Here is a 922,746-nt window from a genome sequence, read left to right on the forward strand (position 1 = left end):
CGCGCATTGAATCCGATGAATCCGGTGGCCCGCGGTATGGCTGAGAACCCCGACCACTTCTTCCAGCACCGCGAGTCGTGTAACAACTACTACACGGAAGTTCCCGCCATCGTGGAAGCATACATGAACGAGATTTCCAAGATTACCGGCCGCAAATACGGTCTGTTCGACTACTACGGTGCAGAAGACGCCGAGCGTGTCATCATCGCCATGGGCTCTGTGACGGAAGCCGCACGCGAAGCCATCGACCACCTCACCGCCAATGGAGAAAAGGTAGGTTTGGTTGCCGTCCATCTGTATCGTCCGTTCTCGGCCAAGCACTTCCTTGCGGCAGTGCCCAAGACTGCCAAGAAGATTGCCGTACTGGACCGTACCAAGGAGCCGGGCGCCAACGGCGAACCCTTATACCTCGACGTCAAAGACTGCTTCTATGGCACGAAGGATGCTCCGGTCATCGTAGGCGGCCGCTATGGTCTGGGCTCTAAGGACACTACTCCTGCACAAATCATTGCCGTGTACAAGAACTTGGCGATGCCCATGCCGAAGAATCATTTCACCATCGGCATTGTAGACGACGTGACGTTCACTTCCCTACCCCAGGAAGAAGAAATCGCACTGGGCGGCGCAGGCATGTTCGAGGCCAAGTTCTACGGTTTGGGTGCCGACGGTACGGTGGGCGCCAACAAGAACTCCGTGAAGATTATCGGCGACAATACGGACAAGCACTGTCAGGCTTACTTCTCATACGACTCCAAGAAGTCTGGCGGTTTCACTTGCTCGCACCTGCGCTTCGGCGACACTCCGATTCGTTCTACCTATTTAGTAAATACGCCCAACTTCGTGGCTTGCCACGTTCAGGCCTACCTGCACATGTATGACGTGACACGCGGCTTGCGCAAGAACGGTTCGTTCCTGCTGAACACCATCTGGGAGGGCGAAGAGCTGGCAAAGAACCTTTCCAATAGGGTGAAGAAATACTTCGCCCAGAACAATATCACCGTTTACTACATCAATGCCACGCAGATTGCACAGGAAATCGGGTTGGGCAACCGCACCAACACCATTCTTCAGTCGGCTTTCTTCCGCATCACAGGCGTCATTCCGGTGGAGTTGGCCGTAGAGCAAATGAAGAAGTTCATCGTGAAGTCATACGGTAAGAAGGGCGAAGATGTGGTGAACAAGAACTATGCAGCCGTCGACCGCGGTGGCGAGTACAAGCAGCTGACCGTCGACCCGGCCTGGGCCAACCTGCCGGATGATGTCAAAGCGGAGAACAACGACCCGGTCTTCATCAACGAAGTGGTTCGCCCCATCAACGCGCAAGACGGCGACTTGCTGCCGGTATCTGCATTCAAAGGCATCGAAGACGGTACTTGGCATCAAGGAACCGCCAAATACGAAAAGCGCGGTGTGGCAGCATTCGTCCCCGAATGGAATGCGGAGAACTGCATCCAGTGTAACAAATGTGCCTACGTCTGTCCTCATGCCTCCATCCGTCCGTTCGTGCTTGACGAAGAGGAACAGAAAGGCGCAAACTTCACTCAACTGAAAGCCGTAGGAAAGACCTTCGAGAACATGACGTTCCGCATCCAAGTGGATGTGCTGGACTGTCTGGGATGCGGCAACTGCGCCGACGTTTGTCCGGGCAACCCGAAGAAGGGCGGCAAGGCACTGACGATGAAGCACCTCGAAAGTCAACTGTCCGAAGCCGACAACTGGACCTACTGCGCAGAAAACGTGAAGAGCAAGCAACACCTGGTGGACATCAAGGCCAATGTGAAGAACTCGCAGTTCGCCACTCCGTTGTTCGAGTTCTCCGGGGCATGTGCCGGCTGCGGTGAGACTCCGTACGTCAAGCTGATTACCCAGTTGTTCGGCGACCGCGAGATGGTGGCCAACGCCACGGGATGTTCTTCCATCTACTCCGGTTCCGTGCCTTCTACTCCTTATACAAAGAACGAAAAAGGTCATGGTCCGGCATGGGCCAACTCTTTGTTCGAAGACTTCTGCGAGTTCGGTCTGGGCATGGAACTTGCCAACGAGAAGATGCGTGCACGTATCGTGAAGCTGTTCAATCAAGCCATCGAAAACGAGCACACGCCTGCCGACGCCAAAGAACTGATGCAGACATGGATCGACAACATGTTCGATGCCGACAAGACCAAGGAACTGGCTCCGCAACTCGAACAAGTAATCAATGACGGCATCGCTATCGCTGATTGCTCCGTATGCAAGGAACTGAAAGGTTTGACGCAATACCTCGTTAAACGCAGCCAGTGGATTATCGGCGGTGACGGCGCTTCGTACGACATCGGCTACGGCGGTCTCGACCACGTCATCGCCTCCGGAAAGGACGTTAACATCCTCGTTCTCGATACGGAGGTTTACTCCAATACGGGCGGCCAATCTTCCAAAGCCACTCCGGTGGGTGCCATCGCCAAGTTCGCCGCTTCCGGCAAGCGCGTGCGCAAGAAAGACCTCGGCTTGATGGCCACTACTTACGGATACGTATATGTTGCCCAGATTGCCATGGGTGCCGACCAGGCCCAGACATTGAAGGCCATCCGCGAGGCAGAGGCATATCCCGGCCCGTCGCTCATCATCGCCTACGCTCCGTGTATCAACCACGGTCTGAAGGCCGGTATGGGTAAGAGCCAGGCCGAAGAAGAAAAGGCCGTGAAGTGCGGTTACTGGCACCTGTGGCGCTACAACCCGTCACTGGAAGCCGAGGGTAAGAACCCCTTCACGCTGGACAGCAAAGAGCCTGATTGGAGCGGTTTCCAAGACTTCCTGAAGAACGAGGTTCGCTACTCATCGGTAATGAAACAATATCCTGCGGAAGCCGCAGAACTGTTCCAAGCTGCCGAAGACAATGCCAAATGGCGCTACAACAGCTACAAGCGCTTGTCCAAAAGCAATTGGGGCGCTGAAGTGACCGAATAAATAGGATTGTTGAACTAAAGAATAGAGGCTGCTCCCGATTGAAATGAATGGGATGCAGCCTCTATTTGCCATAACAAAGGCTCCTATATCCAGGAATTATCACCATATGCGGGTCATTGGCATGACACTTGGAAGTAAAGAAGTGCCCGAAATCATGAAAAAACCGGTAGACAGCATAAAAAAACTAAAAAACAGTTAGCGGGAGCAAGAAAGCAACACCAAGTTTTACACCATTAGAGCAACAATCCGTACCTTTGCTTTCGGCTTAACCAATAGACGAATGGAGAGAAAGAGAAAAAACAAGGTTTTTGTTGCATGGCTGTTATTGCTGACACTCATGCCTTTCTTTGCAGTCAAAGCCCTCCACTTCCATCATTCGGAAGCAGAGATCTCTGCTTGTCATTCCGGAGAGACACATTCGCACACCTCGGATGACTGTGCCATTTGTCATTTCATGCTCTCCCCCTTTACGCAAGCCGAATCGTTTCAGATTCATATATATCTATCCTTTTTTAATTATCAACCCATTTATGCAACCGATAAGGATTGTCCGACCATTCCATATCCTTATCATCTGCGTGCTCCGCCCACTGCCCCTATATCATACCTATGGGCAGTCTGAAGCAGCTGTCGGTGATGCAATTCTCTACCGATTCGGCTTCTTTAATGTGTGGGCCGACGCTTCCTCAAGTGTTGATTTAAGACGACTCCAAACTTGCCCGTAAGCCATTCTTTCCCAAAAGGGAAATGGCATCAATATCCTCTTACAAACTTACTAAGAATGATTGATTTTTATGCGTATCAGATATATTCTGGGTGCGCTGGGAAGTTTTATTGTTTCATCGGTCCATCCGCAGACTGTCGATTCCGTCAGAAACATATCTCTGTCCGAGGTTGTGGTGACGGAAACATACAGCCGGGCACGGAATAAAAGGACTGCACTTACCATTGATGTGCTTAGGAAAGATTTTCTGAATAAGCACTTCACCGGTAATCTGGCGCAAACAATCGGACATATTCCCGGTGTCCATTCAATGGATATCGGTATGGGGGTCTCCAAGCCTATGATCAGAGGACTGGGATTCAACCGCATCGCCGTATCCGAAAATGGGATAAAACAAGAAGGCCAGCAATGGGGTGCCGACCACGGACTGGAGATTGATGCCTTCAATGTAGAAGAAGTGCAGATACGAAAAGGACCGGCATCGCTTCTGTATGGAAGTGACGCAATGGGAGGTACCATCGAAATTCTTCCGGCAGGCATTCCGGCTGAAAATCGACTTATGGGAGAAATTGCACTTATAGGCAAATCCGTGAACGGAACGTTGGGCGGATCGCTGATGTTGGGTCTGAAGAAAGACGCTTGGTTCGTGAAGGTTCGTTTTTCTGAGAAACACTTCGGCGATTATCGTGTGCCCACCGATACGGTTGTTTACTTGACTCATCTGATGCCTGTATATGACCGTAAGCTCAAGAATACGGCAGGCCTCGAACGCAATGCAAATATCTTTACCTCCTACAGGAGGAAGAGATATCGATCGGATTACTCCGTGAGCAATGCCTACCAAAAGATGGGATTCTACCCCGGAGCGCATGGCATTCCGGATGTCGCACGTCTGCAAGACGACGGTAACAGCAGGAACATCGAGTTGCCCTACAGTTGGGTGAACCACTTCAAGGCAAGCACACATCAGCAGTATGTCCTGAACGGGATGATACTTTCCGGCGACTTGGGATACCAGCTCAACCATCGTGAAGAATGGAGCTCTTTCCATACGCACTATGGGGCACAGCCGATACCGGAAAAAGATCCGGACAAGGAGTTGGCGTTCCGCCTGCATACGTTGAGCGGTTCGTTGAAACTGCGCGTTGTCCGTTCTTCTTCGTGGGAACATACGCTGGGGTGGGACGTGCAAAGACAAAAGAATACCATCGGCGGCTATTCGTTCCTGTTGCCCGCATACCGGCGGTTCACCATCGGGGGGTTCTGGCTTTCCACGTGGCGTCCCGACAACCGGCTCTCCATCAGCGGAGGAATACGCTACGATTACGGAAATACAGATATCACTCCGTATCAAGACCCGTATCTGGAGGAATATCTCCAAGAACAAGGTTATCCGACCGACAAGATAGATGGATATAAATGGCGCAGCTATCCGGTAAAGCGCAATTTCGGAGATTATTCTTGCTCGATAGGCATCGTGTGGAGTCCCTCTGACATGCATCTGCTGAAAATGAATATCGGTCGCAGTTTCCGGTTGCCGGGAGCCAACGAACTGGCTTCCAACGGCGTGCATCACGGCACCTTTCGCCATGAGCAGGGTGATGCCTCACTCTCCTCCGAGCATGGGTGGCAGCTGGACGCCTCTTATGAGTTAACTTATAAGAATATACATATCAGCTTGTCTCCTTTTGCCGCCCGGTTCAACAACTTTATCTATTTGCAGCCTACAGGCGAATGGTCTGCCTTGCCGCATGCGGGACAGATTTATCGCTACACCGGTGCAAGAGCTGTTCTGATGGGCGGTGAAGCCATTGTCAGCATTGACCTCCTACCCAAGTTGAACTACCGGTGCGCCGGCGAGTATGTATACACCAACAACCGTGACGACCATACGGCATTAAGCTTCTCTCCACCTGCTTCCGTACGCAATGTACTGACGTGGCGCAAGAAAAACTATGAGCTGTATGTAGAATGCCGCAACATCTTTGCGCAGAACTGCATTGCGCGAAATGAAGATTCCACCTCCGGAGCCAATCTGTTGCAGTTGGGCGGAAGCTTTCGCCTGCCGATAGGGGGTACAGCGATAGAATGTTCTTTTAGCGCCCAAAATATCTTGAATACGAAATACTACAATCATCTCAGTTTTTATAGGAAGGTTGAAATTCCGGAACCGGGACGTAACTTCCAATTATTTATTAAAGTACCATTTAAACGAATTTTAAAATGAAAACAAAATTATTTATTTCCGCAATCTGCTTTTTTACCGGTGTATGTTTTTCTGCTTGTGACAAGGACGACAAAGGCGACGTAACTCCGCCGGTCATCAAACTGGCCGAGCCCGAAGAGGGAGATGAGCTGTTGATAGGCGGCGAACACGGCGTACACCTTGAGATGGATTTGTATGACGATGTTGCACTGGAATCTTACAAGATAGAGATACACAACAACTTCGACCATCACGGACATGACGGAAAGACCAAGGCTGCCGGCGAGACTGTGCCTTTCTCTTTCAACAAAGTGTACGATGACGCCAAAGGCCTGAAAAATCACCATGTGCACAACCATGACATCGTAATCCCCGCCAATGCAACGCCGGGCGATTATCATCTGATGATATACTGCACGGATGCCGCAAAAAACGAAAGCCGCACTTGGCGCAACATCAAGCTCAGCACTACAGCCAAACCTCATGAGCATGAGCACGAGCATCAATAACGAGTGAAGAGATGTCATTTCTTGCACGATGACAAAATATCAGACGCGGATTATGCGGATTAACATGGATTCAATCAACAACATCCATGAAAATTCCGCACAATCCGCGCCTCAAAACAAATCATAAAGGCTTTCACAGCCTTATATATTTCTTTCCTCCGTCTTATTCTTTCAGAGACTTACTGTTCCTTCATATCCGGCCCGGTAGAGAAAGCCCCGTTATAAGCAGTCTCTTTGTAAGGATATACCCAAGTCCAGCCATTGGCGTCCGAAGGTTGAAGAGTTCCGGCAAAATTACTCTTGAAACTTCCCCCTTGTTCTGACGTTTTACGCACCCTCGGCAATTTCCAACGCTTATAATCAAACCAATCGAACCCCTCTCCCCACAATTCTATGCGACGATAAAGTCTGACTTCCGCCAGCAGTTCATCCCCGCTTTTGGTGCAGACATATTCGGGGTTGCGCCCACTGTCTTTAATCAACTCTTTCAGTAAGTCGCGCACTTTTCCCTCTTCGTTCAGATGACAATAAGCTTCAGCTTCTATCAGATACATTTCCGAAGCCCGAAAATGATTGACATCGCCACAACCATAGTAATCTTCGGCACACTGAAACTTAAATTGCATATAAGGGAAGATATAAGAGGTGGAATACAACTTGGCCCCATAATCTTTCTTGGCGCGATTGTATAACGAACCTTTGGTGACACGCAAGGAATAGTCTTTTATACCATCTCCCTTGACCGGAGCAAGAAACATGCTACGACGAATGTCTGTTTCCGGAATTTGTTCATACAACTCTTTGCTGATGGCACAAGGATGGGTGCGACAAATACTGGTATTGGCATTGCTGCCTTGATAAGCAAAAAAGCCATAATAGTGAAGCGATTGAATCTTAGAACCATCGCTACACCATATCCACTCCTTATTAGGAGCGTTGAAACCACTATTCTTATACTGGTCAACGCTCATCAACGGATAGTTCTTCCGCGCCAACGAAGCATATTGTGATGCCGTCTTCCAATCCTCGCGCACCAAAGCCGCACGAGCATACACACAATAGGCAACATCAAGATTAAGCGTATAAACGTCACTCCTATCCTGTTTACTCGAAGTATATAAAGCTATGGCATCATCCAAATCCTTATAAATGCAGGAATAGACCTCGGTCAACGTGGAAGGGGCAAGGTCACCCGTGCTTTCGTCCAAGCGGAGCGGCAGACCGCGAGTGGCACCATTGTTACTGTCTTGCCAACGGCTGCAATAGAGCTGCGACAACATGGTATAAGCATACGCACGCACCGTAAGCGCCTGTGCTTTAATAAACTGTTTATCGGCAACTTTACCTGTAGCTGCATCGATATTCAAAACAACAGAATTTGCATTTCCTATCAATTTATAATAGTAATACCAAGGAAAGTAGTCATGATGGATGGTGTTATTCAATACGTGCCCTGAATTGATAGACTTTTGCCAACCGGTCAGATTACATTTCTGAAAGTCATTCCCCGGGTAGTTTCCATAGAGAGTCTTAATGGCCCCTTCACCATTAAACCCTTGCGTGCTGATATACTGCCGATACATCATGCGTCCTATTCCATTGATGGCCAACCTTGCATTCTCAACAGATTCAAAAATAGTCACTTTCCCGGCAGAACTCTCGGGTACAACATCCAGGTAGTCACTTGCACACGAACCGCATAACAATGCCATGCCCATGATATATATATAATTTGTAAGCTTCATAGTTCTTTATGTTTTACAGTAAAAACTCTTTTTTCTTTTTCTTCAGTCTCTGCGTCACAACTTAATGTTCAGCCCCACAGTGAATACACGCGGCGTTACCAAATAGTTGCCTTGCGAACCGCTGAAAGTTTGTTGCGGATTCATGCCTTGGCGTGCCGTAAGAGTGAAAAGATTTTCACAAGTAACGCTGACACCCACATCCTGCAAATCAATCTTCTTCACCCAAGCTTTCGGCAACCGGTACGACAGATTTATATTCTTCAGAACCAAATAGTCGGAAGAAGTAAGAAAACGTGAAGATATGCGGTTATTATCCGTACTGAGGTCATAGTTTATTTGCGGAATACCATCCCTGTCAATACGGTCGGTTGCCGTTTCCGTCATTCCTTCGGGCACACCGTTCCACGACCTCATTACATCCACATGATAGCTTGTCGGAGTTCCCAAAGAACTCATCAACGATTGATAGACCCCGTCCATCATCTTGCCGCCCAATTGATAAGTAAACAGCATGGAGAAAGTCAGTGACTTGTAGCCCACACTGCCTTGAAAACTTCCATAGACCACGGGAAGCGCCGACCCGTGAAACTCTTTGCCGGCATAAGTAATATTGTTGACGTAAGGTTTGCCATTAATGACAGTGGAATATTGTGTGATGTCCGTTGCACCCTCCCGCTTGTTGCCCAATACGGTTCCGTCGGGCATGGTCAGGAAGTAGTTTTCTAAATTCGGCTTATACAGAGAGTTTCCGGTCAGTCTGTCTACCCCCTCGAATGTATAAGTATAAAACTCATAACGGCTTTTTCCCTCGACGATTTTATAACTCCCCGTCTCTATGCCGCCCTTATTCTGTTCAGGCAGTTTTATCACTTTGTTTTTGATAAATGTGGCATTGGTTCCTATATTGACAGTCCAATTCTTATTGCGATATACGTCCACATCGGTCGAAAATTCCCATCCCCTGTTAGAGATGGTTCCCAGATTCTGAGTTATGACACTCTCTGCCGCATCCGAACTTGTGGCACCGGCCGAGAGCGGCTGATAAACATCGAAAATCAAATCTTTGTTCCGTTTGTCAAAATATTCCAAAGCCAGATTCCAACGGTCGAATAATCTTCCTTCCAAAGCAAACCCGAAAGCCTCGCCTGTTTCCCATTTCAAATTGGTAGCTTCCAATTGCGAAAGATAATAGGCGCCTTGCCCATGATACACCGCACTTGAATAAAGGCTCATGAAAGCATAATAGCCCGAACCGGAATCATTTCCCACCTGCCCGTAGTTGGCTCGTAGCTTGAGATTGTTTACCCACGCCAACGGTTTCATGAACTCTTCGCGGCTAATCAACCAGTTAGCGCCCACACTACCGAAATTTCCCCAACGGCTGTTTTTATGAAAGCGTGAAGAGCCATCGCGCCTGAAAGAGGCTTCCAGGTTATATTTGTCTTGCCAATTGTAGCGTACTCGTCCCAAATAGCTTTCTGTCCGATAGTTGTTTTCATAACTTGTCAGACTTGTCGGTTCCGCAAAGTTAGAAAGATTGTCCATGCCGGGAAAGGTCTCTTTAATCTTATATCCATACAAATAATCATAGTTGTTGGAATAATTTTCATGTCCCAACAGCACATCCACCGTGTGCCCGTTGAAATCGTGCAGCCAACGCAACTGTTGCTGGAAAGTATAGTTCTTGTATCTATAAGATATACGCTTGCCGCGCCCCACACCCTTTCCGTCTCCGATGACGGCACTGTTATATGTTTTATTATCCGAATTTCTTAAACTCATGTTTCCTTTCAATGAAAACGTGAAATCTTTCAAGAACTTCAAATCCACATTTGCAGTGGCATTGATCGTGTTACGTATCGTCTTGTTCCGGTTCAGTTCATTCTCCCAAATCACATGCCTATCCACATTCTGATTACGTGTAGGAAATTGTATCTCATTGCCATCTTCACCCAAAACGCTATAATGTCCGGGGTCATACAGCTTATTTCCATTCTCATCGGTCATATAAGCCCCGTCGGTTCGGTGCAAATGCACCGGATAGATGGGAGCAATGTTTCTACAGTAATTGAATACATTGGTAAAGTTTTTCACATCATCGCTATCCGTGCCGCTCGTGTTGGAAAAGTTCTGATGCGTGACATTCAAGTTCAGTCCGGCATTAAACCATTTTTTAGGAGAAATGTTTACTGAAAGACGGGCCGAAAGGCGATCGAAGTCCGAATTCTTCACATACCCCTCTTCGTCCAAATAACCTAAAGAAAAATAGTAATTGCCTTTCTCGTTAGAGGCGCTTCCACTGAAAATATATTCTTGCCTGTGCCCATTGCGAATAGCCTGATCGTACCAGTCGAGATCGCCCGCATAGCCCGGCAATATCTCCGCACCGGCAATCAGTTTCCCCTTGTCATCGAACAGTCCGTTGTCCGGTTTATTAAAAATATTCAGATAAAGGTAGTCGGGTATCAATTTCTCAGTGGCATATCGAGAGGCTTCTTCGGCACTCATACCGACAGAGGACATCTGACTGTTTTTCACATTTTGCCAAAAAGCCTCCATGAATTGCTGGACATTGGTACGCTTATATTCCTTTATGCCCCGCGTATAAGTTCCCTGATTGATTTTAAGGTCGAAGCTCAATTTACCACCTGTTCCTTTCTTGGTAGTAATCAGGATGACACCATTGGAGGCACGGTTGCCGTAGAGTGCTGCCGAGGCGGCGTCTTTCAGTACCGAGATATTCTCTATGTCGGACGGATTAAGATCCGATACGCTCCCACCATAAGGAGCTCCATCCACCACATAAAGCGGAGAACTGCTTCCATTTACAGTTCCGATACCCCGAATGCGAATGCTGGGGTCTGTGCCCGGCGCTCCCATCGTACTGTTCACTTGTATGCCGGAGGTATTCCCTTCCAAGGCCGATGTTACCGAAGAAACAGGTCGTGCCTCAATCATCTTTTCACTCACAGTAGAAATAGCTCCGGTGAGCGACGATTTTTTAGCACTGCCATAAGCCACTGTCACAAGCACCTCATCCAACTGTGTGGCATCGTTTTGCAATATAATCTTTAAGAAAGGTTTCACCCCTACTTCCTGCGTTTTCATACCGATATAAGATATAACCAGAACCTTGGCGGAAGCGGGTATTTTATCAATCACAAACTCCCCATCCATATTCGTAACAGCCCCCATCGATGTTCCTTTTACTAATACGGATGCTCCGATTACAGGTTCGCCGTCTTCCTCGGAAATAACAATTCCGGAAATTTTGGATGTCTGGGCCATTGCCAATCCCATACTTAGGAAAAAACAAGCCAATAACATTAGCGCCTTTTTCTTCATGCTTTTCTTCGTTTTAGAATTTATAATAACACATACATTTAGTTCAAATAGGTATATTAATTGCAAAAATATACTCTCTCATTCAAATAAACAATAAAATCAAGAACAAAAGTATAACAAAAGTATAATAAAAGCAAAAGCACATTTAAGCGCAAACGTAGTCTCTCTCATCTCGTCCTATCCCTTCCTCTTCAGGAAATCGGTGGGGCTTTCGCCAAACTCCTCCTTATAACATTTTGTAAAATAAGACGGCGATGAGAATCCCACCTCATAGCCTATTTCGGCCACTGTCATGTCAGACGAAGCGAGCAAAGACGCAGCTTTCCGCAGCCTCATCCGGCGTAAAAACTCGTTGGGCGAATAATTGGTGAGCGATTTCAACTTACGATAAAGCTGCACGCGGCTCATGCCCATCTCACGCCCCAAGTCCTCCACATTGAGCTCCGCGTCTTGCATCCGTTCCTCCACTAATGCTTTGAAGCGGGAAACAAAGTCCTTATCCATGTCGCTGACGGCTTCACGTTCAACAGAGCGGTTATCTCCGAAAATCTGCTTTAACTGACGCCGGTTGGCTATCAAGTTATGGATACGCGACAACAGCAACCGAGAGTTGAAAGGCTTGGAGATATAAGCGTCGGCGCCACCGTCATATCCCTGGATGCGCTGCTCGTCCAACGAACAGGCCGTGAGCAGAATCACCGGAATGTGGCATGTCTGCATCTCGCTCTTCAAACGACGGCAACACTCCACCCCATCCATGCCGGGCATCATTACATCCGAAACGATAACGTCGGGCACATACTTCATGGCCAGACGGATTCCTTCGGCTCCATCCGCCGCCTCCAGCACCCGATATTCCTTGGACAATAATGACCTGATATAACCGCGAATATCCACATTGTCATCGATGATAAGCACAATGGGCATATCAGCCTCGATGGACTCGTCTGCCACCGCCACTTCCGCATTTATCAAGACAGACGCAACTTCCTCGGCAGGCAAGGCCATCGCAGCAGGATGATGATCGGGAATGGCTTGCCGGGGAAATGTGACAGTAAACGTGGTGCCTTTTTCGTCACTATGCGCAGCGATGCTTCCGCCATGCATCCCCACAAAAGCATGCACCAGCGCAAGCCCGATGCCGGTACCCGCCTGATGTCCGCCCACCTGATAAAAGCGCTCGAAGATGGTTTCCACCTCGGACGACGAGATGTAGCTCCCCGAATTGAATACGGATAAACTGTAATGCTGCTCCGTTGCCGACAGCCGTATGCCGATTTTCCCATTCTCCGGCGTATACTTCACCGCATTGGAGAAGAGGTTGAAATAGATGCGCTCCATCTTCTCCGCATCCGCCATCATCCGGAAATCCACATCGGGAGACGCCTCGAAGCTGAAAGCGATATGTTTCTTCAACAACGCCATGCGGAAAGAGTCGTTCCATCCGCGAAAGGCAGCCACTAAATCAAAAGGTTCGAGATGAAGCTCCATACGTCCGTTTTCCACCTTACGGAAATCAAGTATCTGGTTCACCAGCCGAAGCAGGATATGCACGTTCTTCTTCATCAGCTCCAGAAGACGGCGAGACGGTTCGCTGATGGAACCATCGGCCATAAGCTGCTCTATGGGGTCGGCAATCAGAGTCAGCGGAGTGCGGAAATCGTGCGAAACGTTGGTGAAGAAAACAAGCTTGGCATGCGTAGCCTCTTCCAGCTCGCGAGAGAGCTGTTCCAATTGCGACTTCTGCATTTCCAATTGTTCTTTCTGTTGTATCAGCCGGGTTCTCTGCTCCTCCAGTTTCTTTTTCTGCATGGACAGTTCACGGTTCATCCGGTTCTTGGCACGCAAAGCAAGATAAACGGCAACCAACAAGCCTACCAATAACAGAAGAGCCGTCAGACTACCGTATAGAACGACCCTCTGCGTGTCATATAGATTAAGAAAACGACCTATCTCACCGTTCAGCACCTCTATCTTTCCGTCCAGCGTGCCGATGTGTGCCGTCTGCATTTTCATGACAGCCGCGTTGGAGACATCGACAACGGACGTTCCCAATATCGTCTCACGGGGAAATTTCCTCCCTTGCAATATATCCATGGCAATCTGTACAACCCGGTCGCCCCCTGTCGGATAGATGAAAGAAGCCGTCAGCCGGCCTGCCAGAATATCTTCCAGGCCATAGTGCTCGCCGGGCAAGGCATCGATGCCTATGAAACGCATCTCCTCTGCGCGATGCCGGCGGAGGGCGGCTTCATAAGCCCCGGAGGCCATACGGTCGTTTTGGGCAAAAACGGCATCGACGTGAAGAAAACGATCGAGCAGGGTCTCCATCTTCTCACCTGCTTGTCCATGCAACCAAGCGCCGTCCACACTTTCCAGCAACCGGATGCCGGGATAAGCAGCGATGCCGTCCAGAAACCCTTCGTGCCGTTCGATGGCCGGGGTGGAGCCCGACAGTCCCGTGATTTCCACCACCGTGCCCTCACCATGCAGCAGATTGCCGATGTAAGCTCCCACCTCCTTGCCGATTGCATAGTTGTCGGCCCCGACGTATGCCGTATATTTGTCGGAGGAAATCTTGCGGTCTACCAATATGACGGGAATCCCGCAATTGTAGGCTTCCTCCACGACCGGCGTAATGGAACGGGCTTCATTGGGAGCAACAATCAGCAAATCCACCTTCCCATTAATGAAATGGCGGATATCCGCTTCCTGCCAAGTATTATTGTCTTTCGAAGTACGTATCTCCACCTCCACGTTGTCATAGAAACGGGCTTCGCGAAGAATCTCATTGTTCATCTGCCTTCGCCACTCATCGTCGCTGCATTGCGAAACACCGATGCGGAAACGCGCTTCGCGGCGCGAACAGGAAACCGCCACTCCTCCAAGGAGGAATAAAAGGAATAAAGTCCAAAGGGCATGCTTTTTCATCTTTTTTCGATTTAAGATTGCAAATGAACAAAGATAAGCAAAAAAACGATATTAAAAGCCTGTTTTAGAAACTGTTTTGATTTTATAGAAAGTGCTGATAAAACTTAAAAAGAAAATCAAAACAGTTTCTAAATTCCCCTCAAAAGACTTTTATTCCCGTTGCAGGGATTCTTCTTCCTGCAGGCACTGTCCGTCTTACCCCAGTCTGTCCTTATAAATATGAGGCAATTCCGGCATGGCACCGCTCTGCGTACATACATACGCCGAAACCTCCACTGCCAGCTTATGCGCCTCGGGCACGGGCTTCCCACTCAGGATGGCAGCGGTAAAGGCTGCCGTAAACGAGTCGCCGGCACCCACGGTATCGGCAACCGTCACTTTCGGCGTTTCCTGAAAAGACACGACTCCGGGAGTAAACACATAGCTTCCGTTCGTTCCGCACGTCAGAATTAACATCTTCAGATTGTATTTGGCCAGCAGAATCCAGCATTTGTCTTGCAGATCGATGCCCGGATAGCCGAAGATACGGCTGATGGTCACCAACTCCTCATCGTTTATCTTAAGCACATTGCAACGGCGCATGGACTCGCAAAGTATCTCTTTCGTATAGAATCCCTGACGCAAGTTGATATCGAATATCTTCAGGTGTCCGTCCATATCGGGCATGGCATCCAGAAAACGGTTGATGCTGGTGCGGCTCACCACGCTGCGTTGCGCCAAAGAGCCGAAGCATACCGCACGGGTGCTCAATGCCAAACGCTTCAACTCCTCAGTGAAAGGAATATTATCCCAAGCCACGCCCTCTTTTATTTCATAACAAGGCACGCCCACGGCATCGAGCGTCACCTGAACCGTGCCCGTAGGATAAGGCACCCGCTCTATCTGGGTACGCAGCCCTTTTTGAGCAAAAACTTTCAAAATCTCATCTCCGTCTGCATCGGCGCCTACGGCACTGACCACGCGGCTGTCGAAACCGAACTGCGATACATGATAAGCAAAATTGGCCGGAGCACCGCCTATCTTCTTTCCTTCGGGAAGGCAGTCCCACAAAGCCTCTCCCATTCCTACGATAATTTCATTCATGGTAATTATTCTTTAATAAATTAGACTTTCTGCAATCCTTTTCAAGAGAGTGGCGGAATCAATCCTAAATCGATGGTAGCTAAGTAGTATACTTAGGGGGTCTAAGTCGTATACTTAGGGTACCTCAGTCGTATACTTAGATACCCCCCTCTCAGAACATATCCTGACGCTGCATCGAACAATGTCAGCGTTTCATCTTCAGCATGTAGAAAAATAAATACAATACACCGATTGTCATTACAGCTACCGCCCCACTTTGTCCCACGGCATCGCTTGCCAATCCCATGGCTATGGGAAAGACCGTGCCGCCGAAGAGCCCCATAATCATCAGCCCGGATACCTCGTTCTTCTTCTGCGGCATGGCAAGCAATGCCTGCGAGAAAATAATCGGGAAGATATTCGAGTTGCCAAAGCCGATGAGGGCAATGCACACGTAAATCATTGTTTTTTCATGGAAGACGAACAGCCCAGCCATAGCTGCCAACATGCACAACACACTGACTGCAAAGAATGGTTTAGAAGCCACCTTCTGCAAGACGACAGCTCCCAAAAGACATCCCGCCGTACGGAAAATGAAATAAAGGCTGGTGGCAAAGCCGGCATCAGATAAGGTCATCCCCAAACGCTCCATCAGAATCTTGGGAGCCGTTGTATTGGTGCCCACATCAATGCCCACATGGCACATGATGCCCAGAAAGCAGAGCAGGATGAACGGCTTGCCCAGCAAGGCGAGGCATTCGCCGAAAGTAGACGGACGTCCTTCTTCCTTTTCTTCCTGAATGGAAGTACCGCCCAGCCCAAAGATGGCAATCACCGCAACTATCATATAGATGGGAAACAGTATCCTCCACCCCATACCCAGCGACGGTATGGTTTGCGTAGCTCCCCACATAGCAATGTAAGGAGCAAGAAACGAAGCGATAGCCTTGACAAACTGCCCGAAAGTCAGCGAACTTGCCAATCTTTCGCCACTGACGATATTGGAAAGCAACGGATTGAGCGATGTCTGCATTAGCGCATTGCCGATGCCCAGCAATGAAAACGAAAGCAGCATCAGCACATACCCGTCTCCGAAAACCGGAAGAAGCAGCGAAGCAAAAGTCACGAACAGGCTCAACAATACCGTCTTTTTCCGTCCGATACGGTTCATCAGCATCCCCGTGGGTACGGAGAAAATGAGAAACCAGAAGAAAACCAGAGAGGGAAATATGTTGGCCTGCGCATCGGTCAGCCCCAAATCGGCCTTTACGAAGTTGGAAGCAATGCCCACCAAGTCTACAAAGCCCATGGCAAAGAAGCAAAGCATGATGGGCAACAGCTTTGCCAATGAATGATTCTTGTTATTCATAGCTATTTTAGTAAAATGTTATTTATTCATATTCAGTGGATAAACGGTCAGTTTGTTCACCCGGCACTGTCCCCCGTCGGTAGAAACGCTGATTTTTGTGTAAGGGTGCTTCGGAAACACCAGATTTGTCATGGCAAACCTGCCGCTCGCCTCAAAAGCCTCGACGCTGCAACGGTCTATAAAGAAGCGTAACCGCTGTTGCTCTCCATCGGCAACGGGAGCAACGGTCACAGCCGGAAAGTCTTTGCTGAAATCCGTCAACCCACTCTTGGCACGATCCATGCTGAAGGTTTTATTCACAGCGTCGTACGTCATGACAACCTGTTCATCCTCCTCGTTGGCAAGCACGATGTTCACCTTACCGGCCGAATGTGCATTAATATCCAATTCAATCTCGCATATACCGCTGTTATCGACAGGCAGTTTGCGAACCGCCGCTTTTTTCCCCACGGAGAATGCAGCATACTTCAATGCCTTTTCCCCCCGCAAAGCCTCGATTTCTTTCGCCGGAACGGTAGCCAAGCAAAGTTCGCCGTCTTCGGCCCGATAAAGCTCCAGATCGCGCGGCAGAGAGTTGGCGCTGCGGTATTGCTTGGTAGGCACATTGTTGGCATATTGCCAGTTACTCATCCAAGCAATGATGGTATGGCGGTTTTCGGAAACATTGCTCCACGACACTGCGGCATAATGATCTTTTCCATAGTCCATCCACTTCGTCACTTCGGGCTTCGTGTCGCACGTGAAAGTTTTTCCGTCGAAATCACCCACAAAATATTGTGCCGCACTACCGCCGAAAGGTCCTCCGGGATTGATGTTACAGATAAGCACCCATTTCTTCTCATCCGTGCCCCGAACGGGAAGTTGCATCAAGTCGGGACATTCCCAAACCCCGTCCTGCGCACCATATCCTTTCCCGAAAGCGCTCTCCTTGGTCCACTCCTTCAGATTATCGGAAGTATAAATCCACATCTCTTTCTCGAGAGCAGCGGCAAGGATAAGAACCCACTTACGGCTTTCAGCATGCCAGAACATGTTCGGGTCGCGACATTCTTTGTCGGAAGTAATGATAGGATTGCCCTCATAAAATTGGAAGGTTTTTCCGTTGTCCCGGCTATAAGCCAGACTTTGAATTTGGCTCGCACCCGCCGAAGTATAGATGGCTATGACCGCATCTTTCCCAAAGCCTACGGTATTTTCCTTATCCACCACACTGCTTCCACTGAACACTATCCCCAGCCCATTCGGTTCTATGGCCACCGGATGATGCTCCCAATGTATCAAGTCCTTACTGGAAGAATGTCCCCAATTCATATTCCCCCACATGGAGCCGTAAGGGTTATACTGATAATAAAGATGATATTCCCCATCCTTGTAGAACATTCCGTTAGGATCGTTCATCCAACCGTAAAGTGGCGTGTGGTGATAAAGAGGGCGAAATTCTTCACGATTGGCAGTATCAAAAATATCAGCCAGCTTGATGTCGTCCCAACAGACATCCTCCATAGCGTCCCGTACATTGGAGCGACTATTCCCAGAATGAATATCAAAAGAGACGGTTTTCCCCTTGTATTGTTCCAAATCAAAAGGAACCAGATAGTCCGCACGATTCATTGCCAGCCTGACGGTGAACGTCCGCTCTGCTTTATTATTCACAAGCACATGAACGGTTGCTTCGGGAGCCGCCTCTTCAACGGGTAGCAAAAGGTATTTCTTAGGAGAGACAACTTGTATCAGACTATGGTTAGCACCCAGATAATGGACTTTCAGTCCTTCTCGATTTTGCGCCGCACAAAATCCAAAGCTTATCCACAGCAGGAGAAGCAATGCGGTCAGATTTCTTTTTACGTTCATATAGATATTGGTTTTATGTTTTCTCATGGTTTCATGTTTTTCATCTGTCGCAAAGATACGACATTGAGTAATTACGAACTATCTTTTCAAATATTATCAGTTGAACGGAGCATAACCCGGATTCTGCACATATTTGCCTCCTGAAAAACCATACTGATTGTTCGGCACAGGATAATATTCGTCTTTTCCTCCAGAGAAATGCGCATGGGCATAATAAATACGTTTATCTGCTTCCATTGCGATATATTTATTCATGACGGTTTCCGCTATTCCCCAACGAACCAAGTCAAAAAAGCGTTCTCCCTCCAGGGCTTTTTCAAGACGCACCTCACGACGCAGAGCCTGACGGGCATACTCCTGATTCCAGCCATCGGAAGGATAAGGATTCACAAGATAATTGGCCGCATTTTTGCTGCGGTCGTTGAAGTCCTTCACATATACACTGTTACGGGCACGATTACGAATCTGATTAATCAACCCACGTGCAACTTCAAGACCGTCGCCTTCATTGAGTTCAATAAGCGCCTCGGCCTTCCAGAGAAGAATATCCGCATAACGTATGATTTGCCAGTTCAATTGCGAAGCACCCCAAGGCCAACCGTTAAACATATCGCTGCTCTCGGGAGAAACCCAGAAACGCTTAATGCAATTGTAGCAATAGGTCTCTTTGTCGCGCACCCATCCTTCGCACGGCTTTTCAGAATATGTTTTCCACGTGATATTGGGACGTCCTACCACAAAATCAAGACGCGGGTCGACATTGGGTGTAGTATTCTCCAGCGTATAAACACCATTATTCAACACAGCCCGGCTATAATCGGCTTTCGATTGATAATTAAAATCAGGCAAACCCGCCTCATCCGTCTGATAAGCGTTAATCAGGTCTTGGCTGGGCAAGAAGAAACCGTCGCCGCCATAAGGGCTGCCCCCGCCCGGAGAATTCAACAAATTACTCCAATTGATGCGGCCGGCGCTCTCAGTCCCATCATTCATGGAATACTGAATGGCAAAAACAGACTCCTTACCATTTTCATTCGCAACAAGATCCAACCCTTGAAAATCTTCAAGCAGACCGTAACGGTTGCCGGCTGTGACCCGATCGCAAAGCGATACCACCTCTTTCAATAAATCTCTATTGATGGAAGTTACGGCATGCGAAGCCTCATCCTGTTGATAGGCTCGATACAGTTTTATCTTGGCCGCATACGCCAAAGCGACATATTTATGAATACATCCCGCCTCGGGCTGTGTCTCGGGGAGCTGCTCCGCAGCATCGAGCATCTCTTCGGCCAACTTACCCAAAATCTCGTCACGGGTAAACTCATTGTTCGGAATATCGGGATAACGGGTAATCTCGACGTTCTCATCAAAATAAGGAATCTTATTGAAAAGACGGCTCAACTCAAAATAATAATGGGCACGAAGCACTTTCATCTCGGCGATGCGGGACGCGCGGCCCTTCACTTGTTCATCCGTCGCACTGTTCAATACACGCAAAGCAGAGTTACAACGTTGCACACTGCAATACAGATGATACCATTTACTATCCAAGAATCCATTGGTTGCATCCATATCGAATGTTTCCATGCGATGCACCTCATTAAGGTCGCCTACACCGCCGCCCCCCTTATATGCGTTATCCGAACGCACTTCACCATAAGTCCAGTTGGAAGTAGGATGACACCACACGCTCCAGCTTTGTCCCTCCGGACCGCCCAAAGCGGCATACGCAGCATTCACCAGCAAATCGGCTCCTCTCGTGGAAGTCATAATCGTTTCATTCAAGCTGCCTTGAGGCTTCAAGTCCAAGAAGCTGTCTTCATTGCAGCTTACATTCATCAGCGTTACAGCGCCAAGTATATATACATATTTCAATTTCATAATCATACGTTTTAAAGTTTAGAAACCAAAGGATAAACCCAAAGAGAATGTACGAGGCAAAGGATAAGGATAGCCCAATCCTTCCGGGTCGGCACCCGTATAACCGGTGATGGTAAACAAGTTCTGCCCTTGAACATAAACACGTGCATGCCGCAGTTTCATCTTATCAAGAATCGCTTTTGGGAATGTGTATCCCAGTGTAAGACTTTTCAGTCTGATATACGAGCCATTCTCGATATAAAACTGAGAAACCTCGTGCTCGTTATTACTGTTAAGAGTGGTAAGAGCAGGCGTATCGCTATTGTAGATGCCGCTTTTCTCAAAATGTTCGTAGGCATGCATGGCGTCGAGCAGGCGGGTAGAGTGATTGCCCGTCCAGCATTGGAACAAGTCCGTATAATATTTGGAGTTATTATAAGCATCACGAATCATCCCGTTGAAAAACATGCCGAGGTCGAAGCCTTTCCACGACGCTCCAAGATTCAAACCGGCAATAATCTTCGGATTATCAGAGCCCAACCACACCCGGTCGTTCGTATCAATCTTATTGTCTTTATTCGCATCCACATACTTGATACGTCCTATGCCGGGAGCACCGAACTGCACATCATATTTGCTTTTATACTCATCCACCTCCTGCTGCGTACGGAATACGCCATCGGTCTTGAAACCCATCCACGAACCAAAAGGCTGGCCCACCAACGTTTTGTCGATACCATTGCCTCCACCATAAGTGTAATAAATCTCTTCTGTCAAATCCGTGACTTCATTCTTGTAATACGAAAAATTAAATGCCGCGTTATACTGGAAATCTTTAACCTTATCATTCCACGTCAAAGCCATCTCAAAACCCTTGTTACTCATCGTACCGCCGTTATACCAGCAATAACCGCCTTCGCCGATGACGGCGATATAAGGTTTCTCGACAAGCATGTCACTCGTCTTCTTATCAAAATAATCGAGAGAAGCGCCTAAACGCCCGTTCAGGAAAGCGGCATCCACACCGATATTGAACTGCCGTGTACTCTCCCATTTCAAATCGGGATTCGTAGACCGTACTTTATATCCCCCGGGAGCAAGCGTCGTGCCATCACCGGTCATGTTATAACTTGCATCTTTCAAGCTGATCAGGTATTTGGTATAAGGAGCTTCGTTGTCGATGATATCATTGCCGTTGATACCCCACGAAGCGCGCAGTTTCAAATCCGCCAACCAATTGGCGGTCGATGCCATAAATTCCTCGCCCGAAATACGCCAACCGGCCGATACCGAAGGGAAATAGTCTGCATTATTGCCTTTTGCCAGACGCGAAGAAGCGTCACGACGCAGCGTAACAGAAGCCAGATAACGTCCCTCATAGTCATAGTTTGCCTTACCGAAGTAGGAAACCATGCCATAATTGGAGGCACCGGCGCCCACATTCTTGCCGGCAGTGACACCGCTAAGATAGAGATAATCTTCATTCTCCACAGCCAACCCCGTACCATAGCCGAACATGGATTCCGAATGATTCTTTTTGGCTTCCGCACCAAGAAGTACAGTAAGATTGTTTTTGCCGAAGGTCTTGTTATAAGTAGCGGTATTTGTCCACACCCAGTCCAATTTTTTATGAGACGATTGAGTCAGTTTGTTGACGGCATCACGTGCCCATACAGGCTCAAAGTTCTTGTTGGTTTCATCATAAAAGTTCATACCGAAATTCGTTCGCAGCACCAAATCCTTAATCGGCTCTATTTCAAGGAAAGCATTACCGAAGATACGCCAATATCCATGCTTATTCCGTTTCTCGTTCTCAAGAAGCCGAGCCATATTGGGAGCATCGCCCAAAACATCATTAATGGCATCGTTATAGTTGCCGTCTTCATCATAAACGGTTTTAGCAGGATGCTGCTTGATGGCATTTTCGTCTATACCACCCGGACTTAACGTTTGTGTCCAACGGTTGATGGCCACGTTCTCGCCGATACGCAGACGATTGTCAAGATAATGATAGTTGGAGCTTATACGGGTATTGATGCGTTGGAAATCGGTATTCCTTACCAAACCTTCATGGTCGAGGTAGTTCAACGCTAATGAGAAAGAACCATTATCAGAACCTTTAGAGAGAGTAGCGCTGTAGTTTTGCATTAAAGCAGTATGATAAACCACATCACGCCAGTTGGTATCAACCGCATGCACTTTAACTCCATTCAACCCGATGTAGTCTTGAAGTTGCGGCGTGGCACCATTACCGTATATCTCACTGCTTGGTGTGGCGCCATTATTGGCATACTTATAGGCCGCCCAATAAACCTGCCCCCATTCGTCGGCATTCAACATATCAAACCCGCTCTGATAGGTCTGCAAAGTCAGCGACATATCAAAATCCACACGGGTTTCACCTTGTTTGGCACGTTTGGTCGTAATGATGATGACACCGTTGGCCGCCTGCGCACCGTATATGGAGGCAGAAGCCGCATCTTTCAGAACCTGAATGGATTCCACATCATTGGAAGAGAGAATGGATGAGATGTTCTCACGGGTCATCACACCATCAATCACGTACAAAGGGGAGTTGGCATCACCACGGAAAGACGACTTTCCGCGAACCAAAGTAGAGGTATTACCTCCTCCCGGAGTACCGTCTGTGGTGATGTTCATACCGGCCACACGCCCCTGCAAACTCGACAGCACGTTTCCGGTAGGTATATCCGCTACGTCTTTCATCTTTACTACGGCCACCGAGCCCGTCAGGCTGGCCTTTTTCTCGGCCATATAGCCGGTCACCACGACTTCATCAATCAATTGAGAGTCTTCTACCAACTCGACACGCAAGGTGGGTTGAGCCTTCACCGTGATTGTTTTATATCCGATATAAGATACCGACAGCATGGCACCCGAGGCCACAGTCAAGGTGAAATTTCCATCAATATCCGTAATTGTTCCATTGTTATTGGAACCTACTTCAATGACAGAAGCGCCTATAACGGTTTCTCCCGTCGATTTCTCGACCACAGTACCTTTTACTTGAATTTGTTGGGCAAAAGATCCAATGCCCGCAAAGAGCAGCACAATGATTGTGCAAATCCTGAGACTGATGCATTTTAACATACTTATTAGTTTAAAGTTTATAATGTATTCCCTTCAACTCAATTCATCAATCGAGTTTTATGTCTGCAAAAATAGAGCTAAGCCTTTCTCGGACATATAACAAATGTAACGAATGATAGCACTTTTGATACTTCCTACTCCGTAAGGCGTTGTGAAGGCATTTTGGGAAATAAAAAAGCCTTTGTGATACTGTTCTTTATATCCGGATACAGCTTAAGGAAACAGTTCCAAGTTTGATAGGAAACCGCCCTTGCTGCCTGAAGTGACCGGATATATGGAATGGCTGTGGGCTGTGTACACGGGATAAGGCGGATGTATTAGAGAAAGCGATGCGGTATATATCCTTAAATTAGCAGACAAAGTCTTTTCGTATATTCTTTAGATTTTTATCGTGCGCATACGTATATCTGCACGATAAAAATCCAAAGACGTTCAAATTAGGACACGACGCCCCTTTCCCCATTGGGGATTGGAATTCAAAAGCCACGAAAAAAATGGATCTATCCAAAAGAAAGTTTGTCATACGGCATGCCGGTATACAAATTCAGCCACCAGCTTCTTGCCGTCCTTGTCCATTTGGCGCATACGGCGGTAAAGTGGAAGACAAACTTCTTGATTCTTGACGTAGGCGATAAGCTGGTGAATACGGATGACACAGCTCTTATGAAATACGAGAAGAAATTCATGCAGAAGGCTGTCAGTATCATGTACACGGTGTTCTCTTTCAAGAAGGAGCATGGCAGATGCTTCCATCCGAAGTCATTGTTGAGACGGTCGAAGTCGCGCTCTCTCGCCCCACGCTTGTTGTACGTTTCGATAACGTTCTTCTCTTCACTGTCCCAGTCATTGGTTATGATGCAGCGGTAGGTGTACCTGTCACCGAAAAGATCAGGTGTACTGTCCTTTTCCTTTGTCCGTTGCACTACAATGCGGTAATGGGAATCCTCCATGAACTGTGTTGACATAACCGAGGCCACTTCCGTTTCCTGCGAGCCTATCTCAACACGCTTCCATTCACGTATATCTTGTATACGGCTGTACATTGACGCACTGTGTATGGCCCGTATGTAGAATATGCGGCAGTTGCCGTCAACAGTCCTTATGATATCCTCCGAATAGGAGCCGCAATCGGCACGGAAGATGCCTATGTGCAAGCCGTATGAATGAAGCAGCTTGAAAGCCCTTGACAGTGTGTCAGCCTGATGGAACTTGACGGGTGTGTTGCCGTCACGGTTTTCGATGTACGCAATGATGCCATCTATTGAGACGACACCAGGGAAATAGCCGTAAGCTTGCTTGTACGAATACTTCGCATCGGCTTTTTCCGTCTTGACGAAAACATGGTCGAAATCCACGTTGACAGTCTGGCCGTATTTGAACAGTCCCATCTTCATGTTGAGTTTCATCAGAAGGTCATTGAGTCTTGGGTTGGTATTGAATCTGAACACATTGCCTGACGAAGACTTGTATTCCATGTCTTCATGGGAGAGTTCCTTTATGGCACGCCCGATTGTGTGGCTCGTCGGTATCCGGATTTCAGGTGATTCCCGCAGGTGGCACTCGCTTCTGTTGACATCTTCCACGCAGTCACCGCCACAATGAAACACGTCAGACATGGCTGACATTATCTCGTCCCACTGGTAGCCGTTGTAGGTAGAACTGCGAACACCAAGAGTGCCGTTGATGACTTTGTCAAGTGAAAGCGCATAAAAAGCCTTGCTTGCGCAATAAATTCCTCCAAAAGGAGTGATTTTCTCAGATTTTATGTTTACCTTTGCCACATGTCAGATATTCTTTATTTGAGTTTTAAGCAACACTAAGGTAAGTGAATTTCCTGACATATGCAAGCATTGGGTAATTTATTGTTATCCAAAGACTTGCTTTCTTGTAAAATTATAAGTCTGCTAATTTAAGGTAATATATGACGAAAATGAAGAGATTCGCATTGGCAACCCTGTGTTTTGCTGCTATGAGCTTTGCAGGATGTACCGACAAGAGTGACAATCCCGTTGTCGATGATGATGTTGACATCGTGGTTATGCCGCTACCTGAAACCGACCAGATGGACCAGACTACAGCTCAACGAGTGACCATCTTGGGGTCTGGCTTCAGTCAGGTGGCAGAGGCTTTCATCCGCAGAGTAGAGCATCCGATGACAAGCATCACAGACGAGACGGATGCCATCTTGATAAAGGGAAGTGACATCAACGTACTTGCTAACGATGATAGTGTGGCACCCGACATAATGGAGGCCATTCGACAAGGGAAGAAACTCATCATCGACCAACCCACCGTCAGACAGATGCGCACGGCAGCATGGCTTGTGTTCTTCCAGACATATCCGGCAGAGAGCAACGATGAGTATGTTCATATAGACACGGGAGGGGAGGAACACGAGGACCATGTGTGCTACGACATGATTGCAATTGACGCAGACGGCAACATTTACACGTTGAATGACATCTTCGACGAAGATGATGGCGAGCCAGAACAGGAACTGACACCCTACCTGAACGGACTCCATGCCGACCCTTTGGCAGCTTGGCTCAACGAACAGGCAGAGGGCAATAATGCCATGTCGGCAAGAGCCGCTACCCGTGGCGCATCGGGCGATCTGGCATCGAAAATGACGGCACAGAACGTCACACGTTCCTACACACTGAAGCCATCGAATGGGTATGAGTCAAGGCTAACGAACCGCTCCTGTGTGTTCACCATCTCGACAAACATCTGGGCGGCCTACAAATACGATGAGGATGCCGACTACTATCTCATAGAGCAGACCGTGCTGGGCAACAGCAGTAACTTCTGGATAGGCAGTTGGAAAGGCGGGAATTGGAACTATCAGGGATTCTTCCTGTCGAGGGAAATTGTGAGCAACACCCTGCGCAAAGACAGCCATGGCACACTGCTGAAGAACAGTGAAGGGGCGGTTCTGATAGACTACTCGCCAACCAGCACGACAGGACAGCACTCCACGACCGTTGAGGAGAGCTGGAATCTGTCTGGCTCTGTGGGAGTGTCTGGCTCTGGTGTCGAGGGTGTGCTGTCTGGTGGCGTGGGTGGCAGCATCAGCAACACCTATACCACGGAGGACATGACCATCACGGCACTCTCGATGAACGACGACAACTGCCTGAACAACGCCGCCTGGCAGTACGACATCAATACCAACAACTACGATTTCAGCGGCTGGAGTGGTTATTCGTTCCGTACACCTCCCATACTTGGAACCAACGCCTTCAAGTCGGCACAATGCTGGCTGTGGAAGGTGGAACACCCCAAGAACTATGGAGACATCATCCTGCATGTGTTTCTGGGCTTCGACCACTCGTTCAACAGCTATCGCAACAAGACTTTCAGCAGCTACAGCGAGAATGGGAATTTCTTCAACGGCTGGTATAAGCAGGACATCATTATTCGTCCACCATATCGTGAGACTATCAGCAAATGAAGGGGTATATGAAGAAGTACAAGGATTGGATAGGAGGCTTCCTCAGCAACCTTCTCGCCACCGTGCTGGGCATCGTGCTGACATTCGGCACGACTTGGTGGATTGAGCGGAGCCGACAGGTAGATGCTGCGGAGGAGACGGTGGAGCGTTGCCTTGCCAATATGGAGCGGCGTGGTGAAAGCTTGGAGGGTCTTGTGAAGATGATGATAAGCCAAGACTCCATTTTGCAAGTTGTCACCTCGCGCTGGCCTGATGTCTCTGACGACACGCTCAGCTTGTTCAAGGACGTGTTCGGCTCAACCAATTTCACGCTCCATGACCACTCCGCCGAAAGCGTGTTCAAGGGCAGTTATGAGAATGCGCACATATTGGGCCGTTTCGCCGAAAACCTCGGATTCGGCTTCGAGTATCTTGATTGGATGGAGCAGAGATGCCAGCACGTTGAGGACTTGCGGCAGGAAACATTACGCCAAATCCTGACTGACCCACGTTTTAGCAGCACCCAGACCGACAGGGAGAAGGTCCGGCTGATGCTCGATATGCCCGAAGTGCGCTACTTTATCTTGCAGCATGGCGGCTGGGCCAACTCGTTGGAAAAGAGCTTGCCAGTATATCAAGAAAAACTTCTCCCGTTCCTGCACAAGTTGTGGAATGGCGAGGTTGAAGATACAGAAATAGATTTCAGCATATAACAATTTAAACAACACTTCGATTATGAAAAAGAATCTCATGACGCTTGCAGCCGTCCTCCTTGCTGCAATGATTACAACCACTGTGTTCACGGCCTGCGGCAGTGATGATGACGATGACACACAATACATCGTCAGTTACACCGCCGACGGTAATCTTACATCATCCTCAACGTCGCTCAACATGGATGCCTTGCTGATTATTCCAGGATTCAACTCGGCCATTTCGTCGGCACTCGGAGGAAGCACGTATGTCATCTCATCGAACACTACGGAGAAAGACGCTGCCGTGAAGAGTGCCTGCGATGCCTATTACTCGACAGCCAAGGCAAGCTACAATGCCACTGGCCAGGTGACCATCACCAAGACCATCCTGAAAACGGGAGACAGCAGTTACAACCAGACCTCTACACTGGCCACCTACACATTTGAATAGAGATTGCGGTCATGAAGCAAATAGCATTACTATTCCTCCTCTCGGTTGCAGCCATAGTCTCTGCAAAGCCGGGCGACAACGCTGCAACAGGAAAGGGCGACACCATACAGTTACCCACCTACAAGGGTGCCTATCCGTATGATGTCATCACATTCAAACCCTTTCTGATGACCGTTGGCCCAAACTACGTGACGGGTGCTCCGTCGTGGGATGGCAAGGGACTGCACGTTGGCGTACAGTCTGGCGGCTACGAGCTGACTTCCGATGTCGTGGAGCGTGACTTTGTGGCTCCAGAGTCGTCCTCGTTGGTCTTTCAGGCCATCGACATGTATGGCGACACCGCCATGAGCGTGACAACGAAAGCCGTGCAGGAATATTTCACCGACCTGCAGGACTTCGGGCTGGCGTGGGGACAAAACAAAGATGCCTTAATCCTTGGCAGCACCATAATGCGCGGGGGCAGCTATCAGATAAATCTCTCCGTCGTCCCCGACATCTTTATTTTGACAGACACCATGGACGTGAAGGACGAGGCGGGCATTCGCATTGCCCCATTCGAAAGCAAGCTGGGCATGGACGTGGACTTTCTTGCACATATCACAACGGGCTATCCCTACAACCCCGACACGCTGACGGGCAATGAGACACTCCGATGGGTGGTGTCGCGGATGAACAGCGATTCCACTTACACCACAATCCTTGAGGGCAACAAAAAACTGCGCCTCAAAGATACGGCAAAGCCGCTCTTGGCAGGACTCGACTCGATGGCCTTTAGGCTGGAGAAGCCCAGAGTGGGACGCTATAAGATAGACTTCACGTCCGACTTCCCCGCAGCCAACATCACTACGGCCTTTGACGTGCAGGACACACTCAGAGCCACCTTCAAGCTCGACCGTGACACCTACGTTTACGATAAGGACAGCACGGCACTGCTCCATGTGGCGATGGACTACAAGTACCCCCACATTGCCGCAACAAAGGATTATCCTGTGCCTACCATCCGCATCTTTGCCGAACTGAACGACTCCAAGGACTCGCTCATCATCAGCAGTGACACGCTTGCCGTAAAAGACCTGAATTACACTGGCGACTGGAGGGTCAGATATAAGCCTGTTGCCAAAGGGAATAGCACTGATACACAATATCTACGGTTAATCGTTGATTTTAACGGTGGCGTGCAATGCACCGATTCGCTTCCCATGCGATTCTCAAGCACAACAGAGATAAGTGCTGTAAAGACAAAGAGCGAAGAAACTTCCGCTTGTTCATATAATTTGAGCGGCCAGAAAGTATCGACAAACTACAAAGGCATCGTGATTCGGCGTGGGAGGAAGTACCTGAACAGATAGCATTTATAGAAAGAAACAACAACCGCAGGGCAATAAGATTCCTGCGGTTGTTGCGTTATAGCCTTGGCCTGCGTCGCTTCTTACGCTGCATCCGTCGGCGAAACTCTTCTTCTGTAGGGTCGAGGCGGGATTGGTCGTGTCGAACAATCCTAAAGAGGGCACTACAATAGATGCCTCAGAACGGCAAGCAGATTCTGACACTGTCTCTTGTCTGGACTGCTCGTTGTGGCTAATCGTATTCTGATAAACCTGTTTCTTCCGTTCTTTTTCTGCATTCGTATTGAGTTTGGACAGCACAAATTGGAACGTCGGTCCGCGTCTGATTTGTGATGCTTTGAAATTCCTGCCGTCCTTGGTGAAGCGCATCCCTTGAGCGTCATTCAAGTCGCGACTGCCGCTTTTGCGCATGACAAGTTCCAGCTTGACACCATCTTGGGCAAGTCGCTGATTGAACTCTTTCAGCGATGTACAAGTCATTAGAGCCTTGCCGACAACGTGATATATCTCATATTTCGTCCTCTCCGCTCCCCTTAACCGCCTAGTTTTAGTCTTTGCCTTGCCTGTTCCGTAGGTCAGTCCGCACTTGTCTTTAAGCCGTTTCGTTACCTTTTCGTTTCGCCTAAAATCGTTTTGGTCGGTGATAGTTTTGCCGTGATAGTCAATGCGGTTATAGACCAGATGGCAGTGGGGATTGTCGTTGTCGTGATGTCGGACAAGGAGAAACTGAGTGTCCTTGATACCCATCATCTCCATGTATTCAAGGGCAATCTTGGTCATCATCTAATCGGTCAGTTTGTCCTTGTCCTCTGGTTTGAAGCTAAGAGCGATGTGGCCTACTGGCTTTGAAATCCTTGTGTTCATCTGTCGCTGAAACTCGAAGCTCTCCGTGATGCTGTCCACTGAGCCGATCAACACACCATCGGAGGCGAGGATGGTTGCGCCCTCCTTGCCTGTCACATACTGCACACATCCACGAAAGGATGCCGCCTTCATTATCTTGCCTATCATCTTCTCTCTCCTTGGTGGTTTTGTCTATACTTCCTGATGATGTCGCTCATGTTGTTCAGAACGGCATCCAGTTTTATCGATACCTTAAATTAGCAGACAAAGTCTTTTCGTATATTCTTTAGATTTTTATCGTGCGCATACGTATATCTGCACGATAAAAATCCAAAGACGTTCAAATTAGGACACGACGCCCCTTTCCCCATTGGGGATTGAGATTCAAAAGCCTCGAAAAAAAATGGGTCTATCCAAAAGAAAGTTTGTCATACGGCATGCCGGTATACAAATTCAGCCACCAGCTTCTTGCCGTCCTTGTCCATTTGGCGCATACGGTGGTAAAGTGGAAGACAAACTTCTTGACTCTTGACGTAGGCGATAAGCTGGTGAATACGGATGACACTGCTCTTATGAAATACGAGAAGAAATTCATGCAGAAGGCTGTCAGTATCATGTACACGGTGTTCTCTTTCTAGAAGGAGCATGGCAGATGCTTCCATCCGAAGTCATTGTTGAGACGGTCGAAGTCGCACTCTCTCGTCCCACTGGTAGCCGTTGTAGGTAGAACTGCGGACACCAAGAGTGCCGTTGATGACTTTGTCAAGTGAAAGCGCATAAAAAGCCTTGCTTGCGTAATATATTCCTCCGAAAGGAGTGATTTTCTCAGATTTTATGTTTGCCTTTGCCATATGTCAGATATTCTTTATTTGAGTTTTTGCAGCACTAAGGTAGTGAATTTCCTGACACATGCAAGCATTGGATAATTTATTGTTATCCAATGACTTGCTTTCTTGTAAAATTATAAGTCTGCTAATTTAAGGTATATAGAAAAACGGTGCGATGCACGGAGAAAAGTTGTTCGGTACACGTATATTCCTTTGTTCGCACCGCGCGAATATAAAAACGCAGTGCGCGAACAGACAAACGCACCGTGCGAACAAGTGTTCGCAAGGCGGAAACAAAGATTCCTAATAGTGCGATTCAAACTCAAACTCCTCCGCGCACCGGTATCCTTCTTCATAAAGGTCTGTCAACTTTCTGATATTGCGTTCTATGCGGTTTACTTCTATCGGATTACGCGGACGTATCACAGTGATTTCTCCGGCTTCCTCCATCTGCTCCACCAAGTCCAGTTGCTCGTTGTAGACCACACTGCGGCGGTTGATGGCTTCGCGAAGCTGCGGATACCTCTTATATATAAATGGAGGAACTTTCGTCCCTTTAACCTCTTTACGATAACCACGATTGCGCGTCAGCACCACCACATTGTTGGTGAAGCCATCATGCCGGGCACGCATCACCGGAATGCTGTCGACAATACCACCATCGAGCATCGGGATGTTGTCCACATAGGTTATGGGGCAGACAAAAGGCAGGCTGCTCGAAGCCCTTACAATATCTATGAGACGTTCTTTACACTGCTTTTCCTCGAAATAGTTGGCCTCGCCCGTCGTGCAATTGGTGGTCACCATGACAAAACGCTCCGGACAACGGAAATAGGCCTCATAATCATAAGGCAGTATATGCTCGGGAAACTCCTGAAACAGCAGATCGAAATCCATGATATTGCGTTTCTTCAACAGATGCCTCAACCCTATGTACTTGTACTTCTCCAGCAAATCGATGTTGCTGTATTTGGCACGTCCGCGCTGACCGGACATATAAGAAAGCCCGTTGCAGGCTCCTGCACTGACACCGATGGCATAGGGAAAGCGAATGCCACGGTCCATAAAACTGTCGAGGACACCACAAGTGAAGACACCGCGCATGCCTCCGCCTTCTAATACAAGTCCGCTTTGCGAGGTGAGAGATATAGCGTGCCGATTCATATTATAAAAAACAGATTAATTGTTATTTAAATGTCATTTTGCGCCTCAAAGATAAACTTTGTTCATAATATTCTAATTATATTTGTGCCATCAAACTAATTATTCATATATTAATTAATCAAAATGAAAAAACCTATACTGATTGCCGCTTTGGGATTGCTGAGCCTGAACATGACAGCTCAGGATGCCCCGGAAACAGACAAGCCGGAAGAAGGCTTCGTGTTTACAACCGTCAAAGAGTTGCCCATCACTTCTATCAAGAATCAGAACCGTGCCGGTACGTGCTGGAGCTATTCCGGTATAGCTTTCCTTGAATCGGAACTGCTGCGTATGGGAAAAGGAGAATACGACTTCTCCGAAATGTATATCGTGCACAAGACTTATCTGGATCGTGCAGATGCTGCCGTGCGTACTCATGGAGATGTTTCCTTCTCACAAGGCGGTTCTTTCTATGACGTGATATATGGCATGAAGACATTCGGACTGGTGCCCGAAGAGACCATGCGTCCGGGCGTAATGTACGGCGATACGCTGAGCAACCACACAGAACTTTCGGCAGTTTCAGACGCCGTGGTAGCTGCCATTGCCAAAGGAAAACTGCGTAAGTTGCAGACCGATGCCGGCCGCCAACCTTTGTGGAAAAAGGCTATCTCCGCCATCCACAACATCTATTTGGGCGAGTGTCCTGAGACATTCACTTATCAAGGGAAAACATACACCCCGCAGTCTTTCTACCAATCTACCGGTCTGAATCCTGACGACTACATCTCACTGACTTCCTACACCCATCATCCGTTCTATGAATCGTTTGTTCTTGAAATTCAGGACAATTGGCGCTGGGCACGCTCGTACAACCTGCCCATCGACGAGTTGATGCAGGTATTCGACAATGCCATTGCCAATGGTTATCCCATCGCGTGGGGAGCCGATGTCAGCGAAGACGGATTTACCCGCGATGGCGTCGCTGTGATGCCCGATGCAGACAAAGTACAGGAACTCAGTGGTTCGGACATGGCTCACTGGCTGAAGATGAAACCCGCAGAGAAGAAGCTGAACAGCAAGCCCCAGCCTCAGAAATGGTGCACGCAGGAAGAACGCCAGGAGGCCTACGATAATTGGGAAACCACCGATGACCACGGCATGCTGATATACGGTACCGCCAAAGATCAGGAAGGCAATGAATACTACATGGTAAAGAATTCGTGGGGAAAGGCCGGAAAATACGAGGGTATATGGTATGCTTCCAAAGCCTTTGCACGCTACAAGACCATGAACATCATCGTCAACAAGCAAGCGCTTCCCAAAGAAATTGCCAAGAAACTTGGTGTGAAGTAAGAGTTCGGTTCACGTCACTCCCGTTCACATATCAGCGAGTCTAAATCAATGACTCGCTTTTTTTGTTTTTGCTCATAAGTTACGGCATTGTGCATTTTTTACGATATTTTCTTGTCAGAATCAACTCTTTGAGTAATTTTGCACACTAAAATAATGCGTTAACCGGACAATTTCAGTAGCAGGAATTCTCCTCTCACTACTCCTATTCCCCGGGAACTGACAGAGAAACACTAATACTAATAACTAATAGCATGAGTTTGAAAATTGTAGTACTGGCTAAACAAGTGCCCGACACACGCAACGTCGGGAAGGATGCCATGAAAGCCGACGGCACCATCAACCGCGCGGCATTGCCTGCCATCTTCAACCCCGAAGACCTGAACGCCCTTGAACAGGCCCTCAGACTGAAAGATGAACACCCGGGCTCCACCGTCACCATCCTGACCATGGGGCCGGGACGTGCGGCCGAAATCATTCGCGAGGGGCTCTACCGGGGGGCGGACAACGGCTACCTGCTGACCGACCGCGCCTTTGCCGGAGCGGATACCCTCGCCACCTCGTACGCCCTGGCCACCGCCATCAAGAAGATAGGCGAATGCGACGTCATCATCGGCGGACGCCAAGCCATCGACGGCGATACGGCGCAAGTAGGCCCCCAAGTGGCGGAGAAGTTGGGACTGACGCAGGTGACCTACGCCGAAGAGATTTCGAAGGTGGACAAAGCCGCCGGAAGAATCACCGTGAAGCGTCACATCGACGGCGGTGTGGAGACCGTAGAGGCTCCGCTGCCCATCGTCATCACCGTGAACGGCAGCGCAGCGCCCTGCCGACCGCGCAACGCCAAGTTGGTGCAGAAGTACAAACGTGCCCTCGGCGCACAGGAGAAGGCCGCCCTCGCCAAAGACGGCGCGGAACCGGCTTACGCCCACCTTTATGAGCAATATCCTTATCTGAATATCACGGAATGGAGCGTGGCCGACGTCGACGGCGACCTTGCCCAATGCGGCTTGAGCGGCTCGCCCACCAAAGTGAAAACCATCCAGAACATCTCTTTCCAAGCCAAAGAAAGCAAGACGCTGACGGGCAGCGACAAGGATGTGGAAGATTTGATTGTTGAACTGTTAGCCAACCATACGATAGGATAAAGACCATGAATAATGTATTTGTATATTTAGAGATAGAGGGCACCACGGTGGCCGACGTCAGCCTCGAACTCCTGACCAAAGGCCGTAAGTTAGCCAACCGGTTGGGCTGCCAACTGGAAGCCATTGCGGCGGGAAGCCATCTGGCAGGCATCGAACGGCAGGTATTGCCCTACGGCGTGGATAAACTCCACGTCTTCGACGCGCCGGGGCTGTTTCCTTACACTTCCCTCCCCCACTCCTCCGTACTCATCAACCTCTTCAAGGAAGAGAAACCGCAAATCTGCCTGATGGGAGCCACCGTCATCGGCCGCGACCTCGGCCCGCGCGTTTCCTCGGCCTTGACCAGCGGACTGACGGCCGACTGCACCTCATTGGAAATCGGTGACCACGAGGACAAGAAAGAAGGGAAGGTTTACAAAGACCTGTTGTACCAAATCCGTCCGGCATTCGGCGGCAACATCGTCGCCACGATTGTCAACCCCGAGCACCGTCCGCAGATGGCCACCGTGCGCGAGGGCGTGATGAAGAAAGAAATCCTCGACGCTGCCTACAAAGGCGAAGTCATCAAGCACGATGTAGCCAAGTACGTGCACGAAACGGACTATGTGGTGAAGGTGATAGACCGCCATGTGGAGAAAGCCAAACACAACCTGAAAGGCGCTCCCATCGTGATTGCGGGCGGCTACGGCATGGGCAGCCGCGAGAACTTCGACCTGCTGTTCGAGCTGGCCAAGGAACTGCATGCGGAAGTAGGCGCCAGTCGAGCCGCCGTCGATGCAGGCTATGCCGACCATGACCGCCAAATCGGACAGACGGGCGTAACGGTTCGCCCCAAGCTGTACATCGCCTGCGGCATCAGCGGACAAATACAGCACATCGCCGGCATGCAGGACAGCGGCATCATCATCTCCGTGAACAACGACGAGAACGCTCCCATCAACGCCATTGCCGACTACGTCATCAACGGCACGGTGGAAGAGGTGATACCGAAGATGATTAAGTATTATAAACAGAACAGCAAGTAACCCCATCCCTATCCGCACGCTCAACGAATGATGATACGTATTCTCGTGTTAATTACAATGTCGCTGCTTTGCTGTACGGCAAAGGCCCAGCAAGGCGCCATCTACCTTGACTCGAAGATGCGGCAAGTGAATAAGCGCTCCAAAGCTGCGGAGTATGCTGTCATCCAACAGGAGGAAAACGGCATAAAGCTCGTGAGCTTCTATTCGCTCGACGGAAAACTCTTGCGCAACAGCAACTACCGGCAATTCGGAAAGAAGTCGGAAAAGAATGTGCTACACGGTGCCACTTCTTATAAGTTCTCAAACTCCGACCAAGACAGTCTGCTTGTCTTCTATACGGACAACAAACGGAACGGAGGAGCATTCTTCTATTACCCTACCGGTAAAATCATGGCGAATTGCCAATACAAGGACGGGAAACTGAACGGCTTGTCAAAGCAATACTATGAGGATGGAAAGAGGATTACTACCGCCGTGGCAACGAAAGAACCGATAGCTTGCGGCTTTTGTGTGACGGAAAGAACTACAAGGATTACAAAATTTTAATAGTATGGCAAACTTTTATACCGAAATACCGGAACTCAAGTATCACTTGAACAATCCGATGATGGAACGTATCTGCGAACTGAAAGAACGCGGATACGAAGACAAAAACAAGTACGACTATGCTCCGCAGGACTATGCGGACGTGATGGACTCGTATGACAAAGTACTTGAAATCACAGGAGAAATCACAGGAGAAATCATTGCGCCCAATGCTGAAGGCGTGGACGAAGAAGGCCCTCGCTGCGCCAACGGCCGTGTGGAATACGCCCACGGCACCAAGCAGAACCTCGACGCCATGGTGAAGGCCGGACTGAACGGCATGACCATGCCCCGACGCTTCGGCGGCTTGAACTTCCCGATTACTCCTTACACCATGTGTGCCGAAATCGTAGCCGCCGCCGATGCGGGATTCGGGAACATCTGGTCACTGCAAGACTGTATAGAGACGCTCTATGAGTTCGGCAACGAAGACCAGCACAGCCGTTTCATCCCCCGCATCTGTGCCGGAGAAACCATGTCGATGGACTTGACCGAGCCGGATGCCGGCTCAGACCTGCAAAGCGTCATGCTGAAAGCCACCTACGACGAAGCCGAAAACTGCTGGCGACTGAACGGCGTGAAGCGCTTCATCACGAACGGAGATGCTGACTTGCATCTGGTACTGGCTCGCTCGGAAGAAGGCACGAAAGACGGCCGCGGCCTGTCCATGTTCATCTACGACAAGAAAGAAGGCGGCGTAGACGTGCGCCGCATCGAGAATAAGCTGGGCATCCACGGCTCGCCCACCTGCGAGTTGGTTTATAAGAATGCCAAGGCAGAACTTTGCGGCGAGCGCAAGCTCGGCTTGATAAAATACGTCATGGCTCTGATGAACGGTGCCCGTCTGGGTATCGCCGCTCAGTCGGTAGGTCTGTCGCAGGCTGCCTATAACGAAGGACTGGCGTACGCCAAAGACCGCAAACAGTTCGGCAAAGCCATCATCGAGTTCCCCGCCGTATATGACATGCTGGCCATCATGAAGGCCAAACTGGATGCCGGGCGCGCGTTGCTGTATCAGACTTCGCGCTACGTGGATATCTACAAGGCATTGGACGACATCGCCCGCGAACGCAAGCTCACTCCCGAAGAACGTCAGGAACAGAAGAAATATGCCAAACTGGCCGACGCCTTTACTCCGCTGGCCAAAGGCATGAACTCCGAGTATGCCAACCAGAACGCGTACGACTGCATTCAGATTCACGGCGGTTCGGGTTTTATGCTGGAATATGCCTGCCAGCGCATCTATCGCGACGCGCGTATCACCTCCATCTACGAGGGTACCACGCAGTTACAGACCGTGGCTGCCATCCGCTATGTGACGAACGGTTCGTACATCGCCACCCTGCGCGACTATGAGACCATCCCCTGCAGCGCGGAAATGCAACCGCTGATGGATCGCATCCAGGAAATGGCAAACAAGCTGGATGCCTGCACCAATGCCGTGAAAGAAACCGCCAACCAAGAGTTGCTGGACTTCACCGCCCGCCGTCTGTACGAGATGGCAGCCGTATGCATCATGTCGCACCTGATTGTCCAAGACGCCACAACAGCGCCGGAGCTGTTCGGCAAGTCCGCCTTGGTTTATGTGAACTATGCCGAAGCCGAAGTAGAGAAACACTTCAACTTCATCCGTAAGTTCAAGGCCGAAGAGTTGGAAAGCTACCGCAAGTAGTCTTGCCGGACAGAGAATAAAGTATGAAGGCACGGAGATTCATGGGGCATTGCCAATCCATGAATTCCGTGCCTTCAGTTTCTGTTGCAGGATGTGCTGCTTCTTAACTTATAACCATGTCAAATGATTCCGATAAGGATACAGATAATAAACAATAAGCAAAAGCGTGCAGCTCAATGAGTTGCACGCTTTTGCGTTTATGGGGTTCATGGTTGCTATGTGTTTTCTATGGGCTTTTTTATCTCTTATTTGCGACATGTTTGCGACACGTCTTATTTGGCGATAAGGTACAACTTAGATTGATATAAACCATTTAAAATGAGAAGAATATGCCAAAAGGAAATTACACCATTCAAAGAAGTTGCGAGGAGTGTGGTAAAATCTTTACTCCTCCCACATTAGTGTCGAAGTATTGTTGCCCTGCTTGTTCCAAGAGAGCGTATAAGAAAAGACAAGTCGCAAAAGAGAAAGAGGCGATACGCCAAGCACTGATTAGACGAATACCATCCAGCAAAGGGTATCTAACCGTAAAAGAAGCTATGATGATTTATGGCATTAGTAAAGATGTACTTTATCGTATGATACGGCAAGGATTGATACCGTCATACAATTTTGGCCAGCGTCTGATACACCTTAGTCGGCAGTATATGGATGAACACTTCAAAACAAAGGCAGGGAGTAGAAAGAGAAAAAAGGAAGCATTGTCCTTTGAACCCAAAGACTGTTATACTATCGGAGAGATTGCCAAGAAATTCCATATCAATGACAGCAGTGTCTTTAAGCACACCAGAAGGCATAGAGATTTTTATAAACACCAAATAATCAACAGGTTAAATTGCTTACCAATGAAAGTAGGTAACGATAAGGAAACCAGCGAGCTTCTATACTCTACCTTAATTTGCCATTTCAAAGAACCACTTTGTCTGTTGCAAAGATAAAGGTATATCGTGAGAAAAAAGAATTTTCTCTCTTGAAATTTTCGTAAAGTCGTCTGTTGGGCAGCTTTTTGTTTTCTGTGTATTCTATTCTTATGATGAAATGTAATCTCCGAAGGCTGCGTTTTTCACCTTACTCCTTACCCTGCACATCCACCACTTATGCCCGTGTATTATGTCAGAATCAGTTGTTCGTTCTCAGCGGCAAAGGCAGTTCCGGGCTTTTACGGACAAAAAAGATCAAGGCGGCAAGCCGTTTAGACGACAATCTCCACACTTCCATTTCATTGCAGGTAGTATTCTCGCCATAAAACCTTGTTTGTCCCAATCCCTACCTTTTTACGCCACTGAAATGAAAACGACCGACCCGACAAAAAACATATAAAAATGCAAGATATGCAAGATGTAAAAAAGAAGAAACTATAATAAACCAACCAAGATGGTGTCAAATATGCGTTGTGGTGCAAAAACATTGACACACCTCCATTGATTTAATCCAAAGATTCTGGTTCTTCTTTATCTATACTCTCTTCTGAAGTAGCATCAAAAGCCAAAAAAACTTCCAAAAATGCAGTTTCATGGAAGAAATAGTTTGGATCATCAATTAGCTTGTCTTCCATAAAATGAAATCCCCAATTGGCGTATTCCTCCATTGTCTGCATCAACAGATCAACTGCTTTGCGTGAGGTTATTTCGCCTTTTTCTAAAGCGATGAAATCAATGTCGGTGCGAGTGACAAGGGCAGTAAAAATGTACTCACGGAGTTTCGGATAGGCTTTTCGCCCTTTGACAGAGTCCAAATTGCCCCAATACTGAATGGGCTGTCCGAAAGTCTTGCGTTTTTGCGTGTCCCCTGTAAGCGGTCGTTTTTGGTTGAAATAAAGCCCCATAAAAAATGCGACAATGAATATTTCATAACCACCACCAAAGACTTTGCCTCTGTCTTCACGTAAAGAAGTTGCACCACGCCCATAGTCACAAAAGTTTTTGATGATACTGTCTTCGTATCTTTTTTCCCATAGTGGATTGCGGTTTGCCCACAAATCATATAGTTTTTCTGCTATCATAATTCGTTATCTTACTTGTTTAACAACTGTTTGAATGGTTGACAAATCCTTATCATTGAACGGCTCTACTTTTTCAATCTGATAAACGGAACAAGAAAGTTTGTTGATTGTGTCAAAATCTAACGACTTTCGACCTGTTGTCTTATCGATATTAAGCAAATCTTTCGTAACGATAACGCATTGCTTATCAATGGTATCTATCACATTGTAGAATGTATCTTCCTTGAAACCGCCGAACGAAGATGTCGGAGCATCAAATATCAATGGATAGTCTTGTTCGCGTTTCAAAGTCGTAATTTGAGAAATAGCAAACAGAACCGACATATACATAGTTGTCTTCAGTGCACCGTTCGGATTTTCGATTCGTGTGCCATTGTCACTATAAAGTTCGATACGTGCAGAATTGTTAATGGTTTTTCTGATGCGGATTATTCCATAGAAATCATTTTTGTTCAACGTCTGCAAATACTTATTCGATTCGGTTTCAAGCATTTGTAGGAAGTTGTTGACATTTTGCTCTTTTGCGTTAGCGAATGCTTTGGTTATCTTCTCAAATGCAGTATGCACACGCTGATATACCTGCGTCATTGAACTTGTTGGTTCAAGTTGTGATAGTTTTTCTTGTATCTCAGCCCTCGCACTCTCCTTGTTTTTCAGAGTGGTTTCCAACTCTGAAAAACGGCTTTCGGCACGGCTTTTAGCATCAAAGAAGCCTCTCAAATCAGAGATGCTCTTATCTAACAGTTCAGAGCTTAACCCTGATTGCATCAGCAAATCATTTTGTTCTGTTTCCATCTCTTGCAACTGTTTATCCACTTCTGCCAACTCGGCTTTTCTTTTGGTGACAAATTCCAACCGGTCTGAAATGGTTATCGCAATGTTTGAAATTTCTTGCTCTGTATCGCCACTTAATTTGATTTGGCGAGAATGCAACTCATTAATGAATGAGTTGGGAAACAATGGCTTTTCAACATTTTCTTTCGTGTCTGAATTTTTATTGACTTCCGACGCTATATGGTCAAGATATTCATTAAGTTTATGGCACATAAACTCGTAAGCATCTGAGCCTTTAGGGGCAGAACGACCACAGACTTTGCAAATTTCATCGTCAATCATTTCTTTCATTGTTGCCTCATCGGGCAAATTCCATGGCAAAGGGACGGCATCATTGGCGAGTTTCTGAATCTTTGATATTGCCTCACGTGCTCCTGCCTCTTTCGCTCGACGTTCCGTTTCCTGCTTGTCAAGTATTCGTTTTTCCTTGCTCAATGCAGAAACTTTCGCAGAAAACTCTTTTATGATTGCAGGGAAAGAACGTAGAATCCAATATTCATCCAGCAGATTGGTGCTGTACTCGCACGATGAATACGCCACCAACTTTGCCCGCTTATCCTTCAGTCCTTTGATACGCTCTTTTATGGCTTGATAGCGTTCCGATGTTTCTTGGTTCTTTTCCAGCAATTCCAATTTTGAGGAGAATTCATTGATGGATAGTTCCTTTTGACGTAGTTCTGTCTTGATACTTTGAATGTCATTTGTGACATCATTCAATTGCGTATTGAGTTCTTTTGCTTGCTTCGACACTTTCTTATCGTTTTGCAACTCACGATTTGCAGCATTGGCCGATTTTTGCTCGAAATTTGAAGTTAATTCAACTAATTTATCAAACTCTTTAATGCCAGAAAAAGTGTCAACCAGAGTTTTCAACGCAGTGTCATTGTCAAAAACATTGAGTTCGTTTTCGCCCTTGAACAAACAATATTTACGGATGACAGGTTCGAAACAAGTATTTAGCAGTCTATCGCCAGCACAGGAATGTCGTTCTGTACCATCAATGAAATATCCGACAAACTTGTAATCCTTTGTGCGAATATTGTCTTCAGATATTCTTTCAAAAGTGAAACACTTTTCTATCTCCTTCTCTCCATCGTGTTCAAAGGTTATGTTTACTGAAACTTCATCGCTTTCTCCAATTTCCAATTCTGATTTACGCTTTTCAGAAATATGAGAATCTTTTCGGTTCTCACCTGTTGTGTCGAATAACCATTCTAATGCTTCAAACAAAGTTGTTTTGCCGTCACCATTGTCTCCAATTATCAAAGTCAGACCTTTTGATAGCGAAAGCTTGTTATTTCCATAATAACTGCGAAAGTTGTTAATTCTTATATCCTTGATAATCATATATTTGCTCTTAGATAGTTACTAACCTCATTGTATATTTCCTTTTCGGTAGCTTTTTCCTCGTTTCGATTGATGATTTGGGCAATAGCTTGAATTACTGCAAGATCAGAATCCAATGCATCTGATATTGACATAAAATCATCGGGATTATAGCCATAGAATTTGACAAGCTGCTCATCTGCAATCACAGCTTGTAAAATCTTATCGCCGTTAGTTTGATATGTACTCATATTGCACTAATTAAATATGGATAAATTATAATGATTCAACACATCTTGCAGCTCGTTATCAGTGTCATTCAGATTTTCAGACAACAAGGCAAAATCACGGACTCGCCTCAACTCGCTTTGCACAAGATTTTTTTCCAAAGCATAACATTCTTCATCGAACACATTATCTGGTATTACGATGAGGTCGTGAATGATTGCAAAGCGTTTGTCTTTGTGCATTCGCAAGACACGTCCACGGCGTTGAATGAATTGGCGTGGATTTCCTGTGCTTGCACAGAAAATAGCCAATTCGCTTCGTGGCACATCAACCCCTTCGTCTAAACACTTCATTGAGGTAAGTACATCTATGCTACCATTGGCAAAGCCTTTAAGCATAGCATCGCGGTCGGTTGATTCAGAGGTGAACTGACGAACAATGATATGAGAATCCATATCGCGGACAATGCGGGTGAAATCGTCAATTAAATGTTCCGTGTCGGGGTCAGATGCAATTGTGTCGGACTGGTCGAAAATATCAGCCTCGAAATTATCGGGCTTGTTACCCTCTGGGACATAGACCAATGTGTATTTCAAACTACTTCTTTCTTCCATTCGCTGTTGAACAATCTGTTTAAAAACAGACAACTTATTTGCAGCTTTATGAATGATGCGTTTGCGTTTCAGCAAAAGCATTTTCAAACGTTCCTGGCTTTCCTCATCATGGAAACCCATTATCTTGACTATTTTCTTTGATAGTCCAACATATTCTTCCATCTCGTTTTCAGTCAAACGAACAATGTGCGGATAGTAATAGTAACGGCACAAAGCTCCATTCTGAATAGCTTCTGCCATTGAATACTCGAATGTATAACTGTCGGCACAGCCAAAGAAGTCCATCAGTTTGCGGTTACCCGTATTGTCAAACTGCCTTTCGGGTGTGGCAGAAAGTCCAATGCGACGCAAATATCTTATGTCTGACAAACGTTGAGCCATCAATCCTCCGCCCATATTGTGTGCTTCATCTGCGATAAGCAAAAGTTTGTTTTTGGGGAATTGGTTCAATTCCATAAAAACATTGGATCGAACAAATGAAGCGTAAGTTGATATGATAATGTAAGATATATCATTGTGGGCGTTTGTCATTTCGAGCAAACGAAGATTGGCCACTGCCGATTTCCAATTGTTATACTTCGAGCAGACTTTTATAATAGTACTGAAATTAAACTTCTTACATTCAATTTCCCACTGTTCGACAAGTGTGATTGTCGGGACAAGGATAATGGCTTTGTAGTAGTCTAACTTGTTGTAGATTTCAAGCAGACAATTCAATGAAGTGATGGTTTTTCCTGTGCCTGTAGCCATGGCAAACAAACCTTTCTGTTTGTTGCTCTTCCAATTCTCGAATGCTTGTTTCTGATATTCACGCGGTCCAGATTCGTAGGGGAAACGAGGTCTTCCGAAGTCAATTGGCTCAATGGTTTCGCCTTGCTTCTTTATCCTCTCAATCTCGATTTCAACCTTGCTTTTGGCTTTACTCAATGCTTTTATTATTGATTTTGACAATGATTTATCAGCAATATCCTGCTGAATAAACTTGTACTCATCTTCCAGCAAATCTTTCAGTTCCTTGTTCTTGAACGATTCGGCAATATGGGTTTTTACCTTGTCTGTTGGTACAAAAATAACATTCTCGTCTTGACCATCAAATACAAGTTCAAATTCACAATTGATTCTTTTTATTGTTGCGGATGCTGGGTTGCTATCCCAATCGCAGAAAGCCGTAAGGCTTTCGATGTTGTCAATCAATGCCGACCGTGAAAAGTTGCAAGAGCCATCGAACCCGACCTTATTCACACCATCGCTAAAAATGCCTGTTTTGGTGTGAGAAATACCAATACTGTCTTTTGGGGCGACAATTCTAAAGTCAAGTCGATTGTTACGGATAAGCCATGCAAGACAATTGAAGAAGTGAGTATCCCGCTTTGACAATGTATTTTTCAGTTTTTCGATGTCAGTTACGTCAAAAAAAGGGATAGGCGAATCAAGTTTACCGCTAGCGATGGCATTTTTATCTTGTTCGGTCAGAATATCGTTTACAATTAGATTCATACGTCCACCATTATATAGAAACGATGCAAAACCATCAGCCAAAACATTAATTGCAGAAGAGGAAAAGAATCCCAACATCAAATCAAATCTCGTGGCATTACACAAACAATCAGAGAAGAAACCTATCGGTTCCCACTCCGTTCGCGATTTGAAATGGCGGTGTGCCGGAAATGTCACATCTTTTAACATAGTTACAATCTTATTGTAGCTATTCTTCGTTCTGCCTCAGGCAGTTCTATATTGAATATTGTTGCGTACTTACTTATCATATTAGTCTTTTCTCTTTCGGTTAAAATGCTATCATCCATCATTTTTATCAATAGGGAATTAACCAATGATTGGTTTCTCATAATCATCTTTCTAGTTATTGGATTCCATAATATCATATCCCACATGTCAGAATGAACATTACGATTCAAATTTACATAACCAGAGATTATCTCATCGAATGACTTATTTGTTGCTAACAATATTCTAGCAACAGCCTCAACAAATGGCAATAAACCGATTGGACGGAAAAACAGATTTCCTCCATTTTCTGTAGAACGTAGTTCTGCAGCTGGATTATCTGAATTATTATTTATGTATGCCTCTATCTCTTCAAAAGTAGAATTCATACAATCCCAGAAACCGACCAAATACCGATTAAATTCAGCAATAATATCATCAGATGGTCTATATTTTAACTGATCTTTTATTTGAGATTTTACATAACGATGCCGTTCTTTTTGACATTTGAATACCCAGTAAAGCACAAGATGACATTCATATAATGTCATCAATGAAGTAAATGCTTTTTTATCTGACTGAGGAATTGATTTATTATTACTCGCCTTTATCCTTTCTCCCATAAACAAGGGGTATGTTTCCAATAAATCTCGTGTAACAATAGCAACCGTATCATCCTCATCAAGAGCAATAATGTCTCCTAAACGAACAGGTTTAACATACCTGTTAAGCGTTGAAAAGATTCTCCTAGATTTTTTCATTCCTTCTGTTGTATTTTGATGACCTATAAGCATCACACTAATGGTCTCATTTTCCAACTCTCTATTTTCCAACAATGCAGCTCTGATTCCTTCTACTCTATGCTGACCATCAACTGGAAAAATCTTTTCACGACCAGAGAACTCCAATAATCCGATATTTGGGTACTGATTATTTTCTACCTCAAATCGAATTTCTGTCCACAAAGGATCTCCATCATAAACGGCAAGAACAAGGCTGTCAAAAAAGCGGTCTTCACGGTTTAATATATACTCTTTTATCCTTATGTAATTATTGGAGAGAGAGCGTTGTATCTGCTCTTTTAATGAATTAGCTGTATGTAATTCATCATCAACCTTTTTTACCATCCTGCTAATTTGCCCGAAGGACATAGTGGCACAATAGTAAACAGTATTTCCAATTCTTCCTTTTATTGCAGGTATTTTTGTTGGTTCCATGATTAAAATGCCTTTTCAGTTGGTTGAACATCTAATTTATCTGGTATTTCCGAATTAAATGGAGGTCTTATTGCACGAATAAGGGCAACCTCATCTTTATCTATTTGTTCATTATTTGTTTCTGGATAATAACGATAAAACAGATAATCTTTCCAGTACTTTTTCATTCTGACAATATCTGTCCTTGATTCATCAGAATCATATTCTTTTGCCCGTTTACGAATATGTTGTCTTCCTTCTGAATAATGACACCTACCGATGTAAACAACATATTTTTCAATAAATGGAAGATTAATCCCTTTAAGATAAAACATATATATACCACCTGTATTCGTTGGTAGATTCTCAATACTTTCAGAAATGACCCCTCCTTCATAATATTTTATTTCTTCTGACCACTTAGCTTCATCTGAGATTGGATTTAAATCATCAATTTTATTATCTATCCAATGAGAGGGATTATGATAGTAGATTATATCATATAACTTATCCTCGTCATACAAATTTAAAAATGCCCCTTTTCTCATATAAAACAATTTGCACATAAAACATCATTATCATCATCTGCGAATATATCTACCAACAAAGAATTGCTGTTCATCTTTGCTCTTTGTTCTTGTCGTTTGATAGCATCTAACTTAATTTGACGTATGCGTTCAGGCTTAATTAAGTCTTCCAAACTCTCGCCTTGAATCCATGTGTAACCATCCTTCTCGTATTCCATTGCCTTTTTGAATAGGTCGGGGTGTTGCTCATAGAGCCAAATCCATTCGATTTTCTGCTGGTAGAAACAGAAATAGCAGCCTGATCGGCTTCGGCAGTATGTTCCAATTTTTCCATCAACTTCAAAAGGTATCTCTTCATAATACGCGGGAACTCCAACTCCACTTTCGCGCAACAAACGGAATATATCTTCCTTTACAAGAACCTCATCATTATCTATTAATGGAAATGAATCCAATTTTCCCACAGGATACTCTGTAGTCTTTAGATACTCAAAAACTACGCGGTTGAATAATTTTACATCAATATCAAGCAAAGCATTAAGCGTTTTAGAATAGTAGAACTGTTTATTCAGAGGTCTTTTCAAGATCTCCATAATTTCTTCCAATTGGAATTCAGAACAAAATCGATTATAGATATCAATTATTTGTTCCCGCTGATCATTATGCAGAGCCTTATTGATAATATCAATACTCCAAATATTTCTCCTGAATGGAAATACAGCTTGGATATTGGGTTTTGAGGAAATATAGCCATCACGATTTTCATCACCACGTATACCGACATAGGATACAGCATAGTCATCTCCAACAAATCTTTCAAATTCAGCCAATTTCATTTTTTGCGTGCACCATCGAGCCTGTGGAGATGGAAGAAATCCACCACAGGCTTTTAGAAAGTGGTCAAAAGGAGTTGCCTCTGGACTGCCTTCTGCTGCACGTAATCGCTTAATACTCCCTAAATAGGCTTCGAGTTTATCTATTAGTAACTCCGTCTCTTTCAACTCACAACCTGTGTCAGAATTGTAATACTCTATCTTCATATGAGGGTATTTATGCTTTAGATAGATGGAAAGAGCTGCACTATCTTTCCCTCCCGATATGCCGAGTATATGTCTCACCTTTATCATTTCATTTTCTTCTTCAATAGGTTCATCAATGCATAAATGTTGAGATTGACATCCTCCGACAATAACTTCTCAATTCTAGCTTCTAATTCTTTAGAACGTTTTTTTTCTTCGACACTTACTTGAAAAGACATCGCTTCTGAAACAACAGAGTGTTTTTCACACTCTCGGAAGAGATATATGATATTGTCAACGAGTTGTTCCTCTTGATCATCTCTCAAACGTTCAAGTGGTTGATCCAGCGCAGCATAAGCAATACTTTGATACCATTCTTGTCGATTGTCGAATTCTGCCATAACGTGATTATAGAAATCACGTTGCTTGTCTGAAAGGAGATGTTCTTTTATGTGTGAAAGACGTTGCCGAATCTCTGTAATGTAATCTATATATTCATACTCTTGAAGTTCAAGCCGTTCAATTATCTGTTCCTCTATTCTGTCTATCAACGAAGTATAACACGAGCGAAGTTCTCTCACTGCTTTTTGTATAAGGTGGCAATAGTTTGCAACAAAATCCGTGTTGTTTAATGAATTCTTGTCGTATCCTAATGCTTCAGGTAAATCCTCAAAGAATGTCTTCTCAGGATCTTTCGCCTTGGCAAGTACGTCTCGAAAACGCAGAGTTGTTATATGATCAAACTTGCAAGTGTGCTTAGCATAATCATTCAACTGATGATAAAATACAAAGAATGGCTTGATAGTTTCAATAAACTTATTGCTATTTATCTTTTTACTCTCCGGCGCATGGATAAACTTGCGATACTGATTGTAGAATTCAATCTTTACCCCATCCTCAGCATACGCCTTGATAGTAAAATCAGAGGGATGTTTTTTTAATAAATCAAAAAACTCCATATTGATTTCAGGGATATACACGCCATTGCTCCCAAAAAGAGAATAGTCAAGCCTTTTTATAAATAAATAGGTCGGGATCCAAAAATCCAACACTCCCATTTTTATCTTATAGGGCTGCTCTGAGAGTATTTTTATCAGCTCTGATATTTTACGTGGTTTTTCCTGAGTGCTACGAAGAAAATTCTCACATGCATTCCAAAGTGACATCATACCATCCACTTGTGGAGCGTCCGCAAACTCTCCGTATTGATGTAACCCCGTCGTTTGGAGTAGTGTGTAATAGATTGTCTTCTCTGGCGGATATTTATCTTTTTCCCAACTGAGGTCCTCTTTATCCGCATATAAAATGAGAGCTTGCAGATATTTTACACGTGCAGCAGATATACTAGCACTCAGTTTTTGACGATTAATAAGTTCATTGTTTATTACAGGAGTGAGGAAATATACATCATTACAAACATCAGAAAGCAAAGCATTAAAATCTCGTTGGCTACTAATCTTTTTCTCCATACCTTTATAAAACCACGTTACCTCGTCATGATATGAAAATAGACTGTTTTTTATCTTTTTGTTCAGCAAATTCTGTTCATACATTCTAAGGTTGCGAATTTCACTCAAGGCAACATTATCAGTTTTGTCTATCAAGATTTTTTCTACGATATAGTCATAGATTTGTATTTTGTGCAGATGTTCAATGATTGCTTCCGTATGGTTGAAGACTGCAAAGACGATCGCATGCTTACAATCTTTACTGAAACTACTTACTTCATCATACGTATTTTCACGGGTTGAGAAAATTAATTCAATAAAACCATCAACCTCGTTCGCAGGAGGCTGACCGAATGGCTCATCATAAAGCCTATACTCAAAATAGCGAGGTGTCCCGCTGTGATAATAATATGCTTTGACTGGAGCTACACGATTCTTGAATTCCTTTCGAAGTAAATCAATAGGATGTATTGGAACAGGAATAACAGCAGAAGCCTTTATAATCTCATCTTCAATGTTTATATCTGTCCCTTCAAATAGAATGTATCGTGCTTTATATTCTGCGTATCGTATGATGCGGAGATTAATGAGTTGTTCTAACACAACCTCTGCCATATCTATAGCCATCGCATATTTCATATATTCAATAAGTTGCTTCCTTGGCATAGAAAAACCTGAACTGCCAAAAATATTAAGTAGTCCGATAGCCTTTACTGTTTTTAAGGCAGCTGTCATTGACAGATCGTTTTCCCAATTAGCAGTTTCGACACGCTCAATGGCAATAATAATAGCCCTCCATCCCATTGAATCTGCATTTACATCGGTTAAATACGAATGAAAGTTTGCCACAAGATAATCATAAACAACACTTAAATTGTATGTACAGGTAGGTGTAGGAGTGAAATTACTTAAAGAATCAGAACTTTTGGAATTAAGGAATGAAAATAAGGAGCGTTCATTTTGACCATATTTCTGAATAGCCTTAGTGAGTATAATCGCAGAGAATGTATCTAAAGGAAAAAGCTTTTGCATTGTTCCTTCCTTGAGAGTAGGTGCAATAAATTTACATTGCAAAGCAATTTCATAGATAGAATGGGTTTGTATACTAAGTATATCGGTATTATTACGCAATACCTCTGCCGCCATATACAACAGTTGCTCCACTGGCTCCGCAAAAACCACCTCTTGGAAACGCCCTTTTACTTTTGCCCATTCGTTTTTTTGAACAATATTCAGCTTTGAAGCGTATGCACTAAAATTCTGATGAAGAGTTGTAAGCAGAAGTATATTTCGTCCTGGAACATTGACGAACTCTGCCAACTGTTGTATAAAGTATAGTTCTTTCTCAACCTCATTTTTGGCAGCATGTTCAAGAATCTTGCCAAACTCATCTATAACTATTACGAGCATCTTATTATGCTTCTTCAGTCGGTGATAATAGTTACGCAACATCTCTATAGCTGTATCCCCATTAGTCTTCTTGCTCAATTTCTTAATGAGCAAATAATCTAGTGGATGATACTCTCCCACTATATTTAGAACATCAAAGCCACTAACTGGTGCTAGTACTCTTGAATTTTTTATCAATACATTGTATGTATCCGTTCCTATCAAATCATGCTCCAACCTGAGTAGGAAACACGATTTTCCAGTACCGTATGTACCAATAATGGTAAAAGAGTGTATGCCAGTCTGATATTGGCGGACAATTTCTCCCACCACTTTTTCTACATTAGGTGTAACAATATACCTATCGCTACCTGTGACTCCTGATTCTATGTTGGCTGACAGACTAAAATTCTTCATTTCTATAGTAGTGTTTAAGAACTTCACTTGGTTTCAATTTATGAAGAAATTGAACTTGACGTAATCCTGCTGTGTCGGAATAACGAAATACATCTGGAAATAGTTCTTGTATATCGATGAGCATATTTATGAGTTCCATATCAGTTAGGCAGAATATGCTACCTATGGTTTGCAGCATATCATAGTCTACGCTATCATTATCTCCTTTCTCTCTCACGATTGCGTAGAGCAGAATCTCAAGCGGAATTTGACGCTTCCCCTCTACATTAAAAGAATATTGCTTTTCGTCTCCTGATAAACGAATCAAGTCTAGATCTGTCATAAGGACAGAATAATCTTCCATAGATAAAGTTTTGTGTGAGAGAACATAATTCTGTAGAAGCACTCCAACGTCTTTTTTTACCGTATTCTCATTGAAACTCTTCAATTTCCCTTTTTCCGTCATCGTACGCTTCACAAATGCAACAACGTGTTCACGATCAAAGGTGAGACGTTCGTGTTGGAAGTTTGTAAAAAACAATCTATAAAGTGTAGCTTCTCCTGTGCTTATAAGTGTATAATGTAAAAGCCAAAGTGTCCCAAGATCTTCAATGAATGGGTCTGTGCCATTATTAGAGTCAAATATAAGATGAGCAATGTCTGTTAGTCCGTCATCATCAAGCATTCCAAATGCTCTCATCCAATAACGTATAGAGGCGACCATATTCTTACCAACTCCGAGTTTGACAATAGAATAAAGTTCGTTCCAGTCATTATTCTCTAGTGCAAAATCATACCCCTTCTTAAGCCACAAAGCTTTGCAAGGAAACGATTCATGTCCGGAAAATGTATATTTATTTATAAGCATAATGAATTCTATATTTATAATTCTAGGGAGTTTTCGTTAAGCAGGAAATCATAAACACTAATTGTGGTTATTCCCTGTTCATCTCTTGTAACAGGACATTCTTCACCTATTACGATTATCTTTTTGAATGAATCATCCACTTTTAATAAAGATGCTCGCTCTTGTTTCACTTTTTCATCTGTTCCCATTCTGTATGCGGATTGAATGTAGTACCTTCGGCTTCCAAGATTGCAGACAAAATCAACCTCCAAAGTGGAACGTTGTCTTTTTCCATCTTCTTTGACATTTACAATAGGAACTGCTCCAACGTCTACATTAAATCCACGAACACGCATTTCATTATAGATAAGGTTTTCCATCAAATGGCTCTTTTCATATTGTCTGAAATTGATACGAGCATTGCGTAGCCCTAAATCCATGAAATAATATTTGAAAGGAGAGTTTATATAGCGTTTGCCCTTTATATCATATCGAGTTGCCTTTTCAACAAGAAAAGAATCACATAAATAGTCGATGTAATCCTTTATTGTGTCATAGGATATAGATGATTTTTTCTCACTGCGAAATGAATTTGCAAGTTTATTGGGATTTGTCAATGCACCGATACCAGACGCCATAATGTTGATAAGTTCTTCTAAATCATCATTTTTTCTTATATCATACCTATCCTTAATGTCCTTGATATAAGTTTCCTCAAACAGAGATTTCAAAAACTTAACTTTTTGTTCCTCTGTAGTACATGACAGAATTTGTGGCAATCCTCCATATAGCAGATATTCATTTAACCCGGCTTGAATAGAGCCCTTATAGGCAGACATATATTCATGGAAACATAATGGAAAGATTTTTACTTCATATCCGCGTCCTCGAAACTCTGTTATAATATCCTTCGAAAGAAATTTTGCATTACTGCCTGTAACATATACGTCAACATTCTGTATCTTGAGAAATCCATTGAGAACATCCTCGAAATGATCAAGCATCTGAACTTCATCTAGTAGCACATAATACTTCTCTTTATCTATGATACTATTTTCAATATATGAATACAGATTGTCCGGATTTCTTAAATCTCTATTCCTGAAATCTTCAAGATCCACTTTTATGATATGATCTGATTTAATTCCATTCTGTTCAAGATATGATACAAATATCTCAAACAGGAGATACGATTTTCCACATCTACGCATTCCTGTTATTATCTTAATCATACCATTGCCTTGTAATGAAACCAACTCGGTCAAGTACTTATCACGCTTTACCATTTCTGTAATCGGAGTTTGTGTGTAAACATCTCGTAGTTTTCGATCGCAAAGGTAATATTTTCCTATCATTTCACCAAGGCTTTCTCGAAAAATATGTGTAAAGGCACAGAGTTTTAGAATAAGAGAGTAGCGTAAATCATTCTACAAAATCCTCATATTTCCGATATTTCCTGCCTTATACTTATTTTCAAGAAGCCCGTGTTATGCCTTTAATTTTGCAGGAGCACAATCATTTACCCATTAAAAACAAGGATTTATGAAAGACAATACAACTATATATTAGTATTGGGAGAGGAGTGCACAGAGAGGTGAAGAATAAGGCAAGAAAGCACGCCTTGTGGGCATAAAAATGTCGCAAGAGGCGTATTTTGTAAAATCAGGGTACACATAAAACAGGGTCAACTCTACATTTCGTCGGTTGACCAATCCTCTGAGGACTTTGCCTTTGTATCGGCAGAAAGAGACAAATTCACGGTAGAAATTTCTGTCGCCCGGCTCTATCTTCCTCTATCTTCCGCAGCAATAGGCTTTTGGGATGCTTGCCGTATCCCAGCAACCTGCCCGCTCCGACATTGTAGGACAAGACGGCAAGCAAAAGAACTGTTCCATTTAAAACATCTGAATATAGGGATTTACAACAGCTTCTTGAACTTCATCTCCGCTAATCTGTTGATTTCATCCTTGTAGGTATCAAGATGATGGAGGATGATGTTCTCCACATAGATGCCAATGGTCATATCTCTGTTTCTCATCGACATGACTATATCCGCCATTGTGTCCTGTAACTCTTTGGCAATATAGATGGTCTTGCGATTTTTCAAAGTGTTGCGACAAATGAAAAGCGACTCATAATCGCTCTTATCGGACTTTCTCCTTTCTCTTCTTGGAACTCTTGAAAAATCCTTTGATATTGGTTCGTTGGAAAAGCCACTCTACTTTGACCCTTTTGGCCAAACAGGATTGCCCACCTTGGCCATAATATGATTGCCCCTTTTGGCCAAAATAACATTAACCACTTAGTACAAGTGTCGTTAGAGTTTTTTTTGTGTAGATTTGAGAACCCGAGTCCTGGTGTAAGGGGTAATAATAAAATCTATGCAAATGAATAAAAGAATCAAGAACATTTTAAGATGTTATGCGGCAGGGATGGGTATCAAGGAAACGGCATCCACGTTCCATACTTCCCGTAACACTGTCCGCAAGTATGTCCGTCTGTTCCTTTCAAGTGGGAAAAGCATCGATCATCTTCTCTCCCTTTCCGAGGAGCAGTTGCATGAGATGTTTGGCGGTACGGAATCCCGACGTCGGGAGCCTTCTTCCAAAAGGATTGAATTAGAGGCTTTGCTTCCCGGATATGTATCCCGCCTGACACGCAAAGGGATGAGTGTCAGAAAACTGTTTAAGGAGTATCATGCTGAATATCCTGACGGTCTTCAGCTGTCTTCCTTCAAGCGGGCAGTCCGCCAGTACAAGTTCCACATCAAGGTCGTCGGCCATGTCGAGCACTATGCCGCCGACCAGATGTATGTTGATTTTGCCGGTGACAGGCTTGAAGTTGTCGATGAGATGACAGGCGAGACGAAGAAGGCCGAGGTCTTTGTCGCTGTCCTGCCGTTCAGTCATTATACCTACTGTGAGGCCGTATGGTCACAACGCAAGGAAGACCTGATAAGGGGATGTGAGAACGCCATGCAATATTTTGAGGGTGTCCCGGCGGCCATCGTTCCCGACAATCTGAAAGCAGCTGTCACACGGAGCGACCGTAACGAGCCGGTCATCAATGATGATTTCGCCGCCTTTGCCGAGCATTACGGTTGTGCAGTCTATCCTGCCCGTGTACGCCACCCCAAGGACAAGGCCCTGGTTGAGAATACCGTGAAACTTCTCTACCGTTCCGTTTACCTTGACATAGAGGGGATGACATTCTCCAGCCTGGACGGTCTCAATACCGCCATCCGTATTTCCCTGCTTGATTTCAACGAAAAGGTGATGGCCGGTCGGGAGGCGTCACGTAAGGAGATGTTCCTGCGTGGAGAGAAAGACTATCTCCGTCCGCTTCCTAAGAAACGCTACGTGATGAAAGAGAGAAAACTCATGACCGTGGGCAAGAACTCCTACGTCTCGTTGTTCAGGCACCATTACAGTGTCCCGAAGGAATATGCAGGAAGGCGTGTGACGATTCTCTATGATGCCGATACGGTGGAAATATACTGTAGCATGAACCTTGTCGCCATCCACGACCGCTGTGACATACCCTACACCTATTCATGGAAAAAGGAGCACAACCTGCCGGGGCACTATGGTCCTTATGACAAGGATCTTGAGGAACTCTTCCGACGTGCCTCGGAAATAGACAATATCGTATTGAATTATCTCCGGGAAGTGGAGCGTGTCATGCAATATCCTCCAAAAGCGTTCAGATCCTGTCGGGGCATACTGACGCTGGAGAAAAAATACGGCCGTGACCGTTTGGTCGCTGCCTGCGCCTGCGCAGAACAGAAGCTACAATACGGGTATCAGGCCTTACGCGAGGTGCTTGAACTGGGAGAAGACGCGGATTTCCTTCCTGATGAGGACGGGAGGATACAGCCTGACATGACATCCCCGACACCACTGACCCACAAGAATATACGTGGACGTGACTATTACAGAAAAGACAAACAGGAACAATAAAGCTAAAATTATGGAAATAAATAATAAGACAGCTCCCGTAACGGGACAACAAGACCAGAACACCATATCACTGGATTTGATGAGCCGCATGAAATTACACGGTATGGCGGAGGCTTTCAGGGAAAGCCTTGCCGGCACCACTCCACAGTCCATGACCGCGGACACCTTCCTTTCCATGCTCCTTGCACGCGAATGGGATTACCGTGCCCAGGCTGCCATAGTGCGGCTTACTAAGAATGCGGCGTTCCGATACAAGGCTTATCTCGAACAGATTGACTATGCCACAAACCGGGGCCTTGAGCGCAATCAGATGGAACGCCTCGCCACCCTTGACTTTGTACATAAGGGGCAGAACCTCTTCATTACCGGCTCTTCAGGTACAGGGAAAAGCTATCTGGCATGTGCCCTTGGCCACGAGGCATGCAAAAGGGGATTCCGTACTTTCTATGCCAATGCACCCAAACTGCTTGGTGCACTGAAGGTTGCCAAAGTCAAAGGTACACTTGAAACTGAGCTCAAGAAGATTGAGCGTTGCCAGTTACTCATCCTTGACGACCTGTTTCTTGTACCTCTTGATGCCAAGGAACGTCCCATCCTGCTCGAAATTATTGAGGACAGGCATGAAAGGAAATCCACTATCATAACCTCGCAGTACCCATCGTCCAACTGGTATGACATGGTTGGTGATCCGACAATAGCCGACGCCATCCTTGACCGAATCATTCATACGGCCCATACCATTGAGTTGTACGGTGAAAGTATGCGCAAGTTAAGGTCTAAGAAAAACTAGAGAATCAAAAGGATAAAATAAAATTGACCCCTATCACCAGGACTTTAAAGGGGCAATCATATTATGGCCAAGGTGGGCAATCCTGTTTGGCCAAAAGGGTCAAAGTAGAGTGGCTTTTCCACCTAATACCAAAGTGACCGTGAAGCTCAGAAGGTCGAATTACAAAGAAGAGTGGTATCTGATTATAGAGTCGTACCCGGTTTACAAGCGAGGATCTAAATGGGCAAGCCGTGTGGTGGAATCTATTAACCGAACTATATCCACACCTGTTTGGGACAAGTCGTCCATTGCACGTATCTTGCCAGATGGAACATTCAACTATAAGCCTAAGCGTGATTTGAATGGAATTATCCAATGCCGTTCAACGATAGACCAAGAGGCTTGTATCTATGCCGATAATGTGCGTAAGTTGCGGCAACATGAATATGATAGTGCCATCCTATACACTGATAAGGAAAACGAAATCGCTGCACAGAATGAGCGGAGCGAACAGGATTTTATCAAGTATTTCAATAACCCGTTGGCGGAATTAAATCAGTGCGTACTTAATCCTACCTATGGGTTTGTTGTTAATGTAATTGATGTATTGTAATGCAGTCAGGGCACTGACTTTGCCCACTATTCGGGCAAAAAGGCCGCATGTTTCTTTTGCGTAGTTCCTGATGACGAGGAACTGGTCTGTAAGTTGTGAGAACAGAGTTTCAATCCTCTTTCTTGCCTTTGCAAAAGGAATGAAGGCCGGCTTCCAGTTCTTTTGGTTGAGCCTGTAGGGACACTCAAGCCTGATGTTGGCCGTCTCGAAGAGGTCAAGCTGGATTTCCGCTCCGATATATCCCTTGTCACCGAATATGCTACAATCGTGGTAAAGCGGCTTGATGTCATTCAGATAGTTGATGTCGTGAACACTCGCCTTGGACAGGTCGTATGAATGTATGACACCGCTTAAGCCACAGAGTGCGTGAAGTTTATATCCGAAGAAGTAACTGCCTTGGGATGCACAATAACCGAAGTCAGGGGCTTTGTGGAAATCACCAATACGTCCCATCTTACATCTCTTACCACGAGCCACACGGCACACTTCTATTGGCTTTGAGTCTATGCAGAAGTAATCCTCGCCACCATCTATATGATTGGCCATGCGGCTGCGTATCTGCTCACAAAGACCACTAACCAACTTGCGGCGGTCGTTGAACTGACGGCGGGAGATAAGGTTGGGGATGGAAGAACGGCACTCCTTCAACTTCGCTTCAAACAGCCAGTTCTCGCTGTCTATCTCCTCAGCCTCGGCAGCCATGCTCAATGCGATGACTTCCAAATCGGAGAAACGAGGCACAGGGCCTGGACGACGAACATTTCCAGCTTCAGTAACTAAATCTTCGGAGAATTCCTTGCATATCTCCAGAATTTTGACGAACTTTGTATACAAGTTGCACATAACGAGATTATATAACTTAAATATTGAATACTCTAAGTTACTAAAAATCTGCGATATATGCAACTTTTTCTTATACATTTTGCCAACTATTTAATTCCGCCAACGGGTTTCAATAGTATTATAAGCACACGTCATCCCAACAGTTCTGATTCAATAATAGTCAATTGGAGGCGTGTAGGCGAATTATTGAAAATGTATTCGCAAGGGCAGCCAATTCCATTCAAGGCAATTTCCGTTAAACTGCTTGAAGACATTAAGATGTTCCTTCTCCGTGCCCCAATGGGAGGGAATAAGAAAGGTACTATCTCACAAAACACGGCATCGACTTATTTCTCTATACTCAAAGCTGGATTGAAACAGGCATTCATTGATGAATATCTGACCGTTGATATAAGTGCGAAAGTAAAGGGAATAACAAACATTGAGAAACCTCGTGTTGCGCTTACCATGAATGAAGTGCAAATATTGGTTGATACTCCTTGCAAGGATGATGTTTTGAAACGTGCGTTCTTGTTCTCTATTCTCACAGGATTGCGGCATAGTGATATTCAAACTTTGAAATGGCAGCAGATTCAACAGACAAGCAAAGGTACATGGCAAGCGGTTGTGGTTCAGCAAAAAACAAAACGACCCGATTATAAGCCAGTCATTCAACAAGCCCTTCAACTATGTGGTGAACGTCCAAGTGATGATGAAGCACTTGTCTTCGAAGGATTGACCGATGCCTCTTGGATTTCCCGCCCCCTGAAAGTTTGGATAGAAGCATCCGGCATCAAGAAACATATTACCTTCCATTGTGGTCGTCATAGCTATGCCTCGCTGTTGCTAGAAAATGGCGTTGACATATACACAATCAAGTCTTTGATGAGACATACAAACGTCAAAACTACGCAGATTTATACACAAGCAGATAATTGCTGTGTGAATTTTTGGTATTCTCAGTCATATACTCACTGATAGGAATAACGGCAAATAGCATGATGATGGCTATTGCATAAAGCACTCTGTATCGTATTTTATAATTTATCTGTGGTAGGGAGGCAAACAAAAAGGCAATAATCAAAACGGCAATTATTGCACTGAGTGGAATGAAAGATGTTCCCATAGTTTTTTTGTTTATGGTTTAACAATTATGCGCCAATAGCCACCATGGTCAGCTCCTTCACGAGACAAAATACCCATAGAACGAAGCTTTGAAATATGTTTTTCTACGGCTCGGGAGCTTATTCCTATTTTATAGGCCATTGTTTCTGCAGACATTGATGGATCGGAAATGACGAAATCAATAATCTTTTGTGCGGTTTTCCCAATGCTTTTAGGTTTGTTTTTCGAATCTCCGAACTTTTTCTCCGAACCTTTTTGCATTATCTCCGAACCTTTTTCCGAACTTTCTTGCGTATCACCGAAAGTTTTCTCCGAACTTTTGCTGTTTACACCGAACATTTCGACCGAACTTTCTTCGTTTACAAGGTGCTTTTCGCGGGTACTATTTACCCTGTTGGCTACTTCTTCAACAGGTATTCTTCCGTTTTCGTTCCAGTTTAAATTATAGAACGTGGTGTAAAAAGAGGTCGCTTCCGTTTGATATTGCGGTTCTTTTCCTTGCAAGAAGTTGGGTAACTTCTCTGTAAGTTCTCGCATTTTGCGTAAGCCGGAGCCACGTTTCTCCATATAGTCCAACTGTGTGAACACATCCGCAATGACAGGGTTACGGCGCATGGAAGGCACTTTGTATATGTCACGGTCTTGAATCTGTGTACCGTCAAGCATAGCACCAGGTGATACCAGTTCTACATGGTCATCGTAAATATCAATATGCACTTCACCGCCCATTACAGTATAATCTCTATGGATAAGGTGGTTTACCAGTCCTTCAAAGATGGCACGGTCGGAATAGTCGGGGAGATTCAAACGATAGTTCGGCATCTTTACCCATCCGCTCATGGTATAGTTCTTGATGAAGTCCATGCCATATTTCAATAGCAATACGAGGTTATCCCGATGCTCTACGGAACTGATAGCATCATCTTTATAAAGTCCCGTCCAACGTGTACAGAAAATACGCGATTGAAATACCGTGCAATTATCCACAAACAGCAATCCGGCATTGGTCAGTTTTCCGTCAGAAGTGATAAGCCCGAATGATTCCAAATACTTATCGTTCCATTCCTGATGAGTTTGCTCGCGGAAGGTATTAGCAAGGATGATGAAAGAGTGCTTGCTGGCATCCACTTGTGTAGGAAGAGAATCCCATGTCATGTGCGTACCCTTTAATACTAACGAAAGAAGTTGTTGTGAATTACATTCTACACTTTCATTGCCAACCCGTACATACGCAGTACGTGTCCCATCCTGATAATAGTAATAAGGTGTAAGCGTTCCTACCTTTACTTTCACTTCAAGCAGGGTATGCCCTTCGTGTTCTATCGGAATAAGTTGAACTTCCGGCACAGGGTCAAGTCGTGCCTTTATCATTTCACTGATAAAATCAGCATCGGCTTGTGGATTCTCCAACCCTACAATTACGCCGTCATCATTCACTCCATAAAACAAACTGCCACCGTCCGTATTGGCAAATGCCGACACGGATTTAAGCCACGACTTTACTTTCTTACGCTCCAACATTTCCTTGAAATCGTAAGCCGAGCATTCCGCTATCAATGTATTGTTATGAATCTGCATAGTTTCCTTATTGTTGTTTGGGTATAACACCCCAATATCATACACAAAGGTAAGGATAAAACCGAAGAATCTGTTAAAATTGCCACAGACTTTTGATTATTATGCGTTTATATCACGATTTTTATTAAATAAATCCGTACTTTTGCAGTCAAGAGCTGTTGTTGCTTATGAATGCTTATTTTCAGATTTGCGTTATATTTGCAACACGTGTATGCAAGTCGCTGATAGATATATCGTGTTGATTTTGAGGAAGAAAAAAAGACAATAAGGGTTTGTACTTCTTTCATTCCTTTATGCGCAGCTTGCTTCTCAGCCAATGTATCTCCTTCTGCATCTCCTCCATCCGTTTCAGCAAATGATGGATGGCATCTATTCCCTCCATATTGATGGATAAATCGTAGTACATACGACTGTAACGTTCCACATCGGGCAGGTCGTCAAAGAGCAAACAGCGTTCCCCTTCCTCGATTTGAACATCTATCAAACCGGTCTCTTGCAGCATGTCGATGAATGAAGGTTCTATGTGGCATTTGCTGCAATATTCGCTTATTATAATCAATTCGTTCTGCATGGCGCTACATCTTTTTAGTTCATACTTTGGAGTTTGCGGAACATCTCTTTCTGCTGTTCCGACAGGTTCGTGGGCAACTTCACGGTATACGTCACGATGAGGTCGCCAAACTGTCCCTCTTTCTTATATACGGGAAAACCTTTCCCTTTGAGGCGAACCTTGGTTCCATTTTGAGTCTCCGGTTTCACCTTCAGCTTCACCTTGCCTTCCAGTGTATCCACTAATTGTTCTCCACCTAAAAGAGCCGTATAAAGGTCGATGGTGACCTCCTCGTACAAATCATCGCCCAAACGCTTGAACACAGGGTCGTCCAGTATCACGAACGTGATGTACAAATCGCCCGCCGGCCCGCCGTTGACACCCGGAGCGCCATAGCCCCGCAACTTGATTTCCTGACCATTGGTCACACCCGCGGGAATCGTGATGCGTACCTGCTTGTCGTTCACCGTCAATACCTGTTTATGAGTTTGCGCCGCATCCCTCAAAGAGAGTTGCAACTCCGCCTTATAGTCCTGCCCGCGGAAGCCGGCATTCGTTCTTCCGCTTCCGCCCCGATGCCCGAACATCTGCTCGAAAAAGTCGGAGAAACCTCCGGCACGGCTGCCCGAGAACTCCTGTCCGTCCGAAGAGTACCAGTACGTGCCGCCTCCATCAGTGCCAAACCCTTCTCCGCCAAAGCCACCGAAGCCTCCCGCACCGGCTTGTTGCTGGGCCCGTTTCTGCGCCTCAAACTCGTCGGCATGCTTCCAGTGCTCGCCATATTCGTCGTATTTCTTTCTTTTCTCAGGGTCACTCAGCACCTCGTTCGCCTCATTGATGGCCTGAAACTTATCCTTAGCCGTAGGGTCGTTGGGATTTAAGTCCGGATGATACTTACGGGCCAGTTTGCGGAATGCTTTCTTGATGTCATCTTGAGATGCTTTCTTATCCACCCCGAGTACCTCATAATAATCAATATATGCCATAGTCTATTCGTTTAAATTCCTGAATCAGAAAACGGAGGCTAAAGTAAGGATTTCAATTCTGTAATCCAAGAAATCCGCTTGATTTTATATATCGGCAAAGCAAAGCAAAGTAAGGCAAAAGGCGATTTATTCTCCTTACTCCTATTCTATGTTCCATATAATTTTCTATCTTTGCTTTCATATAGGTACATGTGCGTCGTCTCGCACGACAGATGCCGAGAATAAAGGATAAGTAAGAAATATACAGAACTTGATTATGAAAAAAATAGCAAAGAATCTGACAGAACTAATCGGGCATACCCCCTTGATGGAATTGTCTGAATACAGCCGCAAATACGGACTGAAAAACAACATAGTGGCCAAATTGGAGTCTTTCAATCCTGCGGGAAGCGTGAAAGCCCGTGTGGCTTTTGCCATGATTGAAGATGCCGAAGCGCGCGGCACCCTGAAACCCGGTGCCACCATCATCGAGCCCACCAGCGGCAATACCGGTGTGGGACTGGCCATGGTGTCGACCATCAAAGGCTATCGCCTGATTTTGACAATGCCCGAGACGATGAGCCTGGAACGCCGCAACCTGCTGAAGGCCTTGGGAGCGGAAATCGTGTTGACTGAAGGACCGGCAGGCATGGCAGGCTCTGTTGCCAAGGCTAAAGAACTGCGGGACGCAATACCGGAAGCGGTTATTTTGCAACAGTTCGAAAATCCATCCAATGCAAAAGCCCATGAACGGACCACGGGCGAAGAGATATGGGCGGATACGGAAGGCCGGGTCGATGTCTTTGTGGCAGGTGTAGGCACGGGCGGCACAGTCTGCGGAGTGGCACGCGCCTTGAAAAAGCACAACCCCGATGTCTATATCGTTGCCGTGGAACCGGCATCCTCTCCGGTATTGGAAGGAGGAAAAGCCGCACCGCATCGCATTCAGGGCATCGGCGCCAACTTTATCCCTTCCAATTATGACGCTTCCGTGGTAGATGAAGTAGTTCCGGTTCCTGACGACGAAGCCATCCGTGCAGGTCGCGAGCTGGCCGCCACTGAAGGTCTGCTGGCCGGCATCTCATCCGGTGCGGCGGTATATGCGGCACGGCTGTTGGCGGCACGTCCCGAATTTGCAGGCAAAACGATTGTCACCCTGTTGCCCGATACGGGCGAACGGTATCTGTCAACGGAACTGTTTGCTTTCGACACCTATCCCTTGGAATAAAAATAAGACAACAATGAAGAAGCTTTTTCTTTCTCTTCTACTATACGCAGGCATAAGCGTGTGCCCCGCCTTTTCCCAGACTTACGAGGAACTGAGTGAACGTGCGGTCACCGCTATGGAGCAAGATAGCCTGACGCAAGCCGAAAGATACATCCGGCAAGCCTTGAAGTTAGAGCCAGCCAATCCACACAACGCCCTGCTGTTCTCCAATCTTGGAATCATACAGCGACGCCGGCAACAGTACGAACAAGCGTTGGAATCCTATACGCTTGCACTGAACATTGCACCGCGTGCCGTACCCGTCTTGTTGAACCGCGCAGCGCTTTATCTCGAAATGGGGAAGGAAGATTTGGCCCGGATAGACTATTCGTTAGTGCTGGATATGAACAAAGATAATCAAGAAGCCTTGCTGATGCGCGCTTATGCATACATGCAGCAACGTAATTATAAATTTGCACGGGCCGACTACGAACACTTGCTGAAGATTGCTCCCCAAAGCTATAACGGCCGCCTTGGAATGGCCATGTTGGAGCAGAAAGAAAAGAAATACGAAGCGGCCCTTTCCATTCTGAACAGCATGCTTGCGCAGAAAGACGCCCCATCGGCCATCCTGACGGATTCACAGGCAGCCGTACTCTACACGGCACGTGCAGGCGTCGAAAAGGATATGGAACATGCCGACTTGGCAATGGTCGATTTGGAGGAGGCCATCCGCCTGAATCCATCGCAACCGGAAGCCTACCTGATGCGCGGGCAGCTTTATCTCTCGCAAAAGAAAAAGGAGTTGGCAAAGCGCGACCTCGAGAAAGCCGCATCACTGGGAATACCGCAAGCGGACATCAGGGAACTGTTGCGGTAATACCAATACAGACCAAGATAAAAATCGGACAAGAGGTCAGTATTTTAAGATATACTTATCTCCCACTTCATTTGTCATTTACTGAACTTTCGCATGTGAGAAGTCACATGTGAAAGTTCAGTAAATAATTAAAGAGAACCTTTTTACAAAAAATAAACAGCTGTTCAGTAATCATGGAAAATATATTTCTCAATATTGGAGTTACACTGATTCTGTTATTATTTGCTCTTTATCTCCACAGATTGTTCCGGTTCATCTTACCCGTTGAAAACCTTGCCGATAATCGCAAATACATAAAACTCGCCAGATATTTATTCTTGGTGGCAGCCATCGTATATTCATTGCAAAATATAGGAGGAATACCTCTATCAAGTACAAGTGCCCGAGTGATAACACATCTGGTCCTATCGGGAATTGTACTTATCATAAGTTTGTGTTTTGTAATAATCACGAAAGGGAACAGGTGGCAATATGCAGCTATCGGCGGCTTCGTGCTATCGGTAATCGGGGCAGGTTATTGTTTCAATGAGAAATTAGCTTCCTCCATGTCTTTTGAGATAACCCTGAGCGAAACGCAAATTGAACTTAGAGGCGGTTATACTCTGGATATCCCGTTTGCCACTGCCTCCGGGATAATGCTGGAGGATAAATTCCCTGACGTTGCATATCGAAGTAACGGTATATCTGTAAAGGACAAGAATATAGGATATTATGTGCTCAACAACGGGAAAAAGTGTTTTTTGTTTCTGAATAATAAATCATCTCCTTTCATACATATAGAGAGGATAAAAGACATACCGGTATTCATAAATTGCAGTACACCGGAAGAGACAGTGAGGCTATATCGACAAATCTTATTAATCGGCAAATATAAGTAAGTCATCTTCAACAGTATTTCCGTATCAGTTCGACGAATTCCTTCCCGTATTTTTTCTTCTTGTATTCGCCGATGCCGCTGATATTCCCAAACTCTTCTACGGTTGTGGGACGGGAAGTGCTGAGCAGGTGAAGCACCTTGTCGGACAGAACGATGTAGGCAGGAAGCGCTTCTTGGTCGGCCAAGCGCTTGCGGAGCAACCGGAGCGCCTCGAACAATTCCCCGCTTTCCACATTGGGCAGACCCAACGGCAACTCTTTGGCAGGAACGGTGGATTTTCGCTTACGCCCTCGGACAGGTTGTGTTTCTTCGCCTCGCCGGATAACAGCAAGTTGCGCAGATGCCCTGCCATATAAAACATCCGTTCCGCTTGGGGTAATTTTCAGGTGATTGTTTTCATTGTAAGCTACTTCAAAATAACCTAATTGAAGCATCTGCAACAAGTAGTCGTGCCAATCGCGGGCAGGCACTTCACGCCCGGCTCCGAAAGTTTTCAGCCGGTGATAACCCCTTTCCGCCACCTCGGCACTCATGGTTCCTCTGAGTATATCCACCAGAATGCCGGTTCCTATCTGCTGGTCGGCACGCACAATGGCACTAAGCGCCTTTTGCACAATGACGGTACCGTCAAAACGTTCGGGAGGATTTCTGCAAACATCACAATTTCCGCAATCGTGAGCCGTACTTTCTCCGAAATAGTTTAACAATATGCGACGCCGGCAGATGTCTGCTTCGGCATATTGCTGCATGCGCTGCAGTCGCTCCAAATTGATGCTCTGCTGCCCGCTGTCTGTTGCAAATTTTGTAAGCAGAATAAGGTCGGCCAGCGAATAAAACAGAAGCGTGTCGCCGGGCAGTCCGTCTCGTCCGGCACGCCCTATTTCCTGATAAAAGCTTTCGATGCTTTTGGGCAGATTATAATGAATCACCCAACGTACGTTGCTTTTATCTATCCCCATTCCGAAAGCAATGGTAGCACACACCACCTGCACCCGGTCATTGATAAAGTCGTCTTGTGCCTTGTCTCTTTGCACAGCAGGCAAACCCGCATGATAAACCACGGTTTTTATTCCTTGTTTCTGAAGCATCTGCGCTACCGACTCGGTCTTACTGCGACTCATGCAATAAATAATGCCGCTTTCTTGCGGATGGCGGGCAATGAAGTCAAGGATAGCCTTACTTTTTTCCTTTTGCTGATAACCCCGTTTTACGGCAAGGCTCAGATTAGGACGGTCGAAAGAGGAGATAAAAATTTCAGGTTCGTTGAGGTGCAACTGCTTGATGATGTCCTCGCGGGTTATCTTGTCGGCCGTAGCCGTCAGCGCAATGATAGGAACCTGCGGAAACAATTCGTGCAGCACCCCCATCTGCGTATATTCAGGACGGAAATCATGCCCCCACTGCGAGATGCAATGAGCTTCGTCGATGGCAAACAAAGAAATGTGCATGTCTCTCAACAAATAGTTCACTTCCGCCAGCAGTCTTTCAGGAGAGATATAGAGTAATTTCAGTTTCCCTTCCAGGCACGCACGCCTTAAAGCGGCATTTTCAGTCTCATCGTTGTTGCTGTTCAGCGCACCGGCGGCAACACCGTTGGCACAAAGCGCTTCCACCTGATCTTTCATCAGAGAGATAAGAGGAGAAACCACTACCGCCGTACCTTCGCTCAACAGAGCAGGAAGTTGGTAACAGATGGACTTGCCACCTCCCGTAGGCATCAGCACCAAGGCGTCTTTACGAAGCAGTACATTGCGGATTATCTCCTCCTGCAAAGGGCGGAAACTATCGTAACCGAAATATGTCTTAAGTGTTTTCAGCATGATTGGGCATCTAAAATTCTGCCGACAAAGGTACACTAATTATTTTATTGTATAAACCAGAAATAGTAACTATTCAAGCTTTTACACCACATATCTGTCAATAGAAATTAAAGTTTCTCATAATCTTTGTTCTTACATCAAAATTCCATACTTAAAAAGTTGCATATCTAAAAAAAAAATATGACTTTTGTGAAATTTAATAGGCTAATCCTTTGGATTTTCCGATTTTAACAACAACCCTAACCAGTTTAATTCAATGAGTGATTTAGAAAACAAAGCTCAGGAGGAAGGAGTAAAGAAACGTCCTTACAACCTGCGCGAAAAAAAAGAGAAAGATGCTGTCTATCGTTCTTTAATCAGACCGGAATTGGCAGACGAGTTGTATGACAAGATATTGAACATCCTCGTTGTACACAAGAAGTACAGAGATGCCGCGTTCTCCGCGAAAGATTTGGCAAAAGAATTAGAGACCAATACCCGCTATTTATCAGCAGTGGTTAATTCGCGTTTTGGCATGAATTATTCTTGCCTACTGAATGAATATAGAATAAAAGAAGCGCAACATTTGTTGACAGACAAAAGGTATGTTGACAAGAATGTTGAAGAAATCAGTACGATGGTGGGATTCGCAAACCGCCAATCTTTTTATGCCGCTTTTTATAAGAATGTAGGTGAAACTCCTAACGGCTATCGTAAAAAGCACATGGATGGCAAGAGGAAATAATTCTACATGGCTGAGTGAATAAAAAGGAAATATTTCGGAACTGTAGATTCGGGATACTTCCTTTTTTTGAAGATATTGTTCTGTTTTTTTATAATTTTCCTCACACATTCACACATGAAGGAACCAATCATCACCCTGGTTACCGCCCTCTCTTTGCTGACTGCTTGTGGCGGAACTCCAAAAACAACTGCCGAGGCAGAAAATTTTGACTATACAGTGGAACAATTTGCAGACTTACAGATTTTACGCTATCGCGTACCGGGATTCGAGGGTCTGTCCCTCAATCAAAAGAAATTAGTTTATTACCTGACAGAGGCCGCCTTGCAGGGAAGGGATATACTTTTCGACCAGAACGGAAAATACAACCTGCGCATACGCAGAATGTTAGAGGCCGTATATACCGGCTATAAAGGAGATAAGAACACATCCGACTTCAAAGCGATGGAACAGTATCTCAAACGAGTATGGTTCTCCAATGGAATCCATCATCACTATGGCTGCGAGAAGTTTGTGCCGGGCTTTACCTCCGACTTCTTCAAACAAGCCCTACTAAGCGTGGATGCTTCCACATTGCCACTTGCGGAAGGACAGAGCGTAGAACAACTGTGCGAAGAAGTTTTTCCTGTTATTTTCGATCCTCATATCATGCAGAAACGAGTAAATCAAGCAGCAGATGAAGATTTAGTGCTAACCTCCGCCTGTAACTATTATGAAGGGGTAACACAGCAAGAAGCCGAAGATTTCTATAACGCATTGAAAAATCCCAAAGATGAAACTCCGGTCTCCTATGGTTTAAACAGCCGTCTGGTGAAGATTGACGGCAAGGTGCAAGAAAAAGTATGGAAAATAGGCGGGTTATATGGGCAAGCACTTGAAAAGATAGTATATTGGCTGAAGAAAGCGGAAGAAGTGACCGAAACACCCGAGCAAAAGAGTGTGATAAGCAAACTGACGGCATTCTATGAAACAGGTGATTTAAAGACATTTGACGAGTATTCCATCCTGTGGGTGAAAGATTTGAACTCGCGCATCGACTTTGTGAATGGTTTCACAGAGAGTTACGGCGACCCGCTTGGCATGAAAGCAAGCTGGGAATCGCTGGTCAACTTTAAGGACCTTGACGCCACCCGCCGTACCGAGTTGATCAGTAACAATGCACAATGGTTCGAAGATCACTCTCCGGTAGAAAAACAGTTCAAAAAAGAGACAGTGAAAGGTGTATCGGCCAAAGTCATCACAGCGGCTATTTTGGCGGGAGACTTATATCCGGCAACAGCAATCGGCATCAACCTGCCTAATGCAAACTGGATACGCAGCCGCCACGGTTCCAAATCAGTCACCATTGGCAATATCACCGATGCTTACAACAAGGCTGCGCACGGCAATGGTTTCAATGAAGAATTTGTATATGGCAAGACCGAACTGCAATTGATTGATAAATATGCCGACCTGACAGGCGAACTTCATACCGACTTGCACGAATGCTTGGGGCATGGTTCGGGCAAACTGCTGCCGGGCGTAGACCCAGATGCGCTGAAAGCTTACGGCTCTACCATCGAGGAAGCCCGAGCCGACTTGTTTGGTCTTTATTACGTAGCCGACTCTAAATTGATGGAATTAGGATTGACGCCCAATGCCGAAGCCTATAAAGCCGAGTATTATACCTACCTGATGAATGGGTTGATGACTCAGCTTGTCCGGATTGAACCGGGCAACAATGTAGAAGAAGCCCACATGCGCAACCGCCAGCTTATTGCCCGTTGGGTCTATGAGAAAGGTGCTGCCGACAAGGTGGTGGAGATGGTAAAAAAAGACGGAAAGACCTACATCATAATAAACGACTATGAAAAACTTCGCACCTTGTTCGGCCAATTACTGGCCGAAGTGCAACGCATCAAATCTACCGGAGATTTTGCCGCCGCCCGCAATTTAGTGGAAACGTATGCCGTGAAAGTAGATCCTGTATTACACGCCGAAGTGCTGGATCGCTATAAGAAATTGAATCTTGCTCCATATAAAGGCTTTGTCAATCCCAAATATGAGACCGTGACAGATGCTAACGGTAATATCACCGATGTGACAGTGACTTATGATGAAGGTTATGCTGAACAGATGCTACGCTATAGCAGAGATTATTCCACATTGCCATCCGTCAATAACTAAAAACTGTTTTTGATTTTCTTTTGGAGTTCCGCTCCGGCCGGCCTCCTCAAAGGAGGCCAAGCTTTAAGAAAGATACTTGACAGCTACACGACTTATGGAAACCAAAGAACAACTCAAAGAAATAAAGACGCTGCTCCGCCTCTCAATGAACGGCGCAGTGTCTCAAAGCATGCGCGAGAAAGGACTGGTGTATAAGCTGAACTTCGGCGTAGAGCTACCCCGCATAAAGGGCATTGCCGCAAAATTCGAAAAGAGCCATGCCTTGGCACAAGCCTTATGGAAAGAAGAGATTCGAGAATGTAAAATCCTCGCCGGACTTCTGCAACCGATTGATAGTTTTCTGCCGGAAATAGCCGATATTTGGGTAGAAGATATCCGCAATATCGAAATAGCAGAACTCACCTGCATGAATTTATTCCAGCATCTGCCCTATGCCCCTGCCAAATCTTTCCATTGGATTGCCGATGACAGAGAATACATACAGATTTGCGGTTTTCTGACCATAGCCCGCTTGTTGAATAAGAAAGGCGACATGAACGAACGGGTTGAGAATGAGTTTCTCGACCAAGCAATCACTGCATTCCTATCAGGCACTTACCACACTCGCAACGCTGCAATGACAGCCATCCGTTGTTACATGCAGCATGGCGAAGAGAACACTTTCCGGGTTTGCCGCCAAGTGGAAAAGATGGAGGATTCCGCACATGAATCGGAACAGCTGCTATACAGATGGGTAAAAGAGTATATAGAAACGTCTTTCTGAAAGAATACGGCATCTTTTCCTTTCATCCTGTATTTTTTATCTTTTTCTCTCTTGCTTTCCGCAAAAAAGGATTAACTTTGTTCGCTATAAAAACTGTGCGGTCAAATGGAAAATCAGAACGTGAAGGATACAGTTAAGGAGATATTCACTGAATACTTGAATGCGAACGGGCATCGAAAGACTCCCGAACGTTATGCAATACTTGACACCATTTACTCCATCGACAGCCATTTCGATATTGACACGCTCTACTCACTAATGGCTAATCAAGGTAATTTCCGCGTCAGTAGAGCAACGCTTTACAATACCATTATCTTACTGATAAATGCCCATTTGGTCATCAAGCACCAATTCGGCAATTCTTCCCAATACGAAAAATGTTACAACCGTGACACCCATCATCATCAGATTTGCACACAGTGCAGCAAAGTGACAGAATTTCAAAATGAAGAATTGCAGCATGCCATCGAGAATACCAAATTGAGCCATTTCAACCTTACGCACTATTCTTTATATCTGTATGGATTGTGCAGCAAGTGTGATCGCGCCAATAAACGGAAGAAAAAGAATAATCATCATAAGAAAGAAAAATGAAAGTAGACGTACTATTAGGATTACAATGGGGCGACGAAGGAAAAGGCAAAGTCGTTGATGTGTTAACTCCGAGATACGATGCCGTAGCTCGTTTTCAGGGTGGGCCGAACGCAGGGCACACACTCGAATTTGAAGGACAGAAGTATGTACTCCGTTCCATCCCGTCGGGTATATTTCAAGGCGACAAAGTAAACATCATCGGTAATGGGGTGGTGCTGGATCCGGCTCTCTTCAAAGCAGAAGCAGAAGCGTTGGAGACATCCGGTCATAACTTGAAAGAACGCTTGCACATTTCCAAAAAAGCACACCTCATCCTGCCTACCCACCGTATATTAGACGCAGCATACGAAGCAGCCAAGGGTGACTCGAAAGTAGGAACCACCGGCAAGGGTATCGGCCCGACCTATACGGATAAAGTGAGCCGTAATGGTATACGAGTAGGTGATATCCTGCACGATTTTAAAAAGAAGTATGCCGATGCCAAAGCACGACATGAACAGATTCTGAAGAGCTTAAACTACGAATACGACCTTACGGAATTGGAGCAATCGTGGCTTGAAGGCATAGAATATCTCAAACAATTCCGGCTGGTGGATAGCGAGCATGAGATGAATCATCTGCTGACTTCGGGCAAGTCGATATTATGCGAAGGAGCACAAGGAACGATGTTGGACATTGATTTTGGCTCTTACCCGTTTGTTACGTCTTCCAATACGGTTTGTGCCGGAGCTTGTACCGGTCTTGGCATAGCTCCCAATAAAATTGGCGAGGTATACGGCATTTTCAAGGCTTATTGCACACGTGTCGGTTCCGGGCCGTTCCCTACAGAATTATTTGATAAGACAGGTGACCAGATCTGCACACTGGGGCATGAATTCGGTTCGGTAACAGGGCGTAAACGCCGTTGCGGCTGGATTGATTTGGTGGCATTGAGATACGCCATTATGATAGACGGTGTGACCCAATTGATCATGATGAAAAGTGATGTACTCGATTCGTTTGAAACCATCAAAGCATGTGTGGCTTATAAAATGAACGGTGAGGAAATAGACTATTTCCCATTTGACATTCAAGGAGAGGTGGAACCTATTTATGTTGAATTACCCGGTTGGCAAACCGATATGACCAAGATGCAAAGCGAAGATGAATTTCCGGAAGAGTTCAACGCATACCTGGCCTTCTTGGAAGAGCAATTGGAAGTTCCTATCAAATTCGTATCAGTAGGGCCCGACCGCGAACAGACCATCGAGCGTTACACAGAAGAATAACATCAAGAAATCAAAACCGAAGACACAAGATTACACGATTTTTACGGCTTCAGCTGAGAAACTGTAAATTTCCGGATAATCTTGTGTCTTTTTCTTATTTAACGTGAGTTCGATGAATTTATTCAAGATAAAGAAGGTTGATAATCAGTTGCTTTATTGATATTTAGGATTCACTACAATTGTTAGAGTTCACATTATTTATTGCCATGAAAACTCATTTTTTATCGTTTTTATTATTGATTCTGTTTCCGGCTTCCATAAAACCGCAAACTTATCAACCCACGAAGGAGAACTTAGAGTCTCGCCAAGAATTCCGCGACAGCAAATTCGGCATTTTTCTTCATTGGGGGCTTTATGCTATGCTGGCTACCGGCGAATGGACCATGACCAACAAGAATTTGAATTATAAAGAATATGCCAAATTGGCGGGTGGCTTTTACCCTTCTAAGTTTGACGCAACTCAATGGGTATCCGCCATCAAGGCTTCCGGGGCAAAGTATATCTGTTTTACGACTCGTCATCACGAAGGCTTCTCTATGTTCCACACCCGCTACTCCGATTACAATATTGTAGACGGCACTCCCTTCAAACGCGATATCCTGAAAGAACTGGCAGACGAGTGCCACAAGCAAGGCATTCGCCTTCATCTGTATTACTCGCACATCGATTGGTTTCGTGAAGATGCCCCGTGGGGACGTACCGGACGCGGTACCGGACGCCCCAACGCGGCAGGAAACTGGAATAGTTACTACAACTTCATGAATAACCAGTTGACCGAACTGCTGACCGGCTACGGTAAGATTGGTGCCATTTGGTTCGATGGCTGGTGGGATCAAGACCGGAATCCTGATTTTGATTGGCAACTGCCGGAACAGTATGCAATGATACACCGCCTGCAGCCGGCTTGCCTCATTGGCAACAATCATCATCAGACGCCTTTTACCGGAGAAGACATCCAGATATTTGAACGAGATCTGCCGGGTGAGAATCGTGCCGGATTATCGGGGCAAGACATAAGTTCCCTTCCTTTGGAGACGTGCGAAACCATGAATGGCATGTGGGGATATAAGATTACAGATCAAGACTATAAGTCGGTAAGAACATTGATCCATTATCTGGTAAAAGCGGCAGGCAAAGACGCCAACTTGCTGATGAATATAGGGCCTCAACCCGACGGAGAACTTCCGGCTATAGCATTGGAACGTTTGGCAGAAGTAGGAAAATGGATGAAACAGTATGGAGAAACCATTTATGGCACCCGCGGAGGTTGTATCGCTCCACGACCTTGGGGCGTAACTACGCAGAAAGGAGATAAATTGTTTGTGCACATCCTTGACTTACAAGACAAAGTCCTATTCTTGCCATTAGAAGGGAAAAAAGTTAAGAAAGCCGTCCGCTTTGCCGATAAAGCTCCCCTGAAATTTCAAAAATGCGAAAAAGGTGTGATGCTATACTTATCTGACATCCCAACAGATATTGATACGATTGTAGAATTACAGCTCGGCAAGGGGGCGTTGAGGTAGCTGACTGCCTTATTCTTCTTTTTTGGCAAACAATTTGCTATACAGTTATCGACAATAGATTTTATTCACAAATAAAGAAAGAAAATTATGGGAACAGGAATGATAGGAATGCAATGGATTATTTTTATCGGTATTGCCGTTATCAGTTGGTTGGTGCAGATGAATTTGCAGAACAAGTTCAAAAAATACTCCAAAATAGCCATAGGGAATGGTATGACAGGAGCAGATGTAGCTTTAAAAATGCTGCAAGATAATGGGATTTATGACGTCACCGTGACACACACGCCGGGACACTTGACCGACCACTATAACCCTGCCGACAAAACTGTGAATTTGAGTGAAGGCGTCTATAACAGCAACAGCATAATGGCTGCCGCCATTGCTGCTCACGAATGCGGGCATGCCGTGCAGCATGCACGAGCCTATGCCCCGCTCACCATGCGTAGCAAATTGGTTCCGGTAGTCTCCTTTGCCTCACAATGGATGACATGGGTGCTTTTGGCCGGCATCTTGATGTTGAACTCCTTCCCGCAACTGTTATTGGCCGGTATAATCCTGTTTGCTACCACTACCCTATTCAGCTTCATTACTTTACCGGTGGAAATTGATGCCAGCAAACGCGCATTAGTGTGGCTTAGCAAATCAGGTATTACAAATTCTTACAACCATGCACAAGCCGAAGATGCGCTCCATTCGGCCGCTTACACCTATGTAGTGGCTGCTCTTGGTTCTTTGGCCACATTAATTTATTATATCATGATATTCTTGGGCCGCAGAGATTAAAGGACAGCTTGTTATAAAGATAACGTTTCTTGCAAATCTGCCTCAATGGATACGCACAGACACAAGCATTAAGAGTAAGCCTTTGCGAAATCGGATAAAGAGATACCCGCACTACGGATAAAGAGTGCGAGTATCTTTTTTTCTTATTCAATAAAAAACGTAACTTTGCCGCATCCTATTTTAAAAGAAACCAATACGATTATGGCAACAAAACCAAGTATTCCGAAAGGGACCCGCGACTTTTCGCCTGTAGAGATGGCGAAACGAAACTATATATTCAGTACCATCCGCGAAGTATATCACCTGTATGGATTCCAGCAGATAGAAACACCTTCGATGGAGATGCTTTCTACCTTGATGGGGAAATATGGTGAAGAAGGCGATAAATTGTTGTTCAAGATACAAAATTCCGGCGACTATTTCTCCGGCTTGACAGACGAGGAATTATTAAGCCGAAATGCAGCCAAACTGGCCTCCAAATTTTGTGAGAAAGGTTTACGCTATGACCTTACGGTGCCTTTTGCCCGCTATGTGGTAATGCACCGTGATGAAATCACCTTCCCTTTCAAACGTTATCAGATACAACCCGTTTGGCGTGCCGACCGTCCGCAAAAGGGACGTTATCGTGAGTTCTATCAGTGTGACGCCGATGTAGTGGGCAGTGACTCCTTGCTGAACGAAGTGGAATTAATGCAGATTATCGATACTGTATTTACCCGCTTCGGCGTTAGAGTTTGCATCAAAATCAATAACCGCAAAATTTTGAGCGGCATTGCCGAAATCATTGGCGAGGCAGATAAGATTGTCGATATAACCGTAGCCATAGACAAATTGGACAAAATAGGACTTGATAATGTCAATGCCGAACTTAAAGAGAAAGGTATCGGCGATGAGGCCATTGGTAAGTTGCAACCCATCATCCTGCTGAGCGGTAGCAACGAAGAGAAGCTCGCTACTCTGAAGGAAGTTCTTGCAGATAGTGAGACCGGCCTGAAAGGGGTGGAAGAAAGCGAATTTATTCTCTCTACACTTAAAGCCATCGGCTTGAAGAACGAGATTGATCTTGACCTGACTCTTGCCCGTGGCTTGAACTATTACACCGGTGCCATATTTGAAGTCAAGGCCTTGGATGTACAGATTGGCAGCATTACCGGTGGCGGCCGCTATGACAACCTGACCGGAGTGTTTGGGATGTCGGGAGTTTCAGGAGTGGGTATCTCCTTTGGCGCCGATCGCATCTTCGATGTATTGAATCAACTTAACCTTTATCCCAAGGAAGCAGTGAATTCCACTCAACTCTTGTTCATCAACTTCGGAGAGCAAGAAGCAGCTTTTTCTTTGGAAGTATTGCTCCAAGTACGTGCGGCAGGCATCCGTGCCGAAATTTTCCCCGACGCCGGTAAGATGAAGAAGCAAATGAGCTATGCCAACTCAAAAGCCATACCTTTTGTCGCGTTGGTAGGAGAAAATGAAATGAACGAAGGAAAGGTTACATTGAAAAACATGGAAACCGGTGAACAAAGACTTGTTTCTCCGAAAGAATTAATTAGCGAATTGAGTTAATAAAAACTGAAAAAACTTTTAAAAGGAGCAATATTTGCTCCTTTTTTTATATATTTATGGCACAAAAGAAGTTACAACATATAATGTCATGAGAATGTAGGTAGTATGTAGTTTGCAACTTCTAATTTTGCAGGATAATAAAAACAAAGGAGGTTCTTATGGTTTCTGTCGGACTTAAACAAGAAAAGCACAATGCGCTGGTCAGTTTTCTGATGATTGTCATTGCGATATTGTTCCTACTCTATATAGGGAGTTCATTAGTGCATTCCACAAAAACATTTTGGGAAAACTACTCAATCGAAGAAATGCTGGAATAAAAAGCAGGCCGGCATACCTCTGTTTTTTGTTACCTTTGCCAACAAAAGCAAAGCTTATGATACTTTATTTTACCGGAACCGGGAATTCTCGTTGGGTGGCAGAGCGTCTTGCGGAAGAAACAAAAGAAAAAGCCATCAACATCGCCCACTTAACAGAGCAGAAAAGGGAGATAACGGAAAAGTTGATGAAAGGGGAATCTTTCGGCATTATCTTTCCAATACATTCATGGTATGCTCCTCGTATATTGATTGAGTTCCTGCAACAAATCCATTTACCCCATCAGACCTACCGATATGCCGTATGTACCTGCGGCGATGATGCAGGTAAAGGCTTGCAACGTCTTTCCGGACATTTCCGTTTAGACGCAGCTTGGTCTGTAGCTATGCCCAATACATACATCCCAATGTTCGAGCTGGATGACGATACCCTCTGTTTTAAGAAAATAGAAGAAGCGCGTATCCGCATATCTTCCATAGCCAAAGATATCCTTGCACAGAAACATGTATGGGAGGTACATGAAGGAAAAGCTGCATGGCTGAAAACCTACATCGTCAATCCGCTGTTCAACCGTTTCGTGATTCACTCCAAAGGGTTTCGGTCGGATGAGGGTTGCACGTCTTGCAGCGCATGTGTCAATTCGTGTCCGATGAACAATATCCGCTTACAAGAAAAACACCCTGTCTGGGGCAAAGGGTGCATCCATTGCATGGCCTGCATACATATTTGCCCTCATGAGGTTATACAATATAAAAACTCAACCCGACAGAAGGGACGTTACCATTTAAAGAAATATCTGACAAGACCATAGACTGAAAATCACTCCCGCTTCTTGCACAAGCACAAAGGTCGTAGCGTCATTTTGTCAGTCATTATCTGCCAAATAAGCACCATCATCCTTTTGGCACAGTTTTCGTAAATTCCTTGGTGCTTGTCTAAAGCAAGACATTTAATGTAATAATGTATAACATAAAACAAAAAGCTATGAACATTAAACCACTGGCAGACAGAGTACTGATACTCCCTGCACCCGCAGAAGAGAAAACAATTGGCGGAATCATCATTCCCGATACGGCAAAAGAGAAACCTTTGAAAGGTGAAGTAATTGCAGTAGGCAACGGAACAAAAGACGAAGAAATGGTATTGAAGGTCGGCGACACAGTGCTGTATGGCAAATATGCCGGAACGGAACTGGATGTTGAGGGAACCAAGTACCTTATCATGCGTCAAAGCGATGTGCTTGCGGTTTTGGGATAAATTACAAATTATGAATCTAACATTAAAATATAGATAGAATTATGGCAAAAGAAATATTATTCAATATCGATGCCCGCGACCAATTGAAGAAAGGGATTGATACATTGGCAAATGCAGTTAAGGTAACTCTCGGCCCGAAAGGACGTAACGTAATCATAGAAAAGAAGTTCGGCGCTCCTTACATCACGAAAGATGGTGTTACTGTAGCTAAGGAAGTGGAACTGGCTGATGCTTATCAGAATACAGGCGCACAGCTTGTAAAGGAAGTTGCTTCTAAGACCGGTGACGATGCAGGTGACGGCACCACGACCGCTACCGTATTGGCTCAGGCCATTGTAGCCGAAGGCTTGAAAAACGTGACCGCCGGTGCAAGCCCCATGGACATCAAACGCGGTATCGACAAGGCTGTTGCCAAAGTGGTAGAATCCATCAAAAACCAATCAGAAAAGGTAGGTGATAACTATGATAAGATAGAACAAGTAGGTACTGTTTCTGCCAACAACGACCCCATTATCGGTAAGCTGATTGCGGATGCCATGCGTAAAGTTTCCAAAGACGGCGTCATCACCATCGAAGAAGCAAAGGGTACGGATACAACCATCGGTGTAGTAGAAGGTATGCAGTTTGACCGCGGTTACCTTTCTCCCTACTTCGTAACTAATACGGAGAAGATGGAGTGTGAAATGGAAAAACCCTACATTCTGATTTATGACAAAAAGATTTCCAACCTGAAAGACTTCCTGCCCATCCTGGAACCGGCAGTACAGACCGGCCGTCCTCTGCTGGTTATTGCAGAAGACGTGGATAGCGAAGCTTTGACTACTTTGGTTGTGAACCGTCTGCGTTCTCAGTTGAAGATTTGTGCAGTGAAGGCTCCAGGCTTCGGTGACCGTCGCAAAGAAATGCTTGAAGACATTGCTATATTGACCGGCGGTGTTGTCATCAGTGAAGAAAAAGGTCTGAAATTGGAACAGGCAACAATTGAGATGTTGGGTACGGCCGATAAAGTAACCGTATCTAAAGATAACACTACAATCGTAAACGGTGCCGGTAGCAAAGAAAACATCAAGGAACGCTGCGAACAAATCAAGGCTCAGATTGCCGCTACAAAATCAGACTACGACAAAGAAAAACTGCAAGAACGTCTGGCCAAATTGTCAGGTGGCGTAGCTGTCCTCTATGTAGGTGCCGCTTCCGAAGTTGAGATGAAGGAAAAGAAAGATCGCGTAGATGATGCGCTTCGCGCTACTCGCGCCGCCATCGAAGAAGGCATCGTTGCCGGTGGAGGTGTAGCCTATATTCGCGCACTCGAAGCTTTGGAAGGATTCAAGGGTGACAATGCAGACGAAACCACAGGCGTTGATATCATCAAGCGCGCCATCGAAGAGCCGTTGCGCCAGATTGTAGCCAATGCAGGAAAAGAAGGTGCCGTTGTTGTGCAAAAAGTGCGTGAAGGCAAGGGTGACTTCGGCTACAACGCCCGCACCGATGTCTACGAGAACTTACATGCCGCCGGTGTGGTAGACCCTGCAAAAGTTACCCGTGTGGCTCTTGAAAATGCAGCTTCCATAGCCGGAATGTTCCTCACCACCGAATGTGTCATTGTAGAAAAGAAAGAAGATAAACCCGAAATGCCGATGGGTGCTCCCGGAATGGGAGGCATGGGCGGAATGATGTAATCATCTCTCTTTATTTTGAACGAAACATAGGAAACCGCAATGTCTTTAGCGACATTGCGGTTTTCATTTATCATAAAAATCGCAAAAAAACGTTCTTTTTTACTCTTTATGCGCCCTATTTTCAAGAAAAATTGTTATCTTTAAAAACAGAAACCTAATCAATAACTTATTAAATCGATGTTGCTATGAACAAAAGGGAAATTGGGCTTAATGCAGGAAGAATTTGGTATTTGCTTAGCGATAATGCCAAATGGAGGTATGAGACCTTGAAAGAGAGATCCGAATTGGGTGATAGAGAACTTGGAGCCGCCTTAGGATGGTTGGCTCGCGAGGATAAGATTGAAATTCACCTTGAAGGAGATGATCTCTATGTTTCATTGGGAATAAATGTTTATATCGGATAAGAACCGATTGAATGGACCAATCAAGAAGCACAGATTTTGTGACAGGGGAAGGAATCTGTTTAGTTGCAAAATCAGTGCCTTCTTATTTTCTACTTTTACAGAATATTCTTTCCGTTTTGCCGTCTCCTAAAAAGGCATTACCTTTGCCGCAAATCTCAACCACATGTCCTACAAAAGGAAAATCATCAACGACCCGGTCTTCGGGTTCATCAACATACCCAAGGGACTGCTCTATGACCTCATCCGGCATCCCCTTCTACAGCGTTTAAACCGCATCAGACAAGTAGGTTTGTCGTCTGTGGTATACCCCGGCGCACAACACACACGCTTTCAGCACTCATTGGGAGCGTATTATCTGATGAGCGAAGCCATCCAACAGCTCACTGCCAAAGGCAACTTCATTTTCGATAGTGAGGCCGAAGCCGTAGAAGCAGCAATTCTGATGCACGACATCGGGCATGGACCTTTCTCTCATGTGCTGGAGGACACCATTGTGCGTGGTGTGTCACACGAAGACATATCGCTGATGCTGATGGAACGCATCAACAAAGAGATGAACGGACAGCTGACGCTTGCCATCCAAATCTTCAAAGACGAATATCCCAAACGCTTCTTGCATCAACTGGTGAGCGGGCAGCTTGACATGGACCGCCTCGACTACCTCCGCCGCGACAGTTTCTATACCGGAGTGACGGAAGGGAATATAGGTTCCGCACGTATCATCAAGATGCTTGATGTAAAGGACGACCACCTCGTGATCGAGTCCAAAGGCATTTACTCCATCGAGAATTTCCTCACCGCACGCCGTCTGATGTATTGGCAAGTCTATTTGCACAAAACATCCGTGGCCTACGAGAGAATGCTTATCAGCACCCTGTTGCGCGCCAAAGAGCTTGCCGGCCGGAGAGAAGAGTTATTTGCCTCGCCCGCATTGCGATTCTTTCTCTACAATGACATCAACCGAGAGATATTCTACAGCAACCCGGAATGCCTGGAGCATTTCATCCGACTGGACGACAACGACATCTGGACAGCTCTCAAAGTCTGGAGCGACCATCCGGACAAGGTGCTATCTACTTTGAGCACCGGCATGATTAACCGCAACATCTTCAAGGTAGAGATTTCTACCGAGCCTTTCAGCGAGGAGCGGAAAAAAGAACTGACTTTGCAAATCAGCGAACAATTGGACATCTCCCTCGCCGAAGCAAGCTATTTCATTTCTACCCCCAGCATTGAGAAGAATATGTATGACGAGGCAGACGACAGTATTGACATACTCTATAATGACGGCAGCATCAAAAACATTGCCGAAGCATCGGATATGCTCAATATCTCCCTCCTGTCCAAGAAAGTAAAAAAACACTACCTATGCTATCAACGTTTGCATAGACAAGTATAAAATATTCATCACAGGGCAAGGATATATTAAAAAAAAATCCGTTATTTGTGCTTTGAAACCATCTAACAAGAATAGTAAAATGGAGTTTTCGGCTAAACAAATCGCTACATTTATCCAAGGAGAAATTATCGGGAACGAGAATGTCACCGTTCATACCTTTGCGAAAATCGAAGAGGGAATACCGGGGGCCATTTCATTCTTATCCAATCCCAAATATACCTCCTACATATATGAAACCCAATCAAGCATTGTTCTGGTAAACAAGGATTTCACCCCGGAACAAGAAGTAAAAGCAACGCTGATTAAAGTAGACAACGCCTATGAAAGCCTTGCCAAGCTACTCAACCTTTACGAGCAAAGCAAACCGAAACAGACAGGAATCAGTCCTTTGGCTTTTGTTGCCGAGAGTGCAAAGATAGGAAAGGATGTTTATGTGGCTCCTTTCGCCTGCATCGGCGAACATGCAGAAGTGGGCGACAATACTGCCATTCATCCGCACGTCACCATCGGCAGCGGCGCAAAGGTAGGCAGCAATTGCATCATTTATGCCAATGCAACCATATATCACGACTGCCGCGTAGGCAATCATTGCATCCTGCATGCCGGTTGTGTGATCGGTGCAGACGGATTCGGTTTTGCCCCGACTCCCGAAGGATATGAGAAGATTCCCCAAATCGGCATCACCATTCTGGAAGACAATGTGGAAGTAGGTGCAAACACATGTATAGACAGGGCCACCATGGGCGCCACCATTGTACATAGCGGTGTAAAGCTGGACAATTTAATCCAGATAGCACACAACGATGAAATAGGCTCACACACGGTAATGGCCGCACAGGTAGGCGTTGCCGGATCCTCAAAAGTGGGAGAATGGTGTATGATAGGTGGTCAAGTAGGCATTGCAGGTCATATCCACATAGGAAACCAAGTAAACCTTGGCGCACAATCAGGTGTTCCCGGCAACATCAAGGACGGCAGCCAACTGATTGGTACACCTCCGATGGAGCTGAAGCCTTATTTCAAATCAGCAGCCATTTTCCGCAAGCTGCCGGACATGTATGCGGAACTGAATACGCTCCGCAAGGAATTGAACGAACTTAAACAACAAATAAACAAGTAACCAATGTTAAAACAAAAGACTCTAAAAGAAAGCTTTTCGCTCAGCGGAAAAGGTCTTCATACGGGACTTGACCTAACCGTTACTTTCAATCCGGCTCCAGATAACCACGGATATAAGATTCAACGCATCGACATCGAAGGACAGCCCATCATAGATGCCGTTGCCGACAATGTGACCGAAACCACCCGTGGCACCGTACTTTCCAAGAACGGAATCAAAATCAGTACGATAGAGCACGGTATGGCAGCCCTTTATGCATTGGGTATAGATAACTGTTTGATACAAGTAAACGGACCGGAATTTCCCATTTTGGACGGAAGTGCCCAAGATTACGTCAACGAGATAGAACGGGTAGGCATCATCGAACAGAATGCCGTCAAAGATTTCTATATCATCAAGTCCAAGATTGAATTCCGAGATGAAACGACCGGTTCATCCATCATAGTATTGCCGGATGAGAATTTCAGTCTGAACGTATTGGTATCATACGATTCGACCATTATCCCCAACCAGTTCGCCACTCTGGAGGACATGGTCAGGTTCAAGGACGAAATAGCAGCCAGCCGGACATTCGTTTTCGTGCGCGAAATCGAGCCGCTGTTGCAAGCCGGCCTCATCAAAGGCGGTGATTTGGACAATGCCATTGTGATTTACGAGCGTGAAATGTCGCAGGAGAACTACGACAAGCTGGCAGACATTATGGGCGTACCTCACATGGATGCCAAACAATTGGGCTACATCAACCACAAACCGTTGGTATGGCCTAACGAATGTGCCCGCCATAAACTGCTCGACGTAATCGGCGACTTAGCCTTGATAGGCAAACCCATCAAGGGACGTATCATCGCTACCCGGCCGGGCCACACCATCAACAATAAGTTTGCCCGTCAAATGCGTAAGGAAATCCGCCTGCACGACATTCAAGCCCCTGCCTACGACTGCAACCGCGAACCAATCATGGACGTAAACCGCATTCGCGAACTTCTGCCCCATCGCTATCCGATGCAATTGGTGGACAAAGTAATCGAAATAGGGGCCAATTACATCGTGGGTATCAAGAATGTAACCTCCAACGAGCCTTTCTTCCAAGGGCACTTCCCGCAAGAGCCCGTGATGCCCGGTGTATTGCAGATAGAGGCCATGGCGCAAACAGGCGGCCTGCTGGTATTGAACTCCGTAGACGATCCGGATAGCTATTCTACCTACTTCATGAAAATAGACGGTGTAAAGTTCCGTCAGAAAGTAGTGCCGGGCGATACACTGATTTTCCGCGTAGAGCTGATGGCTCCCATACGACGTGGAGTTTCAACCATGAAAGGTTATATATTCGTAGGCGAGAAAGTGGTCTGCGAAGCTGAATTCATGGCACAAATAGTCAAGAACAAGTAAAGAAATCTGCAATTAAAGAAGATATGATAAGTCCTTTAGCTTATATTCATCCCGAAGCGAAAATCGGTGAAAACGTAGAGATTGCTCCTTTTGTTTTCATAGACAAGAATGTGGAAATCGGCGATAATAATAAAATTATGGCGAATGCCAGCATTCTGTACGGTGCGCGCATCGGCAACGGGAACACCATTTTTCCGGGCGCCGTTATCAGTGCCATCCCCCAAGACCTGAAGTTCAGAGGAGAAGAAAGTACTGCCGAAATCGGCGACAACAACCTTATACGTGAAAATGTAACCATCAATCGCGGCACGGCCGCTAAAGGCAAGACGGTTATAGGCAACAACAACCTGCTGATGGAAAGTGTACACGTAGCCCACGATGCTATCGTCGGCAATAATTGCATCATCGGAAATGCCACTAAAATGGCCGGTGAAATTGTCATCGATGACAACTCCATCATCAGCGCAAGCGTACTGATGCACCAGTTTTGCCGCGTAGGCGGGTATGGGATGGTGCAAGGAGGCTGTCGCTTCAGTAAAGATATTCCGCCCTACATCATCGCCGGACGAGAGCCTATCTGCTATGCCGGAATCAATGTCGTAGGGCTGCGCCGTCGCGGTTTCTCCAACGAAACGATAGAGAACATCCACAATGCCTATCGCATCATCTATCAAAGCGGACTGAACAACACCAACGCTCTGAAAAAGATTGAAAGTGAAATGGAGATGACACCTGAAATAAGCTATATTGTGAATTTCATACGCGAATCGAACCGCGGCATTATCCCCGCCGGCAAATAAGAAAGATTCGGAGTTCGTTTTAATATTATTCGTATAAAGCATTAATCAAAATGATCTACAGATTTACAATCATCTCGGACGAGGTGGACGATTTTGTCAGAGAAATACAGATAGACCCGGAAACCACTTTCTACGACTTTCACAAGGCTATCTTACAATCGACAGGCTATGCCGATGATCAAATGACTTCTTTCTTCATCTGCGACGATGACTGGGAAAAAGAAAAAGAAGTCACGCTGGAAGAAATGTATGACAATCCGGAAATAGACAGCTGGGTGATGAAAGATACCCCGCTCAACGAACTGATTGAGGACGAAAAGCAAAAGCTGTTGTATGTATTCGACTACATGACGGAACGCTGTTTCTTCATTGAACTTTCCGAAATCATCACCGGTAAAGACATGAAAGGGGCCAAATGTACCAAGAAATCGGGCGAAGCTCCCAAGCAGACCGTTGACTTTGAAGAGATGGCCGCAAACGCAGGTTCACTCGATTTGGGCGAAAACTTCTACGGAGACCAGGATTTTGACATGGAAGACTTCGATAAAGACGGATTCAGCGGTTTTGATGACAGTGCTTCGGATACTTCGTACGAAGAAGAGAGATATTAAGAACCAACTCTCTACTTTTTCGAGACATCACCATATCGGGCACGAGCTACGCGGACAAACACGGCTTTCATAAACTAAATTCGTGAAAGGGGCGTAGTCCGTGCTTTTATCATTTCCCCCCTCGCAACATGCACACCCTCATCGTACTTATCGGCCCCACCGGAGTGGGAAAAACGGAACTAAGCCTTCGGCTGGCAGAACAACTGAACACTTGCATTATCTCGGCCGACTCAAGACAACTGTATGCCGACTTAAAGATAGGTACAGCCGCCCCTACCCCGGAACAGCTCCAACGGGTGGAGCATCATTTCATAGGCACTTTGAAGCTGACCGACTATTACAGCGCCGCTCAATATGAGACAGAAACTCTGAAGATCCTCGAAACCTTATTTACCAAGCATGACACCGTAGTGCTGACCGGCGGTTCGATGATGTATGTCGATGCCATCTGCAAGGGCATTGACGATATCCCCACCGTAGATGCCGAGACTCGCCGGCTACTGCTGCACAAATACGAAACTGAAGGATTAGAACGACTATGTGCGGAACTTAAGCTACTGGATCCGGAATATTATAAAATCGTAGATCTGAAGAATCCCAAACGTATAGTCCATGCCTTGGAAATCTGCTACATGACCGGAAAAACCTACACCTCCTTCCGCACACAAAAGACCAAAGAACGGCCTTTCGACATCGTCAAGATAGGTCTGACACGCAACCGTGAGGAACTTTACGACCGCATCAACCACCGTGTAGACCAAATGATAGCGGACGGACTGGTAGAAGAAGCCCGGAAAGTTTACCCTTACCGAGCACTCAATGCGCTGAATACGGTAGGTTATAAGGAAATATTCAAGTATATTGACGACGAATGGACATTACCGTTTGCCATTGAGAAAATAAAGCAGAATTCCCGCATCTATTCCCGCAAACAGATGACCTGGTTCAAACGGGATGAAGAAATCCGCTGGTTTCATCCGGCACAAGAAGCAGAAATTATCGAGTATCTCAAGTCCTCCATAAAAACCTCTGATGTCTTATACTGATATAGATAGACACATTTACTAACTTGTAGCCCTGCCTTGCTGAACAGTTGGATTAAAAAGTATGATAATTTTTCAGAAAACCTATCTTTTCCCTCTGAACAAGAATCAACAGAAATGTCCAATTGCAGTAAGGAAGACTACAAAGATGAAAATGCACAATTAAGTCATTTCTTCTGAAGTCCTACTGATAGAGCAAACACGGAATTCGACCTCAAAACTTCTGAAACAAAAGCTACATCAATAGGAACGTGCGAAAATCACACGGCAGGCCGAAGGTTTACCTGTCACCATGCACTTGCCCGGTTCCTTATCATCAGAGACAAAGGAGTCGAACGGCACGCAGCGAATAGTGGCTTTTGTTTCCTCTTTGATTTTCTCTTCCGTTTCGGTAGTACCATCCCAATGAGCCAATACAAAGCCGCCTTCTTCAATCTTCTGTTTGAATTCTTCGTAGCTGTCCGCACTGCTGATGCGGCTATTGCGATAATCAAGTGCTTTCTTGTAGATGTTTGCCTGAATCTCTTCGAGCAAGTTCTTTACGTATTCTTCGATGCCCTCGCAGGAACGTGTCTCTTTCTCCAGTGTGTCGCGGCGCATAATTTCCATCGTGTTGTTCTCTAAATCACGGCCCCCCATCACTAAACGTACGGGCACGCCCTTCACTTCATAGTCGGCAAACTTGAATCCCGGACGTTTGTTGTCGGCATTATCATACTTCACGGAAATGCCCATCGACTTCAGTTTGGATACAATACCAGCAACCTTTCCATCAATTTTCTCCAGCATCTCCGTATTCTTATAAATAGGTACAATGACTACCTGTATAGGAGCCAAATGCGGAGGCAACACCAATCCGTTATCATCGGAATGAGTCATGATAAGAGCACCCATCAGACGGGTAGAAACGCCCCATGATGTGGCCCACACATATTCCATTTTATTCTCTTTGTTTACGAACTGTACATCGAACGCTTTGGCAAAGTTCTGTCCGAGAAAGTGAGACGTGCCGCTTTGCAAGGCTTTACCGTCCTGCATCATCGCCTCGATGGTATAAGTATCCAGCGCACCTGCAAAACGTTCGTTGGCCGATTTCACTCCTTTCACCACAGGCACTGCCATGTACTTTTCAGCAAACTCGGCATATACGTTCAGCATTTTTATCGCTTCGGCCTCCGCTTCTTCGCGGGTGGCATGCGCGGTATGTCCTTCCTGCCACAAGAACTCGGCAGTGCGGAGAAAGAGCCTCGTACGCATTTCCCAACGGAACACGTTGGCCCATTGATTGCATAGGATAGGCAGATCCCGATACGAATTGATCCAATTCTTATACGTGTTCCAAATAATAGTCTCGGAAGTGGGACGGATAATGAGTTCTTCTTCCAGCTTTGCAGCAGGATCCACCACCACGCCACCGCCATTCGGGTCGTTCTTCAAGCGATAGTGCGTCACTACGGCGCATTCCTTGGCAAAACCCTCCACATGCTCCGCCTCGCGGCTTAAGAAGGATTTCGGAATAAGCAAGGGGAAATAGGCGTTGACATGTCCCGTTTCCTTGAACATATCGTCCAGTTGACGCTGCATCTTCTCCCAAATTGCATATCCGTAAGGCTTAATCACCATACAGCCGCGCACAGCCGATTGTTCTGCCAAATCGGCCTTTACCACCAACTCATTGTACCATTGAGAATAATTCTCACTACGTTTGGTCAGGTCTTTCAATTCTACTGCCATTCTATTTCGTTTTTTAAGTTTTCGTTGATTTATCCAAACAATCGGCAAAAATACATATTTTAAACGTAGTCATCAAATTTACAATAAAGTTTATGTACCTCTTATCATCGAGTGAGGAGCGGATTAACCAAATCAGAGAAGCTCTGCACGCATTGGGTAAAGAACCGGTTGCCGTCTGAAGTCTGCCGTCCAATCTCTTACCTCTTACGGCGTCTAATCCCCATTTATCAGCCTCGCCGCCGCATCCACCAGCCGGTACCTGCGGCACACCTCGAGTACAATCTCCTGCGGGATGTCCGTCACCATGGGGTGCGTTTCCCCGTCTTCGCAGGTCACGTGCCGGAACGGCAGTTGCGGATAGAGGGCGTGCAGCACCAGAGCGGAGCAGTCGTACGCCGTGAATGCGCCATCCGTCATGTCAATATCTATAAGGCTGTTCTCGCGTGCCTCCGCCGCCTTCATTCGTTTCATAGTCTGATAAGTTTTCATAAGCATTAGAGATTAGTGGTGGGATTAGAGGTGAGATTAAAGGTAAGATTAGAGGTAATATTAGCCAATAGAGAATAAACCTTATACCTTAGATGTCGGACGCAAGGGAAAAGGAAAGGATAAAAATTAAAATCCGCGTCATCCGCGTCTGAAGAATCACCCCCTCCGAGAAACCCCGCCGCCCTCCCCCGGCCCCTGCGGCCCGCCCCCCTCCCTATGGGGGAGGGGTTGGGGGAGAGGCTTCGGGGGTTGGGGGAGAGGCTTCAGGGCTTCATCCCAGCGGGTTTTCCCCTTGACCGCCTGTGCCGCCGGTAGTACCGCCGCCCGTGCCGCTTCCGCCGCTACCTCCCGGTGCAGGTGTGGGCAGTCCTTTGGCTTTGCGGTAGTCCGCCATCGAGGCATAGTTTACGCCGGCCTCCAGCACACCTCCGTCCTCGAAGCTGAGTTCTCGGATAATCCTGCCGCGAAGTTCCCGGGCAGGTGTGAACGTTACGCGGGGCGATTTAATCATCGTGCCCACGTTGAAATCTTCTATCTTCTCCACGCCTGCACTTTTAAAGGTGATGCGGAATGTACCCAGGCCGGGCACATTCACCGTGTGTCCCTGCTGCAACTGTTGGGGGATGAACTCCGCCAGCAGCTCCATGGCTGCCTCCAGCTCGATGGGTGCCGTGGTGGTATGTACCGTTGCGGCACGGGTCAAAGCTTTGGGAGACAATGGTTTTGCACTGTTTGGCACGGCATACCACTTAGCCGGGTCATTCTTCTTCATCGGGTGCTTCTTCTGCACCAATTTGTAACTGATACTCATACTGATAAAGTTTTAATTAATAATTAAATGATAATAACTCACAGTCGGCGTGTGAACGCCTTTTCTTTTAATTCCCTTGAATGTCCCCGCAGGAGGGGTACTTACCTCACTGTGGAGACGCCGTTTACCTCACTGCGGTGACGCTTCTTGTCTCACTGCGGTGACGTTGCTTGTCTCACTGCAGTGACATCACCCATTTCACTGCAGTGACGTTGCTTGTCTCACTGCGGTGTCATCTCCTATCTCACCGCAGTGACATCGCTACCCCTCACACATATAGCTGACATCAGACATTAAGACCGTACATATCAGAACATTAGCATTCATGCATTAGATTCAAGACAAAATAAAATCCGCGTCATCCGCGCAATCCGCGCCTAAAAATCATCCGCGCCTGCCCTCCTCTTGCCTCAGCGGCCGCAAGTCTCGTTCCGCATCCATAAAGTCACGACTTGTATATCCCATTGTATTTACGTATAAAGTGAAACGTGATACTCTCGGCTTTTTCGACTGGCTTCGCCGGTATCGGGTTCCTACGGCTTTCAGCCGCAGGAGAATAAAGCCAATGAAACAAATGAAGCCGACACGGTCGCTTCGCTCCCTTTTATTCTTGGGTTGCCCGCACCGAGTAGCCGCGGCTCCGTTCGGCCTTGTACTGCGTGTACACGCTGTTCGGGTAGAAGATCATGATCCATCCGTAGTACGTGTTGTACGGCCCCGCCGTCCAGTAGTGGGCGATGCTCCCTACGCTGGTGGACACTGCGTTATAGTTCCACCGATGGCCCGACGCAGGGAAAAAGACGGAAGTAGTCTTGCTTGGATCACAATAAAAGTTCCAACCTTCGTTCCATGTGCCATTTGTTCCTGTTATAGTAAATCCCGTGAATACATTACTCGGAGGAAGTTTATACCCCACAGGCGAAGGGTCGTAGATGGTCTTTACTACGAGATTGTCGTTGGCTGAGGTAGTGTTATTGTTCGCATCCCATAGGTTATAATATAGGCCGTCCATGGAAGAGTTGATACTGAACGTGCCGGGTTCCGTGATACCGCGAGTGATACAAGCGCTGCCGGTAGAAAAGTTTTGGAAGGCAGGAAGCTCGTTGGTGTGGGTTGTTCCCGATACATCATACCATGTCTTGTTGATGCTTTTCGAGTTTCCGTCCGGATCTTCAAATGCCCCCACGAACGGGTCTTTCCGTCCCCACTGGTAATAAGTTTGATTCCAAGTCTCTGTAATGGTATGCGCCTTTTGCTTTACAGTGAATGTCTTTGGGTCAGCCGATGTGTACCCTGCTGTGGGCTTCTGCTTGAAGCGTACCTGCACGGTGCGCTCGGCATATGCCACCTCTTTTCCGTCGCACCAGCCGAGGTTGAGGGTCATAATCTTGTATTTCTTGTTCTGGTGGTTGGTGATCTCCTTGTCGGGTGTGGTTGTCCCTGTTGCGCCCGGCTTGTAGTCCGTCACCCAGATGTGCCAGCTCCACAGCACGGTGTTCGAGGCGTCGCGCACCGCTGCCACGGCATTGCCTTGGCAGATGGTGGCCTGCCCCACGGTAAACTCGAGGAAATGGCCGTCGGAAGATAGCGCCACGTCGGTCACCAAGTTCAGCGCATCCTGCCAAATGAGCGTGCAGCTTGCCGGTGTACAATTGGTATTGTTGTAGATGTACGGGTCGATAATACCTACTCCCCGGTGGTTGATAAACGGTTTAAGCACATTGCCCCCGCTTGCAGTGGAGGTGTAGGCAGATTCATTCCATCCCGGATTTGGGCCTCCGGGCACTTTGACATAATCCACCGCATTGCCATACACCAAGGGTAGCTTATACCGCCCCGGCGCATTCACAATGTAGCAGTTTGCCGTGCGCATGGGTGCGTTGTTTCCCTGATAGTCGTGCGTGGACAGATCGTATATATTAGTATTCGTCCCGTCGTTCACCGGAGTAGCGTTCTTCAATGCTACAGTGTGTGGATTGTCAGGTGTGCTGTTCACCTGCGCCGCCACCGTGGCGGTATACGATGCCGCCGAAGTGCCTCCCGCTTCGTTTTCGGTGAATGCCGTCAGCCACTCCGGTTTGTTTTTGTTCCAGACTATCCCGTCCTCGGAGAACTCCACCTCCCAGGAGATGGGCACGACCTTGTCCACCCCTCCGCCCGATACCGTGGCGCAGCTCTTTACCGTGTAGCTATTGCTTCCTCCCCGGTAGTCGTATTCCGCCGGAGGCGTCACCTCCAGCGTAGGGGTAATCACCATGCTTGTCACCGACACCTGATAGGTCACCGTCTTTCCCATTTCCCATTGGCTGCCTGCTATGGAGGCTTTCATCGTGCGCACGGCATTTGTCAGCCTGTCCGTGTACTTCACCTCCAGTTCCGCCCCCGCGGGCAGCTGTTGCGGAATCATCATGAACGTGGCCGCCGCAGGCGTTATCTCCGTGCCGGGTGTCTGGCTTTCGGGTATAGTGGCCGCAGGCGTCAGCGCCTGCGTAAAGTCCTTCCTGTCGGCATGGCCTTCCCATGCGCTCTCGCCTATGCGGTACGTGCCCTTGCCGTACACGCCCTTCAGCGTGACGTTCGTAATCGTCCCCGCAGGCAGGTCATTGCCCGTGACAAAGCGCACGGCCGTCAGCGCATGCTTAAAGGTAAGCAGGGCGGGCGTGCCTCCGCCGCCCGGCATCTCGTCGGTGGCGGCCGTCAGCAGGTCGGTCTGGCCGGCCACGTCGGCAGGAACGGTGTAGGTCAGCACGGGTGCGCCGCCCGCGCTCTTGGCCGAGAGTGCCAGGCTCGATGCCGGCAGTGCGCTCTTGTAGGGAGCGTACGCAAAGAAGCGTATCTTCGAGCCCGCCCCCGGCCAGCGGCTGTCCGTCGTCCATCCGCCGGCTTTCTTCACCTCCGTGTCATACATGTAGTCGGGTGTCCGCGTGTCGTTCCACGCTTCCGCGGCGGGATATACGAAAGCGGACACGCCCATGGAGGCGTGCATGGTGGAAGCGTCTACCGGGGCGGCTTTCGTGGCGGGACGGCTTTCTGTAACGGAGACGCCGCCCGTTGTCACGTCCCCCGCAAGAGCGTTTTCCCCGTCCGTGACCATGCCCTCCCTCACCGTGGCGTGCAGGTAGAGCGGCGTTCCTCCCCCGGTCAGGGAGTCCTGCAGGGCAAACACCCGTGTTGCCGGCGGTGTTTCCCCTGCAGGCATCCCCAATGCCTCTACCTTGAATCCGATACTGCGCCCCGGATACGCGCCCCCCTCTTCGTGAGAGTCGTCGCAGGAGCAAACTCCGGCAGTCAGCAGGGCCAGTGCCCCGCCTGCCAATACTGACAATGTCACTCTTTGCATATAGATGTTGTTAGTGATTAGTGATGAATAGATGAATGATAAGTGGCTGGTAAACAGCGGCAAGTGCCCGGCGTGGAGTAAGTGTTGACCGCTGACAACAGCCAGGCACCTGCCGCTAATCACTGATTACATCCCTATCTCGGTGCTTCCCGCCGTCCAGTCTTCCACGGTCACGGTGAAGGTGATGGGGTTGCCCAGTACAGGGTCTCCGCCCGTTCCCGGATTCGGGTCGATGGTCGGGTCGCTGGGATTCACGGGGTCGGTGGGAATCGGATCGATTTTACCCGCGCCGCCGCCCGGGGAACAGAAGTTCAGCGCGTAGATATACTTCTTCCCGGCTTCCCAGGCAGAGTCTATCTTCACGGCGGAGTAGCCGTACTTTCCTGAAGCGGGCGGATAAATCTGCGTACCGTTCTTCGTGACCTGGCAGAGCACGGCCAGATAGGCTCCGTTCGGAGAGGCGGCACCGCTCCACGGCGTTAATGTCTGCGGAAGCAGCATGAAGTTCTCCGTTCCCGTGATGTTCTGCTCCGATGCCGTCAGGGTGACGGGGGCGGACAGGCGGGCCGAGAAGCTGGCGGGGGCGTTCGGCGCGTCCCATCCCGCCAGCGGGCCGGAAGCGGTCGTGGGCGAGGTGGGGAAGGTGAAGTTGGCCGCCGATTTCACCTGGCATACCTTCACTCCCTGCACCTTGATGGTGACGGTGGGGTCGGAGCACTTGGCCTTCACCTCTATCTGCGAGAGGATGTGCTTGAAGTTGAGTGCCACGCCCGATGCGGAGGTGGTGCGGCTGCCGGTGTTGTGGGCCACCACGATGTCCTTCTGATCAGAGACCTTCTGCGGTGTCACGTAGCTGAATATCTTCTGCGTGCCGCTGTTGATGTACACCGATGCGCCGGCAGGCAGGTTGGCCGGAGCGTAGGCGAAGAACTTCACCTCGTCGTTTCCGGGCCACGTCTGAGGATCGGTCATTTCCCATTTGCCGCCCGTCTGTCTCACCTCGGCGTTCTCGAAGAGGTTCGTTCCTCCCGAACTCTTGAATGCCGTCACCTTGAAGGGCGACAGGTTGGTCAGCGTGGTGACCGCCCCGCGGGTGGAAGCACCCAGCGTGGGATGGAAGTTGATGGATTCGCTGCGGTTCACAGCGTTCGTTTCGTCCTGCGAGCAGGAGCTGAGGCCGATGAGGCCTGCTGCCAGAAGGCAGCCCACAAGTTTCTTTTTCATACTTGTTTTTGTTAGGATTAATAAAATTAGATTAAGAAAAAACACTGCCAGTTGCCTGTCAGTTATATCATATATTCCACATATTCACTTTCACGTCATCATCCGCTTGTAAAACAGGGAATCCGCATCATCTCCGTCTGAAGAATCATCATCCGCGTTAAAAACACAATCCGTGTCATCCGCGGCATCCGCGCCCGAAAGGCTACAGGTCTATCGGCCGCGTCTCCGTGCTCCAGTCGTCCACTCCCGTCTGGAATCCTCCTCCTTCCTCCCCCGCGGGCGCGGGGATCGTCAGTCCGTCCAGCCGTATATGCACGTGCCGCCTGTCGGTCGCGCGGTTCACCTGTCCGCTCACGTCGAACGAAATGCGCCTGCAGCTGCCGTCGCGCAGGGTGACGCTGAGCGTCAGCCGGTGCGACGTGTCCTCCGCCTCGCTCACCCCGAAGCACAGCACCCGGCCCGTGAGCCGTGCCGTGCCCTCCTCGATGCCCGCTTCGAAGCGGAGGGACGAGCGTGAGGGGGAACGGTGCCCGGTTCCCGGGAACAGCGAGGCGGACATGCCGGAGAGCGAGAAGGCTGCGGAAGAGACACCCGCAAGGTTGCGCACGTTCACTATCTCTACGGTGTAGATGTAGCTCTGCTCCTCCGGACAGAGCACGAGCGGACTCTCCGGGGCCGGCAGCTCCGAGGGGACGGTGACGGTGAAGTCCGTGCCGCCCGTTCCCCAGAGCATGCCGGGAGAGGAGACCGCCGGCTCCTGTCCGTCCCCATCCTGCACGGGGAGAGGAGGCGCGCAGGCCTCGAAGCTCTCCGGGGTGTCCGTGCCGCGCAGGAGCGCGGACTCGTTGTCGTTGTTCAGGCAGAGCACGCGGTACGTGCCCGGCAGAAGTTCGGTCGGACCTCCCTCACGGGGAAAGTCCCTGCGTAAGGGGCTGCCGGAGGAGGGGAAGAAATAGACGCTCATGCCCGTGGCCGATGCCCCGGGAGCATTGCGCCAGTCAAAAATCACCCGCACCCGTACCGAAGAATCGGGGGCGAAGGCGAAGGGTTTATGGTCACAGGAGGCGAGCAGCGAGGCGACGCCCGCCGCAAGCAGGATGAGCACGAACGCCCCCAACAGGAAGGCGATGCCGTGCAGACATTTTTTTCTCATGGATGTTCTCATGCTTCTCGTGGATGTTATTTCTGTCGTTCTCATGAATTTCTTATTTTCCGATTTGTGACCTGCGTTTCCCGTTGTAATTGTCATGTCCCAGCAGCCACACCAGCGACACCTCCGCCTTCGTGGGGCCGAACCACCGCCGCTGCTTCGTGGCCTGCCACAGGTAGCCGCCGCCCTGTGGGATGTACTCGTAGTACTCGCCGCCCAGATAGCCGATGCCGATGCTGAAGTCGAGGTTCAGCCTGCGGCCGATGGGGGCGGAGTAGCCGTAGGACAGGCCGCCCCCGTAGCTCCACCGGTCGCCGAGGTACCCCCTGCCGCCCCACTCGAGGTCGTAGGTAAGCAGCTGCCCGTACACCCCTATGTGGTGCCCCGTCAGCGGCTTGCGGCCGTAGCTCAGCCAGCGGCGCACCTCGAGGTCGCCGCCGTATATGCGGTGGTAGCGGTGGCGGCGGTCGCTCTTCAGCCAGGTGTACATCCAGTTGCCGGCCACCGACCAGCCGCGGCCCAGGTAGAACTCCAGCCCGAGGTTGGGCAGCACCACGGCGTCGTAGAGCAGGTTGGTCTTCAGCGCCATGTAGAAAGGTCTGCATTCGCGGGAGGGAGGAGCCGTCTCCTCCTTTTCGGGCGGGAGGATGTAGACGGTGTCCTTGGCGGCTTCCCGCACCTCCTCCGACTCGTACCACACGTGCAGGGTGGAGGCGCGCAGCTCGGGGAAGAAGCGGCTCTCCATGTAGCGCCAGGCGTAGCCGCTGCCCGTCATGACCAGCCGGCGCTTGCGCCCGTCGGCCACCTTGCCCTCGCGGGTAATCCACTCGGGGGTGTAGCGCAGGATGTCGAGCACCTCGTGGCGGTAGGGCATGTACTCGTCCGCCTGCACGAGCTTTTCCAGCCCCTGCCAGTCCACGCCCTTGGGCACGGTGGAGAGCCACCCGAACTCATGGGGGAAGTAGCCGGAGACCAGCTGCCGGATGGCCTCGGCCCTCCGCTCGGAGAGGCGCCGGTTCAACGCCGTGCTTCCCTCGGGGGAGGCTCCTGCGGTGACCCGCAGGCCCCGTATGCGCCGCGATGGGTCTTGCAGCAGGGTTCTGAAACGCTCGGTGAAGGCGCGTATGCGTGCGCCGTTATCACGGAAATAAGGGTCGAGGCGCGATTCGCCCTGACGGAAATAGACGCGCACGGAGTCCGTGCCCCGGCGCGTGTCGGATTCCTGTCCCCGGGCATGCCCGAGAAAAAGCAGGAGAAAGAGGAGAATAAAGGTTCGTTTCATCACGAAAGATTAAAGGTTTATATCTTCTTTTTCATCTTGAACAGATAACCGTATCGGCTGTCTGTTCTTCCGTCCGGCCGTTCGTTCGGGAACTTGTCATATCCTTATTGGAGGGGCTTCGGGCAGGTGTTCCGGGACGCATACCTCTTGGTAAGAGGAGGGGGAAGGACGGCGTATCGTCGATAGCGGGAGGAAAACGCCCCGCGGCCCACCTCTTGGTAAGAGGTGTGAGGGATGGGAAAAGGCATAAGGGAATTTCCATTGGGGAAAGGGGAGAGGAAGGCGGGATATTCGTTAGGTTCAACCTGTTGCAATGGGAGGGCAGGATATGAGGTTGTAAATATCACGGTACAGCCGTTTGCATAGGACGGGGATGTGGTTTTTCTTAAAAATATTTGTATATATTAAATAAAAGCCTTTTATTTGCAGGCGGTTACGGGAGGCATTACACCTCTTACCAAGAGGTGTGCGGAGGGCCTTTCCTCAAGACGTGAAGACCTCTTTCAGCAACTTGTTGTTGGCCTGTGCCAGCTGTTCGTTGTTTATTTCCCTGATATACGTGAGTGTCGTTTTGGTGTCGGTATGCCCCAGTGCCTTGGAGATGACGGGCAGGTCGATATTCTTCTCGTAGGCGATGCTCGCCCACGAGTGGCGGGCGACGTAGGAGGTGAGGTTCTCCTTGATGCCCGCCCGCCGTGCCAGCTCCTTGAGCGAGCGGTTGTAGCGGTTTAGGGCCGAGGAATAGGACACCTCGACAAGATTGCCGCCTGCCGGCCCGCCTTTATCGCCGTCTTTTCCCTTATCCGTTTCACTGCCCATCCGGTCTTTCGCACCGTCTTTCACCTTATACAATATAGGGAAGAGATAGTCCGTCCCCTCTGTCTTATACTTGTCCAGTATATCGAGCATGCACGGTTCCAGCCTCACCCTGACCTGCTGTCCCGTCTTGCGCCGGCGGTAGGTCAGCACCCCGTCCTTTATCTGCGAACGCTTCAGGTGAGCCAGGTCAACAAAGGGCATGCCCATGGCGTAGAAAGAGAAGAGGAAGAGGTCGGAAGCCCCTGAACCCCACTCCCTTTCCCCCCTCCCTATGGGGGAGGGGCCGGGGGAGAGGCTGTAGGGGCTGTAGGGACTTCGGGGGCTTTTCAGCTTCCTTATCTCTTTCTCCCCTATGCTTCTCTTCACCGTCCGCTCGTTGCCCGTGAACACGCCCTTGAAGGGTTCTTTGTCCTTCACGAGGCGTTTCGTGGCGGCTTTGTTGTAGATGGCACGCAGGGAGCGCATGTAGCAGGAGGAAGTGTTGGGGCACACACCACGGTCGCGCAGCCACCGCTCGTAACTTCGCACACTGTCGGCGTCGAGCGCCGATACGGGCACGTCCGTGCCGCCGCTGAAGCGGATGAAAGAGCGAACGGCCGTGCGGTAGTTCTCTTGGGTGGAGGGGCTTACACCTTCGGCGGCCGCGTGGACGAAACCGGAAAGCCGGGGAGCGACACGCTCTCTCCGCCGTTTCTGCAACTTACATGCTTTCCGTACTTTCTGCTCTTTCTGCTCTTTCCGTTCTTTCCGTACTTTCGCCTCTTCCTCGGGTTTCTCTTCCTCCGGCTTCTCTTCCTTTTTGTCTTTCTCCTTCTCTTCTTTTTTCTTGTCTCTTTTACCGGCGAAGACTGCTCTTGGGAGGCGGCAGAGGTAGTCCGCACTCTTGAAATAAGATAGAATCTTAAGCATCTGTATCATGATTTATAGGGTTAATGAAATCGCGGACAAAGATACAGATTGTGAGGAACGGAGAGAGGGACGCTTCTTTTACTGCCGGGAAGCAGGATTCCATCTCTTCTCAGCCTTTTCTATCGATATATTTCAGCAGCTCTTTGTAAAAGACGTGATGGCTCAGCGTCGTGGCGTCGCCCAGTATCACCAACTTCATTCTGGCACGGGTGATGGCCACGTTCATTCTTCTCAAGTCGTTCAGAAAGCCTATCTGTCCTTCTTCGTTGGCACGAACCAAGCTGATGAAGATGACATCGCGCTCTTGTCCCTGAAAGCCATCTACCGTATGTACGGTGAACAGACTGCGGTAAGGCTTTAAAGAGGCATCCGCCTTTATCTTGTTGCGGAGGTATTGCACTTGTGCTTTGTAGGGGGAGATGATGCCGAAGTCAATCCTTTCTTCCAGAATACGGTTCCCGCCGATCCGGTCGATATAGGTTTTCAGCTGCGACAGAAGCAAATCGGCTTCTGCCTTGTTGATGCGTCCGAACGTCTCTCCCACAAACTCCTCCTTGAAATCCATCCCGGACGTATCAATCCAACCGATAGGGATGTCCCAGTCCAGAATGCCGCGATAGCGGACATCGGGAGCTGCCTCTAATTCATTGTTATAGAACCATTGGGAAGAAAACTTCATGATGTCTTCGTGCATGCGATACTGCACCTTCAATAAAGAGACGGCCGACGGCTTATTGGCCACCACTCTCTCCATCAACGTTCGCTCCAAGCCTCGGCGGGCGGCCTCGTAGCATTTGATGGTAGGCGGCAATTGGCAATGGTCGCCGGCCAGTATCACGCGGTCGGCCTTGCGGATGGCTATCCAGCAGGCGGCTTCGAGTGCTTGGGCGGCTTCGTCGATGAACAGCGTTGCGAAGCGGCGTCCGTTGAGCAGGCGATGATTGCTGCTCACCAAAGTAGATGCAATGACATGAGCGCCATCGAAGAGTTCGGCATTGATTTGTATTTCCAGTGCCGTGGCACGGTCGCGCAGGCGGCTCATACGGTTGCGCACGCCTTCGCGCTCTTCGTAACTGCCCCGGCGGGCACGTCCGCCCAATTCGCGAAGATTCTTCCGGATGCTCCATAATTCGGGATAGAGAGGGTGATTCTCAAAACGTCGTTCGTAGGTGAAAGAGAGCATTTTATCATTCACGCGGGTAGGGTTTCCGATGCGCAGCACGTTGACGCCCCTGTCCACTAATTTCTCCGATATCCAGTCGACGGCCGTGTTGCTTTGGGCGCACACTAATACCTGAGGTTCACGGTGCAACGTTTCATAGATGGCTTCTACAAGTGTAGTCGTTTTTCCGGTGCCCGGAGGACCGTGTACGATGACTGTGTCGCGGGCACACAGCACCTTGTTCACTGCCGTTTCCTGAGTAGCGTTCAGCCACGGGAAGCGCACCGGATAAAGCTCACGGAATCCGGCTTTCGCACTGCCCAGCAGGATATCCCGCAGCTCGGCCAGGCGGTTACCTTTGGCACGAAGTGTGTCTTCCAGTGCCTCGAACATGGTGCGGTAGGATGTTTCGTCGAAATAGAGCTGCACACCGAGGTTATCGGCGGCTTGCACCTCCATGACGGCGACCGGCCCGGGCATGATTGCCACCATGCGCGTTTCGTCGGCATAGCTCACGGTGGCGGTGAAATTCATGTAAGTGATTTTCTCATCGGCCGACCGGCGGAAAAAACAAACGGGGCGACCGAACTCAAAACTATGTTCCATGTCGGTATCCTCGCTACGTGTAATCTCTATAACCAACTGATTCAGCGAGTTGTAGTAACTCCTTCCCGGAGTGGCGGGGTACCAGCAAAGTCCCCGTTTGACTTTCCGGGCCACGCCCATGTTCTCTGTCTGCCGTTTGAATTCCTCCTTTTCGTATTCATATTCCATGCGCAGCAAGCTCTGTTGCCGTTGAAGGTGTATGATAGGACTGTTCGTTTCTTGTTCTTTCATGCCTGCAAAGGAAGTTCTTTCTTCGTCATGTGTCTTTAAGTCGGTAAGCCGCGTGTCTGTGGCGTTTAAGCATTGTCCGGCTCTTTGTCAGATGGACAGTTCCCTCAGCACGTTGACAAGATCTTTTTTTATCGGCTTGTCATTTTTAATGGCTTTGGTGAAAGGGACGTATACTACCTCGTCGTGGTCAATGCCAATCATGACATTGCGTTGTCCTTCCATGATGGCGTCGATGGCGGCCGCTCCCAGACGGCTGGCAAGGATGCGGTCGTGTGCCGTAGGGCTTCCGCCGCGTTGCAGGTGTCCGAGGATGGTGACACGCACGTCATATTGTGGGTATTCGTTCTTTACGCGTTCCGCATAGTGCATGGCGCCGCCTGTCAGCTCGCTTTCGGCCACCAATACGATGCTGCTGTTCTTTGATTTCCTGAATCCGTTCTTGATGAACTCTTCCAATTGGTCCACTTCCGTACTGAATTCGGGGATGATGGCAGCTTCCGCTCCCGAAGCGATGGCGCCGTTCAAGGCAAGGAAGCCGGCGTCGCGTCCCATCACTTCCACAAAGAACAGGCGCTCGTGGGAAGTGGCTGTGTCGCGGATTTTATCAACAGCATCCAGAATCGTGTTCAGTGCCGTGTCATATCCGATGGTGGTATCCGTACCATACAAATCATTGTCGATGGTTCCCGGCAATCCGATGCAAGGCACGTCGAACTCTTGTGCGAAGATGCGGGCGCCGGTCAGGGAGCCGTCTCCGCCAATCACCACCAGCGCGTCTATTCCTTCTCTCTTCATGTTGTCGTATGCTGTTTGCCGACCTTCGGGAGTGGTGAACTCTTTACAGCGTGCCGTCTTCAGGATAGTACCGCCCAGCTGGATGATGTTGCTGACATTCTGGCTTTTGAATTCTTTTATTTCACCTGTCACCAGGCCTTTGTAACCTCTATATATGCCTTTTACCGAAAGTCCGTTGTAGATAGCGGAACGTGTCACGGCGCGGATAGCCGCGTTCATTCCCGGAGCATCACCTCCGGATGTCAAGATTCCAATACACTTAACCATTCCCATAACAATCTTCTTGTTTAGTATTTATTTAGTATTAATAATTGCTGCGCATTTGTGTGCATGCCTGTCTTTTTGATGGGGCAAAGATAATAAAAAGCTGAGGCTGTGACTGATAATTTACATTAATTTGCAGTCTCTGCCGGATGACCGGTGAGCTTTAGTGCCGGTTTGATTTTCCTCGAGAAGAATTCTCAAAGGAATGCCGGACAGAAACTAAACGAGCTCCTGGAATTTCGATTTTATGGCTTCGGAGATTTCCTCCATCAGCCACTTCGGAGTGGAGGTGGCCCCACAGATGCCTACGGAGTGCACTCCCGAGAGCAGTGATTGCTCTATCTCTCCGGCATTAGCTATCAGATGCGAATTAGGATTGACTTTCCTACATTCGCTGAACAGCATCTTGCCGTTGGAACTCTTCTTGTCACTGACAAAAAAAATCAAATCGTGCGAAGCGGCAAAGCGCCGGATGTTGGGTATTCGGTTGGCCACTTGCCGGCAGATGGTGTCGTATGACTCAAATGTGACTTCAGGTGAGATGTGGCCCTCGATATACTTCACAATATCCCGAAATCCGTCCAACGACTTTGTCGTTTGGGAATAAAGACGGATATCTTTGTTGAAGTCCAGTTTTTTTACTTCTGCCGGCTTCTCGATGACGATTGCTTCTCCCGCAGTTTGCCCTACCAGTCCCAAAACTTCGGCGTGTCCGTTTTTCCCATAAATCACAATCTGCTTGTCTTTATTCTCGTCCTGAATATGTTCTTGTTTTATCCTTTTTTGCAGACGGAGTACTACCGGGCAAGTGGCGTCGATGATCTCGATATTGTTTTTCCGGGCAATTTCATACGTCTCGGGTGGCTCTCCGTGGGCACGCAGCAAAACTTTGGCATTACGCAGGTCGTTGAATTCGTCATGATTGATCGTTACCAACCCCATGGCTTTCAGACGCTCCACCTCACGGCTGTTGTGCACGATGTCTCCCAAGCAATACAGGATTCCTCCTTTTGCCAATTCTTCTTCGGCTTTATTTATTGCGGTGACAACTCCGAAACAAAAGCCTGACCCTTCGTCTATCTCTACTTTTGCCATAACTGTTTTTCCTATGTGTTACATTATACTTATGTCGGAACCTTGTCTGCTCCGCATATCCTCCGCATTACCTCCGCATATCCTCCGTATAACCTCCGTATCATCTCCGTATCAACTCCGTATCATCTCCGTATAACCTCCGTATAACCTCCGCATATATAGGTACGGAAGAGATACGGAACAGACAAGGGGTTGGTAGGGAGTTGATACGGTGCAGGTATGATATTTTACTTTATCAGTCTGCTACAACTTGTTTGAAGTGTTGGGTCAGCCATTCTTTCTGTTCGGGGATGCTCATATGGCTGTTGTCCAGTAATAAAGCATCTTCGGCCTTGCGGAGGGGGCTTACCTCACGGTTTTGGTCGATATGATCCCTTTGTTTTACATTTTCCAGAATCTCATCGAAGCGGGCTTCTTCTCCTTTGGCTTTCAGCTCATCGTAGCGACGTTGCGCACGGATTTCGGGAGTAGCCGTCACGAAGATTTTCAGTTCGGCATCCGGAAATACGGTGGTGCCGATGTCCCGTCCATCCATGACAATGCCTTTGGCTTTTCCCATTTCCTGCTGTTGCGCCACCATGGCTTTGCGTACAAAGTCCAGTGTGGCAATGAGACTGACGCGTGATGAGACCTCCATCGTACGTATCTTATTCTCCACGTTTACGCCATTCAGATAAGTGTCCGGCCGGCCGGTCTCCGGATTCAATCGGAAAGAAATATGGATGTCGGCGATTTGCTTTTTCAGCTTTTCCGTGTCTATGCGGTCGTCTTGAAAAATGCCATGCTCTATGCCATATAGCGTAACTGCGCGATACATGGCGCCGCTGTCTATATAGATATAGCCAATTTCGCGGGCAAGGTCTTTGGCCATGGTGCTTTTTCCACAAGACGAAAAGCCGTCTATCGCTATTGTTATCTTTTTCATCGTTTTTTGTCTGTTAAGTTATATAGGATGATACCTGCAAAAAGAAAATCTCAACGGAGCATTAAAAATCCTGCCAAAGATACGGTATTTTTAAAATATCCGGCTACATTTGCGGCATAAAAGCATGTGCAGGCTTTTGAAGGATTAAAAAAATGAAAAAGCAAAGTTCTTTGTGTGAAAAAAGACAACGAGGCATGTGCTTTTATAGGAAAAGTACTATATTTGCCCCAAATGAGAAACACTAATTATATAATAATAGATTATGGAAATTAAGAAATCACCTAAGGCAGACTTGGAGAACAAAAAGTCTACTTGGCTGTTGGTCGGTTATGTAATTGTGCTCGCTTTCATGTTTGTAGCGTTTGAATGGACCAAACGCGACATCAAGATTGACACGAGCCAGGCTATCTCCGACTTAGTATTTGAAGAGGAAATCATTCCTATTACGGAGCAACCGGAACAGGTCACTCCCCCGCCCCCCGAAACTCCTTCCATTGCGGAAACGCTGACTATTGTGGAGAACGAAGCCGATGTTCAAGAAACGGCTATTGTTTCTTCCGAAGAGTTGAATCAGGCTGTGACAATCAAATATGTTCCCGTCACTGTGGAAGAAGAAGAACCTGAAGAACAGACTATTTTTGAGGTGGTAGAGAATATGCCCGAATTTCCGCAAGGTGGCATGGCAGGCTTGATGCAATATCTGAGCAAGAACATTAAATACCCTACCATTGCACAGGAGAACGGAACTCAAGGCCGCGTCACCGTACAGTTTGTGGTTAACAAAGACGGTGGTATCGTTGACGCTAAAGTGCTGAGAGGTGTTGACCCGTATCTGGACAAAGAAGCTGTCCGCGTGATTATGGGTATGCCGAAGTGGAAACCGGGAATGCAACGCGGTAAACCGGTACGTGTGAAATATACGGTACCTGTAACCTTTAGATTGCAGTAATGAAATATTTGAAAAAGAAAAGAGGCTGCCGGTTGCAGCCTCTTTTCTTTACCTCTGTTCCTTAATTTTGTTGAAGAGAAAAGTATGTTTACGGCTTCTGCGCTTTTAGAAAGAATCAATGCCCATATCTCGGCATTGCGGTTCGCCCGTACCCCTCAAGGGTTGTATGCTCCTATCGCTTACGTTTTGTCTATGGGAGGGAAAAGGCTGCGTCCGGTGCTGATGTTGATGGCCTACAATCTGTATCGCGAAGACATAACCCGTATATTGGCTCCGGCCGCGGGTATCGAGGTATATCATAATTATACGCTTTTGCACGACGACTTGATGGACAGAGCCGAGCGTCGTCGCGGAAAGGAGACGGTGCATAGGGTATGGGGCGACAATGCGGCTATCCTTTCGGGGGATACAATGCTTGTGCTGGCTTATCAATTCATGGCTCAATGCCCGGGTGAAAGTCTGAAGGAAGTGATGGAACTTTTCAGCCGAACCGCATTGGAAATCTGTGAAGGGCAACAATTGGACATGGAGTTTGAACACCGTAAGGACGTCACGGAGGAGGAGTATCTGGAGATGATACGCCTGAAGACATCGGTACTGCTGGCTGCAAGTTTAAAGATGGGCGCTCTTTTAGGTGGCGCCTCTGTCGAAGATGCAGAATGTCTTTATGATTTCGGCATGAATCTGGGTGTCGCTTTTCAATTGAAAGATGATTTTCTGGATGTTTATGGTGATGCCGCTGTTTTCGGGAAAAATATCGGAGGTGATATCTTGTGCAACAAGAAGACCTATATGCTGATAAAAGCGTTTGAACATGCCGATGATGGGCAGCTTTGCCAACTGAATGCGTGGGTGGATGCCGTTTCATTCGCCCCCGCGGAGAAAATAGAGGCTGTCACCGGTTTGTATAACAAGATTGGCGTCAGGAAGCTCTGTGAACAAAAAATGGAGGAATACTGTGGACGTGCCATGAAGAGCCTTGCTGCCGTGAAAGTGGAGGATGAAAAGAAAAAGGAACTCGAACTGCTGATGACTGAACTGATGCATAGGGAAGTATAGCGATAAACCGGGATAAGCATGCCATATAGAAGATTGCCGAATACAGATCAAGCGAGGATACGGGCGCTGAAAGCAGTGGTCGTCAAGGGAGAGGTGTGCAACGTCTATGATTTGGCTGTATCTTTGAAAAGCCTCGCCGAGGCTCGCAATTTCCTTACCAAGTTCGAGGCGGCGCAAGCCTATTACATGGAGTGCTTTGAACGTCAGGCGCACGCCGGGCGTAAGCATCTGGCGAATGTGAAGACCGCCCGTCTGTATCTTTCCCATTTCATTCAGGTTTTGCATCTGGCTGTCATACGTTCGGAGGTGCGTACGGCACATTTGGCATACTATGGCTTGGAGGACAGTAAAAATAATGTGCCGGATTTGTCTACAGAGTCGGCGTTGGTGGAATGGGGACGTAAAATAGTGGATGGGGAGACCCGGCGTCTATCTCAAGGCGGCATACCTATTTACAATCCTACAATAGCCAAAGTCAAAGTGCATTATGACATTTTCGCGGATAGCTATGAAAAACAACGGAATTATCAATCTTTGACGGCGCGAAGCCTGGAAACTTTAGCTTCGATGCGCGCAGAGGCGGACGAACTGATTTTGGATATTTGGAACCAGGTTGAGGCAAAGTTTGGAGAGGTGTCTCCCAATGAAGCGCGACTGGATTTGTGCCGCGATTACGGACTTGTGTATTATTACCGTTCCGGAGAGAAACGTTAAAAACGAACCGAAGAATGAAACTGGTAGATTCGCACTCCCACCTCTTTTTGGAAGAATTCAAGGATGACTTGCCGCAGGTGATAGCCCGTGCCCGTGCTGCGGGGGTTACGCATGTTTTTATGCCCAATATTGACAGCACGACCATCGAGCCTATGCTTCGTGTGTGCAAAGCCTACAAGGGATACTGTTATCCGATGATAGGTTTGCATCCTACTTCTGTGAATGCGGATTATGCTCAGGAATTAGAGGTGGTGGCCCGGGAGCTGGAATCATCGGACGAGTATGTGGCGATTGGAGAAATCGGCATGGATTTATATTGGGACAAGACCTTCCTGAAAGAACAGGAAGTGGCACTGAATAAGCAGATTGAATGGGCTTTGCAATATGATTTGCCGGTAGTGATTCATTGTCGTGAGGCATTTGACCTTATATATAATGTGTTGAAGCCTTATAGGAGTACTGCCCTCAAAGGCATTTTTCATAGCTTCACGGGCACATTGGAGGAGGCTTGCCGGATAATGGAGTTTCCCGGCTTTATGATTGGCATCAACGGGGTGGTCACTTTTAAAAAATCTACTTTGCCCGAAGTATTGAAAGGAATTCCGCCGGAACGCATTGTACTGGAGACGGATGCTCCCTATCTGACCCCGATGCCCAATCGAGGCAAGAGGAATGAAAGCGCTTACCTGAGAGATACGTTGATGAAGGTGGCCCAGGTGTACGATTGCTCTCCGGAAAAGCTGGCACAGCTTACTTCCGATGCCGCATTTAAGATATTCGGAATGCTCGAATCACCGCATGAAGATTTTAAAGTTTATTAATTTTGATATTTTATTCAATATAAAACGAAGAGAATAGGGTGGAACAACAAAAAAAAGGATACATTTGTAGCTGAAATCACTTGCGGTTCGCAATTTTTTTGTAATTTGCACCCGTTTTCCAAAAAGACGTTACGAGGAGAGATGCTCGAGTGGTTGAAGAGGCACGCCTGGAAAGCGTGTATACCCCTAAAGGGTATCCGGGGTTCGAATCCCCGTCTCTCCGCGATTGGAAACGGATATAAGTTGAAAAACAATAAATGTATAACAAATAAACAAATTAATTAATCTTAAAAATTAGACACACAATGAAAAAGTTATTTGCAATTGTTGCTGTGATGGGAGTCTTAACATTTGGCTCAACTCAACTTGCTCAGGCTCAAGATGCTCCTGCTGCTGAACAAACGGAACAAGCTGAAGCTGCTGTAGCATCCGCTGCTGACGAAGCTGCTGCTCCTGCCGGCGTTGAAGCTGAAGAAGGAGGTATTCACAAAGAACTTAAAACAAAGTTTATTGAAGGTACTGCTTCTTTCATGAGTTTGGTTGCCATCGCATTAGTTATCGGTCTTGCTTTCTGCATTGAACGTATCATTTACTTGAGCTTGGCTGAAATCAACACTAAGAAATTTATGGCTGCTGTTGAGGCCGCTTTGGAAAAAGGTGACGTTGAAGCCGCTAAAGACATTGCACGCAACACAAGAGGTCCCATTGCCTCTATCTACTATCAAGGCCTGATGAGAATCGATCAAGGCATTGACGTGGTGGAGAAATCTGTAGTATCTTACGGTGGCGTACAAGCCGGTTATCTGGAAAAAGGTTGCTCTTGGATCACATTGTTCATTGCCATGGCTCCGTCTTTGGGATTCTTGGGTACTGTAATCGGTATGGTTCAGGCATTTGATAAAATCCAACAAGTAGGTGATATCTCTCCGACGGTTGTGGCAGGTGGTATGAAGGTTGCCTTGATCACTACTATCTTCGGTTTGATCGTTGCTTTGATTCTGCAGGTGTTCTATAACTACATCCTGTCTAAGATTGAAGCTCTGACAAGTGAAATGGAAGATTCTTCCATCTCTCTGTTGGATATGGTTATCAAATATGACTTGAAATACAAAAAATAATAAAGATGGCTAAGTTATCATATAAAGTATCATATTACGTACTCTACGCCATGTTTGCCGCCATTTTGGCGGTATTGGGCTTGTTCTACTTCGGTGGAGACGCTCAGGGCGATGCAGTATTGATGAATGTTGACGCAGAAATGTGGCAACCGGCTCAGACAGACAGCTTGATCTTCTTGATGTACGGTTTGCTCTTTTTGGCTGTGATTGCTACGGTGGTTGCTTTCTTGTTCCAATTCGGTTCGGCCTTGAAAGATAACCCGGGAAAAGCATTGAAGTCTTTGATTGGTGTAATAATATTAGCTGCTGTGGTAGTTGTGGCTTGGGCTATGGGTAGTGATCAACCGCTCAATATTCCGGGTTATGATGGTGCAGATAATGTTCCTTTCTGGTTGAAGATTACTGATATGTTCCTTTACTCTATCTACATATTGTTTGGTGCAACAGTGCTTGCTATCATCTGTAGTAGTATTAAGAAGAAATTATCATAACTGATTGGGGGAATCCCGATTTAAAGAGTAATTACAATGGCAAAAGGAAAAAGAAAAGTACCTGATATTAACTCCAGTTCTACAGCGGATATTGCATTCCTGTTGCTCATCTTCTTCTTGATTACAACTTCTATGGATACTGACCGCGGTTTGGCAAGACGTTTGCCTCCTCCGCCGGAGAAAGATCAGAAAATAGATGATGTGAAGAAGAAAGAACGTAACGTATTGCAAGTCTTCCTGAATATGAACGACCAGTTGATGTGTGGTAATGAATATATCGGAGTAGACCAATTGCGTGCAAAAGCGAAAGAATTTATCGCCAATCCGTATAATGATGAAGCAAAACCGGAAAAGATAGCAAAGAATGTTCCTTTCTTCGGTACTGTTCAAGTGACGGATGGACATGTGATTTCTTTGCGTTGTGACCGTGGCTCTTCATATAAGGCATATTTGGCCGTGCAGAATGAGTTGGTGGCAGCTTATAATGAGTTGCGTGACGAATTGGCTCAGGAAAAATGGCAGAAGAGATATGCGGATTTGGATGCGGAGCAGCAAGACGCAATTCGTGAAATTTATTCTCAGAAAATCTCTGAGGCAGAACCTAAAAAGTACGGAGAAAAGAAGTAATGGGAAAATTTAATAAGACTGGTAAACGTGAGATGCCGGCGTTGAACACTTCTTCTCTGCCTGACCTTATCTTCACCTTGTTGTTCTTCTTCATGATTGTAACAACCATGCGTGAGGTAACATTAAAGGTTGAGTTTAAGGTTCCGCAAGCCACAGAATTGGAGAAACTTGAAAAGAAATCTTTGGTTACGTTTATCTATGTAGGAAAACCTACTGCCGAGTTTCGTAAGAAATTAGGTAATGAGAGCCGTATTCAATTGAACGACAGCTATGCGGAAGTTGCTGAAATTCAGGATTACATTATTGGTGAACGTGCCAGTATGAAAGAAGAAGATCAGCCGCAGATGACCGTGTCATTGAAAGTGGACCAAGATACCAAGATGGGTATCGTGACCGATATCAAAGAGGCTCTTCGTAAAGCTTATGCGTTAAAGATTAACTATTCTGCGCAACCGCGTCAGTAAGTAGTCGATTAGGATTATAGAATAAAAGTCGCTTGGGGAGATACCAAGCGACTTTTGTTCTATATGAGCACTGTGAATTTCATCGGGGTGTCCTGAAAAAGTCATTGTGAGGGAGGCTTCTTTTCGGGCCGCTTTCTTTGAAATGTGGCCGGTTCTTTCTTCTGCTGTGGACTGACGGTTCGTAGCGTGTGGCTATGGACTGATGTTGTAGACATTGCGGTGGATGTCCTCCTTTACGATATCGAAGAACTCGTTGCATTGCATATCTCCATATACCATGAGCCGCATGGGGAGATAGCCGTCTCCTGCCCTGTAGGGCGGTTGCTGATAAGGCTTCTCCCATAAGGCAAAGCCGTTGCGTTGGTAAAAACGGATGCGGCGTTGCGCCATTTCTCCCTCCGGCATTTCTGCTTCCAGCACGATGGGACGTTCTAACTGTCGGCATAAGTGCTTCAACACATTTTTGCCATGTCCTTCGTTGCGGTGTTCAGGCGAGATGGCAAAATGTTCCACATAATAGAACTGTCCGAAATCCCAATATGTAATGAAGCCTATCGGTTCGCTATCTTGAAAGATTATGTTGCTGTGAAACGCAGGCTGAGTGTCTGTGTTCTTGCGCTGTTCCTCAGGTTCCCTATACTCCTCCGGAGGAAAGGAAGCAATCATAAGTCTTTCCGCGTAGTGATACAAATTCGCATCGGCTGTTGTAATGCGCTGAAGTCTTATCATTGTTGGGTTTTGATTGCTTTCTTATTCCGTATAGAATTTGATGATACGCCGGATGTTTCGCTGGCAAACCGGACAGAACTCAGGATATTCGTTGGTGCGCATGCGGCAGTTGTCCGCCGGTCGATAAATTCCTTTGGAGGAGTATCCACCTCCTTCATATACGCCTACGGGGAATTTTTTACTGTCGGCGACGGGAGTAGGAATAGGTGTTCCTTTCGCCAGCATGTCTTGCCATTTGGACGCAAAGTCGGTCTGTGTGGTGATATTCTGTTCCCATGGCTCTATGTCCAGCGGATAGGTGTCTGTCATCACGTCGTTGTCGTAGAAATATTCATCAGCGAGTCCGCCGAAGCTGTGACCGAACTCGTGTACTACAACAGGGCGGAACAAGGGATGATGGGATGTTGTCAATGTATAAGAGTTGTAGATGCCGCCCCCGCCATATTCGTTCGTATTGGCCAGAATGATGATATGCTCGTAAGGGATTCCCGCCAGAGCGTCGTGTATGGATTTGACGCGCGAGGTTGTCAGGTATCTGTCAGAGTAGAATGTACTGAAATGTGAACCGAATGCCGTTCTTTTCCACTCTCCGAGGCGGGGTACACTCACTCCGCTGTCTTCCGACGGGCTGTCCACTGCCACAACATTGAAATGCTTTTTCATGGATTGAAAAGGTTCGTGAGAGAACAGGGCCTCGAGGGCTATGGTCGCATCCTGATGGAATAGCGTCATTTCATCGGGCGTATATCCTTCTGCAAGAATGGCAATGTCTATACATTCGTCAGGCTTGCCGTTTTGGAGCAAATAGGAATGCGGCGTGACGTGAGCTGTTCCCTTCTGATGTATCAGGACATCGTCAGGATTGACCAGGTGCTTCAAGCGGGTACGGATATTCTTGCGCGGGTCGAGGATTTTTATTTCTATCTCGGCCGGGCGCAGAGGGTAAGGAAGGAGAAATGTGTTTTCAAAGCCTTTACTTACGCTTTGCGCTTCGTCTGTCTCCAGCCATTCCTGGAAGAGTGAAGAAAACGAGGTTCTATAAATGATGTTGCCGCCGGCCACATCACGCATCACGATTTGTCCGTTTCCTTGTAACGGAAGTTCGGCCAAATGATGCTTTCTTCCCGCCCATCCGGGCAAGGAGGATAATTCATCCAGACAGATTTCTTGTTTTGCCGCATTTCCTGTAAAAAGATAGTCGACACGCAGAGATTTGTCAGCAAAGTAATCGGCAAAATTTTGGGCACGCATGGTCGCTACAGCAACCAGACATACTAAAAACACAATGTATTTTTTCATGACTATCAGTAATTGGTTCTGCCACAAAGATATATTTTTTTAAGTTTATCTGCAATCATTTATTCGAGAGAGGTGACTTTTTTGCACCTGTTTGGTGCTTTGTTGCCGAAAAAAAACGTTTTTTTGCAAGATAAAGTTATAAATCACATCTTTAATGGCAAAAAAATAATTAACTTTGCGTCTCTGCCTTTATACATACAAGGCTTTTAAATTATTAATCATTATAGAACTTAATATGGGACATCATCAATTGGATACTTTGGATGAGCAGATATTGAAGCTTATTGCCGACAATGCGCGTATTCCTTTTCTTGAAGTGGCCAGAGCTTGCAATGTGTCGGGAGCAGCCATTCATCAGCGCATTCAGAAACTTACTAACATGGGGATATTGAAAGGCTCTGAATATGTCATCGACCCTGAAAAAATAGGTTATGAGACTTGCGCTTATATCGGGCTCTTCTTGCAGGATCCCGCTTCTTTTGATGCGGTGGCGAATGCTTTGGAGACTATTCCCGAAGTTGTGGAATGCCATTTCACGACGGGTAAGTATGATATGTTTATAAAGCTTTATGCCCGCAACAACCATCATTTGCTAAGCATTATACATGAGAAATTACAGCCCTTGGGATTGGCGCGTACTGAAACCTTGATTTCATTCCACGAAGCCATCAAGCGCCAGATGCCGATAGAGATAGAAGAAGGAAAAGATTGAGAAACCGCTTGGGGTTCTATCGGCGGCTATAATCGACAAAAGCATAAGGGTAGGGATGCTTCTCATCGGCAGGGTGAGATTCCCTACTTTTTTCTTGCCATACCTTCATGTCTATTGCCGGGAAGTAGGCGTCAACCAGAGGGGCTGCCGCATCCACTTCGGTCAGGCAGAGCATATCGGCCAAGGGAAGTGCTTGATGATATACGCTTGAACCGCCGATGATGTAAACCTGTTCGTCGGGGCGGCAGCTATTCAGTGCATCTTCCAATGAAAAGAACACTTCCGCTCCGGCATAAGTTGCATCCCGGCGTGAAGTGAGAACCACGTTACGACGATTGGGCAAAGCGCCTTTCGGCAGAGACTCGAATGTCTTTCTGCCCATGATGATGGTGTTGCCGGTAGTGAGGGCCTTGAAACGTTTCAAATCATTGGGAAGCCAGAACAGAAGCTTGTTCCGGTAACCGATGCCCATGCGGCGGTCGATAGCTGCGATGATACTTATCATAATACTGTTGAATCTGTTATATGGCTACTTTTCCTGCAATATGCGGGTGGGGGTTGTAATTGACCAGTTCGAAGTCTTCGAACCGGAAGTCGAAGATGCTTTTTACATCCGGATTGATGTTCATTTGCGGCAAGTCACGCGGTTCGCGTGTCAGTTGGAGTTTTACTTGTTCCAGATGGTTGAGATAGATATGGGCGTCTCCCAATGTATGGATGAAATCACCGGCTTTCAATCCGGTGACTTGTGCCATCATCTGTAAGAGCAAGGCGTAAGAAGCAATGTTGAAAGGCACGCCTAAAAAGATATCCGCACTGCGTTGGTATAGTTGCAGGCTTAACTTCCCGTCGGCAACGTAGAATTGAAAGAATGCGTGACATGGGGGCAGGTTCATATTGTCCAAATCGCCTACATTCCATGCGCTGACGATGATTCGGCGCGAGTCGGGATTGTGCTTGATGGTGTTTACAGCCTCACTGATCTGGTCGATGAAGCCCCCCTTATAATTGGGCCACGACCGCCATTGATAGCCGTAAATATGTCCCAGGTCACCGTTCTCGTCTGCCCACTCGTTCCAGATGCGTACACCGTTGTCTTGTAGATATTTCACGTTGGTATCTCCTTGCAGAAACCACAGTAGTTCGTGTATGATGGATTTCAGATGTAGCTTTTTGGTGGTCAGGCATGGAAATCCTTCCTCCAGATTGAAGCGCATTTGATGTCCGAATATGCTGATGGTACCGGTGCCGGTGCGGTCGTCTTTTTCCACACCTTCGGCCAGTACACGATTGAGCAGGTCTAAATATTGTTTCATTGAGAGATTGCCTTTGGATTTATGATTGCAAAGTTAGTGTTTTTAAAGAATCTACCAATCAATAGGTTTAGTTTGTTTGTTGTATATCTCTTCAAGTTCTAAACTAAACCACTTTTACCCTAACAAAGACAAGCTTTGGCTGCATAGTTCATGATTTTTTCTTTTCGCCAGCCCCAATACTACTTTTTAATCGTTTTTGCTCTATTTCAATGCGGATTAAAATAGAGCAAAATTCATTGTTGTTGATAGGTAAGAAAGAATAGAAACTTTATTATTACCTTTCCTCTAAAGAAAAAAATGATTTCTTTATTATGCCGGTGTAAAAAGCTCATGCTTTTTATGTACTTTTGTATCTGAAATATTATTCTAAATAAGGATTTTAAGGTTAAATCATATGATACTTGAATTTACAGTAGAGAATTACAGGTCGTTCTATGGAAAGAAGACTTTGGTATTAGAAGCTGATAAGGCACTGAAAGAATGCTCGGATACTAATCTATTTTCCTGTAACAAGCATATTTTGCTCCGTACACTTGCGTTATATGGACCAAATTCTAGTGGAAAGTCGAATCTTGTTAGTGCGATGCTCACGATGGCAAGGTGCATATTGTTGTCTGTGAAGTTAAATGACAATGAAGAATTGGAGTATGATCCGTTTCTTCTTTTAAAAGACAATGAGCGACCTACTATGTTTGAGGTGATATTCCTCAAAGGTGAATATTGCTACAGATATGGATTCCGGTATAACTTTGAACGTATAGTTGATGAGTGGCTGTTGCGTAAAAGCACACCTCGTTCTAAAGAACAGATGATGTTCGTCAGAAATGAGGAAGGAATTTGCGTAGAGGAGAATAATTTTCCGGAAGGAGTAGGGTATGAAGAAAAGACCAATGATAATCGATTGTTTTTGTCATTGTGCCAACAATTGGGCGGAGAAATATCTCGACAGGTTATCTCTTGGTTTCAGTCGGATTTTAACGTGATCTCCGGGTTGAACAATCAGCAGTATAGATCATATTCAAAGCTTTTCTTCCATAAAAAAGAACAATCCAGTGCAGAAGCACTTAAATTCTTTCAGAAACTGAGACTTGGATTTAATAGCATTCTTACTCATGAAGAAGATCCAAATGTGGCAATGGATTTACCGACTGAGTTGAGAGCTATTTTCCAAAAAGAAATGCAAGGAAAGAAAAGCATTGAATTGGATTCCGTACATAACATCTACTCGGATAGAGGGAAGGTCGTGGGCTCAGTTAATTTTTCGTTTGAGGAGAGGGAGTCGTCCGGTACAAACAAATTGTTTGACCTTTCCGGTCCTATCTTTGAAACCTTGTATACTGGTGCCGTACTTGTTATTGACGAATTAGATGCAAAGATGCACCCTTTGATTTCTCAGTATATTATTGAGTTATTCAATAATCCTGAAACAAATCCTAAGAACGCTCAACTGATTTTTACTACTCACGACACACACTTGCTGTCACAGAAAATTCTTCGTCGCGACCAGATTTGGTTTACAGAGAAGGACTCGAAGGAGCAGACGGACTTGTATAGTCTGATGGACATAGTTCTTCCTGATGGTACAAAGCCTCGCAACGATGCCAACTACGAGAGAAACTATATTGCCGGACGATATGGTGCTATTCCTTATATCCTTAACGATTAATTTTAAGGCTATGACAGCAAAGAAAATAAAGATTGATAATGTTTCCTTGAAATTCAAGAGACAGTCACAGAGACGTAAGCAAAAGTTTATACGTTGTTCTATATTAATTGTATGTGAAGGGACTAAGACTGAACCCAACTATTTTGAGGCATTTGCTGAAAAACAGCAAGGAGTGATTGTTTACGATATCGAAGTCAAAGGGCTTGGTCGTGGGACAAAGGGTGTTGTAGAGAAAGCAATTGAACTGAAAAATAAGAACAATTACGATCGGGTATGGGCTGTGTTTGATAAAGACGAATTTCCTGCTAAAGATTTCAATGAGGCAATTTTAATGGGGCAAAATAATGGCATTGAGATAGCTTGGAGCAATGAAGCATTCGAGTTGTGGTATTTATATCATTTCCAAAATGTGACAACAGGTGTTTCAAGAAAGCATTATGAAGAGAAGATTTCTGCGGCTGTGAATGCTTCCCCAAAATACCAGTCAAAGAAGAAATATCTATACACAAAGAAAGATCCTAGCAACTACGACATCATGACTACCTATGGTTCTATGGATTCGGCGATGCAGTTCGCAGAAGCCAAGCATCTTGAATACACAGATGCTCGTTACGCAAATCAGAATCCATGCACGACGGTTTATCGACTTGTGAGACAATTGTTAGGTAAGGATGAGGTCTTGAATGTAGAGATCATGTCATCGGTTGAAAATAGTAAGGAATCGTCGCCAAAACAGTATTATGATAGATAAATTACCAAGATAAGCGAATAGCCTATGCTCATTGCCAAAGCTTATACCATTTTCATAATGTCAAAATGAAAAGCATAAGAATCATACGTGTAATAATAAAAATAACCCGTTGGCGGAATTAATTTAGTGCATACTTAATTCTGCCTATAGGCTTATTGTTGATGAAATTTACATATTGTAAAATGGTTAGCGCACTAATTTTGCTGATAATTCCGGCAAACAAGCCAAAAGACATAGTTACACTTGTACAAGTGTAAACGGCTTATTATCAGCGAAATCACAGAAAAGGTGTCAGCAGGTTGCCTATCCACCCCACGAACTTTTTCCATGTTGAGCGTTTCTTCCAATATTCCGGAGTCATCAGCGTGCTGTTCTGTTTGTCTCGTTCAAACATCCGGTTCAGTTGGTCGGTAGTTGCCGCATCGAAGATGAAAGCATTCGTTTCATAATCATAGCGCAGGCTGCGGCTGTTGAGGTTGGCAGTGCCTACGGTACAGAACTTTCCATCCACCATCATGATTTTGGAGTGATGGAAACCGCCGTTAAAGAGATAAATTCCGGCTCCTTTCTTCATTAGTTTATGCGCTATGTGGAATGAAGCTTCGGGAGTAAAGTAAATGTCGGATACGGCGGGTATCATGATTTCCACCTCTGTGCCTCTTTTCAAGGCATTTTTTATTGCTTGGCGAATGGATTTGGTAGGCACGAAGTAGGGGTTTACGATTCGGATGCTTTTCTGTGCCGCTTGAATGGAAGCGGTATAGGCATGGCTGATGGAGCGCGGGGTTTCTAATGGAGTGCGATCAACGATGGTTATTTCGCTTGCTATGCTGTCAGGAAGTTGAGGAGGAGGGGGAAAGTAGGCAGGCCCTCCGATATGCTGTCCGGTTTCACGGTTCCACATCGTCAGGAAGATGCTTTGCAGATAATGCACGGCCTCTCCTTCGAGGCGTAGGTGCATGTCGTGCCATTCACCGATTTTGGGTAAGCCGTCGATGTAATAGTCGGCGATATTCATGCCGCCGGTATAACCTATTTTCCCGTCAATCACAGCTATTTTTCGATGATCCCGGTGTGCGGCATGGTTTATCCAAGGAAAAGTGATGGGGTCGAATTTCACTATTTCAATGCCTCGTGCTCTGATGGACCGGAGGTCGCGCTTTTTCAGAGGGCGGTTGTTGGACCAATTGCCGAAAGCATCGAACATGGCACGCACCTCCACACCCTCATCTGCTTTTCGGGCTAACAGTTCGAACAACGCATTGGCTATGGAGTCGTTTCGGAAGTTGAAGTATTCCAGATGAATATGATGCCGGGCATGACGAATGCTTTCAAAGAGATCGGTAAACTTTTCACGGCCGCTCGTCAGAAGTTTTACTTCATTGTTTCGTGTAGCAGGATATCCTATCTCTTTCAGATATTCCATGACAATGGAGTCGCTCGCTGTTTGCGCCTGAATATTACAGGCAGAGAGAATAAATAATATAGTAAGTAGAAGATGCTTCAAAACCGGATTTCCTTATTTCATTTTAAGAGTGGGCAAAGGTACACAAAAACCTTGAATTCCATACCTGCAGGGTAGGGAAATCGGCTTTCTTTGTCTGTGCAATGGAGCAAGAAAGCTTGTGATGTAGGAACATGAGGCGGTTTTATGCCAACGAGGAAATCTTGTGGTAGGCGAAATAAAGCAGTACCATTGCGGCTATAGCCAAAGATTCATAATCGAGTTCTGCAGCTCCGCATTGCACTACTGCCTGGAAAGCCTCGCGTAGGGTGTTGAGTGTTGCCTGTAGTCCGTCAAGAGTGATGAGCAACACAAGGGCAAGCGTGATACAGAAGATGTTCCAAACCAGTGACAAGCGTTGGCTGCGGTTGGGCAATTGGCGCAGCACACGGCGGCTGAATCCGTTGTCGGCTATTTCTTTCCGGTGTTCGGCGAAGAAGGAAGTCAGGAGTTTATCATTGTCATTTTCCATCATAACCATTTTGTTTTAGATAGGAAGCCATTTTTTCTTTTGCCCGCGAGAGGTGGCTTTTTACCGTTCCCGCGGGGCATCCGGTGATACCCGCAATCTTCTCGATGCTTTGGTCTTCCATGTAAAAGAGCGTGATGCAGGTGCGTTCCATTTCTTTCAGTGAAGCCAATGCGCGATAGATGTCCATTTCTTGTCCGATGTCTTTCTGTAGCGTGCTGCACTGGGCATCCACTTGGTATGTCTCCAAATCATCCGTTTCTTTCCGGCTGCGAATATAGTCATAAAAAACATTATAAGCAATACGATAGAGCCAGGTGGAGAAGCCGGACAGATTTTTGAATGAAGCGATGTTCGTATAAGCCTTGATGAAAGTGTCTTGCGCCAAATCGTCACTCAATTCTCGGTCGCCGCAGGTCTGGTGTAAGAAGAACCGTCGTACGGGCGATTGGTATTTCTTCACCAGCCGGTCGAAAGCTTTGGTGTTGTGAAATGCCACGACCTGTGCGACTAACGAGATGTCATCGAGTTGGTTCATTTCTCCTCATTCTTCTTTTCGCGGTTGCTGCTTTCGATGCCTCTGGTCTTAACGTCGCTGTTCTTGTCTTTTTCATCTCTATCTGTGCGGATGAAAGGGTGTTCTCCTTTGCTTTGCTGTGTGTAATAGATGACCAATTGTCCGAAACCGATAAACATGATCAGTAGCCCGATGCAACCGATGGCAAAGCGGCCGGTGATGGCCCAGAGGAAGATGAACAGACCGATGCCGGTGAATATACTGCTGATGCCTTTGGTATGGTTGTCGGTATCCGATGTCTCTTTGAAGAAGTTTCCCGGAAGTTGTTGTCCGTTGGCCAAAGCTTGTTCGGCAAGGCGGTATTTGGCTTTCCGGTTTTTGTAACGAAAGAAGAAGATGGTGAATATGATGAGCAGGGGCAATCCGAATACGAAAACGATGGCTGTTATGGCGATCAATGTTTCAGAAGCATGGCCGCTAAGGTCGAATTCATCCCAGCTCCAATTGTTATGACGTTGGCGGCTCTCATTCCGGTAGTCATCGGAGTAGGAGTTGTTTTCACCGCTTTGGCTGCTTTCATAGGTCATGATGCTGAGTGTGTCTGTTTGGGTTTCCCCATTGACCATGGTGTCTCTCAGTTCGATGACTCTTTTCGTGTTCCCTTCACTGTCATTCTCTCTTACGATTCTGTTTTTCCCTTGTGCCAAGCTGAAAAAAGTCATGGCAAGCATTAAACCTAAAATGATACGTTTCATAAATCTATGTTTTTTATTTGTTGCTTTGTCCGTTAGACGAATTGTCTCCTCTATAAAGTTGCAAACAACAGGTACTTTTTTGCAAAAATAATTCGCTGACGCGAAAAAGACAATAAAGCAGCCCTTGTTTTAGGTGGCTGATGTTCATGTAATTGGTGATTTTACATCAGAAAAAAGAGGTGAACGGCTATCCGTATAACGTCTCGACGCAATGACAAGAAATAGGTATTTTCGACCACTATCTGCGGAAACAGAACCATTTGTTTGTGTTTTTTTGTAAATACCGCTACCTTTGCATTTCAATTTTATAGGAAACATTGAAGAAGTACAGAAATATAATGAGATGGTTCCTGCCTCTGTTGTTCATTGTTTATTGGGGAGGAATTACGCTGTTTACCCACTCGCATGTGGTGAATGGTGTGATTATTGTGCATTCCCATCCGTTCCGGGGAGAACATGAACATACCGAGATGCAGCTGGAAACCATTTTTTATTTGGCTTCTTTTGTCTCTCCTTCTCTCACTTTATGTTATACAGCCGCCTCTGTCTTCTTCGTTTTGTTGTGCGTACTTCCTGTTCTTGCAACAGAACGCATCAAATGTCGCAGGTCTCGCGGCGGCATCAGCCTGCGTGCTCCTCCTTGTCTCTTTTGAAACCAAAAGTCCTGAGTGCGGTGTGGCAGAAGTAAAGAACGTTTTTCCTGCTATGTCGAAATTCGTGGGCTCGTTTTTATTCGTACTTGAGAAGTAGAATATGAACACTTTTTATGAAACTATTTAATTCAGAAAACAATGAAAAAATATATATGTTTTGTGATGGGGGCACTATGTCTGTTACTCTCATCCACCGTTTATGCCGAAGATTTGAAAAGTACCGATGCCAATATCGTCGGTCACGTGATTGAAAAAAACTCAGGTGAGCATTTGCCTTACATATCCGTTTCCTTGAAAGGGACTACCATTGGAACCATGACCGATGCCACCGGACATTATTTCCTGAAGAACCTGCCCGAAGGAGAATTTACGCTGCTGGTCAGTGCGGTGGGGTATAAGTCGCAGGAACATAAGGTTGTACTGAAACGCGGTAAAACCTTGGAGGAAAACTTTGAATTGGAAGAGGATATGATTGCGTTGGACGGTGTGGTTGTTTCCGCCAACCGTAACGAGACTGCCCGTCGTCTGGCACCGACGTTGGTCAAGGTGGTCACTCCGAAATTGTTTGAACTGACTAACTCACACACGCTGTCGCAAGGTCTGGTGTTTCAGCCCGGCGTACGTGTAGAGACCGACTGTCAGAATTGCGGCTATTCGCAAGTGCGCATCAACGGACTGAATGGAAAATACACCCAGATACTGATAGATTCACGCCCCATCTTCTCGGCTTTGGCAGGCGTTTACGGGCTGGAACAGATTCCCGCCAATATGATAGAGCGTGTGGAAGTGGTGCGCGGAGGAGGTTCCGCTTTGTTCGGCTCCTCGGCCATTGCGGGAACGGTGAATATCATTACGAAAGAACCTGTCCGCAATTCCGGCACGTTCTCTCACACCATTTCCAATTTCAACGGCTCCGGTTCGTTTGACAACAATACGGCGTTGAACTTTTCTCTGGTCTCCTCGGACAATAAAATGGGAGCTTACGTATATGGGCAGAACAGACATCGTTCGGCATGGGACTCTAACAGCGACGGCTTCTCCGAACTGCCCAAACTGAAAAACCAGACCATCGGCATGAATGCTTATTATAGAACAAGCACTTACTCCAAGTTGAGTCTGGAATACCACCACATGGAAGAATTCCGTCGCGGAGGAAGCGGCTTTGACTTGCCTCCCCATATCGCTGAGGATGCCGACTTGAACGGCACGGGCGAGGAGGGACTTGTGGAGCAACTGAAACACTCCATCGATGCCGGCGGACTGAAGTTTACCGCCTTTTCCAAAGACCAAAAGCATACGTTCAGCGCATACGCCTCTGCCCAGCATATTGCGCGCGACAGCTATTATAGCGCCTACGGCATGACGACCGACTTTACCGGAGTGTTGGGTGCCCAATACATCTATCGTTTCGACAAATGCTTGTTTATGCCTTCCGACCTGACGGGTGGCGTGGAGTTTAATCACGACAACCTGCACGACAAGGCAACGGACAGGCAGAAATACCGCAATGCCGCTTTGAAGGAAGACCCCAATGCGACGGGCGACCGACTGAAGCAACTGATAGCCAAATATACACCTGCTCCGTTGAATCAGATTGTCAACATTGCAAGCGCCTACGTGCAGAACGAATGGAAAAATGAGCAGTGGAGCTTTTTGATTGGCGGTCGCATAGACAAGAACAGCATCATGGACAAAGCTATCTTCAGTCCTCGTGCCAATATCCGCTACAATCCCAGTCAGGATGTGAATATCCGTTTAAGTTATGCCGAAGGTTTCCGTGCGCCGCAGGCTTTCGATGAAGATTTGCACATCAGCAACGTGGGCGGAGAATTGGTATCCATCGTACGCGCCAAAGGGCTGAAGGAAGAACGCTCGCGCAGTGTCAACGCTTCGGTGGACTGGTATCATTATTTCGGAGACTTTCAGGCAAACCTATTGGTGGAAGGGTTCTATACCAGACTTATCGACCCGTTTTTCCTGACACCTCCGGTAGATGACCCGAAGGGCAGCAACTATCTGATACGAACCCGTATTAACGGTCCCGGTGCAAAAGTGTACGGAGGCACACTGGAGGGCAAGATTGCTTATCGTGACAAGGTGCAGATGCAGGCAGGGCTGACCTTGCAGCGCAGCCTTTACGATTCGCCCGTGGAATGGAGTGAAGATAAAGAACATCTGTCAGAGGCTGCACGCCGCAGCGACAAAATGCTCCGTACTCCCGATGTATATGGATACTTTACTGCCACGTATACCCCCGCAAAGGCTTTCTCAATAGCTCTGAACGGAAACTATACCGGACGGATGTATGTGCCTCATTTGCTGTCGGAGGTAAACGAAACGGCAGATGTATTGGTGAAGAGTCCGAGTTTCTTTGAGTTGGGAGCTAAACTGGCATACGATATCGACTTTTCCGGTATCTGTTTACAGCTTAATGCGGGCATGCAGAATATCTTCAATTCCTATCAAAAGGATTTTGATAAAGGGGCAAGCCGCGATTCCGGTTACATTTATGGTCCGGGCACTCCACGCACTTACTTTGCAGGATTGAAACTGAGCTTTTAACCACTCTTAGAAAAGCTGCTTAATTGTTAAATAAGGTTAATAATTGGAGAAAAAAGAAGAATTTTCATGTTGTATAACATAAATCTTATACCTTTGCACTGTGTTTTTCATGGTATTAGATTTAAGGTTAATGAAGGTTGGCTGTCTGGGATAGATAGCCTTCTTTTTTTATTATTTTCCCACTTCTTCCTTTCCAAGAAAATCCCTACATTTGCGGTGTATATAACCAAGAAAACTATTTTGATTTCATTTTGGTCTCTTAGAAAAACACATAATTAAAGAAAAAATATGAACTATAAAGAACGCTTAATTATCATGAACTTCCTGCAGTTTGCTGTGTGGGGAGCTTATCTTACATCTATGGGCAGCTATCTGGTGAATGTAGGGCTGGCCGGCCATATCGGTATGTTCTACGCCATGCAAGGCATCGTTTCACTCTTCATGCCTGCCATTCTGGGCATCATTGCCGACCGTTGGATACCGGCACAGAAATTGCTTAGCCTCAGCCATTTCATTGCCGCCCTATTTGGGACTTACGGGTTATTATGGCATGAGCGCAGGCACAGATGCGGATTTCGGCATTCTCTTCACTTTCTATTCTATAAGCGTGGCTTTCTATATGCCCACTCTTGCACTCTCCAATTCAGTGGCCTATACTGCGTTGGACAAAGCCGGCTTGGACACCATCAAGACTTTCCCTCCTATCCGCATTTTCGGCACTATCGGATTCATCTGTTCCATGTGGATGGTAGATTTGCTGGGGCTTCAAAACAATTACGGGCAATTCTTAGCCTGCGCCCTCATCGGAATGGTATATAGTATTTATGCTCTGACTCTGCCCGCTTGCCCCATCAGCAAAGGCGAACAAACAAAATCTCTGGTGGAAGCTTTGGGTTTACGTGCGTTTACGTTGTTCAAGCAGAAAAAAATGGCCCTTTTCTTCATTTTCTCCATGCTTTTAGGCGTATCACTTCAAATAACCAATGGCTTTGCCAATCCATATATCAGCAGTTTTGGAAACATCCCCGAGTATGCCGACACTTTCGGTGTGCAGCATGCCAACATACTGATTTCCCTGTCACAAATCTCCGAGACACTCTGTATTCTGTTGATTCCTTTCTTCCTGAAACGTTTCGGCATCAAGCAGGTAATGCTCATTGCCATGCTGGCATGGGTACTTCGATTTGCCCTATTCGGTAGCGGGAATCCCGGTGGTGGTGTATGGATGTTCGTGCTCTCTATGATAGTCTATGGAGTGGCGTTCGACTTCTTTAATATTTCCGGCTCCTTGTTTGTGGACAGAGAAACCGACAAGAATATTCGTTCCAGTGCACAAGGATTGTTCGTCATCATGACAAACGGCTTTGGCGCTACCATAGGTACGCTGGGAGCACAGGCTGTTGTCAATTATTTCGTTGATTTCAACAACGCGGCGCCACAGATAGCACAGTGGCAATCTGCCTGGTACACTTTTGCCCTTTACGCATTGGTGGTAGCTGTGATTTTCTCACTTGTCTTTAAATACAAACACCGACCTGAGAGCAAATAAAGAATAAGGATTTATAGCCCTATGAATAAGAAAAAGATAGAACTGCAAGTGCAGAACATTTCCAACAGTCAGGAACAGGCAGGTGCTTATGCCATGGTTTTGGGTGAAGTGGGAGGCGACAGACAGCTCCCGGTCATTATCGGTGCTTCCGAAGCCCAAGCCATGCTTATCGAACTAAAAAAGATACTCCCTCCTCGTCCGATGACCCACAACCTGTTCGCCTCCGTGCTCGAGACGTTAGGCGTAAAATTGTTGCGTATCCTTATCTATAAAGCAGAAAACGGCATTTTTTGTTCTTACCTTTACCTGAAGGCTGAAGAAACGATTCTCCGCGTTGATGCCCGTACCAGCGATGCCGTGACTTTGGCTTTACGCATGAATGCCCCTATCTTTATCTACGAAGACATTCTGGAAGCAGAGAGTCTGAAAACCGGAGGGCAAGCAGCCGATCCTACAGCAAGCAGTCATCCTGACAAAGAAAAGTTTTTACAGGAAGATTCGCTTGAGATGCTGAAAGAAGCACTGCAAAAAGCCATCGAAGATGAGAATTATGAGCGCGCAGCCTTTTTGAGAGACCAAATCAGAAACTTGGAGAAAGAATAAAATAAAAAGCCATGCATGTCTTCTATACACCTGACATACGAACTTGCGCGGAACTTCCTGAGGAAGAAGCCACACATGCCATACGCGTATTGCGCCTGCAAGCCGGAGACAAGGTGACTTTGACGGACGGAAAAGGGAATTTCTATTGTGCCGAAATCACTATCGCTACTCACAAACGTTGTCTTGTCCATATTCTGGAAACTCTCCCTCAACCTCCTTTATGGGAGGGGCATCTCCACATAGCCATGGCCCCCACCAAGAATATGGATCGCACGGAATGGTTTGCCGAGAAAGCCACCGAGATAGGATTTGACGAACTGACATTCCTTAATTGCCGCTTTTCCGAACGGAAGATCATCAAAACAGAGCGTATTTCCAAAATACTCATCTCTGCCATCAAGCAATCACTCAAAGCACGCCTGCCCCGCCTGAACGAAATGACCGACTTCAAGAAATTCGTGGCGCAGCCTTTTGAGGGGCAAAAGTTCATAGCCCATTGCTACGAAGGCGAGAAACCGTTGCTGAAAGAGGTGCTGACTCCCGGCCTCGATGTTGTAATCCTTATCGGTCCCGAAGGAGATTTCAGTGAAGAAGAAGTGCAGATAGCCGAAGCATATGGTTTCCGTCCTGTCAGTCTGGGGAAATCACGCCTGCGCACAGAGACGGCAGCCCTTGTGGCATGCCACCTGCTAAACTTACAAAACCAACGATAGTACGTATGAAAAAGAATTTATTATTCCGGTTGTTACCCCTTTTGACACTGGTGTTCATACTCTGCGCATGCAGTAAAACCGAAAAAACGGAATATACCCACGCCATCCCTGCCAATGCGACCGAAGTGGCTGCCATCGACATGAAAGCCATTGTAGAGAAAGCGGGATTAAACACTCCCGCCAATCGGGAAATGTGGCAGAAACTCTTCAGTCTGCTGCTTGATGGTAGTAATCCTGCACTTTTCAAACAGTTGGAGGCCATAGCAGAACATCCAGAGGAAATGGGAATAGACTGGAATGCACCAATATTCGCATTCAAAGCAGTTTCACTGCACAGCATGGTTGCCACCATCAAAGTGGACGACCTGAAGAAATTGGAGGTTCTGATTAAGACACTTGCCGAGAAGAATTTCTGTAACGCTCCTGTCAAGGCGGACGGATATTACACGACCAACATTGGAGAAGCAGGCATACAACTGGCTTTTAATGACGGCACATTGCTAGTTGTCTATGGTGGAAGCGCTGCACGGCTAAAGAAATTATCGGCAGCCGTCACTGCTTTGATGAAGCAGCCCGCCGATAAAAGTATACATGCCAATCCTTTCTTCGCACCTATGATGAAACAAAAAGGAGACATACGCCTGCTTGCTACTCCCGACACCCTGCCTTTTGACATACGCGGTGTGCTGAACTGGCCGCAAGGCACGCAACTCTACGGTTATCTGCTGTTTGAGAACGGAAGAATATATGCTTGCCTGCAACGTGCCGGTTTCAACGGAGAAACCCGTGAAAGCAATCAACCCTTTCATCCCCGGAACACGAGAGAACTGCAATTGGCGATGGCACAAATGATGCAGGGTGTACCTTTCAACATAGAACTGACTAAAGAGGAACTGCTGACCGTGACCAATCTGCGAGCCCTCATGGTATTCGCAGCCGATGAGCCTGAAGTTCAGACCCTCTATCAACTTATCAACAAAATTGATGTATTGAATGCACGGGGCGACAGCAACCGTACCACCTTCACCGTTGTTTTGCAGGACAAAAAAAACAACTCCTTAAAGCAGCTCGCTGATTTTGGCAAACAATTCATAGGGTTGTGATTGTAATGACCAACGAATAAGATAGAAACATGAACAGTATCCGCTTACAGAAAACACTCCCCACTGTATTTGCCGACCGCAACGCCATCACTTCGGATATATGGCACCGAGACATTACGTTCGACAAAGGGAAACGATATTTGATAGAAGCAGCCTCCGGCACCGGTAAATCATCGCTATGCAGCTACCTATACGGATATCGTCACGACTATCAAGGCATCATCAATTTTGACGGGCAGAATATACGCTCTCTTTCTGTTGACGGGTGGGTGGATATCCGCAAACAATCGCTCAGCATCCTCTTTCAGGAACTGCGCCTTTTTCCGGAGCTCTCTGCACTTGAGAACGTACAATTAAAGAACCGACTCACCGATTATAAAAAGAAGAAGGATATCCTTGCCCTCTTCGAACAACTCGGAATTGCCGACAAAGGAAACGAAAAAGTAGGAAAACTCTCTTTCGGCCAGCAACAAAGAGTAGCTTTCGTCCGTTGCCTCTGCCAACCTTTCGACTTCATCTTTCTGGACGAACCGGTCAGCCATTTGGACGATGAGAACGGAGCCGTCATGAGCCGCATCCTTTCGGACGAAGCAGAAAGGCAAGGAGCGGGCATTCTGATAACTTCTATCGGGAAACACTTAAGGATGGAATATGACCACGTATTCAAATTATGATATCTTCCACCTTCCATTTTCAATTTAAAAGGGTATGAATAAACTTGTTTGGAAACTTCTCCGCCGACATATCAGCATAGGCCAATTGGCCGGTTTTTTCCTTGCCAATCTTTTCGGGATGATGATTGTGCTGCTGAGCGTACAGTTTTACTCCGACGTACTCTCCGTCTTTACTTCCGGAGACAGTTTCATGAAGAGAGACTATATTATAGCTACAAAGAAAATCAGTACGTTAGGCGGTATCACCGGGAAAAGCAATACGTTCAGCAAGGAGGACATCGAGGACATACGAGAACAATCTTTCACACGTAGTGTGGGGGCCTTCACGCCTTCCCTCTTCAAGGTCTCTGCCGGAGTGGGCATGCAAGAAGCAGGCATACACCTATCCACGGAAATGTTTTTCGAGTCTGTGCCCGACGAATATGTAGATGTCAGTTTGAAGAAATGGCTTTTTGATGAGGAGAGTCATATTATCCCTATTATAATCCCTCGCAACTATCTGAATCTATACAATTTCGGTTTTGCCCAAAGCCGTAGTCTGCCGAAGCTATCCGAGGGGTTGATAAGCATGATACAAATGGACATCGTGCTGCGGGGCAACGAACGGACGGAGCAGTACAAAGGAAATATCGTAGGCTTCTCCAACCGGCTGAATACTATTCTTGTGCCACAGTCGTTCATGGATTGGGCCAACAACAGCTTCGCTCCCGGCAAAGAAGGCAAACCATCACGCCTCATTGTGGAGGTGAAGAATCCCACGGACACGGCCATTAACGAATACTTCTCGGCAAACGGCTATGAAACCGAAGGTGACAGCCTCGATGCCGGAAAAACGACTTATTTTCTGCGCCTTATCACGGGCATTGTCATGGCAGTCGGTCTGTTTATCAGCATATTGTCATTCTATATCCTGATGTTGAGCATCTTCTTACTGCTGCAAAAGAATACGGCGAAACTGGAAAATCTTTTACTGATAGGATACAGCCCCACTCAAGTGGCACTTCCTTACCATATTCTGACGATAGGGCTGAATGTCGCCGTCTTGTTACTTTCCATAGGTGGCGTCATGCAGGTGCGCACCTGTTATATTGAAACGATTCAGTCTTTCTTTCCACAGTTAGAAGAAAGTTCGTTATTTCCTTGTTTCTTGACAGGCTCTCTCCTATTCCTTATCGTATCGTTGCTGAATATATTCGCCATACGAAGAAAGATCATCGGTATCCGGAAAGGAGAGAAATAGAAGAGCGGTTATGTCTCAATACTCTTTTTCAAGCTATCGTCTTGCTCGGAATATCTCCCCAGATAGTTATTTTGGAATAAAAGATTGAAAAAGGACATAACCTGTTCGTCTTTAGAATGACTTTGACGGCACTTTTGTCCTCCCAATAGCTGTCTTCAGTAGTTCTCTTTTGTACTTTGGACTGACAACGTTTCCCATAAATTTGCAAGGCCGCTAAGGAGCCGGGTTACCGTTTCTTTATCTTTAACCGGAATTTTTAGCACTGTCTCGCCTGTTTCGGGATTCTCTTCGACTATTTCATTCACAAAATCCCGTGTAGTCTCCGGCGACTGTAATATGTGAGCCAGTCCGCTGAAAAATGATAATCCTTGTTCGGCAAGCTTGCGCGAATCGACAGTATTATGTTTTTCATGCTCTTTCCCTTGGCTATCCAAGCCGCTGTGACCTACTTGCTGCTCAGCTGTGTCGGAGAACCTTTCCGTTTGCAAGATATCTTCTTCATCTGTAGTGTGAACAATAGGTTCGCTGTTTTCCTCTTCCTGCCGTTTCGGCTCTTCATCGCTTTTGTCAATGGTAGATTCATCTGCGAAAGACCCACGCTCAGAATCGTCCATGGCGGTGCTGAGCTGTTCCATCATATCCTTGAACTTGCTGTTTCCGGCAAAGATTGTATCCTCGCCTCCGTCCAGTACGCCTTCGAACATTGATGCCTTAAACCGCAGCTTACCAAGCATATCCTCCTCGAAGGTATGGGCAGATACTAAGTTTACCACCTGTATGTTCTTCTTTTGCCCAATGCGGTAGATGCGGGCCACGCGTTGTTCTAACACAGCAGGATTCCAAGGTAAGTCGATATTGATGAGGACGGAAGCTGCTTGAAGGTTCAATCCCGTACTTCCGGCATCCGTAGAAAGGAACACACGGATTTCGGGGATGTCGGTGAAGTTGTTGACCAAATCCTTACGCTTGATGGAAGGCACACCGCCATGAAGATATTCGTAACGGATTCCTTTCGCGTCCATCTCTTTGGCCATCAGTCGTGTCATACGCTCCCATTGGCTGAATATAACCACTTTTTCATCACCGCTCTCAACAATGTTGCTTACAATGTTCATCACCTCGTCCACTTTCGTATCGAAACGTGTCTTTTGGTCAAGGATGTAGGTACTGTCGCAGACCATCCTCATCTGTTGGAGATTTTGAATCAGCCGGTTGCGGTCTGTCTCGGAAAGGAAATGCATCTTCTCCCATTTCTTCAAAAGGCACGACACACGCCATTTTGCCTCATCATGTACCTCCATCTGCTCTTTTGTCATCGGGACCATCAAGTTCTTGTCCTGGCGTGTGGGCATCTGGAGCTTCACGTCACTTTTCTTCCTGCGGATGAGGCACGGCTTCAACCGCCCGCTTATCTCGTTCAAATTCCGATACCCCAGCGTAGCGCCTTTATTATCCGTGATGATGTAACGGTTGCGGAATAGATAGTAAGGTCCTAAGCAGAATTGATCCACCAGTTCGATAATGGAATAAAGTTCCTCAAGCTTGTTTTCCAAAGGTGTACCGGAAAGAATTACCGCATAGTGCGATTTAATCTTCCGTGCGGCCTTGGCTATCTGCGTATCCCAATTCTTCAGCCGCTGCACCTCATCAATAATCAGCATATCGGCCTCCATGTCTCCTAACACCTTGATATCGTTGCAAACTGCGTAATAAGAAACAATTTTGTAGGCCTCAGGCGCGCCATATTGCTCACGCCGTTTCAAGTGATCTCCTTCGATTACCCGTACGGTCTGTCCTGTGAACCGTTCAATCTCTCTTTTCCATTGATATTTCAAGGAGGTAGGACACATGATAAGGGTACTGTTTACATAACCTTTTTTACGCAATAATTCCGATGTACCGATGGCTTGAATGGTTTTACCTAATCCCATTTCGTCAGCAATAATGCAACGTCCGGCTTCAGCAGCGAACAGAATGCCTTTTTCCTGATAAGGATAGAGCCGGGTGCGGAGGAGGTCTTCAAAATCTTCTTTAACCAATGTACCCACCCATTTTTCACGTTGTTCATGTTCGCGCTTTTCCAATACATAGTTAAGAGCATCCTGATAGCAACGGAAAGTGTTGTCAATCTCGCGGGCTCGTTGCAGGAATACGTTAAAATGTTTATAAGAAGACGGTTTCAGACTGTCATCCTTATTGAAATAATCTTTTGCAAGCATACGGAATTCTTCCGCATGGTCGCTGCCGATACGGATGCGTACCTGCCGGCCCTTACTATAATCAATGTAAACCGAAGTATAAGGAGGTATCTCGGAATGGACGCGTCTTCCTTTCCTTATCCACAACTTGACGGCCTCCAGATGCTTGCAAGTTCCCAATTGTGACGTTTTGAAATCCATGCAAGAACAATAGTTCCAAGGGCTCTTGGCACCACGGTATACGACTTTGTATTCTCTGCCGAGATGCCTGTTCCTTACTATGTATTCTCCGGGAGACTTTTTCTCGTCGGCACAGCATACAGTCATATTCAAATCTTTGGCCGCTTGTTTGCGTAATAGCACCTGCCATGTCTTTAAGTCCACTCCTTCCGGTTTATACTGCCAAGGAATTTTCTTTACTTGTTTCTTGCTTTTCGACCTTTTATTTTTCGACTTATGCGTCGTACCGTCGTTCATTTTGGAAGTCCTCATTTGTGTTTAATCAATATAGCTGGCATTTTCTTGATGGCAATAATCTTGCCATCGACCTCACAAAAATAAACAATAAAAATGAAAGACCGTCTGTTTACTCTGTTTTTAGTCAAATTAACAATTATCGAGAGGCCCGGCAACTACTCAGCCATTCGGCAATATGGTCTCTATCATTCTATACAGATAAGAGGTCACGGCTCTTTCATTTACAATTAAAGTAACGCCATACCTCCCCTTACCCGGTTCATCGCGAACCGGATAATTTGTTATAGTTGTATATCAAAAAGTTATCCTTATATCCAAATCTAATAATTTTCAATTTTGAGATAAAAAATACAAGAATCTGGTAAAGCTCATAGAAATGTGCCTCATAAGTCCAGCCATACCTTTTCTTTTGTCTTTTGTCAGACTGCTTTTTGCGTAGTCCTCTCCATATTGAGAACAGAGAATATACTATTCTCTGCATGGTATCAAGATTACGTGCAGCCTTTACAGACTTTCGTTTTACCTTGTCTTGCAGAAGATTAAGGTCCAGCCCCCAATGCATGCTTTCTATTGCCCGGTGTTTGCGCACTATGGAACCCAATGCCGGAGTGTTTGTTGGCAGACCGCTCACGTACAGCCGTTTCTCGGAGGTATGTGCCCCTGAGGGCTTTTTGACAGTGTCGGATTCATATTCTATAATCGTCATATTGCCACCCCATTTCTCCTTATCTGCAATAATATCCAGTCCGTCACAGATGCGATATGTCCTGGTTTCAATCCTGCCATGACCGAGTTCGGGACCCTCGGTATACGAATAAAGCGGTGCATGCTCTTTTATCCTGTCCCCCACTCCATAACACAGCGAACGCTGGTTGGCCTTGAGTTCTATCAGAAAATCGCCGCCTTCCTCCCTGATTTTGTCAATGATGTCCTTTTGCATGGACATGGTATCGGCAGTAACAATCTTTCCGCAGATGTCGATTTTGTTGACAAGAAGCAGCGGGACGGCCTTTATCTCATTGCTTTTTCCTCACACACATCCGTGGCCAGGGTTATCCCGGCTTCTGCGGAATAGGCGGACACGATGTCGGGATTACGGCCGTTATCATAAAAGGTAACCTTCATCGCTTTGCCGTCAACACAGATTATTTCCATTTCCGATTTTCGTATTTCTTTTCTGAAGCTCTCTGAAAAGGCCGACTGGCAATGTGCCATCTCCTCGTCATCAATGCTTTTGAATACACGGCATAACGTAGGTTCGGAGGGTAATCCTCTTTTCAATAAGCCCATTGCCTGCAGGCGCTGCAAATTATGTCGGCCGAAAGACAGGATTTCCTGTCTTGTTACGCACTTGCTCAAGCGAGCCATTATTACAAGCATCAACAAGTCTGAAAGACGATGCTTGAAATTACCCTTACCGGTTCTGTGATATTCCGGTACTGAATTTACGAATTTTCTCAACTGTGCCATGATGGTTCTATCAAGGCAAACAAAGTGTTTCTCTTTTATTTATTAACGATAAAAAGTTGTATATCAGATGTTAATTCGTATTTTTGTATAGCAAAAATAAAGGCGGAACGCAATTTTGACCTCTGTCATTTGCATTCCGCCATAAAAAATTTAATATGCACGATAAAAAGAAACACCGAAGCGGTAGTAGTAAGCGAAAATAAAGTCATCAATAATCTTCATTTTTATCTACTTTTGTATGGCTCAATCGTAAAAAAAAAGTATATTTGTAATTGATTAAAACTAAAAATGTATGAAAAGATTGATTTTTCGTATCCTTTCCCGGGGGATAATGGCGGTTGCGCTTTTGTTGGCTTCCTGCCATTCTTCTTACCAAGTGACCCGGGTGGAGGGTGGTAGAATCTCCGTAGATTCTACGTGGGATGCTGTGCCGGATGCCGAAGCAATGGCTTTACTGGCTCCTTATAAAAAACAGATAGATAGTGTGATGTGCCGTGTGATTGGAACAGCCGAAGTGTCAATGGACAGATTCAGGCCTGAAAGTCCTTTGTCTAATTTGATTGCAGATGTGTTGCGAGAGGATGCTATGGAGGTGCAGGGCATGCCTGTTGATATGGGGATGATAAACATAGGCGGTATCCGTAGCTCTTTGACCGAGGGAGCTATTACTATTGAAAATATTTTTGAAGTGTTGCCTTTTGAAAATTCGCTTTGCATACTGAGCATGAAAGGGAATGCTATGAAACTCCTGTTTGAGAATATAGCAGCGAGGGGTGGAGAAGGTGTGAGCGGTGTAAAGCTGGAAATAAGCAAAGACGGTAAGGTGCTGCGTGCGCTCATAGGCGGAAAACCAATAGAGGACGACCGGACATATACGGTTGCCACTGTGGACTATCTGGCCGATGGGAACGATGGCATGATTGCATTCATGCAGGCCGATAAGAGAGTATGTCCTAAAGGAGCCACAGTGCGTGGAATATTCACAAAATATGTGGAAAAGAATTCGGCAGTCGGTAAAAAGATTACCTCGCACATAGAGGGAAGAGTGATAGTAAAAAAATAAAGATAAAAAAACAGAAGTTCGATGAAACGTATATATTCTTTGGCAGTTCTGCTGCTTTTTACCTTTTCGCTTTCGGCACAACAGGGAAAATCCGGCGCTTTGGAAAAGCAATTGTTTATTCTGCATACCAGTGACACGCACAGTCGCATAGATCCCATCAGTCCGGAAGCTGCCGACGAGTATGCCGGAATGGGAGGGGTGGTGCGTCGTGCCGAGATTGTGAAGCAGTATCGCGGCAAGCATCCCGAGATGTTGTTGCTGGATTGCGGAGACATATCGCAAGGTACGCCTTATTATAATCTCTTTCAAGGCGAACTGGAAGTAAAGATGATGAATCTTATGGGCTATGACGCCATGGCGATAGGAAACCATGAGTTTGATTTCGGTTTGGACAATATGGCACGTTTGTTCCGTTTGGCTCGATTCCCGATAGTTTGTTCCAATTATGAAATGACAGGTACGGTGCTTGAAGGATTGGTGAAACCTTATATCACATTGGAACGTGAAGGTTTGAAGATTGGTATCTTCAGCCTGGCTCCGAAGTTGGAAGGATTGGTGCAAGCAGATAAAAGGGAAGGGGTGACTTATAAAGACCCGATAACGGTGGCACAGAAAATGAGCGACCTTCTCAGAGGAAAGGAAGGATGCGATGTCGTGATTTGTTTGTCACATCTGGGCTTACATAGGTTGGCATCAAGCGATATTGACGATGAACAGTTGGTGGCCAAGACGTATGGCATCGATATTATCTTGGGCGGACATACTCACTCTTTTATGGAAAAACCGATGGTATATCTGAATGCCAATGGGCAGAATGTTCCTATACTTCATTCCGGCAGAAGTGGTGTCTATGTAGGAGAAATGGTACTTACCCTGACAAAAAAATAACTTGCAGATTGTCTCGAAATAAAAAAAACATGAAATCAATCAAACAGCTATTATGGATTTTAAGTTTTATTGTAGGAGCATCTTCTCTTCATGCTCAGACAAAAGCTCCGGTTTTGTCTTTGAATGTAGAAAGCCAGTGTCGTCAATGGGTTGATTCGGTCTTCACCGGTTTGAGTTTACAAGAGAAAGTGGGGCAACTCATTGTTGCTACTATGCCGGCCGAAGTGGATAAAACGGCTAAAAAGCAGATACGTGAATGGGTGCGGAAATATAAGGTGGGCAGTTTGCTCTTCTCCGCAGGGACACCGGAAGAGCAGACCATTCTGGCCAATATAGCCCGGAAAGAATCCAAGATTCCTGTCATGATGGCTATCGATGGAGAATGGGGGGCATCCATACGCTTGAAAGATAGTCCGGAGTATCCCGGTACCGTAGCCTTGGGATGTATTGAAGACAGGAAGTTGGTGGAAGGATACGAACGTGAGGTTGCTCGCCAGTTTCGTCAATTGGGGATACATACTAATCTTGCGTTCACCGGGCATGCTGATGTGGACTTATTGAAGCCGGTGACACATGTGAGTCTTCTCAGTAAGAGCCCTTATGAAGTGACCGAAACGTTGCTGGCAGGAAACGATGTGGTGAGGGTGAAAGCTAACGTGAAAGATGCGGTGCACGAATTGACAGCGGCTTTAGAGGATGGCCGTTTGAGTCAAAAAGAACTCGAAAACAAGTGCCGCAAAGTATTGACATATAAATATATGCTGGGCTTGCGAAAACAACAACCGCAGCTTCAAGTCAGCGGCATGAGTTATCGTGTCAATACGAAAGCGGCCCGAGACTTGGCCGGGAAGCTTCGCTGTGCCTCGGTTACTGTATTGAGCAATTATTTTGATGTTCTTCCGTTAGATCCGGTAGAAGGGAATATGGCTATACTCAGTGTAGGAGAGCAGGAATGGGAGAAACCTTTTGTGGAACGCATGAAAGTTCACGCCGGTATTGACCATTTTTATTTATCGGGGAACGCCGATGAGGCTGCCAGACAAGCGATTGCTGAGCGGTTGAAAGCATATCGTCGTGTGATTGTCTGCGTTGTGGGATCGGTCTATATCAGTGAGCGTGACATGGCTTTCCTTGAGGGGTTGCACTTGCGGGCTCCTTTAGTCTATACTTGCTTCACTTCCCATCGCATGTTACAACTTTTTACTCCAGCGCTTACTAAATCGAGTGCAGTGGTTTGGGCACCCACAGCAGATGCCGATTTGCAGCGATATGTGGCAGATGTACTTTTTGCGAAAGCAGTGGCCAATGGTAAGATATCGGTAAACGTCGGCCATTTTTTCCCGGCAGGCACAGGTTGTGTGATTGAACCGGGTATGGAATCGGGAAAGAACATTCCGGAAGACTATGGCATGAAGTCGTATGTGCTGCAACGAATAGACAGCATCGTGCAGAAGGGGTTAGAGGCGGGAGCCTATCCCGGCTGTTGCGTATTGGTATGGAAAGATGGAAAACCTATATATGATCAGCAGTTTGGCACTCATTCTGATAAAGATGCTATAGCTGTTCGCCCTTCAGTTCTTTTCGATTTAGCTTCATTGACCAAAACAACGGCTACGCTTCTTGCCGTTATGAAGTTGTATGATGAAAGGAAAATAAGGTTAGACGATAAAATATCCACTTACCTACCTTTCTTGCGTGCCGGTGACAAACAGCATATCACCATTCGTGAGTTGTTGTTGCATGAGTCGGGATTGAGTCCTTATGTTCGTTTCTACGAAGAACTTATTGAACCGAACTCCGTGCATGGCCCATATTTGCAGAGTTGGTTAGATAAGTGGCATACTACCCGCGTAAGTGAGAACAGCTATTATAGTTCTGACTTCAAGTTCAAGAAAAATATGATATCCGCCAAGCGGACTTCGGAACATAGCCTGCACATGGCAGAAAATATGTGGCTGAACAAGAGTTTTAAAAATACGATACTTCAGCGGATAGTCCGGTCGGAGTTGGATAGAAAACGCTATGTTCATAGCGATTTGGGCTTCGTGCTTTTGCAACAGCTGGTGGAAACGTGTACGGGGATGTCCATGGATGCCTATCTTGCCAAAGAGTTTTATGCCCCGATGGGGTTGCAGCGTACTCTGTTTTTGCCTTTGACAAAGTTTGCAAAGACCGAAATCATGCCTACGGCAACCAATGATTTTCTGCGTCGTCAAGACCTATGCGGATATGTGCACGATGAAATAGCTGCTTGTATGGGTGGCGTATCCGGCAGTGCAGGGTTGTTCTCCACGGCTGAGGAAGTGGCAAAAATCTACCAGATGCTGCTTGACGGAGGCGAATTCAACGGCAAGCGCTTCTTGAGTGAGGCTACCTGTCGTTTGTTTACGACAGAAAAGTCGGTCATCAGTCGCCGTGGACTTGGATTTGACAAACCCGACCTTTCAACCTTAAAGAACAGCCCCTGTTCTGCTTCTGCTCCGGCATCCGTGTACGGACATACCGGCTTCACCGGTACCGCAGTTTGGGTCGATCCCGACAACAAGATGATATATGTATTTCTCAGCAACCGTCTTTGTCCCAATGTATGGAATACGAAACTGGGCGATATGTATATAACGAAGAGTATACAAGACCTGATTTATGAGAGTCTGAAGGAATAATGAAGAGAACCTTTTTGTTCGCACTGCTTGTCTTGCTTTGTTCTGCCCATTTTGTATCGGACGGCAAGCGTTTTCTTATACCGCCTGTTCCGGAGTTTCCGGTGGAGACTATACTGATGCGGCCTTATCTGGATGATGCCAAATGTAGTGCGTGGGTCGATTCTGTCATGAAAAAGTTGAGTCTGAAAGAACGTATCGGCCAGCTTTTTATTTATACCATTGCACCTCAGCGAGACAAACGTAACAGGGAACTATTGCGCAAAGTGGTGGAAAGATATAAGGTGGGCGGACTGCTTTTTTCAGGTGGAATGATGCAAAGTCAGGCTATGATGACTAACGAGGCTCAAGAGATGGCCCATGTGCCGTTGCTGATCACCGCTGATGCGGAGTGGGGACTTTCCATGCGTTTGCGAGGAACGCCGGTGTTTCCTAAAAACATGGTATTAGGTTGTATCGAAGGTGACAGTTTGGTGTACGAGTACGGCCGTGAGATGGCGCGACAATGCAAAGAACTGGGTATTCAGGTGAATTTCGCTCCCGTGGCAGATGTGAATATCAATCCTCAGAATCCGGTTATCAACACTCGCTCTTTTGGTGAAGACCCGGTCAGGGTGTCGAAAAAAGTGCTAGCCTATTCCAAAGGGTTGGAAGAAGGAGGAATACTTTCTGTGTGCAAACATTTTCCCGGACATGGAGATACAGATGTGGACTCCCACAAAGCCCTACCTACTTTATCTTTTACCCGCGAGCGGTTGGACAGTGTGGAGTTATATCCCTTCAAACAAGCGATATTGAATGGATTGAGCGGCATTATGGTAGGACATCTTGAGGTCCCGGCATTCGAGACTGAAAGCGGGTTACCTTCTTCTCTTTCTCGCAATGTGGTCTATGACTTGCTTACCCGCGAGCTGAAGTTCAAAGGGCTTATCTTCACGGATGCACTTGCCATGAAAGGGGTGTCAGGCCATGCGTCCGTTTGCCTGCAAGCCTTGAAAGCGGGCAATGACTTGTTGTTGGTGCCCCGCCGCATCAAAGAAGAACTGGAAAGTGTGGTAGAGGCTGTAAAGTGTGGAGAGTTGACAGAGGAAGACATCAATGAGAAATGCCAGAAAGTTTTGATGTATAAATATGCGTTGGGGTTGAACCGAAAGCCGTATATCCGCTTGTCAGGTCTGGAGAACCGCATAAATACGCCGGGCACACGTGCTTTGATAAAATACCTGAATCTGGCGGCAGTTACGGTGTTGGGCAATCGGACGGGCGTATTGCCTTTGGATCCTGTTGTCAAAGACATGGCGGTGCTTAACGTAGGGGATGCCAAGGTGATAGAACCTTTTCTGAAAGAACTGTCCCGTTATACTCACCCTGTGGTACATCAGTTGGGAGAAAACTTGCCGGAAACAGAATGTGAGTATCTGCGTGGCAGTCTGGCCAGTTATAAGCGTATTCTGGTTTGCGTTACAGAGCATCGGTTGGCGGCTTATCAAGCTTTTTTTGCCAAGTTTGCGCCTGAAGTGCCGGTGGTTTATCTCTTCTTTATCCCCGGAAAGCAACTTTTGCAGATTCATCGGGGCGTTTCGGCGGCAGAAGCTGTGGTGTTGGCTCACTCTGCCGACGAGGAAGTGCAGCGGCACGTGGCAGAAGTGCTCTATGGCGATGCAGGAGCAGATGGGCGTCTTTCGGCGTCTATAGGTGGCTTGTTTGCTGCCGGTATGGGTGAGAGGTCAGGCCCTCACTCCATGCCCCATTTTGTGCCCGAAGAATATGGTATGGATTCTCGTCTGCTGGCACAAATAGACGAAATAGCCGAAGAAGGTATTCGGGAGGGAGCTTATCCCGGTTGTCAGGTAGTGATACTGAAAGACGGCAGAGAAATGTACAACAAATCCTTTGGTACGCATACCAGAGGCGGAAGTGCGACAGAGAGCCCATTACCGGTACGGAAAACAGATGCGTATGACATCGCTTCGTTGAGTAAGACCACTGCTACTTTGCTGGCTGTGATGAAACTTTATGATAAAGGATATATTAGTCTGACAGATCGTGTATCCGATCATCTGCCTTTCTTGCGCGATACCGACAAGGAAAACATCACGGTGCGTGATTTACTGTTGCATGAATCCGGTTTACCTTCCACTTTGCTGTTCTATCAGGATGCCATTGAACCGAAGAGCTATTCCGGAAGTTTGTTCCGAGGAAAGCAGGATGCCCGGCATCCGTTGCGCATTGGCAGTCAAACATGGGCCAATCCGAAGTTTCGTTTTCGGTCGGGCCTCATCTCAAAGATGCAAACGGCAGAGCATACCATGCAGGTGGCGGACAGCTTATGGTTAAACAACTCTTTCAAAAAGGAATATTTGCATAAGATAGCTGATACACCTCTGAAGCAGAAAACCTACCGTTACAGTTGTGTGGGCTTCATTCTGTTGCAGCAGCTGGTTGAGGCGCGTACGCAGATGACGTTGGATAAGTTCCTTGTCAAAGAGTTCTATGCTCCCATGGGCTTGAAGCGGACGGGCTATTTGCCTTTGCGTTTCATGAAGAAAGAGGAAATCGTGCCTTCTTCCATCGACCCATTCTTGCGGAAAACAACGTTGCAAGGCTTTGTGCATGATGAATCAGCAGCTTTTCTGGGAGGAGTGTCGGGCAATGCCGGTTTGTTCTCTAATGCCGAAGAAGTGGCGAAGATTCATCAAATGCTGCTGAATGGAGGCGAGCTGAATGGAAAACGCTATTTAAGTAAAGCCACTTGCAAGGTTTTCACCACGGCCGTTTCGAAAATCAGTCGTCGAGGTTTAGGCTTTGATAAGCCGGATACTCGCAATCCGCAGAAAAGTCCTTGTGCGGAATCTGCACCAGCCTCCGTCTATGGGCATACGGGCTTCACCGGTACTTGCGCTTGGGCAGATCCGGAGAATAACCTGGTGTATGTGTTCCTCAGCAACCGCATCTATCCGAATGTATGGAACAACAAACTGATGCAGTTGGATATTCGCACGCGGATACAAGAGGTGATGTACCGGTCGCTATTGCCCTCCGCTTCTGAAGAAGAAAACAAACAATGGCTTTGAACTTCACGAGAATAAATCACAAAACTCGAATAGCTTCCATTCGTCTCTACTTTTGTCTGCACCATTGCCGGTTGGCTTGTGTGACCTGAATGCGGTATAATCAGGGTTTACTAATTTAATTCAAGTTATTGTAAATTAGTAAATTAACTTGTTTAATATTCTCTTGATTCGCAAAAAAAGACCTTTGAGTGTTAAATTCTACAAGAAACGATATGAAATACTACTCTCAATATCGTATTCACGACTTGTTTGAGCTCCATGAGTCTCTCTCCGGATTGAATTGGCGCCAGCATCGTGAGCGGTTACACTTATGTGGATCATCTCAGTTGGGATGCCTATAAATCTGAATTCGGGATAAGCCACACGTCTAGGCTTTCCCCAGGTAGGTTTCAGTGATGGGCATGCCTCATCTGTCATTCAAGCAAGTTGAATGACGACTAATATGCAATCATTAAGTTCGGAAGCAACTTACTGGATGATGGTGAGCTGTCCGTCAACCTTCTCTATACAGTAGTCAATGTTGATGAAGGGCTTGTTGATAATCAAAAAAGATAATAGAAACATTTGCCCATATCAAATAAAAAAAGTACTTTTGTGCCCGATTATTCCGCATCGGGTTCGACCAAGTGCTTTCTAAGTGATTAGAGACCACCCGACGGAGCTAACTTATACATTATATATAAGAAATGTACGCAATTGTAGAAATCAACGGCCAGCAATTCAAAGCAGAAGCCGGCAAGAAGCTGTTCGTACACCACATTCAGAATGCAGAAAACGGTGCGACAGTAGAATTTGACAAAGTCCTTTTGGTAGACAAAGACGGCTCCATCACCGTAGGCGCCCCCACTGTAGAAGGCGCAAAAGTGGTTTGCCAGATTGTATCAGACATGGTAAAAGGCGATAAAGTGATCGTTTTCCACAAGAAAAGAAGAAAAGGCCATCGCAAACTGAACGGTCATCGCCAGCAATTCACAGAGTTAACAATCAAAGAAGTAGTAGCTTAATCAATTAAAAAAGTAAGAAGAAATGGCACATAAGAAAGGTGTCGGCAGTTCTAAGAACGGCCGCGAATCACACAGCAAAAGATTAGGCGTTAAGATATTTGGTGGCGAAGTTTGCAAAGCAGGCAACATCATCGTTCGTCAAAGAGGTACTGAATTCCATCCGGGTAACAACATCGGTATGGGTAGCGACCACACCCTTTACGCTTTAGTTGACGGTACTGTAAAATTCAAAGTAGGCAAAGAAGACAGACGCTACGTATCTGTTGTCCCTACCGAAAACGCGGAAGCATAAACTTCCGAAAGAAAGATAAAAGAAAGGGATGCCATCCGTGAAGATGAGCATCCCTTTCTTTTTATACAAAAGACAACATTCTTTCTGTTTTTTCCTTATCTTTGTGCTCGAAAACATTGAAAAGATAAACTATTCTCAAACAGGCTTCTTAGAGAATAAAAAAATTGATATAAAACATGCTTACCATCAAACAAATTACAGACAATACCGACGCAGTGATCAACGGGCTGGAGAAGAAACACTTCAGAAATGCCAAAGAAACTATCAGCCAAGCAGTTACATTCAACGACAAAAGGAAAAGCATACAAGCCGTACTTGATAAAAATCTCTCGGAAGTCAACTCTCTCTCCAAATCCATCGGCATGTTGATGAAAGAGGGGAAAGAAGAAGAGGCCGAAGCTGCCAAAGAGCGTGTAGCCACCCTGAAAGAATGCAACAAAGGCCTGCAAGCAGACATGGACAAGGCCGCAGAAGATTTACAGACATTGCTCTACACGATACCGAACGTGCCTTACGAAGAAGTGCCCGAGGGCGCGGGAGCGGAAGACAACGTGGTTGTGAAAATAGGAGGCATGGAAAACGAACTGCCTAAAGATGCCCTGCCCCATTGGGAATTGGCAAAGAAATATGACATCATAGACTTCGACCTCGGAGTAAAAATCACCGGCGCCGGTTTTCCCGTATATAAAGGCAAAGGCGCTCGCCTGCAACGCGCACTCATCAATTTCTTTCTGGATGAAGCCCGCGCATCCGGCTATACGGAAATCATGCCCCCCACAGTGGTCAATGCCGCTTCCGGCTATGGCACCGGGCAGCTTCCCGACAAGGAAGGACAAATGTATCATTGCGAAACGGATGATCTTTACCTGATTCCAACCGCCGAAGTTCCCGTGACCAATATCTATCGCGATGTCATTTTGGACGAGAAGCAATTGCCTGTCAAAAACTGCGCCTACACCGAATGTTTCCGCCGTGAAGCAGGTTCTTACGGAAAGGGCGTACGCGGACTGAACCGCCTGCATGAGTTCTCCAAAGTAGAGCTGGTGCGCATTGACAAGCCGGAACACAGTAAGCAATCTCACCAAGAGATGTTGGAACACGTGGAAAGCCTGCTCAAGAAGCTGGAACTTCCCTATCGCATCCTCCGCCTTTGCGGCGGCGACATGAGCTTCACCGCAGCCATCTGCTACGACTTCGAGGTTTATAGCGAGGCGCAGAAACGCTGGTTGGAAGTGAGTTCCGTTTCCAATTTCGACACTTATCAGGCCAACCGCCTGAAATGCCGTTACCGTACAGCCGAAAAGAGAACCGAGCTTTGCCATACGCTGAATGGCTCGGCATTGGCATTGCCCCGTATCGTCGCCGCCTTGCTGGAAAACAATCAAACTCCGGAAGGCATCCGCATGCCTAAAGCATTGATACCCTATTGTGGATTCGAGATGATAGACTAATTGAAGAACCATCAACGTATCTCTTACATGACACAAAAAGACGCTTTAAGTCACTACGTAGGAAAGGTATTTGACCAATCTCACTGGCTGGAATCGACCAAGTCGACGTTCATCGTCGTTGACGACAGCTTAAACATACTCTATCACAACAGCAAAGAAGCATGTAAAGCAGACGGGAAGTTGCAACAGCCGGGAGATTTCCTGCATTGCACCAACGCCACCCACAGCCCAGGCGGTTGTGGGAGCTCAGAATATTGTGCAGAATGCAAACTCCGCAATTCTGTGAAAGAAGCCTTGGACAGCAGCCGAGTTGTCCATGAGGAAGTGGTCTTGTCGGTAGACTATAACCAGAAAATGATATTGCAAGAAACCGCCACGCCGTTTGAGTTTGAGGGTAATAAATATGCGGCTATCTTTGTAATCAACGTGTCCGAGCGCAAACAGGAACAAATGCTGGAGCGCGTGTTCTTTCACGACATGATGAATCTGGTAGGCGCATTAGGCAACTTCGTAAATATTCTGAAAGAAACTCCCGAACAAGAAATACTCAATGAAGTAAAACGGCTGACCGACCAGCTGATGGACGAACTGACCACGCAAAAAGAACTGATTTATGCCGAGAACGGCATACTCGCCCTGCAGCCCGGCGACATCACGGTAGAAGAGTTCATGTCTTATGCCTCCCATTCACTCTGCCCGATGGTAGAAGCCCGAAAATGCGAATTGGCCATCCAAAACAACTGCGAAAGCGGCATGACACTCTATACCGATATGAAACTGTTGCACCGCATCATTCTGAACATGGTGAAGAATGCCGCAGAAGCTTCCGAAGAAGGCGGCATTATCACTCTTACCGCCGCACCAGAGGAAAACTCCGTGCTTTTTTCTGTCAACAATCCCGGCGTTATACCCGAAAACTTCCGCGGTTCTATTTTTCACTTCGGGCTCTCCAGCAAAGGAGAAGGCCGCGGCATAGGCACGTACAGCATGAAGCTCTTTGGCGAGAATTACCTGAAAGGAAAAGTATGGTTCACCACCAACGAGGCCGAAGGCACCACTTTCTTTTTCCGGATACCGCTGAAAGCGGAAGTTTAATCCACATCGTTTTTCGGAAGCAGATGCATACCGAAGCACAAAACAGGCCATCATGCTTTTCCACTTCCCGCACAGGATTTCAGGAGCAAACAGGGTTTGTTCTGACAAATAAACCATATATTTGCAAAAACACCAATCTGACAGGTGGTAATACGTAATTATACCAACAAAAACAGTTAGATAATGAATAAAATCATTAGCAAAGAACAATTCTCCGAGAAAGTGTTCAAATTTGAAGTGGAAGCGCCGCTCATCGCCAAGTCACGCCGTGCCGGGCATTTCGTCATTATCCGTGTAGACGAGAAAGGCGAACGCATGCCGCTCACCATTGCGGGTGCCGACGTAAAGAAAGGTACAATCACATTGATAGTACAGAACGTAGGGCTTTCTTCCGCCAAGATGTGCCGGATGAACGAAGGCGACTACCTCCTTGACGTAGTAGGCCCATTGGGACAAGCTACACACATCGAGAACTTCGGCACCGTGGTCTGTGCCGGAGGCGGTGTAGGCGTCGCCCCTATGCTCCCCATCATACAAGCGCTGAAAGAAGCCGGCAATCGGGTAATCTCTGTACTGGCCGGCCGAAGCAAAGAACTGATCATTCTGGAGGAAGAAGTCAGAAAATCGTCCGATGAAATCATCATTATGACCGATGACGGTTCCTATGGCAACAAGGGGCTTGTCACCGAAGGCATTGAAAGCGTTATCAAACGCGAGAAGGTGGATAAATGCTTTGCCATCGGGCCTGCCATCATGATGAAATTTTGCTGCTTGCTGACCAAGAAATACAAAATACCCACCGACGTATCTTTGAATACAATTATGGTAGACGGTACCGGCATGTGCGGCGCTTGTCGCATCACTGTAAACGGGAAGACGCGTTTTGTTTGCGTAGATGGGCCGGAATTCGACGGTCATCAGGTGGATTTCGACGAGATGTTCAAGCGCATGGGCTCATTTAAAGATGTAGAACGCGAAGAAATGAACCACCTGCAAGACAGCGCCTGCCAAGCGCTTCCCTCAGACTGCCTCCACACCTCTTCTACTTCTCCGTCAGAAACAGCCGACAGCAGCGTGGCACAGCCCTCCATGGAAGAACTCTTGGACCGTAAAGCCCCTTGGCGCGAAGTTCTTCGCAAAAGATTGAAACCGAAAGAACGTACCGCCATTCCCCGCTGCCCGATGAATGAGCTCGACCCTGTGTATCGTGCCACCACCCGCACGGAAGAGGTGAACACCGGATATACCAAAGAACAAGCGATCACGGAAGCCAAACGCTGTTTGGACTGCGCCAACCCTACCTGTATGCAAGGTTGCCCGGTCAGCATAAACATACCTTCCTTCATCAAAAACGTGGAACGTGGAGAGTTTCTACAAGCTGCCCGTATACTGAAACACACCTCTGCCCTGCCAGCAGTCTGCGGTCGTGTATGCCCACAGGAAAAGCAATGTGAGAGCCAGTGTATCCATCTGAAGATGAACGAACCCGCCGTAGCCATCGGTAATCTGGAGCGCTTCGTAGCCGACTACGAACGCGAAAGCGGAAATATAGCCTTGCCGGAATTGGCTCCCCCAAATGGAACGAAGATAGCTGTAGTGGGTTCAGGACCTGCCGGTCTGAGCTTTGCGGGCGATATGGTGAAATACGGCTACGATGTCACCGTGTTCGAAGCATTGCATGAAGTGGGCGGTGTACTGAAATACGGAATTCCGGAATTCCGCCTGCCTAACGAAATCGTAGATGTGGAAATCAACAATCTGGAAAAGATGGGGGTTCGCTTTGTAAAAGACTGCATCGTAGGTAAGACCATCAACGTAGAGGATTTGCAAAAAGAAGGATATAAAGGCCTCTTCATTGCCAGCGGCGCCGGACTGCCCAACTTCATGAATATACCCGGAGAAAACAGCGTGAACGTCATGTCAAGCAATGAATATCTGACACGCGTCAACTTGATGAACGCTTCCGACCCGACAACCGACACTCCGCTAAATCCGGCCAAAAGTGTCATCGTAGTAGGCGGTGGGAATACGGCCATGGACTCTTGTCGCACGGCCAAACGCCTGGGGGCTGAAAAAGTACGCATCGTCTATCGACGCAGCGAAGCCGAAATGCCCGCCCGTCTGGAAGAAGTGAAGCACGCTAAGGAAGAAGGAATTGAGTTTCTCACTTTACACAACCCCATGGAGTATATTGCAGACGAAAAAGGTGCCGTGAAACAAGTCATTTTACAGAAAATGGAATTGGGCGAGCCTGATGCCAGCGGACGCCGCAGTCCGATTGCCATTCCGGGGGAAACCGTCACGTTGGATATCGACCTGGCTGTAGTCGCTGTCGGTGTATCCCCTAACCCCATTGTTCCAAAATCCGTCAAAGGATTGGAATTGGGACGCAAAAACACAATTGCCGTGAATGACAACATGCAAACGTCCATTCCCGCAATTTTCGCCGGAGGCGACATTGTACGTGGCGGAGCCACCGTAATCCTCGCCATGGGCGACGGACGACGAGCCGCGGCCGCCATGCACGAGAATTTGAAGAAGTGATTCGTTCAAACCAAGGTGCTCTTTTAGAAGTAAAAGCATCTTTCGATTCATGCGGATGCCATCTTCCTATAGGGAAAATCGAGAAAAGCCCCGCTTGCGCAATGAACGCAAGTGGGGCTTCCTCTATTCATCAAAGAGATTACTTCATCACTTTGTTCGTAGCAGGATCGGGAAAAACGACTGTCGGCTTAAACGACTTGGCTTCTTCAAAATCCATCAAAGCATACGACATGATTATAACAATGTCATCGGGCTGAACCTTACGGGCAGCAGCGCCATTCAGACAAATCTTACCTGAGCCGCGCTCTCCCTTAATGATATAAGTTTCAAACCGTTCACCGTTATTATTGTCGGCAATGCATACCTTTTCACCGGCAATCATGTTGGCGGCATCCATCAAGTCCTCGTCAATCGTGATACTGCCCATATAATTCAGGTTAGCCTCGGTGACACGGGCACAATGGATTTTCGACTTCAACACTTCAATCATCATAAGATTGATTTTTTATAATTTATTATTCTTTGTACTTGATATTATCAATCAAGCGTACTTCACCGCAAAATACAGTAATACAACCCACCGCATAAGAGGTATCTTCCCAATCGGTTATCTTCTGCAATGTATTCCCGTCTACCAATTCAAAATATTCCAAACGCAATCCGGGAGCCACTGTAATGGCATCTTCGACAAATTTCCGCGTCTCAGGCACCGTATGTGATGCCGCAAAGGTACGACTTTCAAATAAAGTCTGCGAAATTTTCAAGGCATTTTTACGTTCTTCGGCAGATAAGCGAGCATTCCGACTACTCAAGGCAAGTCCATCGGCTTCACGAACAATCGGGCAACCGACAATCTCCAAAGGATACTTCATCCGACGCACCATTTCACGAATAATCGTTAACTGCTGGAAGTCTTTTTCACCAAAGTACGCCCTATCCGGTTTCACGGCATCGAAAAGCTTGCTCACAATCTGGCATACCCCATTGAAATGTCCCGGACGAAAAGCTCCTTCCATCACGGTATCCAAAGGCGCATAACTGAATCGACGCGTATCAGGCTCCGGATACATCTCCTCCACAGAAGGAGCAAAAACAAATGCCGCACCGCAATCTTCCAACAGACGGCAATCGGCCTTCGGCGTACGAGGATATTTTATCAAATCATTCTTGTCGTTGAACTGAGTAGGATTTACAAAAACGCTTACCACAGCAACATCATTTTCGGCCACACAACGCTTCACCAATGAGGCATGACCGGCATGCAAGGCACCCATCGTAGGCACTAAACCCACCTTTTTGCCATGAACCCGTAAATCCGAAAGAGCAGCCTGCAAGTTCTTGATAGTATGTACTATTTCCATCTTTATTGGTTATATAACAACTTTTTGTTCACAAAAGCGCTGCAAAATAAACTATTATTTACCACATAAAGAAGAGATATTATAAATTAATGCAACCGCCACCCCATTTCCATACTTTTCACACCGTTCTCCTTTCGCTGAAAAACAAGCAGTTAACAATTCATAAGGAATTATAGAACGGTGCAATTTGCTTTATTGCCCGTTTTTTTTTATATCTTTGCAAAATAATTGAGAACATTGTTATTATGATAAAGGCAAATAAGGTTTTATTTATAACACAAGAAATTACCCCTTATGTTTCAGAATCGGAAATGTCTCTCGTAGGCAGAAACCTACCTCAGGCTATTCAGGAAAAAGGCAGAGAAATCAGGACGTTTATGCCTAAATGGGGAAATATCAACGAACGCAGAAACCAATTGCATGAAGTGATACGCCTCTCCGGCATGAACCTTATCATTGACGATACCGACCATCCGCTCATCATCAAAGTCGCCTCCATTCAATCTGCCCGCATGCAGGTTTATTTCATAGATAACGATGATTATTTTCAAAACCGCCTGCAAGTGACCAATGAAAATGGTGAAGAGTATGAAGACAACGATGCCCGTACCATCTTCTATGCCCGCGGCGTATTGGAAACGGTGAAGAAGCTGCGTTGGTGTCCAGACATCATCCACTGCCATGGCTGGATGACTGCTTTAGCCCCTCTATACATCAAGAAGGCCTACAAAGACGAACCTTCTTTCAGAGATGCCAAGGTAGTCTTTTCTCTCTACGGCGATGAATTCAAACAGCCGTTCCATCCTGATTTTTCCAACAAATTAACCCTGAAAGGCATCACTAAGAAAGATGTTGCCGGACTGAAAGACTCTGTTGATTATACCGCACTTTGTAAATTGGCTACAGACTTTTCCGATGGCATTATCCAACAAAGCAAGCATGTCAATGAAGAGGTTATGAACTATGCACGCGAATCCGGAAAAATGATATTAGATTATCAATCGCCCGAGAATTTTGCCGATGCCTGCAATGACTTCTACGACAAAATATGGGCGGCAGAATAAATATAAAATAAGTTTATACGATGAGAGCTATGAAAGTAAAGCATATAGGACTGTTGCTTTTAGCATGCCTGACTATCTTTGGCTGTGATGATACCACCGGAACATTAGGAGTAGGAATGTTACCGGATTCTGACGGCATGTCAGCACATACCACGACTTTTGACGTAACCACACGTTCTTTTATTGTAGATTCGGTGTTTGCCAAAACAAGCACCGGCTATGTAGGTAGGTTCTCTGATCCCGATTTCGGGTACTACGAGACAAGTTTCCTCACTGAATTGAACTGTACGGAGAACTTCTCCCTGCCCAAAGTTTATAAAATAACAGAGCAGGACAGTGATGGAAATCCGACCAAAGCAACGGGTACAATGGCAGGAGATTCCGTCGTATCCGTTCAATTGTCCGTCTTTTATACCCAATGGTTTGGCGATTCTCTGAACGCTTGCAGAATGAGTATATATGAGCTCAACAAAAAACTTGACAAAAATCGTTACACGAATATTAATCCGGAAGCGTACTATAATAAATACGACTCCAAGTCACTGCTCGGACGCAAAGCCTATTCGGCTCACGACAGCTCTGTTCCCGATTCAGTCAGAAAAGCAAAAGACAGCAATGGAAGTCCGCTCTTCTACCCGAATGTTACATTCCCATTGGACAAAAAAACATTTGGCGAAGAAAGAATCTTGAAAGTATATAGAAAACATCCCGAATACTTTAAAGATGCCACTACCTTTATCGACAAGGTTTTCAAAGGGGTATATATAAAGAGTGACTATGGAGATGGCACTATCTTGTATGTAGATCATGTAGCTCTGCGCATGCAGTTCCGCTTCCATCATGTGAATGAAAAAACAGGTGTGGCTTTGAAGAAAAAAGACGGGACAGATTCTTTATTCTACAGCACACGGACAGTGTTCGCCTCTACCAAAGAAGTGATTCAAGCCAATCAATTCCTTAATTCCGATCAGATAAAAGAGAAAGCGGCCGAAACAACACATACATACATCAAATCTCCTGCCGGCATCTTCACCGAAGCAACCATGCCATACGATGAAATATACAACAAGCTCTCCAAGGACACTCTTAATGCCGTGAAGCTGACTTTTATGAACTATAACATAAACAGCAACTATAAATACAGCATGAGTGCTCCCACAGATGTGCTACTGATACGTAAACAAGACCTTAAAAGCTTCTTCGAAGAAAATAAGATAAGAGATAATGTTACATCATTCACCGTAAGCCACAACGCTTTTGCTACCAATCAATACGTATTCAGCAACATCGCACGTTTAGTAACCACCTGTATTAATGAGAAGCAGTCTGCCAAGAAAGCCGCCAAAGAAAAAGCCGGTAACTCTTGGAATGAAGTCGAGTGGGAATATGGCTGGAATCACAACGAGGGCACCAAAGACTGGAATAAAGTGTTATTGATTCCTATTTCAATCACCTATGACAGCAACACTTCCAACGGTAGCAGCAGAACCATTACCGGCATTCATAATGACTTGAAACCAGGGTATGCCAAGCTGAAAGGCGGTCCGGAAACAGATGCTGATGGACAAGTAAAATATCCTTTAAAAATAGAAATTACTTATACAAGTTTCAATAAGCAATAACAGCAGTAGCATACCATAATAGAAAATCCTCCTGTTCACAGTAGAATCAGGAGGATTTTTATTAATAACAAGAAGAGTGTCCTATCATTTATCCGCATTCTTTAAGGCAGAACCTGTTATTCTTTTTCCTTTCGGGTGGGATTTCTTTGCGGTAGCTTTGACTTCCGCTTTAGTCTCTTTCTTCTCCACACCTTTTGCTTTTTCCAGTTTAGCCTGCATCTTATCCAATTCTTTATGCAGCTCTTCTATCTCAGTCCCCTGATTTTTGATGGTCGTCAGCAAGGCATTCAACTCTTCATTGTCAATATCCACCGGATAGAGAGCATCAACCCGCTTCATGAAATCACCGAGGATATTCATGTAGTTTGTAAATGCGTCATAAGGGGATTCATAGATGCCGCGATTCAAGCCGACACCGTTTATCTTGGTTGTCATAAACCGGAAATTGTTACTTGCCTGCAAATAATCCCAGTCTTGTTTAATGCGACGGTCGTCGCAAAGATGAACCCGTTCGGCAACGCTATACAGTTTATTGAATGCTTCACGCTGCATCACATTTCCCAACCAGCAACTCGTATCTCTTTCCTCGTCTATCCAAGACATCGGATAAGGCACATCCAACTGGGATATGGATTTCAGCTTGGTAATGATTTCCGTAGGAGTAGAGAAAGTGATACCTTTCTGCTTGGCACAAACAGGCAAAGCCTTCAAAAAATCCAAAATGTTGGAAGACAAGGGCTGAGACATGCCCAAAGCAGAAAGTTCCATAAAGATGTTGATGACTTGCTCTTCCTGTGGCAAGGCATCAATCCAACCGATATACTTGTCAGCAAACAAGGGATATTCATTCCATTCGGAATTGGAGAAGCGCAAACTGATATCATCGGACAATTTGAAATCGCGCAACAACAATTTCAGATTCGGATTCATGGAACAATGATATACATAGTGCGGACTCTTCCAGCCCAAAACATGCTTGGCGCCCTCGGTCAATATTCCCTTGAATCCCCAAGCAGCCACCATCGCACCGATTTCATCATTATAAATCAGGCTTGAGTTGCGGAACACTTTCGGAGCTTTACCAAACATTTGTTTCATCTTTGCACTCTGTCGCATCACCTCTTCCTTAAAACAATCTTCGTTGGCCAAAGACGCAAGTCCGTGAGAATAAGGCTCGGCAAGGAACTCGCAACAACCGGTATCGTTGAGCTGATGCAGCAAATCAACAACGGCAGGAGCATGGATTTCTAACTGCTCAAGCGCCACACCCGAAATGGACAAGGCAACTTTGAAAGCTCCGCCGGACGTCTTCACCATCTCAATCAAAGTGGTCAGAGCCGGTATATAAGATCGTTCGGCAACCTCATTTATACTAATCTCATTGGCATAATCATCGTAGTAATAATGATCGGTACCTATATCAAAAAAGCGATAACGCTTCAAATGAATGATTTGATGTATTTCAAAATAAAGACAGATAGTTCTCATATCCATTAGTTTTTTATTATTTACCATAGTTTCTTAACACATCCTCATAGAGAGCACGAATCTTCAGACCCACTTTTTCCCAAGTTATTCCATCTACCTCTTTCTTTCCTTCTTCCTGCAAATAATGGAAAAGAGCAGGATTTGTACAAATGGAATAAATAGCATCGGCCATCGCATGAATATCCCAATAATCGGTCTTCATCACTTTATCGAGAATCTCGCCACAACCCGACTGTTTGGAAATGACAGAAGGGGTACCGCATTGCATTGCCTCAAGCGGCGCAATACCAAAAGGCTCGGAAACGGAAGGCATGACAAACACATCACTGTTCTTATATACCTCATATACCTGTTTCCCTTTCATGAAGCCGGGGAAATGAAATCGGTCGGCAATACCCCGTTCGGCTGCCAAATTGATCATCGCATTCATCATATCTCCCGAACCGGCCATCACAAAACGAATGTTCCGCGTACGCTTCAAAACAAGAGCCGCAGCTTCCACAAAATACTCAGGTCCTTTCTGCATGGTGATGCGTCCGAGGAACGTTACCACCTTCTCTTTGGAGTGGTCGGGGCGAGAAATGTCTTGATACTCCTGCGAAAGCGGATAAACGGCATTATGCATCGCAAACACTTTCTTAGGATTTTGATGGTACTCATTAATGACTGTGCGACGAGTAAGTTCGGATACGCACATGATGCAATCGGCATAATCCATGCCGTTCTTTTCCATGGCATAAACAGTGGGATTGACTTTACCACGCGAACGATCGAAGTCGGTGGCATGCACATGGATACACAGCGGCTTGCCACTCACCATCTTGGCATGCACTCCTGCGGGATAAGTCAACCAATCATGCGCATGAATAATATCAAATTGTTGCTGACGTGCCACCACACCGGCAATAATAGAGAAGTTGTTTATCTCTTCATGCAAGTTGCCGGGATAGCCACCTGCAAATTCCATACAACCGATGTCATTGACATGCAAATAAGAAAAATCAGCATAAATATGGTCCCGAAAAGACCAGTAGTCTTCAGGGGACATCTTACCGGTGAGACGAGACTTCAAATAGTTGTAATCAACATCACGCCACACAACAGGCACTTGATTCATTCCTACTATCTTCAGGAAGTCTTCTTCCTCTCCGGTGGGCTTGGGCATGCAGAATACCGTTTCCACATCGCCCTGTAGACTTAACCCTTTGGTAATCCCGTAAGAAGCAACAGCAAGACCGCCATATATCTTGGGAGGAAATTCCCATCCAAACATTAAAACTTTCATCTTCAATTCCTCCTTTATAAATTATACTTAGACAACAGCTTCAAGATACGCAGGATTTCGGCCGTATTCATGGCAAAAGATACCGCCCCTCTACCCACGAACGGAGGATTGCCGTCGAAAAGCTCGGGCAAGGCCCCGATACAGTGAGAGGTCATTTCATCTTCCATACCAATCAGATATCTTTCGACAAACGATATACCGCTCATTTTATAAATGCGTAAGTATGCTTCCATATAGAAACCCATCAACCATGGCCACGCCGTACCCTGATGATAAGCATAGTCTCTTTGTTGCTGAGGGCCGACATAGTTCGGATTATAGCCGCCACTCTTAGGGCTCAACGTGCGCAGGCCTTTCGGAGTCAGCAATTCTTTTGTCACGATATCCAGCACTTGTTTCTTCTGCACTCTGTCCAAAGGAGAATAGTCGAAGGCTACGGCAAATATCATATTCGGACGGACACTCCAATCCATCATATACCCATTGACATAGTCAAACAGATAACCATACTCATTGCGGAATACATCAACAAAAGATTTGCCGGCCATTTCTGCCCGGGCATCCAGATTGTCAGCGAGGAGTGTGTTCCCACCCTCACGGAACATATCGGCCGTGAAACGAAGTGCATTATACCATAAAGCGTTCACTTCTACAATATAACCGGTACGGGGCGTCACAGGCTTTCCGTTGACTGTAGAGTTCATCCATGTCACGGCTTTCTCTGTACCGTTTGTATAGAGCAGTCCGTTCTCATGTAGAAAGAGATTGCTATGTTTACGACCAAGAATATAACTCATTATTTCCTCAAGCAACGCACCATACATCTGTCTGCAACGCTCGCGAGACGTCTCCTTGGCATATTGTTGCAATGCCCATACAGCCCACAGAAGCACATCCGGATGTTCTATCTCGTAAATCTTATATGTCAAAGGCTCTCCGTTGACAAATTGCCGGATAGCCTTTTCAGCAGTTTTCATGACATCCTCAAACTCTTCTTGCTCCTCAATGCCCAACGTCAATCCCGGCAAAGAGATAAACAAATCGCGGGCACGGCATTTAAACCAAGGATAACCGGCAAAAACGTAATGTTCCTCTCCTTGCTTATTGTGGAATTGATGCGCAGAGTTTTTCAGACAATGATAGAAACTGTCACGCGGAGTACGATCCTCCACCTCCGAATCAAAAATTCGCTTCAAGTTGCGGGGGGCAATCCCCGAGATACCGGCAGAAAAGACAACGCTATCTCCTTTTTTGATATCTATTTCGAAATAGCCGGGCACATAAAGGTCTTCGTAGAAATCATACCCGCGCTCTTGTTCCTTGGGATATTCAATGCCACGATACCAATCGGGCTGAAAGTGAAACTCATTTTTCTTATTCAACTGCATGAAAAGTTCCGGATAACCGGAATACATGCAAGTCTTAATGCCATTCTCCACCGGCTGATAATTTCGACTTGCCTGCCCATTCTCGTGTGTGTACTCGCGCACACTACGAAAAGCAAGAAAAGGCCGGAGCCTAAGCGTAGTTGCCGAGTGGGCGTCAACCAAGGTATAACGAATCAAAATCCGGTTTTCATGATGTACAAAAATCTTCTCCTTACGTAGAATCACACCGCCTACACGATAAGTAGTAGCCGGAATCTTTTCGCAATCGAATTCTCGAATATACTTATGCCCGTTGGGACTGAAGTGATTTCCCTGATACTTATGCAACCCTAAATTGAACTCTGCTCCATGCTGGATTACAGTCTCATCCAGAGAAGACAGTAAGACATGGTTTTCATCATCCAAATTAGGAACGGGTATCACCAAAAGCCCATGGTATTTGCGTGTATTACAATCCACGATTGTTGTACAATGATAAGCTCCGGATTTATTTGTCCGAAGAATCTCTCTTGGCAAAGATTCTTGCAAATTAATCATTAAAGTCTTATCAAATCGTAAATAACTCATAGTTGTGCATTATTATTTAAAGGTTAATTTTTCAGGTAACCAGACAACAATGTGTCTAACAGTTCCAAAAATACGAATTAAAGCTAATAGAGAAAATAAAAAGTAGTTTTTTTTTCGGCTTTCAGTCAAATATTCCGTAGTATTGTAGAAAAAAACAAATCAACCTGCTAAACGATGAAAAATGAAATGCGCAAAATGGCATTGGCAGCCGCTATACCCTTATTTCTACTATTCATTCTATACATCCTGAAAGTCCTGGAGATAGGTATGAACTGGGACTTCACCCACCTGGGTGTATATCCAATGGAGAGACGCGGCGTGTTTGGAATTTTCGCATACCCTTTGGCACATAGCGGATTCAAGCACCTGATGGCCAATACAATACCATTATTCTTCCTAGCATGGTGCCTTTTCTATTTTTACCGGCACATAGCCTCCTACATCTTCTTTTCCATTTGGATAGGTTGCGGCATACTCACCTTTCTGATAGGTAAGCCGGGATGGCATATCGGTGCCAGCGGCATCATCTACGGATTGGCTTTCTTCCTATTTTTAAGCGGTATACTGCGCCGTCACGTACCGCTCATTGCCATCTCCCTATTGGTCACATTCTTATATGGCGGTCTGGTGTGGAATATGTTCCCGCAGTTTGTCCGGACAAACATCTCTTGGGAAGGGCATATCAGCGGCGCCATAGCAGGCACATTATCCGCCATAGGGTTCATGCACCGCGGACCGCAACGCCCCGAACCGTTTGCCGATGATGAAGAGGAAGAAGAAGAGATTAAGAAAGAAAAGAATACTGTTTCTGAGTAGCACGTTTAAGAAATAATAAAAAAAATAAAAAGAGACACTTGGAGTTTAGTGCACACATTGATAATGCCTACTTTTGTCACCAAACCAGAAGATTAAAGAACCATCATGAATACAATGTTCGATACCATCTTGCAACTGCCGCTCTTTCAGGGCCTCGCTCAGGAAGATTTCACCAACATTCTGGAAAAGATAAAACTTAGCTTTACAAAACACAAAGCCGGTGAAGTCATTGTAAAAGCCGGTGACGTGTGCGGCAGACTCATATTCACCTTGAAAGGAGAAGTTGCTTCAACTACCCTATCCAAGGATAACTCATATAGTTTCACAGAGTATTTCCAAGCCCCTTATCTTATAGAACCGCAATCACCATTCGGCATGAATACTGTTCATGTCTCAACGCTTACGGCCCGGACAGAAGTGCACACGGTAAGTGTAAGCAAGGACTTTGTCAGGACCGAACTCCTCAAATATGAGATATTCCGCCTGAATTACATAAACATCATCAGTAATCGTACCCAGAACTTGAACAACCGCTTGTGGACTAAAAGTGCCCCAAGTCTTGAAGAGCATATCAAAAATTTTATTTTGTCACATATTGAGCGCCCGTCAGGCGAGAAAGCTTTAAAAATCAAGATGGAAGTTTTGGCTCAAGTGATGAACGACACTCGCCTGGGAGTATCTAAAGTGCTGAACAATATGCAGAAGAAAGGCTTGATTGAACTGCATAGAGGTGAAATCGTCATCCCTGATGCCGAAAAACTCTTATAAGCATGTATCATCAAACAAAAATTCCACGGATAGTTTGTTCTTACTGCCTAAATCCGTGGAATCCATATCAATTTATACCTGAAAAAGAAAGCATTATTCCCACTCTATGGTGCTGGGTGGTTTTGAGGAAATATCATAAGTCACACGATTCACTCCTCTCACCTTATTTATAATGTCATTGGACACCTTGCCCAAAAACTCATAAGGCAAATGCGCCCAATCGGCAGTCATGGCATCGGTAGAAGTAACGGCACGTAAAGCCACGGCACGCTCGTAAGTGCGTTCGTCGCCCATCACACCCACACTCTGCACGGGCAACAAGATAACACCCGCCTGCCATACCTGATGGTAGAGAGAAGTTTCGTTACCATCGACATCTTTCACTTTCCAGTTGCGCAAGCCCTGAATAAAAATATCATCGGCCTCCTGCAGTGTACGTACCTTTTCGCGTGTAATGTCGCCCAGAATACGCACGGCCAGTCCCGGCCCGGGGAAAGGATGGCGGGTTATCAATTGTTCGGGCATACCCAATTCGCGCCCCACACGACGAACTTCATCCTTAAACAGCCACTGCAACGGTTCGCACAACCTAAGATTCATCTCCTCGGGCAAACCTCCTACATTATGATGGCTTTTGATTGTCTTACCTGTAATGTTCAGACTTTCGATACGGTCGGGATAAATAGTGCCTTGTGCCAACCAACGCGCATCGGTTATCTTATGCGCTTCCGCATCGAACACTTCGATAAAGTCGCGACCGATAATCTTGCGTTTCGTTTCAGGGTCTGTAATGCCTTCCAAGTCTTTGAAAAACTTATCGGAAGCGTCCACTCCAACCACGTTCAGTCCCAGGCACTCATAATCATGCATCACATTCTTGAACTCGTCTTTACGAAGCAAACCGTGATCCACAAATATACAGGTCAGGTTATTGCCTATGGCGCGATTCAGCAATACGGCAGCCACAGACGAATCCACACCACCGCTAAGTCCCAAGATAACACGGTCATTGCCAAGCAGTGCTTTCAGTTCTGCCACTGTAGTATCTACGAACGATGCGGCACTCCAGCTTTGGCTGCATCCGCAAATCTCCACCACGAAGTTGCGCAAAATCTGTGTACCGTCTTCCGAATGGAATACTTCGGGATGAAACTGCACCCCCCATACATCTTCTCCCTGTATCTGATAGGCGGCAATCACCACTTTATCCGTAGAAGCTATCACCTTGAAATTATCAGGAATGGCAGTAATCGTATCTCCATGACTCATCCAGATCTGCGTGTTCTTCTTCACCCTTTTGAACAAGGCATTTGCCGAATCGAACGAACTGAGATGCGCCCTCCCGTATTCGCGGGTTCCGGCAGGTTCCACCCTTCCGCCGTTGCTATAAGAGATGAACTGCGCACCGTAACAGATGCCCAAAATGGGGTACTTCCCGCGAATTCCACTCAAATCTACCTTGAAAGCGCTCTTATCATAAACGGAAAAGGGGCTACCCGAAAGGATAACTCCTTTTACACTCGCATCTCCGTATGGAAATTTGTTGTAAGGTACAATTTCGCAATAGACATTCAGTTCGCGCAGACGGCGACCTATAAGCTGTGTGGTCTGCGAACCAAAATCAAGAATTAGAATTTTTTCTTGCATATCAAATCGTTATGTTTTTCTTTATGGGATGCAAAAGTAAGAAAAATCGGTTACCAAACAATATAACATTCCCTTAAAAAAGATACGTTAAAGGAAATTTATCAAGACCCTGTTTTTAACTCGTTTAGAATGTCGTCCTTGCTTTAACCAAGAAAATACTTTCTTAAAGCGTTTGGAAAGAGGCCCAAGCATAATTTAAAAGAATTGTCACGGCAAGACAAGTTCTTTCTTAGCACAAAATCACCATTTTTAGGTATTGTAATTCAACGGATATATAACGAACTTTGTTATAAAATAAAAGAAAAAAAATGAAACAATTGAATCTTCCTATAGGCTCAATAAAGACAGGTCGAAACATGACAGCAATGTATTCCATGAAGCGAGCCGCCGGCAAAGGGCGGCTCGCTTTGTTTTTTTTGAACGAAACGGAGCGGTGTTCTCTTTTGGACTGCTGACGCACTATTCTATTCTTGCATTTAACTGAAACAACTTACAAATAACAAATAATGAAAATAGAAAGAATCAACGAGTGGTTTGCCCTGCGAGGCAAATGGATGGTGCAAAAACGCCTGCAAGTATTAGGCGGCTTTATTCTTGTTTTTGTCATAGGCTTTATGGGGCTAAAATATTTCAAGATAACTGCCTCATGGGACGACTATTTCCTCGAAGACGATCCGATGCTTGTCAAGACAGACGAATTCAAAGCCATATTCGGCAATGACAACTTTGCTGCTGTACTGACCCAATGCGATAATTCTTTTACGAAAGAAAACTTAGAGCTTATCCGCGAACTCACGAACGAGATGATGGACAGCCTTTCATACGCTGACAAAATCACGTCACTCACCGACATCGAGTTTATGGTGGGCAGTGAAGAAGGAATGACTATCGAACAGATTGTGCCGGACATCATCCCCGATACCGCCTCTGGCTTGGAAGAAATACGCCGCAAAGCTTATCTGAAATCACACATTGCCAAGCGACTTGTATCCAAAGACGGTACTCTCTCGTGGATTATCCTCAAGCTGCGAACCTTTCCTGAAGATTCTGTCTGGAATAAAGGGAAGAAGCCGGTTTCTCCGGAAGTGCTTACCGGCAACCAACTGGAACATATCATCACTAAAGACAAATACAAAAGTCTCCATCCCAAAGGTTCGGGTTTGCCCTACATCACAGCCATGAAGATGAAATGGATAGACAAAGAAGTACCTCGGGTCATGGGCTTTGCCACTCTTGTTTCCATTTTGATTCTATTATTGGTAACACGCTCATTCAGGGGAGTTATAGTGCCGCTCATCACGGCTGTGAGTTCCATCATAATTGTGTATGGCATATTAGGATACATCGGTATGACAATAGACAGTGGCATGCTGATGATACCTATGCTGTTGGCGTTTGCAGTATCGATAGCCTACAACATACATATTTATTCTTATTTTAAACGGCAATTCCTCATGCACGGAGAGCGAAGACGAGCTGTAGAAGAAACCGTGGGCGAGATGGGCTGGCCGGTATTGTTCAGTGCGCTTACCACTTTTGCCGCTTTACTGTCATTTCTTGCCATACCGATGCAGCCCATGCGATTTGTCGGCATCGCCACCTCTTCATGCGTGATGCTGGCGTTCTTTATCGCCATCACCTTGATGCCCGTGTCATTAAGTTTCGGCAAGAACGGCAAGCCACATCCCAAAGTACAGGAAACAGGTGGACACCAGCTTGATTGCCTATTGGAACATTGGGGAGAAAGCGTACTTAGGCACAGCACGTTAATTCTATGGATTGCCGGATTATTTACAGTAGTTTTCATCTACCAGTTCTCCAAAATAGAGACAGCTTTCGACGTGGAGCGCACCATGGGACGAAAGATAGCCTATGTAAACAACCTGTTGGACGTCGGCGAAAGCGAACTTGGTTCTGTCTACACCTATGATATAATGATAGATTTTCCTGAAGACGGATTAGCAAAATCTCCCGAAATGCTCGTACGATTAGACTCCTTAGCACAAGAAGCCGATGGCTATAAACTGACCAAACGAACGACTACGGTGTTGAACATCCTCAAAGATCTGAATCAAACCTTGCATGATGGCGATGCCACATACTATACCATTCCCCGGAACCCGGACGAGGTGGCCCAACTACTGCTTCTCTATGAAAATGCAGGCGGTAGCGAAGCGGAATACTGGATTGATTACGACTACCGCCGTCTACGGCTGATGGTGGAGATGAACAACTACGATTCGGGGGAAACAAAACGAGAGTTGAACAATATTACAGCTTATGCCTCCAAACTTTTCCCTCAAGCCACTGTCACCGCCGTGGGAAGCATTCCTCAATTTACGGTGATGATGCAGTATGTGGCTCGCGGACAAATGATTTCATTCGCCATCGCACTCCTTGTTATCGGAGTGCTGATGACTCTTGTCTTCGGCAGTGTGCGCATCGGACTTATCGGTTTGATACCCAATATTACTCCGGCTATGGTGGTTGGCGGCCTGATGGGTTGGCTGGGCTATCCGTTAGACATGATGACAGCCACCATCATGCCAATGATTTTGGGCTTAGCAGTGGATGACACCATCCACTTTATCAACCACGGACATTTGGAGTTCGACCGCCAAGGCAATTACCGTGTAGCCATTCTGCGTTCATTCCGCACCATCGGAACACCTATCATTCTGACGAGTGTCGTAATCTGCGCCAACTTCGCCATCTATACCACATCCGAAAGTCTATCCTTTATGCACATGGGTATGCTGTCCGTAGCCGGCATCATGTCGGCATTGCTTGCCGACCTCTGTGCCACCCCCATATTATTCCAAAAGTTACGTCTGTTCGGTAAGGAAACCGATAAGGAAAACAGACAGCCGATGAATAAAGAAGATTAACAAATAGACATAGAACAATGAGAAGATTCATCTTAATGGCAGCTACGGCCGTCGTATTCACAGCCTCAGCAATAGCACAAACGGGTAGAGAAATCGCCCAAAAAGTAAAAGACCGCCCCGATGGATACACCCGTCAATCGGAACTGACGATGAAACTGGTCAACAAGCGCGGCGCGGTGCGTGAACGTAAACTCATCTCTTATTCCATTGATGTGGGCAAAGAGAAGAAAGACCGCAAAAGCATCATGTTTTTTCAATATCCCGGAGACGTAAAAGGTACGGGATTCCTCACGTGGGACTACGATGACCCGAACAAGGATGACGACAAATGGCTCTATCTGCCCGCAATGAAGAAAACCCGTCGCATCAGCGGTTCGTCTGCCAAGCAAGATTATTTTATGGGCAGCGACTTTACCTATGACGACATGGGCAGCCGCAATGTGGATGAAGACACGCACAAACTATTGGGCGAAGAAACCATCGGCGGATACAAGTGCTGGAAGTTAGAGTCCACCCCTAAAGACAAACGAGATATTTATTCCAAGAAAACAGCCCTGATACGGCAAGACTGCCTGATACCAGTCAGGGTCGAGTTTTACGACAAAATAGGTAAGTTGCACCGCCGTCTCGAAATATCGGACATTGCCAAGGTCGAAGGTTTCTGGACAGCCCGAAAAATGCACATGACCAATGTGCAGACGGAACATCAGACGATTCTTGAAATTAAGAATCCGAAATACAACATCCCTATAGAGGAAACCGGATTCAATGTTACCACTTTGGAGAAAGGCAGGTTCTGATGGCAAGCGTAAGTAATTTCCCGGCAAGATTTCTCCTATCGATTTTTCTGCTCTTTTCTTTACATGCCCCCACATGTGGGCAAAAGGCAGAAGAATCGACGTGGCAGATTAAAGGCTTTGTCGATACCTATCACGCCATTCGTACCGAAAAGCCAAACGATTTTATGTCTTCGCGCACCCGGATAAGGGGTGAGATAGGCAAAAACTTTGGCAGCTCATCACTCTTTGTCTCGTTCAATGCCACCCACAATGCTTTATTAAAAGATCGCACAGGCTTTGAATTGCGAGAAGCGTATCTCGACCATCGGGAAGAGCATTGGGGATTCCGCCTTGGAAGGCAACTTGTCATCTGGGGAGCGGCAGACGGCGTGCGCATTACTGACCTGGTTTCACCCATGGATATGACCGAATTTCTAGCACAAGAATACGATGACATCCGTATGTCAGTCAATGCCTTACGTTTCTTCGTCTTTAATGACAAAATGAAATTCGAGCTGCTTGCCGTACCCACTCTCGAAGGGTATAAACTGCCCACCGACGACACCAACCCCTGGAGCGTGCTTCCCGAAACATCTCCTCTACCTCCTGTATGGAGCGAGGAAGGAAGTCATCCCAAGTTCCGACTCTCTAACATGGAATACGGTGGCAGGCTCTGTTTCACCCTACCGGGAGTAGACTTCTCTCTTGCCGCACTGCACACGTGGAACAAGATGCCCGTCATCACATGCCAACCATCAGCCACCCACCTCATAATGTCTCCGCGCTACTATCGCATGGGATTCTTCGGAGGCGATGTGTCGAAGCCGCTGGGACAGTTCGTGCTGCGTGGCGAAGCAGCCTTCAATGTAGGGAAGCACTTCAGCTACAAGCCTACGAACAATGCCACAACGCAAAAAGGATTTAACACATTGAATTATCTCGTGGGGATGGACTGGTATGGTCCTCATGAATGGATGGTGACGGCACAATTTTCTTCCGAAAGTATTTTCAGATACAAAAGCCATATTGCACAGCCTCAGCATAGCACACTCCTCACACTCAACGTGTCAAAAAAGTTATTGGGAAGCACGTTGTGGCTCTCCGACTTCACCTACTTCGATATGAACCATAAGGGATGGTTCAGTCGCTTTGCCGCCGAATATGCGCTGAATGATTACATTCTTCTCTCGGCAGGCTGCGACCTGTTCGAAGGCAACGAAGGAATGTTTGGCTCATACAAACACAATTCAGAAATATGGGCAAAGGCAAAATACAACTTTTAATGAATGACTCAACAAACTCCACCCTGCCCAACGCGCTACGCAGAGGTTCGTTATCCCGCACAGTCTTTCGGAATAGCTTAAGATACTGCTTGTATCACACTGATAATCAGTAATATATTTTTAGTAAAAATTTCCTCGACGTTTTTTATGGCTCATCCCCTACATATAAAATTCCTTGCACGGAAGTATAAATAAAGTTGCCGACTCCGGCAGAAAAGACCGCCATACAGGTGGGATACTTATTTTTTATCCTTCAGCAAGTCACGAATCTCCGCCAGCAACACTTCTTCTTTAGACGGTGCAGTCGGAGCGGCCGGAACGTCTTCTTTCTTCTTTTTTTCTGTCAACTTGCCAATCAATTTTATAAACAAGAAGATAGAGAAAGCAATAATCAGAAAGTCGAAGGTCACCTGCAAAAAGTTGCCATAATTCAGAGTCACTGCAGCAACTTCTTCTCCATTCACCATCTCGGCAGGTTTCATCACCCACTTCAAATCGGTAAAATTAACACCACCTACCAGTAAGCCGATAGGAGGCATAATCACATCGGCCACTATAGAAGAAACAATCTTCCCGAATGCCCCACCAATAATTACACCGACAGCCATGTCTATTACATTCCCCTTCATGGCAAAGGCCTTAAAATCTTGCAAAAATGAACTTTTTCCCATCTTTTGAATTATTTAATTATGATTTTCAGTGCAAATATAAAAACAATTTCGTACTTTTGCACCGCAAATCTAAAAAAAGCATTTTCAATTCGAGATATATTTGAATAAATATTATAAGAACCTTTAAAAGTTTAAACAAAAATGGTTAAAGTAGGTATTAATGGATTCGGACGCATCGGACGTTTCGTATTCCGCGCTGCACAGAAAAGAAACGATATTCAAATCGTTGGTATTAACGACCTTTGCCCGGTAGATTACTTGGCTTACATGCTGAAGTACGACACCATGCACGGACAGTTCGACGGAACTATCGAAGCCGACGTAGAAAATAGCCAGCTGATTGTAAACGGCAAAGCTATCCGTATTACGGCAGAAAAGAATCCGGCAGATTTGAAATGGAATGAAGTAGATGCAGAATATGTGGTAGAGTCCACCGGTTTGTTCCTGACGAAAGAAAAAGCCCAGGCTCACATCGAGGCCGGCGCAAAATATGTTGTAATGTCTGCTCCCTCCAAGGACGACACTCCGATGTTTGTTTGCGGTGTTAACGAGAAGACTTACGTTAAGGGCACTCAATTCGTATCTAACGCTTCTTGTACCACCAACTGCTTGGCTCCTATCGCCAAAGTATTGAACGACAAATGGGGCATCACAGACGGTTTGATGACCACCGTTCACTCTACAACCGCTACTCAGAAGACGGTTGACGGTCCTTCCATGAAAGACTGGAGAGGTGGCCGCGCTGCTTCAGGCAACATCATCCCCTCTTCTACCGGTGCCGCCAAAGCTGTAGGTAAAGTGATTCCTTCACTGAACGGCAAATTGACAGGTATGTCAATGCGCGTTCCGACTTTGGATGTATCTGTAGTTGACCTGACCGTAAACTTGGCCAAGCCCGCTACTTACGCTGAAATCTGCGCCGCCATGAAGGAAGCTTCCGAAGGCGAATTGAAGGGTATTCTGGGCTACACTGAAGACGCGGTTGTTTCTTCCGACTTCTTGGGTGACGTTCGCACTTCTATCTTCGACGCTAAAGCAGGTATAGCTTTGACTGATACTTTCGTTAAGGTTGTATCTTGGTATGATAACGAAATAGGTTATTCCAACAAGGTGCTCGACCTGATTGCTCACATGGCATCGGTTAACTGCTAATATACAGTTAGAAAATAATAAAAAATAGGCGACTTCTGTAAAAGTCGCCTATTTTTTTTGCAAATTTGCGAGCAGTTCACTTGTATGTCCGTCCGGGCTACATGAAAAAGATTATACTAACTTTAATAGCGCTTTGCTGTATGAACAACATATCGTCTCAAAACCCTTTTTTTGAAACATACTCCACATTACACGGAGTTGTTCCTTTTGACAAGATTAAGACGGAAGACTACGAACCTGCGATACAGGAAGGCATTCGCAGGCAAAATGCAGAAATAGAATCCATTATCACAAATCCCGAAAGTCCGACTTTTGCCAACACCATAGCGGCTTACGAGAAATCGGGCGAAATGCTTCAACGTGTCAGTTCCGTATTCAGCAATCTGCTTGGCGCAGAGACCAATGACGAACTGCAAGAACTTGCCAAGACAATCATGCCGCTGATGAGCGAGCATGCCAACAACATCAGCTTGAACGCACGGTTATTTGCGCGCATCAAGACCGTTCATGAGCAACAAGACAAAGAAAACTTGAATCCTGAACAGCAGAAACTGCTGGAAGAAATTTACAACGGCTTTGTGCGCAACGGCTCAAACCTGAAAGGGGAAGCCAAAGAGAAATACCGTGCCTTGTCCAAAGAACTCAGCCTGCTGACATTGCGGTTCAGTGAGAACAACCTGAAAGAAACGAATGCCTACCGACTTGTCATTACCGACCAATCACAGTTGGCCGGACTGCCCGGAAGCGCAATAGAAGCAGCGAAAGAAACTGCGAAAGAAAAATCTGTCGATGGTTGGGCATTTACTCTACAGGCTCCAAGCTACGGTCCTTTCATGATGTATGCTGACAACCGGGAATTACGTCGCGAGCTTTATATGGCATATAATACAAAATGCACTCACGACAATGCTTTCAATAATCTGGAAATAGTGAAGAAACTGGCCAATGTCCGTATGGAGATTGCCCGTCTGTTGGGTTTCGATAATTTTGCGGAATACAATCTGCAAGAGCGCATGGCACAAAACAGCGATGCTGTGTACAAACTGCTTAATCAATTGCTGGATGCATATACACCCACAGCCCAACAAGAACATGCAGAGGTGCAGGCACTGGCACGCCAAGAACAAGGAAAAGATTTTACGCTGATGCCGTGGGACTGGGCCTACTATTCTCATAAGCTGAAAGACCGGAAATTCAATATCGACGATGAAATGCTCCGTCCCTACTTCGAACTGAGCAAGGTTAAGGAGGGCGTATTCGGTTTGGCCACTCGCTTGTATGGCATCACTTTCAAGAAGACTCCGGACATTCCCGTCTATCACAAAGATGTGGACGCTTACGAAGTATTCGACAAGAACGGCAAATTTCTTGCCGTATTCTATACGGACTTCCACCCCAGAGCAGGAAAGCGTTCGGGCGCATGGATGACAAGCTATAAGGGACAACGGATAGATAAAAACAGCGGGGAGAACAGCCGCCCGCACGTATCCGTGGTGATGAACTTCACCAAACCGACACCAGATAAACCGGCTCTGCTCACTTTCGATGAAGTAGAAACATTCTTGCACGAGTTCGGACACAGCCTGCATGGGATGTTTGCCAATTCCACCTATGAAAGTTTAAGCGGAACCAACGTTTATTGGGATTTTGTGGAACTTCCTTCGCAAATCATGGAAAACTACGCCGTCGAGAAAGATTTTCTGCACACCTTTGCCCGACACTATCAAACAGGAGAATTGATGCCCGACGAATTGATACAGCGCATTACAGACTCTGCGAACTTCAACGCCGCCTATGCCTGCTTGAGACAAGTCAGCTTCGGATTGCTTGACATGGCGTGGTACACACGCAACACTCCGTTTGAGGGTGATGTGAAAACATATGAAAAGAAGGCTTGGGAAAAGGCACAAATTCTTCCTACAGTTGAAGAAGCTTGCATGAGTGCACAATTCTCCCACATCTTTGCCGGAGGATACTCTGCGGGATATTATAGCTACAAATGGGCGGAGGTATTGGATGCCGATGCATTCTCTTTATTCAAGCAAAAAGGCATCTTCAGTCAAGAGGTGGCCGACTCTTTCCGTGAGAACATTCTGTCAAAAGGAGGCACAGAACATCCGATGACGCTCTATAAGCGGTTCCGCGGACAAGAACCTACAATCGACGCATTATTAATAAGAAACGGTATAAAAAAATGAAAAGCATCATAAGAGATATTGGCTGCTTGTTGCTCTTGCTCTCTCTGCTTCCCGTACTGAGCGGATGCAACAATGAGGATGACATCATAGGAATTTTTACGGGAAAAACATGGAAGCTCAGCCGTCTGACGAACAAAGACAGCAGTGCACAGTTTTATCCTGGCTTGTGGCAAGACGAGAAAGCTGCCGAAAACAGCAAAGAAGCATTGAAAGCCGATGATAGCTTCACTTTGGTTTTTGAAGGCTCTAAATTGAATGGCGAACTGATGGGAGCAAGAATCAGCGGTCAAGGCATCCGTGCGAGTTTCAACGGAAGCTGGAGTGCCAACGGCAAGTCGCAATCGTTGACACTCTATCCGGAAATCAAGGGCTCGGAAAGTGATGCCTTGGGCAAGGCGTTCATTAACGGACTGAAAGCTATCTACAAATACGAAGGAGATGCAAACTCCCTGACTCTCTTCTTTAAAGATGGAAACGTCACACGAATCATGGGATTCTCCCGCAAACGATAAACCCCAAAAGTCATGGACGATTCTACAAAAGACAAACAAGAAGCATTGGACAAGCGTTATATACGCATGGCAAGCATCTGGGCGGAAAACTCATACTGCAAGCGACGCCAAGTGGGGGCACTGATTGTAAAAGATAAAATGATTATCTCCGATGGTTACAACGGCACCCCTTCCGGCTTCGAGAATATATGTGAAGATGAGAACAATGTCACCAAACCTTATGTGCTCCATGCCGAAGCCAATGCCATCACGAAGATAGCGCGCTCAAACAACAGCAGCGACGGCGCTACCATGTATGTCACCGCCTCGCCCTGCATAGAATGTTCCAAACTAATCATTCAGGCAGGCATCAAACGGGTGGTCTATTCCGAGAAATACCGTCTGGAAGACGGAATAGAACTTCTGAAGCGGGCCGGAATTGAAGTGATATTTATCGGAAACGAATCATGAACAATGATTGCTGATTAGCGGCTAGCAGAGCAGACTGACTGTGAATTTCAAAAAGAAAGTCGTATATTATATAAAAAATAAAGAAATAAACACATGAGTACAAAAAGCACTTCCCGCTTTACGCCGCTTATCATAGCAATCAGCGTAGTGGTAGGAATTCTTATCGGAACGTTTTATGCAAGACATTTTGCCGGTAATAAACTGGGCATCATAAACAGCTCGTCCAACAAGCTTAACGCTCTGCTACGTGTCATCGACGACCAATATGTCGATACCGTCAACATGACCGACTTGGTAGAAAAAGCCATGCCGCAGATATTGGCGGAACTTGATCCCCATTCCACCTACATCCCGGCGCAAAAGCTGGAAGAAGTCAATTCCGAACTCGAAGGCAGCTTCAGCGGCATTGGCATTCAGTTCACGATTCAAGAAGACACGATACACGTGAACAGTGTCATTCCGGGTGGTCCTTCCGAAAAAGTGGGCTTGATGGCCGGCGACCGGATTGTGATGGTCAACGACAGCCTCTTTGTGGGTAAAGGGCTGAACAATGAAAAAGCGATGCGTACACTGAAAGGGCCGAAAGGCAGTCTGGTAAAGCTGGGCGTAAAACGTGTCACAGATAAGGAGCTGCTCTCTTTCACCATCACCCGCGGCGACATTCCTCAAAACACCATCGATGCCGCCTATATGATAGACAAAGACTTTGGTTACATACAAATCAGCAAGTTCGGACGCACCACACATGTAGAACTGCTGAATGCCATCGCACAGCTGAGTCATGAGAAATGTAAAGGGCTGATCATTGATTTACGCGATAACACCGGAGGTTATATGGAGGCCGCTACACGCATGGTCAACGAGTTTCTTCCGGAAGGGAAGCTGATTGTATATACCAATGGCCGCAAATATCCTCGTATGGAAGAATATGCCAACGGCACCGGCAGTTGCCAGAAGATGCCGTTGGTAGTGCTGGTGAACGAAGGCTCGGCCTCTTCCAGTGAAATCTTTGCAGGAGCCATTCAGGACAACGACCGCGGCACCATTGTAGGACGCCGTTCTTTCGGAAAAGGACTAGTGCAACAGCCTATCGACTTCAGCGACGGATCAGCCATCCGACTGACCATTGCTCGTTACTACACTCCTTCGGGGCGCTGCATACAACGTCCGTACGAGAATGGAAAAGACAGCAAGTACGAGATGGACTGGATTACCCGTTACGAGCATGGTGAATTTTTCTCAAAAGATAGCATCAAAATGGACGAGAGTCTGCGCTACTCCACCGGCTTGGGAAGAGTGGTATATGGTGGTGGCGGCATCATGCCGGACATCTTTGTACCACAAGATACCACCGGTGTATCTTCTTACATGATAGAGGTCAGCAACAAAGGATTGATTCTGCAATTCAGTTTCCAATATACAGATCGTAACCGCTCTAAGTTAAACGAATATGATAACGAGACAAGCCTGTTGAGGTATCTGCGACAACAAGGCATTATAGAACAGTTTATACACTTTGCCGACTCCAAAGGCATAAAGAGGCGCAATCTCCTTATCAATAAATCATATAAATTGCTGGAAAGAAGCTTGTACGGCAACATTATTTATAACATTCTGGGTCGAGAGCCCTACATACGTTATATCAACCAAGGTGACCCCACCGTAAAAAAGGCATTGGAAATTTTAGAAAACAGCGAAGCCTTTCCCAAGGCTCCGGAAAAGGCAGCAATCATGGAGAACAAGAAGGATGATGGAAAGGAAAAAAGAACTGCGCAAGTTGGTGGCTTCATTAAAATCGCAACACCAAGCTTTGTCTACGCATCAATCTGTTGAAATACTTGCCGCTCTCGAAGCACATCCTGCTTTCAGGGCGGCAAATACCGTATTACTCTATCATTCGCTGAAAGACGAAGTAGACACGCATGACTTTATCCGAAAATGGAGCCGTGCCAAGCGAATATTGCTTCCAGTAGTTGTCGGCAATGATTTGGAATTACGGGTGTATAACGGCCCGGAAGGCCTTATATCCGGCGCATACGACATCAAAGAACCTACAGGAGCACCATTCTGTGACTACAACAGCATTGACCTTATTTTGGTTCCCGGTGTAGCATTCGACCGTAATGGCAATAGATTGGGACGTGGCAAAGGCTATTATGATCGTCTTCTCCCCAACATTCCTTCAGCCTATAAGGCGGGGATTTGTTTTCCCTATCAACTCGTAGAAGAAGTTCCTTCCGAACCATTCGATGTCCGTATGGATGAAGTCATTACATTGCAAGGTTAAAAAGAACAGCGCGTAAGGAACATTAAGGGAAATCAGCAACGTTCAACGCCGAGTTTATTTTCTCATCGGAATATGATATTGGTAATGACTTGCGCCCCTACATAACAATTCAGGTTGCGCACCAGCAACTCACGCCCCATCATCAACTCCTGACGGAGGGCTGCCGACATGATGTGCACATAAAGCACTTGATTCTTGATGTAAATTTCCCGGGTATAAGAAGCTATTACAGAGCCTAACACCTCCGGCCAAGCATTAATAAGCCGATGCTCATTCAACGGCGTCTCCAGACTTTCTTGTCGTAGAAAGTTTCGGATAAGCATTCCTATCTGTTCGGCATTGTTACGCTTCATCTTTATCTCTTCTCTCCATTTCGAAAATAGTCCCTTGTTCCACAATAAACATCATATAATCACTACCGACCTTTTGCAGAATGCGGTCCAAATGTTCACGATTGGTGTCTGTAATAAAGATTTGACCGAAGCGGTCACCGGCAACCAACTTAATGATTTGCTCCATACGCGATGCATCTAATTTATCAAAAATATCATCCAGCAGCAACAAAGGCACGCTTGCAGCGGTGCGCTTCAAGAAGTCGAACTGTGCCAGTTTCAGGGCAATCAGATAAGTCTTGTTCTGCCCTTGCGAACCTTCCCGCTTTATCGGGAAATCTCCCAAAAGCATATTCAACTCATCCTTATGCACACCGCGCAAAGAATGCCCCACGACTTGGTCGCGTGCACGACTCTCTTTTAATACCTGCAACAAAGAGGCATCACGGGCATGCGAATCGTAAGTCAGCTTCACCTCCTCCTTGTCTTGAGAAATGAACGAATGAAACGATTGAAAGATAGGAATGAACTCGCGAATAAAAGCCTCCCGTTTCCGGAAAACTACTTCACCGGCTTGCGCCATCATCTCTTCCCACACGAGAAACAACTCCTCCTCCACCGGCCGCTCACTTTTCAACAGCGTGTTTCGCTGTACCAACGCCTTGTTGTAATGAATCAATGCCTCAAGATATTCCCTATCGTACTGCGAAATAACCACATCCATGAAACGACGACGTTCCTCACTGCCGCCTCCTATCAGCTCTGCATCGGCCGGAGATACCATCACCAACGGCAAAAAACCAATATGATCCGACAAGCGGCTATACTCTTTCTTGTTTCGCTTAAACTGCTTTTTCCGGTTGCGCTTCATGCCGCAATAAATCTCCTCCGGTGTATCGTCGTCCGCTTCATAAAATCCTTGAATGACGAAAAAGTCCGCATCATGACGAATGTTCTGAGAATCGACGGGATTGCCGGCACTTTTGCAAAACGACAGGAAATAGATGGCATCGAGCAAATTGGTTTTCCCCATACCATTCTGTCCGAAAAAGCAGTTCAATTTAGGAGAAAAGGCCAACTCCGCCTCCTCCAGATTTTTATAATTAAGTATCGATATTCGTTTCAGTATCATAGGCTGATGATGAATTCAATCGCAAAGATAGCGTAAACCCGAAGCTGTACCAAATAAGCATGTTTATTTTTCAGCAGAATTTTGAATGAAACCCTTACTCTACCTATAAAAAAGCAAAACTTTCTTATAGGTTTTTGAGATGCATACTAAAAAAGATGCCGCTAAATTTCGTTGATAGATATAAAAAACTTACTTTTGCAGGTCGAAATAACTCTTTTCAGAATAATAACAAAAAAAATACATAAAATGACAGAACTGAAAAAAACGAATGACGCCTTGAACGTGGAAGACGCACTGACACAATCGGAGGCTTTTTTCATTAAGAACAAGAAAGCAATCATCGGTGCTATAGCAGCAGTTATCATCATCGTCGCCGGTGTAGTGATGTATAAAAACCTTTATGCGGCTCCCCGTGAAGAAAAAGCACAGGCTGCCCTGTTCAAAGGACAAGAATATTTCGAGGCAGACGCTTATGCACAAGCATTGAACGGCGACAGCATCGGCTATGCTGGTTTTATTAAAATAGCCGACCAATACAGCGGAACCAAAGCCGCCAACCTTTCAAAAGCCTATATGGGTATCTGCTATGCGCAACTCGGCAAATACGATGAAGCTGTAAAAGCGTTGGATAGCTTCGACGGAAACGACCAGATGGTAGCTCCTGCCATGATAGCCGCCATGGGAAATTGCTATGCACAGCTTGGTCAAATGGACAAAGCAGCCGACATACTGCTGAAAGCGGCCGATAAAGCAGACAACAACTCACTCAGCCCCATCTATCTGTTGCAAGCCGGAGAAATACTTATGAAACAAGGCAAATATGACGATGCCATCAAAACTTACACTACTATTAAAGATAAATACTTCCGCTCCTATCAGGCCATGGACATCGACAGATATATCGAGCAAGCCAAATTGATGAAGAAGTAAAACGTTTCTCAGTTGACAGGATATTTCAGAGCATGGATTACATGAAAAGCACGGAAAGAATAACCACCGTGAAGTTCATGTAATCCATGTCTCTTTTCCCTCTTTCAGCTCACACTTCATTTCCCGATTCCAATTATAAATCCAGAAAAACTATGGCAACAGCTTTTCACAACCTTTCAGACTACGACTTCAACTCCGTGCCTAATGCGGAAAATATGAAATTTGGCATCGTTGTATCCGAATGGAACTATAACATTACAGGAGCCCTTCTAAAAGGAGCAATAGACACTCTTAAGAAACATGGCGCAAAAGATGAAAATATCTTGGTAAAGATGGTACCCGGTAGCTTCGAACTGATATTCGGAGCCAATCAATTTATCGAATATTGCGACGTAGACGCCGTAATCGCACTTGGCTGTGTAGTCAGAGGAGATACTCCACATTTCGACTATGTCTGTATGGGCACCACCCAAGGTATTGCCCAACTAAATGCAACCTACGATACACCAGTGATTTACGGATTAATCACCACTAATACTATGGAACAAGCTGAAAACCGGGCAGGCGGGAAATTAGGAAATAAAGGCGACGAATGTGCCATCACCGCAATAAAAATGGCAGATTATGCTTGGAGTTTTCAAAAATAGCAGTATCTTTGCACCGCAATTGAGAAACAAACCTACTCAATGAGAGAATTGAGAGCAAAAGGGCAAATACCAGAGTGGCCAAATGGGGCAGACTGTAAATCTGCTGGCTTACGCCTTCGGTGGTTCGAATCCATCTTTGCCCACAAAACAATGCGGAAGTAGCTCAGTTGATAGAGCATTAGCCTTCCAAGCTGAGGGTCGCGGGTTTGAGTCCCGTCTTCCGCTCTTCTGAAAATCAGATAGTTATCGAAAGATTTCTATCTGATTTTTGTTTTTAAAGGGTGCTGAATTTAGCGTGGTTTAACCGGATCAGCGGAATATTAGTGGGGGGGTTACTCTTTTTTCTTACTTTTGCCTTATGGATTTACTAAGAACGCGAGTTCGGGATAAGCCATACCTTTGCAAAAAAAAATCGGCAGTTTGATAAGGCTGCCGATTTTTTTGGTAATATCTATGATAATTAGTATTTTAGAGGTGAAAAACAACAAATACCCTATCATGATTACCGAAAGTAAAGTTTCTGAAATTTTCTGTATTGCATGTATTGCAGATGATTTTTGCAAAGAATTTGAAGCAGAGATGGCTAAAAATGCACTTCCATCCACTCCCGACGCCCCCAAACGCAAACGAAAGCGCATGATGTCGGATGCTGAGGTCATCACCATACTGATTTTGTTTTCACTTCAATTCATTCCGTAACTTTAAGCATTACTATCTCGGATGTGTATGCCGGCATTGGAAACATCTCTTTCCAAAGACTTTCTCATACAACCGTTTTGTCGAGATTATGCCAAGATGTTTTGTCGCTATGAGCATGTTCCTTAAATTGTCCTGTTTCGGAGAATGCTCAGGCATCAGCTTCATTGACAGTACCTGCATTCCTGTGATCCACAACAAGAGAGAGTATTCCATGAAAGTGTTCAAGGGCATTGCAGAAAAAGGGAAAAGTACCATGGGATGGCATATCGGCTTTAAACTTCATTTGTTGTGTAACGAGAAAGGTGAGATCATCAACTTTGTCTTGACCAAAGCCAATGCGGACGACCGTAACGAAAACGTAATCGGCTCGCGGACGGACAAGGTGCTCGGCAAACCATACGCTGACAAGGGGTATATCTCGCAGACTCTTTTCGGAAAGCTGTTTAATGACGGAATACATATTGTTACAGGTCTTCGCTCAAACATGAAACAACGGCTCATACCCCTTTATGACAAACTGATGCTGCGTAAACGAAGCATTATCGAATCCCTCAATGATATGTTGAAAAATGTGGCACAACTCGTACATACTCGCCACCGCAGCGTGCATAATTTCTTGATCAACTTGTTGTCCGCGATTGGAGCATATTGTTTCTTTGCTGTAAAGCCGGAAGTCAACTTTAACTTTGATATTGCACCAACGGATGGGAAACTTGTCCTTTGGAAGTAATATTAGTGCGCGACCGGTTTAGGCGACCATAATACGGTCGCCCAAACCGGTATGGCTCGATGAGAGAGGAAAATTATTATAAATCCTTATCCCGAACTCGCGTAAACATCATGATTAAGACTATCGATTACAAAGTTACTGCTTTATTTTGTGTTATTGATGATTTCTGCAAACAATTTGAGTCAGAAAATGCGGGAAAACTGCTTTTGGGTGAGGCCGGAGTGAAGTGCAGAAGACGCAAGGCATCCATGTCTGACAGCGAAATCATGACCATTCTGCTCTATTTCCACTTCGGTTCGTTCCGCAACTTCAAACACTATTATCTGTTCTTCATCAAGGGTACGTTGAAGTCGTTTTTCCCTGACGCGGTGTCTTACAACCGTTTCGTGGAACTCGAGAGCCGTGTGTTCTTCCCCCTGATGTTCTTCCTGAACCTCCAAGCATTCGGCAGATGCACGGGCATTACATTTGTGGACTCCACCATGATACCCGTGTGCCACAATCTTAGGCGGTATGCCAACAAGGTGTTCAAGGGCATTGCAACGGATGATGGCAAGGGAACCATGGGCTGGTGCCATGGATTCAAACTCCATCTGGCTTGCAATGACAGAGGCGAGATTATTGCGTTTGTCCTCACTGGCGCAAATGTCAGCGACAAGGATCCAAATGTGTTTGAGGTGTTGGCTAAACGACTGTACGGCAAGCTCTTTGCCGACAAAGGCTACATCTCGAAAAAGCTCTTTGACTTCCTTTTCGAGGATGGCATACAACTGGTCACTGGGCTAAGGGTGAACATGAAGAACAAACTGATGCCTTTTTATGACAGGATGATGCTGCGCAAAAGACACATCATTGAAACCATCAACGACATGCTGAAAAACACTGCGCAATTAGTGCATTCACGCCACAGGTCCCTTGCGAATTTCATCATGAACATCATTTCCGCATTGGGAGCATACTGCTTCTTTGGGAACAAACCCAAAGCCCTTGGTGGATACACCATCGAGAGCACCAAACTGTTGAGCCTTTTTTAAGCGCAACGCATTTTTAATAAGAAAACATTTTCAGCATAACCGTCCATGTCCCATGAACGGAGAGCTTCTTGTGTACCTAGCCGAAGACACTAAAACTTATATTTAACAAAAAGGATTATCCCGAACTGGGGTACACCTCTATACCCTCTATCTGTAAGCATTCGAACAAATACCCCTTTTAAACCTTGGGGTTTGGTTGTAGCTTTGCAGTAGCATATACAATCCAACTTCAAGGTTTAAAAGGGGTATTTGTTCGAATGCTTACTCCACATTACCGTTAAACAGGTAATAGTTCAGATTAGCACTCAGTCCAAGCATATCATCCTATCATTTTATTAAGCAACAGGCTCAAATCAAGAACTGTGGTGTTTATCAGGAACAGTGTTGCGCCAGACCTCAGCTACAACTTCACCCATTTTATCGGTGGTTCGCCTTCAGGCTGTTTCATTTCCATTTTCACGGTTAGACTGTTGCATGGTTTGCCGGTTATCTGGACTTTGGCTACCTTGGGATGTTCAACCTGAACTGTCTTGCCTAACTTCTCGCTCCACAACTAGTGGCGCTGCCTGTTCATGAACTGGTCGTAATTTACTCCGTAATCCGCACAGAACTCACGGAGATCCTTGGTCTCGCTGCATAACTGGTAGAGGTCATATACCTCCTGATAATTTACTTTCTCTTTTGCCATAATCGTTATCGCTAAAGGTTATGACGTAAAGGTAGGTTTGTGAATAATGTGCGTCAAGGCGGAGAATAGAATGGTTACGCAAATTCCGGACAAATTATCTCCATAAATTCTATTGTTAAGGTTTATGGAAAGACATCAGCTAAACAGCGACTATGACCGGATAAGTCTAATTAACGTGAGTTCGACGAATTCATAATAACGCAAGCTGCGTATCAAATGTCCTTTTTACATTGATGCACGGCTTCTTTGGAAACAAGCAGTATGCGGCAATAGCCCCCAATAAATTGACGATGAAATTCTCAAAGCATCTATGTCCGGAGTGTTCCACTTGCGCAATGTTCTTGAGTTCATCGTTAACCGTTTCTATGATAGCCCTCTTCCTGAGCAGCAGTTTGTCGGAAACGCTCATCAGCGCACCCTTCATGTTGCTTTTCAACTTGGTAATAAGCTGTATTCCGTCCACGAACAGCCGTTGGAAGAGACTCTTGCTTATATATCCCTTGTCCACAACCAACTTACCGTATATGAATTTCACAAAGTCCTTGTATTCCAAAGGCTTGCGGTCGTCAATGTCACCGGGTGTTATCATGAAGTTGAGCAGCTCTCCCTTCTCATTGCAAATCAGATGCAATTTAAATCCGAAGAACCAGCCCATGGAGCATTTTCCCCTTTGCGCTATACCTTTGAACACCTTATGACCTGAGTTCGGGATAAGAAACGTTACTTAAAAAGTTGGTAATCTCAATAATTTTTAGTGCCTTTATTGTTGTAAATCAAATAATTATAAATTCAAAGGAGACTATAGTTATGGAGATTACCAAGAACAAAATTACTGAAAATTTCTGTATTATCGATGATTTTTGCCAGGAATATGACAAAGAGATATCCCGTATGGTCATTTGTGAGGCAGACGGACGCAAGCACCGTAAGCGCCAATGGAGCATGAGCCGTGCCGAGATCATGACAATTCTCATCTGTTTCCACTTCAACACTTTCCGCAATTTCAAGCATTATTACCTCTTCTACGTACAAGTCCATTTGCGTGATTTGTTCCCAAGTCAGCTTTCATACAACCGCTTTGTTGAGCTTGAATCCAGAGTTGCGGTTGAGATGATGCTGTTCCTCCAACTGTTTTGTTTTGGGAGGTGCACGGGCATAAGCTTCATTGACAGCACGTGCGTCCCTGTATGCCACAACAAACGCATAAAAAGGAACAAGGTGTTTCGTGGTTATGCTGAGGTGGGCAAGAGCACCATGGGGTGGTATTTCGGCTTCAAGCTACACCTCATATGCAATGAGCGGGGCGAGTTGCTCAATTTCATGCTCACTAAGGCGAATGTTGACGACAGAAACCCTGATGTGTTCAACAGATTGACAGACAACGTGTTTGGGAAATTGTTCGCAGACAAGGGATACATATCTCAGGGATTGTTTGAAAGGCTTTTCAACGATGGTGTCGAAATGGTAACGGGCCTGAAGTGTAACATGAAAAACAAACTCATGCCACTATATGACAAGATACTGCTGCGCAAAAGGTCTGTCATTGAGACCATCAACGACGAGCTTAAAAACGTAGCCCAACTTGTGCACTCGCGACATCGCAGCGTGTTCAACTTTGCCATGAACGTCCTTTCCGTTTTGGCAGCTTACAGCTTCTTCGAAAAGAAACCGTCCATCAACATTGACTACTACATTGAGAATGTTGATGGACGGCTTGCCGTTATACGGTAAGTTGTCTGTCGAACCAACAACCTTTTTGCAGGTTGCTTCTGAGAGGCATCCAAGGAGTTTGGATGGCAGATGTGTCATGTCCCTACCAGAGAACTGGACAAAGATGGGATTAACAGCCTGGCTTATCCCGAACTCAGGTTTATGGATATGGATACGCTGATTCCTGCAGACACGCAAGGGAATGCTATCGACGAAGCTGATACCAGTACATTTCCCAAGAAGTACTTTCTTGATGAGCAGTGCAAGAGGAATGGCAACTTCTCTTTCCAATGTAAGCCTCCGTTAAAGTACGTATTGCAAAATACAAAAAATTAGTCCCGACTCGGCACGATTCGTTCAGATTCGCCTCCGAGTCGGGACTAATAGCATCAAATTATATCAATTCGGAACAGATTTGTTATGATTTCACCCAGTTCCGTGGAAGAAGTTCTGTCATATCCTTTTTATCCCTTTCATAATACGGTATTTTCCTCAGTACATCCTCCATCCACACTCTAGGGTCAACTCCGGCAGACTTGCAGGTCCCGATAAGGGAATATACAATGGCCGCTCTGTATGCCGATGCGTCGTTGCCACAGAACAGATAGTTTTTTCTTCCCAAAGCCAAAGGCCTTATCGCATTCTCAATGAGATTGTTGTCGATATTCACCCTTCCGTCATTTACATATCTGGAGAGTCTGGGAAGAAGTGATAAGGTGTATTCTATAGCCTTCCCGGTACGGCTCTTAGGCAGCACCTTAAGGTATGCATCCTGCATCCACCTTTCAAATTCCAGTATCACAGGGTAAGACTCCCGGATACGTTTTTCCTTGCGTTCTTCTATGGAAAACCCGGCTTCGTCAGCTTCAGATTCGACTTTGTACAACTTGCCTATATGGCATAATGCCTGTGTAGCCAGTGCCCTGTTCTCGTCCAGCGCTTCCGTAAACTTTCTCCTTGCATGGGCCCAACAGCCGAACAGCGTGATGCCTTTCATCCGTTCGAACTGTTCGTAGGCATCATAACCGTCGCACTGCGCAAGCCCGACATAATTGCCGAGGAGTTCACGGGCAACCTTCCCACTACGGCTGCCACGGTCATAATGGAACACGACGTCTCCGGTGATACCGTCCCGCAGGCACCACTCATAACCTTTTCTCGTCTTGTGCTTTTCGTTGTCTATAACAGGTATCACACTCTCGTCTATCTGTATATATTCACTCGAGAGTATCTGCTTCTTAAGGAGATTATAGAGAAGCCTCAGCTTTTCCACTGCCGCCTCATACCATCCACCCATGGTCGAATCACTGATGGTTATGCCGGACTCACGGTACTGTTGTATAAGGCGGTAGAATGGCAGATGATACATAAACTTTCCGATGATAATGTCTGTCAGTACGGATGCTCCTGCCATACATTTGCCCACAGGCACCAAAGGAAGCGGACTGATAAGGATATGCCTCTCTTCCGGATGCTTTTCCTTGAGTTCTGATTTTCTTATTACCTTGTGGCGGATGGTCTTTACTATATAGACTTTTTCTGGGATACGTTCCAGACGAAGAGTCTCCTCGGTTCCGATTTCAACGAAATCCTCTTTCAGCTCACCGTCTTCTGTGGTAGTACCTTCAGGGTAAAGATTGATTTCATCTACAGGCAGCAAGGAGGTATCAAGAGGCTTGCGGACAGGTTTCTCCCTGACCTTTATGGTTCTTGTTATCTCTTCTTCTGCCTTGCGTACTTCCTCTTCAAGCTCAGCCTTCTCATCGGAAGACATTTCCTGCTGTGTAAACAGCGACAACTGGTTGGGGTCAAGAGGAAGGTTCTTCTCACTCATACGGCCGAACATCTTCTTTCTAAGCCAATAAAGAGATTGTTCCAGGGATGCCACTTTCCCTGAAAGTGCATCATTTTCCTTGCGAAGCCTTTCATTCTCCCGTATTATTGCCTTTATCTGTTCTTCCGTAAACATCTGAATTCCATCGTCTTATTATACTGTAAAGATAATAAAATATGCTGGAATACACAACCTTACAGTATATTAAATACCGGTTACTTGCGAAGTTTTCTCAAGTTTTCAAGTCTGTTTCTACGTGAATCTCCGGATTCTATAATACCCTCCACGATCATTACAAGGTCACGCCATTCTATTGCTTCGCAGATGTCGTCCTTACTAAAGGAGCCGGGCTTGCCAAATGTACCGGTCTCCAAAAGCTTGGAATAAAGTACCATTCCACCTGCTTCCCAGTGGAGAAGCTTGATACGGTTGCGTGCCCTGTTCATAAAGATGTAAACATTCCCGTTACACGGGTCATGCCCCATGACATCGGTCACTATACCACTGAGTGTATGGAAACTCTTCCGCATATCCGTCGGACGGTTGTACAGCAGATAATGAAGACTGTCGTTAAGGTTAAACATGGCTGCAGGCTTGAATTATTGAATAAATCTCCTGTGGGCTGAGCTCTCCCTGAATGCGTATTGCATCTCCTTTTGATGTACGTATCTCTATACTTTTAAATCCGGATGATGATTCTCCTTTGGGTTTACGGCCGCTCTGACCGGTAAATGACGGAACAGGAATAAATGTGCCGCTTTGTCCCAGTTCTATAAAATCGCCTTTGGAAAGAGATGTTTCCAATGCCGGCATACACATCCGAGATAGTAATGCTTAAAGTTAACGTGAGTTCAACGAATTCATAATAAAGCAAGCTGCGTATCAAATGTTCTTTTTACATTGATGCACGGCTTCTTTGGAAACAAGCAGTATGCGGCAATAGCCCCAATAAATTGACGATGAAATTCTCAAAGCATCTATGTCCGGAGTGTTCCACTTACGCAATGTTCTTGAGTTCATCGTTAACCGTTTCTATGATAGCCCTCTTCCTGAGCAGCAGTTTGTCGGAAACGCTCATCAGCGCACCCTTCATGTTGCTTTTCAACTTGGTAATAAGCTGTATTCCGTCCACGAACAGCCGTTGGAAGAGCCTCTTGCTTATATATCCCTTATCCCCAACCAACTTGCCGTATATGAATTTCACAAAATCCTTGTATTCCAAAGGCTTGCGGGCATCAATGTCACCGGGTGTTATCATGAAGTTGAGCAGCTCTCCCTTCTCATTGCAAATCAAATGCAATTTAAATCCGAAGAACCAGCCCATGGAGCATTTTCCCCTTTGCGCTATACCTTTGAACACCTTATGGATATGGATACGCTGATTCCTGCAGACACGCAGGGGAGTGCTATTGACGAAGCTGATACCAGTACATTTCCCAAGAAGTACTTTCTTGATGAACAGTGCAAGAGGAATGGCAACTTCTCTTTCCAATTCCACGAAACGGTTGTACGATACAACTTCGGGAAACAGATGGCGCAGATGCCTGCACACCTTTTCAAGATAGAAATGTTTCAGACAGCGGTAGCCGGAGTCGTGGAAGAGACTCATGATAAGCATGATTTCCGCCTTTGACATCGTGCTGTCACGATGATATTTTCTCTTCTTGAGCGGTTTTAGCGTGTATTTTGCCATCATTGTATCAAAAAACTTGCAGAAGTCGTCTGCCATACAAAATATTTCTGTAATTTTGCTCTCGGTGATCATAGCGATTTTTATTTGTAATTCTTTGTATTTCACTACTATAAAGTTACAACAAATTTCGATAAGCACCAAATTTGTAGACACTTATAATTCGTCGAACTCACGTATTACTGGACTACCATGCAGGAGACGCGTCAGCATGACTCGCTCTCCCTCAAAGATGGCCTGCAACTGCTTATACAGGCCGAGTTGGATAACCGAACAACAAGCCGGAACTCACGTCTCGTGAAGAAAGTCCGCTTCCGCTACCAGACATCCATCAGCGAGGTCATCTGCGACAGCAATCGTGGAGTGGACAAGCAGAAGGTGCTAAACTTGGCCACATGCGACTATGTGCGCAAGGGAGTATCCGTACTCATCACTGGAGCTGCAGGAACAGGCAAGAGCTGGCTTGGAACAGCCCTCGGTCATCAGGCCTGCATGAACGGATATAAGGTGGCATACTACAATGTCTACCGCCTCTTCGAGGAGATAGCCCTTGCCCAAACGGACCTGCTCATACTGGATGACTTCGGCATGAAGGTGCTCAATGGACAACAAATGCTCGACTTTATGGAAATCATTGAGGACAGGCACGGGCAGAAAGCCACCATCATAATCTCGCAGTTGCTCGTCTCGAACCGGTATGACGTGATGAAGGGAAACACCACTGCAGTTGACGCAATCCTTGACCGTTTTGTGCACACTAGTGTGCGCTTCGAGTTAAAAGGAGCCTCTCTACGTCAAAAAAGCAACCTAAAATGTACTGAAATCGAGAGAAATTACTAATTTTACATCGCCATTAGACTAAAGAGCCAGAAAAGTGAACGGATATCCCCGTTTTGGGTAGGTGGATATCATCCGTTTTCAGCACCTCTTCAACCATGCCTCGGCGCCACCACATCGGCTGTCCGAAGAAAGCCGCTCCTTGTTTGCCGCATACAAGTCGCGATACACCATCTCGAAGAATTTCTCCGGTCGTCTGGAGTTGGCATCGGACAAAGTGCTACGCTTGGGAACCTTATCTATACCAAGGTGGCTCAACTTCCTCACCTCAACGGTCATGGCGGCCTCCATCTCTCGAAGCGAGTCGAAACGCATTATCATGGCAAAGAGCATCGTCAGCAGATGTGTGTACCCGTCAAAACTCTTCACATACCTTTCTCCACCGTATTCGCGGCTGATTTGAATAATCTTATCCTTATCCAGTGATTTTATCAATTGACCGAATATCGGCTGTCCGAAGAAATGTGTACTTTTGCCCATGTTATTTTGATATAGTTACCAACTGCAAAATAACAGGAAAAGGGCTGTACCCAAAATAGGTGCAGCCCTGATTTTTTTTAGATGCTTAAAAGTTTAGCGGACAGTAATAATAACAATAGTGACTGCAACTATTAGCTCATAGTGACAGTCGCTATTGTTATATATAAAGGTTTAATACCACTGCTGGGCACTTAATCCCAGCTGATTTTCAATTGTTTATAATTTAGTTCTTTGACATTTTTGTAATCGCAATCGGCAAGTATCTCTCTTACAGACGTTTTATCCAGTAGAGAAAAGCTCAAAATTTGTAGAATTTCGTAGATTGGACGGTTAACTTTCAATCTGTAAGCGATAATGGCAACCAGACAGTATGTTATGATGGCACAGTACACTTGTATCTTGACTGCATTCATCGTGGTGCCCCAAAAAGATTTTACTTTCAGGTGTTGCTTTATCCATTTGAAAAATAGTTCCACCTGCCAACGGTTCTTGTATAGCAAAGCAATTTCCTCTGCTGATAGTTCCATGTTGTTGGTGATGAACACAAATTCTCTGTCCAGTTCTTCATCGTAGTATTTAACCCGCCGGAGTTTGTCCGGATATGCTTTGAGCGATTTATACGTTTCAAGCATTCCAATCTGATCACATTTTATTCCGGTTGTTTTATCGACTTCACGGGAATACATTCTACGGAATCTCATATTATCTTTTGCACGTGTAACGAAGTAAGCACCACTGGTGTGAAGCTTATGCAAACGGGTGAAGTCAACATATCCTTTATCCATGATATAGAAACTTCCCTTTTCATAACTCAACTCATCCAGCATGTTTACGTCATGTACTTTAGCATTGGTTACCAGTACGATTGTCGGTATGGAAGTCTTTACATCATACAAGGTATGAAGTTTGATGCCTCCTTTGTGTTTCTTAAATTCCGCCCACCAAAAAACATTCAGACAAAGGTCTATGGTGGAGGAATCAAAGGCATAAACATTACCGTCAACTTTCACCTCGAAGTCATTTTTGTTGTAGCTATTACGGGCTTCCGCAATCAGGGTATAAGCAAATTCTTCGTAGATACGATAATCTCTATTCCGGTTTGCTTTCCCCAGATTGGTACGGCTAACTGTTGCACCGAATCCCAAGTGAAAATACTTGTTCTTGTGTGCCTCAAGGCTGAGCATAAGATCACGCATACTGTCTCGGGCGGTCAGTTGTCCGAAGATCATGCACAGCATCTGATTCCAACAGGTGAATGTTCTGATTTTCTTATTCCCGGAATACTTCTCTACCAAACGGTCAAAGACACGACGGGGAAGAAAATCTGTAAGTTGAGCGAAGATATATTTGCCTTGATTCATTGTTTTGAGCTTTTGGGCAAAGCTAAAACAACTTTTCAATTCAAATCGTCACGCTACAAAAAGATACATAACTATGCGATTATCAAAGATTTCAAAGAACGATGTTTAATTTAAAGTGCCCACTAGTGTCTTTACATCTATAAAAAGAGACAGACAATGGATGAAAAAGATACATTACTCAAGACGATAGAAGGGCTGAATACCTCTGTTGATTCATTGTCTGCCATCAACAAAAAACAGGCAGAGCAGAATGAAAAGCTGCAGGAACGTATCAAAGAGTTGACGGCTCAGGTCGCATGGCTGAACCGCCAGCTCTTTGGCCGTAAAGCAGAAAAGCTTCCTGTCTACGACCCCAACATGCCGGATCTCTTTGCGGATGAATTTGCCGGCCTGCAGCGAAAGGCCGAAGAAAAGCGTGACGAAGCGGTGGAGAAGATGGAAAAGGAGTCCGCCGAGGAGAAGAAACAGAAGCGGCAGAACCGAAAAATGATGGAAGACCTGCCTGTACTCGAAACCGAAGTGATTGAGCCGGATGGCGTGGACCTTTCTTCGGGCCTCCCTCCCGTTAAAAACAATACGCATGCCAAACATATCACTAGAAGGAAGAGCCCGATATAATATCGAGCTCTTTCTCAAATCAATTAACAAATCGCTGTTTTTTTGGGGGGGGAGCAAATCAAAAGGATGCCCTTATATATAAACAGCTAATCACTCTGCCTTAGTTCCCTCAGTTTCAGAAAACTCAGCGCCCGATGCGCCAACCTCTACGGCAGGTACAACATCAGCAGCTGCCTTCTTTGAACGGCGAGTACGAGTAGCCTTCTTGGCAACTTTTTCCTTAGCCATGTTTTCGTTGTAGTCAACGAGCTCAATGAAGCACATCTCCGCATTATCTCCCAAACGATTTCCAGTCTTGATTATACGAGTATAACCTCCCGGACGATTGGCTATTTTCACAGAAATTTCTTTGAACAATTCTGTTACAGCATGCTTATCTTGCAAGTTGCTAAATACCACACGACGAGAATTTGTCGTATCATCTTTAGCTTTTGTAATCAAAGGCTCAACGAACTTCTTCAAAGCTTTAGCCTTTGCAACAGTCGTAGTGATTCTTTTGTGCTTAATCAAAGAACACGCCATGTTAGCCAACATCGCATTTCTATGAGAAGCAGTACGACCCAAATGATTGAATTTCTTATTATGTCTCATTTTTTATTCTTTATCTAATTTATATTTAGAAATATCGGTTCCAAACGACAGATTCAGACTTTCCAGCAAATCATCAAGCTCGGTAAGCGATTTCTTTCCGAAATTTCTGAACTTCAACAAATCAGTCTTGTTAAACTGCACCAAATCTCCCAAGGTCTCTACATCGGCGGACTTCAAACAGTTGAGGGCACGAACAGAAAGATCCATGTCGACAAGTTTTGTCTTCAACAACTGACGCATGTGCAGAACCTCTTCATCAAATTCTTCATTACCATCGGTATCGGTGCTTTCCAATGTAATTTTTTCATCAGAGAAAAGCATGAAATGATAAATAAGTATTTTTGCAGCTTCTTTCAGAGCATCTTTCGGATGAATGGAACCATCGGTAGCAATCTCAAGCACCAGTTTTTCATAGTCAGTCTTCTGTTCTACACGGAAGTTTTCGACCTGATACTTCACATTGCGTATCGGAGTATAAATAGAGTCGATAGGAATTACGTCCACATCGGTGCAATATTCGCGATTTTCGTCAGCAGGAACATAACCGCGACCTTTGTTTATCGTAATATCTATCTGCATAGCTGCCTTTGAATCTAAATGACAAATAACTAACTCAGGATTTAACACTTCAAATCCAGTCAAATACTTACCTATGTCACCTGCTTTAAATTCACTTGAATTCTCGATTGTAATGCTAACTTTTTCACTCTCGAATTCTTCAACTACTTGCCTGAATCTCACCTGTTTAAGATTCAAGATAATGTTAGTAACATCCTCTTTTACTCCCGGAACATTAGAAAACTCATGCTCAACACCTTCTATCTTAATAGTAGTGATAGCATAACCCTCCAATGAAGAAAGCAGGATGCGACGCAATGCATTACCCACGGTAATACCGAAACCCGGTTCCAAAGGACGAAATTCGAACTTCCCGAATTTAGAGTCCGCCTCTAACATTAATACTTTATCAGGTTTTTGAAATGCTAATATCGCCATGAAATTAATTATTATTTAGAATACAATTCTACAATCAAATGCTCTTTAATGTTTTCAGGAATGTCTGCTCTCTCAGGTACATGCAGTAACTTACCAACCTTAGAATTATCATCCCATTCCAACCAAGGATATTTGCTGTGATTAAAACCTGTCAAAGAATTTGCAATCACTTCCAAAGATTTGGACCTTTCACGAACTCCAATCACTTGACCTGGTTTTACTGCATACGAAGGAATATTCACAACCTCACCGTCCACAGTAATGTGTTTGTGGCCCACCAACTGACGAGCTGCCGCACGAGTAGGAGCAATCCCCAAACGGAATACAATATTATCAAGACGTCCCTCCAACAACTGAAGAAGAATCTCACCGGTAATACCTTTAGCCGTTTCTGCTTTTTCAAACAAGTTGCGGAATTGTTTTTCCAAAACACCGTAGGTGTACTTTGCTTTCTGCTTTTCACGAAGTTGTACACCGTATTCAGAAGTCTTTCTTTTTCTAGAATTTCCGTGCTGTCCGGGAGGATAGTTCTTCTTTGATAAAACCTTATCTGCTCCAAAGATACCTTCACCGAATTTACGGGCAATTCTTGATTTTGGTCCAGTATATCTAGCCATTTCTTTTAAATATTTAATTGTTTATTCATGAACTCAATTTGTCGCAGCCGCGATTGTGGAGAGAAAGTGTACAATCCAAAAACAAAATCAAGTGTCATACTTATTAAAGGTAAATCTTAAACTCTACGTCTTTTGGGAGGACGACAACCATTATGCGGCAAAGGAGTTACATCAATGATCTCAGTAACTTCAATACCTGCACCGTGGATGGTTCTAATAGCAGACTCACGTCCGTTACCCGGTCCCTTCACGTATGCTTTTACCTTTCTCAAACCAAGGTCATACGCTATCTTAGCGCAATCTTGAGCAGCCATCTGTGCTGCATAAGGAGTATTCTTTTTAGAACCTCTAAAACCCATCTTTCCAGCAGAAGACCAAGAAATGATTTGCCCTTCGCTATTTGCCAGAGACACAATAATGTTATTAAAAGACGAATGAACGTGCAACTGTCCATTAGCATCTACTTTCACATTTCTCTTTTTTGCTGCAACTGTTTTTTTTGCCATATCAACAATTATTATTTAGTAGCTTTTTTCTTATTAGCAACGGTTTTCTTTCTACCCTTGCGAGTACGAGCATTATTTTTCGTGCTCTGCCCTCTTACAGGAAGACCGATACGGTGACGAACGCCACGATAACAACCTATATCCATTAAACGTTTAATATTCAATTGAACTTCTGAACGAAGGTCGCCTTCTACTTTATACTCTGCGCCAATGATCTCACGAATCTTGGCAGCCTGCTCATCTGTCCAGTCTTTTACTTTTAGGTCTCTGTCAACACCTGCTTTATCCAAAATCTTTGCTGAACTACTACGACCTATACCATATACATAGGTCAACGCAATTTCGCCTCTCTTGTTTTGAGGCAAATCGACACCAACTATTCTTATAGCCATATACTAAATTATTTTTCTTGCAAAAATAATAATATTATCCTTGACGTTGTTTATACTTAGGATTTTTCTTGTTAATAACATACAAACGGCCATTACGTCTAACGATCTTACACTCTGGCGTACGTTTTTTTAAGGATGCTCTTACTTTCATATCTTAATTTATTTATATCTAAATACAATTCTTCCTTTCGATAAATCGTAAGGAGACATTTCGACTCTTACTTTATCACCCGGCAAAATCTTGATGTAATGCATCCGCATCTTACCGGAAATATGTGCAGTGATCTCATGTCCGTTTTCTAATTCAACGCGAAACATTGCATTAGACAATGCTTCAACTATAACTCCATCTTGTTCTATTGCAGATTGTTTTGCCATATTAAATTCTTAAATTGCTTTATCTCCTAATACTTCCTCAATGAACTTGAATGATGACAGAACATCAGCCTCACCCCTCCCTACAGCTATTGTGTGTTCAAAGTGAGCCGCACATTTACGATCTTTGGTTCTAACCGTCCAGCCATCACCTTCCATCAAGATTTGTCGGTTACCCAAGGTTATCATGGGTTCTATAGCTATGCACAAACCTTTTTTTAACATTGTCCCATAGCCACGCTTCCCATAATTAGGGACTTGAGGATCTTCATGCATTTCCTTTCCAATCCCATGTCCCACAAATTCACGCACTACACCATAAGAATTAGATTCACAATGTTGCTGTATCGCATATCCGATATCACCCAACCGTTTTCCTTGAACGGCATTCTGTATTCCTATGCACAATGCTTCTTTAGTAACCTTCAGTAACTTGCGTATCTCCTCATCAACTTCACCTACACAAAACGTATAGGCCGAATCGCCACAGAAACCATTCATGTAAGTACCGCAATCAACAGATACAATATCACCATCTTTCAGTATTACATCTCCCGGAACGCCATGTACCACCTGTTCATTTACAGAAGTACAAATTGAAGCAGGAAAAGGTTCACCATATTGGTTAGGAAAGCCCTTAAAAGTAGGTACTGCACCATTATCTCTAATGTACTCTTCTGCCACTTTATCCAACTCCTTGGTCGTTATTCCCGGCCTTATAATCTTAGCTATCTCAGCCAATGTTTTTCCAACGAGCAAGTTACTCTTGCGAAGCAATTCTATTTCATCTTCAGTCTTAAGAAATATCATTTCTCAAAAAAATTAATATGCAGCTATATTACCACTGCGCCCTTTAATACGTCCGGACTTCAACAAACCATCATAGTGTCTCATCAGCAAATGACTTTCCACTTGCTGTAGAGTGTCGAGTACCACACCTACAAGGATTAACAAAGATGTACCGCCAAAGAATTGAGCGAACTCAGCTTTCACGCCAAATATACCGGCAAAAGCAGGCATAATAGCAACCAAAGCTAAGAAGAAAGAACCGGGCAAAGTAATACGCGACATGATGACATCAATATACTCTGCTGTCTGTTTTCCAGGCTTAATGCCCGGAATAAAGCCATTGTTTCTCTTCATATCCTCAGCCATTTGAGTCGGATTAATAGTGATTGCGGTATAGAAATACGTAAACAGTATAATCAATACAGCAAAAATCAAATTATACCAAAAGCTTGTATGATCTGTTAATGCACGTACAAAACCATTTACTTCATTAACATTTGAGAAGCCCACGAGTGTAATAGGAATAAACATGATTGCCTGAGCAAAAATAATAGGCATCACGTTAGCTGCATTCACTTTCAAAGGAATATATTGTCTGGCACCACCATACTGCTTATTACCTACTATTTTCTTTGCATATTGAACGGGAATTTTTCTTGTTCCCTGCACTAAAAGAATAGCAAATGCTATAACAATCAGCAGAACGACAAGCTCAATCAAGAACATTACCAAACCACCCGTTTTATCTGTCATTCGGGAAATCAATTCCTGAAATAAAGACTGCGGCAAACGAGCAATGATACCAATCATAATAATGAGCGAAATACCATTACCGATTCCTTTATCAGTTATTCTCTCACCAAGCCACAAAATAAACATACTTCCTGCCGCCAAGATGATGGTAGAAGTAAACATAAACAAAGTCCAATCTAATGAAGCATTTAAGGAAGGACCAGCCTGCATTTTAAGATTGAGCAAATAAGAAGGAGCCTGAACCAAAAGGATAAGAATCGTCAAATAACGAGTGTATTGATTCATTTTTCTCCTACCACTCTCACCCTCACGCTGCAGTTTCTGGAAATACGGAACCGCAATACCCAACAACTGAATCACAATAGAGGCAGAGATGTATGGCATGATACCCAATGCAAAAATAGAGGCATTGGAGAATGCTCCACCAGAAAACATATTTAACAAGGCTAAAAGACCTTCGCTTGTTTGTTGATGCAATTGTGCCAGCATTGACGGATTAATACCCGGTAAAACGACATACGAACCAAAACGGTAAATTGCCACAAACAATATGGTAATGAGGATCCGTTGTCTCAGATCCTCAATTTTCCATATATTCTTTAATGTTTCAATAGCTTTTCTCATTGAATTAGAGTTTTACGACTTGTCCACCAGCAGCTTCGATGGCGGCAACAGCCGTTTTAGAAAACGCATGTGCCTGTACATCCAACTTAGCAGTCAAAGTTCCGTTACCTAACACTTTTACCAAGTGGCTTGCAGAAATAAAACCGGCAGCGATGAAATCATTAACACCAACTGTCTGTAAGTTCTTTGCTTCAGCCAATTTTTGAATTGTATCCAAATTGATAGCTTTATACTCTACACGATTGATATTCTTAAAGCCAAACTTTGGAACACGACGCTGAAGAGGCATCTGCCCACCTTCAAAACCGATTTTCTTAGAGTAGCCAGATCTTGATTTAGCCCCTTTATGACCTCGAGTAGAAGTACCACCCAAGCCAGAACCGGGACCACGCCCAATCCTTTTTCTTGTCTTAGTAGATCCTACTGCTGGTTTTAAATTACTTAAGTTCATATTGTAATCGTTTAATATTCAACAAATAATTACTTAACAATGGCAACCAAGTGTTTAACCTTATCTACCATTCCAAGTATTGAAGGAGTACATTCGTGCTCAACCACACGATTTAACTTATGAAGTCCCAGCGCATCCAACGTCCTCTTCTGATCAGCAGGAGCACCAATTCTACTTTTAACTTGTTTAATCTTTACAGTCGACATATTTTCTTCCTCCTTATCCTCTAAATACTTTTTCCACACTAATTCCTCTGTTCTGTGCTACCATACGGGCATCGCGCATTTCGCTTAAAGCCAAGATCGTAGCCTTCACCAAGTTATGCGGGTTTGAAGAACCTTTTGACTTAGCCAGAACATCTGTTACACCTGCACTTTCCAATACTGCACGCATAGCACCACCCGCAACCACACCTGTTCCATGAGAAGCAGGTTTGATAAATACCTCGGCACCACCAAACTTAGCAGACTGTTCGTGGGGAACTGTTCCTTTCAGAACAGGCACTTTTGTCAGGTTTTTCTTAGCAGATTCAACTCCTTTAGCAATAGCCGCAGTTACTTCACCTGCTTTACCAAGTCCCCAACCAATGATTCCCTCTTCATTTCCTACCACCACAATAGCAGAGAAACTAAAAGTTCTACCACCCTTGGTTACTTTGGTCACACGATTAATAGCAACCAATCTGTCTTTCAGTTCTATATCGTTTGTAATCTTAACTCTATTATTAAGTCCTGCCATAATGATTAAAATTTAAGTCCACCGTTACGGGCAGCATCAGCCACCTCTTTTACTCTCCCATGATACAAGTATCCATTACGGTCGAAAACAACAGTAGTAATACCTGCTTCTTGAGCCTTCTTAGCAATCAATTCACCAACTTTAGTAGCCTGTTCTTTTTTCGGCATCTTTTCAGTCATACCCAAAGAAGAAGCAGCGGCCAAAGTCTTACCGGACAAGTCGTCAATAATTTGGACATAAATTTGCTTATTGCTTCTAAACACACTCATACGCGGACATTCAGTTGTACCTGAAATTCTGTTGCGCACTCTATATTTAATCTTAATTCGTCTTTCTATTTTTGTTGTCATAATAATATCTATCAAATTAAATGATTATTTAGCACCGGCTGATTTACCAGACTTTCTACGAATTTCTTCGCCAACAAACTTAATACCTTTACCCTTATATGGCTCAGGCTTACGGAAAGAGCGTATTTTAGAACAAACTTGACCAAGCAATTGCTTATCACAAGATTCCAATATAATCAGAGGATTCTTATTTCTCTCAGACTTAGTCTCAACTTTAATCTCAGGAGGCAGCTGTATAAAAATACTATGAGTATATCCGAGAGCCAGTTCTATAATATTACCTTGGTTAGAAACACGATAACCCACACCGACAAGTTCCAATTCTTTCTTATATCCTTCTGACACACCAACAACCATGTTGTGTACCAGCGAACGATATAATCCATGAAATGCATGCTTTTGCTTAGGATTATCTTGCATTACGTTTTCATTCTCAGCCAAAACAACATTTCCTTCTTCAATGCTAACAGTGATAGCAGGATTTACATATTGGCTCATTTCACCTTTAGGGCCTTTCACGGTAACCACATCATCTCTCAAGATTACTGTTACTCCAGCGGGAATATTAATGGGTAATTTTCCTATTCTTGACATTACTATTTCCTCCTATTAATATACATAACACAATACTTCACCACCGATTTTCAGGTCAGCAGCTTCTTTGTTGGTCATTACACCTTTGGAAGTAGATATTATAGCAATACCCAAACCATTAATAACACGCGGCATATCTTTGTAACCGGTATAACGACGCAGACCCGGAGAAGAAATTCTTTCCAGCTTCTTGATTGCGTTAACCTTATTTACCGGATCATACTTCAAGGCAACTTTAATTGTACCTTGAGGGCCATCTTCTACAAACTTATAATTAAGAATGTAGCCTTTCTCAAAAAGAATCTTTGTGATTTCTTTTTTCAAATTTGAAGCCGGAACTTCCACTACTCTGTGTTTCGCCTGAATAGCGTTCCGTAACCTCGTCAAATAATCTGCTATTGGATCAGTCATATAAAATAAATTAAATTAATCAGGACTACCCTGACAATATTTAAAAAACAAAATTACCAGCTTGCTTTCTTTACACCAGGAATAAGACCGTTGGAAGCCATTTCGCGAAACTGAATTCTGGAGATGCCAAATTGACGGATATATCCTTTAGGACGACCTGTCAACTTACAACGGTTATGCATGCGAATCGGATTAGAATTCTTAGGCAAATCCTGCAATTTCTGTGCGGCCTCAAAAGCCTCTGCCGGATCACCTGTTCTAACAATTTGTTTTAATGCAACTCTCTTCTCGGCATATTTGGCTACTAATTTAGCACGCTTAACTTCGCGTGCTTTCATTGATTCTTTTGCCATATTATCAATCTTTTTTAGCGTTTTTAAACGGTAAACCGAATTCTTTCAACAAAGCATACCCTTCTTCATCTGTTTGCGCAGAGGTCACAAAGGTAATATTCATTCCGAGAATTCTGGTAATGCTATCGATATTTATTTCAGGAAAGATAATTTGCTCCTGAATACCAAGGGTATAGTTACCTTTGCCATCAAACTTACTTTCAATACCTTTGAAATCACGTATACGAGGAAGAGCTACACGAACCAATTTTTCAAGGAATTCGTACATTCTTTCACGACGCAAAGTTACCATAACACCAATAGGCATTTTTTTACGCAATTTGAAATTCGCAATATCCTTACGAGAAATAGTAGCCACGGCTTTTTGGCCAGTGATGGTCGTCATTTCATTTATCGCTACTTCAATAATCTTCTTATCTGCGACAGCCATACCTAAACCTTGATTGATAACAATCTTCTTAAGTACGGGTATCTGCATTGCAGAAGAATACTGGAACTGTGATTTCAATGCAGGCGCAATACGCTCTGCATATTCTTTCTTAAGGCTAGCAGTATTACTCATTACTTAATCTCCTCTCCTGATTTTTTAGAATAACGCACTAAAGTGCCATCGACACTCACTTTTCTACCAACACGCGTTGCTTTGCCTGTTTTGGGATCAACGGGATTTAGGTTTGACAAATGGATAGAAGCTTCTTGCTTCACAATACCACCTTGCGGATTTTTTGCATTCGGTTTTGTGCTTTTAGACACGATGTTGACACCTTCGACAATTGCACGGTTTTTATCAACAAGAACCTTCAATACACGACCAGTCTTACCCTTATCTTCGCCGGAGTTTACATAAACTGTATCGCCTTTTTTAATATGTAATTTACTCATTATTCAATTCTTTTACAATATTAAAGCACTTCAGGAGCGAGTGACACAACTTTCATATTGGTAGCACGAAGTTCGCGAGCTACCGGACCGAAAATACGACTTCCTCTTATTTCACCTGCATTATTCAACAATACGCAAGCATTATCATCAAAACGTATATAAGAACCGTCAGCACGACGAATTTCTTTCTTTGTACGCACGATCAAAGCTTTAGACACTGCACCTTTCTTAATATCACTTGAAGGGATAACGCTCTTTACAGAAACAACAATCACGTCCCCTACTGAGGCATAACGACGTCCTGTACCCCCCAAAACGCGAATACAGAGAGCCTCTTTTGCCCCACTATTATCACATACTGTAAGTCTGGATTCTACTTGTATCATAATTACTTAGCTCTTTCAATTATTTCTACCAATCTCCATCTCTTAGTCTTGCTCAAAGGACGAGTTTCCATGATGTGTACAATATCACCAATATTGCACTCATTTTTTTCATCATGAGCATGGTACTTCTTCGTCTTACTAACGAACTTACCATATATAGGGTGTTTTTCCTTAAATTTAGCTGCCACAGTAATGGTCTTATCCATCTTATTGCTCAGCACAACCCCTGTTCTTTCTTTTCTTAAATTTCTTGCTTCCATCAAGCTCCTCATTTATTGTTAAGTTCTCTTTGGCGTAATTCTGTCTTCATACGCGCAATAGTCCTGCGCAAAAGTTTGATTTGAGCAGGATTATCCAAAGGAGAAATAGAATGATTTAAAACCATTTGGTTATAATTAGCTACCTCAGCCTCTACCCTTTCTACCAAATCATTGGTAGACATCTCTTTAATTTCTGCAATTTTCATACTTCTTACGCATTTTGATTTTGAATATCATAATCACGTCTCACAACAAACTTGGTTGTGATAGGAAGCTTTTGTGCCGCTAAGCGCAAAGCTTCTTTTGCGATTTCATAAGATACTCCTTCGGCTTCAATAATAATTCTACCCGGTGTAACAGGAGCCACGAATCCCTCGGGGCTACCCTTTCCTTTACCCATACGCACATCAGCAGGCTTTCTTGTGATGGGTTTATCGGGGAATATACGAATCCAAATTTGTCCTTGACGTTGCATATATCTTGTTACTGCAATACGCGCAGCTTCAATCTGACGGCCTGTAATCCATTTCGTTTCCAAAGCCTTAATACCAAAAGATCCGAAAGCCAACTGGTTTCCTCTCTGGGCATTACCTTTTTGACGGCCTTTTTGTTGTCTTCTGAATTTTGTTTTTTTCGGTTGTAGCATAATTCCTAAAAATCAAATTCGTTAGCGATTATTTTTCTTTCTTTTGAAGTTCTTTCCGCCATTGCTTCCGCTATTGCTTCCACGACCACTCTCTTTGCTTTGTGTAAAGTTTGGAGCCAATTCTTTCTTCCCATAAACTTCCCCTCTACAAATCCAAACTTTTATACCGAGAAGACCAACTTTAGTCAATGCTTCTGCATGGCAATAGTCTATATCGGCTCTGAAAGTGTGCAACGGAGTTCTTCCTTCCTTATACATTTCAGAACGAGCCATTTCAGCACCGTTCAAACGTCCTGAAATCTGAATCTTGATACCTTCCGCTCCCATACGCATTGTATTAGCAATGGCCATTTTGATGGCGCGACGGTAGGCTATTTTACCTTCAACCTGACGAGCGATGTTGTTAGCCACGATAACAGCGTCCAACTCAGGTCTTTTTACCTCGAAGATATTAATCTGAATATCCTTATCAGTAACCTTCTTCAACTCCTCTTTCAATTTGTCAACTTCTTGGCCGCCTTTGCCGATAATGATACCCGGACGTGCAGTACAAACGGTAATAGTCACGAGTTTCAGTGTACGTTCGATTACAATTCTTGAGACACTTGCCTTAGCAAGACGAGCGTTCAAGTATTTGCGAATCTTGCTATCTTCCAGCAGAGAATCGCCGTAATTCTTGCCACCATACCAATTGGAATCCCATCCTCTGATAATTCCTAAACGATTGCTTATTGGATTAACTTTTTGTCCCATTTACCTTAATTTTGATCTTCGTTATTACTTTTAGAACCAACGAACAACGTCACGTGATTTGAACGTTTACGAATTCTGTAACCTCTCCCCTGCGGAGCCGGTCTCATCCTCTTGAGCGTAGCACCACCGTCAACAAAAATCTTGGTTACAAACAATTCATCACCTTCTGCCTTACGCTCGTTTTTCTTTTCCCAATTAGCTATTGCAGAACGCAGCAATTTTTCCACTTTGGCAGAAGCCTCTTTAGAAGAGAACTTCAAAACGCCGAGTGCTCTGTTCACTTCCATCCCGCGAATCATGTCAGCCACAAGACGCATTTTACGGGGGGAAGTAGGAACATTTTGCAATTTCGCAAAATACATGGTCTTAAGGGCTTCCTTTCTTTCTTCAGCCGATATTTTTTTTCTTGCTCCCATTATATTATTACTTTTTTATTTCAGATAAAAAACCTGTTTTTATTTTTTCTTATTACCGGCATGTCCTCTGAAAGTACGAGTTGGAGCGAATTCACCCAACTTGTGTCCTACCATATTCTCGGTAACATAAACAGGAATAAATTTATTTCCATTGTGAACTGCAACAGTATGCCCAACAAAATCAGGCGAAATCATTGAAGCTCTGGCCCAAGTCTTAACTACCACTTTCTTACCTGATTCATTCATGGCAAGCACTTTTTTCTCAAGCTTAACGTTAATATACGGACCTTTTTTTAATGAACGACTCATAATTTACTCAATTAATCAGATTACTTCTTTCTTCTCTCAATAATATACTTAGACGATTGTTTCTTCGGAGCTCTTGTCTTAAGACCCTTAGCGTACAATCCCTTACGAGATCTCGGGTGTCCTCCTGAAGCACGTCCTTCGCCACCACCCATCGGGTGATCAACCGGATTCATTACAACACCACGGTTACGCGGACGACGTCCTAACCAACGAGAGCGTCCGGCTTTACCGGAGCTTTCCAATCCATGATCTGAGTTACCTACACTACCGATAGTAGCCTTACAAGTGCTAAGAATCTGACGAACCTCACCCGAAGGCAACTTGATAACGCAGTATTTACCTTCTCTTGAAGTCAACTGAGCGAAATTACCGGCTGAACGAACCAAAGCAGCGCCTTGACCCGGACGTAATTCGATGTTGTGAATTACGGTTCCAACCGGAATGTTCTGAAGCGGAAGTGCATTCCCGATTTCCGGAGCTGCTGTTTCGCCTGACATCAAAGTCGCACCAACTTGCAATCCATTGGGAGCAATAATATATCTTTTCTCTCCATCTGCATAAAACAAAAGAGCAATACGAGCCGAACGATTCGGATCGTATTCTATTGTTTTAACCACTGCAGGCACACCGTCTTTATTTCTCTTGAAATCTACGATACGAATAATCTTCTTACTCCCGCCACCAATATAGCGCATAGTCATTTTACCTTGGTTGTTACGACCACCTGAAGATTTCTTTCCAAATACAAGAGACTTTTCTGGTACCCGTGCAGTAATTTCTTCGAAAGTACCAATAATTTTATGTCTTTGCCCCGGCGTTGTGGGCTTAAATTTACGTACTGCCATTTCTGTTAAATATTGCTATAAAAATCAATAGTATCTCCTTCTTTCAACGTAACGATGGCTTTTTTGTAGGCATTCGTACGTCCTTTGATAATACCTGCTCTTGTATACCGGGTTTTACTTTTACCGGCATACTTCATTGTATTTACGTCAACTACCGTAACATTATAAAGGGCTTCAACTTCACTCTTAATTTCCAATTTATTAGCGTCAGGACGCACGATAAAGCCGAAACGATTGTTCGCCTTATCAGTAATAGCAGTCATTTTTTCTGTCACTAACGGTTTAATAATAATTCCCATTATTTAAGCCTCCTTTTTACATTAAGATTTTGTCAATAGCCGAAAGCGAACTTTCAGCAAACACAACAACCCCAGCGTCCAATACTCTGTAAGTATTTAACCCTGAGATGGTCTGCACATTCGCTCCCTTTACATTACGAGCCGACAAATATACGTTTTTATTTGCTTCCGGTAAAATCATAAGCAGCTTTTTATCAGAAACCTTAAGGTTTTTTATCATTGCGATAAAATCTTTTGTCTTCGGAGCTTCAAAGGAGAAGTCTTCTACAACTACAACCGCATTATTTTGAGCCTTATATGCCAAAGCTGACTTACGGGCCAATTCTTTTACCTTTTTATTTAATTTGAAATAGTAGTCTCTGGGCTTGGGGCCAAAAACACGCCCACCACCAACAAGCACCGGTGAATTCATATCGCCACGACGTGCACCGCCGCCACCTTTCTGACGACCGATTTTGCGAGTAGAGCCACTGATTTCGCTTCTCTCTTTTGACTTATGTGTACCCTGACGCCGATTAGCCATAAACTGTTTCACATCCAAGTAGATAGCATGGTCGTTGGGTTCAATTCCGAAGATAGACTCGTTTAACGTAATCTTTCTCCCAGTGTCTTCACCTTTAATGTTATATACGTTAACTTCCATTATTTCTCAATTATTACGATTGAACCTTTGCAACCAGGAACAGATCCTTTAATCAAAAGGAGGTTGTGTTCCGCAATTACTTTTAATACCTGCAAATTTTGAACAGTCACTCTGTCACCACCAAGCTGTCCACCCATGCGCATTCCTTTGAAAACTTTCGCAGGATATGAACAAGCACCGATAGAACCCGGTTTACGAGCGCGGTTGTGCTGACCATGAGTGGTCTGCCCCACACCACCAAAACCGTGACGCTTAACTACACCCTGAAAACCTTTACCCTTAGAAGTACCTACAACATCAACAAATGCTGCATCATTGAACAGTTCTACGGTAACTGTGTCACCCAGATTCAATTCTGTTTCAAACTCTTTGAACTCAGCCAAGTGTTTCTTGGGAGTTACTCCGGCTTTCTTAAAATGCCCCATCAAAGGCTTCGTAGTGTGCTTTTCTTTTTTGTCTTGAAAGCCCAATTGAACAGCTTCATAGCCATCCTTTTCTACTGTTTTCACCTGAGTAACAACACAAGGACCTGCTTCGATAACAGTGCATGGTACATTTTTACCCTCGGCACTGAAAACGGATGTCATTCCGATTTTTTTTCCTAATAATCCTGGCATTTCACTTATTTTTTTAATACTTACACTTTGATTTCTACTTCCACACCACTGGGCAATTCCAGCTTCATCAGAGCATCTACAGTTTTAGCTGTCGAGCTATAGATATCGATCAATCTCTTATAAGAAGAAAGTTCGAATTGTTCACGCGACTTCTTGTTAACGAAAGTCGAACGGTTCACGGTAAAGATACGCTTGTGCGTAGGAAGAGGAATAGGGCCGCTAACAATGGCGCCCGTGGTCTTCACTGTTTTTACAATCTTCTCAGCGGACTTGTCAACCAAGTTGTGGTCGTAAGATTTCAGTTTGATTCTAATTTTTTGACTCATTACTGTTTTAGTTATTAATAATTTTATACTTTACACAATAAGGTTCCGTAGACTAAGAGTCATTCGCTAGCCTACGGAATCCCTGTTTTTTTAGACTAAATCAACACGCCCTTTCACTTCCTCCAACACAGCCTTAGCTATAGAGTTAGAAACTTGAGCATGATGAGAATATACCATTGAAGAAGTTGCACGGCCAGAAGTAATGGTACGCAAAGCTGTTACGTAGCCAAACATTTCGGCCAACGGGACCATTGCCTTCACGATACGAGCACCCGATCGGCTGGACTCCATACCTTCTACCTGACCACGACGCTTATTCAAGTCACCGATAACATCACCCATATTTTCTTCCGGAGTGACAACCTCCAACTTCATGATGGGCTCCATCAAGACAGGGCCAGCCTTAGAGCAAGCATTCTTATATGCCTGGATGGCACAGATCTCAAAAGACAACTGGTCAGAGTCTACCGGGTGGAAAGAGCCATCAACCAAAGTTACTTTCAATGAATCCAACGGATAGCCCGCCAATACGCCGTTCTTCATGGCTGTATTAAAACCTTTTTGTACAGAGGGGATGAATTCCTTAGGAATATTACCACCCTTCACTTCATCCACAAACTGCAGCCCGCCATCTTTGAAATCTTCATCAACCGGGCCGATGTTTACGATGATATCAGCGAACTTACCGCGTCCACCAGACTGTTTCTTATAAACTTCACGCAAGTTGACGGTCTTAGTGATAGCCTCCTTATAGTTAACTTGAGGTTTACCTTGGTTACATTCAACCTTAAACTCACGCTTCAAACGATCGATGATAATATCCAAGTGCAACTCACCCATACCAGAGATTACTGTCTGTCCACTCTGTTCATCAGTTCTAACTGTAAACGTCGGGTCTTCTTCTGCCAATTTAGCCAAACCGTTGGATAGCTTATCCATATCCTTCTGTGTTTTAGGCTCAACGGCAATACCGATTACCGGTTCGGGAAAGTCCATAGATTCCAAAACAATCGGAGCAGACTCATCACAGAGAGTATCACCCGTGTGAATATCTTTAAACCCTACACCGGCTCCGATATCACCGGCACCGATTACTTCTACAGGATTCTGCTTATTTGAGTGCATTTGGAACAAGCGAGATACACGCTCTTTCTTTCCGGAGCGAGAGTTGTAAATATAAGATCCGGATTCCACCTTACCTGAATACACACGGAAGAAAGTCAGCCGGCCCACATACGGGTCGGTAGCAATCTTAAACGCCAAAGCGGAAGTCTTTTCATCATCATCCGGTCTGCGGTCTTCTTCCAAACCTGTGTTGGGATTAGTTCCCACGATATTCGGAGTATCCAGCGGAGAGGGCAAGAAAGCACAAACGTAGTCAAGCAAAGTTTGTACCCCCTTATTCTTGAACGACGAACCGCACAGCATCGGAACAATTGCCATTTGCACTGTAGCGTTACGAAGAGCCCTAAGGATTTCTTCTTCGGTGATAGTGGAAGGATCGTCAAAATACTTTTCCATCAAAGTATCGTCAAACTCTGCAACCTTCTCAAGCATCTTATCCCTCCACTCAATAGCTTCGTCAACCAAGTTAGCAGGGATTTCTTCTACGCTGTAATCGGCTCCCATTGTTTCATCATGCCAGAAGATAGCTTTCATTTTCACAAGATCTACCAAACCTTTGAAAGTTTCTTCAGCACCAATGGGAATAACAACCGGACAAGGATTAGCACCCAAAACGTCTTTCATCTGGCGAACAACCTCAAAGAAGTCTGCCCCCGAGCGGTCCATTTTGTTTACATAACCGATACGCGGAACATTGTACTTGTCTGCTTGACGCCAAACGGTTTCAGATTGCGGTTCAACGCCACCTACTGCACAATATGCAGCCACAGCGCCATCCAACACGCGCAAAGAGCGCTCTACTTCAGCTGTAAAGTCAACGTGTCCCGGAGTGTCAATCAAGTTAATTTTATATGTATTGCCAGCATATTGCCAACGAGTGGTGGTAGCAGCCGAGGTAATAGTGATGCCGCGCTCTTGCTCCTGTTCCATCCAGTCCATCGTAGCAGCACCATCATGCACTTCACCGATCTTATGGGTAAGACCCGTATAGAAAAGAATACGTTCGGAGGTTGTCGTTTTTCCGGCATCGATGTGAGCCATGATACCGATATTGCGCGTCAAATGTAAATCATGTTTTGCCATTCTAATTCTTTTACTTTAAGTTTTTAATTTTGAATTTTATCTCTTACAGTATTAGAATCTGAAATGCGCAAACGCACGGTTGGCTTCAGCCATTCTGTGCATATCTTCCTTACGTTTGTAAGCACCGCCTTGTTCGTTGAAGGCATCCATAATTTCGGCAGCCAACTTATCGGCCATTGATTTACCCCCACGCTTGCGCGCAAAGACAATCAGGTTCTTCATGGAGATTGACTCCTTACGGTCGGGACGAATCTCGGTAGGAACTTGGAAAGTGGCACCACCTACACGACGTGACTTCACTTCCACTTGCGGAGTTACATTATCCAGAGCCTTTTTCCAGATTTCAAGAGCAGACTTCTCTTCATTCTGCATCTTATTCTTCACGGTTTCCAAAGCTGCATAGAAAATCTCATAAGAGGTATTCTTCTTGCCATCGTACATCAAGTGATTTACAAACTTGGAAACTTTCACATCATTAAACACGGGATCCGGCAGGATAACGCGTTTCTTTGGTTTCGCTTTTCTCATTTGTCTGAAAGAATAATGTTTTTCGTTCTTGGCTGTTTACTTCTGTCTTCTTCAACTCTCCCTCCGGAAAGTTTACTCAACCTTTAGCATATCCAACAAACTAAAACGTAAATAAATGTTTTTTACTTTTCTTAGTGACCAATACTGGTTTTATTTCTTCTTAGCCGGAGCCGCTTGACCTGGTTTCGGACGTTTTGCACCGTATTTGGAGCGTCTTTGCGTACGACCTGCCACACCTGCCGTATCCAAAGTTCCACGTACAATGTGATAGCGCACACCCGGAAGGTCTTTCACACGACCGCCACGCACCAATACGATAGAGTGCTCTTGCAAATTGTGTCCTTCACCCGGGATATAAGAGTTTACTTCTTTACCGTTGGTCAAACGCACGCGAGCGACTTTACGCATAGCTGAATTCGGTTTTTTCGGAGTGGTAGTATACACTCTCACGCAAACGCCACGTCTTTGAGGACATGAATCCAAGGCTGGAGACTTACTTTTCTCCACCAGCACTTCGCGTCCTTTTCTTACTAATTGCTGAATTGTAGGCATTGTAATTGTTTTTTAATGATATGTTATTATTGTTTATATTAATTCAAAACTATACACTTTTGGGCTGCAAAGATACGAATAAGTTTTGAATAATCAATGTCCTACAAGTTTTTTTGTTTTCAAGCCTCTCCCTTTATGTTAGGAAGTGGAGGGTAGGATTGCTCATCAGGCATGCGAATCTGTCCAAAAGAACGTTCGTATTTCCCTATATTCTCCTCCAATGCACGCAGCAGACGCTTGGTATGTTCGGGCGATAGAACAATACGCGATTTCACTCCGGCCTTAGGCATTCCGGGCATCACTCGTATAAAATCAAGGATAAACTCCGAACTGGAGTGAGTAATAATAGCGAGATTGGCATAAGTACCCTGTGCTACTTCTACGTTCAATTCTATTTGCAACTGACCGTTGTTGTCTTGGTTTTCCATATTCAATATTCTTTTAGAGATAGACAAAGATAATTCTTTATTCTCAACACACAAAAAACTTTGTCTGAAAAGGGATCCTCTTAAGGAACAATAGACGTTGTATGTAAAATCAGTAACCGTTGTTTTTAGAAACTTTATTTGAAGCTCTTGAATATCTGTTCGCATACAGAGAATGCATATCCGCCCTAAGCGAACAAAAAAAACTTTCCATGTTAGTAAGCAGTTGTGATACAAAAAAAGGAGAGACAACCCTTCCTTGAGTGATCTCTCCTTAATAATAAACTGATTGTATTAGTAGCGTTAATTTTCTACAGACTCATCCACGGCATAGTCAAGTACCGTCTTCTTGTTGGCAAGCATACGGTCATACTCTTCTTTAGAACCTACTATAATCTTTTCAAACTCACGCTGTCCCGTACCGGCAGGAATCAAATGGCCACAGATTACATTTTCTTTCATTCCTTCTAAGCGGTCAACCTTACCATTGATAGCGGCCTCATTAAGTACTTTGGTCGTTTCCTGGAAAGAGGCAGCCGACATAAAGCTCGAAGTTTGCAAAGCGGCACGAGTGATACCTTGAAGAATCTGAATGGAAGTTGCAGGAACAGCATCGCGCACTTCAACAGCTTTCAAGTCGCGGCGTTTCAGCATAGAGTTCTCATCACGCAATTTACGGGCTGTTACAATCTGACCCGCTTGCAGATTCTGTGAATCGCCGGCATCGACTACCACTTTCTTACCCCAGATACGATCGTTCTCCTCCATGAACTCCAGTTTATCAACCACTTGTTGTTCCAAGAAGCGAGTATCGCCCGGTTCATCAATCTCGACTTTACGCATCATTTGGCGAACGATGATTTCGAAATGCTTATCATTAATCTTCACACCCTGCAAACGATACACATCCTGAACCTCATTCACGATATATTCTTGCACAGCCGTGGGGCCCTTAATTGCAAGAATATCAGCTGGAGTGATGGCACCATCAGACAATGGGGTACCGGCACGTACATAGTCGTTTTCCTGTACCAAGATTTGCTTGGAGAGAGGTACGAGGTATTTCTTAACCTCACCGGTCTTGGAAGTAATGATGATTTCTCGATTGCCGCGTTTCACCTTCCCCATTGTAACCTCTCCATCGATTTCTGAAACGACAGCAGGGTTGGACGGATTACGCGCCTCGAACAACTCCGTGACACGAGGAAGGCCACCTGTGATATCACCAGCTTTACCTACAGCACGCGGTATTTTCACAATCACTTCACCGGCTTTTACCTTCTGTCCGTTTTCTACAACCACGTGTCCACCTACAGGCAAGTTGTAAGTACGGATCAACTCACCATCTTCAGTCATAATATGGGCCGTAGGTACTTTCGTTTTATCCTTAGATTCGATGATGATAATTTCACGCAAACCGGTAGACTCATCAGACTCCACTTTATAGGTCACATTTTCAATAACACCTTCAAACTCAATCTTACCGGTAGCCTCAGTAATGATGACCGCATTAAACGGATCCCAACGGGCGATGAGTTTACCTTTCTCAACGATTTCACCATCAGTGGCGTACAGTGTAGAGCCATAAGGCACATTATGCGTAGAAAGTACGATGCCCGTGTTGACATCCACAAAACGTACTTCAGCCAAACGGCCCACTACCACCTTAGCGGGTTCACCTGCTTCATCTATAATATCTACCGTACGAAGTTCTTCAAATTCCAGACGTGCGGGATTCTTGGCAACAATACCGGCATTGGCTGCAATATTAGCGGCCGTACCACCGGCGTGGAAAGTACGCAACGTCAACTGCGTACCAGGCTCACCGATAGACTGTGCGGCAATGACCCCGACGGCTTCTCCCTTTTGAACCATACGACTGGAAGCCAGATTACGTCCGTAGCATTTGGCACAAACGCCTTTCTTGGATTCGCAAGTCAGTACCGAACGTATTTCAACGCTCTCAATCGGAGAATCCTCAATCTTTTGCGCGATATCCTCAGTTATTTCCTCGCCACCGGCCACGATCAATTCTCCCGTAGTAGGATGTATGATATCATGTACCGATACACGACCGAGGATACGTTCAGAAAGGGTGGCAATCGTTTCATCGTTATTTTTCAAAGCTGTACAAACCAGTCCGCGAAGTGTACCACAATCCTCTTCATTGATAATCACATCATGCGAAACATCAACCAAACGACGAGTCAAATATCCGGCATCGGCTGTCTTCAAGGCGGTATCTGCCAAACCCTTACGCGCACCGTGAGTAGAAATAAAGTACTCCAACACCGACAATCCTTCTTTAAAGTTAGAAAGAATCGGGTTCTCGATAATCTGACCACCTTCGGCACCAGCTTTCTGAGGTTTAGCCATCAACCCACGCATACCGGAGAGCTGACGAATCTGTTCTTTAGAACCACGAGCTCCGGAATCCAACATCATGTATACCGAATTAAATCCCTGGTCATCGCTCGAAATGGTTTTCATCAGAATATTAGAAAGTTCGGAGTTCACATGAGTCCAAATATCAATTACTTGATTGTAGCGCTCGTTATTGGTAATGAAACCCATGTTGTAGTTGTTTATTACCTGCTCCACTTCATCGTAACCTTTCTGCACCAATACTTCTTTCTCTTCAGGGATAATTATATCTCCTAAGTTGAACGACAAGCCCCCCTTAAAAGCCATATAGTAACCAAGGTTCTTTATACCATCAAGGAAATCGGCAGCTTTGGCCACACCGCACACCTTAATTACATGGCTAATGATGTCACGAAGTGATTTCTTGGATATTATCGTATTGATATATCCAGCCTCCGCAGGCACGATTTCGTTGACAATCACACGTCCCACAGAGGTGTCATGCATCATTTTATTTACGATGTCACCATTCTCATCAACATCTTTCACAACAACACTGACCGGAGCATGGATATCACATTTCCCCTCATTATAAGCGATGAGTGCTTCCTCTGGGCCATAGAAAGTCAAACCTTCACCCTTAGCCCCTTTACGCAACTTGGTGATATAATACAATCCTAACACCATATCTTGTGCAGGTACAGTAATAGGAGCACCATTAGCAGGATTCAATATATTATGCGATTGAAGCATCAACATCTGCGCTTCCAATATCGCCTCATTGCTCAAAGGCAAGTGAACGGCCATCTGGTCACCGTCGAAGTCGGCGTTGAAAGCCGTACACGCCAATGGATGCAACTGAATAGCCTTACCTTCGATCATCTTAGGCTGGAAAGCTTGAATACCTAAACGATGAAGCGTGGGAGCACGGTTCAACAGTACCGGATGTCCTTTCATCACATGTTCCAGAATATCCCAAATCACAGGTTCTTTGCGATCCACTATTTTTTTGGCACTCTTCACTGTCTTCACAATGCCGCGTTCAATCAACTTGCGAATGATAAACGGTTTGTAGAGTTCCGCAGCCATCAGTTTAGGAATACCACATTCGCCCATCTTCAGCTCCGGCCCCACGACAATAACCGAACGTGCAGAATAGTCAACACGTTTACCCAGCAAGTTCTGACGGAAACGTCCCTGCTTTCCTTTCAAACTGTCGGAAAGAGATTTCAGTGGGCGATTGGCATCAGTCTTCACTGCGCTCGATTTACGCGAGTTATCGAACAATGAATCAACGGCCTCCTGCAACATTCGCTTTTCATTACGCAAAATCACTTCAGGCGCTTTGATTTCAATCAATCTTTTTAAACGATTATTACGAATGATGACACGACGATAGAGGTCATTCAAGTCAGACGTAGCAAAACGACCGCCATCCAAGGGTACCAATGGACGCAGTTCGGGCGGGATAACCGGAACAATGCGCACAATCATCCATTCGGGTTTATTACGTCCACGTGAAGCACGGAAAGACTCAACCACCTGCAAACGCTTTAACGCTTCAGTCTTACGCTGCTGCGAAGCATCACTTCCTGCACGGTTACGCAATTCATAAGACAAAGAATCAAGATCTATGCGAGACAGCAAATCATAGATTGCTTCCGCACCCATCTTGGCAACAAACTTATTGGGGTCTGAATCTTCAAGAAACTGATTATCTTTCGGCAACTTTTCCAGCAAATCCAAGTATTCACCTTCTTCAAGCAAATCATATTGAGCCACTTCGCCCGACAATACACCCGGCTGAACAACAACATAACGCTCATAGTAAATAATGGCATCCAATTTCTTAGTGGGCAAACCCAACAAATAACCGATTTTGTTAGGAAGTGAACGGAAGTACCAAATGTGAGCCACCGGAACAACCAGTTGAATATGTCCCATACGCTCACGACGAACTTTCTTTTCAGTCACTTCCACACCACAACGGTCGCAGACAATACCTTTATAACGAATACGCTTGTATTTACCGCAATGGCACTCATAATCCTTGATGGGGCCAAAAATGCGTTCGCAAAACAGACCGTCTCGTTCAGGCTTATACGTACGATAGTTGATGGTTTCAGGCTTTAACACTTCACCACTCGAATTCTCAAGGATTTCCTCGGGAGAAGCCAAACCGATAGAGATTTTCGAGAAATTACTCTTTATCTTGTTATCTTTTCTAAAAGCCATACTTTATATATAATTGATAATTGACTATTGATAATTAGAAATGAGTTCATAACTGGGAATGAAAAGCAATTTTCATCCCCAATTATCAATTATTCCAGATTGATGCTCAAGCCTAAACCTCTCAGCTCATGCAGCAATACATTCAGTGACTCCGGAATACCCGGAGTAGGCATAGGCTCACCTTTCACAATCGCTTCGTAAGCTTTGGAACGTCCAACGACGTCATCAGACTTAATTGTCAGAATCTCCTGCAGAATATGTGCGGCACCGAAAGCTTCGAGTGCCCAAACCTCCATTTCTCCGAAACGCTGACCACCGAACTGCGCCTTACCACCTAACGGTTGCTGTGTAATAAGAGAATACGGGCCGATGGAACGTGCATGCATCTTATCTTCAACCATGTGACCAAGTTTCAACATATAAGTCACACCCACCGTAGCTTGCTGTTCGAAAGCTTCACCTGTACCGCCATCGTACAATGTAGTCTTGCCATAACGAGGCAAACCGGCCTTGTCCGTCCATTCGTTCAAGTCATCCAAAGAAGCACCATCGAAAATAGGAGTAGCAAATTTCACACCCAGATTCTTTCCTGCACGACCAAGAACAGCTTCAAAGATCTGTCCGATATTCATACGCGAAGGCACACCCAACGGATTCAATACGATATCTACCGGAGTACCATCTGCCAAGAACGGCATATCCTCCTGACGAACTACACGAGAAACAATACCCTTATTACCGTGACGTCCCGCCATCTTATCACCAACACCAATTTTACGTTTCTTGGCAATGTAAACTTTAGCCATTTGGATGATACCGGCAGGCAATTCATCACCGATAGTGATAGCAAACTTCTTACGCTTCAATTCGGCATCAAGTTCTTTGTATTTCTTGATGAAATTCATCACCAAAGCACGAATCAAATCGTTGGTATGTTCATCTTTCGTCCAATTACTTAACTGAATAGCAGTAAAGTCTAAATCACTGAAATCTGAAACGGTGAATCTGGCACCTTTAGAGATAACATCAGCACCCATATAGTCTTTCACTCCTTCTGAAGTGAGATTATCCGTCAGCTTTAACAACTTGTTTATCAATATCTTCTTCAAGTCGCCAATCTTAGCTTCAAATTCATCATCAATTTTCGGGAGTAAAGCCTTATCTGCCAGTTTGGAACTACGAGTCTTGACAACGCGCGAGAACAAACGCTTATCTATAACAACTCCCTTCAGAGAAGGAGAAGCCTTGAGAGAAGCATCTTTCACATCACCGGCTTTATCACCAAAGATGGCACGAAGCAATTTTTCTTCAGGAGAAGGATCAGATTCACCTTTAGGAGTAATCTTACCGATCAAGATATCACCCGGTTCAATACGGGCACCAATACGAACAATGCCATTTTCATCAAGATCTTTGGTCGCTTCTTCGCTTACATTAGGAATATCAGAAGTCAATTCTTCCATTCCACGTTTCGTTTCACGAACCTCCAAAGAATACTCTTCCACGTGTACCGAAGTTAAAAGGTCTTCACGAACCACACGTTCGTTCAATACGATGGCATCCTCATAATTATAACCCTTCCACGGCATATAAGCCACCAACAAGTTCTTACCCAAAGCCAATTCTCCGTCTTCAGTAGAATAGCCTTCTGTCAAAATCTGCCCCTCTGTCACACGCTGCCCCTTCTCACAAATAGGACGAAGGTCAATCGTCATGTTTTGGTTGGTACGACGCCACTTAGGAATGACATATTCTTTCAATGCAGGCTCAAAGCTTACAAACTCCTCTTCATCCGTACGATCATACAATATACGAATAGTCGTAGCATCTACAAAATCAACTACTCCATTGCCTTCGGCAGTAATCTGAGTACGAGAATCGCGAGCCAATTGGCGTTCAATACCTGTACCTACAATCGGAGCTTCACTTTTCAACAAAGGAACAGCCTGACGCATCATGTTCGAGCCCATCAATGCACGGTTAGCATCATCATGCTCCAAGAAAGGAATCAGAGAGGCTGCGATAGAAGCAATCTGCTGTGGAGAGACATCCATCAGTTCCACTTCCGAAGGAGGAACAACCGGATAATCGGCATCCTGACGTGATTTAACTCTGTCACGGATAAACGTTCCATCATCATTCAAAGGCGCATTTCCTTGCGCGATAATCTTTTCTTCTTCTTCCTCGGCAGTCAAATAAACCAAACCTTCGTCCGAAAGGTCCACCTTACTATTTTCTACTTTACGATAAGGTGTTTCTATGAATCCCAGTTCATTAATCTTAGCGAACACGCAGAGTGAAGAAATCAAACCGATATTCGGGCCCTCAGGCGTCTCAATAGGACAAAGACGCCCATAGTGTGTATAGTGTACGTCACGAACTTCGAAACCGGCACGTTCACGTGACAAACCGCCGGGACCAAGAGCAGACATACGACGCTTGTGAGTTATTTCAGCCAACGGGTTAGTCTGATCCATGAACTGCGACAAGGCATTCGTTCCAAAGAATGAATTAATTACGGAAGAAATCGTTTTGGCATTAATCAAGTCTATCGGAGTGAAGACCTCGTTATCACGAACATTCATCCGTTCACGGATAGTACGCGACATACGTGCCAAACCAATGGCAAACTGATTGGACAATTGCTCGCCTACCGTACGTACACGACGATTGCTCAAATGGTCAATATCATCCACATCAGCCTTCGAGTTAATCAACTCAATCAGATATTTGATGATTTCTATAATATCCTCTTTAGTTAACACACGCACGTCCATATCGGTCGCCAGATTCAACTTTCTGTTGATACGATAACGCCCTACATCTCCCAAGTCATATCTCTTTTCCGAGAAGAAAAGATTATTGATTACCTCACGAGCACTTGCATCATCAGCAGGATCGGCATTACGCAACTGACGATAAATGTATAACACTGCTTCTTTTTCCGAATTACTCGGATCCTTCTGCAGCGTATTATATATGATAGAAAAGTCAGACTGATTCGGTTCTTCCTTATGTACAAGAATATTCTGAACGCCTGATTCCAATATAATGTCAACATGCTCCGGCTCAATCACTGTTTCGCGGTCGATAACGACCTCATTACGTTCAATAGAAACAACTTCACCGGTATCTTCGTCTACAAAATCTTCAATCCATGTTTTCAATACACGAGCAGCCAACTTACGCCCCATAATTTTCTTGAGGTTGGTTTTGTTCACCTTTACATCCTCTGCCAAATTAAAGATCTCAAGAATATCCTTGTCATTTTCAAAGCCGATAGCTCTTAGCAAAGTAGTGACAGGCAACTTCTTTTTACGATCAATGTACGCATACATGACGTTATTGATGTCGGTAGCAAACTCAATCCACGAGCCTTTGAACGGAATAATACGTGCTGAATATAACTTGGTACCGTTAGCATGTACACTTTGCCCGAAGAATACACCGGGTGAACGGTGAAGTTGAGATACAACTACACGCTCCGCACCATTGATGACAAATGTCGCTTTATCCGTCATATAAGGAATAGGACCTAAAAACACATCTTGAATAACCGTGTCAAAGTCCTCATGGTCAGGGTCGGTACAATATAACTTCAATTTCGCTTTCAAGGGTACACTATAAGTAAGCCCTCGCTCTATACATTCATCGATGGTATAACGCGGCGGATCAATATAGTAGTCTAAAAACTCAAGAACAAAATTATTTCTTGTATCGGCAATAGGGAAGTTTTCAGCAAATACTTTATACAATCCCTCGTTCTTACGTTTCTCAGGTGGGGTGTCTAGTTGTAGAAAGTCTTTGAATGACTTCAATTGTACTTCCAGAAAATCCGGATACTCAAGCGGATTCTTAGTCGAAGCGAAATTAACTCTTTGATTTACAGTAGTTGAAGACATCTGTTAATGATGGATTTGTAGAACTTAATTTTAAATATATACACAAAAAGGTTAAGAACCCTTTTCATGAAGGGTTCCTAACCGAAATACCTGATTTACAGGTCAATGTTATTTAAGTTCAACTTCAGCTCCAGCTTCTTCCAATGTTTTCTTCAGAGACTCTGCTTCGTCTTTGGCCAAACCTTCTTTTACTACACTGGGAGCACCGTCTACCATATCTTTAGCTTCTTTCAAGCCAAGACCACAAGCTTCCTTAACGGCCTTAACTACCTGAAGTTTAGCTGCGCCAGCACTCTTCAATACTACATCGAAAGAAGTCTTTTCTTCTGCGGCGGCAGCGCCACCGGCTGCAGGAGCAGCAGCAACAGCAACAGCTGCAGCAGCAGGCTCAATACCATATTCTTCTTTCAAGATTGTTGCAAGTTCATTAACTTCTTTTACTGTCAAGTTAACTAATTGTTCTGCAAAAGCTTTCAAATCTGCCATTTTTGTATGATTTTAATTGTTTAGATACTAAAATAAATTGATATTACAATATTTCCGAATTTTACGCTTCGGGACGTTCCCCAAGAGTCTTAAGAACTCCGTGGAGGGTGTTTCCACCTGATTGCAGAGCAGAAATAACATTCTTGGCCGGTGATTGCAACAAGGCAACGATATCGGCAATAACCTCATTCTTACTCTTGATACTTACGAGAGCATCCAGCTGGTCAGCACCAACATAGAAGCTTTCTTCCGCATATGCAGCTTTCAGTCCGGGAATACCATTCTTTGAGTTATCCTTCAGCAATTTAGCCGGAACGTTAGCAACATTGCAAAACATCACGGCTGTCGTACCTTTCAGAGAACCATAAAGCGGAGAATAGTCTTCTTCCAAGTTTTCCAATGCTTTGTGAAGCAATGTATTCTTAACCACCATTAATTTGATGTCAGCCTTGAAACAAGCTTTCCTCAAAGCGCTGGTTGCACTGGCATTCATCGCAGTGGTATCTACCAAGTAGAAATGACCGTATTCTTTCACTGTAGCAGCAATCTGCTCAATAATCGCACTTTTATCTTCCTTTCTCATTACTACTCCGTTTTATTAGATTTCTTCTACTGTTTTCGGGTCAATTTTGATACCCGCACTCATCGTGCTAGAAAGATAAATACTCTTAATATATGTACCCTTGGCTGCAGTCGGCTTCAATTTATTCAACGTAGAGATGAATTCTTTCGCATTATCACGAATTTGGTCAGCACTAAATGAAACTTTGCCAATAGAAGTATGAACAATACCGGTTTTATCAACCTTGAAGTCAATTTTACCCTGTTTTACTTCTCTAACAGCTTTAGCAACATCCATAGTTACAGTGCCACTCTTCGGGTTAGGCATCAATCCACGAGGACCGAGCACACGACCGAGCGCACCAATCTTACCCATAATAGACGGCATAGTGATGATCACATCAATATCAGTCCATCCACCTTTGATCTTTTCAATATATTCATCAAGACCAACATAGTCAGCTCCGGCTTCTTTTGCAGCAGCTTCAGCATCCGGTGTACAAAGCACCAGAACGCGTATAACTTTACCTGTACCGTGAGGAAGTGAAACAACACCTCTCACCATTTGGTTAGCTTTACGCGGGTCAACGCCCAAACGTACGTCGATATCCAGAGAAGCGTCGAACTTAGTAAAGGAAATTTCCTTTACCAATGCAGCGGCTTCTTTGAGAGAGTATGCTTTCCCTGCTTCAATTTTTTCTGCAGCCAACTTTTGATTTTTTGTCAGTTTACCCATTCTAATTGAAGTTTATTAATTATTAACCGGGAACTCCCCTTTTACAGCGATACCCATACTTCTAGCTGTACCGGCAACCATTTTCATGGCAGCCTCTACAGTGAAACAGTTTAAGTCAACCATTTTGTCCTGAGCAATCGTACGAACCTGTTCCCAAGTAATCTCGGCAACTTTCTTACGGTTAGGCTCAGCAGAACCACTCTTTTGTTTCGTCACTTCCAACAATTGGATAGCCACGGGAGGAGTCTTGATCACAAAATCAAAAGACTTATCTGCGTAGTAAGTGATAATCACAGGAAGTACTTTTCCTGCTTTGTCTTGGGTTCTGGCGTTGAATTGCTTGCAAAATTCCATGATATTTATACCCTTAGAACCTAAAGCAGGTCCTACGGGAGGTGATGGATTTGCCGCGCCTCCTTTAATCTGTAATTTGATTAGTCCAGCAACTTCTTTAGCCATTTTTTATTGATTTATATATAAACATTAATGAAGAATACTACAGCGTAACACCTGCACTATTCTTTCTCAACCTGCATAAAGCCTAATTCGAGCGGAGTTTTCCGTCCGAATATCTTCACCATGACCTTCAGTTTCTTCTTCTCGGTGTTCACTTCTTCAATGATTCCACTGAATCCGCTAAACGGACCATAATTCACTTTTACGGTCTCGCCGACTATGTACGGAATATTCAGCTCTTCACTGGACTCCTGCAATTCATCGACCGTACCAAGTATACGATTCACTTCTGACTGTCTCAGAGGAACAGGTTTATCCAATCCACCTAAGAACCCTATTACATTAGGAGTATTTCTCAAGTGGTGAGCCACCTCACCTACAAGAGTAGCCTCCACCAAAACGTAACCAGGGAGATAGCTTCTCTCCTTCACAATTTTTTTACCATTGCGAACCTGATATACTTTTTCGGTAGGAATCAATACCTGAGAAACGTAATCACCAAGGTTGCTGTTTTTAATATCAGCTTCAAGATATTCCTTTACCTTAGCTTCTTTTCCGCTAATAGCACGCAAGACGTACCATTTCTTTTCTATCTCAGACATTTCTCCTTAACTTTAGTGTGGATAAACAAATTCCATCAGATGTTGGAAACAGAAGTCCATCGCAAATACTACCACTGCAATTAGTAGGGAAGCATATAAAACAACTACTGCACTGTTAGTAAGTTCAGAATACGTAGGCCACGACACTTTATGAACAAGTTCGTCGTAAGTTTCTTTAAAATAAGCTACTATCTTCTTCATTTTAAAAATATTAGCACGGGAGGAGAGGCTCGAACTCCCGACACCCGGTTTTGGAGACCGGTGCTCTACCAACTGAGCTACTCCCGTTGAACATAATCAGTTCCCGACTATACCGAGAGCTGATTAAGATATTTATTAGTCAAGAATTTCTGTAATCTGACCGGAACCTACCGTACGACCACCTTCACGGATAGCGAAACGCAAACCTACGTTCAAAGCTACCGGATAAATCAATTCTACAGTAATTTCTACGTTATCGCCAGGCATTACCATTTCAGTTCCTTCCGGAAGAGTAATTTCACCTGTACAGTCCATCGTACGCAGATAGAATTGAGGACGGTATTTATTGTGGAACGGAGTGTGGCGGCCACCTTCTTCTTTCTTCAAAACATAGATAGAAGCTTTGAATTTAGAGTGAGGTTTGATCTGACCAGGTTTACAAAGAACCATACCACGTTTGATTTCGTTCTTGTCAATACCACGGAGCAACAAACCTACGTTGTCACCGGCTTCACCCTGATCGAGCAATTTGCGGAACATCTCAACACCTGTTACAACAGATTTCTTATCTTCACCCAAACCGAGGATTTCAACTTCATCACCTACATGGATAACACCGGCTTCGATACGACCGGTTGCTACAGTTCCACGACCAGTGATTGAGAATACGTCTTCAACCGGCATCAAGAACGGTTTATCAACATCACGCGGAGGCAGAGGAATCCAATTATCGCAAGCATCCATCAGCTCCATCACTTTATTTTCCCACTTCTCAACACCATTCAATGCGCCAAGAGCAGAACCTTGAATAAACGGAGTGTTGTCACCGTCGAATTCGTAAGCTGAAAGCAGTTCACGCATTTCCATTTCAACAAGCTCTAACATTTCGGCATCATCCACCATATCACACTTGTTCATAAACACTACCAATCTGGGAACGTTTACCTGACGAGCCAACAGGATGTGTTCGCGAGTCTGAGGCATCGGACCGTCAGTAGCAGCAACCACGATGATAGCACCATCCATCTGAGCAGCACCGGTAACCATGTTCTTCACATAGTCGGCGTGACCCGGACAGTCAACGTGCGCATAGTGACGGTTAGCAGTTTGATACTCTACGTGAGAAGTATTGATTGTAATACCTCTTTCTTTTTCTTCAGGAGCGTTGTCGATAGAATCGAAAGAACGCAATTCTGAAAGACCTTTTTTTGCCAACACAGTAGTGATAGCAGCAGTCAACGTGGTCTTACCGTGGTCAACGTGACCAATAGTACCAATGTTTACGTGCGGTTTGGTACGTTCGAATTTCTCTTTAGCCATAGCTTTACTTGTTTATTTATTTGATTAATAATCAGCTTTTACATTTTTTATGAGCTGTTACCGGGACTTGAACCCGGGACCTCTTCCTTACCAAGGAAGTGCTCTACCACTGAGCTATAACAGCAAGATATAGAGTTGTGGGCAAAGATGGATTCGAACCACCGAAGGCGTAAGCCAGCAGATTTACAGTCTGCCCCATTTGGCCACTCTGGTATTTGCCCCTCTTATTGTCAAAAAACTTTTTCCTTCTTCAAGTTGCCCAACAAAAAACGTTGAAGGCTTGAGCCTCTTGTCGGATTCGAACCAACGACCCCGAGATTACAAATCACGTGCTCTGGCCAACTGAGCTAAAGAGGCAAACTTAAAAATGCAACCGTCACGTATCATAGCGGGCGAAACGGCTGCAAATTTAGGCATTTATTTTTTACCCGCAAAATTTTAGCGGGAAATTATTTAGTTCGCTGTTTTTCCTTATATTTCACCAGCTGTTTTTCCAAAGCTTCCAAAGAAAGATCCACCGCTTCTTCAAATGTATCACAAACCTTATTGGCATACAACTCTCCATTGGGGACCACTACCTTTACTCCTACTTCTTTATTTTCAGCTGTTTCCGGTTTTACAACCTTTAATGACACCTCTACTTTCTTTATATCGTCGTAAAACTTCTCCAACTTGACCACCTTTTTTTGGATAAAGGCCTGCAGCTGCTCTGACGCGTCAAAGTGAATCGATTGAATTCTTACTTCCATACTTACCTCCTTTTTACTTAGGCTCGCGGATGAGCCTGGTTATACACTTTTTTTAGTTCCTCAAAAGTGGTATGCGTATAAACTTCCGTTGTCGCCAAGCTTTCGTGCCCGAGAAGCTCCTTTATGGAATTTAAATCAGCGCCATGATTCAACATGACCGTCGCAAAGGTATGCCTCAACACATGGGGACTTCTTTTCTTTACAGTCACCACTTTTGATAGATTCCGTTTCACTAATGTTGCCACAAAACTCGGATAAAGCCGTTGTCCGCCTTTTCTGACAAAAAAGGCGTCCGACCGTAGCGGAAATTTCTCATTTCTTTTGTTGACATATTCGCGCATAGACGCCTCCAACTCCTTAGCAAAAGGTATTAGGCGCTGCTTGCTTCTCTTTCCCGTCACTTTTATCAAAGCCGCAGAAAAATCCACATCCGCATCGTTCAACCCCACTAATTCCGAAAGACGCATCCCGGTAGCATAAAACATCTCAATAATCATACGATCCCGGCAACCTTCAAAACTTTCTCCGAAATCTACGTCATCTAACAAACGGTCCATCTCGTTTTCCTTCAGAAAGACCGGAAGCGGCTTCTTTTTTTTAGGCCCTACCACTTTCTGCAATGGATCGGCTGCCACCAATCCCTCCCGCAGGAGAAATCGAAAATACGTTCTTATGGAGCTAAGTTTACGGTTGATGGTAGAAGCACACCGTCGCTCGTCCATCAAGGATGCAATCCAATCACGAACAAGCTCCGCATCTACCTTCTCGGGCGTCATGCTCCCAAGCTGTTCTTCACCAAACTTTTGCAATTCCATAATATCCGCCTTATAGCACTCTACTGTGTTTTCGGCATAGTTCCGCTCATGCAAAAGGTAGTCAAGAAAAGAATCTGTCAACAACATTTCGCTACATATCTAAATCATGTGACGAATGTATAAAAAAGAATTCAATAATTCAAAGGAATTTACGAATTATTAATCTTCTACTTGCTGAAGTTTCTGGACGTAAATGGCACGTTCTTTATTAAGTCTCTTAATCACAGAAGGTTTGTCAAACTGCTGCCTGCGTCTCAATTCCTTAACGATACCGGTCTTTTCAAATTTTCTTTTGAACTTCTTCAGCGACTTTTCAATGTTTTCGCCTTCTTTTACAGGTACTACAATCATTTTCTTTTTATTAAATGTTAATGGTTTAAAGTTTCACGATTAAATCGAGCGGCAAAATTACACATACTTTCTTTATTCACAAAACTTTCTGAAAAAAAACTATCAACCCAGGATAAAAGAAGTATCCAAAGAAGAAGTAAAAACCGCATTACCAGAAGTCGAACAACGTTTCCTTCCGGAAGTCATTTTTGAGGATTTTTGTCAGTTTTTTCTGAAGAGCATAGCGGTCTATGTGACAAAAGAAAACAAAAAGACCGAAAATAAGCTCATAAATGAGTGATAAAATCTTAAAAATCAGAACAGATTCCAAGTCTTAAACAGAGAAAATAAAGCGGATATAGTTTTTTTCAAAGAAAGTAAGTAACTTTGGAGAAAGAATATAAAAATCTAAAAAAATGAATCAAACAGTCTGTGAAAAAATAAAAGCCTTGCGCATCATGTTCCGTCAAGAAAACATAGCGGCTTTCATCGTACCCAGCACCGACCCGCATCTCAGCGAATACGTAGCGCCACATTGGAAGTCCAGGGAATGGATTTCCGGATTCACCGGATCGGCAGGTACCGTAGTCATCACTTGCGAAAAGGCGGGTCTATGGACCGACTCTCGTTATTTCTTACAAGCCGACCGGCAATTGAAAAACAGCGGAATAGAGCTATACAAGGAAATGCTACCTGAAACGCCTACTATCTCCGCCTTTCTGGGTGCAAACCTCAATCATGGAGATACCGTAGGTATTGACGGCGAAGTGTTCTCTGTGGAGGAAGTCAGACAACTTGAAAAGCTGTTGCTGAAAAACAATATTTTCATAAAAAGCATCTCCGACCCCATGAATAGTATATGGGCAGACCGCCCTGCCATGCCGGAAGAGCCGGGATTTATATACCCCACACAACATGCAGGAAAAACACCCCGAGAAAAACTGACTGCCATCCGGAAAGAGATGAAAAAGAACGGTGCCGACGCTCTGCTTGTTTCTTCACTGGATGAAATAGCATGGACACTGAATATCCGTGGCAACGATGTGCACTGCAACCCGGTCGTTTTGAGCTATCTGATTATAGAAGAGCATACTGTCCACCTTTTTATCCACCCGCAGAAAGTGACAAAAGCTCTTTCCACCCACCTCGAAGAAGCCGGAGTATCCATCCACGACTATGGCGAAATAATGCCTTTCCTCAACCACATCACTGCCGGAAACATCTTGTTGAATCCTGCCAAAACAAACTATGCCGTTTACTCGGCCATAAGTCACCAATGCCATATCATCGAGGGAACGTCACCGATAACTCTTTTGAAGGCCATCCGCAATGAGCAGGAGATAGCCGGCATCCGGGCAGCCATGCAACGCGATGGAATAGCTTTGGTTAAATTCCTGAAATGGCTGGAAGAAACAGTGCCCACCGAACAAGAGACGGAAATCAGCATAGACAAAAAGTTACACGAATTTCGCTCTGCCCAACCTCTTTACATGGGAGAGAGTTTCGACACTATTGCCGGATACGGACCGCATGGAGCCATCGTACACTATGAAGCCATTCCTGAGACCGATGCCCCACTAAAGCCGAAAAGTTTTCTGTTATTAGACTCGGGCGCACAGTATTTGGATGGAACCACAGATATCACCCGTACCATTGCTCTGGGAGAATTGACAGAAGAAGAAAAGACAGACTACACCTTGGTTCTGAAAGGACACATAAATTTAGCGATGGCCATTTTCCCCGAAGGTACACGCGGAACGCAATTGGATGTACTGGCCCGCATGCCGATGTGGCAACATCGCATGAACTTCCTTCATGGAACGGGACATGGAGTAGGACATTTTCTCAATGTACACGAAGGTCCGCAAAGTATCCGCATGAATGAAAATCCGACCTGTTTGCAAGCCGGAATGGTGACATCAAACGAACCGGGAATTTATAAAGCCGGAAGCCACGGAGTGCGCATAGAAAACCTGCTCCTTACCGTAGAGGCCGGTGAAGGCATGTACGGAAAATACCTGAAATTCGAGACAATCACCCTCTGCCCCATCTGCCAAAAAGGCATTCGCAAAGAGTTGTTGACAACAGAAGAAATCGAATGGCTGAACGATTATCATCAGAAAGTGTACGAACGTCTTTCACCAGACTTGAACAAAGAAGAACAAGAATGGTTGAGAGAAGCCTGCGCCCCACTAACAAATCACTAACCAACTAATCACTAAAAAAAATGGCAATCATAAAATCAGTAAGGGGCTTCACCCCCGAAATAGGAGAGAATTGTTTTTTGGCTGACAATGCAGCCATCATCGGCGATGTAAAAATGGGATACGATTGCAGCGTCTGGTTCAGTGCAGTACTGCGAGGAGATGTAAATTCCATTCGCATCGGTAATGGAGTAAATATTCAAGACGGAAGCGTACTTCACACATTGTACCAAAAGTCAACCATAGAAATAGGCAACCACGTGTCCGTAGGGCATAACGTCACCATACACGGAGCCACTATCAAGGACTATGCTTTGGTAGGGATGGGCTCTATCATACTCGACCATGCCATTGTCGGTGAAGGGGCCATTGTGGCGGCCGGTTCTTTGGTACTAAGCAACACCATTATCGAGCCGGGCAGTATCTGGGGAGGAGTCCCTGCCAAATTTATCAAGAAGGTAGATCCTGCCCAAGCCAAAGAACTGAATGAGAAAATCGCTCACAACTATCTGATGTATTCCAATTGGTACAAAGAGTAATAACGCATGTCAGCCGAGAAAATCTTCCGGCTGACTGACATACATTCCTCTCCACGACATTCGAGGCCAATTAAAGCCATCAGAGTTTTCTTCTCACCCAAAGCACTAAAAGTTAATCATGCTCATTATCTTATCCGTTGCTCCGGCATTGTCGGTCACATATTTACCGGCATTCACCCCCACTTCATGCAGAAACTCTTTGTCTGACAGCATACGGTCGAGCAGACCCTTCAACTCATCATAATCCTTCACCGAGAAAGCCCCTCCGGCTTCAATCAAATGGATAGCTTCCTGAAACTTCTGGTATTTAGGTCCGAAAATGACCGGAATGCCATAAACCGCAGCCTCCAGCGTATTGTGTATCCCCACGCCGAAACCGCCTCCGACATAGCTGATTTCGCCATAGCGATAAATGGAAGAGAGTAGCCCGAAACAATCTATAATCAGACAGTCAGCCCTACATACATTTTTCTCATCCGCACGGGTATACCGCACGTAGGGACGTTTCAACTTACGAATTATCTCCACCAGATGATTCTCATCGATGACATGCGGAGCGATAATCAGCTTCACATCCGGATGCTCGTTAAAGTATTCTATGAACAAATCTTCATCCGGCTGCCAAGAACTTCCTGCCACAAACGTCATCGTATTGTTCTTGAAAAGCTCCACCAAAGGCAACTCTTTGGCCTCCTGACGTATTTGCAGCACACGGTCGAACCTCGTATCCCCTACCACCGTAGCACGATTGATGCCTATCTTTGCCAAATAGCGCTTAGAGCGCTCGTTCTGAACGAACAAGTGGTCGAAGTTGCGCAACACGTGCCTATACGCACCGCCATACCATTTGAAAAACACTTGCCCACGACGAAAGATGGAAGAAATGCTATATACCGGAATACGGCGTTTATGCAATTCATCCAAATAATTCTTCCAGAATTCATACTTGATAAAGAAAGCCATACAAGGATTCACAATATCCAAAAACTTCTTTACATTGCGAGGTTTATCGAAAGGCAGATAACAAACAACGTCGGCTCCCCTGTAATTTTTACGGACTTCATAACCCGAGGGAGAGAAGAAAGTTAGCAAAATGCCATAATCCGGATATTGGGCACGAATTTGTTCTATCAGCGGTCGTCCTTGCTCAAATTCTCCGAGAGAAGCGGCATGAAACCAAATATAACGTTTCTCTTTCTCCAATTGCTGGCGAAGCAGTTCGTAAACCACCCAATGTCCTTTCATCATCTTCCGGGGCTTCCGGCTGAACGGAGCAGCCAAATGTACCAAAAAATCATAAACGACTATGGCAAGATTGTATAGCATACTACTACAATTCTTTCATTATTCATTTCATTTCAGAATATCGATGGCGCATTGTATGCGAACCAGCGTTTCTTCCTTTCCTATCAATTCGGTAATATCGAACATATGTGGACCTTTGCACTCTCCCACCACGGCCAGGCGAAAAGCATTCATCACATTACCCATGTGATAGCCACGTTCCGTAATCCAGCCAATGACAATATCCTCCGAAGGTTTGGACGAGAAATCAGCGATGCCCTTCAATACATCCATCAGCTCTGTCATGATGCGGGGCGTTTCTTCGGACCAGCGCTTCTTCACATCCTTTTCAGCATATTCGGTAGGAGCAATGAAGAAGAAACGGGTTTGCTCCCACAATTCCTTTACAAAGTTCACACGGCCCTTCACGAGAGAAACCACTTTGGCCAAGAACTCATCGCTGTATTTGTCCGCATCAATGCCATTGACCTTGAGCACCGGCTTAAATAAACAAGCAATCTCTTCATCAGGTTTCATCATGATGTATTCATGATTGAACCAAATACCTTTCTTATAATCAAACTTTGCACCCGACTTGCTGCAATGACTCAAATCGAAAAGTTTCACCAATTCGTCCATCGTCATCAGTTCCTGATCGTTACCGGGATTCCATCCCAGCAAAGCCAAGAAGTTGATTACCGCCTCCGGCAAATATCCCGACTCGCGATACCCCGAAGAAACATCCCCCAATTTGGGGTCATGCCATTCCAACGGAAAAACCGGAAAGCCCAGACGGTCACCATCGCGTTTGCTTAATTTTCCGTTACCTTCAGGTTTAAGCAACAAGGGCAAGTGAGCAAAGGCTGGCATGGTATCTTCCCAACCAAAAGCACGGTAGAGCAATACATGCAGGGGAGCCGAAGGCAACCATTCTTCACCGCGAATCACATGAGACACCTCCATCAGATGGTCGTCCACAATATTCGCCAAATGATAAGTAGGTAGCTCGTCGGCCGATTTATAGAGCACCTTGTCGTCAAGGATAGACGAGTTTATCACCACTTCGCCGCGAATCAGGTCGTTAACGTGTATATCTTCGTCCGGTTCAATCTTGAAGCGCACCACATATTGCTCTCCGGCAGCGATCAAGGCATCCGCTTCCTCCTTGGAAAGGGTCAGTGAGTTACGCATCTGCATACGAGTAGAGGCATCATACTGGAAATTCGCAATTTCGGCACGTTTGGTTTCCAACTCCTGTGGGGTATCGAAAGCCACATATGCCTTCCCTGCCTCCAATAGAACCTGCACATACTTCTTGTATATTTCCCGACGTTCCGACTGGCGATACGGCCCATAGTTTCCACCGAAACTCACTCCTTCGTCAAAGGGAATGCCCAGCCATCTGAAAGACTCCAGAATATACTCTTCAGCACCCGGCACAAAGCGGTTGGAGTCCGTATCCTCAATACGGAAAATCAAGTCACCGCCATGCTGGCGGGCAAAGAGATAATTATACAAAGCTGTACGCACGCCACCAATATGCAACGCTCCCGTAGGACTCGGAGCAAAACGGACTCTGACCTTTCTTTCTGCCATACCTTATCTTAACTTATAAATATTTAATCCCTTATTTATCGGTTTCTCTGCATTAAATATGCTTTTGAATGGCAAAATTAAGCCTTTTTTTTCACACTAATGTTTTTTTTCGTACTTTTCGCAAAAATTTCAGTCGTTATGAGTTACTTCAATCCCCAAAAAGAATTCTCTCTGAGAGATTTGCTATACAGAGCACTGATTTTCATCGGCACAGTGGGGCTTATTGTCTATTTTTTGCCCCGAGACGGTAAATTCAACTATCAATTTGACATCGACAAGCCTTGGAAATACGGACAACTCATGGCCACATTCGACTTCCCGATATACAAAGCCGACGAAGTGGTGAAGCGCGAACAAGATAGCATCTTATCTTCTTTCCAGCCCTATTTCCAGTTCGACAAAGAGGTTGAAAAGAAGGCCCTTGCCAAACTGAAAACCGACTATCAAAGCCACCTGCGCGAGTTGCTTCCCTCCACAGACTATGTCCGTTTTCTGGAAAGAACGCTATCCGAGATATATCGTGCCGGCATCGTTGCCACCGAAGAGTTGAACAATTTATATGAAGACAGCGTCGCTTCCATCATGATAATCAAGGACAAAATGGCCTATCAGCAACTCACGGAAAAGGTCTACTCGGTGAAAGATGCCTACCACTACATCCTCACCGCCGATAGCAGTAAATACCGGCCGGAGATTCTTCGCCAATGTTCCCTGAACGAATATTTGTTCCCCAATCTGACTTACGACAAGCAGCGGACAGAAACCGCCCGAAAAGAGATACTCAACGACTATTCATGGGCCAACGGCATCGTACTGAGCGGTCAGAAAATCATCGACCGTGGAGAAATCGTCAGTCAAGAGACATACAACATACTCGAGAGCCTTCGGAAAGAATCCATCAAGCGCAGCGAGTCCATCGGACAAAAACGACTGATACTGGCCGGGCAGATTCTGTTCACCGGCATCTTCATGCTGTGCTTTATGCTCTATCTCGATCTATTCCGCAAAGACTACTACAAGCGTAGAGGCAGCCTTTCCTTACTCTTTGCTTCAGTCACATTCTATTGTGTGCTGACAGCCATCATGGTTGCCAACAATTTCTTCAATGTCTACATCATTCCGTATGCCATGCTGCCTGTCATCATACGGGTTTTCCTCGATTCGCGCACGGCATTCACCGCCCAAGTGACCACCATACTGATATGTTCCATCTGCCTGCGTTATCCGCACGAATTCATTCTTCTGCAACTTTCCGCCGGATTAGTCGCCATCATCAGCCTGAGGGAACTGTCACAACGTTCGCAGCTGTTTCGCACCGCTTTCCTTGTGATACTGACCTACGCAGCCGTGTACTTGGCCTTCGAATTGATTACGGAAAACGATTTGTCGAAACTCAACGGAAGCATGTACACCTATTTCATCATCAACGGGATTTTACTGCTGTTTGCATACCCCTTGCTCTTCCTCGTGGAAAAAACCTTCGGCTTCACGTCCAATGTCACGTTGGTGGAGCTGTCCAATATCAACAACAGCTTGTTACGCCGCATGGCCGAAACTGTTCCCGGCACGTTCCAGCACTCAATGCAGGTCGCCAACCTTGCCGCAGAAGCCGCCAACCGCATCGGGGCCAAAAGCCAGTTGGTGCGTACCGGAGCACTGTATCATGACATCGGGAAGATGGAGCACCCGGTGTTCTTCACCGAAAACCAGTCGGGGAACGTCAATCCGCATAAAAACCTAAGTTACGAGCAGAGCGCACAAGCCATCATCAGCCATGTGACGGACGGACTGAAGCTGGCGGAAAAGCACAATCTGCCCAAAGTCATCAAAGATTTCATCACCACTCATCATGGCCGCGGCAAGACAAAGTATTTTTATATCTCTTGGAAGAACGAGCACCCGGGCGAAGAGCCCGACGAGGAACTGTTCACCTACCCCGGCCCCAACCCGTTCACCAAAGAACAGGCAGTCCTCATGATGGCCGATTCTGTCGAAGCAGCCTCACGCAGCCTTCCCGAATATACCGAAGAGAGCATCGGCAACCTTGTGGACAAGATCATAGACTCGCAGGTGGCAGAAGGATTCTTCAAACAATGCCCCATCACCTTCAAGGATATCGACACAGTAAAAAACGTGTTCAAGGAAAAACTTAAAACGATATATCATACCCGCATCAGTTATCCCGAACTAAAAAAATAAGCGCCATGGAAGTGCTTTACAATCAACTGCCGCCACAGGTTATTCTACATCAGAAAGGGTGTCCAGAAAGAAAAAGAAGCTAAACGAGTTGCTATCACTCCTCAATGAAAGTTTGTCATTGAGGAGGATTTATCCAGATATTTATGTCAATTGTTTATAAACAAGCAAAAACGTTGCAATTCATTGTCCAACGCCTTTAATGCTGTAACATCTAAAGCGTCTAATAATACCGGTGCAGTTTTAAGTTTTCCATACCTTGCACTTTTCTTATTCTTGATATTTATAAAAAAACGCTTCATTATTATCTTTAATTTTTCAGAAGGTTTAGATATTTCTTCGACATCCTTATTCTTCAAAATTGAATGTCCTGCAATATTTGTACTATCCTTTTTCGTGTATCCTTCTTTTTGGGCCCATTCATCCAAACAATATGGTTGTTTAAGAAACCAAGCTTCCATTTCTTGAATCATAAAAAAAACGGCTTCCCTTTTCCCCTCAGGGATTATAATCGTTTTTTCAGGATGTTCACTATTTGTCAATTTATTAAACCATAAATGTTTATTTTTCGGAGGCAAGTCTGAATCAACAAAAAGCCCTATCGTTGTCGAAGTTTCAATGAACAGTTTTGTCGCATTACGGTATCCCTTTCCCATAAAGATTGTTATTTCAACATCATCTCTGCCAAGTAATCTTGTAAAAAACTTATACAGCGACTCCCTTAATGCTTCTGCATTATTTGCGGTTTCCGCAGATACATTTTCGGTGTAAACACCGCCCTCAACTATTAAAGTTAACTTTACCATCTTTTGCCGCCAATTTGACCTAACAGCCACATCTGCCCCGGCAGATAATCCCCCTCCCAATCAGGGAAATCATCTTCTGACACAGTGCGAACGACTGTAGAATTTTCTTCATTTTTCTCAAAAACAAGAACATCTTCCAGTTCAAACTGATTTAAGAGGTGTGGTGAATGAGTTGCGGCAATAACTTGGGTTTGTCCGGCAGCATACTTTATCATTTCAGCTACTGAACGAATCATATCAGGATGCAATCCTCTTTCCGGTTCATCTATTGCCACTAATGCTCCACGCAAGGGATTGTAAAAGACACTCTCTAACAGCAAAAATCTTAATGTTCCATCCGATATGTGTAAGGCTCCTATGGCACGACTCATATTTTTTTCGAGTAATGATAAATATGATTGACCATACAAATTGGTAATTTCTATACTCTTAAAATTGGGATTGATATTCCTGAAGGTGTCTTCTAAACGGGCAAAATCAAAGGTGTGATTAAGTTTAAGCAGATTTAAAATCTGAGATAGGTTTGCTCCATTTTTTCTTAAACGGACATCTGTTGAAAACTCAGTAATGGAACGCACCCTGCTACCTTCCTCTACATTAAAATTACTATACACAGAAAACGCTTCTATCGCTTTACGTAATGTATGAACAGGTAAATAATGTTTCGGGTCATTTATTTGGCGAAGAATTAATTCCTGCCCGGAGATATCACTATCTGTGTAATCTTGAAATAAAATTGCTGAATCTTGAGTACGTGTGCTGATTTTACCATTGCCGTTACTAAACTCCAAATATGTAAATGATGAGCCTGTTCTCCTTTTATGCTCCGTATACATTTTTTCATTTAATGTATAACTAGTGCCTGATTGGCGGATTGTTATACGGTAATATACATCCGATTTAAAATCTGCAGCAATGTTAATAGCATTCAGCTTTTTATAATCAAACACATATGTGATTTGTGCATATGGAGCTTTTCTATCACCATTAAAATTTACAACTTGGTCATATCCACCCCATTGCTCTTGAATAAGCTTTACTAAGCCTTCACCTACAATTCCTTCACTCAGTATACGTAAGGAGTTAATGAAAGAACTCTTTCCACTTCCATTTATACCCAATAGAAGATTTAGGCCATCTTTCAATTTAATCTCCTTTTCACCCTTAAAGGAAAAGAAGTCTCTCAGAACAATTGCCTTTAACATACTCCTTAATTATTTTATATTTTACTATTTCTCGCAAAGATACAAAAACTTTTCCTATATGATAACTAAACGCTTCTAAATCGCAATTCTTGTTTGAAATCAGAATCTGTTTTAATTTTATTTTAGCTTCTCTTATGAGATATTTTGCTCAGGCAAAGCACAAGTTTACTTCCCCTTCTCATACAACTTTTCTCCTTGAACTCAACAGGTTTTCTACTTGAGACCAATATAATCGACCGATGGCCTGCACATCATTGGTCGCTTGCCTGCACAACAATGGATAAACAACCTCTAAAAGTCCCTACATGGGATCTACATCGTAATAAACAATCAGTGACTTGAAACGGTCTTCGGCCACCATCTCCTTCTGCACCTGCACAAGCAACTCGCGCGCACGTGCCATCGGAGCCGTTGCCTCGATTTTCAAGACAATCTTACGGATGAACAACGTCTGCACGCGTGCCACGGGCGGTTTATCAGGACCCAGCACCCGACTGCCGAAAACGGCACGCAACTTGGCCGCCATGGTTTGCGCCATCAGGTCGAGCAACGTCTCGTTCCGGTTTTTCAGATAGACATACACCAGCCGATAATATGGCGGATAACGGAACATCTGCCGCTCGGCAAGCTGTCCGCCGGCCATGGCCTCGTAATCATTGGCAATGACTTGCGAAATAATGGGATGATCCACGCTTTTGGTCTGCAATATCACCTTTCCCCGTCCACTTCTCCGTCCGGCACGCCCCGCCACCTGCGCCATTAACTGGAAGGCCCGTTCGTAAGCACGGAAATCGGGATAATTCAATATCGTGTCGGCATTGAGAATCCCCACCACACTGACGCGGTCGAAATCCAACCCCTTGGATACCATCTGCGTACCTATCAGGATATCCGTTTTCCCCTGCTCAAAATCGGAAATGATGCGTTCGTATGCGGCGCGTGTACGGGCTGTATCCAAATCCATCCGGGCCACACGGGCTTCGGGGAAAAGCACTTTGATGTCGTCCTCAATCTTCTCCGTGCCAAACCCGCGATTGCGCAAATCTACGCCTTCGCATGCCGGACAGGCGCGCGGAAGTTGATAGGTATAACCGCAATAATGACAAGTCAGCCGATTCAGCCCCTTATGGTAGGTCAGACTCACATCACAATTCTTGCATTTGGGCACCCACCCGCACGTGTTACACTCTATCATGGGAGCAAAGCCGCGACGATTCTGGAACAGAATGACCTGCTCTTTCCGCTCCAGCGCCTCGCGCACGTATTGCAGCAGCAAGGGCGAGAAAGGGCCGTTCATCCTCTTCTTGCGGTGCAGCTCTTTGATGTCCACAGGAATAATCTCGGGCAATTGCAGCTCTTTATGCCGTTCTTTCAGCTCCACCAGCCCATACTTACCCGACAAGGCATTGTGCCAAGTCTCTACCGAAGGGGTGGCCGTGCCCAACAGGGTTTTGGCTCCGCACATTGATGCCAGCATAATGGCCGCATTGCGGGCATGATAGCGAGGGGCAGGGTCTTGTTGCTTGTAAGTGTTTTCATGCTCCTCGTCCACAATGACCAACCCCAAGTTACGAAAAGGAAGGAATACAGAAGAACGTACCCCCAAGATGATATCATAACTCTCTTCCGTCAACTGTTTTTGCCAGATTTCTACTCTCTCCGCATCCGGGAATTTAGAGTGATAGATGCCCAGACGAGCGCCGAAGACACGTTGCAGCCGTTCCGTAATCTGGGTGGTAAGAGCTATCTCCGGCAAAAGGTACAGCACTTGCTTCCCCCTACGGATGGTTTCTTCTATCAGATGGATATAAATCTCGGTCTTGCCGCTTGCCGTTACCCCATGCAACAGACAGACATTCTTTGTCCGGAAATTCTCCTGTATATCATAGAGTGCTTGCAGCTGATGTTTGTTCAGCTCATTGACGGGAACCGGCTGTTTGGTTTGTACCGTGTTCAGCCTATTCACTTCCCGAGAATAAACTTCAAAGACGCCACGCTCCACCAATGCGCCGAATACACCCGGGGTGGCAGACGCACGCTGCAACAACTCTGCTTTGGAGATTTCTTTTACCTCGCTCCCTCCCGGGCAACCGGAAAGTTCGATGTATTTCATCAACAGCTCAAACTGTTTGGACGCCCGGCGCTGTAACTCGTCGAAAAAGAAATGCAGCCGGCGCTCATTGCTCGCGGCAGCAGTCAGGCGCACACAGATTTCCGTCTTAGGCTTGTAAGTACTCCGCAACTCTTCTTTCACAAAGATGGCTTCTCGGTCGAGCAACGCCTTCACCACAGAAAGGATATTCCTGATACCGCTTTCTTTCTCCAATTTGGTGACGCTCTGTTCCGGTTCGGCCGAAAGTATATCCAGAATCTTCTGTTCTTTCTCCGGAAGGAGGACTTCGGATTCGAAATCCGGATTATATTCCACGATTGTTTCGCTTTCCAGCTTCAGCCCCGATGGCAAGGCCGCCTTATAGACATCACCCGAAGTACAGAGATAGTAATCGGCCAGCCATTCCCAAAAAGCGAATTGCCCGGGAAGCAGTATCGGGGCGGCATCCAGCAATGCCGAGACCTCTTTCACCTCATACTCGGTGGGCGCGCACCGGTGCACCTTACACACAATCGCCGTATAGTACTTCTTCCGTCCGAAAGGCACCACCACCCGGCATCCCGCCCGTACTTCATCCGCCCACTCTTCCGGCAAGGAATAAGTGAAACTACCGTGCAAAGGCAATGGCAATATGACATCCACGAATTTCTTCATCTTGACGGCAAAGATACGACAAAGCAAGAGAGAATAAAAAAAAGACCGCCTCCTTTTTATTGAAAGGAGACAGCCTAATTCTGTCGGCAAAATATTGGTCCGTTTACTGATACTTCACCTCTACCCCCATGGTTTCATGCCTCATTTCGCGTTCGCTGCGATAGAGTTTTCCTTTTCTCAGGTAATAGAATTCCTGATTACCGGCAAACTCGATGTTGGCATACTCCAAATTGTCATCTGATTTGCAGGCTTTCCACGTACTTTCATACGTCACCGAGTCAGAGAATGTGATGAGGGTTGTAGAGTCTTCGTGCAATTCAAAGCGTATTCCGGTCTCCGTATAAAATGTTCCGGCAAAAGGATGAGATTCATCCGCCGATTTAGAACCGGAGCCCATATTGCCGCACGAATACAATGCGGACAAACAAACAATCATCAATACTGTCCAAAAAGTTGCTTTCATATTTTTCATTCGTTTATTAAAAGAGAGAGAGTGCCCTCACCAGAGAACACCCTCTTTCCTTATTTATTGATTATCTTGACGATAGACAACACTTATTCACCCGGAGTACCGGCGTTCTTCTTAACAATCACTTCAAATGTCTTAGTGAAAGTCTTCCACTTGTAACCGAATTTAACAGGGATGTAAAGTTTGTAGTCCCAGTTAACCGGAGTACCACTGTAGTTGTAGTAAGTCAATTCTTCTTTCGTCGAGTCGTAAGTAACTTTCGTATTAGAAGGCAGCGGACCATTTGTTACACCTGCTGTCGGAATCAAGTTACCGCCTACGAGTTTCAAGTTAGAAGTGATTCTATCCGTCTGCCATATAGCTTCGGTTGCTTCATAGAAGTTCCACAAAGCGACTTCCAACGGAGTACCTACTCTCTTCACGGTGTAGAAATTACCACTGGCGTCAGCATTCCAAGAAATATAAGTAAAGGCGTTCTTCACACTGATTGTACTACCTGTGATAGTAGCATCCGTAAAGTTATCCGTAGTACCTTCTTTCACCTTCAACGGCTCAATAATGAATGCATCATATGCCTTAATCAGAACTGTGTGAGCACGAGCGTGAGGACCATCATAGCAGAGGTCGGCAACCATCTTGATAGGCACTAATTTACCTACGATAGCTTTAGCGGCTTCAGTCGGTTTGTCATTCAGAAGGTCAGAGAACGGAGTGTGAGCCGGATTATTTTCTTCCAACTTGATGTTGTAAGTCAACTCTGTCGGATCCAGATTATTCGGTGTCGTATTAACGATTGTAGCAGCAAGCTCGGCGTTGATATACAGACGTGTACCATCGGGACTTACAGTTGCGCTCATCGGAACAACCTTAGTTCCATTGAAGTAGTCATACTTATAAGCAACCGTAGCCAGTTTCTCGGCATCGAAGATGAAGCGTACACCATTCTTTTCGTAAGTGGGTGCACCTGCTACTCCCAAATGTCCCGGAGCAGTAGTAGGATAATCTACTGAATAGTAGAACTTCTTACCGGCCACGTTCTTATTTGCATACCAGATAGCACCATCGGCACCGGTAGTCGGTTTCTTGCCAAGGTCATCCAAGTAACCGTTCAACAAGTCGGTATAGATGTTACAAGTCGGGTTGTTCGTTGTGTTGGCACCCCAAGCCGGGTTAGACTCTGTAGTATTGTAAACAATCGGGTTCACGTTGAATACAGACCAATCGGTACCTTGCTTCCAATAACGACCATCATAGCCCCACAAGTTGAATACCGGCTTGTAGATAGTACGTGTCAGCGTAATAACCAAAGTAGGATATGCACCTGACGGATCTCTCCAGTAGATAATCTTAGAGAAGTCCATCTTTTCCTGCTTGTTCCAATCAGGATACTTAGTCACGATATCTGTATGAGTCAATGTCCAGATGATGTTATAAGAATCTACACCGCTTTCAGAGTTTATTCTGATCGTAGCAGTTCCTTGACCCTTGCCGCTTGTTCCGTCGAAGCCGGGATCGGTATAAACAGCATGGAATTCTTGCTTCGTCATACCACCTTCCTTAGCCTGAGCATAAATCTTCTCATTCATGTACTGAGTGCCGATAACACCGTCATAATTGCCACACTTATAGATTTCGTCGTTAAGAGCAATAGAGATAGGACGTTCGCCCGTTTCTTTCACCCACTTAATCTTGAAGTAACGGATAGCCACCAGTTTCTTGTTCACAGAGTCAATCAACTCAGCACGGATAATCGGTTCACGACCTACAGAAGTAGCATTAGGATCGGTGATGGTATAAACTCCTGAAGTCAGGATACCGTTTGCCGGAGAATCGATTTGAGCAAATCTCTGCTGGTCGGTCAAGTTGGTATTCCCTTCAGGACCACCCTTTGTAATATACGGTGCAGCAGCCTTGTAGAAACGGTAAGTCAAACCATAATCTTTGTAGTTCTTCAGCTCTGAATGGCCGGCGTGGTTCTTCAAGCCATCGGTAGCATCGGTTACACAGACAGTTACCAATTTCTTCAGGTCGAGCGGCTTGTTGTATTGCCATTTGTAATCTACTCTAATATTGGCCAGCGATTTATACATATCTACAGAGTCACTGTAGTGCACGTAGAACGGATTCGGTTGTTCAGTAAGGTCGGTCTGTACTTCATCGGCAAACTCATTCACCGCAACCGGTTTGCTGAAATCAGTTCTGCTATTGGCGATATAAGGAACTTTAATTCTTTCGTGCAGACGAACATATTCAGAGTTCACATATACTTTTTTGCCGGCTTCTTTTTCTTGAGCTGTATAATTAGCCTCGGCAATAGGAGTCTTCAAAGAAACCATGTGGAATGTTTCCCTGTTGTTTGTCGGGCTAAGCTGAGTACCCATGATAGAACCTACAACTGTTTTCTTAAACTTCACAGTCATCACATTCTTGTCGATAGAATAAGATACGGGCTTAACCGGGTCGTTTTCCTTAATAGTGGCACCTCTGGTCACGATGTTTTCAGACATGATGCAATCGAAAGAAGGCATCTCAACATCTTGCGTGCGAACACCTACACTGGGGCTTACGTGGAAATAAGCCTCGTTGTTGTCTGTAGAGATGTAAAGAGGAGTCCCTGCGTTTACGTGATCCAATACAGGACGAGTGGCATGAGGAGTGGTGTGATCCGGAAGAGCCTGATACCTCTGCGGCGTGTACTGCAAAGTAGTCAATGAAATAGCTGCAATACCGTTGATGTGCGAAGTAGTTATTACAGACAGCGTAGACAAACGATGTCCGAGTACAGTCATCAACTTGGCTGTAAGAGCATCCACTTTAGCAGCCAAATCTGCTGTCTTAACATACTTACCGTCCATTTCGGTCTTTAAGGCAGCAATCTTACTGTCCATTTCTTTCTTTAGAGCAGTAACCTCTGCGGAAAGTTTTTCCAAAGTGGCCAGCTTGTCAATTTGAGCTTTCAAGTCCTTGTCAGCTTTTTCCAGAGCTTCCTTCAGAGCAGCCAATTCGGCAGCCGTTACTCCTCCTTGATTCGCATTAGCCTTGTCCAAAGCCTTTTTCGCTTCGGTTTTGGCGGTTTCGGCAGCTGTCTTAGCAGCTGTAGCTTCGCTCTTTGCATCATTGATTGAATTCTGCAAAGTTGTTACCTGCGCAGTTAGTTGCTCTAACGAAGCTTTTTTATCCACCTGTTCTTGCAAGTTCTTGATATCGTCGTCATAGTCCTTACAAGATGTGAACAAACTTGTAGAAGCCGTCATTAAGGCTCCAAACAAGATTACACTTAGATACTTCTTGTTCATAATAGAATGAATTTAATTTATAAAAAAACAAAAACAGTTAACAAAATCACTATTGAGGGTTCGTCAACCCTCATCTTCTTAATACACAATCAAACCCCGTTACTTCGCAGGTAACGGAAGAAATTCTGCGCAAACATAAGCGTTTTTCGATAAACAAGCAAATAAAAGAGCTATTTTTTTATAACTAACTTAAAAGATTACATCAAAAAGTATATTTTTATTAAGGAACGAGTGTCCAATTGGCTGTTAATGAGAGTTTGCATCCATTCTTCCAAATAAAATTCCGCTCTTTGGGGAGAAAACTTTTACCGGTTGACCTTTTCTCCGCGAATAGCAACAGGGAGGTTCCTCCGTATTAGCTCCGTATCAGCTCCGTATCTGCTCCGTATCAACTCCGCATCAACTCCGCATCAGGTTCGTCGTTTTTTCATTCCTATAGACATGGAGCAGGCACGGAGTTGGTATGGGCTTGATACGGAAGAGATGATTTGACAAGCAGTCATGCCTCTATATTAAGTATTAAAAACAAAACGTTATTATGAGAAAGAAGACTTTACAAGAAATGTTGTCGGCAATTGCCGGAGAACTTCGAGAGAACAGAAGATGGGGAACAGCCCATATTTATGAAGCCACATTGAATACTTTCGAAGCATTCAGAGAGCACGAAGAACAGCCCCTGAATAAAATTACCCCTATGCTGCTGAAAGAATTCGAGATGTATCTGCGCCATCGCAACTGTAGCTGGAATACCGTATCCACTTATATAAAAACAGTGCGTTCAGCCTATAACCGGGCTGTCGACAAGGGGTATGCCGCCTACATCCCCCGCCTGTTCGAACGTGTGTATACCGGCACGAGAGCTGATCGTAAAAGGGCTTTGGAAGCCGCAGAAATGGGGGTGTTGATTCGGAAAGCCGTGGCAGACCTGCCCCAAAAGACATTGCCCACAAGTCTTCAGAAAACACAAAAGCTTTTTGCTTTCATGTTTTGGGTCTATCCATCAGATTGTGTAAATAGAAAACTACGGGATTTCTCTCGTAGTTTTCTATTTACACAATCTGATGGATACCGCCGCATCAAAAGACATAAGTGGCCGAAATCTGCCAGGTCTTTGTTTTGGCTTTCTTACCCAAAACATCCTGCCATAGGGTGTTTGCAGCGCCACTGATAGAAAAGGTATCGCCCATCGGAATCTGATAGTTGATACCTATCTGCAGATGCTTCAGAAGCTTCACACCCGCCCCTACATTGAGGCCGACCTGCGCCTTCTTCGAATTGGCCGCTTCATCGGTATTCACCGTACCTCCGGAAGTCTTCAGGTCTATGTCTTTAAAATTGAAAAAGAAATCGGGACCCGCTGCAATGTATATGCCAAGCAAGCTCCCCAAACCGATTGTGTACTTCAAATTGACAGGAATCTCAATGCCTTGCTGCCTTGCGTCGACCGAGCCGGAGAGGGAATTTCCCGAAACATCGTATTTATCTCCTCTTTGCGAGTACATCAAGGCTCCGTCAACGCCCAAGCCTATTATGGGAATGGTCAGCTCGGCCATCGGCCCGATAAAGAAACCTGTAGAATGATTCTTGTTTCCGGCATATCCGCCACTCCAATCAATCTCCGAAAGATTTACACCGCCCTTGATACCCCACTTCAATAATTGAGCACGGGCGGGCATAGCCACAAGCATGCAACACATGGCTATCACTAAAGAACCAAATACTTTTTTCATAATGAGTCGAGTTTAAAAGCCTGCTTGGATTTTCCTCAAAAAGGAGCTCGAAATGATGTCGAGCCAAATCTAAACAGATATAAATTACGAGGCAAATATATACAAAAATCTTTCAAATAGAGTAAAAGCATTTCTTTATTTGTTTATTTACAGTCATTTATATTCTTTTTTCTATTCTCCTCAAGAGAAAAAGGAGACGCACGGCCAAACAAAAACACAGGAATCGAGCTCTCCGGAGAAAAAAAGTGGAGAAAAAAAGAACAACGAATCGTAAAACAGATTACATTTGCATCGCAATTGAAGGAAAGATGCCAGAGTGATCGAATGGACCGGACTCGAAATCCGGCGAACGGCTTATGCTGTTCCGTGGGTTTGAATCCCACTCTTTCCGCTCTCCCCGGAAGAAGTGTGTCAGCCGACCGACCTATGATAACAATCAGAAAAACAGAACCCGCAGAAGTGGACGTCTTGATGGACGTATTCGAGCAAGCCAAACGCATCATGCGGAAAAGCGGAAATATGAGGCAATGGACCGGCAACTATCCTTCCAAAGAGATAATCATGGCAGACATCGAAAAAGGAAACAGCTACGTATGCATCGACAACACCGGAGAGATTATCGGGACTTTCGCTTTTATCCGGGGCAATGACCCCACTTATACACATATTTACGAAGGACAGTGGGCAGATGACATTTCTCCTTATGGCGTGATTCATCGACTGGCAGGCACAGAGACCGGTAAAGGGGTGGCACAAGCCTGCCTGCAATGGTGCTACAAGCAAATCCCCAACCTGCGTGCCGATACTCATCGGGATAATCGTATCCTGCAACACATCCTGCAGAAACATGGCTTCCAATATTGCGGCATCATCTTTCTGGCCAATGGAGACGAGAGGCTGGCTTTTCAGAGAACGGAAAACTTCTTTTTCAATTCTTCCACACCCGTTCCCGTGAAATAATCTTCTACGAAGCCCCAACGCTGTTCGTCCGTCAAACGGTCTGTACCAAAGAAAAAGGTGAACAGTTCAATCTGCTCCTGAAAAATCTGTTCGTTGGTATCCAAGATGAAATTGCGATAGCTTTCGCCGGATGCCAGTTGGTTCAATCTATCAGGATCATTAAAACGTATAAAGACACAAGGAATACCACCACCTTCGACACTGAACGAGAGGCAGTCGAGCATGGAAAGCAGGTTGAGAAGCATATTCAGGTCAGAGAACGGAGTACAATAAAACAGCAGACGGTCGCCCTTATTGCCTACAATGCGCTGAGCGCATAGCTTTTGAAAACGGGATAAAAGCAAATCGAAACCTCTTGTCACCGTAAAAGAAAGCTCATTGGAATCTTTCTTCTTCGCACTGCTGATATAGCTCACGCTGCGCCCCTCTTCAGTGCGGCTCTCCAACAGCGAGCCTATGAAACGCTTGGCAGAACGCACATCCATGCCATGCCCGGCAAAGACGGTACGTAGCTCTTCTTCATCGAACTTGCCTTTCGACTTGATCAGAGCCATCTTCATCATTGACGTCAAGTCTTTGAACAAAGCGTCCATGCGCCGGCCTATCTCGCCGGCATCCTCCTTCAGCAGCACTTCATGCTTACCCACCGACACGGCACGAGAACCTTCCAACAAAGTACCGTTGTTGAGTTTCTGCTTGAACTCTTTGTAGCCCAATTCCGGGAAACGCGCTTCCCAAATCTCCTCCAGGCGTGCTTTATAAACGCCCTCCTCGCCTTCAACGGCAGTCAGATAAGCACCGAACTCGCGGGCAAAGGCATCACCTGTTTTGTCCTGCACATACCCCTCGGTCAACAGGTTCTTGGGAGAGACTTCAAACAGGCTTGTACCATAGCGCTGTTCTATGTCCTCTTCCAACCACAACAAAGCCGTCTTGATGAGTTGCCCCAACTCCGCCTCATATTCCAATTTGTTTTTCATACGCGGCAGCTTCACCACAAACTCAAAATCGGAAAGAGACACCGGCATTTCAGGCTTTTCGCCCTTCATCCGGTACACCTCCATCAACTTCCGCAGAATGAGTGCCAACTGTTCGTGAGCGATGTTGCCGGTCTGATGCAAACGCTTCATGTAATAGAAGTCGCGCTCGTGATAATCTGTAGCAGAGACTCCTTGAATATTTGCGTCGCGCGCCGCACGGCCTATTTCCTGAATATAATCGACAAACGTGCCGGACGGAGCCACATGATATACACGATCGATATCACTGATGTCTACTCCCATACCGAAAGCCTTGGTGGTTATAATCAGTTTCTTGGTTCCCTCTTTGAACTCCTGTACGATGGCCGCTTTCTGCTCTTTGTCCTTTTTGCCGTAATAAGAAGCCACAAGATGCCGGTCGGCAGGCTTCACCCACGTCTTCAACCGCATGTCTATTCCACCGGCAAAAGGATAATAGAGCAACGTCTTATGGGCATCCAGAAAGCAATCTATACGGGCAGAGACCACACGCTGTTTGGCTTTGTCGTAGGTCTCCCCCTCTTCTATCTGCATCTGCCGGATGTCAAAACCGATATTTCTTCGTTTTACCGTACCGACATGCAGCACACATGGTTCCATTTGCAAAGAACGGATGGTTTCGAACACCATGTCATTGCCTCCCTTCGGATTCCATACAGCCGTAGCCGTAAGCGCAAACAGCGGGAAATTATACCCCAGGCTCTGCTTCAAGATTTTCAAATAACGGCCTAAGAACCAATAATCCACCCGAAACTCTTTTCCCCACGTAGTGACCGTGTGCGCCTCATCGATAACCACCAAACCGATACGACGTTCACCGACAAAGTGCTTGATGTCATAAGAAAGGAGCAACTCCGGTGAAAGATAGAACAAATCAATCTCGCCCTCGCGCACCCGACGGTAGACTTCGGCTTTCTGTTCGGGTGAAAGGTCGGAAGAGGCATACGCCACACGGGTGTACCCCAGATCCATCAGGTTTTCTGCTTGATCTACAATCAAAGCTTTCAATGGAGATATGACGATAGTCAGCAGTTTATACTTTCTCCCCAGATAAATGGCAGGAAGCTGGAACAACAATGATTTACCCGAGCCGGTAGGAGCGGTCAGCAAAATATTATCCACTTGCGGTTCCGCCCGTTGCGCCTTTTCCGCTTCAAGAACGACACTCTCTATCAACTGTCCTTGCGAGATACTGAGTTTATCTTTTCCCTTAAATAAATCATTATAGATTTCAAGCTTGCGAAATTGCTTGTAACCGTAAATTTCCGTCATCAGTTCACCGATTTCCGCCCTGCATGTTTCGGGCAGGCACCTTTCTTTCAGCGCCGGCAACCGACGTGTTGTTCCTTCCTGGATGTTCATCATAATCATGAATGGGAATTAAGAAACCGAAATAACATCAAAACAATCTCTAAACAACGTGAGCTCGATGAATTATAAGAGCTTGTAAATTTGGTGATTAGCGAAATTTATTGCAACTTTATAGTAGTGAAATACAAAGAATTACAAATAAAAATCGCTATGATCACCGAGAGCAAAATTACAGAAATATTTTGTATGGCAGATGACTTCTCAAGTTTTTTGATGCAATGATGGCAAAATACACGCTAAAATCAGTTGGCAAGAGGAAATATCATCGCAATTCCACAATGTCAAAGGCGGAAATCATGCTTATCATGATTCTCTTCCACGACTCCGGCTATCGTTGCCTGAAGCATTTCTACCTTGACAAGGTGTGCAAGCATCTTCGCCATCTGTTTCCGGAAGTTGTCTCGTACAATCGTTTCGTGGAATTCATATACGGCAAGTTGGTTGGAGATAATAAGGGATATATCAGCAAGAGCCTCTTCCAAAGACTATTCGTTGACGGCATACAGCTTATTACCAAGTTGAAAAGCAACATGAGAGGTGCATTAATGAGCCTTTCTGATAAACAGCTGCTACAAGCAAAATTAAGAGAGTGGATAGAGGAACAAGATTAACACTCAACTTAATCACATATTCCTGAGGACAAACAAATTGCGCCATCTGCCCCCATAAAACACCAGCGCAATAAACAAATTTCCACTGTTTATCGCACTGCTATTTAACTGTTTAGCTTATCTGACGATTTTAGTATTCTTCCTCGTTGAAAAAGAAATCTTCTTTACTTGGATAGTCAGGCCAAATATCTTCTATACTTTCATAAATTTCGCCCTCATCCTCCATTTCCTGCAAGTTCTCAATCACTTCAAGCGGAGAGCCCGAACGCATGGCATAGTCTATCAGTTCGTCCTTGGTTGCCGGCCAAGGAGCATCTTCCAATTTGGATGCTAATTCCAATGTCCAATACATAGTTTTTAAGTCTTAAACTGTAAATATAAGTCCTACTTCTAATTTTCGGCAAAAGTATAATAAAAAATTTCACTTGCAACGATTATTCCAAAATATTTCCTCTTTTTTCTCATCTTGATTCATTTTACGAGACAAAACGAATAAATAATCAGACAAACGGTTCATATATGCTATTAATTCCGAAGAGATTTCCACCTGCTCGGCCAAAGCCAAAATCCGACGTTCGGCACGACGACACACTGTACGACAAACATGGCACACCCCACTCCCCCTACTTCCTCCGGGAAGGATAAAAGCCGACAAGGCGGGAAGAAGGTTATCCAACCTATCAATCTCACGTTCCATAGCCTCCACATCTTCTGTATGAATGACACCGGCCGCATTAAGTTCGGTTTTCCCACGATCGGTAGCCAAATGAGAACCTACAGCAAAAAGCTTGTTCTGCACTTGCTGCATGAATTTCCTATCCTGCTCGTCAGAGAGGTACGTAATAAGGACTCCGAGATGGGAATTCAATTCATCCACCGTTCCATACGCCTCGAGCCGGATATGCGTTTTAGGCACACGAGTACCACCTACAAGCGAAGTTGTACCTTTATCTCCGGTTTTGGTATAAATAAAGCTCTTTTTCATTAGTAACCGATATAAGTATGTTTTAAGAATCAGAAATTGACGATATAATCTTGTTTTATCTTTGTTTTATCAAAAAAGAGGATACCTAAATCATAAAGGTCGAAAGTTACGCCCACCCGTTCATCCTGTTTCATGCGTTTCCAAAGAACATGCATCTGCGGAGTATAACGAATACCTTCAACCACAAAGAGCGACTTCGGCATTGCACGGGCAGCACAGATATCGAACACCTCTTCCACAAACTCCGGCTGACGATAGTTGTGCAAATAAAGAAAATCGACCACAATGTCCTCTCTCCGGAAAAGTTCGGAAGCCGAAGAGGCGGAAATATAGTTTGCCGCTTCTCGTCCGCTCTTCAGATAGAGCGAGGAAGCAGAAAGAGTACCGGCATCGACAAGCGTATCAGGCTGAGCATAGTTCACCAACCTGAACAGAAGCCGCTTCACTTTTTCCGATTCATCCGTCCCCGGTCCGCCTTTCTTATATGCCTGTTCTTTTTCCGCCAATTCCTTGTATTTATAGTAAGGTGTTTTCTCATAAATCACCTGCGTAATCAAATTAAAGGCAAAAGGCGAGTGTACTCCATAGCCGCAGCGATAGCGAAACCGCCGCAACCAGACGAAAGGACGCTTCAAAGCAAGTGTGACACGATTCATGCCTCCAAGATTAAAAGAACATTACTTTACAGGATTCTCCGGCTCTCAAATCCAATGCAAAGGCATCATCCTTGAACTCAAGTATCTTTCCATTCTTCGACACCTTTGCAAGACTTACTCCCGCAGGAGTTTTCACGATGAACCTGCCCGAAACAAGAGCCGTAATGGCAGCTTTCGTTGCCCAGCCATCTTTCCAGTCAAGATCGACGGCAGCACCGCCGCGAACCCGCATGCCACGGAAACTCCCGGTACTCCAGCCATCAGGCAAAGCAGGCAGCAGATTGATAAAACCCTCATGACTCTGCAAAAGCATCTCGCCGATACCTGCGGCACCACCATAGTTGCCGTCTATTTGGAAAGGCTGGTGCGAACAGAAAAGATTGGGGAAAGTGCCACTGCCATGCCGCCCTGTCTTAGCGTTTACCGCCGGATTCAACAGGCTCTTGAAAAGCTTCCACGCACGATTGCCATCACCCAGACGGGCCCAAAAGTTTATCTTCCATGCACGGCTCCAGCCCGTACCTCCATCGCCACGACGATTCAGGGTGGCACGGCATGCCTCGGCCATTTTATGTGAATTGGTCGGAGAGATAAGATTTCCGGGATGCAGACCGTACAGATGAGAAACGTGTCGATGGTGCACATCAACTTCTCTATAATCTTCCAGCCACTCTTGCAGATACCCGTCCTTACTGATAATCATAGGCGGAAACTCTTTCAGGTCGGTTTGCAGCTTCTTCACGTAGTCCGCGTCACGATTCAGCGTAAGAGCGGCAGCAATAACATTGTAATAGAGCTCCGTCAGCAGTTGCACGTCCATCGTAGGTCCCATGCAGATGCTCACAGGCGTCAGACTGTCTCCGGGCATGTAGAAGCTGTTCTCCGGCGAAGAAGTAGGAGCGGTGACCAGCCATCCGTTCGCCGGATCACGTACCATCGTGGAGCGGAAGAAGTCGGCAGCACCTTTCAGAATCGGATAAATGCGTTGCAAGTACATCTTGTCTTGCGTATAAAGATAGTGTTCCCACAAATGGGCGCAAAGCCATGCCCCTCCGGTGTTGGTCGCTCCCCAAGACGGATGTTCTCCGGGAGCGGTATAGTTCCAAACGTTTGTCATCATATGGAGCACCCAGCCCTCGGCCTTGTCGCCATAGAAAGCAAGGGCAGTCTTTCTACCCGAAGGCAAAAGACGCTCCACCAAAGTGATGAGCGGCCCGTAGAGTTCCGAAAGGCCGGCCTGCTCCAACGGCCAGTGATTCATCTGGATATTGATGTTGGTATGATAGTCGCCGTTCCACGGCGTCTGCAACGTGTTTGCCCAAAGCCCTTGCAGATTGGGGGGCAGACTGCCTGGACGAGTACTGCTGATGAGCAGATAGCGTCCGTAGTTATAATACAGAGCGGCCAGTCCGGGAGATTCTTTCTGCACAAAGCGAAGGATACGCTCGTTAGTGGGAAGTGCATCATCTTCCGTGACGGGCAAGATGAGGGAAACACGGTCGTAAAGCAAGCGGTGAACCGTTTCTTTCTTCATCGTTCGTTCCAGCCGCGCATTCAGTTTGGCGAATGAAGAACCGGAAGGTACAACTTCATCCAGCAGGCTGTCGCAAACTGAAGCATAGCATTCTCCGGGGAAGTCGGTGCCTGCCGCTTCATAAGAAGTGGTTGCCGAAATCACCAGCCAAGCTTCCTGCCCCTTCTCCAAAGCAATACCCCTTTCGGCATCCATTGTCTGTTTCCCCTCCCTCGAGACAAGCCGCATGGCAACACGGAATTTCATTCCGTCCCGACCGGGCTGTCCGCTGTCGAGCATTCCCTTCATCAAGAGCGTATTCCCTTCGATGGCGACAGTAGCACGCTCGGGGCGGCTCAAACGGGCAGAAAAATTCAGAGCTTCTTTACGTCCGGCTGTCAGGTGTATTAACATAACGTCTTTCTCGCGAGAAATAAAATATTCGCGCCGATAAGCGACATCGTTCAGCGTAAAAGCAGTATATGCCAGGGCATCACGCAGATTCAGTCCCCGACGATAGTCCACCGGGCGAGCATCGGATTGTAATGCAACGGCAACTTCTCTTTCCTCTTTGGCTTTCAGCAAAGGGTAATCGAACTCCAAGTCGAGGTTACCCAATATCTGATAAGTACCATACCTTCCATCCGCTTCCTCTTTTTTAGGCACAAAGCTGCGATACATCAGTTCCTGCGCCTCTCGGTTCTTTCCCTCAAACAAAAGTTGGCGAATGGCAGGCAGGCTCTTTGCCGCATCAGGATTACTATAATCAGCCTCCGAACCACTCCAAAGAGAGATCTCATTCAAGACAATGCGCTCACGGCATACTCCCCCATCCGGCATCATACCAAGCCTACCGTTTCCCAAAGGGAGTGTCTCTTCCCAAATGGAAGCAGGAGCCGTGTAATACAGTTGATGATTACAATCATCGGCCGGAACCGATAACGATGCATACAAAGGAAGCCAGCAATAGGAAGCTGTCATCAGCAACAGCAAGCGAAAGAATATTTTTTTCATGGTACCACATTGTTATCTAAAAGATATACAAACGTACTATTTTTTTCTGATACCGCCATACATCGCCCTCACAAATCAAAAAGGAGAAATGCAAAAACGTCCAAACCCGGATTCACGGCATTAAATCGCCCCTACAGCAACTCTGATAGGGGGCAAATGCCGTAAACCCGGGTTTTCATAAGATAAGCAAGAAATGTGCCTTTTAGAGGGCAAGCACACCCTCACGCTATCTTCTTACTTTTTAGCCCACCACAACGGTGTAAACACATCGTCTGCTCCTCCAAGCAGCTGCACAGCTTGTTTATAGCCATCGGGGCTGCTGTTTTCCAAGCTCGACGGGAACTTCAGGCGTTGCGGAAAGAACTTCGTCGTCTGCTTCATGTAATTGGATGCGGTGAGGGTAGGCATCGTACGAATGGCCTGCTCCACGGCGGGAGTTTCAAAGAAAGGCAGACCTAATCTGCGCTGGTCGTTCCATGCTTCCAAAGGCAGCCAAGGCATCTGGGCGATGTATTTCTGCGTGATAATCTTTGTCAGATGGTCATTCAAAGCCTTGCCGTACAGCGTTTCCGAAGCCACCGGATAAGTGTAGGTATAGGTAGATTCCGTTTTGGTATATCCGTCCACCATCTTCATGGTTTTGGTAGCTGCCGGTTCGGCAGTATGCTCCCACTTCACCGAAGTTCCTACGTTGTTGTAGTCTTCAGAAACCAGATATGCATCTGCGAAACCGCTCACATTGTGATAAGCGAAGCTCTCGCGTATACCTTTTTCGTAAGCGTCTTTCGCGGTCATAGGTACGTTCCATCCTTTGAGAGCAGCTTCCGCCAACAGGAAGTAAGATTCCCAAGAAGCGAAGAAAATGCGCGAGTTTTCGCTTTTACGATATTTCAAAACCAAATGCGGAATAGCCCACGGCCAGTAGTACATCTTGTTCAGCGAACCTTTATCGCCCCATTCACCGCAAGCGCCGGTATTCCATGTAAACGTGGCGTCGAGTTCCACCAAACCGTCCTTATCGTCTTTGTCCTTCATTAGTTTACGTTTCACCACTTTATGGTTCGAGTTCCATGAAGGATACTTACAATAGTTGGCATTATCGAAATCGCCGGGGATAGAGAACAGTGCATAGGCACGAGGGTCAATGACCTTATGCAAACCGTCAAACCAAAATCCCTTGGCCGGATCGTTCGTGGTCAGTGCATAATGATTGGCATAATGTACTCCCATATAGTCCGCAGATTTGATGCGAGCCAGCAAATCGGCTCTGTCTGCAAGTTGTTGGTCTGATGTAATACCGCCCAAACCGACGAGCAGATTATTCATCGTGGCTGAAATAGGAAAATAGTCCCATTCGCGAGTCATCACACCCGTCAAGGCATCCCATCCCGGTCTTTCTTTTACCGTGAAGTTATCACCGCTTTCGGTGATGTATGCAGCTTTCGCCGCGTCTTCAAATTCGGCTTTGGCCTTAGCAGCATCCACTTCGGAAAGACGCATGGCCAAACGCATACGCATGGAGTTGGCATACTTCACCCATTTGGAAAAGTTGAATTCATAGGCGCGGTCGCATTTTTTCTCATCATCCTCTACCTTTACGTCGGTTTTTAGCTTGCTGGCAGCATCTTTCAACTCGGCCAGCATAAAGTAATAAACATCCTTACAAGAGTTGAACTGAGGATTCTTGCCTGCAAAAGCTTCGATAGGCATAGCGCCGAAACTATCGGTGAACTCGCTCATCAGATACACCCGCCAGATGCGTGCCACCTCTTTCAGGTTGGGAATCACTTGGGCATCGTGTGCATTCAGCTCGCCTTTCAGCTTCTCTTCAGCCAAATTGATGGCCAGTACGATAGGTGACATCCAATCCGCATAATGTGAATAATAGTTACTAATCCAATCGTCGTTATATTCACCGACCGCAAGTCCTCCGTTCGTGTTCGGATCTACTTGCCGTGCGGGTACCTGCCAGTTCAGCACGAAGCAACGTTCGGCCACTTCCGGATCCTGCTGTGTTTTGGTAATCGACTCATTAATGGCATATTCCACGCGAACCTGTTCGAGATTGGCTGCCGTAGGGTTGGTATTTACTTCCTCGAAGTCGGAGCATGAAACCATTGTTAGCAGTCCGGCAGGAAGCGCATATAGATATCTATAGTTTTTCATATTCGCAAAATGTTTTTAGTTTAGAATCCAAGAGTAACGTTAAACAGATAAGTGCGCGAAGTAGGTGAACTACCGTATTCAAATCCGGTAGCATTGGTACTCGTAGCATAAATAGATTCGGGGTCAATACCGTTCATATAGCTCTTCAGCATCCATACGTTGTTGCAAGAAACACCCAACTTCAGTTGCGTGAAAGGTGTCTTTTTCAACTGTTGCTTATTGAAGGCATAAGAGAGACCCAAGTTGCGCAAACGAACATTGGTTGCACTATAAATATTGATTTCTCCCACGCCGAGATTTCCTCCGGCCACGGCACTCCAATACTGCTGCGTAGTGATTTCGGTAGTATTCTTTTCATACTCTCCCTTATCATTCTTGAATACACCGTCTACTACCATTTTGGGACGTTCGCCGTTGACTACGGTCTTGTTCGATGTACCTGTCACCTGCATCATCTGCTGAGTTCCCGAGAAGATATCACCGCCAAAACGTGAGTCAATCAGGAAGTTCAACGACCACCCTTTGTAATTAAAGGTAGAACTGATGCCCAACAAAGCGTCCGGCTGTTGGTCGCCGATTTTCTGTTTTTCGGTAGTTGCCGTAGGCAAACCGTTTTGAGTAATCAGCTTGCCGTAGTAGGGTGATTTCTTATCGGTTACACGCTGCAGTACGGTTCCCCAGATTTCTCCATAATTACCGCCGGCTTTTGCATATACCTGCAGGTTGTCGTAACCGCCCAACGGATAGAGATTGACCTCTTCGTTGGCTGTTTTATAAAGTTCGATGATGCGGTTTTTGTTGGCAGAGAAGTTCACCATCAAATCCCAACTGAAACCTGTACGCGTCTCTATCGGACGTGCGTTCACCATCAACTCGAAACCTTTGTTCTCTATATTTCCGGCATTGACCTTACGTTTTTCATAACCGGAAAGGTTATCCATCGGCAGATTGATAAGCTGACGGGTGGCATTCGATTTATACCAAGAGAAATCGAATCCCAAACGGTTATTGAAGAAACGGATTTCGGCTCCGAACTCCCACGACTTAATCAGCTCGGAACGCACATTGCTGTTATAGAGCGTCTTGTCTTGAGAAACCGTAGTTGTATTATCGGGTGCCTGACCGATGGAGTATGTGTTGTAAAGTTGGTAAGGTTCAAGCGAATTACCTACCTCGGCATACGAGCCTCTCAGTTTTGCATAAGTAAACCATTCGGGCAAGGGTTTATCTATCTTCTCAAGCATGTCCGAGATGACCCATGATGTGGAGATAGACGGATAGAAGAACGAACGGTTCTCTTTCGACAAAGTAGATGACCAGTCGTTGCGGAATGTTCCGTCGATGAACAGGAAGCCGTCGTAGTTGATTTGAGCGGTACCATACAGCGAGTTGATTTTCTTCCGGCTGAAGTCTTCTCCTACACTGACTTTCTCACTCGCATTGTTTACAGTGAACAAATCGGGAACTTTCAGTACGCCCGGACTGGTCGATACACCACGACGACGACGTTCCATCAGGTTGCCGCCGAACGTGGCGCCTCCGCCCCATTTTCCGAACAGATTGTCCTTATGGGCGCTGACCAGAAAACTATAGTTGTTTTCATAGAAGCGCTCTTGTTTAATGGAATAGGTGTTTTTCAACGAACTTCCCGAATAAGTTTTATTATCGTACTCGGTAAAGTACATATCCGATCCGGCTCTCAACTCGGCATCCAGCCAGGAAGTGAAGCGATATTTCAATGAGCCGTTCAGTAAAAAACGGTCGCGTGTATCCCTGTTCAACTTATGCTTTTCCATCCAATACGGATTGATTTGCTGACTGCTGCCGTACCACAACATCTTGTTTTCCGCATTAGTCCCTGCAGAAAAGTCGCGAATGTCCATTGAACGAGGCAACAGATACATGGCCAAGAAGTGGTTGGAGTTGTTCTTACCGCTGATGGGACGGTTGTTGGCCTCGGAATTGATGTATTGTATCTTGGTATCGAATGTCCAGCGGTCGTCTTTGCCAAATGTAGAGGTGGCACGTGCCGTGAGGCTGGTACGTTTCAGCTTGGAACCGGGAATTTTGCTATTGTCGTCCATGCGGGTGAGCGACGTATAGATGGCCGTCTTATTGTATTGCTGCGTGAACGAGAAAGTTTCCGTCAGATTGGTACCGGTCTTGAAATAGTTGTCCACGTTGTCGAACGAGCGCATGTGTACTTTCTGATTATTCCAGTTGGTATACTCTTGTCCCGTGATTTTCGGGCCCCAGCTGGAACCGCTGTCTTTGTCGAACGTTTCGTTGGAACCTTGTCCGAATGAGTCTTGCATCTTGGGCGACATGAAGATGGTTTCGGCCGATATCGTTCCCGAAATCGTGATACCCAGTCCTTCAGTTTTACGTCCCGACTTGGTAGTGATAAGGATTACGCCGTTGCCCGCACGCGAACCATAAAGAGCTGCCGCCGAGGCACCCTTCAATACAGACATGGAAGCAATGTCATCGGAACTGATATCCGAAATACCGTTACCCATATCGGCGGAAGGATTCCAGAAGTCGTTGTTGGCTGCTCCGGTGAAGTTTTCCATCGGAACACCGTCCACCACGATGAGCGGTTGATTCAGACCTGTCAACGAATTGTTTCCACGCAACTGAATTTTAGAAGAACTGCCGGGGCCGTTACCCGAACGGATAATCTGCAAACCGGACACCTTTCCGGAAAGGGCGTTGGCCACGTTGGTTTCGCGTGCTTGCAGGATATCACCGCCTTTTACTTCCTGCATGGAATATCCCAGCGCTTTCTTTTCGCGCTTGATGCCCAAAGCCGTCACCACCACTTCGCCCAGCTGTTGGCTGTCTTCTTTCAGCTGGAGATTCAGGTTTTGTTCACCATTGTATTTCACACTGAGAGTAGCATAACCGATGTATGACACTTCAATGACATCGCCCACCTTAATTCCGGAAAGCGTAAATTGTCCGTCTGCATTGGTGATAACGCCATTCTGAGTACCTTTTACAAGGACAGTGGCACCGGCAATGGGCCCCATCTCGTCACTGACGTTTCCTTTCACCGTACGTGTTTGTTGAACAACCAACGCCTCATTAGCGTCAGCGTAACTGATTGAAGGACAAAGAATTACCCCCCCCATTAGCCAAAACAAGGGAATGGAGAGCACTTTAGATAATCTCTCTTTAATCATAGCAAAATTAGATTAGTTTAACATTAAAAAATACGGATGCAAACATACGATAATATTCAGAGCTTACAAATATCCAATACGTCTCATGTTGTATCTATAACAAACATCCGTAATCTCATAAGTGACTTTTTCTTCCCAATATATCCGTAAAACGAATGACAAATCACAGAGAGACCGCTTTCTCGGGCGGCATTTCTATGCAGTAGGAAATAAGAACATATCCCGATACTTGCCCGGAGTCACTTTCATGACCTCACAAAACACGCGGGTAAAATGGAAACGGTTGGAGAAACCCGTCTTGGCCGCTATTTCCTTAATGCTCATATCGGTATGGATAATGAGCATACAGGCATAATCAATCCTTTTTTTCTTGACAAAATTCTGCAAAGTGACTCCCGTCTCATTCTTGAACAGACGCGAAAAGGAGTTGGTGGCCATACAAGCTCTATCCGCCAATAGTTCGTTGGACAAATTCTCTTCGTAATGCCCTTCAATATAACTGATGGTCTGTGCAATGCGCACATCGCCGGCATTCGGTTTCCATTGCCCCTCCTCGACACTCAAAAGAATCTCACAGATAAGTGCCTGAAGTTTCAGAAACGCCCCTAAACTGAACGTGGTTATTTGCCCACTGGTCAGGAGGTAGTGTTGCATATAGTCGACTTTCGCTTTCAGACTTTCCGTGAGTTCGATGGGAAAGACACCCGTCAGCGCATTGTCGTATGGAAATCCCAGCGAGAAATGGACAAACAAATGCCCGATGGCCCCGGCCGCTTGCAACTCTTCCCGCTCATCCTCCGTCAAGGAAGCAATACTTCCTCCACACAGGCAGTTTCCTTGACGGGGGATGTGGTTTCCTTCGATGTGCGAGCTGTAATCCGTATTGGGAGCAATGAGATAAACTTTATCCGGTTCCATGTGATACGTCCTGCCCCGATATTCGATGACACCGCCCGCTCTGATGTTATGGTAAATCCGCCAAAAAGGAAAAGACAGCGTACTGTATTCCCAATTCTTCAGCCACCAATACCTGCAACAATGTATCTTAATGGAAAGTCCGGGAAAATACTGCATTGTAGTGGAGGGATCTCCGGTAAACGATGTCTGCATAAGTTGTATTTATTTAAGAAAACCATATGCAAACATAGTAAAAAATCTTAAACCTGCAATAAGAAATAACACATATTGCCTGTTTTGGCACCTATGCATCGTAACCGGATATTCCCATCACAAACAGGCGTGATTAAAATTTCACACGCTGTGCCTTTCCGTCGTATCTCACCACCGTGCCTTTCACCTTCAAGTCAAAAGCCTGAGCTTTATTCTTTTCCACTTTCACCACATTGAAGATACGTTCCTTCAGCATGCCGGAGTACTCGCCCTTGCGATCGCCGATGGTCAAAGTTCCCTCCGCATCGTTGTAAATAAATGGGATGATAGTATATTTTCCTTTCTCATAGTTATAATTCACACCTTCATCTTCGTAAAGGGTAAATGCCCCGTCTTGTCCCGCATAAACGTAGAGTGTGATTTCCGAATCCGGTTTTTCGTTGCTATATTGCATATCCGGCCCGTAGGGAACAATGGCACCTGCGCGTACATAAAGCGGAATGCGTTCATAAGGAGCATCCACGGTCAGCTTGCGTCCGCCTTCCACATAGCTGCCGGAGTAGAAATCATACCAGCCACAACCCGCGGGGAAATACACCTCACGACTGCGTGCGCCGTATTCGTATACCGGAGCTGCCATAAGGGCCGGGCCGAACATAAACTGGTCACCGATGTCATTCACATTGGCATCCTCCGTAAAGTCCATCACCAAAGGGCGCATGATGGTGTAGTCATTGAAATGGGTCATGCCCGCCAACGAATAGATATACGGCATCATGTTATAGCGCAATTTGGTATAATAGACAATGGAATTATAGCACGGATGCCCTTCAGGAGCAATGTTCCACACCTCGCGGAACGGGTATTGCCCGTGTGCGCGAAACAGCGGACAGAAAGCGCCGAACTGGTACCAACGGGTGTTCAACTCTCTCCATTCTTTATAGTCGGCATTTTCGCGTCCCGTTTCGTCGAGCACCTTCTGACCGGCTACGTAGCGGCTCTCCACGCAGAACCCGCCGATGTCCATCGTCCAATACGGAATACCGCTGACGGCAAAGTTCAGCCCGGCAGAAATCTGAGCCTTCATATCTTCCCAACGGGTAGCGATGTCTCCACTCCAGGTAGCGGTGGAATAGCGTTGCAGCCCCGCAAACCCCGAACGGGTCAGCAGGAAAACACGTTTGTTCGGTTCGACACTGCGCTGACCGTCATAAATGGCTTCGGCATTCATCAACGCATACGTATTGAAGAACTTGGCAGAAGGGCCGAGAGCCGTAGGACCGGAAAGGTCTTTGCGGTATTGGATATCCGTGCAGTCGCGCACATTCGGTTCGCTGGCATCCATCCACCATGCATCGATGCCAAGCGGATAATAATGGTCTTGTATCTGTTTCCAGAAGAGCTTGCGCGCGTCGGCACTGTAGGCATCATAGAAAGAGCCCAGATAGCCCGGCCCTACCCAATCTCTGATGCTGTCTTTGACGGCCTGCCGATACATCCATCCTTTCTCGTCGAACTCCTTATAATGTTCGGTGGTCACATAAAACTTGGGCCAGACGGAAACCATCACGCGAGCGTGCATGTCATGGATGGAATCGACCATTCCCTTCGGATCGGGAAAACGCTCGGGGTCGAATTCATGGCTTCCCCACGCATCCTGCTTCCAATGCAGCCAGTCGATGACGATGTTGTCAATGGGAATCCGGCGTTCACGAAATTCTTTCAACACCGAGAGCACTTCATCTCTCGTATTGTATTTCTCACGGCTTTGCCAATACCCCATCGCCCACTTCGGCATAATCTGACTCTTGCCGGTCAAGGTGCGATAACCGCTTATAACCTCATCCATCGTGTCACCGTAAACGAAATAATAATTTATCTCGTTCTGCATTTCGCTCCACCAGGAGAGTTTGTTCTGCTCTTCATCCTCCACCGGTTTCAACGCCCTCAAACCGCAATATGAAACATATCCGTCCGGCTCCCACTCTATTTTCAGAGGAACACGCTTGCCGGCTTGCAGATTCACTGCAAACTTATAGTTGTTAGGGTTCCAAGCCGTACGCCAGCGTTCGGGAACAACCAGCTGATTATCAATATATACCTTAGTATAGCCGGCATAATAAAGGATAAAACGGAACAAGCCTGTTTCCAACGGTTCTATTTCGCCTTCATACGTCACATGCGCCCCCATAAACGGGAATCCGTCGGGCAGATTCACCACTTTACTCAAATGGGCATCACGATCCAAATGTTCGAAATAGAGAGAATCTTCGCGGCGTACCAGTATTTCCGCATTCTTATCGCCCGGAATGTATGTGCCGGTCAGCGCACCTGCCTTACCATTCTTATCATACAGTTTGAATACGTCGCCCAACTGTGAGTAGTCGCACGGGTTGCCGAAACGGCAGAGAGAATAGCTGTCCCATAGTACGCCGTATTTTTTGTTGGAAACGATGAACGGCACGGATACCTTCGTATTGTATTGAAACAGTTCCTCGTTCTTTCCCTTATAATTGAACTCATCCGCCTGATGTTGCCCCAAGCCATAAAAAGCCTCATCCTCACCGGCCGATTGGAAGACTTGCCGCACACTGTATCCTTTTGTTCCTTCCACCTCGACGGGAGTAAAGGTTCTTCCGTTGCTGTCTTCCGCCAGAATCGGGTCGCCGGCTGCATTCGTAAAGCGTACCTCGCCGGTTGTTTTGGATACGATGGCATGCAGTTCCGCAGTCTTTACAATCACTTCGTCACCCTGCTCTTCCACCTTAAAATCAGTCTTTCGTTGTTGGGAGACCACAATGAGACTCGGTTCTTTCGAGAATTCCCTTTCCGGAGTGGCCGACACATGAATGAGCTTTTCGCCCATTACCTCCAATCTTACCTTACGCACATCCGTCGGCCGCTGCTGCACGACTTCCACAATCACACCGTTCTCGGTCTTTTGAAATCCGCTACCGGCACATGCGGCAAACATCCATCCGGTAAGCAGATAAACTGAAGTGTTTTTCAATTTCATAATTAGCAGTTCTTAAAAAATGATTCTTCTTTCGGTGCAAAAATAAGAAGTCTCTTCCGGAACAGACCTACCGGATGTTGAGACAAAGGGTGCCTTTTGAAACCTTTAATGATAAAATGTTTCAGAAACGGGTATCTGTTGTTATTTCCCTTCTCTTTCCTGATAAACGGAGGGTAAAACGCCGAACTCATCCTTGAAGTACTTACTGAAATATTTAGGATTGTTGAAACCCACGCAGTAGGCAATCTCCGCCACACTCCGCTGACTCTCGCGAAGTAATTGCGCCGCCCTCTTCAGGCGGATGACACGAATAAACTCAATCGGCGTTTTGCCCGTTATCTGCGACAGTTTCTTATAGAGATGCACCCGGCTCATGCCCAGCTCGCGACTCAACTCCTCGACAGACAAATCGCTGCGGTCGATGTTCGCTTCCACATACTTGATGGCATTTGCCACCAACTGTTCATCCAGCGAGGTTATGACTATCCGGCTCGGCTCGGGATCAATCAGCAAACGTTGCCTGCGCCTGCCGTACAAGTCTATCAGCTTGCGCATGCGCAGTATCAGCACTTCTACATTGAAAGGCTTCGTCACATAATCATCTGCACCGATATTCAGACTTTCAACCTTGTCTTCCACCGCCTGCTTGGCAGTGAGTAATATCACCGGAATATTCTCGGTGCGCTTGTCCGTCTTCACCCAACGACACAGTTCGTTGCCGTCCATTTCGGGCATCATCACATCACTTACAATGATGTCCGGCATCAACTCCGGTATCATCTGCCACGCTTTCCTGCCGTTCGAAGCGGTCTGTATGCGGAAATAGAGACTCAGGCTATCTTTCATGAAAGCCAACAAATCATCGCTGTCATCTACTATCAGTACCAATGGCTGTTGCTTACAGCCTTCATCGGCGGCACCGCCCATATCGTCGGGCAATGAATCATCTTCTTCGGCCGTCCCGGATATTGCCGCCTCTGCCGCCATTTCCTCCCGTCCCGCCTCTCCGTCGGGTTGCAAAGAAGAAGCATCCCACCCCACATGTTTGATGGGAACGGTCACAAGGAACACACTGCCGGAGCCCACATTATCGAGCACCTTCACCGTACCCTCATGCAGCGTCACAAAATCGCGTACCAAACTCAGCCCTATGCCGCTCCCCGTGGACTGATGATCCGGATTGGCCTGATCTACCTGATAGAATCGCTCGAAGATGCGCTCCTTGTCTTCGTCCTTTATCCCGGTTCCCGTATCGGAGACTTTCAGCAGCAGTTGGTCGGGCGTGCCCTTCAACACCTCTACCGAGACATCCACCCGCCCTCCGTCGGGTGTGAATTTAAAAGCATTGGACAACAGATTCATCACCGCCTTGCCCATTTTGTCTTCATCGAACAGCATATCCAAAGACTCCACAGCCGAATAGAACGTGAGGTTCACATTCTTCTTCTCGGAGAGCATCAGAAAAGAGGCGCAAATATTCTTCACGAAAGCCACCATATCTCCCTCGGCCGGAGTAAGGTGCAAGCCCGCCACTTCACTCTTCCGGAAATCGAGTAGCTGGTTTACGAGATTCAACAGGCGAAGTGCGTTGCGGTGCATCAACGTCAGGCGTCCCAATTGCTTTTCGTCCGACACCTCTCTCATCATGCTTTCCAACGGAGATATTATCAGCGTAAGCGGTGTGCGCAATTCGTGACTGACGTTCGTGAAGAAACGGAACTTCATCTGGTTCACCTCTTCCATCTTCCGGGCATCCTGCTCCATCTGTCTGATTTTAAACCTATTACGTTCTTTACGCTGCACGGCATGAACAGCAAGAAAGACAACGCCCACCAACAACAGCGCATAGAATAGGTACGCCCACATTGTCTGCCAGAAAGGCGGAAGAATCACAATCTTCAGTGCGGCCTCTTCCGTTCCAGCAAATCCGTCGCTGTTCACAGCTTTCACTTTGAGAACATACGTGCCGGGAGCCAGATTGGTATAAGTGGCTCTGCGCATATCGGAAGAACAGGTCATCCAGTCATTATCAAAGCCTTCCAATTTATAAACATAACGGGTCTTCTCGGGCAGCACATAATTGTCCGACGCAAACATCACCGAAAAAACATTCTGCCGATAATCGAGCTTCAACTCGTCCGCATCGTTCAGAGACTTATCCAGCACAATGCGACCGCCATATTCACGTCCCACTTCCACCTCTTCATTGAAAAGCCTGAAGCCCGTGAATATCACTTTCGGCAGCGTGCGGTTGTAAGTTATGGCATCAGGATGAAAGACATTGATGCCATAGAGGCCGCCCATTGCAATCTCGCCCGAAACCAGACGCTTGATGGAGCGTTGGTTGAACTCGCTGCCCTGCAAACCATCCTTGTCGTTATAAACATAGAAATGGAAAGAATATGCTTGCGAACGTTCGTCCTTCGACATTACAAGATTGACCACACCATCGGCAGCAGTGACCCACATGTTGCGGTTTTTGTCTTCCACAATGCCGGAAATAAAACGACCGGAAATCTCCTGTGGAAGAGAGATTACATGCAGGCGGTCAGAGGCAGGGTCGTAAAGATTCAACCCGTCGCGCGTGGCAATCCAGAGCAGCCCCCGGCTGTCCTCGTACACCTGATTGATACTCTGATTGGAGAAACGCGCATCACCCGACTTCGTCCCCACATAATTAGTGGCTTTCCCGGCCTCCAAATCGATGATGGAAATGCCCGAAGAAGCCGTCCCCACAATCAGGCGGTTGTTACGCCCCATACAGATGGAAGCTATGTAATCGGAAGCCAGTCCGCAAGTCGCCACATTATAGTCGGTAAAAACGCCTGTCCGAGGATTCAGACGCTGCACGCCCCCGTTCAGCATACCTATCCAGATATTCCCCTGCCCGTCTTCGGCCAAAGACCATACATTGTTGTTCGCCAAAGAGTTCGGATTGTCCGGTTCGTGGCGATAGTGAACAAAGCGGTGTCCGTCATAGCAATCCAATCCTCCCCAGAATGTTCCAATCCATAACCTGCCGTCTTTTGCCTTCAGCAGACTGACCACCACGTTTGCCGTAAGCGAGTGTCCTCCCTGTCGTAGAAAGGTCCTTTTCTCTCCCGTACCCGGATTCCAATGCACCAATCCCCCGTCATTCATCCCAAGCCACAAGGAGCCGTCTCGGCCGTCTTCTATGGCATTCACGTCTCCCAACGGGTTCAAAGCAAACTTATAGATACTCTCGTCATAACAGGCCACCCCTTTCTTATAGGTGCCCACCCACATGAGGCCGTCGGCATCTCTATACAAATCCATAATCGTATTGTTGGGCAACCCGCGCTCATCGTCCGGGCGTCCCATCAAGGACGTGATTTTCCCGGTTTTCTTGTCCAGAATATCCACTCCCTCTTGGTCTTTTCCCATCCAGATGCACCCTTTGCGGTCTTGAGCAATACTCCGCACCATATTGTGCGAAAGGCTGTTTATCTCGTTGTTGCAGTTTTTCTTCCACTCCTTGTCTTTCAGATTATAAACCCACACGCCCGGAACACCGTATATCCAAAGATCCTCATCCGCATCGGCAAACAAGGAAAACACCTCTACACAATCCTCTCCCACCATTTTCATGATGTCGGCCAGCATCCACTTCAATGCCATGCGCTCCTTGTCCACACAAGCAATGCGGCCATTGCTATAAGCCAGCAGTATGCCTTCCTTGCTGTCTATGATATCGGTGATATCGCCTTGCGGCAATCCTTTAGTGGCAAAAAGAAGGCTTCTTGCGTTTTTCTCACCGGTACGATGTCGGTAGCACCCCATTCCGGGCACATAAAACCAAAGATTTTTCTCCCTGTCCGCAATTACTTCCTGCGGCACCCCCTCTATGCCGATATTCCGCATATAGGCACGCATATCGTTCTCAAAAATCTCGGTCGCAGGATCAAAAAAAGTATAATTCGCTTCGCCCACCCGCATCCAAAGGCGCCCTTCTCCGTCTTCCACAATGTTCTCCACAAAATTATCGGGGATAGAAGTTGTCCGACCGTCGTCATGGCGGAACGTCCGGAAGTGATAACCGTCATAGCGTGCCAGTCCGGAAGCCGTGCCGAACCACAGAAAGCCGTGCGAGTCTTTGCAAATGGAATTAATCCGATTGTTGGGCAGTCCGTCTTTCACCTCCAGACACTTGAACATATAGTTTTGCGACAAGGCAGAAAGACAAACCATGCAGATGCCCAAAAGGAATAAATAGAATCGTTTCATTTCACAAGAATTATAGAGAAAGATTGCTTGCAAATGAAACAAAAAGACAGGAGAAAACAAAATTTTCAATTTATTAATTAGATTTTTAGCTATCTTTGTCGCAAAATCAGGCGGTCATATTGCACCATTGCAAATGACACATATCAGAAACAAAAAATAAACAAAACCATCGATGACAAAGAACAAATCCCTGATTATTGTAGGAACCATATTGGTGCTGTTGCTAATCGGAGTCACCGTCTTGCTGATTTCCGAAAAGAAAACCAACTACGAACTGACACAGGAATTTCAACTGGAGAAAGAAGACTTGGAGAACCAGTATACCGACTTCGCCAAGCAATACGACGAACTGAAGTTGAGTGTTTCCAACGACTCCTTGTCTGTTCTTTTGGAGCAGGAACAACTGAAGACCCAACGTCTTCTGGAAGAGTTGCGCACCGTTAAAAGCAGCAACGCCACCGAAATACGACGTCTTAAAAAAGAATTGGCTTCCCTGCGCAAAGTCATGATTGGCTACATCAACCAAATTGATTCTTTGAATCGCCTCACGGCCCAACAGAAAGAAATCATAGCCGACGTCACTCAGAAATACAATGCAGCTTCCCGACAAATCAGCAACTTAGCCGAAGAAAAGAGGAATCTGACCAAAACCGTGACCCTCGCCGCCCAACTGGATGCCACCAACATCTCTGTGCAAGCCACCAATAAACGAGGGAAAATTGCCAAAAAAGTCAAAGATGTCGTGAAGCTTAAAATCGGCTTCAGCATCGTGAAGAACATTACAGCCGAAACAGGCGAACGCACTCTATACATCCGCATCACCAAGCCTGACAACGATGTGCTGACCAAGAACCTGTCCAATACCTTTACATACGAAAATCGCAATCTGGCATACTCCATCAAAAAGTATATAGAATATAATGGGGAAGAACAAGCCGTCAGCGTTTACTGGGATGTGGAAGAGTTTCTTTATGCCGGCACCTATCGGGCAGATATCTTCGCAGAGGGCACCCTCATCGGTTCACAATCATTCGTATTGGAATAATTCCATACTTGCTCCGCATCTCCTCCGCATCAGCTCCGTATAAGCTCCGTATAAGCTCCGTATAAGCTCCGTATAAGCTCCGTATCATCTCCGTATCAACTCCGTATAAGCTCCGCTCCTATAGATACGGAGCAGACACAGAGGAGATACGGGCCTGATATGCAGCAACTACATTCCGATGCAGCATATTATGCTAATTGATTGTCAATAGTTTATGAATTAAAAGATAGACATCTCGAAATTTTACTTGTTTTTTGCCGAAAACCGAAGATTTAATGTTTTTAACCTAAGTTTGTCTTCAAACGGAGGGAAAAAGGGGAAAATGAATAGTATAAAACAGATAGAAGTCATTTATGATAATCGTCCGGTCGGTCGTTTAGCTTTGACGCATAGCGTGGCGGAAATGTGGAAGATGACCACGCCAAGAATTTTGCTTTCATCTATCATGATGGCGATTGGCATTTCGCTCCGGCATTCGACCTGTTGCCAAGTGATGGAATAAACGGCTTCCGTACGACTTCTATCAATGATCGCATTGAACCTACAAAAGAAGATTTATTTGCTGTGACGGTAAAAGTTGGGTTAAATGAAAAGGAGGCTGTGGAAGTTTTTGAGGAAATACAAGGTATATTATCGATGGCATTTGACCAGAGTTTCTAAATGACCTTGGCTTGATTTAATAATTCTGACGGTGAACGGATTCCGGTATTATACTCAATTCATCATTGCTATTATGACCGCTATCCAGATGTTGCTGATGTATTGGAACTGTCAGATGAGACGATAAATGTAATGAAGGAGGCATATCGGCAAATTCGTATAGCAGAGATATATGCAACTCGCGTAGATTGGATGATGAGTGGCGATGATAGCGAAGAGAATTTTCGCGAGCGTATAAAGGAAGACTTGGCAGAGTTTGAAAAGGAATATGCGTCTAAAGACTGGATTTCTTCCGTTGTTGACTGGAAAATGTTAGATATTGTATATGCAATATATCATTAAGTAAATAAAAAGTGTTATATTTGCATATTATATGATAGGTTGGATATAGCAAAGTCATTTGTGCGGTCGCTTTGCACCTTAAACAGATAAAGTATGGCAAAGAATACAATGGGAACAAAGTTGCCCCGAAAATTGGAGCAGAAGATGTCGGTTGTGGGAGAGCAGATTAAACTGGCTCGATTGCGGAGGAATCTGAGTGTGGCTCAGGTGGCGGAACGTGCCACCTGTTCCCCGTTGACCGTGTTTCGAATAGAGAAAGGCGCACCGACAGTAGCAATCGGAATATACTTGCGAGTGCTGTATGCTCTGCAGCTTGACGATGATATTCTGTGGCTGGCCAAAGAAGATAAATTAGGAAAAGCTTTGCAGGATTTGAGTTTGAAGACAAGGGAACGTGCCTCGAAAAAAGAGTAAACGATGAAGACGCTATATGTATATGCCGATTTTGATTGGCTCAAAGAAACAGAACTCGTTGGTGAGTTAGGCTATGAAGCTCTTCGTGGCTCGGACAGCTATTGTTTTACTTTCAATGATGGATGGTTGAAAAAACACGGAGATTTGTTTCTGAGCGATGACCTGAATAATTATTCGGGACAGCAATATACGCAACCGGAGAAAGATATATTTGGATGTTTTTCGGATGCTTTGCCGGATCGTTGGGGGCGAACGCTGTTGCTGCGACGTGAGCAGATTGTAGCGATAGAAGAGAAACGACCGGTACGAAGACTGTCTTCTTTCGACTATAATGGTGCAAGGTAAAGAATCTTAGCGATGAGAAGACCATCCCGACCATTCACCACCACAAGGGTGTCTGGTCAAAATAAATTAGCAGACTCTATATCATTACGAAAAAGACAAATGATAAAACAGGTTAATTTATTTTGCAGTATCACTAAAAGCCTATATTTTTGCATCGTTGTTTATGCAATTATTGCTACTTAGCAAAGTAGCATTTCATCATCATTGTAATATGTAATCCCAATGAAAAAGTCATTATGTTTCATCTGGTTAATAGGCCTGACCATCCCGGCATTCTCACAGAGGACACTCAGCCTGGATAGTTGCCGTGCTTTAGCCATTTCCAACAACAAAGAATTACAGATAAGCCGTGAAAAAATAAAGGCGGCCCACTATCAAAAAAAGGCGGCATTCACCAACTACCTTCCCAACATTTCGGCAACCGGCAGCTACATACGCAACCAGAAAGAACTGTCCATACTCAGTGATGCGCAAAAAGGAGCATTGTCCGGCATAGGCACTACTCTGAGCACTCCATTGGGGAAAGCCATACAAGGCATAGCACAAGTCAATCCGCAATTGGGAGGTTTGTTAGGACAACTCGGGCAAGGCATGGAGGGTGCACTCAACAATGCGGGAAGTTCAATCGTAGAAGCTTTCCGCACAGATACCCGCAACATGTATGCAGGGGCACTCACACTCACTCAACCACTCTATATGGGAGGAAAGATACGTGCTTATAATAAAATCACCCGATATGCCGAAGAGCTGGCACAACAGCAACACAACACCGGCCTGCAAGAAATCATCCTAAGCACCGATCAGATTTACTGGCAGGTAGTGTCACTCGCTCACAAAAAGAAACTGGCCGAAGGATACTTGGAATTATTGCAGAAGCTGGATAGCGATGTCGATAAAATGATTGCCCAGGGGGTTGCCACCAAAGCGGACGGCCTTTCGGTAAAAGTCAAGGTGAACGAAGCGGAAATGACACTGACTAAAGTGACTGACGGACTGAGCCTTTCTAAGATGTTGCTATGCCAGCTGTGCGGCCTTGACCTCAGCACCTCCGTAACATTGGAAGATGAACAGAGAGAAGACTTGTCTCCCAATCCCGTGTCCGCCAAGGTTATAGATATTGAAAACGTATATGCCAACCGTCCCGAAGTGCGCAGTCTGGAACTTGCCACCCGAATCTACCGGCAGAAAGTAAACGTGACCCGTGCCGAACACCTGCCATCCATGGCTTTGATGGGAGGATACATGGTGTCCAACCCCTCTCTCTTCAACGGATTTGAGAAGAAATTCAAAGGCATGTGGAATGTAGGGGTCATGGTTTCCGTTCCTATCTGGCATTGGGGAGAGGGGTTATATAAAGTGAAAGCGGCCAAATCCGAAGCACGGATAGCCCAATATCAGCTGGACGAAGCCAAAGAAAAAATAGAACTGCAAGTCAACCAATCCGCCTTCAAGGTAAATGAAGCCGCCAAAAAGCTGGCTATGGCCGAGAAGAACCTTGAAAAGGCCAACGAAAACCTCCGGTATGCCAACCTCGGTTTTGAAGAAGGTGTAATCGCCGCAAGCAACGTTCTTGAGGCTCATACTGCCTGGCTGTCGGCTCAATCGGACAAGATAGACGCACAAATAGACGTGAAGCTTACCGAAGTCTACCTGAAGAAGGCTATGGGACAACTTGCCGTAGCGCACCCCTGAAACAGAATGATAGGATGCGCCATAAATCAAACAGAGAAATAACAGAACTTCGGATAGTCTTTTCCGGAGCATTGGAAAGATTTTAAATGCTAAAATAACAAGATGGATACAAAATCACAAAACAGTAACATGCTGCTGGCTTTCCTCACATTGATAGGAATCATAGCCTTAGTAGCCATTGTGGGTTTCTTTATGCTACGCAAAGGGCCGGAAATCGTACAAGGACAAGCAGAAGTAACGGAGTATCGTGTCTCAAGCAAGGTTCCGGGACGTATTCTGGAATTTCGCGTCAAAGAAGGACAAAGCGTAAATGCCGGCGATACGCTGGCCATTCTGGAAGCTCCGGACGTACAAGCCAAATTGGAGCAAGCACGTGCCGCCGAGGCCGCTGCACAGGCTCAAAACGAAAAAGCCCTGAAAGGTGCCCGGCAGGAACAGATACAAGCCGCCTACGAAATGTGGCAGAAAGCACGTGCCGGACTTGCCATTGCCGAAAGATCGTATAAACGGGTGAAGAACTTACAGGAGCAAGGCGTGATGACGGCTCAGAAATTGGATGAGGTCACCGCTCAGCTTGATGCCGCCAAAGCCACAGAAAAGGCCGCCAATGCACAGTACAACATGGCCAGGAACGGTGCGGAACGCGAAGACAAAGCTGCTGCCGCAGCGTTGGTGGAGCGCGCCAAAGGAGCCGTGGCCGAAGTGGAATCGTACATCAAAGAGACGTACTTGATTGCTCAGACAGCCGGTGAGGTATCGGAAATCTTCCCCAAAGTAGGCGAACTCGTAGGCACAGGTGCCCCCATCATGAACATTGCCGTGATGAACACCATGTGGGTAACCTTCAATGTACGCGAAGACTTGTTGGTGGGGCTAAGCATGGATACTGAATTCGAAGCCTTTATTCCCGCCCTCGACAAAAACATCCTGCTGAAAGTGTATTACATGAAAGACCTCGGCACCTATGCCGCTTGGAAAGCGACGAAGACCACCGGTCAGTTCGACCTGAAAACATTCGAGGTGAAAGCTTCTCCGATGGAAAAGGTAGAAGGGTTACGCCCGGGCATGTCTGTAATATGGAAGAAATGAGTTTTTCTTCAATGTAACCCCTATGGTCAAATTGTAACAGCACGATGGTAAACAGTAAATCCAAATATTCTTTCTTACTTGACGTGATGAAGCGCGAGTGCCGCCGCCTCGTCTCCCGTCCGCTATATCTGTTCTGCATGGTGATAGCACCACTGTTTTGCTACTTGTTCTTCACCACGCTGATGGACTCCGGATTGCCCACAGACATGCCTGTGGGAGTGGTAGATCAAGACCAGAGCGCCACTTCCCGCCGGCTGACACGCAACCTCGACGCCTTTGAGCAAACCGCTGTCGTGGCTCATTACCCCGACGTCAGAGAAGCCCGTACCGCCATGCAACGGGGAGAGATTTACGGTTTCTACTATATCCCCGAAGGCACTTCGTCCAAAGCGCAGGCACAACGACAGCCTAAACTGTCTTTCTACACCAACAATACCATGCTCATAGCAGGCTCGCTGCTTTTCAAGGACATGAAGATGATGAGCGAACTGGCGGCAGGCTCCGCAGCCCGCACCACACTTTATGCCAAAGGAGCCACCGAAGACCAAGCCATGGGTTTCCTGCAACCTATCGTCATCGATACGCATCCGCTCAACAACCCGTGGCTGAACTACTCCGTATACCTGTGCAACACCTTTGCGCCGGGTATATTGATGCTGCTGATTTTCATGGTGACCGTTTATTCCATCGGAGTTGAGATAAAAGACCGCACAGCTCGCGAATGGCTGTCTATGGGCAATGACTCCATCTGGATATCCCTTGCGGGTAAATTGCTTCCGCATACAGCCGTGTTCTTTCTGATGGGTGTGCTATACAATGTCTATCTGTATGGTTTCCTGCACTTTCCTTGTAACAGCGGCATTCTGCCCATGTTGCTGGCCACCCTCTGTCTGGTACTGGCATCGCAAAGTATGGGGATATTGATGATAGGTACCTTGCCCACCCTCCGTTTAGGACTCAGCTTTGCCTCTCTGTGGGGAGTACTCTCCTTCTCCATGTGCGGACTGTCGTTCCCCGCCATGGCTATGCATCCCACCCTGCAAGCGTTGACCAACCTTTTCCCCTTGCGCCACTACTTCCTGATTTATGTAGATCAGGCACTGAACGGCTATCCTATGATTTATTCATGGGTCAACTATGTGGCATTGTTGATTTTCATGATACTCCCATTCCTCATCTCCGGCAGACTGAAGGAAGCATTGGTTTACTATAAATACGTACCCTGATGAAAGAGTTGACATTCAAGCAAAAAGTGACACAAGGCATCCGTGACTTGTTCTATATATGGAAACAAGAATTCCGCACCACCTTCCGCGACCAGGGCGTACTCATCTTTTTCGTGCTCGTCCCGCTGGTCTATCCGATAATATATGCCTTCATCTATACCAACGAAACTATCCGGGAAGTGCCTGCCGTAGTGGTAGATAATTCACGTTCCTCGCTGAGCCGCGAATATCTGCGGAAAGTGAACGCCTCTCCCGAGGTGGACATTGCAGCTTATTGCGCGGATATGGAGGAAGCCAGACAGATGTTGAAAGAGCGGAAAGCCTATGGCATTATCTACATCCCCTCCTCCTTCAGCGACGACATTGTGCGCGGCAAGCAGACGCAAGTCAGCCTTTTCTGCGACATGAGCGGACTGCTCTACTACAAATCTTTGCTGATGGCCAACACCAACGTGTCGTTGGCAATGAATGCGGATATAAAAGTAGAACGCACGACCAACACCACCAACCGTCAGGACGAGATTACCACCTACCCGTTGGAATACGAAGATGTGGCTCTTTACAACCCCACCAACGGTTTTGCCGCTTTCCTTATTCCGGCCGTATTGATGCTGATCATACAGCAAACCTTATTGCTGGGCATCGGTTTGTCTGTAGGAACCGCCCGAGAGAAGAATCGTTTCAAGGATTTGATACCCATCAACCGTCACTACAACGGCACCCTGCGCATCGTTATGGGAAAAGGGCTGAGCTACTTCATGGTTTATTCGTTGGTAGCCGTATACATCTTGTGTGTGGTTCCTCATCTTTTCAGCCTCAACCAGATTGCCATACCCGGCGTACTGACGTTGTTCGCTCTACCCTATCTGTCAGCCTGCATTTTCTTTGCCATGACAGCGTCCATTGCCATCCGCAATCGCGAGACATGCATGCTATTGTTCGTTTTCACCTCCGTGCCATTGCTGTTTCTCTCCGGCATTTCGTGGCCGGGAAGCGCCATGCCGGCTTTTTGGAGATATTTCTCGTACATCTTCCCTTCCACCTTCGGAATCAACGGATATGTACGCATCAACAGCATGGGAGCCACGCTCAACGAGGTCGCTTTCGAGTATCATGCCCTGTGGCTGCAAACAGGCATCTATTTCATCACCACCTGTGCGGTATATCGCTGGCAGATACTGAAAAGCAGGAAGCATCTGATTGAAGAATACAAAAGACACAAGATACAAAAGGAAGAATAAGAAATCGTATCTTCAAGATTTCCAAAGGATAAATTCATCCCACATAACTGCAAAACGTAAAATAGGAAAAATGAAATTTACTCATAAGAGACGGCTGCCGATGTGTTCCCTACTGTTTATCATACTAAATATGGCGGCATGTAGTGGAAACGCACAATCGGAACAAGAAACGTCGCCGACAACAGGAAACAGAAAGATGAACATACAAGTAAACGGTCGCGTGCTGACAGCTACGCTCGTGGACAACTCTTCAACCGCAGCCTTGCTGGAGCAACTTGCAAAGGGCACCATCACTTACGAGGCCCACGACTATGGAAACTTCGAGAAAGTGGGAGATATCGGTATCGAACTGCCACAAAACAATACCGACATCACTACCCAACCGGGTGACATCATTCTTTATCAAGGGCGCAACATCTGTATTTACTACGACCGCAACAGATGGAATTTCACACGCATTGGAAAGATTGACAACATCACCCGGCAAGAACTGATGCGCATACTTGGCACAGGCAACTGCACTGTAACGCTTTCGCTGCCCCCTGACCAATGACATACTTACTTTTTGTCATGATTTTCTATCACATTAAAAGTTTTCATGGCGACAACAGAAAAAGACATAGGTATTCTGCCACTCTTTCCGGCAATTTTGAACGTTCCGTTCTTTTGGGTTATCATATTTCCAAACAAGTTGAAGGGCGAGTAGTCATACTCTCCGAAAGACTTTATCTGCAAACCATTGCGGAGCAAGCCGTTCAAAACTTCAGCCAGCCCATGGTTCCACGTAACAGTTTTTTGCCGATTATCCGTTTCCGAATCTGTATAGGTGGTTTCTTCCACAACGTAAGGCTTTTTGCGCGAATAAGCATATCGGACTTGCGAGAAATCTTCATTGAACATCCACAATACGGGGTGAAATTCCACGATAACGAACTTTCCATCGTCCTTCAACATCTGTGAAATCACCTGTCCCCATTGAACTAAGTCGGGCAGCCAATTAACAACGCCATAAGATGTATATACAATGTCAAACTGTTGCCCTCGCAGCACGGCAGGTGCATCGTAGATATTGCAGCAGCAGAATTGTGCATTTAGTCCTAATTTCGCGTTCAAAGCCTCTGCCGTTTGTATAGCCTCTTCCGAGAAATCTACCCCCACTACATTGGCTCCCATCTTTGATAAGGAAAGTGTATCCATTCCGAAATGACATTGAAGATGCAGAATAGACTTTCCTCGAATGTCACCCAGCAAAGATACATCCAAGTCGGGAACAGACTTTACCTCTCTCTTGAATTTATCCAAATCATAAAATGAGGAACGCAAATGTATCTTTGTCCTTGCATTCCACGCTTCTTTGTTCGTCTTATAATAATCTTCCATCGTTTGTTTCTTGTTGATTTAACCTTGTCTTCTTACATTACAACTTCATTTTGAATATCGGGAAAGAGCTCCCAAGTGTATAGTACTATCTTTTATTTCAACAACTTCGTTGCAAGTTTATACGTAAACAGAACGCGTGGGTCGGATAAATCCCATTGCTGTACTTCGGCTCGTATCAATTCACAATGTTTCTTGCTTATATCCTTCAAAGCGTTTCCCACGGATTTCCGAAGATACTCGCTCGCATGTGCTCTGTGCTTAGCGATTAGAGCGATAGCCACCGATGGATTTTCTTTGAAGAACGGGCGACTTGTCCAAATCCTTAATCCTTCCGTTACAGCACGGATAACATTAGGATTATTATCGTTCATCCATTCTTCGATGAGAGGTAAGGAAACTTCATACCCTCTGTGTTTACAAACTTCATCAAAAGCCTTTGCAAGCATTTCCTGCACACGCCAATTTTCATCGGTGCTTATTCGCTCTTTCAGAAAATAAAGTGCGTTATTATCCTCTGTTGCCAAACTACCCAATATCGTTGTTGCCAACATTCGAGGTTGATAGGCTTCGTTCTTGAATAGTTCGAAAGCAAGTTCAAGACATTGTTCCTTCGAGCATGTTGAAAAAATTTCATCAGCCCCATCAAGGATATGCTGGAAACCATGCTCTATTTGCAGTATTCCGTTTAGTATGTTCTTAATCTCCATTTTTCTTCTTCGGTAGCGGTTTTGCAAGGCCTGCTCTATTTTTTTCTCGTCTCGGGCAAACCATACTTCTATTTGCTCTTTGGCATTGTCGCTTTCAATGTATCGGACGATGCTGTCGAACGATGATTTATATTGTCGAATGCTTATTTTATCCCTCATCTTTTATTTGTTTTCCCCCTGAGGAGGTGAACTTACGTCCCCTCCTCAAGCGTCGGCTCAGGTTTACTGAAATATCAGTTTACTACAGATGGGATAAAGCACCTCTGCATACCGCATAAACCCCAAATCGGTAAAGTGAATGCCATCTACCGTTGCTTCTCCGTCGTGTCCGATGATGTCGCGCGAAGAGAGCAGGTAGATATTCTTTTCGCCGCGTTGCTGCAAAGAGCGGAAGAAAGCGCCCAATGCCTCATTCTTCTCTTTTATCTCCTTTGCAATTTTTGTGTCGAGGGCAGCGTGGACGAAAATCGGGTCTTCTACAAAAAGTATCGGAGTATCGGGATGCTTGCCACGAATGATGGAATAAAACTTGTCCGCACGCTCTTTGATATGTGTCACACCGGCATTGGGAACAAAGTCGAGCACAAACAAGGCGGCATCCACACCTGCCAATACGTCGGCTATCTCCAAGTCGAGCAAGGCATTGCCGCTGAACCCCAGATTGATGCACTCACGATTGAGCCGACGCTCCAGGATATTGGTATGTGCCATGCCGGGACGGGAGGCGCAACCGCCCTGCAAGATGCTGGTGCCGTAAAATGCGACGGGCTTTTCACGCTTCGGCAAATCAACCGCCGGTCTGTCTATCATCGACAGAGAATCCACGCCGATGGCAAGCGAGACGGCCCCGTCGTACAATGGCAGATACAAGAGGTATTCGCGCTCTTCGGGCAACATGTTTCGGACAATAACTGCCTCAGTGAGCTTCCCTGATGGACGACCGCTGCCGGCAAACATCCATTGGCCGTCTTGCAGGTAGTAAAGGTCGAGTCCGCAGATGCCGGTGGGCGTCATGTGGTTCATCCGGAAATTATTCCGTGTCTCCCAACGGGCGGCAATGCAAGTGGAGTTGGAACGGAAACGCACGGCAAGTCCGGCACTATTGCGCCCCAACTCCCACAGCGGTTTGCGGGAAACGGACTGCAAAGAATCCGGCAAGCGTTCGTAACGGGTAAGAGTAGATTCCGTGGCTTTGCCCAGCAGAGGGAAAGCGGAAGCATCATGATAAACAACCTGGGCATTGGCGACGACAGCCAGCAACAAGCCCGATAAAAAAACTTTAGTTCTCATACATACATTATATATTATGAATTCGTCCTGACCTTCAGCAATACCCCTTTGGAAACGCACCTTATACTTCGGCTGAAGTCGTACTGTAACTTCGACCGAAGCCGTACTGTAACTTCGACCGAAGCCGTACTGTAAGTTCGACTGAAGCCGTACTGTAACTTCGACTGAAGTCGTACTGTAAGTTCGGTTGAAGCCGTACTTATGTTTCTTCCGAAGAGCAGGCAAAAGCCCGGATGAACTCTATGTTTAGTGTCAACTCTTAGACCGGTAAGTCTCACGAAGACAAAGGTACACAGTTTCTTTGGTAAATAAAAGCATACAGGCCTTTTACATCAATTAACGCCCCTCACGCTTGCCTTCTTACGATACATTCGTACTTTTGGACAAAATATCATTACTATCATCATGAAACATTTACATTTCATCTTAGCAGGTCTGCTGATAGGTATCAGTTGCAGCCTGCACGCCCGAAACCGGGTAATCGAGCGACCGCCGTTCCTTGTCAGAAACACCACTTCCATCGAAGTAAGCAAAGTCGTTCTCAGCGACACGGCCACCGTGCTCCACATCTATGCCAAATACCGTCCCAAGTATTGGATTAAGATTGGTCCGAACAGCTATTTGCAAGACAACAACGGCGAGACTTATCCGCTGCGTTCGGGCATCGGCATCACAGCCGGTAAGGAGTTCTGGATGCCCGAATCGGGCGAGGCGGAATTTCAACTCGTATTTCCTCCCTTGCCCGAGGGCGTAACGTCCGTCGACTTCAGCGAAGACAAGGAAGTAGAAAACGGCTTCAGCATCTGGGGCATTCAGTTGAAAGGAAACAAACTGCCGAAACAGGTTCTTCCTCCAAACGCAATCGTGCACAAAGCCGACGCAAAAGCCGAGTTGCCCCAACCGACCCTTCGATACGGAAAAGCCACGCTGACAGGGAAACTGCTCGACTTCCGCCCCGGCATGAAGAGCTCTTTCAAAGTAGTAGTGCAGGAAAATTGGAAAGGAGATGTATCGGGAATAACGCTGGATATCAACCCCGACGGAAGTTTCAGTAAGGAAATGACGCTGCTCGGAACAACTCCTTGCAGCATCTATACAGACCAGGGAAGCGAAATCTACTTCTTCATGGAACCGGGCAAGACGACGGAGGTGTACCTCAACCAGCGCGAGTTGACCCGCCGCAGCTCCAAATTCCACAACGAAGAGAAGCCTTACGGAGAGCCGGCATACATCAACGGCCCGTTGCAACTCGTGGCACAGGAACTGAACCGTTATCAGTCCGGTGAAAGCATGATGACGAGATTATATCAAAGCAGTGCCGTCTTCGCAGACAAAGACATTGATGCTGCAAAGGAATATATCCTCAAAGTGTCCGACGAAGCACAGTCTGACATCGACAAGTTGCCTTGCAGCGCTTCCACCCGCCAACTGCTCTCCATCAACAACCGATTAGAGACATACAGCATGCTTGTCTTCGTGCCCAATCTGCTGACATCATCCGCCCTGCACGCCAACCGCATCAAAGAGAAAGACGCCCAAGACTTTTATCAGCAACTGCAACAAAAGATTCCCGCCGAGTATATACCTTATTCCGACCTCGCACTGCTGAATGTACCCCAATCCGTTCTTTCAAGCCAATACCATAATGCGGCAATCAGATACATCCATAAACGTAACGAACTGGCCAAAGCGTGGGGGACAGACAAGGGCATCTTCTTCGACATAGCCCGCAACGTCTCTTTCTATTGGAATATCAAAGATTTCACTCCGCTCACCGATGCGCAAAAAGACACCCTTGCCACGATGCCCGGCGCCTACCGCGAAATGCTGACTGCCGCCAATGACGAACTGCTTGCCCAAATAGAAGCCAACAAAGAAAAGACGGGCTATGTCATCAACCAAGTGGATGAGAACGTCGGCAATGAAGACTTGTTTGCCTCCATCATCGGCAGATATAAAGGAAAAGTTCTGCTGGTGGACTTCTGGGCCACCTGGTGCGGACCGTGCCGTATGGCCAACAAAGCCATAGCCCCCATGAAAGAGGAACTGAAAGCCGAAGACATCGTATATCTGTACATCACCGGCGAAACCTCTCCGCTGAATACTTGGAAAAACATGATTCCGGACATACACGGCGAACACTTCCGCGTAACCGAAGACCAATGGAAATTCCTGCGGGAACAACATGAAGTGAAAGGAGTGCCGACTTACCTCATCATAGACCGTGAAGGAAGCGTCAAGTTCAGATCCACAGGCTTCCCCGGAGTGGCCAAAATGAAGGAAGAGTTGCTGAAAGCAGTAAAGCAAGAGGAAGGGAAAAAGGGGTAAGACGATGAACTCCGCCAACCGCTGCACTATGGAAAACTGACTTCCAACTCAGCGTAAATAGCTATCGTTATGTACAAAAATAAGTGGGACAGTTGCAACCGACAGATGGAGAAGGTTGCACAACCGTCCCACTTATTTCCGTAGACAGAGCGACTTGTTTTCGCAGACTTCGGAGATAGTTCTGTGAAGACTCGAAATTGAACACGAAGACAGACGGATGCCAACAATACTGTTTTTTTGATATTTTGAATAATTAACCATCTGTCTATTGTTTTATTACGAACTATTCGTAGATTTGCATTGAATTCATTAAAACATTTATCCATGGAAAAATTAACGATACAAGAAGAAGAAGTGATGCTGTACATCTGGGAGCTGGACAGTTGCTTCGTAAAAGACATTGTTGCCCAATATCCGCAACCGGCACCTCCCTACACCACCGTGGCCTCCATCGTGAAGAATCTGGAACGGAAGCAGTACGTCCGCCCCACCCGTGTAGGAAACACCTACCGATACACGCCCCTGATTCGCGAAAGCGAGTACAAACGTACGTTCATGAGCAGCTTCGTGCGCAACTATTTTGAAAACTCTTATAAAGAAATGGTATCTTTCTTTGCCAAAGAGCAGAAGATTTCGGCCAACGACCTGAAAGATATCATCACTATGATAGAGAAAGGAAAAGAATAACCGTAACACAACGATATACATGTTAGCCTATTTTCTAAAAGTAAACGTAGCGATAGCAATCTTCTATGCTTTCTATCGGCTGTTCTTCTACAAAGACACATTCTTCGGTTGGCGTAGGGCGACACTGCTCTGTTTCTTCGTCATCTCCGCCGCCGTACCTTTGTTGAACATACAAGCGTGGATAACCGCGCAAGAGCCGATGGCAGCAATGGCAGACCTCTATGCCAACGTCATTCTGCCGGAATTTACAATAGGCGCCCAACCCGTTGCAACAGGCCGAAGCATCCATGCCACCGATTACATCGGCATCCTATACGGAGGAATAGCGGCGCTGCTGGCGATGCGCATCGTCATACAGATAATAGGCATCAGCCGCTTGGCCTGCCAATGCCACAGAGCAAGAATAGGCAACGCGAACGTCTTCGTGCTACGCAAGGCAGGAGGCCCATTCTCTTTCTTCCACTGGATTTTCATCCACCCCTCTTCGCATACCGAAGAAGAACTCAACGAGATACTGACCCACGAGCAGACGCACGCACGGCAATGGCACTCCATCGACGTCGTCATCGGCGAACTGGCATGCGCACTTTGCTGGTTCAACCCCTTTGTCTGGCTTATGAAGCGTGAAGTGCGCACCAATCTGGAATACATGGCCGATGCCCGGGTACTGGAGAACGGCTATGACTCCAAGGCTTATCAGTATCACTTGTTAGGTTTGTCTCATCAAAAGGCTGCAGCAACCATCTATAATAATTTCAATGTTTTACCCCTAAAAAAACGTATCAAGATGATGAACAAGAAAAGAACGAAAGAAATCGGAAGGACCAAATACCTGATGTTCCTTCCCTTGACAGCCTTACTTATGATTGTGAGCAACATCGAAACCGTGGCACGCACCACCGGACGGATTACCGCAGAAATCATGGAGGCCGTAGACATACGAACGGAGCAACCCGCAACGGATATTCGGATGCAGGAAAACTCCTCCGTGCTGAAAGTTGAACAGGAAGACCCCGACAACCGGGTTTTTGAAGTCGTAGACCACATGCCCGAATTTCCCGACGGCGGTATGTCCGGACTGATGAGCTATCTGAGCAAGAATCTCAAATATCCGGTAAAAGCACAGGAAGCCAATATTCAAGGCAGGGTTGTCGTGGGATTTATCGTAGAAAAGGACGGCAGTATCGCCCATACCAGAATTATCCGTGGTGTTGCCCCCTCTTTGGATGCGGAGGCACTGCGTGTAATCGGCGGCATGCCTAAGTGGAAGCCCGGCAGGCAGGGGACAAAAGTCGTACGGGTGAAGTACACCGTCCCAGTTACATTCTCATTAGGTTACGGCAAGAATACGAAAGAATATGCACCGATTGGCGCTCCCTTGGAAGAGGTTGTCGCAACGGGATATGCCCCCGTAAAAGGAACGCTGAAAGACGAAGGAACTGTTTTCGAAGTGGTAGAGCAGATGCCGGAATTTCCCGGCGGCTTGCCTGCACTGATGCGGTTCTTAAGCGAGAACATCAAATATCCCTTATTGGCACAGAAAGCCGGAACCCAAGGAAGAGTCTCCGTAAGATTTGTCGTAGACACGGAAGGAAACATCACCAATCCGGAGGTGGTGCAGGGAGTAGACCCACTGTTAGATGCCGAAGCAATCCGGGTAATAGCCGGCATGCCCAAGTGGAAACCCGGCAAGCAAAGAGGGGAAGTTGTGAATGTGCGATATGCACTGCCCATCGTGTTCCGCCTGCAAGGGGCAAAGAAAGATATTCCTAAATAAATAATCGTCCCTAAACATATTTTAGGGAGATATTGGTAATACCAATATCTCCCTAAGAAAATCTACTACGGATAATAGAATGGTTGACAAACAAGGCAACATATTGGAACATTTAATTTCTCTATCATAGTTGAAGCACTATTTTTCCATTCGATATAATGAATTTTCCAATGGATACATGCTTTTTTCCCACAATAAATATCCTACTTCTTATTTAACGTGAGTTCGACGAATTCATAATAACGCAAGCTGCGTATCAAATGTTCTTTTTACATTGATGCACGGCTTCTTTGGAAACAAGCAGTATGCGGCAATAGCCCCCAATAAATTGACGATGAAATTCTCAAAGCATCTATGCCTGGAGTGTTCCACTTGCGCAATGTTCTTGAGTTCATCATTCACAGTCTCAATGATAGCCCTCTTCCTGAGCAGCAGTTTGTCGGAAACGCTCATCAGCGCACCCTTCATGTTGCTTTTCAACTTGGTAATAAGCTGTATTCCGTCCACGAACAGCCGTTGGAAGAGCCTCTTGCTTATATATCCCTTATCCCCAACCAACTTGCCGTATATGAATTTCACAAAGTCCTTGTATTCCAAAGGCTTGCGGTCGTCAATGTCACCGGGTGTTATCATGAAGTTGAGCAGCTCTCCCTTCTCATTGCAAATCAGATGCAATTTAAATCCGAAGAACCAGCCCATGGAGCATTTTCCCCTTTGCGCTATACCTTTGAACACCTTATGGATATGGATACGCTGATTCCTGCAGACACGCAGGGGAGTGCTATCGACGAAGCTGATACCAGTACATTTCCCAAGAAGTACTTTCTTGATGAACAGTGCAAGAGGAATGGCAACTTCTCTTTCCAATTCCACGAAACGGTTGTACGATACAACTTCGGGAAACAGATGGCGCAGATGCCCGCACACCTTTTCAAGATAGAAATGTTTCAGACAGCGGTAGCCGGAGTCGTGGAAGAGAATCATGATAAGCATGATTTCCGCCTTTGACATCGTGCTGTCACGATGATATTTTCTCTTCTTGAGCGGTTTTAGCGTGTATTTTGCCATCATTGTATCAAAAAACTTGCAGAAGTCGTCTGCCATACAAAATATTTCTGTAATTTTGCTCTCGGTGATCATAGCGATTTTTAGTTGTAATTCTTTGTATTTCACTACTATAAAGTTACAACAAATTTCGCTAATCACCAAATTTATAGACACTTATAATTCGTCGAACTCACGTTATTTACAAAAATGTATTGACAAGGATGTGAGCAATTTTGTTTTGGCATTTCATCTACAAAGAATAACCAAGAATCCGTATTTGGAGAGAGTATATTTTCTCCTAAAATCGGTATATCCGAATTTGCAGGTATCATTCAATCAGAAACATAAATATCTACTGCGGTTAGCGGTTCCTTTATCATTTGTTTAACCAACTCATAAGCTATTTCTTTTGAACATTCTGGGGAGTGACAGTACCCCTGGCACCGTTCTCAAAAACGAAACTAAAAGTATAGTTTCTTTCCGCAATTGTGCACGTATAAGTTTCTCCAAGCGTCAGATTTTTGATTGAAAAAGAAAAATCCATCGGGCAAATACAATTAGCTTCTCCCCCTACTTCTATTAGTCGCAAGGTCAAATTATTATGGTCATCACAAGAGATGTTGGCATCCATTTTTTCTAAATCGCACGAAACATTACAATCAATCAACTGAATGGTTAATATACCGTTCTTTACCTCATAAACCACTCTTTCATGTGGTAATGAGTTATCATTTGAACGAGAAGTAGCCTGACTCTTGCATCCCGATAAAGTGCTTTTATAAATTTCTACTCTTTCATTATACTCGTTGCAAGTGACACAACATACTATTACAAGTAGCACAGAAAAAAACGAACTAAATGTTTTCATAAGACTTCTTATATTGAGTTTAACGATAAAGATTGCTTCAGATTTATAGATTATTTTATAATTACCCGTTAGCAAAACAAAAAAACGGCAATTTAAGATTAATCGATTGATTGTGCGCCATTCTTTTTTAACGTATCAGAAGTTAACAAACTTTTAACACCGTATGTATCTATATACATCTTACATGCAATATTAAATATAAGTTTTGATCCATACAAATAATCCGAGAATAATTTGGGCACCGAGAAAGATTATATTCTTCGCAAAGATGCAATGCTTAGCATAACAATCAACGACAAAAGCGAGAGCCGGATTTTCATGTTTACCCCAAGAAACATTGATGATAGGGTATCTTTGAAGCAGTGCACTATTGGCAATTGCAGCCTACTATTTCTTTAAAAAGAAACCCGTCGTTGATGTGAGTTACATAAACGACGGATAACGTACGATGTTATGATATTCTAATCCTACATCATTTCTCTACAATCTGCGTCGGTGCCATCTCCACGTTCCGTTTATCCACCTGACGGACAACGGCGGCGGCCAGTTGCAGGAAGGCACGCCCGGTTACTGAATTTTCATCCAGAGCCACCGGAGTACCTTTATCGCCGTTTTCGCAAATGCTCTGCACAATAGGAATCTGACCCAGCAAGGGTACATCAAGTTCTTCCGCCAGTTGCTTGCAACCCTCTTTACCGAAGATATAATATTTATTCTCCGGCAACTCGGCAGGCGTAAACCATGCCATATTTTCCACCAGCCCCAAGATGGGAACATTCACCTTATCGTTGGTGTACATATCCACTCCCTTACGAGCATCGGCAAGCGCCACCTGCTGGGGCGTGCTCACTATGACGGCCCCCGTAATGGCGAGCGTTTGGAGCAAGGTCAAATGAATATCGCTGGTGCCCGGAGGAGTATCGAGGATGAAATAATCCAATTCACCCCAAGCAGCATCGCCCACCAACTGCTTCAAGGCATTGCTCGCCATGCCGCCACGCCATAAGGTAGCCTGATCGGGCTTCACAAAGAAACCGATGGAAAGCAACTTCAGACCATACTTTTCAACCGGAACAATCAAATCGCGCCCGTCGATGTTCTCGGAATAAGGTTGGGCATCTTCCTCCTGAAACATCTTAGGAACGGAAGGGCCGAAAATATCGGCATCCAGCAAGCCCACTTTATAACCCATCTTCGCCAAAGCAACGGCGAGGTTGGCTGCCACCGTGGATTTCCCAACTCCTCCTTTACCGGAGGAGACGGCTATCACGTTCTTCACCCCTGGCAGCAACTTACCCACCTCCGGACGTGCCGTCTGACGACTTTCGGTTGTAATGGAAACTTCCACTTCAGGAGACACATACGTATGGATGGCCGTTTCGGCAGCCTTTACCATCGACTTCATGAACGGGTCTGTGGGTTTCTCGAATGTCAATGAGAAGCTGACTGCCATCCCGTCGATACGCAAATTATCGGCCACCATCTCAGCCTCCACCAAGTTCTTCCCGCTACCGGGATAGCGCACTGTTGCCAGCGCATCCAATATAAGTTTAGGATACAGTTTCATAAGTTTAATGAGTTTTCATTTAGAGGTTTGCAGTCCGCTACGCTTACTGCGGTTGTAACTGCGGTATTCGTCCAGCTCAATCTCCACTTCGGGTTCTTGCAACTCGCCCGTTTGCGGCAGACGGAACTTGATATATTTGATAGTTAAACCACGATCGAGCCATTGTTGTTCATAATAGGTTCTGATACTTAGTATCTCGTCGGCCATTCCCGCATGATACAAGTCGTCGGTCATCACATCAACGGGCAGGCCGTTGCGTTCTATCATGTACTTGGTATAGGTGAACATGAAATTACTGTCCGTCTTCAGATGAATCCATCCGCCGTCCTTCAAGAACTTGCGGTAACGCTCCATAAAGAACGTAGAGGTCAGCCTCTTGGTGGCTTTCTTCATCTGCGGGTCGGAGAAAGTAAGCCAGATTTCACTGACCTCGCCCGGTGCAAAGAAACGATCGATAATCTCAATGTTCGTGCGCAGAAAGGCCACATTCTTCATGCCAGTCTGCAATGCTTCCGTAGCCCCTGACCACATGCGGGCTCCTTTTATATCCACTCCGATGAAATTCTTCTCCGGAAACAGCTTTCCCAATCCCACGGTGTATTCGCCGCGTCCGCATCCCAATTCCAAAACAATGGGACGGTCATTCCCGAAGAATGACTCGCCCCACTTACCTCTTAAATCAAACGGAATATCGAAAACGGCCGAATACGGGCATTCAAATACATGCGGATAACTTGCCATATCGGCAAACTTCGCCAATTTACCTTTCCCCATGCTCTTATTCCACAACAGTCACCCAGCCGTGTGTATCGGGTTCGTCGCCATACTGAATGGCACGCAGCTTATTATACAACTTCGTACAAACAGGCCCCGGCTTTCCGTCTTTGGCGATGACGTACGACTTGCCGTTCTCCACATCGTCGATGCGCTCGATGGGACTGATGACGGCTGCCGTGCCACAAGCGCCCGCCTCCTCGAAAGTCAGCAATTCCTCTTCCGGTACGGGACGACGCTCCACCTTCATGCCCATATCCTCGGCCAGCTGCATCAAGCTCTTGTTCGTAATGGAGGGCAGGATGGAAGTGGACTTCGGAGTGATGTATGTATTGTCCTTGATGCCGAAGAAGTTGGCAGCGCCGCACTCGTCGATGTATTTCTTCTCCTTGGCATCCAGATAGAACTCGCAAGCATAGCCCAAGTCGTGCGCCTTCTTGTTGGCACGCAGACTGGCCGCATAGTTACCGCCTACTTTATAAGTACCGGTTCCATGAGGCGCGGCACGGTCGAACTCACGGATAATAACATACGGATTGGTCGAGAACCCGCCCTTGAAGTAAGGGCCCACCGGCGTAACGAATATCACGAACAAATACTCACTGGCAGGATGTACGCCCACCTGTGCACCGGTGCCGACCAGCAACGGACGGATATATAAGGAAGCGCCCGACTCGTATGGCGGAATAAAACGCTCGTTCAGCTTTACCACCTTCAAGACAGCCTCCCTGAAGCGCTCCGTAGAAAGTTCCGGCATCAGAATGCCCCGACAGGTGGATTGCAACCGGGCCGCATTCTCTTCCAGACGGAAGATACGCACTTTGCCGTCTTTACCGCGGAAAGCCTTCAGGCCTTCGAAAGCCTCCTGACCGTAATGCAGGCAAGTGGCAGCCATGTGCATGGGGATAGTCTCTTCGCTGCAAGTTTCCAGTTCGCCCCATTGTCCGTTACGATAATAAATTCTCACGTTGTAATCTGTCTTCATATACCCGAACGGCAGATTAGCCCAATCCAGTTCTTTCATATCTCAAAGTATTAGTTACGTCAATACGTACATTTCGCAACAAATGTAGTTCTTATTCTTCAGAATCCCGCTTCTCCGATAGTAATTTTTCAATTTCCCGGTCGGCTTTCGTCAGTTTATCACTGCAAAATGCGATGATCTCATTGGCCTCTTTTATCTTTTCGGCCAGTTCGTCTATCTCCAGCTCGTTATTGCCCATGCGATTGACAATTTCTTCCAAGCGTGCCAAGGCCTGGGCATAGCTCTCTTTTTTCTTTGTAGCCATTGTATTATTGTTTTTTATATTCCCACTGTATTTCTTCTTTTCTTGGATGCCTTTACAACAGACAGCAATTCGCCCTGATAGATACGGGTTACTATTTCATCCCCTTCTTGTACTTGTTTGAAGTCTTTCACCACCTTTCCATCTTTCAGCGTAATGCTGTAGCCTCGCGCCAAGAGGTGTTCCGGCGAGGCATCCTTTAAACGTTGTTGCAACAACTCCAGACGATGCCGTTCGCCAGACAAACGCCCTCGAAGCGACGAAATGAGGTCTTTGCGCAAAGTAATCAGAGAAAGACGTCCGGACGAGAGGGTACGGTAGACGACAGCAGGAATCCGATTTTTGTAACCGATGATTTTACGCCGTTCCCGCTCCAACAGGCTTCTTGCTCCTTCTTGCAAACGAGCGGCAAGTATATCCAGTCCATCGGCGGCATCGCCCATACGGTCTATCAGAAATTCGGCGGCAGCAGTAGGGGTCTTCACGCGGCTATGGGCTACGGAATCAATTACCGTATCATCCCGTTCGTGACCTATACCGGTAATGATAGGTAGCGGAAACTGCGCACAAGCTGCGGCAAGCAGGTAGGTATCAAAACCGGAAAGGTCGGATGTCGCACCTCCACCACGAATAATGACCACTACATCGAACTCGTCCATACGGGCATTTATTTTATCAAGAGCCGACAATACGGTGTCTTCCACACGGTCGCCCTGCATCAAGGCAGGGAACAGTTCGGTATAAAAGAAAAAGTTGCGGGGATTGTTCTCCAATTGGTGACAGAAGTCGCCGTAACCTGCTGCCGTAGAAGAAGATATGACGGCAATGCGCTGTGGGAGCAGCGGCATCTCCAATTCCTTGTTCAGCGTCAGGACACCTTCTTCTTCAAGCTGATTCAAGATTTCCCTGCGACGGCGAGCCATATCTCCCAAAGTATAGGTAGGGTCAATATCTTGTACGGTAAGAGTATATCCATAGAGTTCATGAAAACTGACCGTAACCAGCACCAGTACTTTGATGCCGGAAGCGAGCTCCCGCCCCGTAGTCTCCTCGAAATAGGGCTTCAACAAGCGGAAGACATTCGCCCAGATCGTACCCCTTGCTTTGGCTATTAAGTTTTTGCCACGAGCATCTTTTTGTATGAACTCCAGGTAACAATGCCCCGTACTGTTGGTGCGCACGTCGCTCAGCTCTGCCTGCACCCAATATTCATCGGGCAGGCATTGTTCCATGCAGCTACGCACCAGGGCATTCAGGTCGAAGAGAGAGAGGAAGCCTCTCCCTCCTGTCCCCTCCTCCATAGAGAGGGGGGGATCATTACTTTGGTTCATGTTTCGGATTTAATAACGGCATTACTGTTTCTTTTTATTATTAAATGTCAGATAGCAAAGCTATCTCCCCTCCTCCCTATGGGGGAGAGGGTAGGGGGAGAGGCTTCCCTTCCACATATCCGGCACTCCATATCCATAAATATTGTCAGGACAATCGGCACGGTCGCCTACACTACGCACCAACTCAATCACCTCTCTGGCCGTCAGTTCCGGACGAGCCTGCCACAAACAGGTAACCATGCCACACATAATCGGTGAAGAGAAAGAAGTTCCGTTGGCCTTTCCCTGATTACCGTCCGTACGCATCACGTCAGCTCCCAAGCCAAGGGCCACGACGTCCGGTTTCACACGGTTGTCGGTCGTATTACCGACAGAAGAAAACGGAGCCAAAACAGCCTTTATGTCTATCGCGCCTACCGTCAACACATTTTCGGCATCGCCCGGAGGGGTGATTTTCTTCCAAGAACCCATACCGGAATTTCCGGCACTGCACACCAATATCATTCCTTTATCGGCCACGCGTGATGCCTGTCGGGACATCAAAGCATAGCGTCCGTCCAAATTACGATACGTATAATCCTTGGATTTGTCGTCAAAAGAATAGTAGCCCAATGAAGTATTGATCACATCTACTCCCACACTATCGGCAAACTCCACAGCGGCTGCCCAATAATCCTGCTCCACCAGATGCTCGGAATATTCGTCTTCACTGCGCAGCAACCAGAAAGAAGCTTCCGGAGCCGTACCGGTCATGATATCAGGGCGGTTCATGCCGATACACGAAAGTACCATCAGGCCGTGACCGCTTTCCGCAAAGATGTCGGCCTCAGGATTTACAAAATCTTTCGTACCTAAAATGCGGATATTCTGCATGGCCGTAATCCGGTCTGCATTATGGAAGCCGGCGTCAATGACGGCAATCGTCATCCCTTGTCCTTTGAAGCCCGCTTCGTGCAGTTTATCACCATTGCTCAACCGTATCTGCTGAATGGCGAGTCCATAAATACTGTCAGGATGCACCGTCGGCCGGTTCAGTAAAGAATCGCGCTTTGTGGCCATGAACAGCCCGTCTCCTTTGGGAAATGTCCAAACTTTCTCCGTCCGGCAGACAAAAGGCAATGCGGCAACACGGTCCATCAACATCGAATCGTTGCAGGACACAGTGACAAAGTTATCCCACTTACCGGTCACTACGATGTTCACCCCTTGACGACGAATCTCGTCTATATACTTGCGGCACACAGGCAAGTCTGTAGAATCTATCGGCAAGTTCTGCTTCCGGCGGCGCGCAATCGCCTTTTCAGAAAGAAAAGCCTCCGGGCGTTTCAATGAATACGCCGTAGCGGCCTTGTCTTTCAGACTGACACGATATTTCAACGTGTCTTGTTGAGCCGATGCTCCCGAAACGACCAGAATGAAAGTCAAAAGAAAAAAAAGTTTCCTCATATATTTAATGTTTCATTATTATTTTCAACAATATACATCCCGATACCCCGTTGGGAGGCAATAAACGAACCGCCGACTACCCGATTGTCGATATAAAATACGGCAGATTGCCCCGGAGCGATGGCAGAGGCTTCCGATAAGAAATGAACCAGCAAACGCCCGTCTTCCAGACGCTTCACTGTGCAAGGAATGGGTTTGCTGCGGTAGCGGATGCGCACGGTGAGTTCCCGAGTGGCAAAGAATTCGTTTTCATCCGTCAGATTATCCTGTTCGGTAAGCATGTATTCTGTCTTTAATTGTTCGGCATCTCCCAGCATGACCGTGTTTTTCTGCGGATTTATCTTTAAGACATAAGCCGGCTTCCCCAGAGCTATTTCCAACCCCTTGCGCTGCCCGATGGTGTAATACGGGAAGCCCTTATGCTCTCCCAGCTTCACTCCTTCCGAGTTGACGAACCACCCCGGACCTACTTTGCGGTCTATCTCCGGAGAATGTTCGCGCAGAAAATCCCGATAGTCCCCCTTAATGAAACATACTTCCATGCTCTCACCCTCTTCCGCCTTGAGTGTATACCCCCTGTCACGAAGATATTCGCGCACCTGCCCTTTGGTATAAGTGCCCAACGGAAAGATGCATCGCTTCAAGACATCCTGTCCCAACCGCCAAAGGAAATAAGACTGGTCTTTCTTATCATCGTCTCCTACAAGTATATATACCTTTCCACCACGTTCCTCCAAACGGGTATAATGTCCGGTAGAGACGTATACGCATCCCAACTTGTCCGCCCACTCCGTCAGGATGCGAAATTTAAACAACGGGTTGCACATTACGCAAGGATTGGGAGTACGCCCCCGGCGATATTCGTCAATGAAATTCTGCACGATTATGCGACGAAAAGCCTCACGTTCGTCGGCCACATGGTGCTCGATGCCTATGCTGTGGGCAAGCCTGCGGGCTTCGGCAAGTTCGTCCCCCCATACCCACATGGTAAGGCCCACAATCTCGTAGCCTTGTTCCTTCAACATCAGGCAGGTGGCAGTACTGTCTATACCTCCACTCATGCCCACCAATATTCTTTTCTCGGATTTGCCCATCATTTCCAACTCATTCTACAAGTTACTACCGGAAGCCAAATAGTTCTTCCTATTCATTGCCTCTTATGTGCATCAAACACATCGGGCTGAAAGTTTAAACAGCCCGCAATTCCGATAACCGACTGTTTTTATTCACGAAAGCAAAGGTAGCAATAATTCGCAGATGGACAATACATTTTATCTCATCATAGAACAACGACATACCGACTATTTACATTGTAATCAATCTTTACCTCTCCACATCCGCTTTCACAGAAAATCCGAAGGCCACTACTCCCCTGACAGAACGCTTTCTGACAAAGGGATATCTAAGTATACGGCTGATGCACCATCAGTATACCACTGATGTACCCTCGATATAGAAGTGAACTCTGATCTCCTTCTTCTCTTGTCTGGTCGAAAGTTTTTTTGGTAATATTTTTCAGAAGAGACGATAATTTGTTCGTCTGCAATTTCCACATCCTCATTGTCTTTTAAAACTCTCCGCAAAGAAGATGAAGCGGATTTTGCCGTTCAATTGCAGACAAACATTTCCTTGCGGAAAATTTGAATCTTAATCTGAAAAAACATATATTTGAGGAAACAGCATTCAGGATATGGCTAATCCGCAAATTCCGGGCATCACCCAAGCAGAGCAAGACTTGTTGTACAGTAAGCTGAGCACGTACAATCAGGGAAGGGCCTCTTACAAGGAAGCAGGCGCCTATCTTGTCGTGCTGCCTCGCCCCGAGCATCTACTGTACTCTCTATGGGTATATTCTCCTCTGCCTGAGCGACAGTCTGTTTTCTTCGTTTGCGATCTTTCTGCCGATGTACACGAAACCTTGCGAATGGCAAGTTCGCTGTGCTTTTACTCTACCCGCTGCCTGATATTGGTGGAATATAATGCCAAAAGGATGCAAAGCAAAGGAGATGATATCATTTCTTTCGGCAAATATCACGGACACTTTTTGCACGAGATACTTCGCATAGATCCCGCCTATCTTGCATGGATAGCTTTCAAGTTCCGGCCTCGGATACCGAAGCAAGAACGTTTCGTGCAGATAGCCCGGATTTATCATTCGGTCAGTCTGGACATCCAACGAAGAAGGGCGAAGCAGGTCACAAACAACAATGGGCGCTTTCTGGGGAAAGAAGGAGAGAGGCTGGAGAATCTGACTTTGACCGTCCTCGGCGTCACAGTGGAAGATAATTCCTACAAAACTCAAGTCAGAGGAACCACTGCCTATTTTTATGTACGCCAAGTGTTGAAACTGAAAGACGCTTCCGGAAATCTGGTCACTTTCAGAATAAATGCACGCACGGCAAGCCGAAGTTCGTGCCAACTGCCTGCTGCGGAACATGCCTACCGACCGGGGGAAACAATAAGAATCGTTTCCGCCCGGGTGGCACGTACCTACGTGGCAGGAAGTAAAAAATATACACGGCTCACACACATAAAGACGGCATAGACCTCAGAGGAAAAGCATGCCGCATTTCTGTACTTTACCGTATCACAACCCCGAGACCATTCTGTCGATGTCCAGCGAAACGCCTACCGACCACGTCCGCCCCGCAGTCGGCGCGGAGTTCCAGTAATACACGGACGGCTTGTAGGCAAAGAGGTTGTCGATGATGCAGTTCAGGCTGATGCCCTTCCAGATGCGTTGTTGCAGGGAGAACTTCCACAGCTGGTAGGCCTTGTCGAACTCTTTCTGCCGGGTGTCGGGCGTGGAGAGGTATCGTCCCGAAAGGGCCACGTTCAGTCCATAGACACTGCACAGCTGGCGGTCGAAGTCAATGCGCCAGGTGGCGGAGTGAGGACGCGGCTGCGAGAACTGCGAGTCGACGGTGCGGCCGGTCGTACGGAGGTAGTTGTAGTTCAGCTTCAGCCCGAAGCCATAGTCCGTGCGGTACTGGGCGCTGAAGTCCAGGCCCGACGCCACCACGCCCTTGTCGTTGGCATAGATGGCCCCTTTCTCGCGGGTTGCATCGCCCGGGAACTCGGCCAGGGTGATGCGCTTCTCGTACTTATTGGAATAGCCCATCAGCGTCAGGCTGTACTGGCCGGTCAGCAGGTTTCCACCTCGTACATGTCCGCTGTGCTCCAACGCCAGGTTGAAGTTGTGGCTCTTCTCCGGCTTCAGGTCGGGATTGCCGTATATCATCTGTATGCCGGCCATGTCGAAGTGCATGTACATCTCCTTCAAGGTGGGGGCGCGGAAGCCGCCGGCGTAGTTGGCGCGTACGGAGAAGCCTTTCCACTTGAACATGGTGGCAAGGCGTGCGGTCAGCGCACCGGACTTGGACGACGAGAAGTAGTCGTGCCTGAGGCTTGCCACGACATTGAGCCATCGCAAGGGGTTGTAATCGAACTGGGCGAAGGCATCGGCCGTGTACTGCCGGTGAGCCTCGTTGTCGCGGAACTGGTAGGTAGAGAGGTAATCGTTCAGGTAATCGCCTCCCACGGTGAGCATGTTTTGTCCGAACTGCCGCGAATAGAGCGCGTGAACGATGTGCTGCCGGTTGGTATAATCGTGGTCGTGGGTGCGGCTGCCGCCGACGAAACGCAACTTGTCGTATTGGTCGTAGCCGTAGGACACCTCGAGGTTCTGCTCCTTACTGAAATCGTAAACGGCTTTCAGTCCGCCATTGTAATCCTTGTAGTGGTCGTCGTAATTGGAACGGTTGCTCTCGCGCTTGAAATAGCCTCCTCTGGCAATCAGCTTCAGCTTGTCGGTGGCCTTGAAGACAAGGCGCTCCTTCAGGTTGAGCGTTTTCCCGCCGAATACTTTCTGTATCCTGGACTGCGTATCGAAAGCGCCTGTCAGATCAACGGTCTCCATGGTGGTATGCTGTACGTTGGTCTGCGAGTTCCATTTGCCCGAGTTGAAGCTGAACGTCCCTCCATGCCTCCACTCCTTGCCCATGTCGCGGTAGCGGGAATTGAGGTTGGCCGTCCAAGGCTCGCTGCTTTCGCGCGTGATGATGTTCACCACGCCGGCCACGGCATTGGCTCCATAGAGTGCGGAGGCAGCCCCTTTCACCACCTCTATCCGTGCCACGTTGTCCAGGTTCAGGCGGTTATAGTCCACGTTGTCCATCGTCTCCCCGGCCAGGCGTTCTCCGTCTACGAGGAAGAGCACGGCATTGCCGCCGAAACCGCTCATGTTGAGCGACGTCTCCTGACTCATGGCATAGCCGAATTCCAAACCGGGCAACTCTTCCGTGAGCAAGTCTTGCACATTGGTCGCGTCTGCCTTGCGGATATCGGCGGGGGTAATCAGCCTTGTGACTACCGGAACTTCCTTCAAGGCCTTGGGTGTGCGTGTTGCGGTGACCACGACCTGTTCCAGCGCGGCCACGTCGGGCGTCAGACGCAATACGTGCTCGTCTCGCCTGGTTCCGGTGTTCAGTACGAATGTCTCCGTTTGAAATCCGATGTAGGATACTTGCACCCTCACCACTCCCTTCTCTTTCACCGTCAAGCGGAAACATCCGTTCGGATCGGTCACCGCGGAGAGCTTCTGATTGGGTATCCTGACGTGTGCGCCCGCCAGCGGGCTGCCGGCGTCATCGAGCACACGTCCCGTCACATCGATGACGTTTGCCCGAAGCACACCGCACTGCAGTCCGCAAAGCAAGAGGAGCCATACTAAAAAACGAACTTTCATCCGTATTACTTTTTATTTCTTTCCGGTGAATTCGCAAACCATAGGCATGGGCATGGCGCCGTAATTCAGCGTAAACTTCAAGATCAGTGCCTCTTTGGCGAATGCACCTTGCAACGGGCCCGAGAAACTCTTTCCAGCCTCAGTCTTACCACTGAAATTTGTCTGCGGCAGTGCATAGACACCGTCGGCACCGGTCACTTTGATTCCTTTGAAAACAAGCCCTGCTACTCTCATGCCTTTTTCGCCGAAGTCGCTCACAGTAATATCCACCGTCGCCTCATCTACAGACTTCAGGGTCATCGTCACATTGTTGAATGTCTGTGCAGAACCCATCACCGTACATTTCAAATCCCCTTTATAAGTGCCTTCAACGCTTTTGGCTGCCGGCAACGCCGGTTCATCCTTGTCGCTGCCGCAAGAGGTTGACACTACACACAAACTTACCGCTGCCATCATCATGGCAATCATTGTTCTAAACTTTTTCATTGTTTTTTGAATTTAATAATTAATACTACTTATCTCTAAATCTAAAATCTCACTTGTTTTTCTTCTTTCGTCTCCGATAGACGATATAGCCCGATACAATCACCAACGAAATCAACAGCCCCGAGAGGAACACGAACAGTTCCGAGAAGGGCCCCAAGAACGGAGTGTAGCATCTTCCGACGTGCAGCTCGAGGGCAAAGTTCCAGAGCGACATGGGCTGTTTCTTCAGCAGTTGCGGCATGGGCGGCAGTCCCGAAGCCCCTTGTGCATAATTGAACACCACGTGTCGGGCAGCCCGCAGGTCACCGGTATAGCCGCTGACCAAGTTCGACGAGACGGGGCGCCCCATCCTGCTTTTTACCGGTTCGCCGGAAAAGAAATCCACGACCTCTCCGCTTGCGGGACGCCAACGAAACATTCCGCTGAACGAGCCCACCAACCATGTCTGCGCGTCGGCGGCCTGAAACACGGTCACTCCCATCGGGCTGACGGCGGGCGAGCCCTTTGCCGGCAACAGAACGGGGGACTGTCTGAACGACTCATCCACCCTGATGAAGCCCTCGGTAGTAGAAATCAGCCAACCGTCTTCGGCTTGATCCCACCGGATGGCCCGGAGCTTATCGTGCCACACATTGTCTTGGTCTTGCACGGTGCCGGGAAGGGGCGCCGTCTTGGTCAACACCAACGGTATCATCAGCGGCGGTCTGAGGCACATGCCCGTAACGGTCAGCAGAAGCGTCAACAGCAGCAGATAGGCTCCCAGACGGTTATGCCACCGCAGGTTCCACTTCAGTGCGTTTCCTTCCCACTTCCGGAGTTTCCCCTGCATCCATCGTTTGTGCCTGCGCATGGCATAAGGCAGGACGAAAAGCAGAATCCCCGTCAGGCAAAGAGCGGCCAATACCACGGCGACGAAGTCTACCACCAGCTTGCCCGCAATTCCGAAGAGTTCACCGCTATGCAGCATCCATACGGTCTTGAAGAGTGTCACTCTCGGAGTATAGCCGTCGGGGGAACGGAGCTGATGGCGTTCTGCCGTGCAAGTCGCACCGCCCTGTTCCTTGGAAGCGGAGACGGTGTAGACCGAAGAACGCGTCAACGCCACTACCCGGCAACTGTCTTTGCTCAACGTCACATCGGAGAGGCGTTCTTCATTGCCCGGCAATTCCTGCTTCACCCACCGGACACCATCGTACCGGTACAGGTCATACAGGGCTGCGCACCAGATAGTGCCCTCGGCGGTCTTCACCACATTTCTGATAGTGCGCCCGTCCACTCCTTCAGGAAGTCCCGCATTGAAGTCCTCGAAGTCGGAGAAGTCTCTGTCGGTTCGCCAGATCCCGGCATAGCCGTATGCCAGCACCGTACTGTCGTCCAGGGCCAGCGTACCTTTCAGGATGCCGTTGTTGTAGTTCCGGAAACGATAGCTTTCGGGCAACCACGAACGGCTCACCTCGCACTGCCGGAACAGCCTTCTGTGGTTGAGGATGATGCCCGACACACAAAAGAGCAAGGTAAACACCGCCAGCACAAGTCCGACCCATTTATGGTAACCCCTCCAAGTCAATATGCGTTTCTTCCCTTTGGTCATGCCTGCTTGTTCAATGTCCGTCACTCCTCCGGCACATAGATTATCTCGCCCGATTCCAGCTGGTAGGCGATGCCCACCTTTCGTCCTTTGGCGCCGGACTTTTGACTCTGATCTTCGGACGGCGTGTAGCGTTCTATCTTCTGTCCTTTCTTGGTGATGATCTCCATATCTTCCTTACCCGGGTTCTTCACCATCGTGAAGTCTTCGCGGCTGAACATCTCCGTCATGTTGTAACGGCTGACAAGAGCCACCATCAAGGCCACGGCGAACACCATGGCTACGTCGAAGAGGTTACTCACCACACTCATCGGGTCATCGTCGGCATCGTGTGCCAGACGGTTGCGTCGTCTCTGTCTCATCTTACTGTGCCTTGCTCTCGTCCGACAAATCTGCTATGAACTCCAGATTACTCATATCCTCGGCATACCAACGGCTCTTTGCCTGCTTGGCGATGAAGCCGATGGCGGCAGACGAAAGGCCAACCACGGTCGTAGCGAAAGCCACTTGCATATTATAGGCCATGGAAGCGATGTCTCCGGTAGAAAGCCCCACGAGCGCAGGTCCCATCGGGATGAGCGTACCCATCAGTCCGAGCATGGGTCCCATCTTCAGCAACGTGGTGGGCAGTGCCATGTCTTTCTCCACAAACTGCGCATAGCGGTCGAGCAGTCTGTTTACCTGCGCTTTGCTGCGACGTGCTTCCACCACCTTATTTATATAGGTCACTATCACCGCCTGCTTGCTCTTGGGCAGTCGCTCGCCCAAGGTGTCGAGGTTATCGACGGTCAGTGTGTCCATCTGCTGGCGGATCTGTGCCCCTATCTTACGCATGGTGAGGTATTGGCCGAAGAAACCTCCGAGCAACAGGAGCGCACGCACAAAAAACCAAATCAACAACACCACCACGGGCACAAGCAGTCCGGTGGAAATCCAAAACAATACGTCTGAAATGTAATTCATCTTCTTTCTATTTTATTTTTCAAATTCTTCATTCGTACAAGATAATGCATCCATCCCACGGCTACACCGCTTATGACCACACCTGTCACGAACAGCAGCGTGCGCCAATCAATGCTGTCGAAGCCCGTCACAGCCGTACGCCCGTTGACAGTCGCGATGATGCCCATCAGCGCCAACAGGATGTTGACAAGAAAGAGCATCTCCAGACGTATCTCACGCTCGGGCAGAAGCCGGCACAGCCCATAGACCGACAAGGGAACAACCAGAAACAGCAGTCCGCCCAACGTCCACGCCACCAGCTGGAACGATACGCCGGGAAGGAGAAATATCACCGCCGTCAGGCCGCTGAACAGTACGGGAAAGACAAGCAGACCGGGGAAATACTTCAAGAAAGCGAACACCCTCCGCTTGCGACGGCTGACGTAAGCCGATGTCTTTATGTCGGCGTACATGACGCAGAACAGCATGGTCAACGCCACATCGACGCTCAGCAGCACCGCCACGTCAAGCATCAGTCCTGTGTCGGCAAGCCAGGAGGCTATCTGCGTCTTGGACTGCTCGATGGCGAAAGGCCACATCAGCGCCGTGAACACCATGACAACAACCGAGACGGCCATCACCTCGCGCACGCCGTGGAATGTCTGCTTCAGCACAAAGCTGAAGCAAACCGATATCATCATCAAAACAACTACTGTCTCCATAAATACCACTCCAGGAAAGCTACATCATGTTTCTGCGGCGACGCTTGACCAGAACGACGAGTATCAGGACAGCCACGACCACAATCACAGCCATCACCACACCGCTGACGGTCGTGGTGGTTTGTCCCTCGCTGCCGTCCACGGACTCTTTCTTCATCACCATGCTCTTGTTGCCGGCTTCGCTCCTGGCTTCGCGAATGTCGTTCACGTTCTGCCGGTATTCCTTAGCGGCAGAGGCATCGGTCTTCGACGCAATGAACTCGCGGAGTTTGGGGTTGTCGCAGACAAAGCCCGAACAAGAAGGTTTGTACTTATTGACCATCTCCACATGCAAACGAGCGATGTCGCCCGCCTGCTCTGCCGAAGCCTTCCACAGCCCTTTGCGGATGGTTTCCATCATCACGGCGGTCATCTCCTCCAATGCTGCCGGGTTCTGCCGCTCGAAGAACTCCCGGGTGCCGAGGTTGAACTTATCCTTCACATACACCTTATAAATCTCCTCCCACAACTCCTTGTCGATGGCTGCGGGTTTCATCACGTTCCATCCGTAGGTATTCGTCACAATGTCGGCAAAGCCGTCGGCACTGCTTGCGCCGCCCTTCATCTTCTCGCGGATGTAGGCGGGGTTGAATATGGTGGTACGGCTCTCTACGCCGATGGCCTCTTTCACTTCCTGCATCCGCATGTGCTGATGATTGCGATAATCCGCAAGATAAGCGTCAGGGTCTTTGCCCGTCACGTTGCGCACGGCAAGGTTCATGCCGCCCATGAACTCATACACATGGTCGAGACTCAATGCGCCCCACGTATTGCTCTGACGCGGCTGGATGACCACATCGGTGCGGGTGAGCGCAGCCTCGAAGGCCGCCTGCCGCACGGTCTCCCAATCTTTTTCACTGCCATAGAAGGCGCCCATATTGTTCATATAGACCTCGGCCAACTGGCTCTCCTTGTCCCAGCGGTCTCCGGCCTCGACCATCGACTGTATGCCGGTGCCGTAGTTGCCGTTGATGCCCCCGAACACACGGAACATACTCACCTCTCTGGCTTCCTTGGGCGACATGCCTTTCTCCACAAGTACCCGTTCGGATTCTACCACGCCGGCTTTGACAAGATTGTCATAGCGGTCGTCTTCGGCGTTGGCAGCCATCTCGATGGCCTTGTTGATGAGGAAAAGTCGGGAGGCGGCAAGGTCTCGCAGCTGTCCGCTGGTCTGCACCACTACGTCGATGCGCGGGCGTCCGAGTTGTTCCGAAGGTATCAACCGCAAGTCGGTAACCCGTCGGAAGGCGTCTCTCACCGGTTCTACGCCGAGCATGTAGAGTATCTGCGCGATGGTGGCTCCTTCTGTTTCGATGAACTCACTACTCCACAGCGTGTAACTCACCTTGCGGGGGTACTCGCCGTTGTGCCGCTCGCGATACATCTTTATCGTGTTATCGGCCAGCGCCTGTCCTTTCTCCCAAGCGTCTTCCGTAGGCGTATGCTCCGCATTGATGGCGTAGAGGTTGCGTCCCGTAGGCAAGGTGTTGGGGTTGACAATGGGGTCGCCTCCCGGAGAAGGCTCGGTATATCCGCCTTTCAGGGCATTCATCAGCGAGCCCAGCTCGTATTCGGGACTTCGGCGGAGCATGTCCTCGTAGTTCGCCACGTTTCTCAGTGCGCGCTCCACGGCCGTAACGGCTTGTGCCAGATGTATCTGTTCACGGGTATATTTCGGTCCTTTCGACGCGGGTTTTGCCGTCGTCTTTGCCCGGCCGTTCTTCAGTTCTTCCTGATACCATCTTTGTCCCTCCTTGATTTTCGTCATCATCTTCTCGGGGAACTTGCCGCTTTGCTCCATCTTCTCGAATGTGGCGCGGCTCATCTGGGGTATCTTTCTCTTGCGGGTCACCTTGGCGGCACGCATCTCGCTGACGGTGCGGCGATCCGCCACTTTCTCTTCTTTCGGTTTCGCGCCCATGTTGTCGGCCATCTGCATCATCAGCATGATGGGGTCGGGAGCGGCGTGCATGGCTTCCACCTCGCGGGCCGTCTGCAGTTCGTCGGAGGTGATTCCGGCAAAGCGGCAGATGTACTCGTCGGTCATCTCGCCCTTCGAGCCGAGCAGGCGCTTCACCTCCTCCTTCGCCTTGGCCAGGTAGAGGCGGCCGAAGAGCTGTTTGTGCTTCTCGGCATCTGCCGCGGCGCGCCCTTTCAGCTTATCCACGGCAAGCAAGCCGTAGGCTATCGGGTCGGTAGCCATGGCATAGACGCTGGTGGTAATGTCTTGAGGTTCGTACGCCTCACCCATGGTGTATAGCTTACCGGTAATCTTCTCGTTGGCCAGCTCTTCGGCAAAACCCTCGAGGCGGGTAATGTCGTCCTCCGTATAAGGGCGGGTCATCTCCTTGTCGTCCAGCCCCAACTCGCGGGCTATTCCCATTTCTACGGTCAGTGCCTTTACCTTGAGCGACTGCGCGTCCGAGGGCTTCTTATTGTAAGCGTCGATGGCGTCGCTCAGTCGGCGATAGGTATTGCGCAGCTCGCTCTCCTTGAACGGAGGGGTGAGGTAAGATTGCAGCTGGGCGTACGTGCGGCGTTTGGCAATCATGCCTTCGCCTACGTTGCCGATGGTATATATATAATAATGTGGAACGACACCGATGAGCCGGTCGGGCCAGTCGTTGCTATCGAGCGCCACCTGCTTGCGCGGCGTATATTCCAGCGAGCCGTGCGTGCCGAAGTGAATCAGCGCGTCGGCGCCGAAACCGAACCTTGCCCACAGGTAAGAAGCAATGTAGGTGTGGGGCGGCGCTTGATTGGTGCCGTGGATAATTTTGAACGCGTCGCCGCCTTCGCCCGCCATGACCTGCGGCAGCAGGGCTACATTGCCGAACTCCAGCCGGGCTACTGCCAGGCGGCCATCGGCAGTGGACATGTATTTTCCGGGGAACGGACCGTTCAGCGCATTCATCTCTGCTATCATCCGGCTTGAGAGCGCCTTCCGCGTCCATTCATCGTATTGGGCGGCAGTCACCAACGCGGGATGTCCGGAACGGAGGAACTGGTCGTAAGCACCTTCGGCATAGGCGCCGAACACCGAGCCGCGTTGCTGAATCAGGGCTTCGAGCTCTTTGGCCGAAGCGGGAAGACCGTCTACACGGTAGCCCTCGCTACGCAGCCGCAGCAGCAGGTTGTAGAGCGAGGGAACCACCTCCATGCCCGATGCCGTCAGTGAATTCTGTCCCGGGCCTTTGAAGTAGCAGATGGCCACACGTTTCTCGCTGTTCTTCTTCCGTTGCAGCGAGAGGTAGCCGGCCACGTTCTCTACGAAGCTGTCCATGCGGTCGGGGATGCCGTATACCTCTTGCAAGCCCTCGGCATTCACGCGATGGGCAAAGACGGTGTACGGGCGTATCGCGCCGTCTATCTCGGGCGTAACGACGCTCTGCGACAGAAAGCCGCCTGTCATACCTTGCTTGTCGCCTTCCCACTCTTCGGTCAGCCGGTTGACGTTCAGGGGCGAGAAGAGCGGGATGTTTTTCCTCTTCAGGAAGTCCACCATCCGGTCGCCCATACGCCCGTGGGCCATATTGATTACGGCGGATAAGGCGATGCTGTCCGCATGCCCTCCGCCGGCGAACGCCTGAAACTTCTCCACGCGATAGACGTTGAAGCCTTTCTGCTCGAGGGCTTTCACCATATCAGCGGCCTGCCCCATCGTGCCGGTCAGCATCACGGCAGGCGCGTTCTCCTTATAAAGTCCGTTTTTCGTGAGGAAGGCGTTATACTCCGCCACGCTGTTGAAGCCTATCTCGTCGGCAGCCTCGTCCTTGGGGTCGAAGTGAGACAACAGGCAGTCGGGACGCTCGTCCGGCACGCCGGGTTCGGGAGCCTTGAACAGTTTGCCGTCAATGAACTTGCGGATGTAAGAGAACATGTTGCGGTAGTTGGCACGACCTCCGTTCTCCAGATAACGCAAGAGGAAGTCGGCGTCTACCGAGTCCACCGAGACGATGTTGTTCATCGGGTTGGTGGCTATGCGCGTCAGCACCGGGCGGCTGTACGAAGCCTCTTGCAGCTGCTCGCGCTGTTGCTCGTCGAGGCGGAGCCCCATGCCGTTGACCAGAATCATGTCATAGTCTCCGAGCCGGTCTAAATCGTCGGTCGTTATCTCTTTGAGGCGAATCATCCCGTTGTCATTGGCTTTGGCTATCTGTCCCAGCTCCACCACCTGATAGTTCAGGAAGGCGATGTCAGTATAACCTACCCATGTTTTCCACGACACAACCGCCGCAACGACAATCACCAATGCCGCTACAATGCTCAAAAACCTCTTTTTATTTACACTTTTCCTTTTAAATATTCCCTTCATTGTATTCTTCTTTATCGGCCGCAAAAGTACAGAGGCCGCAACAAGAATCCAATACCCATAAATAACGATTTACGCCAACATATATACCAAGAAGTTATTAACATACTTGCCTAACTTTATACACATCGATACCGAAAATCAAAGGAAGTGTCATATAACCAAAGAGCCCACTCTTCTCAACTGAAGAGCGGGCCCAAACTAATCCCTATTGAAAAAACAATAAAACACTTATTCAATCTTCAGCTCATCGGCTACCGCTTCCTCCCAATCAGTCCACATCGGGATGTTCTCGTCATAACCGTCGTAACCGTAGTTCTGACGAAGCTTCGCCTTGTTGTTGGCCGTAATGGCCGAGTTAGGAACGGGCCAGAAGAGGTTGCGCTTGTTCACTTTATATTCAAAAGTCTGACTGCCTTGCGAACCCTTACCGTAAGGACGGTTGAAGACGTTGTACGTGGTGCAACGCTTAAACCAGTAGCTGCCTCCGCTCAAGTCGGTGCCTTCCTGCTTATCCCAGGTGGAGAGGTCGTAGGTATTGCCCCATTCATCGGGCTTGCCGCTCTTGGCAAGACACCATGACACGCGTACCATCTCCGCCTGACGGAACTCTTCCATATAGAGCTCGCGGGCACGTTCGTCCATGATATCTCCAATAGTCACCGTGGTGTACATCTTCTTGGCATTTGCACGTTGACGGACAGCGTTCACATCCTGAGCCGCCTCACCTGCCTTACCTTGATAAAAACGAGCCTCGGCACGCAACAGATAAGTGTCTGCCAGACGGAACAGATACATATCGCCGTTACAACCCTTGCCCGATGCTCCCTGGAACTGATTAGCACCCATGTTCGCTTCGTTCACGGCATCAAGGATATAGAGCTGGTAAAGAGGGGTAGGATACCAACTGCGGATGGTGTCCGAGCAGAGAATCTCTCCCTTCCTGACAAGCACGTTTCCATCCTTCACGTAATCTTCCGTGGCATACAACTGATAGTTCTTGCCATAGAAATCGGACTTGGGATTGTTGTACTTGAAGTCTTCCATCTCCATCCAGTTGCCCATTTCACGGTTGTGACGGAGGTCTTGCCAGTCAGTTTCGCCGTCATACGTCCAGATGGTCTTGTTATAATGGAATGAAGTACGGTTCAAGGCAATGCCACGCCCGGCTGCACGCACCCAGTCAAGCTCGGGATTATAGTTGGCATTGTTCCGTGCATAGTTAGAACCCGGTCCTGCCAGCCCATGAGGGTCGCGAATTACACTGTTACTCCAGTGTACGAAGTTGGCACGCATAATGTTGTAGGTCGTGAAATTCTGTTCGTTGGAGTTGATGATGGGCATGATAAGCTCTTTGTTCTCCGCATGACAAATATTGGGAGTGCGATGCAGATCCCATACCACATTGCGGGTCACCTTCCAAGTCTTCTCGTTGCCCGATGGCTGCCATACACCGAAAGAAGAGGTCATCAACTTCAGACCATGATTGTTGATAAGGTCGGTGGCAACGGATTCGGCCTTGACGTATTCGCCCGTCACCAGATAGCACTTCACCAACAGGTGCATGCATGCCTCCTGATTGATCATGCCTAGATAGCTCATCTTCTGCTGAGAAGGAACATGCTGTACGGCGAACTCTAAGTCATGAACAAGCATCCGGAAGATAGCCTCTTTGCTGGTAGACTTATAGCTCTGCTTAGGGACTGTCATCAGCTGCGTAATCAAAGGAATATCGCCGAACTGCAAGGTCAGGTTATAGTAAGCGTATGCCCTGTGGAAGTAAGCGCGTCCTTTATAGGCGTTCTTAACCTCTTCATTCAGACCTGCCACCTTATCCACATATGAAAGTACGGAGTTGGCATACTTCACAGCATTGAAACCTTCGTTCCAGAAACGTTGCATGTAGTTGCCGTCGCCACCGCCGGACATACCGGAAGTAGGCGTCAGTTTGGCATCGAAGTTGTCTTGGAAACCTCCGCCCATGTCTGTCTTGGCATACATTCCCACATCTGTCAGATAATAATTGGTGCTCAAGCCCACATTGTTCCAGTTGCCGTCAAGGATATAGGTTTTCAGCTGCTTGTCACACATGGTCAATGCAGATTGCAAACCCGCTTCAGTAGAATAGGTAGCAGTAGGCTCGTAGAAAGAGAGAGGGTCTTGCTTAAGGAAAGAGTCGGTACAAGCTGTCATGACAGCAGCCAAAGCTATCACCGCACAGCCTCTATATAAAGTATTGATATATCGTTTCATCTCGTTTTTACATTTTAGAGTGTTACATTGATGCCGAATTGGAACTGTCTGTTGGCATAGCCGCCTGTCTCGGGGTCGCCGTACTCCCAACTATCGAATGTGCAGACATTGTTGATGCCGGCCGTAAGGCGCACTTTCTCCAGCATGAACTTACGCGTAAGCTCCTTAGGCAGTGTATAGCCGATGGTGATGTTGTCCAGGCGGACAAAGCTGCGATTATAGAGTTTCTGCACACCCGTAGCGCCGCTGGGGCCTACCGCATTCAGTCGGGCATATTCGTTGGTAGGATTCTCGGGAGTCCAGTACTCTTTCTTGTAAGTGTTGCAAGTATTGGTAAACATCGATCCGGAATTATCTCCGTTCAAGTAATTGCCGGACAAGCTCTTATGACCCATATAAGAATACATGGAGAAAGAGAACGACCAGTCCTTGAAGAACGTGAAATCATTGCGCAAATTCCAGTAGATAGGTGGGCGGGTCATGCCCAGATAGGCCTTATCCTTATCATTGTAGACCGGAGTGCCGTCTGCCTTGTCATCGCCGGTATAGCGGTTGACGACTTTCGGGTCGCCGGGCTTCTGATTTACTTTTGCGGCTTCGGCGGCTTCATCGAGTTGCCATATGCCGTCTACTTCCCAGTACCAGATTTCACCGATAGGCTTGCCTATGAACCAATTATTGGACGTATCATTGATTTCATCACCGTTCTCATCATACTCATAATAGAGGTGCTTGATACGGTTCTTGTTGTAAGAGAAGCCGAGGCCGGTATTCCAAGTGAAGTTCTTCCGCTCGATGTTGCGCGAATTCAACGTGATCTCAACACCCGAGTTGGTAACTTCCCCCAGATTGGTCGTGATGCTGCCGAAACCGGTGAAGTTAGGCAGACGCTGAGCCATAATCATGTCGTGAGTCTTCTTGTAATACCACTCCACACTACCGCTCAGACGATAGTCCAACACGGAGAAGTCAAGGCCCACATTATAGGCAGTAGTCTTCTCCCACTCCAGATTCGGATTGCCCAGCCGGTCTATCTGCAGGGCCTGAATGACGCTGGCACCGCCATTGTGATAATACCCCATCACACCGCCGTTCTTCAGATTGGAGAGTGCCAGATAGGTATCTCTCAAAGAACGGTTACCGTTGGTTCCGTAGGAAACGCGCAGCTTACCGGAATTGAGCCAGGGCAGATTGACAAACGATTCTTCAGAGAACACCCAGCTGCCGCCGACCGACCAGAATGTGGCCCAAGGATTATTGGAACCGAATGCCGAATAGCCGTCGCGGCGGACAGTGCCGGTGAACATGTAACGGTCCTTATAGCTATAGAACAGACGTCCCAAATAAGCAGCCGCCGTAGAGTGTGTATCGGAAGTATAAATAGAACTCTGCTCCATGTTGGCGCCGGAAACGTAGTGGAAGCCCAGCACATCGGTAGGTGTGATGTTGCGGGCATGGATTTCGTCGTACCAGTGACGGTTTTCTTCGGCTTCCTGCACCAGCGTGACGGTGAAACGGTGCTTGTCGAACACTTTGTCCCACGTAAGGGTGTTGTTAAGCGACCAGTCGAAGTTCTTTGAAGTATTGCGGTTCACCCCCCGAGTAGAAGGCGTACTGTGAGGCAAGGCAGAAGACATGAAGTAGCGGTCGTAGAACCACTGGTAGCGCGGAGCGATATTGAACTGGTAAGTGATGCCGAAAGGCAACGTCAATTTGGCATTGAAAATAGTGTTCAATACCGTGTATCCTTTCTCAAGCTCTTCGTACTGCACATTGAAGTGATAGTTGTAGCCGCCGTTGGTAGGATTGCCGCTACGCGGATATTGCAACTCATTGCCATCCGCATCGTAGCGTAGTGCGTAAGGAGACTCGCGAAGCTGGTTGGCATCCCAGTAATTGCCGTTCAAGGGCACGGCGTTCGATTCGTCGCTGCGGTCTTGGAAATTGATGTTGGCACCCACCTCCAGCCAGTCCGTAATCTTCGCGTTCAGCTTCATGTTGGAGCGGAAGGCATGGTAATTATCTCCCTGAATGGCTCCTTGGTTGTTCAGGTAGCCGAAACTGAGGTAATAGTTCACTCTATCCGTGGCACCGGAGATGCTGGCATTGTAATCTTGATTGAAGCCCGTGCGGAAGACGGCTTTGTTCCAATCGTAGGTCTTGTCGTCCAAGAAGTTCTGCATCACCAAGGCAGCATCGTTGTCCAAACCCATGCGACGGGCGTAGAGCGACTTCAAACTTTCGCCCGCTTGTAAGGTTTTAGGACCCGAAGTGGCCCAGGCATTTTGTGTGATGCCATACCACGATGCGTTTTCGTAGTGGTCGTAGTAGCCTGCGGGGATTTTGCTTTCCTTGCTGTAATAGCCCCACTGTCCAGAATTGTTGTATCCGTAGGTGGTTGCCTTGAACCAGTCTTCGCGATACCTCATATACTCTTCGGCATTGAACACGTCGCGGTAGGCGGCCTTTGTATTGGCGGCAAGGTTTACTCCGATGTTGATGATGGGTTTGCCTTCCTTACCTTTCTTCGTGGTGATAATCAGCACGCCGCTGGCAGCCTTGGCGCCGTATACGGCAGCCGACGAAGCATCTTTCAGCACATCGATTTGCGCAATGTCGTCGGGATTGATTTCGGACAGCTCGCCGTTGAACGCCATTCCGTCAAGGATAATGAGCGGAGAGTTGTGGCCGCCATCGGTGTACAATGAATTCTGACCGCGCAATTGAATGCTTCCACCCCCCTTGGCGGAAGAGTCGTAACCAATCTGCAAACCGGGAGTACCGCGCAGCAAGTCTTGCACCGAGCCGGGGTTCTGGTCGGCTATCTTATCGGGGTTTATCTGCACCACCGATCCGGTCAGGTCTTTCTTACGCATGGTACCGTAACCCACTACGACCACTTCTTCCAGCAGGGCACTGTCGTCTTGCAGGATGACGTTGACCGGTCTGCCGGGCGTGACTGCCACTTCCACCGTCTTATAGCCGATAAACGAGACTTCAAGCACGGCGCCCCTCCCCACCTGCAAGTGGAAGTTGCCGTCGATATCGGTAATCGTTCCATTAGAGGGATTTCCTTTCTCGCGGATATTGGCGCCTATGACCGGTTCGCCGGCGGCATCCTTCACATTACCCGAAACGGATTGTTTCTGTTGTTGCATGGCTTGCACGGCATCGGTGCCCTCTTCGGCAAAAGCAGCCAAAGGATGGGTGGCGGCGAAGCAGACGCAAAGCAGTAAGGCAGCAAATGCCTTTCGATTTCTTTGAAATAAATTGCGATTCATCGTTTGTTCTTCAGTTTTTGTTAGATGAATAAGGAGAATGATTAAATACGATTAGGAGAGAAGACACTGTGTTCGTTCTGTCCATAAAGGGTGGGAGGGCTGTTTCTTATGTTTTCATGAGCTTCAAAGGTTTTAATATTGTTTTCTTTTGGATGCAAACTTAAGGCATATTCTTCTAACGCAGGGGATAAAAACTCTGCAATGAGGATAGAATTTCGTTCATTCTAAGACAGAATCTTATTCTCACCTTATGCTAAGAAAAGATTCGACAAAAAACATTACTTTTGTACCTATCAAAATCTTATGCCATGACACACCTTCGCATTACCTGCATTCTAAGCTTGTTGGCTATAATGGGCACATCCTCGGCGCAACGGCACAGCATCTCGCACTTCGGCGTGGAAAACGGTCTTTCCAATAACTACATCCTCAGTCTGGCGCAAGACAGGAGGGGATATATCTGGATTGCGACTGAATCGGGGTTGAACCGCTTTGACGGACGGCAATTCACCGTGTACAGCAAAAGCAACTCCGGCCTGAGCAGCAATGAGCTGAACGCCTTGCTGACCGACCCAACGGAAGACAAGATGTGGATAGGCACGCAACGCGACGGGCTGTGCTGCTTCGACTATGCCGCCGAAACCATCACTGCACTGAAAAGCCCCGACGACGGGCTGATAAGCAATGACATCCCCTATCTGGCAGCGGCGACGGACAGTGGGATATGGATTACCCACTACCACATGGGCGTGCAACATTTCGACCCGAAGAAAAACATTTTCAGGAACTATGACCATCGTTCGATACCCAACCTGCCGTGGGGATGCTGGACAGCCATGGACGACGGACGCGGCAACCTCTACATCGGACACGTAAAGGATGGATTGAGCATCGTCGATATCAAACGGAAGACCTTGCGCCGCTACCGCCACCGTGCCGACGACCCGGGCAGCCTCCCCGGCGATGAGGTCTATTCCCTCTGCATAGACCGCAACAAGAACGTCTGGGTGGGAACGAACCAAGGAGCCGCCCTCTTCCGGCCCGACACGGAGAAGTTCATCTCCTTCAAGCACAAGAAAGGGGATGCGCAATCGCTCCTGCCGGGCACCGTCATGGACATCAAACAAATGAAGAATGGAAACATACACTTCGCCACTAACATGGGAGGGGTCAGCGTACTGGACGTTCAGAGCAATACCTTCACCGATGCCCGCGACATACGTTTCAGCAACATCACGGTGACCAATGACGAATACGGCCTGACCGGCGCATACGTGCGCCGGCTGTTGCAAGACTCCTTCGGAAATCTCTGGATAGGAAGCTATCGGGACGGGCTGGACTTCATCAGTCATGAACCCGACATATTCAACAGACTGCACTACACCGCAGAGAAGCAAGGAAAGAGCCGGTACAAACAAGTGTGGAGCCTCTGCCTTGACCATAAGGAACAACTTTGGATGGGCGGAGAGAACGAACTGGCCGTTTTAAAGCAAGGAGAGCAGCTCCGGATAATCTCGCTGCCCACATCTGCCTTGCATCCCCATGCCTACGTGCGTGCCATCCATGAAGACAGGCAGCATAGGATATGGATCGGCACATGGGAAGCCGGACTGTTCTGCTATGAGCCGGAGAAGCGACACTTTACGTCCATCAGTAAGGATGGCCTCCCCACGGATGTACGATGCTTGTCCGAAGACCCGGACAGCAAACTCTGGATAGGCACACGCACCGGCGTGTACAGCTATCATTGTGAAAAGCTGACGCCGGAAGAGGGGTTGAACGCACAATTGACCGACTTGCTTGTGCAGGACATCTGCCGTGACGCACACGGACGACTGTGGGTAGGAACTTTCGGCAAAGGGGTCTTTATCTTCACCCCGCAAGGCAAGCTGCTGCTGAACCACCAAAAAGAGAACGGGTTTCCGTCTAATGCGGTGAACGCCTTCACGACCGACTCGCAAGGACGTATCTGGGCTGCCACCCGCGAAGGCGCAGTCCTCTTCGCCGACACCGGTCATCCTGAAAACTATATCATCTTCGGCAGCGGCGAGGGACTGCGGAACACGCAGGTACGTGCCATTCATGAAGACCGTGACGGAAATATATGGATGAGTACCAATGCCGGCATCTCCCGCTTGAACGAAAGTAGAAAAATGTTCTATAATTACGATCATCGCGACGGTATCCCGCTGGGCGACTTCATGGATGGAGCCTCCGTGTCCGACGGCAACGGGACGCTCTACTTCGCCTCGCAGAACGGGACGTGCTACTTCAACCCGTCATCGCTTTCCGCCATACGGGCCGTGGTTCCAGTCACCATCACCGGCTTTTTCGTATACAGCCGACAGACCGAAAGCAAAGACACGGAACTGTCGTTGCCCATCAGAGACAGAATCGGCCTGCCATACAACCAGAACACCTTCAAGATATCCTTCAACGTGCCGGACTATACGCAAAACTCGCAAGTGGAGTTTGCCTACATGATGGAAGGGCTGGAGGATGTATGGTACAGCACGCAAGGCGAGAATCAAGTGACCTTCCGCAACATACCGCCCGGAGAGTATCGGTTCAAAGTGAGAACCCGGCTCCGCAACCAGGAATGGGAGCAGGGAGTGGCGGCACTGTCCATCGTCATCAGACCGCCGTTCTGGCTGGCATGGTACGCCAAGCTGCTTTATTTTCTGGCCGCCGCCTCCCTCGTCTATGTCATCATCCGCTTCTACAAACGGAAGCTGAACTTAGAGAGCAGCTTAGAGGTGGAGCGCAAGAACAGCCGGAACAAGCAGGAACTGAACGACGAGCGCCTGCGGTTCTACACCAACATCACCCACGAGCTGCGCACTCCGCTCACCCTGATACTGGGACCGCTGGAAGACTTGCTGAGCGACGGTACCCTCTCGCCCAAGCATGCCAACAAAATCAGCATCATACACGACAGCGCCACCCGCCTGCTGAATCTTATCAACGGCATATTGGAGTTCCGGAAAACAGAGACGCAGAACCGAAAACTGTCCGTGGCACGGGGCGACCTCTCGGAACTGGTGCAGGAAGTCGGCTTACGGTATAAGGAATTGAACCGCAACCCCAAAGTCCGATTCCATGTTCGTATCGAAACAGCAGAGACACTACTCTTCTATGACGCCGATATGCTGACCACCATCTTGAACAACCTCCTGTCCAATGCCGCCAAATACACTTCGGAGGGAGACATTACGCTCACTTTGAGTTCGGTGGAGGAAAACGGCGTGAAATATACCGAAATCAGCGTCAGCGACACCGGACACGGCATCTCGCCCGAAGCCTTGCCGCACATCTTCGAGCGCTACTATCAGGCCAACAGCCGATATCAGGCATCGGGCTCAGGCATCGGGTTGGCATTAGTCAAAGGATTGGCCGACCTGCACGAGGCCACGCTCCAGGTCAACAGCCTGTCTGAGGTGGGCAGCACCTTCAGACTACGCTTGCTGACGGACAACATCTACCCCAACGCACTGCATGCCGACGCACACCTCGCCTGTGAAGATAAGGGAGATGCAACCGCGGGCAGCCTGCCGGAACAAATCACCGACGAAGAAGAAGCAACCGTCGACGACACGCGTCCGCTGCTGCTCGTGGTGGAGGACAATCCGGACATCCGTCAATACATCCGCCAATCCCTCGGCGACAACTTCGACATCTTGACGGCTGAAGACGGCAGTCAAGGGTGGACACTGGCGCAAGAGCGCATCCCCAACATCATCGTGAGCGACATCATGATGCCCGTGACGGACGGCATCGAGCTTTGCCGATTGGTGAAAGACGATATCCGCACCAGCCACATCCCCTTTATCCTGCTCACGGCCAAAGACTCGCTGCACGACAAGGAAGAAGGCTATACGGCCGGCGCCGACTCGTACCTGACCAAGCCTTTCAGCGCCAAACTGCTGCACAGCCGCATCAACAACCTGCTGGAAGCGCGCAAAAGAATGGCAGCCACCCTCACCGCCCTCAGCCCGCAGACGGAACCGACCGCCCAAGCCACAGCGGCCTTGAGTCCGCTGGACAATGAATTCGTGCAACGCATCACGAAAATCATTGAAGACAACCTGGAGATGGAAAAGATGGACATCGCCTTCATTGCGGACAAGATGTGCATGAGCCACTCCACCCTCTACCGCAAGATAAAAGGCGTCACCGACATGTCCGCCAACGAGTTCATCCGCAAGGTGAAGATGCGAAACGGCGTGCAGTTGCTGCTTTCGGAGCGGTATTCGATATCCGAAATCTCCGACATGACGGGCTTCAGCAGCGTGGCCTACTTCAGGCAGTGTTTCAAGAATGAGTTCGGACTGAGCCCGTCCGAGTATCTGAAACGTTGGGAGAAAGTGGATTAACTCAAAGTTTCACCCCCCCCTTCGTTGTATTGAGACTTTATTTCCCAATACGAGTGAAGCCACCTCAGTAGTATTGGGAGGTGGCTTCAGTAGTATAGAGAGGTACGTTCAGTATAGACCGGTAAAGGTGAAACCCTTAATCAAGCCCTACCTCATGCTTCACCGGCGAGAGGATGAACGTAAATTCGTAATCGCCGTACGGCAACAGGTATTCCGGGCGTGGGATGCGCCCCCAGCTGTTCTCGCATCCCAGTCCCATCTGCACCTTGTCGATGCAGAAATTCGTCAGGTCGGCCTCTTCCACTTCGGGCGAGTGGCCGTTGCGTTTCTCCGCTCCTTCGTCCAGCGACTCGATGGTGTAGTGCAATGCCGACGCCGAGAAAGGTTCGGCTGCCACCACCTGCACGCCGTTTCCGGCCGCATCGAGTGTCTTCCACCAGCGGATGTCGGTCTTCGTGCCGGTCTCCTGCGGACGGATGTAGGAGTAGAACTGCTCGGCCACGCTCTGGCGATAGACGCCAAGGTCGGTGGCATGGTTACGGTCGATGTAGTTCTCTATCGGGCCGCGGCCGTAATATTCCACCGTGTGGAACGAGCGGGGCATGGGCAGCTGCATGCCGAAGCGGAAGAGGTTGGAAACGTTGGCGTCCTTGTCGGCCGTCAGTTTCTGTGTCACCCTGATGGCGCCGGCGTTGGTGATGACGTAGGTCAGGTTCAGCTTGGCCGAAACGCCGGGCATGTCATAGGCGGCCTCCACAATCACCCGCTTGTCCTCGACGCGCTGTTTGAGCGACGTCAGTTTGATTTCGGGGTTCTTCCACGCGGCGTACTTGCGTTGCAGGCCGGCACCGAAGTCATTGTCCGTCGGCGCGCGCCAGAAGTTGGGCATCAGGGCGCCTCCCTCTTTTATCATGTCCAGCCCGTTCACCTCGTATTTGGTCAGGTAGCCGCTGCGCTTGCTGAACTCCGCACGGAAAGCGTCATTGCCCACGATGAGGAAGTTACGGTCGTTTTCCTGCATCCGCGGAGCTACGGCGGGCGTGTTCACGGTCTCCGCGTTTGCCGGCTCCATGGCGGGAGCCTTATACGGATTCAGCGTAAGCTGCTGCTTGGCCACGGCATGCCCGGCGGGGAGCAGTCCCTCACGGTTCTTCAGTTTATAGGAAACGTTCAGCAACCACTCGGCGCACTGGCAGGTGTTGCCCCAATCGAGCTTGACGTTCGCCGTCTGTTGGGGAGCCACATGGAGGTTGTCCACCCGCCCCGTGCGAATCACCTTACCGTTTTTCAGCACCTCCCATTCCAGATAATAAGCGGAAAGGTCGCGGAAGAAGTTCTCGTTGTACACAGCCACTTCGCCGTGTTGCAAATCAGCGGGAGTGGTCCAAATGCTCTGATAGAAATGCCCTACCTCGTACATGTGAGGATTGGGCACACGGTCGGGGCTTATCAGGCCGTTATCACAGAAATTGCCGTCGGTGGCGTCGAAGCGGTTGAAGTCGCCTCCGTAGGCATAAATCGTCCGGCCGTTCTTACCCTTCCAACGCACCGACTGGTCGACAAAGTCCCAGATGAATCCTCCCTGGAATTTGGGATACTTGCGCACCAAGTCCCAGTATTCTTTGAATCCGCCTTCGGAGTTTCCCATGGCGTGGGCGTACTCGCATTGAATCATCGGTTTGGTTTGCGACGCGTCTTCGCAATAGGTCTTGCAGGCCTCGTAGGTGTAATACATCGGGCAGAAGATGTCGGTCTTGCCATCCTTGCGGGCCTGCTCGTATTGCACGGCCCGGCTCGGGTCTTCGGCCTTCACCAGGTCGTAGGCAGCCTCGAAGTTGGGTCCATAGCCCGCCTCGTTGCCCAACGACCAGAAGATGATGCCGGGGTGATTGAAGCCGCGCTGCACGTTGCGCAGGTTGCGCTCCAGGTGGGCCTTCTGATAGGCGGGGTCTTTGGCAAGGGTCTTGTCGCCGTAGCCCATGCCGTGAGATTCTACGTTGGCCTCGGCCACGACGTAAATGCCGTACTTGTCGCAAAGGTCGTACCAGAGGTTGGCGTCGGGATAGTGGCAGGTGCGCACGGCATTGATGTTGAACTTCTTCATTATCTGGATGTCCTGCATCATGCGTTGGGGCGATACCACATAGCCGCCGTCCGGATCCATCTCATGACGATCCACACCCTTGAAAAGTACCGGCCGGCCATTGACAAGAATCTGCGCATCTTTCAACTCTATCTTGCGGAAACCCACCTTGACGGGAATCACTTCGCCGCTGCCCTGCATCGTGGCGCGCAAGGTGTACAGATAAGGGGTCTCGGCCGTCCACTTATGCGGATTGTCCACCGTTATCACCGCAACGCCGCCGCGCACCGTCTGCGCAGCCACCTGCTTGCCCGCCGCGTCGAGCAACTCCAGATGTACATCGCCGCTGCCTTTCCGGCTGACAGCCACACGCAAGGAGCCGTTCTTGTAGTCGGCATCCAAATCGGGCGTTACGCGGATGTCCTCGATGCGCTTCTTGTCGCGTGCATAGAGGTAGCAGTCGCGGCCCACACCGCTATAACGGAAGAAGTCCTGGTCTTCGAGGTACGTTCCGTCGCACCAGCGGAACACTTGGAAAGCTATCAGGTTCTTCTGCCCCGGCCTCAGGTAAGGAGTCAGATTGAATTCCGCTTCCAGCTTGCTGTCCTCGCTATACCCCACATAGCACCCGTTGACCCACAGATAGAGGTTAGAGGTCACTGAACCGAAATGGGCAATGATGTCCTTGCCGTTCCAGTGGGCGGGCACCGTCACTTCACGCCGGTAGGAGCCTACGTGGTTGTTCGCTGTCGGCACGTACGGAGGGTTGTTCTCGAACTGATTACGCCAAGCATAGCCTACATTCACGTAGATAGGGTCGCCGAAGCCGTTCAGCTCCCACACGCCGGGCACGGGCATATCGCTCCATCCCTTGTCGTTGAAACCTTGTTTCCAGAAGTCGACAGGACGGGCATCGGCGTCTCTCACCCAGAAGAATTTCCAGGTGCCGTTCAGCGTCATGTAGTTGGACGATTGTTCTTTTACTGCGCGAGCGGCAGCATCGGCCGACTCATAAGCGAAATAGTTGGTGTGCATCGGGGCACGGTTCACGGCGTTCACCTCGGGGTCGCGCCATTCGTTGAAAGACTGTGCGCCGACCGTCAAGGCCGAAGCGGCAAACAAAGCGGTAATGAAATGTTGCTTCATGATAAAGTGTGTTTATAAATAGATGGTGATAGTTGAGTAAAACGACATGCGATCACAAAGGCAGGGTAATGATTTCTATCGGCAGCCATACATCCATGCGTCCCTCGCCGCGATGCGCCCAGGCGTAATAAGGAATCAGCGTCAGCTTCACATCCTTCAAGGACAGTTTGCCCGCGGCGTCGCGGCTCAGCGTTTGCGCCGCCGTCGTAATCTGGTTGATGCCGCAAAGCATGTCCGGCCTTTCCACTACCTGAAATTCGGGCCGGCGGTTCAAGACGACGCTGTTCAGGTCGAAAGCGTTGTCCGCCCATTCGGCACAATACACGATAGGGCCGCGCTCCACAGCCACACGCCCACGGTCGGCTTCCACCTTGTCGTTGGCTTTCACCACACGCGCAGGCATGTCGAAGTGAATCTCCACAACATCTCCTTTCTTCCACTTACGCTCTACGCAGAGATAGCCGTTCGCCAATTCGCCCTGCACCAGACTGCCGTTTACCGACACCCGATAGACAGGTTTCCGGTCGTCGGCATAGGAGTACAAGTCGCTCGGAAGCACACTGCCGCGCACCCAGCCCGGAATACGGATGTTCATGCCGAATTGTCCGCCGCCTTTCGCCACCGTCAGGCGGATGTCTCCCTCCCAAGGGTAAGAAGTCTGCTGTTCCAGCACGATGTCGTTCTTGTTCACCTTCAACGCAGCCCGGTTGGAAAGGAAAAGGTTGACATACACCTTATCATCCTTCACCGCATAGACATAGCCCGGAAGCGAAGGAATGAAGCGGCTGATGTTGCTGGGGCAACAAGCACAACCGAACCATGGCTGGCGGGTAATGGTGTGGTCGGCGTTGAACCTGTACTTACCGTCGCACGACAGCGGATTGGGGTAGAAGAATTTGCCGCCGTCCAGCGAGACGCCCGAAATCAATCCGTTATAGAGCGTACGTTCCAGCACGTCGAAGTATTTGGCATCGCCATGCAACAGAAAAAGACGGTAATTGAGGTAAACATTGGCAATGGCCGCGCAGGTTTCGTTGTAGGCCGTCAGGTTGGGCAGCTCATAATTGTCGCCGAAGGCCTCTCCTTGATGGCGGGCACCCACTCCGCCCGTGATGTATAGCTTCTTGCCGACGATGTTCTCCCATATCTTGTCGATGGCCTTGATGTAGGAACTGTCGCCCGTAATGGCAGCCACGTCCGCCATGCCGGAATACATATAGCCGGCGCGGACGGCATGTCCCACCGCCTCGTCCTGTTCCAAAACCGGTATGTGCGACTGGGAATAGCGGTCTTTAATGGTGGTGGTTCCGCGTGCGTCGAGGAAGAACTTGGCCTGATCCAGATATTTCCTGTCGCCCGTCACCGTATAAAGGCGCACCAACGCCATTTCGGCTATCTGATGTCCCGGCACGAGGCGTTCCTGTCCCGGTTTATCGCCGATATTCCTGCACACGCAGTCGGCATAGCGGATGGCGATGTCGAGGAAGTTGCGTTTACCCGTGGCCTGATAATGCGCCACGGCGCCCTCTACCATATGCCCCAGATTGTAGAATTCATGGCTCAGCACTTCCACCTTGGACCATCGTTCCGCTCCCGCCCATCCGTGCGGATGCTTCGGGTTCATGGTGCGGGCGGTGTAAAGATAGCCGTCCGGCTCCTGCGCGGCGGCAACGATGACCAGCACACTGTCGATATACTTCTTCAGCTTCTCGTCAGGATAGGTCTGAAGCAGGTAGCTGGCTCCCTCGATGGTTTTATACACATCCGTATCGTCGAAGGAAAGGCCTCCCACCTTATATTCGTCGCTGGGATGAGCCGCCTTGACAAAGTTCTCGTAACGTCCGGTCTCCTCGCATTTGCTGAAGGCCAACGGGACCGTGACCTCACGGCTCGCCTTGAGACGCTGCCCCCAGAAGCCGTCCGTCACTTTGACGGAAGTAAAGGGAACCGGCTCTATCGGATAGCCCGAATGAAGGGCCGTCTGTTTTTGTGCCCATACCGCGCCTGCCGCCACAACGGCGAGTGCGCATACTGATACTCTTTTCATGGTTCTTAATCGGTTAAAACAGTTATTCTATATTTAGTTTGAATTTAATTTTAATCTGAAAATCCACTCCGATTTGGATGAATGCCCCGACCAGTATTGGTTCGACATCCGCACCAGCATTGGTTGGACATCCGCACCAGTATTGGTTCGACATCCCATCCAGAATCGGGACGTCTTTTTACATCGCACCGGTGCGTTATTCATGCCTGTTTTCCCCTTGCCGTACACGTATCACGGTGAATGAATAGGCCGGCATCTCATAACCGAACTCCTGTCCTTCTACGACGAAAGACGAAGATACGGGCTTAACCTCTTCGCTTTGAGGATTGCCGGCAAGAAGCGTCGCCGAGGCCGATGCGCCTGCCGGAGAAATGCCTTCCAGCTTCACTCTTGAAGAGACTTTCACGGGAAGCAGATTGGCAAGCTTTACGATATAATCGCCGGCATCGTCTTTCACCACCGACACGCCGATACGCTTCCGCACGGCATCCGACGGGTTGCTCAGGCTGACCTCGGCGGGTATGTACTCGGTACCGGCATTCTGCCCGTACATCTGTTGGACATAGTAGCCCACCGTAGGCTTCACTTCCGTATTGTTGAAGTAAATCAAGTCGGGGTTCCACTGCGTATGTCCCTCCTTTGCCAATAGCGGAGCGTAAGAGGTCATGAGTACCACGTCGCCGTTCCGCTCTATCGAGGTGAGGTAGAGCGCTTCGGTCAAGGCCGTCTCGATGTTGTTGCGCCGGCCTGATACATGAGAGGCGTATTCGCCCAGATACACCTTGGGCTTGCGGCGGTCGTAGCGGTCGTAGTAATCCTGATTGTGGATGAGCCAGCCCGGCTCCACGTAGTAGTGCTCGTCCACCACAGGCACTCCGAGGCGTGTGGCCAGCTTCCAGCCTTCCTCGTAATCCGTGCCTTCATGGAAAGGGCCTACCGTCCCGATGACTGTTATTTCGGGATGTTTCTGCCTGACGGCATTGTATATCAGCGTAAAGCGTTCTTCAAACACATCGGTTATCATGTCTTCGTTACCGATGCCGATGAACTTCAGGTTGAAGGGCTTCGGATGCCCGGCTTCGGCACGTTTCTTTCCCCATTCCGTGCTGCGGGCATCGCCGTTGGCATACTCTATCAGGTCGAGCACATCCTGGATGTACTTGTCCATCTCTTCCAAGGGGATGCCGCCTTGCTGTCCCATGCAAGTCAGCTCGTCCGTTGAATGATGGGCACACGTGCCTGAGTTCTGACAAGGCACGCCCGCCGCAAGCACGGGCAACGGTTCAGCGCCGATGTCTTCGCAAAACCGGAAATACTCGAAGTATCCCAGGCCGCGTGTCTGGTGGTAGCCCCACAGGTTGCGCAACGGCTTGCGGGCCTCGAGAGGGCCGATAGAGCCTTTCCAGTCGTAGATGTTGTCCACTCCGTCTCCATGGGCCACGCATCCTCCGGGGAAACGGACGAAACGGGGATGAAGGTCGGCAAGCGCCTGCGCCAAATCGGCGCGGAGGCCGTTTTTACGTCCTTTGAACGTGCTCTGCGGAAAGAGGGAAACCATGTCGAGGGCAAATTTGCCGGCCTCCTGCGGATAGATGCCCAAAGAAGCATCGGTTCTGTCTGCGGTCACAGTGAGGACGGCCTTCTGCCGTTTCCAGTCTTTCGAAGTGATGGTGACGGATGCCTGCCCTATCACTGTTCCATCTTTATCGGACAACTTCACCGCCACTTTGCCGCCCTTGCCTTCGAGCACCTTGCCGAAGAGTGAAAAATCATACTTCTCGCCCTTCTTTACGGCAATGCCGTCAAAACCGCCATTCACAAGCCCCGCTCCCGGTGCGGACTTCACTTCCAAAACGGCATAATGCGGATTGTTGGGATGAAGCGGCCGGAGCGTTTCCACGCTGAACGTGGCTGAGCTTGCGTCGGTCAAAGCCCAGGAATGAGTACTGTTCCAGTTCCGGTCATTACCTCGGTCGGCAGGAGCATACTCAAAGTCGCGGTTCTGAATCAATTCCGCATACAATCCGCCGTCGGCTGCATAATTGATGTCTTCAAAGAAAATGCCTGTCAGGTGTCCGCTTATCTTCTTGCTCTTTTCGGGCTTCAGCGTAACGGTGGCTTGCAACGCCTCCAGTCCGGCAAAACGTACAGGGTCTTGTGCCATGCGCTCGGCATTCTGCGACGCACGATAGCGTTTATGCTCGGCATAGCGAATGAGTTGCCCCACCGTGCCGTATGCCACTTTCTGCACCCATCCGTCCTGTTCCACACCGTTTATCAAGGCAGTCTTTTCCAACGTCGGATAAACGTCTCCGGGCACGAACTTATCGAGGTCGGACGGTGCAAAGTAGCTCTGCCGCCCCCACTTCTGCAAATCCGGAGAAGAGACATAAGCCCATGCTTTGCCCGTCTCCGTGGCCGCCCATACACAATGCCAGCGTCCATCCACACGGCTCTGCATCAGGTGCGGCCTGAACATTTTCTTCGCCCTGCCCCACGGTCCGAAATCCGAATTGACATAAGCAAAACCGTCGGCCACACTGAACCATCTGTGCTCGTCGGCACTCCAGGCAAACCGCAATCCTCCGCTGCCATTCCGATGGGAATAAGAGAAGAGATAGACTGAGTCGGGCTCATTCGTCACACGGTTCGTTCCGGCTTGCGAAGTAGCAGCCCAAGCCGACAATAAGCCGACAAACAATAAATTGAAGAGTTTTTTCATCGCATTCATATTTATAGAGTACATCCTATTGCACCAGCACGGCACCACCCATAGGCCGGACGGTGAGCCGCACCGTGCCGTCAGCCTTGACCTTCTGCACCTTCTGCTGCGGTTGCAACTTCTTGTCATCCTGGTAAAGGGAAACATTTTCTCCGGCCTGCAACATCGGAAGAGGCAGTGTCAAGTTCAGCGCCTCTTGCGTGGCATTGATGGCGGCCACATACCACGTATGGCCGTGGCGACGGGCCAAAACGACAAATTTGCCGGGATAGCCGTCAATCAGTCGCGTCTCGTCCCAAGTGACAGGCACTTTCTTCATGAAGTCGAGGCAGAGTTGAGGGGCATCCGTCAGATTGTTGGGAGCCAAAGCAAAGTTCTGGATGGGGTTCTGGAATAATACGGCAGTCGCCAACTGGAAGATGTCCGTTGTCCGGCGAATCGTTCCTCCATCGTTGCTCCGGTTCAGGCGTTTATTCAGGAATACGCCGCCGAACTCCATGCTCCCCACCGCGTTGCGGATGAACGGATGCAGGCAGGCGTTGAACGCCTCGTTGTCGCAGAAGTGCTGATTGAAGACGAGATTCTCCGAAGCCAGCACCGCCTCGCTGCCCACATAGTTGGGATACATCCGCTCCCAGCCGCGGGACAGGGTGCAACCATGGAAAATCACCATCAGACCGTGGTCGTCGGCATCGCTCAGAATCTCCTCATACAGGCGCATGGTCTCCTGCTTATCTCCTCCGAAAAAGTCCACCTTGATGCCCTTCACGCCGAGCGATTGCAGCCAGCGCATCTCCTCCTTGCGGACGATGGAGTTGTCCATCCGGTTGATAGGTCCTTGCTCGATGTCGTTCCAGTAGCCGCTCGAGCTATACCATAAAAAGACGTCCACGCCTTTACCGCGGGCATGGTCTATGAGTTGCTTCATCCGCTCGCGGCCGATGTTCTTGTCCCACCAGTTATCTACCAGCAAGTATTCGTAGCCCATGTCCGCCGCCAGGTCGATGTAGCGCACCTGGTCGTCGTAGTTGATGCTTCCATCCTGCCACAGTATCCAGCTCCATGTGCCGCGCCCCGGCTTATATTCATGTGTGGTTGCATAGCGCGGTTCCACCACATCCCAGGGGACGGTGGTTTCTACAATCGGCTTCAAGTCCTCGCCCACCGTGATGGTGCGCCAGGGCGTAGAGCCGGGCAGGGCAAAAGCAGGCTCGGAAGTACCGTTCCCGTTGTTCTCTTCGGGCATGGGGAAGGCTATGTTATATAATCCGTCCTTTGCATCGCTCAACCGCGAACCGCAATAACGGCTGTCCACTCCGGTCTCGCTGACCAGCACCCAGCCGCTCTCTCCCACCCGGAACAGACAAGGAAAGGTATATCCATGACCGTATTGCGAACGGACACCCATCGGCGCATCGGCTTTATACTCTTCCTCGTAGCTGGGCTTCGTACGTTTCCAGCCAATCATGGCGTCGCTCTGCGGAGAAAGGAACGTAGTGGTCTGCATCGGGAAACGGAATCCCGTCGCCTCGCTCTTCACCGTGACGCTCGCCTTGCCGTGCTCTTTGGGCAGGTTATAGCGGAAAGCGAGGTCGTTATTGCTCACACGGAACGTTATCTGCATGTTCTTCCCCTCGCCATTGATAAAAGAGCAGACCAATTCGTTTGCCTGATAGTGTATATTCGAAGCCTTGATGCGCGACTGCCGGTAGAGGGTGTCTATGGCTGTCACTTTGTATCCCTTCAGTTTCAGTCCATTGCTGAAATTCCCCACATTCGTTTCCATGCCCAGAGGCGAAGGTTCCAGCATCTGCTTCCCGTTGTAAGAGACGGCATAAGAAATCTCACCGCCATCAGGACACCAAACGGCGACTTGTAATTTGCCGTCCGGCCCTTTCACAGCCACATCTTGCGCCGCCGACGGCAAGATGACCGTCATCAGCAAAGCGGCAAATACTCTCAATCTGTTTTTCATTATATATTATTTCTTAGAATTCGGGTACTTTTCATGATTCCATTATAATGGTTTTATATTAAATAAGTTTCCCGGTGTAAAAGTAACACGAATCATGCAAGTGACAAAACAAAAAGACATGTTGCGTAACATATACACTCATTAAAAACCAACCATATCGCCTCCGCATCAGCTCCGTATCAGCTCCGTATAAGCTCCGTATAAGCTCCGTATAAGCTCCGTATAAGCTCCGTATGATCTCCGTACCAACTCCGTATCATCTCCGTATCAACTCCGCATAACTTTCGTTTCTATAGATACGGAGAAACTACAGCGTTGACACGGCGTTGACACGGAAATGACAGGATGCGGAAAAGGCAATTGCCGGGATGCAACCGATTTTCTATAAAATCATGCTTACTGAATATTCCGGGCAAAAATTAAACAAATCCTTAAGGGACATCCGATCAGCGATTCAGGAAACGAACCATCTCACAGGCAGCCAGCAAAAAGGCTCCCACACCGAAATTTGCGGTGGAATCAGCATTTACCACTTGCCCGGGAATGGCTTTTTCGCCGATTGGCTGCACATACCCCACACGTCCATCGGGCTGCAAGGCTACGGCTGTGAGATATTGCCACGCTTTCATCACTACAGGACGATAGGTGCCCTCGTCCAAAAGCCCGTTGTTCATCCCCCATAGCAGGCCATAAGTGAAGAAAGCCGTCCCGCTGGTCTCCGGGCCGGGAGCATGTTCGGGGTCGAGCATGCTGCGCGTCCAGTAGCCTTGCGGTTGCTGGCAGGCAGCCACAGCCCGGGCCATCGTTCGGAAACGGTCGGCATATTCCTGACGATACGGGGCTGTTTCAGGAAGGTCTTTCAGCACTTTTGCCAACGCCGCCAGCACCCAACCGTCGCCACGCGCCCAAAAGTCTTTTTTGCCATTCACGCTTTTATGTTTGGGGTAGATATACTTGGCGTCGCGGTAGTAAAGACCGGTCTCGGCATCGTACATGATGTCGTTGGCATACGCCCAATACGCATGCAGTTTCTCCAAATAGAGCGGATTCTTGGTAATCCGATACATCTTGGTCATGACGGGCATCACCATATAAAGGCCATCCGCCCACCACCAATAATCGTTTTCGGCCGTACTCATCTGATACTCCATCACTTCACGCGCACGGGCTATCTTGGCGGAATCCGGCTGAACGGAATAGAGATCGGCATATACTTGGAAGCAGATCTGATAATCGCCGAAGAGCACATAGTCGTCGCTCTCGCCGTAGCTGTATTTCCATTCAGCCTTATTATCGGACTTGGCTCCTTTCCATTCATTATGTTCGGCCCACGCCTTGGAATATTCATAATACCCGGGGTTACCCGTCAGAAAGAATGCCTCCATGTTTCCGGTATGATAGGCCGCATTATCCCAAAAGGAACGGCCATGCACGGGGTGCGACTTCTGCCAATAAGCATTCACTCTATTTATGATGCCGAGAACGTCATCGGCTTTAGGCTCATTTGCCGCATACAAAGTGTTTGCCAGATAGAAGGCAAAAACCGGTAGCATAAAAAATATCTTCTTCATCTTCTTTTATTAATAACAAACCATTTAACCCTCCACACATCGGAGATATGCAGAGAAAACCTCATTATTCCAATACTTCCAACACGTATACGGGCTGAGCGGCAATCTCTACTGTCCGCTCTCCGTCTCCCTGCATCGTCTTTTGGACGAACAGATGCAACAGGCGTTTCCGCTTCCACAACTCCGTGTCGTGCGAAGGCTCCCAGGCCTCCACCGAGAAATCGGTTAAATCACAGATGCTCCACGTACCTGTCGTGACATCTTTCGTATGCGCCACAGACACCCTGCTTCCCCGCTCCTCATCGCGAAAGAGGTAGAAAACCTCACCTTTATCTACCACGATGCGCGGGCGGGAAATCGGAATCATCTTTGTTCCTCCCCCTTTCAAGGAGAAAGGAGTATGGCGAGAGGACACTTGACGGCTATTCCACTTCTGCCCGTCGTGCCACACCACACGATATTGAGGAATGTCACTATCCGCATCTCGCCAATAGGAGGCTATGTAAGGGTGCCCCTCGGCATCCGCGCTCATACCGGTCTGGTTGATCAGTTCCGACTCCTGCGGGATGCGGCAGGCGTATTCGGCATTTGCCGCACGGATAGGAAGTTCATACTTTTCACCGTCCGACTTATACCACGTGACGCCGTTGTCAAAAGAGCGGGCATAGCATAGGTCGTGGTTTGTTTCCACATGCCACGTCTCCCTCCACACCCACGACAAGTGGATGGTTCCCTGCTCGTCGACGTACAACTGCCAATAAGCGCTTCGTTGCTCTTCTCCGTCTATCAAGACGTTTTGTATGCGGTGCCACTTGCGGCTTTTCACATCGTAACCGTTCAACACCAGATTACCACGGCCGGACGAACCGGAACGATAGGCAAACAACAGATTTCCCCCCGGAAGCGAATAGAATTCAGGATAGGTCACGTTGTGCTCGTCGATGCCCGTCATCGGCTCTTTCTCTCCCAATTTCAAAGAGTAAGGAGCCAGGCTGCGGCAATAGTTCAGCGGATGCCCGTGATGATCGAAAGCCACATGAAGATAGCCGTCGCCATCCGACATGATGCTGATGACGTTATGGGCGTCTTTCACATTTCCTTTATACTGGGTGCGGTGGAGCGTCCATTGGTCCGAACCTGCCGTCCGCTTGCCCAAGGTCAGAAAGCCCTCGTCATCGTAATAGCCGATGTACTGTTCGTCGCCATGCGTCACCACGGAGTTATTGCGAAATACGGTAGTATTGACAGAGGTCCGGCTATAGCCTTTCCCTACTTCTACCAAGCGCACCTCAGGCTGAAAGCCGGTGGCTACGCTTTGGGCGGACAATGTGCCCAGGCAACCGCCAAGCCCAAGTGCAACCGGAACGAACAGCCGCGTCCATCTTTTCGCCTTATTTCTCATAGAAAGCATGGTCTTTGGGGAAATCTTCTCCTCCCCATGCCTTCTTCGAGGTCCACGGAAGGGGAGCGTCTGTCCAGAAAGAGTGATCGGCAGGCAAGCCGAGGGGTAAGAAGGCCAACGATGCCATGTACAAACTGCCGTTGTTCGTGTACCAATCGGAGATGTTGGGTTGCGAGCCGTTGAAACCCAATGTGAGGAAGCCCTGTTCGTTGAAATTATGGTCGTCGGCAAACATGCGCTTGATGACGGCGGTCATGGCCGCACGCACCTGTCCGCCGGGCAACTCTTGGGGCAGCCAGCCGCGCCATGCCAGCAGGGCAAGGGGCTGAAGGACACCCGTGCGATAAGTGATGGAACGTCCGAACACCGGGAACGCCCCTTCGGGAGAGATGAAACGTTCCAAAATAAGGCCGAAACGCTGCATGCGCTTCTGCGCACGCAGGAAGTTACAGTCGGGAGCATTCCACACTCTGTTCTTTCCGCTGTTGGTGAAGACCTCGAGGCACTCCACATACATGGGATGCAGCACATAGCTGTTATAATAATCGAAGGCAAAGCCCGGGCCGTCGGAATACCAGCCGTCACCCACATACCACTCTTCTACCTTGCGGAGGGCGGATACTATGCGATAGGTGTCGCTCTTAGCCCCTGCCTTGCGCAGGAAGCACTCCACGGTAGAGGAGAACAACAACCAGTTGGTGTAGGGAGGATCTACACGGCGCAGCCGGGTGAACTCCTCGATGTAGCGTTGTTTCGTCAGGCTGTCCAGCGGCAACCACAGGGACTCATAGCCACGGAGAAAACTCTCGGCCACGTAAGCGGCATCCACCAAGGGCTGCCCTTCCTTGCGCCAAAGCAAGTAATCCCCGCTTTCGGGATCTACGGCCTGCGCATAGCTCTTCAAAGCCCACTCGCGCAACTGTTTGCGTTGCTTGCCTTCGACGGTATCGTCATCGGGTAAGGAGAGCCAGGGAGCCAGGCCCGCCATCAGGCGACCGAAGCATTCCATGTAGGTCACACGCTTGTCCCGTCCGTCCCAAGTGGGGCTGAGTTCCACCTGCATGCGCTCCTGAAGCTTGCCCTCGCTCATGCCCGACAGCACGGGAGCGGCCATCCGATAGAGCACACCGCACCAAAGCTCACGGTCGGTCACTTCTTTTTCTTTCTTCTTTTTGGCTGCCACGCCCTGCGCAGGCAGCAACAGGACTGCTACCAGGAGCAGCCACAAGGATTTCTTTGTTTTCATGATATCTGTTTAAGTCGTTTTTCCATGTTGCAAAATTACGCTCTTCCCATCGGTTTATACATCCATTATTATTTCAAAAAGGGTAAAAATTCAGTCAAACCCATACCTGAGGTATCATATTCTCCCCTCAAAACCTTATTTTTGCAACAAAATTTTCATCAGTATCATGGCAGGTATCTACATTCATGTTCCTTTTTGTGAAACGCGTTGCATCTATTGCGATTTCTACTCCACCACCCGTCCGGAATTTAAATCGCAATACGTCCGTGCCCTTTGCCAAGAACTGCGGTTGCGCAAAGACTATCTGAAAGGAGAGCCGGTAGAGACCGTCTATTTTGGAGGCGGCACTCCCTCGCAACTGGCAGAAGAGGACTTCAGGCAGATATTTGAAACCATCGAAGCGATATATGGATCGGAGTCCGCCCACGAGATAACGCTCGAAGCCAACCCCGACGACTTGACGAAAGAGTATGCGGCCATGCTGCACAGCCTGCCCTTCAACCGCATCAGCATAGGCATACAGACTTTTGACGACGCCACACTGAAGCTGCTGAATCGCCGGCACGATGCCCGACAGGCTGTAAACGCCATAACGCATTGCCGGGAAGCCGGCTTCGGGAACATCAGCATCGACCTGATCTATGGGCTGCCGGGCGAAACGGACAGCCGTTGGGAGCACGATCTGCAACAAGCCGTCAGCCTCGCCGCGGAACACATCTCCGCCTACCACCTGACGTATGAGAAGAACACCCGCATCTACCAAATGCTGAAAGCCCGACGCATCCGCGAGGTGGACGAAGAGAGCAGCGCACGCTTCTTCGGCATGCTGACCGACAAGCTCGGCAAGGCAGGATATGAACATTACGAGATATCCAACTTCTGCAGACCCGGCATGTACTCGCGCCACAATACCTCCTATTGGAAAGGAATCCCCTATCTGGGCTGCGGCCCCTCGGCACACTCGTTCGACGTCGATACGCGAGAATGGAACATTGCCTCACTAAGCCGCTACATCCGCTCCATGGAGAGCGGGCAACGCGCTTTCGAGACCGAATGCCTGGACAGACAAACCCGCTACAATGAATGCGTCATGACCTCCTTGCGCACCATGTGGGGAGTATCCTTGGAAGAAGTAAAGCAGAGATTCGGTATAGACCTGTGGCAGCACTGCATGGATACTGCAACTCCCTATTTAAAAAACGGAAAACTGGAAATAAAGGATAATCACCTATGCCTCACCCGTACGGGCATTTTCATCTCCGACGGCATCATCAGTGATCTGATGTTTGTGTAAAGCTCATTCCTGCTTCATCGGCATACCTGCCCGCTGCCGTAAATCCCCCATTTCGGTTTTTTCCGAGAAGGCGTATCCTGTCATCTTTTTCACCTCAAGAGATGTTCCTCCCATAGTCGTGTCTATACATATGCCGTCCTATGCCTACCCGTCACAAATACCAAAAAATAGGTATTTACAGCATACCGTTGCATAAATATGCGCATTCCCTTGTTTTTTATCATAAAAAGATTTACCTTCGCAAACCAAAATTATCAGGAGCCTTGAAGAAGCTAAGGAATATAATGAAATGGTTCCTCCCGCTACTGTTCATTGCCTATTGGGGAGGCATCACGCTATTCACTCACTCACATGTGGTGAATGGAGTGATTATTTCGCATTCCCACCCGTTCAAGGGAGAACATGAACACTCCGCAGTCGAGGTGGAGACCATTTTCTTTCTTTCCGCTTTCCTCTCTCCTGTTCTTACCCTATCTTATGCGGCCGCACCGGTATTTCTGTTCTTGATGTATGTGTTGCGTGTCCTTTCGACGGAACGCGTCAAGTGCCGCAATTCTTATAACACCATCAGCCTCCGGGCTCCCCCTCCTTTTTTTTGACATAGGACATCTTTTTTGAAGTGATTCCTTTTCGGAGTCGCATCTGTATTATTGGTTTGGAAGCAACCTCTTTCATCCGTTCCGTTTTTCGTGCCGTATTCTTCCGATCGTATTTCCTTTCCGGGAAAAACATGGTGAGCCATACAACGGCCGCACAAATCTGCCATGGCCTCTCACTAAAACGGAAAAGTCTTCGGGGAAAGGGATGTAAGAGAGCGTATGCTGTGTAAGCCCGAACCGATTCCTAATCTTACATTCTATTTTTTATAATTTATATGAAGAAGTTTATTTTTTGGGCAGTATCTTATAAAGTGCTGCTTATAGCATTCATGCTCTTCTTTTTTGCGCCCGGTGATGCGTGTGCCGGTCTATTGCCCGACATACCGACGGCAAAGGATAAAACAGAGCTGAAACAAGCGTTCAGGGTGATGCTGGAGGGGAGCCGCGAACCGATTGCGGGAGCAATAATCTATTGCGATGAAGCGGTAAGTCCGCGAGTAACGGGCACCGACGGTCGGTGTGTCATCGATTTGAAGACGCACCCGAAAAGTGTGAAGGTGAAGGTGACTTACATCGGTTTCCGCACCTTGGAAAAGACCGTCAGCCTCGATACCTCGAGAACCATCGACTTATTTTTGCACGAAGACATCAAGCAAATCTCCGAAGTCACAATCGTCGCTGACCGCAAACAAACCTCGGTATTGCAGCAGACATCGACCATCCGGCAAGATGCCATGGAGAAAGTGGGAAACACCTCATTGGCCAAACTGCTGGAGACCGTGCCGGGCGTAAGCTCCATCAGTACCGGAAACACCATTGCCAAGCCCGTCATTCAAGGCATGCATAGCAGCCGCATCCTTCTGCTCAACGATGGTGTACGTCTGGAAAGTCAGAGCTGGGGCGAAGACCATGCACCGGAGATAGACTACAGCGGAGCCAACATGATAGAGGTGGTGAAGGGAGCCGAATCCATACGCTATGGCTATGGAGCCATGGGAGGTGTAGTACTGCTCAATCAGGCTGCCCTTCCTTATGGACATCAACACCTCAAAACCCGGGGAACCGTAAATCTGGGTTACGACACCAATGCCCGGGGATATAATGGTTCGGGAACCATGGAAATGGGATATAAGCGTGTGGGGCTACGCCTGCACGGCATGTATCAGAGAGCCGGAGATTACTCGACAGCCGAGTATATCCTGAACAATACCGGATTCAACAACATCAGCATGTCGGCTTTGGCCGGTTACCAGCACAGGAACATCACAGCAACGCTGTACACCAGCCTTTATTACTCGCGAAGCGGTATCTATTATGCAAGCAGAATCTCCGACATCGACCAGTTGCTGGCACGTTTTGCGGCAGGAAGACCGGACGAGAGTTCGTTCAAGCCGTTCTCATACGACATTAAGCCACCTTTCCAACAGGCACAACACTTCACCTTGAAGGGCGACATCAAATGGGATGTCAACAAAAATCACAAGCTATCGCTCATCCTCTCTTATCAAGATAACCTGAGATGGGAATTCGAAAACCGGAAACAAGACAAGTACAGTTGGATACCTGTGCAGGATCTTATCCTCACTACTTACAAAACAGACCTGTTGTGGAATGCCAAGTGGAAACGATGGGACATGACGACTGAAGCCGGACTTTCGGGCAGCTATCAGTCCAACTACAATTATCCGGGTACTAAACAGCCAGCTTTTATTCCCAACTATGCGGCCCTTACCATGGGAGGATTCTTGCTGCAACAAGCAAAAATCGGACGACTTCAGTGCTCCCTCGGCATGCGCTACGATTTCAGAGCGATGGATGTGGACGGGTATACCAGTCTGAAGAGTTACAAATACTACAAGGATTTCAAAGTATACAGCAACTTCACAGCCAGCCTAGCCGCCCACTATCAGCTCTCCGACCGATGGGATGCACGTGCCAACGTCGGATGGTCGTGGCGTCCGCCCGATATCAATGAACTCTATGCCACAGGGTTGCATCACGGCACCCATTGGGTGGTGGGTAACCGAAAGCTGACCAGCGAGCATGGATACAAGGCTGTATTCGGCACGAGATACCACACGGAATGGTATTCCATAGAACCGAGCTTCTTTTATCAGCGTGTACACAACTACATCTATGACGCTATTGGGAAAGGGTTGAACCGATTCCATAACCATCCCAGTGGCAAATATCCGAAGTTTATTTTCGGACAAGATGATGTGATGTTGACAGGAGGCGACATTACGGCAACGGTCACTCCGATTGCCGGCCTCACCATCACGGCCAAGGGCGAATGGATCTATGCCCGTAATCTCACGCAAGACGAATGGCTGCCTTTCATGCCTTCCGACCGCTATGGCATGTCGGGCACCTATAATTGGAAAATCGGCCGTGAAGGGAAACACAATGCATCCGTATCGTTATCGGGTGTCTACGTAACCAAACAAACGCACTTCGATCCGGATAAAGATTTGGTACCCGACTCCCCACCTGCCTATGCTTTGCTCAACGGAACAGCAGAATGGAGCATGAGACTGCCCGGACAGAGAGAATTGAAACTGATGATAATAGGTGACAACATACTCAATACCCTGTATAAAGAATACACTGACCGATTCAGGTATTATGCCCATGCAAGAGGTTCAAACGTAATATTCAAGACAATAATAAAATTCTAACAAAATGAAAAATAATAATATCCATTCTATAATACCCATACTTTGTGTACTCTTGTTGCTGGGTAGTTGCTCTGAAGAGAGTGTGGATAATTTTCTGAAAAAGATAGTCAAAGCCCCGCCATCATCAATAGAACGGGATGTAAAAGGACATGAGCAGATTTACTCGGTACAACTTATCTTGAGACTGGCCCGGAAGTCCGATCATAAATTAGATAACCGAGACGATACATACATCGCATTTGAAAGTGGCAGTAAACCAACTCCTATCCCTCTTGTTCAGGAGATAGCGTTGTCGAAAGACGAAAACGGGAACATCACGATTACATCCGACAGGAAGGCTTTTGATGTCATCAAATCGGAAAAGTATCACTATGGCCTTGAACTGAAGTACTATGATGTCAACGGTATGCTAATCAACCATCAGTTCTCGGGTTATTATTCCGACGACGAGGATAACTCCACCCTGCTGGTGCACCAGCACTTCTTTACCATTCAAAATTATTCCCTGAATGGCCGGCAGTTGGTTTATCCCATGTCTTTAGACAGCGTTTATTACAGCAAATACGCTTTCGCCGAAAATGTTAACGGGAAAAGAATTGCAGCATCCAGAATTTCTCCTTCGAATATCTATGCGCTCGATGATAACAATCAAGTCAATGGGGTGAGATACAGTGATGAGTTGACGGAGAAATCCGTTGAAAATTCCATGAAGCCTGCAGCAACCGAGCCATACGATGACCCTGTTACAGGCAAAAGGTTTAGGCTCTATCAAACCATCAACAATTTCAGACTGAACGAGAAGGTACCTGATATTTTCAGCTATGAGTATCGTGATACCGACCCAGTTGAGGAGGAACTTGGAAAAGATTTAACCGATTATGACGACATGAACCGGCTTCGTTCAGGCAACACGGTGATACGACTCAGGGAAAAAAGATCGCTGGACGACGGAGCACCCTACGATGCTTTGGGCTTCAAAGGCATGCTCCGCTTCAAGGAATCCAATATTGCATTCCAAATGAGAGTCTGCATATGCCATATTCTAAATAGGGTCTCCATCCCCGCCAACGAGAACCAATTAGGAAAGTACGGCAACACCGACAACAACGTCAATGGCGGCGTATACAACTATAATGCACTTCAGACAGCTTGGAACAGTTTCGATATCGACTATCCCATCGCCTTCAGGGTGATTGCCGACCTCGATGGAGATCGGGAGAAGTGTATGGATGATATCCGCCACTTCTACCCCAAGGCAGACAAGACTGATATGCAAGCCATGTTCTGGGGGGATGAAAGTTTTTTCAACCGTATTCCTAAGATAACCATGTAAACAAATGATATTCTAAACAATCTAAAATGAAAAGAATAATTCAAACAGTCCTACTGATTTTCACCGTTGCAGCATTATGCTCGTCGTGTGACAAATTTATATTCGGCAATGTCAAGGTGGACTATGAAGACAATGCCCTGACACGGAAAAAAATGCCGCAATCTGCTGCCGACTTATACAAACCTCCCATCGTCACAGAATCGGGATTAGCCAATCCCGATCCAGATGGCGCACTCCGGGATTGGGCTACATGTCTCGTCATGTTCAAAGAAGGGCATCCGCACGGAGGAGGAAAATTTCATGGTAACTTCATCTATGAGAAGGCTCCTTGGAAGCAAGAGGAATTTGTGATTATCCACAACACCGCGAAAGGAATAGAAGTAGAGGTAGACACCGCGAGTACAGTGACTTATCTGGAAAAGCTCTCAGGGAAAAAGGGGCCGCAGTATGTCCGCATCATTGGCGGATCTACCAAACTATGGGGATTGTGTCTGTTTTTTTATGACCGCAATGGAAAACCTATCAACAACCGTATTTTGGAACATTCAGATCAGTATCAAACATTTATTTCCATCAGTGATGTCGATGACAAGGGACAGCCGTTCATGGTAAAAGATGTACGCTATCGCGGGAAAGATAAGCCGGATATGATTGAATCGGAATACTTTAAAAGACAAAACAGCTTTGACCGATTAAGATTATCGACGCCCAAGCTGTTTGAATATACCTATCGTGACACATGGACTACCGAAGACATGGCCGACGGTGTACGCGAGCTGTTCAATCAGAAACTGCTTCCGCCGTTCCAAAGATTCCATACCGACGGCGCCACGGCACCATACGACCAAGACTGGGTGGGACTGAAAGGACACATGAAGTTCGACATTGCCGAAGAAGTAGATCCGATATACGACGGCTGGCCTGTTCCACTTGGGAATGGAAGCATCTACAGCAGGAGCAGTAACCTGTTGCCCTATTTCTATCTGGCCGTCAGGGTAATGAAATGCGAGAAAGGCAAGAAAACAATCATCCCCATGCCTCTGGGCAGTGGAGGCAGGCCTCTGGGGGCAAGCAAGTATATATGCGCACCATATTATGATCCTAATCCGCAATCCGAATGGAAAGAGATGATTCGTTTCAATATACCACTCAAAGTATATACTAATACCTATGACACCGACCCAACTAATTCCGACCCCAACGAGCCGTATTACTATCATTTAGGGAAAGAGATAGGATTGACACCACAAGAAGCGTATGATGCCATCCTCAATGTAACTACCCATGGAAACGGAGGCTTTGGTGCATGGTTTTTATAGAAAGCTAATTAATTATTAACAAATATTTTTCACTAATTAAATAAATAAGACAATGAAAAGCTTTTTGAAAAACGGGCTATTGCTCGCAGTAATTGGTTTATCCGTATTTACAAGTTGCCGCAGAGATGGTGACGAAAACGAACAAACATCTGAAACTAAAATCAATCACCTTCTGATACAAGAGGTGTATTATGGTGGTACTTATTTTACCCGAACTTATGATGGGAAAGAGTACGAGCAAGCGTATGATGAAGACAAGTACATCAAGATCTATAACCCCACATCCAAGACTATCTATTTAGACAATTATGCTTTGGCCGTACATCCATTTGATCCCTGTAACAGAATAGAACTCAAAGATGAATATAACTTCATCAAAACACATTTCGGGGTATCTACCATCGTCCTCTTCGGGGGTAACGGCACTCAACATCCATTAGCTGCAGGAGCCTCTGCTATCATCGCTAAGAAAGCGATTAACCATAGAACCGACAGGGAAAAATACTTAAAAGACAATGAGGAGAATTTAGATAATTACAAAAGATTGGACCAACTTATTGATTTAAGTAAAGCCGACTATCAGTGGGTACCGAAAGAAGAAGTCAGTGGTGTGGACAACAATGTGCGTGAAATGGCTCTGTGGTATTCGCAAGGAGAATGGAAGAAAGATGAAATGAGCAACTTTGACGTATCCAACAAAAGTGTCATAGCCCTGATTAAATTGGGCGATACACCGGAAAATATCAAGAAAACTTTTATAGAAGAATCTGGTTACACGAAAGCAGAAGACATTGCCAAGAGAAAGTACTACAAAAATGTTGCTTACAAGACTGACGGACACCACAGTCACGAAGCCACCCTGATGATTATGCCTTATGAGTGGGTTGAAGATGTAGTGACCATCTGTCCCAACACAGAATTCAAATGGTCAGTGGTAGATATAAAAGTAGACAAAGGACACAAGGGTGTGCAAGAAACGGCGAACGATAAGATTGATAAACACGCAGGAAAGGCCTTAGTAAGACGGTTTGATGGAAATAAATTTGTCGACGACAATAACTCTACCTCCGACTTTGAAGTTGCAGAAGCCTCTATGTTTCCTAAGAACAAGAAGTAGAGTGCAATTTCTGAATGACGAATAAACTAAAAAAAAGAATCAGAGCCTGTATTTGATTCTTTCCGGCATTCTTGAAAGAATGCCGGAAATCATATATCTACAAAAAGTGGAGCTTAAAGAACAAAATAACACCTACTTATTATTGTTACATTACATCCTTATCACAAGAAAGCCATAAATCACACCTTTTCATACCCTGAAATTGATATAAATCAAAAAATGGCAGTATAAAGTACACTTTCTTTCTGTGAAAATTTCATGTTATAAAACATATTCCTATATTTGCACAAGTAAAAAGGAAAAACGAAAGTTCGTTTTCAATAGGTATTAGATTTTATAGATTAGTTTTTAGGATTAACAAATTTAAAAGTAGGTATTATGAAACGTTTAGGATTAACATTAGCGGCAGCAGTCTGCCTGACTGCCGGAGTATTTGCAGCAGGAAATCAACCTACAACTGCAAAATGGGAAGGTAACATCAACGTAACCAAATTGGGCAAGTATCTGAAACTGGATGCCGGCCAACATGAGGAAGTGACAAATATATGTGAATATTTCACAGAGCAGATGGAACGCGCCGCAAGCTCAAAGAAGAATCAGGAGAAGCTGTTGCGCGACGCCGTTTACGGAAACCTGAAGCTGATGAAGAGAACTTTGACTGAGAAGCAGTATGCCGACTATGCCAGAGTTCTGAATGTCACCTTGCAGAACAAAGGTATAGAAGTGAAGTAAACATTTCTTTACACACTCATGTATTAAACAATAAGAACTCTCCATACGGATTGTATGGCAGGAAACTTCAGGATTCAGGTCTTATGCTTGAATCCTGTTTTTTTACTCCCATGCTATAAGGATTGACCAGCCTCAATTCTTCCTGCCCTACAGGATGCGTCAGATTGGGTGCCGGTAGATACCGGTACTTGAGGCTCACACACTGAGATCTCCCGCGCCATAAAGAGAGGGGGCATCAACCTACCGTACTTTGCAATATTTCCATCAGAATCGGCTTTACCCCACTGACAAAACATTCCACCGCAATAACCATCAGAATAAGTCCCATCAGACGCATCATCACGTTGTTCCCGGTTTCGCCCAACACATCCACCAAGCGAGTGGAAGCACGCAATATAAAGAAGGTGAGCAAATAAATCAAAGCGATAATACCTATCAAAACGCCTTTCATCTCAAAAGTATAGGCATCCTGCATCAGCACAATGGCATTGGCTATGGCACCCGGGCCGCAAAGCATCGGAATGCCAAGCGGAGTGACGGAAATATCGTCGGCATAGGTTTTTATCTCTTCGTCTTTCAGCTTCATTGGCGTATAACGAGCTTGCAACATATCAAAGCCTATCTTAAAGATGATGAAACCACCCGCGATACGAAAGCCATTGGTAGAGATTCCAAAAAACTTAAAAAGGAATTGACCGGCAAAAGTAAAGGTCATGATAGTGACAAAAGCTACCAATGTGGCACGCGAAACCACTGAACGACGCTCCTTCTCCGTCATGCCATGTGTCATGGTCAGGAAGACCGGCATTGTGCCAAGAGGGTTTGTCAAAGTGAAAAAAGAGGTGAAACAGAGCAAAGCGAAAGGTAAAATAGATTCCATAACCATGTTTTTTACGTTTACATACGACAAAAATACAATTAAATCTCACTCTTCACAAAATCTGCATTAATTCTTTTAAACTAAAAATCTCATAAGTGGGACGAAAAGGCAAATTTTCTTTTCCGTTCACGTTGTAAAATACTTGATGCATACCCACTCCTCCGGCTCCAACCACATCATTTTCCCAACTATCTCCTATCATCAGCGATTCTTTCAACTCGGATTGCGTGGCCGACAAGGCGAAATGAAAAATCTCAGGCCATGGCTTCAGCACACCGATATCATCAGAAAGAATCACTTTCTTGAAGAAACCATCAATCCCGGCCGAACGCATTTTGTGACATTGAAGTTCCTGAAAACCGTTGGAAATAATGTACAGATTGTATTTATCCGACAAATACTCCAACGCTTCGTGCGCATAGGGCATCAACCCGCTTTTCGTAGGGATGACAGAGAAAAAATCATCTGCAAATCTTTGTGCCAAAACGGCATCTCCCGCCCCCACTGCTTCCAAAGGATAAAGAAAACGCCGGCGGTTCAGTTCTTCCTTTGTTACCTGCCCGTTGCCATATTCCTCCCACAACTCTGCATTGCGTTTCTGATAAAGGGTGTAAAAATGATGGAAAGAGCAAAAAAAAGAGTCATATCCGTATTTATGATACATTTCCTCAAAAGTGTCGCGTGCATTCTGTGAAAATGCCCACAGCGTGTCATCCAGATCAAAGAAAAGATTCTTATATCGATGTGCCATTATAAAGAGTATAGAAGAAAAAAAGCAGGCACTTGCAACTTCATACAGAAGGATTTTGTCCCACCATGAATGTGCAAGAACCCGCATTCAATGAATTACTTCACGAAGGAGCCGTTACTTCACCTGAATAACCAAGAACTTGGATACGCTCCAGAAATCTTTCGAATTCGTTATCCTCAGTATAAGCTGCCCCTTGCCGTCTTTTTCCAAAGCAAAGCTTCCGGCAGGATGAGTAGTCAGCACCTCCGCACTCTTGGAATAGAGTTTGATTTCCTTTGTTGTACGAATGTCAACCTGAGTAAAGTAGTCTTTATTGACATTGCCTTCTTTCAGCACATCACCCTTATTAAGGATGTTCTGTTCTTTCAGTTCTTTCTTTGTGCCAAACACAAACCAGCCGGTATTGAGTGCCTTGTCCTGCTCGGCAACGGTTTTAGCCTTTGCCTCATTCTCGGCAGAAAGTGTCTCCTTATCCGCAGTCAGCCCCGTAACGGCAGCATCCAGTTCCTGGATACGGATGTTCTTGGAGGCCAACTCCGCTTGCAGCTCTTCGATGCGCTGAGTCTTTGCTGCCAGTTCCAACGTCAACGATTCAACTGCTTTCTTCAGCTGGGCAGAATTATTCTTACTATTCTTAAGCATGGATTGCAACTTAACAATCTGTTCTTTGTTTTCCTCCATCTGCTTACGGATAAATTCGATATCGGAAGTAATCTGTTGTCTGGCATCCAAAGAACCTTCCGCCACGGCTCCACGCTGCAAATCCACACGACTTTCGGCCGCATTGATCTGACGGAATCCTTCCGAAATATCATTGAAAGTACCCATCATCTCATCCAGTTCAGCATTTCGCTGAGCCAATTCCATCAAAAGCGAATCATTTTCTGCTTTCAACCTATCTTTGTCACCTCCGGAGAGGTTACCACACGAAGCCATTGCAGCTCCGCATACAATTAAAACCACTAACTTTTTCATACGTTTTTATTTTACGTTTTGTTTAATGAAGTTGTTTAATCGTCTATTCCTGCCACTATAATCACAATTTCACCGCGTGGTTCATTAAGGGTGAAATGTTCTATCAATTCCGTAAGAGTGCCACGCTTGGTCTCCTCGTGTACCTTGGAGATTTCGCGCGAAACGGATGCCGGGCGTTCGGCACCAAAATGCTCGGCCAACTGCGTCAATGTCTTCACCAACCTGTACGGCGACTCATAAAAAACCATGGTGCGGCGCTCTTCCGCCAATGCCTTCAAGCGCGTCGTACGCCCTTTCTTTTGCGGCAAAAAGCCTTCAAAACAGAACTTCTCATTCGGCAAGCCCGAAGCGACCAAAGCCGGGACAAAAGCCGTTGCACCCGGCAAGCATTGCACTTCGATACCGTTGCGAACGCATTCTCGTACGACCAAGAAGCCCGGATCGGATATTCCGGGAGTACCGGCATCCGAAATCAAGGCTACCGTTGCCCCTCCCTTTATTCTTTCCACCACATGCTCCACCGTTTTATGCTCATTGAACTTATGATGAGACTGCATGGCATTCTTTATCTCAAAATGCTTCAGCAATATCCCTGAGGTACGCGTATCCTCGGCAAGCACCAAGTCGACCTCCTTCAAAATCCGAATGGCACGAAAAGTCATGTCTTCCAAATTGCCAACCGGCGTAGGCACTACATAAAGTTTTCCCATATCCATCATCGAGCATTCAACTGAAATGTTTTTTGAGAAGTTCCAGAAATTCTGCAACCACTTCATTCTCCTCATCCGGATGTACTTCCGAAGTAAAAATCTCTATGGCCTTATCCAAAGAAGAAGCTTCGTTCAGTCGCGCCACAATCGCATTCATCTTTGCGACATCCCCTCCAAAGAGCTCACGCACAAAGCGAAACGAATCATTCAAGCTGATGGTGTGTCGCAAATCCGCGGACGGTTTGATGCGCTCCGCCAAAATAGGGGAAGAAAACGTCACGGACGGCCAGGCTGCATCTTGTTCAGAAATCTTGTCTTCGACAACCAATCGTTCCGCATCGGGCAATACCACGACAGCGGGTTCCACAACGGGCATTTCCTCGGCAGACGCCTCTTCCAGCAATCGCTGCAATGTATCCAATCGCGTCTTTATCTGCCGGATATTCCGCTTTGCCACTATTCGCAATGCTGGATTGCCGTCAGCAGAAACTGCCTGCAATAAAAACTTCAGTTCCTGAACATCAAGTTCTATATCATTCAATAAAGTCTGCATGTTCCTTACACTGTACGTGTTAACGCCGCAAATGTAGAAATAAATAATGAAATAATATCAGGAAGCAAACAAAAGTATTATTTTTGTGCTCCAGAAAGAGATTCAAGTATATCTTATGCTCTTAAAGAAAAATAACCGGAAAATTCAAAACAGAATTCAATAACAACACTTGAAAAACATGGTAGTATTCTCAGAAGACCACATACAAGAGACCAGACGCAGAGGAAGAATCGAAGTCATTTGCGGTTCGATGTTCTCCGGCAAAACGGAAGAATTGATACGACGCCTCAAAAGGGCCAAGTTTGCCAAACAGCGTGTAGAGATATTCAAACCGGCCATAGACACTCGCTATTCCGAGGCCGATGTTGTGTCTCACGACAGTCATTCCATCTCCTCTACTCCCATAGATTCATCGGCAAGTATTTTATTGTTCACGTCAGAAATTGATGTGGTCGGCATTGATGAGGCCCAATTTTTCGATGCCGGATTGATTGATGTATGCAATCAGCTTGCCAACAACGGCATACGTGTCATTGTTGCCGGATTGGATATGGATTTTCGCGGTGTGCCGTTCGGCCCGATGCCGGGATTGTGTGCCATTGCCGACGAAGTGTCCAAGGTGCATGCCATCTGTGTAAAATGCGGCCGGTTAGCCTCTTTCTCGCACCGCACAGTGAAAAACGACAAGCAAGTATTGCTCGGCGAAACGGCCGAATACGAGCCCTTGTGCCGCGAATGTTACCTGCGAGCTATCCGAACAGACCGGCTGGCGCCTCATGAATAAGAAACGATAAAAGGCAAAGCTTTATGGAGCGCAAAAAGATCACATTCGACAGTTTTATCCGCGGTGTCATACTCGGGCTCATCATCATCGGCGTCCTAATGCTCTTTAAACGCCTGAGCGGAGTGCTATTGCCTTTCTTCATTGCTTGGATCATCGCTTATTTACTTTATCCTCTGGTCACTTTCTTTCAATATAGACTCAAACTGAGAAGCCGGGTTATCTCCATATTCTGTGCATTATCTGTTCTCGCAGCCATCGGGACAGCAGCCTTTTATCTCTTGATTCCTCCCATGATAGAAGAGTTCGGTCGGGTAAAAGATCTACTGATAACTTATTTTTCCAACAATCCCCGGAACGGAAATATTCCCCAGACGCTCACAGAGTTTTTACAAGAGAACATAGACACGCAGCTCATAACCCGCCTGTTCAACCAAGAATACACCTTAGAGACCATCAAAGAAACACTTCCCGGTATTTGGGCGGTACTGTCCGAGACCTTCAACATACTATTCAGCATCTTTACCTTCTTCATCATACTATTATATATCGTTTTCATTTTGTTAGATTATGAAAGCATCTCAGAAGGTTGGATACATTTGATACCACATAAGTATCGAGGCATTGTTGCCGGGGTGCTGAACGACGTTAAGAATGGCATGAACAGATATTTCCGCGGACAAGCCTTTGTGGCTTTATGCGTAGGCATTCTATGCAGCATAGGTTTTCTCATCATTGACTTCCCTTTAGCCATTGGATTAGGTATGTTTATAGGGATATTGAACATGGTTCCTTATCTGCAAGTGATAGGATTTGTCCCCACCATTATGCTTGCCATATTAAAAGCCGCAGACACAGGTGGTAATTTCTGGTGGATTCTGGCCTCAGCCATCATCGTGCTTGCAGTAGTGCAAGCCATCCAGGATGGCATTATCGTCCCCCATGTCATGGGCAAAGTCACCGGTCTGAACCCTGCAATCATCTTGCTCTCCCTATCAGTTTGGGGGTCGTTAATGGGAATGTTAGGAATGATCATAGCCCTCCCTCTTACCACCCTTATGCTATCCTACTATCAACGCTTCATAATTAATCGGGAAAACATTCACGGCATTAAACCATCTGATAATCAGAAAAGAGAAAAAGAGAGGAAAGATTAAATTTGACTTTTTCTTTCATTTCACTTGTATTTTCGACAAAAGTCTTTATCTTTGCAGCCGCTTAACAGCAATAAGGTTTGATTCGCTAGCTCAGCAGGTAGAGCACAACACTTTTAATGTTGGGGTCCTGGGTTCGAGCCCCAGGCGGATCACTGAAATGCGGGACAGAAATGGACAGTAAATAACAACTCCCACAATAGAGCCACTTTTCATACCCTTTGGCGAAAACCGTTCATGTAAGTTTCATATAGCAATACAAAATTAGCTAATCCTTTGAGGGAGGCAAAAGGTTTCCTTCTTTTTTGTATTGCCAGTCAACTCGATTTTTAGCAGCCTCTCTCTTTGGCTCACCGGAATATTAGTGGGGTCTAAGCGTAAATCATTGAAAGTCTGAACAAGAAGAACTTTATATCAGTGCTTCCTCTCAAAGCAGCTCTTAAAGCTTTAATCTTGGCATTGAATGATTCAGCAAAAGCATTGGTAGCACGGTTTACAAAGAAGTTTAGCACCTCGTCGTAATGCCCGTACAAGGTAGCGGCAATAACATTGAAGCTCTTGAATCCCGAATGCTCCACCTTGTTGTACCATCTTGCCAGTGAGAGTCTTGCGGCATCCTTGATGGTCTTCTTAGAGAAAATCATGCGCAGAGAATGTGTAAGCGAATAAGCCTCCTTCAAGTCTGTGTATTGCTCGAATAGGACCTTAGCCCTCTGCTTCCGGCTTTCAGTCCACTTGTCCGCTGACTTGAACAGCAGATACCGGTTGCGCGCCAACAGTTGCTTCGGGGTGTCACCGTTGGCAAGCACTACGGGTGTATAGGCCTCTCCCATGGACTTGGCCTCTTCCCTTGCATCGGTCTCGTCCTGAATGGCATCCCAACGGTGCACAATGCGCATTTCCTGCAATGCGTCGTTGGAGAGTTTCTGTATATGGAAGCGGTCTATGGTCTATATGGCATTAGGGAAGCACCGCCTTGCGATAAGGCGCATGTGCTGGCTGATGGTGCTCGCTCCCCGTCTTGGCATTAGGGAAGCACCGCCTTGCGATAAGGCGCATGGAGTTGGACATATCCATGGTTATCTCCTGAACGAGGTTCCGTCCACGCTCATCGATACGCATGAGGGCTTCCGTCACCTTGTCGGCCGATACGCCCCTGACGATGGCTATGAGTGTCCCCTTCCTTCCACGGGCGGAACGATTGGTCACGATGGTGTAAAGCTCACCGTTGCTCGGGGCCGTCTCATCTATGCAGATGCTCGGACCGATATTCTCCGGATAGATAAGCCATTGGTCGGCATGCTCCAACTGGTCCCAGTTGCGGAAGCAACTCAGATGATCCTTATATTGTTTCTCAAAGGTATTGGCTTTGACATGGTAGTACTCCTCAAGCGTACGGCAGGGCACTGGGGAACTCTCCATACGTTTCTTTTAAAAAAGCCGCGAACTCCTTGGAGTAGCACGTTCCCTTTGCAACAAGACTTAAAGGACAGCAGAAACTCACGCCGTCCTTGCGATTAAGCCATCGGCGACGACGTATGTGAAGCAAAAGCTTATGGTCACGGATAGGGCAATCTGTTATCGTGGTAGAATCAAGGAATCTCTTACTCTTGATATCAGTGTCGGACCTATAAGAAGCAGGATAAATCTCATCCAGACCTATCTCTATCAATGTAGTACTCTGATGGACATTGACTACCTCAAAATAATCAAGGATTGGGGAGGGAAGCATCAGGCTGGCAAGTTCTCTTAGTAAATCCATAAGGCAAAAGTAAGAAAAAAGAGTAACCCCCACTAATATTCCGCTGAGCCCTAATTGGGAACAATATGAGAATATTCGTAAAACAAGAGAAGCTAAGTATTGAGAAATCAACCACTTAGCCTTTTATCCCGTACCCAGACCCGGGGTCGAACCGGGATGGAAGTGAATCCACTGGTGTTTGAGACCAGCGCGTCTACCGATTCCGCCATCTGGGCATGCATCATTTCTGAAATGCGGTGCAAAGATACCGCTTTTTTCCAAACCTGCAACACTTTCCACGAAAAAAGACAAAAAAAATGAGAAAATAGAAGCGGATTATTCTTCCTTTGTAAAATATGCAGTACATTAGCGGAAAATTAAAAAACAAACAGCATGACAACCAATAAGGACAACTTCTGCGTCATCATGGGCGGAGGAATCGGCAGCCGCTTCTGGCCATTCAGCCGTAAAACAATGCCCAAACAGTTTCTGGATTTCTTCGGCATAGGACGCTCATTGTTACAACAAACTTTCGACCGATTTAAACAAATAATTCCGGTAGAGAATATACTTATCGTAACAAACGATTTGTACACCGACCTTGTAAGAAAACAACTCCCGGAACTCCATTCCGAGCAAATATTGCTGGAACCAACACGCAGGAATACCGCCCCCTGCATCGCATGGGCCTCTTATCACATCCGTGCCCTGAACCCGAATGCCAATATAGTGGTCGCTCCCTCGGACCATCTCATCTTAAAAGAAGGAGAGTTCTTGGCAGCCATTGAAAAAGGACTGGAATTTGTTTCAAAATCGGACAATCTGCTGACACTCGGCATCAAACCCAACCGTCCCGAAACCGGATATGGCTACATACAGATAGACGAACCGGCAGATGATAATTTCTATAAGGTGAAGACTTTCACAGAAAAACCGGAACTGGAACTTGCAAAGGTCTTTGTAGAAAGCGGTGAATTCTATTGGAATTCAGGGCTGTTCATGTGGAACGTAAACTCCATCATCAAAGCTGGTGAAACCTTATTGCCGGAATTGGCCGCAAAACTGGCTCCCGGCAAAGATGTCTACGGAACCCCTTTGGAAAAGCAGTTCATTGACGAAAACTTCCCGACCTGCCCCAACATTTCCATCGACTTCGGAGTTATGGAAAAAGCCGACAATGTTTATGTCTCGTTAGGCGACTTCGGTTGGTCCGATTTAGGCACTTGGGGATCATTGTACGACTTATCCCCGAAAGATGAAACCGGAAATGTCTCTTTAAAATGTCAGTCGCTTTTTTATGACAGCAAGGATAATATCGTAGTATTGCCCGACAACAAACTCGCAGTAATCGAAGGACTTGAGGGATATCTTATTGCCGAATCGGAAAATGTGCTGCTGATTTGCAAAAAGGATGAAGAGCATGTCATCCGTAAATTCGTGAATGACGCACAAATCAAGATGGGAGAAGAGTATATTTAATTTCTTTTCAGAACAAACATCTTGAATAAAAGATTGCGGGAGCCAGACGTGATAACTGTCCGGCTCCCGCAATCTTTTATTCAGAGGAGGAAATAAAATATCAGAGTGCTGCACGTATGGCCTCTGCCACTGCGACAAACTCTTCGGTCGTCAGTCTCAACTTAGGATTGGAGAAAAGCATATCCTTCTCATTTTGCATCGGTATCAGGTGTATGTGCGCATGAGGCACCTCAAGTCCCAACACCGCTTCACCCACTTTCTTGCAGGGGAAAGCTTTGCCAATGGCCAATGCCACTTTCTTGGCAAAAACATGCATTGCCGCCAGATCCTCGTCAGACAAATCGAAGACATAATCCACTTCCTGTTTGGGAACAACCAACGTATGACCTTTCACTAACGGATTGATGTCAAGAAAAGCAAAGAACCGTTCATCCTCCGCCACCTTGTAGCAAGGTATTTCACCTGAGATAATTCTGCTGAATATTGTTGCCATAACTGTAATGTATAAAATAAGGCAAGCCCGCACGCAGACCTGCCTTTCTATTAAAATGAAATGTTTACTACTTCCAAATTGATCACACCTTGCGGAACTTTGATTTCGGCCACATCACCCACTTTCTTACCAAGCAAGCCTTGCGCAATCGGGGTATTCACAGAAATCTTTCCTTCTTTCAGGTTGGCTTCGCTTTCCGAAACGATGGTATAAACCATCTTCATCCCATTCTTCACGTTCTTCAGTTCCACCTTGTTAAGAATCTGTACCGAATCCGTCTTCAGTTTCGATTCGTCAATAATCTTGGCATCGGCAATCACCGCCTTCAATTTATTGATTTTCATTTCAAGCATTCCCTGAGCTTCTTTTGCCGCATCATATTCCGCATTTTCCGACAAGTCTCCCTTGTCACGTGCCTCAGCAATAGCTGCTACTATTTTCGGGCGTTCCACCGCCTCCAAATACTTCAGGTCGGCCAGCAATTTATTGTAACCTTCTTCTGACATGTAAGCCATACGTTTTCCTCCTTAAAATATATTTAGTTTTTATTGATACCATAAACAAAAAAGAATTCCAACATGGTCAGCATGCTGGAACCCTCTTCTTAAAATTCTCGACAAAGATAGTCTTTTAAACAATGCGTGTCAAGTAAAAAAGGCTGTTTTGCAACATATTAAAAACAAGTCTCTGACTTATACTATTTTACAGTAATACCTTTACAGCTGCTTCCAAATCTTTTACCGTCTCTCCACGGGCGCTTAATTCATTGTTTTTATTCACAAGAAAGACAGAGGGAAGATTTTGAACGTTATAGGTGGCAGCTACTGTAGAGTAAACACCATTGGCGTCGCGCACACAGATCCAAGGCAGGTTGTCGGCCGTTGTTTTCCAATAATGCTCGTCGGCATCCAAAGAAACCTGGTAAATTTCGAGACCTTGAGAGGCATACTTATCATACAGGCTACGCAACGTATAATTATGCGTAGCAGAAACGGCGCTTTGATAAACTGTAAAATCCAGAATCACAGCCTTTCCTTTCAACTCGCTCAGTTTGCGCACATTGCCCTTCATGTCACGCAGACTGATATCAATGAGTCCGGTTTCGGAGATATTTTCCTCGGCTATTTCCATGACTTTCTGCTTAGGGGTACGCGTATTCTTCATCCCCTTTATCACAATATTATAAAGATTCTTGGAACGGTCGGCCTCCGGATAGAAATTATTCAGACTGGTTGCCACGGCTGCAAAGCACTTGATATCATCTTTGCTATTCAAAGGATCGAATATCAGATAATCATTCAACTTCTGAAACAAGGCAAAGTAGGCGGCAGCCGTATTTGGAGCTGCAAAAATATAATTCATCTTCACTTCATCCTTATAGGCTTTCAACAAAATGGCAAGACTGTCTTCAAAGACATCGGCATCCATTCTCCGGGCTTGCACGGACTGAAACAAGCTATTCACATCATTCTGAAGTTTCATTTGCTTCAATGTCAAATCCTTTATCTTAGAGCTATTGAGCGAGCCTTCTACCGTGTAAGCTGTAGCAAAATCGACATAAGAAGCCTTCACCGAAACCGTCTCCGTAGAATCGACCGAAAAATTAATAATCTTGTCTTCCATCCGCAAACGATAAAACTCCGGAGATGCCGGACGCACTTGTCTGAAAGTAAAAGAGCCGTCGCCTTTCAGTTTCACTGAATCCAAAGGTACAATACCTTCCAAAGCCGAAGCTTCCAGATACAGCATTTTTCCATCGGCACCCGAGATTTCACCTTCTACTTTGAACTTCGAATCGGAATCACATGCACTCATCGCAACAGCAACAAGCGTCATAAAAAAGATTTTTTTCATCATATATTGGTTTTACTATCTTTCACACATCCTCATTTATTTTCCACACCTCACCCCTACCTGAAAGGTGCCTGTTCCGTATCAACTCCGCCCCTATAGATGCGAAATTGACATGAGTCTGCCACAGACTTGGCACGGGCAAATGTGCCTGCAAATATACTTCTTTTCAGATTTAGTCAAAGCATTTCCCTTGCTCTTACATGCAGATATTTGCAAAAAAGCAGTTAGATAAAAACTTTTTATCTCATTTCCACCGTCTTACAAGAATAAAATATGTATCTTTGCGCGAATTTTGAAAGAAAATTAGATATAAAACATTTTTTATGATTAACCCTATTGTTAAGACAATCGAGCTTCCTGATGGCAGAACCATCACGCTCGAAACGGGAAAGCTGGCAAAACAGGCAGACGGTTCTGTAATGCTTCGCATGGGCAACACCATGCTTTTAGCTACTGTTTGTGCCGCCAAGGACGCAGTTCCCGGAACAGATTTCATGCCGTTACAGGTAGAGTACAAAGAGAAATTCTCCGCGTTCGGACGTTTCCCCGGAGGTTTCACCAAACGTGAAGGCCGTGCCTCCGACTACGAAATCCTCACCTGCCGACTCGTCGACCGCGCTCTCCGCCCCCTATTCCCTGACAATTTTCATGCAGAGGTATACGTAAACATCATCCTCTTCTCGGCCGACGGCGTAGACATGCCGGATGCCTTGGCCGGTCTTGCAGCCTCCGCCGCACTTGCAGTCTCAGATATTCCTTTCAACGGGCCGATTTCCGAAGTACGCGTAGCACGTATTGACGGGCAGTTTGTCATCAACCCCACTTTCGAGCAATTGGAAAAAGCCGATATGGACCTGATGGTGGGCGCCACATACGAAAACATCATGATGGTGGAAGGCGAAATGAGCGAGGTTTCCGAACAAGATTTATTGGAGGCCATGAAAGCCGCGCACGAGGCCATCAAAACACAGTGCAAAGCCCAGATGGAGCTGGCAGAAGAAGTCGGTTCCACCGTGAAACGTGAATACTGCCACGAAGTGAACGATGAAGAACTTCGCAAAGCCGTTCACGACGCTTGCTACGAAAAGGCTTACGCCATTGCAGCATCGGGCAATAACAACAAGCATGAGCGTATCGCCGCTTTCGAAGCGATTTGCGAAGAGTTCAAAGCCCAATTCTCGGAAGAAGAGCTGGAGGAAAAGGGCGCTTTGATAGACCGCTATTATCACGACGTGGAAAAAGAAGCCATGCGTCGTTCTATTTTGGATGAAGGCAAGCGTCTTGACGGACGTAAGACAACCGAAATACGCCCTATCTGGTGCGAAACCAATTACTTGCCGGGACCTCACGGCTCTTCAATCTTCACACGCGGCGAAACACAGTCTTTGTCTACCGTTACTTTAGGAACGAAATTAGATGAGAAAATCATTGATGACGTATTGGAACATGGCAAAGAACGCTTCTTGCTTCACTATAACTTCCCGCCCTTTTCTACGGGCGAAGCAAAAGCACAGCGTGGTGTGGGCCGCCGCGAAATCGGCCACGGACACTTGGCATGGCGTGCATTGAAAGGCCAGATTCCTGCCGACTATCCTTACGTAGTACGTGTAGTATCCGATATCCTCGAATCAAACGGTTCTTCCTCTATGGCCACCGTATGCGCCGGAACGCTGGCGCTGATGGATGCAGGTGTAAAAATCAAGAAACCTGTATCGGGCATTGCAATGGGACTCATCAAGAATCCGGGCGAAGAGAAATATGCCGTGTTGTCCGATATCCTCGGCGACGAAGACCACTTGGGCGATATGGATTTCAAGGTGACGGGAACCCAAGACGGTATCACCGCCACACAGATGGACATCAAATGCGACGGACTGACTTACGACATCTTGGAGAAAGCTCTGCTGCAAGCCAAAGAAGGTCGTGAATTTATCCTTGGCAAGCTTACCGAGTGCATCGCCGAACCTCGCACGGATTTGAAGCCCCATGCACCGCGCATCGAGACAATAACCATTCCTAAAGAATTCATCGGTGCCGTCATTGGCCCGGGTGGAAAAATCATCCAAGGTATGCAGGAAGAAACCGGAGCTACCATCACGATTGAGGAAGTGGACAACGTAGGCAAAATTGAAGTTGCCGGAACAAACAAGAAAAGCATCGACGACGCCATACGTCTTATCAAAGGCATCGTAGCCATGCCCGAAGTAGGTGAAATCTACAAAGGTAAAGTGCGCAGCGTTATGCCTTACGGTGCATTCGTCGAGTTCTTGCCGGGCAAAGACGGTCTGCTTCACATCTCCGAGATAGATTGGAAGCGTTTGGAGACAGTAGAAGAAGCCGGCATCAAGGAAGGTGACGAACTGGAAGTAAAGCTATTGGAAATCGACCCGAAGACCGGTAAGTTCAAATTGTCTCGCAAAGTTTTATTGCCGAAACCGGAAGGTTACGTAGAACGCCCTGAAAGAAACGGTGAACGACGTGAACGACGTGACAGAGGTAACAGAAACGAATAAACCTCTCCCGCTATTCTTTATGATAAAAGCCCGACGGCATTTCCGTCGGGCTTCTTTTTATTTTCAGCCCGGGAAACAGGCAAGTAAGGCTTTCCTTTTGTTACCTTACTATCATTCGATTCCTTTTGTTTATGAAAAGAATATGCCCGCACAAGCAGAAACAATGCATCAAAGGAAGAGATAAGATGACCGATGCACTTTTCCGGACTGCGTCTCTTTAGCGAAACAAACCTTCAGAAAAAAAGATCGGAAAGTACCCCCATACTTTCCGATCCGAAACAGTCAAAAAATCGACCTTAATCAATTTATTAACTTAACACAATGACAAAGATATTAGAAAAATCTCTTCAAAGGAACTTTTTTTATCCGAAAAATCTGGAATTATTGCAATTGATAAAAAGTATCATTCTTTTACTTATGTCACGTACTCCATATCAACAGAAAAAGGACCGGACAAAAAGAGGTAATATCTTTAAGATTTACACCCCTTTATTATGCTGGTATTCAGGATGAAAATTTCTTTCCATCCTATATGGAACCAAAAGTTTCACCTCCTCACTTCCAAATGAAACACGCTTCCCAATAGAACTGAAGCCACTTCAGTCGTATTGGAAAGTAGCTTCCATATGCAAGGATAATGGCACGGCTCTATATGTAAATATTTATTGCAGTATTCTTCCCACATACTCACGGCATTTACCGATAAATTTGCACCGGTAGCTCACCACGCAATGCACCCAAGGCATTCAAAGCCAATGCCCCCAATTCATCCTCACCCGGATAGGCGTGAACAGGAGCAAGAAAGGAGACACGCTCCTTCAAGCGTGAAGTGATGTATTCCGAATGAGCCATTCCTCCCGTAAGCAAAATGGCATCTATCTTGCCATAGAGAACAACGGCGGCAGCTCCCACAGATTTGGCAATCTGGTAAATCATGGCATTCAGCACCAACTCGGCATGCTCGTCGCCCGACTCAATCTTCGCTACAATGGCCGGAATATCCGTTGTGCCCAGATGGGCGGCCAGTCCTGCGCTGCCGGAAATACGCTTTTTCAACTCTTCTTTCGTAAAGCGGCCGGAATAGCACAAGTCTATCAGTTGAGCGGCAGGAAGAGTACCGGCGCGTTCCGGTGAGAAAGGCCCTTCGCCATCAAGCGCATTGTTCACGTCGATGGCACGCCCCCTAAGATGCGTTCCTACGGAAATGCCCCCCCCCAGATGACAAATAATCAAGCTCAAATCTTCATAACGAGTATTTCGCTCGGAAGCATAGCGGCGGGCAATAGCACGCTGATTCAATGCATGCCAGATGGTGATGCGAGGCATCAGGGGCGATCCGGTGATACGAGCCGTCTCATCCAGTTCGTCCACCACTCCGGGGTCGGCTATGAAAGCACGGCAACCGGGCAACAAGGCGGCCAGATCGGCGGCAATGACGCATCCCAAGTTACAGGCATGGCTATGCATGGCGTGGGAAATATCGTTCAGCATGGCATCGTTCACTTCGTAAACTCCGCCGGGAATAGGTTTCAATAATCCGCCGCGCCCCACGATGGCATCAAACCGGAAAGGAATACCGTTCTTCTTCAGTGCTTCGAGCACCAGATTCTTGCGAAATTCAAACTGGTCGATGACACGAGGATATTTGGCGAGCTCTTCCACCGAATGACGGATGTTATTCACCAACCGGGGAGTTTCATCTTCATACACAGCAATCTTTGTTGATGTGGAACCGGGATTTACGGCAAGTATATACATTGTTGACATTAATAAGTTACGGGTTATAAATAAAGATAAAGAGAGATGTGCGGCAAGTTCCGCCACATCATCACAAGTCGCCTTCACAAGTCAGGCAGGCCATCGCCATACTGTAATATTTGGACAGTCCGGAGTCGCTGCGCGACGGCAATACCACCGGACAGACAGGCCCTTGAAGCAGCCCGGCCATATCTGCATGAGAGAAAAGAGATACAGCCTTGTAAAAAGCATTGCCCGACTCAATGTTAGGAAATATCAACACGTCCGCCTCGCCGTTGATGGGAGACACGATGCCTTTGATATCTCCGCTCGTCTTTTCACAGGCAGTCTTCACGTCCAGCGGGCCGTCGATGATGGCATTGCCAAACTCTCCGGCTTCGGCCAGTTCCACAATATTCACATAGTCCAATGAATGCGGAAACTTCGCGCTGACCTTTTCCGTGCAATGAATCAGCGCCACGCGCGGCTGCTCTATGCCGAAGTGACGGCAGGTGTCAAGAGCATATCCTATCATCTCGATGCGTTGCTGTAATGTGGGGCGGGGAATGACGGCCGCATCCGAAAAGAACAGCAGTTTATCGTATGTGGGTATCTGCATCACAGCCAGATGGGTAAGGATTCGCCCTTTGGGCAACAAACCGTGCTCTTTGTCAAGAATGGCCCGGAGCAGATTGTCGGTATTGATAATGCCTTTCATCAAGATATCGGCCCCTCCTTCACGGACAATGCGAACGGCTTCGCGCGCGGCCTCGTCGGAATCTTCCACATGCAGGGTCTTGACATATCGGGGATATTTTTTCAAGGTCTGATATTTCTCCAGAATGGAAGAATCTCCAATCATCAGAAATTCTGCTATACCTTCCTCAAGCGCGCGTGCAATGGCATATTCCGTATTGGGGTCATTGGCGCAAACTACCGCAATACGCTTCCTTCTATTCAAGGTTTTCAGATGGGCGGTCAACCGGTTAAAACTTCGAATTGGTTCCATAACGTTAGATTTTCAGCAAATATCTAAAAAAATGTCGAGAAACACAGCATGTATCACCCTTAAATTTTGCATGTTTAATATCCTTTTGACACAAGCCATCGAAAGAAAAGGTGGGAAAAGGCAGAATATAAAGCATTCTTTTGTGAAAAAGTAAATCCGAGAAGATAGAAAAAATAATCATTCTGAGATTGCAGCAGTGAAATAAACAAAAAAACTCTGCGGCACGCTGTGTCCTCTGTGGTGAATTATGTACTTTTGCAGAAAATATATCGCATATATGAGTAGCAGCCTTATTTTTCCTCCACATTTGCAAGAGGGCGACCGAGTCATTATTCTTTCTCCTTCCGGCAAAATAGACAAGTCTTTTCTGAAAGGGGCTTGTAAACGCTTGGAGGCTTGGGGCCTGGACGTAGTATTGGCAAAGCATGCCGCCGGTTCGCACGGAACATATGCAGGAAGCATCCGTCAACGCCTCGATGATTTGCAAGAAGCAATGGACGATGAAAAGGCCAAAGCTATATTTTGTAGCCGCGGTGGATACGGTGCCATACATCTGGCCGGGAAAATGGACTTCACCCGATTCAAGCGACACCCCAAATGGCTCATCGGATTCAGCGACATCACCGTACTCCACAATATTTTCCAGCGGAACGGTTTTGCTTCCTTGCACGCTCCCATGGCACGGCATCTCACCGTGGAACCGGAAGATAACTTTTGCACACTGTCACTGAAGAACATCCTCTTCGGCAATGCGTTCGGAGGAGAAGCAGCCTGTGGCTATACCTGCGCAGGGCATAGACTCAACCAGAAAGGCAAAAGCCGGGGAATCCTGCGTGGCGGCAATCTGGCCGTTTTCTATGGCTTGCGCGGCACTCCCTATGACATTCCGGCCGAAAACACCATCCTCTTCGTCGAAGACGTGGGCGAACGCCCTCATGCCGTGGAGCGCATGATGTACAACCTGAAGCTTGGCGGCATACTCGGAAAACTCTCCGGCCTCATCATCGGCCGGTTCACCGAATACGAAGAGACCAAATCTTTAGGAAAAGATTTATATGGCGCACTGTCCGACTTGATGAAAGAGTACGACTATCCGGTATGCTTCAATTTTCCCGTCGGACATGTCAGCATGAATGTCCCTTTGATAAACGGGGCTGAAGTTGAACTAACCGTAGATAAAAGAGAAGTTAAATTAAGTTTTAATACAGAAAAATGAAGAAACGACATTACACCTTCATTCCGCTGTTTCTCTTGCCGGTCATAGCGGCAGTGGCATGCAGCAGCAAGCGTGATAAATCGGCCGACAGCCCCGAAACCTCTACCGCCGAACATTCCGTAAACGTACCGTCTTTCAATGCCGACAGCGCCTATCACTATATTCAGGCTCAGGCCGACTTCGGCGCACGCGTGCCCAACACTACAGCCCATAAAGCTTGCGGAGATTTCCTGGCCGGCAAACTCGAATCTTTCGGCGCCAAGGTCTACAACCAGTATGCCGACCTCGTGGCGTATGACAATACCATACTGAAAGCCCGCAACATCATCGGCGCCTACAACCCTGAAAGCAAAAGACGGGTTCTGCTCTGTGCACATTGGGACAGCCGCCCTTATGCCGACGAAGACAGTGATTCTCAAAACCATAAGAAACCGATTCTCGGCGTAAACGATGGTGCCAGTGGCGTAGGCGTACTGCTCGAAGTGGCCCGACAACTGCAACAACAAGCGCCCGCCATCGGTATAGACATCATCTTCTTCGACGCCGAAGACTATGGAATACCTTCGTTCTACAAGGGACGCTACAAAGAGCACACATGGTGTCTGGGTTCACAATACTGGGGACGCATCCCCCACGTGGAGGGATACAATGCCCGCTTCGGCATTTTACTGGACATGGTAGGCGGCAAGAATGCCACCTTCTATCAGGAACGTTTCTCCCTACGCACCGCCAACAAGCAGGTCAAGAAGGTATGGGACGCCGCCCACCGTTTGGGATTCGGCAACTTCTTCCCTAAGGAACGGGGCACCGAAGTAACCGACGATCATGTATATGTGTACAACCTCCGGCAGATTCCTTGTGTGGACATCATCAACTACGATCCCCAAAACGACAAAGGTTTCGGAGACTTCTGGCATACAATGGACGACAACATGAGCCTCATTGACAAGGCTACGCTGAATGCCGTGGGACAAACAGTACTGGAAGTGGTGTATGGAGAGAAGTGAAATATTAGAAAAAAAAGACGGCAGACGTTAGAAACAACAATAGAAACCAGAAAAGAAAAACAGATATGAGCATCAATGAACTGCAAGATGAAGTAATCGCTGAATTCAACGATTTCGACGATTGGATGGATCGATATCAACTCCTCATTGATTTGGGGAATGAGCAAGAGCCGCTCGATGAGCGATACAAAACAGAACAAAATCTGATAGAAGGATGCCAAAGCCGCGTGTGGCTTCAGGCAGACGAAGAAGAAGGAAAACTGGTCTTCCGGGCAGAGAGCGACGCCGTGATAGTGAAAGGCATTATCGCACTGCTCATCAAGGTGCTTTCAGGACATACTCCCGAAGAGATATTGAACGCGGACCTCTACTTCATAGATAAGATTGGTTTGAGTGATCACCTCTCGCCTACTCGCAGTAACGGGTTGCTATCCATGGTGAAACAGATGCGAATGTACGCACTGGCATTCAAGGTAAAAGAGGGGGAATAATAAGCTATTCCTCTTCCCGATATTCCAGTATATCGCCCGGCTGACAATCCAGAATTTTACAAATGGCTTCCAGCGTGGAAAAACGGATGGCTCTCGCTTTTCCTGTTTTCAGAATAGAAAGATTGGCCGGAGTAATATCTATTTTTTCCGCCAGCTCTCCCAAAGAAATCTTTCTTCGAGCCATCATAATGTCAAGGTTTACTATAATCATTCGCTTCTTCTCCTCATTTTTTATATAGTCAAATCCTGCTCTTCCTTCATCTTCAGCCCGATGGCAAACACCTCGCCCACAATCAGTGCGCACAGGCCAAGCACCAAAGTGGTGACATTCGCCATTTCAGAAATGCTTAAATCGTAACCGCGAAGCGAAAAGACTTCACGCACAGAGGCCAAATCCATATAGGCTCCCGCCAACACAGAACAGAAACCAAGAATCAGCACCACGCCCAAACGACGCAAACGACGCACATTCCGCCAGTTGAATATATCAGACTTATTAATGGAAATTATCAATCGAATAAATAACAGCATCCCCCAAACCGAGAGCCCCAGATGTAAAAAGACCAGCAGTACATTCACCGTTCTCTTCCAAGCAAGAGTATGAGTTTCCACACTGATTACCATAGACGAATAGGATGCAGGCACATATCTCCCACTCTTTTCATTGTAAACAGAATCGGACAGAAGACGTACGCCTTTTGTAGAAAGTCCATCCGGCAACAATCCTATAACTCTCAGGTTCGTCATCTCTCGGTATTCCGAGGAATCCGGATTGTTGCTCTTCGCTATCTCCATACCGGCTTCTGCACCTAATTTCACACCAAGAAAAAGATAATAACCCGCTTCGAGCACCGAGTAGCCCAGCACCAGCATCACAATCACACAAAGGATGTTCAATCGTCTTTTCATAATTCAAGATTTTTTATGTCAGTATCAGGCAGTTTATATTTATTCAACATCAGCAGTGAAAATATCAGCAGCAGAATACTGAAACCCAGACAAACAGGATAAACCGACTCCCCCAAAAGCTCGCGCACGGTATCCGCATCGGGATAGGCAACACTAAGGTAAACGCTCAGCATATTATTCAGTATGTGGATCAGGATACCCGGTATCAAGCTACCCGTCCGATAGTAGAGCCACGCCAAAAGAAAACCCGACAGGCAGGCACCCACCACTTGCGCAGGATTGATATGAAAAATGCCGAAGATTAATCCCGAAAGCAGGATTGCCGTCCATGGTTCGTATTTCCGGAGCAGCACTTTCGTAATAGCACCGCGAAATAACAGTTCTTCCAAAACCGGCCCCAACAGTGTGATACAAAGCAATCCCAAAACGTCTGATTGCAAAGCGTCGAATGTGGAATCCAGCCAATCCGGCAGGAAGTGAAGCCCCGACATCACGAAATCCACCAAGAAGATGGCCGCCCATCCGGCAATCAGGCTTATCGTCAAGTAAGAAACCGAAACCGGCGAATACAACCGTCCGTCATTCTTCAAATAGCCCTCGCGCCACAAATAAAGTCCCATAAACAAGGAGCCGAACAGCATAGCCAGACTCATGAGCATTGGCTGTATCTCGGCCATAGCCAACCGATTGTAAACAATGTAGCCATATACCAAACCGACGGGCGCTGCAAGCAACGCTCCTAAAATCTGCATTAAAAAGTATATCAATACCAGTTTTATGGATGTTTTCATTATCTATTTCCGTAATAGATTACAAAGATATATATTTGCCTTGTGTCTTCTCGTCAGGTGGTAGCAAAAAATCCCACCAACAGCATCGACACCATGGAGAGTGACAACACCAGCAGCGTAATGCTCATGAATGCTCTTTTCATAATTCAACTCCTTTTATTATTATACGCTTTTCTGTTTTCCAATAATCATTTATCGTTTTTCGATATACAAAGAAAACTGTTATTTTTGAATCCACAAAGAAAAAAGAAGCTTTTTTATCGATAAACAATAAAAAAAGTGCGAGTTACGATAAATAAAAACAGCCTCGGCTGTTTCAACGGCAAGGATACAGCCGTTTGCAATATATTGTTCAAGATAGACAATGATATATCTGCTTACATAAAAAAAGATTCCATTAAAATTCGGACAGCTTCTCAATGGTATTCTTTTTTGCTAAAAAATCTTTTGTTTCTAAAATATTGTTATATATTTGCCCATAAATTCATTATTAGAACTTTATTCTCAAACAAACATATATATGACTATTCCTAATTTATCAAGCAATAATAAAAACAAATCGTTACAACCAATGCGATTCAAATGCAAGAGAGAGACTTTCTCTCTATATTTATTCGTCGTATCTACTTGGCAAGAGTTATTTAATCATCAACCTTTTTAACATGTGATTAATTATGGAAAAACATCGTTTATTTTTGCTGAAAAGAGCATTCGTCTTTTTATGCAGTTTCTTCTTTGTGTCTGCACTGGCGGCTCAGAACCTGACGGTGAAGGGTATGGTCACCGATTCCGGTAAGCAACCGGTGATAGGCGCAACGATTGTTGTGAAAAACAACCCAACACAAGGTACCGTCACAGATGTCGACGGTAAATACTTGTTATCGGGCGTGGCACGAGACGCTGTGCTGATAGTATCGTATGTGGGCATGAAACCGCAGGAAATCGGAGTGAATGGACGCACCGTTATCAACATTGAAATGAGAGAAGATGACAAATTGTTGGACGAGGTGATGGTAGTGGCTTATGGAACAGCCAAACGATCGGCATTTACCGGTTCGGCCACGTTCGTCAATTCGGAGAAACTCACGAAGCGTTCCACGAGCAATGTTTTCGAGGCACTGGCCGGACAAGTGGCAGGTTTGCAGATGACCACCAGCTCAGGACAACCCGGCAGTACCCCTGCCATTATCCTGCGCGGCATCGGGTCAATCAATGCAGGCACCTCTCCGCTGGTCATTGTGGACGGTATCCCTTATTCCGGTGGATGGAATAACATCAACCCCAACGATGTGGAATCGATATCGGTGCTTAAGGATGCCGCTTCCAACTCGTTGTATGGCGCACGTGGAGCCAATGGCGTCATCATCATCACCACTAAACAGGCCAAGAGCGGTGAGGCGGTGGTCACAGCTACAGCCAAATGGGGAGCAAACTCACGCGGAACCATAGACTACGACTACATCAAAGATCCGGGCGAATATTACGAAATGCACTATCGCGCATTATACAACCAGCTGATGGCCGACGGCAAACTGAGTGCGGCCGAAGCCCATGCAAGGGCAAACAAGAACATGCTTTCCGCGACCAAGGATGTGGGCGGACTGGCCTATAATGTCTACTCTTATCCTGAAGGAGAATACCTGATAGGAACAGATGGCAAGCTGAACCCCAATGCAACCTTGGGACGCATGGTGGGAAACTATCTGCTCTACCCCGATGATTGGGTAAACGAGGCCTACAGCACCTCGCTGCGACAGGAGTACAACATCAATGTCTCGGGCGGAACCGATGCCCTTCAACTATACGGTTCGTTTGGTTATCTGAAAGATGACGGCGTATTGCCGAACTCTAATTACGAACGCTATTCGGCCATGATTAAAGGCACCTATCAGGCCAAGAGGTGGATGAAGTTGGGAATAACAGCCAACTATTCCCGTCGCAAAGTGGCTTCGTTATCCGAATCTTCTTCCGTTACACTACCGGGCTATACGGAGTCCGTTGCCCCCATCTATCCGGTATATCTGCGCGACGCATCGGGAAATATCCTGACGAATGAGGTAGGAAAGGTTTATGACTACGGCACCCAAGGGTCGCTACTCGGCATCAACCGTCCGTTCCAGCCGAACACTTCGCTACAGACCGATATTATCAATCAGGGAAACACTATCGGGAACACTCTGACCGGAAATGCTTTTATTGACATCATGTTTCTCAAAGACTTCAAATTCAACTTCACGGCAGGTACCACAATCAACGAAGGAAGAGGTTTTTCAACATCTAACCCATTCTATGGCTACTCGGCCAAAGACAAGGGATATATCAGCGTGGAGCACGACCGCACTACAACACTCAACCTCCAACAATTGCTGAACTATTCGCACGCATTCGGGAAGCACAATGTATCGGCTTTGCTGGGACATGAATTCTATAAATACAATTATGTGACCTTGAGTGCTGCCAAGAAAAACATGTTCTCCTATTGGGGCAATCACGAGTTGGACGGAGCCGTTGTAGATGCCGGTGAGGCATCTTCGTCGGCCAGCGATTACAATACTGAAGGATATTTCTTCCGCGGCTTATACGACTTCGACAATAAATACTTCTTTTCGGCCTCGTTCCGCCGCGACGCCTCTTCACGATTTCATCCCGACCACCGATGGGGAAATTTCTACTCATTGGGAGCGGCCTGGCAGATGACTAAGGAAGAGTGGTTCAACCTTTCTTGGGTAGACGAACTGAAGCTGAAAGGCTCTATCGGGCAACAAGGCAATGACAATATCGGCAATTATAACTACGTCGACCGCTACATCATAGAAAACGGAAATGACGAACTGGCCTTGAACTTTAGCGGAAAAGGTACAAAGAATATTACATGGGAAACCAATACGAATATAAATCTGGGCGTGGAGTTTTCACTCTTCAAGCATAAGCTGTCCGGCGGCGTGGAGTATTTCTATCGCAAAACGACGGATATGCTAAACTGGTTTACCATTCCCTTATCCATGGGTTATGCAGGCTACTACGACAACGTGGGCGACATGAAAAACAGCGGTGTGGAGCTGGAACTGAACTATACGCCCGTCGACACCCGCAACGTACGCTGGAACATCAATATGAATCTGACGTCTTATAAAAACCGTATCACTTCTCTGCCCGATGAGAAGAAGACTCAAGAAGTAGACGGTTATTTGGGCTACTTCAGCAGTTCGCGCTACTATGGCGAAGGACTGCCCATCAACACTTGGTACATCAAACGCTATGCCGGTGTCTCCGACGAGGGGCTTTCGCAATGGTACTATACCGATAAGAAAACCGGTGAGGAAAAAACCACTACAACCTATTCCACCGGCGACTATCACTTGTGTGGCGACCCGAATCCCGATGCTTTCGGCGGCTTCGGCACTTCACTCAGTTTCTATGGGTTCGATTTCTCCATGCAATTCACCTACTCGCTGGGCGGAAAGACCTACGACTACGGTTATGCGTCGTTGATGGGAAATCCCACTCCCGAAGGATTAGGCTACCGCATGCACAAGGATGTGGCAAAAGCTTGGACGCCCGAGAATACCGGTTCGAACATTCCGCGCTGGCACTTCAACGATCAAAACACTGCGGCCCAGTCCGACCGCTTCCTCATCGACGGCAGTTACCTGAACTTCCAGAATGCGCAATTGGGCTATACGCTGCCTCGAAGCGTGCTTTCGCATCTGTATGTCAACAGCTTGCGGGTATATGTATCGGCCGACAATATCTATTATTGGTCAAAACGGAAAGGACTGGATCCGCGCATGTCGGTCACCGGCATAGGAGCCACACAGACCGTATCGCCCGTGCGTACTTTCTCGGTAGGACTTACGCTCCAATTTTAATTAAGTCACAACTTCCTAAAAACATTCGGAAATCATGAAAACAAGAACAATATTTCGCAACGCCGCACTTTGGCTGCTGTCGGTACCGTGCATCAGCGGTTGCATCGAAGAGACATTTCCACAAAGCGGCATAGCCACGGCGCAACAAGTGGCAGAATCATCGGCAGCCCAGATGGGACAGATCAATGCGATTGTAAACTTTGTGAACGCATACAATGCCTATGGCCAGTATTATACTTTCGACTTCGGATATTCGGCTTTCGGCATCACACGCGATGTGATGTGCGAAGATTTCTATGTATATGATGCCTATTACGACTATTTCGATTATTTCGGCAGATGCCAGAATCTTTCGGCAAACGCCATGGCGAATGCGATATACTATTACTATTATAAATTCTTGAACAACACGAATAACCTGATTCGAGTGGTGGATGAGGCTACGGCCAGTGAAACAAGTAAACAATACATAGGCATTGCCAAGGCCTTTCGAGCCATGATTTATATGGATATGGCGCGATTCTACGAATATAAGAAAACCGGTATAGCAAAGCTTGACGACGAGGCTCGCGAAAACAACGTGTACGGATTGACCGTACCCATCGTGAGCGAAAAAACCACGGAGGTCGATGCCCGCAACAACCCGCGCGTTCAGTTCTACACAATGTACAAATTTATTTCGGACGATTTGGAGAGTGCCGGAACCTTGCTCAAGGATTATGCACGTTCGCGGAAGAATCTGCCGGATAAGGCTGTGATAAGCGGATTGAAAGCACGCCTGTGGTTGGATATAGCTACTCGTGTGGAGAAAAATCCGGAAGCTTTGGCTGCCATCAAGGAGCACGTCAGTCAGGAAGTGGCGTCGGCGGCAGATTGTTATGCCAAAGCCGCCCGCCATGCACGCGAAGCCATTGAGCAGAGCGGAGCCATTCCACTGACCGAAGAAGAATGGTTCGGAGGCAAGGATTACTCTACCGCATTCAACTCCATCGGCTCCGCCTCGTGGATGTGGGGCTCCATGCTGACCAAGGACAATATGTATACAAGTTATATCAACTTTATCGGCATGATAAGTCCCGAACAGAAATTCGGGGTAGGCAATTACTACTACTGGGCCATCCGCACCATCAGCAGCCGATTGTTCGAACAGATATCGGATGATGACTGGCGAAAAGCCACTTGGATAGCACCGGAAGATGAGGGTAAGCTTCCGGGAAAGAAATACCATACCATTCTTTCTCCAACCAATTTCACCTACCTGCCGGCTTATACCTCCTTGAAATTTAAGCCTAAAAGCGGTAATATGGACGATTATAAGATTGGAGCGGTAGTAGACTATCCTTTGATGCGTGTGGAAGAGATGTATTTCATCGAAGCCGAAGCCATTGCCGGAAGCCGCGGAGTGGCCGAAGGCGTTGCTGCCCTCCAATCGTTCATGCAGACGTATCGCTATGCCTCGTATACCTGCAAAGCGGCTACAATGGACGAGTTTCGCCAAGCGCTCATGTTGCAGAAACGCATCGAATTCTGGGGCGAGGGCATCATTTACTGGGACTACAAACGATTGGATCTTTCCGTCACACGCGGTTATCCGGGGACAAACTGTCCCGTAGGTTTCCGTCTTAACTCCATCGAAGGATACTGTGCGCCATGGTTCACACTCTACTTCAGCAAGTATGAATCCAACCAAAACAAAGCCATCGTGCTGAATCCCGACCCGTCGGCAGCAATACCGGAATGGGAAGAATAATCTGAAAGAATGATTCGGAAGCGGGTTTCACGAATTCGGCGCACAAACAATCAAGCCAATCCGCGAAACCCGCTTTCACATATATCATAACGCAAGCAATCTTCCCCCCCTCGCGATAGATGTTCAAGACAATATGGCCTTGATTTCGATTTCATCCCGATGAAGTTGCTCAATCAGTTCGTCTATGCTGTCGAACTTCAATTCAGGACGGGTGCGACGCACAAAGGAAACCCGCATCGTTTGTTCATAGACATCCGCATCGAAATGGAAGATATGTACTTCGATGCTACGATCAGAGCCATTGCCCAGTGTAGGACGATAGCCGATGCTCAACATGCCACCATATTCCACTCCGGCCACAAGCACACGCACGGCATACACTCCGTCGGCAGGAATAATCTTATCCGGATCGTCCACCCGCAGATTGGCCGTGGGAAAACCGATTGTCCGTCCCACCCGATAACCGCCCACTACCGTGCCATTCAAAAAGAAGTCATAACCCAGGTATTCTGCCGCCGCCATAACGCTGCCTCCCAGCACCAGCTGACGTATGACGGAAGAGCTGACTGTCTCCTCCGCTGTCATGGCAGTGCATCCAACACCGCCCTCCCCTACTACGTTTGTCTCTTCAGCTGCCGTATTTTCCAAGGCTGTTTCTTTAGACTTTTCCACGGCTGTCTTCTTATAAGAGTAGGCGCGTGCACGCAATACCTCTATGCCCAATTCCCGCCCATAACGCACATAGTCGTCAAAGCCCTCGCTCCGGTTATGACCGAAACGATGGTCGTAGCCAACCACCAGAGCCTGCACCCGATAGCGTTCTTTCAGAATCGACATGAACTGCCTTGCCGAAAGCCGAGCCAACTCCGGGCTGAAGTCAATCATGATACAATAATCAATCTCCAATTGGGCAAGCAGGGACACTTTTTCATCGCAAGTAGTCAGCAACTCCGGACGGGAATCGGGTTGCATCACTTTCTGCGGATGAACCGGAAAGGTGATGACCGATGAGGCAAGCCCACGCATGGCAGCAACCTGGCGCACCTGCTCTATCAAGTAGCGATGTCCCCGGTGCACTCCGTCGAAAAAGCCGATGGTGGCTACGCTCGGACGTCCGGTAAAGTCTGATGTGTCACAAAGTAATTGCACTTCTGTATATTTCTTAATTTATCGTCTCTGTCATTCAGCACGCAACATGCATCATCCCTGCTGCCCGTTCACTGCCGATGGCCGAAGAGCTGGCTCCAATCTTCGTGAGCCTGCGGCGTGTAGGTAGAGATGCCCAACGACTCTACCGCACGGCAGTTGGCCTCGGAATCATCAATAAAGAGTGTTTCCTGCGGAAGAATGCCCGTCTCGTCGAGCACCTTCTGAAAAATAGCGGTGTCGGGCTTCGCCATTTTCATTTCGTAAGAGAGAAAGATTTGTTCAAAGTAATCCTCTGCCCGAAAGCCCCTGTAAGGAAACGCATGCTTGCACGCCCATTGCCAATGAATGTCGTTGGTATTGCTCAACAGATAAACCACGTAGTCCTTGCGCAGCTTCAAGAGCAGACTCAGCTTATTCATCGGGATGCCCACCAAAAAACTATTCCATGCATCGTCTATCTGCACATCGGTCACCGGCTTTCCTATCTTTCCGCGAATCACATCGTGAAACTCCTCACCGGTGATCAGCCCTTTCTCATAATTCCGGAAGAAATCTTGCTGGTGATAGATGTCCAGCATTGCCTCTACGTCCTGAAACCCTAAAGCTTTGAATTTCTCGATACAACGTTGACGGTCCAAGTCAATCAGCACACCGCCGAAATCAATAATAAGGTTTTTAATTCCTCTTTTTCTCATTTTTATACTTCTGCATTAAACGTCGGACAAGGCGGACAAGTTCGCCCATCCACAGTACAAGAGACGTGGAGGCTGCAATCGCTATCCACGTGGGCAAGTCGAGCGGAACGGTGCGAAACACAGCACCGCCAAACTGCACGATAAGTATTTGTCCGCCCAAGATGACGAATATAATCAATTCCATTCCATACGACTTGGTGATGCCTTTGAAAGCCGAATCCGAAGTTCCGAATACGCGTGCATTGAAAAGATTCCAAAACTGAAGCATGACGAAGAATGTGAAGAAAATCGTCAAGCGACGAGGCGTCATACCACCTCCCTCATGGCCGAACCAAAGAAGTATCCCCATCAGCACGGCCAGAAAAGTCAGCCCCATGCCCAGGATATGAACCTTCATAGAAGCGGTAATGATGAAATCCGTACTTTTGCGAGGCTTTTCTTTCATCACATCCTCATCGGGCGGAATGGACGCCAGCGCCAATGCGGCAAACGTGTCCATAATCAGGTTCACCCACAGCATCTGCGTCACGGTGAGTGGCAGTTCGGTACCCACCAAAGAGCCTAACAGCACTATGAAGAGTGCCACGAAATTGATGGTAAGCTGGAACACGATGAAACGCTGTATGTTTTTATACAAGGAACGTCCCCACATCACGGCCGTACCTATGCTGTTGAACGAATCGTCCAGCAAGGTGATGTCGCCGGCTTCCTTGGCCACGGAGGTTCCCGTGCCCATCGAAAGCCCTACCTGGGCATGGTTCAGTGCCGGGGCATCGTTGGTTCCGTCGCCCGTCACGGCCACCACCTCTCCTTTCTGCTGCAATAGTTGCACCAACCGCTGCTTATCCGTGGGGCGCGCGCGCGACATAATCTTCAAATCCATCACGCGGGCCAGCGCCTCTTCATCAGTCAGTTCGGCAAACGCCGCCCCCGTAATACGATTGCGCTCCGTATCTTCCGGCAACCATAAGCCTATTTGACGCGCTATCTCGGTAGCCGTAGCGGGAGTATCGCCCGTCACGACCTTTACGCAGATACCTGCCGAGCGACATTTTTCGACGGCGGCAGGCACATCCGGGCGGATGGGATCGCTGATGGCGACCACCCCCAAGAACGACATGTCTTTTACTTTCTCTTGTATTCCTTCTCCCGTTTCCGGCTCCTCCTCATCAATTATCCTGAATGCAAAACCAAGTGTACGCATTGCCATGTTCTGATAGTTGAGCAACTGCGCCTCTACCATCGGACGATATTCCGAGACATCCACACACTTGCCATCCAAAACCACATTCTTGCACTTGCCCAACACAATCTCCGGAGCACCCTTCACATAGAGGATTTTTTTCCCCGTCAGGGGAGAGTGCACCAAAGTGGCCATAAATTTCCGTTCCGTTGAGAAAGTCAGTTGATTGATGATGGTGGCTTGTCCGCGCAGGGCAAGATAATCTTTATCCTGCTCATTCAACCAGAGCAGCAAAGCCACTTCCGTCGGATTACCCAGGCCTTTCGGCTTTTCGCCGGACACACCCTCTTCCAGAAAAGCGGTGGAATTGACGCTGATACCCTCCATCACCAAACGGCTGAGGTCGTCGTCACCCAACACACAACCATTCTTCAACCCGCCGAAATTCGCCTCATGCACCTGCATCAAGTTTTGAGTCAACGTACCCGTCTTATCGGTACAAATCACCGTAATGGCTCCCATCGTTTCGCAAGCGTGCATTTTACGCACGAGGTTGTTGGTCGAGAGCATGCGGCGCATGTTCAAAGCCAGACTGAGCGTGACGCTCATCGGCAAGCCTTCGGGCACAGCGACCACAATCAAGGTCACAGCCATCATGAAATACCGCAAAGTAGCCTGCAACGCCGGCAGCCAGTCGCCGAAGGCATGGAAAGACGCAAAGTCACAGACCGGCACCACATCCTTTACAAAGAAGATAAGAAAAGCCAAGGCCGCCACAGAGAACCCGATTTTCCCAATCAGGTCGGCCAGCTTGGTCAGTTGGATGTTCAAGGGGGTAGGTTCGGTGTTCTGCTCGGTACTTTGACGGGCCACTTTACCAATCTCCGTGGCATCACCCACTGCCTCCACGCACATAGTTCCATGTCCGTCCACTATCGTGGTACCACGCAATATACAGTTGGAAACATATGTAGCCTCTTCGTCAAAATCAGCTTCCAAAGTGGTTTTGGATACTACCGGCTCGCCCGTCAGGTTCGACTCGTTCACCTGCAGGGAGATAGCTTCCAACAATCTTCCGTCAGCGGGCACCTCTTCACCGGTCTCCAGCAAGACGATATCCCCTACCACGACTTCTTTACGGGGAATCTCATGCACACGACCGTTGCGAATCACCTTCACCAAAGTCTCCTCGTTCACGGCATTCAGCAAGTCGAACTTTTTGCCGGCATCATATTCAAAGAAAAAGCCGATGCCGGTGGCCAGCAGAACGGCCATAATAATGCCGACGGTTTCGGCATATTCATTTTCTATAATGGAAATAATAAGAGAAAACAGAGCCGCCACCAGCAACACTTTTACTACAGGATCTTCGAACTTCTCCAGATACAGTTTCCACAAAGACGGGCGTTTGGGAGGTGTCAACAGGTTCACTCCATGCTCGGCACGGCTCTTCCGCACCTGCTCATCGGTCAATCCCATATGACTATAATCGTCTTTTGTTCCAATCATGCATATCTTCAGATTTAATTAGCGGGGCAAAGGTAGTAATAAAAAGTAAGTGCGTCACACCCGCCACGGCATTTCCGCACTGTTCATCAAAAAACTGTTCAAGGCAGTAAACAAAACAAGCGATTTGTGTGTTACAGATAGAAACTATTAAAATTTTAAATTTATGGAAAAGTACATTTGCACAGTTTGCGACTACGTCTATGATCCGGAATTAGGCGACCCGGACAGCGGCATTGAGCCCGGAACCGCCTTTGAAGACATCCCGGATGATTGGGTATGCCCCCTTTGCGGCGTAGGCAAAGAAGATTTTGAGAAAGTGTCCTAAGACACTTTCTTTTCTTTTATATCACTGCTGGCTTCCACCACGTTCACCACATAGTCGCCCAGCTTTTCACACTCCGCAATAATATCCATGTAGTAAACTCCCATCTGATAATCGTACTCCTTATTGTTCACATCCAGAATATTCTGATTCTTCAGCTGATTTCGGTAGTTATTGATTTCATTTTCTATATTGAACGACTTGTTCACATCATTGCTCGCATGCTCAGGATGCTCCACAACGACAATCATCTGTGTCAAGGCGTCGTCCGTCAGCTTCATCATGAAGTGTATATGTTCATACTGCTTTTCCGTAAAGTCCTGATTGGTCTGGCGCTTGCGATTGATGGTACGGGCCAGATTATAACAGCTGTCGCCGATACTCTCTATCTCCGTCACCTCGCGCAACATGGCACGTATCTGCAACTTACTTTCCGAACTCAACCGTCCCTCTGACACCTGGTTCAGATAATTGGCAATCTCCAGCTCCATGCTGTCGCTGATGTTCTCGTACTTCTCCACACGGCTGAACAGTTTGTTGAAATCATCATCCTTCTCCGTATGCAGTAAGTCCTGAACCATCCCGAACATGCGGTGGGTACGTTCGGCAAAAAGGTGAATCTCCTTGCTGGCCTGCAAGATGGAAAGTTCTGCCGTAGAGAGCATACCGCCCGAAATAAAGCGCAAACGATACTCCTCGTCCTGCTCCTTCATCGGAATAATGGCGCAAACCGTACGTTCGATGGCCTTCACGAACCATATCAGGACAAGCACGTTGCAGATGTTAAAACAGGTGTGGAACGCCGAAAGCTTAAAAGAGACAGCCACCGCAGGATCTTTGGTGCCCATCACATTGTCCACAAACCAAGACACAGCCTCGGTGAAAGGAGTGAACAGACACAGCACCCACATCACGCCAAACACATTGAACGCCAAATGCGCCAAAGCAGCTCTTCGCGCCTGTGTGTTACCGGTCAGTGCGGCAAGATTGGCCGTGATGGTCGTACCGATATTCTCACCCAGCACCAGTGCCGCCCCCAATTCGAAACTGATCCAGCCATTGGCACACATAATCAGTGTGATGGCCATGGTGGCTGCGGATGCCTGCACTATCATCGTCAGCACGGTACCGATTCCCACAAAAAGCAAAATCGAAAGATAGCCCATGTCCGTATAGTCCTGCACAAAGGCCAGCATGTCGGGGTTCTGTCTCAGGTCCGGCGCATTGGCCTGCAACATTGATAGCCCCATGAACAGAAAACAGAAACCGAATATGAACTCGCCGATAGACTTGCGCGAGCTTTTTTGAGAGAACATGAGGGGTATGCCGAAAGCAAGAAGAGGAAGGGCAAAAGCGGCAATATCTACTTTAAAGCCTAAAGCTGAAATGATCCATGCCGTGACGGTAGTACCGATATTGGCCCCCATGATGACACCTATGGATTGCGAAAGCGTCAGTAGCCCTGCATTTACGAAACTCACCACCATCACCGTAGTGGCAGAAGAGGATTGGATTAACGCTGTAATCAGCACACCGGTCAGCACGCCGGTCACTCGATTGGTTGTCATGGCGGTGAGAATCTTCCGCAGTCTGTCACCGGCAAATTTTTGAAGCCCCTCGCTCATGATTTTCATTCCGTAGAGAAACAAAGCCAGCGAGCCGAGCAACTTTAAAAAATCATAAAAAGAATATTCCATCTTTAATTAATTAAAGGGTTCGTTGTACGATGTGTTATTATACCCTATATTTAACCTGTAAACCAAATTAAAAGAGATATCATGGAACACATGTTACAAATTTGTTGCAAAAATAATAATATTTCTAAAGAATTCCCTATCGGAAGCTCACTTTTGGATATTTATTCCGGTTTTAATTTCAACCTCCCTTATCAGGTGGTCAGTGCAAAGGTGAACAATCGTTCCGAGGGATTGAACTTCCGTGTATACAATAACAAGGATGTCGAATTTCTCGACGTTCGCGATCCTTCGGGCATGCGCACCTATGTGCGTTCGCTCTGCTTCGTCCTCTACAAGGCAATCAACGAGCTGTTCCCCAAAGGTAAGCTATACGTGGAGCATCCTGTGTCCAAAGGCTATTTCTGCAACTTGCGCCTCGGCCGCCCCATCGAGCTTGAAGATGTGATGGCCATTAAAAAACGGATGCAGGAAATCATTGCCGAAGACATTCCTTATCACCGGGTGGAGTGTCACACGGCCGAAGCCGTGCGCATCTTCAGCGAACGAGGCATGAACGACAAAGTGAAGCTGCTGGAAACCTCGGGCTCACTCTACACTTACTATTACACGCTGGGCGACACCGTAGATTATTATTACGGCAACCTGCTGCCTTCCACGGGCTACATCCGCCTGTTCGACGTAGTGAAGTATTACGACGGCCTGCTGTTGCGCATCCCCAACAAAGAAAACCCCGACGTGCTGGAAGAGGTGGTGAAGCAAGAGAAAATGCTCGACGTCTTTAAGGAGCATCTGCATTGGAACTACATCATGGGCCTGAGCAACGTGGGCGACTGCAACCTTGCCTGTGAAGAAGGACATGCCACCGATCTCATCAACGTGGCCGAAGCCTTGCAGGAAAAGAGAATAGCCCAGATTGCCGACGACATTTATCATCGTGGCGAAAACGGCAATCGCGTCAGACTGGTGCTCATCTCCGGCCCTTCTTCTTCGGGCAAGACCACCTTCAGCAAACGCTTATCGGTGCAACTGATGACCAACGGCCTCCGCCCGTATCCTATCTCGCTCGACGACTACTTCGTTGATCGAGAGGACACCCCACGCGACGCAAACGGCAACCACGACTACGAGTCGCTCTATGCGCTCGACCTCAAGCTCTTCAACAGCCAGTTGCAGGCATTGCTCCGGGGAGAAGAGGTAGAGATTCCACGCTTCAACTTTGCCCTCGGCAAGAAAGAATATAACGGCGAAAAACTGCGCATCGACGACCACACCATCCTCATCCTCGAAGGCATCCACGCCCTGAACCCCGAACTGACCCCGCAAATCGACGCCCAAAGCAAGTATAAGATTTACGTGTCCGCCCTCACCACCATCTCACTGGACGACCACAACTGGATTCCTACCACCGACAACCGCCTGTTGCGCCGCATCATCCGCGACCACAACTATCGCGGCTACTCGGCACAGGAAACCATCTCGCGCTGGCCCAGTGTGCGTGCCGGCGAAGACAAATGGATATTCCCCTATCAAGAGAATGCCGACGTCATGTTCAATTCCGCCCTGCTGTTCGAATTCGCCGTACTACGCAGCCATGCAGAGCCCATCCTCAACAGCGTGCCGCGCAACTGCCCCGAACACGCCGAGGCCTACCGGTTGCTGAAATTCATCAAATATTTCACACCCGTTCAGGACAAGGAGATACCTCCAACCTCGCTGCTGAGAGAATTTTTAGGAGGAAGCAGTTTCAAGTACTGATTATTTATTTTACCTTTGTATGCAAATAAAACGGAATGACGTATGAAAAGAACTATCAGCATACTTCTTTTTTGGGGCGCTTTATGTCTATGCCCCCGGGCCTATGCGCAAAGTCGCACGGACGAGCAGATGAAACAGGCGCAAGAAAACCTTACGAAAAAGGAATACATCAAGGCGCGCTACCTTTTCTTGCAAGCCTATAATTCTTTCGCCTCTCAAGACAAGTATGACAAGGCCGTGGAGTGCGGTGTCAACGCCTCTTCTCTCTATCATCGGGAGAACTATTATAAAGAAGCTTTCGAATTGTTGCGCAGTGCCGAGCAGATGGTGGCTGCCGGCGAACAGAAAAGCGGCAAGGCATTGCCCGGTTTGCATTTTCGCATCAACAAAGAACGTTTGCAGATGTATATCAACCTGAAGAACCCCGCACGCGCCAAGGAACTGCTCAACCGGCTGGAAGAGACAGCCAGGGCTGCTCGCAACGACTCTTTGAGCAACGACTTCCTTTATACGCAGGCCAACTATTATTACACCTTTGGCATGAATGCGCAGGGCGACGCCGCCATCAACCGGCTGATAGGACAGTACAAAGAGCTGAAGAATTATGCCAAAGTAAACGAATGCTACCAAACTCTTATCAACATAGCCCGCAAAGCCAACAATGCCGGACTTGTGGCACGCACCTACGACAAATACATCTTGTGGACCGACTCCGTAAAAGCCCTTACCGCACAAGACGAGTTGAATCTCCTGAAGAAGAAGTATGATGAAAGTCTCGCCACCATCGGCGAGAAAGACGACTCCCTAAGCACCAAGCAATATATCATCATCGGCCTTTGCGTGTTGGCTGCCATTCTGGGCGCCGCATTGATATTCGGAGGCATCGTTTTGCTTCGCTTCATCGTGCTTACCCGCAAACAAAAGAAGGCCATCGACATAGCCAACGAACATAACGATTTGAAGACCCGGTTCATCCGGAACATCTCTGTCCGGATGGAGCCTACCCTGAACACACTCGACGCTTCACAGCCTGGCGTACAAGCCCTCCGCTCTTTTTCCGCGCATATTCAGGAACTCTCCGAGCTGGAAAACTCCCTGTCGCAACCTTATGAGATGGAAGAGAAAAACATTTCCATTTTCTGTGAGCAGCTCATGGACAAGATAAGAGAGAAAGTGCGCGAAGACGTCACACTCGCCGTCAATGCCCCCAAGCTGAATGTGAAAATCAATCCGGAATCATTGGAACGAGTGCTGCTGCACTTGCTTGCGAATGCAGCCGAATATACTCCCGCCGGAGGCAAGATATGGCTCGACTTCAAGAAACGCGGCGCACATACCCATCAGTTCATCGTCAGCGACACCGGTTGCGGCATTCCCGAAGAACGGTGCGAAAACATTTTCAAGCCCTTTACCGAAGTCAAAGACCTGACGCAGGGCGACGGCCTCGGGCTGCCCATCTGCTCGCTGATATCCGTCAAGATGAACGGCAGCCTGACGCTGGACGGCGGATACACCAAAGGAGCACGGTTTGTGCTGGAGTTGCATACATAAGGCAAGCTTTTCTACAGATAGCAATGGGCATCGCTGGCGGGCAACGGGCAGTGCCCTATTTCAATCGCCTACCGTCGGCAAAAGCTTTCCCTACCGCGTCTCCCATCCGTATATATCGGTTATGAATGGGGTCGAAGCTAATCAGGTTCATTCGTGTCATGTCGGGCTTACCGTCTTCGGCAAGATAAGCTTCATCGCAGAAGATGTTGACCACTTCGGCAACGAGGTAAAAACCCGTAGCTGAAGTGTTCAGTTTCTCTTTCACCCGGCATTCCATGGTCATCGGGAACTCCTTGAACACAGGCGCATTCACATGTTCGGCAGAGACAACCGTCCAACCTGTCTTCTTTATTTTATCCGTATCATTCTTCATGCTTACAATACCCACGAAGTCGGAGGCCACCAATGTATCCACGGTGGCAAATGCCACGGTAAACTCCCCTTTTTCATTCAAATTCCTTGTGGTATAATGCGTCCCCATCGAAATCATGATGGTGTCATCATCCCATGTCCCCGCCCATGCCGCATTCATGGCATTGGGCTTTCCCTCTCGGTCGTAAGTGCCGATAATCAATACAGGCTGTGGCAACAGCCAAGGTTTCTTTCCAAAGCTTTTCATATCCTATCCATTTATAATACTATTGTTTTCATGGCCTTCGACGGATCTGCTCTCTATTTTAGTTACAAAGATAGCATTACACTTCCAATATTCATCTGCCCGGAACAAGAAAAGAACATTCTCCTAACTAGAATATTCATTTTAAGTACCTGTCCCTCTCTTGTCCTGCCCGTATCAACTCCATACCCGATCCGTACCAAGTCCGTATCTTTATGAAGAGGAAAAGAACGAAGGATATACGGAGGTGATACGGAGTTGATACGGAGATGATACGGAGATGATACGGAGCTCATACGGAGGTAATACGGAGCTCATGCGGAGGAGATGCGGAGTGGCTGATACAACCTAAATGGGAGTGAGATGGAAAAATACCGAGAATTCATTATATTTGCGATGTATTCAATAACCAGACAGCATGATAAAACAAGTTGTAAGTTCCATGTTTATACTTATTACTCTGCTACCGATTGCCTGTACCGCTCCGACGGAGCATGATGCAATGTTGGCACAGGCAGATTCGTTGCTGAATTCATATCCCGACAGTGCCCTGCGCATACTGCAAGGCATACCCGCCGGCAACCTGAAGACAGAGGCAGATATTGCCTACCATGCCCTGTTGCTTACACAAGCACGAGACAAAAACTACATCACGCAGACGGATGATTCGCTGATACGGATAGCCGTGCAATATTACGATGCACATAAGCATGACGAGATGCAAGCACGAGCTTATTATTGTTGGGGAAGCATTTATAGAGACAAGCATGATGACGGATAAGCTGATTTATTTAAACTCGGTTACATTCGGCAGGAAGGCTGTTGCCTTAATCGAATCGGAACAACCTTTGAGCAAATTGAAGGCCGCGATAGACAACGTGATGCAAAACTATAACAACCCGGAGAAAATAGCCGATACATCTCACGCTATATTGTCAAACTCCAATATCCGGGTAATGATTGTAGGCGGAAATGCCCAAATGAATGTACAGAGCGACAATGCCTTGACAGAGCTACTTCTATATTTCAACCGGAAGATTACCGGCAGTGATTTTATATCCCCTATCATCTTTACAGCTGCATGGGCAAAAGACAATTCGGTATTTGAGAATAAATAATTTTCCGTACATCACGAACCATGAGCAACTAAAAGATTTTAAGTTTGCAGCAACTCTGCCCCGATACAAAAAAGGCTCTCCGAAAAGTAGTATGCCTCTTATTATGTTGAAAGCATACTATTCATTTCGGACAGCCTCAAGGGGAATATATATGTACCTTTACCTCAGCGCCTCCACCTCTTCCGGCGTCAACGGAATCTTCTTGCCCAGGCGGCGTGCGCCTGTCTCCGTAATCAGATAGTCCTCCTCGTTGCGGATGCCGCCGAAATGGCGGTATTCTTCTACCTTATCATAGTTGATGAAATCGGCGAACTTCTTTTGCCCCTTCCAGAGGTCTATCAGTTCGGGGATGAAGTAAACGCCCGGTTCGACGGTGAACACGAAGCCGGGTTGCAGGGGGATGGCGAGCCGTTGACTCTTACGGCCGAACTGCGTGCTCTTGGGACGGCCGTCGTAACCTACCCACACCTCGCCGAGGTTCTCCATGTCGTGTACGTCCAACCCCATCATGTGGCCCAGACCGTGAGGGTAGAACAAGGCATGGGCGCCTTCGCGTACGGCGTCTTCGGCATCGCCTTTCATCAGGCCCAGTGCCTTCATGCCTTCTACCAGGACTTTGGCGGACAGTTCATATACCTCCATGTAGGGGATGCCCGGACGAAGCGCATCGACAGAGGCAAGGTGCATGGCGTTCTGTATCTCATAGACGGCACGCTGGCGGGGAGTAAAAGTCTTGTCGGCGGGAACGGTGGACGACATGTCGCCGCAATAGCCCGACGGCAACTCGGCGCCGGCATCAATCAGAAACAGGTCGCCCGGCTTCACCCGGTTGCCGTGATAGTGATTGTGCAGGGTCTGCCCGTTGACGGTGGCAATCGTTGCGAAAGAGAGCTCGCAATTGTTCAGTCCGGCCACACGGTTCATCTCCGCCACCACCTCATACTCGTACATACCCGGGCGTACGGTTTTTATGGCCGCAATGTGCATGTCGGCGGTCACATCGCAGGCTTTCTCTATCTCGGCTATCTCGTCAGCCGACTTATGGTTGCGTTGCGCCACCACCGCACGGATGAACGGGACGGAGCCTTCCTGACGGGAAGGAGGAATGCCCAGCCAGTCCATCAGCTTCAGTTTGTGTTCGGCACGATAGGGAGGAAGATAGTTGACGGCTTGCCCTTTCTGAACGGCCTTGTGCAGATAGGTCACAATATCGGCCGAGGGGCGCGTTTCCCCGATGCCCACTGCCGCAGCCTTTTCGCGGAGTGTGGGCTGGGTTCCCATCCAGACAATGTGGTCGATGCTCAGTTCGTCGCCGAAGATGATTTCTTTATCCTCGTCAATGTCTATGACAGCCGACAGTCCGGCAAACGACAAACCGAAAAAGTAGAGGAAGGTGGAGTCCTGACGGTAACGGAAGGCATTGTCTTCGTAGTTCAACCCTTGTTCGTCATTACCCAAGAACAGTAACACTCCGGAGCCGATTGTTTTCTTCAGCAGGGCCCGGCGCTGCACATACGTTTCTTTAGCAAACATAACGCTGTATTTTTTAGTTGTTATATCGCAAATATAAAAAAAGAAAACGCTTAGAGCATGCGTTTTTAGTATTTCTTAGCACCTCGCACGTTCGGTTTCCGGCACTTCCCCTCTTCGGCTGCGGTTCGGCAACCATTGCGGCCGCCCCTGCGTTGCCCGGCAGAGACATGGGTGCTTGTCCGATGGAAGCGTGAGTATGTGCTTGATGGGGGAGTGAATGTGTGCCCGACGGAAGCGTGAGTATGTGCTCAATGGGGAGAGTGAGTGCTTGCTGAACGGAGATACGGAAGAAAAGTTGTTGAGACGGGCGAGAAAACCTATTGAGTACAGCTCGGAAACTTGTATAAGAGCAGTAAGAAATCTCTGTTCGCAACTTGCGGATATATATTCGGCGTGCGCAAACATATATCCGCAGTGCGCGGATATGCGTCCGCGCACTGCGAACAGAGATTACTTACTATAGACGCATATGTTTTCGAACGTGTGAAGAGATATTTTTCTCGCCCGTCTCAACAACTTTTCTTCCGTATCTCCGCCGGACAAACATTCACTCTCCCGTTGAATAAACACTCACGCTTCCATTAAGCAAACACTCACTCCCCCATTGAGCAAACATTCACTACCCCCATTGAGCACACATTCACTTCCCCGTTGAGCAAACACTCACGCTTCCATCGGGCACATATTCACTCTCCCGTTGAATAAACATTCACTCCCCCATCAAGCACACACTCACGCTTCCATCGGACAAGCACCCATGTATCGACAAGAGAAATACGTCCAATGCCACCCTCAACGACTTGTATCAGCTTCCACCGGACAAACACCCATGTATCGACAAGAGAAAGGCGGCGGAGGCATGCACACACCACACATCGGCGGAACCCGTCCGAAAAGCGGAAGGATGGGCGGCTGCGGACAATGAACCGCAATCGCGCGGCATATCGGGATAAAAACGGCATGAGATAAAAACAACATGAGATAAAAGCGGCATGGGATAAAAAACTGCCCCGTTCATTTCTTTCTCAAGCGGTTTGTATTATCTTTGCGGTGGAATTCATCAAGTTTGTAACTCATAACTCCGACAAAGCATGGCACAAGGTTCCCGACAGATACAGACGCAGACGCAACAGCAGGTACAGACGCTGTCGCCGCAACAGATTCTGGTGGTGAAGTTGCTGGAACTTCCCACCATGGAACTGGAAGACCGCGTGCGTGCCGAACTTTTGGAGAATCCGGCACTGGAAGAGGGCAAAGACGAAGCCGCGACCGACGAGTATGCCGACGCACCCGAAGCCGGCACGGACGACGGAGGCGACACCGACTACGACTCGCTGAGCGACTACCTGACCGAAGACGACATCCCCGACTATAAATTGCAGGAGAACAACCGGAGCAAAGGCGAGCAGCCCGAAGAGATTCCTTTTTCGGACACCACCTCGTTCTACGAAACCCTGAAGGAGCAACTGAGCGAACGCAACCTCAGCGAACGGCAACGCGAACTGGCCGAGTATCTCATCGGCTCGCTGGACGACGACGGCCTGCTGCGCAAATCGTTGGACAGCATCAGCGACGAGCTGGCCATTTATGCGGGCATCGACGCCTCTGTACAGGAACTGGAGGAGGCGCTGAAGACGGTTCAGGATTTCGACCCCGCCGGACTGGGGGCCCGCAACCTGCAGGAATGTCTCCTCATCCAGATTCGCCGCAAGATGGAACAACAGTCGCCTACTACCCCCGACTCCTTGCTGCGCATCGAAGAGGACATCATCGGCCAATGCTACGAGGAGTTCACCCGCAAACATTGGGAGAAGATACGGCAGAAGCTGAATCTGCCGGAAGACGTCTGCGACCGGGCCATCAAGGAGGTCTGCAAGCTGAACCCCCGCCCGGGTGCCTCTTTGGGCGAAACCATCGGCAAGAACATGCAACAGATTGTGCCGGACTTCATCGTGGATACGTATGACGGCGGCACCATCAACCTGACGCTGAACAACCGCAACGTGCCGGAACTGCGCATGAGCCGCGACTTCACCGAAATGGTGGAGGAGCATACCAAGAACAAGGCGAACCAATCGAAAGCGTCGAAGGACGCCATGATGTTCCTGAAACAAAAGATGGACGCGGCGCAAGGCTTCATCAACGCCGTGAAGCAACGGCAGAATACGCTGATGACCACCATGCAGGCCATCATCGACCTGCAACGCCCGTTCTTCCTCGAGGGCGACGAGTCGCTGCTACGCCCCATGATACTGAAAGATGTGGCCGAGCGCGCCGGGCTGGACATCTCGACCGTCTCGCGCGTAAGCAACAGCAAATACGTGCAGACCAACTTCGGAGTGTATCCGCTGAAGTTCTTCTTCAACGACGGCTATACCACCGGAGACGGCGAAGAAATGTCCGTGCGCGAAATACGCAAGATACTGAAAGAATGCGTGGAAAACGAGAACAAGAAGAAGCCCTACACGGACGACGAACTCACCGAAATATTAAAAGAGAAAGGCTATCCGATAGCCCGCCGGACGGTGGCGAAGTACCGCCAGCAGATGAATATTCCGGTGGCAAGACTGAGACGATAATTAGTAAACTTGTAACTTGCAATAAATGGAAGAACATATCATAGCAGACAGAACGCTGATTAGAACCGCGAAAGTGGTCTCGGCCCTATTCACGCCGTTTTCCATTCCTTTCGTCGCCTTTCTGATACTGTTCATCTTTTCGTACTTGCGCATCATGCCGCTGCAGTACAAGCTGATTGTATTGGGCGTGATCTATTGCTTCACCATCCTGATGCCCACGCTGACCATTTTCATCTTCCGCAAAATCAACGGCTTCAGTCCGCAAGACTTGGCGGACAGGAAGAAGAGGTATATTCCCTTTATCCTGACCATCGCTTCCTACATCTTCTGCCTGCTGATGATGCAACGGCTGAATATTCCCTGGTACATGACGGGCATCATCCTCGCCGCATTGATAACGATGCTTATCTGCGTCATCGTCAACCTGAAATGGAAGCTCAGCGAACACATGGCCGGCGCGGGGGCTGTTGTGGGCGGACTGGTGGCTTTCAGCGCCTTGTTCGGCTACAATCCCGTAGGGTGGTTGTGCCTCTTCATCTTGGTGGCGGGCGTACTGGGCACGGCACGCATCATCCTGCAACACCACACGCCGGGCGAAGTCATGGGTGGGTTTGCCGTAGGGCTGGTCTGCTCCTTGCTGGTGCTCCACCCCCTAAGCAATGCGTTATTCAGAATTTTCCTTTTTTAAATCAATTATAGTATCAACCTTTTAAAACTAATGATTATGAACTTTCCTACTGATGTAAAGTACACCAAAGAGCATGAATGGATTCGCCAAGAAGGCGACGTGGCTTATGTAGGCATTACCGACTACGCACAGGAACAATTGGGCGACATCGTGTTTGTAGATATCCCGACCGAAGGCGAAACATTGGCCGCCGACGAAGTTTTCGGCACCATCGAAGTGGTAAAAACCATTTCCGACCTTTTCTTGCCCGTGGGCGGAGAAGTGCTGGAACAGAACGCGGCCCTCGCCGACCGGCCCGAACTGGTGAACACTGATCCGTACGGAGAAGGCTGGCTCATCAAAATCAAACCGGATGCCGATGCCGACTTCGACAGCCTGCTGGATGCGGAAGCGTACAAAGCGTTGATTAACGGATAGTCGTTAGCGATAGCGACTAACGGTTAGTTGTTAGCGGTTAGTTGTTAGCGGTTAGCTATTAGTTGTTAACGGTTAATGATTAGCGGTTAACGGTTAGTAAGGCCGCACGTTTTTCAACGATTAACAAGAATAATAAACTTAAGCAGTGGGCGGCGGGTGTACGGCAATCTCCCGCCCTTGTCCGCCCACCGCTTATCACTCATCACTCATCACCAAGCACTAATCACATGTCTCCAACAGTCAGTATTATCATGGGCAGCACTTCCGACCTGCCCGTCATGGAAAAGGCCGCACAGCTGCTCAACGAGTTGCATGTTCCGTTCGAAATGAACGCCTTGTCTGCCCACCGCACACCGGAAGCGGTAGAAGAGTTTGCCAAGAATGCCCGCCAACGCGGCATCAAAGTGATAATTGCCGCCGCCGGCATGGCTGCCGCCCTGCCCGGTGTCATCGCCGCCAACACCACCTTGCCGGTCATCGGTGTTCCCATAAAAGGCTCGGTGCTCGACGGCGTAGACGCGCTTTATTCCATCATACAGATGCCTCCGGGCATCCCGGTAGCCACTGTAGCCATCAATGGTGCCATGAACGCCGCCATCCTCGCCGTGCAAATGCTGGCATTGAGCGATGCCTCACTGGCGGAAACCTTTGCCTCTTACAAGGAAGGCTTAAAGAAGAAAATCGTCAAGGCAAACGAGGATTTGAAAGAAGTGAAGTACGAATACAAAACAAACTGAAATCAGCGGTTGGCGGTTAGCGATTAGTGCTTAACGCTCACTGACCACTAATCGCTAAACACTAAACACTAATCAACGTGAATCTATTCAACTATTCCCGACGGGAAACATCCGAAGTGAATATCGGAGCCACACCGATGGGCGGTTCCAACCCCATCCGCATACAAAGCATGACGAATACGGCCACGCAAGATACGGAAGCCAGCGTGGAACAGGTGAAACGCATCGTCGATGCCGGCGGTGAGTATGTGCGCCTCACGGCACAAGGCGTCAGAGAGGCCGAAAACCTGATGAACATCAATGCAGCCCTGCGTCAGGAGGGTTATATGACTCCTCTGGTGGCCGATATTCACTTCAATCCGAAGGTGGCCGATGTGGCGGCGCTGTATGTGGAGAAAGTGCGCATCAACCCCGGAAACTATGTGGACGCGGCACGCACTTTCAAGCATTTGGAGTATACCGACGAGGAATATGCGCAAGAGCTGAAAAAGATACACGACCGCTTCGTGCCTTTCCTCAATATCTGCAAGGAAAACCACACAGCCATCCGCATAGGTGTGAACCACGGCTCGCTGTCCGACCGCATCATGTCGCGCTACGGTGATACGCCGAAAGGCATGGTAGAATCGTGCATGGAGTTCTTGCGCATCTGTGTGGAAGAGCGCTTCGGAGATGTAGTCATCTCCATCAAAGCCTCCAACACGGTGGTGATGGTAAAGACCGTGCGCCTGCTGGCCAACGTGATGGAGCGGGAGAACATGCACTTCCCGTTGCATCTTGGCGTGACGGAAGCCGGAGACGGAGAAGATGGACGCATCAAGTCGGCCTTGGGCATCGGTGCCTTGCTGGCAGACGGCTTGGGAGACACCATACGGGTTTCCTTGAGCGAAGCCCCCGAAGCGGAAATCCCCGTAGCACGCAAATTGGCGGACTACATCGTGCAACGTCAAGGCCATCCCTACATTCCCGGAACAGAGGCTTCCGAATTCAACTATTTATCCCCTGCCCGCCGCAAGACGTCAGCCGTGCGCAACATAGGCGGAACAAACCTCCCCGTAGTCATTACCGCACGCTTGGACGGCAACATGGATTTCAATCCTCAGTTCCTGCCCGACTATGTCTATACGGGACGTGCCCTGCCTGTCCAATGCCCGGCAGGCATACAATGCATCATTGACGCCGATGTCTGGATGGAACGGCAACACAACGGCATGGAACAGAGTAACGCTTGGCCGGCTTTCAAAGGCGACCAGCTTCCGTTCCTCGGCAGCTGCAACGCGTCTTTGAAATTTCTCTTCATCACCTACATAGGGCTGAATGACGAAGCCATTGCCTGCCTGAAGCACCATCCGGAAGTCGTGCTCGTGGCACAAAGCAACCATCCCAACCGCTTAGGCGAACACCGTGCTTTGCTACACCAGATGATGCAGGAAGGCTTAAGAAATCCGGTAGTATTCTTTGAACACTATGCTGAAAATGAAGTGGAGAATCTCCAAATAAAGTCGGCCGCGGACATGGGAGCACTCATCTTCGACGGCTTGTGCGACGGTATCTTCCTATTCAACCAGGCAAGCAATGATGAAATAAACGACAAAGCAGTAGATGCCATCGCTTTCGGCATCCTGCAGGCCGGACGCGTGCGCACCAGCAAGACGGAATACATTTCTTGCCCCGGTTGCGGACGCACACTCTATGATTTGGAAAGTACCATTGCCCGCATTAAAGCCGCCACCGCCCATCTGAAGGGACTCAAAATAGGCATTATGGGATGTATCGTCAACGGCCCCGGCGAAATGGCAGATGCCGACTACGGCTATGTAGGCGCCGGACGGGGTAAAATCAGTCTCTATAAAAAGAAAGAATGTATTGAAAAGAACATCCCCGAAGAAGAGGCCGTAGAGAAACTGATAGAGTTGATAAAGAGAAACGGAGATTATCATAACTGAACAGCCTAACGAATGTACACATGCAGGAAACGCCTTCGCATGAATGAGGCTCATGGTCTTCTTTCAATGTCCGTTTTCACACATGATGCCCATTAATCTGTCAAGTACGCCAGAACCACTTCTTCTTGGTGCAAAAGGCCGCTACGCATAGCGCCGGCGTTGTCACGATGACACCTCTGAGAAAGCCTGCCCAAGCATTCTGATTCAGCAGGTCGAGCCAAGCAGCCAGCCCCGTCAGATGCAGTAAAGGCATGATGAGCAGCTGCGGCGTCACATAGGCTATCATGGGATTCTGCCCCACCAATTCCAGCAAACGCACCAGGCGGTTCACCCGACGTACATCGCACAAGACGGAGAATGCTATCAGCCCCATGAATGCCAGACCGGAAGTCACAAAGTAATAGCTGTAGGTGGAGTCGTCTTTGCGGATACCACCTTCGTAGGCCTCGAAGCACAACCCCAACAACAACAGATAGGCACCTGCCACGTAGAGCTTCCGCCAGTAACAAAAATCGGGGGTATTTCTGCGCAGCAACAGATGCAGCGCCACCAATAACGCCACCGTGCCCCACAGGTTCAGCACCAACTGTCGGGTGTAAAGCCCATACAGATTCCATGCGATGACACTTACAGCCAAGAGCGCGACCGGCAGCACTATGCGCCATGCGGGGGCTCCGGTCTGTTCTTTGTGTCCGTCGAGCCACTCGCGCAGGTATTCGCCCGCCACACTGCCCGGAATGACAATAAAAAGATACTTCAGATAGAAGAAACGATACATCCACGGCAGTGGAGTGAAGTTCATCACCTCGGCTATCCACGAGCCTTCAGTGGCACTGCCGAGAAAGACAGCCATAACAAACGGCAGTACCGCCACGCGCGCCCACCGGTTGCGGTAGGTGAAAAGGTAAATCAAGGAGCCGAAGATGGCCATGTTGGCCAACACCAGAATGATGATGTTGCTGTAACCGAGGCTGAATACCCTACCACCGGCATAGGGTATCAACAGCATCATCCCAATGCCCGCAGCATAGGCCCCTAATTCCACAGCCACCCGTACCCATCGGGATATCGACTTGGGAAAGCGCATGAACATGGGAAACAATAAGAAAAAGGCGGTAATGGCCACTCCCCACGACAAGATGTCTTGAGGAGTGGACACTGACCATGGATACATGTGCTGAATAAAGATAGCAAAAAACGTCAGGCGGACACCTCGCAACAGACTGTCAAAGGCTATGCGCCCCTTGCTCTCGCCCTTCTCTAACTTTCTGCCTATAGAAAACGGAAAAGCCGCCCCCATGGCAAAGAGGAAAAACGGGAATACCAAGTCAACCCAAGTAATGCCATATATGGAGGGATCGAAAGCAAAACCGGACCGAGGCCCCACCTGCGCATGAGACATCCAAGCAGGCAAAACATTAGTAAGAATGGTACCGGAAAGTATCATGGTAAGGATGGCGTATCCTCGGAAGGCATCCAGCGAATCAGCTCTTTTCATGGTAAGCAAATCAAATGAATAGTATAAGTTACTTTCTTGTTTTTATTCTAACAGAACGATAAGAGGCTTTTTTCTTTTCACGCCCCTATTTCAGTCCCACGGCCGTCAGTACTTTACGCTGCTTGCCGTCACTTCCTTTTATTGTCTCTTTACCATTGACCAACATGCACGACGAACCGCCTCCGTCCAAGTTCAACGCTTCGACGCAGCCCAACGATTTCAGTACAGCAGCCACCTTGGCAGTGGACAATCCCGGCACACCCGCGGTCTTGTTGCGCCCCTCGCACACAAAGAGTACCATCTTCTTATCCGCCGTGATGCCAATAGCAGTGCGGGGCTGGTTACTTGCCGCCGATACATCCAGCATCTCTTCGACATACGTGTTCTTTATCTGTCCATCACGCAGCAACACACCCACTCCACCGATGCCGGTCACGGCATCAAGTTCGCGGGCGCCCGCAGGGAAGGTGGACGAGGGAACCTGCAACGGTGCAGCATTGATGTTATTGGCTGCCGGAGCCGGATAACAATAGTTCTTCCCGTCACTGGTGAAGTAGGTCCAAGTGGTGCGATAGGTACCATCTTTCATCAGGCAAAAAGCCCCCAGAGTGGGATACCACAGCGTCACCCAGTCTTTGGAATAATAGTTCTGGTTAGGAGCCAGCAACTTACCTTCGCGCACCACTAAGTTCTGCGAATAATAGAAAGTCTTACTGCCTTTCTTGGCACCATAGAACAGCCCCGCATTGATGACCACAGGACACTGCGAATCAGCATAGAACTCCGAAGGAGTTTTGAGGGCAGTACCCACGTAGCCTCCGGCTTCCTGCGAATAGGCTACATCACCCAGAACATTGAACTGTGCGGCAGCCATATCGGCCACCGCAATAAAGGCTATGGCACTAACACCTTCCAACTGTGAGGGCGACTTATATACCCGCAAATAGTCAGGCAGCTTACCCAGGTCGGTGACGGGTGTCCAGCCCAGTTTCACGATATCAGGATTCTTCTCAGCTTCATTTTCCTCTCCCCACTCCCATTCGTGTTCAGGATACTTTTCTCCGCCGCACGAACAGAATAAAGAAGCAAACAAGATAGAAGCTACTACAAATAAGGGTTTTCCTAACATAACCAAATCTCCTATGCTGCTTTTACGTCATTTCTTTGAAATTCTCTGTCTGTAAACCCGCCCGAATCGATCAGTCACCTGCACCTCTATATCGGCGTCAGCGCGCACAGGCGTGGCACGAAACAGATGGGTGGTAGATGCAGCTGCAATCCAGCTCTGTATGGTTTTGCGCTTCTCGGTGCACACTCTGTCGGCATAGGGGTCGATACCGGTGTATTGCACCATGGAGCCCATAAGCTTTCCGTCTTCCAGCCACTCCACCTTCCAAGCCTTGTCCCAGTTCCAGACATTGGCAATAATGTCTTGCGGGTATTGCTGTGAGGTTCCGGCAGGATAGGCTCTAAACTGATAGTCGCGAGGATGCCCGGCGCCTTTATAGTACCATGTCACGTTGTTACCATCTACCTCATATACACCATATCCGCGAGGAGTGCCATCCACACATACGTCACCGTTCCACCAGATACCGCATACCGCAGCCGTGTTGTGCTCCATATGCCGCTCGCTAAAGACGATGTTCGCATTGGAGTGCAGATGACCGGAAAGGAAGTGAGTTTCATATTTGTCCAGCATACGGTGCAGGGCCCCGGCATTGGTTGTTTCGCCACCCAACCGCGTATATCCGTATTCAAACGGACGCTCCTTCTCGGTGACACAGGTGGGAATATGGCAGATAACGAACAACAGTGTGCCTTGAGGCACGTACGCCAAATCTTCTTCCAGCCACCTCAGCGTCTGTTCGTCAAAGTAACCTATGTAGAAGTAGTCACGACCTACGTAAAAGTTGTTATTCATCACAATGTAGTGTGCGTTCCCCTTATTGAATGAGTAATGTGTAGGGCCGAAAAAGCCTTCGAAGGTGCGGTAAGAGGTCTCGTGCGTGCGACCGTGAGTATCCATATCATGGTTGCCAATGGTGCGGAAGACGGGAAACCCCAGCTTTTCCGCTTGAGCCATGTAGTCGGGAAACGATTTGAGGGGTGTATCCCAAAAGATGTCACCGCAGTTCAATCCAAACACGTCTTGCCGCGGATGCTCCTTGACCAGCCCGTTAATCTCCTCTACGATGGGAGCATATTGCTTCCAATGGTCCGGCAGGCCGGCTTGCACGTCAGCTTCCAGCACGAACAAGTGGCGGGTATCATCCTTCGGGTTCTTCGTCAGGCAAAAATCGTAATGGCGGGTCTTGCCCGGCTCTATCTCCTGATAGAAGCGGGGAATGGTACGGTCACATTCAGTCAGATAGCCGGCAGGAGTGGACAGATAGACAAAGCGGGCGCCTCTCTGTACAGGTAACCTGTAGGTACCTTTCTTGTCTGTAGTGACGCAACAAGTGCCATCGGTCACCACTACATCGGAGATTCCTTTGCCGTTGCAGGTGACGGTGCCCGTAAGAAAGCCGGTTCTATACTTATCGCCTGCCCACAGAGACAAACCGATACACAAGAACAAAGTCAATATAAAAAAGCGTTTCATATTCAATATTAGCGGGCAGTTATTTCAGTGCTCCACCGGCCCGCATTCCGGTTTCCACTTCTTTCCAAAGATTTTTCTCAACGATATGGACAATATCAAATACCATCAAACCATCTGAAGCCTTAAGGTTCATCTCAATAGAGGCCGAAAGTTTAGAAGGATTGTCGTAAAATTGATCTACCAGAATGCCTCCCATGAACTTATTGTCCTTCAAGATGTGACGCAAGTTCCGACAAGAGCCTTCCACACAATACCAGGTGCCCGATTGTGCTTCCGAGTCAGTCTCGTTCCACACACTGTGATTGGTCTTCTTGTACTCCTCAATGGTGATGTCTGTATAATAGTTACCTGTGGTATAGAGGTCAAGCAGCTCAGCATAGCCGTAGTTCTTATAGGTTGGAGTGGCCCAGTCATAATCTTTACTGGGGTCGTACCGGCAACTGGCAAAGTTTACGCCCACTTCGTAGTACGAAGGATACCAAGCACCGGTGTATGTGCCGAAAGAGATTTCGGGATTGACAGCCTTCACTTCTTTCCGGGCAAGGGCCATGAAGTCGTAAATGTTCTTGGTGCGCCACTCAATCCATTGCTTAAAGAGCTTGCCGCGAGCAATACTGTACTTCTTGTCATCATTCAATTTCCACTCAAAGATATCTTCGGGGAAACGTTCCACCTTCTCACCTAAATAAGTCTCGAACTTCCGGCGAGAGAGGTCGGAGAAATCGGCCGTAATGCCGTCATAGCGCACGCGATCGAGCATCAGTCCATCCAGTTCGGGATAGCGCTTCACCAAGTCTTTCAGCACTTGGAGGATGTGAGTTCGGAAATCATCGTTCACGGGATTCACCATGGCCGAATATTTCCGCTTCTCGCCGGTGATGGGCTTCAACCCCTCGGGAGTATAAATCACGGAAGCCCACTCAGGATGATCGGTATAAACCAGTCCGCGGTCAAAGAAGTTATGTCCGGCCACGAAGACATTGAGTGAAGCATGTACCTCCAGGCCTAATTCATGACCTTTCTTAATAAAGTACCCTAAATAGTCGAAGTCCTTGCGCTCATAGCCTTTCCACTCGCGCATCTTGGGCGCAAACTCGGTATCGAACAACACCTCGCCGGTAATGGGACGCACATCGACAATGGCATGAGTAAACCCCAATGACTTGATTTTAGTCAGATAATAGTCTATAGAATCAGGATTGCTAAGCCGCGCGAAGTTAGCTTCGGCATCAAACCACATCAGGGCAGGCTTTACACTCTCACCCGCACCAACAGAATTACCCTTGCAACTTCCTAACAAAAGGACGCACAGGCTCACTAAAAATAATACACTTGTTCGTTTCATGATTTATTCTTTAAACTTAATATAATTTTACTGCGAGCAAAGCCTCTCGGATTACTTGGTGGCTCGCTCGATTCCTTGCTTGGCATACTGCCACTGTCCGGCCTTCTTCAGATGAATCATGTCGAAGAGAAAATAACCGTCGCATACATCCATGCAAGCCTTCACGGACTGCACGATGGCTTGATTCTCTTGCTCCGGAGAAGCTTTATTGTCCGTATCCCAGTTTCCCACATCGGGTCCGCCGGCTACGATGGGACATTTGCCCGCCGTCTTTTCCTTGGCCAGCGAACAGAATCCTGCCATTGTCCACTCTGTAGTGCCGAACACTTTCAACGGAGAAGCATACGCCCCAATCAACATCTGATCCATATGCTCGGCGTAGCCATAATTCTTATACTTAGGAGTGGCCCATTTATAGTGGCGTGAAGGGTCGTAAGAAGATGAAGCCCAGTTTACTCCTACATCATAATAGGTAGAATACCAACCTCCTACATAAACTCCGAACTTTATCCGGCTGTTGACACTCTTCACAGCCGCACGTGCTTTCTGCATAAAATCGCAGATAACTTTTGCCCGAAACTCCAACCACTTCATCAGGTATTGCGGATAAGCGGAGGGCAGCGAAGAAGCTCCCGAAGCCAAAATATCATCGGGATAGTTCTGAATCTTCACACCACCCAGATAAGCCTCGAATTGCTTCCGAGTCACATCCGAGAAATCGGAAGTGAGACCCAAAAAGCGTCCGCGGTCCAGGAATATGCCGTCCAGGTCATACTTGGCCAAGTCTTTCAACAGGTTACAAAGAAAGGTTTGCACATCAGGATGAGCAGGATTGAAGAACTTGGTGCTCTCACCTGTATTCATCACACTGACAATACCGGTTTTCAGATTGAGCCGTGTGGCCCAGCCGGCTTTAGAAGCCTCCCGGAAGAGCAAGCCCGTACCGCCGTTTATGGTATTACCTCCCACAAAAGTATTGATGGCGGCATGAACTTTCAAGTTTTGTTTGCGAGCCTCATCGACAAAAGCTTGGAGATAATCCCATGTGGCTGTACGTTCCACCTTGGTGTAAGCGGGGCCTATCCAGGCATATAAATATTTCACCTGATCCACTGCATCTGTCTTGAACAGCACATCGCCCGTAGTAGGGCGGACATCTACCACAATATCCGTAAATCCCGCATCTTTGGCCAGTGCCAAGTCGCGTGAAATGTTTTCTTTACTGTTGGCAAAATCAGGAAAATTGGCTGCTGCATCAATCCATATATAACGAGGCTTAGCCGCATTCGGATTCTCAACCGGCTTATTTCCGCCACCACCTTCTCCCGTGCCCTCTTCCCAATAATCTTTAGAAGTATGGCTACAGGACATGAAAAGACAAACAACACACAGACAGATTGACGTTTTTAGTAAAAACAGAATGGTTTTCATAGAAATATTTCTTTTTATGATATTTCAATGCATGCTCAAGGCAATGCGGTTACGCTCATAACCAACCCGGGGCGATATAAATTTCACGACAATAATACTTCACAAATCAGACCTTCGGCTTTATCTGAAAATCAACGAGATACGATTATACTAAAAACTCTCCCGATTTTTAGTAATTTCTCCCCGAATTTTTAGTAAAAATCCCCTGAGTTTTTAGTAAAAATCCGGTGAACTTTTAGTAAAAACAAAACCGGAGTTCTTCATGAAGACTTTTTTAGACACAAAATTCTTACACAGAGGCATGAATAGGGAGTCTGACTGAAGCGACAGTCAGTGCGTCTTTATATCGAACTTTCAGAGGGTTACTATAATGAAAGGCCTGTGCCTGAAACACACAGGCCTTTCATCTTTTCTATAAGCAGCATCCCGGCCTACATATCCATGCAGTCGCAACGGATACAGCCCAGATAACCATTGGTGAACATAAAGTATATATACAGGTAGTATCCATCGGGAGATACCCTCAAGGCTACGTCACCGGTACCATTCGCATTCTGTACACCTAAAGCATTACCACCGTAGTTTCCAAAGATTTTTAATCCATTGTCTCCAAAATCAAGAGGTTCATTCCCCAATGTTCCTCCTGCGATATCGAACAGATAGATTGTATCGTCCTTGCCCCAAGTAAAGCTGTTCACTGAATTGGAGAGTACATAGGCAACCTTATTGAATACGGCATAGTCCACTGCATTCTGAATCCAGTTAGGACTGATTTCGCGTCCTGTGGATTTTATTTCATTCGTAGCGCCATCGAACCATGAAAGTCCTCGCGGTGTAGAATAATAAGAAGCGAAGTAATCACTGGCAGGATCTGACGGATTGGAATAAATGACGTCAGCGTTGAAGCCCCATGACCCTAATCCTTTGGCAATAACCAAATCGGGCGTCTGTGATTTCAAACTGCCACCCACTACTTGCCAACGTGCAAACTGGCCGCTCGTGCCATAATAGGGAGCAGTAATAATGGCATCGCCATCCAAACTGCCGATGACAGAAAGCTTTCTTCCCATAGCGGAAGTGACGGGGAACTCGATGTATTTTTCAGGAGTGCCGTTTACGCCTTTCACTCTCCATACGGTAAATGCAGCTCCACCTCCCGGAGTGAGATTCGTAAAGAGGATATTGTTGGCATCATCAGCCGTAACATAGAAGTTTGTCAGATTGCCCGCAAACTGGCTGATATTGATGCTTCCTGCATTCTCTCCCGTTTTGGCGTTCACATAGATAGCTTGGGCGTTGCCTCGCTCATTAAGCACCACATAATCATCTGTGACCGCAATACCCGTAGTGAGGTGTTTGGAAGTAATTCCTATGTCCGTCAACTTTCTTGCCCACAGAAGTTTGGCACTGCTTGCTCTCATACCGGCCGCTAACTTTTCCGGTATCTCCTTTGTCACCGTATATACAGCCTTGGTGGTGCCATTCTGGGCGGTAACCGTAAGCTGGACATTTTCGTCATAGTTCAAAGGCACTACCATGGGATTGGGAGAAATCGTCGCTCCATGCGACAGCGTCACTTCAGCCAATACTTCGCCTATATTTTCAAATGCGACCAACGAGATTTTCTTCGCTTCTTCGTTGATAATACCCGATAAGCCTACGCTGGGCAGTTCGAACTTAGTAATGGCACAAGCGTTGCTTTTACGGATTTCGGGAACCACTTTGTAATCGGCGCTTCCCTTAAGACCTTTTACTGTGATTGTATTTTCATGCGTCATATCCATGTAAAGCAGTGAAGGAGTGACATATACATTGTTGTCCACATAGGCCCTTACACGCATCTTCTTCAAGGCGGAAACCTGAAGGACATTATCCGATAGACGGGGATAATTATAAGGGAAAACCACCGTGATGACACGCGTATCATGATTGATTTCACTCTCAAAGCTGTTCTCGTCACTGTCATCATCCGCAAACGATGCTATCAAATTATTTATTCCACTCCGTCCCACAGTAGCGGGGTCCAACTCCTCAGGACTTTGACATGCACCTATACTTAGTATAAGTACAATGAGGGAAATTGCTGATAATATTTTATTCTTCATTATTGTTCTGAATTTTAGTTCTGTCATTTCCATTCATCATATTGCTCTATCAAGGAATTGTTCTTCAACTCTTCCACAGGCACCGGAAGCACATATAACTTCTGAGAGAATTTACGGTCCTGATAGTCGCAGTCAATATATTCATAAGTTCCGTTGGCTATTTTGAGACCATGGCAACGGTAATTATTGTACTCTATATGAGCCAATTTCCAGCGACGCATATCCCAAAACAGATGTCCTTCATAGGATAATTCCACCTTACGTTCGTTTCTATAATCGGCAAACCATGCTTCACCCGAGGAGTTCTTTCCCGGCAAGTTCACACTTTTACGAGCACGCACACGATTCATCAAAACACGAGCCTCTTCCGCTTTATTCAGACGATAAGCGGCTTCCGCCTTATTCAGCAATACTTCTGCAAAACGTATTTCCACCCAAGTCTGCGAACTCTTCACACTGTTCACGTCTATCAACTTTTCATCCAACAGCTTACGCAAGAAATAGCCGGTAGTTGTCTTACCATACGAATAAGACTGTTCGCGATAAGGCATAAATTCTCCATTCTTACCGCCCACGCTGCAATCCATCACTTTCCCTTTCCACCTGGCTCCACGATAGAGTACGGTAGCGGCAAAGCGAGGTTCCAACTTGTCATAGGGAGGAGCTGCAGAAGTCGTTCCATGCCAAGGTGTCCAATCTACTTTTTTCCCGTCCTTATCTTCATAACATTCTACCATCTCCTGCGTAGGAGTGCCTAATGCTCCAAACTCATAACCGTCGCATTTAGGCACATAGTATTGGTCAAACGTATGATTGGGGCCGCTGTTCTTGTCGTAGGCAAACTCTAAAATCGATTCTTTGTTATTGCCCTTCCATGCGTTAGAATATTCATCTTCCAAGTCATACAGGTTCAGTTTCTCCACCTCGGCAGCCGCATCATAAGCATCTTGCCAGCGCTCTGCATACAACATGACACGTGATAACATGGCATAAGCGGCACCTTTAGTCACACGACCCTTATTCTCGGTATCCCATTTGTCGGGCAGATTGTCTGCGGCAAACTTCAAATCGCGATAGATAAAATCCCATGTCTCGGAAGCAGAGCTGCGCGCCTTATCATTCCCTTCAGGCAATTTATCATAAAGAATCACTCCTCCATGACGCTTTGCCAGTTGGAAATAAACAAATCCGCGGAAAAACCTTGCCTGAGCTTCCCACTTCAGGTTCTTTTCTTCCGAGAAGGTGGAATATTTACGCTGCATATCTAAGAACTGATTAATCTGGCGGATATTTCCGTAAGCCAAACCTCCGCTCCATACATTGTAAATACAACCATCAGGAGTAATGGCGTCCGGATTAACCACATAGTTATTGGAATGTCCCGCACGATCGCCCAAAGCCACTGAACCGTACTTAAAAGCATCCGTCAAACTCTCGGTCAAGGAGCCGTGAAACTGTGCCGTACCAAACTGCCCGTACTTATGAAGAAAGGTATAGAAGGCGTTAAGGTTCATATTCACATACGCTTCATCTTGCCAAACAATTTCATCGCTTACATTGGATGTTTGCTTCACACCATCCAACCAATCGTTGCATCCACTGGAAATGAGTACCAATGTCAATGCCAATGATATATTTATGAATAATCTTTTCATATACTTTCAGTTTTAGAATGTTAGTTTTATCCCCATCGTATAAGTCTTTTGTTGCGGATAGTACCCATTATTCACGGCAGGAGATTCAGGGTCAATGTTATACTTCGTCAGTCCGCTAAAAGTCAACAGGTTATACCCCTCGACATAAAGTCTCAGATTTTGGATACCTGCCGGAGCCAGCCACTGTTTGGGGAAATTATACCCTACCTGTATCGTCTTCAGACGCAGGTAATCACCGTTTCTATACCATAAGGTCGAAGAGAACGCATTGTTGGAGCTGACATTGTCAATCTCCAGGCGCGGGAACTCCGCATTCAAGTTATCCGGTCTCCAAGAATTCTCTACCAAAAAGACCGGAGAGTTTCCTCCGTGATAGAAAGGTTTGGTATAAGAGGTATTATCCATGATACCTTCTGAGCCTGATGCCGTATATTGTCCTGTCAGCGCTACCGAGTTGTCCAATCCCCATGAGAACAGCATATCGAAATCAAAGCCTTTCCAGTTTCCAAAAAGATTCAACGAACCCGTATGTTTAGGAGTGGCACTCTTTCCGACATACCCCATATCCTGTTCATACGTTATCACGCCATCGCCATTACGGTCTACATACTTAATGTATCCCGGTCTCACCGACTTACCCGGAATGGTGGGTGAGTTCTTTATATCCGCGTCGTCACGGAACAGTCCATTGGCTATAAAGCCTCTCTTTACACCGATTTGTTTGCCTGTGAGGCGCTGGTATTCGGGAGCATTCTCCGAATCGCCTACATATTTCAGCCAACGTCCGTATGCATACGACCAAATCAGCTTAGCTCCATAATTGAATTTTCCGATATGCCCGTGATGGGTCAGAGTGGTCTCGAAGCCCTTGTAATCACATTCATTCACATTGGCCGACGAGAAATAATACCCTCCTCTTGAAGGAGAGAAAGCACCCGTTACGGTAGACAGCTTGTCGTACTCATACTTGTAGAACACATCAAATTCCACTCCCAACAAACCGTTCCACATGGTGGCATCCACACCGATGTTATAATTCAGGCATTGTGCCCACGTCAAGTTCGGGTTACCTAATGTCGCGGCATAGAGCATACTTTGACTGACACCTCCTATGATGACGCTGTTTTTATTGATTCCCATCGTGTTTCTCCATTGGAAGGGGCTAACTCCGCTTGTAGCGGTTTTGCCTACACCGGCTCTCAACTTCAGGTTGTCTACCCAAGGAGCATGGAACCAGCTCTCATTATTGATGCGCCATGCCAACGAAACGCCCGGCAAGGTGACCCAACGTTTATTCATTCCGCCAAACAGATAGCTTCCGTCGCGACGGAACGAAACTTCCGCATAATAGCGATTGTCGTAATTATAATTGATACGGCCCACAAAGCCCGCAATGCGTGTATGTCCGCTATAGCCGTTGATAACAGGATATTTGGTCGATCCGTTTCCCGTTTGGTTCGTAATCTGATTCAGTTCGTCCAACTGAACGAAATCCAGTCCATAACCGGTACCGCCCAGCGCATTGCTCTTATTTTCTCGTGTCTCTGCCAGCAGCATGGCTCCTATGGTGTGTGCTCCGAACTTATTGTCATAATTCACACTGGTTTGTGTGGTAAAAGAATAGCCGCGGGCAGCAGATTCCGTCAAGCTGACTGAACCCGAACGCGGGTCGTACTGCTTCGTATAAGTCAGTTCTTTCGTAGAAGCATTCGGCAAGTTCATAAGAGCCAGCTGATAATAGTTATGCATCGATTTGCTGAAAGTATAAGTCAAGTCATAAGCACCTTGAAACTTTGCGCTCAACCCTTTCAACCAAGGAGCATCGTACTTCAAGCTAAAGTTGGACTGGATATAAGAATAATTAGATCTTGCATACCCGGCTTCATTCATGGAAGCCAGCGGAGCCACCGGCGAAGAGGCGGTAGGAGTAGCGACCTGATACTGCTTGCCTCCGATGGTTTGCGAATCTTGCGCATAAGGCAAGGCACGAATAATCTGCTGAGGGATATTATGCCAAGCGTTGGGGTCAGCGGAATATACCGGAGCATCGCGTTTCTCCACGCGCCCGGATACACCCAACTGGAAAGTCAGGCTGTTTGTCAGTTTCGCATCGATGTTCGAGCGCAGATTCAAACGTTCATAGTCAAAATGGTCGATATTTCCATCCTCTTTCAGGTAACCGAGAGAAGCAAAGAATTTCACGCGTTCACTACCGCCGGAGGCTGATATGTTATGGTGCGTGCGGGTTCCTGTACCGAATATCTTGTCATACCAATTGGTGTTTCCCCAGCCATTGGTCCCGTTTCTCATATTCTTCACCATTTCCGCATTAAAGATAGGCTGATCGCCCTGCAACTCACGGGCCTTGTTATGCCAGTAAGCATACCCGGGGCCATCCAGCCATTCCTGCTGTTCCGCATTCTGGCTCCAGCCATACGAACCGGTATAAGTTATGGACATCTTGTCCGCATTGCCTTTCTTAGTCGTAACAATAAATACTCCGTTGGCGTCCAGACCATAAACAGCCACAGCCGAAGCGTCTTTCAAGATAGAAACAGACTCTATTTCGTTCGGGTCGAGTCCGTTGAAGTCCGCCGAAGTCCTACGGATACCGTCAATCACATATACGATGCCGCTCTGTCCGCGCATGGTCAACGTAGCATTATCGGCACCCGGCTGGCCACTGCTCTGCACAGCAGCCACACCGGCCACACGTGCACCAACCACATTACTGAGACTCATAGTGGGCGCCTTTAACAGCTCCTTATCCGATACCGTTGAGATGGCACTGGTCAGGCTGCCACGCTTTTGCGTACCGTAACCCACAACGACCACTTCGTCCAACGAAGCCACATCGTCTCTCAAAGTGATGGTAATAAAAGATTGTCCGCCTACCTTCACTTCTTCTGATCTCATACCGATAAACGACACAATCAATATATCACGGCTTTTAGCATTAATGCTAAACCCGCCTTCAATGTTTGTAATCGTCCCTACAGTAGAGCCTTTCACTTGGATAGAGGCACCGGGAAGAGGTTCTCCCTGACTGTCCTTTACTGTTCCTTTTATCACGCTTTGTGCAGCGACATTCATTGCACACATCAACGCAATAAACAACGAGGTTAAAAACCTCAGATTCCATCTGATTCTTTTTTTCATCGCATTACATTATTAGAATTAGGTTTATAAAAAGTGTTCACAATATCTATGATACAAATGCCCCGCTTGCAAATAGGCGGAATTCGGACTCATGAAATGCGAGAACTCAAAAGTGATGGCATTCTCCATTCCCGCTCTGCGAGCCGCATCTAACTTCAAAAGCAGTTTTTCCCACTTAATGGGAAGAAAACGAATAGGCATATCACGATCAAAAGACTCGATGTTTGTCCAGCAGTGCATACCGTATCTGTCAGCCAGTTTCTTATTGACGACCAAATAGTCGTATAGTTCATGATAATCTACCTGTCCATCCTGAAAAGCCAGAATATCGACCGCACCTTTCACATTGTCCAATATCTCGTCCCACTCCTCTTCATGCTCCTTTACCGAAAGGGCTTTATCACCCGCCATCACCTGATCGGTTTTCACGCCATGAATATAAGGAGAAACCAGAGTGGTCAGTCCTCCGGATACCTCTTTGGCATGCTTTCCTACCTCAGCATATATTTTGGACATATTCCTGGTGCGCCGACTGATTTCCTGCGACAAATACCAGCCCTTAAACGAGCGATGATGACCATACTTCTTCCAGACCTCATCTATCAGTGCCATGTTCAGGTCTATCTCTTTCTGGAAAAGACCTTCTTGCCAATATTTACCGGAATCGTACATCCCAAAATAGAAAGCCATACCATGCTTGTCGGCAAGTGTCAGAAACATCTCGACTAAGTCCACGGGAGGATAGTAAACATCTTCCCTCTCAAGCAAACAACGATAGGGTGCTGAAATCCATTTTCCAAGCCCTGCCCTGATAAGTACCACGGTATTGATACCCATCTGCTTCATAGCCTTGAAGTCAGCGTTCCATTCACGAACTCCCCAGTTCTGATGAGGGATATCCCAACTTACTTCATCCAAAAAAGTAGCCCGAATAGGCATTCCTTTCAAGACATCCTGTGTGGCAAAACTCGGGAAGTTTTCTTCTTCCACTTTGGAGCCTTTATCCAAAGAGCAAGCTGTCAATAACTTGCTCCCGGCTAACATGGAACAAGAAGCAAGCGCCACTTTCAAGAAATTACGTCGTCCATTCATTGTTATAGTTTTAATACGTTAAAGTGTCTCTAATACCTGCCAACACTGGAATAATCCTCTGGGCACATGAAAACAACCTTTCCATTTGCCTCCCTTCAAAGGAAGCAAGACTTCACCTCTACGATTCAGATAGCCGTACCATTCAGAATACTCGGTATCTTTAAAATGGCTCCATGTGTAGTCGTGTATCTTCTCGAACCATTCCAAACAGTTTTCATCACCGGTCAACTGATAACCTTTAATCATGGAGATTAATGTTTCGATGTGTACCCACCATAGTTTTTGATCCCATTCCAACTGCTGAGGAGGAAAGCCCTTGCGATCCATAAAGTAGTAGATGCCGCCGAACTCTTTGTCCCATCCATATTCCAGCATCTTCAGAGCCGTATCTTTGGCTTTTTCTATCAGCTCAGGAAGATTCAAGCGTTTACCTAAATCCATAATAAACCACATAGCCTCAATAGCATGCCCCGGAGTGACTTGGCGCCCCTCAAAACAATCTACCAAACTGTTGTCCTCGTTTAGATTCTCTACGATGATGCCTCCCAACTCAGGACGAAGAAAAACTTCCATTACCTCATGAATACAGGTATCCATTGTCTTCATCAAGAAATCTTCATCCAACAGGTGTTCTATTTCCAAAGCCAGATTGCAGAGAATCATCGGCAGGGCAAAACCTTTCAGATTACGCGTACCGGGATGCTGTTTGTTCCATTTCCCTTTAGGGTTGTTCACCTTAGAAAGAATGATGTCGAAAGTCTTTCTGGCAATCTCTGCATACTCCTGATTTCCGGTAGCAAGATTCAATTGGCCGAAAGCCATCGTAGCAAAAGTATAGGAGAAGATGTTATAAGGCTCCACTAACGGATGCCCCTCACGGTCTAAAGAAAAATACCAGTTGTAATGGCCATCATGCCCATATTTCTTCAAGAACTCTCCACCTTGTATGGCACAATCCAGCCACTCCTGCTTCTTCTCTACCTTGTTATAAAGCATGGAGAACAACCAGACTTCCCGGCCTTGGAGCCAGATAAATTTATCCGTATCAAAGACCTTTCCATCACGATTCAAACACGTAAAATAGCCTCCACACTCTTTATCTTGAGAATTTTCAAGCCAAAAGGGAAGTACATTACCCAACAATTCATTCTTATATTGGGCTGCTAATTCTCTAAAATTCACCATTGCAATATCTGTTTAAAATTAAGGTCGATTTATCAGTTTTTCCAGTAAGTCTCAATTTCTTCCAAAGACTTACCGGTTGTTTCCGGAACCAATTTCCAAACAATAAGTATATAAGGCACACACATGAAAGCGAACAGAAAGAATGTTCCTGAGGGAGTAAGGTTCTGAAGCATCCAAGGGGTTAACTGCCCGATTAAATAAGTACCAATCCAAAGAGAGAAGCCTGCAATTGACATAGCCAGCCCGCGAACTTTCGTTGGATACATCTCTGAAAGAAGAACCCAAATGACTGCACAAATGGATATGGCACAGCAAAACACATAAAAGAGGAAAAATACCAGCAAGAAATAGGCGGGAATCTGTAGAACCTCTCCATAACAGAAATAGAACCCGATTAACAGCAACGAGACAATCATACCTGACACGCCATAATATACCAGCCTTTTACGTCCAACCCGATCTATGATAAACAATGCCAACACCGTGGTAAGCATATTGACTCCTCCTACCAGCACTTGATAGAATAGAGAGTCTCCACCGGAGATTCCCGCATTCTCAAAAATAGAAGGGCCGTAATAGAGCACAGCATTTACTCCCATAAACTGTCCTAAGATGGCTATGGATGCTCCTATCAGAACGGCTTTCCGGATACCCGGATTCAGCAGAACACGCCACTCCGACTTTGTATCAGAGGCTATCGCGCTTTTCGTTTCATTCAACTGTACCATTGCCTGCATGGTAGAATCATAAATCCGGCCCAATATTTTTTGAGCTTTCTGTTCCTCTCCTTTCAAAATCAGCCAGCGGGGACTCTCAGGAACAAAAAGGATAGTCAACAAAAAGAAGACGGCCGGCAGAGCTTCTATGCCCAACATTCCTCTCCAGACTTCTGAAATGAAAATCTTGCCGAACCATCCTGTTCCTGCCATCACCTGCCCGTCCGCCCAGTTCATCAATTGGAAATTGCATAGATAAGCTCCTAAAAAGCCTACAGTCACAGCCAACTGATATAAAGAGACCAATCGCCCCCGATATTCAGCCACAGCAATCTCGGAAATATATAGTGGAGAGATGATGGAAACAACGCCTATACCCACTCCACCAATAATACGATAAACCACCAGTTGCTCAAAATTCAGGCACAAAGCACAACCCACAGCCGACACAGAGAACAATACCGACGAAAACAGCATGGTCTTTTTCCGACCGAAATAATCGCCCAGCACCCCCGCAAAAGCCACTCCTGCAATAGAGCCAACCAAGGCACACCCTACATACCACCCTTGTTCCACCACATCCAGACGGAACAATTGAGAGACCATGGTGATGGTACCGGAGATTACCGCCGTGTCATACCCGAAAAGGAAACCACCCAATGCAGCAACAAAGGATAGAAAAACCATGTACCCCATATTTACACCCTGCTTCATGACACCTACTTTATTTCAAAATATTCTTTATACCTGTCATACAAATGTCCTGCTTGCAGATAGGCTGACTGAGGACTCATGAAGTGAGAGAACTCAAATGTTATGGCTTTATCATAACCGGCACGCTTGGCCGCTTCCAACTTCAAGCGTAGCTTATCGAACTTAATAGGCAGAAACCTGATGGGCATGTCTCTGTCAAAACTTTCAGCATTGGTCCAGCATTGCATTCCATACTTATCCGCCAATTTCTTATTCACCGTAAAGAAGCTATCTAATTCATCATAATCGATATGCCCGTCCTGAAAAGCACAAGCATCTACCACATCGTGAATCCCGTCAAAGATTTCATTCCATTCTCTTTCGTGCTCTTCTACAGATACCGCCTCATCTTTGGTAAGCTTACCCCCACTTGCCATAACAGCCTTCTTGCCGTCAATCCATGGAGAAATAAAGGTAGGCAACCCATTAGATACCTCCTTGCATTGTTTCCCCATCGAGTGGAAAGCCTCTATCGCTCCTTTCGTTGCACGACTTATTTCACCACTGATATACCATCCGCCAAAACTACCGTACTTGCTGCCGTATTGTTGCCATACCTCATCAATCACATACTTGTTATCCTCTATCTCCCAACTCAAATCGCCAGTATCCCAATAGCGCCCGGAGTCATACAAACCAAAATAAAACTTCATACCATGTTTCTCGGCCAATCGCAGATACATGTCCAACAAATCTACCGAGGGCATGTAACACCCTTTACCTAACAAATACTTTGAGGGATAAGTGATGAACTTCCGATAACCCGAGCGAATCATGATAACGGTATCAATGCCTATCCGCTTCATATGTTGGAAATCCAAATCCCACTCTTTCTCACCCCAATTTTGATGAGGGATATCATGTGAAATCTCGTCCAGAAAAGTTCCGGTGATTTTCAAGCCCTGATTCTTGGGAACAATCAGTTTTCCGGTAAATTCACCGGCGACTGCCGATTCTGCCGTTTCTTTATTCTGCCTTTCCCCACATCCCAGTAAGGAAGGCGCCACCAAAGCCGAAGCTCCAGCAATCGTAGCTTTCTTTAAAAAACTTCTTCTACTATTCATTTCCATAAGTTCTTACGTTTTGAGTTACATTATATCCTTTAAAATCAACCTATTGAATAAACTGTCCCTTGATGTCTATCTCCTTATTATTGAAAGGATCCAGCAGCTGATCTATTAACACTGCCATTTCTCCTCTCAATATAGCACGTTTCAAATCAAAGTTCTTCATCCCGAATTCTTGCCACACCTGCTCTGCCCGCTTCATCATATTCCCTTTCAGGTTCTCCTCAACTGCTACTTTACGAATAATTTCAACAGCCTCTTCCACGGTGACCGGTGTATCTCCTCTCCGAGAAAGATTTACATGGGGATACACATCCGATAAGCCCTGCAATTCTGATGCAAGGAGCAAAGTATCGGCCCGCAACCAGGTTTGATTACTCCATTTCACATTGCGTCCCACTCCTTTTAGAATACCCGTAGAGCCGATTCGTTGGTAAGACTTGAACCGGATATCCTCTGCCGGAACATCCAAATAGGGCATTAGATAACCTTTAGCATCCAATATCGCCTTCTGTACACTCCTTACTCCCACCTCACTCACCTTCTTTTGTTGCATCACCGACAAAGCCGCCAATGCGCCTGCTGCCTGTCCTATCTGCAAAACAACCGGCTGCAGGCGGGTGGTTCCATTCGCTATGTTAGAGACAGAAATGGATTTCTCTGCTACGATTAAACCTTCTACCTCTTGAGGTATCAGTGCGCCCAAAGGCAAGCCAAACGAAGGAATGGGATGAAAATACAAATTAGGCAACTCTTCATAACCATGGTAACGTGTGTGGTGGTGATCAACCGGATAATCCCCGACAGCAATGCTTGTGCGATACAACGGTTCCACCTGCGTATAAGGATGTGTAATATGGTTCAAAGTAAAGCGTACCAGACCATGTATACGCCGTGACTCCCGGTGATAGGGAATAAAAGGAAGTCTATCTGTCGTGGGATACTCATCGTCGGCAAGTCCTAATGTTTTATAGCCGAGTTCATGTTGCATGAAATAGACGAAGCACAAGGTATAGTGTTTGGCATATTCCAGTGCTTTCTTTCGCTCTTCAGGAGTCATCTCTACTAAATTGATGTAGTAATCATTACCCTCTATCGGCCAATTTATCATATACTTATTATTAGGAAGCCTTCCATAGGTCAGCATCATCTCTTTAGACCAAACGCGGTCCGGCTCTTTAGGGGTAATGCAGATTGGATTTGCACATGCACAAGCAAACTCTTTCGGGTCATACCCCTCCGGTTGTGAAATAGTGACATCTTTTCCATAATCTTTAAGAATTGCTACATAGGTGATATCCTGCACGATATTATTCCCCTTTTCAGGAGCAATATCTTCATTGGTATCGCTGCGACTTTCCATACCTATATCATACTTCACACCACACAACTTTGCCACATCCCCAAGTTCGGTTGCATCAATCAACACCTTGGCACGAACTGTCTTCAGCCCCTTATCCTTGGTTTGCACAACTGCCAACCAACATTCACCTTCTCGTTTGAGGTCCTTTAAAGTGGCTTGTTTCCAGACTGACAGATTTTTCTCTGCCTGCGTCATTTCGTGTAGAACAGCATTACCTGCCGATGGCTCAAAAAGCAGATTGCTGACCCAGCCTGTACGCATCGCATCAAGGCCTCCATAATAGTCAGACAAGCGATTTTTTAATTCTCCCCAAAGTCCGGCAGGCAGATTGTAATTTCCATCAATGGCGCTGACACCTGCAGCGGTAAGCATTCCTCCCAACCACTCGGTTTCTTCTATAATTAGCGCCTTAACCCCCATTCTTGCCGCCTGAATGCCGGAAGTCACTCCACTGGCACCACCGCCCACCACGAGTACATCTATTTGATTATCCTGCGCATCATCATAAGGTATAAAAGACGTAAACAGAATGCTTAAACAAGCTATAAGGAAAGACTTCATAATATAGATTTTTTATTATTTATGCGGTTAATTTCACTTTCGAACAACGCAAATATACATATATTTTTTTATTAAACAAGAAATATTTAATAAAAAAACAGCCAAATAAATAAATTGAACAGAAATATTTAATTATAAAAGGTCGGAAACACACAGAAAAGAAAACAGGAAAAAGCTTTCAAGCTCCATTTTATAAATTATTGCTTTATTGGCAAACACATGGTTCACTTAAAAAAAAGAAATAGATACCCCAAATACAAGTTGCCATGATATGAACATTTTAGACTTATCATAACAAAATCAGCGAGATAATATCTCGCTGATTGATTATATTATGTAAGAGACAACTACTTCAGAAGAGCTCTTTTGATTTTATTTCAGCCTCCTTCCGGGAATTATTTAGAGAAATTTTATCTGTTTTTCGGAGAGACATAGCGGGTCATATGACAAAGGGAAACAGACAAAAAACCGAAAACAAATTCAGAAGGAGCTCAGCATCTCTTTATACTTTGCCGGGGCAGTCAGAATTTTCACCGCCTCCTTCAAGTCATTATCGTCTTTCAACTGTTCAATGATACTGCCACGCTGATAATAATAACGTTTTACGATTTCTATGGCAATCATCGCTTTTATCTCTTTAGAGAAATGGTCGAGGTCGCGATCCAAATTGTGTTTCAGTTTTTGTTCCAAGGCTTTAAACTCTTCCGAAGCATCCTTCAGATAACCTTCAAACTCTGCCATCTCTTTCAAGTTCTTCAGTATCTTCTCTGTCTGCTGGTCATACTTAAAGTCAGTCTTTTTCACCATTGCTTTAAAATCGGCATAGTCAGCATCCGTGACTTTGAACTTCTCCGGTGCAGGAATCGCGGTGTGTTCTCGACAATACTCCGTGGCATAATCGAATATCAAATTATCATTGACCAGATAATAAAGAATATTAGGCAATTTATCCTGCTTCACCGTTATGTCCGGAGTCACCCCACCACCGTCGCGCACTTCACGGCCGGCAACCGTATGAAATACAGTCGTCAGACTATCCGGTATGCGTCCTACACTGCCATCCTCATTCCGATGCTTGTAATCTATGGCTTGCACACAACGCCCGCTGGGGATGTAGTACTTCGACGTGGTCAGTTTTATCGTACCTCCGTACGGCAACGGACGGGTGGTTTGCACCAAGCCTTTGCCGAAAGTCCGGTTACCGATGACGACCGCACGGTCAAGATCCTGCAAAGAGCCCGCAAGTATCTCTGAAGAAGAAGCCGTACCTCCGTTGACAAGAACTGCCAGGGGTATTTCCAAATCCAATGGTTCACGCAAGGTTTTATAAGTGCTGCCGGCTTGTCTCATCTTACCTTTTGTCGTCACAAGAGTCTTGCCGCGAGGCAAGAAGAAGTTGGCTATCTCGATAGACTCTTCCAGCAAGCCGCCACCATTATTTCGCAAGTCAATCACCAGAGAAGTAATCCCTTTTTTCTTCAAGTCCAGAAAAGCCTGTTTGAATTCTCTGGAAGGATTTCCGGAGAAAGTGCTCAGGTTGATGTAGCCAATGTGGTTATCCAACATCGTATAGTAAGGAATAAACGGCAGTTGGATGGAACGACGGACAATATCGAACTCCAGCAACTTCTCCACACCCGGACGTTGCACTTTCAGCTTGAAACTCGTGCCAACCTGACCGCGAAGCATCTCGCTTACCTCCTGATTGTTTTTTCCGGCAAGGTCTTTCCCATCAATTTCCATCAGGATATCTCCCGCCTTCAAACCCACATTGGCCGCCGGCATATTCTCATAAGGTTCCGCAATCATGGAACGTTTCAACTTTGCATTCCATGTGATGATGGAGCCTATGCCGCCATAAGAGTTTTTCAACATCTGTTCCAACTCGCTCTGATCATCCTCCGGATAGTACGCCGTATAAGGATCCAAGGAATAGAGCATGGCGTCAATGCCCTCCCGAATGGTCTTGTCCGGATTAATGGTATCCACATAGAACATATCCAACTCTTTCACGATAGAATTGAACACATCCAGATTCTTGGCTATTTTAAAATTGTGACTGTCGCCACTCTTGAAACTAAGAAAACAGACAGCCCCTGCCACAAGAAGCAGAGCAGCCATCCGGCGTATTTGTAAAAAATTCCTCATATTCGCTAATCGTTGACTATCATTATTTCTTCTCTAACCTTTTCCCGTTGAACAGCCGAAAGCTCCGTCTCCGGCACTTGTATCACAATATACCGACACATCCGATACGGCGTTGCCTGACCCTATTATTTTATCCATCAGTGATATTTTTTTCGCAAAGATATTGCATATTTCAAAATATCCTATTACTTTTGCACCGCATTTAAGGAAATGCAACACTCTTCCTTAGCTCAGTCGGTTAGAGCATCTGACTGTTAATCAGAGGGTCCTTGGTTCAAGTCCAAGAGGAAGAGCAAAAGTCCTTGAATGCAACATTCTTCCTTAGCTCAGTCGGTTAGAGCATCTGACTGTTAATCAGAGGGTCCTTGGTTCAAGTCCAAGAGGAAGAGCGAAAAAGGTTCGTCATTGTGGCGAACCTTTTTTCATACCGTTTACGAATCGGCCACTGCCAATGTCAAGATACTGAATCGAATACCTTCCACATCTTTGAAGGCATCGGCACAAGCCGTGACAGTGGCGCCGGTAGTCAGCACATCATCTACAATCAACACATGCTTTCCGGCAAAATGCTCCGGGCGATGCAGGCAGAAAATCCCATCCACATTCTCCCAACGTTCATAAGCAGACTTGCGTGTCTGTGTCTCGGTATGCTTCCTGCGCGATACTGAGGAGACATCAACAGGAATATCTGTCACATGGGATATGCCACGGGCGATGCACTCGCTCTGATTATATCCGCGCGACTTCTGCTTACGAGGATGCAAAGGTACGGGAAGTATGACGTTTACGTCCCGAAAGAAATCGACAGACAGCAACTCCGCCGCCATAAAACGCCCCATAGTTTCGCCCAAATCCTGCCGTCCGCCATACTTCAGCCGATGCAGGATATGACGAAAATCACTACCTTTGCGATAATAAAAGAAAGAGGAAGCACGCACCAGAGGTATTTTTCCCCAAAACATGCGCTCCACAGGATTGTCCGCATGAAGATGAAAGTCAGTCCGTGGCATGTCAATGTTGCACCTCATGCAAATGCCCTCTTCCCCCTCTTGTAAGGAGTTTCCGCATACCGCACACCGACATGGGAAAAACAACCGTACAAAAGAATCAATCCAAGTTTTAAGTATATCCCTCATTTCGTCGAAATTCAAGCGGCCGGTATGCCTACATATTAAGCGGTGGAACTTCTTGTACCAATTTCACGAATAAGGGATGCAGAGGCCCGTTGGTGGCAATGATGTGATGTTCATCCATGAAATGCTCATTGCCATAGAAATCGGTCACTTTACCACCCGCCTCCAGCACCATGAGGGCAGCCGCCGAGAAGTCCCACTTGCCGATGAAAGCCTCCAGCCAAGCATCGAAGCGTCCGGCAGCCACATAGCAAAGGGCCAGAGCCGCCGAACCGTTCATGCGAATGCCGGCCACCTTTCCATATAGCTCGCGTATCAAATGTTCACCCGTACGGGCATATTGTTCAAAATTGTAGGGCAGTTCAGCAACAATAAAGGCTTCTTCTGCTTTTTCGATGGCCGAAACACGCATCTCCTCCCCGTTCACATAGGATCCTCCTCCCTTCCAAGCATAAAAACACTCATCCCGGCACGGCTCATAGACTACCCCCAGAAGGAGGGAATGTTTATCACGCAAAGCAATGCTGACGCAATAAGGAGCGTTGTCATGGATATAATTCGTGGTTCCATCCAAAGGGTCTATCACCCAGCAATAAGGTTCATCGCGATAAACGGCAGAACCCTCTTCCGCAATAAACCCCGCATCGGGCATAAGCTGCCCGAGTGCGGCCACTATCCGTTTTTCCGATTCTTTGTCCACATAAGACACATAATCGTGTGCACGTTTCTCCTCCACCACTTCCCTATGGAAATTCTTCCGTTCCTCCTTCAGAAAATGTCCCGCTTCGCGAGCTATGCGACATACAGCCTCTGTCAGTATTCTCAAATCCTCCATATTTTTCACTCAATTATTTTCTATCTACAAAATTATATAGAAAAATCGAGTTTTCTATATAATTTTGTGTCTCCACATGAGCGCGTTTACAAAATTATTGCATCCATAGAGGGATTGGACACCGGCGTAGTCCTTTCAGGCTGAAGAGGAAAGTAAAAAACTTTATTAGCCCGGACGACAAAATACTTGTCGCCTAAAGAGACTTATGGGAAAAGTTTACGAGCTATAATATAACCAACGGAATACGAATCGGTTAAATATGGATATATCACCAAATTTACAGATACTTATAATTCATCGAACTCACGTTATTTTACCTTACGCGAGACTTTTCTTTCTCCTTCTTTTTGAACAGTCAAGTATTCCTTGACAGTTGACTTTTGCTCCAGTTCGCCCTCCCTAAAAACATTACCGACATGCAGACTTACATTCTGTTTGGTTGTTTGAAAAAGCTCCACCATCTGAGCCTGAGTCAGCCACACTGTCTCGTTCTCCATACGGACATCCACCTGTGTCTGCCCGTCTTCAGACTGGTATATGATGATTTGATTATTCGAGTCCATAGCCCATTTTTTTTAAATAATGACCTTAGTTCATTGTTGGTTGCTTCCATCATTTTATTCTTAAATGACCGTTCCATGCGGTGAGTATTTCGCTTCATCAAAAACTCACTTGAAAATCTGCATCGCAATCCATGCGCAAGCCTCGGCATCGGACAGGGCATGATGATGCTGTTCCAATCGATAACCGCAGCAGGCCGCCACCGTGTGCAGCTGATAATTCGGCAGTCCCCTGATGACACGGCGTGCCGCTTGCAATGTACAATGAAAGTCATAATCGGGATAATCCATGCAATATACCCGGAAAACAGCCTTCAGGCAACTTTCATCAAAGGCTTTGTTGTGCGCCACCAACGGTAATCCCTCAATGCGCGGAGCTATCTCTTGCCAGACCGACGGAAAGAGCGGTGCATGCGCCGTATCAGCCTGCGTCAGCCCATGCACACGCGTGTTCCAATAAGTATAATATTCCGGTTCGGGACGAATGAGACTATAATAGCTGTCCGTCAATTCCCCATCCCGCACAACCACCACTCCTACGCTGCACACGCTGCAACGCTGTTCGTTAGCCGTTTCAAAATCAATTGCGGCAAAATTTTCCATATTTTAAAAACTTCATGCCAAAAATAGTCAGAAAAATCCATCCGTACAGCAAAATGAACTGCAAAAAATAAAAAAGAAGAAGTCTTTTTTATCCCTGCGGTTTGCCATATCTTTTTCCTCAAAATTATACTAATACAATAGTTATTTGATATGCTATGTTACAAATATGAATGGATTCTTGGCAAATAAAATGCAATGAAAGAATGGTCCTAACAATAGAAAACGTTTCGTTTTATTGTGAATAGCCCATAGAGTTTATCCGAATTTTCTTTAGATAGAAAAATTAGCCATATCTTTGCGAAAAGAAGTAATTACTTATTTCACTTTCTATCAGATAAAGAACAGAACATAATGGAACATCCCCTTTCTCAATTCCGGTATTGTCCGAAGTGCGGTTCCGCCCGGTTCGAGATTCACAACGGCAAGTCAAAACGATGTGCCGACTGCGGTTTTGTCTACTACTTCAACTCTTCGGCCGCCACAGTGGCGTTCATTCTGAACGAACAGAACGAGCTTCTTGTATGCCGTCGCGCCAAAGAGCCGGCCAAAGGCACGCTGGACCTGCCCGGCGGTTTTATCGACATGGCAGAAACGGGTGAAGAAGGTGTCGCCCGCGAAGTAAAGGAAGAGACAGGCATGACGGTGACAGATGCACAATACCTCTTCTCACTACCCAACATCTACGTTTATTCCGGTTTTTCCGTACACACGCTGGATATGTTTTTTCTGTGTAAAGTGACCGACACACAACATTTCAAGGCGATGGACGATGCCGCAGAACTTTTCTTCCTCCCATTGAAAGACATACGGCCGGAAGAGTTCGGACTACATTCCATCCGAAAAGGAGTGAAGAAGTTCATCGACGAATATGCCTCAGACTGATGCATCCCCACTGCAAATCCGTATCAAAGCCGTGTCAAAGCCGTATTTTCTCCGTATCTATATAGACGGAGCAGAAACCGGGGAGGCACAGCGTGTATGCGGAGGTGATACGGAGTTGATACGGAGGATATACGGAGGATATACGGAGCTGATGCGGAGAAAATGCGGAGGATGTACGGGTGGGCCATGCCTCCTTAACCGGTCTTCATTATCTTCACCGGAGAATCTCTTTCAAATATCCTAAAAAAAACAAACGGATAAAACAAATATGGTTTAAAACCTGTATGTTTGTAGAATACCTATTCGAAAACAAAGGATGAAAAATAGAATATCTCGAATACTCTGCACCGCACTTTGCTGTGCACCTTTACTCGCGACAGCACAGACCGGCGAGAAAAACACATCTCCCCAAAGACTCTATCAGGAAGGTAAAACCTTGTTCCGGCAAAAAGCCTACGCCGCTGCCGTCTCTCCGCTACAGATGTATGTACGCCAAATGCAGGCAGACGGACAACCGCTGCCCGACACGGGACAACGGCAGGAAGCGGAATATATGCTGGTATGCACCGCCTACGAACTAAGAAACCCTAAGAGTATGGAACTATTGAGGGCTTTTCTGGATGATTATCCCGACACGCCCCATGCCAACCGCATCTATGCGCTCATCGCTTCGACTTGCTTCTTTGAAGAGAAATACGACGAAGCACTTGCCATGTTCAACTCCACCCGCCTCGACCTGCTGGCACCTGAGGAACGAGACGACATGACCTACCGTTTGGCTACCTCTTACCTGAAGACAGGCAACGTCAAAGAAGCGGCCGTATGGTTCGAGACCCTGCGCAGCACAAGCCGGCGATATGCCGCCGACTGCGCCTATCATATCTCCTACATCCGATATACTCAAGGCAGACATGACGAAGCACTCAACGGCTTTCTGACTTTGCAGCAAAACGAGAAATACAGAAGTCTCATCCCCTACTACATCGCCGAAATCTATCTGATAAAGAAGCAGTACGACCAAGCCGAAGCGGTGGCCAAGAATGCTTTGGCCGCTCACTCCGACGGACTGTCATACGCCCATACGGCCGAGATGAACCGTGTGCTGGGAACAGCCGAATATCACTCCGGCAAGTATCACGAAGCCATGAAATCTCTTGCTGCCTATTTAGAACATAACAGCGAAGCTACACCCCGAAGGGACGCTCTTTACATGCTGGGAATGTCTCGCTACCAATGCGGCGTGTATTCGCAGGTGGCTGACGTCCTCAGCCGGGTAACCACCGAACAAGACGCCCTCGCACAAAATGCCTGGCTGCACATGGGGTTGGCCTATCTGCAACTGGCCGACAAGTCCAATGCGCGCATGGCTTTCGAGCAGGCAGCCGCCGGCAACGCCGACCGTAAAATAAAAGAACAGGCAGCCTACAATCATGCCTTGTGCATCCACGAGACATCCTATTCCGCTTTCGGCGAATCGGTGACCGTTTTCGAGAAGTTCCTGAACGAATTCCCCTCTTCGGCCTATGCTGACAAAATCAGCGGCTATCTGGTGGAGGTATATATGAACACGCGCAGCTACGATGCGGCCCTCCGCTCCATAGAGCGCATTGCCCAACCGGGCAGAGCCATTCTGGAAGCCAAGCAGAAGATTCTGTTCCAGCTCGGCACACAGTCTTTTGCCAATACGCAGTTCGAACAGGCCATCGGCTACTTCGACCGCAGTGTGGCTCTAGGGCAATACAATCTCCAGACCAAAGCCGATGCGGCCTACTGGCTCGGTGAGGCTTATTACCGCCTGAACCGGATGCGTGAAGCCTCGCGCAACTTCAACGAATATCTATCACTCACCCGACAGAGGGATACGCAGATGTTCGCACTTGCCTACTACAACCTTGCCTACATCGCCTTCCACCGTAAAGAGTATGCAACGGCAGAAAACAACTTCCGTAACTTTGTCCGGTTGGATAAAGGGGAGCATCCCCTCGTGCTGGCCGATGCCTACAACCGCATCGGCGACTGCTGCATGCACGTGCGCCGCTTCGACGAAGCCAAGCAATGCTATACAAAGACCGAGAGTCTGGGCACTCCCGCAGGAGATTATTCTTACTATCAGATGGCATTGGTGACCGGTCTGCAAAAAGACTATGCCGGCAAGATAGTCCTTCTGGAACGTTTGGCAAGCAAATATCCCGATTCTCCTTATGCCATCAATGCCCTCTACGAGAAAGGACGTTCCTATGTGCAGAGCAACAACAACCGACAGGCCATTGCGGCTTTCGGCGAACTGTTGGACAAATACCCCGAGAGTCCAGTCAGCCGCAAAGCTGCCGCGGAAATCGGCTTGCTTTATTATCAAAGCGATGACTACGCTCGTGCCATCGAAGCCTATAAACACGTAGTCACCCGCTATCCGGGAAGTGAAGAGGCCCGCCTTGCCATGCGCGATTTGAAGTCAATCTATGTGGACACCGACCGCGTGGAAGAGTTTGCAGCCCTTGCCGCACAGATGCCCGGGGCGGTGCGCTTCGAACCGAGCGAACAGGACTCGCTGACTTACATCGCCGCGGAGAAGACATATATGAGGGGCGAAGTTTCCGCAGCCAAAAGCAGCTTTCTTCGCTACCTGCAAAGCTACCCCAACGGCGCCTTCAGCCTGAACGCACATTACTACCTCTGCCTGACGGGAAAAGAACAAAAGGACGGGGAGGCTGTGCTGGAACATGCCGGGAAGTTGCTGGAATATCCGGATAATCCCTACTCCGAAGAAGCTTTACTGATGCACGGCGAAATCCTCTTCAACCGCCGGCAATATGCCGAGGCACTTGCCGACTACAAGAAACTGCAGGCCAAAGCCTCCACCGCCGAACACCGCCGACTGGGTACCATCGGCATACTGCGCTGCGGAGCACTGACCGGCAACGATGCCGAAGTGATTCATGCCGCCACAGCTCTGCTGGCCGAGGCCAATCTCACTCCGGAACTGCGCAACGAAGCACTGTACCACCAAGCCAAAGCCTATCTGAATCAGAAGGCCGACAAGAAAGCCATGGACAACCTCCGGTTGCTGGCCAAAGACACCCGTACCCTTTATGGTGCGGAAGCCAAATATCTGGTGGCGCAGCAACTCTATGCAGGGCATGAGTATGCCGCTGCCGAGAAGGAGATACTCGACTTCATCGACCAAAGCACTCCTCATGCTTATTGGTTGGCACGCAGCTTCATTTTGCTCTCGGATGTGTATGTGGCCATGAACAAGAAGATAGATGCCCGCCAATATCTGTTGAGCTTGCAGCAGAACTATGGCGCCGATGACGACATTGAGAAAATGATTAACGAGAGACTGGAAAAACTGAAATAAAAGAAGCCACGCATTGGCGTAAAAGAGAAATTATGAGAAAGTTAAGATATATCCTCGCCGGAATGGTACTGACAGCCGCCTCTTCAGCAGCCGTGGCACAAACGCAGGCCAAAGACACGACCGTGAACCGGACGGTCATTGTGGAACAGGAGTATAATCCGGACATCATGGATGCCTCGAAAATAAATGTGTTGCCCCAAGTGGAGCAGCCTGCCGCCAGTAAAAAAGAAGTGGAATATGACGCTTCCCTCGCTCCCGCCGGAAACATCCCAGCAAGCATCATGCCGGTATATGGCGGCAAAGAAACGCAAGCAGAGGCTCACCCCGGCTATGTGCGTCTGGGACATGGCAACTATGGCAATCTTGATGTACATGCCAACTATCTGTTCACCTTGTCCGACAAAGACCGCCTCAACCTGATGTTCAAGATGGATGGCATGAACGGCAACCTGAAGCAACCCGAAATCGAAGAGAAGTGGGGTTCTTACTACTACCACACCAACGCCTCGGTGGGCTACACCCATGCCTTCAGCAAAGTGGATATGGACATTGCCGGAAGATTCGGGTTGAGCAATTTCAACTTCCTGCCCTTCTCTGCAAGGAACAAGCAGAAATTCACTTCGGGCGACGTACACTTCGGCGTGAAGTCTACCGCCGACGACCTGACACTCCGCTTCCGGGCCGAGACCAACCTGATGTTCTACGAGCGTCAGCAAGACTTCATCGGCAACGGCATCAACGAGACCACAGTGCGCACGCTGGCAGAAACCATCGGTAACCTCTCTGAAAGCCAACTCGTGGGCGTGGCATTCCACATGGACAACACGTTCTATAACAACTACCAGTTTCAGACCCATCACGCCCTGAACTTCAATCCCTATTATCAGCTTCTGGGCGAAGACTGGAAAGTGCGCATCGGCGCACATACCGACTTGGCATTCGGGTTTGGCAAGAAGGTGCGCTTCTCGCCCGACGTGGCAGCCCAATATACCTTTTCCGACAATTATACCCTCTACGCACAGGCCAAAGGCGGTAAGCTGCAGAACGACTTCCGCCGTCTGGAGACCCTCCATCCGTACGGACTGATAACGGAACAGACCGACGCTACCTACGAACAGCTGAATGCCGCCCTCGGCTTCAAGGCAAGTCCGGCTCCCGGAGTCTGGCTGCACCTCTACGGCGGCTACCAAAGCTTGAAGGATGACCTCATGTTCTTCCCCGAATTCGACGACTCCATGACCCTCTTGCTGCGTACGGTGCAAACCGATACGAAGAATATCTATGCGGGAGCAGAAGTAAACTACAGCTACAAAGACCTCATCCACCTCACCGCATCGGGTGTGTATCGCAACTGGAGAGCGGATGGAGAAGAAGTGACCCAAGCAAGGGTGCTCGCTTTCAAACCGGCTTTCGAGGCCAACTTCCGCATCGATGTACGCCCCGTATCGTCCGTACTCGTGGGGCTCGGCTATCAGCACGCTTCGCGCGAAAAGGTGGAAGACCCCAAAGTAGCAGCCATCGGCAACCTCTATTTGAACGGCAGCTACGAACTCTTCAAAGGTATCGCTGTATATGCGCGTGCCAATAATCTATTGAACAAGAATTATCAATATTATTGGATGTATCCTGCCCAAGGCGTCAACTTTGTAGGTGGAGTAAGCTTTCATTTCTAATTTTTTTCCTACTTTTGCGCCCGAATTCAGTGACGGGAGCCACCAAAAAGAGAAAATTATGCAGAAAAACCTTGTAATTGTCGAGTCTCCGGCAAAAGCTAAGACCATCGAAAAGTTCTTGGGGAAAGATTTTAAAGTACTTTCCAGCTACGGCCATATACGCGATTTGAAGAAAAAAGCATTCAGCATCAATATTGAAAAGAACTTCGAGCCGCACTATGAGATTCCCTCAGACAAAAAGAAAATCGTAGCCCAACTGAAGGAAGAAGCCGAACAAGCCGAAACCGTCTGGCTGGCTTCCGATGAGGACCGCGAAGGAGAAGCCATCGCTTGGCATTTGTATGAGGTTCTGAAACTCAACCCGGAACATACTAAGCGCATCGTCTTTCATGAAATCACCCAAGATGCTATCCTGAAAGCCATAGAGAATCCCCGCGACATCGATATCAACTTGGTAGATGCCCAGCAGGCACGACGTATCTTGGATCGCATCGTAGGTTTTGAACTCTCGCCGATATTATGGCGAAAAGTGAAACCAGCTCTTTCCGCCGGCCGCGTGCAATCCGTTGCCGTCCGCCTCATCGTGGAACGCGAACGCGAAATACAAGCTTTCCGGGTCGAAGCCGCCTATCGGGTGACCGCCATCTTCCTCGTGCCCGACGACAACGGAAAAACCGTGGAAATGAAAGCCGAACTGGCTCGTCGCATCAATACAAAAGAAGAGGCCCTGAAGTTCCTGGAAAGCTGCAAGTCGGCCACTTTCGCCATCAACGACATCACCACCCGCCCGCTGAAGAAGACACCCGCCGCCCCATTCACCACCTCCACCCTGCAACAAGAAGCCGCCCGCAAACTGGGCTTCACCGTGGCACAGACCATGATGGTGGCGCAACGCCTTTATGAATCGGGACTTATCACCTACATGCGTACCGACTCGGTGAACCTCTCCGAACTGGCCGTGAACGACTGCAAGGAAACCATCGCCAACCTGATGGGCGAACGCTATGTACATCCCCGGCACTTTGCCACCAAGACCAAAGGAGCACAAGAGGCGCACGAGGCCATCCGCCCCACTTATATGGAGAACACCCGGATAGAGGGTAGCCCCCAGGAAAAGAAACTGTACGACTTGATATGGAAGCGCACCATCGCTTCGCAAATGACCGATGCCGAAGTGGAGAAAACCACCGTGAACATCGGCATCAGCAACGCATCGGACACCTTCACGGCTGTGGGAGAGGTGATTACATTTGACGGTTTCCTCCGTGTGTACAGAGAATCGTATGACGACGATGCAGAACCTCAAGAGGATGAAGCCCGCTTGCTGCCCCCCTTGAAGAAAGCGCAGCAACTGCAATTCGATCATATCACCGCTACCGAGCGTTTCACACAGCATCCCGCCCGCTACACCGAGGCAAGCCTCGTACATAAGTTGGAGGAGTTGGGCATCGGACGTCCGTCTACCTATGCTCCCACCATTTCCACCATTCAGCAACGCGAATATGTGGTGAAAGGAGAAAAAGCGGGCGAGGAACGTGCATACAATGTGCTTACGCTGAAAGACAATGAGATAGCAGATACGGGACATACCGAAATCACCGGGGCGGAAAAATCGAAGCTGATGCCTACCGATACCGGCATCGTGGTGAACGACTTTTTAATAGAGTACTTCCCAAACATTCTCGACTACAACTTCACCGCCAATGTAGAAAAACAGTTCGACGAGATAGCAGAAGGTAACAAACAGTGGACCGCCATCCTGAAGACATTCTACAAAGACTTCCACCCCTCCGTTGAAAAAACACTTGCCGCCAAGAGCGCACATAAGGCCGGCGAACGCATTCTCGGCAGCGACCCTGCCAGCGGCAGACAGGTGTCGGTAAAGATAGGCCGTTTTGGCCCGGTAGTGCAGATAGGCACTGCGGAAGACAATGAAAAGCCCCGCTTCGCCCAACTGAAAAAAGAGATGTCTCTCGAAACCGTCACTTTGGAAGAAGCGTTGGATCTATTCAAACTTCCACGCGCATTGGGCGAATACGAAGGCAAGGAGGTGGTGATCGGAGCTGGACGTTTCGGCCCGTACATTCAGTACAACGGCACGTACACCTCACTGCCCAAGACTATGGATCCGATGACCGTCACGCTGGAAGAAGCCGCCGGACAGCTGAAAAAGAAGCAGGAAGAAGAAGCCCAAAGGCATATCAAGAAATTTGAGGAGGAGCCGGAACTTGAAATACTGAACGGTCGATACGGCCCTTACATTGCTTATAAAGGCAGCAACTACAAAATACCTAAGGACATTGTTCCGCAAGACTTGAACCTGCACGCCTGCCTGGAACTTGTAAGGCTGCAAAGCGAGAAAGCAAACAGGCCCAGAAGAACGGCTAAGGCAGTGAAAAGCACAGCAAAAGCTGTTAAAACGACTAAAAAGAAATAGCCGATATCATCATCCCGACCTCAACAAGAAGATTTTTTTAAACGCAAATGACGCTGAACACGCAGACTTCTTCATTTAAGTCGTGCGCATTCAGCGTCACCTATCTTTTTCATTCTTACATTCTATCCGGAACCTCGATGCCGAGCAGCCCCATGCCCAGACGCACCACTTTGGCCACATTGGCGGAGAGGACAAGGCGGAACACCTTCACCGCTTCGTCCTTTTCATGCAGAATGCTGAAGTCGTGATAGAACTGGTTGTATTCTTTCACAAGGTCATAGATATAGTTGGCAATAACGGAAGGGCTGTAATCTTCGCCTGCCTGCTTCACCACCGCGGCAAAATCGGCCAGCATCTGTATCAGCCCTTCTTCTTTTTCGCTCAGCTCAACGCCTGCAGACAATCGGGAAGGTATCACGAGGTTTGCCTCTTTAGCCTTACGGAGCACGGACCGGATGCGCGCGTACGTATATTGTATAAATGGGCCGGTATTACCGTTGAAGTCAATCGACTCTTTCGGGTTGAACGTCATATTCTTGCGGGCATCTACTTTCAGAATGAAATACTTCAAGGCTCCCAATCCGACAATGCGGGCAATGTTGTCTGCCTCTTCCTGCGTCAAGCCATCCAGCTTGCCCAACTCGCCGGAAGTTTCCTTGGCTGTGGCTATCATCTCGGCCATCAGGTCGTCGGCATCCACCACCGTACCTTCGCGGCTCTTCATCTTGCCCTCGGGAAGTTCCACCATTCCATAGGAAAAATGTACCAATCCCTTGCCCCATTCAAAGCCCAGCTTATCGAGCAGAATGGAAAGAACCTGAAAGTGATAGTTCTGTTCGTTGCCTACCACATAAATCATCTTGTCGATGGGGTAATCGGCAAAACGCAGTTTGGCAGTACCTATATCCTGCGTCATATATACGGAAGTTCCGTCGGAACGAAGGAGCAGTTTGTGGTCCAAGCCTTCGCCGGTAAGATCCGCCCATACAGACCCGTCTTCTTTTCTGTAGAAAAAGCCTTTCTCCAAACCCTCAAGCACTTTTTCCTTTCCTTCAAGATAGGTATCGGACTCATAGTATATCTTGTCGAAGGTAACCCCCATCATGCGGTATGTCTCATCAAAGCCGGCATATACCCAATCGTTCATCTTCTTCCACAAGGCACGAACGTCAGGGTCATTGGCTTCCCATTTGACCAACATCTCCCGTGCTTCTTTCATCAAAGGCGATTCGGCTTCGGCCTTCGCCTTGGCTTCTTCTTCGCTCAATCCTCCGGCTTGGTATTTGGCCGTCAGTTCTTTTACCTCGGCCTTGTAATGCTTATCAAAGGCCACGTAGTAATCACCAATCAGGTGGTCGCCCTTCTTGCCGGACGATTCGGGAGTTTCGCCGTTGCCGTACTTCTGCCATGCCAGCATTGATTTACAGATATGGATGCCACGGTCGTTGACGATATTTGTCTTCACCACCTTGTTTCCGTTTGCAGCCATGATGTTGGCCAAAGCATTACCCAGCAGGTTGTTGCGGACATGTCCCAGATGGAGAGGTTTATTCGTGTTGGGAGAGGAATATTCAATCATCACAAGCGGGGACGCATCGGTGACAGATAGAATGCCATACTGTTCGTCCGCCTGAATGCCATTAAGCAGTTCAATCCACGCAGAAGAGGCGACGGTCAGGTTCAAGAAACCTTTGATGACATTGAACGATGCCACCATAGGCTCGTTTGCCTGCAAGTACCCGCCAATTTCCTGCGCCGTTTGCTCCGGCCCCTTTTTTGAAATACGGAGGAAAGGAAAGACCACCAGCGTAAGGTGCCCTTCAAACTCTTTCTTGGTTTTCTGCAACTGCACTTGCGCGGCAGGCACTTCCTGCCCGTACAGCGATTTCAGTCCGCCAATGACGGACGTTACCAGTTTCTGTTCTATATCCATGATGTTAATGTATTTTCGGAGGGACAAAGATAATGCAAAACAAAAGCAGAATAAAATTTTGCGAATAAAAAAGGGCGCACCGCCTTGCGGACACGCCCTTTTTCTGTCATACCTTATGATGTTTCTCGCTTATTCAGCAGTCAACTCTGTACCCGCTTTGAATTTTACAACTTTCTTTGCGGGAATGTTGATAGCTTGCTTCGTAGAAGGATTAATGCCTCTACGTTCAGCTCTTTCTGCCACAGAAAAAGTTCCAAAACCAACCAATGATACTTTATCACCGGCTTTCATTGCCTTAGTTACTGATGCAACAAACGCATCCAATGCTTTTTTAGAGTCTACTTTTGACAAGCCAGACTCTGTTGCGATAGCGCTGATAAGTTCCGCTTTATTCATAATACTTCAAATTAATTAATTATGTTATTAAAAAAAATCGTTCCTTTTTCTTTTACAAAGCTCCACAAAAATAGAGCAATATTTCTGAATATCAAACAAAAATATTAAAAAAATATAGGGAAATGACGAAAAAGAAGATTTAGAATAGAGTTTTTCTGCTATAAAACAGAATTTATTCGTATTTTTGCAAGAAAATGCAGACAAATGGCACCTTTTTCACCTTGCCGAAAATATTAGAATGAGGAATTATGAATACAATACCTACTGTCACCAAAAACCTATTAATAATCAATGTATTGATGTTCTTAGGCATCATCGTAGTCCAAAGTTACGGTGTGGATCTTGCCCAATACCTGGGCCTGCACTTTTTTCTTGCCGAAGACTTCAATGCCGCGCAGCTGATAACCTACATGTTCATGCATGCCGGTTTCTCGCACGTATTCTTCAACATGTTCGCCGTATGGATGTTCGGGCGGATTTTAGAGCAGGTATGGGGGCCGAAGCGCTTCTTGTTCTATTATCTGGCTTGCGGCATAGGAGCCGGAATCATTCAGGAGCTGGTGCAATACATTCATTATGAGACAGTGCTTTCTGCCTACGACAGCGTAAACACGGGGATGTCTGTCATTCCGATGAAAGAATACCTCAACATGCTTACGACCGTAGGCGCTTCGGGAGCGGTATATGCCATCCTGCTGGCATTCGGCATGCTATTCCCCAACCAGCAGATGTTCATCTTTCCCCTCCCCTTCCCCATCAAGGCAAAATATTTTGTCATCGGTTACGCACTGATTGAGCTATATGCGGGACTTGCGAATAATGCAGGAGACAATGTTGCTCACTTCGCACATTTAGGCGGCATGATATTCGGTTTTATCCTGATTATGTATTGGAGAAAAAAGGACAAAGGAAATGGCTACTATTATAACTGAACTGAAGGATAACTTTCGCAGAGGAACGATTTATATCCGGTTGATATACATCAATGCGGGCGTGTTTGTTCTCGCCACATTGACGGAGATAGTGCTCCGGCTTTTCAACCGCAGCGTGGCAGGGATGTTCGAGTGGCTGGAACTGCCGGCATCGTTTCATCGATTTGCCCTGCAACCCTGGTCGCTGCTGACGTATATGTTCATGCATGCCGGATTGCCGCATATTCTTTTCAACATGCTATGGCTCTATTGGTTCGGTGCACTGTTTCAGAGGCTCTTCTCTGCCAAACACCTACGCGGAGTATATGTGCTTGGAGGAATCGGCGGAGGCTTGTTGTACATGGCCGCCTATAACATTTTCCCGTACTTCGCACCTATGATAAACGGCAGTTTCATGCTCGGAGCCTCCGCTTCCGTACTGGCTGTTGTGACCGCCACGGCATACCGCGAACCCGATTATCCCGTACGGTTGTTCCTTTTCGGTACTGTCCGGCTGAAATATCTGGCACTAATTGTCATAGGTACCGACTTGCTGTTCATCACTTCCGGCAATGCCGGCGGACACATCGCACACGTAGGAGGCGCATTAGCCGGTTTATGGTTTGCAGTGGCCCTCGGCAAAGGAACAGACATCGTGCTATGGATAAACAAATCATTGGACATGCTATCTTCGTTATTCAGCTTTAAACCCCGAAAGCCGAAAATGAAAGTACATTACGGCACCGACAGAGAAAAAGATTACAATTATAACGCCCGAAAGAAAGCTCAATCCGATGAACTGGACCGCATCCTCGACAAGCTGAAAAAGTCGGGATATGAAAGTCTGACGACAGAGGAAAAGAAAAATCTGTTCGATGCCAGCAAGCGCTAAGTTTTTTTAAAGCAAAGGGAAAAGACGTGAAGCACTTAGGAAACCTCGTAGTCCTTCTGATTCTGGCGGCTAATGCCTTATTCACAGGCTTGTTGCTCCTTACCGCCTACAGTCCGCACATTCAGCCGATTGCACATCCGGCAGAATCGTGTCTGGGGCTGATGTTCCCCGTCTTCGTGGCGATAAACGGAAGCTTCCTTGCATTCTGGCTGCTCATACGACATTATAAATCCGCATTGCTGCCTCTGCTTGGTTTTCTGTTGTGCTATTCACAAATACGCGCTTACCTGCCCATCAATCTCCATACAGACCGGCTGCCCGAAGGAAGCATAAAGCTTCTGTCTTACAACATCATGGGATTCGACCGCGCCACCAAGCAAGACGGTAAGAATCCGATACTGACTTATCTGAAAGAGAGCAATGCCGATATACTTTGCCTGCAAGAGTACGCCACGGTAGAATCGCCTCACCACCTCTCACAAAAGGATGTGGAGCAGGCACTCAAAGCATATCCATACCAAGCCATTCATCCGATAGGCAGCGGAAAAGGATTTACCAATAAAACAGCCTGCTATTCCAAATACCCCATTCTCTCATCACGGGTATTGGATTATGCCAGCGGATACAATGGCTCGGTGTTGTACGAAGTGAAGATTGGCAAAGACACCATCACACTTATCAACAATCACTTGGAGTCGAACAAACTGACCCAAGCCGATAAGGTTGCCTATGAAGACATGCTCAAAGCTCCCGAAAAGGAGAAGGTGAAACATGGAATACGCCTATTGATACGCAAACTGGCAGAAGCATCGGCCATCCGCGCTCCACAAGCCGACACCATTGCAAAGGAAATAGCCGCCTCACCGCATTCGTGCATCATTGTCTGCGGCGATTTCAATGACACCCCCATCTCTTACACCCATCGCGTCATCAGTCAGGAGTTGGATGATGCCTTCATCCGGTCGGGGCGCGGGTTGGGCATATCTTATAACCAGAATAAATTCTATTTCCGGATAGACAATATCCTGACAAGCAAGAATCTGAAAGCCTATAATTGCACCGTAGACCATTCCATAAAAGCCTCCGACCATTATCCGATATGGTGCTATATCGCCAAAAAAGAGTAAACAAAGAGTAACAACAATTTAATACCAAGAAAACCATGTTGAAAAAAAGTATTCTAATTTTAGCAGCAAGTTGTATGATGTACTCCTGTGCCACTAAGACGGACAACAATCCGTTCTTTTCCGAGTTTCAAACGCCCAATGGCGTACCGCCTTTCGATAAAATCAAGTTGGAACATTATGAACCCGCCTTTCAAAAAGGAATGGAGGAGCAGAATGACAACATCCAAGCTATCATTGACAATACGGAGGCTCCGTCTTTCGAGAATGTCATTGCCGCCCTCGACAATAGTTCGCCAATACTGGACCGTGTCGGCGGTGTATTCCACAACCTGACGGAAGCCGAGACAACGGACGAACTGACAGCCCTCTCCATCAAGCTGGCTCCGATGCTGGCCGAGCATGAGGACAACATTTCGCTCAATCAGGAACTTTTCAAGAAAATAGATGCCGTTTACCGGCAGAAAGAGTCACTCGGTCTGTCGCGCGAACAAGAGAGACTGTTGGAAAAGACATACAAAGGATTTGTCCGCTCCGGAGCCAACCTCCCGGCCGACAAGCAGAATCGTCTGCGCGAAATCAACAAACAGCTTTCTACGCTCGGCATCACTTTCAGCAACAATATTCTGAACGAAAACAACGACTTTAAATTGTTTGTCGAGAAAGAAGAAGACCTGGCCGGCCTGCCCGAATGGTTCTGCCAAAGTGCCGCCGAAGAAGCAAAGGCTGCCGGACAAGAAGGCAAATGGCTGTTTACCCTGCACAACTCCAGCCGCCTGCCTTTCCTGCAATACGCAGCCAACCGCCCGTTGCGCGAGCAGATTTACAAAGCTTACATCAACCGCGGCAACAACAATGACAAGAATGACAATAAGAAAATCATCACCGAGATTATAAGCCTGCGACTTGAAAAAGCACAGCTGCTGGGCTTCGACTGCTATTCCAACTTTGTTCTGGAAAATAAAATGGCCAAGAACGCCACCACAGTAATGGATTTCCTGAACAAGCTGTGGGGCTACGCATTGCCCAAAGCAAAAGCCGAAGCATCCGAACTGCAAAAGTTGATGGACAAAGAGGGCAAAGGCGAGAAACTGGAAGCATGGGACTGGTGGTACTACACCGAAAAACTGCGCAAGGAAAAATACAGCCTGGAAGAGTCTGAAATCAAACCTTACTTCAAACTCGAAAACGTGCGCAACGGTGCTTTCTATGCCGCCAACAAGCTGTATGGCATCACGCTGACCAAAATCAACAATGTCCCGGTTTACCATCCCGATGTCGAAGTATTCGAGGTAAAAGCCCGGGACGGCTCACAACTGGGCATCTTCTATGTGGACTACTTCCCGCGCCCGGGAAAGAGAGGCGGAGCCTGGATGAGCAACTATCGCGAACAACGGGGAGACGTACGCCCGCTGATATGCAATGTGTGCAGCTTCACCAAACCCGTGGGCGATACTCCCTCCCTGCTTACCATCGACGAAGTGGAAACCTTGTTCCACGAATTCGGCCATGCCTTGCACGGACTGCTGACCCAATGCCAATACAAAGGAACCTCCGGCACCAATGTGGTACGCGACTTTGTGGAACTTCCTTCCCAAGTCAACGAGCACTGGGCCACCGAACCCGAAGTGTTGAAAATATACGCCAAACACTACCGGACCGGCGAAGAAATTCCCGACACCCTGATTGAAAAAATTCTCAACCAGCAGACCTTCAACCAAGGCTTCATGACAACCGAACTATTGGCAGCAGCCATTCTCGACATGAACCTGCACAACCTGACAAGCACCGAGGGAATTGACGTAGTGGCTTATGAGAAAGAAGCAATGGAAAAACTCGGCCTGATACCCGAAATCGCTCCGCGCTATCGCACCACCTACTTCAACCACATCATCGGAGGTTATGCCGCAGGCTACTACAGTTATCTCTGGGCAAATGTCTTGGACAACGATGCTTTCGAAGCATTCAAAGAACACGGCATCTTTGACAAACAGACCGCCGACCTCTTCCGCCAAAACATACTGGAAAAAGGAGACAGTGAAGACCCCATGGTGCTCTACAAGAACTTCAGAGGTGCTGAACCTCAATTAGACCCGATGTTAAAAAATCGCGGCATGAAGTAAGATTTGTGAAAAAAAAACTATATTTGCAGCCTTGTATACAACAGAATTAAATTCAAAAACAATAATAAAAAACTAAAAGTAACATGCAAAACAAAGGATTTGTAAGAGTTTTTGCAATATTGCTCACACTGGTGTGCGTATTCTACCTCTCTTTCTCTTTTGTGACTCGCCATTACACCAATAAGGCAAAAGAGTTCGCAAAAGGCGATGCGAGGGCAGAACAAGCATACCTTGATTCTCTGGCTAATGAGAAAGTGTATTTTGGCAATTGGACTCTGAAAGATTGTCGTGAGATGGAAATCGGGTTAGGCTTGGACCTAAAGGGAGGTATGAACGTCATCCTCGAAGTATCCGTGCCTGACGTCATCAAAGTGTTGGCAGACAACAAGACGGACGAAGCATTCAATCAAGCTTTGGCCAGTGCCGCCAAACTGGCAACAACAAGCCAGGAAGACGTTATCACACTCTTCGTCAAGGAGTACCATAAGTTGGCTCCGGAAGGCAAGCTCTCCGAATTGTTCGCGACCCAACAGTTGAAAGACAAAGTAAATCAGAAATCATCCGACGCTGAAGTTGAAAAAGTATTGCGCGAAGAAGTAAAAGCGGCGGTTGAGAACTCATACAACGTACTCCGCACCCGTATCGACCGTTTCGGCGTTGTGCAGCCCAACATCCAAAGCCTGGAAGACAAAATGGGACGCATCATGGTGGAACTACCGGGTATCAAAGAACCGGAACGTGTAAGAAAATTACTACAAGGTTCCGCCAATCTGGAATTCTGGGAAACATACACAGCCAAAGACGTGGCCCCTTACTTGCAGTCTGCCGACGCCAAACTGCGCACTATCTTATCGAGAAACGATGAAGCAGAAGCAGACAGCACAGCTTCCGACAGTGCAGCCCCGGCACCGGCCGTGGCACAAGCCAGTACAGCCGACAGCCTTGCCGCTGCCCTGAAAGGTGAAAGCAAAGAGCAGACCGCCAACTTGGAACAAATCAAGAAAGAACATCCTTTGCTGGCCATCTTGCAAGTGAACCCGAACAATGGTCCGGTGGCAGGATATGCCAATGCCAAAGACACCGCCGAAATAAACAGACTCCTCTCCATGCCCGAAGTTATGGCCGAGATGCCGAAAGACCTGCGCCTGAAATGGGGAGTATCGGCTTTTGAATACGACCCGAAAGCACAGACTTTCGAGCTGTACGCCATCCGTTCTACCGAACGTAACGGCAAGGCTCCGCTGGAAGGTGACGTAGTGGTGAATGCCAAAGACGAATACGACCAATATGGCAAACCCGCCGTAAGCATGTCCATGAACACGGACGGTGCCCGCCGCTGGGCTCAGCTCACCAAACAGAACATCGGAAAGAGCATCGCCATCGTATTGGATGGCTATGTATACTCCGCACCCAATGTCAACAATGAAATCACCGGCGGTAACTCACAAATCACCGGCCACTTCACTCCCGAACAAGCAAAAGACTTGGCCAACGTATTGAAATCAGGCAAAATGCCCGCCCCTGCCCACATCGTACAAGAAGACATTGTAGGCCCGTCACTGGGACAAGCTTCTATCAACGCCGGCATCATATCGTTCGTGGTAGCATTGATCCTGCTGATGATTTACATGTGCTCCATGTATGGCTTCATTCCGGGCATGGTTGCCAACGGCGCACTGGTTCTGAACCTGTTCTTCACGCTGGGCATCCTTTCATCCTTCCAAGCCGCATTGACCATGTCCGGTATTGCCGGTATGGTGTTGGCACTCGGTATGGCTGTAGATGCCAACGTATTGATTTACGAGCGCACCAAAGAAGAGCTCCGCGCGGGCAAAGGCGTGAAGAAAGCATTGGCCGACGGTTATTCCAACGCATTCTCCGCCATCTTCGACTCCAACCTCACCTCCATCATCACAGGTATCATCTTGTTCAACTTCGGTACCGGCCCTATCCGCGGCTTTGCCACCACACTGATCATCGGTATCTTGATTTCATTCTTCACGGCAGTATTCATGACCCGTCTGTTCTATGATTACTTCATGGGCAAAGACAAGTTGCTGAACCTGACATTCTCATCAAGCATTTCCAAGAACCTGATGACGAATGTACACTTCGACTTCATGGGAAGAAACAAATTGTGGTTGACAGTCACAGGAACAGCCATAGTGGTATGCCTTGCCTTCCTTACGCTCCGCGGATTGAGCCAAAGCATCGACTTCACCGGCGGACGCAACTTCAAGGTACAGTTTGAAAACAAGGTAGAACCCGAACAAATCCGCGAATTAATCTCCAGCAAGTTCGGCGATGCCAATGTAAGCGTTATCGCCATCGGAACAGACGGCAAGACAGTACGCATCAGCACCAACTACCGCATCGAGGAAGAAGGCAACAACGTAGACTCTGAAATAGAAGCATATCTGTACGAGACCCTGAAGCCCGTATTGACCCAGAATATCACACTCGAAACATTCATCGACCGTGAGAACCACACCGGCGGCAGCATCATCAGTTCGCAGAAAGTGGGCCCGAGCATTGCAGACGACATCAAGGAATCCGCCATCTGGTCGGTTGTTCTTGCACTGATTGCCATCGGCATCTATATCTTGATCCGCTTCCGCAACATAGCCTACAGCATCGGTTCTGTGGCCGCCTTAGCTTGCGACACCATCGTTATCCTGGGCGCCTACTCCATCTGTTGGGGCTGGATGCCGTTCTCCCTGGAAATCGACCAGACGTTCATCGGCGCCATCCTGACGGCTATCGGCTACTCCATCAATGACAAGGTGGTAATCTTCGACCGTGTACGCGAGTTCTTCGGCCTCTATCCGAAACGCAGCAAGTTCCAGCTTTTCAACGACTCGCTGAACACCACGCTGGCACGTACCATCAACACTTCATTCAGTACACTGATCGTATTGCTGTGCATCTTCATCCTTGGCGGTGATTCTATCCGCAGCTTTGCATTCGCCATGATACTGGGTGTTGTGTTCGGCACACTGTCTTCTTTGTTCGTGGCATCTCCCGTCGCTTACCTGCTTATGAAAAATAAGAAAGCCGGAGAAACCGCAACAGAAGAAACAAAGTAAATCCATAACCTATAAAGGTCCCTGAAAATAGGATGTATCTCATTGTGCGAGGTACATCCTATTTTTGTTTCTTATAGCTGCCACAATTTGTTTTCTTATTATTGCTGTCCGGTAAAACTTTTTGCTCTCTATCTGTATTAGATAAAATAGACTAAAACTTATGATTTCCCGTATTTATGGGTTGTTATTTGTCTTTTCCTATCACAAAAAGAACATTTTGTAATGCTTATTGTTTGAAACAGAACCCCAAGCCCATAGATAAATTAGACGGCTGGCTGCAACATCGATAAATAAAGGAATGTAGAGCTTTCAGTTTATTTTTACCGGACAACAATATTTTCTTATAGCTGCCTCAAAAAGAAGAATTACACACAGCGCTGTCAGTCGAAAAGGCTGTCATCTGAAAAGGCTGTTAGCAGGAAAGGCTGTCAGTCGAAAAGGCTGTCAGCTGGAAAAGTTTCTCTCCTCTATATGTAAACATCATCACATCCCCTACATTTTATGTATCACTCCGGCTAGCAATCTCTGTCCGAGACGTGCGAACATATATTCGCGCACTGCGAACGCTTATCCGCAGTGCGCGGATATCCGTTCGCAGTGCGCGAACAGAGATTTCTCCAAAGAAAAGAACAACTTTACTCCCTACTGATTGCAAGTTTTCTTCATGATCTTCAAAAGTTTTCTCTATAGAGAGAAGACGCCCTGCTCGGAAGCAAAGGAGCTTGGCATGTAGAACGAGTAAACTAACGATTCACGGCAAAGGCACTTCCCGCAAAAGAACGTACCTTAAAGAGATTCTAAAAGCCGGGATACATGCGTCATACGAGAGTAAAAACGTGCCATAAAGAGACCCTAAAGCCGGGATGCATGCGTCATACGAAAGCAAAAACGTGCCATAAAGAGGCTCTAAAGCCGGGATACACACCATACGAAAGCAAAAACGTACCATAAAGAGGCTCTAAAGCCGGGAATGTACGCTGTGCGAAAGTATATGTAACGTGGACAAAGACTGATGTTACCTGAATAAAGTTTTGTGCAACATTTTTATATTTGGCTTTATCTGCATAGCATTATCTTTGCATCCGGAAGAAGTTAATTCTTAGTCCAATGCGATAAATTCATGCAGATTACACCGACGGTTGTTCTGTTCGGAAAGCGTTCAACAACGCTCTTTAATTTTTTCTTTAAAAGCACAGACGGAGCAAAGCCGACAGCAAACAACATCGAATTGAATCGAATCAATTCAAATTAATTTAATTCAGCATTAAAGAAAGTAAGATATGATGTTTAGTGGTTATAATAAAATCAGGTTAGAAATGGCAGTGCTGCTTTTTCTTTGCGGTGTCGTGATGGCGGAAGCGAAGGTAAAGCTGCCTGCCTTAATTTCAGACGGAATGGTGCTGCAACGCGAACAACCCGTCAAGGTATGGGGGACAGCCGATACCGGAGAGAGCATCCGAGTGAGCTTCGGCAAAGCCGCTCTTCCGCTCTCCATAAAAGGTAAGAAACAGAAAGGCGCCTATATCACCACAACAAACAGCGACGGACAGTGGAGCATCGAACTCCCCCCCTTGAAAGCCGGAGGGCCTTACGTCCTGCAAATCAACGACACGGAAATAAAAGACATCCTGATAGGAGACGTATGGCTGTGTTCCGGGCAATCGAATATGGAACTTCCCGTCAGACGGGTGACGGACATGTTTGCCGACGAGATAGCGAGCTACAACAACGAAAGGATACGCCACATCATCGTGCCGAAAGTGTACAATTTCCACGCTCCGCAAGCCGACATGCCACAGACCGCCTGGAAGAAGCTGAACCAAGAGAACGTGATGGAGTTCTCCGCATTGGCCTATTTCTTCGCCAAAGCCTTGTATGAAAAGACCGGCATTCCCATAGGACTTATCAACGCCAGTTGGGGCGGAACACCCGTGGAGGCTTGGGTCAGCGAAGAGGGTTTGAAAGAATTTCCCTTATACATCAACGACAAGCGGCGTTATGAGGACGACCGCTACCGCGAGCACATCAAACAGGTGGAAGGCGAGAACTTCCGCCGCTGGAACGAAGCATTGTATCGCGGAGACGCCGGACTGCACGAAGCCACGCCGTGGTATGCCAAAGAGTACGACGCCAGTGCATGGCGAGAAATCGACATGTTCGCTTCCGACTGGGGGAACAACGGTTTGAACCCGATTGGCGGTTCGCATTGGTTCCGTCAGGAGGTCAACATCCCCGACATCATGCCGAACAGCGAAGCCACCCTGCGATTGGGCTGCATGGCAGACGCCGACTCGGTATATGTGAACGGAGTTTTTGCGGGCAACACCACCTACCAATATCCGCCGCGCATCTATAAAGTGCCGGCAGGCGTGCTCAAAGCCGGGAAAAACAATATCACGGTGCGTCTCATCAGCAATGGCGGACAGCCGGGCTTTGTCAAAGAAAAGCCTTATAAGATTATTTATCAGGCCGCAAACGGCCAAGCCGCCAAAGAAATCAACCTCCAAACGAGCTGGAAGTATCACCTCGGCGCTCCCATGACCAACGCTCCGGATATGATGTTTTTCTGCTACAAGCCCGTATGTCTGTACAATGCCATGATTGCACCGTTCAAGAACTACGGCATACGGGGCGTGGTGTGGTATCAGGGGGAATCCAACGTGTCACGGCGCAACGAATATCAATCGTTGCTGACTGCCATGATTGCCGATTGGCGACGGACTTTCCAATCGGAGAAGCTACCTTTTTATATCGTGGAACTGGCAGACTTCCTGTCCAAAGAGGACGTGTACGGACGCAGAGCATGGGCGGAAATGCGGCAGGTGCAGGCCGAGACAGCCCGAGCCAACCCGAACGCCCGCTTGATAAAGAACAGCGACCTCGGAGAGTGGAACGACATCCATCCGCTGGACAAGAAAACGCTGGGACAACGCGTGGCGGAAGCCGTGTCGGAACGGGCCGTGCCGGAATCCGGGCAGGCCAAGTAAGGACTATAATAAAAGACTATAATAAAAACAATAACAATCAACCCCCAACAGATTAAAACACCATGAGCCACATGAGCCAAAAAGTATCGATGGCCGAGAAGATCGGATACAGTCTCGGCGATTGCTCCGCGAACTTAGTGTTCCAGATGATGATGATTTATCAAACCAAGTTCTACACGGACGTATTCGGGCTGGAAGGTGCAGTTGCCGGCAGCGTCATGCTGATAGCCCGCATAGTAGATGCTTTTGTAGATCCCACCGTGGGACTTCTGTCCGACAGAACCCAAACCCGTTGGGGCAAATATCGCCCGTGGGTGTTATGGACCGCCCTACCTTTCATGGTGTTCTACGTACTGGCTTTCTACAATCCCGGCATTGAAGACAAAGGATTGGTGGCAGTGTACGCCACCATCTCATACACCCTGCTGATGACGCTCTATTCGTTCAACAACACCCCTTACGCCTCGTTGGGCGGTGTGATGACCAGCGACATCAAAGAGCGCAACAGCATCACCAGCATCCGTTTTGTGGCCGCCACCATCGCACAGTTCGTGGTGCAAGGACTTACGCTGCCTCTCGTCAGCAAGTTTGCCGGTCCGGAAGGCGACAAGGGTCATGGTTGGCTGTGCACCATTTCGCTGTTTGCCATCATAGGCTTCGCATTCTTCGTCATTACCTTCTTCTCCGCACGCGAACGCATCACGCCGCCCTCCGGGCAGAAGACGGATACCGTGAAAGATATCAAGGACGTATTCCGCAGCATCCCCTGGCGTGCCATGTTCATCCTCACCTTGTTCCTCTTCACCACGCTGGCCATGTGGGGAAGTGCCATGAACTACTATTTTGAGAATTATGTGGATGCCGATGCCCTATACTCGTTCCTCGACAAATTGGGATTGGTCACCACCCAGGCCGGCACGGGCCTGGGATATAACCTGCTCAATGCGTTCGGCTTGATAGTAGGCAGTCCGGATAAGGCATACGAAGTAGGCTTCGGGGTGTTCAACATGCTGGGCGCATTGGTGCAGTTCTTCGGAGTAATCCTGCTGTCGGGCTTCCTTGCCAACCGCTACGGAAAGAAGCGTGTATTCATCATCTGTCTGGCTTTGACGGCCGCTTTCACCGCCATGTTCTACTTCCCCAACGAAACGGATATAGAAACGATGTTCTTCCTGAACTTCCTGAAGAGCCTTGCCTATGCTCCGACAGTGCCGTTGCTATGGGCCATGATCGCCGACGTGGCAGACCATTCGGAATACATCAACTACCGCCGTGCCACGGGATTTGTCTTTGCCGGAGTGGTGTTTGCCCTGAAAGCCGGCCTTGGCATCGGCGGTGCCATCTTAGGCTTCCTGCTATCGGGCTTCGGATACGTCAGCGGAGCGGGAGCGGCACAGACAGAGTCGGCCATTCACGGCATCGTGCTTTCGTCGAGCCTGATACCGGCAGCCACGTTCTTCGCAGGGGTCATCGCCCTCTGCTTCTACCCCATCACCAAGACCTACAATGAGCGGATGCAGGCCGAACTGACGGAGCGAAGAATGAAAAACGATTATTAAAAAGAAAAGAACAGAGCACTGCAAATAATTCGTGCTTACCATAAAACAACGCTAAAAAATAACAATATGAAGAAAGAAATGAGATATTTAGTACCCGGAGACTACATGGCAGACCCGGCAGTGCATGTCTTCAACGGCAGAGTGTACATCTACCCCAGCCACGACTGGGAAAGCGGCATCCCCGAAAACGACAACGGCGACCACTTCAACATGAAAGACTACCACGTCTTTTCTACCGACGATGTGATGCACGGCGAAATCAAAGACCACGGAGTGGTGCTTGCCACTGAAGACATCCCTTGGGCAGGGCGTCAGCTATGGGATAGCGACGTGGCCTTTAAAAACGGTAAATACTACATGTACTTCCCGTTGAAAGACAAGAACGATATTTTCCGTATCGGCGTGGCCGTCAGCGACTCGCCCGAAGGGCCTTTCATCCCGCAGCCCGACCCGATAAAAGGAAGTTACAGCATAGACCCCGCCATTCTGGACGACGGCGACGGTTGCTACTACATGTACTTTGGCGGATTGTGGGGCGGGCAACTGCAACGCTACCGCGACAACAAAGCATTGGAAAGTGCCGTATTGCCCACCGGTGATGAGCCTGCCCTGCCGGGACGTGTGGTGAAGCTGAGCGACGACATGTTGCAATTTGCCGAAGAGCCGAGACCCGCGGTGATTCTGGATGAGAATGGCAAACCGCTGACTGCCGGCGACAACGGACGCCGCTTCTTCGAGGCCAGTTGGGTGCACAAATACAATGGCAAGTATTATTTCTCCTACTCCACCGGCGACACGCACCGCCTGTGCTATGCCATAGGAGACAATCCTTACGGGCCTTTCACTTATCAGGGTGTCATCCTCACTCCCGTGGTGGGCTGGACCACCCATCATGCCATCACGGAATATAAAGGGAAGTGGTATCTTTTCCACCACGACTGTGTGCCATCCAACGGCCGGACGTGGCTCCGAAGCCTGAAGGTATGCGAACTGGAATATGACTCGGAAGGAAAAATCATGACCATCGACGGAGGAGGAGAGTAAACCGCAAACAATATATCATGAAACATCGACTCTATCTACTGATTTGTATCACTCTGTCATTCATCAACCAAATGGCTGCCGAAAACGGCAGCCGTTTGTGGTTACGACAGAGCGGAGAAGCCGGCGCATCGGTCGAGGTATCGTCCAGACGTGCATCCGCCACTCTGAATCTGGCTGCCGAGGAGTTGCGGCAGGCGTGGAAAGGGAATCCCGTCACCCTCTCCATCGAGAGAGACAAGGCACTTGCCGCCGACGGCTTTAAAATCGTGTGCGGCGAAGGCAGAGTGCGGGTAAGTTCGCCCACCGGAACCGGCCTGCTCTATGCCGCCTACCACCTGCTGCGCCTGCAAGAAAGCGAACAAGTCATCGCCTCCACCACAGAAAACCCGGCCTACACGCTCCGCATCCTCAACCATTGGGACAACATAGACCGCACCGTAGAACGGGGATATGCCGGACAATCGCTTTGGGACTGGGAGCGACTGCCCCACAACCTCTCCGAAAGATATAAGGAGTACGCCCGTGCCAATGCCTCCGTCGGCATCAACGGTACGGTGCTGAACAACGTAAACGCCTCCCCTGTGATTCTCTCCGCCGAATACCTGAACAAGGTAAAGGCGCTGGCTGATGTCTTTCGTCCGTACGGCATACGCGTCTATCTCTCAGTCAACTTCGCCAGCCCGATGGCACTCGACAGCCTGCCCACCGCTGACCCGCTGGACAAGCGTGTGGTTGGCTGGTGGAAAAAGAAAGTCCGCGAGATATACAGCCTCATCCCCGATTTCGGTGGTTTTCTGGTGAAAGCCAACAGCGAAGGGCAGCCCGGCCCGTGCGACTTCGGGCGCACGCATGCCGAAGGCGCCAACATGCTGGCCGATGCGCTGAAATCCCATAAAGGCATCGTCATGTGGCGCGCTTTCGTCTATAGTCCCTCGGATGCCGACCGTGCCAAGCAGGCTTATCTCGAATTTAAGCCGCTGGACGGACGTTTTCGCCCGAACGTCATCGTGCAGGTAAAGAACGGGCCGGTGGACTTTCAGCCTCGCGAGCCTTACAGCCCTCTGTTCGGTGCCATGCGGCATACTTCGTTGATGGTGGAATTCCAAATCACCCAAGAGTATCTGGGGCACTCCAACCACCTCGTCTATCTGGCACCCATGTGGAAAGAGTTCTTCGGCCTTGTGCCGCCCTCTACGCTAAAAGCCGTTGCCGGCGTTTCCAACATCGGTAGCGATGCCAACTGGTGCGGACATCCTTTTGCCCAAGCCAACTGGTATGCCTTCGGGCGTCTTGCGTGGAATCCGTCGCTCTCGTCCGAAGCCATAGCCGACGAGTGGCTGCGACAGACTTTCAGCAAAGAAAAGGAGTTCGTAGAACCCATCGGGCGGCTAATGGCCGAAAGCCACGAAGCGGCAGTGGACTATATGATGCCGCTCGGCCTGCACCACATTTTTGCTTGGGGACATCACTACGGCCCTGAACCCTGGTGCAACGTGCCGGGTGCACGCCCCGACTGGATGCCTTCTTATTATCACAGAGCCGAAGAGAGCGGTATAGGCTTCGACCGCAGCCACACGGGCAGTCGTGCCACCGCTCAATATCCCGACTCGCTTTGCCGATTGTACGACAATCCGTCCACTTGTCCCGAACAATACCTACTTTGGTTCCATCACCTCTCGTGGAGTCACCGCATGAAGAGCGGGCGCACCCTGTGGGATGAGCTTTGCCATCGCTACGACAGTGGTGTGCAGCAAGTGAGGGAGTTCCAGAAGACGTGGGACAGAGTTGAGAGTTTGATAGATGCCGAACGTTTCCGGGACGTGCAGTCGCGACTGAAAACGCAACTCCGCGATGCCATTTGGTGGAAAGACGCCTGCCTGCTCTATTTTCAGGAATTCTCAAAGCTCGCCATACCGTATAATATAGAACGCCCCATACACGAATTGGAAGAGCTGAAGAAGATTGTCCTGCCCATCAGCAACTTCGAGTGCCCCGACAGCCGATTGCTGAACCGCAACCGATAGAAGGCAAACCATAGTCTGGCACAAATCAGCCGATTTTCACATTTTCTCCATCGCGCGGCTGTTCTCCCACAGCTGCCCGATGGAGAATTTATTTTTACATCAAACCGAAAGAATATTCTCAGCCTTTTCTTCCACACCGAGAAAGACCTCGTTCCTCGGTGAGGAAGAGGGTGTTCCTCGGTGAGGAACGCATCGTTTCTCGGTGAGGAACAAGCACCCCTGCCAGAAGATGTTTTGAGAGAGATAAAAAGGTAAAAAGGGTTGATTGGAATAATCTTAACAAAAAGAGAAATTATCCTTATAGCCTCAAAGATAAAGCAAGAAACATAGAGGTAAATCTGAAAACCAGAAGTGACCAGTAAATAAAAAACATACTCGAGAGTAAGTGATTTTAAGCAAATGCTTGTTCGCAGACAATCGCTACCGATAGCTTGAGAGAGGTTTTCATTATCCTCATTCAAGAATTTTGCTCTCCTACCATGTCAAAGCTCCCCTTTTCTTCGTCTTACTCGCTACAAAATCATATATTTGCAAATTAAATCAAGAATAAAAACCAACTGAAATAATGGCAAGTACAAAACAAAGAGAAGACCTGCAATCAGCCATTTGGAAAATCGCCAACGAGGTACGTGGCGCCGTTGATGGATGGGATTTCAAGCAGTTTGTCTTGGGAACTCTTTTCTACCGCTTCATCAGCAAGAACTTCACCAGCTTCATAGAGGGTGGCGATGAAAGTGTAGATTACGCTCATTTGGCTGACGATGTTATTACTCCCGAAATAAAAAATGATATCACTAAGACCAAAGGCTACTTTATTTATCCCAGCCAATTGTTTGTTAATATCGCCAAGAATGCCAATACCAATATCAACCTGAATACGGATTTGGCAGCGATATTCGATGCTATAGAAAATTCAGCCAATGGCTATGCGTCCGAACATGACATCAAGGGACTTTTTGCTGACTTTGACACCACAAGTAATCGCTTGGGAAATACTGTCGAAGAGAAAAACAAACGGTTAGCAGCTGTCATTAAAGGAGTGGAAAGTCTTGACTTCGGCGACTTTGCAGATAATGAGATTGACCTCTTCGGCGATGCCTACGAATTTCTGATTTCCAATTATGCCGCTAATGCAGGAAAATCGGGAGGAGAGTTCTTCACGCCTCAGAATGTCTCAAAGTTAATCGCACGGCTTGCCCTTTGGGAACAAAAATCGGTAAATAAAATCTATGACCCAGCCTGTGGTTCTGGTTCATTGCTGTTACAAGCCAAGAAGCAATTTGATGAACATCTGATTGAAGAAGGCTTTTTCGGACAGGAAATCAATCATACCACCTATAATTTGGCGCGTATGAACATGTTTCTGCACAACATCAATTACGATAAGTTCGACATCGCCTTGGGCGACACGCTGCTCAACCCTCAATATGGCAATGAAAAACCTTTTGATGCCATCGTCTCTAATCCACCTTATTCGGTAAACTGGGTGGGAAGTGACGACCCTACGCTCATCAACGACGATCGTTTTGCTCCTGCCGGGGTGTTGGCACCCAAATCAAAAGCAGACTTTGCCTTTGTGCTTCATGCCCTCAGCTATCTTTCAGCAAGAGGACGAGCAGCTATCGTTTGTTTTCCCGGCATCTTCTACCGTGGCGGCGCCGAGCAGAAGATAAGAAAATATCTGGTGGACAATAACTTCGTGGAAACGGTCATCTCCCTACCTCCCAATCTGTTCTATGGTACGAGCATCGCCGTAAACATCCTTGTACTCTCCAAGAACAAGGCAGATGCCAAGACACAGTTCATTGATGCCAGCGGCGAGGACTTTTTCAAGAAAGAGACCAATAACAATGTGCTGCTTCCCGAACATATCGACCGTATCGTAGACATCTTCGGGAACAAGGAGGAAGTGAAACATGTTGCAACATCAGTAGACAACAGCAAAATAGCAGAGAATGATTACAATCTCTCCGTAAGTTCATACGTGGAAGCAGAGGACAAACGAGAGGTGATTGACATTGCGAAACTGAATGAAGAAGTGGCACAAACCGTGAAGCGAATTGATGTGCTGCGTGCAGATATTGATGAAATCATAAAAGAGTTGGAAGCATGAAATTTATAGAAAACTTATTGCAGGGAGCAGAAGTAGAATGGATACCACTGGGAGAAGTGGCGGAAATTGGAACAGGAAGTTCAAACCGACAAGATGAGGTTGAAAATGGAGAATTCCCATTCTATGTGCGTTCAAAGAACGTATTACGTTCTGCTACCTATCAATTTGATGAAACAGCAATTATTATCCCTGGCGAAGGGGGAATAGGTGATATATATCACTTTGTCAAGGGTAAATATGCTCTTCATCAAAGAGCTTATCGTGTGCATTTACATAGCGACAAACTATTGGATAAATTTATCTATCATTTTATGAGAACATGTTTTAAGGAATATATTATATCTAAAAGTGTCGGGGCAACTGCAACTTCTATACGAAAACCTATGTTGGAGAAATTCTTAGTCCCTCACCCATGCCCCAACGATTCCAAGAAGTCCTTGGAAATCCAACGTAAACTTGTCGATATACTCGACAAGTTTACGGAGCTGGAAGCGGAGCTGGACTGCCGCAAGCGGCAGTATGAGTACTACCGCAACCAACTATTATCTTTTGATATGTTAAATAGGGGGGGGCAAAAGTTAAATAACACAAAACTTATTCCCTTAAATAAGATTGGAGAAATTCGTATGTGCAAGCGCATTCTTAAAGGACAGACTCTTGAAAGTGGTGACATACCCTTTTACAAAATAGGAACATTTGGCAAAAAGCCCAATGCTTATATTTCGAAAGAATTATTTGACGAATATATGGAAAAGCCACTCTACTTTGACCCTTTTGGCCAAACAGGATTGCCCACCTTGGCCATAATATGATTGCCCCTTTTGGCCAAAATAACATTAACCACTTAGTACAAGTGTCGTTAGAGTTTTTTTTGTGTAGATTTGAGAACCCGAGTCCTGGTGTAAGGGGTAATAATAAAATCTATGCAAATGAATAAAAGAATCAAGAACATTTTAAGATGTTATGCGGCAGGGATGGGTATCAAGGAAACGGCATCCACGTTCCATACTTCCCGTAACACTGTCCGCAAGTATGTCCGTCTGTTCCTTTCAAGTGGGAAAAGCATCGATCATCTTCTCTCCCTTTCCGAGGAGCAGTTGCATGAGATGTTTGGCGGTACGGAATCCCGACGTCGGGAGCCTTCTTCCAAAAGGATTGAATTAGAGGCTTTGCTTCCCGGATATGTATCCCGCCTGACACGCAAAGGGATGAGTGTCAGAAAACTGTTTAAGGAGTATCATGCTGAATATCCTGACGGTCTTCAGCTGTCTTCCTTCAAGCGGGCAGTCCGCCAGTACAAGTTCCACATCAAGGTCGTCGGCCATGTCGAGCACTATGCCGCCGACCAGATGTATGTTGATTTTGCCGGTGACAGGCTTGAAGTTGTCGATGAGATGACAGGCGAGACGAAGAAGGCCGAGGTCTTTGTCGCTGTCCTGCCGTTCAGTCATTATACCTACTGTGAGGCCGTATGGTCACAACGCAAGGAAGACCTGATAAGGGGATGTGAGAACGCCATGCAATATTTTGAGGGTGTCCCGGCGGCCATCGTTCCCGACAATCTGAAAGCAGCTGTCACACGGAGCGACCGTAACGAGCCGGTCATCAATGATGATTTCGCCGCCTTTGCCGAGCATTACGGTTGTGCAGTCTATCCTGCCCGTGTACGCCACCCCAAGGACAAGGCCCTGGTTGAGAATACCGTGAAACTTCTCTACCGTTCCGTTTACCTTGACATAGAGGGGATGACATTCTCCAGCCTGGACGGTCTCAATACCGCCATCCGTATTTCCCTGCTTGATTTCAACGAAAAGGTGATGGCCGGTCGGGAGGCGTCACGTAAGGAGATGTTCCTGCGTGGAGAGAAAGACTATCTCCGTCCGCTTCCTAAGAAACGCTACGTGATGAAAGAGAGAAAACTCATGACCGTGGGCAAGAACTCCTACGTCTCGTTGTTCAGGCACCATTACAGTGTCCCGAAGGAATATGCAGGAAGGCGTGTGACGATTCTCTATGATGCCGATACGGTGGAAATATACTGTAGCATGAACCTTGTCGCCATCCACGACCGCTGTGACATACCCTACACCTATTCATGGAAAAAGGAGCACAACCTGCCGGGGCACTATGGTCCTTATGACAAGGATCTTGAGGAACTCTTCCGACGTGCCTCGGAAATAGACAATATCGTATTGAATTATCTCCGGGAAGTGGAGCGTGTCATGCAATATCCTCCAAAAGCGTTCAGATCCTGTCGGGGCATACTGACGCTGGAGAAAAAATACGGCCGTGACCGTTTGGTCGCTGCCTGCGCCTGCGCAGAACAGAAGCTACAATACGGGTATCAGGCCTTACGCGAGGTGCTTGAACTGGGAGAAGACGCGGATTTCCTTCCTGATGAGGACGGGAGGATACAGCCTGACATGACATCCCCGACACCACTGACCCACAAGAATATACGTGGACGTGACTATTACAGAAAAGACAAACAGGAACAATAAAGCTAAAATTATGGAAATAAATAATAAGACAGCTCCCGTAACGGGACAACAAGACCAGAACACCATATCACTGGATTTGATGAGCCGCATGAAATTACACGGTATGGCGGAGGCTTTCAGGGAAAGCCTTGCCGGCACCACTCCACAGTCCATGACCGCGGACACCTTCCTTTCCATGCTCCTTGCACGCGAATGGGATTACCGTGCCCAGGCTGCCATAGTGCGGCTTACTAAGAATGCGGCGTTCCGATACAAGGCTTATCTCGAACAGATTGACTATGCCACAAACCGGGGCCTTGAGCGCAATCAGATGGAACGCCTCGCCACCCTTGACTTTGTACATAAGGGGCAGAACCTCTTCATTACCGGCTCTTCAGGTACAGGGAAAAGCTATCTGGCATGTGCCCTTGGCCACGAGGCATGCAAAAGGGGATTCCGTACTTTCTATGCCAATGCACCCAAACTGCTTGGTGCACTGAAGGTTGCCAAAGTCAAAGGTACACTTGAAACTGAGCTCAAGAAGATTGAGCGTTGCCAGTTACTCATCCTTGACGACCTGTTTCTTGTACCTCTTGATGCCAAGGAACGTCCCATCCTGCTCGAAATTATTGAGGACAGGCATGAAAGGAAATCCACTATCATAACCTCGCAGTACCCATCGTCCAACTGGTATGACATGGTTGGTGATCCGACAATAGCCGACGCCATCCTTGACCGAATCATTCATACGGCCCATACCATTGAGTTGTACGGTGAAAGTATGCGCAAGTTAAGGTCTAAGAAAAACTAGAGAATCAAAAGGATAAAATAAAATTGACCCCTATCACCAGGACTTTAAAGGGGCAATCATATTATGGCCAAGATGGGCAATCCTGTTTGGCCAAAAGGGTCAAAGTAGAGTGGCTTTTCCACCAAATTCAAAAATCTGGAAACAGAACAAGACGAGGTGAAATTAAGTGCTGCAGAAAATAAGAAATTCCTGCTGCATCCTGACCGAATCAGGGAAATATCTCAATATATCTTGCAGAACTTCAGAATAAAGACCCATCGAAACCAAGGAAGCGGAAAAGGCTTTAATGCCATGTTTGCCGTGAACAGTGTGGAAGCTGCCAAACTGTATTATGAAGAGTTGAACACGCTACAAAAAGAGAACGAAAAGCCCTTAAAGATAGCTACAATATATTCCTTTGCTCCTAATGAGGAACAGAACGCCATAGGCGATATTCGGGAAGAGAGCTTTGAACCTTCAGCCATGGACAGTAGTGCCAAAGAGTTCCTGACAAAAGCGATTGGAGATTATAATGCTATGTTCAGAACAAGTTTTGGAGTGGACAGCAAGGAATTCCAGAACTATTACCGAGATTTGGCAAAAAGGGTCAAGAACCAGGATATTGACCTTATTATTGTAGTAGGAATGTTCCTCACCGGCTTCGATGCCCCTACGCTGAACACACTGTTTGTGGATAAGAATTTGCGCTATCATGGTCTGATGCAAGCATTCTCACGCACCAACCGTATCTATGACTCCACCAAAACATTCGGCAATATTGTCACGTTCCGAGATTTGGAGCAAGCCACGATAGATGCCATCACGTTGTTTGGTGACAAAAACACAAAGAATGTGGTGCTTGAAAAGAGTTATGAAGAATATCTCAAAGGTTTCATGGACATTATAACAGGCGAAGCACGGAAAGGCTATGTTGACATTGTGAAAGAACTCAAAGAGCAATTTCCACAACCTGACGAGATAATTACCGAAGCTGACAAGAAGGCTTTTGTAAAACTTTTCGGTGACTACCTGAAGATAGAAAACATTCTGCAAAACTATGACGAGTTCACACAACTGAAAGAGTTACAAAAGATAGACAAGGAAAATCATAATGCTGTTGAAACATTCAAGGATACACATTTCCTAACTGAAGAAGAAGTATCTGCCATGATGGAGATTGATGTACTGCAAGAACGAGTTGCGCAGGATTATCGTTCAACCTATAATGATATTCGAGACTGGTTTAGAAAAGAAAGAGAAGGAAAAGCTCCTGAAGTATCTAAGGTAGATTGGGATGATGTCGTATTTGAGGTTGACTTGCTCAAATCACAGGAAATAGACCTTGACTATATTCTTGAATTGGTATTTGAACATAATAAGAAGACAAAAGATAAAGACGCATTGGTAGACGAAGTACGTCGGATTATCAGATCAAGCATAGGAAATAGAGCCAAGGAGGAACTTGTCATAGATTTCATTCATGAGACAGATCTGGATCCTATCCAAGACAAGGCCAGTATCATTTCTGCTTTCTTCGCTTATGCACAAAAGAGACAAAAAGAAGAAGCTGAAAACCTAATATCTGAAGAAAAACTGAATATAGAAGCCGCAAAACGCTATATTCAAACTTCACTGAAACATGAGTTTGCCAGTGAAAACGGAACTGACCTCAACGCAATTCTCCCCAAGATGAGCCCGCTCAATCCGCAATACCTGACAAAAAAGCAAAGTGTCTTTCAAAAAATTGCAGCTTTTATTGAGAAGTTTAAGGGAATTGGAGGATCTATATAAATCCAATCAGCTTTTGAAAAACTCTGAACGAACCTTAATTCTTTTTTCACCACCCCAAACACCCATAAAGCGGTTCTTTTTCTTATTTTTGCAACATATATCATGCGCTATGAGAGATAAAATCACCATCCTGTTTCTTTTTCTATGTATCCCTATCTTGTGCCACGGACAAAAAGGGAAGCTTTTCACCGTAGACCGAGAGCTGTCGAGCAGCATGATCAACAGTATCTATCAAGACAGGAAAGGCATTATATGGATAGCAACCGAAGACGGGTTGAACCGCTATGACGGAAGCAAATTCACAGCATACAGGCATCAAGAGAAAAACGACTTCTCCTTGATGAACGACTATACCCGCATACTTTTTGAAGACAGGCTGCAACACTTCTTTGTGGGAACGCTGACCGGACTTCAACTCTACGATCGTACCACGGAACGCTTCACAACCGTTTCCATGGACTTTAGCAGCGGCCCTAACATCAATGCGAACATATCAACCATCATCGAACGAAAGAGCGGCGATGTGCTTATCGGAACATCGGGGCATGGGGTCTTCTTACTGAATCCTGAAGAAAAGGAAATCAAAGCCCGGCAAATGCCCGATTTGCTGCCGGCTTTCTTTGTCAACCAACTGCACGAAGACCGTAACGGAACGTTATGGGCCATCACGGGCGACAAAGGAATATACCGCATTACAAAAGACAAGCAGTCGACGAATTATCCTAACGGAAAAGATTTCATATGGCCTTCTTGCATTTGCGAGGACAACCGGGGAAATATCTATATCGGTTGTCTTAAAAAGGGATTGTTCAAGTATGACGTCCGAACGGACAAGTTCATCCATATCGATTACAATCCTTTATCCGAACTTCCCATCAAGACGCTGAAACTTATAAGCGAGGATGAAATCTACATCGGCACGGATGGCAACGGCATGAAGATTTATAACATTCAAAAACAAGCTATCGAAGAGAACCCAGTCATCGCCACTGCCTTCGATTCGAACAAAGCCAAGGTACACTCCATCTTGAAAGACCGGCAAGGAAACATCTGGTTAGGATTCTTCCAGAAGGGCGTAATGATTCTGCCAACCGTTACGAACGGCTTCAAATATATCGGCTACAAATCGTCCACGCACAACTCCATCGGTTCCGCTTGCATCATGTCCGTCTGCCAGAGCCATGACGGAACAGTGTGGGTGGGCACGGACAACGACGGAATCTACGGCATCTACCCCAACGGAGACAAGAAGCTACACTTTGCACAGACCACAGATAAAGCCCACTCTGTGTCGCCTACCATCATGAGCATATGCGAAGACTCCGACCGACGCCTTTGGATAGGCTCTTATCGGGACGGACTTGCCCGACTTAATCCGCAGAGCGGCCGTTGCGACTACATCCATCTGCCCGACAAGAACGGACAAAACGCACAGAGTATCTATTGCATGGTGGAAGACGGCAATAAACACCTCTGGATCGGTTCCATGGGGGCCGGCCTCTTCCGCATGAACCTCGACACGAAAGAAGTGTTCCGTTATCCCACGCTTGCAAACGGGCTGGAATACCGCATCGAAGTCAACATGTTGCACAACGCCTGGATAAACTGCCTGCTGCACGCCCGAAACGGCAAGCTCTACATAGGCACATACGACGGATTGGGCTGCCTCGATATTGCCACCGACGACTTCGTCTCCACCTACAAGACCAATCGGTTGCTGGCAGGATACGTAGTTTCTGCCTTGTTTGAAGATGCAGATGGGGGGATATGGATAGGCACCACGCAAGGCTTGAAGCATCTCACTCCCAAGAACGCCGACATGCAAGAATTTACGGTGGAAGATGGACTTTCCGGCAACTCTGTCGCTGCCATCAAGGAAGATTCCGCCGGCAATTTATGGATAAGCACCAACTTCGGCATTTCGCGTCTCAACCCGAAAACAAAAGTGTTTGTCAACTTCTATGCGGGCGACGGATTGCAAGGAAATGAATTCAGCAAAGGGGCCGCTCTCATAAGCAGGCAGAAAGAAATGATTTTTGGTGGAACCAACGGAATCACCCACTTCACTCCCGCCCGGATAAACGATAACGACAAAAAGCCGGAAATACGCATTGCCGATTTCTACATACACGACAAGGCAGTGAGGGCAGGTATGAAATCGGGCGGTCACGACATCGTAACCACCTCCGTGACGGATGCGGAAGAGTTCCGGCTGTCATATAAGGACAACTCGTTCAGTATCGAGTTCTCGGCCATGGAATTCTACAACCCCGAACGAATCAGCTATACTTACACGTTCAACAACAGTACCTGGGTCGGCCTGCAACCGGGCATCAACCGGGTATCTTTCAGCGATTTGATGCCGGGTACCTATTTATTTCGTGTGAAAGCCAAGGACTACAACAATTATTCCGAAACAAAAGAAATCAGAATCATCATCTCCCCTCCTTGGTATGATTCGTGGTGGGCCAAGAGTCTCTATATCCTGATTACGGTTATCATCATCGGCCTCGTTGCCCTGCAAATACGCCAACGCTACCGCACGCGCCAAGCCATGCAGCGACATATACATGCCGAGCAACTGAACGAAGCAAAATTGCAGTTCTTCATCAATATCTCTCATGAGATACGCACACCGATGTCACTCATCATCAGTCCGCTGCAAAAACTAATCGAGACAGACACGGACAAAGAGCGGCAACGTAATTACGGACTGATATACCGCAACGCCGAACGAATATTGCAACTCGTGAACCAACTGATGGATGTACGAAAGATAGACAAGGGGCAAATGTTGCTTCGCTTCAGAGAGACCGAAATCGTAGGGTTCGTGCAAGATATCTATCACACATTCGAGCACCTCGCCTCGACCAAACACATCGAACTGAACTTCCACTCGGAAGTAGAGGAGTTGACGGCATTTATCGACCCGAAAAACTTTGATAAGATTATCATGAACATCCTCTCCAATGCCTTTAAATACACACCAGAAGGAGGGAAGATAGAAATCGACCTGCATATCGGCGAGAATCCCGAAGCACCCTCCACCGCTCTACGCCACTACTTTGAAATCGTGGTGCGCGATAGCGGAATCGGCATTAAAGAGAATGAGGAGAAACATATCTTCGACCGCTTCTACCAGATACAGAACAGCCAGAACAAATCGAACATGGGCACAGGTATCGGTCTGCACCTGACACGCTCGCTGGTAGAGTTGCACCATGGCGCCATAGAGGTGCGAAACAACAGCAATGCTCCGGGATGCAGCTTCATGATACGCCTGCCGCTGGGGAAAGCACACCTCAGTGAGTCGGAGATAGAAGAGACCCTTGCCGAACCTATTCACCATACGGATACACCGGTAACCGTCCTCACATACTCCGAGGCGGAAAAGAGCGATGGAAAAGTGACCAAAACCAAACACCGCATTTTGCTGGCGGAGGACGATGAAGAAATACAACGCTACATCTGCCGTGAACTAAGCTCCGACTTCCACGTGCAGGAATGCACCAACGGAAAAGAGGCGCTTGCCCTTGTGCACGACCGAATGCCTGACTTGATAATCAGTGACGTGATGATGCCCGAAATGGATGGCATGACGCTTTGCCGAAAAGTGAAAAGCAACATCCACCTCAACCACATCCCCGTCATCTTGCTTACTGCCAAGAACAGAGAAGAGGATAATATAGAGGGGCTCAGCATAGGGGCTGATGCTTATATCACGAAGCCGTTCAATATTGAGATTGTACGTCAAACCGCCTTCAATCTCATCAAGAACCGGGAGGTGCTGAAGAATAACTTCCTGGGCAATCAAGAGCAAGAGAAGCACATCCAGACACCCGAATTGGAGTCACCGGACGAACGACTGCTGAACAGAGTCATGAAAGTCATCAACGAGCAATTGGGCAATCCTGACTTGAACGTGGAAATGATTGCCGAAACGGTCGGCATCAGCCGCGTACATCTGCACAGAAAGCTGAAGGAACTGACCAATCAGACCACTCGCGACCTGATACGAAATGTACGGCTAAAGCAAGCGGCCACTCTGCTAACCGGCAAGAAACACAGTATCAACGAAGTTGCCGCAATGACAGGATTTACCAACGTAGCCTACTTCTCCACCGCATTCAAAGAACTTTACGGTATGCCACCCAGCACATACATGGAGAAGAATTTAGAGTAAAGCTTTACTGAACCGATATTTTATCTTCCTGCTTGAAGTAATCGAAATCGGCATAACCGCCTGTTTGTTTCGTGGCGTAGTTAAAGAGAGCAAAACGATAGCCCATGAAGTGGGGCATAGTGTACGACATCTGCAGCACGTCTCCTATTTGCTTCCATGTCTTGCTGTCCATGCTATAATAGAAGCGTCCTTTATCCGTACGGTTCCTGAAATCACATTCGGCTTTGAAGTAAACCAACTTTTTGTTCAAAGGCAGACTTTCCACCTCCACCGATTCTTCAGTCTCCCCATTCACCATCACGATGCACCTCTTACCGTCTATCACCTTCACGCCTACTTGTCCGTACTTATGCTGGAAGAGTGAGAGTCCGGCAAAGTCTCCCTCCTTCATACCCGCCACATCCAAACGAATGGAACCGGAGCAAACCGGGCCGATGGTGCGCTGCGTCAATGTGTTCTTGGCTTGCATGAAAGAAGTCTCCACACGTCCGGTGGTCAGGCGCAGGTAGCCTTTGCGGGCAGTGACCGACCACAGTGCATTGTCGGGATTATGATTCCACTGCCACACAAGCGGCAACGCAGCCTCGCCGGGTTTCCGTGCGAAGTCGTCGGAACAGACAATGCCCGGCATCAGGCCTTTGCTTGCCGGAAGTTCAAGTTCATCGGGAGCCACGCCGTTGACGCCAAACACCGGCCAGCCGTCTTCCCACCGAACGGGTACCAAATAAGGAATGCGTCCCACGGCACCGCAGTCCTGAAACAGGTAGGCAAACCAGCGCCCGTCGGGCGTATCTATCAGTCCACCCTGCGCAATGCCGCGATCCTGAAAGGCGACCTTCCCCTCATATGGGCCGTTGATACTATCGGCACGATGCACCAACACAGTGCGCATGCCGCCGCGAGGCCAGACGACGTTGATCAGATAGTACTTGCCGTTCACCTTGAAGAGTTGCGAACCTTCGGCGCCCAGCATAATCCGATCGCCTGCCGGAGCGCTGGCATTCTCCAGCAATACGCGTTCGGTGCCCGGCTTCAGACCCGATAGGTCTGCCTCCAACTCGGCAATGAACAGCTTGCCGTTGCCGTATATCAGGTAGATGCGCCCGTCATCGTCAAAGAAAAAGGTATGGTCGTGGCAGGAGGGCGAGAACTCGATGCGCTTCCACGGACCTTTCTCTATATCTGCGGTGACAAAGAAATAGGTCTTGCCGGTGGTCTGCGCAAAAGTGGATACGTAATACATTCCTTTATGGTGGCGGATGCAGCTTGCCCACGACCCGCGTCCGTAGGTGTTCTGTCCGCCGTCCAGATTCATGGTCGGCAATTCGCCGGTCAGGACGTCGCAGGCATAGTTCACCAACTCCCAGTTGACGAGGTCTTTCGATTTCATGATAGGTACACCCGGCACCATGTGCATCGTAGTGCTGCTCATATAATAGGTGTCGCCCACACGCACCATCGACATGTCGGGCACATCGGCATAAATCAACGGGTTCGTTGCCCTTTGTTGCGCTTGCAGCAGTGTGCCGCCCGATAGTACGCATAAGAGTAAAAGTATTCTGAATATTCTCATCGCAATAAAGGTAATGGTCTATTTAAACAGATTCGGCAGGAACTCATTCAGGCATCTGCGCCAAGTAAGCCATTCGTGCGCTGTGCCTTGCGACTCATACGAAGCTACGCGAATGCCCATGTCGCGGAGCGATTTCACCAATTGTGCGGTTCCCATGTTTTCTTCGGTTCCGCATCCGAGGAACAAGCAGTGCACCTTCTTGTTGAAAGCAGCGACATCGGTAAACACACCGTTAAAGGCGTGTTTTACATTCAAGCCGAAGATGGCGCCGCTGAAACCTCCGATATAGGAGAACTTATCCAGATTGGTCAGCGTGATGTCGAACGTCTGCTTACCTCCCCAAGACAATCCCGCCATGGCGCGATGCTCGCGGTCGGTATAGGTGCGGAACGTTTTGTCTATCATAGGGATGAGGTCGTTTATCATCAGCTTGGCAAAAGAGGCGCCATACAGGTTGCGTTCTTCGTTCACATCCTTGCCGGGACGGGGACGGAAGCCCACTTCCACATCGCCGCTCTCCATCACCACGATCATCGGCACGCACTTTCCTTCGGCAATCTGGTTGTCCATAATGTTGTACATCAGTCCTTGTGTGCTCCAGCCGGTCTCGTCTTCGCCCATGCCGTGTTGCAGGTAGAGCACCGGATAGCGCTTCTTGGGCTTCGTTTCGTATTCGGCAGGCGTATATACCACACAACGGCGGAAACGCTGCTGCGTCTCAGAGTAGTACGTGCATGTGCGCACCTGTCCGTGGGGCACGTGCTGCGTGCGATAGTAATTACCCTCTTCTCCTTCGGGCACTTCGATGCCACCTGCCATGCGGCTGCACCCGAAGAAAGTAGTGGTCATGGGGTCGATGACGGAAAAACCGTCCACCAGCAGGAAGTAGTAGTGGAAACCTACCACCAACGGCTCGGTCTTGGCTGTCCACCAGCCGTTTTCATCCTTGCTCATATCGTACTTCTTGCCGCATATATCCACCTGAAGACGCTTCACGTGAGGCGAGTGAATGCGGAAATAAGCACGGTTTTCTTTATCTAACCGGGGAAAGTCGCACCCGTGCATGTTGGTAGAAGCAGGCGTCGTGCTCTTCATTATCTCTTCCGCCGTAATCAGCTCCTTGCCCATCAGCTTCAACATTTGCTCGGCATAGCGACGTCCCAACACCCGATAGCCGGCAGCATCGAAATGCAGGTGGTCGGCGGCACAGCTCAAGCCTTTGGAAGAGACAACGGCAGCATTCTTAATTACTTGCGGCAGGGTGGCGATAATCGGGTTCATGCTTGCACACACGCCTCCGTGGTCGGCATTGACCACTTCGCCTGCGAGCAAAGGCACCTCTTCGGCCTTCAGGTTCAAATCGGCCAACAAACTCTCATAAACGCTCTTTACTTTCTGCGGCCAATCCTGCTCACCGGTGTTCGATTCGCCTTGATGCAGCAGGATGCCCTTTATCACGCCGTCTTTCCGGGCAATCTTGGCCATCTCCACCAAGCGGCCGTACGGGTCGTTGTCATACGCCTTCAATATACCGGCCATCCAGTCGGGAGCTGTCTTGACGTACGCCTCACGCTTGTCTTTCTGGAAAAGTTCTATCCTGCAACCTCCAACGGCCACGTGCACCACACCTATCCGCACGTTTTCCGGAAGATTCTCCACCATTGTCCGCCCGAAGTAATCGGCAGGCGTCAACCCCGTATTAGGGCGGCACAGCGGGGCACGGGCGGGATACCAGTTGCCCTTCACTCTGCCCAATTCTTTGTTGTCTACCGCCGACAGTACCTGAAAACGCGGATTGACCAATGTGTCTTGTGCTTCATAATGTGCACTACCTTCCATGTTCGATTGTCCGAGACACAGATAAACATAAAAATTCTCGTCTTGCGCAAAAGCCTCGGCTCCTGCCAAGAATAACCCCACCCACAAAAGGACGGAAAATAAAACCTTTTTCATGTCATATAGATTATTGATTCGCCATCACGACCTCTCCGTTGCCGGAAATCGTTTGTTGTATATCTCTGTATCATGCTCTTGTTCTGCGTTCTGCCTCTCAAGGAGGAGGTTTCTTTTTCAGGCATTCGCAGCCCTTTTGTCAAACACCGGTGTTTGAGCCGACAGGCACTTGTGTTTGAGCTGACAGACACAAGTGCCTGACACGACAAACACAAGTGTTTTGAAGGCAGACACCGATGCCCTGCAAAACGGCCTCTTGCCGGCCTTTTTTCTGCTCCTCATCTTTCGGGAAAGATAATCCGGTATTGCCCGCTCAGGTGCATGAAAGCAAACAGCCGGAGCAGTCCGTCGTAATAGGCATCGAAATAGCCGTCTTCATAAGGCACATGTCTTGCATTCCAAAGGCGGTCTACGAACTCACGGCTCTTGCAATGGGTGACGGTCAGCGACACGGCTGCGGCAGTGGCCACCAGCCCCAAGGAGTGGCGTAACTTTTTATATCCCCCGGCATCCAAAATCTCCTTTACCTGCGTGCCGTCCACATTATACTGATCTACAAAAGTGTCTATGCCCTCGTTGTAGAAGAAGTTCTGTATCTTGTTCCCGTACTGTTGCTGCCATTTGGCATCTTCGCATGCCCAAGAATAATCCAACGCAATGTTCATGGGTACACGCCAAGAGTCGAAACGGAAAGCATCGCCGATGATGCGGTTGCCGCCCAGCAATGTACCGTCGTAATTGTTATAGTCGGGGTTGAGTCCCGTCACGGGGTGAATGCTGCGGTGCAGATACTCCCTGCTCTGCCGGGCGCACTCGCGCCAGAAGCCTGCCCGTCCGTCGTCCGCCCATCTTGCCCATACCTCGTAGAAGGCAGGCAGGTGATAGGAGGGGTCGGTGAAGCTCCCGCCCCACGGATCGGGCGTAAAGGTTATCAGCTTACGCTCCGTATGGATGAAAGGCACCACACGATCCATTCCGGTCTTCTGCATGGAGCAGTCCAGTATGTGCCGGGCTTCAGCCAGATAGTCGATGCCTGTATCGTTTCCCCAACGGTTGGAGGCGAAGATGAGCGACGTGACGTAATAGAACTCGCCATCCGAGGCCGGACCTTGTGCGTTGCGCGTACCGTCGGTCTTGCAGCTCCATGCAAAGTATCCTTTCATCGGGCCTGACTGATGCTGCATGTATTTCTTTCCCCAACGCCAGAGGCGGTCGAAGATATCCTTGCGGTCGAACTGCACGGCAATCATCAGTCCGTAGGACATGCCCTCCGTGCGCACGTCGTGGTTCTTGACATCGCTGATGTAGGCCATCGAATCGCCCACTTCAAAATAGACTTTGTCAGGTCCGTAGAAGATGCCGTCGAATGCCTCTTTCAGTTTGGCGTCGATGTCGGCCTGCTTGTATCCCATCTCGGCGAACAGGTTGCGGTACTGCCTCGTCTCGAACGCGCCGGCTTCCCACGGAAGGGCATCGAAACCTATCCAATCCACTTCCACCTTTCCGCCTTTCTGAAGCGAGATGTGCAGATCATGTATTCCCTGCGGAGCCGAGGCCACAGCTACACAGCTCTCTGTCCACTCCTTGCTGCGCGGGATGGGCACAGACGCTATCAACTTTCCGTCCTTTCCGCCTGCCCGCACTTGCAGCACATTGGCAGAGAACGAACGGGCGCGTACCGTCAGCCTCTCCACCTTTTCATTGCCGAAGTCCACCCGGTCGTATTGCAGCCACGCATTCTTTCTGCTGAAGACCGCTTTCCACCCCCGGAATTTATCGGCCTCGTCCAAGAATGCGATGGAGACTCCGGTGGGAGCCGTACGGCTGTAACGGTCTATCTGGATTCTGGTACGGGCATCCGTGATTCCTACCCCACGCAGAGTGGGAATTACTTTGCGTATCGTTCCGTCCTCATTGAAAGAGAGCGAATCTACCCGCACCGAACGGTTTTTATCGAACTGCGGCGAATAGTCGTTATGATGATAAAATAGATACCATTGTCCCTGATACTCCACGATGGAGTGGTGGTTTGTCCAGCATCCGGTAGGGGATTGGTCCATGATGATTCCTTTAAACTCGAAAGGTCCCATCGGATGGTCGCCCATGGCATAGGCCAATGTTTCGGTCTTGTCCTGCACCCACGGGAAAGTGTAATAATACTTGCCGCCGCGCTCAAAGACGAAAGGGCCTTCCTTGAACCCATCGGGCAACTTCTGCACTTGCACGGGTTCGGAAGCCAGTTCCAGCATATTGTCTTTCAGCTTTGCCATCCACATGCCACCGCCTGCCCAATAGATGTAGCTCTGCCCGTCCTTGTCGGTCAGCACACAAGGGTCGATGCCCCTCACGCCTTCTATGGCACGCATCTGTGGAATAAAAGGACCGTATGGTTTATCGCTCACAGCCACTCCCACGGCAAAGCCCCTCTCTCCGCCACGTGGCGTGGATGGGAAATAGAAGTAGTACTTGCCATCCTTAAAGACGCAGTCGGGCGCCCACATGGAATACGATTCGGGCTGCACCCACGGGACACGCTCCTGACTGACGATGACGCCGTGGTCTTTCCAGTCGGTCAGGTTTTCGGAGGAAAACACATGATAGTCGGCCATGCAGAACCACTCCTTCAGCCGCTCTATGGGACTTGGTATGTCATGAGAAGGGTAGACGTACATCTTTCCCTCAAACACTCTGGCCGTGGGATCGGCCGAAAACTGGTCGCGGATAATGGGGTTCTGTGCCTGCGTCGCAACGAACGTCAGGCACAGAAAGGCAAATGCCGATATGATTGATTTGTTTTTCATTAGCAAAAGGGCAATGTTCGTTTTCTATTCTCAATCCATCACTATCATCTTCAGGTCTTCATCCTTGGAACTGTTGCCGTAGAACACCTCATACCGGGCACCCGGCGTCACGCGCATGGTGTTCGTGCTGTGGTCGAAGAATTCAAACGCCTCGTCCGAGAGTTGCAGCACCACGTCCTTGCTTTCGCCCGGCTTCAGGGAGACACGCTGATAAGCTTTCAGGCTCTTCAACGGTCCGTCGGTGTCGCCCACTTTACGCACGTACACCTGCACTACCTCCGTACCGGCACGCTTACCGGTGTTGCTCACGGGCACGATCAGTGTGCGTTTCGCCTTGTCCGCCCGTGCCTCGCCGAAGCTGAAGTCGGTGTAACTCAATCCGTAGCCGAAAGGAAACAACGCATCGGACATATAACGATAGGTGCGCCCTTTCATTGAATAATCTTCGTAATCGGGCAGTTGGTCGCTCGATTTGTAGAATGTCACCGGCAACTTGCCCGAAGGGTTATAGTCGCCAAACAGCACGTCGGCCACCGCTTCGCCGCCCAGTTCGCCACCATACCAAGCCTGAAGGATGGCGTCGCAGCTCTCCGTTTCGGGCAGCAGGGCAATGGCCGAACCTGAACAGTTGACCAGAATCACTTTCTTTCCCGCTTCTTTCAAAGCCTTCAAGAAGTTGCGCTGCACGGCAGGCAGTTCGATGTCGGTGCGGTCGCCACCTTTGAATCCGGGCAGTTCCACCGGCATCTCCTCACCCTCCAATTGCGGAGAGATTCCTCCTACAAACACAACAGTCTCAATGCCTTTCAGCCGGGCTATGCTCTGTCCGTAGTCGATGTCGGTCTCTTTCCCAAGATTGAACTTGAGGTTGGCCGCCCAATTCTCTACCTGTGCATACAATATCTCTATCTTATATTCTTTTCCTTTTTCCACTTGCAGCAGGGTGCGTGTGTCGGTGGTACGCCACGTGCGTTCCTTGCGCATGGACTCGCCGTTGACGAACAGTTCGAAATAGCTGCATCCTTCCATGCTGAGAAGTACCTCGCTCGATTCTTTCGGTCTGAACACCGTCTCATATTTGGCAGAGAACTTTTCGAGGTTGACGCCCGGACCGAACGTATGTTGCCCGTAAGTGGTCACGTTGATGGGGCGAGTGGTGCGAAGCGAGGAAACCGGTTCGCCTGCGCGGTCGGGATTATTCCAGAAAGTGGCCTTGATGCCGGGTCTACCGTCTATCCCGCATTGGTCGAGATAGGATTCCAGAATGCGGTTGTTCACCAAGTCGCAACCTCTCAGGTAGGTCACTTTGTTCTTGCCGAGTTTACCGCGTATGCCATCCAGAATGGTGACGGTTCGGTTGGGCGTCCCGTTGTAGTTTCCCCAAAGCATGGCCTTCTCGTCGGCATTCGGACCGATAACGGCAATCTTGCCGGCAGACTTGCTCAACGGCAGCACATTATTCTTATTCTGTAACAAGGTCATGGTTTGTCTTGACATCTCAAGAGCAAGTTTTTTGTGCGCGTCGCAATTGATGACCGATGCCGGAATCTTAGACCACGACACCAACGAGGGGTCGTCCATCTCACCCAGCTCAAAACGGCCTTCGAGCAGGCGGAGCACATGCTTGTCTATCTCCTCTTCCGAAATCAGTCCCTGCTTCACGGCTTTGGGCAGTTCGGTGTAGGCATAGCCGAAGCCGCACTCCACATCCGTACCGGCCAACACACCTTTGGCGGCGGCATGCATGGCGGTGGACGAAGACTTGTGCGAAGTCCAGAAATCGGAGATGGCACCGCAATCCGAAACCACCATGTACTTGAAGCCCCATTCGTCGCACAGGATTTGTTGGAGCAGACGGCTGTTGCCACAGCAGGGGTCATCGTCCAGACGCTGGTAGGCACACATCACCTCGCGCACATCGGCCTTCTGCACCAATGCTTTGAAGGCAGGCAGGTAGGTCTCCCACAAATCGCGGGGACTCACGTTGTTCAAGTTGGCCGAGTGGCGGCTCCACTCCGGGCCGCTGTGTACGGCATAGTGCTTGGCGCAGGCCAGCAGCTTGCGGTATTTCTCGTTTTCAGGGCCTTGCAATCCCTTCACCACGGCTATTCCCATCTGCGATGTCAGGTAAGGGTCTTCGCCGTAGGTTTCCTGTCCGCGTCCCCAGCGCGGGTCGCGGAAGATGTTTACGTTGGGGGTCCATACCGAGAGGCTGTGGAAGCGTTCATCTTCCTGCCCGTTGCGCATACGCTCGTTGTACTTGGCACGCATCTCGTCGGATGTGGCGGTGAAGATGCGGAACAACAGGTCTTCGTTGAACGAGGCCGCCATTCCTATCGGTTCGGGAAACACGGTGACGTTTCCCTGATTGGCCACGCCGTGCAGCGCCTCGCTCCACCAGTTGAACTTCTTGATTCCCAGCCGGGGAATGGCTTCGGAGACGTCGCACATTAGTTGTGCTTTTTCTTCCAATGTAAGACGCGAGAGCAAGTCCTTCGCTCTTTCCGTCGAACTTAAATCAGGATTCCGGTATGGCTCTTTTTCTGCTTTCACCAGCAGGGCGCAGAGGACGCAGACAACAAATAAAAAAACTTTTTTCATGATATTTCAATTAAAGATTTTAAAACAAGGTATATCCGACCGGGGATTCTCCCGATGTTTTTCGTTCCAACGCTACGGCTCGCGCCTGCAAGGAGACTCGTTCATGAACCAATAACTCTCTATAACCTCCGTAATCCACGACAATCTTTTCGAAAACAATGCCGGTTTTCAACGGTTTCAACACCGACATATGCAGTTTCGAGAGCAGTCATCAGAAGGCACATCCGTCTTTTCTTCTTCATATTCAGAATCTTATTCTTTAAGGTGGAGACTAAGTAAAAGTAATTATTATAACGGCAAGGAGCACTTTACTTCGCTGCGCCGTCGATGAGTTTCTGCACGAAAGGTTTCGGACGATATTCGCGGTCGAAGAACAGCGGATAGTCCGTGCGTCCGCGCATCGGGAAGTTGTTCTTCCATGAGTCGCGGTCGCTCACGCCCCATGCCGTCACACGGGTCACGTAGTCGGCGTGCTTGATGAAGAGGTTCATGAACGTCTCCATGCGTGCGTTCCATTCCAGTGAAACGCTGTCGGGCAGGCCGTCGGGATAGGGATTCAACGTCTTCTTCTCAAAATCCACCCTGTCTGCCACGTTGGCCGAGCGGCTGATGGTGGGCAGTGCGCTCATGTCGAACTCCGTAATCATCACCTTCGCACCGGTTGCCGCATAAGCTTCCATGCTTGCCTCAAACTCCGACAGGTCGGGATAGTCCATGCCTACGTGCCCCTGCATGCCCACGGCATCGATGCGCAGGCCGCGCTTCTTCAGGTCGTTCACCAATTTCACCACCGTGGCGCGCTTGCCGGGTTCGTGCATGTTGTAGTCGTTGTAGTAGAGCTCCGCTTCGGGGTCGGCCTCGTGGGCATATTGGAAAGCAAGCGGAATGAACTCCTCGCCCAATATCTCGTAGAACTTGCTCTTGCGGTACGAACCGTCTTCCATAATTGCCTCGTTCACCACGTCCCAACCGAGGATGCGGCCTTTGTAGCGGCTCACAACAGTTGTGATGTGTTCTTTCATGCGTTGCTTCAGCACTTCGGCCGAAACGTTCTTCCCGTCTTTGTCCACCAAGAACCAACGGGGGCACTGCGAGTGCCAGATAAGGCAATGTCCCGTCACCGTCATGCCGTTGTCTTCGCCGAACTTCACGAACTCGTCGGCCTGACGGAAGTCATAACGCCCCTCTTCGGGCTGAAGCACTTCGCTCTTCATGCAGTTCTCGGCCACAATGGTATTGAAATGTTTTTTCACCACCTTCACGGCATTCGTGTCTTGTCCGGACGACTGCCGCGTGTTCAACGCCGTGCCGATAAGGAACTTATCGCCTAACGCATCTTTCAACGTCGCCTCTTTCTTTACGGCTGTCTGCGCACCGCAAGCCGCCACCACGATGGCAAGCAGGCCGGCCAATACTGTTTTCTTGTTTCTCATTTTTCGTTCTTTTTTGCTTGTCGATTATTTAACCCAAACCGGTCATCAGACCGATAAGTATTATTTATTCTTATTCTTTATATGCTCCCCGGCTGCTTTGGGGCTAATTGTTGTTCTTTGCTTCGGCATATTCCTTAAACCAATGGTATATGGGCCATGCGCATGCTTCGGGGTCGTTGAGGAAAGTGTAGTTGCCCGGCGTACCTTCCACGTCCTTGAAAGCCGCCAACTCGTGCGACCTCGTGGTGAAGAACAGCCAAGACACGTTCCCCTCGTCGTCGGCAATGCGCTTGAAGTTAGCCCCGAAGCCTTTTCCTCCCGCCACGCCGGTGATGCTCTTTCCCCAAGTGGCGTTGTACTTCTTCGGCGCCCAGTCTATCTCCGTCACCATGATGGGGGCGAAAGCCGATACCGGCCCTACCTGTACCTTCCATCCACGCAGGAAGCTCTCGTAACCTCCACCCACAGATGCTCCTATGCCCTCGGCACTGTCTTCTTCGGCGTCGCTGCCATACCATCCGGGATAGCAATGCACTGCAAAGCCGATGTTCTCTCCTTCGATGCGATGCTTGGCATAGCCGGCATACAAAGACTGGTAGCCCAATCCCGGCACCCAGATGACGTTGCGGCAATGCTTGCGAACCTTATTCACTATCTCCTGAAAGTACAGCTTGAGATTCTTGAAGTGCCCATCGCCCCAACTGCCGTAAGTGCCGTCAGTCCCTTTGATGTTGACAGGCTCGTTGGCCAGCTCGAACATCACGCCCGTGTTGTTCTTCAGCTTGGGATGCTGCGCCACGATGTCCCACACTTTGAGGAGGAAGAACTGATAACTGTCGCCCAACTCGATACCCTTGTAAGGCTCAGCGTGCGGACATACGCCCGGTGGACGCATCACCACATACAGGCCTTTGGAGATGAAATACTCCGCCATCGGCACAAACAGCGCGTCGAGGTATTTCCTGAAACGGGCTTCGGAGAAGCGTTCGTGTCCTTCGTAGCGCACGGACTTCATATCGGGGTCGTCGCTCCAATAAGGGTCGAGGTGCATCCGCACGAAGTCGAACTTCCAGCCTGCCGCCAGTATCTCGTCCACCATGCGTTTGTTGTATGCAAGACAGGCTTGCACATCATAGTTGTTCCATGCGTTGTTGTTGAAGAAAGGGCTGTAAGTCTGCGTAAATCCATGCAGGTTGACGATTTCTCCCTTTTCGTTCTTCAAGTAACGCCCCACCACGTTCAAGGCGGGCAACACATTGGTCACTACCTCTTCCGGTTCAGGCTTCGGCTGCGGCTCTTCCACTTCCGGCTGTGGCTTGGGTTTCGGCTCAGGTGGCAGAGACTCCTCGGAACAAGCAGAAAAAGACAGGCAGAAAAAGAGGAAAAAAACGGGAATATGCTTCATGTCTCTTAAAGATAATACTTCAGTTTTCTTTGTTTAACTGATGAGGTATAGATGGTAGAAAGCGTAATGCCTTCTACCATCAAGGTTATTGATTAAATGGTTATTTTCCTGCCAAGCCATCGGCAAAGCCTGCGTAAGTGTGTTTACGGTTGTAGTTGGCATCCCACAAACCTACGGGTTCGCCACCGCGCCAACCCGAATCGGCAGGACTGTCGGTGGCACACCACTGGGTGATGCCATATCGCTGTGCAGCAGGAATAATCTCGAAGTACTTCTTCACGATGAACTTATAGTACTCGGCCATCGCTTTATGCTGCGCTTCGGTCATGTCTGCCGTCTTCACGCTCTTGCCGTCTTCGTTCACATAGCCCATGTCGAGTTCGGAAATCTTCACTAACTTGCCGCTTTTGGCCAGAATCTCGAACATCTTCACCACGTGCTCTTCCTTGCTCTTCTGCATGGCAGCATTGGCATGGCAGCTTACGTGCATCTGTGTGCCGATACCGTCAATCTTCGTCACGCCGTCGGATTCCCACTTCTCAATCCAGTGTACCAAACTCTTGGCTTTCTTATTGTCGTCCCAGTCGGATTCCAGATTGTAGTCGTTGATGAAGAGCTTCAACGGAGCCGTACCACCGTTTTCGGCATAATACTTGCGGGCAGCAGCTATCACGATACGTACATAGTCTTCGCTTCCCAAGTAGTCTTGCCAATAGAAGTTGTTCTTGGCATCTTCTGCCGATACGTTCTTGGCGGATTGCAAAGGATAGAAGCCTTCGCCGTCATCGCCACCGCCTGCGATGGCTTCGTTCACCACATCCCAAGTAGTGACATAACCACCCGTTGCTTTCATCATACCTTCCACCCAGTTGTTCATAGCCCATGTAAGGGTGTCTTTCTTCTCGGCAGGAGTGAGGGGGATAGTATTTCCCTTTTCCTCCGATTCCCAAACAATATTGGCAAAATAATATGTTACGGCATTTTTGTCTACGTTGAGATTAAAGGCGATAGATTTCATACCGGCACCCTCTGCCGGAATACTTCCCGTCGCTTCATAGTACTGCCACTCTTGTGTGAAATGAGGATTTTGAGGAAGCATAGCCCAATGCTTATAAGCTCCCGGTTCGCCATGACATTGTGTTGAACAATCTGCTTCAGCAGAAGCTTTATACCAAAAAGAAATTTTATATTTCTGCCCACTTGCCCATTCTTTATTAGGGGTATAAATAAAGAATTGAGTATCCCAATCTTGACTAGGATTTGCAACAGAAGTTATCTTCGTGCAATTCATACCTTCCGGACCTTGTCCTTCAATAATAGTACCGGGTACATCAGCTTTACCTTTCTCGCGAACGACAAAGTTAGCCATGCTTCCTCCAGCCTGCATTTTACTATTCTCTACCTGATTAAGGTAATAAATGGCAGAAGCTGTACCTTCCTTACCAATTTCAAAGGAAGGCCCTTGCCAGTTATTTCCCCAACCGGTTGTAGCAGCCTCCGCAAAATCACCGTTTTTAATGAGGTTGGCGTCCGTACCATCTTTTACAAGCACAAGGTTATCAAAACAGATTGTACCGCCATGCTTTCCAAACACAAACTGCAATTTATCGTGAGTAAATGCAGCATTGAACTTCCATGTATAAGTAGCCCATTGGGTACCGATAGTATTTTCATTCAAGTATTGCACATCATTACTTCCACCCCATTGGTTCTTATTAGGACTCGCATCCCAGATGGGCCAAAGGCCGCATTGGCAAGCATCAGAAGCTTTAATGTCAACAGTCAGTGTATAGTCAGCACCGGCTTCCAATGCCACCGGAAGCGAGTAAATTGCTTGCTTATCCCAAGGATTTGCACCGGCAGTACCCGTATTGTAGACAATAAAATTATTCGCCGCATTTGGATCTACCTTAAGTTCCTTATCCTTGATCAGCGAATTCAGATACTTATTGTTCTGTTGCGAATGCCAAGCCAACGTATGCCCGTAGATAGTGAGATTTGCAGCTTTTGCCAGATTCACAAAATTGGCGACAGTAGAAAAATCCATTGCACCATTATCTCTAACCACAGAGCTATACTTCATGGCATTGCCCGCTGTCAGCTCATCGAAATTGGAACATGCCAGGGCATAAACTCCACCTTTCTCCAGAAACTGATTGACAGAAATGGCCAATCCCAGCTTAAAGTTCGGATTGCTTGCGCGGTCTACATAATTTTTCAATGCCTCGTAAGCGTTGAGGTATTCGTACTGTTCCAAAGATGCCGGTTTGTCTATTTTGTAGTCCATAATCACATCATCGGCGCAAGAGAACAATGTAGCCACAAATAATAATGATAGTAACTTTCTCATAATTCCATGTTTTTCATAACTTAATTAGCTTTATATGTAGGAGTAAACCACTCTGCCACCACGCCACGTGTTTGTACTACCAGTGTATCCTTTGTAGCATACTTCTGTGCTCCAAAATCAATGTTATACTCCAAATACATCACATCTCTGTCTTTGTTTCCAAAGCTCTTTTTCTCGCCTGCTTCCACAAACTTTCCGGAACCGGATGCTGTGTATCCGGCAGTGGCAGAGGTAATCACACATTCATTCTTATCATTGAAGGTAAGCAATAAGTCGCAAGCCAGTTTTGCCTGAGTAGATGCCACGGTGGTGGTAACGGGATAAAGCGTTTGCTTCAGACCCGACGTGGTCATTTTACATACCTCATTTTTCTCTACATCGCCGGTATGTCTTACTACCGTTGTTGTTTTTCCATTCTCGGTAATAACATCCACTCCCCTACGCAAATAAGTAGCATGCCAAGGGTTGATGAACTTCACGCAATAGAGCACATAATCTTTGGGTTGTACACTCCAATACTCCGAATTTGTGTGTGCAGGCTTATCGCCTTCAATCAGGGGAGTGCCGGCCAGTATTCTATCAGCCCCTTTTACCCCCGTCATCATCAGAGGAATTACATACGTGTTCTTCAAGGCCTTGGGATCGGCAAAGAAAGCATCAGTGAACTGTACTTCCACACCTCCCATATAGTCTCCACCATAAATAAGTTTATCACTTCCTAAGGTATAATATTCGGCAGGCATGGGCTGCACAACCGAACCATCGGGAAAATAAAGATTATCCGTCAAGGTGTTGTCCACTTTAATGTCTACCGTGATATCCTTTCCCTTATAAGCTCCACCCATTGCACCATAGATGATGCACTTACGGTCATTATCCACAGGGGTGGTTGTACTGTTTCCCAAGATCAGTGTGCGTACCGGATATTGATAGGCGAAATACACGGAAGTACCTCCCTCATAATCAGGAAACGTAACTGTTAGATTTTCGCAAGAAGCCATCAATGCCCCCACTGCCAATACTGATAATATATTAATTAGTTTCATTTCGTTCTACTTTTTTTTATTACACACAATAGATTACCAACCTGCATTTTGTTCCAGGTTTCCCCATTTCATCGTTTCGTCATAAGGTATAGGACCATAGTACATATAATCCTTATATACTCTGTCTTCTACTTTAATCTCCGTATAGGTCAGTTCATCGCCTGCTTTGCTCACCTGCATGCCTTGAGCCGGCTCGGTCAAAGGAGCTTTCCAACGACGCAAGTCCCAGAAACGCTTATTCTCGAAACAAAGCTCTATGCGACGTTCATTGCGAATAAGCTGACGCATCTTGTCTTTGTCGTTCTTAATGCTCTCCAAGTAGGCATCCCCGTTATCCGCACCTACCCCTGCGCGAGCACGGATGGCTTTGATAACATCATACGCACTGTATGCGTGATTTCCTTTACCGGTAGGTCCCCATGCTTCGTTGGCAGACTCAGCATAAGCCAGAAAAATCTCTGTGTAACGGATTCGTGCCGTATAGTGCTTCTGCGCATTCAGTGCACTGGGATTGGCACTACAATCTTCACGCAAGAGCTTACGCATGTAATATCCGGTACGAGTAGAAGTAGCTTGCTTGTTCAGCCCATCATTGTCGGAAGTATAGGTACCTGTAGTAATTGTTTTTCCTTTGAAGTTTGCACCATCATAGATGATGTACTGTGCCAAACGCGGGTCACGACCAACATAAGGAGACTTTTTTGAATAACCGCTCAACGCATCATCAATGGGATATCCATTGGCCATAGGGAAAGCATCTACCAAATTCTGAGTAGGATTGATACGTCCGTTGCCATAGAGCGAAGGAGGGAAATTGTCTTTTTCGGTCTGAAGCCCGATATCCCAATCAGCATCTCCATTGGATATATTTCCGCGCCAGATAATTTCGGCCGGCACAGCTCCCGAACCTAAATTATCAATCTCTGCCGTATTCATAAACCACGTATGTCCCTTAGGAGCAATACCTGAAACACCGCCTATGCGATCCAACACTATTGCAGCATAATCGGCAGCTGTTGCTTGATTGATCGTGGTACCCTCTATGAAAGCGGGACTGGTGGCCAACAAAGCTACTTGTGCCCGAATGGCTTCTGCAATGCGCGCACTCATACGGCCACGCATGTAAGTACCAAACACCCGGTTGTAGTCACCGGCATTTGTTACACCATTTGCTTTATACTTTGCAGGGATATCAGCATCTTTCACATTCACATAATCCAAAGGAAGCAATTGCAAAGCAGCATCAATATCTTCAAAGATCATGTCCAAGCACTCTTGAAACGTATTTCTTGGCAGATTGAAATCCGAAGAAGCTCCTTCAGAGCTTGTCAATTTAGGAACACCCAACATCCGCCCATCCGATGTTTTTCCTGCATGAGCCATCAGCAAATAATACATGTTCAAGGCACGAAGCGCATAAGCCTCACCTTTCAAATGGTCGCAATACATCGCATTGACTTTCTCGTCTTTGGCCCACACCACCTTATCTACATTTTCAAGAAAAATATTGAGATATTGAATGGTGGCCTTACGAGCCTGCCATTGAGACACCGGATTGTTAGCAGAGTTCCAAGCCCCTTGAGCCATTTTCTGCAGATTATTCGACCGGTCGTTCGTTACGGCATCATCTGTGGCCACATCGCTCACACTTCGGGTGTCATAAGGGAGCATGGCATAGGCATATCCCAGAAGTCCTTGGGCATAGGCCGGTTCGTTATACATCTCCTGTATACCTCTATTGTTTTCGATAGCAGGCGAAAACATATCATCACATGCCGTAAATGTGGCGAGCAACGCCACGCATCCTATGATGTTTTTTATTTTCATATTGTTCATTGTTATATTTTTTAGAATACCGCTTTCACGCCAATATTATAGAATCGGGTTTGTGGCGCACTTCCCACGCTCATCTCCATATGCTTGCGCTCCTTGGCTATGGTAAGCAGATTTCCTCCGCTCACATAAGCAGAAACTTCGTGCAGGAACGAGTTGCGGAGCCACTGTTTGGGCAAGTCATAAGTAACCTGCACTTTGACCAGATTAAAACGGTTGTTTTTATACATCCAGAAATCCGAAGAGACGAAATTGTTGCTTCCACTCTCCGTGGTAAGACGAGGATAAGTGGCAGTTTCGGCCGTTTCAGGTGTCCAACGGTTGCGTACTATTGCTGAATATTTGTTTTCTCCCGAAATCCAATAGTAAGAACTGTTCTTCATGCCATAAGCTCCGAAACCTCCCGTACCCAAAGCAAAGAACGTAAACCCGTTCCATTTTGCCGTCAGGTTCACACCGAGGGTAAAAGGCGCTCCATACCATCCGCCCTTGCCTAAGTAGGTCTGGTCTTTCTCGTCAATCACGTTATCCTTATTCAAATCAATGTACTTGATGTCACCGGGTTTTACCGTACCTCCCAATTTCTGCTCCGGAGAAGCGGCAATATCCGCGTCGTTCTTAAAGAAGCCTGCACTCTTATATCCCCAGATGCCATCCACCGGACGTCCTTCGCGCTTACGGGTATCTGTGAAGATTTCGTCACGCTTTGTAGCCTTGGTGTCGTAATAAGTTCCCGACACTCCCAAAGAAAAGTCCACCTTACCTAAACGTTTATTCATATTTACGTTGAAGTCAAACCCAACGCGACGGTTGTTGTTATAGTTCATCACAGGAACAAACGATGCCGCCGGATATCCGGTAACCAAATGTCCCGGATAAGAAGTGGGGTTAACCAAGTAGCCCTCCATAGAATTGATAAAGAACGAAGCATCGGCAGTTAACAGTTTCTTCCATAATGACGTGCGCAGATTGACAGACAGCTCTTTACGCTTAATGAAAGTGAGATCTGTATTTTCGCCACGGGTAGAGATAGTATATCTTCCGCTTGAACCATCGTACCAGCCATAACCATCGTTCTGAGTCCATACCGATTTATACAGATAATACTCGTTTCCTCCCAGCGCTACATCTATGTCTTGATGCAACACACTTCCGGATATACTGAACATCAAATCGTCTACTACCGGAGAATCGGCCAAGAAACCCTCTTTGCTCATTCTCCATCCCAATGTCAAAGAAGGAGAGAGAGCGTTGCGGTGTCCTTCGGCCAGCTTAGCCGAATGAATCAATGCCATTCCAAAGTCTGCATAATATTTATTGCGGAAATTGTATCCGGCCTGCAAAGCCAAGTTAGCATTACTGATGCGATGATATCTGGCCGACAATGTTTGTTGATAACCCGAAGCTATCAGCATGGCCGAAATGTTATGGTCTTTCTTGAAAGTCCTCTCATAATTGAACCGACCGGAAAACGCGATGGTCTGTGTATCGGCACTTGAACCTACATTCTGTGTAGCCGTCCGCTCATCATTACCTTCTTTCACTAATCCCACAATAACGTCTTTCCCACCGTAGTTAGACCACGTCGGAGTGTAAACGGCATATTTATTGTCGAATGAGGTTGTATAAGCGGTGGCATAGTCCACTGCAAATTGCGTATGAAAAGAAAGTCCCTTCAAAACTTTATTCAGGTTTATATCCACTCCTGCATCAAATTGGAACTGACGGCTTGTTAGTTTTAAGCTTCCGGCTGCATAGCTGTCGGCAAAAACGTTGGTAGGAGCAAGACTGGAACCGCCAAGGAAGTACTTACCATCAATGATATTGTTAGAAGTATTGATCAACTCCCATGCAGCAGCCGCATTAGGGTCGATATAATCCAACGGAATAAATGGAGCTACATAGTTGTGGGAGTTAGGACGAACGGTAGCCGCATCAGACCAATAATTGCCTTTTGCACTCTTTGCATCATGAAACACAGCATTGGCATTGATGTAGGCACTGATAAAATCGTTAATGGTAACATCTACATTACCACGCACATTCAAACGGTTGGTACCATTGTTCTTGGCTTCACCAAGCTTCAGCAGGCTACCCCCATGCGCATACCCTACTTGAGTGTAGAAACGAGCACGTTTTCCACCTCCTGTAATCTCGGCAGACACATCTGAATAGTTAGAAACCTTCCGAATATAATCGGACGAATAGAAATTCATATCCGGATAGCGATACGGATTCAATCCGGAACCATGGTTATAGATTTGCTCTTGCGTATACGAGATACCCTTACCATCGTTCAAGGAAGCCTCGTTATAAAGCGTCATGTATTCGGCAGCGCCCAAGTATTCCGGAAAGCTTTTTGCTACATCCAACCGAGTATTGGCACGTACATTCACTCTTAAATCTCCTTCGCTACCTCGTTTCGTGGTTATCAAGATAGCTCCTTTGGCCGCACGGCTTCCATAGAGAACTACGGCCTGTGCCCCTTTCAGGAATGTTATCTGAGAAATTTCAGAGGGTAATACATTGTCTGTGCTGCGAGGTACTCCATCCACCAACACCAAGTATCCGGCATTGTCGGCATCCATTCCCCACATTGAGTTACCGGTCCAGCCACCGATATATCCTTGCATATTATCCAAGCTATAAGTGTTGTAATTCTTGTCGGTCAGCTCTTCAACATTCACTACGGAGACACCTCCCAACAAGTCATTTTGTGCCACCTTACGATATGCGACTTGTACAAGCGGCTGTTTGTCAGTCGCCAAAGAATCCATTTCATTTTCGACCATTGTCTGTGCATTGACAGCAAAGGATGAAAAGACCGACATCGCACATAAAATGAATTTCGTTTGTATATATTTCATTGTTTACTCTTTTAGTATTAAACATGCATTCTCCACGAACGGCATTACCATCCGGGATTCTGTTTGAACTCTACATAGAGGTACACATCATCATCCGGCAATGGAAACCAATAATGTTTAGTACCGAAGATGCGTTTCAAGATAACCTCTTCTCTGAAGTTTGCCACCTTAGCCTCTCTCGGGTCGTTTTCTTTAAAGAAATCTGCGCTTTCCAGACGATCGAATTCTTGAGAAGTTTTAATGGTATAAGGAGCTTCGGTCAACAACAGCCAACGTTGCAAATCGCAGAACCGGAATCCTTCAAAAGCCAGTTCAACAGCACGCTCGCGGCGCAACTCGTCCATAAACTTCCGGTTGTCGGTTAAGAAAGACTCAGCCACGTGTCCGGCCCCACAGCGTTCGCGGATTCTATTTACCGCATCGACTGCCGTCAACGAACAGTTAGAGGACCTCACCCCGGCGCCACCTTGGGCTGCACATGCCTCTGCATACATCAAATAAATGTCTGCCAAGCGCATGTAAGGCAGGTAGCAGTGCAAGTTCGAACCCCAATCGTATTCTCTATCGCCCACATTACAAGTATGCGGCACCAATTTTTGAATGAAATATCCTGTACGACTGCCATTGGCCACCGGACGCATATTACCACCGGTAAACAGTTCACAATAGCGGTATTGCTCACGCTCTGCACTCAATGTTCCGTTTACGTATTTAAATCCATCAAAAACGATGTCGTGATAGAAACGAGGGTCTCTGTCCTTAAACGGATATTCGGGATCGAAACCCGAATTAGGGTCAGTCAGCGGCAATCCGTTTGCCATACCATACATGTTCACCAAATTGGCAGTGGGCTGGTGAATAATGTTGTCGTGTTCAACCATACCTCCCACCTTGGGGCCAAACAGTTTAGAAACGTTCCAGTTCGAACCATTGGCGTCAGGCGAAGGACCACGGAAGATAGCTTCCACACTACCCGGCATCAACCAGTTTTGGCGTCGGGTGTAGAAGATATCAGAAAAACAAGTAGATGCGGAAGAAGCCTTTTCGTGATTGTAGATGTCCGAATACTCATACTGCGCCAAGGCATATTGCGTTTGTCCGCTCTCTACCAAAGCAAGCAGTTCGCCGAAAGCCTCGGCAGCCTTCTTTGCATAGTCCGTATTGTAGCTATAAGTTTTAGCTCCGCCCATTTGAGCACCATGCTCCATCAACGGACTTGCAGCCCACAGGTAGTTCTTTCCCAAATAACCTAAAGCCATGATCTTATTGATACGCAGCTGGTTTTTCCCTTCGGTGAGCTTGCCCGTTGTGGTATTATCCCAATTGATGGGCAGCAAATCGGCAGCTTTACGAAAATCGGCAGCTGCTTTGTCGGCACACTCCTGATAACTCAGTCTGGGCAGTTTCAGTTTAGTAGAAGCATCCAGTGTTTGATCCACATAGGCCAATCCACCGAAATACTGCATCAGTTCAAAATGCCACCATGCACGGAAGAAATACAATTGTCCTTCGATAAGTTTTTTTTCCTCTTCCGTTCCGGTAAACTTATCCAGATTATCTATACCCAGATTGCACTTACGAATGCAATACCAAGCATGCGGCCACAAAGAGTGGTTAAATTTATTGGTAGAAGCGGGATTGCTACCGGTGCGATACAACCAGCTTTGGTTGTTTGACTGCCAAGCTCTGAAGTTTCCTAAATCAGCCTGATGTGTCATGTGTGCATTTCCCTCAGGATTAAACACTTCATCGTCTCCCCAGTTCCACGATGTACAATAGTTATTCTTTTCCTTATCGGGAATACAGTTATAAATCTCTTCGATGAAACCCTGAAAGTTCCTGAAGTTTTTATACGCATCCGTCTCGGACAATGTAGATTCCGGTTCTTTGTCCAGATAATCCTCGCACGAGGGAAAAGTTATCCCCAAAGCAAGAGACAGAACGCCGGTCCACAGATATGTTGTGTATCTTTTATTCATAAGATTCTCCTTTTATAATGTGAATTTTATACCTAAATTAAAACGCTTCACCGTAGGATATGCTCCCAAATAGCCCGCTCCGGAGAGGTTTGCCTCACGGTCGTCCGGCATTCTGGTCCACAGCCACAGATTATTTCCATTCAGATAAATTTTCAGATTCTGCACTCCGAACTTCTTTACAAATCCTTTTGTAAAGGTATAAGCCACCTCCACATTCTTCAAGCGGATATAAGAACCGTCGTAAAGGAACTGAGTTCCGGTGTTATAGCTTGGAGTAGAGTTCCAACGCGGCACCACCACATCAGCATTGGGATTGTCTACCGACCACCAAGTACCGATATTGTAAACCGTATTGAGTTTACTGCCAAAGCTATTCAGAGATACGTCACGCGTTACATTGGTCACTCCATAGAACTGGGCGAAACAGCTGAATCCTTTCCATTCAAAACCGATGGTCGCATTGAAGGTGTTCTGCGGGGTTCCTGTGTATCCATAAGGAGCCTGGTCTTTATTGTCTATCACACCGTCGCCATTGAAGTCCACGATGTAATAGTCACCCGGCAACTTGTGTGCGTCATTCGTATCATGAGCCGGACTACCATAGAGTTCATCGAAATTCTGAATAAATCCACCATCTATATATGAAATATATTGCCCGATGCTATAACCCGCAGCTTTCTGATATCCGGGACGCAATTCCTGATCGTCTTTCTGCAGAATTTTATTCTTGGCATGCGTCATGCTGAAGTTACCCCATACGCGCATATCATTGGCAAATGTTTTGTTAACGCGCAATTCCAATTCGTATCCATTGGTTCTAACCTTACCGATGTTGGCAGTGGGCGGTGTACTTCCAAAATAAGAAGGAACCGAACGATCGGCACCAAACACCAAGATGTCCGTACGCTCGTCACGGAAAAACTCCAAGCTACCGGCCAGCAAACCACCCAGAACAGAGTAGTCGACACCCAGGTTTATCTTCTTCACCGTTTCCCATTTCACATCTTTATTACCTATGGCAGCTTCTCTGTACCACGTATAGATGCTTTCTTTCTGATTCAAATCGATGGTGGTATGTCCTCCATAGGCCCACTGGCTCATATAGAGCCATCGTCTGCTTGGGTCAAAAGGATTGGGTCCCAGATTGTCATCACCAATCTCACCATAAGAAACCCTTAGCTTCAACATATCAACATACTTCTTGAGAGGCTTGAAAAGCGGTTCTTCGCTCACCATCCAGCCCAAAGCTCCTGAATTAAAGAAAGCAAAACGATTCTCCTTGCTGAATTTCTCCGAACCGTTGTAGGCGCCATTGTATTCAATGAAATAACGGTCGGCAAAATTATATGTGGTACGGAAAGCCCAGTCCTCACGGTAGGTAGGCATCACACTGCCTCGGGCATTTTCCTGCCGGCTGAACAGTCCCATAGCCGTAATATTATGCTTACCGAAACTACGTGCCCAATTTAATTGCGCCTGATAATACAGATTACGCACCGTAGCACCATTATCTACCGTTCCGGCTTGTGTGGTCCAGTTCACACCTTGTTGCCAGTCGAAGCCATTTGCACTATCGAAGTCGTTTTTAAGTACGACCTGACCAGTTTCAGGATTTATCCACTTCTGTTGGGCTTGATTATAAAGGTCGTTGATACCTCGCCGATTCTCTACAAACATATTATCCCAAGACACCATGGCGCGGGCACTCAATCCCTTCGTCACAAAACCCAGATCCTGTTCTAATGTAAAGTCCGTATTGATACGGGTACTGGTGGTTTGCATATAACCACCCAATGCCATGTTCGAAGCCGAGTTAGACACATTGGATATTTGAGGATAGTATCCCCAAGAACCATCGCTGTATTGCGGCAAAAACACATCGGGGGCAATGTTATAGGCACCTGCCCATTGTTGTCCTATCTGCCACTCGTCTCCACTGACATTATTCCAAGGAGACTTGCGTACGCCATTCGAACCGGCCAAGTTGATCTTGAGCAACGTGGTTTTGGTTATACTAAAGTCTAAGTTACTGCGCACATTGAGACGATCGTATCCATAACCGGAGTTGTAATTCCGATTATTGTCGTATACGCGGAAGAGGTCACCCTCGTGAACATAATCGGCCGAAGCAAAATATTTCACAAACTTTGTACCACCGCTTACGTTCACATTGGCATTGTAGGACACGGCCGTTTCTTTGAACAGTGCTTTTTGCCAATCCACGTTGGGATAGCGTTCCATCTGTTCGACGGAGGTCTGATTGCGGTAGTTATTGATAAACGATTGCGGCCTAATATAAGCCCAAGAGTCGGGTGTTAAGCCTAATTCATGCTCTATGGCCACGTTGCGGGCCATCAAAGCATCGTATGCATCGAGCTTATTAGGCAATTTGGAAGGAGCCTTGAGTGTGGCATTAAAACCCACATCTATTTTCGCACTGCCTTCGGTTCCTCGTTTAGTTGTAATCAAGATGACACCATTGGCTCCCTTCACACCATAAACGGCCGTAGCAGAGGCATCTTTCAGGACGGACAATGACTGTACAGAACTGATATCCACGCTATTCATCGGTCGCTCTATACCGTCGACCAACACCAAAGGCTCGCTGTTATTCCAAGAACTTGCACCACGAATCACAATTTTAGGATCTTCCTCACCGGGCATTCCCGTGCCTTGCGTGGTGATTACGCCCGGCAGGTTTCCGGTGAGCGCTCCACCAATGTTGCTTACACCGGCAGCTCTTTCCAGCACTTTACCGGTGGTTTGGGTAATGGCACCTACCACTGAGGCTTTCTTCTGTTGGCCGTAACCCACTACCACCACTTCTTCCAATTGCTGGCTGTCGTCTTCGAGCATCACTCTCATAATAGCTTTGGAAGTCGCTCTCACTTCTTTCGGCTTCATTCCCACAAATGAGACAACAAGAGTGGCGTTCTCATTGGGTACGTTTAAGACGAAGTTACCATCTATGTCGGATATCGTACCTACCGAGCTGTTACTTTTTAATACGACCGAAGCACCAATGATAGTTTCTCCGTTGCCGTCTACAACAACTCCCTTCACCGTCACTCCTTTTTGCGCCGACACCGTCAAACAACAGAGCAGCATCATCAAGATCAGGCCGGGAATCTTCTGAATCTTTTTTGTTACATTTTTCATTACCATTAGTTTAAGAATTAATCACTACATTTTCTCTCTAATTATTAATTGTTACAGATAACAGTTTCAACTATCGTCATACATATTCACAGTGTTCATAATAGTATTTATAAGGTGTAATCATTTCCGGGTGGCATACAGGCCTATCATGCTGCCGGTAAAGCCTCCGGCCGTAGCCGTAGAGAGATAGCCGGCATCTACGTCCTTGCACAGCAGTGTCCACGCTTTGCCTTTGGAGGTGGCGTAGTAGAAATCGTAGTGCGTGCCGCGCGACACGACTTTCAGACGGATGTCGGTTTGCTTGGCAGGAAGTTTCCGTGTGGCAAGCACCTCTTCGGCGGAAGCACCGATTTTCTTCAAGGAGATGCTGCGCACTCCTCCGGGTTGAGACACGCAGAAGAAGTATTGATGGCGTTCGTCCTTGAACAGCAGCAGGCCGGCAGCCTCTTTGTCGTCGGAGGGATTGAACAGCATACGGGTGGCAGCCTCAAAATTGTGGTGCTGCATGCGGCGGGAAACAAACGCGGGGGTATCGCGCTCGGTGGCACTGATATCGGCACACTTCAGCGCCAGATAGCCGGGGGCTGAAGACAAGGAGTACAGACCGGTGGCGGGAGCACGGAGCGTAGTCCATTGCATACCCAACGTTTTACCGTCGAATTCTTCGATTTCCTCAAAATTGCCGAAGGTCACTGTTTCGTTGCGCTTCACGCCGGGACGTTTCAAGACCGGAGGTACGGTCTCGTCGCCCTGCGTCATGTAGGGGAATCCGTCCTCGCTCCAGCGCACGGGCATCAGGAAGGTTTCACGTCCCAAGTTCTCGAACTTGTTGTCGATGGGGCGGCAAGCCAGAAAGACAGCCCACCAATCACCTTCTTTGGTTTGTATCAGGTCGGCATGGCCGGCGCAAGTCACAGGATTGGGGCGCGAACCTGACAGGTGTCTTTGCGTGAGGATAGGGTTTTTGTCCCACGGCGTAAAGGGACCCATCGGAGAGTCGCCACGGAATATCACCTCGGAGTGCCAGTTGCTGGTACCGCCTTCGGCATCCATCAGGAAGTACTTTCCATTTATTTTGTACATGTGAGGGCCTTCAATCCAGATGGGTTTCTCTTCAGGATGCACACCTTTATTTATTAATATCTTGCGAGGGCCGATGGTACGGTCGGTCGCCACATCGAACTCTTGCACGCGTATGGTGCGATGCCCGCTGTATTCGGGTTTGTTGTCCGGTGCGTCATCGTTGTTCACAATATAAGCCCTGCCATCTTCATCGAAGAAGAAAGAGGGGTCGATGCCTCCCACTTCGGGCAACATGATGGGGTCGGACCATTCACCGAAAGGGTTCCGGGTCTTTACGAAGAAGTTTCCCGCCCCCACGTTGGTGGTGACCATGTAGTAGGTTTTGTTGTGCGGGTTGTAAGAGATGGCCGGTGCGAAGATACCGCCACTGACGTGCTGGCCTTTCATGTTGACCAACTGCGAGGGACGAGTGAGCACATGGCCTACCTGCCGCCAGTTCACCAAATCCGTACTGTGAAAGATGGGCACTCCGGGGAAGAAGGTGAAAGTGGAAGTAACAAGGAAGTAATCCCCCTCGCCATTGGTGCAGATACTGGGATCGGAATACCAACCCGGAAGGATGGGATTGTAGAACGACTCGGCATCGGGCAGCGGATGCTCTTTATAAAAGGTATCTTCTCCTTTGTAGGTGAAGCGGTCGAACATAGCCGTTGACTTTGCCACAACCGGAGTTCTGCCTACCCCCGCAGTGGAAGAAGCGCAAGAAAATCCCGACATACAGGAAAGGACGAACAAGGCCGCCAGAAGTTTGGAGTTTTGTCTCTTTTTCATCAGAAGCAGATTTTATGATTAACGTTTTGTTTTATTTTTCCGGATGAGCAAAGATAGAGCATATGCGTATACGACCGTTATTATTATGATACACGTTTCTTTGATTGTGCTACATGTTTCTTTTCTATGTTACATTTCTTTTTCCCCATATTACATCAAACCATATTAATCACGTGGTCTTTAGCAAGATAACATGCTAAGGATAAAAGTGACATACGAGAAACAAGTATGCGCCACCTCAAATCCTGGCAAGACCGGACAAAGAATGCACTTGCTTTGCACGAACCGCGCAGCAGGCAGCAATAAGGCTGTTTCTTTATGCTTCATTGACAACACGTGCACTTTCCAAAACAAAACAGTTGGAGGAACAGCATCATCTCAACCGCAACCCTGGAATCAAGCTCAACAAAGCGGTTGTATGAAAGCTGACTTGGGAACAAATCACGCAAGTACACCTTGACATAAAAGAGGTAATAATGCTTGAAATTGCGGAAAGTGTTGAAGTGGAAACAGATGAGAATTGTCATGATCTCGGCACGGCTCATGCTCCATTGGCGCTTACGGTGCTTGCGTCCGTCTGCCTCACAAATGGCCATACGGGATATCTCTTTGTCATATTCCTGGCAAAAATCATCGATAATACAGAAAATTCCAGTAATTTTGTTCTTGGTAATCTCCATAACTATAGTCTCCTTTGAATTTATAATTATTTGATTTACAGCAATAAAGGTTCTAAAAATATTAAGATTACCAACTTCTTAAGCAACGTTTCTTATCCCTAATTCAGGTTTATAATAACAGAGAATATTTGCACTTCTTAGTGGAACTTATCAAGTGACAAGGGGAGTTTTTTGTTTCTCCGTTTTGCCTGAGTTCGGCAATTTTTTCGTACGTTTGCAGGTGCAATCAACGCTGATACACTAACCTTTTTTAATAACAACTGACATGAAACCAACTTTATTCTTACTGGCCGCCGGTATGGGCAGCCGTTACGGTGGCTTGAAACAGCTGGACGGACTGGGTCCCAACGGTGAAACAATCATGGATTATTCCATTTACGACGCTATCAATGCCGGCTTCGGCAAACTCGTTTTCGTTATCCGCAAGGATTTCGAGCAAGATTTTCGCGACAAGATTATTTCCAAATACGAAGGACACATCCCGTGCGAACTGGTATTCCAGTCCATCGACGCCCTGCCCGAAGGGTTCACCTGCCCCGAAGGACGCACCAAACCGTGGGGTACGAACCATGCCGTCATGATGGGAGCCGACGTGATAAAAGAACCTTTTGCCGTAATCAACTGCGACGACTTCTATGGCCGCGATTCCTTCCAAGTGATGGGCAAATTCCTTTCTGCCCTGCCCGAAGGTTCGAAGAATGTCTACTCCATGGTGGGTTTCCGCATCGGCAATACGCTGAGCGAAAGCGGTACAGTGTCTCGCGGGCTTTGCGGAACGGATGCCGGCAACCTGCTGACTTCCGTGGTAGAGCGTACCAAGATTCAGCGCATGGACAGCGAAGTGAAATACATCGACGACAACGGCGAGTGGGCTGTTACTCCTGAGACTACTCCGGTCAGCATGAACTTCTGGGGCTTTACTCCCGACTATTTTGCTTACAGCGCCGATTTCTTCAAGACCTTCCTCAGCGACCCGAAGAACATGGAGAACCTCAAGAGCGAGTTTTTCATCCCCTTGATGGTGGACAAACTGATTCATGACGGTACGGCGACCTGCGAAGTGCTCGATACGACCAGCAAGTGGTTCGGCGTCACTTATCCGGAAGACCGCCAAAGCGTGGTGGACAAGATTCAGGCATTGGTGGATGCGGGCGAATATCCTGCCAAGCTGTTCTAAGTCCTCCGCCTTATTGAAAGACTTATCATAAAGGTATTCCGCAAATATCTTTACACTATCTGTAAGCACGGGTCTCACTGGTTTCACGGTCTCTTCATGGCCGTGCCCGTTCTGTGAAGTCCGTGCTTGCCGCATTGTCTTGCGGATGTTCCAAGCAGTTTTTAAGGCTATCGGGAGTTATGTATTTGGAAATCGTTATCTTTGCCACTCTAAAACGATTATTTCATTGACATTATGATATCAGTAGAAGGATTGAAGGTGGAGTTTAACGCCACACCTCTATTCGAAGACATCTCTTACGTTATCAATAAAAAAGACCGCATAGCCCTTGTGGGCAAGAACGGTGCGGGAAAGTCCACCATGCTCAAGATTCTGGCAGGCTTGCAGCAACCCACTGCGGGCACTGTGTCCGTTCCCCGCGAATGTACCGTCGGCTACCTGCCGCAGGTGATGGTGCTCAGCGATAAGCGCACCGTGATGCAGGAGGCCGAACTTGCTTTCGAGCACATCTTCGAGATGCAGGCCGACATAGACCGCATGAGCCGCCAGCTGGCCGAGCGCACCGATTATGAAAGCGAGGACTACCGGAAACTGATTGACCGCTTCACGCACGAAAACGAGCGCTTCCTGATGATGGGCGGTACCAACTATCGTGCCGAAATAGAGCGCACCTTGCAGGGGCTTGGCTTCAGGCGTACGGATTTCGACCGCCCCACCGGCGAGTTCTCGGGCGGGTGGCGCATGCGCATCGAGCTTGCCAAGTTGCTGCTTCGCCGTCCCGACGTGTTGCTGCTCGACGAGCCTACCAACCACCTCGACATAGAGAGCATACAGTGGCTGGAGAATTTCCTCTCCACCCGTGCCAATGCGGTGGTGCTCGTCAGCCACGACCGCGCTTTCCTGAACAACGTAACCACCCGCACCATCGAGATTACTTGCGGACGCATTTACGACTATAAAGTGAAGTACGACGAGTTTGTGGCACTCCGTAAGGAACGCCGCGAACAGCAACTCCGCGCTTACGAGAATCAGCAGAAGCAGATACAGGACACGGAGGATTTCATCGAGCGTTTCCGCTACAAGGCCACCAAAGCCGTGCAGGTGCAGAGCCGCATCAAGCAACTGGAAAAGATAGAACGCATTGAGGTGGACGAAGAGGATAACTCGGCGCTTCGCTTGAAGTTTGTGTGCAGCAGCCGCAGCGGAAACTATCCGCTCATTTGCGAGGATGTGGCCAAGGCATACGGCGGGCATGTCATTTTTCATGACGTAAACCTGACCATCAACCGGGGAGAAAAAGTGGCTTTTGTGGGTAAGAACGGAGAAGGAAAATCCACGCTGGTAAAATGTATCATGGACGAGATTAGCGATTATACCGGGAAGCTGACGCTGGGCCACAACGTGCAAATCGGCTATTTCGCACAGAACCAAGCCCAATTGCTGGATGGCGAACGGACGGTGTTCGATACGATAGACCGTGTGGCCGTAGGAGATATCCGGCTGAAAATACGCGACATACTCGGTGCTTTCATGTTCGGCGGCGAGGCTTCGGACAAAAAAGTGAAAGTGCTTTCGGGCGGAGAGCGTACACGGCTTGCCATGATTAAACTGTTGCTCGAACCGGTGAACTTCCTGATTCTGGACGAACCGACCAACCACCTTGACATGCGTTCCAAGGATGTGCTGAAGGAGGCGATTCGTGATTTTGACGGCACGGTGATTATTGTCAGCCACGACCGTGATTTTCTGGACGGGCTGGCGACTAAAGTATATGAGTTCGGTGGAGGATTGGTGAAAGAACACCTTTGCGGCATTTACGAGTTCTTGCAAAAGAAACAACTGGAAAACCTCAATGAGTTGCAACCGGTATTTGCTTCTTCGGCAGGAGAAGCGGGAAGCGCCGGTAAGGAAAGAAAGGCGGACGTAAAAGAAAACGAGACCGGCCGGTTCTCTGCGGCTAAACTCTCGTATGAGGGGCAGAAGGAACTCAACAAGAGATTGAAGAAGCTGGAACGCCGCGTGGCCGACTGTGAAGCGGAGATAGGAGAGATAGAATCGGCCATTGCCATCATAGAAGATAAGATGGCAACGCCGGAAGGCGCGTCGGACATGTCTCTCTACGAACAGCATCAAAAACTGAAATCCCGGCTCGACAGTGTGATGGAAGAGTGGGATGCGGCCTCTTCCGAATGGGAGGAGGCAAAACGACAATGACGTTTTTATAACCTAATTTTCATAGTATGAGGAAAAAACATTTACTACCCTTTGCGGCATTCTGCCTGATGGCGGCATCCTGCAGTACAGGCAAGCAACAGACCGAGCTTACAGCCGGTATTCAGCTTGCCAATCTTGACACAATGGCTCTGCCCGGTACCGATTTTTATCAATACGCCTGCGGCGGCTGGGTAAAAAACAATCCGATTCCGGCGGAATACTCTCAGTATGGTTCTTTTACCATTCTTGCGGAAAACAACCGCAAGCAGATACAAGGGCTTATCGAGGAGTTGGCGTCCGCTCCGCACGAAGCGGGCAGTGTGGCGCAGAAAATCGGTGATTTGTATAAGATTGTGATGGATAGCGTGAAGCTGAATCAAGACGGTGTGGTCCCCATTAAGACCGAACTCGACAGACTGGGCTCCTTGAAGGACACGAAACAAGTGTATGCGCTTTTGGGCGAACTGCAACGAAAAGGCATCGTGGCCTACAATATCCTCTATGTGGGTGCCGACGAGATGAACAGCAGCATGAATGCAGCCCAGACCTATCAGGCCGGTTTGAGCATGGGCGAGCGCGAATACTATCTGGAGAATGACGCTGCCACTGCGCGAATTCGTGAAGCATTCCGCTTGCATGTGCAGAAGATGTTCCTGCTGGCAGGCTTTGATGAGGCGGTGGCCAAGCAGGGAATGGAAGTGGTGATGGAGGTGGAAACACGCCTTGCCAAAGCCTACCGCTCGCGCACGGAGCTGCGCGATCCGCATGCCAATTACAACAAGATGTCCATGGAAGAGCTGAAGAAGAATTACCCTACTTTTGATTGGGACGCCTATTTGTCTGCCTTAGGACTGAAAAATGTGAAAGAAATCATCATCGGCCAGCCTGCTTCGTTGAAGGCTGCTGCCGACATCCTGAATACGCTTCCTGTGACACGGCAAGGCCTTTACTTGCAGTGGAAATTGATTGACGCTGCGGCAAGTCATCTGAACGATGCCCTGGCCGAACAGAATTTCGATTTCTACGAGCGCACCATGAGCGGCACACAAGAGATGCAACCCCGTTGGAAGAGAGCGGTAAGCACCGTTAGCGCGGCTTTAGGCGAAGCCGTGGGGCAGATGTACGTTGAGAAGTACTTTCCGGCTGCTGCCAAAGAACGTATGGTGGCTTTAGTGAAAAACTTGCAGGAGAGCTTGGGCGAACGCATAAAGAACCTGCAATGGATGAGTGACTCCACGAAAGTTAAAGCGCTGGAGAAATTAGCCACTTTCCATGTGAAAATCGGGTATCCGGACAAATGGAAAGACTATTCCACTTTGGAAATCAAGAACGATTCTTATTGGGCAAACATGGAGCGTGCCAGCGAGTGGGAACACGCTGAAATGATAGCCAAAATGGGTAAACCGGTAGACAGGGATGAATGGGGCATGACACCGCAAACCGTCAATGCCTATTACAATCCCACCACGAACGAAATCTGTTTCCCGGCAGGTATCTTGCAATACCCCTTCTTCGACATGAATGCGGACGATGCCTTCAATTACGGTGCCATTGGTGTGGTGATAGGTCATGAGATGACTCACGGATTCGATGACCAAGGACGCCAGTACGACAAGGACGGTAACTTGAAAGACTGGTGGACGGCTGAAGACTCCAAGCGTTTCGACGAGCGCACTCAAACGATGGTGAACTTCTTCGACAGTATCGAGGTGGCTCCGGGGGTACATGCCAACGGACGCATGACCTTGGGCGAGAACATTGCCGACCACGGCGGATTGCAGGTCTCTTATCAGGCATTCAAGAAAGCCACAGCTACCGCTCCGCTCGCTGTGAAAGACGGCTTTACGCCCGAACAACGCTTCTTCCTCGCATACTCCAGTGTGTGGGCCAACAATATCCGTCCCGAAGAGGTGCTGAACCGTACTAAAAGTGATGTCCATTCGCTTGGCAAGTGGCGTGTGAACGGTGCGTTGCCACATATCGGCGCATGGTACGAGGCATTCAATGTCACGGAGAAAGATCCGATGTTCCTACCGGTAGAAACGCGCGTTTCTATTTGGTAAGGCAAAAAAGATGCTTATTGAGAAAGGCGGCAAACCGGTGACGGGTGTCGCCTTTTTTAATTATGCCTAATTTATTGTATATGAATGTATGTACGAATAAACAAAATTTGTAACTTTGCACATTCAGAATAGTATATACATACGCATACTTTTTAATACGCAAATCCATGTCTGAAACAAAAAGAATCAAAACAGCTTTGGTATCCGTTTACCATAAGGAAGGTTTGGACGAAATCATCACCAAACTACACGAAGAAGGGGTCGAATTTCTTTCGACCGGAGGCACCCGACAATTTATAGAGTCCTTGGGCTATCCCTGTAAAGCTGTGGAGGATCTCACTTCTTATCCTTCCATCTTGGGCGGACGCGTAAAGACGTTGCATCCGAAGGTCTTCGGCGGTATCCTTTGCCGTCGCGGATTGGAGCAGGATATGCAGCAAATCGGTAAATATGATATTCCCGAAATAGACCTTGTCATCGTCGACCTTTATCCGTTCGAGGCTACTGTTGCCGGCGGTGCCGATGAACCGGCCATTATCGAGAAGATAGACATAGGCGGTATCTCTTTGATTCGTGCTGCAGCCAAGAATTATAGCGACGTGGTTATCGTTGCTTCGCAGGTTCAGTATCAGCCGTTCCGCGATATGTTGATGGAACACGGCGCCGTTACTTCGCTCGAAGAACGCCGTTGGTTTGCCAAAGAAGCCTTTGCCGTTTCTTCCCACTACGACTCGGCCATCTTCAACTACTTTGATGCCGAGGAAGGCTCGGCGTTCCGCCAATCGGCCAATAATCAGAAAATGTTGCGCTATGGTGAGAATCCGCATCAAAAGGGGTATTTCTACGGAAACCTCGATGCCATGTTCGACCAGATTCATGGAAAAGAAATCTCGTACAACAACCTGCTTGACATCAATGCGGCCGTCGACTTGATAGACGAATTCGATGATGTCACTTTTGCCATTCTGAAGCACAACAATGCTTGTGGCCTGGCTTCCCGTCCCACCGTTCTGGAAGCATGGAAAGATGCCCTTGCCGGTGACCCGGTATCTGCTTTTGGAGGTGTGCTCATCACCAATGCGGTGATTGACAAGGCTGTTGCCGAAGAAATCAATAAGATTTTCTTTGAAGTGATTATCGCTCCCGATTATGACGTGGATGCGTTGGAAATCCTCGGCCAGAAGAAGAACCGGATTATCCTTGTGCGTAAACAGACGGCTCTGCCCAAGAAGCAGTTCCGCTCTTTGTTGAACGGTGTGCTGGTGCAGGACCGTGATCTGAAGGTAGAAACGCATGACGATTTGAAGACGGTTACCGCAAAGACGCCCACCGCTCAAGAAACGGAAGATATGCTTTTTGCGAATAAGATTGTGAAAAACAGTAAGTCGAACGCTATTGTGTTGGCTAAAGGCAAGCAGTTGCTGGCAAGCGGTGTGGGGCAGACCAGCCGTGTGGATGCGTTGAAGCAGGCCATCGAGAAAGCCAAGACTTTCGGGTTCGACCTGCATGGTGCCGTCATGGCAAGCGATGCTTTCTTCCCCTTCCCCGACTGTGTGGAAATAGCGGGCAACGAAGGAGTGACGGCCGTTATTCAGCCGGGTGGAAGCATCAAGGACGAACTGTCGTTTGAATATTGCAATGAACATGGCATTGCAATGGTCATTACAGGCTTCCGTCATTTTAAACACTAATTGTAATAACCTATAATAAAGTATCGTTAGATGGGATTATTCTCTTTTACTCAAGAAATAGCGATGGACCTTGGCACAGCCAATACCATCATCACCACGAATGGTAAGATTGTGGTGGATGAACCTTCGGTAGTGGCATTGGACCGTCGAACCGATAAGATGATTGCCGTGGGCGACAAGGCAAAGATGATGCACGAAAAGACCCACGAAAACATACGCACCATCCGTCCGCTTCGCGACGGTGTGATTGCGGATTTCTATGCTTGCGAACAGATGATTCGCGGACTCATCAAGATGGTGAATAACCGCAACCGCTTGTTCTCTCCTTCACTACGCATGGTCATCGGCGTTCCTTCGGGAAGTACCGAAGTGGAACTGCGTGCCGTGCGCGACTCTGCCGAGCATGCCGGCGGACGTGACGTTTACCTGATTTTCGAACCGATGGCTGCCGCTATCGGTATCGGTATCGACGTGGAGGCACCCGAAGGAAACATGATTGTGGATATAGGCGGAGGTTCTACGGAGATTGCCGTAATCTCATTGGGAGGTATCGTGGCCAATAACTCCATCCGTATTGCCGGTGATGATCTTACCGCCGATATTCAGGAGTACATGAGCCGTCAGCACAACGTGAGGGTCAGCGAACGTATGGCCGAGCGTATCAAAATAAACGTGGGTGCCGCACTGACCGATTTGGGTGAGGATGCACCAGAAGATTATATCGTTCATGGGCCGAACCGTATCACGGCATTGCCGATGGAGGTGCCCGTGTGCTATCAGGAAGTGGCGCATTGTCTGGAGAAGTCCATCTCCAAAATTGAGACTGCCATTCTGAATGCATTGGAGAATACTCCTCCCGAACTTTATGCCGATATTGTACACAACGGCATTTATCTGGCCGGTGGAGGCGCTTTGCTTCGCGGATTGGACAAACGTCTGACGGATAAAATAAACATCCCGTTCCATATTGCCGAAGACCCTCTGCACGCAGTGGCCAAAGGTACGGGCATAGCGTTGAAGAATGTTGAGCGCTTCTCGTTCTTGATGAGATGACGGACAACCCCATTCAATAGCTTGTCGATATGCGGAATCTACTGAACTTTCTTATTAAATACAATTACTGGTTCCTCTTTCTGTTGTTAGAGGTGACCAGTTTTATTTTATTGTTTCGCTTCAACCGCTACCAGCAGAGTGTGTATTTCACCTCTGCCAATAGTGTGGCGGGAAAGATTTACGAACTATCGGGAGGCATCACTTCCTATTTTCATTTGAAGTCGGTCAACGAAGACCTGCTCGACCGCAACATGTGGTTAGAGCAGCGTGTCTCTTTTCTGGAGAATACGTTGAGAGAGAAAGGACTCGATTCCGTGAAACTTTATAGCATGGCTCGGCTGGCTCCTGCCGAATACCGTATTTTCAAAGCGAACGTTATAAAGAACAGCCTGAATAAGGCCGATAACTACATTACCTTGAGCCGTGGAACGCTGGATGGCATTGCCCCTGAAATGGGAGTGGTGGATGCCAATGGGGTAGTGGGTATCGTTTATAAGACGTCTCCCCATTATTCGCTGGTGATTCCGTTGCTGAACAGTAAGTCCAGTATCAGCTGTAAGATTGTGAGCAGTGACTATTTCGGCTATCTGAAGTGGGAGGGAGGGGATTCCCGTTTTGCTTACCTGAAAGATTTGCCTCGCCACGCAGAATTCAATTTGGGCGATACGGTAGTGACCAGCGGTTATTCGACAGTATTTCCCGAGGGTATTGTAGTGGGCACGGTGGATGATATGTCCGATTCCCACGACGGGCTTTCTTATCTGTTGAAGATAAAGTTGGCAACCGACTTCGGAAAAGTGAGCAATGTGCGTGTCATATCCCGTAGTGGGCAGGAAGAACAAAAGGCATTGGAAGAGGAGAAGGAGATGAAGTAATGGTGATCAGTTATTTATATAAAATAGGATGGTTTATCGGCTTGGTTTTATTGCAGGTGCTGATATTGAATAATGTGCATATCATGGGATATGCCACACCGTTTCTATACATTTATTTAATATTGAAATTCGAGTCAGATGCTTCTCGCAATGAGTTGATGTTGTGGGCGTTCTTTCTGGGGTTGACCGTGGATGTCTTTTCCGATACGCCGGGGATGAATGCGGCGGCTTCGGTATTGTTGGCTTTCTTGCGTCCTATAGTCTTTCGTCTGTTCGTTCCTCGTGATACGTTGGATGGTATTGTGCCTGCTGTGCATACAATGGGTATTTCGCCTTTCTTGAAATATTTGGTTGTCGGTGTGTTTGTGCACCACGGAATGTTGCTTGTTGTTGAATTCTTTTCTTTGGCTTATATTGGTACGTTGTTGGTGAGAATTGCGGTAAGTACAATTCTTACGGTGGGTTGCATTATGGCGGTGGAGGGGATTAGACGTCAGGCATTAGCATAGAAGATTTTGATGTTGTAGCATGTAGGATAGATGAAAGATTATGTATTGGAGAAACGGAAGTATGTGATAGGGGCGGTGGCTGTTGCTATCGTCCTCATCTATGTGTTCCGCTTGTTTGACTTGCAAATCATGACGGATGCTTACAAGAGAAATGCGGACAGCAACGCTTTTCTGAATAAGATACAATATCCTTCCCGGGGAGCAATCTACGACCGCAACGGAAAGTTGCTGGTGTTCAATCAGCCTGCCTATGACATTACGTTTATTCCTCGTGAGGTGACCAGTCTAGACACGCTTGACCTTTGCCGGGCGTTGAACATTACGCTTGAGCAATTTGAAAAGCGCATGAAGGATGTCAGAAATCGTTGGATGAATCCCGGCTACTCCAAATATACGCATCAGGTGTTCATGACCCAGCTTTCTGCCGAAGAAAGTGGGGTGTTTCAGGAGAAGTTGTTCAAGTTTCGCGGTTTTTATATCCAGAGGCGTACCATCAGGCAATATACGTATAATTCTGCCGGTCATGCGCTGGGCGACATCGGAGAGGTGTCTAAAAAAGACATTGAGAAGGATGATTATTATATTCGTGGCGACTACATCGGCAAACAAGGCATCGAGAAATCTTACGAGAAATACCTGCGGGGTGAGAAAGGTGTGGAAATTCTGCTTCGCGATGCGCATGGGCGTATTCAAGGACATTATATGGACGGGAAACTGGACCGTCCGTCCGTGCCCGGAAAGAATCTGACATTGGGTATAGACATTGATTTGCAGATGTTGGGAGAGCGTTTGTTGCAGCATAAAATAGGGGCGATTGTGGCCATTGAACCATCCACCGGGGAAATTCTCTGTTTGGTTTCTTCCCCCTCTTTCGATCCTCATTTGATGATTGGTCGCCAGCGGGGGAAAAATCATAGCCTATTGCAAACGGATAAGCGGAAACCCCTATTGAACCGTGCTATCATGGGAACTTATCCGCCAGGCTCCACCTTCAAGACGGCTCAGGCCCTGACTTTCCTGCAAGAGAAGATTATCCATGAAGACTATCCCGCTTATCCTTGCTCCCACGGTTTCAATTACGGCAATCTTCGTGTGGGCTGCCATGCCCACGGCTCTCCCTTGCCTTTGATTCCCGCTATTGCCACTTCCTGCAATTCTTATTTCTGTTGGGGATTGTTTCGCATGTTCAGCGACAAGAAGTACGGATCGCCACAAAATGCCATCACAGTATGGAAAGATCATATGGTGTCTCAAGGGTTCGGCTATCGGTTGGAAGTAGATCTTCCCGGAGAGCAGCGTGGTTTGATTCCGAATGCCAAGTTCTACGACAGAGCCTATCAGGGCTCATGGAATGGGTTGACGGTTATTAGTATATCAATCGGACAGGGAGAAATACTCACTACTCCGTTGCAGATAGCCAACCTTGCTGCAACCATTGCCAATCGCGGGCATTACATCACTCCACATATCGTAAAAGAGATACAAGGCAGTGAGCTTGACAGCCTCTACCGCTTTCCGCATTATCCCACTATCGACCGCCAGCATTATGAAGAGGTGGTAAAAGGGATGCGTGCGGCCGTCACCGGAAGTACGGGAAGTGCCACATGTCGCATGGTGGGTTCTATCTTGCCGAGCGTGGAAGCTTGCGGCAAGACCGGTACGGCACAGAATCGAGGGAAAGACCACTCGGTCTTCATGGGTTTTGCTCCCATGAACAATCCTAAGATAGCTATTGCTGTTTATGTCGAAAACGGAGGTTTTGGTGCAGTCTATGGCGTGCCTATCGGTGCCATGATGATGGATCAATATCTGCATGGAAAACTTTCTCCGGCCAATGAAGCATTGGCCGAAGAATTCAGTAATCGGGTTATTTTGTATGGTGACGAGGAGAGATAGCATATGGAAATCATTAGATTGGGTGACGATTGCCGTCTACTTGATACTGATTGTGTTCGGTTGGTTCAGTGTCTGCGGAGCGAGTTATGATTATGGCGATCGCGACTTCCTGGATTTCTCTACCCGTACCGGCAAGCAGTTCGTCTGGATTATCTGTTCATTCGGTTTGGGATTTGTGCTTTTGATGCTGGACGATTCTCTTTATGACATGTTCTCATACCTTATATATATAGGGCTGATGTCCTTGTTGTTGGTCACAATATTCATCGCTCCCGACACGAAGGGTTCCCGCTCATGGCTCATCCTGGGACCGGTGAGCCTGCAACCGGCTGAGTTTGCCAAGTTTGCTACGGCATTGGCGCTTGCCAAGTACATGAGTGCCTACTCCTATACGATGAAGAATTGGAAGAATGCCTGTATGCAGGCTTTCCTCATTCTGCTACCCATGTCACTCATTATTATGCAGCGCGAGACGGGTTCTGCGCTGGTTTATTCGGCTTTTTTCCTTATGCTCTATCGAGAAGGCATGCCGGGCGGAGTGCTTTTTGTGGGATTTTGTGCTATTGTTTACTTCGTGGTAGGAATTCGTTTCGATGCGGTAATGATGGGTGAGACGCATACTCCGGTTGGAGAGTTTGCAGTGCTGCTGATGGTGCTGCTGTCAGCAGTCGCCATGGTGTGGGTGTACGAGAAGAGGGGGAAGCTTGTGCGTAATATGCTGGCAGGTTCATTGGGCATGCTTCTTGTCGCTTATCTGTTTTCGGAGTATGTCATGCATTTCAATCTGGTGTGGGTGCAGTGGGCACTTTGTGCGCTACTTATCGGCTATCTCATCTTCTTGTCGTTGGAACAGCGGCGTCTGTCTTATTTTTTGATAGGTTTGTTTGCACTTGGATCCATCGGTTTTCTGTATTCTTGCGACTATTTCTTTAATAGGGTATTGGAGCCGCATCAGCAGATGCGTATCAAGGTGGTGCTTGGCATGGAGGAAGATTTGACGGGAGCCGGTTATAATGTGAATCAGTCGAAGATAGCCATTGGTTCCGGCGGACTGACCGGCAAAGGCTTCTTGAACGGAACGCAGACCAAGCTGAAATACGTGCCTGAGCAGGATACGGACTTCATCTTCTGTACGGTGGGCGAGGAAGAGGGATTTGTAGGCTCTGCGGTGGTGTTGCTCTTGTTCCTTATCTTGATATTGCGGCTGATAACACTTTCCGAGCGGCAACCGACAGTGTTCGGACGCGTATACGGCTATTCAGTGCTTAGCATATTCTTGTTCCATCTGTTCATCAATATCGGTATGGTGTTGGGGCTCACTCCGGTCATAGGTATTCCGTTGCCTTTCTTCAGCTACGGCGGTTCTTCCCTTTGGGGATTCACCATCTTGTTGTTCATCTTTCTGCGTATTGATGCGGGACGTAACCGAAGACTTTAGACCGGTTGCTTTGCCATTGTTCGTTCTCTATCTGTCTTGATTTGAAGTTTTCACTTCGTCCGTCTCCTTTGTTTCCGCTATCTCCATAGCCTGATGCCCACGTCGTTGATGCCTGGAAGAAGGTTGTCGGGCAGTGTATGAGCTATCTTGAAGAGATAAGTACCGGGCTTCCCGATGCGGATGGTGCCTGCCGCAAATGTGGTCAGGTAAACTCCTCCCAATCCGTTACCTTTCCACAAACCGTCTTTGCCGGCTAAAGTAAGTTGCAAGGTGTCTATGGGGAATACGACACTGTCTGGAGATGTGTAGCAGATGGATAGGTTGAGGTTCTGATATGGATAGTCGTTACGGTTGCGTATTTCTACGGAAAGCTTGTAGAACATGAGTGAATCCGTGACTTTTGCTTTGAACAAAAGCGTGTCTTTGCGTTGCCAACCCTCTATGGGGATAGATTGGAATACGTGATACACCGTTTGTTTGTCGCAAGCTGTCCATAGGCTTGCAACAAACAAAAATACAATACCCTTCAGGTAGAAGTTCTTATGCTTGAGTTGGTTTGTCATTGGCAATAAGTCTTTCTTCGTGGGGCTTAGGGTTCTTGTGCGATGGTCGACGGTTATTGTTTTGTTGCGGACGTTCTCCTTGTTTCGGCTCTTTAGGGTCGGGCTGTTGTCCTCCACCCTGCCCCTGCTGGGAACGGCTGTTGCCATTGTTTTTTTTCTTTTTCTTGTTGCGGTTATCGTTGCTTTCGCTGTTGTTTCTTCCGTTATTCTCGTTTCCGTTCTTGCTTTTGCGGTTGCGGTCAAAGCGGGTGAGACTTTCTTGCTCCAGCAAGTCCACGGGTTTCTTGGCTTCGGAACGTTGAGTCTCTTCCGACAGGTTATCGGGCTTGATGCCTCGCTTGTTCAAGCTGATGATTTCGAAAGCACGCCTGCCGCTTATGGTCACTAAATTGGCAGGAATATTCTTGTCGGTAGAGTAGGTAATCCGATTGCTTAAAATATCTGCTTTAAAGAAGTAAAACACACCTTCTTTGCTCTCCAACTCAATCTCTTTGGAGGGCAGGTGTTTCTGTGCCTCTACATAGCAATCTACTTCGTAGTTGAGACAGCACTTCAGTTTGGCACATTGCCCGGCAAGTTTCTGAGGATTCAGAGAAATGTCTTGGAAGCGGGCGGCACTGGTGGATACCGAAACGAAAGAGGTTATCCATGTGGCGCAGCATAGTTCGCGGCCACAAGGACCAATGCCGCCGATACGTCCGGCCTCTTGGCGAGCACCGATTTGCTTCATTTCAATGCGCACATGGAAAGCGTCGGCAAGCACTTTGATGAGCTGGCGAAAGTCCACCCGTTCATCGGCGATGTAGTAAAAGATAGCCTTGTTTCCATCTCCCTGATATTCCACATCTCCGATTTTCATGTTTAAGTGGAGATCCAAGGCTATTTGGCGTGCCCGGATCATGGTAGAGTGCTCGCGCTCTTTCGCTTCGTTGTATTTCTCCATATCTATCGGCTTGGCTTTGCGGTAGACTCTTTTGATATCGGTTTCCGGCTTGATGTTCACCTTCCTCATTTGGAGGGGTACAAGACGACCGGTCAGAGTCACTACACCGATATCGTGTCCCGGATTGGCTTCTACGGCGACAATGTCTCCTTTCTCCAATTCTATTTTATTGCTGTTACGGAAATAACCTTTGCGAGTGTTCTTAAACTGAACCTCCACCAAATCATTCTCTTCGGCATTGCCGGGTATGTCTGCCAGCCAATCGTAGGTATTCAGCTGCTTATCTTGTCGGTCGCAGCTTTTGTAACACAGTTTTCTGCTTCCATTATGTAGTTTGTATTCCATCTTCTCTTTATATATTACTTTTTATATATTACTTTCCATTTAAAATCCAAACAAAGTTGGATAATTCATTAATAATTAACTTTTGTATTATATCTTTGTATCAGGATGTTAAGAGGAAGTAGGCTCTGCTGAGGAGCAACCTACCAGCGATAAGCATCCTGACGGCACGCAGTAATGCTACTTGTGGAGGCGGTTACACGCCTCTCTTTTTGTATTACTGATACTGTCTGATATGGCTAAGAAAACCTGAGCCAAAATCCTATGGTAAAACAAACTTTCCACAGCGGACATCAACGAAGTGAGCCGCAAGTTCCTTTATCAGTCAAACCATGTAATGAGAGTTACAGACTTTTTTGAGCGGACTTCAAAGCCGCAAAAGATATGTAGTATTTCTCTCAAAAGAAAGTTGTTTTACCTTATAGGATTCTATATCATTTGATAACACATGGCACATATTCCTTTTCATGTTTAAGTACAAAATAGACTCTGTTCACTAACCGTCTGGCAATTTTCACAATAGCCTTTTGCGGATTCATCCGTTTCCGGTATTCCGTATAAGCCATTGTCATGGCCGGGTCTTTCCGGATGGCAACCCATGCGGCTTCCACCAACAGACACCGGAGCATGAAATGCCGACGGGGTGTAATGTCACCCACATTATCATTATCACCACTGGAATGACACATGGGAACCAATCCAATGAAAGAGGCTAAATGGTCCGCATTGCTGAAACGGACAATATCGTCAATCTCGACCATCAGGGTAGCGGCGGTTGTAACACCTATACCCGGAACGGATGTCAGCAGGCGTATCGGTTTGTCGAATGGTGCTTTCCGGGATATTTCACGGATGGCACGTGTTTCCTGCAGCAGCATCTTCCTCAAGCGGATGAACTGCTCAAGGTGAAGCTCCAGTGTTTTCTTTCCATACTCCGTTGAGAGTTCAAGGCAGTGCAGCCAATTCAGAAAACGCTTCGACCAGCACCCGATTGAACTCCGGGTAAATTCTTCCGGTATTTCCACTCCATGGAAACGAAGCAATGATTTGATACGGTTCTTGGCACGTGTGCTGTCTTTTACTATCAGGTTTCTCAGCCTTATCAAAGAGCGCATTTCCAGGATGTCAGTTCCCGGAACATATATCCCTTCTAACGAACCTGAACGTAACTCACGGGCGAGCTTGTTGCAATCCACCGCATCGGTCTTACGTAATTTCTCCTTGCTCATCGTCGGAACATCCGCAGGATTGACCACTATATTGTTGATACCTAAATCCGTCAACTTCTCGTGTATCCAGAAGCCACAGAAACCGGCTTCATAAACTGAGAAGTAATTGGCACCCGGATAATTGCTTACCAAATATTTATGCAACGCTTCCGGCTCCGGATCTTGTCTGAATCTTCTCAGTACTGAATGTTTCGATAAGATTGCTACCGACCAACTCTTCAGGTGGACATCAATTCCTACGTAAATATTTTGTCCACTAAAATCTAATGTGTTACTTTGTACACGTTTCATAAGCTATATCGTTATGAGTTAATATTGTTTTTTTCACTTACAAAGTTAACTATAATGGTATAGCTTTTTTAGGGCTATCTTCTGTTATCCGTCACTTCCGATTTTAAACATAGGAACTTATTTTAACTATTGCTTTATTTATTGTTCTATACTCTTGACTTCAGATTTGCTTCTTTCTACCGCTTCAGCAATACAATCATTTTCAGCGAGAAGTCAAAAAACACCATGCGCGCATTCACGTTCTGTTCGATGTGTATCTGAGCCTCACTCAGTTCGTCCATGATGCCCATCACATTACGTTCATTGATGAATGGTGCAAATCGGGTGGCAAAATTCTGTTCGGGCACCGTCATGTAGTTCATCTCCTTTTGGTGTAGGTTGTAGATGAAGTTCTCCCGCGTCATGCGTTGGCAGTATTCCAGAAAATTCTTTTGCCGTTCGCGTCCCATACCTGCCAGTTGCTCACTCCATTGCTTCATTTCCCGTATCTTGCGTTGATAAGAAAGACGCATCAGGCTGACAAAGAGATTGAAGAATAACTCGTTCTCCTCATTCAGGTGAATGGTTTCCAGTGCTGTGATAAAGTTTCCATTGGCAAGATGAGCGATGGCTTCGCTATCTGCCTGTTGCACCCCATATTTCTCTTGCAAGGCTTTCGCTATTGCCGTTTCTTCAATCAGAGGAATATTGAAACGTTGTGTGCGGCTGAGGATGGTGGGTAGAATCATTTCGGGCGTTTCGGAAATCAGTAGGAATACAGTTCTTTCAGGTGGCTCTTCCAATAGTTTTAGCAACTTATTGGCACAGACTTCGTGCAACTTCTCGGGCAGCCACACGATGGTTATCTTATATCCTCCTTCACTTGATTTCAGACTGAGTTTACGGATTATCTCGTCGCTCTCTTTGGCATAGATGATGGCTTGGCCATTCTCTGCTTCCATTTCGTTCAGCCAATGGTTGAGGCCGAAGTAAGGGGAGGAAATCATTAAATGTCTCCAGTTAGCGATGTAGTCGTCACACAATTCTTTTTTCCCTTTGCTGCTCTTCACGATGGGGAAAACAAAATGAACATCGGGGTGTACCAGTTTGTTCCACTTTACACACGAAGGACAAGTGCCGCAAGCATCCGTCTCCGTACGGTTAGGACAACAGATGTAGCGCGCGTAAGCTAGTGCCAACGGAAGTTTTCCAACTCCGGAAGGGCCGCAGAAAAGTTGTGCATGCGGGATACGGCCTTCTTGCACCTCCTGTATCAGCCTTTGTTTGATGGCTTCTTGTCCTATTACATCTTTAAAACTGAACACTATATTTATACTGTTTATTGTTTGACAATCTACGATTTACTATTTATGTGAGAAAGTGGATTAATAAATCTGCCGGGCCACTTCCTTGATGCTGTCCGTGGCTCCCACGGAGTAGAAATGCAAGCTGGGCACTCCATTTGCTATCAACTCTTTGCATTGCTCTACGCACCATTCAACGCCCACTTGTTGCACCTCTTTGTCATTTCTGCATTTCAATATTTCTTTGGTCAGCTCTTCGGGTAAATCTACTTTAAAAGTTTTGGGAATCATGCTTACCTGTGATATCTTCTTGAGGGGCTTGATGCCCGGAATGATGGGGATGGTGATACCTTCGAGGCGGGCACGCTCCACAAAGTCGAAGAACTTGCGGTTGTCATAGAAAAGCTGGGTAACGGCATATTCGGCTCCAGCTTCCATCTTCTTTTTCAACCAGTAGATATCCGTGTGGATATTGGGTGCTTCTTCGTGCTTCTCCGGATAGCAGGCCACGCCGTAGGAGAACGGTGTTTGGGTAATTTTCATCTCGGAACCGTCCACAAAGATGCCTTTGTTGAAGTTGTTGATTTGCTCTTGCAGCTCGATGGCGTGGTGATAGCCGTTGCCTTCGGGAGTAAATATAGATTCGTGCTTGGCTTTGTCGCCACGAAGCACCAACAGATCCGTAATGCCCAGAAATTGCAGGTCGAGCAATACGTATTCCGTATCCTCACGCGTGAATCCGCTGCAAAGAATATGCGGCACCATGGTGATATTGTATCTGTTTTGGATGGCGGCGGCTACGGCAACCGTTCCCGGCCGCCGGCGTAAACGATTGCGCCGGTACAATCCGTTACCAAGGTCTTTGTATACATACTCGCTACGGTGGGTGGTGATATTGATGTATTTGGGGTCAAACTCCCGTAATATATCTATGGTTTCGTACAACTTTTCGATGCCGGTTCCTTTCAATGGCGGCAATATCTCGAAAGAAAAAGCAGTCTTCTCATGACTGTTTATCAGGTCTATTACTCTCATTTCTTTTTCGTTGTTTTTTGCCCTTGTGACAAAAACATTACACACTGGGAACAAAAATACGAAAAAGAAATGAGATATGTTGAAACAGGAGCTTCTATTCTTTGATGCAACGGATGGAAAGAGCTTTATAATAGTCTTTATCGGTGGCGTGCGCAGGTTGTTTGATAAAATCATTGGTTTCACCCAAAAAGTACACCGTGTTATCCGAAAGAGTGTTCCGGTCTTTGTCCCAACTCCAGAAAGCGGTCATCTTCCTTGGACTGTAATGTGTTCCTTGGTACCACATTCCCACCGGGTAAGCGTTGAACTGCGCATAATTGTTTGCCGGAGCCACTTTCTCGCCTTTTATCATGATTTGCCACTCTCCGGCCTTCAGCACGGCGGCATTACTGCCAAGGTAACTCTTCAGCTCTTCCCAGTCTTCATCCGACGGAATTTTCCATCCTTCCGGAGACAATTCTCCTGCCAGTATGGCTTCTCCGTTGTAAAAATAGATTTCGTGTGTACTTGGCTTGTAGTATCCGGCTTTGTCTTTTCCTAATTCTGTTTGTTTGGTCAGAGGTTTCCCGTCCCGATAGGCTGTTGCGTGCAGTTCTTTTCCCATCCAGTATTGCTTCCCTATCTTAGTTACGGGATATTCGTCGATGATTCCATTTCTTATATCCCGCAAGGTGTGACAGACTACGTTAACTTTGACGGTATTTGCCGGTTTCTTCAGAGACAGCTTATGGGTGGCGTCTATATAAAACACGTCAATGGAAGCGATGTCTCCCTTGGTATAAGAAAAGCCGGAGTCGTCTTTGTTCCAACAGATTTTCCCGCCGCAGATGTTGTCGGTGTTATCTGTGAGTCTGAGCACGATTCCATTGCTTAAGTCCGTTTTATCATTTTCTCTCACGGGATAGACGGTGATAGCTCTGGAAGTTAGCGAGCTCGATTTAAGGTATTCTTGACAAACTTCCGCAACCGGCATTCCTTCGTGGTAGATTCTGTAAATATTGGATTGGGAGAAGGAGAGTGAAGAAATGTGTATGGCTGTACAGTCGGCTGTGTTGTCGGTTCCTATAGCCTCTTTGTTTTCCCAAGCTTTGATTTGCCCCGCAAAGCCATTCAATATATTGCTGGTGCTTTCTATGGCGGATATATTGATGGGACATTGCATGTTACTGCCTAATTCCACATTCGGTATGGCGCAGCTATAGATGCGTCCGTTCCATTCCATGATGAAAAACTGCTTTTTACCGTCTATGGCTTGCGGAATGATTATGATTTCCTTTCCCACAAGTTTGTTGTCTTTCACACTCCATTTACCTGAGGCTATGATATCTTGCTCTCTTTTAAGATTAGAGAATGTGCCGTCTTCCAGATTATAGTCGGCAGAAGTATTGAAACCTGTGGCAATGATTCGAGGATTAGCTTTCAATAAGTCGGCTGCTTTATTGTTGGTATCAGGAATGAGTGCGATGGTCAGTTTGGCGAGTTTATGCTGAAACTCGAGTGCTACCGTTTTCTTTTTATCGGTGATATTCTTGGCCACAGCCACTAAAAAGTCGCTCTGCGAGTGGTTCTTCTCAATGCTTTGGTCTGTTTTAACGGATATGGGCAATGTGGATGTACCAGCGGGTACGCCGTCAGATTGATACGGATAGTAACTGATGAAGTTCAGTGGTACATTCCCTTCGGGATAAAATACGGTTTTCTTCGGAACGAGTGTGGAACCCTCGGCATATTCCAAAGCCAAGTTGTTGATGTATCGTTTCCCTTTTATGGAACCCGATGAGGATGTGGCAATAAGCCCCATCTTATCTCCCTTTTCGAAAGAGTTTCCGGTTACTTTGGTGATTACTTTCTTTATCTTGATGGAGAATGAAATAGGAACAGTTCCTTCTTCCAATTCTGTCTCTGCATCTTCGTTGATGCTGTTTATACAGGCAGTATTGCAAAAAACAATACTGCAAAGAAAGGTTGCATGGAGCATCCTTCTCAAAAAGCTTTGTCTTTTCATACAATATTAGTTTATGGGTAGTTGTTGATATACTACTTTTGGTTCATATGCTTAAAAAGCGGATTGAGCAGAGAGATAATCGGTATGAAAAAGTGATTTGCGCTTTTGGATGCTAATTACCCGCGTCGTATTTCACGGCAAGGTGCTTTTGAAATCTGTTTTTCTTGCATTATTTGTTATTAAACGGTTACAAATGTAATTAAATGTATCAAAAGAAAGAATGTAAATCAATAAAATCTTTTATGATTTATTGATCGCACTTTGTTTTTTGCCTAACTTTACCCCGCTAAAATCATTGATAATAATAGGTTAAATCAGACACTTCACCCCATGCCCTTAAATTTACCCGATAAACTGCCTGCCATCGAGCTGCTCAAGGAAGAAAATATTTTCGTCATCGACAACTCCCGCGCAGTCCGGCAAGATATTCGTCCGTTGCGCATCGTCATCCTGAACCTGATGCCGCTGAAGATTACCACAGAGACCGATTTGGTGCGATTGCTTTCCAACACTCCTCTTCAGGTGGAGATCTCGTTCATGAAAATCAAGAGCCATACGCCTAAGAACACTCCGATAGAGCACATGAAGGCGTTCTATACCGATTTCTATAAGATGCGCGCCGAGAAGTACGACGGCATGATTATTACCGGTGCCCCGGTAGAACAGATGGATTTTGAGGAAGTCTCTTATTGGGACGAGATGACCGAAATATTCGATTGGGCACGCACGCACGTCACTTCTACCTTTTATATCTGCTGGGCGGCGCAAGCCGGGCTCTATTACCATTATGGCATTCCCAAATATCCTTTAGAGAAGAAAATGTTCGGCATATTCGAACACCGTCCCTTGCTCCCGTTGCATCCCATATTCAGAGGCTTTGACGATGTGTTCCACGTCCCTCACAGCCGTCATACGGAGGTACGCAGAGACGACATTCTGAAAGTGCCCGAACTGACCTTGCTTTCCGAATCCCAGGAGGCCGGCGTATACATGGTGGTAGGCCGCGGTGGACGTGAATTCTTTATAACCGGTCATTCGGAATACTCCCCATTGACACTGGACACGGAATATCGACGCGATTTGGGCAAGGGACTGCCCATCGAGATACCTCGCAATTACTATGTGGATGACAATCCGGACAGAGGAGTGCTGGTGCGCTGGCGCGCTCATGCCAATTTGTTGTTTTCCAACTGGCTGAATTACTTTGTATATCAAGAGACACCGTATAATATAGAAGAGATTGGATGATGCCCGAAACACGGTGCGGAGAATGCATATCCCGGCCGTTTAGGACTGAGCATGATGATTAAGCAAAGAAAAATAGAGCTGTTGGCTCCCGCAAAGAATCTGGAGTGTGGCATCGAGGCCGTCAATCACGGAGCGGATGCGGTGTATATCGGTGCGCCTAAGTTCGGCGCGCGCGCTGCGGCTGTCAATTCGTTGGAAGACATTGCTGCGCTGGTGGAGTATGCCCATCTCTACAATGTCCGTATTTACGTCACGGTCAACACCATCCTGAAAGAAGACGAGCTGGAGGAGACGGAGCAGATGATGGGGGCCTTGTATCGTGCAGGGGTGGATGCGCTGATTGTGCAGGACATGGGAATCACCCGATTGAATTTGCCGCCTCTTCCTCTCCATGCAAGCACGCAGATGGACAACCGCACTCCGGAGAAGGTACGCTTTCTGGCCGAGGCAGGCTTTCGCCAAGTGGTGTTGGCGCGCGAACTCTCGCTGCAGGAGATAAAGCAGATTCACGCCGCTTGTCCCGCAGTGCCCCTCGAGGTGTTTGTGCACGGAGCATTGTGTGTGAGCTACAGCGGACAATGCTATGTCAGTCAGGCCTGCTTCGGGCGCAGCGCCAATCGCGGAGAGTGCGCGCATTTTTGCCGCTTGCCCTTCAGCTTGCGGGATGCGGACGGGAAAACGATTGTCCGAGACAAGCACTTGCTGTCCTTGAAAGACCTGAACCAAAGCGAAGTACTGGAAGAGTTGCTGGATGCCGGAGCCACTTCCCTGAAGATAGAAGGTCGCCTGAAGGACGTTTCTTATGTGAAGAATGTGACGGCCTCTTACCGCCAAAAGCTGGATGCCATCTTTGCCCGTCGTCAGGAATACATCCGTGCCTCTTCAGGTACATGCCGGTTTGATTTTAGACCCCAATTAGATAAGAGCTTCAGCCGTGGATTTACTCATTACTTCCTGCAAGGACGCGAACAGGAGATTGCCTCGCTCGACACGCCCAAATCTTTGGGCGAAGAGATGGGAACCCTGAAGGAGCAGCGCGGCAATTACCTCACGGTAGCGGGAGTGAAACCTTTTCACAACGGAGACGGAGTTTGTTTCTTGGACGAACAGGGACGCTTGCAGGGCCTTCGTGTCAATCGGGTAGATGGCAATAAGCTTTATCCGGCGGGAGAGATGCCCCGCATCAAGCCCCGTACCCGCCTTTTCCGTAACTTCGACCAAGAGTTCGAGCGTCTTCTTGCCCGCAAATCGTCCGAGCGTAAGATTCGTGTCTGCTGGGAACTGGCGGATACGGCTTTTGGCTTCCGCCTGACCATTGCCGACGAGGACGATAATCGTGTGACGCTCTCTTTCCCTTATCCGAAGGAAGAAGCGCGTACTCCGCAGGCGGATAACCTGCGCGCACAGCTGGCAAAGGTGGGCAATACGCCTTTCGAGGTGGATGGCAGTCTTTCCGATGAGCCTTCGGGCATCGGCTTGAACCTTTCTCGCAACTGGTTCTTGCCGGCTTCGGTGGTGGCAGACTGGCGACGTCAAGCCGTGGACAAGCTACAATCGGCACGCCGCATCAACTATCGCCGTGAAACGGCTGTATGGAAGCCGACGAAACATGCCTTTCCGGCGGCATCGCTGACCTATCTGGGCAATGTGTCGAACAGTGCCGCGCGGCGTTTCTACCTGGAGCACGGCGTATCGTTCGTCGCTCCGGCCTACGAAGTACAGGCTGTACCGGAAGCGGCGCTCATGTTCTGCAAGCACTGCCTGCGTTTCAGCATGGGGTGGTGTCCTACACACCAGAAAGGACACTCGCCTTATCGGGAACCCTATTATCTGGTGGGGACGGACGGCAAGCGTTTCCGCTTGGCTTTCGATTGTAAGAACTGTCAGATGAAAGTCTATGCGGAGTAGGAAAGAGAGACATCAGGAAGATCCATGCCATAACGGTGTGCACCGTGCAGAGAAAAGGTTGTGCAGGGTGATGCTTGGAGGGCTTTTGCTCTTTCTCTCTTTGGTGGCGACTTCCTGTCATTACTCCCGTCCCGACCTTGACGATGAGACTTTGAGCGAGGCTACCCGTGACTCGCTCACCTATCTCTTTGAACGTCATTACACCTGGAATACAAATCTGGAAGTGCGTGCCGACTCCGTCAATCTGGCTTGTTTGCCCGTGAAGGACTGCTACAACATGCTCTACAGAGGAGATAGGGTGGTCGTGGCGGAATTTGCCGTCCATCCGGCAGACAGTGTGGATAGCATTTGGGTGAAGTTGGCTCACTCGCAGGAGGTTCAGGGCTGGTTGAGAGAGTCCGAGATGAAGCGTGCCTTTGTTCCCACCGACAGCATCTCGCAGGCTGTTTATCTTTTCAGCGATACGCATGCTTCTTATTTTATTGTCGTTTTTGCCCTGTTTGTGTCGGTTTGGCTTTTCCGTACTTTCCGGCGCAAGCAGCTGAAGTTGGTTTACTTCGATGATATAGACAGTGTCTATCCGTTGTTGCTGTGCCTGCTGATGGCATTCAGCGCCACGGTCTATGAATCCATGCAAGTCTTTGTGCCCGAAACCTGGCAGCATTTCTATTTCAATCCCACCTTGTCTCCCTTCAAGGTGCCGTTCATCCTTTCTGTCTTCCTGATGAGTATCTGGCTGTTCATCATCGTATTGCTGGCTGTTCTCGACGATTTGTTCCGCCAACTGTCTCCGGCGGCGGCCCTCTTCTATCTGTTAGGACTGGCTTCGTGTTGCATCTTCTGCTATTTCTTCTTTATCTTGACCACTCATGTCTACATCGGCTACCTGTTTCTGGCGGCTTTCGTGTGGATATTTCTCAAGAAACTTCGTTTGTCGTTGGCCGCTTCGCGCTATCGGTGCGGCAGGTGCGGGCAGAAGATAAGGCAGAAAGGCGTCTGTCCGCACTGCGGTGCCATCAATGAATAGATGATGCATCAGAAACGGCATCGCAACTCTACGCTTGCCTGTAGCGGACGCCCTTTCTGCATCAACCCGTTGCCCATGCTTTCGAAGTAGAAGACCGTGTACTCTTTGTTCAACGCATTGCGCACCCGGAAGTCTACCTGCCCGTTGCCTTTCTGGAAACTGATACATCCGTTCAGTGTGCCGTAGAAGGCTTGGCTGGCAGTGTTCGCCTCCGTCCAGTAGAGGCGTCCCGCCCCCGTGTAGTCGGCATTCAGTTGAACGCGGTCCAGCCAATGTCCCCGACGGATGCGGAAGACGTACCGTCCGCCGATGTTCAGCGTATGCCTGGGCACGAAAGGTACGTATTTCCCGTTATAGTCCACTTCCCTGATTTGCCCGTCGAGGTCTTTCTCGTTGGTGACGTAGTCTTTGAAGGTGGCGTGTGTATAGCCGTAGCTCGCATTCAGGCTGAGCGCATCGGTCACCGCAGCGCGCAGACTTGCCTCCGCTCCGTAGCTGCGGCTTCTTCCGGCATTCACGGTGATGCGTCCCAGACCGCTCTCGGCAAACCGGGCTATCTGCTGGTCGCGGGTATCCATGTAGAAGACGGACACATCGGCCAGCAGTCTGCCGCTCCACTGCGTCAGATGGCCGCCGGCTTCGTAGTTCCAGGTATATTCGGGCTTGTAGCGGGTGGCTTCGCTCACTTTCGGCAGGCTGTTGTTCTTCATCCGCGCTATCATGGCGCTCATGCTCTTGAATTTGGGGTCGGCGGCGATGGCATCCATCATGGAGTTTCTCAACGCTCCGGTCAGGAGGTCGGAGAACATCTGGGTGTTGTAGCCTCCCGACCGGTAGCCGCGGGTCACGGTGGCATACACATTGTTCCCCTTCTTCCATTCATATTGCAAGGCGAACTTGGGCAATAGTTGCACGTAATCCGCCGATTCCTTTCCCCGGAACGAGGCGTTTCCTTGCAGGTGATTGCTTGCCAGCGTCATGGGCGGTTTCTGCATGGTCAGAGAGAAGTGGAAGTCCGTGGCGTCCGAGGCGGAACGGTAGTCCATCTTTATCTTCTCATAGTCCAAGCGCAGACCGATGGTGGCCGACAGCCCCCTCACGAACAAGTCGTTGAAGGTAGACTGGTGGAAGAGTGCGCCGCTCAGCGTCGGCGTGTGGAAGCTGCCGTCGTTGCGCAAGGTCTCGTTGTTTATGCCTAAGTGCATGGCAGGCGCTCCCACTTGGGCGATGGCGTCGAACACCCTGTTCACATTGTCTTCCATGACGCTTCGGATGCCCCCCTTGTGAAACGTCACCGGTCCTTCCGTGTGCAGCCACCGGTAGAACCCGAAGGCTCCCACAACCCATTGCCAACGCCGCTCGGAGGTCGACTTGAGGATGATTTCTTCGCTGAGGGTGTTCATCTGCTGCTTCTGCTCGATGTTGAAGATGTCGGCAGGCGTGAAGTCCTGATCCATGAACATGCGGTCTTTGAGGTACTGATGCCCGGTGACGGCATTCAGGGTGAAGCCTTGCGCCCGGTATTCCATATTCAGCCCCGTGTTCAGCAGATGGCGGCGGTAACTGCTCCGCTCGTCGTTCACAATCTGGCCGATGTAGGGCTTTAGCTCCTCACGCTGCTTTTCGGCGTTCAGACTTCCCAGGTAATAATAAGGATATCCGTTTTGGTCGCTGTACTCGTAGCTCACGTTCAAGTCCATCTTCCAATTCTCCGCGGGCAGATAGATGGCCCGGATGCGTCCGCCGGCCGATTGCCTTCTGTCTGCTTTCTCGTTCCTCACCGTATTGCGGAAAAATCCTCCCTGATAATCGTAGAACCCTCCGGTGGAGAAAGCGAATTGTTCCGATATCCGGTGATAGTGGGTCACGGAGGTGTTATAAGCGTTGTGCGTGCCTGCCCCCATGCGGAAATCCGTCCCCTGATAGGAGAAAGGCGATTTGGTATGCACCTTTATCAGTCCGCCCATGGCATTGCGCCCGTAGAGCGTGCCTTGCGGGCCGCGCAGCACGTCGATGCGCTCCACGTCCGCGTAGCTGAAGTCGAATGCCGACTTGTCTATATAAGGAATGTTGTCCACATACAGGCCCACCGACGGCGTATGGATGCGCGAACCGATGCCGCGGATATAGACGGCGGAGGTCATGCGCGAGCCGTAATCGGGAATGAACATGTTGGGTACGAGGCCGGTCAGGCTCTTGATGGATTTTACTTGCAAGTCCTGTATGTCTTGTTGCGAAAGCAGGCTGACGGCGGCGGGTTGCTCACGCAGCTTCCGGTTTTCCTTGGGGGTGGCGATGACAAGCACCTCTTCCACATCTACCACTTTCAGCGTATCCGCCTCGTCTGCCGATGCCATTCCGGCGGTCAGCAATGCAAGGAGGGAAATAAATAATCCGTATCTCTTCATAAGTCATATTGTTTTGGCTGCAAAGTAACGAGTATTTGTCGGAATATGCAATTCTCATTTATCGGGATATGTAGAAGTCCGGCATTTTCAAAAGCATATTGACCGCGCGCCATTGCACTGAAGCGACTTCTATGCCGGGATTCTTTTCACGTTTAAGTCTCACTCTGTATTTTTGTGTGCAAACCAACAAATCTAAAAGACATAGTGCACATGTTCAATCTTTCATTTCATTTCACAAAAGGAGGCTTCGTTTGGAAACAGCGTGTGAAGCTGTCGCAAGCCGATGAAACAGGAAAAACGGGTAAAGCAGAGAAAACAAACGAGTCGGGAAAAGCCGATAAGGCAAGTATGGCAAAGCGGACGGATAGGCCGAAGAGCCCCTTACCCACGCTTTCCGGTTTCGTCCACGCGGCCGCCGAAGGTGTAAGCCCCTCCACCCAAGAGAACTACCGCACGGCCGTTCGCTCTTTCATCCGCTTCAGCGGCGGCACGGACGTGCCCGTATCGGCGCTCGACGCCGACAGTGTGCGAAGTTACGAGCGGTGGCTGCGCGACCGTGGCGTATGCCCCAACACCTCCTCCTGCTACATGCGCTCCCTGCGTGCCATCTACAACAAAGCCGCCACGAAACGCCTCGTGAAGGACAAAGAGCCCTTCAAGGGCGTGTTCACCGGCAACGAGCGGACGGTGAAGAGAAGCATAGGAGAGAAAGAGATAAGGAAGCTGAAAAGCCCCCGAAGTCCCTACAGCCCCTACAGCCTCTCCCCCGGCCCCTCCCCCATAGGGAGGGGGGAAAGGGAGTGGGGTTCAGGGGCTTCCGACCTCTTCCTCTTCTCTTTCTACGCCATGGGCATGCCCTTTGTTGACCTGGCTCACCTGAAGCGGTCGCAGATAAAGGACGGGGTGCTGACCTACCGCCGGCGCAAGACGGGACAGCAGGTCAGGGTGAGGCTGGAACCGTGCATGCTCGATATACTGGACAAGTATAAGACAGAGGGGACGGACTATCTCTTCCCTATATTGTATAAGGTGAAAGACGGTGCGAAAGACCGGATGGGCAGTGAAACGGATAAGGGAAAAGACGGCGGTAAAGGCGGGCCGGCAGGCGGCAATCTTGTCGAGGTGTCCTATTCCTCGGCCCTAAACCGCTACAACCGCTCGCTCAAGGAGCTGGCGCGGCGGGCGGGAATCAAGGAGAACCTCACCTCCTACGTCGCCCGCCACTCGTGGGCGAGCATCGCCTACGAGAAGAATATCGACCTGCCCGTCATCTCCAAGGCACTGGGGCATACCGACACCAAGACCACCCTCATATACATAACGGAGATAAAAGACAAGCGGCTGGCGTCGGCCAACCGCAAACTGCTGAAAGAGGTCTTCACGTCTTGAGGAAAGGCCCTCCGCACACCTCTTGGTAAGAGGAGGGGGAAGGACGGCGTATCGTCGATAGCGGGAGGAAAACGCCCCGCGGCCCACCTCTTGGTAAGAGGTGTAATGCCTCCCGTAACCGCCTGCAAATAAAAGGCTTTTATTTAATATATACAAATATTTTTAAGAAAAACCACATCCCCGTCCTATGCAAACGGCTGTACCGTAATATTTACAACCTCATATCCTGCCCTCCCATTGCAACAGGTTGAACCTAACGAATATCCCGCCTTCCTCTCCCCTTTCCCCAATGGAAATTCCCTTATGCCTTTTCCCATCCCTCACACCTCTTACCAAGAGGTATGCGTCCCGGAACACCTGCCCGAAGCCCCTCCAATAAGGATATGACAAGTTCCCGAACGAACGGCCGGACGGAAGAACAGACAGCCGATACGGTTATCTGTTCAAGATGAAAAAGAAGATATAAACCTTTAATCTTTCGTGATGAAACGAACCTTTATTCTCCTCTTTCTCCTGCTTTTTCTCGGGCATGCCCGGGGACAGGAATCCGACACGCGCCGGGGCACGGACTCCGTGCGCGTCTATTTCCGTCAGGGCGAATCGCGCCTCGACCCTTATTTCCGTGATAACGGCGCACGCATACGCGCCTTCACCGAGCGTTTCAGAACCCTGCTGCAAGACCCATCGCGGCGCATACGGGGCCTGCGGGTCACCGCAGGAGCCTCCCCCGAGGGAAGCACGGCGTTGAACCGGCGCCTCTCCGAGCGGAGGGCCGAGGCCATCCGGCAGCTGGTCTCCGGCTACTTCCCCCATGAGTTCGGGTGGCTCTCCACCGTGCCCAAGGGCGTGGACTGGCAGGGGCTGGAAAAGCTCGTGCAGGCGGACGAGTACATGCCCTACCGCCACGAGGTGCTCGACATCCTGCGCTACACCCCCGAGTGGATTACCCGCGAGGGCAAGGTGGCCGACGGGCGCAAGCGCCGGCTGGTCATGACGGGCAGCGGCTACGCCTGGCGCTACATGGAGAGCCGCTTCTTCCCCGAGCTGCGCGCCTCCACCCTGCACGTGTGGTACGAGTCGGAGGAGGTGCGGGAAGCCGCCAAGGACACCGTCTACATCCTCCCGCCCGAAAAGGAGGAGACGGCTCCTCCCTCCCGCGAATGCAGACCTTTCTACATGGCGCTGAAGACCAACCTGCTCTACGACGCCGTGGTGCTGCCCAACCTCGGGCTGGAGTTCTACCTGGGCCGCGGCTGGTCGGTGGCCGGCAACTGGATGTACACCTGGCTGAAGAGCGACCGCCGCCACCGCTACCACCGCATATACGGCGGCGACCTCGAGGTGCGCCGCTGGCTGAGCTACGGCCGCAAGCCGCTGACGGGGCACCACATAGGGGTGTACGGGCAGCTGCTTACCTACGACCTCGAGTGGGGCGGCAGGGGGTACCTCGGCGACCGGTGGAGCTACGGGGGCGGCCTGTCCTACGGCTACTCCGCCCCCATCGGCCGCAGGCTGAACCTCGACTTCAGCATCGGCATCGGCTATCTGGGCGGCGAGTACTACGAGTACATCCCACAGGGCGGCGGCTACCTGTGGCAGGCCACGAAGCAGCGGCGGTGGTTCGGCCCCACGAAGGCGGAGGTGTCGCTGGTGTGGCTGCTGGGACATGACAATTACAACGGGAAACGCAGGTCACAAATCGGAAAATAAGAAATTCATGAGAACGACAGAAATAACATCCACGAGAAGCATGAGAACATCCATGAGAAAAAAATGTCTGCACGGCATCGCCTTCCTGTTGGGGGCGTTCGTGCTCATCCTGCTTGCGGCGGGCGTCGCCTCGCTGCTCGCCTCCTGTGACCATAAACCCTTCGCCTTCGCCCCCGATTCTTCGGTACGGGTGCGGGTGATTTTTGACTGGCGCAATGCTCCCGGGGCATCGGCCACGGGCATGAGCGTCTATTTCTTCCCCTCCTCCGGCAGCCCTTTACGCAGGGACTTTCCCCGTGAGGGAGGTCCGACCGAACTTCTGCCGGGCACGTACCGCGTGCTCTGCCTGAACAACGACAACGAGTCCGCGCTCCTGCGCGGCACGGACACCCCGGAGAGCTTCGAGGCCTGCGCGCCTCCTCTCCCCGTGCAGGATGGGGACGGACAGGAGCCGGCGGTCTCCTCTCCCGGCATGCTCTGGGGAACGGGCGGCACGGACTTCACCGTCACCGTCCCCTCGGAGCTGCCGGCCCCGGAGAGTCCGCTCGTGCTCTGTCCGGAGGAGCAGAGCTACATCTACACCGTAGAGATAGTGAACGTGCGCAACCTTGCGGGTGTCTCTTCCGCAGCCTTCTCGCTCTCCGGCATGTCCGCCTCGCTGTTCCCGGGAACCGGGCACCGTTCCCCCTCACGCTCGTCCCTCCGCTTCGAAGCGGGCATCGAGGAGGGCACGGCACGGCTCACGGGCCGGGTGCTGTGCTTCGGGGTGAGCGAGGCGGAGGACACGTCGCACCGGCTGACGCTCAGCGTCACCCTGCGCGACGGCAGCTGCAGGCGCATTTCGTTCGACGTGAGCGGACAGGTGAACCGCGCGACCGACAGGCGGCACGTGCATATACGGCTGGACGGACTGACGATCCCCGCGCCCGCGGGGGAGGAAGGAGGAGGATTCCAGACGGGAGTGGACGACTGGAGCACGGAGACGCGGCCGATAGACCTGTAGCCTTTCGGGCGCGGATGCCGCGGATGACACGGATTGTGTTTTTAACGCGGATGATGATTCTTCAGACGGAGATGATGCGGATTCCCTGTTTTACAAGCGGATGATGACGTGAAAGTGAATATGTGGAATATATGATATAACTGACAGGCAACTGGCAGTGTTTTTTCTTAATCTAATTTTATTAATCCTAACAAAAACAAGTATGAAAAAGAAACTTGTGGGCTGCCTTCTGGCAGCAGGCCTCATCGGCCTCAGCTCCTGCTCGCAGGACGAAACGAACGCTGTGAACCGCAGCGAATCCATCAACTTCCATCCCACGCTGGGTGCTTCCACCCGCGGGGCGGTCACCACGCTGACCAACCTGTCGCCCTTCAAGGTGACGGCATTCAAGAGTTCGGGAGGAACGAACCTCTTCGAGAACGCCGAGGTGAGACAGACGGGCGGCAAATGGGAAATGACCGATCCTCAGACGTGGCCCGGAAACGACGAGGTGAAGTTCTTCGCCTACGCTCCGGCCAACCTGCCTGCCGGCGCATCGGTGTACATCAACAGCGGCACGCAGAAGATATTCAGCTACGTGACACCGCAGAAGGTCTCTGATCAGAAGGACATCGTGGTGGCCCACAACACCGGCAGCCGCACCACCTCCGCATCGGGCGTGGCACTCAACTTCAAGCACATCCTCTCGCAGATAGAGGTGAAGGCCAAGTGCTCCGACCCCACCGTCACCATCAAGGTGCAGGGAGTGAAGGTATGCCAGGTGAAATCGGCGGCCAACTTCACCTTCCCCACCTCGCCCACGACCGCTTCCGGCCCGCTGGCGGGATGGGACGCGCCGAACGCCCCCGCCAGCTTCTCGGCCCGCCTGTCCGCCCCCGTCACCCTGACGGCATCGGAGCAGAACATCACGGGAACGGAGAACTTCATGCTGCTTCCGCAGACATTAACGCCGTGGAGCGGTGCCGCCTCTCCGAACGGAGCCTATCTGGCCGTGCTCTGCCAGGTCACGAAGAACGGTACGCAGATTTATCCGCCCGCTTCAGGAAAGTACGGCTACTCCGCCGTGAAGATAGACTCTGCCTGGGAAGCCGGGAAGAAGTATATCTACGCGCTGAACTTCTGTTCCCCGGGCGGCGGCGCGGGTAAAATCGATCCGATTCCCACCGACCCCGTGAATCCCAGCGACCCGACCATCGACCCGAATCCGGGAACGGGCGGAGACCCTGTACTGGGCAACCCCATCACCTTCACCGTGACCGTGGAAGACTGGACGGCGGGAAGCACCGAGATAGGGATGTAATCAGTGATTAGCGGCAGGTGCCTGGCTGTTGTCAGCGGTCAACACTTACTCCACGCCGGGCACTTGCCGCTGTTTACCAGCCACTTATCATTCATCTATTCATCACTAATCACTAACAACATCTATATGCAAAGAGTGACATTGTCAGTATTGGCAGGCGGGGCACTGGCCCTGCTGACTGCCGGAGTTTGCTCCTGCGACGACTCTCACGAAGAGGGGGGCGCGTATCCGGGGCGCAGTATCGGATTCAAGGTAGAGGCATTGGGGATGCCTGCAGGGGAAACACCGCCGGCAACACGGGTGTTTGCCCTGCAGGACTCCCTGACCGGGGGAGGAACGCCGCTCTACCTGCACGCCACGGTGAGGGAGGGCATGGTCACGGACGGGGAAAACGCTCTTGCGGGGGACGTGACAACGGGCGGCGTCTCCGTTACAGAAAGCCGTCCCGCCACGAAAGCCGCCCCGGTAGACGCTTCCACCATGCACGCCTCCATGGGCGTGTCCGCTTTCGTATATCCCGCCGCGGAAGCGTGGAACGACACGCGGACACCCGACTACATGTATGACACGGAGGTGAAGAAAGCCGGCGGATGGACGACGGACAGCCGCTGGCCGGGGCCGGGGTCGAAGATACGTTTCTTTGCGTACGCTCCCTACAGGAGCGCACTGCCGGCATCGAGCCTGGCACTCTCGGCCAAGACTGCCGGAGGCGCGCCCGTGCTGACCTACACCGTTCCTGACGCCGTGGCCGGCCAGACCGACCTGCTGACGGCCGCCACCGACGAGATGCCGGGCGGCGGAGGCACGCCCGCCCTGCTTACCTTTAAGCATGCGCTGACGGCCGTGCGCTTTGTCACGGGCAATGACCTGCCTGCGGGGACGATTACGAACGTCACGCTGAAGGGCGTGTACGGCAAGGGCACGTACCGCATAGGCGAGAGCGCATGGGAAGGTCATGCCGACAGGAAGGACTTTACGCAGGCGCTGACGCCTGCGGCCACTATACCCGAAAGCCAGACACCCGGCACGGAGATAACGCCTGCGGCGGCCACGTTCATGATGATTCCGCAACAGCTGCCCGCGGGGGCGGAACTGGAGGTGAAGTACACGGACAGGCTGACAAATGCCGTGCGCACGATGAAAGCCTCCATAGCAGGCAGCCAATGGGAAATGGGAAAGACGGTGACCTATCAGGTGTCGGTGACAAGCATGGTGATTACCCCTACGCTGGAGGTGACGGCTCCGGCGGAATACGACTATCGGGGAGGAAGCAAGAGCTACACGGTGAAGAGCTGCGCCACGGTATCGGGCGGAGGGGTGGACAAGGTCGTGCCCATCCCCTGGGAGGTGGAGTTCTCCGAGGACGGGATAGTCTGGAACAAAAACAAACCCGCATGGCTGACGGCCTTTACCGAAAACGGGGAGGGAGGCACTTCGGCGGCTTCCTATACAGCCACCGTGGCGGCGCAGAACGCATCCGACAAGCACACTATAGCATTGAAGGACGCAACACCGGTGACCAATTACGACCTCTCCACGCACGACTATCAGGGAAAAACCGCACCCATGCGTACGGCCAACTGCTACATTGTCAACGCATCGGGCACATACCGCCTGCCATTAGTGTATGGCAACGCCGTGGATTACGTCAAGGCGCCCGGCACGGGAAACAATACGTCGGCGTATATTTCCTCCGCGCCCGCTTCCGATAATATATTGAGTACCTTTATCAACCATCTGGGCAACGGCATTACCAACCCGTACATCTACAACAACGCCGGCTGCGTGCCGGCAAGCTGTACCCTGGTCTGGCAAGATGAGAAGAACTTAGTTACGAACGTGGCGTTATCTTCCGACAACCATTTCCTCGAGTTTTCCGTCAATCAAGCTACCATTCACCAAGGCAACGCCGTGGTGGCGGTACGAGATGCGGCAAATACAATTATGTGGAGCTGGCACATCTGGGTGACGGACTACAGGCCGGGAACCATAGGGACAACGACACCCGACAAGGAAATCACCAACCACCAGAACAAGTACAAGATTATGACCGTCGACCTCGGCTGGTGCGACGGAAAAGAGGTGATATATGCCGAGCGCACCGTGCAGGTACGTTTCAAGCAGAAGCCCACAGCAGGGTACACATCGGCTGACCCAAAGACGTTTATCGTAAAACAGAAAGCGCATGCCATTACAGGTGGTACAGAGCTTGGGAATAACACTTATTATCAATGGGGACGCAAAGACCCGTTCGTGGGGGCATTGGAAGGGCCGGGCGGAAGCTCGAACAGCATTAACAAGACATGGTATGATGCCGGCGGGAACGTCAAAACCAATCAGCTTCCTGCCGTCCAAAGTTTTCCTACCGGCACCACCTGCATCACCAGTGGTATCATGAACCCCGGCACGTTCAGTACCAACCATTACATGGACAGCCAATATTACAACTTGTGGGATGCAAACAACAACGTCAATACACCCAACGACAACCTCGTGGTAAAGACCATCTACGACCCTTGCCCCGCAGGATACAAGCTCCCGCCCAGTAACTTCTATATCGGCTTCACCACAACTGGAGAGCCTACTCATTCTTACAACGTTTTCAATGTACAAGGAGCTTGGGCCAAAGGTTGGCACTTCTATTGCGGCCTGAACCACACTGGCGACACCGCCTTTTTCCCTGCGTTGGGCTATCGGCACAGCAAAACCGCAGTGCTCTCCCTAGTGGGGAGCAGCTGCTACTACTGGACGGCGGGGTCGCACAACACGACCAGCGGGTGGGGGCCGGGCTTCTTCCCGAGCTACATGGATCCGCTGAACCCCAACGCCTATCGGAGCAACGGCTTCGTGGTGCGGGCAACCCAAGAATAAAAGGGAGCGAAGCGACCGCGTTGGTTTCATTTGCTTTATTCTCCTGCGGCTGCAAGCCGCAGGAAGCCGATACCGGCGAAGCCGGTCGAAAGGAGCCGAGAGTATCACGTTTCACTTTATACGTAAATACAATGGGATATACAAGTCGTGACTTTATGGATGCGGAACGAGACTTGCGGCTGCTGAGGCAAGAGGAGGGTGTTTTTCAGGCGCGGATTGCGCGGATGACGCGGATTTTATTTTATCTTGGTTCTAATGCATGAATGCTAATGTTCTGATATGTACGGTCTTAATGTCTAATGTCAGCTATATGTGTGAGGGGTAGCGATGTCGCTGCGGTGAGACAGGTGATGACACCGCAACGAGACAAGCGGCGTCACCGCAGTGAGACAAGTGATGACACCGCAGTGAAATGGGTGATGTCACTGCAGTGAGACAAGCAACGTCACCGCAGTGAGACAAGAAGCGTCACCGCAGTGAGGTAAACGGCGTCTCCACAGTGAGGTAAGTACCCCTCCTGCGGGGACATTCAAGGGAATTAAAAGAAAAGGCGTTCACACGCCGACTGTGAGTTATTATCATTTAATTATTAATTAAAACTTTATCAGTATGAGTATCAGTTACAAATTGGTGCAGAAGAAGCACCCGATGAAGAAGAATGACCCGGCTAAGTGGTATGCCGTGCCAAACAGTGCAAAACCATTGTCTCCCAAAGCTTTGACCCGTGCCGCAACGGTACATACCACCACGGCACCCATCGAGCTGGAGGCAGCCATGGAGCTGCTGGCGGAGTTCATCCCCCAACAGTTGCAGCAGGGACACACGGTGAATGTGCCCGGCCTGGGTACATTCCGCATCACCTTTAAAAGTGCAGGCGTGGAGAAGATAGAAGATTTCAACGTGGGCACGATGATTAAATCGCCCCGTGTAACGTTCACACCTGCCCGGGAACTTCGCGGCAGGATTATCCGAGAACTCAGCTTCGAGGACGGAGGTGTGCTGGAGGCCGGCGTAAACTATGCCTCGATGGCGGACTACCGCAAAGCCAAAGGACTGCCTGCGCCTACACCGGGAGGTAGCGGCGGAAGCGGCGGCACGGGCGGCGGTACTACCGGCGGCTCGGGCGGTCAAGGGGAAAACCCGCTGGGATGAAGCCCTGAAGCCTCTCCCCCAACCCCCGAAGCCTCTCCCCCAACTCCTCCCCCATAGGGAGGGGGGCGGGCCGCAGGGGCCGGGGGAGGGCGGCGGGGTTTCTCGGAGGCGGATGATTTTTTAGACGCGGATGACGCGGATTTTAATTTTTATCCTTTCCTTTTCCCTTGCGTCCGACATCTAAGGTATAAGGTTTATTCTCTATTGGCTAATATTACCTCTAATCTTACCTCTAATCTTACCTTTAATCTCACCTCTAATCCCACCACTAATCTCTAATGCTTATGAAAACTTATCAGACTATGAAACGAATGAAGGCGGCGGAGGCACGCGAGAACAGCCTTATAGATATTGACATGACGGATGGCGCATTCACGGCGTACGACTGCTCCGCTCTGGTGCTGCACGCCCTCTATCCGCAACTGCCGTTCCGGCACGTGACCGGCGAAGACGGACGGACACGGCCGATGGTGACGGACATCCCGCAGAAAATAATACTCGAGGTGTGCCGCAGGTACCAGCTGGTGGATGCGGCGGCAAGAATAATTGCAAATCCCGGTAGTATATGACATGCCCTGAAAGTAATGCCTCGTTTGAATGCTTTTACGCACGTCCCGACAGCAGGGCTTTCACCGCCTCGGCGCACCGTTCGCCGTCGATACCGGCCGAAACGATGCCTCCGGCATATCCGGCTCCCTCTCCGCAGGGGAACAGTCCTTTGAGGCGTACATGCTGCAACGTCTCCTTGTCTCTGATGATGCGTACCGGTGCCGATGTGCGGGTCTCCACTCCAATCATTACGGCGTCGTTGGTGAGGAAGCCCCGGCTGTATTTGCCGAAGAGGCGGAAGCCTTGGCCCAGACGTTCCGAGATAAAGGGCGGCAGCCAGAAGTGCAGGGGAGAAGATACCAGGCCGGGCGCATACGAGGACTTCGGCAAGTCGTAGCTCAGTTTTTTTCTTGTAAAATCTTCCATGCGCTGCGCCGGGGCGGTCTGCTGCATGTTTCCTTGTTGCCAGCACAGTCGCTCGAGGTTCTCCTGAAAGTACATCATGCCTAATTGGGAGGAGAAGTGGGGCAATGGGTTGTCGGCCGTATTGTCGGAACAGAGGTTCAGACTTTTATCGTCCAAGTCTTCCGGACGCAGCTCCACCACCATTCCCGAGTTGCTCCAGCGCGAACCGCGGTTGCTGGGGCTCATGCCGTTCACCACGATTTGTTGCGGGCCGCTGGCAGCGGGCACGATGAAGCCGCCGGGACACATGCAGAAGCTGTAAACTCCTCGTCCGTCCACCTGAGTGACGAAGTTGTATTCGGCGGCTGGGAGGTATTTGCCCCGTCCCTCCCGGCTGTGATACTGTATGCGGTCTATCAGTGCGGCAGGATGTTCCAGGCGCACACCTACGGCGATGCCTTTGGGCTCAATCTCCACGCGGTTGGCGGCAAGCCATCGGTACACGTCTCGGGCGGAATGTCCCGTGGCGAGTATCACCGGGCCGAGGAAGGTATGGCCGGTGCTTGTTTCGATGCCTTTCACCTCGTCTCCCCCGATAATCAAGGCGTCCATACGCGTCTCGAAGTGCACTTCGCCACCACATGCGAGGATGGTGTTCCGCATGTTCTCGATGACGCGCGGCAGCTTGTCCGTGCCGATGTGCGGATGGGCGTCTATCAAGATGGAGGTCGATGCGCCGTGCCGGCAGAATACATTCAGAATCTTGTCGACACTTCCCCGCTTCTTGCTGCGGGTATACAGTTTGCCGTCGGAGTAAGCGCCTGCTCCTCCCTCTCCGAAGCTATAGTTCGACTCGGGGTTTACGCACTGTTCCCGGCCGATGGCGGCCAAGTCTTTCTTGCGTTCGCGCACATCCTTGCCTCGCTCCACGACGATGGGGCGCAGTCCAAGTTCGATGAGGCGCAAGGCGGCGAACAGTCCTGCCGGTCCGGCACCTACCACGACCACCTGCGGTTTGTCGGCCACATGGGGATAGACGACATTCTCAAACTCGTCTTCTTGCGGCAGTTCGTTCAGATAGACACGCACGTGCAGGTTGACGAAGACCGTGCGTTGGCGTGCGTCGATGCTGCGCTTCAGGATGCGTGTCGCCGTAATATCTCGTGCGTCCAGCCCTTTTTCGTGCACCAGATAGTGTTTCAGTCGTTGTTCGTTGGCGGCTACTTCGGGCGGCACGCGCAGTGGGTATTCTTGTATCATAAATGTATATATGGGGAAAGATGTTTCAGCCGAACAGCGTGCGGAAAGCCTCTTCCACTTTCCGCACCGGTATCAGCTCTATTCTTATCTTCCGGGTGTTGATGCCCTGCATGTTGTATTTGGGCAGAATGAATTGCTTGAAGCCCAGCTTCTCCGCCTCGCCGATACGCTGCTCGATGCGGTTCACCGGACGGATTTCGCCCGACAGCCCGATTTCGCCCGCCATGCAGACGCCTTGTTCGATGGCGGCGTCCATGTTGCTGGAGAGGATGGCGCTGATGACGGCGAGGTCGATGGCGGGGTCGTTCACCTTCAGTCCGCCTGCAATGTTCAGGAAGACGTCTTTCTGTGCCAGCTTGAATCCCACGCGCTTCTCGAGCACGGCCAGCAGCATGTTCATGCGGCGGATGTCGAATCCCGTGGCCGAGCGTTGCGGATTGCCATACACAGCACTGCTGACCAACGCCTGCGTCTCGATGAGGAAGGGCCTGACACCCTCTATGGCCGAAGCGATGGCCACGCCGCTCATTCCCTCGTGGTCTTGGGTCAGCAGCAGCTCGGACGGGTTGCTCACCTGCCGCAGGCCGTCCTGCCGCATCTCGTAGATGCCCAGTTCCGCCGTGCTGCCGAAGCGGTTCTTGATGCTTCGCAGAATGCGGTACATATAGTGTTGGTCGCCCTCGAACTGAAGCACGGTGTCCACGATATGTTCCAGCACCTTGGGGCCGGCTATGCTGCCCTCTTTGTTGATGTGCCCGATGAGGATGACCGCTGTATGCGTTTCTTTGGCAAACCGCAGGATGGAGGCGGAGCACTCCCGCACTTGGGCGATGCTTCCCGGCGATGATTCGAGAGATTCGGTGGAGATGGTCTGTATGGAGTCGATGATGACGAGGTCCGGGCGTGTGTTCTTGATGTGGACGTAAATCTGCTCCAGCGACGTCTCGCACACGATGAGGCAGTCGGCGGAGTTAGCGGTCAGCCGGTCGGCACGGAGTTTCAGCTGCCGGGCACTCTCTTCGCCCGAGACGTAGAGGATGCGCTTGTCCGGAATGCGGAGGATGGTTTGCAGCACGAGCGTGGATTTGCCGATGCCCGGTTCGCCGCCAATCAGCACCAATGAGCCTTGCACCAGGCCGCCGCCCAACACGCGGTTCAGTTCGTCGTCGTGCAGGTCTATGCGCGGCTCTTCATCGGCCGTGATGTCGTCCAGCGTCACGGGCTTTGCCTTGGCGGTCTCTATGCCCGAGAGGGGACGTTTGCTTACCGGCTCTTTGCGTATCACCTCTTCCACATACGTGTTCCACTCTCCGCACGAGGGGCATTTTCCTACCCACTTGGGCGAATCCTGTCCGCAGTGGCTGCATACATATACTCTCTTTTCTTTCGTCATAGTGGAGTATCCCTTCTAAAATGATTGTCCAAAGATAGTGCGAATCGAAGACGTGACAGCATAATTTCGTTCTTTTATTTCATCAACTTGACAACATCTTCCGGTAACATGGCATCCTCTGCATCATCTTTCGGAGCGTTCTTAAGGAATAGCATTGGAACAATGGTGTAGTTCTTAGCAAACGGAAGCAGATTACCCTTACGGAGAAGTTCGGCTATAAGTTGTTTGGCATTCTTTTGAGTTGTCCATTTACATTCGCCGACCAGCAGATACTTTTTATCAAGCGATTCTGCCATTACATCGAACTCTACCTGTTCCGGCTTCTTATCCTCATTGAGAACAGAACCCCACCAGCGTTTTGCTTTGCCATAAACCATCCCATTGACAAGATTTATCTTATTTATTATGCAAGGCAAACATAATGTTTTCGTAGCATAACACAAAGTTTTGAGCCAAGTTTTTGTTCTCATAGGGCACCATTTGCTGACTGCGTAGGAGTGATTGATCTAACGTGATATAAAAGGTATGTGCCCCCCAAAGAGAGCGAGGCATGCGAATTAAGATTTGCCGAATTGCTTTGCAATGGTTTATGGCAGGGCATGCGGAGTGGCGGCAGAAGAAAACGGTTTGTATCCCTCCGGAACGAATGTTGCAGGCAAGCCCGTCGATTCTCTTTTCTCCTTTGCAAGGAGCTCAAGAAGCTTATATTCCGTCCATGCCGGGTCGCCCATGCGATAGTCCAAATAACTTGTTATGCTGATGCGGATTTTGTATTCATAACCGCTTTCGTACTCGAAACCGGAAACATAAGACAGTTGCTCCCATTGCCGGGAGTTTTCTTTCCTGATGGCATATACACCTGTGGTAAAGTCCGTTCCGCATGAGGAGATGACTCCTTGCAGCTTCTTTGAAGCAACGATTACAGTCTGTTCTTCGTAATGGGTCACTTTCCTTTCTTCTTCTTTCTCCTCATTGATGCAGCCTGTCAAGCCGAATATACAGAGAAGAATCAGAAGCGTAGCGGATAATTCCTTGTTCTTTTTCATAGCGGTAGTTGTTTGTCATATAAGTAAAACCGTGATATTTCGAAAATACTGCACGGAGCGGGAGGATAATATCGGAGCAAATACATTCTGTAGCAATATCTTGTTACATTAAAGCGGCCTTTCGCAAGGCATCCAACGGGGTATGTATCTTCAGTCCTATACGTAGGATACATCAGTCTATTCCGAATAAGAAACATAATCAGGTCAGATGTATCTTCAGTCCTATACGTAGGCTACATCAGTCGTATACTGATCCTACCCCTCTCGGAAGGTGTTCTGGCAGGGGTACTCGGCTTTTATCCTTGGCGACGGATATGCTTTGCGGAAATGATAAAGGATGATTACATGGATGATGTGCTTCCTATGGTTTGCGGATTGCGGGGGCTGTCACACCGTAATTTCTCCCGCCAACGGACGTCCCATCAATTCCCGCACTTTGGCAGGCGGGTAATCGTGCCCCAGCAGAAACATCAGTTTGGTCACGGCGGACTCGGTGGTGCTGTCGTAGCCGCACACCACACCTGCCTGCATCAGCTGATAGCCGGTTTCGTACCGTTCCATTTCTACCGTTCCGGCGCTGCACTGGGTGACGTTCACGATGACGATGCCTTGTTCGCTGGCATTGCGCAGGCGACGCAGGAACCACTCCTTGCGGGGAGCGTTGCCCGAACCGTAGGTCTCGAGGACAACGGCTCGCAGTCCCTCCGTGGCAAGCACGGAGGCAATCACGTTCTCCTGAATGCCGGGGAAAAGTTTCAGCACGGCCACGTTGGTGTCGAGCAGATAGTGGGGTTTGAGTTCATGATGGCGACCGTTCGTGCGAATCTGTACATTATTATATTTAATATGTATGCCCACCGAGGCAAGTACCGGATAGTTGAACGAGCGGAAAGCGTTGAAGTTCTCGGCATTCATCTTGGTGGTACGGTTGCCGCGCATCAGGTGGTTTTCGAAGAAGATGGACACTTCGGGCACGATGGGCTGTCCGTCAGGATGACAGGCAGTGGCTATTTCGATACTGGTCAGCAGGTTCTCCTTGCCGTCGGTTCGCAACACGCCGATGGGCAACTGAGAGCCGGTCAGGATGACGGGTTTGTTCAGCCCTTCGAGCATGAAGCTGAGAGCGGATGCGGTGTAGGCCATGGTGTCTGTGCCGTGCAGGATGACGAAGCCGCTATACCGGTCGTAGTTGTCGCTGATGACGCGTACCAACTTGCGCCAGGCATCAGGATCCATGTCCGAAGAATCCATGGGCGGGTCGAATTGATAGGTGCCGATGCGAAACATGAATCGTTGGAGTTCGGGAATATGTTTCTGCAATTGCTCGAAGTTGAAGTTCTCCAAGGCACCGGTTTCCACATTTTCTATCATTCCGATGGTTCCGCCGGTATATATTAGTAAAACGGAAGTGTTATCAGGAGTCATATGCGCCTTTTCTTTTTTTCAGTGCAAATATAATGAAACATATTGAAATTGATAACAATATGACATGAAAGAATGGCTTGTTCCCCAAGATGTTTCGTGCCGGAAGTGTGAATATGACAGAAGACCGGAATGCTATTATCTTGTCGTCTCCGAATGCCAATGAACTTTTATCATAAAAAAGTCGTGAAAAGTGATAGATTGAACGTTTTTATTCTTACTTTTGCGACACTTATCAGAGACGATAGAAACGAGAGGTAATGAATAAGTACTATCAACATACAGTCACATCCATGTGCACCATGACCCTTAGGGGTTAGGGATAGTATTTAGTGTTTCTACGTGTTACACCATTTTTCAAGCAGTTTTTTATTTATAAAGTTTTCATTCAGGCCTTGCCGGACGGGAGTATCCTGCAGCCTAAGCGTATGCAAGGGGCGAGAACCGATGGGCAGCAGTCACGCATGATGAATAAGAGAGAATGCTCACAGGCTGTACTCCGGCACAATCCATACCGGGAAGCAGACGGAAGCTTAAATTGGAATAATCAGAATAACCAGAAAACAACAATACAATGAAAGTAATGAAATTCGGCGGAACATCGGTCGGCTCCGCAAGCAGCGTTTTAAGTGTCAAGAGAATCGTAGAGACGGTGGATGAACCCGTCATTGTGGTGGTATCCGCCTTGGGAGGCATCACGGATAAACTGATAAATACCTCGAAGATGGCGGCAGCCGGTGACGCTTCCTACGAAAATGAGTTTCGCGAGATTGTACGCCGCCATGTGGAGATGGTCAACGAAGTGATTCCGGAGGGAGAGGTACGGGTGGACTTGCAGCGACAGATAGGCGGGCTGCTCAATGAGCTGAAGGATATTTTCCAAGGCATCTACCTCATCAAAGACCTCTCGCAGAAGACGTCCGACACGATTGTGAGCTACGGCGAGCGGCTGTCGTCCATCATCGTCGCCCGGCTGACGGGGGCGGAATGGTACGACTCACGGCGGTTCATCAAGACGGAGAAGAAGCACTCCAAGCATGTGCTGGATACCGACCTGACGAACGAGCTGGTGCGCGAGACATTCCGCACCCTGCCCCGCCGCGCATTGGTGCCCGGTTTTATCTCCACGGACAAGGCCACGGGCGAGGTGACCAACCTGGGAAGGGGCGGCTCGGACTATACGGCCGCCATCATCGCCGCCGCACTGGATGCCGACTGCCTGGAGATATGGACGGATGTGGACGGGTTCATGACGGCCGACCCGCGCGTCATTTCCGGTGCATATACCATCAAGGAGCTGAGTTATGTAGAGGCTACGGAACTTTGCAACTTCGGCGCAAAGGTGGTTTATCCGCCTACCATCTATCCGGTTTGCCATAAGAACATACCTATCCTGGTGAAGAATACGTTTAACCCCGAAGGTGGGGGAACCGTTATCCGACAAGAAATATCCAATCTGCAAGGCAAGGCCATCAAAGGCATCTCGTCCATCAACGACACGAGCCTGATTACGGTGCAAGGTCTCGGTATGGTGGGCGTCATCGGTGTCAATTACCGCATCTTCAAGGCGTTGGCCAAGAACGGCATCAGTGTGTTTCTGGTGTCGCAGGCTTCTTCGGAGAACTCCACTTCCATCGGTGTGCGCAATGCCGACGCCGGTTTGGCCTGCGAGGTGCTGAACGAAGAGTTCGCCAAAGAGATAGAGATGGGGGAGATTTCGCCCATTCAGGCGGAGAAGAACCTCGCCACGGTGGCCATCGTAGGCGAGAACATGAAGCATACGCCGGGCATCGCCGGCAAGCTGTTCGGCACGCTGGGACGCAACGGCATCAACGTGATAGCCTGCGCGCAGGGTGCCTCGGAGACAAACATCTCGTTTGTGGTGGACAGCAAGCTGCTGCGCAAATCGCTGAACGTCATCCACGACTCCTTCTTCTTGTCCGAGTATCAGGTGCTGAACCTCTTCATCTGCGGCATTGGCACGGTGGGCGGCCATCTGATAGAACAGATTCACAGCCAGCACAGTAAATTGATGCACGAGAACGGTCTGCAACTCAATGTGGTGGGCATTGCCGACGCCAAGAGGGCCATGTTCAGTCGCGAGGGCTTCGACTTGGGACGCTTCCGTGAAGAACTCCGCGAGAAGGGGAAAGAAAGCTCGTTGGAAACGTTACGCAATGAAATCATCGGCATGAACATCTTCAACTCCGTATTCGTGGACTGTACGGCAAGCGCTGACGTGGCTTCGCTTTATAAGGAACTGCTGCAACACAATGTGTCGGTGGTGGCGGCCAACAAGATTGCGGCTTCTTCGGAGTACGACAACTACCGTGAACTGAAACAGATTGCCCGCCAGCGCGGGGTGAAGTACCTGTTCGAGACGAATGTGGGGGCGGGACTTCCCATCATCAATACCATCAACGACCTTATCCACAGCGGCGACAAGATACTGAAGATTGAAGCGGTACTAAGCGGTACGTTGAACTATATCTTCAATAAAATCAGTGCTGATGTTCCTTTCAGCAAGACCATCCGGATGGCGCAGGAGGAACGCTATTCCGAGCCCGACCCGCGCATAGATCTGAGTGGTAAAGACGTGATCCGCAAACTGGTGATTCTGGCACGTGAGGCCGGATACCGACTGGAACAGAGCGATGTGGAGAAGCATCTCTTTGTGCCCGATGACTTCTTCGAAGGCTCTCTGGACGATTTCTGGAAGAAGGTGCCGAGCCTTGATGCCGACTTCGAAGCCCGCCGCCGGGTGTTGGAGGCAGAGAACAAGCATTGGCGTTTCGTGGCCAAGCTGGAAGACGGCAAAGCCTCGGTAGGCCTGCAGGAGGTGGCGGCCAACCATCCGTTCTACGGCTTGGAGGGAAGCAACAACATCATCTTGCTCACCACGGAGCGCTACAAAGAATATCCGATGATGATACAAGGCTACGGTGCCGGTGCAGGCGTCACGGCTGCCGGTGTGTTTGCCGATATCATGAGCATTGCGAACGTTTAATCGATAAGAGGACGAACGATGAAACACATGATTATATTGGGCGATGGCATGGCCGACTGGCCGATAAAGGCTTTGGGCAACCGGACGTTGTTGCAGGCCGCCGAAACGCCCTATATGGATAAGCTGGCGCGCATGGGGCGTGTAGGACGGTTAGCGACCGTTGCCGAAGGTTTCCATCCGGGCAGTGAAGTGGCCAACATGTCTGTGCTGGGGTATAACCTGCCGAAGGTGTACGAAGGTCGCGGTCCGCTCGAAGCGGCAAGTATCGGTATAGATTTGCAGCCCGGCGAGATGGCGATGCGCTGCAACCTTGTCTGCATAGCGGGAGACCTTATAAAGAACCATTCGGCCGGACACATCTCTACCGAAGAGGCGGATGTGCTGGTGAAATACCTGCAGGAACAGTTGGGCGATGACCGTGTGCGTTTCTATACGGGCGTGCAATACCGCCATCTGTTAGTGATAAAAGGAGGAGACAAACGCATTGACTGCACGCCGCCGCACGATGTTCCCTTAAAGCCTTTCCGCCCGCTGATGGTGAAACCGATGGAGGGTGCGGAGCCTATCGCGGTTCCCCAAGGCGAGGCAGAACTGACTCCCCGGCAGACAGCCGACCTGATAAACGATCTGATTCTGCGTTCGCAAGAGTTGCTCAGGCGGCATCCCGTGAACAAGAAACGCATGACCGAGGGCAAGGACCCGGCAAACAGTATATGGCCGTGGAGCCCCGGCTATCGTCCGAAGATGGAACGCCTTTCCGATAAATTTCCGCAAGTGAGGCGAGGGGCCGTGATTTCTGCCGTCGATTTGATTAACGGCATCGGCTACTATGCCGGACTGCGCAGAATCTCCGTGGAAGGGGCCACCGGACTCTACGATACCAACTATGAGAATAAGGTAGCCGCCGCTCTCGATGCTTTGAAAACGGACGACTTTGTCTATCTGCACATCGAGGCCAGCGATGAGGCCGGTCACGAAGGGGATGTTGAGTTGAAGCGGTTGACCATCGAGAATCTGGATCGCCGTGTTGTAGGCCCTATCTATGAGGCGGTGAAGGATTGGAGGGAGTCTGTTGCCATCTCCGTATTGCCCGACCATCCCACTCCCTGCGAACTCCGTACGCATACGGCCGAACCTGTTCCTTTCCTGATCTGGTATCCGGGCATCGAGCCGGATGACGTGCAGACTTTCGACGAGGTGGCTGCCTGCAACGGCAGTTACGGACTGATGAAAGAAGACGAGTTCATCAATGAGTTTTTCCGTGAGTGAGAGGGTATAATCTTTGTTTCCAATGTCATTAATCAATCATGAGATATTACAGTACCAATAAACAGGCCTCCGAAACAAGTCTTGAAGAAGCCGTAGTGCGTGGACTTGCCGCCGATAAGGGGCTCTTCATGCCTTCTACCATCCAAGCATTGCCGCAAGAATTTTACGACAACATTGATACCCTTAGCTTTCAAGAAATAGCCTGTCGTGTGGCGGATGCGTTTTTCGGCGAAGACGTTCCTGCCGATACACTGAAGCAGATCGTCTATGACACGTTGAACTTCGACGTCCCTCTGGTGCAGGTGACGGACGGTATTTACTCCCTCGAGCTGTTTCATGGCCCGACGCTCGCCTTCAAGGATGTAGGCGGTCGGTTTATGGCTCGGCTGCTGGGCTATTTCATCCGGAAAGAGGGGCGGAAGCAAGTGAATGTATTGGTTGCCACTTCAGGCGATACGGGCAGTGCTGTGGCCAACGGCTTCCTCGGTGTGGAGGGCATCCGGGTGTATGTGCTCTATCCCAAGGGCAAAGTCAGCGACATTCAGGAAAAGCAGTTCACCACCTTGGGACGGAATATCACCGCCCTCGAAGTAGACGGAACGTTCGACGACTGCCAGGCATTGGTGAAATCGGCCTTTATGGATAAGGAACTCAACGAGCGGTTGCTGCTCACCAGCGCCAACTCCATCAACGTGGCGCGTTTCTTGCCACAAGCTTTCTATTATTTCCATGCCTATGCGCAGCTGAAACGTGCAGGCCGGGCGGACAACATCGTCATCTGTGTGCCCAGCGGAAATTTCGGAAACATCACCGCCGGACTTTTCGGCAAGCGCATGGGGTTGCCCGTGAAGCGTTTCATTGCCTCCAACAATCGCAATGACATCTTCTATCAATACCTGCAAACGGGTGTTTATAGTCCGCGCCCAAGCATAGCCACCATAGCCAATGCCATGGATGTGGGCAATCCGAGTAACTTTGCCCGTGTGCTCGACCTTTACGGAGGCAGTCATGCCGCCATCTCTGCCGAAATCAGTGGCGCCGCTTATACCGACGAACAGATTGCCGAAACCATGAAAACGGTTTGGAAAGACTACAATTACCTCCTCGACCCGCACGGCGCATGCGGTTTCCGTGCTTTGTCCGAAGGCCTTCTATCCGGCGAAACCGGCATCTTTCTGGAGACTGCCCATCCGGCGAAGTTCAAGGATACGGTGGAGAAAATCATCGGCGAAACGGTGGCCATACCGGCGAAACTTCAAGCCTTTATGCAGGGCGAGAAGCGGAGCCTGCCTATGTCGAAAGAGTTTGTCGACTTCAAGAAATATTTGTTAACGGTTAGTTAGTGATTAGCATAACGCTCGTGCAGCGCAGCTCACTAACCGTTTGGTCAGATTGAAACCAAGCAAAAGAGGACAGGATGTTACAGAAAACGTTGGGGATTGTGTTACATACCCTGAAATACAAAGACACTTCACTCATAGTTGATGTCTATACAGAGGCTTTTGGCAGGGCTTCTTTATTGGTGCCTGTTCCCCGTTCGCACAAGGCGATGGTGAAATCGGTGCTTTTCCAGCCGTTGGCGTTGGTCGATTTGGAGGTTGAACTTCGTCCTACTTCCACGATATATAAGGTGAGAGAAGCGAAGTCGCATTATCCGTTCTCCACCTTGCCCTATAATCCTTACAAGTCGGCCATAGCCATGTTTTTATCGGAGTTTCTGTATCGTGCAGTTCGCGAAGAGGCCGAGAATCGACCCCTGTTTGCCTATTTACAGCATTCTGTTGTTTGGCTGGATGAATGCCGATCGGGGTTTGCTAATTTTCATCTGGTTTTCCTCATGCGTCTTTCCCGTTTTCTGGGGCTTTATCCCAATTTGGAGGATTATCATCCGGGCGACTATTTCGATTTGCAAAATGCCTGCTTCACGTCTTTACGGCCGCAGGTTCATTCCAATTATATCGTTCCTGAAGAGGCCGCCCGGCTGACACAGTTGATGCGGATGAATTATGAAACGATGCACCTCTTTGCCATGAATCGCGAGGAACGCATTCGTTGCCTGGTTATCATGAACGAGTATTACCGCTTGCATCTTCCTGATTTCCCGATGCTGAGATCACTCGAAGTGTTGAAAGAACTATTCGACTGATTTCGTTTCTCTTATGCCCATCCGTTAGCCGTATGGTCCTTCTTGTCGAAGCTGACCATGGTCCATTCATGGGTTGCTGCGTCTTGCCGGTAGATTTTCTGTGCCACCGGCATGTTTTCATCGTTCAGTTCGTAGCGGCTTCTTTGCACATCTTTGTCGTAGGCGCGGTGTTTCTCATTCCAACGAGCATAATCCACGATGATTTCTTCGGTGCCGTAAGTGTAGGTCATCTTATAATAGGGCATCCATTGCTCATTTACGCTGTCCCATTTGCTGGCTTGCTTGCCGGTGAGACGATTCTGCTCATCGTACGTAAATTCATAGCGGAACTGTTTGCTGAGGTAGCTTCCCTCTTGCTTGAAGATGGTTTTGGCCATCACCAGATCGTTCTTTACTTCTTCGTTGGTGATGAAATTGCCTTCTTGCGCTTTCACTTCCATATTCATGGCAGTTGTCATAATCATTGCTGCGAATGCCATTGCTTTGAATAAAACTGTTGTTTCCATACTCTTCTATTTTTTAGGATTATTACTTTCCTTGTTTTACTTTTAGACGTAGCGGTCGATTAGAAGGTTGCATGTTGCTTTTTCTTTTTCTCCGATGTCTTTGCAAGAGTATGGTCAATATACATGCCAAAGAAGTAATGCTCTGTAAATCAGTAGTGCGCTCTTCTTTGTCGTGTCCGCTATCGGACAACTGTTTGCTCAATAGCGGACATTCTTATGCTTCAAAAGCAGTTTCCTTTTTGAATGTTTACGGAAGTTGTTGCTTATACCGAGCAGATATGGAAGAGATGGGTTTCGGAAAGCTGTCGCTCTCTTTTTTATCCCAAGAGTTCCTTCACTTTGGCAGAGATGGCACGACCTTCGGCAAGTCCGGCCAGTTTCTTGCCGGCCACGCCCATCACCTTGCCCATGTCTTTACCTCCGGTGGCGCCTACTTCACTGATGATTTCTTTCAAGGCAGCTTCCAGCTCTTCGGGAGACATCTGTTTGGGCAGATAGGCTTCCATCACTTTCACTTGAGCCAGTTCGGCATCTGCCAAATCCTGACGTCCCTGCTGCACATAGATTTCGGCGGCATCCTTACCCTGCTTGGTCAGTTTTTGGATAATCTTCAAAGCATCCGCGTCTCCCAAGGTATCATTGGCACCGGGGGCTGTTTTTGCTTCGAGGAATACTTTCTTTACATTTCTCAAAGTGTCGAGGGCTACTTTATCTTTAGCCTTCATTGCGGTTTTTATGTCTTCGCTGACTTTTTCAAATAAATCCATCTTGTTATTTGCTATTTGACTGTTTATTATTAATGGTTTGTGTGTCCTGTACGCATGTATCGCGCCGACACACAATTGCGGATTATCTATTTAAACCGGATAATTCCCCCTTCGTTGGTTTCAGCCTCGCGGGCAGCTTCGGCGGCAAGTACTTCTTTGGTGCTGCTCTCGGCTTTCTGCTTGATGCTGTTCAGCGTGCTTTTATCGCGCAGGTAGGTTGGAGAACTCTCTACCATACTGATGATCTCGGCACTATCCAAGTCTTCGGGATTGAAGAGGTAAATATGGCGACGGCGGTTACGCTGCGAGCGGGCGTTGGCATCCTTGCCGTAGTACACTTCCCGGCGGTTGCGCTTCTGTTCTTCCTCTTCCTCCAGTTCGGCAAGACGCTGCTGCTCTTCGGTAGTACGCTGGTTGATACGCTCGTCCATCTCCTTCATGTGGATGTCCTGAATGCCGAATCCGGTGGCAAGCAGGGTAATCTTTACGCTCTGTTCCAGCTTGTCGTCTTCCATCATGCCGAACTTCGTTTCGAAATCGCGATTGAAGCGATTCATGAACTCCTTTATTTCGTCCATTTCACTCATCATCAGTTCGTGCTCACTGCTGTACGAGATGTTGAGCAGCACCTTCTTTGAGTTGAAGATGTCGTTATTGTTCAGCAACGGAGAGTGCTGGGCGTTGCGGATGGCCATGCTTACGCGGCTGTCGCCTTCGCCGTAGCCGGTACTCATGATGGCTACGCCGCCATCTTTCATTACCGTGCGCACATCGTTGAAGTCGAGGTTGATGATACCTCTCATGGTGATAATTTCGGCAATGCTCTTGGCGGCCACCAACAGGGTGTCGTTGGCTTTGGCAAAGGCTGTCTTCACGGAAAGGTCGGGATATATCTCGCCTAATTTCTCGTTGTTGATGACGAGCAGTGCATCCACGTGTTTGCTGACTTCCTCTACACCGTCCAGTGCCTGGTCTATCTTCTTATCGCCTTCCCAACGGAACGGAATGGTGACAATGCCCACCGTCAGTATGTCCATGTCCTTGGCTATCTTGGCTATGGTCGGTGCGGCTCCGGTTCCGGTTCCTCCACCCATTCCGGCAGTGATGAATACCATCTTGGTGCCATCGTTCAGCATATTCTGCACGTCGCTGATGCTCTCTTCGGTAGCTTCTTTGGCTTTGATGGGAAGGTTGCCGGCTCCCAAGCCTTCGTGCCCCAATTGCAGTTTCACCGGTACGGGTGACTCTTCAAGAGCTTTGCGGTCGGTGTTGCACACCACGAAAGCCACATCATGTATGCCTTCCCGATACATGTGGTTCACGGCATTGCCGCCACCGCCACCCACACCGATTACTTTGATGATTTTCGGGGAATCGGTGGGGAAATCGAATTGTACTATATTATCCATATCTTTTATAAATTGATAATTGACAATTGATGACTGACAATTGGCAATTTGATGATTACTTTTTTAGTTCATGTCGTCGTCCGAGAAGATTTTATTGGAAAGTCTGTCAAAGGTCTTCTCAATCCAACCGGGTTCTTTCTTCTTCTCTGCTTTCTCACGCAGTTCTTTTTCTTTGCGTTCACGCTCCTTGCGTTCTTTCTCTTCTTTTTCGCGCTGTGTTTTGGCAGCACGTGCGGCAGCTTCCTGTTCTTTCAATGTTTCGTCATTATCGAACATGTCAATCTGTTGGGAAAAAGCGCTTCCGGGATCGGTGGTCTGTGCAGGCTTTACTTCCTGCAAGCAGCAGTTTTCGTTTCCGGCAGCCAGCAAGCCGAGCAGTGTATTCTGCATGCCGTTTTTCTTTAGTTCTTCGCTACGACCGTGCACGGTATTGTTTATGAACAGAGCAGTTTTCACTTTTTCCATCTTGCTTATCCTGCGGAAAGCTTTCTCCAGATTCTTCAGATTGGCTCCTCCACCGGTGAATACAACACCGGAGAAAAGTTTGTCCTCATAACCCGAAAACCTCAGTTGATTCCATACGTTGGCAAGTATCTCTTCGGCACGTGCTCCGATGATGTTGTTCAGCAAGCTTAGCTCGAAAGTACGTCCGTCTTCAAGTCTGCATACGGCGGGAACTCCGCTTTCCTCTTCCTCGTAGAGTGCATTTCCGTATTGCAGTTTCAGTTTCTCGGCATCCTCCTCTTCCATTTGCAGGGAGGTAATGTCTTGAGTAATGTTGTTCCCCCCCAGTGGCAGTACGCTGAGGTAGCGTAGAATGTTGTTCTTGTAGACGGAAATGGTAGTGGTGTCGGCGCCGAAATCCACCAATGCGCATCCCGAACGCATTTCGCTTTCGGTCAGCACCACTTTGGCCAATGCTATGGGGGCCACAAGTAAGTCGTCGGCTATTTCTATCTTAGCTTGCTCGAAGCTGTGCTCCAGATTCTTCTTAAGCGATGTGCGTGACACGACATTAAGGAACTGGCCCGTGATGTACCGTCCTGTAACGCCCACCGGCTCTGCTTGTAGTGTATTGTCTATCTTATACTCTTGAGGAGCGACATCCAGCACGTTCATCTCTATCAGAGGTGCGTCGTGATTTTCATCGCAAATCTCGTCCACTAATTCTTGCGAGATGATGCTTTCTTCCTCCAGCGTGCGGCTCACCTTATTCTTGACCGTGCGCAAAGATTGTCCGCCGATGCCTGTATATACCTTGGCTATGGAGTTGTTCAGTTGTCCTTCCAGCTTATTGATGATGGAAGTCAGTGCCTGAGCTGCCTTGTCGATGTTGTAGATGGCTCCCTTGTGAATAAACGAGGAGGCATCTTCGCATGCGTAAGCCAGCACTTGATGACTTCCGTCACTGTTCTTCTTTCCTGCAATGCCCGAAATCTTGGAAGAACTCAACTCAATGGCGGCGATAAAATCTGTTGTTGCCATATTATTTACTATTATACTATTTACAATTTATTATTTGCTGCACTATATCATCCGATAATAGAATTGTGATTGAAGATAATCGGATGGAAATCCTTTATTCCCTTTTCGTACAAATAATCTGGTTATCAAATTCTACGTTGATGCGGGAGTATTTGTTCCAACCCACTTGATTCAATCCTTTCTCATAAAATGCTTTGACGCGTTTCAGCTTCTTCTCGAAATCGGTCAATTTGCCCAAAAGGATAAGATGGTCGCCTACGCGTGGCACTAATTCGATATTCTTGCCGCGCAACACATTGATTTGCTCTATTTGCGCATTCCAGAACGAATTGTTTTGCAAAAATACACCAAACTTATATAATTCTCCCATTGCAAATGACTTTTCTACATTCCCGGTCACTACGGCAAGGTGTGCAACGCACTTCACATCAGGGGGCATCACGGTGCCTTCATTGTCTATGTAGTAGTTCTCACCGTTGGCTGCCATAACCCTCAGAATGGGGATGCGCTGGCTTACTTCGATGCAGAGTTTGCCACTTGGTGTCTTATAACATTCCACACGGTTGATGAGGGAATGTTTGGCAAGTTCCTTTTCCAGCGTTTTGGTGCGTATGCGTTCCAATTCCTTTCCTATGGGACTGATGCCTTTCTTTTCCAATAGGGCCACTACTTCCTTTTTCGTAATGAAGCCGGCGTATGCCGTATCCTTTATCACCAATTCCACCTCGCGACATACCTGAGAGGACTGTCGTTTGTTGAAAAAGGCGACTGCCACTACCAGATAGGCAATGACAAGCAGCAGAACGATAGAAAGCAGAATCCTTTTAATCATATCTCTAATTTCATTTTGCGGTTTACTGTTTGTTGCGCCGCTCAAGCAGACGGGCAATCTCCGGTACGTAATTATCCAAATCGCCGGCTCCCAGCACTATCAGCACTTCTATATGTTTCTCCGAAAGCAGTTTCAGCACATCTTCTTTCTTGCAGATGCACCTCTCCATGCCCGGACGCAGATGGTCGTAAATCAATTGGCTGCTTACTCCCGAGATGGGTTGCTCGCGTGCGGGATATATCTCGGTCAGGATCACTTCGTCGGCCAAAGAAAGGCTGTCGGCAAACTCTCTATAGAAGTCGCGGGTACGGGTGTAGAGATGAGGCTGAAAGATGACTGTTATCTTTCTGTCTTGATACAACTCCCGGACTGACTTCACGCTTTGCGCTATTTCTGCCGGATGGTGGGCATAGTCGCTGAGGAATACAATCTTCTCGTTCTTCAGCTTGAAGTCGAAGCGGCGGTCCACCCCCCTGAAAGCGGCCATGCCTTGTTTGATTTCCTCATCCGTGGCACCGTTGAGATGGGCAAGTGCCATAGCGGCTATGCCGTTTTCGATGTTGATGCTGACGGGAACGCCCAATCGGATATTGTCGATGCGGGTGTCCGGTGCCACGAAGTCGATATGGATTTCACCGTTCCCGATGCGGATATTCTCGGCATGGAAGTCCCCCTCGTCGCGCGAATAAGTATAAGTCGTTACGCCCGGCCGCACATCGGGTTGCAGTTCAAGCCCTTTATGGATAATCAGTGCACCGCCCGGTCGGATAAGGGTGGTGTAGTGGCGGAAACTCTCGAGATAAGCTTCTTTGGTTCCGTATATATCCAGATGGTCGGGATCGGTGGAGGTGATGACACTCATCCAAGGCGACAGCCAATGAAAAGAGCGGTCGAACTCATCTGCTTCGATAACGGTATAGGGGCTGGTCGGAGAAAGCAACAGGTTGGTGCCATAGTTCTTCGATATTCCTCCGAGGAATGCCGTGCAACCTACATGGGATTGATGAAGCAAATGGGCGGCCATGGTGCTGGTGGTCGTTTTACCGTGTGTGCCTGCCACGCACAGGGCTTTGCTGCTGCGAGTGATGATGCCCAGCACTTCAGAGCGTTTGTGAATCCCGAAACCGTTTTCACGGAAGTACATCAATTCCGCATGCTCTTGCGGGACGGCAGGCGTGTAAACCACCAGAGTGCTTGCCGGGTCTTTACACGCTTCGGGAATGAGGCGTATGTCTTCTTGATAGTGTATCCGTGCACCTTCCGTTATCAGACGCCCGGTCAGTTCGCTGGGGGTGCGGTCATATCCCGCCACCATCTTTCCTTTGGATAAGAAGTAGCGTATCAAGGCACTCATGCCGATGCCGCCGGCACCGACGAAATAGACGGATTTGATAGTTTCTATATTCATTTCTTAATGAGTTTCAGTACTTCTTTGGCAATGATTGTCGCCGAATCGGGCAATGCCAGTCGGGCGATGTTTTCACTCAAGCTTCTCAGTTTTTCCGTATCGGCAACGGTTGCCAAGGCCACGGACAGCAATTTGTCTTTTGCTTCTGCGTCCTTCACGCAGATTGCCGCATCTTTATTCACCAGCGCTAACGCATTCTTGGTTTGATGGTCTTCGGCCACATTGGGCGAAGGAACCAGAATGACAGGCTTGCGCAGAAGGCAGAATTCGGAGATGGAGCCTGCACCGGCACGTGAAATCACAAGGTCGGCGGCCGCATAAGCGTTTGCCATGTCCTTGATGAAGTCCGTCACATACAGGTTGGGGATTGCAGGGATATGCGGCTGACGCACGGGTTCTCCCGTAGCGGCAGTGATTGCCTCTCTGACCTGATCGATATATATCTTTCCCGTCTGCCAGATAAACTGTATGTCGGGATTGGTGCGGATGGTTTCCAGTCCCTCGGCCAATGTCCGGTTGATGGTACGTGCTCCCAAGCTTCCCCCCAGTATGAGGATGGTCTTCTTTGCCGGATTCAGCCCGAAGTTCTCTATGGCTTCTTCGTGTGCGATGGAATGATTGAGCAGGTTTTGACGCACCGGGTTTCCGGTCATGATGATTTTATCTGCCGGAAAGAACTTCTCCATACCCTCATAAGCCACGCAAATCTTGTCGGCTTTCCGGGCAAGCAGCTTGTTGGTGACACCGGCGTATGAGTTCTGTTCCTGTATCAGTGTGGGAATGCCCATCATGCCTGCCATTTTCAGTGTGGGGCCGCTGGCGTAGCCGCCTACACCTACGGCGACTTGTGGGCGGAACTCTTTGATGATGTTGTGTGCCTTCCATTGGCTGCGTGCCAGCTTCACCAGTACGGCAAAGTTCTTCCACAAGCGTTTGCGGTCGAATCCGGCAACGGGGAGGCCTATAATCTTGTATCCGGCATCAGGAACCCGTTGCATTTCCATTCTTCCTTCGGCTCCCACGAATAGAATCTCTGCATCGGGGCGTAATTCCTTTATTGCATTGGCTATGGATACGGCAGGAAAAATATGTCCTCCGGTTCCACCACCGCTGATGATGAGCCTGACCTCTTGCTTCTTATTGGCAGAAAGCGGCGGAAGGTTGCTGTTATTGCTGTTTTGATTCATATTAGGTTCCTTTCTTTATATTGTCTTTTCAGTTATCGCTTGTCATCGGATTTATTTAACCTGAATTCGATGTAAGAATAAGGTATCATTTATCCCTTAAATACTCGCATATTTCTCGCCGTTTGCCTCGTATATTCGACGTGCATGGTCTCGCATATACGACGTTGGGTATGTCGCATATACGACGTTGAGCATGTCGCATATACGACGCTGGGTATGTCGCATATACGAGACTTGTCGTTATGGATTAAGGCCTCTGTGAGTGCCTCCTGAGGCTGTATTTTGCATAATCGGAGCATCTTTTCCATTGATATCTTCTTCTCTTTCTTCTCTCGAATTTCGGTTACTTAAATTCGGCATCGCTGTTCAGCATTTCTGCCGTCGGGTCAGCCGCCGTCTGTGCATCGCTGATTGCGGAAGACTCCTGCTCTTCCGCTCCCCCGGCATCTACCAGCAGGGGGATTTGCGCATCGTGCAACCGCTGTTCTTCCAGTTTGGCCGTGTAGCGGCTGACGCTTAGTATCATGCCGATGTAGGCACAATTGATAAAGGTGGATGTACCGCCTTTGCTGATGAGTGGCAACGGTTGTCCGGTGACGGGGGCCAATCCTACGGCAACCATCATGTTGAACAGCGCTTGCGTGACGAGTAATAAGGCTATCCCCATGATGAGGAAAGCCGGGAATGTCCGGTCGCACTTCTTGGCGATACGTCCCACACGTACCAGCAGGCAGACGTAGAGAAACACCACGAAACCTCCGCCCAGAAGGCCTAATTCTTCAATGATGATGGCGTAGATGAAATCGGAGAAAGCCTGACTCAGGAAGTCGCGTTGCACGGAGTTGCCCGGCCCTTTGCCCACAACGTTGCTCGTGGCTACGGCAATGCGTGCATGCGCCACTTGTCCGTCTCCATCTATGTCGAATTTGGCTGCCGGTATCTCTTCCTTGCCGGTGAAGTCGGCGATACGCGATTTCACGGTTGTAAGGCGGTGTCCCATCGGAATCTTCTTGAGCGTGTCGTTCGGTGTGGCAAGCAGGAAAGTGATGAACAGTGCGCCGAAAGCAAGGAGCCCTCCGCCCAGTATCACCAGTTTTTTGGCGGGCACCCGCCCGATGAACATCATCAGATATACGGTTCCGAAAAGCAGCATCCCGGTCGAGTAGTTTTCCGGCAGGATGAGTCCGCAGACGAGGCAGGTGACAATCATGATGCGTTTGAAGGCTCTCGGACTTGCTCCGTTTTCGTTCTGTCCCCGCGAAAGGATAAAAGCGGTGACGATGACGACGGCCATTTTCGCTATTTCCGATGGTTGGAACTGGATGCCCATGAACGTCATCCATCGGGCGGCACCGTTCACGCGGTCGCCTGTGATGAATCCCATCAGCATGACAAAAGCCAACAGCCCGATGGAGACAGGCAGCAAGAATACCGGGAATGCCTGAAACCATTTGTAGGGGATGTTGTGTACCAATACCACAATCACGGCACCTACCATCAGAAGAATGCTGTGCTGCGTGATGGGCCCCCAATGGTCGCCGCTCTTATAAGTCAGCGTACTGGCGGCACTGAACACCTCTATGATGGAGATGAGACAAAGGAAGAGGAAGATAATCCAGATCACTTTGTCACCCTTGAATATGCTTCTTAATAAATCCAATGTTTCTCGGTCTTTAAGTGTATGATAATAAAAAGGTAGAATATCACAGGTGCCTCTCTGTTGAAGGCTATATGCAACATTTGTCTGCTACAGGGCTCTCACGCAGTCCTTGAATTGGTCTCCTCTGTCTTCATAGTTCTTGAAGAGGTCGAACGAGGCGCAGCAAGGGCTGAGCAGCACGGTTTCGCCTTTCTTCGCCAACCTGAAGGCTGCGTCCACGGCATCTTTCATTCCGGTCTGTACATCGGCTACGGGCAAGCCCAGACGGTCGAAGAAGTCGTGCAGCTTTTCATTGTGCAAGCCCAGATAGACGAGAGCGGAACACTTCTCGCGGACAAGGTCTTCTATTTCCGTATAGTCATTGCCCTTGTCCTTGCCGCCGATAATCAATACCGTTTTGGTGGTCATGCTTTGCAGGGCGTACCAGCAGGAGTTTACGTTTGTTGCCTTGGAGTCGTTGATGAAGTGCACGCCGCGCACAGTGCACACTTTCTCCAACCGATGTTCCACTCCCTTGAAGTCGGACAAGGCTTTGCGGATATATTCCTTTTTGATGCCGGCAACGTTGGCGGATATGCCGGCGGCCAGCGAGTTATATAAGTTGTGCCTTCCGCTCAGTGCCAGCTTCTCTTGCTCCATGTTGAAAGCTATCGGTTCGTTGATTTCTATCTCTCCGTCTTCCACATAGGCAATGGCTCCATCTTTTTTCACCGCGGCAAACGGATAGAGATGAGCTTTCAGTCCGTGCTTGTCCAACTCCTGCTTGATGATGGGGTCTTCGTTCCAAAAGACGAAAGCGTCTTCCGGCGTCTGGTTTTGTGTGATACGGAATTTGGCATCTATATACTTCTGCATGCAGTGGTCGTAACGGTCCAGATGGTCGGGGGTGATGTTCATCAGTACGGCTATGTTGGCACGGAAGTTATACATATTGTCCAGTTGGAAAGAGCTGAGCTCAATCACGTAATAGTCGTGCTGTTCGGTGGCCACCTGCAATGCCAGACTTTTGCCGATATTCCCTGCCAGTCCCACGTTCAGGCCCGCACTCTTAAAGATATGGTAGATGAGCGAGGTGGTGGTGGTTTTTCCGTTCGAGCCGGTGATGCACACCATTTTGGCATTGGTGTAGCGGCCTGCAAATTCTATTTCCGAGATGACGGGCGTGTCCTTCTCTTTCAGTTTCAGAATGAGCGGAGCATCGTTGGGGATGCCCGGGCTTTTCACCACTTCGTCGGCATTCAGAATCAGCTCTTCCGTGTGCCGGCCTTCTTCCCACGCAATGCCGTGTTTGTTCAGCAGCTCTTTATACTTGTCTTTAATGACCGACATGTCCGATACAAACGTGTCGAAGCCTTTCGTCTTGGCCAGTACGGCAGCTCCTGCACCGCTCTCGCCGGCTCCTAAAACAACTATTCTACTCATATCTGTTTCTTTCGCTTTTATCTTATCTTCAATGTTATAATCGTTATTGCTGCCAGCATGATGGTCACAATCCAGAAACGGACGGTAATCTTCGATTCGTGAAACAGCTTGTCCGGTTTGGTAAATACCACCTTGCAGCCCGGCTCCACCAGATTCATGCCGGTGCGGAAGTGGTCGTGTATCGGTGTGCGTTTGAAGAGGCGTTGCTTCACGCCCTTCCGTTTCCCTGCCTTGTAGTAGAAGCGTTGCAGAATGACCGACAGGTTCTCTACGAGGAATACGCCGCAAAGAATGGGTATCAGCAACTCCTTGTGTATGATGATGGCATATACGGCAATGATTCCTCCTATGGTCAGGCTGCCCGTATCGCCCATGAATACTTGGGCCGGATAGGCATTGTACCACAAGAAGCCGATGAGGGCGCCGATGAAGGCGCAGATAAAGATTACCAGTTCCTCCGACCCCGGGATATACATGATGTTCAGATAGCCGGCATATTCTATGTGGCCGGACACGTAGGCCAGTATTCCCAACGTCAGTCCGATGATAGCGGAGTTTCCGGCAGCCATGCCGTCCATGCCGTCGTTCAGGTTGGCTCCATTTGATACGGCGGTGACCACGAAGATGGTGATGATGACGAACAAAACCCATCCGATTGTCTGGGCATGTTCGCCCATGAAGCCTGCCAGGTCGGAATAATCGAAGTTATTGCTCTTGAAGAACGGAATGGTGGTTTGCGTGGCCTTGATTTCTTTGGCGGCATGCACCACCTCTATTTGTCCGTCAGGCTTTTGTTGCTCTATGTTTTCGCGGATGACTACCTGCGGACTGAGGTAGAGCGTCATCCCCACGATAAGTCCCAGACCTACCTGCCCGATGATTTTGAATTTTCCGTGCAGTCCTTCCTTGTCTTTCTTGAATATCTTGATGTAATCGTCCGCAAATCCCAGCGAACCCAACCAGACGGTTGTCACCAGCATCAATATCATGTACACGTTTCCCAGCCTGCCTAACAGCAGGCAAGGAATGAGAATGGCGACGATGATGATGATGCCCCCCATACTGGGTACGCCTGTCTTATTTACGCCGAACGGGTCGATGCCGGCGTCACGTTGTGTTTCGGTGATTTGTTTGCGCTTCAGCAGGTTGATGAACTTATCTCCCCAAATGCTCGAGATGAGCAGTGCCAGGATGATGGCCATCAGCGACCTGAATGACGTATATCCAAACATTCCGGCGCCGGGGAAGTCATACCGGTCTAACCATTGAAATAAATAGTAAAGCATAATCTCTCTGTCTTCTTATAGGTTTGTTCTCTTATTCCTGATTCAGAATGGCTTTCAACTCTTCCTTATCGTCGAAGTGATGTTTCACTCCTTTTATCTCCTGATAATTCTCGTGTCCTTTTCCGGCAACGAGAATCACGTCTCCCGGCTGTGCAAACATGCAGGCGGTTTTGATGGCTTCCCGGCGGTCGGCAATGCAGATTGTCTTTTGCAGGTCGTCTTTGTCGAGTCCTGCCAGCATATCGTCGATGATGTCTTGCGGCTCTTCGAAGCGCGGATTGTCCGAAGTGATGATGAGGCGGTGGCTCAGTCGTGCCGCTTCTTTCGCCATGATGGGGCGCTTGCCTTTATCGCGGTTACCGCCGGCACCGCACACGGTGATAACCTTGCCTCTTCCCTCCAATATTCCGTGGATGGCATTCAGCACATTGACCAGCGCATCCGGCGTATGGGCATAGTCCACAATGGCAGTAACGCCTTTGGGAGAACGAATGGCTTCGAAACGCCCGGCCACGGGACGAAGCGTACTGAGGGCTATCAACGCCTCTTCCTCTTTCTTGCCCAGCAACACGGCGGCGCCGAATACGGCCAGCAGATTGCTTGCATTGAATTTCCCGATGAAATGCACGGCCAGCTCGTGGTTGTTGAAGTCGAGCAGCATACCTTCAAAATGCGATTCCAGCACCTTCCCCTTGAAGTCGCTGAGGCTGCGCAGAGAGTAAGTGTAAACCTTCGAACGTGTATTCTGCGTCATCACCAATCCGTTCTTATCGTCCAGATTAGTCAGGCTGAAAGCATTCTTGGGCATATCATCGAAGAATTTCTTTTTGGCTTTGAGGTAATTCTCCACCGTCTTGTGATAATCCAGATGGTCGCGGGTGAGGTTGGTGAAGATGCCGCCGGCAAACTTCAGACCGCTGATTCGTTTCTGTGCGATGGAGTGGGAGCTGACTTCCATGAAAGCGTATTTGCATCCGGCGTCGGCCATCTCGCCCAGCAAACGATTCAAGGTAACAGGGTCTGGAGTGGTGTGCTCGGTCGGTACGGGACGATCGTCTATGTAGTTGCATACCGTAGAAATCAATCCCGCTTTATAGCCGAAATAGCGGAATGTATCGTATAGCAAGGTGGCTACAGTCGTCTTCCCGTTGGTTCCGGTTACGCCCACAAGTTCCATCTTGGAAGTAGGGTCGCCATAAAAAGCGGTAGCCGCTTTCCCCGCGGCATCTTCGCAATCTTTCACCTGAATATAGGTGATGCCGGCTTCCGGTTCTTCCGGCAGCTCTTCGCATAGCACGGCAACGGCACCTTTGCCGATGGCAGCCGGAATGTAGGCATGTCCGTCGGTTTGCGTGCCGCGCATTGCCATAAACAGATGTCCGGCTTCTATCAGACGGGAGTCGATGTTTACTCCCGTAATCTCTATGTCCGTACTTCCGATTATCTTAACCGGCTGTATCGCTTTCAACAAATCACTCAATTCCATCACAAATCCTCTTATCGTTTTTATGTCAAGTGTACCTACACCTTATTATATATAGTATCTTGTGAATCTTCACTCTATTTCTACCTTCCTCCTTCGGGTGTCAGTGCAGCGTCAAGGTTATTGTCTGCCCCGTCACTGCCCGACTGCCTCCGGCTATCGACTGATTCTTCACCTGGCCCACACCGTCCAGCCTTACTTTCAGGCCTTTGCTTTCCAGCAAGTAGACGGCATCTTTCGCTCCCATGCCCACCACATTGGGCACGGCTGTACTCGAAGTCGATGTGCCGTCTTGCAGAAGGACGGCCGACGGGGCAGCCTGTGTATGTCCCCACGTCTCTTTTCTTCCCTGTCCGGAGAATTCCTTTCTGACGGGAACCTTCAGTTCGTTCAGCACAAGGAACGCCTCATTCATTGCTCCCGCTTTTACGGTGGGGATTACGTTCGTGGTGCTGTCTATGGCGCCGCGCAGGTCGAAGCGCAGGTCTTTGGCATATACCCTTTCCGCTATTTTACCGAAGACGCTGCCTGCCATCAATCCTCCCGAGGCAGGAAGTCCGGGCTTTTGTATAGACACGATGCAGCTGTATTTGGGAGCTTCGGACGGGAAATAACCGCAGAAACTTACCAAATAGTTCATTTGACCGGATTTATATCCGGACGTTCCTTGCGAAATCTGTGCCGTACCCGTTTTCCCCGCTACCGAGAACTGTTTGCTTCCCGCCGGTTTTGCCAATCCGTCGGACACCACCCTGCGGAGTATTTCGCGTATTTGCGTCAATGTACGGTCGGAACAGATTTTCGGATTGATAATCTCGGTAGGATATTCTTTTACCGTCTCTCCCTCTTTCACGGCCGCTTTCACGAATTTGGGGCGCACCATGACGCCATTGTTGGCTATGGCGTTGTAGAACGTCAGTATGTTCATGGGCGGCACCTGAGTTTCGTAGCCTATGCTCATCCACGGCAAGGTGGTTTTGGCGAAGTAACGCTCTTTGGGCCCTTTGATGTTGGGCTTTCCTTCACCAGCAATCTGCAAGTGCAACGGTTGATCTATGCTCATCCGCTTCAAGCCGTCCACGTATTTCTGCGGATTGTCTTTGTAGTGCTTGTCTATGAGGTAAGAGACGCCGATGTTGGAAGACACCTCCAGAATGCGTGTCACATTTATCTTTCCATAACCTCCGCGGTGCCAGTTATGGTCTTTCATGTTGCTGCCATACATTCTCATGATGCCGTTACCCGTATCTACTTCGGTGTCCGGGGTGATTTTTCCGTCTTCCAGCGCTACCATGATGGAGGCGGTCTTGAACGTAGAGCCGGGTTCCATCATGTCGCTGATGGCGTTGCTGTTCATTTCGTAGTAGTTTCCGTCGCCCGCTTTCATCAGGTTGACGATGGCTTTCACTTCGCCGGTGGCCACCTCCATCAGTACGGCCACGCCTACGTTGGCATTGATTTCTTTCAGTTTGTCCATCAGCGCCTTCTCGCAAATGTCTTGCATGCCCACGTCGATGGTGGAGATGATGTCGCACCCGTCTACAGGCGGCACATCCACGATGTTGAGGAATTTGTTCATCACCTTTTGGCGGTGGGTGATGCCGTCTCGTCCTTTGAGCAAAGTGTCGAAAGCCAATTCAAGGCCGTTGCGTGCGCCCATTGCCGTGTCGGCATACAGTCGTCCCAAAGTCTGCGCGGCCAACGAACCGAAGGGTTTCTTGCGTTGGTTGTATATCTGTTCGTGGAAGCCTCCCTTGTATTTGCTCATCTTGAACACCGGCAACCGTTTCGTTTCTTTATACTGAATGTAAGAGATACGCCTGTTGCGGTTGGGAAGGATGTTGTAGTTTCGGCTTTTCAGTTCTCGTCCTTTGCGCAAGTGGTTCTTAAAAGTCGCTGTGCTGATGTCCGGAAAAATCCGGTTAAGGCCTATGCAAATAGAGTCGAAATTGATTTTCCAGATAGAATCTTTGCGTTGCTGGTCTTTTCTGCGCCGGTCTTCGTCTCTTTCGCCGGACATGAAGTCCATGAAGATTTTATATTCGGGCAGTGAGCTTGCCATCAGCTTTCCGTCAGAAGAGAGAATGTTTCCGCGATTAGGTTTCACCGTTACGTTCTCTCTGACAAAACGGTCTGCCACATCGTGCCAATATTGCCGTTCGGCAAACATAATCATGGCGCCTTTTACGATAATGGCTATCCCCATCAACCCCAGCAGGAGGATGACGAAGAAGTAACGGGTCATTATCTTTTTTTTGTTTACAGCCAAAGTCTTATATCTCTTGATTTAACGGGTTTTGCTATTCAGAGGCGCATTGCCGGCTCTTTTCAGGGTTTCTTCCAAATGAGATAAGGCGGATGCGTAGAGGTTTGCAAGTCGCTCTCTTTGGTAGCGATGTATTCTTCGATGCGCGACTGGCGGCTCCGTTCCATCAACTCCGAGCTGCGTGTCAGGGCGTCATACTTGATATCTGTCAGTTGTTTTTTGAGGTTGTCTATCTCTATCAGTTGCTGTTGACATTCGTAGCGGTTGTTGATGTAAACGATGACAAGCACCGTGATGAGAAACAACAGTCCTGCCTGACGGCGGAAGAAGTCCGTAGCCAGAATATCGCCTCCGAGGATGCTCTTCAGCGAGGTGCGCTTTTTTGTTTTCTCTGCATTTTCCTCTTTCATATCATTGTTCTGTCTTCTCCGCAATGCGCAGCTTGGCGCTTCGCGAACGCGGGTTTCGCGTCACCTCCTCTTCGTCGGGGACAATCACTTTGTTGTTGACCGGCCGAAACGGTGTCTGCACGTTGCCGTAGAAATCTTTCTCCGCCTTGCCTTCCACGTTGCCGGTCTTCATGATGTTCTTCACCAGGCGGTCTTCCAGAGAATGGTAGGTAATCACCACCAATCGTCCTCCGGGCTTCAATGCTTTCGTGGCGGCGCAGAGCATTTCTTTCAGCGCCTCCATCTCTTGATTGACTTCGATGCGCAGTGCCTGAAACACTTTTGCCAGTTCTTTCTTCTCGCGTTCGCGTCCGAAGAACGGCCTGACGATGTTCAGGAACTCGCCGATGGTTTCAATCCTCCCGCCGGCGCGTGCTTTTGCGATGGCGGATGCCAGTTTGCGGCTGTTCTTCAGCTCGCCGTACAGATAGAAGACATCGGCCAGCCGCTCTTCGTCGTACGTATTCACTACGTCGGCGGCGGAGGCTCCGGCACGTTTGTTCATGCGCATGTCCAGTGCGCCCTCAAACCGGAAAGAAAAACCTCGGTCGCTGTCATCGAAGTGGTGGGAAGAAACGCCGAGGTCGGCCAGTACGGCGTCTACTTGTTCGATGCCGTGATAGCGCAGGAAGTTGTGCAAGTAGCGGAAGTTGCTGCGCACGAACGTGAAGCGCGGGTCGTCCATGATGTTGCATTCCGCATCCTCGTCTTGGTCGAACGCCAGCAGTCGTCCTCCTGCTTTCAGGCGGGAAAGAATTTCGCGCGAATGCCCTCCGCCGCCAAAGGTGACGTCCACATACGTACCCTCCGGGCGGATGTTCATTGCCTCTACGGCTGGCTTCAGCAATACGGGGATGTGGTATATCGGTTCTTCTTCCATCTTCTTAGTCGGTTCGTCATAAATCCGGTAACGGTCAATCTTTTGTTATCACGTCTCTCTTTTCCTGGTTGTTATTTGAACTTCCAAGCGCTTCTTCGAGGGCTTGACTGAATGCTTCGGAAGGCATGAACGGCTTATCGGCACGCTCTTTCGCCCATATTTCTATGGTATTGTCCATGCCGATGAAGCGGACATCGCTCTGAATGCCTGCCATCTGCAAGTATCGTTTCGGTATCAGGATACGTCCGTTACCGTCGGGGATTACAACTTCGGCGTCGCTCACGAATTGGCGGAAAATCATTTGTTGTCCGGCATCCCATCTGTTCAATTTGCTTCTGAGCAGGTTTTGCGTGGCAAACCATGCACTTTCGGGATAGAGCACCAAGCAGTCTTGATACACGTCTTTGCGAAGCACAAGCCTTTCTTCGGAAACGGCTTGGAGCTGTTTCCGAAATGCGGCGGGGATGAAGACTCGTCCTTTGGCATCCGTCTTGGCCTCTATATTTCCTAAGAATTGCATCATTTCTTACTCTATTATAATAAGCGACGGTAAAAATACACATTTCCCCACAATTCCCCACTATCTTTTTATAAAAATCTTACAGAGAAGTTATCAACACCTTGTTAATTATTTATTCATTTGATAATGAATATATTTCCGGAATGCTTTGTCGGTGGGGGATTGACGTGCTTAGCGCTTGCCGGTAGATGCTGTATTATCGGGGACAACCGACTTATTGGGTGTGTTTTTGCGGTTTAAGTGATGGGATATAGGCTGTTGCAGGTAGAACAAAACAACTCCGTATCCGCCCCGTGTCTGCCCCATACCTTCTCCGCATCTATAGAAGCAGAGTTGATACGGAGGATATACGGAGGTGATACGGAGTTGATACGGAGGTAATACGGAGGATATACGGAGGTGATACGGAGTTGATACGGAGGTAATACGGAGGATATACGGAGGTGATACGGAGGTGATACGGAGGATATGCGGAGACGGCTAAACAAAATCCTTCAATTCTTGTTGTAATTTCCGGCGGGTAAAGAAGATGCGGCTCTTCACCGTGCCCAAGGGAAGTTCCAGCTTATCAGCTATTTCTCGATACTTGAAGCCGGAGACGTGCATGGCAAACGGGATTTTGTACTCGCGCGGCAAGGCGTTGACAATGCGGTGCATCTCCTTCAGGTCATATGCACTTTCGGTGCTTTCGAAAGCTGTGTCACGCGGAAGGTTCAGGTGGTAGAGGTTATCTGTCTGGTCAACGAACGTCTGGTCGCGTACCACCTTGCGGTAATTGTTTATGAAGATGTTGCGCATGATGGTGTATATCCATCCTTTGAAATTGGTGTCGGGCATGTATTTATCTTCGTTGTCCAGAGCCTTCAGCGAGGTTTCCTGTAAAAGGTCGTTGGCTTCTTCGCGGTTGGCGGTAAGCTTATATGCAAAGCGTAATAAATCATCTTGAACTCTTATTAAATCTGTCTTAAAATTGATACTGTTCATAAGTGCTATATTTTCTTTTGTTTGTCTTTGAATTCGATGTTGCAAGTTTATGAACTATCATCCTCTTCAACCTACGGATTTCAGACATTCTTTGGGGTATAAATTGTCAATTGATAGATTTCGGGTGTTATTTGATAGAGTTTAGGTGCAGTTTTCTGCTGTTTTTTTTGTGATTAATTAAAAAGATGAGTTATTTTGCGCATTCATTTCACTCAAACGAAGAATGACTGACGACGCTTTATTTTTGATAGATATAGATAAGATACTCCGGGAGAAAGCTCCGGGGAAAGTCCGCTACATTCCTAAATTCGTCGTTTCTTATCTGAAGCGCATTGTACATCAAGATGAACTGAATGTCTTTTTGCGCGAATCGAAAGACAAAGTCGGGGTGGATTTCCTGAAATCGACTTTAGATTTCCTCGATGCGCACATCGTGGTGAAGGGAAAAGAGAATTTGTCCAAAGAGGGGCTTTATACTTTTGTCTCCAATCATCCCTTGGGCGGACAAGATGGAGTGGCGTTGGGCTATGTATTGGGCACTTTCTACGATGGAAAGGTGAAATACATGGTCAATGACCTGCTGATGAATCTGCACGGATTGGCACCGCTCTGCATCCCCATCAACAAAACCGGAAAGCAGGGCAAGGATTTCCCCAAAATGGTGGAAGCGGGTTTTGCTTCGGACAACCAGTTGATTATGTTTCCGGCCGGGTTGTGCTCGCGCAGGCAGAACGGTGTGATTCGCGACCTGGAGTGGAAAAAGACGTTCATAGTGAAGAGTGTCGAAGCAAAACGCAATGTGGTTCCTGTTCATTTTGAGGGACGCAACTCCAATTTTTTTTACAACCTTGCCAATCTGTGCAAGGCTTTGGGCATCAAGTTCAATATAGCCATGCTTTATCTGGCAGACGAGATGCTGAAAAACCGCCACAAAACCTTTACTATCACGATAGGCAAACCGATACCGTGGCAGACATTCGATAAGTCGAAGACGCCTGTGGAGTGGGCGCAGTATGTGAAGGACATCGTATATAGATTGTAGAAAGATTGTTTTTTACTTAAAAGAAGTACTACTGACAGAGAATATGGAAGATATTATTGAACCGGTGAGCAAGGAATTGCTGAAAGCAGAGTTGACTGAGGAGAGGCGCTTACGCATGACGAACAGAAGCAACAACCAGATATACATCATCACGGCTCAGGATTCGCCGAACACGATGAGGGAGATAGGGCGTTTGCGTGAGATTGCGTTTCGTGCTGCGGGAGGAGGAACCGGCAAGTCCATGGATATAGATGAGTATGACGTGATGGAGAACCCCTACAAGCAACTGATTGTATGGAATCCGGAGGCTGAAGAAATTTTGGGCGGCTATCGTTATATTTTGGGCACGGATGTACGTTTGGACGAACATGGTGCTCCTGTATTGGCTACGGCGCATATGTTCAACTTCTCCGAAAAATTCCTCAAGGAGTATCTTCCTACCACCATCGAGTTGGGGCGTTCGTTCGTCACCTTGGAATACCAGTCTACGCGCAACGACAGCAAAGGGTTGTTTGCTTTGGATAATTTGTGGGACGGGTTGGGTGCATTGACGGTAGTGATGCCAAACGTGAGGTATTTCTTTGGAAAGGTCACCATGTACCCCAGCTATCATCGGCAGGGACGCGATATGATTCTTTATTTCCTCCGGAAGCATTTTGCCGATAAAGATAACTTGATTATCCCGACGAAATCGCTGGTTTTAGAGTCGGACGAGAAAGAGTTGGAGGCTTTGTTCTGTAAAGATACCTTCAAAGAAGATTATAAAATACTGAATAGTGAGATACGCAGACTGGGCTATAATATTCCTCCTTTAGTGAATGCTTACATGGGGCTCAGCCCCACGATGCGTATGTTCGGTACAGCCATCAACTACGGTTTCGGCGATGTGGAGGAGACAGGCATTCTGATTGCCGTGGATGAGATTTTGGCAGAGAAACGCGTGCGCCACATACAGTCGTTCATAGAGAGTGAACCGGAAGCGTGCCGGCTGACATCAGGCGCAAACAAAGTGGTGTACAAAAGCGGCTGTTAGCGGTTGATTGTGATGCGCGACGTGCTTGCGGAAAGAGATTTTTCAGACGCCTTCATCTTTATTCCTGACCTAACCTCTATCTACACCGCCGGCAGACTGTTTCCGTTTATCTTGCGGTAAAGGTCGAGCGCATACACATCCGTCATGCCCGATATGTAATCAAGCACCGCTTGTACTTTCTCGTAGAGTGCGGATGCCTTTATGTTGTATTGATCGGATACGCGGTTGATGAGCAGTTGCGAATACGCCTTTTCCGGCGATCGCACGGCATCAATCATCAGCTCGAGCAACGTGCTGATGATGCGGAAACCCGCCAACTCGATGTCCAATACGTCCTGCGAACGATAGATCTTCTTCATCGAAACGTCGGCACAATGCTTGTAGGCTGCGGCAGGCCGTGCGGAGATGTGCCGGATGAGGTTTCCCTCAAACTCTCCTTCCAGAATCTTCTCTTCATTGTTCAAGAATGCCTCGGTGCACTCGCCGATGAGCAGTCCGATGGTGCTGGAGCGCAGGTAGGCTATCTGTTCATTGACGTCGCTGACAATCTCCAGCGTCTTGAGCATATGCTTCTTTCGTTCGTCGGTGAAATAGGATAGCAGCAATTCCTGTGTCTCTTTTGAGGTAAGAATCTTCAGTTTGTGAGCATCCTCGATGTCCATCATCTGATAGCAGATGTCGTCGGCAGCTTCCACAAGATATACCAGCGGGTGGCGGGCGTATCTCAGCGGGGCATCGTTCAGTTTTTTCATCCCCAACTCTTCGGCAATGCGGCGGAAGCTCTCCTCTTCCGTGGTGAAGAAACCGAACTTCGACTTCTTTCCTGCCAGACTTGATGAGAAAGGATATTTCACAATGCTTGCCAGAGTGGGGTAAGTGAGAACGAAGCCCCCTTTTCGCCGGCCTTCAAACTGATGGGTGAGCAGTCGGAAAGCATTGGCATTTCCTTCGAAGTGCGTCAAGTCTTCCCATTGGGCGGATGTGAGATGCGCTTTCAAATCTATTCCTTTGCCTTCGGAGAAGTAGGTGGAAATGGCTCGTTCGCCCGAATGGCCGAAGGGAGGGTTGCCCAAATCGTGAGCCAGGCAAGCGGCCGAAACAATCGAACCGATTTCGGGCAGAAAGGAGTGCTGCAACTCCGGGCGGCGGGCAAGGATGGCCTTCGACACATCGTTACCCAACGAACGTCCCACACACGACACCTCTAAGCTGTGCGTCAGTCGGTTGTGAACAAAGACGCTACCCGGCAAAGGGAATACTTGTGTCTTGTTCTGCAATCGGCGAAACGGGGCGGAAAAAACAAGACGGTCGTAGTCTCGTTGAAACTCCGAGCGGTTTTCGTGCCGTTCGCGGTGAAACTCTTCCAATCCGAAGCGCTTGGCAGATATAAGCGTGTTCCAATCCATATATTCAAATCAATTTAGGGGCTGTTGAAGTTTGCTTGGCTTTTCTTCCCGAGCTTTCTTATTATTTAACTGCAAATGTACCATTATTTTGTATCAAATTCCGTATTTTCGCCCATTAAATGTGACAGGCGGCATTCGTGGCTCTTGAAGAGCCGGCATTGTGCCTCCTGCCTTTCGTGATTAATAACAACCCGTAATTTGTGGATCATGCTGAATGTACAAATAATCAACAAGTCAAAGCATCCTCTTCCTGCTTATGCCACTGAATTATCTGCCGGAATGGATCTTCGTGCCAACCTCGACAGGCCGATTACGTTGGCCCCAATGCAAAGATGTCTGGTGCCTACAGGACTTTATATCGCCCTGCCCGCAGGATTTGAAGCGCAAGTGCGTCCCCGCAGCGGGCTGGCCCTGAAAAAGGGCATCACGGTGTTGAACTCTCCCGGAACCATTGACGCCGATTATCGCGGTGAAATCTGTGTCATCCTCATCAACCTTTCTGCCGAAGCCTTTGTGATAGAAGACGGCGAACGCATAGCCCAAATGGTGATAGCCCGCCACGAGCAAGCCGTTTGGCTGGAAACAGAGGTGCTGGACGAGACCGAACGTGGTGCCGGCGGTTTCGGACATACAGGAAAAAAATGAGGATTTAAGATGCGAAGAATGAAATATATCAGACAGGTAACGTTTTTCTTGCTCTTTTCTCTGACCTGCTCTTCGTGCGGTGCCTTGGTCGGAGGTGTTGTTGGCGGTACAGTCGCGGCTTTGATTCCTGTTGTCACCGCGAATGGGGCAGTCAAGAAAGACAAGAAAAAACTTAAAAAGCAGGATGCCCATCCGACGCCACAGCTCACCGACGAGGAGCAGCGGCGCTACGACTACTTCTTCCTTGAGGCGGCACGCTTAAAGGTGCGGAAAGAATATGCCGCAGCTTTCGACTTGCTGCAACACTGCCTGACGATTGCTCCCGATGATCCTTCGGCTTTGTACGAGATAGCCCAATATTACTTATTCCTCAAACAAGTGACGTTGGCGCAGGCCGCTCTGGAAAAAGCGGTAGAGAATGCTCCTGACAATTATTGGTATAGTCAGGCCTTGGTCGGTATCTATATGCAGCAAAACGAAACGGACCAGGCTACGGAACTGCTGGAAAAAATGGCAACACGTTTCTCCGATAGGATGGATCCGCTGTATAGTTTGTTGGAAATCTACAACAAGGCCGAGACCTACGACAAGGTAATCGGCATACTGAACAAGTTAGAGAAAAAAATAGGCAAGAGCGAACAGCTCAGCATGGAGAAGTTCCGCATTTATTTGCAGCAGAAAGACGATAAGCGCGCTTTTCATGAGATAGAGAGCCTGGTGGAGGAATATCCCAGCGACATGCGCTATCAGGTGGTGCTGGGCGATGCTTATATGCAGAACGGCAAGAGCGACAAGGCCTACGACATTTACAAGAAAGTGCTGACCGAGGAACCCGACAACGTAATGGCCATGTACTCGTTGGCCTCTTATTACGATCAGACGGGGCAGAAGGAACTTTACGAACAGCAGTTGGACACGCTGCTCCTGAACAGGAAAGTAGCTTCGGATGTGAAAGTGAACGTGATGCGCCGTTTCATTGTGCAAAATGAACAGGAAGGGCGAGACAGTACCCGTGTGCTCACCCTCTTCGACCGCATCATGGAGCAAGACCCCGACGACACCGGTCTGCCGATGCTGTATGCCCAATATCTTCTTTCGAAAAAGATGAACGAACAGACGTGGCCGGTGCTGAGGCAAGTGTTGGTCATCGACCCCACCAATACGGCAGCACGTATGATGCTTGTGGGCGAGGCCGTGCGCAAGGAAGACAACAAGGATTTGATGGCCCTGTGTGAAGCCGGAGTGGAGTCGAATCCCGATATGCTGGAGTTTTATTACTATCTGGTCATTTCTTATAATCAGGCGGAACGCTTGGACGATGCCCTGAACGTTTGCCTCAAAGCGCTGACGCATGTCACCGACGAGAGCAATAAGGAAATGGTGTCGAACTTCTATGCCATTATGGGCGATATCTACCATACCAAGAGCCGCAATCTCGATGCCTATGCCGCCTACGACTCGTCTTTGGTCTATAACCCGTCGAACATCGATACGCTGAACAATTATGCCTACTACCTCTCCTTGGAACGTCGTGACTTGGACAAAGCGGAAGAGATGAGCTACAAGACTGTAAAGGCCGATCCGAACAATCCCACTTACCTCGACACTTATGCGTGGATATTGTTTGTGAAGGGAAACTATGCCGAAGCAAGGCTCTACATAGACGAAGCCGTGAAGAACGATACCGAGAAAAGCAACGTGGTGGTAGAGCATTGCGGTGACATCTACTACATGACGGGCGATGCGGAAGGAGCCATGAATTTCTGGAAACAAGCTTGGGATGGAGGTAACCGCTCCGATACGTTGAAACAGAAAATTCAGAAAAAGAAATACATAGTCGATGAAAACAAACCTGCTCAATAGAACTGTACTGAAAGCATTCCGCTATTTGCCTTTGATGCTTTTGCTTGCCATATGCCTTGCCGGATGTAAGACTTCGCGCATGGTCGGTAAGGATGCCGAAGATACCGGTTATCTTTCCTCCAAAGTACAACTGACAGTTCCTCATAAGGATGCTGTGCTCACAGTGAACGGCACCATGAAACTGAAAGAGGGTGAGCGCATGCAACTCTCTTTCCTGATGCCTATTCTCCGCACGGAGGTGGCGCGTATGGAGGTCACACCGGATACTATTATGCTGGTAGACCGTATGGGAAAGCGTTACGTGCAGGCCACGCGCAAAGAGCTGAGGCGCGTACTGCCCAAGAAAGCTGATTTCGCCCGGCTGGAGAAGCTGCTCTATGCCGCTTCCAAACCCGATGGCAAAAAGACACTGACGGGCAGGGAGCTGGGCATTCCCTCTCTGGCGAAAGGAAAACTCGTCTTTTCAGATTTCTCGAACAAGGGATTCACGTTGTCTCCCACTCAACTCTCGCAAAAGTATAGAAAGGTGGAATTGGAGGAATTGCTGGAGATGTTGATGAATCTTTAATCAATATATATCATTCATGAAACGTTTCTTTTCTGTTCTTATAACTTGCTGCTGTCTGGCTCTTCCGATTCATGCTCAGTCTAATAAGCTGATCAAAGAGCTTGAAAGCCGACGCGTGAATTTGCAAAAGCAGATTGCGGAGTCGGAGACGCTGTTGGTCACTACGCGGAAAGATGTGGGAAGTCAGCTCAGTGGCCTTGCCGCACTGACCGGGCAGATAGAAGAACGGAAGCGTTATATCCTTGCCATAAACAATGATGTTGAGGCGATAGAACGTGAGTTGGGCGTGTTAGGGCGTCAGCTTGTGCGCCTGCAAAACGATTTGAAAGACAAGAAGCAGAAGTACGAATCGTCTGTTCAATATCTATATAAGAATCGTTCCATCGAAGAGAAGCTGATGTTTATCTTCTCTGCCCAGACGCTGGCTCAAACCTACCGCCGCATGCGTTATGTGCGCGAATATGCCACCTACCAGCGTCTGCAAGGCGAAGAGGTTTTGAAAAAACAGGAGCAGGTGAATCGTAAGCAGGAGGAGCTCCGGCAGGTAAAGGCCGCCAAAGAAGGCTTGCTGAAGGAGCGTGAGGCCGAAAAAGCCCGCTTGGAGGTGCAAGAGAAAGAGAAAAAGACACTGGTTGCCAACCTGAAGAAGAAACAGCGGGGCTTGCAGGATGAAATCGGGAAGAAACGTCGCGAGGCCGATCGGCTGAACGCCCGCATTGACCGGTTGATAGCCGAAGAGATAGAAAAAGCCCGTAAGCGTGCCGAGGAAGAGGCGCGGCGCGAAACCGCCGCACGCAAAAAGGCGGGTGAGAAGACGGAGAATAGACCCCAAAAGATGCCTTTGGAGACTTATTCCATGAGCAAGACCGACCGTGAACTTTCCGGCAGTTTTGTCAATAATCGGGGAAAACTGCCGATGCCCATCACCGGTGCTTATATTATTGTCAGCCACTACGGTCAGTATGCCGTAGAGGGATTGCGCAACGTCAAGCTCGATAATAAAGGCATTGACATTCAAGGCAGACCGGGCGCGCAGGCCCGTGCCATCTTCAACGGTAAGGTGGCGGCGGTGTTCCAATTGAACGGATTGTTCAACATTCTTGTCCGCCACGGCAATTACATTTCAGTATATTGCAATCTTTCTTCCGTTTCGGTGAAGCAGGGCGACAATGTCGTCACCAAGCAGGCGCTTGGAGAAATCTTTTCCGATGGAGCGAGCGGTGGGCGCACGGTGCTTCACTTCCAGTTGAGAAAGGAAAAGGAGAAGCTGAATCCCGAGGCGTGGCTCAACAGGTAAAGAGATTAAATCTTTATCCCATCCAGCAGCTCCAGATAAAGTGCGATGGCTTCTTCAATCTCTTTGATGAAGATAAACTCATCGGCCGTATGAGAGCGTGCACTCTTTCCGGGTCCCATCTTCAGGGAGGGGAACGTCATCAAGGCTTGGTCGGACAGCGTAGGTGAGCCGAAAGGTGTTCGCCCCATGGCAATGGCTTTCTGCACGACAGGGTGTTCGAGCGGTACGTGCGACGAACTTAAACGGAAAGAACGGGGAGTGGCTTGGCAGGTGATATGCTTCTTTATCTCGTCAAACAGTTCGCGGTTGCTGTAGCATTCATTGCCGCGTATGTCCACCGTAAACGTGCAGCGATCGGGAATGACGTTGTGTTGCGTTCCGGCATTTATTACAGTCACACTCATCTTTACCGGACCCAGCAGGGGTGATTCTTTTACAAAGCGATAATCGCGGAACCAGGCAATATCTTCCAATACCTTGTAAATAGCGTTGTCTCCTTCATTTCGTGCGGCATGTCCTGATTTGCCGGTTGCGGTCACGTCCAGCACCATCAGCCCTTTCTCTGCCACGGCAGGTTGCATTTCCGTCGGTTCGCCCACAATGGCAAATTGTATGGGAGGTAATTCCGGCAATACGCTTTCTATGCCATCCTTGCCCGATACTTCTTCTTCGCACGAGGCAAGAAAGACCAGATTGTAGGTTTGTGTGGTGCGGCACAGCTGTAGGAACACTTGCAGCAGGCTGACTACGCTTGCGCCGGCATCGTTACTGCCCAGTCCGTACAGTTTTCCGTTGCTTTCCTGTGCGGGTACAAACGGGTCTTTTCTCCACCCGCTTACGGGTTTCACCGTATCTATGTGGGAGTTCAACAGGATGGTGGGTTTTTTCAGGTCGAACATCGGGCTGAGACACCATATGTTGTTGCCTTTTCTGCCCGTAGCCATGCCTTGCATTTCGATGTGGCTTTGCAGGAAGTCAGCCGCCTTCTCTTCATCGCGGCTTATGGAGGGGATGCTGATGAGCGACTTCAGCAGTCCGATGGCTTCTGACGCTAAGCCGGGTATGTCGTAGTTCATAATGCTGTGGAGTTATTATCTGTTTTGAATGCAAAATTACGTATAAATCCTGAGAAAGGATAAAAGGAAAACAAACTTAACAAAAGGAATCGAATTCATCTTATTTCCAATGTGGCCTTTACCTTTTTTTATTATTTTTGCCGCCGGAATAAGGCTGCTTACTCCGGAAATTGAATAAAGAAAGAGGCGTTATGCTTATCTTGTAAAGTTGAAACCTGAGAATTTTCAAAATTGATGCAAGAGATTGGCATAGTGGTTCTCACGCTATAGCGTGGGCTGCTATTACCATATTTGTATCAAAGGTTTCTCAGGACCCCGGCTTTACGATGGTGCATTGCAGTTTCACGCTTCGTGATTTATAAATGTACTTTTGTGGACTGAGAGTACATAAAACGCAAAAAAATGAAAGATATTATTTATAACTACATGACTTTCGGGGAAGACTATTGGTGGGAGTTTTTCATCGTTTGGTTACTTCTTATAATAGTGGCTCGCATTCCTAATTTTATAAACTTTCACAAGATGGATCTGATAATTCCGGGATTTTTCTTTGTGGTCTGGTATATACTGGAAGTACTTCGTTATCTACGCTTGATATAAAGGCGAGGAATTTAGACGTTTTTTCAGTGTTTACGGATAAATGCTGAAAAAGACGGATGGTTTCAGATGAAACCACTACCTTTGCGGCATATTTATTAATTCACAGGATTATGACTTATCATCATTTATCTGTCTTGGTGCACCGTCAGGCAGAGAAGTATGGAGACAAAACAGCCCTGAGATACAGGGACTATGAAACTGCTCAGTGGGTGTCGGTTTCTTGGAATGAGTTTTCGCGGACGGTACGGCGGACTGCCCAAGCAATGGTTGCTTTAGGGATAGAGAGTCAAGAGAATATAGGTATTTTCTCGCAGAATAAACCCGAATGCCTTTATGCTGATTTCGGTGCTTTCGCCAATCGGGCGGTGACCATTCCTTTGTATGCCACCAGTTCACCGGTACAAGCGCAGTATATCATCAACGATGCGAAGATACGTTATGTGTTCGTGGGGGAGCAATTTCAGTATGACGCCGCTTTCAGTGTATTAGGTTTCTGCCCTTCCTTGCAGCGGCTCATTATCTTCGACCGTGCCGTAGTGCGCGACCCGCGCGATATTACCTCCATCTATTTCGACGAGTTTCTGGAACAGGGTAAAGAAACGCCGTATGGCACCGTTGTGGAAGAGCGCACAGCTGCTGCCTCTGACGACGACCTTGCCAATATTCTCTATACTTCCGGCACCACCGGCGAGCCGAAGGGGGTCATGCTTCACCATTTCAACTACACCGAAGCACGTCGCATTCACGATATCCGCCTGCCTTTCATGACGGATAGGGATGTCTCTATGAACTTTCTTCCGCTGACGCATGTGTTTGAGAAAGCATGGACTTATCTCTGCATCCACCGGGGGGTACAGGTTTGTATCAACCTTCGTCCGCAGGACATTCAGACTACCATCAAGGAAATACGCCCCACACTGATGTGCAGCGTACCACGCTTTTGGGAGAAAGTCTATGCCGGTGTGCAGGAGAGGATAGCACAAGAAACAGGTCTTCGCAAGGCAATGATGCTGGATGCCATCAAGGTGGGAAAGGCGCACAACATCGATTACTTGCGTCGTGGGAAAACTCCTCCGGTGATGCTCCATCTGAAGTATAAGTTTTACGAAAAGACGGTTTACGCACTATTGAAGAAAACCATCGGCATCGAGAACGGCAACTTCTTCCCTACGGCAGGTGCTGCCGTACCGGATGAGATCTGCGAGTTTGTACATTCCGTAGGTATTAATATGGTGGTGGGTTATGGTCTGACGGAATCGACGGCTACCGTTTCATGCTTCCTCAATGAAGGATACGAAATAGGTTCCGTGGGCACGGTGATGCCCGGCGTAGAGGTGAAGATTGGCGAAAACAATGAAATACTTTTGCGTGGCAAAACCATTACTACCGGTTATTATAAGAAGCCTGTAGCCACTGCGGCTGCTATTGATGAAGACGGATGGTTCCATACCGGTGATGCGGGTTATCTGAAAGAGAGTCATCTGTATCTGACGGATCGCCTCAAAGATTTGTTTAAGACGTCCAATGGGAAATACATTTGCCCGCAGGCATTGGAAACGAAACTGGGCATAGACCGTTACATTGATCAGATTGCCATCATTGCCGATGAGCGTAAATTCGTCTCTGCCCTGATTGTTCCCGTTTATGCTTTTGTTAAGGAGTATGCTGGAGAGAAAGGCATTACCTACGGCAGTGTGGAAGAGTTGTTGCAACATCCTAAGGTGCAGGCTTTGTTTCGTGCTCGCATCGATACCTTGCAACAGCAGTTTGCCCATTACGAACAGGTGAAACGTTTTACGTTGCTGCCCGAACCTTTCAGCATGGAACGCGGTGAACTGACGAACACACTGAAACTGAAGCGTTCTGTCGTGGCAAAAAACTACAAGGAGCTGATAGACAAGATGTATGAGGAGTAGCGAAAAAACTCTTTAGACGCGGATTGCGCAGATTTCTTTAAGATAAAGAAAACGCATGCAGCAAATATTTCAGGCGCAGATTATGCGGAAAAATATGGATTAAGCAGAACTAAAATCTGCGCTTTCCCGTGTAATCCGCGCCGGAACAATGTATAAACAGCCTTTCGGGCAGTCCGGCATATAGTGACACCCGAAAGGCTGTTCTTTTTTTAGTATCCGAAGATATCTTCCTGTGTCAATTCAACCACCGGGGCGATTTCCTTCAAGGCTTCGATATTGATTTCCTTCATGTCGCCGAGGATGCCATAGCTGTACGTGCGTCCTTTTATCCGCTTGTTCTGGAAATCGATAACATCTTTCAGTGTCATGCCCTGAATGTCGTTATACAACTTGATGCGCGAGTCGACATCCTGGCCCAGATATTGAGCGCTGATGAACGACCAGATAATCCCCATCTTCGTGATGCGTTCAGTGCGCAGACGTGCTGTCATTCCTTCTTTAGCCAGCTTGAAGGCAGCTTCTGATTGAGGCATGTTTTCGATGATGTCGTTGAATGTTTTGATAGCATCGGACATCTTGTCGTTCTGTGTGGCTATCTGACTCACCATACGGTAATTTTCTTTCAGGTAAGTCGGTTTCAGGAGGCCTGCCCATGCGGAATAGGCCAATCCGCGGCTTTCGCGCATCTCTTGGAACACGATGGAGTTCATGCCACCTCCGAAATACTCGTTGTAGAGCTGGCGTGCCGGTTCGATGGAGACATCGAATTTCTCTCCCCGGTTGGATATCTGGGTCATGTAAATCTGTTTTGCCTCGTATGGAGCGATGTAGAACTTGGTTTGCGGTGTAAGCAGTTCTTTGAAGTCATCGCCCGTGGGGATGTCTTTCAGCACGACCGGGGTTTTGTGCGCTTTGTCCAGAAGAGCAAGCACGTCTTTTTCACTGTCGGGGCCGTAGTATAGGATTCGGTGTTTAAAGCCGTTCAACCCATGGATGCGGTCTACCAACTCTTGCGGGTTCATGGCGGTCAGTTCGGCTTGGCTTAAGAGGTTGGTCGCCGCGTTTTTCGGACCGTAGCTGATGTAGCCCATCAAACGCGAGAAGTTTTGCATCTGGTTCAGTTTGGCGTCTTTACGCTTCTTCAAGATGTCTTGCACGAGGTTGGCATAGGCCTCCTTGTTGACTTGCGCATCGGCCAGCAGCTTCTCGAAGAGGGCGATGGCGGCAGGCATGTTTTCGTTCAAACCCGAAAGTTCCACATACGTGCGTTCGCTGCTGGGATATACGCTGAAGCTGCAAGCCATGCGGTAGAATTCGCTTTTCACCTGTTCGGGAGTCATGTCCGACGTGCCCAGATATTCCAAGTATTGGGCTGCCGTACCCAGTGTCTTGTCGTTGTTGTTGCCCATATCGAAAAGATAGGTCAACTCGAAAGTTTCGTTGCTCGTGTTCCGCTTGTAGAGCACAGGGATGCCGCTTTGCGTTTTCAGTTGCGACAAGTCTTTGCTGTAATCGAGGAATACCGGTTCGATGGGAGTGACTTGGCTTTCCTGTATGTCTTTCAAGAACGGACTGGTTGCATCGCGGTTCATGAAAATGGGAGTGATGGTGGGTTTCGCAATTTTCTTTTCGTTCGGATCTTTCCCCTGACGTTTGTAGATTACGGCGTAATTCGTATCTTTCAGGTATCTGTTGGCGAAAGCCACGATGTCGGCTTTGGTCAATCGTGAGATGCGGCTCAGTTGGGTCACTTCGTCCGCCCAGTCGCTGCCATTGACGAACGACTGCACGAACCAGTTGGCACGCGCATCGTTGCTGTCCAATCTGTACAGCTGGCTCAGCTTGAAGTTGTTGATGTTGGCTTCCAATATCTTTTCGTCAAAGTCTCCGTCACAGAGTTTCCTAACCTCGCCGAGCAGCAGGTCTTTCACCTCGTCCAATGTTTGTCCTTGCTTGGGGCGTCCCTGCATCATGAAGGCGCTGTAATCGGCCATCGTCATGGGATAGCAGTAAGCGCTCAATGTCTTCTGTTGTTGAGTCAGGTCGAGGTCAATCAGACCGGCTTGTCCGTTATAGAGAATTTGCGATACCACGTCCAGTATTTCGGCTTCTTTGCTGGCTGCTCCGGGGAATCGCCATGCCAATGCCACACTTTCGGCATCCGGGCCGAACACTTCGCGTACAATCGGGGCGGTGATAGGCTCTTCTTTCGCCAAGTTCAGCTTGGGCAGGTTGGGATTGGGCTTCAGTGAACCGAAGTACTTATCTACGATGGCAATCATGCGGTCAGGGTCGAAATCGCCGCTGAGGCAGATAGCCATGTTGTTGGGTACATACCACATTTTGTAATAGTTCTTGATGTTGGTGATGGAGGGGTTTTTCAGATGCTCCTGTGTTCCGAGTACAGTCTGCGTGCCGTAAGGGTGGTGAGGGAAGAGGGCCGACAGGGTGGCTTCGTACACCTTGCGCGGGTCTCGGGTGAGCGACATGTTTTTCTCCTCGTACACTGTTTCCAGCTCGGTGTGGAAACCGCGAATCACGCTGTTCTCGAATCGGTCGGCCTGTATCTTTGCCCAGTTCTCCACTTGGTTGGCGGGTATGTCTTCGGTATAGCACGTCACGTCGAAGCTGGTATAGGCATTCGTTCCGTTGGCTCCGATGGCGGTCATCAGTTTGTCGTACTCGTTGGGAATGGATAGTTTGGACGCCTCGTAGGAAAGGCTGTCGATGACGTGGTAGATGTTTCTGCGGGCAACACTGTCCGTCGTTCTGCGGTAGATCTCGAATTGCTGTTCTATTAGGTTGAGCAATGGCTTTTCGGCTTCGTAGTTTTGTGTGCCGAAGTGCGTGGTTCCCTTAAACATCAGGTGTTCGAAATAGTGCGCCAGTCCGGTGGTCTCGGCAGGGTCGTTCTTTCCGCCCACGCGTACGGCAATAAATGTCTGTATCCGCGGTTTCTCTTTGTTCACTGTCATGTAAACCTTCAGACCATTGTCTAAAGTGTAGATACGTGCTTTCAGCGGGTCGTTGGGAACGGTGGTGTAGCGGTAGTCCTTGGGACCGGCGCCACGCATGCTTGCTGTTGTCAGTATGAAAAGGAGCAGGCATGCAAAACGGAATAATCTGTTCATAAATAAAGTTATTAGGTTGATAAATACAAAAGTATGATTTTTTTTAATGCTGTTGCATGGCAAGGCCTATTATTTTTTCTACAGCTTATGTTTCACTGTTTCAACTATTTCGGAAGATTGTCTTTTGAGTAATTGTGTTTTTTTCCTACCTTTGCCGTCTTGAAAATTGAAAAGGAATAAGCGTATGATTACCGCAGAGCAACTGAAAGATATCAAAGAACGTACCGATGCGTTGAACCGCTATCTGGACATCGAAGGAAAAAAAATACAAGTAGAGGAAGAACAACTCCGCACGCAAGCCCCCAGATTCTGGGACGACCAGAAAGCCGCCGAAGCGCAGATGAAGAAAGTAAAGGGCCTGCAACAATGGATTTCGGGCTATAACGAGGTGAAGACGTTGACGGAAGAGGTGCAGTTGGCCTACGATTTCTACAAGGACGAGTTAGTGAGCGAGGGAGAGGTGGACGAGGCCTATGCTAAGGCATCCGTTGCCGTAGAGGAACTCGAACTCAAGAACATGCTTCGCGAAGAGGCTGACCAGATGGACTGCGTGCTGAAGATAAACTCCGGTGCGGGCGGAACGGAAAGCCAAGATTGGGCCAGCATGCTGATGCGCATGTACCTGCGTTATGCCGAGACCAACGGCTATAAGGCTACCATTGCGAACTTGCAGGAGGGCGATGAGGCGGGCATTAAGACCTGTACCATCGAGATTGCCGGCGATTATGCCTACGGTTACCTGAAGGGTGAGAACGGGGTGCACCGTTTGGTACGCGTCTCTCCCTATAATGCGCAGGGCAAGCGCATGACTTCTTTTGCCTCTGTGTTCGTCACTCCGTTGGTAGATGATACCATCGAGGTGAATATCAACGTTGCTAATATTTCATGGGATACTTTCCGGTCCAGCGGGGCCGGTGGGCAAAACGTGAACAAAGTGGAGTCCGGTGTGCGTCTGCGCTATCAGTTCAAAGACCCTTATACAGGCGAGGAAGAAGAAATCTTGATTGAAAACACCGAAACGCGCGACCAGCCCAAGAACCGCGAGAATGCCTTGCGGCAGTTACGCTCCATCTTGTACGACAAGGAACTGCAGCACCGCATGGCCGAGCAAGCCAAGGTAGAAGCCGGCAAGAAGAAAATCGAATGGGGCTCGCAGATACGCAGCTACGTGTTCGACGACCGCCGCGTGAAAGATCATCGCACCAACTTCCAGACCAGCGACGTGAACGGGGTGATGGACGGAAAGATAGACGGCTTCATCAAGGCATACCTCATGGAGTTTGCCGGAAGCGGTGAATAGGCGGTGGGGACTACATGAGGTGCAGTTCCACCGTGAGTCCCATTGCCGTCCCTTTTTTACATCTCATATCAATTTAATAAATCTTTTTAGAACTTGCCTTTAACGTTTTATCAGCATCTTTTGAGAGTTGTTTTTGAGAATTTTACCTGTCAAAATGCAAATTCTTTACTCTATTTATTTGTCATACAATAAATCTCTGTAACTTTAGGCACTGAAAACACAGTGATAATGATTTGATGTTGCGGTTTTATATTTTCAAATTAATGATTTTATCACTATATCTCTAATATTCAAAATAAATATAGTTTTATGAAACGATTGATGTATGTATTGTTTTTTGCATTGTTGACAAGTGGCATGAGCTATGCCCAACAGGCAAAATATGTATTTTATTTCATTGGCGACGGAATGGGAGTAAACCAAGTAAATGGAACGGAAATGTATCTGGCAGAGAAGGACGGACAGATTGGCGTAAAGCCTTTGCTGTTCACCACATTTCCGGCAGTCGGCGTTGTCACCACTTTCTCGGCCACTAACTCGGTGACAGACTCTTCTGCTGCCGGAACAGCTCTTTCTACCGGAAAGAAAACTTACAACGGCGCCATCGGCCTGGACGACGACAAGAACGTTTTGCAAACCGTTGCCGAAAAAGCCAAGAAGGCAGGCAGAAAAGTAGGCGTTACAACCAGCGTCAGTGTAGACCACGCCACTCCGGCCGCATTCTATGCCCATCAGCCCAACCGCAGCATGTATTATGAGATAGCCCTTGACCTGCCGAAGGCCGGTTTTGACTTCTATGCAGGCGGCGGTTTCCTGAAGCCTACCACAACGGCCGACAAGAAAGAGGCTCCGAGCATCTTTCCCGTATTTGAGGAGAACGGTTATATCATTGCCAGAGGGCTTGACGAATATAAGGTCAAGGCTGCTCAAGCAGATAAAATGATACTTATCCAGAAGGAAGGCGCTAATCCGTCTTGTCTGCCTTATGCCATCGACCGCAAAGAGGGAGATTTGACCTTGACCGAGATTACCGAAAGCGCCATCTCTTTTCTGACCAAAGGCAATGACAAAGGTTTTTTCCTGATGGTTGAAGGTGGAAAGATAGACTGGGCTTGCCACAACAACGACCCCGCCACAGTCTTCAACGAGGTGGTGGACATGGACAATGCCATCAGAGTGGCATACGAGTTTTACAAGAAACATCCCAAAGAAACGCTGATTGTGATTACTGCCGACCACGAAACCGGAGGACTGGGCCTCGGCACAGGCAAATATGAACTAAGACTGAAGTCGCTGGTCAATCAAAAAGTTTCTCAGGAAGAATTGTCACGTTCCATCACCGACTTGCGCAAGATGGGCCGGCCTGTCGGCTGGGAAGAAGTAAAATCGCTGCTCGCCGAGAAAATGGGCTTCTGGAAAGAGCTACCGTTGACATGGGAACAGGAGAAAATGCTCCGTGATGAATACGAGGAATCTTTCGTGAAGAAGCATGTAGTATTCGAACAGAATCTTTACTCCAAAACCGAACCGCTTGCCGCCGCAGCACGCAAGGTGATGAGCCGGATTGCAATGGCGGGATGGACAAGTTCCGGCCACACTGCCGGATACGTACCGGTGTATGCCATAGGTGCAGGTTGCAAGTTGTTTATGGGTAAAATGGACAACACTGAGATTCCGAAGCGCATAGCAAAAGCCGGCGGATATAAGTAACCGGAAACAGAACATAGGGACACGGAGACGCAGAGGATTTATACATAATGAGACCTCTATGTCTTCGTGTTTCTGTATGCATAGGCCTGCAAAAAGACAATCGTCGGATTATAGTTTTGTCTCTCCCTCTACAAACTCTTCGAGAAAAAGGTTTTCACCATCAAAAACGGCATACGAGAAGTAGTTTATCCAATCGCCGAGAATAAGTACACGGGCAGTGGCGCTCAACATCAAATCCAGTTCAATGTGCCGGTGCCCGTATAAGAAATAGTTGATGTTAGGATGGTTCTTCAGATATTCTTTGGTATATAGCACCAGATATTCATTGTTTTCTCCCATGTATTCGGGTTCTTTCCCGTCTATACGCTTCATGCGGCTATGCTTGGCCCAGTTCAGCCCCAACTCCATGCTCCAGCGAGGATGCAGGGCAGAGAACAGCACTTGAAGACTACGGCTGTGAAACATGGAGCGCAACAGCTTGAACTTCTTGTCGGGGTCGCCCAGGCCATCGCCATGGGCAAGATAGAACTCTTTTCCATAAATTTCGGTTGTAAGCGGTTCGCGATGTATGATGACACCACATTCCTTGTTCAGATAATCGCCGCACCAAAGATCATGATTTCCGGTGAAGAAATGCACTTCCACTCCCAAGTCGGTCAACTCGGACAGTTTTCCCAAGAAGCGTGTGTATCCCTTAGGCACTACAGTGCGGAACTCATACCAAAAGTCGAACATGTCGCCCAGCAGATATACGGCTACTGCTTGATGCTTGATGCTATCCAAGAAGTTCACCAACCGGCGTTCTTGAGTTCGTCCGTGCTCAATGGCTCGAGAACCGAGGTGAGCATCAGACAGGAAATATACGTTCTTCATTATCAACCGTTCATTGTCCGTTAATCAAAGGAAGCCCAGTTCCAATTTGGCTTCTTCACTCATCATATCCTTGTCCCATTCAGGCTCAAAAACGAGATTGATGGTCGCCGAAACAAGTCCGTCAATGGACTCGACCTTTTGGCGCACATCTTCCATGATAAAGTCGGCGGCAGGGCAGTTGGGGGCGGTCAGCGTCATATCGATGACAGCCTCTCCTTCATCACTCACGTCTATCTTATAAATCAGGCCTAAGTCGTACACATTGACCGGTATTTCAGGGTCGAACACCGTCTTGAGCATGGCCACTATCTTTTCTTCTATTTCAAATTTGGTCATATTCGTATGGTTATAATTCTGTTTACAAATACAAAGCTAAAGATTTTAATCGAGACTACAAAAGATGCTTTATCCGATATTCCATACAGCATACTGAGAAAGAACCGGGAAGAAAGCCCGAAGTAGAACTTTTTCCACCTATACAAAACCAACGCAGCAAATTAAAATCTATCTTTGCAATGAATTCAAAAGAAAACAATGCGCAACTATGGATATAGCCTCACTCTACCCGCTTTTTCTGGAATGCACTTGTGTCACGACAGACAGCCGCAACTGTCCGCAAGGCTCGCTCTTCATCGCTCTGAAAGGCGAAAACTTCAATGGAAACGCCTTCGCTGCCAAAGCACTGGAACAAGGTAGTGCATACGCCATGGTGGATGAAGCGGAATACGCTCCCGCCGGCGATACACATTATATATTAGTGGATAATTGCCTACGCACGCTCCAACAACTTGCCAACCATCATCGCAAACAGTTGGGCACACGCATCATAGGCATCACCGGCACCAACGGTAAAACAACCACCAAAGAGTTGATGGGCGCTGTGCTGTCGCAAAGCTATGACATACTCTACACGCAAGGAAATCTGAACAATCATATCGGCGTTCCTCTCACACTGCTCCGCTTGCAGTCTCGGCATGACCTTGCTGTCATAGAAATGGGGGCCAGTCATCCGGGCGACATCAAAGATCTGGTGGAGATAGCCGAACCGGATTATGGCATTATCACCAACGTAGGGAAAGCTCACCTGGAGGGATTCGGCTCTTTGGAAGGAGTAATCAAGACCAAAGGAGAGCTGTACGACTTCCTGCGCCGACGGGGTAATGCAACCGTTTTCATTCATCACGACAACCCCTATCTGATGGAGATGGCTCGTGGACTGAACCAAGTGGCCTACGGCACGGAAGAAGGGCTTTACGTCAACGGGCACATCACCGGAAACTCACCTTACTTGGCTTTCGAATGGAGAGCCGGCAAAGATGGCGAACGACGTGAAGTACAAACACAACTCATCGGAGAATATAACTTTCCCAATGTCCTTGCAGCCGTCACCATCGGGTGTTTCTTCGGCGTACCTCCTGAAAAAACAGACAAGGCACTGACCGAATACACGCCCCGGAACAATCGCTCTCAATTGAGAAAAACCGCAGACAATACTCTGATAATCGACGCCTACAACGCCAACCCCACCAGCATGATGGCTTCCATCGGCAACTTCAATAATATGCAGGCCGAAGGTAAAATGTTGATACTGGGAGACATGCTGGAGCTTGGAAAAGAGAGTGCCGAAGAGCACCAAAAGATAGTGGACTATCTGGAAGAATGCGGATTCGAAGATGTGGCCCTTGTAGGAGATTTGTTTGCCGCTACCCGGCACGCCTACCCCGACTATCGGGATGCACCGTCGCTCATTGCAGAGTTGCAACGGAACAAGCCTTGCGGAAAGACCATCCTGATAAAAGGCTCGAACGGAATAAAACTGAGCAGCGTGACAGACTATCTGTAGCTGTCTGTTTTTTAGCCGCCTCCGGTCATCTGCCGGGCTTCATCATCACCGGTTTCAAAACGAAATAAGCAATCAGCGATGCCAGCACCGCTCCTGCTGTGTTGGCTGCGAAATCCAGCCAATCGCCACCACGATATGTCGTGCAATACTCCTGCAACATCTCCACAACTCCACTGAATAGGACGGGACATGCCAATGCTCCTACCCAAGCATGCCACAAAGGCTGATTATCGCTGCGATGCGCCCACAAGAACTCCAACCATAACATGCCTGCCATACCGAAGTACATGCAGACGTGAGCCACCTTGTCCAGGCCGGGAATAGAGTCTATCTCCATAGTAGGCGGTTTGAAGAAAGAAAGATAAATCACTGCCAAAATAACACACAGCGAGAACGGATATTTCCTTATAATATAGAAGAACATGCTTTCAATTAATAAACGAATTATGCACAAAAGTACAGAACATTTTCTATATTTGCGTATTTTAGCAGGTCATTTAGAATCTGTTTTTGAATTTCTTAAATCTAAAACAGTTATGATGACATGAAAGAAAAACAGAAAAAACTATGCACAACCCTTTCAGAAGCTTCTTTTATTTCTCTCGGGGAGAAAGACGTGGAATACTGGTCCTGATGGCCGTAATTATTCTGATCTTCCTTACCGGACTGCTTTATCCATATCTTCGGCAAGAGTCTCTTTCTCCCGAAGAGAAACGAAAGCAGGCTGCCTCCGTGGCAGAATATGAAGCGTTTCTTGCCTCCATAGAAGAGAAAGAGCCACAGCGGAAGCAGCGTTCCACTCCCTATCCGGCGAAATATCTTCCGCCTCCCACTCCGGTTTCTTTCAATCCCAACACGGCAGATTCCGCCCTTTTTTGTCGATTAGGATTGCCGGCATGGATGGTGCGCAACATCCTGAATTATCGCAGAAAAGGAGGAAAGTTCCGAAAGAAGGCTGATTTCAGCAAAATCTACGGATTGACGGAAGAACAATATCAGACACTGCTACCCTACATCCGTATCGCTCCGGAAGATACGGTAAGGAGCACCCGCCCCTCTCTTATCAGTGTGGACAGCACGACATTCCTCAAAAACATTCAGTACAAATATCCTGCCGGCACCATTGTTGAACTGAACCTCGCCGACACTACGGAATTGAAAAAGATTCCCGGCATAGGCAGTCATATTGCTCGCCTGATAACCGGTTACCGGCAACGTCTGGGAGGATTCTATCGGATAGAGCAGTTGCAGGACATCCATCTGGATTACCATCTACTGGAATCATGGTTCCATGTCGATCCTCAAAAGATACATCCCATGAATCTGAACCGAAGCAGTATAGAGAGACTACGCAGTCACCCCTACATCAATTTTTACCAAGCCAAAGCATTCGTGGAGTACCGAAAGAAGAACGGAACGATCCGCAGCCTGAAGCCTTTTGTGCTTTACGAAGAATTTTCGGAAACCGATTTGGAAAGAATCGGTCATTACGTTTGCTTCGAGTGAGCAAGTGCCTGCACAAAAGGAGCCCGAACCGAATCAGAACAAGCTTACCCTGCATCACCTTCAAAGCATGTTGTTTATTTCACCGTCAATAAGATGGATGGTTCGGTCTGTCAGCTGCGCCAGTCCCTCATCGTGCGTCACGATGACAAAAGTCTGCCCGAAGCGATTGCGCAAATCGAAGAAGAGCCGGTGCAGTTCCTCTTTATTATGCGTATCCAGACTGCCGGAAGGTTCGTCGGCCAAGACGACAGCCGGATGATTGATAAGTGCACGAGCCACGGCCACACGCTGTTTTTCACCTCCCGACAGTTCGTTCGGCTTGTGAGCTGCACGGTCGGTAAGCCCCATGAAGTCGAGAATTTCCGTAGCGGCAGCTTTAGCCTCCTGTTGTCCCTTTCCAGCAATAAAGGCCGGTATCATCACATTCTCCAATGCCGTAAATTCCGGCAATAACTGATGAAACTGAAAGACAAAGCCGATGTGCTTGTTGCGGAAAGCGGAAAGTTCCCTTTCCTTCATGCGATCGACTTGTGTGCCGGCAATCACCACCGAGCCACTATCGGGCATATCCAGCGTCCCCATTATCTGCAATAAGGTAGTCTTACCCGCCCCGCTGGGACCGACAATACTCACCACTTCACCTTTCTCTATCGCCAGGTCGATGCCTCGTAGCACTTGTAAACTGCCGAAGCTTTTCGTTATATTCTCTAATCGTATCATAATTCCATTATAACCTTTTTATCACATATTCTGCCAGATAACAGCCGAAAACAGCCGGCATATAACTCACCGTGCCACAGGTAGATTTCTTGTTCATCTCATCTTCAGTCAACAGCACCGCTTTGGCATCGGCTTGCTCCGTGCTGAAAACTACCGGCAACTTCCGTTTGACACCCATCTTCTGCAACCGCTTGCGCACGGCCTTGCTGAGTCCGCAATGGTAAGTGTCCCATATATCGGCAAAACGCACCTGCGTAATATCACTCTTGGCACCCGCCCCCATACTTGAGATTATTTTAAGATGCCGCCGCATCGCTTCCACAATCAGATGACATTTCGGCGCAAGCGTATCGATGGCATCCACCACAAAGTCATAAGCGGCGGCATCCAGCAATTCAGGGATGTTTTCATCTTTCAGAAATACCGGCAGCACCGTCAATTCCAAATCAGGATTGATGTCTTTGAAACGTGCGGCCAACACTTCGGCCTTTTTCTGCCCCAGCGTGGAATGTAAAGCGGGTAACTGGCGATTGATATTGGTGGGCTGTACCGTATCGGCATCCACAACCGTCATCCGCCCCACTCCGGCACGGCATATCATCTCGGCGGCATAAGCTCCCACACCGCCCAAACCCACAACAAGCACATGTGCCCGCCGCAAGCGTTCCATCTTTTCATCCCCCAGCAAGAGGCGGCTTCTCTGCAACCAAAGTTTCTCCTCCGATTCCTCCTTTGCCGAAAGAGAAGAAGAGGATGTTTCGTTTATCATAGTTTTCTGTCTTTTATATTTCAACCATGCCGGGCCTATGCTCCATCGCTACAGTTTACGAGAATCAGTCTACAGGATGTCTCCTTCTATTGAGAAGAAGACTTAAACCATTTATAGAACCAACTACCCACTTTTTCATAATGCTGCGACTCGTTGTTCCCTCGCGGATTGGAGAAAGAGACAGAATCTTGAGGCTCGCCCAGTTGGTCGGGGTACAACACGATTAAACTATTGTTTGCAAAGTACTTCCCAATCTGCGCCGGCAGTTTCTCAAACGAGCTGTCGTATGAGATAGAGCCGCGTCGGGCACTAATAATCACCAACAGATGATCATAGTTCACCTGGCCGGTCAGCAGCAACAAATCGTCCCACTCATCCAGACGGGAGAAATCTGTCAACGTATGGCCATATTTCTTTTTCACCAATCCTTGCAAACGAACCGTTGTCTCTTCGTTGGCATAGAAATGCACCCTGCAACCCAACGTGCCGCCCAGCCGGCAGAAATGTTCCACCCATTTGTGGAAGCCGGCCTCGTATTCCGCTTTCGGCGGTACGGCCACAATCACCCGCCTTATCGTATTGATAGGTATCAGAAACTTAGAAACCATCACCTCGCGATGCAAACCTTTCAGCAGATTCTCCGTAAGCATTCCGAAGAAGGAGTCCACGATATTTATCTTGCGGTGCAAACCTATGATGACATCCGTCGCTTTATGCTCTTTAGCCGTATGAATAATACCCGAAGCGATATTCAGGTCATAACGGCTTATCTGCTTCAATGGAACGTTCACCGACGCGGCAATCATGGCTGCACGCTCCAGACAACGTTTCCCGCGAAGCTCGGCGCTTCCCGAACTGCTGTCATCATTAATCACACTCAAAGCCAGCAGGTTGTCTTTCTGTTTCGGGTCGCGTATCACCAAAGAAAGATTAATCAGATCCTCAATGCTGTCCGGATTGCCTACGGGTATCAGAATCCTCTCCTGCTCCACGGAGCGATGTTCTTCCAAATGCGCTTCATCCATCGCTATCCTGCGCGCCGCACGCTCCGTGATGAACGAACTGACGATGCAGCTTACCAGAATCAGCAGTACGGTACCATTCAGCACATCGTCGTTCAGCAAACGCCCTCCGCCCGGCAGAACGATGTTATAGCCCACCAGCACGGCCGCCAGTGTTGCCGCCGCCTGCGCATTACTCAAACCATACATCAGTTCCCGTTCAATGGCACCCATCTTATATATTTTCTGCGTCAGCCAGCAAGCAATCCATTTTCCGGCCAACGCCACCGCAATCATCACTCCGGCTACCTTCAGCGCATCACCATGACCGAAGATAACGTGCACATCAATCAACATTCCCACTCCTATCAGGAAATAGGGAATGAAAAGCGCATTGCCCACAAACTCCAGGTGATTCATCAACGGAGAGACATGTGGAATCAAGCGATTCAGTACCAAACCGGCGAGAAAAGCGCCCAATATGCCCTCCATGCCGACAAACTCCATCAGCCCGGCACCAAGAAATACCATGGCAAGCACAAAGATGAATTGCATCACATTGTCATCGTATCTGTGGAAAAACCAGCGACCGATGCGCGGAAAGAAATAGATGATCAAAGCACCCAGAAAGATGACCTTAACCACCAGCCATATCCAAAACAAACCGCCCGACTCGCCTTTGAACAGGCCGCCCACCACTGCCAGTACCAGCAAAGTAAGTGTATCGGTCACCGCAGTGCCGCCCACGGCAATGCTCACGCTGCGATGCCGCGACACGCCATAGCGGATGACAATCGGGTAGGCAACCAACGTGTGAGAGGCATACATACTTGCCAATAAGACGGAAGTGAGCACCCCGTACTTCAGCAACGCAATGTTGGTCACCAAGCCGATGCCTATCGGGATGACAAAAGCCAGCAATCCCAGCATCAGCGCCTTTCCACGATTCTGCTTGAAGTCGCCCATATTCATTTCCAGACCGGCCAGAAACATGATATAATACAACCCCACCTTGCCGAAGAGCTCGAAACTGCTGTCGCGCACAAGGATGTTGAAACCATGCTCGCCAATGACAAGACCTGCCAGTATCATGCCTATGATATGAGGAATGCGAAGCCTGCTCAGCAGCATAGGTGCAAACAAGATGATAAGGAGTACAAGGAGAAATATCCATGTAGGGTCGGTAATCGGGAGTTTCAGGCTAAAGTCAAACCAATCCATAGGCTGTAAGTTTCAGAAATTGAGTGCAAAATAACGAAAAAGTTTTCACTTTATGCGGTGTTATACAGCATTTTGTTATAAATTTGCAGCCAATTCTATCTTTTCAAAGTAGAATATTACTTTTTTATAAACCAAATTAAAAGAAAGAAAAATGAAAGTAGCTATTGTTGGAGCAAGCGGAGCCGTGGGACAGGAGTTCCTGCGAGTGCTCGATGAAAGGAATTTCCCGTTGGACGAGTTAGTACTGTTCGGTTCTAAACGCAGTGCCGGAACCAAATACACGTTCCGCGGTAAACAGATCGAGGTTAAACTCTTGCAACACAACGATGACTTTAAAGGGGTTGATATCGCTTTCACTTCCGCAGGCGCAGGCACCTCTAAAGAGTTTGCCGAAACCATTACCAAGCATGGAGCCGTAATGATTGACAATTCAAGTGCGTTCCGCATGGATGCCGACATCCCATTGGTAGTGCCGGAAGTAAACGCCGCCGATGCAAAAGACCGTCCGCGAGGCATCATCGCCAACCCTAACTGCACTACCATCCAGATGGTGGTGGCGCTGAAGGCCATCGAACAGCTATCGCATATAAAAACGGTACACGTCTCTACTTATCAGGCGGCGAGTGGTGCAGGTGCCGCCGCCATGGACGAGTTGTACGAGCAATACCGTCAGGTATTGGCCGGCGAACCTGTGACGGTAGAGAAGTTTGCCTACCAGTTGGCCTTCAACCTCATCCCGCAGATTGACGTGTTCATGGAGAACGGCTACACGAAGGAGGAAATGAAGATGTTTAACGAAACGCGCAAGATTATGCACTCCGACGTTAAGGTCAGCGCCACTTGCGTACGTGTTCCCGCACTTCGTTCCCACTCCGAGAGCATCTGGGTGGAAACCGAGCGTCCTATTTCGGTAGAAGAGGCGCGCGAAGCGTTTGCCAAAGGCGACGGACTGGTGCTGATGGATAATCCGGAAAAGAAGGAGTATCCGATGCCGTTGTTCCTTGCAGGCAAAGACCCGGTATACGTGGGTCGCATCCGCAAAGACCTCAGCAATGAAAACGGACTGACGTTCTGGATTGTGGGCGACCAAATCAAAAAGGGCGCCGCACTGAATGCGGTGCAGATTGCCGAATATCTGATTAAAGAGAAAGCACTGTAAGGGGCCGGCCATAAGATAAGATTAAGAAAAGGATAAAGCGTGCATGCGCTTTATCCTTTTTCTTATTTTAGGCACGGATTACACTGATTTTATAAATGGAAACCGTGTAGGTGTCGCATGATTGATTGAAGACTGCCGTCAGCCGAAAAACCAACGAGGTAACATCCATTTGTAAAGATTCCGGAATTTTCAACAAGCCTCAAATCGTGCTTTCTAAAAAATGCCCGGATTTTTACTAAATTCTCACCGGATTTTTACTAAAAATTCCCCGGAAAATTAGTAAAAAACCGGTGAGTTTTCAGTAAAAAATTAGTAGACTGGTTATCAAGCGATTAGGAAAGAAGAGGTTTGTCAGAATTTTTCATACTTTAAAGGCAGTTGGGTATACGTAGACGAAAGATACCATCTCCGTACTCTTTTACCCTCTTTTATGAGCCAAAGAAAAAATACCGAAGAAAGATTGATTTACAAAACATAATACCTATATTTGCATTTAGATGCCTTATTAACGATCCAATAAGCGGTGATTAGGCAAGCATATACATAAAAGGCGTAACTGTACGCTTTGGTTTTGACGTATCTGAACTTCGCAAACTCAAATGTCTGTCAAGAACAAAGCAACGGGAACGCCCCTTGAGATGTATTTTATATGTACCCACATGATGGCTATGGCTTCTTGCCATTTTTGAATGTGGTTTATATACTTACATCAGCGTGGGGCTTTCGGCGTTGCTCGTTTCGACAGACAGGGCAATGCGAAGGCCAAGATACGTGGGACGAGCAACAGGCTGGCTCCACGTTTTTTATTTATATGTGACATGACTATAAATCTAATCAATCTGTCAGGAGAGCCAAACAGAAAAAAAGACTATTATGGCAAAAAATGAAAAACAATGGAGTTCTGCCACTCCGGGACTCCTTATTATCCTATTAGACCAGTCAGGCTCTATGATGAATGCTTACGAAGGTACTACACGCACTAAATTTGCGACACTCGCCGTCAACAAAGTAATTGACAATATTATTCAAAAAAACTTTGATGGAGATGCACCGAAGAATCGTTGTTTTATCTCCGTTATCGGTTACAATCATGATGTAAAAGAATTATGTTCAGGATGGTTGAAAGACTTAGACGCTTCTCCACTACGTTACGAGACTCTAAAGAAAAAGACTCCTGACGGTACAGGTGGGATTGTTGAGGTTGAAGTCAAGCAGCCTGTCTGGGTTGAACCTATTGATAAAAATGGTGCCACCAACATGCTTGGCGCATTTCAAATAGCAAAAGAGCTTGTAGAAAAATGGATGTCTGATAACCTAGATGGTCCGGCACCTGTAATAATAAATATCTCAGATGGAGTTCCATATTATGATAGGAAAGATCCGAGCGACTGTATGAAAGAAACGGTTATATTAGCTAATGAGATTATGTCTCTTTCCAATAGCGATGGGAATGTTTTGATTTTCAATGCACAGATAGATGATGCTAATGGGAAAGTTGTTTTCCCATCTAATAGAGCAGAGGTTTCTCAGGAAGAAGCTCAGTTCTTATATGATATAACCAGTGAAGTTCCCGAATCATATAAGGCTGCTGCCGCAAAAAATGAACTTCCAACCAAAGAGGGCTCTCGTGGTTGTATATTTGGTGCAGATGGTGTTCAGCTGATCCAACTTATTGATTTTGGTTCATCAAAAGGGCAAAATGATGACAAAAGATGAAGTAGCAAGGAAGATATGAAAATACGCGCTTTTATTACCCACAAGCAGGCCGAAACCTATTCAGACTGCCAAGACAGATTTGGTATCAATCCCGAGATTAAATCTATCGCTGTTTCAGATGGGATGGGGGCAACATGGCAACAAAAAATATGGGCTCAACTCCTTGTTGACTCTTTTATAGAGAAAACTGATTGGCTTCCTGATATTGAATCCATAAAACCCTTGTGCTCAGTATGGAGAGAAAAAGTTAATGACTTCATCCAAGAATTAAAGGCAAAGAATGCTCCTGAAAATATGATTTACAGGAATGAGCGCAACTTGGCAGAAAGGCGGTCGGCCGGAGCTACTTTTGTTGGCATCCGCTTTGAAGGAAATAAATGGAAAGGTTCTGTTCTTGGCGATTCATGTCTAATTGAGTGGAATGGAAATGAAGCGAAATTTCATACTTCACAAGATGTGGAAACATTTGACAGCTATCCGGATTATTTCGACAGTGATGAATCTCAAAAAGGAAAGGGTACTCCAAGAATAATAGAAGGAGTACTATCTGAAGATATTTGTCTCATCATGACATCAGACCCTATCTCTGAGTTCTTATCCAGACATAATCAAAAAGGGGAAATAGCAGAATTTATTCAGCAGTTATTAACCGTGGTTTCTCATGAGGACTTTGAAAATTTAGTTCAAGATTGGAGAAAAACAGGAATGCATAATGATGATACAACTCTTGTGATTATTCTGTACAATAAATCCTGTTCTTTTTCTATGCAGAATATTGACGACATCAATACACTCATAAAAAAAGAAGAGTCCATCAAACAAATAGTCCCTATAGAAGAACTAGAGAATAAAGAAAAGAAAACTACGGCTACAAATAAGCCATTTAGTGACGATGCTTCTACTTTCATATACGAATTTCTCTCTGAATTCAAGATTATTTCTAAAAAGAAATGTAAACACTTGAAGAGTTTGAATCAAGCGACAAAAAATGCCGCAAAAGACGCATTTGACAAATTATTGAAAAAATATTCAATCGTTCGAAAATAACTATTGCCATGCCATTACCCAGTATTCCAGATTACAGCACGTGCATTAGAACGCCTGCATTAATACACCCTCTTGTTCTGAAAGATGGGCATCCTATTGAAAAAGGATCTCGTCTTATCAAGTATTCTGGTGGTTTTTGTGTCGTCTTCCCCTATCAGACTCCAAATAAGAAGTATGCTGTACGGCTTTGGCATGCAGAGGTCTCTGACGCAAAACGTAGAACTCAACTTATTTCTGACGCATTAAAAAAGGCGAATCTGCCATACTTTGTTGGATTTGAATTCTATGAAGACGGAATTATGACCACACAAGGCATGCAGCCACTTGTGGCCATGGACTGGGTAGATGCGCAACCCCTAAAGAAGTTCTTGGCAAATCATATCACAGAATCTCATGTGATTAATGAAATAGCAGAGAATTTCAAGAAAATGGTGGCAGATTTGCATGCAAACCATTTCTCTCACGGAGATTTGCAACATGGCAACATTATGGTTAAACCAGACAAATCTCTAATTCTGGTTGACTATGATTCCATCTATACCCCTAATTTAAAAGGGATGCCAGATGAAATTAAAGGCCTCGTTGGGTATCAGCACGAAGCACGGTGGAAGAATAAAAAAGCCTCTGAGAAGGCCGATTACTTTTCTGAACTTGTAATCTACACCAGTCTTATAGCATTGGCCAAGATGCCCTCTCTATGGGAAAAGCTGAATATGGAAGATACTGAGACCCTTTTATTTTCCGGTGAGGATATCCAGTCTTATGGCAAATCAAATATTTTCAGGGAACTTAAGTCAGACTCGGAATTAGCTCATTTGACAAATAAGTTATGCGATTTTATGTCAAAGTCATCCATTGACGAACTTTCCCCATTAGAAGAAGCCATAGCATCTGAAAGTAAAAGAATTTCCGATAAGTGGAAAAATGGAAACGGGTATACCGAAATAAGCAACGAGATATCGTCAACAATATCAGAAAAATTCAAGAAACCCCGATAAATGCTAACGATACCCAATATAAGAATATCTGTTGAAAATAAAAGAGTTCTCGTTTTGGATGAACATGCAAAGAATAGCAACTTCAAAAGAGATGCTAAAGGAAGACTTATTGCCTATACTGGAGGGTTTTCAGTAGTTTTCCCCTATAAAACGTCTGATGGAAAGGCGTGGGCTTTCCGCTGCTGGCATTCAAATATTAACTATACTCAAAAACGATATAAAATTATCTCCGAGGCAATTAGCAAATCCCATTTAGACTTCTTATGCGAAATTGAATACATAGAAAAAGGCATTAATGTGGATGGCAACATTTACCCAACGACAAGAATGCGTTGGATTGATGGCGTCACAATAAAAGACTATATCTGTCAAAACAAACATTCAAAGGAACGTCTAAGAGCACTAGCTGACAATTTTCTTAAAATGTCCCGAGCTTTGCATAGCCAATCACTTGCGCATGGAGATTTACAGCACGGTAACATTTTGGTTGATAATGATCATCAACTGCATCTCGTTGATTATGACTCTTTTTATTGTCCAGAACTGAATGGCGAAGCTGATTCTATAACAGGTCTTCCTGATTATCAGCATCCTGCACGAAAAAACAACAAAACAGTATCCGAAAAATTAGATTATTTCTCTGAGCTGATAATCTACCTCAGTATATTGGCAATAGCAGAAAACACTTCCCTAATTGATAAATATAAAGTGGAAGATTCCGATCGCCTTCTCTTCTCTAAAGAAGACTACGAAGACATAACAAATTCGGAAAGTTACAAAGACATTCAATCTCTTGGAGAAAGTTTCCAAGAAATATTAGATGTGCTGGCAGGATATCTAAAACATAATGACATAAATGAATTACTCCCTTTTGAATCTTTATTGTTAGAGAAAAAAGTAATCTTTTCTGCTTCTGCAACAAAAGTAGTCCGCCATACTCAAAGAATAATGTTAGAATGGAATGTTCCTTTTGTAGCAGATGTTTATCTAAAACAAGCAGGAGAAAGCTGTGAACAAAAATACGAGAATAAAGGATATATTTCCAAGAATCTTGTAGAGGATTCCACATTTGAACTATTAGTCAAGACCGTAAATGACTACATTATAAAAAAAGATGTTTCTATTAAAGTCTTTGATGAGTGTATAATTGATTTCTCTGCGGATAAATACTATGTATTTCCTACAATTCCCGTGAAACTAACTTGGGATGTCAAACACGCAAAAAGTGTTTGGATAGATAACGATGAAGTTGAAACTAAAGGCACAAAGATTATTGAACCTCAAAAAGCTACTACCATCATACTTACAGCAGAAGATGAATTTGGAAGAAAGAAGAAAAGTCTTGATATTAACATGTTACCAATACCGCAAGTAAAAACAATATTAGTACCTACTCCGCAGATTGCTAACAAGACCTCTATAACTATAAAGCAACCGAAATATAATGTGGGAGTTTCGTTCCCTAATATAGAATTTGACATTGTGAAGACAGAGCCTCCCAAAGTCCCATCATTCAAAGAGATGGGATTAAATACAGAGTTCCCTCCACTTCCAAAATTTAGTTTAATGAATTTAATAAGAAAATTACTTAACCGATAATAAGAAATGACTATGAACACGCAAATAAAAAAGACAAATGAAAGCGAAGAACTAATAAAATGGGGCGGATGGCTCAATGAATTTCTCTGGATATGTTCAGGAGCAAATCGAACCGTTTTAAGACAATGTCCCACTGACTACGCCAAATATGCAGGTATTGGAGGGACTATCTTATTTACAGCGCTAATGGCTACACTTTCAGGTGGCTACGCTCTATATTTTATATTTCATAGTGTAGAAAAGGCTATCTTGTTTGGAATATTTTGGGGAATGCTTATTTTCAATCTTGACAGATTCATTGTAAACACAATGTATTCTGATGGGAAAGTCACAATAAGTTGGAGAGAATTTTATAGCGGTTTACCACGTATCATTATCGCCATATTCTTAGGTATCGTTATCTCTACGCCACTTGAAATGAAGATTTTTGAAGACAGAATAAACTCACAATTAGTCAAGGACAACATTGAAAGAACCAATGCGTCCATGGCAGAAATTGACAAAGGTAACGAACTTCTTATAAAGCGTAGGGATCTGCTTGAACAGCAGAAAGCAGAAATCCTAGGACGATTAGCCAAGGCTAATGAAGAATTAATAAAAGAAGTAGAAGGGGCTGAAGGGAGAATACCTGGACAGGGACCTATATACAAAGAAAAGGTACGAAACAAAGAAGCAATTGAAAAGGAGCTATCAATGTGGGAAAGCTCTTATCAAAATGAACTTGATAATATTAGAAAGCAAATTGAAGTTAATAGAACTAAGGGAAATGAAGATATATCTAAAGGGAATGATGAAAATGGATTCTGTGTTCGCTATGAAGCATTCTCAAATGTAAAGAATGAAAATTCAGACTTGAAAATTGTTTCCATCATTGTAATGCTACTTTTTATAATAATAGAGACAGCACCAACATTCTTTAAGATGATGATTGCCTCTGGTCCATATGACGACTATTTACGCGCAGAAATGTACCACGCCAAAATAATGTCTGATAAACGAGTTTCAGACATTAACGATGAAATAAATACAGAAGTACAGATATCCACGCAAAGAAACAAAGAACGCTTAGAGGCAGAAGTACTTGCGAATAGAGAACTAATGACAAGAATTGCTAAATCACAAGCAGAACTATTACAAACAGCTATTGATAAATGGCGAGAAGAAGAATTACTTAAAATTAAGGAGAATCCGTCTCGATACATCAAGACAAATACAGTGAAAACATAGATGGTATTGAGCAAGAACTATCTATGCAAAGAGCAAACCGATAGCAAAATCCTTCGCCCTACATATAGCTTTGCAGCTTCCGCCTGTCCAGCACCGTGACCTCCTGCTTATCCAATGCAATCACCCCATCGGCCACCATCTCGCCAAGCGTGCGCGAGAGCGACGGGCGTTGCACTCCGAAATATTCGGCAAGTTGGGCATGCGTGCGCCGCCACTTGAAAGTGTTTTGTTTTTCCGTGGTGTTCTCTAACAGATAGATGGCCAGCTTCATCCGCAAACTGCGGATGGACAGCATCTGCACCTTGCCCGAAAGGAAAACAATAATATTGGAATTGATGCGGAGAAAATTGCGCAGCAGTGTCTCGTTCTGCATCATCTCTTTCTGAAACACCGATTTGGGGATGAGATAAAGAACCGTCTTCTCCTCCATGGCAATCACATCCACCGGAAAGAAGTTGCGGTCGGCAAAAACAAAGGCCGGAGCCAACGGACGCACCGGGTCGATAAACTCGATTTCGAGCACATTGTCGTCTTTGGTAATCATCTCCGTGCGCACCAAACCGGAGACCAGCAGGTACAGATGATTGATGACGCCGCCCTGCCTCACCACATGTTCTCCCTTGGCAAACTCTTTGACATCAGAGACGCAACGCACAACCAACTCTTCGACCTGCGCAGGCGTCATGCCTGCAAACAAAGGGCAACCAACTAAACTATACTCCAACATGGCTTCTGTTCTTTTGAGGATAAAGATACGCCGCACAAGGAATAAAGCCGGACTTCTTATTGTTAAAAAATACAAATGCCGGAGGCGTGTAACCATGGTTACCGTTTCCCGATGGTGCGCGCCCTACCTTTGCAACATCAAAAGATAACAGTATTTACTTTTTAAAAAAACAGCGTAATTATGGAGAAAATGTTTTGCTTCCAGTGTCAGGAGACAGCCAAGAATCAAGGCTGTACAGTGAAAGGTGTGTGCGGAAAAACCGCCGATGTGGCCAACCTGCAAGATCTCTTGCTCTTCCTGTGCAAAGGCATGGCGTGCTACACGGTGCGTCTGAGAGCGAAAGGAATAGAAATTCCCGAAGTCAACAAGTTCATCACGGACAGTCTGTTCATGACCATCACCAACGCCAATTTCGACATCAACCGTTTCATCACCCGCATCCGTATGGCACAAGAGTTGCGCAACTCCGTCAAAGAACGCCTGCTCGCCGAAGGCGGAACACTTGAAGGCATCATCTTCGAAGGTGCCTCATGGAGTGGAGAAACCGAAGCCCAGATGCACGAGAAAGCCGCCTCGGTGGGTGTGTTGGCCACGGAGAACGAGGACGTGCGTTCCTTGCGCGAGCTCACCGTCTACGGCCTGAAGGGCATGGCTGCTTATGCCGAACACGCCGCCAACCTGAAGTACGAGGACATTGAGATTTACGCCTTCATGCAACGTGCATTGGTAGCCGTCACAGACGACACCCTCTCCGCCGAAGAGCTGACAGCCCTTGTGCTCGAAACAGGAAAATACGGGGTACAGGTCATGGCGTTGCTCGACAAGGCAAACACTTCTTCATACGGCCATCCCGAAATCACCAAAGTAAACATCGGTGTGCGCAAAAATCCGGGCATCCTCATAAGCGGGCACGACCTGAAGGATATGGAAGAACTCCTGAAACAGACCGAAGGCACAGGCGTCGACATCTACACGCACAGCGAGATGCTGCCTGCCAACTACTATCCGGCATTCAAGAAGTATGCGCACTTCGTAGGCAATTACGGCAGCTCTTGGTGGCATCAGACCGAAGACTTCGAGCACTTCAACGGCGTGATTCTATTCACCACCAACTGCATCGTTCCTCCCCGCAAAAGTTCTACTTACGCCGACCGCGTATATACCACCGGTGCTTCGGGCTTCGACGGGTTCAAGCACATTGCCGACAGAAAAGACGGTCGCCCGAAAGACTTCTCCGCACTGATCGAGCATGCCAAACGCTGTGCGGCTCCTCAAGAGATAGAGACCGGCGAAATCATCGGTGGCTTTGCCCACAATCAGGTGATTGCATTGGCCGATAAGGTGATTGACGCCGTGAAGTCGGGAGCCATCCGCAAGTTCTTCGTCATGGCAGGCTGCGACGGACGCATGCCGGGACGCAACTACTACACCGAGTTTGCCGAGAAATTGCCGAAAGATACCGTCATCCTCACTGCCGGATGTGCCAAGTATCGCTACAACAAGCTCCCGTTGGGCGATATCAACGGCATTCCCCGCGTGCTCGACGCCGGACAATGCAACGACAGCTACTCGCTTGTACGCATCGCCCTCGCACTGAAAGAAGCCTTCGGCCTCGACAGCGTGAACAGCCTGCCCATCGCCTACAACATTGCTTGGTACGAGCAAAAGGCGGTCATCGTATTGCTGGCCCTGCTCTCGCTCGGAGTAAAAGACATCCACCTCGGGCCTACATTGCCCGCATTCCTCTCGCCCAACGTGGCCAACGTACTGGTGAACAACTTCGGCATTGCCGGCATCACCTCCGCAGACGAGGACATGAAACTCTTTTTAAGTGCATAATATAATATATAATAATGTATAGCGTTATGAAAATATACGAAAAAGCCACAGTCATCGCCCTGGAAGATTCGATAGAATACACGGAGGGCGGAGTCATCAGCAAGCAGGTCACGAAGAACGAAGCGGGCAACATCACCTTGTTCTCGTTCGACAAGGGACAGGGACTGAGCGAACACACGGCCAATTTCGACGCATTCGTGCAAATACTGGACGGCGCAGCGGAAATCCGCATCGACGGAACACCCCGACTGCTGAAGAAAGGCGATTGCATCATCATGCCTGCCGGACATCCGCACGCACTGCAAGCCGTAGAGAGATTTAAAATGTTATTAACCATGATTCGCGGCAGCGAACAAAACTAAAACCGATATGAGTGAAATAATTAACAACTCGGCACAACGCAAAGAAATGTTGCGCCACCTCCTGCTCAGGCTGCACAAAGGCGAAAATCCCGAAGTGCTGAGAAACCGGCTTATCGAAGTCTTGAAAACCATACCTTACAACGAGGTGGTGGAAGTGGAACAGGCACTTATCAACGAGCAGTTGCTGAACGAAGCCGAAATACAGGAGTTCTGCGACCTGCACACCGCCGTGCTGGACGGAAGCATCGACTTAGGAGGTGCAAAGGCCATTCCGGCAGGACATCCCGCAGATACCTTCCGCAAAGAGAATGAGGCGTTGAACGCCGAAATAACCACCTACAAGAAGCTGACCGGTACGATGGACACATGGGATGATGCACACCTGACAGGCTTCCTATTAGGATTGCGCACCATCTTCAACAGCCTCGCCGACGTAGACAAGCACTACAAACGCAAGGAATACCTGCTTTTCCCGTTTCTGGAAAAGCACCTCATCACCGGTCCTCCCAAAGTGATGTGGGGCAAGCACGACGAAACCCGCCTGCAACTGAAAAAGGCGTTCGAGACCCTGACTTCACCTCTCACCACGGTGAACGAGCTGAAAACAGCCGTTGCAACCGTCTGCAACCCGGCCGTAGAAATGATTGCCGGCATGATTAAGAAAGAAGAAGAAATCCTCTTTCCCATGAGCATGGATACACTGACGGAAGACGAGTGGTACAAGATTTATCAGGAAACACCCGACTTCGGTTACTGCCTCATTGACCCGGAAGACGAATGGAAACCCGCAGGCATGGCTAAGGTAGAGAAGCAAACCTATATGGAGACAGATGCCATCCGCCTTTCGTCGGGCGCATTCAGCATCGAAGAATTGGAAGCGCTGTTCATCCACCTTCCCATCGACATCACTTTTGTCGATAAGGACGACAAGGTGCGTTTCTTCTCTCACAGTCCTAAAAGGGTGTTCGAACGCAACCGCTCCATCATCGGGCGCGACGTACGCATGTGTCATCCTCCCGGCAGCGTGCACGTGGTAGAGCAGATTCTCGAAGACTTCAAAAGCGGTAAAGAGAACAAAGCCGCTTTCTGGATTTCCAACTTCAAAGGCCGCTTCGTCTACATCGAATATTCGGCCGTGCGCGGAAAGAACAGCGAATACCTCGGCGTGGTGGAGGTGACACAAGACATCACCGGACTTCGCGCTTTGGAAAGCGACCAGCGATTGCTGTCGTACGAGAAATCGAAATAAGAACAAGCCGGATGAGGCGAGTGTACAAACTGTCACTCGCCTCATCTGTTTCTTTCCCTCCCATACGTTTTTTCCATAGAATATCTTGGAAAAATTGAAAAAAGCTATACATTTGTATTCGATTCTAAATTTGTCTGCTTATGAAACTCATCGCCGAAAGTGGTTCTACCAGAACAGAGTGGGCATTGGTTGAAGATAATCATCTGATACAACAAGCCTTTACAGAGGGATTGAATCCTTTCTTTCAGACCAGAAGAGAAATTAGCCGGAGCGTACGGTTAGGCCTGCCCGAACATTTCTTCAAAAGAAAATTGGAGCAGGTCTACTACTATGGTGCCGGTTGTTCTTCACACGAAAAGAAGAACATTCTGGGTGCCTCGTTAGTAGCTCAATTCAAAACCCCCATTCAGGTGGAAAGCGATTTGCTGGCCGCTGCCCGTGGCTTGTTCAAGTGCGAAGCCGGCATTGCCTGTATCTTGGGTACCGGCTCCAACTCATGTTTCTATGACGGAAAAATCATCGTGAAAAACGTCAAGGCAGGCGGCTACATCTTAGGCGACGAAGGTAGTGGCGCAGTATTGGGCAAGATGTTCTTGTCCGATGTCCTGAAAGGTCTAGCTCCCAAAGACGTGACGACCGACTTCTTCGACAAATTTCGTATCAGCCCCAATGAAGTGATGGAATCAGTGTACAACCGTCCTTTCCCCAACCGTTTCTTAGCCACCTTATCTTATTTCCTGGCAGATTATACAAACGATGACTATGTATATAGCCTGATTACGGGCAACCTGCGGAATTTCTTCACCCGCAACGTTTGCCAATACGACTACAAGAACTATCCCATACGCTTCGTCGGTTCACTGGCTTATAGTTATGCAAGTATCTTGCGCGAAGTGGCCGGAGAATTCGGCATCGAACTGGAAGTGATTGAGGAAACACCCATGAAGGGACTGATTGCATTCCATGCCTTGAACATAGAAGAACCTTAGTCCACCTGTAAAAGAAAACTTAATTTATCTATATAACAGAGATTTGAAGCCACAAATGTGCGAATCTATATATACAAATCTAAATATTAGCAAACAAACGTTCTTGATATTAAATAATAATGTATCTTTGTTAGCAGGAAACGAACCGGTCGTTTCATCCCTTTGTCAATAACGACCTTAAATAGAGGAGAAGCCTATGAAGAATGAACTGCCCTAAAAAAGATGAATGTCAACATTGCTGTTACATCCCACTCAACCTTGCCCCGATTTCTAATAAGAATACATTAATTAACTACAAAACCATTAACCTTTTATTATGATTATGAATGAAGATCACAAAAAACGAGGAACGGCATACAGCAAGTTTCTCACGGCAGTGGCCATAAGCACCCTGTTCTTAAGCAGCGGCAATGCGATGGCCAACCCCAATACCTCCACCGAGGTTGCAAAAGTGACAGAACAATTGCAAACCATCACCGTCAACGGTCTGGTAGTAGATGTTGCAGGCGAACCCGTAATAGGCGCCAGCGTGGTGGAGAAAGGTACGAGCAACGGAATAGTTACCGACCTCGACGGTAAATTTACGCTAAACGTAAAACCGGGAGCAATGCTGAAAGTCTCATTTGTAGGTTATCAGCCGCAAGAAGTCAAAGCTACCTCAACCATGAAGATAGTCTTGAAGGAAGACACGGAATTACTGGACGAGGTCGTGGTTGTGGGATATGGTACGCAGAAGAAAGTTAACCTTACGGGTGCTGTATCAACGGTGGACTTATCAAAGACAATGGAAGGACGACCACAACAAGATGTGGCAAAGGCGTTACAAGGAGCCGTACCGGGACTTTCCATCCTGAATAATTCCGGAGACATCAATGGCAGCCCCTCCATGCGCATTCGCGGTTTAGGTACTTTAAGCAATAAAGAAGTAAGTAACCCGCTCATCATTGTAGACGGTGTACCCATGGATGACATTTCTTTCTTAAACACTCAGGACATTGAGAACATATCCGTATTGAAAGACGCCGCCTCCACTTCCATATATGGTGCACGTGCCGCTTTTGGTGTAATTTTAATAAACACCAAAGGCGCCAAGCCCAAAGATAAGGTCAGTATCAACTACAGCAACAACTTCGCATGGGATCAATCGACATACCTCCCCGATTATCCCGACGTACCCACCCAATTGCGCTCTGCCATTGAAGCCAAGAAAAACGCGGGTGAAGGAATGCCCGAATTGTTCGGTATGTATTTCGATACCATGCTGGAATATGCCGAAGCTTGGAAAGCCCAACACGGAGGCAAAGCCGGTTATCGCGAAATGCAACTCTACCAGAACAAAGAAAACGTAGGTGACTACCTGCTATTCGAAAACGGTAAAGGATTACTCTATGCAGATTGGGATGTCAAAGGTATTTTCTACAATAATGCCGCTCCTTCTCAAAGTCATAACCTATCCGTTCAAGGCACCAGCGGAAAAACCAACTACTACCTCTCTTTCGGCTATGACGATAAACAAGGCATCATGAAGATTCATCCGGATGAGTTGAAGAAATACAATGCTTCGGTAAACCTGACAACCGATGTCTTCGATTGGCTGCAAATAGGCGCCCGCTTTAATTATACGCGCAAGGCCTACCAACGCCCTGACACATGGCAGAACACCTATCAGTACTTATGGCGCTGGGGTAGCTTCTTCGGCCCTTACGGAACAGTGAACGGGCACGATTTTAAGACCATTGCACAACAAAAACAAGCTGCCGACCATAAAACGACAACCGACCTCACACGCATGAACACTTTCTTGAAAGCCGAAATCATAAAGGGGTTGACACTGAATGCTGATTTTACTTACAGCATTCAGAACATGAATAGCGGTTCTGCTGACTATTCCGTTTTCGGAATGAACAACTGGGGAACATTCAAAGCTCCCTCTTACATCGTAGCCAAAGGCAGTACTTCTATTTGGCGTGACGCTTCGCGCCAGAACAATTGGGTGTTGAATGTCTATACTAACTATGCTAAGACTTTCGCCCAAAAGCACAATATCAACATCATGGGAGGCGCCAATGCAGAGGAAACGGACTACATCTATTTATACGGTAAGCGGAAAGGACTTTTCGACCAAAACAAGCCCGAACTAAACTTGGCCAACCAAGATGGACAAGAATTAAAATGGAGCCACAACGACCGTGCCTCTGCCGGTTATTTCGGACGTATCAACTATGATTATAAAGGTATCTATTTATTGGAACTGAACGGCCGTTACGATGGTTCATCCCGTTTCCCAAGTTCCGACCGCTGGGCATTCTTCCCCTCGGCATCCATCGGCTACCGCTTCTCGGAAGAGGCTTATTTCCAACCGCTGAGAAAAGTTGTCAACAATGCCAAGCTACGTGCCTCTCTCGGAGAAATCGGTAATGAAGCCGTAGGCGACTACATGTTTGTCGAACTCATCACACAACGCCTCAACAATGCTTCTACCGGATATGTATATTGGGTAGACGGAAATGGAGCCAATGCCAATCGTCTGACCATGTACAACATGCCCGACCTCGTATCCAAATCACTGACGTGGGAACGCATCCGTACCACAAATGTCGGATTAGACTTGGGATTCTTGGATAATGACTTAAATGTCAGTTTCGACTGGTTCCAACGCGAGACACGCGACATGCTCGCTCCCGCCGAAGTTCTGCCCAACACATTGGGAGCCAATGCTCCATACGCCAACGCCGGAAACTTACGCACACGCGGATGGGAAGTCAACTTGAACTGGCAGCATAAGTTCAACGATTTCACCGTCTATGCCAACTTCAACCTAAGCGACTCCAAGACGAAAGTTACCAAATGGACCAATGACAGCAAGTTGCTGAATACCTACTATACCGGTAAGACATACGGTGACATTTGGGGATTTGAGACCGACCGTTATTTTGAAGAGTCAGATTTCACAAGTAAAAATGAAAACGGTTCTTGGAACTATAAAGAAGGTATAGCCGATCAATCGGCACTGGAAAAAGGCAACTTCCACTTTGGCCCTGGTGACGTTAAATTCAAAGATTTGAATGGTGACAAGAAGATTGACGGTGGAAAAGGCAAGGCCGACGACCATGGTGACTTGAAAGTCATCGGTAACTCCATGCCGCGCTATGAGTACAGTTTCCACATCGGAGGCGCATGGAAAGGTCTTGACCTCGACTTGTTCTTCCAAGGTGTAGGCAAACGTGATGAATGGACAATCTCGTCCTTCAACTTCCCCATGATGCGTGCGTCCGACTTGGCCATTTACGACCACCAAACTAACTACAACAAGGTGTTGTACGATAACTATTGGAAGCAGATTGTAGGCTATGAAATCAACCAAAGTAATACCTACCCCCGTCTTTATCCCGGTAATGATAGCAATGGTGCAGTAGCGGGTATTGCAGCAGGAAGCAATAACTATTATCCGCAGAGCCGCTATCTGACGGACATGTCTTACCTCCGTCTGAAAAATGTAACGATAGGATACACCCTCCCGAAAGAATGGACTCGCAAAGCATTCATCGAAAAAGCACGTATCTACTTCAGCGGTAGTAATCTCTTCCTCCTCCATAAAGGAAGTGGAGACCTGCCCATCGACCCGGAAGTCAATGCTTCTCCGACCAACAACGGAGCCTATGGCACTTGGGGACGTGTCGCTCCTATTACTCGTACTTTCTCAGTCGGTATTCAAGTGACATTGTAATAATAACTACTAAAACGAAGAAACAATGAAAAAAATATTCATATACGGAACTTTGGCTTTAATAAGCTTGACAAGTTGCAACGACCTGCTCGACAAAGAGCCATTGGATACTTTCTCCAATACTCCTGAGTATTGGAGTAATGCAGATAACCTTGACAACCAATGCAACACATTCCTAAACAATTATTCCGGTTATGGTAATGCAGGTGGCGGTGGATGGTTTTACTTCAAGACACTAAGTGATGACCAAGTCCACAAAGACAATCACACATGGACTTACACGAGTTTGGTTTCCACTTCATCCGAATGGTCGACTCCTTTCGTAGAAATTCGCCGAGCTGCCTACATAATCAATGGCGTGCAGTCTTCCTCGCTGGACGACGCCACAAAAGCAAACTATGAAGGTATTGCCCGCATGAATCGTGCATGGCAATATTATCAACTGGTTCGCATGTTTGGCAATGTGCAATGGATTGGTCAAATTGTAGACCCCAACGACAAGGAGTTCTTGCAATCCGACCGTACAGACCGAGATGTCGTAATGGACAAAGTCCTGGAAGACCTGAACTATGCTTGCACCCACATGACCGGTACTAATAAACAGCGCTTCAACAAAGACATGGCACTGGCCATGAAAGCGGACATTTGTTTGTGGGAAGGTACATTCTGCAAATATCGCACAGCGAATGAGAATGGAAAGGCCGCAGACATGAATCGCTCACAAAAGTTCCTGCAAGAGTGTGCATCGGCTTGCGAAGAATTGATAAAAAAGAACTATAAATTAAGAGAAGATTATCAGTCAATCTACAATGCCATCGACCTCTCAAGCAACCCGGAAATCATCTTCTATAAGCCTTACTCTAAAGACGCTTTCATGCACTCTACCATTGACTATACCGTAGATACCGGCGGCACGCATGGTATGTCTAAGGATGCTTTTGACAGTTATTTGTTCTTGGATGGCAAACCGTTGGCCACAACAACAATGGATAAGAACGATGCTGCTGAGTTGGATGCCGATGGCAATTATTCGCTGGCTGCCGTACTTGCAACCCGAGACAAACGTTTGGCTGCTTCCATAGATCCGGTACTTGCCTTCAGAGGACATGCCTACAGCCGTGCCGGCGTAGCTCCTTTCACTTCATCAACAGGATATGGCGTTGCCAAATTCGATAATACGAGTCTGGCTGTATACAATCGTAATCAGATAAATACGGCCTATACAGATGCTCCAATCTACTGGCTTTCCATCATCTACCTGAACTATGCGGAAGCCAAAGCTGAGTTAGGCACACTGACTCAAACAGATTTGGACAACACCATCAACAAATTGCAAGCTCGCGCAGGTTTGCCCAGCATGATCACCACACCCGAAGCCGATCCAGCAAACAATATGAACATAAGCAACTTGCTTTGGGAAATTCGTCGTTGCAGACGTTGTGAACTGATGTTTGATAATTGGTATCGCTATTGGGATTTGATCCGCTGGCATCAATTGGAGTTGTTGGATAGCAAGAACCATCCGAACGTGTTTTTAGGTGCAAACCTGAAAAATGTAGCCAATCCGGAAGAAGCAATGAAAGGCGATTATCTTGACGCTTCCGATGACCAGATTCGTACATACGAAAGCAAGCATTATTTATATCCGATACCCACCGGACAATTGACTTTAAATAAAAACATGAAGCAAAATCCCGGTTGGTGATAAAAATTAACTACAAAACCATTAACCTTTTATTATGATTAACCCATCGGCGGAATTAATTTAGCGCATATTTAATTCTGACGATGGGTTTATTGATCATGAAATCTACATATTGTAGAACGGTTAGTGCAGCGCATCCTATATAAGGGAAAGAAAAAGCAACATGAAATGATAGCACGATGGAGCAATATTGATAGTGGACAGCTTATGATATTCCAACTCTGCAAAATAAGATTGATAATATTGAAAATATTAAAATAAGTGTTTTTGATATTAAAATAAACGTTATCTTTGTTGCAAACAATATCCTCCTTAGGCTATACCATATTATGAAGAAACTATTGCTTTTATTTTTGATGCTATGTGGCTCTTTGTTGTGCGGGGCACAAGAAGAGCGGGTCGTTTTAGGTGACGAGCAGACTTCGGAGTATTTTCCCATCTTGAAAAACAAGCGAATAGCCATATTCTCCAATCACACCGGCATGGTGGGAGACAAGCACCTGCTGGATGTTTTGCTGGAAAACAAATTTGACGTGGTGGCTATATTCTCGCCCGAACATGGCTTCCGGGGGAATGCCGATGCGGGTGAACATGTGTCGAGCTCTGTCGATGCGAAGACGGGCGTTCCTATCCTTTCGTTGTACGACGGTAAGTTGGGCAAACCCGGCGATGCTTCTATGCGTAAATTCGATATTCTGATTGTAGACATACAGGATGTAGGTTTGCGGTTCTACACCTATTATGCCTCCATGTGCCGACTAATGGATGCTTGTGCAGAATATAACCGCAAGGTACTGGTACTGGATCGCCCAAATCCCAACGGGCATTATGTGGACGGACCGATACTGGACATGAAATACAAGTCGGGCGTGGGTTGGCTTCCCATTCCCATTGTGCACGGCATGACGCTGGGCGAACTTGCGTTGATGGTGAACGGCGAACGCTGGTTGCCCGCCTCGCGCGTATGCGACCTGACCGTCATTCCTTGCAAAAACTACACACACCGAACCATGTATCGGTTGCCGATTCCTCCATCGCCCAACCTGCCGAACATGAAGTCCGTCTATCTATATCCTTCTACCTGCTATTTCGAAGCTACTCCTGTCAGCCTGGGCAGAGGAACCGACCTTCCGTTTCAGGTGTACGGACATCCCAACATGACGGGCTATAGTTACAGCTTTACACCGCGCAGCGTGCCCGGAGCCAAGAATCCGCCGCAACTGAACAAACTTTGCCACGGCATGAACCTGAGTACACTGAGCGATGAGGAGATTTGGAAGCGCGGCATCGACCTGAGTTATGTGATAGACGCCTACCGAAACCTGAATATGGAAGACCACTTCTTCCGCTCTTTCTTCGAATTGCTGGTAGGCACAGACTACGTGCGCAAAATGATAAAAGAAGGGAAAAGTGCCGACGAGATAAAAGCAATGTGGAAAGAAGACGTGGAAAAGTTCAAGGTGCAGCGCAAACCTTATCTGCTCTACGAAGAATGACCTCGTGCCTACGCACCGGCACTCCACGCATTATGGCGAATAACAGATTAATCAAACAATTATAAATGAATAAACAGTAAATCCTCCTCATGACACCGCTTTCAGTAATCATCACCATCGCCGCCTACTTCGCGATACTGTTCACGGTATCCTACATTGCAGGCAGAAAGGCCGACAACGAAGGTTTCTTTGTCGGCAACCGCAAATCATCTTGGTATGTAGTGGCTTTTGCCATGGTAGGCTCTGCCATTTCGGGCGTTACCTACGTCTCCGTTCCGGGTATGGTGGCAGTCGGCAGCTTCGGTTATCTCCAGATGGTTATGGGTTTCATTGCCGGACAACTTATCATAGCCTATGTGCTTGTACCTTTGTTCTACAAGATGAATCTGGTGTCTATCTACGAATATCTGGAAAACCGTTTCGGCATGTCTTCTTATCGCACGGGAGCTTGGTTCTTCTTTATTTCTAAGATGCTCGGCGCAGCCGTCCGCCTGTTTTTGGTATGCCTGACGTTGCAATTACTGGTATTCGAGCCGTTCGGACTGCCGTTCCTGCTGAATGTAGCCATTACGGTAGCTTTAGTATGGCTGTACACTTTTCAAGGCGGAGTAAAATCACTGATTTGGACTGATTCTCTGAAAACGTTCTGTCTGGTGGTTTCGGTAGCACTCTGCATTTATTACATCGCTTCCGACTTGAACTTGTCGTTCACCGGCATGATAAGCACCATTGCCGACAGCGACATGTCGCGCATCTTCTTCTTCGACGACGTAAACAGCAGGCAATATTTCTTCAAGCAATTCCTCGCCGGAGTCTTCACAATGATTGCCATGACGGGACTGGATCAAGACATGATGCAGCGCAACCTGAGTTGCAAGAACTTCAAAGACTCGCAGAAGAACATGATAACCAGCGTCATCTCTCAATTCTTCGTCATCCTGCTGTTCCTCATGCTGGGCGTACTGCTCTACATATTCGCCGCCAATCGGGAGATTACGGTGGCAAAGAGCGACGAGCTGTTTCCGGTGATTGCCACCGGTGAGTATTTCCCGGCTATCGTAGGCATCCTGTTCATCATCGGGTTGATTTCTTCCGCTTATTCGGCAGCAGGCTCGGCACTCACCGCCCTGACTACTTCGTTCACCGTAGACATTCTGGGTGCAAAGGGAAAAGAAGAGAAGGCAGTTGTAAAAATACGCAAGAAGGTACACATCGGCATGGCTGTGGTCATGGGCATTACGATTTTTGTATTCAACCTGCTGAACAACACAAGCGTCATCGACGCTGTATATATTTTGGCAAGCTATAGCTATGGCCCCATTCTCGGTTTGTTTGCTTTCGGCGTCTTCATGAAACAAGAAGTGCGCGACAAGTACATCCCGTTGGTGGCCATCGCCTCTCCGGCTCTCTGCTTTGTGCTGCAAAAGAATTCCGAAGCTTGGTTCGGAGGTTATCAAATCAGTTACGAACTACTGATATTCAATGCACTGTTCACTTTCATCGGACTCTGCCTGCTGATTAAGAAGAATAAAAAGAACCTTTAACCTGATACATCATTATGAATAGACGATGTCTTTTTTTACTTGGTTTGCTTGCCGTCTCCCTCCTTTCTCTCAAAACAGTAAGCGCACAAGAACTTCCGACGGACGTCCGCCGGGAAATCGAGAAATTACTGAATGACGTGGCACGTAAAGAAGTGTCTGTAGGAACCATCAGAATAGATTCCGTAGCCGTGAAAAGGAAAACGCTGCAACTCTTTGCCAACATGAACTGTGCTTATATCCCTTTCCGTGAAGACAACGTCGCCGAGATTTATAAAAGTGTGCGCGCGCTGCTACCGGCGAACTTATCCAAAAGCAGGCTGCAAATCCGTACCAACAAGCGTAGCATCGAAGAACTGATTCCCCAAGCTCTGCGCAGCAAAAAAGACAAGAAAGCCAAAAGATTCACCCCCACTGCCACAAAGCCTTTAGTGAAGAATATCTCTACCCCTTATACCCCCACCAATGGATTGCAAAATCGTCACATCGCTTTGTGGCAAAGTCACGGCTGGTACTACGAGTCTAAACTTGCCCGTTGGGAATGGCAGCGTGCACGCATTTTCCAAACAGTGGAAGACCTGTACACGCAAAGCTACGTACTGCCTTTCCTTGTGCCGATGCTGGAAAATGCAGGTGCCAATGTGTTGCTCCCGCGCGAACGAGACTGCCGGACAGAAGAAGTGATTGTGGATAATGACGGTTGTCCGGACGGTCGTTCCGCGTACTCAGAAAGCAGTGGCGAGAAAATATGGAAACAAGGAAACGGAGAAGGATTCGCCCAACTGCGTTCCCAATACGTCAACTTCGAGAACCCGTTCAAAGAAGGTAGTTATCGCATGGTAGAGACCACGAAGAAAGGCAAAGAAAGCACTGCCGAATGGACGCCCGAAATCCCTGCAAGCGGACAATATGCCGTGTACGTTTCCTATCAGACGTTGCCGAGCAGCACGGATGATGCCCTCTATACCGTGTACCACAAGGGAGGTGTCACACAGTTCAAAGTAAACCAGCAGATGGGAGGCGGCACGTGGATTTACCTCGGCACTTTCGGCTTCGACGCAGGCAGAAATAAAGAATACAGAGTGGTGTTGAGCAACCGCTCCGCCAAAGCCGGACGAATGATAACGGCAGATGCCGTGAAGATTGGCGGCGGTATGGGTAACATAGCACGCCGCATCTCCGATGAAGGCATAACAGAAAACCTGAAAAGCTCCGATACACGCAACCTGCAAACAGGAATCACAAGCGAAAAAAACGAATCTCAAACTGCCGCTTTCTTGTCGCAACAGAGATTTGAGGCAAGCGGCTATCCCCGTTTCTGCGAAGCAGCCCGCTACTGGCTGCAATGGGCGGGAATCCCCGACAGCGTATATTCCGAAAGCAAGGGCAAGAACGACTATACGGACGACTACAAATGCCGCGGCATCTGGGTGAACTACCTCGCCGGAGGTTCTCCGGTTAATCCCACGGAAAAGGGACTGAACATTCCCGTGAACATGGCTTTCGCCTTCCACTCGGATGCGGGAACCACCTTGAACGACTCCATCATCGGGACGCTGGGCATCTACTATACCAATGCCTACAACGAAAAGTATGCCAACGGAGCGTCGCGCTACCTCGGCCACGACTTGACCGACTTGATTCAATCGAACATCGTGCGTGATGTGCGCACTCTTTACGAACCCCGATGGACCCGCCGAGGCAAGTGGAATCAATCTTATTACGAGGCCCGTGTCCCCCGCGTACCCACCATGCTGCTCGAACTGCTTTCTCACCAGAACTTTGCCGATATGCGCTACGGACTGGACCCGCGCTTCCGCTTCACCGTGAGTCGTGCCATCTACAAAGGCATGTTACAGTTCCTCTGCTCGCAATATGGCACGGAGTACGTTGTCCAGCCGCTTCCGGTAGACCACATGGTTCTGCGCATGACCGGAGAGGATGAGGTAGAGCTGAGCTGGCAACCCGTGGACGACACATTGGAACCGACAGCCAAAGCAGAGAAATACATTGTCTATACGCGCATCGGAAACGGAGCTTTCGATAACGGCGTATTGGTGGAGAAAAACAGCTACCGTGTACGCATCCCTGCCGGCGTGGTATGCAGCTACAAAGTGACGGCCGTGAACAAAGGAGGTGAGAGCTTCCCATCCGAAATACTATCGGTAGGACGGGCTTCACAATCCAAGGGCACGGTGCTGGTGGTAAACGGGTTCGACCGCATCAGCGCTCCCGCCGACTTCGTGGCACCTGCACCCGCCGATACGTTGCTTGCCGGTTTTCTGGACGAACAAGATCACGGTGTACCTTATATAAAGGACATCAGCTACATCGGTAAAATGAAAGAGTATCGCCGCTCCATTCCTTGGATGGACGACGATGCGTCGGGCTTTGGCGACAGCTACGGTGATTATGAAAATCAAGTGATTGCCGGCAATACGTTCGACTATCCCTCCGTGCACGGCGCCGCGATACTGAAAGCGGGCTACTCCTTTGTTTCGAGCAGCGACGAGGCTGTGGAAGACGGATGGACATCGCTCAACGACTACAAATACGTCGACCTCATCTTAGGAAAAGAATGCCAGAGCAAGATGGGAAGAGGTGTGATGCCGTTGGAGTTCAAAACCTTCAACAACCGCATGCAGGAAGCGATTACCGCATATTGCAAGCAAGGAGGAAACATCTTTGTTTCGGGTGCTTTTGTCGGAACAGACCTTTGGGACAACCGGCTTGCCGCTGCCGATGAGGCGGACAAGAAGTTTGCCACGGATATCCTGAAATACAAGTGGCGTGTAGGACAGGCAGCCATAACGGGGAAAGTGAAAAGCGTGGCTTCTCCATTCTCCTCTCTGTCGGGGAATTACACCTACTACAACGAACTGAACGCTGACTCGTACGTAGTAGAAGCCCCCGACGCCATTGAGCCGGCAAGCAAAGACGCCTATACGGTGATGCGCTATGCTGAGAACAACCTGAGTGCCGGCGTGGCTTATCAGGGCGACTACAAAACACTGATTCTGGGATTTCCTTTCGAGGCGATACGTACCGAGGCGGAAAGAGAAGCATTCATGCACGCGGTATTGACCTTCTTCAATGACAATAAGTAACACCAATCATACTCTATCTATGAAGTTAAACCAATCATACTTTTTCAGTCGAAGCCTGTTGACCCTGTTCCTGACGGTTTGCCTCTTCCCCCTTGGCATGCAGGCACAACAGGATACATTCCGCTTCGCGCAACTGACGGATATTCACCTGAACCCGAACAATCCGAACCCCACGGAAGACTTGCTGCGCTCCATCGCACAAATCAACGCCACGGACAGCATCGACTTCGTGCTGGTGACAGGCGACCTGACCGAGGAGGGAGACCGTACCACCATGGAGAAAGTGAAATCGTGCCTCGACCTGCTGAAAACCCGCTACTACGTCATCCTCGGCAATCATGAGACGAAATGGAGCGACTCAGGTTGCACCGCCTTCGGAGAGATTTTCGGCGGAGAACGTTTTGAATTCGAACACAAAGGAATTCTGTTCCTCGGCTTCAACTCGGGTCCACTGATGCGCATGGCCTATGGTCATGTAGTGCCACAAGACATCCGGTGGATGACCGAGGAAATGGATAAGGCGGGCAGAGACAAGCCCGTGATACTGGTCACCCATTATCCGTTGATGGAAGGAGATGTGGACAACTGGTACGAGGTAACCGATGCCGTGCGCCCCTACAACATACGCCTGTTCATCGGCGGACACTATCATGCGAACAGAAATTTGCGCTACGACGGCATTCCGGGCATACTGATGCGCAGCAACCTGCGCGACAAAGAGGGAAAACCGGGGTATGGCATCTACGAAGTAAGTAAAGATTCCATCAAGGTATATACGCAGCGTATCGGCGAACCGGCCAAAGAGTGGGCAGCCTTCTCGCTCGTCGAGCCCTATTACAACCGCAACGGCAAAGCGGATAAATACCCCGACTTCTCCGTCAACAAGGACTATCCGCAGGTAAAGGAGCAATGGATGGTGCAGACAGGAGTAGGCATCTACTGCTCTCCCTGCGTAGAAAAAGACAAAGTCTTTGTAGGCGACGACATGGGCATCCTCACCGCCTACGCCCTGAAGAACGGCCGTAAGCTGTGGAGCTTTGCCTCAGGCAAACGCATCGTAGGCACTCCCGCGGCAAGCGAAGGCATCGTTGTGTTCGGCTCGGCAGACCGCCGCATCTACGGCCTGAACACGAAAGACGGAAGCCTGCTATGGACGGCGGAAGCCGCAGAACCTGTACTCGGGGCAGTGACCATCGATCAAGGCACGGCCTACATCGGCGCCAGCGACGGCACCCTTCGTGCCATAGACATCCGCACGGGCAGGGTGGTTTGGGCCTACACGGGCGTGAAGGGTTACATCGAAACCAAACCGCTGGTAACGGAAGACAAGGTTATCTTCGGGGCATGGGACAATACACTTTATGCCCTGAACAAGGCGGACGGCAAGGAATGCTGGCGATGGACGGGAGGACTGACCCGCATGCACTTCTCTCCCGCTGCCGTATGGCCGGTGGCAGCACAAGGAAAGGTGTTCATCACCGACCCACAACGTGCCATGACAGCCATCGACATCCAAACCGGAAATACCGTATGGCGCACGTTCCAATCCATGGTACGCGAAACCATCGGCCTCTCCGAAGACGGTGAACGTGTATACAGCAAGACGATGAACGACAGCATTGTCTGCTACGCCACCCGGGGCGATGTCCCGAAAGAGATTTGGGCATCCGATGTAGGCTTCGGGTACGAGCATGCCCCCTCCATGCAGGTAGAAAAAGAAGGAGTGGTGTTCGGCAGTACGAAAGAAGGGCTTGTCTTCGCGTTGGAAGCCCGAAGCGGCAAAATACTGTGGAAGCACAAGATAGGAAACTCCCTTATCAGCACCGTGGTTCCGCTGAACGGCCGCGAAGTGCTGTTCACTGCAACGAGCGGAGAAGTGGGACTGTTGCGGGCGAAACCTGCTCCGACACAGCGGTAAGGGAGCACACGCCTCATCGCACCATGCCAAAGAAATCGAGAGACCCCCAAATAGAGAACCAAAAGCATTAAAAACAATACGAATATGAAGAAAATCAGTTGTTTCATCCCTTACGCAGGAAAAGAACAAGTAGAGAAAACAATACAAGGACTGCAAGCCACCGGACTTGTAGAGAGCATCTATCTGATGACCACCAACGCCGAATTGAAAGAGCTTCCCGGCTGTCATCGCATTTGCGTGGAACAACCTTTCGGCAGCCGGGCCATGCACGCCGTGGCGAATGCCGCGAAGGGCGAGTACACACTGCTTTATACCAAGGAGACAACGCTCGAAATGGGCATGTTCGCCTTGGAGCGCATGATGCGCATTGCCGAAGATACGGACGCGGGCATGGTCTATGCCGACCACTACCAGACCACCAACGGCAAGCAGGCCAATGCACCCGTCATCGACTACCAGTTCGGCTCGCTCAGAGACGACTTCAACTTCGGCTCCGTGCTACTGTTCAACACCGCCAAGCTGAAAGAGGCTGCCGGACGCATGAAGGCGGAGTATCGCTTCGCCGGCCTCTATGACTTGCGCTTGAAGCTGAGCCAAAAGGCAGAGCTGGTGCACATCAACGAATATCTCTACAGTGAGGTGGAGAACGACACCCGCAAAAGCGGTGAAAAGATTTTCGACTATGTAGATCCCAAGAACCGCGACCGTCAGGTAGAAATGGAGCAGGCATGCACCGAACATCTGAAGGAAATAGACGGCTATCTGGAACCCAAATTCACGCAGATAAACTTCAATGACAACAGCTTTGAATACGAAGCATCGGTCATCATCCCCGTACGCAACCGTATCCGTACCATCCGCGACGCCATCCGGTCTGTACTGAACCAGAAGACGGACTTCAAATTCAACCTGATTATCATCGACAACCACTCCACGGACGGCACCACAGAGGCCATCGACGAGTTCAAAGCCGACGAACGCCTCGTCCACATCATCCCCGAGCGCAACGACCTCGGCATCGGCGGCTGCTGGAACATGGGCGTGCACCATGCCAAATGCGGCAAGTTCGCCGTACAGCTGGACAGCGACGACGTGTACAAAGACGAGCATACCCTCGCCATCATGGTACGTGCCTTCTACGAGCAGAACTGCGCCATGGTGGTGGGCACTTACATGATGACAGACTTCCATATGAACATGATTGCGCCGGGCATTATCGACCACAAGGAATGGACGCCCCACAATGGCCGCAACAACGCCCTGCGCATCAACGGGCTGGGCGCCCCGCGCGCCTTCTACACGCCGGTGCTGCGCGAGGTGAAAGTGCCCAACACCAGCTATGGCGAAGACTATGCGCTGGGACTGAACTTCTCTCGCCGTTATCAGATAGGACGTGTCTACGACGTGGTTTACCTCTGCCGACGCTGGGAAGATAATTCCGACGCCTCATTGGACATCGTAAAGCAGAACGGACACAACCTCTATAAAGACCGCATCCGCACGTGGGAGTTGCAGGCACGCATTGCCTTGAACAAGAGCAAGTTATAACGGCACTTGTCAGACACTTGTGTCTTTCGTCTCAAACACTTGTGTCTGTCATCTCAAACACTTGTGTCTGACAAACCGAAATCCGGCATCTGCCAACACACTAAATAACAACCTGTTAAACAGAAACATGAATCAAGCGATACGCCGCCTTCTGACCGAACAAACCACCTCTTGGGAAACCGCCCGCAACAACTATGCGGCTCTGGCAGGTGTGCAGGTGAAGGAGCTGAACGTAAACGGCATTCCGTATAAAGTGCAGTTCAACCCCGCCCGCATCGTTTCCTCCGGAGCCAAGGTAGACGCCAAATCCATCCGGGAGCGGAAGTGCTTCCTATGCCCCGCCCATCTGCCGCCGGAGCAAAAAGGCATTCCCTTCAAAGGGCACTACCACATACTGGTGAACCCTTTCCCCATCTTCCCCCGTCACTTGACGATACCGGAACTGGCGCACGTGCCCCAGCTCATTGCCCCCCGCTTTGCGGATATGCTGGAGTTGGCACAAGCCCTGTCGGATTTCATCATCTTCTACAACGGACCCAAGTGCGGCGCCTCCGCCCCCGACCATGCCCATTTTCAGGCCGGAAACAAAGGGCTCCTGCCCATTGAAAAAGAATGGCGCGGACAGGTTGCGGGCAAGATAGCCGATTACGGAAAGGCCGCCTTATGGTATCTGAACGATGCCCCCCGTACCACCCTCGTCATTCAATCTGCCTCGGCAGCAGACGCCACCGCCCTCTTCGACATCATCTATCGCACGTTGGACGTGAAACCCGGCGAAGACGAGCCGATGATGAACGTGCTCGCCTTATACGAAACCCAACCCGCACCCTCCCTACGGCCGGGAAACGAGCCGGAGGCAGAGGCATTCTGGACCATCTTCCTTTTTCCCCGCGAAAAGCACCGCCCCGCCTGCTACACCGCCGAGGGCGACGCCAACCTGTTGAGCAGTCCGGCCTCGGTAGACCTCGGAGGGGTATTCATCACTCCCGTAGAGAAAGATTTCAGGAAGATTACCGCCGAAGACGTAGCCCGTATTTTAGGAGAAGTATGTCTTTCTGCCGATGATTTCCAACGCATACGGCAGCGCATCAAGGAACAAATTTTAAACAATACCCCACTATGAAAGAGCCCAAAGTACACGTAGGCATTCTGTTCGAGCCACAGATAGAGTTCAACCTGCTGAGCCCGTACCGCATCGGCGGAACGGAGGTCTGCGGCAAACAAGTAGTTACTTATGACCAAGGCAGAATACGCTGGAACGGCCGCCTGTATGACGAGCTGCTGTTCGAGCCGAACAATGAGTCGACAGACGCATTCGAGCTGCTGGACGTCACCATCGGCATCAACTTCCACTGGGAACGCAAGGAGAATCAGCGTTTCCTCGGTGCCTTGAAAATCATCGTGGAAGATGGCAAGCTCACCGGCATCAATGTGGTGAAGGTGGAAGACTACCTGACCAGCGTCATCTCGTCCGAAATGAGCGCCACCGCCTCCTTGGAGTTGCTCAAGGCACACGCAGTGATTTCGAGGAGCTGGCTGCTAAGCCTCTCCCCCAACCCCTCCCCCATAGGGAGGGGAGGGCTGCGCGACGAAAGCGATAGTCTATCTCAACACTCCCTCCTCACGGAAAAGGGGGGCAAGGAGAAAGACCGCTATCAAACGGCCGACAGACTCAGTTATGACTTACTGAAAGAGAAACAGCAAGAGCTAAAGAAGAATCCAACAGAAGCGGAGAGAGTGATGTGGGAAGGATTGCGTAACGGGCAAACCGGCTGTAAGTTCAGGAGACAACACATCATCGATTGCTACATCGTAGACTTCGTATGTCTGGAGAAACAACTCATCATCGAAATAGACGGCGGCTATCATTCCACGCCTGAACAGCAAGCCAAAGATGCCGATCGTACCCGCCATCTCGAATCCTTAGGCTACCATGTGCTTCGCTTCACCAATGAAGAAGTCATCGCCCATCCCGAGTGCGTCATGCAACAAATCACATCGCACATGGCGCAACCTATCTCTTTCCAACAAGAGAAAGAGACGAAGGAGAAAGACCTCTCCCTCGTCTGGTACGAACGCGACGCTCACACCCACTTCGATGTCTGCGCCGACGACCACTGCCAACGTTATCAAGGTATCACCCGTGCTTGTACCGATACCGTACGCCAAGCCATCGCCGCCACTTACGGCCAAGTTCTGACGTACAACGGCAAGATATGCGATGCCCGATTCTCCAAATGCTGCGGCGGCATATTCGAAGAGTTTCAATATTGCTGGGCAGACGTCAAGCACCCTTACCTCAGTAAAAAGCGCGACCTCATCCCCACGCCTCCCACCCCCGACTTCTCCAGCCCTTCTTCCGACCCCATCCCTATAGAGAGGGAAGGCTGCGATGATAACGCAATTCTATCTCAACACCCCCTCCCTATGGGGGAGGGGGCTGGGGGGGAGAGGCTGGAGCGTTGGATACGCACTTCGCCCGAAGCCTTCTGCAACACGGCGGACAAGCGCATACTCTCGCAAGTGCTCAATAACTACGACCAAGAGACCACGGACTTCTATCGCTGGAAGGTGACCTATGCACAAGACGAACTGTCGGCCCTCATACTGAAGCGTTCGGGCATCGACTACGGACAAATCATCGACCTCGTTCCCGTGGCACGCGGCACGAGCGCACGCCTCTGGAAACTGAAGATTGTGGGAACAAAGAAGACGCTCACCATAGGCAAGGAGCTGGAAATACGCCGCACGCTCTCCAACTCCCACCTCTACAGCTCGGCATTCGTCGTAGACAAGGAAGATATCTCTCCCGAAGGCATACCGGGACGGTTCGTCCTCACCGGTGCAGGCTGGGGGCACGGTGTGGGCCTGTGCCAGATAGGCGCCGCCGTGATGGGCGAGCAAGGATACACCTACGATGCCATCCTATTACATTATTACATAGACGCTGAAATCAAAAAACTTTATGACCATGAATAATGATATGAAAGAAAAGAGTCCTTGGTGGTGGGTGCCCACACTCTACTTTGCAGAAGGTGTGCCCTACTTTGTTGTCAACACCATCTCGGTGATGATGTTCACCAAGATGGGCGTGCCCAACGGCGATATGGCATTCTTCACCACGCTGCTCTACTTCCCTTGGTTCCTGAAAGGTATCTGGAGCCCCATCGTGGACGTGGTGAAGACCAAACGCTGGTGGATTCTCTCCATGCAGGCCTTGCTGACGGTGCTCATGGTAGTGCTCACCGTCAGCCTGCCCCATCCGGAGCAAGAGACCATCGCTTCGGGACAAACCCCCATCGGCATGTTCTCGTTCACGCTGATATTGTTCATCATCGCCGCCTTTGCCTCGGCCACGCACGACATTGCCGCCGACGGCTTCTACATGTTGGCACACAGTCCGAGCAGTCAGGCCGCCTTTATCGGCATCCGAAGCACGTTCTATCGGGTGGCTTCGGTCTTCGGGCAAGGCGTGTTGGTGTTCATTGCCGGCATGCTGGAGAAAGACACGGGCAACATCCCCCTCTCTTGGCAAGTGACAATGGGCTGCGCCGCCGTGGTGTTCTGCCTGATTACCATCTACCACACCTTCCGCCTGCCGCGCTCCAAAGAAGACAAGCCCCGTGTTCCGGCCTCCGCAGCGGACGGTTCGGCACAAGCACGGCAGCAGTCGAAAGGACGGGAATTGGCCAACTCGTTCATCACCTTCGTCAAGAAGCCCGGCGTATTGCTTGCCATAGCCTTCATGCTGCTCTACCGCCTACCCGAAGGTTTCCTCATCAAGATGTGCCAGCCTTTCCTTGTGCACTCTGTTGAGAAAGGCGGACTGGGACTGAGCACCGAGATGGTGGGCATCGTATATGGCACCATCGGCGTGATAGCCCTGCTGGCCGGTGGCATCGTGGGAGGTGTCTACGCCTCGCGTCGCGGACTGAAACGTTCGTTGTGGCTCATGGCCGCCTGCATGACGCTGCCCTGCCTCACGTTCGTCTATTTAGCCATTGTTCAGCCTGCCAGCATCACGTTGATAAGCATTGCCGTATCCATCGAGCAGTTCGGCTACGGGTTCGGCTTCACGGCTTACATGCTTTATATGATGTATTTCTCCGAAGGCGAGTTCAAGACGTCGCACTATGCCATCTGCACCGCCTTCATGGCACTGAGCATGATGCTGCCGGGATTCGTGGCAGGCTATATACAGGAAGCCATCGGCTATGTCAACTTCTTCTGGATGGTAATGGCTTGCTGCCTCGCCACACTGGCCGTCACTTATCTGGTAGACCGAAAGATTGACCCGAATTATGGAAAGGGAAAGTAGCTAATCACTAATCACTAATCGTTAATCACTAAAACATGAAACATTTCCTCACCTGTCTGCTCTGCCTCTTCTTAACGAGTGCGACGCAGGCGCAGAAAATCAGAATAAAGACCGGCATCGAGGTGCTGAAAGAACAAAAATTCAAGTGTCTGGAAGGCAAACGCGTAGGGCTGATTACGAATCCTACGGGAGTAGATAACCGCATGAAGTCTACCATCGACATTCTGCACGAAGCACCGAATGTAAATCTGGTAGCCCTCTATGGCCCCGAACACGGTGTGCGCGGCGATGTGCATGCGGGCGACCACGTGACGGACATCAAGGACGCGTCCACCGGCCTGCCCGTTTATTCGCTCTACGGAAGGACGCGCAAGGCCACGCCGAAGATGCTGAAAGACGTAGACGTGCTGGTGTATGACATTCAAGACATCGGTTGCCGTTCGTTCACCTACATCAGCACCATGGGACTGGCTATGGAAGCAGCCGCCGAGAACGGCAAAGAGTTCATCGTACTGGACCGTCCCAACCCCTTGGGCGGACTGAAGATAGAGGGTAATCTGGTGGAAGACGACTGCGTTTCTTTTGTCAGCCAGTTCAGAATACCTTACCTTTACGCCCTCACTTGCGGCGAGTTGGCACTGATGCTCAACGGCGAAAAGATGTTGAAGGACGGGAAACAATGCAACCTCCGTGTGGTGAAGATGAAAGGCTGGAAGCGCAAGATGGACTACACGCAGACCGGACTGCAATGGGTGCCCTCGTCTCCGCACATTCCTCATCCGCATTCCGCCTTCTTCTATCCCGTCAGCGGCATTTTGGGCGAACTGGGCTATATGTCCATCGGCGTGGGCTACACCATTCCGTTCCAGATGTTTGCCGCGCCGTGGGTGGAGGCCGGGCGGCTTGCCGACAGGCTGAACGGACTGAACGTGCCGGGCGTCATTTTCCGGCCGATGTATCTGAAACCGTTCTACAGCGTGGGCAAAGGCAAGTTGCTGCAAGGCGTGCAGGTACACATCGTGGACTTCGGCCGGGCACCGCTGAGCGACATACAGTTCTTGGTGATGCAGGAAGTGGCCGCCCTCTATCCCGACCGTGCCGTGTTCAACCATGCCGACAAGGGACGATTCTCTATGTTCGACAAGGTGTGCGGCTCACGCCGGATACGCGAACGCTTCGCCGAGCGCAACCGTTGGGAGGACATCCGCGACTATTGGTACAAGGACACCGAAACATTCCGCAAGCTGTCGAAGAAGTATTACTTATATAAATGACATACGCCGCTCAAGACATCACCGCAGGAGGGGCGAAACGGCGTTGGGAAGTCGCGGGTGATGACATTGGGAAGTCGCGAGCAACGACATTGGGAAGTCACAGGCAACGACATTGGGAAGTCACAGGCAACGACATTGGGAAGTCACAGGCAACGACATTGGGAAGTCACAGGCAACGACATTGGGAAGTCACAGGCAACGACATTAGGGAGAGGCCGGCAGCCTCGTATATACGACGTCATTAGTCTCGTATATGCGACATCACCGGTCTCGTATATGCGACGTCATCAGTCTCGCATATACGACGTCACCGGCCTCGCCTATACGACACAACCACCTCCGCCGCAATGCCGGAAACAGGAGCCGTCTGAAGCGTTCGCCCCGCTTCGGAGTACGGGATAGAGGGCGATAACAGATAATGAACCTATAACGAAAGAGGAAAGAAGATGGGAAAAACAAATTACGACATATTCCTGCAAGAGGCAGGACGGTTCATCCCGAAAGACAGAATCTATACCGACCCCCTGCGCCGGTTGGCATGGGGAACGGATGCGGGCTTCTACCGCCTGATACCCCAAGTGGTGATTCGCTCGAAAGATGAAGACGAAGTCTCCCGGTTGTTGACGCTGGCCGACCGCTACAACCTGCCCGTCACCTTCCGCGCGGCAGGTACCAGCCTGTCCGGACAGGCCATCAGCGACTCCATCCTCATCGTGGCGGGCAAACACTGGGAGAAATACAAGATATCTGCCGACCGTGAACGGATAACCCTCCAGCCCGGCATCATCGGCCAGCGTGTGAACGAGCTACTGGCTCCCTATGGGCGGAAGTTCGCTCCCGACCCTGCCAGCGTGAAGAGCGCCATGGTGGGCGGCATCGTCATGAACAACGCCTCGGGCATGAACTGCGGCACCCATGCCAACAGCGACAAGGTGCTGATTTCTGCTCGTATTATCCTGACCGACGGCACGGTGCTGGACACCGGCAACCCCGACAGCCGCACCTCTTTCGAAGCGACCCACAGCGACTTCATCCGCCGCATCTGCAACCTACGCGACGAAATCCGCGCCAATGAGAAACTGGTAGAGCGCATCCGCTATAAATACTCCATCAAGAACGTCATGGGCCTCAACCTTCTGCCCTTCGTCCGCTTCGACGACCCGTTCGACATCATCGCCCACCTCATGGTAGGCTCCGAGGGCACGCTGGCTTTCCTATCGCAAGTGACGATGAAGACCGAATACGACTATCCCTGCAAGGCAAGCGCCATGATTTACTTCAAAACCATCAAAGAAGCGAGCCGTGCCGTGGTGGCGATGAAGAAGCTAAACAAAGCAATGGACGAACCAACCACCGAAAGCAACGAACCCGTTGTGAAGGGCGCCGAGATGCTGGACTCCAAAAGCCTCTCTTCCGTCAACGACCCCGTCTTCCTGAAGTATAAAGGCGAAGTGGCCTCTTCCATCCTTCCGGGCGTAGAACCCGGCGACGAAATGGGGCTGACCGCCGTACTGACGGAAACCAAAGCCCGCACTCCGGAGGAATTAAAGCAGAACATCTGCGCCATCGAGGCATGTCTGACCCCGTTCAAGACCTACATGCCCGTACACTTTACCGATAAACCCGAAGAGTACTCCCCCTACTGGGCCATCCGTTCCGGCATCTTCCCCTCCGTGGGCGGAACACGCAAGCCGAGCGCAACCTGCCTCATCGAGGACATCGCCTTCCACATCGAAGACCTGCCCGAAGCCACCGCCGAACTGCAACAGCTCATCGCCCGCCACGGCTACGACGATGCCTGCATCTACGGGCATGCCCTCGAAGGGAACTATCACTTCATCATCAACCAGTCGTTCAGCACTGCCGACGAAGTGAAACGCTACGAAGCCCTGATGAATGACGTCAAAACGTTAGTTGTAGACAAGTACGACGGCTCTCTGAAGGCCGAACACGGCACGGGGCGCAACATGGCGCCTTTCGTCCGCTACGAATGGGGCGACGATGCTTTCCGGGCCATGCAGACCGTCAAGGAGATTTTCGACCCGAAAGGCTTGTTGAATCCCGGCGTCATCTTCAACGACGACCCTCAATGCCACATCAAGCACTTCAAGCCACTGCCCGTCTTAGCCATCGACGAAAAGAACCGAGCCACCGGCTATCAACTGCAACGCAATTCCGATGGAATTGCCATCGTGGCACTTTGCCCGCCACTTGCGGCCGACAAGTGCATAGAATGCGGCTTCTGCGAAGTAAACTGCCTTTCCTGCGGTTTCACCCTCTCCTCGCGCCAACGCATCGTGGTGCAACGCGAGATATCTCGCCTGAAGCAACACGGATATTTACAAGAAGCCAAAAAACTTGAAAAGCAATACCGCTACCTCGGCGACCAAACCTGCGCCGGCGATGGTCTCTGCTCCACATCCTGCCCGATGGGCATCAATACCGGCGACCTCACCCATCTCGTCCGACAGGAAGCATTGCCCAAGAACAGCCTCGGATATAAAGCGGGAAACTTTGCCGCCAGTCATTTTGCAGGCGTCAAAAGCGCCCTACGTTCCACCCTGCGCTTGGCCGACTTCGGCCATTCCCTGTTAGGGACGAAAGCCATGAGTGCCGTTACCAAAGGCATGCACAAACTGCCAAACATACCCTTGTGGACACCTGCCATGCCCAAGGCCTACAAATATACCGGTTCACAAGCCTCACCGACACATACATCCGACAGGGAAGAGAATGCCATGCAAAACAACACCATCTGCAAAGTAGTCTACTTTCCCAGTTGTATTAACCAAACTATGGGTTTATCCAAGAAATCGCCTGTAGAACGGGCGCTGGTAAACAAAATGATATCCCTGTTGCAGAAAGCGGGCTACGAGGTCATCTTCCCGGAGGGGATGGACAAACTGTGTTGCGGCACCATCTGGGAAAGCAAAGGCATGCCCGACATAGCCGACCGCAAGGTAGAAGAACTCGAAGCCGCCTTGTGGGAAGCCAGTCGGCACGGCGAGTATCCCGTGCTTTGCGACCAAAGCCCCTGCCTGCACCGCATGCGCGAACACATCAAACGGATGAAACTGTACGAACCCGCAGAATTTATCCACACTTTCTTGCGAGACAAGCTGGACTTCACGCCTACCGACCGCCCCGTGGCCATCCATATCACCTGCTCCATGCGGAAAATGGGATTGGCGGATACATTGACCGGCCTTGCCCGTCTTTGTTCCAACAATGTCATCATTCCGGAGGAAGTGGGGTGCTGCGGTTTCGCAGGCGATCGTGGTTTCACCCATCCCGAACTGAATGCTTACGCCCTGCGTAAACTGCGTCCACAGATAGAAGCTGCCGGAGTACAGATAGGCTACTCCAACAGCCGTACCTGCGAAATAGGGCTGACAACGAACGCCGGTATTCCTTACGTATCCATCGTCTATTTAGTGGACGAATGTACCAAACCATTGATGACAAACTTAACACATACAAACTCATGAATAGTCCGAAGATAAACAAACGCATCCTTGCACTCGACATTCTCCGCGGCGTCACCATTGCAGGCATGATTATGGTGAACAATCCCGGAAGTTGGACGCACATCTATGCCCCCCTCCGCCATGCCGAATGGAACGGTCTCACACCCACCGACCTTGTCTTTCCTTTCTTCATGTTCATCATGGGCATCTCTACGTATATCTCGTTGAAGAAATACGATTTTACTTTCAGCCATGCCGCCGCACTAAAGATACTGAAGCGCACCGTCCTCATCTTTCTCATCGGCATGGCCATCGGCTGGTTCTCCCGTTTCTGCTACTACTGGGCCTCCGCTCCGGATGACTTGAGCTTCGGCGAGAACTTGTGGGCTTCGGTCTGGACTTTCGACCGTATGCGCATCTTGGGCGTCATGCAGCGACTGGCCCTGTGCTACGGGGCAACCTCCATCATTGCACTGACCATGAAGCACAAGCACATCCCCTACCTCATCTTCAGCCTGCTGGCAGGCTATTTCATCCTGCTGATGTGCGGCAACGGCTTTGCCTATAACGAAACGAACATCCTTTCCGTTGTAGACCGTGCCATCCTGACCCCTGCACACATGTACAAGGACAACGGCATCGACCCTGAAGGCTTATTGAGTACCATTCCCTCCATTGCCCACGTATTGCTTGGCTTCTGCGTGGGACGGCTGATGCTCGACGGCAACAAGTCGGCCGACCGCGAAAGCTTCCTGAACGCACAGCTCATCACACTGTTTCTGACAGGTGTCATCCTTACTTTTGCCGGCTTCCTGCTGAGCTACGGATGCCCCATCAACAAGAAGATATGGTCGCCCACCTATGTGCTCGCTACCTGCGGACTGGCATCGAGCTTCCTGGCATTGCTCATCTGGATTATCGACGTGAAAGGCGCCAGACGGTGGAGCATGTTCTTCGAAGCCTTCGGTGTGAACCCTCTGTTCATGTATGTGCTGGGCGGTGTACTCGGCATCCTGTTCGGCAGCATCCGTTTTCCGTGGGCCGACGGCAGCATCAGCATACATGGATTCCTGTACAAGATAGTGTTCATGCCCGTCTTCGGTGAAACCGGAGGCTCGCTGGCCTATGCCCTTCTGTTCATCGCAATCAACTGGTGCATAGGCTATCAGCTATACAAACGAAAAATATACATCAAGATATAAAAACAACATATAAAAGACATGATTCTAATAGCAGACAGCGGCTCTACAAAAACCGATTGGTGCGTTGTAGAGAATGGAGAACTCCTCCAGCAGATATTTACGAAAGGGACGAACCCTTTCTTCCAGTCGGAAGAAGAAATCAGCAACGAGATAAGAACAGCACTATTGCCTCAGCTGAAGTCCGACAAACCGGATGCCGTCTATTTCTATGGTGCCGGATGTGGCTTTCCCGACAAGATTGCCACGATGCACCGTGCCATCACCCAGCACCTCAAGGTGAAAGGCGTCATAGAAGTCAGCACCGACATGCTGGCCGCCGCGCGCGGGCTTTGCGGGCATAAGTCCGGCATTGCCTGCATCATAGGCACCGGCTCCAACTCATGCTACTACAACGGGCAAGACATCGTAGCCAACGTATCGCCTTTGGGCTTCATCTTGGGCGATGAAGGTAGCGGTGCCTGCTTGGGCAAACTCTTAGTAGGCGATCTCCTGAAAAACCAAATGACACCCGGGCTGAAAGAGAAGTTCCTCGAGCAGTTCGGCCTGACACCTGCCGATATCATCGACCGTGTGTACCGCCAACCGTTCCCAAACCGTTTTCTGGCAAGCCTGTCGCCGTTCCTTGCACAGAACATGGACGAACCTTGCGTGCACAACCTGGTATTAAACAGCTTCAAGGCATTCCTCAAACGCAATGTCATGCAATACGACGGCTATCGACACGAAAAAGTGCATTTCATCGGTTCGGTGGCTTTCCACTACAAGGAGGTGCTGATAAAAGCCGCCTATGAAACGGGCATCCAAGTGGGAAACATCATCAAAAGCCCGATGGAGGGATTAATCAAATATCACAGCGGGAAATGATGAAGAAAGCGGCCGTGCAACCGGCACACTGCCATACAACAAATAGTAAACCGTTAAAACAATAAATAGCCTTATGTTCGTAAAAATCTCAGAGCAACCCTCGCTCTACAACGATCTGGAAAAGAAGTCTGTCCGTGAAATCCTGGAAGACATCAATACGGAAGACCAAAAAGTGGCGCTTGCTGTGCAAAAGGCCATTCCGCAAATAGAGAAATTAGTGAACCTGATTGTGCCGCGCATGAAGCAAGGCGGGCGCATCTTCTACATGGGTGCCGGCACCAGCGGACGCCTCGGAGTGCTTGACGCCTCGGAGATACCTCCCACATTCGGCATGCCTCCCACACTGGTCATCGGACTGATTGCCGGCGGAGACACCGCATTGCGCAATCCGGTGGAAAACGCCGAAGATGACATGCACCGCGGATGGGAGGAACTGACGGAACGAAACATTACGGACAAGGATACCGTCATCGGCATTGCCGCATCGGGCACCACTCCGTACGTGATTGGCGCCATGCACGAAGCACGCGAACACGGCATCCTGACCGGGTGCATCACCAGCAACCCCGACTCGCCCATGGCTGCGGAAGCCGACGTACCCATCGAAATGATTGTAGGCCCGGAATACGTGACGGGAAGCTCGCGCATGAAGTCGGGCACCGGACAGAAGATGATTCTGAACATGATTACCACCTCCGTCATGATACAGTTGGGACGCGTCAAGGACAACAAGATGGTGAACATGCAACTCAGCAACAAGAAATTAGTGGACCGCGGCACACGCATGCTGGTAGACGAGCTGGGGCTGGATTATGGCAAGGCCAAGGCACTGCTGCTGATGCACGGCTCGGTGAAGAAGGCGGTGGATGCCTACAGAAACCTCTAAAGTCTGCTCCTCCCTCCCTGCGAACAAACATATTTCTCAATAAAAACCATAGAAAGGAAACCGGATATGATACCGTCAACACCCATTCAAAGAAACGTCAAAGCTTCCCTCCTTATGGGGGAGGGGATTCTCTTTCTTCTTGTTCTTCTCTTCTTCGTGCAGGCAGCCTTCGCTCAACCCTTGCAGCGCATTGCCCCCGAACAGGCGGGCATGGACTCGCGCAGGTTGATGTACGCCGACGAAGCCATTGAAACAGCCATTGCCAACCGTGAGATTCCCGGCGCCGTGCTTGCCGTGGTGCGGGGCGGAAAGATGGCCTACCTGAAAGCATACGGCAACAAGCGCGTCTATCCAGACACGGAGCCGATGACCACAAACACCATCTTCGACATGGCTTCGTGCAGCAAGGCCATGTCCACCGCCGTTTGCGCCATGATATTGGCCGAACGGGGCAAGATACGCATGCTCGACCCCGTCAGCCTCTACATACCCGGCTTCAAGAACTGGGAGAGCGAAGACGGCAAAGAAAAGAAAGTCATCCGCATCTCCGATTTGATGACGCACACCTCCGGACTGCCTCCCTATGCGCCCGTGGCCGAGTTGGAGAAACAATACGGCTCGCCCAATCCTGAGGGCCTGATAGCGTATATCGCCACCTGCAAGCGCGACTTCAAGCCGCAAACCGACTTTCAGTACAGTTGCCTCAACTTCATCACCTTGCAGCACATCATCGAAACCGTGAGCGGAGAAAGCCTGCGCGACTTTGCCCGCACGAACGTATTCGATGTGCTGGGCATGAACCGCACCGACTATCTGCCCTGCCAACGAGGTAAAGACGGACAATGGACGAATACCGCCTGCTCCCCGCTGACCGCTACCCCCTATGCACTAAGCGACCTTGCCCCCACCGAGAAGCAAGCGGACGGGCAAGTGCTCTGCGGACAGGTGCACGACCCCTTGGCACGTGTCATGAACGGAGGCGTCAGCGGCAATGCGGGTCTGTTCTCCTGCGCGGAAGATATCGCCGTGCTCTGTGCCGCCTTGCAGAACGGGGGAGAATGGAACGGACGCCGCATCCTCAGTCCGCTGGGCGTGAAGGCCATGCGCAGTGTTCCGCGGGCCGTCGCCGCTTTCGGGCGCACCCTCGGTTGGGACATCTTCAGCCCCTACGCCTCGAACAGCGGAGACCTCTTCGGCCCCAATACATACGGACATACCGGCTACACGGGCACTTCCATCGTCATCGACCCGGACAATGACACATCCGTAATACTGCTCATCAATGCCGTACACCCCGCAGACAGTCACAACACCGTGCGCCTGCGCTCGCTGGTTGCCAACGCCGTAGCGGCTTCCATCTGCCCCCCCGCACGCACCTATACGGCCCATTACTACAAACGTTTCCTGCAATTCATGGACGAACCCGCCATCACCGACAAAGACATCGTGATGCTGGGCAACAGCCTGACCGAGAACGGAGGCGACTGGTCTGCCCGCCTCGGGAAGAAAAACGTGCGCAATCGCGGCATCATCGGCGACGAAGTGATGGGCATTTACGACCGTCTGCACCAGATTCTTCCCGGACATCCGCAGAAGCTGTTCCTGCTGACCGGCGTCAACGACGTATCCCACGACCTCACGACGGACAGCATCGTGGCCATGATGCGCACAACCATAGACCGCATTCAATGCGAATCGCCCGACACCAAGCTGTACCTGCAAAGCCTGCTCCCCATCAACGAGAGCTTCGGCCGCTACAAAAGGCTGACCGGAAAGACGGATATGATTCCCGAAATCAACGCCCGCCTCGAAGCACTGGCCAAGGAAAAAAAGATTGTTTTCATCGACCTCTTCCCCTTGTTCACCGAGAAAGGCACGAACGTGCTGCGCGGCAACCTGACCAACGACGGCCTGCACCTGAATGAGGAAGGGTATGAGATTTGGGTAAAGGCCATCCGAAAGAAAGTGTAAAGTAACCGAAAACGGGTTCAAGGTGACGTCAGTTACTTCACCGCAGTGACATCGGTTGTCTCACCGCAGTGACGTCAGTTGTCTCACCGCAGTGACGTCAGTTGTCTCACCGCAGTGACATCGGTTGCCTCACCGCAGTGACGTTTTGACAGGAATAAAACAAGCCTTTCAACCAGTATATATTAGAACCATAGAAAATAAGTAAGGCTGCCACGAACTTTCGAGACAGCCTTTTCTCTATAATCTTCTGACGGATTACTCGGCAAAGCTGACCAACTGCACGTCGAATGTCAGCACCGAATAGCCCGGAACAGTCTTCGTAGAACCTTGGGAAGTATAATTGCTCGTTCCGTATCCGCTTTGCCACGGGATATACAGCATCCAGCGCTCACCCGTTCGCATGAACTGCAAAGCCGCCGTCCAGCCTGGAACCACTTTTGAGACTTCGAAAGCGGTATAGGCATCAAAATCTGTCGGGCCCTTCACCGGCGGAACAGGTATCGCACGGTCTTGCGCGCCATAACCGCTGAAATTCCCGTCGAACTTGTCGCCATTTATGTAAGTGCCATAATAGAAAGTATTCACTTTGGAGTGATAACCTGCATACAGCGGACGCTCGCCCGTATCGTTCTTTACGAGCTTTTTGCAATATACATACTGAGCGCCGTCGGAGGTGCCGGCCGTGGTCTGTATGGCATACAGCTTTCCAAGCTCCATGGCATCGGCAGTCTCTGCCGTAAACACATAGCTTTCGCCGGTCAACGTCTTTATCGAGTCGGCGAACGCTTTGTTGCGCTCTTGCCAGTTACCATACTTTCCCGCCTCTTCACTTTCCTCGCAAGAGACAAAAACGCCTGCCAGCAGCCATAAGAGAGGTAAAAACAAAAGGGATGATCTTTTCATTCGGTCAAACTATTATATAATGTATTCATCTGTTTCTTTATCAGGCACGGATTGCGCGGACTACGCGGATGAACTCACAAGCCAATTCGTACAGCCCGTATCCGGCCAAGCATCGCACATGGCGCAAACCGCCTTTATTGCAACGTCTTCAGCAACGAAGTGATGCTTACGCGATCCTCAATGATGTTGTTCAGCTCGGCGATGGACACGCGTTCCTGCTGCATGGTGTCGCGGTTGCGCAGCGTCACGCAGTTGTCCTCCAACGTCTGGTGGTCTACGGTCACACAGAACGGAGTGCCGATGGCATCCTGACGGCGGTAGCGTTTGCCGATGCTGTCTTTCTCGTCGTATTGGCAGTGGAAGTGGAACTTCAGGCTGTCGATGATTTCGCGTGCCTTTTCGGGCAGTCCGTCTTTCTTCACCAGCGGCATCACGGCCAGCTTCACCGGAGCCAGAGCAGCGGGCAGCTTCAGGACAACGCGAGTTTCACCGTTCTCCAAGCTCTCCTCACAGTAAGAAGCCGACATGATGCTGAGGAACATGCGGTCTACACCGATGGAAGTCTCGATGACATACGGCGTATAGCTTTCGTTTGTCTCGGGGTCGAAGTACTTGATGTTCTTGCCGGAGAATTTCTCGTGCTGCGAGAGGTCGAAGTTGGTGCGGCTGTGGATGCCTTCCACTTCTTTGAAGCCGAAAGGCATCAGGAACTCGATGTCGGTGGCGGCATTGGCGTAGTGGGCCAGCTTCTCGTGGTCGTGGTAGCGGTAGTGGTCGTCGCCGAAGCCCAGCGCCTTGTGCCACTTCAGGCGGGTTTCCTTCCATGTCTTGAACCATTCCAGTTCGGTGCCCGGCTTCACGAAGAACTGCATCTCCATCTGCTCGAACTCGCGCATGCGGAAGATGAATTGGCGGGCCACGATTTCGTTACGGAAAGCCTTGCCTATCTGCGCGATGCCGAAAGGAATCTTCATGCGTCCGGTCTTCTGCACGTTCAGATAGTTCACGAAGATGCCTTGCGCCGTTTCGGGACGGAGGTATATCTTCATGGCGCCGTCGGCGGTTGAGCCCATCTCGGTAGCAAACATCAGGTTGAACTGGCGCACTTCCGTCCAGTTCTTCGTGCCACTGATGGGGCATACGATTTCTTCATCGAGGATAATCTGGCGGAGTTCCTCGAGATTGGTATCGTTCAATGCCTTTGCAAAACGTTCGTGCAAAGCGTCGCGCTTAGCCTGATGCTCCAGCACGCGGCCGTTGGTTGTGCGGAACTGTTCCTCGTCGAAAGCCTCGCCGAAACGTTTGGCGGCCTTTGCCACCTCCTTGTTTATCTTGTCGTCGTACTTGGCAAGCTGGTCTTCTATCAGTACGTCGGCACGATAGCGTTTCTTGGAATCACGGTTGTCGATCAAAGGGTCGTTGAACGCATCCACATGTCCGCTGGCCTTCCAGATGGTGGGGTGCATGAAGATGGCCGAGTCTATGCCGACGATGTTTTCGTGCAGCAGCACCATGCTCTGCCACCAGTATTGTTTGATGTTGTTTTTCAGTTCCACACCCATCTGGCCGTAGTCGTACACGGCTCCCAGTCCATCATAAATCTCGCTGGAAGGGAACACAAAGCCATATTCCTTGCAGTGCGATACCAGTTTCTTAAAAACGTCTTCTTGTGCCATTTTCTGTTGTATCTTAATGAATTTGATTTCAACTCTTGTGTAAAAAGTGCCACAAAGATAGAGATTTATATCATAAGTAGGGCACGACGGGCGTTAATTTCTGCAATATACTTCGTCATTGCCGGAGGCTCAGGGGCTTCGCCGTGTGCGCGGCCGGGGAGAAGATGCCGCACCGTATCCGAATGGAAATTCAGCAGCCGCCAACCCGGTCATCCCCTCTGCCCGGAATGGCTTTTCGGACAGGTTTGTTAGAGGCTTGTGCCCGGCGTACGTTCCTCTCCGCCCCTGAAAAGCCCCAGTGAGAGGCGCTTCATGATAAAAGTCCGACATAAATTCTCGTTTATCGAACAAATTTCGTATTTTTGCCTGCAACTGAAAATCAGCCATATCATTGAATAGACAATCCCCGAACAAACAATGAGCGAAGATATCGAAGCACCGAAAGACGATTTTGACAAGGAACTGCCGGCCGGAAAAGAAGAACACTCTGACTATAAACCCGCCGACACGAAAGACGCCAACGTGAAACACCAACTGAGCGGCATGTACCAGAACTGGTTTCTGGACTATGCCTCGTATGTGATACTGGAACGTGCCGTACCCCACATCATGGACGGGCTGAAGCCTGTGCAGCGACGCATCCTGCACTCCATGCGCCGCATGGAAGACGGACGCTACAACAAGGTAGCGAACATCGTGGGGCATACCATGCAGTTTCACCCGCACGGCGACGCTTCCATCGGCGACGCCTTGGTGCAACTGGGGCAGAAAGACCTGCTTGTGGACTGTCAGGGAAACTGGGGAAACATCCTCACGGGCGATAGCGCCGCCGCACCGCGATACATCGAGGCACGCCTCTCGAAGTTTGCGCTGGACGTGGTGTTCAACCCTAAAACCACCGAATGGAAACTCTCTTACGACGGACGAAACAAAGAACCGGTGACGCTGCCCGTGAAATTCCCCTTGCTGCTGGCACAGGGCGTGGAGGGCATCGCCGTAGGTTTGTCGTCCAAAATACTGCCGCACAATTTCAACGAGCTGTGCGAGGCTTCCATCAAATACCTGCACAACGAAGCGTTCAAACTCTATCCCGACTTTCAGACGGGAGGCTCTATCGACGTCTCCAAATACAACGACGGAGAGCGGGGAGGCGTAGTGCGCGTACGCTCTAAAATAGAAAAGATAGACAACAAGACGCTTGCCATCAAGGAGATACCCTACGGGAAAACGGTGGCCGGGATTTGCGACTCCATCGTGAAAGCCAGCGAGAAGGGGAAAATAAAAATCCGCAAGGTGGAAGACCTCACATCGGGCAATGTGGAGATTCTGGTGCATCTGGCGCCGGGCGTATCGTCCGACAAGACCATCGACGCGCTCTACGCCTTCACCGACTGCGAAGTGAGCATCTCGCCCAACTGCTGCGTCATCGACGAGCAGAAGCCGCACTTCCTCACCGTGAGCGACGTGCTGCGCAAGTCGGCCGACAACACACTGGCACTGTTGCGCCGTGAACTGGAGATACGCAAGGATGAGATTTTGGAAAGCCTGCACTTCGCCTCGCTCGAAAAGGTCTTCATCGAAGAACGTATCTACAAGGACAAAGAGTTTGAACAGGCCAAGAACATGGACACCGCCTGCGAACATATTGACGACCGGCTGACACCTTACTATCCCACCTTCATCCGCGAAGTGACCAAAGACGACATCCTTCGCCTGATGGAAATCAAGATGGCACGCATCCTCAAGTTCAACTCAGACAAAGCGGAAGAGCTGATTGCCCGCATGAAGGCGGACGTCGAAGAAATAGACCGCCACTTGGCAAACATCGTGGAATATACCGTGGACTGGTTCCGCATGCTGCAAGAGAAGTACGGCAAAGGCTTCGCCCGTCGCACGGAACTGCGCAACTTCGATATCATCGAGGCAAGCAAAGTCATCGAGGCCAACGAGAAACTATACATCGACCGCGAAGAGGGATTCATCGGCACGGGCCTGAAGAAGGACGAGTATCTGGCCAACTGTTCACCCATCGACGATGTCATCATCTTCTTCCGCGACGGGAAGTACCTCATCACGCCCGTGGCAGAGAAGAAATTCGTGGGCAAGAACATCCTCTACGCCAACGTCTTCAAGAAGAACGACAAGCGCACCATCTACAACGTGTGCTACCGCGACGGCAAGGAGGGAACCACCTACATCAAGCGCTTTGCCGTCACCGGCGTGGTGCGCGACCGCGAATATGACGTGACGCAAGGCACGCCCGATTCTCGCATTACTTACTTCAGTGCTAACCCCAACGGCGAAGCGGAAATCATCAAAGTGACACTGAAGCCTAACCCGCGCATTCGCCGCATCATCTTTGAAGAGGACTTCAGCACCATCAACATCAAAGGACGTCAAGCCATGGGGAACATCCTGACGCGCAACCCGGTGCACAAAATAGCCTTGAAACAACGCGGAGGTTCTACACTGGGCGGGCGGAAGGTGTGGTTCGACCAAGATGTGCTGCGCCTTAACTACGACGGACGCGGCGAGTATCTCGGAGAGTTCCAGAGCGATGATGCCATCCTCGTGGTACAAAACAACGGCGACTTCTGTGTCACCAACTTCGACCTGAACAACCACTACGACGACAACATACGCGTGCTGGAGAAGTACGACCCGAACAAAGTATGGACAGCCGTGCTCTACGATGCCGACCAGCAGAACTATCCCTACATCAAGCGTTTCTGCTTCGAAGCCTCCCCGCGCAAGCAGAATTATCTGGGCGAGAACAGGAACAACAGCCTCATCTTGCTTACGGACGAGTACTATCCGCGCTTAGAGGTCATCTTCGGCGGGCACGACAACTTCCGCGAGCCGCTGATAGTGGAAGCCGATGACTTTATCGCGGTGAAAGGCTTCAAAGCCAAAGGAAAACGATTGACTACCTTCACCATCGACACCATCAACGAACTGGAACCTACTCGTCGCCCCGTACCACCGCAACAGTCGGAAAGCCGCGAAGAGGAAGGTGAACCGGAGATTCTGGACCCCGACCACGGAAAGAGCGAAGGAGACATATTGGATGAGATGACGGGACAGATGAAGCTGTTTTAGAGTGGTTAGTGATGAGTGGTTAATGATTAGTATAACTATATAGTATCAGGAAGAGGTTTATGAGATTATACGGAATAATCATCTTTGCCGGATTGCTTTCGAACTGTTGCACCTTGCAAGCTCAATATACCGACATTGAACATGTCCGGAAGCTGCAAGCTGACTCAATCGCCCGTAACCGTATCATCACTCGCGCCACAATGTACGGCATCGGCACCACCAATGTGTTCGATACTTATCTGTCTCCGCAGGAATACAGAGGCATCGACTTCCGCGTCTCCCGCGAAAGTATGCGGATGACACGGCTGATGAACGGCAACATCTCGCAACAGACCTTCTTTCAGGCCGACTTGGGATATACGCGCAACAAGGCGGACAACAACAATACTCTCTCCGCACTGGCCAACTGGAACTACGGCCTGCACTACAACTTCCCCGTCACAAACAACTTCAAGTTGCTGGCCGGAGGCATAGCCGACCTCAACGGGGGCTTTGTCTACAACCTGCGCAACGGCAACAACCCCGCTCAAGCACGGGCCTACATCAACCTTGCCGTATCGGGCATGGCTGTCTGGAAATTGCGCATGGCAAACCGTCCCCTCACGCTACGCTATCAGATAAACCTTCCGTTGGCAGGCGTGATGTTCATGCCCAACTACGGACAGTCATACTACGAGATATTCACGCTGGGACATTGGGACGGAGTGGTGAACTTCACTTCACTGCACAATCAGCCGTCCATGAGGCAGATGCTCACCGCCGACTTCACGGTAGGACGCATCAGCCTGCGCCTTGCCTACTTGTGGGATGCGCAACAGTCTAACGTCAACGGGATAAAGACGCACACCTACTCGCACGTATTCATGGCAGGGTTTGTGAAGAAGTTGTATTTATTCTCCAACAAAGGGAGATGAGATTCTTATAAAATAAACGGTAAGGACGAAGTGTATGGAAAGAAAATATCTTTGGGGCATTCGGCCCATTCTGCTCAGCCTGTTGCTCTTGCTGTACGGGTGCATGCGTGAAGAAGAATATAGCAATACCCCGCAAGGCAACTTCGAAGCCCTGTGGCAAATCATCGACGAACGCTACTGCTTCTTTGACTACAAGCAGATAGACTGGAACGACATTCACGACAAATACCAAGCGTTAATCACTCCGGGCATGGGCAACGAAGCCCTGTTCGAAGTATTGGGCAACATGCTTGCCGAACTGAAAGACGGACACGTCAACCTATACTCCTCTTCCGACATAGCACGCTATTGGAACTGGTATCTGGACTACCCGCGCAACTTCAACGAAAGCCTCATCGAGAAGTATCTGGGCAGAGACTACCGCATCGCCGGCGGGGCCAAGTACACCATTCTGGAAGATAACATCGGATACATCTATTACGGGGACTTCTCCACTGGCATCGGCAATGGCAACCTAAGTGAAATCCTCTCTTACCTGTCACTCTGCAACGGCCTGATCATAGACGTGCGCAATAACGGTGGAGGCAATCTGACAAACGCCACCCGCATGGCTCAACGATTTACCAACGACAAAGTGCTGACGGGTCACATCCTGCACAAAACCGGCAAGGGGCACAACGACTTTTCCGAACCGACACCCATCTATATAGAACCATCGAACAGCATCCGCTGGCAGAAGAAAGTGGCCCTCCTCATCAATCGCCATTGCTACAGCGCCACGAATGATTTTGTCAACTCCATGCGCTACTTCCCCAACGTCACACTGATAGGCGACAAGACCGGCGGAGGCTCCGGCCTGCCTTTCTCGTCCGAACTGCCCAACGGCTGGGGAGTACGTTTCTCGGCCAGCCCGCATCTCGATGCCGACAAGCAGCAGATAGAGTTCGGCATCGACCCGGACATAAAGGTGGACATGAGCAAGGAAGACGAGGCCAACGGGATAGACACTATTATTGAAGAAGCTCGAAAAAACCTTAAAATAGGGGCTTTGAAGTAACTTTGCAACTTCAACTATTTGCTGAAATGAAATTTCTTTCTACCTTTGCAGCCACTACAAAACGAACTTGCGGGTGTGGCGTAATTGGTAGCCGCGCCAGACTTAGGATCTGGTGCTGTAAGGCGTGTAGGTTCGAGTCCTATCACCCGCACGATTTATAAGAAGAACAATCAAACAAAACAAAACGGAAAGGTGGGTGTCGTGAGACAGCTTCCTTTTATCTTTTTTATACCATCCTGTTCCGAAAGTACACTTCTCCAATCTCTGACTCAGACAGGCCACATTCGAACGATTTTCGGCTATCCTCCCATACAGAGGGAAAAGCCTGCAATTAAAGGCCACTACGATTCCCCTCGGAAAGACAGATACCAGTATTCCAAACCGGGAACTTATGAGCTGCGGCTTGAGATACGCCCAGATAAACACGATAAAGGCTGCGAAAAACGACAAAAGCGCATTAAGGAGAAGCTTTTTTCGAATCCTCTTTCTCTTGAAATCTGCAATTGATTTTCTTTATAAAAACAAGCAATTGATTCATCAACCACTCCCTGTCATCGAACATCACGAAATGCAATCCCCTACTACCGACATACTCCAACCGCGACACAAACCAACCGGCATATTGTTCTTTAATGGCAGACGCAATATCTATGCCTTTCTTTCTCTTCCTTATTCGGTTCCTTCACTGCTACTGTTTCCGTCGCTTTTCACGTCGTCGTTGCTGATGGTGCGTGCGGTTTTCTTCACGCTTGCCTTCAGCTCACCGATGCGATAGCTGATGCTCACACCGAAACGCTGATGAGTGAATTTATTCCAATTCTTCTGTGCGAAGTTATTGTCCTCCAGTGTGTCATCGTTATTCATGTATTTCTTGAAGAAGTTACTGGCAAATGCCGACAAAGTGAAACGCTTCTTCAAGAAAGACTTGTTGACGCTCAGGCTGTAGTCGAAGAAGCTGCTTCCCCTGCCTTGAAGCATAATCCACGGAGTCTGTCCGTACATGTTCAGGCTGATGCGCCAATCGTGTGGCAACGATTGCTGGATGCCGCCATAGGCAAAAAGACTCCACCCGTCGTTCTTCAGGCCTCTGCCGTCTTCCATATAGTTGTAACTGCCATAGAAGTTCGTATAAATGCGCGTATTGGAAGTCGCGTTCCAGTTTACATAACCGTTCAGGCCGGCAGTTCTGTTCTTACCGATATTTTGATAGGTGGAATACAAGACATCCTTGCCGGTGGGGTTTTGCAATCCCTTTTCTGCCAGCGTTCTGTCCGACACAAGTTCGGTGATATTCTCGATGCTGTTGTTGGTGAATGAGTAGCGCATGGAGATGTTGAAGTTGAAGCTGCGGGTGAAATTGCTGTAGCCGAGGGTGAACGCATGGTTCTTCTCGCTGTTCAAGTCGGGGTTTCCCTGGCTGACGTAGGTGGGATTGCTATCATTCAGGTAAGGATTCAGATGCCAGATTCCCGGGCGGAAGATGCGCATGTTGTAGCTCAGTTGCAGATTGGACATGTCGGTCAACTTCCAGCCGATGCTTGCCGAGGGCACCATGTCGTTGAAGTGTTCCTTAAAGTCGTCTCCTTTGCCCAAACGAAACTTCACGTTCTGTATTGTATGTTCATAACGCACGCCCAATCGTCCGGAGAAACGCTTCACTTTCAGTCCGTAACCCAGGTAGGTGGCCAAGATGTCATTCTGATGCTTGTAGTGAGAGCTGTGTTCTTTGTCGAAATCATAAGCATCTGTTCCGACAGTGCGCTCATAGCGGTCGTTTTCCGAAGAGTTCTCGCGCAAGATGTATTTGGTGCCGACTTCGAGCGTGTGCATCTTTCCTATGGGTGTGGTGTAATCGGCCTGGAAAGTGTGTTCTGTGGTATGTTGCGAGCCGTCGTTATGCTGATCGTGCATGCGTTTGAGAAAGTCCTGCCAATCGGCGGCTGCATGCATGTCACTATAGTTGGAATAAGAATCCGAGCTTTGCGGGCGGGTATTTATCTTATAGGAGAAGGTGAGCATGCGCTCTTTCACACGAAACAGACGCTGGTAATCAATGCTGCCGTCGATGGAATACCATGAGCTCTTGCCGTCAATGTTCGAGGTATAGCGATAGAGTTCGTTGTCCGTACCCGGTGCAATGGCCCGGATGTTGTTCTCCCCTATGTTTTTATGTCCGCCTCCCCACAGGCCGAATGACATGCTCAGCAGGCGCAAGGTGTCTATCTCATAACTTGCCTCCATGCTACCCGACTGAAAATCACCGTGCCCCTTGCTCATTCCGTTATAATTCAAATCCGAAGAAGTTTCGGTGATACGGCCTTTTGTGCGGCGGTTTCCGCCGGAATAGCCGCGCGGCTGGTCGTGATAGTTATAGTTGTAGCGGCCGCTGACTGTCAGTTTGCCGCTCTTTACCGTGCCGAATAGGCCGGTTCCTATGCCCCTGTTGCTGACATTCCCGCTGAAAGTAGCTGTATAGCCCTCCAATCCTCTGCCCACAGTGACGATGTTAAGGATGCCTCCCACGCCTTCGGCATCGTATTTAGGCCCGGGATTGGTTATCACTTCGATGTGCTTGATGGAGTTGGCAGGCATGCTCTTCAATACCTCCGTGGGATTGTTACTCATCATGTTGTTGGGCCTCCCGTTGACGTAGACCTTGAAGCTGCCGCTACCGTTTACCTTAATGTTATCTTCCCCGTCCACCGTCACCAAAGGCACTTTGCGGAGCATCTCCAAAACGGAATTCGATTTGGAGTCAGGGTCGTCCTGCACATTATATTCTATCTTGTCTATATCTGCTTTCACCAAGGGCTTTTGGGCCACAACTTCCACCTGGGCCAATTCGTTGGTGGCATCTACGGCATACAAAGTGCCGAAGTCTACCTCCTTCTTTCCTGCCTCCACCGTAAAATTCTTCACGATAGGCATGCGTCCCACTGAGGTGATGGTCAGCACGAAGTTGCCCGTACCGGGCACTTTCTCCTGAAAACGTCCTTTCATATCAGTCACCATCATCTTCAAGGCTCGCTCAGGCGTCTCTTTCTTTGCGATTTTAACCGTGGCGTAAGGCTCTCCTTCGAGGGTGAGCGAGTCCTGCAGGACACCTTTAACTTGGAAAAACAAGGGAGCCGTACTTTGTGCCGCAAGCATTCCGGATAACATCAGCATCCACAGCAGCGCAGTCCATTTCATTTTCATTATTTTCATGTTTAGTGATTATTCATTCATAATTGCTTTAGATATCAGACGCCGTTCACCTTGGTTTTGTCACAAAGATTGTGACAAAAATAGTTTCTTTTTATGCCCTTACGAGAAGTTCGGAGTTAAAAAAGTAGAAAAAGTTCAGAAGCAACCTGCATAGAACAATTCATAAGACGTAAAAGAGCAACAGCAGACAGATGTTCACGGCTATGACACAGCCAAAACCTTTCAATATCCACGGGCGCAAAGGGTTCTGTCGGCCGGCAAAAAACAATGCGTAGCACATGTTCACCGCAATGTTGCTGACAATGGCCTGCATGCTGCAAGCTGTGATAACCGTCACAGCCACGCTACCCGTGCCTTGAAGCAGGTTCAGGATGAAAGGAGTAATGTCACTGAAACCGGAAATGAAAGAAAGCAGGTTCAATCCACTCGTACCGGCATATATCAGCGTATAATGGGTCAGGATAGTGAACACGACGAACAACACGGCAAAGATGAGTGCCACTTTGAACTCCAACGGATTGCTGCTGTCTTCTTCCTCATGCGTGCGACCGTCGCTATCCACCCGTTTATACCGGAAATGCAGATACCATGCCGTGCCTGCCGCCACAACCGACATCAGCAACAAATAGGGATAAATGATCAGCAACGTCTCACGGCTGAAGATACCTATCAGTATCAGAAAACGCAGAAACATCATGCTTATCGCCAACAGCATGGCGGCCACATATTCCGGAGCATCGTGCACGGAAGCGTCGCGACTCTTACGAGCTAATACGGAGATGGTGGCCGTGCTGCTATACAGTCCTCCCACAATGCCCGAAACCAGCACGCCCGATTCGTGGAAGACGTAACGCTTGAGCAGATACGAGAGGTAGGAGATGCCCGATACCACCACCGTGGCCAGCCAGATGGTGTAAGGCGTCAGGTTGATACCGGGGATGAGATTCTTATTGGGCAGCATGGGCAGGATGATGCCGCTGATGGCAAGAAACTTGGCAAGCGTTATCATCTCGTCGTTCTTCATGCGCTGCGCCAGCTCCGTAAAGGTGTGCTTCAGTTCGGTGAAGAGCAGCACCGTCACGACGACCATGACGTAGAACCATGACGGCTGCGTGGCCACAATAGGTGCTATGCAGTAGGTGATAAGCGCAATGACAATGGTAGTTACGCCGAACACATGGAACTGTGCCTGCTTCACGTAGTAGTTCAATCCGAGCAGCAAGCCCAGAACAGCTCCGCCACCCATGAAGAGGCGATACTCCACAGGGTCGAGGATGTAAAGCAGATAGCCCAGAATGCCGATGAAGGTAAACGTACGGTCGGTGCCGAAGAGCGTGGTCTCACCTTCGCGCTTCAAGCTGATTTTACGCTGCGAAAGCCCGATGAGCAGAGAAAACAGGGTGACCAGAATAAAGGAGACCAGTTCTCTTGGCAAGTACTCGTAAAGTTTTTCCATGATCGGCGCAAGGATTACGGTGAGTTATTGGTTTGCTGCCACGTGCCGAAAGGCTGCTTCATCAGTTGCGAGTTATAATAACGGATGTCGCCCGTCACCTCCCGGCCGAGGAAAGCCGGCTTCACGAACGCCTCATCGGCCGAGGAAAGCTCCACTTCGGCCAAGGTCAGCCCCTCGTTATCGCCTCGAAACTCGTCCACCTCGAAGATGTGGCGGCCGCTACGCACCAAATAGCGCGTCTTGTCGATGACGCCCGGTTCGCACAGCCGCATCAACTCTTCGGCCTCTTCAAGCGGAAGTTCCCTCTCCCATTCGTAGCGTGCGGTTCCCGACGCATCGGACGGTCCCTTGATGGTGAGATAGCCTTTGCCGTCGCGAATGCGCACCCTCACCGTCCGCCCGCGCGCACTGCTGATGTAGCCTTGCACGATGCGGCTCTGTGCGTGGGCTTGCGACTTATACTCGCCCGTCACAAGGAATTTCCGTTCTATCTCCTGCGGCATCTCTGTCTTGTCTAAGTTTTATCAGCCCCAGTAAGAGTAGCCCACAAACATGGCTATAACCAAAACGATGGCTACGATGCCGATGACAATCATCACTCTCTTGGCTTGTTGCTCCTCTTTCAGGCTGTGCATTTCCTTCTTCTTACTTTTTCCCATGGCGTTTTTGCTGTTTAAAGTTCTACGATGAACAAAGTAAGAGGAAATCCGGGAAGTTTCCAAACGAAAAAGAGAAAAAAGTTCCGTAACCAGTAGAAGATAAGTTCCACTAAGAAGTGCAAATATTCTCTGTTATTATAAGATGACTATGAAAAACACTCGGGGAGCGCTGTCGGCAAGGGACTGAAAGCCCCGGCGAGACAAAAGATTTCAGTAGCAATACAAAAAAGAGAAAAGGGAGACCGAAATCTCCCCGAGATTAATCAACTTTGTATTGTCATATGACAATATCATCAATTAACCTCAGCACAAAATTATATAGAAAAATCGAGTTTTTCTATACCGGCGTAATAAAAACCGAGGCCGGCCCACAAACTCAGCTTCATGCTTTGTTTAATTGTTACGAATGTCCTATATTTAAGGAGTGTAACTAAAAAATCTCAAATATGGACAAAGACAGAATCGTGGCCGGCCTCGATGTGCACAAAGATACAGTTTATCTCTGTGTGTTGGACACTGCAGAGACCGTTATTTTTGCAAATGTTTATGGCACATTAACTCCGGATTTGCAACTTATGTGTTCGGATATGGTTTCTCATGGGGTGACAGAGGCGGCAATGGAAAGCACCTCGACCTATTGGGTTCCGGTGTGGAATGCCTTGTGCGATAGCATGTCGCTCAAATTGGTAAATCCTTATTTTATAAAGCAGCTTCCCGGTCGCAAGAGTGATGTGAAAGATGCCCAATGGATAGCGGAGTGTCTGTTGAAGCATCTGATTCGGGGAAGTTTTGTGCCGGAGAAGAGCGTGCAGGATATGCGCAAGTATAACCGTCGCATCTTCGACCTGAATGAAGACCTGAATAAATTGGACGCTGCTTTACAGCGATGTGGTTTCCGGTTAAGTAACTATGTATCCCGCGTCAATGGAAAAAGTTATCAGAAGTGCGTCCGTGCGATAATAACCGGGATAACAGCCCCTGAGGAGTTGGTGAAACTCATTCATGGAAAAACTCTACGTAAATACGGACTTAACATCATAAAGGATGCCGTAACGGGTGACTTTCACCAGGCAGACATCTGTTTATTAAAGCAATACGCAGAGCTTATAGACGTAATCGGGCGACAAATCGAAGAATGCAGGCAAGCTCTCATTGCCATGTGTCAGGAACATTTCCCGAAACAATTCAAACGTCTACAGAGCATCCCCGGTGTTAAAGAACGCGCAGCTTCAGCTATAATTGCGGAGACCGGGGCTGACATGAAACCGTTTGAAAAAGCAACAAATCTTGTTGGATGGTGTGGATTGAAACCACGCAATGATATAAGCAACAATAAAGTCAAGAGCAATAGGACGACGCATGGGAACCGATTCCTGCGTCAGATATTGGTTGAAATATCCTGGGGCGCATCAAGAACCCGAAACTGCTTTTTCTCAAACTTCAGCTACGTGCAATGCACCCAACGGCATAAGAACAAGATGAAGATACAAGTAGCCATCGCCCGAAAGATATTAGTCGCGGTATGGCACATGCTGACAAAAGATGAGGATTTTATGGATGTTTATCTCAAGCGTCTTGAAAAGGAGGCGGAATGGCAAAATAAAATCCGGGAATTAGAATCGTTATTGGTCGGATAGACCATTCCGATAGACCTCTATTGACAACATAATTATCTTTGTGCCGCCACATGAGCACGTTTACAAAATTATTGCATCCATAGAGGGATTGGACACCGGCGTAGTCCTTCCAGGCTGAAGAGGAAAGTAAAAAACTTTATTAGTACAGACGACAAAATACTTGTCGTCTAAAGAGACTTATGGGAAAAGTTTACGAGCTATAATATAACCAACGGAATACGAATCGGTTAAATATGGATATATAATAGATGGAGATTTCTCTTTTTAGAGGAAAGATACACGATTTTTGTATTGCTGAAAAAGAGAATGTCGGTAAAAGACATTGCAGATACGATAAATGTACTTTACAGCACTGTTTATCGTGAGTTAAAACGCAACAAAGGACGACACCATTACCATTACGGTGTTGCCCAAAAGCAGTGCGATGAACGTAAGCGACGGATGCGCAAACACCGCAAATTCAGTTTCGAGATGCGAAAGGAAATCATCGCACTCATGGTTAATGAGCAATGGTCGCCCGAGCAAATCCGGGGATGGATGCTGCGTGGGGGAAAAGCGTGCGTCTGCGGCGAAACCATTTACAGCTACCTCCACTTCGACCGTTCCTACGGAGGCGAACTCTACAAGAGTTGTCGGCACAGGCTGCAGCACATCAAAAGAAACAGCCCCGCTGCCTATACGGCCATCAAGGAAAGGGCCATGATAGACCAGCGGGACCCGCAGGCCGACGGGACACGATTCGGAGATTGGGAAATGGATACCATCATCGGAAAAGACGGCAGAGGGGCTATTGTTACACTTGTAGAGCGAAGCAAAGACTATCTGCTCATGAGAAAGCTGCCACAGGGGAAGAATGCACAAGCCCTTGCAAGAACCGTCGTGGCCATGATGACGCCTTTCATCGGAAATATCAAAAATCACCACGGACAACGGAAGCGAGTTTGCCTGTCATAAGCTTATCGCACAACGACTCAAAACAAAGGTTTGCTCCGCACATCCCTATGCCTCATGGGAGAAAGGAAACATTCAGAACACAAACAAGCTCATCAGGCAATACATCCCAAAAGGTACAGCTTTTGAACAATATAACGACCAACTGATAAAACAAATACAGATGAAAATAAATGCAAGACCAAGAAAAAACTTAATTTCTCTACACCAAAACAAGAGTTTTACAACTACTCATATAAATTTGCACTTGCTATTGGAATCTACCCAGTAAGGATTACATATAAGAGGAATCTCTACCCTTGATTTTTGGATAATTATCGATATCTTTGCAGACATTACGGACAGTAATGCCCTTACTCCCATTAGGAACTAAAAATACAGTATATGTCAAAAGAAAAAATCATCCTTACGGGCGACCGCCCCACGGGACGGCTGCACATAGGACACTATGTAGGCTCATTGAGAAGAAGAGTGGAACTGCAAAATTCCGGTTTATATGACAAGACGTTCGTCTTCATAGCCGATGCACAAGCACTGACCGACAATATGGAGAATCCGGAAAAAGTGCGTCAGAACGTCATCGAAGTAGCCCTCGACTATCTGGCATGCGGCCTGGACCCGACGAAAAGTACCATCTTCATCCAATCTCAGATTCCGGAGCTTTGCGAACTTTCCTTTTACTACATGAATTTAGTCACCGTCAGCCGCCTGCAACGCAATCCGACTGTGAAGACCGAGATACAGATACGCAACTTCGAGACAAGCATCCCCGTAGGCTTCTTCACCTATCCCATCAGCCAGGCAGCCGACATTACAGCCTTCCGTGCCACCATCGTGCCCGTAGGCGAAGATCAGGAACCCATGCTGGAACAAGCACGCGAAATTGTACGCCGCTTCAATTATATATATGGTGAAACGCTCGTCGAACCCGAAATTCTCCTGCCCGAAAACGCAGCCTGCCTGCGCCTGCCGGGAACCGATGGAAAGGCCAAGATGAGCAAGTCGCTCGGCAATTGTATCTACTTATCCGACACCGCTGAAGACGTGGAAAAGAAGGTAAAAAGCATGTACACTGACCCCGACCACTTGCGTGTTTCCGACCCCGGAAAGCTTGAAGGCAACACGGTATTCACCTACTTAGATGCTTTCTGCCGGCCCGAGCACTTCGGCCTCTATCTTCCTGAATATCCCAATCTGGACGAATTGAAAGCCCACTACCAACGTGGTGGGCTGGGCGACATAAAGGTAAAAAAGTTCCTCAACGCCATCATGCAGGAAACGTTAGAGCCGATTCGCAATCGTCGCAAAAAGTTCGAAAAAGACATTCCCACCATCTACGAAATGTTGAAAAAAGGTTGCGATACAGCCCGCGAAACGGCTGCCGCCACTTTGGACGATGTGCGCAAAGCCATGAAGATTAATTATTTTGATGACGCAGAACTGATTGCCGAACAAATGAGAAAATTCAGCGAAGAATAATCTTTGTTGCGCCTTATACTGAAATATTTCAAAACCAAAGTGACCTCAAGAAGCCGGATGATTCATGATCTATATCCGGCTTCTTGAGGTCACTTTGGTTTTAGGTCGTCAAAGCAAAAGACAGTGACTCACCGCCTCATTTATTGAAAAGCTTTTCTATTTCTTCCTCCTTAATGGTTGCCAGCACCACCCGCCCGTCAGGAGTATAGTTAGGAGTGGGACAGGCAAACAGGCTATCCACGAGGTTCGCCATTTCATCATTACTCAGCACTTGCCCATAAACGATGGCGGCAGCACGAGCCAATGCAGATGCAAGAATCGTCTGCACCTCTTCCTTCACATCGCTTCCTTTCTCCATGGCGGTATGCACCATATTTCCGATCAATTCCACCGGATTCAACCCTTCGATGCCCGAAGGTATGCCATTGATGGCATAGCTGCCGCCACCCAACGAGCTCAAGTCGAAACCTACCGCCGACAAATCGTCCATGATACTTTCGAGTACAGCAGCTTCGGAGGCTGGCAAACGGATTATCTCCGGGAAAAGTACCCCTTGCGACACTCCTTGTTTCTGATTAATCTGGCTCATATAACGATCGAACAGTACACGGACATGCGCACGATGTTGGTCTATCAGCATCAGACCGGACTTTACAGAAGTCAGAATGAAACGCCCCTTGAACTGAAAATGTTGAGCACCTTTTTCTATGGAGACTTCACTTCCACGGAAAGAAGCTAATGTTGCACCGGCAGGGGTGGCACTCGGACGATATGACATGTCCGGTTCTTCTCCCGAAGCAAAGGAACCTCCCTCCTCCTCTTCGACAAAGGGCTGTTCTCTCATCAACTCGTTCATCCTACTGCCTTTCTCCAGACCGGAATAAAACCCCTCCCACTCCACTTTCGGACGCGAATAATTTCCGCCTCCCCCATAAGAAGAGGACGTTTTAAAAGGATTGAATTCGGCATTATAGTGCACTTTCGGAGGTTCAACCGGCCTCATTTGCTCGAATGCCGGAATATCGGGCATGTCTTCCGTATCAAAATCAATGGTAGGAACAGCGCTGAACCTCCCCAAAGCCTCTTTAACTGCCGCCGACAAAATCTGCCAGATGGCTTGCTCGTTTTCAAACTTGATTTCCGTCTTTGTGGGATGGATGTTCACATCAATATTTGCCGGATCGACCTCTAAATAAATAAAATAGGAGATTTGCTCACTGGCTGGAATCAGTTGTTCGTACGCATCCATCACAGCCTTATGAAAATAAGGGTGCCGCATGTAACGCCCGTTCACAAAGAAATACTGATGCGCTCCTTTCTTACGCGACGTCTCGGGCTTGGCAACAAAACCTGAAATCTTAATCATGGTCGTGTCAACTTCCACAGTCAGTAACTGCTGGTTCAGCTTCTTGCCGAATATGGCCAAAATACGTTGCCGTAGAGGTATCACCGGTAAATTGAACAACTCACTGTCGTTGCTATACAAATAGAAAGCCACCTCGGGGTGTACCAACGCAATACGTTCGAACTCCGTAAGGATGTTACTCAACTCTGTGGAATTAGCTTTCAGGAATTTACGCCGGGCAGGAATATTAAAGAAGAGATTTTTGATGGAGAAGTTACTCCCCTTAGGGCAAGATACAGCCTCCTGACTCTCAACCTTAGAGCCGGCAATCAACAAGCGTGTACCCAGTTCTTCATTCTCCGGCCGTGTTTTCAGCTCCACCTCGGCCACAGCGGCAATGGAAGCCAACGCCTCACCACGAAAGCCCATAGTGCGCAAAGCGAACAAATCGGCCGCCTCGCGTATCTTTGAAGTAGCATGCCGCTCAAAAGAGAGGCGTGCATCGGTTTCGGACATTCCTTTCCCGTCATCAATCACTTGGATACAGGTCTTACCGGCATCGGTAATCAACACATGTATTTCACGGGCTTCGGCATCAATCGCATTTTCCACCAGTTCTTTCACCACAGATGCCGGACGCTGAATCACCTCTCCGGCTGCTATCTGATTAGCAACCGAATCGGGCAGCAAATGAATAATATCGCTCATAAACAACTACAATTTAGCAAGTATACGTTAAGAAAAGGAAGAAGCCGAATGTCATTCGGCAACAACTACTATATAATCCCGCTACTGATGGCATACCATAGGTAAATCAGCAAGGCAATGACCACAAGCACGATTCCCAGATGCAACGGCTTACGTCCACTCTCTTTCCGACGTTTCAGGTGGGTGGTTCCTTCAACGAATTTGCCTCGGATATCTTCAGGAGAAAACTCTTTCTCCGGCAGCATACCCAAGTCACGTTTGGCTTTTTCTTCCATCTTAGCCAACTTCTCTTTCCGCTCGTCCACATAGATATATGAATGGTGGAAGCCACGAGGCTTCCGCATCGTAAACATTCCCATTGCCTTACTTTTTATTTCGTTTAATATGCATGTTCCTTGGAGAAACCACAGACTTCCGGTCACTCTTCTTCAACACTTCGCCCGCCTTCTTGCCTCTCCACTCAAAGATATCTTCCTTGTTTTTCGGACGGATATAGTCAAACCATGCAAAAGAGGGAAGCTTGCTCTTTTCTGCGGGAATCTGATCCAGAGGATAGGCTGTGCCGGTGGTTTTTCCTACAAAAACCCCACGTTCCATTTTCCTGTCCTTCAGATACATTTTCAACAATCCTCCTTCGGAATAGTTCATCATAATCAATGAACTGTCTTTTTCTTCTACCGGATAGTAGACCACTAGCACATTGCCGTTGACTTCGACCCTGCGCATATCTCCATCCACGAAGAAGGCTTTCATTTCCTTGCCAGACACCTGATTGTAATGGATGCTGTCCATCTTTTCTACCGTCAACGCCTGACGAATAATATGCGCCCAATCGATGGTGCTATCGTTCATATAGACTTTGATCTCTTCGCCCAGCAACTGCTGTTCTCCATGCCACAGAATAGGGTCGGTATACATTGTCATGCAGGAGTCTTTTGAGTTGTAGACCAAAGAGTCGCACACCGCTTGCACATCCGTGCGATAGGCCCGAACCTTGTGATAGGCACGCATCTCCCGATACATGGAGTCGGTATTCAGATGATAAGTGATCAACCGCAAAGTGTCGGCGTGCATAAACAGACTGTCGACTTGCGAATAATCAACAGCCATTGCACGCTGGGTGGCTACGGCATTACCGGTAAGTTCATTATAGAAACAATAGTCGCCGGTAAGCATATTCCGGTTCACCGTATCATTCATCTGCACATTGTCAAAAGCTTCGCCATAGCCCAGCTTGCGATCGTAGAAAAGACTGTCACCGGTCAATTTCTTGCCTTCGTTGATCAGAATGGAACGGTCAAGCAACTCTGCCTGTTCGGTAGTTGTGTTGTACACTCCACGTTCGGAATAGATGTGGTTCTGCTCACTTACGATATCGGAAGGCCCTAAAATAGTGGCAACTTTAGTTGCCGTACTATACTTCAACGTGTCCGATGTCAGCACGAATTTCGGATTTACCAATTTCACGACATGGTTGAAAACTGCCAGCTTCGTAGTCGGACTATACTCTCCCCATTCGGAAGTAAGTACGTTTTCTTCATCGGTCAATGTCCCGCCTTCAAAATAGTAACCTAAATTATACAAGCGATCATAGTTCAAGCTGTCAGTGGTCAACTCGGTTTTACGATTAATCATGCGCACATTTTCGCGCAACATGGCCAACTGCGACATCCCGTCGTAGTAGAGATAGTCACCGTAAATAAATAAGGTGTCTCCCTGCTCCATACGCACGTTGCCAAATGCCTCGACCGAGTTTATCTTCTCGAAGATCAAAGCACTGTCGCAGAACATGTACATGCTGTCGTGCTTCAGCCTTACCGAACCAACAAGTATCTGCACATCGGGACGCGAAAGTTTATCGGCTTGAGCCTCATCGGCATAGAGCAAATCCACACGGGTTTTCTGCTTTCCGGTTGCCGGCACTTGTTGCCGATCTGTTCCCTCCACTTTATTTTTAGCAGTAGCGGCCTTCGTTTTTTTATCCTGGGCACTCAACAGGCAGATGCCAAACAAGCATAGAATACCTATCAAGAGGAATCTATGCTTGTTTAGAAAATGAGTTTTTATATACTTTTTTTGCATACAAAATTATGTAAATCCCTACGGGTCAATCTTTAATCCAGCCCGGATATTTGAACGCACAGTTATTTTTCCAATTGTCCTTGATGCGGACATAAGTATGCTTCTGCTTCTCGCGAATCCATTTATCCAATACTTGGCTGCGATGTTTTTCAAGTACTATTTCCTTCAGGTTCTGATAGTCGTCGGCAATCGTTGCTTTATGCCCTGCCGTGCGACTTTTTAATTTCACAATCACGCACTCTTCTTTTCCCGTCTTTTGCGGAATCATAGTGAATGCCTCGGAAATTTCACCCACTTTCATCTTGTCTACCACCTTGGCTATCTCAGGGGGGAGTTCCTGCATCTCAAATTTGGATGTATTCGAGTTGGGGTTGGGCAGCAAGCCATGGTTATTACGTGTATCCTTGTCCTGCGAAAGCACGGAGGCAGCCTCCTCGAACGAGAACTTGCCATTACGGATATCATCGGCAATGGAGTCCAAACGTACACAGCCGGCCGTCAAAGCCGCTTCCGGAATATGAGGCTTCAAAAGGAGATGACGCACTTTGATGCGGTCGCCACGTTTTTCCATCAGCTGAATGATATGGAAACCATATTCCGACTCCACTATTTTGGAAACCTTGTTCGGATCTTGCAGGTTGAAAGCCACATTGGCAAAAGCCGGGTCTAAATAGCCGCGCCCGGTAAACGGCATCTCGCCGCCATTGATTGCCGACGCACGATCGTCAGAATAGAGGCGAGCCAGCATGGAGAAGCTTTCGCCTTTATTGACACGCTCGGTATATTCCCGCAAACGTCTTTTTACATCTTCAATCTCCTCCAAAGGGATTTTGGGTTGCTGGGTGATAATCTGCACTTCCACCTGAGTCGGGATATAAGGAATACTGTCTTGCGGCAAATCCTTAAAATAACGGCGTACTTCGGCCGGAGTCACTTTTACTTCTCCAACTAATTTCTGCTGCATCTTCTGCACCTTCAACCCTTCTCGCGCATTCTCGCGCAATGTTTCACGAATCTGGCTGGAGGTCTTATTGAAGTATTCCTCCATCTTCTCGCGAGAGCCGATATTGGAAATGTACATATTCGTCATATAGTCCACACGCTGCACAACTTCATTTTCGGAAACCTCAATACTATCAAGTGCCGCCTGATGAAGATATAGCTTTTGCACGGCTATCTCTTCCGGTATCACACAGTAAGGGTCACGGTCGAATTTTCGTCCTTCATAGAGTGCACTCATGCGGGCCTCCTCCACTTCGGACTTCAAGATGGCCTCGTCGCCTATTACCCATACCACCTCATCAATCACGTTGTCTTGCCCATAAACGGTAGGCCCGAACCATAGTGTCAAGGCTAATAAAACTACAAACTTAAAGTTCATACACATTTTCATTCTTGATATCTTATTCTAAATAATATTTAATCTTGTCTTTCTTCACTGCACTCTGATACAAGTCGTCTTTCACCTTTTTCATGAAATCCACTTGCTTCATGTTCAGCAACATGTCTTTCACCCGGGCATGTGCAAACTCGTAGGGTGCCTGCTCACCCGCCGAACGAAGGTCGCTCACATTCAGAAAATAATAAAAGGACTTATCTTTCAATTCAATTTGCCGATGTTCACCGAGATACCCTTCCACATCGGTTACATTCAATGGCATCATAGCCAAAACATCCGATGCCGGCACCCATTTGTCGTAAAAATACTCATACTTCACGGCATTTTGCAAGCTATATTTTTCCAACTTTTCCACAGCTTCACGCCCTTCTGTCTTGTACCAACGGCGAACATTGGATAACTGCGGAGCCGACAAAGGGACTTTAATGAACAAACCTCTTATCAAGGGGTATTCTACTTTAAAGAGAGCCAGATTTTTCTCATAATAATCCATCAAGTCCTGTTCGGAAATTTCATTTGAAAGCTGTTGATGTATTAAAGCCTGCTGGTAGGTATGCACTATCAAAGCCCTACGATAATTCTCCACAAGTTTCTCTATTTCGCCATTATTGGGAATGTTATCCATTGCTTTATCGTACAGCAGCACATCTTCCGCCCAATTGCGTATATAATGTTCGGCAAACAACAAACTGTCATCTTTCGACAAACCTGACGGCTGCACCGATTGCAAATCTTCCTTATAAAGGAAACAGCCATCGAGCTCCACCAAAGGTATCCGCCCTTCATGGTCGTGCCGTCTGTTGCATGCCATGCAGAGGCAGAGAATCAAAAGTCCCAAACCGATTGTTCGCATCGCCAACTGATCTTTATTGTTTTTAAAATACGAAGATAATGTTTTAATCGGTTGCATCAGTGATTATTAACTGTTTTTAAAACCTCTTGTTCTATTTCAACCTTAGCGGCAGAACGCAACTTTGCCGTCCAATGCGCCTCCAGATGATTCCGATAGGCTATGACTACGGCTTCACGTATTTCCTCCCAACTATCCGGGTTCTTTTGCTTCTTGCCAAGCACTATCGTAAAAGGATATGACAAAATTGGAGTTGTTCCTTTCTTTCTAAAAACCAACAGATCCACATACTCATTGTCACCGGGAGCGAATGTTCCTTGCTCTGCTTGTATCCGTTGCTTTCCTTCGGCATTAAAGGCCAACCGGACAGCATTTTTCCACTCGGATTCCGGAAGCTTTTTCAAGATCCTCCGGGCTTGCTTGGCTACCCGTTTGGTAGCACAATGCAACACCATCCCTTTATAATGCGGCTCCTCCCAATGAAAATCCGAACGATGAATTTCAAAATAGCCTTTCAGTTCCGCCTCATTCCTCACTTTCTCTTCGCCGATTTCACGATGCATAATTTCGGCGAGCAATATGCTGTCACAACACTCTTGCAATAGCACCCTGAACTTCGGATGTTTCTGCTCCAAACGGCTGTTCTCATAATCCAGCACGGTCTTCATGACAAACTCCTCCAACTGCTTGCGAAGCCCGGCCGGATGCGCAGCCGCGAAAATGGAAAAGTCCTCTCCGGTATACGATTTTCCGTCCAACGCAAACAGTGCCCGACGCGTACCACCTGTCGATAGAAGTTCGTCCATGCCTGCCTTATCAGGCGTATAGCGATACTCCTTCTTCAGTTTTTCCACAAAAGTTCGGGTAATCTTCTTTCCTCCATGCCGAAAGGCTTGGCAATGGATGATTTCATCCTTCACTTCATCAAACGATGGATGCTCCTTGCGTTCAAGAACTTTCACAATGTGAATGCCCTGCGGCGTGAAGAACGGAGGAGAGAACTCTCCTACCTTCAAGCCAAACGCAACATCTTCAAACTCTATCGGCATTTGCTTTCGGCTCACCCAAAAAGAGCTCTTGTCATCAGAAAAGAGATTGACACAAGCATCGAAATCCATTGCCGCCTCCGCTGTCTCCAACTGTCTGAAGACGGAATCCATTTTGTGTTCTACCTCCCGAATCGCATGCCCGGAGATATTTTGAGGAAGGTATTTAAAGATATGCCTCACCAGCACTTGCCCGACAGGATGGCCGGATGTCTGCTTATCGTAAAAGTCGTGCGCCTCTTTGCCGGCAGCTTCCATATCCGCCAGGTAAGCCCAGACCAACCGGTTACGATAACGTTCTCGTTCTTTCAGAAAAACGGTGGTCGTATCCAATCCCGCAGCTTTGGCCGCAGCAACTTTCAACTTAAAGTTCACAAAGGATTCGACATACTCATTCAGAACCTTTCGCCCTGCACCTGCATCCACACCTTTTTTATCACAGAAGCGTTCGAACTCGGAACGAAAGACCTCCTTTCCGTCAATACGCACAAGCACCGGATCGTTTTGAGCCGAAGCAGCCAAGACGAATCCCCAAAGTACAAATATCAAAGTAGGTTTAACCATCCTCCACTCTTCTTTAAACTGCGCAAACTTACGGAAAATCTTTGGAATAACCACGACTGAGAAAATACAATGTCGTCGGTTCTCTCAGATATAAGATTTTCCCGGATATAAAGTTCTTTCTTTTCAGATTATCTTACATTTACGCATAGCCCCACTGATTTTCCGATGTGCTGTGTTTCTCCTCCGCCCTCCGCAAGCCGAAATCTTAACATTGTATCGTCTCTCCCGAAAAAAGCGTTCGTGGGGCAAATACAAAACAGCCGACTGTTTTTCCCGAGCAAGATTCCACTCTCCCTCCCTATGAGGGAGTGGCCGGAAAAGAGGCTTAGAGAAGAAGACGGACAGAGTAGGCCGATGGGGACGGACGTTCCATAGAAAACAGCAGGCAAGGTGTAGCACAGGTACAGGGCGGTGAAGACTGTGGCGTTATTGTCGCCTTTTTAACAGGCAAAAGAAAACCTTTTCAACAGAAAGCAGTATTTTTGCACCCATCAATAGCAGAAAAATATCGCCACCGCACATGAGAGTACTACTTATCAATACATCCGAACGCATAGGTGGAGCCGCCGTGGCTGCCACCCGCCTGATGGAGTCGCTCAAGAACCACGGTATCAAAGCCAAACTGCTGGTACGCGACAAGCAGACCGACCAAATCTCCGTGGTGTCGCTGGGACATGGCTGGCACATGGTGTGGAAGTTTGTCTGGGAACGCATCGTCATCTGGGGGGCCAACCGATTCAAGAAAAACAATCTCTTTGCCGTGGATATAGCCAATACGGGGACAGACATCACTTCGCTGCCCGAATTCCGGCAAGCCGACGTCATCCACCTGCATTGGGTCAACCAGGGGATGCTCTCGTTGAAGAACATTGAGAAGATACTGGCTTCGGGCAAGCCCGTGGTCTGGACCATGCACGACATGTGGCCCTGCACCGGCATCTGCCACCATGCCCGCGAGTGCACACACTACCGGCAGGAGTGTCGCAATTGCCCTTTCATCTACGGCGGCGGGAGCAAGCGCGACCTTTCTTACCGAGTCTTCAAAAAGAAGATGAAACTCTACAGAGACCGCCGCATTCACTTCGTGACGTGTAGCCGTTGGCTGGAAGGACAGGCCAAGCAAAGCGCCTTACTGCGCGGACAGGAGGTGACGTCCATCCCCAACCCCATCAACGTCAATCTTTTCAGACCGCACAACCGGAAGGAAGCCCGCACCAAATGCATGCTTCCGCCGGAGATGAAGCTCATGCTCTTCGGTTCGGTGAAGATAACGGACAAGCGAAAGGGCATCAACTATATGGTGGAGGCGTGCCGTCTGCTGGCAGAAAGGCACCCCGAACTGAAGGATGAATTAGGGGTTGTGGCCTTCGGCAAGCAGTCGCAACAGCTGGAAAGTCTCCTGCCTTTCAAGGTCTATTCGATGGACTTTGTCAGCAATGAGCACCGGCTTGTAGATATCTACAACGCCGTGGACATTTTCGTGACCCCTTCGCTGGAAGAGAATCTCCCGAACACCATCATGGAGGCCATGGCGTGCGGCATTCCCTGTGTGGGCTTCAACGTTGGCGGCATTCCGGAGATGATAGACCACCTGCACAACGGCTACGTGGCACAATACAAGTCGTCGGAAGACTTTGCTGACGGCATCTACCGGACACTGAACGACCCGGACTACGCAAGCATTGCAGAACAGGCCGCGCGCAAGGTTGTGTCCAACTACTCGGAGAACATCATCGCCAAGAAATACATCGACCTTTATAATAAAGCGACCCGAAACCATGCAAAGTAACCATCTTACACCGAAGTTCAGCATCATCACCGTGTGCTACAATGCCGAAGCGGAACTGGAAGACACTATTCAGAGCGTCATCACGCAAACCTACCATCACGTGGAATATATCATCGTGGACGGCGCTTCGAACGACGGCACGCCGGCAATCATCGACCGATACAAAGACCGCATCGGCCGTGTGGTGAGTGGACAGGACAAAGGGCTGTATGACGCCATGAACAAAGGGCTCCGTCTGGTCACGGGCGACTACGTGTGTTTCCTCAATGCTGGAGACAGCTTCCACGAAGACGGCACTTTGCAACAAATAGCGAACACCCTTACCCAAGCCGAACTCCCCGACGTGCTGTATGGAGAAACGGAACTGGTGGACAAGGAGGGACATTTCGTCCGCATGCGCCGCCTTGCCGCTCCGGAGGTACTCACATGGCGCAGCTTCAAGCAAGGCATGCTGGTATGCCACCAGGCATTTTTCGCCAAAACAACTTTGGCAGAGCCATATGACTTGCAATACCTTTTCTCCGCCGACTTTGACTGGTGCATCAGAGTCATGAAGAAAGCCAAGAGCCTGCACAACACTCACCTCATCGTCATAGATTATCTGAAGGAAGGAATGACGACCCGGAACCGCAAAGCGTCGCTCATCGAACGCTTCCGCATCATGACGAAACATTACGGACTGATGAGTACGGTAGCATACCACGTGTGGTTCGTGTTGCGCGCCATACTGAAAAAGTAACCCGCCCCAGCCTCTTATCCGTTCAGCAAGGCAGTCAGTTCTTTCATCCCTTCCGATGCGCCTTTCCGGATGACATGTATCTGCCGCATGGAATGCGTATCCACCGGCTTGGGGTCAATCAAGTAGATGTCCGCCTCACGGGGCACATAGCGCAGCAGACCCGCAGCAGGATATACATTCATGGAGGTACCGATGATGACAAACACATCGGCCTTCTCCACATAACCGATGGCTGTCTCTATCTCTGGTACAGCCTCGCCGAACCATACGATGAAAGGACGGAGCGACGAACCGTCTCCGGCTTTGTCATACGGTTTCACCTCATACTCTTCAGGCTTCAGTTCTTTCACATAGCGGGGATTATAAGGATCACGACTGGAACAAACCTTTGTCAACTCACCATGCAGATGAATCACGTGAGTACTGCCCGCCCGCTCGTGCAGATTGTCCACATTCTGCGTCACGACCGTCACATTGAAACTCTTTTCCAACGCAGCAAGCAGCCTGTGTCCCGCATTGGGTTCCACCTCCGACAATTGTTTACGGCGTTCGTTATAGAACCTTATCACCAACTCCGGATTACGCGCATACCCTTCAGGAGTAGCCACCTGTTCCACCGGATATTTGTCCCACAGTCCACCCGCATCACGAAACGTACTGATCCCACTTTCAGCACTCATCCCTGCGCCGGATAAAACAACCAAATTCTTCATTTTTTACTCCTTTCTTTATAGTATCTACAAAGATACGTTTTTTAGCAACATGCCACCGCTTTTTTATTTCATTCCTTTGCCGTGCAGTATTTCACCATATTTGCGTTTACTAAGCAACCATCATTAAAACGAATGATTTATGAAAAGACAAAATCACCTCACTCTCTGCCTGACAGGGACGCTTCTATTTCTTTCTCTCGCTTTGTCCGCTCAAGACAAATCTGCCGGAAGCTCTTCACTCTCCGCACACATAGGCCCCGCTTGGTACACAGGTCGGCTCATGGGAGTCACCGGTGGTGCCAACGACTACCGTAATAACCTGCGAAAAGGAATCAGCTGGGCGCTCCACTATTGGTATAACGGCCGGACATCCTCTAAAGAAAAGGCCGTTGTCAGACCGGGATTCCTCTATCAAGGAAGCCGCTTTCAAGGGAAACAGACAAATGGTTCGGATAAAATCTACCTGAATTATCTGGCACCGCAGATCGGTCTATTTTTCCTCCGTCCCACTTATCAGATACAGCTATCAGCCGGTGCAGGCTACCAATTCTATACCGACAAAAGCATGGTATACGGTAAACCGCGCAAAGTATCCATGGATAAACCGGCTTGTAACCTCTCGCTGGCCGGAGAATACTTTCTGACGAAACAATGGGGACTCTCAACCCGCCTTAACTGGATATTGTCTCACTCCGAAAACTATTCGGTAGACTACAACGGTACACATTGGAAAGTGGAACACCCCGATACCGGTGAAGGACACTTCGGCCAACTGTCGCTACTTTTCGGTTTGAATTATCACTTCTAAAAAACATACCATCATGATGAAAAGATTGTTATACTTGTTTATGCCGCTCCTTTGCTGCGCCTGCGAAGAGAATACTTCTATCGACCCCACCCTAATGCCGGAAGCCACCAAAACCGGCAAAAACACACTGGGCTGCCTGATAGACGGCTGGATATACACCGGTGGACGATTCGGATTACCGAAAGCCACCATTATCAATGATGAGAAAACTGATTATTGCCTGATAGAAACCAAAGTAGGCATATTCAAGACGTTGAGATTCAAACTTGTCAACCCGACGGTTAATGCCGAATGCGCCTATATAGATGCCATCCTCGAAGAAGAGAATATGGGGAATGGCAAAGCTTTCATAACACGTAAGGATGGAACCGTCATCAGCGGCACATTCAGCGGAAACAGAATTACGGAAGGACGATTCGACATCAGATACATAGAAAAGAATACGGAAGAAAACATCGCCTATTAGAAACCGATATGCTTTCTGGCAATTACCGGAAGGCATACCGGTTTACCATCCTTTTCAACTTTATTACTCATCCGCCGAATTAGCGAATCAAGGCTTAAAAGACAGCCTAAACAAAATTAAACGGACAAAAAGCCTTGTCATTCAAATAAAAGACGTATTTTTGCCCCTCGTTAATATGTTAATAGGATTGAACAGATATGCATTCCAATCCCCAACATCATTTTTATGGATAAATTCAGCTACGCCATCGGCCTGGGAATAGGTCAGAATCTCTTAAGTATGGGTGCCAAAGGCATCGCAATAGAAGACTTTGCACAAGCAATCAAAGATGTAGTGGAAGGCAATCAAACTGTCATCAGCCATACAGAGGCTCGTGACATCGTGAACAAATATTTCTCAGAATTGGAGGAAAAAATGAATGCCGCCAGCATAGAACAAGGGCAACAGTTTTTGGAAGAGAACAAAAAACGGCCCGGCATTGTCACATTGCCCAGTGGACTTCAATACGAGGTAATCAATGAAGGAACCGTAGGACGCTATGCCAAAGCAACTGATAAAGTGGAATGTCATTACGAGGGTACTCTGATTGACGGAACCTTGTTCGACAGCTCCATCAAACGTGGACAACCGGCCGTATTCGGCGTCAATCAGGTCATCCCCGGATGGGTAGAAGCCTTGAAACTGATGCCCGAAGGTGCCAAATGGAAACTCTACATCCCCAGCGACCTGGCCTATGGAGCACAAGGAGCAGGTGAAATGATTCCTCCTCACAGCACACTGATTTTCGAAGTAGAACTCCTGAAAATTCTATCATAAGTAAATAACAAATAAAAAGCAAAATGAAAAAAGTATCATTTCTCATGGCTCTTGCAGTAGCCGCAGGGTTGGCTTCTTGCACAGCACAAAGTCCGAAAGCTAATTTAAAAACGGATCTCGACTCATTATCTTATGCCATCGGTATGGCACGTACGGAAGGCCTGGATCAATATCTGGCACAACAAGGTATTGACTCTACTCAGATGGCAGACTTCCTGAAAGGTTTTAACGAAGGAGCCGGCAAAATCGACAAGAAAGATGCAGCTTACATGGCAGGTCTGCAGGTAGGCCAGATGGTGAGCAAACAATGGGTAGATGGTTTCAACCAACAAATATTCGGAGGAGACTCTACGAAGACCATCAGCCGCGAAAACTTGTTGGCAGGCTTCGTTGCCGGCGTTATAGGCAAGGGTGGCGCCATGGATATGGCAAAGGCACAAGAGTATATGAACACTCAAATGGAAGCCATCAAAGAAAAAGCTACTGCCGAGAAGTATGCCGACAACAAAGCTGCCGGTGAGAAATTCCTTGCAGAAAACAAGGACAAAGAAGGCGTGGTAACCACTCCGAGCGGTCTGCAATACAAAATCATCACCAAAGGTAACGGCGCTATCCCGGCCGACACCAGCAAAGTGAAAGTGAACTACAAAGGTACGCTGATTGACGGAACAGAGTTCGACAGCTCTTACAAGCGCAACGAACCTGCCACTTTCCTTGCCAATCAAGTAATCAAAGGATGGACCGAAGCCCTCACAATGATGCCGGTAGGCTCAAAATGGGAACTTTACATCCCTTACGACCTTGCATACGGTTCAAGAGAAACCGGCGGCCAAATCAAGCCGTTCTCTACTCTGGTTTTTGAAGTAGAATTGTTGGGAATCGAAAAATAACACAGATGTATGATAAAAAATAAGGGCGTCTTATTAAGACGCCCTTATTTTTTATCATATAAGAAACCTATCAGTATTTATGCGCTTCGGCGAACTCTCTTGACACAGAGTTACAGAAACTCTTGCAAACCTCCGCCGCAAACTCTATGCCGCACCCGATGATTCTGTCCCAAGTAGTTTCACTCATGTTATTCAAGTCTCTATGTCGCACCCCGTACTTCAGCAACCCGTAGATGATACCGGCATTGAAATTGTCTCCCGCACCGACGGTGCTGACTGCTTCCAACGGCGGAATGGAATATTCCTTGGAGATGCTGCCGGTGCGCAACGATATCTGCTCTGCTCCTGCCGTGCATAGAAAGTTGGAGCAATAGAACTTGATTTTTTCCTTATAGATTTCGTCGGCTTCACGCCGGTTGTACATGTAAAAGAAATCTTCCTGCGAACCGCGCACGATGTCGGCATATTCCAGATTCTCGATGATGGTAGGGGTCAGCTTGATGGCTTCTTCTTTGTGCGATGAACGGAAATTGGGGTCGTAATACACAATCGCCTTTCCCCTGTGTGCCCTATCCAGCAATTCCGCCACTTTATCGCGTAACACCGGATTCAAGGCATAATACGAACCAATGATAACAATATCGTCTTCCTCTATTTCGGGATATACGATGTCCAGACGTTGCTTGGGGTAGTCTTTGTAAAAGATGTATTCTGCATCACTACGGTCGTTCAAGAAAGCAAGTGATACAGGCGACTTTCCGTCAGGAAAAACATTGACATGCTCCGTGGAGATTTTGTTCTCGCGCATGAACCCGAGAATCATGTTGCCCACATGGTCATTTCCGGTTTCACTGATAAAGCAGACGGGAACTCCTACGCGTCTCAGCGAGACGATGCCGTTGAACACCGAACCACCGGGCACAGCCGCTGTGGGCTGTTCGTTGCGGAAAATGATGTCCAGTATGGTTTCTCCGATACCTATTACTTTACGCATAGCGATCTTGATTTTTCTCCGAGATAGCCGCCATGATGGCGTTTGGAATAATCTTCGATGGTAAATCCCGTCTTTTTCATGGTCTGCACCACCAGAATATCTCCTATGACGGTCATTGCCGTAGTAGAAGTGGTGGGAGTCATGCCCAAGGAACAGACCTCTTTGGGACTTCCCGTACCGAGGCATACGTCAGATTCGTTTGCCAACGGACTGTTGAGGTTACCGGTAATTACAATGAATTTCAATGTCGGGTTCAGATTATGTGCCAACTGTGTCAGCTCTACAATCTCGCGAGTCTTTCCCGAGTTGGATATGAGCAACAACAGATCGTTTTCTTGCAAGATGCCGAGGTCACCGTGTTGTGCTTCACTGGGATGCAGAAAAACGGAAGGGATGCCGGTGGAGCAAAAGGTAGTAGCTATGTTCATGGCTATCTGTCCTGCCTTGCCCATACCCGAAGTCACCAGTTTTCCTTTTTTGCGATGCACTTGTTCGACGATAAGCTCCACGGCTCGTTCGTACGCGTCCGTCACAGGGATGTTCAATACGGCTTGCGCTTCTTTCTTCAAAAGCTCTTGAATGGATTCGATCATTATACCTGAATTTGGTTAGTAATTAGGTTATAGTTCGCAAATATCCGCAATTTTCCATAAACGGCAATAAGTTTTGTTTTATTTTTATTGCCACAGAAAACACGATAAGTTCCACTAAGAAGTGCAAATAGTCTCTGTGAAGACTCAATGCCTTTTCTCACACAATCTGAAAAGACAGAGGTGATTTCTTCTTTTCTTGTGATACCCGATACCGCAATTCTTTATGCTTATGGAAGCCTGAGATCATACGAGAGCAAGCTTAAGCTCACACTTGAAAGGAGCTTTTCTCACAAGACATTCTGCTTTTTTTGCCGAGGCCATACCTATAAACATTCCTTTTTCCCTAACTTTGCGTCAGCGTTACAGATAAGATAACTTATTTCAATGAAGAACCTGTATCATCTGCACCCCCCCAAAACTCCTGTTGAGCATGGCATTGTTGTGTCCAAGTTCCGGACAACCAGCAAATCGTATAGGAGAAAAACAGATACTAAATCGTCAAACAAGTAACAAGAAAATGCGAACAGTACTTCTTTCATCCGCCTATCTGGCTCCGGTGCAATATTACACCAAACTGCTGGCATACGACAAAGCACTCATCGAACAGTGCGACCATTACATGAAGCAAACCTATCGCAACCGTTGTACCATCGCGGCTCCGGATGGTGAGCTAACCCTTTCCGTTCCCATCGTGAAACCGGACAGCCCGAAATGTATCATGCGCGACATACGCATCTCCGACCATGGTAACTGGAGGCATCTGCATTGGAATGCCATATCGTCTGCCTATAACCACACTCCTTTTTTTGAGTACTACAAAGACGACTTCCACCCTTTCTTCGAAAAGAGATACGAGTTCCTCGCTGATTTCAACGAAGAGCTTTGCCTCCTTGTTTGTTCACTGATAGACATGCAACCCGATATGCAGCGCACTGCCGAATACCGGACTGAACTCACCCCCGATGAGGCAGATTTCCGCGAACGTATCCATCCCAAGAAACACCTCGCGCAAGAAGACACAGAGTTCTTTTCACACCCTTACTATCAAGTCTTTCAAGAGCGGCTCGGATTTTTGCCTAACCTAAGTATCATCGATCTACTCTTCAACATGGGACCTGAAAGTCTGCTCGTACTGCAACAAAGCTACACCGGACAACAGACCGTGAAACCCGCTTTCATCACTTTGAACAAGTGACAGAACCAAAATATATTTAATCGGCTTTCAGCGCATCAATGAGATTAATACTTAATTTTGCAGGCAGACAAAAATTACTTTTAATAGCAAAATCATGAAGAACTTATTCAACATCAAAGACAAAGTAGTGGTCATTACCGGAGGAACCGGAGTGTTGGGACGTGCCATCGCCGCCCATCTGGCCGAAGAAGGAGCCAAAGTAGTAATCTTAGGACGCAAGGCAGAAACAGGAAACGCCATCGTTGACGAAATAAAAACTGCCGGCGGAGAGGCCATGTTCCTGATTACCGACGTGATGAACCGAGAGCTGCTGGAACAAAATCTGGCCGACATACTGAAAGCATACGGGCGGGTGGATACCTTGTTGAATGCTGCAGGCGGCAACATGCCCGGAGCCACCATAGCCCCCACGGGAACTTTCTTCGACTTAAAGGTCGAAGAATTCCAAAGAGTGTTCGACCTGAACCTGACGGGAACCGTGCTACCCACGCAGGTATTCCTCAAACCGATGACGGAACAGAAACAAGGCGTCATCGTCAACTTCTCCAGCATGGCGGCTTTCCGTCCCATGACACGCGTGGCCGGATATGCAGCCGCCAAAGCAGGTATCAGTAACTTCACCGCTTTCATGGCCACCGAGGTAGCAAAGAAGTTTGGTGAAGGAATACGCGTAAATGCCATTGCGCCGGGATTCTTCCTGACGGAACAGAACCGCTCCTTGCTGACCAACCCTGACGGAAGCTACACACAACGCGGACAAGACGTCATCCGGCAAACTCCTTTCGGGCGCATGGGTCGTGCCGAAGAGCTGTGCGGAACCATCCAATACCTCATCAGCGACGCTTCGAGCTTCGTCACCGGAACCGTTGCCGTGGTAGACGGAGGATTCAATGTCTTTGCCATGTAACGGGAAGTAGGCTCTTTCCGATTCGAAGTGAAAAATCTCAAGATTCCTTCTCTTCCGCCTTCCTCGCCTCCTTTCTTTCAAGATAGAGAGAGCCGAAGCAGGCGGAAGAAACTACTTCAATATCCGATGGTGAAGCGTGTTTTGTGATGAGCGGGTTTCTCAAGTTCGTTTACCATGGCCATCGCATAGTCTTGAACAGAGATGTGGCTATTGCCGTTTTCATCAACAATCAAATCATCCTTTCCCAAACGGAACTTGCCGGTCTTTTCGCCTTTCTCGTCGAAAGTGCCTGCCGGAGAGAAAAAGACCCAGTCGATATCGTTCTCGTTCATCAGCGTGTCAAGATAGAAATTGCCGAGCGGGCGTACACCATCCATAATCTCTGCGGGGATAGCACCCGAGTCGACAACACGCAATCCCGGTTTCACGAAGAGCGTTCCTGCGCCTCCTACGATGAGCAGACGATCTACTCCACTCTTCTTGACAGCTTGAAGAATCTTTGGATAGTTGGTCTCGATGAGTACCTTGATATCAGGATTCATCCAACCGGGATTGTAGGCCGAAATAACGGCATCCTTGCCCTTTGCAATCTCGGCAATGGCGTCTACATTGCCTACATCTTCTCTAACAGCAGTGATCGAAGCGTGCTTGGGAAGTTTATCTATGTCACGAACCACAGCCGTCACTTTGTGACCGCGTTCCACCAACTCGTTCAGAACAGCCGAACCTACAAACCCCGTTGCACCGATTAAAACTACATTTGCCATAACTTGTTTCCTTTCTTTTAAGATTATTATTAGTTTTGATGTTGCAAAATTACATCGAAAAAGGCACCCCTGCAAGAAGGCACTTTTTCGTTTCATGGTTACCGAAAAGTAAGAATTGTGTATATATGCAGGACACACAAGTTTGACATTAACTCAACTTAACATTATTGCCTCATTTTTGTCATCACATTTTTGGAGTTACAGTCTCTTTTGGTTACTTTCGTCAGATAAAATCAAGTAACATGGCAGATGTAAAAGCAGAATATCTGGCTTGTCCCATCAGGCAGGTCATCGGTAAGTTCGGCGACAAGTGGTCTTTGCTCGTCCTTTATTCACTCTACAAAAGCGAAAGGGGTATTCTGCGGTTCAACGAACTGCGAAGTCACATGACCGACTGTTCTCAGAAGATGCTTTCGGCAACGTTGAGACACCTTGAACAGAGCAATCTTATTCACAGAGAAGTCTATCCCGTTGTCCCACCCAAGGTTGAATATTCCCTTACCGACACCGGACGCTCGCTGATGCCCGTAATGATGGTCCTCATCGACTGGGCAAAACAACACTTCAACGATGTTGTTACAAAAAATATCGTTGAAGGAGCTATTGATAAAGCTTAGCCCCATAATCTTATCGTCCGTCAAGCACATTATGCAACCCAAACAATAAGGTTTCATTAGCCTAAAGAAGTCGTAAAAAAACAGTAAAACCGGAAGTATCATGTTGAAAATTCAAACGCCTAACGGAGACAATCGGGTGCTGCTGCACTCATGTTGCGCCCCTTGCTCTTCCGCCATCATCGAGTGCATGCTGGAAAACGGTATCCGCCCCACCGTGTTCTACTGTAATCCCAATATCTATCCGCAGGAGGAATACGAGATAAGAAAGAGCGAGGCGATACGTTTCGTGACCTCCCTGAACCTCGACTTCGTCGATTCCGACTATGACCATGCGCACTGGTTGCACACCATGCAAGGACTGGAGAATGAACCGGAACGCGGCGGTCGTTGTTTGAAGTGCTTCACCCTGCGGCTGACGGAAACCGCCCGCTATGCTTCGGAGCATGGCTTCTCTGTATTCACCACCACCCTTGCCTCCTCGCGGTGGAAAAGTCTGGAGCAAATCTTCGAGGCAGGACGCCGTGCCGCCGCCCGCCATCCCGGCACCTTCTTCTGGGAACAGAATTGGCGGAAAGGCGGATTGCAAGACCGACGGAACCAACTTCTGAAAGAATATGACTTCTACAACCAGCAGTATTGCGGATGCGAGTTCAGCATACGTCCGGCAGAAACAGAGAACCAAAAGGAATTACATGTTTGAGGAAGATCAAGAAGAAGTATATGCTCCGTATCAAGTCCGTTTCTATAGATGTGGAGTGACTTTTCCTGATTTCACTATACACTTTCGACGTATAGGTGCCGAAATAATGGACACAAGTCAATCCTGTCACAACTTATAGAATTATACACCCTCTCAAAAGCCCAACATGGCGGCAGGTGGTATATTCAATACTCGGCAAAGCAAGCGGGCTATCTTTAAAGTTGGTTCTGAACGTCCGGCGATGTAATCATTTACCCGTGAAGGGCTTATTCCTATCTCGGTAGCCAGTTGCTTCTGGCTCATTCCTTTTTCTTCAAGAGATAATTCTATCAGTTCTGCAACAGTTGGTTTTTCTATCGGATAATGTTCTTTTTCGTAAGCTATCACAATGTCGGACATAACAGTGAGTTCTACCGCATTCTTATCGTTTGCCGGAGTATTGTCATCAACCACAAGCAGGAGTTCCTCTACTCTTGCCAATGCAAATTCATATTGTTCTTTCGTCACTTTATACTTCTATTTCTTAAATGGTTGAACAATTTATTTTATCATATTCCTTGTGAGTATCGACCCAACTAAAATAATTTTCAGAAATAGTTTCATATAATAGAATTCAATCCTTTTTAGTATAGGGTAAAACATATCGGTGTGCAGGAAAAGAGAAGTTTAATAAGCGCTTTTCTTATCCCGAACTCAAGTTATAAAAAAATCCAATTAAAAATTTGCTGTTTCGAAAAGAATATATACTTTTGCGGTGTACTATTTTACTAATACACCAAAACTCTAATTCATCTAAGTATATGCTACAAGTAGAAAACATTTCATTCAGTTATCGTCAAGGCAAGAAAGAGGTGCTGGACGATTTCTCCCTCTCATTGGAGAAAGGCAAGGTTTATGGACTATTGGGCAAGAATGGAGCCGGCAAGTCCACTTTGCTCTATCTGATGAGCGGTTTGCTCACTCCCAAGCACGGGAAAGTGATGTATCACGATGTCGATGTACGTCGTCGGTTGCCCATTACGTTACAGGACATGTTTCTGGTGCCTGAAGAGTTCGAGCTTCCGGCCATTTCCCTTGTCAGCTACGTGGAGCTGAACAGCCCGTTCTATCCGCGTTTCAGCAAAGAAAATATGGTGAAGTACCTGCACTATTTCGAGATGGAGCAGGACATCAACTTGGGCGCACTCTCCATGGGGCAGAAGAAAAAAGTGTTCATGAGCTTTGCTTTAGCCACCAACACTTCGTTGCTACTGATGGACGAACCCACCAATGGGCTCGACATTCCCGGCAAGAGCCAATTCCGCAAACTCATAGCTTCCGGCATGTCGGATGACAAGACGATTGTCGTTTCCACCCACCAAGTAAGGGATATCGACAAGATTCTGGACCATGTGCTCATCATGGACAACAGGCATGTGATGCTCGACGCCTCCACGACCGATATTTGCCGCAAGCTCCTCTTTGTAGAAAGTGACAATCGGGAATTGGCGCAGAAAGCACTGTATGCACTGCCTTCCGTGCAAGGCAACTACCTGATGCTGCCCAATGCAGACGGTGAAGAATCGGAGATAAATCTCGAGCTGCTGTTTGGGGCGGTGCTCTCCTCTCCCGGGAAAATAGCGGATATGTTTCACTCTAACTCTAACAAACAAGAATGATGATACGTGATACCTTTTTTAGTATGCCCCGCTTTGTGAGCCTGTGCCGCAAGGAAATGGTGGAAAACTGGAGAGCCAATGTGCTGCGCATGGTGCTGATGTACGGCATAACGGCGATAATCTTTATATGGAACGGATATCTTGAATATACCGATTGCAATTGGGAAGGAATGGCCGAAGACCCGGCATGGACTTTTGATATAGTAACATTTATTTGGAGTATTGTCCTCATGGGCTGCCTGAGCGCATCGTTCATCATGGAACGAATGAAGACGAAGACCGGCCGTACCGCCACGCTGATGACACCTGCCACGATGTTCGAGAAATTCTTCTCACGCTGGCTGGTTTTTACCTTCGGCTTCTTGATCACGTTCCTGCTATCCTACAAACTGGCAGACTGGACCCGCGTACTGTATTTTACGGCCAAATACCCCGAAGTGAGCCAAATAGCCTCCGTACCGCTTTCAACCTATCTCGTAGGTCCGGCAGAGCATTGGACGGCTTTTAAGGATTGCAACCTTTTTGTTTGGGGCATCAGCTTTTATTTTCTCCTGCAGTCCTGCTTCGTGCTGGGCAGCTCCATCTGGCCCAAGAATGCTTTCCTCAAAACATTTGCCGCCGGAGTTGTCATCGTCATAGTCTACTTGCTGATTGGTACAGGATTGGCAAAAGCGTTCTTCCCCGATAATTATGTGAGTGACAATTTCCTCACGGAAGACCAAGTCTCCTTTTGGGGAACCATCCTATGTTCGCTTGCCGCCCTCTTCAACTGGGTGCTTGCCTATTTCCGTTTCAAAGAATCAGAAATCATTAACCGTTGGTGATAAAGTATGAATTTCAAAGAAAGTAAAGCCATCTACCTGCAAATAGCAGACCGCATCTGCGACGAGGTGATTCTCGGACAGTATCGGGAGGAAGAGCGCATTCCCTCGGTGCGTGAGTATGCGGCTGTGGTAGAAGTCAATGCCAATACCGTGATGCGCTCGTACGACTACTTGCAGACGCAAGGCATCATCTACATCAAGCGGGGTATCGGCTACTTCGTGGCAACCGGTGCGCGCGGGCTGATTCATTCCTTGCGAAAAGAATCTTTCCTGAAAGAAGAAGCGGACTACTTCTTCAAACAAATACACATGCTTGGTGTGACCGAGAAAGAACTCACAGCCATGTACCGGGCATATAGTAAGAAACAAAATAAATAAAGACAGATAATGAAACGAACAAGTTATATCATATTGGGAGTGCTGCTTGGCGGGCTGTTGCTGATGAGTGGCACGATATTCTACATATCAAAGTATGGACTGAGCAGAGACGATTATGAGCTATATTTCACTGAAGCACCCAAAACCTTTCCACTTCCGGAATGCAAAGTATTGAAGATTTTTGTGCCGAGGAAGAATCACACCATGAATGACGACGTAAAAATCAAGGAAGCATCTTTCGCCGGAATCCCTTTAGAGATATCTCCTGCCCACTCGTCAGCTTCGGGCAGCATCTCTTTCGCCGCCGACTTAAAGCCCTTTGTTTCCATAACATCCGTCGAAGATACAGTGACTGTATCGTTTGCCTTTCCCCCGGAAAAGCTGGACAAAAAATTCGCCGACAGACATTGGCTGAGCGTGAATTCCCAAACCGGCATGACATTGTCTGTTCCCTCCGGCGTACAGCATATTGTATCCAACACATACGATCAGAAGACCACGTTCAGAGGCTTTGAGTGCGACAGCCTGAGTCTTTCTTTCAGCCGCAGTTATGGCCCGATCGTAATAGAGAAAAGCCATTTTCGCTCCCTCCATATTCAAAGTGGGAATAACTGGCATTTTAAAAGTGGCTCAGCAGAGAATATATATCTCAACTTAGATGCAATAGGAAACTGGGCAGTAAATACGGAATCCTTTTGCATCGACACGGAATACCTGAGCGGCAGTCATAACTCATACTGCACATTACAGAAAAATGAGTGCCGGCAAATGTTATGGACACCGTTGACCCAAAAGGCGACTTTGAATGTAGAACTGAAGGCCGGAGGGAAAGTGCAGCTGATAGATAAGCCGCAACCTACGGAATAACGCGGCAATCCGAAAAACAGGCTGTGACAGCTGCTCCGTACCAACTCCGTTTCTCCTCCGTATAGTAAAGATACGGAGTTGGTACAATGTTGATACTGTTTGGGCATGCCTCCGACCGTAAGAGTACTTCCCAAAGAAATCCCGGACTAATGATTGATAATCACTAAATACTCCCCTTTCGCTTCAATGGAGAACTCGGTACCGATGCACTCGTTGAGTGTACCTTGCCACCAATTGGTGAAGTCGCTGAGGGGATAGACCAATCCTTCGGCGTGCAGCCCGCAGGCTGTGAAGTTGATGATGGATACTTGCTGTTGCGGCCGGCATGGAAAGGTTTGGCCATCCCGGCAAGGGATGATGACACAGTAGTCGGTATAGGTGCGTACATCGGCTCCTGCACGCATATAATCAATAAGCAGGCTGATATTTCCCAATGTGTGGTCTTCACGTTTTCCGGTGGCGCCGACAATGGCTATGCGCTGTTTGCCTTGTGCCAGTAGAAAGTGGACGGCTTTGGTCTGGTCGTTAGTCTCTTGGTCGCTGATGCGGTGCAGAAGTTGTGCGCAACGCAGCCGATTCTCCTTGCTTAGCGAGTCTCCATCGCCTATAATCGCGTCAGGCAGGTTTCCTCTGCGGATATATTCGTCGGCCCCCCCGTCACAGCACGCCACATAGGAGGCGTGGCTCAATACCTCCAACGGCAGACGGTTTGTAGGATATTCTCCGTTTGCCAGAACCACCGCTTCCGCTTTCCAAGTTTCCATACTTTCCATATCTTCTTTCCATTTAAAATCCAAACAAAGTTGGATAATTCATTAATAATTAACTTTTGTATTATATCTTTGTATCAGGATGTTAAGAGGAAGTAGGCTCTGCTGAGGAGCAACCTACCAGCGATAAGCATCCTGACGGCACGCAGTAATGCTACTTGTGGAGGCGGTTACACGCCTCTCTTTTTGTATTACTGATACTGTCTGATATGGCTAAGAAAACCTGAGCCAAAATCCTATGGTAAAACAAACTTTCCACAGCGGACATCAACGAAGTGAGCCGCAAGTTCCTTTATCAGTCAAACCATGTAATGAGAGTTACAGACTTTTTTGAGCGGACTTCAAAGCCGCAAAAGATATGTAGTATTTCTCTCAAAAGAAAGTTGTTTTACCTTATAGGATTCTATATCATTTGATAACACATGGCACATATTCCTTTTCATGTTTAAGTACAAAATAGACTCTGTTCACTAACCGTCTGGCAATTTTCACAATAGCCTTTTGCGGATTCATCCGTTTCCGGTATTCCGTATAAGCCATTGTCATGGCCGGGTCTTTCCGGATGGCAACCCATGCGGCTTCCACCAACAGACACCGGAGCATGAAATGCCGACGGGGTGTAATGTCACCCACATTATCATTATCACCACTGGAATGACACATGGGAACCAATCCAATGAAAGAGGCTAAATGGTCCGCATTGCTGAAACGGACAATATCGTCAATCTCGACCATCAGGGTAGCGGCGGTTGTAACACCTATACCCGGAACGGATGTCAGCAGGCGTATCGGTTTGTCGAATGGTGCTTTCCGGGATATTTCACGGATGGCACGTGTTTCCTGCAGCAGCATCTTCCTCAAGCGGATGAACTGCTCAAGGTGAAGCTCCAGTGTTTTCTTTCCATACTCCGTTGAGAGTTCAAGGCAGTGCAGCCAATTCAGAAAACGCTTCGACCAGCACCCGATTGAACTCCGGGTAAATTCTTCCGGTATTTCCACTCCATGGAAACGAAGCAATGATTTGATACGGTTCTTGGCACGTGTGCTGTCTTTTACTATCAGGTTTCTCAGCCTTATCAAAGAGCGCATTTCCAGGATGTCAGTTCCCGGAACATATATCCCTTCTAACGAACCTGAACGTAACTCACGGGCGAGCTTGTTGCAATCCACCGCATCGGTCTTACGTAATTTCTCCTTGCTCATCGTCGGAACATCCGCAGGATTGACCACTATATTGTTGATACCTAAATCCGTCAACTTCTCGTGTATCCAGAAGCCACAGAAACCGGCTTCATAAACTGAGAAGTAATCGGCACCCGGATAATTGCTTACCAAATATTTATGCAACGCTTCCGGCTCCGGATCTTGTCTGAATCTTCTCAGTACTGAATGTTCCGATAAGATTGCTACCGACCAACTCTTCAGGTGGACATCAATTCCTACGTAAATATTTTGTCCACTAAAATCTAATGTGTTACTTTGTACACGTTTCATAAGCTATATCGTTATGAGTTAATATTGTTTTTTTCACTTACAAAGTTAACTATAATGGTATAGCTTTTTTAGGGCTATCTTCTGTTATCCGTCACTTCCGATTTTAAACATAGGAACTTTTCAATTTCTCGTTTCACTCATCATTCTCTTCCATTTGAAGTACCCGAAGACAGCTATAATGGCGTAAAGCGCATAGAGTCCGGCTGTAAAATCAAGCCCTTTATAGATATACAGGCAGGCGCTGACGACATCTACGCCAATCCACGCCCACCATTGCTCCACATATTTGCGTGCCAGCATCCACATGCCGATGATGCTTAGTGCGGTAGTGAAGGAGTCTAACCAAGGAACATTGCTGTCGGTGAAGTCTATCAATATCCATGCAATGCCGACAAGAGTAACGGCGAAGACGATGGCGAGCGGCAGCAAGTAATGCTTAGGCATATGGGCTATGTGCAGTTCCTGTTTTTTTCTGTCCACTCCATTCTCTTCTTTACCACTACCTTTTGATGGCAGAACGTTCTGCCGTAGAATTTTACGCCGCAAGAAAGCACCGTATTTCCACATTGTCCAGCCGTAAACGGCAGCTCCCAAGTAGTAGATGTTGATGCCGAAGTCGGCATACAGTCCGGCTTCGTAGTAGACAAAGAGGTAGATGGCAGGCATGATGATGCCTGCTATCCATAGATAGATGCTTGCCCGATACTCTAACCACAGATAGAGCAGCCCGACAAGGGTACCTGCGATTTCGAGCGTCTGCTCCATCAGAAACCTATTGAAATATGCCCCAGAATGTTGGTGCCGGCCTGTGCGGCATAGCCTGCATAGTTGTAACGCACCTTGTTGTTCTGTTTATCAAGGCTGTAGCCGCTGCCGGCATAGCCGTTGTTCTCGTACTCTTCATTGAAGAGGTTATAGACGGTGCAGCCCACGGTAATGGATTTCACCTTAGGCAGCTTGAACGTGTAGGAAAGATGCAGATTGCTGACAAAATAAGCATCTAACGTGCAATCTTCCTGCTTGGCGTTACTCATGTATTGCTTGCCTACGTATTGCGACAGCAAGGAAACCTCAAAACCTTTGTGTGTATAGCCGAAGCGGTTGTTCAGAAGAAGCCCTGGAGAAAAAGCTATAGGCGTGTCGCCATGCTTGATGACCCATGCTTCGGTGCCCACCTTCTCGTCTTTGAATAATGTCTCGGTAAAGTTCTTTATGCGGTTTTTGCTCAGTGTAGCATTGACATCCCACCGGAAACCACCATTCAGTTTGATGCCTGCCATCAGTTCGATGCCCATGCGATAACTGTCCGGAACATTGTTTGCCATCGCCTCGCCTATTTCGTTCAACTCTCCGGTCAGCACCAACTGGTCTTTGTAGTCCATGCAATAGAGGTTGACGCCTGCGTGCAACCATGAGTTGGCAAAGGTGTATCCCAGTTCGTAGTCGAACAGACGTTCGGCTTTAGGGTGGTTGTTGAAGTATCCGTCGGTATAGTTGTTGCGTGTAGGCTCTTTATGGGCCACGCTGAACGAACCGTACAAGCGGCTGTTTCGGTCTATCTGCCAAGAAAGGCCCGCCTTGGGATTGAAGAAGTCGAACTTTTCATTGATATTCAGCTTCTGCATGCCGGGATTAGCGGCTGTCCAATCGTATTTGTCGTTCACCCCGTCTATCTTATAGCCGATGTGACGGTATTGAAGGTCGAGGTAGGCACTGAGTCCATCCAAGAGCTCGTAATTTGCTTTCAGATAGATGTTGCCGTCGTTCTTCGCGGCATTGTTACGGTAGTAGTCGCTGTTAGGGTTCAACGCTCCGATGTAGTTCTTCACCCAAAGCACTTTGCCGAAATGGTCGCCGTCGTATCGGTTCAGACCGCCGCCTAATGAAGCATACAGGCGGTCGGCTTTGTAGCTGACGGAGAAGATGCCGCCTCCAAACCGATTGTCCATTGCCTTTTTGCGTACAAGGTCGCTTTTTTTCATGATTTCCCCATTGTGCGTAAAAGGCGCCAAGCCATATTCAGAGAGTGTACGTCTGCCTTTGTATTCCTGATAATAGCCGTCGCCTTTGGTGTAGTGCAGGCCGACGTTCAGATTCCATCGTGAAGTGAAGTTATGGTTGAACAGCAACTGGTAGTGTTTCTGCGTGTAGTTATCGGTCTGGTCGTCGTAGAAATGGAATCTTCCGCCCTGTTTCAGCAATGCGGCAGCCTCGGGCAGGTTGTCGTCATAGGCTATGTCGGGCCGGTGTACGTTGCCGTTTTTGTCTTCGATATACATGTATCCGCACGAATTGAAGCGGCGCCCAAAGGTCTTCATGACTGCCTTGCCGGCATAGTTCCAGGCGTGATAGGTACGCTCCTTACCGGCAAATGTAATCAGCTTGATGGAGCTGTTGTCGGTATAATATCCTCCTTGCAGGTAATAAGAGTTCAAAGACACGGAAGCCCTGTCTATGTAACCGTCTGTGCCGATGTTGGAGAGACGTACGTCGAACGACCAATGCCCGTCAATCAGTCCCGTTCCGGCTTTTACGGTTGCTTTGTGGGTATTGAACGAGCCGTACGAACCGCTGAATTCGGCATATGGTGCCAGTGAGAAGTCGCCCGTCTGCATATTGATGCTGGCACCGAAAGCCCCGGCACCGTTGGTCGATGTACCTGCACCGCGTTGCACCTGCATGTCTTTGACCGAGGATGCAAAGTCCGGCATATTCACCCAGAAGACGTTGTGGCTCTCCGCATCATTGACGGGCACTCCGTTGGCGGTGACGTTGATGCGTGTCCCGTCCGTGCCGCGTACCCGCAACGTGGTATATCCGATTCCCGCTCCGGCATCGCTGGTGGTGATGGCAGAGGGTGTCATGCCGAGCAGATAGGGCAGATCTTGTCCGAAGTTCTGTTTCTTCAGTTGTTCTTTTCCGATATTGGTGAAAGCTATCGGTGTATTGCTTGTGGCACGTGTGGAGATGATTTCCACTTCTTGCAGGTTCACTACGCGCAGACTGTCCTTCTCGTGAGTCTGTGCGCAGACGTTCAGCGCTACCGTGAACAGGCAGACTGCCATCGCATGTCTCTTCATTTGCAATAATTTCGTTTACGTTTATACAGAAAAGGGGAACTTCTCTTCTTTTTCCCTCCGCCGGCACTACCCGGATCAGGTCAATGGGTATGATCTCAGCCCGTCATTTTAGGGCACCCCTTTGTTGAAATCAACGGCAAAAGTAGAGCTTTCTCTTGAAACAGACAAACAATGTGGGGGATTTTGAAGCTATTTTACTATTTTTGCCGATTGATAATCCGCATCCGGTAGTGAGGGCTTTCCTGCTTTCTTCAGACAGAGAAAAAGAGATGCGGACGGTTGAAATCTACAAACCCGGCATTAGAGGCTGATGCTTGGAGTAATGTGTGAATTTTACATAATAATCAAGGAATGAATATGTTGTTATCTTTGTTGTTGGCGGTTATTACCGACCAAACTGCCGAAGTGAATTTCGGCGAGTTGCAATATTTTGTGGAAAAAATGATAGGTTGGGGCATAGATATCGGCGGACGTATCATCAGTGCCGCATTTATCTTTATTATCGGCCGTCTCCTGATTTCTTTCATCAAGAAGTTCATAGCCAAAGTCATGCTGAAGAGACGCATTGATGCCGGCATTCAGAGTTTCGTGAAGAGTCTGGTCAATATTCTGTTGACGGTATTGCTGATAGTGGCAGTCATCGGAAAGTTGGGAATAGAGACTACTTCGTTTGCCGCTTTGCTGGCTTCGGCCGGTGTGGCCATCGGTATGGCTCTGTCCGGCAATTTGCAGAATTTTGCCGGAGGTCTGGTCGTTCTGTTTCTTCGTCCCTATAAAGTGGGCGATTGGATTGAAAGTCAGGGCGTATCGGGCACGGTGCGCGAAATCCAGATTTTTCATACGATTCTTACCACAGGCGACAACAAAGTGATATACATCCCCAACGGAGCTCTGAGCAGCGGCACGGTGATCAACTATAACAAGGAAGGCACTCGTCGTGTGGAATGGATTATCGGCGTGGAGTATGGTGAAGACTACGATAAAGTGGAAGCAACGATACGTCGTATTCTTGCAGCCGACGAACGCATACTGAGTTCTCCCGAACCTTTCCTGGCTCTCCACGCCTTGGCGGATAGCAGTGTGAATGTCGTTGTACGCGTTTGGGTGAAGAGCCAAGACTATTGGGCTGTTTATTTTGACCTGAATAAGAATATCTATTCTGAATTCAATAAAGAGGGCATCGGTATTCCGTTCCCGCAGTTGACAGTGCATCAGGCAAAAGATTGAGCCGGCAGGTCTCCCGCCCTGCCTTTCACCTCTTTATCGGCAGTCTTTGAAACTGTTTCCTGAAGCGTATCGGGTAGGCGTTGACACCGGCGTAAGCTGCTGTTCGTTTCGCTTCATCGTTTTTGAGACTTGCAAAGTAAATCATGCTTTTACTATATCAACTTGTTTCTATCAGAAAATAAACCATCTTTTCACCCCGGCCGTAAAGGAACAACACCCTGTTTTGCTCTTCTATATCAAGGGGTAAGACCGTGTCAAGGCTATACCTCCTCCGTGCTTGCTCCGCATCTATAGGAGTGGGAGTTATACGGAGGTTATACGGAGATGATACGGAGTTGATACGGAGATGATACGGAGGTTATACGGAGGTTATACGGAGCAGATTTTAATCATTTCCCGATGAAAAAACAGGATACGGAGAAAAAAGCATTGCTACCCAGCATTACGTATTGACTAATGCAGTTTACAGATTCTGTCAATGAAGACAGTGTCACTCCACGAGGTCCGTGCCTATTGCTTTCAGCTTAACTTCCCTTCCCACCTCGAAGACGGTTTTCCGGGTGGGATCGGACACCTGTATATCCGGCGCATCCGTGCCGTTTCGTTTCATCATAATCACACAAGGCTTTTCGGCTTCAATCATATAATCGCCGCAATTCAGCTTGCCGGGAGCGAAGAAGATGGCTTGTGTGACGCCCGACTTCACATGGGTCACTGCCTGCAATTCCGCCGTGTGGCTTTCCAGCCGTATGGCATTGATGTCATAAGCTTTCAGCGATGCGGGAGATGCTACACCCGGAAGAAGTATGTAGGCGTACCGGCCTTGCCGTGGATTGCTTCCGTGCGATATCCACAGGTTGAATACGGGCAATGTTTCGGTTTCGCCCGACTGATTGAAGTTGATCCTCGACCATTTGCCCGATTGATTGCCATGCTTCAAGTGCACGGCCGCGCCATCAGGAAAGCAGTAGCCCACCTTATCGTGCCAGATCCATCCTTGGTAAGAGGTTTCAACGGGGTTATCCTCGGGAGCTATCTTGGAGAGCTGCCCGTTGGAGAGGGTATATACATCGCCCACCAGATGACACTGGTTGACGGAAGTGTTCACCTCGCGCCCGGCACCTCCGGCAATACCCGAGCCGAGGCATACAATCTCATTATCGAACATAAACCATCCTTTGTTGGCCCGCGTGCCATAATCATTCATGGCATAGGCCATGACACCGTACATACCGTCGGACACACCGCCCACGAAGTCTGCCACTCCTTTCACGCCCCACTCGTTGTGGTTCTTCGTTTCGCCTGCCGGAGCGGTTGTTCCCGGAATCTTGTCCCACTCCCACACGCCGAAGATATTGAGGTATTCGTCTCCAGCCACGCGGATGTTCGTGGCTCCTTCGCTGAGGTAAGTGCCCAGAAGATTTTCGCCGTTACCGCTTTCCGAACGGCAGGTGCGTGTGGAAACGGCGCGCACCGAGAAATCGTAATGCTTGCGGTTATGCAGCATGTAGTCCGAATATTCGTAAAACTTGTTGCGGTTGCTACGTCCGCGGGCCGGTTCTTTGGCCGCAAAACGGCGGGCGGCAGCGTCATACTCCTCCGCATGAGCAGGGTCAAGCTGCTTCATCTTCTTGAACAAGTCGGCATAGTCGCCGAAGTCGAGGATGTTCTTCCGGCTTACGCTTCGTCCGCACACGCTGAAGTCCATGTAGCGCGAGCGGAACACATTCAGGTAAGTGCCACGCACGAACTCGGAGAATAGGCGTGTCTGTTCTTCGCTCATCGCATAGCGTGTGCCGGCAAAGAGCGGAGCAACGAGGGCCATGTTATTGACGAACACCGTGCCGTAGCCTCCGATATAGAGCTGATTGCCATGCTGCTGATAGGAAAGGTCTTCGCGGATGCCTTCGAAGTCGGTGATGCACACCGGTTGGAAGAACTCGCCGACGTTGGTCTTTACGATGCTGTCGTTCTTCAACACACAGCCGCGAATCATGTGGTGCATGGCGATGTCTTGTTTATTGGCTCCGGTCCACTTGCGCGGATCGCTTTTGGCCATCGTCTCCATCAAGCTTTGTATAATGGCGGGCGCCACCTTTACGGGTGCCGCTTCGTGCAAAGCGAGGATGTCGGCCAGCATCTTAGGCACCGATATGTCGTTATACCACCAGTTATAGGAAGCGGGCCTGCACTCTTTCCACGTCAGCAGCGCACGACTGATGGCACGATAGAGCACTTGGTTGCCATACAGGGAAGATTCGGGGCAGGTATATGCCGTGAGCATGCGCCGCACGCGGTTCAAGTGTTCCTGCGGTTCCCAATTGGTACGGAAGAAGCACTTATAATCTATCTGCGGCCACTTGCCGTCGGGTGTCAGCTGTTTCATCAAGTCGGTGACGTTCTTGTTCAAGATATCTATCGGGGTGCTTTCGTATAATCTTTGGCGGACACGCTGCAACACCAACTCGTAGTCGTCTTTCGGTTGCGCAGGTTTGTAGTCGGCTTTCTTTCCCTTATCGGGGTCGAAGTGGTTGATATAGGGATGATGGGCGAGCCTCACTTTGCCGGTAAGAGTCAGTGTAACGGGGCCTCCTTTCCGGTTGGCAAATACCTCGGTAGGGATGCTGAAGAGTTCGGCCTTCCGTCCTTCCGGATGGTAGGTGATGCGAATGACGCCTTTCTCACCGGGCCTGTAGGGTTTGTCTTTCCATTTGGCGGAGGTGCATCCACACCCTGTTATCACTTGCTTGATGACGAGCGGTTCACTGCCCGTGTTGATAAAACGGAAGTCGTAGCAGGCATCGCCTTCCGATTCGTCTATCCACCCGAGGTCGTGTTCCTTTTCCGCAAAAGTAATCTCCTGCGCCTGAGCGGCAGGCAGGAAGAGAAAGAAAACGGCAATGACGGTAACGGTGATTCTGTTCATCGGGCAAATAAAAGCTCTTTTCATACTGATTGATGTGTTTCTTGGTTTTTCGGGAGTTTGGTTCGGCGCACAAAGACTTTCCGGACGCCTGTTCGTTCTAAAAGAAATTCGGGTGTAAAGTTAGAATAACGAATGCAAGGAGGCGTATCAAATAGTACAAATTATGAGTAATTTCATCTTGAATGGGAGAAGAGCCTCTATCCGGAATACGGGGCACATAGAAAAAAGAAAAAGAGGCTGTTTCTTTGGGAGATTTGAAACAGCCTCTTCATAGTTCATGCTTTTATTGCCACAGTCTTTACTTCTCGCATCCTTTGGTGCTGAATGCGACGAGCATCCACACCAACTTTTCCTGCTCTTTCAGGTAGCCGGTCATCAGGTCGGCGGTTGCATCGTCGCCGGCTTCGTTTGCCAGTTCGATGAGTTTGCGCTCTTCACCGATGAGGTATCCGTAAGTAGCGAGGATATGGTCTACGGCGTCGCAGCTGCAAGAGATGTCGGCGACTTCCTTAATCTTCGCCGTCTTCAGGTATTCGCTGAAGCGGTTCTCGGGTGTGCCGCCCAGCATCAGGATGCGTTCGGCTATCTCGTCTACCTTCGCGGCGGTGTCGTCATACATGCTCTCGAATTTCTCGTGCAGCACAAAGAAGCCGTGCCCTTTTATGTTCCAATGCATGCCGCGCAGGTTGGTGTAGTGCACTTGAAAGTCGGCCAACAGTTGGCTCAATGCCGATACCACGCCGGCCACTTTCGTCTCATTCAAATGTAAGTAATCCAAAGTCTTCATAATTTTTTTATTTTAATGGTTTATACTATGTTTCGTTTCTTTTTCGATGCAAAGATAAGGGATGAATCGATGGCTGTCAAACAGATAATTTCTATCTTTGCATAGAATGTTTCTATAACGACATACCTAAAGCCCTATTCATCATGACTTTGCAACAATTGGAATACATCCTTGCCGTGGACCGCTTCCGCCATTTTGCCAAAGCGGCCGAACATTGCCGCGTGACGCAACCCACGCTGAGCGCCATGATACAGAAACTGGAAGAAGAACTCGATACCAAAATCTTCGACCGCGGTCAGCAGCCTGTTTGCCCCACCCCCGTAGGCATTCATATCATCGAACAGGCCCGACACATACTGATGCAGGCCGGGCACATCAGGCATATCATAGAGGAGGAGAAGCATGCCCTGACCGGCATTTTCAGGCTGGGCATACTTCCCACCATTGCCCCTTACCTCTTGCCGCGCTTCTTCCCCCAACTGGCAAAGAAGTACCCCAAACTGGACATCAGAGTGGTGGAAATGAAGACCGGCGACATCAAGAAGGCTCTACAGACCGGAGAAATAGATGCCGGCATCGTGGCGAGCCTGGCGGATATGGAAGAGTTCAGCCAAACAACGTTGTTCTACGAGGAATTCTTTGCCTATGTTGCACGTGAGGAGGCTTTGTTCGAGCGTAAAATTATCCGTACCTCCGATCTGGCCGAAACGCAGCTCTGGCTGCTCGACGAAGGTCATTGCTTCCGCGACCAGCTGGTGCGCTTCTGTCAACTGAAATCGGCCCGTGCCAGCCAGCTGACCTATCGCTTGGGCAGCATGGAGACATTCATGCGCATGGTGGAGAGCGGTAAAGGGGTGACCTTCATCCCCGAATTGGCCGTGCCGCAACTCAGCGAAGTCCGGAAAGAGTTGGTGCGTCCGTTCGCCATCCCTACCCCCACACGGCAAATCGTGATGCTGACCGACCGGAACTTCATCCGCCACACTTTGCTGGAGACGCTGACCCAAGAGATAAAGAGTTCTGTACCTCCTCAAATGCTTTCGCTGAAAGCAACTCAGGTTCTCGTATAGATTTTGTCTATCGACCCATAAATTCTTTCAATCGGAATTCTTGCTCTGCCGGGAAAAAATGCTATATTTTTGCAAGCAGAAACAAGAAAACAAGATTATAACATTACTAAAAACAAAAAGAATTATGGAACCGATTATCAATTCTCAACTCCCTGAATTCAAGGTTCAGGCTTTCCAGAACGGAAACTTCAAAACTGTATCAAGCGAAGACGTAAAAGGCAAGTGGGCCATTTTCTTCTTCTATCCGGCAGACTTTACTTTTGTATGTCCTACCGAGCTGGTAGATATCGCCGAGAAATACGAGCAATTCCAGGCAATGGGCGTGGAGGTGTACTCGGTAAGCACCGACTCGCACTTCGTGCACAAAGCATGGCACGACGCTTCCGAAAGCATCCGCAAAATCAAATATCCGATGCTGGCAGACCCCACAGGCGTGTTGAGCCGCGCGTTCGGTGTGATGATTGAAGAAGAAGGTATGGCCTATCGCGGCACGTTCCTCGTGAACCCCGAAGGCAAAATCAAGATTGCCGAGATTCAGGACAACAACATCGGCCGCAATGCCGACGAGCTGTTGCGCAAGGTGGAAGCCGCACAATTCGTTGCCACGCACGACGGCGAGGTATGCCCCGCCAAGTGGAAAAAGGGCGGCGCAACGCTGAAACCCAGCATCGACCTTGTAGGTAAGATTTAAGCCGTAGATTACTAACAGCGTCGGCTTCATCGGGCAGAGCGGATGGAAGCTCACCGATGGAGCCGACAACTTTTTCTGTACTGCACGCCATCATTGATGGCACATGCGGTTCTTCACTTAACAACCCCATATTGTCATGTTAGATACAACAACTTTAGAACAAGTGCGGAGCGTATTCCGGCATTTGCAATCCCGCTACGTCTTTCATATCAGTTATTCGCCGAAGCACGAGCAGAGTCGGGAAGTTATCGACTTCCTGAATGATGTGGCCGGCTGCTCCGATAAACTCTCCTGTCTACCTGTCGAGACAGATTCACTTGTGGCCGAATTCACCTTGCAGAAAGAAGGAGCGGAAACGGGCATCAAGTTCCGTGGCATACCGGGCGGACACGAGTTTACCTCCCTCCTGCTGGCTGTGCTGAACGCCGACGGAAAAGGCAAAAACCTGCCGGATGAGGTCATCACCCGCCGCATCAAAGCCTTGAAAGGCCCCATTCGCTTGCAAACTTACGTCTCACTGACGTGTACAAACTGTCCCGACGTAGTGCAAGCGCTTAATATCATTGCCTTATTGAACCCGAATGTGACGCACGAGATGGTGGACGGCGATGCTTATCAAGAGGAAGTGAACGCATTGAAGATACAAGCCGTGCCGTCAGTCTATGCCAACGGAAAGCCTTTGCATGTGGGACGCGGCTCTTTAGGTCAACTGTTGCAGAAGCTGGAAGAGGCTTTCGGGAGTTTGCCGCAAGCGGATGCAGCCCCTGTCGAGAGGGCATTCGATACGATTGTACTCGGCGGAGGTCCTGCCGGAGCTTCGGCAGCCATCTACTCTGCCCGCAAGGGGCTGCGTGTGGCGATCGTTGCCGAACGGATAGGCGGACAGGTGAAAGAGACCGTAGGCATCGAAAACCTGATTTCCGTGCCGCAAACCACGGGCGCACAACTGGCCGATGCACTCAGAAACCACATCGGGCACTATCCGATAGAACTGTTTGAAGACCGGCAGATAGAAAAAGCGGAGTTGCAAGGCAAGACGAAACGCATCTCAGCAGCGGGTGGTGAAACATTCATCGCTCCTGCGGTAATCATTGCCACAGGTGCAAGCTGGCGCAAACTGAATGTGGAGGGCGAAGCCGAATACATCGGCCGCGGCGTGGCTTTCTGTCCGCATTGCGACGGACCGTTCTACCAAGGCAAACACGTAGCCGTGATTGGCGGAGGCAACTCCGGCATAGAAGCGGCCATCGACTTGGCAGGTATCTGCCGGAAAGTCACCGTATTCGAGTTTGCCGATACGCTGAAGGCCGACCAGGTGCTCCAAGCAAAAGCCCAAAGCCTGCCGAACGTGGAAATCTTCACCTCCTCGCAGACCACGAAAGTGGTGGGCAACGGCGAAAAGGTGACAGCCATCCGCATCAAAGACCGCCTTACGAACGAAGAACGTGACTTCCCTCTGGATGGCATCTTCGTGCAGATAGGCCTCTCGGCCAATAGTGCCCCTTTCCGCGACGCATTGGAGACCACTCCCATCGGAGAAATCAAGATAGATGCCTTTTGTCGTACCTCGCTTCCGGGTGTTTATGCCGCCGGAGACGTGTCGAGCGTGCCCTATAAACAGATTGTCATCGCCATGGGCGAAGGAGCCAAAGCGGCGCTTTCGGCGTTCGACGACCGTATCCGGGGTGTAGATTCAATCATAAAATCTTGAATAGAAGACAAGCAGACACTGATAATTTAATATTTTTATTTAAGTTTGTGCCCTTAAACTGTTTTGAAACATCATAATGAAGAGAATAGCAAAGAGGGAGAAGCGGGTTTTCAACTCTTTCACCTTACCCAACGGACTGCGCATCATCCATGAACGCACAGCCTCTCAAGTGGCCTATTGCGGGTTTGCCGTAGATGCCGGCACGCGCGACGAGCTTGAACACGAACAAGGCATGGCGCATTTTGTGGAGCATCTCATCTTCAAGGGCACGCGAAAGCGCAAGACATGGCACATCCTGAACCGAATGGAGAACGTGGGCGGCGACCTCAACGCTTATACCAACAAGGAGGAGACGGTGATCTATTCCGCTTTCCTCACCGAGCATTTCAACCGCGCCACCGAACTATTGACCGATATCGTATTTCATTCCACCTTCCCGCAGCGCGAAATAGAGAAAGAGACCGAAGTCATCATCGACGAGATAGAGTCTTACAAGGACAATCCTTCGGAACTTATCTTCGACGACTTCGAGGATATGATATTCCGCGGGCATCCGTTGGGGCGGAACATTCTGGGGACTCCCGAAAGTTTGAAGCAATTCCGCAGTGAAGATGCCGTTGCATTCACTTCGCGCCTCTACTGCCCCGCCAGCATGGTCTTCTTTGTGCTGGCCGATGTGGACTTCAAAAAAGTATTGAGCCGCATGCAATTCTTGACGCAGGATATTCCCGCCTTCAAATCTGAACACCTCCGCACTCCGCCACCCATATACGTACCCGAACGACTTGTTCTCCATAAAGACACCCATCAGGCGCACGTCATGATTGGCGCACGTGCCTATGATGCCTATGATGACAAGCGGACGGCTCTCTATCTGCTCAACAACATGCTGGGTGGTCCCGGTATGAACAGCAGACTGAACGTCTCTCTGCGTGAACGTAGCGGATTGGTCTATAACATTGAATCCAACCTGACGTCCTATACCGATACGGGTGTGTTTTGCATTTACTTTGGTTGCGACTTTCAGGACTTGAACCGTTGTATCCGACTGGTTCATAAGGAGCTGAAGCGTATGCGCGAAACCAAGTTGACCTCTTCTCAGCTTGCAGCCGCCCGTAAACAATTGATAGGACAAATCGGAGTTGCCTCGGACAATAATGAAAACAATGCACTGGGCATGGGAAAAATCTTTCTGCACTACGACAAGTATGAAACCCCCGAAGAGGTGTTCAACCGCATAGAACAGCTCACACCGGAAATATTACTGGAAGTGGCTAACGAAATGTTTGCCGAAGAGTATCTCTCTATGCTGGTCTATCGCTAAGCTTCTTTACTTTTATCAGCTTCGTTTTTTCGTCTATGTAACTACTCGGTTCACCACGGGACACTCCCCGGCAAAACGGGAAATTACAAGTTTTTAATATAGGCAATGAACTGAATAATTACAGCGGTGTGTCCGAAACTTAAATATTCGTTTCCGACACACCGCTTACTTAATGCTAAGGCGGGTCTTATCAATAGTTCTCTTTCTTCACTTCGAAGTAAGCCTGCGGGTGCAGACAAGCCGGACAAGCCTTCGGAGCCTCCTTGCCCGTGTGAATGAAACCGCAGTTGCGGCACTGCCACACCACTTCACCCTCTTTGGCAAATACCGTGGCTGTTTCGATATTCCGGATGAAAGCACGATAGCGTTCTTCGTGTCCTTTTTCTGCAATGGCAATGTTGCGATACATCAATGCGATGGCGGGAAAACCTTCTTCATCGGCAATATCGGCAAATTTGGGATAGTCCAGCGTCCACTCCTCATTTTCACCGGCAGCTGCTGCTTGAAGATTCTCCAATGTGCTACCGATGACTCCCGCCGGATAAGAAGCAGTGATTTCTACCATACCGCCCTCCAACCATTTGAACATACGTTTGGCGTGTTCTTTTTCCTGATCAGCCGTCTCTGTGAAGATGGCGGCGATTTGTTCGTAACCTTCTTTCTTTGCCACACTTGCAAAATAAGTGTAACGCATTCTTGCCTGCGATTCGCCTGCGAATGATGTCAACAGATTCTTCTCTGTACGGGTTCCTTTGATACTTTTAGCCATAATCTCTTTTTTACTTGGTTAATATAATTACGTAACAATTCAATCTTTTCACCAACCGAGAGCACAAATCTAAGCATTAACTCCGATATTATCAATCTTTTGTGCCATCATATTTGCCCATGCCCAAACATATGAAAATTGTGATTAAAATCAAAGCATAATAATGAATGTTTATCTAAAAAAGCGGACACCCATAAAAAATCTGTCCCATCACCTGTTTCACGGCCAAAAAGTCGGCATCCTTGGTAAGGTTAAAAAACAGATTCTTAAGACGCAGGATGACGCGTTTTTTCTTTAAAGCTTTGTGTATAGGTTTTTAGACATGGATAATTGCCACAGTTTGCACTATTTTAATTAATTTTGCATCCTCTATTCATAAAGACAATAAGAACAGTGAAATAAAGATTTTCAGATTACAAATGAAAGTACTCGAATTCAAACCGAAGCTGTACACAGCGCTTAAAAGTTACTCGAAAGAACTTTTCATAGCCGACTTGATGGCCGGTATTATCGTAGGCATCGTAGCCCTTCCGCTTGCCATCGCATTCGGCATCGCCTCCGGCGTGTCGCCGGAGAAGGGCATCGTCACGGCCATCATCGCAGGCTTCCTCATCTCTCTGTTAGGTGGAAGCAAGGTGCAGATAGGCGGACCCACAGGCGCATTCATCGTCATCATCTACGGCATCATTCAGCAGTACGGCGAGTCGGGACTGATTGTGGCCACGCTCATGGCAGGCGTCATGCTCGTCCTGCTGGGAGTGTTCAAGCTCGGAGCGGTCATCAAGTTCATCCCCTATCCCATTATCGTGGGGTTTACGAGCGGTATTGCCGTCACCATCTTCACCACGCAGATTGCCGATATCTTCGGACTGACGTTCGGTGGCGAGAAAGTGCCGGGCGATTTCGTGGGAAAATGGATGATTTACTTCCGCCACCTCGATAGCATCAATTGGTGGAACACACTTGTAAGTATCGTAAGCATCTTTATCATTGCCGTTACGCCCCGGTTCTCGAAGAAAATTCCGGGTTCGCTCATTGCCATCATCGTGGTGACGGTGGCGGTCTGGCTGATGAAGGTGTATGGAGGCATCGACAGCATAGATACCATCGGCGACCGTTTCAGCATCCGTGCCGAATTGCCCGATGCCGTGTTGCCCGCTTTGGATTGGGAGGCGGTACGCGAATTGTTTCCGGTGGCCGTGACCATTGCCGTGCTGGGGGCAATCGAATCACTGCTTTCCGCTACCGTGGCCGACGGTATGATAGGCGACAAGCACGACTCTAACACGGAACTGATTGCGCAAGGCATAGCCAACATGGCCACTCCCTTGTTCGGCGGCATTCCTGCCACGGGCGCCATTGCACGCACCATGGCAAACATCAATAACGGAGGTAAATCGCCCGTTGCCGGCATGGTGCATGCCGTAGTGTTGCTGCTTATCCTGCTGTTCCTCATGCCGTTGGCACAATATATCCCGATGGCTTGCCTGGCAGGTGTATTGGTCATCGTGTCCTACAACATGAGCGGCTGGCGCACTTTCAAGGCATTGATGAAGAGCCCCAAGTCGGACATCACCGTGCTGCTGATAACCTTTTTCCTGACGGTTATCTTCGACCTGACGATTGCCATCGAGATAGGGCTGGTTATTGCCTGCGTGCTCTTCATGCGCCGTGTGATGGAAACTACCGAGATATCCGTTATAAAAGATGAGATCGACCCGAACGCGGAATCGGACATCAGTACTCACGAAGAACATCTGATTATCCCCGAAGGTGTGGAAGTGTACGAGATAAACGGCCCTTACTTTTTCGGCATCGCCACCAAGTTCGAAGAGACGATGGCACAGTTGGGCGACCGTCCCAAAGTGCGCATCATCCGTATGCGCAAAGTTCCTTTTATCGACTCTACAGGTGTGCATAACCTGACAAGCCTCTGCCGGATGTCTCAGAAAGAGAAGATAACGATTATTCTGTCCGGCGTCAACGGGAAAGTGCACAAGGTGCTTGAAAAGTCCGGTTTCTACGAACTGCTGGGCGAAGAGAATATCTGTCCGAATATCAATGTGGCGCTGGAAAGAGCGGAAGAGAAATTAAATAGCGATTAGTTATTAGCAACCAACTGACGTTAATCGCTCATCCCTCATCGCAAAATACTAATCCACGTGGCCCGAAAGAAGAAAAAGAAACAATCCAAAAGCATCTACTGCCTCATCGCTTTTATATGTGCGGTCTGTCTGCTCTATGAGCCTGTTGCCGGACTGATTGCAGAGAGAGAACAGAAAGAAAAGGAACTTCCTGTTTCCAAGACGGAAGAGCCTGCAAAGAAGAAAGCATTTGCTTCAACCGATACGGGGGCGGCACTCCCATCCGAACCCCGCCTTGAGATACCGGGCAAAATGGCACATGCCGACGAGCTGATTCTGTACCGGAGGGGATATGCCGTGTCCTACAACAGAGACTTGAAGATTCCCAATTGGGTGGCTTGGGAACTTACTCCGGCAAAACTGATAGAACGCGAAAGCCGCAGCAGCAAGTTCCTGCCCGACCCCGACCTGCCTGCCGACGAGGCGGTGACGACCGACGACTACAAAGGCGCCGGACTGGATCGCGGACACATGTGTCCTGCCGGCGACAATCGTTGGCATTGGCGAGCCATGCAGGAAAGTTTCTACATGACCAATATCTGCCCGCAAGACCATAACCTGAACCGAGGTGACTGGAAGGAACTGGAAGAGGCTTGTCGTCGTTGGGCACAGGAGGAGGGCAGGATATACATTGTCTGTGGGCCTGTCCTTTATAAAAAAAAGCACCGCACCATAGGGAAGCGACACCTTATCACCGTGCCCGAAGCATTCTTCAAGGTGATACTCTGCATTGAAAGCAATCCTCCCAAAGCCATCGGCTTCATTTACAAAAACACGTCGGGCAACCGTCCGATGGACAGCTATGTCAATACGATAGACCAAGTGGAACGGATTACGGGCATCGACTTCTTTCCTGCACTGCCGGACAAGATGGAAAAAGAAGTGGAAGCGACGTATGACCTGAAGCTGTGGAAGATGAATTGATGTTTTGACAGATTCTTATGGTATAAAGCTCTAAATTGATGCACGGGAATGCTTTCATGAAACGTTTTTTTTGTATCTTCGCCACTTAATTTTACTTTTTTTTATTTTTTAGCCTTATGAATTACAAAAACATGCTTCTTGCCTGTCTGTTCCTCGTATGCGGAGGAGCCGGCTCTGTTGCACAAAACGTGCAGTTACACTTCGATTCACGTCACAGCCTGTATGGAAATGATGCCGGACCGGTAAACTTCATGACTGCCACTTTCGAGATGTTCAAGCCCGACAAGTGGGGTTCTACCTTCATGTTTGTTGATTTCGATTTCAGTGCCAAAGATGGAAATATGGGGCTGGCCTACATGGAGATAGCCCGCGACTTTAAGATAAAGGGTTTTCCGTTGATGCCGCACATCGAGTATAACGGCGGTCTCGGTCTGGTACGGAACACCGACTTCGGGTTCTCCATTCCCAATGCTTACCTTGCCGGTCTTTCTTATCCTTTCCAACTAGGACAATTCTATATGGGCACGTATCTGGCCTATAAACTCAACGCCTTCAAGAAGAACAGCCATGATATTCAGTGGACGGTGACATGGAATGCCAATCTGGCGAACAACAAGCTGACGCTTTCGGGCTTTCTCGACCTTTGGAGCGAGAATAAGGACACCACGGGCGAGAGCGGAAAATCGGGAAAGAGGCTTATCTTGCTTTCCGAGCCGCAGATATGGTATAACGTGACGCCGAACTTCAGCGTCGGAAGCGAGGTGGAGTTGAGTTATAACTTCGTAAACGCCTCCCAACACAAACGTTTCTATGCCATTCCCACACTGGCTGCCAAGTGGAACTTCTAAACGAAATTCTCATCGAATATCCATTGTTTAAAACGAATGACTATGTTGGAAAAACTTTTTAAACTGAAAGAAAATCATACCACTGTCCGCACCGAGTTGATTGCGGGCGTCATCACATTCCTCACCATGTCCTACATTCTGGTGGTGAATCCCAATATCTTGGGCGAGACGGGCATGGACAAAGCCGCACTTTTCACGGCAACGGCGGTGGCCAGTGTGTTGGGCACGCTGTTCATGGCTTTCATCCCCAATCTTCCCATCGCTCAGGCTCCGGGTATGGGGTTGAACAGTTTCTTTGCTTTCTCCGTGGTGTTGGGATTGGGATATTCTTGGCAGATGGCACTGACGGCCGTCTTCATAGAGGGTATCATCTTCTTGGTGCTGACCCTGTTCAACGTGCGCGAGCTGATTGTGCAGACCATTCCGCAGACCATCAAAGAGGCTATTCCGGTGGGCATCGGGCTGTTCATCACGCTGATTGGCCTGAAAAACGGGGGATTGGTGGTTGCCAACCCGAATACGATGGTTTCTTTGGGCGATATGGCCGACAAGAATGTATGGGTGGCGCTTATCGGTCTGGTGGTGACCGCCGTGCTGTATATAAGAAATGTATACGGTTCTTTCTTCATCGGTATCGTGGTGGCTACGGCGTGTGCGGCACTTTTCGGATTGGTGCACCTGCCCGAAGGAAGCATCTTCTCACTTCCTCCCGACATTTCGCCCATCTTCCTGCAATTCAGCTTTGACAAGATTTTCTCGCTCGATATGCTGATTATCGTCTTTACGTTCCTTTTCGTCAACCTGTTCGATACCATCGGCACGCTGCTGGGCGTGGCCAGCAAGGCAGGCCTGATTGACAAGAACGGTAATTTCCCCCAGATAAAGAAGGCTCTCTTTGCCGATGCGTTGGGAACTACTTTCGGCGCCATCACCGGAACGAGTACGGTGACTTCTTACGTGGAGAGTGCATCGGGCGTGGCTGCAGGCGGACGCACCGGACTGACAGCCGTGTCTACGGCGGTGATGTTCGCTTTGGCTCTGTTCTTGGCTCCGCTCTTCCTGATGGTGCCTGCGGCGGCCACTTCTCCGGCGCTCATCATCGTGGGCTTGTTCATGATTTCTTCCGTCGTGAAAATCAATTTCGACGATATGGGCGAGGCGCTCCCTGCTTTCCTCACCATCACGATGATGCCGTTTACGTTCAGCATTGCCCACGGCATCGTGTTCGGTATGCTGTCTTATGTCATCATCAAGACGTTTAGCGGGAAGTTCAAACACATATCAGTCACGATGTGGGTTATCTTCGCGTTGCTGCTGCTCAAGCTGGTGCTTGAGGGCATGCACATACTTTAAAGGGAATTCGGAGGATGTTTCGGCGCTGCCGGAACACCTCTTTATGATTATTTTCAGGCGCGGATTTCGCAGATCTCACGGATGCCGTTTGACAGGCACTGTGTTGTTTCGCGAATCCCGCGCCTGATTTTTTTGTCTGTTTTGAAGTGTTTCCGTTTCTGTCCGAGATTTGTTTTTCTGCTCTTACTGAAGTATTTATTCTTGACATCATTCGGCACTCTCTCCATTGCTTCCGAACCTTGCTCAAAACATGTTCTGACGAGGGTGCTCCTCCCACACCGAGAAACGAGGGGTTCCTCACCGAGGAACGACGTCTTCCTCGGTGTCGAAGGCATCGTTCCTCGGTGAGGAAGAAAACGAATGTCGGCGAAAATCTGCTCAAACATCCTTTTTTTATCAATTTATCTATACATCAGATGCGCCTATCAAAGGGTGTCGACGGTTTAGAGTGCCGGAAGAAGTATTTATTGCATAATGTTGCCCAATAGCACGTAGATAGAGGAAAAGGGGGAGAACTCCATTTGTCTGGTGAGGCGATGAGCTACTCTTTGATAACTATTTAGTTATATACATAGAAATGATTTTTGCATTATTTTACAATAAAAATTACATCAGCAAGAGCTTTATAGCTATTCTTTTTGAATGTAAAGTTAATTTCTTTCAATGATTTCTCTTTAAATTGATTCAAATAATTATTGATTTTAGGTTCAATTAGAGAAAATGCTCTTTTTATTTTCAGGAATAAATTGTGCAATCCATCCTCGATGAATAAATTTGGCCTCTAAATATTGCGGCTCTGGGAACTTGTAATCCAAATATTTTGTTTCAGTAAAAAGCATAACAATCTCAATGTTATGCAAAAATACTAATATTTGTGGGAATAAGGATACTATTCTTTATTTCTTTTGAAAAAGGAATTGCGCTATTCTTAAAACGATATGCGCTTAAATATTGACTCTGTTTTTGTTTGGTTTCTTCGTTAAGCGAATGGCAGTGTTTCCGAACGGACTTGCAGCCGACTGTCTGCCGGATTGCAGTCGGCAAGCAGTTCGGGAAGTGCGAAAAAGAGGGATAATAGGCAGTAATTTAGTGAGTTATCCTATATACTCTCCCTCGCGCGCGTAATAGAGAAGAGAAGAAAAGAACAGAAAAGAGAAGAATAGAAAATACCTCTTCCTCTTTGAGGTTCCGCACCGTATGCATCGCAACGTGAGGGTACGGCGAGTACGAGGTGTGGGATTGCAGACGGTGAAGTGTGGAGTTACGGATGATGAAGTGTGGGGATTGAAGAACATGAATGAGGTTATAGAGATTTTTTCTGCTTGCAGTAAGGGTTCTTCCCGTTTCATGTGTCATATATAACAAAAGCAAGACGAAAACATGAAGCAACATATACCTTGGGACTTGATAATAGCCTGCCTGAGCCGCAAAGAAAATGAGGAGCAGGCACGGGAGCTGGAGCAGTGGACTGCTCTGCCGGAGAATCGGGCCCTCTACCAACAACTGTCTCGATTATGGGCCGGCATCCAAAAAGAAACCGGGACATATACCCCCGACAAAGAGTATTATTGGCGGAAGTTGCAGGCACGCATGCACGAGGAGAAGGCGTTAGACGTTAGAGGGGAGAGGTTAGACGTTAGGAAAATGCAGGGGCGTGCACGCAAGGCAGAGGCTCTTTCCGCATATAATACGAAAACAACGGCAGAGAACCGTAAAAGTCGGAAGCAGTCGGGAATGTCTTTCTTTCTGCGCTACGTGGCGGCAGCTTCCATTGTATTGGCAGTGATAACGGGAGGCATTGCTTATTATACAATGCGGGAAGCCCGGAACATGACGGCACAGGAAGTAAAGTTCGTCAATTTGAACGGAAAGTCGCAAGTGTTGCTTGCCGACGGCACTAAAGTATGGCTTCACAACAACACTTCGCTGAACTACCGTCGCCGGTCTTTCGGTGGCAATCGTGAAGTGAGTCTGGACGGAGAGGCCTTCTTTGATGTGTCTCACGATGCCCGGCATCCCTTTGTGGTGCAGATGGACGGGGTGAAACTGACCGTTTACGGAACAAAGTTCAACATCCGCAACATGGAGGAGCAAAGCAAAGTGCAGATAAGCCTCATCGAGGGTTCTGTGGGACTGGAAACCTCGCGCGAAAACCGCAAGATGCACCCGGGTGAGACAGCCCTTTTCGACAGGCAGACAAACACCCTGCAAATAGAAAGCGGAGATGTGAACTTCGATTGCCTTTGGGCACAGAAACAGATTGTGTTCAACCAAAAAACATTGGGATATATCTCCAGATACCTGTCCAAGTGGTACAACGTAGAGATAGAGCTGGCGCCCGAACTGACGGACAAGTATCTGTACACCTTTACTCTGCGCGACGAGCCGCTGGAAGAAATCATGAGGCTGATAGCGCGCATCAATCCCGTCCACTATCAGTTTGACGAGAATAACAAACTGCTGATAACCGCCGGTAAAGCAAAATAAACGATATTATCGACCAATAATGTTTAACCTTAAAAAATACAAGATGCCTATGAGTTGACACGGAAAAAGAAAAACAGAAGGTACCATCCTTATCAGACAGTACCTTCATCACGAAAACCTTAAAATTAACCCGGGCCGGAGAGGAAGGAAAACCGCAACTTTTCCTTATCCAGCATAGAGGCCCCAACAGTTAACTTCTAATTAACAAAGATATGAATAAAAAACTGTGTTTATTAATTTCTCTATTATTATTGAGCTTTCTCAATGTCTTTTCACAGACGGGAAAAGCCGAAAAAACGATTTCCATTCAATTCTCTAACCTATCTCTACAAACAGCCCTGAACAGATTTGAACAAGCGTCGGGCTATACGTTTTTCTATGACGCCGAACAAGTGAACTTGCAGCAAACCGTCAGTATGAACGTGAAGCAGGCCACCGTCAGCAAAGCTGTGACAGAATTGCTGAAGAACACAGGTCTCGGTTTCGAGATTTCCAACCTGCAAATCACTCTTTTCAATAAAAAAGAGCCCGCCCGGCAACAGAAGAAAGAGGTGCGGGTGACGGGTGTCGTCTCGGACGATACCGGCGAACCGGTCATCGGTGCCAACGTGTTGGTGCAAGGCACTACCATCGGTGCCATCACCGACCTTGACGGACGCTACATGCTGAATGTGCCCGCAGGCTCCACGCTGATTATCTCCTACATAGGCTACACCAACAGCCAAGTCAAGGTGAATGCGGCCGGCAACTATGACATCCGCCTGAAAGAAGACACCGAGATGCTGCACGAGGTGGTGGTTGTAGGCTATGGCACGCAGAAGAAATCCAACCTGACAGGCTCTGTAGCATCTATCAACGCAGATGCTTTGGAAAGTCGTGCGGTGGCAAGCGTATCTGCGGCATTGGCCGGCACAATGCCCGGTGTGACAACTATACAGAACTCCGGTGCTCCCGGTGCACAATCGGGTAGCATCACCATTCGCGGAAAGAACTCGATTAATGCCGCCAGTCCGCTGGTGATAGTAGACGGAGTGCCGGGAAGCATGAACAACATCGATCCCAGTGACATTGAATCGGTATCCGTTCTGAAAGATGCTGCCTCATCAGCCATCTACGGTGTGCAGGCAGCCAATGGTGTAATCTTGATTACTACAAAAAAAGGTAAGGTAGGACAAAGAGCACGCGTAAATTACTCGGGCACGGTGTCTTGGGCAAGCCCCACGGCACGTCTTCAGTTCTTGGGAGCGGCCGATTATGCCACGTTATATAATGAGGCGGTGAAGAACGAAAACCCCAATGACCCTTACCCCTTCTCGGAAGAAGATATCCGGAAGTTCCGCGACGGCTCCGACCCCATCGGACACCCCGACACCGACTGGTACAACGAGGTGATGAAAAAAAGCGCACTTGAAACGCAGCACAGTATCTCCGTATCGGGCGGAACGGACAAAACATCGTACATGGCCTCGTTGGCCTATCTGTATCAAGACGGTTTGTCGCAAGATAAAAACTATGAACGATATAACGGACGTATCAATCTCGACTCACAGATTACCAACTGGTTGGCATGGGGGCTGAATACTTCGGCCTACCGTGGCATTGACAACGATGGATTCGTGACGTTTAACCAACTGATGCACCATGTAATCCGCATACCGCCCACTGATCCTATACGGGACAAAGATGGTAATTTCGTTCATCCCGGAAAAGACAATCCGGTGGCCGAACAAGGTAGAACCGGTATAGACCGCACATTGAACCAGCAACTGAATGCCACCGCATACCTGACGCTTACACCCTTGAAGGGGCTTAGCATCAAGGGCGTCTACTCTCTCAGACACGACTACCGCGACCGTCGCCGCTTTAAGAAAGACTACAGCTATGGCGGCCAGAGTTCAGGCAAGCGCGAAGGTTATCACCATTACTACAATTGGAACTGGTATACCTCTCAACTGCTCGTAAACTACAACAAGAGCTTCGGTAAGCACTCGTTGGGCTTACTGGGCGGTGTGGAGCAAGTGGAATATACTTACAGATATACGGAAACCAGCCGTACGGGCGGCGGAAACGATGCCTTGCCCGAATCGTTAAACACGCTGGACGCTTCCTCGCAAAAGAATAGCGATGGCGGTCACGAAATTGCCCGTCTGTCATACTTCGGCCGTCTGCAATACGACTACGAGAACAAATATCTGTTTGAAGCCAACATCCGTTCCGATGCCTCGTCACGCTTCCCCAAAGAAAACCGCTGGGGCGTGTTCCCTGCTTTCTCCGCCGGATGGCGTTTGTCGGAAGAAGCCTTCATCAAGGACAACGCGGAGTGGATAAACAACCTGAAGTTGCGTCTTGGTTGGGGTAAGACCGGTAACGAAGAGCTGAAGAACACCGACATCTATCCCTCTGTGGGCACGTATGCCTACAACAAAACCATGTTCGACCATACGCTCTATGCCACTACCTACGAGTCGCGTTACGTCAATCCTAACCTGAAGTGGGCTACCGTGACCAACTACGAGTTGGGTCTGGAAGCCGGATTCCTGAACAACATGCTGGGTTTCGAGCTGTCGCTCTACAAGAAGCGCACCAACGACATGCTGCTCTACCTGCCCATATTGGGGGTGATAGGGATGAATGCCCCCGCACAGAATGCCGGCAGCGTTGAAAACAAGGGGTTCGACTTGAGCATCTTCCACAATAACCAAGTGAACAAGGACTTCAGATACAGCGTAAACTTCAATGTGGCATACGTGAAGAATGAAATTACTGACATGAGTGGCACAGAAGGAGTTGATCCCGACAACGACAAATACTGGCGTCTGGAAGGCCATCCCATCGGTTCGTTCTACGGCTACGTGGCAAACGGATACTTCAACACGGAAGATGATTTGAAGAACTATCCCAAACGCACGGGATCTGAAAAACTTGGCGACATCAAATACAAGGATTTGGATGGCAACAAGAAGATTGATTCGGCCGACCGTCAAGTAATCGGACAGAACTTCCCCAGCTGGACGGCGGGACTTAACCTTGCCGCTACCTACAAGGATTTCGACTTCTCCATGCTGTGGCAGGGAGCGTTCGATGTAGACGCCTACTATACGATGGAAGCCGCCTACTCGTTCTTCAACAGCGGAAAGGTGTTGAAAAGACATTTGGATCGTTGGACGCCCCAAAACCACAATGCTACGTACCCGCGTTTGACTCTCGGCTCGAAGATAAACTACTCCACGTCGTCATTCTGGCTGCAAGACGCATCGTACGTGCGCCTGAAGAACATCTCGTTGGGATATAACCTGCCCAAACGCTTCTTGGACAAGATTGGGTTCGAGCGCGTAAAGCTATATGTGGCCGGTGAGAACCTGCTTACGTTCTCCGGTTTGGAAGGCTTAGATCCCGAATCACCATCAGATACGCGCGGTAATTTCTACTCCAATGTGAAGAAAGTGACCGTCGGACTGAAAATGACATTCTAAATCCTTAAAATCATTCTTGAAATTATGAAAATAAGAAACATATTATATGCAATAGCATTTACGATGCCGGTACTGACGTCCTGCGTCGACTTGGAACGTTATCCATTAGAGGAACTTTCAGACAACAGTTATTGGAAAGCGCCTAAAGATGCTGAAATGGCGGTATCTGACCTCTATAGGTCATTGCCTTACTGGGACGTGGACGACGCCATCAACTCGGATGATGCGGTGCATGGTATTAAATGGGCTGCAGGAAACGTCTCTATAGGTATCTATGACCCGTCGGACTTCAGTTGGTCGGATAACTATGCTGCCATACGTAAGGCCAATACAGTCTTTGCCAAGATAGACAATATAGTCAACTATGACACTGCCGAGAAGAACAAGGTGCTGGGACAAGCCCACTTCTTCAGAGCATTCCAATACTTCACCTTGATACAGCAGTTTGGAGATGTACCCTACACCGACTCGCCGCTTGCTTTAGCCGACCAAGCCGATGTGAAGCGTATGCCTCGTGATGAAGTGTATACCAAGATGATGGCTGACTTCGACAAGGCCATAGAATATCTGCCCAAAAGCTGGCCTGCGGCAGACTACGGCCGCATTACCAAAGGAGCGGCCATGGCCATGAAAGCGAGAGCGGCTCTCTATTACAGCCAATGGAACGTAGCGGCAGAATATGCCAAGAAAGTTATGGATTTGGGCGAGTATGCGTTATACGACAAAGAGAATACCGGAAAATATCAGGAACTGTTCTGGGAGAAAGCCGACGGCTGCGAAGAATTCATTTTGGTAAGACAGTTCAAGGAGTCGGAAAACAGTTGGTTTCTGATTGGCTGGGAAGCTTTCCCCACCAAAGGATGGGGAGGTATTGACCCAACGCAGAGTCTTGTAGATGCTTTTGAAGATATAGAAGGGGCACCGATAGCAAAGTCAAAAATCTATAACGAGAAGAAGCCTTTCGAAAACAGAGACCCGCGTTTGGAGGTAAATGTGTTGCACGATGGTGAATCAATGTATGGCGTAAATATAAAGGTAGCTCCCTTGAAATCTTCGGGAGTGACGGGTATTGGCCAGCACGGTGACGCTACTGCCACGGGCTACTATCAACAGAAATGGCTTGATCCTTCTATCGAACCCTCTTCACAGGGATGGGATATGGGCAAAGACGCTGTCTTGATCCGTTATGCAGAGATGTTGCTTACGTATGCCGAGGCACAGAATGAGTTGTCTCCACTTGACCCCACTGCATTTGATGCTGTGAACCAAGTAAGAAAGCGTGTGGGCATGCCGGATTTACAGAATAAGGATGCAAGTAAACCAACGTATTGCGGCACACAAGATGCCCTACGTCAGCGCATCCGCAACGAGTGGCGTGTAGAGTTTGCCCTCGAAGGAGGCAAACGCCAATGGGACATCCGTCGTTGGGGAATTGCCAAAGAGGTGTTGAACGCTCCGTTCTTGGGACTGAAATATAAGTTGGTAGATTCTTCGAGTGCCGTGGATGGAGACGGGGGAAAGATTTGCATCCTTTATGAAGGAGAAAATATCAAACTTACGGGTAGCAAATACGAGGATCACAATTATCTGTATCCCATTCCGCAATCCGAACGTGACTTGAACTCCAATCTGACTCAAAACCTCGGTTATCCGAACTAAGAAAACCGTGAATGTAACAACTGGGGTGTCCGGAAACACTCGGGACACCCCTATAATTCAATATTCCTGATGATGAGGTTTTTAAAGTATATCGTATTTGCCACACTTTTCATAGCCTATTTTTTGTGTTATCAAGGAGCATTGTCGCATGTGATTATCTATCATGAGCAACATCATCTTTTTCTTTTCTCTTCGGCATATTTCCACCGTACCGTTCTGTCGGAGGGTTTCTTGTCGTATGCCACTAATTTCTTCATACAGTTTTTCTTTCATCCCACATGGGGAAGCGCCCTTTTGGCCTTTCTTTTGGCAGGAGTTTACTATCTCACCGACCGTTTGTACCGAATTGTCTTCAAATCTGAAGACCTGATGAACTTGGCGGTGATTCCTTCGCTTGCCCTCTTCCTTCATACCATGTCTGTAGACCACACTTTGAACATCGTAACAGGAAGTTTCTTCGCCTTATTGCTGGCCAACATGCTGCTATCCGTTGCCGGGCGGTTCGTAAACATTAATCCGGCGATTGTTCGTTTTCTGCCCAAGCGCAAGGCCATAAGCATCGGCATTGTGTGCCTCTTTTTGGCGCTTTATACGGCAGGCGGTTACTATTATTTCATAAAACAGTATAACGTTAGCGAACGTATCATGCTCCGTACCGACCAGTTTGCAAAGGCAAAACAATGGGACAAGGTGATGGAGTATACCGAAAACTATCTGCGCAGAGGCAGAAGCAACCAATTAATCTCTTATTACCACAACATGGCCTTATATCACGCCGGGCAAATGCCTTACCGATTGTTCGATTATCCGCAGGCCTTGGGAGTAAAAGGCCTGTACTTCCCGTGGAATGCCAACAGCAGGGAGAGTGAATACGGACACGTGCTTTACGAAGAACTGGGCCACCTGAACGAAGCTCACCGATGGGAGTTCGAGGCAATGGTGGTATGGGGCGAGACTGCTCCGCATCTGCTCAACTTGGCACGCTACAACCTTGCGGTTCAGCGTCCCCAGGTGGCGCAACGTTTCATCAATGTGCTTAAGCAATCCTTGTTTTACAGTGATGCCGCCTGCTCATTGGAGCAGCAGTCAAAGGAGGCATCCGATGAATTACCCTACAACGCATTGATCGGAGTGAACGATGTTCCGGCACGCTTCTCGAATGTCGTCAACATAGGTCCGGAACTGAACTATCTGTGTGAGAAAGATACGGCCAACCGGATGGCTTTCGAGTATCTGATGAGTCACTTGCTGTTGAGCAACCATGTAGAAAAATTTGCCAAGTCGCTGAAATACATATGCAACTTCTCTTACCCTGAACTGCCCCGGATTTATGAAGAAGCTCTGTATGTATATGAATTGGGAGTTCCCGAAGAGGAGTTCGCTAAAGTAGGCTTTCGCGTAAGCGAAGAAACAAAGCGTCGATTTGAACGCTACTATCACTTGGCCGAAAAGAATCAGATGAATGAACTGCAACGGGAATTCGGTAATACGTATTGGTTTTACCTGAATTACATCAGTCCCTACGGCAATAAGGTTCTCACAAATTGATAATGCAGTAATACAGGTTTATCCATGAAAAACTTTTTCCTACATATCTATATCATAGGTTCTCTCTTCCTGCTCGGAGGATGCGCACGCCATCATAAGCCCGACGCTTATCGCGAGGCTGTTCCTCAGATATATCCCGACTATACGAATGTTGTGTTTCCATGCAATATCGCTCCTCCGAACTTTGTCATAAAAGAAGACGGAACGGCTTATCAGGCGGAAATAGGATACGGTGCGGCCGTTAAGATGATTATAAGCAATGATGAGCCTACCATCAGGATTCCGGCAAAGCAATGGAAACAATTATTACAAGAAGCCAAAGGGGAGGATATATTTTTCCGTATCAGTGTGCTGCAAGGTGAGAAATGGACGGGCTATGCAGACATCGTCAACCGGATTTCAACTCACCCTATCGACCCCTGTCTGGTTTACCGGCTTCTCTACCCCGGCTATGAATTATGGAATGAAATGGGAATTTATCAACGCGACCTGACTTCTCATGAGCAAACTCCCGTTGTGGAGAATCGCGATTTCGGGAGACAATGCGTCAACTGCCACTCTTTCTCTCGGCATTCGCCCGACAACATGATGATGCATATTCGGGGTAAAGACGGAGGAACACTGATTTACAAGAACGGTAAGGTTGAAAAAACAAACCTGAAACCGGAGGGATTCAAGAACGGAGCGACTTATCCCTCGTGGAATCCCGACGGTCGCTATTTGGCTTTTTCCATGAATGAGGTACAACAGTTTTTCCACTCCGCCGGAAAGAAAATGGTAGAAGTCTCCGACTTGGAATCCGATATTGTCATCTATGACACCGAAACGAATCGGATATTCACCGATTCGCTGGTATACACGAAAGCGTATATGGAAACATTCCCGACTTGGAGTCCTGATGGGGAGAACCTTTACTTTTGCAGAGCGAAGGCTTATCGGAAAAATACTTCTTTAGACAGCATCCGCTACGACTTGTATCGCATCCGATTTGACAAGAAACAAGAAAGGCTGTATGATTTGGAATGTGTGTATGAAGCCTCTTCGATAGGCAAGTCGGTATCTCATCCGCGTATCTCTCCGAACGGCAAATACCTGATGTTTACTCAATCCGATTACGGCAATTTCTCCATCTGGCATGCGGAAAGCGACTTGTTTTTGTTGGAGCTGGAAACCAAGCAAGTCCGGGCATTGGACGAAGTGAACAGCAACGACGTGGACAGTTATCATACTTGGTCTTCGTCAGGATATTGGTTTGTCTTCAGCAGCAAGCGGTTGGACACACTATGGGCACGCCTTTTCTTCGCGGCTTTCGACCCTGAAACAGGACGGGCAGGCAAACCTTTTCTCCTGCCGCAAGAAGATCCTGAATTTTACAACACATGTACCTATACATTCAATGTTCCCGAACTGATTACTGCTCCCATAAACACTCAGCGGCAATTGTTGGACGGTACGCAAAAGAGAGCGAAAACAGTCAATAACTAACATAACAATTTATTAACCATGCTTACCTTAAAAAATACCCGATTATTGCTGGCTGTAGCAATCTTGTGCATTTCCTTTTCCGCTTTACGGGCGGAAAACAATCCCAAGCCTTTCACCATTCCCGAACTGAAAGAGTGGAAGGGAGGCAAAGGACATTTTGAGTTGAACGGAGAAACCTCGATAATCTTCGATAGAAAACAGCCTGAAGCCGAGAAAGTGGCGAAGCTGTTTGCCGAGGACTGCCGGCTGATGTTCGGATTCGCCCCGAAGGTGAATGCCGATGGTGGGAAAAAAAGTGGTATACGCTTCAGCCTGTCATCGAAATCCGACTTGGGCGAAGAGGGTTATCGCATACGGATAGGCCAAGGCATAGAAGTGTCGGCTTCGCATGCGAAAGGGCTGTATTGGGCTACTCGCACCCTACTTCAAATAGCCGAACAGGACGAACAGCGCCGGCTGCCTAAAGGTACAATAACGGATTCGCCCGATTATTCGGTTCGAGGATTCATGATGGACTGCGGGCGTAAGTTCATACCACTCTCTTACCTCCAAGACTTGGTCAAAGTGATGGCCTATTACAAGATGAACGTGCTGCAAGTGCACCTTAACGACAACGGCTTCAAAGAGTACTTCGACAACGATTGGAACAAGACTTACGCCGCTTTCCGTTTGGAGAGCGACACATATCCCGGTCTGACCTCAAGAGACGGGCACTACAGCAAAGAAGAGTTTATCGCTTTTCAGGAAGAGGCACAGAAACTGGGGGTCGAAATCATACCCGAAATAGATGTGCCGGCACATGCGTTGGCGTTTACTCATTACAAGCCGTACATTGGAAGCAAGGAGTATGGAATGGATCATCTGGATCTGTTCAATCCGGAAACTTATACGTTTGTCGATGCGCTGTTCAAAGAATATTTGGAAGGAGAAAAGTCCGTGTTCAGAGGGCCGCGTATACACATCGGCACGGACGAGTATTCCAACAAAGACAAAGCTGTGGTGGAACGGTTCAGGGCTTTTACCGACCACTACATCAGATATGTGGAGAGCTTCGGCAAGCAGGCCGTTATTTGGGGATCGCTGACGCATGCCAAAGGCAGCACCCCGGTGAAAGTAGACAATGTTATTATGGATGCTTGGTCTAATGATTATGCCAATCCGCTTGAGATGCTCGACTTGGGCTACAAATTAGTCAGTATTCCCGATGGACTGACGTATATCGTACCTGCTGCCGGATACTATTACGACTACTTGAATACGAAGCGCTTGTATGAGAGCTGGACACCGGCGCAAATCAATTCCGTAAAGATAGAGGAGCGTCATCCGAATTTGCTTGGGGGCATGTTTGCCGTATGGAACGACCATGTGGGGAACGGTATTTCGGTGCAAGATATTCACCATCGCACGTATCCGGCTTTGCAAACATTGGCTGTCAAGATGTGGACGGGCGAAAACATTTCTTGGTCTTACGATGATTTTGAAGAAAAGAGGCTGGCGTTGAGAGAAGCTCCGGGAGTAAACCGGCTGGGGCGTATCGGTTCGACGAAAGGATTGGTGTACGAACTCTCCGAACTGAAACCGGGCTTTACCACCCCTTATCGCGAAATAGGATACGGTTATCGTGTTTCCTTCGATGTGGAAGGACGCGAAGAGTCGAAAGGAGCCGTGCTGTTCCGCTCGCCCGATGCCGAATTCTACCTTGCCGACCCAATAAGTGGAATGATGGGCTTTGCGCGCGATGGTTATCTCAATACTTTCAACTACCGGGTGATGCCGGGCGAGAAGGTTTCCATCTCCATCGAGGGAGATAATAAATCGACTCGCCTGTATGTAAACGGCAAGTTGCGGGAAGAACTCAACATCCTGCGCCGCGATTTCGTACAAGACGACAGTCAGAAAACAAAGAAGATGTACTACGTACGTACGCTGGTGTTCCCGCTCAAAGAGGCCGGAACGTTCAACAGCATCGTCCGTAACCTGAAAGTATATAATGTAATCTGAGCCCGATATAAAGATGGAATAGAGATGAAAAGAAGGACACTCGCCGGTAGTTTTTGATGCGGCTGAAATGACTTCCCAAAGACGTGATGCATGACTTCCCAAAGGCATGACGCACGACTTCCCAAAGGCATGACGCACGACTTCCCAAAGGCACGGGCGGCGACTAACGTTAGTGAGAGCAGCTCTTCTTTTTCTGTCGAAATCGGGTTATATTGCAAGTGATGTAAGAACTCTTAATATTCGATTAAAACAATTATTATTATCGTATGAGAAAGCCACTTATTATCTTTTTATTGTGTGAAATGTTCGTCTCGACCGCATTTGCCGTGCGAGACAGTCTGCGCGGATTTCAGTACGCGTCCGTTCAATCGCCCGACGGAAAGGAATGGGAGTCGCCCGAACGGCTGGCGCTGAACAAGGAACAGCCTCGCGCTTATTTCTTTTCCTTTGCCGACGTCAGCTCCGCACGGAAAGTATTGCCCGAGCATAGCGCTTATTGGATGAGCCTCAACGGTGATTGGAAATTCAAATGGGTGCCCAATCCCGATGAACGACCGAAAGACTTCCAACGTACGGACTACGATGTGTCGGCTTGGGACGATATCTACGTGCCTTCGAGCTGGAACATCTACGGCATCCGGAAAGACGGAACTCAGAAATACGGAACACCCATCTACGTGAACCAGCCCGTCATCTTCCAGCATAAGGTGGCGGTGGACGACTGGCGCGGAGGAGTGATGCGCACGCCGCCTGCCCACTGGACTACCTACAAGCATCGCAACGAAGTGGGGTCTTACCGCCGCGATTTCACGTTGCCCGCCGGATGGAACGGCCGCGAAGTCTTCATCGACTTCGACGGGGTGGACTCTTTCTTTTATCTCTGGATAAACGGACAATACGTCGGCTTCTCCAAGAACTCGCGAAACACGGCGAGCTTCAACATCACTCCCTACCTCGTAACCGGAAAGAACACCGTGGCCGTGGCTGTTTATCGCAGTTCGGACGCTTCTTTCCTCGAGTCGCAAGACATGTTCCGCCTGCCGGGCATCTTCCGCACGGTGGCGCTTACCTCGGTTCCTAAACTGCATGTGCGCGATTTGGTGGCTACACCCGACCTAAACTCCTCTTTTGAGGAAGGTACGCTCGCCATCAAGGCCGACATCCGCAACCTCGACAAGAAAGAGGCTAAAGGATGCAGCATGGTCTATTCGCTCTATGCCGACAAGCTTTATTCAGACGAGAATACGCCGGTGACAGGCGCCACAGCCGTTGCTGCCGTGATGCCTGTGGGTAAAGACGGCATCGTCACCAGCCAAACCACACTGACGCTGCCCAGACCTTTGCTGTGGTCGGCAGAGGCTCCTCACCGCTACACGCTGGTGGGCGAACTGAAAGACAGGAAAGGGCGCACCATAGAAACCGTTTCTGCCTATGTGGGATTCCGTAAGGTGGAAATCAAGGACACCCCTGCCTCGGAAGACGAGTTCGGACTGGCCGGACGTTATTACTACATCAACGGAAAGACCGTGAAACTGAAGGGCGTGAACCGCCACGAGACCAATCCCGCACTGGGACATGCCATCACCCGCGAACAGATGGAGCGGGAAGTGATGCTGATGAAACGCGCCAACATCAACCACGTGCGCAACTCGCACTATCCCGACGACCCTTACTGGTACTATCTTTGCGACAAGTACGGCATCTATCTCGAAGACGAGGCCAATCTGGAGTCGCACGAATATTATTACGGCAAAGCGTCCCTGTCTCACCCCATAGAGTGGGAAAAAGCGCATGTGGCACGCGTGATGGAAATGGTACACAGTCATGTCAACCATCCCTCCATCGTCATTTGGTCGCTGGGCAACGAGGCCGGGCCGGGCAAGAACTTCGTGACTGCCTACAATGCACTGAAAGCTTTCGACCTCTCTCGGCCGGTGCAATACGAGCGCAACAACGACATCGTGGACATGGGCTCCAATCAATATCCGTCCATCGCTTGGACGCGCGAGGCCGTGAAAGGGAAGTACGGCATCAAATATCCTTTCCACATCTCGGAGTATGCACACTCCATGGGCAATGCCGTGGGCAATCTGGTGGATTATTGGGAAGCCATTGAGTCGACCAACTTCTTCTGCGGAGGAGCCATCTGGGACTGGGTAGACCAAGCCATGTATAACTACACCCCCGAAGGCAAACGATACTTGGCCTACGGCGGCGACTTCGGCGACACGCCCAACGACGGACAGTTCGTGATGAACGGCATCGTGTTTGCCGACCTCGAACCCAAACCTCAGTACTATGAAGTGAAGAAGGTGTATCAGCACATCGCCGTGCAAGCCAAAGACATACGCAAGGGCAGCTTCGAAATCTTCAATAAATACTACTTCAAAGACTTGAACGACTATGAAGTGCGCTGGTCGCTCTACGAGAACGGTAGCGAAGTGCAAAGCGGAACACTGCCCGCCGCCCGTATCGCCCCGCGCAGCCGGGCGCTCGTACAGATTCCTTATAATTACGAGGCGTTGAAGCCCGCTGCCGAGTATTTCGTGAAGATGCAGTTCTGCCTGAAAGACAAGAAACCTTGGGCGGAAAAGGGCTATGCAACGGCCGAAGAGCAATTCCTCCTGAAGCCCGCGAGCAACCTGCCGGGCATCGCCACCCTGACCGATAATGCCGGAAACCTGCTGATAGACAAAACGGACGCACGCTTCACCGACATCCGTGGCAAGGAGTTCGACGCACGCTTCGACATGCAGACCGGAACCATCTATAGCCTGAAATACAAAGGCGAGACGCTTATAGCCGATGGAAACGGGCCGAAGCTCGACGCCTTCCGTGCTTTCGTCAACAACGACAACTGGGTATATGCCGGATGGTTCGAAAACGGTCTGCACAACTTGCGGCACAAAGCCGTGCGCGCCACTACCCTGCAACGTCCCGACGGCGCCGTGGTACTGGCCTTCACTGTAGAGTCGCAAGCGCCGAACGCCGCACGCATTCTTGGCGGAACATCCAGCGGCAGGAACACAATTGAGGAACTGACCGACCGCGCATTCGGCGAGAACGACTTCAAGTTCACGACCAATCAGGTATGGACGGTCTATCGCGACGGCTCGATAGAGCTGCAGGCAGGCATCACGTCCAACCGTCCCAAGCTGATATTGCCGCGCTTGGGCTACGTGATGAAACTTCCGCAGAAGTACGATAACTTCACCTACTACGGACGCGGGCCCGTCGAGAACTACCCCGACCGCAAAACAGGACAGTTCATCGAACTCTATCGCAGCACGGTGGAAAAAGAGTTCGCCAACTTCCCCAAGCCGCAGGATATGGCCAATCATGAAGAGGTGCGCTGGTGTGCGTTGACCGATGCCGCAGGCGCAGGGGCACAATTCATTGCCACCGGCGGCAAGATGTCCGTGGCGCCGCTGCAACACACGGCTGTCGAAATGACGCTGGCAGGACATCCCTATCAGCTTCCGGAGACGACAGGCACTTATCTGCACCTCGACCTCGGCGTCACAGGCTTGGGCGGCAACAGTTGCGGACAAGGCGGACCGCTGGAGCCGGACAGAGTACTGGCAGGCCCGCATTCGTTCGGCTTCATCATCCGTCCGGCAGCAAAGAACCTGACGGAAGCGGCACAGGTAAGCGGCAACGGCACCCTCCCCTTGAGCATCGTGCGCAACGAGGCGGGCGAGGTGAGCTTCTTGTCCTTGAACCCCGAAGCCGAAATCTGCTACACCTTGGGGAAAGAGAAGAAAGCAAGAACCTACAACGCCCCCATCCCCATGCGCGAAGGCGGCAGTGTGACGGCATGGTTCAAGTCCACCCCCGACATCAAAGCGTCGCAGACCTTCGGCAAGATAGAGAAAGTGCAAGCCGAGGTAATAAACGCCAGCAGTGAGGAGACCGATGGCGAAGAGGCCACGAACCTGACCGACGGGGACGCCGCGACCATCTGGCACACCATGTACTCCGTCACCCTGGCCAAGTATCCGCATTGGGTGGATTTAGACGCTAAAGACGTGAAACTCGTCAAAAGCATCACTTACCTGCCCCGACAGGACAGCGACAACGGCAACGTGAAGGACTACCGCATCCAGGTGAGCACCGACGGCAAGACTTGGAGCGACCCCGTGGCCGAAGGCAGCTTCGAGAGAAACCGGAAAGAGAAAACCGTGCGCTTCGACAAACCCGTCAAGGCGCGCTACATCCGCTTCACCGCCTTGAGCGAGCAACAAGGACATGATTATGCGTCGGGAGCCGAAATAGGCATCTTGGCCGAATAAGAAAGGAGAATCGAACAGAGATGAAAAGGGGGTGTGAGAGCTCTCTCTTTATGAAGAATACCCCTGCCACAGATAGTTGTAGCAGGGGTAAATCTTTCTATTCAGGTATCATGACACCTCTCTTTACTTGGCATCAATAAGGTCTATATACTCGTCACTTAAAGAGCGTATCTGATTGAGACATTACAGTCAACAGCCTCTCTATGATTTTTGTAGAAAGGCTTGTGTCCCGTCCTTCTTCGCAGCGTCTACACCAGGCCGAATGCCGCCTTCACCTTATCCACATAGTCCAGCTTCTCCCAAGTGAAGAGTTCCACTTCCACCTCCTTGTCGCCCTCGTAGCGGCTCTGGAAGCGTTTGACGATGGTTTGCGGTTCGCGCCCCATGTGCCCGTAGGCGGCAGTTTCCTGATAGATGGGATTGCGTAGCTTGAGGCGGTCTTCGATAGCCTTCGGACGGAGGTCGAACAGTTCGTCTATTTTCCGGGCAATCTCACCGTCGCTCATGTGGACGTGGCTGCGTCCGTAGGTATCCACGAAGATGTTGATGGGGCGTGCCACACCGATGGCGTAAGACACTTGCACCAACATCTCGTCCGCCACGCCGGCAGCCACCAGGTTCTTGGCAATGTGCCGTGCCGCGTACGCCGCGCTGCGATCCACCTTCGAGGGGTCTTTCCCCGAGAAAGCGCCGCCGCCGTGAGCACCCTTACCCCCATACGTGTCCACGATGATTTTGCGCCCCGTCAGCCCGGTATCTCCGTGAGGCCCGCCGATGACAAACTTCCCGGTAGGATTGACGTGGTACGTGATGCGGTCATTGAACAGAGCCAGCACTTTCTCGGCACGGATGGAAGCGATGACGCGCGGCATCAGCACCTCGATGACGTCCTTGCGGATAACGGCCAGCATCTCTTCGTCGGCTTTCAGCTGTGCGGCTTCGCTGCCGTCGGCGGGGCTGACAAAGTCGTCATGCTGCGTGGAGACCACAATGGTGTCGATGCGGACGGGTGTCCCGTTGTCGTCATACTCTATGGTCACTTGGCTCTTGGCGTCGGGGCGGAGGTAGGTCATCACCCTGCCTTCGCGGCGGATGTCGGCCAGCACTTGCAGGATGCGGTGTGCCAGGTCGAGCGAGAGCGGCATGTAATTCTCCGTTTCGTTGGTGGCATAGCCGAACATCATTCCCTGGTCTCCGGCGCCCTGCTCCATGGGGTCTTGCCTTTCCACGCCGCGGTTGATGTCGGGGCTTTGCTCATGGATGGCGCTCAGCACGCCGCACGAGTTGCTCTCGAACATGTATTCGCCTTTGGTGTATCCAATCTTCTTAATCACTTCGCGTGCGATGAGTTGGAGGTCAACGTACGCTTTTGTCTTCACCTCTCCGGCCAGCACCACCTGTCCGGTAGTGACCAGCGTTTCGCAAGCTACTTTCGAGTTGGGGTCGTAAGCCAACAGTTTGTCAAGCACAGCGTCCGATATCTGATCGGCCACTTTGTCGGGATGTCCTTCTGACACCGATTCGGATGTGAATAAATAGCCCATTTCTTCAAAGATAATTGATGGTTAATAAAACAGATGTTTCAATGAAGAAGCGGAAAGGGAGATGAGCAGAGACGCGTCCGGCACGAAGCCGTCAGAAAAGGATGTGTTTTTAGCATTTTTTTCTGTGGTTGCAAGCTACTCAAATCTTTCCACATTTCATTTTGTGGGGGCAAAAGTAATGGTTTATTCCGGAACTCCCGCCTTTTTCGCACAGTATTAACATTCTATAAACAACCATACATCTCCATCGGCCTACTCTGCCCGTCTTCTTATCTCTCCCCCTCCCCCATAGGGAGGGGAGGGGGGAAAGGCTTTAGACACCGAAGTCGCCTTTCAGCGTACGTTTGATTCTTCGCAACGCTTTTGCCCAAAAGAAGTTGGTGCGACGATAGTAGCGGGCAAAGATGCGCCGTGCCTCGGCGTTTTCTGTCACTGGGCTGATTTTTACCACCGGAAGCGGCTCCGGCCAAAGCGAGGCGTCGTACAGGCCGCCGCCTCCACAATGGGTGCCGCTGCCGTCGAACCCTTTGTTCTGCACCAGCGATCTGCCGGTATTCAACGAAAGGATATCCGCCAGGAACAGGCTGGCGTTCCAGCGGATGGCCCATGAGTTGTTTTTCCCCTCGGTCTGCCGGCGTAGCATGCGGGTGAAGCCGTACGTGCCGTCGAAGTCGAAGGTGCGGGTCAGGCCTCTGTCTTCGAGTTGCTTCAGCAAGGCTTTTCCGTCGGGGTTGAAGTGTTGCCAGGCGCGCTTCCACGTGGCCCAGCCCCAGCTTCCCGTCCATTTAATGAGGAAAGTGGCGGGAAGGGAGGGGTCTTGGGTGAAGTCGCAGGCTTGGATATGCCCCACGCGCGGCTCATCTTCGTAGGCGCAGAGGGCATCGTTCATGAAGCGCAGAAAGCAGGGGGATACCATCAGGTCGTCTTCCAGCACAATGACCCTCCCGTGGCGGTTCACTTGTTCGGTGACGCCGGCTATCACGTTGGCCGCCAATCCTTGGTTCTCGGTGTGCTCTATCACCTCGACGGAGCGGAAGCCGGCAAGGGTGTGCAGGTAGCGACGCACTTCGTCCACCGCCGCTTGGTCGGCGGTGTTGCGAGCGGCGTCGGAATAGACGAACAGACGGCTGCGGGCGGCCTCTTCATTAGTCAGCAGGCTCTTTATCAACTGCCGGGTATGGGCAGGACGGTTGTAAGTGAAGAGCAGGATAGGGGCGTAATCTTTCATGACTTTGTTTCTTTACTTGGTTCTAAATTATCATATATACCATGTACCGCATCGTTTGTTCAGCTTGCGATAGCCGATGACCTTGCCTGTCCGGCCGAATACGCTTGCCGTGATGCGGAGATAGGCGACGGCATCTTTCAGATTTCCTTGCAGCAATGCTTTAAACGTTTTCTTGATGCCCGCCGCCACTCCATAGGCAAATGCCTTGGGAAAAGAGTATTGCACGTTAGCATACTCGGACAACAGATAAACTTCCTCCGAATATAGGAAGGCTTTGCGAGCCACGGGCCGGTATTCCCGGTCGTGGCATCCTTGTACGTAAGGCGAATACCCTATCCGGTAACCGCAACGGTGTAAACGGTTGACGTAGTCCACGTCTTCGCCATAGTGTCGGAAGAGGGGGCAGAATCCGCCCACTTGCTTCAATACGGAAACAGGAATAAACCAGAATGCCGCATTGACGAAAGGCACTTCTATGGGAGGACAAAGGGACTTGTCTTTCGCACGATAGGTCTTCAACTCCGCCGAAGGGCTTAGTCCTGCATAACCGGCGAAACCTTTCTCCAACTTATCGCCCGCACCGGTCAGATGGGTGGGCGACAAGATGCCATATTGGGGGTATTTACCGCTAAGCGCGCTCAATGTGCCGAGCGTTTCGGCATCTATCCACGCGTCTTGGTTCAGTAGGAAAACAGCCTCGTAGCCCTCTTCCAACGCCATTCTCATACCGAGGTTGTTGGCACGGCCGAAGCCGAGGTTCTCCTGGCTCTGGATGAGGCGGACTTCCGGATAGCGGCTTTCGATGAGCTGTACGGTACGATCTTGCGAGGCGTTGTCTATCACCACCACATCCGCTTGCAGCGAAGATTGGCGCAGACTGCCCAGGCAACGGTCCAGCCAACGCTCGAAGTTATAGGCTGCTATAATGGTCAGTATTTTCATGAGGTTTCGGCTTTTCGTTCTGTTTCGATGGTTTCTATGAGGGCGTCCGACTTTCCGCTCACCACTTTCCGGCAGAACATCTTGCCCGACAGCTTCAGTGCAGGCAGGTCTTCCGGAGTCATGGTCTTGATGGATTGGCCGTATACGATATAATGCAGGGGCGTCAGTGCGTGGAGTCCGGCGTATCTGCCTTCGTACAGCAAGGCGCGGGCGGCAAAGGGAGAGTTGAACACAAGGGTCTGTACGCATAGCTCGCTGGGGACGAAGCTTGTCTTGAAGTAGCGGGTCATCTCCTTTTCAGTGCAGAGCTTCTCGTAGACATAGCGGGCGCAAGGCAGGGTGATGGCCCAATAGTCGGAGCCGAAAAACACATCCGCTTCTTTGCCGCCAAGCTTTACGAAGGGGCGCTTCCTGAACGGAAGCAACTGCATCAGGTGGCGTGAGGCTACGATGAGCTTGTTCCGCAACCACCGACTTCCGATGTTCAGGTCGCGGAAGAAGTGGTAGTAGATGATTTTGGCTATCTGCTGCTTGTCGGCAGAGCGGGTCAGGTTCATTGCCACGATGAACTCCGTCTCCTTGTGCCCGTCAAAGTAGCTGTGTATCTCGGTGTTGGGCCACAGAGGATAGTCTTGCCCGCTGAGGCAGACGACGCGGCCATAAGCGATGCCGCTGTGCAGCACGGCGGACAGCAGTTCCTTCTGATATTCCACCTGCCCCCAGCCTCCCCAGCTCACCCGATGCCGGGGCACAAAGGTCGTCTTGTCTTTCAGCAACTCCTTGAAAGGGCGGATGTCCGCATTCCGGTCGATGTGTATGTAGAAATCGGCGTCACCGGCCAGGGCATCTACCAGACGACGTAAGTGCGGCGCGTCTTTATAGGCGGATATGATGTAGGCGATGCGGCTCATGGCTTCTTCTTTTTTAAGAGGAACTCGACGCTCTCTTTGAAGATGACGGATTGCAGCTTCCATAAGGTCAGGGCATAGAGGCCGGCCACAAACACCACTTTCGTAATCAGGCTCAGGTAGAGGTTTTCGATGGGGCGGGCGATGTAACAGGCGGCTGTGACGAGGGCGGCGGATAAGAGCAAATAAGGAGAGAGATCTTTCAGCATATCGCCGGCCTTCAACCCGATTTCTCTTCTCACAAACCCGAACCAGACAAACAGCCAGCCGATGTTGATGCCAACGAAGACGCGCAACATCCATTCCAGTCCGAAGGGATACATGGCGCATACGGCCACCAGTTGCAATACACTCAGGCAGATGGTATTCCACATGTAGATGGAAGAGTGTCCGCGGCTGATAACCAGGTTCGAGAATAAGTTTATAACAGGAATGAATGCGCCCCAGATGCAGAGAATCTGCATGATGTAAACGCTGCCGAGCCATTTCTCGGTAACGGCAATCACAATCAGCTCTCTTGCTATCAGGCTTAATCCGAACATGGCGGGAAAGGAGACGAAGGCCGTGAAGCGGAGCAGCTTACGGAACACAGCCAGTTGACGGGGCTTGTCGTCGGTCACGCGGGTGAAGACGGGTTGCGCAATGCCGTTTATCATGCCAGTGATGGTGTTGTGTCCCATTCCGTTCCATTTGTTTGCCTGCGTGAAGTTGCCGACTTCCCGTTCGGAATAGAACCTGCCCAGCAGGACGGATAACAGGTTGTTGTTGATGATTGTGAAGACGTTCGTTACAATCATCTTGCTGCTGAATCCTATCATCTCCCTGATGGGAGTGAAGTCTAACTGAAGTGTGGGGTGCCAACGGGAGAAGTAGAAGTTGAGTATCGTCACCATCGTTACAAAGGCGATGGATTGCAAGGCGATGCCCCAATAAGCGAATCCGTTGGCGGCCAGTATGATTCCGACGACTCCCGAGACGCACAGCGCGGAAAGAGAGACAACGGTGGTTTCTTTGATCTTCAGGTTCCTGAAGAGGTAGGCACGCGGTGCAATGCTCAGGCTGGAAATGACAAAACCCAGGAATGAAAGCCGGGAAAGGGGAACCAATTCCGGTGTCTTGTAGAAGTCCGCAATGAGCGGGGCGGCGAAGAAGAGCAGCACATAAAGCGTGGTGCCGCACAGGGTGCTGAACCAGAACACGGCGTTATAATCCTTGTGAGAGACCTCCTTCCGGTTGGTCAGCGCCGAGATGAAACCTCCCTCCTGCAAGGCGGCCGCAATGGCGGAGAAAATGGTGAGCATGCCCACCATGCCGTAGTCCGAAACATCCAGCAGACGGGCCAGGACAATCCCGAAGACCAGATTCAGCAACTGTTGCATCCCGTTGCTGAAGCCTCCCCACAACAGTCCTTTGGCTGTCTTCTCTTTGAGTGATGTCTCGTTCATGCCGTTTTTGCTTTCTTATTCTTCCATCATTTTCAGAATAGAGATTGCCGCCTCGTTCAATTTTGAGAAAGCGAACACCTTTTTCCCTAAATCCTTAAGCGATGCGCCGATGTGATACACTTCATGATTATCTATGACGAGGAAACGATCGTGGCTGTTTCTATCTTCTGTCTCCCTTCGTTACCCACATGTTCCAAAATGGAACATGTGGTTTCTTTCATGGATAATTTATTTCTTTACCTCACCTCGCTTCCCGGCTTCACCTCCCGCAGCAGCGACGTCACGGCCAAAGCGCCGTCGTAGTTCTCGGCGGAGAGAATCATGCCTTCGCTCACCAGTCCGTTCTTGAACTGGCGGGGGGCAAGGTTGGCGATGAACAACACCTGTTTGCCCACCAGCTCTTCGGGTTGGTAGTGCTCGGCAATGCCGCTGACGATGGTGCGGTTCTCCAGTCCGTCGGCAATCTTGAACTTCAGCAGCTTCTTCATCTTGGGCACGGCTTCGCACTCCAGCACCGTGCCCACGCGGATGTCCAGCTTCTCGAACTCCTCGAAGGCGATGGTCGGCTTGATGGGATTAGCCTTGTAGTCAGCCGCCTCGTTGGCCTTCTTGGTGGCCAGCAGCTTGTCTACCTGCGCTTGGATGACGTCATCCTCTATCTTCTCGAACAGCAGTTCGGGGGTGCCCAGCCGGTGTCCGGCGGGCAGCAGGTCGGTGTGTCCCAGCTCGCTCCAGTCGAAGCTGTCCTTGTTCAGCATCTTGCGCAGCTTTTCGCTGCTGAAGGGCAGGAACGGCTCGAAGGCGATGGCCAGGTTGGCCGTCAGCTGCAAGGCGATGTTCAGGATGGTGGCCACCCGCTCCATGTCCGTCTTGGCCAGTTTCCAAGGCTCGGTGTCCGCCAGATACTTGTTGCCGATGCGGGCCAGGTTCATGGCCTCTTTCTGTGCGTCGCGGAACTTGAATGCGTCCAGCAGTTGTTCCACTTGCGTCTTGACGTCGGCAAACTCTTTCAGCGTTTCGCGGTCATAGTCGGTCAGCGTGCCTGCGGCGGGAACCGTGCCGTCGAAGTATTTCCGGGTCAGTTGCAGGGCGCGGTTCACGAAGTTGCCATATACGGCCACCAGCTCGTTGTTGTTGCGTGCCTGGAAGTCTTTCCATGTGAAGTCGTTGTCTTTCGTCTCCGGAGCGTTGGCGGTAAGTACATAGCGCAGCACGTCCTGCTTGCCGGGGAAGTCGGCCAGATACTCGTGCAGCCATACGGCCCAGTTGCGCGAGGTGGAAATCTTGTCGCCCTCCAGGTTCAGGAACTCGTTGCTCGGCACGTTGTCGGGCAAGATGAAGCTGCCCTCCGCCTTCAGCATGGCGGGGAAGACGATGCAGTGGAACACGATGTTGTCTTTGCCGATGAAGTGGATGAGCCGTGTTTCGGGGTCTTTCCACCACTTCTCCCAAGAGTCCGGCAGCAGCTCTTTGGTGTTGCTGATGTAGCCGATGGGGGCGTCGAACCACACGTACAGCACCTTGCCCTCGGCGCCTGCTACCGGCACGGGGATGCCCCAGTCCAGGTCGCGGCTCACGGCGCGCGGCTGCAGCCCCATGTCGAGCCAGCTCTTGCACTGGCCGTAGACGTTGGGGCGCCACTCCTTGTGCTCCTCCAGAATCCATTGTCGCAGCCACGCCTCGTGCTTGTCCAGCGGCAGGTACCAGTGTTTGGTTTCGCGCATCACGGGCTTGCTGCCGCTGATGGCGCTCTTGGGGTTGATCAGCTCCGTGGGGCTGAGGCTGGTGCCGCACTTCTCGCACTGGTCGCCGTAGGCGCCTTCCGAGTGGCAGTGCGGGCATTCGCCGGTGATGTAGCGGTCGGCCAGGAACTGTTTGGCTTCCTCGTCGTAGTACTGCATGCTGCTTTTCTCGACGAACTCGCCTTTGTCGTACAGCTTGCGGAAGAAGTCCGAGGCCGTATCGTGGTGTATCTTCGAGGTGGTGCGGCTGTACACGTCGAACGAGATGCCGAAGTCCTCGAACGACTGCTTGATGAGGGCGTGATAGCGGTCTACCACGTCTTGCGGCGTGACGCCCTCTTTCCGGGCCCGGATGGTGATGGGCACTCCGTGCTCGTCGCTTCCGCCGATGAAGACGACGTCTTCTTTCTTCAGCCGCAGGTAGCGGACGTAGATGTCGGCGGGCACATAGACGCCCGCCAGGTGGCCGATGTGCACCGGCCCGTTGGCATACGGCAAGGCGGACGTCACCGTGGTGCGTTTGAATTTCTTTTCCATATATTTGTGTATCTCTTTTGTTATGAACATTTTTAGTGCGACAAAGATAGCTGTTTTCTGATAAAATATGCATATTATCTACGTAAAAACCGCCAATAATAGAGGCCTTGCAATTTACAGTCCACACCGTATACCCTCCTCAGCTCCGTATAACCTCCGTATCAGCTCCGTATAACCTCCGTATCAACTCCGTATCAGCTCCGTATCAACTCCGTATCAACTCCGTATAACCTCCGCTTATATAGATACGGAGTTGATACGGCTTTGATAAGGCTGAGGTATGGACGGCACTTTCTTCAGAAGTTCTTAATAAAAGGAGTAGGAGACGAGGCACTCTTTTGTCTGATGGTAAAAAACGTTATTAACACCTCCCCTTATTTTTCTCGAAAGGTGATTCCGATATTCTTCCACTATTGGTTTCGATATTAGGATTTTGAGACAGAAATATGTTAAATATGTGGAAAAAAATCTCTTGTATTGGATAAAGCCCTATATTTGTAGAAAAAATGTAGAGAGTTGTATTATTCGTTCTATTTTTAATCTATATCCGAATATGAAAAAAGTAAAGTTTGGACTGATTGTATGGATGGGTGCTATGATGTTGGCATGCAGTCCGGATAATGATGTCTATAATCCAAAGTCTGAAGCTGCGAAAAAAAATCCATTGCAACTTACCACGACAGATGATTTCACGTGGGAAAACTTGCAGAAAGTAGGCATTACGGTGAAAGTGGCCGATCAATATAGTGCGACTTATACCTATGGTGTGGAAGTATTTGACAAGAATCCGATTACGGCCAAAGATGCAACCTTGTTGGCACGAGGTACGGCTACGGGCAAGAAAGATTTCTTTGCCTCCCTTGAAATAGGTAAAGGTACGAGCACATTATTCGTCAGACAAACCACACCGACAGGTGCCAAGCTGGTGAAATCGGCTGTGGTTGAAAGCTCAACGGCAACAGTTGATTTCAATGAGAAATATGTGGCGGGAACAAAGGCTGCTGTCACACGTGCCAAATCGGATTATACATCATTGCCCAAAACCCCTGCCGACAGTGATTTCCCGACAGCCGCACCGACAGATGCACAGACTCCGAGCGGCAGCACCATTTCCGCTGCGGGAAACTATATGCTGACAAGCAGCATAACGAAGGTATCCGGCAGTAATGTCAATTTGTATGTTACAGGCGATGTGAAATTGTCGTTCGGTAATGATGCAGACTCTTTCATTACCGGCAGCAACGTGAACATATACATCCTTCCGGGTGCCAAGTTGACCGTGGATGCACGCTACCGCTGGATTCTTCAAGCAGAAAAGACCACAATATACGTAAGCGAAGGCGGACAGCTGGTGAAAACAGGCGAATTCCCCGAAATAGGGCTGAAGAAGAACAGCGCCATCTACAACCGTGGTAAGGTAGAACTCCGCCTCATCGAGGCATCGGACAACGCCATTCTTTACAATCTGGCAAAAGGAGAACTCAAATGTACAGGCAACCACAATGGTAAGTTGACTTTCTTCGGTCAAAGTTTCTTCATCAATGACGGTACAACCATTACCGATGAGTTCAATGAAGTAAGGGATGATCGTGGTGGTAATATATATAATTTCGGAACAATGTCCGTGACGGGGAAAACACATATCAGTGCCACTCATCCGGTATGGGTGAACGAAGGGAAATGGACTACTGAGAACTTTGACTATGCAGAAAAAGCTGAACCTGTACTTGTTATCAATAAATGTCGTCTCAATGTAAACAATAAGATGGAAGTATATGCCCTATTTACAGTAGATGCGCATGGCAGTGTAGTGACCAAAGATTTGTTGATGACCAAAGGTGGCGTGAACTTGCGTAGTGGTGCCTTATTCCGTGTAGATGGTACGGCTGAATATAAACATGATGGCGGCGTATTTACCGGCGTTGGTAGCGAAAAAGCATTGCTTATCATGAATTGTGCCACCACACAAGGTGCGGCGACAGTATCATCTGGCCAGCATGCCCATTATAAAGGAAATCTTGTAGTGGCCTGCAACAACTATGTAGGCAATGTGAATGTGACAACTGCCGGCGGTGCCTTGCTGACAAGCGATGTGAATAACACAGGGGTAAACATTCCTGTCACCGAATGTAACCCCGGACATGTGGAAACACCACCGGCACCGGCTTCGGTCAACTATCAGTATGCCGTTTCTTTCTCGGGCATCTATGCGATAGAAGACCAGTGGCCTAATTTTGGAGACTATGACATGAACGACGCTGTGGTGAAGTTGGTTCTCACCGCTTCCGGTAATGGTGAAGCGGCGTCAGAAGCGGAGGCAAAGAATATTCCGCTGACCAAGTTGGAAGTGACCGCTACATTTATGGCAGTAGGTGCAAACAACACTCTTGGCGCTTACGTGCAGTTGGATAATGTTGCAAGCAGTGCCGTTACTTTGGCGAGTGCTAATGGCGTTGAGTTGGAAAGCGGTCAGAGCAAAGCAGTGTTGAAGCTCAATGGAAATATTGCCCAATTGCTGGGGGGCCAATATGTGAACGTCAGCGGAGAACGTTCTGACACACGCTATAAGACAGTGACCGGCACACTTTCAATCCCTGCCGGTATTCGTGCCTCCGACATCAGTTTTGACAAGGTGAACTTCTTCATCACGGTGGGCGACGCAAGCACAGGCAGACGCAAAGAGGTGCATCTCAAGAATTTTGCCATGACAGACAAAGGAGCCTCCAGCGGTGATAGTTTCGCAGATAAGTATCAGACGGCCGATAACTTCGTATGGGGTATATGTGTTCCGGGCGAAACTTATGCCTGGCCCAACGAACGAGTATCCATTAAGGATGTGAATGAGAGTTTCGTCAATTGGGTGACGTCGGGCGGTACGGCAGGCTTGCAATGGTACAAGGGCGATACCAGCGAAAGCGTGTCGCCTCAGTAAGGCAACTAATTAAAGTATAGATAGGACGAGGGTGTGGCAAATACAGTTTTGCCACACCCTCTTTTTTTGTATCTCGTTTGTTTTTACACATAGAAAATGTATTTTTGTGCATGAATCGTGAACTTAATTCAAAACAAACTATGATAACAAATCAATTGCTTCGACCGGACAGCATCGTGGTGGTGGGAGCATCCAACAATGTACACAAGCCCGGAGGAGCCATCCTAAGAAACCTTATCCAAGGAGGATATACGGGCGAACTCCGTGCCGTGAATCCCAAGGAAGCCGAAGTGCAGGGCATTGTCGCCTTTGCCGACGTGAAAGACATCCCCGACACCGATTTGGCGATTCTCGCCATCCCCGCCTCGCTCTGCCCCGATGTAGTGGAGGTGCTTGCCGCCGAAAAACAGGTACGTGCCTTCATCATTCTGTCGGCAGGCTTCGGCGAAGAGACCCGTGAAGGAGCTTTGCTCGAGAACCGTATATTAGACACGGTGAATAAATACGGCGCATCGCTGATTGGCCCTAACTGCATCGGTCTGCTGAATACTTGGCATCACAGCGTGTTCAGCCAACCCATTCCGCAGCTTCATTCAAAAGGAGTAGATCTGATATCCAGTTCGGGTGCCACAGCGGTGTTCATCTTGGAGAGTGCAGTCACTAAAGGTTTGCAGTTCAATTCCGTATGGTCTGTGGGCAATGCCAAACAGATTGGTGTGGAAGATGTGCTGCAATACATGGACGAGCATTTCAACCCGGAAACAGACTCCAAGATAAAACTCCTTTATATAGAAAGCATCGGAGACCCCGACCGCATGCTCTTTCACGCCTCCTCACTCATCCGCAAAGGATGCCGCATCGCCGCCATCAAGGCAGGCAGCAGCGAAAGCGGGAGCAGGGCTGCCAGTTCACACACGGGTGCCATTGCAAGCAGCGACTCCGCCGTAGAGGCTTTGTTCCGCAAGGCAGGAGTGGTGCGTTGCTACTCGCGCGAGGAGCTGACAACGGTAGGTTGCATTTTCACCCTGCCCGAGCTGAAAGGAAAGAATTTCGCCATCATCACCCATGCGGGAGGCCCGGGCGTGATGCTGACCGACGCCTTGAGCAAAGGCGGACTGAATGTGCCGAAATTGGAAGGTCCGGTGGCGGAAGAGCTGAAAAGCAAGCTTTACCCCGGCGCATCGGTGGGCAACCCCATCGACATTCTGGCCACGGGTACTCCGGAGCATCTACGCTTGTGTCTGGATTATTGCGAGGAGAAGTTCGACGAGATAGATGCCGTGATGGCTATTTTCGGTACGCCGGGATTAGTGACCATGTTCGAAATGTACGACGTGCTGCACGAAAAGATGCAGACCTGCCGTAAACCGATTTTCCCCATCCTGCCTTCCATCAATACAGCGGGAGCCGAGGTAGATGCTTTTCTTGCCAAAGGACATGTGAACTTTGCCGACGAGGTGACGCTGGGCACGGCACTTTCGCGCATCGTGAATGCTCCTCGTCCTGCCAATAATGAAATAGAATTGTTCGGAGTGGACGTTCCCCGCATACGCCGTATTATCGACTCCATTGCCGAAGACGGTTACATCGAGCCACATAGGGTGCAGGCTTTGCTTCACTCGGCCGGCATTCCGGTAGTAGAGGAGTTCGTTTCGGACAAAAAAGAAGAAGTGCTTGCTTTTGCCCGTCGCACAGGTTTCCCGGTGGTGGCAAAGGTCGTAGGGCCGGTGCATAAGTCCGATGTGGGCGGTGTGGTGCTGAATATCAAGAGCGAGCAGCATCTGGCGCTGGAGTTCGATCGTATGATGCAGATTCCCGAAGCCTGCGCCGTCATGGTGCAGCCCATGCTGAAGGGCACGGAACTGTTTATCGGCGCTAAGTATGAAGCGAAGTTCGGCCACGTGGTGCTTTGCGGTTTGGGAGGCATCTTCGTGGAGGTACTGAAGGATGTATCTTCCGGTTTAGCGCCTTTGTCATACGAAGAGGCCTACTCCATGATTCGTTCGCTGCGTTCTTATAAAATCATCAAAGGCACACGCGGGCAGAAAGGACTGAACGAAGATAAGTTTGCCGAAATTATCGTGCGTCTCTCCACCCTGCTGCGTTTTGCCACCGAAATAAAGGAGATGGACATCAATCCGCTGCTTGCAACGGACAAGCAGGTGGTGGCGGTAGATGCACGCATACGGATAGAGAAAAAGCGGGAGTGACAAAAAATGCAGCCATCATGCAGTATTTGTTACCTTTATGCGTTTCATTGATATAACCTAAATAAACTGTCTATGAAAAAATGGAAAAGACAATGGCTGACTGCCTGCAATGAAGTGTTATCCGGGATGTTGACCTTATTGGGGTTTGCATCGTGTATAGGAGGTGAAGCCCCGGCTGAATACGGGATGCCATACGCCAAGTATGAAATCAAGGGGAAGGTACAGAACGAAAAGAAGCAGCCGCTGAAGGGCATGCGCATGATTGTGAAAGAGCATCCTCCGGTAGCGAGCAGCTACTATTCCGATCGGAAAGATACGCTTTATACGGAAAACACGGGTGAATATGCTTTCAAAAAAGAGGATGCATGGCCTCGTATGAGCTATCGGATTGTCTGCGAAGACCCTGCCGGCGTATATAAAGCCGATTCCGTGGATGTGGAGATGAAACCGGAAGGGGGTAAAGGCAATTGGTATGAAGGCAGCGACAGCAAGACAGTAGATTTTGAACTGAAGAAAAAACAACAATAACCCCGTGGCAGCCCTTTCCATCCGTAAACGTCTGGCGCTGGAGGTGGCGTGTAGAATCCGCAACAACCGAAAAGAGCTGCATCCGTTGAAGCAACTCTTCTGGGAGTGTACGCAGCGTTGCAACCTTCATTGCAAGCATTGCGGCAGCGATTGCAAGCGCACTTCCGAGGTGAAAGACATGCCTGCCGCAGACTTCCTGCGAGTGATTGATTCCATCACACCCCATGTCAACCCGAGAGAAGTGAACATCGTTATCACCGGTGGCGAGCCGTTGATGCGCGATGACTTGGAGGAAGTGGGCCTTGCCCTCTACCGTCGCGGCTATCCGTGGGGGCTGGTATCCAACGGCCTTTACCTCACCGCCGAGCGTTTGCAGGGCTTGATGGAGGCGGGGCTTCATGCCATCACCATCAGTCTGGACGGTTTTGCCGATGAACACAACTGGCTGCGGGGGCATCCTGACAGCTACGACAGGGCGATGGATGCCATCAAACGATTGGTGTGTGAGCCCGAACTGACGTGGGACGTGGTTACTTGCGTCAATCGCCGCAACTATCCTCACCTCGAAGCAATCAAGTCGTCGCTGTATAATAGTGGTGTGCGGCATTGGCGGCTGTTCACCATCTTTCCCGTAGGCCGTGCGGCGCGGCATCCAGAGCTTCAATTGACGGACGAAGAGTTCACGGGGCTGATGGAGTTCATCAAAGGTGTACGTAAGGAGAAGAAGATGCACCTAAGCTATGGGTGCGAAGGGTTCTTGGGCAATTACGAGGGTGATGTGCGTGACAACTTCTATTCCTGCAATGCCGGCATCAGCGTGGGTTCCGTGCTGATAGACGGCTCCATATCGGCCTGCCCCAGCATTCGCAGCAATTTCCATCAGGGCAATATCTGTCGCGATGATTTCATGGAGGTGTGGGAAAATCGTTTTCACGCTTTCCGTCACCGCGAGTGGATGAAGAAAGGCGCTTGCGCCGATTGCAGCTTCTTTCGCTATTGCGAGGGAAACGGAATGCACTTGCGCGATGAGATGGGAGAGCCGTTGCTCTGCCATCTCAAACGATTGTCGTAAGATCGTGCTCGCTGTCATTTACCAATCATCCGTGCGGAACGGAACGGTGGGGAGTTCGTTCCCGCCAATCATCGTGCCGGGCAGGAAGTCGCGGAAACAATAGCGCACGGCAACGGGAGCGGCAACTTTTTCGGAAGAGACCACCACCTCATTGGTTTGCCAATGCAGCCACACCTTGTCTGCCGGATGAAACACACGGTCTTCGCCCGCCACTTCGAAACCGCGAAGGTCGTAGTTGCGACAGATACCCATTTCGAGGTGGTCGAAAGATACCCATGCTTCTTTTCCTTTCGCTTTCCACGACTTGTATTGGGGACCGAAGCAATGTATCTGTTTCTGTCCGTAAGTGAGGTTCAGTGCCAGATAGCTGAGGCGGCGCCCCACTGCCGTCTTGTTACGGGGATGGATATTATAGACTTCATACGGCTCTACAAGGTCGTTGGTAGAAACCATGTTGCTGTTCGGAATCAGGCTTTGGGCTTTGAACTGGGCTTCGCGCAGATAGGCCGCCGCTTGTCCTTGCTCTTCTCCGTAAGCATAAGGGGCAATCTCCACGAAATAGAAAGGAATGTTGCCCAGCCCCCACTCCGTGCGCCAGAGGTTCACCATGTCGGCAAGGCGTCCGGCATAGGTGTCGTGGCGTCCCACGTTCGACTCGCCCTGATACCAGATAATTCCTTTGATGGTATAGTTCTGAAGCGGTTTCAGCATGGCATTGTACATCAACATGGGGCGGTGCATGGGATGCCGTTTCTCAATGGAATCACGATGCAGAGAAATGTCCGGGTAAGTCTCCAGCAACTCGCGGTTTATCCATCCCTCCACCGTGGAGCCCCCATAGGAAGAGTTGATGATGCCCACGGGAATGCGGAGCGCACGGCTCAGCGAAGTGGCGAAGTGGTAGGCCGTGGCGCCGAAATCGGGTGCGGTCTCTATTGAGGAGACTTTCCAACTGCTTTTGCAGTCGGTTTGCGGCTCGTACGCTTGATGCTTGGGCACGGTGAACATGCGCACGCCTTTGTTCTCGGCGGAGGCGATGATGTCGTCCACTCCGTTCAGGGTGCAGCAACCGGCAAAGCCTTTCAGAGGCATCTCCATGTTGCTCTGCCCAGAGGCAAGCCAGACTTCACCGACGAGGATGTTCTTCAAAGTTGTTTTCTCTCCGTCGTCAAAACAGATTTCATACGGTGTATATCCTGCCACGGGGGTTTTCACGGTGAGCAGCCAACGGCCGTCTTTGTCGGCACGGCACGTCCGTGTCTGTCCGTCCCACGAAGGAGTGACACGTACTTCAGCTTTCGGTGCAGCCGCCCCCCACAGCTTTACTTCGGCTTGTTGTTGCAGAATCATGTTGTCGCCCATCAAGGCCGGCAGTTTCACTTTTGCACCCATAGAGACAGCACAACAAAGCAGAATGAATGCAAGAACTTTACTTCTCATGATATTCTTCTATTGTTTTTTATTTACTTTCAATCGTCAGCACACCTTTCGCCAATCCTTTGGCGGTGGCTTCCAGTGTAATCTTTCCCGGCGTTTCGGAAGAAGCAACAATGGCGGTCATCATTCCACTGAAAACCTTCATCTTGGGAAGTTGGAAAGATTCGAGCGAAACGGGGTTGCCGTTAGCTCCCGCACGGTAGCTGCCGGCGCCTTTCACCTTGAAGCTTATCTCGTTCTCAGCCAGCGGACAGAGGTTGCCCTGCTCATCCACCACACGGACGGTGACAAAAGACAAATCCTTTCCGTCGGCTTTAATCTGCGAGCGGTCGGGCGTCAATTCGATGTGATGGGGATTTCCGGCGGTATGTATCTCTTTCTCGGCCACGGCTTTGCCGTTTTCATCATAGGCAACGACCTTTACCGTACCCGGCTCGTACTTCGTGTCCATCCACATTAGCCGATAACGCTGTTGGCGTTTGAAGCCGGACATGGAAAGAGAATCCGCACTGTTGTCGACCGTGACGGACAAGTCCTTCGTGCGTCTGCCCTGACTCTTGCCGTTGATGAAGAGTTCGGCCGACGGATAGTTGGTATATACGAACACCGGTGTCACTTCGCCTTCGCGCCCTTCCCAATTCCAGTGGGGCAGGATGTGGAGGGTCTCCTCTTTCTTGTTCCAATGGCTGCGATAGAGATAATAGCGGTCTTTGGGCAAGCCGGCAAGGTCGATGATGCCGAACAAGGAAGAGTGGCTGGGCCAATCGGTATAATAAGGAGTAGGCTCCCCCAGATAATCGAAACCGGTCCATACGAACTCGCCGATGCAATAGGGCAGGTCGTCGTGCTGTATGAAATCGTCTTCGGGCAGGTTCGACCATGAGCAATGCTCCACGTCGTAGGAAGATGCCTGATGGTCGGGGTACTTCTGCATGGAGCGGCGAACCACCGGAAACTTATATACGCCTCGCGAACTGACCGTCGAGGCAGTCTCGCTGCCCAGAATAATCTGTTGCGGCAGTTTCTTGTAGTTCGCCTGATACTTGTGAGGACGGTAGTTGAATCCGGCCACATCCATCACGGCGGCCATATTGTTTTTCACCACGGCATCGGGGGCATCCATGCCTTGCGTCACAGGTCGCGAAGAGTCTTCACGGTGGCAGATGTCCTGCAAGAAGCGGGATAACTTCGGCCCCCGGTCGCCATTCCATTGGTCGGACACTTCGTTGCCTATGCACCACATCACAATGCTCGGATTGTTGCGGTATTGGTGAATCAGGCTCACCAAGTCTTTTTCCGCCCATTCGTCGAACAGTTTGTGATAACCGTTCTGCAACTTTGCCGCTTTCCATTCGTCAAACGTTTCGGCCATCACCATCATGCCCATTTCGTCGCAAGCGCGAATCAGTTCCGGCGCAGGCATGTTGTGCGAAGTGCGGATGGCATTACACCCCATGTCTTTCAGTATGCGAATCTGACGACGGATGCCGGCTTCGTTGGCAATCGTCCCCAAAGGTCCCAAGTCATGATGATTGCATACCCCTTTGAACGAAGTGCGCTCTCCATTCAGATAAAAACCTTTGTCCGGAATGATTTCGATGGAACGGATACCGAACGGAGTGGTATATTCATCTTTCAACACGCTGCCCTCATAAATCTTTGAGACAGCCGAATAAAGCGTCGGCGAGTCGGGCGACCAGAGGGAGGGAGCATCTACCGTAAACTCCTGCTTAAAGATTCCACCGTCGTACTTTGTACCTTGCTTCTCGTCGGAAGCCATTACACGGCCTTTCGCGTCTTTCACTTCGGTGACGATGCGGTAGTCCGAAAAAGCCTTATGCAAGGGAATGTTCAGGCGGGTATTCAGGCAAATCTTGGCATATTCCCTCTTCACCACCGGTGTAGTAAGCTGTATTCCCCATGTGGGAATAAAAGCATCTTCATTGATAACCAGATGCACGTTACGGTAAATTCCCGCTCCCGGATACCAGCGTGAAGACTCGGTCTCGTTCTCCAGACGGACAGCCAGCGTGTTCTTACCCTCCGTCTTCAGATAGGGAGTGACATCCATATAAAAGGAGTTGTAGCCATAAGGTTGATAACCGGCTTCCTCTCCGTTGATGTATATGCGGGCATGGCTCATAGCGCCGTCAAAGATAAGCGTGGCCTTTTTACCTAAAGAGAAACCGGGAGCCTCGAATTTCAAACGATACCATCCTGCACCTACAAAAGGCAATCCTCCCGTACGTCCGGCATGTTCCATCGCTTCTTTCTGTCCATCCTGCGTAATGGCTACCTTCTGCATGTCGTTATGGATACTGAAAGGTCCGTATATGGCCCAGTCGTGGGGCACGGCGACAGACTGCCACTTCCTGTCATCATAGGCTTCCGCGGCGAAGTCTCGACTGTCTTCGCGGGTAAACTTCCATCCTTTCTCTAACGTATGTCTGACACGTACTTGGGCGTGGACAAACAGCGGGAAAGCCATCAGCAAGGCCATGATGATTCCGCTCATTCTATGCTTTTTCATTCTTTGCAAACTCTTAGTACATTATATCTTTATATTATATCTTTTATCGAACGGGCGTGGAGAGACAAGCGTTTAACGCCCGTTTCTCCACGCCTTTCGAATACCTTTTTTATCTCGACTTTTTATTCGATTACAATTTCATCTACGAACAAGAAAGCGGGTTTACCCTTTCCACCGTGCCAAGCGGGTATGCTCTTCTCGGAAGAGGCCACCACGTGTACATAGCGGGTCGTCGTGGGATTGAAGGTTGCTTTATGTTCGTGAAGTCCGTTGGGGTCGCTTTCCTTCATGGCGGGAAATTCTCCGGCGGACAGCCGGGTGAAGTTGTTGCCATCGTCCGAAACTTCTACAATGAAGTTGCGGGCATCGAATATCCAATCACCTTTCTCCACACACGTAGTGAGAGATACGGTTGAGATTTCTGTAGGTCGCAACAAGTCGATGACCACATCCATATCGTTGTTGTGGAATGCAATCCACTTGCCGGTCTTGTAGTTGCCGTTACCTCTCAGTCCGTCCACCAAAGTGGTGATGCCGTTGAAGCGATATTGGTCATTCACGGGCTGTTTGGCCACAATAGGCTTGGCCGTAGACTTACTGAAAGTAAGTTCTTCGGTCAGCATGCGGCTGTTGCCCGTTTCGCGGACGGCAAGTGCCTTGAACACGCAGCTCTGCTTGATTGCAAGTACGGAATCGGCCACGGCCGAAGCGGCTGTAGGCTCTGTTCCGTCCAATGTATAATGTATGGGAGCTTTGTCGATGGTGAGCATGCTCACGTTTATGGCCTCGCCGCTCGGGTCAATGTTGAAATCGGCTTTCACATCGAAAACATGTGTGGCGTAGTTGTAACCTTCGGCCTTATATATCTTGACGAGTCTTGTCAGGCGATCAAGGAAACACTCATAGTTTTTCTTTTCCGGATTTGTCCACTGCACTTCGGCCAAGGCTGCCCAACGGGGCAAAGCCATGTATTGCAGTTGAGAGAAAGTAGGAATGTATTCCGTCCAATGATTGGCCTGCACACCAACGATATGTTTTTGCTCATCGGCGGTCAACGAGGCAGGCATCGGTTCGTAGCTGTATACCCGCTCTATGGGGAGGTATCCGCCGATGGCCAACGGTTCGTTTTCAGTGTCTTTGCTCTGATAATAGTCAAAGTAAAGATAGGTGTTGGGCGTCATGATGACATCGTGCTTCTGACGGGCAGCTTCGATGCCTCCCGCTTCACCACGCCACGACATCACGGTGGCGTTCGGTGCCAATCCGCCTTCCAGTATCTCGTCCCAGCCAATGATTCGGCGCCCGTGGTCGTTCAGGAATTTCTCGGCATGGTTGATGATGAAGCTCTGCAGATATTCTTCTTTGCTGTGCTTGGAGTCGCCCTTGATACCCAATGCCTTAATACGCGCCTGACACTTGGGACAGGACTGCCATCTCACCTTCGGGCATTCGTCACCGCCTATGTGGATGTAGTCCGACGGGAAGATTTCCATTACTTCAGACAGTACATCGTCGATGAACGTCAGCACGCTGTCGTTTCCGGCGCACAGCACGTCTTCCGATACGCCCCATTGTGTCCATACTTCATACGGGCCACCGGTACATCCCAAATGCGGATAGGAGGCCAATGCGGCCTGCATATGTCCGGGAAGGTCTATTTCGGGGATGACGGTGATGTATCTTTCGGCAGCATAGGCAACGATTTCACGCGCTTCCTCCTGGGTATAGAAACCTTCGTAGGGCTTGCCGTCATACTCGCCGGAGTTTCGTCCGATGACGGTTTCCTTGCGTTTGGAACCTATCTCGGTGAGCAACGGATATTTCTTGATTTCCAATCGCCAACCCTGATCTTCGGTGAGGTGCCAATGCAGACGGTTCATGTTGTGGAGAGCCATCATGTCGATAAAGGTTTTTACCTCATCCACCGTAAAGAAGTGGCGGCTGACGTCCATGTGCGCACCACGATAGCCGAAGCGCGGGTAGTCGTTGATTTCTACGGCTGCGAGCACCGGCACGCTGTTGGCCTCCACGGGGATGGATTTGCGCAACGTCTGGATGCCATAGAATACGGCGGCCTCACTTGCTCCGGTGATTGTCACGCCATCGGTTGCCACCTCAAGTTTGTAAGCCTCCGGATTTTCAGAAGCCAATCCCAATGCGAGCAGGATGTTTCCTTTGCCCCCGGTTCCGGCTTCAACGGTATGATCCGTTCCGGTAGCTTTTTTCAGATAATCGGCAAGGTAGCCGGCATTGCGGCGCATTGCCTCGTTGTTCTCGGGATAGATGATTTTTACACTACGGTTAAGTTCGAAACTTCCGTCGGTACTTTGGGTTATTTCCTGTGGTAAAGGAACGATGCGATAATCTGCCGTTGTCTTCTTCACATTACTGCAAGAAGACAATACTCCGGTCATAGCCAGCATCCCTGCCAGTTTAAATAAAGTTTTCATGAATGGTTAGTGGTTAATGTTTTAAATATTATACAAATAAAGCCGTTAAATCACCAATGTGCAAGTTTTATTATAAGTTTTTTTAGATTATACCTCAAAAGCAATACAGGGAACAATTCTTTGTTTGTCAATACATTCCTCTTTCATCTGACAGTATAACTACAAACAACATGTGCAAAAATAAGGCTTTTTTGCTCATGTTGTTTGTTTCATGTGCAAAAAAGGGGCGTTTTTGCACATGTTGCAGCACAATACTATATATAGAGACTCCATTTCCAAATACGAGTGAAATGGCTTCAGTTGTATTGGGAAGCGGAATCTCATAGTAACGGGGAGGGGGTGAAACTTTTAGTCAAGGCCTCACGAGAAAGGTGAAACTTCAGTCTACCCAGCCGTACGACGACCTCTTTTGGAGCATGGAGAGCAACAAGGCGATGCAGGCAGTTTTCACCGTTCCGGCAGTCGGCTTTGAAGCAGTGAATATAGTTTTCGGGAACAAGACTGTAATCAAATTCTGTATTCATAAGTGCTTTATTTCAAAAAGATATTCCAATGACAAGACAAAAATACGCATTGTTCCTTTAACGGCTTACTATTTTCTGCATTGTGCATTTCTCCACAAAGCTAAAATCACGATATTTCCTTTATAAATAAAGAACACATTATTATTTTTATTGAACAGGCTTATAAATCAAGTTTTTTCAGTAAGTTTGCCATTTTATAACGCATTTAGGTTCTGTGGTTCAAAGAACTGTTTGAAAACAGATTTAACGATTATGGTTATACTCGAAGATATGAAAGTAGCGATCATCGGAGCCGGAAACATAGGGGGAGCCATCGCCCGAGGCATGGCAAAGGGTAGCATCGTCCCCGCCGGAAACATCACCGTGGCAGACCCCTCGCAAGAGAAATTAGACAAATTGCAGGCGGAATACACTTCCCTGCATGTGACAACCGCCAACCGTGAAGCCGCGGACAAGGCCGACATGATAATCCTTGCCGTGAAGCCGTGGCAGGCGGAACCCGTGATAAAGGGATTGCAAATAGCACCGGATACCCTTTTCGTATCGGTGGCGGCAGGCATCACATGCGAACGGCTGGCAAAATACATCGGGAACAATAGGCAGACGCTGTTCCGCCTCATCCCCAACACCGCCATCAGCGAGATGCAGAGCATGACGCTTATCAGCAGCCACAACGCCTCCGCCGAACAGGAGCAACTGATGCTGGACATCTTCAACGAGATGGGACTAGCCATGCTGCTGCCTGAAGAGAAGATGGCTGCCGCCACAGCCATGACCTCCTGCGGCATAGCCTATGTGCTGAAGTACATTCAGGCAGCCATGCAGGCAGGCATCGAGCTGGGCATCTATCCCAAAGACGGCATGAAGATGGTGGCGCAGTCAGTGAAAGGCGCGGCAGAGCTGATTCTTAACAACGATACGCACCCCGGCGTGGAAATAGACAAGGTGTGCACGCCCGGCGGCATCACCATACGGGGCATCAACGAGCTGGAGCACGAAGGATTCACCTCGGCCGTGATAAAAGCAATCAAGAAGAGTGTCTGACGAAGTCTATTCCAAACAATATTCCTCACAATTTATAACAGCTTAAATATCAACTCAAATGGATTTGAATCTTGCGGATATAGAAGAAGAGGTGCTCGACTTTATCATTGGAGAGGTACAAGCCGAGGTTCGCATTCTAACAGTGGCTGATGACCGGTTGTACATCTACAAAGAAAAAACGTTCGTTCCCGACGAGTTGGATTTTCAAACAACTACCATACTTATACATCCGGAAGACGCCCCCGGCTACGTGCAAATGTTCAATGATATTTCAACGGGCAAGGTAGATAAAAACAGGAAAACTTTCAGAGCAAGAAGCGGTGACGGGACTTATCGCCATTATCGCATTCAGTGCATGCGCCACGCAGACCAACAGGGCGAAACGGACTACATCCTTTTCACCCGATGCGATGTCACCGCTCATATAATGCAGTCCGAGAAGCATACGGAACTGGTTCATTATACCAATCAAGCCCATCTGATAAACCAAAACTGCGGCATTACCTTCTGGCGCTACAATCCATACACACGTATCTTCCACAACATCGATCCTTACCTCGATGAATACGAACCGGACATGAGTGCCGAGCAATTATTGCAATTCACCCATCCCGATGACAAAGAGACGGTAAGCAAATACCTTGAACGTAGCGAATCACTTTGCACGGAGATGCAACAGTTTCATTGCAGCTGTGCATGGGAGAACGGCATGGACTATCACTATTACAAGTTCATTCAGATCCCCTTCCTTGACGGAAAAGGGAAACTATTGGAATACGGCATTGCCCGCATAGACGAAACCCAAAAGGCAGAAACCGACCGGATGCTGCGCATCTCGCAGAGAGTGGGCAGAATAGGCTCGTGGAGCATAGATTACCAGATGGACAAATGTTTCTGCTCCGAAGAATTGCAAAAGCTGTTGGAGATGGATGAATACACTCCGGGCTTCAGCATCCGCAACTACGTGCACGAAGACGATAAAGACGAGTACGACCGCATCATAGCCGAAAACAAGGAAAAAGGAACCGATTACTCTTTCATCATGCGATTTAACACCGCGGCCGGCCGGATAAAATGGATGGAGTTTCAAGCCATAGCTATCAAAAACATCGAAGACAAGACTGTGGGCTATTACGGCACACTGACCGACGTGACCGACATCTACCTCGCTCGTCTGAAAGCTGAAGAGAGCGACCGCCTGAAGACGGCTTTCCTCGCCAACATGAGCCATGAGATACGCACACCGCTCAATGCCATTGTAGGGTTCAGCGACATACTGGCCACAGAAGAGATAAGCCCGGAAGATAAAAAGGCTTTTGGAAATATAATCCGGTCGAACAACGAACAATTACTCACGCTAATCAATGATATTCTCGACCTCAGCAACTTGGAGTCGGGCAGTGTGAAGTTCGTAAAGACTTCGTTCGATGTGGAAGAACTGATGAATGAAATCTACGCTTCCTATCACCCCAAGTTTAAAGATCTACCTGTCAAATTCGTTTATATACCGAAAGGCAAACATATCACGATGTGTCAAGACCGCCAGCGCCTGACAACCGTATTGACGAACTTCGTGAACAATGCCATCAAATACACGGACAAAGGCTCCATCACTATCGGCTATCAGGAAGAAGACGAAGGAGTGAAGTTTACGGTAACCGATACCGGAACGGGCATACCGAGCGACATGTTGGACAAGATTTTCAACCGATTCGAGAAATTAGGCTCTTTGGTGAAAGGCACGGGCCTGGGCCTGAGCATTTGCAAGACACTTGCCGACCGCATGCACGGAACGATAGGCGTAGAGTCTGTTCCCGGTGAAGGCAGTACTTTCTGGTTCCGGCTGGGACTGAAATAATTCTATCGCCAAGAAGCCCGAATAAACGGCAAAATGGTTACCTTTGCCGACATATCAAAATAAATACATCTACCTAATGGACGAACAGATTAGACAAATAGCCGAGCGCCTGCGCGGACTGCGCGACGTATTGGAACTGACCGCCGAGGATATTGCCCGAGATTGTGACATCTCTGTCGAAGAATATCGTCTTGCCGAAACCGGCGACCATGACATCTCCGTCAGCATGCTGCAAAAAATCGCCCGCCGCTACGCCATCGCACTCGATGCGCTAATGTTCGGGCAAGAGCCTAAAATGACCTCCTATTTCCTGACACGTGCCGGAAAGGGAACCAGCATGGAACGTACCAAAGCCTATAAATATCAATCGCTGGCCGCCGGCTTCATCAATCGTACAGCCGACCCATTCATCGTGACCGTGGAACCTAAGTCCGACGACACGCCGATGCACTTCAACAGCCATCCCGGACAAGAGTTCAACCTTATACTCGAGGGACGCATGATGATTTGCATCGACGGTAAAGAACTGATTCTGAACGAGGGAGACAGTCTGTACTTCAACTCCAAACTGCCGCATGGCATGAAAGCGCTGGACGGAAAAACCGTGCGCTTCCTTGCAGTCATCATGTAGAAATGCAATATTGTGCAATCTGCACATCAGCCATATAATATACGTTAGCACATCAGCAAAATGTTAGAAAGATTTTTATCGCAAACCTCTTTTTCTTCGCAAGAAGATTTCATCAAGAATTTTAAAGTAAACGTGCCGGAGAACTTCAACTTCGGCTATGACATAGTAGATGCCTGGGCTGCCGAAGAGCCTGACAAGAAGGCCCTGCTCTGGACCAACGACCAAGGCGAATGCCGCCAATACACCTTTGCCGACCTCAAGGCCGAAACCGACCGTACTGCCGCCTACTTTCAAAGGCTCGGCATAGGTCATGGAGATATGGTGATGCTTATTCTGAAACGTCGTGTGGAATTCTGGTTCAGCATCATCGCCCTGCACAAATTGGGTGCGGTGGTCATCCCTGCCACACACCTGCTGACAAAGAAAGACATCGTCTATCGATGCAATGCCGCCGGCATCAAGATGATAGTCTGCGCAGGTGAAGAGGTTATCATCAAGCACATTGTGGATGCCATACCGCAATCACCCAGCCTGAAAACACTTGTCAGCATCGGGCCGGACATGCCCGAAGGCTTCGAAAACTTCCATAAAGGAGTGGAGGCAGCTCCTGCTTTCGTCCGCCCGGCGCATGCCAACAGCAACGAAGACACCTCGCTGATGTACTTCACCAGCGGCACCACGGGCAACCCGAAGATGGTGGCACACGACTTCACCTATCCACTGGGGCACATCGTCACCGCCGGATTCTGGCACAACCTGCACCGTGACAGCCTGCATTTCACCATTGCCGATACCGGCTGGGGAAAAGCCGTCTGGGGGAAACTGTACGGACAGATGATTGTTGGTGCCAATATCTTTGTCTACGACCATGAGAAATTCACCCCTGCCGACATACTGGACAAAATACACGAGTACCGCATCACCTCGCTTTGCGCACCGCCCACCATATACCGCTTCCTCATCAAAGAGGATATCACGAAGTACGACCTCTCGTCGTTGGAGTACTGCACCACCGCCGGCGAAGCACTCAACTTCTCAGTCTACGAAACTTTTAAGAAGGTCACCGGCATACGCCTGATGGAAGGATTCGGGCAGACGGAAACCACGCTTACGCTGGGTACCTTCCCATGGATGGAACCGAAACCGGGCAGCATGGGTGTGCCCAATCCGCAGTATGCCATCGACCTGCTGACTCCTGACGACCGTTCGGCCGAAGACGGCGAACAGGGACAAATCGTTATCCGCACAGACAAAGGAAAACCTATAGGTCTGTTCAAAGAGTATTACCGCGCCCCCGGACTGACGGAAGACGCATGGCACGACGGCATCTACTACACGGGCGACGTGGCATGGCGCGACGAAGACGGCTACTACTGGTTCGTGGGGCGTGCCGATGACGTCATCAAGAGCAGCGGCTACCGCATCGGCCCGTTTGAGGTGGAAAACGCACTGATGACCCACCCCGCCGTAGTAGAATGCGCCATCACCGGAGTGCCCGACGAAATACGCGGACAAGTGGTGAAGGCCACCATCATATTGAGCAAGGAATACAAGGAGCGTGCCGGCGAGGAGCTTATCAAAGAGTTGCAGAACCACGTAAAGAAAGTGACCGCACCCTATAAATATCCGCGTGTCATCGAATTCGTAGACGAACTTCCCAAGACCATCAGCGGTAAAATCCGTCGCGTGGAAATCAGGAAAAACGATGAAAAATAGTTTCTTCCAACCCAAAGACTGACAGGTATTATGGAACATAACAAGCGGACATGGAAGCTGCTGCCTCTCATCATGGGAGCCATGCTTCTTTGGTCTGACATACTATATGCGCAAGCAAGAACAGCCAATGACGCTCAGCAAAACGCCTCGGACACGGTTTCGTTTACAAAGCGCTTCATCCACCGGTTGGAAGTGGAGGGGCGTGCCGGTTACATTTTTCCTACCAATGCTTTTCTGAAAGGAGAAAACAGCGGGATGAAGAGAATGGAAACGGCTTATGCCGGCCATTTGAAGTACGCCCTCCAGTTTCGCCCTCACACGAAAGCTTCGCAAGCCTACATCAGTGCTTATCAAGGCATAGGTCTGGGTTATTTCAACTTCGGCAACCATCGGGAAATAGGTAATCCGCTTGCTCTCTATCTGTTTCAAGGCGGAAGTATTGCCCGCCTCTCTCCTCGTTTATCACTCAACTACGAGTGGAATTTCGGTATTTCGTGGGGTTGGCAGCCTTACAACGAGACAAGCAATCCCAACAACAAGGTGATAGGTTCGCGTATCAACGCCTATCTCAACACCCACCTTTATCTGAATTGGACAATCTCCCCCCTGTTCGACCTCACGCTGGGAGCCACTGGCAGCCACTTCTCTAACGGAAACACCCGATACCCCAATTCGGGATTGAACACGATAGACAGCAAAATAGGGCTGATATACAACTTCAACCGCAAAACTTACGAGACTGCAGGTTTGTGCCAACATCCGGCCGTTCCTCCTTTTCCCCGACACGTCAGCTATGACTTGACACTGTTCGGATCATGGAGAAAAAAAGCGGTGGATGTCCCCGGCGGACAAGTACCTGCTCCCGACACCTACCCCGTGTTTGGCTTCGGCTTTGCACCGATGTACAACTTCGGTTACAAGTTCCGTGCGGGCGTATCGTTGGATGGTGTATATGACGGCAGTGCCAATATCCGGGCTACAAACGATTCTCAAGAGTTTCTCATACCGGCATTGCACAAGCAGTTGGCCTTAGGCTTATCTGCGCGCGGAGAGTTTGCGATGCCTTATTTCACCGTGGGCATCGGGGTCGGTGCCAACGTGCTGCATGGTGGTGGTGACATGAATACCTTCTACCAGATACTGGCACTAAAGATAGACATGTGGCGCAACTCCTACCTACACATAGGCTATAGCCTCTGCGAATTTCACGACCCTAACTTCCTGATGCTGGGCATCGGCTATCGCTTCAACAATAAACTTCCTAAGTTGTTCTGAAAAGGGAAGGGAGGATTTTCCGAAAGGAACTTTCAGGCTCGAATGACGGGACCACCGGTACTACACTTCATTGCGCTTCATAGGCAGACGAAAGGAAACAGAAAGAACAAAAACTTACAGTTTCTCCGTGTAGTATGTGTCTAAAGTTGTATCTTTGTCCGGAATAACGTACAACAATAGCTTATGACAATCAAAGATTTTTTCTCTTTCAGGCAGAATAAGTACTTTTGGGTGAATATCATCGCAATGGTTGTTACCATAAATGTCGTGCTATTCGGGGTTCTGAAGGGATTGGATATATATACGCACCATGGCAATGCCGTGGTGGTGCCCAACGTAAAAGGAATGGGCGTGGAAGAAGCAGAAAAGATATTCCGTAACCGGGGATTGAACTGCGTGGTGACTGACTCCAACTACGTAAAGACAATGCCCTTCGGAAGTATCCTTGAATATAGTCCGGCCGCCGGACAGAAAGTGAAAGAAGGCCGTGTCATTTACCTCACCATCAACTCTCGGAGCACCCCTTTGCAGAGCGTTCCAGACGTGGCGGACAACAGCTCGCTGCGCCAAGCGGAAGCACGTTTGCTGGCCGTCGGCTTCAAGCTGGCCGAGATACAGTATGTGCCCGGTGAGAAAGATTGGGTATACGGGGTGAAGTACAAAGGCAGGCAACTGGCAACCGGAGAGAAAGTACCCATGGGCTCGGCCTTGACGCTGATGGTAGGCGGAGGAGGTGCCTTGCCGCAAGAAGCTGATTCGCTGGATAACGGGCTGATAGGAACCGACACCAATCCTGCGACATCACCTGACAAATCGGCAACAGACGAACCTTGGTTCTGACACGTAACAGAACAAAACGCTTGCTAATTGCAAATAGTCAAAAAAAACAGTAAGTGCATAGATGATAGAATTGCCGGACAATATAGAGAATGATGAGTTGGACGATATAGAACCTGTGGGTAACGAAGCGCAACTCTATGAACACTTCCGCATAGTAGTGGACAGGGGGCAGGAGATGATGCGTGTGGACAAATATCTTTTCGACCGACTGACCAACGCTTCACGCAACCGCATACAGAAAGCCGCCGATGCCGGCTTCGTAATGGCCAACGGCAAACCTGTAAAGAGCAGTTACAAAGTGAAACCACTGGATATCATCACCGTGGTAATGGATCGTCCGCGTTACGAAAACGAGGTCATCCCCGAAGATATCCCCCTCGATATCGTATATGAAGACAAATGCCTCATGGTGGTGAACAAGCCCGCCGGATTAGTGGTACACCCCGGACACGGCAACTATCGCGGCACACTTGTCAACGCCATTGCCTGGCACCTGAAAGATACCCCCGACTATGATGCCAACGATCCGCACGTGGGGTTGGTACACCGTATCGACAAAGATACTTCCGGTCTGCTGGTGATAGCCAAAACTCCGGATACAAAGACCAGTCTCGGCAATCAATTCTTTTATAAGACCACCAAGCGACGCTATCGTGCACTGGTATGGGGGAACGTAGAACAAGACGAAGGCACCATCGAGGGAAACATAGGACGCAATCCCAAAGACCGCATGCAGATGACCGTCCTCCCCGACGATCAGGGCAAGCATGCCGTGACCCACTACCGGGTGGTGGAGCGTATGGGCTACGTCACTCTGGTAGAATGCATCCTCGAAACGGGGCGCACCCATCAAATCCGTGTGCACATGAAGCACATCGGTCACGTCCTCTTCAACGACGAGCGCTACGGCGGCCACGAGATTCTGCGGGGAACTCATTTTACCAAATACAAACAATTTGTAAATAATTGCTTCGACACCTGTCCGCGGCAGGCGTTGCACGCCATGACACTGGGATTCATACATCCCGCCACCGGAGAAGAGATGAATTTCACCTCCGAACTGCCTGACGACATGACTCTGCTGATAGACAAATGGAGAAGCTACATCAGTAACAGAGAATTAGAATGATTAGAATGAAACGTACCATTGCTATTGTAGGAGGAGGTGATACCTCCGAATTTCAGGTGTCCATGTGCAGTGCGCAAGGAGTCTATTCCTTTATCGACAAGGAAAAATACACACCTTATATCGTGCAAATGTGCGGCAGGGATTGGCATGTACAGCTTCCCGACGGAACAACAGCCCCCATAGACCGTAATGACTTCAGTTTCTTGCTGAACGGCGAGAAAGTGGTGTTCGACTTTGCCTATATCACCATTCACGGCACTCCGGGCGAGGACGGACGCTTGCAAGGCTATTTCGACATGCTGAACATCCCCTACTCTTGTTGCGGCGTGCTGACAGCTGCGCTCACCTACAATAAGTTTGCCTGTAACCAATATCTCAAATCTTTTGGCGTGCGCATTGCCCGTTCGTTACTGCTGCAAAAAGGACAAGCTGTCTCCGATGAGTACATCATTGAGAGAATAGGCCTGCCTTGTTTCATCAAGCCCAATATGGGAGGCAGCAGTTTCGGCGTCACCAAGGTAAAAACCCGCGAACAGATACAGCCCGCAATCGCCAAAGCTTATAAAGAGTCACGAGAAGCAGTAGTGGAGACTTTTTTGAAGGGAACGGAACTGACCTGCGGGTGCTACAAAACGAGAAAAAAGGGTGTGGTATTCCCAATCACGGAAGTGGTGTCCCACAATGAGTACTTTGACTATGAAGCCAAATACAATGGCAAATCTGACGAGATTACTCCCGCCCGCATTTCAGAGGGATTGCACAACCGCTTGGTTCAACTCACTTCCTCCATTTATGACCTGCTGAAAGCTCGTGGAATCATCCGAGTGGACTACATTATTACGTCCGGTGAAAAGATAAATCTGCTGGAAGTGAACACGACCCCGGGCATGACTCCCACCAGCTTCATCCCACAACAGGTGCGTGCCTCCGGACTGGATATGAAGGATATAATGACAGAAATTATAGAAAACGCATTTTAGCGGTAACACTAATCCCCGATAATTATGAACGCGAACGTAGAATTTGATGAAATCCGACCTTATTACGATGAGGAGCTTCCACAGATTTATGAGGAATTGATTGCTGATGCGGCATTCCGCGAAGCTGTTTCAAGGGTTATGCCCGGTGTGCCTTTTGAACAGATCGCTCAACAGATGCGTGCCTGCAAGACCAAATTGGCGTTTCAGAAAGCTTTCTCCTACAACCTTATACAGAACATTATCAAAAAGGCTACGGATGGAGTGACATTGGATCATACCGCCTTGCCCGACGAAGGAAAGAATTTCACCTATATCTCCAACCACCGCGACATCATACTCGACTCCGGATTCCTCTCCGTCTTGCTGGTAGACGTGGGACTGGACACTCCGGAAATAGCCATCGGAAACAACCTGCTCATCTATCCGTGGATAAAGAAGCTGGTGCGTATCAATAAATCGTTCATCGTACAGCGCGGACTGTCGATGCGCCAAATGCTGGAGTCTTCCATCCGCATGTCGACCTATATGCACTTCGTCATTCACACGAAAAAACAATCCATCTGGATTGCCCAGCGCGAAGGACGTGCCAAGGATTCTGACGACCGCACGCAGGAAAGCGTATTGAAGATGCTTGCCATGGGGGGCGAAGGCTCCGTCATTGACCGATTGATGGAGATGAACATTGCACCGACCGCCCTCTCCTACGAGTATGACCCGTGCGACTATCTAAAGGCGTGGGAGTTTCAACTGAAACGTGACAATCCGGAATATAAGAAGTCTACCACCGATGACCTACTGAACATGAAGACCGGTCTTTTCGGTTATAAAGGACACGTACACTTCCGGCCCGGCACTTGCATCAATGATGAATTGAGCCGGATGGACAACACTCTGCCCAAGACGGAACTCTTCGCCCGCATATCGGCGTTGATAGACAAGCGTATCCATTCCAACTACAAGATGTATCCGAACAACTACGTTGCGCACGATCTTCTTGAAGGTAACGATAACTTCGCATCGCACTATACGCCGGAAGACCGTGAACGCTTCCTCTCCTATTTGGAAAAACAACTGGGCCGCATTGAGATTGTAGACAAAGACGAGAGTTTCCTGCGTGAGAAAATGTTGTTAATGTATGCCAATCCTTTGAAAAACTATCTGGCCGCAACAAAAGAATAATGATATGAACAGATATTCTTATGCATGGTTTCTGTCCGTACTGACCTGCTTGTCGGTGTCTTGCAGCGGTGAAGAGGAGCACTATTATCCGTCAGTAAAATCAGAGTTTCTGACCGGATTCTCAGGAGCTGATGGCACTTTACAGTCTGTGCAGACAGATGCCGGAACCACCTATCAGATATTGGAAAACGCTACAAAGACCACCATTCCTGCCGATTCGCTGATTCGGATGGTAGGCAGCTATACCGAAGCAACAGGCACAGACGGCACCACGGGAGTGAAGCTGTACGGCTGGATTGTTGCCGTATCTCCATTTCCGGTATCGCCCGACCGATTCAAGGAAGGTGTGAAGACAGATCCTGCCGATGTGCAAAGCATTTGGCCGGGTCTCGGCTACATCAATATCATATTGACCGTCAAGATGCAGAAGGCACTCCACCTTTTCCACTTTATTGAAGATGACGTACACGTAGATAAGGAAAGCGGTCGATGTGATGTTTTCTTGAGACTCTATCACGATGCAAAGAACGATGTGCAAGCTTTCACAAAACGCATCTATCTCTCCGTGCCTCTGCATCGCTACGTCGCAGCAGAAGGAATGAAGCAAGTAACCATACATTTTTCTCTGAACACGACCTCCGGAGAGCTAAAGACCTACAGCCTTAATTATACCCCACCTAACATGTAATATACCAATGAAATTTCTATTTACAAGCCTTTGTCTGTTCTTTTCCGCTCTCTTCTCTTGCCAGCAAAAGGGAAGCGGCTTCAAAAGTCTTTCCGTTGACGAGTTCACCACATTGATAGCTAACCCGGAGGTGCAACGATTGGACGTACGCACGGTCGTTGAATATTCCGAAGCGCATATCCCCGGTAGTATCAACATCAACGTGCTGGACAAGAATTTCGAGACAGTGACAGATTCTGTTTTGCAGAAAGACAAACCGGTCGCCTTATATTGCCGCAGTGGAAAACGCAGCAAGAAAGCCGCCTCCATATTAAGTGAGAAAGGATATACCGTCTACGATTTGAATGACGGTTTCATAGGCTGGCAAACAGCAGGAAAGGAAACAGAGAAATAGAAGCGCAAAGACAACAGGCCTCTTCTTTGATTTGTCCCGATTCAATCCGGACATGAGCAGTGTGCTTTAACAAAGATATTTTCAGGCGGGTGTGTCATTATGCCTGAATTGAAAAGTTTACCCCTGCTGCAATTATCTGCGACAGAGGCACTTTTCATAAAAGAGAGTTTTGCCCCCTCTAAAGAATAAAGGCATAATCCTCCCCCTTTTTCAGCCCATCTTCCTCCCCGTGCATTTATTTATTCAGCTTCCACTCGCTGCCTTCCTTGCCGTCTTTAATTTCGAAGCCGAGGGCGGTGAGTTGGTTGCGGATTTTGTCGCTGGTGGCCCAATCCTTGTTGGCTTTGGCTTTGGCACGCTCGTCGAGCAGCATGTCCACCACCTGGCCGAAGGCGGCCTCGCGGGCTTCGTTGGAGGCGTTCTCTTCTTTCAGGCCGAGGATGTCGAAGCAGAAGAGGTGGAAGGTTTCTTTCAGCTCCTGCAGGTCATCGGCGGTGAGGGTGTCGTTTCCGGCCAGCACGTTGTTCACCGTCTTGGCGGCGTCGAAGAGGTGGGCGATGACTATCGGAGAGTTGAGGTCGTCGTTCATGGCCTCGAGGCACTTGGCGCGCAGCGGTTTCACGTCTACCGTAGATGCGGTGGACGGCACTATCTTCTCCAATCCGCGGAGGGCGTCCATCAGTCGTGCCAGTCCCTTCTCGGCAGCCTGCAAGGCCTCGTTGCTGAAGTCCACCGTGCTGCGGTAATGGGCCTGGAGGATGAAGAAGCGGATGGTCATCGGGGTGTAGGCCTGCGTCAGCAACTGGTTGGAACCGTTGAAGAACTCTTCGAGGGTGATGAAGTTGCCGAGGCTCTTACCCATCTTCTGCCCGTTGATGGTAATCATGTTGTTGTGCATCCAGTAGCGCACCATGTCGTCGCCCTGACTGGCCACGGCTTGGGCTATCTCGCACTCGTGATGGGGGAAGACCAAGTCCATGCCGCCGCCGTGAATGTCGAAGTGCGCTCCGAGGTATTTCTTGCCCATGGCGGTACACTCGCAGTGCCAGCCGGGGAATCCGTCGCTCCACGGCGAGGGCCAGCGCATGATGTGCTCGGGTTGCGCTTTCTTCCAGAGAGCAAAGTCGGCAGGGTTGCGCTTCTCGTCCTGCCCGTCCAGCTCACGGGTGGTGTTGAGCACATCGTCGAGGTTTCGGCCGGAGAGTTTGCCGTAGTGATGGTCTTTGTTGTACTTGACCACGTCGAAGTAGACAGAACCTTCGCTCAGATAGGCATATCCGTTGTCGATTATCTTCTTAACCAATTCCTCCTGCTCAATGATATGTCCGCTGGCATGCGGCTCGATGCTTGGGGGCAGAACGTTGAGCGCGTTCATCGCACGGTGGTATCGGTTGATGTAGTATTGCGCCACTTCCATCGGCTCGAGTTGTTCCAAGCGGGCTTTCTTGGCTATCTTGTCTTCGCCCTCGTCGGCATCGTGCTCCAGATGGCCCACGTCGGTGATGTTGCGCACGTAGCGCACCTTGTAGCCCAAATGTTTGAGGTAGCGGAAAAGGAGGTCGAAAGTGATGGAGGGGCGTGCATGTCCCAAGTGCGGGTCGCCATAGACGGTGGGGCCGCAAACGTACATGCCCACGTGGGGGGCGTGCAGGGGCACGAACAGTTCTTTTCTTCTATTCAGGGTGTTGTAGACGGTCAGTTGATGTTCCATAACGCTTTCTTGTTTTGTAAATCGTATTCGGTTGCAAAAATAGAGATATATAATTGAATACGTAGACTTTTCGGAATGATTTATTGAGATTCTTGCATGTTTGTCTGCCGATTCTGCATAACCAAATTCCGATTTATGTCTCTTTATCGCTACGGCGCTTTTGATATTTAACGCGAATCCGGATAATCCGCAAACGCTTTTTCTGATTATTGGAAAAACAGCGATGGGATGGAGGAAAAATATTTACTTATTAGAGGGTGTTTTCCCTCGCTCCGGCTCGCTATATAGATGTCCCCGACTGGAAGTATAGATGCAGCACGCTCGGAATATACATGCAGTTTGGTGGAGATATATCTCCACCAAAACCGCCTTGCAGGTATCTCTCGCAGGGGATTCCTCTCAAAAGCTCTACGGTATTATTAATTGACACATTGGCATGGAGCAGCTATGCTCGTCGCCCAAAGTAAGAAGGAATCCTCCTGAAAGACTTTTCGATAGCCTTTTCGGTTTGTGTGCATGGAAAGCGCAAATAATAGAAACAACGTCTCTATGCGTCGATTTCCACGTTGGAACCCACCATGGCATTGACTTGTGTACCGGCAGGAATTTCGGCGTTGCCACCCTTTATCAGGAATCCGAAGAGGCAGCAGAAGGTCAGGATGATAGATAATGCCATCTGATTGTTGCCTTCGTCGTTCAGATTGCCGGCAGTCAGATAGATAGTGGTGCCGTCGACGGCTTTCACGCTTCTTACGGCGATTTCCAATTCACCTTGCATACCCAGCAGATTGTTCTTCTTGGCTCTTACCACCTGTCCCTGTGCGATGGAACCTGCCTCGATCACGGTCTTTCCATCCACTTTGATGTCGTTCGGCACTCTGAAGTCTACGATCTGGCCGCTGCGTGCACCGGCACTGGTGATTGTGCTCATGAGTTCCATGGGAACGATGGTTCCCGCTTTCAGCACTACCGTACCGTTAGGCAGGGTGAATGACATTGTCAGCATGGCGATGGCTATCAACAGAGTTACCGGCTTGAAGAATACCGATTTCATGAATTTGATAAACATAATGAGATTAAGTCTTTTAGTTAATAAAAATATTGTTAGAGTTCTCAAGTTGCTTGATTAACGTATTGTGCTTTTTCCGATTGTGCCTTGAAGCGCTGCGCCCCGCACCGTTGATGTTGCCTATATAGAACGACAAGGACATGAAACCGCATAAGCCGGCTACACCGTAGTTCTGCTGTTTGATGCTGGTGTAAGTGGCATATCCCAATAAAGAATTGATGACGAAAGCCGTCAGTGCGCTTCCTTTGTGCCCGGTGTAGAGATACCCTCCGCCGGGAATGATGGAGAGAATCCGTGCCAGCGCGGGGCTCTTCTTTTTTTGCCGTTCCATGCGGCTCAGTACCTCGAGGTTCTTGGCGGATAGTGTTTCCGGTTGTGTGGCCGAAGCTTTTGCGAAGTACTGTCGTGCCTCTGCAAACCTTTGGGCATCGGCCTCTATGATACCCCTTAGCGCATATGCCTTTTCGGTGGTCTCCGTATGCCCTTTTCTCTCTATGATGCGGTCGAGGATGTCGGCGGCAGAAGGGCGATTGTCGATGATGTAGTAGAGCATGGCGGCCTGCATCCCCACGTAGTCCGACTGCCGGATGTGTTCAGGAAATTCAGTCTCGTATTCGAATATTCCTTTTTCCATGCCTTGCGTGGCTCGGCGGCACAGCAACTTTTGCGCATAAAGCGTATCGCTTGCCTGCGGATTGAAGAAGAGTACTCTTTCTATTTCGAGCAAGGCAGTCTGGTATTCTTTTCTGTTGATGAGGTGATTGATGAATAGCCGTGTGTCTTCTCTTCCTGTTGAGCGTTTCAGTATGTCGGTGCCCGGAAGGGGGTAGTCTGTTCGGTGGGGGGTATGGTAGTATGGGTAGTCTATGAGGCTTCTGTAGCCATGCGGAGAGGCGATGTCGTAGAACTTCGCGTCGTGGCTGCACCTCATCATTCGGTCGGCAACCAACGTGATGGCCTCCGCAAACGGGCGCTCCTTGAAAACCATGCGGCCGAATGCCGAACAAGAAGGATACATGGCGCAATGGCTGTTCTTCTGTTCGCTGATATATTGTTGATAGAACCGGATGTAAGCGTCTGCTGCTTTGGAGGAGTCTTGCGCCCAAAGCGGACAGATGGCAACGAGCAATAGTATGTAAAGCAATGTATGTTTCATTTTAGAATAACAGATTCTGGATACTCGGTCGGCAGCGCAATCGTGCTGTTTCTACCTGTTCAGTCGCAGCATCTCCTCCATGTACTCCCTTGTGTTGCTCAGTCGCGGCACTTTATGCTGCCCGCCCAGCTTCCCCTTGCTGTCCAGCCAGTCGTGGAACAGGTGCTTGCGGGCAACGACAACCTCAGGCAGTTGCAGGGCCAGGTCATTCTGTCGCTTGGCTTCGTAGTCGGAGTTGACTTCTTTCAGCGTGGCGTCCAGCGTCTTCACGAACTCTTCCATGCTGTTCGGCATTTGGGCGAACTCTATTAGCCATTGGTGGCGGCATTTGGCGTTTTTGTCCATGAAGACGGGGGCGGCGGAATAGTCAGAAATCAGTGCGCCCGTGGCACCACATGCCTTGACAAGCCCTCTTTCCGCATTATCCACTATCAGCTCCTCTCCGAAAGCGTTGATGAAATGCTTGGTACGTCCGGTGATGACAAACTTGTAGGGGTTCTTTGACGTGAACTTCACCGTATCGCCAATCATGTAGCGCCACAAGCCGGCGGAAGTGGAGATCACCATCGCGTAGTTCTTGTTCAGTTTCACCTCTTCCAGACAATAGGTACGCGGGTTGTCCATCCCCACGTCTTCCAACGGTATGAACTCGTAGAAGACGCCGTAATCTATCATCAACAGCATGGAGGGGTCGTTCGGGTCGTTCTGCGTGCCGAAGTAGCCTTCCGAGGCGTTGTAGGTCTCTATGTAGTGCATCTTGCTGCTGCGTATCACCTCTTTGTATTGTTCGCGGTAGGGCGTAAAGGCCACTCCTCCGTGGAAGAACACTTCAAGGTTGGGCCATACCTCATCGAGGCTCTGCTTGCCCGTCTTTTCGAGTACGTGCTTGATGAGCACCAACATCCACGACGGCACGCCCGAGAGGTTGCTCACGTTGGTGCGGATGGTTTCGTTGGCAATTGCCTCCATCTTTGGCTCGAAGTGTTCCATCAGGGCAGTATGCTTGCTTGGCACCCGCACGAGGTTCACCAGCGGATTAATGTTCTCTATCAGTATGGCCGAAAGGTCGCCCACAAGGCTGTGGTTGGTATTCAGGTTGGGGGCGTGGCTGCCTCCCAGTATGAGTCCCTTGCCGGAGAAGAAGCGGCTTTCGGGGTTCTGCCCCAAATAGATGGCTACGGCGTCCCTGCCTCCTTTGTAGTGCGTGTCTTGCAAAGATTCCCGGCTGACGGGCAGGAACTTGCTCTTGTCGTTCGTTGTGCCCGACGATTTGGCAAACCAGCGTATCTCCGAAGGCCATAGCAGATTCTGTTCGCCTGCGCGCAGGCGGGTCACGTAGGGCTTTATCTCTTCGTAAGTCTGCATGGGGACGCGGTTCTTGAAATCTTCATAAGTGCAGATAGAGGCATAGTTGTACTTCTTTCCCCATTCTGTATCTGTGCCCATTCCCACGAGGCGTTGCAACACATCTTGTTGCAATTTACCAGCATGGTAAGCATATTGCTCAATTTCTTTCAGGCGAGGAGAAAAATAGATTCTATTCAGGACTTTTGTGACATTCATCATTCTCGGTGAAATCTTGTTTTTAAAGTGCAAAAGTAATCTTAATTTATCTTCTTCTCTATCTTTTTTCTCTTTTTTTTATATCTTTACGGGGATATAAAACTGACACATCTTATGAGAATCGGAATTTTAACCGCAGGAGGCGATTGCCCCGGCATCAATGCCACCATTCGTGGTGTATGTAAGACGGCCATTAACCATTATGGCATGGAAGTAATGGGCATTCACAGTGGATTTCAGGGGCTACTGACGAAAGACGCAGAACTGTTTACGGAAAGTTCTTTGTCGGGTTTGCTCAATTTGGGTGGTACAATGCTGGGCACGTCGCGCGAGAAGCCCTTCAAGAAAAACGGAGTGATGTCCGATGTGGATAAACCCGCTCTGATAGAGAAGAATGCCAAGGAAATGGGACTAGACTGCATCGTTTGCATCGGTGGAAACGGCACGCAGAAGACGGCTGCCAAGTTTGCCGCCAGAGGAATGAATATTGTTTCCGTACCCAAAACCATCGACAATGACATTTGGGGAACCGATTTCTCTTTCGGTTTCGATTCGGCAGTCAGTATTGCCACGGATGCCATAGACCGTCTGCACTCCACCGCCAGTTCGCACAAACGCGTGATGGTGATCGAGGTCATGGGACACAGGGCGGGATGGATAGCTCTTTATTCGGGCATGGCAGGAGGAGGAGATGTGATTCTGATTCCTGAGATACCCTACGACATCCGTAAGATAGGCGAAACCATCTTGAACAGACTGAAGAAAGGGAAGCCTTATTCCATCGTGGTAGTAGCCGAAGGCATCCGTACCGACGGCAAGAAACGTGCGGCAGAGTATATTGCGCAAGAGATAGAATATGAAACGGGCATCGAAACCCGTGAGACTGTGCTGGGCTACATTCAGCGCGGCGGCTCGCCCACACCGTTCGACCGCAACCTCTCCACCCGTATGGGCGGGCATGCTACGGAATTGATAGCCAACGGACTGTTCGGCCGCATGATTACGTTAAAAGGTAATGACATAGACTCCATATCACTCGAAGAGATTGCAGGCAAGCTGAAGTTAGTGACCGAAGAATGCGATTTAGTCGTTCAAGGGCGCAGAATGGGGATTTGCTTCGGATGATTCTTCTTCCGTCGGCTCTGCTATGAGTCCATTTTCCATCTCTTCCATGGCCTCTTCCACCAAGCAACTTTGCTCTTTGACAGCCAGAATTTCCTCCATGAAAGCGTTGTTATCTTTGATTTTCTTCAGAGCCATTTGCGCGGCGTTCTGCTGCGACTCTTTCTTGGAGTAGCCCGTTCCGGTTCCGGCCGATAGGCTTTCGATGCGTACTTCGGTGCGAAACATCGGGTTGTAGTCTTTGTCGAGCAGTTGCTCGATGAGTTCGAAAGACACCTCCATCTTGTTCTTTTGGCTCCATTCGATGAGTTTTGACTTGAAGTTCATCTCTTTGCGCGACATTTTGTCGAGGTCAATGTGGTTCTTGAATATCTTTTTCTCCATAAACTGTCTGCAACGCTCGTAGCCCTGATCTAAATAGATGGCGCCGATGAGAGCCTCGAAGGCGTTGCCATACATGTAGCTGTTGTGCGAAGAAGAGCGAGTGGAATACTTCACCAATTTGTCCAGACCGATTTCCACGGCAAGCTTGTTCAGTGTTTCGCGTTGCACTATTTTGGAACGTGTGTTGGTGAGGAAGCCTTCGCGTCGACCTTCGAAATGTCTGTAGACGATATCGCCCACAATGGCGTCAAGGATGGCGTCACCCAGAAATTCCAGCCGTTCGTTGTTGATGGGGTTCCCCTTTTCCGAGCGCAGAGAGGTGGATTTGTGCAGCAAGGCTTGTCGATAGATTTTGATGTTGCGGGGAAAGAAGCCGAGGATTCTGTAGAAACAAAAATAAGACTCTCTGTCTTTGCGGAACAAGAGCCTTATTTTACCTATTTGGTTACGTAACACGACCGTATATTATTCTGCGTATTTCTTGAAAATGACACACGCATTATGACCACCGAATCCGAAAGTATTGGAAAGGGCCACGTTCACCTCGCGCTTCTGCGCTTTGTTGAACGTAAAGTTCAAGTCATAGTCGATGTTTTCGTCGTTATCCCCCTCTTCGTGGTTGATGGTGGGAGGAACAATGCCGTTCTTGATGGCGAGGATGCTTGCAATGGCCTCTACCGCACCGGCGGCTCCCAGCAAGTGGCCCGTCATGGATTTTGTCGAACTGATATTCAACTCATAAGCATGCCGGCCGAATACCTCTTTGATGGCTTTGGCTTCCGATACATCACCTACGGGAGTGGATGTGCCGTGAACATTGATATAGTCTACTTCTTCGGGGTTCATCTCCGCATCTTCCAACGCATTCTCCATCACTAATCTGGCCCCCAAGCCTTCGGGATGGGAAGCTGTCAAGTGATGAGCGTCTGCTGACATGCCTACGCCGGCCACTTCCGCATAGATTCTTGCTCCACGGGCTTTGGCGTGCTCCAGTTCTTCAAGAATGAGGCAACCGCCGCCTTCTCCCATGACGAATCCGTCGCGGCTTGCACTGAAAGGGCGCGACGCGGTTTCGGGAGATTCGTTGCGGGTGGACAATGCGTGCATGGCGTTGAAACCGCCTACGCCGCAAGCGAAGATGGCTGCTTCCGAGCCGCCGGATACGATGGCGTTGGCCTTACCCAGACGGATGAGGTTGAAAGCATCGGCTATGGCGTTGGTGGAAGTGGCGCATGCAGAGCAGGTAGCGTAGTTGGGGCCATGAAAACCGTACATGATGGAAATCTGTCCGGCAGCGATATCCGAAATCATCTTGGGGATGAAGAACGGATTGAATTTCGGGCCGTTTTCCTTGCCGGTCAGGGCATAATTACCCGCTTCTTCTTCGAATGTACGGATACCACCGATACCGGCGCCGAAGATGACTCCGATTCTGTTTAAATCTTCTTTTTCGACATCAAGACCAGAGTCGTCCACCGCTTCTTTGGCCACGGCAATGGCATATTGTGTGTACAAGTCCATCTTGCGGGCTTCTTTGCGGTCTATGTATTTTGTTGCGTCGAAGCCTTTCACTTCACATGCAAACCGGGTCTTGAAAAGCGATGCGTCGAAATAAGTAATAGGTCCCGCTCCACTAAGCCCATTCACCAGATTCTCCCAAAATTCGGGGACAGTGTTGCCAATGGGAGTAACGGCACCGAGACCTGTTACTACAACTCTTTTTAATTCCATTTTATGAACTGATGGATAAAGTTACTTTGCGTGTTCTTCGATGTAAGATACAGCATCGCCCACAGTGCCAATCTTTTCGGCTTGGTCATCGGGAATGGAGATGCCGAACTCTTTTTCGAATTCCATGATCAGTTCCACGGTGTCAAGAGAATCAGCTCCTAAATCGTTAGTGAAGCTAGCTTCGTTAGTAACTTCTGATTCTTCTACGCCCAATTTGTCGACGATAATCGCTTTCACTCTTGATGCAATTTCAGACATAACTTTAAGTTTTTAATTAATAATTGGTTTTATTTCTTTAATTTTGCGGTGCAAAGGAATAAATATTTATTGTTCCTCGCAAATATTTGATGAATTAAATGCAAAGTTTTGCACATTTTTCACGTTTTTGTGCAGCAAAAGGAGGGCTTATGGGGAAAAATATCGCTGTTTTGGCATCGGGAAACGGCACAAATGCCGAGAATATCATCCGTTATTTCCGTGAAAAGAGTTCGGCTCGTGTGGCTTTGGTCTTGACAAACCGGCAGAATGCCTTTGTTCTGGAACGTGCAAAGTGGCTTGAAGTGCCTTGCGCCTACTTCTCGAAGAGCGATTGGGAGAGTGGAGAAGCGGTTTTAGCGATGCTTCGCCGATATGATATAGACTTTGTGGTGCTGGCGGGCTTCTTGGCGCGCGTGCCCGACAATGTTTTGCATGCTTATCCTGATCGAATGATCAATATACATCCGTCACTGCTGCCCAAGTTCGGAGGAAAGGGTATGTATGGCGACCGAGTGCACGAGGCTGTGATTGCCGCCGGCGAGCAGGAGAGCGGTATCACGATTCATTATACGAACGAGCGCTACGACGAGGGTGCCGTGATTTGTCAACTGAAGTGTCCCGTGCTGCCCGATGACACACCTGACAGTCTGGCACAGCGCATCCACCAATTAGAGTACGAGCATTATCCTAAGGCGATAGAGCAACTGTTGCAGGGACATGCTCCTATTTATTTGTAGAACCGGTTGAGAGGGATGGATTCGTCCAGCTTACGAGGGCCTATTTTATAATTGTCCAACGGATTCATTGTGCTGTCGCAAATCTCTATGTATTCCAAGGGAAGTTTTTCCAAAATGGTGTTGTTTTCCACGATGAAAGCGTAATTCAGATGACTGCCTACGACGTGCCATTCTCGTGAACTTGTATCGGTCAAAAATGCCCATGCCATCCTACAGTATTGATGAAAAAGCGATTGTAGAGGTCACGAAGCGACATCGACGGATTAGCTGTGATGCAGTCTTGCAAAGTAGAAGTGAACCCTCTCCGCCGATGCCTACTTTTGTATAATTCCCGGTTGCGGTTTTTGTATTATGGATGACAAATGCGCCATGTGCCTGCCAGAAACCCGGCTATAACAAGGTGAGCAGCTTGGCTTATCCCGAACTCAGGTTTTATGATACTGAGACCTTCCTTCTTACTCATACTTGTATGTTTTGATAACCTTATTCGTTACGGTTTCCCCTTCAGTGTTTGATTCTCCCCGATGAATCTCCACATTCCCTTTCAAAGTGGGATAGGCGGTTCGCTGTCTCTGATATACGGCATCGCAGGCTTTGACTATCTCACTGTCCTTTGTTGTGGTGAGATACAATCCTCCCATCATTTTACCGATGGCTTCCGTATATTCCGGAATGGCGACTAATACGCCCATCATGCTGCCAGAAGAGTCTACGAGACTACCTTCCGCAACATAAGTGATGATGAGCGTCTCGTCGTCATCACTGGAACAGGAAGTAAAACTGAATGTCACTGTCATCATGCAAACAAGAGCCAAAAGGCTTTTCATTAAATTTTTGATTTTCATATTCTTTGATTTTAAATGTATTATTATTTTCTATCCTCAACTCTTACTCCTTGCCTGAGGTCATGAATTCCCTCATCGAATTATCATACAGGCTGCCAAAGTTTCTGGCATTATAGACCTTGACATGGGAGCCGGTGGTGGTACGTGCCAGCGTATAATACAGGTCACGCAGGCTGATGTACGCATTGTCGCTGACAGCTTTCTGAAAGCCCTTGGTAAAACCGTTGGAACGAAAAACGCCAATCGTCTTGCTCCACACATCGGCGTGGCTTGTCTCATAAGGGCTGGCGGCAGTAATGAACAACGTGCCGGGTAGCCCCGTACAATATTCACCGAGTCCGCCGCTATAACAGGACTCAATGGCGAAGAGCAGCTTACGGTGGGGTGTATCGGCAAGCATTTCCTTCATCTGCCGATAAGAGACGGACTTCTGACCGCCAAAATCCATAGAACCCACCATGCCGTGTCCACTCCAAAAAACGAACACATTGTCATCACTATCGGCTTCTATCACATGCGGTAAACGCTCGCTGCGCTTGCCCTGCAGAATATCGCCGATATCCTCCGGTGACAAATCTCTCAATTTATAGTCTATGGCTGAAGCATTATAAAGGTTATCGCCAGTCTCACTGACACGTATAATTCCTTGTTCCGTATTCTTGTCGTTATACGCCAAATCGTCTTCGCAAACAAGCACGATGTGATCGTCCGGGTAGCCATGCTGTTTAAGAATTTGATAAATAGCAGACACATCGGCTTGAAACCGGTAATTTCCCCAGCCCTTGGATGCCGCTATCAGAAGAGCCCATTGGTCATCAAGTTGCGGATAAGTGAAATGACTGCCGTCTGAAGCATTGAGGTTTTGTACATGCGAAGCTTTCCAGTCCCATATACTCTTTGACGAAGAGGTGCGCTTGCTTCCATCGGTACTCACATATTCTGTCGTAACGAATTTTCGGTTATAAAGGTACCATCGTCTGAAAGTGCTCTCCACGACACAGGAATGCGTCTGCTCGTCAAACGTCCAGGTGCTGGAAGCTCCGTCAATGTCAGGCGTCACTCCTATGGCCAGTTGCCGGAAATTATCCCGCATGTCGGATGGAAGCCAACTTCCACCCTTGCCGTCACGACCGTCAACGACTTTGAGAACTGCATCGTTCAGTGACTGTTTGGTGTAGTGCGACAAAACGGCTGCGTAGGCAACCAGGCAGAGCGCATCATAAAATTGTGCTTCACCATTAATCAAGTCCTCACCGAAATGCTGCCTGTAAGCCAGACTAAAGCCTGATTCCGGCATGGCGTAAAGGTCAACTCCCTGATAGGCGGTATGTTTCATCTCATTGGCAATGCGGTCGGAAACAAAGGTATCACTACAATATACGTTTGGGATGTAAAGAGGTTTTCCGTTTTCAAGTGCTTTCAGTTCGGTCTTCATTTTCCCTATTTCATCATCAAAGACCAAGGCCATTTCCACATCAGACGGGTTAAACACCAAAGCCTTAACACCTTGTCGCCAATCCGTACCACAAAGCTGCCGCACATAACGCCTCACATCATCTGCCGTGTTATAAAGATAAATGCCGTCCACCTTCAACCCATACTCTTCGGCAATGAACCCGAACCACTCCTCATAGTCATTGCTCTCATCGGCCGTAAGCAATGAAACTGACTCTTCTGTTACATTGCTGGCAATACCTGCAATCAGCACTTCCAGCTGGGCGATGTTACTCTCCGCCATGTTCCACACGAAAGCAGTATTGGCAAACTTGCGCTGATATTCCGTTTGTGTAGCCGAGGGGGTAATCATAGGCTTTTGATAGGCTTTCTTCACATTCAGTTTCTGTGCCATCAAAGTGGCATGCGTGGATGTGGTCGGTCCTACAACGGCAACAATGGTAGTATCTTCCGCAATCTGCTTCATGCGGTTCTCTATGTCCTCTACATCCTGATTATAGAATTCCAGCTGCAACTCCACCCGATTGGGCATCCCCTGTTGTGCATTGGCTATATTTTCCAAAGTCCACCGGGCGGTTCGTTTCCATCGCTCCTGCTCATCTTCTCCCATCAGGACTGCCACTTTCAACTTCTTCGTATCATGCTGCTGCACGACCGCATCATCATCCGAACAAGCGGTCATGCACCATGCAACAACTAAGCAGAGTGGAAACAGCCATGCATTTAACATTGTGAGTTTATTTTTGCTCATACTCCGCCTCCTTTCTTTCCGCCTCCTTATAATAGGTGTTATACAATTTCAAAAAAGCGTCATTATCCTCATACCTGCCATCCCATATGTTCACATTATCCACAAAATTGGGCGTTATCACAATGTCTGTCGCACCTTCGGAAAGTCCGATTCGTCTTGCAGAAGGCCACTCTTTGCCTATAATCCAATCGTCCAGATATGATTTGATTATATCTCCGATACGAATGACCATGGAGAAAGGGATACGTGTACTTTGCCCGGCCTGATCCACATCCATTCCGATAGACAGAGCCTGGGTCAAATCATCACCATTAAGGAATTTAGTAATCCCCGTACCGGAACCTCCAAGCAACGGAAATATCATTTCGTCATAATCCCAATTTTGTTCGGCTCGCCTGTAAATGGTATGGTAGGCGGAGTCCGGCATGGCAAAACCTTCTTCTCCGTCAGCCAGATATTGCAAGGTGAGTTGTCTATTACCACTACTGTGGGCACTATGGCCGGCACGAAATCCGGCTATCGCATCTTCTAAGGTAGAAAAACCAGGTGCAGCGGCAAGAATGAAAGCATCAAACTCTTTCGACATGGCTCCTGCCAAATAGGCCGCGCCATAGCGGTTTACCATTACCGTACTCACGCCTTCGATTCGTTCGTTCGACTCTAAAAGCAACACGCGGCTACCCCGCCCGATTAAGGTGGGCGGGATACGTTTCAGCAACTCTTCGTATGCCGAATTTCCGGCAACAAGCACCACGGAGTCGGCGGAGGCATTGTGGGAAAGCCACTGCCGGTACATTGTCTCAGCTTCTGCCATATCTCCGGGCTGTAACAGCTTCACGGGCACGCCACTTTCTTCCATAAAAGCAAAGATACCCTTGGCGGCAACGTCATTATAGCCGTTGTCGCCAAGGCCGTTGGGGGAAACCAGCAAAGTGACAGCTGACTGCTGAGATTCTACAATTTCCGGCTCGAATTCATTGTTGTTGCAGGATACAAACAATGTCGCCGATAGAGCTATTGTAATAATTTTAATCGCTTGCCTCATACATACTTCTCATTTACATGACTTAGCTTAAGCCTCGGAATATACATTCCCATTCTTCGGGATTAACCTTAAAACTTTGGTCAAAATAGAAGCAATGTGAGCCTTCGGTAGGTACTGGCGTATTCTTATGAGTATAGAACTGCCTCCAATGACTACATGTCCTATCGGGGTAAAAAGTAGTTCTATATACTGTTACATCATAGCATCTATACGCCCTCCATAAATGATAATCCCAATCGTGGCCTCTATCAAACGTTATACTACTATCACCGCTTAGATTAAACAATTCGTGGAATAATGTATACCTGTAAGGGTAATACGTGAACTGTTTTCCGAATAAAACAAACTCTCTTGTAATAGTGCCTATTTCTTTTAACGCTGTAGCATATTTCGATGGATAGCATTGCATAATGTTTGCCAAACAGTTAAATGCCTGTTCGTCTGCTGTATTCATCCAAAGGGTAAATTCTCCTTGCCAATGGGTATACTTCCTAAACTTATCTTCCTCACACCCTCCGCCTAAGGTAAGCATAATTCCACGTGAGCCTTGCGCCTTGTTGACACAAAGATATAGGAGGCCTGTCTTTTTATTCTTCCAGAAGCTCATAAATAGGAAAGGAGAGCCTATATCATTCTCGGGCCAACGCTCATTCGGTATGAAAACAATACTTGTCAGCGAGTTGCTCAACTCTGGGCAATCCACCTCAATACGCGCCATTTCCTCCTCGTTTTCTGAAATCGAAAAGGATAATTTCATATCGTTTAGATGCACCTTATTTCCTTCAAAAGTATCGCTCTCGCTTTCGTTGAAAACGGAAACAATACCGTTCCAAGCAGCATGAGCTTCTGAAATGTTGTTGATACCGACGTAATGAACCGTAGGCTTCGCTTCGTCCAACACCGCGCCGTAACGTGAAGTATAGGCAACTGTTCCGTCCGCAAGGGTGTCGACAGTACAAAGACTTTTCAACAACGTCTGTCGTTGCAACTTCTGATAAATCTGTGTCACTTCTTTCGTATCGTCGTCGGACGGGATGTCGTCATTACTATCACGACAAGCTGTCATCGTGAAGCCAACAAACAGCAAAAGCAGCATCTTAATAAACTGAAGTCTTGAGAACGTTTTCATAACTATTGATATTTATAATGTGATGAACGATAGGGGCGTACCGGATACCAATTATCACGTTTGCGTTCTGTATTACACAGTTGCAAGGTGTAATTGGGAGATATAACCAATACACTTCCCGATAAACTATTCTCTTTCGATGCTATAAAACATTGTTGATTATTGTATCTTAATTTGTATCCTCCATCCGAGAATTTCTTGCCATTATTCAAATCATCATAACGACCATAGTACCCGACAAATTGTGCATCAAAGCCTGATTGTTGTGATGGCAAGAGGGCTTTGCAATGCCCGCCGATAAACTTTTGCAACTTTCTCAAATCTGACAGTCGTGGTACGTACCAATGGATACGATTGCCATCACTATCCGTCTTGTCGTCGAACAGGCCAGGGAAAGAACTGTGGAAACCATAGCTGTTACCATAGAAAATGTTAGCATAAAGCATACCATTGATAATATCATTGTAAATCGTAAAATCACCCTCAGGATTATTGATGTTTATAGGCTCGCCAAACTGCATATCATCCTTGATATTGCAACGCGTCCAATAGCCGGAACCGATTTTGACTACGGGGTATCGATTACCGCCATGAAAATCCATAAAATGATCTTTCGTAGTAATTCTTCCTGCCCGTAACGGAACGCCTTGATTTTCAGCGAAGAGATTGCCGTGCAAATGGTATAATGTATTCAGTTTATCCGATGATCCATAACCTTCAATCGGATTGACGTAGACATCGGCATCTGAAAAGAAAAGATAAGCAGGGCGGTATTCTCCATCACCCGGAAACAGTCCCATCGTGATGCGTGTAACGCCATTGACGATGGGGTAAACCACCGTGATACGTTTGTCGGAACGGACAGTGGGCACATACTCGTTGCAAATCTCAGCAATGGGGACGTTATTAAAGCTCAGCACACGCACAAGCGATGTTGTGTTTTTTGAGTCGAACTCCATTATGTCCTTGGTGAGCGGCAAGAGGTAATTATCGATACCCAGTTCCGCATCACTGAATACATTCCTCTGTTCATTGGCCATAGAAGTAACTATGGACAGAATTTCGTTGCTTACGGCCTTGTTGGGGAACAGTTCCCAAATCGGGATAAAGGTGAAATCCACGGCATCAAGAACATCATCCGTACGAGCTGTAATACTTCCTGACCAATCATTTAATAACGAACTTGACAGCGTATTCGTCCCGGTATCAGAAAGTTGCGCTACATTGCTCTCCAGTGCTTTTCTGGAACTTTCCGACCCGCCGTAGATATTGATGGCACCTTTTCCCGAAAAAGAGCTATTAACACTTTTCATCACATCAGAAGACGATTTGCCTCCGGTTAAGGTCTTGAATACCGTTTCCGTTGTTTCCTCAAGTGTCGTTACAAGGTTACGCGAATAGGTCACGGCAAGGTCGATGGCACCTCCCAAGGATGTCTGTACGATGACGTGGGTGCCATATTGTTCGAGCATTTTTCTGATGAGACCCTCCCTGACACTTCCCGAGGCTTTACTTATTTCTTTGTAAAGATCATAGAATCCTTTGGAGAAAGGGAGCTTTCCCGACTTTATGATGTCGGGATTGTGGCAGATGTATTTCAATGCCCCTACGTCCATAGATTTTGAACCCACCACTCGCACCATACGCGCATAGCCGTAATATTGTTCGTTGATAGCCTCCCGGGATATGTGCTTGTAACGCTCAACAGTCTTCTTGAACCCAAGCACGTTGGTGGTCTTTGAGGTCTTTTTCGTGAGCTTGCTCTGCATTTCCGACAGTGAATAAGCCGAATAAAACTCATAATACATTTCGCCTCGCACGCCTTCCTGTATGGAAATGAAGGTACTGTCACTATTAAATTCGCGAAGCCTGGCCTCACTTATCACGCTTCCACGGATACTTGTAGAACATTTATAGTCGTCGAAACAGGAAAAGCCTCGACCCACCCTATAAAGGGAAGACGCATCGTCATTATCCCCGAGCTTTCCTTTTTGAACCAGTTCCACGACCGAGATCGATCCGTCGGTGCGGTTGGTCAGCGTCAGTTTCGCCAATCTCTCCTCCACATCGGTATTTGCCTCGGGCAGCACATCGAACAGGCCATCGGAAGGTAAGGTGTCCGACTTGATGGTCAGCCACTCCGCATCCGTAGATATCCCGATAACATTTCCCGGGGCGAGTCCTTCTGTTTCTAAACCTATCGTGTGGTAACGCCGCTCCGCTTCCAGCGTCTCGCCGGTCGTCACAACTGCCTTCCACGCCGTTTGGTTGATATCGGGTAATATCTCATCATCTTTGCTGCATGATGCCAGAAAGCAGAGTGCTAATAATATGAATAATATTATTCGGTCACTCATAATATTTCAACTCGTTTGGGTTATATATATACACATAGTCATCATTCCTCTTCATTGTTTTCAATGTGTTGTCATACGACCAACCCGGAATGCTTGTTATTGGAACTTTGTCCCGGGTAGCAGGGAGGAAGAAGTTCCTCTTTTCCTTTTTGACAAAATAGGTTGTCGCGCCGGTGTTGTATGAACCATCGACATTGAAAGGTTTGTCGGTTTCCAAATAGGGAACGGGATGTGCCGGACTATAGGTTATGTTGTTGTAGGCGGTAAATGAAGGTACGCCTGCCGTTACATAAATCGTTTCATTGTTATTTGCCTCGCCTTTGTCAGTCACAATGCAGTCGTCACCCTTCCAAGCCACATTATAAACACGGCCATTATGCCGGCACAACCCGTTATACAACTGGATGCGACCTTCGTAGATGGGATACACCACGCGTACATGCTGCAACGGGTCGATGGTTTCCACACGTTCCGTACAAATGGTGGCCACATGCCGACCGGCATACACCAGATTGACGACATCGGGCGAAGCGCACGACTTCTCGCTGGTTTTGCCGATCACATATTTAATGTTCTCAGGGTTATAGGGGAATGAAACGTTGATAAAGTTGCGGTTGCCAAGGAGGTCGATGAGGTCTTGCATGGAATCATTGATGATGCTGCGGATTCGCTTTTTTGCCGTAGGATCGTTCACGAATTTATGGATAGGTGTGAAGTCCATGCGGATGACAGAAGTGGCGTCTTTTTCAAAATCATCCGGGTTGAACACGACACTTGACTGCCATTGGGTGAGGGCGGAAGGAGTCACCTTGTTTACACGATAATTGTTCATATTGGTCAGTTCGTCAAGATATCTCACATTACCACCCAAAACTTTGATATAGCATTTGGAATCCTCCAAATACTTATATCCTTCGGTCGAACTGCCACCTTCCCACGAAGCTTTGAACATACCGTTCAACACGTCTGCCGAAAGAGCCGCTTCCGTATTCTCAACAGTCTTGTAACGCTTGGCATCTAATTGCACCAACACTCTCAGTGAACCCCCTACCTCTGCGTATGTCACCACATGGGTTCCATAGGTATGGATAAAGGAGTCCACACAAGCCAAAAAGTTCTTTTCCGAAGCCTCGGCTACCTGTCTTACCGCATCGCGGAACGAAGCGGTAAGCACAGTGGGGTGCGTCTTGGCCAATTCTATGATGGCATCCGGGTATATTCTGTAACTACCACTTAATATTTTACTTTGGGCATCCACGATGTAACAATCCGTTGTCCCGTCTTCGAAAATGCTGCATTCATATCTGGCATTACCTCCGGCAACAAGAGTGATGCTACCTTCCGCATCTGCCTTCAAGTTGGAATTCTGGACGTATTGGGTAAAGGAATGATGTACATTCCCCTCCATTGTAACCTTCTGCTCTGTATTGGCAGTGTATAGATAGAACTGTGAAATATCTGCAAGGCGATCCAGCTCAGCGCGGTTGACCACCTGACATCGTATATCGTCTAAAGAATAAGACCCTCCTGTAGTTGCATTGTAGCTATACCCCACGGCATGATCCCGAAGAAAGTAGCGCTGACTCTGCGCCCGTGTCCATACTTCCGGTGAATGCCAGACGGCATTTCCGGAAGTATCATCACGCATATCGGCTATTTTTTCAAAATCGTCACTGCACGCTGTCATGTTACTCAACATGACAGCGGCTGTAAGATAATAGATATAATAGATAAAGAATGGTCTTTTCATAAAAAACCTGTTTATTTATCAGAGACATCGGCATCCACAACGCTGTTGTCGATAATATCCATTTTGTCCTTATAATTCTTCTTAATCCATGCCTTTACAGCACTACGCACTTTGCCCTGGAAGAAATACCATATCGGATAAATCTTCAAGCGTGTATATGAAAGGGTAGCCGGATTATTTGCATCCAAACTGGCTATCCAAGCATCCATCTTGTCATGTAAGTCGTTATACACTTTATCGTTGTCACCTTTCTTTCGTTTGATAGAAAGGGCACTGCTCACATTGTCTTGGGCAACCTTTGCACCTCCGGCGATGTTGTACTTAAAGGCACTGCTCTCAAATATTTTGATACCTTCTTTCTTATAGCCTACCTCAACTTTTCCTTCTATTTGCAGTAAACCGATATTGACAGCAGCATTGACATGAGCGGTATCCACGTGCATAATCTCGGCAATGGAATCACGGTTGTATTTCATCCACAAGGATACACTACCTCCCAAATCGCAGCCGGAAATGACCACTGGGCCATATTCGTCCACAAGGTCTTCCATCGCATTATTGAAGTCGTCGTTGTTGTTTTTTGTCTGAGCTTCCTCTACCGTTTTCTTGGCATCAATAAATCCGGGTGTCAGCAGGGAGCGTTTCAATAGCTGTTCACTGTCGGCAGGGTCTTTCGATGCCGATGCGTCGTTGTAGAGGGCTATCAATGAAGGTACGTCGGCAGAAGTGGAGGCAATGTTGTACGTAGCTCCATATCGATATTCTGTCTTGTAGTGGTTCTTGCTTTCATCGCCATGATAGGCGCCACCGATGTTCAGTTTGAAATCACCATAGTTGATGTCGAACGACAGCGCGACACCCAGCGAATCCTTTTTGGTATCTACACTGTCTATCACAGCTCCCTGCGCACCGGCCTTAGCTTGTTTGTTGTAGGTGAAATAAGCACTATACTCTGCGTTGTTCAACTGTTGCAGTTTGTTGAGAGCCTTCAGATTGATGACGTTATTCTTGGTTGTAAGCCTGCCAAGGTTAAGTCCCATGCCCACACCCTTTGTTGCGGCGATCTTTATATAGTCCGCAGCTTCACCATCATTGGAAACGGTTTGCCCATTGTAAGTAGGAACTTGTGTCACCGCAACCTTTTTCACGATGTTGCCCGCAGTGATGGTCAGGGTGGTGCTTCGTCCTGCCGACGATCCGAAATTGGCATCAATGTTTACGGGCACATTTTGGTCTCCTTGACCGGACTTTACCGGAACATACACCCAATGTGAAGCATCTTTGGGGACATCAATAGTCCAATTGTCGTTGGAAGAGATGTTGAGCGTGGTTATCTTGCCATCAATCTCCGCTTCGATTCCTTCTGCAAGGACATCTTCTCCTATCTCAAGCCGGGTTGTAAACTCATCGTCAGCGCATGAGATGATGCCGCATGACATAAACATGATCATTCCAATTATTGCCAAATCTTTGTTGAACATTGCCTTCATTTTTTAGTACTTTAGTTATAAAATTTATGTGAGTTCGGAATAAGATAAATCTTTTAAAAGTTGGTAATCCCGTTAGTTTTTCAGGAACTTCCCTAAATTTTCCATTGTTTTTTTACTCTGTTTTAAAGTCCGGTTTATATCCCTCCAAAAAAATCGTTTCAGAAGCCAAAATTAGGTAAATGTTGCGATGAAATCAAAGAAAAGAGGAGATGTCATAGTGACAAATTCCCGAAAAGGAGGTGACAAAATCCCTAAAAAGGCATAAAAGAAGAAGGGGGAGAGGTGGAATATTGAGAAAGTGCGGCTGTATGTGGCAGCACGGCTGTTTGACTATACCTTGGTCGAGCCGTGGTAATGTCTTGGCCGGGAAATAATCAAACTGTCATTGATGAAGTGAGCTTATCCGTTCTTCTTTTGTCCCAATCGCCTGTATTCAGTCGGAGTAAGGTTGTATTTCTTTTTAAACTGACGATAGAAAGTACGAAGGGTGCTGAAACCGGATTGGGTAGCGATGTACTCCAATACATAGTCGGTCTGATCCAACAGCTTGCAGGCATGTTGCAACCGCAGGTTGGTTACAATGTCGTTCAGCGAAGTATGATAGTTCTCCATCAGTTGTTTATCAATGGCATACCGTTTCATCTGCAATTGGATCTCAAGGCAGTCGGTGTTGAAGTCCTGAGATAAGAAGTTGTCGTTCTCGGAAAGTAAAGTTTCTATTTGTTCTTGTAAGTTCTCTTCCGTTTTAGGGTTGTCGGCCCGTTTGGCCGGAGTTTGTTGTACCGCCAACCGTACATATTTATATAGGTATTGGTTGTCGCGAAGCCGACGGTAGTGGAAATAAATCATGGTGACGATGATAATGATAAGAACTATAGCCACACCTGTGGCCATCATCTTATAGACACGTTGCTTGTAATACGAAACGCGCAGGGAGTTGTTCTCGCTTAGCACATCGTAGAACTCCATGTTTTCGCGGTGTATGAAGTCGTTGATGCGTTTCACCTCACACGTCATAGCTTCGGCTTTTACCTTTTCACCTCGGCGGATGTAGATTTGCAGCAGACTGTTGCAGACAGAGAGCAGCTCAACGGATGGAGTAGTGAGATTATTGCGATAAAAATCCTCACTCAAGGACAGGATATTTCTCGGGATGTTGTTTGCCTCGACATAGATACTTAAAAGTGACCCGAGCGCATTTGTCATGGGAGGGTATTTATGGAACAACGAGTCTGCTTCGGCGGCAGCTTTCAATGCTTCGTCTTTTCGTCCGCACTTGACAAGAGCATGTCCGAGAGTGAGATTAAAGTACATGCGGTGAATATCATAGCCTGCATGGTCGGTAGCCCCGTCACCGCCTCTCTGTTGTTCTCTGTTGAGCTCTTGAATGGCTTCGGGAATATAGGCGGCAGCCTTATCGGGTTTGCCTCCGTCAATGTAGATGTCGGCAAGTAATAAGTCGAAAGAGTGTCGCATGATGGCACAGTTGCCGCGGACATTCTCATTAGGATCATCGGCAAATAAGTTCAGTAGAGCCCGCGCCTCATGCCATGAGTGCAGGGCCTTATCTGTTTGTCCGCTCTTCGATAACGCTCTTGTCTTATAGTACTCACATAGAAGAGTATAGTAGGCTTTGATTGCACGTTCGCGAGGTTGTCCGTCGATTATCTTCTTCGTTTCTTGCTTTATTTGGCCTACCAATCTCGCCAACTGTTCATATTGTCCGAGCTTTTCTGCAAGCTGACATTGAATGTCCAGCCCATCCAAGATGTTTCCTTGATCCTTGCTGCCGAGTTGCTGCATGGCAAGGGCGTGACGCAGGGCATCGGCATAAAGATTGTTACTCAGGCAGACAAACCCTGCCACTCGCTCATATCGCATGCGGCTTGTATGTTTCCAGCCCTCCCGCTCCAGCCGTTTTCGTGCAGGTTCCAACAAACGGTAGGCACGTTGCGGCTCTCGGACGTATAGTTTGTCTATATAGTCGATGTCGAGGGTGTCTGCGGCATGGCAATATACCGTAAACAAGCCTAATAAGCAAATGATGAATGATTTCATAGTTATCTAAAATGGCTGCAAAAATAATGAGTTCGATATAATTCTACAAACTCTTTTTGTGTTATCAGCAATTTCTTTGAACAGAAATACACTGCAAAATCAGTCCCTGTTTTTTTAACCTATCCTAATAATACACCTCTTCTTTACCGATTTAGGATGAAATCATTATCTTTGCAGCCATGTCTGCCGAGACAATTGTACTTGCCGTGACAGATACAAGTGTTTGAGCCGATAGACACAAGTGTTTCAGACGTCATACACAAGTGTTCAAGACGACAGGCACAAGCTTCTGATAAGTCAAACACTTGCGTCTGACAAACGGAATGCAAACAGCTGATTATTAAGAAATAAGAAATAACGAATTTCATCCGAATGAAACAGTACAGAACCGTGAACAACCTGATGGGTTGGTTTACATTCCTCATCGCGGCAACGGTGTATTGCCTGACCATTGAACCGACTGCCAGTTTTTGGGACTGCCCGGAGTTTATCACCACCGGCTATAAGCTGGAAGTGGGACATCCCCCGGGCGCACCGTTCTTCATGCTGGTGGCCAACCTGTTCTCGCAATTTGCTGCGGACGCCTCTACCGTGGCACGCATGGTGAACTATATGAGTGCCCTGATGAGCGGCGCATGTATTTTGTTTCTCTTCTGGAGCATCACGCACTTGGTGCGCAAATTGGTGGTGACGGACGAGGATAACATTACGCGCGCGCAGATGGTCACCATCATGGGTAGCGGACTGGTAGGCGCACTGGCTTATACGTTCAGCGACACCTTCTGGTTCAGTGCCGTGGAGGGCGAAGTGTATGCCTTCTCGTCGCTGTTCACCGCTGTCGTGTTCTGGCTGATACTGAAGTGGGAAGATGTGGCGGACGAGCCTCACAGCGACCGTTGGCTGATTTTGATTGCTTACCTCACGGGGCTTTCCATCGGCGTGCATCTGCTCAACTTGCTCTGTCTGCCTGCCATTGTGCTGGTTTATTACTATAAGAAAACACCCCATGCCGACGCCAAGGGGTCGTTGCTGGCACTCGCAGCCTCGATGGTGCTGGTGGCTGCCGTGCTCTACGGCATCGTGCCGGGCATCGTGAAGGTGGGCGGATGGTTCGAGCTGCTCTTTGTCAACACGCTGGGCATGCCTTTCAACAGCGGTGTCATCGTGTACATCGTCCTGCTGGCGGCCGTCCTTATCTGGGGAATATATGAGAGCTACGCCGAGGCGAACAAGACGCGTATGGCGCTTTCGTTCGTCCTCACCATCGGCATGCTGGGCATCCCGTTCTACGGACACGGAGGCAGTGCGGTGGCTATCGGCGTGCTGGTCATCGCCGCCCTTTGGCTTTACCTCAACCCGAAGACGCAGGCACGCATCAACGAGAAATTCCGTGTTTCGGCACGCACGCTCAACACGTCGCTGCTGTGCACCATGCTCATTGTCATCGGCTATTCCTCGTATGCGCTGATTGTGATTCGTTCCACAGCCAATACGCCGATGGACCAGAACTCTCCGGAAGATATCTTCACGCTGGGCGAGTATTTGGGGCGCGAGCAGTACGGCACGCGTCCGCTGTTCTACGGCCCCGCCTTCTCGTCGCAGGTGGCGCTCGACGTGAACCCTAAAGACGGCTATTGCGAGCCACGCATCCAGACGCAAGGCACGAAGTTCATCCGCAAGGAGAAGGCCGCACCCGACGAGAAGGACTCGTACATCGAGATTCCCGGACGCATCGAGTACGAATATGCGCAAAACATGTTCTTCCCCCGTATGTACAGCAGCACACACGCGCAGCAGTATCGCGCATGGCAAGACATCAAGGGATACGACGTGCCCTACGACAAGTGCGGCAACATGGTGATGGTGAACATGCCCACGCAGTGGGAAAACATCAAGTTCTTCTTCTCCTACCAGCTCAACTGGATGTATTGGCGATACTTCATGTGGAACTTTGCGGGCCGGCAGAACGACTTGCAGGGTAGCGGAGAGATTGAGCACGGCAACTGGATTACGGGCATCCCCTTCATCGACAACCTGCTGGTGGGCGACCAGAGTCTGCTGCCACAGGAGTTGCAGCAGAACAAAGGGCGTAACGTCTTCTTCTGTCTGCCTTTGCTGCTGGGCATCATCGGGCTGCTGTGGCAAGCCTATCGGGGAGAGAAAGGCATCCAGCAGTTCTGGGTGGTGTTCTTCCTCTTCTTCATGACCGGCATCGCCATTGTGCTCTACCTGAACCAGACACCAAGCCAGCCGCGCGAACGCGACTACGCCTATGCCGCCTCGTTCTACGCCTTTGCCATCTGGATAGGTATGGGTGTGGCGGGACTTGTGCGCTTGCTGCGCCACTACACCAAGATGAAGGAGCTTCCGGCCGGCATCCTTGCTTCCGCAGTCTGCCTCCTCGTGCCCATACAGATGGCAAGCCAGACGTGGGACGACCACGACCGCAGCGACCGCTACATGGCGCGCGACTTCGGACAGAACTACCTGATGTCTCTTCAAGAGTCGGGCAACCCCGTCATCTATACCAACGGCGACAACGACACCTTCCCCCTGTGGTACAATCAGGAGGTGGAAGGCTTCCGCACCGATGCCCGCACGTGCAACCTCTCTTACTTGCAGACCGACTGGTACATCGACCAGATGAAACGACCGGCCTATAACAGTCCGTCGCTGCCCATCACTTGGGACCGTATGGAGTATGTGGAGGGTACCAACGAGTATATCCCCATCCATCCGGAATACAAGAAAAGCATCAACCAACTCTATGCCGAGGCCGAGAAGCAGGCATTGGGAGGTAACCCGGAAGCCTTGATAAACGTGAAGAAAGAGTTCGGAGAGAATCCTTACGAGCTTAAGAATATCCTGAAGCACTGGATACGCTCGCCCAAAGACAACGAGCTGAAGGTGATTCCGACAGACAGCATCGTCGTCAAGGTGGATAAGGAGGCGGTGCGCCGCAGCGGGATGATGATTCCGGGCGACAGCATCCCTGACTACATGCACATCTCCTTGAAAGGCAAACGCGCCCTCTACAAGAGCGAGCTGATGATGCTCGAGATGCTGAGCGAATCCAACTGGGAACGCCCCATCTACATTGCGGTCAGCGTTGGTCAAGAGAATCAGCTGAACATGGGCAACCACTTCATCCAAGAGGGACTTACCTACCGTTTCACACCGTTCGATACGGACAAAACGGGGGTGAAGATAGATTCGGAAAAGATGTACGACAACCTGATGAATAAGTTCAAGTTCGGCGGCATCGACAAGCCGGGCATCTACATCGACGAGAACGCCATGCGCATGTGCTACTCGCACCGACGCATCTTCTCCCAGCTCATCCAGCAGTTGATGCGCGAGGGGAAAAAAGACAAGGCAAAGGCTGCACTGGACTATGTCGAGAAAATGATTCCTGCCTGCAACGTGCCATACGACTGGCAGAACGGCGCCATGCAGATGGCCGAAGCCTATTACCAACTGGGCGAAACCGCCAAGGCGGACGAAATAGCGAAAGCCCTTGCCGACAAGTCGGTGGAATACATGACGTGGTACATGAGTCTGGACGACAACCGCTTTGCCATCTCCGTCCGTGAGTTTGAATACCATTGGGCCGTGCTCGATGCCGAGGTCAAGACCATGAAGCAGTATAACTCCAGATTGGCCGACGTCTATGCCCCCAAAGTCGAAAGGTTGTATAATATGTATGTAGAAAGAATGAAATGAGCGGTTAGCGGTGAGTGATTGGTAACTACTACTAACCGCTAACCGCTAATCACTACTAACTAACCGCTAATCACTAACCGCTACCCCACGTGTTTATAGAGCAACCTCCCGAATTTATTCGCAAGCTATATTCCGGTGCCGTCTGGAGAATGAATCCTAATGAAAGAGCCGTCTATCTGACTTTCGATGACGGCCCTATACCCGAAGTAACTCCTTGGGTGCTCGATTTGCTGGATAAGGATGATATCAAAGCCACCTTCTTCATGGTGGGCGACAACATACGGAAGCATCCCGAAGAGTTCCGCATGGTGGTGGAACGCGGACACCGCATCGGCAATCACACGTTCAACCATATCCGCGGATTTGAGTACACGGCGGAGAAGTATCTGGGCAACACCGAGCAGGCACGCATCTTTATGGAGATGGGCGGAGACATCAACTGCAATGTGGAGAAAGTGCTCTTCCCGTTGCTGTTTCGCCCCCCTCACGGACATATGTTCGCCGCGCAATACCTGAAGCTGAAACGCTCTTACAAGATTGTGATGTGGGACTTGGTGACCCGCGATTACAGTAAGAAGCTGCGCGGTCCTCAAGTGCTGGCCAACGTAATGAGGTATGCCCGAAACGGCTCCATCATCACTTTCCACGATTCATTGAAGTCGTGGTGCAACGGAAACCTGCAATATGCCCTTCCGCGGGCCATCGACTTCTTGAAAGAAGAAGGCTACGCGTTCAAGGTGCTGTAATGCGGATGTATTTTCACTTCATCTCAACCGTCAACGGATTGCGCACCTTCTGCGCAAAGTCCGCCATGTAGCGGTTCCATGCATCGGCAGTCTTGATGTCTGCCCTGCTCCATGCAAAGCCCCAATAATACACATAGTCTGTACCCGGCTCATAGTGGCTGACGGCCAGTACATGCCCGTCGGCGCCATTGCGTCGCTTCTTCTCCTCGGCGGAGAAGAGCACGGTCTTGGCTTTTTTTACAAGAGCGGGGAAAGCGGCTCCCATGAATATCTTGCCGTTATCGGGGCCCGTAGTGGGGTCTACGTAAGTGATGTAACCGTTTGGTGCATCTGCCACCACGGCACCGTCTGGTTCGTGCAGCACAATGCCTGTAACCACCGGCAGAGCCTTTTTCAGGTTGGTGTAAGAGATGACGGTCTTGTTCAAGTGCGAACCGGCATCCAATGTAATCAGACGTGTCTCTATCACCGTGGTGTCGCCTTCGATGTTCAGCGGAGTGAACTCCATCTTCACCGTGAAGCGCAACGGCCCGTTGTCCAGCACCTCATGCGTCTTGTAGCACCACGGATAAACGATGGTGTCGCTCACCATCAACGCCGCCACACCGGCTCCCAGCGTGGGGCCTACCGCATAGCAGTCCATACCGAAGCCGTGGTCGATGTGATAAGAGATGGAACGCCTCAACTCATCGGCGGCCTTGGGGTCGGTTTTCCCCAGTTCGGCGATGTTGGCACGTACCTCTTTATTCACCTCTTTCTCGTATAGACTCTCCAAAATAGGTTCTGTGGTGTTGCGTTTCGTAAACAGGTCGTAACCGAAGCCGCGCTCGCCCCTTGCCTGCAAAGCCGGACCGTATGCGCGGAAAGCCACCAAGTCGTTTTCCCAAGCCATATCGTCCATGCGCTCCGGGTATTGCCGTCCGGAAGCCTTAACCTGCACATCGGTGGGCGTACCCGTGCGGATGGTATAGACAGCCGAGGCATTGGCAGCCACTGCAACGGGGAAGATAAGTGTCCCGTCGTAAGTCACCTGATAAGGCACTTGTTCGCCTTCGGCATTCAGCACCACAATCTGTGTCGTGTCCGCCAGATTGAGCCGGGAAGATACCTCGGCCATAGACACCTCCGCCATCTCGCCGGAACGTTCCATGGCCAGCGGATTGGTCACCGTGACGGTGACGGTCTTGCTTTCGCTGCAAGCAAAACAAAAGAAGACCGCCACACATGCTAAAAGAAGTTTCTTCATTGGATGGAAGGTTTATATGAGTTTTTCCGTCTTTATTTCGGCTGTTTGCCTATGTAAGCCAGAATACCGCCGTCCACGTAGAGGATATGTCCGTTCACGGCGTTCGACGCTTCTGATGCAAGGAACACGGCGGGGCCTGTAAGCTCTTCCGGATTCAGCCAGCGACCTGCCGGTGTCTTGGCGCAGATGAACGAGTCGAAGGGATGGCGGCTGCCGTCGGGTTGCTTTTCGCGCAGCGGAGCCGTCTGCGGAGTGGCGATGTAACCCGGCCCGATGCCGTTGCACTGGATGTTGTATTCGCCATACTCTGAGCAGATGTTGCGGGTGAGCATCTTCAAGCCGCCTTTGGCTGCGGCGTATGCGGATACGGTCTCCCGTCCCAGTTCGGACATCATGGAGCAGATGTTGATGATTTTGCCGTGCCCTTTCTTCATCATGGCGGGCAGTACGGCTTTGGATACGATGAACGGAGCGTTCAGGTCGATGTCGATGACACGGCGGAAGTCGGCGGCCTCCATCTCGTGCATGGGCACCCGGCGGATGATGCCGGCATTATTCACGAGGATGTCTACCGAGCCTACCTCTTTCTCGATGCGGGCTATCATGGCCTGAACAGCCGGCTCGTCGGTCACGTCGCATACGTAGCCATGCACCTTGATACCCTTCTCGGCATAAGCGGCCAAGCCCTTGTCTACCAGCTCTTGGTTGATGTCGTTGAAACAGATGGTTGCGCCTTGTTCCGCAAAAGCCGAAGCGATGGCAAAACCGATACCGTAAGAAGCACCTGTGACGAGGGCTACTTTACCTTCTAAAGAAAAATTCAAATACGGATTCATAATGTCAATGATTAAGTTTAAGATAATATGTTCAAAATAGTTGCTTATCGTTTATCTCAGGTCTGCAATCAGCGAGAAGTCCTGATCGGCATAGTCCAGATTCTCTCCTCCCATGCCCCAGATGAAGGTGTAGTTGTGCGTGGCGGCGGCGGAATGGATGGACCATTCGGGCGAAAGCACCGCCTGCTCGCCTTTCATCCAGAGGTGGCGCGTTTCGTCCACTTCGCCCATAAAATGGCAGATGGCATGCTCTTCGGGCATCTCGAAATAGAAATAGGCCTCCATGCGCCGGCTGTGTACGTGCGGCGGCATGGTGTTCCACACGCTGCCCGGCTCCAGTTCGGTCATGCCCATCTGCAACTGGCAGGTGGGCAGTACCTGATTGACCAGCATCTTGTTGACGCGGCGGTGGTTGGAGCCTTCCAAAGCTCCCATCTCGGCAATGACGGCCTCTTTCTTCGTCACTTTCCTGTCCGGATAGTTGCGATGTGCCGGCAGGGAATTGAAATAGAACTTGGCCGGACGGACGGTATCCTTGCTCTCGAAGCTCACTTCACGGTCGCCCGAACCCAAATAGAGCGCCTCTTTATAGTCCAGATTGAATACGGCCTCGCCCGCCTTCACTGTTCCCGGCCCGCCTACGTTAAAGATTCCCATCTCGCGGCGCGTCAGGAAGTAAGGTGCTTTCAGCGGGTCGATGGCTTCCAAGTCCAAGGTTTCGCCCGCAGGCATAGCGCCGCCCACCACCATGCGGTCATACATGGAATATACCATGTTCACCTCATTCGGTAAGAATATCTTCTCTATAAGGAAATCGCGGCGGAGTCTTTTTGTATCGTAGTCCCTGGCGTCGTCGGGATGTGCGGCATAGCGGATTTCATAGTTTGTTTTCATCATTCTGCAACATTCTATACGTTATGGATTCGGTCATGAAAAGTGCATTGTTTGCGTGCACGGTGCAAATGTAACAAAAGAAAACGGAGAAGTACCATAAAATTGTATCAATTATGTAGCATTATCGTTCAAACAGTTGTTTCAGAGAAAAAGCGTACTCCCCAAAATATAAAACAGGTATTTACAGAAATACGGTTCATGCCGGTCCTTACTTGTTTTCGGCTTGCCCGACTGATTTTATTTTCCGGATATGCTTGTGGAAATGCCAATAGTCTCTATCTTTGCGGCCTGAAAAAAAAGCACGCATACATCGTGCTTAAGAACAACAAAACATTATAAAAATGAGATTATTTAAATTAATTGTATTCTTTACTTGTTTGGCTACCCTTTCTTTACGTGCGGAAGATGCCGATAAGAAAGTGAGAACAGATGCCAATATCGTAGGGCATATCATCGATTCTGTCACGGGCGAACATGTTCCCGGAGTAAGTATTTTCATCAAAGGAACCACCATCGGAACCGTCTCCGATCATACGGGTCACTATCGGTTGCTGGATCTTCCGGTGGGAACCAAAACCATTGTGATGAAAGCCGTGGGCTATAAGACACAAGAACGGGAAGTGGTTCTGCAGAGAACCGTTACAAAGGAAATCAACTTCATCCTCGAAGAAGACGTAGCTGTTCTGGATGCCGTGGTCGTTTCGGCCAATCGTACGGAGACAACCCGACGGCTGGCACCCACATTGGTGAACGTTATTGACGGCAAGCTGTTCAGTTCGGCCAATGCCAACAACCTCTCGCAAGGACTTTCCTTTCAGCCGGGTGTGCGTGTGGAGAATAATTGCCAGAACTGCGGCTTCAATCAAGTGCGCATCAACGGCATGGATGGGCGTTACACTCAGATTCTGATCGACTCTCGCCCCATTTTCAGTGCTTTGGCCGGCGTATACGGTCTGGAGCAGATTCCGGTCAACATGATAGACCGTGTAGAGGTGGTGCGTGGCGGAGGTTCCGCCCTCTTCGGTTCTTCGGCCATTGCCGGTGTGCTGAACATCATTACCAAAGAACCCACGCAGAATTCTTTCAGTCTGAACGAATCATTGGGATTCACCGGAATGAAGCGAATGGACAACAATCTTGCATTCAACGGTTCCATCGTAAGCGACGACCAACGGACAGGTGCCATGTTCTTCGGACAGATGCGCACGCGCAATCCTTGGGATAAAGACGGCGACGGCTTTTCCGAAATCGGTAAGATTGATTCTCGTTCGGCCGGTATTCATACGTTCCTGCGCACATCAGACTACAGCCGGCTGACGGCCGAGATACACGGCATCCAAGAGTTCCGCCGCGGTGGCGACCATTTGGATTGGCCGGAGCATGTGGCATCTGTGGCCGAACAGACCGACCACTCCATCTATAGTGGAAATCTGAAGTATGACCTCCGTTCGTCCGACTCCAAACATCATTTACAGGCCTATGTGTCGGGACAGATCGTAAACCGTAAGAGCTACTATGGCGGCATCGGCGCTTTGGACGGACTGGACAATACGGGCAATCAATACGGCAAGTTGGGATATCCCATCCCGAAAGAGTATTATGGCGATAATGACGGCGTGACGAAGGGCCGTACTTACATGGGCGGCGTGCAATATTCATATGACTTCGACAAACTACTCTTCATGCCGGCACAAGTGCTGTTCGGTGCCGAATACACAAGGGATATGCTGAATGATAAAATGCCCATTCGCAGTTGGACACCGGCTACGCAGGAGGATGGTACACCGATAAAAGACAAAAAAGGAAATCTGATTCCTCTCTATCCCGAAACGGACCAGCGCATCAACAACTGGAGCCAGTTTGCGCAGGTAGAATGGAAGAATGCGAAATGGAGCCTCTTGTTGGGTGCTCGCTTGGACGAACACTCCGAGGTGAACAACCCCATTGTGAGCCCTCGTGCCACCCTGCGCTTCAATCCTACTAAAGACATCAACCTGCGTGCCACTTATGCCAAAGGTTTCCGTGCCCCTCAAGTATTCGATGAAGACTTGCACGTGGCCGTAATCGGAGGTGAAGCCAAGAAAATCACCAATATCAACGGGCTGAAGCCGGAGGTGAGCCACTCGTTCAGCATCAGTGCGGATACGTATCACAGCTTCGGGGAATTTCATGTAAATTTCCTTGCCGAAGGATTTTACACTCGCTTGAAAGACGTTTTCGGTGAGGAGGCACAAGCCGACCAACACGATGGCATCAAACGTTACAACCGCATCAACGGCGACGGAGCCAAGATATTCGGTGTGAACCTTGAAACCAGAATGGCCTATCGTCGCATGCAGTTGCAGGCCGGATTCACATTGGCTTCAAGCAAATACGACTCTCCTCAGGAATGGGGCGAACGCACGGTACTGACATCTGGAGACCGACCTGAAGTAAACGGCTCGAACTTCCAAAAAGACGATAAAGGAGAATTTGTGAACGAAGGCCGGACCGACAGAGCCATGACCCGCACACCCAATGCTTACGGTTACTTCACCTTAGGGTGGAACCCCGTCAATCCGTTGAACATTGCGTTGACAGGAACCTATACCGGAAAGATGAAAGTGCCTCATGTCATCGAGTGGGGAGCCGGCTCTGCCTTGTCGGACATTGCCGCCCTCGACGCCAAGCAACGCACTGCCGTAGCTGATGCCTCGGGAGTTGTTCCTCATTGGGACGAACTGGAGAGCACACCTTCGTTCTTCGATTTGGGCGCAAAGATTTCTTACGACTTCCAACTGTTTACGGCCACCAAGCTGCAACTGTATGCCGGACTGACGAATATCTTCAACTCTTTCCAGAAAGATTTCGATCGTGGTGCCGGACGCGACAGCGGATATATCTACGGCCCTACCCAACCACGCTCCATTTATGTAGGGTGCAAATATAGCTTCTGATTTGCAGTTACTTCGCTCACCTTTCCAAAACAACACGGTCGCTTTTCGAACGAGATAATACCCCTAAAGTTTGGCGTATTATCTCGTTTGAAAAGCGACCGCATATTTTTCAGGTAATCCGAGTGGAGGTCAGCTCTTGTTGGCCCGTTTGCGTTCCGTTTCATCCAGAATCACCTTGCGCATGCGCATGGACTTCGGAGTAACTTCTACATACTCGTCTTCTTTGATGTATTCCAACGCTTCTTCCAAAGAGAACTGGACAGGCGGAATCAGACGCGCCTTTTCATCAGAACCGCTGGCACGCATATTGGTCAGCTTCTTGGACTTCGTTACGTTCACCACCAAGTCGTTGTCGTGTGAATGTTCACCCACCACCTGACCGGCATAGACTTCTTCCTGCGGGAAAATGAAGAACTTGCCGCGATCCTGCAACTTGTCGATGGCATAGGCAAAGGCCGTGCCCGCCTCCATGGCAATCATGGAACCGTTGGTGCGGCGTTCAATATCTCCTTTATAGGGTTGATACTCTTTGAAGCGGTGCGCCATGATGGCCTCGCCGGCCGAAGCCGTCAGTACGTTCGTACGCAGGCCGATGATGCCGCGCGACGGCATGTTGAATTCAAGGTTGATACGTTCGCCGGTACTGTCCATCTTCACCATCTCGCCCTTGCGGCGGGTCACCATGTCAATCATCTTGCTGGAATATTCCTCGGGCACATTAATGGTCAACTCTTCGATAGGCTCGCATTTCACGCCGTCTATCTCTTTGAAGATAACCTGCGGCTGACCCACCTGCAACTCGTATCCCTCACGGCGCATGGTTTCAATCAGCACAGACAGATGGAGCACGCCACGACCCGAAACAATCCACTTGCCATCTTCCTCACTCTTGTTTACGCGGAGCGCAAGGTTCTTGTCCAACTCTTTCATCAAGCGGTCGTGGATATGGCGCGAAGTAACGAATTTGCCTTCTTTGCCGAAGAACGGAGAATCGTTGATGGTGAAAAGCATGCTCATGGTAGGCTCGTCGATGGCAATAGGCGGCAAAGCTTCCGGATTTTCGTAATCGCATACGGTATCTCCGATTTCGAAACCTTCTATACCCACCAATGCGCAGATGTCGCCGGAAGATACTTCCTGCACCTTCACCCGTCCCATGCCCTCGAAGGTGTGCAACTCCTTGATTTTAGACTTCAGCACCTTCCCGTCACGCTTCACCAAAGAGACATTCATGCCCTCCTTCAAGGTGCCGCGGTGCACGCGCCCCACGGCGATACGCCCGGTATAGGAAGAATAGTCCAAAGAGGTTACCAACATTTGCGGCGTACCTTCCAACTGCTCGGGAGCGGGGATATTCTCTAAAATGCAGTCCAGCAATGGATAGATGTTGTCGGTGGGTTGCTGCCAGTCCGTACTCATCCAGTTGTTCTTGGCCGAGCCATAGACAACGGGGAAATCCAACTGCTCTTCGGTAGCGTCCAAGCTGAACATCAAGTCGAACACCATTTCATAGACCTCTTCGGGACGGCAGTTCGGCTTGTCCACCTTGTTCACCACCACGATGGGTTTCAATCCGATTTGCAAAGCCTTCTGAAGAACGAATCGCGTTTGCGGCATAGGGCCTTCAAAGGCATCTACAAGCAAGATGCATCCGTCCGCCATATTCAGCACGCGCTCCACCTCGCCTCCGAAGTCGCTGTGCCCCGGAGTGTCAATGATGTTAATCTTGGTGTCTTTATAATTGATAGAGACGTTTTTGGAAAGAATCGTTATTCCTCTCTCACGCTCCAGGTCGTTGTTATCCAGCATTAATTCACCTGTGCTCTGATTGCTCCGGAAAAGGTTTCCGGCCAAAAGCATCTTGTCAACGAGCGTTGTTTTCCCATGGTCCACATGGGCAATAATTGCAATGTTCCTAATGTTTTGCATATAATACCTATTTATTAAGGCAAAGACCGGCCAAGCCCGAAAGCAGAACAATCTTATTCGCCATGCGTCTCGGTGCGGCCTGTTTTTGCGGCGCAAAGGTACGAATTTTGCACCAGATATACAGAAACATGGAAGAAAAAAGCTGAATATCATTGCAATATAAAAGATTATACCTATCTTTGCAGCCCCGAAAGGGAATTATTATAATAACTTTATTAATTAAACAACTATGTATTTAGACGCTGCTAAAAAGCAAGAAATCTTCGGCAAATACGGAAAGTCTAACTCTGATACTGGATCAGCTGAGTCTCAGATAGCTTTGTTTTCCTACCGTATTGCCCATCTGACCGAGCACCTGAAGCTCAACAGAAAGGATTATAGTACTGAAAGAGCCTTGACTATGTTGGTAGGCAAACGCCGTGCGTTGCTCAACTACCTGAAAGACCGCGACATCAACCGTTATCGCGCCATCGTCAAAGAGCTCGGCTTGCGTAAGTAATTCTACTTACGGCAAAAGCATTAAGAAAGGGAGATTCTTGAAAAAAGGATCTCCCTTTTTCTTATTTTGAGAATCTGTTATCAGAATTTATATCTAATTTTGCATCCAAAAGCAATCGTTATGAGCATACTTCTTCTCATCGGAGGTCTCCTCCTTATCCTTTTGGGAGCCAATGGATTGACGGACGGATCCGCTTCCGTGGCCAAACGCTTCCGCATTCCTAACATTGTCATCGGACTCACCGTCGTGGCTTTTGGCACTTCCACTCCCGAACTGGCGGTCAGCGTGTCGTCTGCCTTGAAAGGCAGTGCCGACCTTGCCATAGGCAACGTGGTGGGCAGCAACCAATTTAACACGCTGATGATTGTGGGCTGTACAGCGCTCTTTGCCCCCATCGCGGTGACCCGAAACACCTTGGTAAAAGAGATTCCACTCTGCATCCTTTCTTCCGTGGTACTCTTGGTCTGTGCCAACGACATCTTGCTCGACGGTGAAAGCAGCAACGTCATCAGCGTTACCGACGGACTTGTATTGCTCTGCTTCTTCGCTATTTTCTTGAGCTATACTTTTGCCATTGCCCGCAGCGGGAACGAGGGCGGAGAGGAAGAAGAGATAAAACAACTCCCCGTGTGGAAGTCCGTACTCTATATTCTCGGTGGACTGGCAGGACTCATCCTTGGCGGTAACTTCTTTGTGGAGGGAGCCGGCAGCATAGCCCGCAGCATGGGTGTCAGCGAGTCGGTCATCGGATTGACGCTTGTGGCAGGCGGCACTTCGCTGCCCGAACTTGCCACGAGCATCGTGGCCGCCCTGAAAAAGAATCCTGAGATAGCCATCGGAAACGTCATCGGAAGCAATCTCTTTAATATTTTTTTTGTGTTGGGTTGCTCGGCTTCCATCACTCCATTGCATTTAGGAGGTATCAACAACATGGACTTGCTGGTGCTCACCGCATCGGGCATACTGCTGTGGCTTGTAGGCGTGTTTTTTGGCAAGCGCACCATCACGCGCACAGAGGGTAGCCTGATGGTTCTGTGCTATATAGCCTATACGGCCGTACTCGTCTATAACGCCTGAAAGACCATCCTGCTCCGTACATCCTCCGCATAACCTCCGCATAACCTCCGCATAACCTCCGTATAACCTCCGTATAACCTCCGCATCTATAGATACGGAGATGATAAGGAGCAGACACGGAGCAGACACGGCTTTGAAGCGCCCGCCTGCGAAGCTATAGGATGAGGCAACAGAGTTTGTACATGCCTGCCTCTTTTTTTCGAACCATATATATCTCTTTTTAAGGAGAATCAAGTATCTTTGCGCCGCATAACAATATACAGATATGGCTATTACAATTAGAAAAGTTTCTACAAGAAGAGAGTTGGAGAAGTTCATCCGATTCAATTACCGATTATACAAAACAAATCCCTACTCCGTGCCCGATCTCTTCGACGATATGCTGAACACTTTCAACAAGAAGAAAAATGCCGCTTTCGAGTTCTGCGAAGCCGATTACTTCCTCGCCTTGCGCGACGGCGAAATTGTGGGGCGCGTGGCAGCCATCATCAACCACAAGGCCAACCGGACGTGGAACAAGAAAGATGTGCGCTTCGGATGGATAGACTTCATCGACGACTCCGAAGTGTCCGAGGCCCTCATGAACACCGTGGAGCAATGGGGCAAGGAACGGGGCATGACACACATACAAGGTCCGCTGGGCTTCACCGACTTCGACGCCGAGGGCATGCTCATCGAAGGCTTCGACCAGCTCAGCACCATGTCCACCACCTACAACTATCCCTACTACCCTACGCACATAGAGCGCTTGGGCTTTGAAAAAGATGCCGACTGGGTGGAATATAAAATCTACATCCCCGAGGACATCCCCGACAAGCATAAACGCATCTCCGAGCTTATTCAGCGCAAATACAACCTGAACGTGGTGAAATGTACCTCGGCCCGGACACTCGCCAAGAGATACGGGCAAGCCATTTTCGAACTGATGAACGAGGCCTATAGGCCGCTCTATGGCTACTCTGCCCTCTCGCAAAGGCAGATAGACCAGTACATCAGGATGTACCTGCCCATCATCGACCTGCGCATGGTGACGCTTATCACCGATGCCGACGACCGTCTGATAGCCGTTGGTCTATCCATGCCCTCGCTGTCCAGGGCTCTGCAGAAGAGCAGCGGACGCCTGCTGCCCCTCGGCTGGTATTATCTGGGCAAAACCATCTTCCTGAAACGATATCCCAAGATTCTGGACTTGCTGCTTGTGGCCGTGAAGCCCGAATACCAGAACAAGGGCGTCAACGCGCTGCTCTTCTCCGACCTCATACCCATCTATCGAAAGCTCGGCTTCGAGTATGCCGAAAGCAACCCCGAACTGGAGATGAACGGTAAGGTACAGGCACAGTGGGAATACTTCAAGACAGAACAACACAAACGCAGACGCTGTTTCGTGAAAGAGATCCGGTGAGAACCAAGAGCTTGTAGAAACAAGTTCTAAAAACTCCAAAAAATATCCGTTTCTTTGCGAACCTCCGATTTTCTGATTACTTTTGCGCAAAGCGAGGGGATGCCGGCTCTGCTTCATGAGCCTCATCCTCTCTTATTTGAGCTATCAACCGGAAGTATCGAAAATATAATCATGGAAGAAAACAGCAAGACCACGTCACTGACCGAGAATAAGAATAACCTACCGGAAAACTCCGCGATTTCTACCGTAGAATATACCGACGACAACATCCGCCACCTTGACGACATGGAGCACATCCGTGTACGTTCCGGCATGTACATAGGCCGGCTGGGCGACGGCTCGCAAAGCGACGACGGCATCTACGTACTGCTGAAGGAAGTGATGGACAACAGCATCGACGAGTTCAAGATGGGAGCGGGAAAGAAGATTGAAGTCAGCATCGAAGACAGTCTGCGCGTCAGCGTGCGCGACTACGGTCGCGGCATCCCGCAAGGCAAACTGATAGAAGCCGTCAGCAAACTGAATACCGGCGGCAAGTACGACTCGAAAGCCTTCAAGAAAAGTGTCGGACTGAACGGCGTGGGCATCAAGGCCGTCAATGCGCTGAGCGCACGCTTCGAGGTGCGCAGTTATCGAGACGGCATAGTACGTTCCGCCACCTTCGAGCGGGGAGCGCTGCAAACCGACACCACCCAAGATACCACCGAGGAGAACGGAACTTACATCTTCTTCGAGCCGGACGGTGAGCTTTTCCTCAACTACTCTTTCCAAAACCAGTTCGTGGAAGGGCTGCTGCGCAACTATACGTACCTCAATACCGGGCTTACCTTTATATATAACGGACAGCGCATCGTCTCCCGCCACGGATTGGAGGACTTGCTGAAGGACAACATGACCAGCGAAGGCCTTTACGACATCATCCACCTGAAGGGAGAGGACATCGAAATCGCTTTTACACACACCAATCAGTACGGCGAAGAGTATTACTCCTTCGTCAACGGACAGCACACCACGCAAGGCGGAACGCATCAATCTGCCTTGAAAGAGCACATCGCACGCACCATCAAGGAGTTCTTCAACAAGAATCAGGACTATGCCGACATCCGCAACGGATTGGTGGCCGCCATTGCCATCGACGTGGAAGAACCGATGTTCGAAAGCCAGACCAAGACGAAGCTGGGCAGCAACAACATGTGGCCCGCCGTACCTCAAGAGCAGAAAGCCGCAGGCCCCACGGTGAACAAATATGTGGGCGACTTTATCAAGACCGAGGTGGATAACTACCTGCACAAGCATCCGCTTGTCAGCGAAGTGATGCTGCAAAAGATACAAGACTCCGAGAAAGAGCGCAAAGCCATTGCCGGAGTAACCAAGCTGGCACGCGAACGCGCCAAGAAAGCCAACCTGCACAACCGCAAGCTGCGCGACTGCCGCTACCACCTGAGCGACGGCAAAGGAAAAGCGCAAGAAGAAGAGTCGTGCATCTTCATCACCGAGGGAGACTCTGCCAGCGGCTCCATCACCAAAAGCCGCGACGTAAACACACAGGCCGTATTCAGCTTGCGGGGAAAACCGCTCAACTCTTACGGACTGACCAAGAAAGTGGTGTACGAAAACGAAGAATTCAACCTGCTGCAGGCTGCCTTGAACATAGAAGACGGCATAGAAGGACTGCGCTACAACAAAGTAATCGTGGCCACCGATGCCGATGTGGACGGCATGCACATACGCCTGCTCATCATCACCTTCTTCCTGCAGTTCTTTCCGGACTTGATAAAGAAGGGGCACGTTTACATCCTGCAGACTCCCCTGTTCCGCGTGCGCAACAAGAAAAAGACCGATTACTGCTACACGGAAGAAGAACGTGTGAAAGCCATCGACGAGCTGGGTCCCAACCCCGAAATCACACGCTTCAAAGGATTGGGAGAAATCTCGCCCGACGAGTTCAAGTTCTTCATCGGCAAGGACATGCGACTGGAGCAGGTATCCCTGCGCAAGACAGACCTCGTGAAGGATTTGTTGGAATTCTACATGGGAAAGAACACTATGGAGCGGCAAACCTTTATCATCAACAATCTGGTTATAGAAGAAGATTTAGCATCATGAGAAGAGCCATTTTCCCGGGAACGTTCGACCCCTTTACCATCGGACATGCTTCGGTGGTGAACCGTGCACTGACATTCATAGACGAGATAGTGATCGGCATCGGCATCAACGAGAACAAGAACACGTATTTTCCCCTCGAACAGCGCGAGCAGATGATACGCGACTATTACCGAGACCAACCGCGCGTCAGGGTGCAATGCTATGACAACCTCACCATAGACTTTGCCAATCAGGTAGATGCCAACCTGATTATCCGCGGCATTCGTACCGTGAAAGATTTCGAGTACGAGGAGACCATTGCCGACATCAACCGCAAGCTGACGGGGATTGAAACCATCCTGCTCTTTACCGAACCGGAACTGACGTGCGTCAGCTCCACCACCGTACGCGAGTTGTTGCAGTTCGGCAAAGACATCAGCATGTTTCTGCCGAAAGGAATGGAAATACCGGTGGCTGAGCGGAAATAGAAGAAACGATATGAAGAAAATACTGTTTATCACAGCATGCCTGTGCCTTGCGACGGTGCAGGCGCAGAATCCGAACAACGAAGCCTTGCGCAAATTGCAAATGGCCGAGTTTGCCATTACCAACCTTTATGTAGATAAAGTGGACGAAAACAAGCTGGTAGAAGAGGCCATCATCAGGATGCTGGCGCAGCTCGACCCGCACTCTACCTACAGCAACGCCGAAGAAGTGAAGAAGATGAATGAGCCGTTGCAAGGAAATTTCGAGGGCATCGGCGTGCAGTTTCAGATGATAGAAGACACGCTGCTCGTCATACAACCCGTGAGCAACGGCCCTTCGGAAAAGGTGGGCATTCTTGCCGGCGACCGTATTGTGGCTGTCAACGACAGTGCCATCGCAGGGGTAAAGATGAGCACGGAAGACATCATGGCCCGTTTGCGCGGCCCGAAGGATTCGGAAGTGAAGCTGACTGTGGTGCGCCGTGGCGTGGACGATTCCTTGTTTTTCACAGTGAAGCGCGACAAAATACCCATTCTCAGTCTGGACGCCTCGTACATGATACAGCCGCAGACCGGCTACATACGCGTCAACCGTTTCGGAGCGACCACTGCCAAGGAGTTTGTAAAAGCATTGAAAGCCTTGCAGAAGAAAGGTATGAAAGATTTGATTCTCGACCTGCAAGGAAACGGGGGAGGCTATTTGAATGCCGCCATCGACCTTGCCAATGAATTCCTGCAACAAAAAGAGTTGATAGTCTATACCGAAGGAAGAGCTGCGCGCCGCAGCGATTTCTTTGCCAAAGGAACGGGCAACTTCGAGCAGGGACGCCTTGTCGTGTTGGTTGACGAGTATTCTGCTTCGGCCAGCGAAATCGTGACCGGTGCCGTGCAAGACTGGGACAGAGGAGTGGTGGTAGGCCGCCGCACCTTCGGTAAAGGGCTGGTACAACGTCCTCTCGACCTGCCCGACGGTTCGATGATACGCCTCACCGTGGCTCGCTATTACACCCCGTCGGGACGTTGTATTCAGAAACCGTACGACAGCACCTCCAATCTTGACAGCCGGACGGGCGGAGAAGGCGGTCAGGAAAAATACAATCAGGAGTTGATAGACCGCTTCAATCATGGGGAAATGATTCATGCAGACAGCATCCACTTTGCCGACTCGCTGAAAGTCCGGACAAAGCGCATGGAGCGCATCGTCTATGGGGGCGGAGGCATCATGCCCGATTTCTTTGTGCCGATAGACACCACCCAATATACGGACTATCACCGTAATCTCGTGGCTAAAGGTGTGGTCATCAAAGGAGTTGCAAAATATATTGAGAAGCGCAGGAAAGAGCTGCAGAACCTCTATAGGAAATTTGAGGCATTCAATGAAAAGTTCGAGATAGACAACGAGTTCCTTGCGGAGCTGCGCACGCTGGCCGACAACGAGAAAATCGCTTTCAGCGAAGAGCAGTACAGCCGCTCGTTACCGCTAATCAAGACGCAACTCAAAGCTCTGATTGCCCGCGACCTATGGGATATGAACGAGTACTTTCAAGTGATGAATGCCACCAACAGCAGCGTGCAGCAGGCACTGAAGATATTGAATGAAGGGAAGTACGAGGAAACGATAAGATGAATAAACGGAATTTCTTTTCATCAATTAACTTATTGGTTTGGCGCAAAGATAGAATAAACTGATAGAGTTTTCACAAAAAACTCTATCTTTGTCAAACAGTTTATTATAATTCGCTATTTATTTCATGGGATTGGAAACTTACTGCAACCGACAGATTAATTGTAATGAATGTCCTCAAAAGTCAGAGGGAGTATTGGTTTATCACCATTATTCCAAGGGACAGCATTTTCCTGCCGAGAAGTTGGCCCAGAACTGCATGATCTTTATGTTGCAAGGCGAATTGCTTATAAACAGCCAAGAATACCCCGGCACCACCCTGCAAAATGGACAAATCATTTTGCAGGCCATCGGCTCCAAAGTCGAGTTACTGGCTCTGACGGAAGTGGAATACATTACATATTGGTTTACCGAACTTCCGATACTGTGTGAGGAACGTTACAGAGAGATATTGGAACGTTCGGAAGCTCCATTGACCTATACCCCACTGACCGCAATTGCCGCACTGCGTAACCAGTTGACTTTCTTGGTTGCCTACCTCAAAGAACAGCCCTATGCCTGCGGTAAATATCTTGAAATAAAATGTCAGGAATTGGTGTACATCCTTACGTGCTACTATCCGCTGCCCCAAATCTGTTCTTTCTTTTACCCCATCAGCACGTATACGGAAAGCTTCCAGTACTTTGTGATGCAGAATTACGACAAGGTGAAAAATGTAGAAGAGTTTGCACATCTTGGCGGATATACCACCACCACTTTCCGACGCTTGTTTAAAAACATGTATGGAGTGCCTGTGTACGAATGGATTCTGGACAAGAAACGCGAAGGCATTTTGAACGATCTGCAATATACCAAACAGCGCATATCGGTCATCAGCTCCCGATATGGCTTTGACTCTCTGTCCCATTTTGCACATTTTTGTAAAGATTCCTTTGGTGATACCCCCCGTAATCTCAGAAAACGTTTGTCAGGAACAGATAAATCGCGGTAGTTTACTTTGCTCGTTCCACGGGCTTCGCATACCCCTTCCTTATTATGGAATAATTTCTTTAATTCCTTGCTTAATCAAGGTTTTTCATCTATTTTTGCGAGAGAATAGCGACAGAATCTTCAACGAATATTTTTTCTAACTATTAAATAACTTAAATTCAATCATTTATGTGGTTAAGTAATTCATCTGTAGGAAGGAAAGTGGTGATGAGCGTTACCGGCATCGCCCTTGTCCTGTTTCTAACGTTTCACATGGCGATGAACCTTGTAGCATTGGTTTCGGCTAATGGATACAACATGGTTTGTGAGTTCTTGGGAGCAAACTGGTACGCGCTGGTAGCCACAGCGGGTCTGGCTGCCCTATTCGTCATTCACATCATCTACGCTTTCTGGCTGACAATACAAAACCGCAGGGCACGCGGTAGCGAACGGTACGAGGTGGTGGAAAAACCTAAAAACGTGGAATGGGCTTCACAAAACATGCTCGTGCTGGGTATTATCGTTTTTGTCGGTCTGGGGCTGCACTTAATGAATTTCTGGTCGAAGATGCAACTTCCCGAGTTGATGCACCAAATGGGCATGCACACCGACACACTGACAATGGCGTATGCTGCCAATGGCGTTCATCACATTCAGAACACATTCAGCAATCCGGTATTCGTAGTGCTTTATCTCATCTGGTTGGCGGCATTGTGGTTCCACCTGACACACGGATTCTGGAGCTCCATGCAGTCGTTGGGCTGGAACAACAAAGTATGGATTGAGCGTTGGAAATGTGTTTCCAACATCTATTCTACCATCATCGTTGCAGGCTTCGCTCTGGTAGTTGTCGTATTCTTTGTAAAATCATTGTGCGGCACTTGCTAAAATTAAATTGTAAATGACTAAAATGAAAAATGCATTATGACTAAGATCGATTCTAAAATACCCGAAGGACCGGTAGCTGAGAAATGGACTAACTATAAAGCTCACCAAAAACTTGTAAACCCCGCCAACAAACGTCGTCTGGACATCATCGTAGTAGGAACCGGACTTGCAGGCGCATCCGCAGCCGCTTCGCTCGGTGAAATGGGTTTCAGAGTATTCAACTTCTGCATTCAGGACTCTCCGCGCCGTGCGCACTCCATCGCCGCACAAGGTGGTATCAACGCAGCAAAGAATTATCAAAATGACGGCGACTCCATTTACCGTCTGTTCTACGATACAGTGAAGGGCGGCGACTATCGTGCCCGCGAAGCCAACGTTTACCGCTTGGCCGAAGTTTCGAACAGCATTATCGACCAGTGCGTGGCACAAGGTGTGCCTTTCGCCCGCGAATATGGCGGCTTGCTGGATAACCGCTCTTTCGGTGGCGCGCAGGTTTCGCGTACATTCTACGCCAAAGGTCAAACCGGACAGCAACTGCTGCTGGGTGCATACTCGGCATTGAGCCGTCAGGTCAATGCCGGCACGGTGAAGCTATACACTCGCTACGAAATGGAAGATGTTGTTCTTGTGGACGGACGTGCACGCGGCATCATCGCCAAGAATTTAGTGACCGGCAAGCTGGAACGCTTTGCAGCCCATGCAGTGGTCATTGCTACCGGAGGATATGGCAACGCTTACTTCCTATCTACCAACGCCATGACTTGTAACTGTACGGCAGCCGTGTCTTGCTACCGCAAGGGAGCTTGGTTCGCCAATCCGGCTTATGTGCAGATTCACCCCACTTGCATCCCCGTTCATGGCGACAAGCAGTCTAAACTGACGCTGATGTCGGAGTCTTTGCGTAACGACGGCCGCATCTGGGTGCCGAAAAAGATAGAAGACGCCAAGAAACTGCAAGAAGGCACATTGCAAGGAAAAGACATCCCCGAAGAAGATCGTGACTACTACTTGGAACGTCGTTATCCGGCATTCGGTAACCTCGTGCCGCGCGACGTGGCCAGCCGTGCAGCCAAAGAACGCTGTGACAAAGGCTTCGGCGTGAACAACACCGGTCTGGCTGTATTCCTCGACTTCAGCGATGCCATCAACCGTTTGGGCAAGGATGTGGTGGCTCAACGCTACGGAAACCTCTTCGATATGTACGAGGAAATCACCGACGTCAGCCCGTACGACAATCCTATGATGATTTATCCGGCCATCCACTATACCATGGGCGGTATCTGGGTGGACTACGAACTGATGACTTCCATCAAGGGTCTGTTCGCCATCGGCGAATGCAACTTCTCCGACCACGGTGCCAACCGACTCGGTGCTTCTGCGTTGATGCAGGGATTGGCCGACGGTTACTTCGTATTGCCTTACACCATTCAGAACTATCTGGCAGACCAGATTACCGTTCCGCGCTTCTCTACCGACCTGCCTGAATTCGTGGCCGCAGAGAAAGCCATTCAGGACAAAATCGACTGGATGATGAACATCAAGGGCAAGAAGTCGGTAGACTCTATCCACAAGGAATTAGGACACGTAATGTGGGAATACGTAGGTATGGGACGTACGGCCGAAGGTTTGAAAGAAGGTTTAGCCAAGATGAAAGAAATTCGCAAGGAATTCGAGACCAATCTCTTCATTCCGGGCAGCAAGGAAGGCATGAACGTAGAGCTTGACAAAGCCATCCGTCTGTACGACTTCATCATCATGGGCGAGTTGGTGGCTTATGACGCCTTGAACCGTGATGAAAGTTGCGGTGGACACTTCCGCGAAGAGTATCAGACGGAGGAAGGCGAAGCCAAGCGCGACGACGAAAACTTCTTCTATGTGGCTTGTTGGGAGTATCAGGGTTCGGACGAAAAAGCTCCGGTATTGCTGAAAGAACCGCTGGTTTACGAAGCCATCAAAGTGCAGACTCGTAACTATAAGAGCTAACAGATGTTCAACCTTTAAAGACTAAAAGAAATGGATAAAAATATATCATTCAAACTGAGAGTTTGGCGCCAGGCCGGTCCGAAGGCAAAGGGCGCTTTTAAAGAATATGAAATGAAAGACATTCCGGGCGACACCTCTTTTTTGGAAATGCTGGATATCTTGAACGAGATGCTGATTGCCAAAGGCGAAGAGCCGGTGGTGTTCGACCACGACTGCCGCGAGGGTATCTGCGGTATGTGTTCGCTCTACATCAACGGACATCCGCACGGCCCGGCAACAGGTGCCACTACCTGCCAGATTTACATGCGCCGTTTCAAGGACGGCGATACCATCACCGTAGAACCGTGGCGTTCGGCCGGCTTTCCGGTCATCAAGGACTTGATGGTGGATCGTACTGCCTACGACAAGATTATGCAAGCCGGCGGATACGTGAGCGTGCGTACGGGTGCTCCTCAAGACGCCAACGCCATCCTGATTCCGAAGCCCATTGCCGATGAGGCAATGGATGCAGCTTCGTGCATTGGTTGCGGTGCCTGTGTGGCTGCCTGCAAGAACGGTTCGGCCATGTTGTTCGTGTCTGCCAAGGTGAGCCAGCTCAATCTGCTGCCTCAAGGTAAGCCGGAAGCGTTGCGTCGTGCCAAAGCCATGCTGAGCAAGATGGATGAATTAGGATTCGGTAACTGTACGAATACCCGCGCTTGCGAGGCAGAATGTCCGAAAAACATCTCCATCAGCAACATCGCCCGTTTGAACCGAGACTTTATCATTGCGAAGCTGAAAGACTGATTTGCCTTTTATATTTGATTAATAACACTGGAGACTCCTCTTCCGGCTTTCCCGGCAGAGGAGTCTTTTTTAGTCCTGAAAGCCGGCTCTTAGAACGTGACACAAAAGGCGCCTCCCAAGACGAACTTCGACATATTCTTGGGGATACGCATCGTGTATGGGGTGATATAGTCGTCGGCATTGGCCGGGCGGCCGTCGAAAGTAAGATTTCGGGCAGCAGCTTTCATAAAGTATGTGGGTGCATAGTTGATTTCGTAGCGTTTGCGGGTGAAATCGTAATCGAGAAAGAACTTGAATGCCATGAGGGACTTGTAGGCATAGGTAAGGGACACTCCCGTGCCCACTTCCATCGACTTGCCTCCCTTCACGCTGAGATAATTCCATTCGGTTTCATATTTTTCTCCTCCCTGATGGCTGTCTCCTTTTATTTCATACATAAGGAGGGGCCTTCCGTTTACCTCTTCGTACGACATGTCGATGTCTCGCTTTTGTCCGGCTACACGGGCGTTTATATCTATGCCCTGCGTGTAGTTTCTGCCTACGAGCAGTTTTGTGCCGAGCGCCAACCTCGGTGTGAGCGGCAGACTGAAATAGGCTCCGGCGGATAAGGAGAATTCGGAGAGGCGGTCGGATTCTACGTTCAGCTCATATTTGTCGATGAAACCCTCCAGCCTCGGATCCAGTTGTGACAAATCACCGATCGGACTTCGGGCGAAATCATTCCAATTCTTCACCAACCTCGAGTTGACCCTCATTCGTCCTCCAATGCCGAAGTAAGGGCTGAAGAAATAAGCCCCTTCTGCACCTACCACGGTGGCCTGACTGAATTTGAGCTTTCTGACGGAATGCTCTTCGTAATAGTCGGCAAGGTCGGGATTGACCGCAATGAGATCGAGCGACTGTGCCCCCAATCCTACGCCCAGATGTACATTGAAGAACGACGGATACCGATACAGATTGTTCGGGCGTTCAATGTCACCACACTGCACTCCTTTATCTTTGAAGAAGAGGTCGCCGATGGCATACCCCAGCTCCGTGGAGAGGATTCCGATGCCTGCTCCGGCAAAGGTGTCGCTGATCCAATGGCGGTTATTGAGCACACGCATGCATCCTGTGGCAGTGGCCAGCGCATATCCGGCAATACTTATCCAAGGGTTGCGCGTCATGCCGTATTCCTTGTGCAGAATGGTTGCGGCGACAAAAGCCGTGGCAGTATGCCCCGATGGGAAAGAGTTGTGTGTGGAACCATCGGGGCGCAGCTCCTTTATGCTGTATTTCATTCCGTTGACCAATGCGGCCATGACGGCATAAGAGGCTCCCGCGCTTACGCCGTAACGGTCCCAACGGCTGCGTCCCTCGTAACCGGCCAGTTTAAGACCCGTGGCAATGGCAAGCGGGGCGTATTGCGAATAGTTGTCGGCCGTATGGTGGAAGTTATATAGAAATTTGTTGCGCACTTCGCGAAAATTTGCTTTGTCATTGCGGAGAAGGAGCCCTGCAATAATCCATGGCAGACTCACACACGACATATCAGACCGGAAAGTATGTTTCGCGGAAGGAGAAGCGTTGAGACGTTGTACGGCCATGCTGTCCGGAAACGACAACTTCACGGAATCGACCGGTTGAGCCTGCAACGAGGCTGTGCAGAGAGTGACAGACAAGACGACCGACACACTCCGCAATGCCATTGCGAGACGATTATCCGACTTGTTCTTCGTTGTCATATCCGCAGATACGGTTCCTTGCGGCATATACCCGTCAAAGGATTCTTCTCCTTTACTTGTATCTCGGAGCTCTTGAGGAAATCTGCGGAGACAATGATGTATTCTTTTACCGATTTTATGCATATGGGTGCAAATATAGGAAAAAAACGCCGCATCTACGGCATCTCTGTCCACAGGCCCCATGTTTCGCGGAAAGAGAACGGAGTACATTTCATAAGATAAGTCAAGACACACAAACGTTTATTAAGAGTTTGCTTATAAAAGATAAAAAGATAGCCATCTATGTTTCACCAAATCATAAAAATATTCTATTTTCGCAGAATTTCTAAACCATTTATCCTGAAACATGAAGAAATCTTTATACATATTGTGTGTAATCAGTCTGTCGTCGGCCATCTTTTATGCTTCCCGGCAGTCTGTCCGGTTTGACAAGGTGCCTTTGGCAAGCGGGCATCGCGGTGCCGATGCCATTGCTCCCGAAAACACGATGGCTTCGGCGGACTCATGCATCAAGTATGCCGTGGGCAATATAGAGTGTGATGTCCGCATCAGCAAAGACAGCGTGTTCTACCTTCTGCACGATTCTACGTTGGACCGCACCACCAATGGGACAGGGCTTATCAAAGAGCGTCTGTCTGCCTACATCGACACGCTGGATGCAGGCTCATGGTTCGGACCGGAATTTGCCGGACAGCGTGTGCCGCGCTTTGCCGACTTGCTGCGCAAGGCCAAACAAAGTGGAATGAAGCTCGTAGTGGACTTCAGAGATGGCGACATGCATAAACTTCTGAAACTGATAAAGGAGGAGGGCATGCTGGAAAATTGCAACTTCTCTTTTTATGAAGAAAGCGACGCAAAGCGATTCAGAACCATTGCACCCGAGGTGAAAACACTGCAAGCTTACGTCAGGAGCATCGACCTGCTGGAGCATGTGATTGACGAACTGAAGCCCGATATCATTGTAGTGCATATCGACTCGTTGACACCGGAATTTGTGCGGCGATGCCGTGCACACAACCTGCAAGTGGCAGCATTGGTGTTAGGTTTGGATGATAAGACGGATGCCAACCGGAAAGCGGTGGAGCTCGGTGTGGACATCGTGGCTACCGACCGGCCGGAAGCCTTCGTCATGAAATACGGAAGGGGAGGGGCAAGAAAGTAGGCCCGTCAACTTCTTGCCAACAGATGATAGACATCGCCCGGCATCGCTTTCGCCACTCCTTTCATTTCCAGCTCGAACAGCAGGGCGCTCATGCGGTTCACCGGAATGTTGCTCTCCACTACCAATGCGTTGATGTGCAGGTCTCCTTTCCGGGCAAGGATGTGCACCACCCGCTCTTCCTCTTCCGACAGTTCCGGGAAGAGGTTGCGCTGGATGCCTTCCGCACGAACCGCTTCGTGTGTTGTGGTGCTCCAGCTCATGGCTTGCACAAACTCCTCCGCAGTCTGAATAAGGGCAGCCTTACTGTCGCGTATCAGCCTGTTGCAACCGGTGGAAGCAGTGTCTGTGATGCGCCCGGGAACGGCAAAACAATCTCTGTGATAACCTTCGGCCAAGTCTGCTGTAATGAGCGAACCACCTTTGGCAGCCGATTCTACCACGATGGTGGCGTCGCACATGCCTGCCACGATGCGGTTACGGCTGACAAAGTTGTATCGGTCGGGATTGGTTCCGGTGAGGAATTCGGTCAGCAAACCGCCGTCGGTCAGCATGTCCACCGCCGTTTTACGATGTACATAGGGATAGAGACGATCCAGACCGTGGGCAAGGACGGCAACCGTAGACAGTCCGTTTGCCAAAGCCGCGCGATGGGCGTGAATGTCGATGCCATAAGCTAATCCGCTTACCACAAGCACATCGGGACAGAGGGTGGCGAGGTCGTGCAGGAAGTCGGCACAGAATTGCTTGCCGTAGTCCGTAGCCCGGCGGGTTCCTACCATATTGATGACGTGCAGCCGGTTGAAATCGACGTTCCCTTTGAAGAACAGCACAACAGGGGCGTCGTCGCATTCACGCAGACGACCGGGGTAAGCTTCATCCTTCAGGGTCAGACATGTCAGGCGGTTCTTTTCCACAAACTCCAATTCCTGTCCGGCACGCGCGAAAGCGGCGGGACAATCAAGCGCAGCAACCACGCCGGCACTTGCTTCGGATATGATTTCAGGCAGTTCCTTCCGCCGGCGGAATACTTCGGCGGCACTGCCCATGGAGTCTATCAAGCGTTTCGCCCCTACATGCCCGATGCCGGGGCAGAGTGTAAGGGCTATGCTGCAAAGCTGTTCTTCGCTGTTCATCGATGGGGTTGTTTCTGCAACAGTCAAGCCTTGGCTGACAAAGACTATTTTTAGTTGTAACAAACACTTATATCTGTCACGATAAGAACCTGTGTCTGTGTCAACCAAGGTTTAAAGGCTTTTATAAACGAGTTTTATTCTCCTTGCAAGTAGGGGGCAAAGAGTGCATCGAAACGGCTGCTGTCGGTCAGGCGGCCATTCACCACACAGACGGTTTCTACCACGCCTTTCAGAGATACCTTGCCGTCGATTGCCCGGAAGATGTCCTGATAGAAGACGTACTTGATGCCCTCTTTCCGCATGTAGAGCTTGCAGACGAACTCGTCACCGCTCTTCAGCGGGGTCTTGAAGGCCATGCTGATGCGCGCCACCACGGGGTCGATGCCCTCTGCGTGCAGTTTGGCGAAGTCGGCGCCTGCCGAAATCAGAAATTCATGACGCGTATGTTCCAGATAGTGCTGGTAGTTGGCATTGTTTACAATGCCTTGAAGGTCGCACTCATAGTCGCGCACCTTCATTTTCAGTTCATATATATACTTTTCCATAACTTCTTTATCGAGGTTCTACTGAACCTTCTTTATCATTGACTCCTCGGCGAGATTACGACGATTTCACTGATTTACAGGTTTTTCATCGGTCATCCCCGCTGCTTCTCCACATCCAGTCCTTTGAACTTCTTCAGTTCTTCCACGCTGACCAGTTTGTAGAGTTTGTCGCTGGGGCGTATTTTGGGCGATTTCATCGAGAAATGCTCTCCTTTCCTCACCGTGGGCACCGGCTTCAGATCTACACGGGCTTCGTCCAGTGTGAGGAATTCCGCTCCCGTGGTGGGGCCTGTTATCAGCAGTTTGTCGCCTACGCTGACTTCGGCGGCTTCCACCAGAAACTCGGCCACCCCGATATTGCCGAAGTAACGTATGCCTTTGCCCACATAAATCTTGCGCTCCGTGGCGGCCGAACCGTAGTTCTTGGTCCACTCGCCCAAGCGCTGTCCCAAGTAATACCCGTCCCAGAATCCACGGTTGAAGACGGTCTTCAGCCGCTCGTCCCACCCGGCAATCTTCTCGTCGGTGAAGGTGCCTTCCACGTAGGCTCGAATGGCCTCTTTATAGCATTCCACCACCGTGCGCACGTACTCGGGCCCGCGGGCGCGGCCTTCAATCTTGAACACGCGCACGCCGGCGTCCAGCATCTTGTTCATGAAGTGGATGGTCTTCAGGTCTTTGGGCGACATGATGTACTGGTTGTCTACCTCCAGTTCCACATCGGTTTCCTTGTCGCGCACGGTGTAGCTACGGCGGCACACCTGCATGCAGGCACCCCGGTTGGCGGAGTGATTCATTTCGTGCAGCGAGAGGTAGCACTTGCCGCTCACGGCCATGCAGAGCGCGCCGTGGCAGAACATTTCGATGCGTATCTGTTCGCCGCCCGGTCCGCAGATGTTCTCTTCCCGGATGTGCCGGTAGATTTCCGCTACCTGCTCCAGATTGAGTTCGCGTGCCAGCACCACCACATCGGCAAAGCGGGCATAGAAACGGAGCGCCTCCACGTTGGAGATGTTGAGCTGCGTGCTGAGGTGTACTTCCTGCCCGATGCTGCGGGCATAGTCCATCACCGCCACATCGGCCGCAATCACGGCAGAGATACCTGCGGCCTTGGCGGCATCCACAATGGTGCGCATCAGGGGGAGGTCATTGTCGTAGATGATGGTGTTTACCGTCAGATAGCTCTTCATGCCGTGTTCGTCGCATGTGCGGGCTATCTCCCGCAGGTCGTCTATCGTAAAGGTATTCGCCGAGCGGGCGCGCATGTTCAGGTTCTCGATGCCGAAGTATATGGAGTCGGCACCTGCCTGTACGGCTGCGGCAAGGGATTCGCGCGAACCGACGGGAGCCATTATCTCGAAATCGGAAAGGCGGGATGTATTCATAACAATGAAAAGGGAAGTGATTATTTACTTACCATGTTGGCAATTTCATTCTGCATCTGCTGACCGATTTCCGTACCAATCTGTTGTCCTATCGGCATGACTTCTTTAGCCATGACAGGCGTACTGGCAGACAACTTCTGCCCGGCAGGAGTGTCGTAGAAAGCCAAAATGTCTTCCAAATCTTTCAGCGTAAGGAGTTTTTGGTAAATAGGGGTGATGCCCTCCACCATCTTGTCGATGAACAGCTGTGTCCAGCGCTTGGTGAAGTCTTCCCAGAAAGAGTCGGGTTGCGATGCAGCCTGCTGCTTCATCATGTTTACAAGTTGCGGAATCATCAGCCTCACGGACTCCAAGCCTCCTGATTTATCCAGCATTTTATAAAGGGTTTCCTTGTACTTACTGTTTGTTTCTTGTGCATAAGCGCCGGTCGGTTGAAGCGACAGCATGGCGATGCACACCGTTGCCATGAAGAAAAACTTTTTCATTTGGGTTATCGTTAGTTATCGTTAATGGATGAATACTCTTTTATTTAACAAGGCAAAGGTAGCTCTTTTTATCTTACGAATGATTAACTTTGCCCGAAAAACCTGATTACGCATGAAGATAGCCGATATGGATTTGGGTGTCCGCCCCATATTTCTCGCCCCTATGGAAGACGTCACCGACCCAGCTTTTCGCCTGATGTGCAAGCAGTTCGGTGCAGATATGGTATATACCGAATTTGTGTCTGCCGATGCACTGATACGTTCGGTGAGCAAAACCCAACAGAAGCTGAAAATCAGCGACCGGGAGCGTCCCGTAGCCATACAAATATACGGAAAGGACACGGATACGATGGCAGAAGCCGCCCGTATTGTAGAGCAAGCCCGCCCCGACATTCTCGACATCAACTTCGGCTGTCCCGTGAAGCGCGTGGCAGGCAAAGGTGCCGGCGCCGGAATGTTGCAAAACGTTCCGCTTATGCTCGAAATCACCCGTGCGGTGGTAGATGCCGTGAAGATACCTGTCACTGTGAAAACACGCCTCGGATGGGATGCCGACCATAAAATCATTGTCACCCTGGCCGAACAACTGCAAGATTGCGGCATCGCCGCCCTTACCATACACGGACGTACCCGTGCGCAGATGTACACCGGCGAGGCCGACTGGACACTTATCGGCGAGGTAAAGAGAAACCCGCGCATGCGCATCCCCATCATCGGCAACGGCGACGTCACCACCCCCCGGCGGGCTAAAGAATGTTTCGACCTTTACGGGGTGGATGCCGTCATGATAGGTCGTGCCAGCTTCGGCCGCCCGTGGTTCTTCAAAGAAGTGAGGCACTATCTGGAAACCGGCGAAGAGTTGCCCCCGCTCAGCTCCGAGTGGCAGCTGAACGTGTTGTGCCAAGAAGTGGAAGACAGTGTCCGGTTGCTGGACGAGCGCCGGGGCATTCTACATGTGCGCCGCCACCTGGCGGCCAGTCCCTTGTTCAAAGGCATTCCCAACTTCCGCGATATGCGGATAGCCATGTTGCGGGCCGAAACGAAAGAAGAGTTGTATCGCATCTTCGATGCCATCGGTCCGATGCTGCCTTGAAACTGTTTGGCAGGGCAAAGATTTTCTCCGTTTTTTGCAGCTGAGATGAATGTTTTTAAGAGCTTTACACTATCTTTGCCATATCAAAAGACATAAAACGTATGGTAAGAAAGTACGATTTCCTCGTTATCGGTTCCGGGATTGCCGGTATGAGTTTTGCGCTGAAAGTGGCACATAAGGGAACGGTAGCTCTCGTCTGCAAAGCCGGTCTGGAAGAGGCAAATACCTATTATGCGCAAGGAGGCATCGCCTCTGTCACTAATCTGGGCATAGACAATTTCGAGAAGCACATCGAAGACACCCTGATTGCAGGCGACTGGATAAGCGACCGCGAGGCCGTGGAAAAAGTAGTGCGCAATGCCCCCGAACAAATCGGCGAACTCATCAAATGGGGCGTGAACTTCGACAAGAAAGAGAACGGAGAGTTCGACCTGCACAAAGAGGGCGGCCACTCCGAATTCCGCATCCTCCACCATAAGGATAATACGGGCGCAGAGATACAGACCAGCCTGATTGAAGCAGTGAAACGGCATCCCGACATCACCGTCTTCACCGACCACTATGCCGTGGAAATCATCACCCAGCACCATCAGGGAATCATCGTCACCCGCCATACCCCCGGCATCAAGTGCTACGGCGCATATGTGCTGAACGAGCGGAGCGGCGAAGTAGACACTTTCCTGTCGAAAGTCACCGTCATGGCCACGGGCGGTTGCGAAGCCGTCTACCGCAACACTACCAACCCGTTGGTAGCCACGGGCGACGGCATTGCCATGGTCTACCGTGCCAAAGGCATCGTAAAAGATATGGAGTTTATCCAGTTCCACCCCACCGCCCTTTACCATCCGGGCGACCGTCCCGCCTTCCTCATCACCGAGGCCATGCGTGGCTATGGCGGCGTGCTCCGCACCATGGACGGGAAAGAATTCATGCAGAAGTACGACCCGCGCCTCTCGCTGGCTCCACGCGACATCGTGGCACGAGCCATCGACAACGAAATGAAGCAACGGGGCGACGAGCATGTCTATTTGGACGTGACGCACAAAAACCCCGAAGAAACCAAACGGCACTTCCCCAATATCTACAAGAAATGCCTCAGCATCGGCGTCGATATCACCAAAGACTACATTCCGGTGGCTCCTGCCGCCCACTATCTTTGCGGAGGAATCAAGGTAGACCTCGACGGACAGTCGAGCATCCGCCGCCTCTATGCCATCGGCGAATGTTCCTGCACCGGCCTGCACGGCGGAAACCGTCTGGCCAGCAACTCGCTGATAGAGGCCGTGGTTTATGCCGATGCGGCTGCCAGACATGCGCTGAGCGTGCTGGAGCGTTACGACTTCAACGAAGACATCCCCGAATGGAACGACGAAGGAACCATCTCCACCGAAGAGCGTGTGCTCATCACGCAGAGCATGAAAGAGGTGAACCAGATTATGGAAGCTTACGTGGGTATCGTGCGCAGCAACCTCCGTCTGACACGCGCTTGGAACCGCCTGGACATCCTTTACGAGGAGACTGAAGCCCTCTTCAAGCGCACCAAAGCCACCCGTGAACTGTGCGAACTGCGTAACATGATCAACGTGGGCTACCTGATAACGAAACAAGCCATGGAGCGCAAGGAAAGTCGCGGACTGCACTACACGATTGATTATCCGCATGCAAGGGAATAAGTAAGTCGTGTTCCTGAATTTCTCAGAAGCACATGGCACAGATGACGAAGATTTTCTTTTTTTTGATGAATCTGATTAAAATTCAAAGGCCATTGGGGTTAATACCCCTTTTCAAAAAGGATATGGAAAGATTTATAAAAGCTCAAGAGCAATGGAATACTTATAATATTGCATTGGACGAAATACGCGCCGGACAGAAGAGAACTCATTGGATTTGGTTCATATTCCCACAGTTGAAAGGGTTGGGACATAGTTATAATTCAGAGTACTATGGCATTGAAGATATGGAAGAAGCCCGGAAATATTTGTCACATCCGGTTCTTGGAAAAAGATTAAGGGAAATCACGACAGAGTTGTTAAAGCATCATGATAAAACTGCCGGTATTGTAATGGGTAGCAACATTGACGCATTGAAATTACAATCATCAATGACCTTGTTTGATGCAATATCTCCGAATGATATATTTGCAGAATGTCTGCAAATATTCTTTGGAGAACGCAAGGATCAGTCTACGTTGGAGAAGCTCACTCATATTTGAAGACTAAAAACTCATCTTGGCATAGTATAAGAAAACCTTGTTGGTGAAATATATCTCTAACTATCATCTCATCCTGCCCAGTCTTCCCTATCCAGATTTCTGTATCCGATGGCTTCTGCCAGATGCGCCGGCTGGATGGTCTCACAGCCTTCAAGGTCGGCAATGGTACGGGCAACCTTCAATATACGGTCGTAAGCACGTGCCGAAAGATTGAGACGGTTCATGGCATTTTTCAGCAAAGCCAGTCCCCGTTCGTCAGGACGGGCATAGAGAGAGAGGAGCTTACTGCTCATCTGCGCATTGCAGTAGATACCGGGAAGTTCGGCATATCTTTTTTCCTGTATTGACCGGGCACGTACCACGCGTTCGCGGATGGCGGCACTCGCCTCACCCGGACGGGCATCGGAAATCTTGTCGAAAGGTACGGGAATGACTTCCACCTGAAGGTCTATGCGATCGAGCAAGGGACCGGAAATTCGGTTGAGGTATTTCTGCACTTGTCCCGGGCTGCATACACAGGCTTTCGTGGGATGGTTGTAATAACCGCAAGGACAAGGATTCATGGCCGCCACGAGCATCAGCCCGGCAGGATATTCCACGTTGCACTTCACGCGCGAAATAGTGATTTTACGGTCTTCCAACGGCTGCCGAAGCACTTCGAGCACATTGCGGTTAAACTCCGGAAGTTCATCCAGAAAGAGTACGCCATTGTGCGCCAGACTGATTTCGCCGGGCTGCGGAAAGCTGCCGCCACCGGTCATGGCTACCGTGGAAATGGTGTGATGCGGACTCTGAAAAGGACGTTTGGAGATTAGCCCGCCATTCTGTCCCAGCTTGCCGGCCACGGAATGTATCTTGGTCGTTTCAAGGCTCTCGCCCAGCGACAAAGGAGGCAGTATGGATGGAAGCCGCTTGGCAAGCATGGACTTTCCACTGCCCGGAGCACCGATGAGCAGGATGTTATGTCCGCCCGCCGCGGCCACTTCCAAGGCACGCTTCACGTTCTCCTGCCCTTTCACATCAGCAAAATCCGCCTCAAAACTGCTTTGCCGGCTATAGAACTCCTCGCGTGTGTTCACAATGGTGGGCGTCAGTTCTCGCTTGGCATTAAAGAACTCGATGACCTCCTTTATATTGTCCGCTCCATACACAACTAAGTTGTTGACTACCGCTGCCTCACGGGCATTCTGCCGAGGCACGATCATTCCTTTGAATCCCAGCTCTCTTGCTTTGATGGCAATGGGTAGCGCCCCTTTGATGGGTTGCAGGCTTCCGTCTAAACCAAGCTCTCCCATGAGTAGATAGTCTGCCAGTTTGTCCGGTTGCACTATTTCGTTGGCAGCAAGCATGCCTATGGCCAGAGGGAGGTCGTAAGCGGATCCCTCCTTGCGTATGTCGGCCGGCGCCATGTTGATGGTGAGCGTACATGTAGGCATCCGGTAACCATTCTCCTGCAGGGCGGAGCGTATGCGCTGCTGACTTTCTTTGACGGCAACATCCGGCAGACCTACCAGATAGAACATACAACCTCTGGAGCTACTGACTTCGATGGTGATAAGGGTGGCATCGATACCTTGAACAGCCGCTCCGAAAACTTTAATGAGCATGCGTGTAATCTATTTTTCTTTTTGTTTCAATTCTTCCAGCTTCTTCACTATCTCTTCCGTTGTCAGGTTCCTGCCTTCTATCCTACCGGAAGGGGAAATCAGCAGGTTGGCAGGCAGTGCATGTATGGAAAGCTGTTTGACAATCGGTGTGTTCCAACCCAAGAAGTCACAACATTGCTCCCATGTCAACGTATCGTTACCGATAGCATCCTCCCATGCTTTCTTGTCCACATCCAAAGAGATGCCCCAAAGGGCAAATGCCTTGTTCTTTTTTTCTTTCTTGTAGATTCGACGCAAGGCAGCATTGTTTTCCACGCTTTTCAAGTCCCACGACGCCCAGAAGTGTATCAGCAGATGTTTATCCTTAAACCCGGTACGACTGACTGACACACCTTTGGCATTGGGCAAAGAAACGTATGGAAGCACTTTCCCCACAGATACCCTTTCTTCTTCCTGTATAAGAGTCATCAATTCGCTCACGTAAGGGCGGTCTTTCAACTCTCCGCTCATACGATCTGTCAGTTTTTTTATAAGAGCAAAGTCCGGATGCGGTTTCTGCACGAAGTATTTTTCCAGCAGGTAGATACTTGCGGGAGATGTCGGATGGCTTTCGATGAAAGCTTCGGCCTTTTCCTCCAAAGCTTTTTCCGAGGAAGCGCTTATGCCTTTCAGGTCTTTCAAGAAGGCGGTCAACTCTTCGTTGGGAGCATTTCCCGTTATCTCCAGGCAGGAAAGTTCGGCGGCAGAACCGCTTATCTTGATTTCATCTCCTTTGTTCAGATAGAGCGGATATTCGGTGCCGTCGCCGAATTGCAGCCATACGGTCACCAACGTATCCATTGCAAGTGTTGCGGAGAATTTGTCGTTCGTGACAATCAATGTATCCGTGCGGTCATACAGATTGTCCGTACCATAAATGTAGAGAGTGTCATTCCCCAATCCTTTGATTTCGCCGCTGAGGCGGACGGAGTCCGTTGTCCTGCTGCCACAAGCGGACAGTATGGAAAACAGAAAGCATGCGAGATAGATTTTCTTCATTCCTGTTACTTTTTTCTGATACCTGCTGCGAAAGTACGTTATTTTGATAAAATGCCCGGCATATCTCTATACCGGGCATCTCCTTTTTTCAAGCTTCACCTTATATTATTTGATGATATCCATAAAAGTGGAGTTCGTAAAGAACTTGGTGAATTCCAGGTCGGAAGCCGCCTTCTTGGCCAATGCAGGCTCTTTTGCAACAGCATTCTTCAGGCTGTTGGTCACCATGGAAGCATTGTTGGTTCTTGCACCGAGCACGGCCATCAGATAATCCGTATAAGCATCCGGTTTCTCGATGGCAGCCAGCGTATTCTTTGCCTTGTTGTAGTCTTTAGCCAAAATTTGAGCCAAAGCTGCACTGTTGGTTTTCGTATCGGCAAATGCGTTTACGGCTCTGTCGTATTGACCTTGGGCAACATACAAATTGCCTAACGCTTCGTTCAGCGCTTTGGCACCGGAGGCTTTGCCTAAGAAACTTTCAGCAGCGCTCTTATCACCCTTGTTCAATGCAATCAATCCAAGGTTGGTATTCACTTCGGGAGCATCCTTGATAGCGGCAGCTTTCTTGAAATAGCTTTCAGCCTTGTCAAGGTTACCGGCTTGATATGCCAACTTACCAAGATTGTTGTAAGCACGGAAATCGTTGGGATAGATTTGAGTAGCCTTAGTGAAGATAGCTTCTTGCTTGCCTGCATCCTTAGTCAGAGTAGTGGCATACAGCAGTTCTTCGATGTTCAGTTGCTTGGCATCGCTGTCGGCAAGCTTTGCTATTTCTTCGTCAGACTTACCGATGATTTCATAGTTCAAAGTCAGACGAGAACGACGCAATTGCGGAAGCACTTCGTCAGCCAAGGTTTTGTATACCGAAGAGATGTTTTTGATTTCCTGTTCTCTTTGCTCCGGATCGGCATACATAGAAAGAACACGCAGAATCAATTCTTTGTCCTGGATATTCGATTTGGAAACCAGTTCTTGGAAACCTTCCCAGTCCTGAGCCGTATATTTGGTATCTACCGCTGCATCAATCTTGGCTTTCTTCAGATCCTGATTGATAACTTTGGCTGTATTGTCCTGACGGTTCGCGGCCAATGTGGTGTTCAGGCTTACACCACCATCGGGAGAAGCGTATGCAGAAATTTCAATGTTACTGATTTTCTTGTTGGCGGCATCATTTACGCTCTTCACCTCATTGCCGAATGCTTTGGCAGTCTTCAGTTCGCCGGCGCGTACGTTGGCTTGTTGAATCAAGAACATGATGTTGGCATCGTGTTTCTCTTTGATGATACGTTGGAAAGCATCGTCTCCGTTGGCCGGGTTGGCGCTGCCCAATGTCTTGCCAATCAATTCGGAAGTAGAGATGACACCGTCGGCCACTTTCACGGCAGGGATGTTCACCTTCTTGTTTCCGATGGTGGCTTTGAATTCCAGATAGAGTTCTGATTTAGCCATTTCCGGAACATAGTCGAAAGAAGCTTTCATAGTGTAGTTGCCACCCATCTTGTAAGAAATGGCCTGGTCATTACCTTCTACTTTCTCACCTTGGAACATAGCCGAGCGGCCTTTGGCTTCACCACCGTCCCATCTCAATACGGGAGTTACTTCTACTACAGCTTTTTTATTGAAATATCTTTCAGGAAATTTTCCATTGATAGTAACGGGAACTTTACCACCTACGGCTTCCAAAACCTGAGGAGTCACTGTGAAGTAGTCCGAAGACAATTCACCCATCTTACTGCTGCACGATGTCAGCAATGCAACAACCATTGCCATTAAAAAAGGCAGATACAATTTTTTAGTCATTTCAGATATTAATTATTTTGTTTGTAAAATAAATTTTTCCATTCCGCAATTATGCCTCATCAAGCATGAACACAGCAATGCAAAGATACTAAATCTTCTTAGAGTTTGTTAACCTCAAGACCCTTTTTACCATAATTTAATGAATCCTTTGCTTCTCGCGATATTTTATGTTGCGAGGATGATGCTCGATGATTTCACTGCGCAACCTGTTGCGATCGACGTGTGTATAAAGTTCTGTCGTTGCGATGGATTCATGCCCGAGCATACATTGTATGGCGCGAAGATTGGCTCCTCCTTCCAGCAAGTGGGTGGCAAAGGAGTGACGGAAGGTGTGCGGACTGATGTTTTTGGTGATACCGGCCTTGTCGGCCAGTTCTTTGATCAGGTGGAATATCATGATGCGCGAAATTTTGTTTCCCCAACGTGCCAGAAACAGATAGTCTTCGAACTCCTTCTTGATTTTACCCTGATTACGATCCATGAGCCACTTCTCAATTTCTTTGATGGCACGCGGAGAGATGGGGACAAGGCGTTGTTTGCCACCCTTTCCCTCTACTTTGATAAAGCCCTCCTCAAAATAGAGGTCGGAAATTTTCAGGTTGCAGAGTTCCGACACGCGCAACCCACAGCTATACAACGTTTCGAGGATGGCTCTGTTGCGCTGTCCTTCGTTTTTACTCAAGTCCACGGTACTGATGATAAGGTCTATCTCCTCCAATGTCAGCACTTCGGGCAGTTTGAGTCCTATTTTAGGACCTTCGAGCAGTTCGCCGGGATCACTTTCCAGATAATCGGCCATGACGAGAAAATGGAAAAACGATTTTACTCCCGACAAGATGCGCGCCTGCGAACGGGGATGAATGCCGATGTCGTGCAAACCGGCGGCAAACCGATGCAGATCGTCCAAGGTCGTGTCGAGAAAACTTTTGTTTTCTTCTTCAAGGAAATGAAGCAACTTCTCCAAATCCCTCAGATAAGCATCTTGCGTATTGAGCGAAAGGGCTTTTTCCAATTTCAGGTATTGACGGTACTTCCTGATTATCAGCGCCTGCTTTTCCTTATTTTTTGTTTTTTCTTCTGATTCCATTTCTTTTTCCTACCTTTGCACCGCAAAGACGATGCTCGTGAGCAGGGCGAAAACATGACAAATTCTGCCGTCGCCTTGCCGTTCGCGTCTTCTTTGCAGATTTCGACTGAATACAATCGGGATGTATCAAAGCCGTGTCAGAGCCATACTTGATCCGTGGTTTCTCCGCATCCATATATACGGAGCTGATACGGAGCTGAACCGGAGCGGATACGGAGCAGATGCGGAGCAGTCCCGACCGGGACAAAGGTATAAAAAAAACGTGTTATGAGAATACAGATTATCAACGGCCCCAATATAAATCTCTTGGGCAAACGCGAACCTTCCGTTTATGGCAGTGTTACTTTCGAAGACTACCTCGACGGCCTTCGTAAAAGATATGCCGATGTGGAAATTGACTATTTTCAGTCCAACATCGAAGGAGAATTGATAGACAAGATTCAGCAAGCGGGTTTCGATGCAGACGGCATTATCCTGAATGCAGGGGCCTATACCCATACATCCATAGCGCTGCACGACGCCATCCGCGCGGTTACTTCTCCGGTGGTGGAGGTGCATATTTCCAATGTGCATGCACGCGAAGCGTTCCGCCACGTATCGATGATTTCCTGCGCCTGCAAGGGAGTGATTCTGGGCTTCGGCTTAGACTCTTACCGGTTGGCGATAGAGGCATTGAAAGAATTATAGGTTGCTCATGGTCTTTCATCCATGATTCATCATAAATAAACAGATATAGTATTATGTTATTGAAGCAAACGAAAATTGTCGCAACGATTTCTGACCAACGTTGCGACGTCGATTTTATAAAACAGTTGTTCGAAGCCGGCATGAATGTGGTGCGCATGAATACCGCACATCTCAATCGTGAAGGTGCCGAGCGGCTGATAGGTAATGTACGTGCCGTGTCCAACCGCATTGCCATTTTGATGGATACGAAAGGCCCCGAAGTGCGCACTACTCCTTTGGTTGGCGACTCGCTTCCTTTTAAAGCGGGCGACCGCGTCAAAGTGGTAGGTAACCCCGAGTTGCAGACAACCCGCGAGTGCATTTCCGTGAGCTACCCCAACTTCGTTCAGGATTTGAATGAAGGCGGACACATCCTTATCGATGACGGTGAGATGGAAATGGTGGTTGTAGAGAAGCATGCCGGCTATCTGCTCTGCGAAATGCAGAACGACGCGACGCTTGGCAGCCGCAAAAGTGTCAATGTGCCGGGAGTGCGCATCAACTTGCCTTCACTGACCGAAAAAGACCGTACCAACATCTTGTATGCCATCGAGAAGGACATTGACTTCATTGCCCACTCTTTCGTGCGTAACAAGCAGGACATCATGGACATTAAAAACATTTTGGACGCACATGGCAGCGACATACGCGTCATTGCCAAGATTGAGAACCAAGAGGGCGTGGACAACATCGACGAGATTCTGGAAGTGGCCGACGGTGTGATGGTGGCGCGCGGCGACCTCGGCATCGAAGTGCCCCAGGAGCGCATCCCCGGCATCCAGCGTGTGCTGATTCGCAAGTGTATCTTGGCCAAAAAGCCGGTTATCGTCGCCACCCAGATGCTACATACGATGATTTCCAATCCGCGTCCCACCCGCGCCGAAGTGACGGACATCGCCAATGCCATCTATTATCGCACGGACGCTTTGATGCTGAGCGGCGAGACCGCCTATGGAAAATATCCCGTAGAGGCGGTGAAGACAATGACTAAAGTTGCCGCACAAGCCGAAAAGGATAAACTGGCTGATAATGACATCCGTATTCCGCTGGACGAGAACAGAAACGACGTGACGGCTTTCCTTGCCAAACAAGCCGTAAAAGCTACTACAAAACTGAAAATCCGAGCCATCATCACGGATAGCTACAGCGGGCGCACGGCTCGTAACCTGGCTGCTTTCCGTGGCAAGTTCCCGGTACTTGCCATCTGCTACAAAGAGAAAACCATGCGCCACCTTGCCCTTTCTTATGGTGTAGAGGCCATTTATATGCCCGAACTTGCCAACGGACAGGAATACTACTTTGCCGCCTTACGCCGCCTGTTGAAGGAGGGCCGCCTGCAACCTACCGATATGGTGGGCTACCTGAGCAGCGGCAAAGCGGGCACGCAGACCTCTTTCCTTGAGATAAACGTAGTGGAAGATGCCCTGAAGCATGCCACGGAAAGCGTGCTTCCCAACAGCAACCGATACTTATAAATGAGGGTGTGTCAAGGAAGCACTCTTTTTGACACACTCCCACTCCTTTATCCGATATCATGACGTTAGACGAGTATATCCTGCAACATATCGATAAAGAGAGCGATTACCTGAAAGCGCTCTATCGCGACACGCATGTCAAATTGCTTTATCCCCGCATGGCTTCGGGACACTTGCAGGGACGCATGCTCAAAATGTTCGTCAGGATGATACGTCCCCGTCAGGTATTGGAGATAGGAACTTACAGCGGCTATTCCGCCCTTTGCATAGCCGAAGGACTGCCGGAGGGCGGAATGCTGCACACCATTGAAATCAATGACGAGCAGGAAGACTTCACGCGTCCGTGGATAGATGGGTCGGACTATGCCGACAAAATAAAATTCTACATCGGCGATGCCTTGGAATTAATTCCCCGCCTTGACCTCACTTTCGATTTGGCATTCATTGACGGTGACAAGCGCAGATACGTGGATTATTACGAAATGGCGCTTGCCCGCCTTTCGGATGGAGGATATATCATTGCCGACAACACGTTGTGGGATGGCCACGTGCTGGAAGAGCATCCTCATGCGTCCGACCGGCAGACAATCTGCATCAAGGAATTCAATGACTTTGTAGCACGCGACGAACGTGTGGAGAAAGTGATTCTTCCGCTGCGCGACGGACTGACCATCATCCGTAAAAGAGACTAAGACAAGCCCACACCTCAACATTCCCAAGCCCACACTTGAGCACTCCTAAGCCCACACTTTGGAAAAGCTAAACCGAAAGGAAGTACAAAAGACGGAAAAACCTTGCAGAAAGCCCTTTATATCCGGCATGTCTCTATGCGGCAGACGACGGTTTAAGCAACCTCTTGCCGAGGTATTTTACCGGATAACGGACAGAAAGGAAGCCCACGGCGATTACCGTGAAAAACACCAAAATGATGTCTGTAAAATGTACACTAACCGGATAGGCATCTACCACGAAAGCACCGTTTCCTCCACCTAACGAAATCAGGCCGAAGCGTTGTTGCAGGAAGCAAAGCAACAATCCCAATATGATGCCGGCGGTAGCACCGAAAACAGAAATCAACCGTCCTTCAAACAAGAATATGCGCAACACAAGGCGTTCGTCGGCTCCCAGATTGCGCAAGGTCTCCACGTCCTCCCGCTTGTCCAATATCAACATGGAGAGGGAACCGATAACATTGAAGCAGGCTATGACGAGGATGAAAGTAAGAAACAAATAAGAAATCAGCTTCTCGATTTCCATGATGCGGAAGACGTCGGCTTGTTGCTCGTAGCGATTCTGCACGGCAAACCGGTCGCCGAGGATGCGCTTGATTTTCTTCTGCACGGCATCGGTGCCGAATCCGGGTTTCAGTTTCAGTTCGATGGCGGAGACTTCCGTATCGAAATTGAACAGGCGGCGGGCAAAACCGAGGGAAGTCAGGATATAGCGGGAATCGTATTTCTTCTGATTCACCGTGAATATGGCCCCGGGCGAGAAAAGGTACTCCCGATTGAAAGCCGAGGCAGGATTGGCAATATTCATCCGGACATTGCGTTTAGGGGCATAAACCAGCAGCGGGTCTACGAATTGAATGCCTGTACCCAGCTCAGACATGAGTTCCACCCCCATGAAGCCATAATCCACCAATGAATCGGAAAGAACAAATTCACCGGTACCATACAGCAGGCTGTCGATGGAGGTCAGTTGCTCGAAGTTATCCTCTACTCCTTTTATCACGGCCATTGCCTGACGGTCTTTGTACTGCACCATCGCGTTTTCTTCCAGCGTCTCAGTCCAGACCTCGATTTCGGGCAAGGCACGCACTTGCCGGATGCGCGACTCGCGAGGATCGAACACCTTACCTTCGCGGATGGTGATTTTAAGTTCCGGGTCGAAAGCCGTAAAGAAGCCTGCCACCATGTCTTGAAAACCGTTGAACACAGACAACGTACACACCAATGCCAACGTGGTCAATGCCACTCCGCATACCGAAATGCCTGAAATGATATTGATGGCGTTGTGCTTCTTCTTGGAGAAGAGATAACGACGGGCTATGTAAAAAGGGAGATTCACTATTTCAAAAGTTCATCAATCCGCTCCAGATAATCCAAAGAATCATCCACGAAGAACTTCAGTTCGGGTATGATGCGCAATTGATGACGTACACGTGTCCCCAACTCAAAACGGATGGACTTCATGTTTGCATTGACGTTTTTAATGATTTCTTCACTCTTTTCCGAGGGAAATATACTGAGATAGGCACGAGCCACACTCATATCGGGGCTGATGCGCACCGCACTCACTGAAATCAATGTGCCGGACATGGATTTGGTTTGCATCAGAAAGATGTCGCTTAGTTCCTTCTGGAGGAGGCGGGCTATTTTACTTTGTCTGGTAGTTTCCATACAGTTTATTAGTTGTTTATTTAAGAAGCAAAATTACTGAAATATATTGTTTTGCCGGGCATTTATAGTTTTTTTAGATTCTTTGCTCTCACAATCACAACCATCACTCCTATGATGAGAAGAGCCAGTGCGGCATATGCAATGCTTTCGGTGACATGCAGGCTCACCGGGTCGAAGTACATCTCGATGGTATGCTCTCCGGCAGGAACATACATGGTGCGCAGAATGTAGTCGGCACGTGCCTGTTCCACCGGTTGCCCGTCAATGGTGACATGCCATCCGTCCGGATAATAGATTTCGGAGAATACGACAACACCGTCTTTGGAATTATAGCTCTTGTAGGTCAAGCGGTTCGGTGCATAGTTCATCAACTCAATGGTCGAAAGGCTGTCCCTATAGCTTTCCGTGACGCCTTTCAACGTTTCTTTGAAGCGTGCATCCACTACAGCGGTTTCCGCAGGGAGGATATGGTTCAAGGCGTCTATCTCCTCATTGGCATTGTTTACGTATTGCACCTTGTTCACAAACCACGCATTGCCATAGGCATAGGGGTTGAGAATCGGAACCGTTTGTCCCTGTTGTCCTGCGGGAAGGATGAAGTATTTTGTATTCAGCATATTCAAGACTCGGAACTTGTCGGCATCCACACTGTCCATCTTGCCCCCTGCAGAGGCAATAGCGCTATAAGCGGCCTGCATCTCCGGAGAAATGTGATGCTCTATCATCTCCTGATAGCGACGTAGTTTGGCGGCATGGTATCCACCGACGCTCTTATGCCAATAGGAAGTATTGTTTTCATTGAAAGTATTGCTTGCGAAGTTCAGTACACGATAGTCCGGAGCATCGTCTTGCAGAATCAGTTCGTCCGCTTTCGTCTTCTTGAAAGTTTCCGTTTGGACAGACCGGGAAACAAACTGTTCGTCGTGCAGGTATCGTTTGTTGACGCTCCACATATCGCACAGACAGAGTAAGGCGATGCCTGCTACAATCAACGAACTGCGCATCTTGCCCGCAACGTAAAGCCATAGCAGACCGCAACCGATGGCAATGATGATAAAGCTTCGCAGCGCATCGGAACTGACAAGTGCAGCACGCATTTCCCCCAGATTGGCAAGAATGCCGGACAGCGCATCGGCGGGTATCATGTTTCGGTCGACGGCATTTTGCAACATCTGCGCTTCCTGAACAGATACATAGCCTGAACTGAAACTACCCGGGGCTACGGCCAGCAGCAGAGCTATGCCGGCTGTGAGAGCCACACTGATGCCCAACGCCTTCCTGTTGAGTTTCAGTATTTCCGGTTTGTCTAATATGCGCTTCAGAGCAAAGATGGCCAGCAAAGGAATGGTGAATTCAGCGATGACAAGGATAGACGACACAGCACGGAATTTATTGTACATCGGAACGTGGTCTATAAAGAAGTCCGTCAAAGGCATGAAATTCTTTCCCCAAGCCAAAAGGATGGAGAAGAGTGTAGCCCCTATCAGCGCCCATTTCAGAGGCCCTTTCACAATGAAGCACCCCAGTATGAATAGGAAAAGGACAAAAGCACCCACATAGACGGGGCCTGATGTCATGGGCTGATCGCCGAAATATTGCGTCAGCGAGTTATATAAGTTGCCGTACATCGGATTTGCTTTCTGCATGGCCGTCTCGCTTTGACTTAAAGGAACGGATGCTCCCCCCTTGAAGTTGGGTACAAGCAGGGTCAGGGTTTCGCCGATGCCGTAGCTCCATCCGGTGATATAATCCCTATCCAGCCCGCCGCTGGTTTGTTTGGCAGTTTCTCCGGTTTGCACCAACTCACTTTTACCACGCATGGTCTCCTTACTATAAGCGTATGTGTGATAAAGGTTCGACAAATTGGCGGCTACACCGATAAGGGCAGCCACTATCAGTACGGCGCTTGCTTTAAAGAATTGAGGCAACGTCTTGTTGCGCCACGCATCCTCCAAATAAGCGCCTACAAAGAACAAAATGACGAAAAAGAAATAGTAGGACATCTGTATATGGTTGGAAGTCACTTGCAGAGCAACAAACAAGGCAGTGACGATGCCTCCCGTCAACAGCCTGCCCCGATAGGCAAGAACGATGCCCGCCATCGTGGGCGGAACATATGCCAATGTGATAAACTTCCAGATGTGTCCCGCAGAAATCAGAATGAAGAAATAGGACGAGAAGGCCCAAATGATTCCTCCCAATCCCGCCAGCCATACCGGTATGCCGAAAGCACGAAGCAAGATATAGAAACCAAGCATCAGCATAAATGTAAGACACACGTATTCGGGCAAGAAGAGTTGATAACCCTTTTGCACCCACTGCAACGGTTTGGTAGAATCATACGAGGGGGCTATCTGATACATGGGCATTCCGCCAAACAGGGAGTTGGTCCAGCGGCTACGTTCACCCGTCTGTTCGTAGTACTCTTTTACTTCTTGTCCGGCGCCTGCACCGGCTGCCGTGTCATGCTGAAACAAGATGCGGTTCTCTATATCCGCCGGAAAAAAGTAAGCGAAAGAAAGCAGGGCGAATGCCAGAATGGCAATCAAATCGGGTAGAATCTTCTTCATGACTGCTGTTTTATATGGTTTTGATTGAGAGTTTTCGACGGCAAAGGTACGATATTTCTTTCTGTGGTGTGTCATTTGCAATCAGCATTTTATGTATCTTTGCGTCCGATTCATCTTCAATAAAGAACTTTTTCTTATGAAAATCGGAATAATCAGCGCAATGGATAGTGAGCATCGGCAGTTGGCCGATCGCTTGCAGGACAAGAAAGATGCGGGCGACGCACGCTTCAAGTATATAACCGGACGCATCGGACAGAACGAGGTGGTGTTGACACAAAGCGGTATAGGCAAAGTGAATGCCGCCGTCGGCGCCACGGAGCTTATCCGGCGCTTTGGTCCCGATTGTGTCATCAGCACGGGAGTAGCAGGCGGCATAGACCCTTGCCTGAAGGTGACGGACGTGGTGGTGAGCAACCGCACGGTGTATCACGACGTATGGTGCGGCGATGGTAATGCATACGGACAGATACAAGGCCTTCCGCTCTTTTTCGAATCGAACGCTTTGTTGCTGCAATATGCGCTGAACTTGAACGATGCAGGACTGGAAAGCCGTATTCATGGCGGCCTCATCTGCACGGGCGACCAATTCATCACCGAACAGTCAGGTCTGGCCGCTGTGCGTGCTCATTTCCCCGAAGGCATGGCGGTAGATATGGAATCGGCTGCCATAGCGCAGACCTGCCACCTCTATCAGACCCCTTTCCTAAGCTTCCGCATCATCAGCGACACGCCCGGAAGCAAAGACCAGTTTTTACAATACCTCGATTTTTGGGATACAATGGCCGAACGCTCTTTCCACACCACATGGGCGTTCTTATCCTCACTGCCCGATACGCTTGCTTACTAACTTAAAAAAATAAAGAATAAAAAGACATGAAGAAGATTCCCAGTTTTACCATCGACCATATCCGTATGTTGCGCGGCATCTATGTATCACGCAAGGATGAAGTGAACGGTGAAGTAATCACCACCTTTGACATACGCATGAAAGAACCTAATCGGGAACCGGCATTGGGGCAAGGGGCACTGCACACCATCGAACATCTGGTCGCCACTTACCTGCGCAACGAACCCCATTGGCAGGACAAGATTATTTATTGGGGACCTATGGGATGCCTCACCGGCAATTACCTGCTGATGAAGGGCGACTTGCAACCTCAAGATATCATAGCCTTGATGCAGGATACATTCCGTTTTGTGGCTGAATATACAGGTGAGATTCCCGGCACCACTCCGGAAGACTGCGGCAACTGCCTGCTTCACGACCTGCCCATGGCCAAATGGGAAGCTGCCAAGTATCTGCACGAAGTGCTGGAACAGATGAAAGAGGAGAACATGAAGTATCCGGAGCGGTAAAAGAAGAACAGCAGATAAGGCTTCTCATACAAAGACATTCATAGAATCCTTAGGAATAACGGAAAAGCAGGAAGCCGCATATCGAAAATGCCGCTTCCCGCTACTGTGTCCGGCTTAACGTTTATCCAAGCGGATTCTCACTGCCTCCCGATTCACTGCCCGGTTGGCCTCCTCCCTAACCTGAATTCTAAGACCTCAGGTTGATAGTCAAAGAGTTGTAATTCTGTAATTTTCGTAGAAACTCACAAAATACCCATAACTGAAATAGTTTGTTTACGCAGAATTTGGGCTGTAATAGACTATTTAAACAACAGACTATAATCTGGAGGTCACATATGACCAACGAATTTATTCCAAATAACCGAGCAATACTTTGCCATATAACCAAGCGGAATAAAGCCAAATAACCAAACGATATTAAGCCAAATAACCAAATAAAAGTACGCCAAATAACCAAATTATGCGTAAAATATTCTTTCGTTTTAAGAAAATTCACGACCTTTGTGCCCAAAATCGTACAAGGTTATTATTATGAAGGAAAATACTTTCAATTATCGGAAGAGAATTGCAGACACTCTTTTAGAAGAGAAATTAGAAGCAATGGGGGCGGTTCTTATAGAAGGACCTAAAGCTTGCGGCAAAACAACTACTGCCGAACAGCAAGCTAAGAGCATCCTGTATATGGATGACCCTGAGAATATACAGCAAAACCTCCAGTTGGCAGAAACCAACATCAAACGACTGCTCCAAGGTGAGACACCGAGGCTTATTGATGAATGGCAGATAGCCCCTCAAATATGGGATGCGGTACGTTTTGAAGCAGACCACAGAAAGGATGATGGTTTATTCATGCTTACAGGCTCTGCCGTTCCTGCAGATAAATCAAAAATTCGCCATACTGGTGCCGGGCGTTTCGCATGGCTTACGATGCGCCCCATGACACTGTGGGAATCGGGAGAATCTTCTGGGGATGTAAGTATCAGAAATCTTTTTGCCGAACCAGATAAGGTGGATGGTGTAAGTACGCTGAAGATGGAAGACATTGCTTATATTATTTGTCGAGGTGGATGGCCTAAATCTCTGACCAAGAAAAATCAGAAGGCATCACTTCGTCAAGTCACAAAGTATTTTGAAGCCATAACACGCTCAGACATTTCAAGAGTTGACGGAGTTGAGAGAGATGAGTTTCGCGCCAAGAGGCTTATGCGTTCATATGCACGATTGCAAGGAGCGATGGCCAGCATACCCACTATCATAGAGGATATGAAAACGAATGAGCCAGAAAACATGAGCGACGAAACGGTCTCGTCATATATCAAGGCTTTGAAAAAGATTTTCGTGATAGAGGATATGCCAGCCTGGAATCCGAATCTGCGTTCAAAAACATCCATACGAACGAGCGACACACGCTATTTTGTCGACCCATCTTTGGCTATTGCAGCTTTAGGTATAGGACCGGATGACTTGCTAAACGATTTGAACACTTTGGGATTGTTTTTTGAAACCCTCTGTGTGCGAGATCTTCGTGTGTATGCAGAAGCCAATGATGGAGACGTATTCCATTATAGAGACAAGAGTGGCCTTGAATGTGACACCGTTGTACATCTGAAAAATGGTAGCTATGGTCTCATTGAGATAAAATTGGGCGGCGATACGCTTATTGAGGAGGGTGCAGCGAACTTGAACACGTTGGCAGAAAAGATAGACACCACAAAGATGAAGAAACCGTCATTTAAAATGGTTTTAACTGCTGTAGGACAATATGCGTACATAAGAACAGACGGTGTAATCATTGTTCCTATTGGTTGCTTGAAAGACTAACAACAATGAAAAAGTATGTCTTCACAACGGTATCAGGAATTCATAGCGGAACGTGCACAGCTACTTGAATCTTATAATTGGAGTTGCTCCAATCACTTTTTTACCTATGTGGAAATATTATAGTTTTTATAAAATCTCGTGCTTGGCAGAATCAGATTATTCATCATGCTGTATAAATCCGATTCTTCTGCGTGGCTTTTCTTCCAATTTCTTCTTGGTTTGCAGTTCTGCCAATGTCTGATTAATGAGTTCCAACTGCATTCGCGTATCATAATTAATATCGTTGTAATCAGCGAATACTTCTTCTATGTAACCTTTCAACTCTTTCATTTGCTGTTCTAATTGTCCTACTCTGTCTATTTGTGGAGCTACTGTAATCAGTTATCTCATGGCAACAAAAGCACGTACAATCAAAACACTTGTTTGAATGGCAATATCGCTTCTTAATACACTGGAAAGCATTACAACTCCATGCTCTGTAAAAGCCAGTGGCATAGCGGACTTAGGTCGTTTCATTCGTGATGTCATCACAAATTGTGATGAGATAGATTCCCATTCCTCTAATGTAAGTTGAAACATAAACAAGCGGTAAACAAATGCTGCAAAAGATATGTAATTCTATTGATTTGAGCCTATCCCAACTCATAGTGAAGGACAAAAAGAAAAGCGTTAACTGCTTGATTTATTGCAATTAACGCTTGTTTTCTTCGTGGACCAGCCAGGGCTTGAACCTGGGACCTCCAGATTATGAGTCTGTTGCTCTAACCAACTGAGCTACAAGTCCGATATACATCTCAAATAATAGTGGGCGCAAAGATAGCGCTTTCTATTGAAATGCGCAAGACCTCACATTAAAAAAACAAAAATAGACTGTAATGGTCAAGACTTGTTTTGGTGTAGAGAAATTAAGTTTTTTTCTTGGTCTTGCATTTATTTTCATCTGTATTTGTTTTATCAGTTGGTCGTTATACTGGCGGCCTACTTAAAATATTAAACGGATTCATTTGTTCTTTTCACAAATAAGTAGTTTCTTTGCATAAATTTTGAAACAACAATGCAGCCGCAGGAAATGAGAAACAAATACAACCCCTATTCGAGTGATTATCATTCGGTAGTCGTTGGTTTCTCCTTTTTCCACAATGATATTTTTTTATTTCTTAAAGAAATGCGTCCATCTATCATAAGGGACGCATTTTTTTTTAAGGTTGGTTTATGTGTGGCGTGGCTCTTATGCCAAGGTGTAAAAAGGAAACCTAATTGACAACAATAAGAGAATATGGAAAAGAATTTAAAGAAAGTGCTCGTCTTGGGATCTGGTGCACTCAAGATTGGTCAGGCCGGAGAGTTTGATTATTCCGGATCACAGGCCTTGAAGGCATTGCGCGAAGAAGGTGTAGCTTCTGTTTTGGTGAATCCCAACATTGCCACCATTCAAACATCGGAAGGTATTGCGGACAAAGTGTATTTTTTGCCGGTAACTCCTTACTTCGTGGAGGAAATCATCAAGAAAGAACGTCCCGATGGCATTCTGCTGGCGTTTGGCGGGCAGACAGCTTTGAATTGCGGTACAGAACTGTATCTGAATGGTGTGCTCGAGAAATACGGTGTGCGTGTGCTGGGCACTTCGGTAGAAGCCATTATGTACACTGAAGACCGTGACCTCTTTGTGAAGAAGCTTGACGAGATTCCGATGAAGACACCCCAAAGCCGTGCGGTGGAAAGCATGGCAGACGCATTGAAGGCGGCCCGTGAAATCGGCTATCCGGTGATGGTGCGTTCGGCTTATGCTCTGGGCGGTTTGGGTAGCGGCATCTGTCCGGACGAGGAAGCTTTCGTGAAGCTGGCCGAAAGTTCTTTTACCTTCTCTAAGCAAATTCTGGTAGAAGAGTCGCTGAAAGGTTGGAAAGAAATAGAGTTCGAGGTTATCCGCGACGCGAACGACCACTGTTTCACGGTGGCAAGCATGGAGAACTTCGACCCGTTGGGCATTCATACGGGTGAGTCTATCGTGGTGGCTCCCACTTGTTCGCTGACCGATGAGCAGGTGAAGATGTTGCAGGAACTCTCCACGAAATGTATCCGTCATCTGGGCATCGTGGGCGAGTGCAACATTCAGTATGCGTTCAATGCCGAGACGAACGACTATCGCGTCATCGAGGTGAATGCCCGTCTGTCCCGTTCTTCGGCATTGGCATCGAAAGCCACCGGTTATCCGCTGGCGTTTGTGGCTGCCAAGATTGCGTTGGGCTACACGCTAGACCAAATCGGCGAGATGGGAACTCCCAATTCGGCTTATGCCGCTCCGCAGCTGGATTACTTGATTTGCAAGATTCCCCGTTGGGACTTGACCAAGTTCGTAGGTGTGAGCCGTGAAATCGGTTCAAGCATGAAGTCCGTGGGCGAAATCATGTCCATCGGACGCTCTTTCGAGGAAATCATACAGAAAGGCCTGCGCATGATCGGTCAGGGCATGCACGGCTTTGTGGGCAACGAAGGGCTGGAGTTCGGTGATTTGGACTATGAATTGTCGCATCCCACAGACCTGCGTATCTTTGCCATTGCCGCAGCTTTGGAGAAGGGCTATACCATCGACCGCATCTTCGAACTGACGAAAATCGACCCGTGGTTTCTCGGTAAGCTGAAGAACATCGTAGACTACAAGCAGAAGCTCTCCCAATATAATAAGGTTGAAGATATTCCGGCCAATGTGCTGCGCGGTGCAAAGGTGCTGGGCTTCTCCGACTTCCAGATTGCACGCTTTGTGCTCAATCCGCAGGGAAACATGGAGAAGGAGAACCTTGCCGTGCGTGCCCGCCGTAAGGAACTGGGCATCCTGCCTGCCGTGAAGCGCATCAATACGGTGGCTTCCGAACAGCCCGAACTGACGAACTACCTCTACATGACGTATGCCGTTCAGGGCTACGACGTGAATTATTATAAGAACGAGAAGTCGGTAGTGGTGCTTGGTTCCGGTGCATACCGCATCGGCTCGTCCGTAGAGTTCGACTGGTGCTCGGTGAATGCCGTGCAGACAGCCCGTAAACTGGGTTACAAGTCCATCATGATTAACTATAACCCCGAAACCGTTTCCACGGACTACGACATGTGCGACCGCCTGTACTTCGACGAACTCTCCTTTGAGCGTGTGCTCGACGTAATCGACCTCGAGCAGCCGCGCGGAGTCATCGTGTCGGTAGGCGGACAGATTCCGAACAATCTGGCCATGAAACTCCATCGCCAGTCCGTTCCTATTTTGGGCACATCGCCGGTATCCATCGACCGTGCCGAAAACCGTAACAAGTTCTCGGCCATGCTCGACCAGTTGGGCATCGACCAACCCGCTTGGCAGGAACTCACCAGTTTGGAAGACGTGAAGGGATTTGTGGAGAAAGTGGGCTATCCGGTGCTGGTGCGTCCCTCGTACGTGCTTTCGGGTGCGGCAATGAATGTGTGCTACGATGAAGAAGAGTTGGAGAACTTCCTGAAGATGGCGGCCGAGGTGTCGAAGGAATATCCGGTTGTCGTATCGCAGTTCTTGCAGAATACCAAAGAGATAGAGTTCGACGCGGTGGCTCAGAACGGCGAAGTGGTGGAATACGCCATTTCCGAACACGTGGAGTTTGCCGGTGTGCATTCGGGCGACGCCACGCTGGTGTTCCCCGCACAGAAGATTTACTTTGCAACGGCACGCCGCATCAAGAAAATCAGTCGTCAGATTGCGAAGGAACTCAACATCTCCGGGCCTTTCAACATACAGTTTCTTGCGCGCAACAACGAGGTGAAGGTGATTGAGTGCAACCTGCGTGCTTCGCGCAGCTTCCCGTTCGTGTCCAAAGTGCTGAAACGTAACTTCATAGAGACAGCTACCCGTATCATGCTGGATGCTCCTTATACCCGTCCTGACAAATCAGCATTCGACATTGACCGTATCGGCGTAAAGGCTTCGCAATTCTCTTTCTCCCGCCTCCACAAGGCCGACCCGGTATTGGGCGTGGATATGTCGTCTACCGGTGAGGTGGGCTGCATCGGCGACGACTTCTCCGAGGCATTGCTCAATGCGATGATAGCTACCGGCTTTACCATTCCCCGGAAGAGTGTGATGTTCTCGTCCGGTGCTATGAAGTCGAAAGTGGATTTGCTGGACGCAAGCCGTATGCTCTATGCCAAGGGGTATAAGATTTATGCCACAGCAGGAACGGCTGCTTTCCTCAATGCACACGGTGTGGTGACGGAAGCAGTTTATTGGCCCGATGAGCGCCCTGAAGCTGAAAACAACGTGATGAAGATGATTGCCGACCATGCGTTCGACCTGATTGTCAATATCCCGAAGAACCATACGAAACGCGAATTAACCAATGGCTACAAGATTCGTCGCGGTGCCATCGATCATAATATCCCGTTGATTACGAATGCCCGTCTGGCAAGTGCTTTCATCGAAGCTTTCTGCGAGATGAAGATCGAAGACATTCAAATCAAGAGCTGGCAGGAATATCAATAAACGACCGCTGTCGCGACTGATAGCATGAGGCTGCTTCGACTTTCGGGTTGGGGCGGTCTCGGTCGTTTTTCGGCGGGTGCCTTGCCGATGTCGATTCTTGTCCCTCGCTTTGTCTTCCTTCCTTGCAAAGTTCCGAAAATCAGTCAGTTGGCAGACACTTGTATCTGTCCTGTCAAAGGCTTGCGCCTGCCGCATCGAACACTTGTGTCTGTCAGCAAAGTCTACACTGTTGAACAAGATAAAATGCCGCAAACTCCTTGGAGTAGTTCGTTCCCTCAGCGACAAGACTTAAAGGACGACAGAGACGCATGCCATCCTTGCGATTAAGCCATCGGTGACGACGTATGTGAAGTAAAAGCTTATGGTCACGGATAGGGAAATTTGTTATCGTGGTAGGCTCCAGGAATCCCTTACTCTCGATACCAGCGTCGCACCTATAAGAAGCAGGATAAATCTCATCCAGACTTATCTCTATTAATGTAACGTGAGTTCGACGAATTATAAGTATCTATAAATTTGGTGATTAGCGAATTCTGTTGTAACTTTATAGTGGTTAAAGAACAAAGAAATACCCCAGTTCTGGATAACATATTTTGTCTAAATTCAGCCATTGCTATTTCGAATAAGGTCACAGCTTCTTTGCGACCTTCCACAGATACAGGATGGTTGCAAAGATAAAAAAACTCAATTTAAATGTGCTTGTTAGAAGAGACTCAACTGTCTTGTGCTTTCAATAGTGTATCCGACAAGTGCCTTGGGCTTATTGTCAAAGAAACAGTATGCTCCCAATGCAGATATAAGATTCATGATGAAATTCGTAACAGACCTGTGACGTGAGTGTACTATCTGAGCTGTGTTCTTAAGCAAATTGTTGATGGTCTCAATGATGTATCTTTTGCACAACATCATCCTGTCATAGAACGGCATCAATTTGTTTTTCATGTTCACCCTTAGTCCTGTCACCAACTGAATACCATCCTCAAAAAGGAGATCAAAAAGTTTTTGAGAAATATATCCTTTATCGGCGAACAGCTTGGAAATATATGCTTGAAGCGCAATTTCCCGTGCCGAAAGAAATGCCTATAATCAGATCCGGCTATTCGGCTACGGGTAATATCGTTATTAAAGACAAAAAGAATGTACTTTCTATTGAAGATAGACACATCGTATACCAAAACGATTCTACTTTCTTGTATGTATTGGACAGTATAAAGCAGGAAAAAATAAAAAAGCAGATCTTTATCGGTATATCTGACGGCGAATTCACGGAAATTCAAAAAGGAGTAGTTTCTCATGAACGGATTATAACAAATCCTTGATTTTTGTATAATCAGGAATAATAAATTCCAATATCGGACAGCTACGAAAGGGATATCCGGCGCTGTTCATTAAGAGGGCGGCCGCTATATGGTTTTCTCATGACCGAGTTCTTCTCTGAATATCTCTGTTTATAGCCTGTTCGGATGTTAAGTTGAACTCTCTCAAATAATCGTGATTCCCTGTTCCCGGCAAAGCCGTAATCCCAACTCTTTCAGTTTGAACTTCTGAATCTTGCCGCTTCCCGTCATGGGGAACTCTTTGACAAAGAAGATGTATTTCGGTATCTTGTAGCGTGATATCTTGCCGATGCAGAAGTCGCGCACGTCCGACTCGTGCAGGTCTGCCCCTTCGCGCAGGATGATGAAAGCTCCCACAGCTTCACCGTATTTCTTCGACGGGACGCCTGCCACCTGCACATCCTTTATGCCTTTAAGCTGATAGAGAAACTCCTCTATCTCGCGCGGATAGATGTTCTCTCCTCCACGGATAATCATGTCTTTGATGCGTCCGGTAATGCGATAGTTGCCGTTCTCGTCCTTGACGCCCAAATCGCCGGAGTGCAGGAAACCGTTCTTGTCTATCACCTCGGCCGTGGCTTCGGGATTCTTATAGTAACCCTTCATGGTGTTGTAGCCACGGTTGCACATCTCGCCTTGCACGCCCGGGGGACACTCCCGCCCCGTTTCGGGGTCGATGACCCTCACCTCGGTATGTTCAAATTCTCTTCCCACAGTGTTGCGGCGCACCTCGAACGAATCGTCTATGCGTGTGGCGGTCATGCCGGGAGAGGCTTCCGTCAGTCCGTAAACGCTGGTCACTTTCATAAACATCTTCTCCTCCACCTGCTTCATCAGTTCTATCGGGCAGAGGGCCCCGGCCATGATGCCGGTGCGCAGACTGCTCATGTCGAACATGTCGAACATCGGGTGGTGCAGTTCGGCAATGAACATGGTGGGCACGCCATAGAGCGCCGTGCAACGTTCCTTATGGATGGAGGCAAGCACAATCAGCGGGTCGAAGCGCTCCACCATCACCTGCATGCAGCCGTGCGTCAGACAATTCATGGTGGCAAGAACCACGCCAAAACAGTGGAATAACGGCACACAGACACACAGTCTGTCATCGGCGGTGAATTTCATGTGCTCGCCTGTCAGATAGCCGTTGTTGGTGATGTTGTAGTGCGTCAGCATGACGCCTTTTGGAAAGCCGGTGGTACCCGACGTGTATTGCATGTTCACCACGTCGTGCGGAGTCACTTGGCTCTTCAGCTCATTCAGCTGGTCATCCTCTACGTTTTCGCCCAAGACCAGCAGTTCGGAAGTGTTGTACATGCCTCGATGCTTCTCCTGTCCCACGTAGACCACGTGCTTCATGTGCGGAAAGCGTTCGCTCTTCAAGTGACCGCGCTCGCAGGTCTTCAGTTCGGGCAGCATGGTGTAGGTCATCTGCAAAAAGTCGCTGTCCTTTTCGCCGTTGACGATGCAAAGGGTGTGCATGTCCGAGTTTTGACACAAATACTCCAATTCCGATTGTTTGTAATTGGTATTCACCGTCACATAGACAGCTCCTATCTTGGCGCAAGCGTAAAGCAATGTCAGCCAATCCGGGATATTGGCGGCCCAAATGCCCACATGCGTTCCCCGCTGCACGCCGATGGCGATAAGCCCTTTGGCCATGTCGTCCACACGGCGGTTGAAGCGGCTCCACGTAAAACGCAGGTTACGGTCGGAATAAACAATATATTCTTTGTCGGGCGTAGTCTCTGCCCAATGCTCCAGCCATTGGCCGAGCGTACGTTCGTATAACATATTTGTATAAGTGGGAAACAGGAAAGTGGAAAGCTCTCATTTTCCACTTTCTTTCTTTTTTATTAAATGGGTGTATAAATTACCGCAAGGATTTTGGCTGCCTGACCTTCGTAGGCATGCACGTGGTGAGGCACAATGGAATCGTAATAGATACTATCGCCTGCTTCCAGCAGGTAGCTGTTCTTGCCGTAGCTGATTTCCATAGTCCCTTCCATCACCATGATAAACTCTTCGCCTTCGTGCGAGGAGAGCACAAAATCACTGTCATCGGTAGCCGCCACATCGATGATAAAAGGTTCCATGTGACGGTCGGCTTTCGACTTGGAGAGAGAATGATAGACCATGTGACGGCGGCTATGTATGGCATTGTTGGAGAAGCTGATACTGTTCTGCGACTCGTCCTTGCGGCATACCACAGGGCCGTTTTCATCCTGATCATCAAGAAATGTGCCCAGTCTCACTCCCAACACACGTGCTATTTTGATAAGGGGAGCCAACGACGGTAGGTCGATGTTGCGTTCTATACGTTCAATCTGTTCGACGGCAAGCCCCGAACGTTGTGCCAGTTCTTCCATACTGATGGACTGACTTTCGCGGAGAGTTTTTATTTTTTCTCCTACAATCTTGTTGGTATCCATAATGAAGCGTTTACAGTCTGAAAAGTGATGAATTATAGTTATTGAACCGCAAAAATAAGGGAAACTTTTACTCGTTGCAACATTCTGAGGGGAAAAAGTTGGATTTGCAGAGAAGTTTTGTAAAAATTTCATTTTCCAGGATTATTCTTTCATTATTACTAAATTAATATTTATTTTTGTCCGGACGAACAAATCCATTTCCCATGAAACGCATTATAAAAACATTCTTTTTCCTTTATTTCTGCCTTTCAGCCGCATACGCACAACAACAAGAAAAAAACAAGGAAGAAATACTGATTATCAGTTCCTATAGTTACGAAAGTAAATATATATACAGCAATATCACGAAATTCGTAAATGAATACACACGGTTGGACGGTAAATATTCACCGGTGGTAGAATCGATCAACTGCTTGTCTTTGGACGAAAGAACCAATTGGATGAACAGGATGAAAAAGATACTCGACAAACATCCCGACGCAAAATTCATCCTGCTTTTAGGACCCGAAGCATGGTCGTGCTACTTTTCGCTGACCGAAGAGAAATACAAGAAAATCCCTTTAGGATGTATCATGGGCCAACGATACGGTGCCACATTCACAGACAATGCCATCCCTTCACTGCAAGTAGCTGATACCCAAAAACAAGGAATCGTGGACTACAAACAAGTGATGGAACAGTTCAACGTAAGATTCTTTGACTACTATGAATACGACACAGATTCCGACTACAAACTGATCACCCGCTTATTCCCCTCTACCAAAAACATAGCCATCATCAGCGATAATACCTACCTCGGACTGAGTGAGATGAGAATCGTAAAACACACGCTTGAGAAAAATTATCCGCACATGAACCTTATCTACATAAACGGCAGCCGGATGGATCTTGAAGAAGCTTTGCACACCACGGCCTCACTGCCCGAAAACACCGCGGCCATTCTCTGCATCTGGAGGTTTGACAAAAAGAATGTAATCTACATGAAAAACGCCGAATACCTCTTCAAGGAAGCCAACAACGAACTACCCGTATTCAGCCTTACCGGAACAGGTATAGGCTATTGGTGCATCGGAGGTTCCATCCCAAAATATAATGAAGAAGTAGGAGTGACACTTGCACAACACGTCTATCAACACATCGATAAAGAAAAGAAAGACTTTCCTGTATACCTCCATCGTTGTTACAATGAATTTCGTTTTGACATGGATAAATTGAAAAAATTCAATTTATCAAAAGAAATGTTACCCGATAAAAGCATCTACATCAATGACACCACCTTAAATTGGAAAGAAGTATTACACAATTACAGGTGGTATTTGCTGCTAATGTCAGTGGTCATGATAAGTCTTATCGTGGGAATAATTATATCCATACACTATTCCTGGCACATCCACCAACTGAAAAACAAACTGATGGACGACAAGAAACGGTTGGAGGATTCCGAAAAGGAACTGCGTTCAGCCAAGGATAAAGCCGAAGAGAGCAACCGGCTGAAATCGGCGTTCATATCGAACATGAGCCACGAAATACGCACTCCGCTCAATGCCATAGTGGGATTTTCCACCATCTTACAAGAAGAGACCAAACAAAATAAAAATATAAAGGAATATGTAAACATCATCTCTTATAATTCGGACTTGTTGTTGAAACTCATCAACGACATCCTCGACCTTTCGCGGCTGGAATCGGACAAGCAGAATTTCAACTTCTCCAAAACAGATTTGATACCACATTGCCAAAACGTTATGAACAGCATACAGACAAGCATCAACAAAGATACAAAGCTGTATTTCCGTCACTCCACGCTAACCGCCAACGCGGAAACCGACCTTACAAAATTTAATCAGATCCTTATCAACTTGATAGGAAACGCTGCCAAGTTCACCCGGGAAGGTTTCATCGAACTGAGTGTGAAACCCGATGATGAAGCACAAGAATGGGTATTTTCCGTTACCGACACCGGATGCGGCATTCCGTTGGACAAACAGAAAGCCGTATTCGAAAGATTCTGCAAACTGGACGAATATGTACAAGGCACCGGGCTGGGACTTTCCATTTGCAAGATTACCATAAAAAAACTGGGAGGCAGAATATGGATTGATTCTGAATACATGCAAGGAGCACGATTTATATTCACAATCCCCTATAAACATAAAAGGGATGTCACGACGACACCCCTGATCATTGAATAGCTTTATTTACTGTTATCCCCCGCCCCTTATTCCGGTTGCAGTTCTCCCGCCATCGGCAACTCTTTCCATCCCTCGCCAAAGGCATCGTAAGCATCGGTCACCACTACGAAAGCTTTCGGGTCGACCTCTCTTATTTTTTGCTTAATGCCCGCCACCTCTTTATAACTCATCACAAGAAACAACATTTCCTTATCGGACTTTGTATACAGGCCGCTGCTCTTGATGCAGGTGGCCGTGCGGTCCAAATCCTTGATAATATAGTCGTGCAAGGCAGTCAGGCGCATATCACTGATGACAAACAATATCTTATCGTTCTTCTCTCCGTTGATAACATAGGCCATCACCCTCGAAGTGACGAAAATGGCAATGAGCGAATAGAAAGACAAATGCCAAGAAGGCTGGGCAGAATCGCCCGGATTGCCGATACCGAAACCGATGACCAACAGACCGAACAATACCACAACGCCATCTACCAGCAAAATGGCCTTTGAAAAACGTATGTGACAGTATTTCTGCAACAACATTGCCACAATGTCCGTGCCTCCCGTTGTAGCCTGACTGCGCACCACGGTGCCGCAACCGATGCCGATGACCACCGCACCGATTATGGAAGTCAGCATCAGATGATTTGTCATATCGATGCAACCGCCCAGTAACTGTGTAGGATCCAACCGATGGAGTGCTTCCTTGGAAGGATAAGACAAGATGGACAAAGTATTCATGACAAGCGGAGTGAAAAGCGCTGCAACGATGGTGCGCGCTCCGAGTTTTTTTCCAAGAAAAAGCACGGAAATAATAAGCAACGGAATGTCGAACATATATCCGAACGTACCCACCTGAATGGAAGGAACCAGATTATGAAGCACAATACTCGCTCCATACACCCCACCCGGAACCAAATTATAGGGATTGATAAAGTATACAAACCCTGCTCCCATAATGATGCAACCCACAAAAACACCTATCCACGAAGATATTACTTTTTTCATATCAATCAGAATTATATATCTATATATTTATGCAGCAAATATACGAAAACATAAAAACATATCAATGCACCGAACAGGCATAAATTTAAGTACATAGAACCAATCTACTGCATATATACATGCACAAAACCAGGAATAAGCCTTACAGCTGTTTCAATTGTTTGAATAAATCCCAAATAACGATACCTGCCGTGACCGATACGTTCAAAGAATGCTTCGTTCCGTATTGGGGTATTTCGATGCAACCGTGAGAATGGTCTATCACCTCCTGCTGAACACCTTTCACCTCATTTCCCAACACCACGGCATATTTTCCGCTCTTATCCAACGTAAGTTCATCCAGCATCACACTGCCTTCCGCCTGCTCTATGGAATAGACCGTATAACCTTCTTCCTTGAGATTATCAACAACTTCAACAGTGTTATCAACATACTTCCAATCTACGGTGAATTCGGCTCCAAGTGCCGTTTTGTGCATTTCAGGGTGGGGAGGAGTGGCAGTGATGCCACAAAGATAAATGCACTCTATGCAGAAAGCGTCCGAAGTGCGAAACACAGAACCTATGTTATGAAGACTGCGAACATTGTCCAGCACGACCACCAGAGGCAGTTTATCCGCTTCCTTAAACTCTTCCACACTGATGCGATTCAACTCCGTTATCTTCAGTTTTCGATTCATGTGCCGCTCTATTTATATTTATCTGATGCAAAGATAATTCTTTCCGTTAACATCCCTGTTAATAACCGTGGAAAAGGTATCGATACAGCGTGGAAACATTTTTAAAAGTAATCCTTGCATTATTCATTGAAAAATATATCACGATACTGATACTAACAAAACAAATAAGTTAGCAAAAATCTTCTAAGGGTATATCAACACATTTTTAAGCATTGTTTCGACCATTAATCTCTCTAAAGTTATTAACTTTGCGCCTTGTGAACTGTTGTTAATAGAAAAGATAATAAAAGCTGTAGTAAGCTTATAATCAGCTGATAGAATACTTTAAAATGAGTTGATAACTTAAGGATAGTACATGGCTTGTAACTAATAACTTAATAAGCAAGAAAAATCATTTTTATTTATCCACACTATTAACCGACTATCATCACCATCAAAGGATTTTTTAAAAGAAGAGAAATAAAAAATATAATTATGGATAATCTGACAGAAGCCATCAAACAGCTGAAGAAAGAAAAGAGTGCGATCATTCTGGGGCACTACTACCAGAAAGGTGAGATACAGGATATAGCCGACTATGTGGGTGACAGTCTGGCCTTGGCACAATGGGCAGCTCGCACGGAGGCTGACATTATCGTTATGTGCGGTGTGCACTTCATGGGCGAGACGGCAAAGATTCTCTGTCCTGACAAGAAAGTACTGGTTCCGGATATGGAGGCAGGTTGTTCGCTGGCTGATAGTTGTCCAGCCGATAAGTTCGGTAAGTTTGTCAAAGAGCATCCCGGACATACGGTGATATCCTACGTCAACACAACGGCAGCCGTGAAGGCAGTGACCGATGTGGTGGTCACTTCTACCAACGCCAGGCAGATTGTGGAAAGCTTCCCTAAAGATGAGAAAATAATCTTCGGGCCGGACAGGAATCTGGGTAATTATATCAACTCCATCACCGGAAGAGAGATGTTACTATGGGATGGCGCATGCCATGTACACGAGCAATTCTCGGTTGAAAAGATTGTTGAATTAAAGATGCGGTATCCCGGTGCGTTGGTATTGGCGCATCCCGAATGTAAAAGCACGGTTCTGAAGCTGGCCGATGTGGTAGGTTCTACGGCTGCATTGCTGAAATATGCCGTGGCTCATCCTGAAAAGAGTTATATTGTGGCTACGGAGTCGGGCATCCTGCACGAAATGCAAAAGAAGTGTTCGCATACAACTTTTATTCCTGCTCCTCCCAACGACAGTACCTGTGCCTGCAATGAATGCAGCTACATGCGTCTGAATACGTTGGAAAAGCTCTATGACTGCTTGAAAAACGAGTCGCCCGAAATAAAAGTGGATGCCGAAATTGTTGCCAAAGCAGTGAAGCCCATACAAAGGATGTTGGAAATATCGGCCGAATTGGGATTGTAGTTATCTAAAATATAAGTCTCCTATAAACGATTGCCATTTATAGGGGGCTTTACTGTGTACCTGCTTCTTATCCCAAACTCAAGTATTATTTCATCAATAGGAAGTGGCAAAGCTTTTGGGTGGCCATTGCCCGGTGGCTGATTTTATTCTTCAGTTCGTTGCCCATTTCGGCAAAGGTTTGTGAATAACCTTCGGGCACGAATACAGGGTCATATCCAAAGCCGGAAGTTCCTTTTCTGTTTTTGATGATTTCTCCTTTGACGATTCCTTCGAACAAGTGTTCTTTTCCGTTGATGATAAGGGCAAATACGGTGCGGAATCGGGCTCTGCGATTTTCTACATTCTCCATCTCTTTCAGCAGTTTTTTCATATTGGCTTCCGAATCGTGTGCATCGCCGGCATAACGGGCTGAATATACTCCGGGAGCACCGTTGAGAGCTTCTACTTCCAAACCGGTATCGTCGGCAAAACAATCCAAGTGATAATTTTCGAAGATATATCTTGCTTTTATCAAAGCATTTCCTTCGAGCGTATCTGCTGTTTCGGGAATATCGACGTTGCAGTCTATGTCCTTCATGCTGAGAAGTTCAATCTTCTTACCAAGAATGGCGCTGACTTCTTCCAGCTTGTGTGTGTTGTTGGTAGCAAATACGAATTTCTTTTTTATACTCATTGAATATCTCCTTTATATTTGTGGCTCGCCTGTATTACTACTTCACTTTCAGTCGGTCGAATCCTTCTCCATATACGCCGATGACGGAACTTTGCGAGATGAACGCATTCGGGTCTATGTCTTTCACCATCCGGAATATTTCTATCGACTGGCGTTTGTAGGCAAGTACGATCAATACTTTCACGTTATGTTTGCTGTACCAGCCGATGCCGTCGAGTACCGTTACACCACGATGGGTTTCCTTGGTGATTCGGTCGGCAATTTTCTCATACTCCTTTGAGAAGATGAAGAATTGCACGGATTGACGTGCACTGTTCACGATATAGTCCAACACAAATCCTATGACGAACAGGGTTACAAAACCGAATATCACCCGTCGCCAATCGTTGAAGATGAAGTAACAGGAACTTATGATGACTATGTCGCATGCCATTACCATGCGTCCTAAGGTGACGTCGTGGTACTTGTGTATGATAGCGGCGATAATATCGGTACCTCCCGTGCTTCCGTTGCAGTTGAACACGATGCCTAATCCGATTCCGCACATCGTGGCGCCTATCAGGCAGGCCATGAAGTCTTGTCCGGGACCGAGTATCTGCGGCGGAACACCGTCTGCTCCGTTCACTAACAACTGGAAAAACCAAAGCAGGAAAGTCAGTCCGAAGATGGCATATGTGGTTTTGATACTGAACTTCGGTCCGAGTATCTTAATGGCAAATGTCATCAGAATGGCATTGATGATGAAGTACGACCATTGGATTGGAAATCCGGTGGCGTAATAGATAATGGCTCCGATACCGGTAGTGCCTCCGGTAGTAATCTGATAAGGGATGAGGAATGCCGCCCATCCCAGTGCGTAGCTGATGAGTCCGAAAGTGATGAAGACATAGTCTCGCAATTCTCTCGTCACTTCTGCTTTGGTTGGTTTTGTAATTTGCATATCTGTTATTTGACAACGATGTTCACAATCTTCTTCGGCACGACGATTACCTTGGCAATGGTCTTTCCTTCTATCCATTTGGCCGAACGTTCATCGGACAATACATCGGCTTGAATGGTATCCGGTGTTGCATCTGCTGGGAACTCCATGTTGAAGCGTGCCTTTCCGTTGAAAGAAACGGTGTAGTTCACAGTGTCTTCCACCAGATATTCTTCCTTGGAGGCAGGCCATTCGGCATCACATACGGATTCTGTATTTCCCATTGTTTCCCACAATTCTTCGCATACGTGCGGGGCAAAAGGAGCCAGTACGACGACAAATTGGTTCAGGATTTCCTTTTTGCTGCATTTCATGCCGAACAATTCGTTTACGCAAATCATAAAGGCGCTGATGCTGGTGTTGTAAGAGAACTGCTCGATGTCTCCCGTCACTTTCTTAATCAGCTTATGCAGCGATTTCAGTTCTTCTTTGGTGGGCGGTTCGTCCGTCACTAAATAGTTGCCGTTGCGGTCGTAGAACAAAGACCAGAATTTCTTGATGAAGCGGTGCACACCGTCTATGCCGTTCGTATCCCATGGTTTCGACTGTTCCACCGGACCAAGGAACATTTCGTACATACGAAGCGTGTCGGCTCCGTATCTCTCGACAATCATATCGGGATTTACAACATTGAACATCGATTTGCTCATCTTCTCCACAGCCCATCCGCAGATGTATTTGCCGTCGTCTTCCAAGACGAACTCGGCAGTTGCATATTCGGGACGCCATGCTTTGAAGGCTTCAATGTCCAATACATCATTCGATACGATGTTTACATCCACGTGGAGTGGGGTAGTGTCGTATTTGTCTTTCAGGTTCAGAGACACGAATGTGTTGGTGTCCTTGATGCGATATACAAAGTTGCTTCGTCCCTGAATCATGCCTTGGTTCACTAACTTTTGAAACGGTTCTTCCGTTACGGAAACACCGAGGTCGTACAGGAACTTATTCCAGAAGCGGGAGTAAATCAAGTGTCCGGTGGCATGTTCCGTTCCGCCCACATAAAGGTCTACGTTGCGCCAATATTCGTCTTTTTTCTTATCGACCAATGCTTTATGATTGCGAGGATCCATGTAGCGCAGGTAGTAAGCGCTCGAACCGGCAAATCCCGGCATGGTGTTCAGTTCTAGTGGATAAACAGTTTTGTTGTCTATCTTTTCGTTTTCTACGACGCAATTGTTTACAGTGTCCCAAGCCCACTTCACGGCATGTCCCAACGGAGGTTCGCCGGTTTCGGTAGGCAGGAATTTTGCTACTTCGGGAAGTTCCAGAGGCAGGCAGTTTTCGGGAATCATGTAGGGCATACCTTCTTTGTAATACACAGGGAAAGGTTCGCCCCAATAACGTTGCCGCGAGAAGATGGCATCACGCAGGCGGAAGTTGACCTTTACGCGTCCCAGATTGTGTTCTCTTACATATTTCTTGGTCGCTTCGATGGCTTCCTTGACGGTGAGCCCGTTCAATGAAAGGTCGCAATAAGGAACAGCATCTTTGCGCGGAGAGTTGCATACAACGCCTTCTTTGGCATCGAAGCTCTCTTCGCTGACATCGCAACCTTCTACCAACGGACGTATTTCCAATCCGAAGTGTTTGGCAAAGGCATAGTCACGGCTGTCATGGGCAGGAACGGCCATGATGGCTCCTGTTCCGTATCCGGCCAATACATAATCGCTGATCCAGATGGGCACTGCTTCGCCTGTGAAAGGATTCACGGCATAACTTCCGGAGAATACGCCGGTAACGCTGCGGTCGGCAATGCGTTCGCGTTCGGTACGCTTCTTGGTACGTTCCAAGTAGGCATCCACCTCTGCTTTCTGTGCATCGGTTGTCAGTTGCGATACCAATTCGCTTTCGGGAGCCAATACCATGAAGGTGACACCGAACATGGTATCTGCACGGGTGGTGAAAATGGTGAATTCCAAATCACTGTCTTTCACTTTGAATTGTATTTCGGCACCTTCGCTGCGGCCTATCCAGTTCTTTTGGGTTTCTTTCAGGGAGTCGGTCCAGTCGATGGTATCCAGTCCGTCCAATAAACGTTGCGCATAAGCGGATACACGCAGACACCATTGACGCATCTTCTTTTGCACTACGGGGAAACCGCCTCGTTCAGATACTCCGTCCACCACTTCATCGTTGGCGAGTACGGTTCCCAGTTGCGGACACCAGTTCACCATTGTTTCTCCCAGATAGGCGATGCGGTAGTTCATCAGGATTTCCTGCTGTTCCTTTTCGGTTTTGGAGTTCCATTCTTCGGCAGTGAAGTGCAGTTCTTCGCTGCAAGCCGCGTTCAAGTCTTTGTTACCTTGTTTTTGGAAGACCTCAATCAGTTCTTCAATGGGGCGTGCCTGTTTGGCATCGTTGCAATAATAGCTATTGAACATCTTCTGGAAAGCCCATTGCGTCCAATGATAATATTCCGGTTCGCAAGTGCCTATTTCGCGGTTCCAGTCGAAAGAGAAACCTATCTTGTCCAATTGTTCGCGGTAGCGGTCGATGTTTTCTTTGGTGGTGATGGCAGGGTGCTGTCCCGTCTGTATGGCATATTGCTCTGCCGGAAGTCCGTATGCGTCGTATCCCATGGGATTCAGTACATTGAAACCTTGCAGTCGTTTGTAGCGGGCGTAGATGTCCGAAGCGATGTAACCCAGCGGGTGTCCTACGTGCAAGCCTGCACCGGAGGGGTAGGGGAACATGTTCAGTACATAGAATTTCGGTTTCGTTTCATCTTCCGTCACTCGGTAGGTTTCGTCGTGCACCCACTTTTCCTGCCATTTCTTTTCAATCTCCCTGAAATTGTATTCCATGATGATAGTTGTTAGTATATTGTTGAAAACCTTGTTTGTTATATTGTTGAAATCGGTTAAAATACGGTTTATAAGCGGTGCAAAGGTAATTGTTTATTTTCAGATTTGTATCGTTAGTGACTAAAAAACATGCTTTTACCTCAGAGTCTGTTTTAATTTTGATCAAAAAGAACATCCGACATGATATGGAGGAAAATTTAAACATAGACTTTTATATCCCAACGTAAAAACGCGGAGGGTATTTTTGAATTTCTTCATATTCTGATAAAGAAACAGAGTTTTTGTATACATTTGCATGTTTAAAACAAAAACGAAGTGAAGAATCATATTTGGCACATTGTCGCCGCCCTCATAGTGGGGGTATGGGGATTGACGTTTATTTCAACGAAAGTATTGATAGAAAGCGGTATGTCTCCGCAAGAAATCTTTTTTGCCCGTTTCCTGATAGCCTATGTGGGTATCTGGTTTATTTCTCCGCGCAAACTGTTCGCCTATGACTGGAAGGATGAACTTTTGTTGTTGGCAAGTGGTGTCACGGGCGGTTCGGGTTTTTTCCTTGCACAAAACATAGCGATAAAGATAACCTTAGTCAGCAATGTGTCGTTCATTGTCTGTACGGCTCCGTTGCTTACCACGATTCTTGCCTTGCTCATTTACAAAAAAGAAAAAGCCACACGCTGGTTGGTGGGTGGTTCGCTGATGGCTTTGTTGGGAGTGGCTTTGGTGGTGTATAATGGAAATTTTGTTTTGAAGATTTCTCCTCTCGGTGATTTTTTGTCTTTGTTTTCGGCTTTGCTTTGGGCTTTTTACAGTCTGATAATCAGAAAACTTTCAGGTCGTTATTCTGCGTTGTTCATCACTCGTAAAGTATTTTTTTATGGCGTAATCACTATTCTTCCTTTCTTTGCCGTCTATCCGTGGCAGTTTGATGTGTCGAAGCTGCTTGAGCCTGCCATTTTGTTCAACCTTTTGTATTTAGGTGTGTTGGCTTCGTTGATATGCTTCGTGGTTTGGAACGTCATATTGAAGCGCATCGGCATGATTACGGCTTCCAACTATCTTTACCTTAACCCGGTTTTCACGCTGACGGGCTCCATACTGCTGCTTGGCGAACACCTTACCACTGTGGCCTTGGCGGGGTCTGTACTGATATTGGGCGGTGTATATGTAGCGGGGAAGAAGTGAAAGTGCGCGGAAAAACGGAACGGTTCGGGAAGTGGCGCCCTATGTATAGGGCAAGAGGCTGTTTAGACTTTGCTCGAAAATGGAACTGAGCAAAATCTAAACAGCCTCTGTCTTGTTCTTTGCAGACAATGTCCTGCTAAAACCTTCTTCCTATCGAGATGCCGACACGCGGATAGCCTCCGCTGTCGTTTAATTGTTTTCCGCTTTCTTATGCGATGTATAGAAGTTTTTTCCGGTTATTTTCCGTCAAACAAAATAATTTCAATAACTTAGTGGCCGTAAGTATGGATGAATCAGGTGCATTCTTCCTGTTTTCATCGGCCGGAGATTAAATACAAGGAAAATATGATGATACGGAAAACAGTAATCTGCTTAGGATGCTTCTTGCTGCCGGTTTTCATTTCGCAACGACTTTCTGCTCAAGAAGACAGTACACGTCTTGTCCGCGACAGTGTGCGTGTCGCAATACCGGAAACGCCTGAAATGAGCCGACCCGTCTATTCTTCGTCCGACGTTTCTCCTGAAACCGTTTTGTCTTCTTCCTCTCTCCATTCCGAAGGTGCTGACAGCCTGCCCCGCTTTTCGTTGAAAGAAACGTTCCGCATACCTTATTACACCAATCCTTCGCCGCTCTTCAGAGGTGACTATCGCACGAACGGAATCATCATGCAGTTTCATGGAGGAGCTTTATCGGGAGCAGGCGGACAAACGACCTTGCCCGGCATAGGGCGTTTCAATGAAGCTTCACTGCTCTATCGGCAGGTGATTGACAGGAATTTGAGTTTTCAACTCGGCATGGATGCCCTGAAGCTGAACATGTCGCACATCAGCGGACAGGCATTTACCGCTTCGGGAGCATTGATGTATCAGGCTGCCGACCGTCTTGCTTTCAAAGTGTTCGGTTCGTATGCCATCGGCAATACGTATGGAATGACAACTCACAGATATGGAGGCAGTGTGCTGTTCGACGTTTCCGAACGTTTCAGCATGGAAGTGGGTGTGCAGCGCTACTACAATGCCATGCGTGGACGTTGGGAAACGGTTCCGATGGTGATTCCTACTTATAATTTCGACAAGTTCAAGTTAGGATTGGATGTAGGGGGAATTATCTATGAAATTCTTCGCAGTAAAATTTACAGCGGTAGATCCGGTGGAGGCGGACCTACCATCGGCCCGCCACGGTTTCAAGTACCTGTGAAATAGAGTAGGGAAGGCAGAAAACGGCTACCTTCTTTTCATCAGGAACCGTTGTTTCAGCCATTCCCTTGCCGGTTCGTCGTACAGCTTCAAGCAAGCATAGGCAATGGCGATGGATAGGATGAAGAGAGACACTGCAATGAACACATGTGTTTCCAACGATGCGTCAGGATGCTTGCTTGCCCATGCTATCTGCATATATATCAATGGAAAGTGAGTAATGTAAAAAGGATAGGATATCTCTCCGAAAAATCTGCATACAGCCACGGAACGTTTTCCCGTGACATTGCTGCCTGCTCCTATGAGCACAATCAGAGGAAAAAATACAAGCACGCTTATGGCTTCGTAAGTGCCGTTCATCCATTGATGCGCTTCGTCTCCTATGCGTGGCATCACGAGAATCACCGTAATCAGCAGGGCGCATACGTAAAAACCGCGCTTCACTTTTATCAGCCTGCCCATGCGCGATAGCAGCAGTCCCATAAAGAACGGATAGAGCAGGCGGGAAATGCCGATGTAGAGTTGGTCGGGAGTAAGGCTCCAACCACCTATCAGGGTATGGGTGGCTTCTCCTCTTCCTGCCAGCAGATGGAATACGTCGGTGTTCAGTGTGACGTCCAGCGTAAGACAGGCCGAAAGAACCACGAAGAGGGTCAATGCCGGTTTGGAAAAATGCCGGATGAATAAGGCATAAAGAATGTTGGCCACGTACTCCCACATCAGCGACCATGTAGGGCCGTTCAGTGCATTTGTCTCTCCCCATCCGCGAATGTCCCACGTTGTCGGTGTGGGAATCATCAGGCAGCCGAGCAGCGCCATCAGTATCACCATCCACCATGTGGTGTCGGCGACTAAAGGAAAGGCCGTGCATGCGCTGAAATAAAAGAGCAATGCGCCCAGCAGTGTTCCCATAATCACCATGGGGTGCAGGCGCACCAAGCGCCGTTTGAAGAAGTCCCACGTGCCCATCCTGTCCCAACGGTCGTCGTAGGCATACCCGACGACGAAGCCGGAAAGCACGAAGAAGAAGTCTACGGCCAGATAGCCGTGATTCAATATTTGCGACATGGGGCCGGCGGAGTAAGTCTCGAAAAGGTGGAAGGCCACCACAATCATTGCGGCAACGCCGCGAAGCCCGTCCAATATCTCATAACGAGGCTTGGATGCTAAATAAGTCGTTGTTGGCATATCTGTTTTGTTTCGCCTGCAAAAATAATCGTTTAGTTGACAATAGAAAAAATTAGAGGAAATTTCCCTCTAATTTCCCTTAGCTTCCTCTAATTCTTCTCGACTACCTCTATCTCTTCACTCTTGTTCTTTTCCGTCTTGGCGGTTATCGCTGCCTGAAATCTTGCCTTATAACCGCTTTGTAGAGTTACAAACAAAACACTCTTTTATGAAAATGTGCTTTTTGTGGGCTTAAGTGGATATACGAAAATAGGAATGTACTTTCCGCAACGCTTTTTGTATTCACTTTTCTTTCTGCAGGCTGTTATGTCCGCTTTTTTTATTTAATCGAAAATCTCTTCTCAATCCCGCTTTCAAGGCGCTTTGGAGGGGGCTGAAAATTTTTAGTAAAAACTCACCGGATTTTTAGTAAATCTTGGGTGGAAATTTAGTAAAAATCCGGCCAACTTTTAGTAAACGTTAGAAAGGGCTTTTTGATGGCGGATTTTTTGTCTTGATTTTTTAAAAAATACTGCATGCTTTTTATCCCTTAATATCCTACATGCCCCCATGTGCTCCGTTGCTTGGCGAAGCATACCGTCGATGTGGAAATTCGGGAAAGGAATGGTTCTTTGGGGAGATACGAGGAAAAAACGGCCTGAAGTGAAATTGTAGAGACGACCGTAAACCGCATATTTGATTATCAGATATTTAGCTTCTCATGTTGTAGAGATGATGCTCTTTCGGTTTTCTTTTCCACCAATTTTCCTTTTATGCGTTGTAGAGACACTGTTTTTTAAAATCCCTGATAAACAGCGTTTTAACATTTTCCGTTGTAGATGTCGTTTTCTTGCTTTCTCCTTTTTCCCGCGCTAACTTTGCAACATCGAATTTGAGAAACAGATGCTGCATCGTTGAGGCCTCACGCTGCGTTTCTGCTCCCTCGAAGGAGAAAGGGTATCAGCCTTGATATCTTATATTATTAATCATTTAAAAACAGAAAAACTATGGGACTTCAGTATGTAGTAGCAAAACGTGTGTTTGGTTTTGACAAGACAAAAACCGAAAAGTATGTAGCCAAATCCGTGGGAAGCGGTGAGGTGGATTTTGACAAGTTGTGTGCCAAGGTAAGCCGAATCATAGGTGTACACCGTAAGGTGGTCGATTTGGTGGCCGTAGGCTTGGTAGATATCATGACGGAAGAGATTGACGATGGGAAGACCATCGCTTTGGGCGACTTCGGGCGTTTCCGTCCTTCCTTTAAGGCGAAGAGCGCGGATAAGGAAAAAGACGTTTCGGTGGGCAATATCGTGCGTAAGCGCATTCTCTTTCTTCCTGGAAAAGCCTTCAGCAAGATGCTGAACAGTATGAGCATCACCCGGATGGCAATGCCCGACACCGATTATACCGATGGCGGAAAGAAGAGCGAAAACACCGGCCCGAAGCCTTCGGAAAGCGGTGAAAGCGGTCAGACGGGAAATCCGTTGGGATAATCTTGCTAAATCGTAAAAACTACTGTGAAGTGGAGGGCGAAGTTCAATGGAGATGCTTCGCTCTCCATTTGTTGTTTATGCCCTCATCAATCCGAAGAGTGAACGAATGGAGTTATGCCGTGTTTTATGCAGTCCGCATCGGGCAGAAGAATAAAAAACAATACTGCCGGTCGTTTTTCTATCAAAAATAAATATCTTTGGGCATTGTTTCATTAAAAATCAGTATATCATCATGGGAGTAACAAAGAAAACAACCGTAAAATTCGGAGCGGCAGGCGTCGCAATCATCGGAATCGCATTGTTGATGATGATAATATTTGCCGTGGAGCGCATCGACTCCGGTCAGACGGGAATCATCGTTAATTTAGCCGGCAGCGAGCGTGGCGTGGACGATGCAAAGGTAGAAACCGGATGGGTGATGTACAACCGGTTCTCCAAACAATTATTCGAATATCCTGCTTTTGCACAGATTGTCGATTACGAACCCTTCGACATACAAGACAAGAAAGGAACTATCTTCAAAACCGACCCTACCATTGAGTATTACATCGAGCGCGAGAATGCGAAAATCGTCTTTCTGCGCTATCGAAAAACAACCGAAGAACTGGAACAGTCCGTCATCCTGACCGAAGTGAAGAATGCCTATAAGGATGTGGCCGGATTGTATGAGACGGATTCGCTCATCAACAATCGCCCCGCCTTCGAGAAAGAGGTGGAAGCGTTGCTGAAAGAACGCTTGAGCACACGCGGATTTACGTTCACCAACATACAGTCCAGCGTGAAGCCTAACGACGTGCTGCAAGCCGCTATCGACGAGAAAAACACAGCCGTGCAAAACGCCTTGAAAGTGGAGAACGAGAAGAAAGCCGCCATTGCCGAAGCCGAGAAAGTGGTGGCTGCCGCCAAAGGTAAGGCCGATGCTAACCGCATCCTTCAGCAAAGCATCACGCCGGAACTGATTCAGCTCAAAGCCGTGGAGAAATGGGATGGCAAGCTGCCGCTTTCCACAAGCGGAAATACATTGCCGTTCTTGAAACTGCAATAAAATTTATCTACTGATATTGTGTTTCATGTTAAATTCAACAGTTGTGAAAATGGCACAGAAAAATGCGTATGATCGTATGATGTCTCGTTACGATGATGTGCTGACGGGACGTAAATGGTGGTCGTGGCTTTACATGCATTGGCTGTGGGGGGTTGATGATAATGAAATAGCTCGCAAAGTATTGAGTTTTATTCCTGATGATTTTGAGGGAAAGATATTGGATGTTCCGGTGGGGACAATGGTGTTTACGCATGCCAAATATCAGCGTATGACAAATGCGGAGATTGTTGGCTTGGATTATTCTGAAGAAATGATACGCTTTGCATCGCTGCGGAAAAAAAGTGATGAGCTGCACAATCTGACACTTGTTCGTGGTGACGTTGGTGATATGCCTTTTGAGGATGGATGTTTCGATTGTGTACTTACGATGAATGGTATTCATGCTTTCCCGGACAAAGAGAAGGCTTTTGCCGAGATTTTTCGAGTGTTAAAACCTTCAGGAAGGTTGTGCGGCTGCTTCTATGTGGAGGGTGAGCGAGGAGTGGGCGATTGGTTTGTGAGAAATGTGTTGAACAGAAGGGGATACTTTGTGCCACCGCACTATACTCTTTCTGAAGTAGAGAAGAAACTCCGTTCGTTGTTCGGCGAGAATGTGCAACTATCTAACAATCGCTCCATTTGTCTTTTCAGATGTGTGAAATCAAAATGATAAAATCGGAAATTATTCCGATTTGGGGATATTAAATCCCTTGTATCGCCCTCCCATGAACCGAAACGTACAGGCATAAAAAAAGGAGTACCGCTGTACTCCAACCTTTGTTAACCTTAAATCTAATACTATGAAAAACACATTGCAAAGGTACGGCTTTTCTGCTTACCTCCAAATAAAACAAATAAAAAAGCGTGTTTAATAACATGTTTTAGCAAAATCATCCTCTTTGTTAAGGCTTGCTAAGGTTTTGAAGCCCCGCCGCATCTGTTTCTAAAAAAGAATTATCTTTGCATGACAAGCCTTTGAGTTGATAAAGGCCCGTATCTTTACGGTTTTCCCCGACCTCTTTGCGGTGCTTTATGAACTTTCAGACTTATAATATCCTATAAACATAAAAAACTCACATGAGCCACGAAGATATTGTCCTCACCCCGATGATGAAACAGTTTCTTGACTTGAAGGCGAAACATCCCGATGCCGTCATGCTGTTTCGTTGCGGCGACTTCTACGAAACCTATTCTACCGATGCCGTGGTGGCTGCCGAAATCTTGGGCATCACGCTGACCAAGCGTGCCAACGGCAAAGAAAAGACGGTTGAAATGGCAGGCTTTCCCCACCATGCGTTAGACACCTATCTGCCCAAACTGATACGCGCCGGGAAGCGCGTAGCCATCTGCGACCAGCTGGAAGACCCGAAACTGACAAAGAAACTCGTGAAGCGGGGCATCACGGAGCTGGTGACACCGGGTGTATCCATCAACGACAACATATTGAACCATCGGGAGAACAACTTTCTGGCCGCCGTGCATTTCGGCAAAGGCGCTTGCGGAGTGGCTTTTCTGGATATATCCACCGGTGAGTTTCTCACAGCCGAAGGTCCTTTCGACTACGTGGACAAGCTGCTGAACAACTTCTCGCCCAAAGAAGTGCTTTTCGAACGAGGCCGGAGGGGTATGTTCGAAGGTAACTTCGGAAGCAAGTTCTTTACTTTCGAGCTGGACGACTGGGTGTTTACCGAAACCACCGCCCGCGAAAAACTGCTGAAGCATTTCGAAGTGAAAAACCTGAAAGGGTTCGGCGTGGAGCATCTCAGAAACGGTGTCATCGCTTCGGGGGCTATCCTGCAATACCTCATCATGACGCAACATACGCAGATAGGACATGTCACCTCGCTGGCCCGCATAGAAGAAGACAAATACGTCCGTCTGGACAAGTTCACGGTGCGCAGTCTGGAGTTGATGGGGTCGATGAACGACGGCGGAAGCAGCCTGCTCAGCGTGATAGACAAGACCATCAGTCCGATGGGGGCGCGTCTGCTGAGGCGTTGGCTGGTATTTCCGTTGAAAGATGTGAGCCCTATCGACGAACGCCTCGATGTGGTGGAGTATTTCTTTCGCCAGCCCGATTTCAAGGATTTGATAGAAGAGCAACTGCACCTGATAGGCGACTTGGAACGCATCATTTCCAAAGTGGCGGTGGGGCGTGTTTCTCCTCGCGAAGTGGTGGCTTTGAAGGTGGCTTTACAAGCCATCGAACCCATCAAGGAAGCATGTATGCAGGCCGATAATGCCAGTCTGAACCGCATCGGCGAACAGCTGAACATCTGCCGCTCCATTCGCGACCGCATCGATAGGGAAATCAACAACGACCCGCCACTGCTGGTCAACAAGGGAGGCATCATCAAACAAGGTGTCAATGCCGAACTGGACGAATTGCGCCGGATAGCCTACACGGGCAAGGACTACCTCTTGCAGGTGCAGCAGCGCGAAAGCGAACAGACGGGCATTCCCAGTCTGAAGATTGGCTACAACAACGTTTTCGGCTATTATATCGAGGTGCGCAACGTGCATAAAGACAAAGTGCCGCAGGAGTGGATTCGCAAACAGACGCTGGTCAATGCCGAACGTTACATCACGCAGGAACTGAAAGAGTATGAAGAGAAAATTCTGGGCGCGGAAGACAAGATACTGGCGTTGGAGACGCAGTTGTACAATGAACTTGTGCAGTCTTTGGCCGAGTTTATCCCAGCCATCCAGATAGACGCCAACCAGATAGCCCGGTTGGACTGCTTGCTCTCGTTTGCCACGGCAGCGCGCGAAAACAATTACATCCGTCCCGTCGTTGCCGACGATGACGTGCTGGAAATCCGGCAAGGCCGTCATCCGGTCATCGAGAAGCAGCTCCCGATAGGAGAGAAGTACATAGCCAACGACGTGATGCTCGACAGCAATACGCAGCAAATCATCATCATCACCGGTCCGAACATGGCAGGTAAGTCCGCTTTGCTCCGGCAGACGGCGCTCATTACCCTGCTTGCCCAAATCGGCAGCTTTGTTCCGGCCGAGAGCGCCCACATCGGTCTGGTGGATAAGATATTCACCCGTGTAGGCGCCAGCGACAATATCTCCGTAGGCGAGTCTACTTTTATGGTGGAGATGAACGAGGCCGCCGATATCCTGAACAACCTCTCTCCGCGCAGCCTTGTGCTTTTCGACGAATTGGGACGGGGCACTTCCACATACGACGGCATCTCCATTGCTTGGGCCATCGTGGAGCACATTCACGAACATCCCAGAGCCAAAGCACGCACGCTGTTTGCCACGCACTACCATGAGCTGAACGAGATGGAGAAAAGCTTCAAGCGCATCAAAAACTACAATGTTTCGGTGAAGGAGGTGGATAATAAAGTTATTTTCCTGCGCAAGTTGGAGCGCGGAGGCAGCGAACACTCTTTCGGTATCCATGTGGCGAAGTTGGCGGGCATGCCTAAAAGCATTGTGAGGCGTGCCGACGAAATTCTGCGTCAGCTTGAAATGGAGAATCGCCAGACTGGAACGGTGAGCGGAAAGACCATTACCGAGGGAGCCTCTTCGGCAGGGGGTATGCAGCTCAGCTTCTTCCAGCTCGATGACCCGGTGCTTTGTCAGATACGCGATGAAATACTGAATCTGGACGTGAACAACCTCACTCCGCTGGAGGCGCTGAACAAGTTGAATGACATCAAGAGGATAGTGAAGGGGAAATAAGAAGAAAGCGGTTCACTCCTTTTCTTTCCGATGGCTGACCCGGCTTTCGAGTACGCATTCGAAGCAATTTTCGGGATTCTCATCCTCCTTGACATCTTCATAGCGAATGGCTACAAAGTTTTCGTTCGCATAGAATTTATACAGTCGTTTCAGGTAGGCTATCACTATGGCGGGACGTTTCCGAAGGCATCCATCCTCTGTGGAACATTCTATCCACACGCGGTCATTCTTCTGATATCTGGGTTCATCATTCATGTTGAAAAGGTGGTAAAAAAATATGATTTATAAAATAAAGGGTAATAGGTGTGGATTCCAAAACGTTTGTTTATATACACATCAAGCATGTGCTCCACATCAACAGAATGATTCCTTAGGGTTATGTTTTGATGAATAATCTTTACATTGGCGGGGGGGGGGTAAATTCTTTTTTCTCATAGCCGGCAGGAAGTTATAGGCAGGCATTTGCAATGTTTTTTTATTTTAATAATGTTGTTGGTGATTATAATCACTAACAACAAATGTATGGAAAAAAATGGAAAAGCGAATATCTGGTAGTAATATTTAGACTTTATTAAGGGAGGAGATGTATCTGGAAATCTGAATGTTTTTCTAATTTTGAATGATAGAGGTGAGGGCGTGTAAATATAAAATATGACTACATTACGATATGCCATAAACGCGGATTATGCAGACTGGCGTAGAGTTCTTAGTAAAAATTTGCCGGAGTTGTTTTAAGATTCTGTTGTACTGATTTTCAGATGGGTTTAAAAGCATACCTTGTCTGATATTATTACTCCGAACCCACCTTGTCATAATAAAAGAATCAGGCTCGTATTGCGCGGATTTCACGGATTGGGTCAATAGAGACCACATTTATCCTGCGAAATCCGCGCAATACGAGCCTGAAACGTTATATCGTTCGTTTTATTGTGTTCAGCCCTTCTTCTTTCTGTAGAAGAACATGAAGTACACACCGATGATGATGAAGGGCACGCTGAGCCATTGCCCCATGTTCAGCGTCATACCGTCTTCAAAATTCACTTGGTTCTCCTTCAGGAACTCGATGAAGAAGCGGAAGACGAAGATTTCCGTCAGGCAGAGGCCGAAGAAGAATCCGCGGTGATGGCGCGATGTGGCTGCAATGCCGGCGGTGGCTTTGCCGGCGGCTGCTTTGCTGAAGTCTGTTTGGGGTTTCTCGCTCTGCTTTATCCGGCCTTGCTTGTAGAGGTAAATCATTCCCAAGAAAAAGATGAAATAGGCGATTGCTTCGTATAGCTGTGCCGGATGGCGGGACAGCATGTCCACCCGCTCGAAGACGAATGCCCAAGGCACATCGGTCGGTTTGCCGATTATCTCGGAGTTCATCAGGTTGGCAAGGCGGATGCAGCAGGCGGTGATGGGAGTGGCCACGGCTATCATATCCACCACATCCACGTAGTGCATCTTCGTTTTGCGGCAGTAGAGCCAGAGGGCGATAATCAAGCCCAGCGTTCCACCGTGGCTGGCAAGTCCCTCGTATCCCGTCCATTTCCAGCCTCCGCCGGGCAGGAAGTGTACGGGGAGTATCATCTCCCAGAAATGATTGAGGTAATAGTCGGGTTGGTAGAACAGGCAGTGCCCCAACCGCGCCCCGATGAGTATGCCGAAGAAGCAGTAGAAGAAGAGCGGCTCGAACTTGTCGTCGCCTATTTTCTTGTCGCGGTATTGTTGGCGTACCACGAGGTAAGCCAGTCCGATGCCCACAACCCACAACAGGCCGTAATAGCGGATGGGAATGCTTCCGAAGAGCTTGAAGAGTTCGGGATCGGGGTTCCAGTTGATGGAGAGTAACAGTGGTGATATCATATTTTTATTTCTTGATATGGTTGACTACTTCTTTATGGTTTGTTTTCTCCTGTAAAAGAACATGAAATATATTCCGGCAATGATGAATGGGATACTGAGCCATTGTCCCATATTGAAGTCCATTGTATTTTCAAAATCGGCTTGATTTTCTTTCAAGAACTCTATAAAAAATCGGAAGATAAATATTTCGGTCAGGCATAGCCCGAAGAAGAATCCACGGTGATAGCGTTGTTGTTGTTTCTGTCCTTTCCTATAAAGATAAATCATTCCTATGAAGAAGATGAAATAGGCGATTGCTTCGTATAGCTGTGCCGGATGGCGGGGCAACATATCCACCCGCTCGAAGACGAATGCCCAAGGCACATCGGTCGGTTTGCCGATTATTTCGGAATTCATCAGATTGGCAAGGCGGATGAAACAAGCGGCGATGGGAGCGGCTACGGCTATCATATCCATCACATCCATGTAGTGTATTTTTGTTTTGCGGCAATAGAGCCAAAGGGCGATAATCAGCCCCAGTGTACCGCCATGACTGGCAAGACCTCTATAGCCAATCCATTTCCAACTGCCGTCGGGCAGGAAATGTATGGGAAATATTATTTCCCAAGGATGGTTCTGAAAATATTCCCATCCATAGAAAAAACAGTGCCCCAGCCGTGCTCCGAGTGTGATACCTACAATACAATAGAAAAAGAGTGGAGCAAATTTCTCGTCACTGATTCTCCGGTCTCGGTATTCGCGTTGAACAATGAAACCAGCAAGTATAATGCCCACAACCCACAACAGGCCGTAATAGTGGATGGGGATGCTTCCGAAGAGCCTGAAGAGTTCGGGATCGGGGTTCCAGTTGATGGAGAGTAACAGTGGTGATAGCATATTAATGATATATATCAAAAGTTTGTTTTGACAAAGGTATGAAAAAATCCGGTTGGGTGGTTTGTCTGTGATATCCCATTTTGGAATATCAAGTCGGATTTCCGAACTTTTCCGCCACCATTCTGTATGTCGGCACTTCGATGCCTTGCTCTTCGGCTGCGGCAATTACATCAAACAGCAGTCCTTGCACTTCGCTTTCATGCCCTTTGGCCATGTCTTTCTGCATGGAGGCGGTGCTTTCGGGGGCCAGTTTATCCATTACTTTCAGATTGTACGCCACCAAGTCTTCCGTGAACTCTATGCCCATTTTTTTGCCCAGCAAGGCACTTTCTTGCGACAGTCCGATGAAAGTGTCGCGTGCCTTGCCCGGTTTCTGCACTTCGCCCATAGGAACATCATAGTAGGCACCTGTGACAGCCATGGCCGAAATGAACGACCATTTGACGAACGTATCTCGCCGTATGTCCGTCGAAATGTCGGCCTTGATTCCGCTTTCCTGCAAATCTTGTTGCACGGCCTCCAGTGTTTCGCGGGAAACATCGGTGCCTTGATGTGCCCCGTATACCACACGGAAAATCTTTCCCATTTGCGTGATCTCTCCCGGAGCAGAGACGAATGCCACGATATAAATGCAGCCGTCGAGCACGGTGACATCGGGGACAAGCCGCCGGATGCGCGGCCCTGTGCCGTAGACGTTGAGGATGGGGATTACCACCGTATGCTGGTGTGAGGCACGTTTGATTAAATCGGTGATGGAATCGACCGAATACCCTTTGACGCAGACAAAGATGACGTCTGCCTTGCCTTGAAACTCTTCCGTCGTGCAGGTGGGTATGTTCAGCGTATGCTCGCCTTTCAGGTCGGAATGCAGTTGCAGTCCACGGGTGCGTATGGCTGCCAGATGTCCGTCTCGTGCAATGCAGGTGACGTCTTTTCCTGCCAGAGACAAAAAAGCGGCGATGGAGCCTCCTACGCCGCCTGTGCCTGCAATGAGGTATCTTAATTTATTGTTTGTCATTTGCAGAGAATAATGTAGGGAATGGTTATTTGATGTAATTCTCTTTCTCCATATAATAAAGCCCTTCTCCTTGAACGCCATTTTCCAAGTCTGTCAATTCTATTCTGAAAATGCGGTAAAGAAGATTTGTTTTCGGATGTTTTGGAAGTGCCACGGTCAACAGATAAGTATTCCCATACTGATTGGCAGCAAAATATTCTTTTATTTCTTGTTTCATCAGTATGGGCACTTCTTCACCGTCTATCCATACAATGGCTTTTAGCTGTCCGGAAGGAGGAGCCATACGACATTCTTTTGCCTTTTGGCCTTGTTCGGGCTGCTCTATGCCGGAAATTTCACTATGTACCGATGATTCCGGGTTCATCCCTTTCATCCATTGATAGGTACGTGTCAGGCCTATGGGACGCACGTATATCTGATAAGCGGGGGTGGCTCCGGGAATGCGGAAGACATGCAGACCGTATGCTTCCATGCGGTGATAGCGTATGTTGAGTGTGGTGTCGCGGTCGGCAATGAAATTCCAAGCCCAAAACTCCAGTCTGTGGTCGGCTTCGGGCAGGTTGTTTTTCATGGCAATTTGTGCATAGGAAGGGAGGTAGATGGAGGCTATACTTTGATACTTTCCTTTAGGAATACAGATCATGTAATCTCCATTTTTATCGGTAACAGCTTCTATGATGTTACTGAATCGGGGAGTTTTCCACCAAACAGAAGCACTGTCTATCGGTTGCCCGTTAAAATCTGTCACTCGTCCTCTAATGATTACAGAGTCTTTTTGCTGCGCATAGGTGGCTGCGGATAATAACAGAATAAATAAAAATAGGAACTGTTTCATGTCGATTATCGTATGTCTTTATCCTCACACGCTTACACGTTGAACCTGAAGTGCATGATGTCTCCGTCCTGCACCACATATTCCTTGCCTTCCACACCCAGTTTTCCGGCTTCGCGTACGGCGGCTTCGCTTCCGTACTTCACGTAGTCGTCGTATTTGATGACTTCGGCACGGATGAAGCCTTTCTCGAAGTCGGTGTGGATGACGCCTGCACATTGCGGAGCTTTCCAGCCTTTCTGATACGTCCATGCCTTTACTTCCATTTCGCCGGCGGTGATGAAGGTTTCGAGGTTCAGCAGTTTGTAGGCCGATTTTATCAGGCGGCTGACGCCCGATTCTTCCAGACCCACTTCTTCGAGGAACATTTGGCGGTCTTCGTAAGTCTCGAGTTCGGCGATGTCGGCTTCGGTCTTAGCGGCTACGATGAGTATCTCGGCGTTCTCGTCCTTTACGGCTTGGCGCACCATGTCGACGTATCGGTTTCCGCTTACGGCAGCGGCTTCGTCCACGTTGCAGACGTACATCACGGGTTTGCCGGTGAGCAGGAAGAGTTCCTTTGCCACTTTCTGTTCGTCTTTGGTGTCGAACTGCACGGTGCGGGCCGATTTGCCTTGTTCCAGCGCCTCTTTATATCGCACCAATACGTCATAAGCCAGTTTGGCGGCTTTGTCTCCGCCGGTCTGTGCCTGTTTCTGTACTTTCTGTATGCGGCTTTCCACGGTTTCGAGGTCTTTCAGTTGGAGTTCGTAGTCGATGATTTCCTTGTCGCGCACGGGGTCTACGCTGCCGTCTACGTGCGTCACGTTGTCGTCGTCGAAGCAGCGCAGCACGTGGATGATGGCGTCCGTCTCGCGTATGTTGGCAAGGAATTTATTGCCCAGCCCTTCGCCTTTGCTGGCTCCTTTCACCAGTCCGGCAATGTCTACAATCTCCACGGTGGTGGGAACGATGCGTCCGGGGTGCACCAATTCGGCCAGCTTGGTCAGTCGTTCGTCGGGCACGGTGATGACGCCTACGTTCGGTTCTATCGTACAGAAAGGGAAGTTTGCCGCTTGCGCTTTTGCATTGGACAAACAGTTGAAAAGTGTCGATTTGCCTACATTCGGCAGTCCGACAATACCACATTGTAAAGCCATTGTCTATTTCGTTGTTTTAGAGTTATCTTCTTGGTTATGACGGCCGAAAGATTCGGTTACTGCCGCTTTTCCGGTTGCAAAGATAGGCATTCTTCCGCTTATTGCCTTAAAAGGCGCTCTTTTTCTCAAAATGAGAGAGCCGGAGTGCGTCGCGCATTCCGGCTCTCAGTGTTATGAAAAGGTTTAGTTAATTGTTAGGAGTGAAAAACAATTTTATTTCTAAGAGAGAATAAATTTCTTCAATTACATGTTAGGATTGTCCATCGTTACCGTCATTGCGGGAATCAGGATATACTCTTTTTTGTTTTTGTTCCATTTATAGTAGGTGGTAGTGATGCTCTTTCCCTGATAGGCGTAGCGGATGCACATGTCGTTGGCCCACTCTTCTTTGATGCTGTCCCACTTCAGGGCTTGGCTTTCCGTCATGCGGTTCTGCCCGTCGTACTTATAGTTGTACTTCATGTAGTTGGTCAATGCTCCGCTTTCCATCTTGTAAATGGTTTCGGCCACTTTCACGCCGTTTACTTCTTCCGAATTGTAAATGAGGTTGCTTTTATTGTCGGCCGATGCGCTTAATCCGCAAACCAAAATAAATGCTGAGAGAAACACTGTTTTTAAAGAAACTTTTGCTTTCATGGTTATTTGTTTTTTGAGTTTAACTTTCTATTGTCTATCAATATGTCATTAATTTCGCCGCAAAGGTATGGAATAAATTGACACAAATATAATATTAGGCGTTATTTTTATCAATATGTCAGATTTCTGTTTTTCCTTTTCTTTCTTTTTGGCAAGATTGATGAACAAAAAATATCCGGCAGTGAGGTTGCCGGATATTCTGATGAGCAAACTGTATTTTGAAAAGATTGCTTCCGTTGCTTTCTGATTGTAAGTTAAATAAAGTTATTGGGTGGCTCAGTGTGCCTGAAGCCAGTTTTTTCCCCATCCGCAATCGGCCCTCAGGGGTACGAGCATGCGATATGCCTGTTCCATCTCCTCGATTACAATTTTCTGTACGAGCTCTTTTTCGGCTTCCGGAACGCTGAAATTCAATTCGTCGTGCACTTGCAGAATCATCTTTGCTTTCAGATTGTTACTTTGAAAACGCCCGTAGATGCGCGACATGGCCACTTTGATGATATCGGCTGCGCTTCCTTGTATGGGAGCGTTGATGGCATTCCGTTCGGCATAGCCCCTCACAACGGCATTTCTTGAGTTGATGTCGGGCAGGAAGCGCTTGCGGCGGAAGATGGTTTCCACGTATCCGTTTTCGCGTGCCACTTGGATACTTTTGTCCATGTATTCCTTAACCTGCGGATAGGTTTCGAAATATCCGTCAATCAGTTCTTTGGCTTCCTGCCGGGAGACGTCCATACGTTCGGCCAGTCCGAAGACGGAGATGCCGTAGATGATGCCGAAGTTGGCGGTTTTGGCTTTTCGGCGCATGTCGGCGGTCACCCGGTTTATGTCTTGCTTATATATCTTGGCGGCGGTGGCGGCATGGATGTCGTGCCCGCTGCAAAAAGCGTCTGTCATGTTTTTGTCTCCGCTCAGATGGGCCATGATGCGCAGTTCTATCTGCGAGTAGTCGGCAGAGAAAAATTCGCAGCCGTCGTCGGGGATGAAAGCCTTGCGAATCTCCTTCCCGTCTTCGTCGCGGATGGGGATGTTCTGCAAGTTGGGATTGCTGGAGCTGAGTCGTCCGGTGGCTGTTACGGCTTGGTTGAACGAGGTGTGTATGCGCCCCGTGCGCGGGTTGATGAGTTGGGGAAGACTGTCGATGTAGGTGCTCAGCAATTTCTTCAGTCCGCGGTATTCCAATATCTTGTCGATGATTGCATGTTTGCCGCGATGGCTTTGCAGCACCTCTTCGGAAGTGACGTATTGCCCGGTTTTGGTCTTCTTGGCTTTCTCCACGATTCGCAGCTTGTCAAACAGGATTTCGCCCACCTGCTTGGCCGAACTGATGTTGAACGTTTCTTTGGCCATTTCGTAGATGTCCTTTTCAATCTCTTGCAGGCGCACGGTGAAGTGTTCGGACGATTGCTTCAGGGCTTCGGTGTCAATCCGCACGCCATTGGTCTCCATGTGTACGAGTACAGGCACAAGCGGCATCTCTATCTCGTGGAACAGGTGTTCGGCGCCTTGCTCTTTCAATTCTTTCTCCAGCACGTTTTTCAGTTTCAGGGTGATGTCGGCGTCTTCGCAGGCATAGCGGTAGACATCGCAGGGTGGGAGGTCGCGCATGCTTTTTTGGTTTTTGCCTTTCGGCCCAATCAGTTCGTCGATATGGATGGTGCGGTAGTGCAGGTAGATTTCCGCCAGATAGTCCATGTTGTGGCGCAACTCCGGTTGGAGCACATAGTGGGCGAGCATGGTGTCGAACAACGGACCTTTGACGCAGACTCCGTAATTCCAAAGGACAATCATGTCATACTTGATATTTTGTCCCACCTTCATGGATTTCTCGTTTTCGTAGACAGGACGAAGCTCATTCACTATTTTTAAGGCTTCTTCACGATTGGCAGGAACGGGGATGTAGTAGGCGCGGTTTTCGGCATCGCTGAAGCTCATTCCTACCAGTTCGGCTTCCATCGGCTCGGTTCCGGTGGTTTCCGTGTCTATCGCGAGAATTTCCGTTGTAAGTAACTTTTGAATAATTTCTCTTCTTTTCTCTTCTGTATCAATAAGTTGATAGTCCGTGTCGAGCGTTTCTAACCGTGCGAGATTTGAATTTTCAGATTCACCCGTCCAATTGCCCGCAGAATTTGCAAACAAATCGCCTTGAACGGGAGCGTTGTTTTCGGAACCGGTGTCGGTTTGCGGTCGGGCAAACAGCGTTCCGGCAAAAAGGTCGGGTGCGGAGACAGAGGCCGGGGATGGGGAAGAAGCAGAAGCTGCGTTTCCTTTTTTCAACACCCGGTCGATGAGGGTGCGGAATTCCAACTCTTCGAAAATCTTACGTAGTTCTTCTTCGTCCGGTTCTTCGCGCACGAGCGAGTGCATGTCGAGTGCAACGGGCACATCGGTCTTGATGGTGGCGAGGAATTTGGAGAAAAGGATCTGCTCCCGGTTTGTTTCCACTTTGGTTTTCAGTGCGCCTTTCAGTTGGTCGGTGTGTTCCAGCAGGTTTTCAATGCTGTCGAATTCGGCGATGAGCTTTTGTGCGGTTTTTTCTCCTACGCCCGGACAGCCGGGGATGTTGTCGGAAGCGTCGCCCATCAGTCCCAGCATGTCGATGACTTGAAGGGTAGACCGTATGTCGAATTTTGCCTTCACCTCTTCCACGCCCATCACTTCGAAGCCGCCGCTATGCTTGGGGCGGTACATGAATACGTTGTCCGATACCAGTTGGCCGTAGTCCTTGTCGGGGGTCATCATGTAGGTGGCGATGCCTTGCCTGCCTGCTTCGGTGGCAAGCGTGCCTATCACATCGTCGGCTTCGTAGCCGGGCACTTCCAGAATGGGGATGCGGTAGGCGCGGATGATGTCCTTTATAATAGGTACTGACAGGCGGATGGCTTCGGGCGTCTCTTCCCGTTGTGCCTTGTACTGTTCGTAGGCTTCGTGGCGGAAGGTGGGACCCGCGGGGTCGAAGGCCACTCCTATGTGGGTGGGATTTTCTTTCTTCAGTACCTCTTCCAAGGTGTTGACGAAGCCCAGAATGGCCGATGTGTTGAATCCCTTTGAATTGATTCTCGGATTCTTTATGAACGCGTAGTAGGCCCGGTATATCAGCGCATAGGCATCAAGCAGAAACAGTTTATCGGTAGTTTTCATACATTTATTCCTCTTTTTTCATGGTAAAAGTACAAAAAAATACGGTATTAACCGTTTTATTGTTATTTTTGTGGGCAAATAGCGACGCATGGACCATTCTTCACTTATAAAATCTCCGATATCCGAGGAATTGGAAGACTTCAAGGAGCTTTTTGAAAGTTCGCTCTCCAGTTCCAATCTTTTGCTGAACAGCGTCATCGCGCATATCCGGCAGAAGAACGGGAAGATGATGCGCCCCATTCTGGTGCTTTTGTCTGCAAAGCTATATGGCAATGTCTGCCCTGCAACCCTCCATGCCGCAGTTTCTCTGGAGCTGCTTCACAATGCCAGTCTGGTGCACGACGATGTGGTGGACGAGAGTACCGAACGTCGCGGGCAGCTTTCCGTCAATGCCATTTTTAATAATAAGGTGGCCGTGTTGTCGGGCGATTTCCTGCTGGCAACGGCATTGGTGCAGGTGGCCATGACTCGTAACCACGATATTATAGGTATCGTCTCCGCTTTGGGGCGCGACTTGGCCGATGGCGAACTTCTGCAACTTTCCAACGTCAGCAATCCGCAATTTTCCGAAACTGTTTATTTCGACGTGATACGTAAGAAGACGGCCGTGCTCTTTGCCGCTTGTACAAAGGCAGGCGCGCTTTCGGTAGGTGCCGATGCCGAAAAGGTTGAGTTGGCGCGTCTGTTCGGCGAGTATGTCGGTCTCTGTTTTCAGATCAAGGATGATATTTTCGATTATTTCGATAGCAAGGAGATAGGTAAGCCTACCGGAAACGATATGTCGGAGGGAAAGCTGACGTTGCCGGCGCTCCATGTGCTGAATACCGTGAAGGATGAAGCGATGCGCGAACTTGCCGTAAGGGTTAAAAACGGACAGGCCACTTCGGATGAGATAGTCCGTTTGATTGAGTTCACCAAGCAGCACGGCGGAATTGAATATGCCTTGCAGACCATGTATGCTTATAAAGAAAAGGCGCTTTCGCTGCTGGCTTCCATGCCCGATACGGATGTCAAAGCCGCACTTGCCGCCTATCTGGATTATGTGGTGGAGCGGGAGAAATAGGCTCGTCGGAACGGTGTGCACATCCACGGACTTTCTGTATTTCTCGTCGCAGTGCAGTAACATTCAATAACGTTTCTGAATTTTTTCTCACCGGGATAGTTTACCGCTTGTCCCAATAGGTAGCTTTTGCCTATCTCTTCCCAAGATGCGAAGTATTCGCGGCACTTCTTGTCGGAAAATTCGATGTATTCCCATGCTTCTTGCTCGCTAATCAGGCGGCAATCGTAGGCCGTGCGCGATAGCTTTATTATTTTGCCCAAGTCCCAAGCCAATATGCCGCGCTGCAAGTCCTCGTTTGTTATGCTGATTTTGCCGTGTAGCCGGATGTGCCGGAAGGAGATGTCCAGATTCCTGCAATAGTGTACCAATCGTTCAATGCCTATGAACTTCTTCCTGATGGCCGCTTCCCGTTGGGTTTCGTCGCAGTGCGACAAGTATAAGGGGAGCATGATGTCGTATGCGCTTCGTTCGCCTTCTTCTTTCAGGAAGTGCATTAGGGGCGGCAGTTGGATTGAGCTTTCGATGTTGTTGGCCGACAGGATTTTTCCAAGCGATTGCCGATTGGCTCCGGTAGTCAGGCTGTTTGTATAAAATCCATACTGTTCTCCGGCCATCAGTCCGGTGAATAAGGCGTGCAACTTGTCAGAGCCTGCAATTCCGGGTTGCGGGTTGGCATTGAAAGGTAATGAATTTATTGTTTCCATACTCTTGATATTTAGCCTATTATCAAAAGGCGTGAGAACTGTTGCCCTATATTTTTCTCGAGGTTTCAGCAAAAACCCTTTACGAAATATAAGCAACAGTCTCACGCGCTATTCGATATATAACAAGAGTATATACGTGAAAGTACGTGAGACCCGTTTGCTTATTACCTTTCGTAAATGAAATTTTGCTGAATTCCGAGAAAAAGATAATAAATGAAACGTTCTCTGATACACTATATTAGCCAAAACGCCATTGGCCCTTATGTCACAAAGGTAAGGTTTTTTTTTGATTATTCCTATTTAACGGCTGTTTAAATTTTTGTTCAACAAACTTTTGAAACCGTTTACCTGTTTTGTGCTGTTAAAAGAATTTTATCTCCTCGCCTTTGATTTCGGACAGCAGCAGATTGGCGAGACGGCTTGTGCCTAAACGGAACAGGCTGTTGTTCAGCCACTCTTCGCCAAGTACTTCCTTGACAATGCTGTAGTAAATCAGTGCGTCGTTCACGGTGTTGATGCCTCCTGCAGGCTTGAATCCGATCTTGTTTCCGGTCAGCGCATGATATTCCTTGATGGCTTGGCACATCACGTAGGCGGCTTCGGGCGTGGCGGCAGGTTGCTGTTTGCCGGTGGAGGTCTTGATGAAGTCGGCGCCGGCATACATGGACAGGATGGAGGCTTTCTTTATGTTGGAGGCTGTCTGCAAGGCTCCGGTTTCGAGAATCACTTTCAGGTGCTTTTCTTTGCAGGCGGCTTTCAGTTCCTGTATCTCGTCGCACATGGTTTCGTAGTCTCCGGCAAGGAACTTGCCCACCGAAATCACGATGTCTATCTCGTCGGCGCCTTCCATCACGGCCATTGCCGTTTCGGCCACCTTTACTTCGATGAAAGTCTGCGAGGAGGGGAAACCGCCCGATACGCAGGCGATGTTTACGTCCTCCACTTCCAGCGTGTCCCTTACGATTTCGGCGAAGTTGGGATATACGCAGATGGCGGCCACGTTCTTCAGGTCGGGAAATTCGTTGTCGAATTGGTTCACTTTCCGGGTGAACTTCATGACGCTTTCATCGCTGTCCTCGGTTCGGAGCGTAGTCAGGTCGATGCAGTTGAAGAGGAATTTCTTCACGTCGGGCGTATTGTTTGCAGGCACTTTCTCTGCAACGATTTTGGCTACTTGTGCAGCTACTTCTGCATCGTTCATCCGGGTGTTGTACTTGGCCAGAGTGGCTTCGTACTTGTTTTGCGTAGACTCAGTTTTTTCCATGGTCTTTCAGTTTTGGGTTATTGATATGTCTCGTTTGGTCACGTTTGGTTTTCTTTTCAAGGTTGCGGGCAAAGGCTTCGGTCAGGTTCACGCCCGTCTGGTTGGCAATGCAGAGCAGCACCCAGAGCACATCGGCCATTTCGTCGCCGAGGTTGTTTTTTTCGCCTTCCTTGAAGGATTGGTCGCCGTATCTGCGTGCCATGACGCGGGCCATTTCGCCCACTTCCTCGGTCAGTACGGCCATATTGGTGAGTTCGCTGAAGTAGCGCACTCCGTATTCCTTTATCCAAGCATCCACTTGTTGCTGTGCTTCTTCCAGTGTCATCATTCCTTGTTTTTTGTATCCATGCAGATGGTTACCGGACCATCGTTCAGCAGTTCCACTTTCATGTCCGCTCCGAAGCGGCCTGTGCCCACCTCTTTGCCCAGCGCCGTGCTCAGTTCCCGGCAGAACAGCTCGTAGAGGGGGATGGCTGTTTCCGGCCGGGCTGCCCGTATGTACGAGGGGCGGTTGCCTTTCTTGGTCGAGGCGTGCAGCGTGAACTGGCTGATTACCAGTATGTCGCCGCCGGTTTCGATGACGGACTTGTTCATCACCCCTTGTTCGTCGTCGAATATGCGCAGGTTCACGATTTTCTTGCAGAGCCAGTCGATGTCGTCCTTTCCGTCGGCTTCCTCGATGCCCAGCAGTACCAGAAGTCCCTTTCCGATGGCCGATTTGCAAGCCCCGTCTATGCTGACGGAGGCGTGTCCGGTGCGTTGTATCACTACTCTCATGCTGTTTGTTTTCCTTTTTTGAACAGGCAAAGTTACAAATAAATTCGTTGTGTTGCGTGGCTTTTGCCCTACGATTTTATCATCTCTGTTTTCTGCTTTGACAGGGGCAAGTGCCTGTCGTGGCAAACACTTGTGTCTGTTCTGTCGGATGCTTGTGTCTGTCGGCTTGGATGCTTGTGTTTGTCACGGCAGGGGCTTGTATCTGTCGGGAACGGCCTGCAGGGGGCTTGTGGAGGGGGTAGGTGAGGAGGAGGAAAGGGGATTTTCAGACGCAGATGGCACGGATGACGCAGATTTAAAGTAAAAAGATACAAGGGGGATATAAGAGAAAACCGGAAAACCGGAAGAAAGAAACCGGGGCTTCCATGTGGGAACCACAGCGAGGCGAAATAAAAAATCTGCGTCATCCGTGCCATCTGCGTCTAAAGAATTTACTTTCCTCAGCCTGCAAACAGGTTGATTATCATGCTGATAATCAATCAATTATGTCTTCGAAATGTTTCCTTATGATGTCGGCTTTCGCCTTGCCCGCCACGGCTGCCAGCTCCTCGTGCGAGGCTTCCCGTATGCGCTTCACGCTCTTGAAGTGTTTGAGCAGCGCCGATTTGGTTTTCTCCCCTATGCCTTTTATCTCGTCCAGCGCCGAAGCTATCTGGCGCTTGCTTCGTTTGTCGCGGTGGAAAGTGATGGCGAAGCGGTGCACTTCGTCTTGAATCTGCGTCAGGAGGCGGAAGAGCGGAGAGTTCTGTTTCAGGCCGATGGTTTGGGGAGGGAAGCCGTAGAGCAGTTCCGAAGTGCGGTGTTTGCCATCTTTGGCAAGCCCGGCAATGGGAATGTTCAGCCGCAACTCGTCCGTCACCTCTTTTACGGCGCTCATTTGCCCTTTTCCGCCGTCGGTGATGAGGAGGTCGGGCAGGGGAGTGTTCTCTTCTATGGCGCGCCGGTAACGCCTTCTGACGACCTCTTTCATCGAGGCGTAATCGTCCGGCCCTTCCACGGTCTTGATGTTGTATTTCCGGTAATCCTTCTTCGAGGGTTTTCCTTTCACGAACACCACGCATCCGGCCACGGGGTCGGAGCCTTGGATGTTCGAGTTGTCGAAGCATTCTATCCGCATCGGAAGGCGTTCGAGGTGCAGTTCTTGCTGAATTTCCTTGAGCAGGCGCACGGTTCGTTGCTCCGGATTCAGCTTTTCCGATTGTTTCAGCCGGTCGGCCTTGTATTGCTTCACGTTCAGGGTGGAGAGTTCCAGCAGTTTCTTCTTGTCGCCCCGTTGCGGAACGGTGAACGTCACGTCTTTCAGCTCCATGTCCGGCTCGAAAGGTACGATGATTTCGTGCGAAAGGCTCTTGTACCGTTCTCTCATCTCGATGATGCCCAAGCACAGCAGCTCCTCTTTCGTCTCGTTCAGCCGTTTCTTGTATTCAAACGTAAAGGCCTGATTGATGGCTCCGTTCGTGATGTGCAGGTAGTTGATGTAAGCCGATTTGCCGTCGCCGTCTTCCTCGATGGAGAATACGTCGATGTTGTGAAGCACGTTGCTCACCACCTCCGACTTCGCTCGGTAGTTCTCTATCAGCAGGTACTTCTCCTTTACTTTTTGCGCCTCCTCAAACCTCATCTCGGCGGCCAGTTCTTGCATCTGTCGCAGCATCATCCGCTCCACTTCCTGCGTGTTTCCTTTCAAGATTTCCTTTACCTCATCGATGTTTCTCATGTATTCCTCGTGGCTCTGCCTGCCGATGCAAGGGCCTGCGCAATTCTTGATGTGATACTCCAGACAGACGTTGAATTTTCCGGCACGGATGTTCTCCGGCGAGAGGTTCAGATTGCATGTGCGCAGAGGGTACAGGTGTTTGATGAGGTCGAGCACCGCATACATGGATGGAACATGACTGTACGGCCCGTAGTAGGACGAGCCGTTGCGGATTATCTTCCGGGTCTTGAATACGCGCGGGAAATATTCGTTCTGCACGCAGATGCTGGGGTAGGTCTTGTCATCCTTCAGCAGCACGTTGTAGCGTGGCTTGTGTTTCTTTATCAGGTTGTTCTCCAGCAGCAGGGCATCCTCTTCCGTGTTCACCACGATGTATCGGATGTCGGCAATCTTGCTTACCAGCACCCGTGTTTTCCCCGGCTCGTGCTCGCGGTTGAAGTACGAGGAGACCCTTCGTTTCAGGTTCTTGGCCTTGCCTACGTATATAACGGTTCCTCCGGCATCTAAATATTGGTAAATGCCGGGGCTTTCGGGCAGGTTGGATACAATCAGCCGCAGGACTTCTCCTCTTGCCTCCCGATCTTGTTGTAAGGATGCCCTTGGGTCAATCATTGGTTTATAGTGTCAGCACGGCTTCCACGTCCACATCGTTTCCAAAGACCTCTTTCCCGTGCAGCTCTTTCAGTTCGATGATAAAGTTCACATACACCTTCTGCGGATGCATCTGCTTCACTAACTTGCAGGCAGCCTCCATGGTTCCTCCGGTTGCCAGCAGGTCGTCGTGCAGCAATACCACGTCGTCTTCGCCGATGGCGTCTTTGTGCATCTGCACGGTGTCCTTGCCATACTCCTTGTCGTAGCTTTCTTCGATGGTTTCTGCCGGCAGCTTTCCCGGTTTACGGATGGGCACGAATCCGGCGCCCAATCTGGTGGCAAGTATAGGACCCATGATGAATCCTCGCGACTCGATGCCTACTACTTTCGTTATACCTCTGTCCTTATACATCTCATACAGGATGTTCGAAAGTTCCTGCAGGGTGGCCGGGTCTTTGAATAGTGTGGTCACGTCGTAGAACAGAATTCCCGGTATGGGGAAGTCGGGAATCTCCCGAATGCTCTTGGCAAGTGTTTCTTTGCTCATAATCAGTCTGTTTTATATATTTATTTAATTACTTGTTTCACGTGGAACTTTGTTCCTTATCGCCCGCAAAGCACCAACAGCACATTGATGTCGCTGGGAGATACGCCGGGAATCCTGCTTGCCTGCGCTATCGTCTCCGGATCAATCTTTTCCAGTTTCTGTCTGGCTTCGGTAGAGAGAGATTGGATGGAAGCATAGTCGAACTTTCCTTTTATCTTGATGCTTTCCAGTCTCCCCAATTTGTCCGCAATGATTCGTTCGCGTCCGATGTAGCCTTCGTATTTGATAAGTATTTCGGCCGCTTCTATTATTTCCTCTTTCCTGTCCGATAGTTTATCCAGTTCACGTTTAAAGGAGCTGACGTGTTCGGCAATGTTTTCAATCGTCACTTGCGGGCGGTTTATCAAATCAATCAGTTTGCATCCATGGCGGAGCGAGGTAGTGCCGAGCTGTTCCAGCACCGGGTTGATTAATGCCGGTTTAATCGAATATTCGCGGGTAAAGTTTATGATATGGTTCACGGCTTCACGCTTTTCCGTCAGCAACTTATAGCGGTCTTCCTTGGCAAGTCCCAGTTTCCATGATTTCTCCGTGAGGCGCATGTCGGCATCGTCCATGCGGAGCAGGATGCGATATTCGGCTCGCGAGGTAAACATACGGTAAGGCTCGTCTACTCCTTTTGTCACCAAATCGTCGATTAATACACCGATATATGCTTCGTCTCGTGCCAAGGTGAATGGTTCTCCACCGTGGCAATTGATGTGTGCATTGATGCCGGCAATGATTCCTTGTCCGGCAGCTTCTTCATATCCGGTAGTTCCGTTCACCTGTCCGGCAAAGAACAGGTTCTTTATTTTCTTCGTTTCCAACGAGTGTTTCAGTTGGGTAGGGTCGAAGAAGTCATATTCGATGGCATAGCCTGGGCGATAGATGACCAAGTCTCTGAATGCCGGAATCTTTTTCAGTGCGGCAATCTGTATGTCCATCGGCAGCGATGAAGAGAACCCGTTGAGGTAGAGTTCCTGCGTGGTTTCGCCTTCCGGTTCGAGGAACAGTTGATGCTGCGGTTTGTCGGGGAAGGTTACAATCTTTGTTTCTATGCTGGGGCAATAGCGTGGCCCTATACTCTGTATTTGTCCGTTGAAAAGCGGAGAATCGGACAGACCTTTGCACAATACCCCGTGTGCTTCCTCATTGGTGAAGCAAGTCCAGCAGGAGAGTTGTTTCAGGTGTCGCACGCCGGTGTTCATGAACGAGAACTTGTGGAAGTCGGCTTCGCCCTCCTGTATCTCCATCTCCTCGTAGTGCACGCTTCGCCCGTCTATACGCACCGGTGTGCCCGTCTTCATCCGTCCGTAGGCGATGCCATGTTTTGCGATGGATTCGGTCAATTCGTACGATGCGGGTTCTGCCATGCGTCCACCCGGCAATATGATTCGGCCTACGTGCATCAGTCCGTTGAGGAAAGTGCCTGCCGTAAGTACGATGCATTTGGCTCGGAAGGTTACTCCCCACAGAGTGACCAATCCCGTAACTTCTCCGTTTTCAACGAGGATTTCGCGCACGGTGTCCTGCCAGATGTGCAGGTTCGGAATGTTCTCCAATATTTCCCGCCACGCCCAGATGAACTTGTTGCGGTCGCATTGCGCGCGCGGGCTCCACATGGCCGGTCCTTTCGAGCGGTTCAGTATGCGGAACTGGATGGCGGTTCGGTCTGTCACCAGTCCCATGTATCCGCCCAATGCATCCACCTCGCGTACTATCTGCCCTTTGGCAATACCCCCCACGGCCGGATTGCAACTCATCTGTGCGATTTTGTTCATATCCATCGTGATGAGGCATGTCTTCGAGCCTAAGTTGGCGGCTGCGGCTGCGGCCTCGCAACCTGCATGCCCGGCACCTATTACAATAACGTCGTACTTAAATTCCATTCATTCAATGAAGTTAAAAACCGCACAAAGTTACTAAAAAGGCACGGATTTCACGGACTAACGTGATTTTTATAAACAAAATCCATGTTAATCCATGCAATCCGTGCCCGATAGAAAAACATGGAGGCGTTTCTGTGGCGCCTCCATGTGCTATTTTGCAGTGGTTTTGCATCTATGCCGTCGGCCGTTATCCCAAAGGGTTTTCGTTTTGGTCGCCGCTTTCGCCGCCGCTTGTATTCCCGTTCTCGGTTTTCGGTTTGGGAGCATCGCTGCCTGTTTCATCCTTGTTGATGCGGTCCACGTCTTTCAGGACGAGACCCTCGGAGCGTGTGGTGCCCGATGTGGTGATGCGTATGTCGCTATTGGCACGAAAGCAGATTCTTAGCGCGGTGATGTCATTGCTGCTGAAGTCTTCGGCCTTGTCCGTTCCTTTGCTTTGGGCGGCAAGGTAGAAGTTTCCCAGTCCGTCGATATTTACGATTCGACCGGCCAGTAAGGTCTTCTTCAGATAGGTGCGGAAGTCTTTCAGCACGCTGTAAGAGTTACCCTCGCTTACGCCGGACATGGCGCTGATTTCCTTTGCCACTTCTTTCAGCTTTGCCGGGCTGCTATACTTGTAGGTGATGATGGGATATACCCTTTTGGCAGAGTTTTTGTCTGTCGGTTTGCTTAAACGTTCATGTTTGCGAAATAAAATAGCCATAATGTTTCTGTTTTTAAATAATTAATAAAAAGTTTTGTTTTGTATTCGTGTATTAAGCTTAATCACATTGCAAAGATAAACACAAGTCTAAAACCCGGAAAATATTTTTCCCCCGTTTTTTTCAAGACTTTTTTCAGGTTGGGTTCTTATGGAAGTATAGTCTGCAAATGAACGTTTATACGGTCTGCATGGCAGTTTGCAGTGAAGATGGTGTGCCCTCTTGCCTCTGCACGAGACAGGGGGGGCACACCATTTTACGCCACGCCTTCTTATTTCAATAGTTGTTGTGCCGCGAGCACCAGAAACATATAGTGGGATGACCCTCCTCCCAGCACATACTCTGTCTGCTGCCAAAGGAACGGGAACGTGAGCAACTCCGGGAAATCGGGACGGATAAGCGCCGTGCCGGAAATGACACCGCCCGGAATGTAGGACCAGTCGGCACGGTTGAGGCCGTAGCCCACCGTGGCCGATTGCGCGCCGACACCCGATGCGAAAGAGGCCTGATTGGAGCCCGGATGGCATCCGAGAATAAAGTTAAGGGCATTGAACACCGGTGCTTGCGAAAACAGTTCCGGGTAGGCTGTCGTCAGGAAATAGTGCCGGAAACCGAAGTGTTGTATATCCCAACCTGCTCCCCAGATGTTGGGACGATAAGGAACTCCGTAAGGCGTCTCCCGTACCAGTACGGCCAATTTTTGTTCGTATCCGGCCAAGGCTTTGCGAAATGCGGCAGAGAAGGTTTTGGCTCTTTTGTCTTTCATTTGCGCAAACTGTTTCTCCACACGTGCCGTGTACCAACCGGTGTGTTCTATCTGCTTGACGATGAATTCCCGGTTATCCAAGATGAAATCCATATAAGTTTGTTCGCCGGTGGTCAGATATAATTCCACGGCCGCCTGCACTTTGGAGGACAATACCCTGTCGTTTCCGCTTGCGGTGGAGGCGTATATGTTGCGTGCAATGCCAAGGCAATGCACGCTCAACGTATCGTTGAAGCCTTTCAATACGCGCGACACGGCAGCCAGCCGGGCGGCTGTCGACAGTTCCCGCCCCGGATTATCCTCCGTAAATATCCGGCGGTCGTCCTCGTTGCCTGTCTTCCCGTCCGTCATGGCGGCGGCGTCGCCCAAAAGCACATATTGGCGCAGGTCGTTGCAGATGATGCCTCTGTACAGGCGTCCCAGCGCCAGATAGCCGTTGACCACACTGAGTGCGCCGTTCTCCACTTGTTGCAGCAGGTCATTCTTTCCGTCGGGCTGGTGAATCTCCGTCACACGGTTTATCTGGTCGATGGAAGTCACGTCAATGTCCGGGCGGAAAGTTTCGTAGGTCAATGCGAGGATGTATGATTCTCCGGCTTGAGACTCGATGCGTAGGTCAAAGTCGCCGGCATCGTGCCAGCCGCCTATGTTCACTCCGGGAACCACTTGTCCCGGCGCGAATTCGGACAACCCCTCTTTCTGGTCGTATCCGTCGATATGGTTGTGGGACTGCGCCATTTGGGCGTCGTCCATGTGGCAGCAGTCGTGCCACACGCGGTATTTCTCGTTGACTCGCATGTGGCACATCTGTACGGGCAGGAAATATTCGAGGACGGGTTGCCACACGCCACGGGCATAAACGTCATTGTCGATGCGGAAGATGGGAGATACGGAAGTATCGTACTTTATCTTATAAAGCCCCGGCTCCTTCACGTCGGTGAAATCTACCTTAAGATAGTTATATCTCAAGAATTTACCCCATTCGGCAGGGTTTACCGTTTTGACGACGCTCTCGCCGTCTGCGTCAATGCGGATGATTTGTGCCGTTTGTCTTTTTTGGTCGCGGATATCCGTTTCGATGACGGCTTCCTTCTCTTGAGCGGGATGATAGCCTATCTGTGAGGTCTGTATAACCGGCCGATACATCCAGTCGTCCACCACGTTCGGGGTGATGATCCATCTGACGGCGCCTTTGGTGACGCCCGGCTTTATGTGGCTGCGCAGTACGAACCACCCGTTGTTGTGGTTCATTCGGCCGTCAAACAGTTGCAGGTCGCCGTTCAATGACTCGATGGTGACTTTGTTGTAGGAATCATCGGGGCGGACGGTGAATTTGCTTCCCGTGGCATAAGGCCGGGCGATGATGTCGTCCGCCACTATCGGGCTGTATCCTTTCCCTATCAGATTGTTTATGTCGGCCAGCGACTGTTTGCCGTCGTGGTAATTTCCCGTATGCAGATGGTTGGGGCGGGTTGTCATCAGGGGTGAGTTGGGCTGTTGCGGAAAGATGCCGCTTTGCTTGTCCATGAGCCACGGTTTGCCGAATAATGAACCCGGAAAGAACTCAAGGTTGAAGCCTGCTTTCCCGATAAACTCTTCGGGAATGGGACGATCCAAATCTACGGTTACTTCCAGATGCTTTCCTTTCGTTTCCACCTTTACGGTGTATTTCAGGTTGAGGGCGGGATAAATCATGGGGTTGAATCCCGTGAGGTGGCGTGAGGAATCGGGGTAGCATAAGGTAGTGATGATGCTGTTGCCGTCGAGCCGGCGGTCGAGCTGTTTCGGTACGGGCTGCCATTGTCCGGGAGTGGCTTCCAGCCGGATATCTCCGTTGGTGGCTATGCGGTGTCCGTGCATGATGATACATACACCGCCCTGATGCCCTTCGGGATAGATGTCATCGAAAGCCATCACGTCTACTCCCCGGTTTCTGAAATAGCCCGAGGATGTCAGTTCAAAATCTTGCGCATGCAGCTCGCTTTGACCGCAGAACAATGCAAAGACCGATGCGAATAGTAAATCTCTCTTTTTCACAGCATTTGTTTTTTAAAGTTATGTAATACTCCGCTAAAATACGAAATTAGACGGAAAGAGAGGATGGCGATTTGTAGCCGATAACGTCATGAAATGTATTTTTTCAAAGGCGCAGATTCAAAAGGAGCCGCAATAGGAATCAATTTAGCCTCTTGAAAGGAGATGGAGGGTAAGAGGGGCAAACAGCTTTTTCGTAAATTTGCGGTGTGCAGAATGCCCGTGCCCGGCTTCTTGGTGAGAGGGCCCAATCCCGGCAGGCAAGACGGCGTATCCTATCCTTCAAATCTGCCGGATGAGTCTTATGCGGATGTAGAGGGTTCGTATGCTTCTAATGAGATAGCCATCAACTGGAGTGCCGCTTTGGTGGCGCTGACTTCTTCGCTGGATGCCCTGATGGCAAAATGAGGCTGCCTGTCTTGTTGAAAGCTCCCTATGTTATCGGCAATCGGTATGCCCCTTATTTGTTGATATTTATTTAAATCTCCTTTCCTTTTTCCGTACCCCTCTCAGAACACGTTCTGGCAGGGGTATGCGTTCCTCACCGAGGAAGGCATCGTTCCTCACCGAGGAACACCCTCTTCCTCACCGAGGAACGAGCCTTTCCTCGGTGCCGGAAAAATCATGACTTTTCATTCAATACTTTTTTGTAATCATATTTCGGAAAGAAGAAGCGGAACCGGCCACAGCTTTGCCGAAAGAAGGTGAGTCTCTGAAAATCAACCACTTACGTCCATGATACCTATCTGACCGATAGATGGACGGCTCTAAAAAGCTGATTTTTTGAAAATATCTAATGGAAAGTTGTAGGATGTTGGACTTAGTTGTATATTTGCCGCATAATTAATCACAACTATTTCGTGCCACACAGACAAAGCAGGTTAACTTAATGAAATTGTTCCATTCTGTACTATTATTGACATTTGGAATCTGTAATTGCCTTTATGCCGGGCAAAAAGTCGAAGATGATTTTCTACTGCGACAAGTAGGAAAGGAATCATCCATAGAAGAAAATTACCCCCCCATACGATTATATCGCTGATAACCAGCGATTTACTACCCTGATTTTCTCCCCTTTCAATCTTGCGCTGAAATCGAACCTGCTTTACGACGCTCTGCTTGTGCCCAATCTGGGGGCGGAACTTTATGTGGGCAAGAACATCTCCATATCTTTTACGTGGATGCACGCATGGTGGAAGACCGACCGCCGGCATTACTACTGGCGCACCTACGGGGGCGAGTTGGAAGTACGCAAATGGTTTGGTACAAAAGCTGCGCAACGACTCACTGGGCATCATGCCGGCATCTATGCCGGAAGCCTCACTTACGATTTCGAGCTGGGGCGTCGCGGAAACCTGTCCGATCGCTGGACGCGCCACTACGGACTGTCCTACGGCTACTCGTGGCGCATTGCCCCTTACCTCAATCTGGATTGTTCCATCGGCATCGGCTATCTTACCGGCCGCTATAAAGAATACCTTCCCGTGGACGGATGCTACGTGTGGCAAGCCACCAAGAACCGCCATTGGGTGGGGCCTACCAAGGCAGAAGTTACAATTGTGTGGCTCATCATGCAGGATTTGCGTCATCGCAAGGCGAAAGGAGGTGCCCGATGAAAACAGCGACGTCGTATACCGCCTTGGCCTGCATCGTCACGCTGACACTCCTTTTCTTTGCCTCCTGCCGGCACAAAGAACTTTGCTACGGGCATCCCCATGGGCAGACCGTGCGCCTTGTCTTCGACTGGCGGTACATCAACGACGTGCCCGGCGCCATGCGCGTATTCTTCTATCCCGTGAACAACAGCCGCCGCACTGAACCCTATGTGTTCGATGTCTCTGCCCTGACCCGTGCCGAAGGTTCCGAAATCTTTCTCGAAGAAGGAACCTACCAAGTGGTGAGTTTCAACATAGATACCGAATACATTCTCTATAGAAAAGAAAATTCTCATTCGGAATTTGAAGCTTATACCCAAGGGCGCACGCTTACCCTCAACTCCTCGCAAGGGGGAAAGACGTCGACCAAAACGCTGTCGTTGGTGGGTACGCCCGACTGGATGTGCCGTGCATCGCTTGATGAGGTGCATATAGGCAGTGTACAGGGCGAAAGTCCGAAGCAGATAGTGCTCACTCCCCGTTCTGCCGTGTCGAAGTTCACCTGCGAGGTGCGCGGCATAAAGAATCCGGGTCGTGTGAAGGGTGTCATAGGCACGCTTTCCGGCGTGGCAGGCTCGCTTTTCATGGGCACGGGGACGTTTCCCGCCGCTCCCTCCACCGTCTACTTCGATGGCGAGATGGAAGGTGGAGTGGTCAGAGGGAATTTCCTCGTCTTCGGGCTTCATCCCCAAGCCGTAAAACCCGAAGATAAGGTGCTGACGCTCTACTTCCGCACCGATGCAGGCATAAGTGCCTTTTCATTCAACGTGGGCGATCGCATTGAGATAGAAGAAGACGACGGGCACTATGTCATCAAGGCGAACGTCGTCATCGAGGGCGATATAGAGTTGCCGTCGCCTATCGTGTCCGATGAAGACGGACTGGTGGTGGATGCCGAGGAATGGGATGCCGTGTACATTGATATTGATATTAATATATGATATTGTTTTTTTATAAAAATGTTTTACAAACTTAAAAGAAGGAAAGTATGAAAAAAATGTATTATTTTGCCGCTGCGGCGCTATTGCTGATGGCGAGCTGCTCCAAAGAGGAAATTCTGGAGCAAAGTAAAGAAGCGAAGATAGCGTTTAATGTGCTATCGGACAATGCTGTAACTCGTGCCACACCGATTACTTCGGCTAATTTGACTTCTGCGGATTTCAAGGTATGGGCTTTTACCGGTACTACAAAGTATATGAGGGGGGTTCAGATTAAGCATAACGGTACTAAGTGGGATTATGCAAGTTCGTCGGATGTTTATTATTGGCCTTCGTCGGCTCTGAATATTTATGCCGTCAGTCCGGCTGCGCATACCAATCTCACTCCGGGGTTTGGAACCAGTTCTGCTTTAAATTTTACTTATACGGCGTCGGAGACTAATACGGAGCAGGCAGACGTGATGTATGCCTCCAAACTGAATTTTTCTAAGCCTGGTGATGCTACGGTGCCTCTGAAGTTCAAGCATGCGTTGTCTCAAATTATTTTTAAAGGAAAAGCGGCTTCTGCCATGACTGTAAGAATAAAGAGCATTAAAGTGCATAATCTCAAGAAGAGCGGTACATTTACTTTTCCTGCAACCGAAACAGCCGATGGTTCCGCTCAGGGAAGTTGGGCACTTACCGGAACTGCTGATGCAGACTACGTTGTCGGCACGGTTAGTAATCCTCCTCTGAATGAGGCCACTATTAATGGCGCTACACTGACTGACCTTACCAAATCTGACGGGGTTTTACTGGTTTTACCTCAAACAGCAACGAAATGGACAACTACTGAGGGAGCTGCTGTTCCCATTACTACGGCAGATACAAACAACCAATGCTATCTTGAGATAGAATTGAAGCTAATTGTAAACGGTGTTTTCTTGATAGGCGAAACTGGTTATGGCAAGGTGTATGTCCCGTTTGGAGGTACGGCTTGGGAAGCGGGTAAGAAATATATCTATACGCTCAACTTCGGTGGCGGCTATAAAGCAGATGGTACCGTGATGTTGACACCGATGAAGTTCGAGCCTACGGTTGAAGAATGGGGTGATTCTCCGGCTGATATTGTATTGCCGCCAGCTCCTTGATATGAGGAACAGGTTGCCAATGGTTTGGCTATAATCAGACGTAAGTATCATTTTCATCCCTCTGCCTTAGTAAAGTCCTCTTTGCTAAGGCAGAGGGATTCTTTGTTCCCGTTATTGATTGTTTCTATAATGTCTTCTTATACCCGAACAAAGACATGCCGGGTTGTGTGCGAAAATCCTCGATAATGCTATTTATTGGTTCGGAATTTCCATTCTTTTCTTCTGCACCTGCCTATCTTTGTCAATGCGAAAAACCATAAAACAATCATACCATGAGAAAAATACTCCTCTTATCGTCCTTTCTGGCAATGTGTGCAACCGGAAGCCGAGCACAATGGAAACCGGCGGGCGATAAAATCAAAACCGAATGGGCATTGCAGATAAACCCTGCCAATGTATTGCCGGAATATCCGCGCCCCATTATGGAACGAAAAGACTGGAAAAACCTGAACGGGTTATGGAGCTATGCCATCATTGATAAGGGCGGACGTATGCCGGCGGCATTCGACGGAGAGATACTTGTGCCGTTTGCCGTAGAGTCGTCCTTATCCGGTGTGGGAAAAAGGATAGACGAAAACCGGGAGCTGGTTTACCAGCGGAGTTTTTCCATCCCTTCCGGCTGGAAAGGCAGGCGGGTGCTGCTGCATTTCGGAGCAGTAGACTGGAAAGCCGATGTATGGGTGAACGATATCAAGGTGGGCAACCATACGGGAGGGTTCACTCCTTTCTCTTTCGACATCACTGCCGCCTTGTCTGCCAAAGGCGATAACCGTCTGCTGGTGAAGGTGTGGGACCCGACCGATAACGGCCCCCAGCCGCGCGGTAAACAGGTGAACAATCCGCATGGCATCTGGTACACCCCCGTCAGTGGTATCTGGCAGACGGTATGGATGGAACCGGTTGCCGAAAAGCACATCGCGAACCTCCGCATTACACCCGATATAGACCGTGGTCTGTTGACGGTAAAGGCTGAATTAAGCATGAATACCTCCTCAGACATGGTGGAGGTGAGTGTTTATGACGGCAACCGACTGGTGGCTGCCGGCAAAAGCATCCATACCGAGGCGGTAGAAGTGGCTATGCCCGATGACGTCAAGCTGTGGAACCCCGACGCTCCGTTCCTCTACACGCTGAAGGTGACGCTGAAAAACGGCGACAAGGTGGTGGACGAGGTGAGCAGCTATGCCGCCATGCGCAAATACTCCACCCGCCGCGATGCCGACGGAATCGTGCGTCTGCAGCTGAACAACGAACCCTTGTTTCAGTTCGGCCCTTTGGATCAGGGATGGTGGCCCGACGGACTCTATACGGCTCCTACGGATGAAGCCCTGTTGTATGACATCCGTAAGACGAAAGATTTCGGTTTCAATATGATTCGCAAACACATCAAAGTGGAGCCGGCGCGTTGGTATACGCATTGCGACAGGCTTGGCATCATTGTGTGGCAGGATATGCCGAGCGGCGACCGTAATCCGGAGTGGCAGAACCGCAAGTATTTCGACGGAACGGAACTGAAACGCACCGCCCAATCCGAGGCTTGCTATCGCAAGGAATGGAAAGAAATAATGGATTATCTCTATTCCTATCCGTGCATAGGCACATGGGTGCCTTTCAACGAGGCTTGGGGACAGTTCAAAACAGCCGAAATAGCCCAATGGACCAAACAATATGACCCCACCCGTCTTGTCAATCCGGCGAGCGGAGGCAACTATTATGCCTGTGGCGATATGCTCGACCTCCACAATTATCCGCATCCCGAAATGTATCTGTATGACGCCGGCCGTGCCACGGTATTGGGCGAATACGGGGGCATCGGCCTCGTGCTGAAAGACCATCTTTGGGAACCGAACCGTAATTGGGGTTATATTCAGTTCAACTCTTCCAAAGAAGTGATGGACGAATACGTAAAGTATGCCGACATGCTGTACCAACTCATCGACAGGGGCTTTTCGGCGGCGGTGTATACACAGACCACCGATGTGGAAATAGAAGTGAATGGCCTGATGACCTACGACCGTAAAGTAATCAAGCTGGACGAGAAACGGTTGAAAGAGATAAACGCACGCATTTGCGGCACATTGAAAAAATAATCGGGCAATTATTTTCTGATGATGAGTGATAGGGGTAAATTACCGGTCACTCATCATTGTCATTTATATTAAAGCGCAGCGTTATGAAACGAATGATTATAAAAATTCTTCTGGGGTTTTGTTCACTGGTCGCACTGTCTGCTCACGCAGAAAAGGCCGTTCACTACTATTTCAGGACGATGGATATCCGGAACGGTCTTTCGCAGAACACGGTCTACCAAATTCTTCAGGATAAAAGGGGCTTTATGTGGTTCGGAACCAAGGACGGGCTGAACCGTTATGACGGCCTTTCTTTCCGGGTATACAAGAAAGAGAACTCCGGTTTGGGCAAGAATTTCATAACTGCGCTTTATGAAGACCGACAAGGCAATATCTGGATTGGAACCGACGGAGGAGTATTCATCTACGACCCTGTGCTCGACTCGTTTGCAGCCTTCAAAGAGATGAGCGACAAAAGAAGTGTTATCGACGATTTTGTCACCATGATTGGAAGTGATGAATACGACAATATCTGGATATCGGTAGAAAATCAAGGGCTTTTCTGCTACCGGCAGCACGAAAAGAAACTGCTGAACCATCTGTACGATTCGGGCTTGGCCAACGTCACACGTTTCTGGCTCAACGGAAACACCTGCTGGGTGGCGTTGTATGCAGACAACCTCTATTATACGAAAGACAACTTCAATACACCCATGCAACCGTTCAAGGATGCAGATGGAAACGAAATCTTCAAAAATGACATTATAAACTGGCAGGTCAACGGCCCGCACAACTGCATCTATGTCGCTTCGCTCAATGGACTGACCGAGGTAAACCTCACTACCGGCAAGACGCGCAGGCTGCTCAATACCTATGTGCGAGCCTTGCAGTTTCGGTCAGACAATGAGCTGTGGGTAGGCGCGGAAACCGGATTATACATATACAATCTGGCAAATAATAAGTTGACCCATCTGACTGTCCCCGACCAAGATGACTCGTATGCCCTATCGGACAATGCTATTTATTCGCTTTGTTGCGACAGAGAAAACGGCATGTGGATAGGCTCTTATTTTGGAGGTGTGAACTATTGCCCCTACCAGTGGACTTATTTCGAGAAGTTCTACCCGCGAGACGACCTCAGACATTTCGGACGCCGTGTGCGCGAAATATGCGAGGGCAACGACGGTAGTTTGTGGATAGGTACTGAAGACAAAGGCTTGTTTAATTTCAATCCGGAGACCGGAAAGATAGAACGCTTTGAGCATCCTGCCATCTATCAAAACATACATGGTCTTTGTCCGGATGGAGATGAGTTGTGGGTAGGCACTTTCTCTGGCGGTTTGAACCGGGTAAATCTGCATACCCGGCAAGTGAGGCATTATGCCAAAGGAGAGAGCGAGAACTCGATGCCTGCCAACGATGCCTTTACCATTTGTAAAACTACCACGGGCGATGTATGGATTGGCACCACATCCGGGCTGTTGAAATACAACCGTTCCACCGACGACTTTACGCGCATTCCCCAGCTAAGGAATATGTTCACCTACCATATTCTGGAAGACTTCAACGGCAATCTGTGGTTTGCCACTTTTTCCAACGGGGTGTTCTGTTACAATGTCAGCAGCCGGCAGTGGAAGAACTATCTGCCCGATGCGAAAAAACCATCTTCTCTGCCCTACAATAAAGTCATCAGCATTTATGAAGACAGCAAGAAGCGGCTATGGTTCATGACATTGGGCGAGGGCTTTTGCCGTTATAACCCGAAAACAGACGACTTTACACGTTATGACATGTCGAAAGGCTTTCCGAGCAATACCATTTACAAGATGATTGAAGACAAGCGTGGAAACCTATGGATAACCGGCAATAACGGGTTGGTCTGCTTTAACCCCGACACGGACAGCAAGCGCATTTATACCACGGCCAACGGGCTGTTGAGCAACCAGTTTAACTTCCAATCCGGATACTGTGATAAGAAAGGGCGCATTTATCTGGGAAGCATCAACGGATTCATCGTGTTCGACCCGGAAACCTTTGTCGAGAACACGTTTCTGCCCCCGGTGGTCATTACGGATTTCTTTCTGTTCAACAAGCGGCTGTCGGTAGGCAGTCCGGACTCTCCTTTGAAGAAAAGTATCACCTGTGCGGATGAGATGCAACTGGATGCCGACCAGAACTCCTTCTCCCTTCAAGTGGCTGCCCTGAGTTATCAGGCACCCGAAATGAATCGTTTGGAATATAAACTGGAAGGATTCGACCGTGAATGGTACACCGTAGGGCGTAACTCCGTCATCAACTACTCGAACCTCCCCTACGGGAGTTATACCCTGCGTATAAAAGGTTCCAACAGCGACGGCAAATGGAACGAGGCCGAGCGCAGGCTTGCCATTCATATCCGTCCTCCTTTCTATTTATCAGTCTGGGCATATGTCATCTATACCGTGTTGATTTTATCTTCCTTGATTGGTATCGTTTTTTATTTCAGAAGACGAACCATGCAGAAGCACCGTCGAGCCATGGATAAATTTGAAAGAGAGAAAGAGCGAGAACTCTATGCAGCCAAAATAGACTTCTTCACCAATGTGGCTCACGAAATACGTACACCGCTTACGCTGATAAAGAGCCCATTGGAAAACGTACTTGCCTCGCACGCCGTTTCGGAAGATATCAGAGATGATTTGGAAACGATGGAGCTAAACACCAACCGTTTGCTCGATTTAGTAAATCAGTTACTCGACTTCCGAAAAACGGAAACACAAGGCTTCCAATTGAATTTTGTAGAATGTGATGTATCGGAGCTTTTGCAAAAAACCTACAAACGCTTTATACCTTTGGCACGCGCAAAGAGACTGGAACTGAACATAGAGGTTCCCGAAAGCTTGTATGCCTCGGTAGACCGCGAGGGGCTTATCAAAATCATCAGTAATCTGCTTACCAATGCGATAAAGTATTCAGAAACCTATATACGTATCAGTTTGCGTGCGGAAGACGAAAGGCTGTTGCTTACGGTATGCAACGATGGCCCTATCGTTCCCGCCGAGATGCGTGAGGAAATCTTCAAACCGTTTATCCAATACAAGACAGGGGCGTTGCGTACCGTTGCCGGCACAGGCATAGGGCTGGCATTGGCCCGTTCATTGGCCGAACTTCATGAGGGCGGTTTGTGGATGGAGCAAACAACGGAAAACAACTCTTTCTTATTGTCACTTCCGCTTCGGCATCAACAAACGGTCGTCATGGAGCACAAAGAAGGAGTAAAAACCGAAGAGCTTCCGGAAGACAACGACACGAGATTCGTCGCCAAGCAACATCGCTATACGCTTTTGATTGTGGAAGACAGTCCGGAGATGCAGGCATTTGTCGCCAAGCAATTGTCGTCGGACTACCGCGTATTGACGGCCATGAATGGAGTGGAGGCCTTGAAAGTGCTGCAAGAGCACACCGTACATCTGGTTGTTACGGACATTATGATGCCCGAAATGGACGGGTTGGAGTTGTGCGACCGTTTGAAGTCCGAACTGGATTATAGCCATATCCCTATCATCCTCCTGACGGCCAAGACCACCCTGCAAGCCAAGATAGAGGGAATGAAACTCGGCGCGGATGTATATATAGAGAAGCCCTTCTCTGTGGAATACCTGAAAGTCTGCGTGGCCAATCTGCTGAATAATCGCGAAAAGCTGCGAGCTTCGTTTGTCAACTCTCCTTTTGTGCAGACCGGCAGTATGGCAATGACAAAGGCGGACGAGGCTTTCCTCAAGACATTGAAGGAAGTGGTTGTGGCCAATATGCAAAATCCGGATTTCTGTCTGGACGACATGGCCGGTCTGCTGAACATGAGCCGTTCGAGCCTGAACCGCAAGATAAAAGGCATCTTGGATATGACCCCGAACGACTATATACGCTTGGAACGGCTGAAGAAGGCCGCACAGCTCTTGAAAGAAGAAGAGTGCCGAATCAATGAAGTCTGCTATATGACCGGTTTCAATACACCTTCTTATTTTACCAAATGTTTTCAGAAACAATTCGGAATTTTGCCTAAAGATTTTGTGAAATGAACAGCGAGTTCGGTATAGGCAGTTGCTTTTGCTAAAGACGAGGGGCTGCATCCTGTGTGGGAAAGATATTTCTTGAATGCACCGGTTTACAACGAGATTAGGCAAAAGAGAAAAGAGCCTTTCAGACCAACCGCCCTCCTCCTGTTTTGACAGCTACAATCCTTTGCCGTGACAGACACTTGTGTTTAAGCCGACAGACACCAGTGTTTGAGCCGTCAGACACCTGTGTTTGAGCCGTCAGACACAAGCCTCTGACAAGACGGACACAAATACCTGATAACCAATGAGATTTAACTTGAAAACACAAGAATCTCCGGGTGAGGTTATCGACCCTGTTTCTTATCCCGAACTCAGGTAAATGATAAAATGAAATCACTAAAATAGAACAATCCGACCAAAAGCCTTCAGCGTACTTTCCCGAAGGCTTTTTGGTTTTATAATTGTATTGTTTGAAGCGATATTTGTATTCGGTTTATCCTGATGCGGATATATTTGCAATAATTAAGAAAGCGGACTTCTATTTCCGTATAGTTTGAAAATCTAATTCTATAAAAAATGAGCAAGAAAATCTTATTCTTATTCTTCGTTTTGTTTGCAGCTACCGCTTATTCACAAGATGTGACCATAACGGGAACGGTGACGGATGCAAATAAAGAACCCTTGACGGGTGTAAATGTAGTGGTGAAAGGAGCTACTACGGGTACTATTACCGACATCGACGGTAACTTCTCTGTAAGCGGAAAGAAAGGGAGTACGCTTATTTTCTCATACATCGGTATGATTAGTCAGGAAGTGGTTTATAAAGGAACTGCCCTGCATGTGGTGATGCAAGATGACGCAAAGGCTTTGGACGAAGTGGTTGTCATCGGTTATCAGACAGTTAAGAAGTCCGACCTGACCGGAGCCGTGTCTGTGGTAGATACCAAAGAGATGAAGAAAAGTGCTGCCGGAACGCTTGTCAGCCAGATGCAAGGTTTGGCCACCGGCGTCAACGTGCGTAGTAGCGGACGGGCAGGAGAGGATGCTTCCATTCAGATTCGCGGTGTAGGGTCTTTAAGCAATAACTCCCCGCTGTGGGTTGTCGACGGAATGATTACCGATCCGGGCGTTGATTTCAACCCGGCAGATGCAGAATCCATCCAAATTCTGAAAGATGCTTCCGCAGCGGCCATCTATGGTTCTCGTGCAGCCAACGGTGTAATCATCGTTACTACCAAGAAAGGTGCAAAAGGCCCCATGAAGGTGAATGTCAGTGTAAAGGAAACGTTGGAATGGAGTCCGAAGTACGACCTGATGAATGCGGCGGAATACATCAAATATAATGATATTGCCTACAATGAAGCCATTAAGGATGGCATTGCCACCGTAAACAGCACCCAGAAGCACTCGCCGTATGATACCAACTGGCAGGACGAAGTACTGAAGACGGCTTTGGTGCAGGACTACAACGTATCTCTCTCCGGTGGAGGCGATTCCGGCAACTATTTCCTCTCCGCCGGATATTACAAAAACAATGGTGTGTCTTATGGAAATACGTTCGACCGTTACAGCTTCCGCGTAAACACGCAAGGCAAAAAGGGTTGGTTCTCTTTTGGTGAAAACATGGCTTATTCACTGACAAACACAGACCCGAACCAGACAAATACATACAATGACTTTTTGCGTATGATGCCTACCATTCCTATCTATGATGAGAATAATCCGGGAGGGTATGGTTACGGCGACGCTTCCAAATACAATACGTTCGGCGTGAACCCGATTGCGCGTGAGGATTTGGAATACCGCCATTATCGTCAGAATCGCTTGAATGGTTCTGTATGGTTGGAGTTCAAACCTTTCGAATTCCTTTCTTATAAATTCAACGGCGGTGTCGACCTCTATTTCTATGAGAATTCATGGTTCCGCGGTGAGGGTAACTGGACTCAGAACCAAGAACATCGCGACCCGGAAAGTCAGAAAGCCCGTGATAATACTTACAACATGCTGATTGAGCACACGCTGAATTTCAACAAAGATTTTGGGAAACATCATGTGGACGCTGTGGTGGGTACAACCTATCAACACCATGAATGGGAAGGGCTTTGGGCTTCGCGTCTGAACTTCCCGATGCTTGGCAACAATGGTTATCTCACCGTATTGAATGCCGGACAAAGCAACCAACAGAATTCTAATGCCATCAGCAAGAATGCGATGATTTCTTATCTGGGACGTGCGAACTATATCTACGACGACAGATACTATTTGACTGCCACTTTCCGTCGCGACGGCACTTCCCGTTTGGCGAAGGAAAACCGTTGGGGCAACTTCCCCTCATTCTCCGGTGCGTGGAGAATCTCGAAAGAAGACTTCTTTGATGTATCATGGATTAATGACTTGAAGATTAGAGGAAACTGGGGACGGCTGGGTAATGCCTCCATCGGCGATTGGGACTATATCGGAACCATCAATCAAAGTATCGTGACCGTGTTTGGCGGAGCCATTGTTACCGGTTCCACTCAAGTGAAACTGGTGAATACCGGCCTTGTGTGGGAAACAAAAGAAACAGTGAATATTGGTTTTGATGCCAGCTTCCTGAACCAGCGGCTGACTGTCAGCGCGGAATATTATAACTCCAAGACCAGCGACGTATTGGCCGAGACTCCGATAGCCATTTCCACCGGTAATCAAGGAGGCTCACCGTGGAAGAATGCAGCCAGTTTGCGCAACAAAGGTTTTGAAATAACGTTGGGCTGGAAAGATCAGGTGTCGGACCTCAAATACAGTGCTTTGCTGAATGTAACAACGATGAGCAACGAGGTGTTGAGCCTCGGACGTGACGATACTGAAAGGGACTTTATCGACTCTGGTCAGGCAAGAACGAAACCGGGCAGGTCGTTGGCCGAGTTCTATCTGAGAAAAACGGACGGAATTTTCAAGACACAAGAAGAAATCGATCGTTATGTGACCTCCAAGGGAACTCCTATTATCATTGAGGGAAAACGTCCCAAGTTGGGCGATGTGAGATACCTCGACTTGAATGATGACGGTGAAATCACCGATGCCGACCGCGATTATTGCGGCAGCCCGTGGGCCAAGATGCAAATGTCGTTGGTGTTCAATGCCGAGTGGAAGAATTTTGACTTCAGCATGATGTGGAACGGACAGTTCGGTAATAAGATATATAATGTTCCCCGTTGGCAAGGACGTCTGTTTGCGGACAACTCCAATTACATCCGTTTCAAGAAAGGCGAAGAACCCTATCAGGTGAACCCGAACTCCGATACGCCACGTATCATATACGGTGACTTCCGCAATTCCCGTGATGCCGACCGCTTCTTGGAGAACGGTTCTTATTTCCGTATGAAGAACATTTCTGTGGGATATAACTTCAAGCAGAAATGGTTGACGAATCTGGGCGTTGAGAAACTTCGCCTGTTTGCCACCGGAAGCAATCTGATTACAATCACCGGTTATTCAGGATTGGATCCGGACTTTAAGGGAGTGAATCCTGTTTGGAACAGTGGAACGGATGGCTTTGCTTACCCCAACACTCGTTCGGTAATGTTTGGATTAGATTTGACCTTTTAACTTTTAAATCAATTAAGAAATTATGAAAAAGATATATTACGGATTGATGCTGGCCGGTGCAATGACGTTGTGCACCGGATGCAACTCTGATTTACTGGATATTGATAATCCGAACGAAGTCACTAACGTCACTTATTGGAACAAGCCGGAAGATGCTACTGCCGGTGTAAATGCTTGTTACAGCTTTCTTTATAAGGAAGGGACATGGATGCGTTGGCTCTCGTTCCGTTACGATTTGACTTCTGATGAAGGGTGGAGCTCTTCTCCGTGGATTGAGTTGGGCGACTGGACTCGCTTCCTCTATAACAACTATAACTTTTATGAAGGAAACACCGTTCATTGGGAACATTTCTATGTGGGCATTTTCCGTTGTAACCAAGTGTTGACCTATGTTCCTAAAATAGAGATGGACGAGACGACGAAAAACCGGGTATTGGCGCAAGCCTCGTTCCTGAGAGCTTTATGGTATTTCCAAGTCAATCTGTTGTGGGACAAAGGCACCATGCCTCTTGAGCCAAAGGATGCCACCTACATCCCGGAAGACGCTTCCGAACAGGAGATATGGGACCAGATAGAAAAAGATTTGACTTTTGCCATGCAATATTTGCCCGAATCTTGGGATGCGGCCAATCTGGGGCGTGCCACCAAGGGGGCTGCGAAAGCCCTGCTGGGCAAAGCCTATATGCAGCAACACAAATATGACAAGGCAAAAGAACAGTTGCAATGGCTGATTGACAAGGAAGGTTCTTTGTATGGTCTTATCGATAATCGCGAAGATAACTTTACCGATTTGGACGAGAACAACAAGGAAGGCATCTTTGAAATTCAGTTCGATGACAAGAACAAAGGTGGTACGGGCAATGACGCCAGCATGGCGTTCGGCTTTCAGCGTACCCAATTCTATGCTCCCGGCGGTATCGGTTGGGGCGACGGAAAGGCTCGTCGTTGGCTGGTCGATGAATTCTTGAAAGAGAAGCGGGCTGATGGGCAGAACGACTTACGCTTGTATAGCAGTATCCTTTATCGTGGTTTCTCGCAAGATTTTCCCAACCTTCCGAAGAACTATTATCGGTTTGAGAATGCCGATTGGAACGACGGATGGGGAACCGACCCGGAGGACTGCTACATTCGTAAATACAACACTTCATACTATCGCACTGCGGAAGACTATTTTGCACGCAACAACTATCGCATCATGCGCTACGCCGACATCCTGATGAACTATGCCGAATGCTTGGTAGAGACGGGAGGAAGTACGGCAGATGCCGCCGCTTACGTGGATAAGGTCAGAGAGCGTGCCGGGTTGGTTAAACTGCAAAACAGCCAATGGAAAGATTGCTTGAAATCAAAAGATGCCTTTATCAAACGTCTTCAGACGGAGCGTACGTTGGAACTCTGTTTCGAGGGATGGCGGTGGGCCGACTTGAAGCGTTGGGGATTGCTCGATTCTCAGGCAGGTATCGATGAGCTGAAAGCTCGTGACAAGGATTTCAACAACTTTATCATTGGCAAGCACAGACGTTTGCCCATTCCGAGAGACGAGGTGATGAACAGTACGATGGATAAGGTGGTACACCTGAAGCAGAATCCGGGTTATTGATAATTCAAGGAAGGCTGTGTCTGGAAGTTTCTGCTCATTCAGAGATTTCCGGCATAGCCTTTTCCCTTAATTTTTATGTGGCACATGCTTATTTGTAGAAAAACCATATTATTATTGGCTTTTGCCTGTTGCAGCACACTGTTTGCACAGAACGTCCTAAATCCGGTACTTCCCGGAGTGGCGGATGCCGGTGTGATGAAGTACAACGGCAAATATTATATCGGCGGCGTACATACGAATGGAGACTTTTATGTTTCGGATGATTTGGTTCATTGGGGGAGACCTGTCCATGTCCTTTCGATGGATAATGAATGGACAAAAGGTAGTAGAGCCGGGAATGACCAGATTCATGCCAATGACATCCGCTACCTGAACGGTGATTTTCATCTGTACTGGTCTGTCAATTATTGGGGAAAGGATAAGCATGCGGTTCACATAGCACATGCGCAAAGCAAAGAGGCATTGGGGCCTTATGTCGAGCCGGACAAGAAAGCTTGGATGGACAACCGTATCGACCCGATGGTTTTTAAGGATGACGACGGACAGTTATACATGTATATGGTACGCTTCACGGATGGTAATACGATATGGGGCCGCAAGATGAAGAATCCGGCAGAGTTTGACGGCGAGCCCGTGTGCCAGTTCGCTTCGTTGCCCGATACATGGGAAACGATGGATAACAGGGTGGCGGAAGGCCCTTGGGTAATGAAATACAGAGGGCGTTATTATATGATGTACAATGCCAACCACACCTCTACGGAATGGGGCAATTATCAGTTGGGAGTGGCCGAGGCCGACTCTCCTTTAGGTTTTCAAAATGGTAGTAAATATAGTCATCCGGTTGTGGGATGTAATCAGGCAGAACTCGAAGAGAAGTATGTAGACTTATTGCGGTATGGCGATGCGTATGAGCCGCTGTTTGCCTATACGGAAAGCATGCCGGAAGGAGACTGGACAAAGGAAACCTATGAGGCTTCGGGCTGGAAGAAAGGAGAAACAGGTTTTTCGTCCGACGAGGTGAAAGGTTCTACGGTTCGGCGTATGGGTACTTGGTGGAAATCTCCTGCTCTGTGGTTGCGTAAAGCCTTTTCTGCCGGTAAGCAGGTTGGCAATCTGGCTTTGCGGGTGGCTCACGACGGAGATACTAAGATTTATCTGAACGGTACACCGGTTTATGAGAAGCAGGGGCGTGATTATTGCATCGTCAATCTTGATGGGAAATTGCGTGCTGCCCTGAAAGAAGGAGCGAACCTTCTTGCCGTGGAGACAAGGAGAGGAAAAAGTTCGCAGTTCTTTGATGTCGCTTTGTTCGACATGAAGAACGATGTGTCCGATGATATACTGATGACACCCGGACAGCCCAATATTCTGAGAGGGCCGAATGGGTTTGAGTGGTGGTTGATTTATATGGCAAACAAAAACAACGAACATCGCGGGCAGTATATCGACCGCATACAGTTTTTTGATAAAACGATGTATGTGGACGGCATAACCGGGCCTCGTACAAAGGGCTATCATCCGAAGCCTGCTTTACCTACTTTTGCCCGAATAGGCGAAACGTCTTCGTTCGGTGTGTTGCAGGGGGTGCAAGCGTCTGTTGCCTATCTGTTCGAGACGGGGATTAAGACAAAAGCCGAAGCCGGTGTCGTTGCATGGTGGAAAGATGCCGACAATTGCGCTTATATTGGCTTGGATGCCGGCCATCGATGCTGGTATATGCGCACCCGTATCGACGGCGAGGAGAAAAAGGAGGTCTTTGCTCTGCCTGCTGATTTCCGCTGGGGTGTTTATCATCATTTGCGTATCGAGCGTAACGGAGGATGCATAAAAGTCTGGTTGGACGAGATTCCTGCTCCGGAAAAACATATGTTTACGGAAATTATTCCCGCCGCGGAGGAGGGGGTTCCCGGCGTGTTTGACGGAAAGAGAGACGCCTTGTTCGAGGGTGCTGTCTATACTATCGGTTTCGACGATATGGAATGGCAGCTTGCGGAGGAGGCGGAGATGTTGAAGGGGGATTTCCTGAACGATTATGAGTTCAGCTTTCAGCTGTCCGGCTTTTCTGAACAAGACGTGGCAGGCTGCTATCCGGTTTATGTAGACAAGGATAATTATGTGAAGGCCCGGTTCAACGGCACGACCCGTATGCTTGAGGTGATTGCCGTGAAAAAAGGAAAAACCACTTGGCGCGAAGACTTCTCGTTGGAATGCCTGCAAACGGTCTATCCGGATGTGAAATATACCGATTTCATCGAGAAATCTTACTGTTTTGCTACACCTGCATGGGTGGATGCCCTCTACTTGAATCGCCACGAAGCCGATGACAAGTCCCGGTTTGTGGAAGACATGTTCAGTAAGTTCACGGTGGATTATTTGAGTAACGGCGAGTGGCATCCGATAGATGTGCAGGGTGCGGAGGTCGCCCCACGGCATCCGGCTTATAACCGTTTGTCTTTTTCCCCGGTGAAAGCTGAAAGAATCCGGTTCATCAATAAGGATGCGGAAGATTTGAAACGCCATATCTATAAAATCGGTATACACGAGATACTGAAGGCATCCTACAATTTCCGTGCAGTGCGCCGGGGCGGGAAACTGTATCTCTTTGTCGACGGCAAGGAAATGGCTGCCATGGATATCCGGTATCCTGCATCCCGCATCGGATTCTGTGCGGAAAGCGGTGCTCCGACCTATAAGGGAGTATTGTATTACCACATCGGGCAGCCTTTTCGTCAGGTGCAACCTTAACCGGGCGTCGGGACGGCGTTTTGTCCGAAAAAATATACGCCGTGAGACGCTCTTGTAACAGGTTGATTATCAGTACACCTAAATAGAGCCTATCTAAGTATAGGACTTAGGGTGCCTAAGTATACGACTTAGGGTATCTAAGTATACTACTGATCCCCCCTCAGTATGCGAGGGAGAGAAAAAATGTTTTTTTAGTAAAGATTTATCTTAAAATAAGAATCAAAAGAAAATGCTCATGAAGAAGAATTTTATAAGTATGTATCTGTTTCTGCTGGCTGTACTGACTTCCTGCCAGTCGTGTTCTTCGGAATACAAGAACGTGGACGATATAGTTGTCAATGGAGTTGAAACACCGGTGCTTTTCGGCGACCCGTTTATCATGTTGCATGGTGACACTTATTATGCCTATGGCACGAATGCCGCAGATGGCATTGAAGTATATACCTCGGATGACTTGCAGACTTGGAAATACAAAGGTATGGCACTGAACAAGAAAGATGTATGGGCCGATCGTTGGTTCTGGGCTCCGGAGGTCTACGAGGTCGATGGGAAGTTCTACATGTACTATTCCGCCGACGAACACATCTGCGTGGCCACGGCCGATAAGCCTGAAGGGCCTTTTGTACAGAGCGAGAAGCAGCCTATGATTGCCGGCGAGAAATGCATCGACAACTCTCTGTTCGTCGACGATGACGGCACGCCTTACTTGTTTTTCGACCGTTTCAACGACGGGCTTAACATTTGGGTGGCCGAGCTTGAAAAAGACCTCGTTACGATTAAAACAGAGACCATGCACCCTTGCATTCATGTTTCGCAGGCATGGGAGGAGGTCTGGCCGCGTGTCAACGAAGGGCCGTTTGTAATGAAGCGCAACGGGCTCTATTATATGACCTATTCAGCCAACAGCTATGAGAGCCCTTTCTATGGCATAGGTTGCGCCACGGCCACCGACGTGATGGGGACATGGACTAAGTACGATGAAAATCCACTTTTGCAGAAACCCGGCGAGCTGGTAGGAGTGGGGCATAGCGCCATGTTTACGGACAAGGCCGGAAAGCTCCGCATCGTTTTCCATGCGCACAAGGATAAAAGCAACATCCATCCGCGTGCCATGTATATCAGCGATGTCTGTTTTGAGAAAGTGGATGGGGTGGAGCGTATGAGAATCAGTAAGGAATATATGACCCCCAAGGTCGTGAAATGAAATCGTATAAAAACAGGAAACATGCGTATGAAGATTTTCTTTGAATTATGGCTGCTATGCAGCCTGACGGCTTGTTCTTCGTCAACATCGGCTAAGGAAGAAACACCGGCCGAACAGCCGAAGAATGTGTACCGCAACCCGGTGATAGATTACAGCCTGCCCGACCCCTCGGTCATAAAGGCCGATGACGGCTATTTCTACCTCTATGCCACCGAAGATATCCGCAACCTGCCCATTCACCGTTCCAAGAATCTGGTCGACTGGGATTATGTGGGCACTGCCTTTACCAATCATACCCGCCCCACCTTCGAGGAGAAAGGCGGTTTGTGGGCGCCGGACATCAATAAGATAGGCAATAAATATGTGTTGTACTACTCCATGTCGGTATGGGGAGGCGAGTGGACGTGCGGCATAGGTTGCGCCACAGCCGATAAGCCCGAAGGCCCTTTCACGGATCATGGCAAGATGTTTCGTAGCAATGAAATCAATGTGCAAAACTCCATTGACCCTTTCTATATAGAAGAGGCCGGGAAAAAATATCTGTTTTGGGGTAGTTTCCGGGGAATTTATGCCATCGAACTTTCGGATGACGGACTTTTTCTGAAAGAGGGTGCTGTGCCGCGTCAAGTGGCGGGCACGGCCTACGAGGGTACTTATATCCATAAGAAAGACGGTTATTATTATCTCTTTGCCTCCATAGGCAGTTGCTGCGAGGGGTTGAAGAGTACTTATACCACGGTTGTAGGACGTTCCGAAAGCCTTTTCGGACCTTATGTGGACAAGAACGGCGGGCGCATGCTCGATAATAAGCACGAAATCCTGATGGGGAAGAATAATTCCTTTGTAGGGACGGGACACAATTCGGAGATTGTGACGGACGATGCCGGCAGCGATTGGATTTTCTACCATGCCGTGAGTACAAAGAAGCCCGAAGGACGTGTATTGATGATGGACCGGATAGACTGGAAAAGCGGTTGGCCGTCGGTGGAGGGAAGCAGCCCTTCGACAGAATCGGACAAGCCGGTATTTCTGCAACGCTGAATAGCAGAGCCGGCCGATAATATGAACATAACAAAAAAAGACATACTTATGAGATTAAAAAGATTAGTTGCAGGAATAGCGTTTTTGATGGGTATTGCGAGTATGGAGGCCATGAATATAGCCCCCGGAGACGTGTCGGCTTCCGTTTCCTTGAAGGTTCCGGGAAATGCGGCCAAGCAATATCCGCTGGCTCTTCAGCGGCAGCAAGGCGGTGTGTATAGCTGTCGGGCTTCGGAAGAGTTGCCGTTGACCATCATCCGGACAGTGGCGGATGCGGATGGCAGGCAGCGTGTCACGGTGGTTATCAAAGCCGTGGAGGATGTTTATTTCAATTATGGGGAACAGGTGAAGACGGGTTATAGGCATGCCGATAGCCGGTTCTATATGCCCGGCTTCTGGTATCGCCGCAATCTGCGTTCGCCTAAAGAAGCGCCTTCGTTCCATACTTCGGACAGCTGGCTGGTGCGTGAAGACCGTCTGAGCACCCCGCTGACGGCGGCTTTCAATCCCGTCATCGGGAAATCCATGTCGGTCATCCGTATCGATAAGTTCGACAAAGAAGCCTTGTCCACCCATAAAGAGGGCGAAGTGATATTGTCCGGAGAAACCTCCATCGGCTACACCGGATTCCTGAATGTGGATGGCATGACGGTGCTTGCTTATGGCTTTCCTTATAAGGAAGCGCCTAAGACCTATATCCGTAAATTGACGTTGGCTCCTGCCGTTGAGGCTTTCCAACTGCTTCGCAAAGGCGACAGTGTTTCGCTGACTTGGGAGCTTTCCGAACGCGATGCGGCCGATTTCTCGGAATGCGTGCAGCGCACGTGGGAGTACAGTTATGACACCAATCGCCCGCAACCGGTGAAAACCCCTTATACTGTAGACCGGATGAAGGAAGTGATGAGCAACTTCTTTGTGGAAAGTTATATAGGCAACACTCCCACCCACTATTATTCGGGCGTTGAACTGGAAACAGCCACCTGTGCCGGTACGGATGTGGCAGAAATAGGCTTTGTGGGTCGCACCTTGCTCAATGCCTTCAACGCCTTGGAATACGGCACGTTGAAGAATCGTCCTGGTTTGACGAAGGATGCCAACAGCATCTTCGACACATATCTTCAAAACGGGTTCTCGCCGGCAGGATTCTTTAACGAGGTGGTGCACTACAATCGTGGCTTCAAGGAAACCAACCACAGCATCCGCCGTCAATCCGAAGGCGTATATGCCATGCTGAACTATCTGGATTACGAAAAACGGCATAAACGCAGCCATCCCGAATGGGAAAAGCGCATCAAGGGGATGTTGGACAATTTCCTTAAGTTGCAGAACGATGACGGCAGTTTCCCGCGCAAGTTCAAGGACGACTTCTCCATTGTAGATGGCAGCGGCGGCAGTACTCCCTCGGCCACATTGCCCTTGGTGATGGCTTCCAAGTATTTCAAGGACAAACGCTATCTGGCCGCCGCCAAGCGCACGGTGCAGTACTTGGAGAAAGAACTTATATCCAAAGCCGATTATTTCTCCTCCACGTTGGATGCCAATTGCGAGGACAAGGAGGCTTCCTTGTATGCTGCCACGGCTGCTTATTATCTGGCTTTGGTCACGAAAGGCGAAGAACGTGCACACTATGCCGGTTTGGCCAAGAAAGCCGCTTATTTCGCCTTGTCCTGGTATTATACGTGGGATGTTCCTTTTGCCCAAGGTCAGATGCTGGGCGATATCGGTTTGAAAACCCGTGGATGGGGCAACGTCTCGGTTGAGAACAACCACATCGATGTATTTGTTTTTGAGTTTGCCGATGTGCTGAACTGGCTTTCCAACGAGTACAACGAACCTCGTTTCTCCGACTTCGCCGAGGTGATTTCAACCTCCATGCGCCAGTTGCTCCCCCATGAAGGGCACATGTGCGGCATTGCGAAAGTCGGCTATTATCCCGAAGTGGTGCAACACACCAACTGGGATTATGGCCGCAACGGAAAGGGATACTACAACAATATCTTCGCTCCGGGCTGGACGGTCGCTTCCCTGTGGGAGCTTTTCACCCCGGGACGTGCAGAGCGGTTCTTATTGGAGAGATAGTGCCGGACAGCGGTATGTCATGCATAGATGTTTAACCTTATCCGGCACTTGAAAAAGTGGGAATTCATTCAGTTCTTATATTCGCTCTCATCGTAGTTCCGTAGCTTGCCGTCATAGTACTGCTTGACGTCTTTCCAATGATAATAGGGATACACGTCCGTGTGCATAGGCATGTGCCTTTCTTTCTCGTTGAGGAGGACTTTGACCAAGACATCTTCACTGCCGGGTTTCCGGTAGAAGACGAACTGTACGTTGGAGGCCATGGGGAAGACTTCGAACGAACGCCACTGCTCTGCCAGACTGTCCATGTCGGTGTACGTTTTGCCGTAATGCTCCAGCTCAAGCAAGGCGACCAGAGGCAGCAGACAGGACTCGTGCCCGAAGCGCAGTGTGGCACCGTGTCGACCTGTTGCGAGGAAATCGTCGGCAGTTTGGAGAATGTTGCGCAGGAGTTCGGCTTCCCGATAGGGCATCCACCCTTTGGTTTGAGGAGCCGCACCGGCATACAGATACCACGATATGTTGTTCTTGCTCCACAGGTCGATGCACTCGCGGGTGGTGAAGAGCGAATACAGCTCCATGTCGGTGTCGTGGCTTTGCATGTTGCAAGCTATGTCGAAGAGGTTGTTCATCAACCGTGCCGGCTCTACATGCTGCTTCACAAAGAGCGAATCGCTGAACAATGCCGCCATCAGCCTCTGCGGGTGGACATATTTCACTGCAATATCACGATAAACAGCTTCGGCTTCGGGCAATCGTAACAATTTATTCAGTTTGGTATTATCCCTGTTCAGGTACGGCATGTCGTGCAGGCTGGCGTCACTCGATATGCGCAAGGCGGGGTTCAGCCCCTGCAACTCCATGCATTCGTTCATCATGGACAAAATACAGCGGATGACGATGGTGGAGCGTGTGTCTATCGTTGCGCTGTCGGCAAAGACTTCGGGGAAGTTGTGATACATTCTTCGGGCGATGTCTCTGTGTTGGCGGGCGCCTGCGGGGGTCAGTTCACCCAGACGCTTCTCGGCCATGACATTCATACTGTTCACGATGTCCAGCGTCCGCTTGCCGGCGGGGGTCAGGACGTTTGCCGAATCGGCCTTTCCCAGCACTTGCTGCGGGTAGGTATAGTCTTTGGGGTTGATTAGAAACCTCGAACCGTGTCGGTTGTACGTACTGATGTAGAAAGGCACGTATCCCAGCGGGGCAGACGACTGTTGCCACGTAGGTTCGGGGTACGCCTGATAATTGTTGGCTGTCAACGAATGGTTTTTGGTGATTACTTGCTCGATGCTTTGCGAATACGCCATGCCGACAGTTGACAGGCATAACCATAGAAGAAAGAATCTTTTCATGATAAATAAGAATTAGAGAAGGTGACAGATTATTCTCAATTTGAGTAAGGAATCTGTCACCTCATGTTGTTAATCGTTAGTTTGCATAACCGTCATTCTGTTTTAACTTCGGATTGTTCTCAAGTTCGCTTTGAGGGAAAGGCAGGTAGCGGTTGTGGTCGTTGAACACGCGGTCTTCGATGCGGCATTGCTTCTCGTTGGCCGATGTGCGCGGTTCTATGCGGGCGCGCATTTCTGGGTTGCTTTCTTTCTCGTTCACTGTGCCTATCATTCTATAAAGAGTTCCGTTCAGCACCGTATGAGCCACCATCTTGCCGTTATCATCTTTCCAGCGGACAATGTCGGCACGGCGCATGCCTTCGCCGGCCAGTTCGATGGTACGTTCGCGGCGTATCAGGGTACGGATGCTTTTTTGATCGGTATATTTCGAACGGTTCAACTTACTCATGCCACCGCGTGTACGCAGTTGGTCGATTATGTCGAGCGCTTCGTCAAGGTTCTCGTTCAACTCCACGTTTGCTTCGGCGATGGTGAGCAATACTTCGGCATAGCGGAATAGGATGGGGCATAATGCCTCATTGTCCAGCGACGGCGAGTATTGCGAGATGGGCACGGTATATTTGGCCCATATCATTCCCGTCTTCGAGGCATTGTTGGAAGCGTTGTAAAAGTCGGGATTCGATACTCCGCCGATTTTCTTATCCAATGTATTGAACACTCTGACTTTTCCGTTCTTTCCTAACCAGTCCATACCCGGATATATGATGGTTTTGGCAAGACGCGGATCGCGATTGGCAAACGGATGTTCGGGGTCGTATCCGGAACCCGGTTCATCGGGCATCAATCCGTTTTTCATTTCAAACATGTCCACAAGGTTGCTTGTGGGTACCATCGAAGCCCATCCTCCGTCGCCGTTGTTGAAAAGGCGGATGCAGTTCTCGAACGGAAATGTGGTGGGCACATGTTGCATGGCGTAGATTATTTCTTTCGAAGTTTGTCCTTGCAGGCTGAACATTTCGAGAAAATTGGAATCCAACTGATACATGCCCAATTGTCTGATGGCATCGGCAGCTTCGCGTGCTTTCTTATAATCTCCCCAATACAAGGCAGCCCTCATTTTCACGGCTAAAGCTGTGCCCCGGGCGATACGCCCTTTTTGTGCAGGTCTTATGTTCAGCATCGGGATGGCTTGGTCCAGTTCATTATAGACAAACTCTTTTATTTTGTCTTCGGAGGTCTTTTCCACTTGAGCTGCCACCGCCGTTTCGGGTAGGTCGGTAATCAACGGTACGCCACCATACCAGAAATTCATCTGGAAATAGCGATAAGCACGGATGGTGCGCACCTGAGCAAACAAATCATTCTTGACTTTTTCGTCGAAGTTCACTTTTTCTGCCTTTGCAAAGAATGTGTTGCAACGACGGATGAGAGAGTAGTTGTAATATGACATGGTGTGAGTTTGAGACATGGTGCCATTAGCCACGAACTTGTAGTTGCCCGATGATGAAGCCTTATAGGCTATGTCGGACATGCAGTCGGCAAAAAGAATGTCATCGGAGCCGACGGGGTTTGACCATTTCTCATAGCAGGCCGTAACGGCATTGTAGACGTCTTTCTCCGTCTGCCAGAAAGTGGAAGGTGATAAGGAATCGTGGGGAACCTTATCCAAGAAGCTGTCGCACGAAGAGGCGGATAACAGGGCGATGGATGCCCAGACTATCAATTTATACGATTTCATAGGTAGTTCAATTAAAAGGTTATGTTTATGCCGAATGAGTTTGTCATTACTTGTGGATAGTGTGAACCGCGGCCTGAAGGTGCTTCGGGATCTATGTTGACCGGAAGGTTATCGAACTTCAGCAGATTCTCTCCCGAATAGAATATACGGGCTTTGCTTATGCCCAGATGGGCCGTATATGCTTTGGGAAGCGTCCATCCCAATTGTATGTTCTTTATCCGCAGATAGTTGGTGGAGAACAACCAGAAAGTGGAGTAGTTGCCCGGACGGCTGGCCGAATTTTTATCGGAATACAACCGCGGAAATGAACCATTGGGGTTTTCGGGCGACCATGCATCAAACCAAGCCGTGGACGGATGCGACGTATCCCCTTCGAAGGTGCCGAAGACTTCTTCGGTGAAATAGCGCTGAACGCCTGACGCTCCTTGCATCAGAAGGGAAAGGTCCAAACTTTTCCATGCTGCCGATAAGTTCAGTCCGAAAGTGAACTTCGGTTTCTCGTTATTGCCGATGACACGGTCGGCAGAGGTTAACTTACCATCGCCCGACGTATCTTTGTAACGGATGTCTCCGGCCATGAACTTCGGCCCGAACGGATTGCCGTAAGTTTTGGTATATTCATCGGCTTCTTCCTGACTTTTGAATAAACCGTCGGCTTGGTAAGTGTAGAACGAGGCATAGGGTTTCCCTACTTGGTGTATCTTATTGCCGTCGTACATTTTATCTACCCCTCCCAAATCGAGTATTTTGTTATGGTTGGTGCTCCAGTTGCCGCTTACTCTGAATCTCCAGTCTTTCCATTCCTTATGATAGGTGGCACTGATTTCCAGACCTCGGTTGGACATGGCTCCAACGTTATCCTTATAGGCTTTCAAACCGAAAGTGCCCGGTACGGGAACGCTCATGATAATATCCGTGGTCTTACGGTTGTAGTAATCGATGCTCAGGTCGACGGCATTCAGCAAAGCCATGTCGATTCCCACTCCCCAAGTGGTGGATTTCTCCCATGAAATGGAGGCTATGCGATGTGACGTTTGTGCGATACCGGTTTCTACCGTATCGTCAAACGGATAATTGTGCCCGATGCTGTAAGTCACCATCCATGGGTAATAGTCGTCGCTATTGTCACTGTTCAGCGCACTTTGATTACCCAGCTGTCCCCAAGAGGCACGTATCTTCATCGAATCCATCCATTTCTTCGACCAATTCATGAACGTTTCTTCGGATATTCTCCACCCCACCGATACAGAAGGGAAATATCCCCACCGATGGTCTGGACTGAAACGGGAAGAAGCGTCGGCACGGAGGTTGGCTTCAAACAGATAACGTCCTTTGTAATCGTAGTTGATGCGTCCGAAGTACGACATCATGCTCAGTGATCGGGTATATCCTGAATTGGTTTGTGTGGATTCTGTTCCGGCATTTAGGTCTGTAAGTGTATTGTTGGGGAAGTTTTCGCGTTCTCCTCTCAACTCTTTGTAGTGGTAGTCTTCTATGCGATACCCGGCCAAAGCTTTCAGATGATGGTGTCTGCCTAAAGTCTTCTGATAATTCAGCAGCAAGTCAAGTGACTCGCGGTCCCAAAAGTATGCTCTCGAACTCAGTTTATTGGGGCCGTGATACTTGTTCTTGTTGTATTGGATGTCTTTACGGAAAGCATCGTATTCTTGATTGTTTCCCGTATATGCCCCCTTTGCGGAGAGTTGAAGGCCATCTGTTATGTGGTATTCCAGTTCGATGTTTCCCGCAAAGTTCTGGTTCTTCCGATTGATGGTTTGGTTCAGGTCGAGCCAGGCGATGGGATTTCCATCACCGATGGTTCCGTATGTGCCGTCTTCGTTCTTATAAGGAATCCATGGAGCTATGCGGTTGATTTGGCGTATGATTTGATCGGACCCCCCACCGATATACGAATTATCGGCATCCTTATAGTAATTGTTGATATATGACATGCCGGAGCGCAGTGTAAACCTTTTGGACAGGACAATATCTATATTGGAGCGCATATTGAATTGTCGGCGGTTGCAATTGCGCATGATGCCGTTTTGGTCGAGGAAACCGGCAGAAGTCATGTATTTTACATGTTCGTTACCGCCTGATACGCTTACGTTATGTTGGTTCATAAAGCCGCTGCCGTCAAATCCCAATTTATTCCAATCGGTATCGGGATAAGCAAAAGGATCGGAGCCGTCTTTGAATTTCTTAATCTCTTCTTCGGTGAACCGGGGAGCGGCTCCGCTGTTTTCCAAAGCCTTATTATAGTATTCGGCAGCATCGCCGGAGTGCATGCGCTCAACAAATCCTGTGGCTTTTTGCCACCCGATTTTACCAGAGTAGTTCACAGTTGCGCGTCCGGTCTTTCCGCGTTTGGTGGTAATAAGAATCACTCCATTGGCGGCTTTAGAGCCATAGATAGCGGCCGAAGCGGCATCTTTCAGTACGGAGATGGAGGCAATGTCATTGGGGTCGATTTGATTCATTGAGCCGGATTGGATACCGTCAATCAGAATATAGGGTGATGCGGAATTCCACGTGCCCAATCCTCTGATAAGGATAGAAGCGCCGTCTTGTCCCGGACGCCCTTCTCCTGAGGTAACCGTCATGCCCGGAACAAGCCCTTGGAGGCCGGATGAAACGGAAGTAACCGGCCTGTCAGCCAGTTCTTTGCTGTCAATGGATGCTACCGAGCCGGTAAGGTTGACTTTGACTTGCGAACCGTATCCTACTACCACTATTTCATCAAGCAATTCATTGTCTTCGTGCAAAACGATGGAGACGGGTTTGCCGCTCATGGCTTCAACCTCCTCTTTTTTATATCCTATATAGGAGACTTCCAACAACGATTTGGCCGATGATACTGTAAGGGTGAAATTTCCGTTTATATCGGTGGCCGTTCCGTTGGTCGTCCCTTTTTCAATCACTGTGGCTCCGATAACGGGCAATCCTTTGGTATCTTTTACGAACCCTTTTATAGTCAGGTTTTGTTGCTGTGCTTTGTTTACCGCATCTGTTGCCGGAGACAGAATGATATGTTTGCCTTTAAGTCTGTAATGAATGTTTGTATCTGCGAAAATCTTATCGAGTACTTTACTGACAGTTTGTTTATCCACATTCACTGATACTGTTTTATTGATATTGACTTGGTGGTTGTAGATAAATAAATATTCTGTCTGGAGTTCGATTTCATTCAGTACTTTTTCTAATAAGACGTTGTTCATATTCAACGAAACTTTGGCGTTTTGCGAATTTATATTTCCGGCATAAGAGCACAGTACGCAAAACATGATAAGTAGTGTGGAAATACGCATAACTCTAAAAGATTGTTTAAATCGGCATCCTTTCATCAATAGAAAGTGCTGAATCTGATATTTTTTCATAAATTAGCTTCGATTATGGTTAAACATTTAAGTTTTTAAGTGTTCTTTCTTAGTCGGGGCAAGTGTTGCAGCACTTGCCCTTTTTAATAATAGTTTATGGTTTATTCATAGGCATATCGTTTTTAAGAGTTCTACAATGATGTGTTTATTCAATGGTGATTGTTTGCTGTTCCATGTCGTAGTGGAAAGTAAAGTGAAGGTCGTTTTGCAGGATGCGCAGTGCATAGTCGATACCGTCTGTTTGACGGAACTTGCCGGTATAAGAGTACTTTAAAACCTTTTTATTCTTGACAAGTATTCTGGTGGCAAAGTATTTCTCAAAAGTTTGCATGATGTCGCTGAACGGTTGGTTCCTTATACTGATTATTCCTTCTTTCCAGAGATAAGCATTATAGTCGGTCACGGTGCTTACTTTCAGACATCCTTTTTCTAATGAGACCTTTTCGTGCGGTTTTAGTATAACAGAATCGGGTTCTTTTCCTTTGGAAGTTACTTTTACGCTACCTTCCATCAAGCAGGTTTCAAATTTCGTTGTATGTGGATAGGCTTCTACATTGAAATGAGTGCCCAACACTTCGATATCGCATTTGTCGGTTTCTACGATGAACGGATTTTTCGCCTGATGGGTCACTTCGAAATAGGCCTCTCCGTGCAGGGTTACACGTCTGAGACCGGAGGAAGCAAAAGATGTCGGGTATTTTAAGGTAGTGCAGGCATTGAGCCATACGGTTGTGCCGTCGGGCAGGGTTACCTGCGTGCGTTGTCCTGCCGGTGCATATACCGAGCATAAAGCCGGAATCATTTCATCGTGTGCGGTATATTGGTGATATATCTGTGTGACGAGAAACGTCAATATTACTGCTGCTGCTATTTTTATCAGATTACGGATTTGTATGCGCTTTGCTGGGGTTGCTTTTATATGCTTGGCATTCTCTTCTTCCTGTATGAAGTTGATCATATCGAAGAGTTTGCGTTGTGCATTGAATTCCCGTAGATTCTCTTCCGAACGCTCCACCCATTCTTTTATTTCCATTCTTTCGTCAAGACTTGCTTCGCCGCTAAAAAAACGAAAAAGAGCCTCTTTCTGTACATATTGTGTGCTGTCTGCATATTGTTTTTTCATTATAAGTAGATTTTGGGGGTTTATTATAATACAACTACCCCCATCGTCCCCCTAGTGAGAAAAAGGAAAAAAACAAGAAAAGGAAAGGAAAATAGTCTTTTAGCGATATTCGAAAAGCTTTCAATGCTTTACTTATATGGAACTCTACTCCTTTTACGGAAATGTTTGTAGCCGTGGCTATTTCGGAGTAGCTCTTTCCATCGAATCTGCTCATTATGAAAATTTGGCGGGTGCGTGCCGGAAGTGATTGTAGTGTCTCGTTAATTATTTGTCTTATTTCATTTGAGAAGAAATTTGTGGGGTCACAACTTTCCAATTGATTGATACGTGCATGCAGTTCCCACTTCTGATATTCTGTCAGACTGATAGAAGCGGTATCTACCACACGTTGGTGTTTCAAATGGTTGAGACATTTGTTCTTGATGGAAGTCAGTATGTAAGAAGCAGCCTCTTTTTCTGAGCAGAGCAGATTCTTTTCCCAGAAATCGGAAAAAGCGTCTGCCGTAAGGTCGGCTGCTACTGTGTAATCGTGTACATAAGTGAATGCAAACCGCAAAAAGGCCGTTTTGTATGTGCGGTAAACGGTGTTGAACAACGATTCATATTCTATGCTTCTATTCATTATGGTGATAAAAGAATTTCGGTTGGGTAATCATTGGCAAAGATATCTGTTAACCTGAATTCTAAGACCTCAGGTTATTAATATTTACCTGTGATGCAAGTGCGAGCATATCATTTCGGTGCTCTCATCTCCAGCGCCTTGTTCTCCGCCGCCTCCATCTGTTCCCGTTCGCCCGGCCCTTTGTCGTTGATACCGCAAAGGTGGAGGATGCCGTGGATGACGACGCGGTGCAATTCTCTTTCATAATCATTGCCGGCAAACTGTTCCGCATTGGTGCGCACGGTGTCGAGGCTGATGAAGAGGTCGCCGTTGAGGCGGTTTCCCTCGCAGTAGTCGAAGGTGATGATGTCCGTGTAATAGTCGTGTTGCAGATAGTGGCGGTTCACTTCAAGGATTTTCTCGTCCGAACAGAAGATATAGGTGATTTCACCGATTCTTTTGCCGTATGAGGCAGCCACGGACTTGATCCATTCCGTTGTCTCGTGTTTCTTGAGGGCGGGCATTTCGATGCCTTCAGCGTGGTAGCTAATCATGTCTGTATATCGTTTTTTTAATATTTTGTATCCTTTCCGGTTTCTAATAATCCCTCATCGCCCACATACAGCCTGACATCTGACATCTCTTACGTCTCTTATGTCTTGTTTCTCTAACGTCTAACATCTTACGCCTCTTCCCTCTACCATCTGTCAAACCTCCCCGAAGAAGAAAATATAACTGATGATGATGGCGGCGATGATGCCGGAGAAGTCGGCAATCAGACCGCAGGTCACGGCATTGCGTGTTTTGGTGATGCCCACGCTGCCGAAATATACGGCAAGGATGTAGAACGTGGTGTCCGAAGCCCCACGGGCCACGCAACTCATGCGGCCCACGAACGAGTCGGCTCCATACTGCTTCATGGTGTCAATCATCAACCCGTTAGCTCCGCTGCCGCTCAGTGACTTCATCAGGGCGGTGGGCAAAGCTCCTACGAAACTCGTGTCCACTCCGAGCAGCCCTACGGCACGGCCGATACCGTCTATCAATAAATCCATTGCTCCGGAAGTGCGAAAAACGGCGATTCCAACGAGGAAAGCCACTAAATAAGGTATGATGCGCACGGCGGTGGTGAAACCCTCTTTCGCTCCTTCGATGAAGGCGTCGTACACATTGATTTTCTTCCACAGTCCCCAAAGGATGAACAGCAGGATGATGGAGAACAGCAGGATGTTGGCTATCAGGGTGGAGTATGTGCCCATTTCGGTACGCTCGATGCGTGTAAACAGATAAATCAGTGCGGCGAAAAAGAGGCTGATGCAACCTATCAGGATGAGTATGGGCTTGTTCAGCAGGTTGATGCGCTGGGCTATGCTGACGGCGATTACACCGACAAGGGTAGAGACGGCGGTCGTTATCAGTGTGGGGATGAAGATATCCGTGGGCTGTGCCGCACCCATCTGCGCGCGATACATCATGATGCTGACAGGGATAAGTATCAGCCCCGAAGTGTTGAGCACGAGGAACATTACCATCGGGTTGGTGGCGGTGTCTTTCTTGGGGTTGAGCTCCTGAAGCTCTTTCATGGCTTTCAGCCCCATGGGCGTGGCGGCATTATCCAATCCCAGCATATTGGCGGAGAGGTTCATGAAAATGGAACCCATGGCGGGATGTCCTTTCGGTATTTCGGGGAATAGGCGGCAGAACACCGGGCTCAGCCAGCGCGAAAGCGCATTGATCATGCCGCTGTTTTCGCCTATCTTCATCACGCCCAGCCAGAGGGCGAGTATTCCCGTCAATCCCAAAGATATCTCGAACGCTGTTTTGGAAGAGGAGAACGTGGAGTTGACAAGTTCCGTGAATATCTCCGTGTCGCCCGTGAAGATGAGCCGGCAAAGGGCCACGATGAATGCGATGACGAAAAATGCTACCCAGATATAATTTAAAACCATGTATCGTTACGTTGTTTTGTATATGGATTAATAGTTGTTCTCGTTGGCGAGGTTCCATGCGTTGAGAAACGCCGCTTTGGTTATTTCGACCACTTTTTCCCAGTTCAGGCGGTCGGCATGGTCCGAAGGGCGGTGGTAGTCGGGATGTCCGTCCGTGTGATACCAGATGACGGGGATGCCTTGCAGGGCAAAGGAGGCGTTGTCGCTTCCGCCTACGGGATTGTCCCAGGCACGGTAGTCGGGTTGCAGCTTCAGTCCGTGGCGTGCAACGTCCTGCTTCAGCCAGTCGCCGAAAGCGGGATGGCCGGCGGTATAGAAGTAGACTACGTGTTGCGGTTGTTCGGGCTTGTTGTTTCGGCCTATCATGTCGAAGTTGAGGTAGCCTTTCACTTGGCTGATGAAGGGGGATGTCTGTACGAAATACCGGGAGCCGAGCAGTCCTTTCTCTTCGCCGTCCCAGAAAGCGAAGACAACCGTTCGCAACGGTCGGTGCCCCGAAGCCCGGAATGCGCGTGCTATCTGCAATACGGCCGAAACGCCCGAAGCATTGTCGTCGGCGCCGTTGTATATGGCATCATCGGCAAGGGTGCAGTCCATGCCCAGATGGTCGAAGTGCGCACCTACCACTACATACTCATCGCTACGCCGCCCCGGAATGACTCCTAACACGTTGCTCATGTGCAACGAACGGTACACGCCTTGTTTCAAACGGGCGACGGAGTCGGGGTGTACTTCCCATCTGTCCCGTTGCCAGCGTTCTTTGCCGCATGCCTCGAAAGGTTGGTAATACGTGCTATCTAACGGCTCAATACCGGCTTCTTTCAGGCAGGAGGCCAAGTAGCGTGCCGCTATGCGTGCACCGTGCGTGCCGGCTTCGCGTCCTTGCAGCTCGTCGTCGGCCAGAAAGCGTACAATGGCTTCGGCCGAAGCGCGGTTGATGCTTTGCAGTCCTTTTTCTTGCGGTGATTGCGCATGCAAGGACAACGCGAAGGAAAGGCAACAGATTATTCCTAAAAAGACTTTATACATCGTTGTACGGTTTTATGGATGGTACACATAATCAGTTGCAAAATTACGGATAACTTTCGATAGTTCTATATAAATATAGTATTTTTGTCTGCTGACGAATGTATTCGGAATAAGTGTAAATGAAATAGCGAATGATGAAAAAGAAGAGTGACACACCGGAAGGCGTTGATTTGAAGCGTCTCCTTTCGGCGGAGGAAGTAGCCGAAAGAGTAGCCTGCATACAGCAAGAGTTGGAAGCATATATCGACCCTGTAAAGAAAGAGGTTCTGCCCCGTTTCTTCAAGACCGGGAAGGGGCAGTATGGCGAAGGCGACAAGTTTCTGGGTGTGATTGTGCCTAATACGCGTTTGGTGGCCAAGATGCACAAGGACGAGCCTTTCGGGGTGATGGCGGCATTGCTGCAAAGCCCATGGCACGAATGCAGGCTCTGTGCTTTGCTGATGTTGCTGGAACGCTTTAAAAAGAGCGATGAAAAGGGAAGAAAATCAATCTACGAGTTCTACCTTTCGCAAACCTCTCGCATCAATAACTGGGATTTGGTGGACTTGTCCGCTCCCGGCATCGTGGGCGAGTACTTGAAAGACAAATCGCGCGATGAATTGTATCGCTTGGCGGACAGCCCGTTGCTTTGGGAGCGGCGCATAGCGGTGGTGGCTACCTATACGCTTATCAAAAACCACGATTTCATCGATATTCTGGCTCTTTCCGAGCGCCTGCTCCACCATAAGCACGACCTGATGCAGAAAGCCGTGGGCTGGATGCTTCGCGAAATGGGCAAGCGCGACAAGGACTTGTTGGTGCAATTTCTGGAGAAGCATTGCAAGACGATGCCCCGCACCATGCTGCGCTATGCCATCGAGAAGTTTCCGGAAGAGGAGCGGAGGGAATTCATGAAGCGTTGATTTATGTGGCTTTCGTTGTTAGGAATTCGGTAAGATATCTTATATTTGCGCCCATAAAAACAACCTGTTTTATGATGAAGGCAATTCGCTATGCGCTGTGCCTGTTCGCAGTGCTTTTGCTGTCGGTTTCGAGTGGGCGGGCAGCAGCCGATGAGGAAGATTTCAATACATTCCTCAGGAATTTCACATCCGGTGCTTCCTTCCAGTATTCCCGCATCAAGTTTCCGCTGAAGTCGCCCATTGTCTTGCTGAAGGACGACGGAGAGACGGAACAGACTTTTCCCTTCACCCGCGAGAAGTGGGCCTTGCTGGACGAGGAGACCTTGAAAGAGGGAAAGATTACGGAAGAGGAGGGTGGCGTCTATACCTCTCACTTCACGTTAGACGAACCGGACCATAAGGAATTCGAAGCCGGATATGACGAGTCCGAAGTATCGCTGCGTGTCGTATTTGAACGGATAGGCGGCAAATGGTATGTCACCGACTGCTACACCGACTGGTATAACCCCGATCTCCCTATCGGCGAACTCAAAGAGACCATCCGTATGGTGCAGGAAGAGAACAAAGCATTTGAAGAACTGCATCCTTAAAGATATGATCCACAAACATAAATCTCTATCGTAAAAGACACAAGTCTCTGTCTCATCAGGCACAAGCTTCTGTCAATACGGGAGAATCACCACTACCTTTTCGTTTCCCTCCCTCCTGAAAAAGAGAATGCGGCATGGAGCATGCCGAAAGCTCCATTCCCTTCTGTCGGAGGGAATAAAGCGGAAAAAAGAGAATCAAGCAGAAAAGCATGAATCTTTCCGCAGTGAGTTTTGTACGAATTCGCACTATTTGCGTACGATTGACCAACGTTTTTCCATCATCTCCCTCTTACTTTTGCAATACCGTTCGGCAGAAAGAGCCGGTGGGACAAAGTATAAACAACCTTTATTCATTCAATTACAAAATCAATACTTATGAAACAAAAAGTAAGCTTCTTTAAAGCATTAAGTATGATGTTGCTCTCCGCGCTCTTCGCCTTGCCCGTCGTGGCGCAGAACCTGACGGTGACGGGCACGGTGACCGACAACCAGGGCCCGGTGATAGGCGCCTCCATCCAAGTGGACGGCACCGGCAACGGCAGCATCACAGACATCGACGGAAACTACACCCTGCACAATGTGCCGGCAAACGCCACCCTTGTATTCTCTTACATCGGCTATCAGACACGGAAGATCGCCGTGGGCGGAAAATCGAACATAGACGTCAAACTCGTGGAAGACAGCCAGCTGCTGCAAGAAGTGGTGGTGGTGGGCTACGGCGTGCAGCGCAAGAGCGACCTGACCGGCTCGGTTGCCTCGGTGAAAGCCACCGACGCCTTGAAAAGCACGCCTACCGGCAATGTCTCCGACGCTTTGCAGGGGCGAATGGCCGGCGTATCGGTACTCTCCGGCTCGGGCGACCCCGGGAAGGAGAACACCATCCGTGTGCGAGGCATCAACTCCATCACCGCCGAAACCGGTCCGCTGGTAGTAGTCGACGGATTTATCGGCGGCTCGCTTCAGTCTCTCAACCCGGCTGACGTCCAGTCCATCGAAGTGCTCAAGGACGCTTCGGCAACGGCGGTTTACGGCTCGCGCGGCGCCAATGGCGTCATCCTCGTCACCACCAAGAACCCGGCCAAAGACAAGCTGACCGTCTCGTTCAACGCCTTCGCCAACTTCAAGACGGTGGCCAAGTACGTCGACACGCTCTCTCCCTACGAGTACGCGCAACTGGTCAACGACTATGGCAAAGAATACTTCGGCTACGGCGACAACCACTATTACAGCGCCCAGCAGCTGGAAGATTTCCGTACCGGGAAAGCGGGCTTCGACTATGCGAAAGAGATATTCAGGAAACCTGCCCTGACGCAGAACTACGAATTGTCCGTGGCCGGCGGCGGAGAGAAGACCACCTTCCTGGCGTCCGTGCGCTTCCAGAACGACGAAGGCATCATCAAGGCTTCGGAAAGCAGCGTCTATAACTGGCGACTGAAGGTAGATACAAACATCCGCAAGTGGCTGAAGGGCGGCCTGAACTTCTACGGCCATTACAGAGAAAGCGCCAATCCGCGCGTCTCCGAATACGACGGCCTGATACAGCAAGCCACGCTCTTCCCCAACACCATCAGCCCGAAGAACGAGCGCGGAGAGTACAACAACGCCTTCTTCGACGGCTCGCCCAACTACAACCCGATGGGGCACATCTGGGAGGCGAACAACTCCCATCAGACGCTGGTCAACAACCTGCAGGGCTATGTGGACTTCAAACTGGCGGACGGACTGAACTTCCGCTCGCAACTGGGAGTGACCTTCGAGAACCGGATGAACTCTTCGGCTGCCGGCGAAAACAGCTATGAGAAGTTCAAGAACAATCGCACCACGGCCGGCACACAAAGCTTTTGGAACCTGTCTTGGCTCAACACCAACCTGCTGAGCTATGTGAAGGAGTTCAACAAGAATCACCGTGTCAATGCCACCGCCGTGTTCGAGCAGTCGTACAACAACAACTACAGCCACCACACCGTAGCCAATGCCTTAGACCGGCCCGAACTGGGCTGGGACGCCTTGGGATGGTCTGCCGGCAATCTGGCTAACATCGACTCGGAGCGAATCATCACCACGCTGATGTCCGGCATGTTCCGCTTGAACTATGTGTTCATGAACCGGTATATGCTCACCGCTTCCATCCGTGCCGACGGCTCTTCGCGTCTGGCGGACAAGTGGAGCTACTTCCCGTCGGCCGCATTGGCTTGGGACCTCAAGCAGGAGGCGTTCCTGAAAGACAACACCTTCATCGACCAGCTGAAACTCCGCATCGGCTACGGCTCGGTAGGAAACCAGTCGGTGGAGGCTTACCGCATCTATTCCAAGATTGTCAACGTGCGCAATGCCGACGGAAGCACCTCGTACAAGATAGACCGCCCTGCCGCTCCCTACCTGAAGTGGGAACGTAACGACCAGACGAACATCGGCGTGGACTTCGGCTTCTTCAACGGACGCCTGCGCATCAGTGCCGATTGGTATAACAAGCTGTCGAAGGACATCTTGCTGGAATTGGCCCAGCCCACACACTTGGGACACGGCTCCGCGTTGAGGAACTCGGGCAAGATAAAGAATACCGGTGTGGAACTGACCATCGGCGCAGACCCCGTTGCCGGAAAGGCTTTCAGCTGGCATTCGGACCTCACGCTGTCTCACAACAAAGGCACTTTCGAGAACATCCCCACCCAGAACCGCCGCCAGCAACAAGCCGGAAACTATCAGAACCAGATCTTCCAGATGATAGAGGGAGAGAAGCTGGGCACCTTCTACGGCTATACATCCGCCGGCATCTGGCAGAAGGACGAGGTAGACGCCCCGTTCGTGGATGGCAACGGAGTGAAGAACGGCAAAACCAACGGCCAGACTTACAAGGTGGTTGCGGGCAACATCAAACTGGCCGACCTGAACAAGGACGGCGTCATCAACGAGGCAGACCAGGGCGTGATAGGATGCGGGCAGCCCACTTTCAACTGGGGATGGAGCAACACCTTCAACTACCGCAACTTCGACTTCTCTTTCTTCGTGGTAGGATTTCACGGTTTCGACATCTACAACGCCACCGAACACATGGCTATCAGCGGCATCAGGGCGCAGAGCAAAGCCCCGGTGGTTCCGCTGCGCAAGTGGCAGAACCGCTGGACGCCCACGAACACCGATACCGACGTTCCGGGCTTCGTCAAGGGCGGCAATACGTACGTCAACAGATACATGAGCCGCTACGTGGAAGACGGCAGCTTCATCAAGATGAAGAGCATCACGCTGGGCTATACCTTGCCCGAGAAATGCTGCAAGTCGGTAGGCATCCACAACCTGCGCGTTTACGCCTCTGTGCAGAATCCGTTCCACATCACCCGATACTCCGGACTGGACCCGGAAGCTACGCTGGGCAATCCGCTGATACAGGGCGTGGATTGGGGGAACTATCCCAACAGCCGGAACTACCTGGTCGGCCTGAATTTTGCTTTCTAACTATTAACCTATTTAGACGAATAACATGAAAAAGATACTCTATACCTTCACTCTTGCCGGCTGCGTTGCCTTGGCCTCCTCTTGCGTGGACTTGACTCAAGAGCCCCGCTCTTTCTCCACGGTGGACGGCTACTTCAAACTGTTGGACCAGCCCTCTTTGGAGAAGTTCACCACTGCGCTCTACAACGACCTCTGGGGCGGTAACTACGGCTTCAACTGCCGCATGCAGTCCATCAACGTATGTGCCGACGACGTGACCTACCGGGCGGCGAAACCCGACAACCGCCTGGGGAACTTCGGCAACCTTTCTCCGGACGTCATGCAGAACGACGCGGACGTAAGCACGATGTGGGACTTGCTGTTCAAAGCCATAGACGACGCCAATGCCGTCATCAACAAAACGGTCTTTCCCGACGACGAGAAGCAGGCACGGAAATTCCGCGAGATAGTAGGCGAGGCCTATTTCGTGCGCGGTTTCTCTTTCCTGTATCTGACGCGCCTCTTCGGCGATGTGCCTTTGGTCTTGAACGAAGAGCAATCCTCCGGCCGCATGCCGCGGACAAGCGTGGCCGAGGTTTACGACAAAGCCATTCTTCCCAGTCTGCAAAGGGCCGTGGAATGGCTGCCCGCCTCCGCACGCAAGGGCAACTCCGCTACACCGAGCCAATGGGCCGCCAAGCTCTGCCTGGCCGACGCGTATATGAGTCTGGCCGGATGGCCCCTGAAGCGGACGGAAAGCTACGCGAAGGCTGCCGAGCTGACGAAAGACATCATCGACAATTCCGGACTGAAGCTGACGGAGAAATACGCCGACATCTGGAAAGAGGAGAATAAGAACAGCACGGACGAGGTGATGTTCGCCCTTCTGCACAGCGTGGCCAACAAGAGCGCGAGCCAATACGGAAAGTCCTACTATCCCTCCGACTTCAGCCCCAATGCGGGATGGGCCGACTATTACGGCAACGAGGCTTTCTACCTCAACTATCCCGACGACGAGCGCAAGGCATGGAACTACATGGTTCAATGGAAAACGAAAAAAGGCCTCGTGCAGTATAAAGCCTCGGCCGATAAACTGCCTGCCATCTCCAAATACTACGATTACAACGACGGCGCTCCGGGCAAGAGCCAGCTCTCCAACGGCATGACCTGTATTTACCGCTATGCGGAGGCGCTGCTGACGTATGCCGAGGCCTCTGTCAGAGCCACCGGACAGGTAAACGCCCAAGCCTTGGCCGCCATTCAGGCCGTGCAGAAGCGGGCCGGATACGCCGACGGGCAGCTGACGGACACCACAGACCCCACAGCCTTCCTGAAAGCCGTGTCCGACGAGCGGGGATGGGAGTTCTTCGCCGAGATGAAACGCTGGTTCGAACTGGTTCGTCTGGAGAAAGTGAGCGAGGTGAAACCCGCGCAATGGGAGAACTCCTTGTTCAAGGCGCAGAAGCATTACTACCTGCCCATCCCCTACCAGCAGATTCAGCTGACGGGCTGGAGCAACAACGCAGGCTATTGACGCAACCGTCAACACCACGCGACGCTTCCGATATTCAACAGGCGATGGACGCGCCCCGTGCGCCCCGTCGCCGCAAAAACGTCTCTCTTTCTTTTGCAGCACCGCTTCATCCGGCCGGATGGGGGGTGCTGTCTTGCATTCGCCACGTTAAGAATAAAGTATAATTCCTCTTACATACTTGTATATTTCTTGCCGTTTACTTTGTATATACAAGGTTCTTATGTCGTATATATGAGAGTGACAACGTCGCATATGCGAGACTACTAACGTCGCATATGCGAGACCACCAACGTCACATATGCGAGACCACCAACGTCACATATGCGAGGCTGCCAACGTCACATATACGAGACCACCAACGTCACATATGCGAAGTCACTAACGTCGCATATGCGAGACTACCGGTGTCGTATATGCGGGGTATTATGGATTAAAGTTTTTGGAAATGCCTTTTGAAGGCATATCAAGGCAGTTCACCGCATTATTTTTCCTTTTCCAGTTCCACCTCGAAACTGGCCGCGTGGCGGCACGTGAAGCGGAGCACCGTCTGCTTCTTGTCCGCTGAGAGCAGGCGGCAATCAGGCGTTTCGGCCACTTTCCACCGCCCTTTCAAGGTGAGGGTGACGGGCATCTCGCCGCTTGCGTGGTCTTTCCACGGGCGGGAATAGATGCTGCGCTCGATGCGTCGGCCGTGCTCGTCGAAAGCCTCGTCCGAAGGGCCTCGGTACAAGGCCAGGTCCGGCTGGCAGACGGTGAGCAGGAGTTTTCCTTCTTCTTCGCGCGTCATCACCAGGCAGCAGGTGTCGGCTTGCAGCAAGGGCCCTTCGGCGGGAAGCAGGCGCGGAGTCTCGAAGAGGACGTACGAAGTCAGCCCCCCGCGGAGGGAGCGGACGATGTGCGCATCGCGGTCTTGGCGCAGAATGCGATAGGAGGGCTTGCGTGCGAAGGCCTTCAGCGAGGCGGCGTCCGTACGCGGCAGTACGGCATATTCATAGCGTGCGCCCTGCGGCGCTTTGCCGTGCTGCAGCACCAGCGACACCCAGTCGCCCCGGGTGGGCTTGTCGCTGCGTTCGCCCACGGTGACTTGCGGGAAGTTGCGTTCGAACCGGGCTTGTTTCATGGAAGATTTTCCAAGGCAATAGCCCGTGCCGTTGGGGTCGATGTAGGTTTGTCCGTCGCTCTTAAAACGGTTCCAGTAGTGGCGTGTTTCGGGGGTGAGGGCGGCCAGCTGGAACACGGTGGTTTCGGTGGGAAATTCGGTGTTGCGGTTCTCGATGTCCGTGCCCAGGCAGACGATGACGTCGTCGAAGAAGTGGAACGACTTGCGCGCGCGGTGCGAGCCGTTGTATTTGTCGTGCTCGTGCAGCTTCATGCCGAAGTTTCCGTTGGTATGTGCCTGAGACAATCCGCCGGCAAAGGCCTCGTCGGAGTAGAGCATCTCCTCCATGCCGGAGAAGGTGTCTACGTTGAGCACACGGGCACGCAGCCGGTCGAAAGGCAGGTGGATGGCCGTAGCGCCGGGAATGCGGTTCCAGTCGAAGCCCCCTTCCTGCCAGCCACTGGTGGCGAGGGTGACCGGTTGATGGGGGTTGCCCGTCAGCAGCTGCATACTGCCGTGAGCCAGGTAGCGCCCGTAGAAGTTGGCCGGCAGGTAATGCTCCGCCGCCCAGAGGTAACGCGAATGTCCGCGCACCACCACGGCCCAGTTGTCTCGCCGCTGTACGGACACGCAGCCGTAGCCCAGCGCCCTGTTTCCTTGCGGGTGGGGTTCGGGGCGGAAGCCTTCGGCCTCGAGGCGTTGCTTCATCTCCCGCTCTTGGCGGGCGGAGGCCTTCGGCAGGTAGTCGGGTGCCTCTTCGTCGGGGACGGAATCATGATCCACCAGGCGGAGGTAGGCGGCCGCCATCTCGGGGTCGCGGGCCTGCCGTCCGTCCGGTGTTCCCGCCAGGGCCATCGTGGCGTATTGCAGGGGAATCAGTTCGCCCTTGCCGTTGGGGTGGCGGCCCGACAGGGAGAGCGGCCACTGCTTGAGGTTGCAGTAGAAGCGCATGGTCAGCAAGACGTTCTTCACCGTGCGGTGAGCCGTTTCGGAGAGCTTGAACTCGGTTCCGCTCAACAGGTATATCATGTTCACGGCCCCTTCCAGTCCGCCCACGGCATAGGCCGGATAGAGGTTGCAGTGATGAAAGCAGGCGCCGTCTGCCTTGAACGAGCCCGCCAGCCCGTCGGCAGGTCGGCAGCCATGGTCCAGCCAGCGCGAGAAGGAGCGCAGGTATTGCAGCTTTTCGGGCGAGTCCTCGCGGATGAGGATGCCGGCCATGCGTCCCTGCAGCTTGGTGTTGAAGGTGTCTATGTCGATGCCGTCCGTCAGGGGCTTGGGATATACCTCGTTGGTGATGGCGTACCAGTTGAGGGTTCGTTGGGCTTCCTCCAGCTTGCCCGCGTCGCGCAGCGCCTCTTTCATCAGGAAGTAAGAGACGAAGAGGCCGCGCATGCTGTATCCGTAGTGGTGAATGTTTCCCCAGCAACTGCCATAGGCTATGCCTTGGTCGGTGGCGTTGTCATACATGGCGAGGAATTTCCGCTTCAGCTCTTCCTTCAGGCCGGGGTCTTCGGCATCGAGGTAGGCTGTGGAGAGGCGCTTCATCAGGTTGAAGTAGTCGCTCAGCTCCACTCCCTGCCGCACGAACATGTCTTTGTCCCAATCGGGCAGCAGACGCTCGTAGGCTTCCGATTGGCGGACGAACCAGATGGGGCGTCCCGTCACTTGGCCGTCTTTATAGGCTATTTGATAGAAATCGTACTTCCGGCGGAGGGTGTTTATCTCCTTTTCCGACAGGGCGGAGGGGGTGTAGAGCATCTCACGGAAGCGTCTTTCCATCTTCCGGATGTCCTGCCGTTGCGCGTCGGTGACGGGCGTCAAGGGGATGTCCGGTTTCCACAGCGAGTGCTCGTAGACCACCAGCCAATGGTTGGTAGTGCCCTTGTTGACGAAAGGCACCTGTACGTCGGGCGTCTGTTGGCGGGCGTCCACCTTTGCGGCGGTCAGCAGGTGGTCGAAGAAGAGTTTGCCCGGTACGTCCGGTGCCACGACGCGCACCTCGTTCATTCCCTCCTCGGGCGTGCCCTGCATGTCGCGCTCGTAGCACACCCACGCCCCTCGCCATCCGGTGAAGTTGATGCCGAAGGGGAAAGAGGCGCATACCCTGCCGTCTTTGAGGAACTCGAACCGGATGGTTTTGTCCTGCGCCTGCTCGTTGTACACCCAGACGATGAAGGCGGAGAGGTACGTGTCTCGTCCGGTAGGGTCTTTCCGCTCGAACTTCAGGTCTTTCTTCACGGAGAGCACGCCGTGGGGTTGGTAGGTCCAGCACAGGCTGCGCCGACCGTCGCGCCGGTGGTCTTCACTGAGCGAGAGTTGCGAGGGAGCCGTGGTGGTAACGAAAGCCGGCACTTGCCCTTCTTCGAAAGAGAGCAGCCGTTCGTGCTTCACGGTTTGTGCCTGTCCGCCCACGGAGCAGAGCGTGCAAAGGAGCGCGGCGGCCCCCGTCTTCCATCGGTTGAATGATTTCATGTCGGAATTACTTTATTGGTGTTTTACAAAGAAATCTCTGTTTTCTGAGATAGAGTGATGCGAATTGTACATAATTATCAATATTTGTTCTGTTCCGGCTTGGTGTTTACACTCAATTTCTTTGATGGAGATGAGAGGAGCAGGTTTTTCTCTTCCGTGTTGCTGACGTATTGTGCAGCTTCTTTGCCGGATTTCACCTTCTCCAGCAGGGCGGAGAGGACCTTTACCTTTTCCGGATAGGCTTCCGCTACATTCTCTTTCTCTGACGGATCGGTTGAAAGTCGGTACAGCTGAGGGATAGGGGCATTGCCCATTTCCATTTTCGTCCAGTATTCCAATGTCGGTTTGTCGCTGGGCTCTATGTACTTCCAGTCTCCCTGAACTATGGAGAGGGTGTTGTTCAGGTTTTGCTGCACGATGTAGGGGCATCCGGTAGTGTCCGTACCCAGAAATGTGTCCAACTGGTCGCGGCTGTCGGGAGCGATGTCCGGCGGTAACGGATGGTTCAACAGTGCGGCAAAGGAGGCATACACGTCTATCATAGAGAAGAGAGCCTGTTGTTTTCCCGGTTTGATGCCTTGAGGCCAGCGCACGATGAAGGGGATGCGTGTACCGGCGTCGAAGGCGCTGTACTTTCCGCCCCGGTAGTGCTTCATCGGAGTGTGTCCGTTCAGCAGCTCGAAGGCTTGGTCTTGATAGCCGTCGTCAATCACGGGGCCGTTGTCGCTGCAAAGCACGAAGATGGTGTTGTCGGAAATGTTCAGGCTGTCCAGTGTGCGCATGATTTCTCCCACTGTCCAGTCCAGTTGCAAGATGACATCTCCGCGAGGGCCCAGACCGCTCTTCCCGGCAAAACGAGGATGGGGCACGCGGGGCACGTGTACGTCCTGCGTGCCCATGTAGAGGAAGAAAGGCTCATTCTTATGGATGTTGATGAAGTCTTTGGCTTTGGCGGTAATCACGTCGGCAATGTCCTCGTCTGTCCAAAGGGCCGATTCGCCTCCTGCCATCCAGCCGATGCGCGGAATGCCGTTGATGATGGTGTTGTTGTGGCCTTGACTGGGTTTCATCTTTATCAGTTCGGGGTTCTCTAATCCGGTGGGGCGGTTGCCCACTTTGTGCTCGTAGTTCACGGTGATAGGGTCGTCGGGGTCGAGCCCCACAACGTGTCCGTTCTCCACAAACACGCAAGGCACGCGGTCTACTGTGGCGGGGATGATGTATTCGTAATCGAAGCCGATGTCGTGCGTGTTCGGTTTGATGAGGCCGTTAAAGTCGGTTCCGCCTTTCGGTCCCAGCCCCAAATGCCATTTACCCACGGCGGCGGTGACATAGCCTTCTTCCTTGAAGAGGTCGGCCATAGTGACGCAGGCGGTGTCGATGATGAGTTCCGAGTTGCCCGGAGCAATGCCCGTGTTCTGCTGTCTCCACGGATACATGCCCGTCAGCAGTCCGAAGCGTGAGGGTGTACTGGTGGAAGAGGTGGCATATGCGTTGGTAAACTGCATGCCTTGTCCGGCCAGACGGTCGATGTTGGGCGTGCTGATTTTGGTAGCGCCATAGCAACTCAGGTCGCCAATGCCCAGGTCATCGGCAATCAGATAGACTATGTTCGGTTTTTGCCGGGCGTGGTCGGTAGCTTCGCCTTTGGTGCGACTTCCGCATCCCGTTGCCAAAACGGCACCGGGTATTAGAGACCATAGGGGAGAAATTTGTTTCATCATATTCTTAGACTTTAGACTCTGAATTTTGAAGACAAAGGTAAAGGGTTTTGTCGATTCCAGATGTGCAAGGAAGTACGTGCAAAAGGCAAAAAAGTACATCACTCCCCTTTGCGGTAAACCAACGGACTCACTTGATACACCTCTTTGAAACATTTGGAGAAGTAGCGTGGAGAGCTGAATCCTATCTTATCCGAAATCTCGGTGACGTTGAGTTCCGGATTGTTACGTAGCATCAGTGCGCCCTTCTTCAGGCGGATGGTGAGGATGAAGTCGTTCGGTGTTTGGCCGGTGATGGCTTTCAGTTTGGTGAAAAGGTTGGTGCGAGCCATCATCATCTCGCGGGCAAAGACGTTGACGTTGAAACTCGTGTCATCCAGATGCTGCTCGATGATGGCGGTGGCACGATCCAGAATCTCCTTGTCGATGGGGTTGGTGGCAAGCATTCGGGCTGTGGCCTGGGGTTGCTTGCTGAACTTCTCTTGCAGGAGGATGCGAGAGTTCACAAGGTTGTTGCAGCGCGAAATGAGCAAGCCGGTGTTGAAAGGCTTGGTTATGTAGTCGTCCGCACCGATGCGCAACCCCTCGATGTTCTGTTCTATGGCGGTACGTGCCGTGAGCAGTACCACGGGGATATGGCAAGTGTTGAAGTCGCTCTTTATCCGCTTGCACAGTTCCGTGCCCGACATGCGGGGCATCACCACGTCGCTCACCACGATGTGGGGCATGTGGTTTTGTACCAGCTCCAGCCCCTCCTCACCGTCGGCGGCCGTCAGCACTTCATAGAAAGGCTTGAAGAGGGCGGCCAGCATCTGGCGGATGGATTCGTTATCTTCCACTATCAGTATTGTGGCATCGGGCAGACGCTTGTTGGGAACGTTTTCCTCTATTTCGGCTTTAAGGAAGGCGTCGTTCTCCGGTAGAGATGTTTCTATCTGTTGCACGCTGTCGGGGTTATTGCTGATTTGCTCTTCGTCGAATTGTGCATTGCCCCGTTGCAGGCTCACGATGAAGCTGGCTCCCTTGCCCGGTTCGCTTTCTACGCGGATGCTTCCGTGATGCAGCTCCACGATGCCCTTGGTCAGTGCCAGTCCGATGCCCGTACCTGTTTTGTCGGCATCGGTGCTGTCCGTGGGGTCTATCTGGTAGAAGCGGTCGAAGATTTTATCGACTTTGTCGGTGTCGATACCGCTTCCGGTATCCGTCACGCGAATAACGATTAGATTCTCTTCGCTCCTGATGCTGAGGGTGATACAGCCTTCGGCTTTGGTGTGCTTGAAGGCGTTGGACAGCAGGTTGTTTATCACTTTCTGCATCTGTTTCTGGTCATACCACACTTCCATCTCGTCCGTCTCTTTCTCAAACAGGAAGTCGATTTGCTTGGTCGAGGCATATTCAAGGAAGAGGAGGTAGTTCTCGTAGAGGAAGTCTACGATGTTGTGCGGGCTTACCTTTATCTTCATGTGTCCCTGCTCCTGCTTGCGGAAGTCCAGCAGTTCGGTGATAAGCTCGCGCAGTTGTATGCTGTTTTTGTATATGCTCAACACCTTATTATATATGCCGGGGGTGAAGTTCTGCAATTGCATCAGCGTCTCCACCTGCGCCACGATGAGAGTCAGTGGAGTGCGGAACTCGTGCGAAATGTTGGTGAAAAAGCGTAGCTTCGACTGGTTCAGCGTCTCCACATCGCGTATGTGCTTCTGTTCGTACTTCAGCGATTCGCGCAGCTTGATTCTCGTCTTGTACGTGCGTACCAAATACCAGAGCAGGCCTCCCGTCACCAATAAGTAGAGTAGGTAGGCAAGAGGCGTCTTGTAGTAGGGCGGCAGCACGCGGATGGTCAGGCTCACCTGCGGGCATAGGCTTTCGTCCTTGCCGCTGGGCTTGATGAGCAGTGTATAGGTGCCGGCATTCAGATTGGTGTAGGTAATGTTATTCAGGCCGCGCGTGCTGTTCCAGTCATTGGAGAATCCCTCTAATTTGTAGATGATGTCGTCCTTGTTGGCCGCCACGTAGTTGGAGGTGGCAAATTCGATACTGAACATCGACTGGTCGGCGTTCAGCGTAATCTCCCGCGTGCAGCTGAGCGCTTTTTCCAGGATGCCGGTTTCATCTCCTACTTGTATCTCGTCACCGTTCACAATGAGGCGTGAGAGTATGATGTTGTAGGGTTTCGGCGTGAAGTTCAGTTCAGTTTCGTGAAAAGAAATCATGCCTTGCGTTCCTCCAAGGAATATCTCGCCGTCACGAGTCACACAGAGGGCATTTTCATTGACGGACGTCAATGGAAATCCGTTTTCTGCGCTGTAGTTCCTGAACCGCCTGCTGTTCTGGTCGAAGATGGAGAAGCCCTCGTTGGTGATGATCAGCAATTGTCCGCTGGTGGGCGACTGGCACACTTCGTAGATACAGTCGCTGGCGAGGCCGTTTTGCTCTTGGTCGAAGTTTTCGAAGTCGTTGCTCGAGGGATGATATAGATCCAGTCCACTGCCCGAAGTGGCAAACCAAAGGTTTCCCTTACTATCTTGCATGATGTTGTTCACATTGTTGTTGCTGATGCTGTGCGGATGAGCAGAGTCGTGCCGGTAGTTCGTCAGCTGTCCGCTGTCGAAACGGTAGCTGAACACGCCCTCCCCGGTGGCGGCTATCCAAAGGGTTCCTTTGTCATCGAAAGTGATGTCGGCCACCATCTTGATACTGCGCCCCTCCTTACTGTCTTTGAAGAGTTGGCGGCACTTCCCGTCGGCCGGATTGAAAAGACAGATGCCGTTTTGTGTGGCCACAATCAGCGAGTCCCGATAGGGCGCAATATCGCGTATAATGTCCGAGGGAAGCGACTCCGTATTGCCGGGATTTGTCCGATAGTGAGTGAAACGTCCTGAACGAATATCCAGCTTATTCAGTCCGCCCAGATGGGTTCCTATCCAGATAATCTCTTTGGAGGGGTCGTAATAAAGTGCTTTGACGTTGTTCTGCGATATGCTGTTCGGACCACCGGGACGGAACCATTTAAACTCGTGCGTAAATCGGTCGTAGTGATTCAGCCCGCCACCTTCGGTGCCTATCCAAAGATTGCCGTACTTATCTTCCACAGTGCGCCCTACTACAGGGTTACTCAATCCTTTCTTTTCGATGGGTGAGTAGGTGTAGCGATTGTATATGTCATACTCCGGATTGAAGTAGTTGACGCCTCCGAAGTAAGTGCCCAGCCATAGTGTGCCCTGATTGTCTTTTACGATGCACCAGATGGAGGAATGTGTCAATCCTTCGCTTCGTTCGTCGCCGGCAGTGTGGTTTTGGAAAGTTCCCGTGCTTTTGTCGTACCGGTTCAGTCCGTTGAAGGTTCCTATCCAGATGTTGCCTTGATTGTCCTCGCAACATGCCCTGACGAAGTTGGACGAGAGACTGTGCGGATTCTTGCTGTCGTAAGCGAAGGTTTCGATTGTGCCGTCTGTCTTCACATGGTGAAGTCCTTCTTCCCAGCTTCCTATCCACAATTCGTTCCGGCTGTCGCAGTAGATGCTGGTGATATTCCCTGCCGGAATGGGGTGGGCCAGTGTCTTGTCGGTCAGGTTCAAGCGGTATACACCATCGTTGGTAGTGCCTATCCACAAGTGGTTCCGGTCTATGTGCATGCAAAAGATATCAATGCCTCCGGCGGGTACCTGATAGTAGAGATCGAAATTCCCTGTCTGTTCGTTATAACGGTATATTTCGTTTTTCTTTCCGATGAAAAGGGCGTTTTTGTAGTAGATGCTGTTGATGTTCCCTTGCAGTAAAGTGGTGAATCGCCGGGTGGCGAGATTGAACTCGGCCACGCCCTCGGTGCAGAGCAGGTAGATTTTTCCATTCTCATTACCGGTCAGACGCAGTACGGTATTGCAGAAGAGGCTGTACGGATCATTTTTCCGCAGCTTGTAGGTCTGTATCTCTTTTCCGTCATATCGGTTCAGTCCTTCGCGCGTTCCAATCCACAGCACACCGCCCTCATCGATGTAAAGGCTGTTTACGGAGAATTGCGACAACCCGTCGTCGGTAGTCAGATGATTGAAAGAAATGTTTTGCCCTTGCAGGGCAATGGCAACCATGCTCCATAGGATGGTCAGCAACAAGATGGTAAACTTTCGCACTTTTTCGGATGGTTTTAAGGTTTCCGTCACAAATATAGTTATAAATTGTGCATAAAGACTTAATTTGTATGGCGGTTTTTGAGCTTATGTTTGCTTAAATGTATAATTTTGTATGCTCGTCGAACGATTATTGCCTTTTGGGATTCATCGAAGCACGTATCTTTGTAAGCAGTTTATTAATACATAATCATTATGAAAGACCTTTTATCTATTGTATCTCATTTTCAATTGAAGGGAACGACCGAGGCTGTCAGCCCTTTGGGCTCCGGACTGATTAACGACACGTATAAAGTGACCACTGTCGAGGCGGATACTCCGGACTATGTGTTGCAGCGTGTCAATCATGCCATCTTCCGCGATGTAGATATGTTGCAGGCCAATATCGAAGCCGTCACCCGCCATATCCGCAAGAAGCTGGAGCAGCAGGGAGAGACGGACGTCGAACGTAAAGTGCTGCATTTCCTTCCTGCTGATACGGGTAAGACCTATTGGCACGACGGTGAGAATTATTGGCGCATGATGGTGTTCATTCCCCGTGCCAAGACCTACGAGACTGTCAACCCCGAATATTCCTGTTTCGCAGGTAGTGCCTTTGGTCACTTCCAAGCCATGCTGGCCGACATTCCGGATGCGTTGGGCGAGACCATTCCCGATTTCCACAACATGGAGTTCCGTCTGAAGCAGCTTCGCGAAGCTGTGACAGCCGATGCCGCCGGCCGGGTGGGAGAGGTTCGTCCGTTGCTTGACGAACTGGAGAAGCGTGCCGACGAGATGTGCAAGGCCGAGCGCTTGCACCGCGAGGGACGTTTGCCCAAGCGCGTGTGCCACTGCGATACGAAAGTGAATAACATGATGTTTGATGAGGACGGAACGGTGCTTTGCGTCATCGACCTCGACACCGTGATGCCCAGCTTCGTTTTCTCCGACTACGGCGACTTCCTCCGTTCAGCTGCCAACAACGGTTTGGAAGACGACCCGAACCTTGAGAACGTGAACTTCAACATGAATATTTTCCGTGCCTTCACCAAAGGTTATCTGGAGTCTGCGAAGAGTTTCCTGCTACCTGTCGAGATAGAGAATCTGCCATACGCTGCCGCCTTGTTCCCCTACATGCAGTGTGTGCGCTTTTTGGGCGACTATATCAACGGCGACACTTATTACAAAATCCGCTATCCGGAGCACAACCTTGTGCGTGCCAAAGCACAGTTTAAGTTGCTGCAAAGTGTGGAAGAGCATACACCGGAGATGAAAAGCTTTATTGCTTCATGTCTTTGAAAAAGTATCTTATAACGACAACGGCGGCACTTTGCGTGCTGTCGTTGTCTGCCATAACCCCCAAGTGAACAGAATGAAAGAATTAAAAGTGAAGAAAGTGAGTGCGGCAAACATTCTTGTGGAATCGGTTCCTGCGCTCCTGGATAAAGAAAAGGTGGCTTTTCAGCCGGTCAATATGGTGAACTGGTCGGCATTTCCTTACTGTCCCGACGTGGAATTTCGCATAGCCTATACCCGGGATGCAATCTTGCTACACTTTAAGGTGAGAGAAAAGAGCGTGCGTGCGGTGGCAGGACACGACAACGGTTCCGTTTGGGAAGATGCCTGTGTGGAGTTCTTTTCCATACCTGCGGATGATGGAGTGTACTATAACGTAGAATGCAACTGTGTAGGCACACTGCTTGTGGGCGCCGGTGCCGGTCGAGAGAATCGTCGTCATGCTCCGCAGGAAGTGATGGATAAGGTGCAACGTTGGTCGTCTCTGGGACGCAAAGGTTTTGAAGAGCGGGTAGGCGAGTGTAGCTGGGAAGTAGCACTGGTGATTCCCTACACCACTTTCTTTTTGCATCACATCACTTCGCCGGATGGAAAGAACATTCGTGCCAATTTCTATAAATGCGGTGACAAGCTCTGCACTCCGCACTTCCTCTCTTGGAATCCCATCGAAGTGGAAAACCCCGACTTCCACCGTCCGGATTTCTTCGGAGTGCTGAAGATGGAGTAAGGAAGCATGATATATCTGACCTATGCTCTATATTCGAACACGTAAACGGCATCTTTCATCCTTACCACTACATCGGCGCGGCCCATGGCGCTCTTCACCTCGGCATCCACATACTGCCCCATGAGGCGGAATAGCGGGTAGAAGACCGTCTGATAGTGCTTCTCCGTCTTGTTCTCCAAATCGTGGAGAATGGAGGCGAAGAAGGAGCGTGTGCGCTCCAGACAGCTCTCAATGTCACCCTTGCGCAACTGCTCAAAATTCTGTATCCCTATCGGGAATCTTCTGTAATCTTCCAGCATATCTAAACAAAGGTTATCGGTAGTATCGAAAACAAAGATAATCCGTTCCTCCGTATAGAAGCCGCTTTGAGAAGGATCGAATGAGTTGGCGACTGAAATGGTTTCAGTCCCTGAGTGAAAAGGGTTCAGTCTCCGACTCATTCCTATTCAGTCAGGGACTGAATCAAAAGGTGTCGGTAAGCGACTGGGAATTGTCTTCAATATGTAAAATAAAATCAAAGAAAAAGACATCCCTTTGAAAGTTTATGCCGCAGAAACTGTTTCTGATGATACGGTCTCAACCCCGATATCGTAATTTTTAGAACTTTCCTTGTTCTGTTTGCTTCAACCTTTATGAGTGAGGTTATCATAAGCTCTTATCCCGAACTCGCATCGTTAGATTGTCTGATATGAGATGATAACGATTTGTTTCACTTCCGTCCCATCACTGACGTCATGGGCGAGCGATTGCCCTGCACCCTCTTGAGAAATGCCTTGGCAGAGCCGAAATTCAGATACATGTCCAAACGGATGGGGAGGTGGTTTTTATCATCGGACACAAAGAAAGTGATGATCTCTTTCTCCTTGCCTTTTTTGTACTCTACGAATGAGAATACAAGACAGCGGTAGATCGTGTCGTTATTGGCTTCTACATTTTCTTTGCCGCGATAGATCAAGGTCTGTTCCTCTACTTCTCGCCCCGTAGCCATGGGGAAACGTATCTTTTGTCCCACTTTGTAGTCTTTCGGATCGTAGGAGCGTGCCTGTGCCAGAATGCTCAGCATGTCGAAGATGCAACGGCTGTCGCTGTATTCCATTTCCTGGCTTTCACGAATGGGATTGCGCCAGATGCGGCGTTGCTTCACTTTCGATAAACCGTTCTCGTAGGAAAACCAAGCCTCGTCCACCGTGTGCCGACTGCCCTCTTCAGCCGCCTTGCGAAAGTAGAGTGGCTCCAACCGATCGCTGACGTAGCAAGTCAGTGTGTCGCGCATCTTGAAGAAGAAATCAGTCTGTTTGCTGCCTACAGAGAGCAGGTTGAAGCGATATGCCGGTTTGGACTGATAGGTGGTGGCATTTGTCGTAAGGCTGGCTGTACCCACCTTCTTCCAAATGAATTTCCAATTGAAGTATAAATCGTACATCACATGTTCGCCCGATTGGAAAGCTTCATTCTTGGCGGTGCATTGGGCACGTGCAGATGAGAAAACCATCAGGCAGAGTAGTCCCATCGTCAGCAGTAGATGCAGGGAGCCTCTTTTAGTAGCTGTAACCTCTTCCGCTGTTTCCCCGCACATTGCTGTTGCGAGTACCGTTGGTGCGATTGCTGTTTCTGTTTCTTTTCTTGTCTTTGTCTTCATCCGGTTTTTGTTTTTTTAGTTCATCCGGTTTCTGCTTATCGAGAGGTTTGGCTTCGACATCCCATTCCTGAGTCAGGTCGAAGTTTGCTTTCAGTTCCAGCAGCATCGGATAGTAATAGACCATTTCCGGCTGGCGTTTCTCGGCATAGTTTCCTGTATCCCACACACCGTTGCCGTTTGCATCGTTTATCAGTCTCGCCCCATACTTGTCAGGAGCGAGGAAGTAGAAGTCGGCCTTTCCGTCAGTCACCGGCACTGTGCGCACCACGTTGTCTTGCCCATTGAGCAACTCGACGAAAGCCGGTGAACCGGCACCGTGTACATTGAAAAAAATCTGTCCGTATTCTTCCAATTTCTTGGCTTTGAACTCCTTCTTTATCTTATCTGTGTGTAATCCGTACAATCCACCTATGGCTGCGGAATCTACCTCGAAGCTGTACGATTTGTCCGGCTCCCACTCTGCATAAATGTTATACTGTTTCAAGTCGGCCGAATCGCGTGCCAAGTCGAAGGGGATTTCTTTCCACAACGAATCAACTTTCTCTTTCAGGTGGAGAGCAGTGGTGTCTATCCTGGCCACCGGCTCCTTGAAGGAGAGTGTGATGCAATCGTATACATCCATGGCCGAAGGGGCATATACATCGGTCTGCAAGAATTCCACAAGCTCCGGTTCTGTATCTCCTTTATCGTTTTTCTTCTTTCTCTTTTCGCGTTCTTTCTGCTCTTTTTCTTTGGCTTCTTGCTTTTGCTTCAGCTGCTTGGCGTAGGTAAGCTTGGCCAGTACGGTCAGGGTATCGGTGCGTGGAACCAATAGTTTTAGGCTATCAGTGTAGAGGTAGGTGATGCTCATCTTCAAAGAGTCTTGTCGGTAGATTAGTGAATCTTTTATCCAATAGCAGAGGGTATCGTTGCGTCCGGTAATGTTTTCTACGATGAACGCGTCTCTATCGTCAAAGTTCAACCCCTTCAGCAAGGGAGGCTCGGCGGCAGGAGCGGAGAAAAAGAGCGAAAACTTTTCAGGTGTCAGTCGTTCGTATTTCAGGAATCGTTGTGAAAAGTTAGGCTCCTTGAAGCTGCGCAGCAAGAGGTTATCCGGCAGGTAGTGCGTATATTCTTTCTCTATAATCGTATCGACGGTCAGAGAGTCTATCCATGTGGTGTCTTGGCGCATGCGCCGCTCCATGGAGGGAATAACCAATGAGTCGTTGTAGGCAATGATTTCGGTGGGTTGCGAGTAGGCAAAGTTCTGGTCGGCGTCGTGCAGGGCATAGATGCGATAACTGCCGGGAGCCACCCCGCGAATGGAGAAATGTCCGCGGCTGTCCGTACGTCCCACTCGTTCGAACGGTAGCTTGGTGAAAGCCGAATCGGATAGGTTGGAATGTAATCCTACAAGCAAACCCTTGACCGGTTCGAGATTGAAGGCATTCAGCAATGTGCCCGCCACAGCCATAGAGTCCAGACGGTTGCCGGTGGAAAAAGAGTATGAGAAATTCTCCAGCGGATTGTTCTCGTTGTTGTCCTGAATGGCATCGCCGAAGTCGAAGGTATAAGTGACATTTTCTTTCAACGTGTCTTGCAGTGTGATGACCACCTTTTTACCGGTGGATTTTATTTCGGGCTGCTGCACCTGCGGAGGAGAAATCACAATCTTCTCGTTCGGTTTGTCCAACTTGATGAATTCGTCGAACTCAAGCACAATTCTGTTCTTTCGGACATGAAGTGCACCCTGCGCCGGGTTGCCGCCAAGGAAACGGGGAGGTGTTTCGTCTATCGGTCCACCTTCTATCCGACCCACGCTTGCACAAGAGTAGAGCACGGCTAGTACAACCAGTGGTATGTAGAGTTTACGGAAGATTCTTTTCATCGCATGAGGCGTTTAATTCTTTATCATGCCACAAAAATAAAGTTTATCCTGCAATATTCCTCTATGGTTTAGCGTATTTTCACCTAACGGACGCCTTTTGCGGCAAGAAAGACATCGGAACTGTTCCAATATTTTATCCTTATCACCGGAGGTATAGTCAAACAGTATCTTCTCCACACCTACTTCGTGTTTGTAGGTATGGAGAAAGTGCAGGGCGGATACGAAGTGTAAAATAACGATTTTGTCCATTAATTGAATTATTTAGGAGGGTATAGTGGCTGTCTTTGTGATACCTTTGCAAATAGAAAAAAAGTCATAAACCATAATAACCCTTTATCATGAAAACAGTACTCGCTACTTGGGGCCTCTCCCTCCTTGCGTTCTGCGGTTGCGCGGGACAAAAGCAGGACGGAAGCCGCTTCATTCAGGAAAACATCGAGAACGCCGCGGCGCAGGAAACGCGGCAGACGGACCTCATCGAGAAATCGGGCAAAATCCTCCGTCCCCGCACCGTGAACAAGGACGGAAACATCGTCTACGTGCCCATCGACGACTGGTGCTCGGGTTTCTTCCCCGGCGTCGTCTGGTACACCTACCAGCTGACGGGCGACGAGAAGTGGCTGCCTCTGGCCGAGAAATATACCGAGGCGTTGGACTCCGTGCAATACCTCACGTGGCATCACGACGTGGGCTTCATGATTGGCTCCAGCTACCTGAACGGATACCGCTTTGCGGGGAAAGAGGCCTACAAGCCGGTCATCGTGCAGGCCGCCCGGTCGCTCTCCACCCGCTTTCGCCCCGCGGCCGGCGTGCTCCAGTCGTGGGACGCGGACAAGGGGTGGCAGGCGCGCAGAGGCTGGAAATGCCCCGTCATCATCGACAACATGATGAACCTGGAGCTGCTGTTCGAGGCGTCCTTGCTCTCGGGAGACTCTACGTATTATCAGATAGCCCGTAGACATGCCGACACCACGCTGGCCCACCACTTCCGCCCGGACAACAGTTGCTATCACGTGGTGGACTACGACCCCGAGACGGGCGAGGTGCGCAGCCGCGAGACGGCGCAAGGCTATGCCCACGAGTCGGCTTGGGCACGCGGTCAGGCTTGGGCGTTGTATGGCTACACCATGTGCTACCGCTATACGCGCGACCCTCGTTACCTGGCTCAGGCCGAAAAGATTTACAGCTTCATCTTCCATAATAAGCACCTGCCGGAAGACTTGGTGCCGTACTGGGACTTCGACGCCCCCGGCATCCCCCGCGAGCCGCGCGACGCCTCGGCGGCCGCCTGCACGGCTTCCGCCCTGTACGAGCTGAGCACCTACCTCCCCGGCAAAGGCTATAAGGAGACGGCGGACAAGGTGATGGAAAGTCTGGCCTCACCCGCCTACCGCGCAAAGGTGGGCACCAACGGGAACTTCATCCTGATGCACTCCGTAGGCAGCATTCCCCACGGCGCGGAAATCGACGTGCCCCTGAACTACGCCGACTATTATTTCTTGGAAGGATTGAAACGAAAAAGAGACTTGGAAAAATGAAAACAGGATTCGGCATATTAGTCGGCGGTCTGGGCGTATTTGCCCTGCAAGGCTGCAAAACCCGGCAAACGGCGGAAACCGTACGCCCCAACGTCATCTATGTATTCCCCGACCAGATGCGCAACCAGGCGATGGGCTTCTGGGGAGAAGAGGGCTTTCGCGAGCGGGTGAACTTCCGCAACGACCCCGTACACACGCCCCGCCTGAACGAGTTTGCCCGTCAGTCGCTGGTGCTGACCTCGGCCATGAGCAACTGTCCTTTGAGCAGTCCGCACCGCGGTTCCCTCCTCACGGGGATGTATCCCAACAAGAGCGGCATCCCCTTGAATTGCAACTCCAGTCGGCCCATAAGCACGCTCCGCGAAGATGCCGTATGCGTGAGCGACGTATTCGCACGCGCCGGATATGACTGCGCCTACATCGGCAAGCTGCATGCCGACTTCCCCACGCCCAACGACCCCGAACGTCCCGGTCGCTACGTGGAAGACCGCATACCGGCATGGGATGCCTACACGCCGAAGCAACGCCGGCACGGCTTCAACTATTGGTACTCGTACGGCACCTTCGACGAACACAAGAACCCGCACTATTGGGACACCGACGGAAGACGCCACAACCCGCACGAATGGTCGCCCCTGCACGAGGCGGACAAGGTGGTGGCTTACCTGAAGAACGAGGGCGGCGTGCGAAACCCGAACAAGCCTTTCTTCATCATGGTGGGCATGAATCCGCCCCACAGTCCCTACCGCTCAACGGACGACTGCATGGAACAGGACTTCAATCTCTATAAGGACCAACCGCTGGACAGCCTCCTCATCCGCCCCAACGCAGACCCCACCATGCCCAAGGCAGAGAGCGCCCGCTACTACTTCGCATCCGTCACCGGCGTAGACCGTGCCTTCGGACAGATACTCGACGCATTGAAAGCGCTTGGACTGGAAGAGAACACCATCGTAGTCTTTGCCTCCGACCACGGCGAAACCATGTGCAGCCAGCGCACGGACGACCCGAAGAACTCGCCCTACGCCGAGTCCATGAACACTCCGTTCCTGGTGCGCTATCCGCAGAAGGTGAAGCCCCGTGTGGACAACCTGATACTCTCTTCGCCGGACATCATGCCCACGCTGCTGGGGCTTGCCGGACTTTCCGGCTCCATCCCCGAGGAGGTGCAGGGACGCAACTATGCACCGCTCTTCCTGGACGAAAAGGCCGCAGTGACACGTCCCTCGGGTGCGCTCTACATACAAAATCTGGATGGCGAGAAAGATGCCGACGGGCTGGTTCGTTCCTACTTCCCCTCGGCGCGCGGCTTCAAGTCGGCACGCTACACGCTGGCGCTCTACATCGACCGCCAAGACCATCGCCTGGTGAAGAGCCTGCTGTTCGACGACGAGCAAGACCCTTACCAGCTGCACAACCTCCCCCTGCAACAGAACGCCGAAATCGTGAAAGGGCTCTGCACCGAGATGGGCAAGATGCTGAAAGCCATCGATGACCCGTGGTATCAGGAGAAAATCTTGTCGGAAATGATTCCGTACTGAAAAGGAGAAGACTGAAAGGCGCGGATTGCGCGGAATATTTTTCAGCCGTATCATTTATTTCAATAAAAGTGGAAGTGGCAAATCTTTGTTTTAAAGTCTTCTTTGCGAGTAGGGCTGATTTAGTCTGATTGAAGGAGATTGGTTACAACCCTTCAATCAGTCTTTTCAGCACTACCGTAGCAGAAATTTCACGGTTGGCAGCTTCGGGAATGACGATGGATTGTGGGCTCTCGATGACATCATCCGTCACAATCATATTGCGGCGAACCGGCAGACAGTGCATGAAGTAAGCGTTATCGGTCACAGCCATCTGCCGTTCGCTTACTGTCCATTCACGATCTTTGCTCAATATTCGCCCGTAGTTATCACCCGTATAGGCTGCCCAGTTCTTGGCATAAATAAAATCAGCTCCCTCAAAGGCTTTCATCTGGTCGTATTCCACACGTGCATTACCCACAAACTGCGGGTCAAGCTCATAGCCTTCGGGGTGCGTAATGACAAAATCATAATCCGTGGCATTCATCCATTCGGCAAAGGAGTTGGGAACAGCTTGAGGCAACGGACGAGGATGCGGCGCCCAAGTCATAACTACTTTGGGGCGGGCTTTCTTTTTATATTCCTCGATGGTGATGAGGTCGGCAAAGCTCTGCAAGGGGTGGCGTGTGGCAGCCTCCATAGAGAAAATCGGCCGGCCGGAATAGCGGATGAACTGATTCAATATCATTTCATTATAATCTTCCTCTTTGTTTTCAAAGCGGGCAAAGGAGCGCACCCCTATCACATCACAGTAACAACCCATCACAGGGATGGCCTCCAGCAAGTGTTCCGGCTTCTCTCCGTCCATGATAACGCCCCGTTCCGTTTCGAGCTTCCATGCGCCTTGATTGATGTCCAACACAATGACGTTCATACCCAGATTCATGGCAGCCTTCTGTGTACTGAGACGGGTGCGCAGGCTGGAGTTGAAAAATATCATCATCAACGTCTTGTTGCGTCCCAACTCCACATTTTTAAAACGGTCTTTCTTAATCTCAAATGCTTCGTTCAATGCAGACCTCAGATTACCGATGTCTTGTACGCAAGTAAAATTTCTCATCTATCTTTTGCTTTATATGTGATTATTAATTTCTGATTTGTCCGTTCCCCTCTACAATCCATTTATAGGTAGTCATCTCTTCCAATCCCATCGGCCCACGGGCATGGAGCTTCTGAGTGCTGATGCCTATTTCGGCACCTAATCCAAACTGGGCTCCGTCAGTGAAAGATGTCGGCGCATTGACATAGACGCAGGCCGCATCCACTTCACGACAGAATTGTTCGCCATGCAAGCGGTCTTCCGTAACGATGCATTCGCTGTGCTTGGAGCTATACTTCCGTATATGCGCCAAAGCATCACGCAGGGAGTCCACTGTCTTAATGGACATTTTATAATCCAGAAATTCTTTGCCGTAGCAATCTTCATCGGCAGGCTGCAACAATGCTGCGGGATAGTTGCCTTGCAAAGCCTCGTATGCAGACCGGTCGGCATAAAGAGTAACGCTTCTGTCGCCCAAGGAAGCGCAAAGTATAGGAAGATCGGACAAGCGGTTGGCGTCGATAATCAGGCAATCCAATGCATTGCAGACACTGACGCGACGTGTCTTGGCGTTGCAGATAATAGGCGCACCTTTCCGCACATCGCCATAACGGTCGAAGAAAGTATGGCATACGCCGGCCCCGGTTTCGATGACCGATATGGTGGCATTTTGCCGCACATAATCAATCAGTCCGCTACTGCCACGGGGGATGATGACGTCCACATAGCCATTGGCATGCAGCAGCTCGGCAGTAGCCTCTCGGTCGGCGGGCAACAGCTCCACTACGTGTGGGTCTATTTCAAAGCGCCTCAACACCTCGTGTATCACCCGAACAATGGCACGGTTGGAGCAATCGGCATCGCTCCCACCCTTCAAGATGCAAGCGTTACCGCTCTTCAGGCAAAGCGAAAACACATCGAAACCGACATTGGGACGGGCTTCGTAAATGATACCGATTACCCCGAAAGGCACACTTACTCTTTTTATCTTCAGCCCATTGGGGCGAACATCCTCTTTCAGTATCCGTCCCAATGGCGAGGGCAGAGAAGCCACATCCCGTATATCTGAGGCGATGCCTTGCAGACGTTCCTCTGTCAGTTGCAGACGATCGTATTTAGGGTTGTCAGGAGACATGCGCTCCAAGTCTTTCCGGTTCTCGCCAAGTATGAAATCGGCTTTTCCCTCAGCCGCATCTGCAACAGCCAATAATATTTCATTGATGTCCTTGTCGCTTAAGCCCAAAAGTTTGCAGGCAGCCTCTTGTACTGCGACAAAGGTTCTGTTTAAATTCATATCTGTAAGTGGCTTTAGCAGGTTATTCTAAATATAAATAGTCGTAATGCACAATGGGCCTTTTACCGTGTTTGCCCATAGCTTCACGCGCTTGTCCTGAGTTGCAATCGGCTTTTCCCACGCCTATCGAATGACCTTCAGAGTCTATGATTCGCACGATGTCGTCTTTCTCAAACTCCCCATGCACAGCAATGACGCCTATCGGCAGAATACTGACAGCTTTATCTGACATCAACACCCTCTTTGCACAATCATCGATATGCAGTTCCCCTTTGGCAAAACCTCCGCTGTGGGCAATCCATTTCTTGACACTGGAAACAGGTTCTGACGAGGGGATGAAACGAGTATATTCCAGACCTTCATCTTTCACGCTTGCCTTCTCATTTCGGATGACGTCCACCAAGATATTATCCTTCTTGCCATTGGCAATGATAACAGTGATGCCTTCGTCTGCCACTTTGCGGGCTATACTTGTTTTTGTCAGCATTCCCCCTCGTCCGAATCCGGATTTCGTGGTTTGAATATAAGAGGACAAATCCTTTCCCTGCCCTATCTCGCGAATAATTCGTGATGCCGAATCGGCAGGCGGTCCATTGTAAATTCCATTGATATTGCTGAGAATAATCAGCGTTTGCACATCCATCATGGAAGCTATCAATCCGGACAGCTCATCGTTATCGGTAAACATCAGTTCACTCACGGAAATAGTATCATTCTCATTCACAATGGGAATGACACCGTTTTCCAACATCACGGTCATGCAATTCTTCTGATTGAGATAATGCCGGCGGGTGGCAAAACTTTCCTTCATGGTAAGAACTTGTCCCACAGGAACGCCGTGTTCACGGAATAATTCATAATAGCGATTGATGAGTTTAGCTTGTCCCACGGCCGAGAAAAGTTGCCGCTGGTCTACGCTGTCCAATTTTCTATCGGGTTGTATTTCACTGCGCCCCGAAGCCACAGCTCCGGAGGAAACAAGAATTATCTCCATGCCTGCTTTATGTAATTCTGCTATCTGGTCTACAAGCGCAGACATGCGCGTAATGTCGAGAGTGCCGTCACAACGTGTCAAGACATTGCTGCCTACCTTGACAGTAATTCTATTAAAGTCTATCCTCATTTTTTTCGTATTCTCTAACCACCGACATGGCGACCTCATAGTCTTTCTCATTGACTAAAACAGAAACATCTACAGCTGTAGCCGGTAATACAAGGTTTACCGCCATTCCATCTTTTGTCACGGCTTCGATGCCACTATTCTCCAATAAACTTTTTACAAGTTCTGCTTCCCACGGTGATCCGGAAAACACTTCAACTATTTTACTTTTATCTTCCGTCTTCATATCTGTACGAATTTAGAGATTTATCTCGCACAAATATAATAAATATTTTCATTATAGCTCGTAGAAACAATAATTTATAACTCAATTCTCTCTACCTTGATTGTTTCATTAAGAAAAACGGAAGCTGATTCGGTGAATTTGTTTTCCGATTCTGTGGTCCGATAAACACACCTTCCTCCTTTGGTGCATTTTCTGTCTATCTCCGAATGACGGAAAAGATAATCTTTCAAACTGTCAGCCACCAGTTCTCCTTGTGTAACGGTAGTGATGCCCGTCGGCATGTATTGTTGAATCTTGGGCAAAAGAAGCGGGAAGTGCGTGCACCCTAAGATGACCGTATCTATCAGCTTATCCTTGGCAAGAAGTGTATTAATGTATTTATCCACAAAGTAATCTGCCCCATCTCCTTGCGCCTCGTTATTTTCTACCAACGGCACCCATAGCGGACACGCTTCTCCACAGACTTTGATGTCAGGAAACAATTTATGCACTTCCAGCGGATAGGATTCAGACTTAATGGTACCCGACGTGGCAAGCACACCCACATGCCGGCTGTGGGTGATATTTCCAATACACTCTACCGTAGGACGGATTACTCCCAGCACACGTCGAGTCGGGTCAAGACGGGGTAAGTCGTTCATCTGTATGCTGCGCAAAGCCTTTGCCGAAGCCGTGTTACAAGCCAGAATAACCAGCTGGCAACCCATTTCGAAGAGCTTGACTACTGCTTGTAAGGTAAACTCATAGACTATTTCAAACGAGCGGGTTCCGTAAGGAGCACGTGCGTTGTCGCCCAAATAAATGTAGTCATACTGTGGGAGTACTTCTCGTATTTTACTTAGAATGGTAAGTCCGCCATATCCCGAATCAAATACGCCGATAGGCCCCGGAGTGGAAGGCAATGTCTGTTTCATGTCATTTCTTCGCTTTCTCGCAAAGATAGTATATTTGAGTATAAAAAATAAGCGCGAATGAAACTATCCGCACTTACATATCAAAAAAAGATATTTCTCGCCGTTATTATTTAATACCCAGCTGATTCTTTACCTTAGCAGTTACATCTACACTTTGTGCTCCTACGAACGGTATCGGAGTACGAGCCAAGTCGAATATATAAACCACGCCTTCTGCCTTGCCCACTACTTGAACGGCCTCGTCCAGCTTTTTATAAATAGGAGCCATAGCTTCTTGCTGTGCCTTTTGCATGGATTGATAAACTTCTTGTTGGAATTGTTCCTGGCGTTGAGCCATATCCTGCAATTCCTTTTGGCGTCTTTCGGCTATATTTTTGGGAAGAGAGTCGGCTTGTGCCAAGAACTCTTGATACTTCTTCTGAAATTCCTCATTGGTACGTGTCATTTCTTCCTGATACTTTTTAGACATGTTGTCCAAATCAGCCTGCGCTTTCGTAAATTCAGGCATAACGGCAATTACTTCTTGAGAATTCATGTGAGCAAATTTTGCTTGCGCCATGGCTCCCAACGGGAGAATGAACATGACTAAGAATAGTGCGATTTTTTTAAGCATAATGTTTATTGTTTATTTGATTAATCGTTTATTGAACGGATGCAAATGTATGAAATTAATTCGAATATCCTAACTTTGCAAGTACTTCATTGCTAATATCGATATTAGGTGAAGCGAAAATAATGCTTGATGCAGAAGCGCGATCCAGCACCACGGCATATCCTCTTTGTGATGCAATCTCCTTAACAGCGTTATATATCTTGTCTTGAATAGGTTGCAACAGACTTTCACGCTTTTTGCTTAGCTCGCCTTCCGGACCGAAGTATTTGCGGCGCAACTCGGCAGCAGATTTTTCTCTGGCCACGATTTCTTCTTCTTTCTTTCCTCTTTGGGCTTCAGAGAGAGAGGCTATTTGAGATTGGTAGTTTTTGTACAACGCTTTGGTTTCTTCAGCCATCTTTTCTATTTCAGCCTGCCACTGCTTGGAGACTTGTTCCAACTGTTCGTTGGCACGCTCATAAGCCGGTATATTTCTCAAGATATATTCCATGTCAATCAGAGCAAACTTCTGCGCATTAGCTGCTGCCCCTACGGCGAACAGCATCAAAAGAATGAATAGACTCTTCTTCATAACATTACGTTTTTAGTTGTCAATTATAATTGTTCATCACTTAAAATTCCTGTCCTAAGATAAAGTGGAACTGGCTACCGCCATAATTGGAGTATCCGTTTATCTTATCGAATCCATAAGCCCAGTCAATACCCATCATACCAATCATCGGGAGGAAGATACGAACACCCACACCTGCCGAACGCTTCAGCTCGAAAGGATTGAACTTGCTCACATCGTGCCAAGCGTTACCGGCTTCGACAAATGTCAACGCATAGATACTGGTACTTGTCTCAAGCATCAAGGGGTATCTCAATTCCAGACCGAGGCGGGTATAAGCATAACCGGCGCTACCATAAGGTGTCAAAGAGCTGTTCTCATATCCGCGCAGGGCAACACTTTCCGTCGCATAGCTGGAATAGCCGGTCATACCGTCACCACCCACATCGAATGTTTCGAAGGGAGACTTCTTGTATTTGTTATAATGCCCCAGCAAACCAAACTCTACACGCCCCATCACTACCGGTGTGCGTTTCACTGAAATTGGGTCCATCAACGGGATATAAACCTTGGATTTGAATTTCCATTTATGATATTCAATCCATCTGTGCATCTTGTTCATATCTTCCTGATTGCTGGTGTTGTACTTGCTGTAATCCTTACCGTCCAGCAATGAATAGGGTGGTGTGATTTGGGCAGAAAGCGAAAACTCCGACCCTTGACGCGGATAAATAGGATTGTCTATGGAGCTACGAGACAAGGTCAGGTTAATGCTCAAGTTATTGCACTTACCGTTTGTAACAGGGAAGTACTGCCAGTCGCTCAAGATATAACGCTGATAAGACAACTCGGCTGTAAACTGGAAGTAGTCATCCGGCCACTTCAGACGCTTACCGAACATCACTGCAAGACCGTACATCTGGATGGACTTATCAGGGTCGTAGTAATTTTCGTAGCTATTGTAATTGCCATAATTGTACATGCCATAACCATACATGCCGCTATAATAATTATTGTAATAGCTGTTCATGTAGGCCGAGTTATAATACTGGCTGCTGATGTCTGTCTGACGAGAGTAGAATGCCGACACAGAGAATGCGTTGGGACGCTTGCCGCCAAACCAGGGATCGTAGAACGAAATGCTGTAAGACTGATAATATTTGGCATTGGTTTGGCCGCTGATGGTTAAAGTCTGTCCATCGCCTTGCGGTAGAATGCCGCGGTAGTTCTCGCCCGGATGCAACAGGTTGGCAAGCGAGAAGTTGGTGAACTTCAAACTCAGCTTACCGATGACACCCGTCTGTCCCCATCCGGCAGAGAATTCCACCTGGTCGTTGGCCTTAGAAACAAGGTCATAGCCGATATCTACCGTACCATCTTCCGGTTTAGGCTGAATATCCGGCTTGATCTGTTCAGGGTCGAAATGTCCCATTTGTTGAATCTCACGCATAGAGCGCATCAAGTCTTCACGGCTGAACAACTCACCCGGACGAGTACGCAATTCTCGACGGACAACGTTCTCGTACAGACGGTCGTTTCCTCTGATGCTTATCTTGTTAATAGTGGCTTGACGCCCCTCGAAGATGCGCATCTCCAAATCAATGGAGTCGCCCACAATATTCACCTCTACCGGTTCGAGATTATAGAATAAGTAACCGTTATTATAGTAAAGATTACCGATAGCATCATCATCCGAAGTTGTACGTTCCTCCAACAGTTTCTGGTTATATACATCCCCCTTCTTCATGCGAAGCAGGAAATTCAGCTGTTCGGAAGGATATAAGGTGTTTCCCACCCAAGTCACGTTGCGGAGATAGTACTTCTGCCCTTCATCAATCTGCATGAAGATATCCACCGTACGATCGTCATAGGCTTTGATACTGTCTTTCACAATAGCAGCGTCACGATAACCCAGTTCATTGTATTTGCCTATGATCAGCTGCTTGTCTGCTTCGTAGTTATCCTCAATAAACTTTTTGGTACGGAATATGTTGACCAGTTTGTTCTTTTCATTGGTTTTCTTCATCACGCGCTTCAGCTTCTTGGTCTTGATGGCTTCGTTACCTACTATGGTGATTTCATGTACCTTAACTTTCTCCTTTTTGTCAATGTCTATATTGACGATAACTTCGTTTTTCTTCTCCGGGTCATCTCTCTGCGTAATGATTACATCGGCATTCTTGAAACCCTTGTCATCAAAATAACGTTTAATCAAAGTCTTGGCTCTATCCACCAAGTTCGGCGTTATCTGTCCGCCTTTTATCATGCCGATTCTGCTTTCCAAATCTTCACGTTCCGACTTCTTCACACCATTATAACGGATATCGGATACACGCGGGCGCATGGTCAGATGAATGGTCAACCATATCCGGTCATCCTCCATCTTGTCTGCCTTGATTTCCACGTCAGAGAACAGTCCATGGCGCCAATAACGTTTACATGCCTGCGTTATTTCGTCACCCGGCACAGTGATGGTCTGTCCCTTGGACAGCCCGGACAATCCGATGATCACATAGTCCTCATAATTGGGAGCTCCTTCCACCTTTATATCTGCTATTTCATATTTCTTAGGCGTTCCCGAATAGAGTATAACCGGTTTCTCGGCTTCATCGGTGTTATTTACGTTTTGTGCAACGGTTGTCAATGCGGCACCGAAAAGGCAGATAAACGTCACGAGTATGGAGAAAATACGATAATGCATTTATGTTATGATTAAATATGTTTGGGATTAACTGATTTGTTCACTTGTTTTTCCGAATCTGCGTTCGCGTTTCTGGAAGTCGCATATAGCTTTGTAAAACTCTTCTTCACGAAAATCCGGCCAATAGGTATCACAGAAATAGAGTTCGGAATATGCACATTGCCAAAGCAGGTAGTTACTGAGGCGTATTTCCCCTCCGGTACGTATCAGTAAGTCGGGGTCGGGCATAAAGTTAGTAGCCAAATGGCCGGCTATCTGTCCGCTGTCTATCTGTTCCGGACTGAGCTTTCCACTCTGCACCAAAGCTGCAATTTTTCTGGCTGCTTCCGTTATTTCCCATCGGGAAGAATAGCTCAGCGCCAGCACCAGACACATTCCCGTGTTTCGGGACGTATGCTCCACACATGCATTGAGCCGTTGTTGTACGTTAAGGGGTAATTTAGGGATATCGCCTATCACCCGAAAGCTTATATTGTTCTTCATAAACGTTTCCTCCTCAATGGAATCCAAAAGGAGCGACATCAAGGCTGCCACCTCGTCCGACGGACGATTCCAGTTCTCGGTAGAGAATGTATATAAAGTAAGGTATTCAATTCCCAGTCTGGCGGCAGTTTCAGCAATGACATGCACAGTTTCCGCCCCGGCCTGATGTCCGTAGCTGCGTTCGTGTCTGCGCTGCTTGGCCCACCTCCCGTTGCCATCCATGATGATTGCCACGTGGCGTGGTATCTTGCCTAAATCGATTTCCTCTTTATATGACATCTTTTCTTATTGTATTTCGAAGCCCAGCCTGTTAAGACGACCGCGCCACACCTCGTTCTTGAATCCTTCTCCGCCAAATACCACCCAAATGAAATCTCGCTTGTCAACCGATGCCACCGTTTTGTCCTTTGTCGGTTCCACGACAACGGAGTAAGCGCCTTTACCTTTAAACTCTTGGGGTAACAGAAATTTCGATTTTGTCTTATGCCATGCAAGTCCTTCGACAGAGCGATAGATGGCCTCCAGTTCTCCACCGAAACAATAGAGCATATCGCCATAATGCATAATAACAGGGTGTGATATTCCGGGACAATAGGCATTATAAGAAGCGCCGCTCAAAGCAGCCCACCCTCGGCCATCTAATGAAAACCAAGGTGTGGTCATTTTATTGTCTGCCAACGGCATACCTGTCAGGATCACCTTTTCCACACCATTGCCGGTCTTGGTCAACGTCGAAACAATCTCTTCGGTAGGGAATTCCTCAGGTACTTCTTCCAAAGCAGCACTTCCTGTACCGGCAGCAGTTTCCCAATTCTTCCCGTCCTTACTGATATTGAAATATCGTTTCCCGTCTATTTCCAAGATGCCGCACAATCGGTCGGAAAAACCGGCTATAAGCGCAAGCACATTGTTCCCTAATGTCGGGCTTTCCGCCCAGACAGCACCATCTGCAGAGGTATATACTTTTTTACTGTCCGTCAACATATAGAGCAAGGCATTGTGTTCTACAACAGAAGTCAGCTTCGCATCTGTCGGCAGGCCGGTCACAATCAGTTCGCTCCAGCTATATTTATCCGGCGCAGTCGACGTCTTGTATGCAAGGGTAGTGGAAGTGTAAACCAGCAGATCGCCTCCAAGAGCAACAGCCTTTTGCTTGCCTTCATTCACAGTGTTGGAGAAGATGCTGCCTTTGGTCTGCATGTCTGTCCATACCAAAGAATCCGGGTTTTGTAAATGAACATTGACTTTCAAGGTATATTCACGCATCGTAACACCATCGGCCGCACGGACTTTGAACTTCATGCCGATGTTGTTGTTCATGGCCGGCCTCAGATTAATGGAGTCGGTCTTTACGAACAGCGTGTCAACAGGCGAACCGTAAGTGACCCATCCCGTGACGTCCATTGTCTTTATTAAAATACGGTTGATGATAGTGTCAGAGCCTACCGGCAATGAATCTCTGTTGTAGATTACCCTATTGAGTTGATCAATCGTAAAATCATAATTTTTGCCATGTATGGTATCAATGCCGAAAGCATGTATCGTAGCATCGGAGCTTAATTCATAATTTTCCTCAGCTTTAAGGCACGAACTTAGCGTCACTGACACCATAAGAAAGCTCACAATTACCGATAGAAACTTTATTCTCATTTTTAAAATCAGTGTTTATTTACAATCTGCAAAAATAGGAACATTTTTCTCTATATATAGCATTGCTGGGAAGTTTTATATTAAATTATAGATAATAAGCCTGTTTTTCTTGATTCAGAAGCCTTCAAATAAGGCAAAATAATGCCGGCAAAAGATCTTCATACTCTTCTGCCGGCATTCTATTCAGCCCTGTTGTCAGGCCGGAAATCAGCTAAGCGGATTTTCACTTTGATTGCCTTCGCCGCTGCCCTGACCACCGGTTTCACCACTGCCTGCGGGGTGTGTGCCGCCCGTATTATCACTCGGAGTCTTACCACTCGGGGTAGCAACCTTGCCCCATTCTTCCCACACAATCTTGGTGTCTACCATGCTGCGGGTAGTTACTCTGCCTCCAACGGTACGCCCTACTTCAGGAAGAAAGCGGACACGCACACCATTTATCTGCGAAGCATTCACTTCTTCAGCCGTCTTCACTCCTTTCTTGGAGGCAGAAGCCGTATAATAAAAGGTTCCTACACCGTCCAGTTTCACGGTACGAGTGTCATAGGTTAGAATACACTCCGGATTTAGACACTCATCCTTAAAAACAACCCCAAAAGTATCTTCCTGATGAACTTCATTACATGTATAGTAGCGAAATATACCATCTTCTACAATATACATATACTTTTCAAGTTCATCTTTCTTTATCAGGCATTCACCCTTATGCACCTTAAACTTTTTAAAACTTGATTCAATTAAATTGATATCTTTTTCTGTCAACTGAATCTTATGTTTTTCTATGCATAAGTTTTTTTCTATTAATGCTGTTATTCTTCCTTTCATAGTATTGTATGTATTTCAAGTCACAGTCGAAAAAACAGCTTATTGCTCACTGTTTGACAGCCTTTGATGCCAATGCAATTTTATATATCGACTATTTATCCAGAGAATACGTTCCGAATAAATTCTGCTTTTCAAACATTTCGATTGCCGATTTTTCCAAAGGAGTACGCTTGATAATGGCTTTATCTTTCCAGAAAGCAGGATCATAGTTTTGGTTTGCTATTTTTTGTAGCAAATCATTTCTTTTAGCCATTTTCTTTGTTTTGTTTTTTATTTCAATACCAGTATTATACATTACGGAATGAATATCCACATTTCCATACTTTATTGTATATTGCATATCCACAATCACCGATTCCACCATCGATACCCCTCCTATTATCTTATAGTTTATAATAAAATGAGGTTTACTGTTTCTGTCTCGTAGCTTTTCGCCTGTTTCATCAGTAAAAGTAAGAATATTATTTACTATTTCTCCTTCAAACCGTTTTAATTCAAGAGTTGAAGAATCAATAAACATACTACCTGCTATAATAGGATTAGAAATTCCTTTTCGCGGTTTAAAGTTTATCTTATAAGTAGTGGAAGCATTATCAGAGTCATATAGAGCATCATAAGATACGGTATAGTATTTAGCATAATTTTCAAATAAGGGCTGTATCAGCCAATCCTCCTTATCTCTCACTCTTCCGCTCAACATAAGCGGCCTTAATTGCGATAAATAAAAGAAGTTCTTAAAATGCGCATATTTATGTATGGAATCTTCAAGCAAAACGGCATAACGTCCTGTGATGAGTTCTAAATCCCATACACTAAGATGCGGCGTTGCATTAAAAAACGATTCGACAATTTCATTGCAGACAGAGTTTGTTTGTGTAATTTGCCTATAAAAGAACGAGTTTACGGTCTTCTTATTGGCTTTACTGTCTTTTTTATATTTAGACAAAGCTTGCATCAGAAAAGCATGCAGATTTATAGGTTTTACCACAACCTCATCCAATCTTATGGCTTGCGGTTTCAAAAGAATGACATCAGAAACTTCAGATGCTTTTACAGTCTGTGTTTCATAACCAACGTAAGAAATACGCAATTTATCTGTTGGTAAAGCTTTTATTGCGAATTCACCCTCCTGATTGGATATTGTGCCATGACTGTCTGTTATATATATCGAGGCGTAAGGAAGAGGCTGCTTGGTTTCAGCATCAGTTATTTTCGCATCAATAGATAGAGTTTGTTGAGCCATCGCTATTATCGGGAATATTAGTCCGATGCATAAAGATATCAATTTACCCATATATTCCATAACTATTTTTGAAAAAAGATGCGACAAATATTCTTTTGCCACATCTTTCTATAATCTACGTATTAAAAATACATTCTACCGCCTACATCTACAGAAGTTCCCGTTTTAGAATCTTGAGTACTTTTTACAAAGAGACTCCATTTAGCCATCTCTAATCTCTGTTCTAATTGTTCTACAGAGAAATGAGATCGAACAAGCGATTTATCCACAACCCGGCAGAATGAAATTTATGTCCGGCTCTCTGTTGCAGCAACAACTCTTTCTTCGAGTTAAATATAAATATAGAAAAAGCATAATGCCGCAAACCCTGTCTGTGAGCCGACATTTTTTCCATCATCTGCCCATTGGTCAGTAATACCATATTTATATCCATACATCCCATTGCTTTTTCGCAAAAGAATAAAAAAATATTTTATAATCAAACTAAATACGCGTTTTCTAAGACGAAATAATAACCGAAGTTAATTTTCTCGGTAAAAGCCATTCGTTCCAAAGTGAATTCATGATAATCATTCAAGTAAGCTCTCTACATTCTCATCAAGCCAAAAATTAGCGGACAGTCGATAGAATAATATTTGAGAGGCTTATTTTTTCAATAAATATTAGAGTTTAAATAGAATAAGTAACAGGGTTATTGAAAATCAACATCATAGAGCCTTATCCGATATACTGCCTATTGTCTCAGGTTTTATCGGGCACTTATATTTGTAACAAAATTTCCAAACCAATCCGTTTTTCTCAGCCAACCATCAGCATACAATCTCCTACCCCTGCCAGAACACCTTCTGGCGAGGGGATAGATCAAGTATACGACTGATGCCACATCAGTATACGACAGAGGGTACATCAGTCGTATACTGATCTACCCTCTGTATAGGAGTGAGAAAAGACAACTCCGTTTTCTTTTTCAAAAGGGAAAGAATAAAGGCATATTTTGTAAAGATATTATCCTACTCCTTTATCAACACATCATCAGCAATCAGGTCAATCAGTTTGTACAATTGCTTCATTCTTCGAGATTGGCTGATAATAATTTCATGAAGAGACCGGGTATGCGTTATAATTATTCCGCCAACGGATTACGATTTATTCCGAGCATTCCAAACAAACAAAGCCAATAATACTGACAACAAGGCAGAACCTATCCAAAACCAATTGATATAAGTAAAGTCGTAAACTTCCACTCCGTCTATCATGGATTTGTTTCCTTCTATCAGCACACCACTCATCACGTCCTGAAGCCCTGCACCAATATAACTGGCAATGCCCACCACTCCCAATGCAGCCCCCGAAGCATTACGAGGAGCTATATCAACGGCCATCAATCCACCGAGAAAACAAATCAGCACACCGATACCAAGCCCGAACAACACCATTGCCACAGCATCCAACCCAAAATGAACTCCCGGCACAAGCAAAAAAAGGCAGAGGGCTGCAACATTCAGCAAACCGAAAATCAAGGCAGGAACATTACGACGCCCTCCGAACAGTTTGTCAGAGATAACACCGGAAAACACGGTGCCCACAATGCCGCAAACCGAACTGATGGAGATGATGAAGCTGGCATCCAGCGTCGAGTAGCCTTTCTGCGCCTCCAAATAAAAAACGCCCCAACTGTTCACCGCATAACGGCTGATATACATGAAAGCGCTGCTGAGGGCCAATATCCAGATGGCAGGATTGCGAAGCACCTCTTTTTGAGCACGGTTGAACTCCTCGCTCTGCGATGCACTCATTTCTTTCTCCTTCTTAGGCTCATTAACGGCAGGAAACCCTTTGCTTTGCGGAGTATCGTGAAAAAAACGCCAGACAATCAAGGCACCGGTCAGTCCGACAAGTCCTGCCCCCAGAAAGCCATACCGCCAACCGAAAGCACTGACAATGGAAGCAACAACAATAAAAGTCATGGCTTCACCGATGTTATGGCTCGCACTCCAAAATCCATAGAAAGAGCCGCGCTGCTTATCCGTGAACCAACGTGACAATCCCACCACACAGGAAGCCGCACCTATTGACTGAAACCAACCGCTGATTCCCCAAAGGACAGCAAACAGGATGAATGAATTGACAAAGCCGAGGCAAAGGTTGACCAATGCCGTCACCAACAGTCCGGTGCTCATGAAGCGGTTTATATTGCTACGATCGGCCAGAAAGCCATTGGTGAACTTGCCGACAGCATAGGTAAAAAACAGCACCGAACCGATGATGCCCAATTCTGTTTCAGAAAAAACGCCCTCCTCCACTATCGGCTTCTTCACTACGTTCAAACTGAGACGGCAGACGTAATATATGCCATACCCCAGCGTCGCGGCAAGAAAAGTGGACCATTGCAGATGTTTCAAGCGACGTTTCTGTTCCGGCAAAGTCTCTCCATTACAAGGCCTCGCTTGCGAGACCTTGTAAAAATTGGCAATAAACTTCCACATGAGTTCTCAGCCCCCCTATTCGTGCAGATTCTTTGCTTTCAGATATTCCAGCAGGTAAGCAGGTCTGTCCGTCTGTATTATGCGACATCCCAGTGTATCAATCAGATATCCATAACCGGCATCCGGGCTCTGCAAAGACATGTCGTCGTCATGTCCGCCTGCCATCGTGTCCCACAAAGTATTATACCAAATAAGAGAACGGCCGCTCAAAGCTGTCGCCAGTTTCTTAGGAAGCGGATTGGTGTCTTTTACATACAGCAACTCGAAAGCAACAGGAGCCATGTCCTTAATGAACTTTTCTATTTGCTCCTCAGCCCCCGGCGCATCAAGGTTTATAATGGGCATATAGATTACATCGTTCAAATAATCGCCGAATTGCTTCTTGACTTCTTCCACCGTCTTACGCCCTTTCATTATGATTTGCTTGGTGGTTCCCGTCTTCTGCATCAGTTCATAAATCCGGTCAAAATAAGCGTCTGCTTTATCCAGATTTATCATAATCTTACCTTTGGCGTGAAGCAAAGCCTCCTCCAAAGTAGGGACTTTGTGAATGGTACGGATATTACAGCCATTCTTTAACTTCAATTGCCGTATCTCATCAAGCGTGTTTTCAGAAACCAAGCCTTTTCCGGTAGTGGTACGATCCAATGACTTATCATGCATCAATATCAGTTCACCGTCTTTTGTCTCCATTACATCCAGCTCCACAATGTCCACACCCATCTTAATGGCGTTGTCTATCGCCTCCAATGAGTTCTCAGGAAAATTACGCCAGTCGCCACGATGAGCTACCACGACCACCGAGCTTTGGTCGCGATTCATTAGTTTTTCACGAATCTGTGTAACGCGGTCTTGAGCAGAAAGCTGCAATAAAGCAAAAAATGTAAACAGCAACAAATATATCTTTCTCATAATTTCACGGATTTCAAAACAACTTTTATTCTATAATATATCCCTCATTTTGCCAACCTGTTTTATCATTGACATTCTCTATTTCGGTCAAAGGAACCGGATAAAACTGGCGATAGCTGGCAATTCCGGGAAATATGGAAGACATCTGACCTGTGCGCACAATGTCAAACCATCGGTCGCACTCTAAAGCAAGTTCCAGACGCCGCTCCTTATATACCGCCCGGCGGAAGAGTTCCTTTGTAGACAGTTCGTCTAATGTCTTACCGGTAAGTCCTGCGTTTATGCGTACGGCATTCAGGGCATCCAAAGCCTCTTGTGTAGGAGTGGCGGCAAGCTCATTAGCCGCTTCGGCATACATCAACATTACTTCAGCGCAACGCAACACAGGAAAATCGGCACTGGTTTCGTTGTTTGTAGCAGGCGCATCAAATTTGCCCGGACGCTTTCCACTACCGGTAGGAGCGACCAATGCCTTACGGTTGTCCGCGTTGCTTTCAAATTCCGACTGTTCTAAAGAAATGACATTGCCATTATCATTGTTGCGATAGCGATTATTCTGGTGGACAGACTCGCCAATTCCGCCCTTAAGATATTGAACGGCGAAAATGATATCCTTGCTTGTTTTCAGATTATTAGGGAAAGTTTGCGGCATAGGCACCAACATCAAATCCTTCTCTGCCTTGATGGCTGCCATTACCGGGGCAAGCTCATTGACAACCCCCTGATAGTTTTTTCTATACAAGTGGACCTTTGCCAGCAACGCATGAGCAGCATACGAAGTGACACGACCTCTTTCCGCCTCTGCCCAAACAGCAGGCAAGCTCTGGGCCACGGTCAGGTCTTTGACTATCCGGTCATAAACCTCACCGACGGCAGCACGCTTATTATTACGTGCTTCTGCCACAGCCTGAGTCTTAGTGACGACGGGCACTTCACCCCACAAGCGAACCAGATTAAAATAACACAATGCACGTATAAACGAGGCTTGTCCGACTATACGAGTTCGTTGTTCTTCAGACATTGATACCTGTTCCATATTTTGAAGTACCAAGTTGCAACGATAAATCGTTTTGTAGAGCGAAAGCCAAGCGCCTGACAAATTGGAGTTTGCCGGGGTCTCAGTAAACACTTCTATCTGGTATCTGATACCGCCACTGGCACCGGAATTATCATCTTTTACATTGTCGCCACGCACTTCCATCAAAGTCATGAACGTTGCTCCATACTGGCCACTGGACTGCAACTCATCATAAAGGCCTATAACGGCTCCTTCCAACCCTTTTACATCTTTATAAAACGTCTCTTCCGTAGGAAAATCAATGGGTTTCAGATCTATAAAATCATTACAGCTTGAAAGAATTATTGCTGTAAAAACCAATATTATTATTTTTTTCATATCACTGTTTTTAAGATTAAAACGTAAGATTAACGCCTATCGAGGTCGTTCTTGCCAATGGATACACACCGTAATCTTCTCCATTGGTCATTGCGGCAGTGCGATTTGACACCTCCGGATTATATCCCTCATAACTTGTAAAGGTAAATGGATTTTGGACGGAACAATATATACGGGCAGACTTCAAATACACCTTCCGAAGCCAGCTTTCCGGCAACGTATAGCCCAAAGATATGTTCTTGATGCGCAGATAAGAGCCGTCTTCCACATGCCATGTAGAGGTTATGCCGTTCTGTCCTTTGCTGACACGATTGGCACGTACATTCATTCCACTACCGGGATTATCCTCCGACTTCCAGCGATTGATAGCCCCTTTGTAGTTATTCATATTTCCTTCATGGTTATAAAAATATCGCCGTGACAGGTTCAGAATCTCATTACCTTGCACTCCTTGGAAAACAATACCGAAGTCGACACCCTTCCAAGCCAATGTAGCACCGAAACCATAAGTAAAATCGGGCATGTAATTACCCACAATGGCACGATCCGTATCCGAAATATCCAATATCTTGTCTCCATTGACATCCTTAAATTTAAAATCACCCGGTTTTGTGTCAGCCAATCCATAATTGGTGGGAGAATCCTTATAGTGCAAAGCAGCATCCACCTCAGCCTGATTCTTATAAACGCCTTCTACGATAGGAAGATAATAACTTCCGATTGCTTCACCCACGCGAGTTATAAAATAGGCATTGCTCACTGAACCGGAAGATATAATATCTGCATTGCCCGGCCCGAGCTCTTTCACTTCGTTGATATTCTTTGAGATATTGAAATAAAGACTCCAGTTGAGGTCGCCCGTCTTCTGGTTGGTTGCAATATTAAACTCCACTCCCTTATTGTTCACTTTACCGATATTTTCCAAACGAGTACTATAACCCGTCATCATTGGCACAGGCACATTCAAAAGCAAGTCATACGTGTTACTGTTATATACATCCAAGCCCAAAGTCAAGCGGTTCTTGAATAGCGATGCATCGAACCCCACATTCACCTGTGCAGTCTTTTCCCAACGCAATTCGGGATTAGGCATACTCTTGGGCGCCGCTCCCTTGACAGCCTCCGCACTGCCTCCACCCAGCACATAGCTAAGATAGGCAACTTCACCTTGCGCACCATAGTTGGGTATACGGAAGTTACCCGTCAGACCATAGCTGGCACGCAGTTTCAAATCATCGATGAAAGACAAAGACTTCATGAATTTTTCTTCAGTCATACGCCATCCAGCAGATATTGACGGGAACCATCCCCATCGGTTGTCTTTACCAAAACGGGAAGCGCCATCTGCACGAATAGCCCCGGTAAGCATATATTTGCCTCTATAATTATACTGGAGTCGGGTAAGTCCCGAAAGTAAAGCCCACTCAGAAGCCTGCGTATTGCCACGGGTAACAGTACCTGCATTCAACGTCGGTACAGTATTTGTGATGAATCCATTGGCAAAGGCATAGGTGCTTTCATCTCTTTGGTATTGCATGGTCCAGCCGGCTAATGCAGCAAACGAGTGGCCATCGACTACCTTATTATAGTTCATCGTTTGTTCAAACAACCAGTTATACATCTTGCCAGTTCGTGCAGTTGCTTCGGGAACAGACTCCGGATTACCCTCCGTGTTAGAAATTGGGATGGTGGACGGGCGAAAAGTATCTCTCGAACTGCTATATATATCCACACCAAAATTGGCACGATATTTCAACTCCGGCATAAAAGCGACTTCTCCATAAGCATTGCCAAAGATGCGGGATGCTTTCGTTTCATCTTTCTGCAACATAGCCAATGCCACGGGATTCCAGACTTGCGTCTGACTATTACCTTTCCTGACAGTACCATTCGGGAGCACCGTTTGCGTATTCGAGCTCCAAGCGTTTTGAATGAAAGAAAAAGAACCGTCGGGATTATATACCGGGAATATAGGGGCACTGTGCAAGGCAGAAGCTATGATGCCACCGCCATTGGAATTATAAGCACCGTCCGAATTGACAGCATTTTCTATTGTCACAGAAGGACTTAACGATAATCCGAACTTAAAGATACCTTCGGTTACATCAAGGTTGAAGCGTGAACTATAACGGGTAAAATCACTGTTGACAATGACACCTTCTTGTGATAAATAATCGACAGATGCATAATACCTTATCTTCTGACTGCCACCGGAAACGGCAACAGAGTGGCTCTGCATGCCTGCCGTACGGAAAATCTCATCTTGCCAATCTGTGTCAATCAGCCCCTTCTTTCCTCTCAGATATGGCAAAATCTCCATGGGAACGATTGTATTATAATCATTATTGGTGTTCTGCAGACGAGTAGCATTATCATCCGATATATTATAAGGCAAAGGACTCTTATTTTGCGCTATGAGTTTTCGGTTGACCGACTCCATTTTATCCTTATACGTATTATTACGGGCATCATTCACCAAGTCGGCATACTCATAGGCATTGAGCATGTCTATCTTTTTGGAAACCGTCTGCCAACCATAAAATCCGTTATAAGAGACTGTGGCACGTCCCTCTTGTCCTTTCTTGGTAGTTATCAATACCACACCGTTTGAACCGCGTGAACCGTAAATTGCAGCTGAAGAAGCGTCTTTCAGCACCTCGATGGATTCCACGTCATTCAGATTAAACGTATTCAGTTGCTCTTTAGCAAGCGGCACACCGTCTACAACATATAACGGAGAAGTTCCTGCCGTAATGGTTCCCGTTCCACGTACTTTAATCTGCAAAGAAGAACCCGGAGCACCCGTCGACTGCGACACCTGCACCCCCGGCATCCTGCCTACCATGGCCTCTGCCATAGAAGTTACCGGCTGTCCCTTCATGTCGCTTGCACGAAGACTGGCAATAGCCGTTGTTACATCACGCTTCTTCTGTACTCCATAACCCACAACTACCACTTCTTCCAGCAATTCACTATCTTCTTTCAGCGTAATTTTCACCAACCCCTTACTATCCGCTTTCAGCTCTACCGTCTGATACCCGATATATGAGATAGAAATGACGGCATCTTCCGGAACGTCAGTCAACGTATAGTTTCCATCCATATCGGTAATCAAGCCATTGGTCGTACCTTTCACAATTACACTGGCGCCAATCACCGGCTCACCATTTTGATCAATGACAGTACCGGAAATTCTTTTCATCTTGCCGTTTTGTTTGGTTGCATCAGAAGCAGCTTTTGCTTTCAGGTAGATTTTTGTCTCGCCAATCTCAAAATCCACATTCATGTCTGCAAGCAAGCGGTGAAGTAGCTTGGATAGTTCTTCTTTATCCGCCTGAATGGAAACAATCTTTTCGGGATTTACCGTAGGCCTGCTATAGGCCACTGTGAGCCCGGTTTGTTGCGTAATAGTATCAAAAACCTTCTCCAACTTCACTTGCCGGAGATTCATTGACACCTCTTGGGCTGAAACTGCAAAGCAAACAGCAAAACAGAAAAGCAGCACAAATAAAATCCTGTGTTTCATAACTTTTATTTTTAGATTAACACTTAGTATAAAAATCACTTTATACAGAATAGACACACAGAACTTAAAAACGGGTGAGAGAAAAAGAGACTTTTTTGAGTTTTTTATTTGGAGGTGACTATTACTTCTTTCTTTATCTCATTATATTTAAATTGAAGCGGTGCAATTTTCTCCAAATCCCGTAGAATTCTTTCAAGAGGAATATTTTCTGATGTAAGAGTGAAATATACGCTCCAAGCATTCTTGCCCTCTATCTTAAAATCGACGTCATACCAACGCCCCAACACGCTGGCAACTTCGGCCAACGAGGCATTTTTGAAAGCTATCACATTCGCTTTCCACAGGAAAGCTATGTTATCGACGTTCCGGGAAACCGTGCAGCGTTTACTTGCGCGATTGTAAACCAGTCGTTCGCCGGGTTGCAACGGATATTCCTTGTCCGAAGGAAGAGCCAATTTAATACGTCCTTCATCAAGGCACACCGTGATATTCTGACTTTCAGGATAAGCCTGCACATTGAATGATGTACCCAAAACATGAAGGGCCGAGCTTTCGAGATTAACAATAAAAGGGCAGTGGGAATTTTTGGATACAACAAAATATGCTTCCCCGTCCAAATAAATCTCACGGCTGAACAATGCAAACTTCTTGGGATATTTCAACCGGGTATCCGAATTGACATATACGCGTGTACCATCCTGAAACATCATTTGTAAGCGTTCACCCTTTGGCACATAAACTTCCTCATAGCCGGAATTGCCGAACAAGTCTACACGCATATTTACTTGAACAAACAACCCTCCCAGCAAAATGAACGGGATAACCACAGCCGCTACACGTAAAGAGAGTCGGCGAATCCGTCTCCGCCGGATGTTTTGACGAATACGGACAAACATCTCCTCCGACGGAACAGCATGATCCACATAAAGTTCTTCGTAATCGGCTTTTATTTGTTCCGCATCCCGTTCCATGCTACGTGACAGGTAGGCGGTGCCCTCATCGGTTGCAAACCATTTTGCAACCAATTGCGCGATTTCAGGAGTAGATGTTCCACTCAATACATCCTGTATTTGTTTCTCGGTTGGTTTATCTATGATTTTATTATCCATACTATAAAATAGACACTCAGACTCTTCAACAAGGTGAGGTATGTAACAATTATTAGCATTTTATGTAAATAAACACGCAACAACTTCAAAGCTTCCGAATAGTGGGTTTTTATCGTGTTGATAGAGAGTTGCAGCCGATCGGCTATTTCTTGATTACTCAATTCTTCCTGCACTTTCATCAAGCAAATATCGCGCTTTTGAGGTGGAAGCTTTTCCAAAGCCTTGTAGAATAATGACATCAGCTCTTTTTTCTCCAGATTTTCTACCAAAGTATCCTCATACTCGGGAGTGTCCTGTGCCAGCTCATAGTTTTTGGCAATGGCATTATTTTCATTGCGAATCACATTCAGAATATGGTTTTTGTTCATTGTTACCAAGTAATTTTTCAAGCTGATTCCCACACGGACTTCCGTACGGTATTCCCAAAAGCGAGTAAAGACATGTTGCACTGCATCTTTCGCCATTTCCGTATCCATCAAATAACGATACGACATGACATAAAGCAACTTATGATATCTACGATAGATTTCTGTAAATGCAACTATATCTCCTCGCTCCACTTTAGCAAAGAGAATTTCATCATTATCTGTTATAGGAATATCAGTATATGATTGCACGTCTCTGGTTGTTTTTCCACATCATCGTAGCGAAGATAACGCAACTTTATCAAAAGAACAAAAGATTCAAAAGAAAACCGTATATCTGACAAATGAGAATTCCATCTTTATGGAACAAAAAACAGAAACATACAAGATGAATAAAGAAGCGTTTCTTGCATATTGTTCATAACTATATCCCCTTTTGAATCTCCAGCAGCATTTCTGTTCGCCGGTTTGTGCATGTGCCACGACAAGAGTATCGATTCCTGATTACTCACAAATATTTCTGCCGAACCAAGATTCTTTCAGAGCCGAAGTCTCTGTTTGAAGAGGGGTGGTAGAAAATACGGGAGTTGAGAGGGAACACTGTTCGGAAAGAAACAGAAAAGGAACCGGATAAAAAACTTTTGAGGAAAAAAAAGGCCGGCTCTGAATATAATGCGTTATAAATATTATCTTTGCGGTTCGAATCAGGAAAACTCAAACTACTTATGATACCTAAAGTGATTCATTTATGCTGGTTCAGCGATGACCCGTTTCCGGTGGAGATAAAACTCTGTCTGAACACTTGGAAACAGTTGCTGCCCGATTTCCGGGTGAGGCGTTGGACGTATCAGGAAGCCAAAGCTATCGGTTGCCGATTCATAGACGAGGCATTGGAGGCCAAGAAGTGGGCATTTGCTGCCGATGCCGTACGTTTTTATGCCGTGTATAGCGAAGGCGGTATCTATATGGATAGCGACATCTTTATCAAGAAGCGTTTCGACCACCTTATACCCGAACGCGGATTTGTCACCACTTTCGAGAATGAGAACACGCAGTTGCAGGCGGCTTTCTTCATGGGAGAGAAAGGAAACCTGTTCTGCAAGGAAATGTTCGAGTACTATGAATCAACCCCTTTTCTGAATGCCGACGGCAGCTACAACACCATTATATCACCGGTGGTGATGTTCGACATGGCGAGCAAGAAAGGCTGCCTTCCCGAAGACAGGGAGCAGCATCCGACTGATGACATCACCATATACCCCTCGCATTACGTGATTCCCCGTCACAAATACCCCTCCACACCCGATACGTTTGCAGAGCATCGCATCTACGGGAGTTGGAGGAAGCGGAAGTTCGGACGTAAACTGGAACTCTTCGTCAAGCACGTCTGGCTTACTGTACGTTTCAGCCTTTTGAAGCGGTAGTTCGCCAAAGCGCAAGGGCGGCGGCAACGGTGTCGTCCATGTCGGCATAGGTGTATTGCGCCAGCCGGCCGCCGAACAACACGCGGCTTTGCTGCCGTGCCAATGCCTGATATTGCCCGAAGATGCGCATGTTCCGTTCGTCGTTTATGGGGTAGTAAGGTTCCTTGCCCGGTTCAAAAGAGTCGGGGTACTCGTAGGTGATGACGGTGAACGGTTGCGTGCCGTACTCAAAGTGCTTATGCTCGATGAGACGCGTGTATGGCACTTCGCGTTCGCAGTAGTTCACCACGGCGTTGCCCTGATGGTTGTCCGTATCGTCCGGCCGCTTGTGCTCGAAGCGCAGGCTGCGGTATTCCAAGCGTCCGAAACAATAATCGAAATACTCGTCGATGCACCCCGTGTAGAGAATCTTGCCGGCCATCCGGTCCAGTTCCTGACGTTGTTCAAAGTAGTTGGTGCTTGTACGCACTTCTATCCCTTCCAGCAGCGCATCCGTCAGTTTGTTGTATCCTCCTATGGGAATGCCCTGATAAGGGTCGTCGAAGTAATTATTGTCGAACGTGAAACGGAACGGGATGCGCTTGATGATGAATGCCGGAAGTTCGGTGGCGGAGCGTCCCCACTGTTTTTCCGTGTATCCTTTGATGAGGCGGAGGTAGATGTCTTTTCCGCAAAGTTTCAAGGCTTGTTCTTCGAGGTTGCGGGGCGTTTCGATGTGGGCATACGCCGCACGTTGCTCTTCGAGCTTGGCTTTGGCCTCTTGGGGAGTGCGCACGCCCCACAGCCGGTAGAACGTGTTCATGTTGAAAGGCAGGTTGTACAGCTTGCCGTCGAAAAGGGCGAGGGGAGAGTTGGTGTAGCGGTTGAACTTTACCAGCCGGTTGACGTACTCCCACACTTCGGCCCGGTCAGTATGGAAGATGTGGGCGCCGTATGTATGCACATGAATGCCGTCGATATCTTCGCAGTAGATGTTTCCGCCGGTGTGCGGACGCTTGTCTATCACCAGACAGCGTTTCCCGGCCGCTTTGGCCTCGTGTGCAAAGACGCTGCCGAACAGGCCTGCCCCCACGATGAGGTAATCGTATTGTTTCTTTGTTTCCATTCCCTTTAGTTCAATGCGTTGAAAGCCTCGTCGAGTGCCTGCTTTATGAAGTAGCCTTCGCCCAGCTGTCTGCCCATCTTCAGGGCGTTCTCTTTCATTATGCCATATTCTTCTTCGGTCAGTGCTTCCAGAGCATTGTCGATGTCGGCCAGCGAGTCTATGGCTATGCCTATGCGGTGTTCCGACACGAACGGCGCCATGGCGGCTTGGCTCCATACGATGACGGGAAGTCCGCTCCGCAGGTAGAACGATGTCTTGTGCGGATTGTTTATCCGCAGGTATTCCCCCCAGTTGCCCGAACATTCGTCTATGGAGTCGCCGTCCCACACCAGCCCGAAGTCGGCTTCTATCCGGTTTACAAACTCTTCGGAGCTCAGGAAACCGTGATAGGCGATGTGCCGCCAGTCTTTGGCGTAAGCTTCTTCAAATCCTTTGCCGTAGATGTCCAGAGTCCAGTTGCGGATGTGAGGGTCGAGTTTGTACAGAAATTCGTTTCTCCATCGTCCCAGTCCGCCGGCATAGACCACCGACCGGGGATGGTGGGGCGTGGCGTATCGGGCGGGTTCGGCCTGCGACAGGTAATCGAAGATGCCGAGGCAATGCAGGGGCGACAAGCAACCGTGCCGAAGCAGGTGCTCTTTCATCTTCTCGTTGTGCACGATGAGAAAATCCGTGCGCGACAAGCGGATGTTCTCTTGCTCCGGTGTCAGCTTATGGCGGCGGAAAGCCCCTAAATCGTGGATGACGGTTACCACTTTCGCTCCTTTCAGGTGTGCGAAGACGCAAGCCGTTTTGTAGAATTTCTTCATGGGGTATTGCAGGAACAGGATGTCTCCGCGTTTCATCTTCGTGAGGATGCGTGCCACCCCGCACACTTTGGCCGTGAAACGGGCCATCATGCCGTTCTGCTTCCTTGTCGGCGTCAGGTTTCGGAATCCCATTCCTTCTACGATGTCGTCAATGTCGTTTTTGGCCTTGTTGGCCGACTGTATGGCTATAAAGTAATTCATAGGCGTCTGTTGCTGTGCTTTTCAAAAAAAAGAAAGCAGCATGGTTGTTAAGAAGAACAAAGCTAAGCAAACTTTCTTGCATATCCAATTCGCGGCCCGATTAATTTTGCCCTTACCTGTTTCGACTTGAATCATCAAGGACGGTTCAGCCGCTTTTCCGCCGATTATGCCCTTAACGACCTCGTCCGTCTTTCTGCCGGTTTTGCTTGGTTTGGCGGCGATGAGGGTATGTTTGGTCTGTACAAGCGCAACTCGGAAGTGTGGGTCAAGGCAAAATACAGCTTTTAGCAGTGTTTTGTTTCGTGCATTTTTGCTCGATTGACGTGGAAAAAACATGACAATAGACAGTTTGTGTGTGCCTTTCAGAAGAAGAGTGTGTATTGGCTTGATTTTCAGTGGATAATACTCTTCTTTTCTCTTTTCTTCGAGATGGCGTATGTTCGGCACCGAGGAACACGTCGTTCCACACCGAGGAACACCCTCTTCCTCACCGAGGAACGAGGCTTTCGGCACCGAGATACGATTTGCACCTGTCGTATCTATGTATAATATTTTACAAATGAGCGTTCCGGCGGAAGATGCCTATATGGGAAAACTCAATTTCAGAAAAAAAGAGCCATATCATTACTCAAGAAATAGAGTGTGATAGGGCTCTTTATTATTTATCTGTTACAACCCGTAACTTTTCTAATGACTTATATTAGACGCATCCTCATTCAGCTTTATGTCCTTTAGCTTTAGAGAGTAATAAATTGTCACTGCTCCATTAATAGGCCAAATAACATCCGTGTACAGGTGCTGGGCTGTGCCGCTAAAGACAATCCGCCGATTTTTGTACACCTTGTACTCGTCCTTCATGTTCTCTATCATGAGTACATCTGTTACCTCATCTCCTTGCTCAATTTCCGCATAGATAACCCACTTTTCTAATTCGTTGTCATACTCCATGCTTCCTTTGAACGCGCTCAGTTCGATGGGCTTTTGCGGTTTCTCCGGATAAATCCGTCTTGTGGTAGGTTCTTCTTTGCTACAACCGAGGCAGAGCGTCAGGCAAAAGAGGATGCTGAAAGGAATAAAATGTTTCATAATGGTAAGGTTTTAAGTATAACATAAATCGCTGTTTAAAATTCTAACTGAAGTGCTACTCAATAATCACTCTTCGTTCTTGAGTGTAGGTGTTGTCAGAAACGACAATGCGATACTCTCCCGAAGTCCATGTACGTGTATCTATCTTCATTTCGTAGGTTTTCTCTTTCTTGGTGTCAGAAAAGAGTTTTACGCCTCGACCCGTATATACTTCAACTTTACTTATTGAAAGATTGCGGTTTGTCACTTCCGTTTTCTGCGTTACTTCAGGTTTCACCACTCGTATTGTGATTTCCCCTCTACTGTCATTAAAAGAGATATTGTAATAAGGAACGATTATCTCACAAGGAATTGTGAAGAAATTGGCGGAGGTTCCGCAATTGTTTTCTGTTCTGATTTTCAGCCAACCATCGGTACAATCGCCTACCCTTAAATTAAACGTGGGGTTTCCCTGCAAATAGCGATGTGCGGAAGTTACCATTTTAAAAGTGAAATAATTCGATGTGTTGTTGGTAGAAGAGTTATTACTTGCTTTGTCAGTATATTCTAACCTTAGCGTAAAGTCGTCCGAAACGTAAATAGGATTACCGTGATTCATATTCGTAGTCATTCCGGATTGTCCGTTTACAAACCAATACAAATTTCCTATGTAGGGCGATGGGGGACCGCTTGTGGCAAAGGTTGTCAGAGAAGTTGTTCCTGCCGGAGAAGTCAGCTCAGCCTCGATTGTATGGTATTGGGAATTCATACCGTTGGAGTTCAGTGTGAGAGTCGGCCCGTTATATGTATTTGTCGAGTTCGATAAAGGCTGGTCATCCATTACTGAAGAGGGGAAGAAGGTTTTCACTGTCCAAGAAACGCTTTCATTCGGAGATAGTGCGGAAATGGAATAGGAGGCATTGCTGCAAAACATTTTCGGTCCTTCTATTTTCTTGTGATGTATCACTTGCCGGAGAATGCTGCTCTGGTTAATGGATGCATGCATCCGTTGTATCTGTAAGGGAGTGAAATTAGTGCGGCATGGCTTATGGGAATATGACATCATGTTTGTAGGGTCTGGGTTGTAGCTGTCCCCATTTGCATCCACGCTTGTTCCTATGTATTCGCAAAAATATGGATGCCACTTTTGCGGATCGGCTGGGGTGTCGGCTATATAGTCACCGGCCGTAGTCGCATTGCTTCCGTTGACCAACTCTTTTATTCCGGGTTCTTCATCCCATGTCCCATGATGTGTATGATACAAGCCTAAGCAATGTCCTACCTCATGTGGCAGGGTAGAACCTTCGTGGTATCGTGATCTGATAATGCATGCGGAGGAAGGAATGTTCTTGGCTTGTCCTATGAATTTGTCTGAATTTTCTTCTGAACTAATAATATAAATGTCTATAGCATCTGGGTGAGGATTGGTATTGAAGATATTGGCTAACTCTGCCATTGTTCCGAGCGTGTTGTTATGCGCGTCAGAGTCAATATATTCATCGCCGGATAAACAGAAACTGATATTAGATCCGGAATAGTAGTTGTTTAAGGAACTTATCACTCCCGGTGAAACGGTAGTTTTATTAAGTCCATTTCCGGCGGAGCTTCTTATGACATGCACATAAACGTTCAGAAGATAGTTGCCACTTCCTATGGCACGTGATTGCGGTTCAAAGAACCATGCGGGAGGGGGAGGGGCGGGCGTTCCACACTTTGCGCGTGTTTTTATATCCTTTAGCTTTAGAGAGTAATACTTTGTGTATCCTCTTGCTCCATTATCCGGCAAATTAATATCCGTGTACAAGTGCTGGGCTGTGCCGCTAAAGACAATCCGCTGATTTTCGTACACCTTGTACTCGTCCTTCATGTTCTCTATCATGAGTATATTTGTTACTTCATCTCCGGGTTCAACTCTCGCATAGATAACCCACTTTTCTAATTCGTTGTGATACTTGA

At 48.3% G+C, this 922,746-nt stretch carries 689 protein-coding genes, 14 tRNA genes and 27 pseudogenes (2 of these 730 only partly in view); 334 read left to right on the top strand and 396 right to left on the bottom strand.

Features of this window, described 5'->3' with window-relative positions:
• The 4 genes from nifJ to C4H11_RS05035 form a co-directional block, all read left to right on the top strand.
• Positions 1–2,943 carry the 3' portion of a pyruvate:ferredoxin (flavodoxin) oxidoreductase gene (nifJ, locus tag C4H11_RS05020; RefSeq protein ID WP_106040717.1) on the top strand. 621 nt of this gene lie to the left of the window's left edge, so 2,943 of the gene's 3,564 nt are visible here — the last part of the coding sequence; the start codon falls outside the window, past its left edge; it ends in the stop codon at positions 2,941–2,943.
• Positions 2,944–3,223: 280 nt separating this feature from the next.
• Positions 3,224–3,565 carry a hypothetical protein gene (locus tag C4H11_RS05025; protein ID WP_106040718.1) on the top strand — a complete coding sequence of 114 codons (342 nt, stop codon included), beginning with the start codon at positions 3,224–3,226 and terminating at the stop codon, positions 3,563–3,565.
• Positions 3,566–3,737: 172 nt separating this feature from the next.
• On the top strand, positions 3,738–5,894 hold the full coding sequence (locus C4H11_RS05030) for a TonB-dependent receptor (protein ID WP_106040719.1): 2,157 nt from the start codon (positions 3,738–3,740) through the stop codon (positions 5,892–5,894).
• Complete coding sequence (locus C4H11_RS05035) at positions 5,891–6,382, top strand: DUF4625 domain-containing protein (protein WP_106040720.1); 492 nt, start codon at positions 5,891–5,893, stop codon at positions 6,380–6,382. Before C4H11_RS05030 ends, C4H11_RS05035 begins: the two co-directional genes overlap by 4 nt.
• Positions 6,383–6,561: 179 nt before the next feature.
• Here the strand turns inward: C4H11_RS05035 and C4H11_RS05040 are convergent, their stop codons facing one another.
• The 9 genes from C4H11_RS05040 to C4H11_RS05080 form a co-directional block, all read right to left on the bottom strand.
• A complete protein-coding gene (locus C4H11_RS05040; RefSeq protein ID WP_106040721.1) occupies positions 6,562–8,127 on the bottom strand; it encodes a RagB/SusD family nutrient uptake outer membrane protein in 1,566 nt (521 codons plus the stop codon).
• Positions 8,128–8,181: 54 nt separating this feature from the next.
• The gene (locus tag C4H11_RS05045) at positions 8,182–11,472 is read right to left on the bottom strand and encodes a SusC/RagA family TonB-linked outer membrane protein (protein WP_106040722.1); all 3,291 of its coding nucleotides are present in this window, start codon (positions 11,470–11,472) and stop codon (positions 8,182–8,184) included.
• A 177-nt stretch (positions 11,473–11,649) separates the two neighbouring features.
• On the bottom strand, positions 11,650–14,403 hold the full coding sequence (locus C4H11_RS05050) for a substrate-binding domain-containing protein (RefSeq protein ID WP_106040723.1): 2,754 nt from the start codon (positions 14,401–14,403) through the stop codon (positions 11,650–11,652).
• Positions 14,404–14,598: 195 nt separating this feature from the next.
• Complete coding sequence (locus tag C4H11_RS05055) at positions 14,599–15,486, bottom strand: carbohydrate kinase family protein (RefSeq protein WP_106040724.1); 888 nt, start codon at positions 15,484–15,486, stop codon at positions 14,599–14,601.
• Between the two features lie 184 nt (positions 15,487–15,670).
• On the bottom strand, positions 15,671–16,834 hold the full coding sequence (locus tag C4H11_RS05060; protein ID WP_106040725.1) for an MFS transporter: 1,164 nt from the start codon (positions 16,832–16,834) through the stop codon (positions 15,671–15,673).
• Between the two features lie 18 nt (positions 16,835–16,852).
• Positions 16,853–18,685 carry a DUF4980 domain-containing protein gene (locus tag C4H11_RS05065; protein ID WP_394336055.1) on the bottom strand — a complete coding sequence of 611 codons (1,833 nt, stop codon included), beginning with the start codon at positions 18,683–18,685 and terminating at the stop codon, positions 16,853–16,855.
• Positions 18,686–18,781: 96 nt separating this feature from the next.
• A complete protein-coding gene (locus tag C4H11_RS05070; RefSeq protein WP_106043150.1) occupies positions 18,782–20,566 on the bottom strand; it encodes a RagB/SusD family nutrient uptake outer membrane protein in 1,785 nt (594 codons plus the stop codon).
• Between the two features lie 18 nt (positions 20,567–20,584).
• On the bottom strand, positions 20,585–23,656 hold the full coding sequence (locus C4H11_RS05075) for a SusC/RagA family TonB-linked outer membrane protein (protein ID WP_106040727.1): 3,072 nt from the start codon (positions 23,654–23,656) through the stop codon (positions 20,585–20,587).
• Positions 23,657–24,156: 500 nt separating this feature from the next.
• Positions 24,157–25,437, bottom strand: a complete 1,281-nt coding sequence (locus C4H11_RS05080; RefSeq protein WP_106040728.1) for an IS1380 family transposase — start codon at positions 25,435–25,437, stop codon at positions 24,157–24,159.
• 149 nt (positions 25,438–25,586) lie between these two features.
• Between C4H11_RS05080 and C4H11_RS05085 the strand changes: the two genes are divergently transcribed.
• Genes C4H11_RS05085 through C4H11_RS05100 form a run of 4 tightly spaced genes read left to right on the top strand, consistent with a single transcriptional unit; the run spans position 25,587 to position 29,584 of the window.
• Entirely contained in the window at positions 25,587–27,110 is a 1,524-nt protein-coding gene (locus C4H11_RS05085; RefSeq protein ID WP_129588282.1) for a hypothetical protein, read from the top strand.
• 8 nt (positions 27,111–27,118) lie between these two features.
• Positions 27,119–27,802 carry a hypothetical protein gene (locus C4H11_RS05090; protein WP_129588283.1) on the top strand — a complete coding sequence of 228 codons (684 nt, stop codon included), beginning with the start codon at positions 27,119–27,121 and terminating at the stop codon, positions 27,800–27,802.
• A 22-nt stretch (positions 27,803–27,824) separates the two neighbouring features.
• Positions 27,825–28,235: a hypothetical protein gene (locus C4H11_RS05095; RefSeq protein WP_106040731.1), complete on the top strand. Its 411-nt coding sequence runs from the start codon at positions 27,825–27,827 to the stop codon at positions 28,233–28,235.
• Positions 28,236–28,246: 11 nt separating this feature from the next.
• Entirely contained in the window at positions 28,247–29,584 is a 1,338-nt protein-coding gene (locus C4H11_RS05100) for a hypothetical protein (protein ID WP_106040732.1), read from the top strand.
• Positions 29,585–29,587: 3 nt separating this feature from the next.
• Here the strand turns inward: C4H11_RS05100 and C4H11_RS05105 are convergent.
• Positions 29,588–30,592 (bottom strand): annotated as a pseudogene (locus C4H11_RS05105) (relaxase/mobilization nuclease domain-containing protein).
• A gap of 269 nt (positions 30,593–30,861) precedes the next feature.
• On the opposite strand from C4H11_RS05105, the gene C4H11_RS05110 reads away from it, so the two are divergent.
• A complete protein-coding gene (locus C4H11_RS05110; protein WP_106040733.1) occupies positions 30,862–31,062 on the top strand; it encodes a hypothetical protein in 201 nt (66 codons plus the stop codon).
• A gap of 30 nt (positions 31,063–31,092) precedes the next feature.
• On the opposite strand, the gene C4H11_RS05115 is transcribed toward C4H11_RS05110, so the two are convergent.
• Complete coding sequence (locus tag C4H11_RS05115; protein WP_106040734.1) at positions 31,093–31,275, bottom strand: hypothetical protein; 183 nt, start codon at positions 31,273–31,275, stop codon at positions 31,093–31,095.
• Positions 31,276–31,554: 279 nt separating this feature from the next.
• Positions 31,555–32,415 carry a patatin-like phospholipase family protein gene (locus C4H11_RS05120; protein WP_106040735.1) on the bottom strand — a complete coding sequence of 287 codons (861 nt, stop codon included), beginning with the start codon at positions 32,413–32,415 and terminating at the stop codon, positions 31,555–31,557.
• Between the two features lie 123 nt (positions 32,416–32,538).
• Here C4H11_RS05120 and C4H11_RS05125 point away from each other — a divergent pair, with 123 nt between their 5' ends.
• From C4H11_RS05125 to C4H11_RS05150, 6 genes are all read left to right on the top strand, one after another.
• Positions 32,539–33,750 (top strand): C1 family peptidase, encoded by a 1,212-nt coding sequence (locus tag C4H11_RS05125; RefSeq protein WP_106040736.1) that lies wholly within the window; start codon positions 32,539–32,541, stop codon positions 33,748–33,750.
• Positions 33,751–34,001: 251 nt separating this feature from the next.
• Positions 34,002–34,895 carry an electron transfer flavoprotein subunit beta/FixA family protein gene (locus tag C4H11_RS05130; RefSeq protein WP_106040737.1) on the top strand — a complete coding sequence of 298 codons (894 nt, stop codon included), beginning with the start codon at positions 34,002–34,004 and terminating at the stop codon, positions 34,893–34,895.
• 5 nt (positions 34,896–34,900) lie between these two features.
• Complete coding sequence (locus tag C4H11_RS05135; protein WP_106040738.1) at positions 34,901–35,920, top strand: electron transfer flavoprotein subunit alpha/FixB family protein; 1,020 nt, start codon at positions 34,901–34,903, stop codon at positions 35,918–35,920.
• Between the two features lie 27 nt (positions 35,921–35,947).
• Complete coding sequence (locus C4H11_RS05140; RefSeq protein WP_129588284.1) at positions 35,948–36,466, top strand: toxin-antitoxin system YwqK family antitoxin; 519 nt, start codon at positions 35,948–35,950, stop codon at positions 36,464–36,466.
• A 4-nt stretch (positions 36,467–36,470) separates the two neighbouring features.
• Positions 36,471–38,177, top strand: a complete 1,707-nt coding sequence (locus C4H11_RS05145; protein ID WP_106040740.1) for an acyl-CoA dehydrogenase family protein — start codon at positions 36,471–36,473, stop codon at positions 38,175–38,177.
• Positions 38,178–38,506: 329 nt separating this feature from the next.
• Positions 38,507–39,115: a helix-turn-helix domain-containing protein gene (locus tag C4H11_RS05150; RefSeq protein WP_106040741.1), complete on the top strand. Its 609-nt coding sequence runs from the start codon at positions 38,507–38,509 to the stop codon at positions 39,113–39,115.
• Positions 39,116–39,603: 488 nt separating this feature from the next.
• On the opposite strand, the gene C4H11_RS05165 is transcribed toward C4H11_RS05150, so the two are convergent.
• The 12 genes and pseudogenes from C4H11_RS05165 to C4H11_RS05220 all read right to left on the bottom strand — a co-directional run.
• Entirely contained in the window at positions 39,604–40,179 is a 576-nt protein-coding gene (locus tag C4H11_RS05165; RefSeq protein WP_021663287.1) for a hypothetical protein, read from the bottom strand.
• Positions 40,180–40,185: 6 nt separating this feature from the next.
• Positions 40,186–42,360 (bottom strand): AAA family ATPase, encoded by a 2,175-nt coding sequence (locus tag C4H11_RS05170; protein WP_021663288.1) that lies wholly within the window; start codon positions 42,358–42,360, stop codon positions 40,186–40,188.
• On the bottom strand, positions 42,357–42,590 hold the full coding sequence (locus tag C4H11_RS05175) for a hypothetical protein (protein WP_021663289.1): 234 nt from the start codon (positions 42,588–42,590) through the stop codon (positions 42,357–42,359). Before C4H11_RS05175 ends, C4H11_RS05170 begins: the two co-directional genes overlap by 4 nt.
• A 6-nt stretch (positions 42,591–42,596) precedes the next feature.
• A complete protein-coding gene (locus tag C4H11_RS05180) occupies positions 42,597–44,867 on the bottom strand; it encodes a DEAD/DEAH box helicase family protein (protein ID WP_106040743.1) in 2,271 nt (756 codons plus the stop codon).
• Between the two features lie 2 nt (positions 44,868–44,869).
• A complete protein-coding gene (locus C4H11_RS05185; RefSeq protein WP_046824815.1) occupies positions 44,870–46,123 on the bottom strand; it encodes a DNA sulfur modification protein DndB in 1,254 nt (417 codons plus the stop codon).
• 2 nt (positions 46,124–46,125) lie between these two features.
• Positions 46,126–46,650, bottom strand: a complete 525-nt coding sequence (locus tag C4H11_RS05190) for a hypothetical protein (protein ID WP_106040744.1) — start codon at positions 46,648–46,650, stop codon at positions 46,126–46,128.
• Entirely contained in the window at positions 46,647–47,756 is a 1,110-nt protein-coding gene (locus C4H11_RS05195) for an adenine nucleotide alpha hydrolase family protein (RefSeq protein WP_021663293.1), read from the bottom strand. The genes C4H11_RS05190 and C4H11_RS05195 overlap by 4 nt, the downstream gene beginning before the upstream one ends.
• Positions 47,753–50,902, bottom strand: a complete 3,150-nt coding sequence (locus tag C4H11_RS05200) for a hypothetical protein (RefSeq protein ID WP_021663294.1) — start codon at positions 50,900–50,902, stop codon at positions 47,753–47,755. The genes C4H11_RS05195 and C4H11_RS05200 overlap by 4 nt, the downstream gene beginning before the upstream one ends.
• Entirely contained in the window at positions 50,889–51,749 is an 861-nt protein-coding gene (locus tag C4H11_RS05205; RefSeq protein WP_021663295.1) for a DUF4007 family protein, read from the bottom strand. Before C4H11_RS05205 ends, C4H11_RS05200 begins: the two co-directional genes overlap by 14 nt.
• Before the next feature lie 14 nt (positions 51,750–51,763).
• The gene (locus C4H11_RS05210; RefSeq protein ID WP_043895990.1) at positions 51,764–53,014 is read right to left on the bottom strand and encodes an ATP-binding protein; all 1,251 of its coding nucleotides are present in this window, start codon (positions 53,012–53,014) and stop codon (positions 51,764–51,766) included.
• A gap of 384 nt (positions 53,015–53,398) precedes the next feature.
• Positions 53,399–53,612: pseudogene (locus C4H11_RS14410) on the bottom strand (glycoside hydrolase family protein); the annotation flags it as partial.
• A 34-nt stretch (positions 53,613–53,646) separates the two neighbouring features.
• Positions 53,647–53,937 (bottom strand): annotated as a pseudogene (locus tag C4H11_RS05220) (DUF3408 domain-containing protein); the annotation flags it as partial.
• A gap of 178 nt (positions 53,938–54,115) precedes the next feature.
• Here C4H11_RS05220 and istA (C4H11_RS05225) point away from each other — a divergent pair.
• The 3 genes and pseudogenes from istA (C4H11_RS05225) to C4H11_RS05235 form a co-directional block, all read left to right on the top strand.
• Positions 54,116–55,687 (top strand): IS21 family transposase, encoded by a 1,572-nt coding sequence (gene istA / locus C4H11_RS05225; RefSeq protein ID WP_106042995.1) that lies wholly within the window; start codon positions 54,116–54,118, stop codon positions 55,685–55,687.
• Between the two features lie 10 nt (positions 55,688–55,697).
• Positions 55,698–56,477: an IS21-like element helper ATPase IstB gene (gene istB / locus C4H11_RS05230; protein WP_106040164.1), complete on the top strand. Its 780-nt coding sequence runs from the start codon at positions 55,698–55,700 to the stop codon at positions 56,475–56,477.
• A 109-nt stretch (positions 56,478–56,586) separates the two neighbouring features.
• Positions 56,587–57,006: pseudogene (locus C4H11_RS05235) on the top strand (Arm DNA-binding domain-containing protein); the annotation flags it as partial.
• Here the strand turns inward: C4H11_RS05235 and C4H11_RS05240 are convergent.
• Complete coding sequence (locus C4H11_RS05240; protein ID WP_106040391.1) at positions 57,007–57,990, bottom strand: IS982 family transposase; 984 nt, start codon at positions 57,988–57,990, stop codon at positions 57,007–57,009.
• A 30-nt stretch (positions 57,991–58,020) separates the two neighbouring features.
• Here C4H11_RS05240 and C4H11_RS05245 point away from each other — a divergent pair.
• Positions 58,021–58,869, top strand: a pseudogene (locus C4H11_RS05245) (site-specific integrase); the annotation flags it as partial.
• Here the strand turns inward: C4H11_RS05245 and C4H11_RS14415 are convergent.
• From C4H11_RS14415 to C4H11_RS05265, 4 genes and pseudogenes are all read right to left on the bottom strand, one after another.
• Positions 58,814–59,017 (bottom strand): annotated as a pseudogene (locus C4H11_RS14415) (hypothetical protein); the annotation flags it as partial. The pseudogenes C4H11_RS05245 and C4H11_RS14415 sit on opposite strands and share 56 nt — an antisense overlap.
• An 11-nt stretch (positions 59,018–59,028) precedes the next feature.
• Positions 59,029–60,594, bottom strand: a complete 1,566-nt coding sequence (locus C4H11_RS05255; RefSeq protein ID WP_106040745.1) for an ATP-binding protein — start codon at positions 60,592–60,594, stop codon at positions 59,029–59,031.
• Between the two features lie 283 nt (positions 60,595–60,877).
• Complete coding sequence (locus C4H11_RS05260) at positions 60,878–61,165, bottom strand: chaperone modulator CbpM (protein WP_106040746.1); 288 nt, start codon at positions 61,163–61,165, stop codon at positions 60,878–60,880.
• Positions 61,166–61,179: 14 nt separating this feature from the next.
• On the bottom strand, positions 61,180–62,130 hold the full coding sequence (locus C4H11_RS05265) for a DnaJ C-terminal domain-containing protein (RefSeq protein WP_106040747.1): 951 nt from the start codon (positions 62,128–62,130) through the stop codon (positions 61,180–61,182).
• A gap of 256 nt (positions 62,131–62,386) precedes the next feature.
• On the opposite strand from C4H11_RS05265, the gene cysK reads away from it, so the two are divergent.
• From cysK to C4H11_RS05280, 3 genes are all read left to right on the top strand, one after another.
• Positions 62,387–63,337 (top strand): cysteine synthase A, encoded by a 951-nt coding sequence (gene cysK / locus C4H11_RS05270; protein WP_106040748.1) that lies wholly within the window; start codon positions 62,387–62,389, stop codon positions 63,335–63,337.
• A gap of 13 nt (positions 63,338–63,350) precedes the next feature.
• Positions 63,351–64,196, top strand: a complete 846-nt coding sequence (locus C4H11_RS05275) for a tetratricopeptide repeat protein (protein ID WP_106040749.1) — start codon at positions 63,351–63,353, stop codon at positions 64,194–64,196.
• Between the two features lie 173 nt (positions 64,197–64,369).
• Positions 64,370–65,074 (top strand): hypothetical protein, encoded by a 705-nt coding sequence (locus tag C4H11_RS05280; RefSeq protein WP_106040750.1) that lies wholly within the window; start codon positions 64,370–64,372, stop codon positions 65,072–65,074.
• Between the two features lie 7 nt (positions 65,075–65,081).
• On the opposite strand, the gene recQ is transcribed toward C4H11_RS05280, so the two are convergent.
• Positions 65,082–66,893, bottom strand: coding sequence for a DNA helicase RecQ (gene recQ / locus C4H11_RS05285; RefSeq protein WP_106040751.1), 1,812 nt, complete (start codon positions 66,891–66,893; stop codon positions 65,082–65,084).
• Positions 66,894–67,149: 256 nt separating this feature from the next.
• Between recQ and C4H11_RS05290 the strand changes: the two genes are divergently transcribed.
• The 18 genes from C4H11_RS05290 to miaA all read left to right on the top strand — a co-directional run bounded on the left by C4H11_RS05290 (position 67,150) and on the right by miaA (position 86,294).
• Positions 67,150–67,617 carry a helix-turn-helix domain-containing protein gene (locus tag C4H11_RS05290; RefSeq protein WP_106040752.1) on the top strand — a complete coding sequence of 156 codons (468 nt, stop codon included), beginning with the start codon at positions 67,150–67,152 and terminating at the stop codon, positions 67,615–67,617.
• A 114-nt stretch (positions 67,618–67,731) separates the two neighbouring features.
• Complete coding sequence (locus C4H11_RS05295) at positions 67,732–69,780, top strand: dipeptidyl-peptidase 3 family protein (protein ID WP_106043152.1); 2,049 nt, start codon at positions 67,732–67,734, stop codon at positions 69,778–69,780.
• A gap of 94 nt (positions 69,781–69,874) precedes the next feature.
• Entirely contained in the window at positions 69,875–70,543 is a 669-nt protein-coding gene (locus tag C4H11_RS05300) for a DNA alkylation repair protein (protein WP_106040753.1), read from the top strand.
• Between the two features lie 105 nt (positions 70,544–70,648).
• Positions 70,649–71,137, top strand: a complete 489-nt coding sequence (locus C4H11_RS05305) for a Fur family transcriptional regulator (protein WP_106040754.1) — start codon at positions 70,649–70,651, stop codon at positions 71,135–71,137.
• Positions 71,134–72,405, top strand: coding sequence for an adenylosuccinate synthase (locus C4H11_RS05310; RefSeq protein ID WP_106040755.1), 1,272 nt, complete (start codon positions 71,134–71,136; stop codon positions 72,403–72,405). Before C4H11_RS05305 ends, C4H11_RS05310 begins: the two co-directional genes overlap by 4 nt.
• Positions 72,406–72,611: 206 nt before the next feature.
• Positions 72,612–73,928 carry an alpha-L-fucosidase gene (locus tag C4H11_RS05315; protein ID WP_106043154.1) on the top strand — a complete coding sequence of 439 codons (1,317 nt, stop codon included), beginning with the start codon at positions 72,612–72,614 and terminating at the stop codon, positions 73,926–73,928.
• A gap of 87 nt (positions 73,929–74,015) precedes the next feature.
• The gene (locus C4H11_RS05320) at positions 74,016–74,711 is read left to right on the top strand and encodes a zinc metallopeptidase (protein WP_106040756.1); all 696 of its coding nucleotides are present in this window, start codon (positions 74,016–74,018) and stop codon (positions 74,709–74,711) included.
• A gap of 201 nt (positions 74,712–74,912) precedes the next feature.
• On the top strand, positions 74,913–76,274 hold the full coding sequence (gene hisS / locus C4H11_RS05325) for a histidine--tRNA ligase (protein WP_106040757.1): 1,362 nt from the start codon (positions 74,913–74,915) through the stop codon (positions 76,272–76,274).
• A gap of 373 nt (positions 76,275–76,647) precedes the next feature.
• The gene (locus C4H11_RS05330) at positions 76,648–77,400 is read left to right on the top strand and encodes an EFR1 family ferrodoxin (protein ID WP_106040758.1); all 753 of its coding nucleotides are present in this window, start codon (positions 76,648–76,650) and stop codon (positions 77,398–77,400) included.
• A 173-nt stretch (positions 77,401–77,573) separates the two neighbouring features.
• A complete protein-coding gene (locus C4H11_RS05335) occupies positions 77,574–77,846 on the top strand; it encodes a co-chaperone GroES (RefSeq protein WP_106043156.1) in 273 nt (90 codons plus the stop codon).
• Between the two features lie 41 nt (positions 77,847–77,887).
• The gene (groL, locus tag C4H11_RS05340) at positions 77,888–79,525 is read left to right on the top strand and encodes a chaperonin GroEL (RefSeq protein WP_106040759.1); all 1,638 of its coding nucleotides are present in this window, start codon (positions 77,888–77,890) and stop codon (positions 79,523–79,525) included.
• A 185-nt stretch (positions 79,526–79,710) separates the two neighbouring features.
• Positions 79,711–79,929, top strand: coding sequence for a winged helix-turn-helix domain-containing protein (locus tag C4H11_RS05345; protein ID WP_106040760.1), 219 nt, complete (start codon positions 79,711–79,713; stop codon positions 79,927–79,929).
• A 163-nt stretch (positions 79,930–80,092) separates the two neighbouring features.
• Entirely contained in the window at positions 80,093–81,328 is a 1,236-nt protein-coding gene (locus C4H11_RS05350) for an HD domain-containing protein (protein WP_106040761.1), read from the top strand.
• Positions 81,329–81,407: 79 nt separating this feature from the next.
• Positions 81,408–82,448, top strand: coding sequence for a UDP-3-O-(3-hydroxymyristoyl)glucosamine N-acyltransferase (gene lpxD, locus C4H11_RS05355; protein ID WP_106040762.1), 1,041 nt, complete (start codon positions 81,408–81,410; stop codon positions 82,446–82,448).
• A gap of 3 nt (positions 82,449–82,451) precedes the next feature.
• The gene (locus C4H11_RS05360) at positions 82,452–83,837 is read left to right on the top strand and encodes a bifunctional UDP-3-O-[3-hydroxymyristoyl] N-acetylglucosamine deacetylase/3-hydroxyacyl-ACP dehydratase (protein WP_106040763.1); all 1,386 of its coding nucleotides are present in this window, start codon (positions 82,452–82,454) and stop codon (positions 83,835–83,837) included.
• A 23-nt stretch (positions 83,838–83,860) separates the two neighbouring features.
• A complete protein-coding gene (gene lpxA / locus C4H11_RS05365) occupies positions 83,861–84,637 on the top strand; it encodes an acyl-ACP--UDP-N-acetylglucosamine O-acyltransferase (RefSeq protein ID WP_106040764.1) in 777 nt (258 codons plus the stop codon).
• 50 nt (positions 84,638–84,687) lie between these two features.
• Positions 84,688–85,248 (top strand): IS1096 element passenger TnpR family protein, encoded by a 561-nt coding sequence (locus C4H11_RS05370; RefSeq protein WP_106040765.1) that lies wholly within the window; start codon positions 84,688–84,690, stop codon positions 85,246–85,248.
• A gap of 128 nt (positions 85,249–85,376) precedes the next feature.
• Positions 85,377–86,294, top strand: coding sequence for a tRNA (adenosine(37)-N6)-dimethylallyltransferase MiaA (miaA, locus tag C4H11_RS05375; protein ID WP_106040766.1), 918 nt, complete (start codon positions 85,377–85,379; stop codon positions 86,292–86,294).
• 237 nt (positions 86,295–86,531) lie between these two features.
• Here miaA and proS read toward each other — a convergent pair whose 3' ends face one another.
• The 12 genes from proS to cmk all read right to left on the bottom strand — a co-directional run bounded on the left by proS (position 86,532) and on the right by cmk (position 103,127).
• Positions 86,532–88,025 carry a proline--tRNA ligase gene (gene proS / locus C4H11_RS05385; protein WP_106040767.1) on the bottom strand — a complete coding sequence of 498 codons (1,494 nt, stop codon included), beginning with the start codon at positions 88,023–88,025 and terminating at the stop codon, positions 86,532–86,534.
• A 213-nt stretch (positions 88,026–88,238) separates the two neighbouring features.
• Positions 88,239–88,496 carry a hypothetical protein gene (locus C4H11_RS05390; protein WP_129588285.1) on the bottom strand — a complete coding sequence of 86 codons (258 nt, stop codon included), beginning with the start codon at positions 88,494–88,496 and terminating at the stop codon, positions 88,239–88,241.
• A 289-nt stretch (positions 88,497–88,785) separates the two neighbouring features.
• Positions 88,786–89,325, bottom strand: a complete 540-nt coding sequence (locus C4H11_RS05395) for an HU family DNA-binding protein (protein WP_106040769.1) — start codon at positions 89,323–89,325, stop codon at positions 88,786–88,788.
• A gap of 604 nt (positions 89,326–89,929) precedes the next feature.
• Positions 89,930–92,665 (bottom strand): fimbrillin family protein, encoded by a 2,736-nt coding sequence (locus C4H11_RS05400; protein WP_106040770.1) that lies wholly within the window; start codon positions 92,663–92,665, stop codon positions 89,930–89,932.
• A 126-nt stretch (positions 92,666–92,791) separates the two neighbouring features.
• Positions 92,792–93,889 (bottom strand): fimbrillin family protein, encoded by a 1,098-nt coding sequence (locus C4H11_RS05405; RefSeq protein ID WP_106040771.1) that lies wholly within the window; start codon positions 93,887–93,889, stop codon positions 92,792–92,794.
• A gap of 202 nt (positions 93,890–94,091) precedes the next feature.
• Positions 94,092–95,054, bottom strand: a complete 963-nt coding sequence (locus C4H11_RS05410) for a DUF5119 domain-containing protein (RefSeq protein WP_205729954.1) — start codon at positions 95,052–95,054, stop codon at positions 94,092–94,094.
• Positions 95,055–95,094: 40 nt separating this feature from the next.
• Positions 95,095–96,321, bottom strand: coding sequence for a DUF3575 domain-containing protein (locus C4H11_RS05415; protein ID WP_106040773.1), 1,227 nt, complete (start codon positions 96,319–96,321; stop codon positions 95,095–95,097).
• A gap of 483 nt (positions 96,322–96,804) precedes the next feature.
• Positions 96,805–98,049, bottom strand: a complete 1,245-nt coding sequence (locus C4H11_RS05420; RefSeq protein WP_164996510.1) for a tyrosine-type recombinase/integrase — start codon at positions 98,047–98,049, stop codon at positions 96,805–96,807.
• A 109-nt stretch (positions 98,050–98,158) separates the two neighbouring features.
• Complete coding sequence (locus C4H11_RS05425; RefSeq protein ID WP_106040775.1) at positions 98,159–100,048, bottom strand: AAA domain-containing protein; 1,890 nt, start codon at positions 100,046–100,048, stop codon at positions 98,159–98,161.
• An 87-nt stretch (positions 100,049–100,135) separates the two neighbouring features.
• On the bottom strand, positions 100,136–101,116 hold the full coding sequence (pfkA, locus tag C4H11_RS05430; protein WP_106040776.1) for a 6-phosphofructokinase: 981 nt from the start codon (positions 101,114–101,116) through the stop codon (positions 100,136–100,138).
• A gap of 210 nt (positions 101,117–101,326) precedes the next feature.
• Positions 101,327–102,202, bottom strand: coding sequence for a 4-hydroxy-3-methylbut-2-enyl diphosphate reductase (locus C4H11_RS05435; RefSeq protein WP_106040777.1), 876 nt, complete (start codon positions 102,200–102,202; stop codon positions 101,327–101,329).
• A 235-nt stretch (positions 102,203–102,437) separates the two neighbouring features.
• Positions 102,438–103,127: a (d)CMP kinase gene (gene cmk, locus C4H11_RS05440; RefSeq protein WP_106040778.1), complete on the bottom strand. Its 690-nt coding sequence runs from the start codon at positions 103,125–103,127 to the stop codon at positions 102,438–102,440.
• Between the two features lie 262 nt (positions 103,128–103,389).
• On the opposite strand from cmk, the gene C4H11_RS05445 reads away from it, so the two are divergent.
• From C4H11_RS05445 to C4H11_RS05485, 9 genes are all read left to right on the top strand, one after another.
• Positions 103,390–104,076, top strand: a complete 687-nt coding sequence (locus C4H11_RS05445; protein ID WP_106040779.1) for an energy transducer TonB — start codon at positions 103,390–103,392, stop codon at positions 104,074–104,076.
• A gap of 84 nt (positions 104,077–104,160) precedes the next feature.
• Positions 104,161–105,135 (top strand): polyprenyl synthetase family protein, encoded by a 975-nt coding sequence (locus tag C4H11_RS05450; protein ID WP_106040780.1) that lies wholly within the window; start codon positions 104,161–104,163, stop codon positions 105,133–105,135.
• Positions 105,136–105,153: 18 nt separating this feature from the next.
• Positions 105,154–105,849: a hypothetical protein gene (locus C4H11_RS05455; protein WP_106040781.1), complete on the top strand. Its 696-nt coding sequence runs from the start codon at positions 105,154–105,156 to the stop codon at positions 105,847–105,849.
• 14 nt (positions 105,850–105,863) lie between these two features.
• Complete coding sequence (locus C4H11_RS05460; protein WP_106040782.1) at positions 105,864–106,670, top strand: TatD family hydrolase; 807 nt, start codon at positions 105,864–105,866, stop codon at positions 106,668–106,670.
• Positions 106,671–106,805: 135 nt separating this feature from the next.
• Positions 106,806–106,893 (top strand) — tRNA-Ser (locus tag C4H11_RS05465).
• Between the two features lie 82 nt (positions 106,894–106,975).
• Positions 106,976–107,788, top strand: coding sequence for a MotA/TolQ/ExbB proton channel family protein (locus tag C4H11_RS05470; RefSeq protein ID WP_106040783.1), 813 nt, complete (start codon positions 106,976–106,978; stop codon positions 107,786–107,788).
• 5 nt (positions 107,789–107,793) lie between these two features.
• Positions 107,794–108,279 (top strand): hypothetical protein, encoded by a 486-nt coding sequence (locus C4H11_RS05475; protein WP_106040784.1) that lies wholly within the window; start codon positions 107,794–107,796, stop codon positions 108,277–108,279.
• A 36-nt stretch (positions 108,280–108,315) separates the two neighbouring features.
• On the top strand, positions 108,316–108,906 hold the full coding sequence (locus tag C4H11_RS05480; RefSeq protein WP_106040785.1) for an ExbD/TolR family protein: 591 nt from the start codon (positions 108,316–108,318) through the stop codon (positions 108,904–108,906).
• A complete protein-coding gene (locus C4H11_RS05485) occupies positions 108,906–109,370 on the top strand; it encodes an ExbD/TolR family protein (RefSeq protein ID WP_106040786.1) in 465 nt (154 codons plus the stop codon). Before C4H11_RS05480 ends, C4H11_RS05485 begins: the two co-directional genes overlap by 1 nt.
• Positions 109,371–109,562: 192 nt before the next feature.
• On the opposite strand, the gene C4H11_RS05490 is transcribed toward C4H11_RS05485, so the two are convergent.
• Together C4H11_RS05490 and C4H11_RS05495 are read right to left on the bottom strand one after the other, a co-directional pair.
• The gene (locus C4H11_RS05490) at positions 109,563–110,099 is read right to left on the bottom strand and encodes a GNAT family N-acetyltransferase (RefSeq protein WP_106040787.1); all 537 of its coding nucleotides are present in this window, start codon (positions 110,097–110,099) and stop codon (positions 109,563–109,565) included.
• A gap of 21 nt (positions 110,100–110,120) precedes the next feature.
• Entirely contained in the window at positions 110,121–111,398 is a 1,278-nt protein-coding gene (locus C4H11_RS05495; protein WP_106040788.1) for an IgA Peptidase M64, read from the bottom strand.
• 235 nt (positions 111,399–111,633) lie between these two features.
• On the opposite strand from C4H11_RS05495, the gene C4H11_RS05500 reads away from it, so the two are divergent.
• Positions 111,634–112,110 (top strand): Lrp/AsnC family transcriptional regulator, encoded by a 477-nt coding sequence (locus C4H11_RS05500; RefSeq protein ID WP_106043158.1) that lies wholly within the window; start codon positions 111,634–111,636, stop codon positions 112,108–112,110.
• A gap of 16 nt (positions 112,111–112,126) precedes the next feature.
• Here the strand turns inward: C4H11_RS05500 and C4H11_RS05505 are convergent, their stop codons facing one another.
• Positions 112,127–112,615: a dihydrofolate reductase gene (locus C4H11_RS05505; protein WP_106040789.1), complete on the bottom strand. Its 489-nt coding sequence runs from the start codon at positions 112,613–112,615 to the stop codon at positions 112,127–112,129.
• A 16-nt stretch (positions 112,616–112,631) separates the two neighbouring features.
• A complete protein-coding gene (locus tag C4H11_RS05510) occupies positions 112,632–113,426 on the bottom strand; it encodes a thymidylate synthase (RefSeq protein ID WP_106040790.1) in 795 nt (264 codons plus the stop codon).
• 394 nt (positions 113,427–113,820) lie between these two features.
• Between C4H11_RS05510 and C4H11_RS05515 the strand changes: the two genes are divergently transcribed.
• Together C4H11_RS05515 and C4H11_RS05520 are read left to right on the top strand one after the other, a co-directional pair.
• A complete protein-coding gene (locus C4H11_RS05515) occupies positions 113,821–115,092 on the top strand; it encodes an AAA family ATPase (protein ID WP_106040791.1) in 1,272 nt (423 codons plus the stop codon).
• 10 nt (positions 115,093–115,102) lie between these two features.
• Entirely contained in the window at positions 115,103–115,843 is a 741-nt protein-coding gene (locus C4H11_RS05520; RefSeq protein WP_106043160.1) for an RloB family protein, read from the top strand.
• A gap of 118 nt (positions 115,844–115,961) precedes the next feature.
• On the opposite strand, the pseudogene C4H11_RS05525 reads toward C4H11_RS05520, so the two are convergent.
• The 5 genes and pseudogenes from C4H11_RS05525 to C4H11_RS05545 form a co-directional block, all read right to left on the bottom strand.
• Positions 115,962–116,069: pseudogene (locus tag C4H11_RS05525) on the bottom strand (IS982 family transposase); the annotation flags it as partial.
• A 51-nt stretch (positions 116,070–116,120) separates the two neighbouring features.
• Entirely contained in the window at positions 116,121–117,269 is a 1,149-nt protein-coding gene (gene cls, locus C4H11_RS05530; RefSeq protein WP_106040792.1) for a cardiolipin synthase, read from the bottom strand.
• 223 nt (positions 117,270–117,492) lie between these two features.
• Positions 117,493–117,822: a DUF5056 domain-containing protein gene (locus C4H11_RS05535; protein WP_106040793.1), complete on the bottom strand. Its 330-nt coding sequence runs from the start codon at positions 117,820–117,822 to the stop codon at positions 117,493–117,495.
• Complete coding sequence (locus C4H11_RS05540; RefSeq protein ID WP_106040794.1) at positions 117,809–118,354, bottom strand: RNA polymerase sigma factor; 546 nt, start codon at positions 118,352–118,354, stop codon at positions 117,809–117,811. Before C4H11_RS05540 ends, C4H11_RS05535 begins: the two co-directional genes overlap by 14 nt.
• Entirely contained in the window at positions 118,351–119,088 is a 738-nt protein-coding gene (locus C4H11_RS05545) for a DUF6249 domain-containing protein (protein WP_234819887.1), read from the bottom strand. Before C4H11_RS05545 ends, C4H11_RS05540 begins: the two co-directional genes overlap by 4 nt.
• Before the next feature lie 338 nt (positions 119,089–119,426).
• On the opposite strand from C4H11_RS05545, the gene C4H11_RS05550 reads away from it, so the two are divergent.
• The 8 genes and pseudogenes from C4H11_RS05550 to C4H11_RS05590 all read left to right on the top strand — a co-directional run bounded on the left by C4H11_RS05550 (position 119,427) and on the right by C4H11_RS05590 (position 128,185).
• Complete coding sequence (locus C4H11_RS05550) at positions 119,427–119,741, top strand: hypothetical protein (RefSeq protein ID WP_106040795.1); 315 nt, start codon at positions 119,427–119,429, stop codon at positions 119,739–119,741.
• A 138-nt stretch (positions 119,742–119,879) separates the two neighbouring features.
• Positions 119,880–122,303 (top strand): TonB-dependent receptor, encoded by a 2,424-nt coding sequence (locus tag C4H11_RS05555; RefSeq protein WP_106040796.1) that lies wholly within the window; start codon positions 119,880–119,882, stop codon positions 122,301–122,303.
• A gap of 288 nt (positions 122,304–122,591) precedes the next feature.
• Positions 122,592–123,852, top strand: a pseudogene (locus tag C4H11_RS05565) (MFS transporter).
• Between the two features lie 21 nt (positions 123,853–123,873).
• The gene (locus C4H11_RS05570) at positions 123,874–124,455 is read left to right on the top strand and encodes a bifunctional nuclease family protein (protein WP_106040798.1); all 582 of its coding nucleotides are present in this window, start codon (positions 123,874–123,876) and stop codon (positions 124,453–124,455) included.
• Positions 124,456–124,466: 11 nt separating this feature from the next.
• Positions 124,467–125,168 carry a 16S rRNA (uracil(1498)-N(3))-methyltransferase gene (locus tag C4H11_RS05575; RefSeq protein ID WP_106040799.1) on the top strand — a complete coding sequence of 234 codons (702 nt, stop codon included), beginning with the start codon at positions 124,467–124,469 and terminating at the stop codon, positions 125,166–125,168.
• A gap of 5 nt (positions 125,169–125,173) precedes the next feature.
• Positions 125,174–126,271: a DUF4836 family protein gene (locus C4H11_RS05580; RefSeq protein WP_106040800.1), complete on the top strand. Its 1,098-nt coding sequence runs from the start codon at positions 125,174–125,176 to the stop codon at positions 126,269–126,271.
• Between the two features lie 29 nt (positions 126,272–126,300).
• Positions 126,301–126,945, top strand: coding sequence for an ATP-binding cassette domain-containing protein (locus C4H11_RS05585; protein ID WP_106040801.1), 645 nt, complete (start codon positions 126,301–126,303; stop codon positions 126,943–126,945).
• 34 nt (positions 126,946–126,979) lie between these two features.
• Positions 126,980–128,185 (top strand): hypothetical protein, encoded by a 1,206-nt coding sequence (locus tag C4H11_RS05590; RefSeq protein WP_106040802.1) that lies wholly within the window; start codon positions 126,980–126,982, stop codon positions 128,183–128,185.
• Between the two features lie 155 nt (positions 128,186–128,340).
• Here the strand turns inward: C4H11_RS05590 and C4H11_RS05595 are convergent, their stop codons facing one another.
• From C4H11_RS05595 to C4H11_RS14425, 3 genes are all read right to left on the bottom strand, one after another.
• Positions 128,341–130,875, bottom strand: coding sequence for a DEAD/DEAH box helicase (locus C4H11_RS05595; RefSeq protein ID WP_234819888.1), 2,535 nt, complete (start codon positions 130,873–130,875; stop codon positions 128,341–128,343).
• A 244-nt stretch (positions 130,876–131,119) separates the two neighbouring features.
• Positions 131,120–131,875, bottom strand: a complete 756-nt coding sequence (locus C4H11_RS14420; protein WP_317045998.1) for an ISAs1 family transposase — start codon at positions 131,873–131,875, stop codon at positions 131,120–131,122.
• Positions 131,872–132,330: a transposase family protein gene (locus tag C4H11_RS14425; protein WP_234819889.1), complete on the bottom strand. Its 459-nt coding sequence runs from the start codon at positions 132,328–132,330 to the stop codon at positions 131,872–131,874. The genes C4H11_RS14420 and C4H11_RS14425 overlap by 4 nt, the downstream gene beginning before the upstream one ends.
• Positions 132,331–132,622: 292 nt before the next feature.
• On the opposite strand from C4H11_RS14425, the gene C4H11_RS05605 reads away from it, so the two are divergent.
• From C4H11_RS05605 to C4H11_RS05645, 9 genes are all read left to right on the top strand, one after another.
• Positions 132,623–133,393 carry a 5'-nucleotidase C-terminal domain-containing protein gene (locus tag C4H11_RS05605; protein ID WP_106040804.1) on the top strand — a complete coding sequence of 257 codons (771 nt, stop codon included), beginning with the start codon at positions 132,623–132,625 and terminating at the stop codon, positions 133,391–133,393.
• Positions 133,394–133,414: 21 nt separating this feature from the next.
• Positions 133,415–134,281 carry a bifunctional metallophosphatase/5'-nucleotidase gene (locus C4H11_RS05610; protein ID WP_106040805.1) on the top strand — a complete coding sequence of 289 codons (867 nt, stop codon included), beginning with the start codon at positions 133,415–133,417 and terminating at the stop codon, positions 134,279–134,281.
• A gap of 29 nt (positions 134,282–134,310) precedes the next feature.
• A complete protein-coding gene (locus C4H11_RS05615) occupies positions 134,311–136,944 on the top strand; it encodes a serine hydrolase (protein WP_106040806.1) in 2,634 nt (877 codons plus the stop codon).
• Positions 136,944–140,015 carry a glycoside hydrolase family 3 N-terminal domain-containing protein gene (locus C4H11_RS05620; protein ID WP_106040807.1) on the top strand — a complete coding sequence of 1,024 codons (3,072 nt, stop codon included), beginning with the start codon at positions 136,944–136,946 and terminating at the stop codon, positions 140,013–140,015. The genes C4H11_RS05615 and C4H11_RS05620 overlap by 1 nt, the downstream gene beginning before the upstream one ends.
• A gap of 686 nt (positions 140,016–140,701) precedes the next feature.
• Complete coding sequence (rplU, locus tag C4H11_RS05625; RefSeq protein ID WP_106040808.1) at positions 140,702–141,019, top strand: 50S ribosomal protein L21; 318 nt, start codon at positions 140,702–140,704, stop codon at positions 141,017–141,019.
• A gap of 22 nt (positions 141,020–141,041) precedes the next feature.
• A complete protein-coding gene (gene rpmA, locus C4H11_RS05630) occupies positions 141,042–141,311 on the top strand; it encodes a 50S ribosomal protein L27 (protein WP_106040809.1) in 270 nt (89 codons plus the stop codon).
• A 176-nt stretch (positions 141,312–141,487) separates the two neighbouring features.
• Positions 141,488–142,762, top strand: coding sequence for a serine--tRNA ligase (gene serS, locus C4H11_RS05635; RefSeq protein ID WP_106040810.1), 1,275 nt, complete (start codon positions 141,488–141,490; stop codon positions 142,760–142,762).
• Positions 142,763–142,789: 27 nt separating this feature from the next.
• Positions 142,790–143,857 carry a sensor histidine kinase gene (locus C4H11_RS05640; protein WP_106040811.1) on the top strand — a complete coding sequence of 356 codons (1,068 nt, stop codon included), beginning with the start codon at positions 142,790–142,792 and terminating at the stop codon, positions 143,855–143,857.
• Between the two features lie 183 nt (positions 143,858–144,040).
• The gene (locus C4H11_RS05645; protein ID WP_106040812.1) at positions 144,041–146,401 is read left to right on the top strand and encodes a bifunctional dihydroorotate dehydrogenase B NAD binding subunit/NADPH-dependent glutamate synthase; all 2,361 of its coding nucleotides are present in this window, start codon (positions 144,041–144,043) and stop codon (positions 146,399–146,401) included.
• A 139-nt stretch (positions 146,402–146,540) separates the two neighbouring features.
• Here the strand turns inward: C4H11_RS05645 and panD are convergent, their stop codons facing one another.
• Together panD and panC are read right to left on the bottom strand one after the other, a co-directional pair.
• Positions 146,541–146,894, bottom strand: coding sequence for an aspartate 1-decarboxylase (gene panD / locus C4H11_RS05650; protein WP_106040813.1), 354 nt, complete (start codon positions 146,892–146,894; stop codon positions 146,541–146,543).
• A 22-nt stretch (positions 146,895–146,916) separates the two neighbouring features.
• The gene (gene panC / locus C4H11_RS05655; protein WP_106040814.1) at positions 146,917–147,762 is read right to left on the bottom strand and encodes a pantoate--beta-alanine ligase; all 846 of its coding nucleotides are present in this window, start codon (positions 147,760–147,762) and stop codon (positions 146,917–146,919) included.
• 245 nt (positions 147,763–148,007) lie between these two features.
• On the opposite strand from panC, the gene C4H11_RS05660 reads away from it, so the two are divergent.
• Both C4H11_RS05660 and C4H11_RS05665 read left to right on the top strand, forming a co-directional pair.
• Positions 148,008–148,826: a glycogen/starch synthase gene (locus C4H11_RS05660; protein ID WP_106040815.1), complete on the top strand. Its 819-nt coding sequence runs from the start codon at positions 148,008–148,010 to the stop codon at positions 148,824–148,826.
• Between the two features lie 29 nt (positions 148,827–148,855).
• Positions 148,856–150,448 carry a DUF4270 domain-containing protein gene (locus C4H11_RS05665; protein WP_106040816.1) on the top strand — a complete coding sequence of 531 codons (1,593 nt, stop codon included), beginning with the start codon at positions 148,856–148,858 and terminating at the stop codon, positions 150,446–150,448.
• Between the two features lie 84 nt (positions 150,449–150,532).
• On the opposite strand, the gene C4H11_RS05670 is transcribed toward C4H11_RS05665, so the two are convergent.
• The 3 genes from C4H11_RS05670 to C4H11_RS05680 are packed head-to-tail and all read right to left on the bottom strand — an operon-like array spanning position 150,533 to position 155,176.
• Positions 150,533–151,936: a glycoside hydrolase family 57 protein gene (locus C4H11_RS05670; protein ID WP_106043162.1), complete on the bottom strand. Its 1,404-nt coding sequence runs from the start codon at positions 151,934–151,936 to the stop codon at positions 150,533–150,535.
• A 16-nt stretch (positions 151,937–151,952) separates the two neighbouring features.
• Positions 151,953–153,221, bottom strand: coding sequence for a glycosyltransferase family 4 protein (locus tag C4H11_RS05675; protein WP_106040817.1), 1,269 nt, complete (start codon positions 153,219–153,221; stop codon positions 151,953–151,955).
• A gap of 14 nt (positions 153,222–153,235) precedes the next feature.
• Positions 153,236–155,176 carry a glycogen debranching enzyme N-terminal domain-containing protein gene (locus C4H11_RS05680; protein WP_106040818.1) on the bottom strand — a complete coding sequence of 647 codons (1,941 nt, stop codon included), beginning with the start codon at positions 155,174–155,176 and terminating at the stop codon, positions 153,236–153,238.
• Between the two features lie 174 nt (positions 155,177–155,350).
• Here C4H11_RS05680 and C4H11_RS05685 point away from each other — a divergent pair, with 174 nt between their 5' ends.
• Complete coding sequence (locus C4H11_RS05685; RefSeq protein ID WP_106040819.1) at positions 155,351–155,992, top strand: rhomboid family intramembrane serine protease; 642 nt, start codon at positions 155,351–155,353, stop codon at positions 155,990–155,992.
• A 105-nt stretch (positions 155,993–156,097) separates the two neighbouring features.
• Positions 156,098–156,760 (top strand): Crp/Fnr family transcriptional regulator, encoded by a 663-nt coding sequence (locus C4H11_RS05690; RefSeq protein ID WP_106040820.1) that lies wholly within the window; start codon positions 156,098–156,100, stop codon positions 156,758–156,760.
• A gap of 93 nt (positions 156,761–156,853) precedes the next feature.
• Here the strand turns inward: C4H11_RS05690 and guaA are convergent, their stop codons facing one another.
• Entirely contained in the window at positions 156,854–158,407 is a 1,554-nt protein-coding gene (gene guaA, locus C4H11_RS05695) for a glutamine-hydrolyzing GMP synthase (protein ID WP_106040821.1), read from the bottom strand.
• Positions 158,408–158,913: 506 nt separating this feature from the next.
• On the opposite strand from guaA, the gene C4H11_RS05700 reads away from it, so the two are divergent.
• The 3 genes from C4H11_RS05700 to C4H11_RS05710 are packed head-to-tail and all read left to right on the top strand — an operon-like array spanning position 158,914 to position 163,357.
• Complete coding sequence (locus tag C4H11_RS05700; RefSeq protein ID WP_106040822.1) at positions 158,914–161,295, top strand: efflux RND transporter permease subunit; 2,382 nt, start codon at positions 158,914–158,916, stop codon at positions 161,293–161,295.
• Between the two features lie 17 nt (positions 161,296–161,312).
• Positions 161,313–162,095: an outer membrane lipoprotein-sorting protein gene (locus tag C4H11_RS05705; RefSeq protein ID WP_106040823.1), complete on the top strand. Its 783-nt coding sequence runs from the start codon at positions 161,313–161,315 to the stop codon at positions 162,093–162,095.
• Positions 162,095–163,357, top strand: a complete 1,263-nt coding sequence (locus C4H11_RS05710) for a DUF1302 family protein (protein WP_106040824.1) — start codon at positions 162,095–162,097, stop codon at positions 163,355–163,357. The genes C4H11_RS05705 and C4H11_RS05710 overlap by 1 nt, the downstream gene beginning before the upstream one ends.
• 239 nt (positions 163,358–163,596) lie before the next feature.
• Here the strand turns inward: C4H11_RS05710 and mscL are convergent, their stop codons facing one another.
• Complete coding sequence (gene mscL / locus C4H11_RS05715; RefSeq protein ID WP_106040825.1) at positions 163,597–164,028, bottom strand: large-conductance mechanosensitive channel protein MscL; 432 nt, start codon at positions 164,026–164,028, stop codon at positions 163,597–163,599.
• Between the two features lie 141 nt (positions 164,029–164,169).
• On the opposite strand from mscL, the gene gap reads away from it, so the two are divergent.
• The 6 genes from gap (at position 164,170) to C4H11_RS05745 (ending at position 170,627) form a co-directional block, all read left to right on the top strand.
• On the top strand, positions 164,170–165,180 hold the full coding sequence (gene gap, locus C4H11_RS05720; RefSeq protein WP_106040826.1) for a type I glyceraldehyde-3-phosphate dehydrogenase: 1,011 nt from the start codon (positions 164,170–164,172) through the stop codon (positions 165,178–165,180).
• A 140-nt stretch (positions 165,181–165,320) separates the two neighbouring features.
• Entirely contained in the window at positions 165,321–167,378 is a 2,058-nt protein-coding gene (locus tag C4H11_RS05725; protein ID WP_106040827.1) for a M3 family metallopeptidase, read from the top strand.
• Positions 167,375–167,890: a DUF4847 family protein gene (locus tag C4H11_RS05730; protein WP_106040828.1), complete on the top strand. Its 516-nt coding sequence runs from the start codon at positions 167,375–167,377 to the stop codon at positions 167,888–167,890. Before C4H11_RS05725 ends, C4H11_RS05730 begins: the two co-directional genes overlap by 4 nt.
• Before the next feature lie 12 nt (positions 167,891–167,902).
• On the top strand, positions 167,903–168,340 hold the full coding sequence (locus tag C4H11_RS05735; protein WP_106040829.1) for a dCMP deaminase family protein: 438 nt from the start codon (positions 167,903–167,905) through the stop codon (positions 168,338–168,340).
• Positions 168,341–168,433: 93 nt separating this feature from the next.
• Positions 168,434–170,173, top strand: a complete 1,740-nt coding sequence (locus C4H11_RS05740; RefSeq protein ID WP_106040830.1) for a S41 family peptidase — start codon at positions 168,434–168,436, stop codon at positions 170,171–170,173.
• Positions 170,091–170,627 (top strand): 5-formyltetrahydrofolate cyclo-ligase, encoded by a 537-nt coding sequence (locus C4H11_RS05745; protein WP_106040831.1) that lies wholly within the window; start codon positions 170,091–170,093, stop codon positions 170,625–170,627. Before C4H11_RS05740 ends, C4H11_RS05745 begins: the two co-directional genes overlap by 83 nt.
• Positions 170,628–170,689: 62 nt before the next feature.
• Here C4H11_RS05745 and C4H11_RS05750 read toward each other — a convergent pair whose 3' ends face one another.
• Complete coding sequence (locus C4H11_RS05750; RefSeq protein ID WP_106040832.1) at positions 170,690–170,980, bottom strand: DciA family protein; 291 nt, start codon at positions 170,978–170,980, stop codon at positions 170,690–170,692.
• Positions 170,970–172,091, bottom strand: coding sequence for a DNA replication/repair protein RecF (gene recF / locus C4H11_RS05755; RefSeq protein ID WP_106040833.1), 1,122 nt, complete (start codon positions 172,089–172,091; stop codon positions 170,970–170,972). Before recF ends, C4H11_RS05750 begins: the two co-directional genes overlap by 11 nt.
• A 246-nt stretch (positions 172,092–172,337) precedes the next feature.
• Here recF and C4H11_RS05760 point away from each other — a divergent pair, with 246 nt between their 5' ends.
• The 6 genes and pseudogenes from C4H11_RS05760 (at position 172,338) to C4H11_RS05785 (ending at position 176,131) form a co-directional block, all read left to right on the top strand.
• Positions 172,338–173,021: a tetratricopeptide repeat protein gene (locus C4H11_RS05760; protein WP_106040834.1), complete on the top strand. Its 684-nt coding sequence runs from the start codon at positions 172,338–172,340 to the stop codon at positions 173,019–173,021.
• Between the two features lie 152 nt (positions 173,022–173,173).
• Entirely contained in the window at positions 173,174–173,668 is a 495-nt protein-coding gene (gene ribH / locus C4H11_RS05765; protein ID WP_106040835.1) for a 6,7-dimethyl-8-ribityllumazine synthase, read from the top strand.
• 60 nt (positions 173,669–173,728) lie between these two features.
• Positions 173,729–173,811, top strand: a tRNA-Tyr gene (locus tag C4H11_RS05770).
• A gap of 9 nt (positions 173,812–173,820) precedes the next feature.
• Positions 173,821–173,893, top strand: a tRNA-Gly gene (locus tag C4H11_RS05775).
• 318 nt (positions 173,894–174,211) lie between these two features.
• Positions 174,212–175,097, top strand: a pseudogene (locus C4H11_RS05780) (IS982 family transposase).
• Between the two features lie 110 nt (positions 175,098–175,207).
• Positions 175,208–176,131: an IS982 family transposase gene (locus C4H11_RS05785; RefSeq protein ID WP_106040836.1), complete on the top strand. Its 924-nt coding sequence runs from the start codon at positions 175,208–175,210 to the stop codon at positions 176,129–176,131.
• Between the two features lie 319 nt (positions 176,132–176,450).
• On the opposite strand, the pseudogene C4H11_RS14620 reads toward C4H11_RS05785, so the two are convergent.
• Positions 176,451–176,819 (bottom strand): annotated as a pseudogene (locus tag C4H11_RS14620) (hypothetical protein).
• A 190-nt stretch (positions 176,820–177,009) separates the two neighbouring features.
• Positions 177,010–177,516, bottom strand: a pseudogene (locus C4H11_RS05795) (IS982 family transposase); the annotation flags it as partial.
• Positions 177,517–177,626: 110 nt separating this feature from the next.
• On the opposite strand from C4H11_RS05795, the gene C4H11_RS05800 reads away from it, so the two are divergent.
• Entirely contained in the window at positions 177,627–178,550 is a 924-nt protein-coding gene (locus tag C4H11_RS05800) for an IS982 family transposase (RefSeq protein WP_106040837.1), read from the top strand.
• A gap of 117 nt (positions 178,551–178,667) precedes the next feature.
• Here the strand turns inward: C4H11_RS05800 and C4H11_RS14435 are convergent.
• The 5 genes and pseudogenes from C4H11_RS14435 to C4H11_RS05825 all read right to left on the bottom strand — a co-directional run.
• Positions 178,668–178,832: pseudogene (locus C4H11_RS14435) on the bottom strand (IS982 family transposase); the annotation flags it as partial.
• A gap of 115 nt (positions 178,833–178,947) precedes the next feature.
• Positions 178,948–180,498 (bottom strand): IS66 family transposase, encoded by a 1,551-nt coding sequence (tnpC, locus tag C4H11_RS05810; protein WP_106040838.1) that lies wholly within the window; start codon positions 180,496–180,498, stop codon positions 178,948–178,950.
• 80 nt (positions 180,499–180,578) lie between these two features.
• The gene (tnpB, locus tag C4H11_RS05815) at positions 180,579–180,947 is read right to left on the bottom strand and encodes an IS66 family insertion sequence element accessory protein TnpB (RefSeq protein WP_034537809.1); all 369 of its coding nucleotides are present in this window, start codon (positions 180,945–180,947) and stop codon (positions 180,579–180,581) included.
• A complete protein-coding gene (locus tag C4H11_RS05820; protein WP_106040839.1) occupies positions 180,940–181,176 on the bottom strand; it encodes a hypothetical protein in 237 nt (78 codons plus the stop codon). The genes tnpB and C4H11_RS05820 overlap by 8 nt, the downstream gene beginning before the upstream one ends.
• A gap of 47 nt (positions 181,177–181,223) precedes the next feature.
• Positions 181,224–182,128: pseudogene (locus C4H11_RS05825) on the bottom strand (IS982 family transposase).
• Positions 182,129–182,245: 117 nt separating this feature from the next.
• On the opposite strand from C4H11_RS05825, the gene C4H11_RS05830 reads away from it, so the two are divergent.
• Positions 182,246–182,893 carry an ATP-binding protein gene (locus C4H11_RS05830; RefSeq protein WP_106040840.1) on the top strand — a complete coding sequence of 216 codons (648 nt, stop codon included), beginning with the start codon at positions 182,246–182,248 and terminating at the stop codon, positions 182,891–182,893.
• A gap of 78 nt (positions 182,894–182,971) precedes the next feature.
• Here the strand turns inward: C4H11_RS05830 and C4H11_RS05835 are convergent, their stop codons facing one another.
• Together C4H11_RS05835 and C4H11_RS05840 are read right to left on the bottom strand one after the other, a co-directional pair.
• A complete protein-coding gene (locus tag C4H11_RS05835; protein WP_234819890.1) occupies positions 182,972–183,370 on the bottom strand; it encodes a DUF4372 domain-containing protein in 399 nt (132 codons plus the stop codon).
• Between the two features lie 191 nt (positions 183,371–183,561).
• On the bottom strand, positions 183,562–184,731 hold the full coding sequence (locus tag C4H11_RS05840; RefSeq protein ID WP_106040595.1) for an IS4 family transposase: 1,170 nt from the start codon (positions 184,729–184,731) through the stop codon (positions 183,562–183,564).
• Positions 184,732–184,887: 156 nt separating this feature from the next.
• Between C4H11_RS05840 and C4H11_RS05845 the strand changes: the two genes are divergently transcribed.
• Entirely contained in the window at positions 184,888–185,349 is a 462-nt protein-coding gene (locus C4H11_RS05845) for a transposase (RefSeq protein ID WP_234819891.1), read from the top strand.
• A 90-nt stretch (positions 185,350–185,439) separates the two neighbouring features.
• Here the strand turns inward: C4H11_RS05845 and rplQ are convergent, their stop codons facing one another.
• The 50 genes from rplQ to rpsU all read right to left on the bottom strand — a co-directional run bounded on the left by rplQ (position 185,440) and on the right by rpsU (position 218,762).
• On the bottom strand, positions 185,440–185,940 hold the full coding sequence (rplQ, locus tag C4H11_RS05850; RefSeq protein WP_234819892.1) for a 50S ribosomal protein L17: 501 nt from the start codon (positions 185,938–185,940) through the stop codon (positions 185,440–185,442).
• A gap of 3 nt (positions 185,941–185,943) precedes the next feature.
• Positions 185,944–186,936, bottom strand: a complete 993-nt coding sequence (locus tag C4H11_RS05855; RefSeq protein ID WP_106040841.1) for a DNA-directed RNA polymerase subunit alpha — start codon at positions 186,934–186,936, stop codon at positions 185,944–185,946.
• 11 nt (positions 186,937–186,947) lie between these two features.
• On the bottom strand, positions 186,948–187,553 hold the full coding sequence (gene rpsD / locus C4H11_RS05860; RefSeq protein ID WP_106040842.1) for a 30S ribosomal protein S4: 606 nt from the start codon (positions 187,551–187,553) through the stop codon (positions 186,948–186,950).
• A gap of 116 nt (positions 187,554–187,669) precedes the next feature.
• Complete coding sequence (rpsK, locus tag C4H11_RS05865) at positions 187,670–188,059, bottom strand: 30S ribosomal protein S11 (RefSeq protein ID WP_002558049.1); 390 nt, start codon at positions 188,057–188,059, stop codon at positions 187,670–187,672.
• An 11-nt stretch (positions 188,060–188,070) separates the two neighbouring features.
• Positions 188,071–188,451, bottom strand: coding sequence for a 30S ribosomal protein S13 (rpsM, locus tag C4H11_RS05870; RefSeq protein ID WP_106040843.1), 381 nt, complete (start codon positions 188,449–188,451; stop codon positions 188,071–188,073).
• A 34-nt stretch (positions 188,452–188,485) separates the two neighbouring features.
• Positions 188,486–188,602 (bottom strand): type B 50S ribosomal protein L36, encoded by a 117-nt coding sequence (gene ykgO / locus C4H11_RS05875; protein WP_002558051.1) that lies wholly within the window; start codon positions 188,600–188,602, stop codon positions 188,486–188,488.
• Between the two features lie 8 nt (positions 188,603–188,610).
• Positions 188,611–188,829, bottom strand: a complete 219-nt coding sequence (infA, locus tag C4H11_RS05880) for a translation initiation factor IF-1 (RefSeq protein ID WP_002558052.1) — start codon at positions 188,827–188,829, stop codon at positions 188,611–188,613.
• A 9-nt stretch (positions 188,830–188,838) separates the two neighbouring features.
• Positions 188,839–189,636, bottom strand: coding sequence for a type I methionyl aminopeptidase (gene map / locus C4H11_RS05885; RefSeq protein WP_106040844.1), 798 nt, complete (start codon positions 189,634–189,636; stop codon positions 188,839–188,841).
• Positions 189,637–189,648: 12 nt separating this feature from the next.
• Positions 189,649–190,992 carry a preprotein translocase subunit SecY gene (gene secY, locus C4H11_RS05890; RefSeq protein ID WP_106040845.1) on the bottom strand — a complete coding sequence of 448 codons (1,344 nt, stop codon included), beginning with the start codon at positions 190,990–190,992 and terminating at the stop codon, positions 189,649–189,651.
• Positions 190,993–190,996: 4 nt separating this feature from the next.
• Positions 190,997–191,443: a 50S ribosomal protein L15 gene (gene rplO / locus C4H11_RS05895; RefSeq protein ID WP_106040846.1), complete on the bottom strand. Its 447-nt coding sequence runs from the start codon at positions 191,441–191,443 to the stop codon at positions 190,997–190,999.
• A gap of 29 nt (positions 191,444–191,472) precedes the next feature.
• Complete coding sequence (gene rpmD / locus C4H11_RS05900; protein ID WP_106040847.1) at positions 191,473–191,649, bottom strand: 50S ribosomal protein L30; 177 nt, start codon at positions 191,647–191,649, stop codon at positions 191,473–191,475.
• A 13-nt stretch (positions 191,650–191,662) separates the two neighbouring features.
• Positions 191,663–192,181, bottom strand: coding sequence for a 30S ribosomal protein S5 (gene rpsE, locus C4H11_RS05905; protein WP_106040848.1), 519 nt, complete (start codon positions 192,179–192,181; stop codon positions 191,663–191,665).
• Positions 192,182–192,186: 5 nt separating this feature from the next.
• Positions 192,187–192,531 (bottom strand): 50S ribosomal protein L18, encoded by a 345-nt coding sequence (rplR, locus tag C4H11_RS05910; protein ID WP_106043164.1) that lies wholly within the window; start codon positions 192,529–192,531, stop codon positions 192,187–192,189.
• Positions 192,532–192,555: 24 nt separating this feature from the next.
• Positions 192,556–193,125, bottom strand: a complete 570-nt coding sequence (gene rplF / locus C4H11_RS05915) for a 50S ribosomal protein L6 (RefSeq protein ID WP_106040849.1) — start codon at positions 193,123–193,125, stop codon at positions 192,556–192,558.
• 15 nt (positions 193,126–193,140) lie between these two features.
• On the bottom strand, positions 193,141–193,536 hold the full coding sequence (gene rpsH, locus C4H11_RS05920) for a 30S ribosomal protein S8 (RefSeq protein WP_106040850.1): 396 nt from the start codon (positions 193,534–193,536) through the stop codon (positions 193,141–193,143).
• A 53-nt stretch (positions 193,537–193,589) separates the two neighbouring features.
• Positions 193,590–193,889 carry a 30S ribosomal protein S14 gene (rpsN, locus tag C4H11_RS05925; protein WP_106040851.1) on the bottom strand — a complete coding sequence of 100 codons (300 nt, stop codon included), beginning with the start codon at positions 193,887–193,889 and terminating at the stop codon, positions 193,590–193,592.
• 4 nt (positions 193,890–193,893) lie between these two features.
• A complete protein-coding gene (gene rplE, locus C4H11_RS05930) occupies positions 193,894–194,451 on the bottom strand; it encodes a 50S ribosomal protein L5 (RefSeq protein WP_106040852.1) in 558 nt (185 codons plus the stop codon).
• Complete coding sequence (gene rplX, locus C4H11_RS05935) at positions 194,451–194,771, bottom strand: 50S ribosomal protein L24 (RefSeq protein ID WP_106040853.1); 321 nt, start codon at positions 194,769–194,771, stop codon at positions 194,451–194,453. The genes rplE and rplX overlap by 1 nt, the downstream gene beginning before the upstream one ends.
• A gap of 20 nt (positions 194,772–194,791) precedes the next feature.
• A complete protein-coding gene (rplN, locus tag C4H11_RS05940; protein ID WP_005825700.1) occupies positions 194,792–195,157 on the bottom strand; it encodes a 50S ribosomal protein L14 in 366 nt (121 codons plus the stop codon).
• Positions 195,158–195,159: 2 nt separating this feature from the next.
• A complete protein-coding gene (rpsQ, locus tag C4H11_RS05945; protein ID WP_106040854.1) occupies positions 195,160–195,429 on the bottom strand; it encodes a 30S ribosomal protein S17 in 270 nt (89 codons plus the stop codon).
• The gene (gene rpmC / locus C4H11_RS05950) at positions 195,426–195,623 is read right to left on the bottom strand and encodes a 50S ribosomal protein L29 (protein WP_106040855.1); all 198 of its coding nucleotides are present in this window, start codon (positions 195,621–195,623) and stop codon (positions 195,426–195,428) included. The genes rpsQ and rpmC overlap by 4 nt, the downstream gene beginning before the upstream one ends.
• 5 nt (positions 195,624–195,628) lie before the next feature.
• Positions 195,629–196,063 carry a 50S ribosomal protein L16 gene (gene rplP, locus C4H11_RS05955; protein ID WP_005656538.1) on the bottom strand — a complete coding sequence of 145 codons (435 nt, stop codon included), beginning with the start codon at positions 196,061–196,063 and terminating at the stop codon, positions 195,629–195,631.
• A 21-nt stretch (positions 196,064–196,084) separates the two neighbouring features.
• Complete coding sequence (gene rpsC, locus C4H11_RS05960) at positions 196,085–196,816, bottom strand: 30S ribosomal protein S3 (RefSeq protein WP_106040856.1); 732 nt, start codon at positions 196,814–196,816, stop codon at positions 196,085–196,087.
• A 5-nt stretch (positions 196,817–196,821) separates the two neighbouring features.
• Positions 196,822–197,232, bottom strand: a complete 411-nt coding sequence (gene rplV, locus C4H11_RS05965) for a 50S ribosomal protein L22 (RefSeq protein ID WP_106040857.1) — start codon at positions 197,230–197,232, stop codon at positions 196,822–196,824.
• Between the two features lie 39 nt (positions 197,233–197,271).
• Positions 197,272–197,541 (bottom strand): 30S ribosomal protein S19, encoded by a 270-nt coding sequence (gene rpsS, locus C4H11_RS05970; RefSeq protein ID WP_002558070.1) that lies wholly within the window; start codon positions 197,539–197,541, stop codon positions 197,272–197,274.
• Positions 197,542–197,561: 20 nt separating this feature from the next.
• Positions 197,562–198,386, bottom strand: coding sequence for a 50S ribosomal protein L2 (gene rplB, locus C4H11_RS05975; RefSeq protein WP_106040858.1), 825 nt, complete (start codon positions 198,384–198,386; stop codon positions 197,562–197,564).
• Between the two features lie 5 nt (positions 198,387–198,391).
• Complete coding sequence (gene rplW / locus C4H11_RS05980) at positions 198,392–198,685, bottom strand: 50S ribosomal protein L23 (protein ID WP_106040859.1); 294 nt, start codon at positions 198,683–198,685, stop codon at positions 198,392–198,394.
• A gap of 16 nt (positions 198,686–198,701) precedes the next feature.
• Positions 198,702–199,328, bottom strand: coding sequence for a 50S ribosomal protein L4 (gene rplD / locus C4H11_RS05985; protein WP_106040860.1), 627 nt, complete (start codon positions 199,326–199,328; stop codon positions 198,702–198,704).
• Positions 199,328–199,945 (bottom strand): 50S ribosomal protein L3, encoded by a 618-nt coding sequence (rplC, locus tag C4H11_RS05990; RefSeq protein ID WP_009125131.1) that lies wholly within the window; start codon positions 199,943–199,945, stop codon positions 199,328–199,330. Before rplC ends, rplD begins: the two co-directional genes overlap by 1 nt.
• Before the next feature lie 20 nt (positions 199,946–199,965).
• Positions 199,966–200,271, bottom strand: coding sequence for a 30S ribosomal protein S10 (rpsJ, locus tag C4H11_RS05995; protein ID WP_106040861.1), 306 nt, complete (start codon positions 200,269–200,271; stop codon positions 199,966–199,968).
• A gap of 90 nt (positions 200,272–200,361) precedes the next feature.
• Positions 200,362–202,479: an elongation factor G gene (gene fusA / locus C4H11_RS06000; RefSeq protein ID WP_106040862.1), complete on the bottom strand. Its 2,118-nt coding sequence runs from the start codon at positions 202,477–202,479 to the stop codon at positions 200,362–200,364.
• A 51-nt stretch (positions 202,480–202,530) separates the two neighbouring features.
• Positions 202,531–203,007 (bottom strand): 30S ribosomal protein S7, encoded by a 477-nt coding sequence (rpsG, locus tag C4H11_RS06005; RefSeq protein WP_106040863.1) that lies wholly within the window; start codon positions 203,005–203,007, stop codon positions 202,531–202,533.
• 150 nt (positions 203,008–203,157) lie between these two features.
• Positions 203,158–203,559, bottom strand: coding sequence for a 30S ribosomal protein S12 (rpsL, locus tag C4H11_RS06010; RefSeq protein WP_005825712.1), 402 nt, complete (start codon positions 203,557–203,559; stop codon positions 203,158–203,160).
• Between the two features lie 119 nt (positions 203,560–203,678).
• On the bottom strand, positions 203,679–203,987 hold the full coding sequence (locus C4H11_RS06015; RefSeq protein ID WP_106040864.1) for a DUF3467 domain-containing protein: 309 nt from the start codon (positions 203,985–203,987) through the stop codon (positions 203,679–203,681).
• 300 nt (positions 203,988–204,287) lie between these two features.
• The gene (gene rpoC / locus C4H11_RS06020; protein ID WP_106040865.1) at positions 204,288–208,583 is read right to left on the bottom strand and encodes a DNA-directed RNA polymerase subunit beta'; all 4,296 of its coding nucleotides are present in this window, start codon (positions 208,581–208,583) and stop codon (positions 204,288–204,290) included.
• An 89-nt stretch (positions 208,584–208,672) separates the two neighbouring features.
• Complete coding sequence (gene rpoB, locus C4H11_RS06025) at positions 208,673–212,485, bottom strand: DNA-directed RNA polymerase subunit beta (protein ID WP_106040866.1); 3,813 nt, start codon at positions 212,483–212,485, stop codon at positions 208,673–208,675.
• Positions 212,486–212,593: 108 nt separating this feature from the next.
• Positions 212,594–212,971: a 50S ribosomal protein L7/L12 gene (gene rplL, locus C4H11_RS06030; RefSeq protein WP_106040867.1), complete on the bottom strand. Its 378-nt coding sequence runs from the start codon at positions 212,969–212,971 to the stop codon at positions 212,594–212,596.
• Positions 212,972–213,032: 61 nt separating this feature from the next.
• Positions 213,033–213,554 carry a 50S ribosomal protein L10 gene (rplJ, locus tag C4H11_RS06035; RefSeq protein WP_106040868.1) on the bottom strand — a complete coding sequence of 174 codons (522 nt, stop codon included), beginning with the start codon at positions 213,552–213,554 and terminating at the stop codon, positions 213,033–213,035.
• Positions 213,555–213,569: 15 nt separating this feature from the next.
• The gene (gene rplA / locus C4H11_RS06040) at positions 213,570–214,268 is read right to left on the bottom strand and encodes a 50S ribosomal protein L1 (RefSeq protein ID WP_106040869.1); all 699 of its coding nucleotides are present in this window, start codon (positions 214,266–214,268) and stop codon (positions 213,570–213,572) included.
• A gap of 15 nt (positions 214,269–214,283) precedes the next feature.
• Positions 214,284–214,727 (bottom strand): 50S ribosomal protein L11, encoded by a 444-nt coding sequence (gene rplK / locus C4H11_RS06045; protein WP_106040870.1) that lies wholly within the window; start codon positions 214,725–214,727, stop codon positions 214,284–214,286.
• 56 nt (positions 214,728–214,783) lie between these two features.
• Positions 214,784–215,326 (bottom strand): transcription termination/antitermination protein NusG, encoded by a 543-nt coding sequence (gene nusG, locus C4H11_RS06050; protein ID WP_106040871.1) that lies wholly within the window; start codon positions 215,324–215,326, stop codon positions 214,784–214,786.
• Between the two features lie 12 nt (positions 215,327–215,338).
• Positions 215,339–215,527: a preprotein translocase subunit SecE gene (gene secE / locus C4H11_RS14650; protein WP_005825726.1), complete on the bottom strand. Its 189-nt coding sequence runs from the start codon at positions 215,525–215,527 to the stop codon at positions 215,339–215,341.
• A 14-nt stretch (positions 215,528–215,541) separates the two neighbouring features.
• Positions 215,542–215,614, bottom strand: a tRNA-Trp gene (locus tag C4H11_RS06060).
• Between the two features lie 48 nt (positions 215,615–215,662).
• Positions 215,663–216,847 carry an elongation factor Tu gene (gene tuf / locus C4H11_RS06065; protein ID WP_106040872.1) on the bottom strand — a complete coding sequence of 395 codons (1,185 nt, stop codon included), beginning with the start codon at positions 216,845–216,847 and terminating at the stop codon, positions 215,663–215,665.
• Positions 216,848–216,899: 52 nt separating this feature from the next.
• Positions 216,900–216,971: transfer RNA gene (locus tag C4H11_RS06070), tRNA-Thr, on the bottom strand.
• Between the two features lie 14 nt (positions 216,972–216,985).
• A tRNA-Tyr gene (locus C4H11_RS06075) sits at positions 216,986–217,068 on the bottom strand.
• A gap of 62 nt (positions 217,069–217,130) precedes the next feature.
• A tRNA-Thr gene (locus C4H11_RS06080) sits at positions 217,131–217,204 on the bottom strand.
• A 92-nt stretch (positions 217,205–217,296) separates the two neighbouring features.
• The gene (hpf, locus tag C4H11_RS06085) at positions 217,297–217,596 is read right to left on the bottom strand and encodes a ribosome hibernation-promoting factor, HPF/YfiA family (RefSeq protein ID WP_106040873.1); all 300 of its coding nucleotides are present in this window, start codon (positions 217,594–217,596) and stop codon (positions 217,297–217,299) included.
• 17 nt (positions 217,597–217,613) lie between these two features.
• On the bottom strand, positions 217,614–218,498 hold the full coding sequence (locus tag C4H11_RS06090) for a tyrosine-type recombinase/integrase (RefSeq protein WP_106040874.1): 885 nt from the start codon (positions 218,496–218,498) through the stop codon (positions 217,614–217,616).
• Between the two features lie 72 nt (positions 218,499–218,570).
• On the bottom strand, positions 218,571–218,762 hold the full coding sequence (gene rpsU, locus C4H11_RS06095; RefSeq protein ID WP_106040875.1) for a 30S ribosomal protein S21: 192 nt from the start codon (positions 218,760–218,762) through the stop codon (positions 218,571–218,573).
• A 395-nt stretch (positions 218,763–219,157) separates the two neighbouring features.
• Between rpsU and C4H11_RS06100 the strand changes: the two genes are divergently transcribed.
• Positions 219,158–220,948, top strand: coding sequence for an aminopeptidase P family protein (locus tag C4H11_RS06100; RefSeq protein WP_106040876.1), 1,791 nt, complete (start codon positions 219,158–219,160; stop codon positions 220,946–220,948).
• A 20-nt stretch (positions 220,949–220,968) separates the two neighbouring features.
• On the top strand, positions 220,969–221,484 hold the full coding sequence (locus C4H11_RS06105; RefSeq protein WP_106040877.1) for a gamma carbonic anhydrase family protein: 516 nt from the start codon (positions 220,969–220,971) through the stop codon (positions 221,482–221,484).
• Positions 221,485–221,589: 105 nt separating this feature from the next.
• Here the strand turns inward: C4H11_RS06105 and C4H11_RS06110 are convergent, their stop codons facing one another.
• Positions 221,590–222,810, bottom strand: a complete 1,221-nt coding sequence (locus C4H11_RS06110; RefSeq protein WP_106040878.1) for a 3-deoxy-D-manno-octulosonic acid transferase — start codon at positions 222,808–222,810, stop codon at positions 221,590–221,592.
• Positions 222,811–222,837: 27 nt separating this feature from the next.
• Positions 222,838–224,364 carry a glutamate--tRNA ligase gene (gene gltX / locus C4H11_RS06115; RefSeq protein ID WP_106040879.1) on the bottom strand — a complete coding sequence of 509 codons (1,527 nt, stop codon included), beginning with the start codon at positions 224,362–224,364 and terminating at the stop codon, positions 222,838–222,840.
• A gap of 138 nt (positions 224,365–224,502) precedes the next feature.
• Here gltX and C4H11_RS06120 point away from each other — a divergent pair, with 138 nt between their 5' ends.
• Positions 224,503–226,563 carry an HD family phosphohydrolase gene (locus tag C4H11_RS06120; protein ID WP_106040880.1) on the top strand — a complete coding sequence of 687 codons (2,061 nt, stop codon included), beginning with the start codon at positions 224,503–224,505 and terminating at the stop codon, positions 226,561–226,563.
• Between the two features lie 146 nt (positions 226,564–226,709).
• Here the strand turns inward: C4H11_RS06120 and C4H11_RS06125 are convergent, their stop codons facing one another.
• The 5 genes from C4H11_RS06125 to C4H11_RS06145 form a co-directional block, all read right to left on the bottom strand.
• On the bottom strand, positions 226,710–227,366 hold the full coding sequence (locus C4H11_RS06125) for a DUF4276 family protein (RefSeq protein WP_106040881.1): 657 nt from the start codon (positions 227,364–227,366) through the stop codon (positions 226,710–226,712).
• Positions 227,360–228,571, bottom strand: coding sequence for an AAA family ATPase (locus C4H11_RS06130; protein ID WP_106040882.1), 1,212 nt, complete (start codon positions 228,569–228,571; stop codon positions 227,360–227,362). The genes C4H11_RS06125 and C4H11_RS06130 overlap by 7 nt, the downstream gene beginning before the upstream one ends.
• A 301-nt stretch (positions 228,572–228,872) precedes the next feature.
• Positions 228,873–231,338: a replication restart helicase PriA gene (gene priA / locus C4H11_RS06135; protein WP_106043166.1), complete on the bottom strand. Its 2,466-nt coding sequence runs from the start codon at positions 231,336–231,338 to the stop codon at positions 228,873–228,875.
• A 103-nt stretch (positions 231,339–231,441) separates the two neighbouring features.
• Positions 231,442–231,801, bottom strand: a complete 360-nt coding sequence (locus tag C4H11_RS06140; RefSeq protein WP_106040883.1) for a hypothetical protein — start codon at positions 231,799–231,801, stop codon at positions 231,442–231,444.
• Positions 231,802–231,893: 92 nt separating this feature from the next.
• A complete protein-coding gene (locus C4H11_RS06145; protein WP_106040884.1) occupies positions 231,894–235,103 on the bottom strand; it encodes a hypothetical protein in 3,210 nt (1,069 codons plus the stop codon).
• A gap of 538 nt (positions 235,104–235,641) precedes the next feature.
• Between C4H11_RS06145 and C4H11_RS06150 the strand changes: the two genes are divergently transcribed.
• The gene (locus C4H11_RS06150) at positions 235,642–236,271 is read left to right on the top strand and encodes a phage integrase SAM-like domain-containing protein (RefSeq protein WP_106040885.1); all 630 of its coding nucleotides are present in this window, start codon (positions 235,642–235,644) and stop codon (positions 236,269–236,271) included.
• Here the strand turns inward: C4H11_RS06150 and C4H11_RS06155 are convergent.
• A complete protein-coding gene (locus C4H11_RS06155; RefSeq protein ID WP_106040886.1) occupies positions 236,180–236,833 on the bottom strand; it encodes a porin family protein in 654 nt (217 codons plus the stop codon). The genes C4H11_RS06150 and C4H11_RS06155 overlap by 92 nt on opposite strands.
• Before the next feature lie 302 nt (positions 236,834–237,135).
• Between C4H11_RS06155 and C4H11_RS14160 the strand changes: the two genes are divergently transcribed.
• Both C4H11_RS14160 and C4H11_RS06160 read left to right on the top strand, forming a co-directional pair.
• Positions 237,136–237,224 (top strand) — tRNA-Ser (locus C4H11_RS14160).
• Between the two features lie 35 nt (positions 237,225–237,259).
• Positions 237,260–237,793 (top strand): GNAT family N-acetyltransferase, encoded by a 534-nt coding sequence (locus C4H11_RS06160; RefSeq protein ID WP_106040887.1) that lies wholly within the window; start codon positions 237,260–237,262, stop codon positions 237,791–237,793.
• Here C4H11_RS06160 and C4H11_RS06165 read toward each other — a convergent pair.
• Entirely contained in the window at positions 237,739–240,174 is a 2,436-nt protein-coding gene (locus C4H11_RS06165) for a DEAD/DEAH box helicase (protein WP_106043168.1), read from the bottom strand. The two genes, C4H11_RS06160 and C4H11_RS06165, sit on opposite strands and share 55 nt — an antisense overlap.
• 159 nt (positions 240,175–240,333) lie before the next feature.
• On the opposite strand from C4H11_RS06165, the pseudogene C4H11_RS06170 reads away from it, so the two are divergent.
• Positions 240,334–240,764, top strand: a pseudogene (locus C4H11_RS06170) (transposase); the annotation flags it as partial.
• A gap of 160 nt (positions 240,765–240,924) precedes the next feature.
• On the opposite strand, the gene C4H11_RS06175 reads toward C4H11_RS06170, so the two are convergent.
• The 9 genes from C4H11_RS06175 to C4H11_RS06215 form a co-directional block, all read right to left on the bottom strand.
• The gene (locus C4H11_RS06175; RefSeq protein ID WP_106040888.1) at positions 240,925–241,146 is read right to left on the bottom strand and encodes a DUF2795 domain-containing protein; all 222 of its coding nucleotides are present in this window, start codon (positions 241,144–241,146) and stop codon (positions 240,925–240,927) included.
• Between the two features lie 69 nt (positions 241,147–241,215).
• On the bottom strand, positions 241,216–241,779 hold the full coding sequence (locus C4H11_RS06180) for a cob(I)yrinic acid a,c-diamide adenosyltransferase (RefSeq protein ID WP_106040889.1): 564 nt from the start codon (positions 241,777–241,779) through the stop codon (positions 241,216–241,218).
• Between the two features lie 29 nt (positions 241,780–241,808).
• On the bottom strand, positions 241,809–242,435 hold the full coding sequence (locus C4H11_RS06185) for a hypothetical protein (RefSeq protein ID WP_106040890.1): 627 nt from the start codon (positions 242,433–242,435) through the stop codon (positions 241,809–241,811).
• 10 nt (positions 242,436–242,445) lie between these two features.
• Entirely contained in the window at positions 242,446–244,929 is a 2,484-nt protein-coding gene (locus tag C4H11_RS06190) for a glycoside hydrolase family 95 protein (protein WP_234819907.1), read from the bottom strand.
• A 267-nt stretch (positions 244,930–245,196) separates the two neighbouring features.
• Positions 245,197–247,128, bottom strand: a complete 1,932-nt coding sequence (locus tag C4H11_RS06195; protein WP_106040892.1) for a SusD/RagB family nutrient-binding outer membrane lipoprotein — start codon at positions 247,126–247,128, stop codon at positions 245,197–245,199.
• Positions 247,129–247,148: 20 nt separating this feature from the next.
• Complete coding sequence (locus tag C4H11_RS06200; protein WP_106040893.1) at positions 247,149–250,313, bottom strand: SusC/RagA family TonB-linked outer membrane protein; 3,165 nt, start codon at positions 250,311–250,313, stop codon at positions 247,149–247,151.
• Between the two features lie 195 nt (positions 250,314–250,508).
• Positions 250,509–251,423, bottom strand: coding sequence for an AraC family transcriptional regulator (locus C4H11_RS06205; RefSeq protein ID WP_106040894.1), 915 nt, complete (start codon positions 251,421–251,423; stop codon positions 250,509–250,511).
• Positions 251,424–251,556: 133 nt separating this feature from the next.
• Positions 251,557–254,439, bottom strand: a complete 2,883-nt coding sequence (locus tag C4H11_RS06210; RefSeq protein WP_106040895.1) for a TIM-barrel domain-containing protein — start codon at positions 254,437–254,439, stop codon at positions 251,557–251,559.
• 141 nt (positions 254,440–254,580) lie between these two features.
• Positions 254,581–258,684, bottom strand: a complete 4,104-nt coding sequence (locus C4H11_RS06215) for a hybrid sensor histidine kinase/response regulator transcription factor (RefSeq protein WP_106043170.1) — start codon at positions 258,682–258,684, stop codon at positions 254,581–254,583.
• 172 nt (positions 258,685–258,856) lie between these two features.
• On the opposite strand from C4H11_RS06215, the gene C4H11_RS06220 reads away from it, so the two are divergent.
• The 10 genes and pseudogenes from C4H11_RS06220 to C4H11_RS06265 all read left to right on the top strand — a co-directional run bounded on the left by C4H11_RS06220 (position 258,857) and on the right by C4H11_RS06265 (position 267,291).
• Positions 258,857–259,729, top strand: coding sequence for a GumC domain-containing protein (locus C4H11_RS06220; protein WP_106040896.1), 873 nt, complete (start codon positions 258,857–258,859; stop codon positions 259,727–259,729).
• Between the two features lie 405 nt (positions 259,730–260,134).
• A complete protein-coding gene (locus tag C4H11_RS06225) occupies positions 260,135–260,389 on the top strand; it encodes a HipA domain-containing protein (RefSeq protein WP_317045995.1) in 255 nt (84 codons plus the stop codon).
• Between the two features lie 132 nt (positions 260,390–260,521).
• Positions 260,522–260,731, top strand: a complete 210-nt coding sequence (locus tag C4H11_RS06230) for a hypothetical protein (RefSeq protein ID WP_234819893.1) — start codon at positions 260,522–260,524, stop codon at positions 260,729–260,731.
• Positions 260,732–260,824: 93 nt separating this feature from the next.
• The gene (locus C4H11_RS06235; RefSeq protein ID WP_106040897.1) at positions 260,825–261,145 is read left to right on the top strand and encodes a helix-turn-helix domain-containing protein; all 321 of its coding nucleotides are present in this window, start codon (positions 260,825–260,827) and stop codon (positions 261,143–261,145) included.
• A 3-nt stretch (positions 261,146–261,148) separates the two neighbouring features.
• A pseudogene (locus tag C4H11_RS06240) lies at positions 261,149–261,475 on the top strand (HipA N-terminal domain-containing protein); the annotation flags it as partial.
• A 237-nt stretch (positions 261,476–261,712) separates the two neighbouring features.
• Positions 261,713–263,182 carry a TolC family protein gene (locus tag C4H11_RS06245; protein WP_106040898.1) on the top strand — a complete coding sequence of 490 codons (1,470 nt, stop codon included), beginning with the start codon at positions 261,713–261,715 and terminating at the stop codon, positions 263,180–263,182.
• A 102-nt stretch (positions 263,183–263,284) separates the two neighbouring features.
• Entirely contained in the window at positions 263,285–264,271 is a 987-nt protein-coding gene (locus C4H11_RS06250; RefSeq protein WP_106040899.1) for an HlyD family secretion protein, read from the top strand.
• A 44-nt stretch (positions 264,272–264,315) separates the two neighbouring features.
• Positions 264,316–265,497 (top strand): ABC transporter permease, encoded by a 1,182-nt coding sequence (locus C4H11_RS06255; protein WP_106040900.1) that lies wholly within the window; start codon positions 264,316–264,318, stop codon positions 265,495–265,497.
• A complete protein-coding gene (locus tag C4H11_RS06260; RefSeq protein ID WP_106040901.1) occupies positions 265,497–266,738 on the top strand; it encodes an ABC transporter permease in 1,242 nt (413 codons plus the stop codon). The genes C4H11_RS06255 and C4H11_RS06260 overlap by 1 nt, the downstream gene beginning before the upstream one ends.
• 196 nt (positions 266,739–266,934) lie before the next feature.
• Entirely contained in the window at positions 266,935–267,291 is a 357-nt protein-coding gene (locus tag C4H11_RS06265) for a cyclophilin-like fold protein (RefSeq protein WP_106040902.1), read from the top strand.
• Between the two features lie 5 nt (positions 267,292–267,296).
• Here the strand turns inward: C4H11_RS06265 and C4H11_RS06270 are convergent, their stop codons facing one another.
• From C4H11_RS06270 to C4H11_RS06280, 3 genes are all read right to left on the bottom strand, one after another.
• On the bottom strand, positions 267,297–268,118 hold the full coding sequence (locus tag C4H11_RS06270; protein WP_106040903.1) for a class I SAM-dependent methyltransferase: 822 nt from the start codon (positions 268,116–268,118) through the stop codon (positions 267,297–267,299).
• 92 nt (positions 268,119–268,210) lie between these two features.
• Positions 268,211–268,825 carry a DNA alkylation repair protein gene (locus C4H11_RS06275; RefSeq protein ID WP_106043172.1) on the bottom strand — a complete coding sequence of 205 codons (615 nt, stop codon included), beginning with the start codon at positions 268,823–268,825 and terminating at the stop codon, positions 268,211–268,213.
• 222 nt (positions 268,826–269,047) lie between these two features.
• Complete coding sequence (locus C4H11_RS06280) at positions 269,048–270,115, bottom strand: SGNH/GDSL hydrolase family protein (RefSeq protein WP_106040904.1); 1,068 nt, start codon at positions 270,113–270,115, stop codon at positions 269,048–269,050.
• Between the two features lie 405 nt (positions 270,116–270,520).
• Between C4H11_RS06280 and C4H11_RS06285 the strand changes: the two genes are divergently transcribed.
• The 3 genes from C4H11_RS06285 to C4H11_RS06295 all read left to right on the top strand — a co-directional run bounded on the left by C4H11_RS06285 (position 270,521) and on the right by C4H11_RS06295 (position 274,907).
• Positions 270,521–272,443: a TlpA family protein disulfide reductase gene (locus tag C4H11_RS06285; RefSeq protein ID WP_106040905.1), complete on the top strand. Its 1,923-nt coding sequence runs from the start codon at positions 270,521–270,523 to the stop codon at positions 272,441–272,443.
• 324 nt (positions 272,444–272,767) lie between these two features.
• Entirely contained in the window at positions 272,768–273,130 is a 363-nt protein-coding gene (locus tag C4H11_RS06290) for a BlaI/MecI/CopY family transcriptional regulator (protein ID WP_106040906.1), read from the top strand.
• Between the two features lie 19 nt (positions 273,131–273,149).
• Complete coding sequence (locus C4H11_RS06295) at positions 273,150–274,907, top strand: M56 family metallopeptidase (RefSeq protein ID WP_106040907.1); 1,758 nt, start codon at positions 273,150–273,152, stop codon at positions 274,905–274,907.
• Positions 274,908–275,141: 234 nt separating this feature from the next.
• Here C4H11_RS06295 and C4H11_RS06300 read toward each other — a convergent pair whose 3' ends face one another.
• The 9 genes from C4H11_RS06300 to mnmA all read right to left on the bottom strand — a co-directional run bounded on the left by C4H11_RS06300 (position 275,142) and on the right by mnmA (position 284,320).
• Complete coding sequence (locus tag C4H11_RS06300; RefSeq protein ID WP_106040908.1) at positions 275,142–276,047, bottom strand: IS982 family transposase; 906 nt, start codon at positions 276,045–276,047, stop codon at positions 275,142–275,144.
• A gap of 307 nt (positions 276,048–276,354) precedes the next feature.
• Complete coding sequence (locus C4H11_RS14075) at positions 276,355–276,822, bottom strand: hypothetical protein (protein WP_129588286.1); 468 nt, start codon at positions 276,820–276,822, stop codon at positions 276,355–276,357.
• Positions 276,823–277,294: 472 nt separating this feature from the next.
• Complete coding sequence (locus tag C4H11_RS06310; protein ID WP_106040910.1) at positions 277,295–278,389, bottom strand: Mrp/NBP35 family ATP-binding protein; 1,095 nt, start codon at positions 278,387–278,389, stop codon at positions 277,295–277,297.
• 15 nt (positions 278,390–278,404) lie between these two features.
• A complete protein-coding gene (trmB, locus tag C4H11_RS06315) occupies positions 278,405–279,163 on the bottom strand; it encodes a tRNA (guanosine(46)-N7)-methyltransferase TrmB (protein ID WP_106040911.1) in 759 nt (252 codons plus the stop codon).
• 4 nt (positions 279,164–279,167) lie between these two features.
• Positions 279,168–280,187: a branched-chain amino acid aminotransferase gene (locus C4H11_RS06320; protein ID WP_106040912.1), complete on the bottom strand. Its 1,020-nt coding sequence runs from the start codon at positions 280,185–280,187 to the stop codon at positions 279,168–279,170.
• A 52-nt stretch (positions 280,188–280,239) separates the two neighbouring features.
• Positions 280,240–280,452, bottom strand: coding sequence for an exodeoxyribonuclease VII small subunit (gene xseB, locus C4H11_RS06325; RefSeq protein WP_106040913.1), 213 nt, complete (start codon positions 280,450–280,452; stop codon positions 280,240–280,242).
• A 14-nt stretch (positions 280,453–280,466) separates the two neighbouring features.
• A complete protein-coding gene (gene xseA / locus C4H11_RS06330) occupies positions 280,467–281,780 on the bottom strand; it encodes an exodeoxyribonuclease VII large subunit (protein ID WP_234819894.1) in 1,314 nt (437 codons plus the stop codon).
• Between the two features lie 60 nt (positions 281,781–281,840).
• Positions 281,841–283,226, bottom strand: a complete 1,386-nt coding sequence (locus C4H11_RS06335; RefSeq protein ID WP_106040915.1) for a S8 family peptidase — start codon at positions 283,224–283,226, stop codon at positions 281,841–281,843.
• Positions 283,223–284,320, bottom strand: a complete 1,098-nt coding sequence (mnmA, locus tag C4H11_RS06340; protein ID WP_106043174.1) for a tRNA 2-thiouridine(34) synthase MnmA — start codon at positions 284,318–284,320, stop codon at positions 283,223–283,225. Before mnmA ends, C4H11_RS06335 begins: the two co-directional genes overlap by 4 nt.
• Positions 284,321–284,916: 596 nt before the next feature.
• On the opposite strand from mnmA, the gene C4H11_RS06345 reads away from it, so the two are divergent.
• A complete protein-coding gene (locus tag C4H11_RS06345; RefSeq protein WP_106040916.1) occupies positions 284,917–285,771 on the top strand; it encodes an exodeoxyribonuclease X C-terminal domain-containing protein in 855 nt (284 codons plus the stop codon).
• Positions 285,772–285,813: 42 nt separating this feature from the next.
• Here C4H11_RS06345 and C4H11_RS06350 read toward each other — a convergent pair whose 3' ends face one another.
• The 9 genes from C4H11_RS06350 to C4H11_RS06390 all read right to left on the bottom strand — a co-directional run bounded on the left by C4H11_RS06350 (position 285,814) and on the right by C4H11_RS06390 (position 301,599).
• Entirely contained in the window at positions 285,814–287,973 is a 2,160-nt protein-coding gene (locus C4H11_RS06350; RefSeq protein ID WP_106040917.1) for a TonB-dependent receptor, read from the bottom strand.
• A gap of 12 nt (positions 287,974–287,985) precedes the next feature.
• A complete protein-coding gene (locus C4H11_RS06355; RefSeq protein WP_106040918.1) occupies positions 287,986–288,459 on the bottom strand; it encodes a calycin-like domain-containing protein in 474 nt (157 codons plus the stop codon).
• A 49-nt stretch (positions 288,460–288,508) separates the two neighbouring features.
• Positions 288,509–290,074: a PepSY-associated TM helix domain-containing protein gene (locus C4H11_RS06360; RefSeq protein ID WP_234819895.1), complete on the bottom strand. Its 1,566-nt coding sequence runs from the start codon at positions 290,072–290,074 to the stop codon at positions 288,509–288,511.
• Positions 290,071–290,409: a DUF2149 domain-containing protein gene (locus C4H11_RS06365; protein ID WP_106040919.1), complete on the bottom strand. Its 339-nt coding sequence runs from the start codon at positions 290,407–290,409 to the stop codon at positions 290,071–290,073. The genes C4H11_RS06360 and C4H11_RS06365 overlap by 4 nt, the downstream gene beginning before the upstream one ends.
• A gap of 1 nt (position 290,410) precedes the next feature.
• Positions 290,411–291,010, bottom strand: a complete 600-nt coding sequence (locus C4H11_RS06370; RefSeq protein WP_106040920.1) for a MotA/TolQ/ExbB proton channel family protein — start codon at positions 291,008–291,010, stop codon at positions 290,411–290,413.
• Complete coding sequence (locus C4H11_RS06375) at positions 291,007–291,711, bottom strand: hypothetical protein (RefSeq protein ID WP_106040921.1); 705 nt, start codon at positions 291,709–291,711, stop codon at positions 291,007–291,009. Before C4H11_RS06375 ends, C4H11_RS06370 begins: the two co-directional genes overlap by 4 nt.
• Before the next feature lie 19 nt (positions 291,712–291,730).
• Positions 291,731–296,068 (bottom strand): cobaltochelatase subunit CobN, encoded by a 4,338-nt coding sequence (locus tag C4H11_RS06380; protein WP_106040922.1) that lies wholly within the window; start codon positions 296,066–296,068, stop codon positions 291,731–291,733.
• 228 nt (positions 296,069–296,296) lie between these two features.
• Positions 296,297–298,318, bottom strand: a complete 2,022-nt coding sequence (locus C4H11_RS06385) for a RagB/SusD family nutrient uptake outer membrane protein (RefSeq protein ID WP_106040923.1) — start codon at positions 298,316–298,318, stop codon at positions 296,297–296,299.
• Between the two features lie 14 nt (positions 298,319–298,332).
• Positions 298,333–301,599, bottom strand: coding sequence for a SusC/RagA family TonB-linked outer membrane protein (locus tag C4H11_RS06390; protein WP_106040924.1), 3,267 nt, complete (start codon positions 301,597–301,599; stop codon positions 298,333–298,335).
• A 308-nt stretch (positions 301,600–301,907) separates the two neighbouring features.
• Here C4H11_RS06390 and C4H11_RS06395 point away from each other — a divergent pair, with 308 nt between their 5' ends.
• The gene (locus C4H11_RS06395; protein WP_106040925.1) at positions 301,908–305,972 is read left to right on the top strand and encodes a hybrid sensor histidine kinase/response regulator transcription factor; all 4,065 of its coding nucleotides are present in this window, start codon (positions 301,908–301,910) and stop codon (positions 305,970–305,972) included.
• Between the two features lie 136 nt (positions 305,973–306,108).
• Here C4H11_RS06395 and C4H11_RS06400 read toward each other — a convergent pair whose 3' ends face one another.
• The 7 genes from C4H11_RS06400 to C4H11_RS06430 form a co-directional block, all read right to left on the bottom strand.
• A complete protein-coding gene (locus C4H11_RS06400) occupies positions 306,109–309,201 on the bottom strand; it encodes a glycoside hydrolase family 2 TIM barrel-domain containing protein (protein ID WP_106040926.1) in 3,093 nt (1,030 codons plus the stop codon).
• A gap of 52 nt (positions 309,202–309,253) precedes the next feature.
• Positions 309,254–311,248, bottom strand: coding sequence for a glycoside hydrolase family 127 protein (locus tag C4H11_RS06405; RefSeq protein WP_106040927.1), 1,995 nt, complete (start codon positions 311,246–311,248; stop codon positions 309,254–309,256).
• Between the two features lie 196 nt (positions 311,249–311,444).
• Positions 311,445–313,970, bottom strand: coding sequence for an alpha-L-arabinofuranosidase C-terminal domain-containing protein (locus tag C4H11_RS06410; RefSeq protein ID WP_106043178.1), 2,526 nt, complete (start codon positions 313,968–313,970; stop codon positions 311,445–311,447).
• 25 nt (positions 313,971–313,995) lie between these two features.
• A complete protein-coding gene (locus tag C4H11_RS06415) occupies positions 313,996–315,945 on the bottom strand; it encodes a glycoside hydrolase family 97 protein (RefSeq protein ID WP_106040928.1) in 1,950 nt (649 codons plus the stop codon).
• Positions 315,946–316,391: 446 nt separating this feature from the next.
• Positions 316,392–317,516: a glycoside hydrolase family 88/105 protein gene (locus tag C4H11_RS06420; protein ID WP_106040929.1), complete on the bottom strand. Its 1,125-nt coding sequence runs from the start codon at positions 317,514–317,516 to the stop codon at positions 316,392–316,394.
• Positions 317,517–317,580: 64 nt separating this feature from the next.
• Positions 317,581–318,918: an alpha-l-rhamnosidase gene (locus tag C4H11_RS06425; RefSeq protein ID WP_106043180.1), complete on the bottom strand. Its 1,338-nt coding sequence runs from the start codon at positions 318,916–318,918 to the stop codon at positions 317,581–317,583.
• Positions 318,908–320,164, bottom strand: coding sequence for a DUF2264 domain-containing protein (locus tag C4H11_RS06430; RefSeq protein WP_106040930.1), 1,257 nt, complete (start codon positions 320,162–320,164; stop codon positions 318,908–318,910). The genes C4H11_RS06425 and C4H11_RS06430 overlap by 11 nt, the downstream gene beginning before the upstream one ends.
• 166 nt (positions 320,165–320,330) lie before the next feature.
• Here C4H11_RS06430 and hemW point away from each other — a divergent pair, with 166 nt between their 5' ends.
• The 7 genes from hemW (at position 320,331) to C4H11_RS06465 (ending at position 329,236) form a co-directional block, all read left to right on the top strand.
• Complete coding sequence (hemW, locus tag C4H11_RS06435; RefSeq protein ID WP_106040931.1) at positions 320,331–321,458, top strand: radical SAM family heme chaperone HemW; 1,128 nt, start codon at positions 320,331–320,333, stop codon at positions 321,456–321,458.
• A gap of 284 nt (positions 321,459–321,742) precedes the next feature.
• Positions 321,743–322,057 (top strand): hypothetical protein, encoded by a 315-nt coding sequence (locus C4H11_RS06440; protein ID WP_234819896.1) that lies wholly within the window; start codon positions 321,743–321,745, stop codon positions 322,055–322,057.
• 275 nt (positions 322,058–322,332) lie between these two features.
• Positions 322,333–324,735 carry a TonB-dependent receptor gene (locus tag C4H11_RS06445; RefSeq protein WP_394336053.1) on the top strand — a complete coding sequence of 801 codons (2,403 nt, stop codon included), beginning with the start codon at positions 322,333–322,335 and terminating at the stop codon, positions 324,733–324,735.
• A 4-nt stretch (positions 324,736–324,739) separates the two neighbouring features.
• Complete coding sequence (locus C4H11_RS06450; RefSeq protein ID WP_106040933.1) at positions 324,740–326,068, top strand: hypothetical protein; 1,329 nt, start codon at positions 324,740–324,742, stop codon at positions 326,066–326,068.
• A gap of 26 nt (positions 326,069–326,094) precedes the next feature.
• Positions 326,095–327,387 carry a hypothetical protein gene (locus C4H11_RS06455; protein WP_106040934.1) on the top strand — a complete coding sequence of 431 codons (1,293 nt, stop codon included), beginning with the start codon at positions 326,095–326,097 and terminating at the stop codon, positions 327,385–327,387.
• A 52-nt stretch (positions 327,388–327,439) separates the two neighbouring features.
• Complete coding sequence (locus C4H11_RS06460; RefSeq protein ID WP_106040935.1) at positions 327,440–328,504, top strand: DUF4876 domain-containing protein; 1,065 nt, start codon at positions 327,440–327,442, stop codon at positions 328,502–328,504.
• A 378-nt stretch (positions 328,505–328,882) separates the two neighbouring features.
• Positions 328,883–329,236 (top strand): hypothetical protein, encoded by a 354-nt coding sequence (locus C4H11_RS06465; RefSeq protein WP_106040936.1) that lies wholly within the window; start codon positions 328,883–328,885, stop codon positions 329,234–329,236.
• Positions 329,237–329,471: 235 nt separating this feature from the next.
• Here the strand turns inward: C4H11_RS06465 and C4H11_RS06470 are convergent, their stop codons facing one another.
• The 5 genes from C4H11_RS06470 to C4H11_RS06490 all read right to left on the bottom strand — a co-directional run bounded on the left by C4H11_RS06470 (position 329,472) and on the right by C4H11_RS06490 (position 333,105).
• On the bottom strand, positions 329,472–330,116 hold the full coding sequence (locus tag C4H11_RS06470; protein ID WP_106040937.1) for a MarC family protein: 645 nt from the start codon (positions 330,114–330,116) through the stop codon (positions 329,472–329,474).
• Positions 330,117–330,168: 52 nt separating this feature from the next.
• Positions 330,169–330,867, bottom strand: coding sequence for a YjjG family noncanonical pyrimidine nucleotidase (locus C4H11_RS06475; RefSeq protein WP_106043184.1), 699 nt, complete (start codon positions 330,865–330,867; stop codon positions 330,169–330,171).
• Between the two features lie 114 nt (positions 330,868–330,981).
• Positions 330,982–331,842, bottom strand: a complete 861-nt coding sequence (locus C4H11_RS06480; protein WP_106040938.1) for a Cbp1 family collagen-binding glycoprotein adhesin — start codon at positions 331,840–331,842, stop codon at positions 330,982–330,984.
• A gap of 35 nt (positions 331,843–331,877) precedes the next feature.
• A complete protein-coding gene (rsmI, locus tag C4H11_RS06485; RefSeq protein ID WP_106043186.1) occupies positions 331,878–332,552 on the bottom strand; it encodes a 16S rRNA (cytidine(1402)-2'-O)-methyltransferase in 675 nt (224 codons plus the stop codon).
• Between the two features lie 16 nt (positions 332,553–332,568).
• Positions 332,569–333,105, bottom strand: coding sequence for a hypothetical protein (locus tag C4H11_RS06490; protein WP_106040939.1), 537 nt, complete (start codon positions 333,103–333,105; stop codon positions 332,569–332,571).
• Between the two features lie 178 nt (positions 333,106–333,283).
• On the opposite strand from C4H11_RS06490, the gene C4H11_RS06495 reads away from it, so the two are divergent.
• From C4H11_RS06495 to C4H11_RS06505, 3 genes are all read left to right on the top strand, one after another.
• A complete protein-coding gene (locus C4H11_RS06495; RefSeq protein ID WP_106040940.1) occupies positions 333,284–333,889 on the top strand; it encodes a thymidine kinase in 606 nt (201 codons plus the stop codon).
• A gap of 23 nt (positions 333,890–333,912) precedes the next feature.
• Positions 333,913–335,043 (top strand): AI-2E family transporter, encoded by a 1,131-nt coding sequence (locus C4H11_RS06500; RefSeq protein ID WP_106040941.1) that lies wholly within the window; start codon positions 333,913–333,915, stop codon positions 335,041–335,043.
• A gap of 79 nt (positions 335,044–335,122) precedes the next feature.
• Positions 335,123–335,195 (top strand) — tRNA-Lys (locus C4H11_RS06505).
• Positions 335,196–335,411: 216 nt separating this feature from the next.
• Here the strand turns inward: C4H11_RS06505 and C4H11_RS06510 are convergent.
• The 3 genes and pseudogenes from C4H11_RS06510 to C4H11_RS06520 form a co-directional block, all read right to left on the bottom strand.
• Positions 335,412–336,462: pseudogene (locus C4H11_RS06510) on the bottom strand (ISAon1 family transposase).
• Positions 336,428–336,802, bottom strand: a complete 375-nt coding sequence (locus tag C4H11_RS06515) for an ISAon1 family transposase N-terminal region protein (RefSeq protein ID WP_106043188.1) — start codon at positions 336,800–336,802, stop codon at positions 336,428–336,430. The pseudogene C4H11_RS06510 and the gene C4H11_RS06515 overlap by 35 nt, the downstream one beginning before the upstream one ends.
• 131 nt (positions 336,803–336,933) lie before the next feature.
• A tRNA-Leu gene (locus tag C4H11_RS06520) sits at positions 336,934–337,017 on the bottom strand.
• A 157-nt stretch (positions 337,018–337,174) separates the two neighbouring features.
• Here C4H11_RS06520 and C4H11_RS06525 point away from each other — a divergent pair.
• Positions 337,175–338,260 (top strand): mannose-1-phosphate guanylyltransferase, encoded by a 1,086-nt coding sequence (locus C4H11_RS06525; RefSeq protein ID WP_106040942.1) that lies wholly within the window; start codon positions 337,175–337,177, stop codon positions 338,258–338,260.
• Between the two features lie 100 nt (positions 338,261–338,360).
• On the opposite strand, the gene C4H11_RS06530 is transcribed toward C4H11_RS06525, so the two are convergent.
• The 3 genes from C4H11_RS06530 to C4H11_RS06540 form a co-directional block, all read right to left on the bottom strand.
• Positions 338,361–338,753 carry an HIT family protein gene (locus C4H11_RS06530; protein ID WP_106040943.1) on the bottom strand — a complete coding sequence of 131 codons (393 nt, stop codon included), beginning with the start codon at positions 338,751–338,753 and terminating at the stop codon, positions 338,361–338,363.
• Positions 338,754–338,803: 50 nt separating this feature from the next.
• On the bottom strand, positions 338,804–339,268 hold the full coding sequence (gene greA / locus C4H11_RS06535; protein WP_106040944.1) for a transcription elongation factor GreA: 465 nt from the start codon (positions 339,266–339,268) through the stop codon (positions 338,804–338,806).
• Between the two features lie 187 nt (positions 339,269–339,455).
• The gene (locus C4H11_RS06540; protein WP_106043190.1) at positions 339,456–340,607 is read right to left on the bottom strand and encodes a thioredoxin-like domain-containing protein; all 1,152 of its coding nucleotides are present in this window, start codon (positions 340,605–340,607) and stop codon (positions 339,456–339,458) included.
• Between the two features lie 323 nt (positions 340,608–340,930).
• On the opposite strand from C4H11_RS06540, the gene pnp reads away from it, so the two are divergent.
• On the top strand, positions 340,931–343,120 hold the full coding sequence (pnp, locus tag C4H11_RS06545; protein WP_106040945.1) for a polyribonucleotide nucleotidyltransferase: 2,190 nt from the start codon (positions 340,931–340,933) through the stop codon (positions 343,118–343,120).
• Positions 343,121–343,816: 696 nt separating this feature from the next.
• Here pnp and buk read toward each other — a convergent pair.
• Both buk and C4H11_RS06560 read right to left on the bottom strand, forming a co-directional pair.
• On the bottom strand, positions 343,817–344,878 hold the full coding sequence (gene buk, locus C4H11_RS06555; RefSeq protein WP_106040947.1) for a butyrate kinase: 1,062 nt from the start codon (positions 344,876–344,878) through the stop codon (positions 343,817–343,819).
• Positions 344,879–344,948: 70 nt separating this feature from the next.
• Positions 344,949–345,866, bottom strand: coding sequence for a phosphate acyltransferase (locus C4H11_RS06560; protein WP_106040948.1), 918 nt, complete (start codon positions 345,864–345,866; stop codon positions 344,949–344,951).
• Between the two features lie 277 nt (positions 345,867–346,143).
• Here C4H11_RS06560 and C4H11_RS06565 point away from each other — a divergent pair, with 277 nt between their 5' ends.
• The 3 genes from C4H11_RS06565 to C4H11_RS06575 all read left to right on the top strand — a co-directional run bounded on the left by C4H11_RS06565 (position 346,144) and on the right by C4H11_RS06575 (position 348,580).
• Positions 346,144–347,082 (top strand): S66 peptidase family protein, encoded by a 939-nt coding sequence (locus tag C4H11_RS06565; RefSeq protein ID WP_106043191.1) that lies wholly within the window; start codon positions 346,144–346,146, stop codon positions 347,080–347,082.
• Complete coding sequence (locus C4H11_RS06570) at positions 347,079–348,089, top strand: M20 family metallopeptidase (protein ID WP_106040949.1); 1,011 nt, start codon at positions 347,079–347,081, stop codon at positions 348,087–348,089. Before C4H11_RS06565 ends, C4H11_RS06570 begins: the two co-directional genes overlap by 4 nt.
• 65 nt (positions 348,090–348,154) lie before the next feature.
• Positions 348,155–348,580, top strand: coding sequence for a SufE family protein (locus C4H11_RS06575; RefSeq protein WP_106040950.1), 426 nt, complete (start codon positions 348,155–348,157; stop codon positions 348,578–348,580).
• Positions 348,581–348,584: 4 nt separating this feature from the next.
• On the opposite strand, the gene C4H11_RS06580 is transcribed toward C4H11_RS06575, so the two are convergent.
• The 3 genes from C4H11_RS06580 to C4H11_RS06590 are packed head-to-tail and all read right to left on the bottom strand — an operon-like array spanning position 348,585 to position 350,280.
• Entirely contained in the window at positions 348,585–348,791 is a 207-nt protein-coding gene (locus tag C4H11_RS06580; protein ID WP_106040951.1) for a helix-turn-helix domain-containing protein, read from the bottom strand.
• A 20-nt stretch (positions 348,792–348,811) separates the two neighbouring features.
• Positions 348,812–349,489, bottom strand: coding sequence for a DUF2975 domain-containing protein (locus C4H11_RS06585; RefSeq protein WP_106040952.1), 678 nt, complete (start codon positions 349,487–349,489; stop codon positions 348,812–348,814).
• Entirely contained in the window at positions 349,486–350,280 is a 795-nt protein-coding gene (locus tag C4H11_RS06590; RefSeq protein WP_106040953.1) for a CPBP family intramembrane glutamic endopeptidase, read from the bottom strand. The genes C4H11_RS06585 and C4H11_RS06590 overlap by 4 nt, the downstream gene beginning before the upstream one ends.
• Before the next feature lie 674 nt (positions 350,281–350,954).
• Between C4H11_RS06590 and C4H11_RS06595 the strand changes: the two genes are divergently transcribed.
• Both C4H11_RS06595 and C4H11_RS06600 read left to right on the top strand, forming a co-directional pair.
• The gene (locus C4H11_RS06595) at positions 350,955–354,149 is read left to right on the top strand and encodes a SusC/RagA family TonB-linked outer membrane protein (RefSeq protein ID WP_106040954.1); all 3,195 of its coding nucleotides are present in this window, start codon (positions 350,955–350,957) and stop codon (positions 354,147–354,149) included.
• Between the two features lie 34 nt (positions 354,150–354,183).
• Entirely contained in the window at positions 354,184–355,899 is a 1,716-nt protein-coding gene (locus C4H11_RS06600; protein WP_106040955.1) for a RagB/SusD family nutrient uptake outer membrane protein, read from the top strand.
• 123 nt (positions 355,900–356,022) lie between these two features.
• Here the strand turns inward: C4H11_RS06600 and ribF are convergent, their stop codons facing one another.
• The 3 genes from ribF to C4H11_RS06615 all read right to left on the bottom strand — a co-directional run bounded on the left by ribF (position 356,023) and on the right by C4H11_RS06615 (position 360,435).
• Positions 356,023–357,048 (bottom strand): bifunctional riboflavin kinase/FMN adenylyltransferase, encoded by a 1,026-nt coding sequence (gene ribF / locus C4H11_RS06605; RefSeq protein ID WP_106040956.1) that lies wholly within the window; start codon positions 357,046–357,048, stop codon positions 356,023–356,025.
• Between the two features lie 68 nt (positions 357,049–357,116).
• Positions 357,117–357,743 carry an HAD family hydrolase gene (locus tag C4H11_RS06610; protein ID WP_106040957.1) on the bottom strand — a complete coding sequence of 209 codons (627 nt, stop codon included), beginning with the start codon at positions 357,741–357,743 and terminating at the stop codon, positions 357,117–357,119.
• Positions 357,724–360,435 carry a calcium-translocating P-type ATPase, PMCA-type gene (locus C4H11_RS06615; protein ID WP_106040958.1) on the bottom strand — a complete coding sequence of 904 codons (2,712 nt, stop codon included), beginning with the start codon at positions 360,433–360,435 and terminating at the stop codon, positions 357,724–357,726. The genes C4H11_RS06610 and C4H11_RS06615 overlap by 20 nt, the downstream gene beginning before the upstream one ends.
• A 163-nt stretch (positions 360,436–360,598) precedes the next feature.
• Here C4H11_RS06615 and rd point away from each other — a divergent pair, with 163 nt between their 5' ends.
• A complete protein-coding gene (rd, locus tag C4H11_RS06620) occupies positions 360,599–360,760 on the top strand; it encodes a rubredoxin (RefSeq protein WP_106040959.1) in 162 nt (53 codons plus the stop codon).
• On the opposite strand, the gene C4H11_RS06625 is transcribed toward rd, so the two are convergent.
• The gene (locus tag C4H11_RS06625) at positions 360,757–362,454 is read right to left on the bottom strand and encodes a Na/Pi cotransporter family protein (RefSeq protein ID WP_106040960.1); all 1,698 of its coding nucleotides are present in this window, start codon (positions 362,452–362,454) and stop codon (positions 360,757–360,759) included. The genes rd and C4H11_RS06625 overlap by 4 nt on opposite strands.
• Before the next feature lie 81 nt (positions 362,455–362,535).
• Between C4H11_RS06625 and C4H11_RS06630 the strand changes: the two genes are divergently transcribed.
• Positions 362,536–364,209: a nucleoside kinase gene (locus C4H11_RS06630; protein WP_106040961.1), complete on the top strand. Its 1,674-nt coding sequence runs from the start codon at positions 362,536–362,538 to the stop codon at positions 364,207–364,209.
• A gap of 42 nt (positions 364,210–364,251) precedes the next feature.
• Positions 364,252–365,760 (top strand): sensor histidine kinase, encoded by a 1,509-nt coding sequence (locus tag C4H11_RS06635; RefSeq protein WP_106040962.1) that lies wholly within the window; start codon positions 364,252–364,254, stop codon positions 365,758–365,760.
• Between the two features lie 55 nt (positions 365,761–365,815).
• Here the strand turns inward: C4H11_RS06635 and C4H11_RS06640 are convergent, their stop codons facing one another.
• Positions 365,816–366,379: a flavin reductase family protein gene (locus tag C4H11_RS06640; protein WP_106040963.1), complete on the bottom strand. Its 564-nt coding sequence runs from the start codon at positions 366,377–366,379 to the stop codon at positions 365,816–365,818.
• Between the two features lie 415 nt (positions 366,380–366,794).
• Here C4H11_RS06640 and C4H11_RS06645 point away from each other — a divergent pair, with 415 nt between their 5' ends.
• Both C4H11_RS06645 and C4H11_RS06650 read left to right on the top strand, forming a co-directional pair.
• Complete coding sequence (locus C4H11_RS06645) at positions 366,795–367,157, top strand: hypothetical protein (protein ID WP_129588287.1); 363 nt, start codon at positions 366,795–366,797, stop codon at positions 367,155–367,157.
• The gene (locus C4H11_RS06650) at positions 367,144–367,494 is read left to right on the top strand and encodes a thiol-activated cytolysin family protein (RefSeq protein ID WP_164996514.1); all 351 of its coding nucleotides are present in this window, start codon (positions 367,144–367,146) and stop codon (positions 367,492–367,494) included. The genes C4H11_RS06645 and C4H11_RS06650 overlap by 14 nt, the downstream gene beginning before the upstream one ends.
• Positions 367,495–367,653: 159 nt before the next feature.
• Here the strand turns inward: C4H11_RS06650 and C4H11_RS06655 are convergent, their stop codons facing one another.
• The gene (locus C4H11_RS06655) at positions 367,654–369,027 is read right to left on the bottom strand and encodes an aminopeptidase P family protein (RefSeq protein ID WP_106040966.1); all 1,374 of its coding nucleotides are present in this window, start codon (positions 369,025–369,027) and stop codon (positions 367,654–367,656) included.
• Between the two features lie 686 nt (positions 369,028–369,713).
• Positions 369,714–369,989, bottom strand: coding sequence for a hypothetical protein (locus C4H11_RS14080; RefSeq protein WP_129588289.1), 276 nt, complete (start codon positions 369,987–369,989; stop codon positions 369,714–369,716).
• A gap of 129 nt (positions 369,990–370,118) precedes the next feature.
• Between C4H11_RS14080 and rpoN the strand changes: the two genes are divergently transcribed.
• The 5 genes from rpoN (at position 370,119) to C4H11_RS06680 (ending at position 375,394) form a co-directional block, all read left to right on the top strand.
• Positions 370,119–371,606: an RNA polymerase factor sigma-54 gene (gene rpoN / locus C4H11_RS06660; protein WP_106040967.1), complete on the top strand. Its 1,488-nt coding sequence runs from the start codon at positions 370,119–370,121 to the stop codon at positions 371,604–371,606.
• Between the two features lie 25 nt (positions 371,607–371,631).
• Positions 371,632–372,294 carry a phosphatase PAP2 family protein gene (locus C4H11_RS06665; RefSeq protein ID WP_106040968.1) on the top strand — a complete coding sequence of 221 codons (663 nt, stop codon included), beginning with the start codon at positions 371,632–371,634 and terminating at the stop codon, positions 372,292–372,294.
• Between the two features lie 36 nt (positions 372,295–372,330).
• Positions 372,331–372,711, top strand: a complete 381-nt coding sequence (gcvH, locus tag C4H11_RS06670) for a glycine cleavage system protein GcvH (protein WP_106043193.1) — start codon at positions 372,331–372,333, stop codon at positions 372,709–372,711.
• 227 nt (positions 372,712–372,938) lie between these two features.
• Positions 372,939–373,448, top strand: coding sequence for a 5-(carboxyamino)imidazole ribonucleotide mutase (gene purE / locus C4H11_RS06675; protein ID WP_106040969.1), 510 nt, complete (start codon positions 372,939–372,941; stop codon positions 373,446–373,448).
• 137 nt (positions 373,449–373,585) lie between these two features.
• Complete coding sequence (locus C4H11_RS06680; RefSeq protein WP_234819911.1) at positions 373,586–375,394, top strand: 4-hydroxy-3-methylbut-2-en-1-yl diphosphate synthase; 1,809 nt, start codon at positions 373,586–373,588, stop codon at positions 375,392–375,394.
• A gap of 100 nt (positions 375,395–375,494) precedes the next feature.
• Here C4H11_RS06680 and C4H11_RS06685 read toward each other — a convergent pair whose 3' ends face one another.
• The 14 genes from C4H11_RS06685 to C4H11_RS06750 all read right to left on the bottom strand — a co-directional run bounded on the left by C4H11_RS06685 (position 375,495) and on the right by C4H11_RS06750 (position 398,077).
• Positions 375,495–376,892 (bottom strand): DUF5009 domain-containing protein, encoded by a 1,398-nt coding sequence (locus tag C4H11_RS06685; protein ID WP_106043195.1) that lies wholly within the window; start codon positions 376,890–376,892, stop codon positions 375,495–375,497.
• 85 nt (positions 376,893–376,977) lie between these two features.
• On the bottom strand, positions 376,978–378,021 hold the full coding sequence (locus C4H11_RS06690) for a phosphodiester glycosidase family protein (RefSeq protein ID WP_106040971.1): 1,044 nt from the start codon (positions 378,019–378,021) through the stop codon (positions 376,978–376,980).
• A gap of 27 nt (positions 378,022–378,048) precedes the next feature.
• Positions 378,049–379,497 (bottom strand): calcineurin-like phosphoesterase C-terminal domain-containing protein, encoded by a 1,449-nt coding sequence (locus C4H11_RS06695; RefSeq protein ID WP_106040972.1) that lies wholly within the window; start codon positions 379,495–379,497, stop codon positions 378,049–378,051.
• A 19-nt stretch (positions 379,498–379,516) separates the two neighbouring features.
• Positions 379,517–380,842 carry an alpha amylase family protein gene (locus C4H11_RS06700; protein WP_106040973.1) on the bottom strand — a complete coding sequence of 442 codons (1,326 nt, stop codon included), beginning with the start codon at positions 380,840–380,842 and terminating at the stop codon, positions 379,517–379,519.
• A 51-nt stretch (positions 380,843–380,893) separates the two neighbouring features.
• The gene (locus C4H11_RS06705; protein ID WP_106040974.1) at positions 380,894–382,213 is read right to left on the bottom strand and encodes an alpha amylase family protein; all 1,320 of its coding nucleotides are present in this window, start codon (positions 382,211–382,213) and stop codon (positions 380,894–380,896) included.
• 491 nt (positions 382,214–382,704) lie between these two features.
• Positions 382,705–384,378, bottom strand: a complete 1,674-nt coding sequence (locus C4H11_RS06710) for a DUF5018 domain-containing protein (protein WP_106043198.1) — start codon at positions 384,376–384,378, stop codon at positions 382,705–382,707.
• 23 nt (positions 384,379–384,401) lie between these two features.
• On the bottom strand, positions 384,402–386,033 hold the full coding sequence (locus tag C4H11_RS06715) for a RagB/SusD family nutrient uptake outer membrane protein (RefSeq protein WP_106040975.1): 1,632 nt from the start codon (positions 386,031–386,033) through the stop codon (positions 384,402–384,404).
• A 12-nt stretch (positions 386,034–386,045) separates the two neighbouring features.
• Entirely contained in the window at positions 386,046–389,192 is a 3,147-nt protein-coding gene (locus C4H11_RS06720) for a SusC/RagA family TonB-linked outer membrane protein (RefSeq protein WP_106040976.1), read from the bottom strand.
• Between the two features lie 24 nt (positions 389,193–389,216).
• Entirely contained in the window at positions 389,217–390,284 is a 1,068-nt protein-coding gene (locus C4H11_RS06725; RefSeq protein ID WP_106040977.1) for a DUF4434 domain-containing protein, read from the bottom strand.
• An 18-nt stretch (positions 390,285–390,302) separates the two neighbouring features.
• Positions 390,303–391,466: an AGE family epimerase/isomerase gene (locus C4H11_RS06730; RefSeq protein WP_106043200.1), complete on the bottom strand. Its 1,164-nt coding sequence runs from the start codon at positions 391,464–391,466 to the stop codon at positions 390,303–390,305.
• Between the two features lie 35 nt (positions 391,467–391,501).
• The gene (locus C4H11_RS06735; protein ID WP_106040978.1) at positions 391,502–392,899 is read right to left on the bottom strand and encodes a sugar porter family MFS transporter; all 1,398 of its coding nucleotides are present in this window, start codon (positions 392,897–392,899) and stop codon (positions 391,502–391,504) included.
• A 5-nt stretch (positions 392,900–392,904) separates the two neighbouring features.
• A complete protein-coding gene (locus C4H11_RS06740) occupies positions 392,905–394,008 on the bottom strand; it encodes a DUF4434 domain-containing protein (RefSeq protein ID WP_106040979.1) in 1,104 nt (367 codons plus the stop codon).
• A 43-nt stretch (positions 394,009–394,051) separates the two neighbouring features.
• Positions 394,052–395,929: an FAD-dependent oxidoreductase gene (locus tag C4H11_RS06745; protein WP_106040980.1), complete on the bottom strand. Its 1,878-nt coding sequence runs from the start codon at positions 395,927–395,929 to the stop codon at positions 394,052–394,054.
• Between the two features lie 480 nt (positions 395,930–396,409).
• The gene (locus C4H11_RS06750; protein ID WP_106040981.1) at positions 396,410–398,077 is read right to left on the bottom strand and encodes a S41 family peptidase; all 1,668 of its coding nucleotides are present in this window, start codon (positions 398,075–398,077) and stop codon (positions 396,410–396,412) included.
• A 219-nt stretch (positions 398,078–398,296) separates the two neighbouring features.
• Here C4H11_RS06750 and C4H11_RS06760 point away from each other — a divergent pair.
• Together C4H11_RS06760 and C4H11_RS06765 are read left to right on the top strand one after the other, a co-directional pair.
• Positions 398,297–398,370: transfer RNA gene (locus C4H11_RS06760), tRNA-Asn, on the top strand.
• A gap of 22 nt (positions 398,371–398,392) precedes the next feature.
• Positions 398,393–398,466 (top strand) — tRNA-Asn (locus C4H11_RS06765).
• A gap of 42 nt (positions 398,467–398,508) precedes the next feature.
• On the opposite strand, the gene C4H11_RS06770 is transcribed toward C4H11_RS06765, so the two are convergent.
• The 4 genes from C4H11_RS06770 to C4H11_RS06785 form a co-directional block, all read right to left on the bottom strand.
• A complete protein-coding gene (locus tag C4H11_RS06770; protein ID WP_106043202.1) occupies positions 398,509–399,213 on the bottom strand; it encodes a ComF family protein in 705 nt (234 codons plus the stop codon).
• A gap of 28 nt (positions 399,214–399,241) precedes the next feature.
• Positions 399,242–400,045 carry an inositol monophosphatase family protein gene (locus C4H11_RS06775; RefSeq protein WP_106040982.1) on the bottom strand — a complete coding sequence of 268 codons (804 nt, stop codon included), beginning with the start codon at positions 400,043–400,045 and terminating at the stop codon, positions 399,242–399,244.
• A 308-nt stretch (positions 400,046–400,353) separates the two neighbouring features.
• Positions 400,354–400,608, bottom strand: coding sequence for a hypothetical protein (locus C4H11_RS06780; RefSeq protein ID WP_205729986.1), 255 nt, complete (start codon positions 400,606–400,608; stop codon positions 400,354–400,356).
• Between the two features lie 105 nt (positions 400,609–400,713).
• Positions 400,714–401,208: a 3'-5' exonuclease gene (locus C4H11_RS06785; protein ID WP_106040983.1), complete on the bottom strand. Its 495-nt coding sequence runs from the start codon at positions 401,206–401,208 to the stop codon at positions 400,714–400,716.
• Positions 401,209–401,559: 351 nt separating this feature from the next.
• On the opposite strand from C4H11_RS06785, the gene C4H11_RS06790 reads away from it, so the two are divergent.
• The 4 genes from C4H11_RS06790 (at position 401,560) to topA (ending at position 409,558) form a co-directional block, all read left to right on the top strand.
• Entirely contained in the window at positions 401,560–402,090 is a 531-nt protein-coding gene (locus tag C4H11_RS06790) for an NUDIX domain-containing protein (RefSeq protein ID WP_106040984.1), read from the top strand.
• A 316-nt stretch (positions 402,091–402,406) separates the two neighbouring features.
• Positions 402,407–405,448, top strand: a complete 3,042-nt coding sequence (locus C4H11_RS06795; RefSeq protein ID WP_106040985.1) for a tetratricopeptide repeat protein — start codon at positions 402,407–402,409, stop codon at positions 405,446–405,448.
• A 32-nt stretch (positions 405,449–405,480) separates the two neighbouring features.
• On the top strand, positions 405,481–407,121 hold the full coding sequence (locus C4H11_RS06800) for a TonB-dependent receptor (protein WP_106040986.1): 1,641 nt from the start codon (positions 405,481–405,483) through the stop codon (positions 407,119–407,121).
• A 58-nt stretch (positions 407,122–407,179) separates the two neighbouring features.
• On the top strand, positions 407,180–409,558 hold the full coding sequence (topA, locus tag C4H11_RS06805; protein ID WP_106040987.1) for a type I DNA topoisomerase: 2,379 nt from the start codon (positions 407,180–407,182) through the stop codon (positions 409,556–409,558).
• A 115-nt stretch (positions 409,559–409,673) separates the two neighbouring features.
• On the opposite strand, the gene argS is transcribed toward topA, so the two are convergent.
• Positions 409,674–411,491: an arginine--tRNA ligase gene (gene argS / locus C4H11_RS06810; protein ID WP_106040988.1), complete on the bottom strand. Its 1,818-nt coding sequence runs from the start codon at positions 411,489–411,491 to the stop codon at positions 409,674–409,676.
• A 129-nt stretch (positions 411,492–411,620) separates the two neighbouring features.
• Complete coding sequence (locus C4H11_RS06815; protein ID WP_106040989.1) at positions 411,621–411,887, bottom strand: HU family DNA-binding protein; 267 nt, start codon at positions 411,885–411,887, stop codon at positions 411,621–411,623.
• Between the two features lie 248 nt (positions 411,888–412,135).
• On the opposite strand from C4H11_RS06815, the gene C4H11_RS06820 reads away from it, so the two are divergent.
• The 15 genes from C4H11_RS06820 (at position 412,136) to C4H11_RS06890 (ending at position 438,994) form a co-directional block, all read left to right on the top strand.
• A complete protein-coding gene (locus C4H11_RS06820) occupies positions 412,136–412,819 on the top strand; it encodes a rhomboid family intramembrane serine protease (protein ID WP_164996515.1) in 684 nt (227 codons plus the stop codon).
• The gene (locus C4H11_RS06825) at positions 412,800–413,690 is read left to right on the top strand and encodes a rhomboid family intramembrane serine protease (RefSeq protein WP_106040990.1); all 891 of its coding nucleotides are present in this window, start codon (positions 412,800–412,802) and stop codon (positions 413,688–413,690) included. The genes C4H11_RS06820 and C4H11_RS06825 overlap by 20 nt, the downstream gene beginning before the upstream one ends.
• 26 nt (positions 413,691–413,716) lie before the next feature.
• Positions 413,717–414,817 (top strand): endonuclease/exonuclease/phosphatase family protein, encoded by a 1,101-nt coding sequence (locus C4H11_RS06830; RefSeq protein ID WP_106040991.1) that lies wholly within the window; start codon positions 413,717–413,719, stop codon positions 414,815–414,817.
• 35 nt (positions 414,818–414,852) lie between these two features.
• Positions 414,853–416,937 (top strand): M3 family metallopeptidase, encoded by a 2,085-nt coding sequence (locus C4H11_RS06835; protein WP_106040992.1) that lies wholly within the window; start codon positions 414,853–414,855, stop codon positions 416,935–416,937.
• A gap of 83 nt (positions 416,938–417,020) precedes the next feature.
• Positions 417,021–420,023 (top strand): protein translocase subunit SecDF, encoded by a 3,003-nt coding sequence (secDF, locus tag C4H11_RS06840; RefSeq protein ID WP_106040993.1) that lies wholly within the window; start codon positions 417,021–417,023, stop codon positions 420,021–420,023.
• Positions 420,024–421,303: 1,280 nt separating this feature from the next.
• Positions 421,304–423,010 (top strand): sialate O-acetylesterase, encoded by a 1,707-nt coding sequence (locus tag C4H11_RS06845; RefSeq protein WP_106040994.1) that lies wholly within the window; start codon positions 421,304–421,306, stop codon positions 423,008–423,010.
• Between the two features lie 62 nt (positions 423,011–423,072).
• Positions 423,073–424,569, top strand: coding sequence for an MFS transporter (locus C4H11_RS06850; RefSeq protein WP_106040995.1), 1,497 nt, complete (start codon positions 423,073–423,075; stop codon positions 424,567–424,569).
• Between the two features lie 66 nt (positions 424,570–424,635).
• A complete protein-coding gene (locus tag C4H11_RS06855) occupies positions 424,636–425,613 on the top strand; it encodes a glycoside hydrolase family 43 protein (RefSeq protein ID WP_106040996.1) in 978 nt (325 codons plus the stop codon).
• Positions 425,614–425,630: 17 nt separating this feature from the next.
• On the top strand, positions 425,631–427,637 hold the full coding sequence (locus tag C4H11_RS06860) for an alpha-glucuronidase (RefSeq protein ID WP_106040997.1): 2,007 nt from the start codon (positions 425,631–425,633) through the stop codon (positions 427,635–427,637).
• Positions 427,638–428,202: 565 nt separating this feature from the next.
• Positions 428,203–429,750, top strand: coding sequence for a type I restriction-modification system subunit M (locus tag C4H11_RS06865; protein ID WP_106040998.1), 1,548 nt, complete (start codon positions 428,203–428,205; stop codon positions 429,748–429,750).
• Positions 429,747–430,562: a restriction endonuclease subunit S gene (locus C4H11_RS06870; RefSeq protein WP_106040999.1), complete on the top strand. Its 816-nt coding sequence runs from the start codon at positions 429,747–429,749 to the stop codon at positions 430,560–430,562. The genes C4H11_RS06865 and C4H11_RS06870 overlap by 4 nt, the downstream gene beginning before the upstream one ends.
• A gap of 117 nt (positions 430,563–430,679) precedes the next feature.
• The gene (gene istA, locus C4H11_RS06875) at positions 430,680–432,251 is read left to right on the top strand and encodes an IS21 family transposase (protein WP_106042995.1); all 1,572 of its coding nucleotides are present in this window, start codon (positions 430,680–430,682) and stop codon (positions 432,249–432,251) included.
• Positions 432,252–432,261: 10 nt separating this feature from the next.
• Positions 432,262–433,041 carry an IS21-like element helper ATPase IstB gene (gene istB / locus C4H11_RS06880; protein ID WP_106040164.1) on the top strand — a complete coding sequence of 260 codons (780 nt, stop codon included), beginning with the start codon at positions 432,262–432,264 and terminating at the stop codon, positions 433,039–433,041.
• A gap of 156 nt (positions 433,042–433,197) precedes the next feature.
• Positions 433,198–434,811, top strand: a complete 1,614-nt coding sequence (locus tag C4H11_RS06885; protein WP_234819897.1) for a type I restriction endonuclease subunit R, EcoR124 family — start codon at positions 433,198–433,200, stop codon at positions 434,809–434,811.
• A gap of 109 nt (positions 434,812–434,920) precedes the next feature.
• Positions 434,921–438,994 (top strand): hybrid sensor histidine kinase/response regulator transcription factor, encoded by a 4,074-nt coding sequence (locus C4H11_RS06890; RefSeq protein WP_106041000.1) that lies wholly within the window; start codon positions 434,921–434,923, stop codon positions 438,992–438,994.
• Between the two features lie 4 nt (positions 438,995–438,998).
• Here the strand turns inward: C4H11_RS06890 and C4H11_RS06895 are convergent, their stop codons facing one another.
• The 15 genes and pseudogenes from C4H11_RS06895 to C4H11_RS06960 all read right to left on the bottom strand — a co-directional run.
• Entirely contained in the window at positions 438,999–440,567 is a 1,569-nt protein-coding gene (locus tag C4H11_RS06895) for a glycoside hydrolase family 43 protein (RefSeq protein WP_106041001.1), read from the bottom strand.
• An 18-nt stretch (positions 440,568–440,585) separates the two neighbouring features.
• The gene (locus tag C4H11_RS06900) at positions 440,586–442,520 is read right to left on the bottom strand and encodes a sialate O-acetylesterase (protein ID WP_106041002.1); all 1,935 of its coding nucleotides are present in this window, start codon (positions 442,518–442,520) and stop codon (positions 440,586–440,588) included.
• A gap of 278 nt (positions 442,521–442,798) precedes the next feature.
• Entirely contained in the window at positions 442,799–444,004 is a 1,206-nt protein-coding gene (locus tag C4H11_RS14690) for a glycosyl hydrolase family 8 (RefSeq protein WP_442556120.1), read from the bottom strand.
• A 48-nt stretch (positions 444,005–444,052) separates the two neighbouring features.
• A pseudogene (locus C4H11_RS14695) lies at positions 444,053–445,321 on the bottom strand (family 43 glycosylhydrolase); the annotation flags it as partial.
• Positions 445,322–445,351: 30 nt separating this feature from the next.
• Complete coding sequence (xyl3A, locus tag C4H11_RS06910) at positions 445,352–447,922, bottom strand: xylan 1,4-beta-xylosidase (protein WP_106041004.1); 2,571 nt, start codon at positions 447,920–447,922, stop codon at positions 445,352–445,354.
• 308 nt (positions 447,923–448,230) lie between these two features.
• Entirely contained in the window at positions 448,231–449,355 is a 1,125-nt protein-coding gene (locus C4H11_RS06915) for an endo-1,4-beta-xylanase (RefSeq protein ID WP_106041005.1), read from the bottom strand.
• 121 nt (positions 449,356–449,476) lie between these two features.
• Positions 449,477–450,760: pseudogene (locus tag C4H11_RS06920) on the bottom strand (cellulase family glycosylhydrolase); the annotation flags it as partial.
• A gap of 100 nt (positions 450,761–450,860) precedes the next feature.
• Positions 450,861–453,110 (bottom strand): endo-1,4-beta-xylanase, encoded by a 2,250-nt coding sequence (locus C4H11_RS06925; RefSeq protein WP_106041007.1) that lies wholly within the window; start codon positions 453,108–453,110, stop codon positions 450,861–450,863.
• Positions 453,111–453,130: 20 nt separating this feature from the next.
• On the bottom strand, positions 453,131–454,156 hold the full coding sequence (locus C4H11_RS06930) for a DUF5627 domain-containing protein (protein ID WP_106041008.1): 1,026 nt from the start codon (positions 454,154–454,156) through the stop codon (positions 453,131–453,133).
• A gap of 33 nt (positions 454,157–454,189) precedes the next feature.
• The gene (locus C4H11_RS06935; RefSeq protein ID WP_106043206.1) at positions 454,190–455,983 is read right to left on the bottom strand and encodes a RagB/SusD family nutrient uptake outer membrane protein; all 1,794 of its coding nucleotides are present in this window, start codon (positions 455,981–455,983) and stop codon (positions 454,190–454,192) included.
• A 20-nt stretch (positions 455,984–456,003) separates the two neighbouring features.
• Entirely contained in the window at positions 456,004–458,856 is a 2,853-nt protein-coding gene (locus C4H11_RS06940; RefSeq protein ID WP_106041009.1) for a SusC/RagA family TonB-linked outer membrane protein, read from the bottom strand.
• A 44-nt stretch (positions 458,857–458,900) separates the two neighbouring features.
• Positions 458,901–460,835 (bottom strand): RagB/SusD family nutrient uptake outer membrane protein, encoded by a 1,935-nt coding sequence (locus C4H11_RS06945; RefSeq protein WP_106041010.1) that lies wholly within the window; start codon positions 460,833–460,835, stop codon positions 458,901–458,903.
• Between the two features lie 12 nt (positions 460,836–460,847).
• A complete protein-coding gene (locus tag C4H11_RS06950; protein ID WP_205729987.1) occupies positions 460,848–464,000 on the bottom strand; it encodes a SusC/RagA family TonB-linked outer membrane protein in 3,153 nt (1,050 codons plus the stop codon).
• A gap of 114 nt (positions 464,001–464,114) precedes the next feature.
• Complete coding sequence (locus tag C4H11_RS06955; protein WP_394336056.1) at positions 464,115–465,794, bottom strand: glycoside hydrolase family 43 protein; 1,680 nt, start codon at positions 465,792–465,794, stop codon at positions 464,115–464,117.
• 389 nt (positions 465,795–466,183) lie between these two features.
• Positions 466,184–466,528, bottom strand: a pseudogene (locus C4H11_RS06960) (IS982 family transposase); the annotation flags it as partial.
• A gap of 265 nt (positions 466,529–466,793) precedes the next feature.
• Here C4H11_RS06960 and C4H11_RS06965 point away from each other — a divergent pair.
• The 9 genes from C4H11_RS06965 to rodA all read left to right on the top strand — a co-directional run bounded on the left by C4H11_RS06965 (position 466,794) and on the right by rodA (position 479,444).
• On the top strand, positions 466,794–467,705 hold the full coding sequence (locus C4H11_RS06965) for a glycosyltransferase family protein (protein ID WP_106041013.1): 912 nt from the start codon (positions 466,794–466,796) through the stop codon (positions 467,703–467,705).
• Positions 467,706–467,939: 234 nt separating this feature from the next.
• Entirely contained in the window at positions 467,940–469,919 is a 1,980-nt protein-coding gene (locus tag C4H11_RS06970; protein ID WP_106041014.1) for an ABC-F family ATP-binding cassette domain-containing protein, read from the top strand.
• A 26-nt stretch (positions 469,920–469,945) separates the two neighbouring features.
• Positions 469,946–471,982, top strand: a complete 2,037-nt coding sequence (locus C4H11_RS06975; protein ID WP_106041015.1) for a M13 family metallopeptidase — start codon at positions 469,946–469,948, stop codon at positions 471,980–471,982.
• A gap of 167 nt (positions 471,983–472,149) precedes the next feature.
• Entirely contained in the window at positions 472,150–473,673 is a 1,524-nt protein-coding gene (purH, locus tag C4H11_RS06985; RefSeq protein WP_106041017.1) for a bifunctional phosphoribosylaminoimidazolecarboxamide formyltransferase/IMP cyclohydrolase, read from the top strand.
• 30 nt (positions 473,674–473,703) lie between these two features.
• Entirely contained in the window at positions 473,704–474,726 is a 1,023-nt protein-coding gene (locus C4H11_RS06990) for a rod shape-determining protein (protein ID WP_106041018.1), read from the top strand.
• A 29-nt stretch (positions 474,727–474,755) separates the two neighbouring features.
• Positions 474,756–475,601, top strand: a complete 846-nt coding sequence (gene mreC / locus C4H11_RS06995) for a rod shape-determining protein MreC (RefSeq protein WP_106041019.1) — start codon at positions 474,756–474,758, stop codon at positions 475,599–475,601.
• Complete coding sequence (mreD, locus tag C4H11_RS07000; protein ID WP_106041020.1) at positions 475,601–476,110, top strand: rod shape-determining protein MreD; 510 nt, start codon at positions 475,601–475,603, stop codon at positions 476,108–476,110. Before mreC ends, mreD begins: the two co-directional genes overlap by 1 nt.
• Before the next feature lie 30 nt (positions 476,111–476,140).
• On the top strand, positions 476,141–478,006 hold the full coding sequence (mrdA, locus tag C4H11_RS07005) for a penicillin-binding protein 2 (RefSeq protein ID WP_106041021.1): 1,866 nt from the start codon (positions 476,141–476,143) through the stop codon (positions 478,004–478,006).
• On the top strand, positions 477,987–479,444 hold the full coding sequence (gene rodA / locus C4H11_RS07010) for a rod shape-determining protein RodA (protein WP_106041022.1): 1,458 nt from the start codon (positions 477,987–477,989) through the stop codon (positions 479,442–479,444). Before mrdA ends, rodA begins: the two co-directional genes overlap by 20 nt.
• Before the next feature lie 77 nt (positions 479,445–479,521).
• Here the strand turns inward: rodA and C4H11_RS07015 are convergent, their stop codons facing one another.
• The 6 genes from C4H11_RS07015 to C4H11_RS07040 form a co-directional block, all read right to left on the bottom strand.
• The gene (locus C4H11_RS07015) at positions 479,522–480,007 is read right to left on the bottom strand and encodes a gliding motility lipoprotein GldH (RefSeq protein WP_106041023.1); all 486 of its coding nucleotides are present in this window, start codon (positions 480,005–480,007) and stop codon (positions 479,522–479,524) included.
• On the bottom strand, positions 479,985–481,295 hold the full coding sequence (locus C4H11_RS07020; protein WP_106041024.1) for a PSP1 domain-containing protein: 1,311 nt from the start codon (positions 481,293–481,295) through the stop codon (positions 479,985–479,987). Before C4H11_RS07020 ends, C4H11_RS07015 begins: the two co-directional genes overlap by 23 nt.
• A 431-nt stretch (positions 481,296–481,726) precedes the next feature.
• Positions 481,727–482,812 (bottom strand): IS110 family RNA-guided transposase, encoded by a 1,086-nt coding sequence (locus tag C4H11_RS07025; RefSeq protein ID WP_106040103.1) that lies wholly within the window; start codon positions 482,810–482,812, stop codon positions 481,727–481,729.
• 176 nt (positions 482,813–482,988) lie between these two features.
• Positions 482,989–484,116, bottom strand: coding sequence for a DNA polymerase III subunit delta' (holB, locus tag C4H11_RS07030; protein WP_106041025.1), 1,128 nt, complete (start codon positions 484,114–484,116; stop codon positions 482,989–482,991).
• Between the two features lie 60 nt (positions 484,117–484,176).
• Complete coding sequence (gene metF, locus C4H11_RS07035) at positions 484,177–485,130, bottom strand: methylenetetrahydrofolate reductase [NAD(P)H] (protein ID WP_106041026.1); 954 nt, start codon at positions 485,128–485,130, stop codon at positions 484,177–484,179.
• A gap of 94 nt (positions 485,131–485,224) precedes the next feature.
• Positions 485,225–487,135: a fimbrillin family protein gene (locus C4H11_RS07040; RefSeq protein ID WP_106041027.1), complete on the bottom strand. Its 1,911-nt coding sequence runs from the start codon at positions 487,133–487,135 to the stop codon at positions 485,225–485,227.
• A gap of 330 nt (positions 487,136–487,465) precedes the next feature.
• On the opposite strand from C4H11_RS07040, the gene metA reads away from it, so the two are divergent.
• From metA to C4H11_RS07055, 3 genes are all read left to right on the top strand, one after another.
• Positions 487,466–488,383: a homoserine O-acetyltransferase MetA gene (metA, locus tag C4H11_RS07045; RefSeq protein ID WP_106041028.1), complete on the top strand. Its 918-nt coding sequence runs from the start codon at positions 487,466–487,468 to the stop codon at positions 488,381–488,383.
• A gap of 54 nt (positions 488,384–488,437) precedes the next feature.
• Positions 488,438–490,291 carry a peptidase U32 family protein gene (locus tag C4H11_RS07050; protein WP_106043208.1) on the top strand — a complete coding sequence of 618 codons (1,854 nt, stop codon included), beginning with the start codon at positions 488,438–488,440 and terminating at the stop codon, positions 490,289–490,291.
• 70 nt (positions 490,292–490,361) lie between these two features.
• Positions 490,362–491,318, top strand: a complete 957-nt coding sequence (locus C4H11_RS07055) for a hypothetical protein (protein WP_234819913.1) — start codon at positions 490,362–490,364, stop codon at positions 491,316–491,318.
• An 8-nt stretch (positions 491,319–491,326) separates the two neighbouring features.
• On the opposite strand, the gene C4H11_RS07060 is transcribed toward C4H11_RS07055, so the two are convergent.
• Positions 491,327–493,726, bottom strand: coding sequence for a TonB-dependent receptor (locus tag C4H11_RS07060; RefSeq protein ID WP_106041029.1), 2,400 nt, complete (start codon positions 493,724–493,726; stop codon positions 491,327–491,329).
• Positions 493,727–493,936: 210 nt separating this feature from the next.
• On the opposite strand from C4H11_RS07060, the gene C4H11_RS07065 reads away from it, so the two are divergent.
• From C4H11_RS07065 to C4H11_RS07095, 7 genes are all read left to right on the top strand, one after another.
• Positions 493,937–495,115 carry a tyrosine-type recombinase/integrase gene (locus tag C4H11_RS07065; RefSeq protein WP_106041030.1) on the top strand — a complete coding sequence of 393 codons (1,179 nt, stop codon included), beginning with the start codon at positions 493,937–493,939 and terminating at the stop codon, positions 495,113–495,115.
• 483 nt (positions 495,116–495,598) lie between these two features.
• On the top strand, positions 495,599–496,825 hold the full coding sequence (locus tag C4H11_RS07070; protein ID WP_106040773.1) for a DUF3575 domain-containing protein: 1,227 nt from the start codon (positions 495,599–495,601) through the stop codon (positions 496,823–496,825).
• A gap of 40 nt (positions 496,826–496,865) precedes the next feature.
• On the top strand, positions 496,866–497,828 hold the full coding sequence (locus C4H11_RS07075; RefSeq protein WP_205729954.1) for a DUF5119 domain-containing protein: 963 nt from the start codon (positions 496,866–496,868) through the stop codon (positions 497,826–497,828).
• A gap of 202 nt (positions 497,829–498,030) precedes the next feature.
• Complete coding sequence (locus C4H11_RS07080; RefSeq protein ID WP_106040771.1) at positions 498,031–499,128, top strand: fimbrillin family protein; 1,098 nt, start codon at positions 498,031–498,033, stop codon at positions 499,126–499,128.
• 126 nt (positions 499,129–499,254) lie between these two features.
• A complete protein-coding gene (locus C4H11_RS07085) occupies positions 499,255–501,999 on the top strand; it encodes a fimbrillin family protein (RefSeq protein ID WP_106041031.1) in 2,745 nt (914 codons plus the stop codon).
• Between the two features lie 609 nt (positions 502,000–502,608).
• Entirely contained in the window at positions 502,609–503,151 is a 543-nt protein-coding gene (locus C4H11_RS07090; protein ID WP_106041032.1) for an HU family DNA-binding protein, read from the top strand.
• A 302-nt stretch (positions 503,152–503,453) separates the two neighbouring features.
• On the top strand, positions 503,454–503,720 hold the full coding sequence (locus C4H11_RS07095; protein ID WP_129588290.1) for a hypothetical protein: 267 nt from the start codon (positions 503,454–503,456) through the stop codon (positions 503,718–503,720).
• A 34-nt stretch (positions 503,721–503,754) separates the two neighbouring features.
• On the opposite strand, the gene C4H11_RS07100 is transcribed toward C4H11_RS07095, so the two are convergent.
• The 5 genes and pseudogenes from C4H11_RS07100 to C4H11_RS07120 all read right to left on the bottom strand — a co-directional run bounded on the left by C4H11_RS07100 (position 503,755) and on the right by C4H11_RS07120 (position 509,229).
• Positions 503,755–505,365: an NAD(P)/FAD-dependent oxidoreductase gene (locus tag C4H11_RS07100; protein WP_106041034.1), complete on the bottom strand. Its 1,611-nt coding sequence runs from the start codon at positions 505,363–505,365 to the stop codon at positions 503,755–503,757.
• A gap of 25 nt (positions 505,366–505,390) precedes the next feature.
• Positions 505,391–506,758 carry a DNA repair protein RadA gene (gene radA, locus C4H11_RS07105; RefSeq protein ID WP_106041035.1) on the bottom strand — a complete coding sequence of 456 codons (1,368 nt, stop codon included), beginning with the start codon at positions 506,756–506,758 and terminating at the stop codon, positions 505,391–505,393.
• A gap of 74 nt (positions 506,759–506,832) precedes the next feature.
• Positions 506,833–507,150 (bottom strand): annotated as a pseudogene (locus C4H11_RS07110) (DUF234 domain-containing protein); the annotation flags it as partial.
• Positions 507,151–507,345: 195 nt separating this feature from the next.
• Positions 507,346–507,804: a DUF4377 domain-containing protein gene (locus C4H11_RS07115; RefSeq protein WP_106041036.1), complete on the bottom strand. Its 459-nt coding sequence runs from the start codon at positions 507,802–507,804 to the stop codon at positions 507,346–507,348.
• 387 nt (positions 507,805–508,191) lie between these two features.
• Positions 508,192–509,229 (bottom strand): asparaginase, encoded by a 1,038-nt coding sequence (locus C4H11_RS07120; protein ID WP_106041037.1) that lies wholly within the window; start codon positions 509,227–509,229, stop codon positions 508,192–508,194.
• A gap of 571 nt (positions 509,230–509,800) precedes the next feature.
• Between C4H11_RS07120 and thrA the strand changes: the two genes are divergently transcribed.
• The 4 genes from thrA to recO all read left to right on the top strand — a co-directional run bounded on the left by thrA (position 509,801) and on the right by recO (position 515,648).
• Positions 509,801–512,233 carry a bifunctional aspartate kinase/homoserine dehydrogenase I gene (gene thrA, locus C4H11_RS07130; RefSeq protein ID WP_106041039.1) on the top strand — a complete coding sequence of 811 codons (2,433 nt, stop codon included), beginning with the start codon at positions 509,801–509,803 and terminating at the stop codon, positions 512,231–512,233.
• Between the two features lie 18 nt (positions 512,234–512,251).
• Complete coding sequence (locus tag C4H11_RS07135; RefSeq protein ID WP_106041040.1) at positions 512,252–513,502, top strand: cofactor-independent phosphoglycerate mutase; 1,251 nt, start codon at positions 512,252–512,254, stop codon at positions 513,500–513,502.
• Between the two features lie 38 nt (positions 513,503–513,540).
• On the top strand, positions 513,541–514,845 hold the full coding sequence (gene thrC / locus C4H11_RS07140; RefSeq protein ID WP_106041041.1) for a threonine synthase: 1,305 nt from the start codon (positions 513,541–513,543) through the stop codon (positions 514,843–514,845).
• A gap of 74 nt (positions 514,846–514,919) precedes the next feature.
• The gene (recO, locus tag C4H11_RS07145; RefSeq protein WP_106041042.1) at positions 514,920–515,648 is read left to right on the top strand and encodes a DNA repair protein RecO; all 729 of its coding nucleotides are present in this window, start codon (positions 514,920–514,922) and stop codon (positions 515,646–515,648) included.
• A gap of 11 nt (positions 515,649–515,659) precedes the next feature.
• On the opposite strand, the gene C4H11_RS07150 is transcribed toward recO, so the two are convergent.
• The 16 genes from C4H11_RS07150 to C4H11_RS07225 form a co-directional block, all read right to left on the bottom strand.
• Complete coding sequence (locus C4H11_RS07150) at positions 515,660–516,154, bottom strand: DUF3836 domain-containing protein (RefSeq protein ID WP_106041043.1); 495 nt, start codon at positions 516,152–516,154, stop codon at positions 515,660–515,662.
• Between the two features lie 317 nt (positions 516,155–516,471).
• Positions 516,472–516,921: a GatB/YqeY domain-containing protein gene (locus C4H11_RS07155; RefSeq protein ID WP_106041044.1), complete on the bottom strand. Its 450-nt coding sequence runs from the start codon at positions 516,919–516,921 to the stop codon at positions 516,472–516,474.
• Positions 516,922–517,007: 86 nt separating this feature from the next.
• Entirely contained in the window at positions 517,008–518,330 is a 1,323-nt protein-coding gene (ftsZ, locus tag C4H11_RS07160; RefSeq protein WP_106041045.1) for a cell division protein FtsZ, read from the bottom strand.
• Positions 518,331–518,393: 63 nt separating this feature from the next.
• Positions 518,394–519,815, bottom strand: coding sequence for a cell division protein FtsA (ftsA, locus tag C4H11_RS07165; RefSeq protein ID WP_106041046.1), 1,422 nt, complete (start codon positions 519,813–519,815; stop codon positions 518,394–518,396).
• Positions 519,816–519,909: 94 nt separating this feature from the next.
• Positions 519,910–520,647 carry a cell division protein FtsQ/DivIB gene (locus tag C4H11_RS07170; protein WP_106041047.1) on the bottom strand — a complete coding sequence of 246 codons (738 nt, stop codon included), beginning with the start codon at positions 520,645–520,647 and terminating at the stop codon, positions 519,910–519,912.
• A 22-nt stretch (positions 520,648–520,669) separates the two neighbouring features.
• Complete coding sequence (gene murC / locus C4H11_RS07175; RefSeq protein WP_106041048.1) at positions 520,670–522,055, bottom strand: UDP-N-acetylmuramate--L-alanine ligase; 1,386 nt, start codon at positions 522,053–522,055, stop codon at positions 520,670–520,672.
• On the bottom strand, positions 522,052–523,242 hold the full coding sequence (murG, locus tag C4H11_RS07180) for an undecaprenyldiphospho-muramoylpentapeptide beta-N-acetylglucosaminyltransferase (RefSeq protein WP_106041049.1): 1,191 nt from the start codon (positions 523,240–523,242) through the stop codon (positions 522,052–522,054). The genes murC and murG overlap by 4 nt, the downstream gene beginning before the upstream one ends.
• A 343-nt stretch (positions 523,243–523,585) precedes the next feature.
• Complete coding sequence (locus tag C4H11_RS07185; protein WP_106041050.1) at positions 523,586–524,902, bottom strand: FtsW/RodA/SpoVE family cell cycle protein; 1,317 nt, start codon at positions 524,900–524,902, stop codon at positions 523,586–523,588.
• An 87-nt stretch (positions 524,903–524,989) separates the two neighbouring features.
• A complete protein-coding gene (murD, locus tag C4H11_RS07190; RefSeq protein WP_106041051.1) occupies positions 524,990–526,324 on the bottom strand; it encodes a UDP-N-acetylmuramoyl-L-alanine--D-glutamate ligase in 1,335 nt (444 codons plus the stop codon).
• 17 nt (positions 526,325–526,341) lie between these two features.
• Positions 526,342–527,610: a phospho-N-acetylmuramoyl-pentapeptide-transferase gene (gene mraY / locus C4H11_RS07195; protein ID WP_106041052.1), complete on the bottom strand. Its 1,269-nt coding sequence runs from the start codon at positions 527,608–527,610 to the stop codon at positions 526,342–526,344.
• Positions 527,611–527,641: 31 nt separating this feature from the next.
• Complete coding sequence (locus C4H11_RS07200) at positions 527,642–529,096, bottom strand: UDP-N-acetylmuramoyl-L-alanyl-D-glutamate--2,6-diaminopimelate ligase (protein WP_106041053.1); 1,455 nt, start codon at positions 529,094–529,096, stop codon at positions 527,642–527,644.
• Positions 529,097–529,196: 100 nt separating this feature from the next.
• On the bottom strand, positions 529,197–531,338 hold the full coding sequence (locus C4H11_RS07205; protein ID WP_106041054.1) for a penicillin-binding protein: 2,142 nt from the start codon (positions 531,336–531,338) through the stop codon (positions 529,197–529,199).
• Between the two features lie 83 nt (positions 531,339–531,421).
• A complete protein-coding gene (locus C4H11_RS07210; protein ID WP_106041055.1) occupies positions 531,422–531,769 on the bottom strand; it encodes an FtsL-like putative cell division protein in 348 nt (115 codons plus the stop codon).
• Between the two features lies 1 nt (position 531,770).
• Entirely contained in the window at positions 531,771–532,688 is a 918-nt protein-coding gene (gene rsmH / locus C4H11_RS07215; RefSeq protein ID WP_106041056.1) for a 16S rRNA (cytosine(1402)-N(4))-methyltransferase RsmH, read from the bottom strand.
• Between the two features lie 34 nt (positions 532,689–532,722).
• Positions 532,723–533,211: a division/cell wall cluster transcriptional repressor MraZ gene (gene mraZ, locus C4H11_RS07220; protein WP_106041057.1), complete on the bottom strand. Its 489-nt coding sequence runs from the start codon at positions 533,209–533,211 to the stop codon at positions 532,723–532,725.
• A 477-nt stretch (positions 533,212–533,688) separates the two neighbouring features.
• Entirely contained in the window at positions 533,689–534,192 is a 504-nt protein-coding gene (locus C4H11_RS07225; RefSeq protein WP_106041058.1) for an RNA polymerase sigma factor, read from the bottom strand.
• 223 nt (positions 534,193–534,415) lie between these two features.
• Here C4H11_RS07225 and C4H11_RS07230 point away from each other — a divergent pair, with 223 nt between their 5' ends.
• Together C4H11_RS07230 and C4H11_RS07235 are read left to right on the top strand one after the other, a co-directional pair.
• A complete protein-coding gene (locus tag C4H11_RS07230; protein ID WP_106041059.1) occupies positions 534,416–535,234 on the top strand; it encodes a 1-acyl-sn-glycerol-3-phosphate acyltransferase in 819 nt (272 codons plus the stop codon).
• 43 nt (positions 535,235–535,277) lie between these two features.
• Positions 535,278–536,267: a GNAT family N-acetyltransferase gene (locus tag C4H11_RS07235; RefSeq protein WP_106041060.1), complete on the top strand. Its 990-nt coding sequence runs from the start codon at positions 535,278–535,280 to the stop codon at positions 536,265–536,267.
• An 80-nt stretch (positions 536,268–536,347) separates the two neighbouring features.
• Here C4H11_RS07235 and C4H11_RS07240 read toward each other — a convergent pair whose 3' ends face one another.
• A complete protein-coding gene (locus C4H11_RS07240) occupies positions 536,348–537,673 on the bottom strand; it encodes a deoxyguanosinetriphosphate triphosphohydrolase (protein WP_106041061.1) in 1,326 nt (441 codons plus the stop codon).
• A 210-nt stretch (positions 537,674–537,883) separates the two neighbouring features.
• On the opposite strand from C4H11_RS07240, the gene dut reads away from it, so the two are divergent.
• Genes dut through C4H11_RS07260 form a run of 4 tightly spaced genes read left to right on the top strand, consistent with a single transcriptional unit; the run spans position 537,884 to position 542,046 of the window.
• Positions 537,884–538,318 carry a dUTP diphosphatase gene (gene dut / locus C4H11_RS07245; protein ID WP_106043212.1) on the top strand — a complete coding sequence of 145 codons (435 nt, stop codon included), beginning with the start codon at positions 537,884–537,886 and terminating at the stop codon, positions 538,316–538,318.
• Between the two features lie 18 nt (positions 538,319–538,336).
• Positions 538,337–540,181: a tetratricopeptide repeat protein gene (locus C4H11_RS07250; RefSeq protein WP_106041062.1), complete on the top strand. Its 1,845-nt coding sequence runs from the start codon at positions 538,337–538,339 to the stop codon at positions 540,179–540,181.
• The gene (locus C4H11_RS07255) at positions 540,159–540,749 is read left to right on the top strand and encodes a DUF4292 domain-containing protein (RefSeq protein ID WP_106041063.1); all 591 of its coding nucleotides are present in this window, start codon (positions 540,159–540,161) and stop codon (positions 540,747–540,749) included. Before C4H11_RS07250 ends, C4H11_RS07255 begins: the two co-directional genes overlap by 23 nt.
• A 16-nt stretch (positions 540,750–540,765) precedes the next feature.
• A complete protein-coding gene (locus C4H11_RS07260; RefSeq protein WP_106041064.1) occupies positions 540,766–542,046 on the top strand; it encodes a murein hydrolase activator EnvC family protein in 1,281 nt (426 codons plus the stop codon).
• Between the two features lie 5 nt (positions 542,047–542,051).
• Here C4H11_RS07260 and C4H11_RS07265 read toward each other — a convergent pair whose 3' ends face one another.
• On the bottom strand, positions 542,052–543,122 hold the full coding sequence (locus C4H11_RS07265; RefSeq protein ID WP_106041065.1) for a M20 family metallo-hydrolase: 1,071 nt from the start codon (positions 543,120–543,122) through the stop codon (positions 542,052–542,054).
• Positions 543,123–543,832: 710 nt separating this feature from the next.
• Between C4H11_RS07265 and C4H11_RS07275 the strand changes: the two genes are divergently transcribed.
• Positions 543,833–545,638, top strand: coding sequence for an AMP-dependent synthetase/ligase (locus C4H11_RS07275; RefSeq protein ID WP_106043214.1), 1,806 nt, complete (start codon positions 543,833–543,835; stop codon positions 545,636–545,638).
• 209 nt (positions 545,639–545,847) lie between these two features.
• Here C4H11_RS07275 and C4H11_RS07280 read toward each other — a convergent pair whose 3' ends face one another.
• Positions 545,848–548,769, bottom strand: a complete 2,922-nt coding sequence (locus C4H11_RS07280; protein WP_106041067.1) for a M16 family metallopeptidase — start codon at positions 548,767–548,769, stop codon at positions 545,848–545,850.
• Between the two features lie 184 nt (positions 548,770–548,953).
• Here C4H11_RS07280 and prfB point away from each other — a divergent pair, with 184 nt between their 5' ends.
• Complete coding sequence (prfB, locus tag C4H11_RS07285; RefSeq protein ID WP_106041068.1) at positions 548,954–550,069, top strand: peptide chain release factor 2; 1,116 nt, start codon at positions 548,954–548,956, stop codon at positions 550,067–550,069.
• Positions 550,070–550,378: 309 nt separating this feature from the next.
• Complete coding sequence (locus C4H11_RS07290) at positions 550,379–551,779, top strand: alkaline phosphatase (protein ID WP_106041069.1); 1,401 nt, start codon at positions 550,379–550,381, stop codon at positions 551,777–551,779.
• A gap of 108 nt (positions 551,780–551,887) precedes the next feature.
• On the opposite strand, the gene C4H11_RS07295 is transcribed toward C4H11_RS07290, so the two are convergent.
• Both C4H11_RS07295 and C4H11_RS07300 read right to left on the bottom strand, forming a co-directional pair.
• Positions 551,888–552,652, bottom strand: coding sequence for a UDP-2,3-diacylglucosamine diphosphatase (locus C4H11_RS07295; protein WP_106041070.1), 765 nt, complete (start codon positions 552,650–552,652; stop codon positions 551,888–551,890).
• 24 nt (positions 552,653–552,676) lie between these two features.
• Positions 552,677–552,988, bottom strand: coding sequence for a metal-sulfur cluster assembly factor (locus tag C4H11_RS07300; protein WP_106041071.1), 312 nt, complete (start codon positions 552,986–552,988; stop codon positions 552,677–552,679).
• 208 nt (positions 552,989–553,196) lie between these two features.
• On the opposite strand from C4H11_RS07300, the gene C4H11_RS07305 reads away from it, so the two are divergent.
• Positions 553,197–554,495: a UDP-N-acetylmuramoyl-tripeptide--D-alanyl-D-alanine ligase gene (locus C4H11_RS07305; protein WP_106041072.1), complete on the top strand. Its 1,299-nt coding sequence runs from the start codon at positions 553,197–553,199 to the stop codon at positions 554,493–554,495.
• Between the two features lie 25 nt (positions 554,496–554,520).
• Here the strand turns inward: C4H11_RS07305 and C4H11_RS07310 are convergent, their stop codons facing one another.
• A complete protein-coding gene (locus tag C4H11_RS07310; RefSeq protein WP_106041073.1) occupies positions 554,521–554,919 on the bottom strand; it encodes a VanZ family protein in 399 nt (132 codons plus the stop codon).
• A gap of 143 nt (positions 554,920–555,062) precedes the next feature.
• Here C4H11_RS07310 and C4H11_RS07315 point away from each other — a divergent pair, with 143 nt between their 5' ends.
• Positions 555,063–556,001, top strand: a complete 939-nt coding sequence (locus C4H11_RS07315; RefSeq protein ID WP_106041074.1) for a helix-hairpin-helix domain-containing protein — start codon at positions 555,063–555,065, stop codon at positions 555,999–556,001.
• 60 nt (positions 556,002–556,061) lie between these two features.
• Here the strand turns inward: C4H11_RS07315 and C4H11_RS07320 are convergent, their stop codons facing one another.
• The 3 genes from C4H11_RS07320 to C4H11_RS07330 form a co-directional block, all read right to left on the bottom strand.
• Positions 556,062–556,721, bottom strand: a complete 660-nt coding sequence (locus tag C4H11_RS07320) for an ABC transporter ATP-binding protein (protein ID WP_106041075.1) — start codon at positions 556,719–556,721, stop codon at positions 556,062–556,064.
• A gap of 7 nt (positions 556,722–556,728) precedes the next feature.
• Positions 556,729–557,490 (bottom strand): tRNA threonylcarbamoyladenosine dehydratase, encoded by a 762-nt coding sequence (locus tag C4H11_RS07325; protein WP_106041076.1) that lies wholly within the window; start codon positions 557,488–557,490, stop codon positions 556,729–556,731.
• Between the two features lie 86 nt (positions 557,491–557,576).
• Positions 557,577–559,712 carry a cation:proton antiporter gene (locus C4H11_RS07330; protein ID WP_106041077.1) on the bottom strand — a complete coding sequence of 712 codons (2,136 nt, stop codon included), beginning with the start codon at positions 559,710–559,712 and terminating at the stop codon, positions 557,577–557,579.
• Positions 559,713–559,863: 151 nt separating this feature from the next.
• On the opposite strand from C4H11_RS07330, the gene C4H11_RS07335 reads away from it, so the two are divergent.
• The 6 genes from C4H11_RS07335 to C4H11_RS07360 all read left to right on the top strand — a co-directional run bounded on the left by C4H11_RS07335 (position 559,864) and on the right by C4H11_RS07360 (position 567,458).
• Complete coding sequence (locus C4H11_RS07335; RefSeq protein WP_106041078.1) at positions 559,864–560,871, top strand: aspartate-semialdehyde dehydrogenase; 1,008 nt, start codon at positions 559,864–559,866, stop codon at positions 560,869–560,871.
• Between the two features lie 873 nt (positions 560,872–561,744).
• A complete protein-coding gene (locus C4H11_RS07340) occupies positions 561,745–562,587 on the top strand; it encodes a vWA domain-containing protein (RefSeq protein ID WP_106041079.1) in 843 nt (280 codons plus the stop codon).
• 15 nt (positions 562,588–562,602) lie between these two features.
• The gene (locus tag C4H11_RS07345; RefSeq protein WP_106041080.1) at positions 562,603–563,634 is read left to right on the top strand and encodes a hypothetical protein; all 1,032 of its coding nucleotides are present in this window, start codon (positions 562,603–562,605) and stop codon (positions 563,632–563,634) included.
• 8 nt (positions 563,635–563,642) lie between these two features.
• A complete protein-coding gene (locus tag C4H11_RS07350) occupies positions 563,643–564,632 on the top strand; it encodes a protein kinase domain-containing protein (RefSeq protein ID WP_106041081.1) in 990 nt (329 codons plus the stop codon).
• A gap of 54 nt (positions 564,633–564,686) precedes the next feature.
• Positions 564,687–566,231, top strand: a complete 1,545-nt coding sequence (locus C4H11_RS07355) for a serine/threonine-protein kinase (RefSeq protein ID WP_205729955.1) — start codon at positions 564,687–564,689, stop codon at positions 566,229–566,231.
• A gap of 12 nt (positions 566,232–566,243) precedes the next feature.
• Entirely contained in the window at positions 566,244–567,458 is a 1,215-nt protein-coding gene (locus tag C4H11_RS07360; RefSeq protein ID WP_164996516.1) for a DUF4407 domain-containing protein, read from the top strand.
• Positions 567,459–567,516: 58 nt separating this feature from the next.
• Here C4H11_RS07360 and C4H11_RS07365 read toward each other — a convergent pair whose 3' ends face one another.
• On the bottom strand, positions 567,517–568,185 hold the full coding sequence (locus C4H11_RS07365) for a Crp/Fnr family transcriptional regulator (protein WP_106041084.1): 669 nt from the start codon (positions 568,183–568,185) through the stop codon (positions 567,517–567,519).
• Between the two features lie 189 nt (positions 568,186–568,374).
• Between C4H11_RS07365 and hcp the strand changes: the two genes are divergently transcribed.
• From hcp to C4H11_RS07480, 22 genes and pseudogenes are all read left to right on the top strand, one after another.
• Positions 568,375–570,024, top strand: a complete 1,650-nt coding sequence (hcp, locus tag C4H11_RS07370) for a hydroxylamine reductase (RefSeq protein WP_106043216.1) — start codon at positions 568,375–568,377, stop codon at positions 570,022–570,024.
• 26 nt (positions 570,025–570,050) lie between these two features.
• Positions 570,051–570,386 (top strand): cupin domain-containing protein, encoded by a 336-nt coding sequence (locus C4H11_RS07375; protein ID WP_106041085.1) that lies wholly within the window; start codon positions 570,051–570,053, stop codon positions 570,384–570,386.
• 7 nt (positions 570,387–570,393) lie between these two features.
• Positions 570,394–571,635: a DUF438 domain-containing protein gene (locus C4H11_RS07380; protein WP_106041086.1), complete on the top strand. Its 1,242-nt coding sequence runs from the start codon at positions 570,394–570,396 to the stop codon at positions 571,633–571,635.
• Positions 571,636–571,775: 140 nt separating this feature from the next.
• Entirely contained in the window at positions 571,776–572,624 is an 849-nt protein-coding gene (locus C4H11_RS07385) for a hypothetical protein (protein WP_106041087.1), read from the top strand.
• Positions 572,625–572,946: 322 nt separating this feature from the next.
• Positions 572,947–576,351, top strand: coding sequence for a SusC/RagA family TonB-linked outer membrane protein (locus C4H11_RS07390; RefSeq protein ID WP_106043218.1), 3,405 nt, complete (start codon positions 572,947–572,949; stop codon positions 576,349–576,351).
• 25 nt (positions 576,352–576,376) lie between these two features.
• Complete coding sequence (locus C4H11_RS07395) at positions 576,377–578,056, top strand: RagB/SusD family nutrient uptake outer membrane protein (RefSeq protein ID WP_106041088.1); 1,680 nt, start codon at positions 576,377–576,379, stop codon at positions 578,054–578,056.
• Positions 578,057–578,385: 329 nt separating this feature from the next.
• A complete protein-coding gene (locus C4H11_RS07400) occupies positions 578,386–579,552 on the top strand; it encodes an exo-beta-N-acetylmuramidase NamZ family protein (protein WP_106041089.1) in 1,167 nt (388 codons plus the stop codon).
• 89 nt (positions 579,553–579,641) lie between these two features.
• On the top strand, positions 579,642–581,096 hold the full coding sequence (locus tag C4H11_RS07405) for a sodium:solute symporter (RefSeq protein ID WP_106041090.1): 1,455 nt from the start codon (positions 579,642–579,644) through the stop codon (positions 581,094–581,096).
• 14 nt (positions 581,097–581,110) lie between these two features.
• Positions 581,111–584,200 carry a golvesin C-terminal-like domain-containing protein gene (locus C4H11_RS07410; protein WP_106041091.1) on the top strand — a complete coding sequence of 1,030 codons (3,090 nt, stop codon included), beginning with the start codon at positions 581,111–581,113 and terminating at the stop codon, positions 584,198–584,200.
• A gap of 19 nt (positions 584,201–584,219) precedes the next feature.
• Positions 584,220–586,118, top strand: a complete 1,899-nt coding sequence (locus tag C4H11_RS07415; RefSeq protein WP_106041092.1) for an outer membrane protein assembly factor BamB family protein — start codon at positions 584,220–584,222, stop codon at positions 586,116–586,118.
• An 84-nt stretch (positions 586,119–586,202) separates the two neighbouring features.
• Positions 586,203–587,666 (top strand): glycosyltransferase family 2 protein, encoded by a 1,464-nt coding sequence (locus tag C4H11_RS07420; protein WP_106041093.1) that lies wholly within the window; start codon positions 586,203–586,205, stop codon positions 587,664–587,666.
• Positions 587,667–587,793: 127 nt separating this feature from the next.
• Positions 587,794–588,789 (top strand): DUF4922 domain-containing protein, encoded by a 996-nt coding sequence (locus tag C4H11_RS07425; protein WP_106041094.1) that lies wholly within the window; start codon positions 587,794–587,796, stop codon positions 588,787–588,789.
• Positions 588,786–589,199, top strand: a pseudogene (locus tag C4H11_RS14655) (SpoIID/LytB domain-containing protein); the annotation flags it as partial. The gene C4H11_RS07425 and the pseudogene C4H11_RS14655, both read left to right, overlap by 4 nt.
• A gap of 207 nt (positions 589,200–589,406) precedes the next feature.
• Positions 589,407–590,645: a DUF559 domain-containing protein gene (locus tag C4H11_RS14165; protein WP_394336057.1), complete on the top strand. Its 1,239-nt coding sequence runs from the start codon at positions 589,407–589,409 to the stop codon at positions 590,643–590,645.
• Positions 590,638–591,984: an MFS transporter gene (locus C4H11_RS07445; RefSeq protein WP_106043220.1), complete on the top strand. Its 1,347-nt coding sequence runs from the start codon at positions 590,638–590,640 to the stop codon at positions 591,982–591,984. The genes C4H11_RS14165 and C4H11_RS07445 overlap by 8 nt, the downstream gene beginning before the upstream one ends.
• Before the next feature lie 35 nt (positions 591,985–592,019).
• Positions 592,020–593,258, top strand: a complete 1,239-nt coding sequence (locus C4H11_RS07450) for an exo-beta-N-acetylmuramidase NamZ family protein (protein ID WP_106041095.1) — start codon at positions 592,020–592,022, stop codon at positions 593,256–593,258.
• Complete coding sequence (locus tag C4H11_RS07455; protein ID WP_106041096.1) at positions 593,255–593,503, top strand: hypothetical protein; 249 nt, start codon at positions 593,255–593,257, stop codon at positions 593,501–593,503. Before C4H11_RS07450 ends, C4H11_RS07455 begins: the two co-directional genes overlap by 4 nt.
• 201 nt (positions 593,504–593,704) lie before the next feature.
• Positions 593,705–596,746 carry an FAD-binding and (Fe-S)-binding domain-containing protein gene (locus tag C4H11_RS07460; protein ID WP_106041097.1) on the top strand — a complete coding sequence of 1,014 codons (3,042 nt, stop codon included), beginning with the start codon at positions 593,705–593,707 and terminating at the stop codon, positions 596,744–596,746.
• Positions 596,743–597,927, top strand: a complete 1,185-nt coding sequence (locus tag C4H11_RS07465; protein ID WP_106041098.1) for an acyltransferase family protein — start codon at positions 596,743–596,745, stop codon at positions 597,925–597,927. Before C4H11_RS07460 ends, C4H11_RS07465 begins: the two co-directional genes overlap by 4 nt.
• Before the next feature lie 18 nt (positions 597,928–597,945).
• Positions 597,946–598,791, top strand: a complete 846-nt coding sequence (locus tag C4H11_RS07470; protein WP_106041099.1) for a BadF/BadG/BcrA/BcrD ATPase family protein — start codon at positions 597,946–597,948, stop codon at positions 598,789–598,791.
• A gap of 73 nt (positions 598,792–598,864) precedes the next feature.
• On the top strand, positions 598,865–599,677 hold the full coding sequence (gene murQ / locus C4H11_RS07475; protein ID WP_106041100.1) for an N-acetylmuramic acid 6-phosphate etherase: 813 nt from the start codon (positions 598,865–598,867) through the stop codon (positions 599,675–599,677).
• A gap of 114 nt (positions 599,678–599,791) precedes the next feature.
• A complete protein-coding gene (locus C4H11_RS07480; RefSeq protein ID WP_106041101.1) occupies positions 599,792–601,648 on the top strand; it encodes a serine hydrolase in 1,857 nt (618 codons plus the stop codon).
• Positions 601,649–601,903: 255 nt separating this feature from the next.
• On the opposite strand, the gene C4H11_RS07485 is transcribed toward C4H11_RS07480, so the two are convergent.
• Both C4H11_RS07485 and C4H11_RS07490 read right to left on the bottom strand, forming a co-directional pair.
• Entirely contained in the window at positions 601,904–602,551 is a 648-nt protein-coding gene (locus tag C4H11_RS07485; protein ID WP_106041102.1) for an FKBP-type peptidyl-prolyl cis-trans isomerase, read from the bottom strand.
• A gap of 134 nt (positions 602,552–602,685) precedes the next feature.
• The gene (locus tag C4H11_RS07490) at positions 602,686–604,227 is read right to left on the bottom strand and encodes a glycine--tRNA ligase (protein ID WP_106041103.1); all 1,542 of its coding nucleotides are present in this window, start codon (positions 604,225–604,227) and stop codon (positions 602,686–602,688) included.
• A 417-nt stretch (positions 604,228–604,644) separates the two neighbouring features.
• On the opposite strand from C4H11_RS07490, the gene C4H11_RS07500 reads away from it, so the two are divergent.
• The 4 genes from C4H11_RS07500 (at position 604,645) to C4H11_RS07515 (ending at position 609,448) form a co-directional block, all read left to right on the top strand.
• Positions 604,645–607,326 (top strand): DNA gyrase/topoisomerase IV subunit A, encoded by a 2,682-nt coding sequence (locus C4H11_RS07500; RefSeq protein WP_106041105.1) that lies wholly within the window; start codon positions 604,645–604,647, stop codon positions 607,324–607,326.
• A 59-nt stretch (positions 607,327–607,385) separates the two neighbouring features.
• Positions 607,386–608,240: a DUF3316 domain-containing protein gene (locus C4H11_RS07505; RefSeq protein WP_106041106.1), complete on the top strand. Its 855-nt coding sequence runs from the start codon at positions 607,386–607,388 to the stop codon at positions 608,238–608,240.
• A 34-nt stretch (positions 608,241–608,274) separates the two neighbouring features.
• Positions 608,275–609,297, top strand: a complete 1,023-nt coding sequence (locus C4H11_RS07510; protein ID WP_106041107.1) for a S41 family peptidase — start codon at positions 608,275–608,277, stop codon at positions 609,295–609,297.
• A 69-nt stretch (positions 609,298–609,366) separates the two neighbouring features.
• A tRNA-Leu gene (locus tag C4H11_RS07515) sits at positions 609,367–609,448 on the top strand.
• A gap of 518 nt (positions 609,449–609,966) precedes the next feature.
• On the opposite strand, the gene C4H11_RS07520 is transcribed toward C4H11_RS07515, so the two are convergent.
• The 4 genes from C4H11_RS07520 to C4H11_RS14595 all read right to left on the bottom strand — a co-directional run bounded on the left by C4H11_RS07520 (position 609,967) and on the right by C4H11_RS14595 (position 614,619).
• Complete coding sequence (locus tag C4H11_RS07520; protein ID WP_106043222.1) at positions 609,967–612,495, bottom strand: outer membrane beta-barrel family protein; 2,529 nt, start codon at positions 612,493–612,495, stop codon at positions 609,967–609,969.
• Between the two features lie 169 nt (positions 612,496–612,664).
• Positions 612,665–613,960: an MgtC/SapB family protein gene (locus C4H11_RS07525; protein WP_106041108.1), complete on the bottom strand. Its 1,296-nt coding sequence runs from the start codon at positions 613,958–613,960 to the stop codon at positions 612,665–612,667.
• A gap of 14 nt (positions 613,961–613,974) precedes the next feature.
• Positions 613,975–614,463 carry a CYTH domain-containing protein gene (locus C4H11_RS07530; protein ID WP_106041109.1) on the bottom strand — a complete coding sequence of 163 codons (489 nt, stop codon included), beginning with the start codon at positions 614,461–614,463 and terminating at the stop codon, positions 613,975–613,977.
• 21 nt (positions 614,464–614,484) lie between these two features.
• Complete coding sequence (locus C4H11_RS14595) at positions 614,485–614,619, bottom strand: hypothetical protein (protein ID WP_262494812.1); 135 nt, start codon at positions 614,617–614,619, stop codon at positions 614,485–614,487.
• Positions 614,620–615,065: 446 nt separating this feature from the next.
• Between C4H11_RS14595 and C4H11_RS07535 the strand changes: the two genes are divergently transcribed.
• From C4H11_RS07535 to trpS, 4 genes are all read left to right on the top strand, one after another.
• Positions 615,066–616,256 (top strand): IS110 family RNA-guided transposase, encoded by a 1,191-nt coding sequence (locus C4H11_RS07535; RefSeq protein WP_106040648.1) that lies wholly within the window; start codon positions 615,066–615,068, stop codon positions 616,254–616,256.
• A 306-nt stretch (positions 616,257–616,562) separates the two neighbouring features.
• Positions 616,563–617,210, top strand: coding sequence for an IS30 family transposase (locus tag C4H11_RS07540; protein ID WP_262494813.1), 648 nt, complete (start codon positions 616,563–616,565; stop codon positions 617,208–617,210).
• A 4-nt stretch (positions 617,211–617,214) separates the two neighbouring features.
• Positions 617,215–617,478, top strand: a complete 264-nt coding sequence (locus C4H11_RS14600) for a hypothetical protein (RefSeq protein WP_262494832.1) — start codon at positions 617,215–617,217, stop codon at positions 617,476–617,478.
• Positions 617,479–617,591: 113 nt separating this feature from the next.
• Positions 617,592–618,686: a tryptophan--tRNA ligase gene (gene trpS / locus C4H11_RS07545; RefSeq protein WP_106041110.1), complete on the top strand. Its 1,095-nt coding sequence runs from the start codon at positions 617,592–617,594 to the stop codon at positions 618,684–618,686.
• Positions 618,687–618,822: 136 nt separating this feature from the next.
• Here trpS and mutL read toward each other — a convergent pair whose 3' ends face one another.
• The 6 genes from mutL to C4H11_RS07575 form a co-directional block, all read right to left on the bottom strand.
• Complete coding sequence (gene mutL / locus C4H11_RS07550) at positions 618,823–620,739, bottom strand: DNA mismatch repair endonuclease MutL (protein WP_106041111.1); 1,917 nt, start codon at positions 620,737–620,739, stop codon at positions 618,823–618,825.
• A gap of 68 nt (positions 620,740–620,807) precedes the next feature.
• Positions 620,808–621,098 carry a hypothetical protein gene (locus tag C4H11_RS07555; RefSeq protein ID WP_106041112.1) on the bottom strand — a complete coding sequence of 97 codons (291 nt, stop codon included), beginning with the start codon at positions 621,096–621,098 and terminating at the stop codon, positions 620,808–620,810.
• A gap of 4 nt (positions 621,099–621,102) precedes the next feature.
• On the bottom strand, positions 621,103–622,821 hold the full coding sequence (locus C4H11_RS07560; RefSeq protein WP_106041113.1) for an OstA-like protein: 1,719 nt from the start codon (positions 622,819–622,821) through the stop codon (positions 621,103–621,105).
• 25 nt (positions 622,822–622,846) lie between these two features.
• A complete protein-coding gene (locus C4H11_RS07565) occupies positions 622,847–624,214 on the bottom strand; it encodes a peptidylprolyl isomerase (protein ID WP_106041114.1) in 1,368 nt (455 codons plus the stop codon).
• A gap of 10 nt (positions 624,215–624,224) precedes the next feature.
• Positions 624,225–625,073, bottom strand: a complete 849-nt coding sequence (locus tag C4H11_RS07570; RefSeq protein WP_106043224.1) for a hypothetical protein — start codon at positions 625,071–625,073, stop codon at positions 624,225–624,227.
• A 56-nt stretch (positions 625,074–625,129) separates the two neighbouring features.
• A complete protein-coding gene (locus tag C4H11_RS07575) occupies positions 625,130–626,680 on the bottom strand; it encodes a peptidylprolyl isomerase (protein WP_106041115.1) in 1,551 nt (516 codons plus the stop codon).
• 520 nt (positions 626,681–627,200) lie between these two features.
• Between C4H11_RS07575 and C4H11_RS07580 the strand changes: the two genes are divergently transcribed.
• Together C4H11_RS07580 and C4H11_RS07585 are read left to right on the top strand one after the other, a co-directional pair.
• Positions 627,201–628,469 (top strand): glycosyltransferase family 4 protein, encoded by a 1,269-nt coding sequence (locus C4H11_RS07580; RefSeq protein ID WP_106041116.1) that lies wholly within the window; start codon positions 627,201–627,203, stop codon positions 628,467–628,469.
• Complete coding sequence (locus tag C4H11_RS07585) at positions 628,459–629,208, top strand: glycosyltransferase family 2 protein (RefSeq protein WP_106041117.1); 750 nt, start codon at positions 628,459–628,461, stop codon at positions 629,206–629,208. Before C4H11_RS07580 ends, C4H11_RS07585 begins: the two co-directional genes overlap by 11 nt.
• Positions 629,209–629,222: 14 nt before the next feature.
• Here C4H11_RS07585 and C4H11_RS07590 read toward each other — a convergent pair whose 3' ends face one another.
• Positions 629,223–629,921, bottom strand: coding sequence for an SIR2 family NAD-dependent protein deacylase (locus tag C4H11_RS07590; protein WP_106041118.1), 699 nt, complete (start codon positions 629,919–629,921; stop codon positions 629,223–629,225).
• Between the two features lie 139 nt (positions 629,922–630,060).
• Between C4H11_RS07590 and C4H11_RS07595 the strand changes: the two genes are divergently transcribed.
• From C4H11_RS07595 to C4H11_RS07610, 4 genes are all read left to right on the top strand, one after another.
• Complete coding sequence (locus C4H11_RS07595) at positions 630,061–630,729, top strand: hypothetical protein (protein WP_106041119.1); 669 nt, start codon at positions 630,061–630,063, stop codon at positions 630,727–630,729.
• A gap of 13 nt (positions 630,730–630,742) precedes the next feature.
• On the top strand, positions 630,743–631,195 hold the full coding sequence (locus C4H11_RS07600) for a hypothetical protein (RefSeq protein ID WP_205729956.1): 453 nt from the start codon (positions 630,743–630,745) through the stop codon (positions 631,193–631,195).
• Between the two features lie 225 nt (positions 631,196–631,420).
• A complete protein-coding gene (locus tag C4H11_RS07605; protein ID WP_106041120.1) occupies positions 631,421–632,011 on the top strand; it encodes an FKBP-type peptidyl-prolyl cis-trans isomerase in 591 nt (196 codons plus the stop codon).
• A gap of 23 nt (positions 632,012–632,034) precedes the next feature.
• Entirely contained in the window at positions 632,035–632,901 is an 867-nt protein-coding gene (locus C4H11_RS07610; protein WP_106041121.1) for an FKBP-type peptidyl-prolyl cis-trans isomerase, read from the top strand.
• A gap of 70 nt (positions 632,902–632,971) precedes the next feature.
• Here the strand turns inward: C4H11_RS07610 and C4H11_RS07615 are convergent, their stop codons facing one another.
• Entirely contained in the window at positions 632,972–633,895 is a 924-nt protein-coding gene (locus C4H11_RS07615) for a carbohydrate kinase family protein (protein ID WP_106041122.1), read from the bottom strand.
• Positions 633,883–634,488 carry an SIS domain-containing protein gene (locus C4H11_RS07620; RefSeq protein WP_106041123.1) on the bottom strand — a complete coding sequence of 202 codons (606 nt, stop codon included), beginning with the start codon at positions 634,486–634,488 and terminating at the stop codon, positions 633,883–633,885. Before C4H11_RS07620 ends, C4H11_RS07615 begins: the two co-directional genes overlap by 13 nt.
• Positions 634,489–635,005: 517 nt before the next feature.
• On the opposite strand from C4H11_RS07620, the gene C4H11_RS07625 reads away from it, so the two are divergent.
• Both C4H11_RS07625 and C4H11_RS07630 read left to right on the top strand, forming a co-directional pair.
• Positions 635,006–635,683: a WbqC family protein gene (locus C4H11_RS07625; protein WP_106041124.1), complete on the top strand. Its 678-nt coding sequence runs from the start codon at positions 635,006–635,008 to the stop codon at positions 635,681–635,683.
• Positions 635,684–635,777: 94 nt separating this feature from the next.
• Positions 635,778–636,590: an SDR family oxidoreductase gene (locus C4H11_RS07630; protein WP_106041125.1), complete on the top strand. Its 813-nt coding sequence runs from the start codon at positions 635,778–635,780 to the stop codon at positions 636,588–636,590.
• 116 nt (positions 636,591–636,706) lie between these two features.
• On the opposite strand, the gene C4H11_RS07635 is transcribed toward C4H11_RS07630, so the two are convergent.
• The gene (locus C4H11_RS07635; protein ID WP_106041126.1) at positions 636,707–637,357 is read right to left on the bottom strand and encodes an NAD(P)-dependent oxidoreductase; all 651 of its coding nucleotides are present in this window, start codon (positions 637,355–637,357) and stop codon (positions 636,707–636,709) included.
• Between the two features lie 242 nt (positions 637,358–637,599).
• On the opposite strand from C4H11_RS07635, the gene C4H11_RS07640 reads away from it, so the two are divergent.
• Positions 637,600–637,974: a winged helix-turn-helix transcriptional regulator gene (locus C4H11_RS07640; RefSeq protein WP_106041127.1), complete on the top strand. Its 375-nt coding sequence runs from the start codon at positions 637,600–637,602 to the stop codon at positions 637,972–637,974.
• Between the two features lie 100 nt (positions 637,975–638,074).
• Positions 638,075–638,674 (top strand): epoxyqueuosine reductase QueH, encoded by a 600-nt coding sequence (locus C4H11_RS07645; protein WP_106041128.1) that lies wholly within the window; start codon positions 638,075–638,077, stop codon positions 638,672–638,674.
• Positions 638,675–638,827: 153 nt separating this feature from the next.
• Here the strand turns inward: C4H11_RS07645 and C4H11_RS07650 are convergent, their stop codons facing one another.
• Positions 638,828–639,181, bottom strand: a complete 354-nt coding sequence (locus tag C4H11_RS07650; RefSeq protein ID WP_106041129.1) for a helix-turn-helix domain-containing protein — start codon at positions 639,179–639,181, stop codon at positions 638,828–638,830.
• A 293-nt stretch (positions 639,182–639,474) separates the two neighbouring features.
• On the opposite strand from C4H11_RS07650, the gene C4H11_RS07655 reads away from it, so the two are divergent.
• From C4H11_RS07655 to C4H11_RS07670, 4 genes are read left to right on the top strand one after another with little or no spacing between them, the layout of a single operon-like run.
• Entirely contained in the window at positions 639,475–640,332 is an 858-nt protein-coding gene (locus C4H11_RS07655) for an ABC transporter ATP-binding protein (RefSeq protein WP_106041130.1), read from the top strand.
• Positions 640,332–641,156, top strand: a complete 825-nt coding sequence (locus C4H11_RS07660; RefSeq protein WP_106043228.1) for a hypothetical protein — start codon at positions 640,332–640,334, stop codon at positions 641,154–641,156. Before C4H11_RS07655 ends, C4H11_RS07660 begins: the two co-directional genes overlap by 1 nt.
• Positions 641,157–641,162: 6 nt before the next feature.
• Positions 641,163–641,534 (top strand): GntR family transcriptional regulator, encoded by a 372-nt coding sequence (locus C4H11_RS07665; protein WP_106041131.1) that lies wholly within the window; start codon positions 641,163–641,165, stop codon positions 641,532–641,534.
• Positions 641,535–641,543: 9 nt separating this feature from the next.
• Complete coding sequence (locus tag C4H11_RS07670; protein ID WP_106041132.1) at positions 641,544–642,401, top strand: hypothetical protein; 858 nt, start codon at positions 641,544–641,546, stop codon at positions 642,399–642,401.
• Positions 642,402–642,547: 146 nt separating this feature from the next.
• Here the strand turns inward: C4H11_RS07670 and C4H11_RS07675 are convergent, their stop codons facing one another.
• The 4 genes from C4H11_RS07675 to C4H11_RS07690 all read right to left on the bottom strand — a co-directional run bounded on the left by C4H11_RS07675 (position 642,548) and on the right by C4H11_RS07690 (position 647,745).
• Positions 642,548–643,174: a thiamine diphosphokinase gene (locus C4H11_RS07675; protein ID WP_106043230.1), complete on the bottom strand. Its 627-nt coding sequence runs from the start codon at positions 643,172–643,174 to the stop codon at positions 642,548–642,550.
• A 405-nt stretch (positions 643,175–643,579) separates the two neighbouring features.
• Entirely contained in the window at positions 643,580–644,665 is a 1,086-nt protein-coding gene (locus C4H11_RS07680) for an IS110 family RNA-guided transposase (RefSeq protein ID WP_106041133.1), read from the bottom strand.
• 120 nt (positions 644,666–644,785) lie between these two features.
• Positions 644,786–645,430 carry a nicotinamide riboside transporter PnuC gene (gene pnuC / locus C4H11_RS07685; protein ID WP_106041134.1) on the bottom strand — a complete coding sequence of 215 codons (645 nt, stop codon included), beginning with the start codon at positions 645,428–645,430 and terminating at the stop codon, positions 644,786–644,788.
• The gene (locus C4H11_RS07690) at positions 645,430–647,745 is read right to left on the bottom strand and encodes a TonB-dependent receptor (protein ID WP_106041135.1); all 2,316 of its coding nucleotides are present in this window, start codon (positions 647,743–647,745) and stop codon (positions 645,430–645,432) included. The genes pnuC and C4H11_RS07690 overlap by 1 nt, the downstream gene beginning before the upstream one ends.
• Before the next feature lie 357 nt (positions 647,746–648,102).
• Here C4H11_RS07690 and C4H11_RS07695 point away from each other — a divergent pair, with 357 nt between their 5' ends.
• On the top strand, positions 648,103–648,972 hold the full coding sequence (locus C4H11_RS07695) for a mechanosensitive ion channel family protein (RefSeq protein ID WP_106043232.1): 870 nt from the start codon (positions 648,103–648,105) through the stop codon (positions 648,970–648,972).
• Positions 648,973–649,462: 490 nt separating this feature from the next.
• Here the strand turns inward: C4H11_RS07695 and C4H11_RS07700 are convergent, their stop codons facing one another.
• Positions 649,463–651,922, bottom strand: a complete 2,460-nt coding sequence (locus C4H11_RS07700; protein ID WP_234819800.1) for a polysaccharide lyase family 8 super-sandwich domain-containing protein — start codon at positions 651,920–651,922, stop codon at positions 649,463–649,465.
• A gap of 274 nt (positions 651,923–652,196) precedes the next feature.
• Positions 652,197–652,685, bottom strand: coding sequence for a Dps family protein (locus C4H11_RS07705; protein ID WP_106041136.1), 489 nt, complete (start codon positions 652,683–652,685; stop codon positions 652,197–652,199).
• Between the two features lie 143 nt (positions 652,686–652,828).
• On the opposite strand from C4H11_RS07705, the gene C4H11_RS07710 reads away from it, so the two are divergent.
• The 4 genes from C4H11_RS07710 (at position 652,829) to C4H11_RS07725 (ending at position 657,481) form a co-directional block, all read left to right on the top strand.
• Complete coding sequence (locus tag C4H11_RS07710) at positions 652,829–653,755, top strand: hydrogen peroxide-inducible genes activator (protein WP_106041137.1); 927 nt, start codon at positions 652,829–652,831, stop codon at positions 653,753–653,755.
• A 124-nt stretch (positions 653,756–653,879) separates the two neighbouring features.
• Complete coding sequence (gene ahpC / locus C4H11_RS07715) at positions 653,880–654,446, top strand: alkyl hydroperoxide reductase subunit C (protein WP_106041138.1); 567 nt, start codon at positions 653,880–653,882, stop codon at positions 654,444–654,446.
• 136 nt (positions 654,447–654,582) lie between these two features.
• Positions 654,583–656,157, top strand: a complete 1,575-nt coding sequence (ahpF, locus tag C4H11_RS07720; RefSeq protein ID WP_106041139.1) for an alkyl hydroperoxide reductase subunit F — start codon at positions 654,583–654,585, stop codon at positions 656,155–656,157.
• A 76-nt stretch (positions 656,158–656,233) separates the two neighbouring features.
• Positions 656,234–657,481: a M16 family metallopeptidase gene (locus tag C4H11_RS07725; RefSeq protein WP_106041140.1), complete on the top strand. Its 1,248-nt coding sequence runs from the start codon at positions 656,234–656,236 to the stop codon at positions 657,479–657,481.
• 190 nt (positions 657,482–657,671) lie between these two features.
• Here C4H11_RS07725 and rbr read toward each other — a convergent pair whose 3' ends face one another.
• Complete coding sequence (gene rbr, locus C4H11_RS07730; protein ID WP_106041141.1) at positions 657,672–658,250, bottom strand: rubrerythrin; 579 nt, start codon at positions 658,248–658,250, stop codon at positions 657,672–657,674.
• 419 nt (positions 658,251–658,669) lie between these two features.
• Between rbr and C4H11_RS07735 the strand changes: the two genes are divergently transcribed.
• The 11 genes from C4H11_RS07735 (at position 658,670) to C4H11_RS07790 (ending at position 680,464) form a co-directional block, all read left to right on the top strand.
• Entirely contained in the window at positions 658,670–660,355 is a 1,686-nt protein-coding gene (locus C4H11_RS07735; protein ID WP_106041142.1) for a SulP family inorganic anion transporter, read from the top strand.
• 57 nt (positions 660,356–660,412) lie between these two features.
• Positions 660,413–661,318 (top strand): DNA/RNA non-specific endonuclease, encoded by a 906-nt coding sequence (locus C4H11_RS07740; protein ID WP_394336031.1) that lies wholly within the window; start codon positions 660,413–660,415, stop codon positions 661,316–661,318.
• Positions 661,319–661,434: 116 nt separating this feature from the next.
• Positions 661,435–662,166 carry a DUF5020 family protein gene (locus tag C4H11_RS07745; protein WP_205729957.1) on the top strand — a complete coding sequence of 244 codons (732 nt, stop codon included), beginning with the start codon at positions 661,435–661,437 and terminating at the stop codon, positions 662,164–662,166.
• A gap of 42 nt (positions 662,167–662,208) precedes the next feature.
• Positions 662,209–663,519 carry an NCS2 family permease gene (locus tag C4H11_RS07750; RefSeq protein ID WP_106041145.1) on the top strand — a complete coding sequence of 437 codons (1,311 nt, stop codon included), beginning with the start codon at positions 662,209–662,211 and terminating at the stop codon, positions 663,517–663,519.
• A 1,380-nt stretch (positions 663,520–664,899) separates the two neighbouring features.
• On the top strand, positions 664,900–666,006 hold the full coding sequence (locus tag C4H11_RS07760; RefSeq protein ID WP_106041147.1) for a FecR family protein: 1,107 nt from the start codon (positions 664,900–664,902) through the stop codon (positions 666,004–666,006).
• Positions 666,007–666,218: 212 nt separating this feature from the next.
• Positions 666,219–669,479 carry a TonB-dependent receptor gene (locus C4H11_RS07765; protein WP_106041148.1) on the top strand — a complete coding sequence of 1,087 codons (3,261 nt, stop codon included), beginning with the start codon at positions 666,219–666,221 and terminating at the stop codon, positions 669,477–669,479.
• A 24-nt stretch (positions 669,480–669,503) separates the two neighbouring features.
• Positions 669,504–671,138 (top strand): RagB/SusD family nutrient uptake outer membrane protein, encoded by a 1,635-nt coding sequence (locus C4H11_RS07770; protein WP_106041149.1) that lies wholly within the window; start codon positions 669,504–669,506, stop codon positions 671,136–671,138.
• Positions 671,139–671,207: 69 nt separating this feature from the next.
• Positions 671,208–672,686: a DUF6057 family protein gene (locus C4H11_RS07775; RefSeq protein WP_164996518.1), complete on the top strand. Its 1,479-nt coding sequence runs from the start codon at positions 671,208–671,210 to the stop codon at positions 672,684–672,686.
• 24 nt (positions 672,687–672,710) lie between these two features.
• Entirely contained in the window at positions 672,711–674,171 is a 1,461-nt protein-coding gene (locus C4H11_RS07780; RefSeq protein WP_106041150.1) for a TolB family protein, read from the top strand.
• A gap of 18 nt (positions 674,172–674,189) precedes the next feature.
• Entirely contained in the window at positions 674,190–676,172 is a 1,983-nt protein-coding gene (locus tag C4H11_RS07785; RefSeq protein ID WP_106041151.1) for a family 20 glycosylhydrolase, read from the top strand.
• Between the two features lie 266 nt (positions 676,173–676,438).
• Positions 676,439–680,464 (top strand): glycoside hydrolase family 2 TIM barrel-domain containing protein, encoded by a 4,026-nt coding sequence (locus C4H11_RS07790; protein WP_106041152.1) that lies wholly within the window; start codon positions 676,439–676,441, stop codon positions 680,462–680,464.
• A gap of 248 nt (positions 680,465–680,712) precedes the next feature.
• Here the strand turns inward: C4H11_RS07790 and metK are convergent, their stop codons facing one another.
• From metK to metG, 6 genes are all read right to left on the bottom strand, one after another.
• The gene (gene metK, locus C4H11_RS07795; protein WP_106041153.1) at positions 680,713–682,008 is read right to left on the bottom strand and encodes a methionine adenosyltransferase; all 1,296 of its coding nucleotides are present in this window, start codon (positions 682,006–682,008) and stop codon (positions 680,713–680,715) included.
• A gap of 313 nt (positions 682,009–682,321) precedes the next feature.
• A complete protein-coding gene (locus tag C4H11_RS07800; protein ID WP_106041154.1) occupies positions 682,322–683,236 on the bottom strand; it encodes a glycosyltransferase family 2 protein in 915 nt (304 codons plus the stop codon).
• 30 nt (positions 683,237–683,266) lie between these two features.
• Entirely contained in the window at positions 683,267–684,178 is a 912-nt protein-coding gene (locus C4H11_RS07805) for a glycosyltransferase family 2 protein (RefSeq protein WP_106041155.1), read from the bottom strand.
• Positions 684,175–685,089, bottom strand: a complete 915-nt coding sequence (locus C4H11_RS07810) for a beta-1,6-N-acetylglucosaminyltransferase (RefSeq protein ID WP_106041156.1) — start codon at positions 685,087–685,089, stop codon at positions 684,175–684,177. Before C4H11_RS07810 ends, C4H11_RS07805 begins: the two co-directional genes overlap by 4 nt.
• Positions 685,086–686,531, bottom strand: coding sequence for a lipopolysaccharide biosynthesis protein (locus tag C4H11_RS07815; protein WP_106041157.1), 1,446 nt, complete (start codon positions 686,529–686,531; stop codon positions 685,086–685,088). The genes C4H11_RS07810 and C4H11_RS07815 overlap by 4 nt, the downstream gene beginning before the upstream one ends.
• Positions 686,532–686,767: 236 nt before the next feature.
• Complete coding sequence (gene metG / locus C4H11_RS07825) at positions 686,768–688,810, bottom strand: methionine--tRNA ligase (protein ID WP_106043238.1); 2,043 nt, start codon at positions 688,808–688,810, stop codon at positions 686,768–686,770.
• Positions 688,811–689,363: 553 nt separating this feature from the next.
• On the opposite strand from metG, the gene C4H11_RS07830 reads away from it, so the two are divergent.
• The 4 genes from C4H11_RS07830 (at position 689,364) to C4H11_RS07845 (ending at position 695,552) form a co-directional block, all read left to right on the top strand.
• Entirely contained in the window at positions 689,364–691,742 is a 2,379-nt protein-coding gene (locus tag C4H11_RS07830; protein WP_129588291.1) for an LruC domain-containing protein, read from the top strand.
• 140 nt (positions 691,743–691,882) lie between these two features.
• The gene (locus C4H11_RS07835; RefSeq protein ID WP_106041159.1) at positions 691,883–693,952 is read left to right on the top strand and encodes an acetate--CoA ligase family protein; all 2,070 of its coding nucleotides are present in this window, start codon (positions 691,883–691,885) and stop codon (positions 693,950–693,952) included.
• 72 nt (positions 693,953–694,024) lie between these two features.
• Positions 694,025–694,480: a radical SAM-associated putative lipoprotein gene (locus C4H11_RS07840; protein ID WP_106041160.1), complete on the top strand. Its 456-nt coding sequence runs from the start codon at positions 694,025–694,027 to the stop codon at positions 694,478–694,480.
• Between the two features lie 4 nt (positions 694,481–694,484).
• Positions 694,485–695,552 (top strand): TIGR04133 family radical SAM/SPASM protein, encoded by a 1,068-nt coding sequence (locus C4H11_RS07845; RefSeq protein WP_106041161.1) that lies wholly within the window; start codon positions 694,485–694,487, stop codon positions 695,550–695,552.
• Positions 695,553–695,570: 18 nt separating this feature from the next.
• Here the strand turns inward: C4H11_RS07845 and C4H11_RS07850 are convergent, their stop codons facing one another.
• The 4 genes from C4H11_RS07850 to C4H11_RS14660 form a co-directional block, all read right to left on the bottom strand.
• Positions 695,571–696,992, bottom strand: coding sequence for a sialate O-acetylesterase (locus C4H11_RS07850; protein WP_106041162.1), 1,422 nt, complete (start codon positions 696,990–696,992; stop codon positions 695,571–695,573).
• Between the two features lie 19 nt (positions 696,993–697,011).
• Complete coding sequence (locus tag C4H11_RS07855) at positions 697,012–699,504, bottom strand: DUF4982 domain-containing protein (protein WP_106041163.1); 2,493 nt, start codon at positions 699,502–699,504, stop codon at positions 697,012–697,014.
• A gap of 137 nt (positions 699,505–699,641) precedes the next feature.
• Positions 699,642–701,969 carry a family 20 glycosylhydrolase gene (locus C4H11_RS07860; RefSeq protein WP_106041164.1) on the bottom strand — a complete coding sequence of 776 codons (2,328 nt, stop codon included), beginning with the start codon at positions 701,967–701,969 and terminating at the stop codon, positions 699,642–699,644.
• 320 nt (positions 701,970–702,289) lie between these two features.
• Positions 702,290–702,493: a DUF6078 family protein gene (locus C4H11_RS14660; protein ID WP_281644689.1), complete on the bottom strand. Its 204-nt coding sequence runs from the start codon at positions 702,491–702,493 to the stop codon at positions 702,290–702,292.
• Positions 702,494–702,763: 270 nt separating this feature from the next.
• Here C4H11_RS14660 and proC point away from each other — a divergent pair, with 270 nt between their 5' ends.
• From proC to C4H11_RS07920, 11 genes are all read left to right on the top strand, one after another.
• Complete coding sequence (gene proC, locus C4H11_RS07870) at positions 702,764–703,537, top strand: pyrroline-5-carboxylate reductase (RefSeq protein WP_106043240.1); 774 nt, start codon at positions 702,764–702,766, stop codon at positions 703,535–703,537.
• A 58-nt stretch (positions 703,538–703,595) separates the two neighbouring features.
• Positions 703,596–705,395, top strand: a complete 1,800-nt coding sequence (locus C4H11_RS07875) for a sensor histidine kinase (RefSeq protein ID WP_106041166.1) — start codon at positions 703,596–703,598, stop codon at positions 705,393–705,395.
• A 76-nt stretch (positions 705,396–705,471) separates the two neighbouring features.
• Positions 705,472–706,026 (top strand): helix-turn-helix domain-containing protein, encoded by a 555-nt coding sequence (locus tag C4H11_RS07880; RefSeq protein ID WP_106041167.1) that lies wholly within the window; start codon positions 705,472–705,474, stop codon positions 706,024–706,026.
• Between the two features lie 60 nt (positions 706,027–706,086).
• The gene (locus C4H11_RS07885; RefSeq protein ID WP_106041168.1) at positions 706,087–707,742 is read left to right on the top strand and encodes an AMP-binding protein; all 1,656 of its coding nucleotides are present in this window, start codon (positions 706,087–706,089) and stop codon (positions 707,740–707,742) included.
• A gap of 30 nt (positions 707,743–707,772) precedes the next feature.
• Positions 707,773–709,017: an acyloxyacyl hydrolase gene (locus tag C4H11_RS07890; protein WP_106041169.1), complete on the top strand. Its 1,245-nt coding sequence runs from the start codon at positions 707,773–707,775 to the stop codon at positions 709,015–709,017.
• Between the two features lie 183 nt (positions 709,018–709,200).
• Positions 709,201–709,857 (top strand): PASTA domain-containing protein, encoded by a 657-nt coding sequence (locus C4H11_RS07895; RefSeq protein ID WP_106041170.1) that lies wholly within the window; start codon positions 709,201–709,203, stop codon positions 709,855–709,857.
• 61 nt (positions 709,858–709,918) lie between these two features.
• Entirely contained in the window at positions 709,919–710,986 is a 1,068-nt protein-coding gene (locus tag C4H11_RS07900) for an RluA family pseudouridine synthase (RefSeq protein ID WP_106041171.1), read from the top strand.
• A gap of 5 nt (positions 710,987–710,991) precedes the next feature.
• A complete protein-coding gene (locus C4H11_RS07905) occupies positions 710,992–711,966 on the top strand; it encodes a D-alanine--D-alanine ligase (protein WP_106041172.1) in 975 nt (324 codons plus the stop codon).
• Positions 711,967–711,990: 24 nt separating this feature from the next.
• Positions 711,991–713,145 carry an acyltransferase gene (locus tag C4H11_RS07910; protein ID WP_106041173.1) on the top strand — a complete coding sequence of 385 codons (1,155 nt, stop codon included), beginning with the start codon at positions 711,991–711,993 and terminating at the stop codon, positions 713,143–713,145.
• Positions 713,146–713,149: 4 nt separating this feature from the next.
• Complete coding sequence (locus C4H11_RS07915) at positions 713,150–713,833, top strand: NigD1/NigD2 family lipoprotein (protein ID WP_106041174.1); 684 nt, start codon at positions 713,150–713,152, stop codon at positions 713,831–713,833.
• 7 nt (positions 713,834–713,840) lie between these two features.
• A complete protein-coding gene (locus C4H11_RS07920) occupies positions 713,841–714,227 on the top strand; it encodes a rhodanese-like domain-containing protein (protein WP_106041175.1) in 387 nt (128 codons plus the stop codon).
• Positions 714,228–714,462: 235 nt separating this feature from the next.
• Here C4H11_RS07920 and cysS read toward each other — a convergent pair whose 3' ends face one another.
• The 4 genes from cysS to C4H11_RS07940 form a co-directional block, all read right to left on the bottom strand.
• A complete protein-coding gene (cysS, locus tag C4H11_RS07925; protein ID WP_106041176.1) occupies positions 714,463–715,938 on the bottom strand; it encodes a cysteine--tRNA ligase in 1,476 nt (491 codons plus the stop codon).
• A gap of 547 nt (positions 715,939–716,485) precedes the next feature.
• Entirely contained in the window at positions 716,486–717,007 is a 522-nt protein-coding gene (locus C4H11_RS07930) for a hypothetical protein (RefSeq protein WP_106041177.1), read from the bottom strand.
• 16 nt (positions 717,008–717,023) lie between these two features.
• Positions 717,024–718,163, bottom strand: a complete 1,140-nt coding sequence (gene yidD, locus C4H11_RS07935; RefSeq protein WP_106041178.1) for a membrane protein insertion efficiency factor YidD — start codon at positions 718,161–718,163, stop codon at positions 717,024–717,026.
• 51 nt (positions 718,164–718,214) lie between these two features.
• Entirely contained in the window at positions 718,215–719,726 is a 1,512-nt protein-coding gene (locus tag C4H11_RS07940) for a GH3 auxin-responsive promoter family protein (RefSeq protein WP_106043242.1), read from the bottom strand.
• A gap of 114 nt (positions 719,727–719,840) precedes the next feature.
• Here C4H11_RS07940 and C4H11_RS07945 point away from each other — a divergent pair, with 114 nt between their 5' ends.
• Entirely contained in the window at positions 719,841–720,851 is a 1,011-nt protein-coding gene (locus C4H11_RS07945) for an ATP-dependent 6-phosphofructokinase (protein WP_106041179.1), read from the top strand.
• Here the strand turns inward: C4H11_RS07945 and rnc are convergent.
• The 3 genes from rnc to C4H11_RS07960 are packed head-to-tail and all read right to left on the bottom strand — an operon-like array spanning position 720,810 to position 723,221.
• Positions 720,810–721,688: a ribonuclease III gene (gene rnc, locus C4H11_RS07950; RefSeq protein WP_106041180.1), complete on the bottom strand. Its 879-nt coding sequence runs from the start codon at positions 721,686–721,688 to the stop codon at positions 720,810–720,812. The genes C4H11_RS07945 and rnc overlap by 42 nt on opposite strands.
• Before the next feature lie 9 nt (positions 721,689–721,697).
• Positions 721,698–722,963 (bottom strand): beta-ketoacyl-ACP synthase II, encoded by a 1,266-nt coding sequence (gene fabF, locus C4H11_RS07955; RefSeq protein ID WP_106041181.1) that lies wholly within the window; start codon positions 722,961–722,963, stop codon positions 721,698–721,700.
• Between the two features lie 21 nt (positions 722,964–722,984).
• Complete coding sequence (locus C4H11_RS07960) at positions 722,985–723,221, bottom strand: acyl carrier protein (RefSeq protein ID WP_004291965.1); 237 nt, start codon at positions 723,219–723,221, stop codon at positions 722,985–722,987.
• A gap of 149 nt (positions 723,222–723,370) precedes the next feature.
• Here C4H11_RS07960 and purN point away from each other — a divergent pair, with 149 nt between their 5' ends.
• Positions 723,371–723,958: a phosphoribosylglycinamide formyltransferase gene (purN, locus tag C4H11_RS07965; RefSeq protein WP_106041182.1), complete on the top strand. Its 588-nt coding sequence runs from the start codon at positions 723,371–723,373 to the stop codon at positions 723,956–723,958.
• On the opposite strand, the gene C4H11_RS07970 is transcribed toward purN, so the two are convergent.
• The 9 genes from C4H11_RS07970 to C4H11_RS08010 all read right to left on the bottom strand — a co-directional run bounded on the left by C4H11_RS07970 (position 723,949) and on the right by C4H11_RS08010 (position 736,838).
• Complete coding sequence (locus C4H11_RS07970; RefSeq protein ID WP_106041183.1) at positions 723,949–724,167, bottom strand: hypothetical protein; 219 nt, start codon at positions 724,165–724,167, stop codon at positions 723,949–723,951. The two genes, purN and C4H11_RS07970, sit on opposite strands and share 10 nt — an antisense overlap.
• A 246-nt stretch (positions 724,168–724,413) precedes the next feature.
• The gene (locus C4H11_RS07975) at positions 724,414–724,803 is read right to left on the bottom strand and encodes a hypothetical protein (RefSeq protein WP_106041184.1); all 390 of its coding nucleotides are present in this window, start codon (positions 724,801–724,803) and stop codon (positions 724,414–724,416) included.
• A gap of 43 nt (positions 724,804–724,846) precedes the next feature.
• Entirely contained in the window at positions 724,847–727,009 is a 2,163-nt protein-coding gene (locus C4H11_RS07980; RefSeq protein ID WP_106041185.1) for a C13 family peptidase, read from the bottom strand.
• A complete protein-coding gene (locus tag C4H11_RS07985; protein WP_129588292.1) occupies positions 726,996–728,054 on the bottom strand; it encodes a type 1 periplasmic-binding domain-containing protein in 1,059 nt (352 codons plus the stop codon). Before C4H11_RS07985 ends, C4H11_RS07980 begins: the two co-directional genes overlap by 14 nt.
• A gap of 22 nt (positions 728,055–728,076) precedes the next feature.
• Positions 728,077–729,183 carry a hypothetical protein gene (locus tag C4H11_RS07990; RefSeq protein ID WP_106041187.1) on the bottom strand — a complete coding sequence of 369 codons (1,107 nt, stop codon included), beginning with the start codon at positions 729,181–729,183 and terminating at the stop codon, positions 728,077–728,079.
• A 2-nt stretch (positions 729,184–729,185) separates the two neighbouring features.
• On the bottom strand, positions 729,186–731,540 hold the full coding sequence (locus C4H11_RS07995; protein WP_106041188.1) for an MAC/perforin domain-containing protein: 2,355 nt from the start codon (positions 731,538–731,540) through the stop codon (positions 729,186–729,188).
• Entirely contained in the window at positions 731,533–733,290 is a 1,758-nt protein-coding gene (locus C4H11_RS08000; protein ID WP_106041189.1) for an MAC/perforin domain-containing protein, read from the bottom strand. Before C4H11_RS08000 ends, C4H11_RS07995 begins: the two co-directional genes overlap by 8 nt.
• A gap of 11 nt (positions 733,291–733,301) precedes the next feature.
• Positions 733,302–734,771 carry a BACON domain-containing protein gene (locus C4H11_RS08005; RefSeq protein WP_164996519.1) on the bottom strand — a complete coding sequence of 490 codons (1,470 nt, stop codon included), beginning with the start codon at positions 734,769–734,771 and terminating at the stop codon, positions 733,302–733,304.
• A gap of 408 nt (positions 734,772–735,179) precedes the next feature.
• The gene (locus C4H11_RS08010; protein ID WP_106041191.1) at positions 735,180–736,838 is read right to left on the bottom strand and encodes a helix-turn-helix transcriptional regulator; all 1,659 of its coding nucleotides are present in this window, start codon (positions 736,836–736,838) and stop codon (positions 735,180–735,182) included.
• A 372-nt stretch (positions 736,839–737,210) separates the two neighbouring features.
• On the opposite strand from C4H11_RS08010, the gene C4H11_RS08015 reads away from it, so the two are divergent.
• On the top strand, positions 737,211–740,561 hold the full coding sequence (locus C4H11_RS08015) for a glycosyltransferase family 117 protein (RefSeq protein WP_106041192.1): 3,351 nt from the start codon (positions 737,211–737,213) through the stop codon (positions 740,559–740,561).
• A gap of 89 nt (positions 740,562–740,650) precedes the next feature.
• On the top strand, positions 740,651–741,307 hold the full coding sequence (locus tag C4H11_RS08020; RefSeq protein WP_106041193.1) for a polysaccharide deacetylase family protein: 657 nt from the start codon (positions 740,651–740,653) through the stop codon (positions 741,305–741,307).
• 13 nt (positions 741,308–741,320) lie between these two features.
• Here C4H11_RS08020 and C4H11_RS08025 read toward each other — a convergent pair whose 3' ends face one another.
• Genes C4H11_RS08025 through kduI form a run of 3 tightly spaced genes read right to left on the bottom strand, consistent with a single transcriptional unit; the run spans position 741,321 to position 744,283 of the window.
• A complete protein-coding gene (locus C4H11_RS08025) occupies positions 741,321–742,553 on the bottom strand; it encodes a DUF4861 domain-containing protein (protein ID WP_106041194.1) in 1,233 nt (410 codons plus the stop codon).
• A 32-nt stretch (positions 742,554–742,585) separates the two neighbouring features.
• Positions 742,586–743,389 (bottom strand): gluconate 5-dehydrogenase, encoded by an 804-nt coding sequence (locus C4H11_RS08030; RefSeq protein ID WP_106041195.1) that lies wholly within the window; start codon positions 743,387–743,389, stop codon positions 742,586–742,588.
• A 51-nt stretch (positions 743,390–743,440) separates the two neighbouring features.
• The gene (gene kduI / locus C4H11_RS08035; RefSeq protein ID WP_106041196.1) at positions 743,441–744,283 is read right to left on the bottom strand and encodes a 5-dehydro-4-deoxy-D-glucuronate isomerase; all 843 of its coding nucleotides are present in this window, start codon (positions 744,281–744,283) and stop codon (positions 743,441–743,443) included.
• Between the two features lie 341 nt (positions 744,284–744,624).
• Between kduI and C4H11_RS08040 the strand changes: the two genes are divergently transcribed.
• Positions 744,625–747,219 carry a TonB-dependent receptor gene (locus tag C4H11_RS08040; RefSeq protein WP_106041197.1) on the top strand — a complete coding sequence of 865 codons (2,595 nt, stop codon included), beginning with the start codon at positions 744,625–744,627 and terminating at the stop codon, positions 747,217–747,219.
• A 129-nt stretch (positions 747,220–747,348) separates the two neighbouring features.
• Here C4H11_RS08040 and typA read toward each other — a convergent pair whose 3' ends face one another.
• Positions 747,349–749,148 (bottom strand): translational GTPase TypA, encoded by a 1,800-nt coding sequence (typA, locus tag C4H11_RS08045; RefSeq protein WP_106041198.1) that lies wholly within the window; start codon positions 749,146–749,148, stop codon positions 747,349–747,351.
• A gap of 229 nt (positions 749,149–749,377) precedes the next feature.
• On the opposite strand from typA, the gene rpsO reads away from it, so the two are divergent.
• The 10 genes from rpsO to C4H11_RS08095 all read left to right on the top strand — a co-directional run bounded on the left by rpsO (position 749,378) and on the right by C4H11_RS08095 (position 760,946).
• Positions 749,378–749,647, top strand: a complete 270-nt coding sequence (gene rpsO / locus C4H11_RS08050) for a 30S ribosomal protein S15 (protein ID WP_106041199.1) — start codon at positions 749,378–749,380, stop codon at positions 749,645–749,647.
• Positions 749,648–749,767: 120 nt separating this feature from the next.
• Positions 749,768–750,724 (top strand): calcium/sodium antiporter, encoded by a 957-nt coding sequence (locus tag C4H11_RS08055; protein WP_106041200.1) that lies wholly within the window; start codon positions 749,768–749,770, stop codon positions 750,722–750,724.
• A gap of 265 nt (positions 750,725–750,989) precedes the next feature.
• Positions 750,990–752,126, top strand: a complete 1,137-nt coding sequence (locus tag C4H11_RS08060) for an N-acetyltransferase (protein WP_106041201.1) — start codon at positions 750,990–750,992, stop codon at positions 752,124–752,126.
• 171 nt (positions 752,127–752,297) lie between these two features.
• Entirely contained in the window at positions 752,298–754,232 is a 1,935-nt protein-coding gene (locus C4H11_RS08065; protein WP_234819801.1) for a DNA topoisomerase IV subunit B, read from the top strand.
• Entirely contained in the window at positions 754,229–754,699 is a 471-nt protein-coding gene (gene coaD / locus C4H11_RS08070) for a pantetheine-phosphate adenylyltransferase (protein ID WP_106041202.1), read from the top strand. The genes C4H11_RS08065 and coaD overlap by 4 nt, the downstream gene beginning before the upstream one ends.
• Positions 754,700–754,709: 10 nt before the next feature.
• Positions 754,710–756,323: a S41 family peptidase gene (locus C4H11_RS08075; protein WP_106041203.1), complete on the top strand. Its 1,614-nt coding sequence runs from the start codon at positions 754,710–754,712 to the stop codon at positions 756,321–756,323.
• A 124-nt stretch (positions 756,324–756,447) separates the two neighbouring features.
• Positions 756,448–757,311: a helix-turn-helix domain-containing protein gene (locus tag C4H11_RS08080; protein ID WP_106041204.1), complete on the top strand. Its 864-nt coding sequence runs from the start codon at positions 756,448–756,450 to the stop codon at positions 757,309–757,311.
• Between the two features lie 167 nt (positions 757,312–757,478).
• On the top strand, positions 757,479–758,177 hold the full coding sequence (locus C4H11_RS08085) for a succinate dehydrogenase/fumarate reductase cytochrome b subunit (RefSeq protein ID WP_106041205.1): 699 nt from the start codon (positions 757,479–757,481) through the stop codon (positions 758,175–758,177).
• Positions 758,178–758,213: 36 nt separating this feature from the next.
• On the top strand, positions 758,214–760,160 hold the full coding sequence (locus C4H11_RS08090) for a fumarate reductase/succinate dehydrogenase flavoprotein subunit (protein ID WP_106041206.1): 1,947 nt from the start codon (positions 758,214–758,216) through the stop codon (positions 760,158–760,160).
• A 30-nt stretch (positions 760,161–760,190) separates the two neighbouring features.
• On the top strand, positions 760,191–760,946 hold the full coding sequence (locus C4H11_RS08095) for a succinate dehydrogenase/fumarate reductase iron-sulfur subunit (RefSeq protein WP_106041207.1): 756 nt from the start codon (positions 760,191–760,193) through the stop codon (positions 760,944–760,946).
• A gap of 89 nt (positions 760,947–761,035) precedes the next feature.
• Here C4H11_RS08095 and C4H11_RS08100 read toward each other — a convergent pair whose 3' ends face one another.
• Positions 761,036–762,670, bottom strand: a complete 1,635-nt coding sequence (locus C4H11_RS08100; RefSeq protein WP_234819802.1) for a phosphatase PAP2 family protein — start codon at positions 762,668–762,670, stop codon at positions 761,036–761,038.
• A 346-nt stretch (positions 762,671–763,016) separates the two neighbouring features.
• Between C4H11_RS08100 and C4H11_RS08105 the strand changes: the two genes are divergently transcribed.
• Positions 763,017–763,832, top strand: a complete 816-nt coding sequence (locus C4H11_RS08105) for a glycerophosphodiester phosphodiesterase (protein WP_106041209.1) — start codon at positions 763,017–763,019, stop codon at positions 763,830–763,832.
• Between the two features lie 5 nt (positions 763,833–763,837).
• Here C4H11_RS08105 and dprA read toward each other — a convergent pair whose 3' ends face one another.
• The 4 genes from dprA to C4H11_RS08125 form a co-directional block, all read right to left on the bottom strand.
• Complete coding sequence (gene dprA, locus C4H11_RS08110; RefSeq protein WP_106041210.1) at positions 763,838–764,965, bottom strand: DNA-processing protein DprA; 1,128 nt, start codon at positions 764,963–764,965, stop codon at positions 763,838–763,840.
• 134 nt (positions 764,966–765,099) lie between these two features.
• Positions 765,100–765,510, bottom strand: coding sequence for an acyl-CoA thioesterase (locus tag C4H11_RS08115; protein ID WP_106041211.1), 411 nt, complete (start codon positions 765,508–765,510; stop codon positions 765,100–765,102).
• A gap of 92 nt (positions 765,511–765,602) precedes the next feature.
• A complete protein-coding gene (locus C4H11_RS08120) occupies positions 765,603–766,895 on the bottom strand; it encodes a peptidase U32 family protein (protein WP_106041212.1) in 1,293 nt (430 codons plus the stop codon).
• Between the two features lie 20 nt (positions 766,896–766,915).
• Complete coding sequence (locus C4H11_RS08125) at positions 766,916–767,380, bottom strand: DUF2059 domain-containing protein (RefSeq protein ID WP_106041213.1); 465 nt, start codon at positions 767,378–767,380, stop codon at positions 766,916–766,918.
• A gap of 112 nt (positions 767,381–767,492) precedes the next feature.
• On the opposite strand from C4H11_RS08125, the gene dusB reads away from it, so the two are divergent.
• From dusB to C4H11_RS08140, 3 genes are all read left to right on the top strand, one after another.
• Positions 767,493–768,473: a tRNA dihydrouridine synthase DusB gene (dusB, locus tag C4H11_RS08130; protein ID WP_106041214.1), complete on the top strand. Its 981-nt coding sequence runs from the start codon at positions 767,493–767,495 to the stop codon at positions 768,471–768,473.
• 101 nt (positions 768,474–768,574) lie between these two features.
• A complete protein-coding gene (gene nadB, locus C4H11_RS08135; RefSeq protein ID WP_106041215.1) occupies positions 768,575–770,146 on the top strand; it encodes an L-aspartate oxidase in 1,572 nt (523 codons plus the stop codon).
• Between the two features lie 122 nt (positions 770,147–770,268).
• The gene (locus C4H11_RS08140) at positions 770,269–770,685 is read left to right on the top strand and encodes a DUF1810 domain-containing protein (RefSeq protein ID WP_234819803.1); all 417 of its coding nucleotides are present in this window, start codon (positions 770,269–770,271) and stop codon (positions 770,683–770,685) included.
• A 68-nt stretch (positions 770,686–770,753) separates the two neighbouring features.
• On the opposite strand, the gene C4H11_RS08145 is transcribed toward C4H11_RS08140, so the two are convergent.
• The 4 genes from C4H11_RS08145 to xerD form a co-directional block, all read right to left on the bottom strand.
• The gene (locus C4H11_RS08145) at positions 770,754–772,292 is read right to left on the bottom strand and encodes a YifB family Mg chelatase-like AAA ATPase (RefSeq protein WP_106041216.1); all 1,539 of its coding nucleotides are present in this window, start codon (positions 772,290–772,292) and stop codon (positions 770,754–770,756) included.
• A 9-nt stretch (positions 772,293–772,301) separates the two neighbouring features.
• Positions 772,302–773,330, bottom strand: a complete 1,029-nt coding sequence (locus tag C4H11_RS08150; RefSeq protein WP_106041217.1) for a TlpA disulfide reductase family protein — start codon at positions 773,328–773,330, stop codon at positions 772,302–772,304.
• 105 nt (positions 773,331–773,435) lie between these two features.
• The gene (locus C4H11_RS08155) at positions 773,436–775,130 is read right to left on the bottom strand and encodes a tetratricopeptide repeat protein (protein ID WP_106041218.1); all 1,695 of its coding nucleotides are present in this window, start codon (positions 775,128–775,130) and stop codon (positions 773,436–773,438) included.
• A gap of 136 nt (positions 775,131–775,266) precedes the next feature.
• Entirely contained in the window at positions 775,267–776,217 is a 951-nt protein-coding gene (gene xerD / locus C4H11_RS08160) for a site-specific tyrosine recombinase XerD (protein WP_106041219.1), read from the bottom strand.
• Between the two features lie 267 nt (positions 776,218–776,484).
• Between xerD and aroQ the strand changes: the two genes are divergently transcribed.
• From aroQ to C4H11_RS08175, 3 genes are read left to right on the top strand one after another with little or no spacing between them, the layout of a single operon-like run.
• Positions 776,485–776,904 carry a type II 3-dehydroquinate dehydratase gene (aroQ, locus tag C4H11_RS08165; protein WP_106041220.1) on the top strand — a complete coding sequence of 140 codons (420 nt, stop codon included), beginning with the start codon at positions 776,485–776,487 and terminating at the stop codon, positions 776,902–776,904.
• 53 nt (positions 776,905–776,957) lie between these two features.
• Positions 776,958–778,418 carry a pyruvate kinase gene (gene pyk, locus C4H11_RS08170; RefSeq protein WP_106041221.1) on the top strand — a complete coding sequence of 487 codons (1,461 nt, stop codon included), beginning with the start codon at positions 776,958–776,960 and terminating at the stop codon, positions 778,416–778,418.
• A 59-nt stretch (positions 778,419–778,477) separates the two neighbouring features.
• Positions 778,478–779,110 carry an O-methyltransferase gene (locus C4H11_RS08175; protein WP_106041222.1) on the top strand — a complete coding sequence of 211 codons (633 nt, stop codon included), beginning with the start codon at positions 778,478–778,480 and terminating at the stop codon, positions 779,108–779,110.
• A 133-nt stretch (positions 779,111–779,243) separates the two neighbouring features.
• Here the strand turns inward: C4H11_RS08175 and C4H11_RS08180 are convergent, their stop codons facing one another.
• The 3 genes from C4H11_RS08180 to C4H11_RS08190 form a co-directional block, all read right to left on the bottom strand.
• Positions 779,244–780,488 (bottom strand): FtsX-like permease family protein, encoded by a 1,245-nt coding sequence (locus tag C4H11_RS08180; RefSeq protein WP_106041223.1) that lies wholly within the window; start codon positions 780,486–780,488, stop codon positions 779,244–779,246.
• Complete coding sequence (gene rbfA / locus C4H11_RS08185; protein ID WP_106041224.1) at positions 780,488–780,820, bottom strand: 30S ribosome-binding factor RbfA; 333 nt, start codon at positions 780,818–780,820, stop codon at positions 780,488–780,490. Before rbfA ends, C4H11_RS08180 begins: the two co-directional genes overlap by 1 nt.
• Positions 780,821–780,882: 62 nt before the next feature.
• The gene (locus C4H11_RS08190; RefSeq protein WP_106041225.1) at positions 780,883–783,390 is read right to left on the bottom strand and encodes a YfhO family protein; all 2,508 of its coding nucleotides are present in this window, start codon (positions 783,388–783,390) and stop codon (positions 780,883–780,885) included.
• Positions 783,391–783,526: 136 nt separating this feature from the next.
• On the opposite strand from C4H11_RS08190, the gene C4H11_RS08195 reads away from it, so the two are divergent.
• The 3 genes from C4H11_RS08195 to C4H11_RS08205 all read left to right on the top strand — a co-directional run bounded on the left by C4H11_RS08195 (position 783,527) and on the right by C4H11_RS08205 (position 786,567).
• The gene (locus tag C4H11_RS08195) at positions 783,527–784,237 is read left to right on the top strand and encodes a 5'-methylthioadenosine/adenosylhomocysteine nucleosidase (protein ID WP_106041226.1); all 711 of its coding nucleotides are present in this window, start codon (positions 783,527–783,529) and stop codon (positions 784,235–784,237) included.
• 26 nt (positions 784,238–784,263) lie between these two features.
• Positions 784,264–784,746 carry an S-ribosylhomocysteine lyase gene (locus C4H11_RS08200; RefSeq protein ID WP_106041227.1) on the top strand — a complete coding sequence of 161 codons (483 nt, stop codon included), beginning with the start codon at positions 784,264–784,266 and terminating at the stop codon, positions 784,744–784,746.
• 531 nt (positions 784,747–785,277) lie between these two features.
• The gene (locus C4H11_RS08205) at positions 785,278–786,567 is read left to right on the top strand and encodes an ATP-binding protein (protein WP_106041228.1); all 1,290 of its coding nucleotides are present in this window, start codon (positions 785,278–785,280) and stop codon (positions 786,565–786,567) included.
• Positions 786,568–786,723: 156 nt separating this feature from the next.
• Here the strand turns inward: C4H11_RS08205 and C4H11_RS08210 are convergent.
• Positions 786,724–787,149: pseudogene (locus tag C4H11_RS08210) on the bottom strand (ORF6N domain-containing protein); the annotation flags it as partial.
• 128 nt (positions 787,150–787,277) lie between these two features.
• Positions 787,278–787,351: transfer RNA gene (locus tag C4H11_RS08215), tRNA-Ile, on the bottom strand.
• A gap of 492 nt (positions 787,352–787,843) precedes the next feature.
• On the opposite strand from C4H11_RS08215, the gene carB reads away from it, so the two are divergent.
• The gene (carB, locus tag C4H11_RS08225) at positions 787,844–791,065 is read left to right on the top strand and encodes a carbamoyl-phosphate synthase (glutamine-hydrolyzing) large subunit (protein WP_106041230.1); all 3,222 of its coding nucleotides are present in this window, start codon (positions 787,844–787,846) and stop codon (positions 791,063–791,065) included.
• Positions 791,066–791,276: 211 nt separating this feature from the next.
• On the opposite strand, the gene C4H11_RS14700 is transcribed toward carB, so the two are convergent.
• Positions 791,277–791,573: an ISAon1 family transposase N-terminal region protein gene (locus tag C4H11_RS14700; RefSeq protein WP_449374858.1), complete on the bottom strand. Its 297-nt coding sequence runs from the start codon at positions 791,571–791,573 to the stop codon at positions 791,277–791,279.
• 194 nt (positions 791,574–791,767) lie between these two features.
• Positions 791,768–792,100 (bottom strand): annotated as a pseudogene (locus tag C4H11_RS08230) (transposase); the annotation flags it as partial.
• An 8-nt stretch (positions 792,101–792,108) separates the two neighbouring features.
• On the opposite strand from C4H11_RS08230, the gene C4H11_RS08235 reads away from it, so the two are divergent.
• Positions 792,109–792,384, top strand: a complete 276-nt coding sequence (locus C4H11_RS08235; protein WP_106041231.1) for an efflux RND transporter periplasmic adaptor subunit — start codon at positions 792,109–792,111, stop codon at positions 792,382–792,384.
• Between the two features lie 162 nt (positions 792,385–792,546).
• On the opposite strand, the gene C4H11_RS08240 is transcribed toward C4H11_RS08235, so the two are convergent.
• Positions 792,547–794,193 carry an AMP-binding protein gene (locus C4H11_RS08240; RefSeq protein ID WP_106041232.1) on the bottom strand — a complete coding sequence of 549 codons (1,647 nt, stop codon included), beginning with the start codon at positions 794,191–794,193 and terminating at the stop codon, positions 792,547–792,549.
• Between the two features lie 62 nt (positions 794,194–794,255).
• On the bottom strand, positions 794,256–794,831 hold the full coding sequence (locus tag C4H11_RS08245; protein WP_106041233.1) for a helix-turn-helix domain-containing protein: 576 nt from the start codon (positions 794,829–794,831) through the stop codon (positions 794,256–794,258).
• A 203-nt stretch (positions 794,832–795,034) separates the two neighbouring features.
• Here C4H11_RS08245 and C4H11_RS08250 point away from each other — a divergent pair, with 203 nt between their 5' ends.
• Positions 795,035–797,023 carry a sensor histidine kinase gene (locus C4H11_RS08250; protein ID WP_106041234.1) on the top strand — a complete coding sequence of 663 codons (1,989 nt, stop codon included), beginning with the start codon at positions 795,035–795,037 and terminating at the stop codon, positions 797,021–797,023.
• Positions 797,024–797,049: 26 nt separating this feature from the next.
• Here the strand turns inward: C4H11_RS08250 and C4H11_RS08255 are convergent, their stop codons facing one another.
• Both C4H11_RS08255 and C4H11_RS08260 read right to left on the bottom strand, forming a co-directional pair.
• Positions 797,050–798,012: a YitT family protein gene (locus tag C4H11_RS08255; RefSeq protein ID WP_106041235.1), complete on the bottom strand. Its 963-nt coding sequence runs from the start codon at positions 798,010–798,012 to the stop codon at positions 797,050–797,052.
• 142 nt (positions 798,013–798,154) lie between these two features.
• Positions 798,155–798,691: an RNA methyltransferase gene (locus C4H11_RS08260; protein WP_106041236.1), complete on the bottom strand. Its 537-nt coding sequence runs from the start codon at positions 798,689–798,691 to the stop codon at positions 798,155–798,157.
• A gap of 474 nt (positions 798,692–799,165) precedes the next feature.
• On the opposite strand from C4H11_RS08260, the gene nadA reads away from it, so the two are divergent.
• On the top strand, positions 799,166–800,104 hold the full coding sequence (gene nadA, locus C4H11_RS08265; RefSeq protein ID WP_106041237.1) for a quinolinate synthase NadA: 939 nt from the start codon (positions 799,166–799,168) through the stop codon (positions 800,102–800,104).
• Positions 800,105–800,189: 85 nt separating this feature from the next.
• On the opposite strand, the gene C4H11_RS08270 is transcribed toward nadA, so the two are convergent.
• Genes C4H11_RS08270 through leuS form a run of 3 tightly spaced genes read right to left on the bottom strand, consistent with a single transcriptional unit; the run spans position 800,190 to position 804,563 of the window.
• The gene (locus C4H11_RS08270) at positions 800,190–800,771 is read right to left on the bottom strand and encodes a non-canonical purine NTP diphosphatase (RefSeq protein ID WP_106043248.1); all 582 of its coding nucleotides are present in this window, start codon (positions 800,769–800,771) and stop codon (positions 800,190–800,192) included.
• A 43-nt stretch (positions 800,772–800,814) separates the two neighbouring features.
• Positions 800,815–801,717 (bottom strand): YitT family protein, encoded by a 903-nt coding sequence (locus C4H11_RS08275; protein WP_106041238.1) that lies wholly within the window; start codon positions 801,715–801,717, stop codon positions 800,815–800,817.
• 5 nt (positions 801,718–801,722) lie between these two features.
• Positions 801,723–804,563, bottom strand: a complete 2,841-nt coding sequence (gene leuS, locus C4H11_RS08280; protein WP_106041239.1) for a leucine--tRNA ligase — start codon at positions 804,561–804,563, stop codon at positions 801,723–801,725.
• 315 nt (positions 804,564–804,878) lie between these two features.
• Between leuS and C4H11_RS08285 the strand changes: the two genes are divergently transcribed.
• Complete coding sequence (locus C4H11_RS08285; protein WP_106041240.1) at positions 804,879–805,748, top strand: DMT family transporter; 870 nt, start codon at positions 804,879–804,881, stop codon at positions 805,746–805,748.
• A gap of 345 nt (positions 805,749–806,093) precedes the next feature.
• Complete coding sequence (locus C4H11_RS08290; protein WP_106043250.1) at positions 806,094–806,951, top strand: hypothetical protein; 858 nt, start codon at positions 806,094–806,096, stop codon at positions 806,949–806,951.
• Between the two features lie 21 nt (positions 806,952–806,972).
• On the opposite strand, the gene C4H11_RS08295 is transcribed toward C4H11_RS08290, so the two are convergent.
• Positions 806,973–808,133 carry an acyltransferase family protein gene (locus tag C4H11_RS08295; protein WP_106041241.1) on the bottom strand — a complete coding sequence of 387 codons (1,161 nt, stop codon included), beginning with the start codon at positions 808,131–808,133 and terminating at the stop codon, positions 806,973–806,975.
• 986 nt (positions 808,134–809,119) lie between these two features.
• Here C4H11_RS08295 and C4H11_RS08300 point away from each other — a divergent pair.
• The 4 genes from C4H11_RS08300 (at position 809,120) to mutS (ending at position 814,388) form a co-directional block, all read left to right on the top strand.
• Complete coding sequence (locus C4H11_RS08300) at positions 809,120–809,605, top strand: HU family DNA-binding protein (protein ID WP_106041242.1); 486 nt, start codon at positions 809,120–809,122, stop codon at positions 809,603–809,605.
• A 232-nt stretch (positions 809,606–809,837) separates the two neighbouring features.
• Positions 809,838–810,650 carry an SPFH domain-containing protein gene (locus C4H11_RS08305; protein ID WP_106041243.1) on the top strand — a complete coding sequence of 271 codons (813 nt, stop codon included), beginning with the start codon at positions 809,838–809,840 and terminating at the stop codon, positions 810,648–810,650.
• Positions 810,651–810,699: 49 nt separating this feature from the next.
• On the top strand, positions 810,700–811,359 hold the full coding sequence (locus C4H11_RS08310; RefSeq protein ID WP_131924535.1) for a class I SAM-dependent methyltransferase: 660 nt from the start codon (positions 810,700–810,702) through the stop codon (positions 811,357–811,359).
• 407 nt (positions 811,360–811,766) lie between these two features.
• Positions 811,767–814,388 carry a DNA mismatch repair protein MutS gene (mutS, locus tag C4H11_RS08315; protein ID WP_106041244.1) on the top strand — a complete coding sequence of 874 codons (2,622 nt, stop codon included), beginning with the start codon at positions 811,767–811,769 and terminating at the stop codon, positions 814,386–814,388.
• Between the two features lie 12 nt (positions 814,389–814,400).
• Here the strand turns inward: mutS and C4H11_RS08320 are convergent, their stop codons facing one another.
• From C4H11_RS08320 to polA, 8 genes are all read right to left on the bottom strand, one after another.
• Positions 814,401–814,643 carry a hypothetical protein gene (locus tag C4H11_RS08320; RefSeq protein ID WP_106041245.1) on the bottom strand — a complete coding sequence of 81 codons (243 nt, stop codon included), beginning with the start codon at positions 814,641–814,643 and terminating at the stop codon, positions 814,401–814,403.
• 678 nt (positions 814,644–815,321) lie between these two features.
• A complete protein-coding gene (gene lgt / locus C4H11_RS08325; RefSeq protein ID WP_106041246.1) occupies positions 815,322–816,233 on the bottom strand; it encodes a prolipoprotein diacylglyceryl transferase in 912 nt (303 codons plus the stop codon).
• 24 nt (positions 816,234–816,257) lie between these two features.
• Positions 816,258–817,109 (bottom strand): prolipoprotein diacylglyceryl transferase, encoded by an 852-nt coding sequence (lgt, locus tag C4H11_RS08330; RefSeq protein WP_106041247.1) that lies wholly within the window; start codon positions 817,107–817,109, stop codon positions 816,258–816,260.
• A gap of 88 nt (positions 817,110–817,197) precedes the next feature.
• Positions 817,198–818,127 carry a ketopantoate reductase family protein gene (locus C4H11_RS08335; RefSeq protein WP_106041248.1) on the bottom strand — a complete coding sequence of 310 codons (930 nt, stop codon included), beginning with the start codon at positions 818,125–818,127 and terminating at the stop codon, positions 817,198–817,200.
• Positions 818,128–818,152: 25 nt separating this feature from the next.
• A complete protein-coding gene (locus C4H11_RS08340) occupies positions 818,153–818,962 on the bottom strand; it encodes a carboxypeptidase-like regulatory domain-containing protein (RefSeq protein ID WP_106041249.1) in 810 nt (269 codons plus the stop codon).
• Between the two features lie 32 nt (positions 818,963–818,994).
• Entirely contained in the window at positions 818,995–820,098 is a 1,104-nt protein-coding gene (ychF, locus tag C4H11_RS08345) for a redox-regulated ATPase YchF (protein WP_106041250.1), read from the bottom strand.
• A 243-nt stretch (positions 820,099–820,341) separates the two neighbouring features.
• The gene (locus C4H11_RS08350; protein ID WP_106041251.1) at positions 820,342–820,734 is read right to left on the bottom strand and encodes a DUF3836 domain-containing protein; all 393 of its coding nucleotides are present in this window, start codon (positions 820,732–820,734) and stop codon (positions 820,342–820,344) included.
• Positions 820,735–821,010: 276 nt separating this feature from the next.
• A complete protein-coding gene (polA, locus tag C4H11_RS08355; RefSeq protein ID WP_106041252.1) occupies positions 821,011–823,875 on the bottom strand; it encodes a DNA polymerase I in 2,865 nt (954 codons plus the stop codon).
• 88 nt (positions 823,876–823,963) lie between these two features.
• Here polA and C4H11_RS08360 point away from each other — a divergent pair, with 88 nt between their 5' ends.
• A complete protein-coding gene (locus tag C4H11_RS08360) occupies positions 823,964–824,938 on the top strand; it encodes a polyprenyl synthetase family protein (RefSeq protein WP_106041253.1) in 975 nt (324 codons plus the stop codon).
• Here the strand turns inward: C4H11_RS08360 and C4H11_RS08365 are convergent.
• The 9 genes from C4H11_RS08365 to C4H11_RS08405 all read right to left on the bottom strand — a co-directional run bounded on the left by C4H11_RS08365 (position 824,914) and on the right by C4H11_RS08405 (position 835,976).
• Positions 824,914–825,642 carry a DUF1266 domain-containing protein gene (locus tag C4H11_RS08365; protein ID WP_234819804.1) on the bottom strand — a complete coding sequence of 243 codons (729 nt, stop codon included), beginning with the start codon at positions 825,640–825,642 and terminating at the stop codon, positions 824,914–824,916. The two genes, C4H11_RS08360 and C4H11_RS08365, sit on opposite strands and share 25 nt — an antisense overlap.
• A 361-nt stretch (positions 825,643–826,003) precedes the next feature.
• Positions 826,004–826,906: a deoxyribose-phosphate aldolase gene (gene deoC, locus C4H11_RS08370; protein ID WP_106041254.1), complete on the bottom strand. Its 903-nt coding sequence runs from the start codon at positions 826,904–826,906 to the stop codon at positions 826,004–826,006.
• Positions 826,893–827,231, bottom strand: coding sequence for a nucleotide pyrophosphohydrolase (locus C4H11_RS08375; RefSeq protein WP_106043254.1), 339 nt, complete (start codon positions 827,229–827,231; stop codon positions 826,893–826,895). The genes deoC and C4H11_RS08375 overlap by 14 nt, the downstream gene beginning before the upstream one ends.
• Positions 827,231–827,683: a D-aminoacyl-tRNA deacylase gene (gene dtd, locus C4H11_RS08380; RefSeq protein ID WP_106041255.1), complete on the bottom strand. Its 453-nt coding sequence runs from the start codon at positions 827,681–827,683 to the stop codon at positions 827,231–827,233. Before dtd ends, C4H11_RS08375 begins: the two co-directional genes overlap by 1 nt.
• A 475-nt stretch (positions 827,684–828,158) precedes the next feature.
• Positions 828,159–830,012: an excinuclease ABC subunit UvrC gene (uvrC, locus tag C4H11_RS08385; RefSeq protein WP_106041256.1), complete on the bottom strand. Its 1,854-nt coding sequence runs from the start codon at positions 830,010–830,012 to the stop codon at positions 828,159–828,161.
• A gap of 4 nt (positions 830,013–830,016) precedes the next feature.
• Complete coding sequence (locus tag C4H11_RS08390) at positions 830,017–830,541, bottom strand: adenine phosphoribosyltransferase (RefSeq protein ID WP_164996520.1); 525 nt, start codon at positions 830,539–830,541, stop codon at positions 830,017–830,019.
• 56 nt (positions 830,542–830,597) lie between these two features.
• On the bottom strand, positions 830,598–832,472 hold the full coding sequence (mnmG, locus tag C4H11_RS08395; RefSeq protein WP_106041258.1) for a tRNA uridine-5-carboxymethylaminomethyl(34) synthesis enzyme MnmG: 1,875 nt from the start codon (positions 832,470–832,472) through the stop codon (positions 830,598–830,600).
• Between the two features lie 187 nt (positions 832,473–832,659).
• On the bottom strand, positions 832,660–833,175 hold the full coding sequence (locus C4H11_RS08400) for an HU family DNA-binding protein (protein WP_106041259.1): 516 nt from the start codon (positions 833,173–833,175) through the stop codon (positions 832,660–832,662).
• Between the two features lie 269 nt (positions 833,176–833,444).
• Positions 833,445–835,976, bottom strand: a complete 2,532-nt coding sequence (locus tag C4H11_RS08405; RefSeq protein WP_106041260.1) for a glycoside hydrolase family 9 protein — start codon at positions 835,974–835,976, stop codon at positions 833,445–833,447.
• A 162-nt stretch (positions 835,977–836,138) separates the two neighbouring features.
• Between C4H11_RS08405 and C4H11_RS08410 the strand changes: the two genes are divergently transcribed.
• From C4H11_RS08410 to C4H11_RS08465, 12 genes are all read left to right on the top strand, one after another.
• Positions 836,139–836,381, top strand: coding sequence for a glycoside hydrolase family 9 protein (locus C4H11_RS08410; protein WP_234819805.1), 243 nt, complete (start codon positions 836,139–836,141; stop codon positions 836,379–836,381).
• Positions 836,382–837,094: 713 nt separating this feature from the next.
• A complete protein-coding gene (locus tag C4H11_RS08415; RefSeq protein ID WP_234819806.1) occupies positions 837,095–837,589 on the top strand; it encodes a DUF3575 domain-containing protein in 495 nt (164 codons plus the stop codon).
• Entirely contained in the window at positions 837,586–838,569 is a 984-nt protein-coding gene (locus C4H11_RS08420) for a DUF5119 domain-containing protein (protein WP_106041262.1), read from the top strand. The genes C4H11_RS08415 and C4H11_RS08420 overlap by 4 nt, the downstream gene beginning before the upstream one ends.
• Positions 838,570–838,616: 47 nt before the next feature.
• Positions 838,617–839,696 (top strand): fimbrillin family protein, encoded by a 1,080-nt coding sequence (locus C4H11_RS08425; RefSeq protein WP_106041263.1) that lies wholly within the window; start codon positions 838,617–838,619, stop codon positions 839,694–839,696.
• 272 nt (positions 839,697–839,968) lie between these two features.
• A complete protein-coding gene (locus C4H11_RS08430) occupies positions 839,969–841,786 on the top strand; it encodes a glycoside hydrolase family 2 protein (RefSeq protein WP_106041264.1) in 1,818 nt (605 codons plus the stop codon).
• 83 nt (positions 841,787–841,869) lie between these two features.
• A complete protein-coding gene (locus tag C4H11_RS08435) occupies positions 841,870–845,823 on the top strand; it encodes a two-component regulator propeller domain-containing protein (protein WP_106041265.1) in 3,954 nt (1,317 codons plus the stop codon).
• Between the two features lie 555 nt (positions 845,824–846,378).
• Positions 846,379–849,390 carry a SusC/RagA family TonB-linked outer membrane protein gene (locus C4H11_RS08440; protein ID WP_106041266.1) on the top strand — a complete coding sequence of 1,004 codons (3,012 nt, stop codon included), beginning with the start codon at positions 846,379–846,381 and terminating at the stop codon, positions 849,388–849,390.
• 22 nt (positions 849,391–849,412) lie between these two features.
• Positions 849,413–850,990 (top strand): RagB/SusD family nutrient uptake outer membrane protein, encoded by a 1,578-nt coding sequence (locus tag C4H11_RS08445; protein WP_106041267.1) that lies wholly within the window; start codon positions 849,413–849,415, stop codon positions 850,988–850,990.
• A gap of 84 nt (positions 850,991–851,074) precedes the next feature.
• Positions 851,075–853,735: a family 43 glycosylhydrolase gene (locus tag C4H11_RS08450; RefSeq protein ID WP_106043259.1), complete on the top strand. Its 2,661-nt coding sequence runs from the start codon at positions 851,075–851,077 to the stop codon at positions 853,733–853,735.
• Between the two features lie 235 nt (positions 853,736–853,970).
• The gene (locus C4H11_RS08455) at positions 853,971–854,939 is read left to right on the top strand and encodes a glycoside hydrolase family 43 protein (RefSeq protein WP_106043261.1); all 969 of its coding nucleotides are present in this window, start codon (positions 853,971–853,973) and stop codon (positions 854,937–854,939) included.
• Between the two features lie 27 nt (positions 854,940–854,966).
• Positions 854,967–855,980: a family 43 glycosylhydrolase gene (locus C4H11_RS08460; RefSeq protein WP_106043263.1), complete on the top strand. Its 1,014-nt coding sequence runs from the start codon at positions 854,967–854,969 to the stop codon at positions 855,978–855,980.
• Between the two features lie 48 nt (positions 855,981–856,028).
• Complete coding sequence (locus tag C4H11_RS08465) at positions 856,029–858,059, top strand: hypothetical protein (RefSeq protein WP_106041268.1); 2,031 nt, start codon at positions 856,029–856,031, stop codon at positions 858,057–858,059.
• A 68-nt stretch (positions 858,060–858,127) separates the two neighbouring features.
• Here the strand turns inward: C4H11_RS08465 and C4H11_RS08470 are convergent, their stop codons facing one another.
• The 8 genes from C4H11_RS08470 to C4H11_RS08505 form a co-directional block, all read right to left on the bottom strand.
• Positions 858,128–859,414, bottom strand: coding sequence for a histidine-type phosphatase (locus tag C4H11_RS08470; RefSeq protein WP_106041269.1), 1,287 nt, complete (start codon positions 859,412–859,414; stop codon positions 858,128–858,130).
• A 76-nt stretch (positions 859,415–859,490) separates the two neighbouring features.
• Positions 859,491–861,152: a RagB/SusD family nutrient uptake outer membrane protein gene (locus C4H11_RS08475; protein WP_106041270.1), complete on the bottom strand. Its 1,662-nt coding sequence runs from the start codon at positions 861,150–861,152 to the stop codon at positions 859,491–859,493.
• 11 nt (positions 861,153–861,163) lie between these two features.
• Positions 861,164–864,370, bottom strand: a complete 3,207-nt coding sequence (locus C4H11_RS08480; protein ID WP_234819807.1) for a TonB-dependent receptor — start codon at positions 864,368–864,370, stop codon at positions 861,164–861,166.
• A gap of 304 nt (positions 864,371–864,674) precedes the next feature.
• On the bottom strand, positions 864,675–865,652 hold the full coding sequence (locus tag C4H11_RS08485) for a FecR family protein (protein ID WP_106041272.1): 978 nt from the start codon (positions 865,650–865,652) through the stop codon (positions 864,675–864,677).
• A 34-nt stretch (positions 865,653–865,686) separates the two neighbouring features.
• Positions 865,687–866,274 carry an RNA polymerase sigma-70 factor gene (locus C4H11_RS08490; RefSeq protein ID WP_106041273.1) on the bottom strand — a complete coding sequence of 196 codons (588 nt, stop codon included), beginning with the start codon at positions 866,272–866,274 and terminating at the stop codon, positions 865,687–865,689.
• A gap of 110 nt (positions 866,275–866,384) precedes the next feature.
• Positions 866,385–866,807, bottom strand: a complete 423-nt coding sequence (gene ybeY, locus C4H11_RS08495; protein WP_106041274.1) for an rRNA maturation RNase YbeY — start codon at positions 866,805–866,807, stop codon at positions 866,385–866,387.
• A 153-nt stretch (positions 866,808–866,960) separates the two neighbouring features.
• Positions 866,961–868,202 (bottom strand): nucleoside recognition domain-containing protein, encoded by a 1,242-nt coding sequence (locus tag C4H11_RS08500; RefSeq protein ID WP_106041275.1) that lies wholly within the window; start codon positions 868,200–868,202, stop codon positions 866,961–866,963.
• A 27-nt stretch (positions 868,203–868,229) separates the two neighbouring features.
• The gene (locus C4H11_RS08505; protein ID WP_106041276.1) at positions 868,230–869,231 is read right to left on the bottom strand and encodes a M28 family metallopeptidase; all 1,002 of its coding nucleotides are present in this window, start codon (positions 869,229–869,231) and stop codon (positions 868,230–868,232) included.
• A gap of 134 nt (positions 869,232–869,365) precedes the next feature.
• On the opposite strand from C4H11_RS08505, the gene C4H11_RS08510 reads away from it, so the two are divergent.
• From C4H11_RS08510 to C4H11_RS08530, 4 genes are all read left to right on the top strand, one after another.
• Complete coding sequence (locus C4H11_RS08510) at positions 869,366–870,133, top strand: DNA alkylation repair protein (RefSeq protein WP_106043265.1); 768 nt, start codon at positions 869,366–869,368, stop codon at positions 870,131–870,133.
• Positions 870,134–870,207: 74 nt separating this feature from the next.
• On the top strand, positions 870,208–870,723 hold the full coding sequence (locus C4H11_RS08515) for a DUF4348 domain-containing protein (RefSeq protein WP_106043267.1): 516 nt from the start codon (positions 870,208–870,210) through the stop codon (positions 870,721–870,723).
• A 375-nt stretch (positions 870,724–871,098) separates the two neighbouring features.
• Entirely contained in the window at positions 871,099–874,176 is a 3,078-nt protein-coding gene (locus tag C4H11_RS08525; protein ID WP_106041278.1) for a SusC/RagA family TonB-linked outer membrane protein, read from the top strand.
• A 25-nt stretch (positions 874,177–874,201) separates the two neighbouring features.
• Positions 874,202–875,689 carry a RagB/SusD family nutrient uptake outer membrane protein gene (locus tag C4H11_RS08530; protein WP_106041279.1) on the top strand — a complete coding sequence of 496 codons (1,488 nt, stop codon included), beginning with the start codon at positions 874,202–874,204 and terminating at the stop codon, positions 875,687–875,689.
• 481 nt (positions 875,690–876,170) lie between these two features.
• Here the strand turns inward: C4H11_RS08530 and C4H11_RS08535 are convergent, their stop codons facing one another.
• The 3 genes and pseudogenes from C4H11_RS08535 to C4H11_RS08545 all read right to left on the bottom strand — a co-directional run bounded on the left by C4H11_RS08535 (position 876,171) and on the right by C4H11_RS08545 (position 885,072).
• The gene (locus C4H11_RS08535; RefSeq protein ID WP_106041280.1) at positions 876,171–879,263 is read right to left on the bottom strand and encodes a chondroitinase family polysaccharide lyase; all 3,093 of its coding nucleotides are present in this window, start codon (positions 879,261–879,263) and stop codon (positions 876,171–876,173) included.
• Between the two features lie 182 nt (positions 879,264–879,445).
• A pseudogene (locus tag C4H11_RS08540) lies at positions 879,446–880,984 on the bottom strand (sulfatase family protein); the annotation flags it as partial.
• Positions 880,985–881,085: 101 nt separating this feature from the next.
• The gene (locus C4H11_RS08545) at positions 881,086–885,072 is read right to left on the bottom strand and encodes a hybrid sensor histidine kinase/response regulator transcription factor (protein ID WP_205729992.1); all 3,987 of its coding nucleotides are present in this window, start codon (positions 885,070–885,072) and stop codon (positions 881,086–881,088) included.
• Between the two features lie 234 nt (positions 885,073–885,306).
• On the opposite strand from C4H11_RS08545, the gene C4H11_RS08550 reads away from it, so the two are divergent.
• Positions 885,307–886,389, top strand: coding sequence for a phosphotransferase enzyme family protein (locus C4H11_RS08550; RefSeq protein ID WP_106041282.1), 1,083 nt, complete (start codon positions 885,307–885,309; stop codon positions 886,387–886,389).
• A pseudogene (locus tag C4H11_RS08555) lies at positions 886,380–887,113 on the top strand (carbohydrate-binding family 9-like protein). The gene C4H11_RS08550 and the pseudogene C4H11_RS08555 overlap by 10 nt, the downstream one beginning before the upstream one ends.
• Positions 887,114–887,139: 26 nt before the next feature.
• Here C4H11_RS08555 and C4H11_RS08560 read toward each other — a convergent pair.
• From C4H11_RS08560 to C4H11_RS08575, 4 genes and pseudogenes are all read right to left on the bottom strand, one after another.
• Positions 887,140–887,361: pseudogene (locus tag C4H11_RS08560) on the bottom strand (PD-(D/E)XK nuclease domain-containing protein); the annotation flags it as partial.
• Between the two features lie 461 nt (positions 887,362–887,822).
• Positions 887,823–888,623, bottom strand: coding sequence for a DUF3108 domain-containing protein (locus C4H11_RS08565; RefSeq protein WP_234819917.1), 801 nt, complete (start codon positions 888,621–888,623; stop codon positions 887,823–887,825).
• Positions 888,624–888,651: 28 nt separating this feature from the next.
• A complete protein-coding gene (locus C4H11_RS08570) occupies positions 888,652–890,619 on the bottom strand; it encodes an Ig-like domain-containing domain (protein WP_106041284.1) in 1,968 nt (655 codons plus the stop codon).
• Positions 890,620–890,631: 12 nt separating this feature from the next.
• A complete protein-coding gene (locus C4H11_RS08575; protein ID WP_106041285.1) occupies positions 890,632–890,868 on the bottom strand; it encodes a hypothetical protein in 237 nt (78 codons plus the stop codon).
• A gap of 89 nt (positions 890,869–890,957) precedes the next feature.
• On the opposite strand from C4H11_RS08575, the gene C4H11_RS08580 reads away from it, so the two are divergent.
• The gene (locus C4H11_RS08580) at positions 890,958–892,157 is read left to right on the top strand and encodes a glycoside hydrolase family 88 protein (RefSeq protein WP_106041286.1); all 1,200 of its coding nucleotides are present in this window, start codon (positions 890,958–890,960) and stop codon (positions 892,155–892,157) included.
• Positions 892,154–893,698, top strand: a complete 1,545-nt coding sequence (locus C4H11_RS08585) for a sulfatase family protein (protein WP_106041287.1) — start codon at positions 892,154–892,156, stop codon at positions 893,696–893,698. Before C4H11_RS08580 ends, C4H11_RS08585 begins: the two co-directional genes overlap by 4 nt.
• Before the next feature lie 142 nt (positions 893,699–893,840).
• Here the strand turns inward: C4H11_RS08585 and C4H11_RS08590 are convergent, their stop codons facing one another.
• From C4H11_RS08590 to C4H11_RS08680, 18 genes are all read right to left on the bottom strand, one after another.
• The gene (locus C4H11_RS08590; RefSeq protein WP_106041288.1) at positions 893,841–894,794 is read right to left on the bottom strand and encodes a Rossmann-fold NAD(P)-binding domain-containing protein; all 954 of its coding nucleotides are present in this window, start codon (positions 894,792–894,794) and stop codon (positions 893,841–893,843) included.
• 25 nt (positions 894,795–894,819) lie between these two features.
• Entirely contained in the window at positions 894,820–896,067 is a 1,248-nt protein-coding gene (locus C4H11_RS08595) for a glutamate-5-semialdehyde dehydrogenase (RefSeq protein ID WP_106041289.1), read from the bottom strand.
• Positions 896,068–896,089: 22 nt separating this feature from the next.
• A complete protein-coding gene (gene proB, locus C4H11_RS08600) occupies positions 896,090–897,190 on the bottom strand; it encodes a glutamate 5-kinase (protein WP_106041290.1) in 1,101 nt (366 codons plus the stop codon).
• Positions 897,174–897,413, bottom strand: a complete 240-nt coding sequence (locus C4H11_RS08605; protein ID WP_106041291.1) for a DUF2007-related protein — start codon at positions 897,411–897,413, stop codon at positions 897,174–897,176. The genes proB and C4H11_RS08605 overlap by 17 nt, the downstream gene beginning before the upstream one ends.
• A gap of 74 nt (positions 897,414–897,487) precedes the next feature.
• Entirely contained in the window at positions 897,488–898,327 is an 840-nt protein-coding gene (gene murI, locus C4H11_RS08610; protein WP_106041292.1) for a glutamate racemase, read from the bottom strand.
• Positions 898,328–898,433: 106 nt separating this feature from the next.
• A complete protein-coding gene (locus tag C4H11_RS08615; RefSeq protein ID WP_106041293.1) occupies positions 898,434–898,940 on the bottom strand; it encodes an OmpH family outer membrane protein in 507 nt (168 codons plus the stop codon).
• A 55-nt stretch (positions 898,941–898,995) separates the two neighbouring features.
• Positions 898,996–899,511 carry an OmpH family outer membrane protein gene (locus tag C4H11_RS08620; RefSeq protein ID WP_106041294.1) on the bottom strand — a complete coding sequence of 172 codons (516 nt, stop codon included), beginning with the start codon at positions 899,509–899,511 and terminating at the stop codon, positions 898,996–898,998.
• Between the two features lie 40 nt (positions 899,512–899,551).
• Complete coding sequence (gene bamA, locus C4H11_RS08625; RefSeq protein ID WP_106041295.1) at positions 899,552–902,191, bottom strand: outer membrane protein assembly factor BamA; 2,640 nt, start codon at positions 902,189–902,191, stop codon at positions 899,552–899,554.
• 27 nt (positions 902,192–902,218) lie between these two features.
• Positions 902,219–902,953 (bottom strand): isoprenyl transferase, encoded by a 735-nt coding sequence (locus C4H11_RS08630; RefSeq protein WP_106041296.1) that lies wholly within the window; start codon positions 902,951–902,953, stop codon positions 902,219–902,221.
• Between the two features lie 6 nt (positions 902,954–902,959).
• On the bottom strand, positions 902,960–904,324 hold the full coding sequence (locus tag C4H11_RS08635) for a DUF6242 domain-containing protein (RefSeq protein WP_106041297.1): 1,365 nt from the start codon (positions 904,322–904,324) through the stop codon (positions 902,960–902,962).
• A gap of 207 nt (positions 904,325–904,531) precedes the next feature.
• On the bottom strand, positions 904,532–904,987 hold the full coding sequence (locus tag C4H11_RS14305) for an HU family DNA-binding protein (protein WP_205729960.1): 456 nt from the start codon (positions 904,985–904,987) through the stop codon (positions 904,532–904,534).
• Between the two features lie 253 nt (positions 904,988–905,240).
• Positions 905,241–906,494 carry a carboxypeptidase-like regulatory domain-containing protein gene (locus tag C4H11_RS08645; RefSeq protein WP_129588294.1) on the bottom strand — a complete coding sequence of 418 codons (1,254 nt, stop codon included), beginning with the start codon at positions 906,492–906,494 and terminating at the stop codon, positions 905,241–905,243.
• Between the two features lie 1,037 nt (positions 906,495–907,531).
• Positions 907,532–908,878 carry an MFS transporter gene (locus C4H11_RS08655; RefSeq protein WP_106041300.1) on the bottom strand — a complete coding sequence of 449 codons (1,347 nt, stop codon included), beginning with the start codon at positions 908,876–908,878 and terminating at the stop codon, positions 907,532–907,534.
• Positions 908,879–908,893: 15 nt separating this feature from the next.
• Positions 908,894–909,790 carry a glycerophosphodiester phosphodiesterase family protein gene (locus C4H11_RS08660; protein ID WP_106041301.1) on the bottom strand — a complete coding sequence of 299 codons (897 nt, stop codon included), beginning with the start codon at positions 909,788–909,790 and terminating at the stop codon, positions 908,894–908,896.
• A 25-nt stretch (positions 909,791–909,815) separates the two neighbouring features.
• Positions 909,816–911,186 carry a RagB/SusD family nutrient uptake outer membrane protein gene (locus tag C4H11_RS08665; protein ID WP_106041302.1) on the bottom strand — a complete coding sequence of 457 codons (1,371 nt, stop codon included), beginning with the start codon at positions 911,184–911,186 and terminating at the stop codon, positions 909,816–909,818.
• Between the two features lie 16 nt (positions 911,187–911,202).
• On the bottom strand, positions 911,203–914,712 hold the full coding sequence (locus C4H11_RS08670) for a SusC/RagA family TonB-linked outer membrane protein (RefSeq protein ID WP_106041303.1): 3,510 nt from the start codon (positions 914,710–914,712) through the stop codon (positions 911,203–911,205).
• 104 nt (positions 914,713–914,816) lie between these two features.
• A complete protein-coding gene (locus tag C4H11_RS08675) occupies positions 914,817–915,821 on the bottom strand; it encodes a FecR family protein (protein ID WP_106041304.1) in 1,005 nt (334 codons plus the stop codon).
• Complete coding sequence (locus C4H11_RS08680) at positions 915,803–916,438, bottom strand: RNA polymerase sigma factor (RefSeq protein WP_106041305.1); 636 nt, start codon at positions 916,436–916,438, stop codon at positions 915,803–915,805. The genes C4H11_RS08675 and C4H11_RS08680 overlap by 19 nt, the downstream gene beginning before the upstream one ends.
• Before the next feature lie 473 nt (positions 916,439–916,911).
• On the opposite strand from C4H11_RS08680, the gene C4H11_RS08685 reads away from it, so the two are divergent.
• Positions 916,912–917,610 carry a glycosyltransferase family 32 protein gene (locus C4H11_RS08685; RefSeq protein ID WP_106041306.1) on the top strand — a complete coding sequence of 233 codons (699 nt, stop codon included), beginning with the start codon at positions 916,912–916,914 and terminating at the stop codon, positions 917,608–917,610.
• Here the strand turns inward: C4H11_RS08685 and glf are convergent.
• Both glf and C4H11_RS08695 read right to left on the bottom strand, forming a co-directional pair.
• The gene (gene glf, locus C4H11_RS08690; protein ID WP_106041307.1) at positions 917,591–918,715 is read right to left on the bottom strand and encodes a UDP-galactopyranose mutase; all 1,125 of its coding nucleotides are present in this window, start codon (positions 918,713–918,715) and stop codon (positions 917,591–917,593) included. The genes C4H11_RS08685 and glf overlap by 20 nt on opposite strands.
• Positions 918,716–918,720: 5 nt before the next feature.
• Complete coding sequence (locus C4H11_RS08695) at positions 918,721–919,725, bottom strand: galactofuranosyltransferase (RefSeq protein ID WP_106041308.1); 1,005 nt, start codon at positions 919,723–919,725, stop codon at positions 918,721–918,723.
• Between the two features lie 114 nt (positions 919,726–919,839).
• Between C4H11_RS08695 and C4H11_RS14705 the strand changes: the two are divergent.
• A pseudogene (locus tag C4H11_RS14705) lies at positions 919,840–920,013 on the top strand (DUF1302 family protein); the annotation flags it as partial.
• Positions 920,014–920,412: 399 nt separating this feature from the next.
• On the opposite strand, the gene C4H11_RS08705 reads toward C4H11_RS14705, so the two are convergent.
• Together C4H11_RS08705 and C4H11_RS08710 are read right to left on the bottom strand one after the other, a co-directional pair.
• Positions 920,413–920,811: a hypothetical protein gene (locus tag C4H11_RS08705; RefSeq protein ID WP_106041309.1), complete on the bottom strand. Its 399-nt coding sequence runs from the start codon at positions 920,809–920,811 to the stop codon at positions 920,413–920,415.
• 55 nt (positions 920,812–920,866) lie between these two features.
• Positions 920,867–922,746, bottom strand: partial view of a M43 family zinc metalloprotease gene (locus tag C4H11_RS08710; protein ID WP_106041310.1) — the 3' portion only. 139 nt of this gene lie beyond the right edge of the window; the window shows 1,880 of its 2,019 coding nt (coding positions 140–2,019); its start codon lies beyond the right edge, outside the window; the stop codon is at positions 920,867–920,869.

It is taken from the genome of Bacteroides zoogleoformans (assembly GCF_002998435.1).
GTDB classification, from domain to species: Bacteria; Bacteroidota; Bacteroidia; order Bacteroidales; family Bacteroidaceae; genus Bacteroides; species Bacteroides zoogleoformans.

Coding starts and splice junctions, on each gene's coding strand:
- C4H11_RS05025 (WP_106040718.1), top strand. CDS start 3,224: ATGGAGAGAAAGAGAAAAAACAAGGTTTTTGTTGCATGGCTGTTATTG.
- C4H11_RS05030 (WP_106040719.1), top strand. CDS start 3,738: ATGCGTATCAGATATATTCTGGGTGCGCTGGGAAGTTTTATTGTTTCA.
- C4H11_RS05035 (WP_106040720.1), top strand. CDS start 5,891: ATGAAAACAAAATTATTTATTTCCGCAATCTGCTTTTTTACCGGTGTA.
- C4H11_RS05040 (WP_106040721.1), bottom strand. CDS start 8,127: ATGAAGCTTACAAATTATATATATATCATGGGCATGGCATTGTTATGC.
- C4H11_RS05045 (WP_106040722.1), bottom strand. CDS start 11,472: ATGAAGAAAAAGGCGCTAATGTTATTGGCTTGTTTTTTCCTAAGTATG.
- C4H11_RS05050 (WP_106040723.1), bottom strand. CDS start 14,403: ATGAAAAAGCATGCCCTTTGGACTTTATTCCTTTTATTCCTCCTTGGA.
- C4H11_RS05055 (WP_106040724.1), bottom strand. CDS start 15,486: ATGAATGAAATTATCGTAGGAATGGGAGAGGCTTTGTGGGACTGCCTT.
- C4H11_RS05060 (WP_106040725.1), bottom strand. CDS start 16,834: ATGAATAACAAGAATCATTCATTGGCAAAGCTGTTGCCCATCATGCTT.
- C4H11_RS05065 (WP_394336055.1), bottom strand. CDS start 18,685: ATGAACGTAAAAAGAAATCTGACCGCATTGCTTCTCCTGCTGTGGATA.
- C4H11_RS05070 (WP_106043150.1), bottom strand. CDS start 20,566: ATGAAATTGAAATATGTATATATACTTGGCGCTGTAACGCTGATGAAT.
- C4H11_RS05075 (WP_106040727.1), bottom strand. CDS start 23,656: ATGTTAAAATGCATCAGTCTCAGGATTTGCACAATCATTGTGCTGCTC.
- C4H11_RS05085 (WP_129588282.1), top strand. CDS start 25,587: ATGAAGAGATTCGCATTGGCAACCCTGTGTTTTGCTGCTATGAGCTTT.
- C4H11_RS05090 (WP_129588283.1), top strand. CDS start 27,119: ATGAAGAAGTACAAGGATTGGATAGGAGGCTTCCTCAGCAACCTTCTC.
- C4H11_RS05095 (WP_106040731.1), top strand. CDS start 27,825: ATGAAAAAGAATCTCATGACGCTTGCAGCCGTCCTCCTTGCTGCAATG.
- C4H11_RS05100 (WP_106040732.1), top strand. CDS start 28,247: ATGAAGCAAATAGCATTACTATTCCTCCTCTCGGTTGCAGCCATAGTC.
- C4H11_RS05110 (WP_106040733.1), top strand. CDS start 30,862: ATGCCGGTATACAAATTCAGCCACCAGCTTCTTGCCGTCCTTGTCCAT.
- C4H11_RS05115 (WP_106040734.1), bottom strand. CDS start 31,275: ATGGCAAAGGCAAACATAAAATCTGAGAAAATCACTCCTTTCGGAGGA.
- C4H11_RS05120 (WP_106040735.1), bottom strand. CDS start 32,415: ATGAATCGGCACGCTATATCTCTCACCTCGCAAAGCGGACTTGTATTA.
- C4H11_RS05125 (WP_106040736.1), top strand. CDS start 32,539: ATGAAAAAACCTATACTGATTGCCGCTTTGGGATTGCTGAGCCTGAAC.
- C4H11_RS05130 (WP_106040737.1), top strand. CDS start 34,002: ATGAGTTTGAAAATTGTAGTACTGGCTAAACAAGTGCCCGACACACGC.
- C4H11_RS05135 (WP_106040738.1), top strand. CDS start 34,901: ATGAATAATGTATTTGTATATTTAGAGATAGAGGGCACCACGGTGGCC.
- C4H11_RS05140 (WP_129588284.1), top strand. CDS start 35,948: ATGATGATACGTATTCTCGTGTTAATTACAATGTCGCTGCTTTGCTGT.
- C4H11_RS05145 (WP_106040740.1), top strand. CDS start 36,471: ATGGCAAACTTTTATACCGAAATACCGGAACTCAAGTATCACTTGAAC.
- C4H11_RS05150 (WP_106040741.1), top strand. CDS start 38,507: ATGCCAAAAGGAAATTACACCATTCAAAGAAGTTGCGAGGAGTGTGGT.
- C4H11_RS05165 (WP_021663287.1), bottom strand. CDS start 40,179: ATGATAGCAGAAAAACTATATGATTTGTGGGCAAACCGCAATCCACTA.
- C4H11_RS05170 (WP_021663288.1), bottom strand. CDS start 42,360: ATGATTATCAAGGATATAAGAATTAACAACTTTCGCAGTTATTATGGA.
- C4H11_RS05175 (WP_021663289.1), bottom strand. CDS start 42,590: ATGAGTACATATCAAACTAACGGCGATAAGATTTTACAAGCTGTGATT.
- C4H11_RS05180 (WP_106040743.1), bottom strand. CDS start 44,867: ATGTTAAAAGATGTGACATTTCCGGCACACCGCCATTTCAAATCGCGA.
- C4H11_RS05185 (WP_046824815.1), bottom strand. CDS start 46,123: ATGGAACCAACAAAAATACCTGCAATAAAAGGAAGAATTGGAAATACT.
- C4H11_RS05190 (WP_106040744.1), bottom strand. CDS start 46,650: ATGAGAAAAGGGGCATTTTTAAATTTGTATGACGAGGATAAGTTATAT.
- C4H11_RS05195 (WP_021663293.1), bottom strand. CDS start 47,756: ATGATAAAGGTGAGACATATACTCGGCATATCGGGAGGGAAAGATAGT.
- C4H11_RS05200 (WP_021663294.1), bottom strand. CDS start 50,902: ATGAAGAATTTTAGTCTGTCAGCCAACATAGAATCAGGAGTCACAGGT.
- C4H11_RS05205 (WP_021663295.1), bottom strand. CDS start 51,749: ATGCTTATAAATAAATATACATTTTCCGGACATGAATCGTTTCCTTGC.
- C4H11_RS05210 (WP_043895990.1), bottom strand. CDS start 53,014: ATGGTAAAGCGTGATAAGTACTTGACCGAGTTGGTTTCATTACAAGGC.
- istA (WP_106042995.1), top strand. CDS start 54,116: ATGAATAAAAGAATCAAGAACATTTTAAGATGTTATGCGGCAGGGATG.
- istB (WP_106040164.1), top strand. CDS start 55,698: ATGGAAATAAATAATAAGACAGCTCCCGTAACGGGACAACAAGACCAG.
- C4H11_RS05240 (WP_106040391.1), bottom strand. CDS start 57,990: ATGTATAAGAAAAAGTTGCATATATCGCAGATTTTTAGTAACTTAGAG.
- C4H11_RS05255 (WP_106040745.1), bottom strand. CDS start 60,594: ATGCAGATTCATAACAATACATTGATAGCGGAATGCTCGGCTTACGAT.
- C4H11_RS05260 (WP_106040746.1), bottom strand. CDS start 61,165: ATGCAGAACGAATTGATTATAATAAGCGAATATTGCAGCAAATGCCAC.
- C4H11_RS05265 (WP_106040747.1), bottom strand. CDS start 62,130: ATGGCATATATTGATTATTATGAGGTACTCGGGGTGGATAAGAAAGCA.
- cysK (WP_106040748.1), top strand. CDS start 62,387: ATGAAAAAAATAGCAAAGAATCTGACAGAACTAATCGGGCATACCCCC.
- C4H11_RS05275 (WP_106040749.1), top strand. CDS start 63,351: ATGAAGAAGCTTTTTCTTTCTCTTCTACTATACGCAGGCATAAGCGTG.
- C4H11_RS05280 (WP_106040750.1), top strand. CDS start 64,370: ATGGAAAATATATTTCTCAATATTGGAGTTACACTGATTCTGTTATTA.
- recQ (WP_106040751.1), bottom strand. CDS start 66,893: ATGCTGAAAACACTTAAGACATATTTCGGTTACGATAGTTTCCGCCCT.
- C4H11_RS05290 (WP_106040752.1), top strand. CDS start 67,150: ATGAGTGATTTAGAAAACAAAGCTCAGGAGGAAGGAGTAAAGAAACGT.
- C4H11_RS05295 (WP_106043152.1), top strand. CDS start 67,732: ATGAAGGAACCAATCATCACCCTGGTTACCGCCCTCTCTTTGCTGACT.
- C4H11_RS05300 (WP_106040753.1), top strand. CDS start 69,875: ATGGAAACCAAAGAACAACTCAAAGAAATAAAGACGCTGCTCCGCCTC.
- C4H11_RS05305 (WP_106040754.1), top strand. CDS start 70,649: ATGGAAAATCAGAACGTGAAGGATACAGTTAAGGAGATATTCACTGAA.
- C4H11_RS05310 (WP_106040755.1), top strand. CDS start 71,134: ATGAAAGTAGACGTACTATTAGGATTACAATGGGGCGACGAAGGAAAA.
- C4H11_RS05315 (WP_106043154.1), top strand. CDS start 72,612: ATGAAAACTCATTTTTTATCGTTTTTATTATTGATTCTGTTTCCGGCT.
- C4H11_RS05320 (WP_106040756.1), top strand. CDS start 74,016: ATGGGAACAGGAATGATAGGAATGCAATGGATTATTTTTATCGGTATT.
- hisS (WP_106040757.1), top strand. CDS start 74,913: ATGGCAACAAAACCAAGTATTCCGAAAGGGACCCGCGACTTTTCGCCT.
- C4H11_RS05330 (WP_106040758.1), top strand. CDS start 76,648: ATGATACTTTATTTTACCGGAACCGGGAATTCTCGTTGGGTGGCAGAG.
- C4H11_RS05335 (WP_106043156.1), top strand. CDS start 77,574: ATGAACATTAAACCACTGGCAGACAGAGTACTGATACTCCCTGCACCC.
- groL (WP_106040759.1), top strand. CDS start 77,888: ATGGCAAAAGAAATATTATTCAATATCGATGCCCGCGACCAATTGAAG.
- C4H11_RS05345 (WP_106040760.1), top strand. CDS start 79,711: ATGAACAAAAGGGAAATTGGGCTTAATGCAGGAAGAATTTGGTATTTG.
- C4H11_RS05350 (WP_106040761.1), top strand. CDS start 80,093: ATGTCCTACAAAAGGAAAATCATCAACGACCCGGTCTTCGGGTTCATC.
- lpxD (WP_106040762.1), top strand. CDS start 81,408: ATGGAGTTTTCGGCTAAACAAATCGCTACATTTATCCAAGGAGAAATT.
- C4H11_RS05360 (WP_106040763.1), top strand. CDS start 82,452: ATGTTAAAACAAAAGACTCTAAAAGAAAGCTTTTCGCTCAGCGGAAAA.
- lpxA (WP_106040764.1), top strand. CDS start 83,861: ATGATAAGTCCTTTAGCTTATATTCATCCCGAAGCGAAAATCGGTGAA.
- C4H11_RS05370 (WP_106040765.1), top strand. CDS start 84,688: ATGATCTACAGATTTACAATCATCTCGGACGAGGTGGACGATTTTGTC.
- miaA (WP_106040766.1), top strand. CDS start 85,377: ATGCACACCCTCATCGTACTTATCGGCCCCACCGGAGTGGGAAAAACG.
- proS (WP_106040767.1), bottom strand. CDS start 88,025: ATGGCAGTAGAATTGAAAGACCTGACCAAACGTAGTGAGAATTATTCT.
- C4H11_RS05390 (WP_129588285.1), bottom strand. CDS start 88,496: ATGAAACGAATGAAGGCGGCGGAGGCACGCGAGAACAGCCTTATAGAT.
- C4H11_RS05395 (WP_106040769.1), bottom strand. CDS start 89,325: ATGAGTATCAGTTACAAATTGGTGCAGAAGAAGCACCCGATGAAGAAG.
- C4H11_RS05400 (WP_106040770.1), bottom strand. CDS start 92,665: ATGCAAAGAGTGACATTGTCAGTATTGGCAGGCGGGGCACTGGCCCTG.
- C4H11_RS05405 (WP_106040771.1), bottom strand. CDS start 93,889: ATGAAAAAGAAACTTGTGGGCTGCCTTCTGGCAGCAGGCCTCATCGGC.
- C4H11_RS05410 (WP_205729954.1), bottom strand. CDS start 95,054: ATGAGAACATCCATGAGAAAAAAATGTCTGCACGGCATCGCCTTCCTG.
- C4H11_RS05415 (WP_106040773.1), bottom strand. CDS start 96,321: ATGAAACGAACCTTTATTCTCCTCTTTCTCCTGCTTTTTCTCGGGCAT.
- C4H11_RS05420 (WP_164996510.1), bottom strand. CDS start 98,049: ATGCTTAAGATTCTATCTTATTTCAAGAGTGCGGACTACCTCTGCCGC.
- C4H11_RS05425 (WP_106040775.1), bottom strand. CDS start 100,048: ATGAAAGAACAAGAAACGAACAGTCCTATCATACACCTTCAACGGCAA.
- pfkA (WP_106040776.1), bottom strand. CDS start 101,116: ATGGGAATGGTTAAGTGTATTGGAATCTTGACATCCGGAGGTGATGCT.
- C4H11_RS05435 (WP_106040777.1), bottom strand. CDS start 102,202: ATGGCAAAAGTAGAGATAGACGAAGGGTCAGGCTTTTGTTTCGGAGTT.
- cmk (WP_106040778.1), bottom strand. CDS start 103,127: ATGAAAAAGATAACAATAGCGATAGACGGCTTTTCGTCTTGTGGAAAA.
- C4H11_RS05445 (WP_106040779.1), top strand. CDS start 103,390: ATGGAAATTAAGAAATCACCTAAGGCAGACTTGGAGAACAAAAAGTCT.
- C4H11_RS05450 (WP_106040780.1), top strand. CDS start 104,161: ATGTTTACGGCTTCTGCGCTTTTAGAAAGAATCAATGCCCATATCTCG.
- C4H11_RS05455 (WP_106040781.1), top strand. CDS start 105,154: ATGCCATATAGAAGATTGCCGAATACAGATCAAGCGAGGATACGGGCG.
- C4H11_RS05460 (WP_106040782.1), top strand. CDS start 105,864: ATGAAACTGGTAGATTCGCACTCCCACCTCTTTTTGGAAGAATTCAAG.
- C4H11_RS05470 (WP_106040783.1), top strand. CDS start 106,976: ATGAAAAAGTTATTTGCAATTGTTGCTGTGATGGGAGTCTTAACATTT.
- C4H11_RS05475 (WP_106040784.1), top strand. CDS start 107,794: ATGGCTAAGTTATCATATAAAGTATCATATTACGTACTCTACGCCATG.
- C4H11_RS05480 (WP_106040785.1), top strand. CDS start 108,316: ATGGCAAAAGGAAAAAGAAAAGTACCTGATATTAACTCCAGTTCTACA.
- C4H11_RS05485 (WP_106040786.1), top strand. CDS start 108,906: ATGGGAAAATTTAATAAGACTGGTAAACGTGAGATGCCGGCGTTGAAC.
- C4H11_RS05490 (WP_106040787.1), bottom strand. CDS start 110,099: ATGATAAGACTTCAGCGCATTACAACAGCCGATGCGAATTTGTATCAC.
- C4H11_RS05495 (WP_106040788.1), bottom strand. CDS start 111,398: ATGAAAAAATACATTGTGTTTTTAGTATGTCTGGTTGCTGTAGCGACC.
- C4H11_RS05500 (WP_106043158.1), top strand. CDS start 111,634: ATGGGACATCATCAATTGGATACTTTGGATGAGCAGATATTGAAGCTT.
- C4H11_RS05505 (WP_106040789.1), bottom strand. CDS start 112,615: ATGATAAGTATCATCGCAGCTATCGACCGCCGCATGGGCATCGGTTAC.
- C4H11_RS05510 (WP_106040790.1), bottom strand. CDS start 113,426: ATGAAACAATATTTAGACCTGCTCAATCGTGTACTGGCCGAAGGTGTG.
- C4H11_RS05515 (WP_106040791.1), top strand. CDS start 113,821: ATGATACTTGAATTTACAGTAGAGAATTACAGGTCGTTCTATGGAAAG.
- C4H11_RS05520 (WP_106043160.1), top strand. CDS start 115,103: ATGACAGCAAAGAAAATAAAGATTGATAATGTTTCCTTGAAATTCAAG.
- cls (WP_106040792.1), bottom strand. CDS start 117,269: ATGGAATATCTGAAAGAGATAGGATATCCTGCTACACGAAACAATGAA.
- C4H11_RS05535 (WP_106040793.1), bottom strand. CDS start 117,822: ATGATGGAAAATGACAATGATAAACTCCTGACTTCCTTCTTCGCCGAA.
- C4H11_RS05540 (WP_106040794.1), bottom strand. CDS start 118,354: ATGAACCAACTCGATGACATCTCGTTAGTCGCACAGGTCGTGGCATTT.
- C4H11_RS05545 (WP_234819887.1), bottom strand. CDS start 119,088: ATGAAACGTATCATTTTAGGTTTAATGCTTGCCATGACTTTTTTCAGC.
- C4H11_RS05550 (WP_106040795.1), top strand. CDS start 119,427: ATGAGATGGTTCCTGCCTCTGTTGTTCATTGTTTATTGGGGAGGAATT.
- C4H11_RS05555 (WP_106040796.1), top strand. CDS start 119,880: ATGAAAAAATATATATGTTTTGTGATGGGGGCACTATGTCTGTTACTC.
- C4H11_RS05570 (WP_106040798.1), top strand. CDS start 123,874: ATGAATAAGAAAAAGATAGAACTGCAAGTGCAGAACATTTCCAACAGT.
- C4H11_RS05575 (WP_106040799.1), top strand. CDS start 124,467: ATGCATGTCTTCTATACACCTGACATACGAACTTGCGCGGAACTTCCT.
- C4H11_RS05580 (WP_106040800.1), top strand. CDS start 125,174: ATGAAAAAGAATTTATTATTCCGGTTGTTACCCCTTTTGACACTGGTG.
- C4H11_RS05585 (WP_106040801.1), top strand. CDS start 126,301: ATGAACAGTATCCGCTTACAGAAAACACTCCCCACTGTATTTGCCGAC.
- C4H11_RS05590 (WP_106040802.1), top strand. CDS start 126,980: ATGAATAAACTTGTTTGGAAACTTCTCCGCCGACATATCAGCATAGGC.
- C4H11_RS05595 (WP_234819888.1), bottom strand. CDS start 130,875: ATGAGGACTTCCAAAATGAACGACGGTACGACGCATAAGTCGAAAAAT.
- C4H11_RS14425 (WP_234819889.1), bottom strand. CDS start 132,330: ATGGCACAGTTGAGAAAATTCGTAAATTCAGTACCGGAATATCACAGA.
- C4H11_RS05605 (WP_106040804.1), top strand. CDS start 132,623: ATGAAAAGATTGATTTTTCGTATCCTTTCCCGGGGGATAATGGCGGTT.
- C4H11_RS05610 (WP_106040805.1), top strand. CDS start 133,415: ATGAAACGTATATATTCTTTGGCAGTTCTGCTGCTTTTTACCTTTTCG.
- C4H11_RS05615 (WP_106040806.1), top strand. CDS start 134,311: ATGAAATCAATCAAACAGCTATTATGGATTTTAAGTTTTATTGTAGGA.
- C4H11_RS05620 (WP_106040807.1), top strand. CDS start 136,944: ATGAAGAGAACCTTTTTGTTCGCACTGCTTGTCTTGCTTTGTTCTGCC.
- rplU (WP_106040808.1), top strand. CDS start 140,702: ATGTACGCAATTGTAGAAATCAACGGCCAGCAATTCAAAGCAGAAGCC.
- rpmA (WP_106040809.1), top strand. CDS start 141,042: ATGGCACATAAGAAAGGTGTCGGCAGTTCTAAGAACGGCCGCGAATCA.
- serS (WP_106040810.1), top strand. CDS start 141,488: ATGCTTACCATCAAACAAATTACAGACAATACCGACGCAGTGATCAAC.
- C4H11_RS05640 (WP_106040811.1), top strand. CDS start 142,790: ATGACACAAAAAGACGCTTTAAGTCACTACGTAGGAAAGGTATTTGAC.
- C4H11_RS05645 (WP_106040812.1), top strand. CDS start 144,041: ATGAATAAAATCATTAGCAAAGAACAATTCTCCGAGAAAGTGTTCAAA.
- panD (WP_106040813.1), bottom strand. CDS start 146,894: ATGATGATTGAAGTGTTGAAGTCGAAAATCCATTGTGCCCGTGTCACC.
- panC (WP_106040814.1), bottom strand. CDS start 147,762: ATGGAAATAGTACATACTATCAAGAACTTGCAGGCTGCTCTTTCGGAT.
- C4H11_RS05660 (WP_106040815.1), top strand. CDS start 148,008: ATGATAAAGGCAAATAAGGTTTTATTTATAACACAAGAAATTACCCCT.
- C4H11_RS05665 (WP_106040816.1), top strand. CDS start 148,856: ATGAAAGTAAAGCATATAGGACTGTTGCTTTTAGCATGCCTGACTATC.
- C4H11_RS05670 (WP_106043162.1), bottom strand. CDS start 151,936: ATGAGAACTATCTGTCTTTATTTTGAAATACATCAAATCATTCATTTG.
- C4H11_RS05675 (WP_106040817.1), bottom strand. CDS start 153,221: ATGAAAGTTTTAATGTTTGGATGGGAATTTCCTCCCAAGATATATGGC.
- C4H11_RS05680 (WP_106040818.1), bottom strand. CDS start 155,176: ATGAGTTATTTACGATTTGATAAGACTTTAATGATTAATTTGCAAGAA.
- C4H11_RS05685 (WP_106040819.1), top strand. CDS start 155,351: ATGAAAAATGAAATGCGCAAAATGGCATTGGCAGCCGCTATACCCTTA.
- C4H11_RS05690 (WP_106040820.1), top strand. CDS start 156,098: ATGAATACAATGTTCGATACCATCTTGCAACTGCCGCTCTTTCAGGGC.
- guaA (WP_106040821.1), bottom strand. CDS start 158,407: ATGCAAGAAAAAATTCTAATTCTTGATTTTGGTTCGCAGACCACACAG.
- C4H11_RS05700 (WP_106040822.1), top strand. CDS start 158,914: ATGAAAATAGAAAGAATCAACGAGTGGTTTGCCCTGCGAGGCAAATGG.
- C4H11_RS05705 (WP_106040823.1), top strand. CDS start 161,313: ATGAGAAGATTCATCTTAATGGCAGCTACGGCCGTCGTATTCACAGCC.
- C4H11_RS05710 (WP_106040824.1), top strand. CDS start 162,095: ATGGCAAGCGTAAGTAATTTCCCGGCAAGATTTCTCCTATCGATTTTT.
- mscL (WP_106040825.1), bottom strand. CDS start 164,028: ATGGGAAAAAGTTCATTTTTGCAAGATTTTAAGGCCTTTGCCATGAAG.
- gap (WP_106040826.1), top strand. CDS start 164,170: ATGGTTAAAGTAGGTATTAATGGATTCGGACGCATCGGACGTTTCGTA.
- C4H11_RS05725 (WP_106040827.1), top strand. CDS start 165,321: ATGAACAACATATCGTCTCAAAACCCTTTTTTTGAAACATACTCCACA.
- C4H11_RS05730 (WP_106040828.1), top strand. CDS start 167,375: ATGAAAAGCATCATAAGAGATATTGGCTGCTTGTTGCTCTTGCTCTCT.
- C4H11_RS05735 (WP_106040829.1), top strand. CDS start 167,903: ATGGACGATTCTACAAAAGACAAACAAGAAGCATTGGACAAGCGTTAT.
- C4H11_RS05740 (WP_106040830.1), top strand. CDS start 168,434: ATGAGTACAAAAAGCACTTCCCGCTTTACGCCGCTTATCATAGCAATC.
- C4H11_RS05745 (WP_106040831.1), top strand. CDS start 170,091: ATGGAAAGGAAAAAAGAACTGCGCAAGTTGGTGGCTTCATTAAAATCG.
- C4H11_RS05750 (WP_106040832.1), bottom strand. CDS start 170,980: ATGAAGCGTAACAATGCCGAACAGATAGGAATGCTTATCCGAAACTTT.
- recF (WP_106040833.1), bottom strand. CDS start 172,091: ATGATACTGAAACGAATATCGATACTTAATTATAAAAATCTGGAGGAG.
- C4H11_RS05760 (WP_106040834.1), top strand. CDS start 172,338: ATGACAGAACTGAAAAAAACGAATGACGCCTTGAACGTGGAAGACGCA.
- ribH (WP_106040835.1), top strand. CDS start 173,174: ATGGCAACAGCTTTTCACAACCTTTCAGACTACGACTTCAACTCCGTG.
- C4H11_RS05785 (WP_106040836.1), top strand. CDS start 175,208: ATGATTAAGACTATCGATTACAAAGTTACTGCTTTATTTTGTGTTATT.
- C4H11_RS05800 (WP_106040837.1), top strand. CDS start 177,627: ATGGAGATTACCAAGAACAAAATTACTGAAAATTTCTGTATTATCGAT.
- tnpC (WP_106040838.1), bottom strand. CDS start 180,498: ATGTTTACGGAAGAACAGATAAAGGCAATAATACGGGAGAATGAAAGG.
- tnpB (WP_034537809.1), bottom strand. CDS start 180,947: ATGTTTAACCTTAACGACAGTCTTCATTATCTGCTGTACAACCGTCCG.
- C4H11_RS05820 (WP_106040839.1), bottom strand. CDS start 181,176: ATGCCGGCATTGGAAACATCTCTTTCCAAAGGCGATTTTATAGAACTG.
- C4H11_RS05830 (WP_106040840.1), top strand. CDS start 182,246: ATGCAGGAGACGCGTCAGCATGACTCGCTCTCCCTCAAAGATGGCCTG.
- C4H11_RS05835 (WP_234819890.1), bottom strand. CDS start 183,370: ATGGGCAAAAGTACACATTTCTTCGGACAGCCGATATTCGGTCAATTG.
- C4H11_RS05840 (WP_106040595.1), bottom strand. CDS start 184,731: ATGAATCAAGGCAAATATATCTTCGCTCAACTTACAGATTTTCTTCCC.
- C4H11_RS05845 (WP_234819891.1), top strand. CDS start 184,888: ATGGATGAAAAAGATACATTACTCAAGACGATAGAAGGGCTGAATACC.
- rplQ (WP_234819892.1), bottom strand. CDS start 185,940: ATGAGACATAATAAGAAATTCAATCATTTGGGTCGTACTGCTTCTCAT.
- C4H11_RS05855 (WP_106040841.1), bottom strand. CDS start 186,936: ATGGCGATATTAGCATTTCAAAAACCTGATAAAGTATTAATGTTAGAG.
- rpsD (WP_106040842.1), bottom strand. CDS start 187,553: ATGGCTAGATATACTGGACCAAAATCAAGAATTGCCCGTAAATTCGGT.
- rpsK (WP_002558049.1), bottom strand. CDS start 188,059: ATGGCAAAAAAAACAGTTGCAGCAAAAAAGAGAAATGTGAAAGTAGAT.
- rpsM (WP_106040843.1), bottom strand. CDS start 188,451: ATGGCTATAAGAATAGTTGGTGTCGATTTGCCTCAAAACAAGAGAGGC.
- ykgO (WP_002558051.1), bottom strand. CDS start 188,602: ATGAAAGTAAGAGCATCCTTAAAAAAACGTACGCCAGAGTGTAAGATC.
- infA (WP_002558052.1), bottom strand. CDS start 188,829: ATGGCAAAACAATCTGCAATAGAACAAGATGGAGTTATAGTTGAAGCA.
- map (WP_106040844.1), bottom strand. CDS start 189,636: ATGATATTTCTTAAGACTGAAGATGAAATAGAATTGCTTCGCAAGAGT.
- secY (WP_106040845.1), bottom strand. CDS start 190,992: ATGAGAAAAGCTATTGAAACATTAAAGAATATATGGAAAATTGAGGAT.
- rplO (WP_106040846.1), bottom strand. CDS start 191,443: ATGAACTTAAGTAATTTAAAACCAGCAGTAGGATCTACTAAGACAAGA.
- rpmD (WP_106040847.1), bottom strand. CDS start 191,649: ATGTCGACTGTAAAGATTAAACAAGTTAAAAGTAGAATTGGTGCTCCT.
- rpsE (WP_106040848.1), bottom strand. CDS start 192,181: ATGGCAGGACTTAATAATAGAGTTAAGATTACAAACGATATAGAACTG.
- rplR (WP_106043164.1), bottom strand. CDS start 192,531: ATGACAACAAAAATAGAAAGACGAATTAAGATTAAATATAGAGTGCGC.
- rplF (WP_106040849.1), bottom strand. CDS start 193,125: ATGTCAAGAATAGGAAAATTACCCATTAATATTCCCGCTGGAGTAACA.
- rpsH (WP_106040850.1), bottom strand. CDS start 193,536: ATGACTGATCCAATAGCAGATTATTTGACGAGGTTACGGAACGCTATT.
- rpsN (WP_106040851.1), bottom strand. CDS start 193,889: ATGGCAAAAGAATCAATGAAAGCACGCGAAGTTAAGCGTGCTAAATTA.
- rplE (WP_106040852.1), bottom strand. CDS start 194,451: ATGAGTAATACTGCTAGCCTTAAGAAAGAATATGCAGAGCGTATTGCG.
- rplX (WP_106040853.1), bottom strand. CDS start 194,771: ATGAGTAAATTACATATTAAAAAAGGCGATACAGTTTATGTAAACTCC.
- rplN (WP_005825700.1), bottom strand. CDS start 195,157: ATGATACAAGTAGAATCCAGACTTACAGTATGTGATAATAGTGGGGCA.
- rpsQ (WP_106040854.1), bottom strand. CDS start 195,429: ATGAGGAGCTTGATGGAAGCAAGAAATTTAAGAAAAGAAAGAACAGGG.
- rpmC (WP_106040855.1), bottom strand. CDS start 195,623: ATGAAAATTGCAGAAATTAAAGAGATGTCTACCAATGATTTGGTAGAA.
- rplP (WP_005656538.1), bottom strand. CDS start 196,063: ATGCTACAACCGAAAAAAACAAAATTCAGAAGACAACAAAAAGGCCGT.
- rpsC (WP_106040856.1), bottom strand. CDS start 196,816: ATGGGACAAAAAGTTAATCCAATAAGCAATCGTTTAGGAATTATCAGA.
- rplV (WP_106040857.1), bottom strand. CDS start 197,232: ATGGGAGCAAGAAAAAAAATATCGGCTGAAGAAAGAAAGGAAGCCCTT.
- rpsS (WP_002558070.1), bottom strand. CDS start 197,541: ATGAGTCGTTCATTAAAAAAAGGTCCGTATATTAACGTTAAGCTTGAG.
- rplB (WP_106040858.1), bottom strand. CDS start 198,386: ATGGCAGTACGTAAATTTAAGCCCACAACGCCGGGGCAAAGACATAAA.
- rplW (WP_106040859.1), bottom strand. CDS start 198,685: ATGGGAATTATTATTAAACCGTTAGTGACAGAAAAAATGACTGCTATT.
- rplD (WP_106040860.1), bottom strand. CDS start 199,328: ATGGAAGTTAACGTATATAACATTAAAGGTGAAGACACTGGGAGAAAG.
- rplC (WP_009125131.1), bottom strand. CDS start 199,945: ATGCCAGGATTATTAGGAAAAAAAATCGGAATGACATCCGTTTTCAGT.
- rpsJ (WP_106040861.1), bottom strand. CDS start 200,271: ATGAGTCAAAAAATTAGAATCAAACTGAAATCTTACGACCACAACTTG.
- fusA (WP_106040862.1), bottom strand. CDS start 202,479: ATGGCAAAACATGATTTACATTTGACGCGCAATATCGGTATCATGGCT.
- rpsG (WP_106040863.1), bottom strand. CDS start 203,007: ATGAGAAAAGCGAAACCAAAGAAACGCGTTATCCTGCCGGATCCCGTG.
- rpsL (WP_005825712.1), bottom strand. CDS start 203,559: ATGCCTACAATTCAGCAATTAGTAAGAAAAGGACGCGAAGTGCTGGTG.
- C4H11_RS06015 (WP_106040864.1), bottom strand. CDS start 203,987: ATGGAAAACCAAGACAACAACGGTCAGTTGCAAATAGAATTGAACGTA.
- rpoC (WP_106040865.1), bottom strand. CDS start 208,583: ATGGCTTTTAGAAAAGATAACAAGATAAAGAGTAATTTCTCGAAAATC.
- rpoB (WP_106040866.1), bottom strand. CDS start 212,485: ATGTCTTCAACTACTGTAAATCAAAGAGTTAATTTCGCTTCGACTAAG.
- rplL (WP_106040867.1), bottom strand. CDS start 212,971: ATGGCAGATTTGAAAGCTTTTGCAGAACAATTAGTTAACTTGACAGTA.
- rplJ (WP_106040868.1), bottom strand. CDS start 213,554: ATGAGAAAGGAAGATAAAAGTGCGATTATTGAGCAGATTGCTGCTACA.
- rplA (WP_106040869.1), bottom strand. CDS start 214,268: ATGGGTAAACTGACAAAAAATCAAAAGTTGGCTGCAGAAAAAATTGAA.
- rplK (WP_106040870.1), bottom strand. CDS start 214,727: ATGGCTAAAGAAGTTGCTGGACTAATCAAATTACAGATTAAAGGAGGC.
- nusG (WP_106040871.1), bottom strand. CDS start 215,326: ATGTCTGAGATAGAAAAGAAATGGTACGTCTTGCGTGCTATTAGCGGA.
- secE (WP_005825726.1), bottom strand. CDS start 215,527: ATGAAGAAGATAGTAGCTTATTTTAAAGAAACTTACGACGAACTTGTT.
- tuf (WP_106040872.1), bottom strand. CDS start 216,847: ATGGCTAAAGAGAAATTCGAACGTACCAAACCGCACGTAAACATTGGT.
- hpf (WP_106040873.1), bottom strand. CDS start 217,596: ATGGAAGTAAGAATTCAATCGATTCACTTTGACGCGTCAGAGCAGCTG.
- C4H11_RS06090 (WP_106040874.1), bottom strand. CDS start 218,498: ATGTTGTTGACAGATTCTTTTCTTGACTACCTTTTGCATGAGCGGAAC.
- rpsU (WP_106040875.1), bottom strand. CDS start 218,762: ATGATTGTAGTACCTGTAAAAGAAGGCGAAAACATTGAAAAGTCGCTG.
- C4H11_RS06100 (WP_106040876.1), top strand. CDS start 219,158: ATGAATCAAACAGTCTGTGAAAAAATAAAAGCCTTGCGCATCATGTTC.
- C4H11_RS06105 (WP_106040877.1), top strand. CDS start 220,969: ATGGCAATCATAAAATCAGTAAGGGGCTTCACCCCCGAAATAGGAGAG.
- C4H11_RS06110 (WP_106040878.1), bottom strand. CDS start 222,810: ATGCTATACAATCTTGCCATAGTCGTTTATGATTTTTTGGTACATTTG.
- gltX (WP_106040879.1), bottom strand. CDS start 224,364: ATGGCAGAAAGAAAGGTCAGAGTCCGTTTTGCTCCGAGTCCTACGGGA.
- C4H11_RS06120 (WP_106040880.1), top strand. CDS start 224,503: ATGAGTTACTTCAATCCCCAAAAAGAATTCTCTCTGAGAGATTTGCTA.
- C4H11_RS06125 (WP_106040881.1), bottom strand. CDS start 227,366: ATGGTAAAGTTAACTTTAATAGTTGAGGGCGGTGTTTACACCGAAAAT.
- C4H11_RS06130 (WP_106040882.1), bottom strand. CDS start 228,571: ATGTTAAAGGCAATTGTTCTGAGAGACTTCTTTTCCTTTAAGGGTGAA.
- priA (WP_106043166.1), bottom strand. CDS start 231,338: ATGAAGAAATTCGTGGATGTCATATTGCCATTGCCTTTGCACGGTAGT.
- C4H11_RS06140 (WP_106040883.1), bottom strand. CDS start 231,801: ATGAAAGCAACTTTTTGGACAGTATTGATGATTGTTTGTTTGTCCGCA.
- C4H11_RS06145 (WP_106040884.1), bottom strand. CDS start 235,103: ATGAACAAGAAGTATCTAAGTGTAATCTTGTTTGGAGCCTTAATGACG.
- C4H11_RS06150 (WP_106040885.1), top strand. CDS start 235,642: ATGAGAAAGAAGACTTTACAAGAAATGTTGTCGGCAATTGCCGGAGAA.
- C4H11_RS06155 (WP_106040886.1), bottom strand. CDS start 236,833: ATGAAAAAAGTATTTGGTTCTTTAGTGATAGCCATGTGTTGCATGCTT.
- C4H11_RS06160 (WP_106040887.1), top strand. CDS start 237,260: ATGATAACAATCAGAAAAACAGAACCCGCAGAAGTGGACGTCTTGATG.
- C4H11_RS06165 (WP_106043168.1), bottom strand. CDS start 240,174: ATGAACATCCAGGAAGGAACAACACGTCGGTTGCCGGCGCTGAAAGAA.
- C4H11_RS06175 (WP_106040888.1), bottom strand. CDS start 241,146: ATGTATTGGACATTGGAATTAGCATCCAAATTGGAAGATGCTCCTTGG.
- C4H11_RS06180 (WP_106040889.1), bottom strand. CDS start 241,779: ATGAAAAAGAGCTTTATTTATACCAAAACCGGAGATAAAGGTACAACT.
- C4H11_RS06185 (WP_106040890.1), bottom strand. CDS start 242,435: ATGAATCGTGTCACACTTGCTTTGAAGCGTCCTTTCGTCTGGTTGCGG.
- C4H11_RS06190 (WP_234819907.1), bottom strand. CDS start 244,929: ATGACAGCTTCCTATTGCTGGCTTCCTTTGTATGCATCGTTATCGGTT.
- C4H11_RS06195 (WP_106040892.1), bottom strand. CDS start 247,128: ATGAAAAACTATAGATATCTATATGCGCTTCCTGCCGGACTGCTAACA.
- C4H11_RS06200 (WP_106040893.1), bottom strand. CDS start 250,313: ATGATTAAAGAGAGATTATCTAAAGTGCTCTCCATTCCCTTGTTTTGG.
- C4H11_RS06205 (WP_106040894.1), bottom strand. CDS start 251,423: ATGCAGACATCGTTTACCGGAGATCCCTCCACTACAATGCAGTATTTT.
- C4H11_RS06210 (WP_106040895.1), bottom strand. CDS start 254,439: ATGAAATTGAAAAACACTTCAGTTTATCTGCTTACCGGATGGATGTTT.
- C4H11_RS06215 (WP_106043170.1), bottom strand. CDS start 258,684: ATGAAACGATTCTATTTATTCCTTTTGGGCATCTGCATGGTTTGTCTT.
- C4H11_RS06220 (WP_106040896.1), top strand. CDS start 258,857: ATGACAAAGAACAAATCCCTGATTATTGTAGGAACCATATTGGTGCTG.
- C4H11_RS06230 (WP_234819893.1), top strand. CDS start 260,522: ATGAAGGAGGCATATCGGCAAATTCGTATAGCAGAGATATATGCAACT.
- C4H11_RS06235 (WP_106040897.1), top strand. CDS start 260,825: ATGGCAAAGAATACAATGGGAACAAAGTTGCCCCGAAAATTGGAGCAG.
- C4H11_RS06245 (WP_106040898.1), top strand. CDS start 261,713: ATGAAAAAGTCATTATGTTTCATCTGGTTAATAGGCCTGACCATCCCG.
- C4H11_RS06250 (WP_106040899.1), top strand. CDS start 263,285: ATGGATACAAAATCACAAAACAGTAACATGCTGCTGGCTTTCCTCACA.
- C4H11_RS06255 (WP_106040900.1), top strand. CDS start 264,316: ATGGTAAACAGTAAATCCAAATATTCTTTCTTACTTGACGTGATGAAG.
- C4H11_RS06260 (WP_106040901.1), top strand. CDS start 265,497: ATGAAAGAGTTGACATTCAAGCAAAAAGTGACACAAGGCATCCGTGAC.
- C4H11_RS06265 (WP_106040902.1), top strand. CDS start 266,935: ATGAACATACAAGTAAACGGTCGCGTGCTGACAGCTACGCTCGTGGAC.
- C4H11_RS06270 (WP_106040903.1), bottom strand. CDS start 268,118: ATGGAAGATTATTATAAGACGAACAAAGAAGCGTGGAATGCAAGGACA.
- C4H11_RS06275 (WP_106043172.1), bottom strand. CDS start 268,825: ATGGAGATTAAGAACATACTAAACGGAATACTGCAAATAGAGCATGGT.
- C4H11_RS06280 (WP_106040904.1), bottom strand. CDS start 270,115: ATGAGAACTAAAGTTTTTTTATCGGGCTTGTTGCTGGCTGTCGTCGCC.
- C4H11_RS06285 (WP_106040905.1), top strand. CDS start 270,521: ATGAAACATTTACATTTCATCTTAGCAGGTCTGCTGATAGGTATCAGT.
- C4H11_RS06290 (WP_106040906.1), top strand. CDS start 272,768: ATGGAAAAATTAACGATACAAGAAGAAGAAGTGATGCTGTACATCTGG.
- C4H11_RS06295 (WP_106040907.1), top strand. CDS start 273,150: ATGTTAGCCTATTTTCTAAAAGTAAACGTAGCGATAGCAATCTTCTAT.
- C4H11_RS06300 (WP_106040908.1), bottom strand. CDS start 276,047: ATGATCACCGAGAGCAAAATTACAGAAATATTTTGTATGGCAGACGAC.
- C4H11_RS14075 (WP_129588286.1), bottom strand. CDS start 276,822: ATGAAAACATTTAGTTCGTTTTTTTCTGTGCTACTTGTAATAGTATGT.
- C4H11_RS06310 (WP_106040910.1), bottom strand. CDS start 278,389: ATGAAACTGTATCCTAAACTTATATTGGATGCGCTGGCAACAGTGCGC.
- trmB (WP_106040911.1), bottom strand. CDS start 279,163: ATGGGGAAAGGTAAATTGGCGAAGTTTGCCGATATGGCAAGTTATCCG.
- C4H11_RS06320 (WP_106040912.1), bottom strand. CDS start 280,187: ATGAAAGAACTGGATTGGGCTAATCTGCCGTTCGGGTATATGAAGACA.
- xseB (WP_106040913.1), bottom strand. CDS start 280,452: ATGGCTACAAAGAAAAAAGAGAGCTATGCCCAGGCCTTGGCACGCTTG.
- xseA (WP_234819894.1), bottom strand. CDS start 281,780: ATGAACCAAAGTAATGATCCCCCCCTCTCTATGGAGGAGGGGACAGGA.
- C4H11_RS06335 (WP_106040915.1), bottom strand. CDS start 283,226: ATGAGGAAACTTTTTTTTCTTTTGACTTTCATTCTGGTCGTTTCGGGA.
- mnmA (WP_106043174.1), bottom strand. CDS start 284,320: ATGGGCAAATCCGAGAAAAGAATATTGGTGGGCATGAGTGGAGGTATA.
- C4H11_RS06345 (WP_106040916.1), top strand. CDS start 284,917: ATGGCTAATCCGCAAATTCCGGGCATCACCCAAGCAGAGCAAGACTTG.
- C4H11_RS06350 (WP_106040917.1), bottom strand. CDS start 287,973: ATGAAAGTTCGTTTTTTAGTATGGCTCCTCTTGCTTTGCGGACTGCAG.
- C4H11_RS06355 (WP_106040918.1), bottom strand. CDS start 288,459: ATGAAAAAGTTTAGAACAATGATTGCCATGATGATGGCAGCGGTAAGT.
- C4H11_RS06365 (WP_106040919.1), bottom strand. CDS start 290,409: ATGAGACAGAGACGACGCAACCGTCTGGCACACGATGCCGACGATGAC.
- C4H11_RS06370 (WP_106040920.1), bottom strand. CDS start 291,010: ATGAATTACATTTCAGACGTATTGTTTTGGATTTCCACCGGACTGCTT.
- C4H11_RS06375 (WP_106040921.1), bottom strand. CDS start 291,711: ATGGAGACAGTAGTTGTTTTGATGATGATATCGGTTTGCTTCAGCTTT.
- C4H11_RS06380 (WP_106040922.1), bottom strand. CDS start 296,068: ATGAAGGGAATATTTAAAAGGAAAAGTGTAAATAAAAAGAGGTTTTTG.
- C4H11_RS06385 (WP_106040923.1), bottom strand. CDS start 298,318: ATGAAACGATATATCAATACTTTATATAGAGGCTGTGCGGTGATAGCT.
- C4H11_RS06390 (WP_106040924.1), bottom strand. CDS start 301,599: ATGAATCGCAATTTATTTCAAAGAAATCGAAAGGCATTTGCTGCCTTA.
- C4H11_RS06395 (WP_106040925.1), top strand. CDS start 301,908: ATGACACACCTTCGCATTACCTGCATTCTAAGCTTGTTGGCTATAATG.
- C4H11_RS06400 (WP_106040926.1), bottom strand. CDS start 309,201: ATGAAGCAACATTTCATTACCGCTTTGTTTGCCGCTTCGGCCTTGACG.
- C4H11_RS06405 (WP_106040927.1), bottom strand. CDS start 311,248: ATGAAAAGAGTATCAGTATGCGCACTCGCCGTTGTGGCGGCAGGCGCG.
- C4H11_RS06410 (WP_106043178.1), bottom strand. CDS start 313,970: ATGAAAAAACTCTTCAATTTATTGTTTGTCGGCTTATTGTCGGCTTGG.
- C4H11_RS06415 (WP_106040928.1), bottom strand. CDS start 315,945: ATGAAAAACAGATTGAGAGTATTTGCCGCTTTGCTGATGACGGTCATC.
- C4H11_RS06420 (WP_106040929.1), bottom strand. CDS start 317,516: ATGAAGAAGATATTTTTTATGCTACCGGTTTTTGCCTTCTATCTGGCA.
- C4H11_RS06425 (WP_106043180.1), bottom strand. CDS start 318,918: ATGAGAAATAAGGCGAAAAGATGGACGCGGCTGTTCGTTCCGGTTGCA.
- C4H11_RS06430 (WP_106040930.1), bottom strand. CDS start 320,164: ATGAAAACAAAGAAATCCTTGTGGCTGCTCCTGGTAGCAGTCCTGTTG.
- hemW (WP_106040931.1), top strand. CDS start 320,331: ATGGCAGGTATCTACATTCATGTTCCTTTTTGTGAAACGCGTTGCATC.
- C4H11_RS06440 (WP_234819896.1), top strand. CDS start 321,743: ATGAAATGGTTCCTCCCGCTACTGTTCATTGCCTATTGGGGAGGCATC.
- C4H11_RS06445 (WP_394336053.1), top strand. CDS start 322,333: ATGAAGAAGTTTATTTTTTGGGCAGTATCTTATAAAGTGCTGCTTATA.
- C4H11_RS06450 (WP_106040933.1), top strand. CDS start 324,740: ATGAAAAATAATAATATCCATTCTATAATACCCATACTTTGTGTACTC.
- C4H11_RS06455 (WP_106040934.1), top strand. CDS start 326,095: ATGAAAAGAATAATTCAAACAGTCCTACTGATTTTCACCGTTGCAGCA.
- C4H11_RS06460 (WP_106040935.1), top strand. CDS start 327,440: ATGAAAAGCTTTTTGAAAAACGGGCTATTGCTCGCAGTAATTGGTTTA.
- C4H11_RS06465 (WP_106040936.1), top strand. CDS start 328,883: ATGAAACGTTTAGGATTAACATTAGCGGCAGCAGTCTGCCTGACTGCC.
- C4H11_RS06470 (WP_106040937.1), bottom strand. CDS start 330,116: ATGGAATCTATTTTACCTTTCGCTTTGCTCTGTTTCACCTCTTTTTTC.
- C4H11_RS06475 (WP_106043184.1), bottom strand. CDS start 330,867: ATGGCACATCGATATAAGAATCTTTTCTTTGATCTGGATGACACGCTG.
- C4H11_RS06480 (WP_106040938.1), bottom strand. CDS start 331,842: ATGAAAAAGTTAGTGGTTTTAATTGTATGCGGAGCTGCAATGGCTTCG.
- rsmI (WP_106043186.1), bottom strand. CDS start 332,552: ATGGGAAAACTTTATGTAGTGCCTACGCCGGTTGGCAATTTGGAAGAC.
- C4H11_RS06490 (WP_106040939.1), bottom strand. CDS start 333,105: ATGCAGACTTTATTGAATGATATAGAACTTGATGTTCAGGAACTGAAG.
- C4H11_RS06495 (WP_106040940.1), top strand. CDS start 333,284: ATGGTAGTATTCTCAGAAGACCACATACAAGAGACCAGACGCAGAGGA.
- C4H11_RS06500 (WP_106040941.1), top strand. CDS start 333,913: ATGGAGCGCAAAAAGATCACATTCGACAGTTTTATCCGCGGTGTCATA.
- C4H11_RS06515 (WP_106043188.1), bottom strand. CDS start 336,802: ATGGATTTACTAAGAGAACTTGCCAGCCTGATGCTTCCCTCCCCAATC.
- C4H11_RS06525 (WP_106040942.1), top strand. CDS start 337,175: ATGACAACCAATAAGGACAACTTCTGCGTCATCATGGGCGGAGGAATC.
- C4H11_RS06530 (WP_106040943.1), bottom strand. CDS start 338,753: ATGGCAACAATATTCAGCAGAATTATCTCAGGTGAAATACCTTGCTAC.
- greA (WP_106040944.1), bottom strand. CDS start 339,268: ATGGCTTACATGTCAGAAGAAGGTTACAATAAATTGCTGGCCGACCTG.
- C4H11_RS06540 (WP_106043190.1), bottom strand. CDS start 340,607: ATGAAAAAAATCTTTTTTATGACGCTTGTTGCTGTTGCGATGAGTGCA.
- pnp (WP_106040945.1), top strand. CDS start 340,931: ATGATTAACCCTATTGTTAAGACAATCGAGCTTCCTGATGGCAGAACC.
- buk (WP_106040947.1), bottom strand. CDS start 344,878: ATGTATATACTTGCCGTAAATCCCGGTTCCACATCAACAAAGATTGCT.
- C4H11_RS06560 (WP_106040948.1), bottom strand. CDS start 345,866: ATGGAACCAATTCGAAGTTTTAACCGGTTGACCGCCCATCTGAAAACC.
- C4H11_RS06565 (WP_106043191.1), top strand. CDS start 346,144: ATGAGTAGCAGCCTTATTTTTCCTCCACATTTGCAAGAGGGCGACCGA.
- C4H11_RS06570 (WP_106040949.1), top strand. CDS start 347,079: ATGAAGAAACGACATTACACCTTCATTCCGCTGTTTCTCTTGCCGGTC.
- C4H11_RS06575 (WP_106040950.1), top strand. CDS start 348,155: ATGAGCATCAATGAACTGCAAGATGAAGTAATCGCTGAATTCAACGAT.
- C4H11_RS06580 (WP_106040951.1), bottom strand. CDS start 348,791: ATGATTATAGTAAACCTTGACATTATGATGGCTCGAAGAAAGATTTCT.
- C4H11_RS06585 (WP_106040952.1), bottom strand. CDS start 349,489: ATGAAAAGACGATTGAACATCCTTTGTGTGATTGTGATGCTGGTGCTG.
- C4H11_RS06590 (WP_106040953.1), bottom strand. CDS start 350,280: ATGAAAACATCCATAAAACTGGTATTGATATACTTTTTAATGCAGATT.
- C4H11_RS06595 (WP_106040954.1), top strand. CDS start 350,955: ATGGAAAAACATCGTTTATTTTTGCTGAAAAGAGCATTCGTCTTTTTA.
- C4H11_RS06600 (WP_106040955.1), top strand. CDS start 354,184: ATGAAAACAAGAACAATATTTCGCAACGCCGCACTTTGGCTGCTGTCG.
- C4H11_RS06610 (WP_106040957.1), bottom strand. CDS start 357,743: ATGAGAAAAAGAGGAATTAAAAACCTTATTATTGATTTCGGCGGTGTG.
- C4H11_RS06615 (WP_106040958.1), bottom strand. CDS start 360,435: ATGATTGGAACAAAAGACGATTATAGTCATATGGGATTGACCGATGAG.
- rd (WP_106040959.1), top strand. CDS start 360,599: ATGGAAAAGTACATTTGCACAGTTTGCGACTACGTCTATGATCCGGAA.
- C4H11_RS06625 (WP_106040960.1), bottom strand. CDS start 362,454: ATGGAATATTCTTTTTATGATTTTTTAAAGTTGCTCGGCTCGCTGGCT.
- C4H11_RS06630 (WP_106040961.1), top strand. CDS start 362,536: ATGGAACACATGTTACAAATTTGTTGCAAAAATAATAATATTTCTAAA.
- C4H11_RS06635 (WP_106040962.1), top strand. CDS start 364,252: ATGAAAAGAACTATCAGCATACTTCTTTTTTGGGGCGCTTTATGTCTA.
- C4H11_RS06640 (WP_106040963.1), bottom strand. CDS start 366,379: ATGAAAAGCTTTGGAAAGAAACCTTGGCTGTTGCCACAGCCTGTATTG.
- C4H11_RS06645 (WP_129588287.1), top strand. CDS start 366,795: ATGATAAAACAAGTTGTAAGTTCCATGTTTATACTTATTACTCTGCTA.
- C4H11_RS06650 (WP_164996514.1), top strand. CDS start 367,144: ATGATGACGGATAAGCTGATTTATTTAAACTCGGTTACATTCGGCAGG.
- C4H11_RS06655 (WP_106040966.1), bottom strand. CDS start 369,027: ATGTTTGCTAAAGAAACGTATGTGCAGCGCCGGGCCCTGCTGAAGAAA.
- C4H11_RS14080 (WP_129588289.1), bottom strand. CDS start 369,989: ATGCCGTTTTTATCCCGATATGCCGCGCGATTGCGGTTCATTGTCCGC.
- rpoN (WP_106040967.1), top strand. CDS start 370,119: ATGGCACAAGGTTCCCGACAGATACAGACGCAGACGCAACAGCAGGTA.
- C4H11_RS06665 (WP_106040968.1), top strand. CDS start 371,632: ATGGAAGAACATATCATAGCAGACAGAACGCTGATTAGAACCGCGAAA.
- gcvH (WP_106043193.1), top strand. CDS start 372,331: ATGAACTTTCCTACTGATGTAAAGTACACCAAAGAGCATGAATGGATT.
- purE (WP_106040969.1), top strand. CDS start 372,939: ATGTCTCCAACAGTCAGTATTATCATGGGCAGCACTTCCGACCTGCCC.
- C4H11_RS06680 (WP_234819911.1), top strand. CDS start 373,586: ATGGGCGGTTCCAACCCCATCCGCATACAAAGCATGACGAATACGGCC.
- C4H11_RS06685 (WP_106043195.1), bottom strand. CDS start 376,892: ATGAAAAGAGCTGATTCGCTGGATGCCTTCCGAGGATACGCCATCCTT.
- C4H11_RS06690 (WP_106040971.1), bottom strand. CDS start 378,021: ATGTTAGGAAAACCCTTATTTGTAGTAGCTTCTATCTTGTTTGCTTCT.
- C4H11_RS06695 (WP_106040972.1), bottom strand. CDS start 379,497: ATGAAACGCTTTTTTATATTGACTTTGTTCTTGTGTATCGGTTTGTCT.
- C4H11_RS06700 (WP_106040973.1), bottom strand. CDS start 380,842: ATGAAACGAACAAGTGTATTATTTTTAGTGAGCCTGTGCGTCCTTTTG.
- C4H11_RS06705 (WP_106040974.1), bottom strand. CDS start 382,213: ATGTCCTGTAGCCATACTTCTAAAGATTATTGGGAAGAGGGCACGGGA.
- C4H11_RS06710 (WP_106043198.1), bottom strand. CDS start 384,378: ATGAAGAATAAAATATTATCAGCAATTTCCCTCATTGTACTTATACTA.
- C4H11_RS06715 (WP_106040975.1), bottom strand. CDS start 386,033: ATGAAAAGATTATTCATAAATATATCATTGGCATTGACATTGGTACTC.
- C4H11_RS06720 (WP_106040976.1), bottom strand. CDS start 389,192: ATGAAAAAAAGAATCAGATGGAATCTGAGGTTTTTAACCTCGTTGTTT.
- C4H11_RS06725 (WP_106040977.1), bottom strand. CDS start 390,284: ATGAATGGACGACGTAATTTCTTGAAAGTGGCGCTTGCTTCTTGTTCC.
- C4H11_RS06735 (WP_106040978.1), bottom strand. CDS start 392,899: ATGAAGCAGGGTGTAAATATGGGGTACATGGTTTTTCTATCCTTTGTT.
- C4H11_RS06740 (WP_106040979.1), bottom strand. CDS start 394,008: ATGGAAATGAATAGTAGAAGAAGTTTTTTAAAGAAAGCTACGATTGCT.
- C4H11_RS06745 (WP_106040980.1), bottom strand. CDS start 395,929: ATGAAGTCTTTCCTTATAGCTTGTTTAAGCATTCTGTTTACGTCTTTT.
- C4H11_RS06750 (WP_106040981.1), bottom strand. CDS start 398,077: ATGAGGAATTTTTTACAAATACGCCGGATGGCTGCTCTGCTTCTTGTG.
- C4H11_RS06770 (WP_106043202.1), bottom strand. CDS start 399,213: ATGAGGGATATACTTAAAACTTGGATTGATTCTTTTGTACGGTTGTTT.
- C4H11_RS06775 (WP_106040982.1), bottom strand. CDS start 400,045: ATGGAGGATTTGAGAATACTGACAGAGGCTGTATGTCGCATAGCTCGC.
- C4H11_RS06780 (WP_205729986.1), bottom strand. CDS start 400,608: ATGGACTCGAATAATCAAATCATCATATACCAGTCTGAAGACGGGCAG.
- C4H11_RS06785 (WP_106040983.1), bottom strand. CDS start 401,208: ATGGAAAATTTTGCCGCAATTGATTTTGAAACGGCTAACGAACAGCGT.
- C4H11_RS06790 (WP_106040984.1), top strand. CDS start 401,560: ATGGAACATCCCCTTTCTCAATTCCGGTATTGTCCGAAGTGCGGTTCC.
- C4H11_RS06795 (WP_106040985.1), top strand. CDS start 402,407: ATGAAAAATAGAATATCTCGAATACTCTGCACCGCACTTTGCTGTGCA.
- C4H11_RS06800 (WP_106040986.1), top strand. CDS start 405,481: ATGAGAAAGTTAAGATATATCCTCGCCGGAATGGTACTGACAGCCGCC.
- topA (WP_106040987.1), top strand. CDS start 407,180: ATGCAGAAAAACCTTGTAATTGTCGAGTCTCCGGCAAAAGCTAAGACC.
- argS (WP_106040988.1), bottom strand. CDS start 411,491: ATGGATATAGAACAGAAACTGGTAACGTCCGTCATTGGCGGACTGAAA.
- C4H11_RS06815 (WP_106040989.1), bottom strand. CDS start 411,887: ATGAATAAAGCGGAACTTATCAGCGCTATCGCAACAGAGTCTGGCTTG.
- C4H11_RS06820 (WP_164996515.1), top strand. CDS start 412,136: ATGAATACAATACCTACTGTCACCAAAAACCTATTAATAATCAATGTA.
- C4H11_RS06825 (WP_106040990.1), top strand. CDS start 412,800: ATGGCTACTATTATAACTGAACTGAAGGATAACTTTCGCAGAGGAACG.
- C4H11_RS06835 (WP_106040992.1), top strand. CDS start 414,853: ATGTTGAAAAAAAGTATTCTAATTTTAGCAGCAAGTTGTATGATGTAC.
- secDF (WP_106040993.1), top strand. CDS start 417,021: ATGCAAAACAAAGGATTTGTAAGAGTTTTTGCAATATTGCTCACACTG.
- C4H11_RS06845 (WP_106040994.1), top strand. CDS start 421,304: ATGATGTTTAGTGGTTATAATAAAATCAGGTTAGAAATGGCAGTGCTG.
- C4H11_RS06850 (WP_106040995.1), top strand. CDS start 423,073: ATGAGCCACATGAGCCAAAAAGTATCGATGGCCGAGAAGATCGGATAC.
- C4H11_RS06855 (WP_106040996.1), top strand. CDS start 424,636: ATGAAGAAAGAAATGAGATATTTAGTACCCGGAGACTACATGGCAGAC.
- C4H11_RS06860 (WP_106040997.1), top strand. CDS start 425,631: ATGAAACATCGACTCTATCTACTGATTTGTATCACTCTGTCATTCATC.
- C4H11_RS06865 (WP_106040998.1), top strand. CDS start 428,203: ATGGCAAGTACAAAACAAAGAGAAGACCTGCAATCAGCCATTTGGAAA.
- C4H11_RS06870 (WP_106040999.1), top strand. CDS start 429,747: ATGAAATTTATAGAAAACTTATTGCAGGGAGCAGAAGTAGAATGGATA.
- istA (WP_106042995.1), top strand. CDS start 430,680: ATGAATAAAAGAATCAAGAACATTTTAAGATGTTATGCGGCAGGGATG.
- istB (WP_106040164.1), top strand. CDS start 432,262: ATGGAAATAAATAATAAGACAGCTCCCGTAACGGGACAACAAGACCAG.
- C4H11_RS06890 (WP_106041000.1), top strand. CDS start 434,921: ATGAGAGATAAAATCACCATCCTGTTTCTTTTTCTATGTATCCCTATC.
- C4H11_RS06895 (WP_106041001.1), bottom strand. CDS start 440,567: ATGAGAATATTCAGAATACTTTTACTCTTATGCGTACTATCGGGCGGC.
- C4H11_RS06900 (WP_106041002.1), bottom strand. CDS start 442,520: ATGAAAAAGGTTTTATTTTCCGTCCTTTTGTGGGTGGGGTTATTCTTG.
- xyl3A (WP_106041004.1), bottom strand. CDS start 447,922: ATGAAAAAAGTTTTTTTATTTGTTGTCTGCGTCCTCTGCGCCCTGCTG.
- C4H11_RS06915 (WP_106041005.1), bottom strand. CDS start 449,355: ATGAGAAACAAGAAAACAGTATTGGCCGGCCTGCTTGCCATCGTGGTG.
- C4H11_RS06925 (WP_106041007.1), bottom strand. CDS start 453,110: ATGAGAAAGTTACTATCATTATTATTTGTGGCTACATTGTTCTCTTGC.
- C4H11_RS06930 (WP_106041008.1), bottom strand. CDS start 454,156: ATGAAACTAATTAATATATTATCAGTATTGGCAGTGGGGGCATTGATG.
- C4H11_RS06935 (WP_106043206.1), bottom strand. CDS start 455,983: ATGAAAATAAAAAACATCATAGGATGCGTGGCGTTGCTCGCCACATTT.
- C4H11_RS06940 (WP_106041009.1), bottom strand. CDS start 458,856: ATGAAATATATACAAACGAAATTCATTTTATGTGCGATGTCGGTCTTT.
- C4H11_RS06945 (WP_106041010.1), bottom strand. CDS start 460,835: ATGAATAAAAGATACACAACATATCTGTGGACCGGCGTTCTGTCTCTT.
- C4H11_RS06950 (WP_205729987.1), bottom strand. CDS start 464,000: ATGGTAATGAAAAATGTAACAAAAAAGATTCAGAAGATTCCCGGCCTG.
- C4H11_RS06955 (WP_394336056.1), bottom strand. CDS start 465,794: ATGTCGGGATTTTCTTGCGCTTCTTCCACTGCGGGGGTAGGCAGAACT.
- C4H11_RS06965 (WP_106041013.1), top strand. CDS start 466,794: ATGAAACCAACTTTATTCTTACTGGCCGCCGGTATGGGCAGCCGTTAC.
- C4H11_RS06970 (WP_106041014.1), top strand. CDS start 467,940: ATGATATCAGTAGAAGGATTGAAGGTGGAGTTTAACGCCACACCTCTA.
- C4H11_RS06975 (WP_106041015.1), top strand. CDS start 469,946: ATGAGGAAAAAACATTTACTACCCTTTGCGGCATTCTGCCTGATGGCG.
- purH (WP_106041017.1), top strand. CDS start 472,150: ATGTCTGAAACAAAAAGAATCAAAACAGCTTTGGTATCCGTTTACCAT.
- C4H11_RS06990 (WP_106041018.1), top strand. CDS start 473,704: ATGGGATTATTCTCTTTTACTCAAGAAATAGCGATGGACCTTGGCACA.
- mreC (WP_106041019.1), top strand. CDS start 474,756: ATGCGGAATCTACTGAACTTTCTTATTAAATACAATTACTGGTTCCTC.
- mreD (WP_106041020.1), top strand. CDS start 475,601: ATGGTGATCAGTTATTTATATAAAATAGGATGGTTTATCGGCTTGGTT.
- mrdA (WP_106041021.1), top strand. CDS start 476,141: ATGAAAGATTATGTATTGGAGAAACGGAAGTATGTGATAGGGGCGGTG.
- rodA (WP_106041022.1), top strand. CDS start 477,987: ATGGTGACGAGGAGAGATAGCATATGGAAATCATTAGATTGGGTGACG.
- C4H11_RS07015 (WP_106041023.1), bottom strand. CDS start 480,007: ATGACAAACCAACTCAAGCATAAGAACTTCTACCTGAAGGGTATTGTA.
- C4H11_RS07020 (WP_106041024.1), bottom strand. CDS start 481,295: ATGGAATACAAACTACATAATGGAAGCAGAAAACTGTGTTACAAAAGC.
- C4H11_RS07025 (WP_106040103.1), bottom strand. CDS start 482,812: ATGAAACGTGTACAAAGTAACACATTAGATTTTAGTGGACAAAATATT.
- metF (WP_106041026.1), bottom strand. CDS start 485,130: ATGAGAGTAATAGACCTGATAAACAGTCATGAGAAGACTGCTTTTTCT.
- C4H11_RS07040 (WP_106041027.1), bottom strand. CDS start 487,135: ATGAAAAGACAAAGCTTTTTGAGAAGGATGCTCCATGCAACCTTTCTT.
- metA (WP_106041028.1), top strand. CDS start 487,466: ATGCCCTTAAATTTACCCGATAAACTGCCTGCCATCGAGCTGCTCAAG.
- C4H11_RS07050 (WP_106043208.1), top strand. CDS start 488,438: ATGATTAAGCAAAGAAAAATAGAGCTGTTGGCTCCCGCAAAGAATCTG.
- C4H11_RS07055 (WP_234819913.1), top strand. CDS start 490,362: ATGCTTGGAGGGCTTTTGCTCTTTCTCTCTTTGGTGGCGACTTCCTGT.
- C4H11_RS07060 (WP_106041029.1), bottom strand. CDS start 493,726: ATGAAGAGATACGGATTATTTATTTCCCTCCTTGCATTGCTGACCGCC.
- C4H11_RS07065 (WP_106041030.1), top strand. CDS start 493,937: ATGTTCAATCTTTCATTTCATTTCACAAAAGGAGGCTTCGTTTGGAAA.
- C4H11_RS07070 (WP_106040773.1), top strand. CDS start 495,599: ATGAAACGAACCTTTATTCTCCTCTTTCTCCTGCTTTTTCTCGGGCAT.
- C4H11_RS07075 (WP_205729954.1), top strand. CDS start 496,866: ATGAGAACATCCATGAGAAAAAAATGTCTGCACGGCATCGCCTTCCTG.
- C4H11_RS07080 (WP_106040771.1), top strand. CDS start 498,031: ATGAAAAAGAAACTTGTGGGCTGCCTTCTGGCAGCAGGCCTCATCGGC.
- C4H11_RS07085 (WP_106041031.1), top strand. CDS start 499,255: ATGCAAAGAGTGACATTGTCAGTATTGGCAGGCGGGGCACTGGCCCTG.
- C4H11_RS07090 (WP_106041032.1), top strand. CDS start 502,609: ATGAGTATCAGTTACAAATTGGTGCAGAAGAAGCACCCGATGAAGAAG.
- C4H11_RS07095 (WP_129588290.1), top strand. CDS start 503,454: ATGAAACGAATGAAGGCGGCGGAGGCACGCGAGAACAGCCTTATAGAT.
- C4H11_RS07100 (WP_106041034.1), bottom strand. CDS start 505,365: ATGATACAAGAATACCCACTGCGCGTGCCGCCCGAAGTAGCCGCCAAC.
- radA (WP_106041035.1), bottom strand. CDS start 506,758: ATGACGAAAGAAAAGAGAGTATATGTATGCAGCCACTGCGGACAGGAT.
- C4H11_RS07115 (WP_106041036.1), bottom strand. CDS start 507,804: ATGAAAAAGAACAAGGAATTATCCGCTACGCTTCTGATTCTTCTCTGT.
- C4H11_RS07120 (WP_106041037.1), bottom strand. CDS start 509,229: ATGACTCCTGATAACACTTCCGTTTTACTAATATATACCGGCGGAACC.
- thrA (WP_106041039.1), top strand. CDS start 509,801: ATGAAAGTAATGAAATTCGGCGGAACATCGGTCGGCTCCGCAAGCAGC.
- C4H11_RS07135 (WP_106041040.1), top strand. CDS start 512,252: ATGAAACACATGATTATATTGGGCGATGGCATGGCCGACTGGCCGATA.
- thrC (WP_106041041.1), top strand. CDS start 513,541: ATGAGATATTACAGTACCAATAAACAGGCCTCCGAAACAAGTCTTGAA.
- recO (WP_106041042.1), top strand. CDS start 514,920: ATGTTACAGAAAACGTTGGGGATTGTGTTACATACCCTGAAATACAAA.
- C4H11_RS07150 (WP_106041043.1), bottom strand. CDS start 516,154: ATGGAAACAACAGTTTTATTCAAAGCAATGGCATTCGCAGCAATGATT.
- C4H11_RS07155 (WP_106041044.1), bottom strand. CDS start 516,921: ATGGATTTATTTGAAAAAGTCAGCGAAGACATAAAAACCGCAATGAAG.
- ftsZ (WP_106041045.1), bottom strand. CDS start 518,330: ATGGATAATATAGTACAATTCGATTTCCCCACCGATTCCCCGAAAATC.
- ftsA (WP_106041046.1), bottom strand. CDS start 519,815: ATGGCAACAACAGATTTTATCGCCGCCATTGAGTTGAGTTCTTCCAAG.
- C4H11_RS07170 (WP_106041047.1), bottom strand. CDS start 520,647: ATGATTAAAAGGATTCTGCTTTCTATCGTTCTGCTGCTTGTCATTGCC.
- murC (WP_106041048.1), bottom strand. CDS start 522,055: ATGAATATAGAAACTATCAAATCCGTCTATTTCGTCGGTGCCGGCGGC.
- murG (WP_106041049.1), bottom strand. CDS start 523,242: ATGAATCAAAACAGCAATAACAGCAACCTTCCGCCGCTTTCTGCCAAT.
- murD (WP_106041051.1), bottom strand. CDS start 526,324: ATGAGTAGAATAGTTGTTTTAGGAGCCGGCGAGAGCGGTGCAGGAGCT.
- mraY (WP_106041052.1), bottom strand. CDS start 527,610: ATGCTTTACTATTTATTTCAATGGTTAGACCGGTATGACTTCCCCGGC.
- C4H11_RS07200 (WP_106041053.1), bottom strand. CDS start 529,096: ATGGAATTGAGTGATTTGTTGAAAGCGATACAGCCGGTTAAGATAATC.
- C4H11_RS07205 (WP_106041054.1), bottom strand. CDS start 531,338: ATGACCCGTTACTTCTTCGTCATCCTCCTGCTGGGGTTGATGGGGATA.
- C4H11_RS07210 (WP_106041055.1), bottom strand. CDS start 531,769: ATGAAAGAGGAAAATGCAGAGAAAACAAAAAAGCGCACCTCGCTGAAG.
- rsmH (WP_106041056.1), bottom strand. CDS start 532,688: ATGGAAGAAGAACCGATATACCACATCCCCGTATTGCTGAAGCCAGCC.
- mraZ (WP_106041057.1), bottom strand. CDS start 533,211: ATGATGCAATTCTTAGGAAATATAGAGGCCAAGACGGATGCCAAAGGA.
- C4H11_RS07225 (WP_106041058.1), bottom strand. CDS start 534,192: ATGAACAGTATCAATTTTAAGACAGATTTAATAAGAGTTCAAGATGAT.
- C4H11_RS07230 (WP_106041059.1), top strand. CDS start 534,416: ATGACTGACGACGCTTTATTTTTGATAGATATAGATAAGATACTCCGG.
- C4H11_RS07235 (WP_106041060.1), top strand. CDS start 535,278: ATGGAAGATATTATTGAACCGGTGAGCAAGGAATTGCTGAAAGCAGAG.
- C4H11_RS07240 (WP_106041061.1), bottom strand. CDS start 537,673: ATGGATTGGAACACGCTTATATCTGCCAAGCGCTTCGGATTGGAAGAG.
- C4H11_RS07250 (WP_106041062.1), top strand. CDS start 538,337: ATGAAATATATCAGACAGGTAACGTTTTTCTTGCTCTTTTCTCTGACC.
- C4H11_RS07255 (WP_106041063.1), top strand. CDS start 540,159: ATGAAAACAAACCTGCTCAATAGAACTGTACTGAAAGCATTCCGCTAT.
- C4H11_RS07260 (WP_106041064.1), top strand. CDS start 540,766: ATGAAACGTTTCTTTTCTGTTCTTATAACTTGCTGCTGTCTGGCTCTT.
- C4H11_RS07265 (WP_106041065.1), bottom strand. CDS start 543,122: ATGAACTACGACATACCCGGCTTAGCGTCAGAAGCCATCGGACTGCTG.
- C4H11_RS07275 (WP_106043214.1), top strand. CDS start 543,833: ATGACTTATCATCATTTATCTGTCTTGGTGCACCGTCAGGCAGAGAAG.
- C4H11_RS07280 (WP_106041067.1), bottom strand. CDS start 548,769: ATGAACAGATTATTCCGTTTTGCATGCCTGCTCCTTTTCATACTGACA.
- prfB (WP_106041068.1), top strand. CDS start 548,954: ATGATTACCGCAGAGCAACTGAAAGATATCAAAGAACGTACCGATGCG.
- C4H11_RS07290 (WP_106041069.1), top strand. CDS start 550,379: ATGAAACGATTGATGTATGTATTGTTTTTTGCATTGTTGACAAGTGGC.
- C4H11_RS07295 (WP_106041070.1), bottom strand. CDS start 552,652: ATGAAGAACGTATATTTCCTGTCTGATGCTCACCTCGGTTCTCGAGCC.
- C4H11_RS07300 (WP_106041071.1), bottom strand. CDS start 552,988: ATGACCAAATTTGAAATAGAAGAAAAGATAGTGGCCATGCTCAAGACG.
- C4H11_RS07305 (WP_106041072.1), top strand. CDS start 553,197: ATGGATATAGCCTCACTCTACCCGCTTTTTCTGGAATGCACTTGTGTC.
- C4H11_RS07310 (WP_106041073.1), bottom strand. CDS start 554,919: ATGTTCTTCTATATTATAAGGAAATATCCGTTCTCGCTGTGTGTTATT.
- C4H11_RS07315 (WP_106041074.1), top strand. CDS start 555,063: ATGCACAACCCTTTCAGAAGCTTCTTTTATTTCTCTCGGGGAGAAAGA.
- C4H11_RS07320 (WP_106041075.1), bottom strand. CDS start 556,721: ATGATACGATTAGAGAATATAACGAAAAGCTTCGGCAGTTTACAAGTG.
- C4H11_RS07325 (WP_106041076.1), bottom strand. CDS start 557,490: ATGATAAACGAAACATCCTCTTCTTCTCTTTCGGCAAAGGAGGAATCG.
- C4H11_RS07330 (WP_106041077.1), bottom strand. CDS start 559,712: ATGGATTGGTTTGACTTTAGCCTGAAACTCCCGATTACCGACCCTACA.
- C4H11_RS07335 (WP_106041078.1), top strand. CDS start 559,864: ATGAAAGTAGCTATTGTTGGAGCAAGCGGAGCCGTGGGACAGGAGTTC.
- C4H11_RS07340 (WP_106041079.1), top strand. CDS start 561,745: ATGGCAAAAAATGAAAAACAATGGAGTTCTGCCACTCCGGGACTCCTT.
- C4H11_RS07345 (WP_106041080.1), top strand. CDS start 562,603: ATGAAAATACGCGCTTTTATTACCCACAAGCAGGCCGAAACCTATTCA.
- C4H11_RS07350 (WP_106041081.1), top strand. CDS start 563,643: ATGCCATTACCCAGTATTCCAGATTACAGCACGTGCATTAGAACGCCT.
- C4H11_RS07360 (WP_164996516.1), top strand. CDS start 566,244: ATGAACACGCAAATAAAAAAGACAAATGAAAGCGAAGAACTAATAAAA.
- C4H11_RS07365 (WP_106041084.1), bottom strand. CDS start 568,185: ATGTTGGAGTATAGTTTAGTTGGTTGCCCTTTGTTTGCAGGCATGACG.
- hcp (WP_106043216.1), top strand. CDS start 568,375: ATGTTTTGCTTCCAGTGTCAGGAGACAGCCAAGAATCAAGGCTGTACA.
- C4H11_RS07375 (WP_106041085.1), top strand. CDS start 570,051: ATGAAAATATACGAAAAAGCCACAGTCATCGCCCTGGAAGATTCGATA.
- C4H11_RS07380 (WP_106041086.1), top strand. CDS start 570,394: ATGAGTGAAATAATTAACAACTCGGCACAACGCAAAGAAATGTTGCGC.
- C4H11_RS07385 (WP_106041087.1), top strand. CDS start 571,776: ATGAAACTCATCGCCGAAAGTGGTTCTACCAGAACAGAGTGGGCATTG.
- C4H11_RS07390 (WP_106043218.1), top strand. CDS start 572,947: ATGAATGAAGATCACAAAAAACGAGGAACGGCATACAGCAAGTTTCTC.
- C4H11_RS07395 (WP_106041088.1), top strand. CDS start 576,377: ATGAAAAAAATATTCATATACGGAACTTTGGCTTTAATAAGCTTGACA.
- C4H11_RS07400 (WP_106041089.1), top strand. CDS start 578,386: ATGAAGAAACTATTGCTTTTATTTTTGATGCTATGTGGCTCTTTGTTG.
- C4H11_RS07405 (WP_106041090.1), top strand. CDS start 579,642: ATGACACCGCTTTCAGTAATCATCACCATCGCCGCCTACTTCGCGATA.
- C4H11_RS07410 (WP_106041091.1), top strand. CDS start 581,111: ATGAATAGACGATGTCTTTTTTTACTTGGTTTGCTTGCCGTCTCCCTC.
- C4H11_RS07415 (WP_106041092.1), top strand. CDS start 584,220: ATGAAGTTAAACCAATCATACTTTTTCAGTCGAAGCCTGTTGACCCTG.
- C4H11_RS07420 (WP_106041093.1), top strand. CDS start 586,203: ATGAAGAAAATCAGTTGTTTCATCCCTTACGCAGGAAAAGAACAAGTA.
- C4H11_RS07425 (WP_106041094.1), top strand. CDS start 587,794: ATGAATCAAGCGATACGCCGCCTTCTGACCGAACAAACCACCTCTTGG.
- C4H11_RS14165 (WP_394336057.1), top strand. CDS start 589,407: ATGTGGGAAGGATTGCGTAACGGGCAAACCGGCTGTAAGTTCAGGAGA.
- C4H11_RS07445 (WP_106043220.1), top strand. CDS start 590,638: ATGAATAATGATATGAAAGAAAAGAGTCCTTGGTGGTGGGTGCCCACA.
- C4H11_RS07450 (WP_106041095.1), top strand. CDS start 592,020: ATGAAACATTTCCTCACCTGTCTGCTCTGCCTCTTCTTAACGAGTGCG.
- C4H11_RS07455 (WP_106041096.1), top strand. CDS start 593,255: ATGACATACGCCGCTCAAGACATCACCGCAGGAGGGGCGAAACGGCGT.
- C4H11_RS07460 (WP_106041097.1), top strand. CDS start 593,705: ATGGGAAAAACAAATTACGACATATTCCTGCAAGAGGCAGGACGGTTC.
- C4H11_RS07465 (WP_106041098.1), top strand. CDS start 596,743: ATGAATAGTCCGAAGATAAACAAACGCATCCTTGCACTCGACATTCTC.
- C4H11_RS07470 (WP_106041099.1), top strand. CDS start 597,946: ATGATTCTAATAGCAGACAGCGGCTCTACAAAAACCGATTGGTGCGTT.
- murQ (WP_106041100.1), top strand. CDS start 598,865: ATGTTCGTAAAAATCTCAGAGCAACCCTCGCTCTACAACGATCTGGAA.
- C4H11_RS07480 (WP_106041101.1), top strand. CDS start 599,792: ATGGGGGAGGGGATTCTCTTTCTTCTTGTTCTTCTCTTCTTCGTGCAG.
- C4H11_RS07485 (WP_106041102.1), bottom strand. CDS start 602,551: ATGAAAAGATCATCCCTTTTGTTTTTACCTCTCTTATGGCTGCTGGCA.
- C4H11_RS07490 (WP_106041103.1), bottom strand. CDS start 604,227: ATGGCACAAGAAGACGTTTTTAAGAAACTGGTATCGCACTGCAAGGAA.
- C4H11_RS07500 (WP_106041105.1), top strand. CDS start 604,645: ATGAGCGAAGATATCGAAGCACCGAAAGACGATTTTGACAAGGAACTG.
- C4H11_RS07505 (WP_106041106.1), top strand. CDS start 607,386: ATGAGATTATACGGAATAATCATCTTTGCCGGATTGCTTTCGAACTGT.
- C4H11_RS07510 (WP_106041107.1), top strand. CDS start 608,275: ATGGAAAGAAAATATCTTTGGGGCATTCGGCCCATTCTGCTCAGCCTG.
- C4H11_RS07520 (WP_106043222.1), bottom strand. CDS start 612,495: ATGAAAATGAAATGGACTGCGCTGCTGTGGATGCTGATGTTATCCGGA.
- C4H11_RS07525 (WP_106041108.1), bottom strand. CDS start 613,960: ATGGAAAAACTTTACGAGTACTTGCCAAGAGAACTGGTCTCCTTTATT.
- C4H11_RS07530 (WP_106041109.1), bottom strand. CDS start 614,463: ATGCCGCAGGAGATAGAACGGAAATTCCTTGTGACGGGCGAGTATAAG.
- C4H11_RS14595 (WP_262494812.1), bottom strand. CDS start 614,619: ATGGGAAAAAGTAAGAAGAAGGAAATGCACAGCCTGAAAGAGGAGCAA.
- C4H11_RS07535 (WP_106040648.1), top strand. CDS start 615,066: ATGGACAAAGACAGAATCGTGGCCGGCCTCGATGTGCACAAAGATACA.
- C4H11_RS07540 (WP_262494813.1), top strand. CDS start 616,563: ATGTCGGTAAAAGACATTGCAGATACGATAAATGTACTTTACAGCACT.
- trpS (WP_106041110.1), top strand. CDS start 617,592: ATGTCAAAAGAAAAAATCATCCTTACGGGCGACCGCCCCACGGGACGG.
- mutL (WP_106041111.1), bottom strand. CDS start 620,739: ATGAGCGATATTATTCATTTGCTGCCCGATTCGGTTGCTAATCAGATA.
- C4H11_RS07555 (WP_106041112.1), bottom strand. CDS start 621,098: ATGGGAATGTTTACGATGCGGAAGCCTCGTGGCTTCCACCATTCATAT.
- C4H11_RS07560 (WP_106041113.1), bottom strand. CDS start 622,821: ATGCAAAAAAAGTATATAAAAACTCATTTTCTAAACAAGCATAGATTC.
- C4H11_RS07565 (WP_106041114.1), bottom strand. CDS start 624,214: ATGAAAATGTGTATGAACTTTAAGTTTGTAGTTTTATTAGCCTTGACA.
- C4H11_RS07570 (WP_106043224.1), bottom strand. CDS start 625,073: ATGCGAACAATCGGTTTGGGACTTTTGATTCTCTGCCTCTGCATGGCA.
- C4H11_RS07575 (WP_106041115.1), bottom strand. CDS start 626,680: ATGGTTAAACCTACTTTGATATTTGTACTTTGGGGATTCGTCTTGGCT.
- C4H11_RS07580 (WP_106041116.1), top strand. CDS start 627,201: ATGAGAGTACTACTTATCAATACATCCGAACGCATAGGTGGAGCCGCC.
- C4H11_RS07585 (WP_106041117.1), top strand. CDS start 628,459: ATGCAAAGTAACCATCTTACACCGAAGTTCAGCATCATCACCGTGTGC.
- C4H11_RS07590 (WP_106041118.1), bottom strand. CDS start 629,921: ATGAAGAATTTGGTTGTTTTATCCGGCGCAGGGATGAGTGCTGAAAGT.
- C4H11_RS07595 (WP_106041119.1), top strand. CDS start 630,061: ATGAAAAGACAAAATCACCTCACTCTCTGCCTGACAGGGACGCTTCTA.
- C4H11_RS07600 (WP_205729956.1), top strand. CDS start 630,743: ATGATGAAAAGATTGTTATACTTGTTTATGCCGCTCCTTTGCTGCGCC.
- C4H11_RS07605 (WP_106041120.1), top strand. CDS start 631,421: ATGGATAAATTCAGCTACGCCATCGGCCTGGGAATAGGTCAGAATCTC.
- C4H11_RS07610 (WP_106041121.1), top strand. CDS start 632,035: ATGAAAAAAGTATCATTTCTCATGGCTCTTGCAGTAGCCGCAGGGTTG.
- C4H11_RS07615 (WP_106041122.1), bottom strand. CDS start 633,895: ATGCGTAAAGTAATAGGTATCGGAGAAACCATACTGGACATCATTTTC.
- C4H11_RS07620 (WP_106041123.1), bottom strand. CDS start 634,488: ATGATCGAATCCATTCAAGAGCTTTTGAAGAAAGAAGCGCAAGCCGTA.
- C4H11_RS07625 (WP_106041124.1), top strand. CDS start 635,006: ATGCGAACAGTACTTCTTTCATCCGCCTATCTGGCTCCGGTGCAATAT.
- C4H11_RS07630 (WP_106041125.1), top strand. CDS start 635,778: ATGAAGAACTTATTCAACATCAAAGACAAAGTAGTGGTCATTACCGGA.
- C4H11_RS07635 (WP_106041126.1), bottom strand. CDS start 637,357: ATGGCAAATGTAGTTTTAATCGGTGCAACGGGGTTTGTAGGTTCGGCT.
- C4H11_RS07640 (WP_106041127.1), top strand. CDS start 637,600: ATGGCAGATGTAAAAGCAGAATATCTGGCTTGTCCCATCAGGCAGGTC.
- C4H11_RS07645 (WP_106041128.1), top strand. CDS start 638,075: ATGTTGAAAATTCAAACGCCTAACGGAGACAATCGGGTGCTGCTGCAC.
- C4H11_RS07655 (WP_106041130.1), top strand. CDS start 639,475: ATGCTACAAGTAGAAAACATTTCATTCAGTTATCGTCAAGGCAAGAAA.
- C4H11_RS07660 (WP_106043228.1), top strand. CDS start 640,332: ATGATACGTGATACCTTTTTTAGTATGCCCCGCTTTGTGAGCCTGTGC.
- C4H11_RS07665 (WP_106041131.1), top strand. CDS start 641,163: ATGAATTTCAAAGAAAGTAAAGCCATCTACCTGCAAATAGCAGACCGC.
- C4H11_RS07670 (WP_106041132.1), top strand. CDS start 641,544: ATGAAACGAACAAGTTATATCATATTGGGAGTGCTGCTTGGCGGGCTG.
- C4H11_RS07675 (WP_106043230.1), bottom strand. CDS start 643,174: ATGGAAAGTATGGAAACTTGGAAAGCGGAAGCGGTGGTTCTGGCAAAC.
- C4H11_RS07680 (WP_106041133.1), bottom strand. CDS start 644,665: ATGAAACGTGTACAAAGTAACACATTAGATTTTAGTGGACAAAATATT.
- pnuC (WP_106041134.1), bottom strand. CDS start 645,430: ATGGAGCAGACGCTCGAAATCGCAGGTACCCTTGTCGGGCTGCTCTAT.
- C4H11_RS07690 (WP_106041135.1), bottom strand. CDS start 647,745: ATGAAGAGACATGCGATGGCAGTCTGCCTGTTCACGGTAGCGCTGAAC.
- C4H11_RS07695 (WP_106043232.1), top strand. CDS start 648,103: ATGTTGTTATCTTTGTTGTTGGCGGTTATTACCGACCAAACTGCCGAA.
- C4H11_RS07700 (WP_234819800.1), bottom strand. CDS start 651,922: ATGAAAAGAGCTTTTATTTGCCCGATGAACAGAATCACCGTTACCGTC.
- C4H11_RS07705 (WP_106041136.1), bottom strand. CDS start 652,685: ATGAAGACTTTGGATTACTTACATTTGAATGAGACGAAAGTGGCCGGC.
- C4H11_RS07710 (WP_106041137.1), top strand. CDS start 652,829: ATGACTTTGCAACAATTGGAATACATCCTTGCCGTGGACCGCTTCCGC.
- ahpC (WP_106041138.1), top strand. CDS start 653,880: ATGGAACCGATTATCAATTCTCAACTCCCTGAATTCAAGGTTCAGGCT.
- ahpF (WP_106041139.1), top strand. CDS start 654,583: ATGTTAGATACAACAACTTTAGAACAAGTGCGGAGCGTATTCCGGCAT.
- C4H11_RS07725 (WP_106041140.1), top strand. CDS start 656,234: ATGAAGAGAATAGCAAAGAGGGAGAAGCGGGTTTTCAACTCTTTCACC.
- rbr (WP_106041141.1), bottom strand. CDS start 658,250: ATGGCTAAAAGTATCAAAGGAACCCGTACAGAGAAGAATCTGTTGACA.
- C4H11_RS07735 (WP_106041142.1), top strand. CDS start 658,670: ATGAAAGTACTCGAATTCAAACCGAAGCTGTACACAGCGCTTAAAAGT.
- C4H11_RS07745 (WP_205729957.1), top strand. CDS start 661,435: ATGAATTACAAAAACATGCTTCTTGCCTGTCTGTTCCTCGTATGCGGA.
- C4H11_RS07750 (WP_106041145.1), top strand. CDS start 662,209: ATGTTGGAAAAACTTTTTAAACTGAAAGAAAATCATACCACTGTCCGC.
- C4H11_RS07760 (WP_106041147.1), top strand. CDS start 664,900: ATGAAGCAACATATACCTTGGGACTTGATAATAGCCTGCCTGAGCCGC.
- C4H11_RS07765 (WP_106041148.1), top strand. CDS start 666,219: ATGAATAAAAAACTGTGTTTATTAATTTCTCTATTATTATTGAGCTTT.
- C4H11_RS07770 (WP_106041149.1), top strand. CDS start 669,504: ATGAAAATAAGAAACATATTATATGCAATAGCATTTACGATGCCGGTA.
- C4H11_RS07775 (WP_164996518.1), top strand. CDS start 671,208: ATGATGAGGTTTTTAAAGTATATCGTATTTGCCACACTTTTCATAGCC.
- C4H11_RS07780 (WP_106041150.1), top strand. CDS start 672,711: ATGAAAAACTTTTTCCTACATATCTATATCATAGGTTCTCTCTTCCTG.
- C4H11_RS07785 (WP_106041151.1), top strand. CDS start 674,190: ATGCTTACCTTAAAAAATACCCGATTATTGCTGGCTGTAGCAATCTTG.
- C4H11_RS07790 (WP_106041152.1), top strand. CDS start 676,439: ATGAGAAAGCCACTTATTATCTTTTTATTGTGTGAAATGTTCGTCTCG.
- metK (WP_106041153.1), bottom strand. CDS start 682,008: ATGGGCTATTTATTCACATCCGAATCGGTGTCAGAAGGACATCCCGAC.
- C4H11_RS07800 (WP_106041154.1), bottom strand. CDS start 683,236: ATGAAAGATTACGCCCCTATCCTGCTCTTCACTTACAACCGTCCTGCC.
- C4H11_RS07805 (WP_106041155.1), bottom strand. CDS start 684,178: ATGAAAATACTGACCATTATAGCAGCCTATAACTTCGAGCGTTGGCTG.
- C4H11_RS07810 (WP_106041156.1), bottom strand. CDS start 685,089: ATGAGCCGCATCGCCTACATCATATCCGCCTATAAAGACGCGCCGCAC.
- C4H11_RS07815 (WP_106041157.1), bottom strand. CDS start 686,531: ATGAACGAGACATCACTCAAAGAGAAGACAGCCAAAGGACTGTTGTGG.
- metG (WP_106043238.1), bottom strand. CDS start 688,810: ATGGAAAAGAAATTCAAACGCACCACGGTGACGTCCGCCTTGCCGTAT.
- C4H11_RS07830 (WP_129588291.1), top strand. CDS start 689,364: ATGAAAAAAGTAAAGTTTGGACTGATTGTATGGATGGGTGCTATGATG.
- C4H11_RS07835 (WP_106041159.1), top strand. CDS start 691,883: ATGATAACAAATCAATTGCTTCGACCGGACAGCATCGTGGTGGTGGGA.
- C4H11_RS07840 (WP_106041160.1), top strand. CDS start 694,025: ATGAAAAAATGGAAAAGACAATGGCTGACTGCCTGCAATGAAGTGTTA.
- C4H11_RS07850 (WP_106041162.1), bottom strand. CDS start 696,992: ATGAGAAGTAAAGTTCTTGCATTCATTCTGCTTTGTTGTGCTGTCTCT.
- C4H11_RS07855 (WP_106041163.1), bottom strand. CDS start 699,504: ATGAGCGGAATCATCATGGCCTTGCTGATGGCTTTCCCGCTGTTTGTC.
- C4H11_RS07860 (WP_106041164.1), bottom strand. CDS start 701,969: ATGAAAACTTTATTTAAACTGGCAGGGATGCTGGCTATGACCGGAGTA.
- C4H11_RS14660 (WP_281644689.1), bottom strand. CDS start 702,493: ATGAATACAGAATTTGATTACAGTCTTGTTCCCGAAAACTATATTCAC.
- proC (WP_106043240.1), top strand. CDS start 702,764: ATGAAAGTAGCGATCATCGGAGCCGGAAACATAGGGGGAGCCATCGCC.
- C4H11_RS07875 (WP_106041166.1), top strand. CDS start 703,596: ATGGATTTGAATCTTGCGGATATAGAAGAAGAGGTGCTCGACTTTATC.
- C4H11_RS07880 (WP_106041167.1), top strand. CDS start 705,472: ATGGACGAACAGATTAGACAAATAGCCGAGCGCCTGCGCGGACTGCGC.
- C4H11_RS07885 (WP_106041168.1), top strand. CDS start 706,087: ATGTTAGAAAGATTTTTATCGCAAACCTCTTTTTCTTCGCAAGAAGAT.
- C4H11_RS07890 (WP_106041169.1), top strand. CDS start 707,773: ATGGAACATAACAAGCGGACATGGAAGCTGCTGCCTCTCATCATGGGA.
- C4H11_RS07895 (WP_106041170.1), top strand. CDS start 709,201: ATGACAATCAAAGATTTTTTCTCTTTCAGGCAGAATAAGTACTTTTGG.
- C4H11_RS07900 (WP_106041171.1), top strand. CDS start 709,919: ATGATAGAATTGCCGGACAATATAGAGAATGATGAGTTGGACGATATA.
- C4H11_RS07905 (WP_106041172.1), top strand. CDS start 710,992: ATGAAACGTACCATTGCTATTGTAGGAGGAGGTGATACCTCCGAATTT.
- C4H11_RS07910 (WP_106041173.1), top strand. CDS start 711,991: ATGAACGCGAACGTAGAATTTGATGAAATCCGACCTTATTACGATGAG.
- C4H11_RS07915 (WP_106041174.1), top strand. CDS start 713,150: ATGAACAGATATTCTTATGCATGGTTTCTGTCCGTACTGACCTGCTTG.
- C4H11_RS07920 (WP_106041175.1), top strand. CDS start 713,841: ATGAAATTTCTATTTACAAGCCTTTGTCTGTTCTTTTCCGCTCTCTTC.
- cysS (WP_106041176.1), bottom strand. CDS start 715,938: ATGGAACATCAACTGACCGTCTACAACACCCTGAATAGAAGAAAAGAA.
- C4H11_RS07930 (WP_106041177.1), bottom strand. CDS start 717,007: ATGTTTATCAAATTCATGAAATCGGTATTCTTCAAGCCGGTAACTCTG.
- yidD (WP_106041178.1), bottom strand. CDS start 718,163: ATGAAACATACATTGCTTTACATACTATTGCTCGTTGCCATCTGTCCG.
- C4H11_RS07940 (WP_106043242.1), bottom strand. CDS start 719,726: ATGAATGTCACAAAAGTCCTGAATAGAATCTATTTTTCTCCTCGCCTG.
- C4H11_RS07945 (WP_106041179.1), top strand. CDS start 719,841: ATGAGAATCGGAATTTTAACCGCAGGAGGCGATTGCCCCGGCATCAAT.
- fabF (WP_106041181.1), bottom strand. CDS start 722,963: ATGGAATTAAAAAGAGTTGTAGTAACAGGTCTCGGTGCCGTTACTCCC.
- C4H11_RS07960 (WP_004291965.1), bottom strand. CDS start 723,221: ATGTCTGAAATTGCATCAAGAGTGAAAGCGATTATCGTCGACAAATTG.
- purN (WP_106041182.1), top strand. CDS start 723,371: ATGGGGAAAAATATCGCTGTTTTGGCATCGGGAAACGGCACAAATGCC.
- C4H11_RS07970 (WP_106041183.1), bottom strand. CDS start 724,167: ATGGCATGGGCATTTTTGACCGATACAAGTTCACGAGAATGGCACGTC.
- C4H11_RS07975 (WP_106041184.1), bottom strand. CDS start 724,803: ATGAAAATCAAAAATTTAATGAAAAGCCTTTTGGCTCTTGTTTGCATG.
- C4H11_RS07980 (WP_106041185.1), bottom strand. CDS start 727,009: ATGAGCAAAAATAAACTCACAATGTTAAATGCATGGCTGTTTCCACTC.
- C4H11_RS07985 (WP_129588292.1), bottom strand. CDS start 728,054: ATGAGGCAAGCGATTAAAATTATTACAATAGCTCTATCGGCGACATTG.
- C4H11_RS07990 (WP_106041187.1), bottom strand. CDS start 729,183: ATGAAAACGTTCTCAAGACTTCAGTTTATTAAGATGCTGCTTTTGCTG.
- C4H11_RS07995 (WP_106041188.1), bottom strand. CDS start 731,540: ATGAGTGACCGAATAATATTATTCATATTATTAGCACTCTGCTTTCTG.
- C4H11_RS08000 (WP_106041189.1), bottom strand. CDS start 733,290: ATGAAAAGACCATTCTTTATCTATTATATCTATTATCTTACAGCCGCT.
- C4H11_RS08005 (WP_164996519.1), bottom strand. CDS start 734,771: ATGTTCAACAAAGATTTGGCAATAATTGGAATGATCATGTTTATGTCA.
- C4H11_RS08010 (WP_106041191.1), bottom strand. CDS start 736,838: ATGAAATCATTCATCATTTGCTTATTAGGCTTGTTTACGGTATATTGC.
- C4H11_RS08015 (WP_106041192.1), top strand. CDS start 737,211: ATGAAACAGTACAGAACCGTGAACAACCTGATGGGTTGGTTTACATTC.
- C4H11_RS08025 (WP_106041194.1), bottom strand. CDS start 742,553: ATGAAGAAACTTCTTTTAGCATGTGTGGCGGTCTTCTTTTGTTTTGCT.
- C4H11_RS08030 (WP_106041195.1), bottom strand. CDS start 743,389: ATGAATCCGTATTTGAATTTTTCTTTAGAAGGTAAAGTAGCCCTCGTC.
- kduI (WP_106041196.1), bottom strand. CDS start 744,283: ATGAAAACAAACTATGAAATCCGCTATGCCGCACATCCCGACGACGCC.
- C4H11_RS08040 (WP_106041197.1), top strand. CDS start 744,625: ATGAGATTATTTAAATTAATTGTATTCTTTACTTGTTTGGCTACCCTT.
- typA (WP_106041198.1), bottom strand. CDS start 749,148: ATGCAAAACATTAGGAACATTGCAATTATTGCCCATGTGGACCATGGG.
- rpsO (WP_106041199.1), top strand. CDS start 749,378: ATGTATTTAGACGCTGCTAAAAAGCAAGAAATCTTCGGCAAATACGGA.
- C4H11_RS08055 (WP_106041200.1), top strand. CDS start 749,768: ATGAGCATACTTCTTCTCATCGGAGGTCTCCTCCTTATCCTTTTGGGA.
- C4H11_RS08060 (WP_106041201.1), top strand. CDS start 750,990: ATGGCTATTACAATTAGAAAAGTTTCTACAAGAAGAGAGTTGGAGAAG.
- C4H11_RS08065 (WP_234819801.1), top strand. CDS start 752,298: ATGGAAGAAAACAGCAAGACCACGTCACTGACCGAGAATAAGAATAAC.
- coaD (WP_106041202.1), top strand. CDS start 754,229: ATGAGAAGAGCCATTTTCCCGGGAACGTTCGACCCCTTTACCATCGGA.
- C4H11_RS08075 (WP_106041203.1), top strand. CDS start 754,710: ATGAAGAAAATACTGTTTATCACAGCATGCCTGTGCCTTGCGACGGTG.
- C4H11_RS08080 (WP_106041204.1), top strand. CDS start 756,448: ATGGGATTGGAAACTTACTGCAACCGACAGATTAATTGTAATGAATGT.
- C4H11_RS08085 (WP_106041205.1), top strand. CDS start 757,479: ATGTGGTTAAGTAATTCATCTGTAGGAAGGAAAGTGGTGATGAGCGTT.
- C4H11_RS08090 (WP_106041206.1), top strand. CDS start 758,214: ATGACTAAGATCGATTCTAAAATACCCGAAGGACCGGTAGCTGAGAAA.
- C4H11_RS08095 (WP_106041207.1), top strand. CDS start 760,191: ATGGATAAAAATATATCATTCAAACTGAGAGTTTGGCGCCAGGCCGGT.
- C4H11_RS08100 (WP_234819802.1), bottom strand. CDS start 762,670: ATGACAACGAAGAACAAGTCGGATAATCGTCTCGCAATGGCATTGCGG.
- C4H11_RS08105 (WP_106041209.1), top strand. CDS start 763,017: ATGAAGAAATCTTTATACATATTGTGTGTAATCAGTCTGTCGTCGGCC.
- dprA (WP_106041210.1), bottom strand. CDS start 764,965: ATGAACAGCGAAGAACAGCTTTGCAGCATAGCCCTTACACTCTGCCCC.
- C4H11_RS08115 (WP_106041211.1), bottom strand. CDS start 765,510: ATGGAAAAGTATATATATGAACTGAAAATGAAGGTGCGCGACTATGAG.
- C4H11_RS08120 (WP_106041212.1), bottom strand. CDS start 766,895: ATGAATACATCCCGCCTTTCCGATTTCGAGATAATGGCTCCCGTCGGT.
- C4H11_RS08125 (WP_106041213.1), bottom strand. CDS start 767,380: ATGAAAAAGTTTTTCTTCATGGCAACGGTGTGCATCGCCATGCTGTCG.
- dusB (WP_106041214.1), top strand. CDS start 767,493: ATGAAGATAGCCGATATGGATTTGGGTGTCCGCCCCATATTTCTCGCC.
- nadB (WP_106041215.1), top strand. CDS start 768,575: ATGGTAAGAAAGTACGATTTCCTCGTTATCGGTTCCGGGATTGCCGGT.
- C4H11_RS08140 (WP_234819803.1), top strand. CDS start 770,269: ATGGAAAGATTTATAAAAGCTCAAGAGCAATGGAATACTTATAATATT.
- C4H11_RS08145 (WP_106041216.1), bottom strand. CDS start 772,292: ATGCTCATTAAAGTTTTCGGAGCGGCTGTTCAAGGTATCGATGCCACC.
- C4H11_RS08150 (WP_106041217.1), bottom strand. CDS start 773,330: ATGAAGAAAATCTATCTCGCATGCTTTCTGTTTTCCATACTGTCCGCT.
- C4H11_RS08155 (WP_106041218.1), bottom strand. CDS start 775,130: ATGACTAAAAAATTGTATCTGCCTTTTTTAATGGCAATGGTTGTTGCA.
- xerD (WP_106041219.1), bottom strand. CDS start 776,217: ATGGAATCAGAAGAAAAAACAAAAAATAAGGAAAAGCAGGCGCTGATA.
- aroQ (WP_106041220.1), top strand. CDS start 776,485: ATGAGAATACAGATTATCAACGGCCCCAATATAAATCTCTTGGGCAAA.
- pyk (WP_106041221.1), top strand. CDS start 776,958: ATGTTATTGAAGCAAACGAAAATTGTCGCAACGATTTCTGACCAACGT.
- C4H11_RS08175 (WP_106041222.1), top strand. CDS start 778,478: ATGACGTTAGACGAGTATATCCTGCAACATATCGATAAAGAGAGCGAT.
- rbfA (WP_106041224.1), bottom strand. CDS start 780,820: ATGGAAACTACCAGACAAAGTAAAATAGCCCGCCTCCTCCAGAAGGAA.
- C4H11_RS08190 (WP_106041225.1), bottom strand. CDS start 783,390: ATGAAGAAGATTCTACCCGATTTGATTGCCATTCTGGCATTCGCCCTG.
- C4H11_RS08195 (WP_106041226.1), top strand. CDS start 783,527: ATGAAAATCGGAATAATCAGCGCAATGGATAGTGAGCATCGGCAGTTG.
- C4H11_RS08200 (WP_106041227.1), top strand. CDS start 784,264: ATGAAGAAGATTCCCAGTTTTACCATCGACCATATCCGTATGTTGCGC.
- C4H11_RS08205 (WP_106041228.1), top strand. CDS start 785,278: ATGAAGGAAAATACTTTCAATTATCGGAAGAGAATTGCAGACACTCTT.
- carB (WP_106041230.1), top strand. CDS start 787,844: ATGGAAAAGAATTTAAAGAAAGTGCTCGTCTTGGGATCTGGTGCACTC.
- C4H11_RS08235 (WP_106041231.1), top strand. CDS start 792,109: ATGCTTGAAGCGCAATTTCCCGTGCCGAAAGAAATGCCTATAATCAGA.
- C4H11_RS08240 (WP_106041232.1), bottom strand. CDS start 794,193: ATGTTATACGAACGTACGCTCGGCCAATGGCTGGAGCATTGGGCAGAG.
- C4H11_RS08245 (WP_106041233.1), bottom strand. CDS start 794,831: ATGGATACCAACAAGATTGTAGGAGAAAAAATAAAAACTCTCCGCGAA.
- C4H11_RS08250 (WP_106041234.1), top strand. CDS start 795,035: ATGAAACGCATTATAAAAACATTCTTTTTCCTTTATTTCTGCCTTTCA.
- C4H11_RS08255 (WP_106041235.1), bottom strand. CDS start 798,012: ATGAAAAAAGTAATATCTTCGTGGATAGGTGTTTTTGTGGGTTGCATC.
- C4H11_RS08260 (WP_106041236.1), bottom strand. CDS start 798,691: ATGAATCGAAAACTGAAGATAACGGAGTTGAATCGCATCAGTGTGGAA.
- nadA (WP_106041237.1), top strand. CDS start 799,166: ATGGATAATCTGACAGAAGCCATCAAACAGCTGAAGAAAGAAAAGAGT.
- C4H11_RS08275 (WP_106041238.1), bottom strand. CDS start 801,717: ATGCAAATTACAAAACCAACCAAAGCAGAAGTGACGAGAGAATTGCGA.
- leuS (WP_106041239.1), bottom strand. CDS start 804,563: ATGGAATACAATTTCAGGGAGATTGAAAAGAAATGGCAGGAAAAGTGG.
- C4H11_RS08290 (WP_106043250.1), top strand. CDS start 806,094: ATGATGATACGGAAAACAGTAATCTGCTTAGGATGCTTCTTGCTGCCG.
- C4H11_RS08295 (WP_106041241.1), bottom strand. CDS start 808,133: ATGCCAACAACGACTTATTTAGCATCCAAGCCTCGTTATGAGATATTG.
- C4H11_RS08300 (WP_106041242.1), top strand. CDS start 809,120: ATGGGACTTCAGTATGTAGTAGCAAAACGTGTGTTTGGTTTTGACAAG.
- C4H11_RS08305 (WP_106041243.1), top strand. CDS start 809,838: ATGGGAGTAACAAAGAAAACAACCGTAAAATTCGGAGCGGCAGGCGTC.
- C4H11_RS08310 (WP_131924535.1), top strand. CDS start 810,700: ATGGCACAGAAAAATGCGTATGATCGTATGATGTCTCGTTACGATGAT.
- mutS (WP_106041244.1), top strand. CDS start 811,767: ATGAGCCACGAAGATATTGTCCTCACCCCGATGATGAAACAGTTTCTT.
- C4H11_RS08320 (WP_106041245.1), bottom strand. CDS start 814,643: ATGAATGATGAACCCAGATATCAGAAGAATGACCGCGTGTGGATAGAA.
- lgt (WP_106041246.1), bottom strand. CDS start 816,233: ATGATATCACCACTGTTACTCTCCATCAACTGGAACCCCGATCCCGAA.
- lgt (WP_106041247.1), bottom strand. CDS start 817,109: ATGCTATCACCACTGTTACTCTCCATCAACTGGAACCCCGATCCCGAA.
- C4H11_RS08335 (WP_106041248.1), bottom strand. CDS start 818,127: ATGACAAACAATAAATTAAGATACCTCATTGCAGGCACAGGCGGCGTA.
- C4H11_RS08340 (WP_106041249.1), bottom strand. CDS start 818,962: ATGAAACAGTTCCTATTTTTATTTATTCTGTTATTATCCGCAGCCACC.
- ychF (WP_106041250.1), bottom strand. CDS start 820,098: ATGGCTTTACAATGTGGTATTGTCGGACTGCCGAATGTAGGCAAATCG.
- C4H11_RS08350 (WP_106041251.1), bottom strand. CDS start 820,734: ATGAAAGCAAAAGTTTCTTTAAAAACAGTGTTTCTCTCAGCATTTATT.
- polA (WP_106041252.1), bottom strand. CDS start 823,875: ATGAAAACTACCGATAAACTGTTTCTGCTTGATGCCTATGCGCTGATA.
- C4H11_RS08360 (WP_106041253.1), top strand. CDS start 823,964: ATGGACCATTCTTCACTTATAAAATCTCCGATATCCGAGGAATTGGAA.
- C4H11_RS08365 (WP_234819804.1), bottom strand. CDS start 825,642: ATGGAAACAATAAATTCATTACCTTTCAATGCCAACCCGCAACCCGGA.
- deoC (WP_106041254.1), bottom strand. CDS start 826,906: ATGGAAAAAACTGAGTCTACGCAAAACAAGTACGAAGCCACTCTGGCC.
- C4H11_RS08375 (WP_106043254.1), bottom strand. CDS start 827,231: ATGACACTGGAAGAAGCACAGCAACAAGTGGATGCTTGGATAAAGGAA.
- dtd (WP_106041255.1), bottom strand. CDS start 827,683: ATGAGAGTAGTGATACAACGCACCGGACACGCCTCCGTCAGCATAGAC.
- uvrC (WP_106041256.1), bottom strand. CDS start 830,012: ATGATTGACCCAAGGGCATCCTTACAACAAGATCGGGAGGCAAGAGGA.
- C4H11_RS08390 (WP_164996520.1), bottom strand. CDS start 830,541: ATGAGCAAAGAAACACTTGCCAAGAGCATTCGGGAGATTCCCGACTTC.
- mnmG (WP_106041258.1), bottom strand. CDS start 832,472: ATGGAATTTAAGTACGACGTTATTGTAATAGGTGCCGGGCATGCAGGT.
- C4H11_RS08400 (WP_106041259.1), bottom strand. CDS start 833,175: ATGGCTATTTTATTTCGCAAACATGAACGTTTAAGCAAACCGACAGAC.
- C4H11_RS08410 (WP_234819805.1), top strand. CDS start 836,139: ATGGAGGGTAAGAGGGGCAAACAGCTTTTTCGTAAATTTGCGGTGTGC.
- C4H11_RS08420 (WP_106041262.1), top strand. CDS start 837,586: ATGAAAACAGCGACGTCGTATACCGCCTTGGCCTGCATCGTCACGCTG.
- C4H11_RS08425 (WP_106041263.1), top strand. CDS start 838,617: ATGAAAAAAATGTATTATTTTGCCGCTGCGGCGCTATTGCTGATGGCG.
- C4H11_RS08430 (WP_106041264.1), top strand. CDS start 839,969: ATGAGAAAAATACTCCTCTTATCGTCCTTTCTGGCAATGTGTGCAACC.
- C4H11_RS08435 (WP_106041265.1), top strand. CDS start 841,870: ATGAAACGAATGATTATAAAAATTCTTCTGGGGTTTTGTTCACTGGTC.
- C4H11_RS08440 (WP_106041266.1), top strand. CDS start 846,379: ATGAGCAAGAAAATCTTATTCTTATTCTTCGTTTTGTTTGCAGCTACC.
- C4H11_RS08445 (WP_106041267.1), top strand. CDS start 849,413: ATGAAAAAGATATATTACGGATTGATGCTGGCCGGTGCAATGACGTTG.
- C4H11_RS08450 (WP_106043259.1), top strand. CDS start 851,075: ATGCTTATTTGTAGAAAAACCATATTATTATTGGCTTTTGCCTGTTGC.
- C4H11_RS08455 (WP_106043261.1), top strand. CDS start 853,971: ATGAAGAAGAATTTTATAAGTATGTATCTGTTTCTGCTGGCTGTACTG.
- C4H11_RS08460 (WP_106043263.1), top strand. CDS start 854,967: ATGAAGATTTTCTTTGAATTATGGCTGCTATGCAGCCTGACGGCTTGT.
- C4H11_RS08465 (WP_106041268.1), top strand. CDS start 856,029: ATGAGATTAAAAAGATTAGTTGCAGGAATAGCGTTTTTGATGGGTATT.
- C4H11_RS08470 (WP_106041269.1), bottom strand. CDS start 859,414: ATGAAAAGATTCTTTCTTCTATGGTTATGCCTGTCAACTGTCGGCATG.
- C4H11_RS08475 (WP_106041270.1), bottom strand. CDS start 861,152: ATGAAATCGTATAAATTGATAGTCTGGGCATCCATCGCCCTGTTATCC.
- C4H11_RS08480 (WP_234819807.1), bottom strand. CDS start 864,370: ATGAACAACGTCTTATTAGAAAAAGTACTGAATGAAATCGAACTCCAG.
- C4H11_RS08485 (WP_106041272.1), bottom strand. CDS start 865,652: ATGAAAAAACAATATGCAGACAGCACACAATATGTACAGAAAGAGGCT.
- C4H11_RS08490 (WP_106041273.1), bottom strand. CDS start 866,274: ATGAATAGAAGCATAGAATATGAATCGTTGTTCAACACCGTTTACCGC.
- ybeY (WP_106041274.1), bottom strand. CDS start 866,807: ATGATTAGCTACCACGCTGAAGGCATCGAAATGCCCGCCCTCAAGAAA.
- C4H11_RS08500 (WP_106041275.1), bottom strand. CDS start 868,202: ATGGTTTTAAATTATATCTGGGTAGCATTTTTCGTCATCGCATTCATC.
- C4H11_RS08505 (WP_106041276.1), bottom strand. CDS start 869,231: ATGTATAAAGTCTTTTTAGGAATAATCTGTTGCCTTTCCTTCGCGTTG.
- C4H11_RS08510 (WP_106043265.1), top strand. CDS start 869,366: ATGAAAAAGAAGAGTGACACACCGGAAGGCGTTGATTTGAAGCGTCTC.
- C4H11_RS08515 (WP_106043267.1), top strand. CDS start 870,208: ATGAAGGCAATTCGCTATGCGCTGTGCCTGTTCGCAGTGCTTTTGCTG.
- C4H11_RS08525 (WP_106041278.1), top strand. CDS start 871,099: ATGAAACAAAAAGTAAGCTTCTTTAAAGCATTAAGTATGATGTTGCTC.
- C4H11_RS08530 (WP_106041279.1), top strand. CDS start 874,202: ATGAAAAAGATACTCTATACCTTCACTCTTGCCGGCTGCGTTGCCTTG.
- C4H11_RS08535 (WP_106041280.1), bottom strand. CDS start 879,263: ATGAAATCATTCAACCGATGGAAGACGGGGGCCGCCGCGCTCCTTTGC.
- C4H11_RS08545 (WP_205729992.1), bottom strand. CDS start 885,072: ATGGTTGCCATTGCCCTGCAAGGGCAAAACATTTCTTTCAATCATCTG.
- C4H11_RS08550 (WP_106041282.1), top strand. CDS start 885,307: ATGAAAGACCTTTTATCTATTGTATCTCATTTTCAATTGAAGGGAACG.
- C4H11_RS08565 (WP_234819917.1), bottom strand. CDS start 888,623: ATGGGACTACTCTGCCTGATGGTTTTCTCATCTGCACGTGCCCAATGC.
- C4H11_RS08570 (WP_106041284.1), bottom strand. CDS start 890,619: ATGAAAAGAATCTTCCGTAAACTCTACATACCACTGGTTGTACTAGCC.
- C4H11_RS08575 (WP_106041285.1), bottom strand. CDS start 890,868: ATGGACAAAATCGTTATTTTACACTTCGTATCCGCCCTGCACTTTCTC.
- C4H11_RS08580 (WP_106041286.1), top strand. CDS start 890,958: ATGAAAACAGTACTCGCTACTTGGGGCCTCTCCCTCCTTGCGTTCTGC.
- C4H11_RS08585 (WP_106041287.1), top strand. CDS start 892,154: ATGAAAACAGGATTCGGCATATTAGTCGGCGGTCTGGGCGTATTTGCC.
- C4H11_RS08590 (WP_106041288.1), bottom strand. CDS start 894,794: ATGAGAAATTTTACTTGCGTACAAGACATCGGTAATCTGAGGTCTGCA.
- C4H11_RS08595 (WP_106041289.1), bottom strand. CDS start 896,067: ATGAATTTAAACAGAACCTTTGTCGCAGTACAAGAGGCTGCCTGCAAA.
- proB (WP_106041290.1), bottom strand. CDS start 897,190: ATGAGGATAGACTTTAATAGAATTACTGTCAAGGTAGGCAGCAATGTC.
- C4H11_RS08605 (WP_106041291.1), bottom strand. CDS start 897,413: ATGAAGACGGAAGATAAAAGTAAAATAGTTGAAGTGTTTTCCGGATCA.
- murI (WP_106041292.1), bottom strand. CDS start 898,327: ATGAAACAGACATTGCCTTCCACTCCGGGGCCTATCGGCGTATTTGAT.
- C4H11_RS08615 (WP_106041293.1), bottom strand. CDS start 898,940: ATGCTTAAAAAAATCGCACTATTCTTAGTCATGTTCATTCTCCCGTTG.
- C4H11_RS08620 (WP_106041294.1), bottom strand. CDS start 899,511: ATGAAGAAGAGTCTATTCATTCTTTTGATGCTGTTCGCCGTAGGGGCA.
- bamA (WP_106041295.1), bottom strand. CDS start 902,191: ATGCATTATCGTATTTTCTCCATACTCGTGACGTTTATCTGCCTTTTC.
- C4H11_RS08630 (WP_106041296.1), bottom strand. CDS start 902,953: ATGTCATATAAAGAGGAAATCGATTTAGGCAAGATACCACGCCACGTG.
- C4H11_RS08635 (WP_106041297.1), bottom strand. CDS start 904,324: ATGAGAATAAAGTTTCTATCGGTAATTGTGAGCTTTCTTATGGTGTCA.
- C4H11_RS14305 (WP_205729960.1), bottom strand. CDS start 904,987: ATGTATATTGTAGAAGATGGTATATTTCGCTACTATACATGTAATGAA.
- C4H11_RS08655 (WP_106041300.1), bottom strand. CDS start 908,878: ATGTGGAAGTTTATTGCCAATTTTTACAAGGTCTCGCAAGCGAGGCCT.
- C4H11_RS08660 (WP_106041301.1), bottom strand. CDS start 909,790: ATGAGAAAGATATATTTGTTGCTGTTTACATTTTTTGCTTTATTGCAG.
- C4H11_RS08665 (WP_106041302.1), bottom strand. CDS start 911,186: ATGAAAAAAATAATAATATTGGTTTTTACAGCAATAATTCTTTCAAGC.
- C4H11_RS08670 (WP_106041303.1), bottom strand. CDS start 914,712: ATGAAACACAGGATTTTATTTGTGCTGCTTTTCTGTTTTGCTGTTTGC.
- C4H11_RS08675 (WP_106041304.1), bottom strand. CDS start 915,821: ATGGATAATAAAATCATAGATAAACCAACCGAGAAACAAATACAGGAT.
- C4H11_RS08685 (WP_106041306.1), top strand. CDS start 916,912: ATGATACCTAAAGTGATTCATTTATGCTGGTTCAGCGATGACCCGTTT.
- glf (WP_106041307.1), bottom strand. CDS start 918,715: ATGGAAACAAAGAAACAATACGATTACCTCATCGTGGGGGCAGGCCTG.
- C4H11_RS08695 (WP_106041308.1), bottom strand. CDS start 919,725: ATGAATTACTTTATAGCCATACAGTCGGCCAACAAGGCCAAAAACGAC.
- C4H11_RS08705 (WP_106041309.1), bottom strand. CDS start 920,811: ATGAAACATTTTATTCCTTTCAGCATCCTCTTTTGCCTGACGCTCTGC.